Origin of the sequence: Arthrobacter sp. UC242_113, from assembly GCF_044054585.1 — a bacterium.
Classification (GTDB): domain Bacteria; phylum Actinomycetota; class Actinomycetes; order Actinomycetales; family Micrococcaceae; genus Arthrobacter.
Genome location: NZ_CP171968.1, coordinates 860,626 through 1,783,371 on the forward strand (window position 1 = coordinate 860,626; position 922,746 = coordinate 1,783,371).

General features: G+C 65.6%; 778 protein-coding genes, 11 tRNA genes, 29 pseudogenes and 1 riboswitch (2 of these 819 cut by a window edge). Of the genes and pseudogenes, 417 read left to right on the top strand and 401 right to left on the bottom strand.

The window, feature by feature from the left end:
- The 3 genes from ACHMXB_RS03890 to ACHMXB_RS03900 all read left to right on the top strand — a co-directional run.
- Nucleotides 1-543, top strand: the 3' portion of a protein-coding gene (locus tag ACHMXB_RS03890; protein WP_043418625.1) for a MerR family transcriptional regulator. It extends 174 nt beyond the left edge of the window; the window shows 543 of its 717 coding nt (coding positions 175-717); the start codon falls outside the window, past its left edge; it ends in the stop codon at nt 541-543.
- Nucleotides 543-1,049: a bifunctional nuclease family protein gene (locus ACHMXB_RS03895; RefSeq protein ID WP_102973947.1), complete on the top strand. Its 507-nt coding sequence runs from the start codon at nt 543-545 to the stop codon at nt 1,047-1,049. The genes ACHMXB_RS03890 and ACHMXB_RS03895 overlap by 1 nt, the downstream gene beginning before the upstream one ends.
- Before the next feature lie 252 nt (nt 1,050-1,301).
- Nucleotides 1,302-1,898 (top strand): MerR family transcriptional regulator, encoded by a 597-nt coding sequence (locus ACHMXB_RS03900; RefSeq protein WP_056628244.1) that lies wholly within the window; start codon nt 1,302-1,304, stop codon nt 1,896-1,898.
- Nucleotides 1,899-2,011: 113 nt separating this feature from the next.
- On the opposite strand, the gene ACHMXB_RS03905 is transcribed toward ACHMXB_RS03900, so the two are convergent.
- Entirely contained in the window at nt 2,012-2,833 is an 822-nt protein-coding gene (locus tag ACHMXB_RS03905; protein ID WP_395402936.1) for a ParA family protein, read from the bottom strand.
- A 333-nt stretch (nt 2,834-3,166) separates the two neighbouring features.
- Here ACHMXB_RS03905 and ACHMXB_RS03910 point away from each other — a divergent pair, with 333 nt between their 5' ends.
- Both ACHMXB_RS03910 and ACHMXB_RS03915 read left to right on the top strand, forming a co-directional pair.
- Entirely contained in the window at nt 3,167-6,562 is a 3,396-nt protein-coding gene (locus tag ACHMXB_RS03910) for a pyruvate carboxylase (RefSeq protein ID WP_395402938.1), read from the top strand.
- A gap of 212 nt (nt 6,563-6,774) precedes the next feature.
- On the top strand, nt 6,775-8,166 hold the full coding sequence (locus tag ACHMXB_RS03915; protein WP_395402940.1) for a hypothetical protein: 1,392 nt from the start codon (nt 6,775-6,777) through the stop codon (nt 8,164-8,166).
- Nucleotides 8,167-8,182: 16 nt separating this feature from the next.
- On the opposite strand, the gene ACHMXB_RS03920 is transcribed toward ACHMXB_RS03915, so the two are convergent.
- On the bottom strand, nt 8,183-10,003 hold the full coding sequence (locus ACHMXB_RS03920; RefSeq protein ID WP_395402942.1) for an AMP-dependent synthetase/ligase: 1,821 nt from the start codon (nt 10,001-10,003) through the stop codon (nt 8,183-8,185).
- Between the two features lie 193 nt (nt 10,004-10,196).
- On the opposite strand from ACHMXB_RS03920, the gene ACHMXB_RS03925 reads away from it, so the two are divergent.
- Complete coding sequence (locus tag ACHMXB_RS03925; protein WP_395402944.1) at nt 10,197-11,342, top strand: ROK family glucokinase; 1,146 nt, start codon at nt 10,197-10,199, stop codon at nt 11,340-11,342.
- Between the two features lie 8 nt (nt 11,343-11,350).
- On the opposite strand, the gene ACHMXB_RS03930 is transcribed toward ACHMXB_RS03925, so the two are convergent.
- Genes ACHMXB_RS03930 through ACHMXB_RS03940 form a run of 3 tightly spaced genes read right to left on the bottom strand, consistent with a single transcriptional unit; the run spans nt 11,351 to nt 13,633 of the window.
- Nucleotides 11,351-12,043, bottom strand: coding sequence for a hypothetical protein (locus tag ACHMXB_RS03930; RefSeq protein ID WP_395402946.1), 693 nt, complete (start codon nt 12,041-12,043; stop codon nt 11,351-11,353).
- A complete protein-coding gene (locus tag ACHMXB_RS03935; RefSeq protein WP_395402948.1) occupies nt 12,036-12,848 on the bottom strand; it encodes an alpha/beta hydrolase in 813 nt (270 codons plus the stop codon). Before ACHMXB_RS03935 ends, ACHMXB_RS03930 begins: the two co-directional genes overlap by 8 nt.
- Complete coding sequence (locus ACHMXB_RS03940; protein ID WP_395402950.1) at nt 12,845-13,633, bottom strand: alpha/beta hydrolase; 789 nt, start codon at nt 13,631-13,633, stop codon at nt 12,845-12,847. The genes ACHMXB_RS03935 and ACHMXB_RS03940 overlap by 4 nt, the downstream gene beginning before the upstream one ends.
- 111 nt (nt 13,634-13,744) lie before the next feature.
- Between ACHMXB_RS03940 and ACHMXB_RS03945 the strand changes: the two genes are divergently transcribed.
- Nucleotides 13,745-14,470, top strand: a complete 726-nt coding sequence (locus tag ACHMXB_RS03945; protein ID WP_395402952.1) for a lysophospholipid acyltransferase family protein — start codon at nt 13,745-13,747, stop codon at nt 14,468-14,470.
- A 91-nt stretch (nt 14,471-14,561) separates the two neighbouring features.
- A complete protein-coding gene (locus ACHMXB_RS03950; RefSeq protein WP_395402954.1) occupies nt 14,562-15,953 on the top strand; it encodes a class II 3-deoxy-7-phosphoheptulonate synthase in 1,392 nt (463 codons plus the stop codon).
- A 107-nt stretch (nt 15,954-16,060) separates the two neighbouring features.
- Here the strand turns inward: ACHMXB_RS03950 and ACHMXB_RS03955 are convergent, their stop codons facing one another.
- On the bottom strand, nt 16,061-18,232 hold the full coding sequence (locus ACHMXB_RS03955) for a PASTA domain-containing protein (RefSeq protein WP_395405115.1): 2,172 nt from the start codon (nt 18,230-18,232) through the stop codon (nt 16,061-16,063).
- Nucleotides 18,233-18,425: 193 nt separating this feature from the next.
- Nucleotides 18,426-19,741 (bottom strand): annotated as a pseudogene (locus ACHMXB_RS03960) (LysM peptidoglycan-binding domain-containing protein).
- Between the two features lie 250 nt (nt 19,742-19,991).
- Between ACHMXB_RS03960 and ACHMXB_RS03965 the strand changes: the two are divergent.
- The gene (locus ACHMXB_RS03965) at nt 19,992-20,345 is read left to right on the top strand and encodes an Rv2175c family DNA-binding protein (protein ID WP_395402956.1); all 354 of its coding nucleotides are present in this window, start codon (nt 19,992-19,994) and stop codon (nt 20,343-20,345) included.
- Between the two features lie 36 nt (nt 20,346-20,381).
- On the opposite strand, the gene ACHMXB_RS03970 is transcribed toward ACHMXB_RS03965, so the two are convergent.
- Nucleotides 20,382-21,476, bottom strand: a complete 1,095-nt coding sequence (locus ACHMXB_RS03970; protein ID WP_395402958.1) for a polyprenyl synthetase family protein — start codon at nt 21,474-21,476, stop codon at nt 20,382-20,384.
- Nucleotides 21,473-22,030, bottom strand: coding sequence for a hypothetical protein (locus ACHMXB_RS03975; RefSeq protein WP_395402960.1), 558 nt, complete (start codon nt 22,028-22,030; stop codon nt 21,473-21,475). The genes ACHMXB_RS03970 and ACHMXB_RS03975 overlap by 4 nt, the downstream gene beginning before the upstream one ends.
- A gap of 141 nt (nt 22,031-22,171) precedes the next feature.
- Between ACHMXB_RS03975 and dinB the strand changes: the two genes are divergently transcribed.
- The 23 genes from dinB to dnaE all read left to right on the top strand — a co-directional run bounded on the left by dinB (nt 22,172) and on the right by dnaE (nt 49,508).
- Nucleotides 22,172-23,332, top strand: a complete 1,161-nt coding sequence (gene dinB / locus ACHMXB_RS03980) for a DNA polymerase IV (protein WP_395405117.1) — start codon at nt 22,172-22,174, stop codon at nt 23,330-23,332.
- A gap of 319 nt (nt 23,333-23,651) precedes the next feature.
- On the top strand, nt 23,652-24,023 hold the full coding sequence (locus tag ACHMXB_RS03985; protein ID WP_102973963.1) for a DUF3040 domain-containing protein: 372 nt from the start codon (nt 23,652-23,654) through the stop codon (nt 24,021-24,023).
- A 403-nt stretch (nt 24,024-24,426) separates the two neighbouring features.
- Nucleotides 24,427-24,855 carry a division/cell wall cluster transcriptional repressor MraZ gene (gene mraZ / locus ACHMXB_RS03990; protein WP_102973964.1) on the top strand — a complete coding sequence of 143 codons (429 nt, stop codon included), beginning with the start codon at nt 24,427-24,429 and terminating at the stop codon, nt 24,853-24,855.
- A 16-nt stretch (nt 24,856-24,871) separates the two neighbouring features.
- Nucleotides 24,872-26,029 carry a 16S rRNA (cytosine(1402)-N(4))-methyltransferase RsmH gene (rsmH, locus tag ACHMXB_RS03995; RefSeq protein ID WP_395405119.1) on the top strand — a complete coding sequence of 386 codons (1,158 nt, stop codon included), beginning with the start codon at nt 24,872-24,874 and terminating at the stop codon, nt 26,027-26,029.
- Nucleotides 26,026-26,691 carry a hypothetical protein gene (locus ACHMXB_RS04000; RefSeq protein WP_395402962.1) on the top strand — a complete coding sequence of 222 codons (666 nt, stop codon included), beginning with the start codon at nt 26,026-26,028 and terminating at the stop codon, nt 26,689-26,691. Before rsmH ends, ACHMXB_RS04000 begins: the two co-directional genes overlap by 4 nt.
- A gap of 43 nt (nt 26,692-26,734) precedes the next feature.
- Nucleotides 26,735-28,543 carry a peptidoglycan D,D-transpeptidase FtsI family protein gene (locus ACHMXB_RS04005; protein WP_395402964.1) on the top strand — a complete coding sequence of 603 codons (1,809 nt, stop codon included), beginning with the start codon at nt 26,735-26,737 and terminating at the stop codon, nt 28,541-28,543.
- A gap of 82 nt (nt 28,544-28,625) precedes the next feature.
- Nucleotides 28,626-30,287 (top strand): UDP-N-acetylmuramoyl-L-alanyl-D-glutamate--2,6-diaminopimelate ligase, encoded by a 1,662-nt coding sequence (locus ACHMXB_RS04010; RefSeq protein ID WP_395402966.1) that lies wholly within the window; start codon nt 28,626-28,628, stop codon nt 30,285-30,287.
- A gap of 6 nt (nt 30,288-30,293) precedes the next feature.
- A complete protein-coding gene (gene murF, locus ACHMXB_RS04015; RefSeq protein ID WP_395402968.1) occupies nt 30,294-31,766 on the top strand; it encodes a UDP-N-acetylmuramoyl-tripeptide--D-alanyl-D-alanine ligase in 1,473 nt (490 codons plus the stop codon).
- Entirely contained in the window at nt 31,763-32,872 is a 1,110-nt protein-coding gene (mraY, locus tag ACHMXB_RS04020) for a phospho-N-acetylmuramoyl-pentapeptide-transferase (RefSeq protein ID WP_395402970.1), read from the top strand. Before murF ends, mraY begins: the two co-directional genes overlap by 4 nt.
- Nucleotides 32,854-34,473 carry a UDP-N-acetylmuramoyl-L-alanine--D-glutamate ligase gene (murD, locus tag ACHMXB_RS04025; protein ID WP_395402972.1) on the top strand — a complete coding sequence of 540 codons (1,620 nt, stop codon included), beginning with the start codon at nt 32,854-32,856 and terminating at the stop codon, nt 34,471-34,473. Before mraY ends, murD begins: the two co-directional genes overlap by 19 nt.
- A gap of 2 nt (nt 34,474-34,475) precedes the next feature.
- Nucleotides 34,476-35,807, top strand: coding sequence for a putative lipid II flippase FtsW (gene ftsW, locus ACHMXB_RS04030; RefSeq protein WP_395402974.1), 1,332 nt, complete (start codon nt 34,476-34,478; stop codon nt 35,805-35,807).
- Between the two features lie 10 nt (nt 35,808-35,817).
- The gene (murG, locus tag ACHMXB_RS04035; RefSeq protein ID WP_395402976.1) at nt 35,818-36,918 is read left to right on the top strand and encodes an undecaprenyldiphospho-muramoylpentapeptide beta-N-acetylglucosaminyltransferase; all 1,101 of its coding nucleotides are present in this window, start codon (nt 35,818-35,820) and stop codon (nt 36,916-36,918) included.
- Nucleotides 36,915-38,291 carry a UDP-N-acetylmuramate--L-alanine ligase gene (murC, locus tag ACHMXB_RS04040; protein WP_395402978.1) on the top strand — a complete coding sequence of 459 codons (1,377 nt, stop codon included), beginning with the start codon at nt 36,915-36,917 and terminating at the stop codon, nt 38,289-38,291. Before murG ends, murC begins: the two co-directional genes overlap by 4 nt.
- Nucleotides 38,284-39,402: a cell division protein FtsQ/DivIB gene (locus ACHMXB_RS04045; protein WP_395402980.1), complete on the top strand. Its 1,119-nt coding sequence runs from the start codon at nt 38,284-38,286 to the stop codon at nt 39,400-39,402. Before murC ends, ACHMXB_RS04045 begins: the two co-directional genes overlap by 8 nt.
- 217 nt (nt 39,403-39,619) lie before the next feature.
- On the top strand, nt 39,620-40,852 hold the full coding sequence (ftsZ, locus tag ACHMXB_RS04050; protein ID WP_395402982.1) for a cell division protein FtsZ: 1,233 nt from the start codon (nt 39,620-39,622) through the stop codon (nt 40,850-40,852).
- A gap of 68 nt (nt 40,853-40,920) precedes the next feature.
- Complete coding sequence (locus ACHMXB_RS04055; protein ID WP_395402984.1) at nt 40,921-41,676, top strand: polyphenol oxidase family protein; 756 nt, start codon at nt 40,921-40,923, stop codon at nt 41,674-41,676.
- A complete protein-coding gene (locus ACHMXB_RS04060; RefSeq protein WP_395402986.1) occupies nt 41,669-42,406 on the top strand; it encodes a YggS family pyridoxal phosphate-dependent enzyme in 738 nt (245 codons plus the stop codon). The genes ACHMXB_RS04055 and ACHMXB_RS04060 overlap by 8 nt, the downstream gene beginning before the upstream one ends.
- An 89-nt stretch (nt 42,407-42,495) precedes the next feature.
- On the top strand, nt 42,496-43,026 hold the full coding sequence (locus ACHMXB_RS04065; RefSeq protein ID WP_111903652.1) for a cell division protein SepF: 531 nt from the start codon (nt 42,496-42,498) through the stop codon (nt 43,024-43,026).
- 146 nt (nt 43,027-43,172) lie between these two features.
- Nucleotides 43,173-43,460: a YggT family protein gene (locus tag ACHMXB_RS04070; protein ID WP_102973980.1), complete on the top strand. Its 288-nt coding sequence runs from the start codon at nt 43,173-43,175 to the stop codon at nt 43,458-43,460.
- A gap of 171 nt (nt 43,461-43,631) precedes the next feature.
- Entirely contained in the window at nt 43,632-44,327 is a 696-nt protein-coding gene (locus ACHMXB_RS04075) for a DivIVA domain-containing protein (protein ID WP_395402988.1), read from the top strand.
- Between the two features lie 81 nt (nt 44,328-44,408).
- Nucleotides 44,409-44,981 (top strand): signal peptidase II, encoded by a 573-nt coding sequence (lspA, locus tag ACHMXB_RS04080; protein WP_395402990.1) that lies wholly within the window; start codon nt 44,409-44,411, stop codon nt 44,979-44,981.
- Nucleotides 44,974-45,900, top strand: coding sequence for an RluA family pseudouridine synthase (locus tag ACHMXB_RS04085; RefSeq protein ID WP_395402992.1), 927 nt, complete (start codon nt 44,974-44,976; stop codon nt 45,898-45,900). The genes lspA and ACHMXB_RS04085 overlap by 8 nt, the downstream gene beginning before the upstream one ends.
- A gap of 50 nt (nt 45,901-45,950) precedes the next feature.
- Complete coding sequence (gene dnaE / locus ACHMXB_RS04090; protein WP_395402994.1) at nt 45,951-49,508, top strand: DNA polymerase III subunit alpha; 3,558 nt, start codon at nt 45,951-45,953, stop codon at nt 49,506-49,508.
- 12 nt (nt 49,509-49,520) lie between these two features.
- On the opposite strand, the gene ACHMXB_RS04095 is transcribed toward dnaE, so the two are convergent.
- Nucleotides 49,521-49,979 (bottom strand): flavin reductase family protein, encoded by a 459-nt coding sequence (locus ACHMXB_RS04095; RefSeq protein ID WP_190603660.1) that lies wholly within the window; start codon nt 49,977-49,979, stop codon nt 49,521-49,523.
- 193 nt (nt 49,980-50,172) lie between these two features.
- Here ACHMXB_RS04095 and ACHMXB_RS04100 point away from each other — a divergent pair, with 193 nt between their 5' ends.
- The 3 genes from ACHMXB_RS04100 to nrdR all read left to right on the top strand — a co-directional run bounded on the left by ACHMXB_RS04100 (nt 50,173) and on the right by nrdR (nt 52,889).
- Nucleotides 50,173-50,751, top strand: a complete 579-nt coding sequence (locus ACHMXB_RS04100; RefSeq protein ID WP_395402996.1) for a hypothetical protein — start codon at nt 50,173-50,175, stop codon at nt 50,749-50,751.
- Nucleotides 50,752-50,817: 66 nt separating this feature from the next.
- Complete coding sequence (hisD, locus tag ACHMXB_RS04105) at nt 50,818-52,194, top strand: histidinol dehydrogenase (RefSeq protein WP_395402998.1); 1,377 nt, start codon at nt 50,818-50,820, stop codon at nt 52,192-52,194.
- Between the two features lie 110 nt (nt 52,195-52,304).
- Nucleotides 52,305-52,889 (top strand): transcriptional regulator NrdR, encoded by a 585-nt coding sequence (nrdR, locus tag ACHMXB_RS04110; RefSeq protein WP_395403000.1) that lies wholly within the window; start codon nt 52,305-52,307, stop codon nt 52,887-52,889.
- 165 nt (nt 52,890-53,054) lie between these two features.
- Here the strand turns inward: nrdR and ppgK are convergent, their stop codons facing one another.
- Together ppgK and map are read right to left on the bottom strand one after the other, a co-directional pair.
- Nucleotides 53,055-53,858, bottom strand: a complete 804-nt coding sequence (gene ppgK / locus ACHMXB_RS04115; RefSeq protein ID WP_111903643.1) for a polyphosphate--glucose phosphotransferase — start codon at nt 53,856-53,858, stop codon at nt 53,055-53,057.
- 80 nt (nt 53,859-53,938) lie between these two features.
- Nucleotides 53,939-54,817: a type I methionyl aminopeptidase gene (gene map / locus ACHMXB_RS04120; protein WP_395403002.1), complete on the bottom strand. Its 879-nt coding sequence runs from the start codon at nt 54,815-54,817 to the stop codon at nt 53,939-53,941.
- Between the two features lie 125 nt (nt 54,818-54,942).
- Here map and ACHMXB_RS04125 point away from each other — a divergent pair, with 125 nt between their 5' ends.
- Nucleotides 54,943-55,107, top strand: coding sequence for an SPOR domain-containing protein (locus ACHMXB_RS04125; RefSeq protein ID WP_395403004.1), 165 nt, complete (start codon nt 54,943-54,945; stop codon nt 55,105-55,107).
- Between the two features lie 21 nt (nt 55,108-55,128).
- On the opposite strand, the gene panB is transcribed toward ACHMXB_RS04125, so the two are convergent.
- Nucleotides 55,129-56,034 (bottom strand): 3-methyl-2-oxobutanoate hydroxymethyltransferase, encoded by a 906-nt coding sequence (gene panB / locus ACHMXB_RS04130; protein WP_395403006.1) that lies wholly within the window; start codon nt 56,032-56,034, stop codon nt 55,129-55,131.
- Between the two features lie 241 nt (nt 56,035-56,275).
- Here panB and glnA (ACHMXB_RS04135) point away from each other — a divergent pair, with 241 nt between their 5' ends.
- The 5 genes from glnA (ACHMXB_RS04135) to ACHMXB_RS04155 all read left to right on the top strand — a co-directional run bounded on the left by glnA (ACHMXB_RS04135) (nt 56,276) and on the right by ACHMXB_RS04155 (nt 62,360).
- Nucleotides 56,276-57,616, top strand: a complete 1,341-nt coding sequence (gene glnA / locus ACHMXB_RS04135) for a type I glutamate--ammonia ligase (RefSeq protein WP_076798006.1) — start codon at nt 56,276-56,278, stop codon at nt 57,614-57,616.
- 9 nt (nt 57,617-57,625) lie between these two features.
- On the top strand, nt 57,626-60,637 hold the full coding sequence (locus ACHMXB_RS04140; protein WP_395403008.1) for a bifunctional [glutamine synthetase] adenylyltransferase/[glutamine synthetase]-adenylyl-L-tyrosine phosphorylase: 3,012 nt from the start codon (nt 57,626-57,628) through the stop codon (nt 60,635-60,637).
- Nucleotides 60,638-60,658: 21 nt separating this feature from the next.
- Nucleotides 60,659-61,084: a VOC family protein gene (locus tag ACHMXB_RS04145; protein ID WP_111903638.1), complete on the top strand. Its 426-nt coding sequence runs from the start codon at nt 60,659-60,661 to the stop codon at nt 61,082-61,084.
- 6 nt (nt 61,085-61,090) lie between these two features.
- Entirely contained in the window at nt 61,091-61,606 is a 516-nt protein-coding gene (locus ACHMXB_RS04150) for a GNAT family N-acetyltransferase (protein WP_395403010.1), read from the top strand.
- A gap of 277 nt (nt 61,607-61,883) precedes the next feature.
- On the top strand, nt 61,884-62,360 hold the full coding sequence (locus ACHMXB_RS04155) for a hypothetical protein (protein ID WP_395403012.1): 477 nt from the start codon (nt 61,884-61,886) through the stop codon (nt 62,358-62,360).
- A 118-nt stretch (nt 62,361-62,478) separates the two neighbouring features.
- Here ACHMXB_RS04155 and glnA (ACHMXB_RS04160) read toward each other — a convergent pair.
- Nucleotides 62,479-63,902: pseudogene (glnA, locus tag ACHMXB_RS04160) on the bottom strand (type I glutamate--ammonia ligase).
- Nucleotides 63,903-64,173: 271 nt separating this feature from the next.
- On the opposite strand from glnA (ACHMXB_RS04160), the gene ACHMXB_RS04165 reads away from it, so the two are divergent.
- On the top strand, nt 64,174-64,611 hold the full coding sequence (locus ACHMXB_RS04165) for an RDD family protein (protein WP_111903634.1): 438 nt from the start codon (nt 64,174-64,176) through the stop codon (nt 64,609-64,611).
- On the opposite strand, the pseudogene ACHMXB_RS04170 reads toward ACHMXB_RS04165, so the two are convergent.
- The 4 genes and pseudogenes from ACHMXB_RS04170 to lipB form a co-directional block, all read right to left on the bottom strand.
- Nucleotides 64,603-64,941 (bottom strand): annotated as a pseudogene (locus tag ACHMXB_RS04170) (DUF3817 domain-containing protein); the annotation flags it as partial. The gene ACHMXB_RS04165 and the pseudogene ACHMXB_RS04170 overlap by 9 nt on opposite strands.
- 133 nt (nt 64,942-65,074) lie before the next feature.
- Nucleotides 65,075-65,827 carry a DUF4191 domain-containing protein gene (locus tag ACHMXB_RS04175; protein ID WP_395403014.1) on the bottom strand — a complete coding sequence of 251 codons (753 nt, stop codon included), beginning with the start codon at nt 65,825-65,827 and terminating at the stop codon, nt 65,075-65,077.
- Between the two features lie 88 nt (nt 65,828-65,915).
- Entirely contained in the window at nt 65,916-66,935 is a 1,020-nt protein-coding gene (gene lipA / locus ACHMXB_RS04180) for a lipoyl synthase (RefSeq protein WP_395403016.1), read from the bottom strand.
- Complete coding sequence (gene lipB / locus ACHMXB_RS04185; RefSeq protein ID WP_395403018.1) at nt 66,932-67,600, bottom strand: lipoyl(octanoyl) transferase LipB; 669 nt, start codon at nt 67,598-67,600, stop codon at nt 66,932-66,934. The genes lipA and lipB overlap by 4 nt, the downstream gene beginning before the upstream one ends.
- A gap of 162 nt (nt 67,601-67,762) precedes the next feature.
- On the opposite strand from lipB, the gene ACHMXB_RS04190 reads away from it, so the two are divergent.
- Nucleotides 67,763-69,784, top strand: coding sequence for a protein kinase (locus ACHMXB_RS04190; protein ID WP_395403020.1), 2,022 nt, complete (start codon nt 67,763-67,765; stop codon nt 69,782-69,784).
- A gap of 36 nt (nt 69,785-69,820) precedes the next feature.
- On the opposite strand, the gene ACHMXB_RS04195 is transcribed toward ACHMXB_RS04190, so the two are convergent.
- Nucleotides 69,821-70,714 (bottom strand): TIGR01777 family oxidoreductase, encoded by an 894-nt coding sequence (locus tag ACHMXB_RS04195; RefSeq protein WP_395405121.1) that lies wholly within the window; start codon nt 70,712-70,714, stop codon nt 69,821-69,823.
- Nucleotides 70,715-70,787: 73 nt separating this feature from the next.
- Between ACHMXB_RS04195 and ACHMXB_RS04200 the strand changes: the two genes are divergently transcribed.
- Nucleotides 70,788-74,441: a S41 family peptidase gene (locus tag ACHMXB_RS04200; protein WP_395403022.1), complete on the top strand. Its 3,654-nt coding sequence runs from the start codon at nt 70,788-70,790 to the stop codon at nt 74,439-74,441.
- Between the two features lie 127 nt (nt 74,442-74,568).
- Here the strand turns inward: ACHMXB_RS04200 and ACHMXB_RS04205 are convergent, their stop codons facing one another.
- The 5 genes and pseudogenes from ACHMXB_RS04205 to ACHMXB_RS04225 all read right to left on the bottom strand — a co-directional run bounded on the left by ACHMXB_RS04205 (nt 74,569) and on the right by ACHMXB_RS04225 (nt 80,703).
- Nucleotides 74,569-74,997, bottom strand: a complete 429-nt coding sequence (locus tag ACHMXB_RS04205; RefSeq protein WP_111903455.1) for an OsmC family protein — start codon at nt 74,995-74,997, stop codon at nt 74,569-74,571.
- Nucleotides 74,998-75,192: 195 nt separating this feature from the next.
- Nucleotides 75,193-75,543, bottom strand: coding sequence for a hypothetical protein (locus ACHMXB_RS04210; RefSeq protein ID WP_111903456.1), 351 nt, complete (start codon nt 75,541-75,543; stop codon nt 75,193-75,195).
- Nucleotides 75,544-75,675: 132 nt separating this feature from the next.
- Nucleotides 75,676-77,431 (bottom strand): annotated as a pseudogene (gene sucB, locus ACHMXB_RS04215) (2-oxoglutarate dehydrogenase, E2 component, dihydrolipoamide succinyltransferase).
- A 116-nt stretch (nt 77,432-77,547) separates the two neighbouring features.
- Nucleotides 77,548-78,930 carry a dihydrolipoyl dehydrogenase gene (gene lpdA / locus ACHMXB_RS04220; RefSeq protein ID WP_395403024.1) on the bottom strand — a complete coding sequence of 461 codons (1,383 nt, stop codon included), beginning with the start codon at nt 78,928-78,930 and terminating at the stop codon, nt 77,548-77,550.
- A 249-nt stretch (nt 78,931-79,179) separates the two neighbouring features.
- Nucleotides 79,180-80,703, bottom strand: coding sequence for a leucyl aminopeptidase (locus tag ACHMXB_RS04225; protein WP_395403026.1), 1,524 nt, complete (start codon nt 80,701-80,703; stop codon nt 79,180-79,182).
- 204 nt (nt 80,704-80,907) lie between these two features.
- On the opposite strand from ACHMXB_RS04225, the pseudogene ACHMXB_RS04230 reads away from it, so the two are divergent.
- The 4 genes and pseudogenes from ACHMXB_RS04230 to ACHMXB_RS04245 all read left to right on the top strand — a co-directional run bounded on the left by ACHMXB_RS04230 (nt 80,908) and on the right by ACHMXB_RS04245 (nt 86,388).
- Nucleotides 80,908-81,845 (top strand): annotated as a pseudogene (locus tag ACHMXB_RS04230) (proteasome assembly chaperone family protein).
- A gap of 93 nt (nt 81,846-81,938) precedes the next feature.
- Entirely contained in the window at nt 81,939-83,279 is a 1,341-nt protein-coding gene (locus ACHMXB_RS04235; protein WP_395403028.1) for a nitrate/nitrite transporter, read from the top strand.
- Between the two features lie 81 nt (nt 83,280-83,360).
- Nucleotides 83,361-84,839, top strand: a complete 1,479-nt coding sequence (locus ACHMXB_RS04240) for a DUF4192 family protein (RefSeq protein ID WP_395403030.1) — start codon at nt 83,361-83,363, stop codon at nt 84,837-84,839.
- Nucleotides 84,840-85,119: 280 nt separating this feature from the next.
- On the top strand, nt 85,120-86,388 hold the full coding sequence (locus ACHMXB_RS04245; protein WP_395403032.1) for an RNA polymerase sigma factor: 1,269 nt from the start codon (nt 85,120-85,122) through the stop codon (nt 86,386-86,388).
- Nucleotides 86,389-86,617: 229 nt separating this feature from the next.
- On the opposite strand, the gene ACHMXB_RS04250 is transcribed toward ACHMXB_RS04245, so the two are convergent.
- Nucleotides 86,618-88,282, bottom strand: a complete 1,665-nt coding sequence (locus tag ACHMXB_RS04250) for an HNH endonuclease (RefSeq protein ID WP_395403034.1) — start codon at nt 88,280-88,282, stop codon at nt 86,618-86,620.
- 122 nt (nt 88,283-88,404) lie between these two features.
- Nucleotides 88,405-88,626 (bottom strand): hypothetical protein, encoded by a 222-nt coding sequence (locus ACHMXB_RS04255; RefSeq protein ID WP_111903465.1) that lies wholly within the window; start codon nt 88,624-88,626, stop codon nt 88,405-88,407.
- 226 nt (nt 88,627-88,852) lie between these two features.
- Here ACHMXB_RS04255 and ACHMXB_RS04260 point away from each other — a divergent pair, with 226 nt between their 5' ends.
- Complete coding sequence (locus ACHMXB_RS04260; protein ID WP_395403036.1) at nt 88,853-90,958, top strand: type IIA DNA topoisomerase subunit B; 2,106 nt, start codon at nt 88,853-88,855, stop codon at nt 90,956-90,958.
- Nucleotides 90,959-91,110: 152 nt separating this feature from the next.
- Here ACHMXB_RS04260 and ACHMXB_RS04265 read toward each other — a convergent pair whose 3' ends face one another.
- Nucleotides 91,111-92,097 carry a M56 family metallopeptidase gene (locus ACHMXB_RS04265; protein ID WP_395403038.1) on the bottom strand — a complete coding sequence of 329 codons (987 nt, stop codon included), beginning with the start codon at nt 92,095-92,097 and terminating at the stop codon, nt 91,111-91,113.
- Between the two features lie 6 nt (nt 92,098-92,103).
- Complete coding sequence (locus tag ACHMXB_RS04270; RefSeq protein WP_395403040.1) at nt 92,104-92,490, bottom strand: BlaI/MecI/CopY family transcriptional regulator; 387 nt, start codon at nt 92,488-92,490, stop codon at nt 92,104-92,106.
- Between the two features lie 271 nt (nt 92,491-92,761).
- On the opposite strand from ACHMXB_RS04270, the gene ACHMXB_RS04275 reads away from it, so the two are divergent.
- The 3 genes from ACHMXB_RS04275 to cydD are packed head-to-tail and all read left to right on the top strand — an operon-like array spanning nt 92,762 to nt 98,975.
- On the top strand, nt 92,762-94,363 hold the full coding sequence (locus tag ACHMXB_RS04275) for a cytochrome ubiquinol oxidase subunit I (RefSeq protein WP_395403042.1): 1,602 nt from the start codon (nt 92,762-92,764) through the stop codon (nt 94,361-94,363).
- A 17-nt stretch (nt 94,364-94,380) separates the two neighbouring features.
- Entirely contained in the window at nt 94,381-95,430 is a 1,050-nt protein-coding gene (gene cydB / locus ACHMXB_RS04280) for a cytochrome d ubiquinol oxidase subunit II (protein ID WP_395403044.1), read from the top strand.
- A gap of 5 nt (nt 95,431-95,435) precedes the next feature.
- Complete coding sequence (cydD, locus tag ACHMXB_RS04285) at nt 95,436-98,975, top strand: thiol reductant ABC exporter subunit CydD (protein ID WP_395403046.1); 3,540 nt, start codon at nt 95,436-95,438, stop codon at nt 98,973-98,975.
- Here the strand turns inward: cydD and ACHMXB_RS04290 are convergent.
- Nucleotides 98,958-99,701, bottom strand: a complete 744-nt coding sequence (locus ACHMXB_RS04290; RefSeq protein WP_395403048.1) for an MBL fold metallo-hydrolase — start codon at nt 99,699-99,701, stop codon at nt 98,958-98,960. The genes cydD and ACHMXB_RS04290 overlap by 18 nt on opposite strands.
- Before the next feature lie 13 nt (nt 99,702-99,714).
- Nucleotides 99,715-99,945 carry a zinc-ribbon domain-containing protein gene (locus ACHMXB_RS04295; protein ID WP_395403050.1) on the bottom strand — a complete coding sequence of 77 codons (231 nt, stop codon included), beginning with the start codon at nt 99,943-99,945 and terminating at the stop codon, nt 99,715-99,717.
- Nucleotides 99,946-100,088: 143 nt separating this feature from the next.
- On the opposite strand from ACHMXB_RS04295, the gene ACHMXB_RS04300 reads away from it, so the two are divergent.
- Nucleotides 100,089-101,171, top strand: coding sequence for a GNAT family N-acetyltransferase (locus tag ACHMXB_RS04300; RefSeq protein WP_395403052.1), 1,083 nt, complete (start codon nt 100,089-100,091; stop codon nt 101,169-101,171).
- Nucleotides 101,172-101,190: 19 nt separating this feature from the next.
- Here ACHMXB_RS04300 and ACHMXB_RS04305 read toward each other — a convergent pair whose 3' ends face one another.
- A complete protein-coding gene (locus ACHMXB_RS04305) occupies nt 101,191-101,709 on the bottom strand; it encodes a DinB family protein (protein ID WP_395403054.1) in 519 nt (172 codons plus the stop codon).
- Between the two features lie 9 nt (nt 101,710-101,718).
- Nucleotides 101,719-104,235 carry a DNA topoisomerase (ATP-hydrolyzing) subunit A gene (locus ACHMXB_RS04310; protein WP_395403056.1) on the bottom strand — a complete coding sequence of 839 codons (2,517 nt, stop codon included), beginning with the start codon at nt 104,233-104,235 and terminating at the stop codon, nt 101,719-101,721.
- A 56-nt stretch (nt 104,236-104,291) separates the two neighbouring features.
- On the opposite strand from ACHMXB_RS04310, the pseudogene ACHMXB_RS04315 reads away from it, so the two are divergent.
- The 4 genes and pseudogenes from ACHMXB_RS04315 (at nt 104,292) to ACHMXB_RS04330 (ending at nt 109,792) form a co-directional block, all read left to right on the top strand.
- Nucleotides 104,292-106,983, top strand: a pseudogene (locus ACHMXB_RS04315) (GNAT family N-acetyltransferase).
- A gap of 44 nt (nt 106,984-107,027) precedes the next feature.
- Entirely contained in the window at nt 107,028-107,768 is a 741-nt protein-coding gene (locus ACHMXB_RS04320; RefSeq protein ID WP_395403058.1) for a DUF5998 family protein, read from the top strand.
- A 1-nt stretch (nt 107,769) separates the two neighbouring features.
- The gene (locus ACHMXB_RS04325) at nt 107,770-109,068 is read left to right on the top strand and encodes an alkaline phosphatase family protein (protein ID WP_395403060.1); all 1,299 of its coding nucleotides are present in this window, start codon (nt 107,770-107,772) and stop codon (nt 109,066-109,068) included.
- The gene (locus ACHMXB_RS04330; protein ID WP_395403062.1) at nt 109,061-109,792 is read left to right on the top strand and encodes a thymidine kinase; all 732 of its coding nucleotides are present in this window, start codon (nt 109,061-109,063) and stop codon (nt 109,790-109,792) included. Before ACHMXB_RS04325 ends, ACHMXB_RS04330 begins: the two co-directional genes overlap by 8 nt.
- A gap of 10 nt (nt 109,793-109,802) precedes the next feature.
- On the opposite strand, the gene sepH is transcribed toward ACHMXB_RS04330, so the two are convergent.
- Nucleotides 109,803-111,296, bottom strand: a complete 1,494-nt coding sequence (sepH, locus tag ACHMXB_RS04335) for a septation protein SepH (RefSeq protein ID WP_395403064.1) — start codon at nt 111,294-111,296, stop codon at nt 109,803-109,805.
- Between the two features lie 177 nt (nt 111,297-111,473).
- Here sepH and ACHMXB_RS04340 point away from each other — a divergent pair, with 177 nt between their 5' ends.
- Nucleotides 111,474-111,773, top strand: coding sequence for a DUF4193 domain-containing protein (locus tag ACHMXB_RS04340; protein ID WP_395403066.1), 300 nt, complete (start codon nt 111,474-111,476; stop codon nt 111,771-111,773).
- Nucleotides 111,774-111,836: 63 nt separating this feature from the next.
- On the opposite strand, the gene ACHMXB_RS04345 is transcribed toward ACHMXB_RS04340, so the two are convergent.
- Complete coding sequence (locus tag ACHMXB_RS04345; protein WP_395403068.1) at nt 111,837-112,325, bottom strand: DUF3093 domain-containing protein; 489 nt, start codon at nt 112,323-112,325, stop codon at nt 111,837-111,839.
- Between the two features lie 78 nt (nt 112,326-112,403).
- Between ACHMXB_RS04345 and dut the strand changes: the two genes are divergently transcribed.
- The 4 genes from dut (at nt 112,404) to ACHMXB_RS04365 (ending at nt 114,822) form a co-directional block, all read left to right on the top strand.
- Nucleotides 112,404-112,961, top strand: a complete 558-nt coding sequence (gene dut, locus ACHMXB_RS04350) for a dUTP diphosphatase (protein WP_395403070.1) — start codon at nt 112,404-112,406, stop codon at nt 112,959-112,961.
- Nucleotides 112,962-113,034: 73 nt separating this feature from the next.
- Nucleotides 113,035-113,748 (top strand): DUF3710 domain-containing protein, encoded by a 714-nt coding sequence (locus tag ACHMXB_RS04355; protein WP_395403072.1) that lies wholly within the window; start codon nt 113,035-113,037, stop codon nt 113,746-113,748.
- On the top strand, nt 113,741-114,070 hold the full coding sequence (locus ACHMXB_RS04360) for a hypothetical protein (protein WP_395403074.1): 330 nt from the start codon (nt 113,741-113,743) through the stop codon (nt 114,068-114,070). Before ACHMXB_RS04355 ends, ACHMXB_RS04360 begins: the two co-directional genes overlap by 8 nt.
- Complete coding sequence (locus tag ACHMXB_RS04365; protein WP_395403076.1) at nt 114,067-114,822, top strand: DUF3159 domain-containing protein; 756 nt, start codon at nt 114,067-114,069, stop codon at nt 114,820-114,822. The genes ACHMXB_RS04360 and ACHMXB_RS04365 overlap by 4 nt, the downstream gene beginning before the upstream one ends.
- Here ACHMXB_RS04365 and ACHMXB_RS04370 read toward each other — a convergent pair.
- Both ACHMXB_RS04370 and ACHMXB_RS04375 read right to left on the bottom strand, forming a co-directional pair.
- Nucleotides 114,811-115,599: a potassium channel family protein gene (locus tag ACHMXB_RS04370; protein WP_395403078.1), complete on the bottom strand. Its 789-nt coding sequence runs from the start codon at nt 115,597-115,599 to the stop codon at nt 114,811-114,813. The genes ACHMXB_RS04365 and ACHMXB_RS04370 overlap by 12 nt on opposite strands.
- Nucleotides 115,600-116,271 (bottom strand): potassium channel family protein, encoded by a 672-nt coding sequence (locus ACHMXB_RS04375; protein WP_395403080.1) that lies wholly within the window; start codon nt 116,269-116,271, stop codon nt 115,600-115,602. It abuts the gene before it with no gap.
- Nucleotides 116,272-116,365: 94 nt separating this feature from the next.
- Here ACHMXB_RS04375 and ACHMXB_RS04380 point away from each other — a divergent pair, with 94 nt between their 5' ends.
- The 12 genes from ACHMXB_RS04380 to ACHMXB_RS04435 all read left to right on the top strand — a co-directional run bounded on the left by ACHMXB_RS04380 (nt 116,366) and on the right by ACHMXB_RS04435 (nt 131,679).
- Nucleotides 116,366-118,342, top strand: a complete 1,977-nt coding sequence (locus tag ACHMXB_RS04380) for an APC family permease (protein WP_395403082.1) — start codon at nt 116,366-116,368, stop codon at nt 118,340-118,342.
- Nucleotides 118,339-119,766, top strand: a complete 1,428-nt coding sequence (locus ACHMXB_RS04385; RefSeq protein WP_395403084.1) for a class I SAM-dependent RNA methyltransferase — start codon at nt 118,339-118,341, stop codon at nt 119,764-119,766. Before ACHMXB_RS04380 ends, ACHMXB_RS04385 begins: the two co-directional genes overlap by 4 nt.
- Before the next feature lie 154 nt (nt 119,767-119,920).
- A complete protein-coding gene (locus ACHMXB_RS04390) occupies nt 119,921-122,746 on the top strand; it encodes an aconitate hydratase (protein ID WP_395403086.1) in 2,826 nt (941 codons plus the stop codon).
- 157 nt (nt 122,747-122,903) lie between these two features.
- Nucleotides 122,904-124,877, top strand: a complete 1,974-nt coding sequence (gene dxs / locus ACHMXB_RS04395; RefSeq protein WP_395403088.1) for a 1-deoxy-D-xylulose-5-phosphate synthase — start codon at nt 122,904-122,906, stop codon at nt 124,875-124,877.
- The gene (locus ACHMXB_RS04400; RefSeq protein WP_395403090.1) at nt 124,874-125,419 is read left to right on the top strand and encodes a DUF402 domain-containing protein; all 546 of its coding nucleotides are present in this window, start codon (nt 124,874-124,876) and stop codon (nt 125,417-125,419) included. The genes dxs and ACHMXB_RS04400 overlap by 4 nt, the downstream gene beginning before the upstream one ends.
- On the top strand, nt 125,416-125,976 hold the full coding sequence (locus ACHMXB_RS04405) for a hypothetical protein (RefSeq protein ID WP_395403092.1): 561 nt from the start codon (nt 125,416-125,418) through the stop codon (nt 125,974-125,976). Before ACHMXB_RS04400 ends, ACHMXB_RS04405 begins: the two co-directional genes overlap by 4 nt.
- A 47-nt stretch (nt 125,977-126,023) precedes the next feature.
- Nucleotides 126,024-126,242, top strand: coding sequence for a hypothetical protein (locus tag ACHMXB_RS04410; protein ID WP_190603306.1), 219 nt, complete (start codon nt 126,024-126,026; stop codon nt 126,240-126,242).
- An 86-nt stretch (nt 126,243-126,328) separates the two neighbouring features.
- Nucleotides 126,329-127,306 (top strand): aldo/keto reductase, encoded by a 978-nt coding sequence (locus tag ACHMXB_RS04415; protein WP_395403095.1) that lies wholly within the window; start codon nt 126,329-126,331, stop codon nt 127,304-127,306.
- On the top strand, nt 127,306-128,358 hold the full coding sequence (locus ACHMXB_RS04420; RefSeq protein WP_395403097.1) for a nucleoside hydrolase: 1,053 nt from the start codon (nt 127,306-127,308) through the stop codon (nt 128,356-128,358). The genes ACHMXB_RS04415 and ACHMXB_RS04420 overlap by 1 nt, the downstream gene beginning before the upstream one ends.
- 120 nt (nt 128,359-128,478) lie before the next feature.
- Entirely contained in the window at nt 128,479-129,300 is an 822-nt protein-coding gene (locus ACHMXB_RS04425; protein ID WP_395403099.1) for an ECF transporter S component, read from the top strand.
- A gap of 19 nt (nt 129,301-129,319) precedes the next feature.
- A complete protein-coding gene (locus tag ACHMXB_RS04430; RefSeq protein WP_395403101.1) occupies nt 129,320-130,105 on the top strand; it encodes an energy-coupling factor transporter transmembrane component T family protein in 786 nt (261 codons plus the stop codon).
- The gene (locus tag ACHMXB_RS04435; RefSeq protein WP_395403103.1) at nt 130,105-131,679 is read left to right on the top strand and encodes an ABC transporter ATP-binding protein; all 1,575 of its coding nucleotides are present in this window, start codon (nt 130,105-130,107) and stop codon (nt 131,677-131,679) included. The genes ACHMXB_RS04430 and ACHMXB_RS04435 overlap by 1 nt, the downstream gene beginning before the upstream one ends.
- 83 nt (nt 131,680-131,762) lie before the next feature.
- Here the strand turns inward: ACHMXB_RS04435 and ACHMXB_RS04440 are convergent, their stop codons facing one another.
- The 13 genes and pseudogenes from ACHMXB_RS04440 to ACHMXB_RS04500 form a co-directional block, all read right to left on the bottom strand.
- A complete protein-coding gene (locus ACHMXB_RS04440) occupies nt 131,763-133,931 on the bottom strand; it encodes a 3-hydroxyacyl-CoA dehydrogenase NAD-binding domain-containing protein (RefSeq protein WP_395403105.1) in 2,169 nt (722 codons plus the stop codon).
- A 168-nt stretch (nt 133,932-134,099) separates the two neighbouring features.
- The gene (locus ACHMXB_RS04445; protein ID WP_395403107.1) at nt 134,100-135,842 is read right to left on the bottom strand and encodes a DUF222 domain-containing protein; all 1,743 of its coding nucleotides are present in this window, start codon (nt 135,840-135,842) and stop codon (nt 134,100-134,102) included.
- Nucleotides 135,843-136,301: 459 nt separating this feature from the next.
- On the bottom strand, nt 136,302-137,633 hold the full coding sequence (locus tag ACHMXB_RS04450; RefSeq protein WP_395403109.1) for an HRDC domain-containing protein: 1,332 nt from the start codon (nt 137,631-137,633) through the stop codon (nt 136,302-136,304).
- A 182-nt stretch (nt 137,634-137,815) separates the two neighbouring features.
- Nucleotides 137,816-139,179 (bottom strand): annotated as a pseudogene (gene efeB, locus ACHMXB_RS04455) (iron uptake transporter deferrochelatase/peroxidase subunit).
- Nucleotides 139,176-140,372: an iron uptake system protein EfeO gene (gene efeO / locus ACHMXB_RS04460; protein ID WP_395403111.1), complete on the bottom strand. Its 1,197-nt coding sequence runs from the start codon at nt 140,370-140,372 to the stop codon at nt 139,176-139,178. The pseudogene efeB and the gene efeO overlap by 4 nt, the downstream one beginning before the upstream one ends.
- A gap of 111 nt (nt 140,373-140,483) precedes the next feature.
- Nucleotides 140,484-141,335 carry an iron uptake transporter permease EfeU gene (gene efeU, locus ACHMXB_RS04465; RefSeq protein ID WP_395403113.1) on the bottom strand — a complete coding sequence of 284 codons (852 nt, stop codon included), beginning with the start codon at nt 141,333-141,335 and terminating at the stop codon, nt 140,484-140,486.
- A 181-nt stretch (nt 141,336-141,516) separates the two neighbouring features.
- On the bottom strand, nt 141,517-142,206 hold the full coding sequence (locus tag ACHMXB_RS04470; protein ID WP_395405123.1) for a DUF3000 domain-containing protein: 690 nt from the start codon (nt 142,204-142,206) through the stop codon (nt 141,517-141,519).
- A 68-nt stretch (nt 142,207-142,274) separates the two neighbouring features.
- A complete protein-coding gene (locus ACHMXB_RS04475; protein WP_395405125.1) occupies nt 142,275-143,387 on the bottom strand; it encodes a threonine aldolase family protein in 1,113 nt (370 codons plus the stop codon).
- Nucleotides 143,388-143,408: 21 nt separating this feature from the next.
- A complete protein-coding gene (locus ACHMXB_RS04480; RefSeq protein ID WP_395403115.1) occupies nt 143,409-144,170 on the bottom strand; it encodes an SDR family oxidoreductase in 762 nt (253 codons plus the stop codon).
- Nucleotides 144,167-145,588 carry a DUF6421 family protein gene (locus ACHMXB_RS04485; RefSeq protein WP_395403117.1) on the bottom strand — a complete coding sequence of 474 codons (1,422 nt, stop codon included), beginning with the start codon at nt 145,586-145,588 and terminating at the stop codon, nt 144,167-144,169. The genes ACHMXB_RS04480 and ACHMXB_RS04485 overlap by 4 nt, the downstream gene beginning before the upstream one ends.
- 145 nt (nt 145,589-145,733) lie before the next feature.
- A complete protein-coding gene (gene msrB / locus ACHMXB_RS04490; protein WP_395403119.1) occupies nt 145,734-146,192 on the bottom strand; it encodes a peptide-methionine (R)-S-oxide reductase MsrB in 459 nt (152 codons plus the stop codon).
- A 14-nt stretch (nt 146,193-146,206) separates the two neighbouring features.
- Complete coding sequence (locus tag ACHMXB_RS04495) at nt 146,207-146,698, bottom strand: hypothetical protein (RefSeq protein WP_102973073.1); 492 nt, start codon at nt 146,696-146,698, stop codon at nt 146,207-146,209.
- The gene (locus ACHMXB_RS04500; RefSeq protein ID WP_395403121.1) at nt 146,695-146,817 is read right to left on the bottom strand and encodes a hypothetical protein; all 123 of its coding nucleotides are present in this window, start codon (nt 146,815-146,817) and stop codon (nt 146,695-146,697) included. Before ACHMXB_RS04500 ends, ACHMXB_RS04495 begins: the two co-directional genes overlap by 4 nt.
- On the opposite strand from ACHMXB_RS04500, the gene ACHMXB_RS04505 reads away from it, so the two are divergent.
- Nucleotides 146,816-148,093 carry an alpha/beta hydrolase family protein gene (locus ACHMXB_RS04505; RefSeq protein ID WP_395403123.1) on the top strand — a complete coding sequence of 426 codons (1,278 nt, stop codon included), beginning with the start codon at nt 146,816-146,818 and terminating at the stop codon, nt 148,091-148,093. The two genes, ACHMXB_RS04500 and ACHMXB_RS04505, sit on opposite strands and share 2 nt — an antisense overlap.
- Here the strand turns inward: ACHMXB_RS04505 and ybaK are convergent.
- From ybaK to ACHMXB_RS04520, 3 genes are read right to left on the bottom strand one after another with little or no spacing between them, the layout of a single operon-like run.
- Nucleotides 148,090-148,593, bottom strand: coding sequence for a Cys-tRNA(Pro) deacylase (gene ybaK, locus ACHMXB_RS04510; protein WP_395403125.1), 504 nt, complete (start codon nt 148,591-148,593; stop codon nt 148,090-148,092). The genes ACHMXB_RS04505 and ybaK overlap by 4 nt on opposite strands.
- A 14-nt stretch (nt 148,594-148,607) precedes the next feature.
- Nucleotides 148,608-149,066 carry a SufE family protein gene (locus ACHMXB_RS04515; RefSeq protein WP_395403127.1) on the bottom strand — a complete coding sequence of 153 codons (459 nt, stop codon included), beginning with the start codon at nt 149,064-149,066 and terminating at the stop codon, nt 148,608-148,610.
- A 51-nt stretch (nt 149,067-149,117) separates the two neighbouring features.
- The gene (locus ACHMXB_RS04520) at nt 149,118-150,041 is read right to left on the bottom strand and encodes a sulfurtransferase (RefSeq protein ID WP_395403129.1); all 924 of its coding nucleotides are present in this window, start codon (nt 150,039-150,041) and stop codon (nt 149,118-149,120) included.
- A gap of 220 nt (nt 150,042-150,261) precedes the next feature.
- Between ACHMXB_RS04520 and zapE the strand changes: the two genes are divergently transcribed.
- The gene (zapE, locus tag ACHMXB_RS04525) at nt 150,262-151,302 is read left to right on the top strand and encodes a cell division protein ZapE (protein ID WP_395403131.1); all 1,041 of its coding nucleotides are present in this window, start codon (nt 150,262-150,264) and stop codon (nt 151,300-151,302) included.
- Nucleotides 151,303-151,451: 149 nt separating this feature from the next.
- Here the strand turns inward: zapE and ACHMXB_RS04530 are convergent, their stop codons facing one another.
- The 6 genes from ACHMXB_RS04530 to ACHMXB_RS04555 form a co-directional block, all read right to left on the bottom strand.
- The gene (locus ACHMXB_RS04530) at nt 151,452-151,688 is read right to left on the bottom strand and encodes an antitoxin (protein ID WP_111903627.1); all 237 of its coding nucleotides are present in this window, start codon (nt 151,686-151,688) and stop codon (nt 151,452-151,454) included.
- A gap of 149 nt (nt 151,689-151,837) precedes the next feature.
- Nucleotides 151,838-151,909 (bottom strand) — tRNA-Val (locus tag ACHMXB_RS04535).
- Nucleotides 151,910-151,961: 52 nt separating this feature from the next.
- Nucleotides 151,962-152,034, bottom strand: a tRNA-Gly gene (locus tag ACHMXB_RS04540).
- A gap of 57 nt (nt 152,035-152,091) precedes the next feature.
- Nucleotides 152,092-152,166: transfer RNA gene (locus tag ACHMXB_RS04545), tRNA-Val, on the bottom strand.
- Between the two features lie 37 nt (nt 152,167-152,203).
- Nucleotides 152,204-152,274 (bottom strand) — tRNA-Cys (locus tag ACHMXB_RS04550).
- A 45-nt stretch (nt 152,275-152,319) separates the two neighbouring features.
- Nucleotides 152,320-152,392 (bottom strand) — tRNA-Gly (locus tag ACHMXB_RS04555).
- Between the two features lie 308 nt (nt 152,393-152,700).
- Here ACHMXB_RS04555 and ACHMXB_RS04560 point away from each other — a divergent pair.
- The 15 genes and pseudogenes from ACHMXB_RS04560 (at nt 152,701) to hisF (ending at nt 164,721) form a co-directional block, all read left to right on the top strand.
- A tRNA-Val gene (locus ACHMXB_RS04560) sits at nt 152,701-152,772 on the top strand.
- Nucleotides 152,773-152,899: 127 nt separating this feature from the next.
- Nucleotides 152,900-153,745 (top strand): cytochrome, encoded by an 846-nt coding sequence (locus ACHMXB_RS04565; protein ID WP_395403133.1) that lies wholly within the window; start codon nt 152,900-152,902, stop codon nt 153,743-153,745.
- 57 nt (nt 153,746-153,802) lie between these two features.
- Nucleotides 153,803-154,405: a peptide deformylase gene (def, locus tag ACHMXB_RS04570; protein WP_395403135.1), complete on the top strand. Its 603-nt coding sequence runs from the start codon at nt 153,803-153,805 to the stop codon at nt 154,403-154,405.
- Complete coding sequence (fmt, locus tag ACHMXB_RS04575; RefSeq protein WP_395403137.1) at nt 154,402-155,322, top strand: methionyl-tRNA formyltransferase; 921 nt, start codon at nt 154,402-154,404, stop codon at nt 155,320-155,322. The genes def and fmt overlap by 4 nt, the downstream gene beginning before the upstream one ends.
- Nucleotides 155,319-156,941 (top strand): RsmB/NOP family class I SAM-dependent RNA methyltransferase, encoded by a 1,623-nt coding sequence (locus ACHMXB_RS04580; protein WP_395403139.1) that lies wholly within the window; start codon nt 155,319-155,321, stop codon nt 156,939-156,941. Before fmt ends, ACHMXB_RS04580 begins: the two co-directional genes overlap by 4 nt.
- A gap of 90 nt (nt 156,942-157,031) precedes the next feature.
- Entirely contained in the window at nt 157,032-157,688 is a 657-nt protein-coding gene (gene rpe / locus ACHMXB_RS04585) for a ribulose-phosphate 3-epimerase (protein ID WP_102973081.1), read from the top strand.
- A gap of 87 nt (nt 157,689-157,775) precedes the next feature.
- A riboswitch (FMN riboswitch) is annotated at nt 157,776-157,924 on the top strand.
- A 95-nt stretch (nt 157,925-158,019) separates the two neighbouring features.
- Entirely contained in the window at nt 158,020-158,739 is a 720-nt protein-coding gene (pnuC, locus tag ACHMXB_RS04590; RefSeq protein ID WP_395403142.1) for a nicotinamide riboside transporter PnuC, read from the top strand.
- 59 nt (nt 158,740-158,798) lie between these two features.
- Nucleotides 158,799-159,962, top strand: a complete 1,164-nt coding sequence (ribD, locus tag ACHMXB_RS04595; RefSeq protein WP_395403144.1) for a bifunctional diaminohydroxyphosphoribosylaminopyrimidine deaminase/5-amino-6-(5-phosphoribosylamino)uracil reductase RibD — start codon at nt 158,799-158,801, stop codon at nt 159,960-159,962.
- Nucleotides 159,962-160,657: a riboflavin synthase gene (locus ACHMXB_RS04600; protein WP_395403146.1), complete on the top strand. Its 696-nt coding sequence runs from the start codon at nt 159,962-159,964 to the stop codon at nt 160,655-160,657. Before ribD ends, ACHMXB_RS04600 begins: the two co-directional genes overlap by 1 nt.
- An 89-nt stretch (nt 160,658-160,746) precedes the next feature.
- Nucleotides 160,747-161,381, top strand: a pseudogene (gene ribB / locus ACHMXB_RS04605) (3,4-dihydroxy-2-butanone-4-phosphate synthase).
- Nucleotides 161,378-162,079, top strand: coding sequence for a GTP cyclohydrolase II (ribA, locus tag ACHMXB_RS04610; protein WP_395403148.1), 702 nt, complete (start codon nt 161,378-161,380; stop codon nt 162,077-162,079). Before ribB ends, ribA (ACHMXB_RS04610) begins: the two are co-directional and overlap by 4 nt.
- 18 nt (nt 162,080-162,097) lie before the next feature.
- Nucleotides 162,098-162,580, top strand: coding sequence for a 6,7-dimethyl-8-ribityllumazine synthase (ribH, locus tag ACHMXB_RS04615; RefSeq protein ID WP_102973087.1), 483 nt, complete (start codon nt 162,098-162,100; stop codon nt 162,578-162,580).
- A gap of 133 nt (nt 162,581-162,713) precedes the next feature.
- A complete protein-coding gene (locus ACHMXB_RS04620; RefSeq protein WP_003801526.1) occupies nt 162,714-162,977 on the top strand; it encodes a phosphoribosyl-ATP diphosphatase in 264 nt (87 codons plus the stop codon).
- A 58-nt stretch (nt 162,978-163,035) separates the two neighbouring features.
- Complete coding sequence (gene hisG, locus ACHMXB_RS04625) at nt 163,036-163,896, top strand: ATP phosphoribosyltransferase (RefSeq protein WP_214846867.1); 861 nt, start codon at nt 163,036-163,038, stop codon at nt 163,894-163,896.
- A gap of 47 nt (nt 163,897-163,943) precedes the next feature.
- Nucleotides 163,944-164,721: pseudogene (gene hisF, locus ACHMXB_RS04630) on the top strand (imidazole glycerol phosphate synthase subunit HisF).
- Nucleotides 164,722-164,787: 66 nt separating this feature from the next.
- On the opposite strand, the gene ACHMXB_RS04635 reads toward hisF, so the two are convergent.
- Entirely contained in the window at nt 164,788-165,432 is a 645-nt protein-coding gene (locus ACHMXB_RS04635) for a TIGR03085 family metal-binding protein (RefSeq protein WP_395403151.1), read from the bottom strand.
- Between the two features lie 161 nt (nt 165,433-165,593).
- Between ACHMXB_RS04635 and hisI the strand changes: the two genes are divergently transcribed.
- The 11 genes from hisI to pyk all read left to right on the top strand — a co-directional run bounded on the left by hisI (nt 165,594) and on the right by pyk (nt 180,986).
- Nucleotides 165,594-166,037: a phosphoribosyl-AMP cyclohydrolase gene (gene hisI, locus ACHMXB_RS04640; RefSeq protein WP_395403153.1), complete on the top strand. Its 444-nt coding sequence runs from the start codon at nt 165,594-165,596 to the stop codon at nt 166,035-166,037.
- A gap of 108 nt (nt 166,038-166,145) precedes the next feature.
- Nucleotides 166,146-167,723: an anthranilate synthase component I gene (locus ACHMXB_RS04645; protein WP_395403155.1), complete on the top strand. Its 1,578-nt coding sequence runs from the start codon at nt 166,146-166,148 to the stop codon at nt 167,721-167,723.
- Nucleotides 167,723-168,358, top strand: a complete 636-nt coding sequence (locus tag ACHMXB_RS04650) for a Trp biosynthesis-associated membrane protein (RefSeq protein ID WP_395403157.1) — start codon at nt 167,723-167,725, stop codon at nt 168,356-168,358. The genes ACHMXB_RS04645 and ACHMXB_RS04650 overlap by 1 nt, the downstream gene beginning before the upstream one ends.
- Before the next feature lie 97 nt (nt 168,359-168,455).
- Nucleotides 168,456-168,737 (top strand): HGxxPAAW family protein, encoded by a 282-nt coding sequence (locus tag ACHMXB_RS04655; RefSeq protein ID WP_395403159.1) that lies wholly within the window; start codon nt 168,456-168,458, stop codon nt 168,735-168,737.
- 2 nt (nt 168,738-168,739) lie between these two features.
- Entirely contained in the window at nt 168,740-169,558 is an 819-nt protein-coding gene (trpC, locus tag ACHMXB_RS04660) for an indole-3-glycerol phosphate synthase TrpC (protein WP_395403161.1), read from the top strand.
- A gap of 94 nt (nt 169,559-169,652) precedes the next feature.
- Complete coding sequence (gene trpB, locus ACHMXB_RS04665; protein WP_395403163.1) at nt 169,653-170,978, top strand: tryptophan synthase subunit beta; 1,326 nt, start codon at nt 169,653-169,655, stop codon at nt 170,976-170,978.
- Nucleotides 170,975-171,778 (top strand): tryptophan synthase subunit alpha, encoded by an 804-nt coding sequence (trpA, locus tag ACHMXB_RS04670; protein ID WP_395403165.1) that lies wholly within the window; start codon nt 170,975-170,977, stop codon nt 171,776-171,778. Before trpB ends, trpA begins: the two co-directional genes overlap by 4 nt.
- Before the next feature lie 7 nt (nt 171,779-171,785).
- Nucleotides 171,786-173,066, top strand: coding sequence for a prolipoprotein diacylglyceryl transferase (gene lgt / locus ACHMXB_RS04675; protein ID WP_395403167.1), 1,281 nt, complete (start codon nt 171,786-171,788; stop codon nt 173,064-173,066).
- Nucleotides 173,067-173,333: 267 nt separating this feature from the next.
- Nucleotides 173,334-177,950, top strand: coding sequence for a glutamate synthase large subunit (gene gltB / locus ACHMXB_RS04680; protein ID WP_395403169.1), 4,617 nt, complete (start codon nt 173,334-173,336; stop codon nt 177,948-177,950).
- Nucleotides 177,943-179,400: a glutamate synthase subunit beta gene (locus ACHMXB_RS04685; RefSeq protein ID WP_395403171.1), complete on the top strand. Its 1,458-nt coding sequence runs from the start codon at nt 177,943-177,945 to the stop codon at nt 179,398-179,400. Before gltB ends, ACHMXB_RS04685 begins: the two co-directional genes overlap by 8 nt.
- A 65-nt stretch (nt 179,401-179,465) precedes the next feature.
- Nucleotides 179,466-180,986, top strand: coding sequence for a pyruvate kinase (pyk, locus tag ACHMXB_RS04690; protein ID WP_395403173.1), 1,521 nt, complete (start codon nt 179,466-179,468; stop codon nt 180,984-180,986).
- Nucleotides 180,987-181,139: 153 nt separating this feature from the next.
- Here the strand turns inward: pyk and ACHMXB_RS04695 are convergent, their stop codons facing one another.
- Entirely contained in the window at nt 181,140-181,745 is a 606-nt protein-coding gene (locus ACHMXB_RS04695; RefSeq protein WP_395403175.1) for an ANTAR domain-containing response regulator, read from the bottom strand.
- A gap of 206 nt (nt 181,746-181,951) precedes the next feature.
- Here ACHMXB_RS04695 and ACHMXB_RS04700 point away from each other — a divergent pair.
- Nucleotides 181,952-182,033 (top strand) — tRNA-Leu (locus ACHMXB_RS04700).
- Nucleotides 182,034-182,113: 80 nt separating this feature from the next.
- On the opposite strand, the gene ACHMXB_RS04705 is transcribed toward ACHMXB_RS04700, so the two are convergent.
- The 3 genes from ACHMXB_RS04705 to ACHMXB_RS04715 form a co-directional block, all read right to left on the bottom strand.
- Nucleotides 182,114-182,302, bottom strand: coding sequence for a hypothetical protein (locus ACHMXB_RS04705; RefSeq protein ID WP_395403177.1), 189 nt, complete (start codon nt 182,300-182,302; stop codon nt 182,114-182,116).
- 569 nt (nt 182,303-182,871) lie between these two features.
- Nucleotides 182,872-184,416, bottom strand: coding sequence for a PucR family transcriptional regulator (locus ACHMXB_RS04710; RefSeq protein WP_395403179.1), 1,545 nt, complete (start codon nt 184,414-184,416; stop codon nt 182,872-182,874).
- Between the two features lie 38 nt (nt 184,417-184,454).
- The gene (locus ACHMXB_RS04715; RefSeq protein ID WP_395403181.1) at nt 184,455-185,546 is read right to left on the bottom strand and encodes a DUF917 domain-containing protein; all 1,092 of its coding nucleotides are present in this window, start codon (nt 185,544-185,546) and stop codon (nt 184,455-184,457) included.
- Nucleotides 185,547-185,721: 175 nt separating this feature from the next.
- Here ACHMXB_RS04715 and ACHMXB_RS04720 point away from each other — a divergent pair, with 175 nt between their 5' ends.
- The 5 genes from ACHMXB_RS04720 to ACHMXB_RS04740 all read left to right on the top strand — a co-directional run bounded on the left by ACHMXB_RS04720 (nt 185,722) and on the right by ACHMXB_RS04740 (nt 192,436).
- Nucleotides 185,722-187,077: a purine-cytosine permease family protein gene (locus tag ACHMXB_RS04720; protein ID WP_395403183.1), complete on the top strand. Its 1,356-nt coding sequence runs from the start codon at nt 185,722-185,724 to the stop codon at nt 187,075-187,077.
- Nucleotides 187,074-188,621 (top strand): hydantoinase/oxoprolinase N-terminal domain-containing protein, encoded by a 1,548-nt coding sequence (locus ACHMXB_RS04725; RefSeq protein ID WP_395403185.1) that lies wholly within the window; start codon nt 187,074-187,076, stop codon nt 188,619-188,621. The genes ACHMXB_RS04720 and ACHMXB_RS04725 overlap by 4 nt, the downstream gene beginning before the upstream one ends.
- 44 nt (nt 188,622-188,665) lie before the next feature.
- Nucleotides 188,666-189,769 (top strand): DUF917 domain-containing protein, encoded by a 1,104-nt coding sequence (locus ACHMXB_RS04730; protein ID WP_395403187.1) that lies wholly within the window; start codon nt 188,666-188,668, stop codon nt 189,767-189,769.
- Complete coding sequence (locus ACHMXB_RS04735) at nt 189,766-190,959, top strand: dipeptidase (protein ID WP_395403189.1); 1,194 nt, start codon at nt 189,766-189,768, stop codon at nt 190,957-190,959. The genes ACHMXB_RS04730 and ACHMXB_RS04735 overlap by 4 nt, the downstream gene beginning before the upstream one ends.
- Before the next feature lie 244 nt (nt 190,960-191,203).
- A complete protein-coding gene (locus ACHMXB_RS04740; RefSeq protein ID WP_395403191.1) occupies nt 191,204-192,436 on the top strand; it encodes an amidohydrolase in 1,233 nt (410 codons plus the stop codon).
- 1,126 nt (nt 192,437-193,562) lie between these two features.
- Here the strand turns inward: ACHMXB_RS04740 and ACHMXB_RS04745 are convergent.
- Together ACHMXB_RS04745 and ACHMXB_RS04750 are read right to left on the bottom strand one after the other, a co-directional pair.
- Entirely contained in the window at nt 193,563-193,703 is a 141-nt protein-coding gene (locus tag ACHMXB_RS04745) for a hypothetical protein (RefSeq protein ID WP_395403193.1), read from the bottom strand.
- 763 nt (nt 193,704-194,466) lie between these two features.
- Nucleotides 194,467-195,666 carry an ROK family protein gene (locus ACHMXB_RS04750; RefSeq protein WP_395403195.1) on the bottom strand — a complete coding sequence of 400 codons (1,200 nt, stop codon included), beginning with the start codon at nt 195,664-195,666 and terminating at the stop codon, nt 194,467-194,469.
- 456 nt (nt 195,667-196,122) lie between these two features.
- Between ACHMXB_RS04750 and ACHMXB_RS04755 the strand changes: the two genes are divergently transcribed.
- The 8 genes from ACHMXB_RS04755 (at nt 196,123) to ACHMXB_RS04790 (ending at nt 204,565) form a co-directional block, all read left to right on the top strand.
- A complete protein-coding gene (locus ACHMXB_RS04755) occupies nt 196,123-197,106 on the top strand; it encodes a substrate-binding domain-containing protein (protein ID WP_395403197.1) in 984 nt (327 codons plus the stop codon).
- 139 nt (nt 197,107-197,245) lie between these two features.
- On the top strand, nt 197,246-198,319 hold the full coding sequence (locus ACHMXB_RS04760; RefSeq protein ID WP_395403199.1) for a phosphotriesterase: 1,074 nt from the start codon (nt 197,246-197,248) through the stop codon (nt 198,317-198,319).
- Nucleotides 198,313-199,311 carry an ROK family protein gene (locus ACHMXB_RS04765; protein WP_395403201.1) on the top strand — a complete coding sequence of 333 codons (999 nt, stop codon included), beginning with the start codon at nt 198,313-198,315 and terminating at the stop codon, nt 199,309-199,311. The genes ACHMXB_RS04760 and ACHMXB_RS04765 overlap by 7 nt, the downstream gene beginning before the upstream one ends.
- Entirely contained in the window at nt 199,308-200,282 is a 975-nt protein-coding gene (locus tag ACHMXB_RS04770; RefSeq protein WP_395403203.1) for an ABC transporter permease, read from the top strand. Before ACHMXB_RS04765 ends, ACHMXB_RS04770 begins: the two co-directional genes overlap by 4 nt.
- 12 nt (nt 200,283-200,294) lie before the next feature.
- A complete protein-coding gene (locus ACHMXB_RS04775) occupies nt 200,295-201,497 on the top strand; it encodes an alanine racemase (protein WP_395403205.1) in 1,203 nt (400 codons plus the stop codon).
- 23 nt (nt 201,498-201,520) lie between these two features.
- Complete coding sequence (locus ACHMXB_RS04780) at nt 201,521-202,297, top strand: ATP-binding cassette domain-containing protein (protein WP_395403207.1); 777 nt, start codon at nt 201,521-201,523, stop codon at nt 202,295-202,297.
- Entirely contained in the window at nt 202,294-203,340 is a 1,047-nt protein-coding gene (locus tag ACHMXB_RS04785; RefSeq protein ID WP_395403209.1) for an SIS domain-containing protein, read from the top strand. Before ACHMXB_RS04780 ends, ACHMXB_RS04785 begins: the two co-directional genes overlap by 4 nt.
- A 100-nt stretch (nt 203,341-203,440) precedes the next feature.
- Entirely contained in the window at nt 203,441-204,565 is a 1,125-nt protein-coding gene (locus tag ACHMXB_RS04790) for a substrate-binding domain-containing protein (protein ID WP_395403210.1), read from the top strand.
- A gap of 460 nt (nt 204,566-205,025) precedes the next feature.
- Here the strand turns inward: ACHMXB_RS04790 and ACHMXB_RS04795 are convergent, their stop codons facing one another.
- Both ACHMXB_RS04795 and ACHMXB_RS04800 read right to left on the bottom strand, forming a co-directional pair.
- Nucleotides 205,026-205,289, bottom strand: coding sequence for a hypothetical protein (locus ACHMXB_RS04795; RefSeq protein WP_395403212.1), 264 nt, complete (start codon nt 205,287-205,289; stop codon nt 205,026-205,028).
- Nucleotides 205,290-205,298: 9 nt separating this feature from the next.
- Nucleotides 205,299-205,604: an alcohol dehydrogenase catalytic domain-containing protein gene (locus ACHMXB_RS04800; RefSeq protein ID WP_395403213.1), complete on the bottom strand. Its 306-nt coding sequence runs from the start codon at nt 205,602-205,604 to the stop codon at nt 205,299-205,301.
- Nucleotides 205,605-207,020: 1,416 nt separating this feature from the next.
- On the opposite strand from ACHMXB_RS04800, the gene ACHMXB_RS04805 reads away from it, so the two are divergent.
- On the top strand, nt 207,021-207,560 hold the full coding sequence (locus ACHMXB_RS04805; RefSeq protein ID WP_395403214.1) for a DUF488 family protein: 540 nt from the start codon (nt 207,021-207,023) through the stop codon (nt 207,558-207,560).
- Nucleotides 207,561-207,749: 189 nt separating this feature from the next.
- Here ACHMXB_RS04805 and ACHMXB_RS04810 read toward each other — a convergent pair whose 3' ends face one another.
- From ACHMXB_RS04810 to ACHMXB_RS04845, 8 genes are all read right to left on the bottom strand, one after another.
- Nucleotides 207,750-209,258: a glycoside hydrolase family 32 protein gene (locus ACHMXB_RS04810; RefSeq protein ID WP_395403215.1), complete on the bottom strand. Its 1,509-nt coding sequence runs from the start codon at nt 209,256-209,258 to the stop codon at nt 207,750-207,752.
- A 372-nt stretch (nt 209,259-209,630) separates the two neighbouring features.
- Nucleotides 209,631-210,716, bottom strand: coding sequence for an ATP-binding cassette domain-containing protein (locus ACHMXB_RS04815; protein WP_395403216.1), 1,086 nt, complete (start codon nt 210,714-210,716; stop codon nt 209,631-209,633).
- On the bottom strand, nt 210,713-211,675 hold the full coding sequence (locus ACHMXB_RS04820) for an ABC transporter ATP-binding protein (RefSeq protein ID WP_395403217.1): 963 nt from the start codon (nt 211,673-211,675) through the stop codon (nt 210,713-210,715). The genes ACHMXB_RS04815 and ACHMXB_RS04820 overlap by 4 nt, the downstream gene beginning before the upstream one ends.
- Nucleotides 211,672-212,598, bottom strand: a complete 927-nt coding sequence (locus ACHMXB_RS04825; protein ID WP_395403218.1) for an ABC transporter permease — start codon at nt 212,596-212,598, stop codon at nt 211,672-211,674. Before ACHMXB_RS04825 ends, ACHMXB_RS04820 begins: the two co-directional genes overlap by 4 nt.
- A 10-nt stretch (nt 212,599-212,608) precedes the next feature.
- Complete coding sequence (locus ACHMXB_RS04830; RefSeq protein ID WP_395403220.1) at nt 212,609-213,586, bottom strand: ABC transporter permease; 978 nt, start codon at nt 213,584-213,586, stop codon at nt 212,609-212,611.
- Between the two features lie 104 nt (nt 213,587-213,690).
- Nucleotides 213,691-215,370 (bottom strand): ABC transporter substrate-binding protein, encoded by a 1,680-nt coding sequence (locus ACHMXB_RS04835; protein ID WP_395403222.1) that lies wholly within the window; start codon nt 215,368-215,370, stop codon nt 213,691-213,693.
- A gap of 78 nt (nt 215,371-215,448) precedes the next feature.
- Complete coding sequence (locus ACHMXB_RS04840; protein WP_395403224.1) at nt 215,449-216,519, bottom strand: LacI family DNA-binding transcriptional regulator; 1,071 nt, start codon at nt 216,517-216,519, stop codon at nt 215,449-215,451.
- 766 nt (nt 216,520-217,285) lie between these two features.
- Entirely contained in the window at nt 217,286-217,549 is a 264-nt protein-coding gene (locus ACHMXB_RS04845) for an antibiotic biosynthesis monooxygenase (RefSeq protein WP_395403226.1), read from the bottom strand.
- A 484-nt stretch (nt 217,550-218,033) separates the two neighbouring features.
- Here ACHMXB_RS04845 and ACHMXB_RS04850 point away from each other — a divergent pair, with 484 nt between their 5' ends.
- On the top strand, nt 218,034-218,231 hold the full coding sequence (locus tag ACHMXB_RS04850) for a hypothetical protein (protein WP_395403228.1): 198 nt from the start codon (nt 218,034-218,036) through the stop codon (nt 218,229-218,231).
- Between the two features lie 202 nt (nt 218,232-218,433).
- Here the strand turns inward: ACHMXB_RS04850 and ACHMXB_RS04855 are convergent, their stop codons facing one another.
- The 8 genes and pseudogenes from ACHMXB_RS04855 to ACHMXB_RS04890 all read right to left on the bottom strand — a co-directional run bounded on the left by ACHMXB_RS04855 (nt 218,434) and on the right by ACHMXB_RS04890 (nt 228,540).
- A complete protein-coding gene (locus ACHMXB_RS04855; protein WP_395403229.1) occupies nt 218,434-218,709 on the bottom strand; it encodes a hypothetical protein in 276 nt (91 codons plus the stop codon).
- An 88-nt stretch (nt 218,710-218,797) separates the two neighbouring features.
- Complete coding sequence (locus tag ACHMXB_RS04860) at nt 218,798-221,380, bottom strand: ATP-dependent Clp protease ATP-binding subunit (protein WP_395403231.1); 2,583 nt, start codon at nt 221,378-221,380, stop codon at nt 218,798-218,800.
- A gap of 220 nt (nt 221,381-221,600) precedes the next feature.
- Nucleotides 221,601-222,020, bottom strand: coding sequence for a low temperature requirement protein A (locus ACHMXB_RS04865; RefSeq protein ID WP_395403233.1), 420 nt, complete (start codon nt 222,018-222,020; stop codon nt 221,601-221,603).
- A 208-nt stretch (nt 222,021-222,228) separates the two neighbouring features.
- Nucleotides 222,229-222,627 (bottom strand): annotated as a pseudogene (locus ACHMXB_RS04870) (UvrB domain 3-containing protein); the annotation flags it as partial.
- A 161-nt stretch (nt 222,628-222,788) separates the two neighbouring features.
- Nucleotides 222,789-225,161 carry a transketolase-like TK C-terminal-containing protein gene (locus tag ACHMXB_RS04875; RefSeq protein WP_395403235.1) on the bottom strand — a complete coding sequence of 791 codons (2,373 nt, stop codon included), beginning with the start codon at nt 225,159-225,161 and terminating at the stop codon, nt 222,789-222,791.
- A 283-nt stretch (nt 225,162-225,444) separates the two neighbouring features.
- Nucleotides 225,445-226,479 carry an NAD(P)-dependent alcohol dehydrogenase gene (locus tag ACHMXB_RS04880; protein WP_395403237.1) on the bottom strand — a complete coding sequence of 345 codons (1,035 nt, stop codon included), beginning with the start codon at nt 226,477-226,479 and terminating at the stop codon, nt 225,445-225,447.
- Nucleotides 226,476-227,291, bottom strand: a complete 816-nt coding sequence (locus ACHMXB_RS04885; protein ID WP_395403238.1) for a metal-sulfur cluster assembly factor — start codon at nt 227,289-227,291, stop codon at nt 226,476-226,478. Before ACHMXB_RS04885 ends, ACHMXB_RS04880 begins: the two co-directional genes overlap by 4 nt.
- Nucleotides 227,288-228,540, bottom strand: a pseudogene (locus ACHMXB_RS04890) (amidohydrolase family protein). Before ACHMXB_RS04890 ends, ACHMXB_RS04885 begins: the two are co-directional and overlap by 4 nt.
- On the opposite strand from ACHMXB_RS04890, the gene ACHMXB_RS04895 reads away from it, so the two are divergent.
- Nucleotides 228,496-230,001: a helix-turn-helix domain-containing protein gene (locus ACHMXB_RS04895; RefSeq protein WP_395403240.1), complete on the top strand. Its 1,506-nt coding sequence runs from the start codon at nt 228,496-228,498 to the stop codon at nt 229,999-230,001. The pseudogene ACHMXB_RS04890 and the gene ACHMXB_RS04895 sit on opposite strands and share 45 nt — an antisense overlap.
- Before the next feature lie 270 nt (nt 230,002-230,271).
- Here the strand turns inward: ACHMXB_RS04895 and ACHMXB_RS04900 are convergent, their stop codons facing one another.
- The 6 genes from ACHMXB_RS04900 to ACHMXB_RS04925 all read right to left on the bottom strand — a co-directional run bounded on the left by ACHMXB_RS04900 (nt 230,272) and on the right by ACHMXB_RS04925 (nt 236,749).
- Complete coding sequence (locus ACHMXB_RS04900) at nt 230,272-231,366, bottom strand: hypothetical protein (protein WP_395403242.1); 1,095 nt, start codon at nt 231,364-231,366, stop codon at nt 230,272-230,274.
- A 99-nt stretch (nt 231,367-231,465) separates the two neighbouring features.
- Nucleotides 231,466-233,202: an FAD-dependent oxidoreductase gene (locus tag ACHMXB_RS04905; RefSeq protein WP_395403244.1), complete on the bottom strand. Its 1,737-nt coding sequence runs from the start codon at nt 233,200-233,202 to the stop codon at nt 231,466-231,468.
- Nucleotides 233,203-233,226: 24 nt separating this feature from the next.
- Nucleotides 233,227-233,490, bottom strand: a complete 264-nt coding sequence (locus ACHMXB_RS04910) for a UBP-type zinc finger domain-containing protein (protein ID WP_395403246.1) — start codon at nt 233,488-233,490, stop codon at nt 233,227-233,229.
- Nucleotides 233,491-233,589: 99 nt separating this feature from the next.
- Complete coding sequence (locus ACHMXB_RS04915) at nt 233,590-234,162, bottom strand: HdeD family acid-resistance protein (RefSeq protein ID WP_395403248.1); 573 nt, start codon at nt 234,160-234,162, stop codon at nt 233,590-233,592.
- 66 nt (nt 234,163-234,228) lie between these two features.
- Nucleotides 234,229-235,098, bottom strand: a complete 870-nt coding sequence (locus ACHMXB_RS04920; RefSeq protein ID WP_395403250.1) for a S1C family serine protease — start codon at nt 235,096-235,098, stop codon at nt 234,229-234,231.
- Between the two features lie 349 nt (nt 235,099-235,447).
- A complete protein-coding gene (locus ACHMXB_RS04925) occupies nt 235,448-236,749 on the bottom strand; it encodes a PucR family transcriptional regulator (protein ID WP_395403252.1) in 1,302 nt (433 codons plus the stop codon).
- 698 nt (nt 236,750-237,447) lie between these two features.
- Between ACHMXB_RS04925 and dnaK the strand changes: the two genes are divergently transcribed.
- Genes dnaK through trxA form a run of 6 tightly spaced genes read left to right on the top strand, consistent with a single transcriptional unit; the run spans nt 237,448 to nt 244,182 of the window.
- Nucleotides 237,448-239,346 (top strand): molecular chaperone DnaK, encoded by a 1,899-nt coding sequence (gene dnaK / locus ACHMXB_RS04930; protein WP_395403254.1) that lies wholly within the window; start codon nt 237,448-237,450, stop codon nt 239,344-239,346.
- Between the two features lie 8 nt (nt 239,347-239,354).
- Nucleotides 239,355-239,897 carry a nucleotide exchange factor GrpE gene (locus ACHMXB_RS04935; protein ID WP_395403256.1) on the top strand — a complete coding sequence of 181 codons (543 nt, stop codon included), beginning with the start codon at nt 239,355-239,357 and terminating at the stop codon, nt 239,895-239,897.
- Entirely contained in the window at nt 239,890-240,813 is a 924-nt protein-coding gene (locus tag ACHMXB_RS04940; RefSeq protein ID WP_395403258.1) for a DnaJ C-terminal domain-containing protein, read from the top strand. The genes ACHMXB_RS04935 and ACHMXB_RS04940 overlap by 8 nt, the downstream gene beginning before the upstream one ends.
- Nucleotides 240,810-241,124 carry a chaperone modulator CbpM gene (locus ACHMXB_RS04945; RefSeq protein ID WP_395403260.1) on the top strand — a complete coding sequence of 105 codons (315 nt, stop codon included), beginning with the start codon at nt 240,810-240,812 and terminating at the stop codon, nt 241,122-241,124. The genes ACHMXB_RS04940 and ACHMXB_RS04945 overlap by 4 nt, the downstream gene beginning before the upstream one ends.
- Nucleotides 241,121-243,757, top strand: a complete 2,637-nt coding sequence (gene clpB / locus ACHMXB_RS04950) for an ATP-dependent chaperone ClpB (RefSeq protein ID WP_395403262.1) — start codon at nt 241,121-241,123, stop codon at nt 243,755-243,757. The genes ACHMXB_RS04945 and clpB overlap by 4 nt, the downstream gene beginning before the upstream one ends.
- Nucleotides 243,754-244,182, top strand: coding sequence for a thioredoxin (gene trxA, locus ACHMXB_RS04955; protein WP_395403264.1), 429 nt, complete (start codon nt 243,754-243,756; stop codon nt 244,180-244,182). Before clpB ends, trxA begins: the two co-directional genes overlap by 4 nt.
- A gap of 104 nt (nt 244,183-244,286) precedes the next feature.
- On the opposite strand, the gene ACHMXB_RS04960 is transcribed toward trxA, so the two are convergent.
- The 6 genes from ACHMXB_RS04960 to ACHMXB_RS04985 form a co-directional block, all read right to left on the bottom strand.
- On the bottom strand, nt 244,287-245,111 hold the full coding sequence (locus ACHMXB_RS04960; RefSeq protein ID WP_395403266.1) for an HpcH/HpaI aldolase/citrate lyase family protein: 825 nt from the start codon (nt 245,109-245,111) through the stop codon (nt 244,287-244,289).
- 84 nt (nt 245,112-245,195) lie between these two features.
- Complete coding sequence (locus ACHMXB_RS04965; RefSeq protein WP_395403268.1) at nt 245,196-246,638, bottom strand: aldehyde dehydrogenase (NADP(+)); 1,443 nt, start codon at nt 246,636-246,638, stop codon at nt 245,196-245,198.
- A gap of 51 nt (nt 246,639-246,689) precedes the next feature.
- Nucleotides 246,690-247,997: an MFS transporter gene (locus ACHMXB_RS04970; protein ID WP_395403270.1), complete on the bottom strand. Its 1,308-nt coding sequence runs from the start codon at nt 247,995-247,997 to the stop codon at nt 246,690-246,692.
- Between the two features lie 42 nt (nt 247,998-248,039).
- On the bottom strand, nt 248,040-249,146 hold the full coding sequence (locus tag ACHMXB_RS04975; protein ID WP_395403272.1) for a zinc-binding dehydrogenase: 1,107 nt from the start codon (nt 249,144-249,146) through the stop codon (nt 248,040-248,042).
- Between the two features lie 115 nt (nt 249,147-249,261).
- Entirely contained in the window at nt 249,262-250,038 is a 777-nt protein-coding gene (locus tag ACHMXB_RS04980) for an IclR family transcriptional regulator (RefSeq protein WP_395403274.1), read from the bottom strand.
- A 155-nt stretch (nt 250,039-250,193) separates the two neighbouring features.
- A complete protein-coding gene (locus tag ACHMXB_RS04985; RefSeq protein WP_395403276.1) occupies nt 250,194-251,156 on the bottom strand; it encodes a LysR family transcriptional regulator in 963 nt (320 codons plus the stop codon).
- A gap of 218 nt (nt 251,157-251,374) precedes the next feature.
- Here ACHMXB_RS04985 and ACHMXB_RS04990 point away from each other — a divergent pair, with 218 nt between their 5' ends.
- The 11 genes from ACHMXB_RS04990 to ACHMXB_RS05040 all read left to right on the top strand — a co-directional run bounded on the left by ACHMXB_RS04990 (nt 251,375) and on the right by ACHMXB_RS05040 (nt 264,387).
- The gene (locus ACHMXB_RS04990; protein ID WP_395403278.1) at nt 251,375-251,782 is read left to right on the top strand and encodes a hypothetical protein; all 408 of its coding nucleotides are present in this window, start codon (nt 251,375-251,377) and stop codon (nt 251,780-251,782) included.
- Between the two features lie 17 nt (nt 251,783-251,799).
- Entirely contained in the window at nt 251,800-252,660 is an 861-nt protein-coding gene (locus ACHMXB_RS04995; RefSeq protein WP_395403280.1) for an alpha/beta fold hydrolase, read from the top strand.
- Nucleotides 252,661-253,240: 580 nt separating this feature from the next.
- Nucleotides 253,241-253,516 carry a hypothetical protein gene (locus tag ACHMXB_RS05000; protein WP_395403282.1) on the top strand — a complete coding sequence of 92 codons (276 nt, stop codon included), beginning with the start codon at nt 253,241-253,243 and terminating at the stop codon, nt 253,514-253,516.
- 1,080 nt (nt 253,517-254,596) lie between these two features.
- Complete coding sequence (locus tag ACHMXB_RS05005) at nt 254,597-255,880, top strand: ABC transporter substrate-binding protein (protein WP_395403284.1); 1,284 nt, start codon at nt 254,597-254,599, stop codon at nt 255,878-255,880.
- A gap of 80 nt (nt 255,881-255,960) precedes the next feature.
- Nucleotides 255,961-256,848 (top strand): carbohydrate ABC transporter permease, encoded by an 888-nt coding sequence (locus ACHMXB_RS05010; protein ID WP_395403286.1) that lies wholly within the window; start codon nt 255,961-255,963, stop codon nt 256,846-256,848.
- A complete protein-coding gene (locus ACHMXB_RS05015) occupies nt 256,848-257,795 on the top strand; it encodes a carbohydrate ABC transporter permease (protein ID WP_395403288.1) in 948 nt (315 codons plus the stop codon). Before ACHMXB_RS05010 ends, ACHMXB_RS05015 begins: the two co-directional genes overlap by 1 nt.
- A 69-nt stretch (nt 257,796-257,864) precedes the next feature.
- Complete coding sequence (locus ACHMXB_RS05020) at nt 257,865-258,908, top strand: LacI family DNA-binding transcriptional regulator (protein WP_395403290.1); 1,044 nt, start codon at nt 257,865-257,867, stop codon at nt 258,906-258,908.
- A gap of 39 nt (nt 258,909-258,947) precedes the next feature.
- The gene (locus ACHMXB_RS05025; RefSeq protein WP_395403292.1) at nt 258,948-260,531 is read left to right on the top strand and encodes a glycoside hydrolase family 32 protein; all 1,584 of its coding nucleotides are present in this window, start codon (nt 258,948-258,950) and stop codon (nt 260,529-260,531) included.
- 35 nt (nt 260,532-260,566) lie between these two features.
- Nucleotides 260,567-261,517, top strand: coding sequence for a carbohydrate kinase (locus ACHMXB_RS05030; protein WP_395403293.1), 951 nt, complete (start codon nt 260,567-260,569; stop codon nt 261,515-261,517).
- 26 nt (nt 261,518-261,543) lie between these two features.
- The gene (locus ACHMXB_RS05035) at nt 261,544-262,884 is read left to right on the top strand and encodes a NosD domain-containing protein (RefSeq protein ID WP_395403295.1); all 1,341 of its coding nucleotides are present in this window, start codon (nt 261,544-261,546) and stop codon (nt 262,882-262,884) included.
- 432 nt (nt 262,885-263,316) lie between these two features.
- Entirely contained in the window at nt 263,317-264,387 is a 1,071-nt protein-coding gene (locus ACHMXB_RS05040; protein WP_395403297.1) for an IS110 family transposase, read from the top strand.
- Between the two features lie 963 nt (nt 264,388-265,350).
- On the opposite strand, the gene ACHMXB_RS05045 is transcribed toward ACHMXB_RS05040, so the two are convergent.
- Nucleotides 265,351-265,983: a TetR/AcrR family transcriptional regulator gene (locus ACHMXB_RS05045; RefSeq protein WP_395403299.1), complete on the bottom strand. Its 633-nt coding sequence runs from the start codon at nt 265,981-265,983 to the stop codon at nt 265,351-265,353.
- A gap of 93 nt (nt 265,984-266,076) precedes the next feature.
- Here ACHMXB_RS05045 and ACHMXB_RS05050 point away from each other — a divergent pair, with 93 nt between their 5' ends.
- From ACHMXB_RS05050 to ACHMXB_RS05065, 4 genes are all read left to right on the top strand, one after another.
- Nucleotides 266,077-267,090 carry an NADP-dependent oxidoreductase gene (locus ACHMXB_RS05050; protein ID WP_395403301.1) on the top strand — a complete coding sequence of 338 codons (1,014 nt, stop codon included), beginning with the start codon at nt 266,077-266,079 and terminating at the stop codon, nt 267,088-267,090.
- Nucleotides 267,091-267,151: 61 nt separating this feature from the next.
- Nucleotides 267,152-267,511, top strand: a complete 360-nt coding sequence (locus tag ACHMXB_RS05055; RefSeq protein WP_395403303.1) for a hypothetical protein — start codon at nt 267,152-267,154, stop codon at nt 267,509-267,511.
- A gap of 210 nt (nt 267,512-267,721) precedes the next feature.
- Nucleotides 267,722-268,846, top strand: a complete 1,125-nt coding sequence (locus ACHMXB_RS05060; RefSeq protein WP_395403305.1) for an epoxide hydrolase family protein — start codon at nt 267,722-267,724, stop codon at nt 268,844-268,846.
- Between the two features lie 818 nt (nt 268,847-269,664).
- Nucleotides 269,665-270,258 carry a M24 family metallopeptidase gene (locus ACHMXB_RS05065; RefSeq protein ID WP_395405127.1) on the top strand — a complete coding sequence of 198 codons (594 nt, stop codon included), beginning with the start codon at nt 269,665-269,667 and terminating at the stop codon, nt 270,256-270,258.
- A 182-nt stretch (nt 270,259-270,440) separates the two neighbouring features.
- On the opposite strand, the gene ACHMXB_RS05070 is transcribed toward ACHMXB_RS05065, so the two are convergent.
- Entirely contained in the window at nt 270,441-271,031 is a 591-nt protein-coding gene (locus ACHMXB_RS05070) for a TetR/AcrR family transcriptional regulator (protein ID WP_395403307.1), read from the bottom strand.
- A gap of 73 nt (nt 271,032-271,104) precedes the next feature.
- On the opposite strand from ACHMXB_RS05070, the gene ACHMXB_RS05075 reads away from it, so the two are divergent.
- Nucleotides 271,105-271,908, top strand: a complete 804-nt coding sequence (locus ACHMXB_RS05075) for an SDR family NAD(P)-dependent oxidoreductase (RefSeq protein WP_395403309.1) — start codon at nt 271,105-271,107, stop codon at nt 271,906-271,908.
- Nucleotides 271,909-272,199: 291 nt separating this feature from the next.
- Nucleotides 272,200-273,199: pseudogene (locus ACHMXB_RS05080) on the top strand (NADP-dependent oxidoreductase).
- Nucleotides 273,200-273,329: 130 nt separating this feature from the next.
- Here ACHMXB_RS05080 and ACHMXB_RS05085 read toward each other — a convergent pair.
- The 12 genes from ACHMXB_RS05085 to ACHMXB_RS05140 form a co-directional block, all read right to left on the bottom strand.
- Nucleotides 273,330-274,736, bottom strand: a complete 1,407-nt coding sequence (locus ACHMXB_RS05085; protein ID WP_395403311.1) for a ferredoxin reductase — start codon at nt 274,734-274,736, stop codon at nt 273,330-273,332.
- Nucleotides 274,733-276,037 (bottom strand): SRPBCC family protein, encoded by a 1,305-nt coding sequence (locus ACHMXB_RS05090; RefSeq protein WP_395403313.1) that lies wholly within the window; start codon nt 276,035-276,037, stop codon nt 274,733-274,735. The genes ACHMXB_RS05085 and ACHMXB_RS05090 overlap by 4 nt, the downstream gene beginning before the upstream one ends.
- Before the next feature lie 914 nt (nt 276,038-276,951).
- Nucleotides 276,952-278,226 carry an amidohydrolase family protein gene (locus ACHMXB_RS05095; protein ID WP_395403315.1) on the bottom strand — a complete coding sequence of 425 codons (1,275 nt, stop codon included), beginning with the start codon at nt 278,224-278,226 and terminating at the stop codon, nt 276,952-276,954.
- Between the two features lie 33 nt (nt 278,227-278,259).
- Complete coding sequence (locus ACHMXB_RS05100; protein ID WP_395403317.1) at nt 278,260-278,715, bottom strand: GAF domain-containing protein; 456 nt, start codon at nt 278,713-278,715, stop codon at nt 278,260-278,262.
- Nucleotides 278,699-280,249 carry a helix-turn-helix domain-containing protein gene (locus tag ACHMXB_RS05105; RefSeq protein WP_395403319.1) on the bottom strand — a complete coding sequence of 517 codons (1,551 nt, stop codon included), beginning with the start codon at nt 280,247-280,249 and terminating at the stop codon, nt 278,699-278,701. The genes ACHMXB_RS05100 and ACHMXB_RS05105 overlap by 17 nt, the downstream gene beginning before the upstream one ends.
- Nucleotides 280,242-281,324 carry a DUF917 domain-containing protein gene (locus ACHMXB_RS05110; protein ID WP_395403321.1) on the bottom strand — a complete coding sequence of 361 codons (1,083 nt, stop codon included), beginning with the start codon at nt 281,322-281,324 and terminating at the stop codon, nt 280,242-280,244. The genes ACHMXB_RS05105 and ACHMXB_RS05110 overlap by 8 nt, the downstream gene beginning before the upstream one ends.
- The gene (locus tag ACHMXB_RS05115; RefSeq protein WP_395403323.1) at nt 281,321-282,640 is read right to left on the bottom strand and encodes a hydantoinase/oxoprolinase N-terminal domain-containing protein; all 1,320 of its coding nucleotides are present in this window, start codon (nt 282,638-282,640) and stop codon (nt 281,321-281,323) included. The genes ACHMXB_RS05110 and ACHMXB_RS05115 overlap by 4 nt, the downstream gene beginning before the upstream one ends.
- An 83-nt stretch (nt 282,641-282,723) precedes the next feature.
- Nucleotides 282,724-283,707 carry an ABC transporter permease gene (locus ACHMXB_RS05120; protein WP_395403325.1) on the bottom strand — a complete coding sequence of 328 codons (984 nt, stop codon included), beginning with the start codon at nt 283,705-283,707 and terminating at the stop codon, nt 282,724-282,726.
- A 10-nt stretch (nt 283,708-283,717) separates the two neighbouring features.
- Nucleotides 283,718-285,244 (bottom strand): sugar ABC transporter ATP-binding protein, encoded by a 1,527-nt coding sequence (locus ACHMXB_RS05125; RefSeq protein WP_395403327.1) that lies wholly within the window; start codon nt 285,242-285,244, stop codon nt 283,718-283,720.
- A gap of 95 nt (nt 285,245-285,339) precedes the next feature.
- Nucleotides 285,340-286,362, bottom strand: a complete 1,023-nt coding sequence (locus ACHMXB_RS05130) for a sugar ABC transporter substrate-binding protein (RefSeq protein WP_395403329.1) — start codon at nt 286,360-286,362, stop codon at nt 285,340-285,342.
- A 23-nt stretch (nt 286,363-286,385) separates the two neighbouring features.
- A complete protein-coding gene (locus ACHMXB_RS05135; protein ID WP_395403331.1) occupies nt 286,386-288,059 on the bottom strand; it encodes a hydantoinase B/oxoprolinase family protein in 1,674 nt (557 codons plus the stop codon).
- 10 nt (nt 288,060-288,069) lie between these two features.
- Complete coding sequence (locus tag ACHMXB_RS05140) at nt 288,070-290,121, bottom strand: hydantoinase/oxoprolinase family protein (RefSeq protein WP_395403333.1); 2,052 nt, start codon at nt 290,119-290,121, stop codon at nt 288,070-288,072.
- A 222-nt stretch (nt 290,122-290,343) separates the two neighbouring features.
- Here ACHMXB_RS05140 and ACHMXB_RS05145 point away from each other — a divergent pair.
- From ACHMXB_RS05145 to ACHMXB_RS05185, 9 genes and pseudogenes are all read left to right on the top strand, one after another.
- Nucleotides 290,344-290,638: pseudogene (locus ACHMXB_RS05145) on the top strand (ATP-binding cassette domain-containing protein); the annotation flags it as partial.
- A gap of 1,486 nt (nt 290,639-292,124) precedes the next feature.
- On the top strand, nt 292,125-293,297 hold the full coding sequence (locus ACHMXB_RS05150; protein ID WP_395403335.1) for an FAD-dependent oxidoreductase: 1,173 nt from the start codon (nt 292,125-292,127) through the stop codon (nt 293,295-293,297).
- Nucleotides 293,294-294,442 carry a TMAO reductase system periplasmic protein TorT gene (torT, locus tag ACHMXB_RS05155; protein WP_395403337.1) on the top strand — a complete coding sequence of 383 codons (1,149 nt, stop codon included), beginning with the start codon at nt 293,294-293,296 and terminating at the stop codon, nt 294,440-294,442. Before ACHMXB_RS05150 ends, torT begins: the two co-directional genes overlap by 4 nt.
- Nucleotides 294,442-296,097: an amidohydrolase gene (locus tag ACHMXB_RS05160; RefSeq protein WP_395403339.1), complete on the top strand. Its 1,656-nt coding sequence runs from the start codon at nt 294,442-294,444 to the stop codon at nt 296,095-296,097. Before torT ends, ACHMXB_RS05160 begins: the two co-directional genes overlap by 1 nt.
- Nucleotides 296,094-297,590, top strand: coding sequence for a sugar ABC transporter ATP-binding protein (locus ACHMXB_RS05165; RefSeq protein WP_395403341.1), 1,497 nt, complete (start codon nt 296,094-296,096; stop codon nt 297,588-297,590). The genes ACHMXB_RS05160 and ACHMXB_RS05165 overlap by 4 nt, the downstream gene beginning before the upstream one ends.
- Before the next feature lie 34 nt (nt 297,591-297,624).
- Nucleotides 297,625-298,620, top strand: coding sequence for an ABC transporter permease (locus ACHMXB_RS05170; protein ID WP_395403343.1), 996 nt, complete (start codon nt 297,625-297,627; stop codon nt 298,618-298,620).
- Between the two features lie 88 nt (nt 298,621-298,708).
- A complete protein-coding gene (locus tag ACHMXB_RS05175; protein WP_395403345.1) occupies nt 298,709-299,308 on the top strand; it encodes a helix-turn-helix domain-containing protein in 600 nt (199 codons plus the stop codon).
- Between the two features lie 343 nt (nt 299,309-299,651).
- Complete coding sequence (locus ACHMXB_RS05180) at nt 299,652-301,133, top strand: NAD-dependent succinate-semialdehyde dehydrogenase (RefSeq protein WP_395403347.1); 1,482 nt, start codon at nt 299,652-299,654, stop codon at nt 301,131-301,133.
- Nucleotides 301,134-301,210: 77 nt separating this feature from the next.
- On the top strand, nt 301,211-301,660 hold the full coding sequence (locus ACHMXB_RS05185; protein WP_395403349.1) for a flavin reductase family protein: 450 nt from the start codon (nt 301,211-301,213) through the stop codon (nt 301,658-301,660).
- A gap of 219 nt (nt 301,661-301,879) precedes the next feature.
- Here the strand turns inward: ACHMXB_RS05185 and ACHMXB_RS05190 are convergent, their stop codons facing one another.
- Together ACHMXB_RS05190 and ACHMXB_RS05195 are read right to left on the bottom strand one after the other, a co-directional pair.
- Nucleotides 301,880-303,262 (bottom strand): SLC13 family permease, encoded by a 1,383-nt coding sequence (locus ACHMXB_RS05190; RefSeq protein ID WP_395403351.1) that lies wholly within the window; start codon nt 303,260-303,262, stop codon nt 301,880-301,882.
- Nucleotides 303,263-303,274: 12 nt separating this feature from the next.
- Nucleotides 303,275-304,093, bottom strand: coding sequence for an Asp/Glu racemase (locus ACHMXB_RS05195; protein WP_395403353.1), 819 nt, complete (start codon nt 304,091-304,093; stop codon nt 303,275-303,277).
- A 188-nt stretch (nt 304,094-304,281) separates the two neighbouring features.
- Here ACHMXB_RS05195 and ACHMXB_RS05200 point away from each other — a divergent pair, with 188 nt between their 5' ends.
- Nucleotides 304,282-305,061, top strand: coding sequence for an IclR family transcriptional regulator (locus tag ACHMXB_RS05200; RefSeq protein WP_395403355.1), 780 nt, complete (start codon nt 304,282-304,284; stop codon nt 305,059-305,061).
- Between the two features lie 141 nt (nt 305,062-305,202).
- Here the strand turns inward: ACHMXB_RS05200 and ACHMXB_RS05205 are convergent, their stop codons facing one another.
- The 6 genes from ACHMXB_RS05205 to catA form a co-directional block, all read right to left on the bottom strand.
- The gene (locus ACHMXB_RS05205; protein ID WP_395403357.1) at nt 305,203-306,204 is read right to left on the bottom strand and encodes a hypothetical protein; all 1,002 of its coding nucleotides are present in this window, start codon (nt 306,202-306,204) and stop codon (nt 305,203-305,205) included.
- Between the two features lie 360 nt (nt 306,205-306,564).
- The gene (locus ACHMXB_RS05210) at nt 306,565-307,149 is read right to left on the bottom strand and encodes a hypothetical protein (protein WP_395403359.1); all 585 of its coding nucleotides are present in this window, start codon (nt 307,147-307,149) and stop codon (nt 306,565-306,567) included.
- Between the two features lie 14 nt (nt 307,150-307,163).
- Nucleotides 307,164-308,312: a zinc-dependent alcohol dehydrogenase gene (locus ACHMXB_RS05215; protein ID WP_395403361.1), complete on the bottom strand. Its 1,149-nt coding sequence runs from the start codon at nt 308,310-308,312 to the stop codon at nt 307,164-307,166.
- Nucleotides 308,313-308,373: 61 nt separating this feature from the next.
- Nucleotides 308,374-309,522, bottom strand: a complete 1,149-nt coding sequence (locus ACHMXB_RS05220; protein WP_395403363.1) for a glutathione-independent formaldehyde dehydrogenase — start codon at nt 309,520-309,522, stop codon at nt 308,374-308,376.
- A gap of 824 nt (nt 309,523-310,346) precedes the next feature.
- The gene (locus ACHMXB_RS05225; protein WP_395403365.1) at nt 310,347-311,573 is read right to left on the bottom strand and encodes a benzoate/H(+) symporter BenE family transporter; all 1,227 of its coding nucleotides are present in this window, start codon (nt 311,571-311,573) and stop codon (nt 310,347-310,349) included.
- 178 nt (nt 311,574-311,751) lie between these two features.
- Nucleotides 311,752-312,636, bottom strand: a complete 885-nt coding sequence (gene catA / locus ACHMXB_RS05230; protein ID WP_395403367.1) for a catechol 1,2-dioxygenase — start codon at nt 312,634-312,636, stop codon at nt 311,752-311,754.
- Nucleotides 312,637-312,963: 327 nt separating this feature from the next.
- Here catA and benA point away from each other — a divergent pair, with 327 nt between their 5' ends.
- The 5 genes from benA to ACHMXB_RS05255 all read left to right on the top strand — a co-directional run bounded on the left by benA (nt 312,964) and on the right by ACHMXB_RS05255 (nt 320,374).
- Nucleotides 312,964-314,349 (top strand): benzoate 1,2-dioxygenase large subunit, encoded by a 1,386-nt coding sequence (gene benA, locus ACHMXB_RS05235; protein ID WP_395403369.1) that lies wholly within the window; start codon nt 312,964-312,966, stop codon nt 314,347-314,349.
- 80 nt (nt 314,350-314,429) lie between these two features.
- The gene (gene benB, locus ACHMXB_RS05240; protein WP_395403371.1) at nt 314,430-314,966 is read left to right on the top strand and encodes a benzoate 1,2-dioxygenase small subunit; all 537 of its coding nucleotides are present in this window, start codon (nt 314,430-314,432) and stop codon (nt 314,964-314,966) included.
- Nucleotides 314,967-315,089: 123 nt separating this feature from the next.
- Entirely contained in the window at nt 315,090-316,661 is a 1,572-nt protein-coding gene (gene benC / locus ACHMXB_RS05245) for a benzoate 1,2-dioxygenase electron transfer component BenC (protein ID WP_395403373.1), read from the top strand.
- A complete protein-coding gene (locus ACHMXB_RS05250; RefSeq protein ID WP_395403375.1) occupies nt 316,661-317,488 on the top strand; it encodes a 1,6-dihydroxycyclohexa-2,4-diene-1-carboxylate dehydrogenase in 828 nt (275 codons plus the stop codon). Before benC ends, ACHMXB_RS05250 begins: the two co-directional genes overlap by 1 nt.
- Nucleotides 317,489-317,542: 54 nt before the next feature.
- Entirely contained in the window at nt 317,543-320,374 is a 2,832-nt protein-coding gene (locus tag ACHMXB_RS05255; RefSeq protein WP_395403377.1) for an AAA family ATPase, read from the top strand.
- Between the two features lie 37 nt (nt 320,375-320,411).
- On the opposite strand, the gene catC is transcribed toward ACHMXB_RS05255, so the two are convergent.
- The 4 genes from catC to ACHMXB_RS05275 all read right to left on the bottom strand — a co-directional run bounded on the left by catC (nt 320,412) and on the right by ACHMXB_RS05275 (nt 324,275).
- On the bottom strand, nt 320,412-320,690 hold the full coding sequence (catC, locus tag ACHMXB_RS05260; RefSeq protein ID WP_395403379.1) for a muconolactone Delta-isomerase: 279 nt from the start codon (nt 320,688-320,690) through the stop codon (nt 320,412-320,414).
- 27 nt (nt 320,691-320,717) lie between these two features.
- A complete protein-coding gene (locus ACHMXB_RS05265; protein WP_395403381.1) occupies nt 320,718-321,821 on the bottom strand; it encodes a mandelate racemase/muconate lactonizing enzyme family protein in 1,104 nt (367 codons plus the stop codon).
- On the bottom strand, nt 321,818-322,762 hold the full coding sequence (locus tag ACHMXB_RS05270) for a LysR substrate-binding domain-containing protein (protein ID WP_395405129.1): 945 nt from the start codon (nt 322,760-322,762) through the stop codon (nt 321,818-321,820). Before ACHMXB_RS05270 ends, ACHMXB_RS05265 begins: the two co-directional genes overlap by 4 nt.
- A gap of 127 nt (nt 322,763-322,889) precedes the next feature.
- The gene (locus ACHMXB_RS05275; RefSeq protein ID WP_395403383.1) at nt 322,890-324,275 is read right to left on the bottom strand and encodes an MFS transporter; all 1,386 of its coding nucleotides are present in this window, start codon (nt 324,273-324,275) and stop codon (nt 322,890-322,892) included.
- 325 nt (nt 324,276-324,600) lie between these two features.
- Between ACHMXB_RS05275 and ACHMXB_RS05280 the strand changes: the two genes are divergently transcribed.
- Nucleotides 324,601-325,299, top strand: coding sequence for a maleylpyruvate isomerase family mycothiol-dependent enzyme (locus ACHMXB_RS05280; RefSeq protein WP_395403385.1), 699 nt, complete (start codon nt 324,601-324,603; stop codon nt 325,297-325,299).
- A 612-nt stretch (nt 325,300-325,911) separates the two neighbouring features.
- On the opposite strand, the gene ACHMXB_RS05285 is transcribed toward ACHMXB_RS05280, so the two are convergent.
- The 7 genes and pseudogenes from ACHMXB_RS05285 to ACHMXB_RS05315 all read right to left on the bottom strand — a co-directional run bounded on the left by ACHMXB_RS05285 (nt 325,912) and on the right by ACHMXB_RS05315 (nt 336,019).
- Nucleotides 325,912-326,103, bottom strand: a complete 192-nt coding sequence (locus ACHMXB_RS05285; protein WP_395403387.1) for a hypothetical protein — start codon at nt 326,101-326,103, stop codon at nt 325,912-325,914.
- Between the two features lie 487 nt (nt 326,104-326,590).
- On the bottom strand, nt 326,591-327,958 hold the full coding sequence (locus ACHMXB_RS05290; RefSeq protein ID WP_395403389.1) for an MFS transporter: 1,368 nt from the start codon (nt 327,956-327,958) through the stop codon (nt 326,591-326,593).
- A 66-nt stretch (nt 327,959-328,024) separates the two neighbouring features.
- Nucleotides 328,025-329,500, bottom strand: coding sequence for an NAD-dependent succinate-semialdehyde dehydrogenase (locus ACHMXB_RS05295; protein ID WP_395403391.1), 1,476 nt, complete (start codon nt 329,498-329,500; stop codon nt 328,025-328,027).
- Nucleotides 329,501-329,536: 36 nt separating this feature from the next.
- The gene (locus tag ACHMXB_RS05300; protein ID WP_395403393.1) at nt 329,537-330,787 is read right to left on the bottom strand and encodes an iron-containing alcohol dehydrogenase; all 1,251 of its coding nucleotides are present in this window, start codon (nt 330,785-330,787) and stop codon (nt 329,537-329,539) included.
- A 155-nt stretch (nt 330,788-330,942) separates the two neighbouring features.
- A complete protein-coding gene (locus ACHMXB_RS05305; protein ID WP_395403395.1) occupies nt 330,943-332,856 on the bottom strand; it encodes a helix-turn-helix domain-containing protein in 1,914 nt (637 codons plus the stop codon).
- A 557-nt stretch (nt 332,857-333,413) separates the two neighbouring features.
- Nucleotides 333,414-334,478 carry a helix-turn-helix domain-containing protein gene (locus ACHMXB_RS05310; RefSeq protein WP_395403397.1) on the bottom strand — a complete coding sequence of 355 codons (1,065 nt, stop codon included), beginning with the start codon at nt 334,476-334,478 and terminating at the stop codon, nt 333,414-333,416.
- A gap of 267 nt (nt 334,479-334,745) precedes the next feature.
- Nucleotides 334,746-336,019, bottom strand: a pseudogene (locus tag ACHMXB_RS05315) (ROK family protein).
- Nucleotides 336,020-336,265: 246 nt separating this feature from the next.
- Here ACHMXB_RS05315 and ACHMXB_RS05320 point away from each other — a divergent pair.
- From ACHMXB_RS05320 to ACHMXB_RS05390, 15 genes and pseudogenes are all read left to right on the top strand, one after another.
- On the top strand, nt 336,266-337,399 hold the full coding sequence (locus ACHMXB_RS05320) for a Gfo/Idh/MocA family protein (RefSeq protein ID WP_395403399.1): 1,134 nt from the start codon (nt 336,266-336,268) through the stop codon (nt 337,397-337,399).
- Nucleotides 337,400-337,654: 255 nt separating this feature from the next.
- Complete coding sequence (locus tag ACHMXB_RS05325; RefSeq protein ID WP_395403401.1) at nt 337,655-339,184, top strand: sugar ABC transporter ATP-binding protein; 1,530 nt, start codon at nt 337,655-337,657, stop codon at nt 339,182-339,184.
- A gap of 1 nt (nt 339,185) precedes the next feature.
- Nucleotides 339,186-340,193 carry an ABC transporter permease gene (locus tag ACHMXB_RS05330; protein ID WP_395403403.1) on the top strand — a complete coding sequence of 336 codons (1,008 nt, stop codon included), beginning with the start codon at nt 339,186-339,188 and terminating at the stop codon, nt 340,191-340,193.
- Nucleotides 340,194-340,437: 244 nt separating this feature from the next.
- A complete protein-coding gene (locus tag ACHMXB_RS05335; RefSeq protein WP_395403405.1) occupies nt 340,438-341,208 on the top strand; it encodes an ABC transporter permease in 771 nt (256 codons plus the stop codon).
- A gap of 144 nt (nt 341,209-341,352) precedes the next feature.
- Entirely contained in the window at nt 341,353-342,405 is a 1,053-nt protein-coding gene (locus ACHMXB_RS05340) for a substrate-binding domain-containing protein (RefSeq protein ID WP_395403407.1), read from the top strand.
- A gap of 74 nt (nt 342,406-342,479) precedes the next feature.
- Nucleotides 342,480-343,319, top strand: coding sequence for a TIM barrel protein (locus ACHMXB_RS05345; protein WP_395403409.1), 840 nt, complete (start codon nt 342,480-342,482; stop codon nt 343,317-343,319).
- Between the two features lie 86 nt (nt 343,320-343,405).
- A complete protein-coding gene (locus ACHMXB_RS05350) occupies nt 343,406-343,774 on the top strand; it encodes a sugar phosphate isomerase/epimerase family protein (RefSeq protein ID WP_395405131.1) in 369 nt (122 codons plus the stop codon).
- Nucleotides 343,747-344,181: pseudogene (locus ACHMXB_RS05355) on the top strand (TIM barrel protein); the annotation flags it as partial. The gene ACHMXB_RS05350 and the pseudogene ACHMXB_RS05355, both read left to right, overlap by 28 nt.
- Nucleotides 344,178-345,185, top strand: coding sequence for a sugar phosphate isomerase/epimerase family protein (locus ACHMXB_RS05360; protein ID WP_395403411.1), 1,008 nt, complete (start codon nt 344,178-344,180; stop codon nt 345,183-345,185). The pseudogene ACHMXB_RS05355 and the gene ACHMXB_RS05360, both read left to right, overlap by 4 nt.
- 32 nt (nt 345,186-345,217) lie before the next feature.
- The gene (locus ACHMXB_RS05365) at nt 345,218-346,822 is read left to right on the top strand and encodes a GMC family oxidoreductase (protein ID WP_395403413.1); all 1,605 of its coding nucleotides are present in this window, start codon (nt 345,218-345,220) and stop codon (nt 346,820-346,822) included.
- Nucleotides 346,819-347,649, top strand: a complete 831-nt coding sequence (locus ACHMXB_RS05370) for a sugar phosphate isomerase/epimerase family protein (protein ID WP_395403415.1) — start codon at nt 346,819-346,821, stop codon at nt 347,647-347,649. Before ACHMXB_RS05365 ends, ACHMXB_RS05370 begins: the two co-directional genes overlap by 4 nt.
- Before the next feature lie 30 nt (nt 347,650-347,679).
- Nucleotides 347,680-348,114: a heme-binding protein gene (locus tag ACHMXB_RS05375; RefSeq protein WP_395403417.1), complete on the top strand. Its 435-nt coding sequence runs from the start codon at nt 347,680-347,682 to the stop codon at nt 348,112-348,114.
- Nucleotides 348,115-348,147: 33 nt separating this feature from the next.
- Nucleotides 348,148-348,984, top strand: a complete 837-nt coding sequence (locus tag ACHMXB_RS05380; protein WP_395403419.1) for an aldo/keto reductase — start codon at nt 348,148-348,150, stop codon at nt 348,982-348,984.
- A 626-nt stretch (nt 348,985-349,610) separates the two neighbouring features.
- On the top strand, nt 349,611-350,129 hold the full coding sequence (locus tag ACHMXB_RS05385; RefSeq protein ID WP_395403421.1) for a hypothetical protein: 519 nt from the start codon (nt 349,611-349,613) through the stop codon (nt 350,127-350,129).
- A complete protein-coding gene (locus tag ACHMXB_RS05390; RefSeq protein ID WP_395403423.1) occupies nt 350,126-351,151 on the top strand; it encodes a TIGR02679 domain-containing protein in 1,026 nt (341 codons plus the stop codon). Before ACHMXB_RS05385 ends, ACHMXB_RS05390 begins: the two co-directional genes overlap by 4 nt.
- Before the next feature lie 1,125 nt (nt 351,152-352,276).
- On the opposite strand, the gene ACHMXB_RS05395 is transcribed toward ACHMXB_RS05390, so the two are convergent.
- Both ACHMXB_RS05395 and ACHMXB_RS05400 read right to left on the bottom strand, forming a co-directional pair.
- Complete coding sequence (locus ACHMXB_RS05395) at nt 352,277-352,852, bottom strand: DUF3090 domain-containing protein (RefSeq protein WP_395403425.1); 576 nt, start codon at nt 352,850-352,852, stop codon at nt 352,277-352,279.
- A gap of 747 nt (nt 352,853-353,599) precedes the next feature.
- On the bottom strand, nt 353,600-354,049 hold the full coding sequence (locus ACHMXB_RS05400; RefSeq protein ID WP_395403426.1) for an MBL fold metallo-hydrolase: 450 nt from the start codon (nt 354,047-354,049) through the stop codon (nt 353,600-353,602).
- Between the two features lie 810 nt (nt 354,050-354,859).
- Between ACHMXB_RS05400 and ACHMXB_RS05405 the strand changes: the two genes are divergently transcribed.
- Together ACHMXB_RS05405 and ACHMXB_RS05410 are read left to right on the top strand one after the other, a co-directional pair.
- Nucleotides 354,860-354,994 carry a hypothetical protein gene (locus ACHMXB_RS05405; RefSeq protein WP_395403428.1) on the top strand — a complete coding sequence of 45 codons (135 nt, stop codon included), beginning with the start codon at nt 354,860-354,862 and terminating at the stop codon, nt 354,992-354,994.
- A gap of 85 nt (nt 354,995-355,079) precedes the next feature.
- Nucleotides 355,080-355,427: a hypothetical protein gene (locus ACHMXB_RS05410; RefSeq protein WP_395403430.1), complete on the top strand. Its 348-nt coding sequence runs from the start codon at nt 355,080-355,082 to the stop codon at nt 355,425-355,427.
- Between the two features lie 426 nt (nt 355,428-355,853).
- Here the strand turns inward: ACHMXB_RS05410 and ACHMXB_RS05415 are convergent, their stop codons facing one another.
- Both ACHMXB_RS05415 and ACHMXB_RS05420 read right to left on the bottom strand, forming a co-directional pair.
- Nucleotides 355,854-356,441: a TMEM175 family protein gene (locus ACHMXB_RS05415; protein ID WP_395403432.1), complete on the bottom strand. Its 588-nt coding sequence runs from the start codon at nt 356,439-356,441 to the stop codon at nt 355,854-355,856.
- A 62-nt stretch (nt 356,442-356,503) separates the two neighbouring features.
- Nucleotides 356,504-358,093, bottom strand: a complete 1,590-nt coding sequence (locus ACHMXB_RS05420) for an ATP-dependent DNA ligase (protein WP_395403434.1) — start codon at nt 358,091-358,093, stop codon at nt 356,504-356,506.
- Between the two features lie 63 nt (nt 358,094-358,156).
- On the opposite strand from ACHMXB_RS05420, the gene ACHMXB_RS05425 reads away from it, so the two are divergent.
- From ACHMXB_RS05425 to ACHMXB_RS05435, 3 genes are all read left to right on the top strand, one after another.
- A complete protein-coding gene (locus ACHMXB_RS05425; protein WP_395403436.1) occupies nt 358,157-358,759 on the top strand; it encodes a dihydrofolate reductase family protein in 603 nt (200 codons plus the stop codon).
- Nucleotides 358,760-358,923: 164 nt separating this feature from the next.
- A complete protein-coding gene (locus ACHMXB_RS05430; protein ID WP_395403438.1) occupies nt 358,924-359,847 on the top strand; it encodes a pseudouridine-5'-phosphate glycosidase in 924 nt (307 codons plus the stop codon).
- Between the two features lie 1,274 nt (nt 359,848-361,121).
- On the top strand, nt 361,122-361,607 hold the full coding sequence (locus ACHMXB_RS05435) for a DUF3592 domain-containing protein (protein WP_395403440.1): 486 nt from the start codon (nt 361,122-361,124) through the stop codon (nt 361,605-361,607).
- Nucleotides 361,608-361,610: 3 nt separating this feature from the next.
- Here ACHMXB_RS05435 and ACHMXB_RS05440 read toward each other — a convergent pair whose 3' ends face one another.
- Nucleotides 361,611-361,898: a hypothetical protein gene (locus tag ACHMXB_RS05440; protein ID WP_395405133.1), complete on the bottom strand. Its 288-nt coding sequence runs from the start codon at nt 361,896-361,898 to the stop codon at nt 361,611-361,613.
- Between the two features lie 341 nt (nt 361,899-362,239).
- Between ACHMXB_RS05440 and ACHMXB_RS05445 the strand changes: the two genes are divergently transcribed.
- Nucleotides 362,240-362,821 carry an NAD(P)-binding domain-containing protein gene (locus ACHMXB_RS05445; protein ID WP_395403442.1) on the top strand — a complete coding sequence of 194 codons (582 nt, stop codon included), beginning with the start codon at nt 362,240-362,242 and terminating at the stop codon, nt 362,819-362,821.
- Between the two features lie 228 nt (nt 362,822-363,049).
- Here ACHMXB_RS05445 and ACHMXB_RS05450 read toward each other — a convergent pair whose 3' ends face one another.
- The 3 genes from ACHMXB_RS05450 to ACHMXB_RS05460 all read right to left on the bottom strand — a co-directional run bounded on the left by ACHMXB_RS05450 (nt 363,050) and on the right by ACHMXB_RS05460 (nt 366,113).
- Entirely contained in the window at nt 363,050-364,009 is a 960-nt protein-coding gene (locus ACHMXB_RS05450; protein WP_395403444.1) for a 2-hydroxyacid dehydrogenase, read from the bottom strand.
- Nucleotides 364,006-365,205 carry a pyridoxal phosphate-dependent aminotransferase gene (locus ACHMXB_RS05455; RefSeq protein WP_395403446.1) on the bottom strand — a complete coding sequence of 400 codons (1,200 nt, stop codon included), beginning with the start codon at nt 365,203-365,205 and terminating at the stop codon, nt 364,006-364,008. The genes ACHMXB_RS05450 and ACHMXB_RS05455 overlap by 4 nt, the downstream gene beginning before the upstream one ends.
- A gap of 155 nt (nt 365,206-365,360) precedes the next feature.
- Nucleotides 365,361-366,113 carry a DUF429 domain-containing protein gene (locus ACHMXB_RS05460; protein WP_395403448.1) on the bottom strand — a complete coding sequence of 251 codons (753 nt, stop codon included), beginning with the start codon at nt 366,111-366,113 and terminating at the stop codon, nt 365,361-365,363.
- A gap of 213 nt (nt 366,114-366,326) precedes the next feature.
- Between ACHMXB_RS05460 and ACHMXB_RS05465 the strand changes: the two genes are divergently transcribed.
- The 4 genes from ACHMXB_RS05465 (at nt 366,327) to nhaA (ending at nt 369,483) form a co-directional block, all read left to right on the top strand.
- A complete protein-coding gene (locus ACHMXB_RS05465; RefSeq protein ID WP_395403450.1) occupies nt 366,327-366,917 on the top strand; it encodes a molybdopterin-dependent oxidoreductase in 591 nt (196 codons plus the stop codon).
- Between the two features lie 10 nt (nt 366,918-366,927).
- Complete coding sequence (locus tag ACHMXB_RS05470; RefSeq protein ID WP_395403452.1) at nt 366,928-367,665, top strand: ferredoxin reductase; 738 nt, start codon at nt 366,928-366,930, stop codon at nt 367,663-367,665.
- Nucleotides 367,662-367,994 carry a DUF6510 family protein gene (locus ACHMXB_RS05475; protein WP_395403454.1) on the top strand — a complete coding sequence of 111 codons (333 nt, stop codon included), beginning with the start codon at nt 367,662-367,664 and terminating at the stop codon, nt 367,992-367,994. Before ACHMXB_RS05470 ends, ACHMXB_RS05475 begins: the two co-directional genes overlap by 4 nt.
- A 145-nt stretch (nt 367,995-368,139) precedes the next feature.
- Nucleotides 368,140-369,483 (top strand): Na+/H+ antiporter NhaA, encoded by a 1,344-nt coding sequence (nhaA, locus tag ACHMXB_RS05480; RefSeq protein WP_395403456.1) that lies wholly within the window; start codon nt 368,140-368,142, stop codon nt 369,481-369,483.
- A 218-nt stretch (nt 369,484-369,701) separates the two neighbouring features.
- Here the strand turns inward: nhaA and ACHMXB_RS05485 are convergent, their stop codons facing one another.
- From ACHMXB_RS05485 to ACHMXB_RS05495, 3 genes are all read right to left on the bottom strand, one after another.
- Nucleotides 369,702-371,087, bottom strand: a complete 1,386-nt coding sequence (locus ACHMXB_RS05485) for an MFS transporter (RefSeq protein ID WP_395403458.1) — start codon at nt 371,085-371,087, stop codon at nt 369,702-369,704.
- An 80-nt stretch (nt 371,088-371,167) separates the two neighbouring features.
- On the bottom strand, nt 371,168-373,168 hold the full coding sequence (locus ACHMXB_RS05490) for an FAD-binding monooxygenase (protein WP_395403460.1): 2,001 nt from the start codon (nt 373,166-373,168) through the stop codon (nt 371,168-371,170).
- A gap of 194 nt (nt 373,169-373,362) precedes the next feature.
- On the bottom strand, nt 373,363-373,896 hold the full coding sequence (locus tag ACHMXB_RS05495) for a MarR family winged helix-turn-helix transcriptional regulator (RefSeq protein ID WP_395403462.1): 534 nt from the start codon (nt 373,894-373,896) through the stop codon (nt 373,363-373,365).
- A gap of 420 nt (nt 373,897-374,316) precedes the next feature.
- On the opposite strand from ACHMXB_RS05495, the gene ACHMXB_RS05500 reads away from it, so the two are divergent.
- Nucleotides 374,317-374,724: a hypothetical protein gene (locus ACHMXB_RS05500; RefSeq protein ID WP_395403464.1), complete on the top strand. Its 408-nt coding sequence runs from the start codon at nt 374,317-374,319 to the stop codon at nt 374,722-374,724.
- A 61-nt stretch (nt 374,725-374,785) separates the two neighbouring features.
- Here the strand turns inward: ACHMXB_RS05500 and ACHMXB_RS05505 are convergent, their stop codons facing one another.
- Nucleotides 374,786-376,027: an amidohydrolase gene (locus ACHMXB_RS05505; protein ID WP_395403466.1), complete on the bottom strand. Its 1,242-nt coding sequence runs from the start codon at nt 376,025-376,027 to the stop codon at nt 374,786-374,788.
- A gap of 131 nt (nt 376,028-376,158) precedes the next feature.
- Nucleotides 376,159-377,217, bottom strand: coding sequence for a LacI family DNA-binding transcriptional regulator (locus ACHMXB_RS05510; protein WP_395403468.1), 1,059 nt, complete (start codon nt 377,215-377,217; stop codon nt 376,159-376,161).
- 205 nt (nt 377,218-377,422) lie between these two features.
- Here ACHMXB_RS05510 and ACHMXB_RS05515 point away from each other — a divergent pair, with 205 nt between their 5' ends.
- The 16 genes from ACHMXB_RS05515 to ACHMXB_RS05590 all read left to right on the top strand — a co-directional run bounded on the left by ACHMXB_RS05515 (nt 377,423) and on the right by ACHMXB_RS05590 (nt 396,329).
- Nucleotides 377,423-378,271: a sugar phosphate isomerase/epimerase family protein gene (locus ACHMXB_RS05515; RefSeq protein WP_395403470.1), complete on the top strand. Its 849-nt coding sequence runs from the start codon at nt 377,423-377,425 to the stop codon at nt 378,269-378,271.
- Nucleotides 378,268-379,278, top strand: a complete 1,011-nt coding sequence (locus ACHMXB_RS05520) for a Gfo/Idh/MocA family protein (protein ID WP_395403472.1) — start codon at nt 378,268-378,270, stop codon at nt 379,276-379,278. Before ACHMXB_RS05515 ends, ACHMXB_RS05520 begins: the two co-directional genes overlap by 4 nt.
- A 208-nt stretch (nt 379,279-379,486) precedes the next feature.
- Nucleotides 379,487-381,010 carry an ABC transporter substrate-binding protein gene (locus tag ACHMXB_RS05525; protein ID WP_395403474.1) on the top strand — a complete coding sequence of 508 codons (1,524 nt, stop codon included), beginning with the start codon at nt 379,487-379,489 and terminating at the stop codon, nt 381,008-381,010.
- 6 nt (nt 381,011-381,016) lie between these two features.
- Nucleotides 381,017-381,958, top strand: coding sequence for an ABC transporter permease (locus tag ACHMXB_RS05530; RefSeq protein WP_395403476.1), 942 nt, complete (start codon nt 381,017-381,019; stop codon nt 381,956-381,958).
- Nucleotides 381,955-383,808 carry a dipeptide/oligopeptide/nickel ABC transporter permease/ATP-binding protein gene (locus tag ACHMXB_RS05535; protein ID WP_395403478.1) on the top strand — a complete coding sequence of 618 codons (1,854 nt, stop codon included), beginning with the start codon at nt 381,955-381,957 and terminating at the stop codon, nt 383,806-383,808. Before ACHMXB_RS05530 ends, ACHMXB_RS05535 begins: the two co-directional genes overlap by 4 nt.
- A complete protein-coding gene (locus ACHMXB_RS05540) occupies nt 383,805-384,689 on the top strand; it encodes an ATP-binding cassette domain-containing protein (RefSeq protein WP_395403480.1) in 885 nt (294 codons plus the stop codon). Before ACHMXB_RS05535 ends, ACHMXB_RS05540 begins: the two co-directional genes overlap by 4 nt.
- Before the next feature lie 28 nt (nt 384,690-384,717).
- A complete protein-coding gene (locus tag ACHMXB_RS05545) occupies nt 384,718-385,587 on the top strand; it encodes a sugar phosphate isomerase/epimerase family protein (RefSeq protein WP_395403482.1) in 870 nt (289 codons plus the stop codon).
- A gap of 60 nt (nt 385,588-385,647) precedes the next feature.
- Nucleotides 385,648-386,814 carry a Gfo/Idh/MocA family protein gene (locus ACHMXB_RS05550; RefSeq protein WP_395403484.1) on the top strand — a complete coding sequence of 389 codons (1,167 nt, stop codon included), beginning with the start codon at nt 385,648-385,650 and terminating at the stop codon, nt 386,812-386,814.
- Between the two features lie 146 nt (nt 386,815-386,960).
- Entirely contained in the window at nt 386,961-388,022 is a 1,062-nt protein-coding gene (locus ACHMXB_RS05555; protein ID WP_395403486.1) for a LacI family DNA-binding transcriptional regulator, read from the top strand.
- A gap of 85 nt (nt 388,023-388,107) precedes the next feature.
- A complete protein-coding gene (gene uxaC, locus ACHMXB_RS05560) occupies nt 388,108-389,514 on the top strand; it encodes a glucuronate isomerase (protein ID WP_395403488.1) in 1,407 nt (468 codons plus the stop codon).
- Nucleotides 389,514-390,944: a mannitol dehydrogenase family protein gene (locus ACHMXB_RS05565; RefSeq protein WP_395405135.1), complete on the top strand. Its 1,431-nt coding sequence runs from the start codon at nt 389,514-389,516 to the stop codon at nt 390,942-390,944. The genes uxaC and ACHMXB_RS05565 overlap by 1 nt, the downstream gene beginning before the upstream one ends.
- Nucleotides 390,945-391,160: 216 nt before the next feature.
- A complete protein-coding gene (locus tag ACHMXB_RS05570; protein ID WP_395403490.1) occupies nt 391,161-391,880 on the top strand; it encodes a sugar-binding domain-containing protein in 720 nt (239 codons plus the stop codon).
- Nucleotides 391,834-392,985 carry a beta-glucuronidase gene (gene uidA, locus ACHMXB_RS05575; protein ID WP_395405137.1) on the top strand — a complete coding sequence of 384 codons (1,152 nt, stop codon included), beginning with the start codon at nt 391,834-391,836 and terminating at the stop codon, nt 392,983-392,985. The genes ACHMXB_RS05570 and uidA overlap by 47 nt, the downstream gene beginning before the upstream one ends.
- 59 nt (nt 392,986-393,044) lie before the next feature.
- Nucleotides 393,045-394,481, top strand: coding sequence for a glucuronide transporter (gene uidB / locus ACHMXB_RS05580; RefSeq protein ID WP_395403492.1), 1,437 nt, complete (start codon nt 393,045-393,047; stop codon nt 394,479-394,481).
- A 32-nt stretch (nt 394,482-394,513) separates the two neighbouring features.
- Entirely contained in the window at nt 394,514-395,743 is a 1,230-nt protein-coding gene (gene manD, locus ACHMXB_RS05585) for a D-mannonate dehydratase ManD (RefSeq protein ID WP_395403494.1), read from the top strand.
- Nucleotides 395,733-396,329, top strand: coding sequence for a gluconokinase (locus ACHMXB_RS05590; RefSeq protein WP_395403496.1), 597 nt, complete (start codon nt 395,733-395,735; stop codon nt 396,327-396,329). The genes manD and ACHMXB_RS05590 overlap by 11 nt, the downstream gene beginning before the upstream one ends.
- A gap of 70 nt (nt 396,330-396,399) precedes the next feature.
- Here the strand turns inward: ACHMXB_RS05590 and arfB are convergent, their stop codons facing one another.
- The 4 genes and pseudogenes from arfB to ACHMXB_RS05610 all read right to left on the bottom strand — a co-directional run bounded on the left by arfB (nt 396,400) and on the right by ACHMXB_RS05610 (nt 400,259).
- The gene (gene arfB / locus ACHMXB_RS05595; RefSeq protein WP_395403498.1) at nt 396,400-396,822 is read right to left on the bottom strand and encodes an alternative ribosome rescue aminoacyl-tRNA hydrolase ArfB; all 423 of its coding nucleotides are present in this window, start codon (nt 396,820-396,822) and stop codon (nt 396,400-396,402) included.
- Between the two features lie 177 nt (nt 396,823-396,999).
- A complete protein-coding gene (gene selB / locus ACHMXB_RS05600) occupies nt 397,000-398,817 on the bottom strand; it encodes a selenocysteine-specific translation elongation factor (RefSeq protein WP_395405139.1) in 1,818 nt (605 codons plus the stop codon).
- Nucleotides 398,798-400,128 (bottom strand): annotated as a pseudogene (selA, locus tag ACHMXB_RS05605) (L-seryl-tRNA(Sec) selenium transferase). The gene selB and the pseudogene selA overlap by 20 nt, the downstream one beginning before the upstream one ends.
- 36 nt (nt 400,129-400,164) lie before the next feature.
- Nucleotides 400,165-400,259, bottom strand: a tRNA-Sec gene (locus ACHMXB_RS05610).
- 63 nt (nt 400,260-400,322) lie between these two features.
- Between ACHMXB_RS05610 and selD the strand changes: the two genes are divergently transcribed.
- On the top strand, nt 400,323-401,324 hold the full coding sequence (gene selD / locus ACHMXB_RS05615; RefSeq protein WP_395405141.1) for a selenide, water dikinase SelD: 1,002 nt from the start codon (nt 400,323-400,325) through the stop codon (nt 401,322-401,324).
- 33 nt (nt 401,325-401,357) lie between these two features.
- Here selD and nrfD read toward each other — a convergent pair whose 3' ends face one another.
- The 3 genes from nrfD to fdh form a co-directional block, all read right to left on the bottom strand.
- A complete protein-coding gene (nrfD, locus tag ACHMXB_RS05620; RefSeq protein ID WP_395403500.1) occupies nt 401,358-402,446 on the bottom strand; it encodes an NrfD/PsrC family molybdoenzyme membrane anchor subunit in 1,089 nt (362 codons plus the stop codon).
- Nucleotides 402,443-403,453 (bottom strand): 4Fe-4S dicluster domain-containing protein, encoded by a 1,011-nt coding sequence (locus ACHMXB_RS05625; protein ID WP_395403502.1) that lies wholly within the window; start codon nt 403,451-403,453, stop codon nt 402,443-402,445. Before ACHMXB_RS05625 ends, nrfD begins: the two co-directional genes overlap by 4 nt.
- Nucleotides 403,454-403,557: 104 nt before the next feature.
- The gene (gene fdh / locus ACHMXB_RS05630; RefSeq protein ID WP_395403504.1) at nt 403,558-406,893 is read right to left on the bottom strand and encodes a formate dehydrogenase; all 3,336 of its coding nucleotides are present in this window, start codon (nt 406,891-406,893) and stop codon (nt 403,558-403,560) included.
- A gap of 537 nt (nt 406,894-407,430) precedes the next feature.
- Here fdh and ACHMXB_RS05635 point away from each other — a divergent pair.
- Nucleotides 407,431-408,402, top strand: a complete 972-nt coding sequence (locus ACHMXB_RS05635; RefSeq protein WP_395403506.1) for an NAD(P)/FAD-dependent oxidoreductase — start codon at nt 407,431-407,433, stop codon at nt 408,400-408,402.
- 37 nt (nt 408,403-408,439) lie between these two features.
- Here ACHMXB_RS05635 and ACHMXB_RS05640 read toward each other — a convergent pair whose 3' ends face one another.
- Nucleotides 408,440-409,279 carry an alpha/beta fold hydrolase gene (locus ACHMXB_RS05640; RefSeq protein WP_395403508.1) on the bottom strand — a complete coding sequence of 280 codons (840 nt, stop codon included), beginning with the start codon at nt 409,277-409,279 and terminating at the stop codon, nt 408,440-408,442.
- Between the two features lie 336 nt (nt 409,280-409,615).
- Between ACHMXB_RS05640 and ACHMXB_RS05645 the strand changes: the two genes are divergently transcribed.
- Nucleotides 409,616-410,566: a cation diffusion facilitator family transporter gene (locus ACHMXB_RS05645; RefSeq protein WP_395403510.1), complete on the top strand. Its 951-nt coding sequence runs from the start codon at nt 409,616-409,618 to the stop codon at nt 410,564-410,566.
- 176 nt (nt 410,567-410,742) lie between these two features.
- On the opposite strand, the gene ACHMXB_RS05650 is transcribed toward ACHMXB_RS05645, so the two are convergent.
- The 4 genes from ACHMXB_RS05650 to ACHMXB_RS05665 form a co-directional block, all read right to left on the bottom strand.
- Nucleotides 410,743-411,555, bottom strand: a complete 813-nt coding sequence (locus ACHMXB_RS05650) for a hydrolase (RefSeq protein WP_395403512.1) — start codon at nt 411,553-411,555, stop codon at nt 410,743-410,745.
- A 270-nt stretch (nt 411,556-411,825) separates the two neighbouring features.
- The gene (locus tag ACHMXB_RS05655; protein ID WP_395403514.1) at nt 411,826-412,452 is read right to left on the bottom strand and encodes a hypothetical protein; all 627 of its coding nucleotides are present in this window, start codon (nt 412,450-412,452) and stop codon (nt 411,826-411,828) included.
- A 105-nt stretch (nt 412,453-412,557) separates the two neighbouring features.
- On the bottom strand, nt 412,558-412,794 hold the full coding sequence (locus ACHMXB_RS05660; RefSeq protein ID WP_395403516.1) for a hypothetical protein: 237 nt from the start codon (nt 412,792-412,794) through the stop codon (nt 412,558-412,560).
- Nucleotides 412,781-413,614 (bottom strand): hypothetical protein, encoded by an 834-nt coding sequence (locus ACHMXB_RS05665; RefSeq protein WP_395403518.1) that lies wholly within the window; start codon nt 413,612-413,614, stop codon nt 412,781-412,783. Before ACHMXB_RS05665 ends, ACHMXB_RS05660 begins: the two co-directional genes overlap by 14 nt.
- Before the next feature lie 136 nt (nt 413,615-413,750).
- On the opposite strand from ACHMXB_RS05665, the gene ACHMXB_RS05670 reads away from it, so the two are divergent.
- Nucleotides 413,751-414,365 carry a carbonic anhydrase gene (locus tag ACHMXB_RS05670; RefSeq protein WP_395403520.1) on the top strand — a complete coding sequence of 205 codons (615 nt, stop codon included), beginning with the start codon at nt 413,751-413,753 and terminating at the stop codon, nt 414,363-414,365.
- A gap of 42 nt (nt 414,366-414,407) precedes the next feature.
- Here the strand turns inward: ACHMXB_RS05670 and ACHMXB_RS05675 are convergent, their stop codons facing one another.
- The gene (locus ACHMXB_RS05675) at nt 414,408-415,649 is read right to left on the bottom strand and encodes an NAD(P)/FAD-dependent oxidoreductase (protein ID WP_395403522.1); all 1,242 of its coding nucleotides are present in this window, start codon (nt 415,647-415,649) and stop codon (nt 414,408-414,410) included.
- 43 nt (nt 415,650-415,692) lie between these two features.
- Nucleotides 415,693-415,917 carry a hypothetical protein gene (locus tag ACHMXB_RS05680; protein WP_395403524.1) on the bottom strand — a complete coding sequence of 75 codons (225 nt, stop codon included), beginning with the start codon at nt 415,915-415,917 and terminating at the stop codon, nt 415,693-415,695.
- A gap of 226 nt (nt 415,918-416,143) precedes the next feature.
- Here ACHMXB_RS05680 and ACHMXB_RS05685 point away from each other — a divergent pair, with 226 nt between their 5' ends.
- On the top strand, nt 416,144-417,607 hold the full coding sequence (locus ACHMXB_RS05685) for an MFS transporter (protein WP_395403526.1): 1,464 nt from the start codon (nt 416,144-416,146) through the stop codon (nt 417,605-417,607).
- On the opposite strand, the gene ftsW (ACHMXB_RS05690) is transcribed toward ACHMXB_RS05685, so the two are convergent.
- Nucleotides 417,604-418,839 (bottom strand): putative lipid II flippase FtsW, encoded by a 1,236-nt coding sequence (gene ftsW / locus ACHMXB_RS05690; RefSeq protein ID WP_395403528.1) that lies wholly within the window; start codon nt 418,837-418,839, stop codon nt 417,604-417,606. The genes ACHMXB_RS05685 and ftsW (ACHMXB_RS05690) overlap by 4 nt on opposite strands.
- 124 nt (nt 418,840-418,963) lie before the next feature.
- Entirely contained in the window at nt 418,964-419,422 is a 459-nt protein-coding gene (locus tag ACHMXB_RS05695) for a CHAD domain-containing protein (protein WP_395403530.1), read from the bottom strand.
- Nucleotides 419,423-419,647: 225 nt separating this feature from the next.
- Between ACHMXB_RS05695 and ACHMXB_RS05700 the strand changes: the two genes are divergently transcribed.
- Complete coding sequence (locus ACHMXB_RS05700; RefSeq protein WP_395403532.1) at nt 419,648-420,268, top strand: dihydrofolate reductase family protein; 621 nt, start codon at nt 419,648-419,650, stop codon at nt 420,266-420,268.
- Here ACHMXB_RS05700 and ACHMXB_RS05705 read toward each other — a convergent pair.
- Nucleotides 420,265-421,578 carry an aspartate aminotransferase family protein gene (locus tag ACHMXB_RS05705; protein ID WP_395403534.1) on the bottom strand — a complete coding sequence of 438 codons (1,314 nt, stop codon included), beginning with the start codon at nt 421,576-421,578 and terminating at the stop codon, nt 420,265-420,267. The genes ACHMXB_RS05700 and ACHMXB_RS05705 overlap by 4 nt on opposite strands.
- Before the next feature lie 201 nt (nt 421,579-421,779).
- On the opposite strand from ACHMXB_RS05705, the gene ACHMXB_RS05710 reads away from it, so the two are divergent.
- The gene (locus tag ACHMXB_RS05710) at nt 421,780-422,415 is read left to right on the top strand and encodes a dihydrofolate reductase family protein (RefSeq protein ID WP_395403536.1); all 636 of its coding nucleotides are present in this window, start codon (nt 421,780-421,782) and stop codon (nt 422,413-422,415) included.
- 59 nt (nt 422,416-422,474) lie between these two features.
- Here ACHMXB_RS05710 and ACHMXB_RS05715 read toward each other — a convergent pair.
- Both ACHMXB_RS05715 and ACHMXB_RS05720 read right to left on the bottom strand, forming a co-directional pair.
- A pseudogene (locus ACHMXB_RS05715) lies at nt 422,475-423,721 on the bottom strand (allantoate amidohydrolase).
- A pseudogene (locus tag ACHMXB_RS05720) lies at nt 423,718-424,848 on the bottom strand (FAD-dependent oxidoreductase); the annotation flags it as partial. The pseudogenes ACHMXB_RS05720 and ACHMXB_RS05715, both read right to left, overlap by 4 nt.
- Nucleotides 424,849-425,007: 159 nt before the next feature.
- Between ACHMXB_RS05720 and ACHMXB_RS05725 the strand changes: the two are divergent.
- Together ACHMXB_RS05725 and ribA (ACHMXB_RS05730) are read left to right on the top strand one after the other, a co-directional pair.
- The gene (locus tag ACHMXB_RS05725; RefSeq protein WP_395405143.1) at nt 425,008-425,880 is read left to right on the top strand and encodes a LysR substrate-binding domain-containing protein; all 873 of its coding nucleotides are present in this window, start codon (nt 425,008-425,010) and stop codon (nt 425,878-425,880) included.
- 103 nt (nt 425,881-425,983) lie between these two features.
- A complete protein-coding gene (gene ribA, locus ACHMXB_RS05730; RefSeq protein ID WP_395403538.1) occupies nt 425,984-427,840 on the top strand; it encodes a GTP cyclohydrolase II RibA in 1,857 nt (618 codons plus the stop codon).
- A gap of 24 nt (nt 427,841-427,864) precedes the next feature.
- On the opposite strand, the gene ACHMXB_RS05735 is transcribed toward ribA (ACHMXB_RS05730), so the two are convergent.
- The 9 genes from ACHMXB_RS05735 to ACHMXB_RS05775 all read right to left on the bottom strand — a co-directional run bounded on the left by ACHMXB_RS05735 (nt 427,865) and on the right by ACHMXB_RS05775 (nt 437,529).
- Entirely contained in the window at nt 427,865-429,079 is a 1,215-nt protein-coding gene (locus ACHMXB_RS05735; RefSeq protein ID WP_395403540.1) for a cytochrome P450, read from the bottom strand.
- Entirely contained in the window at nt 429,076-429,750 is a 675-nt protein-coding gene (gene bioD / locus ACHMXB_RS05740) for a dethiobiotin synthase (protein ID WP_395403542.1), read from the bottom strand. The genes ACHMXB_RS05735 and bioD overlap by 4 nt, the downstream gene beginning before the upstream one ends.
- Nucleotides 429,747-430,922, bottom strand: coding sequence for an 8-amino-7-oxononanoate synthase (locus ACHMXB_RS05745; RefSeq protein ID WP_395405145.1), 1,176 nt, complete (start codon nt 430,920-430,922; stop codon nt 429,747-429,749). The genes bioD and ACHMXB_RS05745 overlap by 4 nt, the downstream gene beginning before the upstream one ends.
- Before the next feature lie 8 nt (nt 430,923-430,930).
- On the bottom strand, nt 430,931-432,334 hold the full coding sequence (locus ACHMXB_RS05750; RefSeq protein WP_395403544.1) for an adenosylmethionine--8-amino-7-oxononanoate transaminase: 1,404 nt from the start codon (nt 432,332-432,334) through the stop codon (nt 430,931-430,933).
- The gene (locus tag ACHMXB_RS05755) at nt 432,304-432,540 is read right to left on the bottom strand and encodes a hypothetical protein (protein WP_395403546.1); all 237 of its coding nucleotides are present in this window, start codon (nt 432,538-432,540) and stop codon (nt 432,304-432,306) included. Before ACHMXB_RS05755 ends, ACHMXB_RS05750 begins: the two co-directional genes overlap by 31 nt.
- On the bottom strand, nt 432,537-433,586 hold the full coding sequence (gene bioB, locus ACHMXB_RS05760; protein ID WP_395403548.1) for a biotin synthase BioB: 1,050 nt from the start codon (nt 433,584-433,586) through the stop codon (nt 432,537-432,539). The genes ACHMXB_RS05755 and bioB overlap by 4 nt, the downstream gene beginning before the upstream one ends.
- A gap of 203 nt (nt 433,587-433,789) precedes the next feature.
- On the bottom strand, nt 433,790-435,202 hold the full coding sequence (locus ACHMXB_RS05765; protein ID WP_395403550.1) for an aldehyde dehydrogenase family protein: 1,413 nt from the start codon (nt 435,200-435,202) through the stop codon (nt 433,790-433,792).
- A gap of 29 nt (nt 435,203-435,231) precedes the next feature.
- Nucleotides 435,232-436,032, bottom strand: a complete 801-nt coding sequence (locus ACHMXB_RS05770; RefSeq protein WP_395403552.1) for a MoaF C-terminal domain-containing protein — start codon at nt 436,030-436,032, stop codon at nt 435,232-435,234.
- 60 nt (nt 436,033-436,092) lie between these two features.
- Entirely contained in the window at nt 436,093-437,529 is a 1,437-nt protein-coding gene (locus tag ACHMXB_RS05775; RefSeq protein ID WP_395403554.1) for an APC family permease, read from the bottom strand.
- Between the two features lie 213 nt (nt 437,530-437,742).
- Between ACHMXB_RS05775 and ACHMXB_RS05780 the strand changes: the two genes are divergently transcribed.
- Nucleotides 437,743-438,351, top strand: a complete 609-nt coding sequence (locus tag ACHMXB_RS05780; protein ID WP_395403556.1) for a TetR/AcrR family transcriptional regulator — start codon at nt 437,743-437,745, stop codon at nt 438,349-438,351.
- A gap of 16 nt (nt 438,352-438,367) precedes the next feature.
- On the opposite strand, the gene ACHMXB_RS05785 is transcribed toward ACHMXB_RS05780, so the two are convergent.
- Both ACHMXB_RS05785 and ACHMXB_RS05790 read right to left on the bottom strand, forming a co-directional pair.
- Complete coding sequence (locus ACHMXB_RS05785) at nt 438,368-439,675, bottom strand: flavin monoamine oxidase family protein (RefSeq protein ID WP_395403558.1); 1,308 nt, start codon at nt 439,673-439,675, stop codon at nt 438,368-438,370.
- Between the two features lie 36 nt (nt 439,676-439,711).
- Nucleotides 439,712-440,065: a cupin domain-containing protein gene (locus ACHMXB_RS05790; RefSeq protein WP_395403560.1), complete on the bottom strand. Its 354-nt coding sequence runs from the start codon at nt 440,063-440,065 to the stop codon at nt 439,712-439,714.
- A gap of 117 nt (nt 440,066-440,182) precedes the next feature.
- Here ACHMXB_RS05790 and ACHMXB_RS05795 point away from each other — a divergent pair, with 117 nt between their 5' ends.
- From ACHMXB_RS05795 to ACHMXB_RS05810, 4 genes are all read left to right on the top strand, one after another.
- Complete coding sequence (locus ACHMXB_RS05795) at nt 440,183-440,767, top strand: TetR/AcrR family transcriptional regulator (RefSeq protein ID WP_395403562.1); 585 nt, start codon at nt 440,183-440,185, stop codon at nt 440,765-440,767.
- Nucleotides 440,768-440,888: 121 nt separating this feature from the next.
- The gene (locus ACHMXB_RS05800) at nt 440,889-442,022 is read left to right on the top strand and encodes an amidohydrolase family protein (protein WP_395403564.1); all 1,134 of its coding nucleotides are present in this window, start codon (nt 440,889-440,891) and stop codon (nt 442,020-442,022) included.
- A 34-nt stretch (nt 442,023-442,056) separates the two neighbouring features.
- The gene (locus ACHMXB_RS05805) at nt 442,057-443,403 is read left to right on the top strand and encodes a glutamine synthetase (protein ID WP_395403566.1); all 1,347 of its coding nucleotides are present in this window, start codon (nt 442,057-442,059) and stop codon (nt 443,401-443,403) included.
- Nucleotides 443,404-443,488: 85 nt separating this feature from the next.
- Nucleotides 443,489-443,953, top strand: coding sequence for a phage tail protein (locus ACHMXB_RS05810; RefSeq protein WP_395403568.1), 465 nt, complete (start codon nt 443,489-443,491; stop codon nt 443,951-443,953).
- 42 nt (nt 443,954-443,995) lie between these two features.
- On the opposite strand, the gene ACHMXB_RS05815 is transcribed toward ACHMXB_RS05810, so the two are convergent.
- Entirely contained in the window at nt 443,996-444,583 is a 588-nt protein-coding gene (locus tag ACHMXB_RS05815; protein ID WP_395403570.1) for an HhH-GPD-type base excision DNA repair protein, read from the bottom strand.
- A 67-nt stretch (nt 444,584-444,650) separates the two neighbouring features.
- Here ACHMXB_RS05815 and ACHMXB_RS05820 point away from each other — a divergent pair, with 67 nt between their 5' ends.
- Nucleotides 444,651-445,589, top strand: coding sequence for a 5'-3' exonuclease H3TH domain-containing protein (locus ACHMXB_RS05820; protein ID WP_395403572.1), 939 nt, complete (start codon nt 444,651-444,653; stop codon nt 445,587-445,589).
- Between the two features lie 51 nt (nt 445,590-445,640).
- On the opposite strand, the gene ACHMXB_RS05825 is transcribed toward ACHMXB_RS05820, so the two are convergent.
- Nucleotides 445,641-447,797: a glycogen debranching N-terminal domain-containing protein gene (locus ACHMXB_RS05825; RefSeq protein ID WP_395403574.1), complete on the bottom strand. Its 2,157-nt coding sequence runs from the start codon at nt 447,795-447,797 to the stop codon at nt 445,641-445,643.
- Between the two features lie 195 nt (nt 447,798-447,992).
- Here ACHMXB_RS05825 and ACHMXB_RS05830 point away from each other — a divergent pair, with 195 nt between their 5' ends.
- Nucleotides 447,993-449,234: an MFS transporter gene (locus tag ACHMXB_RS05830; protein ID WP_395405147.1), complete on the top strand. Its 1,242-nt coding sequence runs from the start codon at nt 447,993-447,995 to the stop codon at nt 449,232-449,234.
- Nucleotides 449,235-449,318: 84 nt separating this feature from the next.
- A complete protein-coding gene (gene ggt, locus ACHMXB_RS05835; RefSeq protein WP_395403576.1) occupies nt 449,319-451,145 on the top strand; it encodes a gamma-glutamyltransferase in 1,827 nt (608 codons plus the stop codon).
- A gap of 82 nt (nt 451,146-451,227) precedes the next feature.
- Here ggt and ACHMXB_RS05840 read toward each other — a convergent pair whose 3' ends face one another.
- A complete protein-coding gene (locus ACHMXB_RS05840; RefSeq protein ID WP_395403578.1) occupies nt 451,228-451,866 on the bottom strand; it encodes a hypothetical protein in 639 nt (212 codons plus the stop codon).
- Between the two features lie 385 nt (nt 451,867-452,251).
- Here ACHMXB_RS05840 and ACHMXB_RS05845 point away from each other — a divergent pair, with 385 nt between their 5' ends.
- On the top strand, nt 452,252-453,958 hold the full coding sequence (locus ACHMXB_RS05845; RefSeq protein ID WP_395403580.1) for a DUF222 domain-containing protein: 1,707 nt from the start codon (nt 452,252-452,254) through the stop codon (nt 453,956-453,958).
- 102 nt (nt 453,959-454,060) lie between these two features.
- Entirely contained in the window at nt 454,061-456,802 is a 2,742-nt protein-coding gene (gene hrpB / locus ACHMXB_RS05850) for an ATP-dependent helicase HrpB (RefSeq protein ID WP_395403582.1), read from the top strand.
- A 131-nt stretch (nt 456,803-456,933) separates the two neighbouring features.
- On the opposite strand, the gene ACHMXB_RS05855 is transcribed toward hrpB, so the two are convergent.
- Together ACHMXB_RS05855 and ACHMXB_RS05860 are read right to left on the bottom strand one after the other, a co-directional pair.
- Complete coding sequence (locus ACHMXB_RS05855; protein ID WP_395403584.1) at nt 456,934-457,896, bottom strand: glycosyltransferase; 963 nt, start codon at nt 457,894-457,896, stop codon at nt 456,934-456,936.
- 159 nt (nt 457,897-458,055) lie between these two features.
- Nucleotides 458,056-460,185, bottom strand: a complete 2,130-nt coding sequence (locus ACHMXB_RS05860) for a glycogen debranching N-terminal domain-containing protein (RefSeq protein ID WP_395403586.1) — start codon at nt 460,183-460,185, stop codon at nt 458,056-458,058.
- Nucleotides 460,186-460,434: 249 nt separating this feature from the next.
- Here ACHMXB_RS05860 and ACHMXB_RS05865 point away from each other — a divergent pair, with 249 nt between their 5' ends.
- Nucleotides 460,435-462,615, top strand: coding sequence for an elongation factor G-like protein EF-G2 (locus ACHMXB_RS05865; protein WP_395403588.1), 2,181 nt, complete (start codon nt 460,435-460,437; stop codon nt 462,613-462,615).
- 18 nt (nt 462,616-462,633) lie between these two features.
- Here ACHMXB_RS05865 and ACHMXB_RS05870 read toward each other — a convergent pair whose 3' ends face one another.
- Complete coding sequence (locus tag ACHMXB_RS05870; RefSeq protein ID WP_395403590.1) at nt 462,634-464,604, bottom strand: peptidoglycan DD-metalloendopeptidase family protein; 1,971 nt, start codon at nt 464,602-464,604, stop codon at nt 462,634-462,636.
- Nucleotides 464,605-465,224: 620 nt separating this feature from the next.
- Nucleotides 465,225-465,911, bottom strand: a complete 687-nt coding sequence (locus ACHMXB_RS05875) for an alpha/beta family hydrolase (RefSeq protein WP_395403592.1) — start codon at nt 465,909-465,911, stop codon at nt 465,225-465,227.
- A 356-nt stretch (nt 465,912-466,267) separates the two neighbouring features.
- Here ACHMXB_RS05875 and ACHMXB_RS05880 point away from each other — a divergent pair, with 356 nt between their 5' ends.
- Complete coding sequence (locus tag ACHMXB_RS05880) at nt 466,268-466,630, top strand: DedA family protein (RefSeq protein ID WP_395403594.1); 363 nt, start codon at nt 466,268-466,270, stop codon at nt 466,628-466,630.
- 12 nt (nt 466,631-466,642) lie between these two features.
- On the opposite strand, the gene ACHMXB_RS05885 is transcribed toward ACHMXB_RS05880, so the two are convergent.
- The gene (locus ACHMXB_RS05885; protein WP_395403596.1) at nt 466,643-468,604 is read right to left on the bottom strand and encodes an amylosucrase; all 1,962 of its coding nucleotides are present in this window, start codon (nt 468,602-468,604) and stop codon (nt 466,643-466,645) included.
- A gap of 211 nt (nt 468,605-468,815) precedes the next feature.
- On the opposite strand from ACHMXB_RS05885, the gene ligD reads away from it, so the two are divergent.
- Both ligD and ACHMXB_RS05895 read left to right on the top strand, forming a co-directional pair.
- Nucleotides 468,816-469,838, top strand: a complete 1,023-nt coding sequence (gene ligD / locus ACHMXB_RS05890) for a non-homologous end-joining DNA ligase (RefSeq protein ID WP_395403598.1) — start codon at nt 468,816-468,818, stop codon at nt 469,836-469,838.
- Between the two features lie 711 nt (nt 469,839-470,549).
- Nucleotides 470,550-471,023: a hypothetical protein gene (locus ACHMXB_RS05895; RefSeq protein WP_395403600.1), complete on the top strand. Its 474-nt coding sequence runs from the start codon at nt 470,550-470,552 to the stop codon at nt 471,021-471,023.
- 25 nt (nt 471,024-471,048) lie between these two features.
- Here the strand turns inward: ACHMXB_RS05895 and ACHMXB_RS05900 are convergent, their stop codons facing one another.
- Together ACHMXB_RS05900 and ACHMXB_RS05905 are read right to left on the bottom strand one after the other, a co-directional pair.
- Entirely contained in the window at nt 471,049-471,366 is a 318-nt protein-coding gene (locus ACHMXB_RS05900; RefSeq protein ID WP_395403602.1) for a PAAR domain-containing protein, read from the bottom strand.
- Nucleotides 471,366-472,178 (bottom strand): hypothetical protein, encoded by an 813-nt coding sequence (locus ACHMXB_RS05905; RefSeq protein ID WP_395403604.1) that lies wholly within the window; start codon nt 472,176-472,178, stop codon nt 471,366-471,368. Before ACHMXB_RS05905 ends, ACHMXB_RS05900 begins: the two co-directional genes overlap by 1 nt.
- 253 nt (nt 472,179-472,431) lie before the next feature.
- Here ACHMXB_RS05905 and ACHMXB_RS05910 point away from each other — a divergent pair, with 253 nt between their 5' ends.
- The 18 genes and pseudogenes from ACHMXB_RS05910 (at nt 472,432) to ACHMXB_RS05995 (ending at nt 494,961) form a co-directional block, all read left to right on the top strand.
- Complete coding sequence (locus ACHMXB_RS05910) at nt 472,432-473,052, top strand: LuxR C-terminal-related transcriptional regulator (protein WP_395403606.1); 621 nt, start codon at nt 472,432-472,434, stop codon at nt 473,050-473,052.
- Between the two features lie 112 nt (nt 473,053-473,164).
- Nucleotides 473,165-473,947 carry a DUF4255 domain-containing protein gene (locus tag ACHMXB_RS05915; protein WP_395403608.1) on the top strand — a complete coding sequence of 261 codons (783 nt, stop codon included), beginning with the start codon at nt 473,165-473,167 and terminating at the stop codon, nt 473,945-473,947.
- A 7-nt stretch (nt 473,948-473,954) separates the two neighbouring features.
- Entirely contained in the window at nt 473,955-476,036 is a 2,082-nt protein-coding gene (locus ACHMXB_RS05920; RefSeq protein WP_395403610.1) for an ATP-binding protein, read from the top strand.
- A gap of 131 nt (nt 476,037-476,167) precedes the next feature.
- A complete protein-coding gene (locus ACHMXB_RS05925; RefSeq protein WP_395403612.1) occupies nt 476,168-476,914 on the top strand; it encodes a DUF4157 domain-containing protein in 747 nt (248 codons plus the stop codon).
- A gap of 649 nt (nt 476,915-477,563) precedes the next feature.
- Entirely contained in the window at nt 477,564-480,791 is a 3,228-nt protein-coding gene (locus ACHMXB_RS05930) for a hypothetical protein (protein WP_395403614.1), read from the top strand.
- A gap of 185 nt (nt 480,792-480,976) precedes the next feature.
- Nucleotides 480,977-481,952: pseudogene (locus ACHMXB_RS05935) on the top strand (IS481 family transposase).
- Nucleotides 481,953-482,090: 138 nt separating this feature from the next.
- Nucleotides 482,091-483,650: a phage tail sheath family protein gene (locus ACHMXB_RS05940; RefSeq protein ID WP_395403616.1), complete on the top strand. Its 1,560-nt coding sequence runs from the start codon at nt 482,091-482,093 to the stop codon at nt 483,648-483,650.
- Between the two features lie 25 nt (nt 483,651-483,675).
- On the top strand, nt 483,676-484,119 hold the full coding sequence (locus ACHMXB_RS05945; protein ID WP_395403618.1) for a phage tail protein: 444 nt from the start codon (nt 483,676-483,678) through the stop codon (nt 484,117-484,119).
- Nucleotides 484,120-484,289: 170 nt separating this feature from the next.
- The gene (locus tag ACHMXB_RS05950; protein ID WP_395403620.1) at nt 484,290-484,583 is read left to right on the top strand and encodes a hypothetical protein; all 294 of its coding nucleotides are present in this window, start codon (nt 484,290-484,292) and stop codon (nt 484,581-484,583) included.
- Nucleotides 484,580-484,738 (top strand): DUF6760 family protein, encoded by a 159-nt coding sequence (locus tag ACHMXB_RS05955; protein ID WP_395403622.1) that lies wholly within the window; start codon nt 484,580-484,582, stop codon nt 484,736-484,738. The genes ACHMXB_RS05950 and ACHMXB_RS05955 overlap by 4 nt, the downstream gene beginning before the upstream one ends.
- A 2,067-nt stretch (nt 484,739-486,805) precedes the next feature.
- Nucleotides 486,806-487,666: a hypothetical protein gene (locus tag ACHMXB_RS05960; protein ID WP_395403624.1), complete on the top strand. Its 861-nt coding sequence runs from the start codon at nt 486,806-486,808 to the stop codon at nt 487,664-487,666.
- A gap of 7 nt (nt 487,667-487,673) precedes the next feature.
- Nucleotides 487,674-488,108 carry a phage tail protein gene (locus ACHMXB_RS05965; protein WP_395403626.1) on the top strand — a complete coding sequence of 145 codons (435 nt, stop codon included), beginning with the start codon at nt 487,674-487,676 and terminating at the stop codon, nt 488,106-488,108.
- 14 nt (nt 488,109-488,122) lie between these two features.
- A complete protein-coding gene (locus ACHMXB_RS05970) occupies nt 488,123-488,968 on the top strand; it encodes a peptidase M23 (protein ID WP_395403628.1) in 846 nt (281 codons plus the stop codon).
- Nucleotides 488,958-490,778, top strand: a complete 1,821-nt coding sequence (locus tag ACHMXB_RS05975; protein WP_395403630.1) for a VgrG-related protein — start codon at nt 488,958-488,960, stop codon at nt 490,776-490,778. Before ACHMXB_RS05970 ends, ACHMXB_RS05975 begins: the two co-directional genes overlap by 11 nt.
- Before the next feature lie 38 nt (nt 490,779-490,816).
- Nucleotides 490,817-491,230: a GPW/gp25 family protein gene (locus ACHMXB_RS05980; protein WP_395403632.1), complete on the top strand. Its 414-nt coding sequence runs from the start codon at nt 490,817-490,819 to the stop codon at nt 491,228-491,230.
- Complete coding sequence (locus ACHMXB_RS05985; RefSeq protein ID WP_395403634.1) at nt 491,230-493,179, top strand: putative baseplate assembly protein; 1,950 nt, start codon at nt 491,230-491,232, stop codon at nt 493,177-493,179. The genes ACHMXB_RS05980 and ACHMXB_RS05985 overlap by 1 nt, the downstream gene beginning before the upstream one ends.
- 10 nt (nt 493,180-493,189) lie before the next feature.
- Nucleotides 493,190-493,747, top strand: a complete 558-nt coding sequence (locus ACHMXB_RS05990) for a phage tail protein I (protein ID WP_395405149.1) — start codon at nt 493,190-493,192, stop codon at nt 493,745-493,747.
- A 386-nt stretch (nt 493,748-494,133) separates the two neighbouring features.
- Entirely contained in the window at nt 494,134-494,961 is an 828-nt protein-coding gene (locus tag ACHMXB_RS05995; protein WP_395403636.1) for a hypothetical protein, read from the top strand.
- 5 nt (nt 494,962-494,966) lie between these two features.
- On the opposite strand, the gene ACHMXB_RS06000 is transcribed toward ACHMXB_RS05995, so the two are convergent.
- Together ACHMXB_RS06000 and ACHMXB_RS06005 are read right to left on the bottom strand one after the other, a co-directional pair.
- Nucleotides 494,967-497,930, bottom strand: coding sequence for a BTAD domain-containing putative transcriptional regulator (locus ACHMXB_RS06000; protein WP_395403638.1), 2,964 nt, complete (start codon nt 497,928-497,930; stop codon nt 494,967-494,969).
- Nucleotides 497,931-498,052: 122 nt separating this feature from the next.
- Nucleotides 498,053-498,673: an L-threonylcarbamoyladenylate synthase gene (locus tag ACHMXB_RS06005; RefSeq protein WP_236803264.1), complete on the bottom strand. Its 621-nt coding sequence runs from the start codon at nt 498,671-498,673 to the stop codon at nt 498,053-498,055.
- Nucleotides 498,674-498,841: 168 nt separating this feature from the next.
- Here ACHMXB_RS06005 and ACHMXB_RS06010 point away from each other — a divergent pair, with 168 nt between their 5' ends.
- From ACHMXB_RS06010 to ACHMXB_RS06020, 3 genes are all read left to right on the top strand, one after another.
- Nucleotides 498,842-500,797: a DUF4118 domain-containing protein gene (locus ACHMXB_RS06010; protein ID WP_395403640.1), complete on the top strand. Its 1,956-nt coding sequence runs from the start codon at nt 498,842-498,844 to the stop codon at nt 500,795-500,797.
- Nucleotides 500,794-501,468: a response regulator gene (locus ACHMXB_RS06015; RefSeq protein WP_395403642.1), complete on the top strand. Its 675-nt coding sequence runs from the start codon at nt 500,794-500,796 to the stop codon at nt 501,466-501,468. Before ACHMXB_RS06010 ends, ACHMXB_RS06015 begins: the two co-directional genes overlap by 4 nt.
- Before the next feature lie 129 nt (nt 501,469-501,597).
- On the top strand, nt 501,598-502,029 hold the full coding sequence (locus tag ACHMXB_RS06020; protein ID WP_111902595.1) for a VOC family protein: 432 nt from the start codon (nt 501,598-501,600) through the stop codon (nt 502,027-502,029).
- 85 nt (nt 502,030-502,114) lie between these two features.
- On the opposite strand, the gene ACHMXB_RS06025 is transcribed toward ACHMXB_RS06020, so the two are convergent.
- The gene (locus ACHMXB_RS06025) at nt 502,115-504,574 is read right to left on the bottom strand and encodes a phosphoketolase (protein WP_395403645.1); all 2,460 of its coding nucleotides are present in this window, start codon (nt 504,572-504,574) and stop codon (nt 502,115-502,117) included.
- Nucleotides 504,575-504,768: 194 nt separating this feature from the next.
- On the opposite strand from ACHMXB_RS06025, the gene ACHMXB_RS06030 reads away from it, so the two are divergent.
- The 4 genes and pseudogenes from ACHMXB_RS06030 (at nt 504,769) to ACHMXB_RS06045 (ending at nt 507,592) form a co-directional block, all read left to right on the top strand.
- Entirely contained in the window at nt 504,769-505,332 is a 564-nt protein-coding gene (locus ACHMXB_RS06030) for an HAD domain-containing protein (protein WP_395403647.1), read from the top strand.
- A 190-nt stretch (nt 505,333-505,522) separates the two neighbouring features.
- Nucleotides 505,523-506,753, top strand: a pseudogene (locus ACHMXB_RS06035) (anion permease).
- Nucleotides 506,750-506,971 carry a hypothetical protein gene (locus tag ACHMXB_RS06040; RefSeq protein WP_236803270.1) on the top strand — a complete coding sequence of 74 codons (222 nt, stop codon included), beginning with the start codon at nt 506,750-506,752 and terminating at the stop codon, nt 506,969-506,971. The pseudogene ACHMXB_RS06035 and the gene ACHMXB_RS06040 overlap by 4 nt, the downstream one beginning before the upstream one ends.
- A 54-nt stretch (nt 506,972-507,025) precedes the next feature.
- Complete coding sequence (locus ACHMXB_RS06045) at nt 507,026-507,592, top strand: dihydrofolate reductase family protein (RefSeq protein ID WP_395403649.1); 567 nt, start codon at nt 507,026-507,028, stop codon at nt 507,590-507,592.
- A gap of 30 nt (nt 507,593-507,622) precedes the next feature.
- Here the strand turns inward: ACHMXB_RS06045 and ACHMXB_RS06050 are convergent, their stop codons facing one another.
- Entirely contained in the window at nt 507,623-508,165 is a 543-nt protein-coding gene (locus ACHMXB_RS06050) for a hotdog fold thioesterase (RefSeq protein WP_395403651.1), read from the bottom strand.
- A 178-nt stretch (nt 508,166-508,343) separates the two neighbouring features.
- Between ACHMXB_RS06050 and polA the strand changes: the two are divergent.
- The 3 genes and pseudogenes from polA to rpsA all read left to right on the top strand — a co-directional run bounded on the left by polA (nt 508,344) and on the right by rpsA (nt 514,104).
- Nucleotides 508,344-510,984: pseudogene (polA, locus tag ACHMXB_RS06055) on the top strand (DNA polymerase I).
- 90 nt (nt 510,985-511,074) lie between these two features.
- Entirely contained in the window at nt 511,075-512,436 is a 1,362-nt protein-coding gene (locus tag ACHMXB_RS06060) for a GNAT family N-acetyltransferase (RefSeq protein ID WP_395405151.1), read from the top strand.
- A gap of 192 nt (nt 512,437-512,628) precedes the next feature.
- On the top strand, nt 512,629-514,104 hold the full coding sequence (gene rpsA / locus ACHMXB_RS06065; RefSeq protein WP_102974277.1) for a 30S ribosomal protein S1: 1,476 nt from the start codon (nt 512,629-512,631) through the stop codon (nt 514,102-514,104).
- A gap of 109 nt (nt 514,105-514,213) precedes the next feature.
- Here the strand turns inward: rpsA and ACHMXB_RS06070 are convergent, their stop codons facing one another.
- Nucleotides 514,214-514,780: a type 1 glutamine amidotransferase domain-containing protein gene (locus tag ACHMXB_RS06070; RefSeq protein ID WP_395403654.1), complete on the bottom strand. Its 567-nt coding sequence runs from the start codon at nt 514,778-514,780 to the stop codon at nt 514,214-514,216.
- A gap of 104 nt (nt 514,781-514,884) precedes the next feature.
- On the bottom strand, nt 514,885-515,571 hold the full coding sequence (locus ACHMXB_RS06075; protein ID WP_395403656.1) for an IMPACT family protein: 687 nt from the start codon (nt 515,569-515,571) through the stop codon (nt 514,885-514,887).
- A gap of 90 nt (nt 515,572-515,661) precedes the next feature.
- Here ACHMXB_RS06075 and coaE point away from each other — a divergent pair, with 90 nt between their 5' ends.
- From coaE to ACHMXB_RS06090, 3 genes are all read left to right on the top strand, one after another.
- Nucleotides 515,662-516,897: a dephospho-CoA kinase gene (gene coaE / locus ACHMXB_RS06080; protein ID WP_395403658.1), complete on the top strand. Its 1,236-nt coding sequence runs from the start codon at nt 515,662-515,664 to the stop codon at nt 516,895-516,897.
- 62 nt (nt 516,898-516,959) lie between these two features.
- Nucleotides 516,960-519,080 carry an excinuclease ABC subunit UvrB gene (gene uvrB / locus ACHMXB_RS06085; RefSeq protein WP_395403660.1) on the top strand — a complete coding sequence of 707 codons (2,121 nt, stop codon included), beginning with the start codon at nt 516,960-516,962 and terminating at the stop codon, nt 519,078-519,080.
- Nucleotides 519,081-519,345: 265 nt separating this feature from the next.
- A complete protein-coding gene (locus ACHMXB_RS06090; RefSeq protein ID WP_395403662.1) occupies nt 519,346-520,371 on the top strand; it encodes a TerC family protein in 1,026 nt (341 codons plus the stop codon).
- A 174-nt stretch (nt 520,372-520,545) separates the two neighbouring features.
- Here ACHMXB_RS06090 and ACHMXB_RS06095 read toward each other — a convergent pair whose 3' ends face one another.
- Complete coding sequence (locus tag ACHMXB_RS06095) at nt 520,546-521,901, bottom strand: alpha/beta fold hydrolase (protein WP_395403664.1); 1,356 nt, start codon at nt 521,899-521,901, stop codon at nt 520,546-520,548.
- Nucleotides 521,894-522,394 (bottom strand): GNAT family N-acetyltransferase, encoded by a 501-nt coding sequence (locus ACHMXB_RS06100; RefSeq protein ID WP_111902609.1) that lies wholly within the window; start codon nt 522,392-522,394, stop codon nt 521,894-521,896. The genes ACHMXB_RS06095 and ACHMXB_RS06100 overlap by 8 nt, the downstream gene beginning before the upstream one ends.
- Before the next feature lie 175 nt (nt 522,395-522,569).
- On the opposite strand from ACHMXB_RS06100, the gene ACHMXB_RS06105 reads away from it, so the two are divergent.
- Nucleotides 522,570-523,349, top strand: coding sequence for a 4'-phosphopantetheinyl transferase family protein (locus ACHMXB_RS06105; protein WP_395403666.1), 780 nt, complete (start codon nt 522,570-522,572; stop codon nt 523,347-523,349).
- A 27-nt stretch (nt 523,350-523,376) separates the two neighbouring features.
- Here the strand turns inward: ACHMXB_RS06105 and ACHMXB_RS06110 are convergent, their stop codons facing one another.
- A complete protein-coding gene (locus tag ACHMXB_RS06110; RefSeq protein WP_395403668.1) occupies nt 523,377-525,923 on the bottom strand; it encodes a DEAD/DEAH box helicase in 2,547 nt (848 codons plus the stop codon).
- A gap of 127 nt (nt 525,924-526,050) precedes the next feature.
- Here ACHMXB_RS06110 and ACHMXB_RS06115 point away from each other — a divergent pair, with 127 nt between their 5' ends.
- The 17 genes and pseudogenes from ACHMXB_RS06115 (at nt 526,051) to ACHMXB_RS06195 (ending at nt 545,830) form a co-directional block, all read left to right on the top strand.
- On the top strand, nt 526,051-526,824 hold the full coding sequence (locus tag ACHMXB_RS06115) for a trans-aconitate 2-methyltransferase (protein WP_395403670.1): 774 nt from the start codon (nt 526,051-526,053) through the stop codon (nt 526,822-526,824).
- 137 nt (nt 526,825-526,961) lie between these two features.
- On the top strand, nt 526,962-528,758 hold the full coding sequence (locus ACHMXB_RS06120) for an ABC transporter ATP-binding protein (RefSeq protein ID WP_395403672.1): 1,797 nt from the start codon (nt 526,962-526,964) through the stop codon (nt 528,756-528,758).
- Nucleotides 528,759-528,771: 13 nt separating this feature from the next.
- Nucleotides 528,772-530,632, top strand: a pseudogene (locus ACHMXB_RS06125) (ABC transporter ATP-binding protein).
- Nucleotides 530,629-531,006: a GntR family transcriptional regulator gene (locus ACHMXB_RS06130; RefSeq protein WP_395403674.1), complete on the top strand. Its 378-nt coding sequence runs from the start codon at nt 530,629-530,631 to the stop codon at nt 531,004-531,006. Before ACHMXB_RS06125 ends, ACHMXB_RS06130 begins: the two are co-directional and overlap by 4 nt.
- Before the next feature lie 59 nt (nt 531,007-531,065).
- A complete protein-coding gene (uvrA, locus tag ACHMXB_RS06135) occupies nt 531,066-533,990 on the top strand; it encodes an excinuclease ABC subunit UvrA (RefSeq protein WP_395403676.1) in 2,925 nt (974 codons plus the stop codon).
- A gap of 275 nt (nt 533,991-534,265) precedes the next feature.
- Nucleotides 534,266-534,982 (top strand): HAD hydrolase-like protein, encoded by a 717-nt coding sequence (locus ACHMXB_RS06140; RefSeq protein ID WP_395403678.1) that lies wholly within the window; start codon nt 534,266-534,268, stop codon nt 534,980-534,982.
- Nucleotides 534,969-535,637 (top strand): lysophospholipid acyltransferase family protein, encoded by a 669-nt coding sequence (locus ACHMXB_RS06145; RefSeq protein WP_395403680.1) that lies wholly within the window; start codon nt 534,969-534,971, stop codon nt 535,635-535,637. The genes ACHMXB_RS06140 and ACHMXB_RS06145 overlap by 14 nt, the downstream gene beginning before the upstream one ends.
- A 73-nt stretch (nt 535,638-535,710) precedes the next feature.
- The gene (gene uvrC / locus ACHMXB_RS06150; RefSeq protein WP_395403682.1) at nt 535,711-537,804 is read left to right on the top strand and encodes an excinuclease ABC subunit UvrC; all 2,094 of its coding nucleotides are present in this window, start codon (nt 535,711-535,713) and stop codon (nt 537,802-537,804) included.
- Between the two features lie 113 nt (nt 537,805-537,917).
- Nucleotides 537,918-538,841 (top strand): RNase adapter RapZ, encoded by a 924-nt coding sequence (gene rapZ, locus ACHMXB_RS06155; protein ID WP_111902628.1) that lies wholly within the window; start codon nt 537,918-537,920, stop codon nt 538,839-538,841.
- On the top strand, nt 538,841-539,854 hold the full coding sequence (gene yvcK, locus ACHMXB_RS06160; RefSeq protein ID WP_190603124.1) for a uridine diphosphate-N-acetylglucosamine-binding protein YvcK: 1,014 nt from the start codon (nt 538,841-538,843) through the stop codon (nt 539,852-539,854). The genes rapZ and yvcK overlap by 1 nt, the downstream gene beginning before the upstream one ends.
- Before the next feature lie 10 nt (nt 539,855-539,864).
- Nucleotides 539,865-540,845 carry a DNA-binding protein WhiA gene (whiA, locus tag ACHMXB_RS06165; protein ID WP_003805560.1) on the top strand — a complete coding sequence of 327 codons (981 nt, stop codon included), beginning with the start codon at nt 539,865-539,867 and terminating at the stop codon, nt 540,843-540,845.
- 132 nt (nt 540,846-540,977) lie between these two features.
- A complete protein-coding gene (locus ACHMXB_RS06170; RefSeq protein ID WP_076803204.1) occupies nt 540,978-541,601 on the top strand; it encodes a superoxide dismutase in 624 nt (207 codons plus the stop codon).
- Nucleotides 541,602-541,863: 262 nt separating this feature from the next.
- Nucleotides 541,864-542,874 (top strand): type I glyceraldehyde-3-phosphate dehydrogenase, encoded by a 1,011-nt coding sequence (gene gap, locus ACHMXB_RS06175; RefSeq protein WP_102974296.1) that lies wholly within the window; start codon nt 541,864-541,866, stop codon nt 542,872-542,874.
- 10 nt (nt 542,875-542,884) lie between these two features.
- Nucleotides 542,885-544,111 carry a phosphoglycerate kinase gene (locus ACHMXB_RS06180; protein ID WP_395403685.1) on the top strand — a complete coding sequence of 409 codons (1,227 nt, stop codon included), beginning with the start codon at nt 542,885-542,887 and terminating at the stop codon, nt 544,109-544,111.
- A gap of 96 nt (nt 544,112-544,207) precedes the next feature.
- Nucleotides 544,208-545,023 carry a triose-phosphate isomerase gene (gene tpiA, locus ACHMXB_RS06185; protein ID WP_395403687.1) on the top strand — a complete coding sequence of 272 codons (816 nt, stop codon included), beginning with the start codon at nt 544,208-544,210 and terminating at the stop codon, nt 545,021-545,023.
- A gap of 49 nt (nt 545,024-545,072) precedes the next feature.
- Nucleotides 545,073-545,330, top strand: coding sequence for a preprotein translocase subunit SecG (gene secG / locus ACHMXB_RS06190; RefSeq protein ID WP_003805565.1), 258 nt, complete (start codon nt 545,073-545,075; stop codon nt 545,328-545,330).
- A 149-nt stretch (nt 545,331-545,479) separates the two neighbouring features.
- Nucleotides 545,480-545,830 (top strand): RNA polymerase-binding protein RbpA, encoded by a 351-nt coding sequence (locus ACHMXB_RS06195; protein WP_395403690.1) that lies wholly within the window; start codon nt 545,480-545,482, stop codon nt 545,828-545,830.
- Here the strand turns inward: ACHMXB_RS06195 and pgl are convergent.
- Genes pgl through tkt form a run of 6 tightly spaced genes read right to left on the bottom strand, consistent with a single transcriptional unit; the run spans nt 545,827 to nt 554,070 of the window.
- Nucleotides 545,827-546,645 (bottom strand): 6-phosphogluconolactonase, encoded by an 819-nt coding sequence (pgl, locus tag ACHMXB_RS06200; protein WP_395403692.1) that lies wholly within the window; start codon nt 546,643-546,645, stop codon nt 545,827-545,829. The two genes, ACHMXB_RS06195 and pgl, sit on opposite strands and share 4 nt — an antisense overlap.
- A complete protein-coding gene (locus ACHMXB_RS06205; protein ID WP_395403694.1) occupies nt 546,635-547,576 on the bottom strand; it encodes a glucose-6-phosphate dehydrogenase assembly protein OpcA in 942 nt (313 codons plus the stop codon). Before ACHMXB_RS06205 ends, pgl begins: the two co-directional genes overlap by 11 nt.
- The gene (gene zwf, locus ACHMXB_RS06210) at nt 547,573-549,147 is read right to left on the bottom strand and encodes a glucose-6-phosphate dehydrogenase (RefSeq protein WP_395403696.1); all 1,575 of its coding nucleotides are present in this window, start codon (nt 549,145-549,147) and stop codon (nt 547,573-547,575) included. Before zwf ends, ACHMXB_RS06205 begins: the two co-directional genes overlap by 4 nt.
- 15 nt (nt 549,148-549,162) lie before the next feature.
- Nucleotides 549,163-550,797: a glucose-6-phosphate isomerase gene (locus ACHMXB_RS06215; RefSeq protein ID WP_395403698.1), complete on the bottom strand. Its 1,635-nt coding sequence runs from the start codon at nt 550,795-550,797 to the stop codon at nt 549,163-549,165.
- A 6-nt stretch (nt 550,798-550,803) separates the two neighbouring features.
- Complete coding sequence (gene tal / locus ACHMXB_RS06220) at nt 550,804-551,922, bottom strand: transaldolase (RefSeq protein ID WP_395403700.1); 1,119 nt, start codon at nt 551,920-551,922, stop codon at nt 550,804-550,806.
- Between the two features lie 30 nt (nt 551,923-551,952).
- Nucleotides 551,953-554,070, bottom strand: coding sequence for a transketolase (gene tkt, locus ACHMXB_RS06225; RefSeq protein WP_395403702.1), 2,118 nt, complete (start codon nt 554,068-554,070; stop codon nt 551,953-551,955).
- 519 nt (nt 554,071-554,589) lie between these two features.
- Between tkt and ACHMXB_RS06230 the strand changes: the two genes are divergently transcribed.
- Complete coding sequence (locus ACHMXB_RS06230; protein ID WP_395403704.1) at nt 554,590-555,537, top strand: heme o synthase; 948 nt, start codon at nt 554,590-554,592, stop codon at nt 555,535-555,537.
- A gap of 358 nt (nt 555,538-555,895) precedes the next feature.
- On the opposite strand, the gene ACHMXB_RS06235 is transcribed toward ACHMXB_RS06230, so the two are convergent.
- Genes ACHMXB_RS06235 through ACHMXB_RS06245 form a run of 3 tightly spaced genes read right to left on the bottom strand, consistent with a single transcriptional unit; the run spans nt 555,896 to nt 558,571 of the window.
- On the bottom strand, nt 555,896-556,840 hold the full coding sequence (locus tag ACHMXB_RS06235) for a heme A synthase (protein ID WP_395403706.1): 945 nt from the start codon (nt 556,838-556,840) through the stop codon (nt 555,896-555,898).
- A 7-nt stretch (nt 556,841-556,847) separates the two neighbouring features.
- Nucleotides 556,848-557,606 carry an ABC transporter permease gene (locus ACHMXB_RS06240; protein WP_395403708.1) on the bottom strand — a complete coding sequence of 253 codons (759 nt, stop codon included), beginning with the start codon at nt 557,604-557,606 and terminating at the stop codon, nt 556,848-556,850.
- The gene (locus tag ACHMXB_RS06245; RefSeq protein WP_395403710.1) at nt 557,603-558,571 is read right to left on the bottom strand and encodes an ABC transporter ATP-binding protein; all 969 of its coding nucleotides are present in this window, start codon (nt 558,569-558,571) and stop codon (nt 557,603-557,605) included. The genes ACHMXB_RS06240 and ACHMXB_RS06245 overlap by 4 nt, the downstream gene beginning before the upstream one ends.
- Before the next feature lie 129 nt (nt 558,572-558,700).
- Between ACHMXB_RS06245 and ACHMXB_RS06250 the strand changes: the two genes are divergently transcribed.
- The 6 genes from ACHMXB_RS06250 (at nt 558,701) to ACHMXB_RS06275 (ending at nt 563,923) form a co-directional block, all read left to right on the top strand.
- Nucleotides 558,701-559,555 carry a helix-turn-helix transcriptional regulator gene (locus tag ACHMXB_RS06250; protein WP_395403712.1) on the top strand — a complete coding sequence of 285 codons (855 nt, stop codon included), beginning with the start codon at nt 558,701-558,703 and terminating at the stop codon, nt 559,553-559,555.
- Nucleotides 559,555-561,018, top strand: a complete 1,464-nt coding sequence (gene sufB, locus ACHMXB_RS06255; protein ID WP_236803307.1) for a Fe-S cluster assembly protein SufB — start codon at nt 559,555-559,557, stop codon at nt 561,016-561,018. Before ACHMXB_RS06250 ends, sufB begins: the two co-directional genes overlap by 1 nt.
- The gene (sufD, locus tag ACHMXB_RS06260) at nt 561,019-562,260 is read left to right on the top strand and encodes a Fe-S cluster assembly protein SufD (RefSeq protein ID WP_395403714.1); all 1,242 of its coding nucleotides are present in this window, start codon (nt 561,019-561,021) and stop codon (nt 562,258-562,260) included.
- A gap of 57 nt (nt 562,261-562,317) precedes the next feature.
- A complete protein-coding gene (locus ACHMXB_RS06265; protein WP_395403716.1) occupies nt 562,318-562,677 on the top strand; it encodes a non-heme iron oxygenase ferredoxin subunit in 360 nt (119 codons plus the stop codon).
- Nucleotides 562,678-562,785: 108 nt separating this feature from the next.
- Nucleotides 562,786-563,574, top strand: a complete 789-nt coding sequence (sufC, locus tag ACHMXB_RS06270; RefSeq protein WP_395403718.1) for a Fe-S cluster assembly ATPase SufC — start codon at nt 562,786-562,788, stop codon at nt 563,572-563,574.
- A 16-nt stretch (nt 563,575-563,590) separates the two neighbouring features.
- On the top strand, nt 563,591-563,923 hold the full coding sequence (locus ACHMXB_RS06275; RefSeq protein WP_102973549.1) for a metal-sulfur cluster assembly factor: 333 nt from the start codon (nt 563,591-563,593) through the stop codon (nt 563,921-563,923).
- A 141-nt stretch (nt 563,924-564,064) separates the two neighbouring features.
- Here ACHMXB_RS06275 and ACHMXB_RS06280 read toward each other — a convergent pair whose 3' ends face one another.
- Nucleotides 564,065-564,961: a neutral zinc metallopeptidase gene (locus ACHMXB_RS06280; protein WP_395403720.1), complete on the bottom strand. Its 897-nt coding sequence runs from the start codon at nt 564,959-564,961 to the stop codon at nt 564,065-564,067.
- 60 nt (nt 564,962-565,021) lie between these two features.
- Between ACHMXB_RS06280 and ACHMXB_RS06285 the strand changes: the two genes are divergently transcribed.
- Together ACHMXB_RS06285 and ACHMXB_RS06290 are read left to right on the top strand one after the other, a co-directional pair.
- A complete protein-coding gene (locus ACHMXB_RS06285; protein ID WP_395403722.1) occupies nt 565,022-566,443 on the top strand; it encodes a class I adenylate-forming enzyme family protein in 1,422 nt (473 codons plus the stop codon).
- Nucleotide 566,444: 1 nt separating this feature from the next.
- Nucleotides 566,445-567,659 (top strand): thiolase family protein, encoded by a 1,215-nt coding sequence (locus tag ACHMXB_RS06290; protein ID WP_395403724.1) that lies wholly within the window; start codon nt 566,445-566,447, stop codon nt 567,657-567,659.
- Nucleotides 567,660-567,707: 48 nt separating this feature from the next.
- On the opposite strand, the gene ACHMXB_RS06295 is transcribed toward ACHMXB_RS06290, so the two are convergent.
- Together ACHMXB_RS06295 and ACHMXB_RS06300 are read right to left on the bottom strand one after the other, a co-directional pair.
- Nucleotides 567,708-568,319, bottom strand: a complete 612-nt coding sequence (locus tag ACHMXB_RS06295; RefSeq protein ID WP_395403726.1) for a class I SAM-dependent DNA methyltransferase — start codon at nt 568,317-568,319, stop codon at nt 567,708-567,710.
- Nucleotides 568,316-568,945 carry a hypothetical protein gene (locus ACHMXB_RS06300; protein WP_395403728.1) on the bottom strand — a complete coding sequence of 210 codons (630 nt, stop codon included), beginning with the start codon at nt 568,943-568,945 and terminating at the stop codon, nt 568,316-568,318. Before ACHMXB_RS06300 ends, ACHMXB_RS06295 begins: the two co-directional genes overlap by 4 nt.
- Before the next feature lie 75 nt (nt 568,946-569,020).
- Between ACHMXB_RS06300 and ACHMXB_RS06305 the strand changes: the two genes are divergently transcribed.
- Nucleotides 569,021-569,965: an alpha/beta fold hydrolase gene (locus ACHMXB_RS06305; protein ID WP_395403730.1), complete on the top strand. Its 945-nt coding sequence runs from the start codon at nt 569,021-569,023 to the stop codon at nt 569,963-569,965.
- A gap of 86 nt (nt 569,966-570,051) precedes the next feature.
- A complete protein-coding gene (locus ACHMXB_RS06310; RefSeq protein WP_395403732.1) occupies nt 570,052-570,357 on the top strand; it encodes a hypothetical protein in 306 nt (101 codons plus the stop codon).
- A gap of 42 nt (nt 570,358-570,399) precedes the next feature.
- On the opposite strand, the gene ACHMXB_RS06315 is transcribed toward ACHMXB_RS06310, so the two are convergent.
- Complete coding sequence (locus tag ACHMXB_RS06315) at nt 570,400-571,230, bottom strand: oxidoreductase (RefSeq protein WP_395403734.1); 831 nt, start codon at nt 571,228-571,230, stop codon at nt 570,400-570,402.
- A 171-nt stretch (nt 571,231-571,401) separates the two neighbouring features.
- Nucleotides 571,402-572,652 carry an Nramp family divalent metal transporter gene (locus ACHMXB_RS06320; RefSeq protein WP_395403736.1) on the bottom strand — a complete coding sequence of 417 codons (1,251 nt, stop codon included), beginning with the start codon at nt 572,650-572,652 and terminating at the stop codon, nt 571,402-571,404.
- Between the two features lie 128 nt (nt 572,653-572,780).
- Here ACHMXB_RS06320 and ACHMXB_RS06325 point away from each other — a divergent pair, with 128 nt between their 5' ends.
- Nucleotides 572,781-573,260, top strand: a complete 480-nt coding sequence (locus ACHMXB_RS06325) for a hypothetical protein (protein ID WP_395403738.1) — start codon at nt 572,781-572,783, stop codon at nt 573,258-573,260.
- Nucleotides 573,261-573,317: 57 nt separating this feature from the next.
- Here the strand turns inward: ACHMXB_RS06325 and ACHMXB_RS06330 are convergent, their stop codons facing one another.
- Entirely contained in the window at nt 573,318-573,557 is a 240-nt protein-coding gene (locus ACHMXB_RS06330; protein WP_395403740.1) for a hypothetical protein, read from the bottom strand.
- Between the two features lie 417 nt (nt 573,558-573,974).
- On the opposite strand from ACHMXB_RS06330, the gene ACHMXB_RS06335 reads away from it, so the two are divergent.
- The 5 genes from ACHMXB_RS06335 to ACHMXB_RS06355 all read left to right on the top strand — a co-directional run bounded on the left by ACHMXB_RS06335 (nt 573,975) and on the right by ACHMXB_RS06355 (nt 579,875).
- Nucleotides 573,975-576,464, top strand: coding sequence for a PEP/pyruvate-binding domain-containing protein (locus ACHMXB_RS06335; RefSeq protein WP_395403742.1), 2,490 nt, complete (start codon nt 573,975-573,977; stop codon nt 576,462-576,464).
- 36 nt (nt 576,465-576,500) lie between these two features.
- Nucleotides 576,501-577,058, top strand: a complete 558-nt coding sequence (locus ACHMXB_RS06340) for a hypothetical protein (protein ID WP_395403744.1) — start codon at nt 576,501-576,503, stop codon at nt 577,056-577,058.
- Between the two features lie 104 nt (nt 577,059-577,162).
- The gene (locus ACHMXB_RS06345; RefSeq protein WP_395405153.1) at nt 577,163-578,218 is read left to right on the top strand and encodes a DNA polymerase IV; all 1,056 of its coding nucleotides are present in this window, start codon (nt 577,163-577,165) and stop codon (nt 578,216-578,218) included.
- A 108-nt stretch (nt 578,219-578,326) separates the two neighbouring features.
- Nucleotides 578,327-579,391, top strand: coding sequence for a spore photoproduct lyase family protein (locus ACHMXB_RS06350; protein ID WP_395403745.1), 1,065 nt, complete (start codon nt 578,327-578,329; stop codon nt 579,389-579,391).
- Nucleotides 579,392-579,533: 142 nt separating this feature from the next.
- A complete protein-coding gene (locus ACHMXB_RS06355) occupies nt 579,534-579,875 on the top strand; it encodes a YciI family protein (protein ID WP_395403747.1) in 342 nt (113 codons plus the stop codon).
- 42 nt (nt 579,876-579,917) lie between these two features.
- On the opposite strand, the gene ACHMXB_RS06360 is transcribed toward ACHMXB_RS06355, so the two are convergent.
- From ACHMXB_RS06360 to ACHMXB_RS06370, 3 genes are all read right to left on the bottom strand, one after another.
- Entirely contained in the window at nt 579,918-580,523 is a 606-nt protein-coding gene (locus tag ACHMXB_RS06360; protein WP_395403749.1) for a dihydrofolate reductase family protein, read from the bottom strand.
- Nucleotides 580,524-581,092: 569 nt separating this feature from the next.
- A complete protein-coding gene (locus ACHMXB_RS06365) occupies nt 581,093-581,488 on the bottom strand; it encodes a T6SS immunity protein Tdi1 domain-containing protein (protein WP_395403751.1) in 396 nt (131 codons plus the stop codon).
- 269 nt (nt 581,489-581,757) lie between these two features.
- A complete protein-coding gene (locus tag ACHMXB_RS06370) occupies nt 581,758-582,321 on the bottom strand; it encodes a dihydrofolate reductase family protein (RefSeq protein ID WP_395403753.1) in 564 nt (187 codons plus the stop codon).
- 595 nt (nt 582,322-582,916) lie between these two features.
- On the opposite strand from ACHMXB_RS06370, the gene ACHMXB_RS06375 reads away from it, so the two are divergent.
- Together ACHMXB_RS06375 and ACHMXB_RS06380 are read left to right on the top strand one after the other, a co-directional pair.
- Entirely contained in the window at nt 582,917-583,363 is a 447-nt protein-coding gene (locus tag ACHMXB_RS06375; protein ID WP_395403755.1) for a nuclease-related domain-containing protein, read from the top strand.
- A 337-nt stretch (nt 583,364-583,700) separates the two neighbouring features.
- On the top strand, nt 583,701-583,943 hold the full coding sequence (locus tag ACHMXB_RS06380) for a hypothetical protein (protein WP_395403757.1): 243 nt from the start codon (nt 583,701-583,703) through the stop codon (nt 583,941-583,943).
- A 32-nt stretch (nt 583,944-583,975) separates the two neighbouring features.
- Here ACHMXB_RS06380 and ACHMXB_RS06385 read toward each other — a convergent pair whose 3' ends face one another.
- Nucleotides 583,976-584,428, bottom strand: coding sequence for a DUF6278 family protein (locus ACHMXB_RS06385; protein WP_395403759.1), 453 nt, complete (start codon nt 584,426-584,428; stop codon nt 583,976-583,978).
- Nucleotides 584,429-584,493: 65 nt separating this feature from the next.
- Entirely contained in the window at nt 584,494-585,642 is a 1,149-nt protein-coding gene (locus ACHMXB_RS06390) for a DUF6226 family protein (RefSeq protein ID WP_395403761.1), read from the bottom strand.
- A gap of 149 nt (nt 585,643-585,791) precedes the next feature.
- Between ACHMXB_RS06390 and ACHMXB_RS06395 the strand changes: the two genes are divergently transcribed.
- The gene (locus tag ACHMXB_RS06395; protein ID WP_395403763.1) at nt 585,792-586,424 is read left to right on the top strand and encodes a hypothetical protein; all 633 of its coding nucleotides are present in this window, start codon (nt 585,792-585,794) and stop codon (nt 586,422-586,424) included.
- Nucleotides 586,425-586,614: 190 nt separating this feature from the next.
- Here the strand turns inward: ACHMXB_RS06395 and ACHMXB_RS06400 are convergent, their stop codons facing one another.
- From ACHMXB_RS06400 to ACHMXB_RS06435, 8 genes are all read right to left on the bottom strand, one after another.
- A complete protein-coding gene (locus ACHMXB_RS06400) occupies nt 586,615-586,836 on the bottom strand; it encodes a hypothetical protein (RefSeq protein WP_395403765.1) in 222 nt (73 codons plus the stop codon).
- Between the two features lie 341 nt (nt 586,837-587,177).
- Complete coding sequence (locus tag ACHMXB_RS06405; protein WP_395403767.1) at nt 587,178-587,450, bottom strand: DNA gyrase subunit A; 273 nt, start codon at nt 587,448-587,450, stop codon at nt 587,178-587,180.
- 61 nt (nt 587,451-587,511) lie between these two features.
- Complete coding sequence (locus ACHMXB_RS06410; RefSeq protein ID WP_395403769.1) at nt 587,512-587,790, bottom strand: putative quinol monooxygenase; 279 nt, start codon at nt 587,788-587,790, stop codon at nt 587,512-587,514.
- Nucleotides 587,791-588,615: 825 nt separating this feature from the next.
- A complete protein-coding gene (locus ACHMXB_RS06415; RefSeq protein WP_395403771.1) occupies nt 588,616-589,485 on the bottom strand; it encodes a hypothetical protein in 870 nt (289 codons plus the stop codon).
- An 83-nt stretch (nt 589,486-589,568) separates the two neighbouring features.
- Nucleotides 589,569-590,225 carry a response regulator gene (locus ACHMXB_RS06420; RefSeq protein WP_395403773.1) on the bottom strand — a complete coding sequence of 219 codons (657 nt, stop codon included), beginning with the start codon at nt 590,223-590,225 and terminating at the stop codon, nt 589,569-589,571.
- Nucleotides 590,222-591,487 (bottom strand): histidine kinase, encoded by a 1,266-nt coding sequence (locus ACHMXB_RS06425; RefSeq protein WP_395403775.1) that lies wholly within the window; start codon nt 591,485-591,487, stop codon nt 590,222-590,224. The genes ACHMXB_RS06420 and ACHMXB_RS06425 overlap by 4 nt, the downstream gene beginning before the upstream one ends.
- A gap of 220 nt (nt 591,488-591,707) precedes the next feature.
- The gene (locus tag ACHMXB_RS06430) at nt 591,708-592,112 is read right to left on the bottom strand and encodes a VOC family protein (protein WP_395403777.1); all 405 of its coding nucleotides are present in this window, start codon (nt 592,110-592,112) and stop codon (nt 591,708-591,710) included.
- A 113-nt stretch (nt 592,113-592,225) separates the two neighbouring features.
- On the bottom strand, nt 592,226-592,378 hold the full coding sequence (locus ACHMXB_RS06435; RefSeq protein WP_395403779.1) for a hypothetical protein: 153 nt from the start codon (nt 592,376-592,378) through the stop codon (nt 592,226-592,228).
- A 638-nt stretch (nt 592,379-593,016) separates the two neighbouring features.
- Here ACHMXB_RS06435 and ACHMXB_RS06440 point away from each other — a divergent pair.
- Complete coding sequence (locus ACHMXB_RS06440; RefSeq protein ID WP_395403781.1) at nt 593,017-593,469, top strand: hypothetical protein; 453 nt, start codon at nt 593,017-593,019, stop codon at nt 593,467-593,469.
- Nucleotides 593,470-594,776: 1,307 nt separating this feature from the next.
- On the top strand, nt 594,777-595,376 hold the full coding sequence (locus ACHMXB_RS06445) for a recombinase family protein (protein ID WP_395403783.1): 600 nt from the start codon (nt 594,777-594,779) through the stop codon (nt 595,374-595,376).
- A gap of 69 nt (nt 595,377-595,445) precedes the next feature.
- Here the strand turns inward: ACHMXB_RS06445 and ACHMXB_RS06450 are convergent, their stop codons facing one another.
- The 4 genes from ACHMXB_RS06450 to ACHMXB_RS06465 all read right to left on the bottom strand — a co-directional run bounded on the left by ACHMXB_RS06450 (nt 595,446) and on the right by ACHMXB_RS06465 (nt 598,881).
- Entirely contained in the window at nt 595,446-596,663 is a 1,218-nt protein-coding gene (locus ACHMXB_RS06450; protein WP_395403785.1) for a multidrug effflux MFS transporter, read from the bottom strand.
- 171 nt (nt 596,664-596,834) lie between these two features.
- Nucleotides 596,835-597,458, bottom strand: coding sequence for an energy-coupling factor transporter transmembrane component T family protein (locus ACHMXB_RS06455; RefSeq protein ID WP_395403787.1), 624 nt, complete (start codon nt 597,456-597,458; stop codon nt 596,835-596,837).
- Nucleotides 597,455-598,180 (bottom strand): energy-coupling factor ABC transporter ATP-binding protein, encoded by a 726-nt coding sequence (locus tag ACHMXB_RS06460; protein ID WP_395403789.1) that lies wholly within the window; start codon nt 598,178-598,180, stop codon nt 597,455-597,457. Before ACHMXB_RS06460 ends, ACHMXB_RS06455 begins: the two co-directional genes overlap by 4 nt.
- Nucleotides 598,177-598,881, bottom strand: coding sequence for a biotin transporter BioY (locus ACHMXB_RS06465; protein ID WP_395403791.1), 705 nt, complete (start codon nt 598,879-598,881; stop codon nt 598,177-598,179). Before ACHMXB_RS06465 ends, ACHMXB_RS06460 begins: the two co-directional genes overlap by 4 nt.
- A 315-nt stretch (nt 598,882-599,196) precedes the next feature.
- Between ACHMXB_RS06465 and ACHMXB_RS06470 the strand changes: the two genes are divergently transcribed.
- The gene (locus ACHMXB_RS06470) at nt 599,197-600,795 is read left to right on the top strand and encodes an ABC-F family ATP-binding cassette domain-containing protein (RefSeq protein ID WP_102973571.1); all 1,599 of its coding nucleotides are present in this window, start codon (nt 599,197-599,199) and stop codon (nt 600,793-600,795) included.
- Between the two features lie 456 nt (nt 600,796-601,251).
- Nucleotides 601,252-602,883, top strand: a complete 1,632-nt coding sequence (locus tag ACHMXB_RS06475) for a DUF222 domain-containing protein (RefSeq protein WP_395403793.1) — start codon at nt 601,252-601,254, stop codon at nt 602,881-602,883.
- A 212-nt stretch (nt 602,884-603,095) separates the two neighbouring features.
- Here ACHMXB_RS06475 and ACHMXB_RS06480 read toward each other — a convergent pair whose 3' ends face one another.
- Nucleotides 603,096-604,025, bottom strand: coding sequence for a pentapeptide repeat-containing protein (locus ACHMXB_RS06480; RefSeq protein WP_395403795.1), 930 nt, complete (start codon nt 604,023-604,025; stop codon nt 603,096-603,098).
- 304 nt (nt 604,026-604,329) lie between these two features.
- Between ACHMXB_RS06480 and ACHMXB_RS06485 the strand changes: the two genes are divergently transcribed.
- On the top strand, nt 604,330-604,908 hold the full coding sequence (locus tag ACHMXB_RS06485; protein WP_395403797.1) for a dihydrofolate reductase family protein: 579 nt from the start codon (nt 604,330-604,332) through the stop codon (nt 604,906-604,908).
- A 6-nt stretch (nt 604,909-604,914) separates the two neighbouring features.
- Here the strand turns inward: ACHMXB_RS06485 and ACHMXB_RS06490 are convergent, their stop codons facing one another.
- Genes ACHMXB_RS06490 through ACHMXB_RS06505 form a run of 4 tightly spaced genes read right to left on the bottom strand, consistent with a single transcriptional unit; the run spans nt 604,915 to nt 606,975 of the window.
- Entirely contained in the window at nt 604,915-605,382 is a 468-nt protein-coding gene (locus tag ACHMXB_RS06490; RefSeq protein ID WP_395403799.1) for a YbaK/EbsC family protein, read from the bottom strand.
- 16 nt (nt 605,383-605,398) lie between these two features.
- Complete coding sequence (locus ACHMXB_RS06495; RefSeq protein WP_395403801.1) at nt 605,399-606,271, bottom strand: SURF1 family protein; 873 nt, start codon at nt 606,269-606,271, stop codon at nt 605,399-605,401.
- Entirely contained in the window at nt 606,272-606,532 is a 261-nt protein-coding gene (locus ACHMXB_RS06500; RefSeq protein WP_395403803.1) for a hypothetical protein, read from the bottom strand.
- Complete coding sequence (locus ACHMXB_RS06505; protein WP_395403805.1) at nt 606,529-606,975, bottom strand: DUF3099 domain-containing protein; 447 nt, start codon at nt 606,973-606,975, stop codon at nt 606,529-606,531. Before ACHMXB_RS06505 ends, ACHMXB_RS06500 begins: the two co-directional genes overlap by 4 nt.
- A gap of 139 nt (nt 606,976-607,114) precedes the next feature.
- Between ACHMXB_RS06505 and ACHMXB_RS06510 the strand changes: the two genes are divergently transcribed.
- The 4 genes and pseudogenes from ACHMXB_RS06510 to ACHMXB_RS06525 all read left to right on the top strand — a co-directional run bounded on the left by ACHMXB_RS06510 (nt 607,115) and on the right by ACHMXB_RS06525 (nt 610,698).
- Nucleotides 607,115-607,840, top strand: coding sequence for a beta-ketoacyl-ACP reductase (locus ACHMXB_RS06510; RefSeq protein WP_395403807.1), 726 nt, complete (start codon nt 607,115-607,117; stop codon nt 607,838-607,840).
- A 176-nt stretch (nt 607,841-608,016) separates the two neighbouring features.
- A pseudogene (locus ACHMXB_RS06515) lies at nt 608,017-608,770 on the top strand (SDR family oxidoreductase).
- Nucleotides 608,771-608,913: 143 nt separating this feature from the next.
- Nucleotides 608,914-609,771: a VOC family protein gene (locus tag ACHMXB_RS06520; protein ID WP_395403809.1), complete on the top strand. Its 858-nt coding sequence runs from the start codon at nt 608,914-608,916 to the stop codon at nt 609,769-609,771.
- A 99-nt stretch (nt 609,772-609,870) separates the two neighbouring features.
- Nucleotides 609,871-610,698: a hypothetical protein gene (locus ACHMXB_RS06525; protein ID WP_395403811.1), complete on the top strand. Its 828-nt coding sequence runs from the start codon at nt 609,871-609,873 to the stop codon at nt 610,696-610,698.
- 4 nt (nt 610,699-610,702) lie between these two features.
- On the opposite strand, the gene serB is transcribed toward ACHMXB_RS06525, so the two are convergent.
- The gene (gene serB / locus ACHMXB_RS06530; protein ID WP_395403813.1) at nt 610,703-611,608 is read right to left on the bottom strand and encodes a phosphoserine phosphatase SerB; all 906 of its coding nucleotides are present in this window, start codon (nt 611,606-611,608) and stop codon (nt 610,703-610,705) included.
- Nucleotides 611,609-611,751: 143 nt separating this feature from the next.
- Between serB and ACHMXB_RS06535 the strand changes: the two genes are divergently transcribed.
- The gene (locus ACHMXB_RS06535) at nt 611,752-612,525 is read left to right on the top strand and encodes a phosphatase PAP2 family protein (RefSeq protein ID WP_395403815.1); all 774 of its coding nucleotides are present in this window, start codon (nt 611,752-611,754) and stop codon (nt 612,523-612,525) included.
- Here the strand turns inward: ACHMXB_RS06535 and ACHMXB_RS06540 are convergent.
- The gene (locus ACHMXB_RS06540; protein WP_395403817.1) at nt 612,502-613,764 is read right to left on the bottom strand and encodes an MFS transporter; all 1,263 of its coding nucleotides are present in this window, start codon (nt 613,762-613,764) and stop codon (nt 612,502-612,504) included. The two genes, ACHMXB_RS06535 and ACHMXB_RS06540, sit on opposite strands and share 24 nt — an antisense overlap.
- Nucleotides 613,765-613,834: 70 nt before the next feature.
- On the opposite strand from ACHMXB_RS06540, the gene ACHMXB_RS06545 reads away from it, so the two are divergent.
- From ACHMXB_RS06545 to ACHMXB_RS06570, 6 genes are all read left to right on the top strand, one after another.
- Nucleotides 613,835-614,365: a CGNR zinc finger domain-containing protein gene (locus ACHMXB_RS06545; RefSeq protein WP_395403819.1), complete on the top strand. Its 531-nt coding sequence runs from the start codon at nt 613,835-613,837 to the stop codon at nt 614,363-614,365.
- A gap of 54 nt (nt 614,366-614,419) precedes the next feature.
- Nucleotides 614,420-615,205 carry an ABC transporter ATP-binding protein gene (locus tag ACHMXB_RS06550; RefSeq protein WP_395403821.1) on the top strand — a complete coding sequence of 262 codons (786 nt, stop codon included), beginning with the start codon at nt 614,420-614,422 and terminating at the stop codon, nt 615,203-615,205.
- An 18-nt stretch (nt 615,206-615,223) separates the two neighbouring features.
- Nucleotides 615,224-616,009 carry a sulfite exporter TauE/SafE family protein gene (locus ACHMXB_RS06555; protein ID WP_395403823.1) on the top strand — a complete coding sequence of 262 codons (786 nt, stop codon included), beginning with the start codon at nt 615,224-615,226 and terminating at the stop codon, nt 616,007-616,009.
- A gap of 37 nt (nt 616,010-616,046) precedes the next feature.
- Nucleotides 616,047-616,856 (top strand): TrmH family RNA methyltransferase, encoded by an 810-nt coding sequence (locus tag ACHMXB_RS06560; protein ID WP_395403825.1) that lies wholly within the window; start codon nt 616,047-616,049, stop codon nt 616,854-616,856.
- Nucleotides 616,857-617,023: 167 nt separating this feature from the next.
- The gene (locus tag ACHMXB_RS06565) at nt 617,024-617,281 is read left to right on the top strand and encodes a type B 50S ribosomal protein L31 (protein WP_076803010.1); all 258 of its coding nucleotides are present in this window, start codon (nt 617,024-617,026) and stop codon (nt 617,279-617,281) included.
- An 82-nt stretch (nt 617,282-617,363) separates the two neighbouring features.
- Nucleotides 617,364-618,458: a biotin/lipoate A/B protein ligase family protein gene (locus ACHMXB_RS06570; RefSeq protein ID WP_395403827.1), complete on the top strand. Its 1,095-nt coding sequence runs from the start codon at nt 617,364-617,366 to the stop codon at nt 618,456-618,458.
- Between the two features lie 66 nt (nt 618,459-618,524).
- On the opposite strand, the gene pepN is transcribed toward ACHMXB_RS06570, so the two are convergent.
- Together pepN and ACHMXB_RS06580 are read right to left on the bottom strand one after the other, a co-directional pair.
- Nucleotides 618,525-621,170 (bottom strand): aminopeptidase N, encoded by a 2,646-nt coding sequence (pepN, locus tag ACHMXB_RS06575; protein ID WP_395403829.1) that lies wholly within the window; start codon nt 621,168-621,170, stop codon nt 618,525-618,527.
- 57 nt (nt 621,171-621,227) lie between these two features.
- Nucleotides 621,228-622,250: a YeiH family protein gene (locus tag ACHMXB_RS06580; protein WP_395405155.1), complete on the bottom strand. Its 1,023-nt coding sequence runs from the start codon at nt 622,248-622,250 to the stop codon at nt 621,228-621,230.
- A 156-nt stretch (nt 622,251-622,406) separates the two neighbouring features.
- On the opposite strand from ACHMXB_RS06580, the gene ACHMXB_RS06585 reads away from it, so the two are divergent.
- From ACHMXB_RS06585 to ACHMXB_RS06595, 3 genes are read left to right on the top strand one after another with little or no spacing between them, the layout of a single operon-like run.
- The gene (locus tag ACHMXB_RS06585; protein WP_102973637.1) at nt 622,407-624,002 is read left to right on the top strand and encodes a circularly permuted type 2 ATP-grasp protein; all 1,596 of its coding nucleotides are present in this window, start codon (nt 622,407-622,409) and stop codon (nt 624,000-624,002) included.
- Entirely contained in the window at nt 623,995-624,921 is a 927-nt protein-coding gene (locus tag ACHMXB_RS06590; RefSeq protein WP_111904779.1) for an alpha-E domain-containing protein, read from the top strand. Before ACHMXB_RS06585 ends, ACHMXB_RS06590 begins: the two co-directional genes overlap by 8 nt.
- Nucleotides 624,918-625,769 carry a transglutaminase N-terminal domain-containing protein gene (locus ACHMXB_RS06595; RefSeq protein ID WP_395403831.1) on the top strand — a complete coding sequence of 284 codons (852 nt, stop codon included), beginning with the start codon at nt 624,918-624,920 and terminating at the stop codon, nt 625,767-625,769. Before ACHMXB_RS06590 ends, ACHMXB_RS06595 begins: the two co-directional genes overlap by 4 nt.
- 38 nt (nt 625,770-625,807) lie before the next feature.
- On the opposite strand, the gene ACHMXB_RS06600 is transcribed toward ACHMXB_RS06595, so the two are convergent.
- The 4 genes from ACHMXB_RS06600 to glgC all read right to left on the bottom strand — a co-directional run bounded on the left by ACHMXB_RS06600 (nt 625,808) and on the right by glgC (nt 629,805).
- On the bottom strand, nt 625,808-626,290 hold the full coding sequence (locus ACHMXB_RS06600; protein ID WP_395403833.1) for a pyridoxamine 5'-phosphate oxidase family protein: 483 nt from the start codon (nt 626,288-626,290) through the stop codon (nt 625,808-625,810).
- A gap of 79 nt (nt 626,291-626,369) precedes the next feature.
- On the bottom strand, nt 626,370-626,837 hold the full coding sequence (locus ACHMXB_RS06605; protein WP_395403835.1) for a pyridoxamine 5'-phosphate oxidase family protein: 468 nt from the start codon (nt 626,835-626,837) through the stop codon (nt 626,370-626,372).
- Nucleotides 626,838-626,876: 39 nt separating this feature from the next.
- The gene (locus ACHMXB_RS06610) at nt 626,877-628,328 is read right to left on the bottom strand and encodes an SDR family NAD(P)-dependent oxidoreductase (protein WP_395403837.1); all 1,452 of its coding nucleotides are present in this window, start codon (nt 628,326-628,328) and stop codon (nt 626,877-626,879) included.
- Nucleotides 628,329-628,392: 64 nt separating this feature from the next.
- Complete coding sequence (gene glgC / locus ACHMXB_RS06615; RefSeq protein WP_395403839.1) at nt 628,393-629,805, bottom strand: glucose-1-phosphate adenylyltransferase; 1,413 nt, start codon at nt 629,803-629,805, stop codon at nt 628,393-628,395.
- 99 nt (nt 629,806-629,904) lie between these two features.
- Between glgC and glgA the strand changes: the two genes are divergently transcribed.
- Nucleotides 629,905-631,101 (top strand): glycogen synthase, encoded by a 1,197-nt coding sequence (gene glgA, locus ACHMXB_RS06620; protein WP_395403841.1) that lies wholly within the window; start codon nt 629,905-629,907, stop codon nt 631,099-631,101.
- 114 nt (nt 631,102-631,215) lie between these two features.
- On the opposite strand, the gene ACHMXB_RS06625 is transcribed toward glgA, so the two are convergent.
- Together ACHMXB_RS06625 and ACHMXB_RS06630 are read right to left on the bottom strand one after the other, a co-directional pair.
- Nucleotides 631,216-633,312: an acyl-CoA dehydrogenase gene (locus tag ACHMXB_RS06625; RefSeq protein WP_395403843.1), complete on the bottom strand. Its 2,097-nt coding sequence runs from the start codon at nt 633,310-633,312 to the stop codon at nt 631,216-631,218.
- A gap of 103 nt (nt 633,313-633,415) precedes the next feature.
- A complete protein-coding gene (locus ACHMXB_RS06630) occupies nt 633,416-634,102 on the bottom strand; it encodes a TetR family transcriptional regulator (RefSeq protein ID WP_395403845.1) in 687 nt (228 codons plus the stop codon).
- Between the two features lie 61 nt (nt 634,103-634,163).
- Here ACHMXB_RS06630 and ACHMXB_RS06635 point away from each other — a divergent pair, with 61 nt between their 5' ends.
- From ACHMXB_RS06635 to ACHMXB_RS06645, 3 genes are read left to right on the top strand one after another with little or no spacing between them, the layout of a single operon-like run.
- Entirely contained in the window at nt 634,164-635,516 is a 1,353-nt protein-coding gene (locus ACHMXB_RS06635; protein WP_395403847.1) for an acetyl-CoA C-acetyltransferase, read from the top strand.
- Nucleotides 635,509-636,843 (top strand): 3-oxoacyl-ACP reductase, encoded by a 1,335-nt coding sequence (locus ACHMXB_RS06640; RefSeq protein WP_395403849.1) that lies wholly within the window; start codon nt 635,509-635,511, stop codon nt 636,841-636,843. The genes ACHMXB_RS06635 and ACHMXB_RS06640 overlap by 8 nt, the downstream gene beginning before the upstream one ends.
- Nucleotides 636,840-637,751 (top strand): MaoC family dehydratase, encoded by a 912-nt coding sequence (locus tag ACHMXB_RS06645; protein WP_395403851.1) that lies wholly within the window; start codon nt 636,840-636,842, stop codon nt 637,749-637,751. Before ACHMXB_RS06640 ends, ACHMXB_RS06645 begins: the two co-directional genes overlap by 4 nt.
- A 91-nt stretch (nt 637,752-637,842) precedes the next feature.
- Here ACHMXB_RS06645 and ACHMXB_RS06650 read toward each other — a convergent pair whose 3' ends face one another.
- The 4 genes from ACHMXB_RS06650 to ACHMXB_RS06665 are packed head-to-tail and all read right to left on the bottom strand — an operon-like array spanning nt 637,843 to nt 641,093.
- Entirely contained in the window at nt 637,843-638,964 is a 1,122-nt protein-coding gene (locus ACHMXB_RS06650; protein WP_395403853.1) for an aromatic acid exporter family protein, read from the bottom strand.
- A gap of 19 nt (nt 638,965-638,983) precedes the next feature.
- Nucleotides 638,984-640,120 (bottom strand): glutathione S-transferase family protein, encoded by a 1,137-nt coding sequence (locus ACHMXB_RS06655; RefSeq protein ID WP_395403855.1) that lies wholly within the window; start codon nt 640,118-640,120, stop codon nt 638,984-638,986.
- Nucleotides 640,121-640,129: 9 nt separating this feature from the next.
- The gene (locus ACHMXB_RS06660) at nt 640,130-640,894 is read right to left on the bottom strand and encodes a M50 family metallopeptidase (RefSeq protein ID WP_395403857.1); all 765 of its coding nucleotides are present in this window, start codon (nt 640,892-640,894) and stop codon (nt 640,130-640,132) included.
- A gap of 40 nt (nt 640,895-640,934) precedes the next feature.
- Nucleotides 640,935-641,093: a hypothetical protein gene (locus ACHMXB_RS06665; RefSeq protein ID WP_190243154.1), complete on the bottom strand. Its 159-nt coding sequence runs from the start codon at nt 641,091-641,093 to the stop codon at nt 640,935-640,937.
- A 190-nt stretch (nt 641,094-641,283) separates the two neighbouring features.
- Here ACHMXB_RS06665 and ACHMXB_RS06670 point away from each other — a divergent pair, with 190 nt between their 5' ends.
- Both ACHMXB_RS06670 and ACHMXB_RS06675 read left to right on the top strand, forming a co-directional pair.
- Nucleotides 641,284-641,748: a GatB/YqeY domain-containing protein gene (locus tag ACHMXB_RS06670; protein ID WP_395403859.1), complete on the top strand. Its 465-nt coding sequence runs from the start codon at nt 641,284-641,286 to the stop codon at nt 641,746-641,748.
- A 123-nt stretch (nt 641,749-641,871) separates the two neighbouring features.
- Entirely contained in the window at nt 641,872-642,069 is a 198-nt protein-coding gene (locus tag ACHMXB_RS06675) for a hypothetical protein (RefSeq protein WP_111904794.1), read from the top strand.
- 86 nt (nt 642,070-642,155) lie between these two features.
- On the opposite strand, the gene ACHMXB_RS06680 is transcribed toward ACHMXB_RS06675, so the two are convergent.
- The 4 genes from ACHMXB_RS06680 to ACHMXB_RS06695 all read right to left on the bottom strand — a co-directional run bounded on the left by ACHMXB_RS06680 (nt 642,156) and on the right by ACHMXB_RS06695 (nt 647,088).
- Nucleotides 642,156-643,316: a glycerate kinase gene (locus ACHMXB_RS06680; protein ID WP_395403861.1), complete on the bottom strand. Its 1,161-nt coding sequence runs from the start codon at nt 643,314-643,316 to the stop codon at nt 642,156-642,158.
- A gap of 1 nt (nt 643,317) precedes the next feature.
- On the bottom strand, nt 643,318-644,802 hold the full coding sequence (gene dctA / locus ACHMXB_RS06685) for a C4-dicarboxylate transporter DctA (RefSeq protein ID WP_395403863.1): 1,485 nt from the start codon (nt 644,800-644,802) through the stop codon (nt 643,318-643,320).
- Nucleotides 644,803-644,936: 134 nt separating this feature from the next.
- The gene (locus tag ACHMXB_RS06690; protein ID WP_395403865.1) at nt 644,937-646,034 is read right to left on the bottom strand and encodes a tartrate dehydrogenase; all 1,098 of its coding nucleotides are present in this window, start codon (nt 646,032-646,034) and stop codon (nt 644,937-644,939) included.
- A gap of 136 nt (nt 646,035-646,170) precedes the next feature.
- Nucleotides 646,171-647,088 carry a LysR family transcriptional regulator gene (locus ACHMXB_RS06695; RefSeq protein WP_395403867.1) on the bottom strand — a complete coding sequence of 306 codons (918 nt, stop codon included), beginning with the start codon at nt 647,086-647,088 and terminating at the stop codon, nt 646,171-646,173.
- A gap of 166 nt (nt 647,089-647,254) precedes the next feature.
- On the opposite strand from ACHMXB_RS06695, the gene ACHMXB_RS06700 reads away from it, so the two are divergent.
- Complete coding sequence (locus tag ACHMXB_RS06700) at nt 647,255-647,710, top strand: cyclase (protein WP_395403869.1); 456 nt, start codon at nt 647,255-647,257, stop codon at nt 647,708-647,710.
- A 30-nt stretch (nt 647,711-647,740) separates the two neighbouring features.
- Here the strand turns inward: ACHMXB_RS06700 and ACHMXB_RS06705 are convergent, their stop codons facing one another.
- The 6 genes from ACHMXB_RS06705 to ACHMXB_RS06730 form a co-directional block, all read right to left on the bottom strand.
- Nucleotides 647,741-650,893: an efflux RND transporter permease subunit gene (locus tag ACHMXB_RS06705; protein ID WP_395403871.1), complete on the bottom strand. Its 3,153-nt coding sequence runs from the start codon at nt 650,891-650,893 to the stop codon at nt 647,741-647,743.
- Between the two features lies 1 nt (nt 650,894).
- Nucleotides 650,895-651,350: a hypothetical protein gene (locus ACHMXB_RS06710; protein WP_395403873.1), complete on the bottom strand. Its 456-nt coding sequence runs from the start codon at nt 651,348-651,350 to the stop codon at nt 650,895-650,897.
- A 14-nt stretch (nt 651,351-651,364) separates the two neighbouring features.
- The gene (locus ACHMXB_RS06715) at nt 651,365-654,520 is read right to left on the bottom strand and encodes an efflux RND transporter permease subunit (protein WP_395403875.1); all 3,156 of its coding nucleotides are present in this window, start codon (nt 654,518-654,520) and stop codon (nt 651,365-651,367) included.
- Between the two features lie 356 nt (nt 654,521-654,876).
- Nucleotides 654,877-655,995, bottom strand: a complete 1,119-nt coding sequence (locus ACHMXB_RS06720; protein WP_395403877.1) for an aminotransferase class V-fold PLP-dependent enzyme — start codon at nt 655,993-655,995, stop codon at nt 654,877-654,879.
- Nucleotides 655,996-656,014: 19 nt separating this feature from the next.
- Nucleotides 656,015-657,691, bottom strand: coding sequence for a monocarboxylate uptake permease MctP (gene mctP / locus ACHMXB_RS06725; protein WP_395403879.1), 1,677 nt, complete (start codon nt 657,689-657,691; stop codon nt 656,015-656,017).
- Nucleotides 657,688-658,074 (bottom strand): DUF3311 domain-containing protein, encoded by a 387-nt coding sequence (locus tag ACHMXB_RS06730; protein ID WP_395403881.1) that lies wholly within the window; start codon nt 658,072-658,074, stop codon nt 657,688-657,690. The genes mctP and ACHMXB_RS06730 overlap by 4 nt, the downstream gene beginning before the upstream one ends.
- 327 nt (nt 658,075-658,401) lie before the next feature.
- On the opposite strand from ACHMXB_RS06730, the gene ACHMXB_RS06735 reads away from it, so the two are divergent.
- The 4 genes from ACHMXB_RS06735 to ACHMXB_RS06750 all read left to right on the top strand — a co-directional run bounded on the left by ACHMXB_RS06735 (nt 658,402) and on the right by ACHMXB_RS06750 (nt 666,369).
- Complete coding sequence (locus ACHMXB_RS06735) at nt 658,402-660,921, top strand: Ig-like domain-containing protein (RefSeq protein WP_395403883.1); 2,520 nt, start codon at nt 658,402-658,404, stop codon at nt 660,919-660,921.
- Nucleotides 660,864-664,385, top strand: a complete 3,522-nt coding sequence (locus tag ACHMXB_RS06740; protein ID WP_395403885.1) for an Ig-like domain-containing protein — start codon at nt 660,864-660,866, stop codon at nt 664,383-664,385. The genes ACHMXB_RS06735 and ACHMXB_RS06740 overlap by 58 nt, the downstream gene beginning before the upstream one ends.
- A gap of 189 nt (nt 664,386-664,574) precedes the next feature.
- Nucleotides 664,575-664,799, top strand: a complete 225-nt coding sequence (locus ACHMXB_RS06745; protein WP_395403887.1) for a hypothetical protein — start codon at nt 664,575-664,577, stop codon at nt 664,797-664,799.
- A 181-nt stretch (nt 664,800-664,980) separates the two neighbouring features.
- Nucleotides 664,981-666,369 (top strand): FAD-binding oxidoreductase, encoded by a 1,389-nt coding sequence (locus ACHMXB_RS06750; RefSeq protein WP_395403889.1) that lies wholly within the window; start codon nt 664,981-664,983, stop codon nt 666,367-666,369.
- Between the two features lie 540 nt (nt 666,370-666,909).
- Here the strand turns inward: ACHMXB_RS06750 and ACHMXB_RS06755 are convergent.
- The 3 genes from ACHMXB_RS06755 to ACHMXB_RS06765 form a co-directional block, all read right to left on the bottom strand.
- Nucleotides 666,910-667,440: a hypothetical protein gene (locus ACHMXB_RS06755; RefSeq protein WP_395403891.1), complete on the bottom strand. Its 531-nt coding sequence runs from the start codon at nt 667,438-667,440 to the stop codon at nt 666,910-666,912.
- Between the two features lie 207 nt (nt 667,441-667,647).
- Nucleotides 667,648-668,067 (bottom strand): hypothetical protein, encoded by a 420-nt coding sequence (locus tag ACHMXB_RS06760; protein WP_395403893.1) that lies wholly within the window; start codon nt 668,065-668,067, stop codon nt 667,648-667,650.
- Between the two features lie 412 nt (nt 668,068-668,479).
- Nucleotides 668,480-668,562: transfer RNA gene (locus ACHMXB_RS06765), tRNA-Leu, on the bottom strand.
- A 194-nt stretch (nt 668,563-668,756) separates the two neighbouring features.
- Between ACHMXB_RS06765 and ACHMXB_RS06770 the strand changes: the two genes are divergently transcribed.
- Nucleotides 668,757-670,061 (top strand): M20/M25/M40 family metallo-hydrolase, encoded by a 1,305-nt coding sequence (locus ACHMXB_RS06770; protein ID WP_395403895.1) that lies wholly within the window; start codon nt 668,757-668,759, stop codon nt 670,059-670,061.
- A gap of 26 nt (nt 670,062-670,087) precedes the next feature.
- Complete coding sequence (locus ACHMXB_RS06775; RefSeq protein ID WP_395405157.1) at nt 670,088-671,248, top strand: acyl-CoA dehydrogenase family protein; 1,161 nt, start codon at nt 670,088-670,090, stop codon at nt 671,246-671,248.
- 115 nt (nt 671,249-671,363) lie between these two features.
- Here the strand turns inward: ACHMXB_RS06775 and ACHMXB_RS06780 are convergent, their stop codons facing one another.
- Nucleotides 671,364-671,597, bottom strand: coding sequence for a DUF5703 family protein (locus ACHMXB_RS06780; protein WP_111904805.1), 234 nt, complete (start codon nt 671,595-671,597; stop codon nt 671,364-671,366).
- A 39-nt stretch (nt 671,598-671,636) separates the two neighbouring features.
- Between ACHMXB_RS06780 and ACHMXB_RS06785 the strand changes: the two genes are divergently transcribed.
- Entirely contained in the window at nt 671,637-671,918 is a 282-nt protein-coding gene (locus ACHMXB_RS06785; protein WP_395403897.1) for a hypothetical protein, read from the top strand.
- Nucleotides 671,919-671,945: 27 nt separating this feature from the next.
- Here ACHMXB_RS06785 and ACHMXB_RS06790 read toward each other — a convergent pair whose 3' ends face one another.
- Nucleotides 671,946-672,884, bottom strand: coding sequence for an aldo/keto reductase (locus ACHMXB_RS06790; protein ID WP_395403899.1), 939 nt, complete (start codon nt 672,882-672,884; stop codon nt 671,946-671,948).
- 50 nt (nt 672,885-672,934) lie between these two features.
- On the opposite strand from ACHMXB_RS06790, the gene ACHMXB_RS06795 reads away from it, so the two are divergent.
- The 4 genes from ACHMXB_RS06795 (at nt 672,935) to ACHMXB_RS06810 (ending at nt 676,642) form a co-directional block, all read left to right on the top strand.
- On the top strand, nt 672,935-673,768 hold the full coding sequence (locus tag ACHMXB_RS06795) for an undecaprenyl-diphosphate phosphatase (protein WP_395403901.1): 834 nt from the start codon (nt 672,935-672,937) through the stop codon (nt 673,766-673,768).
- Nucleotides 673,769-673,783: 15 nt separating this feature from the next.
- On the top strand, nt 673,784-675,073 hold the full coding sequence (mshC, locus tag ACHMXB_RS06800) for a cysteine--1-D-myo-inosityl 2-amino-2-deoxy-alpha-D-glucopyranoside ligase (protein WP_395403903.1): 1,290 nt from the start codon (nt 673,784-673,786) through the stop codon (nt 675,071-675,073).
- A 241-nt stretch (nt 675,074-675,314) separates the two neighbouring features.
- Nucleotides 675,315-675,635 (top strand): hypothetical protein, encoded by a 321-nt coding sequence (locus tag ACHMXB_RS06805; RefSeq protein WP_395403905.1) that lies wholly within the window; start codon nt 675,315-675,317, stop codon nt 675,633-675,635.
- Nucleotides 675,614-676,642, top strand: coding sequence for an IS3 family transposase (locus tag ACHMXB_RS06810; RefSeq protein ID WP_395405159.1), 1,029 nt, complete (start codon nt 675,614-675,616; stop codon nt 676,640-676,642). The genes ACHMXB_RS06805 and ACHMXB_RS06810 overlap by 22 nt, the downstream gene beginning before the upstream one ends.
- Before the next feature lie 68 nt (nt 676,643-676,710).
- Here ACHMXB_RS06810 and ACHMXB_RS06815 read toward each other — a convergent pair whose 3' ends face one another.
- The gene (locus tag ACHMXB_RS06815; RefSeq protein ID WP_395403907.1) at nt 676,711-677,616 is read right to left on the bottom strand and encodes a PAC2 family protein; all 906 of its coding nucleotides are present in this window, start codon (nt 677,614-677,616) and stop codon (nt 676,711-676,713) included.
- A 230-nt stretch (nt 677,617-677,846) separates the two neighbouring features.
- Here ACHMXB_RS06815 and ACHMXB_RS06820 point away from each other — a divergent pair, with 230 nt between their 5' ends.
- From ACHMXB_RS06820 to ACHMXB_RS06905, 18 genes are all read left to right on the top strand, one after another.
- A complete protein-coding gene (locus ACHMXB_RS06820; protein WP_395403909.1) occupies nt 677,847-678,575 on the top strand; it encodes an HAD family hydrolase in 729 nt (242 codons plus the stop codon).
- A gap of 12 nt (nt 678,576-678,587) precedes the next feature.
- The gene (locus ACHMXB_RS06825; RefSeq protein WP_395403911.1) at nt 678,588-679,772 is read left to right on the top strand and encodes a site-2 protease family protein; all 1,185 of its coding nucleotides are present in this window, start codon (nt 678,588-678,590) and stop codon (nt 679,770-679,772) included.
- A 130-nt stretch (nt 679,773-679,902) separates the two neighbouring features.
- Entirely contained in the window at nt 679,903-680,970 is a 1,068-nt protein-coding gene (locus ACHMXB_RS06830; RefSeq protein WP_111904812.1) for a tRNA (adenine-N1)-methyltransferase, read from the top strand.
- 82 nt (nt 680,971-681,052) lie between these two features.
- A complete protein-coding gene (arc, locus tag ACHMXB_RS06835; RefSeq protein ID WP_395403913.1) occupies nt 681,053-682,798 on the top strand; it encodes a proteasome ATPase in 1,746 nt (581 codons plus the stop codon).
- A gap of 50 nt (nt 682,799-682,848) precedes the next feature.
- Entirely contained in the window at nt 682,849-684,468 is a 1,620-nt protein-coding gene (dop, locus tag ACHMXB_RS06840) for a depupylase/deamidase Dop (RefSeq protein WP_395405161.1), read from the top strand.
- 84 nt (nt 684,469-684,552) lie between these two features.
- The gene (locus tag ACHMXB_RS06845; RefSeq protein WP_076802936.1) at nt 684,553-684,753 is read left to right on the top strand and encodes a ubiquitin-like protein Pup; all 201 of its coding nucleotides are present in this window, start codon (nt 684,553-684,555) and stop codon (nt 684,751-684,753) included.
- Nucleotides 684,754-684,837: 84 nt separating this feature from the next.
- Nucleotides 684,838-685,659 (top strand): proteasome subunit beta, encoded by an 822-nt coding sequence (gene prcB, locus ACHMXB_RS06850; RefSeq protein WP_395403916.1) that lies wholly within the window; start codon nt 684,838-684,840, stop codon nt 685,657-685,659.
- A gap of 1 nt (nt 685,660) precedes the next feature.
- Nucleotides 685,661-686,368, top strand: coding sequence for a proteasome subunit alpha (prcA, locus tag ACHMXB_RS06855; protein ID WP_395403918.1), 708 nt, complete (start codon nt 685,661-685,663; stop codon nt 686,366-686,368).
- Nucleotide 686,369: 1 nt separating this feature from the next.
- Nucleotides 686,370-687,734 carry a Pup--protein ligase gene (gene pafA / locus ACHMXB_RS06860; protein WP_395403920.1) on the top strand — a complete coding sequence of 455 codons (1,365 nt, stop codon included), beginning with the start codon at nt 686,370-686,372 and terminating at the stop codon, nt 687,732-687,734.
- 113 nt (nt 687,735-687,847) lie between these two features.
- On the top strand, nt 687,848-688,777 hold the full coding sequence (locus ACHMXB_RS06865) for an FKBP-type peptidyl-prolyl cis-trans isomerase (RefSeq protein WP_395403922.1): 930 nt from the start codon (nt 687,848-687,850) through the stop codon (nt 688,775-688,777).
- Between the two features lie 50 nt (nt 688,778-688,827).
- Nucleotides 688,828-689,223 (top strand): FKBP-type peptidyl-prolyl cis-trans isomerase, encoded by a 396-nt coding sequence (locus tag ACHMXB_RS06870; RefSeq protein ID WP_395403924.1) that lies wholly within the window; start codon nt 688,828-688,830, stop codon nt 689,221-689,223.
- Nucleotides 689,224-689,360: 137 nt separating this feature from the next.
- A complete protein-coding gene (locus ACHMXB_RS06875) occupies nt 689,361-691,370 on the top strand; it encodes a helix-turn-helix transcriptional regulator (protein ID WP_395403926.1) in 2,010 nt (669 codons plus the stop codon).
- Nucleotides 691,371-691,412: 42 nt separating this feature from the next.
- Nucleotides 691,413-691,784, top strand: coding sequence for a hypothetical protein (locus ACHMXB_RS06880; protein ID WP_395403928.1), 372 nt, complete (start codon nt 691,413-691,415; stop codon nt 691,782-691,784).
- A 35-nt stretch (nt 691,785-691,819) separates the two neighbouring features.
- On the top strand, nt 691,820-692,089 hold the full coding sequence (tatA, locus tag ACHMXB_RS06885) for a Sec-independent protein translocase subunit TatA (RefSeq protein ID WP_102973629.1): 270 nt from the start codon (nt 691,820-691,822) through the stop codon (nt 692,087-692,089).
- A 48-nt stretch (nt 692,090-692,137) separates the two neighbouring features.
- Complete coding sequence (gene tatC, locus ACHMXB_RS06890; protein ID WP_395405163.1) at nt 692,138-692,932, top strand: twin-arginine translocase subunit TatC; 795 nt, start codon at nt 692,138-692,140, stop codon at nt 692,930-692,932.
- A gap of 24 nt (nt 692,933-692,956) precedes the next feature.
- Nucleotides 692,957-695,851 carry a DEAD/DEAH box helicase gene (locus tag ACHMXB_RS06895; protein WP_395403930.1) on the top strand — a complete coding sequence of 965 codons (2,895 nt, stop codon included), beginning with the start codon at nt 692,957-692,959 and terminating at the stop codon, nt 695,849-695,851.
- A gap of 77 nt (nt 695,852-695,928) precedes the next feature.
- A complete protein-coding gene (locus ACHMXB_RS06900) occupies nt 695,929-697,590 on the top strand; it encodes an amidohydrolase (protein WP_395403932.1) in 1,662 nt (553 codons plus the stop codon).
- A 434-nt stretch (nt 697,591-698,024) separates the two neighbouring features.
- Nucleotides 698,025-698,762 carry a polyprenol monophosphomannose synthase gene (locus tag ACHMXB_RS06905; protein ID WP_395403934.1) on the top strand — a complete coding sequence of 246 codons (738 nt, stop codon included), beginning with the start codon at nt 698,025-698,027 and terminating at the stop codon, nt 698,760-698,762.
- 107 nt (nt 698,763-698,869) lie between these two features.
- Here the strand turns inward: ACHMXB_RS06905 and ACHMXB_RS06910 are convergent, their stop codons facing one another.
- The 4 genes from ACHMXB_RS06910 to ACHMXB_RS06925 all read right to left on the bottom strand — a co-directional run bounded on the left by ACHMXB_RS06910 (nt 698,870) and on the right by ACHMXB_RS06925 (nt 702,148).
- On the bottom strand, nt 698,870-699,217 hold the full coding sequence (locus ACHMXB_RS06910) for an RNA polymerase-binding protein RbpA (RefSeq protein WP_003802221.1): 348 nt from the start codon (nt 699,215-699,217) through the stop codon (nt 698,870-698,872).
- A 325-nt stretch (nt 699,218-699,542) separates the two neighbouring features.
- Nucleotides 699,543-700,544, bottom strand: coding sequence for an SPFH domain-containing protein (locus ACHMXB_RS06915; RefSeq protein ID WP_395403937.1), 1,002 nt, complete (start codon nt 700,542-700,544; stop codon nt 699,543-699,545).
- A 103-nt stretch (nt 700,545-700,647) separates the two neighbouring features.
- On the bottom strand, nt 700,648-701,109 hold the full coding sequence (locus tag ACHMXB_RS06920) for an NfeD family protein (protein ID WP_395403939.1): 462 nt from the start codon (nt 701,107-701,109) through the stop codon (nt 700,648-700,650).
- 121 nt (nt 701,110-701,230) lie between these two features.
- Nucleotides 701,231-702,148: a putative RNA methyltransferase gene (locus ACHMXB_RS06925; protein WP_395403941.1), complete on the bottom strand. Its 918-nt coding sequence runs from the start codon at nt 702,146-702,148 to the stop codon at nt 701,231-701,233.
- Nucleotides 702,149-702,222: 74 nt separating this feature from the next.
- Between ACHMXB_RS06925 and ACHMXB_RS06930 the strand changes: the two genes are divergently transcribed.
- Entirely contained in the window at nt 702,223-704,340 is a 2,118-nt protein-coding gene (locus ACHMXB_RS06930) for a S9 family peptidase (protein WP_395403943.1), read from the top strand.
- On the opposite strand, the gene ACHMXB_RS06935 is transcribed toward ACHMXB_RS06930, so the two are convergent.
- The 5 genes from ACHMXB_RS06935 to ACHMXB_RS06955 all read right to left on the bottom strand — a co-directional run bounded on the left by ACHMXB_RS06935 (nt 704,337) and on the right by ACHMXB_RS06955 (nt 708,183).
- A complete protein-coding gene (locus tag ACHMXB_RS06935) occupies nt 704,337-705,041 on the bottom strand; it encodes a peptide deformylase (protein ID WP_395403945.1) in 705 nt (234 codons plus the stop codon). The two genes, ACHMXB_RS06930 and ACHMXB_RS06935, sit on opposite strands and share 4 nt — an antisense overlap.
- Nucleotides 705,042-705,130: 89 nt before the next feature.
- Complete coding sequence (locus ACHMXB_RS06940) at nt 705,131-705,535, bottom strand: FAD-dependent oxidoreductase (protein WP_395403947.1); 405 nt, start codon at nt 705,533-705,535, stop codon at nt 705,131-705,133.
- Nucleotides 705,435-706,265 carry an FAD-dependent oxidoreductase gene (locus ACHMXB_RS06945; RefSeq protein WP_395403949.1) on the bottom strand — a complete coding sequence of 277 codons (831 nt, stop codon included), beginning with the start codon at nt 706,263-706,265 and terminating at the stop codon, nt 705,435-705,437. The genes ACHMXB_RS06940 and ACHMXB_RS06945 overlap by 101 nt, the downstream gene beginning before the upstream one ends.
- A complete protein-coding gene (locus tag ACHMXB_RS06950; protein ID WP_395405165.1) occupies nt 706,262-706,933 on the bottom strand; it encodes a class I SAM-dependent methyltransferase in 672 nt (223 codons plus the stop codon). The genes ACHMXB_RS06945 and ACHMXB_RS06950 overlap by 4 nt, the downstream gene beginning before the upstream one ends.
- 68 nt (nt 706,934-707,001) lie before the next feature.
- Entirely contained in the window at nt 707,002-708,183 is a 1,182-nt protein-coding gene (locus ACHMXB_RS06955; protein WP_395403951.1) for a type III polyketide synthase, read from the bottom strand.
- Nucleotides 708,184-708,304: 121 nt separating this feature from the next.
- Here ACHMXB_RS06955 and ACHMXB_RS06960 point away from each other — a divergent pair, with 121 nt between their 5' ends.
- The 4 genes from ACHMXB_RS06960 (at nt 708,305) to ACHMXB_RS06975 (ending at nt 711,882) form a co-directional block, all read left to right on the top strand.
- The gene (locus ACHMXB_RS06960; protein ID WP_395405167.1) at nt 708,305-708,748 is read left to right on the top strand and encodes a helix-turn-helix transcriptional regulator; all 444 of its coding nucleotides are present in this window, start codon (nt 708,305-708,307) and stop codon (nt 708,746-708,748) included.
- A 9-nt stretch (nt 708,749-708,757) separates the two neighbouring features.
- On the top strand, nt 708,758-709,168 hold the full coding sequence (locus ACHMXB_RS06965; protein WP_395403953.1) for a VOC family protein: 411 nt from the start codon (nt 708,758-708,760) through the stop codon (nt 709,166-709,168).
- A 35-nt stretch (nt 709,169-709,203) separates the two neighbouring features.
- Nucleotides 709,204-711,594, top strand: a complete 2,391-nt coding sequence (locus ACHMXB_RS06970) for an ATP-binding cassette domain-containing protein (protein ID WP_395403955.1) — start codon at nt 709,204-709,206, stop codon at nt 711,592-711,594.
- A 99-nt stretch (nt 711,595-711,693) separates the two neighbouring features.
- A complete protein-coding gene (locus ACHMXB_RS06975) occupies nt 711,694-711,882 on the top strand; it encodes a hypothetical protein (RefSeq protein WP_395403957.1) in 189 nt (62 codons plus the stop codon).
- 1,050 nt (nt 711,883-712,932) lie between these two features.
- Here the strand turns inward: ACHMXB_RS06975 and ACHMXB_RS06980 are convergent.
- The 3 genes from ACHMXB_RS06980 to ACHMXB_RS06990 form a co-directional block, all read right to left on the bottom strand.
- A complete protein-coding gene (locus ACHMXB_RS06980) occupies nt 712,933-715,446 on the bottom strand; it encodes an FG-GAP-like repeat-containing protein (protein WP_395403959.1) in 2,514 nt (837 codons plus the stop codon).
- Nucleotides 715,447-715,802: 356 nt separating this feature from the next.
- On the bottom strand, nt 715,803-716,621 hold the full coding sequence (locus ACHMXB_RS06985) for an alpha/beta fold hydrolase (RefSeq protein WP_395403961.1): 819 nt from the start codon (nt 716,619-716,621) through the stop codon (nt 715,803-715,805).
- A gap of 44 nt (nt 716,622-716,665) precedes the next feature.
- A complete protein-coding gene (locus tag ACHMXB_RS06990; protein WP_395403963.1) occupies nt 716,666-717,298 on the bottom strand; it encodes a dihydrofolate reductase family protein in 633 nt (210 codons plus the stop codon).
- Between the two features lie 136 nt (nt 717,299-717,434).
- Here ACHMXB_RS06990 and ACHMXB_RS06995 point away from each other — a divergent pair, with 136 nt between their 5' ends.
- Entirely contained in the window at nt 717,435-718,220 is a 786-nt protein-coding gene (locus ACHMXB_RS06995; protein ID WP_395403965.1) for an MBL fold metallo-hydrolase, read from the top strand.
- 429 nt (nt 718,221-718,649) lie between these two features.
- On the opposite strand, the gene ACHMXB_RS07000 is transcribed toward ACHMXB_RS06995, so the two are convergent.
- Entirely contained in the window at nt 718,650-719,315 is a 666-nt protein-coding gene (locus ACHMXB_RS07000) for a cyclodeaminase/cyclohydrolase family protein (protein ID WP_395403967.1), read from the bottom strand.
- Nucleotides 719,316-719,505: 190 nt separating this feature from the next.
- Between ACHMXB_RS07000 and ACHMXB_RS07005 the strand changes: the two genes are divergently transcribed.
- The 5 genes from ACHMXB_RS07005 (at nt 719,506) to ACHMXB_RS07025 (ending at nt 726,223) form a co-directional block, all read left to right on the top strand.
- Complete coding sequence (locus ACHMXB_RS07005; RefSeq protein ID WP_395405169.1) at nt 719,506-721,104, top strand: PucR family transcriptional regulator; 1,599 nt, start codon at nt 719,506-719,508, stop codon at nt 721,102-721,104.
- Complete coding sequence (locus tag ACHMXB_RS07010) at nt 721,101-722,033, top strand: glutaminase (RefSeq protein WP_395403969.1); 933 nt, start codon at nt 721,101-721,103, stop codon at nt 722,031-722,033. The genes ACHMXB_RS07005 and ACHMXB_RS07010 overlap by 4 nt, the downstream gene beginning before the upstream one ends.
- Before the next feature lie 102 nt (nt 722,034-722,135).
- Nucleotides 722,136-723,653, top strand: coding sequence for an amino acid permease (locus ACHMXB_RS07015; protein WP_395403971.1), 1,518 nt, complete (start codon nt 722,136-722,138; stop codon nt 723,651-723,653).
- A gap of 49 nt (nt 723,654-723,702) precedes the next feature.
- Nucleotides 723,703-725,466: a thiamine pyrophosphate-dependent enzyme gene (locus ACHMXB_RS07020; RefSeq protein ID WP_395403973.1), complete on the top strand. Its 1,764-nt coding sequence runs from the start codon at nt 723,703-723,705 to the stop codon at nt 725,464-725,466.
- Nucleotides 725,467-725,593: 127 nt separating this feature from the next.
- On the top strand, nt 725,594-726,223 hold the full coding sequence (locus tag ACHMXB_RS07025) for a LysE family translocator (RefSeq protein WP_395403975.1): 630 nt from the start codon (nt 725,594-725,596) through the stop codon (nt 726,221-726,223).
- A gap of 4 nt (nt 726,224-726,227) precedes the next feature.
- On the opposite strand, the gene ACHMXB_RS07030 is transcribed toward ACHMXB_RS07025, so the two are convergent.
- Nucleotides 726,228-726,614, bottom strand: coding sequence for a VOC family protein (locus ACHMXB_RS07030; protein ID WP_395403977.1), 387 nt, complete (start codon nt 726,612-726,614; stop codon nt 726,228-726,230).
- Between the two features lie 97 nt (nt 726,615-726,711).
- Between ACHMXB_RS07030 and ACHMXB_RS07035 the strand changes: the two genes are divergently transcribed.
- Both ACHMXB_RS07035 and ACHMXB_RS07040 read left to right on the top strand, forming a co-directional pair.
- A complete protein-coding gene (locus tag ACHMXB_RS07035) occupies nt 726,712-727,122 on the top strand; it encodes a DUF3054 domain-containing protein (protein ID WP_395403979.1) in 411 nt (136 codons plus the stop codon).
- 111 nt (nt 727,123-727,233) lie between these two features.
- Nucleotides 727,234-727,515, top strand: a complete 282-nt coding sequence (locus ACHMXB_RS07040; protein WP_111903442.1) for an Lrp/AsnC family transcriptional regulator — start codon at nt 727,234-727,236, stop codon at nt 727,513-727,515.
- A gap of 93 nt (nt 727,516-727,608) precedes the next feature.
- Here the strand turns inward: ACHMXB_RS07040 and trpD are convergent, their stop codons facing one another.
- Entirely contained in the window at nt 727,609-728,667 is a 1,059-nt protein-coding gene (gene trpD / locus ACHMXB_RS07045) for an anthranilate phosphoribosyltransferase (protein WP_395403981.1), read from the bottom strand.
- Nucleotides 728,668-728,779: 112 nt separating this feature from the next.
- Here trpD and ACHMXB_RS07050 point away from each other — a divergent pair, with 112 nt between their 5' ends.
- The 4 genes from ACHMXB_RS07050 (at nt 728,780) to ACHMXB_RS07065 (ending at nt 733,150) form a co-directional block, all read left to right on the top strand.
- A complete protein-coding gene (locus ACHMXB_RS07050; RefSeq protein WP_223256984.1) occupies nt 728,780-729,454 on the top strand; it encodes a heme-copper oxidase subunit III in 675 nt (224 codons plus the stop codon).
- Between the two features lie 88 nt (nt 729,455-729,542).
- Nucleotides 729,543-730,331: a c-type cytochrome gene (locus ACHMXB_RS07055; protein WP_395403983.1), complete on the top strand. Its 789-nt coding sequence runs from the start codon at nt 729,543-729,545 to the stop codon at nt 730,329-730,331.
- Nucleotides 730,332-730,431: 100 nt separating this feature from the next.
- Entirely contained in the window at nt 730,432-731,502 is a 1,071-nt protein-coding gene (locus ACHMXB_RS07060) for a ubiquinol-cytochrome c reductase iron-sulfur subunit (RefSeq protein ID WP_111903439.1), read from the top strand.
- Nucleotides 731,480-733,150, top strand: coding sequence for a cytochrome bc complex cytochrome b subunit (locus ACHMXB_RS07065; RefSeq protein WP_395403985.1), 1,671 nt, complete (start codon nt 731,480-731,482; stop codon nt 733,148-733,150). The genes ACHMXB_RS07060 and ACHMXB_RS07065 overlap by 23 nt, the downstream gene beginning before the upstream one ends.
- 156 nt (nt 733,151-733,306) lie before the next feature.
- Here ACHMXB_RS07065 and ACHMXB_RS07070 read toward each other — a convergent pair whose 3' ends face one another.
- Nucleotides 733,307-734,098: a GntR family transcriptional regulator gene (locus ACHMXB_RS07070; protein ID WP_102974542.1), complete on the bottom strand. Its 792-nt coding sequence runs from the start codon at nt 734,096-734,098 to the stop codon at nt 733,307-733,309.
- A gap of 185 nt (nt 734,099-734,283) precedes the next feature.
- Between ACHMXB_RS07070 and ACHMXB_RS07075 the strand changes: the two genes are divergently transcribed.
- A complete protein-coding gene (locus ACHMXB_RS07075; RefSeq protein WP_395403987.1) occupies nt 734,284-734,577 on the top strand; it encodes an HPr family phosphocarrier protein in 294 nt (97 codons plus the stop codon).
- Nucleotides 734,578-734,657: 80 nt separating this feature from the next.
- Here ACHMXB_RS07075 and ACHMXB_RS07080 read toward each other — a convergent pair whose 3' ends face one another.
- The 5 genes from ACHMXB_RS07080 to ACHMXB_RS07100 all read right to left on the bottom strand — a co-directional run bounded on the left by ACHMXB_RS07080 (nt 734,658) and on the right by ACHMXB_RS07100 (nt 739,839).
- Complete coding sequence (locus ACHMXB_RS07080) at nt 734,658-735,059, bottom strand: cytochrome c oxidase subunit 4 (RefSeq protein WP_102974540.1); 402 nt, start codon at nt 735,057-735,059, stop codon at nt 734,658-734,660.
- Nucleotides 735,056-736,777 carry a cytochrome c oxidase subunit I gene (ctaD, locus tag ACHMXB_RS07085; protein ID WP_395403989.1) on the bottom strand — a complete coding sequence of 574 codons (1,722 nt, stop codon included), beginning with the start codon at nt 736,775-736,777 and terminating at the stop codon, nt 735,056-735,058. Before ctaD ends, ACHMXB_RS07080 begins: the two co-directional genes overlap by 4 nt.
- Nucleotides 736,778-736,787: 10 nt before the next feature.
- Entirely contained in the window at nt 736,788-737,660 is an 873-nt protein-coding gene (gene coxB / locus ACHMXB_RS07090; RefSeq protein ID WP_395403991.1) for a cytochrome c oxidase subunit II, read from the bottom strand.
- 184 nt (nt 737,661-737,844) lie between these two features.
- A complete protein-coding gene (locus tag ACHMXB_RS07095) occupies nt 737,845-738,234 on the bottom strand; it encodes an iron-sulfur cluster assembly accessory protein (protein ID WP_104138470.1) in 390 nt (129 codons plus the stop codon).
- A gap of 159 nt (nt 738,235-738,393) precedes the next feature.
- Nucleotides 738,394-739,839: a dipeptidase gene (locus ACHMXB_RS07100; RefSeq protein ID WP_395403993.1), complete on the bottom strand. Its 1,446-nt coding sequence runs from the start codon at nt 739,837-739,839 to the stop codon at nt 738,394-738,396.
- Between the two features lie 129 nt (nt 739,840-739,968).
- Between ACHMXB_RS07100 and ACHMXB_RS07105 the strand changes: the two genes are divergently transcribed.
- Nucleotides 739,969-740,559 (top strand): DUF3043 domain-containing protein, encoded by a 591-nt coding sequence (locus ACHMXB_RS07105; RefSeq protein ID WP_395403995.1) that lies wholly within the window; start codon nt 739,969-739,971, stop codon nt 740,557-740,559.
- A gap of 123 nt (nt 740,560-740,682) precedes the next feature.
- Here ACHMXB_RS07105 and ACHMXB_RS07110 read toward each other — a convergent pair whose 3' ends face one another.
- A complete protein-coding gene (locus tag ACHMXB_RS07110) occupies nt 740,683-741,747 on the bottom strand; it encodes a quinone-dependent dihydroorotate dehydrogenase (protein WP_395403997.1) in 1,065 nt (354 codons plus the stop codon).
- Between the two features lie 108 nt (nt 741,748-741,855).
- Between ACHMXB_RS07110 and ACHMXB_RS07115 the strand changes: the two genes are divergently transcribed.
- On the top strand, nt 741,856-742,827 hold the full coding sequence (locus tag ACHMXB_RS07115; protein WP_395403999.1) for an alpha/beta hydrolase: 972 nt from the start codon (nt 741,856-741,858) through the stop codon (nt 742,825-742,827).
- 45 nt (nt 742,828-742,872) lie between these two features.
- Here the strand turns inward: ACHMXB_RS07115 and ACHMXB_RS07120 are convergent, their stop codons facing one another.
- The 3 genes from ACHMXB_RS07120 to leuA form a co-directional block, all read right to left on the bottom strand.
- A complete protein-coding gene (locus ACHMXB_RS07120; protein ID WP_395404001.1) occupies nt 742,873-743,694 on the bottom strand; it encodes an isoprenyl transferase in 822 nt (273 codons plus the stop codon).
- 2 nt (nt 743,695-743,696) lie between these two features.
- On the bottom strand, nt 743,697-744,446 hold the full coding sequence (gene recO, locus ACHMXB_RS07125; RefSeq protein WP_395404003.1) for a DNA repair protein RecO: 750 nt from the start codon (nt 744,444-744,446) through the stop codon (nt 743,697-743,699).
- Nucleotides 744,447-744,554: 108 nt separating this feature from the next.
- Nucleotides 744,555-746,294: a 2-isopropylmalate synthase gene (gene leuA, locus ACHMXB_RS07130; protein ID WP_395404005.1), complete on the bottom strand. Its 1,740-nt coding sequence runs from the start codon at nt 746,292-746,294 to the stop codon at nt 744,555-744,557.
- Nucleotides 746,295-746,544: 250 nt separating this feature from the next.
- On the opposite strand from leuA, the gene ACHMXB_RS07135 reads away from it, so the two are divergent.
- Nucleotides 746,545-748,497: a M13 family metallopeptidase gene (locus ACHMXB_RS07135; protein WP_395404007.1), complete on the top strand. Its 1,953-nt coding sequence runs from the start codon at nt 746,545-746,547 to the stop codon at nt 748,495-748,497.
- A 146-nt stretch (nt 748,498-748,643) separates the two neighbouring features.
- On the opposite strand, the gene ACHMXB_RS07140 is transcribed toward ACHMXB_RS07135, so the two are convergent.
- The 5 genes from ACHMXB_RS07140 to ACHMXB_RS07160 all read right to left on the bottom strand — a co-directional run bounded on the left by ACHMXB_RS07140 (nt 748,644) and on the right by ACHMXB_RS07160 (nt 754,180).
- On the bottom strand, nt 748,644-750,224 hold the full coding sequence (locus ACHMXB_RS07140; RefSeq protein ID WP_395404009.1) for an LCP family protein: 1,581 nt from the start codon (nt 750,222-750,224) through the stop codon (nt 748,644-748,646).
- Nucleotides 750,225-750,351: 127 nt separating this feature from the next.
- Entirely contained in the window at nt 750,352-751,311 is a 960-nt protein-coding gene (gene era / locus ACHMXB_RS07145; protein ID WP_395404011.1) for a GTPase Era, read from the bottom strand.
- Nucleotides 751,295-752,626: a hemolysin family protein gene (locus ACHMXB_RS07150; protein ID WP_395404013.1), complete on the bottom strand. Its 1,332-nt coding sequence runs from the start codon at nt 752,624-752,626 to the stop codon at nt 751,295-751,297. The genes era and ACHMXB_RS07150 overlap by 17 nt, the downstream gene beginning before the upstream one ends.
- The gene (gene ybeY / locus ACHMXB_RS07155) at nt 752,623-753,096 is read right to left on the bottom strand and encodes an rRNA maturation RNase YbeY (protein WP_102974527.1); all 474 of its coding nucleotides are present in this window, start codon (nt 753,094-753,096) and stop codon (nt 752,623-752,625) included. The genes ACHMXB_RS07150 and ybeY overlap by 4 nt, the downstream gene beginning before the upstream one ends.
- On the bottom strand, nt 753,080-754,180 hold the full coding sequence (locus ACHMXB_RS07160) for a PhoH family protein (RefSeq protein ID WP_395404015.1): 1,101 nt from the start codon (nt 754,178-754,180) through the stop codon (nt 753,080-753,082). The genes ybeY and ACHMXB_RS07160 overlap by 17 nt, the downstream gene beginning before the upstream one ends.
- A 344-nt stretch (nt 754,181-754,524) precedes the next feature.
- On the opposite strand from ACHMXB_RS07160, the gene ACHMXB_RS07165 reads away from it, so the two are divergent.
- A complete protein-coding gene (locus ACHMXB_RS07165) occupies nt 754,525-755,442 on the top strand; it encodes a GerMN domain-containing protein (RefSeq protein ID WP_395405171.1) in 918 nt (305 codons plus the stop codon).
- A 67-nt stretch (nt 755,443-755,509) separates the two neighbouring features.
- Here ACHMXB_RS07165 and ACHMXB_RS07170 read toward each other — a convergent pair whose 3' ends face one another.
- From ACHMXB_RS07170 to hrcA, 3 genes are read right to left on the bottom strand one after another with little or no spacing between them, the layout of a single operon-like run.
- On the bottom strand, nt 755,510-756,280 hold the full coding sequence (locus ACHMXB_RS07170) for a 16S rRNA (uracil(1498)-N(3))-methyltransferase (RefSeq protein WP_395404017.1): 771 nt from the start codon (nt 756,278-756,280) through the stop codon (nt 755,510-755,512).
- 2 nt (nt 756,281-756,282) lie between these two features.
- Entirely contained in the window at nt 756,283-757,410 is a 1,128-nt protein-coding gene (gene dnaJ, locus ACHMXB_RS07175) for a molecular chaperone DnaJ (protein WP_395404019.1), read from the bottom strand.
- A 58-nt stretch (nt 757,411-757,468) separates the two neighbouring features.
- Nucleotides 757,469-758,482: a heat-inducible transcriptional repressor HrcA gene (hrcA, locus tag ACHMXB_RS07180; protein ID WP_395404021.1), complete on the bottom strand. Its 1,014-nt coding sequence runs from the start codon at nt 758,480-758,482 to the stop codon at nt 757,469-757,471.
- A gap of 213 nt (nt 758,483-758,695) precedes the next feature.
- On the opposite strand from hrcA, the gene ACHMXB_RS07185 reads away from it, so the two are divergent.
- Together ACHMXB_RS07185 and ACHMXB_RS07190 are read left to right on the top strand one after the other, a co-directional pair.
- Entirely contained in the window at nt 758,696-759,550 is an 855-nt protein-coding gene (locus ACHMXB_RS07185) for a DUF3097 domain-containing protein (protein ID WP_102974521.1), read from the top strand.
- Between the two features lie 138 nt (nt 759,551-759,688).
- The gene (locus ACHMXB_RS07190; RefSeq protein WP_111903417.1) at nt 759,689-760,108 is read left to right on the top strand and encodes a DUF4870 domain-containing protein; all 420 of its coding nucleotides are present in this window, start codon (nt 759,689-759,691) and stop codon (nt 760,106-760,108) included.
- Between the two features lie 106 nt (nt 760,109-760,214).
- Here the strand turns inward: ACHMXB_RS07190 and hemW are convergent, their stop codons facing one another.
- Together hemW and lepA are read right to left on the bottom strand one after the other, a co-directional pair.
- Nucleotides 760,215-761,444 carry a radical SAM family heme chaperone HemW gene (gene hemW, locus ACHMXB_RS07195; RefSeq protein ID WP_395404024.1) on the bottom strand — a complete coding sequence of 410 codons (1,230 nt, stop codon included), beginning with the start codon at nt 761,442-761,444 and terminating at the stop codon, nt 760,215-760,217.
- Between the two features lie 36 nt (nt 761,445-761,480).
- Nucleotides 761,481-763,334, bottom strand: coding sequence for a translation elongation factor 4 (gene lepA, locus ACHMXB_RS07200; RefSeq protein ID WP_395404026.1), 1,854 nt, complete (start codon nt 763,332-763,334; stop codon nt 761,481-761,483).
- Nucleotides 763,335-763,515: 181 nt separating this feature from the next.
- Here lepA and ACHMXB_RS07205 point away from each other — a divergent pair, with 181 nt between their 5' ends.
- Together ACHMXB_RS07205 and rpsT are read left to right on the top strand one after the other, a co-directional pair.
- Complete coding sequence (locus tag ACHMXB_RS07205; RefSeq protein WP_395404028.1) at nt 763,516-764,061, top strand: type II toxin-antitoxin system PemK/MazF family toxin; 546 nt, start codon at nt 763,516-763,518, stop codon at nt 764,059-764,061.
- A 185-nt stretch (nt 764,062-764,246) separates the two neighbouring features.
- Nucleotides 764,247-764,507, top strand: coding sequence for a 30S ribosomal protein S20 (gene rpsT, locus ACHMXB_RS07210; protein ID WP_111903413.1), 261 nt, complete (start codon nt 764,247-764,249; stop codon nt 764,505-764,507).
- Between the two features lie 101 nt (nt 764,508-764,608).
- Here rpsT and ACHMXB_RS07215 read toward each other — a convergent pair whose 3' ends face one another.
- The 9 genes and pseudogenes from ACHMXB_RS07215 to leuS all read right to left on the bottom strand — a co-directional run bounded on the left by ACHMXB_RS07215 (nt 764,609) and on the right by leuS (nt 775,778).
- The gene (locus ACHMXB_RS07215; protein WP_395404031.1) at nt 764,609-765,679 is read right to left on the bottom strand and encodes a hypothetical protein; all 1,071 of its coding nucleotides are present in this window, start codon (nt 765,677-765,679) and stop codon (nt 764,609-764,611) included.
- 88 nt (nt 765,680-765,767) lie between these two features.
- Entirely contained in the window at nt 765,768-766,781 is a 1,014-nt protein-coding gene (gene holA, locus ACHMXB_RS07220) for a DNA polymerase III subunit delta (RefSeq protein ID WP_395404033.1), read from the bottom strand.
- Nucleotides 766,718-768,523, bottom strand: coding sequence for a ComEC/Rec2 family competence protein (locus tag ACHMXB_RS07225; RefSeq protein WP_395404035.1), 1,806 nt, complete (start codon nt 768,521-768,523; stop codon nt 766,718-766,720). Before ACHMXB_RS07225 ends, holA begins: the two co-directional genes overlap by 64 nt.
- Nucleotides 768,524-768,683: 160 nt before the next feature.
- Nucleotides 768,684-768,848, bottom strand: a complete 165-nt coding sequence (locus tag ACHMXB_RS07230; RefSeq protein WP_395404037.1) for a ComEA family DNA-binding protein — start codon at nt 768,846-768,848, stop codon at nt 768,684-768,686.
- A 16-nt stretch (nt 768,849-768,864) separates the two neighbouring features.
- Nucleotides 768,865-769,797, bottom strand: a complete 933-nt coding sequence (locus ACHMXB_RS07235; RefSeq protein WP_395404039.1) for an SLBB domain-containing protein — start codon at nt 769,795-769,797, stop codon at nt 768,865-768,867.
- 94 nt (nt 769,798-769,891) lie between these two features.
- Nucleotides 769,892-770,077 (bottom strand): hypothetical protein, encoded by a 186-nt coding sequence (locus ACHMXB_RS07240; protein ID WP_395404041.1) that lies wholly within the window; start codon nt 770,075-770,077, stop codon nt 769,892-769,894.
- 117 nt (nt 770,078-770,194) lie between these two features.
- A complete protein-coding gene (locus ACHMXB_RS07245) occupies nt 770,195-771,898 on the bottom strand; it encodes a DUF222 domain-containing protein (RefSeq protein WP_395404043.1) in 1,704 nt (567 codons plus the stop codon).
- A 223-nt stretch (nt 771,899-772,121) separates the two neighbouring features.
- Nucleotides 772,122-773,164, bottom strand: a pseudogene (locus tag ACHMXB_RS07250) (DegV family protein).
- An 88-nt stretch (nt 773,165-773,252) separates the two neighbouring features.
- On the bottom strand, nt 773,253-775,778 hold the full coding sequence (leuS, locus tag ACHMXB_RS07255) for a leucine--tRNA ligase (RefSeq protein ID WP_395405173.1): 2,526 nt from the start codon (nt 775,776-775,778) through the stop codon (nt 773,253-773,255).
- 554 nt (nt 775,779-776,332) lie between these two features.
- Here leuS and ACHMXB_RS07260 point away from each other — a divergent pair.
- Nucleotides 776,333-777,253: a hypothetical protein gene (locus tag ACHMXB_RS07260; RefSeq protein WP_395404045.1), complete on the top strand. Its 921-nt coding sequence runs from the start codon at nt 776,333-776,335 to the stop codon at nt 777,251-777,253.
- 139 nt (nt 777,254-777,392) lie between these two features.
- Here the strand turns inward: ACHMXB_RS07260 and glpK are convergent, their stop codons facing one another.
- The 3 genes from glpK to ACHMXB_RS07275 form a co-directional block, all read right to left on the bottom strand.
- Nucleotides 777,393-778,907 (bottom strand): glycerol kinase GlpK, encoded by a 1,515-nt coding sequence (glpK, locus tag ACHMXB_RS07265; protein WP_395404047.1) that lies wholly within the window; start codon nt 778,905-778,907, stop codon nt 777,393-777,395.
- Between the two features lie 106 nt (nt 778,908-779,013).
- Nucleotides 779,014-779,760 carry an MIP/aquaporin family protein gene (locus tag ACHMXB_RS07270; RefSeq protein ID WP_395404049.1) on the bottom strand — a complete coding sequence of 249 codons (747 nt, stop codon included), beginning with the start codon at nt 779,758-779,760 and terminating at the stop codon, nt 779,014-779,016.
- A 58-nt stretch (nt 779,761-779,818) separates the two neighbouring features.
- Nucleotides 779,819-781,639 (bottom strand): glycerol-3-phosphate dehydrogenase/oxidase, encoded by a 1,821-nt coding sequence (locus tag ACHMXB_RS07275; RefSeq protein ID WP_395404051.1) that lies wholly within the window; start codon nt 781,637-781,639, stop codon nt 779,819-779,821.
- Nucleotides 781,640-781,745: 106 nt separating this feature from the next.
- On the opposite strand from ACHMXB_RS07275, the gene ACHMXB_RS07280 reads away from it, so the two are divergent.
- The 5 genes from ACHMXB_RS07280 to ACHMXB_RS07300 all read left to right on the top strand — a co-directional run bounded on the left by ACHMXB_RS07280 (nt 781,746) and on the right by ACHMXB_RS07300 (nt 786,141).
- Entirely contained in the window at nt 781,746-782,708 is a 963-nt protein-coding gene (locus tag ACHMXB_RS07280; protein WP_395404053.1) for a sugar-binding transcriptional regulator, read from the top strand.
- A gap of 84 nt (nt 782,709-782,792) precedes the next feature.
- Nucleotides 782,793-783,155, top strand: coding sequence for a VOC family protein (locus ACHMXB_RS07285; protein ID WP_236803458.1), 363 nt, complete (start codon nt 782,793-782,795; stop codon nt 783,153-783,155).
- Nucleotides 783,156-783,258: 103 nt separating this feature from the next.
- Entirely contained in the window at nt 783,259-784,125 is an 867-nt protein-coding gene (locus tag ACHMXB_RS07290; RefSeq protein WP_395404055.1) for an aldo/keto reductase, read from the top strand.
- Nucleotides 784,126-784,138: 13 nt separating this feature from the next.
- Nucleotides 784,139-785,068, top strand: a complete 930-nt coding sequence (locus ACHMXB_RS07295; protein ID WP_395404057.1) for an alpha/beta fold hydrolase — start codon at nt 784,139-784,141, stop codon at nt 785,066-785,068.
- Nucleotides 785,065-786,141 carry a glycosyltransferase family 4 protein gene (locus ACHMXB_RS07300; protein WP_395404059.1) on the top strand — a complete coding sequence of 359 codons (1,077 nt, stop codon included), beginning with the start codon at nt 785,065-785,067 and terminating at the stop codon, nt 786,139-786,141. The genes ACHMXB_RS07295 and ACHMXB_RS07300 overlap by 4 nt, the downstream gene beginning before the upstream one ends.
- A gap of 51 nt (nt 786,142-786,192) precedes the next feature.
- Here ACHMXB_RS07300 and ACHMXB_RS07305 read toward each other — a convergent pair whose 3' ends face one another.
- From ACHMXB_RS07305 to pyrR, 13 genes are all read right to left on the bottom strand, one after another.
- Nucleotides 786,193-788,298, bottom strand: a complete 2,106-nt coding sequence (locus tag ACHMXB_RS07305; protein ID WP_395404061.1) for a primosomal protein N' — start codon at nt 788,296-788,298, stop codon at nt 786,193-786,195.
- An 82-nt stretch (nt 788,299-788,380) separates the two neighbouring features.
- Nucleotides 788,381-789,616 (bottom strand): methionine adenosyltransferase, encoded by a 1,236-nt coding sequence (gene metK, locus ACHMXB_RS07310; RefSeq protein WP_111905440.1) that lies wholly within the window; start codon nt 789,614-789,616, stop codon nt 788,381-788,383.
- A 76-nt stretch (nt 789,617-789,692) separates the two neighbouring features.
- Nucleotides 789,693-790,991 carry a bifunctional phosphopantothenoylcysteine decarboxylase/phosphopantothenate synthase gene (locus ACHMXB_RS07315; protein ID WP_395404063.1) on the bottom strand — a complete coding sequence of 433 codons (1,299 nt, stop codon included), beginning with the start codon at nt 790,989-790,991 and terminating at the stop codon, nt 789,693-789,695.
- Nucleotides 790,992-791,031: 40 nt separating this feature from the next.
- Complete coding sequence (gene rpoZ / locus ACHMXB_RS07320; protein ID WP_003800778.1) at nt 791,032-791,292, bottom strand: DNA-directed RNA polymerase subunit omega; 261 nt, start codon at nt 791,290-791,292, stop codon at nt 791,032-791,034.
- Nucleotides 791,293-791,307: 15 nt separating this feature from the next.
- Nucleotides 791,308-791,904, bottom strand: a complete 597-nt coding sequence (gene gmk, locus ACHMXB_RS07325) for a guanylate kinase (RefSeq protein ID WP_111905438.1) — start codon at nt 791,902-791,904, stop codon at nt 791,308-791,310.
- 43 nt (nt 791,905-791,947) lie between these two features.
- Nucleotides 791,948-792,265 carry an integration host factor, actinobacterial type gene (gene mihF, locus ACHMXB_RS07330; RefSeq protein WP_395404067.1) on the bottom strand — a complete coding sequence of 106 codons (318 nt, stop codon included), beginning with the start codon at nt 792,263-792,265 and terminating at the stop codon, nt 791,948-791,950.
- Nucleotides 792,266-792,369: 104 nt separating this feature from the next.
- A complete protein-coding gene (pyrF, locus tag ACHMXB_RS07335) occupies nt 792,370-793,230 on the bottom strand; it encodes an orotidine-5'-phosphate decarboxylase (RefSeq protein WP_395404069.1) in 861 nt (286 codons plus the stop codon).
- A complete protein-coding gene (gene carB / locus ACHMXB_RS07340) occupies nt 793,223-796,552 on the bottom strand; it encodes a carbamoyl-phosphate synthase large subunit (RefSeq protein ID WP_395404071.1) in 3,330 nt (1,109 codons plus the stop codon). Before carB ends, pyrF begins: the two co-directional genes overlap by 8 nt.
- A complete protein-coding gene (carA, locus tag ACHMXB_RS07345; protein WP_395404073.1) occupies nt 796,552-797,886 on the bottom strand; it encodes a glutamine-hydrolyzing carbamoyl-phosphate synthase small subunit in 1,335 nt (444 codons plus the stop codon). The genes carB and carA overlap by 1 nt, the downstream gene beginning before the upstream one ends.
- A gap of 14 nt (nt 797,887-797,900) precedes the next feature.
- Nucleotides 797,901-798,410 carry a hypothetical protein gene (locus ACHMXB_RS07350; protein WP_395404075.1) on the bottom strand — a complete coding sequence of 170 codons (510 nt, stop codon included), beginning with the start codon at nt 798,408-798,410 and terminating at the stop codon, nt 797,901-797,903.
- Nucleotides 798,410-799,783 (bottom strand): dihydroorotase, encoded by a 1,374-nt coding sequence (locus tag ACHMXB_RS07355; RefSeq protein WP_395404077.1) that lies wholly within the window; start codon nt 799,781-799,783, stop codon nt 798,410-798,412. The genes ACHMXB_RS07350 and ACHMXB_RS07355 overlap by 1 nt, the downstream gene beginning before the upstream one ends.
- Nucleotides 799,783-800,778, bottom strand: coding sequence for an aspartate carbamoyltransferase catalytic subunit (locus ACHMXB_RS07360; RefSeq protein ID WP_395404079.1), 996 nt, complete (start codon nt 800,776-800,778; stop codon nt 799,783-799,785). Before ACHMXB_RS07360 ends, ACHMXB_RS07355 begins: the two co-directional genes overlap by 1 nt.
- Complete coding sequence (gene pyrR, locus ACHMXB_RS07365; protein ID WP_190602716.1) at nt 800,775-801,359, bottom strand: bifunctional pyr operon transcriptional regulator/uracil phosphoribosyltransferase PyrR; 585 nt, start codon at nt 801,357-801,359, stop codon at nt 800,775-800,777. Before pyrR ends, ACHMXB_RS07360 begins: the two co-directional genes overlap by 4 nt.
- A 178-nt stretch (nt 801,360-801,537) precedes the next feature.
- Here pyrR and ACHMXB_RS07370 point away from each other — a divergent pair, with 178 nt between their 5' ends.
- On the top strand, nt 801,538-802,782 hold the full coding sequence (locus ACHMXB_RS07370) for a PrsW family intramembrane metalloprotease (protein ID WP_395404081.1): 1,245 nt from the start codon (nt 801,538-801,540) through the stop codon (nt 802,780-802,782).
- Between the two features lie 116 nt (nt 802,783-802,898).
- Here the strand turns inward: ACHMXB_RS07370 and nusB are convergent, their stop codons facing one another.
- From nusB to ACHMXB_RS07440, 14 genes and pseudogenes are all read right to left on the bottom strand, one after another.
- Nucleotides 802,899-803,309 carry a transcription antitermination factor NusB gene (gene nusB / locus ACHMXB_RS07375; protein ID WP_076802758.1) on the bottom strand — a complete coding sequence of 137 codons (411 nt, stop codon included), beginning with the start codon at nt 803,307-803,309 and terminating at the stop codon, nt 802,899-802,901.
- On the bottom strand, nt 803,309-803,872 hold the full coding sequence (gene efp, locus ACHMXB_RS07380; protein ID WP_102972375.1) for an elongation factor P: 564 nt from the start codon (nt 803,870-803,872) through the stop codon (nt 803,309-803,311). Before efp ends, nusB begins: the two co-directional genes overlap by 1 nt.
- 188 nt (nt 803,873-804,060) lie before the next feature.
- Complete coding sequence (locus tag ACHMXB_RS07385; RefSeq protein ID WP_395404084.1) at nt 804,061-804,579, bottom strand: tetratricopeptide repeat protein; 519 nt, start codon at nt 804,577-804,579, stop codon at nt 804,061-804,063.
- Nucleotides 804,579-805,667 (bottom strand): 3-dehydroquinate synthase, encoded by a 1,089-nt coding sequence (gene aroB / locus ACHMXB_RS07390; protein WP_111905429.1) that lies wholly within the window; start codon nt 805,665-805,667, stop codon nt 804,579-804,581. The genes ACHMXB_RS07385 and aroB overlap by 1 nt, the downstream gene beginning before the upstream one ends.
- The gene (locus tag ACHMXB_RS07395) at nt 805,664-806,245 is read right to left on the bottom strand and encodes a shikimate kinase (protein ID WP_395404086.1); all 582 of its coding nucleotides are present in this window, start codon (nt 806,243-806,245) and stop codon (nt 805,664-805,666) included. Before ACHMXB_RS07395 ends, aroB begins: the two co-directional genes overlap by 4 nt.
- A gap of 59 nt (nt 806,246-806,304) precedes the next feature.
- Nucleotides 806,305-807,504 carry a chorismate synthase gene (gene aroC, locus ACHMXB_RS07400; protein ID WP_395404088.1) on the bottom strand — a complete coding sequence of 400 codons (1,200 nt, stop codon included), beginning with the start codon at nt 807,502-807,504 and terminating at the stop codon, nt 806,305-806,307.
- Between the two features lie 26 nt (nt 807,505-807,530).
- Nucleotides 807,531-808,391, bottom strand: a complete 861-nt coding sequence (locus ACHMXB_RS07405; RefSeq protein WP_395404090.1) for a shikimate dehydrogenase — start codon at nt 808,389-808,391, stop codon at nt 807,531-807,533.
- Nucleotides 808,388-810,097, bottom strand: a complete 1,710-nt coding sequence (gene mltG / locus ACHMXB_RS07410) for an endolytic transglycosylase MltG (RefSeq protein ID WP_395404092.1) — start codon at nt 810,095-810,097, stop codon at nt 808,388-808,390. The genes ACHMXB_RS07405 and mltG overlap by 4 nt, the downstream gene beginning before the upstream one ends.
- Nucleotides 810,094-810,690 (bottom strand): Holliday junction resolvase RuvX, encoded by a 597-nt coding sequence (gene ruvX, locus ACHMXB_RS07415; protein WP_395404094.1) that lies wholly within the window; start codon nt 810,688-810,690, stop codon nt 810,094-810,096. Before ruvX ends, mltG begins: the two co-directional genes overlap by 4 nt.
- 6 nt (nt 810,691-810,696) lie before the next feature.
- On the bottom strand, nt 810,697-813,375 hold the full coding sequence (gene alaS / locus ACHMXB_RS07420; protein WP_395404096.1) for an alanine--tRNA ligase: 2,679 nt from the start codon (nt 813,373-813,375) through the stop codon (nt 810,697-810,699).
- Nucleotides 813,376-813,480: 105 nt separating this feature from the next.
- Nucleotides 813,481-813,711 (bottom strand): DUF6167 family protein, encoded by a 231-nt coding sequence (locus tag ACHMXB_RS07425; RefSeq protein WP_190243200.1) that lies wholly within the window; start codon nt 813,709-813,711, stop codon nt 813,481-813,483.
- Nucleotides 813,712-813,729: 18 nt separating this feature from the next.
- Complete coding sequence (locus tag ACHMXB_RS07430) at nt 813,730-814,104, bottom strand: DUF948 domain-containing protein (protein WP_111905421.1); 375 nt, start codon at nt 814,102-814,104, stop codon at nt 813,730-813,732.
- A gap of 145 nt (nt 814,105-814,249) precedes the next feature.
- A pseudogene (gene rpsD / locus ACHMXB_RS07435) lies at nt 814,250-814,877 on the bottom strand (30S ribosomal protein S4).
- Nucleotides 814,878-815,047: 170 nt separating this feature from the next.
- Complete coding sequence (locus tag ACHMXB_RS07440) at nt 815,048-816,538, bottom strand: replication-associated recombination protein A (protein WP_395404098.1); 1,491 nt, start codon at nt 816,536-816,538, stop codon at nt 815,048-815,050.
- 61 nt (nt 816,539-816,599) lie between these two features.
- Here ACHMXB_RS07440 and ACHMXB_RS07445 point away from each other — a divergent pair, with 61 nt between their 5' ends.
- The gene (locus ACHMXB_RS07445) at nt 816,600-817,289 is read left to right on the top strand and encodes an acVLRF1 family peptidyl-tRNA hydrolase (protein ID WP_395404100.1); all 690 of its coding nucleotides are present in this window, start codon (nt 816,600-816,602) and stop codon (nt 817,287-817,289) included.
- Between the two features lie 106 nt (nt 817,290-817,395).
- Here the strand turns inward: ACHMXB_RS07445 and ACHMXB_RS07450 are convergent, their stop codons facing one another.
- The 5 genes from ACHMXB_RS07450 to ACHMXB_RS07470 all read right to left on the bottom strand — a co-directional run bounded on the left by ACHMXB_RS07450 (nt 817,396) and on the right by ACHMXB_RS07470 (nt 823,073).
- Complete coding sequence (locus tag ACHMXB_RS07450; RefSeq protein ID WP_395404102.1) at nt 817,396-817,749, bottom strand: 2Fe-2S iron-sulfur cluster-binding protein; 354 nt, start codon at nt 817,747-817,749, stop codon at nt 817,396-817,398.
- 10 nt (nt 817,750-817,759) lie between these two features.
- Entirely contained in the window at nt 817,760-819,082 is a 1,323-nt protein-coding gene (locus tag ACHMXB_RS07455) for an NAD(P)/FAD-dependent oxidoreductase (RefSeq protein ID WP_395404104.1), read from the bottom strand.
- Nucleotides 819,075-820,379: a cytochrome P450 gene (locus ACHMXB_RS07460; protein WP_395404106.1), complete on the bottom strand. Its 1,305-nt coding sequence runs from the start codon at nt 820,377-820,379 to the stop codon at nt 819,075-819,077. The genes ACHMXB_RS07455 and ACHMXB_RS07460 overlap by 8 nt, the downstream gene beginning before the upstream one ends.
- Nucleotides 820,380-820,539: 160 nt before the next feature.
- Nucleotides 820,540-821,292, bottom strand: a complete 753-nt coding sequence (locus tag ACHMXB_RS07465) for an IclR family transcriptional regulator (RefSeq protein WP_395404108.1) — start codon at nt 821,290-821,292, stop codon at nt 820,540-820,542.
- 20 nt (nt 821,293-821,312) lie between these two features.
- Nucleotides 821,313-823,073, bottom strand: coding sequence for an FAD-dependent oxidoreductase (locus ACHMXB_RS07470; RefSeq protein ID WP_395404110.1), 1,761 nt, complete (start codon nt 823,071-823,073; stop codon nt 821,313-821,315).
- 133 nt (nt 823,074-823,206) lie between these two features.
- On the opposite strand from ACHMXB_RS07470, the gene ACHMXB_RS07475 reads away from it, so the two are divergent.
- From ACHMXB_RS07475 to ACHMXB_RS07500, 6 genes are all read left to right on the top strand, one after another.
- On the top strand, nt 823,207-823,992 hold the full coding sequence (locus ACHMXB_RS07475) for an IclR family transcriptional regulator (protein ID WP_395404112.1): 786 nt from the start codon (nt 823,207-823,209) through the stop codon (nt 823,990-823,992).
- Nucleotides 823,993-824,097: 105 nt separating this feature from the next.
- Entirely contained in the window at nt 824,098-824,859 is a 762-nt protein-coding gene (locus ACHMXB_RS07480; RefSeq protein WP_395404114.1) for an SDR family NAD(P)-dependent oxidoreductase, read from the top strand.
- A 72-nt stretch (nt 824,860-824,931) separates the two neighbouring features.
- The gene (locus tag ACHMXB_RS07485) at nt 824,932-826,638 is read left to right on the top strand and encodes an FAD-dependent oxidoreductase (RefSeq protein ID WP_395404116.1); all 1,707 of its coding nucleotides are present in this window, start codon (nt 824,932-824,934) and stop codon (nt 826,636-826,638) included.
- A gap of 1 nt (nt 826,639) precedes the next feature.
- The gene (locus ACHMXB_RS07490; protein ID WP_395404118.1) at nt 826,640-826,969 is read left to right on the top strand and encodes a Dabb family protein; all 330 of its coding nucleotides are present in this window, start codon (nt 826,640-826,642) and stop codon (nt 826,967-826,969) included.
- Nucleotides 826,970-826,979: 10 nt separating this feature from the next.
- On the top strand, nt 826,980-828,404 hold the full coding sequence (locus tag ACHMXB_RS07495) for an MFS transporter (RefSeq protein ID WP_395404120.1): 1,425 nt from the start codon (nt 826,980-826,982) through the stop codon (nt 828,402-828,404).
- 10 nt (nt 828,405-828,414) lie between these two features.
- On the top strand, nt 828,415-828,552 hold the full coding sequence (locus ACHMXB_RS07500; protein WP_395404122.1) for a hypothetical protein: 138 nt from the start codon (nt 828,415-828,417) through the stop codon (nt 828,550-828,552).
- 102 nt (nt 828,553-828,654) lie between these two features.
- Here the strand turns inward: ACHMXB_RS07500 and ACHMXB_RS07505 are convergent, their stop codons facing one another.
- Nucleotides 828,655-829,437, bottom strand: coding sequence for a GNAT family N-acetyltransferase (locus ACHMXB_RS07505; protein WP_395405175.1), 783 nt, complete (start codon nt 829,435-829,437; stop codon nt 828,655-828,657).
- 141 nt (nt 829,438-829,578) lie between these two features.
- The gene (aspS, locus tag ACHMXB_RS07510) at nt 829,579-831,366 is read right to left on the bottom strand and encodes an aspartate--tRNA ligase (protein WP_395404124.1); all 1,788 of its coding nucleotides are present in this window, start codon (nt 831,364-831,366) and stop codon (nt 829,579-829,581) included.
- Nucleotides 831,367-831,465: 99 nt separating this feature from the next.
- Here aspS and ACHMXB_RS07515 point away from each other — a divergent pair, with 99 nt between their 5' ends.
- A complete protein-coding gene (locus ACHMXB_RS07515) occupies nt 831,466-832,749 on the top strand; it encodes an APC family permease (protein ID WP_395404126.1) in 1,284 nt (427 codons plus the stop codon).
- A gap of 51 nt (nt 832,750-832,800) precedes the next feature.
- On the opposite strand, the gene hisS is transcribed toward ACHMXB_RS07515, so the two are convergent.
- Entirely contained in the window at nt 832,801-834,156 is a 1,356-nt protein-coding gene (hisS, locus tag ACHMXB_RS07520; protein WP_395404128.1) for a histidine--tRNA ligase, read from the bottom strand.
- Between the two features lie 262 nt (nt 834,157-834,418).
- On the opposite strand from hisS, the gene ACHMXB_RS07525 reads away from it, so the two are divergent.
- From ACHMXB_RS07525 to ACHMXB_RS07535, 3 genes are all read left to right on the top strand, one after another.
- Nucleotides 834,419-835,237: a peptidylprolyl isomerase gene (locus ACHMXB_RS07525; protein ID WP_395404130.1), complete on the top strand. Its 819-nt coding sequence runs from the start codon at nt 834,419-834,421 to the stop codon at nt 835,235-835,237.
- A gap of 72 nt (nt 835,238-835,309) precedes the next feature.
- Nucleotides 835,310-836,992 carry a DUF349 domain-containing protein gene (locus ACHMXB_RS07530; protein WP_395404132.1) on the top strand — a complete coding sequence of 561 codons (1,683 nt, stop codon included), beginning with the start codon at nt 835,310-835,312 and terminating at the stop codon, nt 836,990-836,992.
- An 87-nt stretch (nt 836,993-837,079) separates the two neighbouring features.
- Nucleotides 837,080-837,817, top strand: a complete 738-nt coding sequence (locus ACHMXB_RS07535; RefSeq protein ID WP_395404134.1) for a hypothetical protein — start codon at nt 837,080-837,082, stop codon at nt 837,815-837,817.
- Here ACHMXB_RS07535 and ACHMXB_RS07540 read toward each other — a convergent pair.
- The 9 genes from ACHMXB_RS07540 to pdxT form a co-directional block, all read right to left on the bottom strand.
- A complete protein-coding gene (locus tag ACHMXB_RS07540; RefSeq protein ID WP_395405177.1) occupies nt 837,698-840,091 on the bottom strand; it encodes a RelA/SpoT family protein in 2,394 nt (797 codons plus the stop codon). The genes ACHMXB_RS07535 and ACHMXB_RS07540 overlap by 120 nt on opposite strands.
- A gap of 224 nt (nt 840,092-840,315) precedes the next feature.
- Nucleotides 840,316-841,332, bottom strand: a complete 1,017-nt coding sequence (secF, locus tag ACHMXB_RS07545) for a protein translocase subunit SecF (protein ID WP_395404136.1) — start codon at nt 841,330-841,332, stop codon at nt 840,316-840,318.
- Nucleotides 841,332-843,089 carry a protein translocase subunit SecD gene (gene secD, locus ACHMXB_RS07550; protein ID WP_395404138.1) on the bottom strand — a complete coding sequence of 586 codons (1,758 nt, stop codon included), beginning with the start codon at nt 843,087-843,089 and terminating at the stop codon, nt 841,332-841,334. Before secD ends, secF begins: the two co-directional genes overlap by 1 nt.
- A gap of 100 nt (nt 843,090-843,189) precedes the next feature.
- A complete protein-coding gene (yajC, locus tag ACHMXB_RS07555; RefSeq protein WP_395405179.1) occupies nt 843,190-843,585 on the bottom strand; it encodes a preprotein translocase subunit YajC in 396 nt (131 codons plus the stop codon).
- A 233-nt stretch (nt 843,586-843,818) separates the two neighbouring features.
- A complete protein-coding gene (ruvB, locus tag ACHMXB_RS07560; protein ID WP_395404140.1) occupies nt 843,819-844,907 on the bottom strand; it encodes a Holliday junction branch migration DNA helicase RuvB in 1,089 nt (362 codons plus the stop codon).
- On the bottom strand, nt 844,900-845,547 hold the full coding sequence (gene ruvA, locus ACHMXB_RS07565) for a Holliday junction branch migration protein RuvA (RefSeq protein ID WP_395404142.1): 648 nt from the start codon (nt 845,545-845,547) through the stop codon (nt 844,900-844,902). Before ruvA ends, ruvB begins: the two co-directional genes overlap by 8 nt.
- An 82-nt stretch (nt 845,548-845,629) precedes the next feature.
- Nucleotides 845,630-846,208: a crossover junction endodeoxyribonuclease RuvC gene (ruvC, locus tag ACHMXB_RS07570; protein WP_003800677.1), complete on the bottom strand. Its 579-nt coding sequence runs from the start codon at nt 846,206-846,208 to the stop codon at nt 845,630-845,632.
- A 31-nt stretch (nt 846,209-846,239) separates the two neighbouring features.
- Nucleotides 846,240-846,995 carry a YebC/PmpR family DNA-binding transcriptional regulator gene (locus tag ACHMXB_RS07575; protein ID WP_190602648.1) on the bottom strand — a complete coding sequence of 252 codons (756 nt, stop codon included), beginning with the start codon at nt 846,993-846,995 and terminating at the stop codon, nt 846,240-846,242.
- A gap of 3 nt (nt 846,996-846,998) precedes the next feature.
- Nucleotides 846,999-847,730: a pyridoxal 5'-phosphate synthase glutaminase subunit PdxT gene (pdxT, locus tag ACHMXB_RS07580; RefSeq protein WP_395404145.1), complete on the bottom strand. Its 732-nt coding sequence runs from the start codon at nt 847,728-847,730 to the stop codon at nt 846,999-847,001.
- Between the two features lie 91 nt (nt 847,731-847,821).
- Here pdxT and ACHMXB_RS07585 point away from each other — a divergent pair, with 91 nt between their 5' ends.
- Both ACHMXB_RS07585 and ACHMXB_RS07590 read left to right on the top strand, forming a co-directional pair.
- A complete protein-coding gene (locus tag ACHMXB_RS07585) occupies nt 847,822-849,111 on the top strand; it encodes a MurT ligase domain-containing protein (protein WP_395404147.1) in 1,290 nt (429 codons plus the stop codon).
- Nucleotides 849,108-849,860, top strand: a complete 753-nt coding sequence (locus ACHMXB_RS07590; protein WP_395404149.1) for a type 1 glutamine amidotransferase — start codon at nt 849,108-849,110, stop codon at nt 849,858-849,860. The genes ACHMXB_RS07585 and ACHMXB_RS07590 overlap by 4 nt, the downstream gene beginning before the upstream one ends.
- Before the next feature lie 29 nt (nt 849,861-849,889).
- On the opposite strand, the gene ACHMXB_RS07595 is transcribed toward ACHMXB_RS07590, so the two are convergent.
- Nucleotides 849,890-851,206: a CapA family protein gene (locus ACHMXB_RS07595; protein WP_395404151.1), complete on the bottom strand. Its 1,317-nt coding sequence runs from the start codon at nt 851,204-851,206 to the stop codon at nt 849,890-849,892.
- 100 nt (nt 851,207-851,306) lie between these two features.
- Between ACHMXB_RS07595 and ACHMXB_RS07600 the strand changes: the two genes are divergently transcribed.
- The gene (locus tag ACHMXB_RS07600) at nt 851,307-853,319 is read left to right on the top strand and encodes a M3 family metallopeptidase (protein ID WP_395404153.1); all 2,013 of its coding nucleotides are present in this window, start codon (nt 851,307-851,309) and stop codon (nt 853,317-853,319) included.
- A gap of 84 nt (nt 853,320-853,403) precedes the next feature.
- Here ACHMXB_RS07600 and pdxS read toward each other — a convergent pair whose 3' ends face one another.
- The 6 genes from pdxS to ACHMXB_RS07630 form a co-directional block, all read right to left on the bottom strand.
- Nucleotides 853,404-854,330, bottom strand: coding sequence for a pyridoxal 5'-phosphate synthase lyase subunit PdxS (gene pdxS / locus ACHMXB_RS07605; RefSeq protein WP_102972340.1), 927 nt, complete (start codon nt 854,328-854,330; stop codon nt 853,404-853,406).
- A gap of 139 nt (nt 854,331-854,469) precedes the next feature.
- Nucleotides 854,470-855,090 carry a phosphatidylinositol phosphate synthase gene (gene pgsA / locus ACHMXB_RS07610; RefSeq protein WP_395404156.1) on the bottom strand — a complete coding sequence of 207 codons (621 nt, stop codon included), beginning with the start codon at nt 855,088-855,090 and terminating at the stop codon, nt 854,470-854,472.
- Nucleotides 855,080-855,667, bottom strand: a complete 588-nt coding sequence (locus ACHMXB_RS07615; RefSeq protein WP_395404158.1) for an HIT family protein — start codon at nt 855,665-855,667, stop codon at nt 855,080-855,082. Before ACHMXB_RS07615 ends, pgsA begins: the two co-directional genes overlap by 11 nt.
- Before the next feature lie 20 nt (nt 855,668-855,687).
- Nucleotides 855,688-857,652: a threonine--tRNA ligase gene (gene thrS / locus ACHMXB_RS07620; protein ID WP_395405181.1), complete on the bottom strand. Its 1,965-nt coding sequence runs from the start codon at nt 857,650-857,652 to the stop codon at nt 855,688-855,690.
- Between the two features lie 204 nt (nt 857,653-857,856).
- On the bottom strand, nt 857,857-861,468 hold the full coding sequence (locus ACHMXB_RS07625; protein ID WP_395404160.1) for a DNA polymerase III subunit alpha: 3,612 nt from the start codon (nt 861,466-861,468) through the stop codon (nt 857,857-857,859).
- Entirely contained in the window at nt 861,465-861,830 is a 366-nt protein-coding gene (locus tag ACHMXB_RS07630) for a DUF6504 family protein (RefSeq protein ID WP_395404162.1), read from the bottom strand. The genes ACHMXB_RS07625 and ACHMXB_RS07630 overlap by 4 nt, the downstream gene beginning before the upstream one ends.
- A gap of 167 nt (nt 861,831-861,997) precedes the next feature.
- On the opposite strand from ACHMXB_RS07630, the gene ACHMXB_RS07635 reads away from it, so the two are divergent.
- On the top strand, nt 861,998-862,384 hold the full coding sequence (locus ACHMXB_RS07635) for a hypothetical protein (RefSeq protein ID WP_003800653.1): 387 nt from the start codon (nt 861,998-862,000) through the stop codon (nt 862,382-862,384).
- Between the two features lie 109 nt (nt 862,385-862,493).
- On the opposite strand, the gene ACHMXB_RS07640 is transcribed toward ACHMXB_RS07635, so the two are convergent.
- Nucleotides 862,494-862,820 (bottom strand): chorismate mutase, encoded by a 327-nt coding sequence (locus tag ACHMXB_RS07640; protein WP_395404164.1) that lies wholly within the window; start codon nt 862,818-862,820, stop codon nt 862,494-862,496.
- A gap of 14 nt (nt 862,821-862,834) precedes the next feature.
- Between ACHMXB_RS07640 and ACHMXB_RS07645 the strand changes: the two genes are divergently transcribed.
- The gene (locus ACHMXB_RS07645) at nt 862,835-863,257 is read left to right on the top strand and encodes a VOC family protein (protein ID WP_395404166.1); all 423 of its coding nucleotides are present in this window, start codon (nt 862,835-862,837) and stop codon (nt 863,255-863,257) included.
- Nucleotides 863,258-863,317: 60 nt separating this feature from the next.
- Here the strand turns inward: ACHMXB_RS07645 and ACHMXB_RS07650 are convergent, their stop codons facing one another.
- Nucleotides 863,318-864,067, bottom strand: a complete 750-nt coding sequence (locus ACHMXB_RS07650; RefSeq protein WP_395404168.1) for an SOS response-associated peptidase — start codon at nt 864,065-864,067, stop codon at nt 863,318-863,320.
- 102 nt (nt 864,068-864,169) lie between these two features.
- Between ACHMXB_RS07650 and ACHMXB_RS07655 the strand changes: the two genes are divergently transcribed.
- A complete protein-coding gene (locus ACHMXB_RS07655; RefSeq protein WP_078028863.1) occupies nt 864,170-864,427 on the top strand; it encodes a mycoredoxin in 258 nt (85 codons plus the stop codon).
- Between the two features lie 64 nt (nt 864,428-864,491).
- Here ACHMXB_RS07655 and ACHMXB_RS07660 read toward each other — a convergent pair whose 3' ends face one another.
- The gene (locus tag ACHMXB_RS07660; RefSeq protein ID WP_395404170.1) at nt 864,492-864,737 is read right to left on the bottom strand and encodes a hypothetical protein; all 246 of its coding nucleotides are present in this window, start codon (nt 864,735-864,737) and stop codon (nt 864,492-864,494) included.
- A 161-nt stretch (nt 864,738-864,898) separates the two neighbouring features.
- Here ACHMXB_RS07660 and ACHMXB_RS07665 point away from each other — a divergent pair, with 161 nt between their 5' ends.
- The gene (locus tag ACHMXB_RS07665) at nt 864,899-865,261 is read left to right on the top strand and encodes a VOC family protein (protein WP_395404172.1); all 363 of its coding nucleotides are present in this window, start codon (nt 864,899-864,901) and stop codon (nt 865,259-865,261) included.
- Nucleotides 865,262-865,330: 69 nt separating this feature from the next.
- Here ACHMXB_RS07665 and ACHMXB_RS07670 read toward each other — a convergent pair whose 3' ends face one another.
- Nucleotides 865,331-866,080, bottom strand: coding sequence for a biotin/lipoate A/B protein ligase family protein (locus ACHMXB_RS07670; protein ID WP_395404174.1), 750 nt, complete (start codon nt 866,078-866,080; stop codon nt 865,331-865,333).
- Between the two features lie 16 nt (nt 866,081-866,096).
- Between ACHMXB_RS07670 and ACHMXB_RS07675 the strand changes: the two genes are divergently transcribed.
- The gene (locus tag ACHMXB_RS07675) at nt 866,097-866,480 is read left to right on the top strand and encodes a DUF2177 family protein (protein WP_395404176.1); all 384 of its coding nucleotides are present in this window, start codon (nt 866,097-866,099) and stop codon (nt 866,478-866,480) included.
- A 10-nt stretch (nt 866,481-866,490) separates the two neighbouring features.
- Here ACHMXB_RS07675 and ACHMXB_RS07680 read toward each other — a convergent pair whose 3' ends face one another.
- Both ACHMXB_RS07680 and ACHMXB_RS07685 read right to left on the bottom strand, forming a co-directional pair.
- Complete coding sequence (locus tag ACHMXB_RS07680; protein WP_395404178.1) at nt 866,491-867,294, bottom strand: thioesterase family protein; 804 nt, start codon at nt 867,292-867,294, stop codon at nt 866,491-866,493.
- Between the two features lie 69 nt (nt 867,295-867,363).
- Nucleotides 867,364-867,648, bottom strand: coding sequence for a DUF427 domain-containing protein (locus tag ACHMXB_RS07685; RefSeq protein WP_395404180.1), 285 nt, complete (start codon nt 867,646-867,648; stop codon nt 867,364-867,366).
- A 302-nt stretch (nt 867,649-867,950) separates the two neighbouring features.
- On the opposite strand from ACHMXB_RS07685, the pseudogene ACHMXB_RS07690 reads away from it, so the two are divergent.
- From ACHMXB_RS07690 to ACHMXB_RS07700, 3 genes and pseudogenes are all read left to right on the top strand, one after another.
- Nucleotides 867,951-868,861 (top strand): annotated as a pseudogene (locus tag ACHMXB_RS07690) (phosphodiester glycosidase family protein).
- A 9-nt stretch (nt 868,862-868,870) separates the two neighbouring features.
- A complete protein-coding gene (locus ACHMXB_RS07695) occupies nt 868,871-870,016 on the top strand; it encodes a glycosyltransferase (protein ID WP_395404182.1) in 1,146 nt (381 codons plus the stop codon).
- A 56-nt stretch (nt 870,017-870,072) separates the two neighbouring features.
- Complete coding sequence (locus ACHMXB_RS07700) at nt 870,073-870,777, top strand: endonuclease/exonuclease/phosphatase family protein (protein ID WP_395404184.1); 705 nt, start codon at nt 870,073-870,075, stop codon at nt 870,775-870,777.
- Between the two features lie 18 nt (nt 870,778-870,795).
- Here ACHMXB_RS07700 and ACHMXB_RS07705 read toward each other — a convergent pair whose 3' ends face one another.
- The 5 genes from ACHMXB_RS07705 to ACHMXB_RS07725 all read right to left on the bottom strand — a co-directional run bounded on the left by ACHMXB_RS07705 (nt 870,796) and on the right by ACHMXB_RS07725 (nt 874,291).
- Entirely contained in the window at nt 870,796-872,715 is a 1,920-nt protein-coding gene (locus tag ACHMXB_RS07705; RefSeq protein ID WP_395404186.1) for a DUF5671 domain-containing protein, read from the bottom strand.
- Nucleotides 872,673-873,152, bottom strand: coding sequence for a hypothetical protein (locus ACHMXB_RS07710; RefSeq protein ID WP_395404188.1), 480 nt, complete (start codon nt 873,150-873,152; stop codon nt 872,673-872,675). The genes ACHMXB_RS07705 and ACHMXB_RS07710 overlap by 43 nt, the downstream gene beginning before the upstream one ends.
- An 8-nt stretch (nt 873,153-873,160) precedes the next feature.
- The gene (locus ACHMXB_RS07715; RefSeq protein WP_102972420.1) at nt 873,161-873,349 is read right to left on the bottom strand and encodes a DUF1918 domain-containing protein; all 189 of its coding nucleotides are present in this window, start codon (nt 873,347-873,349) and stop codon (nt 873,161-873,163) included.
- A gap of 83 nt (nt 873,350-873,432) precedes the next feature.
- Complete coding sequence (locus ACHMXB_RS07720) at nt 873,433-873,786, bottom strand: TraR/DksA family transcriptional regulator (protein ID WP_395404190.1); 354 nt, start codon at nt 873,784-873,786, stop codon at nt 873,433-873,435.
- Nucleotides 873,773-874,291, bottom strand: a complete 519-nt coding sequence (locus ACHMXB_RS07725) for an NUDIX domain-containing protein (RefSeq protein WP_395404192.1) — start codon at nt 874,289-874,291, stop codon at nt 873,773-873,775. The genes ACHMXB_RS07720 and ACHMXB_RS07725 overlap by 14 nt, the downstream gene beginning before the upstream one ends.
- A gap of 32 nt (nt 874,292-874,323) precedes the next feature.
- On the opposite strand from ACHMXB_RS07725, the gene ACHMXB_RS07730 reads away from it, so the two are divergent.
- Nucleotides 874,324-874,827, top strand: a complete 504-nt coding sequence (locus ACHMXB_RS07730; RefSeq protein WP_395404194.1) for a metallophosphoesterase family protein — start codon at nt 874,324-874,326, stop codon at nt 874,825-874,827.
- Nucleotides 874,828-874,858: 31 nt separating this feature from the next.
- Here ACHMXB_RS07730 and ACHMXB_RS07735 read toward each other — a convergent pair whose 3' ends face one another.
- The 4 genes from ACHMXB_RS07735 to ACHMXB_RS07750 form a co-directional block, all read right to left on the bottom strand.
- Nucleotides 874,859-875,488, bottom strand: coding sequence for a hypothetical protein (locus ACHMXB_RS07735; RefSeq protein WP_395404196.1), 630 nt, complete (start codon nt 875,486-875,488; stop codon nt 874,859-874,861).
- 229 nt (nt 875,489-875,717) lie between these two features.
- Nucleotides 875,718-875,894, bottom strand: coding sequence for a CsbD family protein (locus ACHMXB_RS07740; RefSeq protein WP_377965689.1), 177 nt, complete (start codon nt 875,892-875,894; stop codon nt 875,718-875,720).
- Nucleotides 875,895-875,990: 96 nt separating this feature from the next.
- Nucleotides 875,991-876,431 carry a DUF1810 domain-containing protein gene (locus tag ACHMXB_RS07745; RefSeq protein ID WP_395404198.1) on the bottom strand — a complete coding sequence of 147 codons (441 nt, stop codon included), beginning with the start codon at nt 876,429-876,431 and terminating at the stop codon, nt 875,991-875,993.
- 8 nt (nt 876,432-876,439) lie between these two features.
- On the bottom strand, nt 876,440-876,712 hold the full coding sequence (locus ACHMXB_RS07750; protein ID WP_395404200.1) for a hypothetical protein: 273 nt from the start codon (nt 876,710-876,712) through the stop codon (nt 876,440-876,442).
- Between the two features lie 426 nt (nt 876,713-877,138).
- On the opposite strand from ACHMXB_RS07750, the gene ACHMXB_RS07755 reads away from it, so the two are divergent.
- Nucleotides 877,139-878,509, top strand: a complete 1,371-nt coding sequence (locus tag ACHMXB_RS07755) for an ammonium transporter (protein WP_395404202.1) — start codon at nt 877,139-877,141, stop codon at nt 878,507-878,509.
- A gap of 39 nt (nt 878,510-878,548) precedes the next feature.
- Here the strand turns inward: ACHMXB_RS07755 and ACHMXB_RS07760 are convergent, their stop codons facing one another.
- Nucleotides 878,549-879,205: a DNA alkylation repair protein gene (locus tag ACHMXB_RS07760; RefSeq protein ID WP_395404204.1), complete on the bottom strand. Its 657-nt coding sequence runs from the start codon at nt 879,203-879,205 to the stop codon at nt 878,549-878,551.
- 385 nt (nt 879,206-879,590) lie between these two features.
- Here ACHMXB_RS07760 and ACHMXB_RS07765 point away from each other — a divergent pair, with 385 nt between their 5' ends.
- From ACHMXB_RS07765 to ACHMXB_RS07785, 5 genes are all read left to right on the top strand, one after another.
- The gene (locus ACHMXB_RS07765) at nt 879,591-880,733 is read left to right on the top strand and encodes a glycoside hydrolase family 16 protein (RefSeq protein ID WP_395404206.1); all 1,143 of its coding nucleotides are present in this window, start codon (nt 879,591-879,593) and stop codon (nt 880,731-880,733) included.
- A gap of 598 nt (nt 880,734-881,331) precedes the next feature.
- Nucleotides 881,332-882,225: a ribonuclease Z gene (locus tag ACHMXB_RS07770; protein WP_395404208.1), complete on the top strand. Its 894-nt coding sequence runs from the start codon at nt 881,332-881,334 to the stop codon at nt 882,223-882,225.
- Between the two features lie 45 nt (nt 882,226-882,270).
- Nucleotides 882,271-883,395, top strand: a complete 1,125-nt coding sequence (gene rlmC / locus ACHMXB_RS07775) for a 23S rRNA (uracil(747)-C(5))-methyltransferase RlmC (RefSeq protein ID WP_395404210.1) — start codon at nt 882,271-882,273, stop codon at nt 883,393-883,395.
- A gap of 142 nt (nt 883,396-883,537) precedes the next feature.
- Complete coding sequence (locus tag ACHMXB_RS07780) at nt 883,538-883,906, top strand: Hpt domain-containing protein (protein WP_395404212.1); 369 nt, start codon at nt 883,538-883,540, stop codon at nt 883,904-883,906.
- Nucleotides 883,907-883,969: 63 nt separating this feature from the next.
- Nucleotides 883,970-884,566: a DoxX family protein gene (locus tag ACHMXB_RS07785; protein ID WP_395404214.1), complete on the top strand. Its 597-nt coding sequence runs from the start codon at nt 883,970-883,972 to the stop codon at nt 884,564-884,566.
- A 7-nt stretch (nt 884,567-884,573) separates the two neighbouring features.
- On the opposite strand, the gene ACHMXB_RS07790 is transcribed toward ACHMXB_RS07785, so the two are convergent.
- From ACHMXB_RS07790 to ACHMXB_RS07800, 3 genes are all read right to left on the bottom strand, one after another.
- Nucleotides 884,574-885,548, bottom strand: coding sequence for a dienelactone hydrolase family protein (locus ACHMXB_RS07790; protein ID WP_395404216.1), 975 nt, complete (start codon nt 885,546-885,548; stop codon nt 884,574-884,576).
- A gap of 81 nt (nt 885,549-885,629) precedes the next feature.
- Nucleotides 885,630-886,142, bottom strand: a complete 513-nt coding sequence (locus ACHMXB_RS07795) for a DUF664 domain-containing protein (protein WP_395404218.1) — start codon at nt 886,140-886,142, stop codon at nt 885,630-885,632.
- Between the two features lie 31 nt (nt 886,143-886,173).
- On the bottom strand, nt 886,174-887,013 hold the full coding sequence (locus ACHMXB_RS07800) for an aldo/keto reductase (RefSeq protein WP_395404220.1): 840 nt from the start codon (nt 887,011-887,013) through the stop codon (nt 886,174-886,176).
- Nucleotides 887,014-887,401: 388 nt separating this feature from the next.
- On the opposite strand from ACHMXB_RS07800, the gene ACHMXB_RS07805 reads away from it, so the two are divergent.
- On the top strand, nt 887,402-887,926 hold the full coding sequence (locus tag ACHMXB_RS07805; RefSeq protein WP_395404222.1) for a DUF2087 domain-containing protein: 525 nt from the start codon (nt 887,402-887,404) through the stop codon (nt 887,924-887,926).
- A 2-nt stretch (nt 887,927-887,928) separates the two neighbouring features.
- On the opposite strand, the pseudogene ACHMXB_RS07810 reads toward ACHMXB_RS07805, so the two are convergent.
- The 3 genes and pseudogenes from ACHMXB_RS07810 to ACHMXB_RS07820 all read right to left on the bottom strand — a co-directional run bounded on the left by ACHMXB_RS07810 (nt 887,929) and on the right by ACHMXB_RS07820 (nt 890,732).
- Nucleotides 887,929-888,354 (bottom strand): annotated as a pseudogene (locus tag ACHMXB_RS07810) (ChaB family protein).
- A gap of 70 nt (nt 888,355-888,424) precedes the next feature.
- Complete coding sequence (locus ACHMXB_RS07815; RefSeq protein WP_395404224.1) at nt 888,425-889,675, bottom strand: hypothetical protein; 1,251 nt, start codon at nt 889,673-889,675, stop codon at nt 888,425-888,427.
- 79 nt (nt 889,676-889,754) lie between these two features.
- A complete protein-coding gene (locus tag ACHMXB_RS07820) occupies nt 889,755-890,732 on the bottom strand; it encodes a GlxA family transcriptional regulator (RefSeq protein ID WP_395404226.1) in 978 nt (325 codons plus the stop codon).
- Between the two features lie 110 nt (nt 890,733-890,842).
- Here ACHMXB_RS07820 and ACHMXB_RS07825 point away from each other — a divergent pair, with 110 nt between their 5' ends.
- Nucleotides 890,843-892,300 carry a DJ-1/PfpI family protein gene (locus tag ACHMXB_RS07825; protein WP_395404228.1) on the top strand — a complete coding sequence of 486 codons (1,458 nt, stop codon included), beginning with the start codon at nt 890,843-890,845 and terminating at the stop codon, nt 892,298-892,300.
- Nucleotides 892,297-893,289: an alpha/beta fold hydrolase gene (locus ACHMXB_RS07830; RefSeq protein ID WP_395404230.1), complete on the top strand. Its 993-nt coding sequence runs from the start codon at nt 892,297-892,299 to the stop codon at nt 893,287-893,289. Before ACHMXB_RS07825 ends, ACHMXB_RS07830 begins: the two co-directional genes overlap by 4 nt.
- Before the next feature lie 38 nt (nt 893,290-893,327).
- On the opposite strand, the gene ACHMXB_RS07835 is transcribed toward ACHMXB_RS07830, so the two are convergent.
- Nucleotides 893,328-893,459, bottom strand: coding sequence for a hypothetical protein (locus ACHMXB_RS07835; protein ID WP_395404232.1), 132 nt, complete (start codon nt 893,457-893,459; stop codon nt 893,328-893,330).
- 536 nt (nt 893,460-893,995) lie between these two features.
- On the opposite strand from ACHMXB_RS07835, the gene ACHMXB_RS07840 reads away from it, so the two are divergent.
- Nucleotides 893,996-894,364, top strand: coding sequence for a hypothetical protein (locus ACHMXB_RS07840; RefSeq protein WP_395404234.1), 369 nt, complete (start codon nt 893,996-893,998; stop codon nt 894,362-894,364).
- A 1,095-nt stretch (nt 894,365-895,459) separates the two neighbouring features.
- Here ACHMXB_RS07840 and nrdF read toward each other — a convergent pair.
- From nrdF to ACHMXB_RS07875, 7 genes are all read right to left on the bottom strand, one after another.
- Nucleotides 895,460-896,434 (bottom strand): class 1b ribonucleoside-diphosphate reductase subunit beta, encoded by a 975-nt coding sequence (nrdF, locus tag ACHMXB_RS07845; protein WP_395404236.1) that lies wholly within the window; start codon nt 896,432-896,434, stop codon nt 895,460-895,462.
- 91 nt (nt 896,435-896,525) lie between these two features.
- Entirely contained in the window at nt 896,526-898,682 is a 2,157-nt protein-coding gene (gene nrdE, locus ACHMXB_RS07850; protein ID WP_395404238.1) for a class 1b ribonucleoside-diphosphate reductase subunit alpha, read from the bottom strand.
- Between the two features lie 26 nt (nt 898,683-898,708).
- Nucleotides 898,709-899,215: a class Ib ribonucleoside-diphosphate reductase assembly flavoprotein NrdI gene (nrdI, locus tag ACHMXB_RS07855; protein WP_395404240.1), complete on the bottom strand. Its 507-nt coding sequence runs from the start codon at nt 899,213-899,215 to the stop codon at nt 898,709-898,711.
- 55 nt (nt 899,216-899,270) lie between these two features.
- Nucleotides 899,271-899,516 (bottom strand): glutaredoxin-like protein NrdH, encoded by a 246-nt coding sequence (nrdH, locus tag ACHMXB_RS07860; RefSeq protein WP_076802586.1) that lies wholly within the window; start codon nt 899,514-899,516, stop codon nt 899,271-899,273.
- A 475-nt stretch (nt 899,517-899,991) separates the two neighbouring features.
- Nucleotides 899,992-901,233 (bottom strand): class I SAM-dependent methyltransferase, encoded by a 1,242-nt coding sequence (locus tag ACHMXB_RS07865; protein WP_395405183.1) that lies wholly within the window; start codon nt 901,231-901,233, stop codon nt 899,992-899,994.
- A 107-nt stretch (nt 901,234-901,340) separates the two neighbouring features.
- Nucleotides 901,341-902,066: a DUF1365 domain-containing protein gene (locus ACHMXB_RS07870; RefSeq protein ID WP_395404243.1), complete on the bottom strand. Its 726-nt coding sequence runs from the start codon at nt 902,064-902,066 to the stop codon at nt 901,341-901,343.
- Nucleotides 902,063-903,430 carry an NAD(P)/FAD-dependent oxidoreductase gene (locus tag ACHMXB_RS07875; protein ID WP_395404245.1) on the bottom strand — a complete coding sequence of 456 codons (1,368 nt, stop codon included), beginning with the start codon at nt 903,428-903,430 and terminating at the stop codon, nt 902,063-902,065. The genes ACHMXB_RS07870 and ACHMXB_RS07875 overlap by 4 nt, the downstream gene beginning before the upstream one ends.
- A gap of 133 nt (nt 903,431-903,563) precedes the next feature.
- On the opposite strand from ACHMXB_RS07875, the gene ACHMXB_RS07880 reads away from it, so the two are divergent.
- Complete coding sequence (locus ACHMXB_RS07880; protein WP_395404247.1) at nt 903,564-904,481, top strand: LysR family transcriptional regulator; 918 nt, start codon at nt 903,564-903,566, stop codon at nt 904,479-904,481.
- A gap of 45 nt (nt 904,482-904,526) precedes the next feature.
- The gene (locus ACHMXB_RS07885; RefSeq protein WP_307029055.1) at nt 904,527-905,036 is read left to right on the top strand and encodes a DUF2004 domain-containing protein; all 510 of its coding nucleotides are present in this window, start codon (nt 904,527-904,529) and stop codon (nt 905,034-905,036) included.
- Nucleotides 905,037-905,169: 133 nt separating this feature from the next.
- Here the strand turns inward: ACHMXB_RS07885 and metE are convergent, their stop codons facing one another.
- Together metE and ACHMXB_RS07895 are read right to left on the bottom strand one after the other, a co-directional pair.
- Nucleotides 905,170-907,518 (bottom strand): 5-methyltetrahydropteroyltriglutamate--homocysteine S-methyltransferase, encoded by a 2,349-nt coding sequence (gene metE / locus ACHMXB_RS07890; protein ID WP_395404249.1) that lies wholly within the window; start codon nt 907,516-907,518, stop codon nt 905,170-905,172.
- A 116-nt stretch (nt 907,519-907,634) separates the two neighbouring features.
- Nucleotides 907,635-908,600 carry a methylenetetrahydrofolate reductase gene (locus tag ACHMXB_RS07895; RefSeq protein ID WP_111905617.1) on the bottom strand — a complete coding sequence of 322 codons (966 nt, stop codon included), beginning with the start codon at nt 908,598-908,600 and terminating at the stop codon, nt 907,635-907,637.
- Between the two features lie 686 nt (nt 908,601-909,286).
- Here ACHMXB_RS07895 and ACHMXB_RS07900 point away from each other — a divergent pair.
- Together ACHMXB_RS07900 and ACHMXB_RS07905 are read left to right on the top strand one after the other, a co-directional pair.
- On the top strand, nt 909,287-910,369 hold the full coding sequence (locus ACHMXB_RS07900; protein WP_395404252.1) for a hypothetical protein: 1,083 nt from the start codon (nt 909,287-909,289) through the stop codon (nt 910,367-910,369).
- A 91-nt stretch (nt 910,370-910,460) separates the two neighbouring features.
- Nucleotides 910,461-910,658 carry a hypothetical protein gene (locus ACHMXB_RS07905; protein ID WP_102972413.1) on the top strand — a complete coding sequence of 66 codons (198 nt, stop codon included), beginning with the start codon at nt 910,461-910,463 and terminating at the stop codon, nt 910,656-910,658.
- 3 nt (nt 910,659-910,661) lie between these two features.
- Here the strand turns inward: ACHMXB_RS07905 and ACHMXB_RS07910 are convergent, their stop codons facing one another.
- The 14 genes and pseudogenes from ACHMXB_RS07910 to obgE form a co-directional block, all read right to left on the bottom strand.
- Nucleotides 910,662-911,915 (bottom strand): ROK family transcriptional regulator, encoded by a 1,254-nt coding sequence (locus ACHMXB_RS07910; protein ID WP_395404254.1) that lies wholly within the window; start codon nt 911,913-911,915, stop codon nt 910,662-910,664.
- Nucleotides 911,916-912,036: 121 nt separating this feature from the next.
- On the bottom strand, nt 912,037-913,185 hold the full coding sequence (locus ACHMXB_RS07915; protein ID WP_395404256.1) for a class I SAM-dependent methyltransferase: 1,149 nt from the start codon (nt 913,183-913,185) through the stop codon (nt 912,037-912,039).
- A 57-nt stretch (nt 913,186-913,242) separates the two neighbouring features.
- Nucleotides 913,243-914,345: pseudogene (locus tag ACHMXB_RS07920) on the bottom strand (NAD(P)-binding domain-containing protein).
- A gap of 276 nt (nt 914,346-914,621) precedes the next feature.
- A complete protein-coding gene (locus ACHMXB_RS07925; RefSeq protein WP_395404258.1) occupies nt 914,622-915,236 on the bottom strand; it encodes a hypothetical protein in 615 nt (204 codons plus the stop codon).
- A 285-nt stretch (nt 915,237-915,521) separates the two neighbouring features.
- On the bottom strand, nt 915,522-916,049 hold the full coding sequence (locus ACHMXB_RS07930) for a hypothetical protein (protein WP_395404260.1): 528 nt from the start codon (nt 916,047-916,049) through the stop codon (nt 915,522-915,524).
- Between the two features lie 135 nt (nt 916,050-916,184).
- Nucleotides 916,185-916,260: transfer RNA gene (locus ACHMXB_RS07935), tRNA-Ala, on the bottom strand.
- A gap of 189 nt (nt 916,261-916,449) precedes the next feature.
- Nucleotides 916,450-916,522: transfer RNA gene (locus tag ACHMXB_RS07940), tRNA-Ala, on the bottom strand.
- Between the two features lie 133 nt (nt 916,523-916,655).
- Nucleotides 916,656-917,057: a ribosome silencing factor gene (gene rsfS / locus ACHMXB_RS07945; protein ID WP_395404262.1), complete on the bottom strand. Its 402-nt coding sequence runs from the start codon at nt 917,055-917,057 to the stop codon at nt 916,656-916,658.
- 49 nt (nt 917,058-917,106) lie between these two features.
- Nucleotides 917,107-918,510 carry a hypothetical protein gene (locus tag ACHMXB_RS07950; protein WP_395404264.1) on the bottom strand — a complete coding sequence of 468 codons (1,404 nt, stop codon included), beginning with the start codon at nt 918,508-918,510 and terminating at the stop codon, nt 917,107-917,109.
- Nucleotides 918,511-918,517: 7 nt separating this feature from the next.
- On the bottom strand, nt 918,518-919,174 hold the full coding sequence (gene nadD / locus ACHMXB_RS07955; protein ID WP_395405185.1) for a nicotinate-nucleotide adenylyltransferase: 657 nt from the start codon (nt 919,172-919,174) through the stop codon (nt 918,518-918,520).
- Nucleotides 919,175-919,187: 13 nt separating this feature from the next.
- Nucleotides 919,188-919,412: a hypothetical protein gene (locus ACHMXB_RS07960; RefSeq protein ID WP_395404266.1), complete on the bottom strand. Its 225-nt coding sequence runs from the start codon at nt 919,410-919,412 to the stop codon at nt 919,188-919,190.
- Nucleotides 919,413-919,513: 101 nt separating this feature from the next.
- Entirely contained in the window at nt 919,514-920,863 is a 1,350-nt protein-coding gene (locus tag ACHMXB_RS07965; RefSeq protein ID WP_395404268.1) for a glutamate-5-semialdehyde dehydrogenase, read from the bottom strand.
- Nucleotides 920,864-920,889: 26 nt separating this feature from the next.
- On the bottom strand, nt 920,890-921,987 hold the full coding sequence (proB, locus tag ACHMXB_RS07970) for a glutamate 5-kinase (RefSeq protein WP_395405187.1): 1,098 nt from the start codon (nt 921,985-921,987) through the stop codon (nt 920,890-920,892).
- Nucleotides 921,988-922,051: 64 nt separating this feature from the next.
- A pseudogene (obgE, locus tag ACHMXB_RS07975) lies at nt 922,052-922,746 on the bottom strand (GTPase ObgE); it runs 896 nt beyond the window's last position.

Sequence of the window (922,746 nt, forward strand, 5' to 3'; positions counted from 1 at the left end):
GTCGAACGGCTGCGCTTCGTCCTGTCGCTTCAGCGCGACCAGTATTTGCCGCTCAAGGTCATCAAGGACTACCTCGACGCCATCGACCGTGGCGAGCGGCCGGAGAACCTCCCGCCCGGGGTCACCGTGTCCCCGCGGATCGTCTCGGACGAGCTCGCCGCGGAACTGCAGAACAAGGCGCGCAGGCTCAGCGAGGAGCAGTTGCGCGCGGAGTCGGGGGCCAGCGTGCCGCTTCTGCAGTCCCTCCTCAGCTTCGGCCTTATCGGGCACACCGACGGCAAATTCGACGAGCACGCACTCCAGGTGGCGCGCGCCTGCGTCCAGCTGGAGAGCCACGGCCTGGAGCCCCGGCACCTCCGCCCCTTCCAGGCTGCCGCGGAGCGCGAGTTCGGACTCGTGGAACGCGCTGTGGCCACGCTGACCTCGCGCAGGGACGCTGCGTCCCAGGCCCGCGCGGCGGAAGCCGCCAGAGAAATCAGCGACCTCTGCCTCACCCTGCACCGGGCCCTTGTCCAGGACCGTATCTCGCGGATGGAAATCTGATGATCGAAGTCGAGATTGTGGGCGTCCGCATCGAATTGCCCTCAAACCAGCCCCTGGTCCTGCTCCGCGAGATGCACGGGGAACGGCACGTGCCTATCTGGATCGGGACGCCCGAGGCAAGCGCCATCGCGCTGGCACAGCAGGGCGTCGTGCCGCCACGGCCCATGACCCACGACCTGCTCGTGGACGTGGTGGAGACGCTTGGCCATTCCGTGGTCAGCGTGAACATTGTGGCCGTGGAGGACAACATCTTTTACGGCCAGCTCCAGTTCGACAACGGGGCCACTGTGAGCTCCAGGGCATCCGACGCCCTGGCCATCGCGCTGCGCGCCAAATGCCGGATCTGGTGCGCTGACTCCGTCATGGACGAGGCCGGCGTGCGAATCACCGAGCACGACGAGGGCGAGGACACGGAACCCGGCCCTCCCACCGTGGAGGAAGAGCGCGAGCTGCGAAGGTTCCGGGAGTTCCTTGACGACGTCGAGCCCGAGGATTTCGACGGCTAAGGTCACGTTAAGGTTAAAGTTAAGGCTGAAACTTTCGACACGCCCCACCAATCATGCGAACGTCTTTGACCTTGGGCCATGGCAGGCCTAACGTCGAAGGTACCAAGTTCCCATTGCATACGACAGCGGCGCAAGTCACACTGGAAAGTGCTACTCCGGCCGAATTACAAGCGTGAATTTCATCCTGACTTCATGCGCGTAGCAGCTGTTGCGGCAACTTCCCCAGGGGAGCTCATGACAAGGAGGATCCACGTGAGTCCGAAAGGCGAAGCAGGCGAGCTGAAGCAACCCTCGACGGCCGGCGTTGCCGTGCCCGCAAGTGGTGCTCAGGGCCTTCTCTTCACTGAGGATCTCCCGGTTCTGGATGAGGACGCCGGCTACCGAGGCCCAACTGCGTGCAAGGCCGCCGGAATCACGTACCGGCAGCTCGACTACTGGGCCCGCACCGGCCTGGTGGAGCCTGCAGTCCGCGGCGCGGCCGGCTCCGGTTCGCAGCGGCTCTACGGTTTCCGCGACATCCTGGTCCTGAAGGTGGTCAAGCGGCTGCTGGACACCGGCGTATCGCTGCAGCAGATCCGCAGCGCGGTGGAGCACCTCCGTGAACGCGGTGTCGAGGACCTGGCGCAGATCACCCTCATGAGCGACGGGGCCAGTGTCTACGAATGCACCTCCGCGGACGAGGTCATTGATCTCGTGCAGGGCGGCCAGGGCGTGTTCGGCATCGCTGTGGGCCGGGTGTGGCGCGAAGTGGAGGGGAGCCTCGCCTCGCTGCCCAGCGAGCACGCCAGCGAACAGACGTTTCCGGACGACGAACTCAGCAAGCGACGCGCGGCCCGCAAGATCGGCTAGCGGCGCCAGCCACGAGATTTAGTACGCAGAAGGCCGCCTCCCGTCGGGGAGGCGGCCTTCTGGATTCGTCCGGCCTTCTGCATTCGTCAGGGTCCCGGGAGTCGGGCCTGCGCTTACCGCGCGCTGCGGCTGCGGCTGGTCTTGTTGGCGGCCAGAAGGTTTCCCAACAGTGTGTCGTAGAGCCCGGCCGCGGTCTTGGCGGAGTCCCCGGGCCAGTGGTGGACGGAATGCGCCGCGCCCTGGATCTGCTGCCAGTTGGCCTGTTCCGGGATGTGCGGAGCCAGCAGGAGGTCGCCGAACATGGCCTCCATCTCGGCAAGCCTGAACGCGTGCTCGGAGGACCCCGAGCGCACGCGGTTAGCCACGATGCCGGCGGGGGACAGGTTCGGCGCGAATTCCTGCCGGAAAAGCTGGATGGCCCGCATGGTGCGCTCAGTGCCGGCCACGGAGAAGAGCCCGGGCTCGGCCACCAGTGCCACCTTGTTGCTGGCGGACCAGGCCATGCGGGTGAGGCCGTTCAGGGACGGCGGGCAGTCCACCAGGACGAGTTCATAGGCATCTGTGCCGGACAGCACCGCGGATAGCCTGCGCAAATCGCGTTTGCCCAGGTCCGGCCGGTCGTAAATGCCGGTGTACGCGGACCCGACGGCGACATCGAGCACTGCTGGGCCGGAACCGTTGACGGCTGCCCGGCTGATCCAGCCGCTGGGCACCACATTCTCGGCGATCTTGGCCTTGCGCGGATTCTTCAGCATCCTGCCGATGTCCAGCTTGTCACTGGGCTGCACGCCCAAGGCTGTGCTGGCGTCGGCATGGGGGTCGAGGTCCACAACGAGGGTTGGGATGCCTGCGGCCAGTGCCGCAGACGCCAGTCCGGTTGTAACGGATGTCTTGCCGACACCGCCCTTAAGGCTGCTGATGCTGACTACTTGCACTTGAGAGACCAATACCTAACGCCGGTTGCCGTGTTGGGGTACGTTCCGTTCCGGTGCTGCCGGAACCGGGGCAGGCTTCCGCCGCCCCATTCATCATATGTTGACCTCGGCCGGAATCCGTTCTTCTGCGGATCCGGGCATGCCTCCCCGTCCGGCCCGGCCCGGGAGGCATGCCGCAGCAGCAAAAACAGCAGTAATTGCGGGCCGGCAGTGAATATGGCCCGGACATGACGGATAATTCTGTGACGGTAGACACAATGATTTGTGTTTCGTCCGGCCCGTCTTACACACTGTGACCACTCACCGATACACCCGCAATGATGCAGGAGAAGTATGTTTTCCAAGATTCTGGTGGCCAACCGCGGAGAAATCGCAATCCGGGCTTTCCGCGCCGGCTACGAACTGGGCGCCAAGACAGTCGCCGTGTTCCCCAACGAGGACCGCAACTCGATCCACCGCCAGAAGGCCGATGAGGCGTATCTGATCGGCGAAGAGGGCCACCCCGTCCGCGCCTACCTCGACGTCGACGAAGTGGTGCGCGTGGCGAAGGAGTCCGGGGCGGACGCCATCTACCCCGGCTACGGCTTCCTCTCCGAGAACCCCGACCTGGCGCGTGCGGCGAAGGCCGCAGGCATCACCTTCGTGGGTCCGCCCGCGGAGGTCCTGGAACTCGCCGGCAACAAGGTGGCGGCACTGGAGGCCGCCCGCAAGGCCGGCGTCCCCGTGCTGAAGTCCAGCGCGCCGTCCAAGGACCTTGACGAACTGATCGCTGCTGCGGATGAGATCGGCTTCCCCATTTTCGCCAAGGCAGTGGCCGGCGGCGGCGGGCGCGGCATGCGCCGCGTCGACACCCGCGAAGCCCTGCCGGAGGCGCTGCAGTCCGCCATGCGCGAGGCCGACGCCGCCTTCGGTGACCCCACCATGTTCCTTGAGCAGGCAGTGCTGCGCCCGCGCCACATCGAGGTCCAGATCCTGGCCGACGCCGAGGGCAACGTCATGCACCTCTTCGAGCGTGACTGTTCCATCCAGCGCCGCCACCAGAAGGTTATCGAGATCGCCCCGGCCCCCAACCTGGACGAAGGCATCCGCCAGGCCCTCTACCGGGACGCCGTGAAGTTCGCCAAGGCCCTGAACTATGTCAACGCCGGAACGGTCGAGTTCCTGGTGGACACCGTGGGCGAACGCGCCGGCCAGCACGTCTTCATCGAAATGAACCCCCGCATCCAGGTGGAGCACACGGTGACGGAAGAGGTCACCGACGTCGACCTCGTCCAGTCGCAGATGCGCATCGCCGCCGGTGAGACCCTGGCCGACCTGGGGCTTTCCCAGGAGACCGTCCACTTGAAGGGCGCCGCGCTGCAGAGCCGCATCACCACCGAGGACCCGGCCAACGGCTTCCGGCCCGACGTCGGAAAGATCACCGGATACCGCTCCGCCGGCGGTGCCGGCGTTAGGCTCGACGGCGGCACCGTCTACTCGGGTGCCGAAATCAGCCCGCACTTCGACTCCATGCTGGTAAAGCTCACCTGCCGTGGCCGGGACTACCCCGCCGCGGTGGCCAGGGCACGCCGTGCGCTGGCGGAGTTCCGCATCCGCGGTGTCTCCACCAACATCTCCTTCCTGCAGGCCGTCCTGGACGACGCCGACTTCATCGCCGGCAACGTGGCCACGTCCTTCATCGACGAACGGCCCGAACTGCTGAAGTCGCGCGTCTCCGCCGACCGCGGCACCAAGCTGCTGACCTGGCTGGCCGAGGTCACCGTGAACAAGCCAAACGGTGAACTTCCGGTCCACACCGACCCCGCGGACAAGCTCCCGGCCGTCGCCGGCGCCGAGGCACGCCCCGGCTCCCGCCAGCGGCTGCTGGAACTCGGACCGGAGGGCTTCGCCAAGGCACTGCGCGAGCAGAAGGCCGTCGCCGTCACCGACACCACGTTCCGCGACGCCCACCAGTCCCTGCTGGCCACCCGCGTCCGCACCAGAGACCTGCTGGCCGCCGCGCCCGCGGTCTCCACCCTCCTGCCGGAGCTGCTGTCCGTTGAGGCCTGGGGCGGCGCCACCTACGACGTCGCGCTGCGGTTCCTCGGCGAGGACCCCTGGGACCGGCTTGCCGCGCTGCGCAAGGCCCTGCCGAACGTCTGCCTGCAGATGCTGCTCCGGGGCCGCAACACCGTGGGCTACACCCCGTACCCCGAGGAAGTGGCCGAGGCCTTCGTCAACGAGGCAGCGGCCACCGGCATCGACATCTTCCGCATCTTCGATGCACTGAACGACGTCAGCCAGATGGCGCCGGCCATCCGCGCCGTCCGGGCCACCGGCACTGCAGTCGCCGAGGTGGCACTTTGCTACACCGGCGACATGCTGGACCCGAACGAGACGCTCTACACGCTGGACTACTACCTGGGCCTGGCGGACAAGATCGTCGAAGCCGGCGCCCACATCCTCGCCATCAAGGACATGGCAGGCCTGCTGCGTCCGGCAGCCGCCGCGAAGCTCGTCTCGGCGCTGCGGGAACGCTTCGACCTTCCGGTCCACCTGCACACCCACGACACAGCCGGCGGCCAGCTCGCCACCCTGCTTTCGGCAGTCGATGCAGGCGTCGACGCCGTGGATGTCGCCTCTGCATCCCTCGCCGGCACCACCAGCCAGCCGTCGGCGTCGGCCCTGGTTGCGGCCCTGGCCCACACCGAGCGCGACACCGGGCTCAGCCTGGCGGCGGTCAGCTCCCTCGAGCCGTACTGGGAAGCCGTCCGCAGGGTCTACGCCCCGTTCGAATCGGGCCTGCCGGGTCCGACAGGCCGCGTTTACCAGCACGAAATCCCGGGCGGGCAGCTGTCCAACCTCCGCCAGCAGGCCATGGCGCTTGGCCTGGGCGAGCGCTTCGAGGCGATCGAGGACATGTACACGGCTGCGGACCGAATCCTGGGACACCTGGTGAAGGTCACGCCGTCCTCCAAGGTGGTGGGCGACCTCGCCCTGCACCTCGTGGGCCTGAACGCAGACCCGGCCGACTTCGAAGAGAACCCGCAGAACTACGACATCCCGGACTCCGTCATCGGGTTCCTGTCGGGCGAGCTGGGCGATCCTCCGGGAGGCTGGCCGGAACCGTTCCGCACCAAGGCCCTCCAGGGCCGGAGCGTCAAGGTGCGCGACGCCGAGCTGAGCGCCGAGGACAGCGCAGCCCTCCGCGGTGACTCGAAGACCCGCCAGCAGACGCTGAACCGGCTGCTCTTTGCGGGTCCCACCAAGGACTACCTCAAGAGCCGGGAGACGTACGGCAACGTTTCGGTCCTGGACACCCGCGACTACCTGTACGGCCTGCAGCGCGGCGAAGAGCACGTGATCCAGCTCGAAAAGGGTGTGCGCCTCATCGCGTCCCTGGAAGCCGTATCGGAGCCGGACGAGAAGGGCATGCGCACGGTCATGTGCACGCTCAATGGCCAGTCCCGCCCGGTCTCGGTGCGCGACAAGTCCGTGGTCAGCAATGTGAAGACGGCGGAGAAGGCTGACGCGTCCGTGCCGGGCCACGTCGCCGCTCCCTTCGCCGGTGCCGTGACGGTCACCGTCAAGGCGGGCGACACCGTCAACGCCGGTGACACCATTGCCACCATTGAGGCGATGAAGATGGAGGCATCCATCACGACGCCGGTGGGCGGCAAGGTGACGCGGCTGGCCATTTCCGCTGTGGAACAGGTTCAGGGCGGTGACCTGCTGATCGTCGTTGAATAGGCGGCAGTCGAATAGGCGACTGGTGAGCAGGTGACTTGCGGCTGGATCGCCGCTGAATTACCTGCAGGGCGGCCGGCGGCCGCCCTGCAGGTAGGGTGGTAGACAGAAAAAGGGTTGTGGGGGACGGCGCCAAGCCGCCCCCACAGCCATTTCCGAACCACATCGGCTGCCGCAAACCCAACCGGCAGCCGGTACGAAACAGAGCGGAAGCCATGACGCAGACAAATACGCCCAAGCCCGGGCCGCGCCCCGACCGGAGGCCTACGATCTCCCAAGGCAGCGTCGTCGACGTTGCGGCGGAGCCCCTGGCCGGTCCCGGCCGGGTGCCTCCGGCGGGCGCGGCGGACGCAGCGGTGACCGGTGACGTGGCTCCGGCAGGGGACATCAGCGTGGTGACCGTTTCCGACGCCCAGGACCGTACCTCTGCCGGATCGCTCCCGGCAGTCGGCGGCGTGGTGCAGCAGGGGACGGTCACTTCGGCCATGCCCGTTGTGACGGCCGGCCCCGGTGTTGCCGCCAGCGACATCGACGAACCTGGCACAAGCAAAGCACCCGTGGCCGGCGCGGAGCCTGCTGGTGCAACGTACGCAGACGCTGCCGCCGAATTGGCGCCCGAACCCGTCGCCACCACTGAAGAGGCGAAGAACCTTCCCGGGCGCCGTGAACGGCCCGAGGGACCGGAGCCCGCTGCCGCCCTGACCGCTGACCGTCTCCTGACCAGGGCCGTAGCCGCCCCGGTGTCGGGCTGGCGCCGCTGGCTGTACCAGGCGACCTTGGGCTACGTGAACCTCGGGGACTCGGACCAGGTCCGTATCCAGCGGGCCATGGAGCACCGCATCGCCATGAGGCTGGGGGAGCGGACCCGGTACGTTCCGGTGCTCTCGCGCAAAGGCGGGGTGGGCAAGACCACCGTCACAACCCTGCTCGGCATGGTGCTGGCTGAGCTGCGTGAGGACCGGGTCATCGCGATGGATGCGAATCCGGACCGCGGCACCCTTTCGGACCGGTCGCCGGGCAGGGCTGACTTCACGGCCCGCCAGCTGGTGAAGGACAGGTTCACGGTCGAATCGTTCGCACAGCTGTCCAACTACACGGCGCGGGACGGTTCGCGCCTCGATGTGCTCGCCTCGGACACCGATCCCATGGTGGCGCACGCCTTCGACGACGCCGACTACCGCGCCGTTACCGACATCCTGGGCAGGTATTACTCGATCGTGCTCACCGACTCAGGCACCGGCATGGTGCACTCGGTCATGAAGGGCACGCTGGAGAAGGCCGATGCCGTGGTACTGGTCTCGGGCGGCAGCGTGGATGAGGCCCGGCTGGCGTCCGAAACGCTGTCTTGGCTTGAAGCCCACGGCCGCCAGGATCTCGTCGCCAAGGCAACAGTGGTCATCAACATGGCTGCCGGCAACCGCACCCTGGTCAACATCGACGAAATCGAGCAGCACTTCCTGTCGCGGGTGAAGAACGTGGTGCGGATTCCGCATGACCGGCACCTTGCGGAGGGCTCGCGGATCAGCCTGGGCCAGCTGAAGCCCGCAACCCGCGCCGCAGCCGTGGAGCTGGCGGCGCTGGTGGTGGACGAGCTGCAGCAGGACTGACCCGATCAAGCCCCGCTTAGGCGCGGGTGGGCTTCGGCGACTTGTACATGTCGTCGATCACGCCCTCGAAGTCCTTCATGACCTGCGCGCGCTTGACCTTCATGGACGGGGTCAGGTGGCCGGAGGCTTCAGTGAAGTCGCTCGGCACGATCCGGAAGGACTTGATGGCCTCCGCCTGCGACACCGACTGGTTGGCCTGGTTGATGAGCTCCTGCACGGCGGCCTTGACCTCGGCATGCCCGACGGCGTCGCTTAGGTTCGTGTCCGCCGGCAGGCCGTGGCGCTGCAGCCAGCCCGGGAGTGCTTCCTCATCGAGCGTCACGAGGGCGCCGATGAACGGGCGGTTGTCACCCACGACGAGCACCTGTGACACCAGCGCATCGGCCCGGATCTGGTCCTCGAGCAGCGCGGGAACCACGTTCTTGCCGCCGGCGGTGACAATGATTTCCTTCTTGCGGCCGGTAATCAGCAGGTAGCCGTCGTCGTCGAGTTGGCCGATGTCACCGGTGCGGAACCAGCCATCAGCGAACGACTCCTCAGTGAGGTCGGACCGCTGGTAGTACCCCCGCATGACGCAGGAGCCCTTGACGAGGATCTCGCCGTCGTCGGCAATCCGGACGCTGTTGCCGGGAATCGGGGCACCCACCGTCCCGATCTTGATCCGCTCCGGCGTATTGACGGAGACGGGGGCCGTGGTTTCGGTGAGGCCGTAGCCCTCCAGGATCTGCAGGCCGATGCCCTGGAAGAAGTGGCCCAGCCGCTCGCCCAACGGGCCGCCGCCGGACACCGCATGGGCCACCTCCCCGCCCATGGCGGCGCGAAGCTTGCCGTAGACGAGCTTGTCGAAGATCGCGTGCCTGACTTTCAGGCCCAGTCCGATGCTGCCGGCCTGCCGTGCTCGGGAGTAGGCGATCGCCGTGTCCGCAGCCTTGTGGAAGATGGCGCCCTTGCCGCCGTCTTCGGCCTTGGTGAGGGCCGAGTTGTACACCTTTTCGAACACGCGCGGCACGGCAAGGATGAACGTCGGCTTGTAGCTCTGCAGGTCGGGCAGCAGGTGCTTGATGTCGGGGGTATGCGCCACGGTGACGCCGGCGGCCACCGCCAGGACCGAGATGAAGCGCGCGAAGACATGTGCCAGCGGCAGGAACATGATGGTGCGCGACTGCTCATTGACTATGCCGCTCAGCGAGGTGGCCAGGGCGTTCTCGGACAGCTCCACGAAGTTTCCGTGGGTCAGTTCGCAGCCTTTGGGCCGGCCCGTGGTGCCCGAGGTGTAGATGATGGTGGCGAGGTCACGGAGCCCGGCGGAGCGCCGCCGCGCGTCGAGCTCGTCGTCGCTGACGGCGGCGCCGGCCGCACGCACGGCGTCGAGGCCGTCGCCCTCCAGCTGCCACACGTGGGTCAGCGCCGTGAGGCCTTCGGTGGCAGCGGCCTGCCGGATGATGTTTTCGTGGTGGTCCGATTCGCCGAAGGCAGCGACGGCGCCGGAGTCGCCCAGGTTCCAGGCGACCTGGGAAGGCGATGATGTTTCGTAGATGGGAACGGAAACGCCACCTGCGAACCAGATGGCGAAGTCGATGAGTGCCCACTCGTAGCGGGTACGCGACATGATGCCCACGCGGTCGCCCGCACCGACGCCGCTGGCGATGAGCCCCTTGGCGAGGGCGGACACGTCCGCCACAAATTCTTTGGCCCGGATGTCCTGCCATTGGCCGGCAGGGTCGAGGCGCGAAAACAGGGCAGGGTTGGATGCCTTGCCTGCCTGGCGCAGAACAAGGTCCGTGATATTGCTGTCCAGGGGGACGTTCGCCAAGGGCGGAACGCTGAATTCGCGCACGTTAGCTCCTTTGATATCCGTTGGCCGCAGCGGGTAGTCCTAACCTTAGTACGTCACATGGCCGGGGCCGGCAGTTCAGGGTTACCCACCGGTAACTTTACGGCGAAGGGGTGTGCGCCACCAGCGTGCAGGTCGTGTCGTTCGGTGTCCTACCTGCGGCGACGCTCTGCGGCGACACCTAGAATGGGGGACTATGCAGCCCTCCCCGCCCAACGAGCAGCCAACGCCGCCCCTTGACTCCATCCGGAGCGGCGAGCCCCGGGGATGGGCGTCCCGGCGCGCAGAGTCGCGGCAGTCAATGTCGCGGCGCCCGGCCTTGGGGTACGGGGGCCAGTTGGCTGGCCACCGGCTCTTCCGGCAGCAACTGCGGCTGGGCCGCAGGGGACTTGCCATCGGCATCGACATTGGCGGCACCAAGGTTGCCGCCGGCGTGGTGGACGCCGAGGGCCGCATCCTGCGCGAGGCACGCCGGTCCACGCCGGGAAGCGATCCGCGTGCCGTAGAGCGCGTCATCGTGGAACTGGTTGAGGAACTGAGTGCCGGTGCCCGGATCCGCTCGGTGGGCATTGGCGCCGCCGGCTGGATGGATCTCGACGGCGGCACGGTGCTGTTCAGCCCGCACCTCGCCTGGCGGAACGAACCGCTGCGGGAGAACCTGCAGCACCTGCTGCGGCGCCCCGTCATGCTGGTGAACGACGCCGACGCTGCGGCCTGGGCTGAATGGCGCTTCGGTGCCGGGCAGGGGCAGGACCGGCTGGTCTGCATCACCCTTGGCACCGGCATTGGCGGAGCCATGGTGATGGACGGGCGCGTCGAGCGCGGCAGGTTTGGTGTGGCGGGGGAGTTCGGCCACCAGATCATCATGCCCGGCGGCCACCGGTGCGAGTGCGGCAACCGCGGCTGCTGGGAACAGTACGCCTCGGGCAACGCCCTCGGCCGGGAGGCCCGGGAACTGGCGATGGCGAATTCGCCGGTGGCGCAGGAACTTCTCAAGGCCGTCGACGGAAGCGCCGGCCGCATCACCGGCACCACTGTGACCGAACTGGCCATCGCCGGCGACGCCGCCTCCCGGGAGCTCCTGGAGGACGTCGGGAACTGGCTCGGCCTGGGGCTGGCGAACCTTGCCGCCGCCCTCGATCCCGGAAAGTTCGTGATTGGCGGCGGGCTGTGCGCGGCCGGCGAACTGCTGGTGGCTCCGGCGCGCAAGGCCTTCGCCCGCAACCTCACCGGCCGCGGATTCCGTCCTGCCGCAGAAATAGACTTGGCCGCCCTTGGGCCGAATGCCGGCCTGATCGGGGCTGCCGACCTGTCACGGGCCAGCAGCCGTACGCACCGCTGACTGAAGCGTCAGACCCGGGCGCCGTCGTCGTTCTCGTCCTTCTCTTGTGGCAGCTTCATGATCAGGTACACCACAGCCCCGATGAAGGCGGCCACCATCCCGAGGATTGCCAGCAGCGGCGCGGAGCGCCAAAACATGGACGACAGGACCAGGGCAACCGGAGCGCCGACGGCGCCCAGCCAGGCGAGCATCGTCAGCGGGTCCGTCGCCGAGAGCTTGGGCGGCTCCTCCGGCACGAACTCGCCGTCGTCGTCCTCGACGCTGTAGTCGCGCGGGTCCCCGGCGCCGGGCGGAACGTCAGGCTGCCCGGCCCGGGCGGCTTTCTCCTGCCCGGTTGCTTTCTCCCGGTCGGCGGCCTGCTGCCGCTCGGCGGCTGACAGTTCCCGGGGCGCCTGTGGCGCCAGGCCCAGCGGATCGAAATCGGTGAAGCGTCTGGCTGCGCTTTCCGGACCGGAACCGGCGTCCGGCTGTTCTGCCTGTGCAGAGCCGGCGTCGTCGGTTGCATCGTCGCTGGTAGCCGTGCTGTGCCGGGGACCGCCGTGATGGCGCGGGGACTTGGTGATGGGGGATTCCCCATCGCCGGGGACGGCGTCCGCATCGGGAGCCGGGCTGTCGCCCTGGAGCCTGGCCACCAGGTCGAGCCAGACGGCGTCATCCTGGTTGGCACTCGGATCGGATGAATTCGAATCGGGCCTATTCATCGGTCGCGCCCTTCTGGCTGGCTGTCGCGGAGTCGGCGGATCCCCGGTGGCCGTCCGCCACCACGGAGCGGATGAAGTCCACCGAGCCGCTGAAGATCTGGTCTGCATCGTGGTCCAGCGTGGCCACGTGGTAACTGTTGTCGAGCCGTGTGAGCTGCAGCGGGGCGTGGATAAGCCCGCGCCGCAGGGCCGTGATGCTGGTGTCGGACACAACGTGGTCCACCGTGGAGCGGAACACGCGGACCGGCGCTGTGATGCGCGGCAGCAGCCGGACCGTGTCCTTGAACATCTTATTCAGTTCGTGGGCAGCCGCCACAGGGGTACGGGAATATGCGCCCTCGTCGACGCCCTGCTTCCGGATGTCGTTGGCTATTGCCGGTGTGCTCTTGAGGACCAGCTTGAGGATCCCGGCCAGCGGGGCCCTGGGGTCATCAATGACAAGGCCGGGGTTGACCAGGATGGCTCCGGTGACGGGCCTGGTCGCGGCGATGCGCAGTGCCAGAGCGCCGCCCATGGACAGGCCCGCTGCGAAGACAAGGTCGCATTCGGTCTCGAGTTCAAGGTAGGCGGCGTCCATCGCGTCGTGCCACTGTTGCCAGCGGTTGCGGGACAGCTCCTGCCAAGTGGTGCCGTGGCCCGGCAGCAGCGGCATCCTGACGGCAAAGCCGGCATCGGCAAACGACTGGGCCCACGAACGCAGGCTGTGCGGGCTGCCGGTGAACCCGTGGGACAGGGCGATGCCGATGGACGGCCCCTCGCCGGAGAAGGCGCTGCTGAACGGGCTGTGATCGGGAACTGTGGTCATGACTTCTCCGACGGTATGTGGCTTCGGCAATGCAGCTGGAAAAACCGCGCCGAGGACTCGAAAATTTCCTGGGCGTCCGCGTCCAGCGTAGCCACGTGACCGCTGTTCCTGAGCAGCACCACGTCGAGGGCCGCCGACCCGAGGCGCCTCCGGATCAGGCTGAGCGAAGTCGGGGGCACCACTGCGTCATTGGCCGACTTGAAGACCAGCACCGGGGCAGTGATCCGCGGCAGGCCGCGGACGGCGGCAGCGAACAGCCTCTTCAGCTGGTGAACCGCCGCCAGCGGCGTGAGGGAGTAGTCGCCGTCGTCCGTGGGGGGCGCCGTCGGATTTTCCTCCGCTATGGGCACGGTGGTTCGTTGGATGTACTTCAGCAGGCCAATGATCCGGACGCGCCGGTCGTAAAAGCTCAGTCCCGGATTGACGACGGCGACGCCGGCCACGTGATGGCGGGATGCGGTGAGCAGGGCGATGGCACCGCCCATGGAGAGGCCTGCTACGTAGCATTCGTCGGTCCTGGCAGCCAGCTCCAGATACGACTGTTCGAAGGCGCCGTGCCACTCCCGCCATCCTGTCTTGGCCAGTTCCTGCCAGCTCGTGCCATGCCCGGGGAGCAGTGGGACGGTGACGGCGAAGCCGCGCCCGGCCAGGTATTCAGCCCACGGCAGGATGCTCAGGGGACTGCCGGTGAAGCCGTGCGAAATCGCGATTCCGATCCGCGCATTGGCTCCGTGTCCCGCGTAGGTGAAAGCGGCGGGCCTTATGCGGTCGCTGCTTTCTGTCATGAATCCATCGTGTCACTGTTCCGGACAATTCTCACTAGAGTAGGGTGGCATTGCAGTGCCGCCGGGCCCTTTGGAACGCCCGGGCGGTAGCCTTCCGGAGAGGTAAGACACGTGTTCTATTGGGTCATGAAGCGGATCTTCCTGGGGCCGGTGGTCCGCACTCTTTTCCGGCCGTGGGTCAAAGGGCTGGACAACATTCCGTCCGAGGGGGCGGCCATTATCGCCTCCAACCACCTCTCGTTTTCGGACTCTATCTTCATGCCGCTGATGGTGCCGCGGCCCGTCATCTTCCTGGCCAAATCCGAGTACTTCACGGGCAAGGGGCTCAAGGGCCGGTTGACCGCCCTGTTCTTCCGCCTGACCAACCAGCTCCCCATGGACCGTTCCGGGGGAGCGGCTTCGGCGGCCTCGCTCGATGCGGGCATGGACGTGCTCACCCACGGCGGACTGCTGGGCATCTACCCCGAGGGCACGCGCAGCCCCGACTCGCGGCTGTACCGCGGGAAGGTGGGGGTCGCCCGGCTGGCCCTCCAAGCCGGTGTCCCGGTCATCCCGGTGGCGATGATCGGAACGGACAAGGTTCAGCCCATCGGCAAGCGGCTGCCGAACATCCGGCGGATCGGCATGATCTTCGGCAAGCCCCTGGACTTCAGCAGGTATGAGGGCATGGCCGATGACCGGCTGATCCAGCGGTCCGTGACGGATGAGGTCATGTACGAGCTCATGCGGCTCTCCGGCCAGGAATACGTGGACGAGTACGCCTCGGTGGTCAAGCTCAGGCTGGCGGGAAAGGCCGGGCCGGAGCCGGGGGAGACGGATACGCCCCGGTCAGCCTAAGTGTCTGTGACGCCTGTGTCCGTGACGCCGCGTGTCTGGCGGATGACAGTCCGGGTGTCCCGAGCCGGTCCGGCCAACTACTCTTAGTAGTGTGACTGAGCTATCTGCAAAACCTGCCTCTTCCCTGACCAGCACTTCACAGAGCGGTGCGGCCAACTATCCCGGACTCGACAACTGGCGGGACCTTCCCATCTCCCAGCAGCCGAGCTGGCAGGACTCCGAGGTCTTCAACGCCTCCGTCAAGGAACTGTCGGTGCTCCCGCCGCTCGTTTTCGCCGGCGAGGTGGACATCCTCCGCGAGCGTCTCGCCGCGGCAGCCCAGGGCAAGGCCTTCCTGCTCCAGGGCGGTGACTGCGCCGAAACCTTTGAGGGTGCGACGGCGGACAAGATCAGCGCCCGGGTGAAGACGATCCTGCAGATGGCAGTGGTCCTGACCTACGGCGCGGCGATGCCCGTCATCAAGATGGGGCGCATGGCCGGCCAGTTCGCCAAGCCACGTTCCTCCAACGACGAGACCCGTGACGGCGTGACGCTGCCGGCATACCGGGGCGACATCGTGAACGGCTACGACTTCACCCCCAAGTCGCGCGGCCATGACGCCAGCCGCATGCTCCGTGCCTACCACACCTCCGCTTCCACGCTGAACCTCATCCGGGCATTCACACAGGGCGGATTCGCAGACCTCCGTCTGGTGCACACCTGGAACAAGGGCTTCACCGAGAACCCTGCCCACGCCCGCTACGAGTCCCTCGCGCGCGACATCGACCGCGCCATCAAGTTCATGGCGTCCTGCGGCGCCGACTTTGAAGCCCTGAAGCGGGTTGAGTTCTTTGCCAGCCACGAGGCCCTCCTGCTCGACTACGAGCGTGCGCTGACCCGCATCGACTCCCGCACCGGCCTGCCCTACGGCACCTCCGGCCACTTCCTGTGGATCGGCGAGCGTACCCGCGAGCTGGACCACGCCCACGTGGACTACCTGTCCCGGGTCCGCAACCCGATCGGCGTCAAGCTGGGCCCGTCCACGTCCGGCGATGACGCCCTGCGCCTCATCGACAAGCTGGATCCCGAGCGCGAACCCGGCAGGCTCACATTCATCACCCGCATGGGTGCCGGCAACATCCGCGAGAAGCTCCCGTCCCTCGTGGAAAAGGTCACCGCCTCCGGCGCCCAGGTCCTGTGGGTCACGGACCCGATGCACGGCAACACCGTCACCTCACCCAACGGCTACAAGACCCGGAATTTCGACGACGTCATCGACGAAGTGCGCGGGTTCTTCGAGGTGCACCATGCCCTGGGGACGGTTCCGGGCGGCCTGCACGTCGAGATGACCGGGGATGACGTGGCCGAATGCCTCGGCGGCGCCGACCCCATCGACCAGGAAGCGTTCCTCGACCGCTACGAGTCGGTCTGCGATCCCCGGCTGAACCACATGCAGTCGCTGGAGATGGCGTTCCTCGTGGCGGGCGCGCTCACCCGCCGCTAAGGGCCCCTGCGCCTGATCCAGCAGCAGGCAGATCCAGCAGCACAACGAAAGACCGGCGCCGGGAGCACAGACTCCCCGGCGCCGGTCTTTTTGGTTCGTTGTTTTGGCTACACCACCGTGAGGGTGATGAGGGAGCCCTCGGGTACCTCTGTGTCCACGGGATCCTGGTCCCGCACCGTGCCGAAGAAGCCGCCCAGGATGTTGTTCACACGCACCTCGAAGCCGCGTTTCCTCAGTGCCTCAACTGCGTCTTCCACCTGCTTGCCGATGTAGTTGGGCACCTTCACGAGCTTAGGACCCTCGGAAATCGTCAGGGTGACTGTTTGGCCCCTTGTCAGTGTTCCCGAAGCGGGTTCCTGGCTGGCCACGGCCCCCTTCGGAATGTTCTTGTCGTGCACCGTTTCGTCGGCCACCACCGCTTTGAGTCCGGCAGCTTCAATCGAGCGGACGGCCTCATCCCGGTCCTGTCCGCGCACGTCCGGCACCGGAATGGGCTGCGGGCCCTTCGAAACCGTGAGGCTCACTGGCGTGCCGTGCCGCACGGGCGTTCCCGCCGCCGGGGCCTGGCCCAGGACCGTTCCTGCCGGGATCTCCTCGTCGAATTTCTCGGCGACTTTGCCCAGCGCCATCTCGGCGCCGTTAAGCGCTTCCTTGGAGGCATCGAGCGTCTTGCCCGTCAGCTGCGGCAGGGGAAACAGCTGCGGACCCTTGGAGACGAACAGCGAGACCTGCTGGAATTTGCGGATTTCCGTTCCGGCGCCAGGTTCGGACCCCACCACGAGACCGGCCTTGACGTCGTCATCGAACACGTCCTGGGTGCTGGACTGGAAGCCCGCGTCCCGGAGCAGTTGCTGGGCCTCCGCCACCGTCCTGTTCGCCACGGCCGGCACGGTTCCGGGGGAGCCAGGTCCCATGCCGAAGAACCATCCCGCGCCGGTGGCAAGGAGGGCGAGGAGCACCAGGACAACAATCCAAAGCGCGCCCCTGCGCCGGGAATTGCCCTCCCGGAGCGTCCGGACGGGAGTGGCCGCGGCGCGCGACCGTTCCTTTTGTTCGTGGCGGTCCAGTTTCCGCTGTTCCCGCTTGCTCAGGGGGAGCGGAGCGGCCTCCGCGTCGTCGTCGTCGAATCCGTAGGACGGAAGAACCGGGCTGGCCTTTGGCGAGAGAGGGGTTGAAGATCCAGGGGTTGAAGAACCCGGCGTTGGGGAGACAGGGGTGGAAAACACGGTGGTCGGGTTGCTGGTCCGTGAAATGACTTCCGTGGGGCGGCCCCGGGGGACGCCGTCGCCGTGAATGGGTGCCAGCAGCTCGGTGTGGTTTTCCTGGTCTGTTCGATTTGCCTGGCTGCCCTGAGCTCCCGGCCCGCCCGGCCCGCCTTGGCCTGCCGGGTTTCCCGGCATCCGCGACGGCATCCGCGGGGGTGCGGGTGGAGCGCCCATGCCGCGCAGGCCGGCGTCGGGGACTGCGCCCGCCGCGGCGGCCGCCTGAACGGCTGCCGGGGGTTGCAGATCGAGTTCGGAGTCGGTGAGGTTCGTCCGGATGTGGCGGAGTTCCGCCAGCAGGGCGTTGCCGTCCACCGGCCGCTGCTCGGGGTCGCTGGCGGTGCACCATTGCACGAGTTCATCCACCTCTTCTGCGAGCCCGGGAACCAGGCCGGAGGGAGGGCCAACAGTGGAATTCACGTGCTGGTATGCCACTTGGATGGGGACGTCGCCCTCGAACGGCTGGCGTCCGGTGAGCATCTCGAACAGCATGATGCCCGTGGCGTAGATGTCGCTTCGTGCGTCGGCCGCTTTGCCAAGGACCAGTTCCGGCGAGAGGTACGCGATGGTGCCAATCAGGGCGCCTGTGCTGGTTGTTGTTGTCACGGCGCGCGCGAGCCCGAAGTCGCCGATCTTGATCCGGCCGTCGTCGGCGATCAGGACGTTCTCCGGCTTGACGTCGCGGTGGATCATGCCCGCGGCATGGGCAGCCCCCAGGCCTTCCACCACCGGATCGATGAGTGCCAGGGCCAGCCGGGGGGACAGGGCGCCCTTGCTGTTGATGACGTCGCGGAGGGTGTGCCCCTTGATGTACTCCATCACGAGGTAGGCGGTGTCTCCGTCGTGCCCCTGGTCGAGGACGCCCACCACGTGCGGGTGTGAAAGCTTAGCGGCTGCCCGTGCTTCGCGGGCCAGGCGGTCGAGGAAGTTGCCATCATTGACCAGGTGGGGGTGCAGGACTTTCAGGGCAACATCACGGTCCAGCCTCTGGTCCGTGGCCACGTAGACGGTGGACATCCCGCCCCGCGCCAACCGGGACTTCACCTGGTAGCGGTTGTCCACCAGCGATCCAACGAAACTGCCTAAAGCGTTTTCCTGCACTCTTCGATACTAAGTGCTGCACGGATACGGGTCCGTATCAACATCGATCCGGACCCGTATCGTTATGCTCCCGCCGGCCGGGGAACCCGCCCCGAGCCCATTCAGGGCATCAGCTGAAGGTCTTGCGGTGGGCCTTGATGGCTGCCACGTAGTGCTTCGTGTCGGTGTACATTCCGTGCTTGTTGACCGAGTACTGGCCCTGGTAGTAGCCGGCGATGGCGTAATCCAGGCTCTTGCTGGTCCGGATCAGTTGGCGGATGATCGCAACTCCGGCAGTGGCGTTGTCATACGGGTCGAGAGGTCAAGCTTCCGGCCCACGAGGTCGGATGCCCATTCGCCGGAGGAAGGGATGACCTGCATGGTGCCGATGGCGTTGGCCGGTGACACTGCCCGCTGGTTGAACCCGGATTCCTGGTAGGCGAAGGCCTGGGCCAGTGCAGGATCCACGCCCATTCGCCGTGCCGTGTCGGCCACGATGGACTGCATCTGGGCCAGTGACGGAACCGGCGAGGCGTTGAGCAGGGCCTTGTTCTTGTTGGCTGAGCTGACAACGGCTGCCGGGTAGGTGTAGCCGAGGAAGGAGCTGGGCACGAGCGGCGTGACGCTGGATGCCGGCTGGACGGAGCCGGTCTTCCCGGGAATGGCGAGCTTCTGGCCGGGGTAGATCACGCTGGTGACCTTCAGCCGGTTCGCCGACAGGATGGCCGCGAGCTTGACGCCGTGCCTCGATGCGATGCCGGACAGTGTGTCCCCGGACTTGATGACATAGGACGCTGAGGGGGCGGCAGCCGGTGCTGGCGCCTTGGCCGGGGCGGCCGCGACAGCGGTGCCGGCACCGAGCCGGATCTTCTGGCCGGGGTAGATGATCGATGACACCTTGAGCCCGTTCCAGCTGAGCACCTGGGAGAGCCTGACGCCGTGCCGCCCGGCGATGCCGCCCAGCGTATCGCCGGACTTGACTGTGTACGTCCTGGCAGCGGTGGCGGCGGGCGCAGCAGCCTTGGCCGCCGGAGCGGCGGCAGCCTTCAGCTTGATCCGCTGCCCCGGGTAGATCACGGAGTTCGACTTCAAGTTGTTGAGCTTCAGCACGGAAGTGGTGCTCAGCCCGTACCGGCCGGCGATGCCGCTGACCGTGTCCCCGCGGACCACCGTGTGGGCAGTCGGCGTGACGCGGGTGGGCTGAAGGCCTGAAGGAAGCGCAGCTGGCACGGAGGCTGCGGGGATGATGCCCGCTTTGACTGCGGCCGCCTGGGCCTCGATGGCGGCGGCGAGTGTCGCGGGCACCGTCCTGGGCTGGACGTCGGCCGTTGCGGGCTGGGCGACCGCAAGGGAGGAAAGCATGACGGCAGGGAGCGTGGCCGTCGTGGCCGCGATCAGTGGCAGGCCCGGCCGGGGTGACTGCTTGGTGGAGCGGGTCGTCGTCATGGGAAAGATCCTCTTCTCAGCGGCGAATGCTGTCGGTCATGCCAGTTGCTCGTGATACTTATGTTACTGGTGTTAGTTGTGTTGCGAATGTTATCCATGTGAATCTCTCACGATTTTTCGGTTAGCACAAGAATCAGATTTCAGCCGGGAAGTCCGGTCGGCTGGGAGTGTCGCGCGCGAAAATGCGGCGCGCGCACACGGGCGCCGTTTCGACTAGGCTTGCGGGCGCCCGCCATGGCAATCTTGACCCGTGAGTACTGTAGAAACCCTCGTAGGCGACTGGTTGCCCCTGCCCGACGTCGCCCAGTTGTTGGATGTGTCCATTACCAAAGTCCACGGGCTCCTTGACGAGCGCGCGCTTGCCGCACTGCGGATCGGGGAACGCCGGATCCGTTCGGTGCCGGCGGCATTCCTCCAGGACGGCCACGTCGTGGACAGCCTCAAGGGCACCATCGTTGTGCTGGCAGACGCGGGCTACTCGGACGAAGAGCTCATTGGCTGGCTCTTCACCCCTGACGAGTCACTGCGCGGACGGCCCATCGATGCCCTCCGCGAGGGTCGCAAGACGGAAATCCGCCGCCGGGCGCAGTCCCTGGCCTGGTAACAGAAACCCGGCCTGATTACGGGCCGGGCCAGCCGATTAGGCGGCCCGGCTCACAGTCGCCTCAGCCAGCCGCCGCAGGGCGGTTTTGGGGAGGTCTTCCAGCGGCAGAAGCTCGAGGGCAGCGTACGCCGCGGCGCCGAACTCCTCGATCAGGACTTCCGTGGCCTGCAGGGCTCCGCAGTCCGCAATGATCCGGCGGATCTCGGCCACGTCGTCCTCGCCCAACTCAGGGCTGCCGAGCTTAGAGTCGATGAACGCGGACTCCTCGGGGGTGGCCAGGTCCAGGGCGAAGGCTACGAGCACTGTCCGCTTGCCCTCCCGGAGGTCGTCTCCAGCGGGCTTTCCGGTGGTCACCGGGTCCCCGAAGACGCCCAGGACGTCGTCGCGAAGCTGGAAGGCCTCGCCCAGGGGGAGTGCGAACGCGGAGTAGCCCCGGAGCAGTTCGTCAGAGGCCCCGCCGAGCGCCCCGCCCAGGGCAAGCGGATGTTCCGTTGAGTACTTGGCCGACTTGAAACGGATGATTGACTGGGCGCGGCTGACAGCGCCCGCCCGGTCCCGGACCGGCCCGGCCACCTCTTCGAGGATGTCCAGATACTGGCCGGCCATGACCTCCGAACGCATCAGGTTAAAGATCAGCCTTGCCCTGCTTCCTGAGGCCGCCGTTGCGCCGATGTCAGTGAAGGCTTCCTCGCTGAAGGACAAGCACAGGTCGCCGGCGAGGATGGCTGCGGCGTGGCCGAAGCGTTCGCTGTCGAGGGCCCAGCCCTGGGACTCATGGAGCTGGATGAACCGGCGGTGCACGCTGGGCCCGCCCCGGCGGGTGTCCGACCGGTCGATGATGTCGTCGTGGATCAGGGCGGCGGCCTGGAACAGCTCAAGGGCCGCGCCTGCCGTGATGATGTCCTCCGCGGAGGCAGGCCCGCCCGCTCCACGCCATCCCCAGTAACACATGAGGGCGCGCAGCCGCTTACCGCCGGTGACCAGGTTGGAGATGGAGCCCATGATGGGATCGATGTCCGGCGAGATTGCCGTCATGATCGACTGCCGGGTGGTCAGGAAGTCTGTTAGCTTTCCCGCTACGGCGGCCACGAAGTCCGCCTGCTCCACGCGAAGCTGCTCGGCCACCATCACTTGACGGACTCGGGAGTCACGTTGGCGCCGATGGTGAAGGTTGAAACCCCGCCCGTTGCAGGGACGGCAATATTTACGGTCTCGCTTCCCGCCCGGACGAAGTCCTTTGACACGACGCTTCCCACGGCGTTGCCGGGAACAGCCGTAAAGCCCTGCCCCTCGAGCGCTTTGGTGTAATAGGCGACAACGGCGGCGGGCTTGGCCGAGATGGAGCCAACCAGTGCGACGGTGGCCGGGGAGGTTGACTTGTCGAAGCTGCTGGCCACCACCTTGGCCCCTGGCATCACGGGCACCAGCTTTGACGGAAAGCCGGCGACGAGCGCTCCCACGGTGGCCGACGTGCCGGGGGACGCAGACGGGCTGGCGGTTGCCGTCGCTGACGCCGTGGCGGCTGCTGTGTTCGTTGCCGCGGCCGCGGCGGAGGCAGATGCCGTCGCCGCGGGCGTTGCGGAACCGGGCGCCTGTGCCGTGCACGCTGACGCCGCCGCCACTACGGCCGCTCCAGCGGCGAGCAGCCCAAGGCGGGCAGGCATGAGCGTTCCAATGACCTTCACAGGTGCGGTCCTCCTGGGTGTTGATGCCGGATTCAGCCTCCAGTTTAGTCAGGTGCAGGGCATAGGATTGCAGATGTGGGGCCGGACGACGACAGAGAGCAGGCGGAAGCGCGGCTGCGGGAGCTTCGGCGGGCGAGCATCATGCACGTCGATATGGACGCGTTTTTTGTCTCGGTAGAACTGCGCGCCCGTCCTGACCTGCGTGGCCGGCCGGTGATAGTGGGGTTTCCGGCTGAGCGTTCCGTGGTGCTGTCGGCTTCGTATGAGGCACGCAGGTTCGGCGTGAAATCGGCGATGCCCATGGCCGTGGCCCACAGACTGTGTCCGCAGGCCGTTATCATCGAGCCCAGGCACAAGCTGTACTACGAAGTCTCCGGCCAGCTGATGGGCATCTTCGAGTCCATTACCGAGCTCGTGGAACCGCTCAGTGTGGACGAGGCATTCCTTGACGTCGGAGGGGCCATCCGCAGGCTTGGTCCGCCGAGTGACATAGGGCAGTTGATCCGGAGACGGGTTTCCAGCGAACTGGGCATCACGGCGTCCGTGGGGATCGCGGCCAGCAAGTTTGTGGCCAAGATCGCTTCCACCCGGTGCAAGCCGGATGGGCTGCTGCTCATCCGGCCGGAGCAGACCGTCCCGTATCTTCACAGCCTTCCGGTCAACGCCCTGTGGGGTGTTGGAGGCAAGACGGCGGAAGTGATGGCCCGCATGGGAATCCGTACCGTGGCGGATGTCGCAGCGACGCCGGTCTCCTCGCTCAAGAAGGTGCTGGGTGCCACGGGCGAACACGTCCACCGGCTCTCCTGGGGCATCGACAGCAGGACGGTCACCCCGGTGCGGGTGGAGAAGAGCATCGGAGCGGAGGAAACGTTCGCCTCGGATACTGCGGACGATGCCCTGCTGCACCGGGAGCTGCTGCGACTGTCCCACCGCACTGCCGAGCGCCTGCGCGCTTCGGGGCTGGTGGCCCGGACCGTGGCGCTCAAGCTGCGGTACGCCGATTTTTCGACGGTGACCCGAAGCCGCACGGTCCACACGCCACTGGACAGCGCGCAGCTCATCTATGCCGTGGCCATCCAGCTGCTGGAGTCGCTGGGCAGCCGGCCCCTGATGGTCCGGCTGGTGGGTGTCCGTGCGGAGCAGCTGGAAGCGGCCGCCCAGACCTCCCTGCAGCTGAGCCTGGACAGGCGCGACGACAACTGGCGGGCCGCTGAACAAGCTTTGGACAAGGTGGCGGAAAAGTTCGGCAGCAAGTCCGTGCTTCCCGCGCGGCTGCTTGAGCCGGGAAGCGGCAACCCCTGACGTGATTCCGGCGACACCGGCGGGCGCGGGAAACCGTGTTCATGGCCGCGGATCGGTGCCGGGTCAAGGCCCCGGGCAGTTTTGCCGCCCGTGAACAGCGTCTTTCAGAACAGCGCCCAACAAACTATCCTTATAGATACAAAGATTTTCGAACGTCTGGACATGTGTGGATCACCTGACCCGCCGCGTCAGTATGCTTGAATTCCTGGATCTGCCAACGCTGGCAGGACCGGGAACCTGGATGGCATGCCGGTCGTTGACGAGGCAGGAACAACCGGTTCCGGCCTGTCTGGACGTTGGCCTACTTAAGGAGGTCGTGATGCCGCTCTCGGAGCACGAACAGAAGCTGCTCGAGCAACTCGAGAGGCAACTGCATGAGGACGATCCCAAGTTCGCCAATTCCATGGGCTCGGATCCCGGCCGCAGCTGGTCCACCCGGCACATCGTGATTGGCGTACTGGCCACGCTGGCCGGGGTGCTGCTCCTCCTGGTAGGGGTCTCCCTCCAGAACATATTCGTCGGGGTCCTCGGGTTCGTCGTCATGGGTGCCGGAGTTTACTTTGCCACGATGCGCAGCGTTGCGGCCGGCAAAGCGAAGGCTGGCGGGCATGGCAGGAAGTCCAAGAGCAAGAGCTCCTTTATGAACAGCCTCGAGGAACGATGGGACGAAAGGCGCCGCGGGGAGTCCTGAACCCGCGTTCCACTTCCCGCCACCTCCACTGCGCACCACCCTCCACATCGCACCACCGGGTCCATCCCGGTTGGGTGCCAATAATCCAGGAATGACCCGCCACGGCGGGTCATTCCGCTTTAACCCGCGGAACTGGGCCTGTTGACCAGCGGAACTGGTGCCCGAAACCGATGTTCCAGGGCCAATGCCGCCGCGGCAGGCACCGGCGGAGCGGCCCAATTTCCCTCCACTTCCCACCCCCAGGCAAAATCCCCGCCATTCCGCGGAAGAAAGTTCGTCCCGGCAGCACAGAAGTGCCCGTGCCGCGTTGACTGTGGGGAGAAGTGGAGTAAAGTGGAGCGAGTAAGAGGGTAGTGGCAGCGCGGGGGTTGTTCGGCTTCTGACGGCAGACGGGCGGTGGGACGTGTTCCTTGGGACACACTCGCCGCGTCTTGACGAAAAGGGCAGGATCATTCTTCCCGCCAAGTTCCGTGAGGAGCTTGCCGGCGGACTTGTTCTCACGCGAGGCCAGGAGCGCTGCATCTACGTCTTCAGCGAGCAGGAATTCGCGAGGGTACACGAGCAGATCCGGGAGGCTCCGATCTCCAACAAGTCGGCTCGTGACTACATCCGGGTTTTTCTCTCTGGAGCCTCGGACGAGGTACCTGACAAGCAGGGGCGCGTGACCATACCTCCCGCGCTCCGGGAGTACGCAGGGCTCGGCAGGGAGCTGGCCGTTATTGGGGCCGGCACCCGCGCGGAGATCTGGGACGCCCAAGCCTGGAATGAGTACCTGGCGGAGAAGGAAACCTCCTTCTCTGAAACTGACAACCCCATCGCCGGCATCCTTTAGGCCGGCCCGAACCGGTATCCGTTTCTTGGACGAGATCTCCAGCCGCCCATCCCTGCCGACTACCTGGCTCACTTCCCCGGAGCCAGGCAGCCAACGGGATAGGCGCGGATGGGGATCTGGCCCAAGAAACCACCCCCCAAGGAATCATCCCCGGCGCTCAAGGAAGGACGAAGGCATGACAGAACCCGACCAGCCAAAGCCCACGTCCGAACGCCATGTACCGGTCCTGAAGGACCGGTGCATCAATCTTTTGGCGCCCGGATTCGAGGCGGCACGCCTGCGCGGTGAGACTCCGGTGGCCATTGATGCCACGCTCGGCATGGGTGGGCACTCCGAAGCCATGCTCCAGCGCTTTCCTGACCTGCACCTCGTGGGCATCGACCGTGACGAAGAAGCCCTGGCGCTGGCGGGGGAGCGGCTCGAGCCCTTCGCGGCCCGCACGGACCTGGTCCACGCTGTGTACGACGAAATCGCCGAGGTGCTGGAGGACCTCGGCATTCCGGAGGTCCACGGCATTCTGATGGACCTCGGGGTCTCGTCCCTGCAGCTTGACGAGCGCGAACGCGGTTTCGCCTATTCCTTTGACGCACCCCTGGACATGCGGATGGACACCAGCCGCGGCCAGACTGCGGCGGACGTCGTTAACAACTACAGCGAAGAGGAACTGGTCAGGATCATCCGCAAATGGGGTGAGGAAAAGTTCGCGGGGCGCATCGCCAACAGGATCGTAGCCGCCCGGGCAGCTAAGCCGTTCACCACCACGGGGGAACTCGTCGAGCAGATCAGGGCGGTGGTTCCGGCTGCCGCCGCCAAATCGGGCGGACATCCCGCCAAGCGCACCTTCCAGGCCCTGCGCATCGAGGTCAACGAGGAACTCGAAGTCCTCGAGCGTGCCGTTCCGGCGGCGGTGGATGCCATCGCACTCGGCGGCCGGATCGTGGTGATGTCCTACCACTCCCTGGAAGACAAGATCGTCAAGGGCGTTTTCCAAGCCCGCTCCAAGTCATCAGCTCCGCTCGGCTTTCCCGTGGAGCTTGAAGAGCACAAGGCCGAACTTAAAACCCTGACCAAGGGCACCGAGGTGCCCACCGCCGTCGAGATCGCAGAGAATTCGCGCGCAGCATCAGCCCGGCTGCGCGCAGTGGAACGCATCAGAGCCAGGAGAGCAACATGAGCACTGCAGCTGCCAGGAACCTCGCCCTTCCGTCCGGCCCGAGCGTCCATGACATAGAGGCCGGGCTTCCGGGGTCGGCCCGCAAGGGGCGTACCCCGCTGTCCCTGGTCCGGTCCGCACCGGCGAAGCGCCGCGCGCCCTTCGTTGTTCTCTGCTTCGGCATGCTTGCGGCTGCGCTGATAGCGGTGCTGGTGCTCAACATCACTGTTTCCACAGCGCAGTACCAGTTGGTCAAGCTCCGTGCCGAACAGACCAAGCTCACCAAAGAGAACCAGGATCTGACACAGCAGGTGCAAAACTTTGAGGCTCCCCAGAATCTGGCTGCCAAGGCCGCACAATTGGGAATGGTTGCTTCCACCGGCAAGGGACAGATTGATCTTTCCACGCTGAGCGTGAGCGGGGATGCCAAGCCGGCGGTCAAGGGAGACTCGGCAGGAGCGGTGATCGCTGCCCCTGCCGTCCCGGGTCAGCTGAACGTGGTCCCGCCCGCCAGTTCGGGCGAGCCGCTGGAAAGCAGGGCACCGGCTGCCGGTGAAACGGCAGCTGCCCAGCCGGAGGGCCCGGCAGCTGCGAAACCGGCCGAGCCGGCGGCTGCGGCCAAGCCCGCGGCCCTTAACGGCGGCACCATTCCGGCGCCGGAGCAAAGGACGCCGGGGCAGTAGGCAGGAACAGGCGGCTGGTAGCCCGCATGGCAAGCAGTAGGGGATGAGCGTGGCGCAAGGCAAGAGCAAGGCAGGCAAGAAGAAGGTAGCCAACGCCACGAAGAGGCTCCGCCTCGGACTTAGCATCATGCTTGCCCTGCTGGTGGTTGTCGGCGGAAAGCTCTTCCTGGTGCAGGGACTGGACGTCGGCGGCATGGCCGAAGCTGCCCTGGACAACCGGCTCCGCCCCACCGTGCTGCCGGCCGAGCGCGGCAGCATCCTGGACGCCAGCGGAGCAGTGCTGGCGAACAGCGTGATCCGCTACAACATCACTGTTGACCAGTCTGTAAACACCAAGACCGAATCCTTCAAGCGCCTTGAAAAGGTAGACGGCAAGGAAGAACTCGTCACCGTTTCCCGGGACCAGGGGATCTCCGAGCTTGCTGCCGTCCTTGGCATGGACGCCGAGGACGTGCGGAAATCCGTCACCGGAACCAGGACCTACTACATCGTGGCCAAGGACCTCCGGCCCGACGTCGAAAACCGGGTCTCGGAACTGCAGATCCCGGGGATCTTCTCCGAGGGAACCAGCAAGCGCGTCTACCCGAACGGCTCCGTGGCCGGCGGCATTGTGGGCTTCCTCGAGAACGGAACCACCGGCCAGGCCGGCCTCGAGCAGACCCAGGACGAAGTTCTGCGCGGAACTGCAGGCAAGCGCGTGTTCGAAATCGGCGCCGACGGCCTCCGTATTCCCGTGGGCATCGACGAACTGACGCCCGCGCAGGATGGCAAGGACGTCAAACTCACGCTGAACTCCGACCTTCAGTATTTCGCCCAGCAGGCCATCCAGACCCAGTCGGACAAACTCAGTGCCGAGTGGGGGGTCATCATCGTCTCCGATGTGAAGACCGGCAATATCATCGCCATGGCCGACACCAATACGCCCGACCCCAACGACCCCGGCAAGGTGGCAGCGAAGGACCGTGGCGTCCGCTCCGTTACCGCCGCCTACGAGCCCGGGTCTGTGGAAAAGATGATCACGGCTGCCGCCGTCATCGAAGAGGGCAAGGCCAAACCGCTGGACACGTTCGTTATCCCGCCGTCCCTGGTGGTGGACGGCCAGCAGTTCGACGATTCCTTTTCCCATGGGACCGAGAAGCGGACCCTGGCGGGCATCCTGGGCTGGTCCATGAACACGGGCACCGTGATGGCGGGCCAGCGCCTCAGCAAGGAGCAGCGGCACGACTGGCTGCAGAAGTTCGGAATCGGTGAGGCACCGGAGATCGGCCTGCCGGCCGAGGCGAAGGGCATCCTGACCCCTGCTGACCAGTGGGACGGCCGCCAGCAGTACACGGTGCTGTTCGGGCAGGGTGTCTCGCAGTCGACACTCCAGACGGTCCGCGCCTACCAGTCGATCGCCAACGACGGTGTGATGCTGCAGCCGAGGCTCATCGACAGCTACATCAGCCCGGACGGAACCGAGGAAAAGGTGGCGGCCAAGCCGTCCCGCCGGGTGGTCTCGGAGCAGACCGCGCAGCAGGTGAGGGACATCCTTGAAAGTGCTGTCACCGAGGGCCAGATCAAGGAGGCCGCGATCGACGGCTACCGGGTCGGGGCCAAGACCGGTACCTCGCAATCGCCCTGCGACGACGGGACCGCAGGCTTCTGCGGGTACACGGCCTCGATGGTGGGGATGGCGCCGATGGACGATCCGCGGTTTATTGTGGAGGTGGTCCTGCAGCGTCCCAAGGGGTCCATTTACGGGATCACCAACGGGCCCGTGTTCCGCTCGGTCATGAGCCAGGCACTGCGGACGTACAACGTTCCGCCGTCCAAGGGCACGCCCGTCAGGCTGCCGCAGTTCGCTAAGTAACGCCCGCCAAGAAAGACCGCGGTACACCTGAACAAACAGTTCTGTCGTGTCCGTTGGTCCGCTAGCACCAACGGAGATCCAGTTGTCACAGCACCATGACCCCGGCACTGCCGACGCCCCGGAGGGGCAGGTATCCAAGAGCGGCTTCCGGCCCACTGCCGTCGCCGCCGTCGAACTGGGTGTTATCGGCCAGTCAGTGGGACTTACGGTGCCCCGGGCGTCCGAGTCCGTTCAGGTGACCGGCATCTCGCTCGACTCCAGGTCCGTGGAACGCGGCGACCTTTATGTTGCCCTGCCGGGGGCGGCGCGGCACGGTGCCGATTTCGCCGCGACGGCGATCGAGTCCGGCGCGGCTGCGGTACTGACGGACGACGCCGGCGCGCGGCTTCTTGCTGTCGGCTCGGACCTCGCCGTGCCCGTACTTGTGGTGGCGGAGCCCCGCAGCGTGGTGGGCCGCCTGTCCAGGCTGATCTACCGGAGCCAGGACGCCGAGCTTCCCGGGCCCTCGATGTTCGGCGTGACCGGCACCAACGGAAAAACCACCACCACATACTTCACCAACGCCCTGCTGCAGGCCATGGGCAAGAAGACCGGACTCATCGGCACCATCGAGATCCTGGCCGGTGGGGACCCGATTCCGAGTCTCCTGACCACCCCGGAATCCACCGATGTCCACGCCCTGCTTGCCCTCATGCGGGAACGCGGCCTTGACGCTGCATCCATGGAGGTCTCCTCGCACGCCGTGTCCTTCCGCCGCGTGGACGGCGTGGTCTTCGACGTCGTCGGTTTCACCAACCTCACCCAGGACCACCTGGACCTGCACGGCACCATGGAGGAGTACTACCGGACCAAAGCCGAGCTGTTCACCGCCGAACGCGCACGTGCCGCCGTCGTGACGGTCGACGACGAATGGGGACGGCGGCTCGCCGCCCAGACCGAGCTTCCGGTCACCACGCTCGCAACCCTCCAGCCCGCCAGTGGGCCCGTCGCCGACTCTCCGGTGCCTGACTGGACCGTCACCGACCCCAAGCCCCGCGGCCTCGGTACGGACTTCACGCTCCGCGGCCGGAACGGCGCGGAACTCCGCGTACACACCGGCCTGCCCGGGGCGTTCAATGTGTCCAATGCGGCGCTGGCCCTGACCATGGTGCTCGCCGGCGGTGCAGACCCCGCCGAAGTACAGGCAGCGCTCGATGCCCGCGATCCGTTCACCGTGGCAGTGCCCGGCCGCATGCAGCTGGTCTCCACCCGGCCGGCCGCCGTCGTCGACTTCGCGCACAACACAGATGCTTTGGCACGTGCCCTGGAGGCCGTCCGGTCCCCGGAGCCCGCGTCCAAGGTGATAGTGGTTTTCGGCGCCACGGGCCAGCGCGACCAGGGCAAGCGCCCTGCCATGGGCGCCACCGCGGCCCGGCTAGCCGACGTCGTGATCGTCAGCGACGACGACCCCCACGATGAGGACGCCGCGGCCATCCGCTCCGAGGTGCTGGTGGGTGCGACCGACGCCAAGGAAGCCGAGCGGCTCGACTGCAAAATCATGGAAGTTTTCCCCCGCGATGCTGCCATCCGTGAAGCTGTCAACCTGGCCGCTCCGGAGGACACCATCCTGGTTGCGGGGCGCGGACACGAAGTGTGGCAGGAGGTCAAGGGAGTGAACCTTGCCCTCGACGACAGGGTGGAACTACGGAACGCCTTGACGGCACGAGGATTCACCGTTCTCCAAGACGACGGGATAGAGTCCTAGACCGACATGATTGAACTAACTGCGGCGGAAATCGCCGAAATCACTAACGGCCGGCTGCTTGCCGACCCCGGCGTCACCCCCGCATCCGTGGTGACCGACTCGCGGGAGGCCGTTGCCGGCTCCCTGTATGTCGCCAAACCGGGCGAAAGCGCAGACGGGCACAGCTTCGTGGGCGCGGCCTTTGACCGCGGCGCGGTTCTGGCCCTCACCGAACGCGAAATCAAGGACGACGCCGGCCGGAACTATCCGTCCGTCGTCGTCGAGGATGCGGTGCTGGCCATGGGCGCCCTCGCGGCTGAGGCAGTGCGGCGGATCAGGCAGCACCGCGAGTCGGCGGGCGAACAGTTGACCGTCATCGGCATCACCGGTTCGGCAGGCAAGACCACCACCAAGGACCTGCTCGCGGGAATCCTGTCGGCCGAGGCGCCTACTGTTGCACCCCAGGGTTCCTACAACGGCGAGGTCGGCGTGCCCCTCACCGTGTTCCAGGCGGGCTTTGACACCCGGTTCCTGGTCATCGAGATGGGCGCCACCGGCATCGGACACATCCGCTACCTGGCCGACATGGTCCGGCCGGAGATTGGCGTGGTGCTCGGCGTGGGAACAGCCCACGCAGGGGAGTTCGGCGGCGTGGAAAACATTGCCGCCGCCAAGGGCGAGCTCGCCGAGGCAGTACCCGCCGCAGGCACCGCCGTGCTGAACCTTGACGATCCCCGTGTTGCCCCCATGGCCGCCCGGACCCGCGGCACTGTTCTCGGCTTCTCTTCCCGGGATGCTGATCCGGACGCACCTGCTGTCCGGGCCGCAAACCTGGACACCAATGCCTCGGGCAACCCGGAGTTCGACCTCGAAGTGCCGGGGGAGCCGACTGTCCGGGTCAGCAGCAAACTCATCGGCGAACACCACGTGGCGAACCTCCTGGCCGCCGCGGCGGCTGCGCACGCGGCCGGCGTACCGGCCGACAGGATCAGCGCATCGCTGAGCTCCCAGTCCGCGGCGAGCCGCTGGCGCATGGAGCGGACTGAACGGCCCGACGGCGTCACGGTGATCAACGACGCGTACAACGCCAACCCGGAATCCATGCGGGCGGCCCTGCGCACACTGGCCGACCTCGGCCGCGGACGCCGCACCTGGGCCGTGCTCGGGGCCATGCTGGAACTGGGCGACGATTCCATCCGCGAGCACACGGCCGTCGGCACGCAGGTGGTGCGGCTGAACATCTCCCGCCTCCTGGTGGTGGGCCGGGAAGCGCGTTCACTGTACGTTTCCGCCGTGCAGGAAGGGTCCTGGGGCGATGAATGCATCTTCGCCGAGACTGCTGATGAGGCCTACGAAGTGCTCCAGGAACAGCTCGAACCCGGCGACCTGGTGCTCTTCAAGTCCTCGAACAGCGTGGGACTGCGCCACTTGGGCGATCGGATAGCATTACCCCCACACGCCACCCCCACAAATGCCAATGAAGGGAGCGAGCTGCTGTGATTGCACTACTGATCGGCGCTGGCCTGGCCCTGCTGCTGGCTCTGGTGGGTACGCCGCTGTTCATCCGCCTGTTGGTCCGTAAGAGCTATGGCCAGTTCATCCGCGACGACGGACCCACCTCGCACCACACCAAACGCGGCACGCCCACCATGGGCGGCACAGTGGTGGTGGGCGCGGTCCTGCTGAGCTACGGCCTGACACACCTGATCATGTGGCTCATGAACCCCAGGTCGGCCGGGCCGTCGGCCTCGGCGCTGCTCCTGCTGTTCCTGATGGTGGGGATGGGCCTGGTGGGCTTCCTGGACGACTTCATCAAGATTTCACGGCAGCGCAGCCTGGGCCTGAACGCCAAGGCGAAGCTGATCCTCCAGGCGGCGGTGGGCATCATCTTCGCCGTCATGGCCCTGTATTTCCCGGATGCGGACGGCCTTACCCCGGCGTCCACCAAGATCTCGCTGGTCCGTGACATTCCGTGGCTGGACCTGGCGTTCGGCGGCACCGTAATTGGCGCGATCCTCTTTGTGCTGTGGTCAAACCTGATCGTCACCGCCGCCACCAACGGCGTCAACCTGACCGACGGACTGGACGGCCTGGCCGCGGGCGCCGCGGTCATGGTCTTTGGCGCCTACACGCTGATGGGCATCTGGCAGAGCAACCAGGCGTGCGGCTCGCCGCGTCAGGCGGGTGGCGGCTGTTACTCCGTCCGGGATCCACTGGATCTGGCGCTTCTTGCGGCCATCATGAGCGCCGCGCTGGTGGGCTTCCTGTGGTGGAACACCTCGCCGGCCAAAATCTTCATGGGCGACACCGGCTCCCTCGCGATCGGCGGCGCCATCGCCGGGTTCGCCATCCTCTCCCGCACCGAACTGCTCCTCGCCTTCATCGGTGGCCTGTTCGTCCTCATCACGCTCTCCGTCATCATCCAGGTGGGCTACTTTAAGGTGACCAAGGGCAAGCGCTTCTTCAAGATGGCGCCGCTGCAGCACCACTTCGAACTCAAGGGCTGGGCGGAAGTCACTGTGGTTGTCCGGTTCTGGATCCTCGCCGGTCTGTTCGTCGCCGCGGGCCTTGGCATCTTCTACGCAGAATGGGTGGTCCTCCTGTGAACGGCTCCGAATCCCGCGCTGAAGTGTCCGGTCCGGCCCTGACGGGTCCGGCAAGGCTCAGCGGCCTGGTCAGCTGGGACTCCGACTGGGCCGGACTGCGCGTCGTGGTCACCGGAATCGGTGTCTCGGGCTTCGCAGCCGCGGACACCCTGATCGAACTCGGCGCCCGTGTGGTGGTGGTGGACGGTGCCACCACGGATACTGCGCAGGGCAAGGCGGACACGTTGCGGATCGTGGGCGCGGCCGACGTCCTTCTGGGGGAGGACGCCGTCCGCTCCCTGCCAAAGATTGACGGCCTGAAGCCGGACCTCGTGGTCACCTCGCCCGGCTGGCGTCCGGACCAGGCCCTGCTCGCGGCTGCCGCCCGTGCCCACATCCCGGTCTGGGGCGACGTCGAACTCGCCTGGCGGCTGCGCGTCCGCGAGGGCCGGAAGACCGCCGACTGGCTCACCATCACCGGCACGAACGGCAAGACGACGACGGTCGGCCTGACGGAATCCATGCTGCGGGCCGCGGGCCTGAAGGCGATCGCCGTGGGCAACGTCGGCACTCCCATCCTCGACGCCCTCCGCGACCCGGTGGAGTACGACGTCTTCGCGGTGGAGCTCTCCAGCTTCCAGCTGCACTGGTCCGATTCCGTCTCGGCGGTGGCCAGCGTGTGCCTCAACGTCGCCGAGGACCACGTGGACTGGCACGGCTCCTACGAGTCCTACCTCGCCGACAAGGCCAAGATCTACGAAAACACGCAGAAGGCCTGCATCTACAACGACGAGCAGATCGAAACCGAACGCATGGTGGAGGACGCTGACGTGGTGGAGGGCTGCCGCGCCGTCGCGTTCACCACCCTCACGCCGGCCATCAGCATGCTCGGCGTCGTGGAGGGCCTGCTCGTAGACCGGGCCTTCATCGCCGAGCGGAAGGACAGCGCCGTCGAACTGGCGTCCATGTCCGACCTCGGACCGGTGGCCCCCCGCCACATGGTGGCCAACGCCCTGGCCGCCGCCGGCCTGGTGCGCGCCTATGGCGTCAGCCCCGAGCACGTGCGCGAAGGACTGCAGGCCTACATCCCCGGAAGCCACCGCATCCAGCCGGTCGCCAAGCAGCACGGCGTTCTCTGGATCAACGACTCCAAAGCCACCAACCCGCACGCCGCCTCCGCGTCCCTGGCCGCCTTCGACCCCGTGGTGTGGATTGCCGGCGGCCTGTCCAAGGGCGTCAGCTACGACGACCTGGTCCGCGACCATGCACGACGCCTGAAGGCCGTGGTGCTCATTGGCAAGGACACGGCGTCACTGGAAGAGTCCCTGCAGCGACACGCACCGGATGTCCCCGTCATCCGGCAGGCGGCAGGCCACACTGAAATTGTGCAGTCTGCCGGAACCGGACATGACGCCGCACCGGATTCAGCCGAATCCGGGGAGGCAGTGATGGCACGGGCCGTCGCATCGGCGGCACAGCTCGCCGCCTCGGGTGACACTGTGCTGATGGCCCCGGCTGCTGCATCCATGGATCAGTTCTCTTCCTACGCTCACCGTGGCGACGCCTTCATTGCAGCGGTCCGCGAGCTCGTGGAAGGGGAGGCCCGGACCGGCAAGGAGTAAGAATGGTCAGCACACCCACACGTCCCGCGGCCGCCCGGCAGCGGGCGGGGGAGAAACCCGGACCGGGTGCTGCACCGAAGACTCCGGCATCCAGGCTTCCCGCGAGCGGCCGGCTGCTCCGGTGGTACAGGCGCTTCTGGACTGCCCTCGAGGGAAACGGCAAGTCGCGCAACGGCTCCACCTACTACCTCATCCTCGGCACCACGCTGGCCCTGACTGCCATCGGCATCATGATGGTGCTCTCGGCCTCCAGCGTGGAGGCGATTGCCGCGGACAAGTCGCCCTACGGGGACGCCCTGAAGCAGAGCCTGTTCGCCGGTCTCGGCATCTTCACCATGTTCGTGCTGTCCCGGATCAACGTGGTGTGGCTGAAGCGACTTGCCTGGCCGGCGATCGGTGTTGCACTGGTGCTGCTGGCCCTCGTGCTGGTCATTGGCACCAGCGTCAACGGCAACAAGAACTGGATCGACGTCGGCGGGTTCTTCACCCTGCAGCCTTCCGAGGCCGCCAAGCTTGCCCTGGCCCTGTGGATGGCCACCGTGCTCGCCAAGAAAGCGTCGCTGCTGCACCAGTGGGGACACGCCGTGGTCCCCGTGGTGCCCATAGCCGGCGCGATCATCGGACTCGTCCTGGTCGGAAACGACCTCGGCACCGGCATGATCATCATGCTCATCACCGCCGCCGCCCTGTTCTTCGCCGGGGTGCGCCTCTACCTGTTCGGGTTCGCAGCCCTGGGCCTGGGCGCGGTCATAGCGGTCATGGCCATGACCAGCTCCAACCGGGTCTGCCGCATCACCTCGTGGTGGACCGGCCAGAGCTGCGGCGACGGCATCGACGCCAACTACCAGTCCACCAACGGCATGTACGGGCTGGCATCGGGCGGCTGGTTCGGCGTCGGGCTCGGGCAGAGCAGGCAGAAATACAGCTGGATCCCCGAAGCCCATAACGACTTCATCTTCGCCATCATCGGTGAGGAATTCGGGCTGGTGGGGACCGTCGTCGTACTGGTCCTGTTCGCCATCCTGGGCGCCTCCATCTACCGGGTGGTGGTGGCACAGGAAGACCTGTTCCACCGGGTCCTGGCCGGAACCATCATGGTGTGGCTGCTCGGCCAGGCGACGGTCAACATGGCCGTGGTCACCGGCCTGATGCCGGTGATCGGCGTCCCGTTGCCCTTCATCTCCTACGGCGGTTCGGCGCTGCTGATGTCGCTCTGCGCGATCGGCGTAGTGTTGTCACTGGCCCGGGAACAGATGGCGCCCAACATCCGGCCCCGTAAACTGCTCGGCCCGTTGCGGCTGCCCGGGCGCAAGAAATCCCGTACGAAAGCGTAACCAGCACCTGATGAAAACCGAGTCATTGTCCGTGGTCCTCGCCGGCGGCGGAACAGCAGGCCATATCAACCCGCTGCTGGCCATAGCCGCCGCCATCCGCGATGCCCGCCCCGACGCCCGGCTGCTCGCCGTCGGAACAGCCGCCGGCATGGAGACCAGGCTGGTCCCGGCCGCCGGGCTGGAGCTGGCCACCATCGACCGTGTCCCGTTCCCGCGGAAGCCCTCCGCGGACCTGCTCCGCCTTCCGGGGCGCCTCGCGGGCGCAGTGCGGCAGGCCGGTCGCATCCTGGACGACTCCGCAGCCGACGTCCTCGTCGGCGTGGGCGGCTACGTGTGCACGCCCATGTACCTCGCTGCCTGGCGGCGGAAGATCCCCATCGTCATCCACGAAGCCAACACCCGGCCGGGCCTGGCCAACCGGGTCGGGGCGCGGCTGAGCCGGCACGTGGCCGTGGCGTTCGCCGGCACTCCGCTGCGCCACGCCCGCCACGTGGGCATGCCCATGCGCCGCGAAGTCTCGGCCATGGTCAGGGCAACGGCCCGGGACGGCGCCCTGCGCAGCCTGGACCTGCAGCCCGGGAAGCCGGTGCTCATCGTGACCGGAGGTTCGTCCGGGGCGCAAAGCATCAACCGCACCGTGGCGGGCTCGCTCGAAGCACTGTCCAAGGCCGGCGTCCAGACCATCCACATCACCGGCCGCGGCAAGTCTGTGGCGGACGCAGACGGCAACGCGCTGAGCGCCGACGGCTACCGCCAGCTTGAGTACGTCGACGGCATGGAAACCGTCTACGCCGCGGCTGACCTGCTGCTCGCCCGTTCCGGCGCCGCCACCGTCAGCGAGGTGGCCGCCGTCGGCGTTCCCGCGGTTTTCGTGCCGCTGCCGATCGGCAACGGTGAGCAGGCGCTGAACGCCCGCGGGCTGGTGGAAGCGGGCGGCGCCCTGCTGGTGGCGGACCGGGACTTCACCCCCGAATGGGTCCGCACCAGCCTCATCCCGCTGCTGAACGACCGTTCCCGCCTCGACACGATGGCCGCGAACGCGGAGAACCTTGGCATCCGAAATGCCGATCAGCTCATGGCCGACCTCGTACTGGAAGCGGTATCCAAATGACCACCAACGCAGCACCCAGCCAGGAAACACTGGGCCGCGTGCACTTCATCGGGATCGGGGGCGTGGGCATGTCCGCCGTCGCCAGGATCATGGTGGCGCGCGGGATTCCCGTCAGCGGAACGGATGCGAAGGACCTGCCGGTCATGACGGAGCTCGCCGCGGCTGGCGCCCGGATCTGCGTGGGCTACGACGCCGGCAACCTCGGCGACGCCCAGACCGTCGTGGCAGGATCGGCGATCCGCGCCGACAACCCCGAACTCGAGGCCGCGCGGGCCGCGGGCCTGCCCGTGCTGCACCGCTCCGAAGCGCTGGCCGCCACCATGGGCGATGACCTCGTGGTGACCGTGGCCGGAACCCACGGGAAGTCCACCACCACGTCCATGATCACGGTGCTGCTGCAAGGCGCGGGCCTCGACCCGTCGTTCGCGATCGGCGCCAATGTTCCGGCGCTCGGCGTCAACGCGGCGAACGGCAGCTCCCAGGTGTTCGTTGCCGAGGCGGATGAATCCGACGGTTCGTTCCTGAACTACCGTCCGCAGATCGCCGTGGTCACCAACGTGGAACCGGACCACCTCGACCACTACGGCACCGCCGAAGCCGTGTACGAATCCTTCGACCGCTTCTCGGCGCTGCTGCCGGCGGACGGCGTGCTGGTGGCCTGTGCGGACGACGCCGGTGCGCACGCGCTGGCGCTGCGCACCAGGGAGCGGGGCAATGCCCGGGTTGTTCTCTACGGCACCTCTGAGGCCGCCGACCTCCGGCTCGACGACGGCGGCCCGGGCAAGGTTGCCATTACGACGGCGGGCGGCCGGTTCCCCCTGGCACTGCAGGTCCCCGGACGGCATAACGCGCTGAACGCTGCCGCCGCCATGGCGGTGGCGCTCGAACTCGGCGTGGACGCACAGGCGGCTGCATCGGCCCTGGCCGGCTTCTCCGGCGCGTCGCGGCGGTTCGAATACAAGGGGGAGGGCCGGGGCGTGCGGGTCTACGACGACTACGCCCACCACCCCACGGAGGTGCGGGCAGCCCTCGCGGCGGCGAGGTCCGTGGCCGGCGACCACAAGGTGCACGTGCTCTTCCAGCCGCACCTGTTTTCCCGGACCCGGGAGTTCGCCGCCGAGTTCGCCGACGCTCTCAAGGCCGCGGACTCTGCCCTGGTGCTCGACATCTACCCGGCACGGGAGGATCCCATCCCCGGCGTCACCAGTGCGCTCATCACCGAGCATCTCGGCGCAGGCAGCGGCCTGATCGGCGGCGACGAGGCCGTAGCCGCCCTGGCCGCCGCCGCGCAGCCGGGGGACATCATCCTCACTGCAGGCGCCGGGGACGTCACCGCCTACGGGCCGCTCATCGTGGAGTCCCTCGGTGGCTAGCACCAGGCGCCCCACCTACCGTCCGGCCAAGCCCGCCGCCCGGGACACTGCCGGCCGGGACTCTGCCGGCCGGGACACTGCCGGCCGGGACTCTGTTGGCCGGGACACGGCCGCTGGTACCGACGGCGGCAAGCCGGCCGTGATTACCGCCACCAAGGGCGTGCCTGAGGGCAAGGCGCAGGAGAACGCCAACACGCCGAGGGGGAAGGCAACACCGAAGGGCAACGCTGCTCCGAAGGGCACGGCACAGGCCAAACCAGCCAAGGCCCCGTGGCCCCGGCTGAAAGGCCCGGAATCTGCCAAGCCGGGACCTGCCGAGCCCCGGCCTGCCAAGCCGGGAACTGTCGCGGCAGGACCGGATGCCACTGCACCGGACGCGGCCGGGCAGGACAATGTGCTTGCCTTTCCCGAGCCCCGGGGCCGGCGCATCAGGCGCAACATCATAGTTGCCGTGTGTGTCACGGCCGCCCTGATGGCGGGGCTCATCGTGGCCGCCGTCTATTCACCGGTGCTTGCGGTCCAAAGCATGAGCATCACCGGCACGAAGCTCCTCAAACCCGCCCAGGTGCAGGCGGCGCTCAAGCCAATTCTGGGCAAGCCGCTGCCGCAGGTCAGCGATTCGGAGGTCAACGCGCTGCTGAAGCCGCTCGTCCAGATCAAGTCGGTCACCACCCAGGCCCACCCGCCGTCCGTCCTGGTGGTGCAGGTTCAGGAACGCGTCCCCGTCGCCCTTGTGAAGCGCGGCAAGGACTACATGCTCGTGGACGTCGACGGCGTGCGCCTCAGCACCACCGCCGACCCCGCCTCCGTGAAGCTGCCGGTGATTGACGGCGGCGCAGGCACCATCGGCAAGGACCTGTTCCAGGCCACGGCCGAGGTCCTCGGCGCGCTCCCGGCCAACGTGCTTGCCAAGCTCTCCAACGCCTCCGCCAAGTCCGTCGATGCAGTGGAACTCAAGCTGCTGGACGGCCAGACCGTCATCTGGGGCAACGCGGGGGAGAAGGAACTCAAGGCCCGGGTGCTGGAGGCGCTGCTCAAGGTACCTGCAGATCCAGCCAACCCGGTCAGCACTTACGACGTGAGTGTGCCGCGGCATCCGGTGACGCGGTGATCTTGGCGCGACGATCTTGACGCGAACCCTCCATGTATTTCACGGGGATTAGGACGACACGCGGTGGCGGTTATTGAATGTAGCCAGCATAGGAAATAGCGTCACAGACGTGAGTTACTTGACATAACTATAACCTTCAACTGGAAGGTTAAGGTTCAGGGCTTCAAGCTCGACTCCATCAGTTTTCGCAATAGGACACTAACAAGGGACACGTAACGTGGCAGCTCCGCAGAATTACTTGGCCGTCATCAAGGTCGTCGGCATCGGCGGCGGTGGCGTGAACGCAGTCAACCGCATGATTGAGGTGGGTCTCCGCGGCGTCGAATTCATAGCAATCAACACCGACGCCCAGGCCCTCCTGATGAGCGATGCTGACGTCAAGCTTGACGTCGGACGGGAACTGACGCGCGGGCTGGGTGCCGGGGCGAACCCCGAGGTTGGCAAGCAGGCTGCCGAGGACCACGCTGACGAGATCGAGGAAGTCCTCCGCGGTGCCGACATGGTCTTCGTGACCGCGGGTGAAGGCGGCGGCACCGGAACCGGCGGCGCGCCGGTGGTTGCCCGCATTGCGCGCTCCCTTGGCGCCCTGACCATCGGTGTGGTCACCCGTCCGTTCACCTTCGAAGGCCGGCGCCGCGCAGGCTCCGCCGAGGCGGGCATCGACGCCCTGCGCGACGAGGTGGACACCCTGATCGTGATTCCCAACGACCGTCTGCTGTCCATCAGCGACCGCAACGTCTCCGTCCTGGACGCCTTCCGCTCCGCTGACCAGGTCTTGCTGTCCGGTGTGCAGGGCATCACGGACCTCATCACCACGCCCGGCCTGATTAACCTTGACTTCGCCGACGTGAAATCCGTCATGCAGGGCGCAGGATCCGCCCTGATGGGTATCGGCTCCGCGCGCGGCGAGGACCGCGCGGTCAAGGCAGCAGAGCTCGCCATCGCCTCCCCGCTGCTGGAAGCGTCCATCGACGGCGCCCACGGTGTCCTGCTGTCGATCCAGGGCGGTTCCGACCTCGGACTGTTTGAGATCAACGAGGCTGCGCGTCTCGTGCAGGAAGTTGCCCACCCTGAGGCCAACATCATCTTCGGTGCGGTCATCGACGACGCCCTGGGCGATGAAGCCCGCGTCACCGTCATCGCGGCCGGCTTCGACGACGTCAAGGCCACCTCGCCGTCCATGGACCAGTCGCAGCCGCAGTCTGCACCGCAGCGCCCCGCCGTTCCGGCCGCGGCCCCGCAGAGCCAGCCGTCAGCGGGCAGCCCGCAGGTCCACGTCCAGCCAGTTCACGCCGGTGTCGGCGCTGCGGGTCTCAGCAGCTGGGGGCAGCAGCGCCCGTCCGCTGTCCCCGCTGACTCGGGTTTCGACGTCGACCTTCCGTCGGTGGTTGAGCCTGACCTGACCGGCAGCCGGTCTGACGACCTGGACGTCCCCGATTTCCTGAAGTAGCAGGATGCCGGGCGGACATCCGCCCGGCAGCTGTCCCAGCTTCCTAACCTGATTGCCGGAGTTCCGAATTGTTTTTGTGGCGTGCTGAAGTGCAGCCTGGCGTGTCCGTGGCGTTCACCGACACGAATGCCGGCAACCTCGCCCTGCACGTGGGCGATGACGCGGCCGCGGTGCTGCGCCGCAGGTGCAGGTTGGAGGACGGCGCCGGTATCTCGCCGCGCAAGTTTCAGTACATGAATCAGGTCCACGGCAACGAAGTGTCCCTTGTTATCGAACCTGGAACAGGTGCTGAGTCCGGGACGGGCGCTGAAGGTGGAACAGCCGTTGAACCAGGTGTACCAATCCAGCCGGCACCGACTGCGGATGCTCTGGTGTCCCTCGGGGGCCCGCTTGCGGTGATGGTAGCGGACTGCATTCCGCTGGTCCTGGTGGGCGCGGGGTCTTCGGGGCCCGTACTGTCCGCTGTTCACGCCGGGCGCCCGGGTCTGTTCTCTGGAGTCATTCCGGCGGCGATTGAAGAAATGCGCGCCTCCGGCGCCGCGGATATCCGGGCCTGGCTCGGCCCGTCCGTTTGCGGAAACTGCTACGAGGTGCCCGCCGAACTCCGCGACGAGGTTGCCGCTGTCCTGCCGTCCGCATGGTCAACCACCTCCTGGGGGACGCCGGCGCTCGACCTGCCCGGCGCTGCCGCCAGCCAGCTCGAGGCCCTCGGCGTTTCCATCGAATACCGGGGACCCTGCACGTTTGAGAACGACTTCCTGTTTTCCTACCGCCGCGACTCCCGGTGCGGCAGATTCGCCGGACTGGTGTGGACCCATGACTGACAGCCCGCCGTCCGGGGATGCCCGGGCAGTGCAGCTGGGGGAGCGCCTGGACGCCGTCCGGCAGCGCATCGCCCGTGCCGCCGCGGCGGCCGGCCGCGAAGAGAACCCGCCGCGCCTGATAGTGATCAGCAAGTTTCATCCGGCCGAGGACGTCCGCCGGCTGGCAGCGCTTGGCGTCCGGGATTTCGGCGAGAACCGGGACCAGGAGGCGGCGGCGAAGGCCGAGGAACTCGAGGCCCTGGAGCTCACTTGGCACTTCGTGGGCCAGCTCCAGAGCAAGAAGTCCAAGACGGTGGTCCGGTACGCCTCAGCCGTCCACTCGGTGGACCGATCCCAGTTGGTGACGGCACTGGAACGGGCCATGGCCGCCCAGCAGGAACTGACCGGACGCGGCGACCTGGACTGTTTCATCCAGGTGAGCCTGGACGACGACGCCGGCGCGCACCGCGGCGGCGCGGCCCCCGCCGAGGTGCCGAAGCTGGCCGAACAGCTCGAAGCCGCGGACGGTCTTCGCCTGGCAGGTGTCATGGCGGTGGCGCCGCTCGGGGCGGATCCGGACCGGGCGTTTGAAAAACTGCTGGGCATTTCAACCGGCCTGCAGCGGAATTTCCCCGGCGCTACGGAGATTTCCGCCGGCATGAGCCAGGACCTGGAGGCAGCTGTCAGATTCGGTGCGACACACCTCCGAATTGGCTCAGATATTCTCGGTTCGCGCCCGGCCGTGCGGTAGCGTCTGTCGTATTGGAAGTGAATGGCGGGGATTCCAATGCTGTCTTGACCTTTGGGCGGCCCGCTTCAGGACACGATTAGGAGTCGACCATGGCTGGCGCTATGCGCAAGACAATGATCTATCTTGGGCTCGCCGACGGCGATGAACACTACGAGTCTGAGCTTTCCACCCAGCAAAAGGATGAGGACAACTCAGTGGAGCATGACCGTGAAGAGCGCCGCGCGCCGGCGCCGCTCCGAGAGGTCACCCGTGAAGTGCCACCAGCTGCCGAAGAGGAATACCGCGCACCCGTGACACCCATTAAGCGAGCGGCATCGAGCCGCGAAGAGACCACCGGACTGCGGCAGATCACCACGATCCATCCGCGCTCTTACAACGACGCCAAGCTCATCGGCGAAAGCTTCCGAGACGGAATCCCCGTCATCATGAACGTGACGGATATGGGGGAGTCGGACGCTAAGCGGCTTGTGGACTTTTCCGCCGGCCTGGTCTTCGGTCTGCGCGGAAGCATCGAGCGCGTGACAAACAAGGTCTTCCTGCTGTCGCCGTCGTACGTTGAAGTCATCGGAGATGACAAGAAAGCGAGCGAGGCCACGGCCAGCTTCTTCAACCAAAGCTAAAAGCGGCGCTCCGGATGCCAGGCAGGGACGCACCTGCCTGGCATCCGTGCTGAAATAGGGGATCAGCAAAATCTGGCAGGATGCCCCTAGCCGGATCCCAGGGCACCGAAGTGCCCGCGATGAACATGGAGACAATGGGTTAGCTCATGGGAATACTATTCGGGCTCGTCTATATCGTCCTGCTGTTCATTTTCGTCGCTTTGATTGTCCGCCTCGTCTTTGACTGGGTTCAGATGTTCGCGCGGGAATGGCGTCCGCGCGGGGTAGCATTGGTGGCGGCTCATGCGGTCTACTCGGTGACCGATCCGCCGCTGAAGGTTCTTCGGCGTCTTATCCCGCCGCTGCGGCTGGGCGGCGTCTCACTGGACCTCGGATTTCTGGTGCTGTTCATCGGCCTGAGCATTGCCATGGCGATCACCAAGTCATTTGCATAACTTCATATCAGCTTGCCGCGCCGGGGCCGATCCGCTTGGATGCCTGCCTTGGCGCAGAAAGCCTTTTCTTCGACGCCACGGTGTTGAATTAGAGGAACCAGACCATATTTAGGTACCGTAGTTTTGACGGCCGGAAGGCCTCCTGACGAACTAGACCAACGAGGTGACCAGATGGCTTTGACGCCAGAAGACGTTGTCAACAAGCGCTTTCAGCCGACCAAGTTCCGCGAAGGCTATGACCAGGACGAGGTTGACGACTTCCTGGACGAGATCGTCGTCGAACTGCGGCGCCTGAACCAGGAGAACGAAGAGCTTCGCAAGAAGCTCGCCGAAGGCGGCACCGGATCACCGGCTGCTACCTCCGCCGTCCCCCCTGTTGTTGAGAAGGTCCCCGCGCCGTCCAAGTCCGAGAAGGACGAAGCGCGCGCGAAGGCCGAAGCTGAAGCCAAGGCCGCTGAAGCTGCCAAGAAGAAGGCAGCTGAGCAGGCAGCCCCCGTTGCAGCCCCGGCACCCGCCGTCACCAGCAGCAACGTCTCCGAGTCCGCTGCCGGCCTGCTTGCCATGGCGCAGCAGATGCATGACCGCCACGTCTCCGAAGGTCAGCAGCAGCGCGACAAGATCATCGCTGAAGCACAGATCGAAGCCAGCAGCCTGGTCAACGACGCGCAGGAGAAGTCGCGCAAGATCCTCGGCGCCCTCGAGCAGCAGCGTTCCGTTCTCGAGCGCAAGGTGGAGCAGCTTCGCGGCTTCGAACGCGACTACCGTTCACGCCTGAAGGCCTACATCGAGGGCCAGCTGCGCGACCTGGACGCCCGTGGTTCCGTTGCCGCCCCTGAGGTTGGCGAAAGCAGCAGCGCCGCCGTTTAGCACGTATTCTGAAGGCCGGTGGCTGAGGATTCCTCGGCCACCGGCTTTTGCCATTAACGACGGTTCCCGAATGAAAGCACCATGACTGACGACCTTGCCGCTGACGCAGCGCATCCAGCCTCATCATCACCGCGGCCCCGGCGCGGCGTCCTGCTGTCCCTGTTCGCCGGACTGGCAGTGTTCGCCTACGTCTTCGACCAGCTCACCAAGCTGTGGGTGACCAACACCATGGTGGAGGGCGAACGGATTCCGGTGCTGCCCCCGCTGCTGCACTGGTACTATATCCGGAACTCCGGGGCGGCCTTCTCCATCGGCGAGAATGTGACCTGGGTGTTCACGATCATCATGGTGATGGTCGCGGCGGCCATCCTGTTCCAGCTGCGCAAGCTCGGATCCGCTTGGTGGGCACTGGCGCTGGGGCTGCTGTTCGGTGGAGCCCTGGGAAACCTGACGGACCGGCTGTTCCGGGATCCGTCATTCGGAATGGGGCACGTGGTGGACTTCATCCAGCTGCCCAACTTCGCGATCTTCAATATCGCCGACTCGGCCGTGGTGTCATCTGTGGTCATCATCTGCCTGCTGACCCTGCGGGGGATCGCCCTTGACGGTTCGCACCATAGCGTCGAAAAGCGGGACGGAACCGACAATGTCTGAGCGGGTGGTGGTCCCCGAGGAGCTGGACGGGGCCCGCGTGGACGCGGGCCTGGCCAAGCTGATGGGCATGTCCCGTTCGTCCGCCGCGACGCTGATAGCCGAAGGCAACGTGGTCAGCGGCGGCAAACCGGTGGGGAAGTCCGCCAAGCTCGCGTCCGGCACCGTGCTGGACGTGACGGTCCCCGAGCGCCGGGATCCCCTTGAAGTCGTGGAGGAAGTTGTGGAAGGCCTGAAGATCCTGCTGGATGACGACGACTTTGTGGTGGTCGACAAGCCGGTGGGGGTCGCGGCGCATCCTTCCCCGGGGTGGGTAGGACCCACCGTCGTCGGCGGTCTGGCCGGGGCCGGCTACCGCATTTCCACGTCCGGTTCCGCCGAGCGTGCCGGCATCGTCCACCGCCTCGACGTCGGGACCTCGGGGGTCATGGTGGTGGCCAAGACAGAACCCGCCTACACCGCCCTCAAGCGGGCGTTCAAGGAACGCACCGTGGACAAGGTCTACCACGCGGTGGTCCAGGGCCTGCCGGATCCCCTTCAGGGCACCATCGACGCCCCGATCGGACGCCATCCCGGCCACGACTGGCGCTTCGCCGTCATTGAGGACGGCCGGCCATCGGTGACGCACTACGAAGTCCTTGAGGCGTTCGGCAAGGCCACCCTCGTGGAGGTGCACCTGGAAACCGGCAGGACCCACCAGATCAGGGTCCATTTCGCCGCGCTTCGCCATCCGTGTGCCGGAGACCTCACCTACGGGGCCGACCCGCGGCTGGCTGCTACCCTCGGGCTCACCCGGCAGTGGCTGCACGCCCGTGAATTGGGCTTTGACCACCCGCGCACCGGGGAACGCGTCACCGTGACCAGCGAATATCCCGAGGACCTCGCCTACGCCCTGGAGGTCCTGGGCACCGGCAAGGCCTGAGCCGGCGGCACCGGCACTAATTGTCGGTGGGTCGGCACTAGAATAGTGCGGTGACTTCCAGCAATGACTCGTTCGTACATCTCCACACCCACACCGAGTACTCGATGCTGGACGGCGCCGCCAGGCTCGGTGAGCTGTTCGACGAAACCGAGCGGCTGGGCATGCCTGCGCTGGCGACTACCGACCACGGCTACCTCTTCGGCGCCTTCGACTTCTGGCGGAAGGCCACCGACAAGGGCATCAAGCCCATCATCGGCGTCGAAGCGTATGTGACCCCCGGGACTGCGCGGGGCGACAAGGGCCGCGTCCGCTGGGGCGACGAGAGCCAGCGCAAGGACGACGTTTCCGGTGGTGGCTCGTACACCCATATGACCCTGCTGAGCTACAACAACGTGGGCATGCGGAACCTGTTCCGTGCCTCCTCGATCGCCTCCCTTGATTCGGTGTTCGGCAAGTGGCCGCGGCTGGACCGCGAACTGCTGAACACATACTCGGAAGGGCTCATCGCCACCACCGGCTGCCCGTCCGGCGAGGTCCAGACCCGGCTGCGGCTCGGCCAGTACCGCGAGGCCCTGGAAGCCGCCGCGGAGTTCCGTGACATCTTCGGCGCGGAGAACTACTTCTGCGAACTCATGGACCACGGCCTGGACATTGAACGCCGCGTCACCGGCGATCTCCTGCGGCTGGCCAAGGACCTGAACCTGCCGCTCGTTGCCACCAACGACCTGCATTACACGCATGAACACGACGCCAAGGCGCACGAGGCCCTGCTGGCGATTCAGTCCGGCTCGACGCTGCTCGAACCCACCTATGACAACGGCGGCTCCCGTTTCGCGTTCTCCGGAAGCGGCTACTACCTGAAGTCGCCGCAGGAAATGCGCGAGCTGTTCCGCGACCACCCCGAGGCGTGCGACAACACGCTGCTGATCGCAGAGCGGTGTGAGGTGTCCTTCAACACCGGCGCCAACTATATGCCCCGGTTCCCGTGCCCCGAGGGCGAGGATGAAACCTCCTGGCTGGTCAAGGAGGTCGACAAGGGGCTGCATTACCGCTACCCGAAGGGCATTCCGGACAATGTCCGCAAGCAGGCCGACTACGAGCTGGAAGTCATCACCTCGATGGGCTTCCCGGGCTACTTCCTCGTGGTGGCCGACTTCATCAACTGGGCCAAGAACAACGGCATCCGGGTGGGTCCCGGACGTGGTTCGGGTGCAGGCTCCATGGTGGCCTACGCCATGCGCATCACCGACCTGGATCCGCTGCACCACGGCCTGATCTTCGAGCGCTTCCTGAACCCGGACCGCGTCTCCATGCCCGACTTCGACGTCGACTTCGATGACCGGCGCCGTTCCGAGGTCATCGACTATGTGACGCGCAAGTACGGCGACGAGCGCGTGGCCATGATCGTCACCTACGGCACCATCAAGACCAAGCAGGCGCTGAAGGACTCCTCGCGCGTGCTCGGCTACCCCTTCAGCATGGGTGAGACGCTGACCAAGGCCCTGCCGCCGGCGGTGATGGCGAAGGATATTCCGCTTGCCGACATCCAGAACAAGGATGCCAAGCGGTACAGCGAGGCGGGGGATTTCCGGCAGCTGATCAGCACGGATCCCGAGGCCGCCAAGGTTTTCGAAACCGCGCTGGGCATCGAGGGCCTGAAGCGGCAATGGGGTGTTCACGCGGCCGGCGTGATCATGTCCTCGGACCCCATCATCGACGTGATTCCGATTATGCGCCGTTTCCAGGACGGCCAGGTCATCACGCAGTTCGACTATCCGACGTCCGAAGGCCTCGGCCTGATCAAGATGGACTTCCTCGGGCTGCGAAACCTGACGATCATTTCGGACGCCCTGGAAAACATCAAGATGAACCGCGGCGTCGACCTGGACCTTGAAACGCTGGAGCTGGATGACGCGGCGTCCTATGAGCTGCTGGCCCGCGGCGACACGCTGGGCGTGTTCCAGCTCGACGGCGGTCCCATGCGGTCCCTGCTCAAACTCATGAAGCCTGACAACTTCGAAGACATCTCCGCCGTCCTGGCGCTGTACCGGCCGGGACCGATGGGCGCCAACGCGCACACCGACTACGCCCTGCGCAAGAACAAGATCCAGGACGTCATCCCGATCCACCCGGAGCTCGAGGAACCGCTGAAGGAGATCCTGGGCGGAACGTTCGGCCTGATCGTCTACCAGGAGCAGGTCATGGCCGTGGCGCAGAAGCTGGCCGGCTACTCGCTGGGCCAGGCAGACATTTTGCGCCGCGCCATGGGCAAGAAGAAGAAGTCCGAGCTGGACAAGCAGTTCGCCGGCTTCTCGCAGGGCATGCAGGACAACGGCTACTCCATGGAGGCCGTCAAGACTCTGTGGGACATCCTGCTGCCCTTCTCCGACTACGCCTTCAACAAGGCGCACTCGGCGGCGTATGGCGTGATTTCCTACTGGACCGCGTACCTGAAGGCCCACTATGCGCCGGAGTACATGGCCGCGCTCCTGACCTCCGTCGGCGACGACAAGGACAAGTCCGCCATTTACCTCAACGAATGCCGGCGCATGGGCATCACCGTGCTGCCGCCGGACGTCAACGAGTCGGCCCTGAACTTCACCCCGGTGGGGGAGGACATCCGCTTCGGCATGGGCGCCATCCGCAACGTCGGCGTCAACGCAGTTGAGGCCATGGTGGCCGCCCGCACGAGCGAGGGCGCCTACACCTCGTTCAAGGACTACCTCATGAAGGTGCCGGCCGTGGTGTGCAACAAGCGCACCATCGAATCCCTGATCAAGGCCGGAGCCTTCGATTCGTTGGGCCACCACCGCCGCGCCCTTGCCATGGTCCACGAAGAAGCCATCGACTCCGTCATCACCCTCAAACGCAACGAGGCGATCGGCCAGTTCGACCTGTTCGCCGGCTTCGATGAAGCTGAGTCCGAAGCGTCGCTCAGCATCGAGATTCCCGACCTGCCGGAATGGGAGAAGAAGGACAAGCTCGCGTTCGAGCGGGACATGCTGGGACTGTACGTCTCAGACCACCCGCTGCAGGGCCTGGAAGGGGTCCTGAGCCAGCACGCCGACCAGTCCATCACGTCGATCATCGCGGAGGACGGGCCGCACGACGGCGCCATCATCACCATCGCGGGCATGATCACCTCGCTGAGCCGCCGGATCGCGAAGGCCAGCGGCAACGCCTACGCCCGGGCGGAGATCGAGGACCTCGGCGGTTCCATGGAGGTCATGTTCTTCGGCCAGGTCTACGGGCCGATTGCCTCGGTTCTGGCCGAGGACCTGATCGTGGTGGTCAAGGGCCGGCTGCAGCGGCGCGACGACGGTGCCGTGACCCTGAACTGCATGGAGCTCTCCGTCCCGGACCTCAGCCAGGGCACCAACGGACCTCTGGTGATCACCATGCAGACGCACAAGGCCACCGAGGCCGTGGTCACGGAGCTGGGGGACGTGCTGCGCAACCACCGGGGCAACTCCGAGGTCCGGGTGAACCTGCAGGGCGACAGCCGCATCGAGGTCATGGCGCTTCCCGTGCACCTGCGGGTAAACCCCAACCCGTCGCTGTTCGGGGACCTGAAGGTGCTGCTGGGCCCGGCCTGCCTGGACGCCTAGCTTCGCGGGTTCTCAGATTTCGTAGTCCAGCGGAACCGGCTGCCCGTACGTTCCGGAGTGGTACAGCAGCGGCGAGCCGTCCTCGCCAACCTGCCCTTCCACCACTTCGACCACCACGACGGCGTTGTTCTCAAACGACAGGCGCATCTGGATCTTGCCGATCAGCCAGCCGGCAACGTCCTTGAGCACCGGCACATCATGGGGTCCGTGGGCCCAGTGGTCGCCGGCGAAGCGTTCCTTGGTGCGCGCGAACCGGTCGGCCAGCTCCTGGTTCTCCAGCCCGAGCATGTGCACGCCAATGTACGTGGTGTTGGCCACCGCCGGCCACGAGCTGGAACTGCGTGCCATGTTGAAGGTGAAGCGCGGGGGTTTGGCGGAAAGCGAGGCGACGGAGGTTGCCGTGAAGCCGTAGGGGACACCGTCGTAGTTCACGGTGATGATGGCTACGCCCGCTGCGTGCCGGCGGAACATCTCTTTGAACGTGCCCTCGAAGGCGACATCATCTGAGGTCACTGGAATCGATCTCCCTACTGCATTCGTGCCGGTTGAGTCTCTAGTACAAGACTATGGGGCTTCCGGGCGGATGGGAGATCCCTTGGCCGGCAGACACATGCCGCGGAGTGCCGGCGAACATTTGCCAGTTAACATTTGTTAGCGTTTCTTCATGACCCAGCCTGCACCCGTCCCTCCGGCCCTCTCCTCCAAAGAGGCCCACGGTGCCCGGCGGCGACCCGGCAGGGGCTACGCATGGGCGGCCGCAATCCTCGGTGCCGGCATCCCCGCCGGGCTCCTCTGGTGGCTCCTGGCCCCGGGCGGGCAAAACCTCCTATCGGGGGACTCCGTGCTGTCGTCCGGAACCAACAGCCAGGGCTGGCTGCCCCGGGATCTGGTCCTGGCGGGATTGTTTGTGTTCGCCGGCTGCCTGGTGGCTGTGCTGTTGTCCGGCCGCCGCGACGGCGGGACGCGGCAGTTTCTGTTGCTGTCCGTCGCGGCAAGCGCAGCGGCAGCTGTCCTGGCGTGGCAGACCGGCGTGCTGGCGGGCCGCTGGCTGGGAGCTCCGCAGGACACGTCGGCGAACGCCAGTGTGGCCTTTTCACTGCGGTCCCTGACTGTCCTTGTCCTCTGGCCGGCGGCGGTTGCCGCCGGATTCTTCGTCCTGCGCATCATCGGCCTCCTCCGCGCTTCCGTGGACCGGTACCCGGACGACAGCGGCGACGGCGGTGACGGCCGCGCGTGGCAGTAGCAGCGGCAGTACCGCGTGGCAGTAACACTCGTCGGGGCGCGGGGCCGCGGCGCGTAAAATGAACGGGTGACCACTTCTCCGGACAGCTCCGCACGCCCGAATGCCCCCGTCGTCGATTTCCGAACCGTTGACCTGCGCGGCCGCAGTCTCAGCCTGGCCGAACTCCGCGAGGCGGTGCCGCGGGCACGGCAGCAGACAGTCGCAGACGCCGAGCAGAAGGTCACCGACATCATCACGGCCGTCCGCCAGCGCGGCTTTGCCGCCCTTGCGGACTTCGCCCGGACGTTCGACGGCGTGGAGCAGACGCACCCGCGCGTTCCGGCCGAGGCACTGCAGTCAGCCCTCGACGGCCTGGACCCGGCGGTGCGTTCGGCCCTAGAGGAGTCCATCAGCCGTGCGCGCCGGTTTGCAGACGGCCAGCGCCCGGCCGACGTCGACATCTCTCTGGGCGACGGCGCAGTGGTAAGCCAGAAATGGGTGCCCGTGGCACGCGTGGGCCTGTACGTCCCCGGCGGCCTGGCGGTCTACCCGTCGTCGGTGATCATGAACGTGGTTCCGGCGCTGGCCGCCGGGGTGAAATCGATCGCACTCGCCTCGCCGCCCCAGAAGGACTTTGGCGGCCTTCCGCACCCCACCATCCTGGCCGCTGCAGCGCTGCTCGGGATTGATGAGGTTTATGCAATCGGCGGAGCCCAGGCGATCGCCGCCTTCGCCTACGGCGTGCCGGGCGGATCAGGGACACCCGCTCTCGAACCCGTCGACGTCGTGACCGGGCCCGGGAACATCTTCGTCGCCACGGCCAAGCGCCTCGTCAAGGGCGTGGTGGGGATCGATTCCGAGGCGGGCACCACGGAAATTGCCATCCTCGCGGACTCCACGGCCCGCCCGGCCTTCGTTGCCGCCGACCTGATCAGCCAGGCCGAGCACGATCCGAAGGCTGCCTCCGTGCTGATTACCGACTCCCTTCAGCTCGCCGCAGAAGTCCGTGAGGAGCTGGACCTGCAGGCTGCATCCACCAAGCACAGCCAGCGTGTCCGCGAGGCACTTTCAGGCCCGCAGTCCGGCGTCGTGCTTGTAGACGACCTCGACCAGGGGATCGCGGCGTGCGACGCCTACGCGGCCGAGCACCTGGAGATCATGACCGCGGACGCCCCCGCTGTGGCGGCGCGGATCCGGAACGCGGGCGCCATTTTCGTCGGCGACTACAGCCCCGTCAGCCTCGGCGACTACTGCGCCGGCTCCAACCACGTGCTGCCCACCAGCGGTACCGCGGCCTTTTCGTCCGGGCTGAACGTCACCACGTTCCTGCGCGCCATCCAGGTGATCAACTACTCGGAGGCGGCGCTGGGGCAAGTCAGTGGTCACATCGTCAGCCTCTCCGGTGCGGAGGACCTCCCTGCGCACGGCGACGCGGTCACGGTCCGTTTCCAGACGGGCAGCTGACCACTATATGTAGGGACCGCCCACTACATGTAGTAATTACAGGCTTGTTATTCGGCTATATGTGGCCATAGACTGGTGCTAGAAGCTTCGCCAAGGAAGGGTGGAAAAACGTGTACTGTCCGTTTTGCCGCAACCCTGATTCACGCGTGGTGGACAGCCGGATGGCCGACGACGGTTCAGCCATCCGCCGCCGCCGGCAGTGCCCCGAGTGCGGTCGCCGCTTCACCACGGTGGAGACCACCAGCCTGTCCGTGATCAAACGCTCCGGCGTGGGCGAGCCCTTCAGCCGCAGCAAGGTCATCAACGGTGTCCGCAAGGCCTGCCAGGGCCGGCCCGTGAGCGAGGACGACCTCGCGATGCTGGCGCAGGAAGTCGAGGAGAACATCCGGGCCTCGGGCGCGGCGGAAATTGACGCCCACGAGGTTGGGCTGATCATCCTGGGGCCGCTGCAGAAGCTGGACAAGGTGGCCTACCTCCGTTTCGCCAGTGTTTATCAGGCCTTTGAATCACTTGAGGATTTCGAATCGGCCATTGCGCTGCTCCGGCACGAGTCCGACGTCGACGCCAAAGCAGCAACTGGCAAGGTGGACGGCAAGGGCTCCGAAGCCAAGAACGCCGATGGCAAGAACACCGAAGCCAAGAGCTCCGAGGCCAAGAGCTCCGAGGCCAAGAACACCGCGAAGAGCACGCTCTAAAGTCTCCGGTGGCGGCAGCGGAGGGGAAGCCGCAGCCGCCACCGGCTCCAGTGCAAACATCAGCTTTACGTAAAAACACCGAAGGCGGCAGACTGCGGGTCTGCCGCCTTCGGTGTGTCCTCAGGCTAACGCCTGCGGGCCGCGCTGACCGCGGCCCGCGCGGGTCTATTTCGCCAGTTCGTGCTTGACGGCGATCTCCAGGGCAGCGCCCACGATGCCGGCCTCGTTCTTCAGCTCAGCGGGAACGATCGGGGTGCGCAGCTTCATGCGCGGCAGGTACTCATCGGCGCGCTTGGAGATACCGCCGCCGACGATGAAGAGCTCGGGGGAGAACAGGAACTCGACATGGGAGAAGTAACGCTGCAGCAGCACGCTGTACTCCTCCCAGCTGAGGCCGTCCCGTTCACGGGCCACCGCTGACGCCTTGCTTTCAGCGTCGAAGCCGTCGACCTCCAGGTGGCCGAGTTCGGCGTTGGGCACCAGGTGGCCGTTGAAGATGAACGCCGACCCGATGCCGGTGCCGAGCGTGATGACCAGGACGGTGCCGCCGATTCCGGCACCCGCACCATACCGGGCTTCGGCCAGGCCGGCCGCGTCGGCGTCGTTGATGACCTCCACGGGGCGGCCCAGGCGGGCCGTGAGCAGCGCATCAATGTCCGTGTTGAGCCAGCTCTTGTCCACGTTGGCGGCAGAGTGGACCACGCCGTGCTGGATGATGCCGGGGAAGGTCACGCCGATGGGGCTGTCGGCCTCGGGTGCGTCGGGGCGTGCCGAGAGTTCCTCGACAACCTTGGCCACCACCTCGACCACCGCTTCCGGTGTGGCCGGCTGCGGCGTCGCCAGGCGGAAGCGATCGCCGATCAGTTTGCCCTTCTTCAGGTCGACGATGCCGCCCTTGATTCCGGTTCCGCCGATGTCAATGCCGATCAGCGGGGCGTGCTTGCGGGTCTTTTCGTCCTTCTTGGCCAATGGGATTCCGTTCGTGGCAGGGTAGGGGCTCGGGTTGGGCAAGGGTGACTTGCCGGAATGACGCGGGCGGTTGCCTGGCGTCAGGGAAGGGTAAGGATCTCGGCGCCGGTTTCGGTGACGAGGAGTGTGTGTTCGAACTGCGCAGTGCGCTTGTGGTCCTTGGTGACCACGGTCCAGTCGTCGGCCCACATGTCCCACTCGATGGTGCCGAGGGTGAGCATGGGCTCGATGGTGAACACCATGCCGGGCTCGATCACGGTGTTGTAGGCCGGTGCGGCGTCGTAGTGCGGGATGATCAGCCCGGTGTGGAAGGCCTCGCCCACGCCGTGTCCGGTGAAGTCGCGGACCACGCCGTAGCCGAAACGCTTGGCGTAGGACTCGATGGCCCGGCCAATCACGTTGATCTCGCGTCCCGGGGCAACGGCCTTAATGGCCCGGTTGAGGGACTCCCTCGTGCGTTCGACCAGCAGCCGCGACTCCTCGTCCACGTCGCCCACGAGGAACGTGTGGTTGGTGTCGCCGTGGACCCCGCCGATGAAGGCGGTGATGTCGATGTTGATGATGTCGCCGTCCTGCACCACCGTGCTGTCCGGGATGCCGTGGCAGATGACCTCATTCAGCGACGAGCACAGGGACTTGGGGAAACCGCGGTACCCCAGTGTGGAGGGGTAGGCGTTGTGCTCCAGCAGGAACTCGTGGCCGATGCGGTCCAGCTCGTCGGTGGTGACGCCTGGCCGGATGTGCTTGCCCACCTCCACGATGGCCTGGGCGGCGATCCTGCTGGCCACCCGGACCTTCTCGATGGTTTCCGGTGACTTTACCTCTGACCCGGTGAATTTGGCCGGACCTGGCTTGCCGACATACTCCGGCCGCGCGATCGACGCGGGAACGGCCCGCTGCGGGCTGATCGTTCCCGGGGTAAGCGTGCCGGTGGGTGCGGTCGAGGCTAAGGAAGGCATAGATTGATCATATAAGGCAGTACAGAACGCCATGTAAATTAATGCGGCCCGCGGCTGACGTTGCGGGTTACGTTACGTGGATCACGGCGGCAGTGTGCTGCTGACCCGGAAAGCGAGGAACACCGATGCCCGAGTACTGGTACAACGTCAAGACCCACATGGTGGAGGAAGACGCGATGTCGGACTGGACCCAGCTGATCGGTCCCTACAAGACCCGGGAAGAGGCGGAACACGCCCTCGAGAAGGTCAAGGCGCGCAACGAAACCTGGGACAAGGGCGACGACGACTGATCTTTGGGGCGCCCAGGCCCTCTAGAACGAATGTTCCGGTCCGGGGAACTGCCCGGACCGGACATCCTCGCCGTAGGCCTTGGCCGCGTCGCTCAGCACGGTCCTGAGGTCCGCATACTGCTTGACGAATTTGGCCATCCTGCCGCCGCGGAACCCGGCCATGTCCTGCCAGACCAGAACCTGCCCGGTGGTGGCATTGCCTGCGCCGATGCCGATGGTGGGCACCGGAATGGCAGCGTCCACGGCCTTTGCCGTCTCAGCGGGAACCATTTCCATGAGCACGCTGAAAACACCGGCGTCGGTCAGCGCCGCAGCGTCCTCCACCAGCCGCGAGGCGTCGTCGCCCCGGCCCTGCACGCGGTAGCCGCCCAGGGAGTGCTCACTCTGGGGCGTGAAGCCTATGTGCGCCATGACCGGAATGCCTGCCTGGACCATGGCCCTGACGGTTTCGGCGTAGAACTTGCCGCCCTCGATCTTCACTGCATGCGCCAGGCCCTCCTTAAGGAAGCGCACGCCGGTGGCCACAGCCTGCTGCGGCGAAACCTCGTAGCTGCCGAAGGGAAGATCCGCCACCACCAGGGCGCGCTTGGCTGAACGCGCGACCGCGCGGCACAGCGGCAGCAGCTCATCGACGGTGACGGGAAGGCTGGTTTCGTTGCCGAAGACATTGTTGGACGCGGAGTCGCCCACCAGCAAAACCTCGATGCCGGCCTGGTCGAAGATTTCTGCCGTGTACTGGTCATACGCCGTGAGCATGGCGAAGTGTTCGCCGCTGGTCTTGGCCTGCTGCAGGTGGTGCGTGCGGATCCGGGAGAGCGGCTTCCGTCCGGATTCCGCCGGCGGCGCTGCGGCTGCCGCGGGGCCGCTCCCGTAAGGAGCAGGTACTTCAGCGGACATGCTTGGATCGGGACTGCTGCTTGAGGCCATGGCTAGAGCGTAGTCCGGGACCCGCCGTGCTAGCCACCGGCCGGCAGCGGACCACTGGTGATTCGCGTCATAACGGGGGCCCGTCCGGGGCTGCCCGGTCTGCGGCTGAGTGTTAACGCTGTGTTACGCGCTGCAGCCCCGCCAGCATCACGCCTAAATGCTTAGTAAAGTGATTCGTGAGCTGCCGCTGCTCCGTCGTGGACGGACCGGGGCATGAACGTAGACCGGAAAAGAGGCCTTCATGGACCGCCAGCAAGAGTTTGTCCTGCGCACGATCGAAGAGCGCGACGTACGCTTTGTGCGCCTGTGGTTCACCGACGTCGTAGGCTCGCTCAAGTCGGTGGCCCTGGCTCCTGCCGAGGTCGAAGGCGCCTTCGACGAAGGCCTGGGCTTTGACGGCTCGGCCATCGAGGGCCTCGCCCGCGTCTTCGAATCGGACATGCTGGCCCAGCCGGACCCGTCCACGTTCCAGATCCTTCCGTGGCGGGGCGAGACCGAGCAGACGTCCCGGATGTTCTGCGACATCCTTACTCCCGACGGCGAACCCTCGGCAGCGGATCCGCGCAACGTCCTCAAGCGCACCCTGGCCAAGGCAGCCGACATGGGGTTCACGTGCTACACGCACCCCGAGATCGAGTTCTACCTGCTCAAGTCGCAGGAACCCGGCCCCGACGGTTCGCCCATTCCGGTGGACGAGGGCGGCTACTTTGACCACGTCCCCGGTGGCGTGGCCCAGGACTTCCGCCGCACTGCGGTGACCATGCTGGAATCGGTGGGCATCTCCGTGGAGTTCAGCCACCACGAGGCCGGGCCGGGCCAGAACGAAATCGACCTGCGCTACGCGGACGCCCTGCAGACGGCGGACAACATCATGACCTTCCGGACCGTCATCAAGGAGGTGGCGCTGCAGCAGGGCACGTACGCCACCTTCATGCCCAAGCCCTTCACGGCCCACCCGGGTTCCGGCATGCACACGCACTTCTCGCTCTTCGAAGGTGACACCAACGCCTTCTTCGAGGCAGGGGCGGAGTTCCAGCTTTCCAAGACGGCGCGCCAGTTCATTGCCGGCATCCTCAAGCACGCCCCCGAATTCACCGCGGTCACCAACCAGTTCGTCAACTCCTACAAGCGCCTCTGGGGCGGGGGAGAAGCGCCCAGCTACCTGAGCTGGGGGCACAACAACCGCTCCGCCCTGGTCCGCGTCCCGCTGTACAAGCCGGGCAAGGGACAGTCAGCCCGGATCGAATACCGCGGCATCGACTCGGCCGCCAATCCCTACCTTGCCTACGCCGTGCTCCTGGGCGCCGGACTGAAGGGCATCGAGGAGGGCTACGAACTGCCGGCAGCGGCGGAGGACGACATCTGGTCGCTGAGCTCTGCCGAGCGCCGGGCGATGGGCCACGATCCCCTTCCTGCCAGCCTGCATGACGCCATCCGTGCCATGGAGGACTCGGAACTGATGCCGCAGATTCTGGGCGAGCAGGTCTTCGAGCACTTCCTGCGCAACAAGCGGGCCGAGTGGCAGGACTACCGCCTGCAGGTGACCCCCTATGAGCTGCAGCGCAACCTCGCCATCCTTTAGGCGGCCGCGGTGAGCTTGGCCCGCCGGCTCATCACCGCCGGCTTCAGCGACCTCGAGAAGGGCGAACGGTTCCTTGCCGCCCCCGAGCTGGAGGGCATTGACCGGGACATCCTGTTTGCCGGCCTGCAGCTGGCGGCGAACCCGGACGCCGCCCTGCAGTCCCTGGTCCGGCTGATCGAGAAGCACCCGGACCTGCGGAAGCTGGCAGCGGCCGACACCGAGGTGAGCGAACCGCTCTACCGGGTCCTGGGCGCCAGCGAGGCGCTCGGCGAATTCCTCATCCGGCACCCGGAGCACCTGGACGCCTTCAGCGTGACCGCAAGCCCGGAACCGCTCCAGGCCGATCCAGCCGAGCTGCGTGCCACGCTGCTCAGGTCGGTGCGCGCGGACCCCACCGCGGCCCGGCCGGTGGCGGGCATCTCCGGCCCGGAGGCCTACGAGGCACTCCGCACCGCCTACCGCAGGGGCGTGGTGGACCTCGCCGTCAAGGACCTCTGCGCCGCTGACCCGCTGGACTTCATGCCCGCCGTCGGCGCCGAACTCGCGGATCTGGCCGGGGCGGCCATCGAGGCCGCCCTTGCCGTCTCCCGCGCCGAAGCAGCGGGGAAGTTCGACGCCGGGGAGGTCGCCGACGTCGCACTGTCAGTAATCGGGATGGGCAAGTGCGGAGCCCGGGAACTGAACTACATCTCCGACGTCGATGTCATCTATGTGGTGGAGTCAGGCGAGCTGGACGACGCCCGGGCCAACACCATCGGCACGGCTCTGGCGTCCGGCATCTCGCGCGCCATTTCTTCCCCGGCCCGCGAACCCGGGCTGTGGGAAGTTGACGCCAACCTCCGCCCGGAAGGAAAGTCCGGGCCGCTGGTCCGTACACTCGCCTCGCACCAGAGCTACTACGCCCGCTGGGCGGAAAGCTGGGAGTTCCAGGCGCTCCTGAAGGCACGGACCATCGCGGGAGACGCAGAGCTGGGCGCCCGCTACGAGGAGGCCGTATCGCCGCTCGTCTGGACCTCGGCGAACCGCGACGGATTCGTTGAATCCGTGCAGGCCATGCGCCGCCGCGTCACCGAACACATCCCGCCGGCCGAGGAACAGCGGCAGATCAAGCTCGGCCGGGGCGGGCTGCGCGACGTCGAATTCACCGTCCAGCTCCTCCAGCTCGTCCACGGCAAGTCGGATGAGTCCCTCCGGCGCCGCGACACGACGTCGGCCATCGCCGCGCTGTCGACCGGGGGCTACATCGGCCGGGCGGACGCAGCCGCCTTCGACCACGCCTACCGGTACCTGCGCCTGCTCGAACACCGCATCCAGCTGTTCCAGCTGCGCCGCACACACCTCATGCCGGTCAAGGAGGAACCCCTCCGCACCCTGGCCAAGGCAGTGCTGGGCCCGTTCTCCACGGACCGGCCGCACCCCGACGCCCTGCTGGCCGCGTGGCAGCGGACAAAACGCTCGGTCCGGGAACTCCACGACCGGATCTTCTACCGTCCGCTCCTGAACACGGCCGCCAAGCTGAGCAGCGAGGACGCACGCCTGACGCCGGAAGCGGCGCAGGGCAGGCTCGCGGCGCTCGGTTACCGGGACCCGCAGGGCGCACTCCGCCACATCGAGGCGCTGACGGCCGGGGTCAGCCGGCGCGCGGCCCTGCAGCGGCAGCTGCTGCCCATCCTCCTCGGCTGGCTGGCCGAAGGCGTGGACCCCGACGCCGGGCTGCTTGCCTTCCGCAGGATCAGCGAGTCGCTCGGCACCACGCACTGGTACCTCGGCATGCTCCGCGATTCGGCCGCGGCCGCCGAGCGGCTGTGCCACATGCTGTCCAACTCCCGCCTCATCGCCGACCTCCTGGAAGTGTCGCCGGAATCGGTGTCCTGGCTGGGGACGGACAAGGAACTGGCGCCGCTCGGCTTTGAGGCGCAGTGGCAGGAGATCACCTCCAAGATGTCCCGGCACGCTGATCCGGAAAGCGCCATGCGCCTCATCCGGCTCATCCGCCGGCGTGAAATCCTGCGGATCGCCATCGCGGACAGCGCCGGCCTGCTCGGTCAGGACCAGGTGGGGGAGGCGCTGGCAGAGACTGACCGGGCCGCCATCCTGGGTGCCCTGCGGGTGGCGGAAAACATTGTCTCCGCCACTGGTCCGCTGAAGACATCGGTGCTGGTGGTGGCCATGGGCCGGCAGGGCGGGCTGGAAATCGGCTACGGGTCCGACGCGGACGTCCTTTATGTACACCGGGCGCTGCCCGGAGCCTCGGACGATGAAGCACAGCAGCAGGCCGCGAAGATCGTGGGCCATCTGTCCAGCCTTCTGACGCAGCCGCTCAAGCCGGCGATCATGGCCGAGCGGGTCCTCGCCGTCGACGCCGATCTTCGTCCCGAAGGCAAGAACGGGGCCATGGTGCGGTCCCTGGAGTCCTACGGCGAGTACTACCGCCGCTGGTCGCTCATCTGGGAGGCGCAGGCACTGCTCCGTGCCCGGCCGATCGCCGGTGACGACGGGCTCGCGGCGGACTTCGTGAAGCTGGTCGATCCCATCCGCTACCCGGCCGCCGTCTCCGACGCGGACGTCCGGGAGGTCCGCCGCATCAAAGCGCGGGTGGAGTCCGAGCGGTTGCCCCGCGGCGCGGACCCGGCCAGGCACCTCAAACTGGGACGCGGCGGCCTGAGCGACGTGGAATGGCTCGTGCAGCTGCTGCAGCTCCAGCACGCCGGAAGCCACCCCGAACTGCGCACCACATCCACCCTGAAGGCTCTGCAGGCGGCGGCCTCGCTGGGGCTGCTGGAAGAGGACGACGCCGGCCTGCTGGCCGACGCCTGGCAGCTCGCCAGCCGGATCCGTTCCGCGAACGTGATCTGGACGGGCCGCGCCTCGGACCTGCTGCCCTCCTCACGGCGCGACCTGGAGGCTGTGGCCAGGTGGTGCGGCTACGAGGAAGGGATGGCCACAGCGTTCGAGGAGGACTACCTGCGCGTGAGCCGACGGGCCCGTGCGGTGTTTGAGAAAGTCTTCTACGGCCACTGAACCGGTGCTAGGTTTGGGCGCATGGCTACCCAGATCTTCATGAACCTTCCCGTCCGGGACCTCGACAGGTCCGTGCAGTTCTTCACTGCGCTGGGTTTCAAGTTCAACCAGGACTACACGGATGAGAACGCCACCTGCATGGTGATCAACGACGACGCCTTCGTCATGCTCCTGGTGGAGAAGTTCTTCAAGACGTTCACCGCCAAAGAGATCGTGGACGCAACCTCGGCCACCGAGGCCATCATGGCCTTCTCGGTGGACAGCCGGGAAGAAGTGGACCAGATGGTGGGCAAGGCCCTGGCCGCCGGAGGATCCGAATCGCAGCCGGTGCAGGATTACGGCTTCATGTACAGCCACAGCTTCCAGGATCCGGACGGGCACCTGTGGGAGGTCATGTGGATGGATCCGGCGGGTCCGCCGGCCGACGGGGCGGCGCCTGCTTCCTGACGGATCATGAGACCGGACGTATGGCTCATTCCGTTGCGGGACCTGGATGCCGATGCCCGGGCCATCCAGCTCGGTGCGGTGGCGGAACTGGAACTCGCCCCGGGCCAGCTGGAGTTTGTGGGCGACCCGCTGCGCATGATGCTGGCAGGGCTCGAGGACGGGTCCCGCAGGCCCTATGTCATCGAGGCGGGCGGCAGGGCTGCCGGGGTGCTGACGCTGCAGTCGGGCGCAGCCGGGCTGGCCGGCTGGCCCGACGACGACTCCGCCTGGCTGCTTCGCGGGTTCCTGATCGACAGGCGGTGGCAGCGTCAGGGCCTGGGGCAGGCGGCGGCCTTTGCGGCAGTGGCAGCCGCCGCCAAACTGACGGCCAGGCTGGGAGGCGGCCAAACCGGCGTCGTGCTTTCAGTCAACGAGCGCAACCCAGCCGGGCAAGGAGCCTACCTGAAGGCGGGTTTTGCGGACAAGGGCGTCTATCTGGGCGGCGAGGCCGGTCCGCAGCGGACCATGTACGCCGCCTTCTGAGCGCTGATCCCGCCCCGAGACACCGCAGGACCGTTGCGCCGGCACGGGTGCGTGCCTACGCTGTGTCTTGGCAGTGCACTTCAAACCTTGTTGGGGGGAAGGCTTGAAAGGGTCTTCGTCTCGGAGGCACTCGCCGGAACAGGCTGGCTCCCGGTCTCAGCACGTCGGGGGCCAGCTTCCGGCGCCCCAGCCGGGGCAGGATTTGGCACGGCAGGACGCAGACCATGTCCGGGCGCGTGCGAGGGGCGGCCGTGCCAGGAGGCTCAGGAGGGCCGAGGTGCTGCTCATCGGGGCGGGGGTGGCCGCGACACTCATCGCGGCGGCGTACCAGTACGCCGGGATCAGGAGCACTCTGGAAAGCAGCACCGCTTCATCGCTCTATGCCCAGCAGCAGGAGATCGACAGGATCTTCGTGGACAATGTGGACCTGCAGCCGTACTTCTGGCACCGCCAGGAACTGCCGGACGCCTCGGCCGTCGCCGATCCTGCGGCGAAGCGGGCCGCGCAGCAGCTGGCGGGGCGGGCCGAAGCGACGGCCCACCGCATCCTGGACCACTTCGCCCATCTGAAGTACCAGATGGGAACGCAGGCCTTTACCTCTGAGCGGGCGGACTGGGAATCCTACATCCGGCGGAGCTTCGCGGACTCACTCATTCTGTGCCGCGCGCTGCGGGATGACCGTGAAGCCTTCGGCGGCACTGGGCCGGATTCCCTCTGGGGACGGTACGCCGAGGAAGCCTGCCGGGGCACGTGACCGAGGACGGGCACCTAACCGGAAACGGGCACTGACCGGTAGAACGGCCAAGGGCGGCCACCGGTCAGTAACCGGTGGCCGCCCTTGGCGGAGTCAGGAATGTCTCCCTGAGATCGGACTAGACGCCGTAGTAGAGCTCGAACTCGTAGGGGTTCGGGCGCAGGGACAGCGGGCGGATCTCGTTCTCGTACTTGTACTCGATCCAGGTGTCGATCAGGTCCTGGGTGAACACGCCGCCGGCCTGCAGGAACTCGTTGTCCTCAGCCAGTGCCTGCAGTGCTTCCTCGAGGGTGCCCGGAGCCTTGGGGATGTCCTTGGCTTCCTCGGCGGGGAGCTCGTAGAGGTCCTTGTCGATCGGAGCCGGCGGCTCGATGCGGTTGCGGATGCCGTCGATGCCGGCCATCAGCTGGGCAGCGAAGGCCAGGTACGGGTTGGAGGAGGGGTCCGGAGCGCGGAACTCGATGCGCTTGGCCTTCGGGTTGGAGCCCGTGATCGGGATACGGATACCGGCGGAACGGTTGCCCTGCGAGTAGACCATGTTGACCGGGGCTTCGAAGCCCTTGACCAGGCGGCGGTAGAGTTAACCGTCGGGTTGGTGAACGCGAGGACGGCGTCGGCGTGCTTCAGCAGGCCGCCGATGTACCAGCGGGCGGTGTCGGACAGGCCGGCGTAGCCCTTCTCGTCGTAGAACAGCGGATCGCCGTTGCTCCACAGCGACTGGTGGCAGTGCATGCCCGAGCCGTTGTCACCGAAGACCGGCTTCGGCATGAAGGTGACGGACTTGCCCCAGGCGTCGGCGGTGTTCTTGATGACGTACTTGAACTTCTGCAGGTCATCAGCCGCGTGGGTCAGCGTGGTGAACTTGTAGTTGATCTCGGCTTGGCCGGCGGAGCCAACTTCGTGGTGGCTGCGCTCGACTTCGAGGCCGGCCTCGTCCAGGGCAACACACATGGCGTCGCGCAGGTCGGCCTGCTTGTCGGTCGGGGAAACCGGGAAGTAACCGCCCTTGATGGGGGTCTTGTAGCCCAGGTTGCCGCCTTCTTCCTCGCGGCCCGTGTTCCAGTGAGCTTCTTCGGAGTCGATCTTGTAGAAGCTGCCCTCGGGGGAGGACTGGTACTGGACGTTGTCGAACACGAAGAACTCGGCTTCGGGGGCGAAGAACGCGGTGTCGGCGATGCCGGTGGAGGCAAGGTAGGCTTCAGCCTTCTCTGCCACACCACGCGGGTCGCGGTGGTAGGGGTCACCCGTGCGGGGGTTCACGATGGAGAAGTTCAGCGCAAGGGTCTTTTCCATGCGGAACGTGTCCAGGAACGCGGTGGTGACGTCCGGAATGAGCTGCATGTCAGACTCGGCGATGCCCTGGAAGCCGCGGATGGAGGAACCATCGAAGAGCTGGCCGTTGACGAAGAAGTCGGCGTCAACGCTCTTGGCGGGCACGTTGAAGTGCTGCTGAACGCCGGGGAGGTCGGTGAAGCGGATATCGATAAACCGAATATCTTCATCTTTGATGAACTTGAGGACTTCGTCCGCAGTCTTGAACATCTATGCTCCTTACGCATATGTAATAACTGGCTAGAAAGCCAAGTGGTCCAGCGCAATCCAATGGGCGGAAACACAAAAGTGCCCCGCTCCAGGTTCGCTAGCAACTGTTACCACCCTAGGGATTCGGGATTTCCCGTCCGTGTCCGCTTTGTTTCCGGCAGGTTACAGAACCTACTGATATGTAAACGCTATACGGTGTCCACACTGTGGTCCACGCCTATCCAGAGTGTGAACGTCCGAGGGGCTGCTCGCGGCTCGGTAAACTTGGTATGTGGTAGATCGCAAAGACATCGGTTCGTGGCTCAGCGGGCCGGACACTTCCGGCATTTCCAAGTACCCGGGAGAACGCCTGGGCTTCCCCGAGGCAGGCCCCGGATCCATGGCCCGGGCCGGCCGCAGGATCCTGGCGATCACCATCGACTGGACCATTGCCTTGCTGATCAGCAACGTGTTCCTTGCCGGTAATTCCATGGCCACGCTTGCCGTTTTTGCCGCCGAGCAGATCCTGCTGATCGGGACCCTCGGCTACAGCATCGGGCACCGGGCCATGGGCATCCACGTGGTGAAGCCGGACGGCTCAGCGGCCGGTCCGCTGGCCGCGCTGGTCCGCACCGTCCTGCTCTGCCTGGTGATCCCGGCGGTCATCTTCGATCCCGACCAGCGCGGACTCCATGACAAGGCCATGAACACCGTCCTCGTCCGCAGGTAGCCCCGCAGGCAGCTGGCCGGCCGAAAGGTATCCCCGGCGGAGCGCCCACCGCTCGAACAGGACCGTGGCGAAGGGGAACACCGCCGAGAGGCCTGCCAGCAGCGCCACCCTGAAGGGCCAGCGCTGCAGGCGCCACAGGACAAGGGCCGCCGCTCCGTAGCCGATGAACAGGGCTCCGTGCACCGGTCCGGCAATTTCTACGCCGAGTTCGGTGGTCCCGGCGATCCATTTGAAATACATGCCGACGAGGAGCGCAGCCCAGCTAAACGCTTCCGCCACCGCCAGCAGGCGAAAGGCGCGGATGACGGCGGACGCGGACGGAAATTTCACAGGAGGCTCCGGCTTCTGTAGGTGCTGGGGTCTGGCTGGCTTCAATATGCGGTTCGACCGGGATATGCCCGTTCAAACGAAAAACGCCCCGGGGCCGGCGCAGATGCGGCGGCCTCGAGGCGTTTCAAGCGGGTTAGCGTCCGCGCTGGGGCCGGGCCTTGTAGGGGTCCACGCCCTTGGGGATCGGAAGGCGGCCGCCCAGCGATGAGATGCGCTTGGATACGGCGCTGACCTCGGTCTTGGTGAGCTCGTTGTTGAGCTTGTTCATCTTCTTTGCCACCTGGCTGATGGGGACCTGGCCCTCGCCGCGCCCCGTCTCGATGACGTGGATGGTGACGTTGGGAAGGATGCGCGCCAGTTTCTTCCGCTCGCCTTCGACCAGCGGACGTACGCGGTGCGTGGGTCCTTCGGCGACGAGGACGACGCCGGGGCGCCCGACGGCGCGGAACACGGCGTCCTGGGTCCGCGGGTTTACAGCCACGGGCTGCTCCTCGGTGATCCAGCCGCGCTTCAGCGTGCTGAGGGCAGCGCCGGATGCTCCCGGCTGGTTCTCGATCTGGGCGAAGGCAGCCCCCTCGGCGCGGCGGGAAAGAATGAACGTAGCCGCAAGGAAACCCAGCGGAATACCGATGATCAGGCCGGTAATCCAGTTGTTCAGCAACAGTCCAACAACGAGGCTGACCGCCACGACCCCCAGGAACGCCAGCAGCATGAGCCACGGAACCATGGGGTCGTGGCGGCGGGTCATGTTGAAGACCTCGCGGATTTGCTTGAGCCGGCTGGGCTTCTTTTCCTTCACGGCCTTGGGCTTGCGCCCAAAGAGTCCGCGCTTGGAGCCATCAGCGGCCGCAGGAGTGTTGTTGCTGGAGTCAGGGGATTTCGCCATAGTGCCTTAATTCTACGTGATCCACGACAAAGGGCCGGACGCCGAAAAGTTCCGGCGTCCGGCCCTTGGCCATAGGAAATACCTGGTGTTACTGGTGCGCCGCGAGCAGGGTGCTGGCTTCCTGGCGGGTGGTGCCGGAGTCCTGGATGCCGTCGGCGATGTGGGCTAGTTCGGCGGGGATGTCGCGGCCTTTTTTGCGCATGGCGGTGGCCCAGAGCCTGCCGGCGCGGTAGGAGGAGCGGACCAGGGGTCCGGACATGACGCCGAGGAAGCCGATCTCCTCGGCTTCCTGCTGCAGGTCCACGAATTCCTGCGGCTTGACCCAGCGGTCCACGGGGAGGTGCCGTTCGGAGGGGCGCAGGTACTGGGTGATGGTGATCAGGTCGCAGCCTGCCTGGTGCAGGTCGCGGAGGGCCTCGGAGATTTCCTCGCGGGTTTCGCCCATGCCCAGGATGAGGTTGGACTTGGTGACCATGCCCAGGTTCCGGCCCTGGGTGATGACGTCCAGGGAGCGTTCGTAGCGGAACGCTGGCCGGATGCGCTTGAAGATCCGCGGCACGGTCTCGACGTTGTGCGCGAACACCTCGGGTTTGGAATCGCAGATCGCGGCGATGTGCTCGGGTTTGCCGGAGAAGTCCGGGATGAGGAGTTCGACGCCGGTGCCGGGGTTGAGTTCGTGGATCTTGCGGACCGTTTCGGCGTAGAGCCAGACGCCTTCGTCCTCGAGGTCGTCCCGGGCGACGCCGGTGACGGTGGCGTAGCGCAACTGCATGGCCTGGACGGAGCGGGCCACCTTGGTGGGTTCAAACCTGTCCACGGGGGAGGGTTTGCCGGTGTCGATCTGGCAGAAGTCGCAGCGGCGGGTGCATTCGGAGCCGCCGATCAGGAAGGTGGCTTCCTTGTCTTCCCAGCATTCGAAGATGTTGGGGCAGCCGGCCTCTTCGCAGACGGTGTGCAGGCCTTCCTTCTTGACCAGGTTCTTGAGCTGGACGAATTCCGGGCCCATCTGGACCTTGGCCTTGATCCAGTCCGGTTTGCGTTCCACCGGGGTGGCCGCATTGCGCTGCTCGATCCGCAGCATTTTCCGGCCTTCTGGTGCCAGTGTCACAGGAGTGCTCCTTCGGGGGTTGCAACTAGGGCGTCTTCATTGTTGCGCAGTTCCTCGGTGATCCGCGAAACGAGATCGGCGGGAGATACGTCGCGGCCCGTTTCCTGGGCGATGGTGGTTACGCCGGCATCGGTGATACCGCAGGCGATGATCTGGCCGTAGGGAGCGAGGTCGTTGTTGCAGTTGATGGCGAAGCCGTGCATGGTCACGCCCTGGCTCACCCGGATGCCTATGGCGGCGATCTTGCGGGCAGGACCCTTGGCATCCTCCTCGATCCACACACCGGCCCGCCCCTTGATCCGGACCGCCGTTATGCCATAGTCCGCGAGCACGGCGATGATCACGGCCTCCAAGCGCTCCACGTAGTCGCGGATGCCGGCCTTGTTCTTCAGCTTGATGATCGGATATCCGATGAGCTGGCCCGGCCCGTGCCAGGTGAGCTTGCCGCCGCGGTCCACGGGAACGACGGGGGTGCCGTCGAAAGGCCGTTCGTGATCCTCGGTCAGCTTTCCGGCCGTGTAGACGGCGGCATGTTCCAGGAGGAGTACCGTGCTGGGGGCCTTGCCGGCCAGGACATTTTCATGGATTTCGCGCTGGAGGTCCCAAGCGTGGCTGTAATCAACGAAATCCGGGGCAAGACCGAGCTTTGTGAACTCAAGAGTCATGCGTTCCAGCTTAGACCTCAGGCCGTGTCCTGCCGGATAGTGTGCCCAAGCTCTCATGCCTCCCCGGTCACATTCCGCGCCATTCCTGCGGCCCGCCCAGCACCCGGGCCTGCCTGTGGATAACTTCTGCGGGGATTGCCGGTTTCCGGTATTCCTTAAGCCATGGACCAGCACAGCTTGGAAAGCCACAGCCTGGAGAGTGACAACCTGGACAGTCGCAGCCTGGAAAACCAGAACGCGCACATGGACGGTCCCGGGGGAGCGGCACCTGCCGTCCAGGGCTATTCCGTATGCCGCCGGCTTGGCCGTGGCGGCAGTGCCGACGTGTGGCTGGTTTCGCAGGACGCGACGGGCGTGAAGCTTGCGCTGAAGTGCTTCGGCCGGCCGCCGGGCAGGAGTGAACCAATGACGCGGGAGGAGGATGTCCGCCGGGAACTCCTGGTCATGTCCGTGCTTGACCACGAGCACCTGTTAAAGGCCTATGGCGTAGTCAGGACTGATGAACCCGGCAGAACCGATGAACCCGGCAGGACCGATGAACCCGGCCGGCCGGGTGAACCTGAAGAGGGCAGCTTCGGCCTGCTGATGGACTACGCCGCCGGCGGCTCGCTCCAGCAGCTGGTCACGGCGAGGGGCACCCTGAGTGTGGGCGAGACGGTCACGGTCCTGACGCCGATCGCGCAGGCCTTGGGCTATCTGCACGGAAAGGGCTTCACGCACTCGGACGTCGCACCCGGCAACGTACTCTTCACCGCCCATGGAAAGCCCCTGCTGGCAGACCTCGGCGTGGCCCGGATGGTGGGGGACGCTTCCGGCGTTCCGGATCTCCACACCGACGGCTTCGCTGATCCGGCTCCGGTGGACGCGGTCCGGGCCGGACTGCAGCCGGAGCGCGACGTCTATGCAGCCGCTGCCCTGGGCTGGTACTGCCTGACCGGACAGCCCCCTCCGCCGTCTGCGGCCAGACCACCCCTTGCCCTGCTTGTTCCGGACGTGCCCGCGGAGCTGGCGGCAGCGCTGGAGGCGGGGCTCAGCGATGACCGGCGGCAACGTCCGGCGGCCGCGGACCTTGCCACGGCTGTGTACCGCAGCGCGGCCGCAGCACCTGTGGACCTGTCCCGCTCGGTGCATGACACCGTTCTGCCCGAGTTGTTAACCCGCAGGCCCGTCCCGCCATCCGGCGGACGGCTGAGGAAGCGCCTGCTCGCCTGGCGAAGGCGGCTGAAGACCACAGGATGGGGCAGGTCCCTGGGCCGGCTGTCACCGCGTGGAGGGCCGGCAGGAACGGCCCGGGCCCTCTCGTTGCAGCACCCGGCTGTCAGGCACGCCGGAGTCGGGAGTGCTGTCAGGCACGCGGCGGTCCGGCATGCCGGAGTCGGGAGTGCTGTCCGGCACGCGGCGGTCCGGCATGCCGGAGTCGGGAATGCAGTCCGGCACGCGGGAGTCAGGAATGCGGGAGTCAGGAATGCGGGAGTCAGGAATGCGGGGGTCCGGCAAACCGCTGCCAGGCACGCGTCGGCCAGGCGCGGGACAGGCACGCAAAGCAGCCGCCGTCTGGCAGTGGCTGGCGGCGTGCTCACGGCGGCGGTGCTTGCTGGTCCCGTGCTTGCTGGTCCCGTGCTTTTGGGGCTGCCTGGAGCGGCGCGGGAGTGGGGCCAGGCGGCCCAGCAGTCCGGGCAGGCGGCGGGGGAATCGGGCCTCCCGGCGTCCAGCCCCGGATCCCTGCAGGATGCCGGCCTGCCCGCTGATGTCGGCCCTGAAAATGGCCTGCCGGATGATGTCCGGCTGCGGCTCGCGGCGAAGGATCCGGCGGAAGCGGTCCTCGGACTGGCCCAGCTGCGTTCGCTGGCGCTGCGGGAGGGCAGGCTGCACCTGCTGGATGACGTGAACGCCCCGAACACTCCGGCTCAGGCCGCAGACAGACGGATCCGCGTCGGGCTGGAGGAAACCGGGACAGTGCTGGCGGGGTTCACCACGAGCCTGTCAGGTGCGCGCCGCCTGCCCGAAAGCACGCCTGCGAGGGCAGTGGTGGCGGTGACGTCATCGACCTCGGCCTACGAGGAGCGGTCGGCCGGAGGCACCGTCGTGGCCGCCGGAGCACGGCCGCGGGATGTGAAGCTGCGGCTGGTTCTTGTTCCGGTGGAGGGACGCTGGCGCATCGCGGACATCCTGCCGGCGGACTGAATCACCAACCGATTTACCACCAATTGAACCGGACAGCTACTTATCGCCGGCCACCCATCCGGCGGCTAGGGCCACCGACGGATGGTCCCACGTAAACCCGCTGTCCCTGAGCAGTGTCGGTTCGATCCGCTGGCTGGCGAGCAGGAGTTCGTCGGCCAGTTTGCCCATGACGAGGCGCAGCGCCGGGGCTGGCGCGCGCAGCAGCGCAGGTCGGTGAAGCGCTTTTGCGAGCCCGGCAACCAGGGTGTTCACGTCGGCGGCTTCCGGTGCCGCAACATTCACGGGACCGTAATTCCCGGACTCGAGGAGGAAACCGAACGCGGAGGTGAGGTCGGGGAGCGTGATCCATGGCCAGTACTGCCGGCCGTTGCCCAGCGGACCGCCAATGCCTGCCCGCAACAAAGGCAGCAGGCGTCCCATGGCACCGCCCGACCTGCTCAGCACCACTGCGGTCCGCGGCGTCACAACCCGGATTCCGGCGGGGGCCTCATGGGCAGCCGCTTCCCACTCGACGCAGATGCGCGCCATGATGCCCTGCCCGGCGGGGGAGTTCTCCGTCAGCATGGAGTGTCCGGCGTCGCCGTAGTAGCCCGCGCCGGATTGGCTAATGAAGGTCAGGGGCGGGGAGTCCAAGCGGCGCATGGCCGAGGTAAGCGTCCGGGTGGGATCGAGCCGGGACCGGAACAGCTCATCGATCCGGTGCGGGGTCCATGGCCTGGCGCCGATGTTCGCGCCGGAAAGATTGATGACGGCGTCGGCTCCCTCAAGCGAGGCCGGGTCCAGGGTTCCGGTTGCGGGGTCCCACGGGATTTCCGACGGCGACGACGGCGGCCGCCTAACCAGCCGGACGACGTCGTGCCCGTCGGAGGAGAGGCGGGAGGAGAGTGCGGTTCCGATGAGCCCTGAGGCGCCGGCCATGACGATGCGCATGATCCATCTCACCATGCCCGGCACGGCAGGGCACCTCCCCGATGGCTCATGTCACGTTGACTATGATCGAACGATGACCTCTTCGAGTTACCTCCGGTTCCCTCATGTTCACGGCGATCTGGTCACGTTTGTGGCCGAGGACGACGTCTGGATTGCCCCCCTCAGCGGCGGCCGCGCCTGGCGTGTTTCCTCGCTCCAGCTGCCGGCCCGCAACCCGCGCTTTACGCCGGACGGAACGAAGCTGGTCTGGACGGTCGTGCAGGGGACGGCCCCCGAGGTGGTCATCGCCGATGTCGACGGCGGGGGGTACCGCCAGCTGACCTTCTTCGGGCACAGCACCACCCGGGTTAAGGGCTTTACCCCCGCGGGGGACATCGTGGTCACCAGCGCGTTCAGGCAGGCCGAGAGCCGCCACACGCACGCTTACCGGCTGTCCACAGACGGTGGCTGGGCCGAGGAGCTCCCGCTGGGACCGGTCGAGTCCGTGGCGTTCGGCCCGGAGCTCGGGGACGAAAAGCCTGTGGTGGTGGGCAGCGTGCTGTCCCGTGAACCGGCCTGGTGGAAGCGCTACCGTGGCGGCACCGCCGGCAAGCTCTGGATCGACGGCGACGGAAACGGCGAGTTTGAGCGGCTGCTGCCGGAGCTGGACGGCAACCTGGCCGACCCCATGTGGGTAGACGGGCGCATTGCCTTCCTCTCAGACCACGAAGGCTACGGCAACCTGTACTCGGTTCTGCCCGGCGGCGGGGACCTGCGGCGCCACACCGATCACGAGGACTTTTACGTCCGCCACGCCTCCACGGACGGCAAGCGCGTCATCTTCGAATCGGCCGGTGAGCTCTGGCTCCTGCATGACCTGGGGTCCGAGGCCGTCCGGCTGGAGATCACGCTCGGATCGGCGTCCCAGGGCCGCCGTCCCTCGCTCCTTAAGGTCTCCAAGCACCTGGGCGACGTCCGGCCGGACACCGCGGGGGAAGCCAGTGCTGTGGAGGCCCATGGAACAATCCATTGGCTCCGGCACAAGGACGGACCGTCCCGCGTGGTCGAGGCAACGGCCGGCGTGCGCGCCCGCCTGCCCCGACCGCTTCCGGATGGCCGCATCGCCTACGTGGCTGACCACGACGGCGACGAGGCTCTGTTCATCAGGAAAATCGCCCCGCAGGTCCCGGCGCACCATGCCGCAGTCCATGCAGCCGCAAAGGCCCCAGCTACGGCCAAGACCGGGGCGGCCCCGGACAGCGCACCGGCCGGGGACCAGCCGGAAGCTGCGGCTCAGGCAGTTCCCCTGCCCAGCCCTGTTTCCGCCGCGGGCGTCGCAGGGCCCCGCGCCACCCACCCCGTGGCCGACGACGCTGCTGCCGACCTCGCGCCGGCGGAGGCTGCGACCGGGTCTGCGACCGAAACAACGGCCGGCCAAGCAACCGGCACCGCTGCGGCCGAATCAAGCCCGCTCACGGTCCGGTTCCCCAGGCCCTCACGCGCCAGCGCCATCGAAGCCAGCCCCGACGGCCGCTGGATTGCGATCGGAACGGCTTTCGGCGACCTGTACATCGCTGGCACCCAGGACGGGGCACTGACGGCGGTAACCAGCATTGGGGAGGGCAGCATTGAGGACCTCGCCTGGTCGCCGGACTCCGCCTGGCTGGCCTGGGCTGAACCGGTGACGTCCTTCGGGTCACGAAGCCGCCTGCGCCTGGTCCGTGCCGACGCACTTGAAACGAAGGCCCCGGAAACCAGCACCCCGGACACCAAGACCGGGACGGCCAAGACCGGGACAGCAAGGACCGCAACGGCCAGGTCCGGGGAAGCAGCCATTGTGGAGGTGACGGACGGACGCTTCCGGGACGAATCGCCGTCGTTCTCCCCGGACGGCAAGTTCCTGGCCTTCCTCTCGAACCGCAGTTTCGATCCGGTCTACGACGGCCATTCCTTTGACCTTTCCTTCCCCAGCCCCATCAAGCCCTACCTCGTGGCACTCGCGGCGGACACCGCTTCGCCGTTCGGCCCGAGCGTCGCCTTGGCAGATGGCGCCGACGGGCAGAGCGAAGCAGCCAAGTCCGGTGCAGCCGCAGAGGGTGGGACCACACCGGCGGCCGTGAAGGTGGACGCCGAAGGCCTCGCCCACCGGGTCATCAGCGTCCCGGTTCCGCAGGGCAACTACTCAGCCCTGACCGCCGCCGACGGCGCTCTGCTGTGGCTCGACAGCGCCCTCGCCGGCGTCACCGGGGAGGGCAGGGCGAGCCTGGAGGACAAGAACGCCGCCCCGAGCCTGATCCGCTTTGACCTGGCCAAGCGCAAGAGCACCACCCTCGTGGACTCCCTGGACAGCTACCGCCTGTCCGGCGACGGCAAGAAAGTGGTCCTGGTCCACGACAAGCAGGTCCGGGTGGTGCCCTCCGACGCGAAGGCCGACGAGGACTCCGGCCAGCTGGTCAAGGTGGACCTCACGCGCATCCGCGTCCTGATGGATCCGCTGAGCGTGTGGGGCCAGGCGTTCGACGAGGCATGGCGGCTGCAGCGTGACTTCTTCTGGACCGAGGACATGGCGGGCCAGGACTGGGACTCCATCCACGCCCGCTACCGTCCGCTGGTGGAGCGGCTCGGATCGCATGACGACCTGGTGGACCTGCTGTGGGAGCTGCATGGCGAGCTCGGCACGTCCCACGCCTACGTACGCCCGGCGGCGGCCACCGAAAACGGCAGCAACGGCCAGGGCCGGCTGGGTGCCGACCTCGCGTTCAACGGCGAGGGCTGGGAAATCGAGCGCATCCTGGCCGGTGAATCGTCGGACCCGCTGGCCACCTCGCCGCTGACCAGGCCGGGCGCCGACGCCAAGGCCGGGGACGTCCTGCTGGCAATCGACGGTGTGCGCCTGACGAAGTCGCTGACCCCGGCCATGCAGCTGGTGGGCGCGGCGGGACGTGCGGTGGAACTGACCATCCGCAACGGCGCCGGCCACGGCCCGGCAGCAGGAGCCCAGCGCCGGATCGCGGTGGTCCCCATCAAGGATGAGGAACGGCTGCGGTATCAGGACTGGGTAAATTCCAACCGCCGCACAGTACGGGAAGCGTCGGACGGCAAGTTCGGCTACCTGCATATCCCGGACATGCTGGCCAACGGCTGGGCGCAGCTCCACCGCGACCTTGACACCGAGACTGCGCTTGACGGCCTGATCGTGGATGTTCGCCGCAACCGCGGCGGGCACACCTCCCAGCTCGTGGCAGAACTCATCGGGCGGAAGGTGACGGGCTGGAGCATGCCCCGCGGCGAAAAGCCCCGGACCTATCCGCACCACGCGCCGCGCGGTCCGGTCATCATCCTGGCCGACGAATTTGCCGGTTCCGACGGCGACATCATCACCCAGGTCTCGAAGCTGCGCGGCATCGGCCCGGTGATCGGCACCCGCACCTGGGGCGGCGTCGTCGGCATCGACAACCGCTTCACGCTGGCCGACGGAACAGGCGTGACCCAGCCCCGCTATGCCACGTGGTTCAGCGGCGGGGTGGGCTGGAGCGTTGAAAACCACGGTGTGGCTCCGGACATCGAAGTGACGTTCCCGCCGCACGCCTACGCTGCCCGCCGGGACCCGCAGCTGGAGTCCGGCATCACGGCGCTGAAGGAGATGGTGCAGGAGCTCCCCACGGACCGGCCGCCGGCCCGCGAGGGCTACCGCCGGCTGCGCCCGGAGCCGCTGCCGGCCCGCCGCACGGGCGCGCAACAGGCGTAGCGGAGCATAGGGGAGGCCGGCCCAGGGCCGGCGGCCCCTCCCCGAAAAGCATGAAGGCCCTGTTCCCGACTGGATTTACCAGGGGGAACAGGGCCCTTTCTGATCCTAAATGACCAGGGCTTTAAGATCAGGAGGCCAGCGTGGCGTCCAGGGTGATCTCGATGCCGGTCAGGGCCTGTGATACCGGGCAGCCCTTCTTGGCGGACTCCGCGATGCGCTGGAAGTCCTCCTCGGAGATGCCGGGGATGCGGGCGTTCAGGGTCAGGTGGCTGCCGGTGATGCCGGTGCCGGGCTGGAAGCCAACTTCTGCCTTGGTGTTGACCTCGTCCGGGGTGAAACCGGCCTGGCTCAGCTCGTGGCTGAACGCCATGGAGAAGCACGCGGAGTGCGCCGCGGCGATGAGCTCTTCAGGGCTGGTCTTGCCGCCTGCCGCTTCGGTGCGGGCCTTCCAGGTGACGTCGAACGTGCCGAGGCCCGAGCTGTCCAGCGTGGTGTTGCCTGACCCCTCCGTCAGGCTGCCGGTCCATACAGTGTGGGCGTTGCGTGTTGTAGCCATGTCACTCCTCAACGTTGATTCGATCCGGGGGTCCGGCGCCTGCCAGAGCCCCGCCGCTACCAATCCTATGGATAAGGTGTCCCCGGTGCACTGGTTGTCCGCTGTCAGAGGATTATGACCGGAAGCGCCAAACGACGACGGCGACGCCCCCGCGGGAGGGGGCGTCGCCGTCGTCGTTGGCATGGCAGGGGGCGGCTACCGCCAGAGCGTCGCGATTGCGACGTTCAGCAGAGCCAGCCCGCCCACGCTGTGGGCCAGGCCAGTGGAGATCGGCTCGCCCTTCTTGTACTTGCGGCGGCCGATGAAGGCCAGCACGCCGACGACCAGGGCGACGCCGAACTTGATGCCCAGCTTGGCGTAGTTGGCGTCCATGTCGAGGGCGGGGATCAGGCCCATCATGACGATGCCGGTGAGGAGCTGGAGTGCCGCGCCGTCGAACTGCCGGGGATGGACGGTCGGCTTCTTCATGTTGCCGATCCAGATGCCGACGATCATGGCGGCGCCGACGATGTGCAGGAAGACCATGACGTTATAGACGATGTTCATGGCACCAGTCTAGCCAGATACTTCTACGCGCCGTAGTAAGACACAGCCACAGACAAAAGCAGCGGCGGCCGCCCGGAATGCGGTGGTTTCCCACCGGGAGCCGGACGGCCGCCGCCGTCGAAAGGCTGGAGCCTAGAGTCCCAGGTCCGCTTCGAACGCGCCCTCTTCGAGGCGGGCCTTCAGCGTCTGCAGGAAGCGACCGGCGTCCGCACCGTCCACCAGGCGGTGGTCGTAGGTGAGGGACAGGTACATCATGGAGCGGATGGCGATCGAGTCGTCACCGTTCTCGTCCTGGACCACCACGGGGCGCTTGACGATCGCGCCGGTGCCCAGGATGCCGACCTGCGGCTGGTTGATGATCGGGGTGTCGAACAGCGCACCGACGGAGCCGATGTTGGTGATGCTGAACGTACCGCCGGACAGTTCGTCCGGGCCGATCTTGCCGTTTCGGGTGCGGTCCGCGACGTCGGCGATCTTGCCGGCCAGGCCGGCGAGGTTCAGGCTTCCGGCGTCGGAGATGACCGGAACCAGCAGGCCCTTGTCAGTGTCGACGGCGATCGCCAGGTGCTCGGCGTTGTGGTACGTGATTTCCTGCTTGTCCTCGTCGTACGCGGCGTTGAGCGTGGCGTGCTGCTTGAGGGCCTCGGCCACGGCCTTGGCAATGAAGGGCAGGAAGGTGAGCTTGACGCCGTTCTGGGCTTGAAACGAGTTCTTGGCCTTCAGGCGCAGCTTGGCCACCTTGGTCATGTCCACTTCGTGGACCTGGGTCAGCTGGGTGGAAACATCCAGCGACTCACGCATGCGGCGGGCGATGACCTGGCGGATCCGCGGAGCCTTTTTCACGGTGCCGCGCAGCGAGGACGCTGCGGCCGCCGGAGCTGCGGAAGCGGCAGGGGCTGCCTGTGCTGCGGCTGCCGGAGCGGCCTTGGATTCGGCAGCGGACAGGACGTCCTGCTTGCGGATGCGGCCGCCGACGCCCGTGCCGGAGACGGAGGCGATGTCCACGCCATGCTGGTTGGCGAGCTTGCGGACCAGGGGAGTGACGTAGCCGGACTCACCGCCTGCGGCCGGAGCGGCCTGCGGTGCGGGGGCGGCCTGCGGTGCCGGTGCAGCCTGGGGAGCCGGGGCTGCCTGGGGTGCGGGAGCTGCCTGCGGAGCAGGGGCTTCGGCGGGCTTTTCGGCTGCCGGGGCGGGCTGTTCCGCTGCGGGGGCGGCGGGAGCCTCGGCGGGCTTTGCGGGAGCCGCGGCAGGTGCAGCGGCGCCGGAGCCGATGACTGCGAGGACGGAGCCAACCTCGGCGGTCTCGTCCTCGTTGACGCGGATTTCCTGCAGCGTGCCGGCCACGGGGGACGGGATCTCGGTGTCCACCTTGTCGGTGGAGACCTCGAGCAGCGGCTCATCAACTTCCACGGTGTCGCCAATGGCCTTGAGCCAGCGGGTAACGGTGCCTTCGGTGACGCTCTCGCCAAGTGCCGGCAGGGTGACCTCGTGGCCTTCGCCGGAGGAAGCGGGTGCTGCTTCCGCGGCAGGGGCTTCCTGGGCGGGGGCTGCAGCCGGTGCCTCTTCGGCCGGTGCTGCGGGGGCGGCTGCAGGTGCCTCTTCGGCGGGCGCTGCTGCGGGTGCCTCGTCGGCGGCGGCGCCGCCGCCCGAGCCGTCACCGATGCGCACCAGCGGGGCGCCAACTTCAGCGGTCTCATCTTCGGCGACGAGGATTTCCTCGATGACGCCGGCGATCGGAGAGGGGATTTCAGTGTCTACTTTGTCGGTGGAAACCTCGAGCAGCGGTTCGTCCACCTCTACCCGGTCACCTACCTGCTTGAGCCAGCGGGTGACAGTTCCTTCGGTGACGCTCTCACCGAGGGCGGGCAAGTTTAACGGATTCAGACATGTCGTCCCCGTTCTCCTTTATTGATCTAAAGTGCGGATGATTGCTGCATTGTTCGGGCCTGGTGCACGCTGCTGTTTGAGCCGGTGCACCAGGCCCTGGTTGTCTTGCGGAACGAATTAGCCGTGAAGGGCTTTGCCGGCGAGGGCCAGGTTGGCCTCGCCCAGGGCCTCGTTCTGGGTCGGGTGGGCGTGCAGCAGCTGGGCCACATCCTCCGGGTAGGCTTCCCAGTTAACGATCAGCTGTGCTTCACCGATCTGCTCGCCCATGCGGGAGCCGAGCATGTGGACGCCCACCACGGGGCCGTCCTTCTGGCGGACCAGCTTCACGAGGCCGCCGGTGCCGAGGATGGAGCTCTTGCCGTTGCCGGCCAGGTTGTACTCCTGGGTCTCCACCTGGTCGTCGCCGAACTTTTCCTTCGCGGCCTTTTCGGTGTAGCCGACGGTGGCGATCTCGGGCTCGGAGTAGGTCACCTTGGGGATGTTGACATCCTCGACAATGACGGGCTTCAGGCCGGCAATTTCCTCGGCCACGAAGATGCCCTGCTGGTAGCCACGGTGGGCGAGCTGGACGCCGGGAACAATGTCGCCAACGGCGTATACATTGCCCACGCCGGTGTGCAGGCGTTCGTTGGTGATGACGAAGCCGCGGTCGATGGTGATGCCGGCCTCTTCGTAGCCGAGGTTGGCGGTGACCGGTCCGCGGCCGACAGCCACGAGGAGCAGTTCGGCTTCGAAGGTCTTGCCGTCAACAAGGGTGACCTTGACGCCGTCGTTGTTCTGTTCGACGCCCTGGAAGAAGACACCGGTGGAGAACTTGATGCCGCGCTTCTTGAACGCACGCTCAAAGTTCTTGACGATCGCTGCGTCCTCGTTCGGGACCAGCGACGGCAGGCCCTCAACGATGGTGACGTCGACGCCGAAGGACTTCCAGACAGAAGCGAACTCGACGCCGATCACGCCGCCGCCCAGGATGATGACGCTCTTGGGGATGTTTTCCATCTTCAGGGCTTCGTCGGAGGTGATGACCTTGCCACCGATTTCCAGGCCCGGGAGCGAGCGGGAGTAGGAGCCCGTGGCGAGAACGATGTTCTTGCCCTTGTAGGCCGTGCCGTTCACGACGACGGTGTCGGTGCCCTGCAGCTTGCCCTCACCTTCGATGACGGTGATGCCCTTGGACTTGATCAGGCCCTGCAGGCCCTTGAACTTGCCGGCGATGATTCCGTCTTTGTAGGCGTTGACAGCGGTAATGTCGATGCTGTCCAGGGTGACGTTAACGCCGTACTTGGCGGAGTCGCGGGCGTGGTCTGCCAGTTCGGCCGAGTGGAGCAGCGCCTTGGTGGGGATGCAGCCGTTGTGGAGGCAGGTACCGCCGAGCTTGCCCTTCTCCACGAGGCCAACGGTGAAGCCAAGCTGAACGGCCCGGAGAGCCGTGGCGTACCCGCCGCTGCCACCACCGAGTACCAGGATGTCGAATTCTTGCGCAGTTGCCTGATCGGCCACTTAGACGCTCCCTCGCGTGAACGATGACACGAGAGTACGCATCATCTGGTCTTGGAAATTGCTCTGCCGTGATTATGCCAGCAGGCCATTTCCCTTTCATTTGTGACTACCGTGGTTCACCTTAGCGAACCACTTATCCATGCTCCACCTTGCCGGTGCTTTTGTGGAGCGCTTGTGTCGAGTGTCACGCGGCTGTGTGGCGAGCGGATCACGCTGCCGCACAGCCGCGTGCACCGCGCTGCGTGGGTATTAGACCTGGGCCAGGAGGTCCTCGACGTAGGCCACCAGCGTGCGCACGGTGCAGCCGGTGCCCTGCTTCGGCGTGTAGCCGTAGGGCGCCCCGTTGTTGAACGACGGCCCGGCGATGTCGATGTGGGCCCACGGGATGGTCTGGCCGCCCTTGTCCTTGCCCACGAACTCGCGCAGGAACACGGCCGCCGTCATCATGCCGCCGTGGCGCTCACCGATGTTGGCGATGTCCGCCACCTGGGAGTCGAGGCTGGGCCGCAGCTCGTCCGGCAGGGGCATGGGCCATACGAGTTCGCCTGCCCGGTCCGCGGCGGCCTTCAGCGGGCCGGTCACGCTGTCCGCGCCCATGATGCCGGCGGTGCGGTTCCCGAGCGCGATCAGCTGGGCACCGGTCAGGGTGGCGACGTCGATGATGGCGTCCGGGTACTCCTGGCTTGCTGCGACGATGCCGTCGGCCATGACCAGCCGGCCTTCGGCGTCGGTGTTCAGCACTTCCACCGTCTTGCCGCCGAACATGGTCAGCACGTCGGCGGGACGCGAGGCGGCGCCGGAGGGCATGTTCTCGGCAATGCACAGCCAGGCGGTTGCCTTGACGGGCAGCCCCAGGCCCGCGATGGCCAGCACTGTATTAAGTACGACGGCGGCTCCCGCCATGTCGCTCTTCATGTCACCCATGCCGAGGGCCGGCTTGATGGAAATGCCGCCGGTGTCGAAGGTGATGCCCTTGCCGACCAGTGCGATTTTCCGGGTGGCCTTGGCGGGGGAGTACTCCACCTTAACGAGCCGGGGCTGCCGGGCGGAGCCCTTGCCGACGCCCATGATGCCGCCGAAGCCCTCCTTCTCCAGACGCTTTTCGTCCCACACAGTGACCTTGACGGGCAGTCCCTTGGAGAGGTCCTTGGCCGCGTCGGCGAAGGACTCGGGGTAGAGGTGGCTCGGCGGCTGGTTCACGAGCGAGCGGGTGGCGTTGACGGCCTTGCCCAGCAGGCGCGCACGGTCAAGTGCCGCGTTCAGGTCCTTGTCGCCGGCCAGTTCAGTGAGGATGGCGACGTTGGCCACGGGGTCCTTGAGCCCGTCCTTGGACGAACGGAATTCGGTAAAGGAGTACGCGCCGAGCGCAGCACCCTCGGCGATGGCGGCTACATCGGCGATAGTCGCCGTCGGGAAGGCCAGCGTGACGGAGGACAGGCCGGCAAGCTGGCGGACGGCGGAGCCGGCGGCGCGGCGCAGCGCCTCGCCCGAGACCTTTCCTCCGGCGTCGACCTTGCCGACGCCTGCCAGGACCAGGATGCCGGAGCCCGTTTCCGGAAGGCCGGGAAGACGGACCGCCTGGTCCGGAGCGCCGGTGATGCCGAGGACCTTCAAGGAGTCGGCCAGAGCCTCGACGGACTTCGCCGTCAACGGGTTTTCCAGCAGGAACGGGCCGTCCGTGCCCTGTCCGACGCCGATGACCACCGCGTCGCTTGCCGCCTTCTTCAGGTCCCTTGCAATGGCGCTAAGGTTGACTTCAGTATTCTTGACCACGAGGATCGGTCCTCAATTCTCTGTGATTGTTCGGGCAGGGAGCGCAGGCAAAAGAGCCAATTCCGATCGTAGTCTCTCGTTCCGCAACTGCGGGGAAGCGCCCGGAGCCGGGCCGCGTGAGACCCGCGCCACAGCGCGCCGAGGAATGACGCCGCTCTGCCGGGCGTTATGCAATTAACTCCCTGACCACGAAAGGAACTCGCCGTGTTTGAAAGGATTTCCGGCTCGCTGCTGGACCCGACGCGCTCTATGCCAAGAACATTGGGCTGTTCCATAACCCTGAGCTCCGCGGGCTGAACCTGGTGATGGGCTTCACCGGTTTCGCCGATGCCGGCCACGTGGTCCGGCAGATCACGGACGAACTGCTGGACACGCTCGACTCCGAGCGCGTGGCCGTGTTCGACGCCGACCAGTTGATGGATTACCGGTCCCGGCGCCCGCATGTGACCTTTGTCGAGGACCACCTGCAGGACTACCAGCCGCCCACCCTCGCCCTGTACAGGCTGGTTGACGGGCTGGGCAAGCCCTTCCTGTTCCTCGCCGGGTTCGAGCCGGACCTGCAGTGGGAACGTTTCGCCCGCGCCGTGGTGCACATCGTCGAGGCACTGGACGTCAATCTGGTGACCTGGATCCACTCGATTCCCATGCCCGTGCCCCACACCCGCCCGGTCGGGGTGACGGTGCACGGCAACCGGCCCGAACTCATTGAAGGCATCTCCTCCTGGAAGCCCACCGTGGAAGTGCCGGCCGCCGTCGGGCATGTCCTGGAACTCCGCCTGACTGACGCCGGCCGCAATGTTGCCGGGTACGTCATCCACGTGCCGCACTATCTGGCCGAGGCGGAGTACCCCACTGCCGCTGTGGCCGGGCTGGAGTACCTGGGAGCGGCCACCTCGCTGATGCTGCCGACCGACCGGCTGCGCGAGTCCGGCCGCGAAGTGGGCCGGCAGATTGCCGAGCAGATCGAGGCCTCGGAGGAGGTCCAGCAGGTGGTGGCCCGGCTCGAGGCCCGCTATGACGAAAAAGCCGAGGGCACGGTGCGCAGGTCCCTGCTGGCCAACGAGAACGACGAACTGCCCGACGGCGATGCCCTGGGCGCCGCTGTGGAGGCCTACCTGGCCCGGGAGAATCCGGCGCCGTAAGCCCCGTCACTGGGCGGCATAAGACTCGTCACGTGAGGGCAATAACCGGCCAAAATAAATAGTATTTTTGTTCTGGCCGGGGATAATAAGAGGGTGACTGCACCCCGCGCCTGGCTCATTTGGTCCATTGGCATCTTCTCGTACCTGGTGGCCGTGACGCAGCGTACGTCGTTCGGTGTGGTGGGCCTGGAGGCGACCGAGAGGTTCCATGCCAGCGCCTCGGCCATCTCCTTCTTCACGGTGCTGCAGCTGCTGGTCTACGCCGGCCTGCAGATCCCGGTGGGCGTTCTGGTGGACAGGTTCGGTTCCCGGGCAATGATTGCCGGGGGCGCCCTGCTGATGGGCCTCGGCCAGCTGCAGCTGGCGTTTGCGGACAGCGTCCCGGCCGGTGTGCTGGGCCGCGTGCTCGTGGGTGCCGGCGACGCCATGACCTTCATCTCCGTCATCCGGCTGATTCCGCTGTGGTTCGCGCCCGCCCGGGTTCCGCTGCTGACCCAGCTGACCGGCATGTCCGGACAGCTCGGCCAGCTGCTGAGCGTGGTGCCGTTCGCCTTCATCCTGCACACCGCGGGCTGGACCCCGGCCTTCCTTGCGCTGGCCGGATTCTCCGGTGTCGCCGTCGTGCTGGTGGTTCTGATGCTGCAGGACGTGCCGCCCGGCACGCCCAAGGGGGACGCAGCCAAGGGGCTGCGCGCCACGGGTGTTTCCCTGTCGCGTGCATGGAAGCAGCCGGGGACGCGGCTGGGAATGTGGAGCCACTTCACCATCCAGTTCAGCGGCACCGTGTTCGCGATGACGTGGGGCTACCCGTTCCTGATTTCGGCGCAGGGGCTCGACGCCGGCACCGTCGCTTCGCTCATGTCCCTCTACGTGGCCGGCGCCATCGGGGCCGGGCCGCTGATCGGGCGTTTTGTTGCGCGGCACCCCCTCCGACGCTCCACCATGGTCCTCCTCCTCGTCGCGGCCACCGCGGCAGCGTGGGCGGCGGTGCTGCTGTATCCCGGCCGCTCACCGCTGTGGCTGCTGGCGGTCCTCATCGTGGTGCTGGCCATTGGCGGCCCGGGCTCCATGATCGGCTTCGACTTCGCCCGTACCTTTAACCCGGCCCACCGGATCGGGACGGCCACGGGCATCGTCAACGTGGGCGGCTTCTTCGCAGCGCTCATGGCCATCTACCTGATCGGCGCCGTGCTGGACATCCTTAACTCGACGGGCTTTTCCGGCGGGGAGCTCTATGGCCTGGAGCCGTTCCGCATCGCGCTCTGCGTTCACTTCCTGATTCTCGGCGTTGGTTCGGTCGCCATGCTGGTGGTCCGCCGCAAGGTCCGCCGGCAGATGGCGGCCCAGGGCGTGGTTGTGCCTCCGCTGTTGCAAGCCATGGCCCAGCAGCGCAGGGCACGGATCGCCCGCCGCAGGACTCCTTCCCGAGACTAGGGTTTATCCCTGCTGACCCTGTTGTCCACATACGGAATCTTCCTGTCGCACCGACGGTGACCGCCGTCGGAAGCTGTTTCCATGACAGCACCCGAGCACCTCATTATCAGCGGACCCGAAGACATTCTTGGCTACTGGCCGTCGCAGAGCCTCGTGGCCATGACCATGCAGGGCAAGCGCCTCGGAGCGACGCTTCGGGTCGACCTCCCTGAGGACTGCGGACGCCGCGGCCGGGAGGGATTCGCCAGGACGGTGGCGGAGTACCTTCTGGCGGACAAAGAAGCCGACGGCACACTCCTGGTCTTCTTTGACGACGGCGGTTTTGGCGACAGCCTTTACGACGACACCCTTAACAGCGACGGCCTTAACAACGACGACGGCAGGGAGGGGGCGGCGGCGTCGTCCTTCCGGCCCTTACTCGCCGATCTGGAGTGCGCGCTCGGCCTGGCCGGCATGCCTGTGCGGGATGCCTGGCGCGTCGGCGACGAGTACTGGCGCAACATCTACTGCACCGACAGCAGCTGCTGCCCGCCGCCGGGCCGGCCCATTGCCGAGATCCGGGACAGCAGGCTCAATGCCGAAATGGTATATCTGGGCAGCAGCGTCGGCGCGCCTCCCGGTACTCCTTCGCCCGGCGCCGCGGACACTCCGGCGGCGGACGATGCCGTTGTCATGGAGGCTGAACGCGTGTGGACCCTGGCCCTGGCCGGGAAGGGGAACCAACGGGCCCAGTTCGACGCGGTCCTTGACGCCTGGGCGGCTGCGCTGAAGGCCGCTACCCCTGAGCCCGTTCCCGGGGGAGCCGTCCCGGGGCCAGGCGTTCCGGGGCCAGGCGTTCCGGGGCCAGGGGTCCCCGGGGGATCCGCGCTGCTTGCTGCCCGTTCCCTCTCCGGCATGCCACGCGGCCTTGGACCGGAACTCGCCGGCTTCCTCCGTGCGTCCCTCCGCGTTCCGGCCTGGCGCGACGCCGTCCTGGTCATGGCGGCCGCTGGACGCGCCGCAGCGGCCGCAGGTGCGGAAGCCTTTGGGATTTTCTCCGCGGGGGAGGGGTTGCCCGTGTCCTGCCCGGCGCTGCCGGAACCGCAGCTGTCTCCGAGCGTGCTTGTTGGCCCGGCAACCGACGCCTGGGAAACGTCCGCTATACCGGGAACAGAACAGGCCGGTGATCGTCCAGAACAGGGCACTGCCACCGGTCGTCTTGACCAGCCGTCGGTGTCCAGCGGCGGCCCGGATGCCCTGCCCGGCTACGGCGAAGTCCTGCTGGGACTGAGTCCACCCGTGCCGGACTGGGACACGCTGAACCGTCTGGAGGGCCTGATGGTGGAGCTCTCGCGCGGCGGGGGTGAGGCGCAGGCCGCGGCGCTAACGGCCGCCGGCTGGATCGAATGGTGCCGCGGGAGGGGTTCGTTTGCGCATGCATCATTGTCCCGGGCTCTGGAAGCCAGTCCGGGATACCGGTTGGCCGAGCTGCTGTCCGAGGTGGTCCGGCGGGGAACGATCTGCGGCTGGGCGGGGCGCCGTGAAGCCGCATGGCAGAAATTCGGATCGGACGCCGCCTAGAGCAGGGACATGCCGAAGCCGACATGCCCTGCCGGCAGTGTGTATTACGGCCTGGTCGGCCCCTGGCGCGGAAAATCGTGAGACAATGGAGGCCGAGACCCGGTTGGGTCCGTGAATCAATGCTTGCAGTGGATCCCATTCGGGAACATTGTGGCCGCCCCGGCAGTTCTACTTAGTGGCTCTGTCGGTCGGTTGCATCTGATGTCAATCACGGACTTGACAGGGTCATAGTGGTGTTGCCCGAAGGTGACTCCACAGACCGCCGCTAGAAAGGTTTTCTGTGACCCCGTCTTCCGCGAAGAAGGAACCCGCCGCCCTGGCCGTTGACACTGCCGAGGAGAAGCCGGCGGCATCCAGCGCCAAGCGTGCCGCCACCCGTGCCGCTGGGAAGCCCGAGCCCAAGAAGCGCGGACCCAAGCCCGGAGCCAAGGCTGCGGCCGAAGCTGCCGGAAGCCGCTCAACCGATGACGACGCGGAAGTCGAGGAGGACCTCGACGACGCGCAGCCCGATACCGCTGATCTGGTCGACGAACCCGACGAGGCCGGCAAGGAAGCCGCAGCGCCTACCGGGTCGGGATTCGTTTACTCTGATGCCGATGACGACGACGCACCTGTCCAGCAGGTCATGTCGGCAGGCGCCACCGCCGACCCCGTCAAGGACTACCTGAAGCAGATCGGCAAAGTAGCCCTCCTTAACGCCGAACAGGAAGTTGACCTCGCGCTCCGCATCGAGGCCGGCCTGTTCGCCGAAGAGAAGATTGCCGCCGACGACGGCTCCATGGATCCGAAGTACAAGCGCGAGCTTGAGTTCATCATCCACGACGGCAAGCGCGCCAAGAACCACCTCCTCGAGGCCAACCTCCGCCTCGTGGTATCGCTGGCCAAGCGCTACACCGGCCGCGGCATGCTCTTCCTGGACCTCATCCAGGAAGGCAACCTCGGCCTCATCCGTGCCGTCGAGAAGTTCGACTACACCAAGGGCTTCAAGTTCTCCACCTACGCCACATGGTGGATCCGCCAGGCCATCACCCGTGCCATGGCCGACCAGGCCCGCACCATCCGTATCCCGGTGCACATGGTGGAAGTCATCAACAAGCTGGCCCGTGTCCAGCGCCAGATGCTCCAGGACCTGGGCCGCGAACCCACGCCCGAAGAGCTGGCGCTCGAGCTCGACATGACCCCCGAGAAGGTCGTCGAGGTCCAGAAGTACGGCCGCGAGCCTATTTCGCTGCACACCCCGCTTGGCGAGGACGGCGACTCCGAGTTCGGTGACCTGATCGAGGACTCCGAAGCCGTGGTACCGGCCGACGCCGTGAGTTTCACCCTGCTGCAGGAACAGCTGCACTCCGTGCTGGACACCCTGTCCGAGCGCGAAGCCGGTGTTGTTGCCATGCGGTTCGGCCTCACGGATGGCCAGCCGAAGACTTTAGACGAAATCGGCAAGGTCTACGGCGTTACCCGTGAGCGTATCCGTCAGATCGAATCCAAGACCATGTCCAAGCTCCGCCACCCGTCCCGGTCGCAGGTCCTGCGGGATTACCTGGACTAGGAAAACGCTGGGCTAATACATACGAACAAAGGCCAGGCCTTCCGTCGGAAATCGGCGGCAGGCCTGGCCTTTGTCGTACCCGGGTGTCACATTGTTGGCACGCGAGACCACAAACGCGATGAACGGGCGTGCGCCGGCGGTCGCGGTTCTTTCAGCATTGTGTCGCCGGAGTTCGGCGCAGCGGACAGGCGGCCAGCCTATGCGCGGCGCTCTGGCCCGTGACCCTGGGCTACGCGCCCCGGCCGTTCCAGTTAGTTGGCGAAGGATCGCTGGATCCAGTGTGGCTGAATCCGCCCCGGCGGAGTCCCGATAGTCCGCTTCCAGGCAGCGGAGGCGCGGTGGAGCAGTAGGTGTGGCCCGTGGGCGTGGTCAGTTCGATGGTGTGTCTCGGTCCCGGTCTGGATTTTGCCTTCCAGCCTGGGAGTTCTTTGGTGTGGTTGCACGCTTCGCACAGTCCGGCGCCGTTACTCAGTGACGTTGGCCCGCCTTCGTGCCAGGGGACGATGTGGTCATGGTGGCGGATGGGTGCGTCGCAGTAGGGGGTTCGGCAGGTGTCGTCGCGGATTTGGATGAAGCGGCGCAGCGGTGCCGGGAAGAGGCGTCGTCGCGAGTCCATGGCCACCAGGTCGCCGGCTCCGGGGGCGGTGTAGAGCCGTCGGACCCAGATTCTAAGCTCCTTTACATCGGCTGAGTGGACCTCCGGCGAACCGGCCACGGTTGGCTGGAGGCTATCCGGCTCTCCCTGTCCTTGGGCGATGAGATCGCGTGCCCAGGCCGCGGGGATTATGCCGTAGCCGGGGATGCGGGCGGGTTCGGGGTCGCCTTGGAGGAGCGTCCGGTCGGTCATGACTACGTTGAGCTCGATGCCGGTGATACCGCCGGGGGTGCCGGTGATCGACTCGACCAGGGTGTCTGCCTTGATCTGGTCGCGGGAGCGCGGGTCTCCGGCGGCGTGGAGGGTGTCGGCGTTCCGGGTCAATGCCGCGAGAACTGCGACGCCCTCGTGGACGGGCAGCAGCGCTGACAGGTAGGTCATGCAGTCCGGTGCCGGGCGCAGGCTCACCCTCCGCTCCGACGCGGCGTGGCTGGCGCGCTGTGCGACGGAGCGGGGATCCCTGCGGGTCGCTGCGGCGCGGACAGCGGCGATGACGGCCCGTGTCCCGGCACCAACGAACGTACCGGTGTCGGCGGCGAGTTCCTCATCAACGGCTGTCCGGTCTTCGACACTCAAACAGGCGGTCTCTTTCACCATGTGCATGACGCGCTCTTCGTTCAGCTGCCCGGTGTCCAGCGCTGCCTGGGCGTGGGGCATCTGCACCAGGGCTTTGGCCGTGCCGAGCAGCCGTTGTCCTCGGTTTGGGGACTCGCCGCGGGCCAGTGCGATCTGCTCGGCCGCGCCGAGGCCCTGGTCTTTGCCGCGGTCCTTGCCCAGGTCCTCCGGGGCCAGTGGCGGCCGGGCGGTGGACTCCTGGCGGAGGCGCGCCTCGAAGGTCACAGAAAGCCGCGCCTGTTGCCCGGCGGCCCAGCACTTGACGTTCTCGTAGGTGCGGACCTGGTCAATCAGTCCTGCATTGTCGGCGGTGAGGTCAGCCGCCGGGAGAACCCAGCCCGAGCTTGCAGCAGCGCTCGAGGTAGCGCCGTCGTCAAAAGCATTGTCTTGAAAGCGGTCCTCGTCGAAAGGACGGCCGGCAAACAGAACCTCCGGAAACGGGTCCTCCGGAAAGGATGCCGGAAACGCGGCGTCGAGATCATCGTCATACGGCAACCCGTAGTACGGATCGACCTGGAGAACCGTGACGCCAGGGAACGCGGCGCCAGGGAACGCGGCGGCCAGCAGGGTGCCAGCGCCTGCAACGGCCGCCGGAACCTGCTCCGATTCCCCAATTCCATCCATAGATACAGTCTGATCAGGGGGACTGACATTTATGCGCGACAACCGTGCCGGCAACAGAAAAGGGTGACAAAGAAAAAGCCAGGACCCCCGTGGTGGGGGGACCTGGCTTTGAGCTTTGTTGTCTAGTCGACCGGAACCGGTGCCTTTTCGTGCAGCCGGTCCGTCTCATCGTGCCAGTCCGAGCTAAGCGGCCTAAGGGTCGCTTCGACGGCGCGTGAATGGTGGGCGCAGAAGAGCAGCTCACCTCCGGAGGACTCGAGTACAACCCGGACGTATGCCTGCGCTCCGCAACGGTCACACCGGTCAGCTGCGGTTAGCGTGCGGTCGGCAACTGCTGTTGTCATGTCGGCCTCCTTAGTAGATCTGTACATCTATATAACCAGCATTCGCCGCCAAACCATGGCAAGGATGGGTCACTTTCGCTGTCCGCGTATCACGTGTGCGTAACGAACCCCCGCAGTTCCGCCCCGTGTCGGGAGTGGCAGTCAGTCGTTTGGCGGCAGCGGGACTAGGCTAGAGGGGGGCTTTTTAACGCCGATCCGGCCTGTTCTTCAAAGGAGTTCACTACCTGTGCCACCGAGTTCTGATTACACCGCCCGCCACCTTTCGGTGCTGGAGGGGCTGGAGGCCGTGCGCAAACGCCCCGGCATGTACATCGGATCCACGGACTCCCGCGGCCTCATGCACTGCCTCTGGGAAATCATCGACAACTCCGTCGACGAGGCGCTGGCCGGCTTCGGCCACGACATCAGGATCATCCTGCACGCGGACAACTCTGTAGAGATCCACGACGACGGCCGCGGCATTCCCGTCGACGTCGAACCAAAGACCGGCCTCACCGGCGTCGAGGTGGTTTTCACCAAACTGCACGCGGGTGGCAAGTTCGGCGGCGGCTCCTACACCGCCTCCGGCGGCCTGCACGGCGTGGGTGCCTCCGTCGTCAACGCGCTCTCCGCACGCCTCGACGCCGAGGTGGACCGCGGCGGCAAGACGTACAGGATGTCCTTCCGTCGGGGCGAGCCCGGCCGCTTCAACGACAACGGCCGGCCCGACCCCGCCGCCACCTTCGCTCCGTTCGTCGAGGACTCTGTCCTTGATGTCGTCGGCAAGGCGAAGCGCGGCGTCACCGGAACGCGTATCCGCTACTGGGCGGACACCCAGATCTTCACGGCGGACGCGCGGTTCTCCTACGAGGAACTCACCGCCCGGGCCCGTCAGACCTCCTTCCTGGTGCCTGGCCTGAAGATCACCGTCCGGGATGAGCGCAAGCTCCCCGGCACACCCGGTGAACTGGGAGCGCACGAGGAAGTGTTCCACCACGACGGCGGCATCTCCGAGTTCGTGGAATTCCTCGCCGCGGACTCCGGGGTAACGGACGTCTGGCGCCTGCACGGCGCCGGCAAGTTCAAGGAAACCGTCCCTGTGCTGGATGAGAAGGGCCACAGCAAGATCGCGGAAGTGGAACGCGACTGCGAGGTGGACGTCGCGTTGCGCTGGGGGATCGGCTACGACACCACTGTCCGCAGCTTCGTGAACATCATCTCCACGCCGAAGGGCGGCACGCACCAGGCCGGCTTCGAGCAGGCCCTCGTGAAGACCTTCCGGAAGACCGTGGAAGCCAATGCGCGGAAGCTCAAGGCCGGCAACGACAAGATCGAGAAGGACGACATCTTCGCCGGCCTTACCGCCGTCCTGACCGTGCGCCTCGCCGAGCCGCAGTTCGAGGGCCAGACGAAGGAAATCCTCGGCACCTCCGCCGTCAAGGCCATCGTGGCCCGGGTGGTGGAGAAGGAGATCGCGGCCAAGCTCAACTCCTCCAACCGCAATGAGAAGGCCCAGTCGGCGCTGCTGCTGGAGAAGATCGTCAGCGAGATGAAGTCGCGCATCTCCGCCCGCGTCCACAAAGAGACGCAGCGCCGGAAGACCGCGCTCGAGACGTCGTCGATGCCCACGAAGCTCGCCGACTGCCGCACGGACGATGTCGCCCGCTCGGAACTGTTCATCGTGGAGGGCGACTCGGCCCTCGGCACGGCGAAGCTGGCGCGCTCCTCCGACTTCCAGGCACTGCTGCCGATCCGTGGCAAGATCCTCAATGTCCAGAAGGCTTCCGTGGGCGACATGCTCTCCAACGCGGAGTGCGCGGCCCTCATCCAGGTGGTCGGGGCCGGCTCCGGACGAAGCTTCGCGATCGAGGCGGCGCGCTACGGGAAGGTCATCCTGATGACCGACGCCGACGTCGACGGCGCGCACATCCGCACGCTGCTGCTCACCCTGTTCTTCCGCTACATGCGGCCCATGGTGGAGGAGGGCCGGGTCTTCGCGGCCGTCCCCCCGCTGCACCGGGTGGAAGTCATCAATGCCGGCCAAAAGGCCAACGAGATGGTCTACACCTATTCCGAGGCTGAACTGCACACCCTGCTGGCGAAGCTCGCCGCCGAAGGCAGGAAGTACAAGGAACCGATCCAGCGCTACAAGGGCCTTGGCGAGATGGACGCCGAGCAGTTGGCGGAGACCACCATGGACCCCCGGCACCGCATGCTCCGCAAAGTGAACATTGAGAACGCCCAGCAGGCAGAAGCTACCTTCGACCTGCTGATGGGATCCGACGTCGCGCCCCGCAAGGACTTCATCATCGCCGGCGCTTCCACCCTGGACCGGGAACGCATCGACGCCTGAGGCCCGGCGCCCAGCGCCGGCTCCACAAGCGGCCGGCGTGAGCCCGCCCAACCAGCAGGCAAGCCGGCCCAATCAGCCGGCAGGCCGGCTCAATCAGCCGGCAGGCCGGCTCAATCAGCCGGCAGGCCGGCTCAATCAGCCGGCAGGCCGGCTCAGCCCAGCAGGCCGGGAACGATCAGCAGGGCGGTTGGCATCGCCAGCAGCAGCGCGCACACGGCAAGAACGGCTGCGCGGAGGCCTCCGGCGAGCGGCGGTTGCGGCGAGAGAAGGCGGCTGACGCGTGACGCCGTCGTACTTGCCGGCCCGGCGCCGCCGGCACCGTCCGGCAGCTGCAGGCTTGCCCCCGCAAGCCCGGCCGGTTCGACGACGGCGGCCCCCTGGGGTGCCGCCGAACCGCTGGCGACGATGGCTATCGCTTTGATCAGCGTCACCTTGCTCTCCGTCTTGAGGGCAACGTCGTCCGCCAGCATTTCGATCAGGGAGTTCACGGCTTCCTGCGCGAGCCGTGTGGTGGGCAGCCACGGCAGCGCCTGGCGCCATGCGGCGAAGGCCCACAGCAGCAGGTGGTGGCGCTGGGTCAGGTGCGCGTTTTCGTGAATCAGGACGGCACGCAGCTCCGCCGGTTCAAGGGCCGCCATGAGCCCATCGGAGAGCACCGTGACGGAGCGGGCGCCGCCCGGCAGGCAGTACGCCACCGGGGAATCGTGGTTGATGACCACCGTGCCGGGCCCGTCGTCGGAGGGCGATGCCAGGAGGGCCAGCAGCTCGCGGTGGCGCCTGCGCTGGCGCTCAATCTTGTAATAGGTCAGCAGCAGCGTGAAGACGAGGTGCGCTGTCAGCAGCGCAGCCGCGGAAAGCGCGAAGAGATGCCAGAATCCCAGCGCGGTGGTGGGCGCTGCAAACAGCACCATGCCTGCCAGCGCGCGGAGGCCGGCAAGGAGGTTGTCGCCGACAGGTTCGAGGCCGTACACCAGCATGGCGCCGATCATGGACAGCCCGCCGGCGAGGCCGATGGCCTGCCACAGCACCATGGCCGTAAAAGGGTCGCGCGCCGGCCAGTGGGCGCGCGAAAGAAGGATAGGTACCGGCCAGGCCAGTACTATCGCCAGGACCGCCAGGAAATATGAGGTCCAGAACATCAGGTGTTAGCTGTGGCCAAGCAGTTTGCGCAGCGTCTCGGCTTCACTTTCCGTCACGGATCCGATGAACCGGGCCAGCACAGCCTCGCGGTCCGGGGCGGATCCCAGCACTTCGTGCATGAGTTCGGCGGTGTGGTCCTCGCGGCTGGATACAGCCTGGTAGCGGTGCGGCCGGGTGCCGCGTTCGCGTTCCACGAGGCCCTTCTTTTCGAGACGCGAGAGGACCGTCAGAACGGTGGTTACCGCCAGGTCCTTGCCCTCGTGCCCTGCTGCTCCGCCATGCGCTGCCGTGCTCTGCGCAAGCAGGTCCCGCAGCCTGTTGGCGGTGGCTGCTTCGTGGCCCGCCCAGAGCAGGTCCATGACTGCGCGTTCGAGTTCCCCAAGACTTGCCATCTGTACATCCTTTTGACAACGCACTGCCGGGGCCGGTTGCCCGGCCCGTGCCGTGATTCCAATACTGCAACTTCAAATCTATCGCGTTTGGCCGTTCGTTTCTACATGAGGTAGAACGTTCGGCGCGTCGCGGGTGATTGCGTTCCTCCTATGTGCATGCAACCGTGTTTACAGTGTTCGCCCTGTGTTCTACACTCTGTAGAAGTAGAAGTTCTACGTTGCGTAGAAAACAACGCTGGAGAGCTAGACCCAACCGTAAGTAGGGACCGCCTTGGACGCCTTGGAAATCGCACGCTGGCAATTCGGAATCACCACCGTCTACCACTTCATGATGGTGCCGCTGACAATCGGGCTGGGCCTGGTCGTGGCAGTGATGCAGACCGTCTGGCACCGCACGGGGAACCCGGCCTATCTGCGGATGACCAAGTTCTGGGGAAAGCTCTTCCTCATCAACTTCATCATGGGTGTGGCCACCGGCATCGTCCAGGAGTTCCAGTTCGGCATGGCCTGGAGCGAGTACAGCCGGTTCGTGGGCGATGTCTTCGGCGCTCCGCTGGCCCTCGAGGCACTCCTCGCCTTCTTCGTCGAGTCAACGTTCCTGGGCCTGTGGATCTTCGGCTGGAAACAGCTCAAGCAGGGCGTCCACCTCGCGTGCCTCTGGATCGCCGTGGTGGGCTCGTTTTTCTCCGCTTACTTCATCATCGTGGCCAACAGCTGGATGCAGCACCCCGTGGGCGTCACGATGATTGACGGCCGCCCGGTCATGACTGACGCCTGGGCCGTCTTCACCAACAACACCGCCCTGGTGGCCGTGCCCCACACCCTCTTTGGCACGCTTGCTGTGGCCGGCGGATTCCTGCTGGGCATCGCCTGGTACCACCTTTGGCGCCGGCGCCGCGACGGCATCGACACCGTCGGGGCTGACGGCAAGGTCATCGCGGGGGAGGCCGCGATCCCGGGCCGCGACCGCACCGACTACACGGTGTGGATCAAGTCGCTGCGGATCGGCGCCGTCGTCGCCATGATCTCCTTTGCCGGAACCGCCCTCACCGGAGACCTGCAGGGCAAGCTGATGTTCGAGCAGCAGCCCATGAAGATGGCCGCCGCCGAAGCCGCCTGCCACGACGGCACGGGGTTCTCCGTCCTGAGCGTCGGAAACGTCGGCTCCCGCAACTGCGACGACATCGTGGCGCTGATCGAGGTGCCGGGCATCCTCTCCTACCTCGCCAAGGGCGACTTCACCACGGAGGTCAAGGGCGTCAACAGCCTGCTCGACCAGTACAAGGCGGACTACGGCACACACCTTCCGGACAACCCCATCTACGGTGACCGCGCCGGCCAGGAGATCGAGTACGTGCCGGTCATGGAGGTCACCTACTGGGGCTTCCGGGCCATGATCGGGTTCGGCGGCCTGGCCGCCCTCGCCGCCCTGGTGGCACTCTGGCTGACCCGCAAGGGGACCGTTCCCGAGTCGCGCTGGCTGATGCGGCTGGCCGTGTTCGGCATCCTGGCCCCCTTCGGTGCCAACGCCGCGGGCTGGATTTTCACGGAAATGGGCCGCCAGCCGTTCGTGGTGGCCCCCAACCCCGACCTCAACGGCATCGACCAGGTGTTCATGTTCACCGCCGCGGCCGTTTCGCCAGGGGTTTCCGCCGGCGAAATCCTGACGTCCCTCATTGTCCTCACCCTGATCTACGCGGTGCTCCTCGTGGTGGAGGTGAAGCTCCTCGTGAAGTACGTCCGGGGCGGCGTGGCCTCGGCAATGCCCGAACTGGTCCACGCGCCGGTGGACGAGAACGAGGACGCCACGCCCCGCGACGGCGGACCGGACAAGCCCGGAACCTCCGACGACGTCCTGGCCTTCGCCTACTAAGACCGAGGAAACAAAGCATGGAACTGCTGCCAACCATCTGGTTCATTGCCATCGCCGTCCTGTGGACCGGCTACCTCTTCCTGGAGGGATTCGACCTGGGCGTCGGGATGTTGATGAAGATCTTTGCCCGCAACAACACCGAACGCCGCGTGCTCCTCAACACCATCGGGCCGGTCTGGGACGGAAATGAGGTCTGGCTCCTCACCGCCGCCGGTGCCACCTTCGCGGCCTTCCCGTTCTGGTACGCCTCCCTGTTCTCCGCCCTGTATCTGCCGCTGCTGCTGGTCCTGGTGTCCCTGATCTTCCGGGCCGTCGCGTTCGAGTACCGCGGCAAGGTGGACACCGACCGCTGGCGTAACACCTGGGACTGGGCGATCGCGGTCGGGTCCTTCCTGGCCGCCTTCGGCGTGGGTGCCGCGCTGGGTCTGACCACCACTGGACTACCGCTGGACGCCAACGGCGACCGCGACGGCGGGCCGTTTGCCTGGTTCAGCTGGTACGCAGTGCTGGGCGGCCTGGCGGTAGTTTGCTTCGCCGTGCTGCACGCCCTGGCGTTCCTGGCACTGAAGACCGACGGCGACGTCCGGCACCGCGCGCGGCAGTGGTTTGTGCGGCTGCTTCCCGTCCTGCTCCTTCCGATGGCGGGCTGGGCCATCGGCGTGCAGGTCCTCAGCGGTGAAGCCTGGACGCTGGTTGTCCTCGCGGTGGCCGTGGTTGCCGCGGCTGTGGCCTGGGACCATGCCCGGAAGGGAAACGAAGGCCGGGCCTTCCTGGCAACAGGTGTGTTTCTGCTGGGCGGCTCCGCCTCCATCTTCGGGGCTGTGTTCCCGGTGGTCCTGCCGTCCACCATCGACCCCGCGTTCAACCTCACCATCGCCAACGCCTCGTCCTCGGACTACACCCTCGGTCTGATGAGCATCGTGGCGTGCGTCGGGCTGCCGCTGGTGATCGCCTACCAGGCGTGGACGTACTGGGTGTTCCGCCGCCGCGTCAGCGCCGCCCACATCCCGGAGGCGCACAGCTTCCTGCCCGCGGTCGCCGCCAAAGCACTCATCAGGAAAGACTGACCGCAGTGAAACCCCAGTTCCCGTCCGGACCCTCCACCCGCCGAGCCCTCTACGGGCTGGGCCTGCTGGCTGCCCTGAAGGCTCTGTCCCTGGTGCTCCTGGGCCAGGCCGTCGCCTCTGTTCTGGCCGGCCTCATGACACAGGACGCCGCGTGGGGTGACCAGCTGGGCTGGGGTGCGGCCGGCGTGGTGCTGCGGTCCATGACGGTCTGGGCGCAGGGTGTCGCCGCAAGGCGCGCCGCCCTGGGCGTCAAGGAGGAGCTGCGCGCGGAACTCCTGGAGACGGCACTGCGCAACGGCGTCCGGTCCGCTGGGCCTTCCGACGGCGGCCTGGCGGTGCTTGCGACGCGTGGCCTGGATGCGCTGGACAGCTATTACACGCAGTACCTCCCGGCGCTGGTGAACTGCGCGGCCATACCGCTGCTGCTCGGCGCCCGGATCCTTTTCGCCGACTGGGTCAGCGCGGTGGTGATCGTCCTGACGGTGCCACTGGTCCCCGTGTTCATGGTGCTGATCGGCCGCTACACCGAGGACAAGGTGCGGGATGCGCAGGCCGCCCTATCCCGGCTCTCCGGGCACATGCTCGAACTCGCCAAGGGACTGCCGGTGCTGGTGGGACTCGGCCGCGCCGCCGCCCAGCGCCGCGCCCTGGAGGACATCTCCGAGGACTACCGCTCGCGGACCATGGGGACCCTGCGCACGGCGTTCCTCTCCGCCCTCGCCCTGGAACTGATCGCCACGATCTCCGTTGCCGTGGTGGCGGTGTTCATCGGCGTCCGGCTCGTCCACGGAGACATGGCGCTGGAGGCCGGGCTGCTTGCCCTCATCCTCGCCCCCGACTGCTACCTCCCGCTCCGCGAGCTGGGGACCGCACACCACGCGAGCGACGACGGCCGGGCCGCCCTTGCCGAAACTACGGACGTGCTGGAAGCACCGGAGCCCCGGCGGCTCGTGCCTGGTCCGGCCCCGGCAGGGCCGGCCGGCTTGGAGGCGGCAGGTGCGGAGCCCGCGGATGTGGCGGGCCCGGGCAGCCTGACAGTACGGGACCTCACGGTCAGCTATCCGGGACGGCAAGGTCCCGCCGTCGGGCCCCTTAGCTTTACGGCGCCGGCCGGACTGGTCACCGCGCTGGATGGCCCCAGCGGGGCGGGCAAGAGCACGGTGCTGGGCGTTCTCGCGGGCGCGGTCGGAACCGGGGGCGGCACCGCTGTCTCCGGCAATGTTGAAGGATTCGCGGCGGGTGATGTGGCCTGGGTGCCGCAGCACCCGGTGATGGTGGCAGACACGGTGCGCGCGGAAGTCCTGCTGTACCTGACGGCCGGGACTGTCACAGCGGGCACCGCGGTAACCGATGCGGCCGCCGCCGACGAAGCACATACCGGGGGAGTGCTGCGCTGCCTGGCGGCCGTCGGCGCGGACCACCTCGCGGACAAGCATCCAGCCGAACTGAGCCCGGGCGAGCTGCGCCGCGTGGCCCTGGCCCGCGGCCTGGCCCGCATCGGGGCGGGCGCAACGGTGTTGCTTCTGGATGAGCCGACGGCCCACCTCGACCGCGATTCAGCCAACCGTGTCCACGACGCGATCCGCTCGCTGCGCGGCCGGGCCACCGTCATCCTGGTGGCCCATGACCGCCAGACAAGGGAACTCGCAGACCATATCGTGCCGCTGTCCGGCCGGGAAGCGGCGGCACCTGCTGCGCCCGCTGCTGAGATCACGGCCACTGACCATGCATCGGCCAGCGTCGGCGTAGCCTCCTCTGTGGAGGCCGGAACTACGACGCCCGGCGTCCCGGCGGCCGTCGCGCAACCCGGCTCCGGCCAGGTGGCCGGCATGCTCGCCCGGCTGCTCGCGCCCGTTCGCGGACGGTTCGCTGCCTCCGGGTTCGTCGGCGCCCTGGCTGCCTTGTTCGCCGTCGCGCTGTCGGGGCTGTCCGGCTGGCTCATCCTGCGCGCCAGTGAGCAGCCGCCCATCATGTACCTCCTGACGGCCATCGTCGGAGTCCGGTTCTTCGGGATCGGCCGCGCCGTTCTGCGCTACTGCGAGCGGCTCCTCCTGCACGAAGCCGTGTTTGCCTCCCTGACGAAGCTCCGTGGCGGACTCTGGGAGTCCCTCAGCCAGCGGGCATTGTCCCTGCGCCGGCTGCTGCAGGGCGGCAATGTGCTGGGCGCCGTCATCGAGGACGTCGACACCGTCCGGGACCTGCTCCCGCGGGTGGTGCTGCCGCCGGTTACCGCAGTGGCGGTGGCCGCAGCTGCCGCCGGTACGGTGGGCTGGCTGCTTCCTGCGGCCCTGCCCGCGGCGCTCGCCGCCGCCCTGGTAAGCCTCGTGGCCGCCCCCGCCGCGGCACTGCTCGCCGACCGGATGTCGGCCCAGGCCGAACAACGGCTGCGCTCCGGGGTCCTGCGGCGGGTCGCCGCGGCACTCGACGCCAGGGCAGAACTGCACGCGAACGGCGCGAAGCGGCCGGTTCTGGACGGCATCCGTGCACTGGACCGGGACGCTACCGGCGCCGCACGGCGTTCGGCCTGGGCTGAAGGCCTCGGCCAGGCACTGACCGTGGCCGCGTGCGGCGCGGGCGCGCTCTACAGCGCCGTGCTGGCGGCTCCCCAGGTGCTGGCCGGTTCCCTTCCGGCGACCACCGTCGGCGTCGTCGTCCTTCTGCAGTTGGCGCTCGCCGAACCCTTCGGGGCCATGACGACGGCGGTGCGGCAGTTTCCGGCGCTGCGTACGGTCCTGCGCCGCATCGGTGAATCGGGCGTCCTGCAGCCGGGAGAACCTGGCGCTCGCAAGGACACCGCTGATGACAACAACACCGCTGATGGCAACACCACCGGGCAGCCTTCCCGGCCCGGCTCCCGGGAATTTGGGCAGCCGGGAGTTGAACTGGACGGATTGTCGGCGGCATGGCCCGGGGGCGGTGCTGTCTTCAGCGGCCTGTCCGCCGTGGCCGAGCCCGGCCGCTGGCTGGCGGTGACCGGCCCGTCCGGCGCCGGCAAGTCCACACTGCTGGCAGTCATGCTGGGCTTTCTCCCCGCCCGGGCAGGCCGCATCGCGGTGACGGGTACGGCGGCGTGGTGCCCGCAGGAGGCGCACCTCTTCGATTCCACGGTCCGCGGGAACCTGCTGCTCGGCAGCCCTCGGCAGGAGCCCGGCGAGGGGCCTGCGACGGAGACGGAACAGGCGATGCGCGAAGCGCTCGCCGCGGTTGGACTTGCGCCCCTGATGGTGCGGCTGGAAGACGGATTGGATACCCGCATCGGCCCGGGCGGAGCGTTTCTGAGCGGTGGTGAGCGGCAGCGGCTGGCAGTCGCCCGCACCCTCATGACGCAGGCGGATGTGATCCTCCTGGACGAGCCCACAGCACACCTCGACGCCGAATCCGGCCGGGCGCTCATGGCGGACCTGCGAGCAGGCCTGGCCTCGCGCACGGTGGTGCTGGTGACTCACAACCCGTCGGACATCAGCCCCGATGATGCCCGCCTGGAGCTGCAGGCGGATCGCGGCCTTCCCGCTTTCGGGGCGATGGCGTCAAGCCGGTCCGTTTGACCGTGCGATTGCAACTGCTTCCTCGATTCCCGCAGTCCAGGGCTCGCCGTGTCCCGGCAGCACAAGGGAAGCGCCGGTCTGCGCGAGCTGGCTGAGGGTTTCCAAGTTCTGGGCGCTGTTGGCGGTGGCAGCCCCGGCCACGATGCGCGGGCCTCTCCGCCCTGTGTAGGGGTCGAGGGTCACCAGGGCATCACCGCTGAAGAGGACGTCGCGCTCCCGCAGGAACAGGCCGCAGTGCCCGTTGGTGTGGCCTGGGGAGAAAATCACCTCAGGGGCACCCGGAACGGTAAGGGTACCGTTGCCGGGCATGGTGGTCAGGTTCTCGACACCGTGCACACGCAACGCGCCTGCCCTGACCATGCTGAAAAGGACCGGCATGCCCGCCGGGTGCGTGAGCGAAAAGATAAAACGCGATTTCTCGTGCTTGTACTGGTAGGGATGCCGTGCGATGTATGAATCCCCTGCGTGCACCCACACCGGAACCTGATACTCGGCATGGAGGCGGCTGGCCAGTCCGAGGTGGTCGAAGTGGGCGTGGGTCAGCACCAGCGCTTTGATGTCGCCGAGGTTATGCCCCACGGACTGCACTGAGCTCCGGAGGGTGTCCCACATGGCCGGCAAACCCGAGTCCACCACCGTGAGTCCGTCCTCGCCCTCAACGAGGTAAAAGTTGACGAATGCCTCCGAGATGCGGTGCACGCCGGCCGCCACGGTTGTCAGTGCCATTCTGAATTCCTCCTTAGCCCACCAGCGCCTGCTTTTGGCGGCCGTTGACCACCGACGTAGCGCCGCAGTTCGAGCACGTGATCCGGTAGGAGCGGGACGTCGTGAAAACCGGGATGAAGAACAGCGTGAACTTCGTGGCGCGCTCCTCCATGTGATGGTGGGCGAACACGCCGCAGTACCGGCAGGAGGCCGTCCGGCCGGGGAGCAACTTCTGGACTGTCTTGAACCCGAAGAGTAGAAGCATGCTGTGCCTTTCAAGGAACGCCGGGGTAATTGTCCAAGCCTGATGATGGCACCAGCCTAAGGCTTCCCACGCCGCCGCGTCAGGAGATCCAGGCAGCATCAGAAATGATGGCGCGGCCTCTTCCCGGCGGTTAGCCTGTTCCCATGACGCAAGGGGACGCCTCTGACCTGACCGCGGACGACGCAGTTGCACTGCCCGCCGTCGACTTTCCGGGACTGCACTGGCGCAGCGCCGGCCCCGCGGATCTGGACGCGTGGGCTGCGCTGATCGCCCGCACCGCGGCCGTCGAGCAACCGGTGTGGTTTGAAAGGCGGGCGGACCTGGAACAGATCATGGAGTCCAAAAACAACCCGGTGGGGCCGAATACTGTACTTGGCCAGGACTCCGACGGCGTCTTCCGGGCCTACGCCCGCCTCACCAAGAACAAGGACGGGGCCAAGGCGCACGGATTCTGTGCCGTTGACCCGCAGTGGCAGCGCCGCGGTGTGGGCTCAGCCCTCCTGGCCTGGCTGGAGGCCCGGACCAGGCAGCGGTTCGCGGAAGATGCCGGTGCGGTCCAGGACAATGCAGGACCAGACGGTGCAGGGCCGGACGGCGGAGTTCCAGACACTGCCGGGCCAGCGCCACGGTTGCGGCTTTTCATCGAGCAGAAGCAGCAGCACCAATGCGTCCTCCTGGAGGAATCCGGGTATGAGGTGGTCCGCTACTACAACGAGATGCACCGCCTGCTGTCGGCACCGCTGCCCGAGGCACCCCTGGACCACGGCCTGGAACTGGTGACCATGGAACCCGGGCTGAACGAAGCCCTGCGTTTGGCGCACAACCAGGTCTTCGCCGATCACTGGGGCAGCGAACCACGGGACGAGGAGTCATGGGGCTTCGTGGTCAACGACCCCCTGGCCCGGCCCGACCTCAGTGCCGTCGTGCTGGAGAGCCGCACGGGTGAGATCGCCGGCTACCAGCTGGCCAGCTATGACCCGGACAACACGGTGGCGCGCGGGTTCAGCGAGGGCTATACGGACCTGCTCGGTGTCCGCCGGGAGTTCCGCGGGCGCGGCATCGCCCAGGCGCTTCTGGCCGACGCCATGCGGCGTTTTGCCGCCGCAGGCCTGGACAAGGCGTCGCTGGACGTGGACTCCGAGAACCCCACCGGGGCCATGGCGCTGTACCGCAAGATGGGCTACGTCCCGGTCAATACGAGCCTCGCGTGGGACAAGGTCCTGTAGCTCTGACGCAAACCGCCGGTCAGCCGTCCACGTCCGCCAGGTGATGGACGACATCGTGCAGGAAATACTGCGCGAGCGTCAGGACGGTGAACTCCGAGCCGTTGCTGCGCAGCCCCGTCCGGTCCCACTGCGACTCCTGCACCCTGGCGAAGGAAGCCGCCACCTGCTGGCCCTCTGTGGTGAGCTCGGCGCTGACCACGGCCGGGTCTGCATTGGCGTAGTCGCTCTCCACCGCCGTCTGGTCCTGGTCCCAGTTCTCAAACTGGGCGTTGTCCTCGGTGAGCATCAGGTTGAGGCGGCGGTCGAAGAGGTTGAACACATCCCTGACGTGGCAGGCGTACTCCAGCGCGGACCAGGTGCTGCTGTCCGGGCGCTCGCTGGCGTCCGGCCGCCGGAGCACGGACCGCCAGCGCGGCAGCATGTTTTCGACGCTGCCGGGAACTGTCGACGGCGTAACGGTGGACGCATCGAAGCCGCACTGGCTGCAGGGGCGGGACAGGACCCAGGTCCAGTCCTTTTCATCCGGGACGATAGGCATGGCAGTAGTCTAGGCGGATTCCTGCCAGGCCATGCTCGGGCCGATTACATCCACCGCCTGCGAGAGCGGGATGCCCGAACCGTCGCGCCGGCCGTGTTCCTGGGGCAGGGAGCGGGCGACCCCTGCCGAGGACGACGCCTTCGCCGGGCCGTGGCCGGCCCACGCCAGCAGCAGCGTGTCCTCACCCTTCAGGAACCTGTGTGCCCGGACCCCGGCGGTGGCGCGGCCCTTGGCCGGATATTCGTCAAAGGCCGTCACCTTGGCAGCCCCAGGGGCGGTGCCCGGCAGGGCACCTTCCGTGCCGGAAATGGTGACGACGACGGCGGCCTCGTCGCCGGGCGCCACTGCACCGAAGAACACCACCTGGTCGCCGGCGGCCAGCTTGATGCCCGCCATGCCCCCAGCCGTCCTGCCCTGCGGGCGGACCACCGCGGCGCTGAACCGCAGCAGCTGTGCCTGCCGCGTCAGGAACACCAGGTCGTCGTCGTCGGAGCCCGCGGGCGCCACTCCCACCACGGTATCCTTGTCCTTCAGCGTGATCACTTCCCAGTCCTCGCGGTTCAGGGGGTAATCCGGCTGCACGCGCTTCACGACGCCCTGCGCCGTGCCGATCGCCAGCACAACATCAAGCGGGGCGAACGCCACGAGGGTCTCGCCCTTCAGCAGGGTGATGAAGTCCTTGGCCGGAACGCCGCCGGCGAGGTTCGGCAGGCCGGAGACCGGCGGCAGGACGGGCATGTCCATCACCTGGATCCGCAGCATGCGACCCTGGGACGTGATGGCGGCGATCTCGCCCCGGGCGGAGGTCTTGACCACAGAGCGGAACACGTCGTGCTTGGAGCGGGGCCCGGTCTCGGCCAGGCTGTCCTGGTTGGCGGTCCGGGCAATCTGCCCGGAGGCCGTGAGGATCGCCCAGCATGGGTCGTCCGCGATCTCAAGGGCCAGGGGAGCGGGCTTGCCCTTGGCCCCTGCCTTTCCCTCGACGGCGGCGGCGCTGGCCACAGTCGGGGACACGGCCTCGGATTCGAGGAGCACCGTCCGTCGCGGGGTGCCGTACTTCTCCGCGATCTCCGCGAGTTCGCCGGACACCAGTTCCCGCAGCAGCTGATCGGATTCGAGGATGGCCTCCAGTTCGGCGATCTCCCTGCGAAGCTGGTCCTGTTCCTTTTCGAGCTCGATCCGGCTGTACTTGGTCAGCTGGCGGAGGCGGAGCTCGAGGATGTAGTTCGCCTGGATTTCGGAGAGGTCGTAGATGGACATCAGCCGTTCGCGCGCCGCGGAGGCCTCGTCCGAGGACCGGATGATCTGGATGACCTCGTCGATGTCCACGATGGCGATGAGGAGGCCTTCCACCAGGTGGAGGCGGTCCTTCTTCTTGCCGAGCCGGAACACCGTGCGGCGGCGCACCACCGAGATGCGGTGGTCCACATAGACGGTGAGCAGCTGGAGCAGTCCCAGCGTCTGCGGCTGCCCGTCCACCAGGGTGACGTTGTTGATGCCGAAGGAATCCTCCATCGGCGAGTAGCGGTAGAGCTGCTGGAGCACGGCGTTGGGGTTGAAACCGTTCTTCAGCTCGATGACCAGCCGCAGGCCGTGCTTGCGGTCGGTCAGGTCCACGACGTCGCTGATGCCCGCCAGCTTCTTGCTGTTGACCGCGTCCTTGATCTTCTCGATCACCTTTTCCGGGCCCACCATGTACGGCAGTTCGGTGACCACGAGGCCGGTCCGGCGGGCGGAGAGCTGCTCCACCTCCACCTTGGCGCGGGTCTTGAAGGAACCGCGGCCCGTGGCGTAGGCGTCCCGGATTCCGTCCAGGCCCACGATACGGCCGCCGGTGGGCAGGTCGGGGCCGGGGACGAAGCGCATGATGTCTTCCAGCGTGGCGTCCGGGTTGGCGATGAGGTGCCGGGCGGCGGAGATGACTTCCACGAGGTTGTGCGGGGCCATGTTCGTGGCCATGCCGACGGCGATGCCGGTGGTGCCGTTCACCAGCAGGTTGGGGAACGCGGCGGGCAGGACCTCCGGCTGGGTGAGCTGGTTGTCGTAGTTGGGGACGAAGTCCACGACGTCCTCGTCGAGATGGTCCGTCATGGTGAGTGCTGCCGCCGCCAGGCGGGCCTCGGTGTACCGCGGTGCCGCCGGGCCGTCGTCGAGCGAGCCGAAGTTTCCATGGCCGTCGATCAGGGGCAGCCGGAGCGAGAAGTCCTGGGCCATGCGAACCATGGCGTCATAGATGGCGGTGTCGCCGTGCGGGTGGAGCTTGCCCATAACCTCGCCCACAACGCGGGCGCTCTTGACGTGGCCCCGGTCCGGGCGGAGGCCCATGTCGCTCATCATGTAGAGGATGCGCCGCTGGACGGGCTTGAGGCCGTCGCGGGCGTCGGGCAGGGCCCGGGAGTAGATGACCGAGTACGCGTACTCCAGGAAGGAGCCTTCCATCTCGGAAGTCACGTCGATATCAACGATGTTTTCGGTGTAGTCCTGGACTGTTTCCCCTGCGGGGGGGCGTGTTTGGCGGCGTGCCATGGGGCTGGTGGATCCTTTTTGGGGTGCACTTCGGGAGGTTTAGCTAGGCTAAGCCTATGGTGGATCAGCCCGGGGACGGCGAATATCCGGAATATTGGGAGGCCGATGTCGTTTTGAGGGACGGCGGCACAGCGCATTTGCGCCCCATCCACCCCGCCGACGCGGACGCCGTGCAGACCTTCCACACGCGGCAGTCGCAGAACTCCATCTACATGCGCTTCTTCGCCTTCAAGGAACGGCTCTCCACCCGCGAGCTCAAGCGTTTCACCGAGGTGGATTACCGGGACCGGGTGGCCTTCGTGATCACCATGGGCGGGGACATCATCGGCATCGGCCGGTACGACCGGCTGGATGACCCCGCGGAGGCCGAGGTGGCCTTCAACATCGCCGACGCGCACCAGGGCCGCGGCATCGGTTCGATCCTGCTGGAGCACCTCGCGGCGGCGGCCCGCGAAAACGGGATCCGCCGGTTCAGCGCCGAGGTCCTCCCCGAGAACCGCAAGATGCTCATGGTCTTCTCCGACGCCGGGTACGACGTCAAACGCCATTTCGACGACGGCGTGGTGAGCCTGGAGTTCAATATCGACCCCACTGACAAATCCCGTGCCGTGATGGAAGCCCGGGAACACCGCGCGGAGGCGAGGAGCGTCCAGGACCTGCTGGCGCCGTCGTCGGTGGCGGTAATCGGTGCGTCCCGGCGGTGGGGGGACCGTGGGGTACCAGCTCCTGGAACACATCATCGAAGGCGGCTTTACCGGCCCCGTTTACGCCATCAACCCCGAAGCCTTTGAGCTTGCCGGCATGCTGTCCTTCGGCAAGCTTGCCGAGGTGCCCGGTCCGGTGCAGCTGGCGATCGTCGCGGTGCCCTACGAGGAAGTCCCCAAGGTGGTGGATGAGTGCGCGGCCGCCGGCGTGAAGGGGGTCCTGGTGGCCTCCGCGGGATTCACCGAGGACGGGGAGCGGGGCCTTGCCCGGCAGCGTGAGCTGGTACGGCAGGCGCGGGCCAACGGGATGCGGGTCATCGGGCCGGCCTCGCTCGGCATCGTGAACACCAACTCCGCGGTGTCGCTGAACGCCTCCATGGCGCCCAGCCTGGCCCACGGCGGCGGCCTCGGGCTGTTCAGCCAGTCCGCGGCGATCGGGGTGGCGCTGTACGCGGCGTCCAGCCGGCGCCGCGCCGGCATCTCCACCTTCCTGTCGGCCGGAAACCGGGCCGATGTGTCCGGCAACGACATGATGCAGTTCTGGGAGGACGACGCCGACACCACCGCCGTGGGCCTGTACCTGGAGTCGATCGGCAACCCGCGCAAATTCTCCCGCATCGCCCGGCGGCTCGCTCGGACCAAGCCCGTGATCGTGGCCAAGTCCACCTCCATGGGGCTGCAGCTGCCGCCCGGCCATGCCGTGCGCACCACTCAGGCTCCCGCCGATGCGCTGGACTCGATGATGCGCCAGTCCGGCGTGATCCGGGTGGAGACCATCGAACAGCTCATGGACGTGGCACAGATCGTGTCCGCCCAGCCGCTCCCCAAGGGGGCCGGCGTCGCAGTGTTCAGCAACTCCGGGGCGCTGGGGAAAGTAGTGGCGGACAGCGCCGAGTCACACGGCCTGGGCGTCGAGGAGCTCGTGACGGAGCTGGACCTCGACGCCGGAATGTCGCGGGCGCTGCCGGCCCTGCGGGACCGGCTCCGCGAGGTGCTGGCCAGAGAGGCGGTCCACGCCGCAGTGGTTGCCTTCCTTCCGGCGCGCGGCCTGACCGTGGAGAAGATTGCCGGGGCGCTCGCAGAAGCCTCCGCCGAGGCCGGAAAGCCGGTGGTGGCGGCGTTCACCGGCATCCTCGATCCGTCGGTGTACGTGGAAGGCATGGTGGGGGATGGCTCCGGCGCGGCACAGGTGCCGTGCTACTCGAATCCCGGGGCGGCGGTGGCCGCCCTGTCCGCCGTGGTGCGGTACGCCGAATGGGCGGAACGGGACCAGGGCCTCTTCGTGGATCCTGACGGGTGCGATCCTGACGCCACGCACGCCGACCTCGAAAAGCTGCTTGCCGATGTCCGCGGCGAGCAACTCAAGAAACTCAGTCCCGGCGACGCGGCCCGCCTGCTGGCGCATTACGGGATCAGGGTCATGCCCTCGGAAGGCTTCGACACGGACGATGAAGCCGTGGCGGCGGCCGGCAGGCTGGGCTGGCCGGTGGCGCTAAAGACCACCGATCCGACGCTGCGCCACCGGCTGGACCTCGGCGGGGTGCGGCTGGATATCCAGGATGCGGACTCCCTCCGGCTGAACATCCTGCAGATGCGCCGGGCGCTGGAACCCTACGGTTCGGCGTCGCTGGAGGTCCAGACCATGGTTCCGGTGGGCCAGGCGTGCACCCTCCGCGCCATTGAGGATCCGCTGCTGGGGCCTGTGGTGTCCTTCGGGCTGGCCGGCGACGCCGTGAACCTGCTGGACGACTGGGCGCACCGGGCCCCGCCGCTGTCTGCCGGGGACCTGCATGACCTGGTCCGCAGCCCGCGCGCGTCCCGGAAGCTGTTCGGTTACCAGGGCCTGCCCGCCGTGGACGTTTCAGCCCTGGAGGACGTGACGGCCAGGTTGGCACGGCTCAAGGACGCGCACCCGGAGATAGCCCTCGTGGAGTTCAACCCGGTCCTGTCCACGCCGCAGGGGGCGTTCATCCTTGCCGCCGACGTGCGGATCGGCAACGCCGCGCAGCGCACCGACAGCGCGCGGAGGGCGATGCGCAGCTAGCTGCCTGGTTAGCATGTGCCACACCGATCTGTGAAAATGGGGAAATGAGCTCCCAGCCTCCCACCTCGAAGCCTCAAGCGCCCGACCACAGCCCGCAGGCTTTCCACCACAGCTCACACGACCACAGCGTGCAGGGCCAGAGCCTCGACGGCGCCCTGCAGCAGGCCGGCTTTTACCCGCTGCTGGTGGCCGATGTGGTGGATGACGCCCTGGACGGCCGGGACTGCCTTGCACACCTGGTCCACCTCGAGACGCATTTTGACCGCGCCGAGGTCCGCCGGCACATTACCGTCCTGGTCCTGACCGAGGACATGCTGGTGATCACGCACGTGGACGACCAGCAGCTCGACGAAGCGGGCGAGCAGATCGTGGCACAGATTTCCACGGAATCCGTCCCGGTGGCGCAGATCCGTTCGGTGGTCCTGAGCTACATGTACGCCCAGCCGCAGAACTACAAGCCTTCGGACCCCGTCCGCGAGGTCACCCTGTCCATCGCCTGGTCCGGCGGCCAGCGCCTGGACATGGGTCCGGCGAGCTGCGGCGACCCGCAGTGCGAGGCCGACCACGGCTACAGCGGCACCATTGCCCAGGAGGACATCGTCCTGCGCATCAGCGCCGAAGCGGACGGCCTGCAGGCGGTCCAGGACGCCAAGCTTTTTGCCCGTGCCCTTCGCGCGGTGAACACCGGATCCCCCACCCCGGTGCGGCATGCGCCGTCCGCCACCCACCCGCGTCCCCGCATGGGCGTTTTTGCCAACCGGCTCAGCCGCGGGCACAAGCGCTGAGATGCGGGAGCAGGACAACCATTCCTCAGACTCTGCGACACGGACCACGGACTCCGGGCCTGCCGTAAGTGGGCCAGCGGTAAGCGGCTTGCCGGCCGCCCCGGCCTACGGCCGCCGCTCCGTGGCCGAGGTGCTGGGCAGCGCGGCGGCCAGTCTCGGGGTGCCGGGCTTCGAGAACGCGTTGGGCCTCCCGCAGGCGAAGCGCGTGTGCGTGGTCCTGGCCGACGGGCTGGGACGCAGCCTGCTCAAGCAGAAGACCGCGCACACCCCCTTCCTCCGGGGCGTCCTGCAGCAGGGCCAGGGTGCCGTGCCCGTTTGGCTGGATGCGGCCTTCCCTTCCACCACCGCAGCCTCCCTCGCCAGCCTGGGCACGGGACTCGCCCCCGGCCAACACGGGCTGGTGGGCTATGACGTCCTGGATCCGGACCAGGACAAGGTGGTCAACATGCTGGGCAACTGGGATGCCGCCGTGGACCCGCAGCAGTGGCAGCCTTTCCCCACCGTCTTCGAACGCGCCTCCGAACACGTTGCCGTCACCACCGTCAGCCTGCCGCAGTTCGGCGGCTCGCCCATGACCCAGGCTGCGCTGCGCGGCGGCACCTTCGTCTCCGCCACCACCTCCCACGCCCGCACCGAGGCGGCAGCGGAGGCCATGGCCGACGGGGACTCCGCCCTCATGTACTTCTACGTGAACGACCTGGACAAGGCCGGTCACCGGTACGGTGCGCAGTCGCCGCAGTGGGAACATCAGCTCGAGGAGCTGGATGCCACCGTCAAGCGGCTGAATACCACCCTCCCGGCCGGAACCACAGTGCTGGTCACGGCGGACCACGGCATGCTGGACGTCGCGGAGTCACAGCGCCTCGACTACGCCGCCGATCGCGCCCTCGTGGACGGCGTCCGGCACACCGCCGGGGAACCGCGCATGGTGCACCTGTACCTGGAGGACGACGCCGGCGATGCCGCACGGGATCGTCTCCTGGCGGCCTGGCGTGCCCGCTTCGGCGACAGGATCTGGGCTTTCACCAGGGAGGAAGCCGTGGCTGCAGGACTCTTCGGAACGGTCCGGCCCGAGGTCACAGGACGGCTGGGCGATGTGATGGTGGCAGCCCGGGACGCGCTGGCGTTCTACGACACGCGCCGGGTGCGTCCGACAGCCATGGAAGTAGTGGGCCAGCATGGTTCCCTGACCAAGGCCGAACGCGAAGTCCCGCTGCTCAGTTTCCAGGCTTCCGGCAAGGCAGCCCCAGCCAGGACAGGTTCTGGCAAGGCAGGCAACCGCCGGGGATCCCGTGGCTGAGCTCGTCTTCTTCTCCGGAACCATGGACTCCGGCAAGTCAACCCTTGCGCTGCAGATGGACTACAACCACCGCGCCCGCGGCCGGGGCGGGGTGCGGTTCAGCCGCAACGACCGCGCCGGCGACTCCAAAATCTCCAGCCGCCTGGGGCTGCAGGCCGAGGCCGTGGAAGTCGTTGATTCCACGGACTTCTGGGACGAAGTGGTGCTCCGACGCACCCAGGGGGTCCGCGTAGACTACCTCATCTGCGACGAGGCACAGTTCTATTCAGGTGCCCAGGTGGAGCAGTTGGCCCGCGTGGTGGACGAGATCGAGGTGGACGTCTTTGCCTTCGGCATCACCGCGGACTTCCGGACCCGCCTCTTCCCTGGTTCGCAGCGCCTGATTGAACTCGCGGACCGGGTGCAGGTCCTCCAGGTTGAAGCGTTGTGCTGGTGCGGCCGGCGCGCCACCCATAACGCCAGGACGGTCGACGGCGTGATGGTCACCGAAGGTGCCCAGGTGGTGGTCGGCGACGTGGACATGGCCTTTGACGCAGCGGCCGCTGCTGGGGCCGGCGATCCCGGCTGTGATGCCAGCCATACGCCGGCGGTGGGCTACGAAACGCTGTGCCGGAGGCACTTCATGCGGCGCGTCACCGCTCATGGCGCCAGCATCATTGCCCAGCAGGACCAGCTGCTCCCGTTTGAGGTGGACGCCTGCCTGTGGCACGGCGCTGGCAGCTAGTGGCTACCAGCTAGTCGCCGCGGGTGCCGAAGACGATTTCGTCCCAACTGGGAACACTCGAGCGCTTCGGCCGGGCCGGCTGGCGTTCCGGCTCGTCCCGGTCCTGATCGGCGCGGGCTGCTCCCTGGCCGGGCTGCGGCCGTGCCCCATCCATCCGGTTCCCCTCCATGCGGCGCCGGGCATTGCCGCGGCCCAGAAGTTCGTCCAGCCCCGGGTTGGCAGGCGTCGCACGGCCGGTCGTTGGGCCGGTGACCTGCGCCGCCGGTGTGTTGGGCTCCTCAGGCTTGGCCGGACTGTGCTTTTCGGCTGCCGGGTGACCCGGGACGATGGTGATTTCGCGGGTGTGGGTGCTGACGCCGTCGTGAAGCTTCAGCGACTCGTCCTCTATTTCCTCATGCCGCGGAACCAGGTTGAGGCGGGAGACCATCGAGGGCCGGCCGTCACGGCGTCGTGCCAGCGTGAATTCGTCCGCCGGAGCCGCAGTGGCGCTGGAGTCGTCGTTCTCCGCGGGTTCCGACTCCGGATCCTCCTCTGCGCCGTCCTGCTGCACAGAACTATCGGCATCCACCCAATCATCCGACCGCCAGGAATCATCGGCCGGCGATTCGTTCTCTGTGCCTGCTGGATCTTCCTCGGCCCGCGGGTGGGCGGCCGGGACACCGTTTGCCAGCAGCAGCGCCAGGGCGTCGTCGCTGTCCTCATCCACACCAAGCCGCTGGCCGCGCCGCGAACGCAGCATGTCCAGCAGGCCGTCCGGGTCCTTCTGCTGCTCGGTGCCGGTTCCAGCGCCGGCCCCAATGCCGTTGCGCGCCGCGGCTTCCGCGTCGGTCTCGAAGTCGAAGGGCCTGTCGGACACCGCGGAGAGCCTGCGGGCCGGCACGGGCCCGTCGAGGGGCTCCAGTTCGCTGAGCTGCTGGGCCCAGCGGTTCGCGTTCTGCAGGGATTTGCGGGTGGGGTTGAACGTCCACATGGCGGGGGGTTCTTCGCCGATGCTCGCGTGGCCGCCGGGGGCAGCTTCAAACTTGGCCACCACGGTCCAGGTGCCGTCCGGCCGGCGCCATGAATCCCACTCCATAGTGGAGGTCTGGATGCCGTGGGCGGTGAGCCGGTGGGCCACCATGTCGCTGAGGGTGGCGGGGTTGTCGCCGAAAGCCGAACGGTATACGTCGTGCCCCGGGGCGGGGGAGGCAACCTCGACCTTCTGGGCCTGCTGGGCGATGTACGCCCGTTCGGCCAGGACTGGCCCTTCGTACCGCTCGACCTTATCCAGCGGCATGCCGCAGGCGGCGGCAACCTCGGCTGCCGTGGCGCCGCTGCGGATTTTCGCCTGGATGTCGCGGGGGGACAAGGCCACGAGGGTAACCGCGGACGGTCGCGCAGAGGGCCGGCTGGCAGCCAGTCTAAGCGCCTCGTTGATGGGCAGCCGGAACATTGCGCCGGCGGTGCCGCTTAACAGGAGATGCTCCCCGTCGTCGTGCACGCCTACAAGCCGTAGATCCTGCATACAATCCTCCACCCTGGCATTACTATCATTCGAAACTCTGCCACCCCGCACTGTCTTTTCCCGTTAGGGCAGAGGGCGCGCCGCGAAATTCCGGGAGTTTTGGGCGGCCATCGGAAGCCCTGGGAGGCGTTGGTGCCGGGTATCGCTTTTCCGCAAGGCAGAGAGGACAATGTGCGCGTGACCGCTGATTATGATGCGCCGCGGAAGTCCGAAGAGGACCTCAGTGAGGACTCGATTGAGGAGCTGAAGACCCGCCGTGTGGAGAAACCGACAGCGGTGGTGGAGGAGGACGAGTCCGACCTCGCCGAACGCTACGAGCTTCCCGGAGCCGACCTGTCCGGCGAGGAACTGACGGTCCGCGTCATGCCCGCCCAGGCCGACGAATTTACTTGTGCCTCGTGCTTCCTGGTCCGGCACCGCTCCCAGATCGCCCGCGAAAAGAACGGTCTGCTGTACTGTCGCGACTGTGAGGGCTAGGCGCGACTGTGAAGGCTAGGCGCGATTGTGAGGGCTCGTGGCCGGTAAGGGCCAGGCGCGTGCTTACTTCCCGTTGATGGCGGCCGCGAGTTCCTCCGGGCGGCGGGTGGACGTCAGCCAGTATGGCGTGGGGTCCGACGGGTCGGTGATCTCGATCCTGACCACCGGATCGATCCACCCCCGGATGCACATGTAGGCGAGGCCGTTCAGGCGCGTGCCGCGCTCCGCCGTCGCCTCTTTGCCGCGGTGCGCCGCAGCCCCGCCGACCAGGCTGCGTTCGATGCTGGCCCGGCCCACCTGAACGGTGAGTGTCGTTACAGACACTGACGGCGTGGACAGGACCAGCAGTACGGCTTCGATGGCGAACAGGACAGCAGCCGCCGTGAAGCCGGCCACCATGCTGATGGGGGCGAAAACCAGGATGCCGGCCGATGCGATGCCCAGGGCGACAACCCAAATCCAGGCGCCGGGCCACAGCTTCTCGGAGAAAAGCACGGTTTCGTCCGGTGAAGACGGGTTGCGGGAAGGGACGGCGGCGCTTGATTCGGGCATGCCCCCAAGCTTAGTGGCCAGTAGTGCGGACCTTCTGCAGTAGGAGGAGTCAGAGCGCGGGCGATAGAGTGTGGGACTGTGACTGACGAATCAACGGCCATGACATCCCTCGCACAGCAGGCTCCAGTGCAGCAGGCTCCCGCGGCTGCAGTTGCGCAGCCCAGGGCGGAGTTCGGAGCACCCACGGTGCAGGTACAGCTGAAAATGCTCGACGACGGCCTCGAAGCGCCGTCGTACGCCCACCCTGGTGACGCCGGGGCGGATCTGCGGGCCCGCGAGGACGTGGTGCTCGAACCGGGCGAGCGGCGCCTGGTCCCCACCGGTGTATCCATCGCACTGCCGGATGGCTTTGTAGCCCTCATCCACCCCCGGTCGGGCCTCGCCACCAAACACGGTCTTACCGTCGTTAATGCACCGGGGACTGTCGACGCCGGGTACCGCGGAGAGATCGCGGTGACGCTGCTCAACACCGACCGCGACCAGGCCATAGAACTGCGGCGCGGCGATAGAATTGCACAGATGGTGATCCAGCGCGTGGAGCACGCGCAGTTCGTCGCCGTGGGGGAGCTGAACGACTCTGTCCGCGGTGCCGGCGGGTTCGGCTCCACGGGCGGGTTTGCCGTTCCGGGCGCGTAGCGGCACAACACCGGCTTAGCTGCACACCCGCGGTTCGGGGAGCGCGACACGATCACAACTAAGGAGACAACGCATGGTTTTTGGGCGGGGCAAGAAAGCCAAGAAGCAGGAATCGGCAGAACCGGAGGACGTCCAGGACGGCGTTACCCCTGATCCGGCCGGGAACGCCGCGGACGACCGCAGGGCCAACGGTCCCTTCGACGTCTCCGAGGTCAGCAGCCGTGACGGCTATGTGGACCTCGGCGCCCTGCTCATTGCCCCGCGCGAGGGACTCCAGCTCCGGCTCGAAGTTGAGGAAGCAACCCAGCGCGTCGTTGCCGTGACCATGGACCTTGAGGGGTCGAGCCTGCAGCTGCAGGCATTTGCCGCGCCCCGGTCTGAAGGGCTCTGGGACGAGATCCGGGAGCAGCTCGGGCAGTCTGTCGGTGGCCAGGGCGGCCAGGTTGAGGAGATCCCGGGCGAATACGGCGTCGAACTCGTGGCCAAGCTGCCGGCGGGCGCCCCGGACGGCAGCCAGGGTTACCGCGCCGCCCGCTTCATCGGCGTCGACGGCCCCCGCTGGTTCCTTCGCGGCGTTTTCGGCGGCGAGGCCGCGCTGGACCGCGAAGCAGCCGCCGGCCTCGAGGACCTCTTCCGGAAAATAGTCGTTATCAGGGGCGAGAATCCTATGCCGCCGCGCGAACTGTTGCAGCTGCGCCTGCCGAAGGACGCAGCCGGGCCCGTGCCCCCTGCAGAGCCGGACTTCGAGCAGCCCGAGCGCGGTCCGGAGATCACCCAGATTGGTTGATGCAGGCGGCCCGCAGGACCAGGCGGTACCCATCCGCGGGCTGCCCGAGCGCGGGCGCGTCCTGTGCCACGGATTTATCGAGTCGGTCACCTACGCGCCCCCGTCCCAGGTGGCATCCTTCATGGCCATCGTTTCGGACCACGACGCCCCGGTCCCGGAACGGCGCGGGCGGCTGCGGGTCATCTGGCTGGGCCGCCGTCGCATTCCCGGGATTGACGCGGGGACGGAACTAAAACTCGAAGGCATGCTGACCATCAAAGAGGGCATGCCCACCATGTTCAACCCCCGCTACGAGATACTGTCCCGCCAGGAGAACCAATGACTTTGCCTGAGAACCCCGATTCGGGACCGGGCCGCGAAGAGCCCAAGCCCGCGCCCGAGAACCCGGGTTTCGCAGGGCTGGCCGAGGACTACGCGTCCAAGGCAGGGCTGCACCGCACCCACGACGGCCGCATCGACGTGCTCAAGAGCGCCGGCGGGTACCAGGGAATCGCCGAGAGCATCCTGCCCGGCCTGGTCTTCCTGATCGCCTTCACCGCCACCAGCGCCCTGACGCCGTCGCTCATTGCGGCGTTGGGCACCGCCGCCGTCTTCACGGTGGTCCGGCTCGTGCAGCGCCGTCCGCTGACCCAGGCACTGGCCGGCGTCGTCGGTGTGGGCATCTCCGCGTGGCTCGCCAACACCACCGGCAAGGCCGAAAACTTTTATCTTCCGGGATTCCTGACCAACGCGGCCTACATCGTGGCGATGGTCATATCCATCGCCGTTCGCTGGCCGATCGCGGGCCTGCTGTTCGGGTTCATCCGGAACGAAGGCCTGGACTGGCGCAAGGACCCTGCCCGGGTGCGCGCCTACCGGCTGGGCACATGGATCATCGTTGGCGTGCTGCTGCTGCGCCTGCTGGTGCAGGTTCCCCTGTACTTGATGGGGCCGGACGGGCTGGCGGCATTGGCCACCACCCGGCTCATCATGGGAGCGCCGCTGTACATCCTCGGTGTGTGGCTCGCGTGGCTCATCACCCGGCCCGCGGCAACGCCTGACGGTCAGCCGTCGAAGCCGTCGTCATCCAGCTGATCTGACCGCCCCCACCTGATCTGCAGTTGCCGGCGCCGCGGCTGCGCCGTCCTGCCCCGCACCTGAACCGTTCCCCTCAACTGAACCGTTCTCCTCACCTGAAGGGTTCCCTTCGCCGGAGCCGGGTGACAGGAGCTCGCGCAGCTGGTTTTCGGCCGCGATGGTGGTGACGAAAAACAGCTCGTCGCCGCCGTCAATGACGTCGTCCCGGCTGGGCGTGATCGGTGCCTGGTCCCGCAGGATGGCCACCAGCGTGGAGTCCTCGGGCCAGTCGATGTCGCCCACCGTCAGCCCGATGGCGTGGGAGTCATGCGGCACGGTGAACTCGACGAGTGATGACACACCTGTCTGCAGGGTCAGCAGCCGGACGAGGTCGCCGATCTCAACGGCTTCCTCGACCAGGGCCGTCATGAGCTGGGGAGTGTTCACCGCAACGTCCACGCCCCAGGAGTCATTGAACATCCAGTCGTTCTTCGGGTTGTTCACGCGCCCCACGGTGCGTCCGATGCCGAACTCGGTCTTGGCCAGCAGCGAGACGACGAGGTTCACCTTGTCATCGCCCGTGGCGGAAACCACCACGTCCGCGTCCTCGAGCTTCGCGTCCTGCAGGGTGCTCAGCTCACAGGCGTCGCCCACCAGCCAGTGCGCACCGCGCAGGCCGCTGCGCCCGATGACTTCGGGCTTCAGGTCGATGAGCAGGATCTCGTGTTTGTGGGCCAGCAGCTCACGGGCAATCGAGGAGCCGACGCTTCCGGCCCCGACGATGACGACTTTCACTTAGGACTCCTTGGCAGGGGCTTTGGCGAGGATGTGGGCGACTTCGGAGGTGCGGTCCGCCCGCAGCATGGCGTGCACGCTGTCGCCATCCTGGTAGGAGGTGCCCGCGGCGGGCAGCATCCCCTCGCCGAACCTGGTCAGGTAGGCGACCCGGACGTCGGCCACCTTTTCAATGGAGGAGACCGGATGGCCCACCCAGTCCGGGTGCAGGTCGAGTTCGGCGAGCACGAGGCGGCCGGAGGGGTCGCGGAAGTCTCCGGCGAGGTGCTGTTCAGGAAGGATGCGGCGCAGGACCTGGTCGGCGCTCCATCGCACCGCGGCCACCGTGGGGATGCCCAGCCGCTGGTAGATCTCGGCGCGGCCGGGATCATAGATGCGGGCCACAACGTGCTGCACGTGGAATGTCTCACGCGCCACCCTGGTCGCCAGGATATTGGAGTTGTCGCCGCTGGACACAGCCGCAAAGGCATAGGCGTCCGCAACGCCCGCCTGCTTCAGGGTGTCGCGGTCAAAGCCGACGCCGGTCACTTTCCGGCCGGTGAAGCCCGAGCGAAGGCGGCGGAAGGCGCGGTCATCCTGGTCGATGATGGCCACCGAATGGCCGGCATCCTCGAGCGTGTGCGCCAACGTGGCCCCAACGCGTCCACAACCCATGATCACGAAGTGCGCCACGCGTTCTCTCCTCAACTCTCGCCGACTGCTCCGTAAGACTCTACCGCCGGAAACCTGCCATGACATCGCGTGCGAATCAGACTAACTTTGTGTGGTGCTGACAATTCTGAATGCCGCGAAGCGCGTGCTGGTGGGGAGGCCCTTCAGGAACGACAGGATGGCCCACACGCTCCTGCCGAAGAGGATCGCGCTGCCCATCTTCGCCTCGGATGCACTGTCCTCCGTCGCCTACGCCCCCGATGAGATTCTCCTCACGCTGGCCTTGGCAGGCGTGAGTGCCGTGGCGTTCTCCCCGCTCGTGGGCCTCGCCGTCATGGTGGTCCTGCTGACCGTTGTGGCGTCCTACCGCCAGAACGTCCACGCCTACCCCTCAGGCGGGGGCGACTACGAGATCGCCAACGAAAACCTGGGCAAGTACGCCGGACTGACCGTGGCGTCAGCGCTGCTCGTGGACTACGTGCTCACCGTTGCCGTGTCCATGTCATCCGCGGCCGCATACCTCACCACCGCCATCCCGTCACTCCATGGCCAGCAGGCATTAATCGCCACCATCGGCGTGGTGATCCTGGCGCTGGTCAACCTGCGCGGCATCAAGGAAGCAGGCAGCGTTTTCGCAGTGCCGACGTACATCTTCATGGCATCCATCCTGGGCATGACCGCCGTCGGCATCTTCCAGGCCGTGACCGGCCAACTGGGCCGGGCGCCGTCGGCTGCCTTCGAGATCGTGCCGGCCGCCGGTTTCGACGAGGGACTCGTCGGACTCGCGGGCGCATTCCTGCTGCTGCGGGCATTCTCATCGGGTGCCGCCGCCCTGACAGGCGTGGAAGCGATCAGCAACGGGGTGCCGAACTTCCAGAAGCCCAAGAGCAAGAACGCGGCCAGCACGCTGCTGCTGCTCGGGATCATCGCATCGGCCATGCTGGCAGGCATTATTTACCTGGCCAACGCCACCAAAGTGCACATCGTGCTCGATCCGGCCAAGGAGTTCCTGCTCAACGGGCAGCCGTTGCCGGAGGGCTACATCCAGAACCCGGCCATCAGCCAGATTGCGCAGACCATATTCGGCGCCGGCTCCATTCCGTTTTACATCGTGGTCGCGGCCACGGGCGTCATCCTCGTTTTTGCCTCCAACACGGCCTTCAACGGTTTCCCGGTGCTGGGCTCCATCCTCGCCCAGGACGGATACCTGCCCCGGCAGCTGCGCACCCGCGGCGACAGGCTCGCCTTCAGCAACGGTGTGCTTGCCCTGGCGGCCGGCGCCCTGGTCCTGATCCTGTCGTTCAACGCGGACGTCACCAAGCTCATCCAGCTGTATATCGTGGGCGTTTTCATCTCGTTTACCGCAAGCCAGCTGGGCATGGTCCGGCACTGGGGCCGCGAGCTGAAACTGGCCAAGGACAAGGCCGTCAAACGTCGGATGATCAAGTCGCGAACCATCAACATGATCGGCTTCGGCATGACGGCGCTTGTGCTGGTGATCGTGCTCATCACCAAGTTTGAACAGGGTGCCTGGATTGCCCTGCTGGCCATGTTCGTGCTGTTCCTCATCATGTGGAGCATCCGCGCGCACTATGACAATGTGGCCAAGGAGCTGGCGGTCGACGAGGATTCGTCGCCGCGCGCCCTGCCCACCCGCGTGCACGCAGTGCTGCTGGTGTCCCACGTGCGCAAGCCCGTGCTCCGCGCCCTTGCGTATGCCCGGGCCTCCCGGCCGTCGCGGCTGGACGCCATCACGGTGGACATCAACGCCGAGGAAACAGCGCACACCCTTGCCGACTGGGAGAAACTGGAGATCCCGGTTCCGTTGACCATCCTCGCCAGCCCCTACCGCGAGACGGTCACGCCGATCATGGACTACATCAAGAACATGCGCCGGGACTCGCCCCGGGACCTGATCGTGGTCTACATCCCCGAGTACGTGGTGGGCAAATGGTGGGAGCAGCTGGTGCACAACCAGACAGCCCTCCGCATCAAGACCCGGCTCCACTTCGAGCCGGGCGTCATGGTTGCCAGCGTTCCCTGGCAGCTCAAATCATCCGAAGAAGCCAAGAGACTGCAGGACATTCAATGAGCCCGGACACCCAGACCACTTCCACCGGACTCGAACTGGTGGTCGACGTCGGCCGCGTCGCCCATGGCGGACACTGCGTTGCCCGCCATGAGGGCCGCGTCGTCTTCGTCCGCCACGGCATTCCGGGGGAGCGGGTGCGGGTCAGGCTCACCGATGCCGAAGAGAAGGCGAAGTTCTGGCGAGCGGACGTTGTGGAAGTTCTCGAAGCCTCGCCGGACCGAGTGCCGCACTTCTGGCGGACCGCCGATTCCGCAAGCTCCTGGGCGCACGGGCGCCCGCCGGTTGGCGGCGCCGAACTCGGCCACGTGTCGCTGCAGCGCCAGCGGAGCCTCAAGGCGGAGGTGCTGGCCGAACAGCTTAGCCGGCTGGCCGGCGTCGAACTCTTCCCGGACGTGGAAGCGGTCGGACAAGCCGCAAAAACCGACGGTGCCGGAAAGACGGACGACGGCGGACCAGCGGACAGTGCCGGAAAGACGGACGGTGCCGGAAAGACGGACGACGGCGGGGCCGGCCTTGCGTGGCGCACGCGCGCCAGCTTCGGCGTCACCCAGAGCGGCCGGCTCGGCATGCACGCCCACCGCTCGGACCAGGTGATTCCCGTACAGGAAATGCCGCTGGCCGTGGAGGGCATCAACGCCCTGCGCCTGTGGGATGTGGACCTTCAGGGCATCGAGCGGGTGGAGGTGGCCGCGCCTGCCAACGGCTCGCGGCCGCTCGTGCTGCTCGCCCCCGCCCCCGGGACCCGCGCCAAACGGCTGAACTCCATCCTGGCCCAGCTCCCGGCCGATGTGTCCGTCGCCAGCTACGATCCACTCAAGAATGAGACCCTGCAGCTCCGCGGCCGGACCTGGGTGCAGGAATCTGCGGCTGGCCACGACTACCGGGTCACGGGTGCGGGGTTCTGGCAGATCCACCGCGACGCGCCGGAAACCCTGGTGGGTGCCGTCACGGGATTCCTGCACGAGGGCGGGTTCCTGGAACCCGGCGCTGCGGTGGCGGACCTCTACGCCGGAGCGGGGTTGTTCACGGCGCCGCTGGCCGACGCGGTGGGGGAGACCGGATCCGTCCTGTCGGTGGAGGGTGCACCGGGCACCAGCCGGGACGCCAGGAAAAACCTGCACGGTGCGCCGCAGGTGGAGATCGTGCAGGGCAAGGTGGAACGGGTGCTCCGCCAGCGGCCCCGCCAGTTCGACGCCCTTATTCTCGACCCGCCGCGCGCCGGTGCGGGCAAGGCCGTGGTCAGCCAGCTGATTGCCTCAAGCCCCCGCGCCATTGCCTATGTGTCCTGCGACCCGTCGTCGTTCGCACGAGACATTGGTTACTTCCAGGAGGGCAACTGGCAGCTGGCCGGGCTGAGGGCGTTCGACCTGTACCCGCACACGCACCACCTGGAGACAGTTGCACTGCTGACTCCCCGCGGCTGATGTGGCTAGGATGGGCCTAGTAGTCCCACGTCGCGCGCCGTATTCCCGGCTGACCCCATGCTCTTGTGTATGACCTTGTACTAGTTAGGACCACCTAACTAGCAAGCGGTCTACCGCGCGACAAAGATGAAACTGTTGCGAGAGGAGTCCTGCGATGAGCACTGTGGACAGCTTCGGTTCAAAAGGCAAACTTAATGTAGCCGGAACCGAATACGAAATTTTCCGGTTGAACTCCGTTGAAGGTGCAGAAAACCTTCCGTTCAGCCTCAAGGTATTGCTTGAAAACCTGTTGAGGACCGAGGACGGCGCGAACATCACCGCCGATCACGTCCGAGCCCTGGCAGGATGGGATCCTAATGCCCAGCCCGACACCGAAATCCAGTTCACGCCTGCCCGCGTGATCATGCAGGACTTCACTGGTGTTCCCTGCGTGGTGGACCTTGCCACCATGCGCGAGGCAGTGAAGGAGCTTGGCGGCGATCCAAAGAGGGTGAACCCGCTTGCTCCGGCCGAGATGGTCATTGACCACTCCGTCCAGATCGATGTCTTCGGTAACTCCGGCGCGCTGGAGCGCAACATGGAGATCGAATACCAGCGCAATGGTGAGCGCTACCAGTTCCTGCGCTGGGGCCAGACCGCGTTCGACGACTTCAAGGTTGTCCCGCCGGGAACCGGCATCGTGCACCAGGTCAACATCGAATACCTGGCCCGCACCGTGATGACCCGCGAAGTGGACGGCGCGGTTCGTGCCTACCCCGACACCTGCGTCGGCACCGACTCGCACACCACCATGGTCAACGGCCTGGGTGTTCTGGGCTGGGGCGTCGGCGGCATCGAGGCCGAGGCTGCCATGCTCGGCCAGCCGGTCTCCATGCTGATCCCGCGCGTTGTCGGCTTCAAGCTCAGCGGCAGCATCCCTGCCGGTGCCACCGCCACCGACGTTGTGCTCACCATCACCGAGATGCTGCGCAAGCACGGTGTTGTTGGCAAGTTCGTGGAATTCTACGGCGAAGGCGTTGCCGCGGTGCCGCTGGCCAACCGCGCCACCATCGGCAACATGAGCCCGGAGTTCGGCTCCACGGCTGCCATGTTCCCGATCGACGACGTCACCCTCGACTACCTGCGCCTCACCGGCCGCTCCGAGGAAAACGTCGCCCTGGTTGAGTCCTACGCGAAGGAACAGGGCCTCTGGCACGATCCTTCCCGGGAGATCAAGTTCTCCGAGTACCTCGAACTGGACCTCTCCACCGTGGTTCCGTCGATCGCCGGCCCGAAGCGTCCCCAGGACCGCATCGAGCTGACGGAGGCCAAGGACGAGTTCCGCCACGACCTCAAGAACTACGTCATGCACGACGCCGACGCCGGCACGCTGGACGAGTCGCTGGAAGAAAGCTTCCCGGCTTCCGACCCGCCCTCGTTCACCACGGGCGGCACCCACGTGACCGACACCGACCGCGTTCCGCCGAAGTACTCCGCCGCGCACGGTGCCGAGGGCCGCCTGTCCAGCCCTGTCGCCGTGAAGATGGAAGACGGCCGCGAGTTCGACCTGGACCACGGAGCGGTGACCATCGCGTCGATCACCTCGTGCACCAACACGTCCAACCCCTCGGTCATGCTTGCCGCCGCCGTGCTGGCACGCAACGCTGTGAACAAGGGCCTCACCGCCAAGCCGTGGGTCAAGACCTCGGTCGCCCCGGGCTCCAAGGTGGTCACGGACTACTACGAGAAGTCGGGCCTCACCCCGTACCTGGAGAAGCTGGGCTTCTACATCGTGGGCTACGGCTGCGCCACCTGCATCGGTAACTCCGGCCCGCTGGAAGCCGAGATCTCCGAGGCCATCCAGGCCAACGACCTCGCCGTCAGCGCCGTGCTCTCGGGCAACCGCAACTTCGAAGGCCGCATCAACCCGGACGTCAAGATGAACTACCTGGCCTCCCCGCCGCTGGTCATTGCCTACGCCCTGGCCGGTTCCATGGACTTTGACTTCGAAACCGACGCCCTGGGCAAGGACGAAGCCGGCAACGACGTTTTCCTCAAGGACATCTGGCCCAACCCGGTCGAGGTGCAGGAAGTCATCGACTCCTCCATCGACAAGGAGATGTTCGCCAAGGGTTACGAGGGCGTCTTCGGGGGCGACGACCGCTGGAAGGCGCTCGACACCCCGGCCGGCGACACCTTCGCGTGGGACCAGAAGTCCACGTACGTCCGGAAGCCCCCGTACTTCGAGGGCATGAAGGCCCAGCCGGAGCCCGTCCAGGACATCACCGGTGCCCGCGTGCTGCTCAAGCTTGGCGACTCCGTCACCACGGACCACATCTCCCCGGCCGGTTCGTTCAAGTCCGACACCCCTGCCGGCCAGTACCTGCTGGCCAACGGCGTGGAGCGCAAGGACTTCAACTCCTACGGCTCGCGCCGTGGCAACCACGAGGTCATGATCCGGGGTACGTTCGCGAACATCCGCATCAAGAACCAGCTCCTGGACGGCGTGGAGGGCGGCTTCACCCGCGACTTCACCCAGGCTGACGGCCCGCAGGCCTACGTCTACGACGCCGCCCAGAACTACCAGGCAGCCGGCACCCCGCTGGTGGTCCTGGCCGGCAAGGAGTACGGCTCCGGTTCGTCCCGTGACTGGGCAGCCAAGGGCACGGCACTGCTGGGCGTCAAGGCCGTCGTCGCAGAGAGCTACGAGCGTATCCACCGCTCCAACCTCATCGGCATGGGCGTCCTGCCGCTGCAGTTCCCGGCCGGCGAGTCCGCCGCCACGCTGGGCCTGACGGGCACGGAAACCTTCGCTGTGGAGGGCGTCACCGCCCTGAACGAAGGCACCACGCCCAAGACCCTCAAGGTCACCGCCACCGCCGAGGACGGCTCCGCCAAGTCCTTCGACGCAGTGCTCCGCATCGACACCCCGGGTGAAGCGGACTACTACCGCAACGGCGGCATCCTGCAGTACGTTCTGCGCCAGATCTCCGCTAACTAGCGGGATTCAGCCGGGCCAGCCCCGGTAAGCAGTGCGATGAGGCCCCGGCCGGTCAGCAGACCGGCCGGGGCCTCTGCGTTGCTGTTTGCGCTGCCTCATGCGCTTGCGCGGAGGCGTTAGAGTTAATAGGCATGTCTACCAGCCGAAGGAGGGGCCGTTGGGAATCTTGGAGACCATCCGGAATCCGCAGGACCTGAGCAAGTTGTCCGCGGCGCAGCTGGACCAGCTCGCCGCCGAGGTCAGGGAATTCCTGATCGGCAACGTCTCCCAGACGGGAGGGCACCTGGGTCCCAACCTCGGCGTCGTCGAACTGACCATGGCGGTGCACCGGATCTTCGATTCGCCCCGCGACAGCATCGTCTTCGACACCGGCCACCAGTCATACGTGCACAAGCTCCTCACCGGACGGCACGACTTCAGCACCCTCCGCCAGCAGGGCGGCCTGTCCGGCTACCCGGACCGCGGCGAGTCGGAGCACGACATCGTCGAAAGCTCGCACGCCTCATCCTCGCTGTCCTGGGCGGACGGCATTTCCCGGGCCCGGCAGCTGACCGGTGACGGCGACCGGTACGTCGTCGCCGTCGTCGGAGACGGCGCACTCACCGGCGGCATGGCCTGGGAAGCCATCAACAACATCGCGGCGGACAAAAAGCGCCGCGTCGTGATTGTCGTGAACGACAACGGCCGCTCCTACGCCCCCACGGTCGGCGGCTTTGCCGACTACCTGGCGTCCCTGCGCCCCACCATCGACTCCCTGCGCACCGCCCCCGCCTACGAGGTCGCCCTGGACTGGTGGAAGAAAAGGCTTCAGAACGGCGGCCCCGTCGGCCAGTTCACCTACAAGAGCCTGCACGCCATGAAGAAGGGCATCAAGGACTGGTGGGCGCCGCAGGGCATGTTCGAGGACCTCGGCATGAAGTACATCGGCCCGGTGGACGGCCATAACCTGCAGGCCATGGAACACGCCCTGTCCACCGCGAAGAATTACGCCGGCCCGGTCATCGTTCACGCCATGACCGAAAAGGGCCACGGGTACGCGCCGGCCCGCGCGCATGAAGCGGACCAGTTCCACGCCGTCGGGATCATCGACCCCGAGACGGGCGAGCCCGCCGAGGCCGGCGGCGCCAAGTCCTGGACGTCGGTGTTCGCCGACGAAATCGCGGACATCGCGGACGAACGCAAGGACATTGTCGGCATCACCGGGGCCATGCTTATCCCGGTGGGGTTGCACAAGTTCGCGGCACGGCACCCGGAACGCGTCTTCGACGTCGGCATCGCCGAACAGCACGCCCTGACCTCCGCGGCGGGCATGGCCTTCGGCGGGCTGCACCCGGTGGTGGCTGTCTACGCCACCTTCCTCAACAGAGCCTTCGACCAGCTGCTGATGGACGTCGCCCTGCACAAGGCCGGCGTGACAGTTGTCCTGGACCGCGCGGGCGTCACCGGTCCCGACGGCGCCAGCCACCACGGAATGTGGGACATGGCCATGGTCCAGATCGTTCCCGGGCTCCACTTGGCTGCGCCACGTGACGCCTCGCGGCTGCGCGAAGAGCTCCGCGAAGCAGTCGCCATCGAGGACGCCCCCACTGTCATCCGCTATTCCAAGGGAACGGTCGGCGCCGAGGTCGAGGCCATTGAACGGCTGGCCGACGGCGTGGACGTGCTGTCCCGCCGCCCTGCCGGATCCACCGAGAACGATGTTCTGATCGTCAGCGTGGGCGCCATGTCCGAGCTGGCCCTGAACGTCGCCAACCGGCTGGGCGCCCAGGGAATCAGCTCAACCGTCGTGGACCCCCGCTGGGTCCTCCCGGTGCGGAAGTCGATCATCGCCCTGGCCGCCAGGCACCGGCTGGTCATCTGCATCGAGGACGGCGTCCGCGCCGGGGGAGTCGGGTCCAGGATCCGCCAGGAGATGCGCGCCGCCGGTGTGGACACAGCCCTGAACGAGGTTGGCCTGCCGGTCGAATTCCTGGACCACGGCACCCGGAGCCAGGTGCTGGAGCGCGTGGGCCTGACCGCCCAGCAGATCACGCACGACGTCGTGGCCCAGGTCCTCGGGACCAAGGTTCCGTTCGCCCGTCCGCTGCCCGGCCAGGAACACCCCACTACCGGAAGCCTGCCCAAACTGTGAGGGAGCCCGATTCCCTGCAGCCAGGGGAACTGGTGGTGTCCCGCAACCGCAAATGGGACGGCTCGGCGCATTGGGTGGTGCCCGGCAGGTACCTCGGCGAGGACCAGCACGGCTGGTGGATTTTCCAGCCGGCCAACGAGTTCTGTGCCCGGCCCGGCGCCGCCTTCTACACCGCGTCCGATGCCGTGCTGCTGGTTCCGCGCTCCGGGGAGTTCGTGGTCACCTTCTACGACGACACGTACCCGGGCGACTTCCGCGTCTACGTCGACCTGGCCACCGGCCACGAGTGGCGCAGGATCCAGCAGGGCGTCACCGAATTCCACGTCATCGACATGGACCTCGACGTAATCCGTTCAGTGAAGCGCGGCGTGTTCGTCGACGACGAGGACGAGTTCGCAGAGCACCGGCTCCGCATGGAGTACCCTGAAACGCTGGTGCACGCCATACAGGCGGAGTGCGACGCCCTGTTCCTTGCCGTCAAGGGCCAGGATGCTCCGTTTGACGGCACCGACACCAGCTGGTTTATGAAAGGACGGGCATGAGCGGAATTATCCGGGTCTACAAGCGCGACGACGAAGGAGCGCTGCTGTTCCGGGAAGCCTGGTACGACGAAGACTACAGCCAGTTCGTCATGAACCATGGCGCCGTGGGGCACCAGAGCAAGACCCAGGAAACCGACGTGCCGGACGCCGAGGCTGCCGAGCGCCTGATGGACGCCTTCGGGGCGGCCTGCTCTGAGGACGGCTACGCCGAGATTCCGGACGAGGAGCAGTACTGGGTAGTGGCGCAGTACGCGCTCAAGACCCGGGAGGGCACCAGCCGCGACCGCTACCTCGAGGAAAAGGCGAAGGACGCACTTGCCGGTCATCTCGCCTGGCGCGGCCTGGGCATTGTGGACCGCTCGGAATTCAGCGACGCCAAGCTCAACATTTTCTGCCTTTGCCCGGACGTGAACAAGGCCGTGAACGCGATTAAGGTCTGCATCCGCGGCGAGGACCTGGACTTCACCAAGCTGAGCATTGGAGCCGCCCCGTTCAGCGACCCCACGGCCCTCAAGCTTAAGCATTCACCCAAGCAGGTGGCCGGCTTCACCCTCTAAAGCAGTTCAAGCACCTACCGCAGTCAGCACCAGGAAGGCAGAACGTCATGACAAAGAAGTCAGCCCAGCCGGGACGCACGCCACTTCCGCGGGGCCTCGCCTCGCCCGACCGCAGAATCCTCGCCCACTCCGGCGTGGAGTCCCTGGAGCAGCTGGCGCAGTTCGGCCGGCGCCAGCTGGCGGCGCTGCCTGGAATCTGCCCGCGGACCCTGGCCCAGCTCCAGGATGCGCTGGAGGAGCACGGCCTGGAGTTCGCCACCGCCTGAGGGGTTCCTCGGGGAGGCGGGCCGGAAAGCGGGCTTCGGAACGTAGGCCGCGAGAGCTGCCGCCGGGGCCGTTATAGGGTGATTCCATGACTGAATACCGCCGTCTTGGAAAATCCGGACTGACCGTCTCCGTCGTGGGCCTCGGCTGCAACAACCTCGGCCGGGCAAACACGGTGACCGAATCGCAGGAGGGGACGGACGCCGTCGTGCATGCCGCCCTCGACTCCGGGGTGACGCTCTTCGACGTCGCCGACACCTACGGCCGTGAGCCGGGGCTCAGCGAAACGATGCTCGGCAGGGCGCTGGGGGCCAGGCGCGACGACGTCGTGGTCGCCACCAAGTTCGGCATGGACATGCGCGGGGCCAACGGCGAGGACTTCGGCGCCCGCGGTTCGCGCCGCTATGTCATCCGCGCCGCGGAGGCCTCCCTGCGCCGGCTGGGCACTGAGTACATCGACCTGTACCAGTTCCACACGCCGGACCCCCTGACTCCAATCGAGGAGACCCTCGACGCGCTGGACGACCTCGTCACCAGCGGCAAGGTGCGGTACATCGGCCACTCGAACCGCGCCGGCTGGCAGATCGCCGAGGCTGAATTCGTGGCGCGCGCCCGCGGCGGGGCCCGCTTTGTCTCTGCCCAGAACCACTACAACCTCCTGGACCGGCGCGCCGAGCAGGAAGTCACCCCGGCGGCCGAAGCCTACGGGCTGGGCGTGCTGCCGTATTTCCCCCTGGCCAACGGCCTCTTGACCGGCAAGTACGCGCAGGACCAGGCGCCGGAAGGGTCACGCCTCAGCCACACGCGGACCAACCTGGTGCACGACGCCGACTGGCAGCAGCTGAAGGCGTTCAGCGCCTTCGCCGCCGCCCGCGACCTGACCGAAGTGCAGGTGGCGTTCTCCTGGCTTGCGGCGCAGCCGTCGGTCAGCAGCGTCATTGCCGGCGCCACGCGTCCGGAGCAGGTCCGGCAGAATGCCGGGGCGGTGGCCTGGGTGCCGGACCGCGCCGAACTCGACGAGCTGGATGCCATCTTCCCGCAGACCCCCAAAGTGGCCCTGTTCTGATGCCGTCCATCCTCATGGATGTGGACACCGGGATCGACGACGCCCTCGCGCTGGTCTATCTGCTGTCCCGGCCGGAGGTCCGGATCGAGGCGATCACCTGCACGGCCGGCAACGTGGGCGCCCGCCAGGTGGCACTGAACAACCTCGCCCTGCTGGAGCTCTGCGGCCGGGCCGGCGTCGAAGTCGCCGTGGGCGCGGAAGTGCCGCTGGAGATTCCGCTGGTCACCACCGAGGAAACGCACGGGCCGCAGGGGATCGGCTATGCCGTGCTCCCGCTCCCGAAGCAGGAGATCTCTCCGCGGCATGCGGTCGACGTCTGGGTGGAAACGGCCCGGGCACGGCCCGGTGAGGTCACCGGGCTTATCACCGGGCCGCTGACGAACTTCGCGCTGGCGCTGCGTGCGGAACCGGACCTTCCCAAACTGCTCAAGGGCCTGGTCATCATGGGCGGCTCCTTCAACTACCAGGGCAACACCACGCCGACGGCGGAGTGGAACGTTTCCGTGGATCCGCACGCGGCCGCGGAGGTCTTCGCCGCCTACAGCGGACTTCCGGAGGCCAGCCTTCCGGTGGTGTGCGCCCTCGAGACCACGGAGCGCATCGAGCTGCGGCCCGAGCACCTGCAGCGGCTCGCCGAAGCAGCCGGAGCCGAACCCGAACTCGTGCTGCCCGAACAGCCGGAAGGCCAGCGCAGCGGCTCGGGCAACCCGCTCGTGGCGTGCCTCTCGGATGCCATCCGCTTCTACATGGAGTTCCACCGGCTCTACGACCAGGGCTACATTGCGCACATGCATGACGCGTTCGCAGCAGCTGCGGCCATCGGACGCACCCCGTTCGGCACGCGGCCGGCCACCGTGCACGTCGAAACGGAATCGCCCCGCCTGGTGGGGACCACCGTGGCCGACTTCCGGAGCATCTGGAAGGAACCGTTCAATGCCAGGATCGTCACTTCAAACGATCCCGAGCAGTGCTTCGACGAACTGATCTCCTCGGTGGGCGGGCTGGCCGCGGCAGTGGGGACGACGGTTCCCCAGGCTAACGGCCGTAGCTAGCCGCGCCTGCAGGTCGGTAGGATGGTAGCCGCGCCGAGGTGACATAGGCGCCTGCTTCCGCGCACGCGGAAGATCACGCCGCGGGTGCGGAACCCGCCGTTTTCAGCCTAAGGATGCACCATGTCACAGCAGTCGCTCACGCTTCCTCCCACGGACCGGAAAGCCGTCCGCCGCCGGAGGCTCCTCGAACTGCTCGGTGCCGCTGCCATCGCCGCCACTTTCATCTTTCTGGTCCTCACGCAGCCGGCAGACATCGCGGGCGGGCTCGGCAGCGTTTCCTCCCTCGTCGCGCTGGGCGGCTTCCTTCTTGGCGCCCTGCTGCTGATCGTGGGCGTGCTTCCTACCCTGCCGACGTCCACCGTGGTGCTCATTCCGGTGGCCCTTGTCCTGAACATCGTGCTGGGACAGCTCATGGGCACCAGCGGCTTGCCGTTCTACCTCGATTCCATCGGCACCGTGCTCATCGCCGTCCTGGCCGGACCTGCGGCCGGCGCCGCCACCGGTGCCCTGAGCAGCATCGTGTGGTCGTTCTTCAACCCGACGGTCCTGCCCTTCGCGGCCGGCGCCGCGCTGATCGGCTTCTTGGCCGGTGTCGCCGCACGGTACGGGCTGTTCCGCCGGTTCTACCTGGCCCCGGTTGCCGGCTTCGTCACCGGCATCATCGCCGGCGTGGTGTCCGCACCGATCGCCGCGTTCGTCTTCGGCGGCACCTCCGGGGCCGGCACCGGCGCGATCGTGAGCGCCTTCCGCGCCATGGGCGACACCTTGCTGGCCGCCATAACCAAGCAGGCCCTGATCTCCGATCCCATGGACAAGGCCATCGTCTTCGGCATCGCGGCCATGCTGGTCTACGCCCTGCCGCGGCGCACCACGTTCCAGTTCCCGTTCGTCCGCCGCTTCCGCGTCCTGGCCGGCAAGGAGCCGGCCGCGCGGAATTCCTGAGCCCGGAACCTTTGGTCAGGTGGCCGCACGCCTCAATCCGCTGACTTCGCTGACGGCGGCCGCCGCCATCCTGGTCATTACGACGGCGGCCTCCAGTTGGGCGGTATCACTCACCGTGGCAGTCGGCGCGGTGCTGTTTTCCGCCGCCGCGGGCATCGTGCGGCGGGTGCTCCTGGCCGCGGCTGCCATCGTTGTGCCGTTCTGGCTTTCGCTGCTGGTGATCCACGGGCTCTTCTTCCCGGAGGGGCACACCGTGCTGGCCAGCTGGGGCCCTGCCCGGGTCACGGCCGAGGGGCTGACCTTCGCCTTGGAAATGGGGCTCCGCACCGCCGCCTTCGTCCTGGTGCTGATGCTGTTTTCCTTCAGCGTCAGGATCCCTGAGCTGGTTGCCGCCCTGGCCACCCGCCGTGTTCCGCCGCAGGTGGGGTACGTGCTCGCCTCCACGCTGCTGCTTGCCCCGCTGGTGGCGGCCCGGCTGGACAAGGTCCGCCAGGCGCAGGAATCGCGCGGACTCGTGGTGGGCCGGGGGATCGGCAGCCGGGTTGCGGCCATCCGGTTGCAGATGGTTCCGCTGGTGCTGGGCCTGGTTCACGACGCCGGCATGCGGGCACAATCCCTCGACGCGAGGGGGTTCAGGAGTGCGGGTGCTCGGACCAGCTACACGGAGGCCCGCGATTCAGCCGCCCAGGCGGCCTTCCGTATTTTCGCGGTCCTGCTCGCCGTGGCGGCGGTGGGCTGGCGCATCGTTGAGGAGCTGCCGCCCGGGTCACTGTCCTCCTTCTCTCATTACGTCGGTGGCGCCTGATGATCGCGGACAGGACTGCCCCAACCGCGCTGCTGGCCTCGGTCGCCTCATTTTCGTACCACGGCGATCCCAGTCCCGCGCTGTGCGGCGTAGAGGTCATTGCCTCGCCCGGCACGCTGACGGCGGTGCTCGGCGGATCCGGCTGCGGCAAATCTACTTTGGGACGCCTTCTTGGTGCCTGGCTGCTGGGCGGCCGGGACGGAACGCTGGTGGGAAGCCTGCAACTGGAAGTAGCCGGGCATCCGGAGGACAGCAGCCCGCTCCGCTTTGCCGGAGCGCCGGATGACCCGCGGATCGATCCGGGGGCGTGGGCGCGGCACGTCGGCTACGTCCCCCAGGATGCTGCCTCCATGCTGTCAGCGGTCCGCGGAACTGTAGAGGAGGAGCTCGCCTTCAGCCTCGAAAACCGTGGAGTTCCCCGCGCGCATATGGTGGAGACCGTCGCCGATATTGCCCGCCGGACCGGACTCGACGGGTTCCTGCACCGGGATCCGGCGACGCTGTCCGGCGGCGAACTCCGCCGTTTGGGCGTGGGCTGCGCCGTGGTTGACGGTCCCGGCGTCCTGATCCTCGACGAGCCGCTCGAGTCCCTCGACCAGGGCGGTATCCGGACTATTGCCGAGCTGGTCCATGCCGAGCTGGCCCGGGGGACCGCCATTGTGGTGTTGAGCCAGCACGCCGATGCGCTGACCCGCGCGGCGGAGCGCTGGCTGGTACTGAAGGACGGGGAGGTGACAGCCGCGGGACCACCCGTCCGAATTCTGGAGGGAAGTGCGTTGGCTGAAACCGGCGTCGTGATTACCTCGCTGGAGCAGCATCTGGATCCGATGCCGGCGCCGCCCCCAGTGCTGACGCTTCCCGTGGCGGGGGCTGCAGTTGGAGCCACTGCCGATAGATCTTGCGCGGCTTTGGAGTTGGCGGGTGTGTCGTTCGGGTTCGGGGGACGGACCCGCAGCTCGTTTACGGAGGACAGCCTGCTTCTGGAGGACGTGGACCTGCAGGTGATGCCCGGGGAAATCGTGGCCATTACCGGGCCCAACGGTGCAGGAAAGTCCACGTTGCTCCGGCTCCTCAACGGCCTCCACCGGCCGCTTCGAGGCGACGTCCGCGTGGCGGACGAGTCCATCGCCGGTGTCCCCACAGGGCAGGTGGCCCGCCGCCTGGGGCTCCTCTTCCAGCACCCGCATGACCAGCTGTTCGAGCGCACGGTGCTGCGCGAGGTGCTGTTCGGGCTGGACCGCATCTTCGGCCCCGCGGCGCCGGAACGCGCCAAAGCAGCCTTGGCCGCCGTCGGCCTTGGGGACAGCGGAAACGCCCACCCGCATGAGCTGCCGGCGTCAGGCCAGCGGCTGCTGGCCCTTGCCACCGTCCTGGCGCGTGAACCGTCGGTGCTCGCACTTGATGAACCCACGGTGGCCCTGGATGCTTACGGCCTGGAGCGGCTCACCGCCGCCGTGTCAGCGGCAGCCGGCCGCGGCGCCGCCGTCGTGATGGTCACGCACGACCTCAGGTTTGCCAAGACGCACGCCCACCGGCTGCTCAGGCTCGACGGCGGCAGGCTCCGGCAGTTCTGACCGCGCCTCCAGCCGCCGATGCCAGTGTCGGGAAGTGAACGGACAAGCCAAAGTCTGGGGCACCTTCTGTCAAAGGATGCGAGTCAGGAACGGGATGCCACTCCGGGCGGCAGGAAGCGCCGGCCGTTGACGCGCTCCGAGGCTCCCACCCTGTCGAGGTAGGGGGTGATTCCGCCCAGGAACATCGGCCAGCCGGCGCCCAAGATCATGCACAGGTCGATGTCCTCGGGCCCTGCCACGACGCCCTCTTCGAGCATCAGCCCGATCTCCTCGGCCAGCGCGTCCTGGGTCCGGCGCAGCACTTCCTCTGCGGTTGACGGATTGCTGCCGAAGGACATAAGGGCAGAGGTGGCGGCAGGAATCTCCTGGCTGCCGTCCGCTGCCGTGGACCACAGTGATCTGACCTTGTTGTCGACAAGCTTCTGCAGGTTCTGCGAGACCGGGAACCGGTCGCCGAAGGCCGCATGCAGGGATTCCTGAACGTGCTGGGCCACGGGCAATCCCACCATGGCGAGAAGGGTGAACGGCGTCATGGGGAGACCCATGGGGCGCAGCGCGGCGTCCGCAACGTCGGCTGGCGTTCCCTCGTCGAAGGCGGCTGTGACTTCGCCCATGAGCCGCAGCAGGATGCGGTTGACCACGAAAGCGGGGGCGTCCTTGACCAGGACTGCGGTCTTCTTCAAGCCCTTGGCGAGCTCGAAGGCGGTGGCGAGCACGGCGTCGTCGGTCTTCGGCGCGCGGACAATTTCCAGCAGAGGCATGACGGCCACGGGATTGAAGAAGTGGAAGCCCACGAGCCGCTCGGGATACCGAAGGTCCGCGGCCATGGCGGTTACCGACAGCGAGGAGGTGTTCGTGGCCAGGATGCACTCCGGTGAGACGATGGCCTCGAGCTCGGCAAACACCTGCTTCTTGACGTTCAGTTCCTCGAACACCGCCTCAATGACGAAGTCCGCGTCCGCGAACGACTCCTTGGAAACGGATCCTGTGACGAGCGTCTTGGCCTGGGTGGCTGCGTCGGCGCTGAGCCGGCCTTTCGCCACCAGCTTGTCCACTTCGTGGTGGACGTAACTGACACCCTTGTCCGCCCGCTCCTGGTCAATATCGGTCAGGACCACGGGGACACCAAGCTGGCGGGCGAACAGCAGGGCAAGCTGGCTGGCCATGAGGCCGGCGCCCACCACGCCGATCTTCGTGACGGGCCGGGCGAGCTCGCGGCCGGGAGCGCCTGCGGGCCGCTTGGCCCGTTTCTGCACGAGGTCCAGGAAGGCGTAGACGGTTGCACGGAACTCGTCCGTCTGCATGAGGCCGGCCAGCGTTTCGCATTCGAGCGCGGCGGACTCCGCCTGGGTCATGGTGCGGTTCGCGGCCATGATGTTCAGCACCTCTGCGGGCGCCGGGGAGGCATTGGATGTTTTGGTTTCGACGTAGGCGCGGCCGGCGGCCACGGCGTCCGCCCAGCGGGCGGCAACAGCAGGGTCGGTGGGATCGACGGCGGCGGGCCGTTCCGGTGCTGCGTCTGAAGCTGCGGCGCCGGCAACAACGCGCGCAGCCCAGGCGACCGACTGCTCGAGGAAACACTCCGGTTCGAACAGCGCATCCGCGATGCCGAGTTTGAAGGCTTCCAGGCCCGAAAGCGTGCGGTTGTTGTTCAGCGCGTTCTCGATCATCACCTTCACAGCATTTTCCGGCCCGATGAGCCGCGGCAGAAGGTACACGCCGCCCCACCCGGGCACCAGCCCCAGGAAGGCCTCGGGAAGCGCCAGCGCCCCGGCGCCGGCGGACACGGTGCGGTAAGTGGACTGCAGGGCGATCTCCAGTCCGCCGCCGAGGGCCACGCCGTTGATGAAGGCGAAGCTGGGCACGCCAAGGTTGGCCAGCGTGGCGTAGACCTCGTGACCCAGCTGCGCCATCCACAGGCCATGCTCGCGCTCTTGGAGCTTCGTGACCGCGGACAGATCTGCCCCGGCAACGAAGAAGTTCGGCTTGCCCGTCACGGCTACCGCCGCGATCTCGCCCGCGGCCGCCCGCTCACGCAGCTCTTCGAGGACGGTGCCGAGTTCAACGAGGGTGTTGGGGCCAAGTGTCGTGGGTTTGGAAGGACCCAGCCCGTTGTCCAGGGTGATCAGGGCCAGGATGCCCGGGCTGGTGTGGCCATCTGCGGCAGGGAGTTCGATGTCCTGCACCAAGGAATGAGTGACCGCTTCATCCGGGAAGAGATCGGCAAGCTTGCGGAAATCTGCGGCGCTCATTTGTGGCTCCTCATTGAGACGGGCATGCCTAGACCGGACAGCCGGTACGAAGCATCAGTTAACCCAACGTTACTCGCGGGTAACATCCGGTGCAACCGGCGCCGAACCTGTTTGTGGGCCACACCCGACATGCATGATCGCGGCGGGGCTGTTGGGACAGGTGTCGTCCTAGGCTGCTGTGGATGATGACCAGTAGGGCCACGGATCCGCTGCCACGAGTGGTTCAACGCCGTCGAGGGCCACCGGGCACTCAATATCGTCAAAGTCGTCGGGAGGTTCTGAAGGCTCGGGGCACTCGTAGCCGCCCAGGGCCGAGTAGCTGTCGAACCCGTCGAAACGATCCGGCGCGTCCGGACGATCCTCGGTCTCCTGCCAGTCTTGGTCTGGCGGTGGTTCTGGCCATTCGGGTGGTTCCCAGTCCTGGTGTTCGGCCGGGTAGGACCGTCCCGACGGTGAGATCCAGCCGGGCGGTTTGTCACGGGTGGCTCCGACGGGTTTCCACGCTGTGGCGTGTTTCAGGCGATGGTGTTTCGGGCAGGGTTGGCCGAGGTTGGCGACGCCGGTGCCGCCGCCGTCTGCCCAGGCGAGGATGTGGTCGGCGTCGTTGTCCAGGGAGTGGTTGTTGCAGTTGGGGAACGTGCACTTGGCGTCGCGGAGCCGCAGCCACTGGCGCATCGGTTTTGTTAGCCGGTAGCTGGTGCGTCCGATCTCCAGGGGCGCACCGTCGCGGGGGTCGGTGAGGACGCGGTGGAATGATGTTGCGCCGTCGGCGACGAGCCGGCGGGCCATGGACGGCGGGATCGGCCCGTACCCGTCCAGTGTGGCAGGCTCATCGGACAGGCCGAGCAGCGAGAACACCGGCACGGTGACCAGGACCTGCGCCGTGGGGGACGGCACACCACCGGCCAGCGCATCACCGGCCAGCGCATCACCGGCGGGCATCTCACGGGCCGGCATCTCAGGGGCCGGCGTGGAGTCTGCGGGCAGGACATCTGGGGGCGGGCCGTCAACCGCGCCGTCAAGCGGGTGGCCTGCGGTGAGCAGCCACGTGGCGAAGGCGTCGACGCGGAGCTGGGTCAGGGTCCGGGACTCGGTGGGGCCCTGCATGGCGCGGGCGGCGGCGGTGGTGCGGTTCCAGATCCCGGCGGCCTTGTCCGCCGGCAGGTACGCCGAGAACCAGGCCATGCCGTCCCGGTCCGGGGCATACTCCAGCCGCCGATCCTTCACACTCTTGGTGTGCCGGGTCTCGATGCTGACCGGATGGTGCCGCTCCCGCCAATACCGTGCCTTCGCCCGGAACCTGCCCGGCGTCAGCTCCCCCGCCGGGCAACCCCGCGCTGCGTTGGGCGCGTCCGGGTCCAGGAAGTGCGCCTCAAACGCCGCGGCCGCTTCCGGCGACAGCCCGTCCGTTTCCTCGCACATGATGCGCACGTGCTGCCAGGACAGTTTTCCTGACCCCAGCGCGCCCAGCGTCAACGGCAGATCCCTGGTCAGCTTGGCGGAGTCAACCAGCAACCGCTCCGCCGAGCCCTCGCTGACGGTCAGCGCGCCAGCGACCTCCGCAGTCATGGACATTCGCCGGACGGTTTGGTCCTGCACGGACGTGTCAGGCGGAGTCATGGCCTCCTCCGCCTCCGCGTAACCGGCGGCCAGGTTGACCTTTAGGGCCCCCAGCCGCGCCTCCATCCTGGCCACCCCAGCCAGACCGTCCAGGCACGCCTCCGCCTGATCCCCCAGCGGATCCGCCTCAGCCTGCGGCGAACCCGGCTGATCTCCCAGCGGATCCGCCTCATCCTGCGGCGATACGGCGCCCGCCGGGCCCGAATCAGCCACCCTACGGAGCTCAGCAGCCAGCGCAAGCGCGGAGGCACCGATGGCCTCCAACGTCTTCGCAGCTGCCTCGTTATCCATACCCAGAGCATGACAGGGGGCACCGACATTAAAGGGTGGGCGGAGCACCACAGGCGGGCCGGATCGAAAAAAGCTTTTTTGATCCAATCCAGAGCGGAAACCAGGTCGCAGCTCAGGGCGTTCCCAGCCCTCAGAACGCCCTGAGCCGCCACCCAGTTGGGGTTTAGGTGAGCGAAAAAACTTCAACCGCGGCCAGCACCGCCGTCGTACGCCGCGCCAACGTCCGCCTTGAAAGTCGGGATACTGGGGGCATGGACCATAGCGGTGGGGCGAACCTCGGCCCGGCCGATCAGGCCACGGGATGGCGCGCCGGATCTGAGGCAGAATGAATCCAGCGGGCGGAACGGCCCCGTTGTCGCACCTAAGGGTGCCGACCTGAACACGCCGCTTGACGGCCATTGGTGGCGTTCCGCCGCCCACTAATGCCACCTGCCCCAATACCGCGAGACTCAGGCTGTCCTACGCGGAGGCTTCCTTTGGCTCCCTGGCTTCCTTCGGTGGAAGCGGCTGCGGGTTGAGGAAGGCCGCGGTGATCAGCGGCGCCACCAGCCCCACCTGCCACTGCCGGGCACCCAGCCCGCGCAGTTCCTCTGCGATGGCCGCCTCGGTGATGTCCTCCGGCGGCCGCCAGGCGACGCGGCGAAGGTAGTCCGGGGTCAGCAGGTTTTCGAGCGGGAGGTTGAGTTCGTCCGCCTTCTCCTGCAGCAGTGGCCTGGCGGTTTGCAGCCTCTCGGCCGCGGGAAGGTCGCGGTCGGCCCAGACCCGCGGCGGCGGCGGGGCGTTGGTGGGCAGGTGGAGCGGAGGAAGGTCTTCGAGCGCCCGGGCCGACGCGATGCACCGCAGCCAGCGGGGGGCCTCCCGCTGGGCGGCCCTGCCGTGGAAGCCCTTGGTGCCGAGCAGCTGCGGTACGGTCGTGGGCATTGCCTTGGCTGCGGCGACGAGGGCAGAGTCAGGGATGAGGCGTCCCGGGGCGACATCGCGCTTTTGGGCCAGGGCGTCGCGTTCCAGCCACAGCTCCCGCACCGCGGCCAGCTGGCGGCGGTCCCTGATCTGATGGAGTCCGGACGTCTTGCGCCAGGGGTCAACCCTGGGTGCTGCGAGCCCGGCGGACAGGATCGCGGCGAACTCCTGCTCCGCGTACTCGAGTTTTCCGTCCGCTTCGAGCAGTTCGATGAGTTCCTCGCGCAGTTCCGTCAGGACTTCGACGTCGAGCGCGGCGTACCGGAGCCAGGGTTCCGGCAGCGGCCGGGTGGACCAGTCGGCTGCCGAGTGTTCCTTGGCGAGCCCGAAACCGAGCAGCTGCTCGATCACGGCAGCGAGACCGACGCGGGGAAGGCCTGCCAGGCGTGCTGCAAGTTCAGTGTCGAAAAGCTTGTCCGGCCACATGCCCAGCTCGGACAGACAGGGCAGGTCCTGGCTCGCGGCGTGCAAGATCCATTCGACGCCCCGCAGGGCATCGTTGATGATTCGCAGGTCCCCGAACGGCTCGGGGTCGATCAGCCATGTTCCGGAACCTTCCCGGCGGATCTGGACGAGGAACGCGCGCTGCCCGTAGCGGAATCCCGAGGCCCGTTCTGCATCAACACCGGCCGGGCCCGTGCCCGCAGCGATCGCGGCGGCGCAGCGTTCCAGCCCCGCCTGGGTTTCGATGACCAGAGGGACGCCGTCGCGGGGCGAATCGAGATCGATGACTACGGGGACCAGGCTGTCGAAGCCTTCCACTGTTATATGGGGTGTGTTGTCAGCAGCCGGAGCGCCAGCTGTGGTGTTATCCGAATTTTGAGCGGTCATGATGTCCCTAGTTTACCGGCAGCGGGCCCCCAGGACGTTCCGGCGGCCTGCGCCGCCGTCGGGAACGACGGCGGAGCGGTGCAAATGCCGCAGCGATCATGCCCCAGAACAGAGGTTAGAGGGCCCCAGTAAAGAGGGTCCAGGTAGAGAGGGCTCAGGTGTAGAGGCTCAGGTGTAGAGGCTCAGGTGAAGAGGCCTTCCCCGATGAAGCCTCCCTGCTTAACGCCGGGCGGCACGGCGAAGAGACCGGAACCCGTGTGCTTGAGGTATTCCAGGGGCCAGGACGTCCTCCTTGGCCATGGTCATCTGCATGGGCACGTAGTGCGTCCGCGGGTCCTTGACGAAGGCAATGAAGAACAGCCCGGCGTCGAGGTGGCCCAGTCCGTCCGAGCCGTCCGTGTAGTTGTACCCGCGGCGGAGCATCCGCACTCCGTCGTTCTGGTCGGCGTGGGCCAGCCGGACGTGGGACTCCATGCCAATGAGCGGTTCGCCGTCGTTGCCCTTGATGGCGAAGTCGGGGGCGGTGAACTCCTTGCCGCCGGACAGCGGCGCGCCTTCTCCCTTGGTCCGGCCGATCAGGCCCTCCTGTTCGCGAAGCGAGGTGCGGTCCCAGATCTCGATGTGCATCCTGATGCGCCGCGCCACCAGATAGCTTCCGCCCTCCATCCATGCTTCGCCTGCACGGGATCCGGCACCGGCCCACACATGCTCGTCGAGCAGGGCCGTGTCCTCGGCCTTGAGGTTGTTGGTCCCGTCCTTGAAACCGAAAAGGTTGCGGGGAGTCTGCTGCGCCCGCGACGTCGACGACGTGCGGCCGAATCCCAGCTGGGACCAGCGGACACGGGCCTTGCCGAAGCCGATCCGGGCCACGTTGCGGATGGCGTGCACGGCCACCTGGGGGTCGTCGGCGCAGGCCTGCACCACGATGTCGCCGCCAGTGCGGGCGGGCTCCAGGGCGTCGCCGGGGAAGTGCGGAAGATCGATGAGGGCGTCGGGCCGCTTTCCGTCGAGGCCGAAGCGGGCCTTGCCGTCCTTCTCGAACAGGGAAGGGCCAAAGCCAAACGTGATGGTGAGCCGGCCGGCGTCGAGGTCCAGGGCTTCCCCCGTGTCCTCCGGCGGTGCGTCGTACGGACCATCAACGGCGCCGGTGGCTCCGGTGGTGGGGCCTCCGGTCATGGCGTCCGCGGCAGCGGTCCAGTCCTTGAGGAGTTCGATGAGCGCCGCACGGTCGTTCGGGGGTGACGTCGAAGGTCGCCATGTGCAGGCGGTCCTGCGCAGCGGTGGTGATTCCCGCCTGCCGGTCCCCGAAGAAGGGGATGACGGAATCGTTGGCGGCCGGGGGCGCTGCGACGGCCGCCAGGGTGTCGTGGCCAAGCAGTCCGGCGGCGATTCCGGCCACCGCTCCGGCGCCGCCCACGCCTGCCAGTCCCAGAAGTCCGCGTCGGGACAGGCGGCGGTTGTCGCCGTCGGACGTCTCTGCCGATGCTACGGAACTGTGGGGCTCGGCGGGCGGCTGCTGGTCGCCGCCGAAGGGGCAGCCGCTCACAGCACCACTGCCGCAGTGAGCTTGGACAGCGGCTCGCCGAGGGCATCGACCAGTGCGCTGAGCTGCTGGACCTCGTCCTTGTTCAGCTCGTTGTAGTAAGCAAAGCCGCCGCCCTTGGCGTGCTTTTTGAGCTCAGCCTGCAGGGCACTGAACTTGGCGTCGAGGTCCTTGGCCAGGGCGGCGTCCTTCTGCTGCAGGGCGGGCTTGAGGTTTTCGAACGCGATCCGGGCGCCGTCCACGTTGGCCTGGAAGTCCCAGAGATCAGTGTGCGACCAGATTTCCTCCTCGCCGGTGACCTTGCCGCGGGCCACCTCATCCAGCAGTTCCTTGGCGCCGTTGCCGAGCTTGTCCGCGCTGAGCTCCACGGTGCTGGTGCGGGTGCTGAGTTTGGCGGTGTCGGCCACCAGCTGCTTGGCGAGTGCGCCGCGTTCAGCCCCGGTCAGCGCCTTGTATCCGGCTGGCGGGAACAGGTCCTTCTCGGCACGGTGCCAGCCGGTCCACTTCTGCCCCGGTTCGAGGTCCGCCTCACGGGCGTCGAGCTTGGGATCGAGGTCCCCGAAGGACTCGGCCACGGGTTCGATCCGTTCCCAGTGCATGCGGGTGGCCGCGTAGAGGCTCTTGGCCTTGGCTACGTCGCCTGCAGCGTAGGCGGCGGCGAATTCGTTGGTTCCGGCCACCAGTTGCTCGGTCTGGTCCTTGACGTAGGCCGTGTACTGGGTGACCCCGGTGTCTGTGAGCTTCTGGAAGTCAGCGTCCACGGTGGCCTGCTTGCCGGAGTCCTTGACGTTGAAGTCCGCACGGATGCCGTCACCCTTCATCCCCGGCTTGCATGCGGTGATGTATTTGCCCGCCCGCGCGGTGAGCACCAGGTTGCGGGTGATCCCGGGGCCGATGTTCTCCACTTCGGCCACGATCCGCAGGCCGTCTTCGGCGAGCACGTAGAACTCGGTGACCTCGGTGCCGTCGTTCTTCACGGCGAAGGTGAGGTTTCCGCTGGGGGCTTCGGCGGCGGAGACCTTGCACTCGGCGTCGGTGCTGGTCACCTGGATGGGCCGGTCGGTGGTGCCGGACGCGTTGGCGCTGGCGTTGTCGGTGCAGGATGCGAGGGCCAGCGGGAGGACTGCGGTGGCTGCCACGACGGCGAGGCGGGCACCGGCAGTCCGGCGGATTTTGGGCGAAGAAAAGCCGGGCATGTGAATTCCTTGGGGGTTTGGGGATGCAGCGGGGGTGTTGGGGATGCGGCGGGGTTTGGGGATGCAGCGGGCGTTGGGGAACGGTGTTTGGTTGGGGCCAGGCGCTGCCGGTCAGGCGGCGACGGCGGCGGTTGCGCCCGGGGCTTCCGTCCGCGGCAGCGGCGGGCGGAAGTTGGCGCGGAGGTAGAAGAACATGACGGGGATGGCGTACAGGACCCAGGCGCCTGCTTCCAGCCAGGTGGTGGCGGGGGAGAAGTTCAGGGTCCCCTTCAGCAGGGTGCCGTACCAGGACGACGGCGGGACGGCGGCTGATACGTCGAAGGCGAGGCTGTGCAGCCCCGGCAGGATGCCGGCCTCCTGCAGGTCGTGGACGCCGTAGGCGAGGACGCCGCCGGCGATGACCACCAGGGCGACGCCGCTCCAGGTGAAGAAGCGGGACAGGTTGACCTTCAGGACGCCGCGGTGCAGGAGGTAACCGAGTCCGGCAGCCACGGCGAGGCCCAGGAGGGCGCCGAACAGAGGGGCGCCGGATTCCCCGCTGGCCTGGGCCGCGGCCCACAGGAACAGCGCCGTCTCCAGGCCTTCCCGCCCGACCGCCAAAGCCGCCACAAGCACCATGCCCCAGGCGGCGCCGTCGGCCACGCCATCGACGCGGGAGCGCAGTTCGCTGCCGAGCGTGCGGGCGGTGCGCGCCATCCAGAAGACCATCCAGGTGACCAGTCCGACGGCGACGATGGACAGGCCGCCGCCGATCGCTTCCTGGGCTTCGAAGGTGAGGCCGCGGGGACCGAAGGTCAGCAGGGCGCCGAAACCGACGGACACCGCGACAGCGATTCCCACGCCCGCCCACAGCCGGGGGAGCAGCGCTCGCCGGCCACTCTTGGTCAGGTATGCCATCAGCAGGACAACGATGAGCGTCGCCTCGAGGCCCTCCCGGAGGCCGACGAGGAAGTTGGCTGTCATGAAAACACCTTCTGCCGGAGGAGCCCGTCTTAGGCTCACCTAATCACGGGACTTTACACGGCCATGGCGATTAGGCAAAAGAATTGTGCCGTAATTGCTGTGAAAATTACTCCACCGGTTTGGGCGGCTTTTTACTGGGGGCGACCTGGGTGGGGGCAGATCGGGTTGGGCCGGGGAGAGCCTAGTTGCGGCGCCTGCGTGGGAGCGCGGAGACGCCCTCGGGCAACGGCGGGAGGCCGGCGAAGGTGCACACCATGTCCGACCAGGCTTCGAGGTGCGCCTGGACGTCAGCGCTGGCGGGAGTCCATGAGGCACGCAGTTCAATGTCGATCGAGGCGGGCCGGTCCTCCAGGGTTCCGAAGCTTTCGGACAGCACGCGGGTGGCGGTGCCGCCGGCGGCGCGGTAGGGGGCGTGGTGGGTTTCGAGGGCTTCCACGAGCCACGTCCACGCTACCGAGCCCAGCATTTCATCGTTGCCCATCTCGGCGTCGAGCTGGGCCCGGATGTAGGTGACGATCCGGAATTCGCCATCCCACACCGCGGAGCCGTCAGGGTCGTGCAGCAGGATGAAGCGCCCGGTGGCGAGCTCCTCGCCGTCGTCGTCGGCATCGTCACCGGTGGAGGCTCCGGCGGCGGCCGACCGGGCCAGCGCCATGGCCGCCGGCCCGTGGACCGGTGAACGGTCCCGGTCGCCGCCAGCCCTGCCGCCGCTTGGAACGATGACCTCGGCGCCGAGGGCCACAGCGAATGGCGCCAGCCGGGCGGGCGCCGGGATCTCGTCGAGGCGCAGTTCGCTGCGGCAGCGTGCTTTGCGGAGCGTTCCCAGCGCATACAGAAAATTCGCGGGAACCTGGGCCAGTGCGTTCACAATCGCAGGGTACGCAATGGAAACCGCCAATTACGGCAGGCTCGCCGCCTGCTTACGCAATCCCGCGCATGTTAGTGCGCTCCCGCCGGCGAGGACCCGTGCCTTGCCAGTTCGTCCCTAATGGCTGCCACGAAGGCATCGACATCCTCCTCGCTGGTGTCAAACGAACACATCCAGCGGACTTCGCGGGTGGCTTCGTTCCAGTCGTAGAAGCGGAAGGACTCCCGGAGCCTGTCCGCCACGCCTGCCGGCAATACCGCAAACACGCCGTTGGACTCCGTTTTCTGTGTGGGCTCCACGCCGTCAATGTCGTCCACCGCGGCGCGCAGCCTCGCGGCCATGGCGTTCGCGTGGCCGGCCGAACGGAGCCACAGGTCACCTTCGAGCAGGGCGATGAACTGCGCGGACATGAACCGCATTTTGGAGGCCAACTGCATGTTCATCTTCCGCAGGAAGAGCAGCCCTGGGGCGGCATCGGGATTCAGCGCCACCACCACCTCGCCGAACAGCAGCCCGTTCTTGGTTCCGCCGAACGACAGGATGTCCACACCGGCGTCGCGCGTGAAAGCCCGCAGCGGAACGCCCAGGTGCGCCGCCGCATTGGCCAGCCGCGCGCCGTCCATGTGCAGCTTCATGCCCTTGGCGTGGACGTGCTCCGCGATCGCCCGGACTTCATCCGCCGTGTAGCAGGTGCCCAGTTCAGTGGTCTGGGTGATGGAGACGGCCAGCGGCTGGGCGCGGTGCTCGTCGCCCCAGCCCCACGCTTCGCGGTCGATGAGTTCCGGCGTCAGCTTGCCGTCCGGGGTGTGCACCTGGAGCAGCTTCATGCCGCCCACACGCTCCGGGGCGCCGTTCTCATCCATGTTGATGTGTGCCGTGGACGCGCAGACCACCGCACCCCACCGGGGGAGGAGGGACTGCAGGGACAGCACGTTGGCGCCCGTGCCGTTGAAGACCGGGAAGCATTCGATACCCGGCCCGAAGTGCTCTTCCATCAGCTCCTGCAGGCGGGCCGTGTAGGCGTCTTCGCCGTAGGAGACCTGGTGCCCCTCATTGGCGGCGGCCAGCGCGGTCAGCACCTCGGGGTGCACCCCTGAGTAGTTGTCCGAGGCAAAGCCGCGCACGGACGCGTCGTGCAGCCTGGGCATGGTGCCGCTGCCGGCAGTTTCAACCGTTGTTGTCATCTCTTTGGTCACGCTTTCAGTCTAGGTAGTTGCGGCGCTCTGCGTATGCGCAGCGCCCGCGGGCACGGGGGCCAGCAGCAGCCGCTGCCCGTTCAGTTCGGCGGTGGGCTGGCTGAAGAGTCCGACGGCGGCCGCCGCCAGCTGCTCGACGTCCGTGTAGCCGGGAAACTTTCGTTCGGGCTGACTGCTGCGCATGCTTGCGTCCACCAGCGCCTTCACCACGAAAACGACGGCGGCACTGTGCTGGCTGTCCTGGCGGAAGCCCTCGGCCACTGCCATGGTCCACGCTTCAGCGGCGGCCTTGGCTGCCACGTAGCTGGCGACGCCGGCGTCGGGGCTGCCCACCGCCGTCGAGGACACCATGGCAAACCGCCCGCAGGGCGAGGCGACGAGGTCGTCGTAGAAGACCCGGGTGACGTTCCGGAGCGTCGTGACGGCGCTGCGTTCCAGGAAATCCCAGTCCTCATCGGTCTGGTCCGTGATGCCCTGCGCGCCGCGCCATCCGCCCACGAGGTGGATGACGCCGTCGATCCTTCCGGCAGTGCGCGCGAGCTCTTTCTGCAGTTCCCGCACGGCGGCGAGGTCGGCGAGGTCGCAAACCAGCGGCGTGGCGCCCCCGGCGGCTTCTGCGGCCTCCTCGATGCGTGCCTTATCCGATCCCACCGCGAAGACGGCGAAGCCAGCCTGCAGCAGCGCACGGGCGGCCGCGACCCCCGACGGTCCGCTGCCGCCCGTGACCAGCACGCGCAGTGGCCTGCCGTCTGTCATGCTGACCTCGCTCATGCGGCTGTCGCGGCCGGGCTGTCCCCCGGCTTAGCAGGGTGCGGCGTCTGAGCAGGATCCGAGGAACCGGTGATTCCCGCGGTGGATTCGATGACGGGGCGCATCTTCTTTTCCAGGGCCTCATAGAACATGGACAGCGGAAACTCGTCGTCCAGAACCTGGTCGGTGAGGCCCCGCGGCGGCCCGTCGAGGGGGAGGGCGCCTGGCCCCTTGGCCCAGACGGAGGCCGGGTTCGGGGTGACTGTCCCGGAGATCAGCTCATAGGCCGCCAGCCAGTGGGCGGTCTTGGGCCGGTCGATGGAGCGCCAGTAGAGCTCTTCGATCCGGGCACCCAGGTCCACAACGACGCCCGCAACGTGATCCCAGTCGATGGTCAGCCTGCTGTCCGTCCAGTGGAGGACGCGGTGCTGGTGCAGCCACGCGAAGAGTAGCTGGCCGCCGAGCCCGTCATAGTTGCGCACCCTGCTGCCGGTGATGGCGAACCGGAAGATCCGGTCGAAGATGACGGCGTACTGCACGAGCTTGGCATGCCGGCGTGCTTCCGGATCCGCTGCTTCGTCCTTTTCGATCTTCACGGATTCCCGGAAGGCCGTCAGGTCGCATCGCAGCTCCTCGAGGGAGTAAAGGAAGAACGGCATCCGCTGTTTGATCATGAAGGGATCGAACGGCAGGTCCCCGCGCATGTGCGTGCGGTCGTGGATCAGGTCCCACATGACAAAGGTCTTTTCGGTGAGTTCCTGGTCCTCGAGGAGTTCCGCGGCTCCCGCAGGCAACTCCAGCGAAGTGATATCGGCCGCGGCCCGGAGGACGCGGCGGAAGCGTGCCGCTTCCCGGTCTGCGAAAATGGCGCCCCAGGTGAACCGGGGCGTGGCGCGCACTCCCACCGTTTCGGGGAACAGCACGGCGGAGTTGGTGTCGTACCCGGGGGTGAAGTCTATGAACCGGATGGGCACGAACAGGCGGTTCGAGTACTCGCCCTGTTCCAGGCCTGCGATGAAGTCGGGCCACACGACGTCGATGAGGACGGCCTCCACGAGCCGGCCGCTGCTGCCGTTCTGCGTGTACATCGGGAAGACCACCAGGTGCTGCAGTCCATTCTCGCGGTCCGCCTGCGGCTGGAAGGCGAGCAGGGAGTCCAGGAAGTCCGGGACGCCAAACCCTTCCTCTGCCCAGCGGCCAAAGTCGCGGCACAGTAGGTCGAGGTAGAGGGCGTCGTGGGGAAACGCCGGTGCCAGCGCCTCGATGGCGCTGACAAGGGCGTCGACGTGGCCCTCCGCTGCAGGATGGCTGGCTTGGTCGGGGATGGAACCGTCCTGCACCTGCAGCTCCCGCAGGGCAATGGCCGCGGCCTTGAGGCGCCGCCATTCCGGGTGTTCCGTGGAGATTCGGGACGGTGCTGTGTGTACGGTTACGGTCATCGCTGGCCTCGCCTTTCGGGTTATCTGAGCTTCTACGGCGAGCGTAGCAAGCGGACAGGGTTCCTAATCGGTGAGAGGCGTGAGCATAAGAAAGTGTAGGGCTCGGGGCCGTCCGAATACCCGCTAGGCGCAGCGCCCGGCAGTCTCAGGCCTGGGTGTCGTCGGCGGCCGGAACCAGCTTCAGTGAGATGGAGTTGATGCAGTAACGCTGGTCCGTCGGGGTCCCGTAGCCCTCGCCCTCGAAGACGTGCCCGAGGTGCGAGTCGCAGTTGGCGCACCGGACCTCGATGCGCTCCATGCCCAGGGTCCGGTCGTGGATGTACCGCACCCGCTCTTCGGCCAAGGGCGCCCAGAAGGACGGCCAGCCGCAGTGCGAGTCGAACTTCTCCTTGCTGGTGAAGAGCTCGGTCCCGCACGCGCGGCAGTTGTAGGCGCCGGCGGTGTGGGTGTCCCAGTATTCGCCGGTGTAAGGGCGTTCCGTGCCGGCCTGGCGCAGCACGTGGTATTCCTCCGGCGTCAGTTCGCGGCGCCAGTCGTCGTCGGTCCGGCCGGCAGCAGTAGTAGCGGCGGTGTTGGTGAGGTCGGATTTCTCAGGAGTGCTCATAACCGGACCAACGCTCAGGAGTCCCCGATAAATCCCGAGCCCGCATACAGATGCAGCACCGGGAGGCCCAGCTTGTCCTGCGCCCGGTTGGCCCAGTCGGTATGGAAGGTGTCCGAGACGGCATGCGGCCTGGTGATGACCACGGCCTGGGCGGCGCCAAGCTCCTTGACCTTGGCCACGAGGCCGTTGACGGCGCCGCCGTCCACCACCTCGCCTGCAACGCCGCCGCCGATGCCTTCCAGGGCGCTGACCGAGGTGGCCAGGGTGGCGTCTGCCGCTGCCCGTTCCTCCGTTGGGTCCGGGGCGTGGGCAGTCAGCTCGCGGAAAGCCTTGGCAATGTCCAGCATCGAAAGGTTCTCGAGGAAGTCCACCAGGAGATGCCGTTCGGTATTGGCCGGGACCAGCACAACCAAGGGCGCGTCACCTCCGTCCACCAGGCGTTCGATGTTCACGCGGTCGTCCGCACCCAGCGGCTCTTCAGTCAGAATGACGATTGGATCGCTCATGGCATCAGCCTAGTCCCGCCCGCCAGCGCCTGCATGTATTTGGCGAGCATCCATTTGGTCAGCGTCCACTTGGCCGCGAATATGCCGGACGGGGCCGGATCGGTCAAGATGGGAGGCATGAATTCCGTGCAGGCTGCTATGACTGTCCCAGCTACTACCCAGGGCAACGCGATGACCCTGAGGGCGAAGTGGACCCTCGGGGGAGTCATTGCCGGCGGCGCCGCCGCTGCCCTGCTTGGTGCCGGATCCTCTGCCCTGGCGCTCTACTTCGCCCGCCGCGTCCTGACCCCCACCCGCGTGCGGGCGGCGGACCAGGAAGTCCTGGCGGTCATCCGGGAGGGCAGGGACCTGCAGGTCATCCTCGCGGCCACGCCGGAGACAACGCACGACGGAACGTACAGCCTCTTCTTCGACGCCGGTGCCGGGCATGCCCGCATCGGCAGGATCCTTTCCTATTCCCCGGCCGAGCGCACCGTGCTGCGTGAGGTGGAGGCGGTCTACAGCGGCAGCCTGGAAACCGCAGGGCGCGCCTGGTGGGGAGGTGCCGCGTACCAGCATCCCTCCGACGTAGGCCTGGCGTCCGAAGACGTCGACATTGAGGTTGAGGGCGGAACTGCCCCCGGCTGGCTCATCCCGGGTGTTGCCGGCGCCGAGACCTGGGCCATCATGGTCCACGGGCGCGGGGCAACCCGGCAGGAGTGCCTCCGTGGAGCGCGGGTGGTCCACGAACTCGGACTGCCCAATCTACTGGTTTCTTACCGTAACGACGGCCTGGCGCCGGCAGCATTCGACGGCCGGTACGGGCTGGGTTCCACGGAGTGGCAGGACATCGACGCCGCCATCGCCTTTGCCCTGGAGCGCGGCGCCCGCGAGGTCGTGCTGTTCGGCTGGTCCATGGGCGGAGCCATCTGCCTGCAGACCGCGGACCTCTCGGAGCACCGGCATGTCATCCGGGCCATGGTCCTCGACGCGCCGGTCATCGACTGGGTCAATGTGCTGGCCCACCACGCGGAGCTGAACCGGATCCCGTCGGCCGTTGGCCGGTACGGCCAGCTGATGATGGGGCACAAGGTGGGCCGCAGGCTCACCGGGCTCGCTGCGCCCGTGGACCTGAAATCAATGGACTGGGTGTCGCGTGCCGTTGAGCTCAGGACGCCGACGCTCGTCATCCACAGTGTGGACGACGAATACGTTCCCTACCAGCCCTCGGCCCTGCTCGCCGAAAAGAACCCGGAGATGGTCACGTTCGAGCCGTTCGAGGGCTCGCGGCATGCCAAGGAATGGAACGCTGATCCGGTCCGCTGGGAAGCGCTGGTCCGGGCTTGGCTGCAGCAGCAGCTGGCGCCGCGCCGTAATCCCGGCCAGCCGGAACCGGTTCAGCCTGACCCGGTTTAGCTTGCCTGGGAGCCTGTTCCGATCGCGGCAGTGACGGCTTTGGTGAGGCGCACAAGCTCGCGGGGATCCAGTTCGATGTCCAGGCCGCGACGGCCACCGGACACCAGGATGGTGTCCAGGGTGAGGGCGGTGAGGTCGATGACCGTGGGGGAGGGCTGCCGCTGTCCGAGGGGCGAAATTCCGCCCAGGACGTAGCCGGTGCGCCGTTCAGCCGTGGCTGGGTCCGCCATGGCGGCCTTCTTGCTGCCCAGCGCGGCAGCTATCGCTTTGAGGTCCAGGCTTCCGCTGACAGGCACGACGCCGACCGCCAGTTTGCCGTCCACCTCCACCATGAGCGTCTTGAAGACCCGTGCCGGATCGATCCCCAAAACCTCGGCTGCCTCCATGCCGTAGCTGGCCGCGGCCGGATCATGGCTGTACGGGTGCAGGTTAAAGGAAACGCCTGCCGCAGCCAGTACGGCTGTGGCAGGCGTTCCCTGCGACGTGTTCTTGCGCGCCATCGGGGGTCCGGCTCCTAGGCGTGGAGCCGGGCCGCGGCGGCCACCTTGCGCTTAATGCGCCCGAGCATCGCGGTCATGCCGCGCATGCGCAGCGGCGTGATGGCGCGGGTCAGGCCGAGCAGTTCCGGCATGTCGTCCGGAACAGCCAGGATCTCCTCGGCGGTCAGGCCGTCGAGTCCTTCATGCAGCACACCGGCGAAACCACGGGTGGTGGGGGCTTCCGGCGGTGCCTTGAAGAAGAGGCGGAAGGCGGGGGACCCGCCGTCGTTCTTTTCCGTCTCGATGGTGAGGAAAAGCGGTGACTGGCATTCCACCACCTGCTCCAGGAGCTCGGGGTGGTCGTTCAGACGCTCTGGAAGCTCCGGCAGGCCGCGGGAAAACTCCAGCAGTAGCTGCAGCCGCTCGGGCTCGCTCAGTGCCTGGAAGTCGTCGACAATCTCCGCCAGGGCGGTGGGAAGTGCTTGAGTGCTCATCACTTCCAGCTTACGCAGGTTGTCCCAGTCCGCCGCATTTTTACGGACGATTTAGCGCGCAGCAACTGCCGGCACTGAGCCGCGTTCGGCGCCCTTGGCAATCGGCACACGCACGGCGTTGCCCCATTCCGTCCAGGAGCCGTCGTAGTTGCGGACGGTTTCGAAGCCGAGGAGGAACTTCAGGGCAAACCAGGTGTGGCTGGAGCGTTCGCCGATGCGGCAGTAGGCCACGACGTCGTCGCCCTCGCTGAGTCCGGCCTCGCCAAGGTACAGCGCCTCAAGCTCGGCGCGGCTGCGGTAGGTGCCGTCCTCTGCTGCTGCCCGTGCCCACGGAATCGACGCCGCGGTGGGGATGTGGCCGCCGCGCAGCGCGCCTTCTTCGGGGTAAGCAGGCATGTGGGTGCGCTGGCCCGTGTATTCCTCGGGGGAGCGGACGTCGATCAGCGGCTTGCCCAGGTGGGCCAGGACGTCGTCCTTGAAGGCGCGGATGGGGGCATCGTTGCGCTCCACCACGGGGTAGTCCGCCACGGCCGGCGAGGGAATGTCGGTGGTGAGCGCGCGGCCTTCTGCGATCCACTTGTCACGTCCGCCGTCGAGCAGCCGGACGTCCTCGTGGCCGAACAGGCTGAAGACCCAGAGGGCGTAGGCGGCCCACCAGTTGGACTTGTCGCCGTAGATGACAACGGTGGCGTCGCGGGAAATGCCCTTCGCGGCGGCCAGGGCGGCAAACGCCTTGCCCTCCACGTAGTCGCGGGTCACTTCGTCGTTCAGGTCCGTGTGCCAGTCGATCTTGACCGCGCCGGGGATGTGGCCGGTTTCGTAGAGCAGGACGTCTTCATCGGACTCCACCACGACGAGCTTGCCGTCGTTAAGGGCGCCGGCGTCGATGGCCGCAGCCAGCCACTCGGTGGAAACAAGCCGCTCCGGGTGCGCGTAGGCGGCGAACTTCTCGTTCTGTTCAACGGGGTAGGACATGCGTATGGCCTTTCACTGAAACGGTCAGGTCAGACCGCCGGGGGACGGCGGGTCACTGCTCCCACACTAGCCACGGGCCGGTACGAATGCTCCTGTGTGTTAACAGGACGAAATGTGTGTGCTTGCTCACGGCATCGCCGGCAGCAACGCGTTGCCCGCAGGGCGGACTGCCAATGCCGGTATTCTTGCTGGGGACAAATCACCAGCAGAATGGACCACCTTGGTACAGATCGAAAAGCTCGCCACCCGGACGCCGGCGGTGTCGGTGGATGAGCTCCTCAAAGGTTTCTACCCATCGCCCAGGTTTGGGCAGGTGTCCTTTGCGAGTTACCGGCCCGATCCGAAGCAGCCGAGCCAGGCGGCAGCAGTGAACGCGCTGCAGGCATTTGCCGGAGGCGTCGGCACCGGGGACGGCGGGGGGTTGTTCAAAAGGCTTTTTGGCAAGAAGGACGCCACCACCCGCGCCGGCATTTACCTCGACGGCGGATTCGGCGTCGGGAAAACCCACCTGCTGGCCTCGCTCTGGCACGCTGCCCCCGGGCCCAAGGCCTTCGGTACCTTCGTGGAATACACCAACCTGGTGGGTGCCCTGTCCTTCCGGAAGACCGTCGACGCGCTGAGCTCCTACAAGCTTGTGTGCATTGACGAGTTTGAACTGGACGATCCGGGCGACACGGTCCTGATGTCCCGCCTCATGCGGGAACTGGCCGACGCCGGCGTGAAGCTCGCGGCCACCTCCAACACCCTGCCCGGCTCGCTGGGCGACGGCCGCTTTGCCGCCGTGGATTTCCAGCGTGAGATCCAGGTCCTGGCGGACCAGTTCGATGTCATCCGGGTCGACGGCGAGGACTTCCGCCACCGTGGCCTGCCGGCGGCGCCTGCACCGCTGCGGAACAGCGAACTCCACGCCCACATGAAGGCGGAGTTTGACGGCAAGACCGTCGCGGAGGATGACTTCGGCACCCTCATCTCCCACCTCGCGGGTGTTCATCCGAGCCGCTACCGCAAGCTGCTTGACGGTGTGGACGGCGTGGTCTGGCGGGACGTGGAAACCATCACCGAACAGGCGGTGGCCCTGAGGTTTGTGGTGCTCGCCGACCGCCTTTACGACAAGGACGTTCCGATCCTGGCCAGCGGCGTGCCTTTCGACAAGCTGTTCACCGAGGAAATGATGAACGGTGGCTATATGAAGAAGTACTTCCGGGCGGTCTCGCGGCTCACAGCGCTGGCCCGGGAGGGCCAGAACCACGAGCCCTCGTAGACGCGGGCTCCTTTAGACGGGCAAGTCTTCTTTTGGGAACGTCTTCTTTCGGGAACGTCTTCTTTCGGGAACGCGAAAGGTGCCGGCACCGCCTCTCGGCGGGACCGGCACCTTTTTGACGTTTAGGGGCGAAGCCCGGTGAGTCCTGGCTACGGAGCCTTCTCAGCCGGCGGCACGTTGTCCGCCGGTCCCTGGGTAGGCCTCTCATTGGCTTTGTCAACGAGAGTGGAAGCGCCAGTCTGGACCTTATCTACCTGGCTGGTGTATTTGCCGCCCGTCTTGGAGTCGACAAAATCACCTGCTTTGGTGATGCCGTCCTTGATGGACTGCTCGTTGCCGCGGATCAGACCCTGAGCTTTGCCCTTTAGATCGTCAAGTAAACCCACGAGCACCTCCCTTCAATCGCGGAGCCAGTTCGCTCCTCCGCATTCGATCCTAGCGTCGAAGGCCGTGCCTGCCAAGGAGTTATTGACAAAAGTTGTCAAGAAGTATGAGGACAAGAAAAAAGCAGCTCCGGGGAGCTGCTTTGTTTTCGTGGGCGATACTGGGATCGAACCAGTGACCTCTTCCGTGTCAGGGAAGCGCGCTACCGCTGCGCCAATCGCCCGGAGCCGGTGGAACCGGCGGTATTCCTGGGTTCGGATCCTAGGGATCAAGAGAGCGGACGACGAGATTCGAACTCGCGACATCCACCTTGGCAAGGTGGTGCTCTACCAGCTGAGCTACGTCCGCATTTTTGAAGTTCAGCCGAGTGGCCGAGCGTTCAACTACAAGCAAGTGTCCTTGCTCTGGTGGGCGATACTGGGATCGAACCAGTGACCTCTTCCGTGTCAGGGAAGCGCGCTACCGCTGCGCCAATCGCCCATTGCATCCGGTATACCGGAAACCATGGTTTTCACCGAGGTGGGTACGGGATTCGAACCCGTGTATACGGCTTTGCAGGCCGCTGCCTCGCCTCTCGGCCAACCCACCGTGTAGGCCGATTCCGGGGAATCAGTGCCATGACAGTGTCCTGCGAGCGGACGACGAGATTCGAACTCGCGACATCCACCTTGGCAAGGTGGTGCTCTACCAGCTGAGCTACGTCCGCATTTCGGAGCCGTGATTCCCTGCCGTATTTGGCAGTTCGTCGCGTTCCAACGAGTAAGAACTCTATAGGAGGTTCCGGGAAACTCCAAATCGAGGGCTGGCGTGGTGGCGAGGGGAGCCGTACTTCCTTGAATTCTAGGGAAATTCTTGAATTACAGAGGTGTAGTTCCTTGAGCCTGGGCAGGCCGGCGCCGCCGCGGGTGCTGGTCCCGGGCGCTCTTTGGACACCTTGCTCCACTGACCCTTTCCGCGGGTCAGTACGCCGATTTCCGTTAACCGGCGATCGTCCGCTAGCATTCAAATGCATCGGGGCGATTGGCGCAGTGGTAGCGCGCTTCGTTCACACCGAAGAGGTCACTGGTTCGAACCCAGTATCGCCCACCGATGGAAAGTCCGTTCAGCCCAGGAGATAGAACTGGGAGGGGCGGGCTTTTCTGTTTCCGCTCTGTTTCCACACCGAAGTTTCGGTATTCGCATTACTGTCTGACCCCCGTGAAAGAGTCTCACCATGACCGCTCCGCTCCTCGCCCACGCCACGGAATATGGCCGCATGTACGCCCGCTCCACCACGGAGCAGTTCACGGTTCCCTCCATAACCACCGTCATTGGGCAGCAGCCCCACGGACTGGACGGCTGGTTTGGTTACATGGGTGCCAGCAGCCTGGCAAAGGATCCCTCGCTGCCGGAGATTCTTGGTAGCCCCGCAAGGGTACGGCAGGCGGTGAACCGTGCGGCGAAGGCGGCCGAAACCTACCGGGACGAGGCCGCACAGCGCGGGGACCGGGTGCACAACTACTGCGAGCAGGTGGCGCTGCGCGCTCTCGGCCGGCCGCACCAGATGAAGGAAGCCCGTGACGCGCTGGCCTCCAACGGCGAGGAAGCCTTTGCCGTTCGCTTTGATGAGTGGTGGGAGTTGTTCCGGGTGGAGCCGATCGCCCCGGAGATCACCGTGTGGAACAAGACCGTGGGATATGCGGGAACACTTGACCTCGTCGCCAGGATCAACGGACGGACCTGCCTCATCGACTACAAGACCAAAGGCACAACGCGTGACGGGCTGGTCAAGCCCTTGGATGACAAGGTGGTCATGCAGCTTGTTGCCGGAATGAAGGCAGAGGAAAGCCTGGTGGATCCCGTGGCAGGGGAGTGGGAACCGTGGCAACACGGCGATACCCCCGTCCTGCTCGCCGTGGCCATCGGTGAAACCGAGGTCCGGCCCGTCCGCGCAAATCCGGAAGTCCTCAAGCACCACTGGTGGAAGTTCTGTGCCCTGCGGCGGGTGTGGGAAATGTCCGCGGACACCGTCAGCGCCGGGCCCGCGCTGCTGCCGCTGGCACCGCCGGTGTTTTCCTGACAGCCACTAAACTGGACTGGATCCGTATACCCGTTCACCGTGAGGAAACGACTGCACATGGCAATTCTGAATATCCGTATCATCGGCGATCCCGTGCTTCGCACGGTTGCCGACCCTGTCACGGATTTCGGGCCGGAGCTGGCCAGGCTCGTTGCCGACATGACCGAAACGATGGAGGACGTGGAGGGCGCAGGCCTTGCCGCGCCACAGATCGGAGTCAGCCTCCGGGTCTTCACCTACCGGATCGGCGGCGTTGAGGGTCACGTCATCAACCCGGTGCTGGAAAACAGTGAGGATTTCCAGCCGGACGAGGTGGAGGGGTGCCTTTCCATTCCCGGTCTGGGCTTCCCGGTCCGCCGCTACCGCAGTACCCGCGTGACCGGCGTCGACGTAAACGGCAACCCCGTCTCGGTGGAGGCCGAGGGCATGCTTGCCCGCTGCTTCCAGCACGAAACCGACCACCTGGACGGCATCCTCTTCACTGACCGGCTCGAAGGTGAGGACCGCAAGGCTGCCCTGCGGTCCATCCGCAACGCCAACTACGACTCCATCACCGAAAAGACCACCGCCAAGCGCGCCAAGACCGTCGGCTCCAGTTTCGGCGGCGGCAGCTTCAGGGCGGCAGCGTCCGGAACCGGCAGCTTCGGCGCTGCCGGATGAGGGTCCTCTTTGCCGGAACACCTTCCGTAGCTGTCCCCTCGCTGGATGCGCTGGTGGCCGCCGGCTTCGAAATCGTCGCGGTGCTGACCCGGCCGGACGCGCCGGTGGGACGCAAGCGTGTGCTCACGCCGTCGCCCGTTGCTGCCCGTGCGGCCGAGCTCGGCATCGACGTCATCCACGCGTCCCGGGTGGACGCTGCCGTCACGGAACGGATCGCTGAAGCCCGTCCCGACGTCGCGGCGATCGTCGCCTACGGCGGGCTTGTGCCCCGGGCGGCCCTGGACGTTCCGCAGCACGGCTGGATTAACCTGCACTTCTCACTGCTGCCGGCCTGGCGCGGTGCGGCTCCCGTGCAGCGGGCCGTCATCGCAGGTGACGACATCACCGGTGCCGTGACTTTCCAGCTCGAGGAGGGGCTCGACACGGGTCCTGTCATCGGCACGCTGACCGAGGCGGTCGGCCCGGAGGACACCTCTGGGGCGTTGCTTGAGCGGCTGTCCCACAGTGGCGCCGTCCTGCTCGCCCAGACGCTGTCCGCCGTCGCGTCCGGTGCGGCGTCGGCCCGTCCCCAGCAGGGCGAAGTGACCCACGCGCCCAAGCTTGGCCTCGACGACGGCCGCATCGAATGGTCGGAACCGGCCCTGTCCGTGGGCCGCCGCGCCCGCGGCGTGACGCCCGAACCCGGAGCCTGGACCACCCTTGACGGCCAGCGGCTGAAGCTTGAGCCAGTGCGGCTCCGGCCCGACGTTACAGATGTTCGGCCGGGACAACTGGCTTTGGCCGGCAAGAGCGTGTTGGTGGGCACGGGTTCGCACGCCGTCGAACTCACCAAGGTGCAGCCTGCCGGCAAGAAAATGATGACCGCAGCCGACTGGGCCCGCGGCCAGTCTTCCCTCGAAAGCGTGGTATTTCAATGAGTGACTCCGGCAGAAGCGGATCCGGGCAGGGACGTTCCAGCCGCGGTGGCCAGCGAGGTTCAGGCACCGGCGGTTCAGGGGCTGGCGGTCCAGGGGCCGGCGGTTCTGACCAGCGCCGGGGCGGCGGAGGAGCCAGCCGGCGCAATGCGCAGGGCAGGGAGCGGAACCGCGGCCCGCAGCGCAGCTTCACCGAGAGCGCCCCGTCACAGCGCACCCGCAGGGCGGACCCCGCCAGGCTGGTGGCCTTTGAAGTGCTGCGTGCGGTTGCGGCCGAGGACGCCTATGCCAACCTCGTGCTGCCGGCGCGCATCCGTCAGCACGGCCTCGACCGGCGCGACGCCGGATTCGCCACGGAACTGAGCTACGGTGCCCTGCGGAACCAGGGCACGTACGACGCCATCCTCGCCCGCTGCGTGGACAGGGCCCTGGACAAGCTGGATCCGGCTGTCCTGGATGCCCTGCGCATCGGGGTCCACCAGCTGGTGGCCATGCGCGTACCCGCCCACGCGGCCCTGGACCAGACGGTCGGCCTGGCGCGGGCCGTCATCGGTGCGGGTCCGTCCGCTCTGATTAATGCCGTCCTCCGGAAGGTGGCGGCCCGCAGCCTGGACGAGTGGCTGGACGAACTTGTTGCCGGCGAGCAGGACGAGACCAAGGTTGCCTCCGTCCGGTACGCCCATCCCGAGTGGATTGTCCGTGCACTGCGGCAGTCGCTGGTGGCCCACGGCCGCCCGGTCGGCGAGATCAATGACCTCCTGGAAGCCGACAACGCCGCCCCCGTGGTCAACCTGGTGGCGCTTCCCGGGCTGGGAAGCCTGGACGAGGCCCTGGAGAACGGAGCCGTCCCCGGCGAACTCGTGGAGGGATCCGCCCTTTCGAGCGGTGGTGACCTCGGCCGGCTGGAGTCCGTCAGGTCCGGCACCACACGCGTGCAGGACGTCGGTTCCCAGCTGGTGGCCCGGGCGCTGGCGGCGGCCAGTCTTGAGGCAGGAGTTGGCGGCCAGTCCACAGAAAACGCTGGGGAGGCCTGGCTCGACCTCTGCGCCGGCCCCGGCGGCAAGGCAGCCCTGCTGGCCGCGCTGGCGAAGGAACGCGGAGCCACGCTCCTGGCCAACGAACCCGCACCGCACCGGGCCAAACTGGTCAGCCAGGCACTGTCCGCTGTTCCATCGGAGGTCTGGGCCGTCAGGACCGGTGACGGCCGGGAGGTTGGCTCGGAACAGCCCGCCGCCTTTGACCGTGTGCTGGTGGACGTGCCGTGCAGCGGACTCGGAGCCCTGCGCCGCCGGCCCGAATCCCGCTGGCGCCGCACACCGAAGGACCTTGCCGATCTGGGTCCGCTGCAGCGCGAACTGCTGAACTCTGCCTTGGCGGCTGTGCGGCCCGGCGGCGTGGTGGCCTATGTGACCTGCTCACCGCACCCGGCCGAAACCACCGCTGTGGTCAGCGACGCCCTCCGGAAACGCGATGACCTGGAACTTCTGGATGCCGGCAGCGTTCTGGACGCTGTCAGCCTGGGCGGCAACCTTGGGGCGGGGCATGAGAAGGCAGCCCAGCTGTGGCCGCACGTCCACAGCACGGACGCCATGTTCCTCGCCCTCATCCGCCGCAAGCGCTGAGTTCCTGCAAACGCTGAGTTCCCCGTAAGCGTTGAGTTTCCCAATGACCGTTTCCACACCCCGGACTTCCGTCCCGCGAAAGGACCCCGCATGACGCAGTGCTGCATCAACCCCAGCATCCTCTCCGCCGACTTCGTGAACCTCGAAGCCGAGCTGCAGAAAATCAGCAACGCTGATTCCGTCCATGTGGATGTGATGGACAACCATTTTGTCCCCAACCTCACCCTGGGACTTCCCGTGGTCCAGCGGATCCAGGCGGTCAGCCCGGTTCCGCTGGACGCCCACCTCATGATTTCCGACGCCGACCGCTGGGCGCCCGGTTATGCGGACGCCGGCCTTGCCTCCGTGACGTTCCACGCCGAGGCGTCCATCGCGCCGGTGAAGCTGGCCCGGGAGCTGCGGGCCCGGGGTTCGAAGGCCGGGATGGCGCTGCGGCCGGCCACCGCGCTGGAGCCCTACCTGGACATGCTTTCGGAGCTGGACATGCTGCTGATCATGACAGTGGAGCCCGGTTTTGGCGGCCAGGCGTTCTTGGACCTCACGCTGCCCAAGATCCGCCGTGCCCGCGCCGCGATCGAGGGATCCGGCGTGAACGTCGCCATCCAGGTTGATGGCGGAATTACCGAGGAAACCATCGTCCGTGCCGCGGAGGCCGGGGCCAACGTCTTCGTCGCCGGATCCGCCGTGTACGGCGCCGCGGATCCGTCCGGCGCCATCGACCGGCTGCGCAAGGCCGGCAGCCTTTAGCCCTGACTCCTCCATGACGGCCGCATGACGGTTTGTAGCGGGAATAGCCTGGGCACCCGCCGAGTTGTGTCAGAATAGCAACACACAATACGTGCTCCGGGGTCGGTGTAAGTCCGAACCGGCGGTGATAGTCCGCGACCCGCGAGCCGGTGTTTCCTTCACGGAAGCCCGGCGGACGGTTGAACTGGTGAAATTCCGGTACCGACAGTTAAAGTCTGGATGAGAGAAGCACGTACAGCTGTACTTGTGGCGTTCCAGGACGCCGCTGCGTTTCGCTGTCGTATACCCCCGGAGCAGTCTCGGCTCTTGAGGGAAGGAACGACACACTCGCATGGACATCCTGCGCTGGCTCTTCGAGGCACAGATCCCCGTGGGCGGATCAGTCCTTATTCTCCGCGAAGTGCTGGGAAACATCTTCGGCCTGGCCAGTGCCCTCGGCGGCATGCGGCGCAAGGTCTGGGCCTGGCCGGTGGGCATCGCCGGCAACCTCCTTCTGCTGACGGTCTTCCTGGGCAACGTCTTCGGCTCCGCCACGCCGGCCACCCTCTGGGGCCAGGCCGGGCGGCAGGTCATGTTCATCATCGTGGCCGTCTACGGCTGGCAGCGCTGGCAGCAGAGCCGCCGGGCGTCAGGCTCCTCGACGGCGATCGCACCCACGTGGGCCAGTGCCAGGACCCGGGTGGCGCTGGTACTCGCGCTGGTGGCCGGCACCGCTGCCCTCACCCCGCTCTTCGACTCCCTGGGCTCCTACCCGCCGGTGTGGGCTGACGCCTGGACGTTTATGGGCTCGCTCCTTGCCACGTACGGCATGGCCCGAGGCTGGACCGAGTTCTGGCTGATCTGGGTTGCCGTGGACGTGGTAGGCGTTCCGCTGCTCTTCAGCGCCGGATACTTCGCCAGCGCCTTCATGTACCTTTTCTACGGCTTCTTCACCCTTGCCGGCTTCATCGTCTGGTGGCGGGCGTCCCGGGTCCAGGCTGGCCCGACTGCAGTCGGTGACGCCGCCGTCAAGGTTGAGACCGCCTTCCCGGATCCGGCGGTGTCCAAGTGACCGGCCTTCAAACAAACGGCCAGCCGGCACCGGCCTTCACCCCCGCTGAAACAGCCGCCATGGACACAGCCCTGGAAGCCGCCCTGCAGGGCCCCCGGGGTGCCAATCCGCTGGTGGGCGCCGTCGTCGTCGGACCTGACGGTAGCCAGCTGGCCACGGGTTACCACCGCGGTGCCGGCACCGCGCACGCCGAAGCCGACGCGATAGCGGTGGCGATCAGCGCCGGCGTCGACCTTCACGGATCCACCATGGTGGTCACTCTCGAGCCGTGCAATCATGTGGGCCGGACGGGGCCGTGCGCGCAGGCCATCGTCGACGCCGGGATAGCGAACGTCGTGTACGCGGTCGATGACCCCCATGACCCCGCCGCCGGCGGGGCCGCCACCCTGCGGGCAGCGGGGGTCAGCGTGCGCAGCGGACTGGCCGCCGAGCGTGCGCTGGAGCTGAACCGGCGCTGGTTCCAGGCCGTCGACGCCAAGCGCCCGTTCGTCACCCTGCACATCGCCCAGACCCTGGACAGCCGGATCGCGGCCGAGGACGGCACCAGCCAGTGGATTTCCAGCCCGGAGTCGCTGGCGGACAACCACGGCATCCGGAGCCGCATCGACGCCATCCTGGTGGGAACACAGACCGTGCTGGTGGACAACCCCCGCCTCACAGCCCGCGACGCCAACGGCGATACCACCGGAAAGCAGCCGCTGCGCGCCGTCATGGGACTTCGGGACGTGCCTGAAGACGCCGCCGTGCGCGGCGACGATGGCAAGGTCCTGCACCTGCCCACAAGGGACCCGCAAGAGGCCCTGGCCATGCTGTTCGCCGCGGGCACCCGGCACGTCATGGTGGAGGGCGGATCGAAGATCCTCAGCGCCTTCCTGGGCGATGGACTTGTGGATGAACTCATCGTTTACCTGGCCCCCACGCTGCTGGGCTCCGGAACGCCGGCACTCAACGGCCTCGGCATCGGAACGCTGGCGGAGGCGCAGCGCTGGGAATGGGATGCCGCGTCCGGCGGCGCGGTCCAGTTCCTCGGCAGGGACCTTCGCCTGCACCTGATCCCGGAGGCAGCGGCAGTACCCCAGGACCCGCCCGCAGCGGCACTGCCAGCATCAACACAATCGGCATCAACACAATCAGCATCAACGCAACCAGCATCAACGCAATCAACGTCAACCGATTCACTACCTGCCCGCACAGCAGCGGGCACAGCCATGGGAGGCTACTGATGTTCACCGGAATTATCGCCGAACAGGGAAAGGTCCTGTCCGTGGACCGGAACGGGGACTCAAGCGCAACGCTGCGCCTGCACGCCCCCGGAACCGCTGACGGCCTGCCGCTGGGCGGCTCGATCGCCGTCAACGGCGTTTGCCTCACCGCCACGGCGATCGACGGCAAGGACTTCAGCGTCGACGTCATGGGCGAGACCCTCATCCGCAGCACCATCGGCGAGCTTGCGGCGGGCGACCCCGTCAACCTGGAACGCTGCGTCCCCGCCGGCGGGCGCCTCGACGGTCACGTGGTCCAGGGCCATGTGGACGGTGTCGGCGAACTGCTCGAACGCGAGCCGCAGGGAAACTGGGAACGGCTCAGGTTCGGCGTACCCCAGCGGCTTGCCCGCTACATCGCGGAAAAAGGGTCCATCGCCATCGACGGCGTCTCCCTCACCGTCACCGAGGTCAGCCCGGCAGCAGAGACGGCGCCGTGGTTCGAAGTGGGGCTCATCCCCACCACCCTGGCCGACACCGGCCTCGGAGCCAAGCCTGCCGGCAGCAGGGTGAACCTTGAGGTCGATGTACTGGCCAAGTACACCGAGCGGCTCCTTGCTTTCCGCACGGAAGGCACAGCAGGCACGGAGTTCGCCGCAGCAGGCACAGCAGTTACTGAAGGCACAGCAGCTACGGAAAACGAGGTTCAGCGGTGAACGGCACGGCAAAGCTCGACGCGGCGGTATCCGACGCACTGACCTCGGTTCCCCTGAAGCTCGACCCGATCGAGGACGCCGTCCGCGCGATGGCGGCCGGCAAGCCGGTCCTGGTGGTGGACAACGAGGACCGGGAAAACGAAGGCGACATCATCTTCGCCGCCCAGCACGCCACCCCGGCGCTCATGGGCTGGACCATCCGGTACAGCTCTGGCGTCATCTGCGTGCCGCTGGACGGTGCCCGGGCCGACGCGCTGGAACTTCCGCCCATGGTGAAGGTCAACCAGGACTCGAAGGGTACGGCCTACACCGTGTCCTGCGACGCCGCCACCGGCGTGAGCACCGGCATCTCCGCCACCGACCGGGCGCTCACCGCCCGCGTCATAGCGGACCCGCAGAGCGGCCCGGACACGCTGACCCGTCCCGGGCATATTTTCCCGCTGCGGGCCGTTAATGGGGAGTGCGTGAACGCCCCGGCCACACCGAAGCGGCCGTCGACCTCTGCCGGCTTGCCGGACTGGAGCCGGTGGGCGTGATCGCCGAAGTGGTGTACGACGATGGTGAGATGATGCGGCTGGACGGACTCCGGGTTTTCGCTGCCGAGCATGGCTGCCCCTTGATCTCGATTGAGGACCTGGTTGCCTATCTGGGAGCTGACCACCGTGTATCTTCACAGGAGAGCAGTTTGGAAGTCAGTCCGGCCGGAGAAGGGGAAACACGATGACGGCACCTCAAGCAGTGGAACCGAGCAGCAACGGCCGGTCGCCGCATCCGGTGAGCAAAGGGCCCGTGGTGCAGCTGCCTACGGCGTTCGGTAGTTTCGTGTCGCAGGCCTGGACCGATCTTGTGACCGGCGCCGAACACCTTGCCGTCAGTTCCCCGAATCCGCCCAAAGACGGGAAGGCGCCCCTCGTGCGCCTGCATTCGGAATGCCTCACCGGCGATGTATTTGGCTCCTACCGCTGCGACTGCGGCGAGCAGCTCGCGTACGCCCTGGAGCTGATCGCCGAGAACGGCGGCACGCTGCTGTACCTGCGCGGCCAGGAAGGCCGCGGCATCGGGCTGGCCAACAAGATCAAGGCCTACGCCCTGCAGGAGGCCGGGTTCGACACCGTCGAGGCCAACGAGCAGCTGGGACTGCCCGTGGATGCCCGCTGCTACAAGGCTGCGGCGCAGATCCTGGCCGAGATGGGCCTGCGCGAGATCCGGCTGCTGAGCAACAACCCGGACAAGCAGAACCGCCTGGCCACGGCCGGCGTCAAGGTCGTCGAGATGGTGCCCACCGAGGTGCCGTCCCGCGAACAGAACCTCCGGTACCTGCAGACCAAAAAGGACCGCATGGACCACCTGCTGACCCTCGACACCGAGACCGCGGGCCTGCCCCGCACCGGCACTGACACTTTCGACATCGAACAAGACTGAACGGACTACGAAGACCTTATGAGCGGACACGGCGCACCCCAGATTGACCTGACCACCCTCGACCCCGCTGAAACCTCGCAGTTGAAGCTGGCGATCGTGGCGGCAAGCTGGCACACGCAGATCATGGACGGCCTCCTGGACGGCGCCCTGCGGGCTGCCAAGGACGCCGGCATCAACGAGCCGACGGTGCTGCGCGTACCGGGCAGCTTTGAGCTTCCGGTCGCTGCCGCGAGGCTGGCACCGCACTTTGACGCCGTCGTCGCCCTCGGCGTCGTCATCCGCGGCGGTACGCCGCACTTTGACTACGTCTGCCAGGCCGCGACGTCGGGACTCACCGACGTGAGCGTCAACACCGGCGTGCCGGTGGGGTTCGGGGTGCTCACCTGCGACACCGAAGAGCAGGGGCTGGACCGGGCAGGACTGCCCGGATCCTCCGAGGACAAGGGGCATGAGGCCGTCACGGCAGCGCTGTCCACGGCACTTTTGCTCAAGAACTACTAGAAGTATTCCCCAGTTCCGGGGCAGCTGCGGGGATGCGGGCGCAAGCACACGGCGTGTGTATTCGCTCACATCCCCGCCGTCATGGAACTGCCCGACAGGCGGGCCCCCGCCCCGAGCAAGTAGGCTGGAGGGCGTGAAGAATTTCGAGACGCTGTTCGCAGAACTGAGCGAGAAGGCAGCGACCCGCCCCGAGGGCTCCCGCACGGTCGCTGAACTGGAGTCGGGAATCCACGGCATCGGCAAGAAAGTCGTGGAGGAAGCGGCCGAAGTCTGGATGGCGGCCGAGTACGAATCCGACGAAGCCGCCGCCGAGGAGATCTCGCAGCTCCTGTACCACCTGCAGGTCCTGATGCTCGCCAAGGGACTCAGCCTGGAAGACGTCTACAAGCATCTCTAGCCGCCTCTGCGTGGCCCCGCTTGCCTGACACAACCTTCCAAACCAGAAAGACCTCCTAATGCTGCGTGTAGCCGTACCCAACAAGGGATCCCTGTCCGAAGCCGCCTCCGCCATGCTGTCCGAGGCCGGCTACCGCCAGCGCCGCGACACCCGCGAGCTGGTCATGGTGGACCCCGACAACGACATCGAGTTCTTCTTCCTCCGCCCCCGCGACATCGCCGTTTACGTCGGGCAGGGAACGCTCGACGTCGGAATCACCGGCCGCGACCTCCTGCTGGACGCGCAGGTGGAGGCTGAGGAACTGCTTCCGCTCGGCTTCGCCGCCTCGACGTTCCGCTTCGCCGGGCCGATCGGCGACTTCCGCACGGTAGATGAACTCGAAGGCAAGCGGCTTGCCACCAGCTACGACGGTCTCCTGCGCGATTACCTGGCGGAGCGCGGCATCAAGGCGAAGGTGGTCCGGCTGGACGGCGCCGTGGAATCCTCCGTGCGTCTCGGCGTCGCGGATGCCATCGCCGACGTCGTGGAAACGGGCAACACCCTCAAGGCCGCCGGCATGGAAATTTTCGGGGATCCGATCCTGAAGTCCGAGGCCGTCCTCATCCGCCGCACCGGCGACGGCGGGGCTGCCAATGGCACGGCCAAGGAGATCGAGGTCCTGATCCGCCGCCTGCAGGGTGTGCTGGTGGCGCGGCAGTACGTGCTCATGGACTACGACATCCGCAAGGAGCTCGTGGAGCAGGCCGCCGGCCTCACGCCCGGACTGGAATCACCCACCGTCTCGCCGCTGCGCGATTCCGAATGGGTGGCCGTCCGCTCCATGGTGCCCAAGAAGGAAACCAACCGGATCATGGACGAGCTGTACGACCTCGGCGCCCGCGCCATCCTGGTCAGCAGCATCCACGCCTGCCGGATCTGACCCGGTTTCCCTCAGACAGCACACCCAGCAGTACAACAGGAGAAGTCATGGCTGTAGCCGTCCGCGTTATCCCCTGCCTGGACGTTGATGCCGGCCGAGTGGTCAAGGGCATTAATTTTCGAAGGCCTTCGCGACGCCGGGGACCCAGTGGAACTGGCGCACCGTTACGACAACGCCGGCGCCGACGAACTCACCTTCCTGGACGTGACCGCGTCCTCCGGCAATCGGGAGACCACGTTCGACGTCGTCCGCCGCACCGCCGAGGAAGTGTTCATCCCACTCACCGTCGGCGGCGGCGTCCGCGGCGTTGCCGAGGTGGACAAGCTGCTGCGCTTCGGCGCCGACAAGGCCTCCATCAACACCGCCGCCGTGGCGCGCCCCGACGTCATCGACGAAATCACCCGGCACTTCGGGTCCCAGGTGCTGGTGCTGTCCGTGGACGCCCGGCGCGTGCGCCCCGGATCCCAGCCCACGCCGTCGGGCTTTGAAGTGACCACGCACGGTGGCCGCCAGGGCACCGGAATTGACGCCGTTGCCTGGGCCAAGGAAGCGGCGGACCGCGGGGTCGGTGAGATCCTGCTGAACTCGATCGACGCCGACGGCACCAAGGACGGCTTCGACCTCGAGCTCATCCGGCTGGTCCGGGCCGCAGTCAAGGTTCCGATCATCGCCTCCGGCGGTGCCGGGGAACCGGCCCACTTCGCGCCCGCCGTCCAGGCCGGAGCGGACGCCGTGCTGGCCGCCTCGATCTTCCACTGGGGCCCGGACGACATGATGTCCCAGGTCAAGGCCGCAATCCGCGACGCCGGCTTCGAGGTCCGCTGACCCAACCCACTCGCAGTTGTTGTCGTTTTGAGCGCTCAAAACGACAACAACTGCGAGCCAGTTTGGTTACAGCCCTACTTCGGCAGACTGGAGGAGCGCGACGGCGTCCGGCTGGCCTTCGAAGGTCACCAGCGCATGGCGGGTGCGGCCGTGGGCGTGCATCAGCAGCTCACCGGGTTCCCCCACGATAGCCACGGACACAGGTGCGCGCTTGGCCACGTGCCTGGGGCCCGAGGGGCTGACCAGGACGATGCCGAGGTCCACGCCGCGGTAGAGGATGGCTGCCCGCTTGACGAGCTCATCCCACAGGGCGTCCGAGTATTCCGCGTCGAGGGCACGGGGGGCCCAGCGGTCAACGGCGCGCCGGATGTCCTCCGTGTGGACGAAGTATTCGATCAGGTTGGAACTCTCATCCAGCGCCTTGATCTTCATGGGCGAAAGCGCGGGCGGGCCTGCGCGGAAGGAGTTCACGAGCTTGGCATACTCGTCGGGGGTCCGGAGCTTTCCGGCTAGGCGGGCGGTTGCCTTGTCCGAGGCCTTGGACAGGCTCTTGATGATCAGGCCCAGCCCGACGGCAGCTTTCCGCTCCCGCAGGTAAAGGTGGGCTGCGAGATCCCTGGTCTGCCAGCCCTTGCAGAGCGTGGGGGAGTCAGGACCGGCCGCAAGCAGGGTCTCGGCCAGGACTTCTCGGGACGGATCGACGAAATGCATCACTTGGAAAACTAGCACGTCCCCGGGAGAGTTGCGCAGTCTGTTGATCCAGGTGAATTTGTGCCCCTGTTCACCGGGACGGCCGGCTGAGTTCACCGGGGCGGCCGGCTGACAGGCGGCCTTCGTGCCAGCGTCCCGGCGGGGGCACTAGACTTGACGTGATGTCTGAGCAGCCCACCCCCAGCCCTGCCCCCGCCGCCACGGCCGGTGCCCCTTCGTCCGACGCCGGCGAAAGCGTCCTGCCAGGAAGCCCCCTTCCCGCCGGGATCGCCTCGGCGCTCAAGCGCGACGGTGCCGGACTTGTGGCTGCCATCGTGCAGCAGTTCGACACCAATGAGGTCCTCATGCTGGGCTGGATGGACGACGAAGCCCTGAACCGGACCATGACCACGGGCCGCGTGACGTTCTACTCGCGCTCCCGCCAGGAGTATTGGCGCAAGGGTGACACGTCCGGCCACGTGCAGTGGGTCAAGTCGGTGGCCCTGGACTGCGACGGCGATGCCCTCCTCGTGCGGGTGGACCAGGTGGGCGCGGCATGCCACACCGGTACACGGACCTGCTTCGACGGCCGGGCCTTCGACGTGGTGGCAGGTTCGGCCAGCTAGCGGCCGAAGCCCTTCCACCCAACAGGCCTCCACACTAGCGGGCCTCTTCCACCAAGTGGCACCTCCACCCAACAGGCACTACCAAGAACAGACGGAGAACCAATAGCGATGCAGGACCTCGGAATCATCAGCCCTGGCCTCGAAGAATTCCGGGAACTCGCCGCCCACAGCCGCGTCATCCCTGTCCGGCTGAAGGTGCTGGCGGATGCCGAAACGCCGATCGGGCTGTACCGGAAACTGGCGCAGGGCCAGCCGGGCACGTTCCTCATGGAGTCGGCGGCCGTCGGCGGCGCCTGGTCCCGCTACTCCTTTATTGGCTCCAAGTCCCGGGCCACGCTGACCACCAAGGACGGGCAGGCGCACTGGCTGGGCGAGCCGCCGGCCGGTGTGCCCGTGGACGGAAACCCTGTTGACGCCATCCGCGACACCATCGAGGCGCTGCGCACCGACCGGTTCGACGGGCTTCCGCCGTTCACCTCGGGGCTGGTGGGCTTCCTGGGCTGGGAGACCGTCCGCCACTGGGAAAAGCTGACCAGCCCGCCCGAGGACGACCTGCAGCTTCCGGAGCTTGCGCTGAACCTCGTAACCGACATGGCCGTCCACGACAATATGGACGGCACCGTGCTGCTGATCGCCAACGCCATCAACTTCGACAACAGCTCCGAGCGCGTGGACGAGGCCTGGCATGACGCCGTGGCCCGGGTGAAGGAACTGCTGGCACGCATCAGCACCCCGGTGCTCCAGCCGGTATCCGTGCTGGAGCCGGCGGCCCTCGATTTTGCCGCCAGCGTCCAGGAGCGCTGGCACGAGCCCGACTACCTCGCCGCCCTCGACCGAGGCAAGGAGGCGATCGTAGACGGCGAAGTCTTCCAGGTGGTCATCTCCCGCCGCTTCGAGATGGAATGCGGAGCGTCTCCGCTGGACGTCTACCGGGTGCTGCGCAACACCAACCCGAGCCCGTACATGTACATCTTCAGCCTCGAGGACGCCGCCGGCCGCCAGTATTCGATCGTCGGCTCGTCGCCGGAGGCTCTCGTGACCGTCACCGGCGAGGACGTCATCACCCACCCGATTGCCGGGTCCCGGCCGCGCGGCAAGACCGTGGACGCGGACAAGGCGATGGCCGAGGAACTCCTCGCGGACCAGAAGGAACGGGCGGAGCACCTCATGCTGGTGGACCTGTCCCGGAACGACCTGTCGAAGGTCTGCGTGGCCGGTTCCGTGGACGTCACCCAGTTCATGGAGGTGGAGCGGTTCAGCCACATCATGCACCTGGTATCCACCGTCGTCGGACGCCTGGCCCCCACGGCCAAGGCCTATGACGTCCTGAAGGCTACCTTCCCGGCCGGCACCCTCTCCGGCGCCCCGAAGCCCCGCGCCCTGCGCCTCCTTGATGAACTGGAGCCCCACCGGCGCGGCATCTATGGGGGAGTCGTGGGCTATCTGGACTTCGCGGGCGACATGGACATGGCCATCGCCATCCGCTCCGCGCTGCTGCGCGAGGGACGCGCCTACGTCCAGGCCGGCGGCGGCATCGTGGCGGATTCCAGCAACCCGGCCGAGGCGCAGGAAACCGTCAACAAGGCGGCGGCCCCGCTGCGGGCTGTGCACACGGCCGGCTCGCTGCACAACATCACTTCGGATTCCGTCGGCGCCCCCGATTCCGTAACCGAGGCAAACTCCTGATGGCGGTACCCGCAGGATCCGCCACCCCCGCCAAAGCGCGCAGCACGGTTCCGGGCTGGGCCCGCAAGTCCACGGTGGTGCTGCTGATCGCAGCCCTGGCGCTGGCGGTCTTCGGCACCACAACGCAGACCTGGCTGACCGTCCATCTCGACCCCCAGCAGCTGGGCCAGGCCGGCGGAAGCGAAGGCGGCCTCCAGGTCCAGGGCAGCAAAGCCGCCACCACGGTCACGGCCCTGGCCCTCGTCGCACTGGCGGGCGGGCTCGCGGCCTCCATCGCCGGAAGGATCGCCCGCTGGGTCATTACGGCCATCATCGTGCTCGCGGCGGTTGGCATTATTGCCGCAGCCGCCACTGTCCTCGCTGATCCGCTGGCCGCGGCCCAGGGATCCATCGCCGCCGCCACCGGCGTCTCAGGAGGGACAGCGGACGTGAGCGTCAGTGCCTTCCCGGTGCTGGCCGTCGTCGCAGGTTCCCTGCTGGCCGCCGGCGGCCTGCTGGTGGTTCCGGCCGGGCGGTACTGGAAGTCCCGCACCAAGTACGACGCCGCCGCGGCCGGTCCCGCGGGCAGCCAGAGCGGCCCGGTGGACGAGATCGACAGCTGGGACAGGCTCTCCCGGGGCGACGACCCCACCTGAGCCGGCGGGTCACGCAGCCACGCGCCGCGGCCGCGATGCCGAAGGCCGCGGCAAAAAATGGCAGAATGTAAGCAGTATTGATCCTGAGGAGATTCACATGAGCAAAGCCACTGTTTCCGGTACGAAGCCCGCCGCCCCCAAGGAGCACCACGGCATCGACCACAGCATCGACCTGGGCCACGGCAACAGCCCGGCCGCCTGGACCTGCGTGATCGTTATGCTCATCGGCGCCCTCATCAGCTCCATCGCGTTCGTCATCGCCAACACTCCGATCTTCTGGGCCGGCATCGCCGTCATGGTCCTGGGCCTGCTGGCCGGCTTCATCATGCGCAAGGCCGGCTACGGCGTGGGCGGCAGCAAGATCAAGAACAGCCACTAACTGTGACAGTTCTCGACGACATCAACGCCGGTGTCAGGGAGGACATGGAGGACCGGAAGCGCCTCGTGTCCCTCGCGGAGCTTAAGGACCGCGCCCTGGCGGCGGCTCCTGCCCGTGACGCCTGGGCCGCTCTCGGCGGCGCGTCCGCGGACCGCGGCGAGCTCAGGGTTATCGCCGAGATCAAGCGCCGCAGCCCGTCCAAGGGCGACCTCGCCAGCATTGCGGATCCCGCGTCGCTGGCTGTGCAGTATGCCGACGGCGGAGCCGCGGTGATCAGCGTGCTCACCGAGCAGCGCCGATTCAACGGTTCGCTGGCTGACCTCGACGCCGTGCGTGCCCGGGTGGACGTCCCGCTGCTGCGCAAGGACTTCACCCTGGACGAGTACCAGATCTGGGAAGCCCGCGCCCACGGCGCGGACCTCATCCTGCTGATCGTGGCAGCCCTGTCCGACCAGCAGCTGCGTGAATTCAGCAGCTTAAGCCGTGAGCTCGGCATGAACGTGCTGGTGGAAACGCACACGCCGGAGGAAGTCGAGCGCGCCGTGGCCGCCGACGCCCGGATCATCGGCGTCAACGTGCGCAACCTCAAGACGCTCGACGTCGACCGTTCCGTTTTCGCCTCACTCGCCGGCAGCATTCCGGCCGGCGCCGTGGTGGTGGCGGAGTCGGGCGTTCGGAACGCCGACGACGTCGCGCACTACGCGGCGCACGGGGCCAACGCCATCCTCGTGGGGGAGGCGCTCGTCAGCGATGCCACCCCGCGTGAACGAATTGCGGAGTTCACGGCGGCCGGGGCCGCGGCCATCGCCGCCCGGGCCTGAGCTCCCACCCAACCGTGGCGCCATTCGTCCGCACGACAGGCGGGCAGATGGCGCCTGACATCAATAAGAAAAAGTGAACAGGATGGTGAGACTGATGGCCGACGCGCCAACAGCCGGCTCTGACGAGGGCACGGTGGATGCATTCCTGCAGGGAGGCACCTCGCTGCGCCACGCCCCGGGACCCTACTTCGGCGCCTACGGCGGCCGCTGGATGCCTGAGTCACTGATCGCCGCCCTGGACGAACTCGAGGACACGTTCGAGAAGGCCAAGGCCGATCCCGAGTTCATCGCGCAGATCGCGGACCTGAACAAGAACTACTCCGGCCGGCCCTCACTGCTGACCGAGGCCAAGCGCTTCGCCGAGCACGCCGGCGGCGTCCGGATCTTCCTCAAGCGCGAGGACCTGAACCACACCGGCTCGCACAAGATCAACAACGTGCTAGGGCAGGCGCTCCTTGCCAAGCGGATGGGCAAGACCCGAGTCATCGCCGAAACCGGTGCCGGCCAGCACGGCGTGGCCAGCGCCACCGCCGCCGCCCTGCTGGGTCTGGAATGCGTCGTCTACATGGGCGCTGAAGACTGCCGCCGGCAGGCGCTCAACGTGGCCCGGATGGAACTCCTGGGCGCCACGGTCATTCCCGTTACCAACGGTTCGCAGACCCTGAAGGACGCCATCAACGAAGCCCTCCGGGACTGGGTAGCCAACGTCGGCAACACCCACTACCTGCTGGGCACGGCAGCGGGCGCCCACCCGTTCCCGGCCCTGGTCCGCTACTTCCACGAAGTCATCGGCGAAGAGGCCCGCGCCCAGATCCTGGAGCAGGCCGGCCGGCTGCCGGACGCCGTCTGCGCCTGCATTGGCGGCGGGTCCAACGCCATCGGCATCTTCCATGGCTTCCTCGATGACCCCTCCGTGAAGATCTACGGTTTCGAGGCCGGCGGCGACGGCGTCGAAACCGGCCGGCACGCGGCCACCATCACGCTCGGCCGGCCCGGCGTGCTGCACGGCGCCCGGTCCTACCTGATGCAGGACGACGACGGCCAGACCATCGAGTCGCACTCCATTTCCGCCGGGCTCGACTACCCCGGCGTAGGACCCGAGCACTCCTACCTCGCCGACATCGGACGCGTCAGCTACGAGCCCATCACGGACAGTGAAGCCATGGAAGCCTTCAAGCTCCTGTGCCGCACCGAGGGCATCATCCCCGCGATCGAGTCCTCCCACGCCCTCGCCGGCGCCATCAAGGTGGGCCAGCGGCTGGCAGCGGAGGCCGGCACCGCCGGGGCGTCGGACAAGATCGTGGTGGTGAACCTGTCCGGCAGGGGAGACAAGGACGTGGCCACCGCTGCGGAGTGGTTCGACCTCCTGGACAAGGACTCGGCCGAGGCAGTCATCGGCAAGGAAGGGGAGCAGCTGTGACTACAGCGGACATCACCAGCAAGTCGGCCATCGCCATCGACAAGGCCCGCGCGGAGGGCCGCGCGGCCCTGATCGGCTACCTGCCCGCCGGGTACCCCAGCGTCGAGGAGACCATCGCCGCCGGCATCGCCCTGGCGCGCAACGGCGCCGACCTGATCGAGATCGGCATCCCCTACTCGGACCCGGTCATGGACGGGCCGGTCATCCAGGCGGCCACCACCGAGGCCCTTGCGAAGGGGTTCTCCGTCCGCCAGGTCTTTGACGTTATCGCCGGCATCACCAGCCAGACGGACGCCGCGGTCCTGGTCATGACGTACTGGAACCCCGTGGTCAGGATGGGCGTGGATGAGTTCTCGCGCCGCCTGGCCGAGGCCGGGGGAGCGGGGCTCATCACCCCGGACCTGATCCCGGACGAGGCAGCCGAGTGGATGGACGCGTCGGAGAAGTACGGCCTGGACCGTGTCTTCCTGGTGGCGCCCTCCTCCACCCCCGAGCGCATGCGCCGGACCGTGGACGCGAGCCGCGGCTTCGTCTACGCCGTCTCCATCATGGGCGTCACCGGCGCCCGCTCGTCGGTGAGCTCGGCGGCCGAGGACGTTGTGGCCGCAGCCAAGGCCGCCGGCGCTGAGCGCGTGTGCGTGGGTCTCGGCGTTTCCACCGCTGAGCAGGTCGCGGAAATCGCGGCCTACGCGGACGGCGTGATCGTCGGCTCGGCGCTCGTTGCGGCCGTGCGCGACGGCGGCGTGGACGCCGTCGCGCAGCTCACCAAAGACCTCAGTACCGGACTGACCAGGAAGTAACGCAACCATGCTGACGCTCCTCACCGCAGCCGCGCCGCTGGTACAGACCGGCCTGCTTTCAGCCGGTATCGTGCCCGCAAGCATCCCGAGCCCGGACTGGTCCGGGTTCGATATCCCGCTGCCGTGGGGATCGCTCCGCATCCATGCCTACGCCCTGTGCATCCTGGCGGGCATCGTCGTCGGCCTCTGGCTGACGTCGGTCCGCTGGGCCAGGCGCGGAGCGCCTGAAGGCAGTGTCTGGGACATCGCCATCTGGGCCATCCCCTTCGGCATCATCGGCGGCCGGCTCTACCACGTGTTCTCGTCCCCGGACGCGTACTTCGGTCCGGGCTTCGACGGCACCGGGGACCTGTCCCTGATCCCGCAGATCCAGCGCGGCGGCCTCGGAATCTGGGGCGCCGTGGTGCTGGGCGCCTTCGGCGCCTGGATCGGCTGCCGCCGTGCAGGGGTCAAGCTCACGGCATTCCTTGATGCCGCGGCTCCGGGGCTTCTGCTGGCGCAGGCCCTCGGCCGGTGGGGAAACTACTTCAACCAGGAGCTGTTCGGCGGCCCCACCACGCTGCCGTGGGGACTCCAGGTGGACGCGGACAACGCCAACTTCCCGGCCGGTTACCCGGCGGACACCCTGTTCCACCCGACGTTCCTTTACGAATCGCTCTGGAACATCGCGGGCGTGCTGATCCTGCTGGCCCTGGACCGCCGGTTCCACTTCCGCCGCGGCCGGCTCTTCTGGCTGTATGCCATGTACTACACGCTGGGCCGGGTCTGGATCGAAGCCATGCGGATTGACGACGCCGAGCAGATCAGCCTGTTCGGCATCACCACCCGGCTGAACGTCTGGACCAGCATCTTCGTGTTCCTCGCCGCGCTGGCCGTGTTCATCTGGCTGGGCCGGCGCAAGGACGGCAACGCGGACAGTGTCTACCTGCCGGGCCGGGAGCCCGCCCCCGTTGAGGCCGCAAAGGCCGACGGCGGGACGCCGGCCGGTGCCGGAACGCAAGGTTCGGGGTCGGTAGTTTCAAAGACGGCCGGGGAAGGGTCAAAGGACCCCGGGTCCACTCCGAATGTGACCGGCCATCCGGTCCGTGATACGGACCCTGTTGTCTCAGATAGTGAATCGCGTGGTAATCTCCCTGATAACCAAAACGGTCCCGGGCTAGCTTCTGCCCAAACGGAAGCAGTCCCGGCATCCACCGGCGGAACCCCAACCGCCGCGGAGTCGCGGAACACCGGAAAGTCCGGTGGCACAGACACCGGGACCGCACCGGAAGCCGACAGCTCACGCTAGAAGGCACCGGTACCAGGGCAGCAGAGAGTTACCGCTCGGAGCGCCCGACACCCACAGCGTCGTGGCAGAGGCCAACTCCGGTCAGCATAGAGCTGCTGACCGGTAAAGCCCCGGGGCGGAAGCCTGCGTAACTGTTAGTTCAGCACGCATGCCTGCCCTACAATTTCCAGTAAGCAGTAACACTTTGTTGTGCCCATCACAGTGGCGCTCTGAGTGGGGCCAACGTTGTCCCTTCCATACGCACGATCAGGAGGAAGGACGTCTCCCATGACCCAAACTCTTTCAAGCCCCAGCTGGTCCGAACCGAACCAGCCGGACGCTGCCATATCGCCGTTCAAGCGGTTCGCGGCGCTCCCCGAGGCAGCCGGGCTATACAACCCCGAGCAGGAGAAGGACGCCTGCGGTCTTGCGATTATCGCCACCCTGCGCGGCGAGCCCGGCTACGACATCGTCGACGCCGCCCTTACCGCCCTGCGCAACCTGGAGCACCGCGGTGCTGTCGGCGCAGACGAGGGCACCGGTGACGGCGCCGGCCTTCTGATGCAGGTGCCGGACGAGTTCTTCCGTGCCGTCGCCGAATTCGAACTTCCGGGCCCCGGCCAGTATGTGGTGGGTACCGCCTTCCTGCCTGCCGAGCAGCGCGAGGCCAGCGCCGCCAAGGCCGGCATCGAGGGCCTGGCCGCCGACGAGGGCCTGACGGTCCTGGGCTGGCGCGAGGTTCCCGTCGTCGCCGATCTTGTCGGTGCCATGGCGCGCGCCTGCATGCCGTACTTCTCCCAGCCGTTCTTCGCCTCGGCAACCGGCGAGCAGCTGGAGCGCAACGACCTGGACGGCCGCGCCTGGCGCATCCGCAAGCGCGCGCAGAACAAGTTCGGCGTCTACTTCCCGTCGCTGTCCTCGAGGACCATCGTCTACAAGGGCATGCTGACCACTGCCCAGCTGGAGCCGTTCTACCCGGACCTTTCGGACAAGCGCTTCAAGACCAAGCTGGCGATCGTCCACTCGCGCTTCTCCACCAACACCTTCCCGTCCTGGCCGCTGGCCCAGCCGTTCCGCACCATCGCCCACAACGGTGAAATCAACACCGTCAAGGGCAACCGGAACTGGATGCGCGCCCGCCAGTCGCAGCTTGCCAACCCGCTGCTGGGCGACTCGCCGGAAGAGCTGTTCCCGATCTGCACCCCGGGCGCATCCGACTCCGCGTCCTTCGATGAAGTGGCCGAACTGCTGTGGCTGTCCGGCCGCCCCATCACCCACGCGATCATGATGATGATCCCCGAGGCCTGGGAAAACCACGCCACGATGGACCCGGCACGCAAGGCGTTCTACGAGTACCACTCCCTCCTGATGGAGCCGTGGGACGGCCCCGCCGCCGTGTCGTTCACCGACGGCGCACTCGTGGGCGCCACCCTGGACCGCAACGGCCTGCGCCCCGGCCGCTACTGGATCACCGAGGACGGCCTGGTGGTTTTCGCCTCCGAGGTGGGCGTCATCGACGTCGAACCCTCCAAGGTGGTCAAGAAGGGCCGCGTCTCGCCGGGCAAGATGTTCCTGGTGGACACCGAGGCCGGCCGGATCATCGGTGATGACGAGGTCAAGGCCGAGGTTGCCGCGGCGAATCCCTGGGCCGAGTGGGTCAAGGACAACCTGATCGACCTCAACGAGCTGCCGGAACGCGAGCACGTGGTGCACACGGCCGCGTCCGTGAACATCCGCCAGCGGACCTTCGGCTACACCACCGAAGAGCTGAAGATCCTGCTGGGCCCGATGGCCCGCACCGGCGCCGAGCCGCTGGGCGCCATGGGCTCCGACACCCCGGTGGCCGTGCTGTCCAAGCGCCCCCGCCTGCTCTTTGACTACTTCGTGCAGTCCTTCGCGCAGGTCACCAACCCGCCGCTGGACGCCATCCGTGAAGAGCTGGTCACCTCCCTGACCTGCGCCATCGGCCCCAACGGCAACCTCCTGGACACCAAGCAGGTGCGCCAGCCGCAGGTCTCCCTGCCGTTCCCGGTGATCAACAACGACCAGCTGGCCAAGATCGCCAACATCGAGGACGCCGAGGGCAACCGCGTGGCCATGAAGGTCCGCGGCCTCTACCGCCCCGAGGGCGGCGAGAATGCGCTGCGTGCCCGGCTCACCGAAATCTGCGAGCAGGTGTCCGGTGCCATCAACCGCGGCGTGCAGTACGTGGTCCTCTCGGACCGCGACTCCAATGCCCAGTGGGCCCCGATCCCGTCACTGCTGCTGGTCAGCGCCGTGCACCACCACCTGCTGCGCAGCGCCAACCGCACCAAGACCGCCCTGGTGGTCGAGGCGGGCGACGTCCGCGAGACGCACCACGTGGCAGTACTCGTGGGCTACGGCGCCTCCGCCGTGAACCCGTACCTGGCCATGGAATCCGTTGAGCAGCTCATTGCTGCCGGCGACGTGGTGGGAGTGACCCCGCAGGACGGCGTCTACAACCTGATCAAGGGCCTCGGCAAGGGTGTCCTGAAGATCATGTCCAAGATGGGCATCTCCACCGTGGCGTCCTACACCGGCGCCCAGACGTTCGAGGCGCTTGGCCTGGGCCAGGAACTGGTGGACGAATTCTTCGCCGGCACGCACTCCCAGCTGGGCGGCGTGGGCCTGGATGTCATCGCGGCAGAGGTTTCCGCGCGGCACCAGATGGCCTACCCCGAGGGCGGCATCGAGCAGCCGCACCGTCCCCTGCTGGGCGGCGGCGAGTACCAGTGGCGCCGCGACGGCGAACCGCACCTCTTCAACCCGGAGACTGTCTTCCGGCTGCAGCACGCCACGCGTGAGCGCCGCTACGACATTTTCAAGGCCTACACCAAGGGCGTGGATGACCAGTCCGAGAACCTGATGACCCTGCGCGGTCTGCTCAAGTTCAAGGACGGCGCGCGTCCCGCCGTGCCGCTCGAGGAAGTCGAGCCGGTCTCCAGCATCGTCAAGCGCTTCTCCACGGGTGCCATGAGCTACGGCTCCATCTCTAAGGAAGCGCACGAGACCCTCGCGATCGCCATGAACCGGCTGGGCGGCAAGTCCAACACCGGTGAAGGCGGCGAGGACGTGGACCGCCTGCTCGATCCGGAGCGCCGTTCCGCAGTCAAACAGATTGCCTCGGGCCGCTTTGGCGTCACGAGCCTCTACCTGAGCAACGCGGACGACATCCAGATCAAGATGGCCCAGGGCGCCAAGCCCGGCGAAGGCGGCCAGCTGATGGCCCAGAAGGTCTACCCCTGGGTTGCCCGGACGCGCCACTCGACGCCCGGCGTCGGGCTCATCTCCCCGCCCCCGCACCACGACATCTACTCGATCGAGGACCTCGCGCAGCTCATCTACGATGCGAAGCGCGCGAACCCCTCGGCCCGGGTGCACGTCAAGCTCGTCTCCGAGGTGGGCATCGGCACAGTTGCCGCCGGCGTCACCAAGGCGAAGGCCGACGTCGTGCTTGTTTCCGGGCACGACGGCGGAACCGGCGCCTCGCCGCTGAACTCGCTCAAGCATGCCGGCGTGCCGTGGGAGCTGGGTCTCGCAGAGACCCAGCAGACCCTCATGCTCAACGGCCTGCGCGACCGCGTGGTGGTGCAGGTGGACGGCCAGCTCAAGACCGGCCGTGACGTTGTCATCGCCGCGCTTCTCGGCGGCGAGGAATTCGGCTTCGCCACGGCACCGCTGGTGGTTGAGGGCTGCATCATGATGCGCGTCTGCCATCTGGACACCTGCCCGGTGGGCGTTGCCACGCAGAACCCCGAACTGCGCGCCCGCTTCAGCGGCAAGCCGGAGTTCGTGGTCAACTTTTTCGAGTTCCTCGCAGAGGAAGTCCGGGAGATCCTCGCGGAGCTCGGTTTCCGGAGCATCGAGGAAGCGATCGGCCACGCCGAAATGCTGGACACCCAGGACGCCATCAGCCACTGGAAGGCCGAGGGCCTGGACCTGGATCCGATCCTGCACGGCCTCGAGTTCGACGACGACGCCCCGCTGCGGAACCTGACCGGCCAGAACCACGAGCTGGACAAGCACTTCGACCAGCGGCTCATCACCATGGCCGCCGAGGCGCTGACCGACCGTGCCCCGGTGAAGATCACGGTGGACGTCATCAACACCGACCGCTCGGTGGGCACCATGCTGGGCCACGTCGTGACCAAGACGTTCGGCACGGACGTGCTGGCCACGGACACGATTGACATCACGCTGAACGGCACCGCCGGGCAGTCGCTGGGCGCCTTCCTGCCTGCCGGCATCACGTTGCGCATGTATGGCGACTCCAACGACTACGTGGGCAAGGGACTCTCCGGCGGCCGGATCATCGTCCGCCCGGACCGCACCAACGTGTTCCAGGCCGAACGCAACGTGGTTGCCGGCAACGTGATCGGCTACGGCGCCACGAGCGGCGAACTGTTCCTGCGCGGCCAGGTGGGCGAACGCTTCCTGGTCCGCAACTCGGGCGCCACCGCTGTTGTTGAAGGCATCGGCGACCACGGCTGCGAGTACATGACCGGCGGCCAGACGCTGATCATCGGCCGCACCGGCCGCAACTTCGGGGCCGGCATGTCCGGCGGTACGGCCTACGTGCTGGACCTGCGGACTGAACGCGTCAACAAGCAGGCCCTCGAGTCCGGCGAACTCCAGCTCCTTGAACTGGACGCCGAGGACCGCGACATCGTCCACGGCCTGCTGGTCAAGCACGTGGAAGAAACCGAATCCCAGCTGGCCGCGCGTCTGCTCGACAACTTCGACGACACCGCTGCCCGCATAACCAAGGTGCTGCCGCGCGACTACGCCGCAGTGCTGCAAACCCGTCTTGACGCCATCGAAGAGGGCCTTGACCCCGACGGCGAAGAAGTTTGGTCTCGAATCCTGGAGGTGACCGGTGGCTGATCCACGCGGATTTCTGAAAGTACGTCAGCGTGAAACCCAGCCGCGCCGTCCCGTTCCCGTCCGCATCATGGACTGGAAGGAAGTCTACGAGGCCCAGGAAAAGGGTGTCCTGAAGAGCCAGGCCGGCCGCTGCATGGACTGCGGCGTGCCGTTCTGCCACCAGGGCTGCCCCCTGGGGAACCTGATTCCCGAGTGGAACGACCTCATGTGGCGGGACAAGGGCGAGGAAGCGATTGAGCGGCTGCACGCCACCAACAACTTCCCCGAATGGACCGGCCGGCTGTGTCCCGCCCCGTGCGAGGCGTCCTGCGTGCTCGGCATCAACCAGCCCGCCGTGACCATCAAGCAGGTCGAGGTGTCCATCATCGATGAGGCGTTCGACAACGGCTGGGTCAACCCGCTGCCGCCGCACCGCCTCACCGGCAAGACGGTCGCCGTCGTCGGTTCCGGCCCTGCCGGCCTGGCGGCTGCACAGCAGCTGACCCGCGTGGGCCACACCGTGGCCGTCTACGAACGGGACGACAAGATCGGCGGCCTGCTGCGCTACGGCATCCCCGACTTCAAGATGGAAAAAGAGCAGGTGGACCGCCGGCTCGAGCAGATGAAGGCCGAAGGCACCCGCTTCCGCACCGGCGTCGCCGTCGGTACGGACGTCACCTGGGAGCAGCTGCGCCGCCGCTACGACGCCGTGGTCATCGCCACCGGCGCCACCGTGCCGCGTGACCTGCCCATCCCGGGCCGCGACCTCGACGGCGTGCACTTCGCCATGGATTACCTGGTTCCCTCCAACCGCGTGGTGGCAGGGGAGTCCCCGGAGAACCACATCGACGCCCGCGGCAAGCACGTGGTCATCCTCGGCGGCGGCGACACCGGTGCCGACTGCATCGGCACGGCGCACCGCCACCAGGCAGCCTCGGTGACCACCCTGGCCATCGGCAAGCAGCCCCCGGTGGAGCGAGCCGGCCACCAGCCGTGGCCGACGTTCCCCACCCTCTTCGAGGTGGCCAGTGCCCACGAGGAAGGCGGTGAGCGCACGTACCTCGCCTCCACTGTTGAGTTCGTGGGCGAGGACGGCAAGCTGACCGGCGTCAAGGTTGCAGAGACCGAATTCGTGGACGGCAAGCGCCTCCCCAAGGCCGGCACCGAGCGGATCATCCCCGCGGACCTGGTGTTCCTGTCCCTGGGCTTCACCGGACCTGAACCGGCCGGGATCACCGAGCAGGTCAACGCCGAGTTCGACGGCCGCGGCAATGTGGCCCGCGACGGCTACTACATGACCAACACCGAGGGTGTTTTCGTGGCAGGCGACGCCGGCCGCGGCCAGTCCCTGATCGTGTGGGCGATCGCCGAAGGCCGTGCCGCCGCAGCCGCGGTGGACAAGTACCTGATGGGAAGCACCATCCTTCCTGCGCCTGTGGCTCCGACGGACCGCGCCATAGCTGTCCTGTAGCGCCGATCCGGGGAATTCATCTCCGCGACAACTTAACCAATGCAAGTGACAAATAGGGTAGGTATATGAGACGCGCAAAAATTGTGGCCACCTTTGGACCGGCCATTGCCAGCTATGAAAACACCCTTGCGGTGCTGGAAGCCGGCGTTGATGTAGCCCGTATGAACATGAGCCACGGCGACTACTCCGTGCATGACAACACCTATGAAAACGTCCGAAAGGCCGCGTCCGATCTGGGCAAGGCTGTAGCCATCATGGCCGACCTGCAGGGCCCGAAGATCCGCCTGGGCCGCTTCGTTGACGGTCCCCACGAGCTGGCGGTGGGGGACATCTTCACGATCACCACTGAGGACGTTCCCGGCACCAAGGAGATCTGCTCCACCACACTCAAGAGCCTCACCGAGGACGTCAACCCGGGCGATGCGCTGCTGATCGACGACGGCAAGGTGGCGCTGCGTGCCATCGAGGTGGACGACGTCAAGGTGGTCGCCAAGGTGACCGTGGGCGGGTTTGTGTCCAACAACAAGGGCATCAACCTCCCGGGTGTTGCCGTCAACGTCCCCGCACTGAGCGAAAAGGACGAGGACGATCTGCGCTGGGCCATGCGCCGCGGCGTGGATCTCGTTGCCCTGTCCTTCGTCCGCGACGCCTCGGACATCACCCGCGTGCACGAGATCATGGACGAAGAAGGCCGCCGCGTGCCCGTGATCGCCAAGATCGAAAAGCCCCAGGCCGTGGAGCAGCTCCACGAGATCATCGACGCGTTCGACGCGATCATGGTGGCCCGTGGTGACCTCGGCGTGGAGCTTCCGCTGGAGGAAGTGCCGATCGTGCAGAAGCGTGCCATCGAGCTGGCACGCCGCTGGGCGAAGCCGGTCATCGTGGCCACCCAGGTGCTGGAGTCCATGATCGACAACCCGCGCCCGACCCGTGCGGAGGCCTCCGACTGCGCCAACGCCGTGCTCGACGGCGCCGACGCGGTCATGCTCTCCGGCGAGACCAGCGTGGGCAAGTTCCCGATCGAGACGGTCAAGACCATGGCCCGGATCATCGAGTCCACCGAGGAGCACGGCCTGGAGCGCGTCCCCCCGCTGGGCACCAAGCCCAAGACCCGCGGTGGCGCGATCACCCGTGCCGCCGTCGAGATCGCGGACCAGCTGGACGCCAAGTACATCTGTACGTTCACGCAGTCCGGTGATTCGGCACGCCGCCTGTCCCGTCTCCGCCCGATCAAGCCGGTCTTCGCGTTCACTCCGGTGGAGCACGTGTGGAACCAGCTGGCACTGACCTGGGGCATCCAGCCGCAGCTCGTTGCCACAGTAGGCCACACGGATGAAATGACCGCTCAGGTGGACCGCAGCCTGCTGGACATGGGACTGGTGGAAGACGGTGACCTCGTGGTCATCGCTGCCGGATCCCCTCCCGGAAAAGCGGGTTCCACCAACTCTCTGAAGGTCCACAAGGTGGGCGACCTCGCCGACACCACGCGCCTGGGTGAAGGCGCCGGCAAGCGGGAGAAGCTCGGCCCGTGGCCGGAAAAGAAGAAGAAGAACAAGGACAAAGCTGCAGCGGCTCCGGCTGAGTAGCTAAATTCTGAGAGGGAGGATCCCCGCCTGGACCAGTTTGCTGGTGGCGGGGGTCCTCCTTTTTTGTTTCCTGGGTTCTTTCCCGGGATTCGGGGAAAGCAGAAGGACCCCGGCGCGTTGCCGGGGTCCTTCTTGTTCGTTTGCCTTGGGGCGTTAGTTGACCTGGTTGATGATGGTCTCGGCCACTTCGCGCATGCTGAGGCGGCGGTCCATCGAGGTCTTTTGGATCCAGCGGAAGGCTTCCGGTTCCGTCAGGCCCATCTTGGTGGTCAGCAGGCTCTTGGCGCGTTCCACGAGCTTGCGGGTGGCGAACTGCTCCTGCAGGTCGGTGACCTCGGATTCGAGGGCTTTGATCTCCTCGTGGCGGGACAGCGCGATCTCCAGGGCGGGGATCAGGTCCGCAGGGGTGAAGGGCTTCACCACATAGGCCATGGCGCCGGCGTCGCGGGCGCGCTCCACGAGTTCCTTCTGGCTGAACGCGGTCAGCAGCACCACGGGGGCGATGCGAGCCTTGACGATCTTCTCGGCTGCGGAGATGCCGTCCATGACGGGCATCTTGACGTCCATGAGGACGAGGTCCGGCTTGAGCTCCTCGGCCAGCTGCACGGCCTTCTCGCCGTTGTCGGCCTCGCCGATGACGTCGTAGCCTTCGCCGCGCAGGATTTCGATGATGTCCAGGCGGATGAGGGTTTCGTCTTCGGCCACGACTACGCGGCGCGCCGGCTGGGACGTTGTGTTTGACTCCGTCGGTTCTGACACGGGATCTCCTTGAAAAGGTACGGCGGGACTATGACTATCTTAGTTGGGCCCCGCGCTTGTACTTGGATCGGCATGGCTTGTTGCGACGGCGGTGGCGCGATTCTGGCTTTTAGCCTATCTGCATGTAGAGTAATTCCGCGCACTGGTAGTGGCTGCGTTGATCACACTTCGCTGTGAGCCTACGATTGTTACTCCGTGTACTCCGCGCCCGAGTGGCGGAATTGGCAGACGCGCCGCACTCAAAATGCGGTATCGAAAGGTGTGTGGGTTCGAGTCCCACCTCGGGCACGTGTTTTCCCTGTTCAGAGGCTTTTTAGCCTCTGAGTGTGCACATTTTGTTCACTTGTGGGCCCCTTCGGGGGCCTTTTTCATTGTTGGCCAGTTGCCTCCTTGCTTGCCTTGCTGATCGACCCGGTGTCGTTCGTTACCTGTTCATGGACGTTCGTTGCCTGGGCAACATGACGTGAGAAAAATCTGGCCCGGTCTTCTTTTCCGCGTTCTTGGTACTTCACTGGGTTTGCTCCTGTCCGGTTCGTGGTGTCTTCCTGCTTCTTCATCGTTACCTCCGGCGTCTACTGCATGACTGTGTGCATCTTGGGCGGTGTTCCGACGTGAGGTGCCGGCTGCACTGTGTGTTCTTCATACCTGATCATCGCCTCCGCGTTGAACAACTACATGACGCTGGGGTTTGGAGTGAGCCGGCCGGGCGGTGGTGCCTGCTGCCTGCTGGTTGCTCATATCCCTTCATTGCCCATGCCGTGCACAGCAGCATGACCGAAGTCGACGAGAGCTCACGGGTCTGCAGAGGGCTCCGCTGACGGCCGATGAGGTGCGGGCGTAGCCGGGCGCCACGAGTCCGTTGCGCCGGGCGGCGAGCTCCTGCGAATTGATGGACATCTCTGGCGTACGACCGGGGGCCGCTTGTGCCCGCCGGTGTAGCCCTAACGGCATCCCGAGCGGGCCTTAAATAGGGCAGGGCATATGGCTATCGAGAGGGCAGTATTCGCGTGGATTTCGCGGCCGCGAAGCTAGGCTGAGTAAGCCTTGTTCTACGTGGCTTCAGCGACGCGAGCTTTCATCTGAGAGCAAGCACGGAGCCTTTCACTGCTGTAGGGTGACGATGCGGCTACTCGGTGGCGGAGATTTCCAGGATTCTCAGCGCGATGCGCAAGGCAAATTTGGTGTCGGGGTTTTCGAGCGGTGCATCCAGTAGTTCCTCGATCTTCTCGATTCTCTTGACCACCGTGTTTCGATGGAGTGCAAGGGCGCGCGACGTCTCCGCGAGGTTAGATTCGCTTTGAAGGTACGTGTTCAGCGTTTTCCTCAGATGGTCGGCGTCTGGTTCGGAGAGTCGTTTTAGAAACTTCGTGGCTTGGCGAACCAGTGCGGGATCGTGGAGCGTAGTGCGGATCAGCTGGGTGGCGGCGGATTCCTGGGCGTCCACAATCTGCCGGCGGCCTTTGCTAGAGCTTGCTCGTCGAGCGAAGTCTTCAGCCTCGGCGATGCTTCTTGCGAATCCTTCCGGTCCAAGTCGTGGCCTGGCGACGCCAAAAACGATTCCTGTTTCTGGCGGTGGTCTTATGGAATCCAGAGCGGCGACGAAATCCCGGTAGTCTCCCCGCGTTGGTTGGTCCTGCCGTGTTTCCCAGACAAGCCAATGATCAATGTATTCGGACGAGTCCACTGTGTAGTCATACCGGCTCAAAGCGGCTGGAAGCATTCGTCCGATGTCGTGGGCCAGAGATTTCCGTGGGGCACGAACACTTATGAGGGTGTGCCATCCGTTTAAGTTCCAGCCGACACTGAGAGCTTGAGAGATGACGTGATCCGGAATTGCTCCGCCAGCGACAGCGAGCTGTGAAACGATCGCCGATCTTGCGGATTGAAACTGCTCGCTCGCGAACCGTTGACGGCTGAGCCACCTGAGCAACGAAAGGGCCCCTAATTCCATGAGTTCTTGTGCCGCCTCCAGCTCGAAGGGCGGGGCGTCAGGTTGGAATTCCGCGAGTATCCAAAGCGCTGGGTCGTCGTCTTCCATGAGCGGGGGCGACGGAACCGATATGAGGTTTGGGGTTTGGCTGGGGTCAAACAAGGGCGACGCCCCGACGTTGCCGAATGCAAGCGGACGTTCCACGGCGCCCGCTAGTGGCAGGCCGAGCGAATTGATCACTGCTATCCGCGCGTTGACATACTTTCTGAGCTCAGAAACGACGCCCTCGGGGCTAGGCTCCATCTGGTGGACGGCGTGGGTGAAGGCCGTCATATTAATGGACCGTGTCCAGAGATCCGACCCCATGAACCTGCTGAGGGATGCGGCCACGGCCACAGTCGCATGGGGCTGGTGGAGCGCAACCACGTTCATTTTCAGTTTTCGCGCAAGTTCCAGGGTAGATGGGCCGAATTCCGAGAGTAATTGGAAGTCCTGTGGCGTGGTTGGTATCAGGATCACCACGCCCACGCCCTTTCGCTTCAGCTGTGGAAGCAGAATTTCCAGGGCATAGGAGGGAATCCAAGAGGATATCCAGATGCCTTCGAGATTGCTGACCTGCGCTTCATCTGGTGGATCAAGATAGGCAGTGGTGGCGGCGCCGCTGGCGCTGATCTCGTTGATGCAGATGAACGTAAAGTTCGAATCGGGGTGTTCCAAAATCACGGAGCTGTTCAGCAGCATCGGACACCGCAGCAGTTCCCGAAGGGCCAGCCGGGCTGTCACAGCGAGTCTTCAAGGGAAGGGATTGTGTACCCGTAGCCGGAAATGTCGACCAAGGCCTGCGCAGCAGAGTCGCTCCATTCGCCCGGGGCCTCAAAGACAACGACGTCTACCCCGTAACCGGGCAGGATACGCTCGCTGAGGAGGGGAACGCCGGTATGGCTGTCCAGGAGGCAGATAATCTGGGGGGCCGTGGCAAGCAGCCGGCCTTCGTCTACGAGCAGCAGGAATTCGTTCTGTGCCTCGATTCGAAGGTATCTTCCTGCGGCCCGAACAATCATCGTTCCTTTGGCCTGTCCCCCGGCACCGGAATCACGGGGGGCGGGTTCCCACTGAACGTCCACAACACTCCCGCGCCCCACAAAGAGACATCCCGCAGTGTGGGAACAAAAATGGGATATCGCATCACTCACGGACTGCGTTAGTTTCCTGGACTGCTGGAACTGGCGTCCAAGCTCCAAAGCTCGTCGAAGGGTGTGGCCTATGCCGCCTTCCCTAGCCTGTCGCCCCTCCATGGGGTACCCCGCGAACGCCACCCAGCCGCCAAACAATCCCATGAGAACGCGCAGGGCGTGCTCGGATTCTTCGGCGGTTGATCCCGAAATTTCGACGCGTCTCCCCGAAGTGTCTACGAGGGCACAAGGAGTCAGCGAGACGTTGTGCGCGTTGAACGTTGTCTGGTGCAGTCCTGAAAGTCCTCGCCCCATGCCATCCATGTCGACCAGCGGGATGCCCAGGGCCGCGGCCACCAGGATCGGTGCATAGGCATTGATCCCGGCCATTTCGAAGGCACAGACAAGTGCTCGCCGCCCTGGAAATTTCTGCGCAACCGCATCAAAAGCACTTACGTAAGGCTCCGGTCCGCTGGGCTTTTCGCTGAAGGCCAGTGGCGATCCCGCTAGGCCAACGGCCACTACGACATCGCCAGGAAGGATTTTACTTGGCCGAAATACGGTCACGCCACCGCAACGTTCCAACAGATTCCGCGTCAAGAGAGACATGGCATGTGTGTCGCCGGCCCCTCCCGAGCCCTGCATTCTTGCGCCAAACTCTAACGCTTCGAGGTCCGTGGCCGTTAGGAGCCAAGACATGGCTGCCTCCTTCGGATGCGTGCGTGAGGGACGAATGTGTTAAGTATGCACACCCTGACTGTATTTAGTAGTCAGAGGAACCATTGATAACGACCGCCACGGGGCCGTAGCTTCTATTCATTCCCTCCTACCCGTGATCTCTTCCGGGTGGGTACCTCATAGCCAAGGAGTACCGATGGCAACAACTACTGATAAGAAGCACGCGGGGGAGGAGGACTACGCCCTCGAGCGTGTGCCTGACCACGCCCGCTACAGCTGGTGGTCGGTGGCGGTTCAAAGGTTCGGCCAGATGTCGGCGCTTTCTCAGTTCCTTCTGGGTGCAGCCCTGGGCTTTGGAATGGACTTTCCCACCGCCTTGCTCGCCATCTTCCTTGGATCAGTGATCTTGGAGGTGGTTGCCATCATGACGGGAATCCTCGGACAAAAAGAAGGCCTCTCGACATCGGTTCTCGCTAGATGGACCGGCTTTGGACGTCATGGATCCAGCATCATCGCCCTGTTCATCTCGCTTAGCCTGGTCGGTTGGTTTGGTGTCCAAAGCGGCGTGGCCGCTGAGGGGCTTGCCAAGCTGGCGCCCGCTATTCCCGCATGGGCGTGGTCCCTTGCGGTCGGCTGCGCCGTGACCGCGATAGTCATTTACGGCTTCAAGAGCATGGCCTGGACCGCGTACATTACGATCCCCGCGTTCCTCCTGCTCGCCGGTTGGTCGATCGTCTCTGAGCTGCAAAAGCACAACCTCGGCGACCTGGTCAACCAGCCGGCTCCGGGACCGGTCCTTAGCCTGGCCGCCGGGACAACACTGGTGGCAGGCGGATTCATTGTCGGCATGGTAATCACCCCCGATATGACGCGCTTCAACCGCAAACCCTCTGATGTGGTCAAGCAGACACTCCTCGGTGTCACCCTCGGGGAATTCATGGTGGCCATCGCCGGCGTTCTCCTTGCCCACGCACTCAAGACCAACGACATCATCGCAATTGTCACGTCCAGCAGCGGGTTCGTCGGCACAGTCATCATCGTTGCCGGCACGATCAAGATGAACGACTGGAACTTGTACTCGGCATCCCTGGGCATTGTGAACTTCGTCGAGACAGTATTCAAGAAGCGAGTGAGCCGCACGAGCGTCACCATCTTTATCGGGATCCTCGGCAGCGCACTCGCCGCAGCCGGAATACTGAACTACTTTGTGGATTTCCTAATCCTGCTCGGAGTCACGTTCCCCCCCATCGCCGGCATCATGGTCGCCGAATATTACATCGTAAAGAAGTGGCGAAGCGTCCTATCCGCATCTGCCCCCGGGCTGCCGGCAACAGAGCCCACGTGGGTCCTTGGGACCCTGGTGGTTTGGGCTGCCTCGGTGCTGATCGGAACGTTCCTGCCATGGGGGATAGGGTCCCTGAACTCGCTTGGCGCTTCCCTGATTCTTTACGTCATCGCGGGCAAACTCGGCCTGATCAGAGGAACATCCGAAGAGGCGCTCTCACGCCGACCCATTACTGAAAAACGCGAACTGCAGGAGGAATTCAAGTGAAGATAGGCATCGATGTCGGCGGCACCAACACGGACGCGGTACTCATTGACGGAAGCGAGGTCCTCGCAGGTGTAAAAAGTCCGACAATGAGTGACGTCGGACAGGGGATTACCGGGTCCCTCCGCCGACTACAGAGCGCGTACTCATTTGATCCTGCCGACGTAGACGCCGTCATGATCGGCACCACGCATTTCATCAATGCACTAGTCGAAGCCGAGCGGTTGGCGCCGACGGCGGCAATCCGGCTCGGACTTCCTGCAACTGGCGGACTGCCGCCGTTCGTGGGCTGGCCGGCACGAATTACGGAAGCGTTGCACGCCTTGCCCTATATGTGCCACGGCGGTCACGAGTTCGACGGACGGGAAATCTCTCCGATCGATCATGACGAGATACGCAGGGCAGCCCAGGACGCCGTAGCCAAAGGGGCACGCAGCTTCGCAATCTCGTCCGTGTTTTCCCCCGTCAACTCGGAGTTCGAACAGAGGGCAGCGGAAATCATAAACGCCGAGTTTCCGGAACTTCCGATCAGCCTTTCCAACGAAATCGGCAGGGTGGGGCTCCTCGAGAGGGAAAACGCAACAATCATCAACGCCGCCCTTCGTGAGCTTTCAGCAGATGTGTGTTCCTCACTCGATCAATCCCTGATGGCGCTGAACATCCACGCCCCGCTGTTCCTGAGCCAGAACGACGGCACATTGATGGATGTGGATTTCGCCCGAAAATACCCAGTGGCCACCTTTGCCTCAGGACCAACCAACTCAATGCGCGGCGCCGCGTACCTCTCGGGCCTCAAAGACTGCATTGTGGTCGACGTTGGCGGAACAACGACGGACGTCGGAGTTCTCCAGTCCGGCTTTCCGCGCGAAGCGGCAACAGAAATCGAGGTGGCGGGAATCCGAACCAACTTCCGTATGCCTGATGTGTTGTCCGTCGGCCTCGGCGGCGGCAGCCGCATCAGGTTCGACAACGGTGTGACCGTCGGACCGGACAGCGTTGGCTACAGAGTCACGGAGGAGGCACTCGTTTTCGGAGGCACAACTCTGACGGCGACCGACATCATGGTCGCGGCGGGTGACGCGGAGATCGGTGACCCCGGCCGCGTCAGCCATCTGGATCCTTCAATGGTGAAGGCGGCCAAAGATGAGATCCACCGAAGGATCGCGGAAACGGTAGACCGGATGCGCACCAGTTCCGACCTCGTCCCAGTGGTCGCAGTCGGCGGCGGTGCGTTCCTGGTACCAGAACAGATGGCCTGCGCCAGTGACGTTGCCCGTCCGGGGCACTCCGGAGTAGCGAATGCCATCGGCGCCGCTATAGCCCAAGTCGGCGGCGAAGTCGACCGTATCTTTGCTATCCCGGCAGGAAAGCGCGACGAAGTGCTCGACCAAGCCAGGGAGGAAGCAATCAGCAAGGCCATAGCTGCCGGAGCCAAAGCGAGCACTGTCCAAATCGTGGAGATCGATGAGCTGCCACTGGCCTATCTGCCAGGAAACGCGTCCCGGGTACGCGTCAAAGCGGTCGGCGATCTGCCGGCGTCGAAATAGCCCCACCGGAAACGCTGACTGCAAGAAGTAGAAGGAAGAACAACATGAGTTTCTATCTGTCACTAGACGACGTCCCTGACCTGGCGCGGGGCGCGGCAATACTCGGTACAGGCGGCGGCGGAGATCCGCTCATCGGCCGCCTCCTCGTTGAGGAATGCCTCAAAAACGGAAAGAAGATCGAAATCCTCGATCCGACCGAACTTGACGACGATGACTTTGTCATTTCCACGGCCATGATGGGCGCTCCGACTGTCGTAGTGGAGAAAGTCCCCGCCGGCACTGAGGCAGTCCGGTCGCTCCGTGCCTTGGAGAAACACCTCGGAAAAACAGCCGATGCAACAATTCCCATGGAGTGCGGTGGACTGAATTCCATGATTCCTCTGGTCGTCGCCGCCGAAGCGGGCATCCCGGTGGTGGACGGCGACGGAATGGGGCGAGCCTTCCCGGAGCTTCAAATGGAAACGTTCGGAGTCTATGGAGTGTCCGGATCACCGCTCGCTGTTTCTGACGAAAACGGGCACACGTGCATCGTCGATACTGGCCAGGACAACCAGAGGATGGAGACTTTCGCCCGCGCAGTTACCATCAAGATGGGGGGCGCCGCATACATCGCCGAGTATCCAATGAGCGGAGCGGACGTCAAGCGGACTGCGATCCGCAACACCGTCACACTGGCCCTCAATATCGGCCGGACTTTGCGTAGGGCCAAGGACAAACATCTTGATCCGCTGGCCGAACTCAGTGCCTTTCTGAAGGACACAATATACGGTCATGGAACCGTGCTCATGCGCGGAAAAATCGTTGACGTTGAGAGGTTCGTTAGGGACGGGTTCACCCAAGGGTTTGCCACTGTGGAGTCGTTTGACGGTGGCGACGAGATGCGGATCCAGTTCCGGAACGAGAACGTCATTGCACACAAGAATGGTGCGGTGGTCGCCATTGTTCCGGACCTTATTACGGTAGTTGACGTTGATCTGGGCACACCCATCACGTCCGAGGCCCTGCGGTTCGGACAGCGGGTGGCGGTCTACGGAATCTCTACCCCTGCGATCATGCGGACACCGGAAGCGCTGCAAGTCTTTGGCCCCCAGGCTTTCGGACTCCATGAGCCATGGGTTGCCCTAGAGGAATTGAGCGCCGCCCGATGACATCGTTTGGGACTCGTTCCGCGCTGGCCGACACCCTGGTATTCGACGGCCATAACGACTTACCCTGGGCTTTGCGGCAGAAATTCGATTCCCGCGTCGAGGAGATCGACTTATCGCAGCACCAGCCCCATCTGCACACGGATATTCCGCGGCTCCGGGAAGGCCGGGTCGGTGCGCAATTCTGGTCGGTCTTCGTCCCGTCCAACATGCTGCCGGGCGACGCCGTCGTGGCGACACTCGAACAGATCGACTGCGTACACCGGATCATCTCCAAGAATCCCGAGACCTTCAGCCTAGTGGACTCTGCCGCTGGCGTAAGAACAGCTGTCGCAGACGGAAAAATTGCCTCGCTGATGGGCATAGAAGGAGGGCATTCCATCGACGCGTCCCTTGGCGTGCTTCGGATGATGAGACGTGTCGGCGTCCGCTACATGACTCTCACACATAACGACAACACGCCCTGGGCGCGCTCGGCGACGGGCGAACAGGTCGACCATGGGCTCACCGACTTCGGCAGACGCGTGGTCGGCGAAATGAACCGTCTCGGTCTAATAGTGGATCTATCTCACGTGGCCGAGCAGACGATGCATGACGCGCTGAATACGAGCGCTGCTCCTGTAATTTTCTCCCATTCATCTTGCCGCAGCGTCACCGACCACGTCAGAAACGTGCCGGATGCCGTGCTTGAGAGATTGCCCGGAAACAACGGTGTGCTCATGCTTACCTTCGTTCCCGCCTTCATCTCGGAAGCCTGCGCGGACTATGAGCGACGCTCCGATGAAGTCCGGCAGAGACTCGGCCTTCGGACAGGGTTCCATGCAGGGCAGGTGGAAGAGGACATCGCGGCGGCCGCAGAATTTGTCAGGTGGACGTCACAGAACCAGGCTCCGCAGGCCACCATCGCCGACATCGTTAGACACATGGAACACGCACGGGAAGTAGTAGGACCGCAGCATCTCGGCATTGGAGGGGACTTCGATGGCATCGAACAACTGCCCCGAGGAATTTCCGGGGTATCCAGCTACCCGACCGTCATTGAAGCTCTAGCCGAACGGGGCTGGTCCCCTGCCGATCTGCGCAGCCTTGCTTTCGGCAATGTCCTCCGGGTCCTGGAAGATACGGAGGCCGTCGAGAATAAAGAACTGGCCGGTCCGTCCCGGCAGCATGCAGAAATCGCCCACCAACGCTGATGTCTTTCGCTGGCGTAAGGCGGGCAAAATCAGCGAGGAAGCTGCCCAGGCTATGACGAGGCCACCACATTGGAGACTGGAATCACCCTCCACCACCCCGCTGTGCGGGCTCTTCCCAGCGGTTGGAGCGCGCATAGCCGACTGCCGCCATCCCTCAAGCGCTCCATAGCACGCCCATGCTGGCTGGCGGACGCGACTAAAACTCCCGCGGACAGTAAAAATATCAATCGAAGAAGGGCAACACATGATTGGCAATGCCTTGCGGGATCTGGAACTCACCGACGAGGAGACTGTCCGGATGCACAAGTTGTACCGCCATCTGCACGCCAACCCCGAACTGTCCATGCAGGAACATCGGACCGCAAGGCTCATCACCGACCATCTCAGTGCCATCGGAGCCGAGACCTTTAGCTGTGGCGGGACGGGCGTCGTCGGCGTACTGCGCAACGGCGAGGGGCCAGTCGTGGGTTTCCGGGCCGACATCGACGGTCTGCCGATCAAGGAGGAAACAGGACTTGATTACGCTAGTCAGGCCACCGGTGCCCTTGCTGACGGGACCCAGGTTCCGGTAATGCACGGCTGCGGCCATGATATGCACATCACCGCAGCGCTGACTGCGGCGGCCTTGCTCGCGGGTGCCACCGATGCCTGGACCGGGACAGTCGTTTTCCTCTTCCAGCCGGGGGAGGAGACGGCCGCCGGAGCCCAGTCGATGGTCGACGATGGCCTGTGGAACCGAGCTCCCAAACCGGAGGTAATTTATGGCCAGCACGTCATGCCGAGTCTGGCGGGCACGGTAAGCATCAGCCGCGGTACCGCTATGGCCATGGCCACTTCCTGGAAGGTCACCGTGCGGGGCCGTCAGGCGCATGGTTCCCAGCCCCAGGAAGCGATCGATCCTATCGTGCTCGGGGCCCACATCTTGGTCCGGCTGCAGACCATCGTTTCGCGTGAGCTGGACCCTATGCAGTCCGCAGTCGTGACAATCGGAACCTTCCATGGGGGCCTGAAGGAAAACATCATTCCCGCCATGGCCGAGTTCACCATAAACGTACGGACCTTCGACCAGAAAGTGCACGGAGCCGTGCTGGCATCAATCCGCCGAATCATCCGCGCAGAGGCAGAAGCCTCCTCCGCGCCGCCCCCTGAAATTGAGGAGCTGTATTCTTTTCCGCTGTGCTACAACGATCCGACGGCGACGGATCAACTTATCCAGGAATTTCGGGTCATGATCGGAGAGGAAGTGGTCCGCGAGATTCCGCCGTCGATGGCCAGTGAAGACTTCGGGACCCTCGCAACAGCTATCTCGTCCCCCTCGGTTTATTGGACCTTCGGAGGCTATACCGCCGAGACGCTCAAGGCTGATGGTCACATCGCCGGAAACCACTCGCCACATTTCGCCCCCGCCCTGGAACCCACTCTGAGCACTGGCGTCCGGGCTGCTATGACGGCGATCCTGTCCAAAGTTGGATGCTGACAGCCCCCGCGAGCCTTTGTTGAAGGCAGGCCCCGGGCCTGCGGTGCAGTTCCCGGCCGAGCAGCGGTCGCGACCGCTGCTCGGTCGGTGAAGGCCGTAGCCGCTGCACCAAACCAAATTCGCGCCACATGCGATTTGTGCCGGTGTCCGCAATCCCGTCAACCTGACTGGGCTCGGACAAGCTCCCTTTGGTTCGTCTGTCCCGTCCACAGCTGGGGGTCAATTCGGGTTATCCACGGCTGAAATTGAGGGAGCCGTTGGGATAGCTCCCCTAGCAGAAGTAGCGGTGGATAACCCCATGAGGATTGTCCCCAGGTGTGGCAGTAGGGGCCGAGCTTCTCCGCGGCTTGCAGATTCAGGCCGTCGCTTTTGAGACCCAGCCATGCACCATCTGTCAGGTTGGGGTGTACCTCAGCCTGATATTGGCCAATGGCCTGTCCGACAATCCGAGCCAATGAGGGACGCGTCAGCGAGACACGAACGTCGGGACTCTGGTTCAAGCCCTTCAACGACTCACACGTTCCGGCCTTCGTGCACTGTCCACGCACGCCCGGCACCCTGCTCCCGAGGGGTTTTTGGAACGCCGTTAAACGCCATTCTGTCGTGCGGAAGGCGCGAGGCCCAGCGGATGTTCCGTGCTCGGTGGGGCGGTGTCCTGGTCATGCTCTCTTCTACTCTCTGCACGCATGAGATGGTCGAAGGGAGGTTCAACGCTATGACGGTCGATCAATCCCAGTCCCTGGCTTGCACCGCACATCACTGCTCGGCCCACTTTGTGAGCCGGATTCCGGCTGAGCCCGAAAACATCGTCCGTCGCAGTTGCCCTTCGCCGCAGTTGGTGGTGGAGAGGGGATTTCCCACGCCAAAACAGCCGTGACCCTCGATGGGTTGCGGCTCAAATGCCCACAAAAGAGGGTGTGCACAATGTGCACACCCTGGGCTGCGGATTCGGTTGTACCGGCCTCGGACTGGCCCGGACTGGGGGATGTTTTCGAGAAAGGGGCCGATTTTCGAGGGGAGAGGCTGGTTCGAGTCCCACCTCGGGCACGTGTTTTCCCTGTTCAGGGGCTTTTAGCCTCTGAGTGCGCACATATTCTGTTGTGAAGGGCCCCTTCAGGGGCCTTTTTCATTGGTGACCGGGTGCCTCCTTGCCTTCCTGGATGGGCGGGTTGTTGTTCGCTACCAGTTCATGGGCGTCCATGGCGCGGCCAACATGATATGGGAAGAACTTGGTGTGAGTTTCTTCGTCGCATCGCTGGGTGTTCACCAGGTTCCTCCTTAGAAGCTGTTGGCGGCTGTTCCGCTTCTTCATGGTTGGGTCTGGGGGAGGGCGGCAAGACTTGCGCCCAACCCGTGGGGAATCGGTGTCGTCGGACGCCTTCAGGCTCTCCGATACTGCCCGGCGGGGATGCAACGTTGCCCTGCGTTGTACCCCATGATGCTCACTGCCCTTCTTCCGTGGATCGAGGGTTTTCCGTCGATAGCTGTTCATGGTTGCCCTAGGAGTCGACGACATGACGGTGTGGATCTATACCGAGATGTCCCGAAGTAAGTTACTGCTGGCTGGTCTTTCATGATTGTTCATGTACCGGCCTGTTGGATGACTAAACGATGGAACGGTGAGACGGCGAAGCGCTCTTGGCGGATGGGAACTAGTCAGGCTATGGTGCGGCTCTGTCTTCTGAGGCGATTTGCCTACAGCCGTCCAAAAAGCCACGCCCGCAGGCATGGCCTCTCTTGGCCCAACCTGAATCTTCGTTGCGATGCACCGGGGTGTCCGTCATTTTGAGGTCCAAGAGTTTCGCGAGCCGCCGTCAGAAAAAGATGGAAACGAACTCTGCCCCGACAGTACCCAGCTCCCTGGCTGACATCAGGCTGGGGAGTAGCCCAGCAGATCCCATCCGCTCTATGTTTCAGTACCTGCCGCGGGCGGGAAGAACCCGCACATCGAATCCGCACTGGGTCGCCACAAGAATCGGGTGCTGAGAATTCTTCGAACGGGTTAGCTTGCTTGTAGCAAATACGGTCATCTATGAACCAGTGTCAGGCGGTGTGGCCGCTCCGGGATGACTTGTTGCCAATGCATGTTGGCTCGGGGATGACATCTGCACCATGCGTATGCTCTGTGGCGTCAGGGTTTGGGAAGCGGGAAGCTCGGCGAGGAATCTCTGCTCGATTCCAAGGTCTGTGTACAGGGCATGCAGGCTTGCTACGACAGCTCCTACTGCACCGGAAAAGTCACCCAGCACTGTTGGAACGAGGGCAGGGGAGATGGAAAGGTTCCGTTCCAAGGCGGCCTGGTACCGGCCCAGACTAGTTGTCAGGGACTTGGCGATACCGCCTCCGAGGACGATCGTCTCCGGCTCACACGATACTGAAATGGCTGTCAGGACAATCATGAGGGCATGGTCAAACTGGGCGCGCAGGGCGTGAAGGTGACCAGTTGCATGCTCAACGAACAAATCAGCCGGTGTGTCCAGCGGCAAGCCGGCCTCCGCTGCTTGCTGCAATATTCCAGGTCCAGTGACCATGTTTTCTAGCCTGGCACCAAGAGGTCCCACTGGAAGCTGGCCAAATTCGCCTATCAGTCCGTGGTCACCCTTAAGGACCTTGCCGTCGATCGCCAGGCCAGCCCCCAAACCCGTGCCCAGCGTCAGGATGGCGGCCGTGGGGGAGGTGCGGGCTGCGCCGAAGCGCTGCTCTCCGAGCAGGGCAAGGTTTGCATCGTTGTCCGTCAGAACGGATACGCCCACGGCGGCTTCGAATGCGTTCAGGAAGCCATGGCCCTCCACCTGCGGCACATGGGTTGCGTTGGAAACAGAACGGTCGATCCGGCTCACCGCGCCTGGAAGCCCCAGGCAAATGGCTTCGACAAGGGGCCATTTGCTTCCGCACGCGGCCCGTACTTCACGAGCGAGCCATTGGGCAAGGGCATCAGCGTCCAGATCCGATGGAGTTCGGATCTCGCGGGCAAGTGCAGGATTGGCAACGAGGTCAGCGAGAACAAAGCGGGTATTCGATGCGCCGAGGTCGATGCCGAGCACGTAGGAGCGATCTGCCACCAGGTCCAGCAGCACGGCGCGTCTTCCCCTGCTTTCGGAGACGATTTCCGAGCCTTCTTGAAGGACGCCCTCCTCTATCAGCAGATCCACGGCGCGAGTTACGGTCGCGGATGAAATTCCCGTTGCCTCTGCCACTTGCTTTCTGCTGACCGGAGCCCGGCGCAGCACTTCGGCGAGAACCGTGTTGCGGTTCATTGCCCTAGTGGTTTGCACTTACGGCCACCTCAATCCATTTTGAATCAACATGAATCCAAAGATACCGGAATCCACTCGAATCCGGGTAGATCCAGGGACCGGTGCGCCCTTCCATTCAAGAAATATTGCCTAGACCATTGACTTTGCTTGCAACTTGAAACCAAAATAGTTCAATCAAGTCGAGGACGTCCACGTCCCCTCGCGCTGGAGGCTTCCGGCAGCTGGACGCCAAGCGTCTGTCCCGACAATCAAGACTCAAGGAAGGCCTAGGAATCCATGGAATCTTCAAGGTTTACGGGACGTGGTCCGGTGCGGTGGCTTGCCATCGGTGGCACAGTGTTGGCGTTGGTGTTGTCCGGTTGTGCTGCCGGTCAAAGCGGATCAAATACAGGGAATGCAAGTGCAACCGCCCAGGTTTCCGAGCCGAGTATGGCCTTTGTTGGTCCCAACGGAGAGAAGCCAGGCAAGATCGCGGATCTCGTGCTGACGGATGAGGAAAAGGCCAAGGTCAAGAGCGGTCACTACACGGCTGCGTTTGTGTGGCACACGTCCTCCGAGTTTGTTTCCGCGGTTGAAAAGGGCGCACGTGAGGAGTTCAAGGAGCTGGGCATCGACGTAGTGGCCAGCACCCAGGCGAACTTCGACGCCGCAACGCAGGCGAATAACCTTCAGACTGTGCTGGCCCTGGACCCGGACATCGTTGTGACCATCGCCGTGGATCCTGTTTCAGCGGAGGCGACGTTCAAACCAGCAGTGGACAAGGGCGTCAAGCTGGTCATCATGACGACGCCGCCGGCTAACTACAAGGCGGGGAAGCAGTTCGTTTCAATCGTCACCGAGTCGTTGACGGACGCCGGGAAGCTCAACGCGACCATTCTGGGTGATGCGCTCGGTGGCCAGGGCGAGATCGGCTACATGTACCATGACGCGGATTTCTGGTTCACCAACCAGCGTGACAAGGCGTTCAAGTCTTGGACGCAGTTCCTCTACCCGAATCAGAAGATCGTTGCCGAAGAAGGGTTCACGGACGAAGCCAAGACGCAAGAAATTGCGGCTGCGATGATCGCCCGCAACCCGGGGATCAAGGGTATCTACGTTCCTTGGGCTACCGCTGCCCAAGGTGTGCTCGCGGCACTCCGCGATGCGGGCCGCTCCGACGTCAAGGTCGTAACAAACGACCTTGATGCCACACTCGCAGCAGACATGGCGCGCGACGGCAATGCAGTCGGCATGGTGGGGAACAGCTCCATTTCGCTCGGTCAGGGGCTCGCGGCTGCTTCGGCGTATGGGGTGTTGAAAAAGCCCGCACCTGCGCTCGTCGCCACGTCGCCGACCAAGGTAACGAAGGACAACCTAGCCGAGGGCTGGCAGGACGATTACGGAGTCGAACCGCCGACGAGTGTAACGAAGTGACTCGCTGCTGATTCCGTATCTGGCTGCTGAAGCGGGCGATACGTGGGGTGGTGGGCCAGTTGGCAGCGGAGACCGGACCTGCCCTTTCCCCAGCACCATCAGCACAACCCATCGGGCACATTTTCAAAGGAAATCTCACATGGCACATTTTGTGCAGACCGTGCTTGGGCCGGTCGACCCGGGGAAACTCGACAAAATCCTCCATCACGAACATCTGACCTCACTGGTTCCCGGACCGTGGCTCTCCGGCGGCCGTCCCGAAACAATTGCTGATCCGCACGACTTGGTCGTTGACCCCAACGACGCCGTTTATGTGAAGGATCAGGTCGCCCAAGCCGTGCACGCCCTTGGAGGGCTTAGTGCGCTCGGCTTCAACACTGTCGTCGACCTGAGCCCCTACAGTGTGGTGGGCCGTACGGCATTCGGCGAAAACCTTCCGATCCTTCAGGAGATCTCCGAGCAGTCTGGAGTGCACATCATCGCCGGCAGTTCGGTTTACCTGGAGCCTTACAGCCCGGCCTGGAGCGCAGATGCGTCACTCGAGGAGATGACAGAGCGGTTCACTCTCGACATCACCACCGGCATCGGGTCCACCACCATCAAGGCCGGCGTCTTGGGGGAGCAGGCGACGGGCTTGAACGAGATAACAGTCCACGAAGATAAATGTCTGCGAGCCGCTGCCCGCGCCCACACAGCAACTGGGGTGGGGCTCACTACGCACACTACGCACGGCACCATGGCGCTTGAGCAAGTCTCGATCCTGAAGGAGGAAGGAGCCGACCTCAGCCGCGTCGTCATTGGACACATGGACATCCAACCTGACTTGGACTACCTCGTTCGGGTCCTGGACACCGGGGTGAACATCGCTTTTGACACCATCGGCAAGGAATTCTGGGATTTCGTGCTGGAGCCGGGGCCACCCCATCCGCCGGAAGGCGAATTCACCAAGCGGGCCTACTACCGCTCCGATGTCAGAAGGGCCGAAAACCTGGCTCAGCTTACAAAGCGAGGCTATGCGGGACAGCTGTTCCTATCCCAGGATCTCACCGGAGCCGAGGTCTACCTCAACCCCATGACTCACGGCGAGTGGGGCTACAACTACCTCGGGTCCGTGTTTATCCCCATGGCATTTGAACGTGGGATGTCCCAATCCGATGCCGATCTGATGCTGCGAGAGAACCCCTTGCGTCTCTTGACACAGGAAAAATGTTGAACGCCCCAGAGGAGCTTGTAGATATGGAAGCGTTGTACGTGGTGGGCGTCGACCTCGGAGGGACAAAGGTCAGGGCAGGCATCGCCGATAGTACCGGGACGATCCTGGCCGAGCGGACGGTAGCCACCAACGCAGGCGGTGTCGGTGTCGTGGAACAGATCGCGCTGCTCGAGAAGGAACTCAGCGGCGACGTCAGCGCGAAGGCTGAACAGATCGCCGCAACGGGCATCGGCGTAGCGGGAGTACCTGACGACTCCGGAAACGGTCTGGCTCAGGCCCCTAACCTTTCGGCACTAAAGAATGTATCGCTCGGGGCAGCGCTCACCGAAAGGCTGAGGCATCCGGTAGTCATCGAAAACGATGTCAACATCTCGGCCCTGGGCGAACTCCACTACGGGGTCGGGCTGACTCACTCGGACTTCGTCTTTGTCTCAGTTGGTACAGGGATAGGCATGGGCATTGTTGCAGACGGCCGACTGGTTCGCGGCTCTAGCGGAGCTGCCGGCGAAATCGGCTACCTCCCCTTCGGAACCGACGCCTTGGCGCCGGAGAACCACGTACGCGGACCGCTGGAAGAAGCTGTGGCCGGAGATACCTTGGACAGCCGCTACCACGCGGCTTCCGGTCGGCGTCTCTCTACCCGGGAAATCTTCGCCCGAGCGCGTGAAGGCGATGCAGAAGCAATTTCAGCCATCGACACGGAATCCCGATGGGTGGCAGCAGCCCTCGTGGCGGTCAAAGCCGTCCTCGATCCAGAAGTTTTCGTAATAGGCGGCGGAATCGGCAGTAGAAAAGAGCTACTGCCACACATCCAAACGTGGCTTGAGCGCCACGGATCTTCCGTGAACATCCGCACCAGTGAACTCGGGCACCGTGCGCCGGTGGCCGGAGCCGTGTGGCTTGCCCTTGAGGCAAGCGGCACCGCTTCCATTGGGCCCGTAGGGGCCGGTCCCTTGCTGACCGGCACTACACAGAAAGGACAAGCAAGATGAGCAACACAACTCTGGAGAAACCTAAGGTCTTGGACCAGATCAAGGGGGTGGCCTGGAACAACTACGTTGTCTACATCGGGTTCGCGATCGTTTTCGTGTATTTCGCGGTAACGCAGACCGGCGTCTTCCTCAACCCGACCAACCTGTTCAACATTGTCATTCAGGCGGCACCCATCACCGTCATGGCGATTGGCATGGTCTTCGTGCTTGGAACAGGCGAGATCGACCTCTCCATCGGATCGACCGTTGCACTCTCCGCCCTCACCACCGCCGTCGTACTTCAAGGAACAGGAGAATGGTGGATCGGTGCCCTCGCAGGTCTGGCCGTAGGCGTCGCCGTCGGTCTGTTCAACGGCTTCTTCATCACGGTGGTACGCCTACCATCCTTCCTGGTCACCTTGGCTACGATGGGTCTACTCGCCGGTCTGGCACGCCAGCTGACCAACCTTCAATCCGTCCCGGTGACCGATGAGGCCTTCGTCTGGCTTTTTGGAGGCGGTAATCTCCTGGGGCTGCCCATCCTGCTCTGGTGGACGGCCGCTGCTGTCCTGGTGGGCTGGCATTTGCTGAGGCAGCGCCGCTACGGGGCACACGTTCTCGCGGTCGGCAACAGTGCCTCTGCTGCGCGGGTGAGCGGCATCAAGGTCAACCGGGTGCGATTGATGGTGTTCGTTGGCAGCGCGATGACTGCAGCACTGGCCGGGCTTCTCTATGCGGGACGCCTCCATGGAGCCCGCTACACGCTCGGCGAAACCGATCTGATGACCGTCATCGCGGCCGTGATCGTGGGTGGCACAAGCCTGTTCGGCGGCAAGGCAACCGTGGTCGGCGCTCTCATCGGCAGTCTCCTGATGAGCATGATCAACAACGGACTTATCCTCGCCGGGCTGAATGTCTCCCAGCAAATGATTGTCCGCGGCATCATCATCCTCGTTGCGGTGTCCTTCTCCCTGCGCGGCAAGAAGAGCTAGAAAGGATTCTGAATGTTCCTCGATCTACTTCGACGACGAAACCCGAACTTCCTCGCCGCCATTGCGAAACTGCACGCTACCGGCGAACTGCCGGTGAACTGCTATGCGATCGATCTTGACGCCGTCGAACGCAACGCCACGTCCTTCGCGGCGGAAGCGACACGGCTTGGGCTCACAGTGTTCGCGATGACCAAGCAGATCGGCCGCAACCCGGACGTCTCCCGCGCGCTGGTCCGTTCAGGAATTACGCACGCTGTCGGTGTCGACCTGCAATGCGCGGTGGCTGCCACGTCTGGTGGCCTCCGTGTGGGGCACCTCGGGCACCTGGTGCAGATTCCGAGACACGAGGCGGACCTGGCCGGATCGCTGGACCCGCTGTACTGGACGGTGTTCAGTGAGGCCAAGGCCCGTGAGGCAGGTGCTGCGGCACTCAAACGCGGCCGTGTCCAGGACGTATTGCTTCGGGTTGCTGCCCCGGGAGACCGGTTCTACACCGGTCATGAGGGTGGTTTCCCACTGGACGGAATCGTAGAGGCCGCCGACACCGTTGACGCTGTCCCCGGCGTGCGCTTTGCCGGCCTTACGACATTCCCGGCCACGCTCTTTGACCCCGCTACCGGGACCGCAGTGGCAACGCCGAACCGGGGCACCTTGGCGCGGGCTGCTGAACTCCTCCGCGCGGCCGGGCGGGTTGGCTTCCAGGTCAACGCCCCGGGGACTACCTCCATCTCGGTGCTGGAGGGGCTGGCCCGCGACGGCGCCACGCAGGTTGAGCCAGGCCACGGGCTGACAGGGACCACTCCACTGCATGCCGTCGCTGATCTGGCCGAGGAACCTGCAATCGCTTACGTCAGCGAGGTCTCCCACCTCTGGAACGGCAAAGCCTACGTCTTCGGCGGAGGGTTCTACGTCGACCCCGTCCTTGGAACGGGTGCCACCCGGGCTCTGGTGGTTGCTGCGGGGGACGACGTCGGCGCAGCACCTGCGTTGTCGGTTGAAATGCCGGCCCCCGAGGCCATCGACTACTACGCCACCATCCCCTTGGAGCAGCCAGGTATTACTGAAGGGGACACCGTGATCTTCGGGTTCCGGCCGCAGGTCTTCGTGACAAGGGCCCTGACCGCAGCCATCTCCGGAATATCTACCGGTCACCCCCGAGTTGAGGGCGTCTGGGCAGCGGATGGCTCCGCCCCTCTGGCCCCCTCCCGGCCATGACAAACACAGACAGGACAAGGACCATGACACTCACACCTTCCGCAGCCGAGACTGCTGCCACCACGTCCACCCCTCCCCTCCGGCTTAAAGGCATCCACAAGAACTTCGGTGGCGTCGTCGCCATTAAGACCTTTGACCTGGAAGTCCGGGCTGGTGAGATCGTGGCCCTGGTCGGTGACAACGGTGCCGGCAAATCAACCTTGGTTAAGATCATCTCCGGGCTGTACCAGCCCAGCGACGGCGAAATCTGGCTAAATGGCGAGCAGGTACATTTCCGTGATGCCTCCGACGCCCGGGCCAAAGGCGTCGAAGTCGTCTACCAGGATCTTGCGCTGGTTGAGGATCAACCCGTCTATATGAACATGTTCCTCGGACGGGAACTGACAAAAGGTCCGCTGCGGACCCTGGATCGCAAGGGCATGGCCAAGCAAACGCAGGAACTGGTCGACACCCTTGATGTGCGTATCCCCTCCGCGAAGGCAACCCTGAGTGACCTCTCCGGAGGGCAGCGCCAAGGCATTGCCATATGTCGCGCCACTCACTGGGCAAGCAGCTTGGTGCTCATGGATGAACCCACGGCCGCCCTAGGTGTGGCCGAGACAGCGAAGGTGGAGGAAGTCATCCTGAAGCTCAAGGCCCGCGGCGCGGCAGTGCTCATTGTGAGCCACAACATGGACCAGGTCTTCCGTATCGCTGACCGAGTATCTGTGCTGCGCCGAGGAACCCAGGTAGCCACCAGGAATCTGGCAGACACGTCCCATAATGAAGTCGTGGCGATGATTACCGGGCTCGCCTCATGACCGATCAGGACCGCCCCGAAGCCGGCACCCACATGAGTGCCGAGATCGCTGAGCAGCCCTCTCGATGGTTGGACCTCCTTGCGCATCAGCAGCACAACATCATCTGCGCCGCCGAGTTGCTTCGCGGAGTCGATCCGCAATTGCTAGTTTTCGCCGCACGCGGATCCAGCGATCACGCCGCCATGTACGGGCAGTACCTGGCGCATAACCTTCTGAACATCCCGGCGATGCTGTCGACTCCGAGCACGGTCACAGCTTTCGGAACCAAGTTGAAATACCCCACCTCGGTCATGATTGCCGTTTCGCAGTCCGGCGAATCTCCCGACCTTTTGGACAATGTACGCGCAGCGCAGCACAACGGTGTGCCGATCATTGCCCTGACCAACAACGAAGGCAGCGCCCTCGCTGGCCTGGCGGACATACATGTTTGCCTCACGGCTGGACCGGAGTTGTCGGTGGCCGCCACCAAGACCTATACCGCTGAATTGCTTGCCCTATACATGGTGCTCAGCCTCGCCGCTGGCGGAACCTGGGCGGAGACAGTCGGCAAGGCGGAGGCGGCAGCCGAAGCGGCGGCCAGGGTCATCGATGAAACACACACATTTGGCGGGCGACTCGCAGATACCCTTGCCGGTGCAGACAGGATCCTGGTGGTGGGCCGGGGCTATTCAATGTCGACGGCGAAGGAAGGCGCACTCAAACTCATGGAGACGAACGCCATAGCGGCGTCGGGCTGGAGTGCTGCCGACGCCACCCACGGGCCCATGGGGCAGGTCGTTCCGGGGACACCCGTCATCGCCCTCACAGCGTCACCCGGAGGCCGTGAATCCGTTCAGGCCTTTGTTGAAGCCTCACGAGCGCTCGGCGGCACGATTATCGAACTTGGCCTTCCAGATGGAGCCGAACCCCAATTCATCGACCAGGCCCTCATACCCTTGATTGAGATCATCCCGCTTCAGCAACTTGCCCTAAACCTGGCGTTGGGCCGGGGAATCGACCCGGATAAGCCCGCAGGGCTGAAAAAGGTCACCAAGACGGTATGAACGTTCGCCACATGCATTCCCCCGAGTATCCGTACAGCACCCGCTTCCTTGCCCATCCGTTCGAATCTGACTACCCCCAACAGCTAGAGGACATGATCAGATGAAAGCCTTCAAGAAAACCATATTCGCGGCAGCATTCGTTACCGCGCTCGGACTGGCTGGATGCAGCAGCGGCGGGGGCAACCCGGGATCGGCAGTCCCAACGGGCACAACCATCGATCGCTTTGGCACGGTAACTAAGACCACAGGACCACAGGGGGAACAGCCGACACCCATATCGGAAGTGAAACTCACGGAAGCGCAGAAAGTCACGATCAAGAACGGCAAGCACAAGGCGGCAATCCTCTGGCATGAGCTTTCCGGATGGACGAAAGCCCTTCAAGCCGGGATCGAAGATGAATTCTCCGAACTGGGCGTCGACATCGTTGCAAAGACAGACGCTAAGTTCGATGCCGCAACACAAGCCAACCAGATCGAGACTACGCTTGCGCTGGCTCCCGACGTGATACTTGGCCAAGCCGTTGACCCGACAACCGCCGCAGCAGCATACAAACCAGCCGCCGATCGAGGGGTCAAGCTGGTTTTCGCTGATCAGGCACCCGACAGCTACAAGTATGGCGCCCAGTACCAGGCGGTCATCACCGATGACCTCTTTCAGATTGGCGAACGCGCTGCCAAAGCCATGGGAGAGGCCATCGGCGGCCGAGGTGAAGTTGCAGTTGTCTACTACGACGCCCAGTTCCACGTAACCAACTTCCGTGATGCAGCCTTTCTCTCGACTCTCGCCAAGGACTACCCCGACATCAAGATCGTCGCCAAGCAAGGATTCAGTGACCCCAACAAGGCCGAAGAAATCGCCAACGCGCTGCTCACGACACACCCTGACCTGGGAGGTATCTACACTAGCTGGGCAGTTCCTGCCCAAGGCGTGCTCTCAGCCTTAAAGAGCGCAGGCAACACGAAAACCAAAGTGGTCACAGTCGATCTGGACGACACCATCGCAACTGACCTTGCCTCCAGCGGGAACGTCGCAGCCATCGTCGCGGACAAGGCCTACGACTACGGCAAGGCAATGGCTATATCGGCCGCCTTGGCAATCTTGGGAGAACCGGCCCCTGAATTCGGGACTGCCGACTCCGTCACCGTCACGAAAGACACCATCGCCGAAGGTTACAAAGCCTGGCACCAGAACGTCCCGGAAGCCGCCCAGAAAGAACTAAAGTAAGGCTAATAATCCGTCTTTGTCCGTGGTCTGAACCTAGGCGAAGTGCGCAAAAATGTCGGCAGCCGTAAATATGGCAGTTTGGTCCAGGGCCGGTGTGACGGCCTGAACCAAACTGCCACATTTCAGCCGCCCGCCCTTGCCCAGGTAAGGGTACGCATTCCCCTCATCGTGGACACGCGATGTGTAACGGGGTCCGGAAAAGCGGGAACGCAGGGGACCGCCTTCCCATGCATCTTGGCGATTCACTTGAGAAAGTGACTCTAAGGTTCCACACACTGGCCCCCAAGCCGCCACTCTCAGCCGTGATTTAACCCGCCGTCATTCGCTAACAGTCACACTTGCGTCACCTGCCTGACGTTAGGTTGGGGTGTAGGGGAGCTTGGCTCGCCTAGCTCGTTTCTGCTGGAGCCGACGGATGTTGTGGCGCAGATAGGTTCCTTAGTGATGGGTAGCGCGGGGTTCACAGGTAGGCCCATGCGGTGGCCCACCAGTTCGGTTCGCAGTAACTGACCAACATCATGCAGCGGCAAAGGAAAAGATCGATGAAACGCGCCGTGTCCCTAGCGGATTCCGGCAGACCCATGAAATCTTGTTTCGCCGCGAGGGCCAGGAATCGGATGGGCAGGTCCAACTGTTCAAGCGGTCCGTGCGGGCCTTCGCCGTCCATGAGCAGGGAGCCGCCGGGTTCCATGCTGTATTCATAGGCCATTTTGCCGGCGAGCATGCAGATGTACTAGTTGGTGAAGCCACGTTCGCAGTTTTTGCAGAAACCGCACGAGATGTTGAAGGGCAGCACCACTCGATCGCCCACTTTAACTTTGCTCACCGCGGAGCCGGTCTCGACCACCTCACCAAGGTTTTCATGTCCAAAAGTGCGTCCGGTTTCGAAGCTGGTGCGGCCTTCGTACATGTGCAGGTCCGAGCCGCAAATGTTCGCTGAGGTGATCCGCACCAGCACATCGGCGGGGTGCTCGATTTTGGCATAGGGGATCTCCTCGACGCTGACGTCGTTGGGTCCTTTGTAAAGTACTGCCTTCACTGTTCCGCTCTCTTCCAGGGTCAACCCCACCGGCGGCACACATGGGTCGTGCAGGGCACAGGTCGCCCTGGTGCGCGTGCGTGAGCCGCGGAGGAGTGGGTACATGTGGGACCTCTGAGTCCACCCGAAATGGGCGGGAGGCCGGGGGATTTAAGGTGTCTGGCTGCCCTGGAAAACCTGGCTGGCCAGTCCCTTCGCGAAAAGGCTAACTACCGAGCCTTAATGCTTAGCATCCTTATGAAGTATGTCGAGGGGTCAACAATGCAAGGCAACGAGATGCATGGTTCGGTCATCGAATGACGCCTTGGACCGAACGCTGATGATGGGTATTTCCTCATGCTGGAGGTGCGGTCCTGTGACCGTCCAGTGCCCGGAGGGGCGAGGTCCGGGTCACGCTTCTTCTGTCGTCTCCGTCCATGAGATGTTCGAAGGAGGTCCCGCGGCCATGACTCTCATTGAATCCAAGCCGCCGGCTTGCTCCGCACATCACCGCTCAACTCATTCTTGGTGTCTTTGGTGCGCCGTCGGCTTCCGCCTGACCTCGCGAGCGTCGTTACAGTGGTTGCAACGGGCTGGTAGTGGCGGGGGAATCACCACGCCAAAGACCCTAACGCTCGAATGCTTGGACCTCAAGCAGGCACAAAAGAGGGTGTGCACAATGTGCACACCGTGGGCTTCGGATTCGGTTGTACCGGCATCGGACCGGGTCGGATTGGGGATGTTTTCGGGGGAGGGGCGGTTTTTCACGGGGAGGAGCCCGGTTCGAGTCCCACCTCGGGCACGTGTTTTCCCTGTTCAGGGGCTTTTTAGCCTCTGAGCGTGCACATTTTGTTCACTCTGGGCCCCTGCGGGGCCCTTTTCATTGGTTGCCGGTGGTGTGGCCGGGTGCCTCCTTTTGTGCTTGGAGCGACGGTTCGTCGCTCGTTACCTCTTCATGGACGCAACTGGTTGGGGCAACGTGACCTGAGAAGAATCCGGTTGGGATTCTTTTCTCGGTCGTTGGCTGTGCACTGGATTCTCCTTCGCGGCTGGTTTTGGCTGATCTGCTTCTTCATGGTGGGTCCGGGGGAGTGCGACATGACTTGTGCCGTTTGTTTGGGGATCAGTTCTCCCGGACGGCCGCGGGCTGTCCGATACGACCCGACGGCCAGCGAATGTTGCCTTACGCTCCCATGATGCTCAGCCCTCTTCTTCCCTGGATCCAAGGATTTTCCGTTCATAGCTGTTCATGATTTCCGTCGGCGCCGACTGCATGACGTAATGGTCTTTTCCCGACTCTCCTGAACTGGGGGGGAGCCGCTGTTCGGCTGGTCTTTCATTCCTGTTCATGGCCAGCCTGCTGAATCGCTGCATGACCGAATGAGGAGACGCCGAACCCAACTGGGCATGAGCTACGACGGCAGTAGGCTCGAACGCATGAGGTCCGAACCTACGATCCTGCTCACCGTGGGGCACGGTGCCTCCAGCGAGGAGGACTTCCGGAACTTGCTGCAGGCAGCGGATGTTGCTTCCGTCGTCGATGTGCGGATCGGGCCGGGCAGTCGGAAGCATCCACACTTTGGCAAAGATCGGTTGGAAGAATGGCTGCCAGCGGCCGGGATCGCCTACCGCTGGGAGCAGCGGCTGGGCGGCTTCCGTAAGCTACCGCCGGATTCGCCCGACACTGCCCTGCGCAATGCGTCCTTCCGGGCCTACGCGGCCCACATGCGCACACCGGGCTTTGCCGCGGCGCTGGCCGAGGTGCTGGCGGAAGCAGCGGAACGGCGGACGGCCATCATGTGCAGCGAAACGGTCTGGTGGCGCTGTCACCGGCGGCTAATCGCTGACCACGCCCTGCTGCTCGACGGAGCGAAACCCGTGCACTTGATGCCGGCCGGCCGAACGTCGACCCATCAGCCGACCGGCGGCGTGCGGGCTGCGGGGGACCGGCTCATCTATGACGTTGTTACCTGCTGACCGCCGATCCCGTGGTGAGCACGAAGACAAGCGCCGGCAACAGTGCCCTGTCATGTTGAGACCGAGGACGTTCTCCAGCCGCCGTCAGAATAGAGACGGATCGACCCTACTCTGAAAGCCCTGCAGGTTCATGCCCGACGTCCGGCTAAGGTTTGGTTCAACCTGATGGCAGCCCCGTGGGTACCCGCTCTACGCAACCTGTGTGATCTGCAGGTGGTTCACGGTTGCTGTTCCGCCGGTTGCGTAGACGGCCACCTCGGTACTGGTGTCGGCCGGAAAGATTAGCTCGGTCATGGTGACCTGACCGCCTTGGGCGAATATTTCAACAGAGCAGTGGTCCACGAAGATTGTGAGGTGATAGCCCCCGTCCAACGGTTGAATGGGAGCGGAGTCGCAAGAGGGGAAGGTTTCATGGAAGTCTGTAATCCCTGATTCCCGGCGGTCCACAACCAAGGAGTCTTCTCCGGGCCGGATGCCCACCCGCGTCCCCTGCACGCCATCTCCCCGGACGATAAGACCGAATTCCTCCCCGCTTCCGGGCGCGAAAGTAGCGTCAATGCGCTGGACCGTTCCGGCCGCGCCGTCCAAAACCAGCGTCGTATCGGAAATGGTAGTTTCTGAAAGGGTGAAGGATTTGGACGGGTCGGCCAGCGCTGCCCAGTCACCCACGGGCTGCTGTATCAGGCTCAATTTGCCGTCGCTGGCAGTGAGTGTGATTTCGCGGGCGAGGCTCATGGGGCTGCGCCAGGGTGTGGTGGGGATGTGGTTGGCGTATTCCCAGTTATTCATCCAGGCGATCATGAGGCAGCGGTTATCCGGGGCGTCGTAAAAGGAGACTGCGGCGTAGTAGTCCCGGCCCCAGTCCAGCCACTGGTATTCGCCCAGCCGGTCAGGGTCCTGGAGGCCTTCGCTGACAGTGCTGGCCGAGATGAATGATTTCCCGTCGAAGTTGCCAACGAAGTATTGGCCGGCTGAGCCGTTGTTGGGTCCGCCGGGGTTGAGGTTGACGGTTAGGACCCACTTGAGGTTTTCCGGGTCGCCGTCCACAGGAAGGGGGAACAGGTCCGGGCATTCCCAGATGCCGCCGGTGGCGTTCGCCGGGCCGAAGGTACTCAGCAGTTCCCAGTTCTTCAGGTCGTCGGATTTGTAGAAGACCACCTGGAAGTCTTTGGCTTCGACAGCGACCATCACCCAGTAGGAGCCCGCGTCGCCGTCATACCGGATGACTTTGGGGTCGCGGAAGTCGGCGGACCCGCGGTTGAGTACAGGGTTGCCTGTGTGTTTGGTCCAGGTGTACCCCCCGTCCAGGCTATGAGCAAGGGACTGGGCCTGGACGCCCTCATGCTCGGAGCCAGGTTTGTAGGCGCTGGTGTAAATGGCCACAAGGGGGGCAACGGATTCGGTGCCGAAGCCGCTGGTGTTGTCGCGGTCATAAACGATGCTGCCGGAGAAGATCTCTTCGTTCTCATCACAGGCGATGGCGACAGGGCGTTCGGTCCAGGTCAGCAGGTCCGTGGAAGTGGCGTGTCCCCAGGACATGTTTCCCCAGACGTTTCCCTGCGGGTTGTTCTGGTAGTAGAGGTGGTAGACGCCGTCATGAAAAATCAGGCCGTTTGGGTCATTGAGCCAGGTATTCCGGGCTGCGTAGTGCAGGGCCGGGCGGAAGGTCTCAGTTATCGTGTCGGTCGCGGCAGTCATGAAGGCGAGGTCTCATTTCTTGGGCAGGAGTGGTCTCTGCAGGCCCCGTAGGAATGCCGGCAGGTGGATGAGTGGAGCTGGTGGGCGGACGGGGGAGACGCCGACTCACCGCTGAGGAGAGTTAGGGGGCACTTTTTGTCGTTGTCGTGGGCCGCTGGTAGTCCTCGACAATGTCGACGCCGACCTTCTCGGGCTGGGAGACGTAGCCGTCCCAATCCTGATCGACTCGCCCCGGTGGGCGAAGGTGAACTCCGGGTTGTACTGGTAGAAGAGGTGATAGGCGCCGTTCCACTGGCTTACGTCATAGTGACCTTGGAGCCAACCGGCAGCGGAAACCAAGTAGAAGCGGTAGTGAACGGGTGGGCTGTTCTGTCATGGGGTTTGCTTGGCTGTAGGTTCAGTTGCCAGCGTGGGTTCAGCCGCCAGTGCATGGCCGCCGGCACCAGCACGTGGGCGGTAGAGGTGGCAGCGCACCCAGTGGCGGTTTTCGGGGTCGCCCACGCGGTGGCGAACGGGTTCCTCGGCCGAGCAGGTCTGGCTTGGGTCGCCGTCGAAAGCGCAGCTGGTCGACGCCATCACAGCCTGCCGCAGCCCGGCCCGGCGGACGGGATCGTAGGAGCCCGCCCGGGCCGGATCCGGGACGGCCGAGACCAGCAGCTGCGTGTACGGGTGGGCCGGGTTGGCCAGGAGATCCAAGGACTCGCCTTCTTCAACGAGCTCTCCCGCGAACATGACCGCCGTCCGGTCCGCCAGGTATCGGGCCGAGGCGAGGTCGTGTGTGATGTAGAGCATGGAGATTCCCTGCTCATCGCGGAGCTTTCGCATCAGGTTCAGCACGCCGATCCGGACCGAAACATCCAGCATAGAGGTGGGTTCGTCGGCGAGGATGACCCGTGGTTCCACGGCAAGGGCCCGGCCAATCGCCACTCGCTGGCGCTGCCCGCCGGAGAGCTCGTGCGGGTAGGAGTTCAGCATGTCGGCCTGCAGACCCACGGTGATCATGAGCTCCTCGAGTCGCTGCTGCGTCTCTGTCTCGGAGCTGCCGCCCTTCCGGTGGATCGCTAGCGACCTCCGCAGGAAATGCTCCACTCTGTGAGCAGGATTCAGCGAGCCGAAGGGATCTTGGAAGACCATCTGCAGTTGGGAGCGGAAGGCCCGCGATGCTTGGAAGCGGTCGCGCTTGAGGACGTCGACGCCGCCGATCAGGATCTCGCCGGAGCTCGGCTTTTCCAGCCGGGCAACGCAGCGGGCCAGGGTGCTCTTACCCGACCCGGACTCTCCCACGAGGGCCACGATTTCGCCGCGGCCAATGGTCAGGTCCACACCGTGCAGGGCCCGGACGGACTCCCGGGAGAACAAACCGCCTATAGGGAAGGACTTTCCCAGTCCGCGGACCTCGAGGGCGGCCGTTTGGGTGGAAACGTCTGGACGTGATGAAGACTGTACAGCGTGGCTCATCGTGCGGCTCCTTCCATGATGGCGGCGTCAGCCGCTGAAGCGTCGGCACTGACAGGTGCCACGAAATGGCCAGGTGCTGCTTGGACGAGGTCCGGGATGTTCCGGAACTTCACGCCGTCGGGCAGCCCCGTCAGCGGAACCCGCGGACCGGTGAGCGGCGGGAACGCACCCATGAGGGCCTGCGTGTAGGGGTGTCGGGGGTTGGTATAGACGTCCTGGGCTTTTGCGGTCTCCACGATCCGGCCGCCGTACATCACGGCCATGCGGTGCGAGAGCTCCACCATGAGGGACATGTCGTGAGTGATGAAGAGGACGGAGAACCCCAGTTCACGCTGGAGTTCCTTGATTTGGGCCATGATTTCCTGCTGCACCACCACGTCCAGGGCCGTGGTGGGTTCGTCCAGGATCAACAGGGACGGTTTGAGCGCCACGGCCATCGCGATCACGGCGCGCTGGCGCATGCCGCCCGAGAGCTGGTGCGGGTAGGACTTCAGGCGTGCGGGGTCGATCCTCACCAATTCGAGCAACTCACCGGCACGCCGCAGCGATTCCTTGCGCGAGTAGCCCGCATGAGTGGTGAAGATATCCACGATCTGCTCGCCGATGGTCAGCACCGGGTTGAGCGAGTTCATGGCCGACTGGAACACCATGGCCACGTCCTGCCAGCGGAAGCGCCGCAGCTCCTCCGGGCTCATGGCCAGGACGTCCTTGCCGCCGAAGGAGATGCTGCCGCCGGCGATCTTCGCGGGATCCTTCAGGAGCCGCATGATCGAGTTGGCGATGGTGGACTTCCCGCAGCCGGACTCGCCCGCCAGCCCGAACACCTCACCGGTGCCGATGCTGAAGGAAACGTTGTCGACGGCGGTGGTGGAGCGGGTGTCGCCGACGTACTTTACGGTGAGGTTCTTGACGTCGAGAACGGGCTCGTGGGAGCCGAAGGAGACTTGGGAGACTGTCACTTGGCGGCGCTCCTTTCGGTAATTTTCGGGTTTTTGATCTTCCGCAGCCGCGGGTTAGTGACCTCGTCCACGGCGTAGTTGATGAGCGCCAGGGCGAACGCGACCAGCGCGATGCAGACACCCGAGGGGACGAACACCCACCAGCTGCCGGTGAGCAGGGCGCCCTCATTGCCGGCCCAGAAGAGGTTGTTGCCCCAGGAGACGGTGCTGACGTCGCCCAGGCCAAGGAACTCCAGGCCGGCCTGGGCGCCGATGCCGTAGATCACGCAGGCCAGCAGGGTCCCCATGACGATCGAGGCCATGTTCGGCAGGATCTCGCGGAACATGATCCGGCCCGCCCGTTCGCCGGACACCACGGCCGCGGCCACGAAGTCCTTGGAACGGATGGACAGCGCCTGCGACCGCAACACGCGTGCCGATCCCGCCCACCCCGTGACGACGAGCACCAGGATCACGGTGCCCAGCCCTGGCGGCAGGAACGCGGCCAGGATGACAAGGAGCGGAAGTCCGGGCAGGAGCAGGAAGACGTTGGTCACCAGGGACAGTGCTTCGTCAATGAACTTGCCAAAGTACGCCGAGGCCAGGCCCACCAAAATGCCGATGAAGGTGGATGCGAAGCCCACAGCCAACCCGACGAACAGGGAACTGCGGGAGCCGTGGACAGTCAGGGCAAGCACGTCCTGGCCTTTGGCCGTGGTGCCGAGCCAGTGCTCCGGAGACGGTTCCAGCGAGGCCATCGCGGTGATCCGGGACGGGTCGCCGGGGAACAGCATGGGGGCCAGCAACGCAAGCGCGATGAACACGAGCATCACGGTCATGCCCAGCAGGGCCTTCTTGTTGGTGATGAGTCCGTGGACGAAACTGCGGTTGGGCTTGCGGGCAGCTGTGGGCTCAGTGGGCTGCTTCAGAATTGCGGTTGTCATGATGGGTTCCTCAGTTGCTGCGCACGCGCGGGTCGAGGCGGACGTAGAGGATGTCCACCAGGAAGTTCGCCAGCAGCACGGCGGCGGTGATGGTCAGGAACAGGCCCTGCATTAGCGGGTAGTCGAGGCCCTGGACTGCGTTGAGGAGTTGGTAGCCGACGCCGGGGTACGCGAACACCACCTCGGTCAGCATGGCGCCGCCCACCACGAAGCCCAGGCCCATGCCGAAGCTCGTGACCGACGGGAGCATGGCGTTCCGGGCTGCGTAGCGGAACATGATGCGGCCCGGACGTAGTCCCTTGGCTTCAGCCATGGTGATGTAGTCCTCGGAGTTGGTTGCGATCATCGTGTTGCGCATGCCCAGCATCCACCCGCCGATGGAGACCAGCACGATTGTCAGCGCTGGCAACACAAGGTGCGCACCGACGTCGGAAAGGAACTCCCAGGTGAAGCCGGGTTCCACACCGTCACTGAACGCGTGGCGCAGCGGGGACCAGCCTAGGATCACGCCGAACAGGTACAGCGCGCCCATAGCTAGCCAGAAGTATGGGAAGGAGCCGATGAAGATCAACACTGGCGGCAGTGCGGAGTCGATCGCTCCGCCGCGTCGCCAGGCGGCCAGGATGCCGAGCAAGTTACCTACGACGGCGGCAATCACCAGTGCGGTGCCGCCGAGCAGGAGGGTCCAGCCGATCTGGGCGGCGATGACCTCCGTTACCGGTGTGGGGAAACGGGAAATCGAGACGCCCATCTGGCCGGTGAACACGTTGTGCAGATAGTCGATGTACTGCTCCCAGATGGGACGGTCGTCCACACCGAGCAGCTTACGCAGTGCGTCGATCTGTTCGGGCTGCATCTTGCCCTGGGTACGGGCGAACATGCGGGAGACGGGGTCCCCGGGCATGAAGCGCGGCAGCAGGAAGTTCAAGGTGATGGACGCCCAGAAGGCGATCAGGTAGAAACCCAGGCGGCGCAGGATAAAGCGCACGGTTTCCTCCATTCAGGTATTGCGGTAATGGGGAGGGGCGGCATGCCCGGCGCGGTGATCCGCCGCCGGGCATGCCGGGCTGCTGGGCCTGCCGGGCCCAGCTGTTACTTGCGCGGTTCCAAAGTGGTGAGAATCAGCACCGTGGTAGGAGAACGATCGGAAAGTGTGGCGTAAGGGTTGTCCTGCGACGGCCATCCCGTGAAGTGGACGTCCGTGTAGTCGCCCCATTCAGGTCCTGAGAACAGCGGCACCAGCGGGGCGGCGTCGTTGTATTCTTCCTGGAGCTTGTACGCGACGTCCTTCTGCTTGGCTTCATCACCGGCGGCAACGAAATCCTGCAGGAGCGCATCGGCTTTGGGGTCACCAAAGCGGTGGTAGTTGTCGAACGTCTTGGTGCCGACCGGCTTCACTGTGGCGCTGCCCATGGCATTGTTGAAGTACTTGAACGGGCTGGGATCGTTGGCGCTCCAGACAATGCCGGAGTCAAACGTGCCCTGTTCGTATCCGGCCACCACGGAGGCCCAGTCCGGAGAGTCCACCTTGGCCGTGACTCCCACTGCTTGGAGGTTCTGTGAGATCACGTTGGCTACGGACAGCCAGTCGGAGGAGCTGGCGCCCACGGAGATCTTGAACTCGAAAGGCGTTCCATCCTTCAAGGCGCGCTTGCCGTCGGCCCCCTTGGAGTAGCCGGCTTCGTCCAAGACTTTGTTGGCTTCGTCCACGTTGAGCTTGGTCCAGCTGCAGTTGTCCTTGACGGCGGGGTTCTTCCACTTCTCGTAGTTGCCGGAAAGGCCGGTGCAGTCGGCGGGCTGGGCGTAGCCGCTCATCCCGATCTTGGTCACTTGGTCGCGGTCCACGGCCATGCTGAGCGCCTTGCGCACCTTTGGGTCGTTAAACGGAGCCTTGGTGGTGTTGAGCTGCCAATTGATCATGGCACCCGTGGGCGGGAACCAGTAGTGGCGGTGCTCCTTATCTTTGGAGATGAAAGTCTTCTCGATGTTTGGGATGAACTGGGTGGACCAGTCGACATCGCCGTTGACGCTGGCCAGATTGGCTGCGTCGTTGCCGGACATGGCAAGCATCTTGATGCCAGCAATCTTCTGTTTTTCCGGCTGCCAGTAGTTGGGGTTTTTCTTGAGTGCGTAGGACTGAGCCTGGAAGGAATCGACCTCCGTGTAAGGTCCTGTTCCCACGGGCGTGGCGTTGGCGTCCTTCGCCGGGTCGGCGATCGCAGACCAGATGTGCTTGGGCAGAATGGGTAGCTGGCCCACTTCGTAGAGCGCCGGAGACCAAGGCTTGTTGAAGGTGAAGGTCACCTTGTTGGTTCCCTCGGCGGTGGCGCCGACGAGGTACTCGTAGCCGCCCTTGAGCTTCTTCTGCAGCTCGAACGTGTAGGCGACGTCGTCGGCCACGAGTGGCTTGGCATCGGACCACTTCACACCGTCGCGCAGGGTGAAGGTGATGGATTTGCCGTCAGCAGCAGTCTTCCATTCGGTGGCGAGCCACGGCGTCGTGTCTCCCTTGGCCGGGTTGAAGACCAACAGGGGTTCGTAGATCGCCTGGTTGACCATGGGATTCACCGCGGGCGCAAAGGGATTGAAGTTGCGGTCGAAGGTGCTCATGTCTTCCCGTGGGATGGTGAGCATGGCGTTCGTGTTGTCCGAAGTCGAGGAGCTTGTGCCTGACTTGTTGACGGTGGCTGCACAGCCGGTCAGCAGCAATGCGCCTACCGCCAGCCCGGCCGCGGTGATGCGGGCAGACCTCAGGTATCGGGGTTGTGTCATGATGGTTATCTCTTTCCTATCTTCATCAGCAAGGTGAAGGGGTGGGTAAGGGTTAGCTCTTCGAAATTGATTTCGCGGTCAGACCGAAGAGCGTTCTAGCAGCGGACAGTCGACCAATTGCTTGTCGGCAGTGATCGGCTGTCCTGCTGTCAGAGCGGCGAGCGTCTGGACTCCCAGAGCGCCCATTTTTTCGAATGGCAACGCAACCGTGGTCAGCTTTGGCCTGAGGTAGGCTGCAATGAGTTCCTGGTTGTCGAAGCCGATCACGGCGATGTCTGCGGGGATGGTCAGTCCCCGTTCCTTGATGGCGTCGTAAGCGCCCATCGCCATGCGGTCGTTGAGGCAGAACAGCGCGGTTGGCCTGTCCTCCTGTGGGTAGCGGTCCAGGATGCGGCACGCGGCCTCATACCCGCCGTCCGCCGTGGCAAATCCGGGCACCACGAGCTCGGGGTCCAGCTCGAAACCGGCTTCGGCAAGTGCTTCGCGTGCACCCTCCAATCGCCCGATTGCTGCGGGAATAGCCGGGTCCAGGTTGATGACTCCGATCCTGCGGTGGCCGGCCCGGAGCAAACGTTCGCCGGCGACCCTGCCGCCGGCGCGCTCGTCCGGGACGATCGAGGGGAGCTTCCCGTCGGCGTCGAAGCAGTTGATCAGGACGGTGGGTACTTCCTTGGTGCTTTCCGGCACGTGCACGCCACGGTGGAACGTGGCTGCGTAGAGAAGTCCTTCCACGCGCTGTTCCAACAGCTTTTCAACGGCTGCGTCTTCCAGGCCCTGGTTGGGTCCTACGGCATCGGCCTGGTCGGAAGGCGCGATAAGCAGGAACCGGCGGTCAAGCCAGGCTTGGTCCTGGGCGCCCTTGATGATGTCCACCGCAAACGGGGCCGTCACGATCTCGGTGACGAGTCCATACCAATCGCTGCGCTGGGAAGCCAGTGCGCGTGCTCCGGCATTCGGGCGGTAACCCAATGCCTGCACGGCATCGTTGATGCGGGTGCGCGTTTCCTCAGAAATACTGGCGTTTTCGCGGTTGCTTAGCACGAACGAGACCGCAGTCCGGGAGACACCGGCATGCTTGGCGACATCACTCATGGTGACACCCCGCTGCCGCACAGCCGCGGCATTGTTGAGGTTCGTGGTCTTCGCCATTGAATGCTCCGGTGGTCTTCGTGGACCCCGGGTGAGTGCCAGGGATTGGGCCTGAGGTGTCCCGCGCTGGCGGTGGAGTAACGCGGGTTACCTGACAGCGATGTGAGCCAGGTTACTCGCGTTACTAGAAGGCTGTCAAGGACTCGACGAGACTCACCATTAGTGCTCGCGAAACGGGGTGCACGCCTCATTTGAGAAACGCTCGCGAAATCACGGGCCGCTACGGGCACGGCGGTGACGATGAGGGATGGACCTGTCGATGGCAACGCGTAGGGAAATCACGAAGAAGCACGCAGCCGATTCTGCGAAGTCAACGAAGAACGCCAAAGGATCACGGGACTCATCGCCCTGGAAGGGCGGCATTCTTGGGTGGGCGAGGGGACGGATGCGGCACCAGCACGATTGGTGCAGGATCGCCGCATTCTTTGTGGGCGGAGGCCCATGTTCTGCTGACGGTGCCATCGGTCCCGGTGGCAATTGGGGTTGTGTCAGCGGAACCGGTGGCCTGGCTGACCGTATCCTGCATCCTGGTGCCCGTCGGGCCTGATTACCCCAGCACGGCAAGGCGGGCCTGTGGAGAACCTGGAGAATCCTTCCGTGCCCCCAGCCCCCGTTTCCTGATGGGCTCTGCGTGCTCCACTCCGGGTAGGGCGGATCCAGGGCCTGATAGATGACGACTGAGCCGCGGGCGGCGTGCGTGCAAAAGCGGCATTGCTGGCGTTTCCTTCGGCGACCCTCGAGACCCTCGGGTCAGGACGGCTGTTCCTTATTCGTAGAACTCGATCCGCGGCTCGCCCTGCATGCCGGCTTGCTGCATGGCATCTTTCAGTTCGGGATTGCTCAGGTAGGCGCGGGCTGTTTCGAGTGAATCGAAGTAGTGGAGCACCATTATGTTGTTGGGGTCGTCGGCCATGCGGTGCACTGAATGATCAGTGACGCCGCCGGACTGTCGCAGCCCGTCCGCCGAGTCGTAGACCCTCCGGAAGGTGTCGTAGTCGGCGAAGCGGTGGAGGAGGGTGACGAGTGCCATGGGAAACTCCTTCAAGTCGTTCCGAGATCTTCTTGGTGAGCAACGTAAAGCTAGACCCGGGAGGAAGAGTGGTCAAGGTATGCGCGGTTGGTCAGTGCCGACCAGTGTCGCGCGGTGCCGGCAGAGCAGGACGCCCGGGTCGGTGCAGAAAGGAGCAGGGTTGTAGCCAAGCTTCGCGCACCATCATGCAGACAGACAGACCGACAGACCGACAGACCGACCGAGTGCGATGTGTCGTCGGCTTCCTTCTGGGGGCGAGGATTGGGGCGCGGGCCTGACGTTCCGGCGCTTCGCAAAGAGATCAGCCGGAAAATTGTGAAGCTTGGTCCGGCAGGTTTAACGGCCGCGGGGGCAGCGTCCGGGAGCGCATCGGCACGCGTAGTGCGGGGCTGGGCGCTGCGTCGGCCAGGATGGCGGAATCCATCCCGGTTTCAAGGCCGGCCAATCCGACCAGTTGCTCGGCGCCGTTGTAATTGTGCCGAGCATGTGTGCGGAAGGGCTTCCTGGTCTCACCGGCGATGCCTCGCTGCTCCTCGTCCCGCTCGTCCGGTTCCTGCCCGTCAGTGATCCACGCGTGCGTGCCACGGTCTTGGCCAACGCCGATGAACTCACCAGGAACGGACTCCTGCGCTACCGCCCCGAGCGGACGGCGATGGACTCACCGGTGCTGAGGGGACCTTGACTATGTGTCCGTGTTGGCGTGTCTCAGCCGTCGTTGAGGTCGGAGAAGTGACCCGCGCCGAAGCACTGTGCGAACGCCTGCTGTCCCACGCCAGTCCACTGGGGACCTACGCAGAGGAGCTGGATCCTGTGTATGGCCGTCACTTTGGCAACTTAGCACAGGCGTTCTCCCACTTGGCCATCAATTAACTCGCTCATGCACCTCATTCGCGCGGAAGAAACGGACGGTGCGAGGCAATTCTCCCCGCTTCACCGCAACACCTAAATGTCTCCGCCCAGTCATAGCCAGCGAGCTCCTCGGCGACACCCTTGGCCATGGTCTCGATGTCGTCGTCGGCTTCCGAGTACCGGCCGCATGTGCCTGCCAAATCGCTGTACGCCCAGGTGCTTGAGCACTTGGTGCCGCCGCCGGTGTCGGTGTCCTTGACGCTCGTCGCGCCGCTCTGGACGCTTCTGGGACAGGGCTTGGCGATACCCATAGCGCAGACAACTTCGGCCGGGCACACAGGGTGGGCCTGTGTACCCGGCCGTGTACCGGATCCGCCCGCTGGCGGATCCGGAGGTGGCTTACGCCGCCAGCGGCATCGCCTCATGGCGGGCCTCGACGACGAGCGACTGCCCGTCGACCGAGACGGCCACTTGGCCGCCGGACTGAAGGTGCGACGCCACGAACAGATCCGCGATCCGGTCGTCCAGCTCGCGCTGGATCACGCGGCGCATCGGCCGGGCTCCGTATTCGGGCTCGTAGCCTCGTTCGGCGATCCAGTCGACGGCCGTTTCGCTGACCTCGAGACTGATGCCCTGGGACTGCAGGCGGGCTTCCGTCTGGCTCAGCATCAGCCGAACGATCCGGCGGAGCTGCGCTTGGTCCAGCTTGCGGAACAGGACGATCTCGTCGATCCGGTTGAGGAACTCCGGCCGCATCGTCTCGCGCAGCCGGCTCAGAACCCGGTCCCGCAGCGCCTTCTCTGAGCCGAAGCCGTTGCCCTCGTCCGCCTTGGATACAAAGCCCATCGCGCCGCCCTTGCTGGCCAGGAACTCCGAGCCGAGGTTGGAGGTCATGATGATCACGGTGTTGCGGAAGTCCACCATGCGGCCCTGTCCGTCGGTTAGCCGCCCGTCGTCGAGCACCTGGAGCAGCAGGTTGAACACATCCGGGTGGGCCTTTTCCACTTCGTCGAGCAACACCACGGAGTACGGGTTACGACGGACGCGTTCGGTCAACTGCCCGGCTTCGCCGTAGCCCACGTAGCCCGGAGGGGCTCCGACCAGCCGGCTTACCGTGTGCCGTTCGCCGAACTCGCTCATGTCGAAGCGCACCATTGTATTCTCATCCCCGAACAACGACCCGGCCAGCGCCTTGGCGAGTTCGGTCTTGCCCACACCCGTCGGGCCGAGGAACAGGAAGCTGCCGACAGGCCTGTCCGCGTCCCCCATGCCGGTGCGGCTGCGCCGGACCGCCTTTGCGATCAGCGTCACGGCGTCGTCCTGCCCGACGATCTGCTGATGCAGTTCCTCCTCAAGCCTGGACAGGCGCTCCCTGTCGTCTTCTGTGAGCCGGCTGACTGGGATACCGGTGGACCGGGAGATGATCCCTGCGATCTCCGCTTCGCTGACGACGGCCTCGGCGCCTTCCGAAGCCCCAGGTGCACTGGAAATCGCAGCGGAGAGCTTCCCGTTCACTGCTTCGATCTCATCCCGCAGCCGCGAGGCCTCTTCATAGCGTTCCGTGGCGGCGGCGTCGTTCTTCGACTTTTCCAGGGTTGCGAGCTGCTCGCGAAGAACAGCCACGTCGGTCTGCGAGCCGAGTTTGATGCTCAGCCGCGCACCTGCCTGGTCGATTAGGTCGATGGCCTTGTCGGGCAGGAAACGGTCCGTCACATAGCGTGCGGAGAGTTCGACGGCGGCGCGGATTGCGTCGTCGGTGTAGCGGACGCCGTGGTGTTCCTCGTACCGTCCGCGCAGGCCGTCCAGGATCTGTACGGCGTCCTCGATGCTCGGCTCGCCGACCTGTACGGGCTGGAAGCGGCGTTCCAGTGCCGCGTCCTTCTCCACCTTTCGGTATTCGTTCAGCGTAGTGGCGCCGACGAGGTGAAGTTCACCGCGGGCCAAGCGCGGCTTCAAGATATTTCCTGCGTCCATGCCGCCTTCCCCCGCGCCGCCGGCTCCGATGACCGTGTGAAGTTCGTCGATGAACAGGATGATTTCCCTGGCGTGTGAATCGACCTCGTCCATCGCCTTGGTCAGCCGCTCCTCGAAGTCACCGCGGTACCGCGTTCCGGCCAGCATGGCCGGCAGATCCAGGGCAATGACGCGCTTTCCGCGGAGCTGTTCGGGCACAGCACCTGCGGTGATCGCCTGGGCCAGCCCTTCGAGGATCGCGGTCTTGCCCACGCCGGCTTCCCCGACCAGGACAGGGTTGTTCTTGGTGCGCCTGGCCAGGATCTCGATGGTCTGGTCGATCTCGGCGCTCCGGCCGATGACCGGGTCCAGGCGGCCCTCGCGAGCATGTGCCGTGAGGTCGCGGCCGTAGGTGTCCAGGGTCGGGGTGTCAGACCGGGCGGCAGCTGCCTGCGACAGCCCGGGCTCCGGGCCGGTCGGCGCGGCCCCACGCCGAGCGGATTGCTCGCGTGGACCGGACCGCAGGAACTCCGGCGTCACCCCGGCCGCGGCGAGCACCTGCCCGGCCGGGGCCTCCTGGTTGAGGACGAGCGCGAAGAACACGTGTTCGGGATCGATGTAGGTCGAGCCGAATGCCCGGGCAACCTGGTAGGCGTCGAGTAGGGCTCGCTGGGCTGACGGTGTCAGGGCCGGCGTCGTCTCCGCCCTGGCGGTTGCCTGCTCTGGGAGACGCTCCTCGGCCGCCATGGCGATGGCAGCAGGTGCCGCGCCTGCCTGGCGGATGTAGTCGGCGGCCGGTTCCCTTTCGACCATGACACGCAGGATGTGCAGCGCATCCACATGGATGTGACCATGCTGGGCGGCGAACTGTGCGGCACGCGCGAGCACGTCATGGGTGCGCCGGCTCAGCAGTCGGGTGATGTCCATCGGGTGCCCGGGGCCGGCGGCGCGTTGTCCCTGCAGGTAACGGGCAAGGAATTCGTCGAACGAGCCGTGGCCGGACTCGGCCGGTCCAAAAAATGCAGCCATGAAACCTCCGTAAAAAAGTTGAGTGTAGTTGACTCAACGTTGGGAAAACGGATTTATTCCCGCGTGTCAGCGGGCTCCCGGTTGTGTTCGGCTGCGGCGGATCACGGCGTCGGAGACTGCTACACCTACGAGTGGAAGCACGGCCCCCATAGCGGCAACGAAGGTCGGAAGAAGAAAGCTCAAATTTGCCAGGACCACCAAGCCTCCGACGCCGGCGAGATCAGATGGTTGGCGTTGGCCCAGTACCTGTCGAATAAAAAAGCCTCGGCCGGATCCACGCACCCCGGCCCAGCTGGACGAGGAGATAGCTCGCAGCAAAGAGCCAGCCGAAGGTGCCAAACGCTAAGCCGATTGAAGCGTTCATGAACAGTGTGACCAGCATGACGATCAGCAGCATCCACTGCACCTCAAGCCGCGAAGTGTTCAGCAATGTAGCGGCCCAGGTCGTGTACACCCACACCTTGTAGACGGCAAGAAGAAGCACAAATGTCGCACCGGCCCCCACCCACGAGTGATACTCCAGCAAATGGTGGGATAGCTGCGATAGCGCGAAGACAAAGACCAGATCGAAGAATAGCCCAAGGCTTGTAACCCGGTCTCCGGAGGTCGCGGAACGCATCAGCGACCTGGCACGGAACATCAGTATCCTCCACTGTGATAGGAGCGGACGGATGCCCCCTCCTGTTGTCGAAAGACTGACACGGTCAGCAGAGAGGTCAAGGGGGAACCCGGCAGAGACGTGGAACGGTGCACCGTCCGGCGGCGCCGTGGAGCCGGTACACGCTGCCTCGGCCTCTCGACAGATTCAATGGCCCCCGATTGAGTTCGGCCTTGATGCGGCGATTCGCCAGCAGCCCGTCCTCCTTTGCGCGGAACGTGCGGTTAACGCGGGCCAGCTTCTGCATCAGTAGCGCCCCTCTTGAGTGGCCGGTCCAGATACAGGCTATGTAGCGGTGCGGGGTCGTAGCCGGCGGGCATTATGTCCTTGACAATCACCAGTTCCAGTTCGTAGTCCACATCCTTGATCCGCTCCTTGACCGTGGCGTTCGCAGCGTCGCGGCGCACGTGGTCGGAGACCCGCGGTACGTCGGATGGAGCGCCGGAGCAGACCACCTTGATCTTTCCCTTGGCGAGGCAGTCGGCCTCCCACGATCACCGCGCCTTGCCGGCGCCTCGATGAACTTGCCCGTCCTGGCGCTGCGGTTCTCCCAATGCGCCACCAGGTCCGAGGCCAGCGCGGCAATCCGGTGACGCGAGGGCTTGGCCGCTGGAATGCCGGGCCCAAGCCCTCGCAGGTTAGGTTTAGTTGGCCAGTCCGACTTCCGGGAACCTGTTTAGCGTGGACGTAGCCCTCTTCCTGACCCGACGGGCGAATGTCTCCCGCCCCCGTACGGTTAGACGGCCGATGCTAGCGAAGGAGGTTCAGCGCCGCATTGACGATGGATGCTTCGTCGATGCCGTGGATCCGGTATGCGTCCTGTAGATCAGAGGACTGCCCGAAGTCCTTTACTCCCAGAGAGACTGTGCGGTCGCCTCGGGCTCCGGCCAGGAAGGACAAAGTGTGCGGGTGTCCGTCCTGGACCGTGACGAGGGGCGCGGGTGCGTGTCGTGGAAAGAGGCCGTCTATGATGTCGAATTCAATCGCCTTGGTTCCTTGGTTTAGCGAGTTGCGGCGCTGGAGGGATTCGAAGACCAGGTCAGGAGAGGTGAGGCAGACGACGCCGGCCATGATGCCAAGTGCCTTCAGCCGTGTGGCCGAGGCGATGACTTCGGGCATGATCGCTCCGACGCCGACCAGGGTGACCCTGTCCTCGACCGGGTCGTGGTCGCTCAGCCGGTACCCGCCGGCCACCGCGTGCCTGCGACGCCGCTCCAGCAGCAGCGCGTCCGTCGGCATGGCGGCCAGAGCCTGATCCAGTGGACGGGTGGTGAGCCGGAAGTAGGCTGAGCGTCCTCCGGGAATGCCGATCCTGCTCATGGCTTGGAGCATGCACCATTCCAGATCCTGGGCGAAGGCTGGCTCCCAGGCTGTGCACCCTGGCTGTTCCAATCCGATGGACGGGGTGGTGAGGGACTGGTGCGCGCCGCCCTCCGGTGCCAGGGTCACCCCTGACGGCGTCCCGATCAGGATGGACTGGCCCCCGGCGTACATGCCAAAGGACCATGGTTCGAGGGCGCGGGCCACGAACGGGTCGTAGATGGTGGCGAGAGGAATCAGCGGCTGGCCCCAGCGGCTCCAAGTCGTTCCGAGTTCGGAGACGAGGCCCACGAGGTTCGTTTCGGCGATGCCGAGTTCGATGTGTTGGCCGTGGGAGTTTTCAATCCAGCGGAGGACCCGTTCCGGGTAGTCCGCGAACCAGTCCTGGCGTTCCCCGACGGACCAGACTCCGGTTTTGTTGATCCAGCCGCCGAGGTTGGTGGAGGAGGCAACGTCGGGGCTGCAGGTGACGACACGGTGGGCCACCTCAGGGGCTGCCCTTTTCAGGTCGGAGAGGAACCGTCCCAGTGCGGCTTGGGTGGAAATTCTGTCGCCGTAGCCCCATGGCAGGGAAGCCGGGATCTGGAGGGGTGGGGCCAGTGCGGGTTGCCGGCGCTTGAGGCGGAGGGATGCCTGGGTGCAGGCCCGTTCTTCGACCGTGCCCGGCTGAAATTTGCACCATGGATCGTCAAGGTCCATCCCGGAGATCGCCGCCAGTGTTTCCATCTGATCTCTGGACAGCAGCGCTGAGTGGTTGTTCGGATGTCCTTCGGTGGCAAGGCCGCGGCCCTTAATCGTGTAGGCAAAGATGACGGTGGGCCGGGTGGGGTCGACCTCGTTGTAAGTATCGAGCAGCAGTCCGATGTCGTGTCCGCCGAGATCACGTACCGCCACAGCCTGTTCCCCTGCGGTGAGCGAACTGAGCAGGGTTTCCATGGCCGGGGTTGAACCGCTGGCGCGCAGACGGTCGAAGACCTCCGAGTCGGGGGAGCGGAGCAGCCGCTGGTATTCCTCGTTGGACATGGTCTCCAGCCGGCGGCGTAGATCCACACCGCCGGGACGAGTGAAGAGTTCCTGCACACGGGTTCCCCACTTCCGGGTCAGGACCTGCCAGCCGGCGGCTTCAAACATGCCCCGCAGGCGCATGATCTGGGAATCTGGTACCACCCGGTCCAATGACTGCCGGTTCAGATCGACGATCCAGAGCAATTCGCCGAGCTGCGCCACCGCCGGGTCGGCGACAGCTTCCCAGATGGCGCCTTCGTCCAGTTCGGCGTCACCCAGAAGCCCGATAAAGCGGCCGGACTTGCGGGATTCAGCGTACCTGTCGCTGACGAAGCGGTGTGACATGGCGGCCCAGATGGTGGCCGTGGCCCCGATACCCACACTCCCGGTGGAAAAGTCCACCGTGTCAGGATCCTTTGACCGGCTGGGGTAACTCTGCAGGCCGCCCTGCTGCCGAAGTGTGCTGAGTTTGTTTTCGTCCAAGTCGCCCAGGAGGTAATTGATGGCGTGCAGGACAGGGGAGGCGTGGGGTTTGACTGATACGCGGTCCGCCTCGGTCAGCTCGGAGAACCAGAGGGAGGTCATAATTTCAACCATGGAGGCGCTGGAGGCCTGATGGCCGCCGACCTTGATGCCGCTGGTGTTGGCCCGTCCGCGGTTGGCGGCGTCTACGATTGCGGCGGCTGTCCAGCGCACCCGCCGGGCGATACTCTCCAGGACTGCTGTCCCGAACGCTGCATCCTCAGGGCCCGCGGTGTCCGGGCGCGCTGTTGTGGTCTGAAAATCTTCCACCCTCATGATGGTCTCCTGTACAAGTAGGCGTTCCACGCCGAATTTTGGTCCGTCGGCGATGGATAGGGAACACGGTCTGCAGTTTCCGATGGATTGTGTTCTTCGCCCACGGACGGGCCGGTGTGGGCCGTCCGTGGGCGGTGCAACGACGGGTTTGGTCACGAGCGCCGTATGCGCCCTCCTTGAAGGCTGAAGCCATCCCAGGCAGGCCCCCGACGATGAGGGCAATGCCCTGCTTCCTCCTGCGGCGAAATAGCATGCCCCAGCGACGAACGCCTCCGGATGTTCGTCAGGGCACCAGGATGGCCCGGCCGCGCACTTTGCCCGCGTTGAGGTCGCTGATCGCCTGTTGGAAGTCGTCGAGGGCGTATTTCTGGGTATGAAGGGTGACGGCACCCCGCGCCGCCAAGGCCATCAGGTCCTGAAGGTCGTTGTAGGAGCCGACGAGGTTGCCGATGATGTTGATCTCGGCTGAGACGATGTCGATGGTAGGGACGTCGATGTTCTCGCCGTAGCCCACCACATAGTAGTCCCCGGCCTTGCGCAACATGGCAAGGCCTTGGGCGGTCGCGCCACCTTCGCCAACGAAGTCGATGAGGGCCTCCGCCCCATGACCGCCGGTGAGGGCAAAGACCTGCTCGACCTGTGACCCGTCAGCCAGGACGCCCTCGTGTGCTCCGATCTTCTTGGCCAGCTCCAAGGCGGCAGGGTTTCGGTCTACAACGATGATGCGGGCCGGTGTTAGCGCTGTGAGGACTTGGATTCCGATGTGGCCCAGCCCTCCGGCGCCGATGACAACGCATGTGTCCCTTGCGGTCAGCCTCTTAGCCGCCTTTGCGGCCGCGTGATAGGCGGTAAGGCCGGCATCGGCCAGGGCCGCGACGTCGGCGGGTTCCAGGGAGTCGTCGATTTTTACCACGGAGCGGGCGGATGTCAGCAGGTATTCGGCGTATCCGCCGTGGGTGTCGATACCAGGGAACTTGCTCTGCTCGCAGTGCACGTCGTCCCCGGAACGGCAGGCCCGGCACAGGCCGCACGTGATGAGGGGGTGCAGGATGACTTTGTCGCCTTCCTCAACGTTGGTGACGGCGCTTCCGGTGGCGTGCACCCAGCCCGCGTTCTCGTGCCCGATCGTGTATGGCAGCTCAACCTGAGACTTCTCGGCCCACTGGCCCTCCAGGATGTGCAGGTCGGTGCGGCAGACACCGGCTCCGCCAATTTTGACTACGACGTCCAGCGGCCCGGCCACCTCCGGGATGGGTGCCTCGGTCATTTTCAGGCCTTCGTGGTAGCCGACCACCTGGACGGCCCGCATCGTATTCATCGGGTGTTCTCCTTGACTGTGAGGGAAAGAAGGTTGTGGTGATCTGCCGGTTCCGCCCCGTCCGGCCGGTCGGTCTGGTCCGCGCCCGAGCCGGCGTAGCGGGTTCGCAGCAGGCCGCGGCAGAAATGGGCGTTCCCGTCAATGGATATGCGCGTGGAACGCGCCCGCCGCAACGCCATCGGCACTTTGTCCGGCGGGTAGGGGATGTTGTTATGGTCAACGAGGACGACGGCGGAAGGTTGCGCCGGCAGCCCAAGCGCCGTCCGCCGTCGTACTAGAGCGTCTTTGGTCCGGCCGGCGGGCAGGTCACCAAGCCGCACCGTCCCGACGCTCTCTTCTGCCAGTGTGGGATCGGCCCGCAGCAGTTCGGTGAGGCAGCGCTCCATCGCGGCGGTGTGCGCTTTGCGGCGGAACGTCCACCGCAGCTCCTCCAGGCTGTCCTCCGCTTCGTGGCCGAAGGTGCCGCAGTATCCTGCGTCGGCCGCGAGGCCGGCGTTGATGAGGTCGGAGTCGTGGTGGTCATCGAGCTCGACCACCACCTTCGCCACCCCGGGCAGCGCCGAGATCACGTCCTTGCTGTCGGACGCCATCAGGTAGGCGAAGTTCGGCGAGCAGAATGACGTCGGCAGACGCAGGTGCACGGTCACCACGGCGCCGGCCAGGGAGCCGGTGATCTCGAGGGAACGGACGAAGCCCAGATCGGTGATGGGCTCGTCCAGCTCGGGATCCAGCACGGCCCCTAGCGCCTGGCGGACGTCCTCTGTTGTCACCGCCACGTCCCGGCCGGTGCGCTCCGTCAACGCCGCCGTCATGCCACGCCCGCCAGGTCCGCGCGTTCCGGCTGGCGGGGTCCTGTCTTTGTCTCGTCCGCGTCCGGGAGTTGGAGCTCTGCGGGCACCGGGATGTCGTACATTTTCGCCGCGTTGAGTCCGAGGATCTTTTTCTTCTGGTTCACGGTGAGCGGGGCGTACTCGGTCATGTCTTCGGGGATCTGGAAGTCAACGAACCGCTCGATCAGCCACCGGGGTGACCAGATGGCGTAGTCACTGGAGAACTGGATCCGGTCCTCCCCGATCCAATAGATGAGCTCGCCGATGATCTGGGCGAAGTACCGCGGGCGGGTGTGCATGAAGGGCATCGCGACCGCCAGGCCGCCATGAACGTTGGGTTCCTGGGTGGCGATCCAGCAAAAATCCTCGAGCCGGGGCAGGCCGACGTGCTCCACCACAAAGTTCAGGTCGGTGAAGTCGGAAGCGGCGTGGTCGACGTCGGCGACATCGAAAGCGTCCCGGTCCAGCGGGCGGACGGTAGGACCCTTGTGGATGTGGATGTTCTTGATGCCAAGCTTGCGGCACTCCTCGAAATACCGGTAGGACCAGGGATCAGAGAGCTTGTACCCGCGGGACTCGCCGCGCCATTCGGCGGTGTAAGCTTAACCCCCTTGAACTTCATCTTCTCGTGGTCGGCGCGGAGCCGGTCAAGGCCGGCCTCGCCTTGGCGCGGGTCATAACAGTGGTTGTAGGTGAGCTTGTCCGGATGCGCCGCGGCAAGGCCGTACGCCTCCTCCACCTGCGCGAACCCGTTCTGGTAGAACTCCCCGAGATAGGCCGGCTGAAAGATCGCGTGGTCCACGTAGCCGTCGACGAACAGATCCTTCATGAGGCGTTCGCCGCCCTGGTAAAGGAATTCCTCGTAGGACCAGTGCTCCTCGTCCGGACCGAGGTTGCGGTGGTAGTCGTAGAAGCAATCGATGAACTGCTTGCCCTGGATATTCCGCTGGTTCTCCGGGCGGGCGTCCCACAATGCGATATGGGCGTCAACGATGAAGTAGTTGTCGCCGTCTTTGCTGTACATGTCTGGTCTCCTTCTGGCGACTGCCGTAGTCGCCACGTCATCGAGACTAGGCTGGTGGAACAGCTGCCAACATGTGGCGTGTGTCTCATTTTGAGACGGTTCTCTTCCCGCTGGGATCGCGATACAAAGTAACCTCGAAGTATGGAGACGAGGAGGACGGCGATGATGCCGAATAAGGACGAGGGGATTGTCAGCCCGGCGCTCCATTACGCCGGCCAGCTCGCCACTCCTGACATACGCCTCCAAGCTTCCTGGCAGCGGAGCGAGGAATATGGCGTTTCCGCCGAAGTAGTGGATCCGACGTGGGCTGGCTCCGCAGAGACTGAGTCTCTGTTTTTCCAGTGCGGTCAGGAAGTGCTCACCGGCCTCTACAGCACTCTGGCGAACGAACCCTTGAGCCTCATGCTTACCGATGCCAACGGTTTGCTCCTCAACCGCTTCAGCGGAGACACCTCCCTCTTGCGGGCGCTCGACAAGGTCCATCTGGCGCCAGGGTTCGCATTCTCCGAAAGGGAGGCCGGGACCAACGGCATGGGATTAGCGTTGGCGGACCGCATCCCGACCCTTGTCCGCGCTGAAGAACACTACAGTGCCAGCCTCCGGACTTACACCTGTGCGGCAGTCCCTGTCTTCGATCCGGTTAGCGGATTGCTGGAAGGGAGCGTCAACATCACAACATGGTCCCGCTCATCCCCGCAATTGCTCCTGGCGTTGGCAGAATCAGCTGCGGGCAACACCTCGGCACTGATGCTCGCAAGGTCGCAGGGCCGCAAAGGAAGGCCCGGACCAAAGGGCGGCGTCTTCCGCATCCAGAGAAGCAAACTCGAGCCAGCAGCCGGAACAGTGCGGAAAATGTCGTCAGCTTGGACAAACGCCCTCGATCATGCGACACAGGCCTTGGCGGCCGGACGGGTTGTTGCGGCTGTAGGCGAGCAGGGTTCGGGGCGCGCAACTCTGCTGGCACAAGCCTTGCGGCAAATTCAACCCGGGAGCCGTATCATCTCAGCGGCCGCTCCCGCCCCCGGCGACGTCGACGCCTGGCTGTCCTTGTGGGCCCCCGAACTGGGCAAACCAGCAACCGCCGTCGTAGTCGAAAACGTAGACCTGTTGCCCGCGTGGGCAGCACAAGAACTCCACGCCCAAGCCCGCAGCGCAGTTCGGGCCCTTCCCGTCTCCCAGAGCGGGAGCGCGCCAAGGCTCGCGTGGGCCGTTACAGCTGCGAGGCACGATGGCATCCCGCAACCCCTAGCAGGCATGGTCGATACGGTGATTTCTGTTCCCGCTCTGCGGGAACGCGGCGAGGATGTCCTGCACTTGGCCAGATACGCCGCCCGCCAAACCCGCCTGCGGGAAATCAACTTCACTGCTGCCGCAGAAAAAGCACTGATTGCCCATAGCTGGCCGGACAACATAGACGAGCTTTTCACCGTCATCAACGCCGCCGCTGCCCAGACAGAGACCATCGACGTCAGCCATCTGCCTGCCTACCTTCTGGGCGGGGGGAGCAGCCTGCACCTGAGCCGGATCGAGGCGGTGGAACGTGACGAGATCGTCCGCTGTCTCTCCAAGCACGGGGCTACAGTAAGCGGGGCGGCAGCTGAATTGGGCATCAGCAGGGCGACCATCTACCGCCGCATGGCCAGACTGGGGATCACAATCCCGAAGTAGGCAGTCCCGGACGGACTCCTTGGGACCTGGTTAGCTTCGCGAAACCACTGCAAGCAAACGGCTAGCCGTGCGCCCACCTCGAGCGAGAGCCGCGCGCAGGGGCATTCAGCACAGGCACAGGCGGTCGACCAAGGACTAGTGCATCAAAATGATCCCGCTGGTGGAAAGGGCCCGGGGCAGCAACGCCGCCCCGGGCCACAAGCCGGCGCACATGTTCGTAGGGGCACCCCGAAACGAGGATAAGCTGGGCCGCCTCCGGCAAATGCCGGATTATTCACCTTCGGCGACCGACTGGCGCCGGTGACGTTCCCGTTGGCCGTACGCCGCCCGAAGAATGTCGTCCTTTGACTCGAATCCCGAGCCCAACGCTCCACCGATGAGCGCCGCCGATGCCGTCATCCAGGCAACTTCCGCAAAATCCCAAACAGCCACGGGATGTTGCAGGGTCTGCGCCAACAGCGTGTCGTCGATAGTGAACGCCGCGGCCAGCATCACGGCCACCAACAGCAGGAGGTAGCTGATCAGGACGCCGATGATCAATGACCACACCGTAGAGCTGTTGTATAAGGAAGCCTTGTATCGTTCGATGGGATCGTTGCGCCTGGGACTTTCCCACAGGTCGTGTTGGGTGATTATCCAGAACACCATCGAACTGATCGAAAGGACCATCAACAATGCCAGCCTCGGCGCACCCAGCAGGTCTGCGAGTTGCCAGATTGTGTTCGTGACAAGCGCGAAGGCGCCTGTGGCGATCGCGGCGGCCATGGCGCTTCTTAATCCGAAGACCAGCCGCCACGGACGGTTCGCCCGCAGCATGCCCGCCAGCAACCGTCCGCGGCCGAGGCGGGTTGCCGAGACGTAGCGGAACCCAATTGGCCCGTCGTCAATAACCGCGGTTTCGATACGCCGCGATTGGTGCAGTGAGGGCGGACCGAATTCGCTGATGTCATCGTCCGGATCGAAGTGGCGGTGTATCGCCCACGCGAGGTCGGCGACGGCAGTGCGGACCCGGCGGTCGATGTTGACGGCGCCGAGCGCGGGCACGGAAACCAGGGAAATCAACTCCCCGAGCGCGACTTCCGCGACCACAGTGCGGCCTTCGAGACGAATCGGAAGATCGGTTAGGCACACCATGACATCCCATGCTCGGCGGATCCGGTGTGCTGCCAAGGAGTCCAGCATCGGCGCCAAGCCATTGCCAGCCGTAAAATCCTGGTACTCGATGATCACGGACCAGTCGTGGCGCTCATCGGCAAGGTTAAGCAGATGGCCCACTTCGCGGCCGTTACGCTCGGCAAACTCGGCGGTGACCTCCGGTTCGGCGAGCACGCCCAGCGTACGTGCACTGGTGGAAATTTTCGGCATGCCAGGCCTCCTATGGTTCGGTGTGTGTCGCCAGCAAACTGGATGCCAGGGCTTGTCGGTTTCTTAGCGGATAGGGACTGTCTTGCTGGACTTTCAATGTCATCTGCCCTGACGCGCGATGGCCGGTCCATCCCGAAGGAGGCGCAGGTGCTCGTGGATCATTGCCACGGCTGTTGAGCCTTCACCGGCGGCAGCCGTTACGCGTTTCACCGACCCATGCCGAACATCACCGGCAGCGAACATCCCCGGGATGCTGGTTTCCAAGGGCAGCTGGCTGCGGCCCAGATGGCTGAACTCAGGAGGAAGGTCCTGGAGGTCAGCCCCGGTGAGAACAAATCCGTGGCCATCCAAGGCGAGCGCACCCTGCAGCCATTCTGTGTGCGGCTTGGCCCCGATGAAAATGAAGAGATAACGGGAGTCGAAGATGCGCTGTTCGCCTGTGGCCGCCAACTGGACGACGATCCGTTCAAGGGCGCTTGAACCGTCCACGCCGACGATGTTGGCCCCCAGTAGCACCTCTATGCCTGGGTGTTCTTCGATTCGTTCCGCGAGGTACCCCGACATGTCCGCGCGGAGGTCTGCCCCGCGCACCACCAGCCGCACTGGTGCTCCTATTCCGGCCAGGAAAAGGGCGGCCTGTGCTGCGGAGTTTCCACCCCCGACGACGGCCACCGGCTGTAATCCGCAGAGCCTGGCTTCATGGACAGTAGCGGCGTAGAAGACACTGATCCCCTCGAATTTCTCCAGCCCGGGGACTGGCAGCCGGCGGTAGCGAACCCCGGTTGCGAGCAGCGCTGCCCGTGAGGAGGCAGGGCCGCTCTCGTGGAACTCGGCACGGATCTCGCCGTCTTTCAATTCGATGGTGCGTGCCCGGCAGGCGACGTTGATCTGGACTCTGAACTTGCGGGCCTGAATGATTGCTCTTTCAGTGAGTTCACCCCCTGAGATTCCGGCGGGAAAGCCGAGAAAGTTCTCGATCCGCGGCGACGTGCCGGCCTGCCCACCTATCGCGAAGCCCTCCTTAAGGACGACCGACAACCCGTCCGACGCCGCGTAGACGGCGGCCGCCAGGCCGGCGGGGCCGGCTCCGATCACCATGAGATCGTACGAAGCCGAGTGCTCTTTCACCGCGCGTAGGCCCATGGCAAGGGCCAGGTCTGCGTTTGACGGGTTCTTGAGGACCTGCGAGGCGTTTAGCACCACCACCGGCAGCTCATCCGCGAGTATCCCGGCCCTGTCCAGGATGCCCTGCGCCTGCTTATCATCCTCCAGATCAACCAGGCGGTGAGGCAAGCGGTTGGCGGCTGCAAATTCCAGGAGTCGAAGGGTGTCACGGCTGAAGCGGGATCCAACGATGCGGGTGCCCGCGCCCGCGCTGATCAGCAGGATCCGGCGCTGAAGAAATGCTCGCAGGATGGTCTCGCCCACCGCGGCGTCCGTCAGCACGGCACGACGCAGGTCGTCCCCGCTGATTTGAAGCACTTCGCCCGCCTCGGCGGACACAGTGCTGACAAAGGCCGGTTGCCCCTCGACCAGGCCCAGTTCCCCGAGGAAGCGTCCCGGACCGTGAACTTCCAGGATCCGGGTGCCGGGGCCAAGCTCCGCAGGCTGTCTACCCCCGGCGGCGTGTAGCCCCTCGACCACCACCACCGTGCCCTGCAGTATGACGAAGAAATCTGCCCCAACCGTCCCCTCCTGGATGAGGACTTCTCCGGTCACGGTAGCCCGGCTGGTGCCGGCGCGGCCCAACAACTCGATCTGGGCTTGGCCGAGCCGTGGATAGGCGCCCGAGACATCCGGCGTTTCGGTTAGCGTAGATCGTGCGACAGGTTCCATCAGCTGGACGCGCCTGCCGGCATCCTAGACGAATGTCTCATGGGGGTAGCACCAGCGCCAATCCTCGCCGGGTTCCAGGGAACGAACGATTGGATGCAACTCGGTTGCGTGAGCCCGGGCGTGCCGCATTGGTGAGGAGTCACAACACCCTACATGGCCGCACGTGAGACACAACCGCAGATGAACCCAGGCAGTGCCCAAAGACAGGCATTCCTCGCAGCCTTGCGGTGTGCGCACCCGAACCGGACGAATCCGCGCCAGATGCGGATCATGAATTCCGGCAATCATGTTGGCTCCTACGTCGGTCCGGCCGTGCAAACGGGCTCAGGCAGATGGGGGATCAGGCCCTCGCGCAAGCCCGGAGGCCCTTGCCCCCGTTGACAGGCTTTAGCCCATCGAGAGCCTCGTATCGGGGCTTTCGCCCAGCCTGCGCAGTCCGGCTCCGGAGGCGATCAGAAGTATGCCGAAGAGAATTGCGAAGGACGAGAGCAGACCCAGGAGACTCAGGATGCCCGGGCCGGGAAACATGACTAGGAAAAGGCCGAAAAGTGTGGTGACGATGCCTGTGATCAGCCAGAGCCACCACAGCCCAACGGTCCTTTTGACTTCGAAGGCGAGAGCCATCTGGGAGATACCGAGAATAACCGCCCACACACCGATTACGAGCGTGAGCGAAAGGGCGGTGATGCCCGGCCAGACGAACGCGACGAGACCCGCGAGCACGGAGATGATGCCGCCTACCAGTTGCCAGGCGGACCGGCGCCTCTTGCGCGTGACGTAGTGCACGATGTTCGTGGCGCCGTCAAAGACAGCGTACATTCCGAAGAGGATCACCAGTGCGAGTACGGACACTCCGGGCCAGACGACAACTAAAATGCCGAACAGGGCGGCCGCAATGCCCCGGATAATCAGCGCACTTCCTGATCCCTTAAACAATTGTTGTGCCAGTGCGTCAGACATAGCCAAACCTCTGTTTCTGGAAATGGTTCATTCGTAAACTTGCCGGCCGGGGCTTCTGCGCAGGCTCTAGCCCTTTGCGGTGCTCCCCAGAGTGACTTTCGATGACTTAGTGTCTTGCCCGCGCTGGAACTCGACATCGGACTGCTGCCCCGGCTCTTTCTTGCGGATGGCGGCCAGGAGGTCGGTCACGCTCGCGATCTTCTGCCCGTCGAACTGGGTGATGATGTCTCCTGGTTGCAGTCCCGCTTTGGCTGCCGGTCCTCCGCGGGCAACTTCGATGACCAGCGCGCCCGACGTTGTGGGGAGGCCAAAGCGGCTTGCCACCTCAGGAGAGATGTCGGTCGGAATAATCCCAAGGACCGCGTGCGTGGCCACCCCGTTCTTCAGTATCTGGTCCGCTACGTCGGTCACGGTCGCCGCGGGAGTCACGAACCCGATGGACACGGCCCCCGAGCTGGGCGGCAGATACGCTTCCGAGAGCCCGATGATCTCCGAGCTGCTGTTGACCACGGCTCCACCGGAATTGCCCGGGGAGATGGGCGCGTCCGTCTGGATAAGGTCGATAAGCCCCTGCGGCGATCCCTCGGACGGTGGCATATTACGGTGAAGTGCGGAAACGATGCCTGCCGTGACGGTCTGTTCCAGCCCCAGCGGACTACCAAGAACAACCGCCAGCTGCCCGACTTCGGGAAGCGGCGTTGAGAACCTGGCGGCCGGAAGGTTGCCCCGGTCAGCCTTCACCACTGCCACATCGGTTGGGTCGTCCACACCGACGACGGTGGCCGACGCCTGGGATCCGTCCGCGAAGTGGATCCGGACGCTCTTGAACGGCTTCTTTTGCTGGTCCTCCACCACATGGGCGTCCGTGACGATCGTGCCGTCGCTGCGGTAGACCACTCCGCTGCCGATGCCTCCTGATGTTTGGATCGTGACCACGGAGGGCTCGACTTCCCTAACGATCCCAGGAACGGCTGAAAGGTCCCCTGTGGAACTGGAACTTCCAGCGCTGGCGGATTGTGATGCCGGAGCCGGATGCGACCCTGTGCAGGCTGACCCGAACATGAGTAACCCCGCGCCCAGAATGGCGGTCCACACGCTCCTCCCGGCTGGCCCCCGGAGCGGGGCCTTGCCGTCGGCGGCCGCTGGTCTGCTCATACTCATTGGATTCCCGATGCCTTCTCTGGCTGTCTACGGCAACACGTGTCAGTTTGAGTCTCCTCCGCCGCCATCGCCCCCGCATGGCCCCGTGACGTCTAAAAACCCCCCCGGGTTTGAGTCCCCCAGGTCAAATCCGAGGCAGCTGGTGTGCGCTTCCGTCTCCCGCTTGATGTGAGCCGTGCAATGTCTCGGCCCGTCCGTGCGGACGCAGGCGCCAGGCACGCGTGGCAACGTGCAGGTTGAGGCGGGTCTCGGGGTCGGCAAGGTTAAAACCGGTGATCTGCCGGATGGACTTCAGCCGGTATCGCAGCGTGCTCCGGTGAATGGCGAGGCTGTTGGCCGTGTCGTCGTAGTTGCCGCCATGATCCAGGTACTGCGCCAAGGTGTGCACCAGGTCAGATCCCCGGCGAGCATCGTTGCTCTGCAGTGCACCCAGCCACTCCTCGACGTAGTCCGAGAGGTCAGTTTCGCTGCCGGGCATGTCGAGGATGCGGTATATCCCCAGCTGGTCGTAGCGCGTGAGCCCATAGGGGTCGGTGGAATGTACCCGGATGTGCAGCGCACGCAGGGCCTCCGCGTAAGAGCGGGGGAGCTGGGTGACATCGCGGCTCGGGCCTCCGACGCCCACAGCTCCCGTGGCACTACGCAGAGTCCTTGCCGCAACATTAAAGAGCTCTGTATCAAGCGGATCCCCCGTAGCCACGGCAAGGGTTATTTCCGAACGCCGTGAAACGAGCGCAGGGGTCTGGAGTTCCCGCAGGGTCCTGCGCAGAGCGACCGCGACCGTATCGTCCGTTCGAAGCGGTTGCCACTGAGCGACGATGACGTGCTGCGAACTCGTGATGTCGTATCCCAATGCCTCGGCACGCATGACTGCGGTCTCCTCATCCATACCGGACACCAATTCATATACCAGGTCGCGCCCCAGCTTCAGTTCCAGCTGGGCAATGCTGCGGCGGTGCGACAACTCGACCTGCAAGAGCCTGGTCCCATACTCCAAGGCGAAGACATCGTCGGCCGTGTAGGGCCTGCCGTTCTCGAGCAAGCACATTGCCCCGAGCACGTCCGTGTCCGGCAGAACCAACGACACGAGCCCCCGGGGTTCTCTGACCGGCAAACCGAAGGCGAGCCAGAGCTGCACCGTCCGCGACCTGTCGGCCGCGCTGGGCCGGGGGTACGGACGCCCGGATTTGGTACCGGCCGCGGCGCGGATATTGCCGAACCCGTCCTCAGTGCAGACGGGGCGCCCCGTCAGAACCGACAGCACTTCCGCGATAAGGGACTCCCGCGACGTCGTTTGTCCGAGGGGGGCAGTGAGAGTGCCATCCAGGGCGTTCTGGATCGACGTTCGGGTTTCGAGCTGCAGTACCGTCTTAGAGAGGATACGCAGGCGATCGTCCATGTCACGGGCATTGGAGAGCAGGGCCATGTGCTCCTGCTGGTGTGCTCCTGCCGTTTCCCCAGTTGGGCCAGGGGCAGTTGTCCTGGCCGTTGCGCGTAGCTCGATCATCTGGGCGGGATTCGGAGTCGTGCCGGCATATAGGACAAGGCAGCCGTTCAGTTCTCCGCTGTCACCAAAAATGGACAGCGCGTATCGCCACGCCGGGCCTGTGGTGGCGAGTGTGGCATCCCTGCCTTGGAGTTGGCGGAGATCGTGGTCGTGGGTTGTCGGCGCCCTGTTGGGGCTCGGAAGCAGGTGACCATCCACCACAAGATAGCAAGCCGCTACATGGCAGAATTCCAGCGCAGAAATTGAGTGTACGGCCGCGTCGAGAATCTCCTCGGCCCTTAGTCGATCGAACATTGGGTTGACCTGCCAGTCGCTGTGCACAACTGAGGAACTCGTTCGTAGGCGAGATGCGTGACGGCTGATCCCCGAAGAGTCCCCGCGTCTTCGCAGGATACGCCTCTTGGACCTATCCTGATAGGTCAATTCCCTGGAGCATATTTGGACCCTGGAGGGCATGCCGTTGCTCCCGTGCAGGGGGCAGACTCACCTATAAGGCCCCATGACAAAAGCCCTTTGAGCCGCCTGGCCCAGCAGGACAGGGTGTGGAATCATGCGGTGCAATTTCGGGCGGACGTCGCCACAGGACAGGAACACGCCCTCTAGGACCGGAGCGAGTCATGGCCAAAGCAGTAGGAATTGATCTTGGAACAACCAACTCAGTGATCGCCGTCTGGGAAGGCGGGGAAGCCCGCGTTATTCCCAACGCAGAGGGAGCCCGGACCACTCCCTCAGTTGTGGGGTACACAGACAACGGGGAGCGGCTTGTGGGGCAACTGGCCCGCCGGCAGGCGATTCTGAACCCCAAGGGAACCATCACGTCGGCCAAGCGGTTTATCGGCCGACACTATGACGAGATCTCGGATGAGGCCAAGGCCGTGAGTTTCGATGTCGTAGCGGACGACAACGGCGTGGCGCGTTTTCAGGTTCAGGGCAAGAAAGTAGCCCCCGAAGAGGTCAGTGCGCTCGTTCTCCGCAAGCTAGTGGACGACGCCGCGAAGCAGTTGGGCGAAAAAGTGACGGAGGCCGTCATCACGGTGCCAGCGTACTTCAACGACGCACAACGCACGGCGACCAAGGACGCGGGCAGGATTGCCGGGCTCGAAGTCCTGCGAATCATCAACGAACCGACTGCAGCGGCCCTGGCCTACGGCATCGATAAGCGCCAGCACGAGACGGTTTTGGTTTTTGACCTGGGCGGCGGAACCTTCGATGTGAGCCTGCTGGATGTGGGGGATGGGGTTGTGGAGGTCCGTTCCACGGCGGGTGACACGCACCTTGGCGGCGACGATTTTGACCGCCGCCTTGTCGATTACCTGGCCGACGACTTCCAGAAGGAGGCGGGCATCGACCTCCGGTCGGACGCCCAGGCGTTGCAGCGCTTGTTTGAGGCGGCCGAGAAAGCGAAGGTTGAGCTGAGTTCTGTGACCCAGACTCAGGTCAACCTTCCCTTCATCACCGCCGACGCCACGGGTCCGAAGCATTTGACGACCACCGTTCGGCGCTCCGTTTTTGAGGACATCACCCATGACCTGGTGGAACGCACCATGGACCCGGTCAAGCAGGCAATGACGGACGCAAAGGTTACAGCGAACGACATTGATGAAGTAATTTTGGTCGGCGGTTCCACCCGCATTCCCGCGGTACAGAACGTGGTCCGGCGTTTGACCGGCGGCAAAGATCCCAACATGAGCGTCAATCCGGACGAAGTCGTGGCTATCGGCGCGGCAATCCAGGCCGGCGTGCTCAAGGGTGAGGTATCCGATGTCCTGCTCTTGGACGTTGTGCCGCTTTCCCTGGGTGTCGAGACCCGCGGCGGCGTCATGACCAAGATCATCGAACGCAACACGACCATCCCCGCCCGGCGCAGTGAAGTCTTCTCCACAGCGGAGGACAACCAGCCCGCCGTTGACGTAGTGGTCCTTCAGGGCGAGCGTGAGTTGGCGGCGGATAATCGGGTGCTGGGACGGTTCCAGCTGAGCGATATCCGTCCGGCGCCTCGCGGGGAACCGCAAGTGGAGGTCACGTTCGACGTCGATGCCAACGGCATCCTGAACGTCACTGCGCGCGACAAGGACACGGGCAAGGAGCAGGGCATCACCATCAGTGAGGGCTCCAATCTCGACGCCAAGGAAGTCGAGCGCATGATTGCCGAGGCCGAGTCCCACAGGAACGAGGACGTGCAGAACCGAGAGCGGATCGATACCCTCAACGAACTCGATGCGGTGGCCTACCGCGTTGAGCGGACGGTGAACGAACTCGGTGACGCGGTCCAGGCGCACGACAAAGCCCGGGCGGAACTGCTGGTTGGCCAGGCGCGCGACGCCGTCACCAACCAGGCCGATATTGGGACCGCGAGGGAACTGATTTCCGAGCTTCAGCAGCTGCAGTCGGCGCTGAGTGCCTCGGCCGCCTCCGCTGCCACGGCAGGGGCAGGTCAGGGATCCCCATCTCAGCCCGGGGCGTCGACTAATGCAGATGACGATGACATCGTCGATGCAGAATTCGATCGTGGCTAGGCACGGCCATGAGCGACCAGGCAGGGCCGGCCGGAAAGTCCCATCCAGGAGGTGACGAGGAAGAGGCCGCCGCAGCCAATGAGAGGGAAACCGGCGCGGTGGCACAGGCGGACGCACTGGCCAAAATGGAGGATCTGTGGCGCCGTGCGCTGGCTGATGCAGACAACGTCCGAAAGCGCGCCGCCCGGGACGGCGCACAGCTCAGGGCACAGGAGCGCGCAGCGGTCTCTTTGGCGTGGCTGCCTGTCCTGGACAATCTGGAACTGGCCTTGGCTCACGCCCCGGCTGCCGGGGACCCACTCGTCGATGGCGTAGCCGCTATCCGGTCCCAGGCCATCGATACCATGGCCCGCCTGGGCTACCCGCGAATCGACGCCGAGAACGTCCCCTTCGACCCTCGGATTCACGAGGTGGTCAGTGTCTCGGAAACGGACGAGGCTCCCCCCGGGACTGTGCTTACCGTACTGCGTCCCGGCTACGGCGGCACGGACACCACCCTCAGGCCGGCCGCCGTCGTTGTGAGCCGGGCGGTGAACGCAGACCGTGGCTAAGGACCCATATTCTGTTCTCGGCGTAGCCCGGACGGCGGACGCCGAGCAAATCCAGCGCGCCTACCGCAAGCTTGCGCGAAAATATCATCCTGACGTCAATCGCGATCCGGACGCCGCTGACCGGTTCAAGGAAATCGGCGAGGCCTACAGCACTCTTTCCGATCCCGAAACGAAAGCACGCTACGACCGTTTCGGCGCCGATTACCGACAGTATGCCGGCAGCGGAGCCGGTCCGGCCGGAAGCGCTCCAGGATGGGGGTCGGGGGGCCCTCGGCCAGGACGTGGCGGATACGGCAACGTCAATAGGGGTGGCGACGTCGATTGGGAGGACCTGCTCGGAGGTTGGTTCCGTGAGCAGCGAGCAGGTCCGGCCCAGGGGGCAGACCACGAAGCGGAGCTTCGGCTGACCCTCGAAGAGGCGATCCGTGGCGGAAGGCGCACCGTCCGCCTGGCCCAGCCGGACGGCGAAACCCGGAACTATGACGTCGACGTGCCCCCCGGTGTGCTGGACGGCCAGCGCATCCGCATCGCGGGGGAGGGAGCCGCAGGCCGCGACGGCGGTGCGCCGGGGGATCTCTTCCTGACCGTGCGCATCCAGCCGGACGCCAGATATCGGCCCAAGGGCCGGGACATTCACTTCGACCTTCCCGTTACGCCGTCGGAAGCGGCTCTCGGGGCCAAGATCAAGGTCAACGCGCCCGCTGGAGCGGTCACCATCACCGTGCCCGAAGGGTCCTCCAGCGGGCGCAGACTACGGCTTCGCGGTCAGGGCATTCCCGACCCGAAGGGCCAGCCGGGGAACCTCTACGCGGAGATCCGCGTCATGGTGCCCCCGCGGCTGAGCAGTGAGGTGCGCAAGCTATACGAGCAGCTCGCCGCGGTGTCCGACTTTCACCCGAGGGAGGGGCTTCTATGAGCCGAGAATATCCGCTCGCCTATCCATGGCGCCTGAATCTCGAGGCGGTGGCCCGCAGCAGCGGCGTCCACCCCAACGTCGTCATGCGGTTCGTAGACCTGGATTTGCTCCGGCCACTGGGCGATTCCTCGGGGGGACCCTGGTTCAGTCCTAACGCCCCGGAGCTCATAGCCCGCGTCATGAGACTTCATTCGGAGCTGTCGCTGAACTACGCGGCAATCCCGCTGGTACTCGATTTGTTGGTGCGGGTCGACTCGCTTGAACGACGACTGGTGGAAATCACGCAGGTGGAAGGGACAGCTTCACGATGAACATGGAGAGTTTGACGCAAAAGTCGCAGGAGGCCTTGGCAGAGGCTCAACGGATAGCCCAACGCAATGGACACACTGAGACCGACGGCGAACACCTGCTGCTGGCCCTGCTGGAGCAGGAAAATGGCCTCGTCCCGCGCTTGCTCGTGGGCATGCAGGTCGATGTGGATGAGCTGAGGGCTGCCGTCGAAGCCGAGCTGAGGCGCAAGCCGAAGGTCACGGGCCCCGGCGCGGCACCGGGGCAGGTGTATGTGAGCCGCAGGCTGGGCGCACTCCTGGACACCGCCGAACGTGAAGCCAAGCGACTCAAAGACGAGTATGTCTCGGTGGAGCACCTGCTGGTTGCCTTGGCCGAGGAAGGACGGTCCACTGCCGCCGGAAGGGTGCTGGCCGATCACCGGGTCACGCGCGAGTCATTCCTGTCGGTACTGACCCAAGTACGGGGAAATCAGCGCGTCACCTCGGCGACACCGGAGCAGACCTACGAAGCACTGGAGAAGTACGGCCGCGATCTGGTGGCGGACGCCCGCACCGGAAAGCTGGATCCGGTCATCGGCCGCGACGCGGAAATCCGGCGGGTCGTCCAGATACTTTCGCGCAAAACCAAAAACAATCCGGTGCTCATCGGGGAACCTGGAGTCGGCAAGACAGCCATTGTGGAGGGGCTGGCCCAGCGGATCGTCCGGCAGGATGTGCCGGAAGGGCTGAAGAACAAGACCATCTTCTCGCTCGACATGAGTGCCCTCGTGGCCGGTGCCAAGTACCGCGGCGAGTTCGAGGAGCGGCTGAAGGCAGTGCTGGCCGAGGTGCTGGCAGCAGAAGGCAGGATCCTGCTCTTCGTGGACGAGCTGCACACCGTCGTGGGGGCAGGCGCGTCTGAGGGGTCGATGGACGCCGGAAACATGCTCAAGCCAATGCTGGCCCGCGGGGAACTGCACATGATCGGCGCCACCACCCTCGACGAATACCGCAAACACATTGAATCTGATCCGGCTCTGGAGCGCCGTTTCCAGCCGGTCACGGTTGACGAGCCCGACGTCGAGGACGCCATTTCCATTCTCCGCGGGCTGCGGGAGCGGCTTGAGGTCTTCCACGGTGTACGGATCCAGGACAGTGCTCTGGTGGCTGCGGCCACTCTTTCCCACCGGTACATCACTGACAGGTTCCTTCCGGACAAGGCCATTGACCTAGTGGACGAGGCGTGCGCCCGCTTGCGGACGGAAATTGATTCGATGCCGGCGGAACTGGATGAGCTCACCCGAAGGGTCACCCGGCTCGAGATAGAAGAGGCAGCCCTCTCCAAGGAGACCGATCCGGCCAGCAAGAACCGGCTCGAGGAGCTGAGGCGTGAATTGGCGGACCTGCGCGGTGAGGCCGACGCGAAGCGGGCCCAATGGGAAGCCGAGCGGCGGGCGATCCACAAACTGCAGGAAATCCGCAGCGAACTGGAGCGGGCGCGGCAGGAAGCTGAGGAAGCCGAGCGGAATTACGACCTCAATCGGGCGGCGGAGTTGCGCTACGGCAGACTTGCTGACCTTGAACGACGGCTGGCAGCCGAAGAGGAACGGCTGACCGCGAAACAGGGTGAAAAACGCCTGCTCCGCGAAGTGGTGACGGAGGACGAGATTGCCGACATCGTCGCGGCCTGGACAGGCATACCGGTCGCACGGCTGAAGCAGGGCGAACGCGAGAAAGTCCTCCACCTGGACGAAATCCTGCGCGCCCGCGTCGTGGGGCAGGAAGAAGCAATTAGCGCTGTGTCCGATGCCATCATCCGGGCCCGTTCCGGTATCCGGGATCCCCGCCGGCCCATCGGCTCCTTCATCTTCCTCGGCCCGACCGGCGTCGGGAAGACCGAGCTTGCAAAGGCCCTGGCTGCGGCGCTCTTCGACAGCGAGGACGCAATGATCCGGCTGGACATGAGCGAGTACCAGGAACGCCACACCGTTAGCCGCCTGCTGGGCGCGCCTCCTGGCTACATCGGTTACGACGAAGGAGGGCAGCTCACTGAAGCGGTACGCCGGAAGACCTATTCGGTAGTGCTGTTCGATGAGGTGGAGAAGGCCCATCCGGACATTTTCAACACCCTGCTGCAGGTGCTCGACGACGGACGGATTACGGACTCGCAGGGCCGGACCGTCGATTTCCGCAATACCGTCATCATCATGACCTCCAATATCGGCTCCCAGTATCTTCTGGAGGGTTCGGCCGAAGGCGGAGTGATCACCGAGGAGGCGCGCGGCATGGTGATGGGGGAGCTCCGGGCGCATTTCCGCCCCGAGTTCCTCAACCGAGTGGACGACACGGTCCTGTTCGCACCCCTGGGACTGCCGCAAATCGAGCGCATCGTTGATCTGCAGTTCCAACAGCTGCGGCAGCGGCTGGCCGAGCAGCAAATAGAGCTGCACCTGACCGAGGAGGCGCGCCTTCTGATAGCCGAACGCGGCTTCGATCCGGTCTACGGAGCCCGCCCGCTCCGCCGCTACATTTCCCGCGTGGTGGAAACGCAAGTGGGCCGGGCCTTGCTGCGTGGCAGCATCGCCGAGGGGGGAGTGGTCACGGTGACCGCAGCCGGAGGGGAACTAGTGGTTGACTACAGCACGATGGAGCTGGAGGGGGCCGGAACCGCATGAACAAGGCCATCATCAAATGTCCCCATTGCGGCAAGTCCAACCGTGTCCCGGCCGTCGCCGACGGCCGGCCACGCTGCGGCAGTTGCCACCGGGAGCTTCCGTGGGTGGTTGAAGCGGGCGACGAGGACTTCGGCGAGATCGCCGAACGGTCCGGCGTTCCGGTACTGGTGGACTTTTGGGCGGTGTGGTGCGGACCCTGCCGGATGGTGAGCCCCGTGCTGGACCAGCTGGCACACGAACGCCCGGGGCAGATCAAACTCGTAAAGGTCGACGTCGACCACTCACCACAGCTCTCCGCCAGATTCGCCATTCAGGCAGTGCCAACGTTGATGGTCATTGTCGACGGCGAGATCGTCGCGAGGCAGGCCGGTGCAGCTCCCGCCCCCACACTGAGATCCTGGCTGGAAGGGGCACTCACGAAGTAGAACAAGAGCAGGGACGACGGCGGTCCCGCCCCCTTGGGGGCGGGCCGCATGGCATCCTCCGTGGGTCCACAGCTGCTACAAGGTATTTTTTCCTCGCCGTCAGGTCATGAGGCGGTGTGGACCCTGATTGCCTGCTCTGCCTGCAGTCCGGCTTCCAGCCGCCCGGCCTCTTGCTTCGCCCCCTGGCATAGCCAGCGAACGTCGGAGTGGAGCCCGATGAAAGTGACCCCCCAGTTGATGAACAGCTTGGCATCGTCTGCGTCGTTCGCAAAAACGCCGGTGGCCTTTCCAGCCTCGCGTGCCTGGGCCACAACCGACCGCATGGCTTCGACGACCTCTGGATGCCAGGTGTCGCCGAGATGGCCCAGCGAAGCAGCCAGGTCGGACGGGCCCAGGAAAACGCAGTCGACACCCTCGGTTGCACAGATGCCCGCAGCGTTGTCCACGCCGGATCGGGATTCGATCTGCACGATGGTGCACACTTCTTCGTTGGCGTTCTTCACATACACCTGGTCAAGACCGTACCGGCCGGCCCGGACCAATCCTGCCACGCCCCGCACTCCAGCGTTACCATTCTGCGGGTAACGCATCGCGCGGACAGCCGCCTGTGCTTCGTCCGCGCTGTTGACATTGGGGAAGATAAGAGTGCGCGCACCAATGTCCATGGCCCGCTTGGCCAGGACGGGATCGTTTTCGGCTAGGCGTACGATTGCCTCGGCATGGCCGCCGTTAGCCCGGGCGGCGTCGACGGCCCTCAACTGTTCCACAGCGCTGGCGGGATCGTTAGGGGCGTGCTCAAGGTCGACTACGAGCCAGTCGAACCCGCAGTGGGCCAGGGCCTCGGCCACCGCAGGTGAACCCAGAGTTAACCAAGTTCCGGTTGTGGTGGCGCCGGAGCGCAGAGCCACCTTGACGGGGTTATCGTGCATCAGGTCATCCTTCTACGAGATCTGTTCATTGTGTCCGCGGGCCGGCCCCGGTCCATGCGACCCGAAGGTTCAAGCCGCCCGGGATTATCCTAGGTGCCGCGGAATCCCTAGCGGGTTGCTGTCCTGCAACTCCGCGGGGAGGACATGGTCGGGGAACCCCTGCAGTGCCACCGGGCGCAGGAACCGTTGAATCGCTGCCGTCCCGACAGATGTGGTTTGGACGGCGGTGCTCGCCGGGTATGGTCCGCCGTGCTGCTGGGCATGTGTTACAGAGACGCCTGTGGGCCAGCCGTTCCACAGGACGCGTCCCGCCTTGCCGGCCAGAACACCGAGCAGACGGCGGACGTCGCACTGGTCTGTGGCCTGTACCGTCGCGGTGAGTTGGCCGTCCATCCTCCGGGCAACCGCCAGGAGCTGGTTCATGTCCTCGTACTCAACCACCAGGGAGAAGGGCCCGAACCGCTCGGCCAGGAACAGGTCCGGATCCTCGAGGACTGCTACGATGTCGGTGCCCAGGATCAGTGGCGCCGGGCCGGCGGCCTCGCCCGGAATGTTCCCGTTCAGGATGCGGACCTGCCGGTGGCCTGCGAGCTCGGCAACTTCCCGGGTGTAACCCGCTTCTATCCGTTCGGTCAGGAGCCTTGTGGCGGCCGGCAGTTCCGCGGTGCGCAGGTGTTCGATGATTTGGCTTCCCGCCGGAACAAAGAGGGTTCCTGGCTTGGTGCATAATTGGCCGGCGCTGCCGGTCACTGCGGCCAGGTATCCCTCAGCGATCGCAGCAGGACGTTCTGCTGCGGCCGCGGGGGTAACAAAAACCGGGTTGTTGCTGCCCATCTCCGCGTAAAACGGAATCGGAACATCCCGTTGTTGGGCGATGTCGAACAGTGCCCGCCCGCCGGGGATTCCTCCGGTGAAGGCGCCGGCCTGGATCCTGGGATCTTTCAGGGCCCGGACGCCGGTTTCTGTTCCCTGGATCAGGGCCAGCACGCCTTTGGGTGCCCCGGCCTCTTCCAAGGCCTTGAGGAGAATCGCGGCGGTGCGCGCCGAGAGCTCCGGATGTCCGTGATGCGCCTTGACGATGACGGTGCAGCCTGCCGCCAGGGCTGAAGCTGTGTCGCCGCCGCCGACTGAAAAGGCAAAGGGGAAGTTGCTGGCGGCGAAGACCAGCACCGGCCCCAGCGGGAGCCGCATGCGTCGAAGATCAGGGCGGGGTGCACCCATCGGCCATTCGGGGTCGGAGTGGTCGATGCGTGCGTCAACGAAGCGGCCGATCCTTAGTTCCTCGGCGAAGAGCCGCAGCTGAAAAACGGTCCGCGTCAATTCTCCCCGCAGCCGCGCATGGGGCAGATGCGTCTCTGCCATGGCGAGTTCGATGAGCTCGTCGGCGTGTGTCTCCATGGCTGCAGCCATCGCCTCAAGGTGGCGGGCACGGCCAGTGGAGGGCATCCCGGACCAGCTCTCGAAGGCGGTTTCGGCCGCGCTCAGGACCTCGTCCAAGCTCAGGGTTTCAATAGTTTCGGTAGTCATCTTGTCTTGCTCTCTTGTTTGTATCCAGGATGGCCGGCGGACGCTTGGGCCCTAGTCGATCTCCTGGTTGCTCTTTTCTTTGGCGAACAACACAGCCACCAGTGAGATGGCGCCGCAGAGGATGATGAAAAGGCCCACCGGAAGATAGCTGCCGCCGAAGGCTGCGAGGAGTGCTGTGGCGATCAGCGGAGCGGGCCCGCCCGCGATAGCTGCGCCCAGCTGGTAGCCCAGGGAAGCGCCTGTGTAGCGGATGTCCGGGGAGAAGCTCTCTGCGATCACGGTGCCGATCAGTGACCCATAGGTGGGCCAGATGACGGCAAATCCGATGAAAAGCGCAACGGCAAGGAACGGCAGGGACTTCTGGTTGAGCATCCAAAGGTACGGGAGGATAAACACCATCAGGGCCACGGTGCCCCAGAGGAAAACCTTTTTCCGGCCGATCCGGTCCGAGAGCGCACCAAACTTGACCATCGAGAACACGCCGATCATGGCGCAGACCAGCAGCACCGAGAGTACGGCTTCGCGCTTGTACCCCAGGGTCATAGCGTAGGAGACGGTGAACGTCGCGAACATGAAGAACGTCGAGGTCTCAACGATCTTGGCGCCCGTTGCGATAAGGACTTCACGCCAGTGGTGCTTCAGGGTGTCGACGAGGGGAACCTGTTTCGTCGCTCCCGCGGCTTTCACCATCCGGAATGACGGTGTCTCGTCGACCTTGTGGCGGATCCAAAGGCCGACAGCCAACAGGACAACCGACAGAAGGAACGGTATCCGCCACCCGTAGGCCAGGAACGCTTCGTCCGAGAAGACCGCGCCTGCGGCCAACGTGATCATGTTGCCCAGAGCGAGCCCGAGCATAGCACCGGTCTGCGGGACTGCACCGAAGAATCCGCGCCGGTTCTTGGGAGAGTACTCGACGGCCAGAAGCAGGCCCCCTCCCCATTCGCCGCCCAAGGCAAGGCCCTGGAGCAGGCGGAGCACAGTCAGAATGATGGGAGCCGCGACGCCGATAGCTGAATAGGTGGGCATCAAACCCATCGCGACAGTAGAGACGCCCATCAGGGTCAGCGTGACGACCAGTGTTTTCTTCCGGCCGATCCGGTCTCCGACATGGCTGAACAGAATGCCGCCGATCGGACGGATCAGGAAGGCCAAGGCGAAGGACGCCAAGGCCAAGAGTTGGCTGACGGTCGGATCATTGGACGGGAAGAACAACGGGCCGAATACCAGCCCGGACATGGTGCCATAAAGGAAGTAGTCGTACCACTCGATTGTGCTACCGACTGCGCTGCCCCACAGGGCGCGCTTCCGATCCTCGTCGGAGACCACGATCTGTGGCGCTGCGACAGTTGATGACATGTTTCTCTCCTAAGGGAAGACCTTCGACGTTGAAGGTGTGGATTAGTTGCTGCTGCCCATCAGGACCACCGAACGACCGATGTTTCCGTTGGTCAGCGAGTCGAATGCTTCGTTGATTTGGGCCAGGCTGAACTTCTCGCCGACAAGGGCATCAAGCTGCAAACGGCCGGCCAGATACATGTCCAGGATCTGAGGGATCTGCACTGACAGATTGGAGGAACCGTACAGGCTCCCCCTCACCGATTTCTCCTGCTGAACAACCTGGTTCAGGGGCACGTTGATCTCGGCCTCGGCGTTGGACAGTCCCACTACGAAAGCCGTGCCGCGGGGGCGAAGCGCCATGACAGCCTCGCGAATGGTCTGGGGCCGGCCGATTGCCTCGACAGCCCAGTGGGCTCCATCGCCAGTGATCTCGTGAACAGTGGTGGCCAGGTCGTGTTCGCGCGTGTTGATCGTGTGGGTTGCCCCAAGCTCCCGCGCCTTCGCGAGCTTTTCGTCGTCAATGTCGGCAACGATCACCGGGTAGGCCCCGACCGCTGCGGCGCCGATGACCGCCGAAAGCCCCACTCCGCCAGCTCCAACGATGAGGATCGACTCCCCGGCGGGAGCCCCCATTCCGTTCAGCACGACGCCCATCCCTGTGATCACGGCACAGCCCATGATGGCTGCCACAGCGGCGGGAACCTCTTGGGAAATCTTGATCACCGATTCGCCGGATACGACGCATTCCTCCGCGTAGCAGGACACTCCCATCAGGTGATGTACGGGCTTTCCGTCGTGTGACAGCCGCGTTCCGCCGCGCAGCAGTTCGTTATGGGTAGCGTGCACCGCGCCGAGGCGGCAGAGCGCAGGCGAACCGCTGCTGCAGTACTCGCACCGGCCGCAACTTGGCCGCCAGGTCAGAATGACCTTGTCGCCCGGCCTGACATGGGTGACACCGGCTCCGACTTCCTGCACGATGCCCGCGCCCTCGTGGCCCAGCACGATAGGCGTCCGGCATGCCAGGTCCTGGACCATGTAGTGGTAATCACTGTGGCAGATGCCCGCCGCGTCAACGCGCACCCGGACTTCGCCCGGACCAGGCGCCTGTAGATCAAGATCGACGACGGCAAGCGGTGCGCCTGCTTGGTTCATGATTGCGGCCTTCACCGATCACTCCTTGTTGCTTGGTTCTCATATCCCGTGTTTGAAATCACGGGAACTGAGCATAAGCATCAGGTCCGGACCGCCGTCGTCAAAATCTGCCTCTCATTCAGTGAGACGCCTATAGTTTGGCCCAATGCGGAACTGCCCCCATCTGGCGGTTTAGTCCCAGTGTCGCTGCATGGACGGCGGGACCAACGAGTCTCATCTCCACCACCCCCACCGGAGCAGTGATGGAAATGGCCGCCACAGCAGTACCATCACCCCGCAGAATGGGACTCGCCGCGCACGCCAGGCCGGCATGGGATTCTTCCCGCTCATAGGCAATACCCTCACGCCGCGCCAGGTCCAGTTCGGCGCGAAGTTCCTGGGGATCGGTAACAGTGTTAGGCCCGATCTTCTCCAACTCACCGTTCAGAAGATCCTCGACCAGCTGGTCAGGAGCGTGGGCAAGCAGGGCCTTCCCGCCGGCAGTCGCATAGCACGGTACACGGCCACCAACCCGGGAGGGGATGGTCAAGTCCCGATACTGGCCGCGCAGGATCTCGATATAGACGACGTCGTTACCTTCGAGAACACCCAGCTGAACAGTCAAGCCCGTAGCCCGCCGGAGGTCGAACATCGTTGCGAGGGCCAGACGCCGAAGATCCTTTGGCTGCTGCGCCATCTGCCCCAATTCAAAACAGCGGATACCGATCTGGTATCCGGACTGAACCCGGTCGACAAAATCGTGCTTGGCGAGTTCCGAGAGTATCCGCGCCGCCGTCGCTCGGGAAAGTCCGGCCCTGCGCGCGATCTCCCCTCCCGTCAGGACTGGCTCTTCAGGACTGAAGACGTCAAGGATCAGCGAAACCCGCTCAATCATGCTGGCAGCGGGCTTCGATTCAGTGGAATTCACGTTAAGCAGTATGGTCTCACTGAGCGAGACGCGCAAAGTCCCACGCAACCTTCTTGATTGACAGCTCCGCCCGTCGCGACAACGGAGCCGACGGACAGGACGAGGGGCCTGGACGAGCTCCACTCAGTCGTGGGTCGCGCTCCAGCGAGACAACGCTAATTGAACTGGAGCGAAGAGGATGGCGAGGCAGGCCCAGGGGAGTCGACGAGGTTCGGGACGCCTCCGAAGGAGGCCAGGGCCCGGGCGGTCTCCACAAACTCGCGTGCCAGCCCGTCATTGACGTCGGTACGCCATGCAATCGACAGCGGAGAGGGCGGGACGTCTCTGACCGGGATGAAAGACAGCCCCGGACGGTCATAGAAACGCTGGGTGGAGGCTTGAGTGAACGCAATTCCCCGCTCACCCATGATGGCTTCGAAACACTCGTCGACGGTGGCTACCTGTGTGCCCAGACGCACGGGACGTCCGCCGCGGGCCTGGGTTGCGAGCCAGAAATCCCTCCATTTATCCGAAGCCTTGCGGGCGACGAAAGACTCATCAACAACCTGTTCCACCGAGACCTCGGACAGGCCGGCAAAGCGGGAACTGCTGGCAACTACGAGGACCCGCGGCTCAATGAACAAGGTCTCCATGGCGAGCCAGTCAGCCGCCGGCAGGGGCGGCCGCACAAATGCCACGTCAGCGCTTCCGTCGGCAAGACCCGCAGTGGGGTCGGCGAAATCAAAGGACCTCATCTGGACGTGAATTTCCGGGTGGTTGTTCTTGAACGCGGCGAGGATCCGCGGGGTCAGTTCAGCAGCCGCGTTGGCCTGAAAGCCGACTATCAGCGTGCCCCGCACGCCGCTGGCAACCTCACGCGTCAACGACACGGCGCGCTCCGCCGCGGACAAAAGGCGCCTAGCTTCACCCAGCAGAACGTCCCCTGCGCTGGTCAGTGAGACGCTGCGGCTGGTCCGAATCAACAGGGGAGTGCCGAGCGAGTGTTCAAGCTTCCGTATTTGAACGCTGAGGGATGGCTGCGCGATATGGAGCCGCGCAGCGGCCCGACCAAAGTGCAGTTCTTCCGCAACGGCTACGAAGTACTGCAGGACGCGCAGGTCTAGCTGTGGCTGCCGCATCGTTCAACTGTAGGCTCCGCGGCAATTGGAGGTCCAATAGTTTCGGCCTATCGGTGGATAGTACACAGGTATTGGACCGCTCGGGGTCACGGAGGCTGCAATGGAAGCAGCGAAGGGTTGCCAACGGAGACAGCCGCAAAGGCACTCCGGGAACCCCGCTTTCGAGGCTCGGGCAGAGAAGTCCGACCCTCAGCGAGTTCAACGAGAGGAACAACGACATGACGGTCGCAACACGTGCCCCTTCTGTGGAATCCTGGGTTCAGAGCTTTACGGAGGCCAACAACCAGGACCCGGAAATTCAGGCCCACGGAAACTACTTCACTTGCTCCTACCTCCTGGACATGGAGGCGCACACCTTTGTGGTTCGGGTAGTGTCGGGCGCCATCACCCAGATTTCCGTGGACCCGGGACCCATCGAGGTGCCCTACCAGTTCGCCATCCGGGCCAGCGCACACACCTGGGGTGAATTTGGCAAGCCTGTCCCAGCTCCCATGTACCACGGCATCTGGGCCGCCACTTTCCAGCGCGACATGAAGCTGGAAGGCGACGTCCTGGTCCTGATGCAGAACCTGCGCTGCATCACCCGCCAGATCGAACTGCTGCGCTCCACCGGCGCACCCGTCTAGACCACCGGAGACCTGACATGAGCAAAATTTCCCCCGTTACCGGCCACTACGTCACCGTCGACGTGGACGGCCTCGAATACAAGGTCTTCTACCTCGAAAACGGCCAGGGCCAGCCGCTGGTCTGCCAGCACACCGCTGGAGCCCACAACCACCAGTGGCGCGGCCTGCTGGAGGACCCGGAAATCACCGCCAACTACCGCGTCATCGCCTACGACCTCCCCCGCCACGGCAAATCAGACCCCCCTGAAAACACCCAGTGGTGGACCGAGGAATACCAGCTCAGCGCGGACCACTTCGCCAACTTCATCGTCGCCCTCGTCGATGCACTGGAACTGGTTGACCCCATCTTCATGGGATCCTCGTTCGGCGGCAACATAGCGCTGCAGCTCGCCCACCGCTTCCCGGAGCGGTTCGACGCAGTCATCCCCGTAGAGGGCGCGGACCACTCACCGGGCTTTTACCTCGACTGGTGGCAGCACCCCCATGCAAATGCCGCGCAGGTGTGCGGCAGCGGCACCTGGGATCTCATGGCCCCGCAATCACCGGAGGCGGACCGTTGGAAGACCTGGTTCTACTACACACAGGGTTCCGAGGCGTTCAAGGGTGATCTGTACTTCTACTCCGTGGACCACGATCTGCGCGGCAAACTGGGCGAAATCCAGACCGATAAATGCGCGGTGGTCCTGATGACCGGCGAGTACGACTACCTCACCACACCTGAAGACGGAGCCCGCACGGCCAGCCAGATCCCAGGCGCCGAGTTCATCGAGATGAAGGCCATCGGGCACTTCCCGATGAGCGAGAACTACCCGGTTTTCAAGGGATACCTCGTTCAGGCTCTGGACCTGATCCGCACCAAGACCAGCGTCCGAGCCTAGCCTGTTCTCACCTAAGGCGTCGGTGCCGGCCCAAGGGTCCCGGCACCGACGCTGCCACCTAAATAGTGCCGCCACGACTTCTTTCAAACCCTCAGAGAACGAACGATGTCAACAACTTCCCAGCTCATGGCAGCCAGGCAGGCCGTGGGACAGCCGGGCCGTATGCGCCAACGCCAGTTTGGGACAGAGAGCACCCGAATAGGTAGGCGACCTATTGGCATCGTCCTCGTAGGAGTCCTGCTTCTGGGCGCCGACGTATATGACGGACGACATGATCCTGATGTACCCGAACCGAGCCTCCTGTTCAAGCACTTCACCATGGCTGCCCAGCAAGGCTTCCGCGCCTCTCCGACTGAGACAAGCCCAAGACGCGCTGCCACTGCAGCGTGAGTCTCCCCACGTTATTTTGAGTAGCTATCAATAAGACGTTAAACTTAGATGTAGGTCAGAGTAGCCCTCGAGTACCGCACCGGTGAACATCCCCGGGCCGGCAGGGCAAGCGACACAACCCGCAACGCCCTTCTGCTTGAGCGGCACTGGAACCTGAACTGGCCCTGATCCTGAACCCCGAGGAGAACCCATGACTTTGCTGGCAGAACGCCCCGCAACTACCAAACCCGCCCCTGAGACCGCTGCCGGCACCACTGTCGTAGGCACCGTACTGCGCGGCGGCAACTATGTAACTCTGCCCGGCGGCAGCGCCCCGGCCCGTGGTGAAGGCACCTATGTCACCGTCCCCGGCAGGCGACTCATGCCTCCCGTCACCCGTGGAAGCTATGTCACGGTAGCCGGCGTTCCCACTGTTGCCGCCGGGCCCGTCGAGGGCAGCTACGTAACGCTTCCGACGGCAGCCTAAAGCCCCAGCGTCCTTGGTGGATGGCACCGTGGGGCGTAGAAAGGAGGCCGACGGCGACACTGCGTGTCGTCGTCGGCCTCCTTTTTTTAGTGCAATCGGCGTCGGACGGGTATTCCATATGCAGGGGACCCGGCAGTCACCCGAGCGCTTGCTGGCGTCATTGACCATGGGAGCGATGTCGGGGAGCCTCACCTTGCCGTCCACGCCCTTGCCGCAGTTGCTAGCCATCCAGGTCTCCTCGGCGCACGCGGCGTCGGCCCGGTCCCGTGGATCGAGTGGTCTTCCAGCCCGATGACCGTGGCCAGCCGGGTGAGGTCGCCTTTGCGCGGCCGAGGAGCGGCAGCGGGAAGTTGGCCATGACGTCATCGCGCTCCCTGATACGGCGGCAGAGGGTTTTCTGGACTCGTCCGGTGGTGCAGCATGCTCTCGGCGGCGCAGCAGCTGCCGCCATCTGTGCCGGGCAGCCGACGCCGGTCGTCGGGTTCCGGGCACTACCTCTAGGTGCGAGTGATGGAAAACCTCGCACCCTTGGACTGAAAAGGTTGCTTCTAGAGGACGCCAACCGAGTGATGGTGTCCTTGCGGCGAGAGGCCGGCGTCAGGCGTTACGGCAAGCTCATAGGTGCGGCGATGGCAGTGGTGCTGGTGGCCGCCATCACGTGGGCGGTGCCTGCCGCCGCACACACAGCAACAAACCCCGAAGGACACTCCTGCAGCTGATGTCAGGGACGGGTTTCATTTTTTCTCCACTAGAAGGTGACGAGAGGGATTAACGTTCCCCACCGACGGGTGCGGAAGGTTGAGAGGGTGGCGAACGTCCGGCCGTCGGCCAGCCGCACAAGGTGTGTCGCCTGCCAAACTTGCCAAAACGATTCGTCGACTGTCCGCCGCTCACTGTATGGCCGCTCTCCGGCAATAGTCAAGGGTCCGAAGAACTCCGAGTGACGCTTGACACACTTCCGTATCGACGCCTAATCTGAGTGCCAAGTCGATTTGGCAAAACGATTTTTCACTCTTCCGTCTTAGTTTCCCCAGGCCTACCTCCACGTAGATTCCGTCAAAAGAAAGGGAGTCGACAGCGATGTCCTCTCGAACCACGATGTCCCGGATCACCGCCATTGGCGGGCTGTCCACCGCGGTGCTCCTGGCAGCAACCGCCTGCGGCGCAGGGGGCCCGGCGGCAACGTCGGCCAGTACCGGTGCCAGCACAGTCAACGTCCTCGTTGAGGCCGGTGGCCACGCCGAACTGACAGGCGTCGCCGAACAGTGCAAGAAAGAAACAGGCGTAAGCGCTAACTTCGTCGAGCTGCCTTACGACGGCATGTTCAACAGGCTCTCCAGCGAGTTCTCCTCCGGCAACGTCTCCTTCGACGTCGCCGCTTTGGACTCCGTCTGGCTGCCCAGCTTCAAGGACGCCGTCCAGCCCATCGACGAGCTTTTCACCGACGAGGCGAAGAAGGATATCTTCCCGGCCCTGGTCAAGGAAGCCAACGTGGACGGGCACTTCATCGGCATGCCTGCCTGGACCAATGCCGAAGTCATCCTCTACCGCAAGGACCTGTTCGAAGACGCCAAGAACAAGGCCGATTTCAAGACCAAGTATGGCTACGACCTGGCCGCCCCCACCACCTGGAAGCAGTATCAGGACATCTCCGAGTTCTTTACCAAGGACGGCATGTTCGGCACGGACGTCAAGGGCGGTGTGGAAACCGAATGGCTGGCCCACGTCCTGCAGGCCGGCTCGCCGATGGTCCTGGACGAGAACAACAAGGTGGTCATTGACAACGCCGCCCACAAGGAAGCGCTTGATTTCTACGTCGGCCTTGCCAAATCCGCTCCCTCCGGTGCCGCACAGGTGGACTGGGCCGCCGCGCAAAACCTGTTCAACCAGGGCAAGACGGCGATGACGCGTTTCTGGGCCCACGCTTACCGGCAGATCCCTAAGGATTCACCGGTGGCCGGCAAAGTGGGAGCGGCTCCCATGATCGCCGGATCTGCCGGCGTCGGGGCCGTTCCCGGCCCCTGGTACCTCACCGTCCCGAAGGCCACCAAGAACACGGACGCGGCCAAGAAGTTCGTTAAGTGCGCCTACGACTACAACAGCATGGGCATCGAATCCAGCCTGGGCCTGGCCTCCCGCATCTCCGCTTTTGAGAAGTACCAGGACAAGGCAGGCTACGAAAGCTTCAAGCCGCTGATCGAAACCCTCAAGGGGAGCGCCACTGCCACCCGCCCGGCCACCGAGAAATGGCAGCAGATCGTGGACACCGTCCTGGTTCCCATGCTGCAAAAGGCCGTGGCCGGTGGTGACTCCGCCACCCTCCTCGCCGACGCCAAGAAGCAGATCGAGGACCTCCTCAAGTAAGATCCCCGCGGCCGGCATCTGCCGAAGAGGCACAGCAAGTCCGGTGCCGGCCGCGGCCCCAACCAGCGGAAGAGAAAACCGTGCGCATCTCCGATCGCCGTTTCGCATTGTTCCTGATGACACCAGCGGCGCTGTTCCTGACAGTATTTGTGGCCTTCCCTCTGTTCCGCCTCGTTGCGGACAGCTTCTTCAAAATTTCCCCGATCGCCGGCGGCCCCCGCGACTTCGTGGGCCTGGACAACTACTTCCGGGCCTTCGCCTCCGAGGCCTTCACGGGTGCTGGGTGGCGGACCTTGGCTTACACCCTGGTGGTGGTCACCCTCGAATTCGCCCTGGGGCTGGGAATGGCTCTGCTGTTCACCACCCTCGGGCGCAGCTCCCAAATCTGGCGGACCGTCTTTATGTATCCGCTGATGATCGCCCCGATCGTGGCAGGCCTCCTCTGGAAGTTCCTGATGATCGACAACTTCGGCCTCATAGGGACTCTCCTGCACCAGGCCGGCGTCCTGTCCGACCCCAACCAGATCGGCTGGCTCTCCGATCCGAACATTGTGCTCTTTTCTGTGGCGATCCCGGACATCTGGCTGACCACATCGTTCATGTGTCTGGTGCTCTTCGCAGGGCTCCAGAACATCCCCGGGGACCTGATCGAAGCAGCACGCCTGGACGGCGCACGCGCACCAGCGCTGCTGTTCCGCATCATCCTGCCCCTCCTGCGGCCCGTCATCGCCGTGGCGCTGGTGGTCCGCGGAATTGACGCAGCCCGCGCGTTCGATACCATCCTCATCCAAACCAACGGCGGCCCACAGTCCGCCTCGGAAACCATGAGCCTGCTGATCTACCGGACCATGATCCGCTTTGGTGACCCTGGGCTGGCCAGCGCCATGGGCACCCTCTACCTGCTGGCCATGCTCACCGTCGCGTTCGTCGCGGTGTCCACCATCTGGCGGCCAGGAAAGGACAACTGATGCGCGTCGCTGAACGAACAACGCACGACGCCGGGGTTCCGGCCGGAGTGCCCGCGGAACCTGCCGCGCCCACAGCCCCGCGACCCAATAGGCGCCGGGGCGTCAACCGGGAAGGCCTGGAAGCAGGCCGCCGGAGTACCAGGGCCCTGCTCTGGGTCCTCCTCGCCGCGGCGATGGTGCTCTACGGGTTCCCGTTCCTGTACCTGCTCTTCACATCCTTCAAAACCCCCATCGATACCATCGCGGTGCCACCCACCATCCTGCCCCGGGAATGGACGCTGGAGAACTACGCCAACGCTCTGGGCCGCAACGGAGTCCTCGCCTCCTTCATCAACAGCATTCAGACGGCCATTATCAGCACCGTGCTTTCGCTCGTGCTGGCGGTACCGGCGGCCTACGGCATCACCCGGTACCAAACCCTCAGCGGCAGGATCTTTATCATGGCCGCCCTGGTTACCCGCATGGTGCCTCCGGTGGCGATCGGTATTCCGCTGGCTTCGATGATGGCAACCGTTGGCCTTTCAGATACTCCCATCGCGCTGTCCATCGCCCACACCACCATCTCGCTACCGCTCTCGATCTGGCTGATGTCCAGCTTCTTCGAGGCGGTGCCGAAAGACCTGGAGGAAGCTGCGACGGTGGATGGGTGCAGCAGGCTCGGAGCCTTGTGGCGGGTGGTGATCCCGGTGGTCTCCGGCGGCATCGCTGTCACCGCGATCTTTGCCTTCCTGGCCTCCTGGAACGAGTTCCTCTTTGCACTCCTGATGACAGCAATCCGCTCCCAGACAACGCCCGTGGTGATCGCGAACTTCCAGACCCAGTTCGGCCTGGACTGGGGATCCATGACGGCGCTGGCCGCCGTTTACTCCATCCCGGTCATCCTCCTCACCCTTCTCTTGCAGCGCAAGATCGTCGCCGGCATGACGCTCGGCGCCGTCAAGGGCTAGACCACCAGCAACGAGTAGCCTACTGATAGCCCCCAGGGGCATCGCCAACCATAAGGACGTGGGAGACAGATGAGCAACAAGAACATCGGCATCAAGGACGTGGCCGTCGCCGCCGGCGTCTCCGTGACAACTGTCTCCCACGTCCTCAACGAGGTTTCCTATGCCCGGGTCAGGCCCGAAACCAGGGACAAAGTCAGGACCATTGCCGAGCAACTGGGCTACGGCCCCAACCGCCTTGCCCAGGCCCTTCGCACCCAGAGGACCGGCATGCTGGGGCTGGTCAGCGAGGAGATCGCCACCACGCCCCACGCCGGCCGGATCATCCTCGGCGCTGACGAAGCCGCCAAGGCCCGAGGGTACAACCTCATGATCATCAACACCTCCGGCTCAGCCAGCCTCGAATCCCGGAGGGCCGACGTCGAGGCCCTGCTGGAACGCCGGGTGGACGGAATTCTCTACGCCACCATGTACCACCGCGACGTGGAGCTGCCGGCCAACCTCGGCAGCGTGCCCTCCGTCCTGGTCGACTCGGTGGCCGCAGGCGGAAACATTACAGCCGTGATCCCGGACGAAGAAGGCGGTGCACGCGCCGCCGTGGGCGCGCTCCTCGAAGCGGGCCACACCCGGGTGGGCTTCATCAACAACACCGACGATGTCCCCGCGACCCGTCAGCGGCTCCAGGCCTTCCGGGCCACCCTGACTGAGGCAGGGCTCGACGGCAAGGCGGCACCTGTCGAGTCCGAGGTCTCGGAAGTGCAGGGCGGATATGAGGCTGCCCGGCGGATCCTGGGACGCGAGGACCGTCCCACAGGCCTGTTCTGCTACAACGACCGGATGGCGATGGGAGCCTACCGCGCCGCTGCAGAGCTGGGACTGAACATTCCTTCTGATCTTTCAATCGTCGGCTTTGATGACCAGGAACTGATCGCCGCCAACCTTCACCCGGGCCTGACCACCGTGGCCCTGCCTCACTACGAGATGGGTGCCTGGGCCACCGAGCACCTGATTGACGCCGTCGAGGGAAAGACCGACCTTACCCTCATGGCACTCCACCCGACCATCCTGGGCTGCCCCCTCGTGAGCCGCGATTCCATCGCGGCTCCGCGGCAATAGGCATCCAGACCCTTCAACTTCCCAAGAGGAACACCAGATATGTCCAGTTGCCTTGATGCCATACGCCCAGAAACAGCCCCGGCGGAAACTTCCAGGTTCCGGCCTGCCATCCACTTCACGGCAAGGGACACCTGGCTGAACGATCCCAACGGCCTGGTTTTCCATGACGGCATGTACCACCTCTTCTTCCAGAACAACCCGTACGGCAACGTTTGGGGCAACATGTCCTGGGGCCACGCCACCTCCCGTGATCTGCTGCACTGGACGGAACACCCCGTTGCCATAGCCTGCGACGAAACAGAGGACATCTTCTCCGGCAGTGTCGTCGTCGACCACGGCAACACGTCCGGCCTCGGGACGCCGGAGGCACGCGCCCTCGTCGCCATTTACACCAGTGCCTACAAAGCCGGGTCCCAACACAGCGGCACCCAGGCGCAGTCTCTGGCCTACAGCACAGACGCCGGAATGACGTGGCGAAAGTACGCAGGAAACCCTGTCCTCACCAGAAACTCAGCGCACTTCCGCGATCCCAAAGTCTTCCGTTACCGGGGGGATCAAGATGCCTGCTGGGTCATGGTCGCCGTCGAAGCGCAACACCAAAAAGTGGTTCTGTACCGTTCGGAGGACCTCAAATCCTGGGAATTCATGAGCGACTTCGGCCCGGCCAACGCCGACGCCGGTGAATGGGAGTGCCCCGATCTGTTTCCCCTGCCAGTGGACGGGCACCCGGAGAACACGAAATGGGTGCTGATCGTCAACGTCAACCCCGGCGCCGTGGCAGGAGGCTCCGGGGGCCAGTACTTCGTAGGGCACTTCGACGGCGTCCGGTTCGTTCCGGACGCTTGCTCGCTTCCCGCGCCGGCAGGGATTAGAGTTCTGGGAGATTCCGCCGCGGCCGCTGCGACTCTGCAGCAATGCCTGTGGCTGGACTGGGGACGCGACTGCTACGCGTCCGTATCCTTTAGCAATGCCCCGGATGACCGGCGCATCATCATCGGCTGGATGAACAACTGGGACTATGCCAACGAGCTGCCCACCGCCCCCTGGCGGTCCTCAATGACCATCGCCCGCGAATTGCGCCTCACAGCAGTCAACAGCTCCGCCCGTCTGGTCCAGCAACCCGTCCTGGCCGACCTCTGCGCAGGAGAAGAGCCGACGTCAGCCCAGAATCTCATGGACGCAGGCACCTTTGAGCTGCAGGATTCAGTCTTTCGGTTGCCGGATGCGGTACCCGGCAGAGCCCAAGTCATCGAGGCGGAGATACTGCCCGGAGACGCCGGACAAGTGACCTGCCACCTGTTCGGAAAAGGAGACGGCAGTGCGGGGACCGTGCTGAGCTACAACGCCGCTACGGCCGAACTTGTCCTGGACCGCAGGCGGTCAGGCAACACCGGTTTTCACGAGAAGTTTCCCTCCGTGGAGTCAGCCCCGCTGCAGCTTGAGGACGGTGCACTCAAGCTGCACATCGTCGTCGACCATTGCTCCGTAGAGGTGTTCGCGCAGGGCGGCAAAGTGGTCTTGACCGACCTTGTCTTCCCCGCTCAGGGACACACGGAGAACCGTCTGACGGTTGAGGGCGGGCCGGCTACCATCCGGACGCTCACTGTCACGGCTCTCGGTTAGCACGCACCCAACGGATACATAGGAAAGGGTCCCAAATGCCAACAGTCCAGCACACCGACGAAGACCCCAGAACGGGCATAGATGTCCTTGTGGTCGGCGAAGCCCTCGTGGACATAGTTGTATCTCCCCGAGGCACCGTGGAGCACCCCGGCGGATCACCTGCAAACGTCGCCTACGGACTCGGACGGCTGGGAGTGGACACCGCATTGCTGACCTCGATCGGCGACGACCACCATGCCGCCGCCATCGAAAAGCACCTTCGGAGCGCCGGTGTTCATCTCCTGCCCGGTTCCAAGGGCCGTGGCAAAACAGCCACGGCGACCGCGGCTCTGGCTTCTGATGGTTCAGCACAGTATGACTTCGACGTTCGATGGGACCTCCCGCGAATCACGCCGGCCGCGCTTCCCAAAATTCTGCACACCGGCTCGATAGCGACCTTTCTGGCGCCCGGAGCAACAGTCGTCAGGGAGCTTATCGAACAATCACATCAGCGCTGCGTCGTCACCTACGATCCCAACATTCGCCCTGGACTGCTCGGCAGCCAATTTGAGGCAAAAACCATCTTCGAGGAACTCGTCCCGTTCACAGAGGTAGTCAAACTCAGCGACGAGGATGCACTGTGGCTCTATCCGCGGCTATCCCTGGAAGCCATCACAAAACGTATCCTCGAACTGGGCGCCGGACTCATCGCCGTCACCATGGGAGCGGAGGGATCACTGCTCACAACGAGAGGCACGCAGGTAGTTGTTCCCTCGGTTAAGTCTGCCGTGGCCGACACCATAGGAGCCGGCGACTCGTACATGGCTGCCCTGATCTACGGACTCCTCATGCGCGGAGCAGACGGGCTAGCGCCCTCGGTGCTGGAGTCGCTGGGCCGCATAGCATCAAAAGCAGCGGCCATCACAGTACGCCGCCCCGGCGCTCGCCCTCCAACGTCAGAGGAACTACTGGAGGAACTCCCGGAGCATCAACCGGTGGCACCATGAGAACCAGAGAACAAAGGGAAGAGCCCATGCCAAGCAACAACCATTACGATGTGACCACGTGGCCGGTCGGCAACCCAGCCAAGGACGTCGGTGAAGTCATCAACAGCATCATCGCCGACATCAAGGAACGGCAGGTCGCCACCGATGTGAACAACGGAGGAAAGCCGGGCGCGGTGATCTACATTCCGCCGGGGGACTACCACCTCCGCACACAGGTGGTGATCGACGTCAGCTTCCTTCGGATCGAAGGTTCGGGACACGGATTCACGTCGTCGAGCATCCGGTTCAACGTTCCCGAAGACGAATGGCCCGACCTGCATGAGCTCTGGCCCGGGGGGAGCCGCATCATCGTCGACCTTCCCTCCGCCGGCGAGGGGGAGGAATCCAAGGGAGCCGCCTTCCTTGTTGAGAGAGCCGGGAGCCCGCGGATCAGCTCGGTCGAGTTCTCCAACTTCTGCATCGATGGCCTGCATTTCATTCCGGACGGTTCCGGGATGCCTCCCGAGAACACATACGTCAACGGCAAGACCGGCATATATGTAGCCAGCGCCAATGACTCGTTTCGGGTCACCGATATGGGGTTCGTCTACTTGGAGAACGCACTCACCATCCATAACGCGGACGCGCTTTCCATCCACCACAACTTCATCGCTGAATGCGGAAGCTGCATCGAGCTGCGCGGGTGGGGACAGGCATCAAAGATCACCGATAATTTGGTCGGGGCAGGCCCCAAGGGGCACTCGATCTACGCCGAGAACCATGGTGGGCTCCTGATAACCGCGAACAACGTCTTTCCCCGTGGTGCGAGCAGCGTCCATCTCACCGGAGTCACGCGTTCAAGCGTCACCAACAACCGTCTGCATTCCTTCTACCCCGGGATGCTAATTCTCGCGGCGAACAGTTCGGAAAACCTTGTGGCCACGAACCACTTCCTGCGTGACCATGAGCCCTGGACGCCCTTCCTGGGAATCAACAACGGACTGGACGACCTCAACGGCCTTCTCTGTGTCAGCGGCAACAACAACTCGGTCATCGGCAACCACTTCTCCCAGATCATCGACTCACAGAGCATCCGGCCCACAGGTGCGACGCCGGTCATCATCCGGCTGATGGCCGGGGTTGGCAACTTCGTCTCCAACAACCATGTGGTAGCGAAGGACGTTGACTCCAGGACAAGTGACTCCTGCTTCGAGTCCCAGGTGGACGCCCTGTTGACGACCGGGGCCTCCGACAACCTCGCCGTTACGGCCGTCATGGTGGATCCCGAATCGGCGAGGAATACGATCCTTGATTCCGGAACAGACGCCCAAGTCATCGCAGACAGGGTTGTTAACGCGTTTCGGGCCACGCCCACGGTGGGTTTCTAGACGGGCGCATTGCACTTGTGCGACCCGCAACTCGGTCGGCAAAGACACCGGCACCCAGACCGCTGGTCGAATCCCGATCGGGGTTCCGCAGCCCGGCGACCCCAGCCAGAGGTTCAGAACGCCTGTGAGGATTGGGGTGGCTGGTCTGGGACTGGCTGGCAGAGTAAGTGCAGGCCGTTCCACCCGGCGGTCGTGACTCATCTGAACGCTTGGCCCCCCGTCCGAGGGTGTCCTGTTATCGACATGTCCGTCTGCTGGGTGGGCGGCCGGCACCTGCCCGGCCCACCTCGGTGACTTGATCAGAAGATTGTCCGCCTCCGTGCGGGGCGTGGCTCGTCACAGTGCTGTTCCGAAGTGACCTCTACCCGGACTGGTACCGGCCCGTAACGGCTCCGACCATTTCCGCTGAATGAGGAAGGTGCCAGAACCGCTATGACTATCGTTGCGTATACCCACCCGTTTGTCGTGGGTGTCGATACCCATGCCCGGAAGCACGTCTTCGCCATCATCGCCGTGCCCAGCGGGGAACGGATCGATAGCCGGGATTTCCCGGCGACCGGTGCAGGAATCAGTCGCGCTATTGCTTGGGTCGCTCGTCGCACCGAAGCGGATCTGGCGACTCTGTGGGTGATCGAGGGCACCGCTTCCTACGGTGCTGTGCTGGCCGGGGCTGTCGCTGCTGCCGGTTACCAGGTGGCCGAGGCTGCGCGTATGGATGCTTTGCCGCGTCGTGGGGTTGGTAAGTCGGATCCGCTGGACGCGCACCGGATCGCTTCTGCGGTCCTTTCCTTGGAAGAGGATATGTTGCGCCGGCCACGGTTGAACGAAGGGGTCCGCGCAGCGTTGCGTGTCCTGATCAGTGCGCGGCATTCGATGACAACCGACCGGACCAGGACCGTGAACGCGTTAACTGCGCTGCTGCGAATCAATGATTTGGGTTTCGATGCGCGCGAGTCGTTGACCAGAAGCCAGATCCTGGAGGTGTCCCGGTGGCGGGCCCGTGAAGAACCTCTTGCGGTGTCGGTGGCCCGCTCCGAAGCCGTCAGGCTGGCCAAGCGCATCGGCGACCTTGACGCGGAGATCAAGGCAAACGGCTCCCGGATCACCGAACTGGTCGAGGTAAGCGAAGCCGCGCCGCTGCTGCAGGAATCCGGCTTCGGACCTGTCACGGCAGCCATTTGTCTCACCGCCTGGTCGCATCAAGGCCGGGTACGCTCCGAGGCGGCTTTCGCTTCCCTCGCCGGGGTCAACCCCATTCCGGCTTCATCCGGCAATACCGTTCGTCATCGGCTCAACCGCGGAGGTGACAGGACCCTGAATAAAGCCCTTCACATGGTTGCTCTGACCAGGATGGCGTTCGATCCGGAAACCATCGCATATGCAGCAAAACGGCAGGCAGAAGGGCGGACCAAGAAAGAGATCAGACGGTGCGTGAAACGCTACCTCGCCCGGCGGATCTACCGCACACTCAATGCCAACAGCCTCCAGCCATTACTGCGTTGACAACCATAGAAGAGTCGATAATCGTGATTCCGTCATACCGCTTCGAATTGTCTCCCGGTGTGCTTGAAGGAGGTCGCAACGGCTATGTCGTCTCATGAATCCCTGACATCGGCTAGCTACGGACAGAAATGCCCAGCCAAGGTCGTGGGTCGGATTCCGGCTGGGGCGGGGAATGGCTGGAAGTGGAGTGGCGGCCGGTAATGCAGTGGGACTCACAAGGCCCAATGGGTCGTCACACTCAGGTGTGAGCTCAAAATGCTAAAAAAGAGGGTGTGCATAATGTGCACACCCTCGGCTTCGGACTCGGTTGTACTGACATCGAACTGCGGAGGATTGGGGAGGTTTTTTAAAAGCGGGGCGGATTTCCAGGGGATCGGCTGGTACGATTCCCACCTAGGACACAGTGTTTTCGCAGGTCAGCGGCTTTTAGGCCTCTGAGTGTGGACAAATTGTGTTGTGAGGGGCCCCTTCGGGGGCCTTTTTCATTGGTGGCCCGGGTGCCTCCTCGTCTGCCTCGATCGACCGGTTGTCGCTCGTTGCCTGTTCATGGACGTCCGTGGCCTGAGAAAAATAGGGCGCGGACTTCTTTTCCCGCGTGGTTCGTCTTTCACTGGGTTCCTCCAATCCGGTTCATCGCGACATGACGTCGTGGAATTGGACCGGGCAGTCCCGGGCGGTGGTGCCTGCTGTCTGGCCAGTTGTTCATATCCATTCATTGCCCACGCTTGGTACAACAGCATGACCGAAGTCGACGGGAGCTCATGTGGCTGCAAAGGCGGTTCCGCTGATGGCAGACGAGGTGAGGGAGTACGTGAAGGGTATGGCCAAGGTTTATTCGTGGGCGGCCAAGCCGGTGTCAGCCAGCACGGGAGCAGCTGTGAGGTGTCGGGGCCGAGGATCGTTTAGACGCAGGTTTGTTGCCGCTGGGATTCCTGTGCCTTATCGCATATCCAATCGGGTCGGCTATGCCGGCATCTTGAGCCTCCGTCGCGGCGCGTGTTGAGCCCAGTGCCGCCTTAGGGGGATTCGGCAGAGGGGATCGCCGCTTGCTCGATTTACGAGGATTGCGCTTGCGATGATGTCGAAGAGATGACCGGCGCGGGTCGCGCTTGAGGGTTGGTCGCCGAGCCAGGCGAGTGCGGTGACGAGCGCGAACAGGTCACTGCCATCCATGTCGGGGCGGGCGGCGCCGGCGGCCTGGGCGCGGGTGAGCAACTGCGTGCCGGCGCCGCGCAGCCTGACGCATGAGTTATGGAGGGCGGACTCCGTGTTTTCGATGGCGGCCATCATCATCTCCGTGACGCCCCGGTAGGTACGGGAGAACGCGACGAAATCGCGCAGCCAGACAATGAGTGCCTCTGCCGGTGCGCTTGCCGCCTCAAGCTCGACTGCCTGCGCTGCCAGCTTGTCAAAGCTCTCGCGCAGCAAGGCTTCAAGCAGGGCCTCCCGCGACGGAAAATGCCTGTAAAGCGTTCCCAATCCAACGCCAGCCCGGCGGGCGACGTCGCGCAGCGACGCCTCAGCTCCCTGCTCGAGGATAACAACGCGGCCAGTATCGAGCAGGTGCTCATAGTTTCTTTGAGCGTCGACACGCATCTCACATCTCCTTTTGACAACCGGAGCAGTGCTCCAGTAAATTCGGAGCACTGCTCCAATAATGGTACAGGCAGGCCACTGAAAGGACACGCAATGCCCACGAACAGTATGAAGGCGATTCGAATTCACCACTTCGGCGGCCCCGAGGTAATGCGCCACGAGGAGGTGCCGGTCCCCGAGGTGGGGCCGGGCGAGGTGCTCGTCCGGGTCTCCGCGGTGGGCGTCAACCCTCCGGACTGGTATATGCGGGAGGGCATGCCGGGCGTGCCGCGAGAGATGCTGCCGCCCATGAACCTGCCCATCATCCTGGGCACCGACGTGTCAGGGGTCGTGGAGGCTGTCGCCGGCGACGTCGAAGGCTTCACGAAGGGCGAAGAAGTTTTCGGCCTGGTCCGCTTCCCCACCAGCCTCCAGGGCGGCGCCTATGCCGAATACGTGACCGTCCCGGCCGCAGACCTCGCGCACAAGCCAGCGGGCGTCGAACACCTGCACGCCGCGGGTGCAGCAATGTCAGGGCTGACCGCATGGCAGTTCCTCGTCGAGCTGGGACACGACCATCCCTCGCCTTTTCAGGCCCATCGGCACCGCCCGGTCAGGCTCGACTCAAACACTACGGTGCTGGTCAACGGGGCTGCGGGCGGCGTTGGGCACTTCGCCGTCCAGCTTGCGAAATGGAAGGGCGCGCACGTCATCGCCGTCGCCTCGGGAGAACACAAAGAATTCCTGCGGGAACTCGGCGCTGACGAATTCATCGACTACACCGAGAACCGCCCCGAAGACACCGCCCACGACATCGACCTTGTAGTCGATACCGTCGGCGGTCCCCACAGCCGACGCTTCCTCCGCACGCTCAAGCGCGGCGGCGCGCTGTTTCCGGTCTACCTCGCCGAATTCGACCCCGAGGAGGTCGCCGAGCACGGAGTCGTGGTCTCATCCACCCAGGTGCGCTCCGACGGCCAACAGCTCGAACAGTTGGCCGGCCTGATCGAGGCCGGCACAGTGCGCGTCGCCATCGACAGCACCTACCCCCTCGCCAGCGCCCAGCAGGCCCACGAGAGGGCGGCCCAGGGACACATCCAGGGCAAGATTGTGCTCACTGTCCGATGAGCTCGCCACGAGCCGGCCATAACCCGGCATCCGTACGGCCGGGGAGATCAGGAGCCATTCAATGACCACACTCCGAGGCGCCCTGGCCGACCTCCTCGAGAATCACAACCTTCCTGTCGACGAGGCAGCCGACCGTCACATCAGCCCCGACTTCCGCCAACGCACGAACGGGCAGTGGGACGACCGGGCCGGATTTCTCGCCCGCATCAGGCGCCTGCGAAGCAACACCCAAGAAGTCACCATTACCGTCCTGGATGAAATCACCGACGGCAGCAGCTACGCCGAACGCCACCTCATCGAGCTGTTCGGCGTCGATGGCCGGCGCGTCGTCTATGAGGTCTACGTCTTCGCCGCCCTGGGTTCCGACGGACGGTTCGAACGCATCGAGGAAGCGACCGTCATGGTCGGGCCCGCAACTTGATGCCTGTCGAGGCACTACCCGGTCACCGCGACCAGGGCCGTGGCCTCGTTCATCCCCGGACACTGTTGCCCAGCAACAACCCCCGGCCGCACCCCGAGTCCTGCTCTTCCGCTGTCCCAACACAGCATGGCCGCAACGAGAAGGAAGCAGCACAGGCTGCGATAAGTTCATCTAAACGTCTCGACTTATGCATCAGTTGAAATGAGCGCTATGTCCCGTTCCCCCCTCACCCTCGATCCGACAAACGATGAGGTCAATGATCTGCGACGCCGGCTTCGTAACACGCGGTGGCCTGCCTCCTGGCCTGTGACGGGCTGGGAGGCCGGAACTGACCAGGAAGAGCTGCGCCGACTGGTTTCGTACTGGGCCGAGGACTTCGACTGGGTGGCGCAACGACGTCACATCGATGCATTGCCCTGGCATACAGCCGACATCGACGGCACGGCCCTCGCATATCTTCGATTCGACCCGGAAAAGCAGGGCGGCCTCCCTCTCATCCTCACCAACGGATGGCCCAGCACCGCTCTGGAGCTCGTGGCTCTCGCCGAGCGGTTAGCGGCACCGTCGCGGTTCGGCGGCAGTTCCGAGACTGCCGTAACGGTAATTGTTCCGGCCCTGCCAGGTCTGCCATTCTCCCCGCAGCGCCCCTCCCTGCATGAGCAGACACACGAGCTCTGGCACCGGTTGATGACAGACCACCTCGGCTTCGACCGCTACGCGGCCCACGGCGGCGACCTCGGCGCAGGAATTACTTCACGCCTGGCCGCGGCCCATCCCCAAGCAGTCGCTGGCATCCATCTCCTTGCAGTTGCTGCACCGCTTCAAATTGACCCCGCTACGGTCAGCCCCGAAGAACAAGAACACTTAGAACGCGTAAGCGCCTGGGTTGCAGCAGAAGGCGCGTACCAACACCAGCAGCAAACCCGTCCCCTCACCCTCGCTCCCGCACTATCGGACTCGCCGGCAGGCCTCCTGTCTTGGATCCTCGAAAAGCACCGGGTCTGGAGCGACTGCGGAGGGGACGTCTCGACACGATTCAGTGAGGACTACCTCATCACCCTCGCATCCGCCTACTGGTTCACGAACTCCATCGGCACGTCGTTCCGCCCGTATTACGAATTCGCAGCTGGCTTCACAACGCGTGTGGATCAGGTGCGGGTCCCGACGGCAGTCGCCCTATTCCCGTTCGACCTCGCACAGCCACCCCGAAGTTGGGCCGATCGGTCATATCAGGTCACCAGATACACAAGGATGCCCCGGGGCGGACATTTCGCTCCGCACGAGGAACCCGAGCTCCTCGCCAATGACATCACCGCGTTCTTGCACACCCTCTGAGCAATAGATGCAGCCAACATCAAAGGGTGACTCGTAACCCGGGATGCCCCATAACCCTAGGGATATGAGACGTCTCAGTCTTCGCTGAGCGTGGTCGTGACTCCGTTGGTAAGGTCGCTTAGGCGTGCCGAGGTGAAACGGACTTGATATTTTCCGGAGTGATCCGGCGATGAGCGGATCAGTTCATGGTAGACAGAGCAGACCATGAACACTGGGGGATTGTGATGGAACCGGTTAGATTTATTCATCCGTTTGAGGAAGCGGCTTCGGTGGCGGCTGTCCCAAAACCAGCCCTCGCCCCTGGTCCTCCCGCCGGGACACCTGCCGCTCTCCTCTTTTCTTCCCAGGGCGGTGAACGCGAAGTGCAGCGACTCGTCCACGACCTCGCCCTTCTGGCGACCAGGCAGCATCCGCCGTCGGGTAGAATCCGGGCAGTCGGTCGGAAGCGCGATGAATAATCCCCAGACGATAGGTCTTCTCGTGGCCTTTTTGGCACGTTCACGGTAGTGGACAGTGGAAACTGCTACGAGGCGCAGGGCGACTGAGCACCCCAGTCTCGGTAAAAGTGATCACAAAGTCAGCAGTGGCCGCGGTCGCCTTGGTTACTGTGACCGCGATCCGGCCCCCGGGGTCGGAACTGCCGTGCAGAGGGCCGTCAGTGTGGGGTTCCCAGGCGCCAGCTGTAGGGGTTGGATACAGGTGGGTGACGCCAGCGGAACTGTAGAGCACCTTCGCAGGGGCAACGACCAGGCAAAGGCCCAACAGCTTTGGCAGGCAATGCGGATCGCGGAACGTGGCATTAGGGCCGTGAGCGGGTCCTGCAGACGGAGGCAACCGAACGGGAAGTCGCTGCCGCCATCACCCAGAGCCTGCGGGTGTCCGGCTCGGTCTTTGACATCGTGCACGTGGTCGCCAATGACTTTCGCGGGCAGGCGCCCCGGGCGCGGGACATTCTGGAGGGGGACATTGTGACCGTGTTCGTGGAAACTTCGGGGCCGGACGGGCACTGGGTGGAGCTTGGCGCCATCTACGCCATTGGCCGGGTTTCTGACCGGCGGCGCCTCCTCGCCCGCCGGGTTATCGGCGCGCTGGCCGGGGCCGCCGAGCATGTTCGGGTGGACCAGGAATACGGGGTTCTGGCCGAAAATCTTGGCGACGCCGGCCGTCCGACCGTCGGTTTCGGGCATGGCACCGGCGTCGACGAAATACCCGTGACTGTGGCGCCGGGCGCACGGACGCGGCTGCGCGACGGCGAGGCAATTGTCTTGCACCCCAGCCTCACTGATCCCGCAAGGGGTGACGCCGCAGGGGTGGCCAACACGTTCCTCACAGGGCCGCACGGCGGAACAGCACTTTCCGCTCACCCTTTGACCCTGCATCACGTTTCCCGCACCAGAACGCACTTGCAGTAGAACTCGCTCCCCGTCGAATCCGCGTGAATTCGGTCATTCCAGGCGTGATGGACACCGCCCAAACCCAGGACGGGAGCCGCATCCGACGGCCACCGTCCGTTCCTCTGGCCGTTCCGCCCGTTCATTCCGTCGTCGGGCCGGACGGGTCAGGGTCTCTCAGCGGCTGGACGCCGCTCGCTGATTCAGGCGGGGCGGCGGACGGCGTGCACGGCGGTGTCGTAGAGCTCGAACAGGTCGACGCGTCCGCCCTGCCTGACCCACTCTTCCAGTGCGGCTTGGAGGCAGGTGATCGCGGCGGCTGCGATTACGCGTGCCTCCAGTGTGCGGCGGTCGGACGCTGGCAGTCGTGGCTCGATCAGCGGCGTGAGCAGGTCCTGCCAGCGGGCCTGCTTCTCGGCGTGTCCGGCGCGCAGCGATTCGTTCCCGAACAGTAGCGTGACGAACTCGAGCCGGCGCTCGGCGGTGGTGTCGATTTCCTCGAGCACCTGGAACGCCGCGCGGAGGGACGCCCATGGATCTTCATCCGCTGGGCGCTCAGCAAAACGTCCGGCAATGAGTTCGCCCTGTTCCGCCAGGCCGCTGAGCGCGAGGTCCTCCTTGCTGCGGAAGTAGTTGAACAGGGTCCGGCGGGAGACTCCCGCGGCGGCGGCGACCTCCTCGACGGTGGTGTTGTCGTAGCCTTTGGCGGCGAACTGCTCTAGGGCGGTGCGTGCCAGCAGGGACCGGACGACGGCGCGGGTCTGCTCGCGGATGGGTGTCATCTTCGGGACCATGCACCCATAGTACGATGGTTTACTCCAAACCGAGTATTGCACTCAGTGCATCAACGTGCATAAAATGTATTGCATGAGCAGAATTGACTATTCCAGCCAGACCATCATCGTCACCGGGGCAAGCTCCGGCCTCGGTGCGGAGTTCGCCCGACAGCTCGCGGGACGCGGCTCCAACCTCGTGCTCGTCGCCCGCCGCGCAGACCGGCTCGAAAGCCTGGCCGGGGAACTTAGCCGCGACCACGGCGTAACCGTGACCACCGTTGCCCGGGACCTCGGTCAGCCGGACGCCGGACGCGCGCTTCGCGCCGAACTCGAATCCCGCGGCATCCACGCCACCGGGCTTGTCAACAACGCCGGCTTCGGCACCCACAACGCCTTCACAGACGAGGACCCTGAACGCCTCCAGGGCATGATCGCGCTGAACGTCGGCGCCCTGGTGGACCTCAGCCGCGCATACATCGACCCGCTGACCACCGCAGGAACCGGCATCCTCATCAACGTTGCGAGCCTGCTGGGCTTCCAGCCGAGCCCTTATCTGGGTGTCTACGGGGCCACCAAAGCCTTCGTCCTCAGCCTCACCGAATCGCTGTGGGAAGAAGCCCGCGGCACTGGCCTGCGCGTCCTCGCCGTCTGCCCCGGTGCCATGGGGACGGAGTTCTTCGACGCCGCCGGAAGCCAGTCGGCCGACTACGGCACCACGCGTGCAACGCCGCAGGATGTGGTCAGGATCGCGCTCGAGACCCTCGACCGCCGCTCCGCGCCACCGTCGGTCATCACCAACGGCCGCGCCCTGGCGCTGGCCAGCAAGCTGCTGCCGCGCCGCCAGGTCGTCCGCTTCATGGGCGGAATCCAACGCCGCGCCATGACCCGGTCCTGAAGGAACATTCGAGCGGGCCTCGCCTGGCGCCGTTTATCTGACCCGCCACGTCGGCCCGCCCCTCCCCACCCAAGCCAGCACAGAAGTGGAGCGACAGCTCTGATTGATCAACACGCTGCTGCTCAAGCACTTCACCGGGCGATAGAGCCATAAACCCGTCGCAGCCCGCCGTCCTTCCGGGCGCCGCGCAGTCTTCCAGACCCACGAGCCGTTCGGCCGAGACCGCCAGGTAGGTTCTCAGCGCTCGCCGCAGCGGTTCAGCATAACGAGTTCATCTATGAAAGAAGCCACATGAAAGCGTTCGTCGTCAACAGCTACAAACAGCCTCTCGAAATGGCAGATGTGCCCGAACCGGTCGTCGGCGAGGGGGACGTCCTCGTCAAAGTCCAAGCGGCGGGCCTCAATCAGTTGGACGAGAAAATTCGCGAGGGCGAGTTCAAACTGATCCTGCCATACAAGACCCCTTTCACCCTCGGCCACGACGTCGCCGGGACCGTGATCCAAGTCGGCGCGAAAGTACGCAACTTTTAAGCCGGGCGACGAGGTCTTCGCGAGGCCCCGCGACGGCCGCATCGGGACGTTCGCCGAACGCATCGCGATCGACGAGAACGAGGTTGCCCTGAAGCCGGCATCGATCACGGCCGAGGAAGCCGGGTCGTTGCCGCTGGTGGCGCTGACGGCGTGGCAATCGCTCGTCGAACGCGGCCAGGTCAAGCCGGGACAGAAAGTCCTCATCCATGCCGGCACCGGAGGCGTGGGCTCGATCGCGATCCAACTGGCCAAACACCTCGGAGCCACCGTCGCGACCACCGTCAGCGGCTCCAACGCAGCCCTCGCCCGCGACTTCGGCGCCGATGAGGTCATCGACTACCGCACGCAGGATTTCTCCACGCTCCTCAGCGGTTACGACCTGGTGCTCGACAGCCAAGGCGGGGAGAATCTCGAGAAGTCGCTCCGCGTTCTGAAAACCGGAGGTAAGGTAATTGGGATCTCGGGTCCGCCCGACCCGGCCTTCGCCCAGGCCGCGGGCCTGAACGGGATCGTGCGTCTCGTGATTGCAGCCTTAAGCGCGAAGGTGCGCCGTCAGGCGAAGAAGCTCGGGGTCGAGTACGAGTTCTTGTTCATGCACGCCAGCGGTGAGCAGCTCCGCACGCTGGCGGGGCTTGTCGACAGCGGCGTCATCCGCCCAGTCGTGGGGAAAACTGCGCCCTTCGCTGCACTGCCGGAGACGCTGTCGTCCCTCGGCAAGGGCGGGCTGCAGGGCAAGGCCGTCGTCACTATCAGCGACTAATCATTTTGCGTCACGGGGAGCCCGGGTATCCATGGGGGCAAGCGAAACGCCACCCATGGCATTCTCGCACTTGTATTCTTGCCGTAAAAACAATCCCTGATGCCGTCTGGCCTAGAGCAGCTGGAAGCGGTTAGGCATCGATCACCAAATCGGTCCGCGCGCTGGAGCAGCAGGGCAGGAACTTGCCTGCATCGATTTCCCGTGCCCGGATCCCGCCCTGGTGGTTCATCTCGACTTCCCCGGAAAGCTTGACGACCTTGCAGGAGCCGCACATCCCTTCCTTGCAGTTCGCACCGATCCTGACGCCGGCACGCTGGGCTACCCCGAGGATGTGTTCGTCGGGGTCGATGCGCACATTGATGCCGGTGCGCATGAAGGACAGGGTGAGGCTTCCCGTCCCGACCGTGTCGAAGCTCGAGGGGTCGGTGGTCCCAGTCTCCGGCCCGAGATCCGCACTGCCGTCGGGGGCGGATGTGCCAGGGTCGACAGTTTCCAGCGGTAGTCCCGTGGCCTTCAGGGGTCCGTCGGCGTTGTAGCCGGGCTCGTAGAGCCCGAACGCTGTGGGCTGACTTTCGTAGTAGTCTTCGGCGGACTCGGCGATTTCCCCGGCGATTTCCTCCGCGATGTCCTCTGCAAGCGCGATCTCTGCCTGGTATTCAAGGATCGTCTGGCGATCCCCCGTGAAGAATTCCATGTTGATGGAGGTGTCGTCGACGCCGACCTTCCCTAGTAGCTCGGTCGCGGTGTTCAGGTAGCCCTCGGGGCCGCAGGCATAGACCTGGCGGCCGTTGGCATCGGGGGCAACCTCGTCAAGCATGCCCGCCGTCAGCCTTCCGCTGAGCCATTGCCACCCTTCGGGTTTGCTGCGGTCACCTAGGGAGTAGAAGACCTTGACCCTCGAGTCCACGGACGCGATGTAGGCCAGCTCCTGGTGGAAGGCATATCCTCCGGCCTCAGCTCCGTGGTAGAGCACCACGACATCGGCCTGTCCGGGCAGGGAGTGGATGGTGCGCACCATCGACATAATGGGGGTGATGCCTGCGCCGGCGGCCAGCAAGAGGTATCGTGCCCGGCGGTCGGCGTCAGGCAGGTGGAATGCCCCGACCGGTCCGAGCATCTCGAGGACGGTGCCGGGTTTGACGTTCTCGTGCACCCAGGGCGAGACGAGTCCAATGGGGTCGCGTTTGACTGTGATGTTGAAGGTCCACGGCTGGGTGGGCGAACTGGACAGCGAGTAGCTGCGGTCCACCGGATCCTCGTCCTCACCGTTCACGGGAAAGGCGACGTTCACGTACTGGCCCGCACGGAACGCCAGTGGCGCACCGTCGCAGCGGCGGAACACGAAGGTCCTCATGCCGCCCGCCTCGGGAGTGGTCTCGACGCATTCGGCCATGAACTCCTGCGGATGCCAGGGGCCCAGTGCGTGGGCGGCGCGGGCGGGTCCCTCAGTGCTGCCCATCACCCTGTTCCACGGCATCTCAAGACCGCGAATGCGCTGTGGTTCCTGGGTCGCGGTGTCGGCGCGGAGTTCAATCATGCCAAGTGCTCCTGCACTCGCTGCACGTACCAGTTGATGAATGCCTCGACCTGGTATTCGCTCTTCATGTACGGGCCGGGCTCGTATGCGGGGCTGTTGGCGCCCTTCTGGCACAGCTCCACGAAAGCTTTATCCTGCAGATTTGTCTGCTTCCACGTGTAGGTGAGTTTATCCAGGTCGTAGTCGACGCCTTCCTCGGCGTCGTCAGCCACCAGCCAGGTGGTGCGTACTAGTGTCTGGTGTTCGTTGATGGGGAAGACTGCGAATGTGATGACGTGGTCCCCAAGGAAGTGGAACCAGCTGTTGGGCTGAAGGTGCATCGAGCAGCGGCCAAGGCGGAAGTCCCGCAAGTCACCGAGTAGCTTCTTGGAAAGCCTGCGCCCGTTGGGAGAGAACGATTCGCCTTCACCGTCGAGCGATTCCCGTGAGATACGGATTCCCGCGATGCGCGTGTCGAGCTCCTCGACTACCTCGTAGGGAAGGCCATAGCGGCGGCAACGCTCCTCGAGCGAGGACTGTGCTTCCTTGTTGCGGTTCCACACCTCCTCGAGATGGGGCGGGACCAGACCCTCGGTCAGGCCCCAGGTGGGGAACAGGGAACAGGCGAGCTCAGGGTGGCCGTCGCAGTGGTAGCACTCACGGTTATTCTCCATGACGAGCTTCCAGTTGCCCTCCTCGACGATGTTCTGCTGGTAAGCGATTTTCGTCTTCGCCAGATCGTGGGGCGCGAGGTAGGGCTCAAAGATCTTCGAGGTTTCGTCGAAGTCCGTCGGCGGCTCATCAGCAATGCAAACGAAGATGAGTCCGGCGACCTCCCGGCCATGAGCGCGCTTGAGGCCGAAGCAGCTCTTGTCGAACTTCGTTTCTCCGGGTGCCGAAGCGTGGATCAAATCGCCGCTGGGTGCGTAGGTCCAGGAGTGATAGCCGCACACAAGGTTTCCTGTTGACCCCGCGGATTCGGTCAGGACGCGGGCGCCGCGGTGGCGGCATACGTTGTGCAGGACGTTCACGCCGCCGTCGTCGTTGCGCAGCACGATCAGAGAGTAGGGCCCGTAGTCGACCGTGACGTAGTCGCCCGGCTCCGGCAGCTCAGCCGTGCTGGCGGCAAAGATCCAGTGCTTGCCAAAAATGGCCTGCATGTCGATTTTGAAAATCGACGGGTCCGTGTAGAAGGGGGCATCGAGGGAGTATCCCGTGCGCCGGGACACAAATAACTCAGTGATTTCAGCCAGCTGCTCTGCAGGCAACGATGAAGCGAGTTTTCCGCGTGAATTGAGGGGCACGGTCACTGAAGTAGTCATGTGTTTCCTCCCGGGAGGGCTGGGTATGGTGTAAATCGTGGGGACCAGGGACTTAGGGACCCGGTGTGGGCGAGAGCGTTGTAGTCATGAAATTTGATCGAATAAATGCACGATTCAGGAAAAAGCCGGGGATAGAGGTAGTGACTCCAAAGCTTCAGTCTCCTAGTGCGTCATTCGCAACAGCAATCAAGATACGCAACAGCGTGGCGCACGCCACGCCTGTTGTCAAGCTCCTAAGGATGCAGCGCAAGTCCGGCCGAACACACATGCCACCGAGGTTGTTGTGTGGGTCCGGGCGGTCCTGCTTATTTCCGGTGTTCTGCTGGGCCGACCAAACGTTGCCAAGACCCATCCGGGACCTGTCGAACCAGGGTTTCGGATGCGGAACGTCATCCATCAGAAACATGCGCGCAACGTTTGGCCTCTAACCTGCGGTTGTGGGGTTTGTGGAATTTTCGAATGCAGCCCCAGGTAGGCACGGAGCCTTGGCTCCAAGCACGCGCTCAAAAAGGCTTGCCTAGAAATGTACGCTCGCGTGGTCAACTTGAGGTGCGCCTCGAGCTGCTTGGCATATCAAGTCGCAGAGGCTGACCGCCGCTCTCGCTTACGCCGGCGAAGCCCTGGTGGACATTGGTGAGCGGGGGTTTATAGAAGGAGGCTTCGGGACGGCATCGAAGCCGATCAGGCTAATGTCTTCCTGACCACGCAGCAGGGCTGGACGTCGGATGACTCGTTCGTCTGCACCACGATCGACATCGAAGCGCGCCGCCGGGCCCGCGTGTCGAACAACCTGTACAACCAGTTCAAGGACCTACGTACGGAGCAGTATCGCGGGTTAAGGCCTCCGTGAGCGACGAAGACGACGGCGGGCATTCGCGCCGCCATCTTCGTCGCCCTGCTGTCCGGGCAAGCCGTCAAGCGGAGGCGCCGCTGAGGGCCTCGTCTGTCATGGCAGAACCCACCGGAAGGCCGCTGGAGGGGACAACGCTGCCGGCCTTTATGACGGTGCGATTCCGGCTCCCGTCCCAGAGCACTGAGGGCTCCTCGAAGGGATTGCCGTCTAGTATCACGAAGTCCGCGCATGCGCCCTTCGCGATGCGGCCCAGGTCTTCGCGCCGGAGCAGTGCCGCGTTCGTTGAGGTCGCGGAGCGGAGTGCGTCGTAGACGCCCAGCACTTCGCACTGCAGGCGAAGCCCGGCCAGCTGTTCATCCTCGAGCTCACCCATGAGGTCGCTGCCGAAGCCAATCCGGACTCCGGCGTCGCGCGCCAGTGTGACGGCGTTCTTGCCGGCGGCCAGTACTTCCTGGTTCTTGGCGGCGCCCACCTCGGTAAGTCCGATTTCCGCTCCACGGCGGCTCATCGCGTCGTACGTCACCAACGTGGGCACGAGGTAGACGTCGTTCTCCGCCATGAGGCGGGCGGTTTCAGCATCCAGTAGGTTGCCGTGTTCGATGCAGCGGACTCCGTTGAGAACTGAGTGCGTAATGGCTTCTGGTGAGTAGGCGTGCGCAGTGGCGTAGCTGCCCCGCCGCGAGGCCTCTTCGGTGACCACGCGGATTTCCGCCGCACTGTACTGGGGCACACGGATCGGATCGACAGGAGAAATCACTCCTCCGGAGGTCATGAGCTTGATGGCCGTTGCACCGGTCCGGAACCGGTGGCGCACCGCCAGCAGCAGGTCCTCGACGCCATCCACCACCTCGCACATGTGGCCGCCATGGAAGCAGCTTCCATCGTTCGCGGCGCGGATGTCGCCGTGACCGCCGGTCTGGCTTAGCGCCGGACCGGTAAAAAAATACCGGGGACCGGGGTACAGTCCTTCCTCGATGGCAGTTGCCAGGCCTACGTCACCCCCGGCCACATCCCGGACTGAGGTGAAGCCCCGGCCGAGCGCGGCCTCAAGCCTGCGGGCACCGGCCAGGGCTGAGTAGCTCAACGGCCCGGTTTCGTTTATCGCCGAGGTCAGGCTGAGCGCGTAGGCATGGAAGTGGGCATCGATGAGGCCGGGAATCACCACCCGGCCGCCCGCGTCGAGTACGTTTCCGGCGCCACTGCCTTCGTCGGTGCTGCCCATGGCGGTGATCCTGCCGTCGCGGACAATGATGGAGCCCTCAATGAGTGCGGGTGATTCGCCGTCGAAGATCCTGGCGTTCCGAATGGTCAGGTTTCCCTGAGAGTTGGGGATCACGTGGAGTGTTTCCTTCCTGTTGCAGGGCGCACGCTAGCTGGTGGCTGCCAGAGCGTCTTCGAGGAGCTGGACAGAGCGCCTCGCAACCTCGACGGCGGCGTCCACCGAGGACTGGTCATAGCTGCCTTCGGACGCCAGGAAGTTCATCGAGCCGATCGTACGGCCGCCGCTCACCACCGGAACATTGACGATCGCGCCGCATCCCAGCGATTCGATGGTTCCGGAGTCGAAGAAGAAAGCCCTGACCGCTTCCCTGTCAGCGCCCAGGAACGGCTGCTGGCCAATGAGGACCTGCTCCAGCCACACGGGGTTGGTGTCTCCCGCGAGGGTCTTCTTTCCGCCAACCGGGTAGACCTCAGGGTGGGTGGTGTAGACGCGAGCCATGCTGCTGCCTTCGTCGGCGATGACGGAGGCAGTGAAGAGACGGACGCCGACATTCTCCCTGGCGGAGGCGTAGACGTCGTCGAAGGATTCAAACTGGGAACTCATGGGAGTCCTTTCTGGTTACGTGGGGATCTTTGAAAGTTTGTTTTCCTTGTGCTGTCGCCTGCAGCACGTCCAGGATCAGATGGACGGACAGCAACTCGGACGGATTGTCCAACGGGACGCCCAGTTCCCGCGCACGGGTCAGCCGGGCCTGGAGGGTGTTGCGGTGCACGTCGAGGGCGGCCGCAGCCACGCTTACTGACCCGCGGTGATCAAGGAATGCTGCTACCGCAGCCACTATCGGGTCCCTGTCAGGAGAGGCCATCAGCCTTGGCAGGGTCAGCTCAGCCACCAGGGCCACAGCGTCCCTGTCGACGAATGTGGTGGCCGCGGCTACGCCCAGGCCGGCGAAGCCCAGGACCGTGCCTTGTCCCGCTGACCGGGCCGAGACAGCAGCCAGCCGCGCCTCCTGAATGATGGACGGAAGCGGTGGAGCCTCGTCCGCCCAGCGGGACAGGCCGGCCACCAGGCCCAGCTCGGCCAGGGCAGGCTGGAGCCGTGCCTTGAGTCGGAGTTCAAGCTGTGCCACAACTGCCTCGTGTGCGGCCGGAACAAGTGCCAGCCAGCCGCCGTCGACCTCCGCCAGGGGACTGCGTGCAGCGACCTTCCGCCAGAGCAGCCTCAGCACAGCGGTCAAGTCGTTTCCGGCCGCGTGCATGCCACCGCTGCGGCAGATCCACACAGCCGCGTAGCATTCGTGCCGGCGCCACCCAAGCTGTGAGAGGAGGTGCCGGTGGTCTTCCTCAAAGGCCCTGCCGGAAGAACCTGGGCCTTGCTCCAGCCAGGCCAGTGCCGCGGCGGGAACAGCACGGGCAGCGTCCCGCGAATTGCCCATCAACCATGCGGCCCTCACGGAAGGGGCAGCCACTTCCAGGATCGATCGGACCAGCCGTAGGTTGAGGACGCCGGAGGCGGGTACGCGCGCGGTGAGGGCGGAAGGGACGGTGGCGTTGGCAGTGCCTACGTCAACCGTGATGACCTCTGCCGGGTCCCGCGGGGCAATACCGGCTGAGGCAAGGACGATGCCGTCGTATTCCAGCGAGACGCCCACACCGTCCAGTTCACCGGAGATGGTCTTGAGGACGTCAGTGAGCGTAGTGTCCTTAGCCACGGCCCGGGCGAACCGGGCGAGCTCGGCATCCACCACGGACAGGGCGGCACCGATTTCAGCGGCCAAAGCCAACGCGACTCCGGCGGGGTTTTCTTCCGCCGCCAAGAGGCTGATGCCCAGCCGCTCAGCCAGGCCGATCACAGCACTGGAATACGTGCTCCCGGCGACGACGACGGCGCTGGCCCGCCGCTCCCACGCATGCCTCAGTGCGGCCGATACGAGCCATCCACCCGAGCCCATTTCTGCCGAGAGGACCACAACGGTGTTCGGCCGCACCCGCTGGATAGCCTCGAGCTGGGAGACCAGAACGACGCTTTCAATCAGAGCACTGGCGGGGGTGAGGTACAGCGGGGTGGTGCCGCGCAGCGACCCATGCGCCAGCAGGCCCGCAACATCGAGCCGGGTGTCCTTCCTCGACCTAGCCATGGTGCCGCCTTGGATGCTTGAGCGGAATGCCGAATGCAGCCGGTTCGGCCAGATCCAGCCCCGCCTCCGAATACCATTGCGGGGCGGCGTTGAGTTTGAGCACATCCACGACGTTGCCTACCCTGAGGTCGTCCAGGCTGGCCACAGAGCCGTGCTCGGAGTTGAGCAGCGTCACCATGTCGGGGACGGCCGCCGCTACGGCACCGTCCACAAGCACCAGCAGAATCTCATTCTGGATCTCCAGCCGGATGATCTGCCCGGTGGTTTCATCCTCCAGGGTCACACTCGAGGGCTGGGCCGGCAGCCCCAGGTCGGTGGGGCGGGAGAGACCTTCGATGTGGCTCACCCGCGCCCGTGCAATCCGCGTCACGCCCAGGAAGTCGGCAAGTGACAGGAATTTGCTCTCCGCCGAGGTTTCGGCGTCAAGGATCTCTCCTATGCGGATCATCCGGCTGATGGAGCCGTGGACTCCATGCTCTGCCAGCTGCCGCGCAGAACATGGATACATCACGGTGGCGGCCCAGCCGCCGAGCTCGGTGACGAGCGCGCGGACCAGCGTCTCGGCGCGCTGCGGATCACCCGCCTCCACCAGCGCCCGCTCACCGGTCACTCCCATGAGCGCTATGGGGCCGATAGCCACCCCACCGATGTTCAAGGTGGTCTGGCTGATCAGGGGAAAGACGCGCCCCATCGGATCGGAGTCGATTACAGGAAGGGAAGACTGCAGCCCCACCATCAGCGGAATGATTCCGTTGATGTTGGCGGCGGCGAGTGAATAGATGGCCCGCACCTTGCGTCCGAGCCTGGTTTCGATGGCCTCGATACAGCCCGTGAATTCGTCTCCCACGGGTGGCATGTCAGCAATGAACAGGCCTTGGGTCACCATGCCGACAGCCACCACCAGGTCCTCCGAGGCGAGTTCATCCACGGTGATGAGCTCGACGGACCGGTTCTGCATGGCCTCCTGGATCATGCCGGCGTAGACGTGGATGGCGGTGGGATCGATGGCGCAGGCCAGGAAATGGGCGCCGGTTCGGAGGTGCCCCACGTCGTCGGCCGTGAGGACGGTGCTCATGCCGTGGCCTCCATGGCATGCGCGTTAGGCGCCTGTTCCTCAGAGCCGGACGTGCCGCCCGCGGCCTGGACCCGGATACGGACGATTCCGGGGTTCCCGTAGGGCATGGCGAAGACGTTTGATTCGATGATGCGGGTGTCCGTGGGACTCGCGCCCAGCTGGACTGCAGCCGAGCTCGCTTCCTCCTCGGCCCGGTGCTGCACTCGGTGCAGGTCGGCCTGTCCGCTGACCCTTTCGAGCCTGTCGATCCACGCCGTCAGTGGTGTCGCGGCACAGCCTATGAGGGTCAGGTCCCGGGCAAGTGGAAGTGTTGGCACCAGGCCGTACTCAGGCGGGGTGTCCTGGCTGGTGCGGATGTCGGCAACCACCGAGGGGATGTCGGGCCGGACTGGATGGTTGGCCGTGTATGGTTCCACGATGGCGGCGTTGGTGGCGAGGCTCGCTTCGTACCCCTGCCGGATGAGGCTGCGCGCAACAGGAAGACCGCCGCGCATGTTTCCCACGCTCACGCCCTCATCGGTGCAAACAACCACTTCGCCTTCACGCAGCCCGCCCAGCGTTGCTGCGCCGAGGACTGCCATGGCAGGTTCCGGACGAAGCGCGTGCACGGGGACTACCGCCAGCCGCGCAAGCGGTGCCCGCCCGCCGTCGTTCCTGGCATAGGAGAGGGTGGCCGTGGGGAAGTGGCGCTTCCCTGCCTCTTCCACCATTGCTGCCAGCTCTTCGCCCGATTCCATCAGGGCGCTGTTAAGGACGGCCGTGTAGTCACGGTCGCGGAACACGCTTGAGTAGAAATCACTGGAGACGCTGATCCGTATGTCGCTGTTGTTGGACAGAATGGCATCCGCGATGCGGGTTTCGTGCTCCGGGGAGGCGGTGGAACCGACGGCGGTGATGGCTACGTTCCGGACGCCCAGCGACAGGATGGAGGGCAATTCCAGCAGGAATGCTTTCAGATCAAGCGGCGCCAGCGGCCGTCCCCGCAGGTCGTGGCCGCCGCGGACATGCACGGTCCGGGTGACTGCGGGCTCAATGAGCGTCGGCACCCTGGTGTTATGGAACTGGTCAGCAGGAGGGCGGGGAGAAATGCGGATAGCGACGACGTGCCCTGGCTGCCCCGCGGCGAGTACGCGGCCGACGTCGGCCGTTACGTCTGTGATCCGGCCTCCGAACTGCAGGCGTAACGCGGACAGCACCCGGTCCAGCGCTTCAGCCTGGCTGCCGGCCTGCTGCTGTTCGGCCACGGAGACGACGGAGCGTCCCTCCAGGACGAGTGCCCGGCAACTTCTGCCCTGGAGCATTAAGCCTATCCGCATTGCCGGGCCTCCTGTTCAGCTTCCTGCCGGGCCCCTGCCCCGCGGTGCATCCATGTCATATCTCTAGGGTCCACCCTGGACAGTCATCTCGTGGCTTTGCGGAAGAACAATCCGTCGGCTGCAACGGCCACCAGGATGAGGACGCCTGTCACCACCTGCTGGTAGGTGGTATCCCAATGCAGCAGGTTGAAACCGTTGCTGATGACGGTGAGGATCATGACGCCCACGAAGGCCCTCCACATGGCGCCTTGTCCACCCAGGATGCTGGTGCCGCCGATAACCACAGCGGCTATTGCGGTGAGTTCGATGCCGATGGCCATGGCCGGCTGGGCCGAGCCGGCACGCGAGGCCAGAATCATCCCGGCCATTGCGGAGCAGAGGCCGCTGATAGCGAAGACCGCAATGTGGATTGAACCTGTACGGATGCCGCTGAGACGTGCGGCTTCCTGGTTGCCGCCCACCGCGTAGATCCTGCGGCCAAAGGTGGTGCGCCAGAGGACAATTCCCAGCACCGCTGTCATCGCCAGCATCAACACCGAGCCGGCGGTGAGGCCGAAGAGGCTGGGCCAGGTCCATGTCTGGAAGGAGGCGAGCTGGTCGGGCCGCGGTGCGACAATTGCGCCGCCGGTGATTACAATCGCCAGCCCCCGGTAAATGATGCTCACCGCCAGCGTCCCGATGAACGAGTTGACCTTCGTGCTGACCACGATCAGCCCGGTAACCGTCCCCAGCAGGGCACCCACCAGCAGAGCTCCGAAGAAACCGGCTGCAACACCGAAATGCTGGGTGAGCATCACGCCTGTAATGGCGGAGACAGCGAGGGTGGCGGTGGAGGAGAGGTCAAAGACCCCGCTGATGATGCACAGCGTGGCTGCCGCGGCGAGCAGCCCCACCACGGCGGCCTGGTCGAACAGATTGATGAAATTGCGGCCGGTGAGGAATGTGCCGGTGTTCAGGGCCAGGAACAGCATGATGGCGGCCAGGCCGAAAACGATCCCGAAGTCTTTGAGATTGAGATTGAACTTTTTCTCTGCCGCCGCGGGCACGGCAACTGTCGTTGTGGTCATTTGGATTCACCTATTTCAGAAAAGCGGAAGTCATGACTTCATCGCGGGAGGCGTGCCGGTCGAACTCGGCAACGATGCGCCCGTGCCGCATGACATGGATACGGTGGGAAAGGCCGAGCACTTCCTCGAGCTCGGAGCTGACGACGATGACTGCTGTGCCCTTCGCAGCCAGTTCAACGATGATGCTGTGGATCCGGGCTTTGGCGGCGATGTCCACTCCCCGGGTGGGTTCATCCACCAGCAGTACCGCCGGAGGGGTCAACAGCCATTTGGCGAAAAGTGCCTTCTGCTGGTTCCCGCCGGAAAGGTTGGCTACGGGCTGTCCCGGGCGGGCTCCCCGCAGGTCAACCGACCTGCTGACGTCCTTGACGGCCGTCCTTTCCCTCTGTGCCCGAACGAAGCCGGCCCATGAACGTGCGGGCAGAGTCGAGAGGGCGATGTTCTCGGCGGCCGGGCGGGACATGATCAAACCCTGTTCTTTCCGGGACTCTGGAATGAGGGCGATACCGGCCTTGATGGCGCCTCGAATGGAGCTGGGGCGGATGCGGCGGCCGTTGATTTCGACGTGGCCGCCGGTGGTCCGGTCTGCCCCGAAAATGGCGAGGAGGGTCTCGCTGCGGCCGCTGCCCACCAGCCCGGCGATACCCAGAATTTCTCCGCGGCGGACCTCCAAAGATATGTCCTTGACCTTGGCACTGGACAATCCGGCCACCCGGACAACCGTCTCAGCTTCGGACGGAACCTTCGGAACGTCCGGGATAAGGAAGGCGACCTCCCGGCCCACCATCAGCCGCACGAGCGACTGCGGCGTATGGCCGGTGGCGTCTTCGGTGACGATGTGCTGTCCGTCGCGCAGAATGGTCACGCGGTCCACCAACTCCAGGACTTCCTCCAGGTAGTGGGAGACGATGAGCACGGTAGTTCCGGTGCGGGCCAGCCTTTTGATGACCTGCAGCAGTTTTTCCTTTTCGGCCTCGTTAAGGACTGCCGTGGGTTCGTCCATGCACAGCACCTTCGCCCCGCGAGCGAGGGCCTTCAGGATTTCCACCTGCTGTTGTTGTCCGATAGGCAGGTTCCCCACGGTTGCCCTCGGGTCCAGGTCAAAACCTGTCTCTTCCAAGAGCCGGGCAAAATGCTCGCCATCCCGGTTGAGGGAGAGGAGGCTTCCCCTGTTCGACCAGCGGCCCAGGAAGACATTCTCCAGCACCGACAGGTTGGGGATTAGTGCCAGTTCCTGGGAGATGAGGGAAATCCCGTGGGAGATGGCGTCCCGGGGCGTTGTGATCCTGACCTGATGGCCGTCCAATTCCATGGTGCCGGAGTCGGCCACGATGGCACCGCCCAGGATTTTCAGCAGGGTGCTCTTCCCCGCGCCGTTTTCCCCCATGATGCCGTGGATTTCCCCGGGCCTGACGGACAGGGTGACGTCCTTCAGCACCGTGGTGGCACCGTAGCGTTTGCCGATTCCGGAGACGGTGATTTCGGGGGCGGTCCTCCGGCTGGCGTGCTCGTGTTTTTCCAACTGTTGTATAGCCATGTTGACCTCTGGAGATGGAAGGGACTTTAGGGCCAGGGTCCCCGGGGCCGAAGCGGTCAGGCTCCGGCACCGGGGTTGCCCGCGGGTGGGCTGGACTAGTCCGAGTACTTTGAGACGTAGTTCAGGGAATCCAGCGCCTCTTTGGTGCCCTTGCCGCTGTTGGGGGACAGGCTGGCCTCGTCGATGGCGGTTTCCACCTGCTTGCCGCGCGCCTTGGCGAGCCCCAGTTCGGTGGCCTTGGCACCGTTGGCCACGACGTCGCTGACGTAGATGGAGAACCATTTACCCGACCGGACCGCTTCGACGTTGGATACAGATGCACCGTTGCCGATGAACTTGATGTCATTCTTCCCGGCGGCCGCGGCGGCTCCGGTGATGGCCTGGGATGCGCCGATCACAACGTCCACATCAGGGTTGGCCTGGGAGACGTTCTGGAATGCCTGGCGGCCGCTGTCCTGGGTGTAGCCGCCTTCGACGCTGGCCACGAGCTTGATCTTCGGATCGGTGGCCAGTTCCGCCTTCACGGCATCGGTCCGGGCGTTGTCCAGGGGCAGGGACTTGAAGCCTTCAAGGTAGGCCACCTTGCAGGTGTCGCCCTGCACCGTGGCGCAGGCTTCCTTGCCCATCTCGCCGAGCACCTTGCCGTTGCGGGTGGGCAGGTCCACGATGCTGATGGCACCGGGGACCTGCGGTTCGGTGGTGTCGAACTTCGGTCCGATGACCGAGAACTCGACCACCACCGTGATGCCCGCCTGGACGGCCTGCGTCAAAGGTGCGATAAGGGCCTGGTTGTCATTCGCCTGGACGACGATCACCTCGAACTGCTTGGAGGTGACGGCATCCTGGATTTGCTGGACCTGTGTCTGGGCGCTGAAATTGGAGTCCACGAAGGTGGCGCTGGCGTTGTTGGCGTTGGCCGCCTGCTCCACGCCTAGGTATGTTCCCTGGGCAAAGCCGTTGGATTTGGCGAAACCGAAGAATCCGACGTTGAGTTTCTGGTCTGCACCGGCAGCCACTGCTTCTGTAGTGCTGTTTTGGGCCGGCGGGGTGCATGCTGAGGTCAGCAGGGCGAGGCTCATGAGGGCCATCGCTGCGGCTGGACGCTTGGTGATTTTCACGGTTAGTCCTTTCTGGCGCGGGTTTAGTAGCCGTAGTGGGTCTTGGCAAAGTCCTCGGTGATGAATCCATTGACGATGTCGTACTCAATGTCTTCGCGGGAGCGCTTGGCTACATCTCCGAATCCACCGCCGCCCCCGACGGCCAGGCGGACCACGTCGCCGGCCTTTATTTTCCGTGCGTTGGCCTTCAGCGTCCGGACTTCGTCGTGGCGGCCGGGGTTGATCACGACTTCCGGGCCCTGGGCGTCAGATCCGCCGAAGAGGCCCCAGGCTGGTGTCTTGGACCTTTCGAACCAGAGGCCCACCACGCAGTCGGCGAGGAACTCGTATTCACGGATTACTCCGTTGCCGCCGCGCCACTGGCCGGGGCCTCCTGAGTTGGGGCGGATGGAGTACTCGTTGATTCGCAGCGGGTAACGGGTTTCCATCATTTCGATGGGCAGGTCCTTCAGGGAGCCGTTGACGTTGTTGATCATGGCGGATTCGCCGTCCGTGCCCTGCCAGGCGCCCCAGCCGCCCAGGGTGGCTTCCATGCTGACGAAATTCCGGCCGAAGCGGGGGTCGAAGCCGGCGGCGGTGATGATCATTGAGTCGCCGTGGCTGGCGCTGGCTACACGGTCAGGCATAGCGGGTGCCATTGCCTTGGAGACCAGATCGATCAGCAGTCCCAGGTGCGAGAAATACCACTGGCAGGGTGCAGGTGCCACGGCGCCGAGCACCGAGCCGGAACGTACCTGGGTGGTCAGTGGGCGGAAGGATCCGCCGTTGGAGTTGGAGTCCGGGCTGACCAGGAGCTTGTACCCCACGCGCAGGGCCGAAACGGCTTGGGCTGCGCCGCAGTTGACCGGGCCCATGGTCTGGTCGGCGGAGCCGGAGACGTCGAAGTCGACGGTGTCGCCGGCGACGGTGATCTTCAATCGGATGGGGATTGGGGTGTCCAGGTTAATGCCGTCGTTGTCCAGCACGCCTTCGGCTTCGTAGACGCCGTCGGGGATGTTGCGGACGGTTTCGCGCTCGATCTCCTCGGTCTGCCGGAAGATTTCATCGCGGGCGGCGTCGAGCTGTTCCATGCCGTACCGGCCTACCAGTTCCTTCATCCGGGTGGTTCCCATCCGGAGTGCGGCGATCATCGCATGCATGTCGCCGATGGTCTGGTAAGGGAACCGCACGTTGGTGCGGATCAGGTCCACCACGGAGGTCTCAATGCCGGCTTCCATGAGCTTGACCGGCCCCATGCGGAAGCCCTCCTGAAAGATGTCCGTGGCATCCATGGAGCCACCAACATCTTTGGACCCCATGTCCATCCAGTGCGCCCGGGTTGCGGCGAAACCGACCACGGAGCCGTTATCGAAGATCGGTGCGAAGATGGTGACGTCGTTCAGGTGGGTTCCGCCGAGGTATGAGTCGTTGAGGATCCAGACGTCCCCTTCCTGCCAGACTTCGCGGCCGTACAGCTCTTCCACGGCGATGGAGCAGGTCTCGAGGTTGCCGAGGAACAGGGGGAGGCCGGCGGACTGTCCGAGGACGCGGTGTTCGGTGTCCAGCAGCGCCACCACGCAGTCCCCGCCCTCGTAGAGGATGGGTGAGTAGGCGGAGCGGATCAGGGTGGCGTTCATGTCGTCCGCGGCGCTGGTGAGCGCGTTGCGGATGATTTCAACGGTTACAGGGTCCAGGGTTTTGACTGCGGTGATTGTCATTTGCGGTACCTCAATTTCCTTCTGCGTCTTCGGTGCGGATGACCAGGGAGCCGAACTCGTCGACGGTGACGTTGAATCCGGGCGGCACCACGGTGGTGGCGGTCTGCTCAACGATGATGGCGGGACCTTCAAAGGCGTGCCCGGTGGCGAGGTCGTCGCGGCGCACCACGGTGGTCTCGTGTTCTTCGTGGTCAAAGACCACGCGGCGGACTTCGTGCTTGAACTCGGGGCTCTGTGCCCTTGCGAAGAGAGGTGCCTCCAGCCGGCCCAGGTCGCCCATCGCCTGCGTCCGCAGTGCCACGATTTCGATCGGGGCTCCGAGGTTGGAGTGCCCGTAGCGGTCGTGGTACATGGCGGAGAAGCGGGCTGCCAGGTCAGCGACGAAGCCCTCTGATTCAGGTTCGTCTGCGGAGGTCAGGGGAACGTTCAGCGAAAATTCCTGCGACTGGTAGCGAACATCCACGGAGGCAGTGGTTAGGCGGCTTTCCTCCGGGACACCCTCGGAGACCAGGGACTTCAGCCCCTCCACTTCCATCCGTCGCAGGACACCCGCCATGTCAGCCACGTCGATGTCCTCATCGAGGAAGAAGTACGGCTCGGAGAAGTCCTTGCGGATGTTGGTCTGCAGCATGCCCCATGCCGAGAACGCCCCGGGGAACCGGGGTACCACGGTTTCCGGGATTCCGAGCTCCTTGGCCAGGAAAACTGCGTGCATCGGTCCTGCGCCGCCGAATGCAACGAGGGCAAAGTCGCGCGGTTCGATGCCGCGGGAGATGGTGATGGTCCGGATGGCCTGGGCCATCTGGGAGTTGGCAACGTCGCAGATGCCTTCGGCCATGGCGATCGGGTCCAGCCCGAGTTCGTCTCCCACAGTTTTGAGGGCCGCAACGGCTGCTTCCCGGTCCAGGGCCACCTGTCCGCCTGCGAACCAGTCCGGATCCACGCGGCCGAGCACCAGGTTGGCGTCGGTGACGGTTGGTTCGGTGCCGCCCCGGCCGTAGCAGGCCGGTCCCGGGGTGGCGCCTGCAGACCGGGGGCCTACCCGGAGGCCGCCGGCTTCGAGCCACGCCACCGAGCCGCCGCCCGCTCCCACGGTGTGGATGTTGACCACACTCATGAGCATCGGCAGGCCTTCGAGGTGGGCCTCGGTGGACACATCGGGTTTGCCGTCGACAACAAGGGAAACGTCGAAGGAGGTGCCGCCCATGTCAACACCGATGAGGTTCCGGTTGCCGGACACCCCAGCCAGCTCGACGTCGCCCATCGCGCCGCCGACCGGACCGGACAGCAGCGTCTGAAGCGGACGCTTCCGGGCGGACTCGGCGGTGAGCACGCCGCCGGAGGACTGCATGATGTGCAGCGGGGCCTCCACGCCGCGGTCCGCGAGCTTCTCTTCCAGGTCCAGGAGGTAGTTGCGGACCACAGGGCCGGTGTATGCCTCGACGACGGCGGACGATGTGCGCTCGTATTCGCGCCATTCCTTGGCCGCTTCATGCGAAAGGGAGATGGTGAAGTCTTCGCCCAGTTCTTCGAGCAGGATTTCGCGGGCACGGAGTTCATGGGCCGGGTTCTTGTAGCTGAAGAGGAAGGCAACGGCCACGGCGCCGTATCCTTCCTCCAGTGCCCGGCGTGCGGCCTGTCGGACGGCCACTTCGTCGAGCGGCCGGATCTCGTGGCCGTGACCGTCGAGGCGTCCGCCGACGCCGATGACGTCCTTCCGCTCCACGAGGGGAGCGGGCTTGCGGTACTGGGCGTTGTAGAGCTCCAGGCGGGGGCCGCGGGCGATGTGATAAGAGTCCTCGACGCCGGCCGTGGCCAGCAGCAGCACTGGAACGCCGCGGCGCTCTAGGAAGGCGTTCAAGCCCTGCGTGGTGCCGTGCACCAGGAACTCTATGTCGGAAAGGTCGGTAACAATCGATTCGAGGCCCGCGATGACGCCGGCACTCAGGTTGCCCGGCGTGGTGGATGCTTTCGTCGCCTCATAGGTCCCTGCGGCCTGATCGTACGCCACGATGTCCGTGAACGTTCCGCCGATATCCATCGACACCCTGTAGTTCGGCATGTGTATCTCCTCATAGTTCTGGGGGTGGAACTTGGTGTGTGGGAAATCACGTTAGACATGAGGGGTTTCCGGTGACGGTGCGTCATGCACAATCCAGGAAGAGGATAAAGGGCTTGCTGCCCAAGAAGCCATGTGGAACGCCGGTTTGGCAGGGGTTTTAACTGCCCGAGAAATCGGTGGAAGGAATTTGCGGGTGATGATTGACGCGCTCGCTATGCCACTCGTGCGTCCGTCTCCATGGACCGGATGGGCGCTGTGCTTGGCAGGGAGTCGAGCGTCCGGCCGCCGCCCAGGCCCGTCAGCAGCACTATGTCTCCTGACGGGCGGCGCGGGGCGAGTTGGAGATGGTCGGCGCCGGATTCGCTTACCCGGGTACCGGTTTCCGGGATCAGCTTCCCCAGCAGGCCGGGCCAAACCACGGCGATCGCCGGCAGCACCGGCGCCGGCAAGACAACGCTGATGAACCTCATGCCGGCTGCTCGACGCCACGACAGGCTTGGTAAAGGACGACGACGTATCCTCGCCATTGCCGCATCAACATTTCGGAGACTTTCAAATCCAAGTTTTCGGCAAGTCAGCAGCCGGAGCCAATGATGCCTGTGTTCAGGCCAAGCTTTTTTGCTGGCTGGGCGAGTTGGCCCAGTTCCGTCCGCAGGATACGCGGCCTGAGGAGAGGGTTTGTACTCACAGTGTGAGTACCTGAGTGATCAAGACTGCAGCACCGTGACGTACTTCCGCTGACAGGTCAAAAAGTGCGGCAGATCCATGTTCTCTATAAGCACGTTGCGCTGGGAAACCACCGCGGGGTCCCGGGGCATGACTGAGGAAACGTTGATCAGGACGGGGCGAGGACAAGTGCCCCATGAGAGGCCTTTAGCGCGTGATGACGGTGGGGAAGCGAGAGCCTAGTGCGCGGCAAAAGCTTGCCGGTCAAAGCAGAACGTCATCCTCGTTTTCCATTGGCGAAGGCGCGACTCTGATTCCGGCCTCCCGTGGATTCGGCTACGAATTGTTCGTGCGCAAACTCTCTGGTACTTTGTTTCAGTTCGGCCCGGAATGGCGCCCCCAATCCGCTCCGGGCCGAACGCACGTGTGGCGCGTGGCGGCTTGCACCCCCTCATCAATTCCGTGTCCGTCAACTGACGGGTCGCGAAGGATGGCGGAGTGGTGGGGGTCTCCGGTCCAGCCGATCCGCGGAAGGAAGGATAGACCGTTGGTAGAACGAGAAAGATTCCGGGAGCTTCCTGCGGGTTCTCCCGGTCACACTCCGCCTGCCTTCGATGATGGCGAAACCCTGAAGGGACGCGATGTGTGGATTGCAGGCCCGGAAGCTGTTCCAGCCGGAAGTCGCGTCCGCCTGCAAGGCTGCGGCCGCCCCGGGCTTGGGGGCGCCCTGGACGAGTGGATGCCCGACGGGTCCGCGTTCTGGATCTGGTTGGATGCTGGAGCAGGGCGGCGTCTTATCCATGAGGGCGACGGCTTTGAGGCGGTTATGGAGTCCCTGCCTCACGCTTAAGGTCTTTGAGTAGCCTCGGTCCGGGGAGTGACTCCGACCCAGTCGCTCCCTCCCCGGCTGTCGGCCGCCTGGCTTTGCACTGCCGCAATGCCGCGCCAACGACTCATCGGGCCCGTCGTCGCTCATGGCCCTGCAACCTGGACCGCGCGACCCTTGCCGGCGAGGCAGCCCTGCGCGCCTTCGGTTCCAGGGTGCGTCCCAACCGCGCCCCTACTGGTCATCCAGCCCTATCAACAAGAAATGCTGCTTGTGTAGCCCATTTGGGGCCAGGACCGCCCGATCTGACACTCTGACCGGCGCACCGTTTCGCGCCATAGCGGGACGATCCGTCTCCGTCGGTGGTGGCCGCGTCGACGAGAGAGCGGCATAAGACTAAAAAAACTTTGATGTGATCTAAGAAAAGTATTGCTCATCACATTTTTCGTGGCTAGCATCTGCAAGGGATCTGAAATGCAGATCACCAAGGGACGGCAAAGGAGCCATCTTCATGCATATCGAAATCGCTGGTGCCGGCTTGGCGGGGCTGACCGCCGCGGCGGCGTTCGGCAAGGCCGGATGTTCGGTCCGGGTACACGAAAAAGGGTCCATCCTCCGGGAGATCGGGGCCGGAATCTACCTTTGGGAGAACGGCCTACGTGCGCTGGAGGCCATTGGGGCTTACGAGGAAGTTGTCTCCCGGGCCGAGAAGGTTGAGGTTCCGTTTCTGCGGGATCACGACGGCAGCACCCTCCAGGACGAGTGGCTGCGGAACCACCGCCTTTACACTGTTGGCCGGCGGCACCTCTACCAGAGTCTTCTCAACGCGGCCCGCCGGCAGGGTGTGGAGATCATCACCGACTCGCCGATCACCGGGGCCACCCCGAACGGAACGCTGACCACGGCCGCCGGCCAGGAGTACCCGGCTGACCTTGCCGTTGGGGCCGACGGCGTATTCTCCAAGGTCCGGGATTCGCTCGGCCTGCGCCAAAAACTTGTGGATCTGCGCGACGGCGGCGGGCGGCACCTCATCGCCCGGACGGGTGACGATCCGGTCCACCAGACCATCGAGCAGTGGAACGGCGGACGCCGCATCGGCATCATCCCGTGCTCACCGGACGAAACGTACGTTTTCCTCTGCTGCCCCGCAAATGACGTCGAGGGCCGCGAGCAGAATCCGTTCAACGCCGCAACATGGATCGAAAGCTTCCCCGAGTTCCGCTCCCAACTGGAGCGGATCCCCTTCGACACGGAAGGACGCTGGGCGCCTTTCCACGATGTGCACGTCAGCCAGTGGTACAGCGGCCGGACGGCACTGGTGGGGGACGCGGCCCACGCCATGTCGCCCAACCTGGGCCAGGCGGCCTGTGTTGCGATGACCAATGCCGTGGCCCTGGCCATCTCGGTCACAAACAGCAGCAGCATCGATTTCGCCCTCAAGTCGTGGCAGGAAAGCCAGCGCGAGATGAGCGAAGGAGTCCAGCGCTACTCCCGCGTCTATGGCAAGGTCGGCACCATGTGGCCCAAGGGTCTCCTGGACGCACGGTCCGCCCTGGTCAGGAAGCTCACGGCGTCCCGCCGGGTCCAGGGATCCATCAACTTCGCTGCCGAACGTTTTCCGGCCGGGCAGATCCGGCCCATCGATACCGCCGCCGCCGTCCTCAAGGAAGACGTGCTCGCATGAAAACCCAGAAACTGAAATTTGTCGCACTTGCTGCGGCCGGGCTTCTCCTGCTCTCCGGATGCGCTGCCGCAGGTGCCGAGGCCGAGCCGGTCAGCGGGGAATCCTGGTCCGCACCCGCGCTGCTGACGAACTGCAAGTCCACCAAAGTGGACCCTCGTGGCTGCACCGGGCCGAACACCCCCGGAACCTACACGTCCCTGAACCGGAATGACATCACCAAGCCCTGGCGCATCTGCTCCGTGCTGCCCCATCTGAAGGACCCGACCTGGGTGGGGATGAACTATGGTCAGGCCAGCCAAGCAAGGCAGTTGGGCGTCTCCCTCACCACCACGGACGCAGGAGGCTATGAAAACGTCGCCCAGCAGGTCACACAGGTGGAGGACTGCGTCAGCTCCGGCGCAAACGCGGTGCTGTTGAGCGCTGTCAGCAACGAATCGTTGAACCCTGCCATCACCAAGGCCAAGAAGAAGGGTGTGGCGGTGGTCGACGTCGGGAACGGAGTCTCCTCCGCAGAGGTGGACGCCCGTGTGCTGCAGGACTACGTGGACATGGGCAAAATGATCGGCACCCACCTTGCATCACTCAAGAAGCCGCTGAAAGTGGCGCTCCTGCCGGGACCGGCCGGGGCAGGATGGACGGAGCGGTCCCGGAAGGGTTTCGAGGCAGCCGTTGCAGGTTCCGCAGTCGAAATTGTGGATGTCAAGTACGGAGACACCGGCAAAGAGGTCCAGCTGAAGCTCGTAGAGGACACCCTGTCCGCCAACCCTGGCATCGATGCGATTGTCGGCACTGCGATCACCATGGAAGTCGCCGCAACACTCCTGGCGGAGCAGGGCAAGGCCGAGGACATCGGGCTATACGGCACGTACGTGACCCCGCAGGCAGTTGAACTTATCAAGCGCGGGCAGGCGAAATGCGCTCCGTCGGAACAGTCAAGCCAGATCGGCAAGATCTCCGTGGACCTCGCGGTGCGGACGCTGGAGCACAAACCGCTGGACAAGGAAATCCAGCGCTACGCCCCGGAGCCTCTCCTGATTTGCGGACCCAAGGAGGACGGTTTCGACAACACCGCGAAATTCGACGCTACCGGGAGCTTCGCACCGCAGGGATGGTCACCCGCTTTCAACGTTGAAGCGGGCAAGTGATGGGTGCCACTGCCTTTGCGCTGACCGGCAACGTCGTCACCATGACCGCGGCACCCAACGTGCGCGTCGTCTACGTCGAAAACGGCAAAATAGCCGGGGTCGGTGACGACGCCTACGCCGGCGAACTGCAGCGGAACGGAGTCACCGTCCACGACCTGGGCGGCCGGACGATCCTTCCGGGATTCATTGACCCGCACGTGCATTTCGCCCAGTACGCGGCAGGAACCCACCGGGGCATCGATTGCCGCGTGCCGGCGTGCAAAACCATCGCTGACGTTCTCGATGCCCTGCGGACGGGGCTGAACGCAGACCGGACCGTCGGTGACTGGCTCATCGGTTACGGCAATTTGTTCTTCGACCAAAAAATCGCCGAACGCAGGCTGCCGACCCGATCGGAACTGGATTCGGTCAGCAAGACAACTCCCATTGTCCTGCACTGCGGCGGCCACGTGTCCGTGCTCAATACCCCTGCCTTGGCCCTGGCCGGGGTGGAGCGGTTCATCACCGGGGGCGAAGGCCTGTGGGGCAGCCCTGTGGTCCACCTTGACGACGCCGGCCAGCCGACCGGCGTCGTCGCGGAGATTGACGGCCTCCTGCCTATTCCGGAAAGCAGCGTCGAGGAACTGACGCGCTTCTATTCCGATACCTTCCGCAGCGACTTCCTCGCGTATGGCGTTACGTCAATCGGTGAAATGGCCGAATCAACACGCAACGTGGAGGCGTTGGACGCGGCGGTCGCGGACGGCGGCCTCAACGGACGGATCGCGCTGTACGCAATGGCCCCGGCGCTGCTCCCGGCTGCGGCGGCGTGCGACTGGACGGCCGGCTTTTCCTCACGCAGCGGACCCGAGCGGGTCTGGGCCCGGGGAGTCAAGGTGTTCGCAGACGGGGGATACTCCGCACGCAATGCGGCCAGCCTCGACGACTACTCCCGCGACCACAGCCCCCGTGCCGGATACAGGGGCAAACTCAACCTCTCCCGCGGCGCCCTGATGGACGCCATCAGGTCTGCGCGCCACAAGAACGTGCAGATCGCCATCCATACCAACGGCACCAGGGCGCAGCGCGAAGCGATCGAGGCCATTCTCGCCGTGGGTGACGCCCACGATCACCCGCCGGTGCGCGTCGAGCACCTGGGCAACGTGCTGGACTCGGTGGCGGAGATCGCATCATGGCGTGCGGCCAATGTGATCCCCGTGATGCAGCCGGGCTTCCTGCACAACTTCATCGGTGACTATCTGCCCATGCTTTTCCCCGCCACGGGCAGCACGGGAAGACTTCCGCTGCGGACCTTGCTGCACGAAGGCGTATCGCCCGTCATCAGCTCGGACATCACTCTAGGCGGAGAACCGGGAGCGACGAATCCCCTGCACACCATCTGGTCGGCGGTCTCTCGAAGAAGCTACTGGGGGAACCACATCGAACCGGAAGAATCGATCTCGGTGGCACAAGCTCTCAGGCTGCACACCATCGAAGCGGCGAAGGCCATCGGGCTCGACCAGGTGGCCGGTTCCCTGGAGCCCGGAAAGGCCGCGGACATGGTGGTTCTGGACAGGGACCCGCACACCGTCCCCGAGGCGGAACTGAAGGACATCCGGGTGGAGCGCACCTATGTGAGCGGAGTCCTGGCGTATTCAGGAGGTGGGGAGGCATGACCGCCAACCCGTTAGTGGCCATCCGTAATGTGAGCAAGAAGTTTCCCGGTGTCACGGCACTCAGCGACGTCTCCTTCGAGATCAAGCGGGGCGAGATCCATGCGCTCATGGGCGAGAACGGCGCAGGCAAGTCAACGCTGATCAAGATTCTTTGCGGAGTTCACAAGGCTACGACAGGGTCCGTCACGCTGGACGGTATTGAGGCAGTCTTCGACCGCCCCCAAGACGCCGAGAAGGGCGGAATCCGGACGGTGTTCCAAGAACTGAACATCGTTCCGCAGCTTTCGGTGGCCGAGAACATCTCCTTGGGTTCGCTGCCCCTTAAATCCGGACTCGTTGACCGGAAGAAGATGCTCGAGCGCGCCGCCGACGCCCTGTCAGGATTGGGCGCAGACCTGCCGCTGGAAGCCCGTGCCGGTGACCTGCCGCGTTCCTCCCAGCAGCTGATCGAGATAGCCCGGGCCCTGATGGGTGAAGCGCGGCTCCTGATCCTGGACGAACCCACGGCTTCGTTGGGCGAGAATGAGAGCCGGCAGCTGCTGAACATCGTGACCGGGCTGGCCCGGCGGGGTGTCGCCATCCTCTATGTAACGCACCGCATGCATGAAGTGGAGGCCATTGCCGACCGCGTCTCGGTCCTCAGAGATGGAAAGTTTATCGAGACTCTCGATGCCCCGATGGACGAAGCCGTTATCGTTGAGAAAATGATCGGGCGCCCGGCGAGCTCGCTCTACCAGCACTCGAGACGGGAACCTGGCCGGGAACTCCTCGTGGTTTCCGGGCTCGGCAGCGCAACCCTGCGCAATGTTTCAATCAGCGTCTGCGCCGGTGAGGTCGTCGGCGTCGCCGGTCTGCTCGGGTGCGGGAAATCGGATCTCGCCCGGGCCTGCTTCGGGCTGCACCCGGTTCAGCACGGCGGCGTAAAGCTCGACGGCGAGCAGATCCCCAAGCCGTCACCGGCGGGAATGCTGGAGCGCGGGCTCATCTACTACCCTTCGGACCGGCGGAGCGAGGGCCTTGTTTTGGGCCGTCCGCTCTTCGAATCCATGACCATGGGTTCCCACCGGCCCGCTCAGATCACCCGGAGGGGCTTCCTGATGACGCAGAAGGAGCATGAACTGGCCCACAGCATCGCCGAGGAGTTGGACCTGCGGCCCATGCAGCTTGACCGGGCGTCCGGGAAGTTTTCGGGTGGAAACCAGCAAAAAGCCGTTCTGGCCAGGGGCCGACTGCGCTCGGCGAAAGTCCACCTGTTCGATGAACCGACGGTGGGAATCGACGTCGGAGCGAAGGCGGATGTTTACCGTCTGATCGATAAATATGCCGATGCCGGCCACGGCGTGGTGGTGATCTCCTCGGACCTGACGGAGATCATCGGGATCAGCGACAGGGTCTACGTGATGCGTGAAGGCCGCATCGCCGCCCATCTGGCGGGCACTGAGATCACCGAAGAAAACATCGCCAGGTCCTTCTTCGCCGCAGCCCCGGCGTGAGTCCCTCCCTTCCATCTCTTAAGGAGAGAAACCTTTGACGACAATACTTAGTCCTGAACGCCCAGCTACCCCTGTCACCGCCCGGCGCAGCGTGCAGTTCGTCCTGACCACAGGCCTCCTGCCCGCCCTGCTGATCCTGATGTGCGTTGTCTTTGCCATCGTGGAACCGCGATTTGTGGACGGCTCCAATCTGCTCAACGTTGCCCGCCAGTCCGTTTTCCTTCTCCTCATTGCCATGGGGCAGATGATCGTCCTGATCAATGCGCAGCTGGATCTGTCAGTCGGGGCGACCGTCGCGCTGACAAGCGTGGTGGTGGCCTCCGTGACCGCGGCAAGCTCCGGCGGCCCCGAAAGCGTCCTGCTGGGATTGGGAGCCGGTCTCCTGCTCGGCGTCGTGATTGGACTGGTGAACGGCTGCATCGTGGCCTTCTGGAAGGTTCCATCCTTCATGGCCACGCTCGGTTCCACCTCTGTGCTGACAGGCCTGGCCCTGATCATTTCCAAGGGCGCCCCTATCATCGGGCTCCCGATGATCTTTTCCGACGTGCTGGCCACGTCCTCCGTTCTGGGGATTCCGGTGCCGGTGCTCCTCGGTGTCGTTATCGCCATCGGGATGGGGGTCTTTATGTCCCGCACCGCGCCGGGCCGCAACATGTACGCCGTCGGAGGCAACCGGGCTGCGGCGCTGGTGGCGGGAATCAACGTGAAGAAAACGGTCATACTGGCCTTTGTCCTGTGTTCCGTCCTGGCTTCCCTGGCAGGCATCCTCCTCACCGCCCGTGTGGGCTCGGGAGAAGCATCGCTGGGTGCAAGCTTTGTGATGCTGTCCATCGCCGCTGCCGTGCTCGGCGGCACCTCGCTCTTCGGCGGTGAAGGCGTCCTGTGGCGGGTCGTACTCGGAGTCCTCTTCCTGGGTGTGCTGAGCAACGGCATGAACCTGCTCCACGTCTCCAGCTATATCCAGGAACTTGTCATTGGCATGGTCCTGATAGCCGCCGTAGCCGCTGAAAGGCTCAAGAGAGTGGCATGAGGGCACACTCCGTTGCACAACATTCCCACTGATATGGTCATGTACTGACCGTCATCAGGCAGGCACAATCGGCGAAGGAGCAATCGGCATGGAAGACGCGGAGCCTACGGCCAACTCCGGAGGCACCCCCGCCGCTACATCCCCTGGCCCCAGTATCCGCAGAATCCGCAGGTCCAAGGACGTGACCCTTCTCGAGCTGGCGCGACAGACAGGGCTTTCCGAAGGGTTTATTTCCCAGGTCGAACGGCAAAAAGCCAACCCCTCCTTCTCGTCGCTATTGCGGATAGCAGGGGCACTGAATGTTCCCATGTCGCTGCTGCTCGCCGAAGCTGATGAAACAAACCTGGCAGCCAGCCCCGCACCCCCGACGCTCGTGAAGCACCCATCAGGCGTTTACCGGGACCGGCTCGTCACCCCTGCGAACGCCAAAACGATCCAAGTCATCGAAGCGGTGCTGGAGCCCGGCGAGGGCTCCCGCGTCGCACCATACGCGCACCCGGACGAGGAAGAATGCCTCGTAATGCTGGACGGGCAACTCGAGCTCCAATCAGGGGAAGCCGTCTACAACCTGCAGGCAGGCGAATCCGTCCTGATCGACCCCGGAACGCCGCACTCTTACCGGAACCCGGGGTCGGTGCCGGCACGGTGGCTCTGGATCTCGGCAACACAGGCCGCCCACCGGCACTAGGCTGCCGCGTTCCCGATCCCCACTGCAAGCCTTGAGCCTGAGGTGCGGAAACGCTGCGGGTTGCGCTGATTCCCGCGGGAGCGGATCTCGTCCGTCATGGATAACTGGGGCAACATTCCGTCAGGGCAGGCCGGGGATAGTGCTATCCACCCGCTTGGAGTGCTCGGAAAGCAGATAACGGTGGGTACTACTGCAGCTACGGCTAAAGTCCCTCCCATCGGCAGGATCGCCACCGGGACCAGCAGGAACCCGCACAGGCGGCCTGCCCTCATCCCGGCGGCGGGTCTTACTCCCCAAATACTGCGCCAATGCGGCGCCACCAAGGAATTCAATAAGGAGATACATGTCTATGGCCTTAGAGCGTGAGAATGAAATATTGTCGGCCGTCCCGACCGGCCTGCTGATCGACGGCGAGTGGCGTCCCGCGGCGTCGGGCAAGACATTCGACGTCGAGGACCCTGCCAATGGCAAGATCCTGCTGTGCATCGCCGACGCTTCCGCCGAGGACGGCATGGCTGCGCTGGACGCGGCCGCCGCTGCCCAGGAGTCCTGGGCCAAGGTCCCGGCGCGGGAGCGTGGAGAGATCCTGCGCCGGGCCTTTGACCTGGTCACCGAGCGGGCCGAGGACTTCGCTCTGCTGATGACCCTGGAAATGGGCAAGCCGCTGGCCGAAGCCCGCGGCGAGGTCACCTATGGCGCCGAGTTCCTGCGCTGGTTCTCCGAGGAAGCCGTCCGCGCCTTCGGCCGCTACTCCGTCTCCCCGGACGGCAAGTCCCGCCTGCTGGTGACCAAGAAGCCGGTGGGCCCCTGCCTGCTGATCACACCGTGGAACTTCCCCCTGGCCATGGCCACCCGCAAGATCGCCCCCGCCGTCGCCGCCGGCTGCACCATGGTCCTCAAACCGGCGAAGCTCACCCCGTTGACGTCGATGCTGTTCGCTGCCGTGATGCAGGAAGCCGGCCTGCCGGCAGGTGTCCTGAATGTCATTCCGTCATCAAGTGCCGGCGCCACCACCGGTCCGCTGGTCAAGGATCAGCGCCTGCGCAAGCTCTCCTTCACCGGCTCCACCGAGGTGGGCCGGCGCCTGCTGTCGGACGCTTCAGAGACGGTCCTGCGGACCTCGATGGAACTGGGCGGCAACGCCCCGTTCGTGGTGTTTGAAGACGCCGACGTCGATGCCGCCGTCGCCGGTGCCATGCTGGCCAAGCTGCGGAACATGGGCGAGGCCTGCACCGCCGCGAACCGGTTCATCGTGCACGAGTCCGTCGCCGACGAGTTCGCGGAGAAGTTCGCCGCGAAGATGAAGGACATGACCACCGCCCGCGGTACCGAGCCCGAGTCCAAGGTGGGCCCGCTGATCGACGCCAAGAGCCGGGACAAGGTCCACGAACTGGTCACCGATGCGGTCTCCGCGGGTGCCACAACTGTGGTGGGCGGCGCCCCCGTGGACGGGCCGGGCTACTTCTACCAGCCCACCATCCTCAAGGGCGTCACCGAGGGAACCCGTATCCTGTCCGAGGAGATCTTCGGCCCGGTCGCCCCGATCATCACGTTCTCCTCCGAGGACGAGGCCGTGCGCCTGGCCAACAACACCGAATACGGGCTGGTGGCCTACGTCTTCACGAAGGACCTCAACCGTGGCATCCGGATGGGCGAGCGGCTAGAGACCGGGATGCTGGGCCTGAACGCCGGTGTCGTCTCCAACGCCGCGGCACCCTTCGGCGGCGTCAAGCAGTCCGGCCTGGGCCGTGAGGGCGGGCTCGAGGGCATCGAGGAATACCTCTACACCCAGTACATCGGCATCGCCGACCCCTACGCCGGCTAGCTTTCGCACGGCCCTCGCAAGCCCTAAAGACCACGGGTTGGGATGGGAAGGCGAATGCTCTCGCAACCGCACGACCTATGAATGCCTTCGCCGCCATGTTGCCTGCGTGGGCTGAAGTCATGCGAAAAGACTTTGATCCCGGCGAACTGTCATCGCGGGATTTTTACCGGCTCCTGACGGCCGTTGTTGTTCCCCGTCCGATTGCGTGGATCTCGAGCAGGTCGGCGGAGGGCGTGGACAATCTTGCTCCGCATTCGTTCTTTACTGTTGCATCAGCGGATCCGCCGATCGTCCAGTTCACCTCGGTGGGAGAGAAGGATTCGCTGCGCAATATCCGTTCGCGGGGAGAGTTTGTGGTGAACCTGGCGCCTGCCGGGCTGATTGCCGAGGTTAATGCGACGGGCACGAACTTTCCCCCGGACGTGAGTGAGTTCGACGCGGCCGGCCCTGGAGTGCCGGCTGCACAGTACGTTGCCGGTCGGGGACTGCGTTCTGGTCTTCGGGGAGGTCACCCACGCCGTAGTTGATTCGGACGTTCTGGATGGCAGCCACCCCGGCATCGATCTGCTTGAAGCTCTGGCACGGTTAGGGCTTGATGAGTGGGGCACTACGGGGTCGGTGAGGGAACTGAAGCGCATCCGCAGGGCCGATTGGCCTGGCGGATTCCGCCGGAAGAACCGCTCGGAGGACTGAGCCGTTGCGGGGTGCCTGTATGGTCCCGGGCTCCCCGCAACGGGGCTTGTTGGTTAGCCGAGGCCGAGCTGGACGAAGATGAGCCAGACGAGGAGCGGCACGACACCGATCATGGCGATTGCCCAGAGCAACAGGGCCCGGAAGAACATCCGCTCATCCTTCGGCTGGGCGCTGGCCATGAGCAGCGCCCCGCTGGTGGACATCGGACTGACGTCCACCACGGAGGAACTGATGGCGATCGCCGTGATCACTCCGATGGGGGAGAGTACTGGGTCCATGGCGATGGGCGTGACGATCGGACTGATCACGCCGAGGGTGCCGGTAGTGGAGGCGAAGGCGGAGACGACCGCCACCACATAGCTGGCAATCAGGGCGGCGAGGGAACTGTCGCCCAGGCCCGCGATACCGGCCTCCAGTTCTTTCAGGGCCCCCATTTCTTCAAGCAGGCCCACGTAGGTGACGATGCCGGTGACCAGAATGATGGCCGACCATGGCATGCTCTCCACGGCAGGCTTCTGCACGCCGGGCTTCACGCAGATCAGCACCAGGGCGACGACGAGGGACGCCACTCCCACGTCGATGCCCAGGACGGTCGTCAGTACCAGCAACGCCACCAGCCCGATCAGGGTCAGGATGCGTATTGGTGTTGCCGCCACCTTGACCGGGCGCTGACGCAGGGCCGGGTCTGTGCCTACCTGTGCCGGCGATGCAATGGTGAGGACCGAGGTCCCCGGGTCGCCGGCAGGGCTCCGGGCCGCCCCGGGATGTACGGGGTCCAGCCTGGCATCGGCTCCGGTCGTGCCCGTTGCGGGGCCGCCTTCCCTTGCAGCGCGGTGTTTCATGATCGACTGCACGAGGACGTAGGCAAGGACGGCGAGGACGGCGTTGAACACGAAGCAGTAAAGGTACAGCTTCAGGGAATCGCCGGATGCCCCTGCATCATTGAGCATGACGTTGGCGAGCACGCCGAAGGGGTTGACCGGAGAGAAGGCGCCGGCGTTTGCGCCCTGGACGATGACCAGGCCCATGGCCAGGGTGCTGATGCCGAACCGGAGACCGAGCGCCAGGGCCACCGGGGCGACGATCGCGATGGCGGCCGGCGTGAAGGCCCCCGCGGAGGCCAGTGCCGCCGTCAGGAGGAACATCAGAATGGGAACGAGCACCTTGCGGTCGCCGGCGAGGCGTTCGGCCCAGTAGGCGAGCAGGTCAATGGTGCCGTTGATCCTCACGATGGCGAAGAGCAAGGTGGCGCCGACGAGGATGAAGAACAGGCCGGCAGGGAACTGGCCGATGACGTCCTTGATGGGCATGCCCACCAGAAGAGTGCCGACGCCAAAGGCGGCGACGAGGGCGATCAGTCCGGCGTTGATCCTGGTAAACGATCCGATGGCAAAGGCGGCAACAAGGATGAAGAACGCAATGAGGGAAAGGGACATGGCGGCGTCCGCTTAGATGGTCGCGCCGGTCAGGGCACGGGTTCCCGAAAGAAGGCTGCCGGCGCCGGCGATGGCCGGAGTGTGCCCGAGTGCTTTGAGGATTTCGTACGTCGTGGCCGTCGCCGCGGTGATGACGGGCAGGCCGAGTTCATCTTCAACGGCCTGGACCGCGGGAAGGGAGGGCATCTGGACGCAGGCGGAAAGAACAATGGCCTCGGCGCCTTCGCGCTTGAGGTTACGCGCAATGCCCGGCAGGTTCTGCGGGTCCAGGCAGCCGACGGCCAGGTTGTCGGCTACTTCGAGGCTGGTTGCGTCCAGGACGGTGATTCCGGCGCCCTCGATGTACTCGACCACCATCTGGGTCAGCGGCTTCATGTACGGGGTGATCATGGCAACCTTGCGGACGCCCATCTCCTGCAGGGTCCGCACCAGCGCTCCGGCGCTGCTGGTGACCGGTGCCGGATGCCCGTTTCCGGCGGCCGCAGCGGCGATGACCTCTTCCGATCCGGCATGTGCCCCGGGCCCCTGCGCCATCACGGCGACCAGGCAGGCGTAGGCGATGACGTCCACATCGGCGTCCGACACCGCTTCGGCACAGCCGGCAGCCTTGCCCACCATCGCGAGAAGCTCCTCACGATTGACGTTCTTCATGCCCGCCCGGGCCGAGTGGAAGGTGTACTTGTGCCCGGTGGCCTCGGACTGGCGGCGGAAGAGCTCGGGAAGCTCGGTTTCCATGGTGGTGTTGGAACTGGGAACGATCAGGCCGACGCGGGACGCGCCCGGGCGCTTGGGTTCGGCGGCAGTTTCACAGGTGACTTCAGGAATGCTCATGGTTTCTCCACGACGTTGTGCTGACAGGTAAACCCATAATCCGGGTTGCCATCCCATGATGTGGGTCTCACTGGTAGAATGTCAAACAGATCACAGGCCGCCAGTGCGAGGAGCCAGGAAAGCCGGCGACCCGCCTGTCTAGGATGGGATCCGCGCAAGATCGGAAATTACAGCAGAAAGGACCCTCCGTGGCATCCGAACAGGGCTCAGGCACCTCACCACTTCTGGTGCTTCACAAGGTCGCCGAGATCCTGGACTGTTTCTCCGTCGCCGAACCCGAGCCGACCCTTCAGCAGATCATCCGGCAGACAGGTTTGCCTTCCAGTACCTGCCAGCGGCTCGTTCAGAACATGGTCAGGGAAGGATTCCTGGACCGCGACGGAGACCAGTACCGGATCGGAATCGGCATGGTCCGCTGGGCCGCGCCCGGAACCCTGGGCCTGGACCTCGTCAAGCTGGTCAAACCCGTGCTGCAGCAACTCCGCGATGAGACAGGTGAAAGCGCATGTCTTTACGTCAGGGACGGAGCGTTCCGTACAGTGGTCGCAGTCGCAGAAACGCGCCACGTGGTGATGCGGCCCTTCATGGTCGGAATGGTGATGCCCCTTCACGCAGGAGCTCCAGGCAAGATCTTCCTGGCCTATGACCAGGACTCCTGGGATTCGTTGTCCGAAGCGGAATTGACCCGCTACACCCCTGCCACCCCCGACACTCTCGAGCTTCTCCGGGCACAGGCGCAGTCGGCCCGGGAGCAGGGCTACTTCGCAGCCTTCGGTGAACGCAATGAAGACGTCGGGTCGGTCAGCGCACCCGTTTTTGACCACACAGGCCGGCTCGCCGGCGTTCTCGGCCTCGGATTTCCCACCCAGCGCATAACGCCCGCCGACGCGCCCAGACTCGGCCCCATCGTGGCACGGGCGGCCGCCGCTGCCAGCACCGCGCTGGCCCATCAGGATGCGAACGCCTAACGGGCCATACAGTAGCCGATCCGCGTCTCCTCCAGGACGACATCTTCCCGGCTGGTGGCTCCCGTCCAGACGTACGGAACGGCCACGAACCCTTTGTCGAGGGCCCCAGCATGCGCTCCGAAACCACAGTTCCCGTGCAGTCTAGGTTTTCTCGCTTGCGAGGCGGTTGCGGCGCTCCTCCTCGCGTTTGGAGTACGCGGCCGCGCGGATTGCTTCCTCCGACTCCAGTCCGGTGCCTAGGGCACCACCGACGGTCGCCGCCGACGCGACAAACCAGGACAGGACGAACAAGTCGCCATAACTGAGCGTCGCGTGGAGGTAGCCGCCCATCACGGCCGGGTCAAGGACAAATAGTGCCCAGGCCAGGTTCACGAGGTAGAGCGCCAGGTAGCAGATGATTACCCCGATGGTCAGGGTTATCAGGGTAGAGGTGTTGTAGAGGCGGGACCTTTCCCTGGCGTCCGCAGAGCCGTCGTCGGGTCGGTCCCACAACTCTCCGTCGATCACGAGCCAGGCAACAACGAGGGCAATGGAGGCGATCGTCGCCACGATGAGGCGCCACGGTGACAGGGAGCCGGCGAGCAGCCAAACCGTTGAGTTGATCGTGGCCACAGCCCCTGTCGCCAGCGCGGCCACGAGCGCGGACTTGAGCCCAGGCACGAGGAGCCACGGACGGTTCGCCAGCACCATTCCCGCGAGCAGCCGCCCACGGCTGGTGAAGCGGGGCATCGGCTCGCTGTGCCCGGCCTGCGGATCCTTGGCCATGCCGCTGACCAGCCCGCGCACTGCATGCCGGGCGCGCGCCCGCATACCGAACCCGCCGAGTGCCGGCAGCGACAGCAGGGCTGTCCGCTGCCGCGGGTCGGTCTCGGTGAGCAGGTACCGGCCGTCAGCCTCGTCGCGGAACGGAAGTTCGGTCAGCCCGATAACGATGTCCCATTCGTGCTGACGGGCGTGATCCCGAAGCCGTGCCAAGGCAGTGTCGACGTCCTCGCAATCCATGGCGAATGGTTCGCTCACGACCTTGATGTCCCAGCCCTGGCGGTCTTCGCCGCCCGGCGGCTTGAGGTCACTTAGCAGGCGCGCGGTCTCCGTGGGTGAGGCAGGGTCCGCCACCAAGCCGACCCTGATCCGCTTGGTCACGGCAAGCCACCGCAAAAGGCAGGAGCGCCGACCCCCTCGGCCACCGGAAACCCACCGTCTGCCTTGGGGCCTCCCTGGTCCGGCTTGGCCGGCACAGGCGGAATTGTGCGTTCTTGCAGGCTGGGAGGGGCGTTGGCCGGGACGCCGGGGATGTTGATGTTGAGTTTTTTTCGCAAGAGTTTTCTCCTCCGGATCCCGCGCAACATACGTCTGCACGCGTCCCTGTCGATTTCTTAACCAGTCCTGATCGCGGTCTCCATTGTCCTTACCCGCGAACCTCGGCCAAGGATGACGTGCGGGTGTCACCAGCGCACGCGATGCTGGTGACACCCTTGGTCCGCCACCCTGGCTGAATGGCTGTCAGGCTGTGCGATGCTTTCGCAGCGCCCGGACCGCGGCAACAGCACCCAGGCCCGCCAGTACCCAGGGGCCGCCGACAATGAACGGGTCGATCCACTGGTGGTTCACGTCCGCGCGTTTTTGGCCGAACCGTGAGCGGGCACCGTGGGCCGAGAACTCGCTCAGGACGCCGGTTTCGGTAACGGGGTTGTCGGGGCGAAGGGTTGCTAGCGAGCGGAGGTGGTGTTCCCAGGCGTCGACCCGGTCGGCGGCGATGAGCAGCAGCCAGTGCGCGGCCCGGCCCTCGCTGTACTTGTAGGCGTACTTCCGAATAGCTCCCGAAACCCCGGCAGGAGGTGTCGATGTGCCGAAAACGGGGGTGAGGAAAGCGTGTTCGACGGACCGTTCCCGGGGCCATTTCTCCGGTTGGCGCTCCGGGAAGTCCCAGTGCGCGCCGGTCTCAATGCCAGGTTGCTCGCGGGGGTAGGAGGGCCGGTCGCCCGGGTTGAGGTCAGCTCCCCATCCCGGGATCTGCGCCCGCAGCTCCTCCGCGGACTTCTTCAGGGCGGGCTTGCCGGCAACGTACGGTGTGGCTATGTCGGACATGGTGAGCTTTCCCTTCAGGGCTGGCCTGCGACAACGAGCGGCTTGATGATGTTGTCCAGTTTGGCGGAGAAGATGTGGTAGCCATCGGCGATGTGTTCGAGTGGAATGCGGTGGGTGACGATGTCGCTGGGCTTGAGGTAGCCGTTGCGGATGTGCTCGAACAGCCGCGGCCACTGCCGTTTGACCGGGCACTGGTTCATCCGCAGGGTCAGGCCTTTGTTCATGGCGTCGCCGAACTTCACGGCGCTGAAAATCGGGCCGTAGGCGCCCACCACGGACACGGTGCCGCCCTTGCGGACGGAGTCGATGGCCCAGTTGAGGGCGATGGGGGAGCCGCCCTGCAGTTTGAACTTGCTGCTTGTGACGTGCTGGAGGAAGTTGCCGTCCGCTTCGGCCCCCACCGCGTCAATAACGACGTCGGCCCCCAGGTAATCGGTCTCCTTCTTCAGGTGCACCACGATGTCGTCGTACTCGGCAAAGTTGTACGTTTCGGCGTGCGCGAAGGATCTTGCCTTTTCCAGCCGGTACTCCAGATGGTCAATAACGATCACCCGCCCGGCGCCCATCAGCCAGGAGGACTTGGCAGCGAACAGCCCCACCGGGCCAGCGCCGAACACCACCACCGTGTCGCCCTCCGCGATATCTCCGAGCTGGGCCCCGAAGTAGCCCGTGGGACAGGCGTCGGTTAGCAGCACCGCGTCCTCTTCGTCCATCCAGTCAGGAATCTTCGACGGCCCCACGTCCGCAAAGGGGACCCGCACGAATTCCGCCTGCCCCCCGTCGTACCCGCCGCAGGTGTGCGAGTAGCCGTAAATGCCGCCCACCGCCGTCGCATTGGGATTGACGTTGTGGCAGTTGGAGTACAGGCCACGGGCACAGAAGTAGCAGGAGCCGCAGTACACGTTGAACGGCACCATCACCCGGTCGCCCACCGCCAGGTTCTGCACGGAGGAGCCCACCTCATGCACGGTGCCGACGAACTCGTGCCCGAATGTCATCCCCACCCGGGTGTCGGGCATCATGCCGTGGTAGAGGTGCAGGTCGGACCCGCAAATCGCGCCCTTGCTGACCTGCACAATGGCATCGTTGGGGTGCTCGATCTTCGGAATGTCTTTTTCTTCGACCCGGACTTTGTACGGGCCCCGGTACACCATGGCGCGCATCAGGACCACGTCCTGGAAATTGCTCGTTTCGACATCGAAAATTTCTCCTCTCCGGACTCTCTCAGACCCCGGCCGGGTGGAGGACGACTTTGGTCCAGCCGTCTTCGCGGTTGTCGAAGTTCCTGTAGCCCTCGGGGGCCTGATCCAGCGGCAGCTCGTGACTGACGATGAAGGAGGGGCTGGCCTTTCCGCCGGCGATGAGGTCGCGCAAGGCCCGGTTGTATTTCTTGACCGGGCACTGGCCTGAGCCCATCGTCTGTCCTTTGAACCAGTAGTTTCCGTAATCGAAGGCCACCTGGCCCTGCTGCTCGAGTTCGTCGGGGCCGCCCGGGTCCTGCGGCAGGAACACACCCACCACGCCCAGGCCGCCGACGAACCGCACGGAGTCCACGAGCCGGTTCAGGGTCATGTTGGGATGTTCGGTTCCGCCGGGGTCGTGTGCCTGGTAGCCGACGCATTCACAGCCGCGGTCTGCGCCGAATCCCATGGTCTGGTCCTTGACGAATTCCACCGGGTCCACTTCCGAATCATTCACAGGAATGGCACCAATCTGTTCCGCCAGCTTCAGACGGTCCTTCTGGCGGTCCACGACCATGACTTTGCCAGCACCCTTGATAATGGCTGAGTAGGCTGCCATGAGCCCCACGGGTCCTGCACCGTAAATGACCACTGAGTCTCCCGGGTACACCCCGGCCAGCTCGGTGGCGTGCCAGCCGGTGGGGAAAATGTCGGCGAGCATGACGTAGTCGAGTTCTTTCTCCACAGAGTCCTCGCCCAGGCGCAGACAGTTGAAGTCCCCGTACGGCACGCGGAGGTATTCGGCCTGTCCGCCCTGGTACGGGCCCATGTCCGCGAACCCGTAGGCCGCGCCGGCGAGCTGCGGTTCGGGCTGCATGGTCAGGCAGTAGTTGGTGAAGCCACGTTCGCAGTTTTTGCAGAAACCGCACGAGATGTTGAACGGCAGCACCACACGGTTGCCCACTTTAACTTTGCTCACCGCGGAGCCGGTCTCCACCACCTCACCAAGATTTTCGTGCCCGAAAGAGCGCCCGGGTTCAAAGCTGGTGCGGCCTTCGTACATGTGCAGGTCCGAGCCGCAAATGTTCGCTGAGGTGATCCGCACCAGCACATCGGCGGGGTGCTCAATCTTGGCATCGGGGATTTCCTCAACGCTGACGTCATTCGGCCCTTTGTAAACTACTGCCTTCATCGTTCCGCTCTCTTCCTATGTCAACCCCGCCGGCAGCACACATGCGTCGTGCAGCGCACAAGTCACCGAGGTGCGCGTGCGTGAGCCACGGGGGAGTGGGATGCGTATAGGACCTCTGAGTCCACCCGAAGTGGGCGGAAGGCCCAAAGATTTAAGGTGACTGGCTGCCCTGGAAACCTGGCTGGCCAGTCCCTTCGCGAAAAGGCTAACTATCGAACCCTAATGCTAAGCAACCTGATGAAGTATGTCGAGGGGTCAACCATGCACGGCAAAGAGGTGCAGGTTTCTCTCATCGAATGACGCCCTGGACCGAACGCTGATGATGAGTATTCCGTCATGTTGAAGGCGCGGTCTTGTGACTCTCATTGAACCCAAGCCGTCGGCTTGCTCCGCACATCACCGCTCAACTCATTTTTGGTGTTTTTGGTGCGCCGGCGGATTCCGCCTGACCTCGGGAGCGTCGTTACAGTGGCGGCGGCGGGCTGGTAGTGGCGGGGGAATCACTGGAGCAGCTGGTGGAGGACCCACGACGGCTGCCCGCTCCCTTGGATCAATGCGCCCTTTTTTCGCCCACAGAATACCGCTGCACAACGCCGAATTCTACAGGTCGGTCTTCCCGAGCCCGGGACTAGTGCTGTCTATCTCAGAACTCGCGTTTACCGTATCGCAAGGGTTTCGAGACGACGTCCGCGGTAAGCCCTTGAGATGCCTCAAGGGTAGTCTCCGGAGAGCCTGAAAACGTGGGCGCCGGAATCCTGTGCCGGGACGGGCCAGCTGTGGTGCCGCTCGGGCATTGACCCGACTTCTTAGAAACGCACCGGTAGTTATTTCAATCCTGCGTGGTCCGGGCGCTCCAGCAGCCGCGAGGCGACGTATCCAATGACCAGGCCCCAAAAGGCCGCGTGGATGTTGAACAGATCCAGGCCGGAGGCGGTCACCACGAAGGTCACCAGCGCGCCCATGGTGAAGGTGGTAGAGAAGGCGGTCACGAACGCCTGCTGGAGTGCCCGCAGCATCGCGATTCCGCCCAGGACCAGGACGAATTCCTTGGGGGTGGCCAGCATGAGCCGGGTCAGGGTGGGGGCAAGCAGCGCGCAGACCAGGGCGAGGCATCCATAGGTCACCGCCGCGGTGTACTGGCGTTCCTTAACTCCTGACGACGTTAACAGGGCGTTCGTAGGGCCTGTCACGCAGGCCGATACGGCGCCGAAGCCGGCGTTCAGTACGGAGAACGTGCCGGACACAATCGCAAAAACGTTGACGGGCGGTCGGTGCCCGGCGGCGCGGAGCACGGCGATGCCCTGGCCGTTCTGGACGAACAGCACTGTCAGCGCCAGGGGAACCACGAGCTCCAGTTGCGCGGCCCAGGTGAACACGGGAGGGGTGAAGACCGGGGCGGCCAGGTGCGGTCCCGGCCCGCTGGGAACGAATTGCCCGCTGACGGCCACGGCCAGGCATCCTGCCACCAGCGTGCCGAGGACCGGGGGAAGGAACTTTCCCAGGGCGGGGACGGCGGTCAGGAGGAGGAAGGCGCCCACCATCGGGGCGGCAATGGCCGGATTGGCCTGGCTTGAGGAAACGATGTCCGTGCCGAAGCGGAGGAAGACTGCGGCAACCATTGCCATGACGATCGGCATGGGAATTGTGGCCATGATCCGCCGTACCGCCCCGGTTGCGCCCAGGGCCAGGATGAGCAGGCCGGCCGTGAAGAACGTGCCCACCACTTCCGGGAAGGACAGATGCTGCAGCGACGGCCCCAGCAGCACCGTGCCGGGAATGGACCAGGCAAACCCGAGCGGCTGGCGGTAGAGGAGCGACATGATGAGTGTCGCGGCGCCGCCGGAGAACAGGATGCCGAAAACCCACGAGGCGAGCTGGTCCTGGGTCAGCCCGCCGGCCGTGCCGACGGCCAGGGTGACGGCGATGGGCCCGGACGCGGTGAAGACCAGTCCGATGGCGCCGTTGGACAGGTAGGGCAGGTCCACGTCGCGCAGGAACCGGCGGGGTCCGGCCGGACGTTCCCCGGGCCGTTCCAGGAGCGGTTGCTGCACTGGCGCGGGAGTCGGCGCGATTGTGATCCGGGGGTGGATTGGGGCTGGGTCCTGGGGGGAACTGGGCATCCTGGCTCCTGGCTGCGTGGGTAGAAAAGGCAGGCGCCCCGGAGATGCCGCTCCGGGGCGCCTGGCGTTGCCGGGTTCAAGCCCGGCATGAGACAAGAAGGGCAATAACCTACCTGGTCTGGCCTTCCTTGGCGAGGATGTAGTTGTAGACGACCTCCTCGCCCGCTCCACCGTCCGTGCGCGGTCGGGGGTCGAGCATCAGTTCGGGCTTGACGGCCGACGCGATGTCGTCGGCGTTGTGCGGGTCGCCGGGGAAGTAGAGCTGCTGCGTGACGGGCTGGTAGCCGGGTGCCGACACCTTGATGTGGATGTGGGCCGGACGCCAGGCGTGCCAGCCGGCGGCCTCGATGAGCTGGCCGCAGGCGCCGTCGGTGGGAATCTGGTACGGCGCGGGGCGCATCGTGTTGATCTCGAAGCGGCCCTGGTCATCTGCCTTGACCGTGGCGCGGAAGAGCCATTCAGGCAGGCCCGGCGCGTACTGCGAGTAGAAGCCGGCGGCGTCAGCGTGCCAGATCTCTACTTGTGCATTTTGGAGGGCGTTCCCGTTGGTGTCCGTGAATTGACCGGTGAAGCGCAGAGGGGTGCCCTCTTCGCCGTCGCGCATGTGGACGGTTGCCGGGGTGGGAAGCTCAGGGGACCCGGGCACGTAGTAAGGCCCCTCGATGGTGCCCTTGCTGCCGGGGCGCTCCTGCGAGTTGACGTCCTCAACCGTGTGCTCAAGCCACACGTCGAGGAACAGCGGCCACTCGCCGTCGGTACCCACCTTGATCAGCCACGCCTTCAGCGCGTTGTACTCCTCGTAGGTGACCTGGTGCTCCACGACGATGTCGTTGGCGGCCTTGATGAGGGCGCCGGCCAGCAGGCTCACGCGTTCCTTGGGCACGTGCAGTTCCGAGAGCTTGCCGGAGGCGGTGAAGCGCTCGGTGGCCTTCGAGCCGGCCTCAACGGCAGTGCCCTCGTTCTCGTTCCGGGAATTCACTTGGGTCTCAGTCATGGCGGTCTCCACCTTCGTCTTTGAGTAGGGGCCAGGAAGGTCTCCTGCACCCGCCGCGGGACACTGGCGCAGGGAACCTGCTGCCACGCGGCGTCGCGTGATGTCTGTCTCATCGTAGGCCCGAGAATAAGGACGCTACAAATATCGATAGTGCCCATTTTTTGTCATTATCGGTACATAAAGGCACCCTTGGTCGACCCTAGGTGTTTGCCTGATGTGAGTCGGCTCACGAGCCGGAAGAATTGCCTCTAACGTCCGCCGCTGGCACCGATGCCCGGCCGGACCTCCCGCCCATCCGTCCAGCAATCTCCAATAAAGGAGCACGCCATGACCGAGAACCTGATCCATGCCCGCGAGGTCCTAGCCGACGCCGTGATCGATGACCGTGAGAACGGCATCATCCGGGCCAAACGCGAGATCTTCACCGACCAGGAGATCTTCGAACTCGAGATGAGGCACATCTTCGAAGGCAACTGGGTTTACCTCGCCCACGAGTCGCAGATCCCCAGCGTGGGTGATTACTTCACCACGTACATCGGCCGCACCCCGGTGATGATCACCCGGGACAAGGACGAGAAGCTGAACTGCCTCGTCAACGCCTGTTCGCACCGCGGCGCCATGTTGTGCCGCCGCAAGACCGACAACCGCACCACCTTCACCTGCCCGTTCCACGGCTGGACGTTCAAGAACTCCGGCGAGCTGCTGAAGGTCAAGGATTCCCGGAACGCCGGGTACCCAGAGACCTTCAACAAGGAAGGCTCGCACGACCTCACCAAGGTGGCCCGCTTCGAGTCCTACCGCGGCTTCCTGTTCGGCTCGCTGAAGGCTGACGTGCTCCCGCTCGAGGAGCACCTGGGCGATGCCACCAAGGTGATCGACTCGATCGTTGACCAGTCACCTGAAGGCCTGGAGGTGCTGCGCGGTTCCTCCACCTACACCTACGACGGCAACTGGAAGGTCCAGGCCGAGAACGGCGCGGACGGCTACCACGTCACGGCCGTGCACTGGAACTACGCAGCCACCACGGCCCGCCGCAGCGCCGGTGACTCCGCGACCAAGACCAAGGCCATGGACGCCGGCAAGTGGGGCAAGGTCAAGGGCGGCTTCTACTCCTACGACCACGGACACCTGCTCCTGTGGCAGGAATGGACCAACCCCGAGGACCGCCCGCTCTGGGACCGCCGCGACGAACTGGTCCAAAAGTACGGCGAGGAGATGGCCAACTTCATGATCAACATCTCGCGCAACCTCTGCCTGTACCCGAACGTCTACATCATGGACCAGTTCTCCTCCCAGATCCGCCATTTCCGGCCGATTTCCGCGGACCAGACCGAGGTCACGATCTACTGCATCGCACCCAAGGGCGAGTCCCAGGAGAACCGCTCCAAGCGCATTCGCCAGTACGAGGACTTCTTCAACGCCAGCGGCATGGCCACTCCGGACGATCTGGAGGAATTCCGCTCCTGCAACAAGACCTACTGGGCCACCAGCGCCCCGTGGAACGACATGACCCGCGGCTCCACCCATGAGATCACGGGCCCTGACGAGCAGGCCCAGGCCCTGGGCATGACCAGGGTGATTGCCTCCGGCGTGCGCACCGAAGACGAAGGGCTTTACCCCATCCAGCACGGGTACTGGAAGGAAGTCATGGACCGTGCCCTGGCGGAGCACGAGGAACGCTCCGCGCCGGATTCCGTGCCCGCCACCGCCTGACAGCGGCCGGGAACCAAAAGACCGGAACCAAAAGACCACGGAACCAGAGCCCCACCGGAACCACAGAGAGCGCAGAACCCATGACCAGCCTGACCCAAACCGCCCCGGTCCTGAAGACCGCGGAGGAGATCGCAACCCTCGAGACCGTCCGGGCGTTCCTTTACCGGGAAGCCCGCCTGCTGGATGACCGCCAGTTCGATGAATGGCTTGAGTGCTACCACCCGGACTCCGAATTCTGGATGCCGGCATGGGACGTCGACGACCAGCTGACGCAGGATCCCCAGAACGAGATCTCCCTCATCTACTACGACAACCGCGGCGGCATCGAGGACCGGGTGTTCCGGATCAAGACCGACCGGTCTTCTGCCACCTCCCTTCCCGAGCCGCGCACGGGCCACAACATCACGGACATCGAGGTTTTGGCGAACGACGGCGGTCAGGTCCAGGTGCGCTTCAACTGGTTCACCCTCTACTTCCGCTACAACACAACGGACACGTACTTCGGCACCAGCTTCTACACGATCGACCTTTCCGGCCCGGAGCCGGTGATCCTGAAGAAGAAAGTGGTCCTGAAGAACGACTACATCCACCACGTGGTGGACGTCTACATGATCTGATCTGCACGTACCGGCGGCCGGGAATTCCCGGGCGCCGCACGGCAGCTCCCACACCCGTGCCCGCCGGGCACGCCACAAATTTTCCCGGGCCGCGACGGCGCGCCCGCCCAGTCAGGAGGACCCATGGGCCACAAAGTAGCCCTCAGCTTCGAAGACGGCGTTACAAAAGTCATCAAGGTCGGCGACTATGAGACCGTCATGGACGCGGCCTACAAGGCGCGCATCAACATCCCGTCGGACTGCCGCGACGGTGCCTGCGGCACCTGCAAGGCGTTCTGCGATTCCGGCTCCTTTGACCCGGGGGACTACATCGACGACGCCATGACCGAAGAGGAGCTTGAAAAGGGCTACTTGCTGACCTGCCAGGCCGTCCCGGAGTCCGACCTGGCCATCCAGATCCCGGCTACGTCCGAATCGGCCAAGACGGCGGCCGCTACCTTCAGCTCCACCATCAAGGAACTCAACCGGCATACGGATACCACGGTGTCCTTCACCCTTGAGGTGGACAACCGGGACGCGCTGGCCTTCCTGCCCGGACAGTACGTCAACCTCAAGGTCCCCGGAACCGACGCCGAGCGCTCCTACTCCTTCAGCAGCGGCCCCGAGGTCCAGGACGCGTCCTTCATGGTGCGCGTGACCCCGCAGGGCGCCATGTCCGAGTACCTTCGCGACCGAGCAGCAGTGGGCGACTCCATCGATTTCACCGGCCCCTACGGATCGTTCTTCCTTCGCGAGCCCAAGCGGCCCCTGCTGCTCCTGGCCGGCGGCACAGGACTGGCCCCGCTCCTGTCCATCCTGGAAAAGCTTGCCGAAAACCCGCCGTCCACCCCGGTCCACCTGATTTACGGGCTCACCCGCGAGGCGGACATCGTGGGCCTGGACTGGCTGCGCGCCTACGAAGCGAAGCTGCCCGGCTTCACCTGGGACTACATCGCCTCCGAGCCCGGCACCTCCGCCCCGCACACTGGCTACGTCACCCAGATCATCGAACCGAAGCACCTCAACGAGGGCGACGTGGACATCTACCTCTGCGGCCCGCCCCCCATGGTCAACGCCGTCTCCAAGTGGCTGGACACCGAAGGCATCCAGCCGGCCAACTTCTACTTCGAACGGTTCGCGCCGAAGGAGAGCACCGGAGGCGACGCCGAAACGGGCGCGCCGGCACCGGCCCAGAAGATCCAGGCCGAAGGCGACACCATGAGCCGCGGCGAGGCCGTGTCCTCGCTGGAGACCGGGCGGCTGGACTTCCGCAAGGAGGACAGCTTCGCCCAGCTGGACGCCCGCATGGGCCTGGAGCTTGCGGTCAGCGAACTGCTGCTCGGGCGGCTCAGCGACGAGCAGCTGCGCCAGTTCCGCCGGCTCGCAGAAGCCACCACGGCATCCGTGGACGGGGGGAACATCACCGACGCCGAGGACTTCGCGCGTACCAATGAGGAGTTCCATGAGTACCTTTTCATGATCTGCGACAACCCCATGCTGCTGGAGTCCTACCGCCGCCTGGACGTGCACGCCCAGATGGCCGCGGCCTTCGAAGCCGGAACGCCGATCTTCGCACGGGTCACCCAGGACCACCTGGACATCGTGGATGCCTTCGAACGCGGCGACAAGGACCGCCTCCGCGCCGTGATCACCGCACATGCCCACGATGCGAAGGACACCATGGCCGACGCCATCGACGCCAAGGCCACCCTCTGATGGCTGAACCCTACGCCGGGCAATTCGTGACCCCAGGCAGGTTCGGCGGCAAGGTCGCCGTCGTCACCGGCGCCGCCCAGGGGATCGGCCAGAAGGTGGCCGAACGCATCGGCGCCGAAGGCGGTGCAGTGGTCCTGGTGGACCGCGCGGACCTGGTCCACGACGTGGCCCGCGGCATCAAGGAGGCCGCCAAGGCGTCCGGCTCCGGCGGCTCGGCGACGTCCGTCACGGCGGACCTGGAGACGTTCGCAGGCGCCGTGCAGGCCGTCAAGGCGGCGCTCGCAGCCCACGGGCGGGTGGACATCCTGGTCAACAACGTGGGCGGCACCATCTGGGCCCGCCCCTACGAGGAATACGACGAGGAGAAGATAGAAAAGGAGATCCGCCGCTCGCTCTTCCCCACCCTCTGGAGCTGCCGGGCGGTACTGCCGGCCATGCTCGAGCAGGGCTCCGGGACCATCGTCAACGTTTCCTCCGTGGCCACCCGCGGCATGCACCGCGTCCCTTACGCCGCGGCGAAGGGCGGCGTCAACGCCCTGACCCAGGCGCTGGCCATGGAAGTGGCCGGCCGCGGCATCCGCGTGGTCGCCACCGCGCCGGGCGGCACTGAGGCCCCTTCGCGGAAGGTCAAGCGCGGTCCGGACGCCGAATCCGCCACCGAGAAGGCCTGGTACCAGGTGCTCGTGGACCAGACCGTGGAGTCGTCTTTCATGAAGCGCTATGGAACGCTGGACGAGCAGGCAGCGCCCATCGTGTTCCTCGCCTCTGACGAAGCGTCCTACCTCACCGGCAGCATCCTCCCGGTGGCCGGCGGGGACCTGGGGTAGCGCTTGGACCCCCGCCGGAAGGGGCGGGCAGGGCGCTCCGGTAGACTTGCGGCCATGACTGCGGGGTCCGTCCAAGGCGATATCGGTGCGGATTCGCCGCTGGTGGGCCGTGACGCCGTGTTCGAGGAACTCCTGGACATCCTCCGCACCGTCCGCAAGGGCAAGGTGGCCACCGTGGCCCTCACCGGCCCGGCCGGCTCCGGAAAGACCGCGGTGCTGGAATCCTTCCTGGAGCATTGCCGCACGGGCATCCGCGGCGTCCGCGTCCTGTCCGCCATGGGCGATGAGTGGGAAGCCCAGTTTGCGCTCGCCGGCTACTCCCAGCTGATGCTTACGTCGCCGCTGCGGTCGGCCAAAGCGTACGACGGCGGCCCGCACCTTCCGGCGGCGCCGGTCGCCTCGCTGAGCGCGGACCAGGTGGTCAACTACGCGTCCACCCTCAGCACCCACCTCGAAGGGCTGCAGTCGCACGGAACCGTGGTGGTCGCCGTCGACGACGTCCATAAACTGGATGTGGAAAGCCTGCGCATCCTCACGTTCGTCATTCGCCGGCTGCACGGCAAACGGGTCCTCTTCTTGCTCACCCTGAACCCAGCCGACGCGCCGCGCATCCCCGCCGGCGTCCTGGACTTCCTGACCGGGCACCAAGTGGAGCGGATCCCACTGGAACCGCTCACCGCGCAGCAAGTCCAGGAAGTAGCCCGGCGCTTCTACGGCATTGACCTCAGCGTCACGGCGGCCCACGGCCTGGTCCGGCACACGGGCGGCCTGCCGCAGCCCGTGGTGGAGTTGCTGCGCGAACTGCCCCCGGAGACCTGGCTGACCTGGTTCCCCTCGCTGCCGCCCTCGTCCAGGCTCCGGGCCAGGGTACGCAGCGTCCTGGACGCCGCCTCGCCCGGACTCGTTGCCGTTGCGGAGGCGGCGTCCGTGCTGGGGCGCAGCGCCGGACTGGCGGAAGTGGCCGCGGTCAGCGGGGTGGCGTCCGTCCTCGATGCCCTGGACGAAGGCCACCGCGCCGGCCTCCTGGGGCTGTCCGTGGACCAGGCGCGCCCCGCCGTCGTCTTCGTTGAACCCGGCACCGCCGAGGCGATTTACGGGCAGGTTGTTCCCAGCCGCCGCATCGCGCTGCACCGGCTGGCCGCCGAAGCCGTGCAACCGGAAGGCGAGAAACTGGGGCATCGGGTTTCGGCAACGCCGGCCGCGGACCAATCGCTGGCCGAAGAACTCGAGGATTTTGCCAACCGCCAGGCAGACGTGGGGGCATGGCAGGACGTCGCAACGGCGCTGTTTTCCGCTTCCCGGCTTTCGTTGGATATCCGGGCGCGCAATGACAGGCTCCTGCGCGGCGTGGACGCGCTGGTGGGGGCCGGAAACGTAGCCGAGGCCCAGACCTGGTCCGCAGCCGTTGACGCCCTGCCGCCCTCGCCGCTGCGCTCCTCCGTGCTGGGCTACCTGTCCGCGGTGTCCGGCCAGAACGACAGCGCCCAAAGCCAGTTGGAAATGGCGTGGCGCACCAGCAACCCGGAGCGGGAACCGAAGGCCGCCGCCCAGGTGGCACAGCGTTTCGTCCTGCACGGGGTGGCATCCTGGGACGGGCCGATGATCACCGGCTGGGCGGAGCGTGCGATGGCCCTGACCGAGCCCGGGACGCCGGCGCACGTCGAGTCGGAAGCCATCTATGGCCTGGGCCTGTACGCGCGGGGCCGGTTGGGGGAGGCGGAGGCGTCATACCAGCGGGCGTTCGCGCACGCCGCCGAGAACGCGCAGAAGCAGCGGGTGCAGATGGGCGCCGGCTGGCTGGCGCTGCGGATGGACAACGTGGAAGCGGCCCTGGTGAACTTCGAGTCCGCCGCCCCAACCGAGTACCGCGGCGGGTCCCTGCGGATCTCCCTGTGGGCCGAGGCGTGGCTGGCCCGCACCCACCTGGTGCTGGGCAACTGGGATGCCGCGGCGGCCACCGTCGCCCGCTCCAGTGTCCGCCTGGAAACCTCCCGGATGCCCCTGATCCGGCCCCTGCTGTACTGGACCGCCGCGGAGCTCTGGTCGATGCGCGGCGACTGGGACCGCGCTCGCTATTACGTCTCCCAGGCCGCGGTCCAGCCGGGAACGTACCGGGCCATGCAGGTGCCGGCCAGCCTGGCACGGGCCCGGTTCCACGAGGCGCGGGCTGATTATGAAAGCGCCCTCGCCGTGCTGCAGCCGCTGACCCAACTGGACCCGTGGACCGAGGACCGGGTGTCATTCTGGCCCTGGCAGGACACGTACGTTAACGCCCTGGTGATGACCGATCAGCTGGATACCGCCGACGCTTTCCTGACCTCCTTCGAGGGGTTGCGGCGCGAACGCGAAGTCCCCTCCGACATGGCACGTATGGCCTGGGCGCGGGGCCGGCTGCTGGCGGCCCAGGGGGATCCCGACGCTGCGAGGGAGCATTTCGAGGCGGCCCTGGGCCACCTCCGCGGGCTCAACCGGCCCTACCTGCGTGCAAGGATCAGTTTTGCTTTCGGGCAGAGCATGCGCCGCGCGGGCAAACGGCGGCTGGCGTCCTCCGTGCTGCGTGCGGCGCGGGACCTCTACGACTCACTGGGCGCGGCCGCCTATGTGGAGCGCTGCGACAGGGAGCTCAAGGCGACCGGTCTCGACGTCGGAAATCTCCCTGACCCTGCCGACGCGGTGCTGACCGCCGCCCGGGACCACCACGTCCAGCTCACCGCGCAGGAGCAGGCGGTGGCCGAACTCGTGGCCGGGGGTGCGACCAACAAGGAGGCGGCCCGCGCCCTGTTCCTCGCAGAGAAGACGGTGCAGTACCACCTCACGCGGCTCTACCGGAAGATGGGCATCCGGTCCCGCAGCGAGCTCGCCGCCGCGTTCCGGGCCAGTGACTGACCCGGAACGGCCGGCTGGTTCCTACTTGTGCTGGTCCCTACTTAACGTCGGAGGGGTGCTTGGCCAGCGGCACCACTGAGATATCCATGTACGGGAACAGCGGCAGGTTCTGCAGGATGTCGTGGAGTTCGTCGTTGGAGTCCACGTCAAAGATCGAGTAGTTGGCGTATTCACCCACCACGCGCCAGATTTCCGGCCATTTCCCGGAGCGCTGCAGCTCCTGCGAGTAGGCCTTCTCCTTGGCTTTGATCTCAGCCGCCTCGGATGCGGGCAGGTCTGCGGGCAGTTTGACGTCCATATGGACCAGGTACTTCACTGATTTTCCTTTCGTGGAGGGGGTGGCTTAGCGGTCGCTGCGGTAGCGTTCGAGCTTTTCCGCGTTGACCCCGGTGCCCACGCCGGAGCCCTCGGGCACCCGGATGCGCCCTTCGATGATCTGCAGGGGTTCGGCCAGCAGGTCGTCCGCCATGTCCAGGTAGTTCGACAGTTCCGCGGCGCGCTTGGCAGTGTGGGCGAACGCGGCGCCGAACACCACCGAAGCCACCGTGCCCACCTGGGTGTCGATCTGGTTGCCGATGTAAACGTCGATGCCCATGCCCTCGGCCATCCCCACGATCTTGGCCGCCTCGGTAAATCCGGAGCGGGCCGTTTTGACCGCCAGCAGGTTGGCGCCGCCGTTGAGGATTTCCCGGGCGGCCTCGCCGAGGTTGGGGGCGGATTCGTCCGCGGCGATGGGGATGGGGGAGTTGGCAACGAGCCGACGGCGGCCCAGGACTTCGCGGGCGTCGTCCGGCTCCTCGAGGAATTGCAGGCCCAAGTCCGCGGTGCGGCGCAGCACCTCCGCGGCCTCATTCGCGGACCAGCCCCGGTTGGCGTCCATGTACAGTTCGGCGTCCCCGCCGAGGCCCTCGCGCAGCACGCGGGCCGCCTCGATGTCCAGGTGGACGGGGCGCCGACCGGTCTTGAGCTTGAACGTGTTGATGCCGTAGGTCTCGCGGAACTCCAGTGCCAGGTCGAGCAGTTCCTGGGCGGGCTTGAAGCCGAGCATGTGGGAGACGCGCAGCGAATCGGTGTAGCCGCCCAGCAGCTTGGTCACCGGCTGCCCCAGCGTCTTGCCGATGACGTCCCACAGGGCGATATCCACGGCGCCCTTGGCGGTCTGGTTGTGGACGGTGCGGTAGAGGATCTCCTGGATCTTCTCCCGGTCAAAAATGTCGACGCCGACCAGTTGCGGAGCGAACATATCCTGCACCACCGCGACGATGGACTTTTGCGTCTCGCCATAGGTGTATGGGCGCGGCGGGGCGTCCGCGAGGCCCACCACGCCGTCGTCGGTGCGGAGCCGGACCAACACGTGGTCAGCCTCGTGGACGGATCCGGAGGCGAAATGCAGCGGGTGGCGGTAGGGGATCGAGTAAGGAATCGCCTCAATGGCTGCGATTTTCATGACGGGGAAAGCCTTTCATCGGTGGGAAGCGGGACTGGCCCGGCGGCCGGGTCGGGCAGCGGCTGCGCGGCTATGGCGGTGCCGACGACGTCCAAAAAGTTCTGCAGCAGGGTGGAGTGGTTTCCGCGCAGCCAGGCGACAGCGAGTTCCACGGAAGGGACGTTTTCGATCTCCCGGTAAGCAACGCCGTCGAGCTGGAAAGCCCGCACCCGGGACGGCATGACCGCCACACCGCCGCCGGCGGCAACGAATGCCAGCATCGTGGAGGTCTCGCCAACAACCTGGGTGATGCGCGGTTGGAAGCCGGCTTGGCGGCACAGGTCGGAGGTGATGCGGTAGAGCACGGACTCGGGCGCATATGCGATGAAGTCCTGATCCTGCAGTTCATGCATCGACACCGACCTGTCCTCCGCCAGTGCGCTGAATGAGGGAACCGCGACGACCAGCGGCTCCTGGGCGACGACGCGGTAGTCGATCTCTTGGGATGAGACGGGGGGACGCAGCAGTGCTGCGTCCAAAGTTCCGTCGCGAAGACCTGCTTCCATGGACGGGGTGAGCATCTCGCCGTTCAACGCCAGGGACAGGCCGGGCAGGACCTGCTTGGCAAGGCGTGCGATCTGGGGCATGACGCCGTAGGTTGCAGACCCTGAAAATCCCACCCGGAGGACACCGGTGGCACCCTTGCCCACCTGGTACACGTCCGCCTCGAGCGTCCCTATGTCGTTAACGATCTGCCGTCCCCGGTCAAGCAGGAGCTGCCCCGCGGCCGTGAGGTCCACGCGCCGGGTGGTGCGGTTGAGCAGGCGGACCCCCAGCTGCTCCTCCAGCTGGCGGATCTGTTGGGAGAGGGGCGGCTGGGCCATGTGGAGGCGCTTGGCCGCCCGGCCGAAATGCCGCTCTTCCGCCACCGCAATGAAGTAGTTCAGCTGCCGGATGTCCACTGTGGTGCCCTCCCGTGCGTCATCCCAAGGGCCAGCCTTGGACGTGTATTGATTCAAAGAATAACCCTAAAAGGACCTACTAGTGCATTCTTTCGACACAATGACGTCCAAGGCAGGCCGCTGCACGCTACTGGGGCTGCTTCACCTCTACGTTGGATTCGGTGCGGTGCCCGGCGATCTCCTCGACCTTGTGTTCGGCTTCCTCCAGCTTGCGCTGGTGCGGGACCAGGACCGTGACCAGGGCGCCAAGGAGGGCAACGCCTCCGTAGATGTAGAAGGCGGTGGAGCCGCCGATGCCCGCTGCCGCGAGCCAGCCGCCGATGATCGGACCGAGTACGCCGCCCAGCCGCCCCACGCTGGCGCACCAGGCCACGCCGGCTGCGCGGGCGTTGGTGGTGAAGTAGTTGGACTGGAACCCATAGATCAGCACCTGGGTGCCCAGCGTTCCAACACCGGCCACGGCAATGAACGTGAAGAGCATCGGCAGCGGGAGATTGAAGGTCATGAGGACCAGCGAAACGGTGGCAAGCCCGAAAGTTGTGGCGATGACCCGCTGCGGGCCGCTCTTGTCCGCCAGCCGGGAGGCGACCAGCCCGCCCGCCACCGCGCCGAGGTTCAGCGCCAGCGGGAAGAACAGGGAGTAGGTCCGGCCGTAGCCGTAGCCCTCCATGATCTTGGGGAGCCAGGTGTTGAGGCCGTAGGTGAGGAGGAGGCCGCAGAAGGACATGAGCCCCAGCAGGACCGAGGCCAGCGCGAACTGCTTGGAGAAGACCGCGGCGAACCCGGACTTCTGCGGCGCCGCACCGGCTTCGAGGATGATGCGTTCTTCAAGCAGCGGCACACCGGTGCGCTTCGCGGCGGCCACGGCCTCCGCTTCCCGGCCACGGGACAGGAGCCAGCGGGGGGACTCGGGGAGTTTGCGCCAGGCGATGGGGAGCAGGATGACCAGCGGCAGTGCGCCGATGATGAACAGGCCCCGCCAGCCGAGGCTCTCGTGGAACAGGATGCCCATGATGGAGGCAACCACGCCGCCTGCAGGGACGCCGGAGTACACGATGGCGTTGTAGAACTGGCGGCGTCCGGCGGGTGCAAATTCGGCCATGGTGGCGCCGGCGCTGGCAATGACAACGCCCAGGCCAAGGCCCGTGATGAACCGCATGGCACCGAAGGCCGGCACGGTGCTGGCCAGTGCGGTGATGAACATGCCCACCGAGAACCAGGCGATGCCCAGGAGCATCAGCCGGCGGCGGCCGAAGAAGTCGCCCACGGCGCCGCAGACCAGCGATCCCACCAGCACACCGATGAGGGCCCAGGAGCCCAGGAGGCCGGCGGTGGCTACGTCGAACTGTCCGATCTGGCCGGGGTCCGCCAGGAGTCCCGGCAGGACGGTGCCGTAGATGACAAGGTCGTAGCCGTCAAAGACCAGCGCCGTGCAGATGATGAAGGCCACCCAGTTGGCGGTACGGGCCTCCTTTTGTGGATTTTCAGCGATAACCGCGTGCGGTTGTGTCATGTCCGGCTCCTCTCAAGGGGTGGTTGCGTGCGCTGGCACGACTCTGGGCCAGCGGCCGTTTCCGGGTTCCCTTCAGCCTGACAGGTGTGTGACGCAGGACATATGAGGTAAATACCCGGGGTTCCGCTCGGGGGTTATTAATTATCTTTCTTAGACTAGTAGGCCACTCTTGGAGATCAATAGCTATAAATGGCGGTCAGCGGGGGGCGGCCGCGCGCTGAGCGTACTGGCTGCCGTCCCCCGTAATCAATCGAGAGGATCCCGGTATGGAAGAACGGCGCCGGAACAGTAGTCCCGGGGGTGGGGCCGCAGCTAGGCTGACCAAATGATCACTCCCGCACGCCTGCACTCGGACCTGTCCCGCCTGGGCAGGGAAACCGACATGTTCCTTGCCACCGTCGCGTCCCTTTCGGACGATGAAATGGCGTCCGCGTCCTTGTGTGAAGGATGGTCCAGGGCGCACGTGATCGGCCACGTCGCCGCCAACGGACGGGCGCTGGTCCAGCTCATCGACTGGGCGGCCGCAGGGGAACAGCGCCGGCTTTACGCCTCGCCCGAAGCCCGCGCCGATGCCATCTCCGCCCTGGCAGCGCTGCCCCGGGAGGAGTTGCTGGAGGAGCTGCGGGCCTCGGCCAAACACTTCGCCGAGCAGGCGCAGCGGCTGGCCGGCGCGCTCGTTGCTCCGGAAGTCGAGGTTGACGGCGGTCCACTTCCGGCAACGTCCATCGTGGCGCTCCGGATCGCGGAAGTGGTGGTGCATCACCATGACCTGGACACCGCCTGGACCATCGAGGAAGCCGACCCGGACTCGCTGCTGGATGCCCTCGAGGCCGTAGTGCGTTCGCTGGGCGCCAAGGAGGTGCCGGGCATGACCCTGGTCACCGAGGAGCGGGACCAGTGGATTATCGGCAACGGCGCGCTGCGTGTTGAGTCCGACCGTGAGGGCTTGCTCCAGTGGCTGGCGCGAGGAGATGCCACGCATATCGAGGCGGAGGGCCAGGTGCCGGCACCGCCGGCATGGTGAGCCAGGCGGCGAACCGGAACCATCGAGGGACCTGCACGCAGGGTCGATCGCGAGGGTGATCTTGGCAGCAGTGTGCGGTTCATTTTCAGCTTCGCCACGACTATGGTGCCGTTTTTGGAGTCCTTCCCGCCGCAAGGACAGGGGACTTTGATGTCATCGCGGTGCTTGACCTTCGGCCGCAGGCCGGGCCGCCGGGGAAGGAAGCGGCTGACCACCCGTTTCCGGTGGCTGACTGCTGGGAGCTGTTCTCAGCCGCTGAAGGCGCCGAGGCCCAGGCTGCCAGACGCTAACTTCCGCAGTCACTGCCGCAGCCAACGATAAGCGCCACAATCAAAAGCCACTTCTTCAGGTGCCTTGTGCGTAAAGACCCGATCCAAAACTAGACCACGAGTTGCCGGGCCAGAGGGCATGGACGAGAAGTTGCAGATCCGCGGGCGGTCCTAATTCAGTCGTTCCCGGGACCAGATACCCGCCCGGGACGGCGGGCCGTCGCTCACCTGGCATCGCCGACCTGCGCCCCGGGTTGGACGAGTGCATGACGGATTTAGGCTAGAGCATCTGCGTGAAAGATGGCGGCTGCGGCCCTTGAAGCGGGCGAGTCCCCAGTCGACGTCACGCGGTGGGCTCGGTGGCTGGTCCATGAATCTTCGCGTTCCCGAAGACCATGATCCCCGTCCGGAGCAGCTTGCAGCCGAGGAGAACACTTCCAAGTCCGCGCTCCTGCTCCAAGGGGCTGAATTGGTTTTGCAGCACCACGCGCGCCGTCGTGAGATCAGCGAAGGACTGGATTTTGTGATGGGCCATGACGCCGAACTGCCTACCCGCCTTGAAGACGCGCGACAGCGCACCTCGATATTGAGGACGGTCTCCAGGTTATTGATCGGTACGGCTTTCACATCCGGGACGTCGGACTGCTCGGCTCGGCTCTGGCCCGGCCCGGGACGACTGTCTGGGGCGCCGAAGCCGACCTTTCGACTTCACGACCGACGACGGCTTTGACCTCATAGTCGGCGTGGCCGCCGGCGTCATCGATCTGCGGAAGTCTGCCACGCTGATATCGCGGCACTTGCTCCCACGCTAGACCGGACCGGGCCCCCGGTAGGAAGTACTCCGATGCGTTTCCGTAAAGCGACGGGGACCAGACGTCAGGTTCCCTCTCCTCCTACCGCCTTTCACTGCTGGGATGACACAGCACCGAGGTGATGCTCGCCGACGCACGCGACTCAAAATGCCGGTGTCACCCGCTGATTGCCCTGCGGATGACACCGGCATAGTGATTTTGAAAAGCCCTTTAGTGCACGCGGGCCTTGTCAGCTGAGTCCGCAGCGGAGTCAGATGCCGCATCGAGGCGGCCGCGGACACGCTTCACGGTTTCGGGTGCCATGATTGCCGAGGCCACGGTGATGACACCGATGACGCTGAAGTACAGGATCACCCAGCCGGGTTCGCCATTTCCGGCGTTGAGCAGGGCCACGGCTACCAGCGGTGCGATGCCGCCGGCCAGGACGGACCCGAACTGGTAGCCCATGGAAGCGCCGCTGTAACGCAGCTTCGTGGAGAAGAGCTCGGCGAAGAAGGCAGCCTGCGGGCCATACATCGAGTTGTGGAAGACCGCGAGGCCGATGACGATGGCCAGGGTTGCCAGCAGCGCGCTTCCGGTGTCGGTCATGACGAAGTAGAGCGGGAAGAACAGCAGTCCGCCGATGGACCCGAACAGGTAGAGCGGCTTGCGGCCGATGCGGTCCGACAGTGCGGCCCACAGCGGCACCGCGATGACGCCGATGGCGGACGCGATCAGCACGGACATGGAGCCTTGGTTGGCGCGCTCGGCACCGAAGGTCCGCATGATGTAGACCACGGAGAAGGTGGTGTACAGGTAGAAGGCGGAGTTCTCTGCCAAGCGCATGCCGACGACCAGCCAGACGCCCTTGGTTTCCTTCTTCAGGGCTTCGCCCAGCGGGTTGTGAGCGGTCTGCTTTTTCGCGATGAGGTCTTTGAAGTCCTCGGAGTCCTCGAGCTTCGCCCGGACGACCAGGCCCACGACGATCAGGAGCACGCTCAGCAGGAAGGGAATGCGCCAGGCCCAGGCGTCAAAGACGTCGGCCGGAACGCTGCCCTTGACGGCCAGAACGGAGGAGTTGGCGAGTAGCATGCCTGCAGGGACGCCCATCTGGGTGAAGCTGCCGAAGAATCCGCGTCGGCCCTCCGGGGCGTGTTCGGTGGAGATGATGGCTGCTCCTGCCCATTCGGCGCCGGCGCCAAAGCCCTGCATGAGGCGGAGCACAGTGAGCAGGATGGGAGCCCAGACGCCGATCTGGGAGTAGGTCGGGAGAAGACCCATGGCCAGTGTGGCGAAGCCCATCAGGAGCAGGGACAGCACCAGCATCGGCTTGCGGCCGATCTTGTCCCCGTAGTGCCCGGCGAACATGCCGCCGAAGGGACGGGCCACGAAGCCGACAGCGTAGGTGAGGAACGCGAGCAGAAGCCCGGTGGCCGGGTCCTGCTCCGGGAAGTAGAGCCGGCTGAAGACACCGGTGGCGGCCAGGAGGCCGAATATGTAGTAGTCGTACCACTCAATGGTGGTGCCGGCGAAGCTGGCCACGGACACGCGCCAGGGCACTCGTTTTGCCTTGGGCGCAGTGGTTGAAGGGAGCGTCATTGGTCTTTTCTTTCGATGGTCAAACAGAGTAGTTGAAGGACGGTGGGTTATGGGTGGGGACCCGGTTCACCAGTCCACGGCGATGTACTTGGTCTCAGTGAAGTCCAGCAGGCCCTGGTGGGCGCCTTCACGGCCCAGCCCGCTTTGCTTGACGCCGCCGAACGGGGCAGCCGGGTCAGATACCAGGCCGCGGTTCAGGGCGACCATTCCGCTTTCGATGCGTTCGGAGACCCGCAGCCCGCGGCGGAGGTCCTCCGTGAAGACGTACGCGGCGAGGCCGTACTCGGAGTCGTTGGCCGCTGCGATGGCTTCTTCTTCAGTGTCGAACCCGATGATGGAGGCTACTGGTCCGAAGATTTCCTCGCTGACCATGCGTGCGTGCAGCGGCACGTTGGTCACAACCGTGGGCGGGTAGTAGTAGCCGTCCGCTTCCGGCAACTGTCCGCCGGTGAGCAGGCGCGCACCTTGGTCGAGGGCGTCGCGCACCAGGGCGTCGACCTTCAGGACGCTCGCTTCATCGACGAGGGGGCCGACCTCGGTGGAGGGATCGGTGCCCGGACCGACGGTGAGGGCGGCCATGCGGGCGGTCAGGCGGCTGGCGAACTCGGCCTGGATTCCGCGCTGGACGTAGATCCGGTTGGCCGCCGTGCAGGCCTGGCCCCCGTTGCGCATCTTGGCGACCATGACGCCGTCGATGGCCTTGTCCAGGTCGGCGTCCTCGAACACCAGGAACGGTGCGTTGCCACCGAGCTCCATCGAGCACTTGAGCACATTGTCGGCGGCCTGGCGCAGCAGGTGCCGGCCAACGCCGGTGGAGCCCGTGAAGGACAGCTTGCGCACCCTGGGATCGGCGAGGATCGGCGTCATGACATCGCTTGTCTTGCTTGTGGTTACAACATTTACGACGCCGGCCGGAACCCCCGCGTCGACCATCAGCTGGGCGATCGCCAAGGACGTCAGGGGAGTGAGGGTAGCCGGCTTGAGCACGGCCGTGCAGCCGGCGGCAAGCGCCGGTGCGAGCTTGCGCGTGGCCATGGCGGCGGGAAAATTCCACGGCGTGATCAGGACACATACGCCGATGGGCTGGTGCTGGACGAGGATGCGGTTGGCTCCGGACGGTGAGACGGACACATCGCCGATGATGCGGACGGCCTCCTCCGCATACCAGCGGAAGAACTCGGCGGCGTAGGCCACCTCTCCGCGGGCGTCGGGAAGCGCCTTGCCGTTTTCGAGGGAGATGAGGCGGGCTAGTTCTTCGCTGCGTTCGGTCATCAGGTCAAAGCAGCGGCTGAGGATATCGGCGCGCCGGCGCGGGGCAGTGGCGGCCCATTCGGAGAGTGCAGCCGCGGCAGCGTCGACGGCGGCGAGACCGTCCGCGACGTCGGCGTCGGCAATCGCTGTGATGGCGGTGGCGTCGGAGGGGTTGACGACGTCGACGGTTCCGCCGCTTGCGGCGTCCCGCCATTGACCCGCGATGAGCAGCTGGCGGGGGACGGTCAGTCCTTCGAGATCAAGCGGTTCCCCGGTGGAAAGGAGAGTCATGGGTAAGCCTTTGCTTCTGGTGTTGGGAAGTTGGCGTCAGCGGATGGTGCGGTCGCCCGTGAAGGCGGCCTGCACGATGGAGCTGACGGCTTGGAGGTCGAGCGGCACCGGGTTGTTGTCGATGAGCCGCTTGGAGTTCAGTGACAGTGTGGCGATCCGGTCAAGGTCGCTTTCCTTCACACCGAGTTCCTCCAGCGTGGAGGGCAGTTCGATGGCGGCAATTACTTCGTCGATGGCCTCGACGCCGGCGGCCGCTGCGCTCCTGGCGTCCATGCCCTTGGTGTCGCGTCCAAGGGCGTCAGCGATCTGTCCCAGCTGCGGAATAATCGCGCTGAAGTTGTGGCGGACGACGTAGGGCAGCAGGAGTCCGACGCCGATGCCATGGGGCGTGTGCGTCAGCGCGCCGACCGGGTACTGGATGGCGTGCGCGGCGGCGGTTCCGGCGTTGCTGAGGACGATGCCGCCGTAGAGTGCAGCCAGCATCATGTCGCCGCGGGCGTCGACGTTGCCTGGATCCTTGTAGGCGGTGGCGAGGCTGCGGCCTACCAGCCGGATTCCGTCCAGCGCGAGGGAGTCCGTCAGGACATTCTTGCCCACGAAAACGCGTTCGTTGGCAAGGGTCCGGGTGGGCTCGCGGGTGATTGCGGTGAACGATTCGACCAAGTGCACGAAGGTATCCGCGCCGGTCGCCGCGGTTAGTGACGGCGGGCAGGAGTAGGTGAGCTCGGGGTCGCAAACGGAAGCGAACGGAATGATGTGGGGGCTGGAGATGCCCATTTTCATCCCAAGCCCGGGGTCGGACACCACAGCGATGGCTGTGGCCTCCGAGCCTGTGCCCGCCGTCGTCGGCAGTGCAATGACAGGCTTGACGGGGCCGGGGACAGCGAATTCGCCGTAGTAATCGCTGGGTTGGCCTCCGTGGGTCAGCAGGACAGAGACCACTTTGGCCATGTCCATGCAGCTTCCGCCGCCGAAACCGATGATGACGTTTATGTCCTGGCCTTTGAGTTCTTCAACGCAGGCGATGATCCCCGGCGTCGGGAGTTCCGCCTCGGTTTCACCGAAGACGCGGACGGAGAGGTTCCGGCTCTCCAAGCTCCGGACCAGCGCCTGCAGCTCCTCCGAGGCGGCAAGCCGCGCGTCGGTGCAGACGAGGACCTGATCGCCGAACTCTGCAGCGATATCGGCGACAGCGAAGCGCTGCTGGGCGCCGACGACGATGTTCCTCGGCAGCCGCAGGACGCCGAAGGTAGTGGGATGAATGCCCGCCGCATGCGCACACGACATTGTGACTAACTCCTAAAGGTGGGGGTCTTCGGCTACCTGAAAGGTGCCGCAGATCCCATGGTTCCAGAGTCGTGTGATGCATGATATGGATGTTCATGCCACATTGGATCCGTTGTCATGTGGCGAAGTGACACTGTCAGTGCCGACGCCGACTGTCAGGGGGTGCGCCCGCCCACTCCTGCTGATTGCAGCCGCCACAGCCGCAAGGCGACGTGTACGTCCAAGGAACGTCCGCCCCGGCGCCAGCTTTCGCCAAGGACGTTGTCGATCCGGTCCAGCCGCTGCCGCAATGTGTTGGTGTGGATATGCAGGGCGTTGGCAGCGGCTGCGGTGGAGCCATCGTTTTCCAGGAAGGTCCACGCCGTCGGAACCAGCTGCGTACCGCGCCGTCTGTCGTAGTCCAGGAGCGGGCCGAGCTGGGCGGCCAGCAGTTGTGCGGCAAACGGGCTCTCCATGGCACCGAGGAGCATGCCGGCTGTGCCGAGTGCAGCTTTGTCCGCTGCCTCGCCGTGCCGTGCCAACGCCTGCAGTGCACGCAACACGGCGTGGGCCTCGGCGTGGGCCGCCGACAGCCGGGAGAATCCCGTCACAGTTTCCGATGAGCCGACACTGGCCTCGATGCGCTGCCGCTTGAGGGCGTCGACAATTTCTTGGCCACTAGCGGTACTCCCGGGCAATGCAGGGGTTCCGGGTCTGGCAGCGGAAAACGGAGGGGGCTCAATCATGCACAGGTGCGATTCGTGCAGTGCTGTGATTCCTGCGCGGCCCTCGGTGTGCCGCCTGAGCACTGCCAGGGCGCGCTGTCGCTGGTCGTCCCGGACTCCTACGACTCTGACGACGAGTTGGAGGTTGTCGGCGAGTCCGAACCGGCTCGCCCTCCTTTTCATGGCTTCAACATTCTCAGGCCGGGGGTTCAGGAGCTCATCGATGAGTTCCAGTTGCAGGCGGTACTGCGCTTCCTGGTATGTGCGCTCAAAAAGCAGTGCTGCGCTGAGCACCAGGGCGCTGCGCTCAAGTATGGCGGTCCGGTCTTGCGTGAGATGCCCGGCAACCACCAGCGATGCGAGATGCTGGTCGCCGGCAACGGCGGACATCACGGTGTAGTCGCGGTCATTGACATTGAAGGGCACGGGCAGCGTCCGCGCAGCTGACATCTCGGCTGCGCTCAACGCCGCCGGGCTGCCGAAGTCGGAACCAGGCATGAGCCCAGCCATCGGTTCGCCCATTGGCGAGACCACGAAAACTTCGCTGTCCATGGACTCGGTCAGTAGCCGCAGCAGGGCGGGTAGGGTGTCAGTGGAAGCGAGAGTTTCCATCAGCCGCTGGTCAAGTGACGAAAGCTCCTCCAGCGCCCTGACATGCGCAAGGTTCTCGCGCTGGGCCTGGTCCAGGCGTGCGACGGTATCAGCCATTTCGGTGAAATGCCGGGCGTTTTCCAGCGCAACCGCGGCATGGGTTCCGATGGATTCCATGAGGGCGACGTCGTCACTGCTGAAGGTGTGTACGTGCCGGTCGGCGACGAGAAGCGCACCGATCACCTTGCCTTCGACCCGCAAGGGGACGCCCATGATGGCTTTGACGCCCTCTGCCGCAACGGCGGCGTCACTCGATTCGAGGTGTGACTTGGTTTGGTCGATCAGGTAGTCAGCGCTCTGTGAAGGTGCCTCTCCGGTGGCTACTGCGCCGAGGACGCCCTCCCCGAGGGGCATCCGGATGTTGCGGAACAGCGCGGTCGCGGCCCCGTCCGTCACCCGGATGTATGATTCCCCGGTCCCATAGTCATTCAGGCTCAGGTAGGCGATGTCGCTGCCGATAAGGGAGCGGGTCCTGCGCACGATGGCTTTCAGGACAGCTTCAACATCGCGGATACCTGTCAGATCGGTGGCAGTGTCGTACAGCACCCGAAGAAGGCCTTCACGCCTGCTGGCTTCCCAAAGCCTCGCATTGAGGCTGCGAGCAGCTGCTGTCGTCGCCCGATCGATCAGGCTCTTGGCCTGCATGTCTGCCAGCTGTGTTTCCAGATCCTCAGCAGAAACACCGTCTACCAGGAGCGACAAAAGCCGTCCCAAGGCAGTGCCATCTACGGAAGCGGCACTCACACGGACGGGCGGACTCTCGTGTGCACGCATAGGGCCCATGGTAGCCGCCCCCGCCTAGTACGAATGCCGCCGCGAGTTAGTCGCAGCTGCTGAAAGCGGTGTCGGGAGGTGTTCGACGGCGCGAGGCCCTCGGCCGTGCCGCTCCCGACCTCATCGGCTCACCCTTGGAAAGCTGCAGCCGCCGGATAATCTGGCGGGAGTCCCTCCCCCAGCAAATTCGAGCGGGGAGCGCTCAGGCGATTTTCGCATATCGCGATCCTTCGCTTTGAACGCCTGTTCCGTGGCTACCCGACCAGATTTAGCCCGGCGGCAGGGGCGATTTCACCGAGAGTGAGGTCCGAACGGCCGGAACGCACTGGCACTCGACAACTCCAGCCTTCTCAGGTACGCAGACAAAACCTGTGTTTTGTCATGCACCGTACGTTCCTACCCGCTGGCCAGTCAGAGCCGCCCAACCCAAACATGCAGATTAGGTTTGTGGCCTCCCTGAATTACCGTCAAGAAATTCGACCCAGCATGTACAGGCGTTAGGGGTTCAGTGACTCGCGCAATTGTTTCAGGGCGACATGAACGTCTGTCTCTGATCGGTGGATCTCTCTTACATTCATGCCGGTAAACTCTTTGACCGCGCGACGCATGGCTTGCACATTCGTGAAGCCACACAGTGCCGCAATTTCTGAGTAGGTAAGCCGGTGGGTATCGGTTTGAAGGAGGAGCTCCAGCGCTTTCCGCGTTCTCAGGGCGCGAATACGCTCACCTAGGCGGAGTTCGTCATTCTCGAAGAAGTAGAACAGAGAGCGACGGGAGAGATTGAACTTTTCGGCGACCATAGCCACATCGAGATCGGGGTTGTCGTAGCTGGCATCAAGGTATTTCTTCACCTCGCGACTTAGGGCCGGTTTCTGCGCCGCATCGTCGACCGGCGTTTCGAGCAGGGAGCCGACCAGAGTTGCCATCACGGAACGAAGGATGTCTGCCGTTCCGGATGTCTCCTTGTCGATGCCAGGCCGCTTCCAGGACATCAGAGCAGGGATCACGAAAGTGCCCACAATTGGGTGCCTTGCCAGGTCAGGCAGGCGAAGCAGGGAGCGCAGTTGGGCCTCGCTCACATTCAGGCTGCTGCGGTTGATGTTGAGCTGCAAGGCGTGAAAACCTTCGGGCGCGTCGAAACTTCCGCCCAGCGAGGTATCAATGAACCTGACGGAGCCCGGTGATACTGGCTCAGGTGCGCCGTTGAGAGCGAGGGTCAGCCCCGGCGCCTTGCGGAAGTAGGCCAGGCGCAGATCCGTGGTGTCGGGATTCGGCGCCCACGAGCCCAAAGCGGGGCCGTTGAACATTTCTATGAGACTGAAACCCGGACCGGCAAGATTAATAGCTGAAGGATTAAAGGACACAGGAGTGCGACGTGCCGACTTTTCCAACCGCATTGGGGTTTCGACGGCGTTACCATACCAAGCTCGCCAATGTTCGAACCTTTGTTCGGGATTAAGCCCTTCCGGCACTGCGTATCGCACCAGGCGGCCGCTGCCCCCGGTGGCGGATTGAGGCATGCCATCACCCTCCTTGACCAGCTGAACCATCATGGCGGCCATGAGAACGGCCACGGCGTCTTAAGGAAGCGTTGCTGTGTCTCATGGGACCGGCCAGAAAGGACCTCAGCTATTAGCACTATTTTACTCGTACAACTTTGATTGGTTCGCTGATGGGTGCAATTGCTGGCACCCACGCAAGGAGTATTGTCGCCGCCTTGACGCTGGGTGAGCATGCCCTTGAATAGGGCGGGGGCTCGGAGAAACGACCCAACCCGCCGCTTTACACCCTGGCGAGGCTGTCGTCCGCATCTTCATTCGGAGACGTGATCAAGGAAATGCGTCCTGCAATTGTCCGGCCACCGTGCCACGGAGCTGATGGGATGTTTGGGCGACCTGTTCCACTTTCTGCGGACTGTGAGAATCTTCGCGTCCGGCGGCAAGCAGCCTGGTTGCGAGGTCATTGACTCGGTGAGGGGCGAGGGCATATTCGACGGCCAAGATACTGGCACCAACAACTCCGGCTTCCGGCCCCGTCTCGGATTGCGTGATATTTAGGTGCTGGGTTGCTAACGGTGTTGAGCGTGCGTAGACCGTTTCGCGGATCCCGGCGATCAGATGTTCTCCGGATTGTGCAAGCGATCCGCCCACGACGATCAGGGAGGGGTTGATGAGGCTCACGCACATGTTGAGCATTTCTCCGATGTCGCGTCCGGCCTGGCGGACGGCTTGAATCGCGGCCAAATCACCGGAACGGACGAGTGTGACGACGTCGTTTCCTGTGATGGCCTCGAGTCCGTTCCCGCGGAGTTGCGCGGCGATGGCGGGGGCGCCTGCTATGGCTTCCAGGCATGCAGTCTTGCCGCAGCGACATAGAATTCCTGCTCCTCTGGAGACAGCGATATGGCCGACGTCTCCAGCGACCCCTGCCGCGCCTCGCTGTAATATGCCTCCACTGACCACTCCCGAGCCGATACCGGTGGCGACTTTGAGGAAGATCATGTTGTCCTCATTGGGCCAGCGCGTCGCCCGCTCCCCGAGGGCCATGAGGTTGACGTCGTTATCGACGAGGACGGGAACGTCCAAGGTCTGCTGAATGTGAGCGGGGACGTCGAATCCGTCCCATCCGGGCATGATCGGGGGGCTGATTGGCTTTCCGGTGGAGTGTTCTACCGGTCCGGGCAGCCCGATGCCGACGGCGAGGATGTCGGCTGCTGGGCGCTTCATCGCTTTCAATTGGCCTGTCAGGGTCATTGTTAGCCAGTCCAGAACGGGCTCCGGTCCGGACGAAATTTCAAGTCGTTCAGTGCTTTCCGTGAGCACCCTTCCGGACAGGTCGGTGAGAGCCATGGTCGCGTGTGTGGCGCCGACGTCAGCGGCGGCGGCCAACCCTGCACCCGGATTGAAGGCCAGTCGTGCTGAGGGGCGGCCTCCCGTGGAAGGCGCGCCCGATACGGGCGCAACCAGTCCGAGTCGTAGGAGCGGTTCAAGGCGGGAACTGATGGCACCCGTCCCAGGCCCGTCATTCCGGCCAGGTCCGCCCTGGTTCGCGGACGTCCGTCCCGCAGGATTTGCAAAAGTTCGCCGGGGCCGCCGTTGTCCATGTCTCTCCATTCCGGGGCTCATAAGGTGAATCGTGAGACGGGGTCTTGACCTCAGGCTCACCCGACCCCGAGGGGCCCTTATCTCCACCCCAGTGTCAGTCGCCTGCACATTCCCGTCCACTCGTCGATGCCTGAAGCATCAAAAAGTGCAACTTCGGTGTGCATTCCATGCCCAGCAGCGTCAAAAGGTGCAGACTTTTGCCGGGTGACTGACGAAAGCCCTGTGGGTCATGTCACTGTTTCGGCATGGAAAACCACAGAACCACGACAGCCCCCTCCCGGTTACGGGCCGGGTTCGTCGGCGCCGGGTTCATGGCTGAGGTGCATAGCCGGGCCGCCCGTGCTGCCGGGGCGGAAATCGCCGGCATCGCATCCTCGAGCCCTGCCAGCGCCGCCCGCGCCAGAGACCGTCTGGGCATCGCGCAGGCTTACGCCTCCGTCCAGGACCTCATCGAAGACGATGCGATCGATGTCATCCACGTCTGTACCCCGAATGCAACCCACCTTGAGCTAGCAGACGCAGCGCTGAAGGCCGGCAAGCACGTTGTCTGCGAGAAGCCTCTGGCCACCAACGTGAAGGATGCCACCCATCTGGTGGAGCTCGCTGCTTCGGCCGGAATGGTCGCGACCGTTCCCTTCGTCTACCGGTTCCACCCCATGGTCCGGGAAGCCCGGGCACGTATTGCATCCGGACAGACGGGACGGATCTCCACCATCCAAGGGTCCTATCTTCAGGACTGGCTGCTGTCCAGGGACGATGACAACTGGCGGGTTGACGCCGGTCTCGGTGGCCCTTCACGCGCGTTTGCTGACATCGGCTCCCACCTGTGCGACCTGATCGAATTTGTCACTAATGACCGGATCACCCGGATCGGTGCTGTTAGCCGCACACTGTTTTCTGGCCGGGCAAACCACGAGGAGATCCAGACCGAGGACCTCGTTGCGGCTGTATTCGCAACGGATACCGGCGCTGTGGGAAACCTACTGGTCAGCCAGGTCGCCCCGGGCCGGAAAAACCGGCTGATGATCGAGATCTCTGGCACCGAAAGCACCGTGCAGTTTGACCAGGAAGCGCCGGAGACGTTGTGGCTTGGCAAACGGGCCGGCTCCGAGCTGCTGGTCCGTGACCCGGACGCGCTTAGCCCCGAAGCGGCACGGCTCAGTGTCCTGCCAGCAGGGCATCCGCAGGGTTATCAAGATGCATTCAATGCATTTGTCGCTGATACCTACGCCGCAATCCAAGGGGACATCCGCGACGGCCTTCCCACCTTCCGCGACGGCCTTAGGTCAGCTGTCCTCACCGAAAGCATCATCGAGTCCAGCAAGTGCGGCGAGTGGGTCGACGTCAAAGAGGTGAAAGAACTAGAAGGAGCGCGGTAATGAGACGGGCATGTACCCGAGCGCAGGGTAACCAGGATGCGCCCAATGCCTACCTCACCGACACCTACCGCAGTGTTAGAGATGACACTCCGGACGGTTTGTACGTCTCAGGGGGCGGGTACCGTGCCGCCCTACCTACCGGTGCATTGCTCCGATCCCACCAAACCGGAGCGTGGGTGGAAACCCGCTTCCATGCTCCGTCCCTCTCCCTGACGCCCTAACGCTCAGGTCCAGCTAGCTCAACGAGGAACTACGATGACCGAATCAATAGCTGTAACAGGCCATGAGGCCACGGCGACGCCGCTCGTCAGTGTCGCTGGTGTGTCCAAGCGCTTTGGCGGCGTAATCGCGATCAAGCGCACTGATATCACCCTTTACCCTGGCGAGGTCCACGCTCTGCTCGGTGAGAATGGCGCGGGCAAGAGCACCTTGGTGAACATTCTCGCAGGCATCGTGCAACCGGACGCCGGCACGCTTACCGTCAACGGCGATACGGTCACGATCCATAATCCGCACGCAGCGCGCGCGCTTGGCATCTCCGTAGTGCACCAGCACCCCGTCGTTTTCCCTGATTTGACAGTCGCTGAGAACATCATGTTTGCCGCGGCTCCGCCTCGTACGGCTGTGCGCAGCTTGGACTGGAGGGCCGTGCAGGCCAACGCCATCCGGGCAATGGAGCGCTTGCAGGTGAAACTGGATCCGCGCGAGCTTGTGCAGAACCTTTCGGCGGCAGACCAGCAGCTGCTGGAGATCGTCAAGGCCCTGAGTGACGACACCGCGTTGCTGATTCTTGATGAACCGACAGCGGCCCTCTCAAAGCACGAAGTCGACCACCTGATGGAGGTGATCCGTCGGCTTAAAAGCCAGGGTGTCGCAATTCTCTTCGTCGGCCACCGGCTCGACGAAGTCTTTGAACTGGCCGACCGCGTAACTGTCTCCCGGGACGGGACGACCATCATCTCCGGACCCGCAGCCGAGTTCACACCCGAATCCGTGGTCACTCACTTGGTCGGACGGACCCTAGAGAGTGTCTTTCCCAAAGAAGAAGTCGAACTCGGGGATGTGCACCTCGAAGTGCGCGATTTCACCCGCAAGGGGGCGTACGAAAACGTCAACTTCACCGTGCGAAAGGGCGAAATCCTTGGCCTGGCGGGGTTGGTGGGAGCTGGCCGCACGGAGATCTCCCGCGGCATCTTCGGGCTGGACCCCGTGGACTCCGGAGAAGTCCTGATCGGGGGCAAGTCCGCACGCATCACCGGACCCGGCGATGCCATGAAGTACAAGATCGCCTATGTACCCGAAGACCGCACCCGTGAGGGCGCCATTTTAGACCAGCCGATCAGCTTCAACCTTTCGCTGGCCGTCCTAGACACTCTTTCCTCGTTTGGTCTCGTCAAGAGCAAGAGCGACAGGGAATTGTCCGCCGATTACATCAAACGTCTGGGCGTCCGGACCAGTGGCCCTGAGCAACTTATCTCTGCGCTTTCGGGCGGAAACCAGCAAAAGGTTGTTCTGGGCAAGTGGCTGGCGACCAACCCTGAGATCCTCATTCTCGACGATCCCACGAAGGGCGTTGACGTCGGGGCGAAGTCTGAGGTCTACAAGATCGTCGGGAGAATGGCTCAGGCCGGGCTGGCAATCATCCTGATCTCCAACGAGCTCGAAGAACTGCTCTCAGTCTCCGACCGCGTCATTACCTTCTATCGCGGCGCCCAAGGCCGCGAGTTCACCGAACGGCCCTTCGACTCCGAAACCGTACTCGCTTCGATGACAGGACAGCATTAGGATGTCGCTCCAAACACTTCAGAAACCGGCATCCCAGCCGTCGTGGAAAAGATTCGTTGCCCGCCGCGAGATCAGCCTGCTTGCCGTACTCGCGTTCCTGTTCATTGTGTTCAGTGTGCTCAGTGACCGATTCGCGAGCGTGAACACGGTAGGTCAGATCCTGAACAACATGGCGATAGTCGTCATTGTCGGCATAGGCCTCGCACTTGTGCTCCTGACACGCAACATTGATGTATCAGTGGGATCCATGGTGGGGCTGACCGCCTACTTCGCCGCGGATTTCGCGGTCAAGAACCCGCAGTTGCCGATCATCGTCGTCGTCCTGGCCTCGTGCCTGCTTGGCCTGGTGCTGGGCAGCATCAACGGGATCATCATCGCAACTTTGCGCGTCCCCTCTATCATGGTCACCCTCGGAACCTTGTATATCTACCGAGGCATTGACTCAATTCTCGCCGGCAGCAACCAGGTCACGGCCCAAAGTCTGCCGAGTGGATACGGGGACCTCGCATCCTGGAGTCTGTTCGGCATTCCCGGCTTGGTGATATACGCCTTCGTCATCGCGATTGCCGCCCACATCTTCATCCGACACACCTTCACCGGCCGCTCCTTTCTCGCCATCGGAAGCAACCCCCTCGCGGCCGAAAAGATGGGCATCCCTGCGAAGCGCCGCATCTTTGTCGCCTTCGCCATCTCCGGGCTGCTCTGCGGCTTGGCCGGAGTGCTGTGGGGAGCCCGCTACGGCACTGTCGATTCATCCGTCGCCTCCGGCTACGAAATCGTCGTCCTTGCCGCAGTAGTTGTTGGTGGCATCAGTGTCAATGGAGGCAGCGGGACGATCGGCGGTGTCATCATCGGTGCTGCCATCCTCAGCGTGATTTCGACCGGGCTTGCCTTGGTCAACGTCTCTCAATTCTGGCTCCAGGCCATTCAGGGCGCCGTGATCATTGCAGCCATCGTTTCCGATTCGATCATCCGAACCCGCGTCGAAGCTCGAGGAGTGAAAGCATGAGCACGCAAACCCTAACCTCCCCACCTACTCAGGGCACCAAAGTACGTCGCCGCGGGCTGCCTGCCTGGTTCGGGGCGTGGGAGATATCTCTGTTGGTGCTGGTTGTTGTCGTAACCGTTATGGCCTCCATCAGCACACCCTATTTCGCGACGGGACCGAATTTCGCTATCACCGCGGGCGGCGTGATCGGACTGGCGCTGATGGTGATTCCCATGACCCTGCTGATGATCGCGGGGAGATCGATTTGTCCGTCGCTTCCGTCTTCGGCCTCACCGGTGTCGTGTTCGGCCTCTGCATCGAAGGTGGGATTCCCCTTCCCGTTTCGGTCGTCATTGGTCTGGTTCTGGGAGCCGTGGCCGGCTTCATCAACGGATGGTTAACCGTGGCCTACGGGTTGCCGTCATTGGTAGTGACGGTCGGGACCCTCGGACTTTACCGTGGCATCGCGTACATTCTGCTCGAAAGCCGGTCCATCAGCGCGCTGCCCGTCGAATTCACGACCTTCTCCCAGGCCAACATTTACGGCACGTACATCCCTTACACCTTTGTGTTGTTTGTTTTGATCGCTGTCTTCGCGGCCGTCGTCCTGCACCGCGGGGCATTCGGCCGCAAGACCTTCGCCGTCGGTTCCAGCGCTGTGGTTTCCCGATTCTCCGGTATCCCCGTACGGCGAATCAAGATCACGCTTTTCTGCCTCTCCGGCACGGTGGCCGCCCTTGCAGGGATGCTGTACGCCGGTTACGTCAGCAGCGCCCGCGCCAACAACGGCACTGGCCTGGAGCTGAGCGTGATCGCCATAGTGCTCATCGGAGGTGTGAGCATGTTCGGCGGCAAGGGTTCCTTCGCCGGCGTCATGCTCTCCCTGGTGCTCGTCACCGTGCTGACCAGCTGGATGAACCTCGGGTTCCTCCCCACCAACGTGCAGAACACCGTTATCGGAGTTCTCATGATCGCCGCGGTCGTGGTTCCTGTGGTTGCCAAAAAAATCAGCGACAGCAGGCCGCTCCGTACGTGAATCTCTTGTCCTCCTCAATCAACGGCGATTGGACCCCGATGAACCAAGACCCCTAAAAGCGTCTGCCAGAGAAGACTATGTGACGAAACAGCACATCGTGACCAAGACACATCCCGACTCACCATGCTCAAGAAAGAATCCCTGATGCACAAAAAAATTACCGCCACAGTGGCTGCAGTTACTCTTGCAGCCGCACTTGCCGCCTGCGCCCCTACGAACGGCGCCGCCCCCGCAGCAGGGGGAGGCAACACGAAGTCCCTCAAAGACTGCACCATGACGATGATCCCGAAGAACACCGACAATCCGTTCTTTGCGGCCGGCGCATACGGTGCGGATGAAGCCGCAACCGACATGGGCGGCAAGAAGATCAACTACACCGGTACAGCCCAGCCCGATGTGCCAGGCCAGATCCAGCGCATCCAGAGCGCCTCCCAGCAAGGCAGCTGCGGTATCGCCGTGTCCGGCCTCGACCCGGACGCGCTTGCACCAGCCTTGACAGCCGCCGCGTCGCAAGGAACCAAAGTAATCAGCTACGATGCAGACGTTAAAAAGGACGCCCGGGCGTTCTGGGTTGCCCCGGCAACGGACGCATCCCTCGGCGTCGCCCAGTTCAAGCTTCTCGCCGAGCAGATGGGCAACAAGGGCAACTACGCAATCATCTCCGCGCAGAGCACCGCAGCGGGCCAGAACGCCTGGATCGCCGCAGCCGCCGAAGAGGCCAAAAAGCCGGAGTACGCCGGCATGAAGCTCGTCAAGACGGTCTACGGCAACGACGTCCCGCAGACGTCCTACGACGCCGCAGTCTCGCTCTTCCAGGCTTACCCTGAGCTGGACGGAATCCTCGCGCCCACCCCCGTTTCCCTCCAGGCCGCTGTGAAGGCGAAGGCCGACCAGAAATTCAACCCGAACCTGGTCATCACCGGTCTCGGCTGGCCGCCCTCTGACGGCGCTCTTCTGAAGAGCGGGGCCGTTAAGTCCTTCGTCCTGTGGAGCCCCCGGGACATGGGCTACCTCTCGTACTACGCCATGGACGCTCTCCTCAGCGGCAAGATCACCGGAAAAGAAGGGGACACGTTCGAGGCGGGCCGGCTCGGAAAACGCACCATCGGAGCCAATGGCGAAGTAGACACTGGCGAACCGCTCGTCTTCACTGCAGAAAACGTCGACAGCCTCATGGATCACTTCAAAACCAAGTAATCGAAGCAGCCCCCCGGTGCCGGCTGAAGCAAGGCAGCCCTTCAGCCGGCACTACCTTTGAATCGGAGTAGACCATGTTCCGCTACACCTATAACACTCTCGTCTATGGCCACGAGCCGCTGGAGATTGGTATCGCCAGGCTTGCAAAGTTCGGCTATGACGGCGTCGAATTTGTTGGTGAGCCTTCGAAGCACGACGCCCGGGAGATCACCGAACAGCTAAAGAAGAACGATGTGGTGGCATCCTCGATCATCAGCATCTTCACACCCGAGCGCGACATCGTCAGCTCTGACGAAGGCACACGCCGGAATGCTATTGCTTACGTCAAAGGTAACGTTGACTACGCCGCTGCCCTCGGCGCCGACGTCGTCACCTTCACACCCACGGCCTGCATGAAGATTTCCCCTGAGACGGACCTCGCTCAGGAATGGGCCTGGGCGGTCGAAGCAGCCCGCTCAGTCGCCGGCTACGCTGCAGATCACGGGATCAGCATCGCCGTCGAACCTTGGAACCGCTACGAGACGTACCTCATCAACAGGGCCGGTAAAGCGGCCGATTTCGTCGATGAAGTCGGCGCGCCCAACATCGGCGTGATGGCCGACACCTTCCACATGAGCATTGAAGAACCAGACATCGCCGAAGCCATTCGCACGGTTGGACACCGCCTGGCCCACGTGCACTTGGCTGATTCGAACCGGGCGGCGCCGGGCTACGGACATCTCGACTTCACGCCGATCATCCAGGCGATCTCCGACGTCGGCTATAAGGGCTGGATTTCGTATGAACTGCTGCCACCAGCCGGTGATGTGTGGAGTGTGCTGTCAGGCGGGGGAGCCCCGGAATTTCTTGATACCTATTCCGAAGCATCCATCAGGCACACTAAAGCCATCGAAGCCACGCTGGAACTTCGCTGATGAGCAGTCAGCTGGGACTCAGCACCTTCGTTCTGGCTTCCCCGTTTTCTGATAAGGACGGGGCTGCCTTCGACCAGATAGCGGGGATGGGATATGACCTGATTGAGGTTTGCGTCGAGGATCCGACACGACTGACCGCAGAGGCACTCAAGGCCCATGCGGCCCGAACGGGACTCGCGATCGGCATTTGTGGAGCGTTCGGCCCTGACCGTGACGTGTCGGCGGAGGACGCGGGGCGCCGGCAGGCCGGCATCGACTACCTCGAAACCTGCATCGACCTGGCGGCCGCGGTCGGTTCCACGCACGTGGCAGGTCCCATGTACGCTCCCACCGGGCAAACACGAATGCTTGATGCGGCCGACAGGGCCGCGCAGTTAAACGCGCAGCGGATAGCCTCCGCGAAACCGCAGAATACGCCGCGGGACGCGGGATACGGTTGGCCATCGAACCATTGAACCGTTTTGAAACCGACCTGATCAATACCACCGAACAAGCCCTCCAGCTCCTCGAGCTCATCGGTGCGGACAATGTGGGCCTGCTGATCGACACGTTCCATATGAACATCGAGGAGAAAAGCCTCGGCGACGCCGTGAGGCTAGCAGGTTCAAAGGTCTTCCACGTTCAGGTATCCGAGAACGACCGCGGAACCCCCGGATCAGGGCACGTGCCGTGGGCCGAGTTCTTCGCGGCGCTGCAGGACATTAACTACGACGGACAGATTGTCGTCGAATCCTTCCTCCCCTCGGTAAAGGAGATTGCCCGGGCCGTTTCGCTCTGGCGGCCTGTAGCACCATCCATGGACGACCTGGCAGTAGACGGGCTCGCCTTCATCAAGAAGTCTCTAGCCGGAGGTGCCAAATGACCTTGCCAGTGACGCTTTTCACCGGACAGTGGGCGGACCTGACTCTCGAAGAAGTCGCTAAGTACGCGAGTGAGTGGGGCTACGACGGCCTCGAGATCGCGTGTTCCGGCGAGCATCTGGACGTATGGCGTGCCGCCGAAGACGACGACTACCTGCAAGGCAAGATGGACATTCTCGACCGGTATGGTCTGAAGGTGTGGGCATTGTCGAATCATCTGACGGGCCAGGCTGTCTGCGATGACCCCATCGATTTTCGGCACAAAGCCATTTTGCGGTCAAAGGTATGGGCAGACGGCGAAGCCGAGGGCGTGCGGCAACGCGCCGCAGAAGAGCTGAAGCTCACGGCTAAGGCCGCGAACAAGCTCGGAGTAGACACCATCACCGGCTTCACCGGCTCGAAGATCTGGCCGTATGTGGCGATGTTCCCGCCCGTCGGAGCCGACGTTATTGACGCCGGATACGAGGATTTCGCAACCCGCTGGAACCTGATCCTCGACGTCTTTGACGGGGAGGGCGTGCGGTACGCCCACGAGGTTCACCCCGGAGAGATCGCGTATGACTACTGGACCTGCGTGCGAGCCCTCGAAGCTGTTGACCAGCGGACCGCCTTCGGATTCAACTGGGATCCCAGCCACATGATGTGGCAGGGAACAGACCCCGTGGGCTTCATCATCGATTTCGCCGAACGTATTTATCACGTCGATTGCAAAGACACGCGCCTCCGCCCCAAGTCCGGCAGGACGGGCGTCCTCGGATCCCATCTACCCTGGGGCGACCCACGCCGCGGCTGGGACTTCGTCTCTACCGGCCATGGTGACGTGCCATGGGAAGACGCCTTTCGCGCGCTCCGGGCAGTCGGCTACTCAGGTCCCATCTCCGTCGAATGGGAAGACGCCGGAATGGACCGCCTGCACGGTGCTAAAGAAGCCGCGGGATTTGTGCGTTCGCTGCTCTGGGAACTCCCAACGGCATCTTTCGACGCCGCCTTCAGCAACCAGAACTGATCTAAGCAACAGAAGCAACAGGAGAAACCCTCATGACTGAGAAATTTGACTACGTCGTTGTAGGCGGAGGCGCCGCGGGATGCATCGTGGCTGCCCGCCTCTCTGAGATCCCGGAGAAATCGGTTCTGGTGCTCGAAGCCGGAGCGGACTACGCCCCGGGCACAACTCCCGAAGGCGTGCTGGACGCTAAATATGTGCCCATGCGCGGCCACGCGCCCACCTTCAACGCGGAACACGACTGGGGGTTGATCGCCCACAGCCGCGGCGGGGCGGGCATTTCTGTCCCGCAGGCCAAGCTCATCGGTGGCGGCGGAGCGATCAACGGCGGGATCGCGCTTCGCGGTGCCCGTGCAGACTACGAGGAATGGGTAGCCTTCGGCAACCCGCGATGGAGCTGGGACCAGGTCCTGCCGTTCTTCAAGAAAATTGAAAATGATGCTGCTCCCGGCGATGACATCCACGGGCACGACGGTCCCGTTCCCATCAACCGAGCCACCGATGAGGAACTCGCCCCGTTGCAGGCAGCATTTATCGAGTCGGCCAGGGCAACAGGTGCCCCGTATGTCTGGGATCTCAACGCTCCCGAGGCCCACGGCGTCGGACCCGTACCGCAAACCCGTATCGGAGCGCGCCGGGTTTCCACGGCCGAGAGTTACCTCGATCCCGCACGTACCCGCCCCAACCTGACGGTGCGCGGCAATTCCTTGGTAAGCCGAGTGCTGTTCGACGGGACCCGCGCGCACGGCGTAGAGCTGATCGACGGCACTGTCATCGATGCCGAGGCAGTGATCGTCTCGGCCGGAGCCATCCTTACGCCGGCGATTCTGCAACGCTCGGGTGTCGGTCCGGCCGAACTTGTAAGTTCGCTCGGCGCAGAGCTCGTTATCGACCTGCCCGTGGGTGAGAATCTCGGAGACCATTTCAGCATTCCCCTCATGGCGGTTCCGAAACCCGGTGTATGGGACGAAAGCCAGTTCAGCCTCCAAGCCGCCTACCGCATGTCCACTCGGGCGCAGCCCAACTCTTTGGACGGCCAGCTCACCATGTTCACTTACCTCAACACACGCACAACGGGGGAGGGCAGCCGCGGCATCGCCGGTGAGGGGACCGGCGACATCGAGAACGTCGCTGGAATCGGCTGCGTTCTTAACAAGCCCAGGTCACTTGGAAAAGTTCGCATCACTACGCTTGACCCCACTGTCCTCCCCGACGTCGATCCAAACTACCTGGATGCGCAAGTCGACCGCGAAGCAATCCGGGAACTCGTGCGAGTCGGTTGGGACGTCTTTACCGCAAAGCCGCTGGCCGACATGCTGGAAGCCCCGCTCGGTATGGACGCGGAAACCATCAACGATGACGCAGCTCTCGATGCTGCCATTGAGGAAAAAGCAGCCTCGGGCTACCACTTCACGGGTACCTGCCTCATGGCTCCGGCGGAGCGAGGAGGAGTAGTGGACCAGGAAGGCCGCGTCCATGGAATTGAAGGCCTCCGTGTTATCGATGCATCGGTGATCCCGACCACTCCCGCAGCGAATTCAATGTTGACGACTTACATGGTTGCTGAGCGGATTTCAACGATGATGCTCGATGAAATGGCGGCTTCCCGTGAGTCCAGTGTGAGCACGGTGGCCCGATGAGACTTGGTTACCCGACCATCACGTGGGGCGGGGTAGTGGGAATGCCCGGCGGCGTCACCAGCGTCAAGGACTCCTTCTACCTCACGGCGGGCTCAACAGCTGATGCCTTTCGTGACATCGCTGCCGCAGGTTACACAGGTACCGAGGTCTTCGATGGAAACCTACTGGAATTCATTGATGAGCCACAACGCTTCACAGACCTCCTGGAGGAAACCGGTCTTACCCTAGTGGGCGTGTACACGGGCGCGAACTTCATCTTTGACGACATAGTCAACGAAGAGTTGGCAAAAGTCGAGAAAGCTGCGGCCATGGCAGCAACCTTCGGAGCACAGCGTCTGGTCATTGGAGGTGGGGCTAAGCGCGCGCAGGGGCCCGTCGATGGGGATTTTCAGCGGCTGGCTTCCGGACTCGACCGGTGCACCGAAATCGCGTCAGCGGCTGGGCTCACGGCGACCTACCACCCACACCTGGGCACCCTCGTGGAGACACCCGAGGCTCTGACAGAGATCATGCAATTGTCCGGCATCCATTTCTGTCCCGACACGGCACACCTGGCGGCAGGCGGCGGAAACCCGGCAGAACTCATTCGGCGATACAGCGACCGCCTCGCACATGTCCACCTCAAGGACTGGGACTCGCGCTCCCAGCGCTTTTTGCCGCTCGGCGAGGGCGAACTGGACTTTGACGACATCCTGCGAGCCATTCGCGAGGCGGGGTACGACGAGTGGCTCATGGTCGAACTCGATTACTACGACGGTGATCCAAAGGCGGCCGCCGAAATCAGCAAACGCTACCTCGACAAACTGTTGGTCGCACAGGCCAGCTAGTTACCGGTCTAGATAAGAAAGATTCCAACCATGCCAGAGCTTCTCGTCAAACGCACCCTCACCCACGAGCTCGCGCGTGTGGGTATTAGTCGCGCGATCGAGGAATCACGCACCATGAACTGCCTGACCTGCATCGCCGTGTTGGATAACGCGGGTCATCTCATTTCGTTTGACCGGATGGATGGTGCGCCCTTCCAGTCCTCACAACTTGCACAGGATAAGGCCTACTCGGTTGCCGGTAATGGGATGGCGACGCACGAATTCTGGGAAATGGCCAAAGACGAGCCTTGGCTGGTGCACAACCTCGGACAGGTCCCGGGCCTCGTCGTTCTCGGCGGTGGCATTCCGATCTACTTCAACGGCGAATTCATCGGCGCCGTGGGCGTCTCCGGCAAGAGCGACATGGCAGAAGATCGTGCGATAGCCGAAGCGGCTGTCGCTGCCATCCGCAAAGCACTCGCCTAAGCGATGCGTCTCCACCAACCACTAGGAGTATCAATGCCAGAAAACCACCGAGTTCCCCTCCTTACCCAAAACGACGGGCGCACCATCCCCCAGATCGGGCTCGGCATCTACGGACCGGATGACGCAGGCACCGCAGACGCTGTTTCGACCGCCATTGAAGTCGGATACCGCATGATCGACACTGCAGCCCTCTATCAAAACGAGCGCGGCGTCGGCGAAGGGATCAGGCGCTCTGGTCTCCCCCGGGAAGAGTTGTATGTCACTACAAAACTGGCAGACGACAGTCACGGATACGATTCTGCGCTGGCAGCATTCGATGCCAGCCTCGGAAAACTTGGGCTGGATTACGTCGATCTGTATCTAATCCATTGGCCGCTTCCAGGCGTCGACAAGTACGTGGAAACGTGGAAGGCGTTCGAGAAGATCCTGGCCGACGGGCGCGCGAAGTCCATCGGCGTATCCAACTTTCAACCCGAACACCTTGAACGCCTAGCTGCGGAAACGACGGTCGTGCCGGCCTCCAACCAGATCGAGCTGCACCCCGGTTTTCCCAACAACGAAATGCGCCGATACGACTCCGACCACGGAATCCTCACCGTCGCTTGGTCGCCACTCGGTCGGGGGCGGGTCTTCGGAAATCCCGTGTTGGACCGCATCGCCGGGAAGCACGGTAAGACCACCGCTCAGGTGGTGCTGCGATGGCACGTCCAACTGGGAAATGTGGTCATTCCCAAGTCTGTTACTCGCCGGCGACTTATCGAAAACCTCGAGGTTTTTGACTTCGCGCTCGACGCTGAAGATATGACGGAAGTCGCCTCACTGGCAAATGGCATCCGCACAGGCGACCATCCAGACCTCTATAACGGGTGACTCATTGCAGTAGGTTATCTACTGCGACAGCGCACTCCCGGGACATAGAGCAAGTTATGACCCCAAGGATGGATGGGGGCAGATCCGGCAACGACAGGCCGGCCCGGCACTACCGGACCAGTTGTGCCTGGTGAGCAAGACGGACGGTGCGGCAGTGATCTCGTGGGAGCGGTTCTCCCCAGGCCTTGGCGGTTCTTGGCACTTATGTGTGGCCTCAGCCAGAAAATCACTCAGTTCATCTACGGCCTTCCCCGGAGGGTCATCCGTCGGGTGAAAGGTGGCGCAGCAGGTCGTTGCAACCGCCGAAACGCTGGCTGGATTGAGCCACGAGGACGCCCGCACGGCGCTGACAATCGTATGGCGTGGCCACAATGAAGCTGCCAGCGGCCCGGCCGCAGAACACCAGCCGATAGTCGGAGTTCGGCGACCTGTTCGCCGTCACGGGTCGGGACGACGCAGGGGAGTCGGCCGTCGTCGTACTCGCTCAGCGAGTGGCCGCGTCGGTCGAGCGCGACCGGGACCTGCTCACAGACCGGGAGAAGCAACAGTTTGAACAGGACATCCTAGGCGAGCTCGGTGACGGTATCCGAAAATGCCGTCGCGATGCCGACGAGTTAGTGGCCGCCATGAATGACCAGCTCGGCAAGGTCGCCACGTCCCAAGGCATCCGAGTCAAGCTGGAATGGAAGCTGCGTGACGACGTTCCCGCGGAGGCACGTGCGGCCGTCGAATTACTCGCCCAGCCCGTAGGAGCGCTGATCCCCGAGGAGCGGGCCACCCTCCGTGACGTACTCCACCGCCTCATCGAGGCTTCGCGAGCGGAGCGACCCGAGCTGTCATACGGCGAGCACCTCGCCGCCGCCGCTGCCCACTTCACCTCGCTCGCTGGAGCAGCTCCCTTCGCACCGCGGCTGGTGGTGCTGGATGACGCTTTTCCGAAGATCGACATTCGCACTTATCCGCTGATCTTCGGGCTGCTGGTCCAGCTCGACCTCGACTTCGTGATCACGAGCGAGGGGCTGTGGGGCGACCACCAGACCGTGCCGTCGTTGGCCATCTACGAAGCCCTGTGTGACCCGAACCAGCGCGGGATCGCACAGCACGAGTATCGATGGGACGGCCGAGCCCTCCAAGCACTCGGATGAGCGTACCCCCAGAGTGGATCGAGGATCCCGTGCTGAAGCCTGTGTGGGACCTTGTCCGGGCACAATTTGAAAAAGCTGGACTCAACGCTCGCGGGAAGGTCCTCGTCCGACCTGCAACTCGCAATGAACGTCATGCCATCGGCGCACTGCTGGGTCGACCGATCACAAGCGACACCGTTCGGATCGACCTCACGACGCTCGACACGAGAATTAACGAGCGGTCCGGGGTAGGCGGACTGGCGGCAGTGCTCGAGGCGCTGTACGGAACACCGCCCGAGAGCAGGCCAGCCATCCGTGCCGCACGAGACGCGTCACGCGAACGTCCTCTGCAACTCGCCGCCGAACTACTGACCGCGACCTGGACGTCGCAGTGGATTGCCGGTCTCCGCCGCACCGTACTGCTCACTAATCGAGTGGACTCCGAGCGCACCATACGAGAGGCGGCGGCGGTGCTCCGCGAGCTGACCGACGCGGAAGCGGCCTCGCTCGCGCACTCGGGGGTAGAGCTCAGCGCAAAGCTCCTTGGCGATGCGCATGCACTCGACCGCGACCGGCTACTCCACCAGGTCGTCCTGCGCGGATTGGCAGCTGCCGCGGGTATCCCTGTCCCAGAGGGGGCCCGCGAACGGGAGCATCTTTGGGCGAACCATGGCGTCGAGCCGGTCCTGCTCTCTCGGACCTGCCTCGTCTGGCGGCTTGGCATCGGTACCGGGGAACCGGCTGGGCGACGACTGAGCGACGCGGCCGACGCAGGTGACCCAGTGCACGTAACAGAGTGGGACCTCCGGAGGATCAGCTCGTTCGCGTCGGCCGCCGGAACACGGGTGCTTGTCTGCAAAAATCCACGTGTGATCGAGGGCCTGGCTGAGCGAGGCTTGGATGGCTGGGCTGCGGTATGCACCTTCGGGGAGCCGAATCTGGTCGTGGACAAAGTGCTTGTCTGCCTCGCGGGGCAGGTACGGACCTCTATCACCACGGCGACTTCGACTGGCCGGTGCTTGCGACTATTCTCGACGGGCTAACTGCTCCTCAATGGCTTGGGCCAGATCGTCGAAAGCTACTGCCGCTGGGAGCACAAGACACCATCGAAGTGCTCGGCATCGCGGACAGGGAGCCCAGTGGTGGTGTGGCGGACATAGCCATGGGGCGAAGAGACTTGCTGTGCGCACCCTTCGTCGGTCTTGATCATGCAGGCTTGCATTCTTTGGGCCATGAGATGTGCAAAGGAGGTGCAATGCGCATGGCGCTCGTTGATTTCCAGGCTGCGACTCGCCCCGTGTGTTGTTGTTCGGCTGAGGGAGTGCCCCGGGCCCTTGACAGGGTGCCAGAGCTTGGTGGCGTCGGGACGGATGAATGGGCGCAGCGGACAGGGACCTGCCGCGCCGCGAACGGCTGCAGCACTTCTCCGGACGGTGCTGGAAATTGTACCGGTGTCGGATCAGGCCGAATTGGGGAGGTTGTCGACAGAGGGGCGGATTTTTAGGGGGAGCGGCTGGTTCGAGTCCCACCTCGGGCACGTGCGTTCCCTGTTCAGGGGCTATTTAGCCTCTGAGTGTGCACAATTTGTGTTGTGAAGGGCCCCTCCCTGGGCCTTTTTCATTGGTAGTCGGCTGCCTCCCTGCTTGCCTCGCTTACCGACCGCTTGTCGTTCCTTACCTGTTCATGGACATTCTGGTACGCCCAACATGACTTGGAGATTATCCGCTGCAAATATCTTTGCTGCATCGTTGGGGGTTCATCAGGTTCCTCATGCTCGGCTTTGGGTGTCTGTTCTGCTTATTCATGGCGTGTCCGGGGGAGTGCAACATGATTTTTGCCCCACGCGAAGGACGGCGGCGCCGCTGACGCCCACAGGCGGTCTTCCGCGGATTACTGTGGCCGGCGGGGACGTAGCGCAACCGTGCATGTACATCTGTTCATTGGCAGCCTGTTTGGCGACTACATGACGGAACGGGGAGAAGCAGAGCACCCGCGAGCCGATAAAAATCCTTGCCGTCAACCTGGGAGAGCCAGGGTGCCGTGGGGAGAGTCCCGTGGCGGGCTTTCGCCTGCTATCGGTTAATTGACGATCACCACGTCGCCGATGGTGCTCAGGAATGTGGTGTTTAATGCCGTCGTGATGCGGCGGGTGAGTGTCAGCTCGGCGGTCACAAGGTCCGGGGCTGACCTCCGGCCCCGGGAAGGGTGCAGATGTGCCCGTCGGCGTCTATCGGGTAGCCGCAGAGCGAGCAGATCGGACGCCCGGCACCTACGACCTCGCGGGTGCGCTTGGCGAATGCGCGGGCGGTGCCGACCGGCATCCGCACCAGCAGCATTTCGGTCTCGTTGGGGCCGTTCTCATCAAGGGGTTCGTCGTTGTCATCAGCATCGACATCGGTGATGGGGTAGGCCTCTATAACGACCTGCGCCGTCGTTGGGTCCCAACCTAAGCTCATGGCACCGGTCCGAAACTGCTCCTGAACGGCCTCGAGCTGGTCGTTGTCGACAAGTTCAATGGGAGTACTCGTGGGAACGCTGAAGGGGTTGTTCTCGATGGTGATGAGCTGGTCGAGAATTTCGTCGATCTTCTCGGCGAGCAGAGCCGACTGTTGCTTCTCCAGGGCAATGCTCACGATCTGTGTCCCTGCGCGCACCTGCAGGTAGAACGTGCGCGCCCCCGGAAGGCCAATGGTGCCAACAACGACTCGATCGGGCCAGGCAAACTCGTGAACACGTGTAGGCATGTCAATATTTTAGGCACGTGAGGTTCATGGTGCCTTTTGCTCTGCGCTGCCGCCCACGGGTGCATCGCCAGGGTGGACGCCCTTCGACAGCCACGACAGGTCGCTTGTTTTGGTGTTGGTCGCAGACGCTCGCCGACATGCGCCGTAGGCAGGATCCATACGGTGCGGGGACCCGCGGTCAATGCGCGGGAACAGGCCAAGGTGCATGCCAAGCGAGTCGGCGTGGATTGACTTGCTGATGCATCAGCCCACTGCCGCCCCGGGTTTCCTTCACCGAACCCGTAGGCAACGGGCTTGGCGCCGAGGATTTCACTCGGGTCGCGGACCGGCTTGGGCAGACAGATCGAATCCTGATCTGCCTTCAGCCCCGAGGTCTCCTGCAACTGCTGTCATGCTTCCACTGTCGTGCGGAAAGCAGGTCGTACCAACGCCCAAACACAGGCTAAATCACAAGCCCGAAACGCCCACAATAGTGATTCCGTCAGCTGGTGCAGTTGGAGCCAAGGGGTCCTGCCTAAACATTATAGGTTGCTCGGATGACAATTTTTTCGCGGTGGTGGTGGTTCACCGAGAGGCTGTGGCGTCGGGTTTCCATGGCTTGTGCGCATGCGCGAGCCAAACCATTTCAGGGTTCAGAGAGCGCACCAGTCGCTGTCCCTCTGTGCGGGGGTTATCGAGTTCGTCGAACCAGACTGCCGTGTCTCCAGCGATGATAGTCGGGCCTTGGTCTCCGTCGATGACGACAATCTATGAGCCCCGGGTGTGCCCTGGTGCCGAAAGGAGTCGCAGCCCGGGGAGCAGTTCGAACTCGCCATCGACCGGTACGTAGCGCGTCCCGGGCGCGTCCACCCATTCGGGGATGGTGTAGTCATTCTGGTTGCGGGCGTCGTCGAGTTCCTGACGCTGGACGTAGATGGGCTTGCCCGCGAAGAGGTGGTTGCCTCCGCAGTGGTCGAAGTGCAGGTGGGTATTGACGACGATGTCGACACCTCGGATGTCGAAGTCCTGCTCGTTCAACGGGAAAATGCGGGGATCCATATCGGCGACCGCCGGATGAAGCCCAGTGATGCCGGTGTCCACCAACACACGCGCTTCGGGGTGGTCAAAGACGTGCACGTAGACCGGCATCGGCTCGCCTTCGGCGAGCAGCTCGGCCACACGAACGGCGGTTACAGGGATTGCAGCGGCTGAACTCATTTTCTACCTCAGTTCCACATGACGGCCTTTGACATGTCCCAGGAGCAACAAACCGTCCGGGGCCAGGCGACGTGTCTGCTGGCCTGAAAAACAGGCACCAGGCCTAGGCCCGGCGCAACCCAGTATTGCACCGCTTCCCAAGCCACCTTAAGGCCCTGACATCCGGCGTTTCGTCCATTAGCCGGCGCCTCGAGGAGGTGCGAACGTGCTGGTGGCAGGAGTTCAGCCGGTCCAGCGCGCAACTGTAGTGGGATCTTGGCCTAGGCAGAGCGCTGCCATTGGCGAGATCAGCTGCTGTAATCCACGCCATGGCTTTACCGGGCAAGGTGAAGTACTTGATGGGGCGGGGGAGTTGGTAGAAAGCGGAAGAGGAAGAGCGCAGCCACCTGGTCAACCGGGGACGGCCGTTCGTTTTGAAGCGGTGCGCCCTTGGTGGACAGGTATCAACAGCAGCCAGCCCAATGCGTAAGGGCTGATGCGCGGACTGAGGCTCACGCGGTCGCTGAACCGAGCGCTTTTCCACCGTCTGGGCTTGCGGGAAGTTAGGAACCCTGAAGCAAAAAAAGCAGTACCTTGTCATTCAGCCACACCTTGTTGCATTAAGTTTCACGATAACAAGCTTTAGCCGAAAGGGACTCGAAAAGGTTCATCGCCGAAAACACTGAAAGATTGCCTAATGGAGCTGGTCAACCTCCTTCGATCTGTGCTGCCGCGGCGCGGCCCACCGAAACGGCACTTCTGCTCGACTGGCTAAAAAATTAAAAGTGGGTATGGTATCGGGTAACGCAAGCAAAGAAAGGCGTGATTCCGATGTCAGGAAAATCCCCCAAAAGCGGCACCGCTAAAAAAGTCGGCAAGTCCGTTCTAGAAAAACGGGCGGAAAAAAGAGCCAAAAATGAAAACAGCGAACTCAACTTTGTAAAACCGCGCAAAAACCAGCGCTGACATGCCAGCGGGCGGCCAGCTCCGGGACTCCTAGCCCGGCCGGCCGCCCGCTCCACACCGCGAACCACGTTTCAAGGACCTGACCATGAATACACTCTGCAACGCCCTCGTTGTCCCGGCCCGCCTCGCCCGCCCGGTGCACATCAAAGCTGTTGAACTGGACATGACAGGACTTCAGCGGGTGGCCACCGGGGAGGTCGGCGTCCTCGCCGGCCGAGACTGGCACGTCTACCTGGACAGCGAAGCGAACCGGATCGCTGCCGAGAACCTCCGTGCCGAAGTACTTATCCGCGAAGCCGGCATCATTGTCGAGGAAACCCTCCTCGGCACCGCCCTGTTCCTGGGCCACGGAAGTCCCGGTGAAGAGGCCGACGTGCCCCACCATCTGATCAGGCTTGCTGAGCAGCTGTTCGACCTGCCGCTCGCCGCCTAAGCAGAGCGGCACACAGGGACGCGGTGGCGGGCACTTGCTTTAGGGACGTCCCACCCGACGTGAGGACCTGCTAGTACGCGATGGCGACATCGCGCACGTTCCAGCAGCTTGAGAACCAGGCACTAAACTCGGAGTCCTAAGAAAACCGCGTGCAACCGTATTGGAAGCACCGGGCTTTTTTCGTGCTGACTCCGTCAACTTCTGGTCATTTGGATTCTGACCGCGTAGTTGTCCTCGGTGTCGGCATCATCGATGCAGAGCAAGGTCCAGCTGTTGCCGTGACGCGGCCTTTCTTCCACACAACCGGTGTGGCTTCCGGTCGGTGGTCCGGGCTCATCTCCATTCCGAGACGGCTGGCAACGATGGGACAGGCAGCCGGCCACTCAAACATCTTCAAGTGCCGGACGATGGGGCCGCCTGGGCGGGTCAGTCCCGGTGAGCCCTGGTGACGAAGTGCTCAACCCGGCGGTCAGGAATCAGCCAGATCAGGGCCACGATGGTGTAGACCGCAACCCCGAGCAGTGGCTGGACTGCGGTCAGCCCGAGGCCTGCGAGGTAAATCAGTGGCGACGTTTTGCCTTTCCAGTCCCGTCCTATTGCCTGCGCCAGGGGGCCATCCCGGCCCTGTTGGCGGATCAGTGCCTGTTCCAGGATGAAGTAGGCCATCGCGGCGCACAGCAAGTTGATCCCGTACGTCAGCACCGGGATCTGCACGAAGCCGGACTCATCCATCCAGCGGGTAGTGAACGGGATTAGTGAAAGCCAGAACAACAAGTGCAGATTGGCCCAGAGGATCGCGCCGTTGACCCTGCTTGCCAGGTGGATCATGTGGTGGTGATTGTTCCAGTAAATTCCGACGTAGACGAAGCTGAGCAGGTAGCTGAGGAACGTGGGCAGGACGGACCCCAACCCACGCCAGGTCGGTTCGTCCGGCACATGGAGTTCCAGCACCATGATTGTGATGATGATGGCGAGCACACCATCACTGAACGCCTCCAGACGGTTCTTGTTCACCGGCTTCCCTCCATCAAGCAACCTCCTAATTAAGGATCCTCAGCCCGGGCTAAACCACAGTCTCAGGGGAGTGGGGCGTCTCCTCCCGAATCTGGCTCCGCCGGAGCGCGCGATTCCTTTCTGCCCGGCGGGGTAGGGAGCAGGGCGCGCAACGTCTGGATGGTGTCGGCCTCCGCGGCCGTCTTGTCGTCACGGTAGCGCTTGACGCGTGCGAACCGAAGGGCGATTCCACCCGGATAACGGGGAGACTGCTGGACGCCGTCGATGGCAATCTCGACCACGGTCACCGGCTCGGTCCACACCGTGCCCGACGTACGCCGCACCTCCAACTCCTGGAACCTTTCGGTCTGCCATCGCAGCAGCGCGTCGGTGAGGCCCTTGAAAGTCTTGCCCACCATCACGTAACCGCCGGGTTCGCCGAACTCGCCAACAGGGTCCAAGGCTCCGAGGTGCAGGTTCGACAGCAGCCCGGTACGCCGCCCTGACCCCCATTCGCAAGCGAGCACCACCAGGTCGTAAGTGAGCACCGGCTTCACCTTGATCCAGTTCGAACCCCGCCGGCCGGCGGCGTAGGCCGAGCCCACCGCCTTCACCACCACACCCTCATGGCCGGCGGCCAGCGCGTCGCGCGACACGCTCTCGGCAACAGCCGCATCCGCAGTGATTTTCCCCGGGATGCGGTGCCCGGGGGCGATGCGCTCGAGCACGCCGATGCGTGTGGACAGCGGCTCGTCGAGCAGGTCGCGCCCGTCGATGTGCAGCACGTCAAAAAACCACGGATGCAGCAGCGTGGTGCGCGCCGCGTTCGCCCCGAACCGGGACATGGTCTCCTGGAACGGCCGGGGGCCGCCGTCCTCGTCGAGGGCCAGGGTCTCGCCGTCGAGGATCACATCGCGCACGGGCAGTCCGCGCACCACCTCCACCACCTCGGGCAGCCGGTGGGTCACGTCGGCCAGGGTGCGGGTGTAGATGCGCACGTCGTCGCCGGCACGATGCACCTGGATGCGTGCGCCGTCGAGCTTGTATTCCACCGACGCTTCCCCCGTCGCCTCCAGCGCCTCGCCGGCACTGGCCGCGGTTGCGGCGAGCATGGGCTGCACGGGACGCCCGACGACAAGGCCGACGGCGTCAAGCTGGGCCGCCGTGCCCGTGATCGCCAGCAGGGCGGTCCCGCCGAGATCGCCGGAGAGCATCGCGGCGCGGCGTACGGCCTCGACCGGCCGGTCGGCGGCGCGGGCGACCGCATCCGTCAGCACGCCTTCGAGTGCACCGGTACGGAGTTCTCCAAGCAGCACACCGGCGATGAAGGTCTGCTCTCGTTCGGTGGCTTCCGCCATCAGAGTCCCTAGGGTGCCGGCGCGTTCCGCGGTCGAGCCAGCGCCTGCGGCTGCCAGCAGCCGGTCCAACGCAGCGTCGAGATGGGCGATAGTGAGATTCGGCTCAGGAGCGGGCTCGCCCCTGGCCGCCCTCATGCCGCTCCAGCCGACCCCGACCCGGCCCTGGCGAGGCTTGGCGGTGAGCAAGCCGACCGCCGTCGGGATGTCCGCGGGGTCGAGCCGGAGCAGCAGGCCCGCCAGTTCGTTCACCTTGGCAAGCCGGGAGCGGGTGGCCGCGACGGCTTCCAATGTCCTCACGAGCTCATCGAGCAGCATGGCACCAGTCTGTCACGGCCGCTGGCTATGGACAGTGATTAGACCCTGATCCAGAATGGGCGCGTGGGAATCATCGTCGCCAACCTGTTTGTCACCCTCGACGGCGTCTACCAGGCCCCGGGCGGCAGCCAAGAAGACACCGCGGACGGATTCGCCTTCGGCGGCTGGCAGGCGCCGGTGTCCGATGACGAGGCCGGCGCTGCCATCGGCGAGGAGATTAGCCGCATCGACGCCCTCCTCCTCGGCCGGAAGACCTACGACATTTTCGCGTCCTACTGGCCGCACCAGTCCGGCGAGATCGGCGGCACGCTCAACCGGGTGCCCAAGTTCGTCGTCTCCAATTCACTGGTTGCTCCGGCGTGGGCGGGCACCACGATGCTGCCAAATGCAGAGGCAGCGGGCCGGCTCCGTGAAGAGTTCGACGAGGTGCACATGTTCGGCAGCGGCGTCCTCATCCGGTCGTTGCTGGCGGCGGACGTGCTCGACCGCCTCCACCTCTGGCTCTATCCGATCACCCTCGGGCAGGGCAAGCGCATCTTCGACGCCGGGACCGTCCCCGCCTCCTTCCGCCTCGCCGAGCCGGCGCGCACTTTCCCGAAGGGGGCAGTGTCGCTGGTCTACGAGCGAGCGGGCAGCGTGGCGACGCAGGACATGCCGGGCTCGTGATGGGCAAGGTTATCGCATCCATCACCACGTCCGTTGACGGAACCCCGCCGGACCGCCTATAGTCCAGGGCCGCAGCCGGGACCGGTCGCACGGCGATGTCTTGTTGTTGGTTCTCGTGTGAGGGAACCTTGGGGGGTCAGGTCACGTTCTACCGGGAGACCACCGTGGCATCCACTCGCGCCAGCGTAGCGTTCCACGTATCTGAGGAGGTGGCCGCGGCCGTTGCTGGAGGGCGCCCTGTCGTCGCTTTGGAATCGACCATTTTCACTCACGGCCTTCCGCGTCCGCGCAATCTCGAAGTTGCTTTGGAAGCCGAGGATTGCCTCCGCAGTCAAGGGGTCGTACCCGCAACGATCGGTGTCTTCGCCGGCGTTCCGACGGTAGGGCTCAGCCCTGAGCAGATCACGTCGCTCTCCAATGACGGGGCAGTGAAGAAAGTCAGCCTCCGCGATCTTCCCGTAGCTGCTGCTCTTCGGCTTCACGGCGGCACCACCGTGGCAGCGACGGCCTTCCTGGCACACCGGGCCGGCATCAAAGTGTTCGCAACCGGCGGCTTGGGTGGAGTTCACCACGGTGCGGCAACATCCTTCGATGAATCTGCCGATATGACGACCCTGGCTAGTACCCCCATCATCGTCGTCAGCGCCGGCGTGAAATCCATCCTGGACGTGGCGGCCACCCTCGAGCGTTTCGAAACGCTCAACATCCCGGTCGTCGGTTACAGGACCAACAAGTATCCTGGCTTCTACGTTTCCGACTCGGGGTTTGCGATCGAGTACGCGGTCAACACTCCGGGCGAAGTTGCAGCAATCTGCAGCGCACGCGATGACCTGCACATCGAAGCGGCCATCCTGTTGGCAAACCCGATCGCAGAGGACAAGCAGTTCCCTCCGGCCGAGCTCGACGACGTTCTCTCCAGGGCGTGGGCGCAGGCAGAGACGAACGGGATCAACGGGAAGGACACCACACCGTTCCTTTTGGACTTCATTCAGCGCGCTACGAACGGCCGCAGCGTGAATGTTAATGTCGAGGTGTACCGCAATAACGTGTCCCTTGGTGCCGAAGTCGCCGTCGCGCTGACCCGCTAAACCTGAGGAACGGCAATGTTAGGTGCGGTAGGGCAGCGGACCATGCGGGCCACTCATGGTGCTCCTTCAGGGAACCCCGCGGGGCCAGCTTCGGGCTGTCCGACGTCAGCCGACTGACAGTAGCCGGCGACCCTGAGCCGCTGACCACAGCCCATTATGTCGTGCTGAAACCGCGGCCCTTGTCGACCAGGACACCGAGCCGGCGTAACGCCACGCGGTATTGAAGATTTGCGCCGGACCGGATTGGGTCTGATATTTCGCGGGAGTGGAGGGTTTCAGGGGCGTGGCGTGCGGTTCGAGTTCCAGCCCGGACCCTAAGGGGAGTAAGGCGTGATCTGAGTGGCAGAACCGCACTAGCTTTCCCTAGTCCGGAAGAGCTTGCGCTCAACACGGCAACTCCTGAGACTCGATACCAGGCATCTGCGGGCGGGACCGATCATCGAAGTCGAGGTAACCATGGATATGAAACCGGAAGTCGGCGAACCCGATCCGGAATCCTGGCAAGTCGAGTCACTGGAAGGCTTGGTGCGGCGGTTACTGCCTGCAGCAGGACAACGTCCAAACCGCCCTTGGGTTGTAGCGGTGGATGGAAGGAGCGGGGCAGGCAAGACCACTCTGGTCCGTCGGCTACTGGCTCGGGTGCCGGACTCAGCTGTGGTTCATACGGACGATGTGGCGTGGCATCTCGCGTTTTTTGACTGGGCCGATGAACTCCGTGACGGTGTTCTCGAACCGCTGCGCCGAGGTGAGGCAGTCCGTTACCGTCCGCCGGGTTGGGTAACCCGAGAGCGTCCAGGTGCCATAGCTCTACCCGCCGGGCGTTCCGTGGTGTGGGTGGAAGGGAGCGGATCATCACGCCAAACGCTCTCCGACCTGGTCGACGCTTCGATCTGGGTGCACTGCGACAACTGCGAAGCCCGACGTCGACTCCTGGCACGAGATGGCCAGGAAGAGGAAGACCTGCACAGGGAGTGGGAAGCACAAGAAATTCCCTTCTTACTTGAGGACCGGCCTTGGGAGCGCGCTACGGTGATCGTGGCGGGAAGGCCGGCCCTGGAGTACGATCCGAATACCCAAGTAGTAAGCACTCAGCCGGCGCTGGCTCGCGGAGATTAGCCAACTTGTCATCTGCGCCCGCCACTGCCGATGCGGCAACATTGAGCGATTGACGCTCCTGGCAGGCCGGTAGTCCAAATAAATTCCCCTCCTGCGACCGGTAAAGGTGGACCGTCGCCCGGGGTGGTCTCTGGTCCGTCGTCAGGCAGAATGGGGTCGTGAATTCCCCGGATACCGCCGCACCCCGCAAAGCCCAGACCTTCTGGTCCAGCCTCGGAGGCTTTACGTTCGTTGCGCTGTTGCTCCTGACCGGACCCGTGCTGATCGGGATCGGCTCCTTGATGACTGACGCGGATGAGGAGCTCGAGCGCACCGGTGTTCACACCACCGGAACGATCGTTGACTTCGACGACGTCCGGAACGCGTCGAAGCGCGACATCACAGTGCACTACATGTCTGCGGACGGGGCGGAGCACTCCACCTTCGCCTCGGTTGACCATGACCAGCAGCCGAAGGTCGGGGACGATGTCACGGTGATCTACCGTGAGCAGAACCCGAGCCAGGCGGTCGTGGTGGCCTACCGAGACGGCGGCGTCTCCGTCGGCGGAATCGGCGCCCTCTTCACGCTGATATTCACCATTCCCCTGGGGTTGACCCTCATCATCATGAAGTTCCGAAAGCGCCGGAAACAGCGCACCGTGTGACCACTAGTGAAGCCCCGGCGCGACGGCTTGATGGGCCTGTCCATGGAGAGAGAAACAGCAAATACGCCTCGGACAGACGAAACCAGTACGCCTGGCTGCAGCGGGTCCTGAAGGGCCCTGGGTGCGAGTATCTGCTGGACTGATCTGGCGGCTGGTAACCACCCCTACAAGCACCGAGGACGCGAGCCCTGCCCGCAGCGCTGCGTCTGGGTCTGAGTGTTCGCGGTGGCATTCAATAAGTCGGGATTGGATGAAGTTGCGCAGTTGTTCAGCAGCGGCGTCGTTGACGATGGCCGCGCAGCATCGCCATCAACGGTTCCGATTCATCCGCAGGCCGGCAGAACCATATGCCGGCCGATGTGTGGGGCTCGGGAAGCCTGCCACTCACTCACCAGTCTGCGGTGTGAGTATGAGGTCTTGCTGAGCTGGGGGAGCAGGCAGGGGCTTAACTTGAATTGGTCCTGCCCGAGATCTTCAACTTCTGGCCGGCCTTGACTGATAACCTCCAAGCCGACGTACTTACATCCCAACTCCCAACTAAAGCATCCCAACTCTCAACTAAAGGACTTTCGCTTGACTACGTTCGGCATACTCGGCGTCGGGTCCATCGCGTCCTCGATCGTCGCAGGCCTGTGCGAGGCGCCGCAGCGCCCCCGCAGATAGTCCTCTCACCGCGAAGCCAGGCGCGGAGCGGTGATCTTGCAGCACGCTTCCAGACAGCGAGGCTGGCCTCCACGAACCAAGACATGGTCGACCAGAGCGACGCGGTCGTCCTGTGCGTATTACCGCAGCAGGCGGAGGAGGTGGTCGGGCAGCTGACGTCCCGCGTGGACCAGCCCGTTAACAGTGTCATGGCGGGCGTACACCTGTCTGTTCTGCGAAACCTGCTAGCCCCGGCCCGGAACATCGCTCGGAGCATCCCTGCGCCGGCCGTGGCAGCCCGGTCGAGCATCACGCCGATCTATCCGTCAACGGACGCAGCCCGGGACCTGTACCGCCGGCTCGGGGGATACCTGGAAATCGACGATGAGATCGCCTTTGAGTCGGTCTCGGCCGCTTCGGCGACTGTGGGGGCGTTCACTTTCTGCTCCAATACACCGTACTCGCTCGCCCGTCGGCAGCACGGCTGCGGCGGCACTGGGAGACTGTTGTTGTGGAGCCGGGCGGCCGGACCCGTTCGAAGCGCGCGGGTGCCTACTGCCGGAACCCACTAACGACGGCGTTGCCCGCATAGGTGATGGCCTCACCCGTTGTTGCTGATGCATTTCGGTCAATCAAGTTGGCGCCGGACTACCAAGTCCGGCGCCAACTTTGTTGCTGACGGCCCAAATCCCGAAGTAGACACGATATCTGAGTCAGAGAGGTGCGAAAGCTGGCCCATTGTCTCGCCTCCAAGGACCGGCGCTTCATCCAGGCCCAGCGGTACTATTTGTCCGTCCTTACTAGCCGATCGGCGTGGGCGGCTGCTCGCCCCGGAGCACGGCGAGCGCGTTGTCGGCGGCGAGCACTGCCATGGCGGTGCGCGTCTCGACGGTGGCCGAGCCGAGGTGCGGCACGAGTGTCACATTCTCCAGGTCCAGCAACTCGGGGTGGACCTTCGGCTCGTGCTCGAAGACGTCCAGCCCGGCACCGGCGATGACGCCCTCGCGCAGCGCGGCCGCGAGCGCCGCTTCGTCGACGATCGGTCCGCGTGCGGTGTTGACCAGATAGGTGGAGCTCTTCATCGCTGATAGCTGCTCCGCGCCGATCAGATGGTGCGTTGCCGGTCCGTAAGGGCAGTGCAGCGAAATGACATCAGAGACAGTCAGCAACTCGTCGAGGTCGACGCGCCGGGCGCCCAGTTCCGCGGCGATGGCGGGGTCGATCTCGCGGCGTGACTGGTAGACGATGTCCATGCCGAAGGCCTTGGCCCGGCGTGCGGTGGCCTGGCCGATGCCGCCCATTCCGACGACGCCGAGCGTCTTGCCCTGCAGGCTGGACCCGAGCAGGAAGAACATGCCCCACTTCCACGCCTGGCCGGCGCGGATGAGCCGTTCGCCCTCACCGAGCCGGCGCGTTGCCATGAGGATGAGCCCGAACGCGATGTCGGCCGTCGCCTCGGTGAGCACCCCGGGTGTGTTGGTGGCGACGATACCGCGTTCGGTGCAGGCGGGAACGTTGATGTTGTCGTAGCCGACGGCGACGTTGGAGACCACCTTGAGCTGCGGGCCCGCGGCGTCGAGCAGCTCGCCGTCGACGCGTTCGGTGAGCAGGCTCAGGATCGCGTCGGCCCCAGCCACGCGGCGCAGGAGCTCCTCGCGGCCAATCGACTCCGGTCCGGCCCAGGCATCGACCTCATGCTCGGCACGAAGCTTCTCGAGCGCGGCGTCGGGCACCGTGCCCGTAACGACTACCCGGCTCATGCGGTCACGATCCATTCGCGGAGGCGTCCGAGGCCCTCGCGGATGGCTGCCGCCTCGATGCCCGAATAGGCGAGCCGGATGTACTGCCGGTCCTCACCGGGCAGCCGCCGGCCGAAGTGCTCCCGCGTGCAGAAGGAGACGCCGGTCTTGTACAGGGCGTCAGAGGCGAAGTCGCCCACGGCCGTGTAACCCATACGCTCCATGACCTCGGTGACGTCCGGGAACAGGTAGAACGTCGACTGCGGCACGGCGACGCTCATGCCGGGGATGGAGTTCACCAGCTCGCACGCGGTGTCGCGGCGCGTCTGCAGGATGTCCAGCATCTGCTGCACAGAATCCTGGGGACCGCGCAGTGCTTCGACGCCGGCCCACTGCACGTAGTGGGTGGTGCAGGACTCGTCGTTGGTGTTGAGCGTGCTGAGAACCTGGGCGATCTCACGCGGGGCGACGGCGCAGCCAAGGCGTGAGCCGGTCATGGCGAACTTCTTGCTGAACGTGTAGAGGATGACAGTACGCTCGGCCATGCCCGGAATCGAGGTGATCGAGCTCGAGACGCCCTCATAGCGCGTCTCAAAGTAGGCCTCGTCGGAGAGCACCCAGAGGTCGTGTTCGATCGCGAGCTGCGCGACGGCCTCGCGCTCAGCGGCAGTCGACTCTGCCGAGATGGGGTTCTGCAGGTCGTTGTAGATGATCGCGACCGTATTAGGGGTGATCGACGCGCGGATCTGCTCGAGGTCGATCGCGAAACCGGTGCTCGTGGGCACATAGCGGTACGGCACCGCCGTGCCGCCGAGGTACTCGATCTGCGATTCATAGATCGGGAAACCGGGGTTCGGGTAGAGCACTTCCTGGCCCGGGTTCATGACAGCCTGCAGGAACTTCGTGATGACGGGCTTGCCGCCGGTCATCACCACCACATTCTCGGGGGAGAACTTAATTCCGCGGCGGGAGCCGATGTCGTCGGCAAGGGCCTCACGCAGCTGCGGGATGCCGGGGCCGGGGCAGTAGCCGGTATAGCCGTCAGCGATCGCCCGGTTCATCGCCTCCACGATGTTCGGGGCGGTGGGGATGTTGATGTCGCCCAGATGGAAGGGGTACACCAGGTTCCCCTTAGCCTTCCAAGCGGCGGCTGCCTGGGCGACGCTGAAGGCGGTTTCGGTGCCCAGGCGTTCAAGCCGGTGCGCGAGTTGCTGCATATTCCACTCCTCATCGAGTTGGCGTTCGATCTTTAGTTGATCACATCTAGTATAGGACTAATATATTAGATCGCGGAAGTTGATCGGGGGTTGAAACTTCACCGGTCGGCGTCGCGAGGAGGGGCCACCGAGATCGCCAACAGCCCGGTTGGCCCTTAGTTGTTCAGATCGGTGAGCGGCCGTGTTGGCAGATGGATCCAGCCCTCCTCACGTGCTGCAAGGCTCTGGTCCGGGGCGGGTAGCAGAGTGGTTTGGAGTGCGGTGGCGCGGGCTGTCAGGGATGCGATGACGGAATCGAGGAGATCGTCCGAGGCGATCACTTGGTCGCGGTAGGCGTCGAAGTCCAGCCAAGGTGCGGCGGCAGTGAGCTGGCCCAAAATGTTGTCCCTTACTTCAGACTCCGGTCTCCCTCGGCCCTTGTACCCGCGGGCCGAGATGCCCCATATCTTCAAGGACGCGGCAGGGTAGACCTCGACTAGATGTCCGGTGCCATCCCTGGGCTGAACGCCGCAGGCCCGCGCTATTTTGGCTTGGATGACGGCGCAGCGCATGGCCGGATGCGCCAACCGGTCCGCCGAGACACTCAACGGGATCAGGCCCGCTTGATGCGTTACGAACCGGTCGGTTGCCCGGTAGGCCAGTTCGCGGCGTCCGGCCAACCCGTCATGACAGAGGACGGCATCCGGGTCCTCCCGGGAATGACCGAGAAGGAATGAGAGGAAGGGTTCCGGCCAGCCAAGGGGACAGTCAATGCCGGTCACGTCCGAGTCCCGGAAAAGTTCGACGACAGTTTCGTCCGTGACGCCGAGAGACAAGTGAACAAGCCGCGCCTGCCCTTTATGCCATTCAATGACCGCGGCAGCGGTTCTCTTCGGGTCCGCAGCCAGATCAATCCCCAGTGTCTTCACGCAGTCACTCTAACCAGGGCAGAAAGCCCAAAGCCCGGCTCCTTCCTACCGGGCCCCTCGCCCGCCGACAGCTCGTTCTCCTCGCCCACGCATTGGTTCTTGCTCGACGCCCGGCTGGGTCCCGTTGAAGTCTAGACCACGCCCAGAGGTTGCCATATGGTTGGGGCATCAACGGCCGTTGGGCCGGGTGGAGCTCCACTGCGGAGGTGCATCTTGGGTATCATTTCTTCCGGTTTCCGTGGACGGCGGTCCGACAATCCTGCACTGCCTCCTGGGCAGCATGAAACGCATGACTTTCCCGTCCTGACGGCGGGGCCTGCCCCGCTTATACCCGTCGATGAATGGGAGTTTTTCATCACCACGGAGAATGGCCTGCGGCGCTCGTGGTCGTGGGATGAATTCCTGGCCTCGCCACAAGAGGAAATCACTAAAGACATTCACTGTGTGACCAGCTGGTCGAAACTCGGAACAGTGTGGCGTGGGGTTTCCTTGGACACGCTCTTCGAAAACGTGGAAACCACCAGCGACTTCGCCACGGCGCATGCCTTCGGCGGCTACACAACCAATGTTCCGCTTTGGGATCTCCTGGGCGGCAAGGCGTGGGTGGCCTGGGAGTTCGATGGCAAACCTCTTGAACGGGCCCATGGCGGTCCGGCACGGCTCTTGGTGCCACATTTGTATTTCTGGAAAAGCGCCAAGTGGATTCATGGCTTGGAACTGACAGGGGAAGACGTTCCCGGTTTCTGGGAATCGAACGGCTATCATCTTCACGGCAATCCGTGGCGCGAGGAGCGGTACGCGTGAGGCTGTTGCCTTGAGCTCCCTGTGGCATGTCGCTGAGGTGGTGGGCGGGGTACCTGAAAACGCCACAACCCGGACCATTCGGCTGCGCGTGGATGGCTTAATGGGACATCTCGCCGGCCAGCACATTGACATCCGCCTCACCGCCGAGGACGGATACACCGCCATCCGCTCTTACTCGGTGGCATCCGCAAGTATGGATGAGCACCTGGAAATTACCGTTGATGAGCTGCCCGACGGCGAAGTGTCGCCTTACCTTGTCCGGGACTTGTCCGTCGGGGACCAGTTGGAAATCCGGGGGCCAGTGGGTGGCTGGTTTGTCTGGCGGCCGAGCAATGCGCACCGGGTGCAGCTGATCGGGGGAGGGTCAGGTGTGGTGCCGCTGATGTCGATGATCCGCGCGCATCAAGCTTCCAATAATGCGGCCCCTTTCAGGTTGCTCTATTCCCTCAAGTCCCCGGACGCTTCGATTTACCGCGACGAGCTGCGTCGCTTGGACCAGGAATCAGCCAAGCTGATGGTCGACTACGTCTATACACGTTCGACGCCGAAGGACTGGCCGGTCACGCCAGCGCGCCTTACTGCGGACACCCTTTTGGGCAAGATCTTCCCTGCTGATGTGCATCCTGATGTCTTTGTTTGCGGCCAGACAGTTTTCGTGGAGACGGTTGCGGACTGGCTTGTGATGGCCGGCTATTCGCCGGAGTCGATAAAGACCGAACGGTTTGGCGGGACGGGAGGTATCCGGTGAACGGCGCCGACGACTTCGCTGTCCCCGACTCGGAAGATCAGGACATTGCAGCATCACCTCATGACCCGATTCCGTATGTGGACGGGAACGCCACGGCTGGGGCCCTGTCCGAAGTGTTCCGCATCGACATCATCGCAGCCCTCGGACGCTGTAGGCATTGCGGCTCAGTCAGGGCTTTTGGCGAGGCCATGGTCTTCACCGACGCGCCCGGCATTGTGGTGCGGTGCCGCGACTGCCAGGGCGTGCTGCTGAGGTTGGTGGAAACGCCAACGCGATATTGGTTGGATTTGAGCGGGCTCAGCTACTTGGAGATTGACCGCGAGGAGTAGGCCCAGAGTGCGTTTCCGCCACGCCCGATACGTCGGGTATGCCGTCTACGAGCCGGGTGGTGATGTGAATGGGTAGACTGGCTGAAGGTGAGCCGGGAAGTCTGGTCGGCATGTTCTTTGTCGACCCAATGTTTAGGACACCTTCATGAATGACAACCCGTCTGCTTCTCCGCGCTCGTCCGTTTTGGGGCGGGGCAGCTACGGCGAAGTCCTGCGCATCGGCGCGATCTTGCGGAAGGAAACCGTTGGCGGCATCCTGCTGGTGGCCGCGGCGGTTATCGCCCTGATCTGGGCCAATTCCCCGGTTGCCGACAGTTACTTCGCGTTGCGCGACTTCCGCATCGGCTATGGGCCGTGGCATCTGGAGCTAAGCCTCGGGGCCTGGGCTGCCGACGGATTGTTGGCGATCTTCTTCTTCCTCGTGGGCCTGGAACTCAAACGGGAGTTCGTCGCCGGAGACCTCCGCCAAATCAGTAAGTCCGTCGTGCCCGTCGCGGCGGCCGTCGGAGGCGTGGCGGTCCCGGCAGTTATCTATGCGCTGATCAACCTCACCAGTCCTGCGACCCTGCGGGGCTGGGCCATCCCCACGGCAACGGACATTGCTTTTGCCGTGGCCGTGTTGGCCATCATCGGTTCGCACCTGCCCAGCGCGCTGCGGATCTTCCTGTTGACGTTGGCAGTGGTCGATGACCTGATCGCGATTAGCATCATCGCCATCTTCTACTCCAGCGACATCCATGCCGGCCCATTGCTGCTGGCACTCATCCCGCTGGCTGTTTATACGTTCCTGGCCCAAAAGTACCGCCGTTTCTTCGGGACCAAACCCGTTGCGGCATGGGTCATCTTGCTTCCCCTCGGCGTGGCCACCTGGGCGCTGCTGCACGCATCCGGCATCCACGCCACTGTCGCCGGTGTGCTGCTGGGGTTCGCCATCCCGGTGATCCGGTCGCAGGCCAGCGGCGGCCCCTCCGCGGGTCCTGGCCTCTCTGAGATTTTCGAACACCGGTTCCGGCCTATTTCCGCCGGCATCGCGGTCCCGGTCTTCGCGTTTTTCTCGGCCGGTGTCGCCGTGGGCGGTTGGGACGGTCTGATCTCGGCCGTGACCGACCCGGTGGCCATCGGCATCATCGTGGCGCTGGTGCTGGGCAAGCCCGCAGGGATCCTCGGGACGACCTGGCTCCTCACCAAGGCCACCAAAGCATCCCTGGACCGGTCCTTAAAGTGGATCGATGTGTTCGGGATGTCCCTGTTGGCCGGGATCGGCTTCACGGTTTCGCTCCTCGTAGCAGAGCTGAGCTTCGGACAGGGCAGCGCCCACGATGACCACGCCAAGGTAGGTATCCTCGCCGCATCGCTGCTGGCCGCCCTCCTGGCATCGGCAGTTCTGATCACGCGGAACCGTCAGTACCGCGCCGTGGAGGCGGAAGAGGCCATCGACACTGACAGGGACGGCATCCCGGACGTCTACGAAGAAGACCGCCACACATAACCTGAAAACTGCCAGCCACGCAGTCCTCTTCTGTTGTGCGTCAACTCCCTTGCCGGCCTAAACGCATCGCCGCGCGAAGAACCCTCCTAGGAACCCGAGTTTTCGGGCTCCTAGGAGGGTTCTTGCGGTGCGCAGCAGAGGAGGTCCCTCCTTCAATGGCTAATTCTGTACGCGTGGGTTGGGCGTTATCAGCAGGTCCCGGCCCCGCAGCTGGTTGATCAGTTGGTCCGGGCCGCCTCATTTGTGGCGTTGGCGGTTCGGCGGTCAAAGATGAGCGCTCCGACTTCCTGTTCGGCTTGGTTGCGGATGGAAAGGTCCATGCCTGAGCGGTCGCGGACCAAGGATACGGCCACGAGGGAGACAAGGGTCATCCCCACCAGATACAGGGAGACGGCTTCGGTCCCACCTGTGGCCTGGACCAGAGCTGTCGCAATCGTCGGGGCGAAGGCGCCGCCGAGGATCGCACCAAGCGCGTAGGAGATGGAGACGCCGGAGAAACGCACCGAGGCGGGAAACATTTCTGAGTACAGGGCGGCCTGGGGGCCGTAGGCCAATCCCAACCCGAAGCTGAAGATGGTCAGTGCGAGATAGAGCATCGGCAGGGATCCGGTGTTAATCAGCCAGAAGAGCGGGAAGCAAGCCAGCAGTTGGGCGCTGAATCCAACTAAATAGGTCCGCTTGCGGCCGATTCTGTCAGAGAGGTATCCGGCGAGGTAGGTGCAGGCTAGCCAGACGGCGGCACCATAAGCGATTGCGACGAGCACGTCGGTGCGTCCGTGGCCGACCGCGGGACTGGAGGCGTAGCTGGGGATGAAACCCCCGGTTGCCATGTAGCCTGCAGCGTTGTTGCCTGCGAAGATCAGGGCCGCGACGATGACGAGCAGTCCGTGGCGCCGGAACAGCTCGACGATCGGTATTCTGGGCTGTTTCTTGGCCGCGGCGATTTCCTGGAAGACGGGGGATTCGTCCACCGCGCGGCGGACAAAGTAGCCGACGGCAATCAGCACGATGCTTAGGAGGAAGGGAACCCGCCATCCCCACTCGAGGAACGCGGCTCCGGGGGAGACTACACCGGTCATGAGCGCCGTAACACCTGATGCCAGGAGCAGCCCGAGCGGAACGCCCAGCTGGGGGAACGCCCCGGCCCGTCCGCGGTGGTCACGGGGGGCGTGCTCGACTGCCATCAGGACGGCACCTCCCCATTCACCGCCCGCGGAGATACCTTGCAGGATCCGCAGCATGAGGAGCATGACGGGGGCAATAACACCAGCGCTCGCGTAAGTCGGCAGGAAACCGATCAAGGTAGTTGCCGAACCCATAAGGACCAGCGTCAGCACGAGCATGGCTCGGCGGCCGATTCTATCGCCGTAGTGGCCGGCCAGGAAGGCGCCGAGGGGCCGAAAGAGGAAGCTGATCCCGACGGATGCGAACGACAACAGGAGACCGATAGAGGCACCGGCTGGTTCGAAGAATAATTGGGCGAACACCAGGCCGGCGGCCGTGGCGTAAATGAAGAAGTCATACCATTCGACGGTGGTGCCGATGACGGTGGCGAGGGCGACCCGGCGTTGGTTCGTCTTCGAACTGTGGGTGGACATGCTCATGGTTCTCCAGTTGGTGGGAGCGGTGTAATCCGGGGAGGCGGATGAGGTGGAGTAATGCCGGTGGAACCTGACAGGCTTGGTCAGACGGAGAGCGAAATAACCGGAGCGGTGGCGGGCCCACCGGGCAGCGCCGCGGATAGAAGCTCCCTCTGTGGCTGTGGCTGTGGCTGTGGCTGTGGCTGTGGCTGTGGCTGCAGAAGGGGTGCAAAAAAAGCGGCGAGCTCGGCCGTTGCGGTCAGTGGCAGGACGTTTGCCACGTACTGGTCCGGGCGGACCACTACGACGACGCCGTCGCGGCTGAGCCCGCGGAGGTCGAAGATGTCCGCCGTCTGGTCTGTGGCGTAGATCTTCTCGTAATCCGTGAGCTGGAACGGGCCGACTTGGGGTTTGAATACTGCCGGAACGTCAGCGATGTCTACGCTTGTGTGGTCCTGCTGGTAGATCACTTTCACGTCAAACCAAGCGTCGAGGTCCGCGCCCTCAGGGGTGGCCGCAAGCGGGGAGTCAGGCGAGGTGGTGATCCATTCGGCGAACCTCTCGGTGGGCGACTCGGCGCTGGCCTGGGTCGTCCGCGGCGTAGTCGAGTTCGCGAAGACATAGATCCGCCAGCGCCCGTCAGCTTTAGCGTGGTGGCCGAGGTGCGCGGGGTTGGCGTCCGCGACCCGCATTACCGGAGCTGACTTGAAGCGCTTGCCCACCGGGAACCCCGTGGCCAGGTGCTGGTGGTCGGCAGTGCCAACCACCGTGGACGGAGCGTACTGCGTCATGAAGCCTGCGGGGAACTCGGCCGTCCGCACGTAGAAGTCCTCCAGCTCCGCAGGATCCTCGAATTCCTCAGGCTTCTTGGCCATCAGGGTTGACCATTCCTTGTCGAAGTCGATCAGGTTCTTGGCCACCACCTGGCGTTCCTCCGAGTAGGTGAAGAGAAGGCTTTCCGGGCTGCGGCCCTCAAGGACGTGCCCCAACTTCCACGCGATGTTGAAGCCGTCCTGCATGGAGACATTCATGCCCTGCCCGGCCTTGGCGCTGTGGGTGTGGCAGGCGTCGCCGGTGATGAACACGCGCGGCGTTCGGGTACCGCGGTCCTCCGGCAGGACGTCGTCGAACCGGTCCGTGAGCCGGTGGCCCACCTCGTAGACGCTGTGCCAGGCCACGTTGCGCACGTCCACCGTGTACGGGTGCAGGATCTCGTTCGCCTTGGAAATGATCTCCTCGATGCTGGTGCTGCGCACTGCCCCTTTGTTGTTCGGGTCTACCTCGCCCAGGTCAACGTACATGCGGAACAGGTGTCCGCCCTCGCGGGGGATCAAAAGAATGCTGCCTTTTTCACCCTGGATGGCGCACTTCATGCGAACATCGGGAAAGTCTGTGACCGCCAGTACATCCATGACGCCCCAGGCATGGTTGGCCTGATCGCCGGCGAGCGTGCATCCGATCGCCTGGCGCACCTTGCTGCGCGCGCCGTCCGCGCCAACAACGTACTTCGCCTTGACGATGCGCGCCTGGCCCTCGTTCGGGCCCGCGGTATGTAACAGGGTTACCGTAACCGGGTATTCACCCTGGCCCGCCACTTTCAGTCCCTGGAACTCGTAGCCGTAATCAGGCTTCATTCGTGTGGGCGAGTTGGCCATGTATTCGGCGAAGTAGTCCAGCACGCGGGCCTGGTTGACGACGAGGTGGGGGAACTCGCTGATTTCGGCCGGGTCATCCGGGGTGCGGGCCGTGCGGATGATGCGGGAGCGGTCTGCAGGGTCCGGTTTCCAGAATGCCGTCTCGGTGATCCGGTATGCCTCCGCAGTGATTCTCTCGGCAAACCCGAAAGCCTGGAAGGTTTCGACGGTGCGGCACTGGATTCCGTCGGCCTGGCCAATGGCGAGCCTGCCGGGGCGTCGCTCGATGATTCGGGTGGTGATGTTCGGGAACTGCGACAGTTGCGCAGCGGCCAGCATTCCTGCGGGCCCGGTGCCGACAATCAACACATCGACCTCGTCCGGAAGCTGAGCCGGCCTGTTAATGCCGACGCCTTCAGCGGGCTGGACGCACGGGTCCCCGGACACATAGCCGTGATGGTGAAACTGCAAGGATTCCTCACTTCGTTGTAAGCGGTCAGCGTCGAAGCTCGGCAGAACTCGACGCCTGGTACCTAAAAGGTGACTACTTGCCCTTGCCAAGGGCGTTGCGGACTGTTCAGGGATCCGTCCGGGTTACTTCCTGCTTGTTGCGGCGCTTCACCGCGACCGTGCTTTATCCGGGGCGATCCGGATTTATAGTGCGCCTAGTCCTGCGGACGAGGCGGGTGGTGTAGTAGCAGCTTCCGTAACAGTTCAGTAAGGATGGTCGCTTCGGTCCTCGTAAGACCTTCTGCCCAGTCGCTTTCGCGCAGGCTGTTCTTACGCGCAAGCTCTGCTACGCGACCCTCCCCAAGAGGCGTTAGCCGTACAAGGGTTTTGCGCTTATCAGAAGCGTCTGCTTCCCGGGTCACCAACCCGTACTTCTCCAAGGTGTTGAGCAAGCTCGACATAGACGCGCTGGATACGCTCGAGAGCCTTGCCAGCTCATTGGGATAGCCTGCTCCAACCGCCCGGATGGCGAAAAGAAGCCTGAAAGCAGAAAAGCTGAGGCTTCCGGGGCGGTGGACGCTGACTTCGAGGTCAGTGGTGATCCTGTTAGCGAGACGTATCAGATTAAAGCAAAGGGCCATCGCGGCCTCGTCGTACTCCGGAAACATCTCCCTCGTAGAGTCGTTCGCCAGCTTTTCGAACGCAGCGCCACTGAGTCGCGAATCCTGTGGGGTGGTTGATTCGTCCATCGCCTCAGTCAAAGCTCCTAGAGTGATCCACGCTTCGCGCTCCTCATCGTCCCTTTACCCATCGATGCTTCTAATTTACTAGAGGTCTAGCAAATCTGCAATGCCAATTCTTGCCTGACGGCCTAGAAGATCGAATCGGCTGCTAAGTACTATCGCAAGCAGGGAGGCTTCGACGCCTGCTGGCCGGGTGATCGAAAAGCCGGGCTGTAGCACCTGCGTTGGGAATAGATTGAGTCAGAGTCACGTGGTGGTAGGTAGAGGTCTAACTACTTCTGGCCTTCGCGCCGTTCGCCGCAGGGGTGGCGTCGCTGCCGATGACGGTAGTGCTGATTGCCACGGCAGGCATCGTGGCCAAGCACCTCCCGGTGCTCCGCGCGAAAATTCCGACCGCCGTCGGGCCTCTCTTCATGGCAAGCGGCGATGCTGTGGCGGACACAGGTCCCTGCGGACGGCAGCCATGCCGTGAACATGCTACCGGCACTCATCCTGCTCGGCATCGGGTTGGGCACGGTCTTCGTGCCCATGCAGAACCTGGCACTCTCCGGCGTGGAAAAAGACGACGCCGGCGCAGCGAGTGCCCTGGTCAACGCCTCTCAGCAGATTGGCGGCTGCCTCGGCATCGCCCTATTCAGCACTGTCGCCGCTGCAGCTACCGCCGCGGCCGGCGGATCGACAATGGCCGCCCTGTCCAGCGGCTACTCAGCGGTCTTCTTCTGGGCGGCAGGAGTTGCCATCATGATTGCTCCCATTGCGTTGCTGCTGATCAACATCAGCCGCAAAACCTTCAGCGGTACTGCTTCCTCCGACGCCCCCGCAGTTCATCTGTAAAACGCGGTTCAGCTGTATGACGGGCCGGCAACAGCAGGGTCAGGACATCGTCCCGCGGCGTTCAACGGGAATCAGTTGGCTGGGACAGGTACGATAACGCCGCCACCACGTGGGCCTGTACGCCGAGTGACAGCGTCGGGTCGACCAGCGGGGCGAAGGAGGGGGAGTGGTTGGCAGGAATGTCCTGGAAGACGGTTCCGTTGGCGACGGCGGCGCGGTAGGTTTCCGGTTCCACCCCACCGAGGAGCCAGAAAGTGTAGGGAACGCCGAAGGCCTGCGGAATGCGGCTGAAGTCCTCGGACGCCGTCTGTGGCAGGGCGTGCTGAATGGACGTCGCGCCAAAGTGGGAGGTGAAGGCAGCAGTGACGCGATCCGTGACGGCGGAGTCATTGGTAGTGAGCGGGAAACGGTCGTAGTACTCGAACTCCGGTTTCCGCGGGGAGCCAGCCGTGATGCATTCGCCCTTCACGATCCTTTCGATCGCCGCGAGGACCGCCGACCGGACGGCGTCGTCGTAGGTGCGGATGTTCAGCAACAGCGTGGCCTGGTCCGGGATGATATTCGATGTGGCCCCGGCGTTGAAGGCCCCCACGGTGACCACCGCAAATTCTCCCGGCCTGGTCTCCCGGGAGACGACCGTTTGCAGCCGCAGCACGATTGAGGAAGCCAGCACCACCGGGTCGACGGACATGTGAGGCATGGAGCCGTGCGCCCCGGTCCCGTAAACGGTGATCTTGAGCGAGTCCGCCGCGGAAAGGACCGGGCCCGGCTTGGTTGCGATGGTCCCGGCCGGAAGGGGCATCACGTGCTGGGCCAGTGCGACGTCGGGCCGCGGTATTTTGGTGGCCAGGCCGTCCTCGACCATGGCTTTGGACCCGGCGCCTACCTCTTCCGCTGGCTGGAAGAGCACGATGTAGGTCCCGGACCACACGCCGCGGCCGTCCGCCATGAGCTTGGCGGCACCCAGCAGCGTGCTGACGTGGACATCATGACCGCAGGCGTGCATCACGCCTTCCACTTCCGAGGCGTAGGGCAGCCCGGTGGCTTCCGTGACCGGCAGGGCGTCCATGTCCGCCCGCGCCAGGACTGCGGGTCCCTCCCCGCTGGCCAGCACGCCCACAACGCCGGTACCCCCAATGTGCGTCACTTCGTACCCGAATGCCAGGAGCCTGTCCGTCACGAGTTTGGCGGTTTGGTGTTCCTCCAGGCTCAGCTCCGGATGCCGGTGAAGGTTCTTGTAGGTGTCCCGGACCCAACCGAGCTCTGCCTCGATGCCGGCCAACACTGCGCTCACACTATTCACATGGATCACTCCTGATCAGGGCGGCCAGCCCGCCAGACGTTGGTAGTGAAGCTCAGGATAGACCTGGGAACCGGGACGCTGATGAATTCCATCTCCGCGGCGACGCCGTGTCCGTGGCGGAAGCAGAGTGCCTAGCGCGTTCCCGGCGCCGGTCCTGTGGAGCCCCGGACCGTGAGGTGGGTGGGCATCACGGAGCGGCTGCGTGTAACGCCGCCCGCCGCAGGGTTGAGCTGCGCCAGCAGCATGGACACCGCCACGCGGCCTGCCTGCTCGATGGGCGATGCCATGGTTGAGAGCGGCGGATTGCAGAAGTCGGCGCCGAAAATGTCGTCGCAGCCCACAATGCTCATGTCCTCCGGGACACGGATGCCGCGTTCGCGCAGGCGCTGGAGCATGCCGATGGCAATGAGGTCGTTGAACACGATGCACGCCGTCACTCCGCTGTGCACGGCGGCGTCCGCGGCGACTGCCCCGGACTGTGTCTTCGGCGCGAACGGTCCGAGCGCCCGCACTTCCACCCCGCGCTCCTTGGCTGCCTCCGCCAGGGTAGTCCAGCGGCGGGTGCTGGACTGCGAAGTGAGCGGCCCGGCCATGTAGGCGACGTCGGTGTGACCCAGCGAGATGAGGTGGTCAAGGGCCTGGGTGGTGGCGGACGGGGTGTCGATGAGGACTGCGGGAACCCCGGGGACGTCGCGGTTGACCGTGACCATCGGCATCTTCGCCGCAGCGGCAAGCAAGGCCTCGTCCGTCAGCCGGGAGGCAGCCACCACGATTCCGTCCGCGCTCTTGCGCAGTTGCTCCATGGTGCTGGCTTCGACTTCGTCGGATTCCTCCGTATCCACCAGCAGCTGCGTGTACCCGGCGGCCTTGAGCTGGAGCTGGGTACCCCGGATGAGGTCGAAGTAGAAAGGGTTGGTGATGTCAGGTACCAGCACTCCCACCGCACCGGTCCGCCCCGAGCTCAGCGCCTTGGCCTGGCTGTTGGGGATGTAGTTTAGTTGCGCTGCGGCCGCCTCGATCCGCTGGCGCGTCCGGACATTGACGCGGTCCGGGGTGGAGAGCGCCCGGGAAACGGTGGAGGCCGCCACGCCGCAGAGGGCTGCGATGTCGTGGATGGTGGGCGGGCGGTCCACTGCTGCTGCTTGCGTCGTAGCCACGGCGCTCCTCTCTGAACGTGGTGGCCGGACCATTGTGGCCAGGTCAAATGGGCTTCTGTGACTGCCGCCACAGAACCTGTTAGCCAAGAATGCCACAGCTGACAAGGCGTTGGCAACCGGTTGTCATTTTGCCGCAGCCCTCGCTAAGCTGGGGTGGACATTGTTTGTAACTGCCTCACCGCACTGGAGCTGGAATGCGAGCTGCCCGCGCGGCGGCCGCGAAACCCAGGAGACCCGCGTGAGCAAAACAACAACAGCAGTCTGGCCGCTCTCAGGCTTCGGCGATGAGATAGATCCGGACCCCGCGGTGCAGTGTGCGGTATTACTGGCGTTGGGCGCAAGCCACATCGAGGTGCGCAGCGCCTGGGGCACCAACGTCTCCGAGCTGGAACCGCAGCAGGTTGCCGCGCTCAAGGAGATCCTGGATGAACAAGGCCTGAAAGTCTCTGCGGTGGCCAGCCCCATCGGCAAGGTGGACGTGGGCCTCCCGATCGAGCACGAGCTGGACCGGCTCCGCCAGATCATCTCCGTAGCCAAAGGCCTGGACACCAAGTACATCCGCATCTTCTCCTTCTTCCGGGCCGAAGGCCAGAGCGCGGAAGACATCCGCGACGACGTCATGGTCCGCATCGGCGCGCTTGCGGCCCTCGCCGCGGAAGCCGGCGTCGTGCTTCTGCATGAGAACGAAAAGGGCATCTACGGCGACACCCCAGAGCATGTCCTGGACATCATGAAGACCGTGGACTCCCCGGCGCTGCGGATCGCCTGGGACAACGCGAACTTCGTTCAGGTGGGCATCAAGCCCTACACCGAGGGCTACGCCATGCTGCGCCCCTACCTCGAGTACTTCCAGGTCAAGGACGCACTTGCCGCGACCGGGGAGGTGGTGCCCTCCGGCGAGGGCGACGGCGAACTGGACGCCACCATCGCCGCCCTGAATGCGGACGGCTTCACCGGCTTCGCCTCACTGGAGCCTCACCTGGCGAGCGCCCACGAGCTCGGCGGCTTCTCCGGGCCGGCGGCCTTCGGAACGGCGGCCCGCGCGTTCGCAGCGCTTGCCGTGAAAAACGGGGTTGAACTCTCTTGAGGACGACGGCGGCTGTCATCGGCTGCGGCGACGTTTCCACCGTGCACTTCGAAGCGGTGGCAAAGCTCGACGGCGCCGCGCTCGTTGCGGTGTGCGACACGGACCCGCAGCGGCTGGCGTCCGCGATGGCCGCCTGGGGCGTCCCCGGTTACGCCGACCATCTGGCCCTCATCGAGGCCGTTAAGCCTGACGTGGTGCACATTTGCACTCCGCATGACCAGCACGCGGCGGTGGCCGTCGACTGCCTGGAACGTGGCGTCAACGTCATCGTGGAGAAGCCGCTGGCCCACACCCTCGCGGAAGGTCGGCGCTTGGTCGAAGCCGCCTCCGCCGGCGGGGCCAAAATCGCCGTGTGCTTCCAGAACCGGTACAACGCGACGTCGCAGGCCATGCACGCTCTGCTGTCAAGGGGCGAACTGGGGGCCGTGACGGGAGCGTCGGCAACAGTGATGTGGCAGCGCTCTGCCGAGTACTACCAAAGCCGGCCGTGGCGGGGGACCTGGGCCGGCGGCGGGGGAGGCCTGTTGATGAACCAGGCCATCCATACTGTCGACCTGCTCCAATGGCTGGTGGGCGACGTCGTCGCGGTCACCGGAAACGCGTCCACCCGCTTCCTGGGTGAGGCCATAGAGGTTGAAGACACCGCGGAGTTCGTGGCAGAACATGCCGGCGGCGCCCGGAGCGCGTTTTATGCCACCCTGGCCAATTCCTTCAACGCCCCCGTGACGCTCGACGTGGTCACCGAGAAGGCAGTTCTGAGCCTGAGGGGTGACCTCACCGTGACGCACTCTGACGGGCGCGTGGACCTCGTTCCCGAGCGCACGGGCGGCTCCGGGGCCCGGTCCTACTGGGGCGTCTCCCACGAACTGCTGATCAGCGACTTCTACGCCCGCCTGGACGACGCCGATCCCTTTTGGATCTCGCCTGCGGAGGCCGAAAAGTCGCTGCGCATCATCAAGGAGATCTACCGGCAGAGCTACCCGGAACTTACCCACGCGGTCTCCTAAGCCCTTTTTATGGAGCACCCGCAAACCGCGGTTCACTGAGCTGACCAGACAGCTGCAAGTCGGCAATATGAAGTTGTTGCAGCTTTTTTGACAATCGGTTGCCAAATGCGGCAAGAGTCCGTACTGTGAATGTCACGAGGCCGGTGTGGGCCACACCACACCGGCCTTCGTTTGCAAGTGTCACGTTCCACAGATTCAGGAGCCAACAATGAAGTTAGGTCCCAAGGCAGCAGGAGCCGCCCTTGTTCTCAGCGCATCCCTCGCGCTGACCGGTTGCGGCGGTGCTGCCAACTCCGGTTCGGCCGCCGGTGCTGCCACAGCACTGACCCTCGGCACTGTCCAGGACGTACGTTCGTGGGACCCGGCCCAGGCGCACGTTGGCCACGTTCTGCAGCCGTACCAGGCGGTGTATGACACGCTGATCCTGCGCGAACCGGACGGCAAACTCAGCCCGATGCTGGCCACGGCGTGGAAGTACAACGCTGGCAACACCAAGCTCACCCTGGACCTGCGCACGGATGTGACCTTCAGCGACGGCGCCAAGTTCGACGCCGGGGCAGCGAAGGCCAACATGGACCACTTCAAAGAAGCCAACGGTCCACAGATGGCGCAGCTGGCTTCGGTCAGGGACGTGACTGTGGTGGACGCCGACACCATCGACGTCAACCTTACGGCGCCGGACCCCGCGCTGGAATACTTCCTGAGCCAGGCCGCGGGCCTGATGGGCAGCCCCAAGGCCTTGGACACCGAAGGCATTAAGACCGAACCGGTCGGCTCCGGCCCTTATGTCATGGACAAGGCGGCGTCGGTCAAGGACTCACAGACGGTTTTCGGTGCCCGCAAGGATTACTGGAACAAGGACCTGCAGAAGTATCAGAAACTGACGTTCAAGGTCCTGACAGACCTCACCGCCCGCACCAACGCCCTGGTCTCCGGGCAGGTGGACGCCACCATCCTGGACCCCAAGAACGGCAAGCAGGCCGAGGGCGCCAAAATGAAGCTCGCCGCCAACGAGGTCGACTGGCAGGGGCTGCTCCTCCTTGACCGTGAAGGTGCCAAGAACCCCGCGCTGGCAAACGTCAAAGTTCGCCAAGCCATCAACTATGCCTTTGACCGCAAGACCATCCTGGACCAGGTCATGCTGGGTCAGGGCACCCCGACGTCGCAGCCGTTCGGCAAGGCGAGCGGCGCCTGGATGGAAGAGCTGGAAAACTACTACACGTACGATCCGGCCAAGGCCAAGCAGCTTCTGAAGGAAGCAGGCTTTGAAAAGGGCGTCACCCTGGAGATCCCGAGCGTGCCCGGGTTCGAAACGCAGATTTCCGTCATCACGCAGCAGCTGGCAGACGTCGGTATCACCCTGAAGGTCGGCGCGGCGCTGACCAACACGTATACGGCCGATATTGCCGCGCAGAAGTTCACCACCATTTTCTTCTCGCTCTTCCAGGGCCAGCCCACGGTTGCCGTGGACCAGATCGTCTCCACCAAGGCGCTCTACAACCCCTTCAAGAACTCGACGCCGGAGCTGGACGCCAAGATCGCGGCCGTGCGCAACGGCGGCGCCGATGCAGGCAAACTGGCGCAGGAAGTCAACAAGTACGTCGTGGAGCAGGCCTGGTTCGCTCCACTGTTCCGCGTCAACCAGATGTACTACCACAACTCCAAGGTGAACGTGACTCCGCAAATCCAGCAGGCCGTTCCGTCCATCTACAACTACTCCCCGGCCAAGTAGGACCCCATGATCAGGTTCATTGCGAAAAGGCTGGGCAGCGGGCTGGTGGTGCTGTTTGTTGTCTCGGCACTCACCTTCTTCCTGCTGTACGTCTCCAGCGGGAGCATCGCCCGGAACATCCTGGGCGACCAGGCCACCGCTGAGCAGGTGGCGATGAAAGAACACGAGCTGGGGCTGGACCAGCCGCTGGTGGTCCGCTACTTCTCCTGGGTAGCCGATGCGTTGAGCGGCAACCTTGGTGCCTCGTGGTTCACTTCCGAGCCCGTGGCCAACTCCCTGGCCACCCGGATCCCGGTGACCATGACCATGGTTTTCGCCGCAATGATCCTGATCGCCATTTGTGCCGCACTCATCGGCATCATCGCTGCGGTCAAGCGCGGCTGGGTGGACAGGCTGGTCCAGGTTGGCGCCATCATCGGCGACTCCGTTCCGGGGTTTGTCATTGGCGTCATCCTGGTCACCATCCTGGCCATCCAGCTGGGCCTCTTCCCGGCCACCAGCACCATCTCCCCGGACGCCGGGGCCGACGCGTGGGTCTACTCCATGGCGCTTCCGGTGATTGCCCTGCTGGTCAACGGCGTCACAGGCGGCGCGCAGCAGATCCGCAGCGCCGTCATCAAGCAGCTTGAGCGCGACTACGTCCGCACCCTGCGCAGCCGCGGGATCGGCGAGCGGGAGATCTTGTTCAGGCACGTCCTGCGCAGCGCGGCCCCGGCCGGCCTGACCGTGCTGAGCCTGCAGCTGATCGGCATGCTTGGCGGCGTGGTGATCATCGAGCAGATCTTCGCCCTTCCCGGCATGGGCCCGCTGGCGGTCGCCGCTACGGGCCAGTCGGACCTCCCGGTGGTGATGGGCGTCGTGATGTACACGGTGGTCGTCGTCATTGTGGTCAACCTGCTGGTGGACATTCTCAATGGCTGGCTCAACCCGAAGGTACGTGTGTCATGAGTGACTCTGTAGAAACCGCGGGAGTTGCCGCACCTGCGCCCTCCCTTCATACCGGGCAGAGCGGCACGGTGGTCCGCTCCACCGTGGTCCGGCGCCTCCTCAGGAACCCGCTGGGCATCATCGCCATCGCCATCCTGCTGGCGATCTCGCTGCTGGCCATCCTGGCTCCGGTCCTGGCACCCTTTGACCAGAACTACGCCAACATCGCCAAAACCCTCGCCGCGCCGGACTCCGTCAACATCCTGGGAACGGACAGCGCCGGGCGTGATGTCTGGAGCCGCCTGCTGTTCGGTGCGCAGCTGACCCTGCTTTCGGCCTTGCTCTGCGCCGGCGTCGCCATTGCCATCGGTCTGCCGGCCGGCCTGATCGCCGGCTACTACGCCGGCAAGTTCGAGGCGGTCTCCAACTGGGTGGTCAGCATCCTCATGAGCCTGCCCGGACTGATCGTGCTGCTGACCATCCGGGCGGCCTTCGGCCCCTCGGTATGGATTTCCATGATCGCGTTCGGCATCCTCATCAGCCCGTCCTATTTTCGCTTGACCCGCACCGCCGTCCAGTCTGTGCGCAACGAGCTGTACGTTGACGCCGCCAGAGTTTCCGGGCTTTCGGACCTGAGCATCATCGCCCGCCACATCTTCTCCGTGGTCCGGGCACCCATCATCATCCAGACGGCGGCCATTGCCGGCGTAGCCATCGCCATCCAGTCCGGACTGGAATTCCTGGGCCTGGGCGATCCCACCAAAGCAACCTGGGGCGTCATGCTCTCGGAGGGCTTCAAGAACGTATACCTGAACCCCACCCTGCTCTTCTGGCCGGCACTCGCCATGGCATTGACCATCGGCGCGCTGGTCCTGCTGGGCAACGCCATCCGCGACGCCCTCGAAGACGGCGAAAAGATCAAGCACCGCAAGAAAGCGGCCCAACAGAAGGGCACGACGGCGGCACCCGCCAGGGCGGGCCAGCAGCGCAAGTCCGTGGCCGCCGTCGAGCTTGGAACCGAGCACCACCTCGTGAAGGTGACCAACCTGGGCGTGGGGTACCCGCAGGCCGACGGTTCCGTCAAAAAGGTGGTGGACAACGTCTCCTTCCACGTAGACCGCGGCGAGATCCTCGGCATCGTGGGTGAATCCGGGTCGGGCAAGTCCCAGACGGCGTTCTCCATTCTGGGCTTGCTTCCCGATAACGCCCGCATTGTGGCCGGTTCCATCCAGTTCGACGGCAACTACACCGTCGGCCCGGGTGAGGACCGGGTCGATCAGGCACGGCTGTCCAGGCTTCGCGGCAGGAGGATCTCCTACATTCCGCAGGAACCCATGAGCAACCTGGACCCCGCTTTCACCATCGGATACCAGCTGGTGACGCCAATGGTGCGCGTCCTCGGAATACCCAAGGAAGAAGCCCGCAAGCGTGCGCTGAAACTCCTGGCCGACGTCGGAATCGCCAACCCCGAACGGACCTTCAGCGCCTACCCCCACGAAGTCTCCGGAGGCATGGCCCAGCGTGTGCTGATCGCCGGTGCCATCAGCTGCGAACCGGACCTGGTGATCGCCGATGAGCCCACCACGGCGCTGGACGTCACCGTGCAGGCCGACGTGCTCGACCTCCTGCGCGAGCTCCAACAGCGGCTGAACATCGGGATCATCCTGGTGACCCACAACTTCGGCGTGGTGGCAGACCTCTGCGACCGTGTGGCCGTCATGCAGAACGGCCGCCTGGTGGAGGAAGGATCCGTCCGCGACATCCTTCGCAACCCCAATGAGCAGTACACCCGGACCCTGCTGGCGTCCATGCTCGAAGGCAAAACCCCCATGTCCACGCTTGTATCCAGCCAGAAGGAGCCGGCCGCATGAGCACTGTGGAAGTTGCAGAAAATTCCCCGCTCCTGACAGTAGAGAACCTGGTGGTCGAGTACCCCAGCAAGAAGTTCCGCGCCAAGCCGTTTCGGGCCCTCACGGATATCAACATCTCCATCGGCCAGGGCGAGACCCTTGGCCTGGTGGGGGAGTCCGGTTCGGGAAAGACAACCCTGGGCCGTGCCGTGCTTGGCCTGGCCCCGGTGACGGCCGGAAGGATCACGTTCGAAGGCCGGGACATCAGCCAGGCCACCCGCAAGCAGCGGCGGACCCTGAGCCGTGACCTCCAAGTGGTCTTCCAGGACCCGTACACCTCCCTGAACCCGGCCCTCGAGATCGGCGCCATCCTCGCCGAACCCCTCGGAGTGCAGGGCCTGGAGCAGACAGCGGCCAGGAAGCGCGTCAAGGAACTGCTTGACCAGGTGGGGCTGCCCTCGGACGCCATCCACCGCCTGCCACGGGAGTTCAGCGGCGGCCAGCGCCAGCGCGTGGCCATCGCCCGGGCACTCGCGCTCTCACCGAAACTGATCGTCTGCGACGAACCCGTCAGTGCACTTGACCTGTCCACGCAGGCACGCGTCCTTGACCTGTTCCTGCAGATCCAGAAGGACACCGGCGTTTCCTACCTCTTCGTCTCCCACGACCTGGACGTCGTGCGGCACATCAGCCACCGCGTGGCCGTCATGTACCACGGCGAAATCGTCGAACAGGGGCCTGCGGACGTGGTAACCCGGGACCCCGAGCACCCCTACACCCAGCGTCTCCTGCTGGCGTCTCCGGTGCCCGATCCGGACCGGCAGGAGCAGCGCCGGGCGGACCGTCACCGGCTGCTGGAAATCCAGCGGCATCAGAACGAACAGGCCGGCGTCCCCGCCTGAGGGCACCGTCAAAACTGAAAGGACCACCATGGCCAACACAGCCACAATTGGCGTACAAGCGATGATGCTCAAAGAGAGCTTCACCGAACTCGGGGCGTTCGAAACGCTCCGGAAGGTCAGCGCGATCGGCTACAACGCCGTCGAAATCTCCCAAATCCCGATGACAGCGGAGAACGTCACCGAACTGGACCGGTCCCGCAGTGAACTGGGCATGGACATTGCGGCATTGTCGGTCGCAATGGAAACCCCCAAGGGCATGCCCGGCGATTCGCTCAAGGACCATTTCGACAAGATCGTTGACGACGCGAAACGCCTCGACGCCAGGCTCCTGCGGATCGGGATGCTTCCCTTCCCGGCCATGAAGTCGATCGGCGCCGTGGTGGACTTCGCCAAAGAAGCCAACGAGTACGCCGAGCGCCTGCAGGAGCACGGCATCGGCCTGTACTACCACAACCACCACATCGAGTTCGCGAAGTTCGACGGCAAATACATGCTGGACATCATCGCCGAGAACTCCCCGGCCATGGGCATGGAAATCGACGTTCACTGGGTGCAGCGCGGCGGACTTGACCCCGTCCGGACCCTCGCGAAGTACGCCGGGCGCACCGCCATGGTGCATCTGAAGGACTACCGCATCGGCGAGCCTCCCCAATCGGCCTTCGGGCTCCTGGAATCCGGGGACGTCACTGGCTTCATGGCCGAGTTCAAGGACGTGGTCCAGTTCGCCGAAGTGGGCGAGGGCAACCTGGACTTCCCGGCCATCATCCCGGCCGCCCAGGCCGCCGGCGCACAGTACATGCTCGTGGAGCAGGACCAGCTGTACGGCCGCACCGTCTGGGACGCGCTGCAGACCTCCCACGACAACCTGGTGGCCATGGGCCACGCCGACCTTTTCTAACCCTGGATCCCTACCATCCGGCTTTCGGCAAGCTCAACCAACGAAAAAGGAAAACAAACTGTGAGTAAGAAAGTACGCCTCGGCATCATCGGCCTGGGCCAGCAGGGCGGCGCCTACGCCAAATTCATCACCGACGGACTGGTTCCCAACATGGAAATCGGCGCCATCTGCGACACGGACCCCGCCAAGAAGGAACTCGCGGCTTCCCAGTACCCGGACGCACCCTTCTACGAGGACTACATCGCCATGCTCGAAAGCGGCGACGTCGACGCAGTAGTCACGTGTGTCCCGCACTTCCTCCACCCCGAAATGGGCATCGAAACACTCAAGCGCAACATCCACGCACTCGTCGAGAAACCGGCCGGCGTCTACACCAAGCAGGTCAAGGAACTCAACGAGTTTGCGGCCAGCAAGCCTGAGCTGTCCTTTGCCATCATGTTCAACCAGCGCAACAACCCCTTGTACCAGAAGCTCAAGGAGATCGTCGAGAACGGCGAGATCGGCGCCATCCGCCGCACCAACTGGATTATCACCAACTGGTGGCGGCCGCAGGGCTACTACAACTCCAGCGAATGGCGGGCCACCTGGGGCGGCGAGGGCGGCGGCGTCCTGGTCAACCAGGCACCGCACCAGCTGGACCTGTGGCAGTGGATCTGTGGCGTGCCGAAGTCTGTCTACGCGAAGGTGGCCTACGGCTTCCGCCGCGACATCGCCGTCGAAGATGAAGTCACCGCGGTGGTGGACTACGGCGACGGCGCTACAGGCGTTTTCGTGACCGCTACCCACGACCTGACCGGCACGGACCGCTTCGAGATCCTGGGCGACCAGGGCAAGATCGTCGTCGAAGGCTCCAAGACCGCCACCGTGACCCGCCTGGTCAAGCCTGAGCGCGAACTCAGCGACGGCATGGGCATGGACGATGTCCGGAAGCTCTTCATGGGCGAGCTGAACCCCGAGGAGTACTACAGCACCGAAGTAGTGGAGTTCGAATCCGCCTGGGGCGCCCAGCACTCCGGCGTCCTGGAGAACTTCGCCGCCAACATCCTGGACGGCACCCCGCTGCTGGCTCCGGGGTCCGACGGTATCAACGGCGTCCGCCTGGCCAACGCCATTCACCTCTCCAGCTGGACGGGCAGGGAAGTAGGCCTGGACTTCGACGAGGACGTATTCCTCGCCGAGCTCAACAAGCGCATCGCCGAGGAAGGCAAGTTCCCCGAGCGCTCGTAGCCCGGCGCATACTGGCCGGACCCGGCAACCGCTGGCCACCGGTGAGGCAACTCCCGCCCAACTGACTCGCAGTTAAAGTTGTTTTGAGCCTCCAAAACGACAACTATTGCCAGTCAGTTGGGCGGGTTCGTCGTTAGGATGGGGCGGTGACTGAACCCAAGAAGCCGGACGCGCCCGCAGCAACGGGCCGGGCCAATAAGCACGCCCGGGACGGGAAATCCAACCCCACCATCTATGACATTGCCAAGGTTGCCGGCGTGAACCCGTCCACCGTGTCACGGGCCCTCAGCAAACCCGGCAGAGTCAGCGCCAAAACCCAGAAGCTCATTGAGGATGCCGCCGCCGAGCTCAACTACCAAGTCAACCCCTTCGCGCGGGCCCTGCCAACGGGGCGGACCAACACCTTCGGGCTGATCGTCGCGGATATCACCAACCCCACCTTTTTCGACATTATCCGCGGGGCAGAGACCACGGCCACGCTGCGGGACTACACACTCGTGCTCGCCGAGTCCGCTGAATCAGCCATCACCGAGCTCACGGCAGCCCGGCGGCTCATGGCCACGGTGGACGGCCTCATCCTCGCAAGCCCCCGCATGGACGACGACAACATCCGCGCGCTTGCCCGCGACAAACCGGTGGTGGTCATCAACCGCGAGGTCGAGGGCGTGCCGTGCGTGGTTCCGGATGTGAACAAGGGCATCAGCGAGGCCGTGCGCAGCCTCGCCGCCAACGGGCACACCAAGGTTGCCTTTGTTGCCGGGCCGCCGCAGTCCTGGATGTCCGCCCGCCGCTGGGAAGGCGTCCGGGCAGCCTGCGAATGGTCGCGGCTGGAGGCCGTGAGGCTGGATTCCACCAAACCCACGGTCGACGGCGGCAGGCAGGTGGCGCGCGACGTCCGGGCCAGCGGTGTCACGGCCGTGCTGACCTACAACGATCTCCTGGCCATTGGACTCATGCAGGAACTCCAGGCCGCGGGAATCGTGGTGCCGGACCAGATCAGCATCGTGGGCTTCGACGACATCTTCGGCGCCGACTTCACAACGCCGCCGCTGACCACCGTGCGCTCCCCGCTGGGGGAGTGCGGCTCGGGCGCGGCCACCCTGTTGCTTGACCTCCTGCACGGCATGGGGGAGCCTGCCGGCACAATGCGTGTGGAGACGGAGCTGGTGCTGCGCGGCTCAAGCGGCCGGCTGTTGCCCGCAGGCTAGGTCCGGCTGCAGGCCAAATCGCAAGGTTTTGGCAATTGATGGCAACCGGTTGACAAAAGCCACGCAAAAGCCGGACCATAGAGCTATGTCACAGTCGATTGCCGCCAACCCTGACCGGCTCCTGCCCGCGGATCCCGGAACGCGCAGCATTGCGCGAGACCTCCTGCAGCGCGTCCAGGACCTTCCCATCATTTCGCCGCACGGGCACGTTGACGCCGCAGTCATCGAGCACAACAGCCCCTTCCCGGACCCGGCAGCGCTGCTGGTCAGTCCGGACCACTACGTCACGCGGCTGATCCATGCCAGCGGTGTTCCGCTGGACCGGGTGCGCGGCGCAAAGGCCTCTGAACCGGATTCCCGCACCGTCTGGCACGAGTTCTGCAAGGCCTGGCCGCTGTTTGAAGGCACTGCCTCCGGCTACTGGCTCCGCACGCAGTTCGACAGCGTCTTCGGTCTCCGGCAGGAGATCAGCGCGGAGACCGCCGACGCCAGCTACGATGCGATTTCCGCCAAGCTGCTGGAGCCCGGCTTCCGGCCCCGCCAGCTTTTCAAGGACTTCAATATCGAGGTGCTGGCCACCACCGACGACCCGCTGGATGACCTGGCCAGCCACAAGGCGATCGCCCAGGATCCCACGTTCCACGGCCGCGTCCTGCCCACCTTCCGCCCGGACGCCTACCTGAACATCGCCCACCCGGAATGGCAGGCCAACGTGGACCGCCTCATCGCGGCAGCGGGCGACGGCGGCATAGGCTATGCCGGCTATCTCACCGCCCTTGAAAACCGGCGCCGTTATTTCGTGGAACACGGCGCAATCTCCGCTGACCACGGCGTCCGCACCCCCGCAACGCTCAAGCTCGACGACGGGGCCGCGGCGAAACTCTTCGACCGTGCCCGTTCCGGCCAGGCCACGGCGCAGGACCGCGACGACTTCGAGGCCCACATGATGTACCAGATGGCCCGGATGTCCGTGGAGGACGGCCTGGTCATGACCATCCACCCCGGTTCCTACCGGAACCACCATGAACCAACGTTTAACGCGTACGGTGCAGACACCGGCCACGACATCCCGTTCGCCGTCAACTACACCGAGGCCATCCGCCCGCTGCTGCAGGACTTCGGCACCGCCAAGGACTTCCACCTGGTGCTCTTCACGCTGGACGAGACCGTGTTCTCCCGCGAACTCGCGCCCCTTGCGGGCTTCTACCCGTCCGTGTTCCTCGGAGCCCCGTGGTGGTTCCTGGACGCGCCGGACGCCATGCTGCGCTTCCGTTCGGCCGTCACCGAAACCGCCGGGTTCTCCCGCTCGTCCGGCTTCATCGATGACACCCGTGCGTTCTGCTCCATCCCCGCGCGCCACGATGCCTCCCGCCGGATCGAGGCCTCCTTCCTGGCCCGCCTTGTGGCGGAGCACCGCGTCAGCGAGGACCGCGCCCACGAACTGATCGTCGACATCGTCGACGGCTCGCCCAGAAGGGTCTTCAAGCTGTGATTACCGAACTGCACTCCGCGGCCACATTCGCCGTTGACCTTCCCCAACTAAGCCGCAACCTGCAGCCTGCCCCCAAGGCGCCGGTCCGCATCGTCCACCTGGGGCTGGGTGCCTTCCACCGCTCACACCAGGCCTGGTACACGCACCATGCGGGCGACGCCGCTGACTGGGGCATCGCCTCCTTCACCGGCCGCCGCCCCGACGCCGCGCTGGCCCTGGCCGAGCAGGACGGCCTGTACACCGTGGTGGAACGCGCCGACGCCGGCGACTCGTTTACCGTAGTCAGCAGCATTGTTGAAGCGGTAGACGGCGCCGACATGCACCGTCTGGCGGAACTGATAGCGGCCCCCGCCACCGCGGTGGTCACCCTCACCATCACCGAGGCGGCCTACCGGCTTGGCGCCGACGGGCAACTCGACCGCACGGCGTCCGACGTCGTGGCGGACCTGGCGCTGCTGAAGTCCGGCACCGGAACCCCGACGACGCCGCTGGGCCGGCTGGTGCTGGCCCTCGCGGCCCGCCGGGCCGCCGGAGCCGGACCGCTCGCCGTGGTCTGCTGCGACAACCTGTCCAACAACGGCACCGTGGCGCTCAACGCCCTTGTGGGTATGGCCGGGGCGTGGGACGAAGGCGTTGCCGGATGGATCGATGCCAACATCAGCTTCGTCAGCACCTCAGTGGACCGCATTACTCCTCGCACTACGGAGGCGGACCTTGCTGCCGTGGAAGCCGGATGCGGCTACCGCGACAATTCCCCCGTGGTAGCCGAACCCTTCACCAACTGGGTGCTCAGCGGGGACTTCCCGGCCGGCCGGCCGCGCTGGGAAGATGCCGGTGCCGTCTTCGTTGACGACATCGAACCCTACGAGAACCGCAAGCTGTGGCTCCTGAATGGCGCGCACTCGCTGCTGGCCTATGGGGGCCAGCTCCGGGGACACTCCACTGTGGCCCAGGCCTTGGCCGACCCGCTATGCCTGCGGGCTGTTGAAGCGTTCTGGGACGAGGCGGAAGCGAACCTCGCCGGGCCGGAGGGCGCTGCCGCTGACCTGCAGATCCCTGCCTACCGGGCTGCCCTGCTGGCACGCTTCAGCAACGCCCGGATCGCCCACCACCTCGCACAGATCGCGATGGATGGCAGCACCAAGCTGCGGATGCGCGCCGTTCCGGTGCTGCGGGCCGAGCGCGCCGCGGGCCGGTCAGGTGCTGCTGCCGCACTGATGATTGCTGCCTGGATGGACTACAGCGCGGCCGCCGGGGAGGTCCGGGATCCGCTGGCCGACGGCGTTGCTGCCGCCAACCGGCTGAGCGGCGGGGAACGGATCCAGGCCCTTCTAAAGCTAGCGGACCCCGTCCTGGCCGCCGACGGCGGCGTCGTGGACCTGGTTGAAGACCTGTGCGGAACGTTCGGGAAGCGGGCTGTCTCCCGGTAGCGACTATCCGCACACGCACGGCTGCCCGGTTCCCCTTGCCATAAGGAGCCGGGCAGCCGTGTTTAAATGAAGTTTCAAGTAAACTTATGGCAACCGCTTGCCATTCGATTGCCAAGTGACTAGGATTACAGTACGAGCAAAAACCCGGCGCAGTGCCGGTCTTCCCAAGAATTCCCCCCTCCGGCTCAGCCCGCAAAGACGCGTTAGGACCCCCAAATGCTCAAGCCCCAGGCCAGCGAAACCCGCGAGTTGGTCAACCTCGACGGCATCTACCGCTTCAAGGTGGACTTCGACCGTGCGGGCCACCGCCAGGAATGGTTCAAGACGGCGCTGGAGACCGACCTCGAAATGGGCGTCCCGGCCAGCTACAACGATGTCTTCCCGGACAAGGCGATCCGTGACCACGTGGGCTACGTCTGGTACCAGCGCGAAGTGCGCGTTCCCCGCGGCTGGGCAGGGGAACAGATCCACCTCCGGCTCGACTCCGCCACCCACGAGGGCATGGTCTGGGTCAACGACGTCCTGGTGGCCGAGCACACCGGCGGCTACATGCCGTTCAGCGCAGACATCACCGACCACGTAACCGCCGGCCAGACGTTCCGGCTCACCGTCTCCGTAAACAACGAGCTCACCCAGGCGACCATCCCGCCGGGAAGCATCGCGGTGACCGAGGACGGCCGCAGGCAGCAGAGCTACCTCCACGATTTCTACAACTACGCGGGACTGCACCGCAGTGTCTGGCTGTACAGCACGCCCGCAGTCACCGTAGATGACATCACCGTGGTGACCGGCTTCGAAGGCACCACCGGCACTGTCGACTACACGATCGCCGCCGCCGGCGGCACCGGGAAACGAGACCGTCAGGGTCACCCTGCGCGATGCGGACGGCATAGAAGTCGCCGCAGCAGAAGGCGCCGAGGGCGCTCTGGTAATTGACGGCGTCGTGCTCTGGAAACCCGGGGCGGCGTACCTGTACAGCCTCACCGCTGAGGTCCACGACGGCGGCCGGCTGCTGGACAGCTACACCCTCCCCGTGGGAGTCCGGACTGTCGATGTCAGCGGCAAGGAATTCCTCATCAACGGCGAACCCTTCTACTTCACCGGCTTTGGCATGCACGAGGACCATGTGGCCATCGGCAAGGGCCACAGCAACGCCCAGATGGTCAACGACTTCCAGCTCCTGGACTGGGTGGGTGCCAACTCCTTCCGTACCTCCCACTACCCCTACGCCGAAGAAGTCATGGAGTTTGCCGACCGGCACGGCATCGTGGTGATCGATGAAACGGCGGCCGTCGGGCTGCACCTGGGCTTCGGGGCCGTGTTTGGCGGAATCGCAAAAAAGACGTATGTCGAGGGCGGGGTGGACGCCAACACTGCCGCAAACCACCGGCAGGCCATCAGTGAGCTCGTGGCCCGGGACAAGAATCATCCCTCGGTGGTGATCTGGTCCATCGCCAACGAACCCAACGGATCCGAGGCAGGCGCCCGGGAATACTTCCAGCCCCTGGCCGAACTCACCCGGCAGTTGGACCCCACCCGTCCGGTGGGCTACGTCAACGTCATGTTCGACACCCCGGACAAGGAACTGCTGGGCGACCTCTTCGACGTCATCATGCTCAACCGCTACTACGGCTGGTACCTGAACAACGGGGACCTGGAAACAGCGGAGCAGGTCCTGGAAAAGGAGCTGCGCGAATGGGAAGCCAAGTACGGCAAGCCGATGATCATGACCGAATACGGGCCGGACACCATGCCGGGCTTCCACTCCATCTATGAGCAACCCTGGAGCGAGGAATACCAGGCCGCGTTCCTGGCCATGTACCACCGGGTCTTTGACCGCGTGGATGCCATGGTGGGCGAGCAGGTCTGGAACTTCACGGACTTCCAAACGTCCAACGGCATCATGCGCGTGGACGGCAACAAGAAGGGCGTGTTCACCCGGGACCGCCGGCCCAAACCCGCAGCGTATGCCCTCCGCCAGCGCTGGACCGCACTGGCCGGCGTCAAAAACGGCAGCGACAAGACGATCACCAACCCGTAGCATTTTTCACTATTTCTGGCTGCCCCCTGGGCAGACACTTGGGTAAAGGAGCCCACCTCATGAAAAAGCTGAACAAGCTCAGCATCATCGGCTACGGCGCCGGCGATGCCGCCAACAACCTGGCCTTCACCACCGCCACCATGTTCCTGCTGGTCTACTACACCGACGTTGCGGGTATTTCCGCGGCAGCCGCAGGCACACTCCTGCTGGTCGTCAGGATCTTCGATGCGTTCGCCGATGTCTTTGCCGGCCGCATGGTGGACCGAAACTACAGCAAACGCTTCGGGAAGTTCCGTCCGTTCATCATGTTCGGCTCCATTCCGCTGCTGCTCCTGAGCGTGGCAACCTTCTCTGTCCCGCAGTTGGGTGAGTCCGGAACCCTGCTCTACGCCTACGTCACCTACGCAGCCCTTGGCCTGGCCTACAGCTTGGTAAACATCCCCTACGGCTCACTCGCGGGCGCCATGACCCAGGATCCGGGCGACCGGGCCAAGCTGGGATCGGCCCGTATGGTGGGCGGTCTGCTGGTGGGTTCGGCGCTCGGCATCTTCGTGGCACCCCTCATCAAGCCGGGCGCTGACCTGCAGGCAACCTTCACCACCATCAGCCTGGTATTCGTCGGGATCGGCGCCGTCCTCTACTTCTTCACCGTCCTCACCGCCAAGGAACGCGTTCACCGCGCCGTACCGAACGTTTCCCTCAAACAGAGCATGGAAACCCTGAAGGGCAACAAGCCCCTCCTGATGCTTTGCATCAGCTCCTTCCTCTTCCTCTCCGGCTACCTGGCATTAACTTCCGTGCAGCTGTACTACCTGCGCGACGTCCTCGGCCGCCTGGACCTGTACCCGGTGCTGTCCATCATCCAGCTTGTCCTGACCTTCGTCCTGGCCGCGTTGATGCCCAAGTTGGTCCGCACCATCGGCAAGAAGCACGTCTACATTTACTCCTCCCTGATCACTGTCGCCGGCGGTGTGGTTATTTTCTTCACGCCGGCAAGCCAGGTCATGATCGGCTTTGCCGGCCTGGTGCTCAGCCTCGTGGGTGTCCTCGCAATGAGCATCGTGGTGTGGGCCCTCGAGGCCGACACCGTGGAATACGGCGAATGGAAGACCGGCGTCCGCACCGAAGGCATCACCTATGCGCTGTTCTCCTTCACCCGCAAGACCGGCCAGGCCGTGGGCGGAGCCCTCGCCGCGTACGCACTCGCATTGGGCGGTTACAAGTCTGGCGGGGTCGCCCAGACGCCGGACGCCGTGTTCGGCATTCAGATCGCCGCGGGTGCACTGCCTGCCGTACTGACAATCCTCGCGGTATTGGTCATGAGCAGGTACACGCTGACCGATGCCAAGCACGCCGAGATCCTCACGGAGATCCGGGCCCGCCGCGAAAGCATCGATGCCCCCAAAAAGGCCGATATCGCCGCCGAGCCCTCCGGGGACGACACGGCCGGCACCACCGAAACAGCCACCCAGCCGCACGCGGCGCCCACCAACTGACCCCTGAACCAGCCCATCCGAAAGGACCTGTTGTGAAAATCATTGCCGCGGAAGTCTTCGTGACAAGCCCCTCCCGTAACTTCGTGACCCTTCGTATTACTACGGAGGACGGCGTGACTGGCATCGGTGACGCCACTCTTAACGGGCGGGAGCTCGCGGTGGCCGCGTACCTGAAGGAGCATGTCGCGCAGCTGCTGATCGGGAAGGACCCGCACCGGATCGAGGACACCTGGCAGTTCCTGTACCGGTCCTCGTACTGGCGCCGGGGGCCGGTGACGATGGCGGCGATCGCTGCGGTGGACATGGCGTTGTGGGACATCAAGGGCAAGCTGGCCGGCATGCCGGTGTACCAGCTCCTCGGCGGGGCATCCCGGAACGGGTTGCGCGCCTACGGGCACGCGTCCGGTTCGGACATCCCGTCGCTGTTCGACTCGGTCCGCGAGCACCTGGAACTGGGCTACAAGTCGGTGCGGATCCAGACCGCGGTGCCCGGGATCAAGGCCGTGTACGGGGTGGCCGCGCAGGCGCAGGCCTCGGGGGAGCGGTACGACTACGAACCCGCCGGGCGCGGTGCGTTCCCGGTGGAGGAGGACTGGGACACCCGGGCCTACCTGCGGCACCTGCCGTCCGTGTTCGAGGCGGTCCGCAACGAGTTCGGCCCGGAACTGCCGCTGCTGCATGACGGGCACCACCGGATGACGCCGATCCAGGCCGCGAAGCTCGGCAAGGCGCTGGAGCCGTACGACCTGTTCTGGCTGGAGGACTGCACCCCGGCCGAAAACCAGGAGGCACTGCGCCTGGTCCGGCAGCACACCACCACGCCGCTGGCCATCGGTGAAATCTTCAACACCGTGTACGACTACCAGAGCATCATCAAGGAACAGCTGATCGACTACGTCCGCGCAGCGTCCACGCACTTCGGCGGCATCTCGCCGCTGAAGAAGGTCATGGACTTCGCCGCGCAGTACCAGATCAAGTCCGGCTTCCACGGCCCCACCGACATTTCCCCGGTCGGGTTCGCCGCCCAGCTGCACGTGGGCCTGGCCATCCACAACTACGGCATCCAGGAATACATGCAGCACTCGGCCGCCACAAACGAGGTCTTCGAGCAGTCCATGACCTTCACCGACGGCTACCTGCACCCGGGCGACAAGCCCGGCATCGGCGTCGAATTCAACGAGGAAGCCGCAGCCGCCTACCCCTACCAGCAGGCCTACCTGCCCTACAACCGCCTCGTCGACGGAACCGTCCATGACTGGTGATGTGAAGCCGGCGGCTCCCGCCCGCCCCCACATTGTGGTGATGGGCGTGACCAGCTGCGGCAAGAGCACGGTGGGCGCGGGCATCGCCAAACTCATCGGAGCCGAGTTTGTCGACGGCGATTCGCTGCACCCGCAGGCCAATATCGACAAGATGGCCTCGGGTACTCCGTTGAACGACGGCGACCGGGCACCGTGGCTGGCCGAAATCGGCAGGCGGTTCGCGTCGTCGGACGCCGGACTGGTGATCGCGTGCAGCGCGCTCAAGCGCGCCTACCGTGACATCATCCGCAGCGGCGACCCGTCCGTGGTGTTCGTGCATCTGCACGGCACCCGGGAACTGCTCGCCAGCCGGATGGCCGCGCGGCCGGGACACTTCATGCCCCTTTCGTTGCTGGATTCACAGCTGGAAACCCTTGAAGAACTGCAGGCCGACGAATCCGGAGTAGTGGTGGACATTGCCACACCCGTGGGCCAGATTGTCGATGAAGCGGTTGCTGGTCTTACCGCCGGTGCCGGAGGCGCCGAACCGCGCCTGTTCGACGTCGACCTGCAGGCGGCGCCGTTCAACCTCGGGAGCGGGCGCTAGATGGTGACAGGTCGCAATCTGCACGCCCCCGCTGCTTGCGGCCGAACGTTTATTGGCGACCACGGTGCTGCTATTCCGCGGATGGCCGCTGTCGTTGCCGTTTGGTGGCCGCCCGTTGTTCCTTTGCGGCAAGGCGCCGGCGGTTGGAGCCGCGGGTGGGTTTGGTCGGCCGGCGGGGGGCAGTTTCGGGAGCAAGACCCTCGGCCACGAGGTCGGCGAGCTTGGCGAGGGCGATCTCGCGATTGCGTAGCTGCGAGCGCCGCTCGGAGGCGGTTACGGTGATCACCCCGGCGGTGATTCGTCGGCCGAGACGCGTTAGCAGCATCAGCCGTTGGCCCTCGGAGAGGGCCGCTGAGTCGCTGACGTTCCAGGAAAGCTCGACCCGGCTGTCCGAGGTGTTGACGTGTTGACCGCCCGGCCCCGAGGAACGCGAGAATCGCCAGCCGAGTTCCGACGTCGGAATCGTGAGCCCGGGCGACACCTCCAGATCCATGGAACCAGCTTTGCACAACCAAGGCGGGATCAAAGCCTCCATACCCCCGCATGCCGGCGCGAATCCTGGTACCCCACGCCGACCGGGCCTACCGAAGCTGATCCGCGACGCCGAAGCAGAGGCGTTCATGGAGTTTTTGAACGCCCGGGAATACTCCGACCTCTCCGTCAGCCGGGGTCAACGCACTACGCTGCGGTGACCGGCATCCAGGCGCCGGGTCCAGCCGCGTGAGTCGAGGTATTCCAGCAGCGGAACCGCGACTCGTCGTGTTGTGCCGAGCACCTGGCGTGCCTGGCTCGTGGTGAAGGGCTGCTCCAAGCGGGCCAGCTCGCGCATGGCAAGGGCCGGCGCCGTAGGCAGTAGCACCACCCCGTCGCGCAACCGCAGCAAGCGCCCCGCGCGCGCAGCGGCAGCCAGCTCGCGCACGCCCAAGCCCAGCGCGGCCAACTCATCGGCTTCCGGGGCATGGAACGAGTCTGCGGCAAGCCTCCGCTCCAACTCGGCGACCGCGGACCCGACGGCGCCAAGGCTGGCACGGCTGCCGGGCAGCCGGACGTGGCCGCCCTCCTGTTCCAGACCCGCATCGCGCACGATGGGGGCAAGGAGCCGCTCGTCGGGCAGCTTGAGCAGGTCCCGTGCCGCACCCTGGGAAAGGCCCGGTGCCAGGGGGTCGCCCTCCTGCAGCACCTCGAGAGCTGTGCGCAACCGACGCTGCCATGCCTCGAAGACGGGAGAATGCACCCACCAATCGCCGAAGACCAGGACACCGGAGGGCGCCTCCGCGTCGTGTGCGGACAGCAGCCCGAGCCGGCGCAGGTGTTGTTCCTGCACCGCCCCCCGGGCTGCCACTTCACCGAGCACGTCTCCGGCGGCATCCAGGTCTGCGAGCCGCTCCGCCCAGTGGACACCGTCGCCGCGCCGCCGCAAGGCCGGGGGATCGGCATCGAGGATCTGTGCACCGCCCAGCACCGAGCGGCTTCCGGGGTCCCGCAACACCAGACGGTCCCCGAGGACGAGCGGCAGGCGCCTGTCGAGGACGAGCCGCGCGTGGTCGGCACCAAAGGGACGCAGCCGGGCTGGCACGGCTGCAGTGCCGGCATGCACCATGATCTGCTCCGGCACATCCGTATAGGCCACCCCGGTAACGCGCTGGATGCCCAGGACGCCCGTGATCGGCCAGGCCTCGGGGGTAAGCAGCGCATCTCCGCGGCGGATGTCGGCGGCGGAAACGTCACGCAGGTTCAGCGCCACCCGGTTGACGGGCCCCACCGAGGTGTACGACGTGTCGCGGCTTTGCAGCCCACGGACCACGACTGGCCGCGAACCATCGTGACCGAGCAGCTGCAGCCGGTCACCCTGAACGAGCGTTCCCGCTGCCAGCGTTCCGGTCACCACCGTTCCTGAACCGGTGATGGTGAACGAGCGGTCCACCCACAGCCGGAGCCGCCCCGTGGTGGTGGGGGAAGGCACCCGGGCCAGTACGGCGTCGAGCGTGGCCCGCAATTCGTCCAGTCCTGTACCTTCGGTGGCAGAGACAGCAACTGCGGGTGCGTCCTGCAGACCTGTTCCGGCCAGCTCTCTGCGGGTCCGGGCGAGCACGTCACCAACCCGTCCGGGCGCCAGGTCGACCCGGCTGAGGACCACGACGCCGTACTCAATTCCCAGCGCAGCGACCGCGTCCCGGTGATCGCTTGACTGTGCCTGCCAGCCCTCATCGGCGGCGACGACGAAGCAGACGACGGGCGCCGGCCCGATTCCGGCAAGCATATTGCCGAGGAAGCGTTCGTGGCCCGGTACGTCCACGAAGGCAACGTCCCGCCCGGACGGCAACGTGGTCCAGGCATAACCCAAATCTATGGTCAGCCCGCGGCGCCGCTCTTCCTCCCAACGGTCCGGCTCCATGCCAGTAAGCGCGCGCACCAGCGTGCTCTTGCCGCAGTCGACATGTCCGGCGGTGGCGACGACATGCACTGGTTCAGCCCGCCCCGCCTGCATCCGCAGCGTCGAGGGTTGCCAGAGCGTGGCGTACCGCGCCGAGAATCCGGTCATCGTCCCCTTCGGGCACGCAGCGCAGATCAAGCAGGCAGGAGCCGTCGTGGACGCGCGGGAGCACGGCCGGGTCGCCGGTACGCAGGGGGCCCGCGAGCGCTTCGGGGAGCCGGAGCGCCCACCCGGGCAGGGGAACGCCGGGTGCTCCGCCGCCGCCGACCCGGCCATCGTGCGCGACGACAGGCACCCGGAGGGCCTCGGCGAGCCGGTCGGTACGGCTCCGCAGCTGCGCCGGGTCCGCGTGCAACGCCTGGACAACCGGCGGTGATCCGCCCGCGAGCGTCGCCTCCAGCGCGGCGAGGGCAAGTTTGTCGGCCCGGACGGCACGGGCGAGCGGGTGGCGTCCCAACCGGGTGATCACCTCCGCGCGACCGAGAAGCAAACCGGCCTGTGGTCCGCCCAGCAGTTTGTCGCCGCTGGCAATGACGACGTCGGCCCCGCTGGCTAACGCGGTGGCAGCATCCGGTTCTTCGGGCAGGTGCGGGTCGGGCGCCAGCAGTCCGCTGCCCAGGTCGGCCACGAGTGGAATCCCGTGCGCCGCGGTCAGCGAGCGCAGTTCGTCCAGAGGCACAGCGGAGGTGAAACCATCGACCCGGAAATTGCTCGGGTGGACCTTGAGGACGCAGCCGGTGGCCGGTCCGAGGGCGCTGGCGTAGTCGCGCAGGTGCGTCCGGTTGGTCGTGCCCACCTCGTGCAGGGTCGCGCCCGTCGATTCGATGAGGTCCGGCAGCCGGAAGCCGGCACCGATCTCGACTAGTTCCCCGCGGCTCACCACCACCTCCCGGCCGGCGGCGAGGGCTGTGGTGGCCAGCACCAGCGCGGCAGCCCCATTGTTGACCACCAGCGCGTCCTCGGCAGCGGGACAGGCGGCGAGCAAGGCACCCGGGCACCGGCGCCGCGGCGAGAGCGGCCGCCGTTTGCCAGATCGAGTTCCACGTCCACGTAGCCGCTGGCTGCGACAAGTGCTGCAACCGCACCCGCGGAAAGCGGGGCGCGGCCAAGGTTGGTATGGACGATGACGCCGGTTGCGTTGAGCACCGGGCGCAGGGTTGTCGCCGCACGCGCAGCAACGGCGGCCAGCAGGGCGGATTCCACCTGGCCGGGAGCGAGCTCACCGCGCCGCGCCTGCTCCTGGGTTTGCCGGACGAGTTCGCGGATAACGCGTCCGCTCAGGCGCTCCCCGGCCTTGCGGACGGCCGGCAGGGCCAGCAGATCATCGGTCCGCGGAATCAGGCGGCGGGGATCAACCTGGTCCACAGTCCCTCCTCGTTCCGCGGCGTGCCCGCCGGTGGTTGGCGGAGGCGGACGGGAATCGAACCCGCCAGGCCGAGATACTCGGCCTCACCGGTTTTGAAGACCGGGGGGCCCACCAGGACCCGGACGCCACCGCGTTCAATTTAGCAGATTGCCCACGGGGGTACCCTAGGGGAGTGAACGAGACCCAAACGTCTATTCCGCAACCCCACGGCGCGGTCGGCGCTGTCCGGCTCACCGGCTATGCCCACGGCGGTGGGTGCGCGTGCAAAATTCCGCCGGGCGAACTCGAAGAAGCGGTTCGCGGCCTCACCGGCCAACCCGGCGTGGACGTGCTGGTCGGTCTGGACAGCGGTGACGACGCAGCGGCCGTCCTGGTGCACGACGACGTGGCGGTACTCTCCACCGCCGACTTCTTCACCCCCGTCGTCGACGACGCCTTTGACTGGGGTCGGATCGCGGCCGCCAACGCGCTCTCGGACATTTACGCGATGGGCGGCCGCCCGATCATGGCGATCAACCTCCTAGGCTGGCCCCGCGGCGTGCTGCCATTGGAGCTGATGACTGAAGTCCTCCGCGGCGGCCTTAGCATCGCGTCCGAGGCGGCGTGCCCGGTGATCGGCGGGCACTCCATTGATGATCCGGAGCCGAAATACGGCATGGCCGTAACAGGCGTCGCCCATCCCGACCGGTTGCTGCGCAACGACGCCGCCGGGCCCGGGCTGCCGCTCACGCTGACCAAGCCGATCGGCGTCGGACTGCTCAATAACCGGCACAAGCAGACCGGTGAAGTGTTCGCCGAAGCGTTGGCGACAATGACGCGCCTCAATCGCGACGCGGCCGCGGACGCGTTGGTGGCCGGCGTGCGTGCGGCAACCGACGTGACGGGCTTCGGCCTGCTAGGACATCTGCACAAGATGTGCCGCGCCTCCGGAGTGGGGGCAGTAATCGATCGCAAGGCGGTACCGCTGGTCGAGGGCGCCCGGCAGGCTCTGCGGGATGGCTTTGTTTCCGGTGGCACCCGGCGCAATCTGGATTGGGTTCGACCGCAGCTAAGGGTCGCTCCCGGCGTCACCGAAGACGACCTGCTCCTCCTTGCCGATGCACAGACCTCGGGTGGCCTGCTCGTCGTCGGCGAGTTGCCCGGTCATCCAGTGATTGGGCATACGGTCGTGGGCCGGGGCATCGAGATCCGCTGAACCCGCTAAACCAGCTAACCCAGGGCCGGCCAGTCATCTGGCAGTGGTGATCGAATCGCCGGTGATGCCAGCCGCGCGGCGGGCGGCCAGCCGGTTCTTCTGCGGTTCGATGGTGTAGCGCGGATCCCTGGCTGAGGACAGGCCCGCCTCGAACACGCCGAACCGGGTCAGGGCCGAGGCGGCCAGCAGTGCCAATCCCGAAGCTGCGGCGACCGCCCGGTTACGTCCGCCGAGGAGTGTCCCCAGACCGCCGGCGGCGGCCAACCGCTCACTCCATTTGAGCATGGCGCCTGCCTTGCCCTGGTGAAGGGGCTCGGCTGCCACCGGGTCCATCCGGTGTTCCATCACGCGCATGGCGACCACGTCACCCACGACGCCCAGCATGGCAAGTTTTCGGGCGGGCCCTGCCTCGTGCACCGGAGTTGTGATCATGGCGAGCCCGGAAGAGGCGAGGGCCGCCGAACTCACGAAGACGAAGGGTAGTTCCTCGTGCGCGGCGTTCCACGTCGGTGTGGCTGTGTCGCCGAGCAGGACCGCCGTGTACGCCGCCAGTGGCCCGGCAAAAAGCGCGGCCCCAAAGCCGGCCGGCCCCTCGGCCGCTTGCAACACGGTCCGCAGCGGGCCCAGCGGCAAGCGCGCCCCGCTCATCCGATCGATTTCCGCTACGGCCGGGACTGCCGCGCCGACGCTGAACGCGCTCAGAATCCACGAGCCCACGCTCATCGGCGAGGTCACCTTGATGGTCCGCAGCATATTCAGAAAGCGTTCCGGCCTGCCGAGGTCCTTCACCAGCGCAACAGCACCGAGGGTCACCGCAGTCAGGGCACTCAGCCGGGCATTCCGGCGCAGCGTCGGCCGTCGGGTCAGCTGGCCGCCGAGGCCAAGCAGCGCGGAACCCGCTGCGACACCGCCAAGGAACAGGTAGGCGGCAACCTCGTCACCCCAGGGCGCCGGCTTGACCACCGGACGGCCGTAGTACGAGGTGAATTCCGGCTCCGGAACCATAGGCATTTCCCGGGAGCCATCGCCGCTGTCACGGCGGCCGGTGCCGCGCTTGCCGCCAGGCCGACGGCGGCGGGTCGGCTCGGGCGGGCGAAAGCTATCGAACTCGGAGTGGGTCACGCGCGTCCTCCCAGGAAAGCCACTGCCGCTGCGGCGACCATGCCCGCTACGGCCATACCTGCCCGCCGGTACATCTGCGGCAGATCGGCGGTGGGCACCCTCGGGTCCGGCGGGAGTCCGTAAACCTCCGGTTCGTCGAGCAGGAGGAAGACCGCTCCGGTTCCGCCGACGCCGTCGAGTTCGTTTGCACCGTAAAGCCTCGCCTCGGTCAGGCCATGGGCATGCAGGTCGGCGACCCGTTCCCGGGCCGTTTCCACCATGTCGTCGTGGTCGCCGAACTTGATGGACGTCGTCGGGCAGGCCTTGGCGCAGGCGGGTGTCTCATCGGCGACCAAGCGGTCGTAGCACAGCGTGCACTTCTGGGCGACGCCGGCGTTGGGGACGGGGGCATGTTCGGCGTGCTGCTCCTCCCGCTGGGCGGCCACCGCCACCATCCCGTCGCTGCGTCGCTCGATCACGCCGAACGGACACCCGGCCACGCAGGTTCCGCAACCGTTGCATACGTCGTCCTGAACCACCACCGTGCCGAACTCGGTGCGGAAAAGCGCTCCGGTCGGGCAGACATCCAGGCACCCGGCATGCGTGCAGTGCTTGCAGACATCGGAGGACATCAGCCAACGGAAGTCTGCCGTGTCCGGGGGTGTCGTATCCACCTGCGCCAGGTCCTGTCCAGTGGGCGCTGCCGGGGCGGGAGGACCAATGCGGGGCATGCCCAGGCTGACCAGGGCGCGCCCGGACTCCCGTGCCTCCGTGATGCGGTCCTGGCCCTGTTCTATGAAGGCGACATGCCGCCAGGTGCTGGCGCCGAGCGCTCCGGTGTTGTCGTAGGAGGATCCGAGCAGTTCCAGGTTTCCGTCCTGCGGATTGTGGTTCCACTCCTTGCAGGCAACTTCACAGGCCTTGCAGCCAATGCAGATCGAGGTGTCAGTGAAGAACCCCTTGCGCGGATGGCTGTGCTCCCAGTGGGCGTCCGCGGTGGGGTCGGTCGGTCCGGACAGCTGGCCCATCTAGTCCTCCAACGTTGAGTCGGTACCGGGAACGTTAGCAGAATGGCACGGCGGCGCGGGCGGGCCATGGTGGGGTCCGCTGGGGCCGGCAGCGAAGAAATCCATCATCGCGGCCCACCAGCGGCGCCGCCGTCCTCACCTGGGCCGGGTTCGATGCCTTCGGCCGCCGGATCGGTGACGGCGCGATTACCGGTCTCGAGGGTCACTCCGGCCCGCGTCTGATATTCAGCAACCAAGGCAAGCAGTTCCTCGCCCCGGGGCCGGCGGCCCGGACGGATGTCGCAGGAGGCCACTTTGGATTCCTGGATCTGGACGTTGGGATCCAGCGTGACGCCCAGCAGATCGTTGGCCGCGTCACCGCTGACGACGGCGTTACTGCCGACGCCCCAGTGGTAGGGCAGTCCGATCTGATGCACGGTGTGACCGCCAACGTCCAGGGGCCTCATCCGGTCAGTGACAAGCACCTTCGCCTCGATGGCGGAGCGGGCCGAAATAATCGTGGCCCACCCGTAGGGCTCCAATCCGCGCTCAGCCGCCAGTTCGGGCGAAACCTCGCAGAACATCTCCGGCTGCAGCTCCGACAGGTACGGCAACCAGCGGCTCATCCCGCCGGCCGTGTGGTGCTCAGTAAGCCGGTATGTGGTGAAGACGTACGGGTAGACGTCTGCGCCCCTGGTACCAGCACTTGGCGCGCTGAGGTTATCCGCACGGGGGAACACCAGCCGCGCCGGACTTTGCTGTTGCGGGTACAGTGCGTTGGCCACTGGCGACTCCTGGGCCTCGTAGTGGGTGGGAAGGGGGCCGTCCATGAGCCCTTTCGGCGCGAACAACCAGCCCTTGCCGTCGGCCTGCATGATGAACGGATCATCTCCGGTGAGGGCGGCCGCGCCACCGAGTTCGGGGTCGGGCTGGCTACCCGGTGCCCGGTCAACCGGGAAGTCAGGAACATCGTCTCCGACCCATCGCCCCTGCTCCCGGTCCCACCAGATGTATTTCTTGCGCTCGCTCCACGGTTTGCCGGCCGGGTCGGCCGACGCCCGGTTGTAGAGAATCCGGCGGTTGGCCGGCCACGCCCAGCCCCATTCGGACGCCGCAGGTCCCTGCTCCTGGCCGGGTTTCCGGTTGGCGGCATGGTTGATGCCTTCGGCGTACACGCCGGTGTAGATCCAGCAGCCGGCCGCCGTGGAACCGTCGGCGCGGAGCTCTGTGTAGGCGGAGAGCGGTTTGCCCGCGTCCGGGCCGCTGAGGTGACGGCCGTTGATCTCGGCAAGCACCGCTTCGGCGTCCGGATCGCCGTGTTCGTCGGTGGGATAGTCCCAGCTCAGGTCGAGCAGCGGACGGTCGCGTTCGTCGTCGGAACCAGCCAGCTTCTCTCGGATCCGCTGGCCCAGCTGGAAGAAGAACTGCAACTCGCTTTGGCACTCCCCGGGCGGCGCGACCGCCTGGTGCCGCCATTGCAGCAGCCGTTGTGTCTGCGTGAACGAGCCAGCCTTCTCCACATGCGTTGCTGCAGGCATGAAGAACACCTCGGTCTCGATGTCCTCGCTCCGCAGTTCCCCGGATTCGATCTCCGGGCCGTCTTTCCACCACGTCGCGGACTCGATGAGATTCAAGTCGCGCACTACCAGCCACTTCAGATGCGACATGCCCAGGCGTTGCATCCGGCCGTTAGCCGAGCCCACCGCAGGGTTCTGTCCGAGCACAAAGTAGCCCTCCACCTTGTCCTCGAGCATGGCCATCGCCGTCTCGTAGGTACCGTGCGCTCCGGTCAGCCTCGGAAGGTAGTTGTAGGCCCAGTCGTTCTCCGCGCTCGCGGCATCGCCCCACCAGGCCTTCAGCAGGCTGATGGTGTAGGAGTCGGCATCCGTCCAATAGCCCTTCTGCTTCTTGGAGGCGATGGCTTCCAGGTATTCGCTGAGGGTGTCATGGCGGCCGGCACTGGGCATTGGCAGATACCCGGGCAGCAGGTTGAACAGGGTCGGAATGTCGGTGGAGCCCTGGATGCTGGCGTGACCGCGCAGGGCCATGATTCCGCTGCCCGGGCGGCCTACGTTTCCGAGCAGAAGTTGCAGGATGGCGGCGGCCCGGATGAACTGCGTTCCCAGCGAGTGCTGTGTCCAGCCGACGGCATAGGCAAAGCATGTTGTCCGTTCGCGCCCCGAGTTTTCCGTAATGGCGTGGGCAAGATACTCGAAGTCCGTGACGCCGATGCCACACATGTCCTGGACCATCTCCGGGGTGTAGCGGGCGTAATGCCGCTTCAAGATCTGGAATACGGTCCGCGGGTCCTGCAGGGTATCGTCCCGCCGCACTTGGGCGTGCTCCAGGGACGGACCGCCGCTGCCAAACTGGTGGCCAGCGGCACGAGCCGAAGCGTGGGAGCCGTGCTCCGAGTCACCCGCAGGCTCGTCGATGGTGCCGCCGCCCTGTTCCGCGTACGCCCAGGACGCCGTGTCATACGCTCCCGTCTCCGGATCGAAGCCGGAGAACAATCCACCGAGATCCTCGGCGTCGCGGTAATCGTCGTGCACCAACGTCGCCGCGTTGGTATAGGCACTAACGTACTCCTTGAACCACAGGTCGTGGGTGATGACGTAGTTGATCAGCGCGCCCAGGAGCACAACGTCAGAGCCCGCCCGGATCGGAATGTGCTTGTCAGCGACCGCGGATGTGCGCGTGAACCGGGGATCGACGTGGATGACCTTCGCTCCGCGGGCCTTGGCCTCCGCGACCCACTGATATCCCACAGGATGGCACTCGGCCATATTGGAGCCCTGAATGACGATGCAGTCGGCGTTGGCCATGTCTTGCAGTGATTGAGTAGCACCACCGCGTCCAAACGAGGCTCCCAAACTGGGAACCGTGGCGGAGTGTCAAATGCGCGCTTGGTTCTCGATCTGCACTGCCCCGGCAGCCGTGAAGAGTTTCTTGATCAGGTAGTTCTCTTCGTTGTCCAGGGTGGCCCCGCCCAACGAGGCTATGCCCATAGTGCGGCGCAGCAACCGTCCTTTTTCGTCTTCCTGCTGCCACGTCCTGCGGCGCGTATCGATGAACCGGTCCGCCACCATGTCGATGGCTGTTTCGAGATCCAGATGCTGCCACTGACTGGAGCGGGGCGCACGGTAGAGCACTCCGGTCTGCCGGCCCGGCGAGTTTACCAACTGCTCGCTGGCAGAGCCCTTGGGGCACAGCCGGCCGCGGGAAATGGGCGAATCCGGATCACCCTCGATCTGAACGACTTTCTCGTCCTTGACGTAGACCCGCTGCCCACAGCCCACGGCACAATAGGGGCACACGCTCTGCACGACTCGGTCGGCGGTGGCCGTCCGCGGCGTGATAGCCCGCGTCTGGGGGGAGGTTACTGCAGGCCCGCGGCCCAGCAGATCACCCGTACTCAGCTGCCGGACGACCGGCCATTGGAGAAAGCTGCGCCGTGCCATGGCAGGAGCATATCCCAACCAAGGCCGCAGCGGCAGGGCCGCGTGAAACTTACCGCCGAGACAGCAATGGCGACCCTTGACCCGAACTTCGTCCCCTGACGCGGCCAAGTACTGGCCTGTCCGGGCGGCGGCTCAGGACCGCCGGCAGTCAGCGACCTGGGCGGGATGTTCTCTGAAGAGCCTCCTGCGCGGTGCTAGTCCGGCACAGCACCGGGTGCGAGGTACGGAACGGGATCCCTTGGATGAATGCTGTTCGTGTATGTGCTGGTGGGCCTTTCGTCCTTGCTTGCCTTCTCACAGATTCCCGCGACCGTGGCAGGTGTCAGCCATTTGCCCGCGATAGTAAGTGTGCTTATTATGTTGTGTCATTGACGCGGTATGCAGATTCCGTTCCTTGAGTCCTGTCGCAGGGCTGTTCGACCCGCTGGTCCACGACCGGCGCTGGCGGCGAGAAGGGGCATGTCCTCGTGCAGTGGGGATTCCGCCCGATCGTGCGGGTAAGGGCACATGCGAGTAGCGAAGTTGTTAGGGGAGTGCATGACATCGCCAAAGATCTATGACGTCGTGGTGATCGGAGGAGGAGCAGCAGGCCTCAGCGCAGCCGTGACTCTTTGCAGAGCACTCCGTTCCGTGCTGGTCATCGACGCCGGGGAACCCAGGAACGGCCGTTCTTCGGGGCTGCACGGATTCCTCTCCCGGGAGGGTCTGCCGCCCGAGGAGCTTCTGGCTGCCGGCCGCGCGGAAGTGCGGGTGCACGGTGGCCAGATTCTGCAAGGACGGGCCATCTCGGCCCGCGGACAAGGGGGCGTTTTCACCATCTCGCTGCAGGACCAGCAGAGTCTGCGTTCGCGGCGGCTGCTCATCGCTTCCGGCTTTGAGGATGAGCTGCCCGAGGTGCCCGGCCTCAGGGAGAGATGGGGCCGGGACGTGCTGCACTGCCCGTACTGCCACGGCTGGGAGATTCGCAACCGGGCCATAGGAATACTTGCAACAGAACCCGCCGCGGTGCAGGAGGCCTTGCTCTTCAGGCAGTGGAGCGGGCACGTCATCCTCTTTCAGCACCTTCTGGAGGACCTTGATCCGGGTGAACGTGAACAGCTTGAGGCCAGGAGTGTCCACGTCGTCGAAGGCCCCGTTGCGTCGCTGGAACTGGCAGAAGACGTCCTCACGGGAGTGCGCCTGGCGTCCGGTCAGGTTGTCGCTTGTGAATATCTGGTTGTGGGCCCCAAGGCTAAGACGGAATCGTCATTGCTGCAGTCCCTCGGGCTGCAGCAAGCAGGCCAGGCTGGGCATGGCCGCCACGTGGACACGGACGGCGTGGGCCTGACGGCCGTGCAAGGTGTGTGGGCCGCGGGCAACATCTGCGACCCCACGGCGCAGGTAATAACGGCAGCCTCGGCAGGGGTGAAGGCGGCCACCGCCATCAACGCCGATCTTGTCGAGGAGGACACCCGGCGGGCGGTAGCGGCGGCCAGGCGAACCGCCTTCCCCAAAGCGGCACTAACTTAGGTTGTGTCCAGTTCCGAAGCGGCCCGCGGACTAAAAGTTAGGGAGCTTGTAGCAGCTTCGCGAGTTCCGCCGGGTGGGTGGCCGGCCACCAGTGCCCGCCGTCGACAGGGATGACAGTGAGGTCAGGCACCCAAGACCTTAGTCCGGATGTCAGGTTCGGTGACAGGAAGGGATCCTTGAGCGGAACCACCACGCGCACGGGCACACTTATCTGTTTGGGGGCCGTTACCTTGCCCGCTGGGAAGCGGTTGCTGCGGTAGAGGGCCAGCCCGCGGCGGGGGTTGTCATTGACGCGGCGTCCTGCCGCCTTTTCGTAGAGACGGGTAAGGAACAGCCGCCACGCAGCTTCGGGCAGCACCGGGATCTGGAACGCGGCAATGTAGCTGGAACGGAGCAGCTGCGCTGCCAGCTGGGGCCAGCCCCTCAGCGCGCGGGCACGAGAGCGTATCCAGCGGAGGAAGTGTCCGAGGTCGGGGCCGGAGATGCTGGTGAACCGGGAAATGAGACCTGATGCCCGGGGATCCTGGATCGCCGCCCAGCCCTGGACAGACCCCCAGTCGTGGCCCACGAGGTGAACGTTGGCCGCATCGGTGAAGGCCAAGACAGCGAACAGGTCATTCACTAGGGCATTCACAGTGAAGTCACCGGGCGGTTGCTTCACGAGGGATAACCCGGCGTTGCGCGTGTCGTAGGCGATTACATGGTGGGCGACGGCCAGCTCGGCGATCACCGGAAGATACAGCCGGTGGTCATCGGGGTATCCGTGCACGAGGAGCAGTGTGGGCGCGCCGCTGGCTGGAGGCGGACCGTACTCGAACACGGCCAGCTCCGCTCCGGCGGACAGGACAGTACTACGGCGTTCCTCCCGTGCCTGCATCTGCCCACCCTACAGCTCCTCAAATGCCTACCGGCAGCGAAAATGAGCAGCTGAATGTGACTCGTCGCGAACTGCCACCTCTGTTACCGAAGGGCCGGCGCTACATACTGGTCCGTTGATATTGGTGCCCACCACGGTGCGCGCTTCCCGCCGGATTCACAACATTTACAAGATTCACCGTCGTTTGCAGGGAACAGGCCTGCGCCGGAAGCGGCAACTAAGCTGCGCGCCGCCCTCCTGACTGCTCGGGCATCGACTGGCATGCCTCCGCCCATGCATCATCGGCCCGGACTGCTGCCAAGGCATCATCTCCGTCCTGGTGGGTACGGTATCCCCATGGCGACATCAGAGAAGCGAGAAGAGCCCAGCTCCACACTGCTGACGGTTGTCATCGCCTTTACGGCGAACGCCCTTGTTGCCGCGGCCAAGTCGGTGGCAGCTGTCCTCACCGGATCTGCCTCCATGACGGCAGAAGCCGCGCACTCCTGGGCGGACACCGGCAACCAGGTGTTCCTCTTCATGGCAGAACGGCGCTCCCGACGCCCGCGGGACAAAAGCCATCCGATGGGCTACGGCAGAGAAGCCTATGTCTGGTCGATGTTCGCGGCGTTCGGGCTCTTCACCGCAGGGGCTGTGGTGTCCATCATGCACGGCATCCAGCAGATCATCGAACCCGAGCCCGCGTCCGACTTCCTGGTGGCGTATGTAGTCCTGGCCGCAGCCTTTGTCCTCGAAGGAGTTTCGTTTGTCCAGGCTTTCCGGCAGACCCGGGCGGCAGCCCATGAGCTGGAACGGAGCACCCTGGAACAGGTCCTGATTAGCTCCGACCCCACCCTGCGCGCGGTATTTGCGGAAGATGCTGCCGCGCTCGTGGGCCTGGTAGTCGCGTTTGCGGGCGTGTTCCTGCACCAGGTCACCGGATCGCCTCTGCCAGACGCCGTGGGCTCGATAATCGTCGGGGTTCTGCTGGCGGTTGTTGCAGTCGTGTTGATCGACCGCAACCGGCGGTTCCTGGTGGGACAGGGCGTAACCCCGGACATCGAACGTTCCATGGCCCGGCGGCTGCTCGAACACCGGGACATTGCCCGGCTCACCTACCTCCACCTGGAGTTCGTCGGCCCCCGCAAGCTGTACCTCGTCGCGGCGGTGGACCTGCAGGGCGACCACCCCGAACACGAAGTGGCCGTGGCCCTGCGCAGGATCGAGCGCGAGCTGGAGGACCACGCAACGGTGGAGGAAGCCGTGCTGACGCTGTCGACTCCGGACGAAACCGCGTTGCGCTTCTGAAGACGCAATGAGGGAAAACGAACCCAGGACGGCCTGTCCGCGATGCTGGACATCGCAATTGGTGACCGGGAATAACACGACCACGGACGCCCGGCGCCGAAGGCTTCCCAGAGTAATCGTCGCTGGGAGAGCCTCTAATCGATCTCAAGCAGACGCTAACGGACGAAACGGAGGGGTCAGGTCAAATGGTCGAAGTCTCCTCGCGCCCAAGCAGCGTGCCGTTGGGCGGAACTGTGCAGAATGGCCTTGGCTCCGGACGCGATGGCATTGTTGAAGTTGCCATAGATCCGGTCGAATTTGTACCCGCCCAACTGCTCGGCGATTCGCAACGCCACCGCACCGGAGAGCGGCAGATGGTTCGGGTAGCTGCGCATGAACGAGATGGAGCGACGGTCCGGATTCGGGTACACGCTGTCACCGCTCAGTAGAGCTCCTCTGCCAGCCGCTCCGGCAGCCCAGTGGACCACCGCGCTACCCGGGAAGTGCCCCCCGGTCTGGTGCAGCGTCAACCCTTCGGCGATAGTCTGACTGCCGGACCAGTATTCGATGTTCGGATCATTGCGCCCCACCCATTGTCTGTCTGGGTACGCCACAAGTACGGGGACGCCACCGAGCCGGTGCGACCATTCGACCTGCACGCCAAACATGTGTGGATGGCTGGCGGCAATCGCCAGGACCGGGCCGCGGTCGAGCACTGCCTTCACAGCGTTGTCATCGACATATCCGACCGGATCCCACAGCAGGGAACCCTCGGGTGTTGCCACAAGCTGGGTGGTCTGGCCGATCCCGACTTTCGGCTGCGTCTGGATCCCGACAAGTCTCGGCTCGTTCTCCTTGAACAATGTCTCTTGGCCCTCCTGCGCCAGACCTTCCAGGGTGAGCCACTTTTGTCCGTCCTCGGGCACATACTGCCGCTCGTCGTTGAAGATGGGGCAGACTTCCGGGGTAGGTTCGTCGCGTTCGACGGCACAGGTTGCGCAGATCAGCATGGTTGGTCCCTTCCAAGCGCCTCGTGTCCTGCTGTGCCGCTTTCTTCACCTTCGGCTGCGGGCCGGCGTGCCCAGACTATGGCACTGGAAGGTGTCCCAGGAAGAGAAAAAACTTCGCTGCTGCCCGCCGTCGAAAATCGGCAGGAGATGGCGCCGCGTCGGCAGGTCACGGGCGTTCGAGGTGGGCGTACGCGGGGAGAGCGAACGCCGCGGTCGGCGTGCGGCCCCGGCTTAATCGGGCGGCGGTCCTACGTACGGCCCGGGTGCCGGCTACGCGCACGGCAGCCTGAAGCAGGGCGACGCCGGCCCGGGACGTGGGGTTCGCGATCCGCGGCACCCTGGGAGGCAGTTTCTGGGCCTGGTTGACCCACGGCCGCATGATCCGCTCATAACCGGACAATCCGTCGCGCAGGGCTGTCTCCCAGCCGGCGCAGATAAGGCCTGGCGCAGCAGTGCGCGCTGCTCGTACGGAGTCCGTCGTCTGACGTCGCGTTTCTCTCCCCGGGTGAGGGTGCGGGTGACCAGCACGCGCATGGTGCCATGCCGATCCGGCCGCAGGGAGATCGTGCCACCTCGGGTGTTGAACCACCGCCACCAGTCCGTGTCCCAGCCGGTCCGCGCGATCGTCGCCCACGTCGCCTCCACACCCAGGGACTTAACGACCGGCGCATCGTCGAAGACCAGCCGGCGGGTGTCAGAACTGATACGGTCGGCGGCGACGACGAGGGCGAACCGTTCGGCGCCACCCTGCTCGAAGGTAACGAGAGCGGCGTCGTCCTCCTGCTGCACCGACGTGATCCAGTTGCCGAAGCGGTACTCGGTACTCGCGGAGCTGGCCGAGACAAGTAGCTCGGCGAGGTCGCCCCGCAGGATCTCCACCTCGGAGGTCAGGCTCATGCCGCTGGGATCCCCGACCGGAAATCGCGCCAGCGTCTGACCCCGCGCCTGGAGCCAGCGAATTCCAGTCCCAACTCGCCGGTGTACGCCGCGCGGACCTGTTCCTCAAGCCCCATACGTTCGACGACCTGCAGCCCCGCTCCTTTTGAGGTCAACGTTCTGCCCGCCGGTGCCCAGGGAGGGTGCCCGCTCCACGATCGTCGTGCGCCAGCCGTAGCGCTCGAGCCAGTAGGCCAGCGCCGGCCCGGCGATGCTCGCACCCGCAATCAGAGCGGAAGGGAATGCCCGAAAGGGAAGCGCACGGACGCGTGACTGGCCGAAGGTCAGATCAGGCCTTGGCACGCGGAAGCACCAGCATGTAGCCGGTCGGCAGATTGCTGCTCCAGCGCCGCGGCTCGCGGACGACGAACTGCGTGGCCAGCTGCTTGGCGGTGAGCAGGGCGTTGGGCGCGGGGGACGGTCCCCACCGAACGTCGCCGTACGGGTAGAGCGGATCCTGGACCCGAATGCCGGTGACCGTGAACTCCGGGAACTGGTCTGGATCGCCGAGTGACTTGAAGCCGCTCATCACCCAGACGTGACGACCGCGCCACATGACCAGCCCGACCGGCCGCCCCGTGTCGGTGATGGCACGCGCCGCGGTCTGCAGCGCCTCCTCGTAGTTGGCGATGCTGACAACGGTGTACGGCCCCATCCCGGCCTCATTCAGCACCTTCGCCCAACCCAAGGGGTTGGCACCGTTGAACGAGTTGGACGACCGTGCGCGGGCCATCTCCCACAGCTCGCCCTGCTGAACCCGATCGGCCCACGTGCCGGCCGCCTTGTCCTCGATGAGGTTGTGCATGATCTGGATGCTCGCCGCCACACACCATTCAAAGGTGTACTGCGGAACGAAGTCCCCCTCCTGATAGAGGTTGAGGGCGAACGCCTTGGGCGTCGGGGTCGGCGTCGGAACCGGTGTCGGGGTGGGGGACAGGGTTGGGCTGGGGGACAGGGTCCGGTGCGGAGCGGGGATGTCGTCGCGTGCGGCCGGCGGGGCTGAGGAGGTCTGGACCGGTCGATCGGTGGCGGCCGCATCGGGTCTGATGACGGGCGAGCAGGCCGAGATGAGGGTGGCCAGGCTGACGAACCAGGCCAGAAGACGGAGCTTGGCACCGATCATGATCCAGCCATTTTATCGCGACCTGGCCGGGATGCCTCAAGCAGGGGACGCCACAGATGCGCCTCAAGGCCTCTTTTTGTTTGTGGCCGGGCGGCCACGCCTTTGCCTAGGCGGGACGCCTCGTAAAGTAAGCAGGGTGAGCAAAAGAGTCAGCCCGTACGATGCCTGGCAGCGCCTCCTTGAAGGTAATGAGCGTTTCATCTCGGGAGATTCGATGCACCCGAACCAGAATGCCTCGCGGCGCAGCGAGCTGGTGCACGCCCAAAGCCCGTTCGCGGTGATCTTTGGCTGCGCGGACTCCCGTTTGGCCGCGGAGATCATTTTCGACGTCGGACTTGGCGACGTCTTCGTTGTCCGAACAGCGGGCCACGTGATCGACGACGCCGTTCTCGGCTCACTCGAATACGCCGTCTCGGTGCTCCACGTCCCGCTGATTGTCGTCCTCGGACACGACAACTGCGGCGCCGTTACGGCGGCCAAAGAGGCTGTGGATACTGGGGAGCTGCCCTCAGGCCACATCCGCGACCTGGTCGAGAGGATCACACCGTCAGTGCTGAGCTCCTTGCGTGAGGACAAAACGGACGTCAATGAGATCGTCGTCGAACACGCGAAGCAGACCGTGCGCCGGCTGCTGGACAGTTCGCGGATGATTTACGACGCCGTGGACAATTACTCCACCGCGGTGATCGGCGTCGCATACCGGCTCGAAGAGGGCCGTGCGCAGCTCGTATCCACATCCGGGGTCCTTTAAAGCCGACTCGGCATCGCCGGGCACGGAGGATGGAGCACGCTCCTAGTCGGGCCTTCCGACAACGACGTGTGACGGGCTGTGAGTGACGTACCCCGTAAGCCAGGAGGAGAGTGCGCGGACCTTCTGCTGGGTGCCGGGGAGCAAGGCGAGGTGAACCCCGAGCCAGGAGAGAAACGCCAGGGGTCCCTGGAGCTGGATGCGCTTGCGGCCCAGTTCGGCCACTGCTGCGCCACGGCCGACCATGGCCATATAACCCTTGTCCCAATAGGCGAAAGGCTGCCGGGTGCCGCCGGTAAGGTCAGCCTGGATGTTGCGGGCGGCCCATTTTCCGGACTGTTCAGCGACAGAGCCGAGCTGGGGCAGCTTGGCGCCGGTGGCATCGGTGATGTTGGCGGAGTCACCCAGCACGTAGACGCCTTCGGTGCCGGGCGCCGTCAGGTCCGGCAGAACGTCGACGCGTCCGCCTTTCCCCTGCGGCAGGCCGGATTCGGCGATGATTTTTCCGGCCTTCAGGCCGCCGGCCCACACGACGATTTGCGCGGGAATGGTGGTCCCGTCCGCCAGCGTCACGCCGTCCGCCCGGACCTCGGTAACGCCCTGGCCCATGTGCAGCTGAACGCCAAGTTTTATCAGCCTGTCCCGTGTGTACGCCTGCGACTTGGCAGAGAAGGGCATGAGCACGTTTGGAAGCATATCCACAAGATGGACACGGCACCGGGCTGCGAGCCCGGGCGAAAAATACTTGGGCACCAGGTACTTGATGTTCTCGGCGAGGGCGCCGGCTGTCTCCACACCGGTGGGGCCGCCGCCGACCACCACCACCTCTGCGCTGCCGGCCTTCGCACGGTCCGCCTGGTCCAGGGCTGAAGTGAGGGCAGTGCTCAGGCGTGTGGCGTCGGCCACTGAGTACAGCGGATAGGCATGTTCTTCGGCGCCGGGAGTGTCGAAGAAGTTCGGTACTGCGCCTGCGGCGATAACCAGGATCTTCGCCTGATAGCGGGATCCGTCCACAGTGGTGACGGCACGGGTGGCCGGGTCAATCGCCGTCACCTCCGCAGTGAGCACGCGGACACTTTCGGTGCTGCGGAACACGGACCGCAACGGCCGGGCCACAGCGGACACGCCGATCTGCGAAGCAGCCACCTGGTAGAGGAGGGGCTGGAACTGGTGGTAGTTGTTCGCGTCAATGAGGAGGACCCGGATGCCCTTGCGCCCAAGCTGCTCAGCTGCTGTCATCCCGGCAAACCCGCCGCCGACCACGATCACCTGATATGTATCGTCCATTCGTGCAACATACCCTGCCAAGCAACGCTGCAACAGGGCACCGCTAGTGCAGAATGGCGCTAATCTCCGCCCGGACCAGCCGCTCGGCCAGTTCGCCAAGGTCCAGGTTCAGCACGGCTTTAAGGGCGCGTGCCATGTTGGGGGCGGCGGCAAGGAATTCGGCCAGGGCCGGATCAGATTCCAGCTCCCGCCCAAGCTTTTCCCTGACCTCATCGGCCGTCCAGTGGCTGTCGGTGTGCTGACTGGTGAGTACTGTCTTGGCGTTCATGGCCCTGCCCTTCGTTCGCCCCGTGCATTGGCTTTGCCATATACGACAATGCCGGGCTGGGCTCAAGAACCGATCAGGCAAGGGGCCAGATTTGAACAGGTTTTGTCCAAGTTTCCCTAAAGGCCCCTACCGGGACTAATTCGGCGCTCGGCACAGTTATGCGTCTTGGGCCGTGACACCGCCGCGCGGAAGCACCTCGCCTTGATGACAACGGGAAAGAGACTGAATGACGACGACGACGACTGCCGAGGGAGTGGGCTTCCGTTCCCGGCGGGGACCGATCCTCATCGCCCTGATGCTCTCCACGGGCCTGGTGGCGATCGATTCGACGATCGTTGCAACGGCCGTGCCGTCGATCGTGGCTGACGTCGGCGGCTTCACGTCCTTTCCGTGGCTTTTCTCGGCCTATCTGTTGGCGCAGGCTGTGTCGGTGCCGGTCTACGCGAAACTCTCCGACGTCGTCGGCCGCAAGCCGATCATCCTCAGCGGCATCGGTCTTTTCCTGCTCGGTTCGATCCTCTGCGGAGTGGCCTGGAGCATGCCGGCCCTCATCGCGTTCCGTGTGCTGCAGGGCCTGGGCGCTGGAGCAGTCCAGCCGGTGGCGATCACCATCGCCGGTGATATCTACACGCTGACCGAGCGGGCAAAGGTGCAGGGCTACCTGGCCAGCGTCTGGGCGGTGTCCTCCGTCGTTGGCCCTACGCTCGGGGGAGTCTTCGCCTCACTAGGCATCTGGCGCGGGATCTTCCTGGTGAACATTCCCCTTTGCCTCCTGGCAGGGTGGATGCTGGTGCGGACCTTCCACGAGAATGTCGAGCGTGCGAAGCACCGGGTGGACTACTTGGGGGCGGCACTGCTGACAATTTCGCTCAGTCTGCTCATCCTTGGGGCCCTCGAGGGTGGCCAGGCGTGGGCCTGGAACTCTTCCATCAGCATCGCCGTCTTCGCCGTCGGGGCTCTTCTATTCGCCGCGTTCCTCCTCGTTGAGAGGCGGGCAGCGGAGCCGGTTCTCCCGCCGTGGGTCGTGTCCCGCCGGCTGTTGGCGACGACGGCGCTGATCTCGTTCGGCGTCGGTGCAGTCATGCTTGGCCTCACCTCCTACGTTCCCACGTTCCTCGAAGGAGCCCTCTCGACCTCCCCGATTTTCGCGGGACTCGCCTTGGCGGCATTGACCATCGGCTGGCCGATCAGCGCGTCCCAGGCGGGCCGGTTCTACCTGCGGATCGGGTTCCGGAGGACCGCCCTGATCGGCGTTACGGTCACGGTCATCGGAACAGCCGTCCTGGCTCTGACTGCCGCCGCACCCAACATTCTGGTGGCAGCGGCAGGTTGCTTCGTCGTCGGACTTGGACTGGGGCTGGTAGCGACCCCGAGCCTCATTGCCGCCCAGTCAAGCGTCGAGTGGAACGAGCGCGGTGTGGTCACCGGCACCAATCTTTTTGCGCGTTCCATCGGCAGTTCGATCGGCGTCGCCGTTTTCGGGGCAGTGGCCAACGCGATCTACGCCAGTGCCCCCGGCGGCGTTAGCGATCCGCAGACAATCGTGTCGGCGTCGAGCGCCGTATTCCTGGCTGTACTGGTCTGTGCCGTACTCACCGTTGCTGCCGTTGTCACGATGCCTGCCGTGGACGCCAAGAGCATGACCCCCGGCGCGGCCGCGAAGGCCAATGCGGCATCCTCACGGGATTAGGACCGCACTGCACTCCGGTGTACTGGCTGCCGCGGCTTCTTCGGCCCAAAGGCTTGAACAGGCTGAGGGCGGGTGACTGCCAGGATCATGCCGATGCCGGCCAGGGAGGAAACCATCGCTGAGCCGCCGTAGGAGATAAACGGCAAGGGCACGCCGATGACCGGGAGCAAGCCCGTGACCATGGCGATGTTCACAACGGCCTGGCCGATGATCCAGGTGATGACGCTGGAGGAGACGATGCGGGCGAACGTGTCCTGGGTACGGGCAATCACCTTGAATACAGCGATGCCCAGGACCGTAAACAGCACGAGAACCAGAAGAGTTCCGGCCAGGCCGAGTTCCTCGCCGAGGATGGTGAAGATGAAATCGTTGTGGGCTTCGGGGATCCAGTTCCATTTCTGCCGGCTCTGCCCCAGGCCCACGCCGAACCAGCCGCCCGAGGCCAGGGCGTACTGGCCGTGCAGCGCCTGGTAGCCGACCCCCTGGGAATCGTCCGCGGAACCCGCGCCGAGCCAGGAGGAAATTCGCCCGACGCGGTTCCCGCTGGTGGCAGCCAGGACGAGGGCCACCATCGCGCCCAGAATTCCGGCGACACCGAAGACCTTCATCCGCACCCCGCCGTAAAACATCGTGGCGGCGAGGATCATCATGATGATCATGGCCGTGCCCAGGTCATGGCCGAGCACGACAAACCCGATGACGATCACGCCGGCCGGCACGAGCAACGGGACGACGGCGTGCCTCCACTCGTGAAGGAGAGCCTGCTTGCGGGTCAGGACCGCCGCCGCCCAAACAATGAGGGCGAGCTTGGCGAACTCGGAAGGCTGGACGGTGAACCCACCAAAGGCCAGCCAGTTCCGGTTGCCGTTCACCGTCATGCCCAGGGGTGTGAACACCAGGCCGAGGGACACGACGGCGGCCCCCAGAAGCGGCCAGGCAAGCCAGCGGATGCGCCGGGTCCGGGGCCGGGCCAGGCCCAGCATGAGGGCCACCCCCGCGGCCGTCCACATGGCCTGCTTGAGGGGGAGGTCGTACGGGTTCTTTCCGGCTGCCACCGCCTCCACCGAGGACGCCGAAGCGACCTCGATCAGGCCAAGTGCCGCCAGAACAAGTACAACAGCCAGGATGACCGGCCGGGTGCGGTCCCCGGACTCGTCACCGAGCCAGCGGCCGATGCGGAGCAGGACATCGCCTCGGCCCGTCATTTTGCTCGGCGGATGCGTGGCGGTCATTTGCTCATCACTGTTTCCTTCCCTCGGGCCGGCCCTGCTCCGGGCCGTTCCGGGAAGGAGAAACCCACCGGAAGGAAATCATACGTCCTTGTCTGCGGCATCAGGTGGCTTGCCGGACTTGAGGTCATCCCATGTACAGGTGCCAGCGCCGAGTCTGCCGTAGCGGGGGAGCGGAACAGAACTGCTGGAGGTCTGCGACCAGCCGGAAGTACCTGTCGGATTCGAGGGCTGCGAGCGCCGTGTCATAAGCCGCTTCATAAGCCGATTCGCGCGCTTCACCGCGGTTTTGGAGGTTCCGCGGGGTCTGTTCGCGGACATGTACGGACTCGCTGAGGGGCCCAAGGGCTTCGGCAAGCCATGCTATTTCTGCACGGAGCCTGTCGGCTTCGGTTCTGTCGAACAGCTTCCGGTCCCCGAGTATTGACCAGACCCGCCCGGCGGCGGCACTCATGGCCCACGATGCGGCCTGTTCGCCGGATCGCACGCTGGGGTCGTAGCAGAGCAGCGCCGCAACCTCATCGAAAAGGAAGGATGATGCGACCGGCTCGGCCTGTTGATGGGTTCTCTCTAGTGCTTTCAGCATTTTTTGTCCCGACTGTTCCGATGCCCGGGCCGGAAGAAGGCCCAGATGACTTCATCGCCTTCGATACCTCTCATGGTGACTGGGGGACCTGAGACTGCCATGAGAAGCCTGTGAGGGTCTTCTCATGCACAGGGCCATTGGACGCTGTGCCGTGGCTGTCTATTCTGATGCATGCAAGCAAGCTCACCGCGAGGCGACGGCGGTCGCCATGAGGAGGGTAGGGCAATGACTGAAGGCATGGGCCGGGTGGTCTGCGACATCACGGTCACGGCAGACGGATACTCGGCCGGTCTCAACCAGACGGAGCAGCGCCCGTTCGGCGATGACGGCGGCGACGGCTTCGGCAACGGGCTGCACGCCTGGATGTTCGAAACTCCCGACGAAAACCAGGCGGAGATCGACCAGATCGTTGCCGCCAAGGCCTTCATCATGGGCCGCAACATGTTCGGCCCGGTGCGTGGTGAGTGGGACCGGCAGTGGAACGGGTGGTGGGGCGACAATCCGCCCTTCCATGCCCCGGTCTTCGTGCTCACGCACCACCCGCGCGAACCGCAGCCGATGGACGGCGGCACCACGTTCCACTTCGTCACGGACGGCATCGAGTCGGCGTTGGCCCAGGCACACGCGGCGGCCGGCGACGGCGATGTGGCGATCGGGGGCGGGGCCACCACCATCAACCAGTTCCTCGCCGCCGGCCTGATCGACGAGTTGCGCGTGCACATCGCCCCGCTCACGTTCGGCGCCGGCACCCGGCTGTTCGAGGGCGTCCCGCCGCTGAAGCTCGAGCAGGTGAAGTCGCGGGCGGCGAGCCTGGTCACGCACGTGACCTACCGCCTGCAGGCCTAGCTCAGGTATGCGTCTGCCACAGACAGTGCCTCGTCCAGGATTGCCACGCCCGTCGCCGCGTCGGCGTCGGTCACGTTGAGGGGTGGGGCGACATTGACACGGTTGCCCTGGACCAGCGGCAAAAGCCCCCGGTCCACGCACGCCCTGGCGACGGCGATAATGGGCGCGATCTCAGTGGCTGTGCCTCCTGCGGGGACGAGCGGCTGTTTGGTCTGTCGGTCGCGGACCAGCTCCAGGCTCCAGAGGCCGCCAATGCCGCGCACGTCCCCCACAGAGGGGTGCCTCCCGGCAAGCTCCCTGAGTCCCGGCCCAAGGACATCTTCGCCCAGGCGGGCAGCTGCCGCCGCGGTCCCTTCCTCGTGCATCGCATTGATGGCGCCGACGGCTGCTGCGCAGGCAAGGGGGTGGCCGCTGTAGGTCATGCCCGCCGGATAGGGGCGCTTGGTGAACGCCTCGTAGATTTTATCGCCGACCAGCACGCCGCCCAGCGGAACGTACCCGGAGTTAACGCCCTTCGCGAATGCCATCAGATCCGGTGCCACACCAGCGTGGTCCACACCGAACCACGCTCCCGTGCGGCAGAAACCGACCATCACCTCGTCGGCGATGTAGACGATGCCGTGGCGGTCGCATAGCTCGCGGACGCCGCGCAGGTAACCGGGTGGCGGCACGATGACTCCCGAACTGCCCACGACTGATTCCAGGACCAGGCCGGCGATCGTCGACGGACCCTCCAGGAGGATCACCTGCTCGAGATGGGCCAGGGCCCGCTCGGACTCTTCCTCCGGCGTCCCTGATCCGAAGGCTGATCGGTACAGGAAAGGACCAAAGAAGTGGACAGCACCCGCGGCGCCCGTGTCCGAGGCCCAGCGGCGCGGGTCGCCCGTCAGATGGATCGACGTCGTGGTCGAGCCATGATACGACCGGTAGGCGGCGAGCACCTTGGGCCGTCCCGTGAAAAGGCGCGCCATCCGCACCGCGTGCTCGATGGCCTCGGTCCCACCCGTGGTGAACAGGACGTGCCCGAGGTGCTCCGGTGCGACTTCAATGATCAGCCGGGCCGCTTCGCCGCGGACATCTGAGGCGTGGCCGGGTGCGAGGGTGCACAGGCGGTCAGCTTGCTCCTTAATCGCGGCAACGATGCGCGGATGCTGGTGACCGAGGTTGGTGAACACCAGCTGCGAACTGAAGTCCAGGTAGCGCCGCCCGTCGACGTCGACGACGTGGCTCCCGGAGCCACCGACCAGCGTCGGCACCTCGCGCGGCCCCTGGACAGTCCAGGGGTGGAAGACCAGATCGTCGAGATTCATGACATCCTCCGTTGCTTGCGTGCCGGCTTGGTTGATTCCCGGCGCTCCGCTCCACTGCTTCACAGTGGCACCTTCCGGCGGCAGTTACCAGATGCCAGGCCCTTGAACGGCTGATCGCTCCGTGGATAGCATTGCCGGCACGGGCATCGACGGCGCAGCGACCCAGCGGCTCTTGCCATCGGTCAGGCGGAGGAGACGGTTATGGGCGGAACAAGTGCAGAAACGCCACCAGCCGAATTGATGGTGGACCTGATCATCTCCCTGGACGGGTATGCCTCTGCCGAGGGATGGCCGGGCTGGTGGGGTCTGGAGGGGCCGGAATATCTGGCGTGGCTCGAGGAGGAGGGAAAGAAGAAATACACCTTCCTCCTGGGGGCGAACACCTACCGGGTGATGTCCAGCATGTCGGAGGAGGCCTCGGCCGACCGCTCCGGATTCTCCGAGGATGAGGGAGCCGCCCTGACCGGCCTTGACGCAGTTCCCAAGGTGGTCTTCTCCTCGACCCTGCAGGCACCCCTGACCTGGCCGAACTCGGAGCTGGTGACCGGCAACGCCGTCGAGGCCGTGCGGGAAATGAAACGGACGGGAACCAGCACCTTCAGTACCCTCGGGAGCCTAAGCCTCTGCCGGTCACTGCTGACGGCCGGCCTCGTGGACCGGTTCAGGCTGGTCGTTTTCCCGGTCATTACGGGCCGCACCGGCCGGGAGCGGATTTACGATGGGTATCCGGACGTTTCGCTCGAGATGGTGAACAGCAGGACCTTCGACGGCCGGCTCCAGCTGCTCGAGTACGTCCCCACCGTGATTGACGGCCCGACGGGCGGCGGGAACAGGTAAATCAGCCACGGATGAGCTGGGCGTGCTGACATATCCCACGGCCAAAGCTTTCGATGACATCACGCCATGAGCCCCTGCAGGGCGTCGGCAAGGGTTTGAGCGCCGGTCTCGGCGTCCTCGTCCACGACGTGTTCCTCCGGTGAATGCGATACACCGCTCGGGTTCCGGACAAAGACCATGGCCGTCGGCACAAAGGGCGCCAGGACGCCGGCGTCGTGTCCGGCCCGGTGTCCAGGATGGGGGCATGCGGCAGCGCCAGCTGCAGCTCTTTCTGTAGACCGGAATCGAAATGCACGGTGGGGCTCAGCGACTCTTCGCGGAGTTCGACCCGGCAGCCTTCCTCGGCGGCAATGACCTGGGCCTGCGCATGGATGCTTTCCACCACGGCCGCCGTCACGGCGTCGTCGGGGTGCCGGACGTCCAGCCAGAAATCAACGCGCGAGGCGATGACGTTGGTCCCGCCGGGCACCGGCTGGAGCCGTCCCACTGTCGCTCGGGCGTGCGCCTGGTTCCGGGCGATGTCGCGGATGGCAACCACCATCCTCGAGGCCGAGACCATGGGGTCATGCCGGTCCGCCATCAGCGTGGTTCCGGCGTGGTTGCCCTGGCCGTGGACGCTCAGCCGCCAGCGTCCGTGTCCCAGGATGGAGGAGGCGATGGCGATGGGCTGGTCCAGGTCGATCAGGCCGCGGCCCTGTTCGACGTGCAGTTCGACGAACGCACCGATCTGGCCCAGCAGTTTCTCGTCGCGGCCCACGAAGCGGGGGTCCAGGCCATTGGCCCGGGCGACGTCGGCGAAGGTTGAGCCGTCAGGGTCCCGCAGGTTGCGGGCCTTGTCCGGATCGATGGCGCCGGTCATCAGCCGCGAGCCCAGGCAGGCGACGCCGAACCTGGATCCTTCCTCCTCCGGGAACACCACGACGGCGAGTGGCCGGGTGGGGTTGGCCATGCGTGCCTTGAGGATATCCACTGCCACCAGGGCTGACGCGACGCCGAGCGGGCCGTCGAACGCGCCTCCGCCCGGCACCGAGTCGAGGTGGCTTCCGGTGACAAGGCTGTTGCTGCGGTCCCCGCCGGGCACATCCCACCAGGCCCAGATGGCCCCGTTGCGGTCCGTCTCCACTGAAAGGCCGCGCTTGGTGGCCTGTTCGATGAACCAGCTGCGAAGATCCAGTTCGGCGGTGGAGTACACCGGCCGCGTGTAGCCGCCGCGGAGCGCATCCGTGCCGGTGGCTGCAATCTCGGAGAGCAGCCCGGTCACCGTTGCTGCCGACACCGAGGGCAGGGGAGTGGTGCCGGGGGTCATTTGTGCGCCCCCGCTGTTGCCTGAGCCTGGGCTGCGAGCCGGAACTGGTCCGGGACGGGCCCTGCGCCGGTTGCCAGGTCCGCCGCGAGCTGCCCGATGAGCGGGGCAAACTTCGCGCCGTGGCCCGAGCAGGGGGAGAGGATGGTGATGCCGTCGGCCCGGTCGAGGATGAAATCCTCCGTGGGGGTGTTGGTAAAGAGGCAGGTGGTCTCTGCGTAGGGTTCCTGTACCAGCCCCGGCAGGTACTGTTCCACGTACTCAATGACCCGACGGCGGTTGTCCGGGTTGATCTGTCCGTCCTGTTCGGCGGCCGACGGCAGGATCTTCCCGCCGTTGTACTCGGCAACCTTCTGCCCGCGGAATCCGGCGTCGCGTCCGCCCGGCAGGCCATACGCCTGCCAGCCTGCTCGCTTGTGAATGAATGTGGGCCACGGTGAAGCGACATGGTCGGTGCCGTCGGCGTAGGGGAAATGGTAGGCCTGTTCCTGCCGCACCTCGATCGAAGGCATGCTGGCCAGGAAGGACGACGGCAGCGACAGCGATCCCAGCAGCTGGGGGAGCCAGCCGCCGGCGGCAACAATCACGTTGGCGGCCTGCAACGTGCGCCCGTCTTCGGACGTCAGGGTGTAGTTCCCGTTGGACCCGGAGATCGAGGCAACGGCCCAGTTGTTGTGGAGTTCCGCGCCGTGCGCCACGGCCTGGTCCACCATGGAGGCGACGGATTCGTGTGCGTCGATGACACCGGCGTCCGGGTGCCACAGGACCTGGGTGTCGAAGGCGATTTGGGGCCACCGGCGGTTGGCTTCTTCCGGGCTCAGAAGTTCGTGGTCAATGCCGCGTGCTTCCAGTACGGCGGCCAGGCGCTCCGGTTGACGGATCGCGCCGTAGTCCACCGCTCCGGTGGGGGTAATGAGTTCCTTGCCGCTGAAGCGCGCCAGTTCGTCCCAGCCGGCCTTGGCCTCCTGGACGAGGCCGGTGTAGAACTCCTCGGGGTAGGCGTAGCGGAAGATGCGGGCGGAGCCGTGCGAGCTGCCCGCATCATTCGCGGGGGTTGACCGCTCCAGCAGGGCAACGTCGTGCCCGCGGGCGGCGAGATGCCAGGCGGTGGCAGCTCCGGACAGCCCAGCGCCGACGACGGCGTATTAGGTCGATTCCATGGATGGCTCCTCTGACGGGGAATGGGCGTCGGGGCAGCGCCTCTGTTCATATCCAGTAACTCACCCGGTAGTGCAGCCGGCCCAATATCATTTACCTTGTAATTATTAGCGTCTGCCGAAAGAATCGCCCTGGAACTCCGCCAGCTAAGGTACTTCCTCGTCGTCGCAGACGAGCTGCACTTCGGCCGCGCCGCCGAACGCCTGCACATCACCCAGCCGCCGCTAACCGTGGCCGTCAAGGGACTCGAGCGTGAGCTTGGTGTCCAGCTCTTCGACCGCACCACGCGCCGTGTGACGCTGACGGCGGCTGGCCAGGCGTTCAGGGACCGGATCCAGGCCGCCGTGGCGGACCTTGATGATGCCGCCGGAGACGTTGCCGACGTCGCCGCAGGCAAGAGCGGCAAGATCAGGGTGGGGTTCGTCAGCTCCGCGAGCTATACCACCGTGCCGGAGGCCCTCAGGGCTTTCCGCCAGCAGCGCCCGCGCATTGACCTTGTGCTGCAGCCCCTCACCAGCGGCGAGCAGATTGAGCAGTTGTTGGACGGAAACCTGGACCTGGGACTGATCCGGGACCCTGGCGACGTGCCGGGCCTGAACCTCGAACTGCTGAGCGCCGAAGACCTGGTGGTGGTCCTTCCGGATGCGCACCGTCTGGCGGCGGCGGAAGAGGTTCGCCCCGAGGATCTTGAAGGGGAGCCAATGATCCTGTTCCGGCTGATGCCCGGTTTCGTGGCGAGGGTCCTCCGGCTCTTCGAGCCCCTCCCCACCCCGCCCGTCTTGGTCCAGCAGGCCATCCACCAGGAAACGGTCCTCGGCCTGGTCGCGGCGGGCCTGGGCGTATCCGTACTGCCGGAATCGGTGCAGCGGTTCCAGATGCCCGGGGTCACCACCCGCCGTTTTGCGGGGAGGCCGCAGACGGAGCTCTACGTTGCGCGGTCCCTCGGCCGTTCCCCCGCTGTGGAGGACTTCATCACGTGCCTCAAGGGAGAGATTCCGGTGTAGGTCCCGGCAACCTCATGCACGATGTAGTGCTTGAAGCTTGAACTAATCGACGCTATGGTTAGTTTAAGCTTCAAGTAATCTCCTGGAATGTCGAGGACCCCTGATGACCGCTTGTGTTGAATCCGCTGTGCTGGATGCGTCCCTGCCCCTTGCCACCGTGCGGAGCCAGGTGACTGTGCCGCTGCGCTTTCCCGACGGTTTCAGCACGACGGCCGAGGTGCTGACGTTTCGTGGCCTCGCAGACGGTAAGGAGCACCTGCTGCTCGCCCTGGGCCAGTGGGAGCAGACGCTCCTCGCTCACGACGTGCCGCTGGTCAGGCTGCACAGCGAATGCATGACCGGCGACGTGTTCGGCAGCCAGCGCTGTGACTGCGGACCGCAGCTCCGCGAGGCTGTCGAAGAGATCGCCGCAGCAGGCGGATTCCTGCTGTACCTCCGCCAGGAGGGCCGCGGCATCGGCCTCTACTCCAAGCTCGACGCCTACGCCCTGCAGGACACCGGCCTTGATACCTATGACGCCAACCTGGCCCTTGGCCACGGCGAGGACGAGCGCAACTACACTGCGGCCGCACAGATGCTCGGCGCCCTCGGCGCCGCGAGCATCCGCCTTCTGAGCAACAACCCGGACAAGGCCGCTCAGCTGACGGCCCTGGGCATCGACGTCGCCGAACAGGTTCCCACTGGTGTGTACCTCTCGCCGGCCAACCACAGTTACCTGGCGGCGAAGCGGGACCGCACCGCGCATACGCTGGAACTGTCCAGGGCCGACGTCGGACATGTACCGCCCGTGCCGGGCGGCACCGTCCCCAGCCACGAGGAGATGCTCGACCGCATCGACGAACTGGTTCCCCGGCTGCGGGATCGGGCGGAGGAAACAGAGCGGCTGCGCCGCCTCCCTGAATCCACCATGGCCGAACTGAAGGAGGCTGGCGTGTTCCGGATCCTGGCTCCGCTGGAGCTGGGCGGATACGGCATGGGCGTGAAAACCTACGGGGAGGTCATCCGGCGGCTTGCCCGGGGTTGTGCGTCGACGGCCTGGACCGCCGGACACCTGATCGAGCATGTGTGGATGCTGGCGCGCTGGCCCCGGCGGGTCCAGGACGAAGTGTTCGCCGGCGGGCCTGCTCCGCTGGCTGCGGCCACGGGTGCTCCCGTGGGCACGGCGACGAAGGTGCCGGGAGGGTTCTCGATCTCCGGCCACTGGAGCTTCGCGACAGGGGTCATGCATTCGGAATGGGCACTGCTGGCGGTGCAGTCCGACGGCGTCCGCCTGCAGTTCCTGGTCCCCGTGGCCGAGCTGGAACTGCTGGATGCGTGGCACACGGCCGGGCTGCGGGGGACCGGCAGCAACGACCTGCGGGCCGAGGACCTGTTTGTTCCGGAGCACCGGGCCATGGACTGGGCGCTGCTGAGTGCAGCGGACAATCCCGGCAGCCGAATCCACCCGGATCCGATGATCCACACGCCCATGTCAACGCTGCTTAACCTGGTGGCACCCGCCGCCGCACTGGGTGCCGCCGAGTACGCCGTCGAGGTCTTCCGGGAAAGGATGCTGGTGCGCCGGGTGAAGAACACGGTAGACAGCCGGCAGGCGGATTCGCCGCTGGCGCAGGCCCGCTTCTCGCAAGCCTACGGGTTGGTTGCCACGGCGCGCCTGCACTGGCAGGAAGCTCTCAGCATCGTTTCGTCGTCACTTGAGCGCAAGCCGTCGGTCCTGACTGAAGGCGAGCGAGCTAGATACCGGCTCTCCCTGGCCCTCAGCGGGGAGGCAGCGGAGGAAGCAGTGCGGCTCACCGTCTCGCGCTCGGGCGGCAGTGCCCACCGGCTTTCACATCCGCTGCAGCGGATCCAGCGCGACGTGAATGTTCTCCTCAACCACCCGACCCTGAACCTGGATCCGATCCTCGAGCAGGCGGGCAGGGGTTTGCTGGGCCTGGGGTTCACCGTGCCGTCCTTCTAGCCAGTGTCCTCCTAGCCATGCCTTCTATCCAGGGCCATTGTTCGCTTGCAGGCCGGTCCGGCCCGGCGGGTTCGTCACGCTGACGGTCCGGGGCGCCTGGAAGGAGAGGTGCCGGATCCATTCCGGTTCGTGGTCCCGCAGCCGGATCCCCGGCAGCGCCGCCGCGGCTTCCCGGACGATAACGCTGGCTTCCAGTTCGGCCAGCTTGGCCCCGAGGCAGCGGTGGATCCCCGAACCGAAGATGAGGCCGGTTGACGGTCCGCGCCCGGCCTCGGCATGCGGCGACGGGTCCGCAGGCGTACTCCCTCCGGTGAACCGGTTGCCGGACAGTTCAAGGAGGATCTCGGTCCCGGCGGGAATCCGGGTGCCACCGAGGCCGGTGTCGTGTGCGGCCACGCGCCGCCAGGTGGGGACTGACGACTCGGTGGCGAGCACATGTCTCACTGCGGAACTGGCGCCGGCTTCCGAGGCCGCGTCCCTCCAGTCCACGGGAGCGGCACCCTCCAGCAGCCGGAACAGCGTGGTGCTGATCAGCTGCGTCGTGGTTTCCTGGCCGGCGATCAGCAGGAAGTAGCCGAGCGAGCACATTTCTGTCCTGGCGAGGCCATGCCCGGCCAGCGACTTGAACAGGTTGCGTCCGGGAGCCGCCACGGATTCGGCCACGAGCCGGCGCAGCCAGACGTAGAACTCGGCGGCGCTGCGGGCCAGCTCGAGCTGCCGGTCCCCGTCAGGCCAGCCCCAGAACAATTCCATGGAGTCCAGCCCCCAGCGCTTGAGGTCCGCAAGATCCCGCACAGGCAGCCCGAGGAGTTCGAGCATCACGACCGCCGGAGGAAACGCTGCCACCCTTTCCACGAGGTCCGTGTGGCCGGTCCGGGCAAGCTGGTCCACGGCGTTGCCCGCCGCCTGCCTTGCCAGTTCGCGGATGCGCGGTTCCATGGCGGCTACGGTGGCCGGCGTGAAAAAGCCAGCCACCACCTTGCGGATTCCGCCGTGCGACCCGGTGTCGTTGCTGGCGAGGACCGGAGGCAACGCAAAGCCCACCCGTTGCAGAGCGCGCAGGGCCGGACCCTCCAGTGGGGTCACCGCAACCAGGGCATTCGCGGGACTAAAATCGGCGGGGCGGTGCAGGACGTCGCGGACCTCTTCCGGGTCCCGCACCACGAGGTACGGGCACCTGCCACCATCGGGAGTTTCCGCCGGGGCCGGCGCCAGAGCCGTACTGGCTGCCTTCATCATGCGGGCACCCCGTGCAGCCATGCGGCCGCGCCGGCCCGAAAATCGGCCGGGGAGAGTTCCGAGGCCTGCTCGGGAAGGGCTCCCAGGAGGGGGACCCGCAGTGTCCCGAGCACCTGCCGGTTGCTGTGGTGCACCGCGTCGGGGCTGACGGGCCAGCTGCCGAGCACGACGCCGAGGACGTCGAGCCCCCGGCTGGACAGCGCTTCGAGGGTCAGGGCCGTGTGGTTCAGCGTCCCGAGGCCTGGCCGGGCGACGAGCACGAACGCAGCTGCCAGCAGCGAGCCCAGGTCAGCCAGGGTGCCGCCGTCCGAATCCAGTTCCACGAGCAGACCCCCGGCGCCCTCCACCAAAACGTGGTCGTGGGCCTCGGCGAGTTCGCGGATCCGCTCTGCGTGCGAAGCCAGAGCGGGCAGCGGCGTCCCGTCGATGGCGGCAGCCGCCACTGGCGCCAGAGGCTCCTGCAGCACGACGCCGGCTTCAGCGCTCACGCCGGTGAGACGCACGATTTCGGACGCGTCGGAATCGCCGTCGGCGGCACCCGACTGGCACGGCTTGTAAACCGCGACGCTCCGTCCCATTCCGTGCAGGACGGCGGCGAGGGCCGCCGTCGTGATGGTTTTGCCGACGCCGGTGTCCGTTCCGGTGACCAGGATGACGGGGGACAGGCTCATGGAAGTTCCTCCAAAATGCCGCGCAGCACTGCGCAGCTGTCTTCGATGTCTTCGGGCGTGAGAGTGGCGCGGGCGGTGAGCCGCAGCCGCGAGATCCCGTCCGGAACGGACGGCGGGCGGAAGCAGCCGACCCGGACGCCGGCGCGGCGGGCGGATTCCGCGGCGGCCAGGGCCGATTCCGCGGACGGCATGGGGATGGACTGGACGGCGCCTGCGGTCCGGTCGGGGGCAGTGCCGTTTCGGCCCACAGCGCCGCGGTTGGCAAGGGCCGGGGCAAGTCCGGCGGCAAGGGCTGCCGCGTTGCCGTGCACGGATGCTGAGCGCCACGGTTCGTCCCGGATGATCCGCACCGCGGCGAGGGCCGCGGCGGCGGACGCCGGTGCCAGCCCGGTATCGAAGATGAAGCTGCGGGCCCGGTTGAGGAGGTGTTCCCGCATCAGCGCAGATCCCAGGACTGCTCCTCCCTGGCTGCCCAGGGCTTTCGACAGCGTGGCCGTCACGATGACGTTTGCGTGCCCGGCGAGGGCGGTCCCGGACACCGAGCCGCGGCCCTGGAACCTGCCGGAGCCGGTGACGCCGAGGCTGTGCGCCTCGTCGATGAGCAGCACGGCGTCGTATTGCTCGGCCAGGGCCAGCAGGTCAGCCAGCGGCGCCTCGTCACCGAGGACGCTGAAGACGGATTCGACGGCGATCACCGCCCGCGGCTCTTTCCGGCCGGCAAGGAGGCGGTCGGCTTCCTCAACGCTGTTGTGGGCGAACGACTCGGTGCGGGACCGGCTGAGCCGGAAACCATCGATCATCGAGGCGTGGCAGTGCTCGTCCGCGACGATCAGGGTCCCGGGGCCGCCCAGCGCCGTGATCACCCCGATGTTGGCCAGATAGCCGGAGGAAAAGACCAGCGCGGATTCCATCCCGGCCAGCAGGGCCAGTTCCTGCTCGAGCTCCAGATGCAGCTGCGTGGTTCCGGCCACCAGGCGGGAGGACGTGGCGCTAGCACCCCACCGAGACGCGGCCTCCGCGGCTGCCCCGGCAACCCGCGGGTCGGTTGAAAGGCCGAGGTAGTCGTTGCTGGCCAGGTCGATGAACTGTTCGTGCGCGGCGCGGGGGAGCGGGCGGCGGACCTGGCCCCGGCGTTCCCTGACGGCGGCCTGCCGCTCGAGCCACTGCGTCATCGCGGCGCTCAAGATGCACCGCCGGAGTGGGCTGGGACCCGATCGTGGACCCCGGCTTCATGAACCTCGGCGACGGTTTCGGTCATTGCAGCCGTGATCTGTGCGATGTCCGCCGCGGTGCTGATGTACGGCGGCATGGCGTAGACAAGGTTCCGGAACGGGCGCACCCAGACGCCGCGGCGGATGGCTGCCGCGGTGACGGCGGTGACGTCGACGGCGTCGTGCAGTTCGATGACCCCGACGGCGCCGATGGTCCGCACGTCCCGGACGGACGACAGTTCCCGGGCCGGTGCCAGCCCGGACGCGAGGCCGGTGCCGATCCGGGCGACGTCGGCCCGCCAGCGGCCGGTCTCAATGATGCCGAGGCTGGCGTTGGCTACCGCACACGCCAGCGGGTTGCCCATGAACGTGGGGCCGTGCAGCAGGGCACCGGCCTGGCCGCCGGAGACAGCCGCGGCCACCTCAGCGGTGCAGAGCATGGCGGCGAGGGTCAGGTACCCGCCGGTCAGGGCCTTGCCTACGCACATGATGTCGGGCACGACGCCGGCGTGATCACCTGCGAACAGCTCGCCGGTGCGGCCAAAGCCGGTGGCGATCTCGTCGAAGATGAGCAGTAACCCGTGCCGGTCCGCCACCTCCCGGAGCGCTGTCAGGCAATCGGCCGGGTACGCGTGCATGCCGCCGGCACCCTGCAGCACAGGCTCGACGACGATCGCTGCCAGTTCCGTGGAGTGCGCAGCCGCGAGCTGCGCCACGTCGGATGCCCACGCCTGCACCGCTTCGGGCGTTGCCGACGCTGCCGCCGGCGGACGGGGCGCAAAGAGGTTGCCGGCGAGCAGCCCGGGGAAGGCCGAGTGCATGCCGTCCACGGGATCACAGACCCCCATGGCCGCGAAGGTGTCGCCGTGGTAGCCACCGTGGAGGCTGAGGAACCGCTGCCGCCGCGGGTGGCCGGCCGCGGTCTGGAACTGCACCGCCAGCTTCAGCGCCACCTCGACGGCGACCGAGCCTGAGTCCGCAAGGAACACCCGCTCCAGCCTGGACCGGCCGGGGGCACCCGGGGCCATGGCCACCAGGCGTTCGGCCAGTTCCACGGCCGGGGCATGGGTGAGTCCGCCAAACATCACGTGGCTGAACTTTTCCAGCTGCGCTTTGGCGGCGGCATCGAGCACCGGGTTGCGGTAGCCGTGGATCACGGACCACCACGAGGACATCGCATCGGTCACCTCGTGGCGGGTGCCGTCTTCGCTGCGGAGCCGCAGCCGCACACCGTCGGCCGCCTCAACCTCCCACAGCGGAAGGTCAGGGGAGGCCGGCGCGTAAGGGTGCCACAACCGTACGCGATCGCGCTGGATGAGGTCAGTCCGCTCCGAATCCTGTGTCACGGGACCAGCACCCCGTGGCGGGAACATTCCGCTGACCAGCCCAGCGGCGTGACCTGGACCTTCATCCGGCGCCGGCAGGCGGCGCAGTAGCGCGGCGGTTCCATGGCCAGGCGTGCGCCGCACTCACGGTGAGCGGACGACGGCGGCCCGTCGCCGCCGTCGTACGGCTCACCGCAGTGCCCGCAAAAGGCGGCCCCGCTGGTTGAGCCCGTCGAAACCGAAAGCCCGGTCATAGCGTCTTCTGGAGTTCCTTGATCGGCATGTTCAGCTCGACCAAGAGATTCAGGTCCGCCGTCGCAGGGCGGCCCAGCGTGGTGAGGTAGTTGCCGACGATCACGGCGTTGATGCCGCCGAGCAGCCCGTTGCGGGTGCCGAGGTCGCCGAGGGTGAGCTCGCGGCCGCCGGCATAGCGCAGGACCGTCCGGGGCATGGCGAACCGGAAGGCGGCGATGGCGCGGAGGGCGTCCTTGCCGTCCATGATGCCCTGGTTTTCGAGCGGGGTCCCGGGGCGGGGATTGAGGAAGTTCAGCGGCACCTCGTGGGGTTCGAGGGCGGCGAGCTGGGCGGCGAGTTCGGCGCGCTGCTCGAGGGTTTCGCCCATGCCGATCAGGGCGCCGCAGCACAGTTCCATGCCGGCGGCCTTGACCATGTTGCAGGTCTCGAGGCGTTCCTCGTAGCTGTGCGTGGTGACCACTTCCGGGAAGTAGCTGCGGGCCGTTTCCAGGTTGTGGTTGTAGCGGTGCACGCCCCATTCGGCGAGCTGGTCCACCTGGCGCTGGCTGAGCATCCCGAGCGAGCAGGCGATGTTGATGTCAACTTCCTCGTTGATGCGGTCGATCGCGAACTTGATCTGGTTCATGAGCTTGATGTCGGGGCCGCGGACGGCGGCGACGATGCAGAACTCTGTGGCTCCGGTGGCGGCGGTTTCCTTCGCGGCCTTGACCAGTTCGGGAATGTCGAGCCACACGCCGCGGACAGGGGAGTCGAACAGGCCGGACTGGCTGCAGAAGTGGCAGTCCTCCGGGCAGCCGCCGGTCTTGATGGAAATGATGCCCTCCACCTCGACGTCCTCGCCGCAATGCTTGAGGCGTACTTCGTGGGCCAGTTGCAGCGCGGCGGGAAGGGCCTCGTCCGGAAGGCGGAGTACTTCCTCAAGCTGCTCCTGGGTCAGCCCGGTGCCGTCCTCGAGGACCTGCTGCCTGGCGGTTTCGAGGATGGGGAAGGTGTCGGGGATGGTCGCGTGGCTTGTGGCCTCGCTCGCGTCTGCCTGAATCGTCATTGATGGGTCCTTTGCGTGTGATGGCTGCGGATATTCCTCCGAACCGACGCTAATTCCCCATCGGGGGCAAGATTTTGTTGGGTCCCGACAAGCAGGTAACCGGGACATTAGCCGGGTCCTACCCTGGTTCTCTGCTTGGTGGCGTGCCAAAAGGGCCGCCGTCGCGGTTGGCGACGGCGGCCCTTGAGTTCTGTTGGTGTTGGCTACCCGTTGATGACCTGGGGGATGCCGAGGTGTTTGAGGCCTTCGACGCCGAATTCGAGGCCGTAGCCGGATTGCTTGGCGCCGCCGAAGGGGACGCGGGGGTCGACGGCGCCGTGTTTGTTGATCCAGACGGTGCCGGCTTCGATGCGGGCGGCGACTTCGCGGCCGGCGGTGAGGTCGGGGGACCAGACGGAGGCGCCGAGGCCGACGTCGAGGGCGTTGGCGTATTCGATGGCCTGGTCGATGGTGCTGTAGCGGATGATCGGCAGGGCCGGGCCGAACTGTTCTTCGGCGACGAGCGGGTTGTCGTTGTCGATGTCGGCGACGAGGGTGGTGGGGTAGAAGTAGCCGGGCTGGTCGGGGTCGGGGTTGCCGCCGAGCAGGATCCGGGCGCCGGAGTCGCGGGCGGCTTCGACGAGGTTGGCGACGATGTCGTACTGGGCTTTGTTTTGCAGCGGGCCGAGGACGTTGTTTTCGTCCAGGCCCACGCCCATGGGCATGGCCTTGGCGACGGTGGTGAGTTCTTCGCAGACGGCGTCGTAGATGTCGTCGTGGACGTAGAGGCGCTTCAGGGCCGCGCAGGTCTGGCCGGTGTTGATGAACGCGCCCCAGAACAGGTCCTGGGCGATGGTTTTGGGGTCGGCGTCGGGCAGGACGATGCCGGCGTCGTTGCCGCCGAGTTCGAGGGTGAGCCGTTTGACGGTGTCGGCGGAGGATTTGATGATCGCTTTGCCGGCGGCGGTGGAACCGGTGAACATGATCTTGCCGATGGCCGGGTGTTCCGCCAGGCGGGCGCCGACTTCGCGCCCGCCGGAAACTACTGACAGCAAGCCTTCGGGCAGCTCCTCGTTGATGATCTTCACCAGCGCCAGGACACTCAGCGGCGTATACTCCGAAGGCTTGACCACCACCGCGTTCCCCATGCGCAGGGCGGGGGCAATCTGCCATACCGTGATCATCATCGGCCAGTTCCACGGGCCGATGGCGCCCACGACGCCGAGGGGCCGGTAATGGAGCTCGGCGCGGGTTTCGCCGTCGTCCACCACAACTTCCGGGTCCAACGGAGTGCTGGCGGCGGCCCGCAGCCAGGCGGCGCAGGCGCCGACTTCGAAGCGGGCGTTGGGGCCGTTGAGGGGTTTGCCCTGCTCGCGGGAGAGCAGCTGGGCGAGTTCCTCGGCGGAGCGTTCGACGGCGTCGGCGGCCTTGAGGAGGGCGGCGGACCGGGCGTCGTGGCCGAGTGCTGCCCACGCCGGCTGGGCGGCGGTGGCCGCGGCGACCGCGGTCTCGAGGTCCTCAACGGCGTGGACCGGCGCCTCGCCGACGACGCCGCCGGTGGCGGGATCGAAAATGGTCCGGCTGGCTTGAGCGGGCGCTGCGGTAATGCTGGCAAGCAATGAATCGTAGGTTTCCAATGGTGTTCCTCGGGGAGTGGCTTTGTTGGCTAATGCTTGTGGGTGTCGTGCGGGTATTCGGTGGTGTTTAGGACCGTGAGGCGGGAGTCGAAAGGGAGGACCACCGGTTCAGCCGCGGGCTCGTCCCAGCCGAACATCCGCCCGATGGAGCGTTGCTCGCGCAGGTCTATGAGGAGGACGGCCTCAACGGTCATCACCTTTTCGGTCCAGAAGAACAGGTACAGGTCCTCGGCAACGTCGAAAGTGAGGCAGCGGTCAGTGTCGGCGAGACCAGCCTCGCCGCCGCGAAGGCAGTGCCAGGTGAAGGTGCCGGCGTTGAGGTAGATGTGTTCGTAGGTCTCGACGTCGCTGTAGCGGTAGTAGATGCGCTTGCCGGCCAGCCCGCTGGAGCGGGAGTGGTGGGCCGCAGACCCTTCCACGTTTCCGTGGCTGAACGTAGTAGTGCTGCGGATCTTGTCTCCTTCGGCGATGAAGGAGCTGACGGCGGTTGTCACGGCGCCGGTGTTCCTGTCGAGGATGACGGTGACATTTTCAGCGTGGCGGTCTTCGCCCTTGACGAAGTCGATGATGAAGATCCCGGGTCGCGCTTCGATCGCCTTGTACCCAGCTGCACCTTGGTCCTCTTCGCCGTCTGCAGACGTCCAGGTCAGGGAATGCGCGTCATCGAAGAAGTACTCGATTGCGCCACCGCCGTCTTGGGTGAGGTGCAGTGAGGTGCCCGTCAGGGCGGCGGAGGGGGGCAGGGTTTGGTCTCCGAATCCGTCGAGCATGGTGGCCACGGAGGGCCATTCGTTTTCGGGAACGTAGTCCTGGATGTCAGTCGCGGTCATGGTTTTCCTTTGGTTGAGATTCGTTTTGCTGAACTGTTTGGTTCTTGAGGCGTTGTGGCGTCAGACGATTTCGGAGGCGTAGTCGATGGACGGTTTCTGAGCTCCCCGGGCAATTCCTGCGATGAGGACGATGGGGATGCCGAGCAGAAGCCAGCGTGCGGCACCACCGGCGCCGCCGAGCAGGGCGTCGTAGTTGTCCAGGGTCAGGTAGCCGATGAGGATGAACGAAATGAAGGACAGGACGGGTGCGATGACGGTTACCCAGAGGTTGTCCCGGATCTTCGCCCTGGCGAAAAAGACGATGATCGCTGCGGACGTCAGGAGGAGGATGCTGATGAAGCCGGCGGTTCCGAGGGCGACAAACCATGCGAACACAGTGGTGATGGGGTCGGCCCCGGAGATCAGGAAGGCGCTGATGATGGTCAGGACCACGAGGCCGTTGATCAGCCCGGCGAACCTCGGGGCGCCGCTCTTTGAGACTGATGCCAGCTTTGCGGGCAGCGTACCTGCGCGTCCCAGGGCGAAGAGATACCGGGCGAACATGTTGGCCAGGCCCAGCATCATGGCAATGAAGCTGGTCACGACGAGGATTTGCATGGAGAGACTGAGCCAGGAGCCGGCGCTGCTCTGGGCGAGGTCGAAGATCATGCCGGCGGGGTTGCCTGCGGCTTCGGACTGGACCCGGTCGATGCCGATCGCTCCGCTGATTGCCCACGTGGAAACCATGTAGAAGAAGCCGACGAAGGCGATGACGAGATAGGCAGCGCGCGGAATCGTCTTGCGAGGGTTCACGGCTTCCTCCGCAAAAACGACTGTCGCTTCAAAGCTCGTGAAGCAGGCAAAGGCGAACAGCAGTGAGATGCCAAGTCCGGGGCCGACGATGTTGGCGCCAGTGAACCCGTCGAAGGTGAAGATCCCGAACCCCTTTTGGGCGATCAGCGAAACGACAAGTGCAGCAACGACGAGCGTTTCGCCCAGGATCAGAATGCCCAGGACCTTCAGGCTCGCATCCACACCCTTCATGGTCAGGGCGGTGGCCAGGGACAGCACGGCGACGATCCAGAAGTAGGGCGGTACCCCAAGTCCTGTCAGGCCTTCGACGAGCTGCTGTGCGAAGACGCCGAACTGGGACCACAGCCCCACCTGGAGGCTGACATAGGTCAGGATTGCGATGCCCGCCCCGCCGGTGGCCCACTTCGTTCCCAGTCCCTTGGCGATGTAGGCGACAAATCCCCCTGCGTTGGTGATGCTGTGGCTCATCCGCAGATATCCCACGGAAAACAGGGCCACCAACAGGGCTGCGATCACGTAAATGACGGGGGTTCCGGGTCCGCTGGCCGCGAACAGAACAGGGCTCGCGCCGACAACGGCCGCCATGGGCGCGGCGGCAGCGATCGCAAAGAAGGCAACTGCGACGACGCCCAGTTTATTCGGCCTCAGGCGGACAGGGCTGGTGACCGTGTCCTGAGCGGGCATCTGTCCGGTTTGTTGATTCATGGTGTGGCTCTTTCGCCAGGGCAAGGACTCACGAGTCATGCCTATGAGTAAGTGTGGGTGCCGGTTGAAGGCGCACCCCCTCGTGCACGTCTTCCGGTGAAAGCGATTGTGACGAGCGGAACGTGAGCCGCATCACGAGCAAAACTCTACAAGTGTTTAGTTCTGGATGTCAAGGGTCTCAATCAGGCGTGCCGGCGGGGCTAAGATCGCCTTATGAGCTTGGATTCCCAACGTTTGCCCTACGGGGATGGCCGCGATGCACTGCTGGCGGCGGTCATTGATGTTGTTGCCGAGAAGGGCCTGCGGGGAGTCACTTACCGTTCTGTTGCTGCCCGGGCAGGTGTGAATCACACGCTCATTACGCATCACTTCGGTTCGATCGAAGGTTTGCTTGCGGCCACCCTTGAGTGGGCTGTGCAGCGGTCCATTGATGAAACCGGGCTTGCCCGCGTAGCTGATTTCGACGAGCAGTTCGCCGATGCTCTCCTGGCCTCCGTGGCCTCTGAGCCGGAATTGCAGCTGTTCCAGTTTGAAATGCTTCTTGAGGCGCGGCGAAAGCCGGAGCTCAAGGCCCTTCTGGACCGCCTGTATGACAACTACATCTCAACGGTCGAAACGGCTCTCCGCCAGCGTTCCCTCGATACGGACGACGAACTTTCCCGGGCGGTTTTCGCCGCACTCGACGGCCTGATGCTCCAGTTCCTCACGTTTGGAAATCCGGGGAAGATCAGATCCGCCGTCGTCCAGGTCGGCAGGCTTCTTGAGCGTTCGGGCGCAGCCGGCGACGCGAACGCCGCCGGCCTCTCCACGGCCGAGAAGTAACGCGGTGCCCTGAAAGTCAGGCGCTGCGTTCGTTCACTATGCTCCGGGCTGCCTCCAGGCCGCTTTCGATGGCGCCGTCGATGAAGCCGCCCCAGCCGTTGGCGTAGTCCGAACCTGCGAATGAAAGCGCTCCCTGCGGCTGCTGGAAGCTGGACAGGGACTCCGTCAGGAACCCTGGCCGGTGCATGGGCCAGGTCTGTCCGGACAGCGGGTCGTTGGTCCAGTCGTGGCTGGCGACGTCCAGCACTTCAAGGTCCGGGACCAGCAGGTCGAGGGCAGCCTGGACCTGCTTGGCATCGTTGGCGTCGAGGCGTGCGGTGTCCGGTCCGAACGCGACCAGGATGGTGTTGCCGTCCTGGTCGTATTCCGCCTGGACGAAGTTCAGCGGCCACTCAGCGGCACCGAGGGCAACGAACGGCTTTACCTCGTCCCTGACCGTGATCCACACCTTGATGCCTTTGGAGACCTGGCCTTCAGCGACGCTCTTCCGGCTGGCTGCGGGAAGCGGGGGATCGAACGCGACCGCCCCCATGGAGCCAAGGGGAAGCGTGCAGATCACGTGCGCTGCGTCGAACTCCTGGCCGTCGCTGATCATGACGGTGGCGTTGCCGTCGGTGTAGTGGACGGCCGAAACGGTTTTCCCGAGGCGCACGTCTGTTCCGGCAGCGATGCCGTTGATCAGTTTGCCGGTGCCGCCCTGGATCTTGAAGGTGGCGCAGGCTTCGAAGTTGACCATCCAGTCGCCGTTGGTGAGCGCAACCCAGCGCAGCGCCTGGGTGTAGGCGGCGTCGTCTATGGGGCCGTTGAAGTTCAGCGCCCAGAAGGATTCTAAGATGTCGCGGGAGTCGTCCGCGATCTGGAGTTCAGCGATTTTCTTTGGCAGGGAAACGTGGTCAATGCCCTTAACGTCAGGGTTGGTGAACGGAGCGAAAGGCTGCGGGAAGTACTCGCGCGATTGTTCCACCAGCATCCGGTTAGGGGCATCGATTTCGTTCAGCAGCTGATCCGGGCTGCCCTCGTGCCGTGCGCCGCCGGCCCACCAGTAGGCACGTTCCGGGACCGGGCTCTGAACGGTGCCGATTCCGTAGCGCGTCATTTCCGCCCAAACGTAGGGCTGGGTCCAGTGGACCCAGGTCCCGCCGATTTCAAGGGGGCGGCCAAGTCTGTCATCGAGCCAGGTCCGGCCGCCGATGCGGTCGCGGGCTTCGAGAACGATGACGGACAAACCGGCCTGGCGCAGTTCACGGGCCGCGGTGAGCCCGGCAAAGCCGGCTCCAATGATGACGACGTCGGCCTGCTGGGTCTGGGGGATGGTGTTATTCACGATGGGGCCTTCTGCTTCCAAAATTCCGGGTGCTGATCAGGAGTAGACAAAGAACTCCGTGGTGTCTTCGACGACGGTCCACCGGGTTTGGGCTCCCTTGTTGAATGAAGCCGCTGAGCCTGCCTTCAGATCGAAGCTCTCGCCGCCGTCGACCTCAATGTGCAGGTGGCCTTCGATGATGTGGATGGTCTCGTCCGCCTCGATGAGCAGATCGAACGGCTCGGGGGCCTCTGCAGTGGTGACGTGCCAGAATCCGGCGGACAGCGCAGGACGGTCGCCGTCTCCGGGGCGTCGCACCCACTGGACCTGGCCCAGGATGAAGGGCTCGTACTTCTGCGGATCGAAGGCATCGTGGACTGTGAATTCAATGGCGTTCGTGGACGTGGACATTGGTTCCTCCTGGGATTTGAGCAACTCTGCAGGTGCTTAGTTGTGTGTTGCATCACAGCTAAGCATTTGCAGAGGTTTGAAGTCAATACCCAGCGGCCAGCGGTTAGAATCGGTGACATGAGCGGGCAGAAACAAAATGGCTACGGCACAGGGCGCGAAGCCCTGCTGGCCGCAACCGTGCATGTGGTGGCGCGCAAGGGACTGCGGGGCCTGACATTCCGTGCTGTTGCCGAGCACGCCGGCGTCAACAACACTTTGGTGGTCCATCACTTCGGCAAGCGGGACGCCCTCATCGAAGCCGCACTCGAATGGTCCGTGCAGCAGTCGATCGGGCTGTCACAGCTGGAAGCGCTGCCTGCGACCGAGGAGGAGTTCTGCCAGAGCATTCTGTCGCTGATTGAGGACAACCCCGACATCCAGATTTTCCAGTACGAAATGATCCTGGAATCGCGGCGGCGCCCCGAACTGGCGGGGCCGGTGCGGCACCTCTACGAAAGTTACGTCGCAGCGCTCTCGGACGGCCTGCAGCGGATCGGCTTCGGCGGCCAGGAGGGTGCTGCCCAGGCCGCATTCGCAGCACTGGACGGCTTGGTCCTGCAGCTGCTGGCGGGAGTGAATCCCAAAGGCGTCGAGGCAGCCATCCGGTACCTCTGGGTCGCTTTCGGCGGGCGGGTAACCACCCCGGCGGTCAACGCCAGCTGAAACTGGAAGGAGCCCTGCGTGCGCGTTCTGGCAGTGAATCACGTCAGCCTCGACGGCGTTCTGCAGGGGCCGGGGCGCCCTGACGACGACACCCGGCAAACACAAGTAGTTGGCCGGGACGATGACTGACGGGAACCACCGCAGCGTTGACCTGCCCCTGGTCGACCACCACTGCCACGGCGTTGTCGAGGCCGAACTGTCCGACGACGGGTTCAGGAGCCTGGCCACGGAGTCCGACTGGGCGGCACCGCCAGGCACGGACAGCCTCGATTCGCCCTTCGGCCTGGCCGTACGGCGTTTCTGCGCCCCGATCCTCGGACTCGAGCCGCTTGCGCCACTTGATGAATACCTTGCGCGGCGCAGGAGCATTGGCGCCGCTAAAGCCAACCGGCTGCTGCTTCGCAGCACCGGAACCTCCGAATACCTCCTTGACACGGGCATACGCGATGCTCGGCTTCCTGAACCCGATGCCATGGCAGTGCTTGCTGATGCCCGGGTTCGCGAGATTGTCCGCATCGAGAGAGTGGCAGAGGAATTTGCGGCCGAGTCCACGGCAGCGGGCTTTGTTGCGAAGTTCCCGGCGACGCTGGCCGCCAGAAGCCGGGAGGCGGTGGGCCTGAAATCCATCATCGCCTACCGTCATGGTTTCGACATTCCCGCGGAACGGCCATCCGAGGGTGAAGTGCGCAAGGCCGCCGATGAATGGTTCCATGCTGCGGAGAGGACCGGGACCTTTAGAGTGACCGACCCGGTCCTGCTGAGGTTCGGGCTTTGGTCCGGGATCGACGCAGGCCTTCCCATTCAGCTCCACACGGGATACGGCGACGGCGACATTGAGCTGTTCCGGGCTGATCCATCCCGGCTCACCCCGTTCTTTCACGCCACCAGAACACTGGGCGTCGATTTCATGCTGCTGCATTGCTACCCCTTCATCAGGGAAGCCGGGATCCTTGCCCAGGTCTTCCCGCACGTCTACCTGGACACGGGCTTGGTTTCGCATTACCTGGGCCCGAGTGCCGGCACAGCGATCCGCCAAGCGATGGAGATTGCACCGTTCAGCAAGGTTCTGTACTCATCGGACTCGTATGGCCTTGCCGAGCACTACGCCGTCAGTGCGACCAGCTGGCGAACGGAGTTCGCGGCCCTGATGGACGAATGGATTGCAGCGGGCTGGGCAACCACCCAGGACGCCGACAGAATTGCCACGATGGTTGCCTCGAAAAACGCCCAGCGCGTCTACAACTTGAACGCCTAGGCTCAGCGCCGATTGCCTGAACGGAAGGAAAGCCGTGACTTCAAATCCCAAGGCAGACTTGGATCTCCAGCAGGTCAGGGCTCTTGTCATCTCCCACCTGGATAACGCAGGTGTGGCGCGGGTGAAAGTTTTGCCGGGACCCAGGGTCGAGGGCGCCTTCCACCATGGCTGCGGCGTCTCAGTGAGCGTCGGTGTCCTGCTGGCCGCCGACGACCACGTCACCCGGTCCTCCGTGATCGATCCCATAGTCGGTGACCTGCGCGGAATGCCGGACCGCTCGGCAGTTGCCGTCATCGACAAGGCAAGCGGCCTCGCCTGGGCGCCGGCCGACCTGGTGGACATGCAGGGCGTTCCGTTTCCAAATTGCCAGCGCACGGCACTCAAACGTGTTGCTGCCGAATGGGCCACGGCCGGGCTGGAGGTGTCGGTGGGCTTCGAGCTGGAGTTCACTGTGTTCAGCGGCACTCGGGATGCGCCTGTGCTGGCGCACGATGGTCCGGGTTATGGTGCGGCCGCATTCCTTCAGCTGGAAGCATGGAATCTGGATGTGCTTACAGGACTGGTGGAAGCCGGCGTTCCGGTTGAACAGATCCACCCCGAGTATGGCCGGGGCCAGGTGGAGATCGCCCTGGCCCCGAGGAGCCCGGTTCAGGCGGTCGATGATTACCTTCTCGCCCGGTTCATCATCGCCCGGGTTTCCCGCCGGCATGGATTGCACGTTTCCTACTCGCCAATAGCGGACTCCAAAACTGCGACCAACGGCTGCCACATCCATTTCTCCGCGAGGAACGGGGACGGCAACGTCTTCCACGACCCTGCAGCCGCCACGCAGATGAGTCCGGAAGGCGAGAGCATGATCGCGGGCGTGCTCGGCAGGCTGGCGGAAAGTGCAGCATTGCTGGGCGGAAGCGCCTTGAGCCTGGCCCGGCTTCAACCAGAACAATGGGCGGGCAGTTTTATTTGCTGGGGCACCGGCAACCGCGAGGCCGCCGTCCGCTTCGTGCCGGGCCTCAAGGGCGACGAGGACGGCCAATCGAACGTCGAAGTGAAATGCTGCGATGGATCCGCCAACCAGTACCTTGCCGTGGCAGCCATTCTTGCCTCCGCGATGGAGGGCCTCAGGAGAGGGCTGAAACTGCCTGCGGAGGTCACGGTCGATCCCGGGACCCTGAGTGAGACGGAGCGGGAGCGACTGGGTATCCGGGCGTTTGCGCCTGACATGTTCACGGCCCTGGACGATCTGGAGGGCAGCGCTTTCCTTCGCTCAGCTTTCGGCCATGAATTGCTGGACGCCTATGTGGCTGTGCGGCGCGGCGAAGCAGAGCGGTTTGCCAAGCTGGACCGCGAGGCTGTGATCGCCGCCCTCCGCTGGCGCTACTGACTCCGAACGATCAGGAATTGAGAAGCCGGGCTGCAGCGCCGGACATTAGGGTGAGGAGTGCGATGAATCATAACCAGGAGGGCGCATGCCATACACCGTAGACTTCCAGAACGTGTCCACCGTTGGCGTGGAATCGTCCCCAGTGGCGGAACCGCTGGCAGGACTGCGTGCCAACGAGGCACGTTATTACAAGAACAAGTACGACCACACTTTCACCGTCAAGCCCGCCAGCGAGGCGCCGGAAACGCTCGACTGGGTCAACCGCATCCTCTCCGAAGAGCGCAACATCGTCATCTCGTCCCGTCCGCTTGAGGTTACCTCCTTCGAGGTGGACGGTTTCCGGATGGCGTATGTGTTCTACGAATCCGGCCTGTCAATCAACGTGATGTACGGCATCGAGGACGGAGCGAAGCGGGCAGTGGGCTTCAAGCTCTCGCAAGGCATGGAGGTTCCCGAGGAACTCGCATCAAGCTTCAAGTTCGCGAGGCAAAAGTCGAAGCTGGCCGGTGAGATCCGCGGCTCCTACTTCGTGATCAAGGGCGAGTACTGAGCCTGTAACGCCAAGGCGACCGGCCGCCGTCGTACTTCACCGTTATTCGGCGGCCGGGGCCTTCGCTGCCTTGGCAGCAGCCTTCGCCGCCTGCTTGCTGGCCCGCACCTTCGTCAGCGACTCGGGGTCCACGATGTCCGCGACCGAGAGGTAGGAACCCTCTTCACCGTAGTGCCCGGCGGCCTCGCGCCACCCCGCCGCCTCGAGTCCGCGCTGCTTGCCGAGCAGCGCCAGGAAGATCTTGGCCTTCTGCTCGCCGAATCCCGGCAGGGCCTTCAGCCTGCGGAGCACTTCCTTGCCATCGGGTTCGTCCCGGGTCCAGATGGCGGTTGCGTCGCCGTTCCACTCGCTCTGCACGGCCTCGGCGAGCGCCTGGACGCGGCCGGCCATGGAGCCTGGGAAGCGGTGGACTGCCGGACGTTCCTTGAACACTTCAACGAAGCCTGCCGGGTCATGTTCGGCGACGGCGGCAGGACTGATGGACCCGATGCGCGCGCGGATCTTTTCCGGTCCGGCGAACGCCGACTCCATGGTCACCTGCTGGTCCAGGAGCATGCCGGTGAGCAGCGCGAAAGCGTCATCGCTGAGCAGTTTGTCGGCGGCAGGGTCGCCGGTGATGTGCAGTTCCATGCGCCCATCCTCCCACTTCCGGCCCGTGTCACAGGCACCGGGCGGTGAATCCGTGTCAGGATCAGTCATGGTCAACCGCCTGATGCTGCTGGACACCGCCTCCCTGTACTTCCGCGCCTTCTATGGCCTGCCCGACACCATCCGCCGGCCCGACGGCACGCCGGTGAACGCCGTCCGCGGCCTGCTTGACATGATTGCGCGGCTCACCACGGACTACGGCGCCACGCATCTGGTCGCGTGCTGGGATGACGACTGGCGTCCGCAGTGGCGGGTGGACCTCATCCCGACCTACAAGTCCCACCGGGTCGCCGAGGTGAGGCAGGCTGCCCCGGACGTGGAGGTGGTTCCGGACGCGCTGGAGGCTCAGATCCCGCTAATCCGCCACGTGCTGGGTCTCGCCGGCATCGCCGTCGTGGGCGCTCCGGAGCACGAGGCCGACGACGTCGTGGGCACCTACGCCAGCCACGCCGACCTTCCGGTCGACGTGGTGACAGGGGACCGGGACCTCTTTCAGCTGGTCGACGATGCCCGGCAGGTGCGCGTGATCTACACCGCCCGGGGCATGAAGAACCTCGAGGTCCTGACCGACGCCACCGTGGTGGGGAAGTACCGCGTGCTCCCCGAACAGTACGCCGACTACGCCACCCTCCGCGGCGACGCCTCGGACGGGCTGCCAGGCGTCGCTGGCATCGGCGAGAAAACGGCCGCTGCGCTCCTCCTGGAACACGGCACGCTCGACGGGCTAATAGCGGCCGCGGCGGATCCCGCAGGCGGGGTGTCCGCCTCGGTGCGGTCCAAGCTCGCTGCCGCCGCGGACTATCTCAAGGTGGCCCCCGCCGTCGTCAACGTGGTGCGCAATCTGGAGCTGCCCTCCCTTGACGAGGCCGGCGCGGAACTGCATGCCGTCAGGGGCGGGGCGCGGGACGAGCTCGAGCGGCTCGCCACCGAGTGGAACCTCGGCGGCTCCGTTCAACGGCTGCTGCAGGCGCTGGACCGCCGCCCCTAGATCGGACACCGCCCTGATCCCGACTCAGAGCCGTGAGAACGACGCCGGCTCCTACTTACCCAGCCCCGCTTCAGCGAGCAGCTCCGTGAGCCATGGCCGGTGTTCGCGGTGGAAGGTCAGTCCTTCCGGCAGCCCCTGCACGGAGGGCTCGGACCCCGTAATGTCGATGGTGATCCGGCCGCCGCCCATGGGGGCGTTGGTGATGTGCAGGTCGCCATAGGATGCCGGCAGCACGGGGTCCATCCACATGCCGCCCCGGGACACATGCGCGTCGTACCGCATCAGGCTGGTCACCAGCATGATCGGCGTGGTGGCCGCCCATGCCTGCGGGGAGCACGCGGTCGGATACGGCACCGGCTCGGTGACCTGGTCCCGGCTGAAGCCGCAAAACAGCTCCGGCAGGCGCCCGTCGGTGAATTCGGCCGCTTCCAGCAGGGCCGTGGCGATCCGCTGTGCCTCCTCCACGAAGCCGTAGCGCAACAGGCCCGCGGCGATGATGGCATTGTCGTGGGGCCAGACCGACCCGTTGTGGTAACTGGCCGGGTTGTAGGCGCCCATGTCAGTGGCCAGGGTGCGGACGCCCCAGCCGCTGAACATTTCAGGGGTCATCAGCCGCTCGGCCACCAGCGGCAGCTTGTCCTCATCCACGATGCCGTGCCACAGGCACTGCCCCATGTTGGAAGTGCACGCGTCCACCGGCCGCTTGTTGCGGTCCAGCGCGACGGCGTAATAGCCGCGGTCCGGCAGCCAGAACTGTTCGTTGAACTTCCTCTTCAGCTCCGCCGCCTCTTCCGTGAGCCGCTCCGCCAACGGTGCGTCGCCGGCGTCGTACGCCATCCAGGCCCTGGACAGAAACGCGCTGTAGACCAGTGCCTGGACTTCGCAGAGCGCGATGGGGGGCTCGGCCAGCGTCCCGTCCGCGAAGTTGATGCCGTCCCACGAGTCCTTCCAGCCCTGGTTGATGAGGCCCTGGTCGTTGAGGCGCTCGTACTCAACGAACCCGTCGCCGTCCTTGTCGCCGTAATTCCGCACCCAGTCCAGAGCACGGTCGGCATGGGGCAGCAGCGCTGCAATTGTGTCCTTGGCGAAGCCCCAGCGGCTCACCGAACCCAGTGACATCACGAACTGCGGCGTGGCATCGACGCTCCCGTAATAGGCGGATTTGCCGCCCAGCGCCAGCCCGCTGGAGATGCCGAGCCTGACCTCATGCAGGATCTTCCCGGGCTCCTCCTCGCTCATGACGTCCACCACCTTGCCCTGCCGGTCGGCCAGCGTCTGCAGGGTGCCCAGCGCCAGGGACGGATCCACCGGCAGCGCCATTTCCGAGGCCCACAGCGAGTCCCGGCCGAACAGCGTCATGAACCACGGGGCACCGGCGGCCACCACGATGCGCTCCGGATGTGCGGGATCCTCGATCCGGAGCGCGCCTAGGTCGTCGTAGCTGCGCCGCAGGGTCCGCTCGATGGAACGGTTTCCCATGTGCAGCTTGGGAATCTTGGCCACCCATTCCTGCCGGCGGCGGTCGCTCGGGGATACGTCACCGGGCGCGGGACGGATAAACGACGATGGCGGGACCCCGCCGCCGTTGGCGGCCGGCGCCACGCTCACCCGTGAGCTCCATGCACCGCGCGGCGGGACCACCGTCCGGAAGGTGAGGGAATCGGCGGTGACCTCGGCGCCATGTGCGTTGACGACGACGCTCTTAACGAGGTCCTGCCAGCCTGCCTTGATCACCAGGGAGTCGCCCTCAGGCTGGCGGGATTCTTCCCAGCGCCGCTGGACACGTGCCTCCTTCACCTCAAAAAGATCAGCGAAATCCGATTCAACACTGAGCGAAACGATGCACTCGGTCTCCTTCGAGGAGTAGTTCCGGATGGTGATGTCCTCGCGGATGCCGGCACCGACCTCCCGCACGCGCTCCACGATCAGGGGACTGTCTGCGTATCCGTCGGAGCGGGGAACGCGGCCTATAAACAGAGCCCGGTAAGGTTCCTTGGTTTCCGCCGTCAGCGCCTCCAGCGGCAGGCCGTTCACGGACAGGTTCCAGCGGGACAGGATGCGGGTGTCCTCGTGGAAGACCCCGTGCGGATGCTCCGGGTGGATATCCCCGTTCGCCGAGGAAATGCAGAAGGACGAACCTTCCACCAGGGTGACCGTGCCCGATCCCACCGGACCGGCAGCTGTGTCGGCGTTCCAGCCAGCAGCCATTCCCGCCTCCTTCGACGGCTCAGGAGGGAGGCGGCGCTGTGCGGACCGGAGCCGCACTGCCTTTCGCCGCCTACTCCGCTGGGCACGACGCTACGCTCGAACGCCGCCCGATAAAAGGGTCTCTGGCGGCCCCCGGCGAAGACGACGAGAATGGGTTCCGTGCCCCAACTCCGCGCCGGGACGGACAGCGAGGCGATGAACCCGGCGGCCCGCAAGGTGCAGCGCATCTATCTGACGCTGACACTCGGCAATACCCTTGCGGCGTCATTCATCTGGGGCATCAACACGCTGTTTCTGCTCGACGCGGGGCTCAGCAACCTTGAGGCCTTTGCCGCGAATGCCTTCTTCACCGCGGGGATGGTGCTGTTTGAGGTGCCCACCGGCGTGGTGGCTGACGGCTGGGGGCGCCGGGTTTCCTTCCTGCTCGGCACCGCCACCCTGTCCGTCTCGACGCTCCTCTACTACCTGCTGTGGCAGCTTTCCGCGCCGTTCTGGGCGTGGGCTGTGGTGTCCGTGCTGCTTGGTTTGGGCTTCACCTTCTTCTCCGGCGCGGTGGAGGCGTGGCTCGTGGACGCGCTGCACTTTTCCGGCTACGACGGTGCGCTGGAGACGGTGTTCGGGCGCGGCCAGGTGGTGTCCGGCACCGCCATGCTCATCGGGTCGGTGGCAGGCGGCGTCATTGCCCAGGCCACCGACCTCGGGGTGCCGTTCCTCCTGCGAGTGGGCGTGCTGCTGGCCATGTTCGTAGTGGCACTGTGGCTCATGCACGACGTCGGCTTCACCCCCGAACGTTCCGCGCGTCCCCTTCAGGCGACGCGCGCCGTCCTTTCAGCGTCCATCGAGAACGGCCTGAAAAATCCGCCCGTGCGTTACGTGATGCTGTCCGCGCCGTTCACGGCCGGCGTCGGGATCTACGTCTTCTACGCCCTGCAGCCGTACCTGCTTGAGCTGTTCGGCGACCGCACTGCGTACGCCATAGCGGGTTTGGCCGCAGCCATCGTGGCAGGGGCCGAGGTCCTCGGCGGCTGGCTGGCGCCGCGCTTCCGGCGCCTGGTCCGCAAACGCACCACGGTACTGATCCTCAGCGGGACCGGGAGCGCGCTGATCCTGGTGGCGCTCGGCTTCACCCGTGAGTTCTGGGTGGCCCTGGTGCTGCTGGCCGCCTGGGCGCTGGTGGCAGAGGTCGGGACCCCGGTGGGGCAGGCCTACCTCAACGACATGATCGACTCGAGGCAGCGGGCCACGGTCCTCAGCTTCGCCTCCCTCATGGGTTCGAGCGGCGGCGTGGTGGTCCAGCCCGTGCTCGGCCGGTCCGCCGATGTGTACGGCTACCCGGCATCGGTGGCTCTCAGCGGCGCCATCCAGCTGGCCGCCGTGCCGTTCCTGTATGCCAGCCGCCGGCAGCGCGCCGCTGCTGATGAAGCACATGGCCGTTGAATGTTTCGGCCGTTGAGTGTCTTTCCGCCGCGGAGTAGCGTGACATTACCGTCAACCCGCATTTACTCACACCCGGGAGCGACCATGCCACACCTAAAAAGCCGAGTAGCAGCCGTCACCACGGCCCTGGCAATGAGCGTGACGGCGGGCGCCGTCACCACCCCCGCGCTTGCTGACGAGCGGGTGACCGAAAAGACCGCGACGGCCACCGGGTACGGCGGCGCGGTGAGCACCGTGGACCCGGAGGCTTCCGCCGCGGCCATCGACATCCTCCGCAGGGGAGGCAATGCTGCGGACGCCGCCGTCGCCGCTGCCGCCACCCTCGGCGTAACCGAGCCATACAGCGCCGGAGTGGGCGGCGGCGGGTACTTCCTCTTCTACAGCGCACGCACCGGCCGGGTCAGCACCATCGATGGCCGTGAGACAGCCCCCGCGGCCATGCCGCACGACGCTTTCATCAATCCGAAGACGGGCAAGCCCTACAACTTCACCCCCGAGCTCGTCACCAGTGGCGTGTCGGTGGGCGTTCCAGGCACGCCCGCCACGTGGGAGCGCGCGCTGGACCGGTGGGGAACCAAGGACCTCGACGACGTCCTCGAGCCGGCCATCGAAGTTGCGGACCGCGGCTTCGTGGTGGACGGCACCTTCCGCCAGCAGACCCTGGACAACAAGCTCCGCTTCCAGGCGTTCACCTCAACCAGCAAGCTCTTCCTCCCCGGCGGTGACGCACCCGCCGTCGGCAGTATTTTCAAAAACCCGGACCTTGCGGCAACCTACCGGCTGCTCGCGGACAAGGGAACACGCGGCTTCTACCAGGGGGCGCTCGCGAAGGAGATAGCATCAACCGTCCAGGCTCCCCCCAAGACCAAGACCACCAAGCTGCCTGTTCCTGTAGGCCACCTGACAACAGCGGACCTCGCCAAATACCGTGCGCTGAACCAGTCGCCCACCCACGTGGAATACCGTGGCCTCGATGTCTACGGCATGGCCCCCTCAAGCAGCGGCGGCACCACCGTGGGCGAGGCGCTGAACATCCTCGAGCCGTTCAACCTTTCCGGGATGTCCAAACCCAGCGCGCTGCACCACTACCTCGAGGCCAGCGCCCTCGCCTTCGCTGATCGCGGCAAATACGTAGGCGACCCCGCGTTCGTCGATGTTCCCACCCGTCGCCTGACGGACCCGCTGTTCGGCAAGGAACGCTCCTGCGCTATTGATCCGAGGAAGGCGGCCGTTAAGCCGGTGGCCCCTGGTGACGTGGCGAATTACGACGGCGCGTGCCCGGCCGCCGCGGCGGCCCCCGCCAGCGAGAAGGACACCGAGAACATCTCCACCACCAACATGACCGTTGCGGACAAGTGGGGCAACGTCGTCGAGTACACCCTTACCATCGAGCAGACCGGCGGGTCGGGCATCGTGGTGCCCGGCCGCGGGTTCCTGCTGAACAACGAGCTGACCGACTTCTCCACCGTGTACGACCCGAAGGACCCGAACCGGATTGAGCCCGGCAAGCGGCCCCGGTCCTCGATGTCGCCGACGATCATCCTCAAGGACGGCGACCCGTTCCTGGCCCTTGGCTCGCCCGGCGGTTCGACGATCATCACCACCGTCCTGCAGACCATCCTGAATAGGGTGGACTTGGGGATGAACATCTCCGGTGCCATTGCGGCTCCGCGGGCAGCGCAGCGGAACGCGGCCAAGGTCACGGCCGAGCCGGCGTTCATCAAGGCGTATGAGAGCCAGCTGAAGCCTTTCGGCCACGAGTTCACCCCGTCCGGTGACGCGTTCACTTCGGCAGCGGAGATCGGCGCGGCCACGGCCATCGAGTTCAAATCCGGCGGTCGCATGGTCGCCGCGGCCGAGCCGGTCAGGCGCGGGGGAGGCTCCGCTATGGTGGTCAAACCCTCGAGGTGAGACCCGCCGTCGTTCTTGGGTAAGCCAGCCCCTGCCCAGGAGGCGCCATTACATCAGGCGGGCCGCGACGTAAGGCGGGCCGTTAAGGAAGGCTGTCGCCAGGCCCCGGCAATAACTGCCTGTTCCTGATCTGCGACGGTCCGAACTCCACGTTAATCGGACGGATTTCCCAGGAGTCGCTTCGTTCCCGTGAACCGCCTTTCTCTTCGCGGCCCTGATTTGGATGCCCCTCTGACTTCGGTTTGCCCACGGCAACGTGGGGCCGCCAACGAGGATACCTGTAGCCCAGGGCGCGGGAACTGAGGATGAAGTCATCGGGGTTATCCACCCGCAGCTCATCCAGCAGCTCGTGGAGGGCCTGGACGAGGGAGACCTGAAAGTCCCGCACGCCCTGGGGCACGTCCACCTCGAGTCCCGACACCCTGCCGCCGCCCAGCAGAACCAGCCGCTCGGCCGTGCCGGAGAAGCCCTCCAGCACGGGCAGCGCGCGCAGCCAGTCCGCAGTCTTGACGGTGGCCGCGGCAGGATCCGTGGCGCCCTTGGTCCAGTCGGCAACGTCGGCCGCGAAGTCCTCCAGAATGCCGATGTGGAGCAGGGTCATGTGCAAGCCCTGCGGCCTGCGCAGCCCGTCCGCGTAAGCCGCGAGGTGTTCGTAGTCGGCGGGTTTGGTGCCGACGCCGAGCACCGGAACCTCAACTGTGATGCGCGGAAGCCTCAGCATCCGGACCTCCCTGTCCTTGGCCGCCGTCGTGATTCTTCGCCTGTGGATGTTGCCATTATGCGCTTTCAGGGGGCCCAAAGAATTTTCCGATCCCGGCTCCCGATCCATTGCTCGGCCTTGTGACGAAAAGAACCAGGGGGTGATCCGGGCCGGGTGCCCCGCCGCAAGGGCCTCGATCGCTGCCCGATGGCGGCGCGGCGCGGGGGCTTTTGGCTCAGCTGTGTGCCCATCTGGGTGGCGGCTCAGGGCGTTCTCGGGGCTGGGAACGCCCTGAGCTGCCACCTGGTTGCCGCTCTGGATTGGATCAAAAAACTTTTTTCGATCCGGCCCGCCTGTGGTGCTCCGCCCACCCTTTAATGTCGGTGCCCCCTGTCATGCTGTGGGTATGGATAACGAGGCAGCTGCGAAGACGTTGGAGGCCATCAGTGCCTCCGCGCTTGCGCTGGCTGCTGAGCTCCGTCGGGTAGCTGATCCGGGCCCGGCGGGCGCCGTATCGCCGCAGGATGAGGCGGATCCGCTGGGAGATCAGCCGGGTTCGCTGCCGGTTGAGGCGGATCCGCTGGGGGATCAGGCGGAGGTGTGCCTGGACGGTCTGGCTGGGGTGGCCAGGATGGAGGCGCGGCTGGCGGCCGTAAAGGTCAACCTGGTCGCCGGTTACGCGGAGGCGGAGGAGGCCATGACTCCGCCTGGCGCGTCCGTGCAGGACCAAACCGTCCGGCGGATGTCCATGACTGCGGAGGTCGCTGGCGCACTGACCGTCAGCGAGGGCTCGGCGGAGCGGTTGCTGGTCGAATCCGCCGCGCTGACCACGGACCGGCCGTTGGCGCTCGCCGCGCTGGGGTCAGGAAAACTGTCCTGGCAGCACGTGCGCATCATGTGCGAGGAAACGGACGGGCTGTCGCCGGAAGCGGCCGCGGCGTTTGAGGCGCACTTCCTCGACCCGGACGCGCCGGGGTACGCGCGGGGGTGCCCGGCGGGGGAGCTGACTCCGGGCAGGTTCCGGGCCAAGGCACGGTATTGGCGGGAGCGGCATCATCCGGTCAGCATCGAGACCCGGCACACCAAGAGTGTGAAGGACCGGCGGCTGGAGTATGCCCCGGACCGGGACGGCATGGCCTGGTTCTCGGCGTACCTGCCGGCGGACCAGGCGGCCGGGATCTGGAACCGCACCACCGCCGCCGCCCGCGCCATGCAGGGCCCCACCGAGTCCCGGACCCTGACCCAGCTCCGCGTCGATGCCTTCGCCACGTGGCTGCTCACCGCAGGCCACCCGGTTGACGGCGCGGTTGACGGCCCGCCCCCAGATGTCCTGCCCGCAGACTCTACGCCGGCCCGTGAGATGCCCGCCGGTGATGCGCCAGCCGGTGATCCTCTGGCCGGTGGCGTGCCGTCCGGTCTTATGCCGGCCGGTGATGCGCTGGCCGGTGGTGTGCCGTCCCCCACGGCGCAGGTCCTGGTCACCGTGCCGGTGTTCTCGATGCTCGGCCTGTCCGATGAGCCGGCCACACTCGACGGGTACGGGCCGATCCCGCCGTCCATGGCCCGCCGGCTCGTCGCCGACGGCGCAACATCATTCCACCGCGTCCTCACCGACCCCCGCGACGGGGCGCCCCTGGAGATCGGACGCACCAGCTACCGGCTAACAAAACCAATGCGCCAGTGGCTGCGGCTCCGCGACGCCAAGTGCACGTTCCCCAACTGCAACAACCACTCCCTGGACAACGAGGCCGACCACATCCTGGCCTGGGCAGCTGGCGGCGGCACCGGCGTCGCCAACCTCGGCCAGCCCTGCCCGAAACACCATCGCCTGAAACACGCCACGGCGTGGAGACCGGTCGGCGCCACCCGTGACAAACCGCCCGGCTGGATTTCGCCGTCGGGACGGTCCTACCCGGCCGAGTATCAGGACTGGGAACCACCCACCTGGCCAGAAGCGCCGCCCGCCCAAGACATGCCAGAAGTGCCAAATTGGCATGATCCCGACGGGTTCGTCGACCCGGACGATATCGTCGACCCCGACGATTTCGACAGCTCGGGCTCATCATTCCCGGTGGATCCGTGGCCCGACTGGGCAGCATACATAGCTGCCTAGGAGACCGCCTGTCCCGAGCAGCGCGGGGCTGGTGGTAGCCGGGCTGAAGCACGACGGAGCACGCGCACAGGTGCCGCCCGTACCGACCGGCACAATGGAGGGGTGACTTCCGCACCCCTCCCGCAAGATGCCCCACAGGACGCCCTGGCACCTTCCGCACCCTTCAGCCTGCAGGCGATCGGTTCCGGCCTGGTCTTTGCGGAGTCGCTGGCGGAGCTGGCCGGCGTGCTCCAAAAGCAGGGTGACGGCGGAGCAGCAGTGGTCCAGGCCCCGCCCGGCACCGGCAAAACGACACTGGTGCCTCCGCTGGTTGCCAACCTGGCACAGGCAGCCGCCAAGGATGGGAAGCCGCGCATCGTGGTGACACAGCCGCGCCGGGTCGCCGCCCGGTCGGCCGCCCGCCGCCTTGCTTCTCTCGAGGGGACGAAGCTGGGGGACAGGGTGGGGTATAGCGTCCGAGGCGAACGGCAGGCTGGTCCCGGCACCCTGATCGAGTTCGTGACCCCCGGCATCCTGCTGCGCCGACTGCTGGCTGACCCGGGCCTGGACGGCACCGCTGCCGTCATCCTCGATGAGGTGCACGAACGCGGCCTGGAAACCGATCTGCTGCTGGGCCTGCTCGGCGAGGTGCGCCACCTGCGCGGCGACCTCATGCTCGTTGCCATGTCGGCCACCCTCGACGCGCCGCGGTTCGTGGCGCTGCTCGGCGCGGATCCCGGCGGAGAGCAAATAGAGGAGGCCGACGGCGGCGGGCCGGCTCCCGTCGTCGACTGCCCTTCCGCGCTGCACCCGCTGCAAACGGCATGGGCGCCCGCCCCTGTGGCGCGACTGGACAGTCGCGGAGTGACGCGCGCATTCCTGGATCATGTGGCGGACAGTGCCGCCGCGTCCTACGCGGAAGCCCTTGCCTCGGACGCCAGCACCGACGCCCTGGTGTTCCTGCCAGGCGCGCGGGAGGTGTCCCATGTGGCCGGGCGGCTGCGCACCAGGGTGGGTCCCGGCGTCGAAATCCTGGAACTGCATGGCCAGGTCAGCCCCGCGGCCCAGGACCGTGCCGTGTCCGGGCGCCAGCCGGGGGATTTCGCCCGGATCATCGTCTCCACGGGACTTGCCGAGTCGTCGCTGACGGTGCCCGGCGTCCGGCTCGTGGTCGACGCCGGGCTGTCCCGGGAACCGCGCCGCGACGCAGGCCGCGGCATGACCGGCCTGGTCACCGTCTCCTGCTCCCGGGCCTCCGCGGAGCAGCGCGCCGGACGTGCGGCGCGGCAGGGGCCGGGGAAGGTGGTCCGCTGCTATGACCAGAAGACCCTAGGCGCTGCGCCCGCTCACCAAACGCCTGAGATCGCCGTGTCCGACCTGACGGGCGCCGCCCTGATCCTGGCCTGTTGGGGCGCACCCGGCGGCCGCGGGCTGATCCTTCCGGACGCCCCGCCGCCGGCAGCGATGGGCGACGCGGTCGAGGTGCTGCGCGAGCTTGGCGCGGTTACGGAGGACGGCCACGCCACGGACTTGGGCAAAGCCTTGGCGCGCATCCCGGCCGATCCGCGGCTGGGACGGGCCCTGCTGGTCGGGTCGGCGCTGCTGGGCGGCGGTTCGGCCGGCCGCGCCGGTTCCGGAACGAGAGGTTACGGAACTGCCGCGGAGGTGGTGGCCGCCGTCGCAGGGGACCAGCGGGCAATCGGAGCCGACCTGCCGCGGCTCGTGTCGGCGCTTCGCTCGGGCAAGGACCCGGCATCCAAGCCCTGGGCGGAGGAGGCGCGGCGGCTGGGCACGCTGGCACGCCAGGCGGGGACCGTCGTCGGGCTTCCCTCCGTCGATGTGCCGGTTCTCGCCGTGCCGGCAGGAACCGCCGAACAGATCGGTCTGGTGGTGGCACTGGCGTTCCCGGACCGGGTGGCCCGCCGGGTCCCCGGGGACGGGCCGGAGCGTTACCTGCTGACCTCCGGCACCCGGGCAGGGCTTCCCGCCGGCAGCCCGCTTGCGGGGCACGAATGGCTGGCGGTGGCTGAGGTTGCGCGGGCGGATGGGCGGGATGCCGCCGGGACCGGTGCGGTGATCCGCTCCGCCGCACCGCTGGCGGCGGACACCGCCGAGGCCGCCGCGGCGCACCTGCTGCTCGATTCGGTGGAGGCAACGTTCAGCCAGGGCCGGGTGACGGCTCGCCGGGAGCGGCGGCTGGGCGCCATTTCGCTCTCCTCCACGCCCGTGCGGGCTTCCGCGGGGGAGGCCCGCGCCGCCGTGGCCCAGGCGCTGGAGGAACAGGGGCTGGGAGTCATCGGATGGTCGACGGCGGCCGACGGACTGCGCCGCCGTCTCGCCCTGCTGCACCGGGAACTGGGCGAACCCTGGCCGGATATGTCAGAGCAGGCCTTGCTGTCCCGGCTCGACGACTGGCTCGGTCCGGAGCTGGAGGCGCTGGCCGGTGGTGCCGCCACCTCCGGCATCGACCTGACGGATCCTCTGCGGCGCCTGCTGCCGTGGCCCGACGCCGCCGGCCTCGGCGAGCTGGCTCCGGAGTTCCTGGAGGTTCCCAGTGGCTCCCGCGTCCGGATCGACTATCCCGCACCCGGGGACGATGGCGGCAGGCCGGTAGTGGCCGTCAAACTCCAGGAATGCTTCGGGTGGGACCGGACGCCGCGGCTGGCCGGCGGACGGGTGGCGGTGCAGTTCCATCTGCTGTCGCCGGCCCGGCGGCCGCTGGCCGTGACGGACGACCTCGCCTCCTTCTGGTCGGGGCCGTACGCGCAGGTCCGCGCCGAGATGCGGGGCCGCTACCCCAAGCACCCCTGGCCCGAGGACCCTTGGACCGCGACGGCGACCGCACGTACCAACTCCAGGAAGTGACTACCCCGCGGAACTTACTGCCTCGCGGAACTGACTACCCCGCGGAACTTACTGCCCCGCGGAACTTACTGCCTCGCGGAACTGACTACGGCGGACGTGATTTTCGGGCGGACGTCACTGGGCAGAAGCGACTACCGGGCGGAGGCCACACCTGTCAGCCGGGCGTACAGGGCCAAATGGGCATTAACCATGCGCTCGGTGCTGAAGCGCTCCTCGGCCTGGGTCCGGACCGTCCTGCGGTCCAGGTCCGCCGCGCGCACTAGGAGGCGGGCCAAGTCCTCCGGTGCTTCGGCCAGGTAGCCGTTGACGCCGTCGTCGACGATTTCGGGCGCTGACCCCATGGGTGTGGCCACGACGGGTGTGCCGGTGGCCATCGCTTCGATCATCACCAGCCCGAACGGTTCCATCCACTGGATGGGATTGAGCAGGGCGATCGCTTCCCCGAGCAGTTTGTATTTCTCCGCGCCACCCACCTCGCCCAGGAACTCCACGTCCGGGCCCTCCAGCGGCTCCACCACCTCGTGGTAGTACTGCACTTCGGCCGGCTCCCGCATCTTCGCGGCGATCCGGAGCCGAACCCCGGCCAGCTGGGCCACCCTGATGGCCTCCACGACGCCTTTGTCGGGGCACATCCGGCCAAGGAAACACGCGTAGCCGCCCTTCCCATGCCCCACCGGAACGCCGGCCACTTCCATGCCGTGGGGAATGATGGCCGCCACCCGGTCTGCCAGCGCGCTGCTGACCTGGCTCTTGGAGATGGCGATCAGGCTTGTGTCCCGGGCTGCTGCGCCGTAGACAGCGGCGAAGGAGGGCGTGAGGTCGCTGTGGATGGTGGTCACCACCGGCAGCCCCTCGGGACGGCCGCGGTAGAGCGGACCTGCGAGTGTGTGGTCATGGACCAGATCCACCATGCCGTCCATGCCGGCATACGCGCCAATGATGTGGCTGAGTTCCGAGGAGGTGAATCCAACGAGGTCGGGCTCGGAGGTACGCATCCCGGGGAGCCTATCCACCGGGCAGGTGCTGTCCGCGGCGGCGGCAAGCAGCACCTCATGGCCCGCCCTGGAAAATCCCCTGGCCAGGGCGTCGACCACCAGTTCGATGCCGCCGTACCCAAGCGGGGGGAATCGGATACCAAGGCCCCGCAATCAAACCGATACGCATCCGCAGCTCCCTTGTCCGGATGTACTGTGACCGTTCAACTACTGAGACCATTCAGTTGTGGGTGCACCGAAGTTACGGTGCCATATTCCTTAAGGTGCCATCAGCCGCTCCAGCGGCGGCCGCGGCTCGTTGAGTACTTTCGTGCCCTGCGGCAGTCCGTCAATGGATCCCTGGCTGCCGGTGGCGCTCAGGGTGATCCGGGAATGGTCCATCTGAACATTGTCCGCGCGGAAGCTGCCGAACTCCGTCGGCAGCACCGGTGCCAGGCAGACCTCCGCCCGGGTTAGTAGGGGATCGAAGCGCAGGAGGGTCCGCATCAGGTGCACCGGCGCGGCGGAAGCCCATGCCTGCGGTGAGCACGACGTGGGGAACGGCACCGGGTCAGGGAAATCGTCCCGCGAGAACCCGCAGAACAGTTCCGGCAGCCGACCGTCGAATTGTTCCGCCGCATCGAACAGGCCGGTGGCGATTAGCGTGGCCTCCTCGACGAACCCGTACCGCATCAGCCCCGCGGCCACCAGTGCTGTGTCGTGCGGCCACACCGAACCGTTGTGGTAACTCACGGGGTTGTAGGCGCCCATGTCCGAGGCGAGCGTCCGGATTCCCCAGCCCGTGAACATCTCCGGGGACATCAGCCGCTTGGCCACCAGGGGTGCCTTGTCGGCGTCAACTATTCCCACCCAGAGGCAATGGCCCATGTTGGAGGCGCAGGCATCCACCGGACGCTTGTCCTTGTCCAGGGCCACGGCAAAGTATCCCCGCTCGGGGAGCCAGAACTTCTCGTTGAACTTGGCCTTGATATCGGCGGCGCGGCGGTTCCATTTGGCGGCGGTCTCCTCGTCGCCCAGCTGCTGGGCGAGCAGCGCTCGTCCGAGGTAGGCAGCGTAGACGTAGCCCTGCACCTCGCACAGGGCGATGGGCGCCTCCGCCAACCGGCCGTCGGCGAAGTTGATCCCGTCCCAGGAGTCCTTCCAGCCCTGGTTCAGCAGGCCGTGTTCGTTGGCGCGCTGGTACTCCACGAAGCCGTCGCCGTCGCGGTCCCCGTAATGCTCCACCCATTCCAGGGCCCGGTCCGCGTGCGGCAGGAGCGACTCCAGCAGGTCGCCCGCCAGGCCCCAGCGCCCGAGCTCCGCCAGCAAAGACACGAACAGGGGCGTCGCGTCCGCGGTGCCGTAGTACGCCTGGCTGCCGCCGAGTGCCAGTCCGGCGGTGACGCCCAGCCGCACCTCATGCAGGATCCTGCCGGGTTCCTCCTCGGTGTTCGGGTCAACCTTTTGACCCTGCAGGGAGGCGAGGGTCAGCAGGGTCCCAGCCGCCAGCTTCGGGTCCACCGGCAGCGCCATGTAGGAGGACAGGATAGAGTCCCTGCCGAACAGGGCCATGAACCACGGGGCACCTGCGGCGACGGCTGCCCGCTCCGGGTGGTCGGGGTCGAAGATCCGGAGGGCGCCCAGGTCCTCCTGGCTGCGGGTCAGGACCTTCTCCACGTTCTTGTCCGTAACGGTCAGCCGGGGAACGTGTTCCTCCCACGCGGCGTAGCGCTGGGCGCCCACGTGCGGAGCCGACTCATGCGTGAACGGCTGCTCCGGCCCGGCGCCGTCAACCAGTGGGGTGGTGAATACGCTGGCCGTCCAAACGCCTCGGGGGGCAAGTTCGGCGTCGAACGTCAGGGCATCCTCGGTGACCGTGGCTCCGTGGGCGCTGATGACCACGCCGCGGTGGATGCCGTTGCGCATGGCGTCAATCTGCAGGGCGTCGGCCCTGCACTGCCGGCTGTGCTCGGCGGACGGCACCACCTTTCCGCCCTTGACGTCGAACAGGTCACTCAGGTCCGCGTCCACCCTGATCTGGATCCGGCAGGTCCGCGGTTGTTCCGAGTAGTTGTGGACTTTGATGTCGTCACGCAGTCCGGGCCCCACCTGGCGGCTGTGCTCCACCACCAGCGGGCTTTCCACCGCCCCGTTGGCCCCGCGGGGCCTGCCGACGAAAACCGCCCGGTAGGGTTCGCGGGTCTGGCCGGACAGCGGTTCCAGCGGAACGCCGTCGACCGTCAGCTGCCAGCGGGACAGAATCCGTGTGTCCTGGTAGAAAGCACCCTGCGGCTGGCCGGGAAACACGTCCCCGCTCTCGGCGGAGATGCAGAACGAGGAACCTTCCACCACGGTCACCGCTGTCAGTCCCGATGATCCTGCACCGATATTTTCATTCCACGCACTCATCGACCGCTCCCTGGCGACTAGTCGGATGGCATGGGCCGGCCGTGCGGCCACGGTATCCATCGTCCCCCTACCGGCGGGACGCCGCAACGGGTATTACGTAGCGCCGGTGCCGGCTCCGGAGAGCCCCGCCGCCGCGCCGTCGGACCGGCGTTGCCGGGACGCGACCCCTTGCTGATCAGCGGCTTTAGGTGTCGAATCGTCTTACCAAGGCCGCTTGGCGGCTCACGACTAGCACGCCGGGAGATGGTCATGTCGGTAAAGAGCACTAATGGCCGGGGCAAGGGTCCCGGCCGCGGCAGTTCCGACCTCCGGCGGGCGGACGCGTCGGCCGGAGCGCCGGTGGACAAGCCGGAGGGCATCCGCAACGTCGCGCTTGTGGGACACTCCGGGGCCGGCAAAACAATGCTGCTCGAGGCCCTGCTCGCCGCCGCCGGGACCATCCCGCGGATGGGTTCCATCGTTGACGGCAACACGGTCAGCGATGCAGAACCGTCCGAGATCCACCAGCAGCGCTCCGTGGTGCTTTCGGTGGCGCCGCTGATTTACGACGGCGTCAAGGTGAACCTGCTGGACACGCCGGGCTACGGGGACTTCACCGGCGAATTGCGGGCGGGGCTGCGCGCTGCGGACGCGGCACTGTTCGTGGTGTCGGCCGTGGACGGCATCGACGCCGCCACCACCGCACTGTGGGCAGAGTGCGCCCAGCTGGACACGCCCCGGGCAGTGGTGATCAGCCGGCTGGACCACCCGCGGGCGAATTTCGACGCCGCCCTGGCCGCCTGCCAGAGCGCCTTTGGCCAGTCGGTGGTGCCCGCCTACCTGCCCGTCCGCGGGGACGGCGGCGCCACGGGACTGCTGGGGCTGCTGTCCGGGCAGGTCTCGGAGTACGACGGCGAGTCCCCGGCGCCCGCGGTCCGGGAGGCCACCGCGGAGGAACTCGCAGCCGTGGAATCGGAGCGCGGCACGCTGATCGAGGGCATCATCTCCGAGAGCGAGGACGAGTCGCTCATGGACCGTTACCTCGGCGGTGAGGATATCGACGTCGACGTCCTGGTCGGCGACCTCGAGACCGCAGTCTCGCGCGGATCGTTCTTTCCCGTCCTGCCAACCTCGGCCGAAAAAGGCGTGGGGATCGCGGAGCTCTTGGACATGCTGACCCGGGCATTCCCGACACCGCTGGAGGGTGCCGTGCCGGACGTGACGGACCTTGCCGGGGAACCGGCTGGCCCGCTGACCTGCGACCCGGACGGGCCGCTTGCCGGTGAGGTGGTGCGCACCACCATGGACCCGTTCCTGGGCCGGGTCTGCCTGGTGCGCGTCTTTTCCGGCACACTGCGCGAAGATTCCGCAGTGCACGTCAGCGGCCGCGGCCTGGCCGAACGGGGCCACGAGGACCACGACAGCGATGAGCGCCTCACACACCTCTACTCCCCAATGGGGGCAAGCCTGAAGCCCGTCCCGTACGCGGTGGCAGGCGACATCTGCGCCATCACCAAACTGGGCAGCGCCGAAACCGGCGATACCGTGTCCGCGAAGGACGCTCCGCTGCTGATCACCGCCTGGGACATGCCGGAACCGCTCATGCCGGTCGCCGTCGAGGCCGCCACCCGCAGCGACGAGGACGCCCTCGCCAAGAGCCTGGGCAAGGTGGCCGCCGGCGACCCGACCCTCCGGGTGGAGCGCAACTCGGAAACCCACCAGCTGATCCTCTGGTGCATGGGCGAGGCCCACGGCGAGGTGGTCCTGGACCGGCTGCGGGACCAGGGCGTGAAGCTGCAGACCGTGCCCGTGGTGACACCGCTGCGGGAGACCTTCGCCGCGCCCGCTGCCGGTCACGGGCGCTATGTCAAGCAGTCCGGCGGCCACGGCCAGTACGCCATCTGCGACATCGAGGTGGAGGCGCTCGAACGCGGGGCTGGCTTCGAGTTCGTGGACAAGACCGTGGGCGGGGTGGTGCCGAACCAGTTCATCGGCTCGGTGGAGAAGGGTGTGCGGTCGCAGATGCAGAAGGGTGTTTCTGCGGGCTTCCCGGTAGTGGACATCCGGGTGACACTGGTGGGCGGCAAGGCCCACAGCGTTGACTCTTCGGACGCCGCCTTCCAGTCCGCCGGCGCGCTGGCCCTTCGCGAGGCCGCAGCCGCCGGCCGCATCCAGCTGCTGGAGCCCGTCTCCGCCGTCACCATCAGCATCCCGGACGAGTACGTGGGCGCCGTGATGAGCGACCTCTCGTCACGCCGTGGCCGGCTCACGGGCACGACGTCGTCCGGCGGGGACACCACGGAGGTCACCGCCGAGGTCCCGGACGGGGAACTCCTCCGATATGCGGTGCAGCTGCGGGCGCTGACCGCCGGCACGGGCCGGTTCCGCCGCAGCTACCTGCGGCACGAACCGGTCCCGGGCAACGTGGCGCCGGCGGCCGCGCACGCCTGAGCAACACGCAAGCACAGTCTAATGACTGGCGGGAAACAGGATCAGGCCGAACGTCGTCACTCGTAAGGCGGTTCTCGCTGACTCACGGGTGACGGGGCTTTCCCATGCCGGTCGACTGCTGTAAGCCTTAGGCTCCTCGCCTGACGCAGGTGGCTTAGGACACCAGGGCGGCAACTGCTCCGGCGGTACTTGGCACTCGAGCGGCAGCGGACACGTGGCCGGCAATTGTGCCTGCACCCCGCAGCCGGTGGGGAGCGGGCAGCCCGCGGGCATGGCGGCCCCTGGTTGGTAGGCGCAGCCAGCGGGCAGGGGGCATCCGTCGGGAACTGGCGTGTTGGGCTGAGTGACGCAGGCTGCCGGGATGGGGCAGCCCGCGGCCACGGGTTGGTTGGGCTGGATGACGCAGCCTGCCGGGATGGGACAGTTGGGGGGCATGGTGCCGTCGGCCTGGATGATGCAGCCGGTGGGGAGCGGGCAGCCGGCGGTGACGGCGACCCCGGGTTGGTACGCGCAGCCAGCGGGCAGGGGGCATCCGTCGGGGACTGTCCTGTTGGGCTGAGTGACGCAGCCTGCCGGGATGGGGCACCCCGCGGTGACAGGTTGGTTGGGCTGGATGACGCAGCCTGCCGGGATGGGGCAGTTGGGGGGCATGGTGCCGTCGGCCTGGATGATGCAGCCGGTGGGGAGCGGGCAGCCGGCGGTGACGGCGACCCCGGGTTGGTACGCGCAGCCAGCGGGCAGGGGGCATCCGTCGGGGACTGTCCTGTTGGCCTGTGTGACGCAGCCTGCCGGGATGGGGCACCCCGTGGTCACGGGTTGGTTGGGCTGGATGACGCAGCCTGCCGGGATGGGACAGTTGGGGGGCATGGTGCCGTCGGCCTGGATGATGCAGCCGGTGGGGAGCGGGCAGCCGGCGGTGACGGCGACCCCGGGTTGGTAGGCGCAGTTGGCCGGGAGCGGGCAGCCAGCGGTGACAGGTTGGCTGGCTTGGAAGGCGCAGTTGGCCGGCAGCGGGCAGCCAGCGGCGACAGGTTGGCTGGCTTGGAAGGCGCAGTTGGCCGGCAGCGGGCAGCCGGCAGTGACCGGCGTATCGGCCTGGGCGGTGCAGCCCGGCGGGAGGGAACAGCCTGCCGCCATGGGGACGTCCGGGGTGGCCTTGCACGTGTCTGCTATCGGCGGGCAGTCGGGTGGTCGCGGGCTGGCCTTGCACCTGTCTGCTATCGGCGGGCAGTCGGCTGGCCGTGGGGTGGCCTTGCACCTGTCTGCTATCGGCGGGCAGTCGGCTGGCCGTGGGGTGGCCTTGCACGTGTCTGCTATCGGCGGGCAGTCGGCTGGCCGTGGGGTGGCCTTGCACCTGTCTGCTATCGGCGGGCAGTCGGCTGGCCGTGGGGTGGCCTTGCACCTGTCTGCTATCGGCGGGCAGTCGGCTGGCCGTGGGGTGGCCTCGCACCTATTTGTTGTTGTCGGTGGCTCTGATGGCGGGCGCGTCTCTTTGCGATAGGTCGTCCCGTAAATGGCTGGAATTGTCCAGCCCAACGTTTGCACAGAACTGGGATCAAAACTGATCAGCTTGCCTGGCAATAGCTGGTCAATCTGCCGAATATCGAGAAGCTTCCAGGAGTCCGGGTCCTTATGCACCTTGTTCTCAATGACCTCGAAGTGCAGGTGACACCCCGTGGAGGATCCAGTAGTTCCTACCTTCGCAATAACCTCGCCCACCCGGACTTTACGGTCCTTTGCAGTGGCCACCGCGAGCAAGTGGTTATAGGTGGTTACTAAGCCGTTGCCGTGGTCAATCTCCAACCTGTTGCCGCCGCCCCACGGGTGCCAGCCTGCGGCCTGGACGACGCCAGCATCAGCGGCATAAACCCGCGTTCCACAGGGGGCAGCAAAATCCTGCCCCCAGTGCGTCTCACCAGGCTGACCGGTAATCGGATTAATGCGGGGCCCGAACTTAGACGTCCTTACAAGGACTTCAAGAGGCGCCATCAGGAAGCCTTTGGTTGGCCGTTTTAGCTGCGAAGAAGCTAGACCGGGTGAGGAGGCCGCACGGGCCGCCACGCTTGAGATTACCGGCTTATAGGGCACCTTGAATTGGACGCTGTTGTTCGGATCCAAAAGATGCTTGTCCTCGCTGCCGGTGGGAGCGGCTGGCAGCCTGACCTCGCTGGAAGGCTGATGATCTGTTTTGACCGGCCCTTGGGCGAAGGCGAAGACGGCGAAACCCAGGACCAGCGCCGCTGCAAGACTTCGCAGGCCCAGGACGCCAAGGAAATTCCTGCGAGTGGAATGCGGTCCTTTGGTTGAAATTCGCCTGCTTCGAGCTGCCACAGAATGCTCCTGAACTCGACCGGCCAAAAATCGGGCCCCCGGCAAGCCTGGACTTCATTGTGGCGTCGTGAAACCGACAGGGAAACCCGCCGATTCTGCTCCTACTGCCGGGCTTTGCCCCTTAGAACCGAACGCAGGCGTGAGTTCAGAGCAATTCCCCTCGTGAACACGGGGAAGACTCGACCGCACCTGTACGGGCACCTCGGTTGGGCTGCCCGAAAGGGCAGGGAACTGTGCCCGGACCGTGCGCTAGCCAGCTACAGACGGAGCGTAGACTCTCAGTCCGCTGGGCTATTGGCTCGCAGGAACGCGGCCACCGGTGCCGCCAGCGAGGCGCCAATGTCCTCGGCACTGCGTTTGTTGCCGGCAACCGCGAACGAGTGGTCGCCGCCCTCGCACCACTGCAGCGTGGCCGTCGGTCCGATCCGTGACACCACGCCCTCCAGCAGTTCCCGGGTGGCGAAGGTGTCGCGTGTTCCCTGCAGGAAAAGCATCGGGGTAGTCAGACCGTAGAGGTGCTCGTCGCGGAGCTTCTCCGGCTTGCCCGGCGGGTGCAGCGGGTAGCCAAGGTAAACAAGCCCGGCGGCCGGCATCCCCTCGGCCACCGCCATGGAGGCCATGCGGCCGCCGAATGATTTGCCGGCCGCCCACACCGGCTCGGCATCCCCTGAGGACTCCGACCGGGCCGCCGCCTCGGCCATAACCGCCCGCCAGGTGGCAATCGCCGCCGGCGGCCGGTCGGGGAACTTCCGTCCCGCCTCGCGGTAGGGGAAGTTGAAGCGCAAGGTGGCGACGCCGTCGTCGTTCAATGCGCCCGTGAAGCCGCGCATAAACGGATGCTCCATGCCCGCGCCGGCGCCGTGGGCCAGCACGAGCGTTGCGAATGAATTGGCCGGCCGCGCGTACGCGCCGGAGACGTGGCCGTCGCCGACGGCAATAGTGATGAGCGAGTCAGCGGTGGGCATGACTCCATCATGCCTGATCGGAACGGGCAGCCGGGACGACGGATCCGGCCGCCTGTCCGTGGCGCCGGCTTCAGGATGCACAGCCTGGGCACAGACAGGCGAAAGTGCCCAGCCAGCTCGGCGCCGGACAGTTGATCCAGAAGCCGGAAACGCCGGACGCAGCACAATACCCGCTAGGAGAGCTAGGAGAACCATCATGATTGTCTACCGACCCATCGCACCCCTGACCGTCGGCACCGGCAGGGTCGGAGCAGCCCTTGGGGCCATGGTCGTCGCGGCCTTCTGCGGCACCGCGGCCTTCGGCCTGGAGGAAGCCGGCGTCAGCTTGCAGGCACAGCAGGCGGCGGACGCGTGCAATGATCGGCAGGATCCCGTTCGTGGCCCTCGAGGACGTGGACAAGGTGGAGGCCTGGTTCCTCCGCCACGGCTACAAGGCCGTGTTCCTTGGCCGGCTGCTGCCCCTGTTCCGCAGCCTGGTCTCCATTCCGGACCGGAATCGAAGCATGCCGGTTCTGCCGTTCCTCGGCCTGGCCCTTGCCGGCAGCCTGGTGTGGAATTCGGTGCTCATCGTGGCGGGCTACTTCCTCGGCGAGAACTGGACCCTGGTTGAGGAGTACGCCGGCATGCTGCAGGTCCTCGTGATCGCAGGGTGCGCCGTCCTGGCAGGTGTCTTCGTCGCCGGAAAGATCATGAAGGCGCGCAGCAAGGCGGATGCCTAACCGGCCGGTTGCCTACGAGGCCGGGACCACCCTGAGCCAGGCGTAGTCCTGCGGCCGCAGCACCAGCCCCTCGTCAATCCGGACCGGCTCCTCGGAAAACAGGTCCAAAGCTTCGGCCGCGAACCCGGACAGCGTGTCAGCAGACACTACCTGGGGGCCGTCACTGAAGTTGGCCAGGGCCAGGACCACCGTCCCCTCACCGGGCCGCTGGTACGCCAGCACGGCGGGGTTGTTGGTGGTGAACGGCACGAGGCGGGTGCCGGCCAGCTCGGGAGCTGCCGCGCGGACCTCCGTGAGCCGCCGCAGCCCCGCATACACTGCCCCCTCAGGGGTGGCCGGCTCCAGCCGCTTCGCATATTTTTCGGCAGGGAACTGCGGACGATGCACCCACCGGCTGTCTGCCTCGTGGCCATCCTCCTGGGCGTAGCCGTAGTCATTGAGCTGCCCCACCTCGTCGCCCAGGTAGAGCAGCGGAACGCCGCCGGTGCTGAAGGCCACCGAGTGCGCCAGCAGGACGCGGCGGATCGCCTCCGCCGAACCGTCCTCCAGCCCGCACAGCGATGCCGTGGTGCCGGAGATGCGGCAGTCGCCGGTGCGCGGGTTGTCCTGGAACGGCACGCCGTGCGCAAAGCTGCCGGGGAACCGGTTGACGTAGAACGAGTTCAGGAACCGGCGGTGGTCGAAGCCGTTGATGCCGAACTCGGCGGCGTCCTCGTCGGCGAACGTCCAGCCGATGTCGTCATGGCTCCGCACATAGTTCACCCAGGAGGTCCCCGGCGGAACGTTATGCCGACGCTCCAGGGCCTGGGCCAGCAGCGACACGTTCCGCGTGGCCAGCGCCTCCCAGGTAAGTGCCATCTGCAGCGGGTTGTAGGAGAGCTGGCACTCTGCGGGATCAATGTACAGGGCCACCTCGTCCGGGTGGACGATCGCCTCGGATTTGAACAGCAGTGACGGCGCGGCCAGCCGGCAGACGGCGTTGAACGCCCGCAGCAGGGTGTGCGCCTCGGGCAGGCTCTCGCACGGCGTCCCCAGCTGCTTCCAGATGAAGGCCACCGCGTCCATCCGCAGAATATCCACGCCGAGGTTGGCGAGGAACAGCATTTCGCCGGCCATGGCCCGGAACACTTCAGGGTTGGAGTAGTTCAGGTCCCATTGGAACGTGTGGAATGTGGCCCAGACCCAGCGGCCGTCCGGCAGCTGCACGAAGGAGCCGGAGTGGTCTTCCGGGAAGATTTCGCGCACGTTCTGTTCGAACGCGTCGGGCATCGTGCGGTCCGGAAAGATCCAGTAGTAGTCGCTGTAGCGCGGATCGCCCCCGGCGGCCCGCTGGGCCCACTCGTGCTCGTTTGACGTGTGGTTGAAGATGAAGTCGACCACAAGGCTGATGCCGTTGGCGCGCAGTTCCGCTGCCAGGGCGCGCAGCTGGTCCATGCTGCCCAGCTTTGGGTTGACCTGGCGGTAGCTGGACACGGCGTAGCCGCCGTCGGACATAGGCTCCGGGGCCAGGAACAGCGGCATCAGGTGCAGGTAGGTCAGGCCGAGTTCCTTGAAGTAAGGAATGCGGGCGCGGACCCCCTCCAGGTCCGCAGCATACCGGTCCACGTAGCAGACGCCGCCAAGCATGTGGTTCGACTGGAACCAGTCGCTGTTGCCTTCGCGGCCTGCGTCGAGCACTTTCAAGTCGGCGGGCCGCTCCTTCCAGGAGCGCGCAACCTCCAGCGCCAGGGCCGCGAGCTGCTCCTCAACGTCGGGCCGCGACCCATAGAGTGAACGGAACAGCCTGGACAGGTCAGGGAAGTGGCGGTCGAAGCGCTGCTCCAGTGCGGTCCAATCCCGGGTTCCCGGCTCCAGGCCCGCCTGCCCGGCCACCGTGCTGAGCAGCTGGCGGCCGGCTTGTGAGCCCCGTGTCGAACCGGGCCCCTCGGCGGCATCCGATCCTTGGGTAGCGTCCAGACTCGGGGATTCAACCATGGAACGGGTCTCCTTCGAGGATGCTCAGCGCCTGGCGGCGCCCGGTGGATTTCATCCTTACAGATGGCCCCGCCGCTGCCCAGAGAGCCGGCACAGTTTCTTCGTGCCCGACGGCGGGACTCACCTGAGCGGGCTACCCACCGATGATCAGGGCAGGAATCGCGGAGGCCGTACTGCTGACGCCGGAGGCGGCGCGGGGTAGGTTGTCCCCATGGCCAGTGAACAGACCACCATCAGTGTCGACGGGCCCGACGGCCCCCGGGACATGCGCATCTCCAGTCCAAGCCGGGTGCTGTGGCCCGAACTTGGACTGACCAAGCTGGACCTGGCGCGCTACTTCGTGGATGTGGGGGAGGCGTTCATCCGGGCCAACGGCGACCGGCCGGTGGCGCTGCAGCGGTTTTCGGACACCGTGGACGGCGACCAGTTCTTCTCCAAGAATCCGCCGAAGGGAGCGCCTGATTTCATCCGCACCGTGAAGGTCACTTTTCCGAGTGCGCGCTCGCATCCCATGCTGGTCTTCGACGAGCCGGCCGCGGTCGTGTGGGCAGCACAGATGAACACGGTGGTTTTTCATCCCTGGCCGTCCCGCGCGGACAACTCGGACAACCCCGACCAGCTCCGCATCGACTTGGACCCCCAGCCGGGTACCGACTACGACGACGCCATCCCCGCCGCGCTCGAACTGCGGAAGGTGCTCGCCGAGGCAGGGCTGGACGCATACCTGAAGACCTCCGGAAACCGGGGCCTGCATGTCTATGCCCCGATTGAACCGACCCGCGAGTTCCTGGACGTCCGCCACGCCGTGATCGCTGCCGCCAGGGAGCTCGAGCGGCGCATGCCGGACAAGGTCACCACGAACTGGTGGAAGGAGGAACGAGGCGAGCGCATCTTCGTCGACTTCAACCAGGCCAACCGCGACCGCACCATCGCCGGAGCCTACAGCCCCCGCGCCCTCCCGCACGCTTCCGTGTCCTGCCCCATCACCTGGGACGAGCTGGCGGACGTCAGGCCCAAGAACTTCACCATCCTCACTGTCCCGGACAGGCTGAAAACGGTGGGGGACCCGTGGACGGATATGCACGCAAAACCGGGGACGATCGACACGCTGCTCGAATGGTGGGAGCGCGACGTCAAGAACGGGCTCGGTGAGCTGCCGTTCCCGCCGGACTATCCCAAGATGCCGGGCGAGCCGCCGCGGGTGCAGCCAAGCCGGGCGAAGAAGCCGGAGTAGCTGACGGCACACCATTTACGAGGCCGCAAGGCTGCCCCGATAACTGCCCCTTTGGGCACGGATGCCCGGGACAAGCGACGCACGATGGATGCCAACTGGCTGCGGTGTGACGAATGGACCGCCGCAGTAGATGCCAACTGGCTGGCTTCGGTCGGAGCGGAGTGTGCGCGGATGAGTTGTTATGGAAAACGCTGGCGTATCGCGTTGGTTCTACTCATGCTGCTTGCGCTCGCCGCCTGCGGTCCGCGGGTACCCGACTTGACCACCCGTGCAACGCCGGTGGGGACCGCGGGCGGTGCAACCAGCGGCGGAACGGGTCCGGCTAGTCAAACGCCTGTTCCCGGGACAGATTCGACGACACCGGGTGGTGGCGGTGACTCTGGTGGCGGTGAATCCGGAGGGGGAGGTACGGGTGGCGGCGGCACCGGGGGAGGTACGGGTGGCGGCGGCACCGGGGGAGGTACGGGTGGCGGCGGCACCGGGGGAGGTACGGGTGGCGGCGGCACCGGGGGAGGTACGGGTGGCGGCGGCACCGGGGGAGGTACGGGTGGCGGCGGCACCGGGGGCAAAGAGCCGGACCCGCTCGTGTGCCAGCCCTACGTCGCTCCATCGACGGAGACCCAAGCGAACACCCCATCGCCGTCGCAGACCCCGACTGCCGCTCCTCAGGAAAAGCCCGACCTTAGCGTTGTTGCCCCGCAAGAGTGCGCAGTGGGTTCAAGCAACCCAACCGAAACCGCTGCCTGCCTGTTCGTTTGGATCGACCTGCGCACCCAGGGGCAGGGGATCCCGTCGGTACAGGTACAAATCGAAAGTAAAACGTTAGCGGCTGATGCTGGGCTGAATGAGGAGAGGCATCTTGAGGCGAGCCCGGACCTGAAGCCCGCGGAAGTCCGGGTCAACATTCGGCCTACCGATTTAGGGCAATTTCACGAGGTCACCATTACGGCCGACCCACTTAAGAGCATCGAAGAAGCGGACGAGAACAACAACTTCGTCACCGTGAAACTCAGCCTGCCCGCCATCGACACCCTGCCCGCTTCGGCAGTCTGCCCGCCAGAGACAACGGACGGCAAAGATGGCTCCACCTCGCCTGCTGCTGAGGAAGAGCAGGTTCCGGAGGGTGGCTCGGATGGTTCCTCTTCGCCCGCTCCATCGACCGAAACGGCCGCCGCCGGGGAATAGGGGGCAGGGCCGCCAACCAACCGCTCTAACCCCCGATGACTACCGTTGGACACCCGGGGCCTGGCGTAACGGGCGTGCCATGGAGGCTTAGGTCACCCACCCGGGCGGCAGGGAAGCCACCTATGAGCACCGTCAGGCTGCCCATAGCGATCCCGTTCGGTGCCGGAGAAACACAGACAATTCCGCCGGGAAGGGCGTTCGCCACTGCAGCAGGCATCCCGCCGATCAGCACAGTTGGCACCCCGGCGGCCGGCGTGACGGGCCCGCCGGCATGGGGCTTGGGACCGTCGGACAAGGGGCAGAGCGCCGTATCTCCGACCCGGAGTGCGGGACCTGTTGGCATCACTGAATCCCGTACGGCAGGACGTTAAGGGCAGCCCCCTGGGGCGCGACCGGCTTCGTGGGTTCGCTCAGCCTGACAGACTCGACCGAAAGGTGCCAGGCCACCGTCAGCGCCGTGGCCAGAAACAGGAGAAAAAGCACTGCCTTGATTGTTCTCCACGGCAGTACGGGGTCCTGAACGTGGCTCCCGTCGAGCAGAACGGGAGGCCCGTCCTCCGGCGTCGCTGTCACCGCGAACATGCGCGTGGCAGGTGTGCCGCTCCAAATCTTCTCTGCGGGACGAACACGGACTGCCGTGAACTGAACCGTGCCCGGCTCGATTGTCAGTTCCGGGGGCTCCAACTCGAATTCAAGCAGGTCGCCGGGGTCAGACCCCGCCAGATCCACGGTGACGGGGACATTTCCCCAGTTGTCGAGGGCGACATGGTGCTTGGCCCCGCGCTTGCCCCGGGACATGCGCGGCATGAGTTCACCTGTCGTCTCAAGGAACGGGAGTACCTCGACAACCCCTTCCGGCAGCACGGCGTCCTCAGGATGCTCGGTGGGCAGCACGTGGATTCCAAATATGAAGTCACCAGCGGGGATGGAAGCGGACCGGGAAGGTTTGAATGTCACCGTTGCTGTGGTGTCCTGTCCGGGATAGAGCGAAACGCGGTCTGGCAGGATTTCGGCCCAGGGCTCTGCCGGGCCCACAACCCGAAGAGCGTACTCCTCGACGACGTCGCTGTCGTTGCGGAGAGTCAGATGGGAAGCCCCCTCGGCACCGGCCTCCAGGCTCAGGCGGGGCGTGTCAAGCGATGCAGTGGTGCTCATAGCTTCTCCTCCGGAGCCGAGCGCATCGGCAAGTGCGCCCGCAAGTTCTCAGAGGTTACGGGGCCGGACATGACGGTCAGCATGACGCCCGGCCGGACTTCAGGGCACGGCGGTTGCCCGTTGAGCCCTTGTTGACTGCACGAAGAGAAGCATCCGCTAAATTCAGGGCAGCGGACTGCCAAAATTCGGGTACGTGAAGCTGGTGGGGCTACCGGTCTGGTCCGCGGCCGTTACAGGTAGCAGGGGAGGAATCATGGAACCGATAACTGTGAAAGTCCACGCGCGCGATCCGATTTCCGAAGCCGGAGTCGCCAGCGAGTTGCGGGCACGTCCCGAAGTCCGCGTGGTGCGGGCACCGAACGCCGAGGCGAAAGTCGTCGTCTTGGTGGCAGATTCAGTCGACGAAGACGCACTGACCCTGCTTCGCATTGTGCAGCGGCAGGGCGCCGCCCGGGCAGTCCTTGTGGCGGGCCGCCTGGACGACGGCGACCTAGTAAAGGCGGTGGAAACAGGGGTGGTGGGGATAGTGCGTCGCAGTGAAGCGACGCCGGACCGCCTCATCTCTGTCATCCTGGCCGCCGCTGCAGGGGAGGGCAGTGTGCCGCCCGATCTGCTCGGCCGCCTGCTGGATCAGGTCGGGAAGCTGCAGCGCCACGTCCTTGGTCCCCGCGGGATCATGTTCACCGGTCTTGCTCCGCGAGAGGTGGAGGTTTTGCGTCTGCTGGCGGACGGATTGGATACATGTGAGATCGCGCGGAAGCTCGCGTATTCAGAACGCACAGTGAAAAACGTGGTGCACGACGTGACCACGCGGCTCCAGTTGCGCAACCGGTCCCATGCCGTGGCGTACGCACTCCGCGAGGGGCTGATCTAAGCGCTTGCCCGAAGGGGTATGGGGTGCTTCCCGGACGCCTGCCCCGCTCCGGGTACCGGCCGTTCGCAGTGTCGATCACCGTGGACATACGGTCCGCCTCGTGGCGGACCGTATGTCCCGGCAAACGGGGGAGTCATCAGTTGTCCCGACCAAGACCAGCAGTTGCGATTACGACGGCGGGTCGCGCCTTTGGGGCGCGGCCGCAGCTGCCGTGCGCCAGGCCGACGGCGGCGGTCGCGTGATTGCCCAAGTGGATGATGCGCTGCGCACACTCATCCGGAATGACGCTCTCAGCGGTTCGGAAGTCGACGTCGTCTTTGACGCACCGACGAAGGACTGGGCTGCACGCCGCAATGCGCCGACGGTCAATCTGTACCTATACGACATCCGCGAGGACGTCCGCCGTCGGGAGCGGGGGTTATCGGAGCAGCGCGGCGAGGACGGCCATGTCCGGACCCGCCGCCCGGCGCCCCGTCATTACAAGCTGTCCTACCTTGTCACGGCATGGACGCAAAGGCCGGAGGACGAGCACCGGCTCCTCGACCAGCTGCTTCGGTGCTTCCTCAAGTACGAAGCCCTGCCTGACGAGCTCGTGGTCGGCCAGCTGGCGGAAACCGGGCTCGCAGTACCGCTGACCGTGGGGCTTCCCCCGCCGGAGGATCGTGCGTTCGCCGACGTGTGGTCCGCGTTGGGCGGGGAGCTGAAGCCCTCGCTCGACATCGTGGTCATCGCGCCCGTCGACACCGGCATCGTCTACCAGGCCGGCCCGCCGGCGTCGCAAGGCACGCACCTTGACATGGCAGACCTCCTGGATGGCGGAGCCGACGTAGGCCGTCACCAGCACGTTGCACCGCCGGCGTCCGCCCGGGGCAACGGCAAGCGGCAGGCACGGTGATCCCTGCATGGGGCAGAATCCGAGCCTTGCGCACATTCTGGGAAGAGTTGGCGTAGTCGAGGAGCGCATTCGCGCACTGGTGGCTTTGCGGCGAGCGGATGATCCGCAACCGGACGACCCGTTCCGGGGGCTTTATCTCAGCGAAGAAGCGGTGGACCGCCTGCTTGAGGGTGCGCAGTCCTCTCTGCAGGATAGCAGCGACGGGTGGCCCGGTGCAGCCACAGCACGGCAACGCGAATGTGAAGCGCTGGCTGACGCTGCCCAGGGGGCAGGTCACCCGCTGAGGCTGCGGGGGCTCGCAGACACTTTCGGGTTATCGGCTCTCGACGTTGACCTTCTGCTGGTGGCGCTCGCAGCGGACCTGGACCCGCGCTTCGAACAGTTCTTCGGCTACCTGAACGACGACGTCACGCGGCGCCGCCCGTCAGTCGCCGTTGCGCTGGCGCTTTGTGGCGAACCGCTTTCATCCGCCGGCGCCCGCGCCCGGCTGTTGTCCGGCCCGCTCATTTCGGGCGGCCTGCTGGTCGTCGAGGATCCGGAGCGCCCGCTGCCTGGCAGGGCGCTGCGGGTGCCGGACCGCGTTGTCGGGCACCTGCTGGGTGACGATGCCCCCGAGCCCGCGCTCGCCGCAGTCCTGGCCGCCCAGCCAGAAGTTGAATGGGGTGATCCGGGTCCACTGGCAAGGGCGCTCAAGGCGGGCGTAAGGCTTGCCTACCTGCGGGAACCTGCCACGGGATCTGGGCGCATTCTCGCGGCGGAGGCACTTCGTTCCGGCGGCTATCCGGCTATCTACCTCAATCTGGGCCGTCTCGCGAATGAACGTGAACCGCTTGCACTGGTGGACGCCGCAGTGCGGGAGGCGAGGCTGAGGGGTGCAGGGCTTGTGGCGGCCCCCCTGGCCGCGGTTTCCGGGCATCCCGCAGTGCTGGAGGCCTTGCACGCCGAACCCCAGCCCGTGCTGCTGGTGGGCGACTCCGGGTGGGACCCAGCGTGGACCAGCCGGCCGCCGCTGCTGGTTGACGTTCCCGCTAGTTCTTCCGGCGAGCGACTGGACCTGTGGCGGGCGGCTCTTGGGCCTCCCAACGGGCTGGACGTGGAGGCAGCGACATCGGCTTTCAGGCTGCGGCCAGAGCAGGTTGTCCGCGCTGCCGGAGCCGCTCTTGTGCAGGCCACCCTGGCCGAGAACGGGCGGGCAACGAGCGAACATCTGCGGGCGGGGGCGCGCGGTGAGAACGGTTCGGCCCTGGACCGGCTGGCCCGGCGTGTGGAACCGGTTGTCGGCTGGGCTGACCTGGTTCTGCCCGACGCCGTGCTCCAGGCGCTCCAGGAGGTGGCACTGCGGGCTAAGCACCGGGAGAGGGTGCTCGGCGACTGGTCCATGCGTCCCGGAGCTGGCCGCGGGCACGGAGTGGCGGCACTGTTCGCGGGGGATTCGGGGACCGGCAAGACGATGTCCGCCGAGGTGGTAGCCGGGGAACTGGGGCTGGACCTTTACGTGGTGGACCTGGCCACCGTCGTCGACAAATATGTGGGCGAGACCGAGAAGAACCTGGAGCGGATTTTTGCTGCCGCGGCGGGCGTCAACGGAGTGCTGCTGTTCGACGAGGCCGACGCCGTCTTTGGACGGCGCTCCGAGGTGAAGGACGCCCACGACCGGTACGCCAACATCGAAAGTGCCTACCTGCTGCAGCGCATGGAGACGTTTGACGGCCTGGCGGTCCTTGCCACGAACCTGCGCGCCAACATCGATGAGGCGTTCACCCGCCGGCTCGACGTCCTGGTGGACTTCCCGTTGCCGGACGCGGCACACCGCAGTGTGCTGTGGGACAGGTGCCTTCGAACGCTGGACCGCTCGGCGGACATCGACCTCGCATTCCTGGGCAAGGCCTTCGAGCTTGCGGGCGGTTCCATCCGTTCTGCCGCCATCACCGCAGCGTATCTCGCAGCGGAGGACGGCGGCACGGTGACCATGAGGCACCTTGTCACCGCTGTGCAGCGGGAGTACCGCAAGCTGGGGCGGCTGATGCTGGAGAGTGAATTCGGTCCGTACTGGGGAATGCTCTCCACCGGGGGCAGGCCGGGTGGCTGAGTGAGGGCGCGCTCAGGTCCGGCATCCTGCCCGTTTGGGCAGCAACGGCTGCCCCTGGCGGCGCCGTGGTGGCGCTTGTAGCCCCGCTAGGCACGGGGCATCGTCGGTGTAGGTCCGACGAAAAGGGATGCATGATGCTCAGCCATGACCATGAACAGACCGATGTCGACAGCCTGCGGACCAAGCCTGCGCGCGCGGACACTGCGGACTCCGCCGTTCTGTTCCGGGCGGCGGCAGCCGGCCGGACCGACGTCGTCGGATCCCGGGGCATCCTGGCGCTTCAGCGCGCCGTCGGCAACAGCGGCGTCCGCGGCCTCGCAGAAGAGGAACGGTCACCCGTGCTCGACGTCGTCTCGTCCGGAGGCGGCCAGCCTCTGGAGGAGCCGGTGCGGGCCGACATGGAGGGCCGCCTGGGCCACAGCTTCTCGGACGTCCGTGTCCATACCGGCGACGCCGCCCATGATTCAGCTACTTCAGTGAACGCGCATGCTTACACTGTCGGCTCCAACATCGTTTTCCAGCGGGACAAGTATGACCCGGGCACGGACGCGGGCCGGACTATGCTCGCCCATGAGCTCACCCATGTGGTCCAGCAGCGTAGCGGGCCGGTTGATGGGACGGCGACGGGCACCGGGGTGCGGGTCAGTGATCCATCCGACCGCTTCGAACGTGAGGCGGCAGCCACGGCCGAACGGGCCATGTCCATTCCGGCGGTGGCGGCCACGGCCCAGCGAGAAACGGGGGATGCCGCCGTCGTACAGCGCGATGCATCCGTCCAGCGCGAGGACGAGGAAGAGGAAAAAGACACGGCGCAGGGTTCCTTCATGGCCGGTGCGCCGGTCCAGCGTGATGAAGCCGAAGAGGAAGAGCCCGGCTGACCCGGCCGGCCCAGGCCATGTCGACTGCTTTTCAAAGCCACGGGGGGAAGGTTCCGGCGCAGCGGGCCGGTCCTACTGCTTCGCGCTGGGCCGCGGGCACGGAGAGTAGTCAGGTCAACGGTGCACTGACCGCGGGCCGGCGCGGGGCCTCCCGTTCTTCCAAACTCAGCGTCGATCCCCGTGCCGTGCTGGTACTGCAGCGGCAGGCAGGCAACGCCGCGGTCGGTGCGCTCATGGCGGCCAGGCAGAAATCGCCGGGAGAGCAGGCTGTTGCTGATATCGACGCAGCACTGACGGAGGTCCGGAAGAGCGAACCCGCCATCGGCACGGTTAACAGGGCCTCAAGGCCGCAAGCACCGCCGGAGTGCCCGTGGACCTGGAGGGGCCGAAGCCGCCCGCCGCAGCCTTGGCGGTGACAAGGACGGGATTCGGTCCCGGGCAGGTAGCTGGGAAGAAACCGGTGCCGCCGCCTAAACCGGTGCCCGCTGTCAGCCCCCTTGGTAAAGCCGCCGGAGCCAAAACGGGCGGCACGAGCATGAGCTCCAGGGATGGGAAGATTCCCGCCGCGGCGGCGCCAGTTCTCGGGGCCGCGGTCCCACTCACGGTGGTACCTCTAGCGCTGCCTGCCGACAAACTCTTGCAGCCGCCCGTGGCTCCAATTCCGGTGCGGCCCGAGGAGGATCCCGCCTTCAGACAGGTCACCGGCACTATCAGTGGTTTCGCCCAGTCGCGAAAGGCACATCCTCCCGCTGCGTCCAAGGCGAGGGAAGCCCAGGCGGCCGCGCTTCCGCCCTCCGACGACGTGGCCGGCCAGGCCAAGGCGGCCAAGGTCGACGCCATGGACGCCCAGCAGGCCGGTTCCTTCGACAAGAAGGCGTTTATCGCTGCGGTCAAGGCGGCCATCGACTCGAAGTCCCCGAAGACACTTCAGGAGGCCGACGAGTATAAGAAGTCCGGTAAGGCAGGGGAAGCGAAGGGACAGGTCAAAGGACTCGTCACGCAGGGCAAAGAGGGCCAGGCCAAGGACATCGAAGCGGCCACGGCGGCCCCACCAGACCAGTCGAAGGCTGTCCCGAAGCCGGTCACACCGATGGCCCAGGAACAGCCCGGACAGGCAGCGCCCGTTCCGGCCGCCGGAGCCGTGCCTAAGCCGGCGCCCGCCGAACAGGTCAACCTTGCGGCCGGACCCCATCAGGCCAATCAGGAGATGGCGGACGCCGAGGTGACCGAGCAGCAGTTGGCGCAGTCCAACGAGCCGGAGTTCCAGCAGGGGCTTGCTGACAAGCGGTCCGCTGCTGAGCATGCCCAGGCAGCACCTGTGGAATTCCGCCAGCAGGAGCAGCAGGTTCTCCAGCAGGGCAAGGCGGAGGCTTCAGCGGAGACTGCGGCGGGTGTAACGGGAATGCAGAGCGCCAAGGCAGCGGCGCTGGCCAACCTGGTCGCGGACAAGGGCAAGACCAAGTCCAAGGACGAGGCAAAGCGCGCCGAGGTCACGGCGAAAGTCCAGGGCATCTTCGCGGCCACCGAAACCGACGTGAAGAAAATCCTCGACGGGATCGACCCGAAGGTAGAAGCTGCGTTCGAAAAGGGCGAGGCCGGCGCCCGGTCAGCGTTCGAGGCGTACGTCGAGGCAAAGATGTCCGCGTACAAGAAGGACCGGTACGGCGGCTGGTTGGGCGGGTACCGCTGGCTCAAGGACAAGATCGCGGGCATGCCGCCGAAGGTTAACGAGTTTTACGAGGCCGGCCGCGAGCTGTATCTGCAGCGAATGGACGGCGTCATCTCGCAGGTGGCGGACATCGTGGGAGGCGACCTGACCAAGGCAAAGCAGAGGATCGCCGCGGGCAAAGCCGAGATCGCCTCCTACGTCAAGGGGCTCCCGGCCGACCTGCAGAAGGTCGGGGCCGAGGCCTCCAAGGAGATCGGCGACAAGTTTTCCCAGCTCGAAAGTGACGTCAACGCGAAGCAGGAGTCCGTGGTCGACGCCTTGGCGACGAAGTATGTCGAGGCACGCAAGGGGCTGGATGATCGGATCGAGGCGCTGCAGGCTGAGAACAAGGGTCTCGTGGACAAGGCGATGGGTGCGATCAAGGGGATCATCAACACCATCCGGGAACTTGCTGCGATGCTCAAGAACGTGCTCTCCCGGGCGGCAGGCGTCGTCGGAGACATCATCAAGAATCCGGTTGCCTTCCTGGGGAACCTGATCGAGGGCGTCAAGGGCGGCATCCTCAAGTTCATGGACAACATCCTCGGCCACCTCAAGAAGGGCCTGATGGGTTGGCTCTTCGGCGCGTTGGCGGAGGGCGGCGTCGAGATTCCGGACACCTTCGACATAAAGGGCATCATCAAGCTTCTCGCCTCAATCTTCGGGCTGACCTGGGCCAACATCCGCAACCGGATCGTCAAGCAGATCGGCGAGCCGGCGATGGCCGCTGTGGAGAAGGGCGTGCATATCTTCCAGGTCTTCGCCAGCCAGGGACTTGCTGGCCTGTGGCAGATGCTTTTGGAAAAGCTCGGCAACATCAAGGACATGATCCTAGAACAGGTCAAGGATTTCGTCATTACGAAGATCATCACAGCGGGCATCACCTGGCTGATCGGTCTGCTCAACCCGGCGGCGGCATTCATCAAGGCCTGCAAGCTGATCTACGACGTCGTGATGTTCTTCGTCAACAATGCCGAGCGGATCATGAAGTTCGTCAACACCGTCATCGATTCGGTCGCCGACGTCGTGCGGGGCAATGTCAGCAGCGTGGTGAACAAGATCAACGATGTCCTCGGCCAGATGGTCCCGATCCTCATCGGATTCCTGGCCAGCGCGATCGGTCTGGGTGGCATCGGCCAGAAGATCCGCGAGATCATCCAGAAGCTCCAGAAGCCGGTCAACCAGGCCCTCGATTTCGTGATCAAGACCGGCCTCAAACTCGCCGGGCCGATTATCCGTGGGATCAAGGGATTCGCGGGAAAGGTGAAGGGGAAGGTGGCTGCGGGCAAGGACTGGGCGACCGCTGGAGCTAAGCGATTGGCCGGGAACCGCCAATCCAAGCTGGCGCCTGGGGCAAAGCAGGCTGACAACGTCAAAGTATTCGCGAGACGGGAAGTGACGGCACGTCTCGCTCACATCAAAAACATTCAAGCCGGCGTGACTACGCTCCGCGACATACTCAGCGAGCTTAGGCCTGCCGGCCTAAAGAATCTCGAATTAGGCCCCGAAGCTCAGGACGGATCAAGACCTATCATCGCGACAGCCAGTCCTTCCAAAATCATCGCAAGACTGGCAAGCTGGGCGGCAGGACTTGTACGCCGTGCGCAAGTCGCGGCGCTAATCACCGTTGAGTTCAGGGAACCCCCCGATCTATCACGGCTCAATTTCGGCAAGCAGGCCTTGAAGGACAAGAGCGGCAAGGTCGTGCTGGATGACAGGGGAGAAGTCGTCATGGAGCCAGGCCAGGTTGCGACGTCAGGGGGTGCCTTCATAGGCCGGCCTGCCCCCGGCAGCAGAACTCTCCAAATTGTCGGAACGTCTGGGCGAGCCGTGCGGCACATGAACAGAAGCCATGCCGAATTCCATGCCGCCGGTGTTCTCGGCGCGGGAGGACCCGTTCAAGGAGATGCCGTTTCTGTAGACGTCAAGATGAAGGGCCTCTCGCCCTGCCCGTCGTGTGCATCCAGTCTCTTGTCAGCAGGCGAACGGATACGAAGAGGTAGCCCTGACGTTCAGCTTCACTTGGACTGCACCGGAGTGGATCTCTACGACCCGGAGCGCGTCGGCAACTTCAAATCCTGGGCGGAATTGCGCTCAGCACTTCCCGGGTGGACAGTGAGCGAAGGCAAGCCCCACAAGGCACCGGATGAGCCCTACAAAGTGATTTAACCACGATTCTGTAGAAATCCGTCCGAGGTGTCCGGCGGCTACCTCAACTGGCACGAGCTTCCCGTTTCGCAGAACGCCACGCGCGCGTCTAGGTGTACTCAGTCAGGACGTTGGTTACATCGTGAATAGGTGAAGACCTCTTAGGTTGGTGGTTACCACACACAGCCAGTGACTAAGAGGTCTTCATGCTCCACCGTAATGCCCGCCTGACCCCGACCGGTAGACGAATCCTGGTCGAACGCGTTCTAAGCGGCCGTCCGACTGCCCATGTAGCCAGGGAAATCGGCGTCTCGCGGACCTGTGCCCACCGCTGGATCAGTCGATACCGGGCCCACGGCTGGGACAGCCTTCAGGATCGCAGCTCCAGACCAAAATCATGCCCGCATGCCACTCCGATGGAAGTCGTTGCCGACGTCCTGACCCAGCGCGTGGAGCACCGCGAAGGCCCAATGGACCTGGCCTTGCGCTGCGGCACCAGCGCCCGGACGGTCTCTCGGATTCTGGCCCGTGCGGACATGCCCCGCCTGTGGGACCTGGACCCGGTGACCGGAACACGGATCCGGGCTTCCCGAGCCACTGACCGCCGCTACGAACGCGACGCACCGGGCGACATGATCCACGTCGACGTCAAGAAACCCGGGCGCATCCCCGAGGGAGGCGGCTGGCAGGCCGACCCTTCCCAGAGCCCGGCCAACCACCGCTCCTCGGGCAGAAACCTGGGCTTTGACTACGTCCACGTCGCCGTGGACGACTACACCCGCTTCGCCTACGCCGAGGTCCTGTCTGACGAGAAAGGCCCTGACCTGCGCCGGATTCCTCACACGGGCGGCAGCAGCCATGGCAGCCAACGGTGCACCACTCAAACGCGTCATGACTGACAACGCCTTCAGCTACCGGCTCTCCCGCGATTTCCAGGAGGCAATCACTGCGTTGGACGCCAAACACATCCTGATCAAGCCCCGTCACCCCTGGCAGAACGGTAAAGCAGAACGCTTCAACCGCACTCTCCAAGAAGGCTGGGCCTACGGGCAACCCTTCACGTCCAATCAAGCGCGCACGGACGCTCTGCAGCCATGGCTAAACTTCTACAACAACCACCGGCCACACAGCAGCCCCGGAACCAAACCACCGATCAGCAGGTGCAACCAACCAATTGGCTGAGTACACCTAGGCGCTGCTCCTCCATTCTGCCCCTTCGTGCACTCCACCCTTCCCGTGAGCGCATCCGCATAGCCGTACCGCCGCACCCCGTCTCCGCGTGACCCTTGAACCACGTTTTGGGTTCAACGAGGAGACGAAATGCCGAACTATCTTTCGCCGGGTGTGTATGTAAACGAGGTTGAGGCAGGCACGCGGCCCATCGAAGGCGTAGGCACCGCCGTTGCTGCGTTCGTCGGACTGGCATCCAAGGGCCCTGACAACCAGCCCACCCTGGTCTCCAACTGGACACAGTTCTCCGAGACCTTCGGGGACTTCGTCCCCGGCTCGTATCTCGCCCATGCCGTGTACGGCTACTTCCTCAACGGGGGCGGCAACTGCTACGTCGTCCGCATCGGGGGCGACGGAGCCCGCGAAGAGAAGCCGAAGCAGCAGGCTCCGAAGGCCGTGACGGCCGCCCCGACGGCCGAACTGGGAGGCTACCGTCTGACCGCCAAGTCAAACGCGGCCAACCCGAAGCCTGTCTCCGTGGAGATAGCCGACGCCGGCGGAGAGAACCCGTCAGAGGACCAGTTCAAGATTGTGATCACGGTGGAGGGCAAGCCGCCTGAGGTCTGGGACAACGTCACCACCAAGCGGGGTCCCAACAATGCGGCCACGAAGGTCAGCGCGGAATCAAAAATCGTCACCATTGAGGAAGTCGCCACCGGCGGCGCCCTGGTCAAGCCGGACAAGGGCACCATCCAGCTGGTCCAGCCCGAACCCGAACCCGAGCCACCCACCGCCGACGAACTGAACGCGGACAACTACGTCGGCGACGCCGCAGACCGCACCGGCTTCAGCGGGCTGGAGGCGGTGGACGAGGTGACCATGGTCGCCGTCCCGGACCTGATGGCTGCCTACGAGCAGGGCTCCATCGATGGTGAAACGCTCAAAGCCGTCCAGCTGGCCGCGATCGCCCACTGCGAGCTGATGGGGGACCGCGTCGCGATTATCGACCCGCCGCCCAACCTGAACGCGCAGCAGATCAAAGACTGGCGGATGGACGGCGGAGGCTTCGACTCCAAGTTCGCGGCGCTCTACTGGCCCTGGGTCAAGGTCTTCGACCCCTCCACCGGCACGAACAGGTTCGTCCCGCCCTCCGGCCACATGGCAGGCGTCTGGGCCCGCAACGACGACACCCGCGGCGTGCACAAGGCTCCCGCAAACGAGGTCGTCCGCGGCGTCACCAGCCTGCAGACCCAAATCACAAAAGCCGAGCAGGAACTGCTCAACCCCATTGGCGTCAACTGCATCCGCACCTTCCCCGGCCGCGGCATCCGCGTCTGGGGCGCACGCACCCTGTCCAGTGACGCCGAATGGCGCTACCTGAACGTCAGGCGGCTCTTCAACTACCTCGAGGAATCCATCCTCCAGGGCACCCAGTGGGCCGTCTTCGAACCGAACGACCCTGCCCTCTGGGCACGGATCAGGAGGACCATCAGCGCCTTCCTGACCAACGAATGGCGTAAGGGCGCCCTCTTTGGCGTCACCCCCGAGCAGGCGTTCTTCGTCAAATGCGACGCCGAAACCAACCCGGCGGAGGGGATCGACGCCGGCCAGGTGGTCTGCCAGATCGGCGTTGCTCCGGTGAAGCCGGCCGAGTTCGTCATCTTCCAGCTGTCCCAGTTCTCGGGCGGCACCAGCCTCGTGAGCGAATAACTTCCAGTTCAAAAGGAGCAAGACCATGGCCCTCGGCGATTTTGACAACTCATCAGCGAATGGATTCACGGTCACCATTGACGGGATCGAGGTTCCGAGGGTGATCGAGGTAAGCGGCCTCAAGACCGAGGTCGACAAGATCGAGCTGAAGCAGCAAACGAAAGACGGGAAATATGTGGTCCGCCAGCTGATCGGCCGGCCCAAGGCAGGGGAGCTGACCGTCACACGTGGTTTGACGCAAAGCAAGACCATTACTGACTGGCTCAAGACGGTCATGGAAGGCGACGTGGCGGGTGCCCGCAAGACCGCCGCCGTCGCCCTGCTCGACTACAAGGGTGAAACGCTCAAGACGTACAACTTCGTGAACTGCTGGGTAAAGAGCGTAGAGCTGAATTCGCTCAAGGCAGGCGCCACGGAACAGGCCACCGAGAGGTTCGTCATCTGCTACGACGAATCGACCATCTCATGATGCAACGGACACACGGTGTGGCTGTGTTGCTTGACTTGGAGGCTGACAGTCCCGGGCCGTCAAGGACGCCACCCGGCCAAACCGACAGACAGCCGCTCCGCACCGAGTTTAACTTTGAGCTTCCCAGGGGCTACGTTGACCAGGACGGCACCGTCCACAAGACAGGGGTCATGCGCCTGGCCACCGCCAGGGACGAACTGTTGCCGCTCTACGATGCCCGGGTCCAGGAGAACGCGGCGTACACGACAGTCGTCCTCTTGGGCAGAGTCATCACCTCGCTCGGCACGCTGGGGGCAGTCACGTCCGCCGTCGTGGAGAACATGTTCGCCTCCGACGTCGCTTTCCTCCAGGACTTCTACCGCAGGATCAACGCCGAGGGCCACACGCGGATCGCCGTGACCTGCCCAGAATGCTCTCACCGTTTCACCGCCGACCTCGCTGGTGGCCGCCTGGGGGAATCATGACGTACGCACCGGACCGGATCTATGAGGAGGTGTCCTACGTGGCCTATCACTTCCACTGGCCCCTTGACGACATCCTCGATCTGGAACACGGCCAGCGGCTCCGCTATGTCCGGGAAATTGCGGGAATCAACACCCGGCTTTCACAGGAGCGCTGAACCGTGCGGTGGCCTTGGCAACGCGAGCGCTCCGAAGCCGGGTCCGTCACGTCCGTGTCCGGGGCGGCACCACCACCGGTGGTGCCGCCGCTTCCGGTACCGCCCGCTGGCTGGGCCTTCCTGCCTCCGCTCCAGCGCACCATCGGCCCCATGGAACTGGCGCACCGCCCGGAACGCTTCGCCGGTTCCCTTTCGGCCTGGACTAACCCCTCCTTTACCGGAGCCATGAGTCATCTGGTCACGGCAGACGCGCCCCCAGGGGTGATAGACGTCGACGGCGGCGGCACGGCGACCGGGGAAGCGTACAGTTCGCAGCCGCTGGAGATGACTCTGCTCGTTCCCCCCGTCCGTTCACGCACGGGGGGCGGACCTACGACGGCGGTGCAGCGCACCACGGTGGCTACGGACGCCCCAGCCGAGGCTGCTCCGGCGGCTCCGTCTGTGCCGGCGCGGGCCGACCTGGAGGTGCCCGAGGCCGAACCCCGTCCCGCCCTGCCGGCGGAGGACGATGCTGGGCCGGCACCGGAATTGGAGGTTGGTGACGGCGGGAAGTTGGCTGGGGAACCGCCGTCCCCGTTGCCAACGGCGGCAGCGGTGCAAAGGGCTGCAGCCCCCGCCCAGGTTCCTCCTGCGCATGGCGTCCAAGTTCGGGACGGCGACACCAAAGACCCAGTGCTTCCGCTGGCGGTTGCGGAGGCGGCCAATCCCGGCGCAGAATTGGCAGCCGAAGACCGGATTGCTGACTGGGACACGCCCGCATCTGCCAACACCGGCTGGGACATCGTGCCTCCGCTCCGGCCAAGCTCTGCGGATAGCGGCTCGGACGGAAGTGCCACATACGTGTCCCTGCCTGTCCCGCCAGCCGTACAGCGCGCCGCCGAGGACAGGCCTACCGAACGGACTTCGGTCCCGGCACCGCTGCCTCCTGTGTACCCGAGCCGGCTAGGACTTGGGAGGCCCCTGTCGTTCTCGCAGCCTGAATTTACTGACATGCCCGCGCCAGCGGCTAGATTCGGTCTGGGTGCCGTCGTGCCGGTGCAGCGGACGCCCGGTCCGGCCGAGGCGGCCCCCGTACAGCGGAGGCTGGACCTAGGGGCGTCCGCCGCACATTCGGGCGGAGGCACATTTGCGGAAGCAACGGCCACCCCGGGACCCAGTCAGTCTGAAGCAGCGAAGTCGGCTGAGAGCCTGCCATCGGAATCGGGCGTCGAGGGTAGCGATGACGGTGCCGCCCTGGGCAACGGCACCGCCACAGAGGCCGACGCAAATGCCGCGAACCCAAACCGGGTTGGCGAGGAAAGCCCATGGCCCAGCGAGGCCGCCGGGAGCGAGGCATCTGGGATGCTGCAGCAGTCGCGGCCGGCGTCCGCGGAAGAGTTTTCGGCGCAGCTGATCTCGGATGCCTTGCCTCTGCCCTCGCTGTCGCCGTCAGGAGAACCCGGTTTGGAAGCGCTGCCCTTGCAGCGCTCTCATGGGGACGGCGCTGCAGACCTTCCGGTCGTAACCCGGCTGGCGTCCCATGAAGAGGCACAACACAACAGCCAGGACGGCGGCCCTTCGACGGGTGGCTCAGATACGGTCGACTCAGCGAAAAAGGAAGTTGTTGCCGCGATGCTGCAGCCCGACGAGCCGCCCGACGACTCGCCACATTCGGCGGCAAGCCTGGTGGAAACCGGGAGTATCCCTTCGTCCGCTCCTGACGAGGCGCCCGCCCTAAGCCGCCGTCTCTTTGGCGAAACCGGGTCCTCAAGGCAGTCGATGCGGAGCGGTGTACCCGCCGGAAACGCGATGCCAGTTCAAAGGTTCGAGTACGGGCAGACGGGGTCAGCCGAGTTGTCGGCCGGGACAGATCTACCGGGGCCGGGGCAGGTCGCCCCTGACAGCTCTCCGCGGGCGCCGGCCGCAGCTTCAGAACCCCCTGGCACCAGGGGCACGCCAACATCCGCGGTGCAGTCGGCCGGAACGGTTCAGCGTGCAGATCAGGCAACCGGTACCGCTTCTGCTGGGTCCGCCTTACGCGCTTCACGGCCCCTGCCCAGTGGTTTGAGGGCCGCGGTCTGGCAGCGCATGACGGCAATCCCTGCGGCCGTTGAGCAGCCTGCGGCGCAGACCGTTCCGCTGGCTCCTCCGGCGCTCACTGTCCCGGGCCATCCTGCGGGCCGCCGCGAAGATGCGACGGACGGCCCAGACGCCTACAGCGCCACGGCGGACGGCCTGGAAAGTGAGCTGGAACGGATGCCCGTTGCCTCCCACCGCGCCCCCGATACTGGCTACCAGCCCCGGGACAGCGTTCCTACTGACTTTGATCACACCGAAGTGCCGCCGCTGGGTGACTTGGGCGAAAAGCCCGGGCCAAGTGCCGCCGTCGGAAGTGTTATTCGGCAAGAACAGCCTCTGGCCGTACAGCCACTTCAGCGCACCGTGCACCTCACCGGAGCCATTCCCGCCCGCGCAAGTCACTCACCTTCGCTGCTTCATCCCCGCGGAAGCACCGGTGACGGCATGGTTGCTTCACGCACCCAGGCCCCCGTCATTCTGACGCTCGCTGCCTCGGTTCCGCGACCTGGCGGCCCGGGTCAGGCGCAGGATTACAACGACACTGTTCAGCGGCTCAGCCTGCCCGAGGCGGCGGAAGCTGCGGTGCCGCCCGTAACCGGGCAGGTAAGCGCCCCGCCTGAGTTTTCCGCTGCGTCTTCTCCCGCTGAGGCCCGCAGCCAAGCGCCTGCGGTAAGCACCGCGGCCGCCGAGGACGGAACCCCTCCGGCAACCGAGCGGTCGACGGCGAGAGCGCCCGGCCCACTGGGAGCCGCAACCCCCGACCAACTGGAGGAGTTGGCCAAACGGCTGGCAGGGCCCCTGATCCGCCGGATCAAAGCCGAGATGCTGCTGGACCGCGAGCGCCGCGGCCTGCGCACTGATTCGAATTGAGGAAACCATGCTGGAGGACGTCGCCACTGCCGTCAGCGTCCGGTACACCGTCGCCTTGGACAACGCCGACCTCGGGACCTTTTCCACATGCGAGGGCCTCGGCTGCGAAGTGGTGATGGAAACCCGGGAGGAGGGCGGCAACAACTCGTTCATCTGGCAGCTCCCCACCCGTCTCAAGTATCCGAACATCACCCTGACCCGGCCTCTGGGGAAGGACACCGAGAAGATCGCCAAGTGGTTCGCAGGCATGGCGACCGGATACACCCGCTGCACCGGCGTCATCCAGGCAATGACCGCCAACGGCACCAAAATTGCCGGGTGGGAACTCTACGACGTCGTTCCCGTCCGGTGGAAGGGTCCCTCCTTCAACCCCGACCAGCCGAAAGTCATCATGGAAACCCTGGAAATTGCCCACCACGGGTTCGTCGCGAAGCTTGGCTGACGAAGGAGCATGACGTGAGCACAGTTGCAGTCCCGGCACCAGTCAAGGGACCCGCCGGAGCCACCAGTCCGGCGGCGGCTGCCGCAACCGGAGGCTCGGCAGGACGCGGCGGAGAAAAGGCGCTTGAACTTTCTCACGCGTACCTGGAGCTCTTCGAACCTTCCATTGATGGATCACTGGACAAACCGGGTCCGCGGTTCGGTCAGATTGATTTCCAGTTCAACCCCAAAGAACTAACCATGGGCAAGTCAGCCTCCTGGGCCAGGCAAACGGCTAAGGGCAACGGAAAGGCGGGCCCGCCGCAGTACAAGGGCCCGATGCCCTCCAAGCTGTCCCTGGAGATGTTCTTTGACGCCTCCGGGAAGCAGGACGACGCGGTGGTCCAGCGTGTCAAGACGCTGTTCGACTGCTGTACACCCACCGAAGCTTCGCTGAAGCAGCACAAGGGTTCACCACCGTGGGTGATGTTCCGGTGGGGCGAACTTACCGGTTTCCATGCGTACATATCCAGTGTGCAGGTCAAATACACGCTCTTCACCGCTGCCGGGCTGCCGGTCCGGGCCACCTGTACTGTCACCCTGGAGGAAATTGCCGGACCGCCGCCCAAGCAGAACCCGAGTTCAGGCGGCGTAGTGCCACGGCGCGTCCACGTACTGGTGGAGGGGGAGAGTCTGGCGGGAATTGCCTACCGCGAATACGGCGATCCATCCCTGTGGCGGGCGGTCGCAGCGGCGAACGGGATCGACAATCCGATGCACCTCCGCCCCGGCAGTTCAGTGCTGCTGCCAGCCGTGGATGAGTTAACGTCCGGGACGCCGGCGAACAGCGGCCGGATGCGGGAGGTGGTCCGTGGCGCATAGCGAGGAGTTCAGCAACATGCTGCTGGTGGAGGTGGCCGGCAGGCCGCTTCCGCCGGAGATTGCCGCACGGCTTGTGGCCGGTTACGTCGATGACAGCAGCAACGTCCCGGACCTCTTCCTGCTACGGTTCACCGATGAATTTTCGACCGTACTGGAGAAGGGCGGCTTCAGCATCGGTGCACCCGTGAAACTGTCCGTACAGCAGAGCGGCCCTGGTGGTCCTGTACCGCTGCTGGACGGTGAAGTCACTGCACTGGAGACCGAGATGGACCACGAAGGCCTCCACACGATCGTCCGTGGCCTGGACCACTCCCACCGGCTGTTCCGGGGGCGGCGCGTTGAAGCGTACCTGCAGAGCACCGCCGCAGACATCGTCCGGCGGGTGGCCCAGCGCGCGGGAATCAAGGCGGGCACGATCGCCGGGAAGGGCCCTGTCCTGCAACACGTGGCACAGGACGGCATCAGCGACTGGGACTTCCTGCATCGGCTCGCCGTCGAATCCGGGGTAGTGCTTTCCGTGTCGGGCGGTGAACTGCACTTCACGGCGTCGACGGACTCGGGCACGGCGCCGGCCGGTACGGGTGGCGCAAAGGAAGATCCGCTGGTCCTTGAGCGGGGCATGAACCTGGTGGCACTGCGCGGTACAGTCACCTCCGCGGACCAGGTACCGGATGTGGAGGTGCGCGGCTGGGATGTCGCCGCAAAGAAGGCCATCGTGGCCGTTGCACAGGCCCAGACGCGCAGTGCCAAACTGCCGGAGGTGGACCCGGCCGCCCTCGCGAAGAAGTTCGGAAGCCCGCGGTACGTTGCTCCTCCCACGGCCTTTGAGCAGGCGGCACAGTGCGACGCTGCCGCAGCCTCCATCGCCTCACGCCTCGGCGGCGCCTTTGCGGAACTGGAAGGCCTCGCCCGCGGCAACCCCAAGCTGCGGGCAGGCACAGCCGTTGTGCTCAAGGGGGCCGGCAAGCCCTTCGACGGCCAATACACGCTCAGCTCATCGCGCCACGAGTTTAGCCCCGATACCGGCTACCTCACAACCTTTACCGTCAGCCACGAATCCGAGCGCTCTCTCTACGGGGTAGCCGCCGGCGGAAACAGCCGCGGGGCCGTGCCGGCAGTGGTCAATGCCGTCGTTACGGCGGCAAAGGACCCTGAGAACCGAGGCAGGGTCAAGGTGAAGTTCCCGGTGCTGTCCGACAACTACGAAAGCTGGTGGGCGCGCACTGTCCAGGCCGGGGCGGGGGCCAGCCGGGGCGCCGTCGTCCTCCCTGAAGTGGGGGACGAGGTTCTGGTGGCCTTCGGCCACGGCAGCTTCCAGCAGCCGTTCGTGCTCGGCGGCCTGTACAACGGCCAGGACCAGCCGGACAAACCCTGGGCAGACCACGTGGGCTCGACTGACGGCGCGGTTACCCGGCGTGCCTTCGTCTCGCGCACGGGAATGCTCGTCGAGTTCCTCGAGACCCCCGACGGCGAACAGGTCACGGTGAGTACGAGCGGCGGCAAGCAGAAGATCTCACTCGTCCAGAAACCAGATGCGGCAATCGAGATCCTCTCGGAAGGGCCGGTAAACGTCACAGCCAGGAAGGACGTTGCCGTAACGACGTCGACGGGCCAAGTGACCATCAAAGGCAAGAAAGTGTCGGTGGAAGCCCTCTCGGAACTGGAGCTGAAGGGCGCGACGGTGAAGATCTCCGGCAGTGCATCCGCCGAACTGAAAGCTCCGGGCGTCAAGGTGGCGGGGGACGCGACTGCGGAACTTTCGGGCGGGGCAACTACCACGGTCAAGGGCGGTCTGGTCCGCATCAACTGAGTACGGCCAAGGCGCGAACAACGACGGGAGGCAGCGAGGTGGGGCAAGAGTTCATAGGTGCCGGGTGGGCGTTTCCGCTGAGGGCGGACCGGACGGGCAGCATTGCCCTGGTCCGTGATCAGCGCGAAATCGAGGAGAGTATCCACGTCATCCTGGCAACGTCCCCAGGAGAGCGGCCCATGCGGCCGGAGTTCGGCTGCTCTGTCCACGACTACGTCTTCGCGCCCGCGAACGCGGCAACGGCCGGGGACATCGCCTATGCGGTGCGCGTGGCCTTGGACCGCTGGGAGCCCCGGATCACCCTGGAAAATGTAGCCGTCAACTTCGACGGCGTGGATACCGGCCTGCTCCTCATCAACGTGCAGTACACAATCAGGGGCACCAACGATCCCCGCAACCTCGTCTTCCCCTTCTATGTCATTCCGCGCAACGGCGAGGAGGCCGCTTCATAATGCTCCCTTCACCCAACCTTGATGATCGCCGCTTCCAGGACCTGGTGGATGATGCTAAACGCCTGGTGGCCCACTATTGCCCCGAGTGGACTGACCACAACGTCTCGGACCCGGGCGTGACGCTCATCGAAACCTTCGCCTTCATGGTGGACGAGCTGTTTTACCGGCTGAACCGGGTGCCCGACCGCCTGTACGTCGCATTCCTGGAACTGCTCGGCGTCACACTCCATCCACCCACCGCCGCCTCTGTGGAGCTCCTGATGAGGCTGTCTGCGCCGCAGCCCGACGCCGTCGTCATTCCGAAAGGGACTGAGGCCTCGACCCGGCGCACCGAGGAAGAGGAAGCAGTCGTTTTCGCCACGACCCGCGAGCTGACCGTGCCGCCGCGCAGTCTGGCCCATGTTCTGACGCAAGCGGACGGCGCAGCGGCGGTGCCCCGGACTGAGGCGCTGCATGGAGACGGCAGCTTCGCCTGCTTCGGTACGCCGCCGGTGCCCGGAGACGCGCTGCTGTTGGGCTTGAACGATGCCGCGCCTTCATGTGCGGTTGTGCTGCGGTTTGAGTGCGAGGTCAGGGGCGTGGGCGTCAACCCGAACAACCCGCCACTGGTCTGGGAGGCCTGGGACGGCGACTCATGGGTGTCGTGTGATCTGGACAGCGACGGAACTGGCGGCCTGAACCGGGCCGGCGACGTGGTGATTCATTTGCCCCACCGCCATGCGGCATCTGTTCAGGGAAGCACCCGGGCAGGATGGCTGAGGTGCCGTGTTGTGGAGCCGCTTCCCGGCTATCCGTCCTACAGTGCTTCCCCTACTGTTCATTCCGCCGGCGCGTTTACCATTGGCGGCTCCGTTCCCGCTGTCCACGCCGAGGCAATTTACGACGAGGTGGTCGGGATGTCTGAAGGCGTTCCGGGGCAGTCCTTCGAACTGGGCCGGCATCCCGTGCTGCCCGGCGGTGACGACTTCATTGTTGAGGTCGCCGCCGGGTCCGGCTGGGAGGCGTGGACCGAAGTCGACTCCTTTGCCGGATCCGATCCGGGCGACCGGGTGGTGGTGCTCGACCGGACATCAGGGGTGGTGCATTTCCCACCGGCGGTGCGGGAGCCGGACGGTTCCCTCCGCGGCTACGGTGCCGTGCCGCCGGCCGGAAGCCCAATTCGTATTCCGCGGTACAGCACGGGCGGCGGGCCACGGGGGAATGTTGCCGCACGGGCGCTCTCCGTGCTGCGCTCCTCCATCCCCTTCATCAACAGCGTGGAAAACCGCCGCGGCGCCCATGGAGGCGTCGCAGGTGAAACCATCGAGCAGGCAAAGGAACGCGGGCCCCTCGCGCTGCGGACCCGGGACCGGGCCATCACCGCCGAGGACTACGAACAGCTCGCAAGGCGTGCCGCCCCGGACATCGCCCGGGTCCGGTGCATTCCGGCCAATGGCCCCGAGGAGGCCGGCGGCGTAAGGATCCTCGTGGTCCCTGCGGCGGTTCCGGACAAGGACCACCGGCTGACCTTCCGTGATCTCGTGCCTGATGCCGAGACACTTGCCAAGGTCGCCGCGTACCTGGACGAACGGCGTCCCGTTGGGGCGCGGCTGATGGTCGAACCGCCGTTCTACCGCGGTGTCACCGTTGTGGCTCAGCTGACCGCCCGTCCGCGGGTCTCCTCGGAACGCTTGCGTGCGGACGCCCTGCGGGCGCTTTACAGCTACTTCGACCCGATCCGGGGAGGACCCGACGGCGAAGGCTGGCCGTTCGGCCGACCTGTCCATGCCGGTGAAGTGCATGCTGTCCTCCAAAGCCTGTCCGGCACGGAGATCGTCGACGAGGTATACGTCTTTGCCGCTGATCCCCTGACAGGGAAGCGGGGGGAGCCGCAACAGCGCATCGAGGTCAACCGGAATGCCCTGGTCTTTTCGTTTGATCACCGGGTCCGCGTTTCGGAAGGAGCCTAAATTGCGCGGCATGGTCCAGGGGCTGGGTAGTGCGGTGCCGCTGGCGAGCCGTCTTCCGGCGGTCCTGCAGGAAGACGCCTTCCTGCAGCGGTTCCTGCTGGCCTTCGACGACGCGCTTGCCCCGGTGTTCACCACGCTGGACGGGTTGGCGAGCTACCTGGATCCGCGCCTGGCGCCCGAGGATTTCCTGGACTGGCTTGCCGACTGGGTGGGGGTGAGGGTCCACGATTCCTGGTCCACCGCCCAGCGGCGGGACGTCATCGCCCATGCAGCAGAAATCCATCGGCGCCGTGGAACGGTCCCGGGTTTGGCGGATGCCGTCCGGCTGGCCGTCGGCGGAGTACGCGACGTCGTCATCGAGGACAACGGCGGTGCAGGCTGGTCGCAGACGCCCGGGGCAGACCTGCCGGGCCAGGCCGCAGCGAAGCTGCACGTAAAGGTTTACGCCGACGCCGCCAAGGACGTCAGCGTGCCCCGGCTGGAGCGCATCATCAGTTCTGTGAAGCCAGCCCACGTTCCCCACACCGTTGAAGTGCTTTCATCGGCCGGTTCCTCCGAGGCCGACTAGGAGGGGCAGTGTTGATCTGTGGCGAATGCAGTGCGCACAACGCGGACGGGGAGAGTTTCTGCGGTTCTTGTGGAGCTTTCCTCGGCTGGCAGTCACAGGGGGAAGACGGCGGCAAGAAACTGTCCACCGCTGTCCCGCCGCGGGGGCCCCAGACTTCTCCGCAAACGGTGACGCTGCCTCAGATTCCTGTCCCTTCGGGTGGTGTGAAGAACGATCATTCACATGACTCGGCAGGCGGAAGAAGGCGAGCCGCGAGCAGCGGCCCGCATGAGGTGGGCGGCGCCGACCGGCCCGCCCATGGAGACGCCGTCGACGGGCAGCGAACCGCCTCCATCGGAGCTGCAACAACCGAGCCCGTGCCAACGATTGACGAGGAGCCTGCCCCCGTGCAGCCGGGCGAGCTGATCGGCAATGCCCCACCTAAACGTCGCAGGTTTGAGGGGACTTCCCCTGACGCTGGCCCGCTGATCTGCGCCTCATGCGGTACAGGAAATATGGCAGACAGAAATTTCTGCCGGCGGTGCGCTGCCAGCCTGCGGGCCCCGGAACCTGAGGTGGAGCCCGATCAAAGGTTGTCGTGGTGGGTCAGGCTGTTTGGCCGGTCAGGCCAAAAGGCGCTGCCAGCGGGCACTCGGCCACTATGGAAGTCGCGGCGTTTCCCGGTCCGGTTCGTAGCTATCCTCGCAGTCGTCGGGCTGGCCGGCGGCGTGGCGGGCGCCAACAAGGACGCGATCAACGGCGCCCCGCAGAGGATCCTTGATGAATTTTTCAATCATGATCTAGACCCGCTCACTACCGTGGCGTCCGGGAAGATCAACGACGATCGACGACCGGAACTCGCGACGGACCGCTTTGTGGATACCTCCTGGGCAGTGCCGCTCGAGAAAGGCAAAGACGCGAACTTCCTCGAGGCCAAGTTCGAAAAGGACATTCGCCTCGTGTATGTGTTCATCACCGGTCAGCCGTCAAAATACGCACCCCCACCGGGGGAAAAGCAGCCGTCGAAAATCCTGTTATCTGTGCACCACAGGGGTGCCGAGGCCGGGTTGTATCAAGAGATTTACCCCGAAATCGACGTGCCGGCTGACATGCATAGGCATGGCTATTATGTCGGCGCGGACAACGTGGAGTCGGTCCGGCTGACCATCGTCCAGCCGACAACAGGCACAGCTAAATACGTGTCCATTGCAGGTGTCCAGTTCACCGGCCGGTAGTGCTCTCATTTGCCAGACCGGCGTTGAGGGTCTGAAGGCACTCCCAACGCTTTCAGAATGCCCTGGTAACGGCGCTCAGCACGCTCGGCGGCAGCCAGGTCACCGGAAGAACGATAGATGCCAATCAGCGTTCGCCAGGAGTCGTCCCGCCAGGGGTCGATCTCGACGCTTCGCGCTGCGGCGGCAGCCGCATCGGCGGCGTTGCCGAGTGCGAGCTCGAGACCCGCAAGTGTGGCTGCGGCCTCCGCAGCCCGCAGCCTGTACCTTTCGCGTGTGTCGGACAGCCACTCCGCTGGACCATCTTCCGGCAGGACCTCGCCGGCGTAGAGGTCGAGGGCGTGGTGCAGAATCGCGGCGGCCGCCTCCGAATCATGCGCAGACCGCGCCAATGCGGCGTCGCGTACTGCCCGGTCAAACTCCAGCAGGTCGACTCTGGATCGTTCATCGAGAACCAGCGCATAGGCCTCGCCGCGGCGCACCAGGAGCCGGCAGTCCCCTGCCAGCCCGGGAGGCTGCAGGGCGCGACGAAGAGCCGATACGCTGACCTGAAGATTGTGTAACGCAGAGGAGGCGTCCAGGTCCGCCCACAGCGCTTCGGCGAGGCGGTCGCGATGGACGGACCGTCCGGCATGCAGCGAGAGAATCCTGAGGACAGTGCGTGCCTGCGGCCGCACGCGCGACAGGTCGATGTCGACGCCGTTGGCGCGGAGTGAGAATTCCCCGAAGCAGCGGACATCAAGAGACGGCGGCGGGGCAGGGCCGGAACCAGATGTGGCCAGGCCCCCACTCAGCGGCACTGGCTGCTGCGCGGACGCGGTCGGAGCAACTCCCGTCCCGGGGTTCATGGCTATCCAGGTCCACGGTCGGCACACTAGACCCGCGGATTTGGCCGTTTCGGCGGCCGCCTCCATCAGATCCGGGGCTTGGTCCGGCCTGAGCTGCGCCAGGGCTGCGTAGGCAACGGCACGGGCGCCTGGCACGCCCGCGGTACGGGCAAAGGCCTCCGCCGCCGATGCCTCCTCGACGGCCTCGGGCAGATCGTGTGCCGCAGCGACAAGGGCGCGCGCCGAGAGTGTCCACGCCTCGAGTGCGCTCGCCTCTAGCTTGCGGAACTTTTCCGCGAGGGCGTCAAGGGCCGAATAGTCCGGCCTCCCCGTGCGCAGACGCCCAAGAGCAGCTGCAGTGGCAATCAGTGCGGCGCCCCAGTCGTCCCTGTCTTGCTCGCACTTCTCGATGGCTAACTGAACTGCCAGCTGACCGCCTGCGTTCCCCGTCTGGCCGGACAGGACTCCCCGCGCAACGCGGGCGAGCCAGCTGAACCCTAGCCGCTCTGCCCTCCGCTGAACCGAATCTATCTCTTCAGACCGCACGTCTACCCCCGGCGTCGGGTATTCTTCGGCAAAAACAGCCAGGGCCAGTTGGGCGCAAAGGGCCGCAGGCGTCTCATCGTCCGGCTGTTCGGCGCAGCGACGCAGGAACGGCAGGGCACCGCGTTGGTCGCCGGCGATGAGCAGCGCTAGGCCGCGGGCCAGCGTGTCCTCGGCGCCGTTGTGTTTGGTCGTAGACCGTGCCGCCGAGCCTGGGCTTCCATGTAGAGCCGCACGAAGGATGCTGACCGGTCCGCATGCTGGGCCCTGCTGCTCGCCCGTCCACTCGGCGGCAGCCTGCTGAAGGCGAGCCGCCACCTCGTACCAGGGTTGGACAGCTGAGTCTTGCTGGATTGCCGCCGCTGCCAGGCGCGCCTCCCCGGGGTATCCGTCGTCCAGAAGCTGCCGCGCTTTGGCCAAAGCAAAAAGGGCGTCGTTCCGGACGATCGACTCGGGAGTACGCGTTACCCACCCGCACGTGCCTGCCCGGAAGGCATGGCGGCCTGCCCGTTCCATCGTTGAGCGCACGTCGTCCCAGTCCCCGCATTCGGCAAGTACCTGCAGCGCTGCGCCGTAGGCCCCCTCCTGCTCAAGGAGCGTGGCGGTGCGGTGCCGGATATCCTCCGGCGCGGCGGATTCGTCGTCGCGCAGGGTCGAGACCAGGTGTCGTCTTACTACTTCCGGCAGCCTTAACGCCGTTCCGCCGTCGTCGCTCGCGACGATCCCAAGCTGTTCCGCCTCGTGGAGAAGACGGCCGCTGTCGGGGACGCCGAGCAGGGCGTTGCACCGCGACGGCGTCAGGCGTTCCAGCATGCACGTATGCCTCAGCAGCCGTTCCAGCTCCGGTGGGACATCCGCAAAGTAGTGGCGCCGCAGATAGTCATGCGCGTATCGCGGGACGGGATCGAGTGACTCCGCTGCGCGTCGACGTTCAACAGTGGAGCGGCTCTTGGTGGCCACATGGAAAAGATGGAGCGCGGCTGCCCAGCCGTCGGTTCGCTGCGTGAGGCTGTAGACACCGGCACTGCTCAAGGGCTGCTTATACGTGGTCCGGAAAAGCTGTTCGACTTCCGGTGCCCTGAAGCGCAGATCGTCCCATTCCACTTTTACGAACAAGGGGAGTTCGGACCGGGCAAGATTGAATGACGGGGGGCGCCTGCTGCCCAGGAGGAAGTGAACCTGGGGGCAGCCTAACGACAGCAACTGCTCCAATTCTGCCTCGGCACAGGTGCCGGCAACCAGATGCCAGTCGTCCACGACGAAGCACAGCGAAATCGTCAGCGCGTGGGCCATAGCCGCGAGTTCCGGAAAAGACCGGGCACGTTCTCTTTTTGCGGCAGCAGCCACGGCTGCGGCAAATCTGGCCAGCATGCGCCCGGGTTGCGCGTCGGGCGGGCCTGACCGGTGCCAGGCCACCGATTCGAAATTGTGGGCCGCGGCCCAGTGCGTGAGAAGCGTCGTTTTTCCCGCGCCCGGCGGAGCGACCACGAGTCCGAGGCGCGCCGCGCCAGAAGAACCCTGCAGCGCATGGATCAGCCTGGGACGCACCAGCCCAGTCACGGGTGGTGCAGGGGTGAAGAGTCCCCGCGGCGTCATTGCCATGCTGTCCTGCTTCCACAGAAGGTCACGCCCCCCAGCGTGGACTTTAGTGTAGAGCGTCGCCGACGAGGCGAACCAGTATTACTCGGCTTAATAAATGCGTGGCGGCCCTACTCGAAACCGCCCTATTCAAACCTGGAAGGGTCGCCGGTCCCGCGGCGCACCACCTCGGCGGTGCCGCCGGAGAAGTCGACGACGGTGGTCGGCTCGGCGCCGGTGTCGCCGGACTCAATGACAGCGTCCACCACGTGGTCCAGCCGCTCCTTGATCTCCCAGCCCTGGGTCAGCGGGTCCTCCTCGTCCGGCAGCAGCAGCGTGCTGGACAGCAGCGGTTCGCCGAGCTCGGCCAGCAGCGCCTGCACGAAGTTGTGCCGCGGGATCCGCACCCCCACCGTCTTCTTCTTGGGGTGCAGCAACCGGCGCGGAACTTCCTTGGTGGCCGGCAGGATGAACGTGTAGCTGCCCGGCGTGACGGACTTGATGCTGCGGAACACGTCGTTGCCGATGTTGACGAACTGGCCCAGCTGGGCGAAGTCTCGGCAGACCAGCGTGAAGTGGTGCTTGTCGTCCAGCTGGCGGATGGAACGGATCCGGTCCAGAGCCTCCTTGTTCCCCAGCTGGGCGCCGAGGGCGTAGCAGGAGTCGGTGGGGTAGGCGATCAGCCCGCCCGATCGCAGGAGCTGCACGATCTGGGAGATCGCGCGGGGCTGGGGGTCCTCGGGGTGGACATCAAAGAATTTCGCCATGCGCTGAGCCTACGGCCCGGCGTCCATCGGCGCACGCAACACGCAGCGCACCGTGCAGGTTCGCGCCCGGCGTCCAAGCAATGCTCACCCCACGTGCACCTCCAGCACGCGGGCCGCACCCCACCGCGCGTGCCGCCCGGGCCGGCGGACTGGTGGAAGAATGGCGTCATGGCAGGGGAACGGATCGTCATTGGCTTGTCGGGAGGCCTTGAGGGGGAGACCCTGATCCGCCGTGCCGTCAAGGTCCTGGACGGCGCCGGCGGCGGTGCCCTGCTGGCCGTGCACATCCGTTCCGCGGAGGGTGCGTCGGGGGAATCCACCAGCGCCCTCGAGTCCCAGCGCCGCCTGGTGGTGGAGCTGGGCGGCAGCTACCACACCGTCGCCGCCGATGACCCTGTCGAAGCGCTCCTGGGGTTCGCATCCCATGTGGGCGCAACCCGGCTGGTCATCGGCCAGTCGCGCGCGCACCCGGTGTCCCGGCTCCTTTCCGGCGGCACGGAGACGCGGATCATCCGCCGTGCCGACGACCTCGACGTGCAGGTGGTGCCGCATCCTTTGGCCGGACGCGGCACGGGCCGCCGGCGGCAGCGGGACCTCGGCCGCGTGCGCGTCGCCGTCGGCTTCGTGCTGGCGGCCGCCGTCCCCATCCTGATGCAGCTCGCGCTCGCGGTCATCGAGCACAGCGTGGCCACCGCCGTCCTGGTCCAGCTCGCCGGAGCCGTGGCCGTGGCGCTCGTGGGCGGCCTCTGGCCTGCCGTCGCCGGTGCGCTCTGGAGCAGTCTGCTGGTCAACTACTTTTCGACGCCGCCACTCGGTGATCTGGCCATCGGTGACCCGCAGGACCTGCTTTCCCTCGGCGTGTTCGTGGGCGTCTCGGTGGCCGTGGCCGGGGTGGTGGACAGGTCCGCACGCCGTTCCAAGGAGGCCGCCCGGGCGCGCGCCGAGGCGGCCACGCTCGGCGAGCTCGCCCGCGGCGCCACCCGCGCCGAGGATACCGTGGGCAGCCTTCTCGAACAGGCGCTGGACGTCTTCGGGGTCCGCGGCGCCGCACTCTTTAGCGGGGCCGCCTTCGACCCCGCGTCCGGCGCTGGCCCCGGCGCGCGGCTGCTCGCGGGTGCGGGCGAGCTGACGGAGCACGAACGGGAAGGCACGGATTTCGCCGGGCACACCGTGGAACCGGTCGACGACGGCACCTGGCTGGTGCTGTTCGGCAGGACCGTGCCGGCTGCCGACAGCAGCCTGCTCGGCGCCTTCGCCGCGCACGTGCTGGCCCAGCTGGAGCGCCAGCAGCTGGCCGCCAGCCGCCTCGAGGTGCTGCGGCTGGCCGAGGGAAACACCATGCGCACCGCCATCCTGCGTGCCGTCTCGCACGACCTCCGCACGCCGCTCGCCGGGATCAAGCTCGCCGTCGGCGGTCTCCTGCAGACGGCCGTCACGTATCCCCCCGAGGAGATACAGGAGCTGTTGGAAACCATCGACGAATGCTCGGACCGGCTGGACGCCCTGGTGGGCAACCTCCTCGACATGTCCAGGATCACTGCCGACTCGGTCCGTCCCCTGCTGAAGCCCGTTCGGTGGCTCGATGTTGTGCCGCCCGCGCTGCGTGGCCTTCCGGCGGGGAGCGTGCGGGTGGAACTGCCGCCGAACCTTCCCGCCGTCGACGCCGACGCAGTCCTGCTGGAGCGCGTCATCGCCAACATCGCGGAAAACGCGGTCAAGTACGCCCCGGCTTCGGACGTAAAGGTGACGGCGGCGGCCGGTGGCCTCAGTGGCACCGTCCTCAACGGCCACCCGGCGGGTGAACTCCGGATCATCGACCACGGTCGCGGTGTGCAAGGCCGGGACGTGCCCGCTATGTTCCGGCCGTTCCAGCGCCTGGACGACGTGTCCCAGTCCACCGGCGTAGGCCTCGGACTGGCCGTCGCAAGGGGGTTCGTCTCGGCCATGGGCGGCAGCCTGGCGGCTGAGGAGACGCCCGGCGGGGGACTCACCATGGTCATCCGGCTTCCGCTGTCAACGGGGCATGACTCAACCGGGGCCGACGCCGGGACATCCGCCGTCGTTCCCGGCGTTTCAGTTCCGCGCGTGTCACCTGCCGTATCTCCACAGGAGACTGCCCAGTGACGGGCGTCCTCGTTGTGGATGACGACCAGCATCTGCTGAAGGCGTTGCGGATCACGCTGCAGGCGCACGGCTACACCGTGGAGACGGCCGCGGACGGCGAGGCCGCGCTGATGTCTGCCACCCGCAACCCGCCCGGGCTCGTTGTCCTGGACCTTGGACTGCCGGACATGGACGGCGCAGCGGTCCTCAGGGAGCTCCGCCGCTGGAGCTCCGCCCCGGTCCTGGTGCTCTCGGCCCGGCACGGCTCATCGGACAAAGTGGACGCCCTCGACGCCGGCGCGGACGATTACATCACCAAGCCCTTCGGGCTGGAGGAACTTTTGGCCCGGCTCCGCGCGCTCCTGCGCCGCGCGCCGGAAGCCGCCGAGCCGTCCACCGTGGACACCGCGGAGTTCAGCGTGGACCTGGGGCGGCGGATGGTCACCCGGAACGGTGAGCCCGTCCGGCTCACTCCCACTGAGTGGAGCATCCTTGAACTCCTGGTGCGGAGCCCGGGCAAGCTCATCACCCAGCAGCAGATCCTGGCAACCGTCTGGGGGCCGGCCTATGAGAAGGAAGCCAACTACCTGCGGGTGTACATGGCCCAGCTCCGGCGCAAGCTGGAGGCGGACACCGGCAACCCGCGCCATCTGCTGACGGAGGCCGGCATCGGCTACCGCTTCCGGCCCTGACCTGCCCTTATGGACATCGGGTGAACTTCCGTGAACCCCCTATGAAGGGAAGCCGGATTCGGGCAACATGTGTAGAGCCGGGCGCCGCACACACCGGGCGCCACACGTACAGCCGAAGGAGAACAGATCGTGTCCACCCTGCTCAACCCGTACCTCAGCTTCCGTGACACCGCCCGCGACGCCATGACCTTCTACCAGTCGGTGTTCGGCGGCGACCTGGCATTGAGCACCTTCGGGGAGTTCCACGCCAGTGAAGATCCTGCTGAGTCGGACAAGATCATGCACGGGATGCTGACCTCGGAGAAGGGTCTCGTGCTCATGGGGGCCGACACCCCCAACTCCATGGACTATTCGCCGGGGAACAACATCTCGGTATCTCTCAGCGGCGACGACGAGGCGGAACTTCGCGGCTACTACGACAAACTCTCCGGCGACGGCGGCACCGTCACAGTCCCGATGGAGAAGGCGCCATGGGGCGACATCTTCGGCATGTGTACCGACAAGTTCGGCATCGCGTGGCTGGTGAACGTCAGCGGAGCCTCGGCAGCTCCGGCCCCCTAGCGGGTAACGCCAGGAACGGGGCCCACGCCGGCGAGGGACCCGGCCTGAGCTTGCGAAGGCTGGGAGCCGGTGGGGACTTGCGAGGTTAGGGCGCGGGTGGGGAGGAACCGGGCGGCGACCATACCCACTCGCGGATGCCGGGCAGGTCCTCGAAGTGCTCCCGGATGTAGTCGGCATGGGCGTCCAGCTGCTGGTTGCAGTGATCGGCCAGTGCCTCCGCGCCTTCGAACTGCCGCGGCATCCGGCGTAGCGCCTCCAGCGCCAGGTGGTAGCGGCTCATCCGGTTGACCACCACCATGTCGAACGGCGTGGTGGTGGTGCCCTGCTGGCTGTAGCCGCGGACGTGGAACCGGTCCGGGTTCGGCCGGCCGTGCAGGAGCTGGTGGAACGAGCGGGCGTAGCCGTGCCATGCCACCACCACCTCGCATGTGTCGGTGAACAGGGAGGTGAACGTGCCGTCGTCGAGCCCGTGCGGGTGCACGTCGCGGGGCGGCAGGACCATGGCGTCCATGACGTTCACCACGCGGACGGTGGCATCGGGAACGTGGCGCTGCAGCAGCCAGGCCGCCGCCAGCGCCTCCTCGGTGGGGATGTCGCCGGCGCACGCGAGCACAACGTCCGGTTCCGTGCCGCTGCCGTCCTCGTTGCCGGCCCACTCCCAGCGGGAGGCTCCGGCCTCTGCATGCGCCCGGGCTTCCGCCAGGGTCAGGTACTGGGGGTGCGACTGCTTGTCGACGACGACCAGGTTCACGTAATCCTTGCTGAGCAGGGCGTGTTCTGCCGCCGCCAGCAGTGTGTTGGTGTCCGGCGGCAGGTAGATTCTCGTCACCTCGCCGGACAGGGACAGAACGGTGTCTATCAGGCCCGGGCCCTGGTGGCTGAAGCCGTTGTGGTCGTTGCGCCAGCAGGTGGAGGTCAGCAGGATGTTCAGGCTGGGCACTGGCGAGCGCCATTCCAGCTCCCGGGCGTGCTGCAGCCACTTGGCGTGCTGGACGGTCATGGAGGCGCTGACCATGGCGAAGGCCTCGTAGCTGGCGAAGAACCCGTGCCGCCCGGTCAGCAGGTAGCCTTCCAGCCAGCCCTGGCACAGGTGCTCCGAGAGCACCTCCATGACGCGGCCGTCCGGAGAGACGTGGTCGTCCCCGCCGTCGCTATCCCTAGCGTTCCCCGGCAGCATCAGGCAACGGTCGGTGGCCTCAAACACGGCGCCCAGCCTGTTGCTGTTGGTTTCATCCGGGCAGAACAGCCGGAACCGCGGGTTGTCCTCCGTGCCCCTGTAGAGGTCGCGGAACAGCTCGCCCAGCGGCTTGGTGGTTTCGATGCTGGTTGAACCGGGCTGGCCGGGGTCGACGGCGTACTGGGCGAGGTCCGGAATGTCCAGCGGGACTGACGGCTGGCCGTTCGCCCACGGCGCCGCTCCCATCCGGAGCCTGCCTTCGGGCGCCAAAGCAGCCAGTGCGGGGAGGAGCCGGCCGTCGTCGTCGAACAGGGATTCGGGCTGGTAGGAACGCATCCATTGCTCCAGCAGCGCCAGGTGCTCCGGGTTGTCCCTGACACCGGACAGGGGAACCTGGTGCGCACGGAACGTGCCTTCCACCGGGGTGCCGTCCACGGTCTCCGGCCCAGTCCAGCCCTTGGGGGTCCGCAGGATGATCGCCGGCCAGCGTGGCGCCGTCGCGCGAGTACTGCCAGAGCCGTTACTGCCAGGGCCGGAAGCGCCGGAACCGGCGCCCCGGGCGGCCTGCTGGATGTCCCGGATGGTGGCATATGCATTGTCCATGGCGGTGGCCAGGGCCCGGTGGACCTTCTCGGGCTGGTCCCCGGACACTGTCACGGGTTCCCAGCCGTTGGCGCCTAGCAGTGCCTCCACGTCCGCGTCGGGGCGGCGTCCCAGGACTGTAGGGCCGGAAATCTTGGCCCCGTTCAGGTGCAGGATGGGCAGGACCGCGCCATCCCGCGCGGGGTTTAGGAAGAACGGAGCCGTCCACGAGGCGGCCAGCGGACCGGTCTCGGCCTCGCCGTCGCCCACCACACAGGCCGCGATGAGATCCGGGTTGTCCATCACCGCGCCGGTGGCGTGCATCAGCGAGTAGCCCAGCTCGCCGCCCTCGTGGATGGACCCGGGGGTGGCCGGGCCCACGTGGCTGCCCACACCGCCCGGCGTCGAGAACTGCCGTGCCAGCCGGCGCAGCCCCCCGGCGTCGCGGCTGACCTCAGGGTAGATCTCGGAATAGCTGCCCTCGAGGTAGACGTTGGCCACCACCGACGGTCCGCCGTGCCCCGGGCCTGCGATGAACAGGACCTCGGCCGAGGTGTTCCTGATCAGCCGGTTCAGGTGGGCGTAGATCAACGACAGCCCTGGGCCGGTGCCCCAGTGCCCCAGCAGCCGCGGCTTGATGTGCTCCGGCCGCAGCGGCACCCGAAGCAGTGCATTGTCCTGGAGGTAGATCTGGGCCACCGTCAGGTAGTTCGCCGCGCTCCAGTAGCGGTGGAGAAGGTCCAGTTCGTCGTCCGAAATTTCCCCGTTTGCTCCGGCCATACCCATGGATTGCCTTCCGTCGGATCCCGCTCCAGCGCTGACGGGCACAGTCTACCCCGGGCGTTTTGACCGCCCTCAGATCCACTCCTGGGCCGCGGGACCGGCCGTTGGACCTGTTGTTCTCCGCAGGCCTTGCCCGGCCTGGCCGGGGTTCCGTAGCGTTGCAGGCGTGAGCGTTTTGCAGGCGTGGGAGGAACGCCGTGGGAATTGCCGAGCCGAATGGGGACACCGCGCTAAAGGGAGACACCGGGAACAGGGTGACCCTCTACCTCGATGTCGACGGCGTCGTGTGCCCGTTCGGCCCCACGGGCACCACGCCGTGGGGCTCGGCCTGGCATTACACCTTCGCCGGGATGCTGGAAGTTGCCTATGCGGCGGAGCTGGTGGTTGCCCTGAACCGGCTGTCTCTGCAGCCCGGACTCCGCTGCGTCTGGCTCACCAGCTGGGAGGAACTGGCGCCCGCCGTACTCTGCCCGGTCACCGGCCTGGAGGGAAGCTCGTGGCCGGTGCTTACCGCGGACGGGGCGGGCAGCGGCGCCGAATGGTGGAAGCTGGAAGCCATTCAGGCGGATGTGGGCAGGAACACGCCGGAGCGGATCATCTGGGTGGACGACCAGCTCGCCTTTGAAGGCCGCGCGCAGGCATGGGCCAGGATCCTTGGCCGCCGTGCCTTGCTGGTTTCACCTGACCCCCGGTCCGGACTGTCGCCGCGTCACCTGGAGGCCATCCGTGCCTTCTCCCTGCCCCCGGACCGGCAGGTGTGACTGTGAGTTTGTGCGGTGCAGCTTTGACCTCGTCTGCAGGACGCGTACCATCGATAAGGTTTCAAGCCCGCTCTGCAGCTCCGCTACCCCCACCCCCAGACGTTTTCTTAAACAGCGGGTGAACTATGCTGTGCAGTGCAGGCAGGGGAAGTGGAACTGCTGTACGTAGACTCTGCAGATTGGGCAACAGGTGGACATCACCTTCATGGTGGCGCTGGTCATTGCGCTGGCGTTATTTTTCGACTTCACGAACGGTTTCCACGACACCGCAAACGCGATGGCCACGCCCATCGCCACCGGTGCCATCAAGCCGAAGACTGCGGTTGCCCTCGCGGCGGCCCTCAACCTCGTCGGGGCCTTCCTGTCCACGGAAGTCGCGAAAACGGTCTCCGGCGGCATCATCCGCGAGGGGTCCGGGGGGGTCCGAAATCACCCCGGACATTATTTTTGCCGGCCTCATGGGCGCCGTGCTCTGGAACATGATCACCTGGCTCAAGGGACTGCCCTCCAGTTCATCCCATGCGCTCTTCGGGGGCCTCATTGGTGCCGCGATCATCGGCATCGGATTCCACGCCGTCAACCTTGAGACGCTGCTGCAGAAGGTCATTCTGCCCGCCATCTTCGCCCCGGTCATTGCCGGGCTTGTGGCCTACGTCTGTACCCGCATCGCCTATGCGCTCACGGCCCGCCATGATCCGGAGACGGGCAGCAAGCTCACCCAGAAGCGCGGCGGTTTCCGGACCGGCCAGGTCTTCACCTCCAGCCTGGTTGCCCTGGCGCACGGCACCAACGACGCCCAGAAGACCATGGGCATCATCACCCTGGTGCTCATCTCGGCAGGAACGCAGCAGCCCGGCTCCGGCCCGCAGCTGTGGGTGATCACGGCGTGCGCACTCGCCATCGCCATCGGAACCTACGCCGGCGGCTGGCGGATCATCAGGACCATGGGTGCCGGACTCACCGAAGTAAAGCCCGCCCAGGGCTTCGCGGCAGAGTCGAGCACAGCTTCCGCCATTCTGGCCTCCTCGCACCTGGGCTTTGCCCTGTCCACCACCCAGGTGGCCTCCGGTTCAGTGATCGGTTCCGGCATGGGCCGCAGGGGCACCACGGTGCGCTGGGGCATGGTGGGGCGCATCGCCCTCGGCTGGCTCTTCACACTGCCCGCCGCGGGCATAGTCGGTGCTTTGACCGCGCTGCTGGTCAAGACCGGGGTTGTCGGCGTGGTGATTGCGGCAGTGGCCGGCATCGGCGCCGTGCTGTACATGTTCCTCGTATCCCGCAAATCCCAGGTGGGCCACCACAACGCCGTCGAGGTCGAAGAGGCCGGGCAGGCAGTCCGCTTCGCGAAGAAGAAGGCCCTCGCCAGGGCACGCGCCGCTGAGCGCGCCAAGAACAAAAACCTGAAGGGCCCGCAGCGATGAAGTGGTTGGAACTCCTCACCGTAGCCGGCGCCACACTCGTCGCCGCCGTGACCGTAGTGGTCCTCTATTCCCTCGGCGTCCGGCTGACCGCCATCGCCGGTGACCGCCAGGTGGCCGCGCCGGCGTGGGTCAAATACCTCTCCTACGCCTGCTTTGGACTCTGCGGCATCGCCGTGATGTTCGGGCTGTACCTGATCATTCCGTACTTCAGCGGCTAACCGGGCGGGTCCGGCGCTCTGGGAACGCTGAGCCGGAATGGCTAGGCTGGGCCCATGCCCAGTGTCCAGTATTACGTTGCGTCCTCCCTCGACGGATTCATCGCCACGGCAGACGACGACCTTGCCTGGCTGCTGCAGTTCGACGGCTTCGAAGGCGGCAAGGAAAGCTACGACGCCTTCATGTCCGGCGTCGGCTGCATTGTCATGGGAGGGACCACTTACGAGTGGCTGATGGAGCACGAACCCGGGAACTGGCCTTACCCCGGCACGCCCTGCTGGATCTTCACCCACCACGAGTTCACCGCCCCGCCGGGAGCTGACATTACGTTCGTGCGTGGCGAGGTGACCGAATTCATCGACGACCTCCGGCGTGACGCTGCCGGCCAAAACATCTGGGTGGTGGGCGGCGGCGAGCTCGCCGCCCAGTTCGCCGGCGCCGGCCTCCTGGACGAACTGATCGTCTCGATCATCCCCGTGGTGCTCGGCGGCGGTAAACGGCTGCTTCCCATCGTCCAGGGCCCGACGGCGCCACTTGAGTTGCAGGAGGCGCGTCCCCAGGGGCGGGGGATCGTGGAGCTCCGGTACCGCTGGCCTGAGCGTCCGGGTTTTTCAGAGCGCTAGGGTGTTTCAGAGCGCCAGGGTGTTTGGGCTCTACCGGATGAGGTTGGTGATGCGGGCCGTGGACAGCCGGCGCCCCTGTTCGTCGGTCATCACGATTTCGTGAGTGGTCAGCGTGCGGCCCAGGTGGATGGCGGTGCACGTTCCGGTTACCGTGCCCGCGGAGACCGCGCGGTGGTGGGTGGCTCCAACCTCGATGCCCAGCGCCTGGCGGCCGGGGCCGGCGTGCATTCCGGCGGCAAACGATCCGAGGGTCTCGGCCAGCACCACGTGCGCGCCGCCGTGCAGGATCCCGGCCACCTGAGTGTTCCCCTCCACCGGCATAGTGGCAACGCACCGTTCAGGGCCCATCTCAAGGAACCGGATCCCCATCTTCACCACGAGGGCGCCGATGCCGTACTCGGCGAGCCAGTCGTGCAGGTGCTCGGGGACGCCGGCCTGAAACAGCTCCTCCCGAAAGTCGGCTGCGGCCGCGGCTTCCACCGCGTCGGGCGCCTCGACCGCCGCATCTGCTGATGCGCCGGCCTTTGTGGGACTGGCCTCACCGGCAGGGCCGGGCGTGAAATTGTCCATCATGGCAACTAGGCTGGCACCTGTGAGTGAAACAACCAAACCGGCCCTAATCCCGTCCACAACCCAGACCCTTCAGGACATTGCGGTGTCCTCGGCTGACGCCCCGTCGGTGTCGGCCACCGAGGGACCCGTCGTTCCCCTGACGGAGCAGCCCCGGCTTCTGGTGCTGGACGGGCACTCCATGGCCTTCCGGGCGTTCTTTGCCCTCCCGGCCGACAAGTTCTCCACCGCCCGGGGCCAGCACACCAACGCGATCCACGGCTTCACGTCCATGCTCATCAACCTGATCAAGGAGCAGAAGCCCACCCACATCGCGGTAGCTTTCGACGTCTCGGACGACACCACTCACCGCAAGGCCGAGTACAGCGAGTACAAGGGCGGCCGCAACGAGACGCCCCGCGAAATGAGCGGCCAGATCGACCTCATTGACCAGGTCATGGGCGCCTGGGGCATTAAGACCATCAAGATGCCCGGCTACGAGGCGGACGACATCCTGGCCACGCTCGCAGCCATGGGTGAAAAGGCCGGCTTCGAAGTCCTGCTCGTGTCCGGCGACCGCGACGCCTTCCAGCTCATCACGGACAACGTGTTTGTGCTGTACCCCAGGAAGGGCGTCAGCGACATCCCGCGTATGGACGCCGCCGCCATCGAGGCGAAGTACTTCGTCAGCCCCTCCCGGTATTCGGACCTCGCCGCCCTGGTGGGGGAGACCGCTGACAACCTGCCGGGCGTCCCGGGCGTCGGACCCAAGACGGCAGCCAAGTGGATCAACCTCTACGGCGGCCTCGAAGGAGTGCTGGAACACGTCGATGCCATCGGCGGGAAGGTGGGGGACGCGCTGCGGGACAACGTGGACGCGGTCAAGCGCAACCGCAAGCTGAACCGGCTGCACACCGACTTGGACCTCCCGGTGACGCTGGACGAGCTGGCTGATCCGCGGCCCGACCAGAAAGCTGTCGAGGAGCTCTTCGACGAGCTCGAGTTCAAGACGATCCGCACCCGCCTCTTTGATCTGTACGCGAGCGAGGCGCCTGCGCCGGAGCGCGAGCCCTTGGAGACCAGGGATTTCGCCGCGCTGACGGAGGCGGACTCGCTCCGGGCCTTCCTCGAGGCAGGGGCCGGGCACCGGTCCGCCCTCGCAGTGGACGTGCTGCCCGGCAGGATTGGCGAGGACGCGGACGCGGTCGCCATCGTGCGGGACGATGCTGCCGCCTATGTGGACCTCACCGTGCTGGACGCGGACGCCGAAAATGTGCTGGCCGAGTGGCTCCGCGACGCGGGATCCCCGAAGGTGATGCATGGCTACAAGGCTGCCCTGAAGGCGCTGGCCAACCGCGGGTTCGGCCTGGAGGGCGTGGTGGACGACACCTCCATCTCCGGCTACCTCATCCAGCCCGACCGCCGCACGTACGAACTGGCCGAATTGGCCCAGTTCCACCTGAACATCCACATCACCCCTGAGGCGGCCAAGGCGGGCCAGCTGGAGCTGGCGTTCGACGATGACGACGCCGCGGCGTCCGGCGCGCTGGTCCAGGTGGCCGCCGTCGTCCATAAGCTCAGCCGGTTCTTCGAATCGGAACTGAGGGACCGCAAGGCCGAGGACCTGCTGGCCACGCTGGAGCTGCCGGTGGCCCGGGTCCTCGCGGACATGGAGAAGACCGGCATCGCCGTCTCCATGGAGCTGATGGACGAACAGCTGGCGGACCTGGCCAGGGTGATCGACGACGCCCAGGAACGGGCGTTCGCCGCGATCGGCCACGAGGTGAACCTCGGTTCGCCCAAGCAGCTGCAGACGGTTCTCTTCGAGGAGCTGCAACTGCCCAAGACCAAGAAGATCAAGTCCGGGTACACCACGGACGCCGCATCGCTGAAGAACCTGCTGGAGAAGACCGGGCATGAATTCCTGGTCCAGCTCATGGCCCACCGCGAATCGGCGAAGCTGCGGCAGATGGTGGAAACGCTGAAGAAGTCCGTGGCCGAGGACGGGCGCATCCACACCACCTACGCCCAGAACGTGGCCGCCACCGGCCGCATCTCCTCCAACAACCCGAACCTGCAGAACATCCCGATCCGCAGTGAGGAGGGCCGCCGCGTGCGCGGCATCTTCGTGGTCAGCGACGGCTACGAGTGCCTGCTGTCCGCGGATTACTCGCAGATCGAGATGCGCATCATGGCGCACCTGTCCGGGGACGCCGGCCTGATCGAGGCCTACCGCGAGGGGGAGGACCTGCACCGCTTCGTCGGCTCGTCCATCTTCCACGTGCCGCCGGCTGACGTGACCAGCGCGATGCGCTCCAAGGTTAAGGCCATGTCCTATGGCCTGGCCTACGGGCTGACGTCCTTCGGGCTGTCCAAGCAGCTCGAGATCTCGGTGGACGAGGCCAGGAACCTCATGAAGGACTACTTCGACCGGTTCGGTGCCGTGCGGGACTACCTCCGCGGCGTGGTGGACCAGGCCAGGGTGGACGGCTACACCGCGACCATCGAGGGCAGGCGCCGTTACCTGCCGGACCTCACCAGCACGGACCGGCAGCTGCGGGAGAACGCCGAACGCATCGCACTGAACTCGCCCATCCAAGGCTCCGCGGCGGACATCATCAAGCGCGCCATGCTGGGCGTGCACTCGGAACTGGCCGCGCAGGGGCTTAAAGTCGCGCATGCTGCTGCAGGTCCACGACGAACTGGTGCTGGAAGTGGCGAACGGCGAACGGGAGGCAGTCGAAAAGCTCGTCACGGAGCAGATGGCTGCCGCCGCGGAACTCAGCGTTCCGCTGGAAGTCCAGATCGGTGTCGGCACCAGCTGGTACGACGCCGGCCACTAGCCTTAGCGGCCAGGGCCGGCCGCCGCGGGCACTTCAGCGTGCCTGTGGCGGGCCGGCGGTCCGTTGGCTAGGCTCGGGGTTGTGTCTAATCTGAGCGCTGACTATGAAATTCGTCGGTTCCAAGCGGCGGCCAAAGACGATCCTGCGTACGCGGAGTCGGTTGCCTGGATGCAGGCGGTAGCCTTCGGCTTCCACGATGCCCGCCGCAGCGACGAACGCGTGGACAAGAGCATCGAGCTGCAGCGAACCGACGGGCGCGTCATGACCGGGGTGTACCAGGCCGGAGCGGTGCCCTGCCATTCGCTCGGAGCCGACGTGCCCGTCGCCACTTTCGGGACCATGACCAAAACACTGAACATCGGCTTTGGCCGGTTGCTGGACACCCGGCTGGTGACCGCCGTGACGGTACGCACCTCCCACCGGCGCCGCGGCCTGCTGCGCCGCATGATGGGGGAGGACCTGGCCCTGGCCCGGGAGGAAGGCCTCGCGATGGCGGCCCTCACGGCGTCCGAGGCCTCGATCTATGGCCGGTTCGGGTTTGGCGTGGCAACGTCCGAGCAGTCCATGAAGGTGGACACCACAGCGCGTTTCCGGCTTAACCACACCCCCGTGGGCAGCGTCGAGGTGGCCGACCCCAAGGTGCTGCTGGACCTGGCCCCGGAGGTCTTCGACCGTCTGCACCGCAGCACGCCCGGATCCATCGGCCGGCACGAGTTCTACCGGCAGTTCGCCTCCGGATCCGTCAGCCGCGACGGCGGCGAGGACCCGAAGGTCAAGGTGGCCCTGCACTACGGGCCCGGCGGCGACGTGGACGGCTACGTCTCGTACAGGTTTGCCGGCTGGTCCAGCACCCCGTACACCATGGAAGTCGTGGACCTGGTCGCGGCGACCGGAGCGGCGTACCTCGAGCTGTGGCAGTATCTGGCCGCCATCGACCTGGTGGACCGGGTCACCTGGGAGGAAGCGCCGGTGGACGACACGCTGCGGTGGGCCCTCGAGGACGCGCGCTGCGTGGAGGCCTCGGAAGCGCGGGACATGCTCTGGCTGCGGATCCTCGACGTGAAGCAGGCCCTGGAAGCCCGCCACTACCCGGCGGACGGGCGGCTGGTGCTCAAAGTCGCCGACTCCCTCGGCCTGACCGGCGGCACCTTTACCTTGGACGCTGACGGCGGCGGCGCAGTGGTCACGGCAGGAGACGGCGGCGCACCGGAGCTCATCGCACCGGAGCTCAGTGCACCGGAGCTCATCGCACCGGAGCTCACTGCGCCGGATCGCAGCACACCGGACCTTGAGCTGGATGTCGCGGCGCTGTCCGCCATCTACCTCGGCGGGGTCAGCCCCGTAACCCTGGCCGCGTCGGGACGCATTCTGGAGCACACGCCGGGCGCGGCGTTCCGCGCCGCCCGCATGTTCGCCGTCGAACGTCCGCCGCACTGCCTGACGCACTTTTAGCGCTTTGACCCCGGTTGGCGCTTGCCACTAGAATAAACGGGCGTGTACTACGTGCATGCTTTTTCTTTAATCCACAAAATCAGGATGACCAGGCACTTCCCTGCGAAGTGCCCGCACCTGCGCCTGCGTTCCATAACGCAGGCGCGGCGGTTTGCCTGACCGACTAACTATCCACAACGGAGCCCCTACTACATGACCATCACCTCCACCGAGAAGCCCGGTACCCCCGTAGTCGCGATCAACGACATCGGTACCGCTGAGGACTTCCTCGCAGCTGTCGACGCGACCATCAAGTACTTCAACGACGGAGACCTCGTCGAAGGTACCGTCGTCAAGGTCGACCGCGACGAAGTTCTGCTCGACATCGGTTACAAGACCGAAGGTGTCATTCCCTCCCGCGAGCTTTCCATCAAGCACGACGTTGACCCCGGAGACGTCGTCTCCGTTGGCGATCAGGTCGAAGCCCTGGTGCTCACCAAGGAAGACAAAGAAGGCCGCCTGATCCTCTCCAAGAAGCGTGCTCAGTACGAGCGTGCCTGGGGCGACATCGAGAAGGTCAAGGAAGAAGACGGTGTTGTCACCGGTACCGTCATCGAGGTTGTCAAGGGTGGTCTTATCCTCGACATCGGTCTGCGCGGCTTCCTGCCCGCATCCCTCGTCGAGATGCGCCGTGTGCGCGACCTGGCTCCGTACATCGGTCAGCAGATCGAAGCCAAGATCATCGAGCTGGACAAGAACCGCAACAACGTCGTCCTGTCCCGCCGTGCATGGCTCGAGCAGACCCAGTCCGAGGTCCGCTCCACGTTCCTCAACAAGCTGGAAAAGGGCCAGGTCCGTCCCGGCGTCGTTTCCTCCATCGTCAACTTCGGTGCCTTCGTGGACCTGGGCGGCGTAGACGGCCTCGTTCACGTTTCCGAGCTGTCCTGGAAGCACATCGACCACCCGTCCGAGGTTGTCGAAGTCGGCCAGGAAGTCACCGTCGAGGTCCTCGAGGTCGACCTGGACCGCGAGCGCGTTTCCCTGTCGCTCAAGGCTACGCAGGAAGATCCGTGGCAGACCTTCGCCCGCACCCACGCCCTCGGCCAGGTTGTTCCGGGTAAGGTCACCAAGCTCGTTCCGTTCGGTGCGTTCGTTCGCGTCGAAGACGGCATCGAAGGCCTCGTTCACATCTCCGAACTGGCTGTCCGCCACGTTGAGCTGGCTGAGCAGGTTGTCTCCGTTGGCGACGAACTGTTCGTCAAGGTCATCGACATCGACCTCGAGCGCCGCCGCATCTCCCTCTCCCTCAAGCAGGCGAACGAGGGCGTTGACGCCGACAGCACCGAGTTCGATCCCGCTCTGTACGGCATGGCCGCAGAGTACGACGAAGAGGGCAACTACAAGTACCCGGAGGGCTTCGACCCGGAGTCCAACGAGTGGCTTGAAGGCTACGAGAACCAGCGCGCCGCCTGGGAGCAGCAGTACGCTGACGCCCAGACCCGCTGGGAAGCCCACAAGAAGCAGGTTTCCCAGCACGCTGCCGACGACGCTGCTGCAGCAACGTCCGGTGAGAGCGACTCCGGCACCACCAGCTACTCCTCCGAGCCGGCTGCCACCGATTCCGGTGCAGGCACGCTTGCTTCGGACGAGGCGCTTGCCGCTCTGCGCGAGAAGCTGACCGGCAACTAATTGCCCGGCATTAGCTAATTGCCACTGAAAAGGTGGCCGTCCCCGAGAGGGGGCGGCCACCTTTTTGTTTACCGGCGGGTTGTGGAGCCGGTTGCCTGAATAGGCGGTGTCAGGCGGTCTGGCCGGCGTGCTCGCCTTCGGCGATCTCCTCCAGCACCTTGTCGTTGAATGCGGGAAGGTCGTCTGGCTTCCTGCTGGTCACGAAGCCCTGGTCCACCACGACTTCCTGGTCGCTCCAGTTGGCGCCCGCGTTCCGCAGGTCCGTGGCCAGCGTGTGGTAGGAAGTGAGGTTCCTGCCCTTGACGACGCCCGCATCGATGAGCAGCCAGGGGCCATGGCAGATGGCCGCCACCGGCTTGTGCTGTTCAAAGAAGCTGCGGGCAAACGCCTGCGCATCCTTGTCCACCCTGAGGTGGTCTGCGTTCACCACGCCGCCCGGGATCACCAGTGCGTGGAAGTCCGCGGCGTTTGCGTCCTTCAGGGTCAGGTCGACGTCGAAGGTATCGCCCTTTTCGACGCCCTCAAAACCCTGGAGCTTTCCGTTCTTCGGAGCCACCAGGACAGGTTCGCCGCCGGCGTTCTTCACGGCGTCCCACGGGCTGGTCAGTTCAACCTGCTCCACGCCGTCCGTCAGCAGGAAGGCAACCCTCCTGCCGGTGATGTCGTGCTCTGACATGCGTCCTCCTTTTCCGTGTGGTGCCTTACAGGTCCACCCTAGAAAAGCGCAAAGTCATAAGCAAGCTGATGATTCTTTCTGCCAGCCGCCCGTCTTGGCTACCGTCAGTGCGGAACGTCAATCCACTCCGGGTCCTCTCGCTGGAGGGCCGCACTTCCGGCGGTCAGGGCGGCCAGCCGGTCGGCCGCCGCGGCCAGGTCTTCGGGCGCGTCCGGCAGCGCGAGGCGCAGCACCGTGGACTGGGCTTCGTAGCCGGTCTCTGCCATCGCATAGCCCGCGCTGCGCAGGTCATTCTCGAGACGCCCTGCCGCGGCGTGGGGTACGCGGACGGCACAGATCCGCAGCCGCCGGCGCTGCACCAGCGGTGCCAGCTCCAGCGCCGTCGCAACTGATTCGGAGTACGCGCGCACCAGCCCGCCGGCCCCCAGCAGGATCCCGCCGAAGTAGCGCACGACGACGGCACTTACGTCACTGAGGTCCGTCACCCCGGGTGCGGTTTCCCGCCGGAGCAGGGCCTCCAGCATCGGGATTCCGGCGGTGCCGGAGGGTTCGCCGTCGTCGCTGGATCGCTGGATGTCCCGGTCCGGCCCCAGAACAAACGCGGAGCAGTGGTGCCGGGCGTCATGGAACTCACGGCGGAGTTCAGACACCAACGCGCGGGCATCCTCTTCGGTCCCCGCACGGCGCATGACGGTGATGAACCGGGAGCGCTTGATCTCGATCTCATGGCGGAAGCCGTCTCCGGCAGCCAGCGTGGTGTACGCGGAGGCCCTGCTCTCATGCTCTTGCACCGCCCAAGTCTAGGACATGGGCCCACGCCGCCAGGGTGCCCTGTCCGAGCGGAGCGAGGTTAGGGAGGCGGTGGGGATTAGTCTTGGGGAGTGCTGAAGATTGGGTTGACGGGCGGCATCGCCTCGGGGAAGTCCTTGGTGGCAACGCGCCTGGAAGAACTGGGGGCGGTACTCGTCGATGCCGACGCGATCGCCCGTGAAGTGGTGGAACCGGGAACTCCTGGGCTGGCCGCCGTCGTGGAAGCGTTTGGTCCGGACATCCTCGACGGCGAGGGGAGGCTCGACCGGCCGCGCCTCGGGGCCATCGTGTTCCAGGAGCCGGAACGGCGTGCCGAGCTCAATGGCATCGTCCATCCGCTGGTGCGCGCGCGCGCCGCGGCGGTGATTGCGGCCGCACCGGCGGACGCGGTGGTGGTCCAGGACATCCCGCTCCTGGTGGAAACCGGACAGCAGAAGAACTTCCACCTCGTGCTGGTGGTGGATGCGCCCGAGGATGTCCGGCTAGAGCGTATGACCGGGCACCGCGGGATGACTGAAGCGGACGCCCGTTCACGGATGGCCGCCCAGGCGTCCCGCCAGGACCGGCTCGCCGCTGCGGACGTGGTCCTTCCCAACGCCGGTACGCGCGAGGAACTGCTGTCTTTGGTGGACGGGCTGTGGGACGGGCGGCTCGTGCCCTTCGCGCGGAACATCAGCCAGGCCGCGGTGGCCGGCCGCAGCGGCGCCCCGCTCCTGGTGGCCCCGGACGCCGATTGGCCGCGCCAGGCTGCCGGCCTGGCGGAGCGGCTAAAGGCTGCCGCCCCGGAGGACGTGCTGGCCGTGGACCACATCGGGTCGACGTCGGTTCCCGGCCTCGAGGCGAAGGACGTCATCGACCTGCAGCTTGCGGTCGTTGATCTAGCGACGGCGGACCGGATTGCGCCCCTGCTGGCTGCCGCGGGCTTCCCGCTCTGGCCGGGCGTCCTGATGGACAGCCCCCACGGGCCCTTTGACCCCGCTGCCTGGTCCAAGCGCCTGCACGGCAACGCCGATCCGGCCCGTCCGGTGAATCTTCATGTCAGGGTGGCCGGTTCGCCCGGCTGGCGGTTCGCGCTCTGCTTCCGCGACTGGCTGCGCGCCGAACCAGCGGCACGGGAGGAGTATGCCGCGGAGAAGCGCAGGGTGGCCGCCCTGCATGCCGCCGACGCCAACACGTCCGGCTACGCCGACGGCAAAGAGGCCTGGTTCCGCGACGTCGGGGCTCCCGGAATGGAACGGTGGGCCGAAAGCAGCGGCTGGCAGCCGCCGTCGTACGTTTCCCGCTCCGCCAGCGCGGGTCAGCGCTGAACCCAGTACAGCCCAAAGCGGAATCAGGAGTTCCTGTCAGTGCCCGGCTGTAGATTAGATGCATGAGTCTTGCGCAGGAGGTCAACCGAGTCGTCGCGCCCTTCGAGGTCATCAGCGAGTTCAAGCCGGCCGGTGACCAGCCGGCGGCCATCGCCGAACTCACCGAGCGTATCAAGAACGGTGAAAAGGACGTGGTGCTGCTCGGTGCCACCGGCACCGGTAAGAGCGCCACTACGGCGTGGCTGGTGGAACAGATCCAGCGGCCCACGCTGGTGATGGTCCAGAACAAGACCCTGGCTGCCCAGCTGGCCAACGAGTTCCGGGAGCTGCTGCCCAACAACGCCGTGGAGTACTTCGTCTCCTACTACGACTACTACCAGCCTGAGGCGTATGTGGCGCAGACGGACACCTTCATCGAGAAGGACTCCTCCATCAATGAGGAAGTGGAGCGGCTCCGGCACTCCGCCACCAACGCCCTGCTGACCCGCCGCGACGTGATCGTGGTGGCCACGGTGTCCTGCATCTACGGCCTCGGTACGCCGGAAGAGTACATCGCCGGCATGGTGACGCTGCGCAAGGGCGACGAAATGAACCGGGACCATTTGCTCCGGAAGTTCGTTTCCATGCAGTACGTGCGTAATGACATGGACTTCCACCGCGGCACCTTCCGTGTCCGCGGCGATACCGTGGAAATCATCCCCATGTACGAGGAACTGGCCATCAGGATCGAGTTTTTCGGGGACGAGATTGAGAACATCCACACGTTGCACCCGCTGACCGGTGAAGTGATCCGGGACGAGGAGGAAATGTATGTCTTCCCGGCCTCGCACTATGTTGCCGGACCCGAGCGTATGGCCCGGGCCATCAAGCGGATCGAGGACGAACTCGCCGACCGGCTGAAGGTCCTGGAAAGCCAGAACAAGCTCGTTGAATCGCAGCGGCTGCGGATGCGCACCACGTACGACCTCGAGATGATGCAGCAGATGGGCTTCTGCAACGGCATCGAGAACTACTCGTCGCACATTGACGGCCGTGCCCCCGGTACGGCTCCGCACTGCCTCCTGGACTACTTCCCGGACGACTTCCTGCTGGTGATCGATGAATCCCACGTCACCGTCCCCCAGATCGGCGCCATGTACGAAGGCGACATGTCCCGCAAGCGGAACCTCGTGGACTTCGGCTTCCGGCTGCCCTCCGCCATGGACAACCGCCCGTTGAAATGGGACGAGTTCCTGGAGCGCGTAGGCCAGACCGTCTACTTGTCCGCCACGCCCGGCAAATACGAACTGGGCAAGGCGGACGGGTTCGTCCAGCAGATCATCCGGCCCACCGGCCTGATCGACCCCGAGGTGGTGGTCAAGCCTACTAAAGGCCAGATCGACGACCTGCTGGGAGAGATAAAGACCCGGACGGAGAAGAACGAACGCGTCCTGGTCACCACACTGACCAAGCGGATGGCGGAGGACCTCACCGACTACCTCCTCGGCCATGGCATCAAGGTGGAGTACCTGCACTCCGACGTCGACACGCTGCGGCGTGTTGAGCTGCTCCGCGAACTCCGGATGGGTGTGTTCGACGTCCTGGTGGGCATCAATCTGCTCCGGGAAGGCCTTGACCTGCCGGAGGTCTCCTTGGTGAGCATCCTTGACGCGGACAAGGAAGGCTTCCTGCGCTCGTCCACGTCCCTCATCCAGACCATCGGCCGTGCCGCGCGCAACGTCTCGGGCCAGGTCCACATGTACGCGGACCGGATTACCGACTCCATGGCCCATGCCATCGATGAAACCAACCGGCGGCGCGCCATCCAGGTGGCCTACAACACGGAAAACGGAATCGATCCGCAACCGCTGCGGAAGAAGATCGCCGACATCACGGACCAGCTGGCCAAGGAAGACGCGGACACCGATGCGCTGTTGGGCAGCTTCGACTACGGCAAGGGCAAGCGCGGTATTACCTCAGCGGCTAAGACCGGCAAGGGGGCCAAGAAGGGCGCGGCCATGGTCCGCGCCGACGGCCTGGCGGCGGCGCCTGCCGAGGACCTGGTGGGCCTGATCGCGCAGCTCACCGAGCAGATGCACGGAGCGGCCGCCGACCTGCAGTTCGAAGTGGCCGCCCGGATCCGCGACGAAGTGTCCGAGCTCAAGAAGGAACTGCGGCAGATGCAGTCGGCCGGGCACGCCTAGCCACTGTTGGATCAGGTGGCGCGGGCGCGGGGCGGCACCTGGCCCATCGGACGGCCCGCGGCGCATCGGGCCTCACCTGGCGCGGTGGACCGCGCCTCTAGGGTAAAGTTGAGGTCACGTAGGGGAGTATCCCAAGCGCTACGAACGTCAACACGCAGGGCACCGATGCCCTGCCGGGCGTAGCGGGCAGCCACATCAGCACCAAGTGCACAGGTTCGCCGGAGAGACTTACACCGGTTTTCTGTACCCTGCGAAAGGCATTTTTGTGGAACTTCCCGTCTGGTTCGAGGTCGGCTCGTTCGTCGTCCTCGGCATCATCCTCCTCATGGACCTGCTTCTGGTAGTGCGCCGCCCGCATGAGCCCTCCATGAAGGAAGCCGGCCTCTGGGTGGCCTTCTACGTGGCACTGGCCCTCGTGTTCGCCGGTGCCATGTTCGCGTTCACGGGACCCGAGTACGGCAGCCAGTTCGTGGCCGGCTGGGTGACTGAGTACAGCCTCAGCATCGACAACCTGTTTGTCTTCATCATCATCATGGCCCGCTTCTCCGTGCCCCGTAAGTACCAGCAGGAAGTGCTGATGGTGGGCATCATCATCGCGCTGGTCCTGCGCGGCATCTTCATCATGCTCGGCGCCATCGTGATCGAGCAGTTCAGCTGGGTCTTCTACATCTTTGGCGCCTTCCTCCTCTGGACCGCCTGGAAGCAGGCGCAGGACGAGGGCGAAGACGAAGAGGACAAGGAGAACGCCCTCATCGGCAAGCTCCGCAAGGTCATCCCCATGTCCGAGAAGTTCGACGGCGGCAAGCTGCGCACCACGGTGGACGGTAAGAAGGTCTTCACCCCCATGGTGATCGTCTTCATCACCATCGGCATGACCGACCTGCTCTTCGCGGTCGACTCCATCCCGGCGATCTTCGGCCTGACACAGAGCGCCTTCATCGTCTTCACGGCAAACATCTTCGCCCTGATGGGCCTGCGGCAGCTGTACTTCCTGCTCGGCGGCCTGATGAACCGCCTCATCTACCTGAAGCACGCGCTGTCCATCATCCTGGCGTTCATCGGCGTGAAGCTGATCCTGCACGCCATGCACGTCAACGAGCTGCCGTTCATCAACGGCGGGCACCACATCGAGTGGGCCCCGGAAATCCCGACGTACGTGTCCCTCGCGGTCATCATCGGCACCATCATCATCGCCGTGATCGCCAGCCTGGTGAGCTCCGGCGCGCAGAAGGCCAAGCTGGATGCCCGCCTCGAGGAAGACGCCCGGAAGAGCCTGAGCGACGTCGACTAGGCTTCCGCCGCCAGTCCCAGCGGAAAGCAACCCCGGCCACCTGGTGGCCGGGGTTGCTTTGTTCCCGGAACGTCGCGGGTCAGATACGCGAACGGGCAGGTAATGCCCTCAAATCCCCGTTTTGAGGGCATTACCTGCCAGTTCGCGCGGCTTGTGGATCTGTTGGCGCTGGGCTTAGCGGGCGGAGCGCACCATGCCGAGCAGGCGGCCGAAGATGGCCTCACCGTCGTCCGCGATGCCGTCGTGGTGGAACTCGCCGGTTTCCCACGTGTTCAGCTTGCGGACCGCGGCGGCGGTCTCCATGGAGAGCCCGTGGTCCACATAGATGTCCTCGCGGTAGACTGCGGCCGCCGCGGGCACGAGGTTGGCAGCAAGCTGCGCGGTGTCATACAGCGGCTTCCAGTCAGCCTTGGCCGCCAGCAGTTCCGCCACTTCCCGCAGCGGGCGAAGGGCAGGGTCCTGTTCGAAGTACCACGGGTAGACCATTTCGCCGGTCAGGAGCGGCTCGGCAGCGTCCGGGCTGAACTCCGGGAACTCCTCGAGAACCCGCCAGGCCGCCCAGCCCGTGGCGGCGTTCTGGCCGTAGATGGACTCATGCATCAGCGCGTACAGCGGATTGGCTGCCCGCGAGACCAGGGGGCGGACCTGCTCCAGGAACTGATCCGAGAGCCGCGGACCGCCGGCCGCCTCAACAAAGGCGTCCTCCAGCAGGTTGTGCAGCGTGTCCACCCGGGTGTTCCCGCCGAGGAAGGACCCCACCATCTGGAATCTCTCCACTGTGAGGGGAGAACCGTCCGGGAGGTACTCCGCCGTAATGCGGAGGTGGGTGGCGATGCGGTTTACCGCTTCCCGGTCCTCGGGGTACCAGCCGAAGTACTCCGCGTTGCGGGCTGCCACCCGCCTGAAGGTCTCGCGGTAGACCCGCTCCGGGGAACCGGTGAGCGGGGCGAGCCCTCCGGTGATCAGCACCTCGCGCAGGCCCCTGGGCGCGAACGACAGGTAGGTAAGCGCGCAGAAGCCGCCATAGCTCTGCCCGTAGACAGTCCACGGCTCCGAGCCGACCGCCTGGCGGATGAGCTCGGCGTCCGCAATGATCGAATCGGCCCGGAAGTGCTCAAGGTACCTCGCCTGCGCAGCCGCATCCCCGCGCAACGGCAGGGTATTGCGGTCAATGGGGGAGGACAGGCCGGTGCCCCGCTGGTCCAGCATCAGGATGCGGAAGTCCTTGGCGGCTGCCTTGCTCCAGCCGCCCAAGGAGGCGAAGCGGTTGCCGCGCCCGCCGGGACCGCCCTGAAGATACAGCAGCCATGGCAGTTCGGCGGCTTCTGCCTCCGTGTGCTCGGCGGACACGTACTCGCGGGCGAAGACTGTGATGGTCTCGGCTGCGTCCTGTCCGCCCTGGCCGGGAAAGTGGTCCAGCGGGAGGGTGAAGCAGTGTTCTGCGGTGCGCATGCCGCGGAAGTTGTGCCGGGCGCGGACTGTATGCACCGGGCCCGCATGTACTGTGGCGTCCAGTGCTGCCTCAGCCATGGACACCGGCCTCGCTGCGGCTACCGAACTCTGCCAGCGCCGTTCCGGTCAGCCGGAACGTGGACCATTCCTCCATCGGGAACGCCCCGAGCTTCCGGTAAAAGTTGATGGACGGTTCGTTCCAGTCCAGGACGCTCCATTCCACGCGCGCGTAGCCACGTTCGACGGCGGTCGCCGCCAGATGCTGCAAAAGGGCCTTCCCGTGGCCCTCGCCGCGCGCCTCCGGGGTGACGTAAAGGTCCTCCAGGTAGATTCCGTGCACGCCTTCCCACGTAGAGTAGTTCAGGAACCAAAGTGCGAAGCCACGCACGTCGCCGGCCTCGTTCTCGGCCATGTGGGCGTACACGCGCGGGTTGCTGCCGAAGAGCACCTCGGTGAGCATCTCGGGGGTGTTCCGGACGGCGTCGGGCTCCTTTTCGTAGACAGCCAGCTCGTGGATCAACTGCAGGATAACGGGAACGTCGGCGGGTGTGGCGGGACGGATTACACTCATGAGTCCGAGCTTACTGGGTCCGCGCTTGCTGGATCAGGGCGGCAGCACGCAGGGCAGGGTGCGGCCGGAGTATAGGCTGTTGATTCCCATGACCTATCTACAGTGCAGCAGCCCTTCTGCGGACGGTGCGAACAGGGCGGCAGTGCCGGGAACTCACCGTGTCCGTCTGGCTGCCGTGAGGCTGTCCAGCGTAGACCTCGGGCAGGCCGATACTTTGGACGACGGTGAGCGGCAGCGGGCGGCGTCGTTCGGTTCCGGAATTCAGCGGGACAGGTTTCTGGCCGGACGCATCGCGTTGCGGCGCCACGCCGCCGAAACTGCAGGGATGGGCGCCGCGCAGCTCCCGGCAGAGTACGTTTGCCGGGAGTGCACGAGGGACGACCGTGTGCACGGCATGCCCCGGTACCAGGTCGGTCCGTCCGGTCCGGCTGTCTTGGCGAGCCTGAGCCAGGCTGGGGACTGGTGCCTGCTGGCCGCCACTACTGACGAGCGGGTTTTGGGGGTCGGCGTCGACCTGGAGGGCAGCACAGCCGCAGGCTTCGACGGGTTCGGGCTGATTGCCCTTTCGGAGCGCGAGCGGGAACACCTGCAGAGGGTGCAGCCTGCCCTCCGGCCAAGCTTCCAGACACTCCTGTGGACGCGCAAGGAGGCAGTACTTAAGGCGCTGGGCAGGGGGTTGGCCGCCGTCGACCCGGCTCTGGTGGACGTTGCCGGACCCGTTCCCTTGCTGCCGGGCTTCCTGCAGGCACCCTCCGCGCCTTCTGTGACGGGCGTGCCCCTGATGGGCGTGGCGCAGACGGGCGTGCCTTTAGCCACCGGCATGGCGCAGGCGGATTGCCTGGAAGCCAGCGGTCACGGATGGCTGGTCGACACCGTGGATCCGGAGTCAGTGGGGCTGCCGGATTCGTTCACTGCGGCAATCGCGCTCCACGGGACGCCCGGTCCGTTTGCCTAAACAGGTCCGTAGCGCCCGGTCCGCCTGTCAGAGCCGGTTCGCCCCGGTCACCCGAACCACCGCTGTGCCGGTCTCGTCCGAGGCGGCCAGATCCACCTCCGCGGAGATCCCCCAGTCATGGTTGCCCGCCGGGTCATCGAAGATCTGCCGGACCTTCCAGACTCCGGGCTCCTCGGTGATGATGAGCAGGCCGGGCCCGCGTGCGTCAGGGCCGGTGCCGATGTCGTCGTGCTCGTCGAAGTAGTCGTCCAGGACGTCTTCCCAGCGGTCGGCGTCCCAGCCGGCGTCGCCGTCGAGCTCGCCCAGGGCAGCGGCGTCCTCGTCAGCAAAAAGCTCGACGCGCCGGAACATCTCGTTCCGGACCATGACCCGGAAGGCCCGGATGTTGGACGTCAGCGACGGCGGCGGGGGCGGCGGTGCGTCGTGCGGCGTCGGGGCGGCACCGGAGGCCAGTTCTTCCCATTCGTCCAGCAGGCTGGAGTCGACCTGCCGCACCAGCTCACCGAGCCAGGCAATCAGGTCCTCGAGGTCCTCCCGCAGCGCATCCTGCGGGACGGTCTGCCGGAGCGCCTTGAAGCCGTCCGCAAGGTACCGCAGCACGATGCCCTCGGAGCGGGCCAGGCCGTAGAACTGCACGAACTCGCCGAAGTTCATGGCGCGCTCGTACATGTCCCGGATGATCGACTTGGGGGCCAGTTCAAAATCGCCCACCCACGGCGCCGCCTTGCGGTACACCTCGAAGGCCTCGCCCAGGATTTCCGCGAGCGGCTGGGGATAGGTGACGTCGTCGAGCATGGCCATCCGCTGCTCGTACTCGATGCCGTCCGCCTTCATGGCGGCCACGGCCTCTCCGCGTGCCTTCTTCTGTTGGGCGGACAGGATCTGCCGCGGCTTCTCCAGCGTGGCTTCAATCACAGAGACGACGTCGACGGCGTAGGAGGGCGACTCGGGGTCCATCAGGTCCAGCGCTGCCAGCGCAAACGGGGAGAGCGGCTGGTTCAGGGCAAAGTTCGGCTGCAGGTGCACGGTCAGGCGCACCGTGCGGCCGTCCGTTCCCTGCTCCGCAGCCGGGATGCGCTCCACAACCTCGGCCGCGAGCAACTCCCGGTAGATCCCCAGTGCCTTCTTCATAAGCCGAAGCTGGGAAGGGCGGCCTTCGTGGTTCTCCGTGAGGAGCCGGCGCGCCGCGGCGAACGGGTCGCCCGGACGCTCCATGAGGTTCATGAGCATCGCGTGGGTCACGGTGAAACTGGAGGTCAGCGGGTCCGGAACGGAGTCCACCAGGCGGTTGTAGGTGGGCTGGCCCCAGGACACGAACCCCTCCGGCGGCTTCTTCTTCACCACCTGGCGCAGCTTCCGCTGGTCGTCGCCGAACTTCGCGGTGGCTTTGGCCATCGCCTTGACGTTCTCCACCACGTGCTCGGGGGCCTGCACCGCCACGGTGCCGGCCGTATCGTAGCCGGCACGGCCGGCCCGTCCGGCAATCTGGTGGAACTCACGGGAGTTGAGCAGGCGGGTGCGTACGCCGTCGTACTTGCTCAGTGCGGTGAGCACAACGGTGCGGATGGGAACGTTGATTCCCACGCCCAGCGTGTCCGTGCCGCAGATGACCTTAAGCAGGCCGGCCTGGGCCAGCTGCTCCACGAGGCGGCGGTACTTGGGCAGCATGCCGGCGTGGTGCACCCCGATGCCGTGCCGGACCAGGCGGTTCAGCGTCTTGCCGAAACCTGCCGCGAAGCGGAAGTTCGCGATGAGCTCGGCGATCTTGTCCTTTTCCTCGCGCGTGCACACGTTAATGCTCATCAGCGTCTGGGCGCGCTCGATGGCCTCCGCCTGGCTGAAATGCACCACGTACACCGGCACTTCCCGGGTACCCAGCAGTTCTTCGAGGGTCTCGTGGACCGGCGTCTCACGGTAGTAGTAGTGCAGCGGAATGGGGCGCTCGGCCGAGCTGACGGTGGTGGTGGGCCGTCCGGTGAGTTCGGTCATGCCGGCTTCGAAGCGGCTGACGTCGCCCAGCGTGGCGGACATGAGGAGGAACTGCGCCTGCGGGAGCTCCAGCAGCGGAACCTGCCACGCCCAGCCGCGCTGCGGATCGGAGTAGAAGTGGAACTCGTCCATGATCACGGCGCCCAGCTCGGCCGCGGCACCTTCACGCAGGGCGGTGTTGGCCAGGATCTCGGCAGTGCAGCAGATGATCGGTGCGTCCTGGTTCACGCCGGAGTCGCCGGTGATCATGCCGACGTTCTCCGCCCCGAAGATCTCGCAGAGGGCGAAGAACTTTTCGGAGACCAGGGCCTTGATAGGTGCGGTGTAGTAGCTGCGCTCGCCCCGGGCCATCGCCTGGAAATGGGCCGCAATTGCGACCAGGGACTTGCCTGATCCGGTGGGCGTCGCCAGGATCACATTGGCGCCGGAGGCCAGCTCCATGATCGCCTCGTCCTGCGCCGGGTAGAGCTGCAGGCCGCGGCTCTCGGTCCACTCCACGAAGCGCTCGTACAGCGTGTCCGGATCCGCGCCGGTTCCGGAGGTGATCCGTGCGGACGGGGCGGGGAGCTGTTCAACGAGTTTCATTGCCTTCCAGCTTAGTGCCAGCGCGTCCCTGAACGGTTTCGTGCCGGCCCGGCGCTAGGCTCGCTGTGCCAGGACAAACGTTACTGAGTGAGCTTCAGCGACGCTTCAACGAACAACCGGAGGCCATGTGTGGGATCCCGCCAAATACGTGCAGTTCGGGGACTACCGGCAGCGCCCGTTCTTTGACCTGACCGGCCGCGTCCTCGCCGACGCCCCGCGGCAGGTGGTGGACCTGGGCTGCGGCCCAGGAAACCTGACCGCCACGCTCGCAGCCCGCTGGCCTGACGCCCGCGTGGTAGGCCTGGATGCCTCAGCCGAGATGCTGGCAACGGCCGAACAGCACCGGCAGTCCGCCCCGGGGCTCGAGTTCAGCCTCGGCGACATCGCCTCCTGGCTGCCCTCTGAGGACACGGACGTGGTGGTGAGCAACGCCGCGCTGCAATGGGTCCCCGGGCACCCGGAACTGCTGACCGGCTGGCTGGCGGCGCTGAAACCGGGAGCCTGGTTCGCGCTGCAGGTGCCGGGCAACTTCACCTCCGCGTCCCACACCCTGATGCGCGACGTCGCCGAGTCACCGAAGTGGGCCGGGAGGCTTGCCGGCGTGCTGCGCCACGATGAGGCGGTGGCGCACCCCGCACGCTACCTGGAGATCATGCTCGACGCCGGGTGCACGGCCGACGCGTGGGAAACCACCTACCAGCAGGTGCTCACCGGCGAAAACCCGGTGCTGGACTGGGTGCGGGGCGCAGGCCTACGGCCCGTGCTGGCCGCGCTGTCGCCGGAGGACGCCGCCGCGTTCGAGGCCGAATACGGCGCACGGCTGACCGAGGCCTACCCGCCAACTCCGCACGGCACGGTGTACCCGTTCCGCAGGATCTTTGCAGTGGCCCGCAAGCTCTAACGCAGCATGCTCCCGGCACGGCGCGCCACCCGTCCCGCCACCTCCCGCGCGGTCCGATGTGATCTGGCTTACAATGGCCAAGCGGTTATTGGGGGCCGACCCAGGCTCCCATACGCCCAGGCGATGAAGGAGGCGCGGTGCTTTTCGGCCTGATGCTCCGCCTCCTGGGTGAACACCGGACGGCTGTCTGGGCGATCATCGCGCTGCAGGTGGTGCAGACCGCCGGAAACCTGCTGTTACCGACGCTGAACGCGAGCATCATCGACGACGGGATCCTCGCCAACCAGCCCGGGGTGATCCTGGGACTGGGCGGCTGGATGATGGTGCTCACCGCTTTGCAGGCTGCGGCCGCCCTGGGCGCAGGGTACCTCGGGGCCGATGTCGCCATGAAGATCGGCCACCGCCTGCGGCGCGAGCTGTTCTCCCAGGTCCAGGCCATGTCGTCCCAGGAGATCGGGACATTCGGGACGGCCAGCCTCGTCACCAGATCCACCAACGACGTCCAGCAGATCCAGACCTTTGCGGTCCTGGTCTTCACCATGCTCGCAGCGGCGCCGGTCATGGGCATCGGCGGAATCATCCTGGCCGTCCAGCAAAACGCTTCCCTGTCCGCCGTCGTCATTGTCATAGTCCCGCTGCTGGTGCTCATCATGTACCTGATCGTGCGCCGCCTCATCCCGCTCTACCGGACGGGGCAGGCACTCATCGACGGCATCACCCGGATTCTCCGCGAACAGATCATCGGCGTCAACGTCATCCGCGGCTTCGTCCGGCAGAAGCACGAGGCGGCCCGCTTCGCGGAAGCTAACCGGAAGCTGACGCGGAACAACCTCCAGTCCGCCCTCCTGGTGGCCGGCATGCTGCCGATGATCATGATCGTAGTGAACCTCTCCTCGGTGGCCGTGGTCTGGTTCGGCGGCCACCTGATCACCAGCGGCAGCATGGAGGTGGGCGCCCTCACGGCCTTCATCGCCTACATCCTGCAGATCCTGCTGGCCATCATGATGGCCATGTACGTACTCAGCACCGCACCGCGCGCGGCTGTCTGCGCTGAACGGATCCAGGATGTCCTGGATCTCACCCCGGCTCTGGGCCTGGCCGGCCCGGCGGAACGCGCCGGGACCCGTCCCGGCGCCGCGGCGCAGGCCCCGCCGAAGCCGGGTGCCGCTGACGGCGGGGCCCGGCCCGTCGGCGGGGGAGTGGAGTTCAGCCACGTCTGGTTCGCCTACCCCGGGGCGGAGTCCCCCGTCCTGGCCGACATCTCCTTTACCGCAGTCCCGGGCACCACCACGGCCATCATTGGGGCCACCGGCAGCGGCAAGACCACACTGCTGAATCTCCTGCCACGGTTCCTGAATGCCACGTCCGGCGAAGTCCGGTTGGGGGGAACCGACGTCAGGACCCAGCCCGCCGACCGGCTGCGGGCGCGGATCTCCATGGTGCCCCAGCATTCCTATCTCTTCTCGGGCACCGTGGCGAGCAATCTGCGGATGGCCGCGCCGGAGGCCACCGAGGACGAGCTGTGGCAGGCCCTGCAGCTGGCGCAGGCCGGGGACTTCGTGCGCCGGCTCCCGGACGGCCTCCATGCGGCCGTCGCCCAGGGCGGGGCCGGGCTTTCGGGCGGGCAGCGGCAGCGTCTCTGCATCGCCCGCGCCATGCTCCGCGCCGCGGACCTCTACCTCTTTGACGACAGTTTTTCCGCCCTGGACTATGCCACCGAGGCCGCGGTCCGGGAGGCAATGGCGCCCACGCTGGAAGCAGCCACGGTGCTCCTGGTGGCCGAACGCATTCCCACCATCATGGGCGCGGACTGCATCCTCGTGCTGGAGGAAGGCCGGCTGATTGCCCAGGGGACCCACGCCGAACTGCTAGGATCGTCGCCCACCTACCGGGAGATCGCCGAATCCCAGCTTGCCCTGGACGAGCAGCCATGAGCAGCGGGCGGACATGAGGGGCACCCACGCGGCCAGGCGCGCCACCGGCAGTTTCCTGCCGGCAGCCAAACGCCTGCTGGGCCTGCTGCGGCCGTCCAGAGGAAGGATGGCCCTGGCCGTCGCGGCCACCTGCGGCTTCGCCGCCCTCAACGTGGCGGCTCCCAAGCTCCTCGGTGACGCCACCGACGTCGTCGTCGACGGTTTCATGCACGGAACGTTCGACGCCGGCAGGCTGGCCGCGCTGCTGGGCGTGGTATCGCTGATGTATGTCGGGACCTCCGTCTTCAACTGGGTCCAGGGCATGCTGACCGCCCACGCGGTGCAGCGGCTCGTCTTCAGCCTCCGCGCCGCCGTCGAGGACAAGCTGCACCGCCTGCCGTCGTCGCACTTCCACGAGCAGGCCAGGGGCGATGTCCTCAGCCGGGCCACGAACGACGTCGACAACATCTCCCAGGCCCTCAACCAGCTGCTCACGCAGCTGATCATGTCCGTGCTAATGCTGTGCGGCTCGCTGGCCATGATGCTGTGGATCTCGCCGCTGCTGGCCGCTATCGCCCTGGTGTCCGTTCCCGTGTCCACGCTGATAACAGTCTTCATGGCCCGCCAGTCCCAGGCCTATTTCGCCGCCCAGTGGTCATCCACCGGTGAGCTGAACGCCCACGTCGAGGAATTCATCACCGGACACGAGGTGATCAAGGCGTTCGGGCAGCAGGACACGGCGTCGGCCATCTTCGGCCACGGCAACGACCGGTTGGCCCGCGCCAGCGCGCGCGCCCAGTTCGTCTCGGGAGCCGTGCAGCCGCTGATGGTCTTCGTCGCCAACCTCAACTACGTGGCCGTGGCCGTGGTGGGCGCCCTGCAGGTGGCGGCCGGGGCAATGACCATCGGTGGCATCCAGGCGTTCATCCAGTTCAGCCGCCTGTTCACCCAGCCAATGGGGCAAATTGGCGGCATGCTCACGCTCATGCAGTCCTGCGCGGCCTCGGCTGAGCGGGTCTTCGCCCTGCTCGACGAGCCTGAGGTTCCACGCGAGGACGGCGTTCCGGTCCACCAGGAGAACCTGCGCGGCCGGATTGACTTCGAGAACGTCTCCTTCGCGTACACCCCGGGGATGCCGGCCCTCAGTGGGCTGTCCTTCTCCGTCCTGCCGGGCCAGACGGTGGCCATCGTGGGCCACACGGGTGCGGGCAAGACCACCGTAGTTTAACCTCCTCATGCGCTTCTACGAACTGGATTCGGGCCGCATCACGATTGACGGCACGGACATCGCCACGGTCCCCGTGGACGCGCTGCGGTCCAACTTCTCCGTGGTCATGCAGGACGTCTGGCTGTTCAGCGGCACCGTGCGCGAAAACATCGAATATGGCTCGCCGGGGGCGGATGATGACCACATACTGGCAGCGGCCGAGGCCAGCCACGTGGACCACTTCGTCAGGTCGCTGCCCGCCGGCTACAGCACGGTCCTGGGAGACGACGGCGATTCGCTGAGCCAGGGCCAGCGGCAACTGATCACCATCGCCCGTGCTCGGCTCGCCGACCGGAGCGTCCTGATCCTGGACGAGGCAACGAGTTCCGTGGACACCCGGACCGAGATGCAGATTAAGCTCGCAATGAACCGGCTGCGGCACGGCAAGACAAGCTTCATCATTGCGCACAGGTTGTCCACAGTGCGTGACGCTGATCTAATTCTGGTCATGGATCACGGACGCATTGTTGAACAGGGGACGCACAGCAGCCTGCTGTCCGTGGACGGCCATTACAGGCACCTGTATGAGGCCCAATTCCGCGGCCTGGACCCCGAACTCGGCGCGGTCCGCCGGCAGCGCGGAAGGCACGCCGCGGGCCAGCAGCGCTACCGGGAGTCGGGCCTGTGACCGCCGATGCCTTCCCGGGGCGGTGGAAACCGAACACCGGCAGCTCCGTGGCCCTCTTCGAGCAGCTGAGGCTGCATGTGATCGAGCAGGCGGACCAGGGGAAGCTCGCTCCCGGCACACGGCTGCCGGCGGTGCGGAGCCTTGCCGAAACCCTCGGCGTCGCACCCCATACCGTGGCGCGGGCGTACAAGGAGCTCGAAGCTGCGGGCGTCGTCGCCACCAAGGGTCGCAACGGGACGGTGGTCTGCGCCCGCGACGAGCGTTGGGGTGCGCTGTCCGAGGCCGCGGCAGATTATGCCGCGGCAGCCAAATCCCAAGGCGCAACATTCGCCCAGGCGGTCCACCTGCTGGCTGCCGCTTACGACGCCGAGTAACGGCGTGGCATAGCACACCCGCGTTTATATTCGAAGAAGTTTTCGACTAGCATTAGTGGGTGCCTAAAGCCGTAGCTGAAGAAACCGCTGTTGCCCCCTCCGCCGTCGTCCCCCTGAACCCCGCCAACCCGGTGCGTCCGGACCTCTCCCGGCTGGTGGTCAAGGGCGCCCGTGAGCACAACCTCCGCAACGTCGACCTCGACCTGCCGCGTGACGCCATGATCGTCTTCACAGGCCTGTCCGGCTCCGGGAAGTCGTCGCTCGCCTTCGACACCATTTTCGCTGAGGGCCAGCGCCGCTACGTTGAATCGCTCTCGGCCTATGCCCGGCAGTTCCTGGGCCAGGTGGACAAACCCGACGTCGACTTCATCGAAGGCCTGTCGCCTGCGGTCTCGATCGACCAGAAGTCCACGAGCAAGAACCCGCGCTCCACCGTGGGCACCATCACCGAAATTTACGACTACATGCGCCTCCTGTGGGCACGGGTGGGCCGTCCGCACTGTCCCGTCTGCGGTGAACCCGTCATCAAGCAGACCCCGCAGCAGATCGTGGACCAGCTGCTCGAACTTGAGGACGGGACCCGTTTCCAGATCCTCGCTCCGGTGGTACGTGGCCGCAAGGGCGAGTTCGTGGACCTCTTCAAGGAGCTGACGGCGAAGGGCTATTCCCGCGCCCGGGTGGACGGCGACCTCGTCCAGCTGAGCGATCCGCCCAAGCTGGGCAAGCAGTTTAAGCACACCATCGAGGTGGTGGTGGACCGGCTGGTGGTCAAGGAGGGCATCCGGCAGCGGCTGACCGACTCCATCGAGACGGCGCTCGGCCTCGCCGAAGGGCGCGTCCTGGCCGACTTCGTTGACCTCGACGCCGACGACGCGCACCGCACGCGGGCCTTCTCGGAAAACCTGGCCTGCCCCAACGAGCACCCCCTGGCCATCGATGAGATCGAGCCCAGGTCCTTCTCGTTCAACAACCCGTTCGGTGCCTGCTCGGCCTGCAGCGGCATCGGCACGCGGCTGGAAGTCGACGAGGAACTGATCATTCCCAACCCGGAGCTTGCGCTCGAGGACGGGGCAATCGCGCCGTGGTCCCTGGGCACCGCGACTACCGAGTACTGGAACCGGCTGCTCGGGGGCCTCGCCAAGGAGCTCGGGTTCTCCATGACCACGCCGTGGCAGGACCTTTCCGCTGACGTCCGGCAGACCGTCCTGCACGGCAAGGACCACAAGGTGGTGGTGCAGTACCGCAACCGGTTCGGCCGGGAGCGCAAGTACAGCACGGGCTTCGAAGGCGTGGTGCAGTACGTGCACCGCAAGCACACCGAAACGGAGTCCGACTCCGCCAGGGACCGCTACGAGGAATATATGCGGCAGATCCCCTGCCCCGCGTGCAACGGCGCCCGGCTGAACCCGGCGTCGCTCTCGGTTCTCATCAACGGCAAGTCCATTGCCGACGTCGCGCGGCTGCCAATGCGCGAATGCGCGGCATTCCTGGACAACCTCGTGCTGACCGGCCGTGAGGCGCAAATCGCGCACCAGGTCCTCAAAGAGATCCAGGCCCGCCTCACCTTCCTGCTGGACGTGGGGCTGGAGTACCTGAACCTGGAACGCCCCTCCGGCACCCTCTCCGGCGGCGAGGCCCAACGCATCCGGCTGGCCACCCAGATCGGCTCGGGCCTGGTGGGCGTCCTGTACGTCCTGGACGAGCCGTCCATCGGGCTGCACCAGCGGGACAACCGGCGCCTGATCGAAACCCTGACCCGGCTCCGGGACCTGGGCAACACCCTCATCGTCGTCGAACATGACGAGGACACCATCCACGAGGCGGACTGGATCGTGGACATCGGCCCGGGAGCCGGCGAGCACGGCGGAGAGGTGGTCCACTCCGGGTCCTACAAAGCGCTCCTGGAGAACACGAAGTCCCTCACCGGGGACTACCTCTCCGGCAGGAAGAGCATCGACGTCCCCAAGAAGCGGCGCAAGTACGACAAGAAGCGCGAGCTCAAGGTGGTCGGCGCCCGCGAGAACAACCTCGTTAACGTTGATGCGGCCTTCCCGCTGGGCCTGTTCACGGCGGTCACCGGCGTCAGCGGCTCGGGCAAGTCCACCCTGGTCAACGAGATCCTCTACAAAGTCCTTGCCAACAAGCTCAACGGCGCCAAGCAGGTAGCCGGCCGGCACAAGACCGTCCAGGGCCTCGAGCACCTGGACAAGGTGGTGCACGTCGACCAGAGCCCGATCGGCCGCACGCCGCGCTCCAACCCGGCCACGTACACGGGTGTGTTCGACCACATCCGGAAGCTCTTCGCCGAGACCACGGAGGCCAAGGTCCGCGGTTACCTCCCGGGACGGTTCTCGTTCAACGTCAAGGGCGGGCGGTGCGAAGCCTGCTCCGGTGACGGCACGCTGAAGATCGAAATGAACTTCCTGCCGGACGTCTACGTTCCCTGTGAGGTCTGCCATGGTGCGCGGTACAACCGGGAGACTCTCGAGGTGCATTACAAGGGCAAGACCATTGCCGATGTGCTGAACATGCCGATCGAGGAGGGAGCCGAATTCTTCGCCGCTTTCTCCCCGATTGCCCGCCACCTCAGGACACTCGTGGACGTCGGCCTGGGATACGTCCGGCTCGGCCAGCCCGCCACCACGCTGTCCGGCGGTGAAGCGCAGCGCGTAAAGCTCGCGGCCGAACTCCAGAAGCGGTCCAACGGGCGCAGCGTCTACGTGCTGGACGAGCCCACCACCGGGCTGCACTTCGAGGACATCCGGAAGCTGCTGATGGTGCTGCAGGGTCTCGTGGAGAAGGGCAACACCGTCATCACCATCGAGCACAACCTCGACGTCATCAAGAGCGCCGACTGGATCGTTGACCTTGGACCTGACGGCGGCTCCGGCGGTGGCAAGATCATTGCCTCGGGTACACCCGAGCAGGTCTCCAAGTCCTCGGAAAGTTACACCGCGAAGTTCCTGGCCGAAATCCTCGGCTAGCGCGCCAACCAGCCTGCACGCCAGGACCAACAGCGCAACGGTTCGCGAACGCCAGGACTGATAACGCAACTGCGGCCCGCCAGACTAACTGGCGGGCCGTCTGCGTCCCATGAGTCCCGCCGTCGTCCCCGTTTCATTGGAGTTTTTGTCCAGATAATGGCCGCTAAACGCCTCCGAAGTCACGATACGAGGACAAAAACTCCAAATACCCACGGAAGTATTCCACGGAGGGCATACGAGTTTGAGCAGGCGTGCCATCGTGAGAAACTAAGCCGGTGACTTCAACAACAGTGCCCGTGATCTTCGACCTGGACGGCACTCTTGTCGATCCGGCCGGCGGGATAACAGACGGAATTGCCGCGGCCCTCACGGAACATGGCCTTCCTGTCCCCAGCCAGGACCTTCTAGACGCGATGGTGGGTCCCAAGCTGAGCGACTCGCTGCTGAACGTCGCGGCTGTTCCGCCAGCCATGCTCAAGGCGGTCATCCGGACGTACCGGATGCATTACCTGGACGTCGGCATTTCCCAGAGCCTCCTGTACCCGGGGATCGTCGACCTGCTCGACGGCTACGCGGAGGCAGGCCGGCCCGTAGCCGTGGCGACGCAAAAGCCGGAAGGCCTTGCCCAGCTGGTGCTTCAACACCACAAGATTGCCGGCCGGTTCCGCGCCATCAGGGGGTCAGCCGCAGATGAGACCGCGGCCGCAGCCGGCCCGGTCGGAAAGACCGGCATCATCGCCGCGGCCATGACGGACCTCGGCACGCAGCACGCCGTGATGGTCGGCGACCGTGCACAGGACGTGGCAGGAGCGCTGGCCAACGGACTCGACTGCATCGGCGTCAGCTGGGGTTTCGCGCCCGACGGCGAACTGGAGGCAGCGGGAGCTGTGGCTGTCGTGCACAACACCGCCGGCCTGCGGGCCAAGGTCGAGGAGCTGGAGAACGTCCGCGCCGCAGCCCTGAGCGAGGTGCGCAACGATGGAGCTGTTTGACGGGGTCCGCTGGACGACGCGGACCCTCATCTCCGGCAGCTGCCGGCCCACCGTCATCGGGCTGGAGAACGTGCCCAAGAGCGGGCCGTTTATTGTGGCGCCGAACCACCTCTCCTTCCTGGACAGCGTGATTGTCCAGGCGCTCATGCCCCGGCCTGTCGCGTTCTTTGCCAAGGCGGAGTACTTCACCACCAAGGGCATCAAGGGCCGCGTGATGAAGTCCTTCTTCGAGGCAGTAGGCTCCATTCCGGTCGAACGCGGGGAACAGGCCGCGAGCGTGCAGGCCCTCAAGACACTGCTGGACATCCTCGAGGACGGCAGGGGCATCGGCATTTACCCCGAGGGCACCCGGTCCCGCGACGGAATCCTGTATCGCGGCCGGACCGGCGTCGGCTGGCTGGCCCTCACCACCGGCGCCCCAGTGATCCCGGTGGGACTGATCGGCACCGAGAAGCTGCAGCCCGCGGGCCGCAACGCTGTGAAACCCCAGCACTTCATCATGAAGGTGGGGGAGCCGATTTACTTTGACAAGACCGGGCCGGACCATTCCCTCCCCGCCCGGCGCCAGGTGACCGACAAGATCATGGACGCCATCGCAGAGCTCAGCGGCCAGCAGCGCTCCACCAGCTACAACCAGAGCAAGGTCATCGAGTAGGCGCTGCTTCCGGGCGGTTCCGTCAAGATGGCCGGCGGCAATCCGCAGCCCCGCAGCTCAGTAGACTGGAATCGTGGCAGATCCATCAAGTTATAGACCCCAGACGGGTGAGATTCCGACCAATCCGGGTGTTTACAGGTTCAGGGATCCCCATGGGCGGGTTATTTACGTCGGCAAGGCCAAGAACCTCCGGTCGCGCCTGAATTCGTACTTTGCGAACCCGGCGGGGCTCCTGCCCAAGACCCACGCCATGGTGCACGCGGCCAGCAGCGTCGAGTGGACGGTGGTGGGCAGCGAGCTGGAATCCCTCCAGCTGGAATACACCTGGATCAAGGAATTCAAGCCGCGGTTCAACGTGGTTTTCCGCGACGACAAGACGTATCCGTACCTTGCCGTCACCATGGGCGAGAAGCTGCCGCGCGTGCAGGTCATGCGCGGCGAGCGGCGGAAGGGCACCCGGTACTTCGGCCCCTACACGGCCGGCGCCATCCGCGAAACCATGGACACCCTGCTGCGGGTCTTTCCGGTGCGGAGCTGCAGCGCGGGTGTGCTGAAGCGTGCCCAGGCCAGCGGCCGGCCCTGCCTGCTGGGCTACATCGACAAATGCTCGGCCCCGTGCGTCGGCCGCGTCACCCCGGAGGAACACCGAGCCCTGGCCGAGGACTTCTGCGCGTTCATGGGAGGCGAGGCCAAGCGGTTCATCGCCCGGCTCGAAAAGGAGATGGGGGCCGCCGTCGCCATCCTTGACTACGAACGCGCCGCCCGGCTGCGTGACGACATCACTGCCCTCCGGAAGGTCTTCGAGCGGAACGCCGTGGTGCTGGCCGAGGACACCGACGCCGACGTTTTCGCCCTGCACGAGGACGAGCTCGAAGCGGCCGTCCAGGTGTTCCACGTCCGGGGCGGACGGGTCCGCGGACAGCGCGGCTGGGTGGTCGAGAAGGTGGAGGACTTCACCACCCCAGACCTCGTCGAGCATCTCCTCCAGCAGGTCTACGGCGAGGACGCCGAGATCCAGGGCCGGCTTCCCCGCGAGGTGCTGGTTCCTGTCGAACCGAGCAATGCGCAGGACCTGGCTGAGTGGCTGGGCGGCCTCCGCGGCGCCAAGGTGGATATCCGCGTCCCGCAGCGCGGGGACAAAGCCGCCCTCATGTCCACGGTCCGCGAGAATGCCGAACACGCACTACGGCTCCACAAGACCCGGCGTGCCGGCGACCTGACCGTACGGTCGCAGGCGCTGCAGGAACTCCAGGAGGCCCTGGAGCTCCCAGTTCCCCTGCTGCGCATCGAGTGCTACGACGTCTCCCACGTCCAGGGCACCAACGTGGTGGCCTCCATGGTGGTGGTGGAGGACGGGCTGCCCAAGAAGTCCGACTACCGCAAGTTCTCCATCACCGGCGCCGCGGCCACGGACGACACCGCCGCGATGCACGACGTCCTGACGCGCCGTTTCCGGCACTATCTCGTGGACAAGACCGCCCAGGTTGAGGCCGCCGAACTGGTCGCGACGCCGGCGGCCGTGACCGGCGCCAACGTGACAGGCGCCAACGGGACGGCGCCAGGAGCAGGCGCTGGAACCAACGGGACCAATAAGGCGGCCGCTGCCGCCGTGGACGCCGCGCTGTCCGACACCACCACGCCGGCGCCCAAGGCGAAGTTTGCCTACCCGCCCAACCTCGTGGTGGTGGACGGCGGCAAGCCACAGGTGAACGCGGCCGCCCGGGCACTCGAGGCGCTGGGCGTCGACGACGTCTACGTCGTCGGGCTTGCCAAGCGACTCGAGGAGGTCTGGCTGCCGGACAGCGACTTTCCCGTCATCCTGCCCCGCTCCTCGCAGGGCCTCTACATGCTGCAGCGCATCCGCGACGAGGCGCACCGCTTCGCCATCTCGTTCCACCGGCAAAAGCGCGGCAAGGCGATGACCGTCTCCGCCCTCGACGGCGTGCCCGGGCTGGGCGATTCCAAGCGGAAGGCGCTGCTCGCCCACTTTGGCTCCGTGAAGAAGATCAAGGCGGCATCGGCGGCGGAACTGACCGCGGCCAAGGGTGTGGGGCCGGCGCTGGCCGCGGCCATTGTCACCCACTTCAGCGCGGGCGGCGCGGGCGGCGACTCGGACGAGTCGGTTCCGGCGATCAACATGACTACCGGGGAAGTGCTGGAAACTTAGCCCGCGCCCCGAAACTTGGTTAGGGTAAGTACGGGAAATCGGCGTGTGCCGCAAACAGCAACCCGCGCAGAAACTGCACGTGGGAAGCAACAGCAGGAATGAGGCTGGAATCAATGGCAGAGTCGACGGCGGAGTCCAGCACGGAAGAGGACGGCCTGACACCGGTCAAGCCCGCCGAAGCGGAACTGCTCATCGTGACCGGGATGTCCGGCGCAGGCCGCAGCACCGCCTCCGATGCGCTGGAGGACCACGGCTGGTACGTCGTCGAAAACCTGCCGCCGCAGATGCTGGGGACGCTGGCTGAACTCGTGTCCCACGCCCCGCAGTCCATTCCCAAACTTGCGGTGGTGATGGACGTGCGCAGCAAGGCGCTGTTCGCCGACATCCGCGCCGCGCTCCGTGCGCTCGAAGTCAGCGGCGTCACCTTCCGGGTGCTGTTCCTCGACGCCAGCGACGACGTCCTGGTCCGCCGCTTCGAACAGGGCCGGCGCCCGCACCCGCTGCAGGGCGGCGGCCGGATCCTGGACGGCATAGCCGCCGAACGTGAGCTCCTCAAGGAGCTGCGCGACTCCTCGGACCTCGTCCTGGACACCTCGTCGCTGAACGTGCACGGGCTAGCCACCGCGATCACCGAACTGTTCACCGAAACCGGTCCCATCGCGATCCGTCTGAACATCATGAGCTTCGGCTTCAAATACGGCCTTCCCGTGGACGCCAACTACGTGGCCGACGTCAGGTTTATTCCGAACCCGCACTGGGTGCCGGCGCTCCGGCCGCACACCGGCCTTGACCAAGACGTCAGCGAGTACGTCCTCGGAGCCGAGGGCGTGCCGAACTTCGTGGAGCGCTACGTCCTCGCCCTGGAGCCTGTCCTGGAGGGCTACCGCCGGGAGAACAAGCACTACGCCACCATCGCCGTCGGGTGCACGGGCGGAAAGCACCGCTCGGTGGCGGTCGCCATGGAGCTCTCCAAACGGCTTGCGCAATATCCGCGGGTGACCGTGACCACGACGCACCGGGACCTGGGCCGGGAGTAATGGGGGTTCTTACCGGCCCGCTGCCTTTGATTCCGCCGGCCGGCCTGACCGGTTCCCAACAGGACAAGGGGCCCACCGTCGTCGCACTCGGCGGCGGCCACGGCCTTTCGGCCTCCCTCTCGGCACTGCGGCTGCTTACTTCCGAACTGACCGCAGTGGTCACCGTGGCGGACGACGGCGGGTCCTCCGGCCGTCTCCGCGAGGAGTACGGCGTCCTTCCGCCCGGTGATCTCCGGATGGCCCTGTCCGCCCTCTGCGATGACACGGACTGGGGCCGCACCTGGCGCGACGTCATGCAGCACCGGTTCCGGTCCGCCCGCGGCGGCGCCTCGCTGGACGAACACGCCATGGGAAACCTGCTGATCGTTACGCTCTGGGAACTCCTGGGTGACGCGGTGGCCGGCCTGAAATGGGCCGGTGCGCTGCTCGGCGCCCGCGGACAGGTTCTTCCCATGTCCACCGTTCCGCTGACCATCGAGGGCGACGTCCGCGTGACCGCCCCGGACGGCAGCAGCACGGTCACCACCATCACCGGGCAGGCCCGCTGCGCCGTGGCCGGCTCGCTGGAGAGCGTCCGGCTGCTTCCCGAACAGGCTCCCGCCTGCGTTGAGGCCCTGACCGCGATCGAGCTTGCCGACTGGGTAGTGCTGGGTCCAGGCTCCTGGTACACCTCCGTGCTCCCGCATCTGCTGCTGCCGGAAATGCGCCAGGCGCTCTGCGATACGCCGGCGAAGCGCTGCCTCACCATGAACCTCGCCATGGACACCAAGGAAACGTCGGGCATGTCCGCCGCGGACCACCTTCACGTCCTGCGCGACTACGCGCCGGAGTTCAGCGCGGACGTGGTGCTCGCGGACCCGGCCTCCGTTTCGGACCTGGCCGAGTTTGAGCGGGCAGCGGGGATGATCGGCGCCGAGGTTGTCTTGGGTAGAGTAGGGGCTTCGGGCCGGCGACCGGTCCATGACCCCTTGCGGCTGGCTACGGCCTACCAGGATATTTTCGGGAATAGTTAGGAAAGGTGCCATGGCACTGACAGCATCAGTCAAGGAAGAACTCTCCCGCCTGGACATCAAGAAATCATCAGTCCGCAAGGCTGAGGTCTCGGCCATGCTCCGCTTCGCCGGGGGACTTCACATCATCTCGGGCCGGATCGTCATCGAGGCCGAAGTGGATCTGGCGTCCACCGCCCGGCGCCTGCGCGCCGCCATCGCCGAGGTCTACGGGCACCAGAGCGAGATCATCGTCGTCTCCGGCAGCGGCCTGCGCCGCGGCAGCCGGTACGTTGTCCGCGTCGTCCGCGACGGCGAGGCGCTGGCACGGCAGACAGGCCTCCTTGACGGCCGGGGACGGCCCGTGCGCGGGCTGCCGTCCGTCGTCGTCAACGGCTCAGCCGCTGACGCCGAAGCCGTGTGGCGGGGCGCCTTCCTGGCGCACGGGTCACTGACGGAACCCGGCCGGTCCTCGTCCATGGAGGTCACCTGCCCCGGTCCGGAATCCGCCCTCGCGCTGGTCGGCGCAGCCCGGCGGCTCGGGATACAGGCCAAGGCCCGGGAAGTCAGGGGAGTGGACCGTGTGGTGATCCGAGACGGCGACACCATCGCCGCGCTGCTCACCCGGATGGGCGCCCACGACGCACTCATGGTCTGGGAAGAGCGGCGCATGCGCAAGGAAGTGCGGGCCACCGCGAACCGCCTCGCCAACTTCGACGACGCCAACCTGCGCCGCTCCGCGCAGGCCGCCGTGGCCGCCGGCGCCCGGGTGGACCGGGCCCTGGAAATCCTCGGCGACGACGTTCCGGACCACCTCAAGTACGCCGGCGAACTCCGGGTGGCCCACAAGCAGGCCAGTCTCGACGAACTTGGCCGCCTCGCCGATCCGCCCATGACGAAGGACGCCATCGCCGGGCGCATCCGCCGGCTGCTGGCCATGGCGGACAAACGCGCCTCGGATCTTGGCATCCCGGGCACGGATGCCAATGTGACGCCGGAAATGCTGGACGAGTAACGGCGCCCATAGAATCAAGACCAGGTGGCGGCTGTTGCCGCCATCGGAGTTTTCCGGATGACCCGTCATCCGGGATGCACAATCCGAGAGTTAGCACAACCGGACAAACTGTCCACGACATTGGAGGATTTTGTGACCGAGTACGTTCTGCCCGAACTCAGCTACGACTACGCAGCGCTCGAGCCCCACATCTCTGCACGCATCATGGAGCTGCACCACAGCAAGCACCACGCCGCGTACGTGACGGGCGCCAACAACGCGCTGGCCCAGCTGGCCGAGGCACGCGAAAAGGGCGACTTCGCCAACATCAACCGCCTTTCCAAGGACCTGGCCTTCCACACCGGCGGCCACGTCAACCACTCCGTGTTCTGGAACAACCTCTCCCCGGACGGGGGCGACAAGCCTGAAGGTGAGCTCGCCGCCGCCATCGACGACGCCTTTGGTTCGTTCGATGCCTTCCGCGCGCAGTTCTCCGCAGCTGCCCTCGGCCTGCAGGGTTCGGGCTGGGGCTTCCTGGCCTACGAGCCCATCGGTGGCAACCTCGTCATCGAGCAGCTCTACGACCAGCAGGGCAACGTTGCGCTGGGCACCACCCCGCTGCTGATGCTGGACATGTGGGAGCACGCCTTCTACCTGGACTACGTCAACGTCAAGGCTGACTACGTCAAGGCGTTCTGGAACATCGTCAACTGGGCCGACGTGTCCGCCCGCTTCGCCGCGGCACGCGCCAACGCAACGGGTCTCATCACCCTCTAGGTGTGATCCCGCGTACACAAAGCAGTAACAAACTTCACATTCGGCCACTTTAGGGCCGAATTCTGGACGGTCCGCCCCCGCACTTGCGGGGGCGGACCGACTTAAACGTAAGATGGATCACGGAAGGCGGTTAGCCTTCAGCAATGAGGCTGGTCGCCCTCCGATCTGAAAAATATCTCTGCCCAATGGCGTGCGGGATCTGTTAGTTGGCTTGAACGCCCGCTTAACTAGTTGTGCTTCCAAGGCACAAAGGAGACAAAAAGTGACCACCCGTATTGGTATCAACGGCTTCGGCCGCATCGGCCGCAACTACTTCCGCGCTGCACTTGCTCAGGGTGCGGACCTTGAGATCGTTGCCGTCAACGACCTCACGAGCCCCGAGGCTCTGGCCCACCTGCTCAAGTACGATTCCGTCGGCGGACGCCTGGCCGAGACCATCGAGGTCAAGGAAGGCAACCTTGTCGTCAACGGCAACGCCATCAAGGTCCTGGCCGAGCGCGATCCCGCCAACCTCCCTTGGAAGGACCTCGGCGTCGACATCGTCATCGAGTCCACCGGGTTCTTCACCAAGGCAGCTGCGGCCAAGAAGCACATCGAGGCCGGCGCCAAGAAGGTCCTGATCTCCGCCCCCGCCTCGGACGAGGACATCACCATCGTGATGGGCGTCAACGACGGCCTGTACGACCCCGAGAACCACCACATCATCTCCAACGCATCCTGCACCACCAACTGCCTCGGCCCGCTGGCCAAGGTCGTCAACGACACCTTCGGCATCGAGCGTGGCCTGATGACCACCGTCCACGCCTACACCGCAGACCAGAACCTGCAGGACGGCCCGCACAACGACCTCCGCCGTGCACGCGCCGCCGCCATCAACATGGTTCCCACCTCCACCGGTGCCGCCAAGGCCATCGGCCTGGTCCTGCCGGAGCTCAAGGGCAAGCTGGACGGCTACGCCATCCGCGTTCCGGTCCCCACCGGCTCCGCAACCGACCTCACCGTCACCGTTTCCCGCGAGACCACCGTCGAGGAAGTCAACGCCGCTCTCAAGAAGGCTGCAGAGTCCGACGAGTGGCAGGGCATCCTGACCTACACCGACGCCCCGATCGTCTCCTCGGACATCGTCGGCGACCCCGCCTCGTCCATCTTTGACTCGGGTTTGACCAAGGTCATTGGCAACCAGGTCAAGGTTGTTTCGTGGTATGACAACGAATGGGGCTACTCGAACCGCCTCGTTGACCTCACGGAGCTTGTCGCAGCAAAGCTGGGCTAGGGTTAGCTACATGACATCTCACACCCTCAACGAACTGATCGCTGAAGGTGTCCGCGGGCGGTACATTCTGGTTCGAAGTGACCTGAATGTGCCGCTCGACGGCTCTACAGTCACTGACGACGGCCGCATTCGGGCCTCACTGCCAGTGCTGGGAAAGCTCACGGACGCCGGTGCCCGCGTGCTGGTAACAGCCCACCTTGGCCGCCCCAAGGGCGCCCCTGAAGACAAGTACTCGCTCAAGCCGGCGGTTGCCCGCCTGGCCGAGCTGGCCTCCTTCCCGGTCTCCCTCGCGGAGGACACGGTGGGGTCCTCCGCCAAGGAGCAGGCAGCTGCGCTGCAGGACGGCCAGGTGCTGGTGCTCGAGAACGTGCGGTTCGACGCACGCGAGACCAGCAAGGACGAGGCCGAGCGTGGCGCGTTCGCCGATGAACTGGTGGGACTCACCGGTGACAACGGTGCTTTTGTGAACGACGCCTTTGGCGCCGTCCACCGCAAGCACGCCAGCGTTTACGATGTCGCCACCCGGCTCCCGTCGTACCTCGGCGACCTTGTGGGCACCGAGGTGGAGGTTCTCCGCAAGCTGACCGCAGAGACCCAGCGTCCGTACGTTGTGGTCCTCGGCGGTTCGAAGGTTTCGGACAAGCTCGCGGTCATCGACAACCTGCTCGGTAAGGCTGACACCATCCTGGTGGGCGGCGGCATGCTGTTCACGTTCCTGGCAGCCGAGGGCCACAAAGTGGCCGGCAGCCTGCTGGAAGAGGACCAGATCCCGGTCGTCCAGGACTACCTCAAGCGCGCAGCCGACGCCGGCACTGAGTTCGTGATCCCCACGGACGTCGTGGTGGCAGCCAAGTTCGCCGCGGACGCCGACCACGAAACGGTCAGCGCCGACGCCATCGAAGGCAGCAGCTTCGGGGCGCAGGGCATCGGCCTGGACATCGGACCCGAGTCTGCCCGGGCGTTCGCCGAGCAGATCAAGGGCGCCAAGACCGTGTTCTGGAACGGCCCCATGGGCGTCTTCGAGTTCGAGGCGTTCTCCGCAGGCACCCGGGCCATCGCCCAGGCGCTGACGGAGACGGACGCGTTCACGGTGGTAGGAGGCGGCGACTCCGCGGCTGCAGTCCGCACCCTTGGCTTCGCCGATGACCAGTTCGGACACATTTCCACCGGCGGCGGCGCCAGCCTGGAATACCTTGAAGGCAAGGAACTTCCCGGCCTGAGCGTTCTGGACCGCTAAAGACATACCAGCCGGCAGGGCACCTCTCGCACCGCGAAGGCGCCCTGCCGGCTGTTCACATGATCCGCACATTTGACCGGCACTTTTGGAGAACACGTGACTACGTCAACCAACGGCACCTTTGACCGCACGCCTTTGATCGCAGGCAACTGGAAGATGAACATGGACCACGTCCAGGGCATCACCCTCCTGCAGAAGCTGGCCTGGACACTGTCCGACGCCAAGCACGACTACAGCCGCGTGGAAGCCGTTGTCTTCCCGCCCTTCACCGACCTCCGCGGCGTGCAGACCCTCGTCCAGGGCGACGAACTCAACATCGCCTACGGCGGCCAGGACCTGTCCCAGTTCGACTCCGGTGCGTACACCGGCGACATCTCGGGCCAGTTCCTGAACAAGCTCGGCTGCAAGTACGTCCTCGTTGGCCATAGCGAACGCAGGACCATCCACGCTGAGTCGGACGAAGTCCTGAATGCCAAGGTCAAGGCGGCCTACCGCCACAACCTCATCCCCGTCCTCTGCGTCGGGGAAGGCCTGGAGATCCGCCAGGCCGGCACCCACGTCCAGCACACCCTGGACCAGCTCCGCGCCGACGTCGAGGGCCTCACCGCCGAGCAGGCAGCCGAACTCGTCGTCGCCTATGAGCCCGTCTGGGCCATCGGCACCGGTGAGGTTGCAGGCCCGGAGGACGCCCAGGAAATGTGTGCCGCGATCCGTGCCGAGCTCGAAAAACTGTTCGACGCCGACGTGGCCGGCAAGGTCCGTCTGCTGTACGGCGGTTCGGTCAAGGCCAGCAACGTCGCCGCCATCCTCAAGGAACGCGACGTCGACGGCGTGCTGGTGGGCGGTGCCAGCCTTGATCCCGCTGAGTTTGCTAATATTGTGAAGTTCGAGAGCCACCTCGTAACGGACTAGTCCGTTCATCTGGCAGGCTCCCGTATCCACCAACTTTGGAAAGGCCGTCGTGGACGTTCTTCATGTGATTCTGCAGATCCTGCTGGGCATTACCAGCCTTCTGCTGACCCTGCTCATCCTGCTCCACAAGGGGCGCGGCGGCGGTCTGTCGGACATGTTCGGCGGCGGAATGAGCTCGGGGCTGTCCTCGTCCGGCGTTGCTGAACGCAACCTCAACAGGTTCACCATCATCCTCGGAGTTACCTGGGGCGTGGTCATCATCGCCCTCGGCCTCCTGATGCGCTTCACAGGCGTGGCTGACTCCTAAAGGCAGTCCGCCCAGCACGATAAGCCCGGCCCGATCAGGATCCTTTCCTGATTGGGCCGGGCTTTTTCCTGCCGCCAGGGGGAACTCCGGACTAAACTGTGGCTATCGGATCTAACGGCAGCGCCGCCATTAGTAGCGAGGGAGTTCCCATGGTGCATACCTCTTCAGGATTCCGCGGCACCCGCGTGGGTGTCATTCAAGGGGGCGGATTGAAGAACCAGGGGGATGATCCTCTCGGGGAGCCCCCGCCGCGTATTTGTGTCTCCTATTGGTGCGCCATGGGACACGAGACGCGGCCTGTTTTTCTTAAGTTGCCGGACGACCAGATTCCGGACGTGTGGGATTGCCGCCAGTGCGGCCGGCCGTCGACGCGCAACCCCGGTGCCGGGATACCCGGCGAAGCCCAGGAAGAAGGCTACAAAAGCCATCTGGATTACGTTAAAGAAGACGCTCCAGCCAGGACGCCGAAGACGTCCTGGCTGGAGCGTTGCGTCGGCTAAGAGCCAGCCGGCGCCTTCCTGACTAGCTGCTCGGGCACGCGCGAGGCTGCGTTTTCGTCGATCAGCCACAGCGTCCGGGACCGGCCTGCCGGCCCGGCCGCGGGCACCTGCACGGGATTGGCTCCGGCCAGGGCCAGGCCCACCGCACCGGCCTTGTCCTCGCCTGCGACCACCATCCACACCTCCGCGGAGGTGTTGATGGCCGGAAGGGTCAGTGAAATGCGCTCGGGCGGGGGCTTGGGGGAGTTGCGGACCCCCACCACCGTCAGTTGCTTCTCGCGGATGCCGCCCTGCTCCGGGAACAGGGACGCTACGTGCGCGTCCGGGCCCACCCCCAGCAGCACGACGTCGAACCGGGGAAGCCGTCCGGGCTCCTCCGGGCGGTCGTCCGAAGCATCCGCGGCATGCTCGGCCGCTGCCGCATCGCTGAGGCGTTGTGCGTAGTCCTCTGCGGCCTGTTCCGGCGTTTCAAAGTCATCCGTCGAGCCGGGCACGTGGACGCGCTCCGGATCAGCGTTGATGTGCTTCAGGAGAGCTTCCTGGGCCTGGACCGCGTTGCGGTCCGGGTCCTGGGAGCCGACGAAGCGCTCGTCGCCCCACCAAAAGTTCACTTTGGCCCAGTCCACCGCGGGGGCGGCAGGGGAGTCGGCTACTGCCTTCAGCGTTCCGATGCCCACCGTGCCTCCGGTAAGCACCACCGTTGCCTCACCGAACCGGTCCTGCACGTCCACGAGCTTGGTGATCAGTCGGGCCGCAATGGCGGCCATGAGTACGGAAGAGTCAGGATGGATGCTTACTCTGGGCTCAGCGCTCACTGGGACGGACACTCCTTAGATTGGTACGTGGCAGTCCAATAGTAATCACTTCGCCGAACACCTCGTCGGGGTCGAGGCGGCGGAGTTCTTCTGCGAGGCAGTCGCGGAGGCTGCGTCGTGGGAGGGAGATGCGTTGTGCGGGTTGGCCGGGTTGGGTGAGTTCGGCGATGGAGAGGCCGGGGCGGAAGAGTTGGACGTCGCCGCTGGGGCGGGTGAGCCGGACGCGGCGGATGCCGGTGCCGGCGGGGTCCGCGACGATGGTGACGGGGGCGTCCAGGGACAGGGTGAGCCAGGCCGCGAGCAGGATGGTGCTGGGTGAGTCCGAGGCGCCTTCGACCGCGACGGCGGTCACGGGTGAGGTGTCGGCCTGGTCCAGGACGGCGGCGAGCTGGATGCGCCAGTTCGTCAGCCGGGTCCAGGCGAGGTCGGTGTCGCCGGCCTTGTAGGTGTTGCGGATGTTTTCCAGCGCGACCTGGGGTTCGGCCTCGTTCGCCGAGTCGGTGATCCGGCGGTGCGCGATCCGCCCGATCGAGGTCTCACTGGCGTTCTTGGGTGCCCCGTGCGGCCACCAGGCCACGATCGGGGCGTCGGGCAGCAGCAGCGCGGCGACCAGGGACTCGGATTCCTCGGCGAGTTCCCCGAAGCCGCGCAGCACGATGACTTCCGAGGCGCCGGCGTCCCCGCCGACCCGGATCTGCGCGTCGAGCCGGTTCGGCGCGGACGAGCCGGCGTCGGCGAGCACGATGATCCGGCAGGGGTGTTCCCGGCTGGCCTCGTTCGCGGCCTCGATCGCTTCTTCCTCGAGCCCGGACTTGGTGACCACCACGAGGGTCAGGACCCGGCCGAGCGCGATCACCCCGCCCTGCTCGCGCAGCGACTGGATCTTCTTGGAAACCTTCGAGGTGGTGGTGTTGGGCAGGTCTACGATCATGGCCTTCTCCAGGTGCGTCCGTCGCGGGCTAGCAGCTCATCGGCCGAGGCCGGGCCCCAGGACCCGGGCGCATAGGGCTCGGGCTGTTCACCCAAACCGGCCCAGTACTCTTCGAAGGGGTCCAGGATCTTCCAGGACAGCTCCACTTCCTCGTGCCGCGGGAACAACGGCGGCTCCCCCAGCAGCACGTCCAGGATCAGCCGCTCGTAGGCTTCCGGGCTGGACTCGGTGAACGAGTGCCCGTACCCGAAGTCCATGGTCACATCCCGGACCTCCATCTGGGTGCCGGGGACCTTGGACCCGAACCGGATCGTGGCGCCCTCATCGGGCTGGACCCGGATCACCACCGCGTTCTGCCCGAAATCATCGTCCCCGTGGCCGGCGCCCCCGTGAGTGCCGAAGAGCAGGTTCGGTGCGCGCTTGAACACCACCGCGATCTCCGTGACCCGCCTGCCGAGGCGTTTGCCGGCACGCAGGTAGAACGGCACCCCGGCCCACCTGCGGGTGTTGATGTCCACCCGGATCGCGGCGTACGTTTCGGTTTTGGAGTCGGCCGGGATGCCCTCCTCCTCCAGGTAACCCTGGACCTGCTCCCCGCCCTGCCAGCCGCCGGCGAACTGCCCGCGGGCCGAATGCGTGGACAGGTCCTCCGGCAACCGCACCGCGGCCAGGACCTTCTCCTTCTCCGCCCGCAGGTCGTCCGCGTTGAAGGAAATCGGCTCCTCCATCGCCGTCAACGCCAGCAGCTGCAGCAGGTGGTTCTGGATCACATCGCGGGCCGCGCCCACACCGTCGTAATACCCGGCCCGGCCGCCGGTGCCGATGTCCTCGGCCATGGTGATCTGCACATGGTCCACGTAATTCGCGTTCCACAACGGCTCAAACAGCTGGTTCGCGAAGCGCAGCGCCAGGATGTTCTGCACCGTCTCCTTGCCCAGGTAATGATCAATCCGGAACACCGCATCGGCCGGGAACACCGACTCCACAATGTCGTTCAGCTGCCGGGCCGAGTCCAGGTCATGCCCGAACGGCTTCTCGATCACCACCCGCCGCCACTTCTCACCCCCGGCCTGCGCCAAACCATGCTTGGACAGCTGCCGGCAGACCTGTTCAAAGGCCTTCGGCGGGATCGAAAGATAGAACGCATGGTTCCCGCGGGTCCCGCGGTTCCCGTCGAGCTCCTCGATCGTCTCCCCGAGCCGCTCAAACGCCGCGTCGTCGTCGAACGCGCCCCGCACGAACCGGATGCCCTCCGAGAGCTGGTTCCAGACCGCCTCATCAAACGGCGTCCGGGCATACGCCTTCACCGCGTCCTTCACCTCCGCGGCGAAATCCTCGTTGTCCCAGTCCCGCCGGCCGAAACCCACCAAAGCGAAACTCGGCGGCAACAAACCACGGTTGGCAAGGTCATACACGGCAGGCATGAGCTTCTTACGGGCCAAATCCCCGGTAACTCCAAAGAGCACCAACGAGGACGGCCCGGCAATCCGGTTCAACCGCCGGTCCCGCGGATCCCGCAAAGGATTCCCGGACCGGACCGCTGACCTTCTGCCGTTCAAAGTATCTGGCATGGTTAAATCAGGGCCTTAACTCTCAGTGGCGGATGCTGCCTTGCCGGCAAGCGACGAAACGATCTCCTGCAGCTGGGCAACGCCCGCAGCGCGGTCGGTGAGGTGCAGGCGCAGGACGGGCCGGCCGTGTTCGCTCAGCACCTGGGCGTCGCCGGCAGCCTGGGCCGCGATCAGCTCACCGAACGTGAACGGACGCTCCGGAATGGCGAGGTCCTGGGCGGACGCCGCCGTGACCTGCAGGAAGACACCGATCGCGGGGCCGCCCTTGTGGAACTGGCCGGTGGAGTGCAGGAAGCGCGGTCCCCAGCCGAAGGTGACAGGCCGGCCGCTCACGGCGGCGAGTTCGTCCCGCACGCCCTCGAGCTGTGCGTAGGCCAGACGATCGAAGTAGGCCTGGACGCTCAGGTAGCCGTCGCTGCCCAGCTGTGCCAGCAACGCGGAGACGGCGTCGGTTGCCGAGGCGGCGTCGCCAAGCCATTCGCCGCCGCGGACCTCGATGGAGCCATCGGTGAAGTTGGCCGGCGTCGGTTCCGGCTGGGCGTCCAGCAGACCACGGGCAGCCACCTTGGCGGCTTCGACGTCGGGCTGGTCAAACGGGTTGATGCCCAGGAGGCGCCCGGCCACCGCGGTGGCGAATTCCCACACCATCATCTGCGAGGCGAGGCCGCCGGAAATGGCAACCTCGTTCTCGCCGAGTTCGACGTCGGCATCCGTGCTGACGAGACGGACTACCAGGACGTCTTCTGCGCCGGAAGTGACTTCCGGGGCATCCGGGCCGGCGACAACCGGCAGGACGCCGGTGCCGAGCTTGCCCGTGGATTCAGCGATGAGCTGCTCGGCCCAGTCAGCGAATCCCACGATGCCGGAGCCGTCCTCCACGATGACGACCTTGTCGCGCAGCGGGTTGGTGCCGCCCAGGGCCGCGCCCAGGACCAGCCCGATGTTTTCGGGGGCGTCCTCGTTCAGGATCTCCGCCGCTTCTTCTGCCTCGTCCAGCAGGGCAGCGATGTCCACGCCGGCCAGGCCGGACGGGACAAGCCCGAAGGCCGTCAGCGCCGAGTAGCGGCCGCCCACGTTCGGGTCCGCGTTGAAGACCGCGCGGTAGCCGGCCTCGCGTGAGGCCTTGTCCAGCGGGGACCCGGGATCCGTGACCACGATGATCCGGCTCTTCGCGTCGAGACCCGCCTCGGTGAAGGCGTGTTCGAAGATCCGGCGCTGCGAGTCGGTTTCCAGGGTTGAACCGGACTTCGAGGAAACCACGATCGCGGTTTCGGCGAGGCGGTCCGCGAGGGCAGCACCGACCTGCTCGGGGTCGGTGCTGTCCAGCACAGTCAGCTCGACGCCAGCGGTGCCGGCGATGACCTCAGGAGCAAGCGAGGAGCCGCCCATGCCGCAGAGGGCAATGCGGGTAACACCCTCCGCTTTCAGGGCATCGCGGAGTTCCAGGATGCCGTCCACCAGGGGCCGGGAGACGGTGGCCGCCTCGACCCAGCCGAGGCGGATTGCCGACTCGGCTTCCGCATCGGGACCCCACAGGGTGTGGTCCTTGGCGAAGATCCGGGTGGCAACGCGGTCTTCGACGAGGGCGGGCAGGTGCTGCTCAAGAGCTTTCCGGGCGGAACCGGTGGCGTCGTAGCTGAGTGTGCTCATGTTGGGTTAGGAAGCCTTCCGTGCGGTGGCGAGGGCGCCTTCAACGTCTGCCAGGAGTTCCTTCCAGCTGGCAACAAACTTGTCCAGGCCTTCGGATTCCAGCAGGGCAACGACCTCGTTGTAGGACACACCGAGGGCATCAAGGGCGTTGAGGGTGGCGTTCGCTTCATCGTAGCCGTTGGTGACGGTGTCGCCCGTGACCACGCCGTGGTCGAACGTGGCGTCCAGGGTCTTCTCCGGCATGGTGTTCACGACGTTCGGGGCAACGAGCTCGGTGACGTAGAGGGTGTCGGGGTAAGCCGGGTCCTTCACGCCGGTGGAAGCCCACAGCGGACGCTGCGGCAGCGCGCCGGCCTCGGCCAGCACGGCCCAGCGCTCAGTGGAGAAGAGCTCCTCGTAGACCTGGTAGGCGAGGCGTGCGTTGGCGACGCCGGCCTTGCCCTTGAGGGCCTTGGCTTCCTCGGTGCCGATCGCATCCAGGCGCTTGTCGATTTCCGTGTCCACGCGGGACACGAAGAAGGACGCGACGGAGTGGATCTTGGACAGGTCGTGTCCGTTGTCCTTGGCCTGCTCCAGACCGCTCTGGAAGGCGTTGATCACGGCGCGGTAGCGCTCCAGCGAGAAGATCAGGGTCACGTTGACGCTGATGCCCTCGGCCAGGGTTGCCGTAATGGCCTCCAGGCCCTCCAGCGTGGCCGGGATCTTGATGTGGACGTTGTCGCGGTTGACCTTCTTGTAGAGGTGCTTCGCTTCAGCGATGGTGCCGGCGGTGTCCCACGCGAGGCGGGGGTCCACCTCGATGGAGACGCGGCCGTCAACACCCTTGGTTGCCGCGGCGATCGGGGCGAAGAGGTCGCAGGCGTCGGCGACGTCCGTCGTCGTGATTTCGAAGATGGTCTCTTCGATGGAGGCGCCGGCAGCGGCCTGGGCCGCGATGGTGTCGTCGTAGTCCGTGCCGGAGGTGATGGCGGCGTGGAAGATGCTGGGGTTCGTGGTGACACCCACAACGTTCTTCTCGTCGATCAGCTTCTGCAGCGTGCCGGTCTTCAGACGGCCGCGGGAGAGGTCGTCGAGCCAGATGGAAACTCCGGCGTCGGAAAGCTGCTGGGTGGGAGTGCTAGTCATTTCTAATCTCCTTGAACTGTGGGGGTGCTGTCAGGACTGGAGTCCGGCGAGGGAATCCTTGGCGGCGGCGGCAACAGCTTCTGCCGTGATGCCGAATTCCTGGAACAGGCGCTTGTAGTCGGCGGATGCGCCGTAGTGCTCGAGGCTGATGGAGCGGCCGGCGTCGCCGACGAACTCGCGCCAGCCCTGGGACAGGCCGGCTTCAACCGAAACGCGGGCCTTGACCGCTGCGGGCAGGACTGCCTCGCGGTAGGCGGCGTCCTGCTTGTTGAACCACTCGACGCACGGCATGGACACCACGCGTGCGGCGATGCCTTCGGCCTGCAGTGCTTCGCGGGCCTGGACGGCGAGCTGGACTTCCGAGCCGGTGCCGATCAGGATGACCTGGGCCTCCACGGTCTTGCCGTCCTTGGACGCCTCGGCCAGGACGTAACCGCCCTTGGCGACGCCAGCGGTCGAACCGAAGGTGTCACCCTCGGCTGCACCCTCGCCACGCTCGTAGGTGGGGATGTTCTGGCGGGTCAGGACGATGCCGGCCGGGTTCTCGTGGTTCTCCAGCATGGTCTTCCACGCTGCCGCGACCTCGTTGGCATCGCCCGGACGGACGACGTCGAGGCCCGGGATGGCGCGCAGCGAAGCGAGCTGCTCAACCGGCTGGTGCGTCGGGCCGTCCTCGCCGAGGCCGATGGAGTCGTGCGTCCACACGTATAGGGACGGCACGCCCATGAGGGCGCCGAGGCGGATGGCCGGACGCTGGTAGTCGCTGAAGATCAGGAACGTGCCGGAGAACGCGCGGGTCTTGCCGTGCAGGCTGATGCCGTTCACGATCGACGCTGCCGCGTGCTCACGGATACCGAAGTGCAGGACCCGGCCATAGGGGTTGCCGGACCAGGCGTTGGTCTGCTTGCCCGCGGGAACGAACGACGGCGAGCCCTCGATCGTGGTGTTGTTGGACTCCGCGAGGTCGGCCGAGCCGCCCCAGAGTTCCGGCATGACCGGGCCGATCGCGTTCAGGACCTTGCCGGACGCGGCGCGGGTGGAAACGTCCTTGCCGGCCGGGAAGACCGGGAGAACGCCGTCGAGCTCGGCGGGCAGCTGGCGGGCTTCGACGCGCTCCAGCAGGGCAGCGCCCTCCGGGTTGGCGGACTGCCAGGCAGAGAAGGACTCTTCCCATTCCTTGCGTGCGTGGGCACCGCGGTCGACGACGGCGCGGGCGTGGGCCAGCACGTCCTCGTCCACCTCGAAGGACTTCTCGGGGTCGAAGCCGAGGACGTTCTTCAGTGCAGCCACTTCTTCCGAACCCAGGGCGGAGCCGTGGATCTTGCCGGTGTTCTGCTTCTTCGGGGCCGGGTAGCCGATGATGGTGCGCAGCGAGATGATGGACGGCTTGGAGGTTTCCGCCTTGGCCGCCAGAAGCGCCGAGTACAGCTCCTGGACGTCTTCCTTGTAGTCGCCGGTCTTGGTCCAGTCAACGCGCTGGGTGTGCCAGCCGTATGCCTCGTAGCGCTTCAGGACGTCCTCGGTGAAGGCGATGTCGGTGTCGTCCTCGATGGAGATGTGGTTCTCGTCGTAGATGACCACGAGGTTGCCGAGCTCCTGGTGGCCGGCGAGGGAGGAAGCCTCAGAGGTCACACCCTCCTGGAGGTCGCCGTCGGAAGCGATAACCCAGATGGTGTGGTCGAACGGGCTGGTGCCGGGGGCGGCGTCCGCATCGAACAGGCCGCGCTGGCGGCGCTGGGAGTACGCAAAGCCCACGGAGGAGGCCAGACCCTGGCCCAGCGGGCCGGTAGTGATCTCCACGCCGGCAGTGTGCTTGTACTCCGGGTGGCCCGGGGTCAGCGAGCCCCAGGTGCGCAGCGCTTCGAGGTCCTTCAGTTCCAGGCCGTAGCCGGACAGGAACAGCTGGATGTACAGCGTCAGGGATGTGTGGCCGGGGGAGAGGACAAAGCGGTCGCGGCCGATCCAGTCCGGGTTCTTCGGGTCGTGCCGCATCAGCTTCTGGAACAGGAGGTAAGCGGCCGGCGCCAGGCTCATCGCGGTACCGGGGTGGCCGTTGCCCACCTTCTCGACGGCGTCGGCGGCCAGGACACGCACGGTGTCAACGGCGCGCTGGTCGAGGTCGGTCCAGGTCAGTTCTTGCTCTTTCACATGTGCCACGGAATCCGGGCCCCTCTCTGTGTTAAACGACAAGCGGTAATGACACACAGCGGCAGGGCATAATTGGTGCCCGCTGCATTTGTGCCTACCAGCCGTTCACCATTGAAACGTTGATCTTCATTCAGTCGCCGGACGGCTGGAATGCGGTTTCTTGCCCGTGTTCCAGTGTGCGCTGATCTGCAGACAGCTTAGCTCCATTCCACACTTCGGGCGGCCAAAATCTCATCAGTTGGACGCAATTTCTCTTTTGTGAATCATCCGTGCGGTGAGGCTGCGTTAATGTGATTGAAGCAAGCACGAACGAATCATTTTCAGTGATTTCCCGTCACACACCGATGCCAGCGATCCATGCGGGACCGCGGTATGATATCGGGAGGCCACCGGCGGGCAGGGCGGGCACTAGTGCGCAACATGACAGCCCCGTCAGCCGCCGATGAGGGATCGGTCCGGACCGCGCGTCCGGGCGCACCGATCAGATAAACAGCCAGACAGAAACAGAGTGACTGCCACGTGAGCACAACAGATACGCCGCTGACCTCTTCCCGGGTCCACGGAAGAGCCGGACTAGCCCGCAAGGCGAAGGCGTACCTTGCGCTCACCAAACCCAGGGTCATTGAACTCCTGCTGGTCAGCACCCTGCCCACCATGATTTACGCCCAGCGCGGGTTCCCGTCCCTCGGCCTCATCCTGGCCACCCTCGTGGGCGGCGCGTTCGCTGCCGGCAGCGCGGGTGCCTTCAACTGCTACATCGACCGCGACATCGACAAGCTGATGCACCGCACCGAGAAGCGCCCCCTGGTCACCGGCGAGGTCACGCCGCGCGAGGCCCTGATCTTTGCCTGGCTGCTGGGTGCCGCGGCCATCGCCATTCTCTGGTTCGGCGCGAACCCGCTCTCCGCCTGGCTCGGACTCGGTGCCATCGTCTTCTACGTCGTCATCTACACGATGATCCTCAAGCGCCGCACGGCCCAGAACATCGTCTGGGGCGGCGCCGCGGGCTGCTTCCCCGTGCTGATCGCCTGGTCCGCCGTGACCAACACGGTCGAGTGGCCGGCCATCGTCCTGTTCATGGTGATCTTCCTCTGGACCCCGCCGCACTACTGGCCGCTTTCCATGCGCTACGGCGAGGACTACCGCAACGCCAACGTGCCGATGCTCGGTGCCATCGCCGGCGCGAAGGTCGTGTCCGTCCAGGTGGTCCTGTACGCCTGGGCCATGGTCGTGTGCTCGCTGCTGATGATTCCGGCCGGCAGCGCTGGCTGGGTTTACACCGCCGTTGCTGTCCTGGCCGGCGCCTGGTTCCTGTACGAGTCCCACGCCCTCTACAACCGGGCGCAGGGCGGGGACCTCTCTGACAAGGGAGCCATGAAGGTCTTCCACGGCTCCATCAGCTACCTGACGCTGCTCTTCATCGCGCTGGCCGTCGACCCGTTCGTCGGCTCGCCGATCATGGGCTAACCCGAGTAACCCACCAGCACTCCGGGACGCGTCCTCAGGTCCTGCGGGTTTTCCGGGAACGCGTCCTCACCTCCTGCAGGTTTTCCCCCAACGATTCCTCACCTCCTGCAGGTTTCCCCCAACGATTCCTCACCTCCTGCAGGTTTTCCCCCAACGATTCCTCACCTCCTGCGGAATGACGAAACGCCCCTTCACTTCACATGTGAAGGGGCGTTTTCGTTGGCCGCCGGTGGCCCGACGTGAGGACGCGTCGGGGATGAAGCGACGGGACGTGAGGAAGCGCCTCCCGAGAGGCGACGGGACGTGAGGAAGCGTCTCCCGAGAGGCGACTGGACCTGAGGAAGCGTCCGGGGAAGAGCTACCTGATTGGGCTGGAGCGGGCGATGTCGGCGGCGTTAGTGGCTGCGCTCATCAGCAGGGCCGCACCCAGCATGTGCGCTCCCACGAGAAGCGCGGGAATGCCGTTGTAGTACTGGGTGAAGCCGATGACGGCCTGCAGGACGGTGACGCCGAGGAGCATCAGCACGGCCATCCGGAACGTTCCCGCGATACCGCGGCGGAACACGAAGTACACGGCGAGCAGTGTGCCGGCGGTGACCAGGTAGGCGGGCACGGCATGGATGTGCGAGAAGAGGTCCCAGTCCAGGTTGTTGCGGGGCGCATTGGCGTCACCCGCGTGCGGTCCGGCGCCGGTCACCACCACGCCCAGCATGACGGCGATCGCGGAGAAAAGCGCGACGGCGGTCATCACCGGCCGCAGGACCCCCGGCAGGGCTGCGAGCGGATGGGTCCGGGACCCGCCCGTCCTGCCATACGCCCGGTTGACCAGCAGGGTGGCAAAAACCACGAGGGCCATGGACACCAGGAAATGCAGCCCGACCACCCACGGGTTGAGCTGGGTCAGCACGGTGATGCCGCCGATGATGGCCTGCGCCGGGATGCTCGCCAGCAGGCCCAGGGCCAGCAGGAACAGGTCCTTGCGCTCCTTGCGCAGGTTCCACAAGTAGACGAGCATGAGCGCCGCGACGGCGGCCAGGGCAAACGTCAGGAGCCGGTTCCCGAACTCGATGAAGCCGTGGATGCCCATCTCGGGGGTATTCACCAGGGAGTTGTTCGTGCACCTGGGCCAGGTGGGGCAGCCCAGGCCCGAGGCGGTCAGCCGGACGGCGCCGCCGGTGACCACCAGGACCGTCTGTCCGATCAGGGACAGCACGGCGAGGCGGCGGACGGTCGAATCGACGGTGACCGGAAGCTTGGATGCCAGGCGGCCGACGAACTGGGGGAGGCGCGAAGCCGTGCTCACTTTATTCTCAATTCCATTTGAACCAGCGGATGGCTGCTGCGCCGGCGAGAACCGTCCACATCAGCAGGACAAGGACGGCGTTGCCGTTGACGGCCCCGTGCAGGAAAGCGTCCCGCAGCCCTTCGCCGAGGGATCCGGACGGCAGCAGGTGAACGGTGTTCTGGGCAAGTTCCGGCAGCCGCTGCATGGGGATGACGATGCCGCCCAGGGCGCCCAGCAGGATCCACAGCAGGTTGGTGATGGCCAGCGTGGCCTCGGGCCGGACAGTGCCCGCCACCAGCAGCCCCAGTGCGGTGAACGCGGCCGCGCCCAGCACCAGCAGGAAAAGGCCGGGCAGCACACCCAACGGATCGGGGCGCCATCCGAGCGGAAAGGCGACGGTGGCGACGATGACCACCTGGATCACCAGGACGGCCAGGACCGCAAGGATCTTCCCGGCGATCAGGCCGGCCCGTCCCAGCGGCGTGGTGGACAGGAACCGCAGCACGCCGTACCTGCGGTCGAAGCCCGTGGCAATGCCCTGCCCTGTAAACGCCGTGGACATGGCACACAGCGCGAGGATGCCAGGGACCGCGACATTGACCCGGCTGTCCCCCATGCCGTCGAGCAGTGGGGTGACCGTTAGGCCGATCAGGGCAAGAAGGGGCAGGACCACCGCGAGGATCAACTGCTCGCCGTTCCGGAGCATGGTCGCGGCCTCGTATTTGCCCTGCAGCAGGATCCGGCGGAGCAAGGGAGCGGGAGCGCTGCCCGTGGCTGTCGTCATCGGATTTCCCTTCCGGAAATGTCAAGGAATACGTCTTCGAGACTCCGGGCCTCCATGCTCAGCGAGCCCGGCATGATGCTGTGGTGGGCCCACCATGCGGTCAGCGCTGCGAGGTCCTCCGGGGTCAGCGCGCCGGTGGCCGTGTAACTGCCGGAACGCGTCTCGCGGATCTCGATCTCGGCCGCCAGAACGCCGGTGAAGTCCAGCCCCGGCAGTGCCTCGAAGTGCAGTGTCCGGACGTGGTCCCGGTGGGGCGTCTCCGGCATGTTGTGCTGCAGCAGCTGGGCAACGGTGCCCTCCGCAACATTCCTGCCGGCGTCGATGATGTACACGTAATCGGCCAGCCGCTGCGCGTCATCCATGAGGTGGGTGGTGAGGATGATCCCCATCCCGCCGTCCCGGAGTTCCGCGATCAGTTCGAAGACGAGCTGGCGGGACTGCGGGTCCAGCCCGGCGCTGGGTTCGTCCAGGAACAGGACCTCCGGGTTGCCGATCAGGGCGGCGGCGAGAGCGAGCCGCTGTTTCTGTCCGCCGGACAGCCGGCGGACATTGGTCCTGGCGAAGGTGTCGATGCCCAGCCGCTGCACCAGTTCATCCAGCGGCCTGGGATTGCGGTACATGCCGGCAATGTGCCGGAGCAGGGGAATGGGGCGGGCCGACGGCGGGAGGCCGCCGTCCTGGAGCATGACGCCGACGCGGGCGCGCAGTTCCGCTCCCGCGGTGCCGGGATCGGCGCCGAGCAGCGTAATGGTTCCGCCCGTGCGTTTCTGAAGTCCCTGGGCGCATTCGATGGTGGTAGTCTTGCCGGCACCGTTGGCTCCGAGCAGCGCCGTGACCTCGCCGCGGCCGGCAACGAGTGAGACGTCGCTCACCACCCTGAGCATCTTGCCATCGAGGGTGGGGAGCGGACCGACGTCCTTGATGAGCCCGTCGATGGTCAAGACGGGGGATTTGGGGGATCGCACCCCAGCATTCTACGTGAAGTAGTACTGTGACTGGTGAGCCGGTGTACTGCCGCTGAACCGCCGTGGCTCCGGGCGCAGGTCAGCCTTGCCTTACTGGAACGCCGCAATAAATTACGACATGATTGTGTTGTGTATTCCATGACCAACACCACTGCCGCGCCATTGGCCGGGCAGGGCGCGCCTGCAGGTGTGCTCCGCGGTGGAAAGCCTGCTGCCCTGGCGTCCGTGCCGGCAGCGGCCGACGCCGACGAGCGCACGCGTGACCGTGTCCTCAGCGCCGTCCTGGAACACGGGCCGGTCAGCGCAGCCGAACTGGGTGACCTGCTCGGTTTCACGCCGGCCGCCGTCCGCCGCCACCTGGACCACCTGTCCCGGGCCGGCGTGATCGAGGTCAAGCGCGTGGCCCGCGCAGGCGCCGGCGCCGGCCGCCCCGCCCGCCGCTACGTCCTCAGCTCCCAGGGCCAGTCCTCACTGGGCGACGATTACCTGAACATTGCCACCTTGGCACTCAAGCAGCTCGGCATGATGGCAGGGGACGAAGCCGTCCGCCAGTTCGCCGTCGAGCGTTTCGCGGAGATGGAACGCCGCTACGCCCCCGAGGTGGAAGCCGCCGGAACGGACATCAGCGCCCGTGCGCAGGCCCTGTCAGCCGCCCTGTCCCGGGACGGCTTCGTCGCTTCCACTGCATCCATTGAAGCCAAGGCTCCGCTGCCGGCGGCGCTGTCCAGCGTGCAGCTGTGCCAGGGCCACTGCCCGATCCAGCAGCTGGCCACCCAGTTCCCCGTCTTCTGCGATGCGGAAACGGAAATGTTTTCGCGCCTCGTCGGCGTCGATGTCCGCAGGCTTTCCACCCTCGCCCGCGGGGGACACGTCTGCACCACCCATATACCTACAGGCCGTCCGGCCGTGACGGTGGCCCCGGCCGCCGGTCACGCACCGGAGAGCCTGGACGAAGTATCCAACCATCTGCAAGAAAGGCCGTGATGACGGACCAACTATCAGAGAAGAAGGTTGCCGAGCCTGGAGTTATTGCCGAGATTCTGGAAAAGAATCCCGAGCTTCACGGCATTGGCACCTACGAGTACGGCTGGGCCGACAAGAACGACGTCGGTGCTAACGCCCGCCGCGGCCTCAACGAGGACGTGGTCCGCGACATCTCGGCCAAGAAGAGCGAGCCGGAATGGATGCTGGACCTGCGCCTCAAGGGTCTGAAGTACTTCGACCGGAAGCCCATGCCCACCTGGGGCGCGGACCTCTCCGGCATCGACTTCGACAACATCAAGTACTTCGTGCGTTCCACCGAGAAGCAGGCCGCTTCCTGGGAGGACCTGCCCGAGGACATCCGCAACACGTACGAGAAGCTCGGCATTCCGGAAGCTGAGCGCAGCCGCCTGGTCTCAGGCGTTGCCGCCCAGTACGAGTCCGAGGTCGTGTACCACCAGATCCGCGAGGACCTCGAAGCCCAGGGCGTCATCTTCCTGGACACGGACACCGCGCTGCGCGAGCACCCGGAGATCTTCCAGGAGTACTTCGGCACCATCATCCCGGTGGGCGACAACAAGTTCGCCTCGCTGAACACGGCTGTTTGGTCCGGCGGCTCCTTCGTGTACGTGCCCAAGGGCGTGCACGTTGACATCCCGCTGCAGGCCTACTTCCGCATCAACACGGAAAACATGGGCCAGTTCGAGCGCACGCTGATCATTGCCGACGAGGACTCCTACGTCCACTACATCGAAGGCTGCACCGCGCCGATCTACACCTCGGACTCGCTGCACTCGGCCGTCGTCGAGATCGTGGTCAAGAAGGGCGCCCGCGTCCGCTACACCACCATCCAGAACTGGTCCAACAACGTGTACAACCTCGTGACCAAGCGCGCCATCTGCGAAGAGGGCGGCACCATGGAGTGGATCGATGGCAACATCGGCTCCAAGGTCACCATGAAGTACCCGGCCGTCTACCTCACGGGCGAGCACGCCAAGGGCGAGACCCTGTCCATCGCGTTCGCAGGCGAGGGCCAGCACCAGGACACCGGCTCCAAGATGGTGCACATCGCACCGAACACCAAGAGCTCCATCATCTCCAAGTCCGTTGCCCGCGGCGGCGGACGCGCGGCCTACCGTGGCCTGGTCCAGATCCGCGAGGGTGCCAAGCACTCCGCAAACACGGTGCGCTGCGACGCGCTGCTGGTGGACACTATCAGCCGCTCGGACACCTACCCGTACATCGACATCCGCGAGGATGACGTGCAGCTGGGGCACGAGGCAACCGTCTCGCGCGTTTCCGAGGAGCAGCTCTTCTACCTCATGTCCCGCGGCATGCGCGAAGACGAAGCCATGGCCATGATCGTGCGCGGCTTCATCGAGCCGATCGCCCGCGAGCTGCCGATGGAATACGCCCTCGAGCTGAACCGCCTCATTGAACTCCAGATGGAAGGATCCGTCGGTTAAATGACTGCCGAAATTACTACTGAAAAGGCCCGCATCGGAGCGCCTTCCATCGCAGGCTTCACCGAGGAAGGCGAGGGGCTGGTCTCCGCCAAGGTGGACCACAGCCACAACCACGGCGTCACCGTCATGTCCTCGCGCGCCGAGCGGCTTACGAGCTTCGACGTCGCCGACTTCGCGCTGCCCACCGGCCGCGAAGAGGAATGGCGCTTCACCCCGGTCCGCGGACTGGCCAACCTGTTCTCTGACGCAGCGACGGACGAGGCCGCGGCCTCTTACACCGTGGAAGCCCCCGAAGGCTACGTCCGCGGCAGCCTGGCACAGGGCGCCGCCCCGCGCGGCACCGTCCTGACCCCGGCCGACCGGGCCGCCGTCGTCGCCTCCGCCAACACCGACGAGGCCCTGCACGTGCTCATCCCGGCCAACGCCGAACCGGCTGAGCCGGTGCGCATCCTGGTCGACGGCGCGGGCGCAGGCCGCCGCTCCAACGCACACTTCGTGCTGGAAGCCGGCGCCAACTCCCACAGCGTCGTCATCGTGGAACACACGGGCGCCGCGGACCACAACGGAAACCTGGAAGTGATCGTCGGCGACGGCGCGCACCTCACCGTGATTTCCGTGCAGCTCTGGGAAGACGACGCACGGCACCTGGGCCAGCACGACGCCCAGGTTGGCAAGGACGCCGTCTACAAGCACATCGCCGTCTCCCTCGGCGGTTCCGTGGTGCGCCTGAACTCCAACGTCCGCTTCTCCGGTGAGGGCGCCGAGGCCGAGCTGCTGGGCCTCTACTTCGCCGACGCCGGCCAGCACCTGGAGCACCGGTCCTTCGTTGACCACAACGTGGCCAACTGCAAGTCCAACGTGCTCTACAAGGGCGCCCTGCAGGGCAAGAACGCGCACACCGTCTGGGTGGGCGACGTGCTGATCCAGAAGCAGGCCCTGGGCACCGACTCGTACGAGAAGAACCAGAACCTGGTGCTCACCGACGGCTGCCGCGCGGACTCCGTGCCCAACCTCGAAATCGAGACGGGCCTCATCGAGGGTGCCGGCCACGCCAGCTCCACCGGACGTTTCGACGACGAGCACCTGTTCTACCTGATGGCACGCGGCATTCCCGAAGACGTGGCCCGGCGGCTCGTCGTGCGGGGCTTCCTCAACGAGATCATCCAGCAGATCAAGGTTCCGGCCCTCGAAGAGCGCCTGACCGAGGAAGTCGAGCGCGAGCTCGCCGCCAACGAGAACTAAACGCCCGGATTCACAGGTTCGGCCCAACCGGCCGGAAACGACAGCACAGGACAACGGATGACTGAACAGCCAAAGGGCGAACTCGTCTGCAAAGCAAACGAGATCCAGCCCAAGCAGGCCCTTCGGATCCTGATCGACGACTTCCCCGTCGCGATCGTTAAGGACTCCATGGGAGAAATCCACGCCATCGGAGACACGTGCTCGCACGCCGACATCTCGCTCTCCGAGGGCGAGGTGGAAGGTTGCGCCATCGAGTGCTGGGGCCACGGCTCCCAGTTCGACCTGCGCTCCGGCGAGCCCCTGCAGCTGCCGGCCTACGACCCCGTTCCGGTGTTCGCGGTGGAGATCCACGGAGACGACGTCTATGTGGACACCAGCAACGTCCTGAACGGCGCCGAAACGCCGAACTTCAGCTAATCCGGCACCCGGCCTGAAGCCCGGCCGGGCCTGTACCAGAACTTAACAACTTCCAGACCAAAGACCGCACCGCCAACAGAACGGCAGGTGCAGAGGAGAACAAGACACATGTCTACTCTTGAGATCAAGGACCTGCACGTCAGCATCGACACCGAGCAGGGCACCAAAGAGATCCTGAAGGGCGTCAGCCTGACCATCCGCACCGGTGAGACCCACGCCATCATGGGCCCCAACGGCTCCGGCAAGTCCACCCTGGCCTCCACCATCGCCGGCCACCCCCGTTACAACGTCACCGGCGGCACCATCACGCTGGACGGCGAAGACGTGCTGGCCATGAGCGTTGACGAGCGCGCCCGCGCCGGCGTTTTCCTCGCCATGCAGTACCCGGTGGAGGTTCCCGGTGTCACCATGACCAACTTCCTGCGGACCGCCAAGACCGCCATCGACGGCGAAGCCCCGGCACTGCGCACCTGGACCAAGGACGTCAAGGCCGCCATGCAGCAGCTGCGCATCGACGCCGACTTCGCCCAGCGCAACGTCAACGAAGGCTTCTCCGGCGGTGAGAAGAAGCGCGTGGAGATCCTGCAGCTGGAACTCTTCAAGCCGAAGTTCGCCGTCCTCGACGAGACCGACTCCGGCCTGGACGTTGACGCCCTCAAGGTCGTCTCCGAAGGCGTCAACCGCGCACACGCCACGGGCAACATGGGCACGCTGCTCATCACGCACTACACCCGCATCCTGCGCTACATCAAGCCTGACTTCGTCCACGTCTTCGTGAACGGCCAGGTTGTGGAAGAGGGCGGCCCGGAACTGGCCGACCGCCTGGAAGAAGAAGGCTACGACCGCTACGCCGGTGCCGCCGGTGCTGCCACGGCTGCCGCTGCGGTCCAGGCCTAGTTAGGACTGACTGAACATGACCGAAATCGACGCAGCCCGCACCGGGCTGGAGGATGTCGAAGAGGCACTCAAGGACGTCATCGACCCCGAGCTCGGGGTTAACATCGTGGACTTGGGCCTGCTCTACGGCCTCAAGTACTCGGAGGACGACGGCGCACTGCTGATCGACATGACCCTCACCACGGCGGCCTGCCCGCTGACCGACGTGCTCGAAGAGCAGGTCGGAAAGGCGCTCGACGGCGTAGTGGATGACTGGCGCCTGAACTGGGTATGGATGCCGCCATGGGGTCCCGAGCGGATCACCGACGACGGCAAGGACCAGATGCGGGCCCTCGGCTTCAACATCTAATCCGCATAAAGTACGACGACGGCCGGTCGCCTTCTTCACGAAGGTGACCGGCCGTCGTCGTTCCCCACCTACCCATCGATTGCTCCACACCGGCCCTTTTGACCGTTCAAAAGGGCACTTACAGAGCAGTCGATGATGAAACTAGAGCGTCGCGGCGCTGAACGTGTCGCACTGGTTGATGTCACCGGTCTTGTAACCCTGGTAGAACCACTTCTGCCGCTGCGCGCTGGATCCGTGCGTCCAGCCCTCCGGCGAGACGCGTCCCGTGGCCGCTTTCTGGATCCTGTCGTCGCCGACGGCGGAGGCAGCCGAGAGCGCGTCGTTCAGGTCCTGCTGCTTCAGCGGCTCCAGGAACGGCTTGCCGGTCTTCGGTTGCTTCTGCGTGGTGGCGTACCGGGTCCAGAGCCCTGCGTAGCAGTCGGCCTGCAGCTCCACCCGGACGGCGCCGGACTCCGCGCCCTGCGGATCCTGCTGCGCCTTGTCCAGGTCGCCGAGGATGTTCTGGATGTGGTGGCCGACCTCATGGGCCACCACATATTCCTGGGCCAGCGGGCCGCCCGATGAGCCAAAACGGGTCACGAGGTCTTGGAAGAACCCCGGATCGAAGTACGCGGTGGTGTCTGCCGGGCAGTAGAAGGGGCCCACCTCGGAGGTGGCCGTGCCGCAGCCGGTCCGCGTGGCGCCTTCGAACAGCACAGCCTTCGGCCGCGGGTATTTCACGTTGTAGTCGGCGAGATAGGCCGGCCAGAACGTGTTGAGGCTGTTCACGGTCCCGGCAATACGGCAGTCGAGGTCCTTGTCTGCGTCGGAACCCAGCTGGCACTGGGTGAGGGGTGTTCCCGTGCTCTGGGCGGGCTGTTCCTGGCCAGTGCCCAGGAGCCCCCCGAGCAGCTGCGGATTGATGCCGAAGAGGGCAGCGAGGAGGAGGACGACCCCGCCCCCGATGCCTCCGCCGATTTTCGTGCCGCGGCCAACTCCACCGCCGCGCCGGTCTTCCACTTGTGATGGGTCCAGCTCGACCCCGTCATTGAAGCTCATGTTGTCACAATAGTCTTCACCGCAGGGCGGTGGCGGGTTCGGGCCGGTAAAGTTGGTCCGATGCCTTTTCTCAACAACCTTCAGCGTTGGGCCGATGAACGCCCCGACGACACCGCCGTCGTCGTGGCCGGAAAACGTCTCAGCTGGGCCGAACTGCGCGACGGTGCGCAGTCCGCCGCAGCCTCCAGTACAGCGCCTGTCACGGTCCTCGCCCAGCCCAATTCCACCCGGTTTGCCGTGGACTTCGCGGCCGCCGTTGCAGGTGACCGTGAGTGCGCGGTCCTGGACCCCACCTGGCCGGAAGCGCTGCAGGATGAGATTGTCCAGCGGCTGGGCAGTGGTGTTAACGGCAGCGGGGTTGATGCAGTGCCAGGCAGCGCCGGCACTGAGCTTGCGGACGGGGACCCGGCGTCCTCGTTCCTCATCGGCCTGACCTCCGGCACCACGTCCGTGCCCAAGGCGTTCACCCGCTCACGCCGCTCCTGGCAGCAGTCCTTCGAGGCCTCCACGGAGTTCTTCGGGCTCAGCCAGCAGGACAAAACGCTCGCGCCAGGCCCGCTGGCCGCCAGCCTCAACCTGTATGCCCTGGCCGAGTGCCTCTACGCCGGCTCTGAGTTCCACACGCTGGAATCTTTCGACGTCGGCGACGTCCATGCCGCCATTATCCACGACGGCATCACCCGGCTGGTGCTGGTGCCCACCATGCTGCGGCTCCTCAGTGAACGCGGGCTGCTGGGCTGCGTGGACGCGTCGGGCGTCCGGACCATCATCTGTGCGGGCTCGAAGCTGGATGCCCGCACGCTGGAGGCGGCCCGCCGGTGGGCCCCGCACGCCACCATCTTCGAGTACTACGGTGCGTCGGAGCTCAGTTTCGTCTCCGGCGCCGGCCTGGCCGCAGGCGAGCCGTTCGCTGCCGGAAGTACCGCGATCGGCCGGCCGTTCCCGGGCGTCGAGGTGCGGATCCTGGACGACTCAGGAAACGAGCTCCCCGACGGGGCCGCCGGCAACATCAGCGTCCAAAGCGGCATGGTCAGCAACGGCTACCTGTGGGGCGACGACGGCCAGGCCCTTCGCTGCTTCGACGGCTGGTTCACGGTGGGGGACCAGGGGTACTTGTCGGACGGTGTACTGCACATCCTCGGCCGGCGCGCCGACATGATCATCACCGCAGGCAAGAACGTCTATCCGCACGAGGTGGAGCTGGCGCTGTCCTCCGTCCCCGGGGTGGCCTCGGCCATCGCCGCCGGCATGGATGACGACCTCCGGGGCCAGCGCGTGGTGGCCGGCATCGTTCCATCACACGGCGGGGTCACCGCAACCCAGCTCAAGACCGGCCTCGAGGACGTCCTGGCCAAGGACAAGCGGCCGCTGCAGTACTACGCCCTGGATGAGCTTCCGGTCACGGACCGCGGAAAGGTGAGCCGGCGGCTGCTGCTCGACTGGATTGCGGCCCGTGACAGCCGGGTCCGGCACCTTGTCTAGCGTGGGGTCCGGGAGCGTGCAGTTCGAACTGCCCGCCGACCGGCAGCCGGTGATCATCGCCGCGCTGCGCACACCCGTGTGCCGGGCCAACGGTGCCCTGAAGCATCTGCGCTCCCACGAGCTCCTGGCCCCGGTCCTCACGGCGCTGCTCGCCGAAACGGGTGTGGACGCGGGCGAGGTGGCGGACGTCGTCATCGGCAACGCCGTGGGCGCGGGCGGCAACGTCGCGCGGCTGGCTGCCCTCGAAGCCGGCCTCCCCGTCACGGTCCCCGGGCTCACCGTCGACCGTCAGTGCGGCTCCGGCCTCGACGCCATCGTCCTGGCATCGCGCCTCGTCGCGGCAGGCGGCGGCACCTACCTCGCGGGCGGCGTCGAAAGCATCAGCACCGCGCCGCTGCGCGCACACCGGAACCGCGACGGCGAACCCGCCTTCTTCAGCCGCGCCCAGTTCGCGCCGCACGGCCACGGGGATCCGGACATGGGCGTCGCGGCCGAGAACGTGGCCCGGGAGTACGGCATCAGCCGCGCCCGGCAGGACGAGTTTGCGCTGCGCAGCCACCGCAGGGCGGTGGCCGCGGGTACCGGCGGCACGTTTGTCCGGGAGACTGTCCCTCTGCCGGGTACCCCAGGGACCGCGCTGGAACCGGAACCTGTCACGGCCGACGACGGTCCCCGACCCAAGCTCAGCGAAGCCCTGATGGCACGCTTCCCAGCGGCTTTCGTTGAATCCGGCACTGTCACCGCCGGAAACTCGTGCTTCGACGCGGACGGGGCGGCCGCCGTCGTCATCACCTCGCTGGCCAGGGCCCGGGAACTGGGCGCTGCCGATGCCCTGGCTGTGCTCGGCACGGAGACCGCCGGGGTGGAGCCGACGCTGCTGGGGATCGGTGCCGCGGCTGCCGCCTCACGCCTGCTGGCGGCGAAATCCGTTGATGCCGCGGACGTGGACCTCGTGGAGTTCAACGAGGCGTTCGCCTCGCAGACCCTCGCCTGCCTGGACCACCTCGGAATTGACTCCGTCCGGGCCAACGCCGACGGCGGGGCCCTGGCTTTGGGCCACGCCTACGGGGCGTCCGGGGCCGTGCTGGTCACGAGGCTGATGGCGCAGGCACGGCAGGCACCGGCCTCGCCTGCCCACGGGAAGCTCGCCCTGGCCATGATCAGCATCGCCGGCGGCATGGGCACCGCGGCGCTGTTCCGCTACTTTCGGCTGTAGGTCTGGCGGGCGAACCGCGGAGCGAATCCGCTGGTGGGCACAGTCCTTCTATCCCTGGCTTTTGGTCCGGACGGCGATTATTGCCGCGTGCGGCCGGGTTTCCGGTTCAGCGCGGACGTGGACTTCCTGGACATCGAAGCCTGCAGCGACGAGGTGCTGACTCATTGCGTCCTCCGACCAGTAGTACCCGGTCGTAACCGCGTGCGGGAACGGTACGCCGGCGGGACCATCGAAGAATCCGAGAAGAATGCTGCCTCCCGGCTTCATGCAACGGGCAAACTCACCAAGAATGAGAGGCAATTCAGCCGGCTCGAAATGGATTAGCGAATACCACGCGAGGATGCCGTCCAGCCATCCGGCCGGAACTCCCCACGCCCGGAGTGTTGCCACTCGAAAGACTGCGGAGGGAAACCGCCGTCGCGCCTCTTCAATGAAGATAGGAACCAGATCGATGCCCTCAACGTCTACACCGTGGTTCGTGAGGAAGGCCGTCCAGTGCCCCGGACCGCATCCGGCGTCGATGACCGGACCGCTCAGGGAATTAGCCCAACCGGCGATAAGCCGCTGATCCTGCTGATGGGCTGTTTCAGTCGACCCAAACAGCGCCGTGTACTCCGCCGCGCGGGCGGCGTACGCGTGCTGAACCATAATGTCCGTCATCGTGCAATGACCACCACAAAAACTGCAAAAACTCCGACGGCGATCACAGGTTTGTTCCACGTTGACGTGACTCCATTCTGGCCATCGCGGACCCCGGGAGTGATTCCGCCGGAGCGGGCACGATGCCAGGCGGCCACGACGGCGTCACGTCCGGTTTTCGCTTCAGGCTGGCTGATCCGCTCATTGCTCGGGAGGATGCTGTAGGGACGGCTCTTCAAGTCGCTCAGATGCTGGAACCCTGCTCCAAGCGCGGTAGGCGGCGTGGGGGCGCCCCAACTGACATACTTCTTGCCGGCCGCCCAGATGACCGTGGTGAACCGAACCTCGATGTCTTCCACCGCCCCGAAGGGTATCCGGTGATCGCGCCAACCGTTGATCACTTCGAACCCGCAGCCGTCAACGCGCAGGCATGGCCGCCACTGGGCAACATACACGAACCAGGACAGCAGGATCAGCCAGGGCGCTGCCTCTCCGGCGGCTTTGGTAGCTCCACCCACCAGCATCCACGAGAGCATGCCGGCGGCGAGTAGCCACACGGCCGCAGCGACTGCGCGGGCCGACGGAGCACGGTGCGTTACGGCCCGGCCGTCCTCCGCCTTGGCGACGCTATGACCGTCAAGCCCCATCGGTTCCCCCAATTCCCAAACTGACGCTTGCCCCGACCCTACCCTTGCCGGAGCCCGTCTCGTACCGTTTGCTGCATGACTGGGGCGAATGAAGGACGGGTAAGAGTTAGCGGGGCAGAAATCTACTGGGAGACGTCAGGGAACCCCGCGGGGATTCCCGTGCTGTACCTCCACGGCGGCCCCGGCGCTGCTCCCGGCCAGGGTTATCGGACCCGCCACGACGCTTCAAAATTCCGGACCGTCGGGTTGCATCAGCGCGGCTGCGGCAGAAGCTCGCCCACGGTTCAGGATGACCTGAGCTCGTTGTCTGGAAACACCACCCAAACCTTGATCGAGGACATCGAAGCCGTGCGCAAGCATCTTGGCATAGGCAAGTGGATTGTGACAGGGGCGTCGTGGGGTAGCACGCTCGCCCTGGCATATGCCCTTGAGCACCGGGACCGTGTGCACGGGCTCGCCCTGGTGGCGGTCACCACGTCGAGCCATGACGAGCTTCAGTGGATCACAGAGGGCGTCGGGCGGATCTTCCCGGAAGCATGGGAGGAGTTCTCGCGCGCGGCCGGGTGCCGGCCAGGGGAGCGGGTGGTGGAAGCGTATGCCCGCCGCCTCGCGGGCCAGGACCGGGACGACGCCGCCGCGGCAGCCTTGGCGTGGGACCGTTGGGAGTCGACGCACATCTCGCTGGATCCGCTGTGGCGGCCCGGCGCGATGTTCGACGACGACCGTAAGCGCATGACCTTCGCCATTCTCGTCACCCACTACTGGTCCCATGACGGCTTCCTCACTGGAGGGCAGGCCATTATGGAGAGGGTCCACCAACTCAACGGAATTCCCGGCTACCTCATTCACGGCCGGAGAGACATTAGCGGGCCCGTCATCACGCCCTGGAAAGTTCATCAGCGCTGGGAGGACAGCCGTCTCATCGTCATCGAGAACGAAGGGCATGGAGGCCCTGAATCCATGGCCGCGCTTGTCGAGGGCGTTGAAGAAATTTCAGCCGGTCTGTCCCGAACGGACTGAAGGTGCGCAACAGGAAGAGACATTGTGATCTAGGCTTACTGCACATCTCGCGTCCGCCCGTCGCGAGCTAGAGAGAGGCAGAGCCAATGCAGCCCGACCTTGGCCAGCGTGCCGCGAACGAGCACGCCGACGTCGCACGGTCCCTTCTCTCCGCAGCAGAGCAGGCCCTCTCAGGCGCCGATGTCGACGCCGAACTGCAGACCAGACTGGCCCAGGCCCATGCCACCCTTGCCCTCGCGCTCGAAACGCGCGCCGCGGCATATGACACCCGGACTGCCGCGTACGTCGCATATCTGGCGACGCTGAGATCGGATCCCCGCGCGGACAATAAACAGCACGCCGCCGTCGTCGCCAAGCTTGTCCGCGACCGCCTCGGCTTCGAATCCGAGTAGCCGGCCGGTTGCCCGCGACGGGCCGTCAGCTCGTGCCGGTTCCTATTCGTCGATGCCCGTACTGAGGCTCAGCTCGCGCCACTGGTCCAGTTCCGCGCGCTGCGCGTCGGCGACGGCGGCAAACGCACCGTAGGCGTCCTGGCCGAGGACCAGCAGCGACGGCGGGTTCGGGCTTTCGACGACGGCGATGATCGCCTCGGCTGCCTTGCCGGGGTCGCCGGGCTGGGTTCCGTGGACGGTGTCATTCTCCTTGCGGCGCTTGCCGGCCGTCTCCGCATAGTCCGGGATCGCCGTCGCCGACTGCGTGAGTGAGCGGCCGGCGAAGTCGGTGCGGAACGCGCCGGGTTCGATGGCCGTAACGCTGATGCCGAGCGGCCGGAGTTCCTTGTGCAGAGAACCCGACAGGCCCTCCAGCGCCGCCTTGGTGGCGGAGTAATAGCCGGAGCCGGCAGGCGAGATGCGCGCCCCGATGGAGGAGATGTTCAGGATCGCCCCGGCCCGTTTGACGCGCATGTCCGGCAGGACGGCTTTGATCATGTCCACCGCACCGAAAAGGTTCGTGTCGAACAGCTGGCGGACGTCGGCGTCGTCCGCTTCCTCCACGGCGGCTCGGTAGCCGTAGCCGGCGTTATTGACGAGGACGTCGATGCCGCCGAACCGGGCCTGCGCCTGCTGCACGGCCGAGCTGATCTGTTTCTTGTCGGTGACGTCGAGGGGGAGGGCCAGCGCGGTGTGGGGGAAATCGGCCGCGATATCCTTCACCGCGTTGACGTTCCGTGCAGTGACGACGGCGTTGTGGCCGTGGGCGAGCACGGTCTGGGCGAGGGCCCTGCCGAGTCCGGTGGAGCAGCCTGTGATGAGCCATGTGGTCATGGGATTTGCCTTCCGTTGGTTACCCGGGTGGGTCATGTGTCCAGAAAACCGTACTTCGGGCAGGCATGGGAGTGGCTGGTGCTACAGGTAACGGCAGTGCCTCCCGCGGCGGGGCGGCGTGCCCTACTGTTGGGCCTCCGAACCGGTGGATCTACCCGCCGGCCGCGGCCGTCAGGACACGCCCAGCGCGGTGAGGGCAATGAGCACGCAGTTCAGGCCGACGATGAGCGTGGCGCTGGTCCAGCCCGCGATTTTCAGTGGGGTGGAATCGGTGTGGATGCCCATGACCTCGCGCTTGCCGGTGAGCCGGATCAGCGGAATCAAGGCGAACGGGATGCCGAAGCTGAGGAGCACCTGGCTCAGAACCAGGGCCAGCGTCGGTTCGATTCCGGCGCCGAGGATTATCAATGCCGGAATCAGCGTGATCACGCGCCGGGTGAGCAGAGGTATGCGGACCTTCAGCAGGCCTCCCATGATGGTCGCGCCGGCATAGCAGCCCACCGAAGTCGACGCCAGGCCCGAGGCGAGCAGGCCGATGGCGAACACGACGCCGATTGCCGGGCCCAGTGCCGACGTCACCGCGGCGTGCGCGCCGGCGATGGTGTCCGTCCCTTCCACGCCGCGCAGGCTGGAGGCTGCCAGCAGCAGCATGGCAATATTGACCACGCCAGCCAGCAACAGGGCGCCGGCCACGTCGAACCGGGTGGCCCGGATCAGGCGCGTCCTCACTGCGGGGTTCTCGGAGAAGCCGTGCCGGTCCCGGGCTAGGGCGGAATGCAGGTAAATGGCGTGCGGCATCACCGTGGCACCGAGCATGCTCGCTGCCAGGAGGATGGTGTCCGTTCCTTCGAAGCGCGGCACCAGACCGGTCAGTGCGCTGCCGGCGTCCGGCGGATTGACGAACAGCCCGGACACAAACCCGACGGCTATCACGCCGAGCAGGATGAGAATGGCCACTTCAAACGACTTTTGGCTCCGGTTCGACTGCAGCGACAGCAGCAGCATCGACGCGAGTCCGATGATGATCCCGCCGGCCAAAAGCGGAAGTCCGAACAGCAGGTTCAGGGCGACGGCACCGCCGATCACCTCGGCCATGTCGGTTGCTCCGGCCACGATCTCCGCCTGCGCCCAGTACGCACGCCGGCGGCGGGTCCCCAGGCGCTTGCCCAGAATCTCGGGAAGGCTCATGCCGGTGGCCAGGCCCAGCTTGGCAGACTGGTACTGCACCAGTACAGCCATGGCATTGGCCGCCACCAGCACCCACACCAGCAGGTAGCCGTAGCTCGCGCCGGCGGTCAGGTTCGCTGCCACGTTGCCCGGGTCGACATAGGCGATGGCCGCCACGAACGCCGGACCCAGCAACAGCAGGCGCGACCACACCCGGCCCGGTGCGGTGCGCTCTGAAAGGGTCGAAACAGCCATCATCCATCCTCGTCATTGGGGTACCGATAAGACGAGGATACCGAAATTTAGGTATACCGAAAAGTAGCTCTTAGGCCTGCCGAGCTGCGGCTTGTGGTGTGCAGCAGACTGGGGGCCATAATGGCGGTGTGGCTTCCTACCCCAAGTGCTGGAGACTTGCGGCTATTGCGTGGGCCGGCGCAATGGTGATGAGTGCCGCTGCGGGCTGCGCTCCCTCCTCGGCCGGGGAACCGCCCTGCTTTCCGCCGCCCTATTCGGTGAAACCTTCGGAAGTCAGGCCGGGCGAGCCGGTGATCGTCACAGCACCGGACGCCGATTGCAACCCCCGCTATGGTGCGAACGCCCGGATTCAGATCAGCGTCACCGATTCCTCCGGGGCGAAAGTGGTCAACTCTACATCCGCAATGAACGACGGCGGCGGCTTTTCTTACAGTTTCGTCGTCCCCGCAGGCACTGCTGCGGGCCAGTCAACGGTCACGGCAGTCCCGTACAACATTGACTGGTGCGACGACACCGGACGAAACAACCGGGTGGCGGGCGCCGCCGTCGGTCAGTTGCAGCGGGCATCGTGTGTTTTGCCCGCGCAGCCTCTGACCATCCGCCGGTAGCGTTCCGGCGACGGTCCACTGCCGCTTGCGCTGCCTGATTATGAGTAAATTATGGATTCACGCGTGTTTGCCGGCCGAGATCTCGGAGGCTTTGCTCTTCGCCCTGATGAAGGACTGCTCCGCCTCTGAAAGCTGGAGTTCGCCGTGCTGGTCCTGGGCCACATGGCCGCCCGAGACCTGGTACACCACGTTTGCCACGGTCCGCGGAAGTACAACGCAGCCGGGGTTTTCGACGAGCCACTTCTTTGTGGCCTCATCAAGCTCATTCCACCACTGAACAATCGGCCTTTGGCCCATGAGGTGCTCCTCGGATTTGAGACCCTACATTAATTGACAGCGGCCGCCGGATTGAGGCCTCACGGCGCCGCAGAACGTGCAGAAACCACCACGCGCGCACAGCCTACGTACTCATGCCCACCGGCCCCCAATCACGGCGCTGGCCCGTCAACTCCGCGCTCTCCGGCTCCGGCCACGGCGCTGGGTGAGGTGTCGACAGGAATTCACGAATTCCTAAATTGGTGATCAGTAACGAGTGTGGTCCGGATGCCGGGAGGGGTCAAGAGGCTCCCGTAACGTCGCGCAACCGGCGGCTGAGGCCCTTTGTGCTCAAACACTATGCGCTGGACGCGGCGGAGGAGTACTTTTTACACGCCCGGGCGGCCACGCGGCGTCCGTCCGCTACATACACAGCGACCCCACCACGAGGAGCCTCGGATGAAACGAAGGACAACCGGCCCCCTCGCTGATTTCGGCAGCGGAGACATTGCGGCCGCCGGCGGGAAGGGAGCCGCCCTCGGTGAGCTGCTGCGGTACGGGTTTCCGGTGCCCCCGGGCTTCGTAGTCACCACAGACGCCTACCGTTTGCTCCTTGCCGAGACGGGCCTGGGAGCGGCCATGGATGGCATGGATCAAAACATGCCCGACGGCGGCGCCCTCCGCGCGCTGTTCGCCCGCTTTGGCATGCCCGCAGCGTTGCGGGCGGAAATCGTTGAGGCGTATAGGGCTCTCGGCGGCGGTGCCGTGGCGGTCCGTTCCAGCGCCACCGCGGAGGACCTGCCCGGGGCGGCGTTCGCGGGCCAGCAGGACACCTTCCTGAACGTCGTCGGCGAGGAGGCGGTGGCCAATGCGGTCGCCGGCTGCTGGGCGTCTCTCTGGACCGACCGGGCCATTGCCTACCGGCGGCGGCAGGGGACCGACCCCCGGGAGGTGGCTATCGCCGTCGTCGTTCAACAGATGGTGCCGGCCGACGCAGCGGGCGTCATGTTCTCGGCGAACCCGGTCACGGGCGAGCGCGGTGAGATCGTTGTGGACGCCAGCCCGGGTTTGGGGGAGGCCGTGGTCTCGGGGAGGGTGACGCCGGAGCGGTATCTGCTGGACCGCACGGGGAAAATCCGCAGCTTCGTTCCCGGCGGCGGTGAGGTGGTGATCAGCCCGGTAGCAGGCGGCGGGACAAGGGAGCAGGCCGGCAGCCACAGCGCGGCTCCTTCCTTGGCTAATGACCAGTTGCGGGAGCTCGCTGACCTGGCCCGCAGGGCGGAGGAGCACTTCGGCCGGCCGCAGGATATCGAATGGGCACTGGCCGGCGGCCGGATCCATGTCCTGCAGTCGCGGCCCATGACGGCACTGCCGCCCCGGCCGCTCCGGCTCAACGCTGTCCAGCGGCGGGTGGGGCCGTTCTTCGTCGAAATGTTTCAGGAGCGGCCCTACCCGCTGGACGTGTCCGGCTGGATGGAGCAGGGGATCCTGGCGATGCTGCACCGGATGGCCGGAAGCGTGGGAGTGCGGTTCCCAAAGGTCGAGGACCTGTTGCCGGAGGAGGACGGGGTGGTGGTCCAGCTGGTGCCGCCGGTCCCGCGCCTCACGGTCCGCACCCTGGCCGCACCGCTGACCCTTGCCCGCCGCGCGAGGCAGTTCAATATGGCCGACTGGAGGAGCGATCACCGGTTCATCACCTTCCTCGAGCAGGTGGAGCGGCTGGACGGGCGGGACTCGGAACCCATGCGCTGGTCAGAGGTAGTGGGCGTTGCGCGGGAGTGCTTCGCCACCATGCAGGGCATTGCAGAGCTGCGCAGCTCCTACCTGCCCGGCATTTTCCTGCCCATGCTTCGGCTGCGCCTGATGCTGGTGCTACTGGGGCGTTTGAAGCTCGCGTCCGCCCTGATCGCGGGTGCAGAAACCATGACCAGCCGGGCGAACCGGGCCCTGGAGCAGCTGGCCGCGATGGTCCGTGCGGATCCCGGGCTGGCCGGCGCCTTTGCATCCTCCGACGCGCCCGCCTTGCTGCAGCTTGTGCAGCAGGCCCCCGCGCACGCTCCCTTCCGCGAGGCGCTCGCCGGGTTCCTGCGCGAGTACGGGAACCGTGAAACCGTCAGCGTGGTGCTGAGCAGTTCACCCACCTGGTCCGATGCCCCCGAGCTGGTGCTGGGGCTGGTCAAAGCACTGCTGGGCCAGCGGCCCCGCGCGGCCGACCAGACCGGCGCGGCGCTCGCGGCGCTGAAGCGCCATCCGCTCCTTCGCTTCGGGCCGGTCCGGCGGCAGGTGCTGGCCGCCGTCGATGATGCCAGGGCGGGCATGGCGTTCCGCGAGGACAGCCACTTCTACGCCACCAAGGTCATCCCGCCCATGCGCCGCGCGTACCGGGAGCTTGGCCGGCGCCTCGTTGCCGCTGGCGTGATTGACGACGTCAGGGACGTCTACCACCTGCGGTTCGAGGAACTGGAGGCAATAACGGACGACGGCGGCGCGCTGCCACCTTCCGTCCGGCAGCGTTGCCGGCCGCTCGTGCAAGCCAGGGCGGCCAAGCGCCGCGAACTCGAGGGGATTGCGCTGCTGGACACCGCGCTGCTGTTCAGGAACCGCCGTCGTGCCGCCGGCGTTCTGGTCTCCGGCACGCCGGCCAGCCGTGGCCGCGCCGAGGGGCCGGTGCGGATCATCAGGGGACCGGAGGAGTTCGGCCGGCTGCGCAGCGGGGACGTACTCGTCTGCCCGTACACCAATCCCTCCTGGACGCCGCTCTTCCAGCGAGCGGCCGCCGTCGTCGTCGACATGGGAGGGCTCGGCTCCCACGCGGCGATAGTGGCGAGGGAGTACGGAATCCCTGCTGTCATGGGGACCGGCAGCGGCACGGGCATCCTGGCGGAGGGGCAGCGCGTCGTTGTGGACGGGAGTGCGGGTACTGTCTTGCCGGCCGGTGCGGACGAATAGGGGCCGGTAGTGGGGCCGCGCTGTCATACTTTCGCTATGAAAGTGACGGGGTGGCTTTCGCCGGACGAATTCTGGGATGAGTACGGGCGCATGGAGGAACTCGTCCGCGGGTCCTTCGGCGGGTTGCCCTGCTACGGGCTCGGCGAGTGGACCGGGCCAATTGCAATAGGCGAGTGGGATCTGGGCAGTAGCCCGCCCACCGCAGTGGGCGTTGTTTTCGGCTCTAGAGACACGGGCCCCATGGTCCAGGTCACCACCACCAGTCAGGATCCGAGGCTGACCATTGCCCACCGCCGACTGATGGCCGACCGTCCTCCAGTCAGCGGAGAGGACTTGTCACGCCGATTACAGGTGATCACTGCGGAGCGGAGCGAGGAAGTGTCGATCCCGGTCGACGGCGCGGAGGAGTCGTTCGCCGTATGGCGGGACGCCGGCCGTTGGTGGGCCGCGGGCCAGCATGACGGCAACGGCCTGGTGCTGGAAGGGACGACGGGACTGGACGCAAGCGCACTGTCACTGCATCGCGTTTCGGACATTGAGCCCTATTTGCAGGGCCGCCGTGCACAGCTTCGCGCGGTCCGCGGTGAGCTTTAGCTGCGCTGTTCCTTCGGCGTTGTTCCTGGGTCGCTGCGGCCTGCGGCGGTGGTGCTTGCCAGGGATGTTTAGTGCACACTGGTGGCGTGAGCGGAATCCGGTGGGTGCTGCACGTCGATCTCGACCAGTTCATCGCGGCGGTCGAAGTGCTCCGGCGGCCGGAGCTTGCGGGCAAGCCGATCATCGTCGGCGGCCGGGGCGACCCCACGGAACGGGCTGTGGTGTCCACCGCATCCTATGAGGCCAGGGCGTTCGGCGTGGGATCCGGAATGCCCTTGCGCATAGCGGCCCGGAAAGTGCCGGACGCGGTGATTCTCCCCGTCGACCAGGAGGCTTACCTCGCGGCGTCTGACACGGTGATGGCTACCCTGCGCTCGCAGCCCGGCGCCACCGTGCAGGTGCTGGGCTGGGACGAAGCCTTTGTAGGCACTGAGACAGAAAATCCGGAAGCCTACGCCCGGCAGGTGCAGGCCGCTGTCCTCGAGCGAACGCAGCTGCATTGCAGCGTGGGCATTGGCGACACTCTGGTCCGCGCCAAGGTCGCCACCGGTTTCGGCAAGCCGGCCGGCGTCTTCCGTCTCACGTCCGGGAACTGGCTCGACGTCATGGGCACCCGGCCCACCAAGGACCTGTGGGGCGTCGGAAGCAAAGTGTCGGGCCGGCTGGCCAAACTCGGCATCAACACAGTCGCCGAGCTCGCCGCGGCCGACCCTCAGGACCTGGTTCCGGAGTTCGGGCCAAAGATGGGCCCCTGGTATGCGGAGCTCGGACGCGGGGACGGCGCCAGCGTTGTGGACGACACGCCGTGGGTTGCCCGCGGGCATAGCCGGGAGACCACCTTCCAGCGAGACCTGACTGAGCCCGCCCAGGTGGACGACGCCGTGCGGGAGCTGACGGCGCGCGTTCTGGAGGACGTTGTGGCCGAAGGACGGCCCGTTATTGGGCTCACGCTCAAGGTCCGGTACGCGCCGTTCTCCACCACTACCCACGCCAAGAAGATCCCCGAGACATTCGACCGGAGCGAAATCCTCGCGAGGGTTCTGGACCTCGTAGCCTCAATCGAAGCGGGCCGACCCATCCGGCTCCTGGGCCTGCGGGCCGAAATGGCCATGCCCGACGATGCCCGAAAGGGACATACGCCAACACGCGGAGGTTGGTGACGCCGTCGTTCCCGCCCTTGCCAGCGGGGATGAATTGCTTTGCGGAAGTAACAGACGCCGTGGGCTTAACGGCCAACGGCATCTGCGGCGCCTTGGGAGAATGGGACCATGGAATTCAACCGGCTGCTGCAGATCCGGCGCATCTATGCGCAAAGTGCTGCACTGAAGCTGCCCAGGGGCCGGGAGATCGTCGAACGCTGGCCGGACGCCCACGTCGTGCTTGTCGACAACCACTGGAACATCCCGGAGGTGCACGGTGACGAAACGAACGTGCCGCGCTGGTCCCGGATCAAGACGGAGGCGCTGGTCCTGGGCGTTAAGAAGGCGCTGACCGTCAAGCCGAACGGCCGGTCTGCGGACTTCATCGCGCCCTCCACCGCGAACGGCTGCGCCATGGCGTGCGCCTACTGCTACGTGCCCCGGCACAAGGGATACAGCAACCCGGTAACTGTATTCGCGAACATCGACCAGATCGCCGGGGCGCTTGAACGTCATGCCACGCGCCAGGGCCTGAAGCTGGAGCCCAACCAGTGCGACCCGGAACTCTGGGTCTACGACATCGGTGAAAATAGCGATTGCTCCGTCGACGCGCTGATCAGCGACAACGTGGAGGACCTCGTCACGCTCTTCCGCGACCTGCCGACCGCCAAGCTGTCCTTCGCCACCAAGTACGTGAACCCGGCATTGCTCGGCTGGGACCACGGCGGTCACACGAGGATCCGCTTTTCCCTCATGCCCGCGGATTTAGCAAAGTCGGTTGATGTCAGGACATCGCCGGTTGCGGAACGCATGGCTGCAATCAACCAGTTCGTGGATGCAGGCTACGAGGTGCACGTGAACTTCTCGCCTGTCATCATTACGGACACCTGGCTCAGCGATTGGGAGCAGCTGCTGCGCCAACTCGATGCCACCTTGTCAGACGCGGCGAAGGCCCAGCTCGCGGCAGAGGTCATCTTCCTGACCCACAACGAGGGGCTCCACGAGGTCAACTTGGGGTGGCATCCGCAGGCGGAGAACGTGCTGTGGCGTCCGGACCTGCAGGAATCGAAGGTCTCGTCCAATGGCTTCGCTAACGTTCGCTACCGTTCAAGAGCCAAGGCGGGCTACGTGCGGCAACTGACCGCGCTTATTGAGAAGATCGCACCTTATTGCCGCATCCGCTACGCCTTTTGAGGGTCCAGTTTGCTGACGGCCTCGTTACGCCGCCGTTGCGGCGCCGTCAGGCATCTGCGGATAAGCCGGGATTATTGCGCGACACGACGGCATCGCCGAGGATGAGTGCGACACCCCATGCTGCGAAAAAGGAGCCGACGCGATGACCAAGTATCTGATCTCGTTTCCGAGTGCCGCCATGGTCCTCGAGGACGAAGATCTCCAGGCCGTCTCGAATGCGTCGCACGCGGTCGTCCAGGAGGCGAAGGACGCCGGCGTCTGGGTGTTCGGCGGCGGCATCGATGAGAGCATCCCGCCTGTCATGGTCGCCGGCGATGGGACCGTGAGCGAGGGCACCTACCCGCAGACGACGCAGCTCGAAGGCGGCTACGCGGTGCTGGAGCTGCCCTCGTATGATGCGGCGTTGCAGTGGGCCGCGAAGATAGCGGTCGCCTGCCGCTGCGCGCAGGAGGTGCGCGCTTTCCACTACGACCCCGCCAGCTAGGTCCCGCGTCCTGTGCGCAGGGGGCTGGCAGCGCCTGTGGAGCTAGCTGACGCGGCGGTAGCGGATGTGGGTGGCCAGCGGTGAGTGGAGCACCTCGGCTGGTTCGAAGCCGAAGGATTCAACCCCGTCGAAGATGCGCTCGCCCGAACCGAGCAGGACCGGTGCGATGTCCAGGGTGAGCTCGTCGATGACGCCGGCGATCAGTGCCTGGCGGACGGTCGAGGCGCCGCCGGCGATGTCCACGCCGTTGTCCCCGGCGGCCTGGCACGCTGCCGAGTAAGCAGCGTCGAAGCCCTCGGTGACGAAGTGGAAGGTGGTCCCGCCGTCCATCTGGATCGGGTCGTGTTCGTGATGGGTGAGCACGAACACCGGTGCGTGGTACGGCGGTTCGGGGCCCCACCACCCGGTCCATTCCTCATCCCAGTCCCCGCGGATCGGGCCGAACATGTTTCGGCCCATCACATACGCGCCGCGCGGGCGCATGAGCCACCCGTTCGCGACCTTGTCGGCGTCGTTGGCTCGCGGGTCGCCGATGTGCCAGCCGTGCAGCTCCCGCCCCCGCTTGCCTAGGGGGTGTTCGCGGCTCTGGTCCGGCCCGGCGACGAAGCCGTCAAGCGAGATCGACATGTGGCAGGTGGTGTCCGGCACCGCGAACCTCCTGAATGATTGCGACTTGCACGCGATCGTGTGTGGCGATTCTGGGGATCCTAGCACGTGATGGCACCCTCGCGGACCGCCTTCAGCGGCTGGTCGCCGATGTTCTCCCTCCAAATGCGCGGGCCGAGCTGCTGGCCGACGGCGGTCCGAACTTTGGGATGACCTCACTGCTGCTGTTTGCCTAGGGTCCGCCCATTAGATCGCACCCGAAAGTGCCCTGATCCGTTCGCACGATGATAAAGACTCTGGCTTCAGCAGAGGGTGCCTGCGCAAATATCTCAGCCCCTCCCGCTGTCCTACCCTGGGAGGTCAGGCCGGTCATATCGTGCTCGGCCGGCTTCGCATCGGGACCGCAGTTGTATTCGCGGCCGGCAAATTGCACTTTGGAAGGCACTTCCTTAGGCGCAAGGACCCAGTCCGACGTTTGTTGATGGACATTCCATAACCTCACGCAGACGAGAACCCCTGCGAGCACCAACGAAAAAAATACCAATGACAAGGCGATTGGCTTCCCCCGGCTCATGGACCCGAAGGGGAACGCCAACCGCAGGCGGCCTGGGTCAGCCATGAATGTCCATCCCGGACACTGAGGCTCCGGGAGCGAGATGGCGCGTAGCGAGTCGCAGATCCCCCATGAGCGACCAGTAGATCTCGATGTCTGACGATTCGAGATTTAGGACGCAATCTTCACCGCCAAGGAAAAGAGGCACCTTGTAGCCAATGCATTCGCTGAACTGTACATCCCGCCTTCCGGTCGCCATCCATTCAGCGAAGAAGTCCGGTGCGAGGCACGCGTCGAAGAAATCCTCAAGCCCTTGGGTGTGAAACTCCGAGAATGCCACCGGGACTTCCAAAGCTTCACCGGTACCGGGTTCGAGCATGATCACCTCGAAAATCCGGTGCTTACCCGCGGGAAGGATCCAGAGCGAATTGGCGCCCCAGCCAGTCAAAACCAAAGCAGATTAGTTTTCCCTGAAACTCGGGATAGGCAGCGTTCACCCATCCCGAGGCCAAGACGGAGGAAACCGGATCGTGGACGCGATACAGACCTCGCTCGAAGGTACATCCGCCCAACCGGTCAATCAGTCCCTTCACTGTGCCGTTCGGTTCAGTGGATCCTCTAGCTGTACCGGTGGTCATGCGCAATCTGGCCGTGAACGCCTCAGTCATTCATCCTCATTTCCGGTGGCTCCAAAGAAGCCCGCGCTGATTCGACGTCGGGCACTCAGCGCCTGGTCTCGTACCTGGTCAGGAGCACGCCGTCGGGAAACGTCCGGGTCTCCGCCAGCCTCAGGTTCACCCAGTTGTCCAGGGCTGTGAAGAACGGCGTGCCGCCGCCCACCAGGACTGGATGGGTGACGATCGCGTACTGGTCGATCAGCCCGGCCCGCATGGCCGCCGCGGCGAGTGTGGCACCGCCAATGTCCATAGGGCCGCCGTCGTCGGTCTTGAGCCGGGCGATTTCGGTGACCGCGTCACCGGTGACCAGGCGGGTATTCCAGTCGACCGTGCTGGTCGTGGAAGAGAACACCACTTTCGGCATGTCCCGCCAGCGGCGGGCGAACTCGATCTGCGCCGGTGTGGCGCCAGGCTGCTGGTCGGCGGTCGGCCAGTGGGAGCTCATGGTCTCCCACAGTTTGCGCCCGTACAGCGCCAGGCCCGTCGCACCCACCCGGTCGGACCACCATTGGAACAGTTCGTCGCTCGGTACGCTCCAGCCGAGGTCGCCGCCGGGCGCGGCGATGTAGCCGTCCAGGCTCACGTTCATGCCGAAGGTCAGGTTGCGCATGGCGTCAGTCTCCCGTGAGTCGGTATTCGTTGTACAGACCAGCACCGCGCGGAAACGTCGTCGGTCAGGCCACACCGAGGGCCGGTTGACCGCCACGCCAAGCAGATGCTCCGTACGGAAAGGGCGGAGTCCCGACCTTTCGCCATGTCAAAGCGCATCCGCGGCCTCACCGCCGTGATCTACAAGCAGAATGGGTCCATGCCGGTGATCCAAAGTACATTCTCATGAAGCAGATGAAGCTCCGGTACGCCGGCGCGTGCCAGCTGTGCGGCGCCTCTCTTCCGGCCGGGACAGAAGCAATCTATGAGAGCGAGACGAAGACCGTCCGCTGCTTGGAGTGTGCCACCGAGACTACGGAAACCACGTCTGCCGACCTGGAAACACCGTGTGATGAGTCGTTGTCCACTGAGACCGGTAGCCGGATCATCCGCCCGACGCGAATATGACCGCCGCAAGGCGAAGGACGAGGAAAAGCTTCGCGATTCGTGGGGTCGCTTCGGTGGTCTCGCAGTCGCCCTCTCTGACGAGCGGCCGCACACGAAGTCCTGGCAGCGAGGCGCGCGGTGAGGAACGTCTCGGCGCTCGGCTAAATGCCTTGGCAGCCGATGGCCTGGCTGTCCTTCACGACCGACGAATCCCCGGCTCGAAGGCCAACATCGACCACATCGCCATCACCGCCGGTGGGATCTGGGTGATCGATGCCAAGAGGTACAAGGGGCGGCCTGAACTGAAGATCGAGGGTGGCATTCTTCGCCCACGCGTTGAGAAGCTCCTCGTTGGGCGCCGTGATTGCACGAAACTGGTCGATGGGGTGCTCAAACAGGTCGACATCGTGCGCGACCTCGTCGGGGATGTTCCGGTCACCGGGGCGCTGTGCTTCATCGAAGCAGACTGGCCCCTGATCGGGGGCGCGTTCTCGACTCGTGGCGTTCACGTGCTCTGGCCGAAACGGTTGGGCAATGTGCTTATAGAGCAGACCGTCGGCAATGTTGATGTGGCGAGGATGCGTGAGTTGGTAGCCGCGCGGTTCAAGTCTGCATGATCCTGTGATGATGCTGCAGTGAAGGAAAGTGAACCATGCAAGGACATGCTGGCGTGGAGCGTTCCTCTCGTTTTTGGCTTTTACTTATCAGCCTTTTATGTTGTGAGAACGATCGCATTTGTCAAAGGAGGTTTGGGGAGCCTCCTCCTCTTGCTTGAGGAGGCGAATGGACAACTGGTTCCCGGGCGTGCGCATCACTGAGTGTGCCGCCGATTGCTGATCTCTTTGGCGAATCCTCATGGGGATGAATAGACCACGCAGCGCGAGCAGCCCTCGCCGAGCGCCAGCACGGCTAGGATCTAGAACAACTGCGGTATAGCCCCGAATTGGGGGAATTATGAAGTTGATCGTTCTTGCCATTGCAGCGTGGGTCTTGACCGGCCTCATTGCGGTTCTTGGAGTTACTGCCGGTGCCACCGTCTGGGCCTATATGGAACCGGTAGTCGATGTCGTGCCTGAACCGGCTACCTACTTCATCGCCGCTGCTGCCGGGTTCCTGGCTTTGTTCCTCAGCTTGGTTGTCAGTGTCGGCATTACCGTCCATGCTGCTCAATGCAATGCCAACCGAAACGCCCTCTAACCGCACCATCGGCGTCTAGTTTGGCGAACCCTTTACCGTTCTTGCCTGACGAGTTCGAGAACCTGAGCATAGTTTTGCTCGAGTGTGGGTTTCGGGCTGACCATGCGCCGCAAGGCAATGCGGACGACGTCGATGGCGACTTTGCTGGTAACACGCACCAGTGGGTACCCCGCCTCGACTACCTCCCAGTGCGCGCCAGGAACAGTGTGCGTGAGTAGATCTCCGTAAAACATCCCAACGGGGCGGACAAGCTCGGCCGGCAACCCATCATTGATCGCTTGATCGAGGGTGGCAAGGCTTTCTGCCGTGCGCGGGAATGTTTGCCCTCGCTGCTGGAAATAACCGCGGAGTCCTTCGTATCCGCCGACGTTAGTTAGCGGGGGTTCCATGGCATCCGAAGTGATTGGCTTATATTCTGCGTACCTTCTCGGCATTCCCGGGGGCAGTTTCTGCAGAGGCTCGTCGGGATCTTCGGGCATGTTCATGGGTCGTCCTTATCTATCGTCGCGCCTGTGAATCCAACTGCATGAGCAGGAGTCTGAATTCAGCTTTAGCGCAGTGGCCAGGGATTCCACCCGCCCGGTACGCCGCGGAGCCGGATCTCTGCCTCGCGGAGCCGATCGGCGGCGGGAGCAGGTTCGCTTTTCCCGCTTTCGGACCCGGACCCGTCGAAGGCTGTCAGTGCATATTCGCTCCAACGTCGTCTGCCCACGGGGTAGCGCTCGGCATATCCGCCGGCCGCCACGGAGAGCACCAGCATCTCCAGCCGGTCCGCTGTTGTCTGAACAGTTTCGTCGCATGCATCGCAGCCACACACAGGAAACGAGAAGTCGTGCAGCACCCCGGCTTGCACCACAACGCCCGGGTATCCAGTCAGCACAAACGTCAGGGACGCCGCCCCAGAACTACGTGGAGTGACCTTCACAGCCTCCAGTACATCCCGGGCCTCCATCAACAGTTCTGCGGCATGGGCCGGATCCTCGTGAACCTCCACGTTGTACACGGCAGCCAGGTGCCCTATGAGAGCACGGGCGACGAGATGCAGTCCCGCAAAGCGTTCGGGGTGGCTGTCCACGCTATACGACTCCGAATCAGGGCCCCCATCGCCCCACCGACGCCCGTACGGAATGGGGGCACCGCCTTCGGAATAGTAAGTGGCCTCCGGCAGGGCCGGCCGGACGTAGGGCGGTAGCCCTGCTGGCTGGACTGCCGGACGGGGGTGCATCGCCGGGGGATCGTCCGGTTCCTCCTGGGCCCAATCCGTTACCATGGCAACGAGTCCCTGGACTGCGGTGTCATCCGCGCTGGGCAGGATATCCAGCAAACGATCGACGTCGAACTGCTTCTCCCCGTTTCCCACGGTAGGAGCACCGCCCTCGTAAGCGGTCCACACCGCGTCCGGCCTCAGACGAGCAAGAGTGTTACCGGCGAAGACCGCCGCCGCGGCCTTGAGAGCACTGTCGTTCACAATCTCAGAGCCAGTGGTGCGCAGGAACCGAAAGAGACGACCGGCATCGGCAGCCAACTCCTTGGCCTGCACTCCACGGCCGACACAGAACTCAACGAACTGGTCGTAGCCTGCAACATGCCTGACCGCCGGGACAGGGTCCGACTCCTCCCGGTAGAGCGCCGTTCCCCGTGTCATCGGTGCCGGCAATCCGGTGGGCTTTCCTTCGAACAACTCCTCAGCTGACCCCATATGCGATCCTAGCCCGTGTGTGCAAGATTTCGAGCCGGTGCTGCCCCTGCGCAAACAACTCCAAGGTATTGCTCACGCGGCACGGGACCGGTCTGTCGGCGGAACCCCAAACGGGTCTGCCGCAGGTTTCCTGTCGTGATTCTCAGACCGTGTCTAAGAAACCCGTCGAAACTGGGTTGGTATCAGATATGAAATGCTTCCCCTGTGAAAAAAGTGATGCGGCCGAGACGGTACTGTGCCGTGCCCTGGAGGAAAAAGCTCACGTCGTTATACAGCGTGGCATCAAGAAAGCGGACCAAATCCGGGGCTACGTTCTCGCGATTGACCAACACTGGATGCTCCTAGCCAAGACTCGGGATGGCGGCTACACAGACGGCTTCAGCGTGCTGCGCGTCGCCGACATAACGCAGGTTCGGCCGGACAAGTCTTTTGAGGCACAGTTTTTGCGGCAGATGGATCAGTGGCCGCCGGCCGGGCCATCTGGGCCCATCGACTTGTCCGGACCCCAGACGATCATCACTGGCGCGGCTGCCGTTCAGACACTAGTCGGTTTGTACACAGAGGTGAAGTGGCCGGACGAGTGCTATATCGGAGCCCCCGTGGACTGGGAAAAGAAACGTGTCTGGCTATTGGAGCTCGATGGCCAGGCTCGCTGGGAACGCGACATGAGCGCCTATCACCTGAAGAAGATCACTCGGATAGAGTTCGGCGGCGAGTACGAGAAAGCCCTGCTTGCCGTTGCCGGCCCGCTGCCACCTCGCACTGCCCCGATGGCAAGTTAGCTGACATCACCTAATCAAAATGGAGCCGCCGACCTCGGAGAACCTCAGTGGCGGGAAAGCATTCCTCGAGCACACTAACTGTCACTTGTCGAACGTCTTCCGGAATAGCTTCGCTACCCGAATCAGCAATGGGGGGCTTGTACGTCTAAGCGCCAGCAGGTCTCCTTGTGACCGATGCCGCCAGGACCTGCTACGGTGCCGGCGGAGCTGGTGGTCTCGATGGGTCGGCCAGAAAGGAACCAAGGCGCTTGCCGGCTTCCTCCGGCAACCAGAACGAAAAACGCTGCTGACCGTTCCCAGCACCAATATCCAATTCAACAGCAAAGCCTAACTCGTCACCTATGACGCGGCTAACGCCGAAGCTGAAGACCCGGTTGTATTCAGGGAGGTCTCCGCCCATGAGAATACGCATGCCCTCGGATCCCTCGTGGCCACTTCCAGACATCGAGACGGTACCACCATGAACCATCCACCGAGCACCGCTTTCCAATGCCACCTTATGCCGGCCACATATAGGTACCTCTACGGCAGAACCGGAGACCAGCCTGAAAACGTCTGTAGAAGTCTCAGGACACCGCAGCACGGCGCAGGTAGTCATGCTGGTGATGCTACCCGGACGTTGCTGTTGGTGCTGGCACCCTGGGCGGTGGTGCTCAGCTTGAATCCAAGGTGGTCCTGAATCGAGCGGTCTTAGTGGTCTTGAATCAAGCTGACATATGCAGAAACCAATGATCGACCAAGTACACGAAGTCTTCAGCGGCCATCAGGCAAGTTTGATCTAAGTTCTTCTGCACGGGAAGCGAGAGCCCGACGCTGGCCTCTGGTGAATCTTCTAGCCTGCAGGCCGAGGACTGCTCGGCTGCCCAACTCTCCCACACCCAACAGATAACCTACCCGACGGATTGCTTCGTCCACTTCTTCCGAATCCTCAATTATCTGGAAGACCTCGTCACGCCGATCCATCGCCTGTATCAGGGCATCGAGGATCATCAATTCTTGCCTTGTCTGCCGCTCATCCTCATCCATGCGGCGATTCTTGCACGACGAAAGTCATGGGGGCATTGCGTCCGGTTGAGGATCGGACGGGCTACATCCCCTCAGTCTCGTAGAGTCGAGCGATGGATGCAGTTGCCCTGCCCCATTCGCTCTCAGCGACTCGCTGCTGGTGTGCAAGGAACGATGCGGCGTCCTGGAATTGCTCATCGACCTGCCAGACCAGCGGGTTCTGAGTGGGGTTCACTTCGAAGAAAAGGCATCCTTGCTCGGCGCGCGTCAGCTTGATGTGCAGGGGCAGGTGCCGTTCCACCAACGCGACCTGCTCTTGGCCATTGCAAACAAGTTGCCCAGTAAGGAAGACGTTGCTCATAAGTCATCCTTACATGGCCGGTTTCGGCGTCACGCATCGTCTCGGTGACGGCTAGCCCGCAAGCCGGTCCAACGGAGGAAGGCCGAACGGCATGTCGACGCGATGCGTCACGGGAAGATATTCATTGACGCTTGGTCCGTCTCATTTCAGTTCCAACTGGACGGACTCAGTAGTGTGCCTTTTCCACTGTGCGTAGCTTCTTGGCATGGGGAAATTTATATCGCTGGCTCCGGCCGTGTTCTTGGTGGTTTTACTGGGGACTGGGTGCAGCATCGGGCAGGGCCCGCAGCCGGGAGGAAGCCTACCCCCGTCGGTTGTTCCGCCGGCACCGCCGGCCAAAACAAGCCCATCCGTCCATGCCATCACGCCACATTCAAACAGGCTCACCACAGACAGCTCGCCCGCTACGGGCGAGACAGTTCCATGGACCCTGGTGAGAATCGACAACGAGACAAACCGCGTCTATCTCTCAGCCGATCAGGTTGGCTGTGCTGTGCCGTCTGTGGTGCACCTGCAAGAAACTCCGACAGAGATCGTCATCGCGGTCACGGGCGCGCAGTCCTCAGCACCATTCGGTATTCCGTGCGCCGCACAGAAAGTGAGCCTCATCGGTTACGTTCAGCTCAACGGCCCGGTCGCCGGACGTCGAATAGTGGGAAGCACCCCATGAGGCTGCGCAGGCTATCCGCAGTCCAATTTGGCGAACCTGCAACGGGACGATTCAGGCGCGCAAGCCGACCGTGGTCTGTGCTGGTGCCGGAAGGCCAGCGGCGGCCTGTCACCCCCGAATTCTGACAGGCTGCCGCTGGCGGCTTGGGTGTCCTGCTATTTTGATGCTGCCGCGGTGAGCTTGGCAGCGTTTGCTGCCGCGGTCTTGCGGATTTGGGTTACTTGTTCGATTTGCGGGGCGAGTTCCTGCATCCGAGTGGTGATGTACTTGTCCAGAACGCCATCAACGCTCGAATGGAAACCGGTCTGATCACGGCAAACCGCGTCTGTCACGGCGATCCTGATTTCTTCCTGGCCACCGGCAGCTTTGCCTGCATCTAATGCTTGTTGCGGGTTGGTGAAGGAGGGGTAGGCGGTTTCCTTCATGCAGGCTTGCCAGTTCTGGACTGCCTTGGCCAGTCCGGCGTCACCGGACACGGACAAGGTGGCGGGGAAGAATGAGTTATAGGCGATGCCGGTTGCCAGCATGTAGTTCTCGACGCTGCCATAGATCTTGGTCATACCTTGCCCGCGGCACCCTCCTGCTATCGTTCCCGTGCCCTGGTCCGTGGTCACCGGGGCCGTGCCTGCTGGTCCGTTGAGGGCTTTGACGAAGGCCGGGTCAGCGAACAGCCGCCCCTCGGCCGTGTCTGGTGTTGGTTCCAGAGGTCCGGTGATGCCATAGCCGCTGGTTTTGGCTGATTCGACAGTTAGCCGCGGGAATCCGATGGCTGCATTGAGGTCCAGTGTCGGGTTGGTGTTCGGTGGCGTGTAGTCGAAGCCTGCACTGGCCATGCACGCGCGGATGACTTCACGCATGCCCGCTTCGGCGGTGGGGTCCGCCTGGGCATAAGCCTCGGCTTGGCGGACTATTCCTGAGACTGGTTCCGGTGAGGCGGTGACGGACGCGCCCGGAATGGATGCCGCTGCAAGCGCTGCTGCCGCTCCCGTCGCGAGTACAGCGGCCCCGATGATCTTTCGTTTCATGATGGCTCCTTAGGTTGTTTTGCCAATGCGGTGGCTGGCCTCCGCTAACTGCGAGGCCTATGGGTGTGGTGGTTTTCGCGTGCCTAGTGCAGAAGCTGGTTCTGGTAGGCGAAGGCCACAAGCTGGATCCTGTTCCTGAGCTTGAGTTTTGCGAGAATGCTGCCCACATGGGATTTCACGGTGGTTTCGCTGAGGAACAGTTCCCCCGCGATTTCGGCGTTTCCCAGGCCTTTGGCGGCGAGCAGGAAGACGTCGCGCTCACGGCCGGAAAGGTCGTCCAGGGCGGTGTGGTTGACGGGCCCGGGCGTGGTGTAGTCGCGGAGAAGTTCGTTCGTCAGGGCTGGTGCCATGACTGAATGCCCTGAGTGCACTGTGCGGATGGCGGCCAGCAGGAAGTCAGGTGTCGTGTCTTTGGTCAGGAAGCCGGCCGCGCCGGCCTGAAGGGCCCTGACCACAGCGTCATCATGCTGGATTGTGGTCAGCACAATGACCTTGGGAGAGCCTTGGGGCAAGGCGTCCATGATCTTCCTGGTGGCAGTGATTCCATCCATGACGGGCATACGGATGTCCATCAGGACGACATCCGGTTCCGTTTCCTGGACCAGGGTGACCGCGGCTTCTCCGTTGACGGCGTCCCCGACGTACTCGATGTCGGCTTGGCTGCGGAGGATCATCTGCAGCCCGGCGCTGAACAGTGGCTGGTCGTCGGCAAGGACAATGCGTATGGGTCCGTTCGTCATCCCACTACTCCTTCCATAGGACGGCCATCGGAAACCTGCTCGTCCAGGATTCTGGGCTCAGCCTTTTCCGCTGCGGGGAGGAAAGCCAGCACCTCAAAGGTGCCTTCACCGTCGATTGTCTCTACCCAACCGCCTGCTGCAGCGGCCCGCGCCTTCATACCTGCCAGCCCCCGGCCCAACGGAAGGCTGCCGCTCTTGCTCTGATGGGCGTCGCCGGTCCGGAGCGAGGAGCGGACCCGCAGTTCAACGGATTCCGACTGCCACACGAAGGCGAGGCGCACTCCCTTGGTCCTGTCCCCGTGTTTGAAGGCGTTGGTCAGGCTCTCCTGTGCCAGCCGGTAGATCGTCAGATGCTGGGCTGGCGTCATGTCCCAGGGTGAGCCGGAGGTGTCGATTTCGACAGTCATGCCGCTGGAGGTCAGCCGGGCCGCCAGCGCGGTTGTGTCTTCTGCCCGTTGCCCGGGCTCATGGCTGAGGTCGGTGGCGAAGCCTTCGATGAGTCGACGCGTTTCCACAAGGGCAGACCTGGCTGAATCGGCGATGATTCTTGATGCTTCCTCTACTGCTTCTGGTTCAGTGCGGTGAATGAAGCGGATGCCGTCGGCCTGGGCCACCACAACGGTCAGGGAATGGGCCAGGACATCGTGAAGTTCCCTGGCGATCCGGTTGCGTTCTTTTTCCAGGACAAGTTCAGTAGCGGCCTCCCGCAGCCGGTACTCCGCCGCCAGCTGTGCCTTCCGGCTCCTTGAGGCATTGTTCATCGCATGGCCAGCTGCCCACCCGGCAAGATTCAATGCAGCGAAAGCCCCGAAGATCAGGAAGGCATATGCGGCAGTACGGAGTGTCCCGCGACCGTAGATCTGATTGCCGAAGACGAAACTGATCCAGGTCTGATCAGAGAACCAGTTGACCGTCGTGATGCCGGCGAACACCACGGCTGCTGCCGGCGGGATCCACCGAGGACGGCTTCTCCAGCCAACCGTGGCAAAGAAAACCACCAGGGGTATAGCGGCATAGCTCAAGACACCGGACAAGAGCACCAGAGGAAACACCTTGAAGGTTTGCAAGAGCAGCGCAATGAAAACACAGCCAATCCCTGCCGCAGGCAGTAACTCGGCCACCGCGACGGCGGTGACAAGTGCCAGCAGCAAAGCCGTGTTCCGGTCGAAACTGCGCTGTTCCAGGACCAACAGGGTCCCAAGCAACAGAGCGGCGCTAACAGGTGCTGCTAGCAGCCTGACCGACCGGAATGAAATGAACATGACTTCACCCTAAACGGGCCTCCACTACTCTCCGGGCCCGTTCAGAAGAGTTCCTCCCAAAGGACCAAGAAGTTCCACCTACAGGAGGACTAACCGTCCCCAGCTCTGAAACGGAACGATTCGGCGCCGGCCCGATCCTGAATTTCGGGTTGAAACTCGGCGTAACCGAGCCTCGCCATGGGGAACCCCGAGCGGAGCGTTCCTAAGCCAGACGCCGTTCCTATGCGGTGGCAACCAGTTCTAGTTCGTAGCCATCGGAGTTTACGAGATAGGCGGCGTAGTATTCGGGTCCGCCAGCGTTCGGGTACTTGTCCTTGAACAAAGGGTTCCAGCCGTGATGCGCGCTCTCTTCAGCCAGAGCGTCTAGACAGTCTCGGCTCCCGGCTTTGAACGCCAGGTGATTCAGCCCGGGCGCAGTGCGCTGATGTTGTCGGCTGCTTAGGTCCGGTGATTCTTCAACAACTATGTAGGTGGGACCCAACCGCCAGCTGATTCCGCTGCCCCAATTCTGATAATTCTCGTATCCCAAGCGGGACAGGATCCAGCCCCATTCATCTTTGGCCCGTTTGAGGTTAGGTACCCACAGCTCAATATGGTGCAGGGCGCCTTTGGAGTCATCGTTCACGTTGTGAGTCTTTCATGCATCCAGAGCCGGTAAGCCACCGCGCTTAGGGTCCAGTCCCTCGTTCCCATAAATGACCGATTGGAGGAACCTTCTGCGAGACGCCCGATGGGCATTCATCCGGACACAGCAAGGCCGACGAGAGCGATGATGACGACCACGAGGATGACTAGCAGTTCGGGGTAGACGAGGAAGAACAAGCACACTCGCTGCAACAGCGAGTCTTTCCTGTGTTCAGGATCCTCCTGTCCGGTGTCTTCGTGGAGCATGATTCCCCCTCCTGGTATCAGTTCCGTTTCGCTGGGCCGGCGCTCAGAGTCACTCTGCCGACCCCAATTCTCAAGCCGTTTAGGGGATTGCTGGAGGGTACTAAGCCTGAGGACTGCCTCAATTTCTGGGGCTAGTAATCGACACATCGCCGCTCTTCAAGCCGCGCCGAAGGCAGTCTGCAATTCGGTCAGCGTCTTCTTTTGTCGCCGCTTCGCGAAGTTTGATGCTCAAGTGCGTGGATGGCAGGTTTGCGCTTTGAATTGACTCTTCGATAATCGGGTCTTCCAAGCATGGGTCGATCACGCCGCTCCGCGGGCCGGATACGCCTACTATCCACCGGTCCGATGTGCCGGAAGTGAGGCCTGCATCACCAGGGCCCACTGCGCAGCTCCCTAAGGCAAAGGGAAGAACACTGATACCCATGATCCACTGGTATGTCGTCCTCCTGGCCCCTTCCTGAGCTCGCAGCATGGCCTGAGCATACTCCGGAAGATCGAAGGATCCCGCGTGGCGGCAGGCTATCCTGAGCTGCCAGCCTAGATCCCGATGCCTAACGTTGAGTGGCACCTTTTGGACAACGCTTGCGTCTGCGTCCGCTTGAAGCAGCGTTGTCCATGGCGCATGGCAGAATCAGCTTGTGGAAACCCCTGAACCTGTGATCGTGGACTGGCCTTCACTCCTGTTCGCGCTGCTCGTGGATTCACTCCTGGTCTGGGGACCAGCGCTTGCATTGTTCTTTCTCCTGCCAGCACACCAGGGCACGATTGCCGTCGCTATGGTGCTTTTAGCGCTGATAACGAATGGTGCGCTTTACGCCCGAGGAACCACCCTGGGCACCTTTCTTGGCGGCTTCCAGCTACGGACCCGGCGCCGGCAAGCACCCGGGCCGGGGTACGGTCTGGTCTTCGCGCTACTGAGCTTCGCACCCGTGCTCGCCATCGTATTCTTGTTTGCGGTCAGCTTCACTCCTGGTAACAATGCATCAGGTTTCCTAGGCAGGCCGGAAAACCTTCCCCTTTTCGGAGAACAAACCCGTCGACGGCGATTCCTGCAGGCAGCGGATGACTATTGGGAACGCTGGGCTGACTAGCACCTCGGCGCCTCAAAGCGATCGACCAGAAGGACCCTCCACCGTCCACAAGCTGACCCTTACGGGGACGGGTTTTCAACGCGAGACCCCTTCGTTTCCGCGTGTAGTCTTTCCCTTCATGGGAAGTCATTCAGGAGCCCCGGCTGAGGGAGAACAAAGAGTACCCGTCGAGCAAGTACTCAACGGGCTCGAAAGTGCATGCCCTCGAGCCAGGGGAGACTGTGCTGGAGGCCTTCATCCTCCTCAAAGTCCTAGACCGAGACGGCGACGTTGCGTGGTCATACCGAACCACTAATCGACTCAGTCGTGAGGAATTGCTCGGGGCGCTAGCCGTGCAGGTGGACGTGCTGCGCAAGTCGCTGCGCGATGAATGGGACGACGACTAAGGTCAACTGACGGCTCGGGCTGCAAGAGTGGTCCGGTGGCTGCCCTAAGCCGAACCGCTACCGGAGATTTAGACCGTTGTTGCTAGGAGACTTCTCCTCGAGAGCGTTCTTTGAGCAGAAGCAGGCTTGCGGGAGTGGCGGCGAGCTCGATGACACCTTTGTCGGTGTTCAGCGCGATAATTCTTCCCCTTGGGAATACTCCCCACATGCCTTTCTGGGTTCAGATGCGGGAGTTGGCGTCGAATACACTTCAACCGGTCCAGTTGCAGGGCCGGTTAAGCCGGTCTTTGCTTGAAAAAGGACTCTGTTCGGTTCTGCCTTTGCGTACCCCTGCGCCCACCTCCCTTTAAGCACTGATCCCTTCTCGCGATGTGCGCACTCGAAAATTCCTTGGTCTGCGTCCAGTGCTACCCGCCGTTTTTTGGCTGAAATTAGGGGCAACGAGAGGACTACTGTGAGGGTCGCACTGATCGCGATAGCGACGGCAAAGCCCAGCCAAAAACCTAGTTCCTGTATCAGGGGATTCGCCACCGTCGTTATGACCAGCAGTGAAGGTACGAAGGTCAAGATACTAGAGTCAGAACTCTTCTCTAACCGGCTACGAGGTGTCGGTTCGATTGTCGGCTGGTTCATTCGCTTTGCCTGACCTTCCAAAATTTATGGCTACCCTACGCCTCTTTCGGGATCACCAAAACTGAACCGGGGAAGGGATTATCGTCGCACTATCTTGACTGCCACAGTCCGAAAGAGGGCAGCCCGTAAAACGTCCCGTAAGCCGGTCATTCACCGGACGCCCCGCCATTCGATCTGCAGTATTGCATTCAGCTCGGGGCGACCGTCCCGCAGGGCCGGTCCGATGAAAAGTCCGGTGACGGGCTCCTATATGGCGCACTGCTACGCCTATGGCGGACACTCCTGTTCATGGGTGAAATAAAGGTTGGCTACGCAAGGGTTTCCACCGATGAACAAGACCTCACCGTCCAACGGGATGCCTTGGCGGCCATGGGGGTCGAGGATGATCGTATCTACGTCGATCATGGTCTCACTGGCACTAACACGAACCGTCCAGGCCTGCGTGAAGCGCTGGCTGCGTGCCGCAGCGGCGACACCTTCATGGTGACGAAACTCGACCGGCTGGCCCGGTCCGTCCGGGACGCGCATCAGATCGCCGACGACCTCGCGGCGCGCGGAGTGAAGCTAAGCATCAATGGTTCGTTACATGATCCCGCGGACCCCATAGGCAAGCTGCTCTTCAACGTCCTGGCCATGGTTGCTGAGTTCGAGGGCGATCTCATTCGGGCTCGAACGCGGGAGGGCATGAAGATAGCCAAAGCCAAGGGGCGGCTGCGTGGGAAACAGCCCAAGCTGTCGGCCAGACAGGAAGCACTCCTAGTTCAGCTGCATGACGCTGGCGAACACACCATGTATGAGCTGGCCGAACTGTTTTCCGTTGGACGCTCCACCGTCTATCGTGCGCTCGAACGCGCGCGCCAGAGGGCTGAAAAGAAGGCCGGCTCCTGACAGTCGCATAGCTGGCCCACCAAAACTTGAAGAAGCCAAAGCGAACCCCGCTAACGTGAACAGGCCCGTTCATCCCGTCGTCGTGCGCGTCCTAATCAGCCCAAGGCAGGCCGCTGCCGCCGCGACGGACACCACCGTGACGATCCCGAACGGGAGGGCGTTGTCCGCCCCGCCGATACCCACCAGCGGAGCCGCAACGCCGCCGAAGGCGAACCTGGCCAGGCCGAGCAGAGACGACGCGGTGCCGGCGATGTCTGGGTAGCCCTTCAGCGCCAGGGAGGTTGCGGGCGGGCTGGCCGCCGCCACGCCGCCAACCATGGTGAAGAGGGAAAGGATGACGGCAATCAGCGGCAGGTGCAGGAGCGCGGTGGTCAGTAGGCCAAGGGAACCGGCAGTGGCCATGGCCAGTCCGATCACCATCGTAGCCTTCTCGGACCAGCGTTCGGCCAGCCGGCCGCCGAGGAAGCCAAAGGTCATGAACCCCAGCGAATTCAGGCCGAAAGCGAACGAGTAGCCCTGCGGCGAGAGCCCGTAGATGCCCTGCAGGACGAAGGTGGCGCCGCTGAGGTAGGCGAAGATCGCCGAGTACGTAAACCCAGTGATCAGCACGGCGCCGACGAAAACGCGGTCCGCGAGCAGGCGCCGGAAGTCCTGGAGCGTATGGAAAAACCCGCCTGCCGACCGCCGCGAAAGCGGAAGCGTCTCCTTGAAGATCACGATGCAAGCAACCAGAATGGCCACGCCAACGGCCGCGAGGAACAGAAAGACGCCGCGCCAGTCTGTGACGGTGGCGAGCTGGCCGCCGATGACCGGACCAACGATGGCTGCCAGGCCGCCGAGCACGGTCAGGCGGCCGTAGTAGCGCAGGAGTTTGGCACCCTCGTATACGTCCCGCCCGGCTGCCTGTGCAATTACGATTCCTACCGCCCCGGCCAGACCTTGGACGAACCTGGCGGCGATCAGCGTTTCAACGGTCGGGCTGACGGCACAGAGAACGGACGTCAGCGTGTAGGCGGCGACGCCGATGAGCAGGGGGAGCCGGCGGCCGAAACGGTCCGACAGCGGACCCGCAATGACCTGGCCGATGGCCAGGCCGAGCAGGCAGGCAGTGATGGTCAGCTGCGCCGTGGATGTGGAACTCCGCAGTTCCGCCGTCAGTGCCGGCAGGACTGGCAGGTACAGGTCCATGGAAATGGGACCGAAGATGGTCAGCAGACCAAGGACCATGGCCAGCGGCCGTCCGACTGCCTGTTCACGCGTGGTCACCGGAGCGTCGGTCACAGTCACGCTGCCTCCGTTCAGGGGGTAAGGGGCCGCCGCAAGTTCGACGGCGGGAGTTGGGTGCGGTTCCACCTAACCAGCCTCTGCAACGCTGGGGGAGTCCCTGCTGGTACCCCTTCCAGGAGGACCTCCCATGCGCCTTGCCGCTCCCGGAAGCGGTCCCGGGCGTTTCAGCCCTCAGTCCTCCGGCTCGCCCAATCCGCGGGCGGCCAGCGCCTCGCCCGTGTGGCGGGCATACGCAACGGTGGTGATGAACACCGGCAGGACCAGCGCCCGGGGGTTGCGTTCCAGTCCGCGGGCTCGTGCCGAGTCCCGGACATCCGAAAAGGCCCCCGCGATGAACGGGATGCTGCGCAGCATGATGGCGATGGTCAGGGCAAACCGCTCGGGGTCAGCGCCGAAGCGCCGGAACGGGCGGGCCAGGGAAACGACGCCGTCGAGCAGCCGGTGCAGCGGCGTGGTGGCGGTCAGCAAGGACGCCGCCACGACGCACAGCAGGATGTTCAGCACAATCCGCGCGGCAACAGGCCCGCCCAGCTGCCACCACTGGAAGGCGCCGATGATCAGCAGGATGGGGAGCAGCGGCCGTACTGCGCGGAAGAGGCGCATGGGCCCGGCGCCGCTGAGCAGGAACAGTCCGCAGAGCACGGCGAGGGCTGCGGCGGCCAGCCGCCAGTCGACGATCAGGAATGAGGCCATTCCGCAGGCCAGGACGAGCAGGAACTTCACCCACAGCGGCATGCGGTGGATCAGGGACGTGCCCGGCACGTAGTTGGCGAGCAGGAAGCCGTGGCCCCTCACCGGGATTCCCCGCCTGAGAGGCTCCGCGCAGAAAGCGAGCGGTAATGCTCGACGGCGGCGGCAGCACCGCCGTCGTACGCTATCCGTCCGGACTCGACCACCAGAACCCGGTCCATGTCCAGCGCCAGCTCCAGGTCATGGGTGGACATCACGATCTGCTGGCTCAGGCCGGCGAGGGTGCGGCGCAGCAGCTCGCGGTTCCGGAGGTCCAGGAGCGTGGAGGGCTCGTCCAGCACGAGCACTTCGGGATCGACCGCCAGCACGGACGCCAGGGCAAGGAGCTGCCGTTCCCCGCCGGAGAGTTCGTAGATGCTCTGGTCAGCCAGGGGCAGGAGCCCGAAACGGTTCAGCGCTGCGGTGGCCTGCTCCCGGCGTTCCTTCCCGCTCCGCACCGAGCGCCGGAGCGAGAGCTCCACGTCCTCGCGCCCGGTGGGCATGACCAGCTGCGAGAGGGGATCGGTGAAGACGAAGCCCACCTGCTGGCGCACGGCCCGCACGTTCCGGACCGTGTCGGCCCCGTCGACGGTTACTGTCCCTTCGCTGGGAACCACGAGGCCGTTGAGCAGGCGGAGCAGCGTCGACTTGCCGGAACCGTTGGCCCCAATGACACCGATCCGTTCCTCGGTGAGTTCCAGCGAAATGTCCTGCAGCAGAACCTTGGGGTCAGGGCGGCCGTCAACGGCCACGCTGACCCCCGTGTTCCTGAGGGAGATGGTGCTCACTGCTGTGCGGAGGCTTCCGGTGTGGTGGATTCCGGTGCGGACGCTTCCGGCATCGCGGCGTTCGGTGCTGCGGCCTTCTGCGGGAGCTGCCGGACGCGGCGGACCAGCAGGTCGGGGAAGGCCTTGTGCAGGGCCATGGCCACGGTAACGGCGAGGACGTTCTTGATGATGTCGCCTGGATAGAAGGGGAGGTCGGCGAGGAACGCCTTGGAGAAGTCCAGCTTGGCGTTGATCATCATGCCGGCGATGCCAAGGCCGTGGACCAGCACAATGCTGGTGGCCATCGCCGACACAAACAGCAGCACGGCACGGAACTTCAGCGTGCGGCGGATCACGACGGCGGCCAGCCAGCCCACCGCTGCGGCGGCAAGGGGGAACGCGATGATGTAGCCGGCGGACGGGCCGGCCAGGATGCCCAGGCCACTGCGTCCGCCGCTGAAGATGGGCAGCCCGGCAAGGCCGAGCAGGGTGTACAGTCCGACGGCGGCAAACGCGCGGCCGGCACCGAGGGCAAGGCCGGTCAGCATGACGGCGAGAGTCTGGAGCGTGATGGGGACGCCGAGGCCGCCCACCGGGATGGCCGCAACCAGGGCAGACGCCGCCACCAGTGCGGCGAAGACTGCGATGAGTCCGAGGTCGGTGGCGTTCCAGCGGCGGCGCTTTGCCGGCTGCAGGGCGCTGGCGGAATGGGTCTGGGTCATAGGAGGTCCTGTCGAGGGGGTACAAACAATTATCAGCTCGTCTCGACGTTACTGGCCCGGTAGTAGCCGCATTTTGTTGGTCTTCTACAAGAGTGGCTGCCCGGGGTCTGGTGCTGGGCACAAATAGTCCGCTCCTCGGGATCAGGGAGGCCGCTCCTCCCGGGCGCGGAAGGCGTGTTCTGGCAGGGTTGCGCTGGCCGGTAGACTTGAACGGGCCGTTCTCACGGCCGGCATCCCCGGCGTTCCAAAGTTTTCGCCGTGCGGCATGCAACCGGCCGTGCTGCGGCTTCCCTGTTGTGAAAGGCCTTACCTGCTTTGATTACCGTTCAGGATCTTGAACTGCGCGCCGGCGCCCGCCTGCTCATGGACCAGGTGAGCTTCCGGATCGACAAGGGCGACAAGATCGGCCTCGTGGGCCGCAACGGTGCCGGAAAGACCACACTGACCCGCGTCCTTGCAGGCGAGGGCCTGCCTGCCGCCGGCAAGGTGACCCGCAGCGGCGAGATCGGGTACCTTCCCCAGGACCCCCGGACACCGGACATGGAGCAGCTGGCGCGGGACAGGATCCTGTCCGCCCGCGGCCTGGACATCGTCGTCGGCAAGCTGAAGAAGGCCCACGACGAGATGGCCAGCGAGGACGCCGCGGTGCAGCGTAAGGCAATGAACCGCTACGACCGGCTCGAATCCGAGTTCCTGGCCGCCGGCGGCTATGCTGCCGAAGCCGAGGCGGCAGCCATTTGCTCGAACCTTGCCCTGCCGGACCGCCTGCTGAACCAGCCCCTCAAGACCCTGTCCGGCGGTCAGCGGCGCCGCGTGGAGCTCGCGCGCATCCTGTACTCGGACGCCGAGACCATGCTCCTCGATGAGCCCACCAACCACCTCGACGCCGATTCCATCGCGTGGCTCCGTGACTTCCTCAAGAACCACCAGGGCGGACTGATCGTGATCAGCCACGACACCGAGCTGCTCGAAGCCACCGTCAACAAGGTGTTCCTTCTGGACGCCAACCGTGCCCAGATCGACTTCTATAACATGGACTGGAAGCGCTACCTGACACAGCGCGAAACAGACGAACGCGCCCGCAAGCGGGAACGCGCCAACGCGGAAAAGAAAGCCCAGGTCCTGTTCGACCAGGCCAACAAGATGCGTGCCAAGGCCACCAAGGCCGTTGCAGCCCAAAACATGGCCAAGCGCGCAGAGCGGCTGCTCAGCGGGCTCGAAGCAGTGCGCGAAAACGACCGCGTGGCCGCTCTCCGCTTCCCGGATCCGTCCCCTTGCGGCAAGACCCCGCTGACGGCAGAGGGCCTCAGCAAGTCCTACGGCTCGCTGGAAATCTTCACCGACGTGGACCTCGCCATCGACCGCGGCTCCAAGGTGGTCATCCTCGGCCTCAACGGTGCCGGCAAGACCACCCTCCTGCGTATGCTCGCCGGAGTGGACCGCCCCGACACCGGCGACATTGTGCCGGGGCACGGGCTCAAGGTGGGCTACTACGCCCAGGAGCACGAAACCCTCGACGTCGACCGCACCGTCCTCGAGAACATGCGTTCCTCCGCCCCCGACATGAAGGACGCCGAGGTCCGCGGCATCCTGGGCTCGTTCCTGTTCTCCGGCGACGACGTCGACAAGCCCGCCGGCGTGCTCTCCGGCGGTGAGAAGACCCGTCTCGCCCTGGCAACCATCGTGGCCTCCAGCGCGAACGTTCTTCTCCTCGACGAACCCACCAACAACCTCGACCCCGCCAGCCGCGCCGAAATCCTGGGCGCACTGCGCAACTACACCGGCGCCGTCGTCCTGGTCAGCCACGACGAAGGCGCCGTGGAGGCCCTCAACCCGGAGCGTGTGGTGCTGCTGCCCGACGGCGTTGAGGACCTTTGGAACGAGGACTACCTGGACCTCATCACGCTGGCCTAATTTCGCCGCGGTTCTGCCGCCAGCATGCAGAAGTGTCTGCCCAGCCTCGCTCGAGGTCCTTCAATGTCAGACCCCCTCACGAGACTGGTTCTATGGAAGCCATTGGGGGATTTACCGATCACCGGGCCATAGAGTCCGGTGCCGGTGGGTTGGCTTCCGTCGCAGGGAACGACGGCGGTGGCCGGCTCAGCGGTGTCGTTTCCGGCGGCGGCACTTCAGTAGGCCGGTTGCCCGACGGCGGCGGGGCCGGACTCCGGGGAGTGTCTCCCGAGACCGTGGCTAATAATGTCGTACCCCCTCACCAGAATGTTTTCATGGAAGCCGTTGGGGGGTTCACTGCAGGACCGGGCCGGACGGCCCGGTGCCGGTGGGTTGGCTTTTGAGCCGGTTTCTGTTGGTGCTAACGCCCTTGAAAGCGTTCCTGTTGACGTTGGCGCCAGTGTCCTCGAGGGGGACGTGGTTGATCAGGCCTTGGCCGTGCTGGAACCGGGCGCGATCACCGCCGAAGACACCGCGTTGTGGGGTTTCAGGCAGGCCGCGGATTTCGCCGGCCGGGTCGAGCAGCTCTCCCGGCAAGTAGAGCGCCTGCAGGTGCTCGCCGCGGGCGCGGTGGACCGGTCCCGCACTGCCGCCCTCACCGGGGCAGCATCACCCCTGGTTCCGGTCGCCGTTGCCGAGCCCTTGCCGGGGGATGACGGGTCGCGGAACAGTGTCGAGTTCCTCCAGGGAAGGCTGGGGATCAGCTCCGCCGAAGCCCGCCGCCGGATCGGGCTGGCCGACTCCGTCCTGCCCAGGACCGGGTTCGGCGGGCAACAGCTCCCGCCGAGGTATGAAGAGCTCGCCGCCGCAGTCAGCGCCGCCCGGATCAGCTCCCGCGCCGCGACCACCATCACCCTGGCCCTGGACCGGGCACGGCATTTCACCACCCCGGAGCACACCGCCGCGATGGAACACGACCTGACCCGAGCCGCTATCGAGAACGACACCGACTTCCTCACCCGCGTCGCCCGGCACTGGGCAGAGGCCATCGACCAGGACGGGACCGAACCCTCCGAAGCGGCCCTCCGGCAAATCCAGGGCGCCTTCATCCGCCGCCCCAAACACGGCCTGCAGCACCTGGAAATTTTCGCCACCGCCGAACAGTTCGAAACCATCACCACCGTCATGAACACCGCCACCAACCCCCGCACTCCGGTACCCGGGAACGGGAACGGCGGCGACGGAACCAGGGCCGACGGGAATGGCGCCGACGGAACGGGTGCCAACGGTATGGGTGGTGACGGGGCGGGCAGCGCTGAACCGGCCAGCCTTGCCGGCTGGGACACCGAGGGCGTCCCCGAGGTCTCCCTGGATCACCGCTCACAGGGCCAGAAACGGCTCGACGGGCTCGTGGGCGCGCTGCAGACAGTCCTCACCACCGACACCCTGCCCGCCAACGGCGGACACCGGCCCCAGATCCTGGCCACCATCAACTACCGCGACCTCCTCGCCGATCTCCGGAAACGCCAAGACGCGCAATGGGCCCAAGGCGCGCAATGTGCCCAAGAAGGGCATCGGGCCCAGGAAGCGCAGTTGGGCGAGGAGGTCCAAGAACCGCATCCCGCCCGCACCGGCCGGACCACCACCGGCCGGACCGCCAGCGGGACGAACACCGGCACCGCACTGTTCGCCTTCACCGGGCCGGTGAACCCGGCCACGATCCGGAAAATCGCCTGCGACGCCGACATCATCCCCGTCGTCCTCGGCACCGACGGCCGGATCCTGGACATCGGCCGCGCCTCACGCGTCTTCCCGCCCCACATCCGCAAGGCCATCACGGCCCGGGACCAGGGCTGCGCGTTCCCGGGCTGCACCATCCCCGCTGCGTGGTGCGAAGCCCACCACATCACCTACTGGTCACGCGGCGGAACCACTGGAACCGGCAACGGCGTCCTGCTCTGCAGCCACCACCACCACCTCATCCACAAAGAAAACTGGCACATCGAAGTCACCAACGAGGTGCCCTGGTTCAAACCCCCACCAGAACTCGACCCCCACCGAAAACCCCGCCGCAACACCTACTTCCACTCACGACCCCAACACGAATGAACCGCGCCACGACACTGCCGCGCCACGACAGGGAGCCGCGCCACGACAGGCATCCACGCGGACGACAGCGCCGAAAAGCGGGCTCAAGCAATCATCTTGGTCAGCCACGATGAAGGGGCCCCCGAGGCCCTCAACCCGGAGCGCGCGGTGCTGCTGCCCGACGGCGTTGAGGACCTCTGGAACCAGGACTACCTGGACCTCACCACGCTGGCCTAGAGCCGTCGGTCCCCGAGCCGTCGGTCCCCGGGCCGTCGGTCCCCGGGGCCCTGGTCACTGCGCCAGTGCCCGGGGACTTCGAGCCCGCCGGGCAGCCGTGTCTCAGGATTGCCCCGCGCGCTGTTGAGCTGCGGCTGCGTTAGGTACAGGGCCCGGGATAAATCAGCGCCCTCCAGCCGCGCATCCCTGAGGTCTGCGCCCAGCAGGTCCACTGCCGTCAGATCAATGCCGCGCAGGTCTGCCCCAATGAGGCAGGCGCCCCGAAGATCGGCGCCGCAGAACCGGAGCGTCCGGAGGTCCGAGCCCGCCAGGTCCGCCGCCGGCTGCAGCCGTTCATCAAGCTCGTCGCCGGCGGCGAAGTAGGCGGCCCGGACTTCCTCGCTGACCTCCACCAGTACCTGCCGCACCCCGTGATGAAGTGTCCCGACGTCGAGGGCGAGCAGTCCAGGCAGCGGTCCCTTCGCGGCGTTCCCGATGGCGAGCCGGAGGTCCTGCACCGCGGTGCCGGTCTCGGGGTCGAACGCTCGCTCCTGCGCCTCGGCCAAGTACCAGAGCATCTCGTGCAGCTGCCGCACGATTTTGAAGGCAGGGAACATTGCGTACTTGCTGTCCGGCTTATCGCGCCAGCTGACGCCGTCAAACAGCCCCTGCGACACAGCCTGGCCCGCGCCGAAGCAGTCGAAAACGGTGCAGCCGCGGAAGCCTCGCGGGCGCAGCCGGTCGTGGATGCCGCAGGAGAAGTCAGCGGCCAGGTTCGGGCACGGCGTACCCGCAGGCTTGTCGATGGCGAAGTCGGCTGAACGTGAAAAGCCGAAGGCGGTGCAGCACAGCGCGAAGCAGTTGCTGCAGTCGGGGTGCAATTCGTCCCGGCCGGAAACGGCGGTTGGCCGCGGAAAGGATGTGCGTGGAATGGATGTAGCGGTCAAGTGAACTCCCAAGAATGATGCGGATGTGTATGTCGCATGGGGAACTCGTCGTCGAGTTCCCTCGGCGGACACACCCAATCACCGCTCCGGAACGGAACGCGGGAGAGCTGCCGCGAGAGGGCAGCTGCTGTGAGCTAGAGAGCAAAATGAAGAATCACTGGCTCCAGAATACCTGCATGCGCCAGGCATTTCGGGTAATCGTCACTGATCAGTCTGGTGGTAATCCTTCGCGTCGGTAGCTAAGCTCTTTCCGCTGTGACAGCTGTATCCGCCAACCCGATCAGCCGCACCCGAGGAGAGCCCCATGAGCGCTACCTACACGTTTGACGTCTTTTCCAGCCTCGATGGCTTCGGCTCCACCAGCGGCAACTGGGGCGGCTACTGGGGCAAGCAGGGCCCAGAGCTGCTCGAGCACCGCTTCGCCCTGTACGGCGGGGAGCAGCGGATGGTCTTCGGGGCCAACACGTATCGGGCGTTCGCACAGATGCTGGCCTCAAGCACTGAGGAGTCCGACGTCCGTGACCCATGGGTTACGCGGATGCGGAACCTGCCCGCAACGGTGGTGTCGAGCACGCTGAAAGCACCGCTCGACTGGCCGGACGCAGCTGTCGCAAGCGGCGACGCCGTCGACGTCGTCGCCCGGCTCAAGAAGGAGTCTGAAGTGCCGCTGCGCTCACACGGCAGCCTGTCGATGAACCGGGCGCTGATGGCCGCCGGCCTGGTTGACCGCGTCCAGGTGACCGTCTTTCCAGTGATCACCGGCCAGACCGGTGAGGAACCGATCTTCGAGGGTGCCGCCGACTTCGACCTCGAGCTGATCGAAAGCCGGACGCTCGACGGCCGAACCCAGCAGCTCATCTACCGGCCCACCCTTCACGTCTAGGGCCCCCTACCGCACCCGCAACACGTGTGCGTCCGTGATGCGCTGCAGTTCGCCGTAGCTGATGGAGAACATCGGGTGGTGGTCGCCGGCCCCGGCCCAGAGCGTGGCGTACTCTTCCAGCGAGGCGTCCAGCAGCGTGCGGATCCTGGCCGGGTGGCCTACCGGCGCAACTCCGCCCACTTCCTGGCCCGTGTGGTGCAGGACGAAGTCCGGTGCGGCACGGCGGATCCGTCCAGTCCCCAGCTGGGAGGCGACCAGCCGGACGTCCACTTTCGCGGCGCCGCTGGCGAGGATCAGCAGGGGAGTGCCGTCCACTTCGAACACCAGGCTGTTGGTGACCGCAGCAACGTCGCAGCCGAGCGCATCAGCCGCGGCGGCCGCCGTCGGAACGGCGCCGGGGAGAACCGTCACTGTGTCGCGGGCTCCGGCTGCGGTCAGGGCGCGGCGCACGTTGGCCACCGGGTCGGCAAGCATGTCCGTGCTCCTGTTCTCAGTAGCCCTGGGCATCCAGGATCGCGTCTTCCTCTTCCTCCGCCGTGGGGCGCTTGCGCTTCCGGGGCGCCGGCGGACGACGGCGGGCTCCCGCGGCGGTGAGCGCGGGCTCGCCCTCCGACATCTCGGCGTCCTCGGCGTCCATGGCGGCGTTGCGCGCCTGCTGCCGGGCCGCGTAGCCAAAGCCCACAAACATGAGGACGCCAAAGGCGAACCACTGCAGCGAGTAGGACAGATGCGTCCCCTCGTCCACCGACGGCATGGGGAACGGCTGCGGCATGTCCGCCACAGGCGGCGTCTCCGACGCGAGCTGCCCGTAGGCTCCGGTGAGGAGCGGGGAGCCCAGCTCCGCCGAGTAAGCCGGCAGGTCAATGGAGGCGAGCTGGCCTTCCGGGGCACCGCGCTGCAGCGTGGGTTCGCTGTGCTTGAGCCGCACCACTGCCGTGATCTGCCCGGTCGGCGGCGCCGGAATGGAGTCTGGCCGGCCGGGAGTCTTGTTGCCGATCGGCAGCCAGCCGCGGTCAATCACGACCGTCTCGCCCGACACTAGCTTGAACGGCACCACCACCTCGTACCCTGGCTGCCCGTTAAGGGGCCGGTTGCGCACGATCCGCTGCCCGTCGACGTCGTACGTGCCCTCGAGCCTAACCTGCGTCCATTCCCGCGACGGGTCCAGCTGATTGAACTCCTTACGCGCCTGATCAAACGTGATGGGAGTGGCCGAGTAGTTGGAGGTCACGCGCTGAATTTCCGCAAGGGTCTCGGCCCGGCGGTCCATCTGCCAGCGGCCGAGGAAGACGCAGCCGGTGGCAAAGATCGCGGCCAGCAGGAGGTAGCCCAGCCACTTGCTGGAAAACAGGAACTTGTACATTCAGCCGTTCCCGCCGGTCTCTGCGGCCTCGAGCGGCACGGTTTCCTTCCAGAGCCCGCGCGTCTGCAGGTAGTCCTCCAGCCACGCCTTGTGCTCGCCGCACGCCAGCCACACTTTGCGGCGGTCAGGCGTGTGGATCTTGGGGTTGTTCCAGAGCAGCTGCCAGGACGCGTCGGCCCGGCAGGCTTTGCGGGAGCACGTGGCTGCGGACGCCGGCCTGGCAGGATCGCCGCTGCCGCCACCCAGGTTGAAAATGTTCATGAAGCTTTCTGTCCCCGGCCGTCGTCGTCGTCTTCGTCATTGGTGATGAGTTCGCCCTGGAGCACCGGCGGTTCATCGTCTGCGTCGGGGCTTTCCGGCTCCCAGGATTCCCCGGCCGCCCCCAGCTCAGCGTAGGGCGTGTAGTCGAGCAGCGCGTCGCTGTGGATCTCCGCCTTGTCCGAACCGTTGGCGATCACCACCGCGATCCAGGGCAGGAATACCGCACCCGCCACCGCAACCAGTTTGAACCAGCCGTCCACCACGAAGATCAGGATCAGGCACACCATGCGGATGGCCATGGCAAGGGCGTACTTGATCATGCGCTCCCGCATGTCTTCGGAATGCGCTGCGGCGGCGTCCGTGATGCTGATTACTTCCGGATGACCGGAGGTGGCGTCACGCTTCCCGGGCGTCGGCTGTCCGGGCAGGGGTTCAGATGTCACGACTGTTTGATCACGCTCCAATGGCTACCCCAATTCTCTCACCATCCTCAGGAGGCTCCCAATCGGGCGATAAGATCGGAGGCAGTCAAAAATCCAGCCACCACGGCGGAGCCATGCTCCGCAGAAAACCGGAGCACACATGTCTGAAGCAGCAACCACGGCCCGCAGCGTCCTCATCACCGGCGGCAACCGCGGCATCGGCCTGGCCATCGCGGAGGCATTCGTGGCCAACGGGGACAAGGTGGCCGTGACCTACCGCAGCGAATCCAAGCTGCCGGAGGGTGTCCTCGGCGTCAAGGCTGACGTCACCGACGAGGCCTCCGTTGACGCTGCGTTCACCGAGGTTGAGGCCGCACACGGCCCGGTCGAGGTACTCGTGGCCAACGCCGGCATCACCAAGGACACGCTGCTGCTGCGCATGAGCGAGGACGACTTCACGTCCGTCATTGACACCAACCTGACCGGGGCGTTCCGCGTCATCAAGCGCGCTTCAAAGGGCATGATCCGGCTGCGCAGGGGCCGCGTGGTGCTCATCTCCTCCGTTTCGGGACTGTACGGCGCGCCGGGACAGATCAACTACTCCGCCTCCAAGGCCGGCCTCGTGGGCATCGCCCGTTCCCTGACCCGGGAGCTCGGTTCGCGCGGAATCACGGCGAACGTCGTCGCTCCCGGGTTCATCAACACGGACATGACCGCAGAGCTCCCGGAAGCAACCCAGAAGGATTACCTGTCCAGCATCCCTGCCGGCCGCTTCGCCGATGCCTCCGAGGTGGCCAATGTGGTCCGCTGGATCTCCAGCGACGAGGCCGCCTACATTTCCGGCGCCGTGATTCCGGTCGACGGCGGCCTCGGCATGGGGCACTAGGCACCAGGCGCTACGCCGACCCTGGACCTCAGGGGAGTTTTCACCCACGGCCGGCCGCCGGCTTCTTTGTCGCGTTCCGACAAAGGAAACCGGCACGCCCGCTGGCATGATGGACTTCAGGCCATCAGTAATTAGACGTTTTGAACAAAGACAAAGCTTTAGACAAGGGAGCCCACATGGGACAGCTGGACAACAAGACAGCCATCGTCACCGGTTCTTCGCGCGGCATCGGCGCCGAAGTAGCCAAGATCCTCGCCGGCGAGGGTGCCGCCGTCGTTGTTAGACTACCGCCAGAAGGCGCCGCGCGCCAACAAGGTGGTGGCCGGGATTGAGGCCGACGGCGGCCGTGCCGTCGCCGTGGGCGCCGACCTGACCAGCATCGAAGGTGTGCAGGCGCTGGCCAGCGCTGCGATGGAAAACTTCGGTTCGCTGGACGTCCTGGTCCTCAACGCCTCGGGCGGCATGGAGTCCGGCATGGAAGATGACTATGCCCTCAAGCTAAACCGTGACGCCCAGGTCAACATGCTCAACGCCGCCGTGCCCCACATGAAGGAGGGTTCCCGCGTGGTGTTCGTGACCAGCCACCAGGCGCACTTCATCAACTCGGTCCCCACCATGCCCGAGTACGAGCCCGTGGCCCGCAGCAAGCGCGCCGGTGAGGACGCCCTGCGCGAGCTCCTGCCCAACCTGGCGGACAAGGGCATCTCCCTGGTGGTCGTGTCCGGCGACATGATCGAAGGCACCGTGACCGCCACGCTGCTGGACCGCTCCAACCCGGGCGCCATCGAGGCCCGCCGCGCCGAGGCTGGAAAGCTCTACTCCGTGGAGGAGTTTGCCGCAGTGGTTGCCAGCATGGCCACCGCCGACGTCGAGTCCGGCCATACGGAATACGCCGGCGGCTCAGACTACTTCGGCAAGAGCGCCGAATAGTCTCTGCTTGAGCGGTTCCCGACGCGGGTCCCTGCACGAAGGCCCGGCGCATCAGCGCGGGGCCTTCGCTGTCTCCTAACAGACGCCCAATTTAGACCGCGCAGGCGTTGTCGGGGCGGCCCAGGGAGCCTAGGGTCATAGCCATGGCAGAGGATGCAGCAGTGCCGAAGCGGAGTTATCCGGCCGGCGTGCCGTGCTGGGTGGACTGCCAGCAGCCCGACGTGGAAGCAGCCAAGAAGTTCTACGGGGGACTGCTGGGTTGGGAGTTCGACGCCGGTGTGGCACCGCCCGGGGACACCGGAAGTTACGTAGTGGCCCGGCTCGGGGGCCAGGAGACCGGCGCCATCACCGGCTTGGGGCCCGGGCCCCACGGCGTCCCGGCCTGGAACACATACATTGCAGTCGATGATGCGGATGCTGCGGTGCGGCACCTGCTGTCAGCTGGCGCAACCCTGAGATCGGCCCCCGCCGACACGGGCGCTGGAGGGGTGCGGGCCTCGCTGGCCGATCCCGAGGGCGCGGAGTTCCGCATCTGGCAGGCAGGGGAGCGGCTGGGAGCCCAGGCGGTCAACCTCCCGGGCGGCTGGAACTTCAGCGACCTCCACACAGCGGACACGGATGCCGCCGCGGATTTCTACGCCCGGGCCTTCGGCTGGGAGTTCGACAGCCTCGACTTCGGCATCATGATCCGCCGCCCCGGCTACGGCGACCATCTCGAGGCAACGGTCGACCCCGATATCCGGGCGCGGCAATCGGGAGACGCGGTGCCCGCCGGCTTCGAAGACGCCGTGGGCTGGCTGGCACCGGCCGCCGCGGGGGAGCGGCCGCACTGGCACGTTACCTTCACCGTGGCGGACCGGGACCGGGCCGTGCAGGAGGCGCAGCGCCTTGGCGGCCAGGTCCTGGGACAGGATGACACCGAGTGGACACGGACCGCCCTGATCCGGGACCCCGGCGGGGCTGTCTTCACCGCAAGCCAGTTCACGCCGCCGTCGGGCTAGTTTGATTCCACGGTTGGGTCCGGATCGGCGGCACAGCGTGGTGCTGTTGGCCCGTCAGAGACCTGGATCGCCCCGCTAATCCGGGAGTACGCTGTGGCCATGGCTGAACGGGCGGAGCTGGCCGGAGAACCGTCGGAGCGGCTCCAGGCTGTGAAGCCACTCGCTTGGATCATGGCCGGCCTCTGTGCAGTGCTGTTCTTTGGGCTGGTAGATCTGTCCACGCTCTTCGATTTGGCTGATCCCAGCTATCAGTGGGCCGTTCCCTTGGAGGCCAGCTGGGGAAGTTTGTTCACTTTTGTACTGGCGGGCGCCTACGTTTGGATTGCCGTGGTGCCCGGCCAGTCGTGGCCTGCCGTAGTGCAGCTTGGGATCGCCGGGACTGGGCTGGTTGCCAGCAGCGTGGCGGGCCTTGATGGGCGCCCGCTCCTGCTTGGCCTCCCCGTTGTCGGCTCGGCCGCCTTGTTCGCCTGGCTGTGCCGGGAGCTTTCCGGACCCTTGCCGCGCCGCATCTCCGTGCATTGGCCGCTGCTTGTCCTCGGGGCGGGCGGTGCACCCCTGTGGCTGATGTATTCGCTTTACGCCCTGGAGAAATCCCGGACCCCGCACGAAGGTCCGGAGTGGGAAGGACAGACCATGGGCATTGACCACTGGCCTGTGCAGGGCGCGGCTGGCCTCACACTGGCCGCCTGCTCGTTGGTGATGGCTCTGTGGCCCGCCGCCCGGCCGTTGATGCGTCTCAGCGTCAGCCTCTCAGCCACCTTCATAGGCGTGGCCATGCTGGCATACCCGGCGAAGGATGGAGCGATGCCCGGCACCGGCTGGGGAATCGCCTTCGCCATCTGGGGGACGCTTCTCGCATTGCCCGCTGTGGGCCAGGCAGCGGAAGCCGGAAGCGCACGTACCGCCCGCCGTACCGGAGCGCCGTGAACGCCTAGACGCCGGCGATGTGCCGCACCGCGTCGAGGTAGGGCATGTTGATGGCGGCGTCGGCCACGGCGCGAACGGCGGGCTTGGCGTTGAAGGCCACCCCGATGCCCGCGGCGCCGAGCATGTCCAGGTCGTTGGCGCCGTCTCCCACGGCGATGGTGTGCTCAAGGGCGATGCCCTCGGCGGCCGCCCATTCGCGGAGGTATTTTTCCTTTGCGGCGCGGTCGATGACGGCCCCGAGGACCTTGCCGGTCAGGGCGCCGTCTACGATCTCCAGCTCGTTGGCAATCCAGTAGTCCATGCCGAGGTCCTCGGCGATGGGGCGCAGGATCTGGTTGAAGCCGCCGGACACCACCGCCACGGCATGGCCTGCGGCCTTGAACGCTGCCACCAGCTCCGCGGCTCCCTCGCTCAGCTTCACTTCCGCGCGGACGGAGTCGACGACGGCTGCCGGCAGCCCTGCGAGGACGGCCACCCGGGCGTGCAGGCTTTGCGCGAAGTCGAGTTCTCCGCGCATGGCGGCTTCGGTGACGGCGGCGACTTCGTCGCGCTTACCGGCGTACGCGGCAAGGAGTTCGATGACCTCCTGCTGGATGAGGGTGGAGTCGACGTCCATGATGAGGAGCTTGCGCGCCGCCTTCCGCAGTTCAGCGGGGACGATCGCGGTGTCCACTCCGGTCCGCTCCGCGTTCTCCTTCGCGGCGGCAATCGCGTGCCGCAGTCCGGCGATGTCCGCGGCGGAGTCCGACGGCATGGAAAAGTCCAGGGTGCAGACCTCGAAGCGTCCGTCGCCTGAGCTGGAGGCATCCTCGAAGGTGGCGCCGGAGTCCGCCAGCAGGGACCGCAGGTTTTCCGGTTCCGAGGGGGACAGTTTAAGGCCATAGCTGACCGCAGTCACGTTCGAAGTCATGGCTGCAATCTTATCCAGCGCAGCGCCGCCGCCCGAATCCGTTGCGCGGCGGCTGTGCACACATCCGCTGCACTGCGGCGGTCCCCAGCCGGCTCCCAGCCAACGTCCGGCCAACCCGGAGGCCGGTCAGGCAAAATAGTCCGATGATCCTTGCCCTGACTGCCCGCCTGCGCCCGGCGCCTCCGCTCAGGGCGTCCCAGCAGGCACTTTTCTGCTGGGCCGGGGCCCTCCTGGTGGTTGGTGACGCTGTTTTCTGGCTCATGTTCGCTGCCATCCAGTCAGACTCGGGGCTGGCCGCCGTGGACGGACCGGTGCACAGCCTGATGGTGGATTCCCGGAGTCCCGCCGCCACCGCGATTTTGGCCGGCCTGACAACTGTGACAGCGCCGGAAGTCCTGTCCGTGATCGGCGCTGTGTTTGCCCTTGTGTGGGCAGTCTGGAAACGTGAATTGTGGCGCCCCGCCGTGCTCATGGGCGCCATGGTGCTGGCCGTGGTGGTGACCACCCTCATCAAGCAACTTGTCAGCCGGTCCCGCCCGCCGTCGTCGGACTTCCTGCTCGGCCCGGACGACGCGCTCTCGTTCCCCTCGGGTCACACGGTGGGCATCGGGGTGTTCACGGTGGTGCTCGCCTACCTCGTCTTGTCACGGTACGGAACGCGTACGACGGCGGTGCTTGGGTTCGCAGCGACCTTTGCACTCACCGCGCTGGTCGGCTTAAGCCGGCTGTATCTGGGCTATCACTGGCTTACCGACGTCGTGGCTTCCCTCGGGGTGGCGCTAGCTGTTGCAGCGGTGGCCATGTTCACCGACGCCGCCCGGCACGGTTCCGCGAAAGGCCGCACCGGAGCGCTCAACGGCCGCGCCCCGAACAGCTTGCCGGCCGCTGATCCCTCAGCTCCGGACGCGCAGCCGTAGCAGTGCCGCGGCCGCGGCCGCGACGACTGCCGCCGCCAAGGCGCTGACTCCGGAGTAACCGGTCAGGCCCATGATAGGTCCCGCCGCCGCGCTTCCCACCGCGCCGGCCAGGGACATGGTGGCGTCCGAGAACCCCTGGACGGGAATGCGCTCCGCAGGGGTCAGGGAGGCGACAAGCAGGGTGGAGCCGGCGACGGTGGTAGCCGACCAGCCCAACCCGAGCAGGATGAGCCCGACGGTGACCGAGCCCATGCTCTGGGACGCCAGTCCGGTCAGTGCCGCTGCCGCGAGCAAAGTAAGCAGGCCGGCCAGTGCGGTGGTGCGCGGTCCGAGCCGGTCGGTGAGTGCACCCATCACCGGTGACAGAGCGTACATGCCCGCGATGTGCAGTGAGATGGTGAGACCGATCAGCGCGATGGTGTCGGGGTTCCCGGCGGCTTGTCCTGCGTGATGCTGCATGTGCAGCGGCGTCATGGACATGACGGCGACCATCACCGCGTGGGCCGCAATGACCGCTGTGACCGCTCCGCGGGCGGCGGGGTGTTCCTTGACGATCCGCCAGCCTTCCCGCCAGGCACCGGAGCGCTGTGCGACGGGAAGGAGATCTTCCCCGTCGAGGCCGCGCCGGGTCAGGAGCGGGTCCGGGTGCAGGGTCAGCGCCACGATGGCAGCGCCCACCACCATCCCCAGCGCGGAGATCAGGAACGGGCCGGCAGCAGGCGGGATGTCCAGCCAGCCTGCCAGGACGGCCCCGGGAGCCACCATGTTGGGACCTGCGACGGCCCCGATGGTGATAGCCCACACCACCAGGGACAGGTCCCGTCCCCGGTGGGCAGGTTCGGCCAAGTCGGTGGCAGCGAAGCGGGCCTGCAGGTTCACCGCGGAAGCCAGGCCCACCAGGAAGGCCCCGCCCAGCAGGAGCACAAACAGTTCCGTGGTGACGGCGGCGACCATCAGGAACGTACCGGCGATCGCCGCGGCCAGGCCGGTGGTGAGGGCCACCCGGCGTCCCCGCTGCAGGGCCAGGCGGGAGAGCGGAATCGCCGTGACCGCGGTGCCCAGGGTGAGGGCGGTGTTGACGGATCCGGCCCACGCTTCGGAGCCTGACAGGTCAACGGCCAGGATGGAGCCCAGGGCCAGGGTTGAGCCGTTGCCCAGGCCGGAGAAGATCTGTGCGACCGACAAGGTCCGCACGATGCGGCGCTGGGTTGAACGGGTTGCTTCGGCGGTGCTGGTCAAGTCGGATGGTCCCCTCGGACAGATGCTTGGCGTGGAAAACTCCACAGGATAACTGTGGTGTCATGGGTTTATGCAGTTCAACCATGACAACATGCACGGGGTGCGGCTGGCTGAGTCCCTCGTCAACATGCTCGCCGACGGCGCGTGGGACAGAAACGCTCTGCAGGACCTCCTGACCGGCCACCTGTTCCGCTCGCCCCGGATCACGCCCAAGTACCAGGACGAACTTCGGGAGTGGGCCGTCCGGCTGCAGACGGTTTTCGCCGCCGGGGACCAGGAGGCCCGCTGCTCGGCTGTCAACGCCCTGCTGGCCGACGGCGTGCGGCGCGTGTTTCTGACCACGCACGACGGCATGCTTCCGCACCTGCATTTTGCAGACGCCAGCGAAACCCTGGTCGAAAGAGTGCGTGCGGTTACCGCCGGCGGACTGGCCATCTTCATGACCGAGGCGGCCGGAGAACGGCTTGGTATCTGCGCCCTGCGGGACTGTGGCCGCGTCTTTGCCGACACCAGCCGTGGCGGCAACCGTGCGTACTGCTCGGCCCGGTGCGGCAACGCCGACGCCGTGCAGCGCTACCGCGGCCGATTGCGGGCTGGTTAGCCGATTGCGGTCCGGTTATCAGTCGCAAGGTGTTTTGTCCTAGTGTCTACTTCTATGAGTGATGTTCTTGAAATGGCCGCCGTCAGCGTTGTGCGCGGAGCCCGAACGCTCCTGAGCAAGGTGGACTGGCAGGTCAGTGAGGGCGAGCGGTGGGTCATCCTCGGCCCCAACGGCGCCGGCAAGACCACTCTGCTGCAGATCGCTGCCGCGAGGCTCCACCCCACCAGCGGCATCGCCGGCATCCTGGACGAAAGCCTCGGCAAGGTGGACGTCTTCGAACTGCGGCCGCGGATTGGCCTCTCCTCGGCCGCGCTGGCCAACCAAATCCCCGAATACGAGACGGTACTCAACGTCGTGGTCACTGCCGCCTACGGCGTGACCGGCCGCTGGCGCGAGGGCTACGAGAAGGACGACGAACGCCGTGCGTTCGCCCTCCTCAACGACTGGGGAATGGGCCCGCTCCTGAACCGCAAGTTCTCCACGCTCTCGGAGGGTGAACGCAAGCGTGTGCAGATTGCCCGGGCCCTCATGACCGACCCCGAACTGCTGCTGCTCGACGAGCCCGCCGCCGGCCTGGACCTTGGCGGCCGCGAGGACCTGGTGCACCGCCTGAGCCAGTTGGCCATGGACGAGGACGCCCCGGCGATCGTGCTGGTCACCCACCACCTTGAAGAAGTCCCGCCGGGCTTCACCCACGCCATGCTCATGCGCGACGGCGAAGTGGTGGCTGCAGGCCCTGTCGAAGACGTTCTCACCTCGGGCAACCTGAGCGAGACCTTCGGCCTGCCCCTCGACGTCTCGGTGAACGCCGGCCGTTACACGGCAACCGCCCGCCGCTAGCGGCGCGGGCGGCACAGCGTGGAGTTTTTCAGCGGCATCCTTGTGTTCTTCGCCGGCCTTTGGGCCGGCACCATCAACAGCGTTGTCGGGTCCGGGACCCTTGTCACTTTCCCGGTGCTGATCGCCTTAGGCATTGCACCGGTGACGGCCTCCATGAGCAACGCCATGGGCCTCGTCGCCGGAGGGGCGGCGGGCGCGTGGGGTTACCGCCGCGAGCTGAAGGGCCGCGGCCGTCAGCTCCTGCGGCTGCTCCCGGCGTCCCTGCTGGGTGGCATCACCGGAGCGTGGCTCCTGCTCCATCTGCCGGAGAAAGTCTTTCACTACGCGGCGCCGGTGCTCATTGTCCTGGCCCTGCTGATGGTGGTGTTCCAGCCCAGGCTTCAACGGTGGGTACGGAACCGTGAGGAAAACCCTGAGCATGCCCTGCGCGACAAGCACCATGGCATTTTGCTGGTGGTGCTCGTTTTCCTCGCAGGAGTGTACGGTGGCTACTTTGTTGCAGCCCAGGGAATCCTGCTGGTGGGCATCCTCGGCGTCTTCATGACGGGCACCATCCAGAACGCCAACGCCATGAAAAATGTCCTGGTGCTGGGCGTGAACCTGATCGCGGCCGCGTCCTATCTGCTGTTCGCCTTCGACCGGATCAACTGGGCAGTGGTGGCCATCATCGCCGTCAGCTCCCTCATCGGCGGCCTCGTCGGCGCCAAGGTGGGCCGCCGGCTGTCGCCGCCTGTACTGCGCGGCGTCATCTTTGCGCTCGGCCTAGTGGCGCTCGGCTTCCTGGTCGCGAACCTGCTCAAATGATTAATGAAATGCAAGTGATTCTCGAAATGATCGCCCGGTGACTTTCCACTATCTCGAGTCGGCCGCGGATCCGCGCGTTGCCGACTACACCCAGCTGACGGACGTCCACCTGCGGAAACTCCGCGAACCCGCCGAGGGCATGTACATCGCCGAATCCTCCCGCGTCCTGCGGCGCGCCCTTGCCGCCGGGCACCGGCCGCGGTCCTTCTTCCTGGCCGAGAAATGGCTTCCGGACCTCGCGGACATCTTCGAGCAGTACCCTGACGTTCCGGCCTACATCGGCAGCGCCGGGCTCCTGGAGGAAATCACCGGATTTCACCTGCACCGCGGAGCCATGGCGGCCATGCACCGCCCGGCACCGGTCCCGCTGCCGGAACTGCTGGTCGGAGCCCGGCGCGTGGCAGTGCTCGAGGACATCGTGGACCACACCAATGTGGGGGCCATCTTCCGGTCGGCAGCGGCGCTGGACGTTGACGCCGTCCTGGTCTCGCCCCGCTGCGGGGACCCGCTCTACCGCCGCAGCGTGCGCGTCAGCATGGGCACCGTCTTCCAGGTGCCCTGGGCCCGGCTGGACAGCTGGCCCCACGACCTGACCCTCCTCAAGGAGCAGGGCTTCACGGTGGCGGCCATGGAGCTTACCGACGACGCACTGGACCTGGACGAGCTGGCTGCAAGCAACCCGCAGCGCCTCGCCCTGGTGCTGGGCACGGAAGGTGCCGGCATGAGCGCTGAGACGCTGGCCGCCGTCGACCTCGCCGTGAAGATTCCGATGCGCGCGGGCGTGGACTCGCTCAACGTCGCGGCGGCGTCCGCCGTCGCATTCTGGGAGCTGCGCCCGCGGGCCTGAACTCGCCGGAACGGCGGTTCGTTAGTTCCTCCGCCATCCGCTATGATTGATAGCTGGTTCCCCTGTGTTTTTTGCTGGCCTTGCGGCTGGCCGAAGCACGACTGGAAGCCATCCCATTCATACCTGGCAACTGGCAAAATCCAGCTGCGTGAACAAAAGGTCCCATTATGAAGTCTGAAATCCACCCGAAGTACGAAGCTGTTGTTTTCAACGACCTGGCCTCCGGCACGAAGTTCCTGACCCGCTCCACCGTGTCTTCCTCGAAGACCATCGAGTGGGAAGACGGCAACACCTACCCGGTCATCGACGTCGAAATCTCCTCCGAGTCCCACCCGTTCTACACGGGCAAGCAGCGCATCATGGACTCCGCTGGCCGCGTCGAGCGCTTCAACGCTCGCTTCAAGGGCTTCGGCGGCAAGAAGTAATTCACTTCTCCCCAAGGTTCTTTGGAAAGCCCGCACCGGCAACGGTGCGGGCTTTTCGCGTTTGTGGGGCAGGATGGGAGACATGACTGCCACGCCAATATCTGCAGGGAAAGCGGCGGCCCCCGGGCTGCACGGCGAGTACAAGGTCCCGGGCGGCAAGCTCGTGGTGGTGGACCTTGACGTCGTGGACGGCGCCTTCACGGACGTTTCCCTCAGCGGCGACTTCTTCCTCGAACCGGACGAGGCCCTCCTGGCCATTAACGGCGCACTGGGAGGACTGCCGGAAAGTTCGACGGCGGCCGACATCGCCGCCGCCGTGGAGGCCTCCCTCCCGGAGGACGCCGTGCTGTTCGGGTTCTCGGCCGACGCCGTGGCCATCGCCGTCCGCAGGGCGCTGGCCAAGGCCACAGCGTGGACGGACCACCACTGGAACATCATCGCCCCCAGCGTGCTGCCCACGCACCTGAACGTGGCGCTGGACGAGGTGCTCACCGAGGAGGTCGGCGTCGGGCGCCGCAACCCCACCATCCGTTTCTGGGACTGGGAGGAACCGTCCGTGGTGATCGGCAGCTTCCAGTCCTACCGCAATGAGGTGCATCCCGACGGCGTGTCCCGGCACGGCATCACCGTGGTCCGGCGCATCAGCGGCGGGGGAGCGATGTTCATGGAGGCGGGCAACTGCATCACCTATTCGCTCTACCTGCCGCAGACGCTCGTGGACGGCATCAGCTTCGCCGACTCCTACGCCTACCTGGACGCCTGGGTCATGGCCGCCCTGAAAAAGCTCGGCATCGACGCCTTCTACGTCCCGCTCAATGACATCGCCACAGGCCAGGGCAAGATCGGCGGCGCAGCGCAGAAGCGGCTCGCCAACGGCGGCATGCTCCACCACGTCACCATGAGCTACGACATCGACGCCGACAAGATGGTGGACGTGCTCCGGATCGGCAAGGAGAAGCTCTCGGACAAGGGAACCACCAGCGCCAAGAAGCGCGTGGACCCGCTGCGCCGCCAGACCGGCCTGGCCCGGGCGGAGATCGTGGCGGCCATGATGGAGGTGTTCGCAGAACGCTACGGGGCCACGCCGTCGGAGATCACGGACCGGGAGCTGGAAACCGCCCGCGAACGTGTCGCATCAAAGTTCGGCACGGACACGTGGCTGCACCGGGTCCCCTGATTCCATCGGTCCCCTAAACCCCATCGACGGCTCCGTAGGTGCCCTTTTGAGAGGTTATTAGGGCAGTTATGGAGCACTCGACGGGGTTTTCGCCGGCAGTGCCTGGGCGGCCAGCGCGCGGCGCAAGTGGCTCCGCTGCTCGATGACGATTCGGCGCAGGGCGCGCGGCGCGTCCGGGTGCTCTGAAAGCCAGCGATCGGTGCGTGCCACCACCGGATTGTCGTCTGGGGTGCCGGCCGGATCCAGGTCCTGGACCCCAGGGTAGAGACCGCGGACGATCCGGCTTGCGATTTCGATGCTCCGCTCCGCCCACACCGTTTCCAGGCACTCGAAGTAGGGCTCCACAAACGGGTCCAGGAGTTCCTCGCCCGCGGTGTTGAACCCGGCGATGGTCGCGCTGAGCAGCTGGTTGGAGAGCTCCGTCCCACGGACCGCTGCGTCCCAGGCCGCGGCCTTGACCGCCGCCTCGGGCCGGGCTGCCAGCGCGGTGGCATGGCCTGACCGCCCGGAGGCCGTGGTGTCCTTGGCCAGCTCGGCGTCGAGCGCCTGCTCCGTGGCCAGGCCCCGGGCCGCCAAAGCGTGCCACAGGCTCCAGCGGAGCTCCGCGTCCACCGACAGCCCGGGCACCCGCTCGCTGCCGTTCAGCAGCCCGCGCAGGAGCCCGGCCTGGCTGCCCTCGGTGCGGCTGGCCGTGGCAAGTGTCCTGGCCCAGGCAAGCTGCTGGTCCGAGCCGGGCTCTGCAGCATGCAGCTCGCGGGCCGCGCCCTCGGCAAAGGACTTCCGCAGGGCTTCGCGTTCCCCGGCCGGAACGTACTGTTCGAGGGCCATGGTTGCGTTGCCCAGGATGTTGAGCAGGACGCCGATTCCGGACTCGGCGGCAGCGAAGCGGAGGACGGCGTCCACATACTCTGAAGCCGGTGTAATGCCGTCCCGGGCCGAATTCCACAGCGCGGACCAGCACAGCGCACGGGCCATGGGGTCGCTGATCCGGTCCAGGGAGGAACGGACGGTGGCCTCGGAGACCGGATCCAGCCGCACTTTGGCGTAGCTCAGGTCCTCGTCATTGACCAGGAGCAGGGCTGGCCGGGCCTTTCCGGACAGGGCAGTGATTTCCTCAGCCCCGCTGGCCAGATCGGTCTCCACCGAATCAGTCCGGACCAGCATGCCGGCGGCGTCGAAGTTGTAGAGCCCGATGCGCAGCCGGTGCGGGCGCGGCTCCTGCCGGCCGGTCACGGGATCAGGCGCGTCCTGCAGCAGCGTGACCCGCTCCAGGATCTCAGTTCCGTCCTGCGCTAGAGCCGTCCCCAGCTCGGCGCTGAGCGTGGAAATGCCCGAGGTCTGGAGCCACTGCCGGGCCCATGTGGTGAGGTCGCGGCCCGAAGCATCGGCCAGTGAGCGGAGCAGGTCGGCCAGCGTGGTGTTGCCGTACTCGTGGTCCCTGAAGTACTGCCGGGACCCTGCAATGAAGGCGTCGAAGCCGACGTACGCCACAAGCTGCTTCAGGACGGACGCGCCCTTTGCATACGTGATGCCGTCGAAGTTCTGCTTGGCCGCCTCGAGGTCTGGGATGTCGGCGACGATCGGGTGGGTGGTGGGCAGCTGGTCCTGGACGTAGGCCCACGCCTTGCGGTTGTTCGCGAAGTTGACCCAGGCGGTGTCCCACTCCGTGGCGCGGTCCACGCCGAGGGTGCCCATGTAGTCCGCGAAGGACTCCTTCAGCCACAGGTCGTCCCACCACTGCATGGTCACGAGATCGCCGAACCACATATGCGCCATCTCGTGCAGCAGGGTGTTGGCGCGGCCCTGGTACTGGGAATCGGCGGCCCGGGAGGTGAACACGTAGTTTTCCGTGAACGTGACCAGACCGGGGTTTTCCATGGCCCCGAGGTTGTATTCGGGCACGAAGGCCTGATCGTACTTGCCCCACGGATAGGGGTAGTCAAACAGCTGGTTGAAGAAGTCGAGGCCCTGCTTGGTGAGCCTGAACAGCTCGGCGGTGTCGAACGAGGGCGCCATGGAGGCCCGGCAGTAAAGTGCCAGCGGCACGTCAAGGCGCGTCCCGCCGTCGTCCGTCCTGCTCCAGTGGTCCTCGGCCTTGAAGTAGGGGCCGGCCAGCACCGAGGTGATGTAGGTGGACATGGGCAGGGTGGGGGCGAAGTTCCAGCGGGACGCCGCGGCGTCGTCCGCCAGCGGCAGGCGTGCTGCCTCGGCGCCGTTGGACGCCACCTCCCAGCCCGCCGGGGCGGTGACGGAGAAGGTGAACCGGGCCTTGAGGTCGGGCTGTTCGAAGTTCGCGAAGACCCGGCGGGCATCGGCCGGTTCGTACTGCGTGTAGAGGTAGCACTGGCCGTCGGCGGGGTCGAAGAACCGGTGCATGCCCTCGCCCGAGCTGCTGTAGAGGGCGGTTCCGGTGACCGTCACCTTGTTCTCGGCCTGCAGGTTGTCCAGCCGGATCCGCGCACCGTCCACCACGTCGGGAACCGGCAGCTCCAGGCCGTTCAAGACCACACTGTGGACGTCGCCGGCAATGAAGTCCAGGAAGGTGGAGGCTCCCGGCTTCGCTGCGGAGAAGGCGATAGTGCACCGGCTGGTGTAGCCGCGGACCTCCGGATCCGGTGCGTTGCGGACGTCGAGCGAGACGTCGTAGCTGTGGGTGGTGATCAGGGCGGACCGCTCTGCCGCTTCGTTGCGCTGGAGGTTCTGATTCGACACCACGCTATTGAATCACGCGGGCTACCGCACCATGAGCAGCTATTGAACAATGTGGGGCTACCGCACGATGAGCAGCGCGGCGGCCAGCCCCAGGACCGCGATCAGCACCCACGCCGCGAAGGCTGCCAGCACGGCGCGGGCCCCGGTGTGCAGCAGGGTGCGGATCCGCACCGCCGAGCCGAGGCCAAACAGGGCAGCGCCCAGCAGCACGTCCTGCAGGCCGGCCGCTGCCTCAAGCCAGCCGCTGGAGAGCCAGCCGCTGGAGCGCAGCGCCACCATCGTGATGAAGCCGACGACGAACAGCGGGACAAGCGGCGGCTTGCCCGCGGCGGGGCCGCCGTCCCCATCTGCCTCCCGGCGGTGCCGGATCCGCTGCTCTGCCCCGGCCAGGGCCACCATCGGCGCCAGGAGGATCACCCGGGTGAGTTTGACAACGACGGCGAGGGCCAGCGCCGCCGGACCTGCGGTTTGCGCCGTGGCCACCACCTGCCCGACGTCGTGGACCGAGGCTCCGGTCCACGCGCCGAAGGCCTCGGTGCTCAGCTGCAGCGGATGGACCAGCAGCGGGAGCACACCGATGGCCAGCGTCCCGCACAGCGTCACAAGAGCTACGGGCAGGACCGTGTCCCTATGGCGGATCCGCCGTACCGCGGCCATCGCGCCGATCGCCGATGCGCCGCAGATGGAAAACCCGGTGGCGATCAGCAGCGCAGTGTCGGACGGAAGCCGGAACAGCCGGGAAATCCCGTAGGTGCCTGCGAAGCTGGCCACCACCACCGCCGTGATGAGCAGGAGGGCCAGCCAGCCGAGGCCCAGCACGTCCGAGAGGCTCACTTTCAGTCCCAGGAGCACGATGCCGCCGCGCATCAGGTGCTTGCCGGCGAAGTCCAGTCCCGGCCGGGCGCGGCCAGCCGTCCACACCGCTGTGCCGGGAAAATTGGCTGCCAGCAGGCCAAGCACCACGGCAAGGGTCATGGCCGGAAGCGCAGGCACGGCGGCGTGTATCGCGAAGGCGAAAGCCAGGGCAACGACGGCGGTCAGCAGGCCGGGCAGAATCCGGGTAAAGTTCTGATGCGTCATCCCGCGCAACTGCGACAGCAGCGGCTGCGGGAGTCGGAAGTCTGGCACCTCCCAACCTTGCCGGACGCGGCCGCCAAAGACCAACCGGAAGCCCGCCAACACGCCAGGGCGGGACGGGAAATGAATTCGCAACAAAAAGGTGGTTGGCTAATGACCATGTCTGACCTATTCCAGGATTACTCCGAGGCTGCCGGCCGCACCGGCGCCTACGACGAGATGTTTGCCCCCGGGCAAAAGGCACGCCAGTCGTATGGCCAGGTCGCGGGTGCCCTGCGGGAGCTGTCCCTGGCGGACGTCAGCGCGCGGGCGGACTCGATGGCGAGGACGTTCCTGGACCGCGGTGTGACCTTTGACTTCGCGGGGGAGGAGCGCCCGTTTCCGCTGGACATCGTGCCGCGCGTCATCCCCGCCGACGAATGGGACGTACTGGAACGCGGTGTCGCCCAGCGCGTGCGCGCCCTCGAGGCGTTCCTGAACGACGTCTACGACAAAATGACAGTGGTGTCCGACGGCGTGATCCCACGGCAGCTGATCACCACCAGCGCGCACTTCCACCGCGCCGTGCACGGCTTCGAACCGGCCGGCGGCGTGCGGGTGCACATCTCCGGCATCGACGTGGTGCGTGACGCCGCCGGAACGTTCCGCGTCCTTGAGGACAACGTCCGCGTGCCCTCGGGCGTGAGCTACGTGCTGGAGAACCGGCGGGCCATGGCAAAGGGCCTGCCGGAGGCCTTCGGCCAGCAGCTCATCCGCCCGGTGGAGGAATACCCGCGCCGGCTGCTGTCGGCGCTTCGCAAGACGGCGCCGTCGGGCGTGGACGACCCCACGGTGGTGGTGCTGACCCCCGGCGTCTTCAACAGCGCGTACTTCGAGCACACCCTCCTGGCAGGCCTGATGGGTGTGGAACTCGTGGAAGGCCGCGACCTCATCTGCCGCGGCAACCGGGTGTACATGCGCACCACCGCCGGCGAACAGCGCGTGGACGTCATCTACAAGCGCATCGACGACGACTTCCTCGACCCCCTGCAGTTCCGCTCCGACTCCATGCTCGGCTGCCCCGGCCTGGTCAACGCTGCCCGCGCCGGCGGCGTCACCATCGCCAATGCGGTGGGCAACGGCGTCGCGGACGACAAGCTCGTCTACAGCTACGTCCCGGACCTGATCCGCTACTACCTCGGCGAGGAACCGGTGATTGCCAACGTGGACACCTTCCGGCTGGAGGAGAAGGAAGCCCGCGAGCACGTCCTGGACCGCCTCGACGAACTCGTGGTCAAACCGGTGGACGGCTCCGGCGGCAAGGGCCTGGTCATCGGCCCGGACGCCTCCAAAGAAGAGCTGGAGGCGCTGCGCAAGCGCGTGATCGCCGACCCGCGCGGCTGGATCGCGCAGCCGGTGCTGCAGCTGTCCACCGTGCCCACGCTCAGCGGCGACAAGTTCGGCCCCCGGCATGTGGACCTCCGGCCGTTCGCGGTCAACGACGGCGACGACGTCTGGGTGCTGCCCGGCGGGCTCACCCGCGTGGCCCTCAAGGAGGGATCGTTGATCGTGAATTCCAGCCAGGGCGGCGGATCGAAGGACACCTGGGTGCTGGCAGGTTCACCGCAGGTGCCGGTGGAACGGCTGCCGCAGCAGTCGATCACCGTCCGCGAGCGGGTTTCCGTGTGGCCGGTCGAGAGCAACTGGCGCGACCGGCAGTCGGAACAGCAGCAGCAGCAGATTTCTGACGCGCAGGAGGTAACCGCGAATGCTTAGCCGAATTGCCGAGTCCCTGTTTTGGATCGGCCGCTACGTTGAACGGGCTGATGGCACGGCCCGCATCCTCGACGTCCACCTGGAGCGCCTGAACCACCTGCCCACTGAGGAGCGGCGCAGCGTTGCCCGTGAACTCCTCGGCGTCATGGGGGCCCGCCCGCAGAGCGAGGACTTCGGGCTGGAGGAACTGCTCCACGCCCTTGCCTACGACAAGCACAGCGCCACCTCGATTGCCGGGTCCCTCGGTGCCGCCCGCGAGAACGCCAGGCGCGCCCGCGAGACGGTCTCGTCCGGTCTCTGGGAAAGCCTGAACACCACCTACTACGGGCTGAACCAGCACCGCAAGGACGTGGTGGGCACCTACCGTTTCTGCCACTGGGTGCTCGAGCGTACCGCCATGGTCAGCGGCCTGGCCGACACCACCGTCAGCCACGACGACAGCTGGCTCTTCCTGGCGCTGGGCCGTTCGCTGGAACGGGCCGACATGACCGCCCGGATGCTGTCCACCCGCGACGTCCTTTCCGCAGGCATGTCCTGGGTGAACATGCTCCGCTGCGCCGGCGCCTACGAATCGTTCCTGCGGACCCGGCGCGCGGCCTTCGGAGACCAGCACGCGGCCGAGTTCCTCCTGCTGGACCGGCTGTTTCCGCGGTCCATCGTTTACGCCCTGAGTGACGCCGACGAGTGCCTGGCCAAGCTGGACCCCTCGGCCCAGCGCGTCGGCTTCATCAACGACGCCCGCCGGATTGTGGGCCAGGCCCGCACGTTCCTGGAGTTCCACCGCACGGATGACCTCATGTCCGAGCTTCCGGAGCACATGGAGCGCGTCCAGAAGGCAGTTGCGCAGGCGTCGGACGCCATTTCCCGTAAGTACTTCAATCAGGCAGATGAACTGGCCTGGGTGGGAGAAGTTTCATGACCCGGCTGAGCATCGTCCACAGGACTGGTTACAAGTACAAGCGGCGCGTCACCCTGTCCTACAACGAGGCCCGGATGACCCCGCTGACGGACCCGCAGCAGGTGGTTCTTGAGTCTTCCATGAAGGTCACGCCGTCGCAGGCTGCGGTCAGCAGTTACCGCGACTACTGGGGTACCCGGGTGACCGCGTTCGACATGCAGATGCCGCACGAGCACCTGGAAGTCCTGGCCACCACCACTGTCGAGGTCCACCGTGCGGTGCGTGTCCCGTCGGAGGCCGACATCGTGGGCTGGGACGACCTCGCCTCCCCGGAGACGCTCAACCAGTTCAGCGACTGGGCGCCACAGTCCCAGCTGACTGGGCCGGGGGAGGAAGTCCTGGCCATCATTCCGGGTGTGGTCGAGGGCAAGAACCCGCATGAGGCAGCCCTTGCCGTCTTCGCCTGGATGCGGGGCGAGATGACCTATATGAAGGGCACCACCGGCGTCACCACCAATGCCGAGGAAGCCTGGATCCAGCGCCAGGGCGTGTGCCAGGACCTGGCCCACCTCGCCATCGGCGCCCTGCGCAGCTGCGGCATCCCGGCCCGGTACGTCTCCGGTTACCTGCACCCGCGGTCGACGGCGGACATCGGCGAGACGGTGGCCGGCCAGTCCCATGCGTGGCTGGAATGGTGGGACGGCGAATGGCGCAGCTGGGACCCCACCAACCACAAGCCGGCCGGTGACTTCCACGTGACGGTGGCCCGCGGCCGAGACTACCGGGACGTGCCTCCGCTGAAGGGCATCCTGTCCGGCGGTGGCGGCTCGAACCTGAGCGTGAGCGTGGAGATCACCCGCCTGGCCTAGGCGCACGGTCCGCGCCTGCGCGGCGCTCTACTCGAGAGTCACTCGGGCGAGGACTTCACCGCGCCGCTCAGCTGGGTCCACCAGGTGAGCGGCGCGGTGACCTTGAACCGCCTGCCGGTGATGGAGTCCGGCGTGATGCGGATGAAGTGGTCCTTCTGTCCCGCCTGCCATGGGAAGAGGTAGAGCGAGGCGGAATCGAGCACTTCCTCGATGCCGGTGACCGGCGCGGCCTTGCCTTTGACCACCACGCTCCAGGCCAGCCCCGAATCGGCGTCCACGCCGTCGGCCTCAAGCGCCACCGGGGCTTCGCCCAGCGCGCCGCCAAGCTTGGTGCCCGTGCCTGTCCGGAACACCAGCGTTCCGTGGTCCACGGTGTAGTTGAGCGGGAAAATGTCTGGATGGTCGTCCACCCACACGGCGAGCCGGCCCACCGAAACCTGCCTCAGCAGGTCCCAGCACTGCCGGGATTCGAGATGTTCCAGCGGCTCCGGCGAGCGGCCGGGTGACGCGTCAGCTGCCATGCACCAGAGCCTACGCCGGAGCCACCTGTCCTGCCAGAGTTCGGGCAGCTGCGACTGCGGGGCGCCTTCGGAGGGCTGCCTACTCGAACGAGGCCCTGCGCTGGTCCTCGAGGCGGGTTGACCAGATGTGCGGTGCTGCGACTTTGAAACGGCGGCCGGTCAGGACCTGCACTGTCAGCCGGACGTAATGCGATTTGTCGCCGGGCTCCCATGGCTCCAGGCCCAGTGCGTCCGCCGCGGCCTGCTCCGTATCGCTGTCCACCAGGGTGGTGGTGGCGCGGGCGACGACGCTCCATGCCTCTTCGCTGTCCGCATCGTAGCCGTCGATCTCAAACGCCGCGGGCGTCTCCTTGCTGGATTGCCAGAGCTTGGTGCCGCCGGCCGTGCGGAACACGATGCTGCGGTGTTCGATCACGAAGTTGACCGGAAATATTTCCGGGTGGCCGTCCACAATGAGGGCGAGCCTGCCCACCACCGAAGCGGTAAGCAGGTCCCAGCACTCGTCGAAGGTGAGCTTTCCGTCGTGCGGTGCGCTGTCCTGGTTCATGGACTCATGCTACGAAACGACGGCACCAGCTGCGAGCATTTACCAGGGGCTGGACTTGTAGTCCTTCAGGAACACCCCGTACTGGTCTTCGCCCTTTTCCCCCATGACGATCGGGTCGTAGACGCGGGCTGCGCCGTCCACCAGGTCCAGCGGCGCGTGGAAGCCTTCCTCCATCAGGCGGACCTTGGTGAAGTGCGGGCGTTCATCGGTGATCCAGCCGGTATCGACGGCGGTCATGAGGATCCCGTCGGAGTCCAGCATCTCCTGGGCGCTGGTCCGGGTCATCATGTTCAGGGCCGCCTTCGCCATGTTGGTGTGCGGGTGGCCCGGTCCCTTGTAGGCCCGGGAGAACTGGCCCTCCATGGCGGAAACGTTGACGATGTACTTGCGGTGCGCAGTGGACCGCTTCATGGCATCCCGCAGCCGGCTGACCAGCAGGAAGGGCGCGGTGACGTTGCACAGCTGCACCTCGAGCATCTCCAGCGGATCCACCTCGTCCACCACCTGCGTCCAGCTGTTGATGGTGGCGAGGTCCGGAACCAGGCCGCCGGCGTCGATGGCCGTTCCGGCAGCGATCCGCTCCAGGGACGCCGAACCGGTGGACAGGGCAAGGGATGTGACGGCGTCGCCGGCCAGGACCGGGTGTTCAGTCACGCTGCTGGCAATCGCGAGCGGGTGCTTGTCATGCGCGTGGCCGAAGGTGACCAGTTCAGGACCCCCGTTGGCTGCTTCCAAGGCTGCGGGAAGAGGCTCGTCCTCGGCATCGACCAACGGCTTGTAGGCATTGCCGGAGCGCCGCACTGTCTGGGCGGCGTTGTTGATGATGATATCCAGCGGCCCGGCGGCATTGAGGTTGTCGGTGAGGGCCATGACCTGCGAGGGGTCGCGGAGGTCGATGCCCACGATCTTCAGCCGGTGCAGCCATTCACCGCTGTCCTCCATGGCCGCAAAGCGCCGCGCGGCATCTTTGGGGAAACGAGTGGTGATCGTGGTGTGCGCGCCGTCGCGCAGCAGCCGCAGGGCGATGTACATGCCGATCTTGGCGCGGCCGCCGGTCAGCAGGGCACGCCGGCCCGTGAGGTCTGTACGGGCATCGCGCTTGGAATGGCTGAACGCCGCGCACTCGGGGCACAACTGGTGGTAGAAGGCGTCCACCTGAGTATAGTGCTGCTTGCAGATGTAGCAGGGCCGGGACCTGATGAGGTGGCCGGCGACCTTCCCCGTGGCAGACGTGGCAAGTTTGTTGCCGCGCGTCTCGTCGTCGATCCGGTCCGGCGCAGCGGTGGCAGTCTGGGCCAGCACGGCACGGTCCGCTTCGGCGATCAGGTCGCGCTTGGTGACTCGGCGGTGCCGCTTGACGGCCTTGAACATCTTGCCGGTGGCGCGGCGCACCGAGACGTAGTCAGGGTGCTCCTCGTCGTAGACGTGGATGGTGTTCAAAACCTTGAGGCAGGCCTGAATCTCTTCAGGCGTCAGATCGGCGGAGCTCATTGATCTGATTTTACAGCCTGTGGAGGGTCAGACCTGCCTCAAGGGAGTTTGCTTGAACAGGGGATCAGGAACGGACGGCCTGCTGCGGCGAGTTCACACCAGCGGCGGCGGCCTGCACTTTGCCCACGTGCTCGGCTGAGCTGCGGATCTCGGGCCAGTTCTCGGTGGCGGCCTTCACAGCGTCCGGGACCAGGTGCAGGTTCGCCGCGGACAGCGCACGCTCGGCGTCGTCCGGTTCCGGCACGACCTGGTGCTTGGAGAGCACCGTGATGCCCGAGTCGGTCACCTTGAAGCCGCGGGCGCGGTCGAGGTCCGGATCCAGGCCGATGGCCGCTCCTGCGGGGACCTTGACGTTCTTGTCGATGATGGCCCGGCGCACGACGGCGCCCTTGCCGATCGTCACCTTGTCCATGAGCACCGAGTCAATGACGCGGCTGGCAGAGCCGACATAGACGTCGTTGGACAGCACAGAACCTTCCACGATGCCGCCGGAGATGACAACGCCGCTGGCCACGATTGAATCAAGGGCCGTTCCCACGGTGTTGTTGTCGCCGCGGACGAACTTGGCGGGCGGGGAAATGCTCTGGCGGGTGTAGATGGGCCACTCGGAGTTGTACAGGTTGAACACCGGCAGCGGCGAGATCAGGTCCATGTGGGCGTCGTAGAAGGAGTCGATGGTACCGACGTCACGCCAATAGGTCCGGTCCCGTTCGGTTGAGCCGGGAATGTCGTTGAGGGTGAAGTCGTAAACGCCGGCCTGACCCTGGCTGACGAAGTAGGGAATGATGTCCCCGCCCATGTCGTGCTTGGTGTCCAACCGCTCGGCGTCAACGTGGAGCGCATCCACCAGGGCGTCGGCGTCGAAGACGTAGTTGCCCATGGAAGCCAGGAACTGGGTGGGGTCAGCGGCCAGCCCGGGGGTGGACGCGGGCTTTTCCACGAACGCGGCGATCTTCTGGGGGTCTTCGGGGTCCACTTCGATCACGCCGAACTGGTCGGCCATGTTGAGGGGCTGGCGGACCGCCGCCACGGTGGCCTTGGCGCCGCTCTTGACATGCTGTTCAACCATCTGGAAGAAGTCCATGCGGTACACGTGGTCCGCGCCCACCACTACGACGATGTCGGGGTTGGCGTCGTGGATCAGGTTCAGAGACTGGTAGATCGCGTTGGCGCTGCCGAGGAACCAGCTCTTGCCCACGCGCTGCTGGGCCGGAACGGACGCGACGTAGTTGCCCAGCTGCGTGGACATTCGCCACGTCTCGGATATGTGGCGATCGAGGCTGTGCGACTTGTACTGCGTCAAAACCACGATCTGGAGGTACCGGGAGTTGACGAGATTCGACAGCGCGAAATCGATGAGCCGATAACTGCCGGCAAACGGCACAGCAGGTTTGGCCCTATCTGCCGTCAGCGGCATGAGTCGGTTTCCCTCGCCTCCCGCGAGGACAATGGCCAGGACTTTCTTCGTTGACGGCATGGTCGCTCCTGTACGCCTTCGTATCTCCCCAAAAAATCCGGTTTGTCCGGACTTTCTTCACACTAGAACAGTTCCACCGTAACGACTACCTTGGGTAACGTGCGAATAGACATTGTGACTAAAGAGTTTCCGCCCGAAATCTATGGGGGCGCGGGCGTCCACGTGGCCGAGCTGAGCCGGGTCCTAGCCCAGCATGTCGACCTTCAGGTGCGCGCTTTTGGCGCGCCCCGGGATGCCGACTACCATGGCGCCGCCGTGACCTCCTACTCGGTGCCCGAGGATCTGGGTGCGGCGAACGCCGCCGTGCAGACCCTCGGCGTGGACCTGCGCATCGTTCCCGACGTTGCCGGAGCGGACCTGGTGCATTCGCACACGTGGTACGCCAACATGGCCGGCCACCTGGCATCGCTGCTGCACGGCATTCCGCATGTGCTCAGCGCCCACAGCCTGGAACCGCTGCGGCCCTGGAAGGCTGAGCAGCTGGGCGGCGGCTACGCGCTGTCCTCGTGGGTCGAGAAGACCGCCTATGAGGCGGCTGCAGCGATCATCGCCGTGTCAGAGGGCATGCGCCAGGACATCCTGCGCAGCTACCCGGAGGTTGACCCCGAGAAGGTCAAGGTGGTGCACAACGGCATCGACGTCAGCCTGTGGAACCGCGACGAAAATGACGACGTCATCCGCACCCTGGGCATCGACCCCGCCCGCCCCAGCGTGGTGTTCGTTGGGCGCAACACCCGGCAGAAGGGCGTCCCGTACCTGCTGCGGGCCGCCGCCAAGCTCCCCGCGGACGTCCAGCTGGTCCTCTGCCTCGGCGCGGCGGATACCCCGGAACTCGCAGCGGAGACCGCCCGGCTGATCGAGGAGCTGCAGAGCCAGCGCAGCGGCGTGGTGCTGATCGAGCGCATGCTTCCCCGCAATGAGCTGATCCAGGTCCTGAGCCACGCCACCGCGTTCGCCTGCCCCTCCATCTATGAACCGCTCGGCATCGTGAACCTTGAAGCGATGGCCTGCGGCGCTGCCGTGGTGGCCAGTGCAACCGGCGGCATCCCCGAGGTGGTCAACCACGGCGAGACCGGCCTGCTGGTGGAACTCGAGCAGGTGACCGACGGTACGGGCACGCCGCTGGATCCGGAGAAGTTCGTCACCGAGTTCGCTGCGGCCCTGACCGAGGTTGTGTCCGACCCGTCCCGTGCACGCGAAATGGGCCAGGCCGGCCGCAAGCGCGCCGAGGAGCACTTCTCCTGGGAATCGATCACCCAGACCACGCTGGACGTCTACCGTTCAGTCCTCAAGTAGCGTCAGCTTCAGGCAAAAGAATGACGACGGCGACGGTCCCCGGAAAGGGGAGCGTCGCCGTCGTCATCGGTTGACGTTTGGGAGCGAAACCCGGCTCGACTTCGACAGGCTTAATCAGCGCCGCGGCGTAAGTGATTTCTCCGGCACGGGGGCTGTTCCGCTGGCGCGCTGCACGCGGTAGTAGTCCCGGGCCTCGTCCTGGCGGACCTTTTCGGCGCCGGTGGCGATGGCGGCGCGGATGTGCGCCGGGCCGTAGCCGAAGGCATCCACAAGGTCCAGCGCATGCGGGCGCAGCTTGACCAGCAGCCGGTTGATGTAGCCGCCTACAGTCCGTGCGCGCTGCATCGAGAGCCTGCCGTTCATCAGGTACCACGCCAGGTTGTCCTCGATGAGGGACAGCCCAAAAAGATCCCTGAGCCAGGTCAGCACAGTCCTGGTTCCCGGATCGGTGATTTTGCCCAGCGCCTCGGTAAAGGCTTCCCACTGCAGGAGTTCGGCGTGTGCCCGGGCGGCATCGATGAGCTCATCCTGGTGCTGGTTGAACAGCGCGGACGCCTCGCGCTGCGGAAGCCGGTTGGCGCCCCTGAGGGCGGCGGCCGCCTCGGCAACCATCGTCTGGACGCGGTCCGTGAGCAATGCGCGCTGGCTTTCCTCGTCGCGGAGGGCAATGGCGGCCTTTTGGACGGAGCCGTTGTCCGCCATGAACTGTGCCACCTGGCGCAGGCCCGTGCGGTGGACGGCAGTTCCGGCGGCCTGGTTGACCACGTACCGTGCCAGCACGCCGAACGTGGCGCTGCGGAATTCCTTGGCGTAGTCGGCCAGCAGCCGCTTGGCCACGAGCTGCAGCAGGACGGTGTTGTCGCCCTCGAACGTGACGTAGACGTCCAGGTCGGCGCGGAGCGAGGCGAAGCGGTTTTCAATAAGGAACCCGGCTCCGCCGCAGGCTTCGCGGCACTCCTGCAGCGTGTCCAGTGCGTGCCAGGTGCTCAGCGGCTTCAGCGCCGCGGCCAAAGTTTCCAGGTCCTGGCGGTCCTCGTCCGAATCGTGGGCGCCGGAAAAGACGTCGTCCAGCTTTTCGAGCAGCTGATCATGCGCGAAGCCCGCCGCGTACGTGGTGGCAAGCCGGGTAAAGAGCCGGCGCTGGTGCCGCTGGTAGTCCAGCAGCACCTCTTCCTCGACGGGGGACGAGGCGTTGAACTGCCGCCGTTCGGTTGCGTAGGTGATGGCCGTCTTCAGCGCGATCTTGGACGCTGCGACGGCGGCCCCGTCCAGGCTCACGCGGCCCTGCACCAGCGTGCCGAGCATGGTGAAGAAGCGCCGCCCGGGGCTCGCGATGGGCGAGGTGTAGTTGCCTTCGGCGTCCACGTCCCCGTAGCGGTTGAGCAAGTTGGTGCGGGGAACGCGGACATGGTCGAAGTGCAGGCGGCCGTTGTCGATGCCGTTGAGCCCGCCCTTCACGCCGTCGTCCTCGCCGCCGATCCCGGGCAGGAACGCCTTGCTGGCGGGGTCGCGCAGGTCCACGTAGAACGCGTGCACGCCGTGGTTGACTCCGCGCGTCACCAGCTGGGCGAACACCACGGCGCCGAGCCCGTCGATGGCCGCGTTGCCGATGTAGTCCTTCCAGGCCGCGCGGAACGGGGTGTGGATTACGAACTCCTGCGCCTCCGGATCATAGGTGGCCGTGGTGGCGATGCTGGCGACGTCCGAACCGTGGCCCGTTTCGGTCATGGCGAAGCAGCCCGGGATGTCCAGGTTCATGATGCCCGGCAGCCACTTTTGGTGGTGTTCGGCCGTGCCGAGGTGCATCACGGCCGAGCCGAACAGGCCCCACTGCACACCGGCCTTGATCTGCAGGGACGGATCGGCGGTGACCAGTTCCTCAAAGCCGGCGATGTTGCCGCCGTGGTCGTCCGACCCGCCGAAGCGGGCAGGGAAGGCGCGGTGCACGGCGCCGCTGTACACCAGGTGCTTCAGCTGGCCGAAGGTGCGCTGACGGTGCTCAGTGTGCGTGAGCCCTTCCGCCTTGTGCAGCTCCTCGCGCGCCGCCAGGTCACGCGCCTGCCGGCGGACGTCGGCCCACCTGCCCAGCAGCAGCTCACCCAGGGCGGCGACGTCGACGGCGGGCAACGGCCCTGCCGTCGCCGGGACCTCCGGCCGGCCGGCTGCTGCATGGGTGGTTGTGCCCGCCGGGCGGTCCGCTACTTCAGTCATGTCGATCCCTTCATTGGTACTGGTCCGTCGTTGGTCCTGGTCCTGCGTTGGTACTGGTCCGTCGTTGGTACTGGTCCTGCGTTGGGCCTTGCAGCTTCCGGTGCTATTGAATGTCCGTGAGTTCCGGCGCAATGCCGACGCATAGCCAGTCGGTGATCTGCCGTGCCATGGTTTCCTGGTCAGGTTTGGCGGGCGAGTCCGGGCTGGCCAGCCACTGCTCGCCGGCGTTGCGCACCAGGCCGATGGCCGCGTTGGGCCAGTAGCCGATCACGGACTCCCTTCCTTCGCCGAGGTGGGTGCGCATGGGCGTGGCGATCATGTCCGCGATGGCCTCAAAGAAGTGGCCCAGGGCGCCCGCCGTCGTGATGGTGGCGGGACCGCCGTCGGACTCCGCAGCGGAGTATCGCGTGACAAAGATGTAGACGTTGGGGCTGGTTTCAGCCATCTGGAGGTAGGCCGAGACCATGGCGAACAAGCCCTGCCGGGGCGTCTGTGCGCTTTGCGCCGCCTCCTTGATGCGCTGCTGCATCTGCCCCAGCACCACTTCCCCCACTGCCTGCTGCAGGCCGGCCTTGTCACCGAAGTACCGGTAGAACACCGACTTCGACGTGCCGGCCGCCGCGGCAATGTCCTCCATGGAGGCATCGCTGCCGAGCGCGTGCACCGCCCGCCGGGCGGCCTTGATGAGTTCGCGCCTGCGTTCTTCTCGGTGCCCCTGCCAGCGCGAGGCGCGGCCGTCCACGGGTTCTGAGGGGGAGTCCGGAGAAGCGGGCGGAGGAATCAAGTTCACGATACCCAGCGTATCAGGTACGCTGGGTATCGATAACCAGCCGGATCGAAGGAGATAGCACATGCCCGTGGATGGACAGCCTCAAAGCCTGCGGAAGGCCGTGGTGGTCGGCGGCAACAGGATCCCGTTTGCCCGGACGGGTGGCGCGTACACCAAGTCGTCCAACCAGGACATGCTCACCGCAGCCCTGGACGGCCTGATCGCCCGCTTCGGCCTGCAGGAGGAACGCATCGGCGAGGTGGCCGCGGGCGCCGTCCTGAAACACTCCCGGGACTTCAACCTGACCCGCGAAGCGGTCCTCGGCTCGGCGCTCTCACCGGAAACTCCCGCCTACGATCTCCAGCAGGCCTGCGCCACCGGGCTGGAAACAGTGCTGGGCCTGGCCAATAAGATCAGGCTCGGACAGCTGGACTCGGCCATCGCGGGCGGCGTGGACTCCGCCTCCGACGCCCCCATTGCCGTCAGCGAAGGCCTCCGCGAGGTGCTGCTGGACCTCGGCCGTGCCAAGACACTCCCGCAGCGGCTTCAGATCCTGGCCCGCCTGCGCCCCAAGGACCTCGCCCCGGACGCGCCGAACACCGGCGAGCCCCGCACCGGGCTGTCGATGGGTGAGCACCAGGCCCTGACCACGGCCCAGTGGAACATCTCCCGCGAGGCGCAGGACGAGCTTGCCCTCAACAGCCACCGAAACCTCGCCGCCGCCTACGAGGCCGGGTTCTTCGACGATCTCCTCACGCCCTACCGCGGGCTCAGCCGGGACTCCAACCTCCGGCCGGACAGGAGCCCCGAGAAGCTGGCATCCTTGAAGCCCGTGTTCGGCCGGAACCTGGGCTCGGAAGCCACCATGACAGCCGGCAACTCCACGCCGCTCACGGACGGCGCGTCCACGGTGCTGCTCGCGTCAGAGGACTGGGCGGACAGGCACGACCTGCCCAAGCTCGCCACCGTCCTGGACGGCGAGGCAGCCGCCGTGGATTTCGTCCACGGCAAGGACGGGCTGCTGATGGCGCCGGTGTTCGCTGTCCCGCGCCTGCTGGCCCGCAACGGCCTGACGCTGGACGACATCGACTTCTTCGAGATCCACGAAGCCTTTGCCGGGACGGTGCTGAGCACGCTGGCCGCGTGGGAGGACGAAAAGTTCGGGCGCGAGCGCCTTGGGCTCGATGGCGCCTTCGGCAAGGTCGACCGGTCCAGGCTGAACGTCAACGGATCGTCGCTGGCCGCCGGGCACCCGTTTGCTGCGACAGGCGGCCGCATCGTGGCCACGCTGGCAAAAATGCTGCATGAGAAGGGCACTTCCGGCGGGCGCCCAGCCCTTGGACTGGTCTCCGTCTGTGCCGCCGGCGGCCAGGGCGTCGTCGCGCTGCTTGAGGCGTACACGGAAGGCAACACCCCGGGGGACATCCATGACTGACACCTACGCAAGGCTAGTCAACCACGGCCTCGGACGGGACCTGGCCCGGAAGCTCGGCCTGCCGCAGCCGGCCGAGCTTCGGCGCTACCAGCCGGGCCAGCCACTGACCGACGGGCCGGTCCTGGTCGGCGGCTCCGGACCAGGTGCAGACGGAATCGCGGCCGCGCTGCTTTCCTGGGGACTGGACGTCCGCCGCCACGCCGTCATCAAGGAAAAGCTCGGTGGAATCGTGCTGGTCCTTGATGCCATCGAATCACCCTGCGACCTGGAGCAGCCGGTCCTGGCCGCAGCGACCTCACTTCGCGATCTTGCCCCCGGCGGACGCGTGGTGACTGTCTCGCGCGTGCCTGGCGGAACGCCGTCCACGGCCGCCGCCAGGCAAGGCGTGGACGGGCTGCTGCGTTCCCTGGCCAAAGAACTGCGCGCGGGCGCCACCGGCAACGGCATCCTCCTGGCGGAAGACATCAGTCCCACCGCCCCGTCAGTGCTGGGCGCGCTGCACTTCTTCCTCTCCGGCCGGTCAGCATTCGTGGACGGCCAGTTCGTCCGCGTCAGTTCCGCGTACGGCGGGATGCCCGACGACGCCGACGCACCGCTCGCGGGGAAGGTCGCCGTGGTCACGGGCGCGGCCCGCGGGATCGGCGCGGCCATCGCCCGGACACTGCACCGTGACGGCGCCACCGTTGTGGCGGTGGACGTTCCGGCGGCCGGGGACCACCTGGCGGAGGTCGCCAACGGGATCCGCGGGACCGCGCTGCAGCTTGACATCACGCGCGACGACGCCGGGCAACGAATCATCAACCATGCCGTGCAGCGCCACGGCCGGCTCGACGTCGTGGTCCACAATGCCGGCATCACCCGGGACAAACTGCTGGTCAACATGGACCAGTCCCGCTGGCGTTCGGTCATTGATGTGAACATCGCCGCCCAGCTGTGCATCAATGAGGCGCTCCTGGCCTCCGAGCACTTCCGTTCCGCGCCGCGCATCGTTTCGGTTGCCTCCACGAGCGGCATTGCCGGCAACCGCGGACAGACCAACTATGCGGCGTCCAAGGGCGGGGTAATGGGCATGGTCCGGGCCACAGCGCCGCTTCTGGCGGAATACGGCGGTTCGATCAATGCCGTGGCGCCAGGATTCATCGAGACGGAGATGACCGCGCGGATACCCTTCGCCACCCGGGAGATTGCCCGGCGGCTGAATTCCCTGCAGCAGGGCGGGCGGCCGGAGGACGTCGCCGAGGCGATTTCCTTCCTGGCGGGCGATTCCGCAGGTGGCATTTCCGGAGAGGTGCTGAGGGTGTGCGGACAAAACCTGGTGGGGGCATGACCGGCGCACAGCCCATCATCCTGGGGGAGATGCCGTCCCTCTCCAAGCTGTATGTGAACGCGGCGGCCACGGCGGCCCGCCGCCGCATCCTGGGCTCGCATGCAGCCGCCGTGCTGCCCGCCGTAAGCCACGAAGTCCGCGGCGTCCGGCCCGACGTCGAAAACCTCACGGCGTACCAGCACCTGCTGGGAGAGACTGCCAGCGACGTGCTGCCGGCGGGGTTCATCCATGCCCTGGCGTTTCCTGTGGCGATGAGCGTCATGAACCGCGACGACTTCCCGCTGCCCCTGCTGGGGATGATCCATCTGCGGAACGTGATTGAGTACCGCAGCCCGGTCAGGTTCACTGAACCGCTGGACATTGTGGCCAGGGCGGAGACGCTCCGGGCACACCGCGCCGGTACCCAGCTGGACATCGTGGCGGAGGTACGCCCTTCCGGTGGCGGCGACATCTGCTGGAGCGGCGTGTCCACCTACCTGGCGAAGGGGGTGTTCCTGCCCGGCATCGACAAGGCCTCGGCAGCGGTCGCGCCGCAGGCTTTTTCGGCTCCGGACCCCACGGCCCTCTGGCAGCTTGGCGTGGACACCGGCCGTGCCTACGCTGCCGTGTCCGGGGACTTCAACCCGATCCACCTGAGTGTGCTTTCCGCCAAGGCACTGGGCCTGCGCCGGTCCATCGCCCACGGCATGTACCTGGCGTCGAGGGCGCTGGCGGACGTGGGTGCCGCCAAAGGGGACGCATTCCGCTGGGAGGTGGCGTTCGAGGCCCCGGTTTTCCTTCCCGCACGGGTGGCGCTGGACATTTCGACGGCGGAGGCCGGGGACGGCGGCTGGCTGCGGTCCGGCTACGTGGCATGGAGTCCGCGGTCCGGCCGCAAGCACTTCAGCGGATCGGTGGCGGCGCTCTAGCACTGCGTGTTGCCGCCCTGCGTGTTGCCGCCCGGGTGCTGCGGCGCGGGTGCTGCGGCGCGGGTTGTGCAGCCGGGGTAGCGCAGCCGGGCTACTTGCCGTTGGGGTTGGCGACCCGGAGGATGCGGTGCAGGCTAAGCAGGATTGATCCTGCCGCGCTCGGCGTGCCGGCCCCGTTGCCTTCGGCCGCGGTGCGGTCTTCAAGGGAGGCGACCGACGCATGGGCTGCCTGGAACAACTCCACCTGCCGGTCGGCGTCGTCCTCCTCCGCCGAGCGAAGCACCTCACCCACGGCGGAAAGAGCCTCCGCCAGCGGTTCGCTGTAGGGGAGCGGGATGGTGAAGGGCATGTCCTCGCTCCAGATGACGTCGGCAAGCACCTCTGTCATGTCCTGGATGTGGAAGGTGATCTGCTCAAGGTCGCGGACGCTCCGGTAGTCCTTGTCCACGTCGCGCGGATGGAAGCGGCGGCGCGGATTGGCCTCCCGGCTGGCGTCAGCCTTCTGCACCGCTGCCCGCACGGAGCGGGCTGACTGCGCCAGGTCCTCGGACCGGCGCGACCAGTCCTCATGTTCGGGGGGCCATTTTTCGTGCATTGCTGCCCCCATGTCCTGCAGCTGGCGGGCCAGGGACAGCCGCAGCTCCGCCAGGCTCAGGGCGGCGGCGTTGAAGTGCAGCGGCGGAAACACGAGAAGGTTGACGGCGACGCCGACCACCACACCCACGCCCATCTGCAGCAGGTAGCCAAAGGAGAAATCGTCGGGGTTCTGCCTGCCGACGAGCAGCACCAGCAGGGCCGCCGTCGGAATCCAGTCCCGGCCTGCGCCCAGGCGCGGAAGCCCCGCGAGCAGCACGCCCAGTGCCATGACCGCTGCCACGCTGAGAGGCGTAGCCCCGAAACTAAAGAGGAGGAACGCCAGGCCGATGCCGACTCCAAGGCCAGCCAGGGTCTGGAATCCCTGGCGTATCGAACCAGACACGTTCTCGTACATGGCCACCAGTGCGCCGAGCGGGGCGTAGTACGCATACTGCGCGGCCGCCCCCGGCATGAGCGGCGCCACCCAAAACGCGATGCCGGCTGCCAGCCCCGCCTTGGCGGCAAGTTGAAGGCGCGGCGCGGCGAGGGCACGGGCAACCCTGGTGGACACGGACCTCCAGATCCTGCGCGGCAGCGGGTCAGGGGCAGCTGCCTGGTGCTGTTTCGAGGTGCTCATCGGGCCCCGCCCTGCGGCGCTAACCGGCTCCGTGGCCGGCGGCCACTTCCTCGCCGGCCTTGACCGGCCCCGGCGGAGTGCCCTCGCCGAAGGGGCTGCCGCCCAGGGACTCCCGGCCATGGGCGGTCAGCCACCCGGACAGCTCGGGGCCCGCGGGGACGATCTGCGTGGGATTAATGTCTTCGTGCACTTTGTAGTAGTGCTGCTTGATCTGCACGAAGTCGATGGTGTCGCCGAAGCCGGGCGTCTGGAACAGGTCGCGGGCATAGCCCCACAGCGCGGGCATTTCACTGAGTTTGTTCCGGTTGCACTTGAAGTGGCCGTGGTAGACGGCATCGAAGCGCGCGAGAGTGGTGAAGAGCCGGACGTCCGCCTCGGTGATGGAGTCGCCCACAAGGTATCGCTGGCCGGTGAGCCGTTCCTCGAGCCAGTCCATCGCGTTCCACAGCCGGGTGTAGGCAGCATCGTAGGCCTCCTGGGACCCGGCGAAGCCACACCTGTACACACCGTTGTTGACCTCGGTGAAAACGCGCTTGTTCACACTGTCGATTTCCCCGCGCAGGTGCTCCGGGTACAGCTGCGGCGCGCCCGGGCGGTGGAACGCGGTCCATTCCGTGGAGAAGTCCAGTGTGATCTGTGGGTAGTTGTTGGTCACCACCGCGCCGCTGGCGATGTCCACGACGGCAGGAACTGTGATGCCGCGGGGGTAGTCCGGGAAACGCCGGAAGTAGGCCTCCTGCAGCCGCTCGATGCCCAGCACGGGGTCCTTTCCGCCGGCGTCCAGGTCAAAGGTCCAGGACCGGGCATCGTGGGTGGGGCCGGGCTGCCCGAGACTGATGACGTCCTCGAGCCCCAGGAGCCTGCGGACAATGACGGTGCGGTTGGCCCAAGGGCATGCCCGCGCGGCAATCAGCCGGTAGCGCCCCGGTTCCACTGGCCAGCCTGGTTCACCGTGCGGGCCGGGCGTGCCGTCCCGGGTGATGCGGTCCTCGATGTAGTTGGTGTCCCGGTTGAACTCGCCGCCGGTGACGTACGCGCCCTTGGTGCTGTGTGGTTCTTTGATGTGGGGCTCGGCGCTGTGAAATTCGGTGCCTTGCGGTTCCCCCGTGTGGCGTCCCCTGCCGCGTGCCTCGACTGTGCTGGTCTTCTCACTCATGGCTCCACACTATGTTGCCGCTCCAAAGACCCGCGACATCGGCTGCCAGGCAGCCAGCCAGCAGGCCGCCACCACCAGGGCGAACAGGGCGATCCAGACGCCGGAGGGCACTGCCGTGGCGCGGTAGAGGATGTAGGCGTCGGAGGACCGCAGCTGGTCGCGGCGGCGGAGGTGCACATTCGTCAGCTTGAGCAGGTCCCGGACGGCGGCGACGAGAAGCGCGACGCCCAGGATGATGGCCACGTGGCCGGTGAATGCGGCCGGCACATTGATGATCATGGCCGCCACCGCCACCACCGCCCCAAGGAGGATGAGCACGCCGGCGGCGTTGCGGATGAAGATCAGCGACGCCACCAGGATCAGCAGTCCGGCAGACATGGCGGCCGGGCCCCAGCCGCTGAAGCCCGCCCATACCAGGGCGGCGCCGGTCACTCCGGGAACGGGATAGCCCCAGAATCCTGACCACACAGCGGCGGCTCGCCCCCGGGTATAGGACGTGGTGGTGCCGCCGTGATTCAGCTGCAGCCGGATGCCGCCCAGCCGCTGGCCGCTGGTCAGGGCAGCAAAGGCGTGCCCCAGTTCATGGGTCACCGTGGCGAGCAGGCCGAAATATCGCCACGTGGCATTGGGCACGGACAGCGCCGCAGCGATGAGCACCACCGCGAGGAGTTCAGTGACGGAGACCGCGGGAACAGCGGTCTGGGTGAATCCGGCCGCCACCCGGTCCCACCATTGTTCGGGCAGGGGCGGGCCGGGGACTTGCACATAAACCATAGGAATCAAGGCTACAGGGGCAATGCCTTCCGGGTCCGGCTCACAGCCCGGGCAGGGTTGGCGGATCCTCCATCAGCGATGAGGCGTCGTCAGGGACCACCAGATGCAGCATGCTTTCCACGGGGGCTTCGCCCATCGCGATAAGGAGCTCATTGATAGACATCTGCCCCGCAAGTTCACCGGGATGTTCCTCTTCCATACATAGAACATATGTGCGAAGACCGCCGGCGGCGGAGAAGGACACGCGGCAACACCCGATCCTGGGCGTACCGGTCCCTGGCGGTGCGGGTTTCTGCTGGGTGCGGGGTGCTGGGCATTGCTGTGTCCTAGTCCCTACAGGCCAGCGGGTCCACGATGGAGGTACACACAATCGTTGGGAGAAGGAAGCCATGGCCACGCTGAAGGAACGCCTGCACGGGGACGTCGTTGCACATCTGAAGGAGCACAACAAGGTGGCCCTGGGCACCGTGCGCAGCGTTCTGGGCGAGATCGAGACGCGGGAGAAGTCGGGCAAGACGCCGGTGGAGCTCGACGACACGCAGGTGACGGCATTGCTGCAGAAGGAGGCGGCGAAACGGCGTGACACCGCCCGCATTTACACCGAAGCGGGGGAAACGGAGCGGGCCGCCGCGGAAGTCGCCGAAGCGGAGGTTATTGAGGCGTACCTGCCGACGGCCCTCACCGCCGCCGAGGTGGAGGGCATCGTGGACGAGGTCATCGAGGGTTTGCGGGCGGACGGCGCGGAGTTGTCCGTGCGGCACATGGGCGCCGTGATGAAGCCGGTGACGGCCCGGGTGGCAGGCCGTTTCGACGGCAAGGCCGTCAGCGATATCGTCCGCCAGCGACTGACCTGAGCAGGCTTCGGTGCCGCGACCTCCGGGCTATCCGCGCATCCCAGTAGCCGACACAGCCTGCCAATCGACACTGCCCGGCAATGGGAGGACGATGAAAGTACACCAACTGTTAGGAGGTCGGTGATGTGCTATTCATCGTGTGAGGGATGGCGGAATTACAGGAAGGAAGCGGCCAAGGAGGCCGAGGGACGCCCGGAAGCAAGGCCGGCCGAGACCCCCGAACCCCAGGTGCAGGCAGAGGAAAGCAGGATGTGGGCCTACCTCGCCCGGCTGGAGGAAACCGCTGACCGTGACCGTGACCGCATCCGCGAGAACGCGTAGGCACAGCAAAGAAAGGCCCCGCCGCTGCGGGGCCTTTCCTTCTGCGAGCGGTCAGACTTCAGGAGGCCGGATGGCAAGTGCTTTTGCTACCGAAGTCCCGCTGCGATGTCCTGTCCTATCCGGTGCAGCAGCGCGGCGGAAAGTTCCGGGTCTCGGGAGGAGTCCTGGTCCGTGTAGTCCGCCAGGGTGTAGACCCGGTTTAACGACATCTCGGACCAGCGCTCCTGGGGGAGCAGCGACCGTCCGGCCACCGCGATGATCGGCCGGGCCCCTGACCGTCGCGCGACGGCGGCCGGAAGCTTGCCGGCCAGGGTCTGTTCGTCGATGCTGCCTTCGCCGGTGATGACGACGTCGCAGCTGTCCTTGCGGGTGTCGAAGTCCAGCAGGTCCAGGAAGTAGTCGGCGCCGGAAACCTGTTTCGCTCCCAGCAGCAGGCAGGCGTAGCCGAGTCCGCCTGCGCTTCCGGCGCCTTCGTGCTCCGCGAGGGCTGCGGCGTCGGGCAAACCGGCCTCGGACAGCTTGGCCACGAGCTGCGCCAGGCCGGCGTCGAGGGCCGCGATCTCCGTGGACCCGGCGCCTTTCTGCGGTCCGAAGACGGCAGGGGCGCCGGTGGGACCGAGCAGCGGGTTGTGGACATCGCTGGCTACGATGAACTCTGTATCAGCGAGTTCCGGGAAATCGGTCCGCTGGATGGAGTGGATCTGGCCCAAGGTCCTGCCGTTGCCGTCCAGCTGCCGCCCGTGGGTGTCTAGGAAGCTGTAGCCCAGGGCGGTGAGCATTCCCATGCCGCCGTCGGTGCTGGCACTTCCGCCCAGTGCCAGCACGATCCTGGCGGGCTTGAGGCTGAGGGCGAACAGGACGGCTTCGCCGAAACCTCGGCTGGAGGCGTTCAGCGGTTCCAGCTGCCCGTCGGGCAGGAGTGCCAGTCCGCAGGTGTTGGCGACCTCGACCACTGCGGTGGAGCCGTCGAAAGCGATACTCGCCTGCACCGGCTGGCCCGTGGGGCCGGCGACCGTGTAGCTGCGGCGGGTGAAGCCGGAGGCGACGGCGGCGTCGACGCTGCCGTCGCCGCCGTCGGCCAGTGGAAGCAATTCGCACTGGACCGCTCCGGCAGTGCCGGGCACATCAGCTGCGGAGCGGAACCCCGCGGCCAGCGCCTGCGCGACCTCAGCCGCGGTGAGGCTGCCTTTGAACTTGTCGGGGGCGATGAGGGTCCGCACGGTTTTCGGGGCGGTGGCGCTGATCATGTCAGACGTTTTCCGAGTAGGCGGGGCGGCGGTCAGCGGACGGTGAGCGTTCGGCGTCGGCAGCATGCCGGGGTGCCGGCTCCCCGGATTCGTGGTGCTTGGGGTCGTGGTGGCCGTATTCGGTCAGGTCGTCGTCGATGTCGGTGACGTCGTCCACGTGTACGGGATCCTCAGCGGGCATCGGCTCGACGGTTTCTCCGGCGAAGACGCGGCGTGCGCGGTCGGCGTCCAGGGTGCGGTCCCACCAGGCGATGAAGAGAGTGGCGACGGCGTTGCCGGTGAAGTTCACGATGGCGCGGCATTCGGACATGAACTTGTCGATGCCGAAGATGAGCATGATGCCGGCGGCCGGAATGGTGCCGATGGTGGTCAGGGTTGCGGTCAGCGCGATGAAGCCGCCGCCTGCGACGCCCGCTGCGCCCTTGGAGGTGAGCAGCATAACGGCGAGCAGGCCAAGCTGCTGGCCGATGGTCAGGTCGGTGTTGGTGGCCTGGGCGATGTAGAGAGCTGCCAGGGAGAGGTAGATGGCTGCGCCGTCGAGGTTGAAGCTGTAGCCGGTGGGCACCACGAGGCCGACGGTTTCCTTCTTCACGCCGGCGTGCTCGAGCTTGCGCATCAGGCCGGGAAGGGCCGGTTCGGCCGTGGAGGTGCCCAGGATGAGCATGTATTCCTCTTTGAGGTGCCGGATCATCGTGAAGATGTTCAGCTTCAGGAACGCCATGACGGAGCCGAGGACCACCACGATGAACAGGACGGAAGTGGCGTAGAACAGGGCGATGAGTCCGCCCATGCTGGTCAGCGAGGACACGCCGTACTTGCCGACAGCGAATGCCATCGCTCCGAAGGCGCCCAGCGGGGCGGCCTTCATGATGAAGCTGAGGATCTTGAACATGACCCCGGTCAGGCGCTGCACGCCGTCCAGGACGGGGGCGCCCACCTTGCCCATGGCGTTCAGGGCGATGCCGAAGACGACGGCGATGAAGATGATCTGCAGGATGTCACCCTCAACGAACGGGCCCACGATGCTGTTGGGGATGATATGGGTGAGGAACTGCCACCATTCCTGGTGCGCGCCGGCGTCGATGAGCTTCGCGGCGGACTCGGAGGTTTTGATGGTGGACGCGTCGGCGTTGACGCCGTCGCCGAGGCGGAAGACATTGATGGCCACCAGGCCAAAGACCATGGCGCAGATGGTGCCGATCTGGAAGTAGGTCAGGGCCTTCAGGCCCGTCATGCCGACCTTCTTCAGGTCCGCGACGCTGGCGATGCCGCCCACGATGGTCAGGAACACAATTGGGCCGATGAGCATCTTCATCGAATTCACGAAGGTCGTGCCGATGGGTTCCATGGCGATGCCCGTGGACGGCGCGAGCCAGCCGACCAGGATGCCGAAGAGAATGGCGGTCAGTACCCAGAAGTACAGCTGCTTGTACCAGCGGGTCTTACGGGCAGGTGCTGCCTGACCGGCGGTGGTGATGTGGTCCATGATTCCTACCTCGTTGTGGAATGTCGCTGGATGTTTCGAAGAATAAATGTGCGGGACGGGCGGGAGCTTGTTACCTCACCGCCCGTCCCGGGGCTGGTTGTGCGCGTCCGCGGGCCGGGCGAGGGGTGTTCTAGCTAGACGGTTGCCAGGGTGCTGGTCAGGGCCTTGATGATGGCCTCGGTGACGTCCTCGGTGTTGGCTTCGCCGCCGATGTCGCGGGTCAGGTACCCGGCGCCCGTGGTCTGCTCGATGGCGGCCTCCACCTTGCGGGCTTCCTCGTGCAGGCCGAAGTGGTCCAGCATCAGGGCGGCGCTGGCAATCGCACCGATCGGGTTGCTGATGCCCTTGCCGGCGATGTCCGGGGCGGAGCCGTGGACCGGTTCGAACATGGACGGGAAGCGGCGCTCGGGGTTCAGGTTGGCGCTGGCGGCCAGGCCCAGGCTGCCGGCCAGTGCCGAGCCCAGGTCGGACAGGATGTCAGCGTTCAGGTTCGAGGCCACGACGACGGAGAGGTCCTCGGGCTTGAGGATGAACTTGGCGCTCATGGCGTCCACCAGGACGCTTTCGGTCTGTACGTCCGGGTAGTCCAGGGCCACACGGTTGAAGACTTCGTCCCAGAGGACCATGCCATACTGCTGGGCGTTGGACTTGGTGACCGAGGAGACCTTCTTCACCGTGCGGGTCCGGGCCAGGTCGAAGGCGAAGCGCATGATGCGTTCGCAGCCCTTCTCGGTGAACAGTGCGGTCTGCAGGGCGACTTCGTTGCCGGGGCCGCGGCCGCTGAGGTTCCGGCCGCCGAGGCCCGCGTACTCGCCTTCGCTGTTCTCGCGGACAACGATCCAGTCGAGTTCGGTGTTGCCCGCCTTGCGGAGCGGGGACTCAACGCCGGGGAGGAACTTGACCGGGCGGATGTTGGCCCACTGGTCGAAGTTCTGGGTGATGTTCAGGCGCAGGCCCCACAGGCTGATGTGGTCCGGGACGTTTTCCCAGCCGACGGCGCCGAAGTAGATGGCGTCGAAGTCCTTCAGGGCCTCCAGGCCGTTGGGGTCCATCATCTGGCCGGTCTTTTCGTAGTAGCCGCAGCCCCAGGGGAACTCGGTCCAGTCGAAGGCGAACTTGCCGCCGGAGTTCTCTGCCAGGGCGTCCAGGACGCGGCGGCCGGCGGAGACAACTTCCTTGCCGACGCCGTCTGCGGGGATTGAAGCGATGCTGAATTTCTGGCTGGCGCTCATGTGCCGACCTCCTCGTTGAGTTTGTTGGCAGCGTGGTCCTGTTAGCGGGGTCACACTGTTTTCTTCCTCTTCAAGTAGACGGCCCGGCGGCTAGTCGCGTCCAAGACTTAGTTTCGATACGGCAGATAGGTTCTGCCTATCGTTTCAGAGACTGGCCGGCGTTTGGTTCCTTGACCACGTGCAGCTCGGCAACCTCCAGGAATGCGCGGGCAGCGGGTGTCAGGCCGTCCTTCCGGCTCAGGATGGCCACGTCCAAGTGGGAAACGGGCTCGATCTGTAGGGTGCGCAGTCCGGCCTTGTGCGCCGTCGGCGCCCAGGATGATGGCATGACGGCGTGCCCGACGCCCGCCAGCACCAGGGGCAGGATCGAGGTCCGGTGCGCGACTTCGACGACGATTTCGGCTCTGACGCCATGGGCAAGGGCGTCGTCCACGAGCCACCGCATCAGTGATCCGCGCTGGCTGGCGATCAGCCGGTGCCCGTCGAGGTCCTCCCGCTGCATGGTGCTCCCGGCGGTGAACGTGTCCGCGTGGGGGTTGACGATGAGGATGAGCGGCTGGCGTTCCAGGTCCAGGACGTTGACCCCGGGGACCCGGATGGGACTGGAGGAACCGGCCAGACCAATTTCGGTGCTGCCGCTGCGGACCGACTCGATGACCTCCTCCGGAGTGAAGCCGGCGCTGACGTTGAGGCGGACCTGCGGGTGCAGCCTGGTGAACTCGGCGGTCATGGATGTCAGCGGCTCGATGCCGGGGGAGGGCATGGTGATGATGTCCAGGCGGCCGCTCCGCAGGCCGCGGAGCGCCTGCACGGCGGACTGGGCTGCGTCCAGATCCCGCATCACCAGCCGGGCAGGGCCCACCAGTTCCTTTCCGGCCTCGCTGAGGACAGCCCGGCGCCCGATGCGGTGGAACAGCGGCACGCCCAGGTCCTTCTCCAGGCTGGCGATGGTCTGGGACAGGGACGGCTGGGCAATGAGCAGGTGTTCTGCCGCCCGGTTGAATCCGTCGTGGTCAACCACCGCCAGGAAATACTTCAGCTTCCGGGTGTCCACGCCAACTCCTGTTCCCGGTCCGCTCTGCTGTTTGACCCGGACCTGGCCCTGCCCGTTCGTGGCCGAGGCCTGCCGAGGCTCTGATAGCTTACGCCTATCAGTGGCGCCGGGAACAAGCGCTCAAGGGCTGTCAACGCGCCGGTGAAACTGCTGGAATACTCTGAGCATGGCCGTCACCTTCGAATGCACCTCGCGGACAACCCTCGGGATGACCGAACTGTTTGACCTCTCCCGGAGCATCGATGCGCACAAGGACTCGATGGCCCGTTCCCGGGAGGAAGCCGTTGGAGGCGTCACGTCAGGGCTCATCACCTTGGGGCAGGAGGTGACCTGGCGCGCCTGGCACTTCGGGCTGCCGATACGGATGACGAGCCGGATTACGGAGATGCGGGCACCCCACTACTTCGTTGATGAGCAGGTCCGGGGGCCGTTCCTACGCTTTCGCCATGTCCACGAATTCAGTGCGGCCCCGGCCGGCACCGTCATGGTGGACCGGATCGACTTCGCGGCGCCGTTCGGGCTTTTGGGACGCGCCGCGGAGAAACTCGTCCTGGCACGCTACCTCCGCAAGCTCATCGAAACGCGCAACCTGCACCTGACCGCCGGAGCACGGGCTGAATGATGCTCCGGCGGTCAAGCACAGGGACCCGGCCTACTGAACTGCGAGTTTCTGCAGGGCGAGCTCCTGTTCAGCTGCCTTCCGGGATTTCTTCGACTGGGCAAACCGAAGGTAGAGCGACGGCACAATAAATAGGTTGAGCAGCGTGGAGGTCAGGAGTCCGCCGAGGATGACCACGGCCATCGGGTATTCGATCTCATGCCCAGGCACATCCCCCATGATGACCAGTGGCACCAGCGCAAGTCCGGTGGCAAGGGTGGTCATGAGGATCGGGGAAAGCCGCTCACCGGCGCCCCTCAGGACGAGTGAGCCGCTGAACGGAACCCCCTCGATCCTTTCAAGATGCTGGCAGTGACTGATGAGCAGGATGCCGTTCCGGGCCGCGATTCCCATGACCGTCAGGAAGCCCACGAGCGAACCCAGCGACAGTACGCCGCCGGTGAAGTAGGCGGCAAGGACTCCGCCGACGAGCGCGATGGGCAGCGTCAGGAGGGCCAGGACAGCCAGCCGCCAGCTGCGGAAGGACGCCTGGAGGAGCACGAGGATCAGAATCAGCGCAGCAATAGCGAAAATCATGAGTCGATCAGTGGCTGCCTGCCGTTCCGTGTATTCGCCCAGTAGCTGGACGCTGTAGCCGGCGGGCAGATTGAGGGACTCCAGGCGTTCCTGCAGCTGTGTGACAACCCGGCCCAGGTCCGCTCCGGGGTCGATAAAGGATCCCACCTCGACCCTGCGGGAACCGTTCGTGCGGTCGATGAGGTTCGGGGTGGGCTGCACGCTGACGGAGGCGACGTCGGCGAGGCGCACACGCTTCCCGCTTGGTGTATCGATGGGCAGGTTCTCGATGGTGGTGACGCTTGCCCGGGTTTCCGGTGTACTCCAAACCTGGACGTCGTAGGCTATTCCGTCCCGGAAGACGTCGCCCACCTCTTCCCCGGCCACGAGTGTCGCAGCAGCGCGCCGCACGTCCCCGGGCTTGAGTCCGTACTTCTCCGCCGCGGCCAAATCCACTTTAACAGCGATCTGCGGGACGTCGACCTCAAGGGAGATGTGGGGATCGTCGGTCCCGTTTATCTCGCTCAGGACTTGCTTGACCCTCTGGGCCTGCTCGCGCAGCACGTCAAGGTCGTCGCCGTAAACCCGGACGAGGATGGGTTCGCTGGCACCTGTCAGTACCTCTTCGATCCGTTCCTTGAGATACGTCTGCACGTCGCGGTGAAGCCCCGGGTATCCGTCCACGACTTCCTGGACAGCTGCGACTGTCTTCTCGTAGTTGGCATGGCGGTCGATGCTGATCCAGTGTTCACCTGCGTTGACGCCAACTATCTCGTCTGCCTGGAAGGCCTGGCCAATATGCGTTCCACAGTTAAGGACTCCGGGCACCTTGAGGAACGCCGCGCAGCCCCGCTGGGCGATGCGGTATTCCTCCGCCGCCGACGTGCCGGGTTCCGACACCCAGTGCATCAGGAAGTCGCGTTCCTTGAACGTGGGAAACAAGGACTGCCCGAGCAGCGGGGCGATCGCCAGACCAACCAGCGCCAGAGCCCCGAACCCGGCATAGCCATATCGTGGCCGGTTCATAATGCGGGACAGGACCGCGTGGTACCCGCGCTTGAGCACCCGGACCAGCGGCGGGTCGCGTTGCTCCAGCTTTGCCTTGGCCAACAGGATCAGGGCAAGTGCCGGCGTCACGGTCAGGGCCACGAGCATCGATGCCAGGACGGCCAGCGTGTAGGACACGGCAAGCGGTCTGAAGAACACTCCCGTCAGCCCGTCCAGGAAGAAAATGGGAAGGGCAGCCACCACAATGATCAAGGTGGCGTAGACGATCGGGCTCCGCATTTCCAGGGAGGCCTTAAGCACCACAGAGGCCGTGGGTTCACCGCCGCCGCCCCGGCTGCGGTGCTGCCGCAAGCGGCGCATGATGTTTTCGACGTCGATGATCGCGTCGTCGACGACGACCCCCACCGCAATGACCAGCCCGGCCAGGATCATGGTGTTGACCGATCCCCCGGTTATGTACAGCACCATGATGGCGGTGAGGAGGGAGAGCGGTATGGCGATCAGGCTGATGAGTGCTGTCCGCCACTGGAACAGGAACGCGCTGAGGATCATGACCACCAGCAGGCAGCCCAGGAGGAGGGCAAGGCTGAGGTTGGAAATGGCCTCCTCAATGAAACTCGCCGGACGGAAGATGGTGGTGTCGAAGGTGATGCCGCTCATGCCCGGCTGAAGTTCGTGAAGCGCTTCCTCAACGCCCTTGGTCACCTCGAGCGTGTTGCCCCAGGGGAGCTTTTCAACAATGAGCATCAGCCCATGGCCGTTGTTGATGACTGCGTCACCGATCAGCGGCTGATGGTCCTCGACCACCCGCGCCACGTCGCCCAGGTGCAGGGCGGTGCCGTGGTCTTCGCGGATGGTCACACGGGCCAGGTCCGCAGGGCTGGTGATGGGCTGGACGTGGCGGATGCTCATCTGTTGGTTCGGGCTGCCGACGAACCCGCCGGTGCCGATGAATTTTCCGGGTGAGTACTGGAGCAGGCCTGCGTCCACAGCCCCGGCAGTTACTTCCATGACCTGGTTGAGCGAGACATTCTTGGCTTTGAGCCGCTCCGGCTGAACCTGGACCTGCAGCATCTGCAGCCTCTCGCCCCAGATGGCCACGTTGGCCACGCCGGGGACCCGCAGGAGTCGGGCCCTGATGGTCCAGTACGAAAGCATGGACATCTCGATCATGGACCGTTTGGACGACGTCATGCCGATTTTCATGACGCGGCTGGTCGAGGACAGCGGCTGCAGCATCACCGGGGGAGCAGCCCACGTGGGCAGGGCCGCCGTCACGGCGGCCATCCGCTCGGACACTTGCTGCCGGGCGTTGAGCAGGTCTGTGCCCTGTTTGAAGATCAAGATGATCGAGGACAGCTGGGGCACTGACTTTGACCTCAGCTCATCCAGGCCCGGCATTCCGGACAGGGACGCCTCGATCGGCACAGAGACGAGTTCTTCCACCTCCTGGGCGGTGAGCCCCAGGCACGCAGTCTGGATCTCTACCTGCGGGGGCGCGAACTCCGGGAAAACGTCCAAGGATGCCTTACTGAGCTGGACGGATCCCAGCAGCATCACCACGCAGGCGAGGGCAACAACTATCGTCCTGAACCTGAGGCTGATTCCTACTATCCACCGCATGTCAGCTCGCCACATCCAGCTCAGCGCCGAACAGCTCTTCGGCTCCCACGGTCACCACAGTCGTGCCCGGGGCCGGACCATCGCTCAGCGTGGCCTTTTCGCCGTCGATCCGCTCCACGGTGATGGACTGGCGGACATAGACCCGCGGTCCGGCAATCGTATAGACCCAGGTTTTTCCCTGGCTGTCGTAGAGGACCGCCAGGTAGGGCACGGTGAGTTTCCCGCTCTTTGGGTCCAGTTTCGTCGTCGACGTCTGGAGTCCGATGTTCCCGGCGGCGTGTTCGTTCAGCGTGATGCGCTTCAGGTCGGTCCCGGGTACCTCCTCAAGGCTCGCGGCAGCGTCGCCAGCGGCCGGAGCCTCCGTCGACTGCTGGCTGCAGGCCGGCAATGCGGGTGTGAGGAGACCCAGGACGATAAGAACCATCAGGCCGCGCATCCGCGGCGAGGTCGTTGTCATGATGCATCCGGCTTTCAGGCGCCCGTCCGGGCTTCGGTGACTTCGGCGTGTGTCGTTGCTGTTCGTGTCCCTGCCTGGCTGCCTTCGAAGCGGAGCAGGATTGCGGGAAGCACGAACAGGACGAAAAGGGTGGTGGTCAGCAGTCCGCCCCAGATGATGATGGCGATCGGCTGGATGACCTCAGTGCCTGTGACACCGCCCAAAAGCACGAGGGGAATCAGGGCGACGGCGGTGGTGACCACGGAGGCGAGGGTCGGCCTTAGCCTGTCGCGTGCGGCGCGGATCACCAGGGCGGGTCCCGTGGCTCCGCTTTGCCTGGCACGGAGGTTCCTGACCTCGCCGACGAGCAGCAGGCAGCTGCGGACGGCGATGCCCAGGACGGCCGAGAACGCGACAAACGCTGTGAGGTAGTTCGCCCCGCCGTCGGCCAGGGCTGCAATAACTCCACCCGACAGGGATGCGATCAGTCCGAGGAATACGGCCGCTGCGAGCCGCCATCCGCCCAGCGCTGTCTGCAGCAGCACCAGGATGCCGAAGGCAGCTATTGCTGCCAGCAGCCACAGCCACTGGAAGGCGGACTGCTGCTGGCCAAACTGGGTGAGGATCTCCGCGTGGTAAGCCACCGGGAACTGGATCTGCTGCAGGCCTCTTTCGATATCCTGCTGCACTTCACTCAGTCCGCGCCCTTGGATGTCCGCCCTTACATCCACGCGCCGGGACGTGTCGTCATGCAGGATGACCGCATCGTTTGGAACGATGCTGACCTCGGCGACGTCGCCAAGACGCACATGCCCGCCTTTGGGGGTGTCGATCAGCAGCTCACGAACGCTGGTGAGGCTGTTCCGGGTGGCCGGCGTTCCCTTGACCACCACGGAGAAGACCTTCTGCTGCTCGTAGACGTTGCCTACTTCGATGCCCTGCAGCAGCGCAGCCGCCGCACGCCGGACATCACCGGGTATGACGCCCTCCTTCTGTGCCTTCGCCAGGTCCACCTTGACCTGGACGGTTGGCTGTTCGACGGCGGCATCAACGCGGGGATTCACAACACCGGCCGTGTGCGCGAGAACCTGGCGGACTTCCTCGGCCTTGGCCCGGAGGGTGGCCATGTCCACGCCGTAGACCCGAACGCCGAATCCGGAATCGGCAGCTTCCCGGATCTGGTCGATTTTCTGTTGCGGATAGGTGGAGACCGTTGCGCTCAGCCCCGGGTACCCGGCCACGACCCTTTGTACGTCCTCAAGGGTGCTGGAGTACGAGGCATCCTTTGCCACTCCCACCCACAGCTCTCCGGAACTGATGTCTCCCACTTGGTCGGACGTAATGGCGCGCCCAACCTCGGTGGCCACATTGGAGACGCCCTGCACCGCCCGCAGTTCGCGGGCCGCGGTATCGGTGATCCGGACCATCTCCTGGTCGGAGGTGCCAGGCGCGGCATGCCACTGGACCACCAGGGTGTTGTCCGCCAGCACCGGCACCACAGGGTGATCGGGGACCAGCTGCGGCGCCAACGCCAGGGCGGCGAGTGCCATGACCGCCGCGGCGGCAAAGACCAGCCCGGACCTGCCCGGCCGGCGGGACAGCGTCCGCCCATACCGGATACGTAGGCGCTGCATGGCCTGGCGCTCGCGGCCCGGAGCCGTTGGTGCCGGCGGCAGCAAGAACACGAGGGCCGCTGTCACTGTGAGCGCCACGACCATGGCGACCGCCAGCGCCAGCAGATATGCAATTACCAGGGGCCCGAACATGGCGCCGTTTTCGCCAGGGACGAAGAGCATGGGGAGAACGCTCAGGGCCATGATCAGCAGCGCGTAGAACAGGGAGGTGCGGACGGGCCGTAGAGCACCCGCAAGCAGGGCGATCCTCGAATCCCCGAGGTCGCTTGCCTTGGATGCCCGGTAGGCACTGGCGGCGGAGTTCAGGTCTTCGGCTACATCCCCGATGATGACGGTCAGGGCGAGGATCATGCCTGCGAAGACCATGGTGTTCAGCCCGGCCCCGCGCAGGGTCAGCAAAAGGGCCGCAGCAATGAGGGATAGCGGTACGGTGATCAGGGTGATCAGCGCGCTGCGCCAGGAGCGGAAGACTACTCCGAACGCCGCCGCGACCAGCAGCAGTGTGACCAGGAGCGCGATACCCAGGGTACCCATTTCCTGCTCGACGAAGGACTCCTGCCGGTACACGGTGGTGTCGACGGTTACGCCGGGTAGCCCGGCCTCGAGCTCACGCATGGTCTCGTCGAGCCCCTTTGTGACGTCCGCGGTGTTTGTCTCCGGGAACTTCTCAATCACCAGCAACAGCTCAGCGTCCTGGCCGGGCTGCGCATCACCGATCAACGGCTGATGATCAGTCTGGACCTGCGCGACATCCCCCAGGAGCAATTTGTCAGTGCTGCCCTGGATGCTGACTTTTCCGAGGTCCTGGGGAGTAGTGATGGGAAGGACATGCTGGACGCCCAGCCGCTGATGTCCCGTCTCCAGGAAGCCGCCCGTGCCCGGCGTTGAGGCCTCAAGGTAGCTCAACGGGGACACCCAGACGGAGTTGCCCGTGGTCCTGATGACCTGGTCCAGTGTCACGCCCTTGGCTTCGAGCTGCTTGGGGTCCACGAGTACCTGCAACTGCTGGTCACGCTGGCCCCAGATGGAAATGTTCGCCACACCGGGAACGGCCAGGAGCGCGGGCTTCATGGTCCATCGGGCCAGCACGGACATGTCGATGGGGGACATGTCCTTGGACGTGAGCCTGACCATCATCACCCGGCTGGTGGAGGACAGTGGTTGCATGAGCACAGGTGCTGCCGACACGTTGGGCAGCGCCCTGGCCTGGGTCAGGCGCTCAGCGACGAGCTGGCGTGCCCGGAACATGTCCGTACCCGGCTGGAAGACCAGCTGGACCGAGGACAGGCCGGGAAGCGACTTGGAACGGATCGCCTCCACCCATGCCACGCCATTGAGCAGATCGGCCTCCATGGGTGAGGTGATGAGCTGTTCAACTTCAGCGGCAGAGAGTCCCAGGGCCTCGGTCTGGATTTCGACCTGGGGCGGTGCGAACTCGGGGAAGGCGTCAACCGGCATGCTGGGGAGAGCGGTGAAGCCGTACCCGAGGACGCCGGCCGCCACAACCAGGACTAGGATCCGGAACTGCAGAACCCAGCCGAGAATGGCGCCCATCATGGCCTATTCACCGCCAACACCGTCCCCGCTGACTTCACGGACAACGCAAGTTGGTGGGTGCGGCCGGGCCGCCGGCGATGTCGGTGTTTGCCGGTCAGTTCATCGGTTGTTTGTGTTTCAGTGGGCCCTGTGTGCTGGTTTACGGTCAGGTCGACTGCGAGGTGACCGGGAAAGAAAGTCTCATATGCCAAATAGATGTTCACGGCGCGGCTCCATTGCTACTGCCTTCGCGCCCCCCAAACGTCTAGCAGTAGACTGGCCCTCGCGGGGGGCCAAGTCAATGCCTCGGGCAACTTATTTTCGGCAGGTCACCCGTATCCGTCCAAAGTCGCCGGAATACGGACGCGTTGGTTGGCTCACCGGCCCTCAATGAGCTCTGCGACCCGAACCAGCTCTTCCTCGAGATTATAGAAATGGGTCGCCAGCCGAATCCTGCCGGCCCGGAGGGACACAACCACGTTTGCATGGCGCAGCCGGGCCATGACCGCGTCGGGGTCGCTCACCGGAACGGAGATGATGGTGGAGCGGTGTTCTGCGGGGAAGGCCCGGAAGCTGACGCCAGCCGCGTCCAGCGCGTTCTGCAGGTGAAGCGCAAGACGTGCGTTCCGCTCCAGGACCGCACCCATACCGAACCGGTGAAGGACAGCGAGCGCCGCCTCGTCGGCCAGCGCCGGAAACCACGCCAACGAAGCGTCCAGCTTCGACGCCGTCGGTGACAGGTCCATGTCCGGGCCGAGGAAGCTTTCGAACGGCAGGCGGGCGGCCTTCCAGCCGGGCACGATGGGTTGAAGGCGGTCGAGCAGCCCGGGGCGGACGTAGAGGTAACCCATGCCCCGCGACCCGAGAAGGAATTTGTGGCTGGCGGTGGCCAGGAAATCCACGCCGTCGCGTGCCACGTCAAGGGGAACGGCACCGGCCGCCTGGCAGGCGTCAACGAAAAACCAGGCTCCTGAGCCGGCCGCGATGCGGCTGATCGACTTCAGATTTGCCCGGAATCCGGTCACGGGATGAACGGCGCTGACAGCGATCAGGCGGGTTCCGCCGTCGGCCGCCCCTTCGAGGGCCTCGGCCGACACCACGTCCTCTTCAGCAGCCACCGCCCGCACGTCGTAGCCACGCTCCCTCAGCAAGAGCCAGGGGTAGTAGTTCGAGGCGAATTCATTTTCCGCCACAACAACGTTCTCCCCAGGCCTGGCGGGTGGCAGATTGGCGGCCACTATCCCCGCTGCAGTGCTGACGGCGGGGACGATGGCAATGTCTGCCGCCGCGGCTCCGATGATTTCCGCGAACATTCCGCGGGCGCGCTCACCCGCCTGCTCGGCTTCCATCCAGTCGAACCGCCCGGCGGACCAGCGCCCGGCAGCCAGTTCGTATGCTTCCCTGGCAGGCGCGCAGCCGATGCACATGGTGGCGGTGTTGAGATAGATGGTGTCTTTGAGCCCGGGGAAAAGCCCTCGGATGTCGCTGACGTTCATGGCATGGGCCGTCCTTCATCTATGCCACGGGTGACGGTCCTCCCGGTTCCACGAAACGCTGGGTCCGTTCGATCTCGGCAACCTTCGGGTCCGTTTCATCAGCGCCGTAGTCAGACCGGCGCGTCTTGTCCTCTCCTTGCGGCACCTTCAGTGCCCTCAGCACCAGGGTCAGCACGCCGGCGACAAGCAGGTTGAGCACGAATGCCGAGACGGCGATGTAAACGGTGAAGTCGGTCCCCGGGAGCGGAGCAATGGAGCCGCCGAAGTGTGCGTGCGTGACAGGATTGGTGACGTTGTAGGCCGAGGCGGTGCCGAAGGCGATTCCCACCGCCCATCCAACCAGCAGCGCCCAGCGGTCGAACCACCTCGTATAGAGGCCTGCGACCACTGCGGGGAACGTCTGCAGAATCCAGATGCCGCCCAGCAGCTGCATGTTGATGGCGGCGGACTGGTCCATGGCGATGACGAAAATCAGCGCACCGACTTTCACCACGAGCGAGACGATCTTGGACACCTTCGCCTCGGTCTTCGGATCCACGTCGGGCCGGAGGAAGTCCCGGTAGATGTTGCGCGTGAACATGTTGGCGGCGGCGATGGACATGATGGCTGCCGGTACCAGCGCCCCGATGGCGATGGCAGCCAGGGCCACCCCGGCGAACCAGGCAGGGAAGTGGTCCAGGAACAGCTGCGGCACCACGAGCTGGGGGTCGACCGCCCCGTTCAGGTCGATCGGCTTGGTGCCGGCCTTGATGGCCACGAAACCCAGCAGCGCGAGAAAGCCGAGCATGAGGGAGTACAGCGGCAGAATCGCGGCGTTGCGCCGGATGGTGTTGCGTCCCTTGGACGCGAGCACGCCGGTGATGGAGTGCGGGTACATGAACAGCGCCATGGCCGATCCGAGCGCCAGGGTCCAGTAGGCCGAGTAATTGGCGCCCGAGGGGATGAACACCCCGGTGGGCTTCCCTGTGGCTTCGTTGACGGTGTCCAGCTTCGTTTTCGCCGCCCCGAAGATCGCGTCCCACCCGCCGAACTTGATCGGCAGGTAGATGACCGCGACGATCACGGCGAGATAGATGAGCAGGTCCTTGACGACGGCGATCATCGCCGGTGCCCTCAGCCCCGAGGTGTAGGTGTACGCGGCCAGCACGACGAACGCCAGAATCAGCGGCAGGTCCGTCAGCAGCACATTCTCGGAGCTGCCAAGGCCGAGCACGGTGAGGACAGCCTTGATGCCCACGAGCTGGAGGGCGATGTACGGCATGGTAGCCACAATGCCGGTGACGGCGACGGCAAGGGACAGCCAGCGGCTCCCGTAGCGGCCGCCCACGAAGTCCGCCGAGGTGACGTAGCCGTGCCGGTGGGACACGGACCAGAGCCGGCTCATGATGATGAAGATGATCGGGTAGAGGACGATCGTGTACGGCACCGCGAAGAAGCCACTGACGGCCCCTGTGGCCCACATCGCGGCGGGAACGGCAACGAACGTATAGGCGGTGTAGAGGTCGCCGCCCAGCAGAAACCACGTGATCCATGTGCCGAAGCCGCGTCCGCCCAGCCCCCACTCGTCGAGGCTGTGCAGGCCCTCGGTCTCCGCCGTCCTGCGCCACCGGGCGGCCAGGAAGCCCATGACGGCTACAACGACGAAGAGGAGCACCACGATAATGAGGGCGACCCAGTTGATTTCGCGCCCGTTCATGGCCGTTCATCTCCGCCCGCTGCTTGACCGCCCGCTGCTTCACCGTCGAGCCGGGTAGCGCCCGCTCGGGCCGCTTCCCGCCGCCGTCGGTCCTCCGTGTTCACGAGCCAGTACGCCACGCCGCTTAAGGCAGCGGAAAGGGGAACCCAGAGCAGCTGGTACCAGTAGAAGAACGGCATGCCGCCCAGGGCCGGCGCGTTGAACGAGTAGGTCTGCGGCATGAGCGGAAGCAGGATCGCGACGGAAAGCAGTACGCCGGCGATGACATACCGCCCGCGCCGCGCCGGGCCGCGGGTTGCGGTGTTGCGGGTTGGCTGTCCGCTGCCCGGCGGAACCCCTGGGATGGGGCGCTGCCTCGGGTCGGGACGATCTTGATGAGACACCCCACGACCTCCTTGTCAGCCCGTCTCCCGGACTCCGGGTCCCCGGAGGGCGGTGAGGCGGAGGTTACAAACGTTGCCCCCCAGTTCCTTTGTACGCCCGTCCGACCCGCTCGGGAAGAGACCGGTTCCGGCCGGGGCCGGGGATGCAGGAGCCGGCACGGTTAGCGTTCCCGACGCCGATGTTGGCTCGGGATCTGCCGGTATGTCCGCGTATATTAGCTTGGGGCTATTCACGAGACTGGGGGACGGATGCCGCTTCGTTTATTGACGCGTGCAAAACAACGCGCACTGGCGTCGGCAACGACGTTTTCGGCAATTGGACTGCTGATGGCGGTGGCCGTCATCCACCCGGGATTCCGGACCACGCAGATCGACCTGAATGACGGCGGCGTGTGGGTGACCAATTCCGACATGAACCTCGTGGGCCACCTGAACTTCCAGTCGAAAACCCTGGACGGCGGCCTCATGGCAGCCAGCGCCGACTTCGACGTCCTCCAACACGGCAGCAATGTGCTCGTGTCCGACCGCGGCAATGCCTCCCTGGGCCGGGTCAAGGTCTCCGAGGTCACCCTTGAACCGCCCCAGCAGCTTCCGGGATCGGCGGTCCCGACTTTCGGGGAAAAAGCGGTGGCGCTGGCTGATCCGAATTCGGGCCGTCTCTGGGTGACGCAGAGCAGCATGCTCGGCTCTGTCGACTTCGATTCACAGGAACCGGTCCTGAGCGACGCCAAAGGCGTCGTCGCGGCGGTAGGAGCCGACGACGTCGTGTACGCCGCGGACCCTGCGCGCGGGGAAGTGACTTCCCTTCGTGTAAATGCGACCGGCGGAGTGGATTCCCGCAACACCGTCCAGTACCAGTCGATCCTCAACAAAGAACACATCCAGGTCGCCGCCGTCGGGGATCAGCCTGTTGTTTTCGACGCCGATGCCGGGACCCTTCACCTTCCTTCCGGCCGGCTGGCGCAGTTGCCGGACGCGGCGGACGCCAAGCTGCAACAGAGCGGTCCCGCTTCTGACTTTGTCGCCGTCTCCACCAAGAAGGGCCTGGTCAAGCAACCCCTGGACGGTTCCGCCGCGACAGTTGTTGAGCTCGGAACGGCGGGGACACCTGCCACTCCGGTCCATGTCAACGGCTGCGTCTACGCGGCGTGGTCCGGGGCAGGCAAATATCTGCGGGATTGTGCGAACGCCGCTGATAGCCGCAGGTCTGACATTCCGGGTCCAAGCGCCCGCTCCAACCTGGTCTTTCGCGTCAACCGGGACATCGTGGTCCTCAATGACGTCACGTCCGGCAACGTCTGGCTGGTCACGGAGAACATGAGGCTCGTTGCCAACTGGGACGAGATCATTCCTCCTCCGAGCAAGACCGAGGCCCAGGACGAACCGGCCGCGGAAGACAACCTGGTGGACACACTCCCGGACCGCACCAAAGAGAACCGGCCGCCCTCCGCCGCTGATGACCAGTTCGGAGTGCGGCCCGGCCGGACTACGCTCCTGCCCGTCCTGGACAACGACTCGGACCCGGACGGGGACGTCCTCACTGTCCAGCTCCAGGGCGACAACCCCGGCGCCGGCAGCGTGCAGGCCGTCTACAACGGAACCGGCCTGCAAGTGAAGGTGCCGGCCGATGCGACCGGAACGTCGCAGTTCCGGTACCTGGCCAGTGACGGCCGTGGCGGCACCGCCGGAGCCACGGTCACCTTGACCGTAAAGGACCCCGCCAGCAACGGTGCGCCAACACAGAAACGTGTGCCCACGATCATCCTGGAGCAGGGTAAAAGCATCTCCCAGAACATCCTCAGCGACTGGACCGATCCCGACGGCGACGACCTGCTGCTGCTGGGAGCACGCACTTCCAGTGAAGGTGACCAGGTGCGTACCCGGGCGGACGGTCTTTTGACCTTCAAGGACGTGGGATCAACACTGGGCAAAAAGGACGTCGTCATCACTGTCTCCGACGGCCGGGACCAGGTCGAGGGCACGGTGGTGGTGGACGTCCGCGCCCAAGGCGACCTTCCGCCGAAGGCCAACGCGGACCACGTTACGGGTACCGCCGGGCAGGACATTCTGGTCTCTCCGCTGAAGAATGACAGCGACCCCACCGGCGAAGGGCTGCGGCTTACACGCGTGGCAGGCGCGAAGGAACAGGCAATCACCCCTGACTACCAGGCGGGAACCTTCACCTTCCGTGCAGCCAACGCCGGAACGTATTACGTGACGTATCTGGTGACCAACGGACCGGACAGCTCTGAGGGTCTCGTGCGGATCGATGTCAGTGCCGCCGGGGCCGGGCGGGGTGAGCCGGTCGCCGTCGCTGATACAGCGCTGCTGCCGGTGGGAGGCGAAGTGCTGTTGGACGCGCTCGCCAACGACTCGGACCCGGCCGGGGGCGTTCTTGTCATCCAGTCCGTCGGGCTTCCCCGGAATACGGCAGTAGCCGTCGCCGTCGTCAATCACCAGATCCTGCGCATTACCGACGTCCGCGGGCTGACTGCGCCCACCAGCTTGACTTACACAGTGTCCAACGGCGTGGCCAGCGCAACCGGGCATGTAACCATCCTGCCCATTCCGGCGCCCGCCAAACTGCTCCCGCCTGTGGCGGCCCCGGATGAAATCACAGTACGGGCCAACGATGTCGCCACCATCGCCGTCCTCGCCAATGACACCCATCCCAATGGGGCCAAGCTGAAGCTCAAGCCGGTACTCGTGCAGGGGATCAGCCCTGCCCAAGGCCTCCTCGCAGTGTCGGGGACGTGCTTCGCTTCAAGGCAGGCAGGGCAGGAGGAACGGTGCATGCGATCTACGCCGTTGCCGGCCCGGACGGGCAGGAAGACTCGGCGCAGGTAACCATTCACATTCGCGGCGAGGGCACTAACTCCAGGCCACTTCCCCACAACGTCACCGGTCGGGTCGTAGCCGGCAACACGACGAGGATCGCCATTCCCCTGGACGGCATTGATCCCGACGGCGACTCTGTCACCCTGGTGGGGCTGGAACAGGCACCGCGCAAGGGAACAGCGGTGGTGGGTGCGCACTATGTCGAATACACGGCGCCGGCCAACGCTGCCGGACAGGACACCTTCACCTATGTGGTGGAGGACCGGTTCGGGGCACGGTCCACCGCCCGCGTGGCCGTGGGCATCGCACCGGCGCCGGGATCCAACCAGCGTCCGAGGGCCGTTGAGGACAGTATCACCGTTCTCCCTGGGCGGCACGTGGCAGTGGACGTGTTGGCCAATGATTCCGACCCCGACGGCGACAATGTCACCCTTACAGCCAACCGGCTGGAAGCTGCCCCGGAGCTGAAGGCCGAAGTCATCGACGGACGGGTGCAACTCACCGCCCCGTCGCCTTCCGCAGCCTCCGCCACAGCGATCGTCCGGTACGAGATCAGCGATGGCCGCGGCGGCACCGCCGTCGGAACCCTCAAAGTCCAGGTGCGCAAGGACGCCGCCACGTTGGCGCCCGTCGCTCGGGATGACCGGGTGGCGTTCGCCGAGACCCTGGGCAAGGCCGTCGTCGAAGTCCCCGTCCTGAAGAACGACGAAGACCCGGACGGCGTCGCCGCGGAACTGAAGATAACCTTCCCGGAGGCGGCACCCACTGCCAGCATCTCGGCGCCCGGTAAGGTTTCGGTGCGGCTGGAGAGCCAGCCGCAGATCATCGCGTACACCGTCACCGACGTGGACAAGCTCAGCTCGACGGCGTTCATCGTGGTACCCGGCCTGCAGGGGCAGGCGCCCGCTCTGCGGAGCACCGCACCGCTGGAGGTGGTCAGCGGACAGCAGCTGACCATGAACCTGCGGGACCTGGTGGTGGTCCGTGCAGGCAAGAGCCCCCGGATCACCCAAGACACGAAGGTCCAGGCGGTCGCCTCCAACGGGGCGCCGCTCGTGAAGGACGCAACCACCATCGTGTTCACCTCCGCCGACGACTACACAGGACCGGCAGCAGTTTCGCTCGAAGTCACCGACGGCGCGAGCGTTGATGACCCAGACGGCCGGACGGCGGTCCTGACCATTGGCATCAGTGTCCTGCCCGACCCGGGGCGGAACCATCCTCCGACTTTCCCCTCCAGCACCGTGGACGCTGCGGTGGGCGAGGAATCCACCCTGGACCTGCGCCAGGTGGCCAGCGACGTCGACAAGGCAGACAAGGACAAGCTCACCTTTGCGCTGCAGGGGACACCGCCCGCCGGCATCAAAGCCTCCCTGGACGGCAGCCTCTTCAAAGCCACCGTGGGCAGCGCGGCCAAGGGGAGCACGTTGACCGTGCGCGTCACCGTCTCGGACGGGCGCAGCGCACCGGTTGCAGGCGCCGTGGACGTCCGCGTGGTCGCGTCGAAGCGCCCGCTTGCCGCAGCGAATGATGATGTCATCGCCAGCGCCCGGGCCGGGCAATCACAGCAGGTACCGGTGCTGGACAACGACATCAACCCGTTCCCGGAATCACCTCTGAAAATCCTCAGCGCCGCCGTCGAAACCGGCAGGGGCACGGCCGCAGTGGAGGGCGGCGGCGTCGTCGTGACGCCCGCCGAGGAGTTCGTGGGCACAATGGTTGTCCGCTACCGGGTCCAGGACAAAACGCAGGACGCGGAACGCGAAGTTGACGGCCGCGTCCGGCTCACCGTCAAGGACAAGCCGGATGCTCCGTCTACTCCGGCTGTCGGGGAGGTGCGTGACCGCACCGTCGTCCTCAACTGGTCGCCTCCCGCCAACAACGGAGCCGCGATTACCGGCTACAAGGTCAGCGGCAGCGGAGGGTTCTCCCAGCAGTGCCCTGCCACCACGTGCACGCTCACGGGCCTGACCAACAACGTGGAGTACACCTTCACTGTGGTGGCCACGAACGAGCTGGGCGACTCGGCGCCATCTCCGGCTTCCGCACCTGCCCGTCCCGACGCGAAGCCGGACACCCCGGCAGCACCGGCGCTGGTTTTCGGCGACAGATCCCTCACCGTGAACTGGGTACCTCCAAAGAGCAACGGCTCACCGGTGGAGAGCTACAACCTGGAGATCTCACCGGCACCTCCGGCAGGAAACATCCGGGCAAGCAAGGTCACGGGAACGTCCTACCGGTGGACAGGCCTCCAGAACGGGACGCCGTACCAGGTCAGGATCCAGGCTTCCAACAAGGCGCCGGATCCGTCGGAGTGGAGCGCGTATTCAGCCAGCGCCATCCCGGCCGGCGCACCGGGCGCCCCCGGCAAGCCCAGCACCACCCGCACTACCTCCGGCGGGACGGAATCGATCATGGTGGTGTCGTGGACACCTGCGGCGGACAACGGCGCCTCCATCGACACCTACACCGTCAACGCAATGCAGGGTGGGTCCACGGTAGCGAGCAGCACCGTGTCCGGCAGCCAGCTGAGCGTGCCTGTGACCGTCGGCAATTCCGCCACCGATTACACCTTCACGGTTGTGGCCAAAAATAAGGCAGGTACGTCAGCCGCCAGTGCGCCGTCGGACCCCCGCCGCGCTTTCGGCGCGCCTGGTGCCGTCCCCGGCGTCCGGGCCGATCCATTGGACAACGCGGTGCAGCTTTCCTTTGGTGCGGCCGCTGGCAACGGTGCCACACCGAGCTACCAGTACCAGGTCAATGGAAGCAGCTTCATGGCAGTGCCGTCTGACAAGGTCATCCGGTCCGGTGTGCCCAACAACGGCAACTACACCATCGGGGTGCGCGCCGTGAACAGCGCGGACGGCGCCACATACGAAGGGCCGGTCACCAACTCCAACCCGGTGGCGCCATACGGCAAACCGCACGCAGCGAGTATCAACCCCGTTACCGTGACCACGACGGTGAGGTTCGACGTCGGCGCCGTGGTCAACAACGGACGCCGGGTCGTGGCACTGGAGTACCAGTCAACGGACGGGAAGTCAGGCACGTTGGGTGCCGGGGGAGGATCCGTCACCACCGGTAACGGGTACGACCAATCCATCTCCATCACCGTGACAGCCGTGGATGACCTCGGCCAGCGCACAGCGGTCTCGGCGAGCGGAAGCACAGCTCCGGCGAAGTACCTCTGGGTGGACAACGGCACGGCGAGTCCCGGTACCTGCGAATGGCCCACCAACGGCACCTCTTCTCCGGACACCGCGGCCAACTGTGCCGCCGGCGGCGGAACCTTCGTCGCGCAGGGCACGCGCGTGCAGGTCCAGTGCGTGACCACGGGTGCCGCCTACACCATCTACGACGGCGCCACGGGCCGCCCCACCGGGTCCACCAGCAACGTTTGGTACAAGGTGATCAACAACCTCTGGATCCGTCCGACCGACGGGCCTGTGGATTCGGGCGTTCCGGCCTGCTGACGCGGCCTTCGCACCCCGGAGTTTCAAGGTGAACGCCCCGGCCGCTTTCGCGGCCGGGGCGTTCAGCGTTTCAGGGCGCCACGAAAATCACGGAACGGTGCAGCCGGTGCTGACTCCCACGCCCCCAACCATGCCCCAGCATGGGACAGCAATCCAGGATCGAGGAACTGCCCCTTCACCGGAGGCAGCGTGAAGGACATCATTGGATTGCCGGGCCGCGGCGGCGCACTTAGATCGGAGAAGGTCATGATTAAGGCCCTGCTGTGCAAGCTGAATATTCGCCACGAGTGGCACGTTGAACATACCGAAGACGGAAGTTTGTATAAGCGCTGTTTGAGGTGCGGCAAGGATGACGACCACGGCGGCGGCGGAACCGGCACCTTCAGCGCGTGGGCTGGACCGGCAGGAGGGTGAGGTTGCGGGTCGGATCGACTAGGACGTGGTACGTCACGGGACCACATATGCTTCTTCTTACTTCGGCTGTGCCACACGGCGCCCCGCTGGAAGGCAGTAAACGTCCGGGAAGGCATCTTTCGGGTTATTGACACGCCCATCGGTGAGGCGGACCATCTCCCCAAACGATTGGGGGTTTCTGATGTCAGAACGGGCAGACGTTTTACGCGAAGAAGGCCAGGACACGGCACTTCGCGGGCTGGCGGACCGCATGCGCGGGCAACTGCTGGTACCAGGTCAGGATGAGTACGAGCTCCGGCGGCGGGTTTTCAACTACATGATTGACCGGCGGCCGGCAGCGATCCTCCGGTGTGCCGGAGTGGCCGACATCAGGCAGGGAGTGCTCTTCGCCCGCGCACAGCAGTTGCCGCTCTCGGTCCGCGCCGGCGGGCACAGCGTAGCCGGTTCCGCAGTATGCGACGGCGGGCTGATGCTCGATCTCACCCCGATGAAAGGCATCCGCATCGACCCCGCCCGGCGCATAGCCCAGGCGCAGACGGGCCTCCTGCTCCGGGAATTCGACCACGAAACCCAGGCATTCGGGCAAGCCACCACCCTGGGGATCGTCTCCGTCACCGGCATCGCCGGCCTGACACTCGGCGGCGGCATCGGGTGGCTCAATGGCAAGTACGGTCTGGCTTGTGACAATGTCCTCGAAGCCGACGTGGTCACAGCCGACGGCGAGATGGTCACCGCGAACGGGGAGCAGAACGAGGACCTGTACTGGGCCCTCCGCGGCGGCGGCGGGAACTTCGGTGTGGTCACCTCGCTGACCTACCAGCTGCACCCGGTTAGCACTGTGCTCGCCGGCGGTCTGAGCTTCCCGCCAGACCAGGCACGGGAGGCTCTGCGGTTCTACCATGGCTTCGCGTCCGAAGCCCCGGATGAGGTCTCGATGGCCGGGTCGGTGTCCCGTCACCCCGACGGCGGGGCTACCGTCTCGATAGCGGTGTGCTACTGCGGCCCGCTGAATGAAGGCGATCGGGTCCTGAAGCCCCTTCGGGACTTTGGCCGGCCGTTCGCCGGGGCGATTGAGCCCATGTCATACCAAGCGTTCCAGAGCGGAGCCGACGCAAGTTTTCCGCTGGGCCGCCAACACTACTGGAAGTCCAGCTTCCTCAAGGACCTAACCGAGGACGCGATCGACGTGCTGCTGGAGTTCGCGGCCACGTGCCCGTCACCGCACACGGGAATCGGGATGCAGCAGATGACCGGAGCGGCCAGCCGAGTGGACCCGCAGGCCACCGCCTTTGCCCACCGCGACCGGCAGTACGACTGCCTGATCCTGTCCCAGTGGGAGGACCCGGACGACCCAGACGGCAACCTTGACTGGACCCGCCGCTGTTTCGACGCCCTGCGCCCGCATCTCAAAGAAGCTGTGTACGTCAACAACCTCGGGGACCAAGACCATGACCGGATCCGGGAAGCCTATGGCACCAACTACGACCGGCTCGCAGGCGTGAAGGCCCGATACGACCCCAACAATGTCTTCAGTCTTAACCACAACATCAAACCGCGCACAAGGGTGTAGGCGGCAAGCGGGGGTTTGGCGTTCCGGGCTTTGTGGCGGATGGCTGTGCGTCAGGCCGGGTTCTGGCGCCTGACGGGAATCAACATAGTCAGGTGGCTCTCGCGGGGAGCCGTAATTGCCGCATGGCTATAAGTACGGGCGGGATTGTTCAGGATTGGGGCCCGTCACGTCTGGCACTTGAAGGTGGACGCAGCGACGCTCTATTGTCTGGCATTCGGTCCCGAAAAAAACCGGATACTACTGAAGCTGTTCGCGCCTGGCTGGCCAGCGTGCTTCCCGAAACAGCGCGGCTAGTCCGTGAGAATCTGCCACGGAAGTCGAAGTCGTACCCGTCTGAGCAACTCGCAGCCGAGATTGACGGGCTGCGGGAGATGTTGCTAAGGACGGAATAAGTCGATAGCTACCCGCCAGCGCGGCGTTCGCCTCGCACCGCCGGAAATTCGGGGGCTGAGGCGCCTGAGCCTTTGGTCTTACGGTGAAAAGACGATTGAAGGCACGCGTGTCTTCCCTTCTGATAGTGCTTGGCGGACGCGACTCCGTCTACGGTGCCGGGACCATCCAGAAGCCGGCGACCGCTGCGCCCGGCTCGGTGGTCATGGGCACGAGATGGGCGAAAACTTGTCCTGCCTCAAGGTTCACGGTCATGGTGCTGGTTGTTCCACACTTGAGCGCGAGTTCGTAAGTTGCTGATCCTCCCCTGCGGTCCGGCTGTGCAAGGAGGAGGGATGCATCCGTGATGCCGACACACGCAGAGGTCACCTTGTAGCGTCCGTGAGGTATGCCAGGCAGCGAGGTGCGGTGCCCGTCGCCCCCGATTCCGCCCGACCCGCCCAGGACGAGGTCAAAGGGTCTGGGGCCGAGGATCCGGTCCAGTTGTACTTCGTTGCTAGCCTGTTTTTCCGCCAACGCGGGATCGGCCGTCGGCGGGGGAGGCGGGGCCGGCCGGGAAGTCGCAGGTGGCGGGGCGGCCTCGTCGAACGTGTATGCGCAGGCGCTCAAGGCCCCTGCGGAGCTGGCCAGGACCAGCAACAGTGCCATGGCGCGGACCCGTTTCCCCCCAATAAACCCCATGCCCGCAGCCTACTGGCATCGGCATGGGTGAGCTACCGTTGAAGCGGCGCCGGAGGACAGGTCCCGGCCGTTGCCGGTCCGCCTCCGTGTCCGGATGATTTCCTGGACCCGGACGGCATCAGTGGGACGGGGGCGAGTCGGCTGTCCTTGCCCAAGTTCTGGACCTCAGGGCATACAGCTTCCCCGCGTGTGTAACGGGTGGCACGGTCAAGATGCCATGGCGTTCTGGACCGTCCTTGCCCGGCGGCTGGGGTGCGTGAGATGCGTGACGTCCGCGAGGGCTTTCTGCAGGTGCGGAAGGTGGCGTTCGATGTCCCTAGCGACGTCTGTTGCGACGGCCCAGTCAGCCAGAGCCAAGGCCAACTCAAGTTCGCTGCAGAGCTGGTTCATTCTTAGCGCCCCGACCAGCCACGATTTCGTCTTCAGGCTCAGTGCGGCATCCAGCACCAGATCCCTATCCCGGGCGGCAACTGTGCCGACAATCCGCTCAACGAAGCGGGGGAGGAGAGTCACGTAATCAGCGCTGAAGGACTCGGCCGTCTCCGGGGATGCCTCGTCTGCGAGTTTCCGGAGATGCTGTGCATCCAGCGTCCGTGCTCTCTCATCCAGCCGTTTTCCTCTGCGCATTGCCCGACTCCCTCCACACCACACTGGGGCCACCGCGGCCCGAAACCGCCGGCCGGCCGTGCTACGTCGGCTGCGGTCGGCTCGTTGGCCTGCTTCCTTGCAGCCAGAATGGATCGTCGCCATCAAGGATGGCGCAGCGAACGCGCGGTATGGGATCAAGAAAGTGGCGCTGCTGTCTTTACCGAGGATCCGGGTCAGGTCGCTGACGGTTAGGACAGGGGCCGAGTTCCACCGGACGTAATAGGTAACGGAACCATTTTTCTTGTTTCGGCTGTGCCGCAAACGGCCACTTTATGGCGATCGCTTTGCAGATGTCGCATTTCGACACTCGCGCGGATGAGTTCGGATCTGGGAGGTTTGGGGGAACAAAAAAACCCCGGGAATCCATTGGATTCCCGGGGTTTTCCCTTTGTGCGCGGAGGGGGACTTGAACCCCCACCCCCTTTCGAGGACTAGCACCTCAAGCTAGCGCGTCTGCCATTCCGCCACCCGCGCAGGTGGTATTTCGAAGGACTCTCTCCGCCTTTCAGCGGTTCGCATCTCTCCGAAGCAGCGAGAAAAACTCTAACACGAACTTTCCGGAAAGATGGAATCGAGTCAACTGGGTAGGCTGAACCTGGGTGTTCCGGCGGTCAAAAGCCGCCCCAACCCGCATGAATCCGCGTTTTCCCCGCTACAAGGAGTGATCAATGACACAGATCCGGCCAGAGGATGAAGTCGTCACCATCTGCCAGGAGCTCATCCGCATCGATTCATCCAACTACGGGGACGGCTCAGGTCCCGGCGAACGGGCGGCGGCCGAATACACCGCCGGCCTGATCAGCGAGGTGGGGCTCGACGCGGAAATCTTCGAGTCGGAGCCTGGCCGGGCCAGCGTTGTCACCCGCATGGCGGGGGAGGACCCCTCCGCAAGCGCCCTCGTGGTCCACGGCCACCTGGACGTGGTGCCCGCCCTCCGTGAGCAGTGGTCTGTGGACCCGTTTGGGGCCGAACTCAAGGACGGTCTGATCTGGGGCCGCGGCGCGGTAGACATGAAGGACATGGACGCCATGATCCTGTCCGTCCTGCGGGACTTTGCCCGCACCGGCCGCAAGCCGAAGCGGGACATCATCTTCGCGTTCTTCGCGGACGAGGAAGCCGGCGGAGTCCACGGTTCCCAGTTCGCGGTAAAGCATCGGCCTGAGCTTTTCGAGGGGGCCACCGAGGCCATCTCGGAGGTCGGCGGATTCTCCGCCACCATCGGCGGCCAGCGCACGTACCTCCTCCAGACCGCGGAGAAGGGCATCTCATGGCTGCGCCTCGTGGCCCATGGCCGCGCCGGCCACGGGTCCCAGATCAGCACGGACAACGCCATTACCCGGCTCGCGGCCGCCGTGACCCGCATCGGCGAGTACGAGTGGCCCATCGAGCTGACGGCCACCACACGCCAGTTCCTCGACGGCGTGACCGAACTGACCGGCGTCGAGTTTGACCCCGACAACCCTGAGCGGCTGCTGAAGGAACTGGGCACGGTGGCACGCTTCGTGGGCGCCACGCTGCAGAACACCTCCAACCCGACGCTTCTGAGGGGCGGCTACAAGCACAACGTCATTCCCGAGTCGGCCGAGGCGCTGGTGGACTGCCGGACGCTGCCGGGCCAGCAGGAGCACGTTCTGGAGATCGTCCGTGAGCTGGCGGGAAGCGGCGTGGACGTCAGCTACGTCCATCAGGATGTCTCCCTGGAGGTGCCGTTCTCCGGCAACCTCGTTGACTCGATGATCGACGCCCTACACTCGGAGGACCCCGGCGCGAAGGTCCTGCCGTACACGCTCTCCGGCGGCACCGACAACAAGGCGCTCAGCAAACTCGGCATCACGGGCTACGGCTTCGCGCCGCTGCAGCTGCCGGACGACCTCGACTTCACCGGCATGTTCCACGGCGTTGATGAGCGCGTCCCGGCCGATTCATTGAAGTTCGGGGCACGCGTCCTGAACACACTGCTCACCAACTATTGAGGACGCAAGTGGACGCCCATTCACCCTTGGACCCGGAACGCCTGCTGCCGGACGACCTGCTCGACCGGATCCGGGGGAGAGCGGCGGGATACGACGAGCGGAACAGTTTCTTCACGGAGGACCTCGAAGAACTGGCCGCCGCCGGCTACCTGAAGCTTTTCGTTCCGGAGGCCGACGGCGGGGCCGGCCTTGGTCTGGAGGCTGCGGTCCGCTGCCAGCGCCGGCTGGCGACGGCGGCCCCTGCCACCGCGCTGGCCGTCAACATGCACCTGGTCTGGACGGGGGTGGCGCGCGTCCTGGCCGAACGCGGCGACCCTTCCCTGGACTTCGTGCTGCAGGAGGCAGCGGCGGGGGAAATCTTCGCCTTCGGCAACTCCGAGGCCGGCAACGACTCCGTTCTTTTCGATTCGCTGACGGAGGCCAAGCCACTGCCGGACGGCAGCTACTCGTTCACGGGCACCAAGATCTTCACGAGCCTCTCGCCGGCCTGGACACGCCTGGGCATCTTCGGCAAGGACCCGGCCGCGCGGGAGGGTGAAGGTGAACTCGTGCACGGCTTCATCCGGCGGGACACGGCCGGCTACCGGATCATGGAGGACTGGAACACGCTGGGCATGCGCGCCAGCCAGTCCAACACCACGATCCTCGACGACGCAGTTGTCCCGCCCGGCCGCATCTTCCGTAAGCTGCCGGTTGGGCCCAACGCGGATCCGCTGATTTTCGCAATCTTCGCGTGCTTTGAAACGCTGCTTGCGGGCGTCTACGCGGGCATCGGGGAGCGGGCCCTGGTGCTGGCCGCGGATGCCGCCAAGCGCAGGACGTCATTCAAAAATGGGGGCCGGAGCCTGGCCCAGGATCCTGATATCCGCTGGAAGGTGGCCGAGGCCGCCCTGGCCATGGATGCCCTGTACCCGCAGCTTTCGGTGGTGGCCGGCGACGTGGACCGGCTGGCGGACCACGGCAGCCAGTGGTTTCCGAAACTCGTGGGCGTCAAGATCCGGGCGACGGAAACGGCGCGGACGGTGGTGGACCTTGCCATCCGCGTTTCCGGGGGATCCAGTTACTTCAGGGGATCGGAACTGGAACGCCTGTACCGTGACGTCCTGGCCGGGATGTTTCACCCCTCAGACGACGAGTCGGCGCACAACACCGTCGCCAACGCCTGGCTGGGCCCGCTCGAAGAATAACCGCAGCGGCCACCGGCAGGGACAACTGCAGCAGGCAACTGCAGCAGGCAACTGCAGCAGGCAACATGAAGTGGGCGCACGCCATTCCAGGCGCGCGCCCACCGGCCGAATCGGCCTAGGCGGTGCGCTGCACCTGGGTGACCCGGCGGCGAAGCCAGAAGCGCCTGCCGCCGCCCACGTAGAGCCTGCTGCGCTCGAGTTCCCACTTGCCGTACTCCGAGTGTTCCACGAGCCGGCGCCGGGCTTCGGGCAGGGAATCCTCAGGACCGACGGTCAATACGAGGTACTCGTATTGCCGGGCATAGTCCCGTTCCCGCAGGACCGAGCTGGTCAGAAAATGTTCCTTCATTGCTCTCCATTTTCGTCCTTTTCCCGCTAACGTGAAGGCATGAGCATCGATCCGCGTGTCGCGCTTCAGTCCTTGACTGCCGCCTTGGAAGAACACCTTGCAGCCGCCTCAGCCCGCCGCGGGGATGGTGACCCTTCAGTGGAGGCGGCATTCTTTGCAGTTGCCGATGCCTTCGAAGTCTACGAGGACGCCCTCTATGAGGCCTACAACGAAGTGACGCCGCTCCAGGTGTTCGATGACGAGGAAGACGAAGAAGAAGAAGACAGCGAAGTGGACGACGAGGATCTGGAAATCGTCGAGGAGAGACCCGGCTCGGTTTAGATCCGTGCCTACCCGAACCCGGACTCGCTAAGCCAGGCTGCTGGAGACATCTTCCAGGGCACGTGCTATTTCCGCCGGCAGCGGCGTGAGCTGGGCATCCAGGATTTCCTTGAGCTGAACCGGCGTGCGCGCGCCCACGATGGCCGTCGCCACGCCGTGCCGGGACAGCAGCCAGCTCAGCGCAACATCCAGGGAAGACCGTCCCAGGCCGCGGGCGGCCATGGCAACAGCTTCCACCACCTGCGATGCGGGCTGCTCAAGGTAAGGCTCCACATATGTGGCCAGCCGCGTACCGGCTGCCCTGGAATCGGAAGGCACATGCCCGCGGTACTTGCCGGTGAGCACGCCACGGCCCAGCGGCGCCCACGCCATCAGCCCCAGGCCCGCATCCTCGACGGCGGGAACCAGCTCCGCCTCGGGCCTGCGCCGCAGCAGTGAATACTCGGACTGGTTGACGACGAGCGGGAACCCGGCGATCGCAGCCGCCTTGGCTGTCTGCCAGCCGTTGTAGTTGGCGATTCCCGCATAGCGTGCCCGGCCGCTGCGGACGGCGAAGTCGAGGGCGGACAACGTCTCCTCGAGCGGGACGTTGGGGTCCCACGCCTGTGCGAGCCAGAGGTCGACGTAGTCGGTGCCAAGGCGCGCCAGGCTGGCTTCCAGCCCGGACAGCATCGCGTTCCGTGATGCGTCCACCCGCTGCCGCCCGTCCGACGGCGACACCCCGGCTTTGGTGGAGATGACCACTTCCGTGCGGGAGACGACGTCGCCGAGCATCGACCCGAGCATGGCTTCGGCCTGGCCGTCGGCGTAGGAGGCCGCGGTGTCCACAAGGGTTCCGCCGGCGTCCACAAACGTGCGCAGCAGCTCCGAGGCATCCTGCTCGTCCGTTTCACGGGACCACGACATTGTGCCCAGGGAGAGGGATGACGCGCGGAGCCCGCTGTTGCCTATGTAACGCTGCTGCATAGCAGTTAGCTTACGGGGAAACCACCCGCATCATGACGTAGGGTCTTAGCGTGAACTGGATTGAAGCGGCCCTGCTGGGTCTTGTGCAGGGACTGACCGAATTCCTACCTATTTCATCGAGCGCCCACCTCCGGATCGTGGGCTCTTTCCTGCCGAACGCGGCTGACCCCGGCGCTGCCTTCACCGCCATCACGCAACTCGGCACGGAGACCGCCGTGATCGTCTACTTCTGGCGGGACATCGTCCGGATCGTGAAGGCCTGGTTCGGCTCCCTGTCCGGACGGGTCTCGCGCCAGGACCCCGACGCCCGGATGGGCTGGCTGGTGATCCTGGGCAGCCTGCCCATCATCGTCCTGGGCCTCCTGTTCCAGGACCAGATCGAATCCGTCCTGCGCAGCCTCTGGATCGTGGCCACCATGCTCATCGTCTTCGGCCTCATCCTTGCTGTGGCCGACGCCGTCGGCAAGCAGGACCGCGACCTCTCCGGGCTCACCTACAAGCACGGCATCCTCTACGGATTCGCGCAGGCCATGGCCCTGATTCCCGGGGTTTCCCGCTCCGGCGGCACTATCACCGCGGGCCTCCTTATGGGGTACACGCGTGAGGCGGCCGCCCGGTACTCCTTCCTCCTCGCCATTCCGGCGGTCTTCGGCAGCGGCCTCTACCAGCTGTTCAAGGTGGTCGCCAAGGACGGAGCGAGCGGCCCGTTCGGACTGGGGGAGACGGCCCTGGCAACAGTGATCGCCTTCGTCGTCGGCTACGTCATCATCGGGTGGTTCCTGAAGTTCATTTCCACGCGCAGCTACCGGCTGTTTGTCTGGTACCGCATCTTCCTTGGCCTCGCCCTGTACCTCCTGCTCGGTTTCAATGTCATCAGCGCCTAGCACTAGGCTTGGTCTGTGAAGTCCTGGATCTCCCGCCCCGTGCCTGTCCTGCCGGGGGAAATGCCCGCGCTCCGCCTGTTCGACACAACCGCACAGCGCGCCGTAACCCTTATTGCCGATGGCGAAAAGTCGATGTATGTCTGCGGGATCACCCCGTATGACGCCACCCACATGGGACACGCCGCCAGCTACGTCGCCTTCGACCTGCTGAACCGTGCGTGGCGCGACGGCGGCCAGCAGGTTGCGTACGTCCAGAACGTCACCGACGTCGATGACCCGCTGCTGGAACGAGCCGACGCCACCGGCGTTGACTGGCGCGAGCTGGCAGAGAGCCAAATCGAGCTGTTCCGCACTGACATGGAAGCCCTCAACGTCATCGCCCCCAATCACTACGTGGGCGCCGTCGAAGCCATGCCGCTGATCGTCCCTGCGATTGAACGGCTCCTGCGCCAAGGCCTGGCCTACCGCGTTAACGGCACCCCAGGCGAGCCCGACGGCGATGTCTACTACGACGTCGAGGCAGCCGGCAAGCACGCCGTCGGAGTGGACGCCTGGACCCTCGGAGCCGTCTCCGGACTGCCGGAAGCCGAAATGCTTGAACTGTTCGCCGAACGGGGCGGCGACCCCGGCAGGGCCGGCAAGCGCCAGGCCCTCGACCCGCTGCTGTGGCGCGTGGCCCGCGACGGCGAGCCCAGCTGGCCCGGCGGAGAGCTGGGGGAGGGCCGGCCCGGCTGGCACATCGAATGCACCGTCATCGCCCAGAAGTACCTGCCCGCGCCCTTCACCGTGCAGGGCGGCGGCTCGGACCTGGTTTTCCCGCACCACGAGATGGGTGCCGGGCACGCCTACTCGCTCTCCGGTGTTCCCCTCGCCGAGCACTTCGCCCACGCAGGCATGGTGGGACTGGACGGCGAAAAGATGTCCAAATCCAAGGGCAACCTGGTCCTGGTCTCCAAGCTGCGCGCGGCGGGCGAAGAACCCGCGGCCATCCGTCTGGCCATCCTGGCGCACCACTACCGGTCCGACTGGTCCTGGACGGCGGAAGGCTTCGAGGAGGCCAAAGCACGCCTTGAACGGTGGCGTTCAGCCCTGGCGGCAGCGCCGGCCGGGACCGCCACGGAACTGATCGGGCAGATGCGCGAGGCCCTGGCCGACGACCTGGACGCGCCCGCAGCCCTTGCCGCCGTGGACAAGTGGGCAGACGCCGCCCTTAACGACACCGCCGTCAGCAACACGGACAGCGGTGAAGCAGACCAGGCCCTGGTGCGCGACGCTGTCAACGCTCTTCTCGGCGTCGAACTCTAAAGCCCGTTTCGACGGTTCCCTGCCGCTACGACGTTCCGCCCCTGTGTGTCAGGCTGTTGTGTGACAGCTTTATTGTCGGCCGCAGCCCGACATACAGAGTGGGGAAAGGTCCGTCATGGATTTTGTTCTCCCTTCCCGTCGCTCGAGGCGGAGTCACTTCACTCTTGTGCAGAAGCACGAGATTCTTGATGAGTAGGACAAGTGCCTTGAGCGTGGTTCCAAAATCGCGTTCTGCAGGGCCGTGGGCATCGCCGAAGGCACGATGCGGCTTTGGGTCCAGCAGCGCGAAGCGGGCGAGCTGAGATCCAGTATCAAACAAGGGAACGAGGACCATCGATTGCGGGAGAGCGATAAGAGGCTGCTCAAACAGGTCTTGAAGGAGAACGAGATCCTCAAGGCCAAGCTGGCCCGGTCCGAGGCTGCAGTGGACATCCTGGGAAAAGCTTCCGCGCTCTTGGACGCCATGGCCAAGAGCGCGGCGGCGACGGACCCGGAACTGAAGGAACCGGAGCCGCAGCGGCCGGAGTGGTTGACCCCAAAATGTGGAAAGACATCGCCCTGACCTTCGTCGGGAAACTGGTGACCGCGGGTTGGTCGACGGTGAACGCTTGTGCGATGGTCGGTATTCACCGCACCGCCTGGTACCGGCATCTGAGCCCGCCCGTCGCGGCAGGGATCACGGTGCCCCATGCCGAGCGGGCCTACCCGAACCGGATCACCCCGGCCGAAGCCGAGGAGTTCATGGCGACACTGAACTCTGAGGACTACGGCAATCTCTCGGTCACCCAGGCCTATTACAGGATGCTGGACGCAGGGCTCTGCTCGTTCTCCGTCGCGGCAGCCCACCGCATTATGGCCAGGTATGGGCAGAACGGAGACCGCCGTGCCCAACGCGGCGGCACCGGCCCCAAGAGGATCAAACCCGTCCTGAAGGCGACGGCCCCCAACCAGCTCTGGAGCTGGGACATCACCATGCTCCACGGACCTGGCAAACATACCTACAGGCTCTACACAATCCTGGATGTGTTCTCCCGCAAGGTCGTCGGGCACCGCGTCGAAACCACCGAAACAGCGGCCCTTGCCTCGGCGCTGATCCGCGACGCTGTCGCCAGAAACCAACAGCGCCCCGCGGTGTTGCATGCCGATAACGGTGCGCCAATGCGGGCCGGCACAACCCTGGACCTCGCCCGGGCCCTGGGCACCACACTGTCCTACTCGCGCCCGAGGGTCTCTGACGACAACCCATACTCAGAGTCCCTGTTCAAGACCGTGAAATACGACCTGGACTTCCCGCAACGGTTCCAAGACCTGCAGCACGCCCGGGACTACATGAGCGACTTTTTCGCCGGCTATAACAGCCATCACCGGCACAGCGGACTGAACTACTACACGCCCGACACCGTCCATCACGGGCTAATCGAGCAGGCGCGCAGGCAGCGACAACAAACTCTCGATGCCTGTTACGCCCGCAACCCGCACAGATACCGCTGCAAGCCCACCGCCCCGGGAATCCCACCCGTGGCAGGCATCAACCACAAAGAAACCACCCGGCCGTCACGAACAGCTTGATATATACCGCCGCAACGTCTAATGGGCAGGGAACCGTCGAAACGGCGGAGCCCCAGGTGTACTGGCCCCTAAGGCTTGTCCTTGCCCCGCCGTTTCAGATAGCGCTCAAACTCCCGTGCAATGGATTCGCCGCTGGCCTCGGGCAGGTCGGCGGTGTCCTTCGCTTCCTCCAGCTGCCGCACGTAGGCGGCAATTTCGGGATCCTCGGTGGCCAACTCATTGACGCCGCGCTCCCACGCCTCGGCCTCCTCAGCCAGCTCGTGCGTGTCCAGCGGAACCTGGAGCAGTTCCTCGATGCGGTGCAGGAGCGCCAGCTGCGCCTTGGGCGACGGGGCCTGTGCAACGTAATGCGGCACCGCCGCCCAGAGGGAGACGGTGGGAATGCCGGCGAGCAGGGATACTTCGGACAGCACGCCGACGATCCCCACGGGCCCCTCATATTGCGAGGCTTCGAGGTTCAGCCGTTCCCGCAGCACGCTGTCGTCAGTGGATGTGCTGACGGGGATGGGACGGCTGTGCGGCACGTCCGCCAGCAGCGCACCCACGAGGACCACGTAATCCACATGCAGCGCCTCGGCGTGGACAAGCAATTCCGCTGTATATGCGCGCCACTTATAGGACGGTTCGGTGCCCTGGATGAAAATCACGTCCACGTTGGTGCCGGGGGCACTGGCCTTGTAGATCCGCGTGGACGGCCACTTGATCTTGCGTTCCCCGGAGGCGGTGCGGCGGACCGTGGGCCTGGTGAACTGGAAGTCGTAGTACTCGTCGGCATCTATGGAAGCGACTTTCTTCCCGCCCCACAGTTTGTTGAGGTAACGGAGCGCATCACTGGCGGCTTCCCCCGCGTCATTCCAGCCCTCGAACGCAGCCAGCATCACAGTAATACGCTGGCCCTCAGGAACAGGCTGCAGCAGCTGCTCCATCTCAGGCGCTGTGCCCGGTTCGTTGGTGTCTCCGTCGAAGCTATTCATCCCTTCACCCTACGTCCACAAGCGTTGCTGTTGCATAGAACGAACCGCCGCAGATCCGCACAAACCCTCGTCCCTGCCGGTCATCCCTGCCGATCGTCCGGTCCAATCATCCCTGCGGTCGAGGCGCGGATATTCGCCGACGGCGTAGGGCCGGGGCCCGCGGCAGGGCGCCGCCGGGCGGCCGGGGCCTGCGGCAGGGCGCCGCCGGGCGGCCCGGTACAGTGGAAAGCATGGAATCTGCCGCCACTCAGCCCTTGCTCAAAGCCGTTTTATGGGACATGGACGGCACGATCGTTGACACAGAACCGTACTGGATCGAAGCCGAACACAACCTTGTCGAGTCGTACGGGGGGACATGGTCCCACGAGCAGGCCATGCAGCTCGTAGGGCAATCACTGGTCCACTCCGCAGGCATCCTCCAGCGGGCCGGCGTGCGCCTGGAGATCCGCGAGATCATCGACACCCTTACCGGCCAGGTCATCAGCCGCGTCCGGGAGAACGTGCCGTGGCGCCCGGGGGCCCGGGAACTGCTGGATGAACTTTTCACCGCCGGCGTGCGTTGTGCCCTTGTGACCATGTCAGAGGCACCGCTGGCCCGCGAGATTGTGGCGAGCCTTCCCCGGCCCTACTTCGAGTTCCTCGTTACCGGCGACACCGTAACCCAGGGCAAACCGCACCCGGAGGCCTATCTCAAGGCTGTGGACCTGCTGAAGCAGCAGGACCCTGAGCTCACCGTCGACCACTGCGTGGCGCTGGAGGACTCGGAACCAGGCGCTGCCGCGGCCGTGGCATCGGGCGCCGTCACCGTGGCCATTCCGCACCTCGTGCCGCTGCCGGACGATGCCCGCAGGACCACATGGGATACCCTCGCGGACCGCACCGTGGCCGAGCTCGAGGACCTGGTCAGGCGCCGTCTCGGCTCGCGCGAACCGGCGGCAACCCTCGAGAACGTCAACTAAGGAGCCTGGAACGTGTCTGATCCCGCGGGATCCGGTCAGCAGAACCCGAACCAGCAGCCCACCAACGTGCAGACCAAGAACAGCCGCCGCGAGGGCATCCCGCTCGGCAGGATCGCCGGCATACCCATCGTGCTGGCCTACTCCTGGTTCATCATCGCCGCCTTCACGGTGATTGCGTACGGGCCGGTGCTGCAGCACGGCACCCCGTCCCTGGGCATCGGGGCGTACTATGTGGCCTTCGCCTACGCGGTGCTGCTCCTGCTGTCGGTGCTCGTCCACGAGCTCGCGCATGCGCTGACGGCCAAGATCTACGGCTGGCCCAGCGAGAAAATCGTCCTTAACCTCTGGGGCGGCCACACCCAGTTTGAGAGCTTCACCGCCACCCCAGGACGGTCCGTGCTGGTGGCCATGGCCGGGCCCGCCGCCAACTTCGTGCTGGCCGGCGCGGCCTGGCTGGTGATCTCCTCGGGCGGCTTGTCCGGCGTAGCGGACACCCTTCTGAACATCTTCTTCTGGGCAAACTTGGTGATCGGTATCTTCAACGTGCTGCCCGGGCTGCCGCTGGACGGCGGCCGCCTGGTGGAATCCGCGGTGTGGAAGGCCACCGGCAGCCACGCCAAAGGCACCGTCGCGGCGGGCTGGGGCGGGCGAATCATCGTCATCGCCCTGGGCCTGTGGTTCATCGTCCGGCCGCTGCTCAGCGGAGGCGTCCCGGACACCAGCATGCTGCTCATCACCGTCCTGGTCGGCGGTTTCCTCTGGATGGGTGCGTCAGCGTCCATCCAGCAGGGCCGCCTGCGCAGCCGGCTCCATCTGGTGAGCGCCGCCGCACTGGCCGAACCCGCCGTCGGGCTTTCCGACGCCGGGAGCGTCAGCGACGTCCTCCGGGTATCGTCAGGCGGGAGCACCGCCGTCGTGCTCTGCGGTCCTGACGGCAGGCCCAGCGGCGTGGTTGACCCCGCTGCCCTGGCCGCGGTACCCGGCGCCGTGGCCGGCACCACCCCCGCCGGAGCGGTGGCGTACCCGCTCGGCGCCGGCGCGTATGTGCCGGAATGGTCCAAGGGCCAGGAGCTGCTCCAGTACCTGGCACAGCTCGAGGGACACGACTACGCGGTGGTTGACCACAACGGCCGGGTCACCGGCCTGCTGCGGCAGTCCACCGTGGTGACCGCCATAACAGGCAAGGCCCCCCGCTAAAACACGCGCCGGCAGGGCCAGAACCGGTAGAGTTACGTGCCGGTCGTGAAATCGGCAGCGGGTGCACGGCGCCCTGCCGGACCGCCACGGTGCACGCCAACACAGCTTTCACAGGAGCGAGGACACAGTCATGAGCAGCGAATCTGCCGCCAACGGAACCAGCACGGGCCTTTCCTCCGGCACTGCAGCCGGCACGGCGGACCAGCCGGCCGGCGCTGCCCGGCGGCGTGGCCCCTTCCGGGAAGGCGAACGGGTCCAGCTGACGGATGAGCGCGGCCGCATGAACACCATCAGCCTCGAGGCTGGAGGAGCATTCCACACCCACCGCGGCTTCCTCAACCACGATGACATTATCGGCAAGGTGGACGGCTCGGTGGTGGTCAACAACGTCGGCCAGCAGTACCAGACGCTCCGCCCGCTGCTGTCCGACTTCGTCCTCTCCATGCCTCGGGGCGCCGCCGTCGTCTACCCGAAGGACGCCGCACAGATCGTCACCATGGCAGACATCTTCCCCGGTGCCCGCGTGGTCGAGGCAGGCGTGGGCTCAGGCGCCCTCTCCATCTCGCTGCTCCGTGCGGTGGGGGACCAAGGCTACCTGCACTCCTTCGAACGGCGCGAGGAATTCGCCGCCATTGCCCGCGGCAACGTGGAGACAATCTTCGGCGGCCCGCACCCGGCCTGGCAGATCTCCTTGGGCGACTTCCAGGATGAAGTGGTCCGCACCGAAGAACCGGGCTCCATCGACCGCGTGGTCCTCGACATGCTGGCACCGTGGGAATGCCTGGACGCCGTGGCCACCGTGCTGGCCCCCGGCGGCGTGTGGATCAACTACGTCGCCACCGTCACCCAGCTCTCCCGCACGGCCGAGGCCATTCGCGCCGATGGCCGCTTCACTGAACCGGACGCCTGGGAATCCATGGTCCGCGGCTGGCACCTCGAAGGACTCGCCGTGCGCCCCGACCACCGCATGGTCGCCCACACAGGCTTCCTGCTGGTCACCCGGCGGCTCGCCGACGGCGTCACCGGCATCTCCGTTAAGCGGCGGCCGTCCAAGACCGACTTCAACGAAGAGGACGTCAACGCCTGGACACCGGGCGCCGTCGGGGAACGCCTGGTCTCGGACAAAAAGCTGCGCCGGGCGGCGCGGGACGCGATCGCCGGCACAAACGTGAAGGACGACCCGGAGATCACAAACTAGTCCGTATTTCGGATGTCGTCGGCTCTACCAGCCAACTTGGGGCTATCGTCTTAAGAAGAGCGCAGGAAGGGGCTGATGCAACATGGAGACGCCAAACAAGGACTCCGTGCCTACGCCGGCTGAACAGGCTGGCGCCAACGAACTGTCTGTCGCGGACCGGCAGGTCAATATCCTCAGGGACAAACTGAGGCATATCGACCGCCAGCTGGCAGCTGCCACGCAGAACAACACCAAGCTCGTGGCGATGCTGGAAACTGCCAAGGCCGAAATACTCCGGCTGAAGAACGCCCTGGACCAGGAGGGGCAGCCGCCGTACAGCTTTGGCACCGTCCTCCAGCTGAACCCGCGCCGGCTGGCTACCGGCAGCGGCCAGGCGGCCACCGAGGAATCGGTGGACATCTTCAACGCCGGGCGCAAAATGCGCGTTGGCATCAGCCCCCTGGTCAACATCAACCAGCTGGCCGTGGGCCAGGAAGTCCTCCTCAACGAGGCGCTCCTGGTGGTGGCCGGCCTCGGCTACGAGCGCGCGGGCGAACTCGTCACGCTCAAGGAACTGCTCGGCCCGGACCGCGCACTGGTGCTGGGCCGTGCCGACGAGGAGCGCGTCATCAGGCTCGCCGGCCCACTCCTGGGCGAAAAGCTGCGGGTGGGCGATGCCCTCTCCATCGATTCGCGCACCGGGTACGCCCTCGAGAAGGTCCCGCGGTCCGAAGTTGAGAACCTCGTCCTGGAGGAAGTCCCGGACATCACCTACGAGGACATCGGCGGACTCGGCCCGCAGATCGAACAGATCCGGGACGCCATCGAGCTGCCGTTCCTGCATCCGGACCTGTACCGCGAGCACGGCCTCAAGGCCCCCAAAGGCATCCTGCTCTACGGCCCTCCGGGCTGCGGCAAGACCCTCATCGCCAAGGCCGTGGCCAACTCCCTGGCCGCGCGCGCCGCGGAACGCTCGGGCAATATCGACCTGAAGAGCTACTTCCTCAACATCAAGGGCCCCGAACTCCTCGACAAGTACGTCGGCGAGACCGAACGCCACATCCGGCTGATCTTCTCGCGGGCCCGCGAAAAGGCCTCGGACGGCAGCCCCGTCGTGGTCTTCTTCGACGAGATGGATTCGCTCTTCCGCACCCGCGGCACAGGCATCTCCTCCGACGTCGAAACGACGATTGTGCCGCAGCTGCTGAGCGAGATCGACGGCGTGGAGCGGCTGGACAACGTGATTGTCATCGGCGCCTCCAACCGTGAGGACATGATCGACCCCGCCATCCTGCGCCCCGGCCGCCTGGACGTTAAGGTCAAGATCCAGCGTCCCGACGCCGAGGCCGCGGCGGACATCTTCAGGAAATACATCACCCCGGACCTGCCGTTCCACGAGGATGACCTGGTGGAGCACGACGGCGATGTCCAGGAGACTGTCGACGCCATGGTCCAGCGCACCGTGGAGTCGATGTACTCGACGGAGAAGTCCAACGAGTTCCTGGAAGTCACCTACGCCAACGGCGACACCGAGATGCTGTACTTCAAGGACTTCAACTCCGGGGCCGTGGTCCAGAACGTCGTGGACCGTGCCAAGAAGTACGCCATCAAGGACCTCCTGACCACACAGCAGAAGGGCCTGCGCATCGACCATCTGCTGCGCGCCGTCGTCGATGAGTTCCGCGAGCACGAGGACATGCCCAACACCACCAACCCGGATGACTGGGCACGCATCTCCGGCAAGAAGGGTGAGCGCATCACCTACATCCGCACCATCGTCCAGGGCAAGGCCGGCCAGGAGCCCGGCAAATCCATCGAGACCATGCCCAGCACGGGCCAGTACCTGTGACGGCCGGCTCCGAGTCAGTGCTGGGAGGTGGCCTGCCGGTTGGCGGCGCCATGCGGGTCATGGGTTCGGAAACGGAATACGGGATCCACGCGCCGTCCGCTCCGGGGGCCAATGCCACCATGATGTCCGCCCGGGTGGTCCAGGCTTACGCCCAGGTCACCCGGCTCCGGGCCGCGGGCGGCGCCGAGACCCGCTGGGACTACACGGACGAGGAACCGCTCCACGACGCCCGCGGCTGGACGCTCGAGCGCGGACAGGCACACCCGAGCCAGCTGACGGACCAGCCGCCTGTGCTGGACGCCGAGGCGGTGGCGCTTGCCTACGGCCGTGAAGAGCTTGAGCTGGACGGCGAAGACGAATCGGGCTCGCTGCTGATGAACATGGTGCTCGGCAACGGGGCACGGCTCTACGTGGACCATGCCCATCCCGAGTACTCCAGCCCGGAGGTCACCAACCCCACGGCCGCAGTGGCCTGGGACGCGGCCGGGGACCTCGTGGGCCTGGCTGCGGTCCGCAGGCTGGCCAGCGACACGGAGCTGCCCGCCGTTAACCTCTATAAGAACAACACCGACAACAAGTCCGTGTCCTACGGGTCCCACGAAAACTACCTGATGCCGCGCTCCGTCCCCTTCGGCGACATTGTCCGCGGGCTGACCCCGTTTTTCGTGTCGCGGCAGATCATCTGCGGCTCGGGGCGGGTGGGCCTGGGCCAGGACAGCTCCCGGTCCGGTTACCAGATCAGCCAGCGGGCGGACTTCTTCGAGGCGGAGGTGGGGCTCGAAACCACCATCCGGCGTCCCATCATCAATACCCGCGACGAGCCCCATGCAACGGCGGACAAGTACCGGCGGCTGCACGTCATCATCGGCGACGCCAACCTGAGCCAGGTGTCCAACTACCTGAAGTTCGGCACCACCGCCATGGTGCTGAGCCTGATCGAGGCGGGCCTCGCGCCGCGGATCGAGGTGCACGAGCCGGTGGCCGCGCTGCAGGCGATCAGCCACGACACCAGCCTGAGCGCCAAGGTCAGGCTGCAGGACGGCCGCCGGGTGACGGCCCTTGACCTGCAGTGGATGTACCACGAGGCCGCGGCCAAGCTCGCCCAGGACACGGGAGTCTCGGACGCCGTGGACGGCGACGGCCACACGCACGCCGTGCTGGAACGGTGGGCCACCACGCTGACGCAGCTGGACAGCGACCGGCCCGCCGCCGCCACGTCGGTGGAGTGGCTGGCCAAGCTGTCCATCCTGGAGGGCTACCGCCAGCGCGACGGGCTTCAGTGGGATGACGCCCGGCTGGGCCTGGTCGATCTGCAGTGGGCTGACGTCCGGCCCGAAAAAGGGCTCTACTACCGCATGCTCTCCCGGAACCGGATGCAGCGGATCGTGGACGACGCCGCCATCGCCGCTGCGGTGACGGAACCGCCGTCGGACACCCGGGCGTACTTCCGCGGACGCTGCGTCAGCAGCTTCAGTAAGGACGTGGTGGGGGCCAGTTGGGATTCGGTGATCTTCGACGTGCCGGGTTACGGAAGGCTGCAGCGCGTGCCCACCCGGGAGCCGCTGCGCGGCACAAAGTCGCTCACGGGCGCGCTGTTTGCCAGGCACCGCGAGGCGGGTACGTTCCTGGCGGAACTCCTCGGATCGGCACCGGCTCCGCCACCGGCATAATGCACCCCGCAAGGGCCCTTTGCGTGGCACTATGGGCATACAGGATGTCCCTCCGGAGTGGGGGACTGGATGAAGGAGAAGGACATGGCAGGCCAGGAGCAGCAGCAGCCGCAGCCACGCGACACCGAGGTCGAGGAAGAGGTCCCCGTACCGCCGGCGCCCGCAGAAGGACAGGCATCCGCCTCGACGCAGGGCGTTGATGATCTCCTCGACGAGATCGACGGCGTTCTGGAGTCCAACGCGGAGGAATTCGTCCGGGCATTCGTGCAAAAGGGCGGCCAATAAACCGGCTGCCACCCCAACCGCACGGGGCACGGAAGCCACAGCTACCGGACAGCCGCTGAATTATGACGTTGAAGGAGTGCACCAGTGCAGGAGACAACAGCCAACAAGGTAGCCGCCCACGCGACGTCGTCGTTCACTGAGCATCTCCAACGCGACCGTCCGGAACTGCTTCCCCAATACGCGCCGATCGCTGCGGGCACGTCCGCCGGCCAGCCGTTGGCCGTGCCCCACGCCACCACCATCGTGGCCATGACCTATGCCGGCGGCATCGTCATGGCCGGTGACCGCCGCGCCACCATGGGCAACATCATCGCCAGCCGGCACATCGAAAAGGTCTTTCCCGCCGACCAGTATTCGGTCCTCGGCATCGCCGGCACGGCAGGCATCGCGATCGACCTGACGCGCCTGTTCCAGGTGGAACTCGAGCACTACGAAAAAATCGAAGGCACCCTGCTGAGCCTGGACGGCAAGGCGAACCGGCTTGGCGCCATGATCCGCGGCAACCTGCCAATGGCGCTGCAGGGCCTCGCAGTGGTCCCGCTGTTCGCGGGCTTCGACACCGCCGCCGGGGTAGGCCGGCTCTTCTCCTACGACGTGACCGGCGGCCGCTACGAGGAACAGGAACACCACGCCGTGGGCTCCGGATCAATGTTCGCCCGCGGCGCGCTCAAGAAGCTTTGGCGACCCAACCTTCCCGAGGACGAAGCCATAGCCGTCGCCGTGGAGTCCCTCTACGATGCCGCCGACGACGACTCCGCCACCGGCGGCCCCGACCCCGTGCGGCAACTGTGGCCCGTGGTGTATGCCGTCAACCGGGCCGGCGCCCGGCGGGTGTCCGAGCGCGACCTCGCCGCGATGGCCGGAAACATCATCGAGTCCAGGACAGCTGCCCGGAGGGAGGCCTGATATGACACAGCAGTTCTATGTCTCGCCCGAACAGCTGATGAAGGACCGTGCGGATTTCGCACGGAAAGGCATCGCCCGCGGACGGTCCGTGATCGTGGTCAGCTGCGAGGAGGGAATCGCCCTCGTGGCCGAGAACCCTTCCCCCTCGCTGCACAAGATCGGCGAGATCTACGACAAGATCGCCTTCGCCGCCGTCGGGAAGTACAACGAGTTTGAGAGCCTCCGCCAGGCCGGCGTGCGTTACGCCGACGTCCGCGGCTATTCTTACGACCGCGAGGACGTCACGGCCAGGGGACTGGCCAGCGTCTACGCCCAGAGCCTGGGTGCCGTCTTCACCGCCGAGCAGAAGCCGTTCGAGGTGGAACTGGCCGTGGCAGAGGTAGGAGCCAGCCAGGACCTCGACCACCTCTACCGGCTCACGTTCGACGGCTCGATCGCGGACGAGCACAACTTCATAGTGATGGGCGGCCAGGCGGACAAGGTGTCCGGGGCGATCGAGGGCGGCTGGCAGCGCGACCTGTCATTCGCCGCGGCGATCCGGCTCGCGGTCCGGGGACTCGTGACGGACAACGAGGCACCCGACTTGCCGGCCAAGGCCTTGGAAGTGGCGGTCCTGGACCGCAGTTCGGAAAGCAACAGGGGGACGCGGAGGGCTTTCCGCAGATTGTCCGACCAGGACGTTGTGGAACTGCTGGCTGAGGAGAGCTGACATGGACAAGAGGATCTTCGGTATTGAAACCGAATTCGGGATTTCCTATTCGAGCCCGGACTCCCGGCCCCTCGCCCCGGAGGAAGTGGCCCGCTACCTGTTCCGCAAGGTGGTCAGCTGGGGCCGGTCCTCCAACGTGTTCCTCACCAACGGGTCCCGCCTGTACCTTGACGTGGGCTCGCACCCGGAATACGCCACCGCCGAATGCGACGACCTCGCCCAGCTGATCGCCCATGACCGCGCCGGGGAGCTCATCCTGGACGACCTCGTGGACGAGGCCCAGTCCAGGCTTGCCGCCGAGGGCTTCAACGGGACGGTGTACCTGTTCAAGAACAACACCGACTCCGCGGGCAACTCCTACGGCAGCCACGAGAACTACCTCATTCCGCGCCGCGGCGAGTTCACCCGGCTGGCCGAGATCCTCATCCCGTTCCTCGTAACCCGCCAGCTCATCGCCGGTGCAGGCAAGATTCTGAAGACGCCGCACGGGGCCACCTACGCGTTTTCGCAACGGGCGGACCACATCTGGGAGGGCGTGTCCTCGGCCACCACCCGTTCCCGGCCAATCATCAACACCCGGGACGAGCCGCATGCCGACGCCGAGTTCTACCGCCGGCTCCATGTGATCGTTGGCGACTCCAACATGTCTGAGACCACGGCGCTGCTCAAGGTGGGCACCGTGGACCTCATCCTGCGGATGATCGAGGCCGGCGTGATCATGCGGGACATGCGGATGGAAAACCCCATCCGCAGCATCCGGGAGATCTCCCATGACCTGAGCGGGCGCGCCCTGGTCCGGCTCGCCAACGGCCGCCAGCTCACCGCTCTGGAGATCCAGCAGGAGTACCTGACCAAGGTCACGGCGTTCGTCGAGGAAAACGGTGCCCACAACCCGCACGTGCCGCTGATCCTGGACCTGTGGGGGCGGACGCTGCGCGCAATCGAAAGCGGCGACACCAGCACCATCGACACCGAAATCGACTGGGCCATCAAGAAGAAGCTTATGGACAGTTACCGCAGGCGCCACGGTCTGGGCCTGGACGCCCCCAGGATCGCGCAGCTGGACCTCACCTATCACGACATCTCCCGTTCCCGCGGCCTGTATTACCTGCTCCAGTCCCGCGGCGCCGTCCGCCGGGTGACCGAGGAGACCGCCATCAAGGACGCCGTGGACGCCCCGCCGCAGACCACCAGGGCCAAGCTGCGTGGCGATTTCGTCCGGAAGGCGCAGGAACTGGGCCGGGACTACACCGTGGACTGGGTCCACCTGAAGCTCAACGACCGCGCGCACCAGACCATTCTGTGCAAGGACCCGTTCCGCAACGTTGACGAGCGGGTTGATGCGCTTCTGGACTCTATGGGCTGATACCCAGCTTTCCGCGTTACTCTGGAAGAGGCCGTTCCGCGGTCCCGACTGCTTTGCCGTGTGCGGCACCTCCACCGGCAGGGCATCCATCTTGCCCCGACGAAAGTTCTTACGTGCGCCGACTACTAGCAATCCTTCTTCCCGCGCTGCTTCTGCTGACCGCCTGCGGTGGCCAGGAGCCAGCAGCCCCGGAACCGACCAGCCAGTCCGCGGGTGACACCGCCAAGTTCGACTCGCTCAAGCTGACGGACAACGGTGACAAGAAAGCCCCCAAGGTCGAGTTCACCAAGCCGCTGGAGGTTACCGAACCCACCGTCAAGGTTGTCACGGAAGGCGGCGGGGACCGCGTCAAGGCCAACCAGGTTGCCGAGATTTCCGTTCTTGCCCTCAACGCCAAGGACGGTTCCACGCTGGACGACAGTTTCCCCCGCGATCCCGAGCCCCTTGAAATGAACGACAAACTCAAGACCGGCAGCGCGATCGTCTACAACGCGTTCGTTGGCGCCAAGGTGGGCTCACAGCTCGCCCTCGCCATCCCGGGCAAGGCAGCGGCTGAAGGCCAGGCTGCCCAGCCGACACAGCTCCTGATCATCAAGGTGCTCTCGGCCAAAGAGGCCCCGAAGGTCCTGGACAAGCCGGAGGGCGATCCGGTCACTCCGCCGGCCGGCCTTCCGACCGTCACCGAAAAAGACGGCGTCCCGGAGATCGCGGTCAAGGGAGTGGCCGCCCCCAAGAAGCTCATCGCCCAGGACCTGATCAAGGGCAAGGGCGCCGCCGTCAAGGCCACGGACACCCTGACCGTCAACTACGTGGGCGTGGCCTTGGCCAGCGGCAAGAAGTTCGACTCCAGCTTTGACCGCAAGGAACCGGCCTCGTTCGGGCTGAACCAGGTCATCAAGGGCTGGACCCAGGGCCTGGCCGGCAAAACTGTCGGCTCGCGCGTCCTGCTCGTCATCCCCAAGGATCTCGCTTACGGCGACTCCGGCCAAGGCGACGCCAAGGGCGACCTCGTGTTCGTCGTCGACATTCTCGGCGTCAAATAAGCCAAGCGTTAAGTAAGCACCTCAAACACCCACCAGCAGAAGGAGCAACCATGTCATTTGGCCAGCGCAAAATCGACCGTGAAAAGCCGGAAATCAACTTCCCCGAAGGCCCGGTGCCCACGGAACTCGTCATCACGGACATCATTGAGGGCGACGGTCCCGAGGCCAAGGCCGGCGACACCGTGTCCACGCACTACGTCGGCGTGGCCTGGTCCACCGGCGAAGAGTTCGACGCATCCTGGGGCCGCGGCGCCCCGCTCGACTTCCGCGTCGGCGTCGGCCAGGTCATCCAGGGCTGGGACCAGGGGCTGCTCGGCATGAAGGTCGGCGGACGCCGCCGCCTTGAAATCCCCTCGGAGCTGGCTTACGGCTCACGCGGTGCCGGCGGTGCCATCGGCCCGAACGAGGCTCTGATCTTCGTCGTGGACCTGGTGGGCGTTCGCTAGTCCCCATCCACCCGCTCCCTGCGGGCTTCCGCCGGAAGCGCGGTAACTGCGTAAGCGCGGTAACAATCGGAAGGATTTTCCGGATTGTTGCCGCGCTTTCGCGTTATTGCCCGAACGGCTTTAGTAACGTAACGAGGGTGTCCGCCCAACGTACTGAACGCCTGCTGAACCTCCTGATCGCCCTGCTGAACTCGCGGTACGGCCTCCGGCGCAGTGAGCTGCGGGAGAAAATCTATGCCGGCGGCGCGGCCAGCGACGCCGCCTTCGGGCGCATGTTCGAACGCGACAAGAACGACCTGCGCGACTTCGGCTTTGACGTCGAGACGGTCACGGACCTGGGCTGGAGCTCGGACGATCCCGGCACCACCCGGTACCGGATCGGCAAGGAGTCCAACCGCCTCCCCGATGTGGAACTCTCCCCGGACGAATGGGCGGTCCTGCTGCTGGCTTCGCAGCTGTGGGAGCAGGCGGCGCTGGGCACGGCGGCAAGCAACGCCCTCCGCAAGCTTCAGGCGGCGGGCGGCCTGGCCGACGTCGAACTTCCGGCCGGTGTCCAGCCGCGCATCAAGCCGGCGGGCCAGGCGTTCGAGGACCTCGTGGCCGCCATGCACGCCCAACACGCCGTCCGCTTCCTCTACCTGGCCGGCAGCACGGGCCGGGAAGAGGAACGCGTCGTTGAACCCTGGGGCCTGGGCAGCCGCTTCGGCCAGTGGTACCTCGTCGGCTTTGACCGGGGCCGCGGCGCCAAGCGCTTCTTCCGGCTGTCGCGCTTCACGTCCGCCGTCACAATCTTGGAGCGGGAGGCCTTCACGCCACCCCCCGGCTTCAACGTGCGTGCCGAGCTGGACAGCCTGCCGGAGCTTCCGGTCAGGGACGCCGTCGTGGACGTCCGCAGCGGCAAGCTTTTGGGGCTGCGCAAACGGGGCGCCGTGGCCACGGCGTCCCGGGAAGCGGACGGCTACGCCTCCCCGGATGTGGGGGCCGACGCCGGGTGGGACCGGCTGGCCGTGCCCTACCGTGACGCTGAGGTGCTCGGGGAGGAGCTGGCCTCCTACGGTCCGAATGTCAGGGTGGTGGGCCCCGCGGAACTGGCCGCCGCCGTGCAGCGCCGCCTGGCAAATGCCGCTGCCTTCATCGACGCTCCGGTGCCGCCTTACTCGTTGGCGCATGCAGGGTCGGGAAAACGGACCCGCAAGCGCACGTCGGAAGACCAGCTCAAGCGGATGCTGCAGCTGGTCCCGTTCCTGGTCCGCAACCAGGGCCTGCCCATCGAGGAGGTCGCCGACCGGTTCGGGGTAACCCGCCAGGAACTGGAGAGCGATCTGCTGATCCTGATCTGCTCCGGCCTGCCGCAGGGATACCCGGACGAGCTGCTGGACATCCAGTGGGAAGAAGGGCACGTCTTCATCAGCCAGTCCATGGAGCTGAACCGGCCGGTCCGCTTCACCGTGGACGAGGCCTGCGCGCTGCTCACCGGCCTCGAGACCCTGAACGGCCTCCCGGAACTGGCTGAGGGAAGCGCCCTGGAATCGGTGACGCTCAAGCTGATGGCGGCCGCGGGGGAGGAGGGGCTGCGTGCCGCTGCCCTCTCCGGGCCGGAGGTGGGGCCCGGCAACTCGGCCAACCTCGAGGTCATCCGCGACGCGATTGCATCAGGGTCTCAGCTGCACCTCGTCTACCTTTCCGCGCAGAAGGACACGCTGTCGGAGCGGGACGTGGATCCGCTCCGGCTCTACTCAATGGACAACACCTGGTACTTCGAGGCCTACTGCCATTCGGCGGCCGGCCTGCGGAATTTCCGGCTGGACCGGATCGAGGACCTCACCGCCACCGGAAAGCCGGTCTCATCCGGGCTGAAGCCCGACGGCGGGTTCCCGGCAAAGCTGTTCACCCCCAACGACGACGACACCCTGGTCACCGTGCAGCTGACCGCCCGCGGTGCCGGGCTTGCGGACGACTACTATGCCGAGCGGACAGCGCCGCTGCCGGACGGCGGCCTGGTGGCCGAGATCCGGTTCGGCAACACGGCCTGGCTGCCCATGTTCGTGGCCCAGCACGGCGGGACGGCACGGATCCTGGAACCTGAGGCGATTGCCCGCGCCTCGCGGGACTGGATCGGGGCGGCCCTGGCCCAGCACAAGGGCTAGCCCGTACAACGGCTGGCCTGTCCGGCAGTTAGACTACTCAGCATGCCTTGGTGGTCCTGGATTCTTATTTGGGTGGCGCTTGTGTCACTGTCGCTGCTGTTCTTCGTGCTCATGGGCGTTCGCCTGTTCCGCCAGTTCATGGCAACGGTCAAGGAACTCGGCGAAGCGGGCGACAAACTCACCAGCCTTCCGGCGGCGGCGGCGGCAGCGTCCGCTGGCGCCGCGGGCCCGGTGCCTGGCCCGGACGCCGCCGGGGCTGCGCCGGGAATGGCGCCTTTTGCCTCACTGCACCAGGTGCAGCAGGATTACCACGCGTCCAAAGGGGCCCGCAGGGAGGCCCGGCGGCAGCGCCGGGTCCGCCGGAAGACCGAACGGGGCCAGCCCCAGTCGCTGCGCGACATCGAATTCAGATAAACGTAGGATGTAGCTAAACGAAAGGAACACCCACCATGAGGCTTGAAGGCTGGCATCTCATCATCATCATCGTCCTGGCTTTGGTGCTTTTCGCTGCACCGAAACTTCCCGGCATGGCCCGGAGCCTCGGGCAGTCGATGCGCATTTTCAAGTCGGAAGTCCGTGAAATGAAGAAGGACGGAGCCCCTGAAGCCAAGGACGGCTCCGATCCCGTCGAAGGCACCGTCGTCAACCACCCGCGTTCCACCGCCACGGACAACCGTCCCGCAGACGGGAACGACGTTCCGCCGCCCAACCGCGCCTAGGATTACGTGGCACTGACCATGAGTCGTCAATCCAATCCTGAGGGACGGATGGCGCTGCTGGACCATCTGCGCGAACTCAGGAACCGGCTGTTCAAGTCAGCCATTGCCGTTGTGCTCGCTACAGTCGCGGGTTTCCTGGTCTACCAGCCCATGCTCGCGGCCCTGATTAAACCGATCAAGGACCTCAACGAGAGCGAGGGCCGGCAGGCATCGCTCAACTTCGACGGCGTGGCAAGCAGCTTCGACCTGATGATCCAGGTGTCGGTGTTCCTGGGGTTAATCCTGGCCAGTCCGGTCTGGCTGTACCAGCTCTGGGCGTTCATCGTCCCCGGACTGCACAAGAAGGAACGCCGGCTGGCGCTGTCCTTCGTGGCAGCCGCTGTCCCGCTCTTCATCGGCGGCGTGACGATGGCTTGGCTCGTCCTGCCCAACGCCGTACGGGTCTTAACTGATTTCACCCCGGCCGGCGGATCCAACTTCATCAGCGCGCAGGTCTATCTCTCCTTCGTGCTGCGGCTGCTGCTCGCCTTCGGCATTGCCTTCCTGCTCCCGGTTGTCCTGGTGGGGCTGAACCTCGCCGGACTCCTCCGCGGGGAGCAGCTCATCAAGAGTTGGCGCATCACCGTGTTCCTTGTCTGCCTGTTCGCAGCCATGGCCGCCCCGGGCGGCGACGCGATGAGCATGTTCTACCTTGCCGGCCCCATGCTCCTGCTCTTCTTCCTGGCCATCGGCCTATGCGTCCTGAACGACCGCCGGCGGGCACGCCGGGCAGTGAAGCGGGCCGCTGAGACAGAGGCCACTGCCGATATCGGGACCCCGAGCAGTGAGCTGAAGAATCTCTAGGCACGCCACCGCTAGGCTTGAGGAATGTCCACCACCACTCCGTCGCCCTCCGAACGGTACCGCGCCAGCGCCGAACGGGCCGCGGAAGCCAAGACCCACCTGGGTGCATTCGCCCGAACACTGAGCTTTGAACTGGATGACTTCCAGCGGCAGGCGTGCAAGTCCCTGCAGGAAGGCCGCGGGGTGCTGGTTGCCGCACCCACCGGCGCCGGCAAGACCATCGTGGGCGAGTTCGCCGTCTACCTGGCACTCCAGCGCGGACTGAAGGCCTTCTACACCACGCCCATCAAGGCGCTCAGCAACCAAAAATACACGGAGCTGACGGAGAAATACGGCGAGACGAACGTCGGACTCCTGACCGGCGACACCAGCATCAACGGCGACGCACCCGTAGTGGTCATGACCACCGAGGTCCTCCGCAACATGCTGTACGCCGACTCCGACACCCTGTTCGACCTGGGCTTTGTGGTCATGGACGAGGTCCACTACCTGGCCGACCGCTTCCGCGGGGCAGTCTGGGAAGAAGTCATCATCCACCTGCCCAGCGAGGTGCAGGTGGCCTCCCTGAGCGCCACAGTGTCCAACGCGGAGGAGTTCGGCGCCTGGCTGGACACTGTCCGCGGCGACACCGACGTGATCGTCTCCGAACACCGTCCCGTGCCGCTCTGGCAGCACGTCATGGTGGGCCGGGACATTGTGGACCTTTTCGCCGGCGAGACCACCTTTGATGAAATCGCACCCGCCGGGAGCACTGCGGCGGCGGCAGCCCTGCCGCTGGCGCCAACACCTGCCGACGCCGGACAGCGCGGTTTCGAGGTCAACCCGGAGCTGCTGACCCTCTCGAGGGCAGAAAGCCAGCTCAACTTCCAGGGCCGGTTCGGCCACGGCGGCCGGAGCCAGCGCCGGCAGCAGCGCCAGCGCTATGGTGACAAGCCCCAGCAGGAGACCCGGAGCGCCGTGCGGCGGGCCAGCCGGCCGCGGGTCATCGCCAGCCTTGACCGGCAGGACCTGCTGCCCGCCATCACCTTCATCTTTTCCCGGGCTGGCTGTGACGCCGCCGTCGCCCAGTGCGTAGCGTCCGGGCTGTGGCTCACCACGGAGCGGGAGCAGGCTATCATCGCCCAGCGGGTGGACGAGGCCGGCCAGGACATTCCGACCGACGACCTGGAAGTACTCGGCTTCTGGAGCTGGCGCGAGGGGCTCCTGCGCGGCATCGCGGCCCACCACGCCGGCATGCTTCCCACCTTCAAGGAAGTGGTTGAGAAGCTTTTTGCGGACGGCCTCGTGAAGGCGGTTTTCGCCACCGAGACGCTGGCCCTCGGGGTCAATATGCCGGCCCGGTCCGTGGTGCTGGAGAAGCTGGACAAGTTCAACGGCGAAGCCCATGTGGACATTACAGCGGGGGAGTACACGCAGCTCACCGGCCGGGCCGGCCGGCGGGGCATCGATGTGGAAGGCCATGCCGTGGTCCTGTGGCAGCCGGGCACGGACCCAGCTGCGGTGGCCGGCCTTGCCTCCCGCCGGACGTATCCGCTGAATTCCAGCTTCCAGCCCACGTACAACATGAGCATCAACCTGCTGGCCCAGTTCGGCCGGCCGCGGGCCAGGGAAATCCTGGAGTCCTCCTTCGCCCAGTTCCAGGCTGACCGCTCGGTGGTCGGGCTGGCCCGGCAGGTCCGCAGCCGTGAGGAATCGCTGGCCGGCTACGCCAAGTCGATGACGTGCCATCTGGGCGACTTCACCGAATACGCGCGGCTGCGGCGGGAACTTTCCGACGCCGAGAATTTCACCTCGCGCAGCAAGTCGAGGGCCCGCAAGTCGCTCAACGAGGATTCCCTGAGCCGGCTCCTGCCGGGCGATGTGGTGGATGTCCCGGCCGGCAGGGCCCCCGGTTTTGCCGTGGTGCTGAGCTCGGACCACAGCTCCCGCGAGCCCAGGCCCGCGATCCTGACACTGGAAAGCCAGCTGCGCCGGATCGGCGTCGATGACCTCGAGGGGCCCATTGCGCCACTGACCCGGGTCAGGATCCCCAAGTCCTTTAACGCCAAGGTTCCCAAGTCGCGGCGGGACCTTGCCTCGTCCGTCCGGAACGCGCTGCGGGAGAACCGGCCGCCGGCCCGGGGAAGCAGCCGCAACACCGATTTCGGGCTGGGTTCTGCCATGCAGAACCAGGAGAAGAAGATCGCTGATCTGCGGCGTGCCCTGCGCGCCCACCCGTGCCACGGCTGCAGCGAACGCGAGGACCATGCCAGGTGGTCCGAACGCTGGTGGAAGCTGCGCAAGGAAACCGACGGCCTGGTCCGCCAGATCCAGGGGCGCACCAACACCATCGCCAAAACGTTTGACCGGGTCTGCGATGTCCTGTCGGCCTACGGCTACCTCGAGTCCACCGAGGACGGGCAGCACCGCATCAGTACTGACGGCCAGCGGCTGCGCCGGATCTACGGCGAGAAGGACCTGCTGATCTCCCAGGCACTCCGGCAGGGCGCTTTCGATGACCTCGACGCCGTGGAGGTGGCTGCCTTCGCCAGCGTGCTGGTGTACCAGGCCAAGCGTGAGGACCGCGGCCTGCGCCCTCGCATGCCCAGCGTCTCACTTGAGACGGCCGTGGATATCGTGGTCCGTGAGTGGTCTGCGCTTGAGGACGTGGAGGAACAGAACAAGCTGCCGCTCACCGGCGAGCCCGAACTTGGACTGGTCTGGCCCATGTACAAGTGGGCCCGCGGCCGGCATCTGCAGGAGGTACTCAGCGGCACGGACCTCGCCGCCGGTGACTTCGTCCGGTGGGTGAAGCAGGTGATCGACCTGCTGGACCAGCTTGCCAAGATTCCCGGCCTGGACCCCCGACTGGCCCGGCTCTGCGCCGAGGCCATCAAGCTGATCAGGCGGGGCGTCGTCGCCTACTCCACGGTGGGCTGACGGCCCGCACGGCCCGACCCCCGTACTGAACACCCCGCACCGAGCACCAAGATAGAACACCCCAAAGGAGCGCCTTCATGGCCGATGCCCCCGCCCGCCCGCAGAAGGGAACCGGACCGTCAAAGGTCACGCTGTACCGCAACGGTTCCGTCTACACCGCGGCCGATCCCTTCGCCACGGCCATGCTCGTGGACGGTGACACCATCGCGTGGGTCGGTTCGGAACAGGCTGCTGCTTCCATCGCAGACAGCTCCATGGACATCATCGATCTGCGCGGAGCCCTCGTCGCCCCGGGTTTTGTCGATTCCCACGCCCACCTGACCGAGACAGGCATCGCCTTGGACTCACTGCAGCTGGGCGGTGTCCGGTCCGCCCGCGAACTGTTGGACGCCGTGGCGGCCTCGGGCGGGAACGGCGCAGTGCTGGGGCACGGCTGGGATGAGTCCCTTTGGGACAACCCCACGCTCCCGGATGCCGGAGAACTGGAGCGGGCTGCCGCTGGCCGCCCGGTATATCTTTCCCGCGTTGACGTGCACTCGGCCCTCGTCTCGCCGTCACTCGTAGCCAGTGCCGGACTGGCGGAGCTGGACGGCTACGCGCCTGGCGGTCACGTGAAGCGCCAGGCCCACAGTGCTGCCCGGCAGGCCACCCGCCGCCTGTCACCCGCTGCGCTGCAGGAATACCAGCGGCGTGCGCTGGACGAGGCTGCGGCCAACGGGTATGTGGCACTGGCCGAGATGGGTGCACCAAAAATCAGCAGCATCGACGACCTGCGGTTGGCGGCCCGATGGAATGATGCTTCAGGCTCCCGCCCGGCGCCCGAAGTGCTCCCGTACTGGGGGCAACTGACGCCAACGGCGGCCGACGCCGAGGCGCTCCTCGCAGAGCTCGGAGTGCGGGTCCGCGGATTCGCCGGGGACCTGAACATCGACGGATCCATCGGCTCCCGCACCGCGTCTTTGCGGGAACCCTACGCCGACGCACCGGAGGAGAGCGGCACGGCCTACCTTTCCGTCGCTGACGCGGCCGCGCATCTGGCGGCCTGTTCACTGCTGGGTATCCAGGGCGGGTTCCACGTCATTGGGGACGCCGGCCTCGACGCGGCCCTGCAGGCCCTCGAGGTGGCAGCCGCCGAGGTGGGGGAGCAACGGGTCCGGGCCGCGGGGCACCGCTTCGAGCACGTCGAAATGGCCGACGCCGACGCCATTGCCCGCCTTGCGAAGTACTCCGTGACGGTCAGCGCGCAGCCTGCCTTCGACGCCGCATGGGGCGGCCAGGGACGCCTCTATGAGCAGCGTCTCGGCACCCGCAGCCGGGGCATGAACCCGTTCGCCTCGTTCTACTCGGCCGGTGTGCCGATCTGCTTCGGCAGCGACACCCCGGTGACGCCGCTCCGTCCATGGTCCAGCGTGCGGGCCTGCCTCGAACACCACGACGCCGGCCAGCGGATCTCCGCCCGGGCAGCCTTCCTCGGGCATACGCGCGCAGGCTGGCGCGCTGCCCGGTACGAAAATCCCATGGCCGGCCAGCTGGTACCGGGCGCGCCCGCCACCTTCTCCGTCTGGGAGGTGGACGAGCTCATGGTCCAGGTGGCAGACGGCAGGGTCCAGTCCTGGAGCACGGATCCCCGGGCCCGCACCCCGCTGCTGCCGGCACTGGATACGGGCACCGATCCCCGCTGCCTGCAGACCGTGCGGAACGGGCTGGAGCTCTTCTCCGCAGGGGCCCTGCGCGCCTGATCAGCAGACGGGTCCGGCGGCGACATAGTGCGCCATCCAGCCGCCATCTGACGACACATCACCCGCCGGGAAGTGCCTCTGACCTGCGGCGATACATGAACTGGCAGGTCAGGGGGCTGTTGACAGCCCCGAGCCAGTCCGTAGCATTGAGCTTCCGGGGCGGGTCCAAAGCGCAGCAGAAAACAGTTCCTTCATCCGCTTATCGCGGCATCAGCAACTGGCCCGTGGCGCGTGGACCCGCCCGTGGCGGAGCCCGGCCCCGGCCACCCGCGCTGCCCAGGAACAAGCGCGAACGGGCACAGGCGGCCCCGATGCCCGCCACGCGGACGGAGGCACTGTCCGGGGCCCGTATAATGGGGAGTTGCGCTTTGCGAGCCGGCGTTCCCGCCAGGCTCCCCGCGTGCTGACCGCTCCCATCCAGGAAAGGCCTCCCTGTGCGTGTCCTCACCATCATCCCGACCTACAACGAGCTGGAGTCTCTTCCCAAGACTCTTGGACGCCTGCGCGCCGCCGTGCCGGCCTCCGACGTCCTCGTTGTGGACGACAACAGCCCGGACGGCACCGGACAGCTGGCGGACAGCATCGCTGCCGGGGACAACCAGGTCCACGTCCTGCACCGGAAGGGCAAGGAAGGCCTGGGCGCCGCCTACATCGCGGGCTTCAAGTGGGGACTGGACGCCGGCTACGACGTCCTGGTGGAGATGGACGCCGACGGCTCGCACCAGCCCGAACAGCTGCCCTCGCTGCTGGAGGCCGTGGACCAGGGCGCAGACCTCGCCATGGGTTCCCGCTGGGTGAAGGGCGGAAGCGTCGTGAACTGGCCGCTGTACCGCCAGGCCATTTCCCGGACCGGGAGCACGTATGCGCGCATCATGCTCGGCCTCAAGATCAAGGACGTGACCGGCGGGTACCGGGCGTTCCGGCGCACCACGCTCGAGAAGCTGAACCTGGACCAGGTCGATTCCGTGGGCTACGGCTTCCAGGTGGACCTCGCGTGGCGCGTAGCGAAAATGGGGCTGAACATCGTGGAGCGGCCCATCACGTTCGTGGAGCGTGAACTGGGCGCTTCCAAAATGAGCGGCAACATCGTGGTCGAGGCCATGATCAACGTGACGAAGTGGGGCCTGACCGCCCGCTGGCGGAAGCTGACCGGAAAGACCCCGCGGGACTAGCGGCACAAAGACCGGGCGGATACGCAAAAGGCCGGATCGGCTGCAACCAAATGGTGCAGCGGATCCGGCCTTTTTGGCTGTAACGCCTGCCTGACGGCCAGTAGCGGTTAGGCTGAACGCCGTTCGCCGCGACGCTCGCGCAGGATGGTGAGGCGGTCTTCGAGGATCTGCTCAAGCTCGGGCAGCGAGCGGCGCTCCAGCAGCATGTCCCAGTGCGTACGGACTGCTTTTTCGTTGCTGGTGTCCGGGCGTTCGCCATCAACGAGCAGCGCTTCCTTGCCGGTCTTGGAAACCCAGACAGGGGGAATTTCGGCTTCGGAGGAAAAGGTTACGAAAACCTGTTCGCCGTCCTCGCACCGGTACTCGACCCGCTGACGCGGAGCCGGCTCCACGCCGGATTCGGTCTCCATGCTTTGGGCGCCAAGACGCATGCCTCGCAGGCTGCGATCGCTCATGATTTCTCCCTCTAATCGGTTCGCGGAGCGGACTCCGCGCTAGCCGCAGGCCCTGATAAGGGTGCCTCCGGACGACGGTGTGGTTCACGTAGCATCACTAGGTGAAACGCTTCGCCAAGCATTGTTGTTCCGCACGGACTGATCCGGCCGGACAAATATCCCATTATACGGATTTCGACAGCGCGCAGCAATCCGGCAAGGGCGCAGCAATCCGGCAAGGGCGTAGCGCGGGCTGCAGCAAAGCGGCGGCGTAGCAACGCGTGTAGATGCGCAAGCAACGGGAGGCAGGCCAATCGGCCTGCCTCCCGTTGCTTGCACCGAAAGGCTACGCCTGGGTCCGGGCCGCCGCCTCGCCGGGGTGGCCTCCGGACTGGTCGCTGTCCCGGACTTCTGGCTTACCGCCGTCCTGGACCCCGAACAGGTCGCCGGACCGAGGATCCGGGTTGGTTCCGCCCAAAGCGCTGCCGATGCCTTTGAGTGCCTCACCGACTTCACTGGGGATGATCCACAGCTTGTTGGAGGAGCCTTCCGCAAGCTTCGGGAGGGTCTGCAGGTACTGGTAGGCCAGCAGCTTCTGGTCCGGGTTGCCCTTGTGGATGGCGTCGAACACCTTCTGGATGGCCTGCGACTCGCCGTCGGCACGCAGGATGGCAGCCTTGGCGTCACCCTCGGCCTTGAGGATAGCGGCCTGCCGCTGCCCTTCCGCGGTCAGGATCTGGGACTGCTTGGTTCCCTCGGCGGTCAGGATCGCGGCGCGGCGGTCACGTTCCGCCCTCATCTGCTTCTCCATCGAATCCTGGATCGAGTGCGGCGGGTCGATGGCTTTCAGTTCCACCCGGGAGACGCGGATGCCCCAGCGGCCGGTGGCTTCGTCCAGGACTCCGCGGAGCTGGCCATTGATCTGGTCCCTGGAAGTAAGTGCCTCTTCCAGGTTCAGGCCGCCCACCACGTTACGCAGAGTGGTGGTGGTCAACTGCTCCACGGCCTGGATGTAGTTGGCAATCTCATAGGTGGCAGCGCGCGGATCGGTGACCTGGAAGTAAACCACGGTGTCGATGGACACCACGAGGTTGTCCTCCGTGATTACGGGCTGCGGCGGAAAGGACACCACCTGCTCGCGCAGGTCCAGCAGCGGCAGGAGCCGGTCAACAAAGGGGATGAGGAGGGTCAGGCCGGGATTGAGCGTCCGCTGGTATTTCCCCAGCCGTTCCACGACGCCGGCGCGGGCCTGCGGCACGATCCGCACCGAGCGGACCAGCACGATGATGACGAAAATGATCAGAACCACCAGCACGAACGTGAGGGCGATTCCTCCTGGGCTATCCATACTTCTCCTTGTCCCCAACTTTCAGTGAAGCTCTAACCTGGCGAAAACTCGCCGCAATCTGCTGCTCCGCCGCGGCGGAAGCAGAAACCCATGGGGGAGCCGCCTACTGGACGGCGGTCTCAGCCTGGGGTGACACGACCGCCGTCGCGCCTTCAATGGCCGAGACGATTACGCGCTGGCCTTCGGACAGGACGCCGGACTGCGAGCGGGCGCTCCAGATGTCGCCGCCGATCTTCACGCGTCCACCGGTAGCCGAGACTGCCTCCAGGACAAGCGCTGATTCGCCGATCAGGCGGTCGATGTTGGTGCGCTGTTCGGGCGAGCCCTTGTGCAGGTGCTTGAGTGTGACCGGGCGGACAAACGCGATCATCAGCAGCGAGACGACGCAGAACACCACGATCTGCAGCCAGAGGTCAGCGCCGGCGAAGTCGGCCACCAGGCCGGCCAGGGCGCCGCCGCCCAGCATGATGAAAAACAGGTCAAGGGTCAGCATCTCCACGGCGGCGAACACCAGGAAGAGGGTGAGCCACAGCGCCCACCAGTTTTGGCCAAGCCATTCAAGCATCGCGTTCCCCCTTGATCCCGAGGGCTGCGGGGCAGACCCTCAGTAACTTTCTTCCATCGTAGACCGAAGCAGGAGCACCCGGCAGGGGAATGGCAGGCAGCGCAGGAACGTGGCCAAGCCGTTATGGAGCAGGGGTTTCCGAGGGCACGAAGACACTGATCCGGAACCGGGCGGAGACCTTGGTGGCTTGCGGAAGGCCGGCCAGCCGTTCGGTCAGTGTGGCGCGGTCCGTGTGGTGGCCGGCTGGGCCCATGAGCGCCAGGTTGGCCACGTCCTCGGGCGAAAGCGACAGGTCCACGTCGATGTCCTGCGCCGACAGCGGCGAGAAGCGGCCCGCGAGCGCGTCGGCCAGTCGCTCGTCCTTGCCGGGGTCGATGCCCAGCATTCCGGCCCGGCTGGCGATTTCCCCAAGGTGGCCGGCCCGCGGCGTCACTACGATGAGCCTGCCCGTGGGTTTGAGTACGCGGGCGAACTCCGCCGGGTTCCGGGGCGCGAACACCACGGTGACGACGTCGACGGCGGCATCCGGGAGCGGCAGTGGCTGCCAGACGTCACCCACCAGGTTGATGGCTTCGGGGTTGAGTTTGGCGGCGCGCCGCAGGGCGAACTTGGAGATGTCCAGCCCGACGGCGGCCACGCCGTCCACCCCGGCGCCGTCACCAGGTTCCCTGTTCTTCACGCGATCGCCCAGATAATCAAGGACCGCCCGCAGGTAGTGGCCCGTTCCTGTCCCGGAGTCGAGGACCGTTGGGGCGGGGCCGTTCAACGCCGGCTCGGCTGCCCGTGCCAGCGCCTCGGCCAGGGGAAGGTAGTGGCCGGCGTCGAGGAAGGCCGTCCGGGCCGCGACCATCTCCGCGGTGTCCGATTCGAAGGCGGTTCCCTTGCCCACCAGCATGTTGAAGTACCCCTGCCGGGCGGCGTCGAAGCTGTGCCGCTCCCGGCACGCCAGCACCCGGACCCGGCCGCTGCCGGCGTCGCCGACGGGCTGGAGATCCTGACGGCAGACGGGACAAAGCAGAACGGGCAGGCGCGAAAGCATGTGATCCATCCTAGGGCAGGCGTTTTCCGCACTTGCCGTTCCCTGCCCTGGCCCGACCCGCTAGGCTCACGTGGATGAAGCCTGAACATCTGCCGCTGCTCAACTCCGTCTCCGCCCCCGCCGTGCATCCCGACGGCACCAGGGCCGTTGTGTCCGTCGTCCGGCCGGACTTTGACTCCGACTCCTATGTCGGCCAGCTGTGGAGTGTGCCCCGGGACCCGGAAAAGCTTCCCCGCCGCGTGACCCGGGGCTTCCGGGACACCGCACCGGCTTTTTCGCCCGATGGCCGCGTGCTGGCTTTCCTCCGCGCCGCCCCCGGCGGCCCGCCCCAGCTCCACGTGGTGGAGGCCGCCGGCGGGGAGCCGCAGGCCGTGACCGACAGAAAGTTGGGTGTCAGCTCCTTCGCCTGGTCGCCGGATTCGAACCGCATCGTGTTCGGTTCAAGGGAACCGGAGGCGGGCCGTTATGGAACGCTCGACGGCGTGGGGTCCGGTGCCGAGGACGCCCGGTTCATCCAGGACTACAAGTACCGGATGAACGGTGAGGGCTACACCCGGGACAAACCGCAGCAGCTTTTCCTGCTCGACGTTCCGGAGCTGGGCGGTGAACCTTGGGTCAAGCCAGTGGGGCGCGCCGCCAAGCGGGGCGACAGTGCGCGCGGCAAGAGCGACGGCGAGGGTAAGAGTCGGGCGCAAACCGGTGAGGAATCCGGCGGCTTCCCGGAGGCCCGCAAACTCACGACCTCGGCAACCGACCACACCGGCGCAACCTTCAGCAGCGACGGCAGCGCCATTTACTTCGTGGCGGCCCTCCATGAGGATGCCGACCAGGACCTGGTATCCGGGATCTACCGCGTAGCGGCCGACGGCGGCACACCAGCTTTGGTGCCGGTCCCCAACGTGGGTGCCCAGACCGTTTCCGACGTCCGGGAGTCGGCCGACGGGCGCTGGCTGTTCTTCACTGGCCAGGACCTGGGCAGCACCCGCCAGGACTTCGTTGCCAAGAACACGGTCCTGTACGTCATGCCCACCGCCGGCGGCGACGCCACGGCCCTGAGCGACGCGGAGAACATGGATGTCGAAGCGCCCGGCGCCACCATCGGCCTCCGCGGCAAGGACAGTGCGCTGGTGCTCAACAATGCCCAGGGAACGGTGGAGTTGCTCGAATTCAGCGCCACGGGAGACCACTCCCTCCTCGTTCATGGTGACCGCGTGGTCGCCGGGGCCGGCGACGGTGCGGGCACGGTGTTCATCAGCTACAGCGACGCCGCCACGGCGGGTGATGTGGGGGTCCTCGAAGACGGCCAGCTCCGCCTGCTCAGCGATTTCTCGGCCGCCCTGCGGACAGAAGCAGGCATCATCGAACCGCAGGAACTGACGTTCCCCGCCCCTGACGGCTACCCGGTCCACGGCTGGCTGGTACTGCCGCCGGGCAAGGGTCCCCACCCCGTGCTGCTGAACATCCACGGCGGACCGTTCGCGCAGTACACCGCCGCGTTCTTCGATGAAGCACAGGTCTATGCCGCGGCCGGATACGCCGTTTTGATGTGCAACCCGCGCGGCTCGGCCGGTTACGGCCAGGCCCACGGCCGGAGCATCAAGGAGCGGATGGGCACCCTGGACATGCAGGACGTGCTCGCCTTCCTGGACGGAAGCCTCGAGAAGTTCTCTTCCCTCGACGCCGGCGCCCTGGGAATCATGGGCGGTTCCTACGGCGGCTACCTCACTGCGTGGACCATCAGCCAGGACCACCGGTTCCACGCAGCCATTGTGGAGCGGGGTTTCCTGGATCCCGTGAGCTTCACGGGCTCGTCAGACATCGGCTGGTTCTTTGGCGGTGAATATGTTGGCTTGGCGGCCGAGCAGGTGGCCGCACAAAGCCCCATGGCAACGGTTTCCGCGGTCCGGACCCCCACGCTGGTAATCCACAGCGAAGATGACCTGCGCTGCCCGGTGGAGCAGGGCCAGCGGTACTTCACGGCCCTCAAGCAGCAGGGCATCGACTCTGCGTTTCTCGTGTTCCCGGGCGAGGACCACGAGTTGTCGCGCTCGGGAACGCCGCATCACCGGAAGCAGCGGTTCGAACACATCCTGGCCTGGTGGGCGAAGTACCTTCCGTCGGACAGCAACCGCATCGGCTCCCCGGAAAGCGCGTCCGCCAAGTCCGCGTCCGCCAAATCCGCGCCTGCCTAAACCGCTTCTGCCTGATCCGCCTCGGCTTCCCGGCCGGCCTGCGCACCGGCAGGGAAGCCGAGCTCCCGGCTGGCGGAACCAATACCCGGTTCGGCCCAGCGCGCGGCGTACTCGCTGTTGGTGCTGAGCGACCGGAGCTCGGCCCGGTCGATGTAGAGCCTGCCGTGGAGGTGGTCGGTTTCGTGCTGCACGATCCGCGCCTGCCAGCCGCTGAAGTCCTTGGTGACCTGACCGCCGTCGGGCATTGCATAGTCCAGCCGCACGCTTTCGGGACGTTCCACCACAGCCTGCAGTCCGGACAGCGACAGGCAGCCCTCGAAGAAGGAGGCGGTCCCGTCGCCCAGGCGGGAGTATGACGGATTCAGCATGGCGAAGAACTCCAGCGGAGTCCTGCCCCGGGCCGCCGCGGTGGCCTCGTCGATTTCGAACTGGTCTTCGAGAACCGCCAGCTGCAGCGGAACGCCCAGCTGCGGCGCCGCAAGCCCGACCCCGGGTGCGGCGTGCATGACCTTCCTCATCAGGACGATCAGCTGGGTGAGTTCGTCAGGCTCCAGCTGGCCCTCGAAGGGAGCGGCGTGCTGCCGCAGGACCGGGTGCCCGGCCTGCACGATGGGTGGCAAGCCCTCTGCGGCCAGCAGTTCCTGCACTGTTTCCCTGATGCGGGCGGGGCTGTAGGTCGTGGGCGGCGAAGCGTGGGTCATGGGGACAGCCTAATGCTGTCAGGTCAGTGCTGTGCCGTCTTGTGATGTGCCGTCTTGTGATGTGGAGCCTTGTGCTGTGCAGCGCCGCGCTACTGCATGGTGAAGCGCCGGGCCACGAGGGCATTGAAGGCCGGTATGGCGGCGGCGCGGGCAATCACCGCATTCCGGGGCCGCAGCAGACTTACCGGAAGCGGCCGGCCAAGCGCCATGTTCACCTCGGCCTGGCGCTTGGCCGCGGCTGCCGCCCGGCGCCGTAATGCATCGAAACGCATCAGCGCCTCAGCAGAAGGTTCACCGCGCACGACGGCAAGGATCCCCGGCAGCAGCGCTTCGGCGTCCAGCCAACCTAGGTTCATTCCCTGCCCGCCGATGGGGCTGATCTCGTGTGCCGCATCACCGATCAGCGCGGTCCGGCCTGAAACCATGCGGGCGGCCAGCCGCGAACGGACGCTGAAGCTGCTGAGCATGGTGTTCGCGCCGGGGTCCAGGGCCACGCGGGTTCTGCGGGCAACGAGCGCCGCCAACTGCTCCGCGTTCGGGCTGGCCGGCGGGCTGCCCAACCGAACCACCCAGCGGCGGACGCCGCCGGGGGAGCGGGAAGGACTCCACGATGCCGTCGCTTTCCAGGAACAGCGCAGCATCGCAGCCATAGGGGCTGGATTCAGGATAGTCACCCATCAGGTAGTGGTCCGGATACTGTTTCTCCGGCGCCGCGACCCCCAGCAGGGACCGCATTGCCGAGTACGCGCCGTCGGCGCCCACCGCGAAGGCGGCGGAGTAGCTGGAGGCAGCCCCGGCAGTGGTGACGCTGAGCGTGACGCGGGCGCCGTCGTCGTGCATTCCCGTAACGCGGGCATCCCGGACCAGCGCGCTGCCGTCCAGCTCCCGGAGCCGCCGCTCCAGGACCTCCTCCGTCACGGGCTGCGGCACGGCGAGGACGAACGGGTACCGGTGGGAGACCGGGGCGAAGGGCATGTGCGCAATCCTCCGGCCGCCGCTCACGGCGAAGCCCCGGCGGATCGGAACGCCCCGGCCGATCAGCTCCTCGGTAACGCCGATGCGTTCCAGGGCGGCGAGCGCGGGCGGATGGATCCCGATGGCTCTGGTGTGGGCATTCCGTCCGGTCCGCCTTTCCAGGACCCGCACCGCCACGCCGTTCTGCAGCAGCAGTGAACCCAGGAAGAGCCCAACGGGCCCGCCGCCCACGATCAGCACATCGGTCATGCCTGGCGCTGCCGGTAGGTATCGTGCCGCCGGCAGGTGAGCAGGCAGTGGAAGGGGGCGTGCGGTTCCACCGTCCAGCCGGCGGGGACCACGGCGGCCAGCTCCGGAACGGTGTAGCTGCGCCTGATCGATGTCAGTCCGTCGCCGCGGATGTAGGAGCCGGTGAGCGGCAGGGCGCCGGCACTGAACAGGGCATAGGCGGCTGCACTCCGGCTGAGGTCGTTGTGCAGGGCGAGGCGGCGGGCGAGCCCGGCGGAATCGTCCAGGAATGACTGCAGTTGCGGCGCGGTCAGGTGGTGCAGCACGTGATTGGAAATGACGACGTCATAGGACCTGCCCTCGGCGAGCAGGTCGCCGCTGTCTGCCTGGCGGAATTCGACGCCGGGGACTGGCTTGCGGTTGGCGGCGAAGCGGAAGGCCCTTTCATCCGGATCGATCCCGGTCACCTGGAGCTGGATGCCGTCCCTGGCCGCCCAGCGGGCGAGCATCACAGCGAGGTCGCCGCCGCCGCAGCCGACGTCCAGCAGCGTTGCCGGGCCCGCGCCCGCCAGCTGCTCGCGGACTCTGGTGCGGTACAGCCGGCGCCAGCCGGAGACCACGCGGTTCACCAGTGCGAACTGCTCGTAGGTACGCTGCAGCCGGGCCGGATCGCAGTCCGGCCGGTCCATGTCCTCGACGGCGTCCGCGTCCCGTCGGCCGAGCACGCCCGGGCCGCTTCCTGGGATCCGCAAGGCCGTCAGGCCAGCGACGGCTCGGCCTCGCCGGCCACGGCGTCAAGCTCACCGGCCGGCTGCCTCACCTTGGTGAACAGGCCGGTTTCCACGGTCAAGCCGGGGCCGAACGCCATGGAACAGACGCGTTCGTCCCCCTCCCGCGGCGGAAGATCCAGAATGTGCTTGAGGACGAACAGCACCGTGGCGCTGCTCATGTTGCCGTAGTTCCGAAGTGTCTCGCGGGCCGGACGCAGCTGCTCGTCGGTGAGGTCCAGCCTGGACTGGACCTTGTCCAGAATGCTGCGGCCGCCAGGGTGGATGGCCCAGTGGGTGATGTCGCGGTAGGCGAGTTCCCGCAGGGAGGTGTCGCGCGCCAGCAGCGGCTCGAGCGCGCCCACGATGTGCTCGTCGATGATGTGCGGCACGTAGTTCCCGAGCACCATCTCGAAGCCCTCATCGCCGATGTTCCAGGCCATCGAGTCCTCACCCACGGGAGTCAGGACCGTCTCAAAGTGGTCCAGTTGGAGCAGCGGCGGGGACTCCAGGTCCGCGCGGGCCGTGACGACGGCGGCCGCCGCGCCGTCCGCGAACAGGGCAGACCCCATGATCGTGTCGGGATCGTTGGAGGTCCGGACGTGCAGGGAACACAGCTCGGCGCACACAACCAGCACAACCGCCGTCGGGTCCGCCTCGCAGAATGACTTGGCCGCACGGAGCGCCGGAAACGCGGCGTAGCAGCCCATGAAGCCAAGGTGGTAGCGCTGCACCGCAGGATTCAGGCCCAAGGCGCGGACAATCTTGTAGTCCGGCCCGGGGTTGAAAAATCCGGTGCAGGAGACCGTGATGAGGTGGGTGATGTCCCGCGGATCAATGCCGTCGCATTTGGATACGGCCGCGTCCGCCGCCTCGATGAAGAGCTTCGTGGCTTCCTCGGCGAACAGGTTGTTGCGTGCCTTGGTGCTGGGGCTGCGCAGCAGGCCGGTCCCGGGATCGAAAAACTGGGGATTTTCGGCGGTGGAGTCCAGGGTCAGTTCGCGGACCGCCGTGTACCGTGTGTCGATGGCGGCGGAATCAAAGCACGTGGACACGAGCCGTGAGCCAAGGCGTGTCAGGCCGGGCTGGGCTGCGAACACGTCACGGGCCTCGTGCTGAATGAGCAGAGTCGGCGGAACTGCAGTTTCGAGGGCTCTCACATAGACCGTCATTCGTTCATTCTTAACGAGACCGCAGGTTAAGACAATGGATTGGACTGGCCTCTGGCTGGCAGCCCGGGGCTGGACAACTCCGGACTGGACAACTCCGGCGGGACGTAGCACCATCGCGATTGTGACCAGCAAAACCGCCGCAGCACAGCGCCTGGACGATCTGGCGCTGCTGCGCCGCGTCCGTGACCGCATCGACAGGGAATACGCCCAGCCGCTGGACGTCGAAGCGCTGGCCCGCGGCGTGAACATGTCGGCCGGGCACCTCAGCCGGCAGTTCCGGGAGGCCTACGGCGAGCCCCCGTACAGCTACCTGATGACGCGGCGCATCGAGCGGGCGATGGCGCTGTTGCGCGGGGGCGACCTCAGCGTCACGGAAGTGTGCTTCGCCGTCGGCTGTTCCTCCCTGGGGACGTTCAGTAGCCGCTTCACCGAACTTGTCGGCATGCCGCCCAGTGCGTACCGGGCGCAGGCCGCGGGGGAGGCGGCAGGCATGCCGTCATGCGTGGTGAAACAAGTGAGCAGACCGGTCAGGAATCGAGAAGCGGTCCCGTCCGGCCGCACCTAGACTGGCGGCATGAACCTCACCATTCACTGGACATTCCTACCGCATAACGACGCCGACGCCTCCCTGGCGTTCTATCGCGACACCCTCGGGTTCGAGCTCCGCAACGATGTGGGATACGGCGGAATGCGCTGGCTCACCATCGGTCCTCCGCACCAGCCCGGCACGTCGATTGTCCTGGAACCGCCGGCCGCCGACCCGGGGATCACCGAGGACGAGCGGCGCACCATCACCGAAATGATGGCCAAGGGCACCTACGCCCGCCTCGTGCTCGGCACGCCGGACCTGGACGGCACGTTCGAGAGGGTGCAGGCCAGCGGCGCCGAGGTGGTCCAGGAGCCCACCCAACAGCCGTACGGTGTCCGCGACTGCGCCTTCCGCGATCCGGCCGGGAACCTGATCCGCATCAACGAGGTTGGCTAAACCCCGCTACTATCCGATTAACAGATGGAGACACGATGACGATAACGACGAAGACGGACACGCAGTCATCCGGACCGCACACCGCCGATGGCCATGACCTGATCCGCGTGCAGGGCGCGCGCGTGAACAACCTCAAGGACGTCAGCGTTGAAATCCCGAAGCGCCGCCTGACCGTGTTCACCGGTGTCTCCGGATCGGGCAAGAGCTCCCTGGTGTTCGGCACGATCGCCGCAGAATCGCAGCGGATGATCAATGAGACCTACAGCGCGTTCGTACAGGGCTTCATGCCGACGCTGTCGCGGCCCGAGGTCGATGTGCTGGAGGGTCTGACGACGGCCATCATCGTGGACCAGGAACGGATGGGGGCCAACCCGCGCTCCACCGTGGGCACCGCAACGGACGCCAACGCGATGCTGCGGATCCTTTTCAGCAGGCTGGGCCAGCCTCACATCGGATCGCCCAATGCCTACTCCTTCAACATCCCGACGGTGAAGGCAAGCGGCGCCATCACCGTGGAGCGCGGCAACAAGACCAAGGCGGAGAAGGCAACGTTCAACCGGCTCGGCGGCATGTGCCCCCGCTGCGAGGGCATGGGCAACGTCAGCGATTTCGACCTCACGGCGCTTTACGACGACAGCAAGTCGCTCAGCGGGGGCGCCCTGACCATTCCGGGCTACAGCATGGATGGCTGGTACGGCCGCATCTTCAGCGGAGCCGGCTTCAACATGGACAAGCCGATCAACAAGTTCACCAAGAAGGAGCTCCACGACCTGCTCTACAAGGAGCCGACGAAGATCAAGGTCGAGGGCATCAACCTGACCTACGAGGGCATTATCCCCAAGATCCAGAAGTCGATGCTGTCCAAGGACGTTGACTCGCTGCAGCCGCACGTCCGCGCGTTCGTGGAGCGGGCCATCACCTTCACAATATGTCCGGACTGCGGCGGCACCCGGCTCAGCCAGGAAGCCCTGTCCTCGAAGATCAAGGGCAAGAACATCGCCGACGTCTGCACCATGCAGATCACCGACCTCGCAGACTGGGTCCGGAGCCTAAAAGAGCCGTCCGTGGCCCCGCTGCTCGCCGGGCTGCAGCACCTTCTGGACTCGTTCGCGGAAATCGGACTGGGCTACCTTTCGCTGGACCGGCCGTCGGGGACCCTGTCCGGCGGAGAGTCGCAGCGCACCAAGATGATCCGCCACCTGGGCTCATCCCTCACGGACGTCACCTATGTCTTCGACGAGCCCACGATCGGCCTGCACCCGCACGACATCGAGCGGATGAACTCCCTGCTGCTCCAGCTGCGCGACAAGGGCAACACGGTGCTCGTCGTGGAGCACAAGCCAGAGAGCATCGCCATCGCCGACCACATCGTCGACCTCGGACCCGGCGCCGGCACCGGCGGCGGCACCGTCTGCTTCGAAGGCACCGTCGACGGGCTGCGGGGGAGTGACACCATCACCGGCCGCCATCTCGATGACCGGGCGCAGCTCAAGGATTCCGTCCGTTCCGCTTCCGGTGCGCTGGAGATCCGCGGCGCGTCAACCAACAACCTCAAGAATGTCGACGTCGACATCCCGCTCGGTGTGCTGTGCGTCCTGACCGGCGTCGCAGGTTCCGGAAAGAGCTCGCTGATCCACGGCTCGGTAGCCAAGCGCGAGGGTGTGGTGGTGATCGACCAGGCCGGCATCCGTGGCTCACGGCGCAGCAACCCTGCCACCTACACGGGGCTGCTCGAACCGATCCGCAAGGCGTTTGCCAAGGCCAACGGCGTGAAGCCCGCTCTGTTCAGCTCCAACTCCGAGGGTGCCTGCCCCACCTGCAACGGCGCCGGCGTCATCTACACGGACCTGGGTGTCATGGCCACGGTGGAGACCACCTGCGAGGAGTGCGACGGCAAACGGTTCCAGGCAGCAGTGCTGGAGTTCACGCTGGGCGGCAAGAACATCGCCGAGGTGCTGGCGATGTCGGTGGCCGAGGCCGAAGAGTTCTTTGACGAGGGCGATGCGCGCACGCCGGCCGCCCATAAGATCCTGGACCGGCTGGCCGACGTCGGGCTCGGTTACCTGACCCTCGGCCAGCCGCTCACGACGCTGTCCGGCGGTGAGCGGCAGCGGCTCAAGCTGGCCGCGCAGATGGCAGACAAGGGCGACGTCTACATCCTCGACGAACCGACCACGGGCCTGCACCTGGCCGACGTCGAAAACCTGCTGGGCCTGCTCGATAGGCTAGTTGACTCGGGCAAGTCGGTGATCGTCATCGAGCACCACCAGGCGGTCATGGCGCACGCCGACTGGATCATCGATCTCGGCCCCGGAGCCGGCCACGACGGCGGCAAGATCGTTTTCGAAGGATCGCCGGCTGACCTTGTTGCCAGCCGTTCAACGCTGACCGGGGAGCACCTCTCCGCCTACGTCGGGGCCAGCTGACTTGGTAAGCCGACTTATTGAAGGCTCAACCAAACGAGTGGTATACCTAGAGACATCGGGGGAGGGATTCGGCCTTGCCACCGAAACATTGGGGGACATGTGAATATGCAGCAGAAGGACGAGCCTCGTTATCAGCACCTGAAGAAGATTGCAGATCTACTGGATTGGGCAGGCGATCTCGCAGGCGCGGAGTTCACGGACGAGTCCCGTGAGGCCTACGCTCTGGCACGGAAGTTCCACGACCGCGCTGACGTGCTTGGAGCCTCTGACATCCACACTCCGAATTAGGCTGGGGGTCCGGGTCGCCTGGAGCGATATTATGTCAAGTAAAACGCGTGGACCTGACGTCGTTGCGAGGGCCGCGACATCTGGTGGCCCTAATCGTCTAGTGGCGAGATCCATCAGGACATCGGTTTTCGCCGCCACATCGCTGGAGTCCCATGGGCGCTGAGTCGGCGCGGCTGAGTGTTTCATGAGACGCCAAGCGGCGGCAGAAATGCACACACCTTTGCCGAAACGCTGCCACCTGGAAAGCATTCCAACCGGCCATCCACGGAAGCTGTCACGCCCACTTCTGGGACCGCACTTATAACGCCGATAATCAGCATTATGTAAAGTAGAACAGTGATTATTGCATCGGATGCTACCCGACTCGTTTTTGAGGACGTTAATGCCCCTTGGCGCCAAGGCATGTTCATAGCTACCCAGCGCGCACTCTCTGAACAACACCACTTCACCGGCTCTCTCGCTTTGGGCTGATACCTCGCCGGCGGAGGTAGATATCAAGGTCCTAGAAACCAATGGGTCCATAACGGTTTACAACATCTCGGATTCGGGGCGGGACCTAGGTCCGTTCGAGTCTCAGGCGCTGACCTCCGGGATGCTTGTCGAAGAGCTCAACGCCGACAGCAGGCGCTACCGGTGCACCGACATGGGTCTCAATCCGGACTTTAAGAAGCTAATCGTCCGGCTTGATGTACTGCCCAAGGACGCTAGTCCACCAACAGACGGCCTCGATTAGTTCGAAAACGAATAATCATGCTTACCAGTAGTACTCTGCGTGTCTCATCAGATGAATCAATTCGCCCACTCCCCCAGCAAGAGCCCACTCGAAGACCTGCGGCCCTGGTCCGCGCGCCCCAGATGCCCCTGCTGATGTGGTGGTGGGCAAAGCGTCCGTCGGTGAGCCGGGTCATGAGCCCAGAGCTTCCCGTGGTGAATCCGGCCACTGCGGTGATGCTGTTGATGCCGCTCCACCCCGCACCCACCGAGCCCCTGGATCCGGAGACGAAGCCAGTCGAAGTCAGTGTCCTCGTGCTGGTCAATGTAGTTCGGTCTTTAGCTCAGTGCATTCATAATGTTCCAACCTGCACCGACCCGGATCCTCGTCGGGAAAGTGCCGGCGCCATTGCCGCGGTAGGCCCACAGCACACCACTTGAGTCCCGGGCTACCAGGTCAGCACGCCCGTCACCGGTGAGGTCACCGGCGGCGCTAATCGCGTTCATAATGTTCCATCCTGCACCGACCCGGATCCTCGTCGGGAAAGTGCCGGCGCCATTGCCGCGGTAGGCCCACAGCACACCACTTGAGTCCCGGGCTACCAGGTCAGCACGCCCGTCACCGGTGAGGTCACCGGCGGCGCTAATCGCGTTCATAATGTTCCATCCTGCACCGACCCGGATCCTCGTCGGGAAAGTGCCGGCGCCATTGCCGCGGTAGGCCCACAGCACACCACTTGAGTCCCGGGCTACCAGGTCAGCACGCCCGTCACCGGTGAGGTCACCGGCGGCGCTAATCGCGTTCATAATGTTCCATCCTGCACCGACCCGGATCCTCGTCGGGAAAGTGCCGGCGCCATTGCCGCGGTAGGCCCACAGCACACCACTTGAGTCCCGGGCTACCAGGTCAGCACGCCCGTCACCGGTGAGGTCACCGGCGGCGCTAATCGCGTTCATAATGTTCCATCCTGCACCGACCCGGATCCTCGTCGGGAAAGTGCCGGCGCCATTGCCGCGGTAGGCCCACAGCACACCACTTGAGTCCCGGGCTACCAGGTCAGCACGCCCGTCACCGGTGAAGTCCCGCACAACGGTGGTAACTCCGCCGGTCCCGCCAGCGGCAGCCGTGGTGAACTGCCAGGTCTTGTCCGCCGCCATCGCGTTACCGGCAGCGTCCTTCACCCCGGCGGAACCGCTCTTGATGGTCGCCGTGTACGTCGTATTCGCCGCCAGGTCGGAAGTGGGGTTCAACGTCGCAACCCCGCCGCTGTACGTCACAGCTGCACCCACCGTCGTCGCACCCGACGTCAACGTGAACGTGGACGACGTGACCGTCGACGAAGTCATCGCCTCGGAGAACGTTCCCGTCACATTCGCGGCCGTCGCCACACCGGTCGCACCGGCAGCCGGAGACGTAGCCGTTACCGTCGGAGCCGTGATGTCAGCACCGCCACCGCCACCAGTGGAGTCGTAGTAGTGCCAGTACCGGCTTGTGGCGTTCACATCGGCGAGCACCAGGAGGCCGCTGTTGGCCGTGCCCGAAGCATTACTGTTGAGGTTCTGCTTCGTCGACGTTACGTTGTGGACATACTGGTCGTCGTCCACGATACGGGCAGTCTTCGTGGTGGTGAACCTGATGTTGTCCAGCGGCGTGGACTTCTCGTAAACCGCACCGCCTGAGCTGGTGCAGACACCGGCGTTCGTCGTGCCACTCGGCTTCGGATAGGTAGCGAAGGTACGCAGCTTCTGTGCAGCCTCATCAATCATCACGATCACCCGGTTCGGGCACTCCGACACGGTCGCGATCGTGTGCGCCGACCATGTTGATGTCGTGTTACTCAAGACCAGCAGCTGGATCAACGGCAGGGACGCCGACGTGTTCGAGGTCTTAGTTGCGGCGAAGACCCGGCCACCCGTGGAGTCCAGCCACTTCAGGTTCATGTGGTCATCACCAGTGCGCAGCCCCTTCACCGCCGCCACAGGAGAGGTCCAGGTGGTGTTCGAGGCCCCATCGACGTGGAAGCTCCAGTACATACCGTCGCTAGCATCACCGACCTGCCGGCTCCACATCACACCCATCTTGCCGTTGCCGGCTCCACCGAACGCGATCACAGCCGACGTGTCATCCACAGACACGTTGCTCAACGACGCAGGATGCGCGAACGGCGTCCCCCACGTTATGCCATCCGTGCCCGTGACGTTCAGAAAGATCCGGTCTCCCTGCTGCCAGGTGGCCCACACCCGACCAGTCGAGTCCTTGTCGATGGACATGGTCTCAACCTTGTTGTTGTGGATCCTTTGAGAGCTCAGCAGCGAGTACGTCTTCGTACTCGAGTTGTAGCTGTAACGCCGCATGGTCGACGGGAAGTTCGGCTCAAACGGCAGGCCGTCATTGACAAACCGATAGCTCGCCACAAACAACGTCGTCCCGTCCCACAACACGTCATGGTGAGTGTTCGCCCGCGTCTCCGTCGCCACACCCGTATTGACCCACGAATCGGTCGCGGGGTTGAACCTGAAGATATGGAAATCCGAACTGGCAGTGTCCCACAGGTTCCCCCACCAGATCCCGTCGTTGAACCACAACGCATTCGTCTGCCGCTTCGTACCCGTCGGCGTCCCCGTCCCCGAATGCGAGAAATCCTCCACCCCAACATCACCTGCAGCGGCAGACGCCGTCACCGGCACCACCAGAGCAGTGAGCGCAAGCAGCAGCGCTGTCAGCAGCGCATGGAGCCACAGGCTCCGCGACCCGCGGAGCCGGCCTTTGCCAGGCCCGCGTCTGTGAAAAGTTGTATTGCCCAGCAACGTTGCTTCCCGGAGTTCAACGTCGGCCTGTATAGGGATGCTCACTAGCCTCACCACTCATCGAAGTTGTCTGCCTATGCCAGTTCCGAGCAACCTTTTGGGCTGACTCGGAGACCTCGAAGCGCCTAGTACGAAGGTCCCGGCAACTTGCGTACACTCCCCCGCGGAACATGTTCGCTTGGGCAACTTGTAAAAAGCTTGGGTTGCGAACCGGCCCCAGTTTTAGCGGTTTGAAGTTGTTGGAAACAGGCAAGTCCTAATGCCACCTCATACACCGCCCCAGGTTTCCGTTAGAGACAATGGTTGGGGTATCAAGGCAATGCCAAAACCCGCCCGCGATGGACAGGCTCTGCTAGCCGGCAGCCCGTGGTGAACCGCAATCACGGGTCAACCGCTTCGAATCACGAATCAGCGCCAAAGCGGCGTTCGCGGACGCGGTCGAGCCACTCGGTGATCAGCGCCTTGGTGAGGCCGGGCTGTTCGTGCGGCAACGCATGGCCGGCGCGGTCGAGCACGGCGAATGTAGCCCGCGGATAGTGCTCGAGCAGATCCCATTGCGCGGCGTACCCCACCACGGAGTCCTGGCGTCCGGTAACTATGAGGACGGGGCCGGAGTACGTTGTGCCCCCTTCGGGACCGGCGCTGAACAGCCAGTGTTGGCCGATCCGCTCAAGTCCGGCTTCATCGACCAGACCAAGGGCGGGGAGGACGTAGTCCTTGTATCGCTCCATCGTGGCCTGCGTCTGCACGACAAAGTAGTCTCGGAAGACGCCCTCGTCGGCCGGGGCGAGCGTCCCGCGCGGATCGACCGACGCGTGCAGGATCTGGTGTGCAGGAAGATTCCGGGCGTTCTCGTCCAACGGACAGATCAGCGCGAGCCCCGCCACCTGTTCCGCGCGCCTCCCAGCGATGGCCCGGGCGTAGTACGCCCCGGCCGAATGGCCTATAAGCCGGAACTGCCCGTCACCGATCACGCCATCGATAAACGCGAGCAGGAGGTCAAGAACGTCGTCAGCACTGTCCAGCGTGCCCGCCGGCGTGTGCCCCATGCCGGGCAAGTCAGGGTAAAGTCGCCGACAATCAGCTAGCTCGCTGAGGATGGGTTCCATGGCACCGACCATCTCCCGGTGATCCACGCCGGCACCGTGTAACACCAGGATCGGCACCCCCTTGCCGTGCTCGACATAATGGACTGGTATTCCGAGTGCTTTGTACTCCACAGCGTCAGCCTAATCTGGGCACCTGGTCAGTGCGGGTGACTCAGCTAGAACACGTCGCTGGGGTCGACGGTGGACGTCGCGTACTCCGGCCGCCCGCGGGGCCGGTACGTCTGGATGGTGATGCCCCGGGACGTGGTCCGCGAGCTGACCAGCTCGAGTGCGAGGTCGGGGCCGGAATGGGGGAACAGCCGTCTGCCCTGGCCGACGACGACGGGATAGGTAACCAGGTCGAGCCGGTCAACCAGGTCGTTGGCCAGCAACCACCTGACGAGGGCACCGCTGCCCGGCACCAGCAGTTCGCCGTCGTGATTCACCTTCAGATCACCGATGGCCGTAACGAGGTCGCCCTGAAGCACGGTCGTGCCCGCCCACCGCGGATCGGCGAGGCTCGCCGACACCACATACTTGGGCCGGCTGTTCAGCGCGGCGGCAATCGGGTTCGTCTCCGGGTTGGGCATTGCTCCCCAATAGCCGGCGAAGATTTCGTACGTCCTGCGGCCAAAGAGGAATGCGTCCGCGCTGCCGTAAGCCTGGTTCAGATAGTCCCCTGTCTCGGCATCGATAAGTGGAATGGCCCAGCCGCCGCGGTCGAAGCCGCCGCTCCGGTCCTCGTCCGGTCCGCCCAACCCCTGCATGACGCCGTCAACCGAAACGTTGGTGGTGGTGGTCAGCCTCATGTCGCGTCACCTCGTCGAACCACGGCCGCGGACCCCCGCTGGATCTGCGCTACCTGCTTCAGACAAGCACACTTGCAGTAGCCAAGCGAGGGCGAGATGGTGCCAAACCGCGCGGGCCGGTGTCTAGGATGTGCATGTGAAGCAGCAGAACACCAGGGGGCAGCCCTCCTCCAGCACATCGGAACCGAGCCCCGGCGTCTTTTTTGTCGAGGGGCCCGCGTCAAACTGGATCGTAGTACGCGACGACAGTGGATTCATGATTATCGACAGCGGATATCCCGCCGACCGCCTCCTGGTGCTGGAGTCCATCCGCCATATGGGCCTGCGGCCCGCCGACGCCCGGGCCATGCTGATCACGCACGGCCATGTCGACCACACCGGCTCAGCGGCCTACTTCTCCGAAACCTACGGAACCCCCATCCTGTGTGCGGCGGAAGAGCTGGCTCATGTTCAAGGAAATGAAAAGCACCAGGTCACCTTCGGCCAGGTCATCGTCCGCGCCTGGCGGCCCCGCGTTTTCCGCTGGATGGCCCACGTCATCAAAGCGGGAGCCCTCAAGGCGAAGCCGGCAACCGGCGCCCAGGCCTGGAGCGCCGGCACGCTAAGTGGCCTTCCCGGCAAGCCTGAGGCTGTTCTGCTGCAAGGGCACACACCGGGCCATGCCGCGATCCTCCTTCCTGCCGCAGGAGCGATAGCGGTGGGTGACTCGTTCGTCAGCGGCCATCCGCTGAGCCGGCAAGGAGGACCGCAGATGCTGCACCCCACGTTCCACACCGACGCCGCACAGGCGCTGTCGGAAACACACCGCCTGGACGGAACCGACGCCGCTGTGGTGCTGCCGGGCCACGGCCCTGCCCTCCGGATGCCTTTGGCGGACGCTCTCGCAGCGTTGCGCGGCCCGGCGCCCGCCTCCAGGCTGTGAAGCCGTAAAGCCGCCTGGGCCACTCCGCACATCCCGGCTATGAAAACCTGCCACCGTCGCATAAAATGAATGTTGTTCATTTATTCAGTCTGGGCTGTTTGCAGGGTCAGGCCGACGCCGTTCTAATACGAGGAGCCACCGACAGTGACGCCGGGGACAGTTTCAGGAAGTACACATGATGCGCGCGACCTCGTAGGGACGAAGGTCAGGGTGGAACAGGCAGGAACGGTCATCCGCGTCGGCTACGTGGAAACTGTCACGCCTTCCGGGGAACTGTTTTGGATACGGGCCTCAGGGTGTGAGCCCCGCGAACTGTTCGGTTCAGCGCTGGGTCACACTGTTGTCCCTGCGTCGGAACCAGACCCGGCCGGATGACTCCCCGACTGCTCGTGGCCATACCGCCCGCCCGCTTCCGGGCCGCCTTGCGTCCTACGAGCCGGAGCCAGCAGGAGCGGAGCGGTGATTCACCTCAGCGGTCAGCCGGTCGATCCGGTCAACTGCGGCGTCAAGATTTTCGACGGTGGACCACAGGGCCGGCTGGTCTTCGCGGATCTGCTCGGGCGTTCGGCCTGCAGAGGTGAGCGCCGCGAGGTCGAAACGCACGTTGGTCCGCGCCCCGGTCACCGCTGCCCTCAGGGCCCCGAATGCCACGACGATATCGGCAACAAGCGCCGGATTCCCGTTGGACGCCAGCCACTCAAGGTCCTCAATGGCACCGATGGCGTGCTCGCCGAGTACGGCAGAGGCCTTGGCGGCGTCCACGGAAGCCCGGCGTATCGCATCCTCCCGCTCCGGCCCCGGATCCATCCGGAAGGCGGCGCCGAAAGCCTGGGACGCTGAAGCATCCTCATCGGCCAGCCGAAGGGCAGCTTCCCGGAGCGAGCGAACCCGCGCGTGAACAGCGGCAAGGTCCTGCCGCTGGTCCCCGTCAGGGTCCGTGTACCCGGCGACCATCGATGCCAGCGACGCGGCGATGGCAAGCATCACGCCCGCACCGGCGCCGCCGCCAGGGGAACCAACGGATTCCGCCAACGCCTGCGTCCAGTCCTCAACTGTCGAACGCTGTGTCGTAACCGCCATCGCATCATCATTCATGGCACCAGTCTGCCCTAAGCCGGAGCACGATCAGGGCTAGCCGCGTGAACGGAAAATCCGGGCGCATTGGGCCGGAACCCGAAAAGCGGCAACCCCGTTTGGATTCCGTCACATATTTCGGGGGAAATCCGGTCGATACCATGAGGTGACCGGACAGAGCCGTCCGGACGGATCGACGCAGAAGGAAACCATGGCCGCGGTTACGGTGGACGATATCCTTTCGGACTTCCCCCTGGGTTTCGCCACCCTCATCATGCGGCCGGCCCCCGAGCGCTCGGCAGTCGAAAGGTTCCTGATCGTCGATGCCGACGATGAAACGCCCGACGCCGGTGCAGCCTTTGTCCTGCTGATCGGCGCCCGTGGCCGCTCGGCTTTGCCGGCGCTGCGCCGGCTCCTGACGAACCCGCCGTCTGTTGTGGCGGTCAAGGGAAGCCGCGAAGAGCTAACTGACGCCGAGGAACTGCTGGGCGCCGCGGGCACCGGGCTGCTGCTGGTGGACCCGGCTGCCGATTGGGACCGGCTCCTGTCGATCGCCAAGGACCGGATCCAGCCGCGCAGTTACCAGAGTGAAGTGCTGACGCTGCTGGAAGAGGACCTGTTTGCCATCGCCCAGACCACCGCACGCCTGACCTCGAGCCATGTGGTTATTGAGGATGCCGCAAACAAGGTTCTGGCCTACTCCACGGTCTCGAACGACATCGACGAACTGCGGACGGCGTCCATCCTGGCCCGGCGCGGCCCGCGGAAATACGAACTGCTGCTCAAGGACCTCGGTGCCTACCGGGAACTGCACAGAACCCGGCTCCCTGTGCGTGTGCCGGCCAGGCCGCAGGACGGCCTGAGGGAACGTGTAGCCATCACCCTGTTCGCCGGTGACCGGATCATGGGCTACATCTGGCTACAGGAAACCGGGGACGGCTTCACCGCCGATGTTGACTATGTGCTCACAGGATCCGCGGCCCGGGCCTCCGCCGAGCTAATCCGTTATCGCAATCAGCAGTCCGTGCACATGCGCGAGGACCGCATTGCCCGGATTCTGTCCGGCGCCGCGGAGGCCGCTGCGAGTGCCCGGAGCGGGAAAATCCCGGTGGAGCGCCCCGCCGCACTGATCCTGATAGGAATGTCCCGCGCGGACACCCAGGCCGACGATGCCGCATTGAAGCACGGCGAGCTCGCCAGCCTGGCGTCCATCCACGCCGCCGCTTACAAGGCGTCCGCGGTCGTCGGGCAATTCAAGGGCGACACTGCGGTCATCGTTCCAGGTCTGCTGTCAGCTGCCGCGGAACCCGGGCTCCGGAGCCTGGCCGAATCGATCGTCCGGGACGCAAGCCGGCACCTGGGCATCAGCCCCTTCGCCGCCGTCGGCCCGGTGGCACCCGATCTGTTGGCTCTCCACTCGGTCACCCCCATCACCGAAGCCCTGCTGGACTGCATCGGCGCCTCCCCTGACACCTCCGTAGCCACAGTGACTGACTTCGAGCCTGAAATCCTATTCCAGGACGCCTTCCGGCGGTTCGTGTCCTCGTCTTTCCGCCACCGGAGCCTGTCCGCCCTTTTGCAGGACGACGCCGAACTCGCGGAAACCCTGCGCGTATATTTCGACTCCTCGCTCGACGTCGCTGAGTGCGCCAAACGCATGGCACTGCACAAGAACACCGTCTACTACCGGATCAGCAAGGCCGCCCGGGTCACCGGCCTGGATTTCGGCAAGCCCCGCGATGCGCTGGTGGCGCTGCTGCATGTCCAGGAGTGGGCCTGTACGCACAACGAACTTCAAGGCAGGAAATGACCACAACACTCGATGCTCCGCCTTTGGGACCGATGCTCGATGACATCGTCCGCACCCACAGGCCACAGAGGGAAGCCGGCTCTGTCCCGGCCAACATCCCGTCCCTGGCAGCGGTTCCCTTTAACCGGTTCGGAATAGCTGTGGCCACCGCAGCCGGGGACGTCTTTGCCTCGGGTGACGCGGATGTCCCCTTTTCCATCCAAAGCATCTCCAAGGTGTTCACGCTGGCCATGGCACTCCGCCGGGACAGCTCAGGAACACTGTGGTCCCGGGTGCTGCGCGAACCCTCCGGCACTGCCTTCAATTCCCTGGTCCAGCTGGAAGTGGAACACGGCATCCCGCGGAACCCGTTCATCAACGCCGGCGCCCTGGTGGTCACCGACCACCTGATGGAAGAGACCCCCGACGCCGCCGCCGCGCTCCTGGGCTTTCTCACCGGAGAGACCGGACAGGCAGGGCCTTTCATCGACGCGGCGGCCGCGTCCAGTGAGCTCTCCAACAGCAGCCGCAACCTGGCCCTGGCCCACTTCCTCAAGAATTTCGGCAACCTCCGGCAGTCCGCCGAGGCCGTGGTGGAAAACTACGTCCGCCAGTGCTCCATCATGATGACCTGTGTGGAACTGGCCAAGGCCGGCCTCTTCCTCGCCAATGACGGACGCGGAGCCTATGGAACTGTCGTGTCCCGAAGCGAGGCGAAACGCATCGGGTCGATTATGTTGACCTGCGGCATGTACGACGCCGCCGGCGAATTCGCCTACCGCGTGGGATTGCCCGGAAAGAGCGGCGTGGGCGGAGGCATCCTGGTCATCGTTCCCGGTCACTGTGCCATCTGCGTCTGGAGTCCCCGGCTCGACGCCAAAGGAAATTCCCTTGCTGGCACCGCTGCACTCGCCGATCTCTCCGACCGCACAGGTTGGTCGGTCTTCTAACGTACTGCCCAGCCGTCCCCCCGCGCCGGCTCAGACGATCACCCCTTCCTCCACCACATTCCCCCTAACCGGTCAGATCTATTCCGGATCGAAAGGAACAACATGCCTCAGGACAACCCCAACGACGAGGTTGCTGTGCATCAGGCTGTCCCGCACCATTCGCATGCCACGGAGAACCTTCTTCATGCCGAGGACAAGGGCTATCACAAGAGCCTGAAGCCGCGGCAGATCCAGATGATCGCCATCGGCGGCGCGATCGGCACCGGCCTGTTCCTCGGCGCCGGCGGCCGGCTCAACGCCGCCGGCCCGTCCCTGGTCATCGCCTACGCCGTCTGCGGCTTCTTCGCCTTCCTGATCCTGCGCGCCCTCGGCGAACTGGTCCTGCACCGGCCCTCGTCCGGCTCGTTCGTCTCCTACGCCCGCGAATTCTTCGGCGAAAAAGCAGCCTTCGTCTCCGGCTGGTTCTACTGGATCAACTGGGCCACCACCACCATCGTGGACATCACCGCCGCCGCCCTCTACATGAACTTCTTCGGCAACTACATCCCCTGGATGGCCGACGTACCCCAGTGGGTCTGGGCCCTGACAGCCCTCGTCGTCGTCCTCTGCCTGAACCTCGTCTCCGTCAAGGTCTTCGGCGAAATGGAATTCTGGTTCGCCATCATCAAGGTCGCCGCCCTCGTCGCCTTCCTCCTCATCGGCACCTACTTCGTCATTTTCGGCACCCCCGTCCCCGGCCAGGAAACCGGCTTCAGCCTCATCACCGACAACGGCGGGATCTTCCCCAACGGCATCCTGCCCATGATCATCCTCATGCAGGGCGTCCTGTTCGCCTACGCCTCCATCGAACTCGTCGGCACCGCCGCCGGCGAAACCGAAAACCCCGAAAAAATCATGCCCAAGGCCATCAACTCCGTGGTCTTCCGCATCGCCGTGTTCTACGTCGGCTCCGTCATCCTGCTGGCCCTGCTCCTGCCCTTCACCTCCTACCAAAAGGGCGTCAGCCCCTTCGTGACGTTCTTCGGCTCCATCGGCATCCAGGGCGTGGACGTCATCATGAACCTCGTGGTCCTCACCGCCGCCCTGTCCTCCCTCAACGCCGGCCTCTACTCCACCGGCCGGATCCTGCGCTCCATGTCCGTGGCCGGCTCCGCCCCCAAGTTCGCCCAGCGCATGAACAAAGCCGGCGTCCCCTACGGCGGCATCGCCATCACCGCCGGCGTCTCCCTGCTCGGCGTCCCGCTGAACTACCTCGTCCCCTCCCAGGCCTTCGAGATCGTCCTGAACATCGCCTCCGTGGGCATCATCGTCACCTGGGCCACCATCGTCCTGTGCCAGATCCAACTCAAACGCTGGGCAGACAAAGGCTGGCTCAAACGCCCCTCCTTCCGGATGTTCGGCGCCCCCTACACCGGCTACCTCTCCCTGCTGTTCCTCACCGGCGTACTGGTCATGGTCTTCATCGACTCACCCCTCACGCTCCTGGTCACCCTCATCGCCATCGCCCTCATGACCGCCGGCTGGTACGCCTGCCGCAAACGCATCCACGAGATCGCCGAAGCCCGCGAAGGCTTCACCGGCATGTCCCCCGTCATCGCCAACCCGACGCCCCTCAGATAGATATCCCCATCTTCACAAACAACCGCCCACCAATAACCAAAGAAAGCTCATGACACCAGAGTCTCAGTCCCCCTTGACAGCAACCGATGTCCCTTCCGATCTGGGGCAGTTCTATGACCAAAAGCTCCAGCAGACTGGCCGCGAGAGCAGCACCGCACCCTCCCGCGCGGCCCTGAAATCCGCCGGGCATGTGATTGTTGATTCGCTCGCAGCCCACGGCGTGAAACGCACCTACGTGGTTCCCGGTGAAAGCTTCCTTGACGTATTGGACGGCCTGCACAGCTCTGAGATGGAAACCATCGTGTGCCGGCACGAGGGCGGGGCGGCGTACATGGCCGAGGCCGACGGGAAAATGAACCAACTGCCGGGGGTGGCGATGGTTACCCGGGGACCTGGCGCAGCCAACGCGCACGTGGGACTGCACACGGCCTGGCAGGACTCGACGCCGATGCTCCTGTTCGTGGGCCTGATTCCGTTCGCGCACCGGGACCGTGAGGCGTTCCAGGAGTTCGACATCAAAGCCTGGTTCGATACCGGCGCCAAGCGCGTCATGGTCCTTGACCACCCGGAGCGGGCATCAGAGATCGTGGCCGAGGCTATGTTCGCCGCGATGAGTGGCCGCCCAGGACCCGTGGTGGTGGGCCTGCCGGAAGACATCATCCGGCAATTGGTCGATCCTACGCTGCACCCGGCGATCCCGGTGGCGGCCGGCGGCATGAGCAGCAGCGACGCCGTGGCCCTGAAGGCCGCGCTTGCCTCGTCCAACAAACCGCTTTTCGTAACGGGCGGCAACGACTGGACCCAGGCGGCAGCAGACCAACTGACCGCGTGGCTGGAGCGGCACCAGATTCCAGCTGCAGCGGAATGGCGCACCCAGGGAACCGTTTCCTTTGACTCCCCGTCCTACGTGGGCCCCATCGGGTACGGCCGCCCGCGCCCCACCTTCGACCTGCTCGAGGAGACCGACCTTCTGGTATTCGTGGGCACTGTCCCCGGAGACGTGATTACAGACGGATTCGTCTGCCGGCAGGACTGGAGCAAGACGAACTTTCTGGTCACCATCGACCCCTCACTGCGCGGCCGTTCGGGTCCTGTCTCGCGGCAGATCCTGGCGAAGCCGGAGGCCTTTGTCCGTGAGCTGGCCGGCATCGACCTGGAAGTCAAGGAGGAGTGGAAGGCGTGGACAGGGCGGATGAGGGCCGAACAGGAGTCATTTGCCGCGCTCCCCGCTTCCACTCCCGCGGCGGGACCGGCAAGGATGGACACCTTGATGGCGAACCTGGTGCCCAGACTGCCGGAGGACGCGCTGGTGACGTTCGGGGCGGGCGAGCACACGAACTGGGCCCACCGGTACTTTCCCACCCGCCGCTACGCTTCTATGGTCAGCGCCAGGAACGGCTCCATGGGTTACTCCATCCCCTCGGCCGTCGCAGCATCGCTGGCCGAACCGCGGCGGCGAGTGGTCACCATCGCGGGTGACGGGGAGTTCCTCATGAACGGCCAGGAACTGGCCACCGCCGCCCAGTACGGTGCCACGCCGCTGGTTATTGTCATGGACAACCAGGAGTACGGCACCATCCGCACCCACCAGGAGCGGCACTATCCCCACCGCGTGTCCGGCACCCAGCTGAAGAATCCGGACTTCGGCATGATGGCCGCGGCCTTTGGCGGTTTCGGCATTACTGTCACCGAGGACAAGGATGTTCCAGCCGCCTTGGACGCGGCCCTGGCAGCCATCGATGATGACCGCGTCTTCGCCCTCATCCATCTGGTGGTGGAACAGGGCGTCAAGGCTTACCGCTCCCCCGCCTGACAGAAAAAGGACGACGGCGGGACCTCCCGCCGTCGTCCCCGGAGACCTTCTCCATCCGGTGCTACCGGTAAAACGCACCCTCCAATCGACGGTCATCTGTTCGCCCATGATTTGCCTAAAATCGACTATGAGCATTTCCGACTCCCTCCTGCAGTTTGCCCTCGTGGCCGCCCTCCTCACGGTGATCCCGGGAATGGACACAGTGCTCGTGCTGCGTACGGCGATCAGCGGCGGCCGCGGGTCCGCCTTCGCCACCGCGGCGGGAATCTGCACAGGTACCGTCTTCTGGGGCGTAGCCGCTGCCGTCGGTGCTTCGGCCTTGCTGGCCGCCTCGGAAACAGCCTTTACCGTCCTGAAGGTCGCGGGCGCCTGCTACATGGCCTGGCTGGCTGTGACCATGATTATCCGAAGCTTCCGGCCGGGGACGACGGCGGAGGCCGGCCCCGCAGGCCCGGCCAGCTCCCGCGCTGCATGGCTTTCGGGCACCACAACCAGCCTGCTGAATCCCAAGGTCGGGGTTTTCTACATGGCCAGGATCCCGCAGTTCCTTCCGCCGGAGGCGCCGCCGCTGCTGATGGGTGTGCTGTTGCCGCTGGTCCACAACGTCGAGGGGATGGCGTGGTTCGCTGTCATCATTCTGGCAACCCACCATGCGCGCCGCTGGCTCCAGTCGCCCTCCGTGGCCAAGACCACGGACCGCGTCGCCGGCGTCGTCCTCCTGGGTTTCGCGGCAAAGATCGCCACCAGCAAAGCCTGACGCCCTATCCGGCGGGCGCCCCGCCGTCGAACGCGTGGCTCACCAGTCCCACGGTGTTTCCCTCACTGTCCCTGATGAAAGCCATCCATTCGTCCGCACCCGCAGGGCCCAGCCGTACATCATCGTGATGGAAGATCACGTGCGGTGCGCCAACCACCTCCACTCCCCCGGCCTCAAGCTCAGCCACGCGCCGCCTCACGTCCGGGACGCCAAGGTAGATCACCGCCGACGGTGCTCCCCGCTCCAGGAGCAGCCGGACGCCGTCGAGATCGAAGAACAGCAGCCCCGGCGGGTCGAAGACAGCCGCAGGCGGGCTGCCCAGCAGCCTCGAATAGAACTCTGCCGCCCGGTCAAGATCGTCGGCGTGCTGCGCGATCTGGATGAGCTTCACCAGGCCTCCTTCAGGCGTGCGTTTGGTTCCTGCCTGACATCGTCACGGGATATGCCCCCAGGGGCAAGACCCGCCAAAAACGGATAGGCTCGGAAACATGCCTTCCACAACAGACCGTCCCGGAACACGGGCGGTTCCGGCCCTGACGGCCGCCGCAGCTGCGGCAGACTTCATCCTCATCCTGACGTTCGCTGCCATCGGCCGGGACGCACATGCACGGGGTGAAACAATCATTGGAGTCCTGTCGACAGCCTGGCCTTTCCTGGGCGGCGCAGCCGTGACCTGGCTGCTGCTGCGGCTCTGGCGGCGGCCGCTCGCGCTGTGGCCGGCCGGGGTGGCGGTATGGCTGGGCACCGTTGCCATCGGGATGGCGCTGCGGGCGCTCACCGGACAGACGGTGGTCCTCCCATTTGTGGTCGTGGCGCTGCTCAGCCTGGCGGTATTCCTCCTCGGCTACCGCCTCATCATTGCCGTAGTTATCCGCCTGCGCGCACGCCGCCGCGCCTGACTCCTGCGGGGCGGCGCCACCACGGGAGCAACCAACCGTTGCCTGCCCGTGTACTGGACCGCCCATGTAATAGGCTGGCAGCACAGCTCAACAGATCCGGAAGGGTTCACAGTGATCACCGCATTCGTCCTGATCAAGACAGACGCCTCGCGTATCCCCGAAACGGCCGAGGAGATATCCTCCATTGACGGCATCAGCGAGGTCTACTCCGTGACCGGGGAATGGGACCTGATCGCCGTCGCGCGCGTGTCCCAGCATGAGGATCTGGCGGACGTCATTGCCGACAAGCTGTCCAAGGTGCCCGCTGTCGTGCACACCACCACCCATATCGCCTTCCGGGCCTACTCACAGCACGACCTCGATGCCGCCTTCGCGCTGGGGTTCGAGGAATAGCAGCACGCGAGGACACCAGACAACAGCAGAGGGGCCAGGCACCTGCAGGTGCCTGGCCCCTCCGTCGTTGATGCGTTGGGACTGTTCGGAGCTCTAGGCCCGGGAGAGGCTGACCCACTTCTCGAGCACGGCAGCGGCTGCGCCGGAGCCGATGGATTCCGCGGCCCGGTCAAGGCCAAGGTTCATGCGGTCAGTGAGCGGACCGTCAGCCTGAAGGTCGTACGCCACCAGGCCCGCCGCCGCGTTCAGCAGGACTGCGTCCCTGACCGGCCCTGTTTCCCCGGCCAGGACATTGCGGACGACCGCGGCGTTCGCCTGCGCGTCACCGCCGCGCAGCTGGTCGACAGTCGCCTGACGGATCCCCAGGTCCCGGGGCGAAAAAGTCTGCTCTGTCACTTCGCCGCCGCGGATCTCCCACACGGTGGACGGCCCGGTGGTGGTCAGTTCGTCCAGGCCGTCGCTGCCCCGGAACACGAGGCCCCGGCTGCCGCGCCGCGCCAGGACGCCAGCCACGAGCGGCGCCATGCGGGCGTTCGCCACGCCCACTGCGGACGCCTGCACCCCGGCGGGGTTGGTGAGGGGGCCCAGGAAGTTGAAGGCTGTGGGGATCGCGAGTTCGCGCCTAGGCACCGCGGTGTGGCGGAACGACGGGTGGAAGACCTGGGCGAAGCAGAAGGTGATGCCCGCTTCCTCCGCGTTCCTGGCAACGTCGGCTATGGGAAGGTCGAGCCGCACCCCCAGCGCTTCCAGGACGTCCGCTGATCCCGACGACGACGACGCCGCGCGGTTGCCGTGCTTCACGACCTTTGCGCCCGCTCCGGCACAGACCAGAGCGGCCATGGTGGAGATGTTGACGGTGTTGAGTTGGTCACCGCCGGTGCCCACAATGTCCAGCTTTTCGCCGCTGATGGAGATGGGATTGGCGTGGGACACCATGGCGTCAACGAGGCCGGCAATCTCCTCGACCGTCTCGCCCTTCGCGCGCAACGCCACCAGGAAACCGGCAATCTGGACGGGTGTGGCAGCCCCCGACATGATGGTGTCCATGGCCCATGCAGTACTGTCCGCGCTCAGGTGTTCGCCGTTCAACAGTGCCGAAATGAGGCGCGGCCAGGTGTTGCCTGCCGCCGGTGCCGATACCTGTGAAGTCACCTCCTGATGCTATCGAGGTGCCCGTCGCAAAGACCAATATGAACGTGTCCCGGAACTTTTCCGCGCGATTTCGCGTCTTTGTAGAAAAAGTCTCCGCAAAAGGCGGTTTGCGTTGGGCAAGCCGGAGTTTTACAGACATAATGTCTATGTGACATCTGCGACCCATGCCCCCAGTACCCCTGCGCACCCCACGCTGAACCGCCCGAATATGGTCTCCGTCGGGACCGTTGTCTGGCTCTCCAGCGAGTTGATGTTCTTCGCCGGTCTCTTCGCCATGTACTTCACACTCCGGTCCACTTCCGGCCAGATGTGGGCGGAAGAGACGGCTAAGCTCAACTTCCCCTTTGCGCTCGTTAACACCATCGTCCTCGTGGCAAGTTCCTTCACTTGCCAGATGGGCGTATTCGCCGCCGAAAGGCTCCAGCCGCGACGCAGCGGCGGGCCCCTCCAGTTCACCCGCTGGGGCATGAATGAATGGTTCACCCTGACCTTCCTCATGGGCGCCTTCTTCGTTGCCGGCCAGACCACGGAATACGCCATGCTGGTCTCGGAGCACGTGTCGCTGTCCTCGAACGCCTACGGATCCGCCTTCTACATGACCACCGGCTTCCACGGCCTGCACGTCATCGGCGGTCTAGTCGCCTTCCTGCTCATCATGGGCCGCTCCTTCGCCGCGAAGAAGTTCGGTCACTTCGAGGCGACCTCGGCGATTGTCACCTCCTACTACTGGCACTTCGTGGACGTCGTGTGGATTGGCCTCTTCCTGGTCATCTACGTCCTCCAGTAGCCAAGACTTTTCTCCCTCTTTCCCAAGAGAACGAATTCTAAGAAGCGGCTCATGGAGCCGACGCACGATCGAATAAAGGAACCACCACGTGAAGGCACTCTCGCAGAAGCGACGTCACCCACTGGCAGCAATAGCCCTGCTGTTGATGGGCCTCCTCCTCACTGGTGGGCTGTACGCCGTTGCCACCACCGTCAACGAGGCCAAAGCCAGCACTGCAGAGTTCACCGCCAGCGATACACAGGAAGGCGAGAAGCTCTTCGAAGCCAACTGCGCCACCTGCCACGGCATGGGTGCCAGCGGAACGCAGGACGGTCCCTCACTGGTTGGCGTCGGCGCCGCCGCTGTTGACTTCCAGGTCGGCACCGGCCGTATGCCCATGCAGATGAACGGCCCCCAGGCCTACAAGAAGCCTGCCCAGTTCAACGACACCCAGACCCACCAGCTGGCCGCGTATGTAGCGTCGCTGGGTGCGGGTCCGGCCATCCCGGCTGAGGAATTGCTGGATGAGAAGGGCAACGCCGCCGAAGGTGGCGAGCTGTTCCGCGTGAACTGCGCCATGTGCCACAACGCTGCAGCCGCTGGCGGTGCACTCACCCGCGGTAAGTTTGCCCCGGCCCTGGCCGACGTCTCGGGCAAGCACATCTACGAAGCAATGGCGACCGGACCGCAGAACATGCCGGTATTCAACGACTCGAACATCTCCCCTGAAGGCAAGCGCAACATCATCACCTTCCTGAAGCAGATTGAAGCCAACGGCTCCCCGGGCGGCGCAGACCTGGGCGCACTTGGTCCTGTTTCTGAGGGCCTGTTCGTGTGGATCGCCGGCCTGGGCGTCATCATCGCCTTCACCATCTGGCTGACGTCCCGCACGTCCTAGCCGAACCAGGCACAACAAGAACGTCCTGCTGATTGCACAGCAGGTTTGGAACTGAACATAACTCGGCAAAGGCCGAGACGAGAGAAGGATGAGGCGAATCATGGGCAACCATAGTGACGGCAGTCCGAACCACTCGGGCACCGTAGCTACGGCTGGTCAGCATGAGGTGGAGAAATTCCAGGATCCTGGACTTCCCCCGCACCGCTTGCGCCTGGCTGACACGGACCCGAAGGCCGCCAAGCGGGCAGAACGGCAGGTTGCCGCTCTCTTCGCAACCTCAGTTGTTGGCACCGTGATCTTCCTGGTGGCGTACTTCGCCATCGACCTGGGAGACGACTCAAGCATTGCCACCATCCGGCTGCAGAATGCGCTGCTCGGCATTGGCACGGCGTTCGCCATGCTCGGCATCGGCACCGGTATCGTGCACTGGGCCAAGGCCCTGATGCCGGACCACGAAGTCTCCGAGGAACGCCACGCGATCCGCACCGAGGACGACCGCCAGGCTGCGGTCCGCATCGTTGACGACATCGTGGAGGAAACGGGCATCAAGCGCCGTCCCCTCATCCGGAACACCCTGCTGGGTGCCGTGGCACTGGCACCCCTGCCGGCCCTCGCCGTCTTCGGCGACCTGGGACCGCGCCCGGACGACAAGCTGGCGCACACGATGTGGGCCCCGACTGACGGCAAGCTCAAGCGCCTCACCCGCGACCCTGATGGAACCCCCATCAAGGCCTCGGACGTCACCATCGGTTCCGCCTTCCACGTCATCCCGGAAGGCCTCAATGAACTGCACGAAGGCAAGCTCAACGAGAAGGCCAAGGCCGTCGTTCTGCTGATGCGTCTCGACCCGGCTTCGCTTAACCCGTCCGCGGGACGCGAAACCTGGGGCTACAACGGCATCGTCGCTTACTCCAAGATCTGCACCCACGTCGGCTGCCCTGTTGCCCTCTACGAGCAGCAGACGCACCACCTGCTGTGCCCGTGCCACCAGTCAACCTTCGACCTGACCCAGGAATGCAAGGTTATCTTTGGCCCGGCCAGCCGCCCGCTCCCCCAGCTGCCCATCGCAGTTGACGATGAGGGCTACCTGGTCGCCACCAGCGACTTCAAAGAACCTGTAGGACCAAGTTACTGGGAGCGTGATGAGCATGAGCGCAGCATCAACAGCTGAAGCCCCCGCCTACGTAGCCAACACCAAAGTCGGACGCTTTACTGACTTCGTCGACGAGCGCGTCGGCGGATCCGGAATCCTCCGCGAATTCGGCCGCAAGGTATTCCCGGACCACTGGTCCTTCATGTTTGGCGAGGTGGCGCTGTACTCCTTCGTCATCCTGCTCATGTCAGGAACGTTCCTGACGTTCTTCTTCGATCCGTCCATGGCTGAGACACACTACGCCGGCTCCTACACGCCGCTGAAGAACGTCGAAATGTCTGTCGCCTACAGCTCCTCGCTGGACATCTCCTTCGACGTCCGCGGCGGCCTGTTCATGCGCCAGGTCCACCACTGGGCAGCGCTGCTGTTCGTGGCCTCCGTGGCCGTGCACATGCTCCGGGTGTTCTTCACCGGCGCGTTCCGCAAGCCCCGCGAAATGAACTGGGTGGTGGGCGGTGTCCTGCTGATCCTGGCCATGGCTGCCGGCTTCACCGGTTACTCCCTCCCCGATGACCTGCTGTCCGGCAACGGCCTGCGCATCATCGACGGCGTGATCAAATCGATCCCCGTGATCGGCACCTACATCTCCTTCTTCCTGTTCGGTGGAGAGTTCCCCGGCACGGTCATCATCAGCCGCCTCTACACGCTGCACATCCTGCTCGTGCCTGCACTGATCCTGCTGATGATCGTTGTGCACCTCTTCATGGTGGTTGTCCACAAGCACACGCAGTACCCCGGCCCGGGCCGCAACGACCGCAACGTCGTTGGCTACCCGCTGGGCCCGGTCTACGCTGCGAAGGCCGGCGGCTTCTTCTTCATCGTGTTCGGTGTCATCGCCCTCATGGCCGCGTTCTTCACCATCAACCCGATCTGGAACTACGGCCCGTACGATCCCTCTCCCGTGTCCGCAGGCACCCAGCCTGACTGGTACATCGGTTGGGTTGACGGCGCCCTGCGCCTTATGCCCGGTGTGATCAGCGGCTTCCACTTCGAATACATCATCTTCGGCCACGTCCTGACCCTGAACGTGCTGCTCCCGGCACTCGTTCCGGCTGGCCTGGTGTTCACCGTGCTGTTCACCTACCCGTGGATCGAACGCTGGATCACGAAGGACAACCGTGAGCACCACGTCCTGGACCGCCCGCGCAACGCTCCCACGCGTACCGCGATTGGCATGGCCGGCTTCACGTTCTACTGCGTCATGTGGGCAGCCGCCAGCTCCGACCTCATTGCGACACACTTCCACGTGGCGCTGAACGACGTCACGTACTGGCTGCGTGCGCTGTTCTTCATCGGGCCGGTCATCGCGTTCGTCGTCACCAAGCGTGTGGCTCTGGCCCTGCAGCGCAAGGACCGCGAAATCGCCCTCCACGGCCGCGAGACCGGACGTATTGTCCGCCTCCCGCACGGTGAGTTCATCGAGGTGCACGCTCCGCTCGACGAGTACAAGCGCTACAAGCTTGTTGGCTTCGAGTCGCTCGCACCGCTTCCGGCCCAGCCGAACGAGCACGGTGTGGTGACCCGCAAGGAAAACCGCCGCGCCAAGCTGTCCCGCTGGTTCTTCGAGGACAGGGTTGCCCCGGCAACCCCCGCCGAACTGGAAGCAGGCCACGGCCACCACGAAGCCGTCGAAGCCGGCGCGGGACAGAAGACCCTGAGCCACTAGGAGCCAGGCCACTAAGAGCCAGGCCACCAGGCAACAGCGCTTCACCCAAGCAACACACAGAAAGGGCCCGGTCCAACAGGACCGGGCCCTTTCTGCATGCCATTCCGGGTGCCAAACGGGCTGCCGTGAGGCTGAAGGAAGCGGCAGCCAGCCAGGCTACTGCTGCCGGTAACCCGACGCGTAGTTCCGGGTGGGCCGTACGCCGGGCCGCTGCAGCGGCACCCACAGCTTGTACCTGTCGGCGCGGTAGTAGGACACCGAGTAGTCCACCATCGACCTGGCGACGAAGGCATGCCGCTGGATCTTCAGCAGCGGCGCGCCGATTTCAACGTTGAGCAGCCGAGCGGTGGAGGGCGACGCGGCCGTGGCCTCGATCATGTCCTCGCCCCATTCCATGACCAGGCCGAACTGTTCGCTGAGGACGTTGTACAGCGATGTCGGCGGCTCACCGTCGAGAAGCCCTGGAACCCGGTGGGCCGGGATGAAGTTCTCATCCACGCTCATTGGCTCGTTATCGGCCAGCAGGAGGCGGCGGAAGCGCACCAGGGGTGTTCCCTCCTCCAGCTGAAGTTCGCGGGCCAGGAAGGCGCTGGCGGCGATCTGTTCAAAGCTCAGCACCTTGGCGGCCGGCACCATGCCACGGCGCTGCATCTCCTCGCTGTAGGAGGTCAGCTTGACCTGGAGATCGAGCTTCGGTTTCCGCACGAAGGTGCCCAGACCAACCACCCGCTCGATGACTTCCTCCCCCACCAGGGCGTCGATGGCCTGGCGGACGGTCATCCTGGCGAGGCTGAAACGTTCGGCCAGGTCACGCTCGGAGGGCAGCGCCGAGCCCGGCGGGCAGGAGGTCGCGATGTAGGTCCTAAGGATCTCACGGAGCTGGACGTAAATCGGCGTCCCGCTGGTCCTGTCTATTTCACCGGCAATGCCGGCCACGTTAGCCGCCATGGCGGACGCTCCTGTATTGCATGCTCACAGTTCAAGGGTAAGCCAACCCGGCCACAGGTCTAGACCAGGGCCGGACCCCGGGAAGATTGACGGCGCAGGGGCCGATATTCTTAGAGGCGAACTAATACGAAAGACAATGGAGGGTTCCCCCAATGTGCCATCCTGTCCAAGACGAAGGAGTCCAGTTGCCCGTTCGTAAGGCAATCGTTTCTGCGGCCATCGGCCTGCACGCCAGGCCGGCAGCGGTGTTCGTCCGCGCGGTCACGGAGACAGGCTTTCCGGTCACCATCCGCAAGGACGGGATCGATGCGGTTGACGCCCGTTCCCTGCTCGAGGTCATGACTGCAGACTTCAACTACGGCTGCGAAGTCGAACTTGCAGTCAAGGAATCAGCCCTGCCGGCGGGCAAGAGCCTGGGTGAAGCGGAGGCGGCGCTGTCCGGTCTGGTCGAGCTGCTGGCGTCACAGAAGGCCAGCTAGGGCGGGACTAGAGACAAGAAGAACGACGGCGGGCCCCACCAAAAAGGTGGGGCCCGCCGTCGTTCTTGGTACTGAAACGCTTAGTGTGCGTGGTCTCCGCGGCTGTACTCGTAGACCCAGCCCACGAGGGCCACCAGTGCCATGCCACCGGCGATGAAGACGATCCAGAAGCCTACGGCCAGGCCGAGGAATCCTGCTGCGCAGGACAGGCCCAGGACCAGCGGCCACCAGCTCCAGGGGCTGAAGTGGCCCTGCTCGCCGGCGCCTTCGTGGATTTCCGCGTCAGCACGGTCCTCGGGACGCATGCCCACGCGCTTGCCGGTGAACCCGAGGTAGGCACCGATCATGCCCGCGAGGCCACCTACAAGGAGGATCCCCAGGATGCCGACCCACTCAGACCAGTTGGTGAGGAAGCCGTAGATGATGGAAACCGGAACGAAGAAGAAAACTCCTGCTCCAAAAATCCATGACTCGATTCTCATTGCGCGGCATCCTTCTGATCGGCGTTACCGAGCACGCTTGCTGCAGGTGCCGGCGACTCAACGGTGTGTGACTGGGAGAGCTCAGGGTGGTGCAGGTCCAGCGCCGGACGCTCCGAGCGGATGCGCGGCAGGGACGTGAAGTTGTGCCGCGGCGGCGGGCAGGACGTGGCCCACTCCAGCGAGGCGCCGAAGCCCCACGGATCGTCAACCTGAACCTTTTCGGCGCTGCGTGCGGTGATGTACACATTCCAGAAGAACGGAATCAGGGACGCACCCAGGACGAACGAGGCAATGGTGGAGAACTGGTTCATCCAGGTGAAGTTGTCCTCCACCAGGTAGTCGGCGTAGCGGCGGGGCATGCCCTCGACGCCGAGCCAGTGCTGGATCAGGAACGTGCCGTGGAAGCCCAGGAACAGGAGCCAGAAGTGGATCTTGCCGAGGCGTTCGTTGAGCATCTTGCCCGTCCACTTCGGCCACCAGAAGTAGAAGCCGGCGAACATCGCGAACACCACGGTGCCGAAGACCACGTAGTGGAAGTGTGCCACCACGAAGTAGGAGTCGGAGACGTGGAAGTCCAGCGGCGGGGAGGCCAGGATGATGCCGGTCAGGCCGCCGAAGAGGAACGTGATGAGGAAGCCGATGCTCCACAGCATGGGGGTCTCAAAGGTGATGGAACCGCGCCACATGGTGCCGATCCAGTTGAAGAACTTCACGCCGGTGGGGACCGCGATGAGCATGGTCATGAAGGAGAAGAACGGCAGTAGCACGGAGCCTGTGACGTACATGTGGTGCGCCCACACGGTCACGGACAGGGCAGCGATCGCGATGGTCGCGTAGACCAGGCCCTTGTAGCCGAAGATCGGCTTGCGGCTGAAGACCGGGAAGATCTCGGACACGATGCCGAAGAACGGCAGGGCGATGATGTACACCTCGGGGTGGCCGAAGAACCAGAACAGGTGCTGCCAAAGGACGGCGCCGCCGTTTTCCGGATCGAAGATGTGGGCACCGAAGCGGCGGTCCGCGCCGAGGGCGAAGAGTGCTGCGGCCAGCGGCGGGAACGCCATCAGGACCAGGATGGCCGTAACGAGGGTGTTCCAGGTGAAGATCGGCATGCGCCACATGGTCATGCCGGGGGCACGCATGCAGATGATGGTGGTGATGAAGTTGACCGCGCCCAGAATGGTGCCGAAGCCGGACAGTGCCAGGCCGAAGACCCAGAGGTCACCGCCGACGCCGGGGCTGAAGGTGGTGTTGGAGAGCGGTGCGTAGGCGAACCAGCCGAAGGACGCAGCACCCTGGGGGGTGATGAACCCGGACACGGCAATGGTGGAGCCGAACAGGAAGAACCAGAAGGCCAGCGCGTTCAGTCGCGGGAACGCGACGTCCGGTGCACCGATCTGCAGGGGCATGATCACGTTCGCGAAGCCGGCAAAGAGCGGGGTGGCGAACATGAGCAGCATGACCGTGCCGTGCATGGTGAACAGCTGGTTGTACTGTTCCTTGGTCTGCAGGATCTGCATGCCGGGTTCGAAGAGCTCGGCGCGGATCAGCAGGGCCATCACGCCGCCGAAGCAGAAGAACACGAAGGACGCGATCAGGTACATGTACCCGATGGTCTTGTGGTCCGTGGAGGTGATCCAGTTGACGACGATGCGCCCCTTGGATTTGGGAACTACGGGAGCCTCAAGGATCCCGGGGGTCTGGGTGTAAGTAGCCACTTCGCTTCCCTTACTTCGTAACGTTCAGGTTCGGGTTGCGGTCATACTCTTCGCCGAGCAGGCCCGTGTTGCCGTCCTGGCGCAGCTGGTTCATGTGAGCCTGGAATTCGGACTCGGAAACAACCTTGACGCGGAACAGCATTTCGGAGTGGTACTCACCGCAGAGCTCGGCGCACTTGCCGTCGTAGGTGCCCTCTTTGGTGGGGGTGAACCGGATGTAGTTGGTCTTGCCCGGGATCATGTCCCTCTTCTGCAGGAATGCAGGAACCCAGAAGGAGTGGATCACGTCGCGTGAGTTCAGTTCCAGGTCAACGGACTTGTTGACGGGCAGGTACAGCGTCGGGAGCTTCTCCTTGTCGATCGCTTCACCCGTCAGGTGCGCCTGAACGCCGGCCTCGTGGAGGTCCTCGGTGACGACGTCGCCCTTTTTGTAGTTGAAGTCCCAGGCCCACTGCTTGCCGCGGACGTCCACTACGACGTCGGCGGGCTGCGAGCGGTCATCGATCGCCTGCTGGTCACGGTCGGTGAAGTAGAAGAACACCAGGACCATGAACAGCGGGATGGTCAGGTAGAAGACCTCGAGGGGCAGGTTGAAGCTGGTCTGCCGCGGGAAACCCACGGTGCCCTTGCGGCGGCGGTAGGCCACGAGGCACCAGACGATCAGGCCCCACGTGATGATGCCCACCACGAGGGCGGCAATCCATGAGTTGACCCAGAGGTCCATGATGCGGTCAGTGTGATTGGTGGTGCCACGCTCGGTGGGCAGCCACCCCTTCTCTACCTCTGGCGAACATCCAGTCAAAACCAACGCGCCGGCAGTTGCCAAGCCAGTGATCGTAGTGATCGTTTTGCGTCGGCTGCCGGTTCGGTTCTGCGAACTCACAGACGGCCCTTCCTACTTGTTGCTGTTGCCAGGGCGGAGAAAAGCTTCCCGGGCACACTAAAAGTTTTACTACTCGGTGTAGAGCTTACCGCTCCCCGCAGGTTTTCGCCCACATGTCCCCACCGTGTGGCGGCGCCGGTTTTCACCGGCGCCGCCAAGAGGTTCAGGAAGGGCCACTGACCCTTTAGTGGAACGAATCACCGCAGGCGCATGAGCCGCCCGCATTCGGGTTGTCGATGGTGAAGCCCTGCTTGGAGATGGTGTCCTCAAAGTCAATGCTGGCTCCGCTGAGGTACGGGACGCTCATCTTGTCGACGACGACCTCGACACCGTCGTAGTCGCGTACCGCGTCGCCTTCAAGGAGGCGCTCGTCAAAGTACAGCTGGTAAATGAGGCCGGAGCAGCCGCCCGGCTGCACGGCCACGCGGAGGCGAAGATCGGTGCGGCCTTCCTGCTCCAGGAGGCTGCGGACCTTGCCTGCTGCAACGTCCGTCAGCTGAACCTCGTGGCTCGCCAGTTCGTCACTGGCAGTGCCGGTGGGTTCGGTGCTGTTTTCATTGGTCGTAGTGCTCATTGGCCTACCTTACTAACGACGGTTGTGGCTGCCCCGCTTGCACGGTGCCTGCCCCTACGGAAACGGTACGGGCTATAGCTACATGCTACGTCGATCCGGCGCGGAGCTCTAACTTCAGGCGTAACCCTCACAGGCCCTGCATTGTTCCCAGCCAGCCGCTTACCGGAGGCCTTCAGCGTTCAGCCGCGCCAGGAGCAGGGCCTCGGCCACCACCGCGTTGCGGAAGTCCCCCAGGTGCAGCGACTCGTTGGCTGAATGGGCGCGCGAATCAGGGTCCTCCACGCCCGTCACGAGGATCTGGACCTCGGGGTACAGCTCGGTCAGGTCACTGATGAACGGAATGGAGCCGCCGATGCCCATTTCCACGGCCGGAACGCCCCAGGCTTCGCCGAGCGCCCACATAGCGAGGCCGGCAGCTGAGGAACCTGTGTCCGTCTGGAAGGCGTTGCCGCTCTCCCCCGGAGTGAAGGTCACCCGGGCGCCGAACGGTGCGTGGGTTTCCACGTGCCGGCGCACTGCTTCCATTGCTTCCGCCGGGTCCTGGCCAGGGGCCAGCCGCAGGCTGAACTTGGCCCGGGCGCGGGGCAGCAGGGTGTTGGAGGCAACGCTGACGGCGGGCGCGTCGAAGCCGATGATCGACAGGGCCGGCTTGGTCCACAGCCGTGACGCGATGGTGCCCGTGCCGGCCAGCCGGACGCCGTCGAGCACTGAAGCGTCCGCCCGGTATTCCTCTTCGGTCAGATCCACGCCGGTTTCATCCCGGCTCACCAGGCCCTCAATGGCCACGCTCCCCTGGTCGTCGTGCAGCGTCGCGATCAGGCGCGAGAGCAGAGTGGGGGCATCCAGCACGGCACCGCCGAACATTCCCGAATGCACGGCATGCTCAAGGACCTGCACCTCGATGGTTCCGTCGACCAGCCCGCGCAGGCTCGTGGTGAGCGCCGGCACGCCCACCTTCCAGTTACTGGAGTCGGCCACCACAATGACATCGGCGCGGAGCAGTTCACGGTGGGCTTCCAGGAACGTCCTGAAGGTCGGCGAGCCGGCCTCTTCCTCCCCTTCGAAGAACAGCGTCACGCCAAGCCCGAATTCATCGCCGAGCACCTTGGTGACGGCGCCGAAGGCGGCGACGTGGGCCATGATCCCGGCCTTGTCGTCCGCCGCGCCGCGCCCGTAGAGGCGCCCGTTGCGTTCGACGGCGGTAAAGGGCTCGGACTCCCACAGCGCCGGATCACCGGGCGGCTGGACGTCGTGGTGGGCGTAGAGAAGGATGGTCGGCTTGCCGGGGGCGGCCTCGCGGCGTGCCACGACGGCGGGCCCGCCGGGGGTGCCGTCTTCCTTGTCGCACCGCAGGATCCGGACATCCCCGATGCCCGCCGTCCGCACCAGGCTGGCGACAGCCTCGGCACTGGCGTCCAGCGGTGCGGGGTCAAAGCTGGGCCAGGCAATGCCGGGTATGGCCACCAGGTCCTTCAGCTGTGCAACTGTGGCGTCGAAGTCCGCCTCAACGGCGGTCCGCAGGGCATCGGTGTCGATGCCGGCCGCTGTCCCCCCAAATTGCTGGGCGCCGTGCTGTCGCGGGGTCGCCGCGGAAAATGTAGTCATGGCCAAACACTACCTGTGTCACACGCCACAACATGCATTGCCGCCAGCGGTCGCCGGACGCCGCGCCATGGCGTGCCGCGGGCAGCCGGGCATGACCGGGGGCACAGCCCGCCAAGGTATTCTGTTGTGGTGTTCGGACGTAAAAAGGAAGCGCCAGCGGCGCAGGATGTAGTTGACCAGCAGGCTGCCGAGGCAGCCGCGATAGCGGGCAAAGGCGCGCCCACGCCCAAGCGCAAAACACAGGAAGCGGCCCGCAAGCGCCCCCTCGTGCCGGAGGACCGGAAGGCCTCCAAGGAAGCGGAGCGTGCCGCCGCCCAGGAGCAGCGCCTGAAGATGCGCCAGGCAATGGACACCGGCGACGAACGGTTCCTGCCGATCCGCGACAAGGGCCCGCAGAAGCGGTTCGCACGGGATTACGTGGACGCCCGCTTCAACCTGGGCGAGTACCTGATGTTTGGCGCCCTGGTGTTTGTGGTGGTCTCCCTCGTGGTGCCGTCCAACAGCGACATGATGATTTACGTGCTGGGGGCCTTCTGGGTGATGTTCCTGGCTGTATTCGTGGACGCGTTCATCCTGTCCCGCAAACTCCGCAAACGCCTCGCAGAAAAGTTCGGCGAAGTTGAGCGCGGCACCGTTTGGTACGGCACCATGCGTTCGCTGCAGTTCCGGAAGCTTCGCCTCCCCAAGCCCCTGGTACGCCGCGGGCAGTACCCGTCCTGATTCCTCGTTTTCCTCCAATGGCACAGGCCACCGGAGGGCGGTCCCGGACGTAAAACACAGCAGCCCGGCGGTGATACCGCCGGGCTGCTGTGTTTAACGTGCGAACCAGGTTCAACGTGCGAATTAGCGGTTTCTCGACAGTTCCTTATTGATCCGTGCTGCCCAGAACGGCCCCTCGTACAGGAAGGCGGTGTAACCCTGGACCAGGGTGGCGCCGGCGTCCAGGCGGTCCTGGACGTCAGTGGCGGTCTCCACGCCGCCCACGGAAATAAGTGTCAGCCGGTCCTGGGTGACCGACTTCAGCCGGCGCAGCACTTCCAGCGAACGGCTTTTCAGCGGAGCCCCTGACAGGCCCCCGGCACCGCATGCCTCCACCTTGTCTGCTGCAGAATCCAGCCCGTCGCGGCCGATGGTGGTGTTGGTGGCAATGATTCCGTCCAGGCCCAGGTCCATCGCCAGGCGGGCGACGTCGTCGATGTCCTCATCGGTGAGGTCAGGGGCGATCTTGACCAGCAGCGGGACATGCCGGCCTGCGGACTTGTCCGCCTCCTCCCCCACTGCCTTCAGCAGCGGCCGAAGCGTCTCCACGTTCTGCAGGAGCCGGAGCCCCGGCGTGTTCGGCGAGCTGACGTTCACCACGAGATAGTCCGCCGCCGGGGCGAGACCGCGGGCGCTGATGAGGTAGTCCTCCACGGCGTCCTCGAGCTCCACCACCTTGGTCTTGCCAATGTTGACGCCGATCACGGGCCGCACCTTGGCATGGCGCCGCTGCAGCGCAGCCCGGGCGGACTTCAGCCGCGGAGCCACGGCAGAGGCGCCGTCGTTATTGAATCCCATCCGGTTGATGACGGCCCGGTCCTCAATCAGCCGGAACAGCCTGGGCTTTTCGTTGCCGGGCTGGGCCTGGCCGGTGATGGTACCCACTTCGACGTGGCCGAATCCGAGCTCCATCAGGGCTTCGATTCCGTGGCCCTCCTTGTCGAAGCCGGCGGCCAGCCCGAACGGGGATGGGAAGGTCAGGCCGAGCGCATGCGTCTGCAGGGACGCTGGCGGCGCCGTGAACCGTTCCAGCAGCCGTCCTGCTCCCACGGAATGGACCAGCCGGATTCCCTTGAAACCGATCTTGTGGGCGCGTTCGGCGTCCATCCATGAAAAGGCCAGCCTGAAAAAAGTGGGGTATACGCGCATGCCTCTAGTTTTCCGTCTTCTCGGGTGCAGACCAAATTCCTACCTGCAGACCAAACCGGGCTGACATAACGCCACCCGGGACGGGATTCTAGAGCCTACGCTGGTGCCATGGAGTGGCAGAGCGACATTCTGGGGCCGGGCTTCGAGTCCTGCGCCTTCGAAGCCGCGGGCCGGGACGGCGTCCGACGCCAGGCCACGCTGGTCCGCTTCACTCCACCGGACGGTCCGGACGTCCGTATCGCCGGGCCCCGCCGGGCAGTGCTCTTCCTGCACGGCTGGAGCGACTACTTCTTCAACATTGAGCTGGCACGGTTCTGGGACGCGCAGGGCTTCGAATTCTTTGCCCTGGACATGCACAACCACGGCCGAAGCCTTCAGCCGGGCACCCACGGCGGTTACGTCGCGGACTTGGAAAACTACGACGCCGAGATCGGCACCGCGGCCGGTATGATCGCCGAGTCCGGCGGTGCAGGACCCGAGCAGCTCGCGCTCATGGGGCATTCCACGGGCGGCCTCGTGGCAGCCCTGTGGGCCAGCCGCAACCCCGACGCCGTTTCCCAGCTCGTCCTGAACAGTCCCTGGCTCGAAATGCACGGCAGCGCCCTGGTCAGGCGGGCGGCCTGGACCATGGTGGAGCCGATCGCCCGCCTGCGGCCGGAGGCGGTGATCAGGCTGCCGGAGCGAGGCTTCTACTGGCGGAGCATCAGCAGTTCGGCCGAAGGCGAGTGGACGCTGGACGCTGCCTTCCGGCCGCCCCTGGCCTTTCCGGTGCGCGCCGCCTGGCTCAGTGCCATCCTCGCCGGGCAGGCCAAGGTGGCACGCGGCCTGGGCATCGAAGTCCCCATCCTGGTCCTGCTCTCGGCGGCGAGCGAGAACGGCATGGTGTGGAATGAGGAAATGCGCCGCACGGACGCCGTGCTGGACGTCAACACTATTGCCGCCCGTGCCTTGTCACTGGGCCGGAGCGTCACGGTAGAGCGCATCGACGGCGCCCTTCACGACGTGTTCCTGTCCCGCGCCGACGTGCGGGCCGAAGCCTACCGGCGCCTGGCCCAATGGATCAGGGGTTACGCCGCCTGATTCGGGTACAGGGTGTCCAGTACCGCGACTCCAGCACCGAGGAACCTAGAGGGCCTGGGCGGCGTCCACTGCCCCGCCGTACCGGCGGTCCCGCTGGGCATAGATCTCCACTGCGTCCCACAGGGTCCGGCGGTCGACGTCGGGCCACAGCGTGTCCAGGAAGACGAACTCCGCGTACGCCGACTGCCACAGCATGAAGTTGGACAGACGCTGCTCACCTGAACTGCGGATGAAGAGGTCAACGTCGGGAAGGTCCGGCTCGTCGAGGTACTTTTGGATCGTCTTTTCGGTGATGGCGCCGGGCTTGAGCCTGCCGTCGGCCACGTCGCGGGCAATGGCGGACACAGCGTCCGCGATTTCCGCCCGGCCGCCGTAGTTCACGCACATGGTCAGCGTGCAGGTGCTGTTTCCGGCGGTGTACGCCTCCGCCTCCTCCAGTTCGCGGATCACTGACCCCCAAAGCCGGGGACGCCGCCCGGACCAGCGGATCCGCACGCCCCACTCGTCCAACTGGTTGCGCTGCCTGCGCAGCACCTCCTTGTTGAACCCCATCAGGAAGCGGACTTCCTCGGGAGAGCGGCGCCAGTTTTCCGTGGAGAAGGCGTACACGCTGACGTACTCGATGCCGAGTTCAATGGCGCCGGCCACCACATCCAGCAGTGCGGGCTCCCCCGCCTTGTGGCCCTCGATGCGCGGCAGTCCGCGCTGGTTGGCCCACCTGCCGTTGCCGTCCATCACGATGGCCACGTGCCGGGGCACGAACTCGGCCGGAATCGACGGCGGAACCGCCCCCGACTGGTGCGGGTACGGGGCCACCACCGGAGCAGTGCGGCGCCGGGCAGGACTGGTCTTCTTTCCCAAGGACACTGTTAGGTACGCTCCACATGTTTGAGGGATTTCAGGACACGCTCGAGGTGCCACTGCAAATAGCTTGCCACCAGGCCCGCGGATTCGCGGCGGTGGACCGGAAGGGAGGCGTCCGCCGTCGGCCAGTCCCCGGTGAGCAGCGCACCCAGCAGGGAGACCGTTTCCGGTGCCGGCGCCGGTGACCCCGGCGGGCGGCAGTCGCCGCAGACCATGCCGCCCAGCGGAGCGGAGAAGGCGGTGTGCGGTCCGGACGCGCCGCAGCGCGCACAGTCCGTGAAGCTGGGCGCCCAGCCTCCGGTTGACAGAGCCCGCAGCAGGTAGGAATCCAGGATGAGCTCCGGCGCGTGGTCCCCGCGGCTCAACGAGGCCAGGGCGCCGACCAGCAGGTTGTACTGGGCCGTCCCGGCTTCGCCGTCGACGTCGGTCAGCTTTTCGGCGGTTTCGGTCATGGCCGCGGCCACCGTGTAACGCCCATAGTCGGCGGCGATGTTGCCCCCGTACGCCCCTTTCGCGACGGCCTGCGTCACGATGTCGAGGGTCTTGCCGGACACGAGCTGCAGGTCTGCCACCATGAAGGGCTCCAGGCGGGCGCCGAAGCGGCTGGTGGTCCGCCGGATCCCCCTGGCCACCGCCCTGACCTGGCCGTGGTGCTTGGTCAGCAGGGTGATGATGCGGTCCGCCTCACCCAGCTTGTGGGTGCGCAACACCACGGCGTCGTCGCGGTAGCTGCGCGCTGCAAATGATTGGACCACGCTTTATCTTCCCATTGACTCCATGAAACAGCTCAGCCGCCGAAACAGCTCAGCCGCCGAAAACAGCTGCGCCGCCGGTGGGGACCGGCGGCGCAGCTGTCAGGAAGCTCAGGCCTGGGCGTCCCGGATGGCCCGGTTCACCGCGGAGATGACTGCCTTCAGGGCGGACGTGCTGGTGTTGGCGTCGATGCCGACGCCCCACAGGACGCGCTCTCCCACGGCGCATTCGACGTAGGCCGCGGCGAGGGCGCTGCCGCCTTCTGACAGGGCGTGCTCGCTGTAGTCCAGCACGCGCACGTCCACGCCGTCCTGGCCGAGGATGTCCAGCAGCGCGGCGATGGGGCCGTTGCCGGTTCCCGTGCGGTTGACGTGCGTGCCATCCACACCCAGCGCGGCATGCAGGGTCATGGAGCCGTCCTCATCGGTTTCGGTTTTCACCGAGCCGAGGGAGTACCGGCCCCACTGGCTTTCCGCCTTCGCAGAGGGCAGGTACTCGTCCTGGAACAGCTGCCACAGCTGTGCACCGCTGACCTCGCCGCCCACGGTGTCCGTGCGCTTCTGGATGACGCCGGAGAATTCGATCTGCGCCCGCCGCGGCAGGTCCAGGCTGTGCTCGCTCTTCAGCAGGTAGGCCACGCCGCCCTTGCCGGACTGGGAGTTGACGCGGATCACGGCCTCGTAGCTGCGGCCGAGGTCCTTCGGGTCCACCGGCAGGTACGGCACCTGCCAGGTGACGTCGCTGACGTCCTTGCCCGCGGCTGCGGCATCCTTCTCCAGGGCTTCGAGGCCCTTCTTGATGGCGTCCTGGTGTGACCCGGAGAACGCGGTGAAGACGAGGTCGCCGCCGTAGGGTGCACGCTCCGCCACGGGCAGCTGGTTGCAGTACTCCACGGTGCGCCGGACGTCGTCGATGTCGGAGAAGTCGATCATCGGGTCGACGCCCTGCACGAACATGTTCAGGCCGAGGGTCACCAGGTCCACGTTGCCGGTCCGCTCGCCGTTGCCAAACAGGCAGCCCTCGATGCGGTCGGCGCCGGCCTGGTAGCCCAGCTCGGCCGCGGCCACACCGGTGCCGCGGTCGTTGTGCGGGTGCAGGGAGAGAATGATGCCCTCGCGCGGGTGCAGGTGGCGGCTCATCCACTCGATGGAGTCCGCGTAGACGTTCGGGGTGGCCATCTCCACAGTGGCGGGCAGGTTGATGATCACCTGGCGGTCGGCGGACGCCTCAAAGACGTCGGCGACGGCGTTGCAGACGCGGACCGCGTACTCCAGCTCGGTGCCCGTGAAGGACTCCGGCGAGTACTCGTAGGTGATGTGGGTGTCGCCCAGTGTTTCTTCGTACTTCTTGCAGAGGCGGGCGCCCTGCAGGGCGATGTCCAGGATGCCGTCCTCGTCCTGGTTGAACACCACGCGGCGCTGCAGGACGGACGTGGAGTTGTACAGGTGAACGATGGCCTGCTTGGCGCCCACCAGCGACTCGTAGGTCCGCTCGATGAGGTGTTCGCGGGCCTGGGTCAGCACCTGGATGGTGACGTCATCCGGGATGTGGTTGCCCTCGATCAGCTGGCGGACGAAGTCGAAGTCGGTCTGGGACGCGGAGGGGAAGCCGACCTCGATCTCCTTGTAGCCCATCCGGACCAGCAGGTCGAACATCTTCATCTTGCGGGCCGGGCTCATGGGGTCGATCAGTGCCTGGTTGCCGTCCCGCAGATCAACCGCGCACCAGCGCGGGGCCGTGGTGATGATCTTGTCCGGCCAGGTGCGGTCCGGCAGGTCGACCTTGATCTGGTCCTGGAAAGGGATGTAGCGGTGGACCGGCATTCCCGAGGGCTTCTGTGCGTTTCGCATTAATCTGGCCTTTTCTGTGATTCCTGAGTGAAAGGGTGGCCGGGCAACACGGACTCCGCGACGAGGGTGGGCCTGCGCTAGATCGCGTCTGAGGCCTCGCCGCGGCAGCTAAGAAGAAGGAGCTCTGCACGCACCATTTCACAGTAACACGGGTGCGTAAGATGAAGGAGCAACACCCCCAGCAACGTCCACCATGCAGACGCTGCACCGGTGAAAGTGCCGGTCGCAGCACGTCATCAAAGGAGCTCCTGTGCCAATTTCGGGGATCGCCCTGTCAAACATCGACCGCAGCGTGAGGCCACAGGACGACCTCTACCAGCATGTGAACGGCGCCTGGCTGAAGGAGACCGCCATCCCTGACGACCGTGCGCTGGAAGGCACATTCACAGCCCTGCGCGACGGCTCCGAGCTCGCAGTCCGGGAAATCATCGAGGAAGCCGCTGCCAAGGGGGCCGAGGCCAGCGGGATCGAACGGAAGATCGGCGACCTCTACAGCAGCTTCATGGATGAGGCAGCCGTGGAGGCCAGGGGCATGGACCCCATCCGCGGACGCCTGGCCGAGGTCTTCGCCACCGCCAGCATCGACGAACTGCTGGCGCTGGCCGGCCGGCTCTTCCGTGCCGACGTGTCCGGACTCTTCTACATCTACCCGGCACCCGACGCCGGCAACCCCGACCGCGTTCTGCTGTACACGGGGCAGGGCGGCCTCGGGCTGCCCGACGAGTCCTATTACCGCGAGGAGAAATTCGCCCCCGTGGTGCAGTCCTACCGGGAGTACGTGGGCACCATGTTCGGCCTGGCCGGCGTGGCCGATCCCGCAGGAGCCGCGGCCCGGGTGGTGGCACTGGAGACCGCCCTCGCCTCGCACCACTGGGACAACGTCACGCTCCGTGACCCGCAGAAGACCTACAACCTGAAGTCGGCGGACGAGGCACGCGAGCTGTTCCCGCTGCTGGACACATGGTTCGAGGCCGCGGACATCGCCCCGGAGAAGCGGCAGGAGATCGTGGTCAGCACCCCTGACTTCTTTGCCGGCGCCGCCGCACTGCTGTCCTCCGAGTCGCTGCCGGTGTGGCAGGAATGGCTCGCCCTGCGCGTCATCAACTCGGCAGCCCCCTACCTGTCGTCCCCCTTTGTGGACACGAACTTTGCCTTCTACGGCACCACCATCAGCGGCACCCCCAGGAACAAGGACCGCTGGAAGCGTGGCGTCGCCGTCGTCGAGGCGGCACTGGGCGAGGCCGTCGGCCAGATCTATGTGGCCCGGCACTTCCCGGAGGGCCACAAGGCCCGCATGCAGACCCTCGTGGCGAACCTGATCGAGGCCTACCGGCAGAGCATCAGCGGGCTGGAATGGATGGGCGAGGACACCAAGGCCGAGGCGCTCCGGAAACTGGCGGCGTTCCGCGCGAAGATCGGATTCCCCGACGAGTGGATCGACTACACGGCAGTGGTGATCGACCCCGCCGACCTGCTCGGGAACGTCGAACGGGCCCACAACGCCGACGTCGACCGGCACCTTGACGAGGTGGGCAAGCCGGTGGACCTCAACAAGTGGCTCATGACGCCGCAGACGGTCAACGCCTACTACCACCCGATGCTCAATGAGGTCGTCTTCCCGGCCGCCATCCTCCAGCCGCCGTTCTTCACCGCCGACGCCGACGATGCGGTGAACTATGGCGGCATCGGGGCCGTGATCGGGCACGAGATCGGCCACGGCTTCGATGACCAGGGCTCACAGTTCGACGGCAAGGGCGAGCTGCGCAACTGGTGGACCGAGGACGACCGCAAGGCCTTCGAAGCCCTGACCGGCCGCCTCGTGGACCAGTTCAACGCACTGTCCCCCTATGCCGCGCCCGGCCACAACGTCAACGGCAAGCTCACTTTGGGCGAGAACATCGGCGACCTGGGCGGGCTCACCATTGCGCACAAGGCCTACCGCCTCAGCCTTGATGGCCAGGAACCAGAGGTGCTCGACGGGCTGACGGGTGAACAGCGCTTCTTCGCTTCCTGGGCGGCCGGCTGGCGCCAGGTGATCCGCACGGAAGAAGCCGTCCGGCGGCTGGCCACTGACCCGCACTCCCCCAACGAATTCCGCACCAACGCCATTGCCAAGAACCTGGACTCCTTCCACGCCGCATTCGGCGTCACGGAGGAGGACGGGATGTGGATGCCTCCGGCGGAGCGCGTCAGCATCTGGTGAGCGCAGAAATGCCGGGCCGCCCCCCGTTCGGGGCGGCCCGGCATTTTCTTTGCAACAATATCGGCGGTCAGCCAGTGCACGATCAGCTACTGCACGAGCACCTTCTGCACTATCAGCTACTGCACGAGCACCTTCTGCACTATCAGCTACTGCACTATCAGCTCGGGGTTTGCCTGCTGGCAGACGGTGTCGCTGGCTGTCTGGTTGACGATGTCCTTGGGAACGGTGGTCTTGCCGAACTTCGTTCCGGACGGGAAGTCGGAACCGAGGTACAGCTGCACGCCCGCGACGCCGGAGGATGGCGCCACCTGGGCGGCCGGAATACCGAACAGGGCAGCAACATCGGCGGCAACGTCCGCGAACTCGGGTCCGTAGTACACCATGGTCTGTGCCGTCGTGTCGGCCTCCAGCTGGCCCACCTGGGTGAAGCCGCCGGCCACCACGGCGTCAACGATTTCCTGGGTCCGGGTGGGTGAACCGGTTCCGTTTGCCACGGTGATGGGCTGCAGCGCCCTGTCGTACGGCGCCGCGGTCGCGGTGGGCTTGGGCGGGGCCGACGGCGTGGAGCTCGCCGAAGGCTTGGGCGTGGCCGACGGCGACGGGGTTTCTTTCCCGTCCGGGTCCGTCAGGTCGACGTCCTTCCGCAGCGCGGCGAACAGCTGTGAGGCGGCAGGCTGCGCAGCTTCCAGCCGGTTGGGATCGCTTGCCGCAGGGACGGTCGGTGTCGCAACAAATGCGACCTTTCCGACGTCGATCGTCTTCAGCCGATTGCCGATGGTAACCATCGCCGGTACCGAGGCGAGCCCGTCGTCGACGGTGAGGTTCTTGGTGATGACGTCGGCGATGTTCAGGAGCTTGGCCGGGTTGGAGAGGGTGCCATCATCCTTGATCTTGCGGGTCAGGGAGGACAGGAAGCCCTGCTGGGCCTTGATGCGGCCGAGGTCGCCGCCGTCCGCGAACGCATGGCGGGTGCGGAGGAAGGCGAGGGCCTGTTCGCCCTGCACCTGGGAGGTGCCCTTGGGCAGCTTCAGCCGGGAATCGGGGTCGTAGACGGCGTCGCTGATGCACACCTCGACGCCGCCCACGGCGTTCGACAGTTCCTTGACGGCGTTGAAGTCGGCCATCATGAAGTGGTCAATCTCCATGCCGGTCAGCTTGTTGACGGTGTCCACCGCGCAGCCGATGCCGGCCTCCTTCATGGCTTCGTTGATCATGATGCCGCTGCGGGCCGGATACTGCTTGCCGGTCTTCTGGTCGGTGCACTTGGGGATGTCCACCAGCAGGTCGCGGGGGAAGCTGATCACGTTGACCCGCTTGTTGTCCTCCGAGATGTCCATGAGCATCATGACATCGGAATTGCCGTAGCCGGTGGAATCCTCGGTACTGCCGTAATTCGAGTTCTTGCCGTCGCGGGTGTCGGACCCCAGGATCAGGATCTGCAGCCTGCCGGTGGCATCGTCCGTGGCATCGGTGCGGCTACTTCCGGCACCGAGCGCGGCGGTAGAGATGTTGGACTGCAGCCTGAAGTACCAGTAGCCGGCAAACGCGAGGCCGCCGGCCAGGACAACAGCAACCACGGCGGTGGTCACCTTGAGCCACCTGGGCATGTGGCGGACGTTCAGGTGCCGGGCAGCGCCCAGCCGGGCGTCCTCGGCATGCCGGGCAGCTGGCTCGGAACGGGCGGGTGTGCCCGGTCCTTGGGCGCGGTTGTCGCGGCGTCGCACCACAGGGTGTACCTTCCTCGAAAAAATGGGATCCGGCCTATTTTAGTTGCCGTTTCTGGGAAAACGCCGGACATCAGGCGTTTTCGGCCCGGCGCGCAGGCATTAGCCTTGGCGCGCCGGCACCGGCGGGTCAGAACCCGAGCTTCACCAGCTGCTTGGGGTCGCGCTGCCAGTCCTTGGCCACCTTGACGTGCAGGTCGAGGTAGATGCGGGTGCCCAGGAGCGCCTCAATGCCCTTCCGGGCGTTGGTGCCGACCTCCCGCAGGCGGCTTCCGCCCTTGCCGATAATGATGGCCTTCTGGGACGGGCGCTCCACATAGAGGTTGACGCGGACGTCGAGGAGCGGGTTGTCCTCGGTCCGGCCCTCGCGCGGAACGATCTCCTCGACCACCACGGCCAGTGAGTGCGGCAGCTCGTCGCGCACACCCTCCAGCGCAGCCTCGCGGATGAGTTCGGCCACCATGACGGCCTCCGGTTCATCGGTCAGCTCGCCGTCCGGGTAGAGCGGCGGCGACGGCGGCATGTGGCTGATCAGGACGTCCGCCACCGTGCCCACCTGGAACCCGTCCGCGGCCGAGACCGGAACGATGTCCTTCCAGCCTTCCTCGCCCAGCACTTCCCTGCCGAGCTCGGCGACGGCCAGCAGCTGCTCCGTCAGGGCCTGCCGGTCCACCAGGTCGGCCTTGGTGACGAGGGCAATCACCGGCTTGCGCCCCACGGCGGCGAGCTGGGCGGCGATGAACTTGTCACCCGGGCCGATCTTCTCGTTGGCCGGGATGCAGAAGCCGATCGCGTCCACCTCTGAAAGCGTGTCGGCAACGAGGTCGTTAAGACGCTTGCCCAGCAGCGTGCGGGGCCGGTGCAGGCCGGGGGTGTCCACGAGGATCAGCTGGGCGTCCTCGCGGTGGACGATTCCGCGGATGGTGTGCCGCGTGGTCTGCGGCTTGGCGGACGTAATGGCCACCTTCTTGCCCACCAGCGCGTTGGTGAGGGTTGACTTACCGGCGTTGGGCCGGCCCACCAGCACCGAGAATCCGGCATGGTACCCGCCGAACGGTTCGCCGCCGTCGGCCTTATTCTGCTTGCTCACGTGGAACTCCCTGTTGCATTGATTCGGCCTCGTCGAGAAGTTCTTCAAGGTCAGTCTGTTCTTTCGGCGCAGCGGCCGCAATGATGTGGCTGACGCGGTTCCGGCGGCCCTCGAGCCGCTCGGCGCGCAGCGAAACGCCGTCGATATCCACGGCACTGCCGACGATCGGGACCCGGCCGAGGGCCTTGGCCAGCAGGCCGCCCACGGTGTCCACTTCGTCGTCGTCCAGTTCGATGCCGAACAGCTCACCGAGGTCATCGATCCCCATCCGGGCGCTCACCCGGTACGTTCCGTCACCGAGGTCGACGACGGCGGCGCTCTCCGAATCGTATTCATCCACGATTTCGCCGACGAGCTCTTCGATCAGGTCCTCCAGCGTCACCAGCCCGGCCGTCCCGCCGTACTCGTCGACGACGATGGCCACGTGCGTGGATTCCTTCTGGAGTTCCCGCAGGAGGTCGCTCACCGGCTTGGAGTCCGGCACGTAGCGGACCTCGCGGGCCAGCAGGTCCACCACGGGCGGTTCGGCCTCCGGATCCATGCCGTGGATCGCGGCCGCCACGTCCTTGAGGTAGATGATGCCCAGGATCTGGTCGGTGTTTTCGCCGATGACGGGGATCCTGGAATACCCAGAGCGCAGGAACAGCGCCATCGCGCTGTGCAGGCTTGAACCGGCGTCGATGGTCAGGATGTCCGTCCGCGGCACCATGACGGCGCGGACCAGGGTGTCGCCGAACTCGAAGACGGACTGGATGAGTTCTGCCTCGTTGTCCTCGATCATGTCCGACTCGGTGGCCCGGTCAACCAGTTCGCGGAACTCCTCCTCGCTGAAGTACGAGTCGTCGCCGTTGGGCGAACCCGGGGCCACGGCACTGCCCAGCCGGACCAGCCAGGCGGGGATCGGGCCGAGTATCCAGGCCAGAAACCGGACCAGCGACGCCGAATACTGCGCCACGGCGGCCGGATGCGAGCGGCCCAGCTGGCGCGGTGAGACGCCCACCAGCACAAACCCGAGGACCGCCATGATGCCTGTCGCGGCCAGGCCTGCCAGCCAGACGTTGTCCAGCACGCTGTAGAGCAGCACGGCCACGGCCACCGCGGAGGCCGTCTCGAACCAGATCCGCCAGAACCGCAGCGCACGCATGTGCGTCATCGGCTGATCCAGGATCCTCCGCAACGCCGGACCGCGGCTCCCCTGCACCGCCTGCTCGGCGTCGTGGCGCGGAAGAAAGCTGAACGCCGCCTCGGCAGCAGTCAGCAGCGCCGCGGCACCGAGAAACGCCAGCGCCATGCAGACAAGGAGCAGGGAGGTCACTGGGTGGTCTCGGCCGGTGCTTCTTTGCCGGTGAATGCCGTCAGCAGTTCGCGCTGCAGGCCGAACATTTCTGCCTTCTCCTCGGGTTCGGCGTGGTCATAGCCGAGCAGGTGGAGGATTCCGTGCGTGGTCAGCAGCAGCATCTCGTCCTGCGTGGAGTGACCGGCGTTGCGGGCCTGGACCTCGGCCACCTGCGGGCAGATCGCGATGTCGCCAAGCATCCCCTGCGGTGTGGGCTTGTCCGGGGTTCCCGGGGTCAGCTCATCCATGGGGACCGAAAGCACGTCTGTGGCTCCCGGCTCATCCATGAGCTCGATGTGCAGCTTCTCCATGGCCGGCTCGTCCACCAGCAGGATGGACAGTTCCGCCTGCGGATGGATATACAGCTGCTCGAAGATGAAGCGTGCCAAGGCCACCAGCCGGGGTTCGTCCACCTGGATGCCGGATTCGTTGTTAACTTCGATGCTCATGCGTGCTCTCCCGTCGTTCCCGGGGAACGGAATGCTTCACCCGGTTGCGTTGTGCTTCGTCCCAGATGCTGTAGGCGTTGACGATGTCCCCCACCAGGCGGTGGCGGACGACGTCGGCGGCGTCCAGAACGGAGAAGCTGACGTCGTCGATTCCGGTGAGGATCTCCTCGACGATGCGCAGGCCGGAGCGGGTTCCGAACGGAAGGTCCACCTGTGTGACGTCGCCGGTGACCACCATCTTGGAGCCGAAGCCGAGGCGGGTCAGGAACATCTTCATCTGTTCCGGCGTGGTGTTCTGTGCCTCGTCAAGGATGATGAAGGCGTCGTTCAGCGTCCGGCCCCTCATATAAGCCAGCGGAGCGACTTCGATGGTTCCGGCCGCCATCAGCCGGGGAATGGACTCGGGGTCCATCATGTCGTGCAGCGCGTCGTACAGCGGCCGCAGGTACGGGTCGATCTTGTCGCTGAGCGTGCCGGGGAGGAAACCCAGCCGTTCGCCCGCTTCGACGGCGGGACGGGTGAGGATGATCCGGCTGACTTCCTTCTGCTGCAGGGCCTGCACCGCCTTGGCCACCGCCAGGTAGGTCTTGCCGGTACCGGCGGGACCGATCCCGAAGATCACCGTGTTCGCGTCGATGGCGTCCACGTAGTTCTTCTGGTTCAGTGTCTTGGGCCGGATGGTCTTGCCGCGGCTGGACAGGATGTCGTGGGTCAGCACCTCAACCGGATTCTGCAGGGACTGGCTGCGGAGCAGCGAGACCAGCTGCTGGAGGACTGCCGGGGTGATCACGGTGCCGCGGGCCACGAGCCCCCGGACCTCGTGGAGCAGTCGCATGATCCTCGGAACATCGGCCGCGGGTCCGTTGATGGAGAGTTCGTTGCCGCGTACGTGGAAACTGACGGCCGGGAACTGGTCCTCGATGAAGCGGAGGGCCTCGTCGTGGCTGCCCAGCGACTGCACCATCTGATCAGAGTTATCGAAGATGACCACCTCCGTCCGGACACCGGGGAGAGTATGGGGGAATTCGCCCGTGGTGCGGTCCCCCGTATTGAGGCGGCGCTTTCCGTTTGCTGATTCAGTCATGGTGACGGCCTGGGGCCTTAAGTTCCCTCCAGTTCGGAAAAATAACTCATTTGTGTCTCTACATCTTACGCCAGCGCACGCCTTGGCCTGCCGACCGGGAAGGTCACGGCCCACCGAAATTCCGTAACGCGTTCCCGCAATTAGGTATCAACTTTGTATCGGCCTCATATCGTTCCCGTTGCAGTTCGGCCGCCTGCCCCGAAAGGCACGGTGTGCCCCAAAGTCTCGTGTAATGCTGGAAAAGGAGCCCGCCGGCAACGGTCCGGCGTGCCCGCAAGCACTGCTCATTGGAAGGGATCGCCAGCATCAGTCAGCTAGGAACTCCGGGCCGGAAAGTACCGCGGATTCGCTCCGTGCTGCTGTCCGGGCTGCTTCCGGCTGCCCTGCTGCTGTCGGGATGCATTGCCGATCCGGATCCTGCGGTGACTTCCGCCAACTCTCCGACCTCCTCGTCCCGCCGGGCCGCCGGCACGGACGGCGTTCCCACTACCAGCGCACCGCTGGAAACAACGCAGTCCTCGAACAAGGCGCCCGTCTACTGGATCGGGCGAAGCAACAGCAACGTCTTCCTGTACCGCGAGTTCCGGGACGTTCCTGACGATGAGAACCCAATCACGCGGGCCCTGCGGGCCATGATGTCGGAGACGCCGCTGGATCCGGACTTCTTCACGCCGTGGCAGAACCCCAAGAACCTCGCGACGTCGATCTCCGGCACCAATGTCATTACCGTGGACGTTTCCGCGGATGCCTTCAACAGCAACCTCGACGCTGACATGGCCCAGCGGGCCATCCAGCAACTGGTCTACACCGCGACGGCCGCCGGGGCCAGTTCGGGCCTGATCGACTCGGGCCAGCAGATCGAGGTGGTGATCCTGGTGGACGGGCACACCGATTACCTGGCGTTCAAGCACGTGAAGCTCGGTGCGCCCACGTCCCGCAGCGCCGGAATGGTGGCACCGGTGTGGATCATCGATCCGCAGCAGGGCACCGAAGTCAGCGACGGACGGGTCAAGATCTCCGGACGAAGCACCGTTCCCAACGGCAAACTCCACTGGCGCATCCTTAAGGTCCAGGACAACGGCGACAAGGAAAGCTACCTGACCGGGGAAGCCGTGGCCGCAGCGGATCCCGCAGCCTCCGGGGTCTTCGGCATCACGGTCAACCTCGCTGCCGGCAACTATGAGGTGCGCGTCTCCCAGATCGCCCCGGGTAAGCCCGAGGACGAACTCAACGTGGACTCACGGGGGTTCACGGTTCGCTAGCGGTCCGTTCAGCGAAGCGTTCACTGACTGACGTTGCCAGCGCCCTGGATTCACCAGCGGCCGAGGCTTACCAACGGCCCAGCACGTCGCTGGCCACCACAACGCCGGCCGGTCCCGCCGTCGACGACCGCAGGACGTGCGGGCCCAACAACGCCGTGACTGCCCCGGCGCCGCACAGCCTGGTGACCTCGCGGGGGCTGATGCCCCCTTCGGGACCAACGATGAGGAGCACCTCGCCGGGGTCCGACGCCTCCCGGCGCTCCTCCGACCACTTGCCCAGGACCCGCCGCAGCGGCGTCACCGCGTCTTCGTGCAGGATCACGGCAAGCCCGGCGTCCGCGACTTCCTTGGCCAGCGCCTGGGTGTCGACGGCGGGCCTCACCTCAGGGATCCAGGCCCGGCGCGCCTGCTTGGCGGCGGCCGTGACGGCAGACTGCCATTTGCCGTGCGCCTTGGCCGCCCGGTCACCCTTCCAGCGGACGATGGAGCGTTCCGACTGCCACGGAATTACCGCGTCGATGCCCAGCTCCGTGGCGGTTTCGATCGCCAGCTCGTCCCGGTCACCCTTGGCGAGGGCCTGCACCAGAACGAGGCGGATGTCCGGCCGTGCTTCGGCACTGACGGAGGTGCATTCGACCGTCAGCTCGGCGGGGGCAGCTTCCGTCACGGTTCCGGTGATGCGTTTGCCGGCGCCGTCGGCTATGTCAACCTGCTCCCCCACAGCCAGGCGCTTCACGGTGACGGCGTGCCGGGCCTCGGCTCCGTCCAGGACGAACAGCGAACCGGGAACAGTGCTGTCCAGCGCGCCGGCCGGGGTGAAGAATACGGGGTTGCTCACCGCTACAGGTTACCGAGGCGGTCCCGCAGCTTGGCGAAGACGCCGCCGCCGGCCGCGAGCTTTCCCTCGGAGAACTGCTCGCCGCGGAGCTTGGCCAGCTGACGAAGCAGGTCCTCCTGGGCGGGGTCGAGCTTGGACGGCGTTTCCACCTGGAGGTGGACCCTAAGGTCGCCGCGGCCGTAGCCGCGCAGGTGGGTGACGCCGAGGCCGCGGAGGGTGATGATCTCGCCGGACTGCGTGCCCGCCTTGACGTCGATCTCCTGCTTGCCGTCGAAGGTTTCCAGACTGACTTCAGTGCCGAGGGCGGCGGCGGTCATGGGAATGTTCAGGGTCGCGTGCAGATCGTCGCCCTCGCGGACATATGTGGGGTCGTTGTTGACGCGGATTTCCACATAGAGGTCGCCGGACGGTCCGCCGGCTGGGCCGGCCTCGCCCTGGCCGGAGAGCTGGATCCGCGTGCCGGTGGCCACACCGGCCGGGACCTTAATGGTCAGGGAGCGGCGGCTGCGGATGCGGCCCTGGCCGCTGCACTCGTTGCAGGGGTCCTTGATGACGGTGCCGAAGCCCTCGCACGAGCCGCAGGGAGCGGCGGTCATGACCTGGCCGAGGATGGAACGGACAGCCCGCTGCACCTGGCCGCTGCCGCCGCAGATGTCGCAGCGCTCCGGGTGGCTGCCCTCCCGGCAGCAGGACCCTTCGCAGGTGGGGCAGGTGACGGCCGTGTCCACTTCCAGCTTCTTGTTGACGCCGAAGACGGCATCGCGCAGGTCAATCCGCACGCTGATGAGCGCGTCCTGGCCGCGGCGCACGCGGGACGCGGGACCGGAGGTGCCGCCGGCGCCGAAGAAGGTGTCGAAGATGTCCTGGAACGCGAAGCCCTGGCCGGCATAACCGCCGCCGCCAAAGCCGTTGTCCGTGCCGTTCTCGTTGCCGGTGGTGTCGTAGACCCGGCGCTTCTGCGGATCGGACAGCACCTCATAGGCGTGGGTGACGGCCTTGAACCGTTCGGCGGCGTCTTCCCCGGGGTTGACGTCCGGGTGAAGCGAACGGGCCAGCTTGCGGTAGGCCTTTTTGATCTCCTCGCCGGTGGCTTCCGCGGAGACTCCAAGAACGTCGTAGTGGCTGCTCAAAGTTCGTATCTCTTCCTGGTTGTACTGCCTGTTGTCAGGGGATGTCCGGGGCGTGCGGTCACGGGCCCAGAATCCTCGAAAGATAGCGGGCCACCGCGCGCACGGCGGCCATGGTGGTGGGATAGTCCATCCGGGTAGGGCCCAGTATGCCCACCTTGGCGGTGGCGTCCGGGCCGTAGCCCGTGGCCACCACCGACGCCTCGGCCAGCCCGTCGTAGGGGTTTTCCCGGCCGATGCTGACGGCCACGCCGCGCGAGTCCTGCGCCATGTCGCTCAGGAGCCGCAGCATCACCACCTGCTCCTCAAGGGCCTCGAGGACGGGTCCGATGCTGAGCGGGAAGTCCACGTTGGACCGCGCCAGGTTGGCCGTTCCGGCCAGGACCATGCGGTCTTCCCGGCTGTTGTGGGCCAAGCCCTCCAGTCCCTTGCCCAGGGCCATGGCTACGGGGCGCTCGGCGGGCGCGCAGCCGGCCACGACGGCGGCCAGGTGCTGGGGCAGGATGGCCACCGGCGTTCCGGCCACACCGGTGAGGAACCGGGTGCGCAGGGCGGCCAGCGTGTCGTCTGAGAGGTCCTGTCCGGCGTCGACGACGCGCTGGTCAACTTTGCCGGAGTCGGCGATCAGGACGATCAGCACCTTCCGCGGCGCCAGCAGCACGAATTCAATGTGCCGGACCACGGCACGGCTCAGGTGCGGGTACTGCACGACGGCGACCTGGTTGGTCAGCTGGGACAGGAGCCGGGCCGTCCGGTCCAGAACGTCGTCGAGGTCCTCGGACCCCTCGAGCAGGGTCTGGATGGCGCGCTTCTCCGCTGGGGAGAGCGGTTTCACCGCCGAAATCTGGTCGACGAACAGGCGGTACCCCTTGTCCGTGGGAATCCGGCCTGCACTGGTGTGCGGGGCCGTGATGAGGCCCTCATCCTCCAGTGCCGCCATGTCGTTGCGGATGGTGGCGCTGGAAACGCCCAGATGATGCCGTTCCACCAGGGCCTTGGAGCCGACAGGCTCGCGGGAATGGACATAGTCCTCCACGATGGCGCGCAGCACCTCAAGCTTCCGTGGTTCGCTCACAGTCCACCTCCTTTGGGCCGTAACGGCGCCGGGCGTTTTTCCCGCCCGTAAAACGCTGTGGTTAGCACTCGACATGCCTAAGTGCTAACAAGTCTAATATGAGTCGCCCCGTTGTTAGCATTGGTACCGCTCCGGGCGAAATTCCGGGCGCCTGTCCCCCGGCGGCATGCCCGCGGCCGGAGCGGCTCCTTCCTAGTGCAGAGCGGTGAACGAATGCAGTACCAGACCTGGGGCCCGCAGGACATGACAGCGCCCGCCAAAAAGAGCCTGCCCGAGGTACCGGTGGAGCGTGGCATGGTGCTCGAGGACGTCCAGTCCGGCTGGGTGGGCGCGGTGACCCGGGTGGAGAAATCCGGCGGCATGCACGTCGTGGCGCTCGAAGACCGGCGCGGAAAATCGCGGTCCTTCAAGCTGGGCTTCGGATTCCTCCTGGACGGCCAGCCGATCCGCCTGATGCCTCCAGCGCCCAAAGCGAAGCCCGCAGGATCGGGCACGGCCGGACGGACGGCGTCAGGTTCGGTGCGGGTGGAAGGGCAGCGCGCCCAGGTGGCCAAGGCCAGCCGGATCTGGGTAGAAGGCAAGCATGATGCAGAACTCGTGGAAAAGGTCTGGGGCGACGACCTCCGGGTGGAGGGCATCGTCGTCGAGCCCCTGCACGGCATCGACGACCTGACGGCGGCCGTCGCCTCCTTCCGCCCCGGTCCCGGCCGCAGGCTGGGCGTCCTGGTGGACCACCTGGTCCCGAATTCCAAGGAGTCCAGGATCGCCGACGCCGTAATGGCGTCCCCCGGCGCCGCCGGAAACGTGCTGATCGTCGGCCATCCGTACGTCGACGTCTGGCAGGCGATCCGCCCGTCAGTGCTGGGCATTCCGCAGTGGCCTGTGGTGCCGCGCGGCACGGACTGGAAGACCGGCATCCTCACCGCCTTCGGCTGGCCGCACGAGACCAAGGAGGACATCGGCCTCGGCTGGCAGAAACTCCTCGGCGCCGTGCGCACCTACGCCGACCTTGAGCCCGCCCTGCTGGGCCGGGTGGAAGAGGTCATCGATTTCCTGACAGTGCCCTAAATTTCCAGCGCTACGCTCCCCGGGTTCGGCGTTCCGCCCGCTATTGCCCCTACGGGCCGGTATCCTTGGTACGGCGGCACCGCACCGCGGCCCGGCGCCAAGGCACTATCGCACCAACGCAAGCTTAAGGAAGACACCGTGGCACAAGACGCTCGCGACCGCAGGGACACACAGTCCGGCCAGGACCTGCCCCAGTACCATGGCGTTCCGGCCAATGCGCTTCCGCTGACCGCCAGCGAGGACCGGCAGTGGGCCACCCTGGCGCACTTCGGCGGCATTCTCGGCTGTGTTCCGGCCCTGCTGATTTACCTCATCTTCCGCGACCGCGGCCCGTTCACCGCGCAGGAGTCCAAGGAAGCCCTCAACTTCACGCTGCCGCCGACGATTGCGGCCTTCGTGGCCAACCTGCTGGTGCTGCTTCCCGTCGTCGGCAATCTGTTCGCCGTCCTGGCCACACTCATCTGGATTGCGCTGACCTGCTTCGCGGTGTCCGCCGGCGTCCACGTCAACAAGGGCCAGCCGCACCGCTACCCGTACAACCTCCGCTGGATCAAGTAGCCGGCTGGACCACGTAGCCCGAAAGCAACGCGAGGTCACTTATGGCCCAATCGAACTATCGGATTGGGCTGGAACTGACCCCGCGTTGTTTGTCTGTTGTGGCGACTCAGTCCGGCAGGATCCTGCGGACCACGGCATCCGCCAGCAGGCGGCCCTTCAGCGTGAGGACCAGCCGGCCCCTGAAGGCTTCCTCGGGCACCACGAGGCCGTCCGCGATCAGTCCGGCCACGGCCTTCCTGCCGGCCGGCGAGAGGGCAGCGGTCTCGAGCCCCGAGAAAAGCCGGGCTTCCAGCATGACCTTTTCGACGCCCCGGGTTTCGGCGTCGAGCGTTTCGCGTCCTGCCGCCGGCGAGACGCCTGAGCCGAGGCGTCCGGCATAGGCAGTGGGGTGCTTGACGTTCCACCAGCGCACCCCGCCCACGTGCGAGTGCGCGCCCGGGCCGATGCCCCACCAGTCGTCCCCGCGCCAGTAGGCGAGGTTGTGGCGGCACGCCTGCTCCGGCGTCGCGGACCAGTTGCTGACCTCGTACCAGTGCAGGCCGGCGTCGGTGATCATCTTGTCGGCGAGTTCGTACTTGTCGGCATGGTCGTCGTCGTCGATTCCGGGAACTTCGCCGCGGCGGATCTGGGCGGCGAGCTTGGTGCCGTCCTCGATGATCAGCGCGTAGGCGCTGATGTGGTCCGGCTGGTAAGACAGGGCGGTCTCGAGCGAAAAGCGCCAGTCCTCGAGGGACTCCCCTGGTGTTCCGTAGATCAAGTCCAGGCTGACGGCGAGCCCGGCGTCGCGCGCCCACTGCACCACGAGCGGAACACGGCTCGGAGTGTGCGTGCGGTCCAGCACCTTCAGCACGTGGGGCACAGCGGACTGCATGCCGAAGGAGATCCGGGTGAAGCCGGCGTCCGCAAGCAGCTGCAGGGATTCCGGCGTGACGGAGTCCGGGTTGGCCTCGGTGGTCACTTCGGCGCCGGGTTCGATCCCCCACGTGTCGATCGCGGCACGGAGGATCCTCGCCAGATCCTCTGCCGGCAGCAGCGTGGGCGTGCCGCCGCCGAAAAACACGGTGCTCAGCGTGCGCGCGGGCAGCCCGGACTGCTCAAGGACCCCCGCGGCAAAGTCCACTTCGGAGATGGCGGTGGAGGCGTACGCATCCTGGGACGCGCCGCCTCCGAGCTCGGTTGCGGTGTACGTGTTGAAGTCGCAGTAACCGCAGCGGACCGCACAGAACGGGATGTGCACATAGAGCCCGAAGGCCCGGGCGGCCGCATCTTCCGCCGCCTGTGGCGGCAGCAGTCCGTCCGACGGCGCGGGGTCGCCCAGAGGAAGCACGCTAGGCATGGGTGCGGCCTCCGGAGGTTCCGGCCACGGTCATCACTACTTCTTGGCCTTGTCCTTGGATTCGTCGGTGGTCAGGGCTGCGATGAAGGCTTCCTGCGGCACTTCCACGCGCCCCACCATCTTCATGCGCTTCTTGCCTTCCTTCTGCTTTTCCAGCAGTTTGCGCTTACGGGAGATGTCGCCGCCGTAGCACTTTGCAAGAACGTCCTTGCGGATGGCGCGGATGGACTCACGGGCGATGATCCGGGACCCGATGGCTGCCTGGATCGGCACTTCGAACTGCTGGCGCGGAATGAGCTCGCGCAGCTTGCCGGTCATCATCACACCGTAGGCGTACGCCTTGTCCTTGTGGGTGATGGCGCTGAAGGCGTCCACCTGCTCGCCCTGGAGCAGGATGTCCACCTTGACGAGGTCGGCGACCTGTTCGCCGTCGGCCTTCCAGTCCAGCGAGGCGTAGCCGCGCGTCTTGGACTTGAGCAGGTCGAAGAAGTCGAAGACGATCTCGGCCAGCGGCATCCAGTACCGCAACTCCACCCGGTCCTCTGACAGGTAGTCCATGCCGCGCATGACGCCGCGGCGGCCCTGGCAGAGCTCCATGATGGCGCCGACGAACTCGTTGGGGGCGAGGATTGTGGCGGCCACCATGGGTTCGCGGACCTCGTTGATCTTCCCGGAGGGAAACTCGCTGGGGTTCGTTACCGTGATCACGTTCTTGTCCTCGAGCGTGACCTCGTAGACCACGTTGGGCGCCGTGGAGATCAGATCCAGGTTGAATTCACGTTCAAGGCGCTCACGGACGATCTCCAGGTGCAGCAGGCCGAGGAAGCCCACGCGGAAGCCGAAGCCCAGGGCCGCGGAGGTTTCCGGTTCGTAGATCAGGGCTGCGTCGTTCAGCTTGAGCTTGTCCAGGGCGTCACGCAGCACGGGGTAGTCGGTGCCGTCCAGCGGGTAGAGGCCCGAGAACACCATCGGCTTGGGATCCGCATAGCCGCTCAGCGATTCCGCCGCAGGCTTGGCGAGATTGGTGACGGTGTCGCCCACCTTCGACTGGCGGACGTCCTTCACGCCGGTGATGAGGTAGCCCACCTCGCCGACGCCGAGGCCCTTGGAGGGTGTCGGCTCCGGGGAGCTGACGCCGATTTCCAGGAGCTCGTGGCTGGCCTTGGTGGACATCATCTGGATGCGCTCACGCGGGTGCAGCATGCCGTCCACCACACGGACGTAGGTGACCACGCCGCGGTAGGTGTCGTAGACGGAGTCGAAGATCATGGCCCGGGCAGGTGCGTCCGGGTCGCCGACGGGTGCTGGCAGGTCGCGCACGATCTTGTCCAGCAGCGCCTCGACGCCCACGCCGGTCTTACCGGAGACCAGCAGCACATCCTCGGGATCGCCGCCGATCAGGCTGGCCAGTTCGGCGGCGTACTTCTCCGGCTGGGCGGCCGGCAGGTCGATCTTGTTCAGGACCGGGATGATGGTGAGGTCGTTTTCCATCGCCAGGTACAGGTTGGCCAGCGTCTGGGCCTCAATGCCCTGCGCAGCGTCAACCAGCAGAACGGCGCCCTCGCAGGCGGCGAGCGACCGGGACACCTCATAGGTGAAGTCCACGTGGCCCGGCGTGTCGATCATGTTCAGCGCGTAGCTGACGCCGTCCAGTTCCCAGGGCATGCGAACAGCCTGGGACTTGATGGTGATGCCCCGTTCGCGTTCGATGTCCATGCGGTCCAGGTACTGGGCCTTCATGTCCCGCGCCTGCACCACGCCGGTGGACTGCAGCATGCGGTCGGCCAGGGTGGACTTACCGTGGTCAATGTGCGCGATGATGCAGAAATTCCGAATAATGGCCGGATCTGTCGCGGCGGGCACCGGGGCGGTGCGGGCCATGGGAGACACGCAGGGTCCTTACTGTTGGCATTTCAGCGGCGTTGCTCAGGCTGAATTCTGCCCATCCTGCTGCCTGCCGCATATCTGAACCTCTAGTCTCCCACGTCCCGGGCGCAGGCAGTACATTTTGCGCGGTCCGCACGCCCGGAGGTCCGGCAGCTTCGAAGGCCGCGCCGGTAGGGTGGCCGGCATGGCTTTGAACTTCTCCTCCATCGGCGGCGCCGTCCGCGCATCGCTCCGCTTCCTCGGCGTACTGAGGCAACCGGCGGTCCGAACTGCGGCGCCCGCCAGGGGCAGGTCCGGAAACGCACCCCGGCTCCCGGCCGGCGTCACAGGTACCTACCCGGGCGACTTCACCGGTACGGCGACGCTGCCGTACTCGCCCTCCCCGGACGGCCGCCCGGACCCCGGCGAGATCGTATGGACGTGGGTTCCCTTCGAAGAGGACCATTCACGGGGTAAGGACCGGCCGGTCCTCCTTGTTGGCAGCCACGGAAGGTACCTGCTGGGTCTGATGCTGACCAGCAAGGACCACGACAACCACTCCCGCGGCCGCCGGAGCTACGTGGACATCGGCACAGGGACGTGGGACAGGCAGGGCCGCCCCAGCGAGGCCAAGCTGGACCGCGTCCTGCAGATTCATCCGGCCGACATCCGGCGCGAGGGGTCGGTGCTGGACCGGAAGAAGTTTAGGCTGGTGGCGGGCGAGTTGCGTCGGCTATACGGCTGGAAATGAGTGCGGCGCGCCGTCCGTGCCCGGAATCGCCACAACTGGCCCCGGCCTGCTAATATTTATAGCTGTGTGTCCGTGCAGGTCGACGGTCACTGATGGCTGGCCGCCATAGGTATCCCCACGCCGCTCAGTCAAGGCCAGCTTGAAAGCCCTCTAGACCATTTCCGCATTACAAAGAGAGTTCACACGTGGCAAATATCAAGTCCCAGAAGAAGCGCATCCTGACCAACGAGAAGGCTCGCCTGCGCAACAACGCAGTCAAGTCCGAGCTGAAGACGGCCATCCGCGCCGTCAACACCGCTGTTGAGTCCTCCGACAAGGACGCTGCTACTACTGCGCTCGTTTCTGCCAGCCGTAAGCTGGACAAGGCTGTCAGCAAGGGTGTTCTGCACAAGAACAACGCTGCAAACCGCAAGTCGGCGATCTCCAAGAAGGTCAACGCACTCTAAGGTTTTCCAGTTCAACTGAACTGATGCTTGTGGCCGGCACCATTGGTGCCGGCCACTTCTCTTTAACTTCCGACGGCCGGTCTTACGTCCGACGGCGGGTTTCAGGTCCGACGGCGGTCTCCGGACTTCCGGCCCCCGGTCCAGCGACCGGACCCGTCAATGCGCCAGTCCGAGGGCGCGGCGCCGTGCGTGAGGACGTCGTTGAGCCAGTAGGTCTCATCGGGATCCCAGCCCGCCAATACTGTCCGCTCAAACACTGCAACTGACGGTCCGGCGGATGGCCTTGCGGCAAGGGCGAGTCCGGCCGTGGTGAGGTATCCCCAGAGGGTGAGATGGACGCCGTCGTAGTCGGCAGCAACGGCAGACCAATCAGGAACCAGCCAGGGTCCGGCGATCCCCGTGGTCCGCCACCAGTCGTGGCGTTTGGAGAGGCTGACGTCCATTGGGTACCGCGCCGCCAGCCAGGTCCACGCCGCCGGGCCATCGATCTCATACACGCGGGAGTCCGGCCGCGTTACGAGCGGCCAAACGGCGGCCTGCTTCCACCCAAGACCGTCCTCGACGAGCAGGAGACCAGTGGCACCGAGTTCCGGCATGCTCCGGGTGGTCGTCAGCAGTTCGGATGGTCGCGGAGTGGACCACCACCAGCCGCCCCAGTTGGCGTCCGGGTTCTCCGGCCGTTCAGCCGCCTGGCGTTCGTCCGCCATAGCTGCGGCCTTCCAATCGGACAACTTTCTGGCTGCGCCGCGGGGATCCGGCGGCTGACCTATCCGTTCGTCGGTCCACTGCACAAAGCACTGGCGGTCCCGGTCCAGGGACCCGGGCCCCCACCACGCGGCAAGGGAGTTAGCCAAGGTATCCGCGACCGGGCCCAATGCCAACCGGATGGCGGGCTGCGCGAGGAGGGCGTCGGTTTCGTCGGGCTGCTGCCAGTAACGCGCGGCGTCCACCGCCTCGGTGAGGCCAGCCAGCAGCGCCCTGCCACCAGCTGATTCAGCAGCCGATACGGATGCCGGACTGCGGAGTGCCCCGGCCAGTTCGCTGGCAAGTCCCTGATCCTGGGGATATTCCGCGGCTCTGGCTGCGAGGGTCCAAATTTCGGGTTGCGCTGCTGTGAGAACGCCGAGGCAGAACCGGCGCCCTCGCGGACCGCTCGACAAATCATCAGACACAACGACCCCCTGGCACTGAGCCTACAAGCTCAGCCCGGTCAACGCGCTGGCCCGGTTCTGCAGGCTGCGTCTACAGACCAGGAAAGGGCTAACGGCCGCGGGCGGCTGAAGCAATGACCGTGACGGCGTGTTCGACCGCATAGACCGGATCGCGGGAAAGTCCTTTGACCTGCGCGTCGGCTTCGGCCGTGACCTGGATGGACCGGGCCAGGCCCTCCGGCGTCCACCTCCGGACGTCCCGCTGCGCCTGCTCCACCAGCCACGGTTGCATGCCCAGCTGCTTGGCGATCTGTGCCGATGATCCCTTTGCGCCCGCGACCTTGGCGACAGTCCGCAGCTTCGCGGCCAATGCCGCCACCAGCGGTACCGGATCGGCGCCCGTTGCCAGCGCGTGCCGGAGTGTGGACAGGGCAACAGGACCATTGCCGGCCATGGCGGCGTCCGCCACCTTGAACGCCGTGGCCTCCACCCTTCCGCCGTAGTAGCGGTCCACCATGTCAGCATCAACGGCGGTGGACGCGTCGGCTATGAGCTGGCTGCACGCCGCCGCCAGCTCTGACAGGTTGGCGCCGACCGCGTTGACCAGCGACTGGACCGCCTCCGGGGTGATGCGCCTGCCGGCGGCCTTGAACTCCGCCGTGACAAAGGCAGTCTTTTCCGCATCCTTCTTCAGCGGCTGGCAGTCGACAGTCGGCCATCCCCCGGCCTTCACGGCGTCGAGGAGCTTCTTGCCGCGGGTTCCGCCGCCGTGCCTGAGTACGAGAACAGCGTCCTGTTCCACGTGCTTGAGATACGTCAGTGCGTCCGTCAGGAAGGCATCGTTCATCGATTCGAGGCCGTCCACCTCGATCAGCTTGTTCTCACCGAACAGCGACGGGCTGACATTCATGGCCAGCGCCCCGGCCTCGTATGCGCCGGCGTCGAGTCTGGTGACTTCCACGTCGGGTGAGGCCGCCCGTACCTGTGTCCTGACACGGTCCATCGCCCGGATGCCCAGGTACTCCTCGGGACCCGTGATCAGGACGACGGCCGCAGGGGTTACGTCCCGCCAGGTCGCCGAATTGGCTGCCGGCGTCTTCGGTCGTTGCTGGGCAGCGGCCACTGGTGATTCCTCCCGGAGTTCAGATTGCAGACTCTAAGTCTCCCACGGTCGCTAAGTCTCCCAGGGTCGCCCGGGCCGCCGCGGGGGAACGCGGCCTCCGGCAGCAGGTCAAGGAGGCGAGCGGTGCCGGCGTGCGCGGCAAAGACCATCTTGACGGTCCGGGCGGGATGAGCAGCCGTCCACACGGTGAGCAAAGTCACAGCGGAGAACAGCAGCATGGTCAACAGCCCGAACACGCCCTGCGGCCAGGGCGGCGCGGCGCCGGGAAGACCAGCGGTAGACCGGGCGATAGCTGCCACCCCACCGGCAAAGAACCCGGCCACGCCGATCAGTACCGCCGCCAGCCATGGCACGAGGGGCAGGAGGGCCACGGCCGCCGTGCCCAGGATGGTGACGGGTGCCACGAGAGGAGCAACAAGCACGTTGGCCAGCAGCGAGTAGGTGGCAAACTGTGGCTGAAGCACCACAATGACGGGGCCGCACAGCACCTGGGCCGACAGGGGAACAGCTACAGCTGCCGCCGCCCAGCGCGGCACGCTCGGCGGAAACCAGCCCATGATGCAGCGGCCCAGCACAATGATCCCCAGGGTGGCCAGGACCGAGAGCAGGAAGCCAAAGCTGACGCCCAGTTCCGGCGCCAAGAGCAGCAGGGCAATCACGGCCAGGCATAGGAAGCTCAGTCCGCGGCCAGCCCGGCCTCCTGCCAGGGATGCCAAAGCAATCGCACCCATCAGCGATGCCCTGAGCACGCTCGCGTCGGGACCAACCATGAGGACGAACAAGGCGAGGCCCGTGAGGGCGACGGCTGCGGCCGGGATCCTGGCTAGGCGCAGTGAGCGTGCCGCCAACAGCAGAGCGCCGAGTATCAGGCTGCAGTTGGCCCCGGACACCGCCGTCAGGTGCGTCAGGCCCACGGTTTTCATGGCCGTCTCGAGCTCCTCGCTCAAGCCGCCGGTGTCGCCCGTGACCATGCCCGGGAGGAGGCCCCTCGCGTCGGGGGCCAGCCAAGCGGCGGCCGAGGCGAACCGTTTGCCCAGGGCGGCCGGCGCCTGCTGCCAATCCTGTGCTGCTGCGAGCTGGACGGGCGGCGATGACGAAGTCAGGATCGCCGCCTCTACCCCGCCCGGGTCCGGAGGACGGAGCTTTCCCGTGACCCGGAGGACCTGGCCGGTGCCGGCGTGCTGCCACTCCTGCCCGCCGATGATGACCACCGGCAGATGCGCGTGCATTACCTGACCGCCCGACGTCAAGGTCCGGACCACCGCAGCCACTGCCCAGCGTTCGGCACGCCCGGAGGGGCCGGGCGTCTTGAGGGCACGGGGCGCCCCGGTGATCTCTGTTTCCGCCACGGCTGATGCCCCCGCTGTGATGAGTCCTGCCACTTGCTCGTCGTGGCGCTGGGACGATGACACTGCCGAATGGGCAGTCGATGCCGCGGCAAGCATGAGTGCTGCCGTAAGGGTGGTCAGGAAACTGCGACGCCAGCGTCCTTCAGCTTTCTTCCTCCGCAAAAGCATGGCGAGCAGCACTCCGGCGCATGCGGCGAGACTGCCCCAAACGACCAGGAGGATGCCCGGTGTCAGCCACGGCCCGGCGACGGTGGATGCCCAAACCAGCAGTGTGGCCGGGGCAAGGCGAAGGTCCGTCCGGCGCCGGTTCGGTTCGGTTGCGACGACGTCCTGTTCGTCCGGCAGCAGACGGCGGCGGATGTCAGCGCGCATCTTCCGGCTGAGGGCACTCACGGGTCCGGGCCGGGCCGGAGGCTGTGCCGGCAAGGAATCAGCAGTGGCGGAATCGCCGGACAAATTTTCGACCTGTGCGGAGTCGAGCCTTGGGAAATCCACGGCCGCTTGGACATAGCGGTGCCATCTGCTGGGCACGCGTTCGTTCCTGCTGTTCATGTCAGACGGTCACCAGCGGAAGCAACGTTTCCAGCATTTTGGGGCCGACTCCGTCGACGGCGTCCAGTTCCTCGGGTGACTTGAAGGGGCCCTGCTGCGTGCGCCAGTCGACGATGCGCTGGGCCAGCACCGGGCCTACCCGTGGCAGCTCGCCGAGCTCTTCCACGGTGGCGGTGTTGAGGTTAAATCTTGCCGACGGCGCTGTCGCCTGCAGGCCCGCTGGCTCCACCGGCTTCGGCATCATCCGCTCCTGACGCGCCGGCGGCGCCGGATTTGTCCGCGGGTGCGGTACCGGATGTGCCGGTCGGTGCTGCCTCGCCGCGGCGCGGTACGTAGATTTTCTGGCCGTCTTCCAGTGGCGAGGCGAGGTTGAGTCGGTCGAGATCGGCCTCCGGGCTGGCGCCCCCGGCGGCGGCGACGGCCTCGTGTACTCTGCTTCCCCGCGGGAGCCGGACCACTCCGGCCTTCTTCACCGCTCCGGCGACGTGCACCACGACGTTCCTGGCCGGCGTTCCGTCGCCATCTTTGCCGTCGGCGGCCTTCCGGTCGCTGTTAACGGTCCGGTCACTGTCCGGCCCACTGTTAACGGTGCTGTCATCGTCCGGGCTGCTGCTCTCCGGGTCGTTGCCCTCCGGGCCGGGTGTGCTGGCGGCTGGTTTTCCGGCCGCGTCGTGGGTGACAGAGCTGAGCGGAAGGACAACCGGACCGTTGGCAGCCACCTGCCACCAGAGCAAGGCTCCGGCAATCAGCGACAGCACCCCCACCAATACCGCGGCACGGATGCCCAGACGCCAGCGGAGCCGCGGTTCGGCGACTTCGCCGGACACCGAAGACCCAGCGGAACCGGCCTGCCGGCCGTAGGCAAAGCCGCCTTCCGTTCCCGTCTCCAGCAGCCCCGCGGGACCACCGCATTGCGACGAATCCTTCTTGTCTTCATCGCAGGAAAGGCCAGGCTTAGCGGGCCGTCCGAGCGTGGCTGCCAGCCTTCTGGCCGCCCGCCCATCTGCTGCACCCTCCCCCGCGGAGCCACGTCCCGCAGAGCGCCCCGCGCCCGGGCGCCCCTCACCAACGCGCGCCTGAGCGCTGGCTGATGCTCCAGCGGTCCGGCGTGACATATCCACCACGCTAGGAAACTGTCATCCTTCCCGACAGTCCCGTCACGCCCTATGTGGATTACGCCATGTGGATTGCGCCATGTGGATAGCGCCACTACCGCTGGTAGGTGATGTAGGCCTCGTACTGCACGCGCCACTTCTCCGGCTCCTTGGGATCAGGGATCGTGGTGGTGAGGAACTGGACGCTGGTCACCTGCCCTTTCAGGTACTTCATCCAGTTCGTGACTTCCTCGGCCACATCCCTGTCCAACTGGGCGACGTGGTGGACTTGCATGGACATAGGAGCCTCCTTGCTCGGTGGGGAGACTGTACTACCGGCGGGCAGGCTCTGCTAGCCACGACAAATGGGCAGCGGTGTTTGTACCCCGACGGCCGCGGGGTGGAGGCAGGCGTGTTCCTACGCTGCTTTTGATGATGCCCAATGGGGCCAAGGATCCAGAGGCAGTGGTGGTTCAGGGCCGTCGACGGACATGGGGCTATCGACCCCGTCGAAGCTATCGGGTTCGTCTGGCCAGTTCGGTGGATCTGGCCGGTCCGGCGGCTCGGGCCAGTCCCGGCCTGGTGGCGGTTCCTGCCAATCTTCGACAGGCGGTGCTTCTGGCCAGGTGGGTGGTTCCCAGTCCTGATACTCGGCCGGGTAGGACCGTCCCGACGGCGAAATCCAGCCGGGCGGGGCGTCACGGGTGGCGCCGACCGGTCTCCACGCCGTGGCGTGTTTCAGGCGATGGTGTTTCGGGCAAGGTTGGCCGAGGTTGGCGACGCCAGTGCCGCCGCCAGCTGCCCAGGCCAGGATGTGGTCGGCCTCGTTGTCCAGGGAGTGGTTGTTGCAGTTGGGGAACGTGCACTTGGCGTCGCGGAGCCGCAGCCACTGGCGCATTGGTTTTGTTAGCCGGTAGCTGGTGCGTCCGATCTCCAGGGGAGCCCCGTCGCGGGGGTCGGTGAGGACGCGGTGGAATGATGTTGCGCCGTCGGCGACGAGCCGGCGGGCAATGGACGGCGGGATCGGCCCGTACCCGTCGAGTGTGGCCGGCTCATCGGACAGGCCGAGCATCGAGAACACCGGCACGGTGACCAGGACCTGCGCCGTGGGGGACGGCACACCACCGGCCAGCGCATCACCGGCCGGCATAAGACCGGACGGCACACCACCGGCCAGTGCATCACCGGCTGGCGTCTCACTGGCTGGCATCTCACGGGCCGGCGTGGAGTCTGCGGGCAGGACATCTGGGGGCGGGCCGTCAACCGCGCCGTCAAGCGGGTGGCCTGCGGTGAGCAGCCACGTGGCGAAGGCGTCGACGCGCAGCTGGGTCAGGGTCCGGGACTCGGTGGGGCCCTGCATGGCGCGGGCGGCGGCGGTGGTGCGGTTCCAGATCCCGGCGGCCTTGTCCGCCGGCAGGTACGCCGAGAACCAGGCCATACCGTCCCGGTCCGGGACATACTCCAGCCGCCGGTCCTTCACACTCTTGACGTGCCGGGTCTCGATGCTGACCGGATGGTGCCGCTCCCGCCAATACCGTGCCTTGGCCCGGAACCTGCCCGGCGTCAGCTCCCCCGCCGGGCAACCCCGCGCTGCGTTGGGCGCGTCCGGGTCGAGGAAGTGCGCCTCAAACGCCGCGGCCGCTTCCGGCGACAGCCCGTCCGTTTCCTCGCACATGATGCGCACGTGCTGCCACGACAGTTTTCCTGAACCCAGCGCGGCGAGCGTCAACGGCAGATCCCTGGTCAGTTTGGCGGATTCGACCAGCAACCGCTCCGCCGAGCCCTCACTGACGGTCAGCGCGCCGGCCACCTCCGCAGTCATGGACATCCGCCGGACGGTCCGGTCCTGCACGGACGCGCCAGGCGGAGTCATGGCCTCCTCCGCTTCCGCGTAACCGGCGGCCAAGTTCACCTTCACGGCCGCCAGCCGCGCCTCCATCCTGGCCACCCCAGCCAGACCGTCCAGGCACACCTCCGCCTGATCCCCCCGCGGATCCGCCTCAGCCTGCAGCGAATCCGCGCCGGCCGGACCCGGATCAGCCACCCGACGGAGCTCAGCAGCCAGCGCAAGCGCAGAGGCACCGATGGCCTCCAACGTCTCCGCAGCTGCCTCGTTATCCACACCCAGAGCATGACAGGGGGCACTGACATTTAACACGCGGATTGCACCCACAGGGGGCCGGATCCAAAGTTTTCTTGAAAAACCCGAGAACCGGAACTGGCTAGCAGCTCACGGCGTTCCCAGTGCTGAGACCGCTCTGTGCTGCCTCCCAGTTGGGCGCTCAGGTGAGCTCATAAGGGCATACCCCCTTTTGACGACTACGGGTGCATCTAGACACCCAGGACTAGGTAGCGGGCTCAGTACCGCTGGTGCCGGCTGCCTTGGACGGGGCAGCGAGGCAACCGGCCACGGACGAACTGCTCTCCCCCACGATCACGGCGAGGACGCCAAGCCCGGCGTGGGCCGCCAGAACGGCAGGCAGCGAGCTGATCTGCGCCGGCGGGCAGGCCGGGAGTTTCGCCGCCAGGCGTGCCGCGAGCATCTCAGCCTCGGGCCGGTTACCGAAATGGTGGATGGCCAGCCGGGCCTCCCCCAGCGGCCGGCCCGCGGCCTCTGCCACCACGATCTCCTCAAGCCGGGCAATGGCTTTCGCCGCGGAACGGACTTTTTCCAGCGGAACGATCTTGCCGCCGTCGACCGCGAGAATCGGCTTGATGGACAGCATGGCTCCGACCAGCGAAGCTGCTGCGCCGATGCGTCCGCCGCGCCGCAACTGCTCCAGGCTGGGCACGTAGAAATACACCTTGGTTCTTGCCGCGCGCTCCTCGGCGAGCCGGCGTACGTCGCCGGCACCGCGACCGTCCGCCGCCGCCACCACGGCACTCTGTACGGCCAGTCCCTGCGCCATCCCGACGGTGCGGGTGTCCAGCACCTCGACAGGGATCCTGACCCGGCCGGCCGCGAGGCGGGCGGCATCAGCGGTGCCGGAAAGACCACCGGAGATGTGGATGGATACGACGGACTCGAAGCCCTGCCGCTCGGCGGCCAGATACGCCTGCTCAAACTGTCCCGGCGACGGGCGGGAGGTCTAACCGGCGTCGCGGCGGCCATGGCCACGGCGATGGTGCCAGTGATGTCGTCCTCGCCCTCGCCATAGATCTCCTCGCCCACCATGACGGGCATCGGAATGACGGCCAACCGGCCGTTGATGGAGAAGGCCCGCACCCAGTCGGCGGGCAAAGCGGCAGCGGAATCCGTCACCACTGCGGTGCGGACGACGACGGCGGGTTCCCCCGTGGGCGGGACCTGGCCCGGCCTGGTGGCCTGGCGAAGACGGACCAGATGCTCCTTTAACCACAGCCAGGCTGCCGGTTCACGGTCTATCACGGCACACCCCCTGCAGTTGTTTCCGGCCGCCGGCAGTGCCGGCGGCCGGAGCCCGGTCAGTCGCCACCGGGCTACTCAAATGACGGTGCTATGCCGGGACGATGTTCACCAGTTTAGGTGCCCGCACGATCACGGTCCGGATGCCCCGGCCGTCGAGGGCGCGCTGGACATTCTCGGAGGCCAGCGCAAGCTCGCGCAGTTCGTCCTCGGAGATGGCCGGTGCAACCTCGAGCCGGTCCCTGACCTTGCCCTGGACCTGGACCACTGCGGTGATGGTCTCCTGCACCAGAAGGGACTCGTCGTGCGAAGGCCAACCTGCGTTGGCCACCGACGCCGGGTGCCCCAGGACGTTCCACAGGTCTTCCGCCGTGTAGGGCGCAAAGAGGCTGAGGATGACGGCCACTGCCTCGGCGGCTTCACGCACGGCCGGATCGGCCCCGCCGGCACCGGAGTCGATGGTCTTGCGGGTGGCGTTGACCAGCTCCATCAGCTTGGCAACCACGACGTTGAACTTGTTGTTGTCCAGCAGCTCCGCAGCGTCCGCGATGGTCCGGTGCGTGACCGAGCGCAGGGCCCGGTCACCGGTGCTGAAGTCAGCCCCCGGGGCGCTGGAAACGTCCTGGCCGAGGCGCCAGGCGCGGGCCAGGAACTTCGCGGAGCCCGACGGCGAAACGTCCGCCCAGTCGACGTCGTCCTCGGGCGGGGAAGCGAAGATCATGGTGAGCCGGACGGCGTCGACGCCGTACTTGTCCAGCTGCTCGCCCAGGTCCACGCCGTTGCCCAGCGACTTGCTCATGGCCTTGCCGCCGTTCAGGACCTGCCCCTGGTTGAGCAGGGCGCTGAAGGGCTCATCCGCCGCCAGCAGGCCCATGTCGTGAATGACTTTGGTGAAGAAGCGGGCGTACAACAGGTGCAGGATCGCGTGCTCGACGCCGCCGACGTACTGCCCCACCGGCATCCATTCGTTGATCTTCGCCGGATCGAACGGACCCTCTGTGTACTGCGGGGAGACGAAACGCAGGAAGTACCAGGACGAGTCCACGAAGGTGTCCATGGTGTCCGTGTCTCGCTGGGCGGCACGTCCGCAGTTCGGGCACTCGACATTGACCCATTCGGCGGCTGCGGCCAGGGGCGAAGTGCCCCTCGGGGACAGCGCCTCACCACGCAGGTTCTCGGGCAGCGTCACCGGCAGTTGTTCGTCGGGTACCGGTACTTCGCCGCACTCGGCGCAGTGAATGATGGGGATCGGGGTGCCCCAGAAGCGCTGGCGGCTCAGGAGCCAGTCTCGGAGTCGGAAGTTCACGAACTTCTCCCCGGTGCCCTGCTTGCCGAGGATTTCGATGGCCGCCGGAATGGCCTCTGCCTTGGGAAGGCCGTCGAGCGCACCCGAGTTGATCAGTGTGCCCTCGCCCGCTGTTGCCTTACCCGAGACGGCGGGATCCTCCTCACCAGTGTCCAGCACCGCACGCACAGGCAGGCCGAACTCCTTGGCGAAGTCGAGGTCGCGCTGGTCGTGCGCCGGGACGGCCATGATGGCGCCCGTGCCGTAGTCGGCCAGGACGTAGTCCGCTGCCCAGACGGGCAGCCTTTCACCATTGAGGGGATTGATGGCGTAGCGGCCGGTGAACACACCGGTCTTTTCCCGCTCGGTGGACTGGCGTTCAATGTCCGAAAGGGCCTTGACCTTCTCGCGGTAGGCCATGAGTGCGTCGTGGTGTTCAGGCGTCACCAGGTCCAGGGCCAGGTGAGCGTCCGCGGCCACCACGAAGAACGTGGCCCCGTGCAGGGTGTCCGGACGGGTGGTGAAGACCGTGACTTCGCGCTCGGCACGTCCGTCAGATGCCTCGATCACGAACCGGACATGCGCACCTTCCGAGCGGCCGATCCAGTTTCGCTGCATCGCCAGTACCCGCTCGGGCCAATGCCCCTGCAGCTCGGACATGTCGTCCAGCAACCGGTCGGCGTAGTCGGTGATCTTGAAATACCACTGGTTCAGCGACTTCTTGGTCACGGCCGTGCCGCAGCGTTCGCAGGCGCCGTTGACAACCTGCTCGTTGGCCAGCACGGTCAGGTCCTTGGGACACCAGTTGACCGGTGAGTCCTTGCGGTAAGCGAGGCCCCGTTCGTAGAAGCGCTTGAACAGCCACTGCGTCCAGCGGTAGTACTCGGGGTCGGAAGTGTGCAGCCGGCGCGACCAGTCGGCGGAGATGGCGTAACGCTTGAAGGAGGCGGCCTGGGTGTCGATGTTGGCGTAGGTCCACTCGCTCGGGTGGGCGTTGCGCTTGATTGCCGCGTTTTCCGCGGGGAGCCCGAAGGAGTCCCAGCCGATCGGGTGCAGCACGTCGTAACCCTGCTGGCGCAGGTAGCGCGCCACCACGTCGCCCATGGCGAACGCTTCGGCGTGGCCCATGTGAAGGTCGCCGGACGGGTAGGGGAACATGTCCAGGACGTAGCGGCGCTCCCGGGAACCGTCGTCGGCGGGGGTGAAGACCTTCAGGTCTTCCCACACCTGCGGCCACCGGGCCTCCATTGCCGCGAAGCTGTACGCGCCCTCCTCGGGCGTCTCCGCTCCACCTGCTGCTGTTCCGGTTTCGGTCTCCGGCTGAACGCTCACTGCTGCCCTCTTCTGTTCTGTCATGACCTCTGTCCTGTCACAACGGTCTGATCCACGCCGCCTGCCGGGAAGGTCTCCCCGGACACACAAAAGCCCCTCGACATGGAGGGGCGGCCGCTCGATAATCCGTATTTGTTCGGGATACCAAGCGGCTAGCTAAGCAGAAGGATCGCACGCATAAAACTACTTTAGCGTCTCTGCGGGTCCATGCTGAAACAGACATCGCCCCGGCCCACCAAGAAGGGCCGGCAGCTGAGGCAAAAGGCGCGGCGGCATTGCAAGAAATCACCATTGCCAAACCGTAGAAGCGGGTCCACCATTTACACCAAGCGCACGGGATCTAGCCCAGGCGCTTGGGGGCAGGGCGACGGTCTCGGCTTGAGGAGCCTGCAGTGGACCGGTTACCTGCCCAGGACGGAACGTCCCCGGCATGTCAGGCCCAGCGCCAGGTCCCACACCAACAGCGAGTGCAGCGCATCCAGCCTGCCTCGCCTGGCCACGCGCTGCTCTGAGTGCGGCATCCGCCGAATACACGTCAGAGAAAGGCAACAGAGATGCTCACATACAAGAAACACCTGACGGCGCTGGGTTCCGCGCTCATGCTGTGTTTGGCTACGTTCACGTCGACGTCCGGGGCGGCTGCCGCGTCCAGGGCGCCCCAGGACCTGTGCGGGCCCGGCTCCGCCACGACGTTCCACAGGGCGGACTTCCCAAAGAAGCCGAAGGTCACCAACATGTGGTTCCCGCTGAAGCCGGGCATGCAATATACGACCACCGGCACTGCCAAGTCAGCCGGCGAAACCACCAAGCGCACCGTGGTCCACACCATAACGGGACTGACCAAGGTAGTGGACGGCGTGAAAACTCTGGTGATGTGGGACAGGGACTACAACGACGGCGAACTGGTCGAGTCCGAGCTTGCCTTCTTCGCCCAGACCAGAAAAGGCGACGTGTGGCTGCTCGGGGAGTACCCGGAAGAGTTTGAGAACGGAAAGTTCGCGGGCGCCCCCAGCACTTTCATCAGCGGGCTGGACAAGGCGAAGGCAGGCATAGCCATGAAGGCCAAGCCCCGGATCAGCGGCCCTCACTACATCCAGGCGTACGCACCGAAAGTCGATTTCCTGGATTGCGGAGATGTCATCAAAAGGGACCAGCAGGTGCGGGTGCCCACCGGCAATTACAAGAACGTGCTGGTTGTCGACGAATACAATCCTCTGGAACCGGCCAGCGCGGGCCATCAGCGGAAGTTCTATTCACCGGGCACGGGGCTGGTGAAAGTGACGGCTGTGGGCGGGCCTGAGCAGGAAACCATGGACCTCGTCAAGATCAAGAAACTCAGCGCAGATCAGCTGAGGGAGATCAACAAGCAGGCCCTTGTGATCGACAAACATGGGTACTCGGTCAGCAAGTCCGTCTATGCCAAGACTCCGCGCGCCGAAGTTGCCGCGCCGGGTGGCGCCGACGACGACGACTAAGGTCGCCTGAGCAGGCGACGGCCCGGAACCCCGTGGCGTTCACGGCGTCCGGGCCGTCGTACCCCCCGAACTGCCCTGGGAGTTCAGGAGCCGGCTGAGAGTTTCTGGAACTCCAAGCACGGATCGCAGGACACAGCCGTTACCTCACGTCCCCGTCGACCCAGTCCATGGACTTGGTGACAGCCTTCTTCCAGAGCCGCAGCTGCCGTTCCCGCTCCTCGGAATCCAGATTCGGCTCCCAGCGCTTGTCCTCGGACCAGTTGGCGGACAGCTCCCCAAGGTCCTTCCAGAAGCCGACGGCGAGGCCCGCCGCGTACGCTGCGCCCAGCGCGGTGGTTTCCACCACCTTCGGGCGGATAACAGGGACGCCGAGGATGTCCGCCTGGAACTGCATGAGGGCATCGTTGGCGACCATGCCGCCGTCGACCTTCAGTTCCGTGAGCGGAACGCCAGAGTCGGCGTTGACCGCATCCAAAACCTCGCGGGTCTGGAAGGCGGTGGCCTCAAGCGCCGCCCTGGCAATGTGGCTCTTGTTGACGAACCGGGTCAGGCCCACGATCGCGCCGCGTGCATCCGAGCGCCAGTAGGGGGCGAAGAGTCCGGAGAACGCGGGCACGATGTACACGCCGCCGTTGTCCTTGACCGAAGCGGCGAGGGACTCCACCTCGGGGGCGCTGCTGATCATGTTCAGGTTGTCGCGCAGCCACTGGATAAGCGAACCGGTGACGGCGATTGACCCTTCCAGCGCATAGTGCGGGGCCGCGTCGCCCAGCTTGTAACCGACCGTGGTCAGCAGCCCGTTCTTGGAGTGGACGATCTCCTCACCAGTGTTGAAGATCAGGAAGCACCCGGTGCCGTAGGTGTTCTTCGCTTCGCCGGTCTCGAACGCCGCCTGGCCGAACGTGGCCGCCTGCTGGTCGCCGAGGATGCCCGCCACCGGGACCTCCCGCAGCAGCTGCGAGGTGTGGACAGTGCCGTAGACCTCGGAGGAGGACTTGATGGCGGGCATCATGGACGCCGGAACACCGAAGATGCCCAGGATCTCCTCGTCCCACTGCAGCGTTTCGAGGTCCATGAACATGGTCCGCGAGGCGTTGGTGACATCAGTGACGTGCACTCCGCCGTCCACGCCGCCGGTGAGGTTCCACAGCACCCAGCAGTCGGTGTTGCCGAAGACGAGGTCCCCCGCCTCGGCCTTCTCCCGCGCGCCGTCGACGTTGTCCAGGATCCACTTGATCTTGGTCCCGGAGAAGTATGTTGCCAGCGGCAGCCCCACCTTCTGCTTGAACCGGTCCGCTCCCCCGTCCCGCGCCAGTTCATCCACGATGGGCTGGGTTCGGGTGTCCTGCCACACAATCGCGTTGTAGATCGGCTTGCCGGTGGTCTTGTCCCAGACCACCGCTGTTTCGCGCTGGTTGGTGATGCCGACGGCGGCGATGTCGTGCCGTGTCAGGTTCGCCTTGGACAGTGCGGAACCGATGACCTCGCGGGTGTTGTCCCAGATTTCCGTGGGGTTGTGCTCCACCCACCCGGCCTGCGGGAAGATCTGCTCGTGTTCCATCTGGCCGGAGGACACAATGTTGCCGCTCTGGTCGAAGACGATGGCGCGGGTGCTGGTGGTGCCCTGGTCGACGGCGATTACGTATTGGCTCATGATGACGTCCTTGTCGTTGTGCTTGCATGTAAACAGATGTGGTTATGGATATGGTTTCGAAAATCGGTGCTGCAGGGTCAGTGCCTTTGAAAGAAATTTCCGTAGTTCAGGTGGCCGCGGTGAACACGATGGGGAGATGCCCCACGAGGCCGGCCAGGATGCCGCCGACCAGCGGGCCCACCACCGGGATCCAGGAGTAGCTCCAGTCGCTCGATCCCTTGCCCTTGATGGGCAGGACGGCGTGCGCGATGCGGGGTCCGAGGTCACGGGCAGGGTTGATGGCGTAGCCGGTGGGCCCGCCCAGGGACACGCCGATGCCGACGACGAGCAGCGCCACGGCCAGCGGGCCGAGGCCCGACGGCGTACCGCCGAAGGCGAGGATCACGAAGACGAGCACAAACGTGCCGATGATTTCCGTGATCAGGTTCCAGGGGGTGGAGCGGATCGCCGGGCCGGTGGAGAAGACACCGAGTTTGTTGGCGGGCTCGGGTTCGGCGTCGAAGTGCTGCTTGTGCGCGAGCCAGGTCAGCACGGCGCCGAGGAAAGCACCGACAAGCTCACCACCGTAGTAAGTCAGCGTGGACGCGAGGTCGACCGGAACGCCGGGAGCGTATTCGGCTTTGCCGTTGACCAGGAAACCCGTAGTGACGGCGGGGTTCAGGTGTGCGCCCGACTTGGCGGCGACGTAGACGCCGACGAAGACGGCGATGCCCCATCCCCAGGTGACCATCAGGAACCCTCCGTTGTTGCCCTTCGTGCCTTTGAGCGCAACGTTGGCCACCACACCACAACCCAGCAGGGTCAGCATGCCGGTTCCGAAAACTTCGGAAAGAAAAACCAATCCAAGAGACATCTTTGACTCCTCTATTTTCTGTTGTCAGTCCTTCGCTTGTTTGAAGGACGGTTTCCCGCTAAGCGACGAGGCTGTGGACCTCGACGCCGTGGTATCGCTTCAGCACCTCCTGCGCGTGGTTGATCTCCGCGGCAACCCCTGCCGCATCCCAGCCGAGCGGCTCGGCCAAGGCCTCGGCCACTTCGTTTAACAGTTCTCCGGTGACCAGGCCGCGGAACGCGAGCGAGGTGCGGCGGATCAGCACGTCGACGAGGTGCCCCACCTGTTCGTGGGCGGCCATGAACTGCAGTTCCCTGACGCTCAACTCCCGGGTGGAGCGCAGCAGGCGGTCGTGTCCGGCGTCGAGATGGCTGATTACTTCCCCAGCACGGGTGCCGTACCTGGTGAGGAGACCGGCTGTCCGGTCAGCGTCGCGCGTGGGGGTCATATGAGCCTTGATCCACTTCTGGATGCCGGCTTCGCTGTCCGGGAACCCGGCGCCACCACCGATGGCGAGCTTCGCCGTCGAAATCTTCCGTTCCGTTCCCAGTTCGGCGAGGACGTCGTCGGCAAGGTGTTCAGCCAGGGCCCGGAAGGTGGTCCATTTGCCGCCCACCAGGCTAAGCACGACGGCGCCGCCCTCCTGAGGGCCCGCTTCCGGGCCGCGCCGTTCGATGCGGTAGTCCCGCGACACGAAGCCGGGCTGGGTGGCGTCGTGCCGCGGCAGCGGACGCACGCCCGAGAACGTGTAGACGATCTGTCCGCGGTCCACGGCGATGTCAGGAAAGACGTGGCCAATGAGGTCGAAGAAGTAGTCGATCTCACCGTCGGTGCAGACGGCGTCTTCCGACATGTCGGCGTCGACGTCGGTGGTTCCCACCAGCACGCGGTCGCCCATCGGATAAATCAGGACTATCCGGCCGTCGGTGTGTTCGAAGAAGATTTCTCGTCCGTCGCAGGCAGCGAGCAGGCGGGGGTGGTCAAGGACGATGTGCGAGCCCTTCGTCCCGCCCATGAACGTGGTGGGCGTACCCATGGCCTGGTTGGTGAGGTCCACCCACGCGCCGGTGGTGTTGACGATGACGTCCGCAGTGAAGCTGAACTCCTCACCGGTTAGCTCGTCACGGAGACCCGCAGTGCTGGATCCCTCTGCGTTGGAACGGACGGACACCAGGGAGAGGTAGTTGCTGGCCCGGGCTGTGTTGAAAGCCGCGCCCGCCTTCTCACCGTCCTGCAGGACGTCCAGAGTGAGGCGCTCCGGGTTGTGCACCGACGCGTCGAAGTAGGTGGCGGTGTACTTGACCCCGGGGTGCAGCATCGGGAGTTCGGCCAGCGCCTTGTGCCGGGTGCGGAACTGGTGGCGCGGGACGCTGCCGCCGTCGCGGGAGAAGGAGTCATAAAGGCTCAGTCCCAGCTTGATCAGGAACGCGCCGCGCTCCTTGGGCTTGCCATGCTGCTTATGGGTCAGGAACCGGAGGGGCGCGGCCAGCACACCAGAGAATGTGCTGAAGATCGGAATCGTGGTCTGCAGCGGCTTGACGTAGTGCGGTGCGATCCGCAGGAGCGTGTTGCGCTCAACCACGGATTCCCGGACCAGGCGGAACTCCCCGTTCTCCAGGTAACGGATGCCGCCGTGAATCATGTGCGACGAGGCGCCGCTGGCGCCCTGGCAGTAATCGCCGCGCTCCACGAGTGCCACGTCGACGCCCTGCAGGGCGAGGTCCCGGAATGTTCCGACGCCGTTGATGCCGCCGCCGATGATCAGGACCCGCGCGTTGGGCCGCCGGCGCAGCCGGGCGACGGACTCGCGCTCCACGCCTGGTGCGGCAGCGCTGTTGGTATGGCCGGATGGATCCTTGAGTCCCAAATCTGCTCCTTTGGGTTTGGTTCGAAATGGCATGTTGCAGGCGGCGCACCGGATGGTGCGGGGCCGTTCACCACTATTGTTTGAATTATTGGAAAATAACGTCAAGCACTATGCACAAACGTGCAGAACGGAACGATGCATGCCCCGCCCGCGACATTCCGAAGCGCTGCGCGCCGCCCAGCTGTACTACATGCAGGACCTCACCATGGACGCCATCGCCCGGGAATTGCGGACCTCCCGCTCCACGGTTTCCCGGCTGCTTTCGACGGCGCGGGAGACCGGCCTGGTCCAGATCCAGATCCGCAGCCCGCTCGACACGGGACCCGAATTGGAGCGGCTGATCCGGGCGCACTACAAGGTGGATGTGCACGTGGTGCCCGTCCTGGACACCCTGAATGAGGCGGAAACGCTGGACCGCGTAGCCATGCAGGCCGCGCGCACCATCGGACCGCTCGTGGACTCCAACGCCATCATCGGCGTGGCGTGGGGCTCGACCCTGAGCGCCGTGAGCCGGCACCTGACGCGCAAGATCACCCACGACAGCGTGGTGGTGCAGCTCAACGGCGCGGGCAACATGCAGACCACCGGCATAACCTACGCCAGCGACATCATGCGGCGCTTCGGCAGTGCCTACGGGGCGCGGGTTGAACAGTTTCCCGTGCCGGCCTTCTTCGACCACGCCTCCACGAAGACCGCGATGTGGAATGAGCGGAGCGTTCAGCGCATCCTGGACCTGCAGTCCCGCATGAGCATTGCGATCTTTGGCGTCGGTTCGGTGGATGCCGATTACCCCAGCCATGTGTACGCCGGCGGCTACCTCGACGAGGACGACCTGGTTACCCTGGCGAAGTCCGACGTCGTCGGCGACGTGGCCACGGTCTTCTTCCGCGGCGACGGCTCCTCTGACGGCATCACGCTGAATGAACGCTCCACCGGACCTTCGCTGGACCAACTCCGTCAAGTGCGCCGGCGGATCTGCGTAGTGTCCGGAGCGTCCAAGATCAATGGGCTCCGGGGGGCGCTGGTGGCCGGGCTGGCCACAGATCTAATCCTCGATGAGGCCTCCGCCCGGCGGCTGGTCGGCTTTAAGAATGGGAATTGAGCGACGCCCTGCCAGCCAGGACCGGCCGCCGGCAACTGGTGTGAAGCTCTCGGAAAATCGCGGCGGCCATGCAAGGATGTCCGCATGAAAATCACCAGAGAGATCGTTGTGTTTGACGCCGCCGACCTTCCTGCCGAGAGCGCCTTCTGGGCCGGCCTGCTGGGCGGCACCGTGGACGCGGAGGATGACTGGCACACCGTCAGTGTCGACGGGAAACCGCGCCTGGGCTTTCAACTCGCACCCAACCATGTGCCGCCCGAATGGCCGGACGGGAACCCACAGCAGATCCATCTGGACCTGTATGTTGAGGACGTCGCATCTGCCCACGATGAGGCCTTGTCCCTCGGTGCACGCCTGCTCAAGCCGGCGGAGGACATCACCTCCGCCGAGGGCTTCCAGGTCTACGCGGACCCTGCCGGCCACCCGTTCTGCCTCTGCTGGGGCTGACGAACCTCTTTGGGCCGGGCAGGGCCGGGCCGGGCATTCGCGGGACTGAAACTGCGCCTGCCGGTCACACGCGGCGCGCCGCGGTATCGGTAGAGTCGTAACCATGACTACCTCACCCCGGCTCAGCCTGAACAACGGCGTGCTGATCGACCAGTTGGGTTTCGGGCTTTACAAGGTTCCGGCGAAAGACACCGCCAACCTGGTGGCCACCGCCCTGGAAGCCGGGTACCGCCACTTCGATGCAGCGGCCATGTACGGGAATGAATCCGGGGTGGCGCGCGGCCTGGTCGGGGTGTTCGCCACGGAAGCCACAACCGGCGGCTCCGGCGAGGCCGCCGGCACCTCTCGCGAGGACCTCTTCATCACCACCAAGGTGTGGAACGACGACCACGGCTACGACGCGACGCTGCGGGCCTTCGACAGGTCCATGATCAACCTCGGGCTGGAATACGTGGACATGTACCTGATCCACTGGCCGTGCGCGAAGAAGGGACTGTTCCAGGAAACGTACCGGGCCATGGAAACGCTGTACCGCGAGGGCAAAATTCGTGCCATCGGCGTATCCAACTTCCAGCCCCAGCACCTGGACCAGCTGCTGGAAACAGCCGAGGTGGTGCCGGCCGTGAACCAGATTGAACTGCATCCGTGGCTGCAGCAGGCCGAGCTCCGGGAGAAGCACGCCGGGCTGGGAATCCTTACCGAGGCGTGGAGCCCGCTGGCCCGCGGCCAGGTGCTGGAGGATCCCGTCATCGGCGCCCTCGCGGCCGAGCACAAGGTCAGCGCCGCACAGATCATCCTGCGCTGGCAGCTGCAGCTGGGCCACGTCACCATCCCGAAGGCAAGCTCAGCCGCCAGGATCCGCGAGAACCTCGACGTCTTCGGCTTCGAGCTCTCAGCGCTGGACATGACGGACATCGAAGCCCTGGAGCGCGGCCACCGCACAGGCTCCCACCCCGACAACGTTAACTAGGACTCCCCAGCACATGAGAACAGCCGACTCCGAGCCCGCTACGGCACCGTCCTTCGTCAGCAGCGGACTCGCCGCCCGCACCCGTGCATCCACTGTGCAGCTGGCCGGCAGCAATGTTGCCTACTGGGTCTACGAACCGGAAAAGATAACGGCTGAAACCCGGACCATCCTTGTCATCCACGGCTTCCGCGGCGACCACCACGGGCTGCTGCGGGTGGCCGACCAGCTGCCCGAGATGCGCCTGATCATGCCGGACCTCCCCGGATTTGGCAGCTCCGGCGCCTTCACTGACGCCGCCCACAGCGTGGAGCGCTACGGAAGGTTCGTCGGCGACTTCATGGCGGCCCTCGGACTCGGGCGGGACACCGTCCTGCTGGGACACTCCTTCGGCTCCATCGTGGCCGCCCATTTCGTCGCGTCCCATCCTGACGCGGTCCGCCCGCTGATCCTGGTCAACCCCATCGCGGCGCCCGCGCTCGAAGGGCCAAAGGGCCTCATGACCCGGCTGGCCGTGCTGTACTACCGCCTCTCCGCGCGCCTCCCCCGCCCTCTGGGCCTGGCCTTGCTGCGCAGCCCTCTCATCGTGCGGGTGATGAGCATGGCCATGGCGAAAACGAAGGACAAGGACCTCCTGCGGTTCATCCACGGGCAGCACCACGCCTACTTCAGTGCGTTCGCGAACCGGGACAGCCTGCTGGAATCGTTCACGGCGTCCGTCAGCAGCAACGTGGCCGAAGTTGCGCCCCGGCTCACCCTGCCCGTGCTGCTCGTCGCCGGCGAAAAGGATGAAATCGCCCTGCTGCGGGACCAGCACCGGCTGGCCGGGCTGCTCCCCGACGCAACACTGGACGTCATCCCTGGCGTCGGCCACCTGATCCACTACGAAACGCCAGAGCCTGCCGCAGGTTTCATCCGCCGCTTCCTTAAGGACCACCCCGCGTGAAGATAGTCATCGATGCCCGGTTCACCCGGACGGACCACCACGACGGAATCAGCCGCTACGGTTCCAGCCTTATCGCCGCCGTCTCAAAGATCGCCGATGTGTCCATGCTCATCAGTGATCCCCGGCAGCTGGCCCTGCTTCCCGATGTTCCGTACACGCTGATCAGCAGCCCGCTCTCCCCCGCCGAGCTTTTCGTGGCCCGGAAGGTCAACCAGCTCGGCGCGGACGTGGTGGTCTGCCCGATGCAGACCATGGGCACGTGGGGACGCAAGTACGGCCTGGTGCTCACCCTGCACGACCTCATCTACTACGAACACCCTGCACCGCCCGGTTTCCTGCCGGCACCGGTCCGGATCCTCTGGCGCCTTTACCACAAGGCGTTCTGGCCCCAGCGCCTGCTGCTGAACCGGGCCGACGTCGTCGCGACCATCAGCAGGACCACGGAGGCGCTGATGGCCAAGTACCGCCTGACCAGCCGTCCGGTGCGCATCGTCAGCAACGCCCCGCAGCCGGCCCAGCAGCCCCGCGACCCGGCGGCGACGCCGGAGAAGACGCTGCTCTATATGGGTTCCTTCATGCCGTACAAGAACGTCGAAACCATGCTCGCCGGGATGGCCGAACTGCCTGACTACACGCTGCACCTGCTTAGCCGGGTCACCCCGCACCGACGCGCCGAGCTTGAAGCGCAAATCCCCTCCGGAGCCAACGTGGTGTTCCATAACGGCGTCACCGACGACGAATACACGGCGCTCCTGAACCGCACCACCGCGCTGGTCACCCTGTCCAAGGCCGAGGGCTATGGCCTGCCCCTGGTGGAGGCGATGGCGCTGGGCACACCGGTGATCGCCAGCGACATTCCGATCTTCCGCGAGGTGGGGGCGGACACCGCCACCTACGTCGATCCGGAGTCGGCGACGGAGTTCGCCGCCGCCGTCCGCAGCCTCGGCGACGGGCAGCACTGGCAGGACGTCTCCCGGCGCTCCGTGACGCGGGCAGAGCAGTTCAGCTGGGACGAATCCGCCCGCCAGCTGGTGGACGTGGCGGCAGAGGTCATGGCACTCCGCCGGAAGTAACCGGGCAGCCCCGAACCGTCCTTCGTCGAATCGTCAGATCACATCGGGGCCCTAGAGCACGTCAACGCCGTCGAGCCGCAGTTGCACCGGGTCCTCCGTCCGCTTCGCCGCACCTGCGGCCTTCGCCGCCCGCAGGACCCTGGTTACCGTGGTGGCCTGCGCGTACGGGATGAACAGCAGCGTGCGCACGTCCTGGCCTTCCGTCTCCGCTGAGGTAAGGGCCGCGGATTGGAGCAGCGGCGCCGGGCCCGCAACGCGCAGCTCCACGCCCTCGGCGGCCAGTAGCTTGGTGGCTGAGGCTGTGAAATGGCCGACGGCGGCGCTGCCGCCTGTGACGGCGGCGACCCTCACTGCCGGGGGCAGCTGCAGCTCAGTGCGCAGGCCCAGCTCCCGCTGGGCATAGCCCGCAGGGTCCCAGCGCAGCAATGCGCCGACGGCGGCAGTGTCGTCCGCGGTAATGACGGCGATTCCGCCCTCGGTGGCCGGCCGGACGAGGGCAGCGGCATTGAACCAGCGCCGCACGGCGTCTTCGCCCGCGCGGAGGTTCTCCCGGCGCAGCAGTGAATCGCCGTCGAGCAGCAGCGCCGCGGCGTATCCGCCCGGCGCCACGGGCTCGGCACCCACCGTGGCCACCACCAGCGCGCAGGCATCCGGCACCGTGGCCTTGACGTTCTGGCCGGAGGACGTCACCACGGCCTTGCCGGGAAACGCCCTGCCCAATTCCTCCGCCGTGCGGAGTACGCCGGCCGCGCCGCGGCGCAGCCGGGTGCCCTGGCAGTGCGCGCAGCGCCAGGTAGGTGCCGGCGTCGAACACCAGCGGCACTGGGGCACAGCTGCGCTGCCGGCGATGGCCAGCGGCCCCTGACAGGACGGGCAGCGCGCGGGCTCGCGACAGGTTTCGCAGGCCAGCGACGGCGCATAGCCGGCGCGGGCAACCTGCACCAGCACCGGGCCGCGTTCCAGTGCTTCCTTGGCGGTGCGCCACGCCGCCCCCGGCAGCCTTGCCAGCCGGGCGAGCGGGTCCCGTTCCTGCTCAAAGCTGTCGGCCGTGTTCAGGACCCGCGGAACCGTGCGGCGGAGCACCGTGCGTTCGGCTTCCACGGGCATCGCCCAGCCGGCATCCACCAGCCGCTGCACCTCTGTGCTGCGCGAGTGACCTGCCAGCAGGCAGGCAGTCCCCTCCTGTTCGGCACGGAGCAGCAACACCTCGCGGGTGTGCGCATATGGGGAGCGCTGTTCGACGTGCAGGTCGTCGCCGTCGTCCCAGCACACCACGAGACCCAGGTTCCGCACGGGGGCGTAGGCCGCCGAGCGGGTGCCCACGGCGACGCCCGCCGTGCCCTTGAGGATCCTGAGATAGTTGCGGTATCGCGGTGTTTGGCCGTCATCGGCCGTCAGCCGGGCAACGTCATCGGCGGGAAGGAGGTCCTCGAGGGCGGCCTGGACCCGCTCCAGGTCCCGGTAGTCGGGAACCACGACGACGGCTCCACGTCCGGATTGCCGGACCGCCGCCACCGACTGCGCGATCAGATGCGGCCAGCCGTCCGGGCCGAACCCCTGCAGGGCACTCAGGGCAGCACGGGGCGATCCGCCCGAAGCGAGATGGCGAAGGAAGGCGGCGCCGTTCCGGTACCTGGTCCACGCGGAGCCGGACGGGTCGTGGTTCGCCGCGGCCTGTGTTGCCGGTTCAGGTTGAGCGGAGAGTTCGGCGCCGGCAAGTTCCTTCTCCACCTTGACCACCCGCGGCGGGATGGCCACGCGAAGAACGTCGCTGACGGTGCCTGCGTAGCGTGCGGCCACGCGGGCGGTGAGTTCCTGCAGGGCAGGGGTCAGGACGGCGACCGGTGAGACGACCTTGTGCAGCGGGACGAGGGGCTGGCCGGCATCGGACTCCTCAACCCGGTCCAGGATGTAGCCGCCGAGTTCCTGGCCGCTGAACTTGACCCGGACGCGGACGCCCGGCTGGGCGTCATCATCCAGTTCGGCGGGCACGCTGTAGTCGAACGACCGGTCCAGGTGCGGCAGCGGGGACTCAATAAGCACACGCGCCACCGGACGGTCGGCAGCCAGCGGCGGGCCGCCGGCTGTCCTGGCCGTGGCCGGGAACCCCTGCAGCAGTGACAGCTGCAGCGGCTCCGGCGTGGGGTGTGAAGACATGCCCCTTACCTCCGTCCTGGGTTGAATATCAGCCAACCACACGGGTCTGACATTCCTCCCGCACGGGTACGGACGGGCGGGCTCAGGCGTTGAAGTACGCCTTCAGGTCGTCCACGCGGTCCAGGCGCTCCCAGGTGAAGTCCGGATCATCGCGGCCGAAGTGGCCGTGCGCTGCGGTCTTGGCGTAGATGGGACGCTTGAGGTCCAGGGCGTCGATGATGGCGCGGGGGCGCAGATCGAAAATCTCGGCAATCGCGGCGCTGATCTTTGCCGGGTCCACGGTCTCGGTCCCGAACGTCTCGACGTAGGTGCCCACCGGGCGGGCCTGGCCGATCGCGTAGGCGATCTGGATCTCGGCGCGCTTGGCGAGTCCTGCAGCCACCACGTTCTTGGCAACCCAGCGCATGGCGTACGCCGCGGAGCGGTCCACCTTGGACGGGTCCTTGCCGGAGAAGGCGCCGCCGCCGTGCCGGGCCATCCCTCCGTAGGTGTCCACGATGATCTTGCGGCCGGTGAGTCCGGCGTCGCCCACCGGGCCGCCGATCACGAACGCGCCCGCGGGGTTCAGGATGTTGTTGGTCCGCGAAATGTCCAGGTCGGCCAGGGCGAGGACGGGGTCGATGACGTGCGTCGCGAGGTCGGCCCGCAGCTGGTCGAGGCTGAAGCCGTCAGCGTGCTGGCTGGAGATCACCACGGTTTCCACGGAAACCGGCCGGTCGCCGTCGTACCCGATGGTGGCCTGGGTCTTGCCGTCCGGGCGGAGGTAGGCGAGTTCGCCGTTCTTGCGGACCTCGGTGAGCCGCTCCGAGAGCCGGTGCGCGATCCAGATCGGCGTGGGCATGTAGGACGGGGTCTCGTCGCTGGCGTAGCCGAACATGAGGCCCTGGTCGCCGGCGCCCTGCAGGTCGTAGTCGTCCTCCTGGCGGCCTTCGCGCGCTTCCAAGGAGTTGAAGACGCCGCCGGCGATGTCGTTGGACTGCTGCCCGATGGATACGGAAACGCCGCAGCGTGCGCCGTCGAAGCCGTTGGCAGAGGAGTCGTAGCCGATGCCCAGGATGGTCTCGCGGACAATCTGCGGGATTTCGACATACGCGTCCGTGGTCACTTCGCCGGCCACGTGGACCAGGCCGGTGGTGGCCATGGTCTCGACGGCGACGCGGGACTCGGGGTCCTTGTCCAGCAGGGCGTCCAGGATCGCATCACTGATCTGGTCACAGATCTTGTCCGGGTGCCCTTCGGTGACCGACTCCGAGGTGAAGAGCCGAAGCGCGGCGGGTGCGGACCCGTGGGATTCTGGAATGTGCAGCGGTAAAGTCACTCAACTACCTTACTGGTTGGCAAACGGCGGGGCGGCAGCGTGTGTCCCCATGCTAAGGAGACGTTGCTTACGCCCGTCAGGTTCGCGGAAAGACCCGGCTTAGTTCGGAGCCGACGCGGTCAATGACAATGGCGGCGACGTCCTGCTTGGAGCCGGACGCCGACTGGGGTTCGGAACCGGCCCGCGAGAGGATGACCACGGAGTTGTTGTCCTGGCCGAACACCTTGTCAGCGCCGACGTGGTTCACTACCAGCAGGTCGCAGCCCTTGCGCTTCAGCTTCGCCTCGGCGTAGGACAGCACATCGCCCTGCTCATCGCCGGTCTCGGCGGCAAAGCCCACCACGAGCTGGCTGCTGCCCGCGGCGTCACGGACTTCCACGAGCTCGTGCAGGATGTCGGGGTTGCGGACCAGCGTGATGACGGGGTCAGCGGTGTCGTCCCGCTTCTTGATTTTGCTTCCGGACACCTCCGCCGGCCGGAAGTCGGCCACCGCCGCCGCCATGATGACGACGTCGGACCCGGCTGCCGCTGCCAGCATGACTTCCCGGAGCTGCAGGGCAGTTTCGACGGCGATCAGTTCGACACCCGCCGGGGCGGGCACCTCCATGTGGGCGGCCACGAGCCGCACGGTGGCTCCGGCGTCGCGGGCGGCGGCGGCCAGCGCCACGCCCTGCTTGCCGGAGGAGCGGTTGCCCAGGAACCGGACGGGGTCCAGGGGCTCCCGGGTGCCGCCGGCGCTGATGGTCACGGTCCGGCCGGCCAGCGGGAAGTGCCGCGCGCCGCTGGTTCCGTCAGATGTTCCGCCTGCGGTTACGTTCGCAGCCGGTGTCAGCGGGGCCTCCGCCTGGAGGCCGTGCGCCAAGGCCATGGCCGCTTCGAAAATGGCTTCAGGCTCGGGCAGCCGGCCGGGGCCGGAGTCGCTGCCGGTCAGGCGGCCGCTGGCAGGTTCCAGGACGGTCACGCCGCGGCTGCGCAGCGTTTCGACGTTGGCCTGGGTGGCCGCATGCTGCCACATTTCAGTGTGCATGGCCGGGGCGAACAGCACCGGGCCGCTCGCCATGAGAAGCGTGTTGGTGAGCAGGTCGTTGGCTTGGCCGGTGGCGGCACGGGCCAGGAGGTCGGCGGTGGCCGGGGCAACCACGATCAGGTCTGCCTCGTGGCCCAGCCGGACGTGCTTCACCTGGTCGACGTCGTCGAAGACGCTGTTGGTCACCGGGTTCCCGGACAACGCCTCCCAGGTGGCCACGCCGACAAAGCGGGTGGCTGCCTCCGTGGGGATGACGGTGACGTCATGGCCGGCTTCAGTAAAAAGCCGGAGGAGCGATGCCACCTTGTAGGCGGCGATCCCTCCCCCGACTCCGAGGACTATGCGCACGTGAACTCCGTCAGCAGGCAGTCTGTTTACTCTGCGGACGTTACTCTGCAGCTTCGATCGGCGTGGAAACCAGCTTGCCTTCATTGATCTCGCGCAGGGCGATGGACAGCGACTTCTCGTTCAGCTTGGTGTCGACCAGCGGGCCGACATACTCGAACAGGCCCTCGTGCAGCTGGGCGTAGTACGCGTTGATCTGGCGTGCACGCTTGGCACCGAAGATCACCAGGCCGTACTTGGAATCAGCCGCCTCGAGCAGCGAATCGATCGGCGGGTTGATGATGCCTTCAAGGTTCGTGGACACGAATTCTCCAAATTTCTAACGGGCTGACGGCGTCTGCGTCTGGCGCGGGTGCGGGGTCAGCCCCATGAGTGAAACAAGCTCGTCCGCTGCCCGGCGGACGTCGTCATTGATGACGGTGTGGTCGAACTCCGGTTCAGCAGCAAGTTCTACTTTACCGGTTTCCAGCCGGCGCTGCTGTTCCTCGGCCGATTCGGTGCCCCGGCCCACCAGCCGGCGCACCAGTTCTTCCCAGCTGGGCGGTGCCAGGAACACGAACTGGGCATCCGGAACAGCCTGCTTGACCTGGCGTGCGCCCTGCAGGTCGATCTCAAGCAGCACCGACCGGCCTTCCGCGATGGCCTCGTTGACGGTGCTCTTCAGGGTCCCGTAGGTGTTCTGTCCGTGCACCACTGCCCATTCAAGGAATTCGCCGGCGGCCACGAGGGACTCGAACTCTTCCTTGGACTTGAAGTAGTAGTGCACGCCGTCGATCTCACCGGGCCGCGGGGCCCGGGTGGTGGCCGAGACGGACAGCCAGACCTCGGGGTAAGTGTCGCGGATATAGGTGGATACGGTGCCTTTGCCAACAGCCGTAGGACCAGCGAGGACTGTCAGTCCGGGTTTGTTGCTCACGTATTCCTTTGGACGGTCTACAGATGACTCTGTTCGGATAAAGCTATTTCTCGTTCATAAAATCTACCAGCGCCCGGCGCTGGTGGATGCCCAGGCCCCGGACCCGGCGGGACATGGCGATGCCGAGGCTGTCCATGATGGCTGCAGCCCGGACTTTCCCAATCCCCGGCAGGGCCTCGAGGAGTTCCGAAACGCGCATCCGTGCGATGGCCTCCTCGGTGCCGCCGGAGTCCAGGATCTGGGCCACGGTCAGCTCTCCCGATTTGAGCCGCTCCTTAGCCGAGGCCCTGGCAGCCCTTGCCGCCGCGGCCTTCCTGAGTGCGTCGGAACGTTCCTGCGGAGACAAGGGTCGCAAGCTCACGGTCAATTCCCCTGGGGTCAGCCAACGGATCCGCGGCCGGCGGCGTTGGAGCAGCCACGGATTTGTCCTGAACCTACTCCCTGCCGGCCGGAGAAATCAATGGACTATTCCGAGCGTAGTCCGGCGAGGGTGCGCTCCGCCGCCTCGGTCAGCTCCCGGACGCCCGGGCCGGCCTTGAGGATGTCACGGCTGGACGTTCCCAAAACCTGGGGATAGGCGGCGCCGAAGGTCTTCCGCAGGTCTGCAGGTGTCGCCCCCTGCGCGCCCAGGCCCGGGGCAAGGATCGGCCCGCGGACGGTAACCAGGTCAAGCTGCAGGTCCGCCAGAGCCGTACCCACGGTGGCTCCCACCACGAGACCCACCGAGCCCATGGCGCCGGAGTAGCGTTCATTCTCCCCCGCGGCTGCCTGGACAATCCGGCGTGCCACCGAATCGCTTCCGCCCACGTGCTGCACCGAAGCGCCCTCCGGGTTGGAGGTCAACGCCAGGACAAACACACCCCGGCCGTGTTCGGCTGCGAGATCCAGTGCCGGCCGGAGCGACTCGAAACCCAGGTAGGGGCTCAGCGTCACGGAATCCGCCGCGAGGGCAGACCCGTCCCGGAGCCAGGCGTCGGCGTATGCGGCCATGGTGGACCCGATGTCGCCGCGCTTCGCGTCGGCGATGGTCAGCACGCCCTCGTCCCGGGCGGTGGCGAGAACCTCTTCGAGGACTGCCATTCCGGCCGACCCGTGCCGTTCGTACAGGGCCACCTGCGGCTTGACCGCGGCAGCGAGCGAAGCCACGGCCTCCAGGGCGGTGAGCGAAAAGCGCCTCAGGCCGGCGACGTCGTCGTTCAGGCCCCAGCTGGCCAGAAGGGAAGGGTGGGGATCAATCCCGACGCACAGCGGACCGCGGTCCGCCATGGCGCGGCCCAGCCGGGAGCCAAACGATTCCCGGCCGGTACCTGGCGTTGCCTCAGGCATTCTGCGCTGCTGCCTTCTGCAGGGCGGCCTGCTGTGACGCAGCGAGGGCTGCGGCGTGCTCCTGCAGGCTGGTCACGGACCACGCGTAGGTGCGCAGCGCCTCGATGGCCTGGACGGCGGCGTTGAACTCGGCCACCGTGGTGATGCAGGGGATGCCGATGGACGTGGCGGCCGCACGGAGTTCGTATCCGTCGCTGCGGGCCTCGCCGCCGGACGGGGTGTTGAACACCATGTCGATTTCGCCGGCCACCACGAGGTCGGCGATGGTCCCTTCACCCTCGGCGCTGCTGCCCTCGGCCACCTTGCGCACCGGAGTGGCCTGGATGCCGTTGCGGCGCAGGACATCGGCGGTGCCGCCCGTGGAGACGATCTCGAAGCCGAGGTCCGAGAGGCGCTTGACGCCCATGATCACCGACCGCTTGTCCCGGTTGGCCACGGAGACGAAGATCTTGCCTTCGGTGGGCAGCGCGTTGTTGGCGCCGGCCTGGCTCTTGGCGAAGGCGGTGTCGAAGTGCTTGTCGATGCCCATCACCTCGCCGGTGGAGCGCATCTCCGGGCCGAGCAGCGAGTCCACTACCTTGCCTTCGAGGGTGCGGAAGCGGCTGAACGGCAGGACGGCTTCCTTGACGGAGACAGGAGAGTCCAGGGGAAGCGTGGAGCCGTCGCCGGTCTCGGGCAGCATCTTGTAGGCGCTGCGCAGCTGGTTGATGGTCACGCCGGTGCCGATCAGGGCTGCGGCTTTGGCCATCTGTACGCCGGTGGCCTTGGACACGAACGGCACGGTCCGGGAAGCGCGGGGGTTGGCTTCCAGGACGTACAGTACGTCGGAGGCCAGCGCGAACTGGATATTGATGAGGCCGCGGACGCCCACGCCCTCGGCGATGGCCCGAGTGGCGGTACGGACGCGTTCCAGGACGTTGTTGCCCAGGGTGATGGGCGGCAGGACGCACGCGGAGTCGCCGGAGTGGATCCCGGCTTCCTCGATGTGTTCCATGATGCCGCCCAGGTACATGTCCGTGCCGTCGAAGAGGGCGTCGACGTCGATTTCGACGGCGTCCTCGAGGAAGCGGTCGATCAGCACCGGGTGGTCCGGGGTGATTTCGGTGGCGTTGGCGATGTAGCGGGACAGGTTGGGCTCGTCGTAGACGATCTCCATGCCGCGGCCGCCCAGGACGTAGGACGGGCGGACCAGGACCGGGTAACCGATCTCGTCGGCGATCTTCTTGGCGTCCTCGAAGGAAACGGCGGTGCCGTTCTTCGGGGAAACCAGGCCGGATTCGTCCAGCACGCGGGCGAAGGCGCCGCGGTGCTCGGCGAGGTCGATCGCCTCGGGCGAGGTGCCCAGGATGGGTACGCCGGCGTCGGCCAGCTGCTGGGCCAGCTTCAGCGGGGTCTGGCCGCCGAGCTGGACGAAGACGCCCATCACGCCGCCGGTGCGTTCCTCGGCCGCGATGACCTCGAGGACGTCCTCGAGGGTCAGCGGCTCGAAGTACAGCCGGGTGGAGATGTCGTAGTCCGTGGAGACGGTTTCCGGGTTGCAGTTGACCATGACGGTCTCGTACCCGGCCTTGCGCAGCGCCATGGAGGCGTGGACGCAGGAGTAGTCGAACTCGATGCCCTGGCCGATGCGGTTGGGTCCGGAGCCGAGGATGAGGATGGACGGCTTGGAATGCAGCGCAACCTCGTCCTCCTCGTCGTAGGCCGAGTAGTGGTAGGGGGTGTAGGCGGCGAACTCGGCGGCGCAGGTGTCCACCGTCTTGTAGACCGGGCGGATGCCCAGAGCCTGGCGGACACCGCGGACAACAGCCTCGGGATTGTGGGTCAGCGAGCCGATCTGTTCGTCGGAGAAGCCGTGCCGCTTGGCGTTGCGGAGCATGTCCTCGGTGAGGGCGCCGGAGCGGCGGATCTCCTGGGAGATCTCGTTGAGCAGCTGCAGCTGGTCAAGGAACCAGGGGTCGATCTTGGTGGCCTCGAAGAGGTCCTCCACGCTGGCGCCGCCGAGCAGGGCGCGCTGCACCTGGTGCAGGCGTTCCGTGGTGGGGCGCTTGGCCTTCTCGATGAGTTCCGGGACTTCCCATTCGGGGACGGAGCTGAAGTCCAGCTGCGAGCCCTTCTGCTCGAGGGAGCGCAGGGCCTTCTGCAGGGCTTCGGTGAAGTTGCGGCCCATGGCCATGGCCTCGCCCACCGACTTCATGGTGGTGGTGAGGGTGTTGTCGGCAGCGGGAAACTTCTCGAACGCGAACCGCGGGACCTTGACCACCACGTAGTCGAGCGTGGGCTCGAAGGAGGCGGGGGTCTTCTGCGTGATGTCGTTCGGGATCTCGTCCAGGGTGTAGCCGAGCGAGAGCTTGGTGGCGATCTTGGCGATGGCGAAGCCGGTGGCCTTGGACGCCAGCGCCGAGGAACGGGACACGCGCGGGTTCATTTCGATGACCACGACGCGGCCGGTGGCGGGATCGATGGCGAACTGGATGTTGCAGCCGCCGGTGTCCACGCCGACTTCACGGATGACGGCGATGGAGATGTCGCGGAGCCGCTGGTATTCGCGGTCCGTGAGGGTCAGTGCCGGGGCCACGGTGATGGAGTCGCCGGTGTGCACGCCCACGGGATCGAAGTTCTCGATGGAACAGACGACAACCACGTTGTCGTTCTTGTCCCGCATCATTTCGAGCTCGTATTCCTTCCAGCCCAGGATGCTCTCTTCGAGCAGCACCTCACTGGTGGGGCTGTACTGCAGGCCCTGGCCGACGATGCGGCGGAGGTCCTCTTCGTTGTACGCCAGGCCGGAACCGAGGCCGCCCATGGTGAAGGAGGGGCGGACCACCATGGGGTAACCGAGGTCGTCGGCTGCCTTCAGGGCCTCGTCCATGGTGTGGATGATGTGGCTGCGGGCGGATTCCGCGCCGCAGCGCTCCACGACGCCCTTGAACTTCTCGCGGTCCTCGCCGAGCTCGATAGCCGCAATGTTCGCGCCGATCAGCTCCACGTTGTACTTCTCCAGCACACCGTTCTTGTCCAGCGCGATGGCGGTGTTCAGTGCCGTCTGGCCGCCCAAGGTGGGCAGCACGGCGTCGGGGCGCTCCTTGGCGATGATCTTCTCCACCACCTCGGGGGTGATGGGCTCGATGTAGGTGGCGTCAGCGAACTCCGGGTCGGTCATGATGGTGGCCGGGTTGGAGTTGACGAGGATGACCCGCAGGCCTTCCTCCTTGAGGACGCGAATGGCCTGCGTGCCGGAGTAGTCAAATTCAGCGGCCTGGCCGATGACGATCGGGCCGGAACCGATGACCAGGACGCTCTTAAGGTCAGTTCTCTTGGGCATTACTTCTTGTCCTCAGTCTTGTTGTCAGTCGTGTTCGGCTCGGCGTTTTGCTGGGCGCCGTTTTGCTGGGCCGGAGCGGCCTGGGCATCGGCGGGGTGCTGAGCGTCCACCGGTTCCCTGGACAGGTTGGCCGTGCGGCCGTCCCGGGCACCTTCCATCAGCTCGATGAAGCGGTCGAAGAGGTAGGCGGCGTCGTGCGGGCCGGCGGCGGCTTCCGGGTGGTACTGGACGGAGAAGGCGGGGATGTCCAGACAGGCCAGGCCTTCCACGACCTCGTCGTTCAGGCTGACGTGGCTGACCTCGACCCGTCCGTAGCGCTCTTCCGGCGCGTTGGTGGGGCCGTCCAGCGGGGCGTCGACGGCGAAGCCGTGGTTCTGCGAGGTGATCTCCACCTTGCCGGTGCGGCGGTCCATGACGGGCTGGTTGATGCCCCGGTGGCCGTAGCGCAGCTTGTAGGTACCGAAGCCGAGGGCGCGGCCCAGAATCTGGTTGCCGAAGCAGATGCCGAAGTAGGGCAGCTTCTCGTCCAGGACGGTGCGGAGCAGCTTGACCTGGTTGTCCGCGGTGGCGGGGTCGCCGGGGCCGTTGGACATGAAGAAGCCATCGGGGCTGACGGCCTTGACGTCGTCGATGGTGGCCGTGGCGGGCAGCACGTGCACGCGGACGCCGCGCTCGGCGAAGCGCACCGGCGTCATGGACTTGATGCCGAGGTCGATCGCCGCGATGCTGAAGCGCGCGTCGCCGTCCCAGCCGTGGTCCGTCGGCTCCACGACGTAGGCTGCGTCGATGCTGACTTCCTCGGCGAGCCGGGCGCCTTCCATCGGCTCGCTGGCGAGCACGGCGTCGACGAGTTCCTTGTCCGTGGCCCTGGCGGCCTCGCCGGAGAAGATGCCGGCGCGCATGGTCTTGTGCTCGCGCAGGTGGCGGGTGATGGCCCGGGTGTCCACGCCCTGGATGCCGACGATGCCCTGCTCGACCAGCTCGGAGTCAAGAGATCGCTCAGCCCGCCAGTTGGACGGGCGGCGTGCGGCGTCACGGACAATGTAACCGGCCACCCAGATGCGGCGGGATTCCGCGTCCTCGCTGTTTACACCGGTGTTGCCGATGTGCGGGGCGGTCTGCACCACCAGCTGGCGTGCGTAGGACGGGTCGGTAATGGTCTCCTGGTAGCCGGTCATGCCGGTGGCGAAGACCGCTTCCCCGAGGGCGGTGCCCTGCGCGCCGTAGCTGCGGCCGCGGAAGATGCGGCCGTCCTCGAGCACCAGGACGGCGGGGGCGGATGCTGCGGCCTGCGGCGCAGTTCCTGCGTTTACTGTCACTTCGGTTTCCGTCACTTTATTACTTTCCACTATTGGGCACCCGCCTGGGGGCCTGGGGAGATCATTTCCTGAAGTTGTTGGAGGACGGCCGGCTTGTCCGCGGCGCGGCGGGTGCGGAAGCCGGTGTCCAGGGCGTGGGTTCCGAGCGTCCAGCTGAGGATCAGCAGCCCGTCCTTTTCCACGAATTTACCGGCCATGCCGCTGTCCTGCCGAACACCGGCCAGCGAGGACGCCGGGATGAACAGCGCCCGTGCGCCGGAGCGGTCCAGAAGCACGCCTTCCGGGTGGATGGAGATCTGCGCGTTGGTGCGGATGCCGAGGCCGTGCACGGCAATCCTGTCCAGCCAGTCCCCCGCGGTGGTGGAGGCCACGTACTGGCCCTCCGCCGAAACCAGCGGCTCGCCGAGCCCGGCCGGAACCGGCGGCAGCTGTTCGATGTCGGACTGCCGCCGGAGCCGGTTGCGCCAGCCGATCCAGATCAGGACAAAAACGACGGCGACCACGGCCAGCATCGCAAGTCCGGGGAGGACTTTTTCCATCAGTTGGCACCTGCTGCGCCGGCAACCGGCGCTTCCGACGGGTAGCGGTACGGCGTGTTGAGCTTGCCGTCCAGAACCGTGGGGTGGCCCTTGAAGAACGTGGCCACCACCTTGCCGGGGAGTTCCATGCCGCGGAACGGCGAGTTGCGCCCCATGGTGGCCATCGCGGACGGGTCCACGGTCCAGCGCGCGGCCGGGTCCACGAGGACAATGTTGGCGGGCTCGCCCTTTTCGAGCGGCCGGCCCTGGTCCGTGAGGCGCCCGATGCCGGCAGGGGCCGTGGAGGTGACCCTGGCGAAGTCGGCCCAGGTCATCAGGCCGGTCTCGATCATGGCGTGCTGGACCACGGACAGCGCGGTTTCCAGCCCGGTCATGCCCATGGCCGCCTGCGCCCACTCGCATTCCTTGTGCTCGCTCGGGTGCGGGGCGTGGTCGGTGCCGACGACGTCGATGGTGCCGTCGGCGAGGGCCGCGCGCAGGGCCTGGACGTCGTCGTTGGTGCGCAGCGGCGGGTTGACCTTGTAGACGGGGTCGTAGCTGCGGACCAGGTCATCGGTGAGCAGCAGGTGGTGCGGGGTCACTTCGGCAGTGACGTTGATGCCCCGGCTCTTGGCCCAGCGGATGATCTCGACCGAACCTGCGGTGGACACGTGGCAGACGTGCAGCCGGGAGCCCACGTGCTGGGCCAGCAGGACGTCGCGGGCGATGATGCTTTCCTCGGCCACTGCCGGCCAGCCGGTCAGGCCGAGGACCGCGGACACTTCGCCTTCGTTCATCTGGGCGCCGGCAGTGAGGCGCGGTTCCTGCGCGTGCTGGGCCACCACGCCGTCGAACGCCTTGACGTACTCGAGGGCACGGCGCATCAGGACGGGATCGTGGACGCAGATGCCGTCGTCGGAGAACATCCGCACCTGGGCGCGGGAGTCTGCCATGGCGCCGAGTTCGGCGAGCTGCTCGCCGGCAAGACCAACGGTGACGGCCCCCACCGGGCGGACGTCCACCCAGCCGGCGGCACGGCCCAGGCTGTACACCTGCTCCACCACGCCGGCGGTGTCCGCCACCGGGGTGCTGTTGGCCATGGCGTGCACGGCCGTGAAGCCGCCGAGGGCTGCGGCGCGGGTTCCGGTTTCCACCGTTTCGGCGTCTTCCCGGCCCGGTTCGCGGAGGTGGGTGTGGACGTCCACCATGCCGGGCAGGGCGACGAGGCCGTCGGCGTCGATCACGGTGGCGCCCTCAGCCATGCCTGCAGCTGTGCCTGTCTTCGACAGATCGGCGCCGCGGGCCGCGATGACGCCGTCGCGGATGAGCAGGTCCTCGGCGTCGCCGCCAAGGATCGCAGCGCCGCGGATAAGGTACGTGGATTCTTCAGCCATCAGTTGCTCTCCTTCAGGGTGGCGGCTGGTTCACGGGTATCCCCGGAGAGCAGCAAATACAGGGCAGCCATGCGGATCGACACGCCGTTCTTCACCTGCGCGAGCACAGTGGAACGGGGCGAATCGGCGGCGGCCGCGGAAATTTCCAGGCCCCGGTTCATGGGGCCGGGGTGCATGATGATGGTGTCCTTCAGGCCCAGGCTGTCCAGCGCGCGGAGCCTGTTGTCATCAAAACCCCAGCGCCGGGAGTACTCCCGGGTGGACGGGAAGAACGAGGCGTTCATCCGCTCGCCCTGGACGCGGAGCATCATGACCGCGTCAACGCCCTTTTCGAGCGTCTCGTCCATGTCGTAGCTGATGCTGCAGGGCCAGCGTTCGACGCCGATGGGCAGCAGTGTGGGCGGTGCCACCAGGGTCACGTCGGCGCCGAGCGTGCGCAGGAGCCAGACGTTGGACCGCGCCACGCGGGAGTGCAGGACGTCGCCGGCAATGGCGACGCGCATGCCGCGCAGGTCCGCCCCCGTGGAGGGCAGGCCGGAGAGCTTGGTCCAGTGCCGCCGCATGGTGAACGCGTCCAGCAGCGCCTGGGTGGGGTGTTCGTGGGTGCCGTCGCCAGCGTTGATCACGGCAGCGTCGATCCAGTCGGTGGCTGCCAGCCGGTGCGGTGCACCGGAGGCCCAGTGACGGATCACGACGGCGTCAGCACCCATGGCGGACAGCGTCTGGGCGGTGTCCTTGAGGGACTCGCCCTTGGAGACCGACGATCCCTTGGCGGCGAAGTTAATGACGTCGGCGGAGAGCCGCTTGGCCGCGGCTTCGAAGGAAATGCGGGTCCTGGTGGAGTCCTCGAAGAAGAGGTTCACCACGGTCCGTCCGCGCAGGGCGGGAAGCTTCTTGACCTCGCGCTCCCCCACGCTCGACATTTCTTCGGCGGTGTCGAGGATGCGGACGGCGTTGGCCAGGCTGAGGTCTTCGGTGGAGAGCAGGTGCTTCATGCGCCGCCCTCGATTACCACTTCGTTGACCGTCTGGCCGTCGACGGCGTCGGTCTCCTCGAGCCGGACCCGGACCTTTTCGGCCGAGGAGGTGGGCAGGTTCTTGCCCACGTGGTCGGCGCGGATGGGAAGTTCGCGGTGGCCCCGGTCAATCAGGACGGCCAGGCGCACAATGCGCGGCCGGCCGAGGTCCACGAGCGCGTCCAGTGCGGCACGGATGGTCCGGCCGGAGTACAAGACGTCGTCAATCAGCACGACCACCTTGTTGTCGATGCCCGTCAGCGGCAGCTGTGTACGGTGCGGCGGCCGTGTGGGCTGGTGGGAAAGGTCGTCCCGGAACATGGTGACGTCCAGCTGGCCGACGATGGCGGCGGCGTCCACGGCGGGATCGGCGGCGGCAATTTTCTGGGCTAGCCGGACCGCAAGCGGGTAGCCACGGCGGGGAATGCCCAGCAGCACCAGGTCCTGGGAGCCTTTGTTGGCCTCGAGGATTTCATGGGCGATACGAGTGAGGGCACGGTCAATGTCCGCCTGGTTGAGAACAACCCTGGCCGGAACCGGTGCCTGCGTGACAGAAGTCATCGCTCGTCTCCCCTTTCCCCGCCTCACGGGACGGAATTAAAAAAGGAACATTTGCCTTCCAAAATTACCACACGGGCGTCTGCCCCCGGCCCCGGCAGAGGGCGTCGTCCGTCACACCGCGCGGCTTCTTGCAACCCCTGTGCTTTGCTGCCCACAGCGGGGCACATAGGCTCTGTCTATGTCGATGAACCCGCAGCAGAGGCAGTTCCCCGGACCTGAGTTCAATGGGCAGCCCACGAATCCCAGCTGGATGGGCCACGTTCAGCCGCAGAACTACCGGCCGGCGCCAGGGCACCGCGGCGGTGCGGTGTACCAGGTAATCCCGGAGGCCGCGTCCACCGTGGCCGCCCGCCCGGGGGCGGGGACGCTGGGGCTCGTGGTGGGCGGCGGAATCCTTGCTTTCGTCAGCCTCTTCCTCGTGGTGCCGTTCCTCCTGTCCAGCACCGGCGTCACAGGCTTCGTCATCGGTTTTGTTGCCTCCCTCATCCCGCTGGCGGCCGTGCTGTTCGCCGTCGCCGTCATTGACCGCTGGGAACCCGAGCCGAAGCGCCTGCTGCTTTTTGCCTTCACCTGGGGAGCGGCCGTGTCAATTGCCGTGACACTGCTCATTCAGCCGGTCTTCGCCCTCGCGGCCCCGGCCACCGATGAGGCGTCCTTCCGCGATTTCATGACCACCGTGCAGGCGCCCGTGGTGGAGGAATTCGCGAAATCCCTCGGCCTGCTGCTGCTTCTCCTCTTCGCCCGCCGCAACTTTGACGGCCCTGTGGACGGGGTGGTGTTTGCCTTCACCATCGCGGGCGGCTTCGCCTTCACCGAGAACATCCTGTACTTCGGCCGGGCGATCGCCGAGTCCAGCACGCCCGGCAGCGACCTTGTCCAGATCTTCTTCCTGCGCGGGGTGATGTCGCCGTTTGCGCACGCTATCTTCACCGGGACCACCGGCCTGATCATGGGGCTGGCTGCGCGGCGCTGGCACTCCGGCGTCTCCGTGCTCGCCTTCTTCGTGGGCCTGGTTCCCGCCATGATCCTGCACAACAGGTGGAACAGCATGGGACAGGATTTCCTCGCCCAGTACGTGCTGGTGCAGGTCCCCATCTTCCTGCTCGCCGTGGCCTGCATCGTGGTGCTGCGGGTAGCGGAAACGCGCCTCACCCGGCAGCGCCTCCAGGAGTACGCCGCCGCGGGGTGGTTCGCGCCGGCCGAGGTGGAGCTGCTGTCCACTCCCGGAGGCCGCCGGCAGGCTGTGCGCTGGGCGGGTTCCTACAACCGGGGCGATCAGATGAAGGAGTTCGTCAAGGCGGCGACGCGCCTGGCATTCACCCGGCAGCGGATCCTCAGCGGCAGGGATGTGCCGTCCCACCAGCAGGACGAGGTGCAGCAGCTGCGCCACCTGACCGAACTTCGGGCCGCAGTGCAGCAATAAAGAACAGTGCAGCAATAAAGAATAGTCCAGCAGTAAGGTCCGGTCCAACAGCACCGGAGACGCAGGAAGCCCCTGCCGGGAGAACCCGGCAGGGGCTTTTCTGTGTAGTACTCAGCTCAGGCGAGCAGGGACGGCTTCAGCTGCTGAAGGCGTCCCAGGAGGCCGTTGATGAACGACGGCGACTCGTCGGTGGAGAGCGTCTTGGCCAGAGCGACAGCTTCGCTGACGGCGACGCCGTCGGGAACGTCGTCGTTGTAGAGCAGCTCCCAGGTGCCGATCCGCAGGATGATGCGGTCTACGGACGGCATCCGCTCAAGGGTCCAGCCCTGCGAGTAGGTCTCCAGGAATTCGTCGATGGTGGACTGCATCGAGACCACACCTTCAACGATCTCGAGGGTGTACGGATTGACGATCTGGTCGGTCCTCTCGCGGCGCGCACGCAGCACGTCGAAGGCCGAGACAGAGCGCTGCTCGGCTTCGAAGAGGACCTCAAGAGCCCTGTTGCGGGCTTTACCGCGGGCGCTCACTAGTCGTTGACCCGGCCCAGGTAGCTGCCGTCTCGGGTGTCGACCTTAACCTTGGTGTTGTTCTCCACGAACAGGGGCACCTGGATCTCGTAGCCCGTCTCCAGGGTGGCGGGCTTGGTGCCGGCCGAGGAGCGGTCGCCCTGCAGGCCCGGCTCGGTGTAGGTGATTTCAAGGACAACGCTCGGCGGCAGCTCGATGTACAGCGGGTTGCCTTCGTGGATGGCGATGTTGACCATCTGGTTTTCCAGCATGAAGTTGGTGGCATCGCCCACCGTGGCGCCGGAAACGGTGATCTGGTCGTAGTCCGAGGTGTCCATGAAGACGAAGTCGGCGCCGTCCTGGTACAGGTACTGGTAGTCGCGGCGGTCCACGGTGGCGGTCTCGATCTTGAGGCCGGCGTTGAAGGTCTTGTCGACGACCTTGCCGGACATGACGTTGCGCATCTTGGTGCGCACGAACGCGCCACCCTTGCCGGGCTTGACGTGCTGGAACTCGATGACGTTCCAGAGCTGGCCCTCAAGCTTCAGGACAGTTCCGTTCTTGATGTCGTTTGTGGTTGCCACTGGTTTCCTCTGGTTGTGTCTGACTGGTTCTGGCTGCCAGCTGTTATTTCAAGCAGGCATGCCGAACGGCGCGCCAGCGTGTAGTTATCAAAAATCCAGAAACTATTCTAGCGGATAAGGCAGGCACAGTTTTCGGGGCCGCCCGGCGGCGCGGCCGGAGGACCGCCCCGCCGCAGCCGGAAGAACCGTCAGGAAGCCAGTTCGAGGACGTCCCGCGCCCGCTGCAGCGCCACAGTTGAGGAATAGATGACGGCTGCATCGGCGGACTGCGCTACGCGCAGGTCCAGCGCCCGGGTGAAGGATTCCACTGCGGCGCCGATGTTCCCTGCGACGAAGTGCGTCCGTCCGAGGTACTGGTGGGCGAGGGCCTCATTGGCCGTGCCGTGCGCCTCTCCGAGGAGCTGCCGGAACAGTTCAATGGCACGGTCGTAGCGGTGGGCCACGCGCAGGACATCCGCCTCGTAGGCCCGGAGCCGGAACGACTCGGGGTCCTTGTAGCGGGCCTCTGCCAACAGTTCGGCGGCGTCGGCCGCGTGCCCCTCCACGAGCAGCACCAGGACCCGTTCAGCGGGGTCGGTTGACGCCTCGAGCGCGGCAGCGCATGCCTCTTCACTGACGATCTCAGGAAGCAGGGATTCCGGGTTGACCCGGATCCCCGGGAATCCGCCGTCGGGCCATTCGATCGTTCCGCTCTGGTCCTCGCGCATCAGGAGGCAATCTCCTGGTAGGCGGCAAAGAGCAGGGAGGTGTCCGGCACGTCCAGGATTCCCGGCTTGGCGATCCCATCCAGGACCACGAAGCGGAGCAGGTCGCCGCGGGACTTCTTGTCGCGGCGCATACCGTCCAGGAGCCCCTGCCAGCGGTCGCGGCGGTACGTGACGGGCAGCCCAAGGGATTCGAGGATGCTGCGGTGCCGGTCGGCGTCGGCGTCGCTGAGCCGGCCCACGCTGCGGGACAGCTCGGCCGCGAACATCATCCCCACCGAGACGGCAGCGCCATGCCGCCACGAGTAGCGTTCCACGAGTTCGATGGCGTGGCCCAGGGTGTGGCCGTAGTTCAGGATTTCCCGGAGCCCGGATTCCTTGAGGTCTTCCGAGACGACGCGGGCCTTGACGGCGATGGCGCGTTCGATGAGCTCACGCAGGGCGTCGGAACCGGGATCGGTGACGGCCTCGGGATCCTTCTCGACGAGGTCAAGGATGGCGGGATCGGCGATGAAGCCGCATTTGATGACCTCAGCCATGCCGGAGATGATCTCGTTCCGGGGCAGGGTCTTGAGCGTGTCCAGGTCGGTGAGGACGGCTGCGGGCGGGTGGAAGGAACCCACGAGGTTCTTGCCTTCGGCCGTGTTGATCCCGGTCTTGCCACCCACGGCCGCATCGACCATGCCGAGGAGGCTGGTGGGCATGTGGATGACCTTGACGCCGCGCAGCCAGGTGGCGGCCACGAAGCCGGCGAGGTCGGTGACGGCGCCGCCGCCGACGGAGACCACGGCATCGGAGCGGGTGAAATCGTTCTGTCCCAGCACCTGCCAGCAGAAGGCAGCCACCTGGATGTGCTTGCCTTCCTCGGCGTCGGGGATTTCCGCGGTGACGGCGGTGAAGCCGGCAGCGGCCAGTTCATCCCGGACCGTGTCGCCGGTGAGCCGAAGGGCCCGCGGGTGGATGACCAGGACGCGGCGGACGCGCTCGCCCAACAGTCCCGGCAGCGTGCCGAGCAGGCCGCGGCCAACTACGACGTCGTAGTTGTCCCCGGCCGACTGGCCGGTGACCTTGATGACGGTTGATTCGCTCACTTTTCAACTTCCTGTTTCGCGGCGGCACTTCCGTTGGCGGCCGTCGTCGCGGTTTTGTTGATCTCGCGGGTGGTGGATCCGGGTGGCTTGCCGGCGGCGAAGTCGCACAGCGCCGCCTCCAGCTTCAGCCCCAGTTGCGGCACGCTTCCCTGCCGGACATCAAGCACGATGTCCGCTAGGCGTTCATAGACCGGCTTCCGGGTGGCGAACAGCGCCTTCCAGCGCCGGATGCCGTCACCGGCCAGCAGCGGCCGCCCTGAGTTCTTGGCGATCCGTGCGGCGACGGTATCGGCATCGCACTCCAGGTAGACCACCGTGCACCGATCCAGCAGCTGCTGGGTGCCGGAGTCCAGGACCGAGCCGCCGCCGAGGGAAACCACCGTGGGGGTGCCGGCAGCGGCTTCGATGATGCGGGCAACGGTCCGGGCCTCAATCTCCCGGAAGGCACGCTCGCCGCGGCTTGCGAAGATATCCGCAATGGAACCGTGGCCCTCCACGATGACCGCGTCGGTGTCCACGAACGGGGCGTCCAGCTGTTGCGCCAGCTGCTGCCCGATCGCCGATTTGCCGACCGCCATGGGCCCAATGAGCACAATGGGCCGGTCCCCTGCGGCGCAGGGTGTCTTGCTCCGGGGCACTAGAGTCCGATCGTATCCAGCGACGCCGGAATGCTCTCGAGGTAGCCCCTGATGTTGCGGGCGGTCTCGGCTACGGAGTCGCCGCCGAACTTTTCGGTCACGGCCTCGGCCAGAACCAGCGCAACCATGGCCTCCGCCACCACGCCGGCAGCCGGAACCGCACAGACGTCCGAGCGCTGGTGGTGCGCTTTGGCCGCCTCGCCGGTGCTGATGTCGATGGTCTTCAGGGCGCGCGGCACGGTGGCGATGGGCTTCATGGCGGCGCGGACGCGCAGGACGTCGCCGATGCTCATGCCGCCTTCGATGCCGCCGGCGCGGTTGCTGGTGCGGATGATCCTGCCGTCGGCTTCCTTAACGATCTCGTCATGGGCGGCGGATCCGCGGCGTGCGGCGGTCAGGAAACCGTCGCCCACCTCAACGCCCTTGATGGCCTGGATGCCCATCAAGGCAGCGGCCAGCCGGGAATCGAGGCGGCGGTCCCAGTGAACGTAGCTGCCGAGTCCCGGGGGCAGGCCGTAGGCAAGCACCTCCACCACACCGCCGAGGGTTTCGCCTTCCTTGTGCGCGGCGTCCACCTCCGCCACCATGGCGTCAGACGTTTCCCTGTCGAAGCAGCGCAGCGGATCGGCGTCGAGCGCTATCACGTTGTCCGGCACCGGCAGCGGCCGGCCCTCGGGAACGGTGACACTCGCGATGGAGACCGTGTGGCTGACAAGCTCAATGCCGAGGTGCTTCAGGAACTGGGCGGCGACGGTGCCCATGGCAACACGGGTAGCTGTTTCGCGGGCGCTGGCGCGTTCAAGCACGGGACGGGCTTCGTCGAAGCCGTACTTCTGCATGCCGGTGAAGTCGGCGTGTCCGGGGCGCGGCCGGGTCAGCGGGGCGTTGCGGGCCTGTCCCTCGAGTTCCTCAGGGGCCACCGGATCGGCTGACATGATCTGTTCCCACTTGGGCCATTCGGTGTTGCCCACCTGGATGGCGACGGGGCCGCCCTGGGTGATGCCGTGGCGGACGCCACCGAGGATCGTGACGACGTCCTGCTCAAACTTCATCCGTGCCCCGCGGCCGTAACCGAGCCGCCGGCGGGCAAGGGCATCGGCGATTTGCCCGCTGGTGAGTTCAACACCTGCGGGGACGCCTTCAATAATTCCGACCAGTGCCGGGCCATGGGACTCACCGGCGGTCAACCAACGCAACATAAAAACCATCCTGCCATGTCTGGCGGTCAGGACACCCGCCGGGGCGCCCCGACTGCGTCGCACATCACATCTATGACGTCGGCACTGCCGGCCTCTGCCAGGCCGGTGAAATGCCGGACCTGCTCCACCGCCTGGTAGAGCAGCATCTCAAGGCCGGGAACTACTGTTCCGCCGCCGGCGTGCCAGGCGGCGGCAATCCGGCTGGGCCAGGGATCGTAGGCGACGTCCAGCAGGACGCCGTCCGTGCGCCGTCCCAGCGCCTCCAGTTCTGCCGCCATCCCGTCGGCCGCCCGCGGCGGCAGCGTGGAGATTACGACGCCGGCACCGGCCATCGCTTGGACCGCGCCGTCGAGGGAATGGACGGTGACGTCCATGCCGAGCCCGCTGGCTGCGGCCTTGGCTTCTTCAGCCCGGGCGGTGTTCCGGACGTACAGGTCCACGGACACCGCGCCAAGCTCCTTCAGGGCAGCAACCGCCGCGGCGGCGGTCCCGCCGCCGCCAAGAATGACGCCCGAGGGGGCGTCGCCGGCTCCGGCGTTGCGGAGGGCGTTGACGATCCCCGCGACATCGGTGTTGTAGCCGATCCGCCGGGTGGCCTCCCCCGCACCTTCGAACACCACGGTGTTGATAACGCCCAGGACCCGGGCCACGCCGCGGACCTCGTCCACCTCGGACACCATGGCCTTCTTCAGCGGCATGGTGACGGACAGTCCCCGCCAGCCGGCCTCGGCCCGGACGGAGTCCATGAACGCCGGCAGTGACTCTTCAGTCACATCGATGGCGCTGTAGCCGATGTCAGCACCGAGCCGCGCGTAGGCGGCAAGGTGGAGCGCCGGTGACTTCGAATGGCCGATGGGGTGCCCCAGGACGGCCGCCCGCAGGCTCATACGCAACGGCCCGGGTTGGCCTCGCACCAGGCGTTGTACTGCTCGACGTAGCCGTTGTGCTCGGCCAGCGTCTTGGAGAACTTCGTCTCCTTGGTGTCGAGGTTGATGGTCACCCAGTACAGATAATCGTTGTGGTTCGGCTTGGCCGCCGCGTCGATGGCATTCTTGCCCGGCGATCCGATGGGCCCGGCGGGCAGGCCCTGGATGGCATACGTGTTGTACGGGTTGGACTTGTCGGCCTTCTCGGCTTCGTCGATGTGGAAGGTCTTCTTGCCCAGGCCGTAGGTAACAGTGGCGTCCGACTGGATCAGCCCATTGGTTTCGGTGTTGGTGGGCTTCAGCCGGTTGTAGATGGCGCCCGCCACGTCCTTGTACTCGGCCTGGCCGCCCTCTGCCTGCACGATGCTGGCGACGGTCACGGCGTCGTACTGCTTGGCGGCGTCCGTGACTCCCTGTGCCTTCAGTTCGTCCTGGGTGGTCTTCACCAGCTTGGTGAGGATCTCCCTGGCGGTGGTTCCTAGCGGGAAACGGTACTCCCCCGGCGCCAGGAACCCTTCCAGGTTCTTGGCCTTGGCCGGCAGTCCGAACTGCTTGGGTGCGTCGCTGAGCGCCTTCAGCTGGGCCAGTGAAAGACCGGAGCCCTCCGAGATCGCCTGCAGGGATTCATCGATCCGCAGGCCTGCGTTGAGGGCGAAGTACATGACCTTCGCCTGTCCCTCGTTGAGAAGTACGGAGACGGCGTCGGAGTTCTTCATTTCCTGTTTGAAGTCGTACTCCCCCGGTGACAGGGTGCCGCCCGATGCGGTTAGGGCTGCCATGAAGGTTTCGGCGTTGGCCACCACCTTGGCATCTTCGAGCTTCGCAGCAACGGACACCGGACCTTCGCCCGGGTCGACCGACACCTTGACCTGGCCGGTGCCGGGGCCGGGGAAGTCGGCGGGCTTGTCGTTCCCCAGCAGCGGCTTCAGGAACTGCGCGCCGACGACGGTGGCGGTGATGAACAGCGCGAGCGTCAGCAGCAGCGCCACCAGGCGGCGGCGGCGCCGGACTTTCTTGGATGGCCGGGCCACGGGGGCTACGTCTTCGGCGCCGGCCAGGAGCTGGTGCCCCACGGCCTGTTGCTCGTAGTGCTCATGGTCCTCGTAGGTGTCGTGGCCTACGGCGTCATGGTGGATGTCATAGTGGAGGCCATCCTCATGGTGGACCTCCTCGTGGTGGCCGGCGGCGAATTCGGCGAAGTGCGGAGCGTCTTCCGACTGGACGCCGTGCACCGTATCCACGCGACCAGCATCGTCAGGCACGGCTGCTTCCCCATGTTCGGAGGGGTCGTGGATGGTCGGGGGAACCGGCGGAGCGTCGGGAACCTCGGCGGCCGGAACAGCCTGGGCAGCGGGAACCTGGGCGTCAGGAATGTGGGCCTCCGGGACAGGGGATGCGGCGGGAACGGCCACCGGAGGTGTAGCTATTGCCGCCACCCGGGCACTATCTGAACGGAAAGGAGTGTCCGAAGCCGAAGCCCCGGTCCGCTGTGCGGCCTCCGCTTCAACGTGCACCCCTTCACCGGATTCGTAGGCCTGCTCGGGCACGTCATCGCCTGACTCGGCGGTGACGGACTTCTCGCGGGCGCGGATCTCCTTGCGTGTCAGGGGCCGTCCGGCGTCCGCGAAGGGGTCGCCGGAGGAGTCGTCGCTATTGACCGGGCTCACTGTAGCTTTCCATCCTCTGAAGATCGTGTTTCCTTTTCCGGGTCAGGCCGTTCAGCAGTCGCGGCGGCGTGTCCGGGCAGCCCCGTACGGGGAGGAGCGCTCACACGGCTCCCCACATCCGTTCCCCTGGCTTTTTGCATGTCGATGGCGTGCTGCAAGATTCCCGCAGCCGCAACCTGATCCACCACTTTACGGTGATTTTTGCTGCTCATGCCAGCTTCGTGAAGGTTGCGGTGGGCCGTGACGGTACTGAGCCGTTCATCAACCAGGTGTACCGGAATGTCCGAACCGGCCCGCTCGAGCGCGTCAGCCAGCAGCTGGGCGTAGTCCGTGGCCATGCGGGCTGAGGCGTGTTCCTCGCCTTTCATGGTCCGCGGCAGGCCCACGAAGATCTGCACCGCGCCCCGGTCCGCCGCCAGGGCGGCAATGATCCGGACGTCCAGATTCTTCTTGGGATTGCGGTCCAGCGTCTTCAGCGGTGTGGCAAGGATCTCGTCCCGGTCGCAGATGGCGACGCCAACGCGCACGGTCCCCACGTCCACCCCGAGTTTGATGCCCCGGGGGTGGACGTGTGGCTCAGCGGAAGAAGTCACGGCTTGTTAGCGCCTGGTGATTGATTCGACGACGGCGGACAGTGCGGCGCCGACCTTGGAGGCGTCGGTGCCGCCACCCTGGGCCACGTCGTCCTTGCCGCCACCGCCGCCGCCGAGGATCCCGGCAGCGAGCCGGACCAGCGCGCCGGCCTTGACTCCGGCTTCACGGGCGGCTTCGTTGGTGGCCACCAGGATGACCGGGCGGTCGTTGCTGACGCCGGCCACGGCAACCGTGGAGGCTTCGGAGCCGAGCCGGTTGCGCAGGTCCAGGGCAAGGCCGCGGATGTCGTCGGCACCGCTGACTTGGCCGGCGTCGTGCGCGATGACCCGGACGCCGGCGGCGTCCACGGCGGTTCCGGCGAGCTGGGCAGCAGCGGCCGCGAGCTGTTCCTTGCGGAGACGCTCGAGTTCCTTTTCCGTGGCCTTCAGCTTGGTGAGGGTCGCGGAGATGCGGTCCGCCAACTGCCCGGAGGGCACCTTGAGCATCTCGGTGAGTTCGGTCACGAGGGCGCGTTCGGCGGCCAGGTGCCGGAAGGCATCCATGCCGACGAAGGCCTCGACGCGGCGGTTTCCGGATCCGACGGACTGCTCGCCGAGCAGGGACAGGCTGCCAATCAGGGAGGTGTTGGAGACGTGGGTGCCGCCGCACAGCTCGCGGGACCACGCGCCGTCGATCTCCACAACCCGGACCTCGCTGCCGTAGTTCTCGCCGAACAGCGCCATGGCGCCGAGGGCCTTGGCCTCTGCGAGTCCCATGACCTTGGTGTCCACCTGGAAGTTGTTGCGGATGGCGAGGTTGGAGACTTCCTCGACCTCGGACTTGGTGGCGGCGCTCAGCCCTTCACCCCAGGCGAAGTCGAACCGGAGGTACCCGGCCTTGTTGAACGAACCGCGCTGGGTGGCCTGCGGACCGAGGATCTGGTGCAGCGCCGCGTGCACGATGTGCGTTCCGGTGTGCGCCTGCTGTGCAGCGTGGCGCCGTTCACGGTCCACCGCGGCACGGACCAGTGCGTCAGAGGCGATCTCGCCTTCGCGGACGATGGCCTTGTGCACGCTCAGGCCCTTGATCGGACGCTGGACGTCCAGGACCTCGACCACGAATCCGTCGCCGGTGATGAGGCCGGTGTCGGCTGCCTGGCCGCCGGCCTCGGCGTAGAACGGGGTCTCGGCGAGCACCAGTTCGATCTCGTCGCCGGTGGCTGCCTGGGACACCTTGCTGCCGGCGCTGAGGATGCCGCGGACCCGGGATTCGCCCTCGAGGTCGGTGTAGCCGGTGAAGACGGTTTCGCCTTCTGCCAGGAGTTCCTGGAAGGCGGAGAGGTCGGCGTGGCCGCCCTTCTTGCCCTTGGCGTCGGCCTGGGCGCGCTGGCGCTGCTCGAGCATGAGCTTGCGGAACTCGGGCTCGTCCACCTTCAGGCCGGCTTCCTCGGCCATTTCGAGCGTCAGGTCGATGGGGAAGCCGTAGGTGTCGTGCAGCGCGAACGCGTCGGCGCCGGAGAGGGCACGCCCGGCAGCCTTCGATTCGTTGACGGCATCCTCAAGGCGGGCAGTGCCGGAGGCGATGGTGCGCAGGAACGCCTTCTCTTCGGCGTAGGCGATCCGGCTGATGCGGTCGAAGTCCGTGTCCACGATGGGGTACACGCCCTTCATGGCGTCGCGCGAGGCGGGCAGCAGGTCCGGCAGGCAGGCCTGTTCCACGCCGAGGAGGCGCATGGAGCGGACCGCACGGCGGATGAGGCGTCGCAGCACGTAGCCGCGGCCTTCATTGGAGGGCGTGACGCCGTCGGCGATGAGCATCAGGGAGGACCGGATGTGGTCGGCCACGACGCGCATGCGGACGTCATCGGTGTGGTGGGGATCGTCCTCGGTCTCGGCGGAGGTGTATTCCCTGCCCGAGAGCTTGGCGGCCATGTCGATGACCGGGCGCACCTGGTCGGTCTCGTACATGTTCTCCACGTCCTGCAGGATCATGGCGAGGCGTTCCATGCCCAGGCCGGTGTCGATGTTCTTCTTGGGCAGTTCACCCACGATGTCGAACTCGACCTTCGAGCGGACGTTGTCGATCTGGTACTGCATGAACACGAGGTTCCAGATCTCCACGTACCGGTTCTCGTCGGCGATGGGTCCGCCCTCGGCGCCGTAAGCGGGGCCGCGGTCGTAGTAGATCTCGGAGCAGGGCCCGGCCGGGCCGGGCTGGCCGGTGGACCAGTAGTTGTCCGACTTGCCCATGCGCTGGATGCGTTCGGCGGGGACTCCGGTGTTCTTGAGCCAGAGTTCCTCGGCTTCGTCGTCCTCTTCGTAGACGGTCACCCACAGCAGCTCCGGCTGGAGTCCGTACCCGCCGTCGGCAACGCTCGTGGTGAGCAGCTCCCAGGCGAACTTGATGGCGTCTTCCTTGAAGTAGTCCCCGAAGGAGAAGTTGCCGCACATCTGGAAGAAGGTGCCGTGGCGGGCGGTCTTGCCCACTTCCTCAATGTCACCGGTGCGGATGCACTTCTGGACGCTGGTGGCCCGGGAGTAGGGCGGTTCCTCACGCGCGGTCAGGTACGGGATGAACGGAACCATGCCGGCAACCGTGAACAGCAGGGAGGGGTCGCTGGAGACCAGCGATGCGGAGGGAACCGCCGTGTGGCCTTTGCTGACGAAAAAATCGACCCAGCGCTTTGTGATCTCCTGCGACTTCATGAGCTGATTACTTACCCTTCCTGGTTCACGCATGCTGGCGCGTGAGAGTTTGATTCAAAGGCAGTCCCGGTGTTGGACGGCACTGCAGGTTTAATTCTCGCGCGTTTAGCGCCGGGCGAGGTCCTGGGATTCAACACCCAGCGCGGAGCGAAGGTCCGTTTCCCGTTCGCGCATGCCGGCGCGGACGGCGTCGGCGAAGTCGTAGACGCCGTCGGCGAGCCGGCCCACGGCCCGGTTCAGGCCTTCGGGGCCGAGCGCGGACTGCGCCTCGGTGACCTTGCGGAACGCGATGACGCCGATGGCCACGCCAATTCCCATCCAGACAAGTCGTTTCATTTCAGTTCTCCGGTGGGCTTAGCGGCTGCGGCGGCCGGTGGCGGGCTTCTTGCGGGCGGCGAACGCGGAGCGGACGCCGTAGCTGAACGCGGCCACCTTGATCAGCGGCGAACCGACGGTCGCGGCCACGAGGGAGGACAGCGCGGAGATGTTGGCCGAAGCATCCGAAACGTTGGAGGCAATGCCGTCCACCTTCTTCAGCTGCTGGTTGGTGGTGGAGACCGTTGCGGTGACCTCGTCCATGAGCGGGGTGGCGCCGTCGCTGATGGAGCGGATGGATGTCCGGACCTCGTCGAACACCCGCCCCAGCTTGAGGATGGGCACAGCAAGCAACAGGACCAGGAGCGCAAATACCCCGGCCGCGATCAGGCCGGCAATATCGCCACCAGACATAGACGTTCATCTCCTTGAAACTCCGTGGAACCGTACCGGGGCGGGGCGGCCAAAAGTACTGCAGCCGCAAATGTCCCCCAAGTACCTTACATACAAAGAAGCCCGCGGCGCTTGCCACGGGCTTCTTTGGATACGCTGCCGGAATTTAGCGTGCGTAGAATTCGACGACGAGCTGCTCTTCGCAGGTCACGGGGACCTCGGAGCGCTTCGGGCGGCGAACCAGGCGGGCCTGCAGGGCGTCCAGCTTGACGTCCAGGTAAGCCGGAACGGCGGGCAGGACGTCGCGGTGGGCACCGGCTGCTGCAACCTGGAGCGGGACCATGGTCTCGCTGCGGCTGTGCACGTGGACGAGCTGGCCTTCGCCGACGCGGAACGACGGGCGGTCAACGCGGATGCCGTCAACCAGGATGTGGCGGTGCACAACCAGCTGGCGGGCCTGGGCGATGGTGCGGGCGAAGCCTGCACGCAGCACGAGGGCGTCGAGACGCATTTCGAGCAGTTCGATCAGGTTTTCACCGGTCAGGCCCTTGGTGCGGCGTGCTTCTTCGAAGGCACGGGTCATCTGGGCTTCGCGGATGCCGTACTGGGCGCGCAGACGCTGCTTTTCGCGCAGACGTACGGCGTAGTCGGAGTCCTGCTTCTTGCGGGCACGGCCATGCTCACCGGGGCCGTACGGACGGCGCTCCATGTACTTGGCGGCCTTGGGGGTCAGAGCGATGCCGAGTGCACGCGAAAAGGCGTGCGGTACGGCGAGCACGAGTGTTGTTAGCCACTTGTGTCCTTCCAATATCTGCGGTGTGTCAGTGTTACTGGCCTCCAAGATGGAGAGCATCGGCCAACCGCTGCCTTTTGCTACTGGGCACAGGCATAACCTCATCAAATAAGAAATTTGGTGGATTGTGCGTCCGCGCCTTGCCAGACAACGATCAAGCTTACCAGAACCTCACTGGCCCCGGATGATCTTCCGCAACCGCTCAAGCCGGACGGCTATGTCCCGCTCCGCGCCGTTCGCCGTGGGCTCGTAGTAGTCGCGGCCCACGAGGTCGTCCGGCGGATACTGCTGGGCGGCCACCGAATGCGGCGCATCGTGGGCGTACTTGTAGCCAACCCCGTGGCCGAGCTGTTTGGATCCGGGATAGTGCGCGTCGCGCAGGTGCGCCGGGATGCCGTTGCCCAGTCCCGCCCGCACGTCAGCGATGGCCTTGTTGATGCCCATGTAGGCGGCGTTGGACTTTGGCGCCGTGGCCAGGTGGACTACCGCCTCGGCGAGGACGATGCGCCCCTCGGGCATTCCGATGAGCTGCACGGCCTGCGCCGCGGCCACCGCGGTCTGCAGCGCGGTGGGATCCGCCATGCCCACGTCCTCCGCCGCCGAGATCACGATCCGCCGGGCCACGAAGCGCGGGTCCTCCCCCGCCTCCAGCATCCGTGCGAGGTAGTGCAGTGCCGCATCAACGTCGGACCCGCGGATGGACTTGATGAACGCGCTGGCCACGTCGTAGTGCTGGTCCCCGGCGCGGTCGTAGCGGACGGCTGCGGCGTCCAGGGCACGCTCGGTGTGCCGCAGTTCCACGGTGACCGGCTGATCTGGCATGCCTTCATCAGTGTCACCTTCCCCCGCACCGGAACTTCCGACGTCGTCCGCGTCACCGAAGGCAACGCCGGCGGCGGCCTCCAGCGCCGTCAGCGCCCGACGGGCGTCGCCGCCGGAAAGCCGGACGAGGTGTTCGAGTGCCTCGTCGCTGAGCCGGACATCATTGTTCAGCCCGCGGGGATCCTCAACGGCCCGCACCAGCAGGCCCTCGATGTCCGCGTCGGTGAGCGGCTTGAGCGTCAGGAGCAGGGAGCGGGACAGCAGCGGCGACACCACCGAAAACGACGGGTTCTCCGTTGTTGCCGCCACCAGCACCACCCAGCCCTTTTCGACGCCGGGCAGGAGCGCATCCTGCTGCGCCTTGTTGAAGCGGTGGATCTCGTCGAGGAACAGGACGGTGGTGGTCTTGTAGAGGTCACGGGCGGTCAGGGCGTCGTCCATGACGCGGCGGACATCCTTGACGCCGGCGGTGATGGCGGACAGTTCCACGAACTTGCGCCCGGGACCCCGCGCGATAACGTGGGCCAGCGTAGTCTTCCCGGTACCGGGCGGCCCCCACAGGATCAGCGAGCTGGGGCCTGCAGGACCGGCGGCTTCAGCACCGGCTGCCAGCTGCCGCAGCGGGGAACCCTGGCCCAGCAGATGCTGCTGTCCCACCACCTCGTCCACCGTGCGGGGACGCATCCGAACCGCCAGCGGGCCGCGCGGCTGGGTGGACCGGGACTGCGCGGAACGGGGTTGGGCGGTCCGGGACTGCGCGGTCCGGGACTGGTCCGCTTCGGCGGCGTCGTTGTCGCCGTCGTCGCTGTCCTGTGCCGCCGAACCAAAGAGATCATCCACATAGATAGGCTACTTCCAGAATCAGCAGGAAAAATCCGGCCACGAAAGCAGGGAATCGGGAATGCCAGCCAGCCGTCCGGAACGGGGACATGCAGCGCAGGGAGGTGCGGCGTCCATCAGGACCGCGTTCATCCCCGGCCCGCGCTTGGCCGGCTGGGTGGACCGGTTCGCCGCCAGCCACGGTGACCTTGGATACGAGGACCACGACGACGGCGTACGGCTGGCTGCCGCGGATGGCGCTACCGCGCTGCTGGTGGCACCGTGGCCCGACGACGGCCGGCCGGGGCGCGGATCCGGCCTCGTGGAGCGGCTGGCCTCCCTGGCGTCCCAGCCGCGCACGGTCGGCCTGCTGCTGGTCCGCCGCGGAGGATACGGAGTGGCCGTCGCCAGCGAGGGGGTCATCCTCGCCGCCAAGACCGGTTCCAAGTATGTGCAGTCCCGCACCGCAGCCGGCGGCCAGTCGCAGCAGCGGTTCGCCCGGCGCCGCGCCAACCAGGCGGATGCCATGGTGGAGGCGGTGGCGGAACAGGCACGGCTGATCTTTGGCGGCCAGGTCTTCGAGTACATCCTCCCGGGCGGTGACCGCAGCCTGGCCGACGAAGTCCTGGGTATGCCTGCCCTGAAGCCCTGGGCAGGCCTGCCCCGTTTGGCCTACCTCGATGTTGCCGATCCCCGGGCCGCCGTCCTGAAGAAGGCCGCGGCGGACGCCTGCGCGGTGCGGGTGACGGTGACGGACCCGCCTCCCCGGTAGCCGGCGCCCTGCTGTGGGAGAAGCGCCCGTTTCGACGGTTCCCCGCCCGTTAGACGATGCGCAACGTCGTGTGCGCAGGGAACCGTCGTATCGGCCGGGACGCGGGCTACTCTTCGGGTGCCAGTGTCACGGTGACCCCGTTAAGGTCGCGGCTGAAGCCCACCTGGCAGGAGAGCCGCGAGCCGCATTCCCGGTACCCCTCGGCCTCCACGAGGAGCTCGAGTTCGTCGTCGCTGCGCTCTTCCAGGGTATCGAAGACCTCCTGCTCCAGGAACACGTGGCAGGTGGCGCAGGAGGCGGTGCCGCCACAGGATGCCAGCACGGGCAGGTCGTTGTCCCGCAGGGCCTCCATCATGCTCTGGTCCGGCTCCCATTCAAGGTCATGGGCGGCGCCTTCACGGTCGACGACGGTCAGTACGTTGCTGCTCATGGCGGTGCTGCTCATGCTGGTGTTGCTCATGCCGGTTTCCTTAGGATCGGGCTGCCGCAAGGTCAGCGGCTGCATGGTCGTGGCTGGGTGCGCCGGAGGTGGCTTCGGCGAGAGGTATGGCGGGGTCCGCTGCGAGCACCGGGTCGATCCGGGCTCCCTGGGCGATCAGCCGCTTGGCCGTGCGGAACTCCGCCAGGTTGGCGATGGTGTCGACGGCGGCGAGGCGGCCGTCGCGGAGGTAGGCCACAGAGAATTTGCCGCCGGAGGGTTCGCCGCGGACGATCGTCTGGTCCTCCGGATGGCGGACACCCGCGGTCTGCAGCCGCACACCGTGCTGGACGGTCCAGAACCACGGAACTTCCGGTTCGGCGGCCGGTTGACCGGTGATGTGCGCGGCCACCCGGTCCGCCTGCGCCAGCGCGTTCTGGATGCACTCAAGCCGCTGGCTGGCGCCGTCGATGGGACTGGTGAACCGCGTGACGTCCCCGCTGGCGTAGATGGCGGGATCTGAGGTCCGGCCGTCCCCGTTCACGAGGATGCCGTCCCGGCACTCGATGCCGGCATCCGCGGCCAGCTCCTGGTTGGGCAGGACGCCGATGCCGGCGAGGACGACGTCGGCAGGAAAGGCGGTGCCGTCGGCAACGGTCACGCGCTCGGCGCGTTCCCCGCCGTCGATAGAGGTGACCGCGGCGCCGAAGACGAACCGGACCCCGTGCCGCCCGTGGAGCTGCTCAAAGTGGCGCGAAACGGGGGCCGATGTTACCCGGCTCATCACCCGCTCCTGGAATTCGAGCACCGTAACCTCACAGCCTTTCGCTGCCGCGGCCGCGGCCACCTCCAGGCCGATGTACCCGGCGCCGATGATGGCCACGCGGGCTCCCGGAACCAGCCGCATTTTGAGTTCGAGGGCGTCGTCCCGGGTCCGCAGGGACCGCACTCCCGGAAGACGCGCCCCCGGGACGGTAAGGGGCCGCGCCCGTGAACCCGTGGCGATGACCAGGCGGTGGTAGGCCCGACGCGTCCCGTCGGACAGCAGCACGGTCCGGCCGTCCCTGTCGATGGACTCCGCGGTGACCCCGGCAAGCCTGGCGATGCCCTTGTCCGCATAGAACTTCTCCTTGCGGAGCACGGCTGCCTCGTCCGGGGCGCCGTCCTTCAGGAGTTCCTTGGAGAGCGGCGGCCGTTCATAAGGCTGTCCGCTTTCGGAGTCGATCAGCAGAATGCCGCCGTCCCAGCCACGGGTGCGGAGCCCCGCGGCGACAGCAACACCGGAGTGGCCCGAGCCGACGATGACCACCGGGTTTTGAGCCAGCACCGGGTCCTGACCCGCTGCCGGCGCTTCTCTGTCTGCCCAGCTACTCATTGGTTTCCTCCAGAATTACGTGCAGGTGCTCCGGGCCCGAGTTGGTCAGGTTGTTGCCGCGCACATATTCGATCGGCTTGTCCGGATCCAGCGCCAGCGACGCCAGCTTTTCGGCGAGCAGCTTCACGGTGACCAGGACCTCAAGCCTGGCAAGCGGCGCGCCGAGGCAGCTGTGGACCCCGTGCCCGAAGCCGAGGTGGCCGTCGGTGTTGCGGTCGATGTCGAAGCGCTCGCCGTCGGGATACTTGCTGCTGTCGCGGTTCGCGGCGGCGGGCAGCAGCCGGACAATGGCGCCGGCGGGAATCGTCACGCCGGCAACCTCCACCTCCTCCGTGGTGATCCGGCTGGCCCGCTGGACGGTGCCGCGGTACCGGGCCAGTTCCTCGACGAACAGGTTCGCGTCATCCGGATTCCGGCGGATCCGCTCCAGCAGGTCCGGCTGTTCGCTGAACATCCGGAAGGCGTTGGCCAGCAGGATGGTGGTGGTGTCGTGCCCTGCCACGAACACGAAGGCGCAGAGTTCCTTGGCTTCCTTCTCGCTGAGCAGGCCTTCCTTCCACATCCGGGCGATGTGTCCGCCGACGGAGTCGCTGTCCTCGCGGTACAGGCGCTCCATGGTGTCTTTGAGATAGGCGAAGAACTCGAGGGTGCTTTGCTCGTCGGTGCCGGTGCCCTGGGCGTTGCGCGCCAGCCGGCCGAAGTAGCTGAAGGTCTCGTCCGACCAGAACTTCATCTTCTCAAAATCCTCAGCCGGAACGTCCAGCAGGGCGCTGATGGTGGACATGCTCAGCGGGATGGCGTAGTCGTCCACGGCGTCCCCGCCGCCTGCGGCGAGCATCGGCGCCAGGTACTTTTCGGCGTTCTCCCGCACCCGGTCCTCGAAGCGGGCGATGGCCTTGGGGATGAAGGCCTGTGCCACCACCTGGCGGAGCCTCGTGTGGCTGGGTGCGTCGAACAGCGTCAGGAAGGTCAGCGGGACCGGGTCCACAACCTGCGAGGAGAACACCTTCGGTGCCCGCATGGCCCGGCGGACGTCGTCGTACCTGGAGATGAACCACACATCCGATACCGGTGAATGGGCACGGAGCACCGGCGCGTTTTCGCGCATCCACCGGTAGTGGCGGTAGGGATCGCACTGGGTCCCGTCGTCCACCACCTTGAAGGGCGCCAGGCCCTCCGGCCAGTCAAGGTCGTGCGAATACGGCGGCAGTGCTGTCGGGAGCACCGTGGTCGGGGACACTGTGGTCGGGGACAGCGTGGAGACCGGGGTGGCTGCTGTCAGTGGGCAAGACATCATCGTCCTTCTTTCCGGTTGGCTTCGGCGTCATATGGTGTGATCCGCCTCTCACACCACAGTGCGGCATCCGCCACACCCGCCCCCACAGGTCTTCCGTTCATCGGTTGCGAAAGTCCGCCCGCTTTCACGACGGGCGGATTCAGCCGGCCCGGCACCACACCTAGGCGGCGTTCAGGGCGCGGGAGATCCCGTGCGCAGCGGTCAGCAGGGCGGGGACAATCAGCGGAACCGCCGCGTCCTGCCGCGGCACGATGGCGTTTAGCGCTGCAGCGACCGTGTTCCCGGGCCCGAAAACGGGGACGGCGATGCCCGTCCATTCGGTGACGCCGATGCCGGGCAGTGCCACGTAGCCCCGCTGCCTGATCTCGGCCAGGTGCCTGCGGATCAGCGCAGGGTCAGTGATGGTCTCGGGGGTCACGGCTTTCAGGGGCTTCGAGAGCACCCCGGCCTGGACTGCCGGCGGCGAGAACGCCAGCAGCACCAGGCCGGACGAGGCGGCGTGGATGGGCATCCGCTGCGCAATGTGGGCTGCGTCTAGGCCGGAGTGCGGCGAGGAGAGGCGCTCCACGTACAGCACCGTCCCGTGGTCCAGCACCGCCAGTGTGGTGTGCTGGTGGACCGCCGCCTGCACATCCTCCATGAACGGCAGCGCCAGCTCGCGGAGATTCAGCGCCCGGGAGCCCCGGGCGGCGAGCTCCCACATCCGCATCCCGGAGCACAGGTTTCCGTCCGGCAGCCGCTCGATCAGGCCGTGCTGGACCAGGTCGTCCACCAGCCGGTGCGCGGTGGTGAGCGGGAGACCGGCGCGGCGGGCGAGGCCGGAGAGCGTCATGGCCGGCAGGTCCCGGTCGAAGGCGCCCATGAGCCGTACCACGCGGCTGATGACAGATTCCCCCGAGGATGAGTTCGCCATGGCGGTCTCCGGCCCGGCGCCTAGCGGGGCACCGCGGTGGCTGGCCGCGACCCGGCGTGGTCCCCCGTCCGGTCCGAGTCGCGCTGCCCGGAAAGCCTGGCGATGTCACGTCCGGCACGGTAGCCGAACACCAGCGCCGGGCCGATGTGGGAGCCGTAGCCGGGGTACCCGCCGCCGAAGACGCTCACCGCGGCAGCGCCGACGGCCAGGAGCCCGGGAACCACCGACCCTTCGGCGCTGACCACCTCAGAGTTTTCGTTGACGCGGAGGCCGGCGAACGTGCCCAGATCGCCCATCTGGATCTTCGCCGCGTAGTACGGGCCCTTGCCAACTGGAGCGAGGTTCGGGTTCGGCTTGTGCTCGAGGTCGCCCCGGAAGTGGTTGTACTGGGTGGAGCCGCGGCCGAAGGCCGGATCCTCGCCGCGCTCAGCCGCCGGGTTGAATTCAGCGATGGTGGCTTCCAGTCCGGCGGCACCGATGCCGAGCTTTCCGGCCAGCTCGGCGAGGGTATTGCCCTTGACCAGGTAGCCGGTCCGGTAGAAGTAGCCACGGGGCATCGGCCAGGGTTTGGCGTAGCCGATGCCATATTTATGCATCGTTTTGGCGTCGCCGATCACGTAGCCGAAGGTACCGTTCTCGTCCTTGTTGTGCCCGATCATGGCTCCGCCGAAGTCGTGGTAGCTCAGGGCCTCGTTGCCGAAGCGCCTGCCGTGGCGGTCGACGGCGATCAGGCCGGGCAGGCCGATGGCCCGCAGGTGCGGAAAGAGCCGCTGTTCGCCGCTGAGATATTTGAACACCGTCACCGGGGCCCAGGAACCAACACTGAACACGGAATCGTCGATGTAGCCGCCGGCGTCCATCGCAAGTGTTGCGGCGTCGCCGCCGTGACCCACGGTGGGCGTGAAGTGGTCGTCACCGCCCGCGTCGTGCGGGAAATATCGCTGCCGCAGTTCCCGGTTTCCGGAGAAACCGCCGGCCGCGAGGATGACGCCGGCCCGCACGGTGACAGTGACAGCCCGCTCTCCGCCGATGACCGCACCGGTGACGGTCCCGGCGTCGTCCCTGGTGAGGGACAGCGCCGGCGCGGACGTCCACAAACGGACGCCCAGGTCGTCCGCGCTCTTGACCATCCGGGTCATCAGAGCGTTGCCGTTGGAGCGCAGGACCGGGCGCTTGTAGCGGGCGGCGTCCGCCCAGGTGCGCAGCAGCTTTTTGGCGACGTAGACAAAGGATTTGACCGACTGGTTCACGTGGAAGAACTCGTTGATGTCCGGCCCCACCTGCGGCATGTAGCCAAAGACTGTGTAGGAACTCATGTATGGCTGCATCAGGAGCCGCTTGTCGCCCAGCACGCGTGCGTCCACGTCCTGCGGCAGGATGGCCCGGCCGGACAGCTTCGCCCCGGGCAGGTCCATCTGGTAGTCCGGAGCTTTCTCCGGGTAGGTGAATTTCACGTCGGTTTCGGTTTCGAAGAAGGAGATCGCCTCCGGGACTGTGTCCAGGAAGCTCCGGACCCCTGCCTCGTTGAAGGTCTCGGGCGCCAGGTTCTTCAGGTAGGTCTCGGCGTCCTCGCGGGTATCGCCCTGCGCCACGCCCTGCTTATTGCCCGGGACCCAGGCCCAGCCCGCCGAAATGGCGGTGGTCCCGCCAAAGTACTGTTCCTTTTCGGCGACGATCACGCTCAATCCCTGCGAGGCCGCCTTCAACGCCGCGGCCATCCCGGCCACGCCCGAGCCGATGACGAGGACGTCACAGACCGCCGTCTTTGCGGTTTCTGTCATGGTTCCTGCTCCGTTCTGCCTGCGGGCCACTCCGTTGCGGCGGCAGGCGTTAACTGACAAACCCCCAGTAGACCCGGGGGCACGGCCGCCCGGGAGGAGGATTACCATTGAGCGGGAATCGACAGGAGGAACAGTGGCCAACTCCGCATCCGGCGAGTCGATCATCGGCCGGTTCGTGAAAATCGTAAGCGCCTTCGATGACCGGCACCCCGCCATGAGCGTTGCCGAGCTCGGGCGCCGCACCGGCCTGCCGGTCACCACCACCTACCGCCTGGTCAACGACCTGCTGCTGGAGCGGCTGCTGGAACGCGAGCCCGGCGGGGACATCCACATCGGCACGCGGATGTGGGAGCTGGCATCGCGCGGCTCGAAGATGCTCGGTTTGCGCGAAGCTGCCCTGCCGTTCATGGAGGACGTCCAAGCCGTCGTGCAACACTCCACCACACTGGGCATCCTGGACTCCGACGAGGTGCTGTACATCGAGCGGCTCGGCTCGGACAAGACCATCGTGGACATCACCAAGATCGCCGGCCGGCTGCCGGTCCACGCCACGTCCTCGGGACTGGTGCTGCTGGCGCACTCCCCCGCCGCGTACCAGAACTCCTTCCTGGCCCGGCCCCTGACCAAATTCACCGAGACCACGCTGACCGAGCCGGCCGCGCTCCGGCGCCACCTGGCCGAGATCCGGCAGCGCGGTTTCGCTGCCATGCCCGGCGTGATCGTGCCCGAGTCCAGCGGCATCGCCGTGCCGGTGTTCGGACCAGACAACACCGTCCGCGCCGCGCTCAGTGTGGTGGTGCCGCGCAACGAGGAGAATGCGCCAGCCCGGGTGCCCGTCCTGATGGCGGCGGCGCGCGGGATCTCGCGGGCTCTGGGCTGGCACGGCGAGCTGAAGGGAACGCTCCGGCAAAGCCACTAGAGGTGCTTTTGCCGTTCATCGGCAATCGTGTGGTTGCCCTCACAGGTCCCCTGCCACGCTGGCTGGGAAGCAGCGACGAGGCTGCAGGATCACGAGGAGCACCACATGAATCCCATCCAGAACCGCGTGGCCGGAAAGACCGCCATTGTCACCGGAGGCCGCGGAGACCTGGGCAGCGCCACCGCCGCCCTCCTCGCCGAACACGGCGCGAAGGTCGCCAGCCTGGACGTTGCCGGCATTCCGGCCGCCGCTGCCCACGAAAACATCAGTGAGTACGACGTCGATGTCACCAGCGAGGCCAGCGTCGCCGAGGCCATCCGCCGGGTCCGTGACGAACTGGGCACCCCGGACGTCCTGGTCAACGCCGCCGGCATCATCGGGCCGGCAGGCGCCTCCCACACCGCCTCGACGGCCGATTTCGACACGATTTTCAACGTCAACGTCAAGGGCGTCTGGCTGATGACCAAGCACGTGGTGCCCGGCATGATCGAAAAAGGCGCCGGCAGCATCGTCAACTTCTCCTCCATCCACGGCCTCACCGGCGGCCGGAACGTGCCGCTCTACCATGCCACGAAGGGCGCCGTGCGGCTCCTGAGCAAGTCGGACGCCGCGGCCTACGGCGGCTACGGCATCCGGGTGAACTCCATCCATCCCGGATCCATGAACACCCGGATGAGCCGCCGCTCTGCGGAGCAGTCGGACATCGGTCCCGAGGCGTACTACAAGCAGCTGGTGGGCTCCAATCCGCTGCCCCGGCAGGGCGAACCTGACGAGATCGCCTACGGCGTTCTTTACCTGGCCTCGGACGAGTCACGCTTCACCACGGGCTCCGAACTGGTCATCGACGGCGGCTACACGGCTGTATGACCCCGCCCCGCCTACCCGCCGGCACCTCGCTGCGGCAGCACCCATCATCTTCCTCTTGAAAGGCAACACCCCATGAAATTCGTCAACGGCACCTCCGCGGACACCTACGACGTCGTCGTCGTCGGTTCCGGTGCGGGGGCACTCACCGCGGCGGCCACCGCCGCCCGTGCCGGCAAGTCCGTCGTCGTCCTCGAAAAGAGCGATCTGCTGGGCGGAACCTCGGCCGTGTCCGGCGGCATGCTGTGGGTGGCGGACAACCACCACGCGCGGCAGGCCGGGATCACCGATTCCAAGGCCGCGGCCGCGGAGTATGTCCGCGCCGTCGCCCGCGGCAGGGGGCGGGAGGAACTGCTCGACGCAGCGCTGAACTACGGCGACCAGATGCTCCGCTTCGTCGAGGAGGAGTGCGGCGTCCGCTTCATCTTCCTGGACAACTTTCCCGACTACCGGCAGGATCTCCCGGGTGCCATGACGGGCGGACGCACCGTGGAACCCGAGCTGTTCAACAGCGCCGAAGCCCTGGGCGGCCTCCGGAAGCATGTGCGTAGTGACGGGCGCGCCCCGTTCACGATGCAGGAATACGAGGAGTGGGGCGCCTTCACCAAGTTCCCGTGGGACGAACTGGCCGGCCGGCAGAACGACGGCCTGGTTGCCAAGGGGCAGGCGCTGGTTTCCATGCTGCTCGCCAGCCTGGTCCGCGACGGGGCCGCCCTCGTCACGGGGGCACGCGGGCACCGCCTGCTCACCGACGGCCTGCCCAACGACGGCGGCCGGGTGACAGGCGTCGAACTCGAAACCGGCGAAGTGTTCCATGCCCGCGACGGGGTGGTGCTCGCGACCGGCGGCTTCGAATGGGACAAGGCCCTGGCCGACTCCATGCTCGCGTCCCGGCTGTACACGATGTGCTCGCCGCCCTCGAACACCGGCGACGGGTTGCGGATGTCGCAGCGAATCGGCGGCCAGACCCGCGGCACGCGCGAAGCCTGGTGGGCGCCGATGTCCGTCACCGGCGACACCCGCGACGGCCAGCCGGTGGGCACCCTGCTCCGGTTCGAACGGCAGGGCCCGGGGTCCATCATGGTGAACCGGCACGGCCGCCGCTTCGCCAACGAGTCGCAGAACTACAACGACCTCGCCCGCAGCCTGCAGTCCTGGGACTCCGCCGCCAACCGCACGCTGAACACCCCGGCTCACGTGATCGTGGACCACGGCTACCTGGAGCGCTACGGCATCCTCGCCCACCGCGCCGGCCAGCAGACGCCGGACTACCTGATCGAGGCGCCCACCCTGGCTGAACTCGCCGCGAAGATCAACGTTCCCGCGGAAAACCTGGAAGCCACCGTGGCCCGGTTCAACGGATTCGCGGCGCGGGGCGAGGACCCCGACTTCGGCCGCGGCGAAAGCGCCTACGACAAGTACTGGGGCGACGCCGACTGCCCGTGGCCGAACCCGTCCCTGGGTCCGCTCGAATCCGGGCCCTACTATGCGCTGGAGGTGGTGAACGGCGCCTTCGGCACCAACGGCGGCGTGGCCACCGACGGATCAGCCCGCGTGCTCGACGTCGACAACCACCCCATCCCGGGCCTGTTCGCCGCCGGCAACACCACGGAAAACGCCTATGCGGCTGGCTACCCCGGCGCCGGCGCTACCCTCGGCCCCATTATGACCATGGGGTACCTCGCCGGCCGCACCCTTGCCGGCCAGTCCCCGGAGTGCCGGTCCCCAGAGGACCAGGCCGCCCCGTCACCGGTGGCCGAGCTTGTCGAGGCGGGTGCCTGAAATGATCCGCCACACCGTGCTCTTCGAGTTCAAGCCCGGCTTCCCGCCGGCCGACCGGCAGGCCTGGATTGACGGGCTCAACAACATGGCCGGAAAGATCCCCGGCCTGCTCAGCCTTAGCCACGGCCCGGACGTCCTCAAGACCGAGCGCTCCTTCGACTACGCCATAGTGGCCGACTTTGAAAGCGTCGAGGACATCGCCGTCTACAACACGCACCCCCTCCACGAGCCGCTGAAGGCGTACTCGTTCCCCAACAGCCGGCAGATCCTCGCGGTGGACTTCCACCTCCCGGACACCGCGCCGGCGCCCATTGAGACAACGCAGTCTTAAGGAGATTCCAGTGAGCACTACCCCATCACCGCAGGTACCGCTGCCGGCTTCGCGCCAGATTTCCCAGCAGTCCCCGCGGAAGACCCCGCGCAAGGCAGCCCTCGCCTCCTTCCTCGGCAGCACGCTGGAGTACTACGACTTCTTCATCTACGGCACGGCCGCCGCGCTGGTGTTCCCCCACCTGTTCTTCCCCTCCGCGGACCCGGCCATCGGTCTGATCGGCGCCTTCGCCACCTTCGGCGTCGCGTACGTGGCCAGGCCTGTTGGCGGGATGGTGATGGGCCACTTCGGGGACAAGCTGGGCCGCAAGAAGATCCTGCTGCTGACGCTCGGCATCATGGGCCTGGCGTCCCTCGGCATCGGCTTCCTGCCCACCTATGAGCAGTTGGGCGTTTGGGCCCCCATCCTGCTGGTGGCGGGCCGGCTGGCGCAGGGCTTCTCCGCCGGCGCGGAATCGGCGGGCGCCTCCACCCTGACGCTGGAGCACTCGCCCGAAGGCAGGCGCGGGTTCTTCACCAGCTTCGTGATGACGGGGTACGCCTCCGGTATGGTGCTGGCCACCCTGGTCTTCATCCCGGTCACGTCACTGCCCCGGGAGGCCATGATGAGCTGGGGCTGGCGCATCCCGTTCTGGCTCTCCATCGTGGTCCTGGCCATCGCCTACTGGGTCCGCACGCACCTGGATGAGACACCGGTCTTCGAGGATGCCCAGGAACGCCGGCAGGTGGCCCCGATGCCCATCAAGGAAGTGCTACGCTTCCAGGCCGCGGATGTGCTGCGCGTGGCGGGAATGTCCATCATGTCCGTGATGCAGACCATTTTCACGGTCTTCGGACTGGCCTACGCCACGTCCGGCGCCGGATTTGACCGGGCGTCCATCCTCACTGTGAACGCCGTGGCCATAGGCCTGTCCATGTTCGCCATGCCGCTGGCGGCCAGGCTGTCCGACCGGATCGGCCGCCGCCCGCTCCTGCTGACCGCCGCGATCGGCTGCTCCGCCACGATCTTCCTCTACTTCCTGGCTCTCTCCTCCGGCAGCATCGTGCTGGTGTTCCTCGCCGCGTTCCTGAACATGACGGTGCTGTACTCGGGCTTCAATGGCATCTGGCCGGCGTTCTTCGCCGAACAGTTCGCGGCGCCCGTCCGGTACTCCGGGATGGCGCTGGGGAACCAGTTCGGCCTGGTCCTCGCCGGCTTTGGCCCGATGATCGCCGGGATGCTGCTGGCTCCCGGAGTCTGGGGCTGGGTGCCGGTGGCCGTCTTCGGCACCGTCTGCATGCTCATTGCGGCAGGATGCGCGTTCTGGTCCAGGGAGACTGCGGCCACGCCCATTGCGGAGCTCGGAGGGCCATACCTGGAAGGCACCGCACGACGGCGGCAGGCCGAAGCAGCAGGGCAAACACCGCCGCGGCAGCCGTCCGTCGATGCACGCTAACCTGCGCGCCATGAACGCCCACCACAACGAAGCCGCCGACGCGTCCGCCTCCGAGCCTGCGCTTGCGGCACCCTCACAAACGGTCGAGCCCGGCGAACTCACCACCGCCCCGTGGATGGGCCTGCACTATCTGCCCGAAGGCCCGTAGCACCCCGCAGCTTCCGCTCCGTTTCGACGATTCCCTGCCCGCACGACGTTGCGCAACGTCGTGTGCGCGGCGAACCGTCGTATCGGCGCGCGGAGGCACGGCTCAGCAGCCGGTCAGGGCCCGCCGCGGCCGCTCCTGCCGGTAGCAATAGCGGGACACCTCACGGAACCCTGCCCGGGAGTAGAGCTTCCTGGCAACGGAGTTCGAAGCCATCACCAGCAGCCAGTAGCCGGCCAGCCCCCGCTCCCCACCCGCACGGACCAGGGCCTGCTGAACCCGGGTGGCGTAGCCGCGGCGCCGGGCATCGGGCCGCGTGGCCATGCAGTACAGCCCGCCCCAGCTGCCTGCGGCGCCGCAATCAGCAGTCCCGCCAGAATCAGCTGCCCCGCCGGGAACAACAGCAAGGCGTCCGACGGCGGCCGGCCCGCCGTCGTCGTCCCTCGCCAGGGCGTACAGCGCCGGGCAGCCGGTAAGGATCTCACGGGCAGTCTCCAGCTCCGCGGCGCCGCCGCGGCCGTCCACGGACCACCACAGTTCCAGCCACTCCGCCGAAGGATGCTCGGAAATTTCGACGCCGGCACTTGCCGGAAGGCCGTCGTGCGGCTCCGCAGGACGGGACATGACCAGTGTTTCGGACTGCCTGGTGTAACCCAGGCTGTCCAGCACGGCATTCAGCGGGGCAGCGCCGTCGTGGTCGAAGATCTGATAGATCACCGGCAGCCGCCGGAGCCGGTACCAGGACGCCGCGTCCCGGACAGCTGCCGCGGCGTCTGCGGCAGGCACCCGCGGCCAGACCGAATTCGCCCGCTGCGTTACACCACCGGCGGCGCGCAGCACCCATTCTCCGGTGTCGCGACGTTCGGGCGCGGGCCAGGCGGCATCCATCAACGCCTCAAGACCGGACAACACTTCCACGCGGGCATCCTCCATCCGCCGCAGCCGTACAGGGCATCTGTGCCGTAAAGAGCGAGAGCTCCCCGTTTCCGGGGAGCTCTCGCTGCGTTCAGCCAGCCAGCTTTGTTGAAACTAGTCGGCCTTCTTCTCTTCGGGCTTCTTGGCCTCGGGCTTGAAGTCGACGCCGGCCTCCTTGCGCTGCTGCCCGGTGATGGGCGCCGGCGCGTCGGTCAAGGGGTCGTGCCCGCCGCCGGACTTCGGGAAAGCGATGACGTCGCGGATCGAGTCCACGCCTGCCAGCAGAGCCACCACACGGTCCCAGCCGAAGGCGATGCCGCCGTGCGGCGGGGCGCCGTACTTGAAGCCCTCCAGCAGGAAGCCGAACTTCGTCTGGGCATCGGCCTTGTCCAGGCCCATAAGCTCAAAGACGCGCTCCTGCACTTCGCGTTCGTGGATACGGATGGATCCGCCGCCGATCTCGTTGCCGTTGCAGACGATGTCGTAGGCGTAGGACAGCGCGGACTCCGGGTCCTGGTCAAAGCTGTCCAGGAATTCCGGCTTCGGCGAGGTGAAGGCGTGGTGCACGGCGGTCCACTTGCCTGCGCCGACGGCCACATCGCCCGACGCCACCGCGGCAGCGGCGGGTTCGAACATGGGGGCGTCAACCACCCAGCAGAAAGCCCAGGCGCTGGGGTCGATCAGGCCGGTGCGGTGACCGATCTCAACGCGGGCAGCGCCCAGCAGCGCGCGGGACGGGGTCTTCTCGCCGGCTGCGAAGAAGATGCAGTCACCGGGCTTGGCGCCCACGGCGTCGGCCAGGCCGGCGCGTTCGGTCTCGGTGAGGTTCTTGGCGACGGGACCCGCGAGCTCGCCGTCCTCCTTGTAGAGGACGTAGGCGAGGCCCTTGGCGCCGCGCTGCTTGGCCCACTCCTGCCAGGCATCGAGTGCACGGCGGGCCTGCGAGGCACCGCCGGGCATGACGACGGCGCCGACGTAGGGAGCCTTGAAGACGCCGAAGTTGGTGTCCTTGAAGAACTCGGTCAGCTCGGTCAGCTCCTGGCCGAGCCGCAGGTCGGGCTTGTCAGACCCGAACCGGGCCATGGCGTCTGCGTAGGTGATGCGCTCGATCGGCGTCGGGATTTCGACGTCGATCAGGTTCCAGACAGCCTTGACGATGTTCTCGCCGAGCCGGATGATGTCGTCCTGCTCGACGAAGCTTGCCTCGATGTCCAGCTGGGTGAACTCCGGCTGGCGGTCCGCGCGGAAGTCCTCATCGCGGTAGCAGCGGGCGATCTGGTAGTACTTCTCGAAGCCGCCCACCTGAAGAAGCTGCTTGAACAGCTGCGGGGACTGCGGCAGCGCGTACCAGGAACCCGGCGCCAGGCGGGCGGGGACCAGGAAGTCACGGGCGCCTTCCGGCGTCGAACGCGTCAGGGTCGGCGTCTCGATTTCGACGAAGCCCTCGTCGTGCAGCAGGTCACGGGCCACGCGGTTGGCCTCGGACCGGAGGCGGATGTTGCGGCTGGGGCCCGGGCGGCGCAGGTCCAGGTATCGGTGCTTGAGCCGGGCTTCCTCCCCCACTTCCACGTGCTCGTCGATCTGGAAGGGCAGCGCGTCGGCGGTGTTGAGGATGACCACCTTGTCCGCCATGACCTCCACCTCGCCCGTGGCCAGGGCAGCGTTCTCGTTGCCTTCCGGGCGCTTGGAGACCGTGCCGGTCACCTGGAGCACGTATTCGTTGCGCAGTCCGTGGAAGACCTCTTCCTCACGGACCACCACCTGCGCCACGCCCGAGGCGTCACGCAGATCGACGAATGCGACACCACCGTGATCACGACGGCGGCCAACCCAGCCTGCCAGGGTTACGGTTTGTCCAATGTGCTCGGAACGAAGGGATCCGAGGTCATGTGTGCGCAGCACAGCATTCCTTTCAGAAGGAAGACAGAATGAAGTTTAAAGACGATCGTTGCGGAAACGATCCCGTCCGAGTTTACCCGTTTGAAAGGTTCCCGCCCCGCCATGACCAAGCACCAGCAGCTGCAACGAAGGCTGGGTGTGGCCGACGCAACAGCGATCGGCCTCGGATCCATGCTCGGCGCCGGCGTTTTTGTCGTTTTCGCGCCGGCGGCCCGGCTGGCCGGAGAGCTGCTGCTCGTGGCCATAGCGCTGGCCGGCGCCGTGGCGTACTGCAACGCCGTCGCCTCAGCCCAGCTCGCAGCAAAGTATCCGGAAAGCGGCGGCACCTACGTCTACGGCAGGAAGCAACTTGGCGAATGGCCCGGTTTCCTAGCAGGCTGGGGTTTCGTCACCGGCAAGTCGGCCTCGTGTGCGGCCATGGCCCTGACCTTCGGCCAGTACGTTGCGCCCGGATACGCCACGCCCGTGGCCATCGCAGCCGTCGCCGCACTGACCGGAGTGAACCTGCTGGGCATCACCCGGACCGCTTTCCTGACCCGCATCCTGCTGGCCGTGGTCCTGGCCACTCTGGCGTTTGTGGCTGCGGCGAGCATTGTGGGGCCGCATGTTACCGACGGCGGGACAGCTTCCGGCGCGGCCTCCGGACAGGTGGGCGGCGGCTGGGGCATCCTGCCCGCCGCAGGCCTGGTGTTCTTCGCCTTTGCCGGGTACGCCCGCATCGCCACGCTCGGCGAGGAGGTGAAGGACCCGGCGCGGGTCATTCCGCGCGCAGTCCTCGGAGCCCTGGCCGGCGCCCTGGTCATCTACCTGATGCTGGGGGCGCTGCTCCTGGCTCATCTTCCGGTAAATATGCTTGCCGCCTCCACGGCGCCGCTCCTCGACGCCGTCGAACAGTCCAGCCTGGCCGCCGGGGCACCCGTGGTCCAGGCAGGGGCCGCCGCAGCCTCACTCGGTGCACTGCTGGCCCTCATCACCGGGGTGGGACGCACGGCCATGGCCATGGCCCGCGAACGCGACCTCCCCGGTCCCCTGGCCCGGCTGGGCGGGCGCCATCCGGTGCCGGTGACCGCCGAACTGGCCGTGGCCGCCGTCGTCGTCCTGCTGTTGCTGACCACCGATGTGCTGACGGTGGTCGGCTTTTCCAGCTTTGGCGTCCTGCTGTATTACGCCGTGACAAACGCCGCCGCCTTCACGCTCCGGGACCGGCCCCGGCACGCGCCGAAATGGCTCAACGCCGCCGGGGTTGCCGGGTGCATGGTCCTCGCGTTCACCCTGCCGGCTGCCTCGGTAGTCGGCATGGGGGCCGTCATGGCCGCCGGACTCGCCGGGCGCGCGACCGTCCTTGCGTTCCGGAAGAGACCGTTCTGGAAGGAACGGCTGCGCTGATCCGGGGCCGGCCCAGGAAACGCTGGCTCAGGAAAGCCGGCGCGGCGGTGATCAGCTTGCCGGCGCGGCCGTAACCTGGACGCGGATGTCGTCATTCGACGGCGTCCACGTCGCGGGATCGGCGTCGACCTGCTCGCCGGAGCGGATGTCCTTCACCTGGTGCTTGCCGTCCTCGTCCGTGAACCAGACGAAGGGAATGCCGCGCCGGTCCGCGAACTTGATCTGCTTGCCGAACTTCTCGGCCTTGGCGGCCACTTCGGCGGGGATGCCGCGGCTGCGCAGCTCCGTGGCCACGTCCTGTGCTTCGCCCCAGCTCTCGTCCGAGGTGAGCGCCACGAACACTGCCGTGGGCACGGAACGGGAGGCCTTGGCCAGGTCCTGGCTGAGGATGCGCGAGACGAGCCGGGTCACGCCAATGGACAGCCCGACGCCGGGGAACTTCCGGTTTCCCTTGCTCGCCAGGGCGTCGTAGCGGCCGCCGGAGCAGATCGACCCGAGCTGTTCGTGGCCCACCAGGACGGTCTCCACGACGGTTCCCGTGTAGTAGTCCAGTCCGCGCGCGATGCTCAGGTCCGCGACAACCTTGCCCGGAACCCGCTTCACGGCAGCCTCGATCACCTGTTCGAGTTCGTTCAGGCCCTCCTCAAGGAGGTCGTTGCTGACCCCCAGCGAACGGACCTGCGCCACGAAGGACGTGTCCTCGGTCTTGATGCCGGCAAGCTTCAGCGCCGCCTGGGCCTGCTCGTCGGTAGCGCCCAGCTCGGACTTGAGCAGCCCGGCCACCTTCTCCGGGCCGATCTTCTCGAGCTTGTCGATGCTGCGCAGCACCCCGGCGGTGTCGGTCAGGCCGATGCCGCGGTAAAAGCCCTCGGCGAGCTTCCTGTTGTTGATGCGCAGCCGGAACTCCGGAATCGGAAGCGCGCCCAGCGCCTCCGCGATGACCAGGGCGATCTCGACGTCGTAGCGGAAGGGCAGCTCGCCGTCGCCCACCACGTCAATGTCAGCCTGGGTGAACTCGCGGGCGCGGCCTTCCTGCGGGCGTTCCCCGCGCCAGACCTTCTGGATCTGGTAACGGCGGAACGGGAAGGCCAGGTAGCCGGCATTTTCCACCACGTACCGGGCGAACGGCACCGTGAGGTCAAAGTGCAGGGCAAGGGCGTGCGGATCGTGCTTGCCCTTCCCGGCTTCCTCCCCCTCGTCGTCCTGGAGCCGGCTCAGCCCGTACACCTCTTTGTCGATCTCGCCCTTGCGGAGCAGCTGGCCCACGGTTTCCACGGCGCGGGTCTCAATGGAAGAGAAGCCGTGCAGTTCGAAGGTGCGGCGCAGCGAGTCCAGGACATGCTGCTCCACCAACCGCTCCTCGGGAAGCCACTCGGGGAATCCGGACAGGGAGGCGGTGCGTGCCATGGTGGAGTTTCTCCTCAGGTAAACGAAGGCCGGGGCCGCTGCGCCTTGTTCCGCGTCGACATGTGAACCAAACGGCGGCGGCAGCGGCGGGAGTCCAGCCTGTTCTGCATAAACTTGTGTGCGGCAGTCAGTTTATGCTTTCGGCGCCTGCATCTCTAATGCGGAGGCCGGGCGCTGGCGGGCTGCCGCAGCGCAATCTGCAGCCGGGGATGCCTTCAGGGGCTAGCCCGGTCCGGCGGTGACGATCAATGAGGAGGACCCCGTGGCGGCCAGTCCACGCGAAACACGCGAAGCCAAAAGGCGCATCCAGCAGATGGAGGCCAAACGCGAGCTTCGCCGTGACCAGGAGAAGCGCCGCAAGCGGGACAACCTGGTAGCGGGAGGTGCGGGGGCCGCAGCGGTGATACTCGCCGTCGTGCTTCAACTGACGGTGTTTGCCGGGAACCCGACCGAGGCGGAAGTCGCCGCCGCAGAGGCGGACCTGGCGACGCCGTCCGCACCGGCATCCCCCGACGCCACTCCGTCAGCGTCCAAGACGAATGCTGCGAACATCCCCAAGCCCGCGACGGCGGCCGGCAAGACGTTTACTGGCGAACTGAAGCTGAACAGGGGCACGCTGGGCGTGCAGCTGGACGGCACCAAGGCCCCACAGGCGGCCGCGGTGTTCAAGTCCCTGGCCGACCAGGGCTACTACAAGGGCGTCAGCTGCCACCGCCTCACCACCGGCGAGAACTTCGGCGTCCTGCAGTGCGGCTCCAAGAGCGGCGATGGCCAGGGCGACCCCAACTACACCTGGGGGCCGCTGGAGAACACGCCGGCAGACAACAAATATCCCGCCGGCACCATTGCGGTGGCCCGTACAGGCAATAACGCCTACGGCAACGGCACGCAGTTCTTCATCGTCTACAAGGACACGGCCATTCCGGCCGACTCCGCCGGCGGCTACACCATCGTGGGCAAGGTGACCTCCGGCCTGGACACCGTCACCAAGATTGCGGCCGCAGGTCTTAAGACGGGCGAAAACGACACGGACGGCGCACCTGCGGAACCAGTCACGATAGACTCATTTTCTCTGAAGTAGGAACCTTGTGGCACCAGCGGCCACGGGCGACCTATGAATGAGTATCTTCCTCCAAGCGAAAGACTTTTAGCGGTGACAGACAGTCAGAAATCCGACGAAACAGCAGCCGAAGTGACCGAGGTCCAGGCTTCCCCCGAGACCGTGGATGGAGCACAGTCCGTGGAAGCGGCCGAGCCCGTGCAGGCGGCGCAGCCCGAGGAGGCGGTACGGCCGGAGCAGGTGGCCGAGCCCGAGGATGCGGCGCAGCCAGAAGCCACGCAGGAAAGCCCGGAGCCAGAGGCAGTGCAGGAGGACGCCGCCCCGGCGGAGGACGCTGCCCCGGCCGACGCCGTGGCCAGCCCCCAGCCGGAGGTTGAGCAGGAAAAGCCGGCAGCCAGCCCCGCACCGTCACCGCGTCCGACACCGGCACCGCGGCCCGCGCCGACGCCCGCCGCCTTTGCCGCCCGGCCCAAGGCAGGTCCGGCCGCCACAGCGGCTCCGGTGCAGGCACCGCCGTCCACCTCGCTGGCCGAAGCCGCGCGCTGGGGACGTGTTGAGGGCGACGGCCACGTCTTCCTCACCATCGACGGCGAAGAGCACCCGGTAGGTCAGTACCCGGACGTCAGCAACGACGAGGCACTTGCCTACTTCGCGCGGAAGTATGACGACATCGTCGCCCAGATTGTCCTGCTGGAACAGCGCGTGGCCTCGAAGGCCCCCACCACTGACATGCAGAAGACCGTGACGCACCTGCGGGAGCAGCTCGCCGAACGGAACATGGTGGGCGACATCCGATCCGCGGAGAGCCGGCTGGACACGCTGTCCACCCAGATCACCGAGCTGGAGAAGGCCGAAAAGGCGCAGCACGACGCCGTACGTGCCGCCGAACTGGCCGCCCGTGAAGCCATCGTGGCGGAGGCGGAGGCCATCTCCGGAACCGATCCGGCCCAGGTTCAGTGGAAGACGTCCAGCGCACGCATGAACGAGCTGTTCGAAAGCTGGAAGACCGCGCAGAAGAGCGGGGTACGGCTGGGCCGCAGCAACGAGGACGCCCTGTGGAAGCGGTTCCGCGCCGCCCGGACCGTCTTCGACCGGCACCGCCGCGCCTACTTCTCCCAGCTGGACAGCAACAACTCGGCGGCGAAGTCCGCCAAGGAGAAGCTGATTGCCGAGGCCGAGGCCCTGTCGACGTCCACCGACTGGGGCTTCGCCGCCGGAGAATACCGCCGGCTGATGGACGAGTGGAAGGCATCACCGCGCGCCAGCCGCAAGGATGACGATGCACTGTGGGCCCGGTTCCGCGCCGCACAGGACGTCTTCTTCAGCTCCCGCCAGGCCGCCAACGACGAGATCGACCAGGAATACGCCGCAAACCTGGTGGTCAAGGAGGCGCTCCTTCAGGAGGCATCCGGCATCCTTCCGGTCAAGGACATCGCCGCCGCCAAGAAGGCCCTGCAGTCCATCCACGACCGCTGGGAAGAAGCAGGCAAGGTCCCGCGTGCGGACATGGGCCGGATCGAAGCCGGCCTCCGCCGGATCGAGGATGCAGTCCGCCAGGCCGAGGACGAGAAGTGGCAGCGCTCCAACCCGGAGACCAAGGCCCGCACCAACAGCGCCTTGAGCCAGCTCGAATCCGCCATCGCCGGCCTGAAGGATGACCTGGCCGAGGCAGAGAAGAAGGGCGACCAGCGCAAGATCAAGGCCGCCCGGGAAGCCCTGGAAGCGCGCCAGGCCTGGCTGGACCAGATCCAGCGTTCGGCGAGCGAGCTCTCCTAGGCAACAGCCTTACAGGCCCCGCCCCGGTTATCCACATAACCGGGGCGGGGCCTTACCCGTTAAGGCCGCGTCCGGCAGGATGACGGAATGGCACCGCTCTCCCAGCCCCCTCTTTTCTCGCGGACACAGGGTGATTCCCCGCCCGCCGACTCCCCCGCACAACTGCTGGAGCTCTATTCGCCGGGGCTGCCGTTCACCTGGCCGGAACTCCAGTCCATGGCGTCCGACGGCGTGCTCACGCAGCTCTATCAGCACGGCTACACCGTTCCCGGGACTGCGGCCTCCCCGCAGCTGCGGGCACGTGCCGCGGCCCACGGGGTGCCGGCACCGGTGCGGCGGCGCGTAGTGGCGGGGCGGATGACGGCGGCCTGGATTTACGGGTGCGCCCGTGAGCCGGACCGGTTGGCCTTACTGGTGGACGCCAAACGCCGCATCTCGAGCCTTCGCTCTACCCGCGGCTGCACGCTCCACGAGGTCCGGCTCGGACCGTTCGACGTCGTCAGCCTGGGCGGCCTGATGGTCTCGAGTCCGCTCAGGACGGCACTGGACATCGCCTTGCATGTGGAGGCCGAAAGGGCAGTTCCTGCCCTGCGGCTGCTCCTGGAGAAGCCCGAACTTGATGTCAGGCTCCGGCTCCTGGTGCTGGCGGTCGAGGCGATGCCACGGCTGCCGTACAAGAACGCAGCCCTGGAGAAGCTGTCGCTGTTAGCTTCTCCGGTGGTTGCCCGTGGTCCGGTAGACGTCGAACACCCCGTCGATCCTCCGCACAGCACTGAGCACGTGGCTAAGGTACTTGGGGTCGCCCATCTCGAAGGCAAACTTTGAGATGGCCACGCGGTCCGTGGACGTGTGGACACTGGCCGCCAAGATGTTTACGTGGTTCTCCGAGAGTATCCGCGTCACGTCGGAGAGGAGCGACTTGCGGTCCAGCGCCTCCACCTGGATTTCCACCAGGAAGACGCTTGACTGCGTTGGCGCCCAGTCCACGTCCACGATCCGGTCAGGCTGGTCCTTGAGGCCGGCGACGTTGGTGCAGTCCGTGCGGTGCACCGATACGCCCGAGCCGCGCGTGACGAAGCCAAGGATCGGGTCCGGCGGCACGGGGGTGCAGCAGCGGGCCAGTTTCACCCAGACGTCGCCAACGCCGCGGACCACCACACCGGAATCCGAGAACCGGGCCTTGCTGACCTGGGTGGGGATGCTTACTTCAGTGAGGTCGTCATCCGGTGTTTCGTTCCCGCCGAGCATCTCGACGAGCTTCTCCATAACGTGCTGCGCCGAGGTGTGCCCGTCGCCCACGCCCGCGTAGAGGCCCGAGATGTCGACGTACTTGAATTCCTCTGCCACGGCAGCCAGGGCGTCGTGGGTCATGAGGCGCTGCAGCGGCAGGTTCTGCTTCCGCATGGCCCGGGTCAGCAGCTCCTTGCCGCGGTCAATGGCCTCTTCGCGGCGTTCCTTGCTGAACCACTGCCGGATCTTGTTGCGTGCCCGGGCGCTCTTGACGAAGTGCTGCCAGTCCTGGCTTGGGCCGGCGCCCTCGGCTTTCGAGGTGAAGATCTCCACCCAGTCGCCGTGGTTCAGCTCGCTGTTGAGCGGCACGAGCTTGCCGTTGACGCGCGCTCCGATCGTGCGGTGGCCCACCTCGGTGTGCACGGCGTAGGCGAAGTCCACCGGCGTGGACCCGGCGGGCAGCGCCATGACCTCGCCCTTGGGGGTGAACACGAACACTTCGCGTGCGTTGATCTCGAACCGCAGGGAGTCGAGGAATTCGCCGGGATCGGAGGTCTCCTGCTGCCAGTCGACGAGGGAGCGGAGCCAGCCCATGTCGCCGTCCCGGGGGCTGCCGGGCCCCGTGGCGGTTCGGTTCGGCTGGTCCTTGTACTTCCAGTGCGCGGCCACGCCGTACTCGGCGCGGCGGTGCATCTCGTGCGTCCGGATCTGGATTTCAACCGGCTTGCCGCCCGGGCCGATCACCGTGGTGTGGAGGGACTGGTACATGTTGAACTTCGGCATCGCGATGTAGTCCTTGAACCGGCCAGGCAGCGGGTTCCAGCGCGAATGCAGGGTCCCCAGGGCGGCGTAACAGTCGCGGACCGAGTCCACCAGGACCCGGACACCCATGAGGTCGTTGATGTCGTCGAAGTCCTTGTCCCGGACGATCATCTTTTGGTAAATCGAGTAATAGTGCTTGGGCCGGCCGGTGATGGTGGCCTTGATCCTGGCGGTGCGCAGATCGTCGGCGATCTGGTTCCGGATCACGCTGAGGCTCTTTTCGCGCTCCGGCGTGCGGTCTCCCACCATGCGGACGATTTCCTCGTACACCTTGGGATACAGCGCCGCGAAGGACAGGTCCTCGAGCTCCCACTTGATCGTGTTCATGCCGAGCCGGTGCGCCAGCGGTGCAAAGATTTCCAGGGTTTCCCGGGCTTTGCGCGCCGAGGACTCGGCGGAGACGAACCGCCAGGTGCGGGCGTTGTGCAGCCTGTCCGCAAGTTTGATCATCAGGACGCGGATGTCCTTGGCCATGGCCACGACCATCTTGCGGACGGTCTCGGACTGGGCTGCCTCGCCGAAACTGACCTTGTCCAGCTTGGTGACGCCGTCAACCAGCATGGCGACTTCGGGGCCGAAGTCGGCCCGGAGGTCCTCAAGGGTGTAGGGCGTGTCTTCCACGGTGTCGTGGAGCAGCGCAGCCGCCAGCGTGGTTCCGCTGAGTCCTAGCTCGGCAAGGATCGTCGCGACGGCAACGGGATGGGTGATGTAAGGGTCACCGCTCTTGCGCTTCTGCCCGCGGTGGCTTTGCTCCGCCACCACAAACGCACGCTGAATGAGGTCGAAGTCTTCCTTGGGGTTGTTCGCCCTGACGGTCCGCAGCAGCGGTTCCAGGATGGGTGAGTAGGTCGCCGTGCTCCGGCCCGTCAGCCGTGCCAGGCGGGACCTCGTGCGCTCACGCCGGCCCGGGAAAGTGGGCCGGACGCCGGAGTTGTCCACCGGCACGCCCGGCGCCGGGCGCCCGGCAGCCACCAGACCAGTCTGCTGTCCCTGGCCCGGACCGTTGCCTCCGGCAGCCGTTGGCGCCGACGTCGAACCCTCTTCCAATGAAGTACCCCTCACGACCCGTTTAATTATCCCAGTGTATTCCCGCTCCGGGCCCGACCGATAACCGAGTCCGTCAGCAACGGTCCAGCCCGGTAGGCAACGAAGTACCCGGATGGTCCGGCGGGAGGCACACAGGCGCTTTACCGGAGGCGCACAGGCGCTTAACGCAAAGGCCGGATGCCGTCACGGTGACGGCATCCGGCCTAAGGGCAGGTGCGGGGTGCCTAGGCTTTTGCAGGCTCGGCGGCTGCAGCCTTGGCGGCGGTGTCCGCGCGGCGCTGCTTGACACGCTGGGCCTGCTTGACCAGCGGCGCTTCGCCCTGGCGAAGCCAGGCGTACATCGGCGCGGCGATGAAGATCGTCGCGGCGGTGCCGATCAGGATACCGACGAACAGTGCCAGTGAAAGGTCGCGCAGGGTTCCGGCGCCCAGCAGGCCGGCTCCGATAAACAGGATCGCCCCGACCGGAAGGATGGCAACCATCATGGTATTGATGGAGCGGACCAGTGTCTGGTTGACGGCCAGGTTGACCTCCTCGCCGAAGGTCCGGCGCGTGGAGGAGTCGATGTCGGCCGTGTTTTCACGGATCTTGTCGAACACCACCACGGTGTCATACAGCGAATAGCTGAGCACCGTAAGGAACCCGATAATTGCCGACGGCGTGACCTCGAAGTCGCTGAGGGCGTACACACCGGCCGTGATGAACATCGTGACGACCATGCCCGCGATCGCAGAGAGCGACATCTTCCAGGTCCGGAAATAGAGCGCCATCAGGACCGTCGCGAGGGCAACGAAGACCACCAAGCCAATCAGGGCCTGCTTGGTGACGTCAGCGCCCCAGGTGGGGCCGACGAAGGTGGAGGTCACCTCGTTGTCCGTCACGCCGTAGGCCTTGGTGAGGCCCTCCTTGATCTTGAGGGTCTCGTCGTCAGAGAGCTTGTCCGTCTGGATCCGCATGGTGGTTCCGGCAACGTTGGCCACGCGCGGCACGCTGCCGGGAACGACGTCGTGGACGGCCTTCTCCCCTGCGGATGCGTCGGTGGTCTTGACGTTGGAGACCGTGAACTCGGAACCGCCGCGGAACTCGATGCCCAGGTTGAAGCCGCCCTTGACCACCGGGATGAGGATCGACAGCGCAACCGCAACGGCGGCCACCATGAACCAAATCTTCTTGGACCCAACGAAGTCATAGGAACGCTTGCCCGTGTAGAGCTCGTTGCCGAATTTCGCGAAACTGGACATTACTTGCCCTCCTTGGCCGGGCCCTTGGAGGAACCGGCGAGCTGCTCCTGCTGCTCCGCGCGGCGGCGTTCAGCGATGGTCATCCGGCGCTCAGCCTCGGCCGCGGCGCCGGTGTTCTTGGCGCGCACCACTGACGGCTTGTCCTCGGGGCTGCGGAGCCTGCCGGCGCCGCGGTAGAGCGGCACCGCACCGAGCCGCTCGGGGTCAAGGCCGGAGAACTTGTGGCCTTCACCAAAGAACCGGGTCCTGGCCAGCTGCTGCAGCGTCGGGTGCGTGAACATGAACACGACGATGAGGTCGGCGATGGCGGTCAGGCCAAGCGTGAAGGCAAAGCCCCGGACGTTGCCGACGGCCACGAAGTACAGCACCAGTGCGGCCAGGAGGTTGACCGCCTTCGATGCCAGGACGGTCCGCTTGGCCCGCTTCCAGCCGTTCTCCACTGCAGACACCAGGCCGCGGCCTTCGCGGAGCTCATCACGGATACGTTCGAAGTAGACGATGAACGAGTCCGCGGTCTGGCCGATCGACACGATGATGCCGGCCACACCGGCGAGGGAGAGCCGGTAGTTTTCGGTCCAGCCCAGGATGGCAATGGCAAGGTACGTGAGCGCGCCCGCCACCACCAGCGACGCGATGGTGACGAAGCCCAGCGCACGGTACTGGAACAGCGAGTAGACGACCACCAGCAGTAGACCGATCAGGCCGGCGAGGAGGCCCATCCGGAGCTGCTCACCGCCAAGGGTGGCGGAGATCTGCTGTTCGCTCTGGATGTCGAAGCTGATGGGCAGGGCACCGAACCGCAGCTGGTCGGACAGCGCCTTGGCGGACTGCTCCGTGAAGCCGCCCGTAATCTGCGGGCGTCCGTCGGTGATCACTGCCTGGGACCGCGGGGCCGAAATGACCTGGTCATCCAGGACGATGGCGAACTGCGACTTGGGATCGCTGCCGGTCTCGCCGCCTGCAGCAACGTAGAACTGGTTGAGCCGTTCGGTGACCGTCTTGAACTTGGCCGTACCCTCGGCATTGAACTGGATGTTCACAGCCCACTCGTTGGTGACGGCGCCCTGGGCGCCCTGCTGGAGCTGGAACGTCGAGCCCTGGATCTCCACACCCTTGACCTCGACCGGACCCAGGATGTACTTGATCGCAGGTGACTGGTCCGTGGCGGGCTCACAGGTGACCAGCGGCTTGGCCGGATCTGAGCGTTCCTGCTTGTCCTGGGCCGGGTTGTCACAGTCGAGGGCCTCGAACTGCTTCTGGATGTCCGCGGTGATCCAGTTCGAATCGCTGGCGTTCGTGGGCTTGGCCGTCGGCTTCGGCAGCTGCGCGGCGGGAGTCCGCTGGTCGGCCGGAACCACGGCCCCGGGGCCCGTGACAAGGACGGGCCTGAAGTTCATGTCCGCTGAGGCCTGGATGAGCGCGCGGGTCTGCGAGGACGGAGTGCCGGGCAGGCTCACCACCACGTTGCGGCCGGACTGCGTGCTGATCTCGGCCTCGGCAACACCGGAGCCGTCCACACGCTGACGGATGATGGCCACCGCCTGGTTGAGCTGCTCCTCGTTGATGTCCGAGCCACCCTCAACCTTGGGTGCCAGGATCATCTGGGTGCCGCCCTCGAGGTCCAGGGCAAGCTTCGGGCTCCAGCTGGCAACCCCGGACATCGTGCCGCCCGCCAGGACGGCCGTCATGGCAGCCAGGATTACGCCAAGCCAGACCAGCACCCGAAGGGATGGTTTATTGCGGCCAGTTCGTGCCATTGCTTATCTTTCTATTAATTGCGGAGGGCCGCCGGGGCGAGCCTTGGCGCACCCGGCGGCTCCGCAGCCGTAGACAGCTGTGCTGCGCGGAAGCGGCGGACTAGATGTCCTTCTTGCCCTCGTCGTTGAGGCGCTTGAGGGTTTCGTCCGGGGTCTCGTCGGCCGTGCCGGCCTTGGCTTCGGGCGTCAGCGAGTCCTCGGCCGTCAGGGCGGACGCATCATCCGGAACGGCGTGCGTTTCGGCGGCGGGTTCCACGATCTTGGTCACGGCCTGGCGGTGGACGGTGGCCAGGTTGCCGGGCGACAGTTCCAGGACCACCTTGTTCTCTGCGTCATCCATGGACACGATGCGGCCGAACAGTCCGAAGCTGGTCATCACCTCGATGCCGGGGGCGAACTCTGACTGCAGCTTGGCCTGCTGCTGCTGCGTCTTCTTGTTGCGGCGGAACATCATGAAGATGAAAACGCCGAGCATGACGAACAGCAGAATGGTCATGATGTCGATGCCGCCGCCGGCCTGCGGCTGGGCCTGGGCACTGATTTGTGCGAACAAGTGAAGTTCCGTTCTGTACTTGCGTAGCTGGTTGACAGCGACGTCCGCTTTGCACCGGGCTGCCCGCCCGGACACGGGAAACCGGCGCGGGCGGCCCGCCGAAGCGGGACACGGAAACAAAGCCCGGACGTGCCGAGCGTCTTTCCAGTCTAGAGGGAAAAGCTGGGAGGGCGCTGCTATTGGGTGCTGGAAACCCATTCAGATGACGATTCTTCATCGCCCGGGCGGGACTCGAAAAGGTCCAGCGTCTCCTGCCCGAAGACTCCCGCCGGTACTGCCAGGCCAAGGTGGGTCCAGGCCGGAGCCATGGCGATGCGGCCCCTCGGCGTCCTGCCGAGCAGCCCTTCCCGGACCAGGTACGGCTCGGCGACCGTCTCCACGGTCTCCGGCTCCTCCCCCACGGCGATGGCCAGGGTTGACAGGCCCACCGGGCCGCCGCCGAATTTGGTGATCAGTGCTTCCAGCACTGACCGGTCCAGCCGGTCCAGCCCCCGCTTGTCCACTTCGTACATATCCAGTGCGGCGGACGCGGAACGGGAGTCAATCTGTTCGATCCCGTGGACCAGCGCCCAGTCCCGGACCCGCCGCAGCAGCCGGTTGGCGATACGGGGCGTGCCACGCGACCGTCCGGCAATCTCAGTGAATCCGGCCGAGTTCACCTTCAGGTCGAGCAGGCCGGCAGACCTGCGCAGCACCAGCTCCAGCTCCTCCACGGAATAGAACTCCAGATGGCCAGTGAACCCGAACCGGTCCCGGAGCGGGCCCGGAAGAAGACCGGCGCGCGTGGTGGCACCCACCAGTGTGAAGGGCGGCAACTCCAGCGGAATGGCCGTGGCACCGGCCCCCTTGCCCACCACAATGTCCACCCGGAAGTCTTCCATGGCCATGTACAGCATTTCCTCGGCCGGACGGGACATCCGGTGGATTTCGTCGAGGAAGAGGACCTCGCCCTCTGACAGTGAGGAAAGTATGGCGGCGAGGTCGCCGGCGTGCTGGATGGCCGGGCCGCTGCTGATGCGCAGCGGGGCGTTCATTTCGGAGGCGACAATCATGGCGAGTGTGGTCTTGCCGAGGCCGGGAGGACCGGAGAAGAGCACATGGTCGGCGCTGCGCCCACGCATCCGGGAGGCTTGCAACACCAGGGAAAGCTGTTTGCGGACCCTGTGCTGACCCACGAAGTCATCGAGGTTCTTGGGCCGGAGCGCCGCCTCGATGGCCCGCTCCTCCGGCTCTTCTCCCCCGGCGACCAGGGACGGCTCAGCCACGGCTGCCTACCCTGTTGCCCGCCCGGGCTCCGTCCTGGCCGAGCCAGCGCAGCGTGGTGCGCAGGATCTCGGCAACGTTGCCTTCGCCGGCAAGTTCCGGCGCGTCTGCGAGGGCCTTGTCGATGCTTCCCGTGGCGTCCTTTTCGGACCACCCGAGGCTAGTCATGGCGGCCACGACCTGCGGCTTCCAGACGCCTTCCGATGTCGCAGCCGGCGCTCCCGCGGGCGCAGCCGTGCCGTGCGGAACCAGTTTCCCGGCGAGTTCAAGAACGATGCGCCCGCCGACCTTCGGGCCGATGCCCGGGACCTTGGTGAACGTCTTGCTGTCCCCGGTGTGCGCCGCCACGCGGATGGCCTCGGGATCGTGCACGGCGAGGACCGCGAGGGCGAGCCGCGGGCCCACCCCGCTGACACTGAGCAGAACGTCGAAAACTTCCCGTTCGTCGTCGCTCGCGAAGCCGAACAGGGTCAGGGAATCCTCCCGGACGATCAGGGAGGTGAAAAGCTTCCCCTCCTCGCCGGTCCGCAGCTTGCTGAGCGTCTGCGGCGTCGCGTAGACGCTCATGCCGGCGCCGTTGAGGTCGATGACGGCGGTGGACAGTCCGACGTGCGCCACGGTTCCGCGGAGAAAACTAATCAAGGCCGGGGCTCCTGAACTTGCGCCGGCAAAGAACCGACTATCCGAACATATCTACGAATACCCTAGCAAGCACCGGCGACATTCAGCGTGCACGGCGCGCCTTGGCCTCTGCCTCGGCCCAGGCTCGCTGGGCGGGCGTCAGCGACTGGCTGCCGGGGCCGGTGGTGGCTACGCTGGCCCCGCTGCCCGCCCGCCATGCGTGCGTGATGGCGAGGGCCAGGGCGTCGGCCGCGTCCGCGGGACGCGGCGGAGCGTCGAGCCGGAGAATCTTGGTGACCAGTTTGGTCACGGCCTCTTTGTTCGAGGATCCGCTCCCGGTCACCGCCGCCTTGACCTCCGACGGCGTGTGCAAAGCCACGGGGATGCCGCGCCGGGCCGCGGCGGCGATGACGACGCCGGAGGCCTGGGCCACGCCCATGACGGTGCTGACGTTGAGCTGCGAGAAAACACGTTCCACCGCCAGCACGTGTGGCTCGTAGCGGTCGAGCCAGTCGTCAATGGCCAAGGCGATCACCAGCAGCCGCTGGTCGAGCGTTTCCTCGGGGGACGTCCCCACCACACCAACGGCCACCATGGTGGCCCGGCGGTTCTTTTCGACGTCCACTACGCCGATGCCGCAGCGGGTCAGCCCGGGGTCGATGCCCAGTACGCGCAGCGTCACGAGCAACCGCCCCGGTCCGCCACGCGGAAAATCACTCGGCTTCCAGGGCAGCCTGAACTTCGTCGCTGAGGTCAGCGTTGCTGTAGACGTTCTGGACGTCGTCGAGGTCCTCGAGGGCGTCAACGAGCTTCATGAACTTCTTGGCAGCGTCAAGGTCCAGCGGCACCTCCATGGAGGGCACGAACTCGGCCTCGTCGGTGTCGTAGTCGATGCCCGCTTCCTTGAGCGCGTCACGGACAGCCTGCAGGTCCTTCGGGTCCGAATGGATCTCGAAGTTGTCCCCGTTGTCCTTGACTTCCTCGGCGCCCGCGTCCAGCACTGCCATGAGGACGTCGTCCTCGGTCAGGTCGTTCTTAGGCAGGGTGACCACGCCCTTGCGGGTAAACAGGTAGCTGACCGAGCCGGGATCGGCGATGGTGCCGCCGTTGCGGGAAATGGCCAGACGGACCTCGGATGCCGCGCGGTTCTTGTTGTCGGTGAGGCACTCGATCAGCAGCGCGGAGCCCTGCGGGCCGCGGCATTCGTACATGATCTCGGTGTAGTCCACGACCTCGCCGGTAAGGCCGGCGCCGCGCTTGATGGCGCGGTCGATGTTGTCGTTCGGGACGGAAGTCTTCTTGGCCTTGGTGACGGCCAGTTCGAGTCCGGGGTTGCCCGCGAGGTCCGGGCCGCCCATGCGGGCCGCGACTTCGATGTTCTTGATCAGCTTGGCGAACGACTTTGCCCGGCGGCTATCAATGATGGCCTTCTTGTGCTTGGTCGTTGCCCATTTGGAGTGGCCTGACATGCTTTACGCTTCTCCTCTGATCATGCGAATAAAAAGTTCATGCACGCGCTTCTCCCCAGTCACTTCCGGATGGAAGGAGGTGGCCAGCAGCTGGCCTGAACGCACTGCAACAATTCTAGCCGTCCCCTGCAGATCGGCCGCGTGGGAGGCATGCTCCTGGTCGGCCGGCTCCACCTGTGCCAGGACCTCGACGCCGGGGCCCACGCGCTCCACCCAGGGCCCCCGGATGAACACCGCGTGAACCGGAGCCACGCCCTGCTCGGTGGCGCTGAAATCCAGGCCCTTGAAATCGAGGTCGGTCTCGAAGGACTCACGCTGCCGGCCGAACGCGTTGCGGCGCACCGTGATGTCCAGGCCGCCGAACGTCTGCTGCGGGTTGCCGGCGAGGTCCGCGGCGGGGTCGGCGATGTCGTGCGCCAGCAGGATCATGCCCGCGCAGGAGCCGTATACCGGCAGGCCGTCGGCGATCCGTTGCCGCAGCGGCTCGGCGAGGTCGAAGGCGCGGGCCAGCTTGTCGATGGCCGTGGACTCGCCGCCGGGAATGATGAGCCCGTCGAGTCCCTCGAGCTCGGCGGGGCGGCGGACACCGACGCCGGTGGCGCCGGCGGTCTCGACCGCCCGGAGGTGCTCACGGAAGTCGCCCTGGAGTGCCAGAACGCCGATGCGCAGGCCGGACCCGGGCTTTTCGGGCACGCCGGCAGGGCGCGGAAGGGCGCTGGAAAGGGAATTGGTCATCTAAACAGCATAGTGTCCCGGGCACAAACCACCGTTCCCACTACAGGCCGACCGCCACATTGCATGCCGCTGCTGGGATATATTACAGAGCATGTTTTCCCTCAGCGTTCCGCTCGGCAAATTCGTTCGCCGGGTCTCCCGGCTCAGGGGCGGAGGCTCTGCATTCCCCGGCCTGGTGGTCGAGAAAATCGATCCCGGTTTCATGCAGCGGACCCTGTCCACCCTTCCCCACGGCGTGGCCGTGGTCAGCGGCACCAACGGCAAGACCACCACCACCAAGATGGTGGTGGAGCTGCTGGAAAGCCAGGGCCTGAAGGTGTTCACCAACCGCACGGGCAGCAACTTCACCCGGGGCGTGGCGGCCGCCCTGATCGGCGACGTCGACTGGCGCGGACGGCTCGACGCCGACATCGCCGTGCTGGAGCTGGACGAGGCCCACGCCGTGCATTTCGTCAACCGGGTCCCGCCGCGCTATAGCCTCCTGCTGAACGTGCTCCGCGACCAGCTGGACCGCTTCGGTGAGATCGACAAGACAGCCCAGCTCCTCCAGCACATCGCCTCCAAGACAACGGGGACTGTGGTGCTGAACCGCGAGGACCCGCGGGTGGCCCGGATCGCCGGTACGCTGCAGGGTCCCGAGGTTGTCTACTTCGGCCTGGACGACTCCCTGCTGGGCACGTTCCCCAGCGACGATGAACTCCGGGCCGGCCCGGGCAGTCCCGTACCTGCGGTACCGCACAGGCCCGAGGCCGACGTCGTTCTCCGCCGGGTGGGTGCCGATGACGCGGACTTTGAGTACGACGGCGTCACGGTCACCACCGGGATGAAGCTCCGCGGCGTCTACAACATCTTCAATGCCGCGGCCGCGCTGGCCCTGGCCCGCAGCATCTGCGGCGGCGGCGCCGCCACGGCGGACCACGGCACACTGCTGAAGGCGCTGTCCGAGGTGGCCCCGGCATTCGGGCGCGGCGAAAGCCTCACGGTAGACGGGCTCCCGCTGGACCTGGTCCTGGTCAAGAACCCGAGCGGATTCCGTCTTGGCCTCAAGTCGTTCCCCTCCGGCGGCTACGCCACCATGATCGCCATCAACGACAATTACGCTGATGGCCGCGACATGTCCTGGCTGTGGGACGTCGATTTCGACTCGCTGCGCGCGGAAGGCGTGGACCAGGTCAGCGGCTCCCGGGCGTACGACATGGCCCTGCGCCTGCAGTACGACGAAGTGCAGATCGGGGCGGTGGACACCGACATCCCGGCCGCCCTCGCCGACTTCATCCGCAAGGGCAGAGGCAAGCCGAAGCGCGTCTTCTGCACCTACACCGCAATGCTCGCCATCCGCCGTGAGCTGTCCAAAATCACCACAGTGGAGGTGGTCTCTTGACCCCCGAATCGACCGCCGGCACTACCGCGTCAAAGGGAACCATCCGGGTCCTGCAGCTGTACCCGCGGGAGATGAACATCTACGGCGACTGGGGCAACGCCCTGGTGCTGCAGCAGCGCCTGAAGTGGCACGGATACACGCCCGAGCTGCTCGAGTACAACGTGGGCGACGAGTTCCCGGAGGGCGTGGACATCATCCTTGGCGGCGGCGGCCAGGACAGCGGCCAGCTTGTGATCCAGGATGACCTGCAGGCACGCGCCGGCCTCCTCAAGGGGATGGCCGAGGACGGCACGCCCATGCTGCTCATCTGCGGGCTCTACCAGCTCTTCGGCCGCTTCTTCAAGACCCGCTCAGGGCCGGTCATTCCCGGCATCGGAGTTCTGGACGTGGAGACCCACGGCACGGATGAGCGGCTGATCGGCAACGTCAAGGTCACCACGGCGGAGTTCGGCGAGGTCCTGGGCTACGAAAACCACAGCGGCCAGACCACCCTTGGCCCCGGCGTCGAACCGCTGGGGACGGTGCCGAAGGGCACCGGCAACAACAGCAGCGACGGCCAGGAGGGCGCCCGGTACCGCAATATTGTGGCCAGCTACCTGCACGGTTCCCTGCTGCCCAAGAACCCGGCCATCGCCGACTTCCTGATCCGGACCGCCGTCGAACGCAAGTACGGAACCTTCACCCCCGGCGAAGCGGATGACCGCTACGCCGTCCTGGCCCGCGAGCACGCGGCGCGCCGGCCGCGCTAGGCGCAACCGCCAAGGACGGTGCTCCAGTCTCAGCGTTCCTTGGTGACCAGCAGTTCGCGGGCTCCGGCCTGCGCCGCGCCCATGGATTCCACCACCTGTTTGGTCCTCAGCCGGGTGCCGGCGTCAGCGGCGGGACTGGCGCAGACGCCCTGCGGGGCGTCAGCGGCCACGGAGCACCAGCGGTAGGGGGCGCTGACGATGACCGACGGCGCCCAGGCGACGTCGGATGCGGTCCACTTGCCGGCAGTGTCCTGGCTGAACTGTGCCCGGAGCAGCAGGCCCTCATTGTTGACGACGTACGTCGGGGACAGTTCCGTCACGCCGTTGCCCAGGCCGTAGGCGATCCAGGTTCCCTTGTACTTTTCGACGGGGAGCACCGAGTGTGTGTGGTGCCCATAGATCATGGTGAACTGGCCGCTGTCCGCCAACGCGTGCGCCACGTCCAGCTGCTGGGCGTTCGGGGCACTGGCGTACTCGTCCCCCGCGTGCATGGCGCCCAGGACGATGTCCGCGCCCAGCCTTCTCGCCTCCTTTGCCTTGGCGATCATGGTGGGGGCGTCGAGCATGTCCACTTGCCACGGCTGTTCCGGGACCTGCCCATTGAGTCCGTAGGTGCCCTCAATGACGGCAATGCGGGCGGCATCGGTCTGCAGGATCAGGATGCCCCGGGACTCGGCCTGCGTCCGGTAGGAGCCGGTGTGCTCCAGCCCTGCTGTATCCAGCACATCCAGGGTCCTGGTGAGGCCCTCGGTGCCCTGGTCGATGGTGTGGTTGCTGGCCGTGGTGCAGGCACGGTAGCCGACCGACTTAGCGGCAGCGGCGATCTGCGGCGGGACGTTGAAGGATGGGTACGCGGAGAACGGTCCCCCCGGCAGGGACACCGGCGTTTCCTGGTGGCAGATGGCGAGGTCGCTCTGTTCGATATAGCGCCGCTGCCCTTCCAGGAGCGGGCCGAAGTCCAGTCCTTTAACCCCCGCGGCGACGGCATCTTCGTGGGCCTGTTGCCACAGTTGGGTGTGCACCAGCATGTCGCCGGTCACCAGGACAGACGTGCAGCGGACCGAGGCGCAGGCGGGACCGGCACCCGGGGTTGGGGTGGCTGCGGTGCTCGGGGTGGGGTCCGCCGTCGGGGTTGCAGCGGCAGTGCTGCCGGCGCTGGACTGCGTTTCCGGGCCCGAAGGCTGGCCGGCCGCACTGGCAGGCTGGCTGCCGGATACACTGCCGGACTGGTTACCCGGCTGCGGCCGGGCCTGCTCGGCGGCCACGCCGCAGGACGCCAGCCCCGCCATCAGCAGTGCAGCGGCGGCCGCCTGGAATGCACGACCGGATACGTTGGTGTTCCCCATGACCCCAGCGTAAGTCTGCCGGAAGCTGGCGGCGGGCAACCCGCCCGTAAGAGCACGCGAAAACATTGTGCACCGCAGAGCTGCATGAAAGGGTTGTTTCATGACCAATCCCCTCCTCTCCCCCAGCGCCCTGCCCTTCGGACTGCCACCGTTTGCTGACATCGACGACGGCCACTACGCCGAGGCGGTTGACGCCGGACTCAACGACCACCTGGCCGAGATCCAGGCCATCGTGGACAACCCGGAGCCCGCCACGTTCGACAACACGGCGCTGGCCATGGAGAAGTCCGGCCGGCTGCTGGACCGCGCCGCGGCTTCTTTCTTCACCCTCGTTTCGGCCGACGCCTCGGAGGCCATCAAAAACCTGGAGACGGAACTGTCGCCCCGCTTCGCCGCGCACCAGGATGCCGTATACCTGAACCGGGGACTCTACGAGCGGTTCGCGGCCGTGGATTCCGCGGGTTTGGACGCCGAATCGGCCAGGCTTGTGGAGGAGTACCTCAAGGAGTTCCGCCAGTCCGGGATCCAACTGGACGATGCCGGCCAGGACCGGCTCCGTTCGCTGAACGCCGAACTGTCCCGGCTGGGCACGGAATTTGGGCAGCGCACCAAGGAGGCGATGAAATCCGCCGCCCTGCTGCTGGACAGTGCCGATGACCTCGCCGGCCTTCCCGCGGATGAGATCGCCAGCGCCGCGGAAGCAGCCCGGGTTGCCGGGCATGACGGCAAGTTCCTCCTGACGCTGATCCAGCCAAGCAACCAGCCCGCCCTCGCTGCACTGGACAACAGGGACGTGCGCCGGCGGCTCTTCGAGGCGTCAGTGGCCCGCGGCAGTACCGGCGGTGACCTCGACGTGCTCGACCTTGTGAACTCCCTGGTCCGGCTCCGCGCCGAAAAGGCGGCCCTGCTGGGCTTCGCCAACTATGCCGAACTGGTGGTGGACCGGCAGACCGCTCCGGACTTCGGAGCTGTCCGGTCCATGCTGAACCGGCTGGCGCCCGCCGCGGTCCGGAACGCCGACGCCGAGGCCGAGGCCCTGGCCGAGAGCGCAGGCCACCCGCTGGAGGCCTGGGACTGGGCCTACTACTCCGCCAAGGTGCGTCGGGAACGGTACACGGTGGACGAGCAGGCCCTCAGGCCGTACTTCGAGCTGGACCGGGTACTGACGGATGGCGTGTTCTTCGCCGCGACCTCGCTCTTCGGCATCACCTTCCATGAGCGCACGGACCTCGCCGGCTACCACGAGGACGTCCGGATCTGGGAGGTCCGGGACGCGGACGGAGCGGAACTGGGGCTGTTCCTCGGCGACTACTACACCCGCGAAACCAAGCGGGGCGGGGCGTGGATGAATTCGCTGGTGGACCAGTCGGCGCTTCTGGGCACCAAGCCGGTGGTCATCAACAACCTGAACATCTCCAAGCCGCCCGCGGGTGAGCCCACGCTGCTCACGCTCGATGAGGTGCGCACGGCGTTCCACGAGTTCGGCCACGCCCTGCACGGGCTGTTCTCCGACGTCACCTACCCGCGGTTCTCCGGCACGTCGGTGCCGCGGGACTTTGTGGAGTACCCGTCCCAGGTCAATGAAATGTGGATCATGTGGCCGGAGGTGCTGTCCAACTACGCCCGCCACCATGCCACCGGGGAGCCGCTGGCCCAGGACGTCGTCGACCGGCTCAACGAGTCCCGCCTGTGGGGCGAGGGCTTCGCCACCACCGAGTACCTCGGTGCGGCGCTGCTGGATCTGGCCTGGCACGTGCTGGACACCGACGGCATTCCGCAGGACGCCCTGGAATTCGAGGCGAAGGCACTGGCCGCGGCAGGGGTTGCCCATCCGCTGATTCCGCCGCGCTACCGCACCGGCTACTTCCAGCACATCTTCGCGGGCGACGGCTATTCGGCGGGCTACTATTCCTACATCTGGAGCGAGGTGCTGGACACCGAGACCGTGGACTGGTTCACAGAGAACGGCGGCCTCAGCAGGGCCAACGGCGACCGGTTCCGCGCCGAGCTGCTCTCCCGCGGCAACAGCCGGGATCCGCTCGAGTCGTTCCGCACCCTGCGAGGACGCGACGCACGGCTCGAACCACTGCTCAAGCGCCGCGGCCTCGAATAAAGAACGACGCCGGCCCACCACCTTCGAAGGTGGCGGGCCGGCGTCGTTCTATCAGGAGCGCAAAGGCGCCCCCAGAAGCGCGAGTTACCAGCCGCGCTCGGCGAGGCGGTGCGGCTGCGGGATTTCGTCCACGTTGATGCCGACCATGGCCTCGCCCAGGCCGCGGGAGGCCTTGGCGATGACGTCCGGGTCATCGAAGAAGGTGGTGGCTTTCACGACGGCGGCGGCACGCTGGGCCGGGTTGCCGGACTTGAAGATGCCCGAGCCGACGAACACGCCGTCTGCGCCCAGCTGCATCATCATCGCGGCGTCCGCCGGGGTGGCGATGCCGCCGGCGGTGAACAGCACGACGGGGAGCTTGCCGGTGGCGGCAACTTCCTTGACCAGTTCGTACGGGGCCTGCAGTTCCTTGGCCGCGACATACAGCTCGTCCTCGGGCAGGGCAGCGAGCTTGGCGATCTCGGCGCGGATCTGGCGCATGTGCCCGGTGGCGTTGGAAACGTCGCCAGTGCCGGCTTCGCCCTTAGAGCGGATCATGGCAGCACCCTCGTTGATGCGGCGCAGCGCCTCACCGAGGTTGGTGGAACCACAGACGAAGGGAACCTTGAAGTTCCACTTGTCGATGTGGTTGACGTAGTCGGCCGGGGTCAGGACCTCGGACTCGTCGATGTAGTCCACGCCGAGGGACTGCAGGACCTGGGCCTCGACGAAGTGGCCGATGCGGGCCTTGGCCATGACCGGGATGGAAACGGCATCGATGATCTGGTCGATCATGTCCGGATCGGACATGCGGGACACGCCGCCCTGGGCGCGGATGTCGGCCGGGACGCGCTCGAGCGCCATGACGGCAACGGCACCGGCATCTTCGGCGATGCGGGCCTGTTCGACGTTGACGACGTCCATGATGACGCCGCCCTTGAGCATCTCTGCCATGCCGCGCTTGACGCGGTTGCTGCCCGTCACGCTGTTGGCGGACGAGCCGGCTTCGTTGCTTACATCAGGTGTAGACACAAAAACCCCTATGGGTAGCTAGATGACCTTTCGCCGGCAGTGCAGGCGGCAAGGACATGCCCTTTAGCACACACCGGAATACCGGATTCATTGACCGGCAGTCCTGATATACTAGTCCCACGGCGGCAGCCCGGCTTAATCAGGTCGGTTCGGAGTCTGCCAGCGACTGGAGGCGCACGGCCAGGACGCGCTGGACCACCGTGACAAGGCTCGCCGCGGCCAGCAGCACCAGGGTCGCCAGCAGCACAACCGGTGGCAGTCCGACGCCGGTGAGGCCGGTGATCACCAGGACGGAGACCAGGCGTTCAGCACGTTCGGCGATGCCCACGTTCGCCTGGAAGCCGAGGGATTCGGCCTTCGCCCGGACATAGGAAACCACCATGCCAAGGACAAGGCAGACGACGGCGGCAATGGCTATGGGGGCGTCCGCGCCGCCGGTGAAAAACCAGATGGCCAGGCCGGCAAAGAGGGCACCGTCAGCCAGCCGGTCCAGGCTGGAGTCCAGGAAGTTGCCCCAGCGCCCGCCGAGGTTCTGCATCCGCGCCATGATGCCGTCGATGACGTCGGAGAAGATGAACAGCGTGATGAAGAGCGTTCCCCACCAGAGCTGGCCCAGCGGATAGAACACCAAGGCGCCGACCACCACGCCGGCCGTTCCCACTATGGTGATCGCGTCAGGCGAGACGCCAATTTTCAGAAGCCAGCGTGCAAGCGGGGTGAACAGCGCGGTGAAGAACCCGCGGGCATGCCTATTCAGCATGCGTCTCCCCGGGCCAGGCGTCGGCAACCTGCTGGCGGACCTCGTCGAGGGTCTGGGTGATCGCCTTGGTCTGGGCGATGATGGGGAAGAAGTTTCCATCCCCGCCCCAGCGCGGAACGATGTGCTGGTGCAGGTGCCCCGCGATGCCGGCCCCGCCCACAACCCCCTGGTTCATGCCCAGGTTGAAGCCGCCGGGATTCGCCACCTTCCGCAGCACCCGCATGGCGGTCTGCGTCAGGTCGGCGAATTCGGCCGTCTCCTCCACCGTCAGGTCAGTGTAGTCGGGGACATGGCGGTAGGGGCACACCAGCAGGTGGCCGGGGTTGTAGGGGAACAGGTTCAGCACCACATAGCTTGTGCGTCCGCGGTACACGATGAGCGATTCCTCATCGGTGCGCGCGGGCGCGATGCAGAACGGGCAGTCGTTCTCGTTCTTGAACTGGTGCTGGCCGCCCTTGATGTAGGCCATGCGGTGCGGAGTCCACAGCCGCTGGAAGGCATCCGGAACGCCGGCGAGGCCGAAGTCGTCCGTCACCTCCGCGTCGCCCGGATAGCCCGACCCTGTGTTCTCCTGCACGTGTGCCCCCTCCGCCGCGGCTAGCTGGTCCGGTTGCGGACGGCGTCCACAATCCGCTGGACGGCCTCGGCCACGGGCACGCCGTTGTCCTGGCTGCCGTCCCGGAACCGGAAGGAGACGGCGCCTGCCTCGGCGTCCTCTCCGCCGGCGATCAGCACGAACGGGATCTTGTCCTTGCTGGCCGTGCGGATCTTCTTCGGGAAACGGTCCGAGGAGATGTCCACCTCGGCGCGGATGCCGGCAGCCTTGAGCTTGTCGACGACGTCGAACATGTAGTCGTTGAAGGCCTCCGCCACCGGAATGCCCACCACCTGCACGGGAGCGAGCCACGCCGGGAAGGCGCCTGCATAGTGCTCGGTGAGGACGCCCATGAACCGCTCCACCGATCCGAACAGGGCACGGTGGATCATGACGGGGCGCTGGCGGGTGCCGTCGGCAGCCTGGAACTCGAGTTCAAAGCGCTCAGGCAGGTTGAAGTCGAGCTGGATCGTGGACATTTGCCACGTGCGGCCCAGGGCATCCTTCGCCTGGACCGAAATCTTGGGCCCGTAGAACGCGGCTCCGCCCGGGTCCGGAACGAGCTCCAGCCCGGACGCCTCTGCCACTTCGGCCAGGGTGCGCGTGGCTTCCTCCCAGGTGGCGTCGTCGCCGACGAACTTGTCCTCGTTCTTGGTGGACAGCTCGAGGTAGAAGTCGTCCAGGCCGTAGTCCTTGAGCAGGCCGAGGACGAAGTTCAGCGTGGTGGTGAGCTCGTCCTTCATCTGCTCGCGGGTGCAGTAGATGTGGGCGTCGTCCTGTGTCATGCCCCGCACGCGGGTCAGGCCGTGGACCACGCCGGACTTCTCGTAGCGGTAGACGGAACCGAATTCGAACAGCCGCAGCGGCAGTTCGCGGTAGGACCGGCCACGCGAGCGGAAGATGAGGTTGTGCATGGGGCAGTTCATCGGCTTCAGGTAGTAGTCCTGGCCGGGTTTGCGGACGGTGCCGTCCTCGTTGAGCTCCGCGTCGATGCGCATCGCGGGGAACATGCCGTCCCGGTACCAGTCCAGGTGCCCGGAGACCTCGTACAGGTGGCCCTTGGTGATGTGCGGGGTGTAGACGAACTCGTAGCCGGCGTCCACGTGGCGCTGCCGGGAGTAGTCCTCCATGGCCTTGCGGATGATGCCGCCCTTGGGGTGGAAGACCGGCAGGCCCGAGCCCAGCTCGTCCGGGAAGGAGAACAGGTCCAGCTCGGCGCCAAGCTTCCGGTGGTCGCGGCGCTCGGCCTCCGCGATGCGCTCCTGGTACGCCTTCAGGGCGTCCTTGGTGGGCCACGCGGTGCCGTAGATGCGCTGCAGCTGCTGGTTGTTCTGGTTGCCCAGCCAGTACGCCGCCGAGGACCGGGTCAGGGCGAAGGCGTTGGAAATGAGCTTGGTGTTGGGCAGGTGGGGGCCACGGCACAGGTCGCACCAGATGCTGTCCCCGCTCTTGCGGTCGACGTTGTCGTAGATGGTGATGTCGCCGGCGCCCACCTCGACGTTGACGCCTTCGCCGGCATCGGCGGCGTCGTTCTTCTTGCCCAGCAGTTCGAGCTTGTAGGGCTCGTTCTTCATGGCTTCGCGGGCCTCGTCCTCGGAGACCACGCGGCGGACGAACTTCTGGTTCTGGTTGATGATCTTGAGCATCATCTTTTCCAGGGTCTTCAGGTCCTCCGGGGTGAAGGGTTCCTCGACGTCGAAGTCGAAGTAGAACCCGTCAGTGATGTAGGGACCGATGCCCAGCTTGGCGTTCGGGCGCAGCTGCTGCACGGCCTGGGCCATCACGTGGGCGGTGGAATGGCGGAGCACGTTGAGCCCGTCGGGGGAATCGATGGTGACGCCGTCTACCTGGGCACCTTCGGGAAGGGGCTGGTCCAGGTCCTTGAGTTCGCCGTCGACCCGGGCCACTACGACGTCGCGGCGCTCAAAGAAGAGTTCCGCGCCGGTGGTCCCGGTAGTCACCTTCATTTCTTCGCCATCGACGATGAGGGTGATCTGCTGGGCATCTGACACGGGTGTCTCCTATTCAAAGTTCAGGCTTCGTAGCTTGTGGCGTACGGGGACCACAGCCAGCCTCGTCAATGCTATCTGTTGCGGAAGTGGCGAGCCAAAGCGCCACGGTGGCGGCGAAGCGGAACATGGCGACGCAAGAGCGGAAATGGGAAGGGCCGGTCAGCTTCCCAAGCCGGTGATGGCCAAATTTCTGCTGATGCCCTCCAGGGGTCCCGGCTGCCAGAAGTCCTGTTCAGAATTATCCGGTCCGGCGTCCCCAGGTTCACGATTTCCATGCTCAGCGCTCCCCCGTTCACCGGTTTCCGGTTCGGGAAACGGCAGGGTGTTCACCTGGCTGAGGTCCCAGGCCATGCTGGCGCTGAGGCTGATGCCGCGCGGACCGGTCCGCCGGGTGGTTCCCCTGATCAGCAGCAGTCGGGTCCCGAACAGAAGCGGGCCTGCGTGCTCCTGGGCCTCATGGAAGAACACGGAATCCACGCACCCGGTGCCGTCGTCGATGCTGATGAACACCACACGCCTGCCGCCGCGCATGGGCGGGGTCTGGGTGGCGATCCTCACTCCGGCCACCAGCACCTCCGTGCCATTGCGCAGTTCCAGCAACCTGTCCGCAGTGGTGACGCCAAGTTTGTCCAGGAGCGGCCGGTGGCTGGACATCAGGTGTTCGCTGACGTCAACCGCCATCAGGTCGAGTTCCGCCCGGACGTTCTCCACTGTGGTGGGCTCAGGAAGCCCGGGCTTGACGTTCCGCAGCTCGACATCCCCCAGGGGCAGCGCGAGTTGTCCCTCGATGACCTCGGCGCCTTTCTTTGCCGGCTTGCACTGCAGGCTTTGCAGGTGGTGGACAAGGTCTGCCCGGTTGGCTGTCCCGCCGGATTCCCGGTGCAGCATGTCAAAGGCACCGAGTTGGGCGAGCCGCTTGATGCTGGGTTTACTCAGCCTGGAGCGTGCCCGCAGATCCGCCAGTGAGTCATAGGGCTGGCCTGCAACGATCCTTTTCAGTTCAGTACCGGACAGCCCAAAGATGCCGTTGAGGCTCAGCCGGATGCCCAGCTTTCCCTGGTCCGGGCCCTCCGCGACACGCTCCACCCGGTATTCCGCCGCGCTGCGGTTGATGTCCAGCGGAAGGATGGGGATGCCCATGCGCCGTGCCTCGGCCACAAGGAGTCGCTTGGGGTACATGCCGGGATCGTGCTCCCACAGGCCCGCGAGGAAGGCCTCTGGATGGTGGGCCTTCAGCCACGCTGACTGGTAGGTGGGCACGGCAAAGGCGGCGCCGTGGGCTTTGCAGAACCCGAAGCTGGCGAACGATTTCAGGGTGCCCCAGACCTTGTCCACCACCTCCGGCGAATACTTCCTGGCCTTTGCCTCACGGCGGAAAAACTCCTCCACCTGGCCCTCCTTGACCTCGTCGCTCAGCGCCCGGCGGAACTCGTCGGCTTTCGCCAGCCCGCAGCCGGTCATCACATCAAAGGTCCTCAGGATCTGCTCGTGGAAGACCGTCACCCCGTGGGTTTCCTTCAGTACCGGCATCAGGTCCGGGTGTGGGTAGGTCTCCGGAGCGAAGCCGTGCCGGTGTTCAAGGAAGGGCCGGACCATGTCGGATTTCATGGGACCGGGGCGGAACAGTGAGATGTCGATGATGAGGTCGTTGAACTCGCGCGGGGCCATCTTCCCCACCAGTTCCCGCTGGCCCGGAGATTCGATCTGGAAGCATCCCAGCGTGTGGGTGCTTCTGATCAGCTCATACGTCGGCTCATCATCAAGAGGAACTGCGTTGAGGTCGATCAGGCCATCCTCGGCGATGTAGTCCGGCCCGCAGCCACCAGGCCCAGCGGGATGGGCTCCGGCCGCCACCACTTCAGCCTTGGAGGGGTGGATCCGGATGATCTCCCGCACGGCAAAGGCCATGGCACTTTGCATCCTGACACCAAGGACATCCAGCTTCAGCATGCCCATGGGGTCCATGTCGTGTTTGTCGAACTGGCTCATGGGCAGGCCAAGGCCGCTGGGCTGGACGGGAGTACGGTCCAGCAGTGAGGCATCTCCGAGGATCACCCCGCAGGGGTGCATGGAGATGTGGCGGGGAAGGCGGTCCAGCCGTTCGGTGAGGTCCACCAGCAGGTCCAGCTGCTGGTTCTCAGAGAAGTTTCGCTGTTCCACCCGTCCGGCGAATTCGCGGAGTTCCGGTTTTTCCTCCAGAGCTTCCCGGAACTTCCGTGCCGAAAAGCGCCACAGCTGTTTGGCAATCTCGCCGACATCGCCGTCGTCCATCCCCAAAGCCATGCCGGCGTCCCGCACCGCACCGCGAGCGCGGTAGCCGTTCTGCATGCTCATCAGCGTGACGCGCTGGGAGCCGAACCGGTCAAAGATCTTCCGGTAGACGTTGTGCCGCTCCGCGCTTTCCACATCAATGTCGATATCAGGCAGCGTGGACCGGTCCCCGGAGAGGAACCGTTCGAAGATCAGGTCATGCTGGAGGGGGTTCACCTGGCTGATGTCGATCAAATAGTTGACCAGGCTGGAAGCACCCGATCCCCGTGCTGCAGCCCTCACATTCATGTCCAGGATCATCCGGGAAACCTCGGCTACGGTGAGGAAGTAGGAGGCAAAGCCGAGGCGGGCAATGATCTTCAGCTCATGCTGCAGCCTGGCGCGCATGTCTGCTTCCGCCTTACCGGAGATGCCGGGGAATCGCCGCGCAATTCCGGCCTCGCAGCGCTGGGCCAGTTCTGCCAGCGGGTCCCCTTCAATGCCGATGACGGCGGCCTCGGGCACCACCGGCTGCTTCCAGCCCATGTCGGACACGGGATCCATGCGGCAACGGTCCGCAAGCGCCTCAGTCTGTGCGAGCAGCACCTGGAGATCGGCGGCACCGTAGCCGGCGGCATGGATGATTTCCTTGCCCAGCTCCACCATTTGGTCCGGGGTTTTCAGCCAGCCCTGCCCGTTGGGCTGGAGCAGCGGGGCAGAGGAGAGTTCCGGAAGCGACTTCAGCGTACGGGCCGAATCCAGGACGTCGGCGGTGGCAGCCCCGTCCTCCTCGCAGTAACGGACTGCGTTGGTGAGCACGGCCGGCACGCCATACTCCTGTGCCAGCTTGAGCATGCGGACCGCGTGGGCCGTGCTTAAGGGTTCACCCGGCGCGCTGAGGTGGGTGACGATCTCTGCCCCGACGCTTCCGGCGGGCATGGCGTCCAGCCAGCCCTTGAAAAGGGTGCGGGGCCGGAGGTACCGCCGCCCGCCCAGGGCCAGGCCGACGTCGGAATCCGGGCCCAGCAGCACGGTCAGCACCGGCTTGAGGGTTTCCGGGTCCAGGACGCGTGAAGCGAGCTCAGCCCTGGTGATGGCAACTGGCACCGTTCCCCCGGCCTTGCCCGTGGTGCGGGCGTGTGCGTCGGAGATCAGCCGGCACAGTGCCTTGTACCCCGCACCGTTGTTGTGGCCGTGCGCCAACACTACGACCCGCCCGGTGACTCGTTCCGCCGAAAACCGGGTTTTGGAAAACCGGGCCCCAGCCATCTGCGAATCAGGCATCCCGACCTCATGGTCCGCCTCGTCGGCGAACACTGACAGATCCACGCCGATCACCGGGTCAATCCCGGCAGCCATGCATGCCTTGAGGTGTTTTACGGAGCCGTAGAGGCCGTCCCGGTCCGTGCACCCAAGGGCGGTTGCTCCCTGGGCCGCTGCTGCCTGGGCAAGTTCTTCCGGCCAGGAGACACCGTAGTGGGCGCTGAAGGCGGTGGAAACGTGTAGGTGAGTGAAGCTCATGCTGATTTGTGCTGGGGTACGTCTTTGGGCCGGAGGGCGTCGTGGATCCGGAGCAGCCGCCAGCGTCCGCTGCCGGTATGCCGCACCAGGTCAAGCGTCAAAAGCTCAGATGGGTCTGCAGCCGGATTTTCCGGCGGGCTGCTTCGGCCGGCAGGCAGGACCTGCACGCGCCAGATCTCATGGTCCACAAGCCCGGGCCCGCTTCCCAGCGGGGCACGCCGTTCTTCCGCCCACCACTGGCGGCGTTCGTACCAGCGCATGGGGTCAGCGCAGACCCGGTATTCCCTGCCGCCCCAGCGAAGCTCCGCCGGCTCACCGGTAGGTGCGCAGACGACGTCAACAGACTCGCTGAACGTTCCCATGGGTGCCTCCGGATACCATCTCATCCTGCAGAAATACGCAGTCATTCAATGCAGTCATTCACTGCAGTCATTCGAATATGTATTCGAATAGTTCCAGTCTACGCCGCGCCTGGGACAAAACCTAGATGGGTGTGGACGGACGGCGGCTCACAGGGCAGGATGGTCCCATGAGTTCCAATGACGCGCTCCTGAAGCAGGTAAGCATCGCCGCCAAAGAAAGCACATTGGTGGCCAAGTTCGATATCGACGGCAACATTCCAGCATCGGGCGCCTTTGTTGTGGGGCTCGTGGCTGCCACTCCGGATTATTCTCATCAACGGAGGCTGGGTATCGAGTTCATGAACGGCGAGGCGGTTTCGATCTACTCCTTCAGCCATGACGGCACGGAGGAGAACTTCGACCTCAGCAGCGTTGAGCATTCGGGCAACACCATCACGGGCAACTTCCCCATGAGCACAGTGCTGGGGCTGGACAAGAGCCACCTTATGTCCGCGTTCAGCGAGGCCGACGGGCGGGAATTCCAGTCCGGCGTGCCTGTCGAGGAGAAGCTCTAGAGGGTCAGTGCCCCCGCGAGCGGCGCCGGGCGGCAGCCCGGATCAGCCGGCCCCGCGCCCCGGCGCGCCTGTCAGCTGACGGAACCTGTCCGCAGCCGGTGGCAACAGCTCAGCCGTTGTCGTTGTGGATTTTCATTTCAAGCTCGATGAACTTCGAGATCATGGCCCGGTACGTGGTTTCCACGATGTCCGGGTCTATTTCTTTTTTCTCGGCAGCCAGGCGCACATGCTCGATGACCCGCTCCACGCGTCCCGGCGCCCGCACTTCGGCGTCGTCACCCTTCAGGGTTCCCGCGATGCGGATCAGGCGCTCGCGGCGGGCGATCAGCGTGACGATCTGCTCGTCCACCTCGTCCACAGCAACCCGCACGGCGGCGAGCTGTTCCCGGTCAGCCTGGGCGTTTTTCTCGTCTCCGTGATTTGTGGGCATGATCATGACAGTATCGAACCATGCAGCCCAGAGTCGATTTTATTTCATTGGGAGTGCGCAGCGTGGCCGCCTCCCGGCGCTTCTACGTGGACGGCCTGGGCTGGCCGGTCCACCGTGAGGTTCCCGACGAGGTGGTCTTTATCCAGGCCAACCACGGCCTGATTCTTTCCCTGTGGGATGCCGGGCAGATGCGGGCCGAGGCCGCCGTTGATGCTCCCGCCGCAGTCCCCTGCATTACGCTCAGCCACAACGTCGGCAGCGCCGAGCAGGTAGACCAGGTAATCGCTCAGGCAGAGTCGGCCGGTGCGGCCGTCATCGCCCCTCCCAAGACGCAACCCTGGGGCGGCTATACCGGATACTTCGCCGATCCGGACGGCTTCCGCTGGGAAATTGCCTTCAACCCCACGTGGACAGTGGACGACGGCGGCCAGGTCACCGTCTGATTGCAGGCTCGGCTCTGATTCCGGCAAGGTCCGCTAGCCCGGAACCATTGAAAGTCAGCCTCAGAAAAGTGCCTCCACGGGCTCGATGAGCTCCGGGGAGTTGTTGCGGACGTTGCCCACAGCCTTGCCCACGGAATCCACCCGCCAGCCGGCGGCAACGTCCTTCACCCCGGAACGGACGAGGTCCACCAGGCCGGCAGCGTCGTCAACCTGCGGGTCAAGCCAGGCCGCCATGGTGTCGCGGCTCATCGGCAGCGGGACACGGTCGTGGAGGGCGGTGAGTTCGGCGAACACCGTGCCTTCAGTTCCCGCCGGCGGCGAGTCCGCCGTCATGATCGACATGGAGAGCATCCACTGCGCGGGTTCGCCCGGCGGCACAGACGGGTCCTTCCACCACTCGTACAGTCCGGCGAAGGCCATGGCCGCCTCATCCCGGGGGTGGACGTAATAGGGCTGCTTGCTGCGGCCCTCCCCCTGCTTCCATTCGTAGTAGCCGTCCGCCGGGACCGCGCAGCGCCTCGACTGCACGGCTTTCCGGAACGCCGGCTTCTCCAGGACCGACTCGCTCCTGGCATTGATCATCTTCGCGCCGATGGCCGGGCTTTTCGCCCAGGACGGCACCAGGCCCCAGCGTGCGACATGCAGCTGGCGGACCGTGGCGCCGTCGATAAGCCGTTCCAGGACGATGGGCGCGCCGTCCGTGGGTGCCACGTTCCACGACGGCGGGATTTCGGTTTCGTTCTCAAGCTCGGCGTCGAATTCGGCCAGCAGATCCCCCACTGCCCGGGCCATGACGTAACGTCCACACATGGCACCAGCATGCCATTGCAACAGAGGCTGGGGAATACCGGTGCCCGGGTTACGGTTGTGGGGAAGGAAACCGACAGGACCATATCAATCCGAGGAGAGCCCGTGGACTTTACCCCCGAAGACGGCACCATCACCATGTTCTCGACCACCTGGTGCGGCTACTGCAACCGGCTGAAGAAGCAGCTGGACGCCCAGGGCATCGGCTACACAGAGATCAACATCGAAGAGGTCGACGGCACGGCCGAGCTCGTGGAGCAGATCAACGGCGGCAACCGCACCGTCCCCACCGTCCTCTTCCCGGACGGCACCGCTGCCACGAACCCGTCGGCAGCCGAGGTCAAGAGCAGGCTCGCCGCGTAGGGCTGACGCCACAACCAAGATTCACCAGTAAAGGCACCGGAATCCGGTGCCTTTACTGTTTCGTTCAGACTTTTTCGTCGATCCGGTCCTGCACCGGCCTCCGGGCGTGAGCTCCCGTGCGGCGGGGCTCCTTGCGGCGGGCCAGGAAGGCCCACAGCCTGGTGTCGTCCGCGTGGGTCCGGGGTTCCGGACGGTCCACAGGATTCCCGGGCGCAGCTTCCGGCGGCGCCGGTTCCCGGTGCACCTCAGGCTTCCGGAGGGCATCCTTCCGGGTGTCCCAGCCGAAATCCGCCCGCGATGAATAGCACATCACCGACCTCCTTTTTCAGCGGCTGTTCCTTAATCGTCCTCTCCTGAGCGTTTGAAATCGACAGGTCTGGGTACGAAAAATCCCGGGCGGGCCCCGCCCCCGGCGACGGCCAGTCCAGCGCGTTACAGATCGAGCTCCTTCCCGCGTTCCAAAGGATTGCTGTGAGTCCCGTTTCCCCGCAGATCGGCACCGTCTTTGTCCCCGTCAGCGATATCGAGGAAGCCCGCGACTGGTATTGCGGCATGCTGGGCGTGCCCGCCGATGACAAGGTCCTCCTGGACCATCTGTACATACTCCCCATGGAGGGGGCCGGCCTTGTCCTGGACAGCAAGATCTACTCCCCCGGCGCTGTCTTCCAGGTTCCTGCGTTCCACTTCAACACCGCCGACATCCATGCGGCGCACGCCTTCATGAAAACCCGGGGCGTGGAACTCACCGAAGTCAACGATGACCAGTGGTTCAACTTCCGGGACCCGGACGGAAACGTCCTCATGATCTGCCAGATCCCCCCGGCCACCGAGTGACCCGGACACCGAATAGACTGCTCGGGAACAAACCCGGAACAAACCCGGCACCGCCGGCAGGGTGCAGCGCTAGGCGCGAAGACTGCTGAAGTCCGCCTGCCCCAGCGTGGCGTACTCCGCGTAGGTGCGGACCACCGCGTCCTCGATGGCCTGCACGTCAAGGCCGGGCACAAGGTCGTTGGCCGCGCCGGCGGTCGCGGGATCCCAATCCAACCCCAGGGCCTCGTAGCTGGCCGTCAGCACCTCCCGGATTGGCGCCGAATTTTCCACCACCACGACGGAGCTGAACAGCCAGGCGCCGGACACCACGCGCTGGGCTGTGCCGACCAGCTTGATCCGGTGGTCAGGGGCCCCCGGCGCGAAGCCGTGGACGCTGTATTCGCCCGGGCAGTACTCCCCCGGAATCTCCCCGACAGCGGCGTGCACGCCAACGCTCTGGAGTGCTCCCGCCAGCATTTCGCCGAAAAATGCGAAACGGCCTTTGGCTCCGGCGATCGCATCGCTGTGCGGCTCCACGTGGTCAATGATCAGCGTGCCTTCGTGGTACGCGGCCGCGCGGCCTCCCGCCTTGCGGATCAGCGGCTCGAACCCCATTTCACGGCAGGCCTGGGCGGCGGCGCCGAAGCCGGGCAGGCGGGTGTCGCGCTGGCCGAAGGCAACAGTCGGTGCGGGCCGGTACAGCCGAAGCGTGGATCCGATGTCCCCGGCCCTGGCCTTGCCAAGGAGTTCGATCCCGAAGTCAAGGTCACGGACGGCGCCGAGGGACTGCTCCTGCCGGACGAGGGTCAGAGTCCGTGAATCAGCCCCGGCCTGCTGCATGTTGCTAAGCTCCCTTATGGTCGTGTTGCAATTTTTGGTCGTCGCCGCTGCTTTCGCCGTGATCGACGCCGTGTGGCTCAAGCTCATGAACCCGTTCTACCGCAGCCACATCGGTGAATTGCTGGCCAGCCGGCCCCATCTAGGGTACGCCGTGGCGTTCTATTTGATTTACATTGCGGGCATCGTTTTCTTTGCCCTGCGGCCGGCGCTCGACGGCGGCACCTGGCTGACCGCCGTCGGCCATGGGGCGACGCTGGGCGCCTTCGCCTACGCAACGTACGACCTCACCAACGCCGCGACGCTCAAGATTTGGCCGCTGCAGCTCATCGTAGTGGACATGGCGTGGGGCGCCCTGCTGACCGGCCTCGCCACGCTTGCTGGCTGGCTGGTCTTCCACTAGGCCGCGGCGGTCAGCTCTTCCGCAGCGTGAGGATCTGTTCCGCCCGGCCGAACGGCCCGGACCGGTCATGAAGCACCGTCGAGGTGAGTCCGATGCCGTCAGCACCGAAGGACACGGCATTGTCCAGCCCGAGCCACTCGCCCTCCGGCCGCCGGTACATGTGGATCTGGAGGTCCAGGTTCGGGAAGGCGTAACTGTCCTTGCCCGGAGGCACCCGCGCGGCAATGCCGTTGGCCGTGTCCACGAGCCCCATGAGCCTTGCCATGTCCGTGCTGTCGTTTCTGTCCGTCAGCGGATGGTCGGTGCGCAGCCACACTTTCCCGGCGCCGGGGCGGTGACCTTCCGCCACCCTCATTTCCAGGGAGCGGATGTAGCCTCCCGGCCACACGCTCGCACCATCGTAGGGCTTGCATTCTTCCGGTGAGGGGATGGCGCCGTCCTCGACGGCGGCCACGGCGGCCGTGTCGCTGGTGACCATGCGCCAGGCAGTTGCCCGGATGGCCACGCGCCCGGCCGCCACCAGTTCAGCCTGCAGCAGTTCGATGGTGCGTCCCGGGCGCAGCGTCGCGGTGACGATTTCAAATTCACCGCCGGGGATCAGTCCCAGGATTTCGTAGCTGAGCCTGGCCATCCGCATGTCGTCCCGGGGTTGGTGCCGGTCCAGCCTGTCAGCCAGAAGTCCCGATGCCGGGGCCATGTGCTGTTCGTGGGCGTTCCATGCCCCCTGGGCATGGATGGTGGAGCGGAAGCGCCCGCCGCCCAGGTCCTGGTAGTAGAAGTCGCCGCCGGCGAGTTCCGGGAGTTCAGCAGTCAACGGTGACTCCTTCGAAGCGTGATCGGTTAATCCCGGTTCACTCTATCGCTTCCGGCGTGGGGAGCCGTCTCAGGCCTCGATCCGGACGCCGTGCCAGAACGCCACGTGATCCCGGATGCGGGCAGCTTCGGAGGAGGGATCGGCATAGTACCAGGCGGCATTCTCGTTTCGCAGGCCGTCAACCCGCAGGCTGTAGTAGCTCGCCTCCCCCTTCCAGGGGCAATACGTGGAGTGGGAACTGGCCTCCAGGTATTCGGGGCGCACTGACGCCTTCGGGAAGTAGTGGTTTCCCTCCACCTTCACCGTGGCGTCGCTCTCCGCGATCACTACGCCGTTCCAGACCGCTCTGACCATAGTGACTCCTCTCCAAGTTAGGTTTGCTTGTTCACAACACTCCGCTGTCCGCAATGATTCCTGGCGCAATGATTCCTGGGGCGGGAGGGTCCGGCCGGCCGCGGGCTTTCACAGCTTCCTCAAATGCCCGGCTCACGGCCGGCATAAGTCCGGTCCATACAAATGATGCATGACCTCACAGCAGAACACCTCCACCGAAGAAATTTCCTCCGGCGAAGCCCGGCAACCCGGCGACGCGGCGCACCCGGGGCCCGCCCGGCCCAGCCCGCGAGCGCGGCAAGGCAAGGCCGACGCGCCGGGCCATCCTCGCCGGAGCCCTCGCCCTGACACTGTCCGTGGGCGGCGCCACCGCCTGGGCGCTGGACAGGTTCGTGGTGCAGCACGTGGAAATCTCCGATATGTCCGCCTACGAGGCCTCCCAGGGCGCGTCCTCCGCAACCACGACATTGGGATCGTCCGCCTCTGTCACGGACACCTCCTACACGGCCGACGGCGCCAGCATCAACATCTCCACCGTGGTCACCGGCAGCGGTGACAGCACGGTCACCTACTACGTTGCCGACGTCGTCCTTGACGATGCGACGGCGCTCAAGTCGGCATTCGCCAACGACAGTTTCGGCGAGAACACACCCAGACCACCTCGGAAATCGCGGCTGCCCACAATGCCATCCTCGCCATCAACGGCGACTACTACGGCTTCCGGGACACGGGCATCGTCATCCGCAACGGTGTTGTCTACCGGGACGAGGGCGCCCGCCAGGGGCTGGCCCTCTACCGTGACGGAACCGTGAAGGTCTACGACGAAACCGCCACCAACGCCGGGCAGCTGGTGGCCGACGGTGTCTGGAACACCCTGTCCTTCGGGCCGGCCATCGTCCAGGACAGCCAGATCGTGGACGGCATCGACGACGTCGAGGTGGACACCAACTTCGGCAACCATTCCATCCAGGGCGAGCAGCCGCGCACCGCCGTGGGGCTGATCGACGCGAACCACCTGGTCTTTGTGGTGGCTGACGGCCGCAGCCCGGGCTACAGCGCCGGCGTGACCATGACGGGAATGGCGCAGATCATGAAGGATCTCGGCGTAGAAACGGCGTACAACCTCGACGGCGGCGGCACCTCCACCATGTATTTCAACGGCGCACTGGTCAACAAGCCGCTGGGTGCAAACCGCGAGCGCGGCACCTCGGCCATCCTGTTCATCGGGAAGTGAGGTCCCGCCATGATCATCCTGATCCCCGCCTGCGAGCCGGACACCCAGCTTCTTGACGTGATTGACGCGATCCGCGCAGCAGACCCCGCCCTCAGTCTCGTCATCGTGGATGACGGCAGCGGCCCGGCATACGCGCAGATTTTCGGCGGCGCCCGCCGGGCCGGTGCGCATGTCATCAGCCATCCGGCAAACCGGGGCAAGGGCTCCGCACTGAAAACCGGCTTTGGCTTCATTCTGGACCGCTTCCCCGGCCGGGACGTGGTGTGCGCAGACAGCGACGGCCAGCACAGCGTCGTGGACATCCTCCGCGTGGCCGACCTGGCCGGCACTGACGCCGCCTCCATGGTGCTCGGCGCCCGCACCTTCGCCGGCGACGTCCCCTCACGCAGCCGCTTCGGCAACGCCGCCACCCGGCTGCTGTTCCGGCTGACCACCGGCCAGCGCATCTCCGACACACAGACGGGGCTGCGCGGCTACCCGGCAGCCATGCTGCCCTGGCTCCTGACCGTGGGCGGCGAGCGCTACGAATACGAACTGAACCTCCTGCTCGAGGCCGAGGCGGCCGGGTACGGCATCGCCTGCGTGGGCATCGCCACCATCTATCTGGACCACAACTCCGGATCGCACTTCCGGCCGCTTGCGGACTCAGCACGCATCGATGCCCCCTTGCTGAAGTTCCTGCTGTCGTCCTTTGCCGGTTTCCTGATCGACACCGTCGCCTTCCTTGCCCTCAGCGCGGCTACCGACTCGGTCCTGGCGGCCGTGGTCGGTGCCCGGTGCCTGAGTGCCACAGCCAACTACCTGATCAACCACCGGCTGGTGTTCAAACACGGCCGCGATAAGCCTGCCCGCCAAGCTGCCCACCGAAGTCGCCCTGTTCGCCGTGAGCTACGCCATCAGCAGCGGTTCCTTTTCGCCAAAGCCACACGGTGTACACCGGAGGAACGGCTAAGGTGCAGTCAGGACTGGGCGAGGGCTCCCTCGAGGGCGGCACGGAGCTCGGCACCGTCACGGCCGGAGAGTACACGCAGGGCCACGGACCCGGCGGAAGGTAAGTCAGGCCAGAGGCCGCGGCATCAAGTGGAATCCGGCTTACGTCCGGCGCGGCATATTTGCCTCGCCGGACGCGCGCTTAATGTACGGATCTCCATATGATGATCTGGGTAGACTCGGAGACTGGTCCTTCTAGCAGCCCTCGGAAGAGGTGTTCGATGCGAGTTATTAGCTACAACCTCCGCAAGCACAAGGCAAGCGGTGAACTGATGAGTCTGGCCCGCAACTTTGGGATAGACGTCCTCTGCCTTCAGGAGTGTGACTCATCCGATCTGCCTGACACGCTCGGCCCGCTCCACCTGGCCGACTACACGAAGGGCAACAGGCTGGGCCTGGCCATCTACTACCGGACTGACAGGTTCACTGCCCTGGATACCCAGACCTTCGCCCTGAAGAAGTCGATGCACGACCGCGTGATGGCACCGGCCCATGAGCGGCTGATCGGCACCCGGATGGTGGACAATGAAACCGACCATGAGCTGGTGGTGGGTTCGTTTCACGCCGCCCCGCTCACGGCGTCCAACTCGCTGCGGCGCAAACAGATCCACGCGGCGCATGCGGAGCTGCTGAGCATGGGGACCGGCCTCATGACGCTGATGGTGGGCGACTTCAACTATCCCTTCTTCACCAAGAGCCTTGACACGCACATGAAGAACTCCGGCTACGCCCTGTCCCTGAGCAACCGCAGGACCTACACCCGGTACAAGGTCTTCAAGGGCCACTTCGACTTTGCCACGTCACTGGGCCTCGACATCGAAAGCGTGGAAACGCTCCCCCGCGGGAAGTCGGACCACCTGCCCATCCTGGTGACGGCCGAATACGGCGCCGACCGGTCACCGATCAAGGGGCAGCCCGTTTCCTGAGGCTTTTGTCAGGAGGCTTCACTCATGAGAGGGTGTGGCCCTGTACGGGATGACATCGATCCGGTCGCCAGGTCCCACGACGACCAGCACCCGCTCTGCGCTCACACCTTCCAGCGCGGCCACAAGCGTCCCCGCATCCGCCTGTCCCGCATCCGGCTGTCCCGGATCCGGCCCTGCGGATAAGCCGGACCGCAGCCAGACCGTCACCTCGGCACCGGAGGCTTCACGAATGGCGCGCGACAGCGGAACAGGATCGGAGCCCGTCCCCAGGACGACCTGGCCTATCGTCCGTCGCCCGGTCCGTACAGGACCGGCGTCTTGCACCCCGCCAGCTTCCCGCAGTGAGCCAGTTTCCTGCAGTGAGCCAGCGCCCGCCGGCAGCACCACACGCTCCCTACGCCAGACGCTGCAGTGATAGGAGGCCACGAGCGCCGTGGCGGTCAGCAGTCCGAGCGGCGCCCGGATCCGTCCCACAAGGTTTCCAGACCGCACCGGGTCCAGCAGAAACTCAAACACCTGGTAGCCGACCACCAGCAGGGCGATCAGCGCCACAACTGCACTGATCGCGAAGATAGCCACAAGGTAGATGCGCCGTCCGGCACCGGCGTGGGACGGCAGGCCGCCTGGACCCTCTGTTCCGTCTGCACCATCTGATCCCTCTGCACCGACTGCACCCTCTGTTCCGACTGCATTAGCGGCGCTCGCCGATCCGCGGCGGTCTGCGGGCTGCCAGGCCCTCCACCAGACCCCACCACCCACAACCAGGGCACTGATTCCGCCCAGCAGCAGTGTGCGCGTGCCCGTTCCCGCCAGCGTTGTCTCGGCAAAGCCCAAGGCCGCATTGACAACAACCCCCACACCCGAGGCCGCAGCGGCCACCGCCACGCCGGAAGCCAGCAGCAGCCCCGTCTCCCGCATCTTCTCCGACCGCGCGGCGGTGAGCACCGAGTGGTAGCGCCAGACGAGGCACCCGACAGATGCCGCGGCCAGCCCGGGGCCAAGGGGATCCACGAGCCGGATCATGTCTTCGGAGCGGTCCAGTGCCAGCCGCATCAGGACGAACACTGCCGTGATGGCCCCGGCCATTGCCGTTATGCAGCCGCCGAGCACGCCGAAGACCGCCGCGGCCACGTTGGCCAGCGATGAGGACAGGCGGCGCGCTTCGCCGCGGAGCCAATGCCACCACCAAACCAGGAATCCGCCGCCAGCCCAGATGAGTGACTGCAGCACCGAAACCCACCAGGGCGTCCCCACGTCATGCGTACCTGCCAGCCCCCGCAGCGCCGCATCGAGAAGGCTCCCGAGTGCAGTCACGGCCCCGCCGGCACCTATCAGCAGACCGAACACCGACCCCGCGAGCGCCGGGACGGTGTGCAGCCTGAGCGGGCCCTTGCCACCGTGCTGCCACATCCACCGGTGCCATGCCCAGACGGCCGCCCACACCACACCCGCGGCCAGGGACGAACGCCATTCAAGGCCCTCACCCAACGCACCCGGCGCGCCGGATGCGGCATGGGCCAGCAGCCCGACCAACTGCGATGCAGCGCCGAGCACAGCCGTAAGCGCGGTGATGAGGGCAACGGTGTATACGCCGGCGACGTACAGCCCCCAGGCAACCGAGGAGCGCTCCGCTTCTTCCCCCTGCCGGCGCCACACAAGCCACCACAGGACCGCGGCCAGGGACCCACCGACCAGCGCAAACGCCAGGGACCGGGCGAGGCTGCCGACGTCGTTCCCGGCCAGCCCGGCGCCGGAGGTAAACAGCCGCTCAAGCAGACCTCCCACACCGGAAGCGCCGATCAGCACGAGGACAAAGAGGAGTACAAAGACCACCAGCCGCCGCACCGCGGGCACAGCCGGCGATGATGGTTCGCGGGTGCCGGGCCGGACGGTACTCACGGCTTCGCCGCCGGAACCGGACAGATGGTGAGCTGCCACGGGGCGGTCGCGACGAGCCAGGTGCCGTTGACCCGTTCCAGGCTAAACACGGCCTCGCTCTCGTATTCGGGGTTCCCGAACGGACCGCTCCCGTTGGACGTGGCCAGGACGACGTGAACGTCAGCAGTGCCGGCATGCTCCACGGTGGAGGCCAGCGTAATCCGGAGCGTGCCCGCCGCAGGACGGTCCGCCGGCACGCACGGCCGGTCCGGCTGGCCGGTCCCGGAGCGTCCATCAGTCGTGTAGCGCGCGGCTGCGGCGCCGTCATTGTTCAGGACGGCGGCCGCATACCGCTGGACCACACCCGCCGGCGTATTCTCGGCAAGCGGCTCCGGCCGGCCGCGGAAAAAGACAACAGCGAGCGCCACGGCGACGAGACCGGCGATGATGGCGAGGACTACGATCAGGGTCCGGTCGGGCCGTGACGGTACGGTCATCCGGGCAGCTAGGTGGTGTGGTGCTCGACGGTGAAGTCGCCGCCGGGGTACAGGATGGTCTCGTGACCATCGTCAAAACGGACGTGGTACGGCGGCGCTCCGTCGGCGCCCCGGACTTCCAGAATTTCACCGTGCCGGTCCGAGGACTCCACCGTCCTGCCCCGGATGATGATGCGGTCTCCCTGGGTTGCCTGCATGGCAATCACCTCCCAGCCCTAGAGTACGATGCTCTTTCCTCCGGCGGAACGGCCTGCGGGCATCCTCCGCTGACGGAACGGGTTTAGGCCCGGCCGCCCGTGTGGCGGATGCAGAAAGGGGTCCAGGGGCGGGCCTCCAGCCGCCCCTCGGCGATCTGTTCTCCGCACACGGTGCATATTCCGTAAGTGCCCGCTTCGATCCGCTCGAGCGCAGCGTCCACGTCCGCCAGTCCGGATCGGCTTTGGTCCAGCAGTGCCGACGCCTGCGAGAGTTCGAAGGCGATGGTTGCGCCCTCGGGGTCATGCTCGTCGTCGACGTTGGAGTTCTGCCGAGCTGCATTCGCGGAGGCGATGTCTGCGCTGAGCGCCGGCAAGAGGGCGAGCTTCCTCGCGCGTTCCTCTTCCAGCAGCAGCCGGAACTTTTCAGTGTCCAGCACTGGACCCGTCCAGCAGCCTGCCGCGCAGGTCCGGCCAGGAGGCGGCAAAGGCAGGATGCAGGTTGATGCCGGCCACCTCCTCGACGGGAATCCACAGCAGTTCGATGCTTTCGGGGTCGTTGATGGCCGGCTCGAAGGGCTCCAGCACCCGCACTGCCACGGTGGTGTAGGACCAGTAGCCGACGTCAAACACGGACGTGAAGAGCACTTTGACGCTCTCTTCGGGTACTGCCGCCTCCTCGTGGGCCTCACGCAGTGCGCCTGTCACGGCGTCCTCGCCCTGGTGCAGCGCGCCGCCGGGCAGCCCCCAGGTTCCGCCGTGGTGGCTCCAGGTGGCACGGTGCTGCAGCAGGACGCCCTTGTTAGGGTCATGGGCCAGCAGGCCGGCCGATCCGAAGCGCCCCCAGAATTTCCCCCGGTCGCCCTCCACCCAGGCATCGCCCGGATCGCGGGGGCCAAGGGGACGGCGGGGATCACCGGGTGAGGGTGGAACGATTTTCTCCATCGTCCCAGTCTGCCCCATGGGAAGATGCTTCGATGAGCCTGCGCCTGGTCCTTGTTGCCGACACCCACGTCCCCAAGCGCGCCCGGGCACTGCCCGAGCAGGTGTGGGCCGCCGTCGAGGCTGCTGATGTGGTGTTCCACGCCGGTGACTGGATCAGCGCCGGCCTGCTCGACGAGTTCGAACAGCGCAGCAGGCGCCTGATCGGCGTCTACGGAAACAACGACGGCGACGAGCTACGGCGGCGTTTGCCCGAGACGGCCAGTGTGACGCTCGACGGCGTCCGGTTCAGCATGATCCACGAGACCGGTCAGGCCAAGGGCCGGGAGCAGCGCTGCGAAGCCCTCTTTCCAGATACCGACGTGCTCGTTTTCGGCCACTCGCACATTCCCTGGGACACGGTGGCGCCCGGCGGCCTGCGCCTGCTCAACCCCGGCTCCCCCACCGACCGCCGCCGGCAACCTGTGTGCACGTACATGACCGCCGTCGTCGTGAATGGGCGTTTGGACGACGTCCAGTTGGTGGAGGTCCCCACCTAGGGCTTTCGGCACGGCGGATCCAAGGCTCCTGCTAGCCGTAGGACATGCTCAAAAGAAGCGCCTTAAGGGCCTGGCCCTCGGCGCCGGCGAGCCAGACCTTGGCGGCGTCGTCGTCGGCGAACGCGTTCTGAAAGTTCACCTCAGCCACAAGGACTTCCTCTCCGACACGGATGATTCCGTCAAGCGCGGTGGACTTGCCCTCAGCGGGTGCCCCGGCCGTCAGGTGCATGCGGTAGGTGGGCTTGCCCTCCGTCCGGTCCACATAGAACGAGTAGTTGGCGGCAGGAGCGGGCTGCCCGCTCAGACCCGGGACGGGTTCCGACTCGAAGACGGTCCTGTTCACCGGATGGCTCACCGCGTCTGCCATTTGGCCCAGATACGCGGTGAGCTTATTGGTGCTTTGCGGGTCGGACACGGTTGCAGTACCCGACAGCGACGGCTGCCCGCCGCCCTCGAAATATCCGGCATGCCATTCGACCGGGTACTGGAAGGAAAGCGGGCGGTCAGGGAACGTGAAGGGGATCAGCTGTCCGGAGTATCCGGCAGCGGCGCCTGAGGGGGCGACGGCGGACGGCGGGGTATCGGGCGAAACGCCCTGCGTGGGGCTGGAACCGCAACCGGCCAGGCCAAGTGCAGCGGCCGCCGCAAGTAAAGCAATCAAGTGCGGGCGATGATGGGCAGGGCGCACGATGGTGCCTTTCGATCACTGGGCCGAGGATCTGTACCGTCACTCTGCACGCCGGACAGGGTGGCCGCTAGGCACGCGAGAGTAATTCCATCGAATTGTTATGTACATGCCAACAGGAAAGGGAGCCCTGCCGCGTTACCGGGCGGGACTCCCTTCGCATCTCCGCTGCAGACGGAGAGTCAGGCGTGGTGACCCTGAGTGGTCAGTCCTTCTTGAATGCGTCCTTGACCTTTTCGCCGGCCTGTTTCAGATCGGCCGCGGACTGGTCAGCTTTGCCCTCAGCCTCAAGCCCCGGGTCGTCGCTGGCCTTGCCAGCGCCTTCCTTGGCCTTGCCGCCAAGTTTCTCTGCTGCATTGTCGATTTTGTCGTCCAGACCCATGCCACTGTCCTTCCGTCTGCCCAGCCTGCTGGGTGCAGGCCGGCTCGTGCTCCCAGTCTAAGTCCGCCGGCTGGCGGGGTGAAGGGCAGCTCCCAGTTAGGTGCCCGGGGCGGCCAGCAGCCTGTCAGTGGCGGCGTCGGCTTCCCCGTGGAAATAGTGGTCAAGAACGCGGCGGAACACCTGTTCGTCCGGCGCAGCACGCAGGAACAGCGTCATGGAGGACTGCAGCTTCCGGGCATCGATGCCGCCGAAAATCTCGGCGGCGCCCCGGTTGCCCACGTTATCCACTGCGGTGGCGCACTCGATCAGCCGCGTACCCAGCACGGGATGCTTCAGGTAGGCCCGGGCTTCATCAAGGGATGCGATGGCGTACCGTCTGGAGGTGGCGCTTTGCCCAAGACCCGCTATCTGGGGAAAGACGAACCACATCCAGTGGGTGCGCTTGCTGCCTGCCCTGAGCTCCTCCAGAGCCTGGGCGTAGGTGCCCCCGTCATTCTGCGCGGCGACGAACCGTTCCAGGTGGTGCGGGTCGTTCATGGGGTTTCCTAACTGGAAACGTCCCGCTCGATGTCTTCGGCGAGGCCGTCCACGTCTTCAGGCCGCATGCTGATGCCGGCTTCGTCCAGCCGTTCCTCAAGCACGTGGCTCACCTCGTCTTCCACGTGGCCCAGCCGGATCTCGTCCCGTACGTCCCCGGCGATGTCTTCGACGCTAGCGGAGCTGTCCGCTCCCGCTACGGCATCACCCGCTTCCGCCACAACATCCGCGTGCGGATTCTCAGTGAAGTAGTCATCGCCGGTCGCTGCAGATTCAGTCATATCCCATGGTGGCGGCACCGCTCCGATCGGTCAACAGGTCAGACCGGGTCAACAGGTTAGTCCCGGTCTGACCTGTTAACCCGGGAAACCATCCGGTGCCCGGCAATGGACCCGGACATGGATATGTTTCATTCATGTGCTGGTAACGCGGCGTAACGGCGGCCACCCTCACCGCGGCGTACGGGGATCTGCCAGCGTCTCCGGGCAAAACGGCTGCAGAATCAGCAAAAAGCACCCCCGCCATCAGGTGCCGTTAACAAACTCGAAACACTGCAGTCACGCGGGCTTTACGTAGACGCGCTTTTTGAAACCCCCGTGTAACTTTCCACGCCCAGACCCGAAACATAAATCCACGAATATCAATGAGGGGCGTGGCGCCGGCATCAGCGGTCCGCGGAAAATGAGTTTCCTGGGAAGGGAAAGCGCGTGGAAATCACTGCGGCGAACGTTTGGATGATGGTGTCGGCGGCACTGGTGCTGCTCATGACCCCGGCACTGGGGCTCTTCTATGGCGGCATGACGCGCGCCAAGGCCTCCCTCAACATGATCATGATGAGCTTCGTCTCCGCCGGCATCGTGGGCGTCGTCTGGGTGCTGTGGGGCTACTCCATGAGCACCGGCGAAGGCGTCCTGGGCCTGTTCGGCAACCCGTTCGCCAGCTTCGGCCTGAGCGGCCTCATGGGCACTCCCGACCTCATTAAGGCAGGCTTCGCCGGAACCTTCGCGATCCTCACCGTGGCCCTCATCAGCGGTGCGATCGCCGACCGCGCCAAGTTCACCGCCTGGGTCCTCTTCGTGCCGATCTGGATCACGGCCGTCTACTGCCCGCTCGCCTTCATGATCTGGGGCGGCGGCCTCATGAGCCAGGGCGGAGCCGTAACCGCCATCTTTGGCCAGGTCATCGACTTCGCCGGCGGCGCCGTCGTCGAAATCAGCTCCGGCGTTGCCGCCCTCGTACTTGCGCTGATCGTCGGCAAGCGCCACGGTTTCGGAAAGGACCCGGGGCACCGCCCGCACAACGTCCCGTTCATTATGCTCGGCGCCGGCCTCCTCTGGTTCGGCTGGTTCGGCTTCAATGCCGGCGCCGCCACCACGGCAGAGCAGGCTGGACTGATCTGGGTCAACACCCTGGTTACGCCGTGCGCTGCCATGCTGAGCTGGCTCCTCACGGAGAAGGTCCGCCACGGCCACCCCACCTCCCTGGGCGCAGCGTCCGGTGCCGTCGCCGGCCTCGTGGCCATCACGCCGTCGTGCGCCAACATCAGCCCAGTGGCCGCCATCGGCCTGGGCCTCGTGTCGGGCGTGGCGTCTGCACTCTTCGTCGAACTGAAGTTCAAGTACGGCTTCGACGACTCCCTGGACGTCGTCGGCGTACACCTGGGCTCCGGCCTGGTGGGCACCCTCGCCCTCGGCTTTATCGCCCTGCCAGTGAACGGCGAAGGCGGCGGGCTCTTTTACGGCGGCGGCGTTCAGCAGCTCATCGCCCAGACCGTTGCCGTACTCATCACGCTCGCACTCTCCGGGCTGTTGACCGCAATTATCGGCATCGCGATCCACAAGACCATCGGCTTCCGCGTCAGCCACGAGGCCGAAGTTGCCGGCGTCGACCGGTCCGAGCACGCCGAGAGCGCCTACGAGTTCGGCAGCATGGGGCACAGCCAGTTCCACCCGCTCCGCCAGCACATCGCCGCGTCTCCGGCCCTTCGCCCTGCAGGCACGCCGGGTAACCCGGCCGCGCACGGTGCCGTCTCCCCCGAGGCGGCTGAGGAACTTCAGCCGGCACCGGCTTCCGTCTAGTAGTCCCGCAGTTACTTCTACTGTCGCGGGGCCGGTCTTCTACCGGCGGAAGGAGAGCCGGAGCTCCGGCCTTCGCTCCGCCACCGCGTCCAGCACGGCGTCAACGGCCTCCCGGTCCGGGCTGCTGTCCGCCGTCGTCGTCTCCGGTAGCACTTCAGCGGCGGACCTGGCGCGGCGGACGAAGCCGTCCCAGTCACCACCACCCGACCGAAGCGCCCGCAGGGGCGCCATCAGCGACGCGCGGCGGAGCCAGGCATCCGGGTCCCCCGCCCATCGGTCCAGCACCGCGTCCGCACGCACACGCGCCTGACCCCCGAGCCTTTCCACCAGCGGACCAACGACGTCGACGGCGAGCGGGTCCACGAGCGTTGGCATGTGTGCGTCCCGCACAAAGCCCTCCATGCGCGTCAGGTCGGAGTTGGTGAGCAACTCCAGCCTGGATTGAAGGAGCACGACGGCGGCCAGGCGACGCTCGTAAACAGGAACCTCCCACAGTTCTGAACTCAGGGCGGTGACCTCATCGTGGTTCAGTCCGGCATGGCGGCGAAGAACGTCGCGGACCGTTCCGCGTACCGCGCCCACCGACGCGCCGTAGTACTGCATCCCGCTGCCGAACCGGTGTCGCATTTCCTCGGCCCGGTACCACGAAGCCTCGCGCTGCAGGGTGTCATCCACGAACTCGCCGGCAGCACTCATCCGCTCATTCTTTCCGCCCGGCGCCGGGCCGTCCAACCCCACTCTCCTGTCCCCGGCGCTCAGCAGTGACTATGGGGTGACGCCTTGTTTCCGGCCCCCGTCACAAAAGTGTTCCCGCAGGTCAGTGCGGGGAAGCGGTTGCACGGCCCGGCTGCGGCCTTCCGGCGTTTTGCGGCCCTTGGTAACGATCAAGTAACGTTGACGCCTGTTCCGCAAGGGACGGCCCGTTGGGGCCCCGGAGGCCCCCGCTGGGCTCCGGATGCGCAGAGCGGCAACCCGGCTGCTCCGGCCCCGTCGACCGGGGCCCAGAATCGCTTCGTGCTTTTCTTTACCACCTAGATTGTGGCTGCCTTCTGCGCGGCAGCCGTTTGCCCGGAGGGGTCTTTTGCTTAAGAAGAACATAGCCATTGCCATTAGCATCGGCGCACTTTCGCTGACCGGATGCGGCCTCGCTCCCTCCGCGGAACAGGCTGCCGGTCAGGGCGCTGCCGCCGCGGGAACTGCGTCCACGAGCCAGGCCTCCGAGTCGGCTTCCGCCAAGACAGCTTCCGCCAAGACCGTGTCGGCTCACGCCGCCAAGGCTGCCGCCGCGAAGGATGCTGCGGCCAAGACTGCGGCCGCCAAGACTGCGACTACCAAGACTGCGGCCGCCAAGGCTGCCGCCTCCAAGGCGGCAGCGGCGAAGACTGCCGCCGCAAAGGCAGCAGCCAAGGCTGCAACTGCCGCTGTGCCGGCAGCCGTTGCTGCTGCCGCTCCCGCAAAGGCCGCTCCCGCCGCCGCCGCTCCCGCCATCGCTTCTCCCGCCACAGCCGCCGCGCCGAAGGCGCCGGCGGCTCCCGTCCAGCCTGCTGCCGCCGTCCGCGCCGTGGCCCCCGCCGCTGGCAGCGGCGCGCAGGCCGCCAGCGCCCTCGGCTGGGGCTCCGTAGTGGCCGGCGACGAATTCAACTACACCGGGACGCCGGACCGCACCAAGTGGAGCGTCTACAACAGCCCCGGCCACGCGGGCAAGGGTATCCGCAGCCCCAAGGCGTGGTCGGTGGCCAACGGCGCGGCCACCGTCAGCGGAGATTCGGCGGGTACCACCGGCGGAATGTCGGCAAAGTTTGCCAACCAGAAGTACGGCCGCTGGGAGACCCGCATGAAGACGAACCGGCGGGATTCCGAATACCACCCCGTCCTCATTCTCAATCCGGTCACCACGTCGTCCACTTGTGACGAGGTTGACTACGCCGAGAGCACCTCCGATACAACCCTGGTGAAGTTCTTCCTGCACTATGCATGCAGTGGCACCAAACAGACTTACGCCAGCAAGGCTGTTGACACCACCCAGTGGCACAACTACGCGGTGGAGTGGACTCCGGCCGGCATCACGGGCTACATCGACGGCGTGAAGACGTTCACCGATACGAACCCGGCGCACCAGCCCTCCGGCAGCGTGCACCAGACGCTGCAGCTCGACTGGTTCCCTGACGGTTCCAGCACCACGCCTTCCTGGATGCAGGTCGACTGGGTCCGCGTCTACAAGTAGACAACTCAGTCGGCATGGAGCACCGAGGGTGTCCGCACTGAGCGGGCACACCCGGTGCACTATGCGCTTTGCACCCGTTCAGGTCTTGGGACGCATGGAACCCTGAACCGCATTCAGACCGACGCCGGATAGCTGGCGAGGATGTAATCCGCAGCTGCCGGCCCTTTCATGCGGAGGCCGTTCGGTTCTGGGTTAAGGCGCCCTTGCATACCCTCCCAAAATGCCTCCTCCACGGATGGCACGGCACCGGTGACATGACACCAGCTGGTGTACAAGCCGTACAGGGGGTCTGGCCCTAGGGTGAATCCGGAGCCGTCGTCGGAGGTAGTGGCCTCCATGAGGAACTGGTCAAACTGTCTATTAGCCACAGGTAGGCTCTTTTCGCACGTGTGCTTGGCACCGCCGTTCGGCTACAGCGGCTACATTCCGAGGCCAGCACTGGGCACCGAAACGGTTGGTTCAATAGCAATTCGTTGCCGCCTTCGCGGTGGATGGGTGGAACGCCGACGAATATTGATGCCACGGATGCGGAGCCTGCGAGCGCGGCCGTTCCGGCGGCCCGTCTGCTAGCCGCCGCGCCTGTGAGAGACTCGGTGTCATGCGCGAACTCGTCGTCCTTGGAACCGCATCGCAGGTCCCGACGCGCACGCGCAACCACAACGGATACCTGCTGCGGTGGGACGGCGAGGGCCTCCTCTTCGACCCCGGCGAGGGCACACAGCGGCAGATGATCCACGCAGGTGTTTCCGCCAACCAGATCACGCGCATCTGCCTGACCCATGTTCACGGTGACCATTGCTACGGGCTCCCCGGCGTGCTCTCCCGCATGGCCCTGGACGGCGTAAAGCACCCGGTGCACCTGCACTATCCCGCGTCCGGAGAAGACGTTGTCCGGGCACTCGTCTCCGTGGCCTCGCCCGGCATCGATCTCCGCCTGCAGCCGCACTCGGATGCCGGGGAAATCGCCCCGGGGCTCGAGGTGCGGCCCTTGCGCCACCGCATTGAGACCTACGGCTACCGGCTGACGGAACCGGACGGGCGCACCATGCTGCCGGAGCGGCTGGCGGCGGCGGGCATCACGGGCCCGGACGCCGGGCGCCTGCAGCGGGACGGGGTCCTGCGGGGTGTGCGGCTTGAGGACGTCAGCATTCCGCGCGCTGGCCAGGGCTTCGCCTTCATCATGGACACCGCCCCGTGCGAGGGAGCCGAGGGGTTGGCCGACGGCGTCGACCTCCTTGTCGCGGAATCAACGTTCAGCGACGACGACGCCGCCTTGGCGGCGCAGTACGCGCACCTCACGGCCGGGCAGGCCGGGGATCTGGCGGCCAACGGCGGCGCCGGAACCCTCGTGCTCACCCACTTTTCGTCCCGGTACGGCGACGTGGACGTCCTGGCCGAGCAGGCCCGGGCACGGTCCGGAGGGACCGCCGTCGTACCTGCCAACGATCTGGACCGGATCAGCCTTCCCAAGCGGCAGCGGCCACCGTCCTGACCCGCGGCCAGAAGCAGCCTGCAGAAAAAGTAGAATTAACCAGACATGCAATGTTCCTACTTCGATGCCGCCCGCTGCCTCTCCTGCACCCACATGGGCCGGCCCTATGACGAGCAGCTGGCCGGCAAGCAGCTGCACTGCCAGACGCTTCTCTCCGACCACACGTCCGTAGAGTGGCTGCCGCCTGTCGCGAGCCGCGAGTCCGGCTTCCGCAACAAGGCCAAGATGGTGGTGGCCGGAACGGCCAAGAACCCCACCATCGGGATCCTTGACGCCGAGGGCCGTGGTGTGGACCTGCAGGAATGCGGCGTCTGCTCGCCCGGACTGCTGGCCTGCTTTCCCGTCCTGGCGGCCTTCATCAGCCGGGCCCGCCTGACGCCCTACGATGTCCCCCGGCGCAGCGGCGAGCTCAAGCACCTCATCATCACCGAGTCACCTGACGGCGAGATCATGCTGCGCCTGGTCCTGCGTTCGGAAAAGCTGGTGCCGCGCATCCGGGAGCACCTGCCCACCCTTCTGGCCTCCCTGCCGGAGGTGAAGGTTGTCTCGGTCAACCTGCACCCGGAGCACAAGGCGGTCCTCGAAGGCGACCGCGAGATCCTCCTCACCGGGCAGTCCACGCTGCGGATGCGCGTCAACGACCTCGACCTTCACCTCCGGCCGCAGAGTTTCTTCCAGACGAACAGCGACATGGCGGCAGCCCTGTACCGGCAGGGGCGCGAATGGGTCAACGAACTGGCGCCGTCGTCAGTGTGGGACCTGTACTGCGGTGTGGGCGGCTTTGCCCTGCACTGCGCGGATCCCTCCCGCGAGGTAACGGGGATTGAAACCAGCCGCGAAGCCATTGTGTCGGCCAAGCTCAGCAGCGACGAGGCAGGGCTGGAGCGCATGGACTTCCAGGCGGGCGATGCCACGGCCTTTGCCGTCGCCGCGGACCAGGCGCCCGAACTGGTTATCGTCAATCCGCCCCGGCGCGGCATCGGCAAGGAACTGTGCGGCTGGCTCGAATCGTCCTCCGTGAAGCACGTGGTCTACTCCAGCTGCAACGCGCAGTCGCTGGCCCGCGACCTGGCGGCACTCCCCTCGTTCACCGCGCGAAGGGCCAGGGTGCTGGACATGTTCCCGCAAACCACGCACTACGAAGTGATGGTCCTGCTCGAGCGGGCCTAGCCGGCCCACATTCTTGATCCGAACATCGGCAAAAGTTTCTCCTGTCTTGAGGTCCCCGCGGGAAAGTGTCCGGTAAGCCGCGCAGCAAGGTCGCGGCATGAACCGATGGGCACAACATGCGACGGACAGCAGGCGGTGCGAAGTGACCGGCACAGAAGACGTCCCCGTCCTGGACGCCGGTCCGCTGCAGGTCCTTGCCACCGAGGTGGGTCCGGCTTTCGCCGAGGCCTTCATGGATGACTACCTGCAGATGTTGCCGGACCGGGCGTCGAAGATCCTCCGCGCCCTGGCCAGCGGCGACGCGCGGATGGCAGCTGACGCCGTGGTCAGCCTCAGGGCGACGTCAGCCATGGCGGGAGCCCTGCGGCTGGAGCGCTGCTGCAAGGAACTGGAATCACGCATCCGGCGCGGCCAGCGGCTGGAGCCCGACGCGGTGAGGGCAGTGCTGTACGCAAACATCCGGCTGCTGGTGCGTGAAGCCGGACGCCAGGGGCACCTCCCCCGGACGTAGAATCATCGGACAAGATCGCCTGAAGAGCAGCCGACAGGCTGAACCGTTTACAGGAGGATTCACATGAGCCGCACGAGCATCAGTCCAGCCGCCCCAGCCGCCGCCACCGCTGCACAGACCATTTTCCGCGTGGGCCTGGGCGGCGTCCTTGTTGCCCACGGCACCCAGAAACTTTTCGGGTGGTTCGGCGGCGGCGGGATCGAGGGCACCAGCAAGGGCATGCACGCCATGGGGTTCCGGCCGGCGACGCCGAGCGCGGTTCTGGCCGGCCTGGGCGAAGCGGGTGCCGGCCTGGCACTCGCGCTGGGCTTCGCCACTCCGGCCGCCGGGGCGGCTGCTGCCACCACCATGGGCGTTGCGGCCAGCGTGCACGCCCCCAACGGCTTCTTCGCCACCGAAGGGGGCCTGGAATACCCGGCCGTCCTGGGACTTGCGGCAGCATCCTTCACGATTGGCGGGCCGGGCAGCGTCTCCCTCGACTCCGTCACCGGCCACGTCCTGGACCGCCCCTGGATGCGGGCCGTCGCCCTCGCCGTCATCCCGACGGCCATTGCGATCCAGGTGTACCGGCGCCAGAAGACCCTGGCCAACGATGCCTCCGGTCCGGACGCCGGAACCGCCGCGGGCCAGGACAGCGCGGGCCAGGCCACCCCGGGTTAGGCAGCCGCTAGACGTACTTCTTGAACCATGCCAGCGTGTCGTTCCAGGCGGCCGTGGCCTGCTGCTCGTTGTAGCGGTCGCCTGTGTCGTTGTGGAAAGCATGGTCGACGCCGGGATAGACCTTGAGCTGGTTGCGCACGCTCGTGGCCGCCAGGGCATCCCGGAGCTGCGGCATGGGTCCGGTGATCCGGTCGTCCAGTTCAGCGTAGACACCGAACACCGCGGGCTTCAGGGACGGTACCTTGTCCAGGTCGGGTGCCGGACCGTAGAAGGCCGACGTCGCCTTGAGTCCCGTAATCTCTACCGCCGACTGCCAGGTGATGCCTCCGCCGAAGCAGTACCCGGTCATGGCGATCCGCCCCTGCTCCACGAAGGCCTGCTTCTGCAGGTAGTCGAATCCCGCCGAAAAGTCGGCCACGTGCCGCTGCGCGCCGGCCTGCGTCAAGGCTCCCGGAACGGCATCCCGGTCCAGGCTCGCCGTGCCGCCTTCCCTGCTCAGCAGGTCAATGGCCAGGGCCGCATACCCTTCCTTGGCAAAACGCCGGGCAACGTCCTGGATGTGGGGAGTCAGCCCGCGGTTCTCATGGCAGACCAGGACGGCGGGGCCGGGCTTCCCGGCTTCGGGCCGGGCGAGGTAACCACTGATCTCGGTGCCGCCAGACGGGAACTTGACTGTCGACGTCGTAATTCCGGCTGCCCCTTCGGGAACGGACAGCGGGCTCTTCGCCCCGGGAACGGCGCCCCCGGAGGCAGTGCCTGTGGCCGAGCCGGACGTGGGGTTGGGAGTGGGCATGGGGTCGGTGCTGCGCGGAACCTCCTGCGGCGTGCACCCGACCAGGAGCATCGCGGCGGAAGCGGCGGCCATGCTGCCGGTGATGAACGCCACCCGGCGGGTGAAGGTGTGCTGGCTCATGGCCCCGGCACGGTAGTCGTCGAAAAATTCCTCGATCAGGTACTTCTCAAACTTGCCAAGCTGGGTCATCACGGCCTCCTGGAGTTTTTGCCGCTTATCCTCCCCCATGCCCCATGGCCAGGCAAGGGGACCGCGTGGACGCCCGGCCTGCTAGGCGGGCCCGTCGCCTTTCAGGCCCTTGGCGTACGCGGCCTGCCCCACGTGCTGAAGGCAGTCGGCAACGGTGCTGACCAGCCGGACGCCGAAGGTGACCGGCGGGTCCCAGCGGGTATCGACGCCCCGGTCGAGATCATCGTCGCCCAGGCTGCTAAGAACCTCGACGGTCTGCCGATGGACCGCCTCGTAGTAGGCGGCGAGCAATTCCCTCGGGGCCCGAACGGCGTCGACGTTGTCTGACGAATGGCCGTAGCCGGTGTCATGTTCGGGAAGCGGCAGGCTAAAACGGCCGGCAAAACCCTGCGAGGTCCAGACCTGCGGCAAACCGGCAGCGGAAGCAACCTGCGTATCCTCTATCCGGCTGAGGTGCCAGATCAGCCACGCGATGGAGTTCCCGTTGCCGGCGGGCCGGCGGACCAGGGCTTCGTCGTCGAGCCCGTCAAGTGTGACGTCCACGATTTCCCGTACACGGCCAAAGGCGTCCAGCAACAGTTCATTGGATTTCATGGGGGTCCCCTTACATTTCGCTGTGAGCGGCTTACATTTGGCTGTGGGCGGCGACGGCGGGATCAGAACCGATGCGGGCACCGGCTTCGAGGCCCGTGATGTCGGCTATCTCTTCGGGCGTCAGTACGACGCCGACGGCGGCGAGGTTGTCCCGCATGCGGTCGGTGTTGGCTGACTTGGGAATGACGATGGTGCCCTGGGCGAGGTGCCATGCCAACACCACCTGGGCAGGGGTGACGCTGTACCTGCCGGCAACGGATGTCACAGCCCCGGCGTCCAGGTCAGCGCCCTGGCCCAGCGGGCTGTACGCCTCCACCGCGATGCCCAGGGAGCGGCTCTTCGTCGCCAGTTCGGACTGCTGGAACGTCGGGTGCAGCTCAAACTGGTTGACCGCCGGAACGACGTCCGCGCTCTGGAGGAGTGCTTCCAGGTGGTTCGCCAGGAAGTTGGACACACCGATCGCGCGGATCTGGCCGCTTGCGTGCAGCTTCTCCATCGCCTTCCAAGCCTCGGTAAAAAGGTTCCGGGACGGCACAGGCCAGTGGATCAGGTACAGGTCAACGTAATCGACGCCCAGGGCCCGGCGGCTGTTCTGGAAGGCTTCCTGGGCCATGCCCTGCTCGCCGTTGCGCAGCTTGGTGGTGAGGAAAATATCCTCACGCGGAATCCCCGAGGCAGCGATGGCGGCGCCGACGGCGGCCTCGTTCCGGTACGCCGCGGCCGTGTCGATGTGGCGGTAGCCGGCCTCAAGGGCGTCCTCGACAATGCGCTGGGTCTCTTCCGGCGGAACTTGGAAGACGCCGAAGCCGAGCTGCGGGACCTTGATCCCGTTGTTCAGGGTGACATTCGGTATGGCATGGTGTGTCGTCATCAGAATCTTCCGTTGCTGGGGCAGGCAATCCCAAGTATGCCTCCCCACCCGGGGGGGGGCGGAGCACCCCTCAGGGCGAGCGGGCCACCTGGACCATTGGTATGACTTTCTGCGAAGCCATGCGCCCAACACGGCCAGCGCAATAGCCCAGGTTGTTCTCCGCCGTTTCAGGCCCGCTCACTGGGATTTATCCTCACGGTGTTTGTCCCAGCACCATTTCACATCACGACGACGGCCGGGCGCCAGAGCAGTCGCATGAGCAGGTGCGGCGCCTTTCGGCCGGTCCGGCCCGGGACTACGATTTTTCCTGTTGTACCGGCCAACGCTAACGGGCACCGGTCCGGCAGCACCAAAAATCTGCAAGCACCAGAGCAAAGGGGGAAGTTCCGTGACCAGAGAGACCAGGCAGAGCGGGCCGCACTGGCGGCGGGTCATGGCCGCCCTCGCCAACCGCGATGCGCGCACCGTTTACGCACAAATTGTCCTCGGGGCCAGGCACGATGACGTGACGTCCGGCCCGGCCGGCCAACGGCGCGACCGGGCCATCGCCGCCCTGCTCGACGCTGGCCTGGTCGAACGGGGTGCCGGCGATGAGCTGGAGGCGTCCGAGTCCATCTTTCACGACCTCCTCACCCAACAGCCCAAGCGCCAGCCCAAAACTGGGGTGGCGCGATTCATGCGTCTTGGCCGGATCGACAGGTATCCGGCCAACCAGACGGAGCGGCGGGAACTCCTGGCCTGGATTGCCGCTGAGACGTTCGAACCTGGCGAGGAGCTCTCCGAACGAAAGGTCAACGAACGGCTCTCGGGCTACACCGACGACGTGGTGCTGCTGCGCCGCTACCTGATCGATTTCGGCGTGCTGGAGCGCACGCCGTCGGGGTCCTCATACTGCCGCCCTAGGGAGGAATAGGTTCAGTCCCCGCGCGCCTTCCGGGTGGCCGCATCGTTGGCTTTCTGGATGGCCTCGACAAGTTCGTCTTTGTCCATCTTCGAACGTCCCTCGATGTTTAACTCCCGGGCGCGCTTCTAAAGGTGCTCCTTGGAGGCGTTCGCGTCCACGCCTCCGGCGGTCGGAGCCGATGAATCGAGCCCCTCCGCGGCGTGCTGGTCAGAGGGGCCGGGCCTCTCCTTAGGTTCCCAGTGGTCGCCCACCTTCTCATAACTGTGCTTCAGGGATGCGAAGGCCGTCCGGGCGGCCCGGCTCTCGTCGTTGTCATAGGACTCAAGGGCTGAATTATAGGTCTTGGCGAAAGTGTCCTGGGCTTTCTGCTCAGAACGCTGCAGGGTCGACGGAAGCTCGTCCTTGCGGGCGTGATCGTTCTTGCCGGTCTTGGGCATGCCACCAACGCTCCTTCATCAACTGCCGGTCTGCGGATGAAACCAGCTTGGCACCGATGCTTGGGTCTTCCTAGGCATCCTCGGAATCCAGATCGAGGTCCGGGATGTCCAGCAGGCCCAGGTCCTCGAGCACTTCTGCGTCCTCATAAGTGCTCGCTATGCACCGGACCAGGGCAGGCGGTACCCGGAAATGCGTGTCGATCGTCAGGATGCCCTGCTCGGCGAGTGCTTCCAGCTGACTCATGGCCGCGGCCTTCAGCGACTCGACAGTCGCCCTTTCCTCTGGTGACGCACCGGTCCGGGGGTCCAGCACAGTGTCCCTCCGCGGCGGGTCCGCCGAGGCCGCCGCCAGCAGGATTGAGGCCACCGTCGCGGCAACGAGGACTTCCCATGGCTGTTCAGGGTCGTAGCCGAGCACGGAGGCCGAGAGGAACTGTTCGACGAAGAACACCAGCTCCTCCAGCCGGTCCGCGGTGCCGCCGGCCAGGAAGACGGCGGTGGCCGGCGACGGTGCCGCCTTCGTGGAGCCGATCTTGATCAGTTCAGTGCGGGCCAGTGCCTCCCACACCTGTGCCAGCAGCGGCACCTCATACATGCTGCGGACTGTTGGCACGGGCTTTTCCGAACCGCCGGTCCCGGCCTGCGGGACCCCCGCCTGTTTGGTGCCGCCCCTGGCTTTCAGTCCAACGCACGCAGCCGCAGCTTCGATGTCCTTCGTCCTGAGTGCACCGGTTCCGGTCACCGGCTTCGCATCGCCGATCCACTGAAGCAGTTCCGTGGTCCGCCGGATCAGCGGGAGCTCAGAGAAGACCCTGAGGGCGTCGTCGTCGGAAACAACGGGCACATCGACGAGCCGCCAATCCTCCGTCTCCCCCAGAAGGGCGTTGAGCAGGTCAGCGACGTCGGCGAGCTGTTCCGCCGGACCTGACCACCGGTCAGTGTCCGCGAGAAAGTCGACGAACCCGTGCACGGCGGCGATGACAAACTCACCACGGTCATCGTCGTCTGCCGCTGTGGCCGCGAGATCGGCAGCAAGAGCGTCGGCCAGAATCACAGGATCAAGGCGTGTCAGGTCAGCAGCGGCCACACGGTCCATATACCGGCCCATGACGCTTTCTATGGCCGCCAGGCAATCGAGGGCGGTGGCAGCAGCGCCCGGAGCACCGTCGTCGAACCACCGGACAAATGCCGGCGCGAGCGAGTCCACGGCCCGCCCGGCCCGGAACGAGCTGAGGGAAGCGGGCGAAGAGCCGCGTGCGGCGGAACTTCCAGTGCCAGCGGGCCCCTTGCGCTTGCTCCGGTTCTTACTGCTCTTGCTCATGCTGCCCCTGACTGATTGCGCGTTGGTTCTTACGACGACGGTACTGACCATCCGCGCGCCGTGCCACCCGGCGCTGCACTCAGGGGCGTGCTCCTGGCCACGCGCCTTCCCCCGTCAGGCTGCGGTTCCGCCCTTGGTAGAGGCGGCGGTAGCTGGAGGGTGTGGTGTTGAGCTCGCGCATGAAGTGGAGACGGAAGTTGGCTGCCGTTCCCAGGCCTGTCCTGGCCGCAACCGCCTGCACGGTCAGGTCGGTCGTTTCGAGCAGACGGCAGGCCTCGGCAATGCGCTGGCTGGTCAGCCAGCGCAAAGGCGTTGTCCCCGCATCTGCGAGGAATTTGCGCGCGAAACTGCTCGGCGCCCAGCCGGCGTGGGCGGCCATGTCGACGACGGTCAGCGGCTCTGCCAGATGCTGCCTGGCCCAGGCGCACGTCTCAGTGAAATGGGTCAGCGGCGCGGCCACCGGGCGTTCGATGAACTGGGCCTGCCCGCCTTCACGGTGCGGGGCCACCACCATCCGCCGGGCGATGCGGTTCGCTGCCTCGGTGCCGTAGTCTCTGCGGACCAGATGCAGGCACAGGTCGATCCCGGCCGCGACACCGGCGCTGGTGCTGACGCGGCCCTCGTCGATGTACAGCACCCCGGCGTCGACGGCGACCGCCGGGTGCAGGGTTTGCAGGCGCTGGGCGTTCCTCCAGTGCGTCGTGGCGCGTTTCCCGTCAAGGAGGCCGGCGGCCGCCAACGCGAAGGCCCCTGTGCAGACGGAGACCACCCGGGCCCCGTTCCCCGCAGCCGTGCGAAGGGCGTCGCAGACACTGGCCGGAGGGTCCGTGAGCGGGCTGAACCCGGGCACAACGATGGTGTCGGCTGACAGAAGGGCTTCGAGCCCCTCCGCGGCGTGAATGGCATAGCCGGTGGTGGTCGGGACCAGGCCGGGTTCGGCTGCGCAGACCACAAACGAGTAGAGTTGCCGCTCGTCCTCATGACCGAAAACCTGTGCTGGAATGGCGAGGTCAAAGGCGACGACGTCCGGCAAGGCGAGGGCAACGACACGGTGCATGAGGCCACTGTACCCACGCGGCCCCGTCCAGATCCCGGTCTGCAGGATCCTTTTCATAGTGGCAATTTTTACCACTCCCCCGCCCTGCCGGCGGTGGGCAGTCTTAACCCGTGATCAACTTTCGGCATTCAAAGCCGGCTTCTTCCCCGCCCGCCAAGCGCACCGCCAGGGCGGTGGTTCGGCGACTGGTACGGGTTGCGCTGGCTGCTGCGCTCGCCGCCGCGGTGGTTGCCTCAGTCCTGGTTGCCGGAATCGCCACGGTCGGGCGTGACAACGGTCTGGAAAGCAGACCCGCCCTCCCCGAGGAGACGCAGCCCGGCGGTTCGGGTTCGGCCAACGGCCCAGGAAGGATCCGGGTCGCGTTCGTGCTGGGCAGCAGTGGGACCGAGGCAGCCGACGTGCTGGCACCCTATGAGGTATTCGCCACGTCCCCGCGGTTCACGGTCACAACCGTCGCGGCCGACCGGTCACCGGTCCGACTCGCGGGGGCTCCCGCCCTGGTCCCAGCGGCGACGTTCGCTGACATCGATGCCGGCAGGGCGCCGGCACCGGACCTCTTGGTGGTTCCGGCCGTGGTGGACCCAGGCGGCGACGGCGAGGAAGCAACCCGGTCCTGGATTGCCCGCCAGTCGGCCCGCGGCATCCGTATCCTCGGGGTCTGCGCCGGCTCAATGCTGCTCGCCGAGGCCGGCGTTCTCGACGGGCACCGGGCGACGTCCCACTGGTCCCGCATCAGTTCGCTGCGCGAAAGCCGGCCGGCCGTACACTGGGTCACGGCCCAGCGTTTCGTTCAGGACGGCCGCATCACGACGACGGCGGGCGTCACCTCCGGGATCCCCGGGGCCCTCCAGCTGGTGCACGATCTCGCCGGTGCATCTGAGGCGGCAAGAGTGGGCGCCGAGATCGGCTATCCCGGCTGGTCCACGGCCAAGGACACGGCGATCGCCGAACAGGCTTTCAACGCCGGTGACGCTACCGTGGTCCTCAACTCCGTCCTGCCTTGGTTCCGGCCGACAGTGGGAATAGGGCTGACGGACGGCATCGGCGAACTTGACGCCGTGGCCGCGTTCGAGGTGTACACCGTCTCCGGCGCCGCGCGCACAGTTGCCCTCGCCGCGGCGCCCATTGTGAGGACCAAGCACGGCCTTGTGCTGCTCACCACTCCCCTTCCATCGCCAGGGCCCCATCTGGACAGGCTGATCCTTCCCGGATCTGCCGCACACGACTCCGGACTCCTGTCCTGGGCCAGGAACCGGCAGCTTACTCCCACGGCCCTGATCCAATCACCGGAGCGCGGAGCCTTCGACGTCGCCCTTGAAGAGCTGGCCGGACATGCCGGAAACGCAACAGCGACAACTACTACAAAATCCATCGACTACCCCACGGGACGGGTGCATCTGGACGCCCATGCCGCCGACACCCGCTCCACTTGGCTGCTTTTCCTTACAGCCGTCCTGGCTGCCGGCGCCGGTGCACTGCCCAGCCTTCTTCGCCGTGCCCCGTACTTCAGGGGCCGGAAGACCCGCACGCCAGAGCTCGAACACGTGGCCAGAAAGGATCCGTCATGACAGCAATTGCATCACCCCGGAACAGGAAACCGCGCCGCCGGCTTCGCACACTCGGTTTTACGGCCGCCATCGTGGCTGGCCTCCTTCTCGCCTCGACTTTCGCCAACCTCGCCATGAATCAGGCCGAGCGGTCCGCGACCGCTCCGTACGGGCAAATGGTGCAGACAAGCCACGGTGCCCTCAACGTCGTCCGCACACCAGGGAACGGCAGGTCAGGACAGACCATCGTGCTGCTCAGTGGACTCGGCACGCCAGCACCGGCGCTGGACTTTGCTCCGCTCATCCGGGAACTCGGGGGCTACGACGTCGTTGTCGTGGAAGGCTTTGGCTACGGGTACAGCGACCAGCCCCGGGTGGAGCGTACTGTCGAGAACATCACCTCCGAGCTGCATGAGGCCCTGGCAAACGCGGACGTGCCCAGACCCTATGTTCTGGCTGGCCATTCCATCGCCGGTTTCTACACGCTCGATTACGCCAACAGGTACCGGAACGACGTCGCGGCCGTTATCGGCATCGACCCCACAGTGCCCGCGGCCCGAACGATCCATGCCGAAGAGACCGGCGTCGCCGACGGCGGCATCAACTGGGTAGGCCTTATCGCAGCAAGCGGCCTGCCCCGCTGGGCGGCCACAATCGCACCCAGCCTCGTGGAACCGGACGGCACCGCCTACACGTCCCGCGAGCGGGACCAGATCCGCAAGATGGCCATCTGGAACTTCGGCAACCCTTCCGTCGTCGACGAGACCAACCGGATGGCCGAGAACGCCCGCAAGGTGCAAGCAATGCGCTACCCGGACGACCTCCCCGTGCTCACCTTGCTCGCCTCGGCTAAGGAGGCCCCGGCGGCCATTGCCCTGCACGAAAGCCGGCTGCCAAACGTCCGAAGGCACGAAACTGTGGCGTTCCCCGGTGGGCACTACCTGCACTGGACCCACGCACCGGCCATGGCCAGCAAGATCAACGCCTTCCTGAGCACCAACACGCGCTGAGGCTGCCGCTTCGGTCCTCTCACCGTCCCGTAAATGCCCTAAGACTTCTCAGCCCCCGCAGCGGCAGCGTCTTCACGCTCGAGCAGGTAGCGCAGGAACGCGGCCTGGTTGTCGATTTCCCGCTGCTTGCGGGGAGACAGCCAGTCCAGCAGTTCTTTGTCGTCAGCCATTGATGTTCACCCCCTTAGGCTCGAATTAATGCTCACTCCGCTAGGGCAAGATCGGCGAAAGTTTCAGGCAAGATAGGCGAAGGTCTTGCTGCGAGGGGAGGCTTCGGCCTTGGCAGGTCACACCCCGAACGCCGAGGTGTCGCCGGGCTCGGCACCTGCTGGGGGAGTGCGCCAAGCCCGGCTAGCCTGCCCCGGACGGACGCCGGCGTACCGTCCGGAGGGCTTCAACACTGTTATCCGCCCGTCTCATAGTTAACACCCCGTCGGAAGATAGAGCAGCAGTGGCAGTTACCTGTTTTTCGGCCTATACGGCTACGCGTTTGCGCAGGCGCAGAAGGCGTTCCAAGGCAACTTGAAGCGCTCCCCCCAAAGCCATTTGTCGCCGCGCTGTCCCATGGTTAGATAGGCGCATGAGGAAGTCTTGCGGGATTTTTGCCGTCGCAGTGCTCGCACTCACGGGATGCGGATCCGATTCCAGCACGCAGTCCAGTCCGGAACCGTCGGCCGCAACGACGCCAGCCACGGAACCTGGCGTCATGAGCAAGGCCGTCGGCGGCGAGTCGATCTGCAAGGACAACGCGGGCGACTCAGCATCGAAGGTTGTTGACCTCGCCCAGGCTCGGTTGTTCAGTGACGGCACGGAGATGTTGGCCTCATTCAGCACTGTGGCGAACGTGCCGACCACCGGGACCGTTTTGTATGCCGTGAGGGCGTGGAGCTCGGACCGCAGCAAGGAATACCAGTTTGGAGCGAAGTTCCAGGACGGCAAGGAGATCGCTACCTTCGTGACCGACGTCGGGAGTGGCAAGCAGGAAAATATCACCACCGGAGCTGTGGCCGCAGACAAGCAGGTCAGCGGCCGGTACCCGCTAGCCAAGTTGGCGGGTCTCGGGGACAGAGTTTGAGTGGTCAGCGAAGGTGACCGTTGACGGTACGGAGGCGGACCGTTGCCCCGGCGGTGACGTCAGGTCCCGGTTCCCCGGGGCCTGAGGCCTGAGGCCTGAGGCCTGCGCCCTGCAAGTACACAGCGGGATCGCTGGCGTGGCGGCCGAGAGGGTCACCCTGCTTACCCAAGGCAGGTACGGACGCGGTGTCTGGGCCTGAAGGCTCACGCCACTCCCCCGCGTCGCCCAACGTCATGGACCTTAGTCTGCTGGTCACCACTCGCGATGGTCTTGTTCAATTCGGCCACGAGAAGCTCTCCGGCAGCGTAATGCCCGGTGAGCGTCGATCCACTTTCTGGCAAAAGATGCAGTTAGGTTGTCGAGGCATGGAAACGACGATACATGTGCACTCCACTGGCTGTAGCACCAGCGCGGAGGACGACGCGGCGAATTCCAAAGTGAATCACTGAACCATCGATCCCCTACCCATTCGCCGGTTCGCCACTCTGTTCGCGGACACACGAGAGGCTAGCAGGATGGTCTCGGGCGCCGCAGCTTGGGAAAACCTTGGAGGCTGCCCCCAGCCCCCTCAATTTGGGGGTCAAAGTGGGCGCTGACTCTCAGGTGCACCATGCATTTCACAATGTGCCGGGTACACAGTAGGTCTTGTCACTGAAGCACAGGTAGCCGCGAACCTGAGTTTCAGATCGCCGGGTCCGGAACGCATTCCCCCCTTGCATCCGGACCCGGCGGACGATCTCAGCCTGGCCGGCGGTGCGGCATCCTTCTGACCGGCGTACAGCCGCTTAATGGCCTACTTCATGAGGGTGCGACCTCGGACGGGTGGACTGGCTGGCGCGCCCGGGCGTAAACAGACCGGGTGTCGGCGGGCGAAAACTAGCCCCAACCTATGAACTGGGCGGGGAGCCTTACGAACCAGCGGAAACCCGGAGGACCTTTTGGCGGGCAACGCCGTAGACGCATGCCGCGCTTGTGACGAAGCCTAATCTCGATCCAGCTCACCGGGTTGCGATAAGAAAACCAAGTACGGCCCCCACCCAAATGAATGGGTGAGAGGCCGTACTCAAATACGCATATTTTTGGGATTCTCCGGGCCTAGAAGTCCCAGTCCTCATCTTCGGTGTTGACCGCCTTACCGATGACGTAAGACGAGCCCGAACCCGAGAAGAAGTCGTGGTTCTCGTCAGCGTTCGGTGACAGGGCCGAGAGGATGGCCGGGTTCACGTCCGTGACGGATGCCGGGAACATGGCCTCGTAACCCAGGTTCATCAACGCCTTATTGGCGTTGTAGTGCAGGAACTTCTTGACGTCCTCCGCCAGGCCGACGCCGTCGTACAGGTCGTGCGTGTACTGGACCTCGTTCTCGTACAGCTCGAAGAGCAGCTCGAAGGTGTAGTCCTTGATCTCCTGCCGGCGGGCCTCGGAGACCTGCTCCAGGCCCTTCTGGAACTTGTATCCGATGTAGTAGCCGTGGACAGCCTCGTCGCGGATGATCAGGCGGATCAGGTCGGCCGTGTTCGTCAGCTTGGCGCGCGAGGACCAGTACATCGGCAGGTAGAAGCCGGAGTAGAACAGGAAGCTTTCCAGCAGCGTAGAGGCCACCTTGCGCTTCAGCGGATCATCGCCCTGGTAGTAGTCCATGACGATCTGCGCCTTCTTCTGAAGGTTCACGTTCTCGGTGGACCACCGGAAGGCCTCGTCAATCTCCTTGGTGGAGCACAGGGTTGAGAAGATCGAGGAGTAGCTCTTGGCGTGCACGGCCTCCATGAAGGCGATGTTCGTGTAGACAGCTTCCTCATGCGGGGTGAGCGCATCCGGGATCAGGCTGACAGCACCGACGGTTCCCTGGATGGTGTCCAGCAGCGTCAGGCCGGTGAACACGCGCATGGTGAGCTGCTGCTCGGCCGGGGTCAGAGTGGCCCATGACTGGACGTCATTGGACAGCGGCACCTTCTCCGGCAGCCAGAAGTTGTTCACCAGCCGGTTCCAGACGTCAACGTCCTTGTCATCCTGGATGCGGTTCCAGTTGATTGCCTCGACGTGCGTCAGAAGCTTGACCTTCTCGGTCATGTCATCCCCTCAAAAGTTGGGTGGGTTCTTACTTAAAGCGTACGACGGCGGGCGGGCGCCCGCCGTCGTACAGTGACGATGTAGTTGAAGATTAAAGCATGCAGCTGACGCAGCCGTCCACCTCCGTGCCCTCCAGCGCGAGCTGGCGGAGACGGATGTAGTAAATGGTCTTGATGCCCTTGCGCCACGCGTAGATTTGCGCCTTGTTGATGTCGCGGGTGGTGGCGGTGTCCTTGAAGAACAGCGTCAGGGACAGGCCCTGGTCCACGTGCTGGGTGGCAGCAGCGTAAGTGTCGATGACCTTCTCGTAGCCGATCTCGTACGCGTCCTGGTAGTACTCCAGGTTGTCGTTCGTCAGGTACGGCGCCGGGTAGTAGACGCGGCCGATCTTGCCTTCCTTGCGGATCTCAATCTTGGACGCCACCGGGTGGATCGAGGAGGTGGAGTTGTTGATGTAGGAGATCGAACCGGTGGGCGGGACGGCCTGCAGGTTCTGGTTGTAGATGCCGTGCTCCATGACGGAGGCCTTCAGCGCGCGCCAGTCATCCTGGGTGGGGATGTGCACGTCCTTGAAGAGCTCCCTGACCTTCTCGGTCTGCGGCACCCACTCCTGCTCGGTGTACTTGTCGAAGAACTCGCCCGAGGCGTACTTGGACTTCTCGAAGCCGCCGAACGTCTGGCCGGTCTCGATGGAGAGCAGGTTCGACGCGCGCACCGCGTGGTACACCACGGAGTAGAAGTAGATGTTGGTGAAGTCCAGGCCCTCTTCGGAGCCGTAGTGGACCCGCTCACGCGCCAGGTAACCGTGCAGGTTCATCTGGCCCAGGCCGATCGCGTGGCTCTGGTCGTTGCCGCGGGCAATGGACGGCACCGAGGTGATGTTGGACATGTCCGAAACAGCCGAAAGAGAACGGATGGCCGTTTCGATGGTCCGGCCGAAGTCCGGCGAGTCCATGGTCTTCGCGATGTTCAGCGAGCCCAGGTTGCAGGAGATGTCCTTGCCGGTCTCGTCGTAGGACAGGTCATCGTGGTACGTCGTGGGCTGCGAGACCTGGAGGATCTCCGAGCACAGGTTGGACATGATGATCTTGCCGTCGATCGGGTTCTCCCGGTTAACGGTGTCCTCGAACATGATGTACGGGTAGCCGGATTCGAACTGGATCTCGGCGAGGGTCTGGAAGAACTCGCGCGCCTTGATCTTGGTCTTCTTGATCCGGGAATCGTCCACCATCTCGTAGTACTTCTCGGTGACCGAGACGTCGGAGAACGGCATTCCGTAGACGCGTTCGACGTCGTACGGCGAGAACAGGTACATGTCCTCGTCCTTCTTGGCCAGCTCGAACGTAATGTCCGGGATCACGACGCCGAGTGAGAGGGTCTTGATGCGGACCTTCTCGTCCGCATTCTCCCGCTTGGTGTCCAGGAACCGGTAGATGTCCGGGTGGTGGGCGTGCAGGTACACGGCACCGGCGCCCTGGCGGGCACCGAGCTGGTTGGCGTAGGAGAAGCTGTCTTCGAGGAGCTTCATTACCGGGATGACGCCGGAGGACTGGTTCTCGATCTGCTTGATCGGCGCACCGACCTCGCGGATGTTGGTCAGCGCGAACGCCACGCCGCCGCCGCGCTTGGACAGCTGCAGCGCGGAGTTGATGGAGCGGCCGATCGACTCCATATTGTCCTCGATGCGGAGGAGGAAGCAGGAGACCAGCTCGCCGCGCTGCTTCTTGCCGGCGTTCAGGAACGTCGGGGTGGCCGGCTGGAAGCGGCCCTCGATGATCTCGTCGACCATCTGGGTGGCCAGCTGCTCGTTGCCGCGGGCCAGGTGCAGGGCAACCATGCACACGCGGTCCTCGTAGCGCTCCAGGAAGCGCTTGCCGTCGAACGTCTTCAGCGTGTACGACGTGTAGAACTTGAAGGCACCCAGGAACGTCTCGAACCGGAACTTCTTCTTGTACGCGCGGTTGAAGAGCTCCCGGATGAAGTTCATCGTGTACTGGTCGAGGGTTTCGCGCTCGTAGTACTCGTTCTTGACGAGGTACTCGAGCTTTTCCTCAAGGTCGTGGAAGAACACGGTGTTGTTGTTCACGTGCTGCAGGAAGTACTGGTGGGCCGCCTCGCGGTCAGCCTCGAACTGGATCTCCCCGTTCGGACCGTACAGGTTCAGCATCGCGTTCAGCTCGTGGTAACCCAAACCCTTGTAGGCAGCGGGGAGCGCCGGCTTCTCCTGCTTTTCAACAGCCGTGTCCATGGACGCGTCCTTTCCTTCGGGCCTGGTTACTTCTGTGTCTGCGACAGTCGTGTCCAAAACTCTTCCAATCCTTCTTGTACACGGGAGACGTCTTCCGGCGTACCCATGAGTTCAAACCTGTATAGGTGGGGGACCCTGCATTTGGCGGCGATGATGTCGCCCGCCATGCAGTAGTTGTCCCCGAAATTCGTGTTTCCGGCCCCGATGACGCCGCGGAGCAGGCGCCGGTTGTCCGGGTTGTTCAGGAACCTGATGACCTGCTTGGGCACTGAGCCCTCACCGCCCGTCCCGCCGTAGGTGGGGACCACGAGCACGAACGGTTCACAGGCAACAAGGAGTTCATCCTTGGCGTGCAGGGGGATCCTGGCCGCGTCCGCACCAAGCTTCGCGATGAAGCGGCTGGTGTTTTCGGAGGCCGAGGAAAAGTAGATGAGGCGGCTGTGAGTCTGGTTCACGGGCGGTGTCTGGTTGACGGGCGTCGTGTCCGCAGCACGGGCTGCGGCCGGCGCATCGGCAAGTGCCGGCGCGGCCATGGGAGTCACCTCATCTACGTGCGAATTCTCTGCCGGAAACGGCGTGGGCGTAGCCTTAGGCCACAGAAGCGGAGGCGCTCAGCGCCAGCTCTTCGATCTTGTCCGGGCGGAAACCGGACCAGTGGTCCTGGTCCGTAACGACGACCGGCGCCTGCATGTATCCGAGCGACTTCAGGCGCTCAAGGGCGTCCGCGTCCTGGGAGATGTCCACGCTCTGGTAGGCGATACCCTTCTTGTCCAGTGCACGGTAGGTGGCGTTGCACTGTACGCAGGCCGGCTTGGTGTAAACCGTAACGGTCATGGTTCCTGTCCCCTTTGTTGAAGTCACTGCTGCTGCACTCTTCTGAGACCTTGCTGGTGTCTCGGTATTGAAATCTCTGGCATCGTAGCGGTGGACTCTGCCCGGACCTTACCGTCCAGTACTGGCTGCGCCGGTCTCCCGCTCAATCTGTATGTCGATACTACATGTAGTGCGCGGCCCCGAATGGGACCCCAAGATGATGTATTACAAGTATGTCATTTAATGCACTTTTAATCCACAGGCCGGTGCCCTCAAAATGTCCGTATTTCCGGGTTTTTGATGGACGGAATCCACACCCTGTGGAGTACTTAGCCACATTTAAACCCCAGCGTGTCGTCCCGGCGACGGCGTGTCGTGGCACCCCGGACGGCACCTTCCGAGTGGGCCGGAACACAACAGTGGGGGTCCCGAAGCACGCTTCGGGACCCCCACTGTGATTAAGCAGACGCCAGGCTGGAGCTGAACCTCCCGGCCGCTAGAGCTGAGCCTCCCGGCGGTCCAGGACGATCTGCTGCACATCCAGGTATCCGGACTGGAATCCGGCCCGGGAGTAGCAAAGGTAGAACAGCCACATCCGCTGGAAGACCTCGTCGAATCCGAGCTCGCGCACCTCCTGCGCATGCTGCAGGAACCGCTCCTCCCACAGCCTTAGGGTGGCGGCGTAGTGGTCGCCCATCCCCGTGCGCTCACGGACCCGGAGGGTGGTGTGCTGCTCCGTGACGCTCTCGATCGCCCGCACGGAGGGCAGGAACCCGCCGGGGAAGATGTACTTGTGCACCCAGGTGTAGGCGTTGCGGGTGGCGAGCATCCGGCCGTGCGGCATGGTGATGGCCTGGATGGCCACCTTGCCGCCGGGCGCCAGCACCCGGTCGATGGTCTGGAAGTAGACGGGCCAGTACTCGTAGCCCACCGCTTCGATCATCTCCACGGATACGACGGCGTCGTAGTCGCCTTCCACCGCGCGGTAGTCCTGCAGGCCCACAGTGACCTGCCCGGAGAAGCCGGCTTCCTCGATCCGCTGCTGCGCGAGCGCCTGCTGCTCACTGGAGAGGGTCACCGTGTACACGGTGGCGCCCCGGGCTGCGGCCCGCAGGGCCAGTTCGCCCCAGCCCGTGCCGATCTCCAGCAGCCGGGTGCCCTCCCCCACTCCGGCCTTGTCCAGCAGCCTGTCAATCTTGGCGTGCTGGGCTGCAGCCAGGGCGTCCCACCCCACCTCTGCCAGCTGGCCCGCCGAGGCCGGAAAGAGCGCCGAGGAGTAGCTCATGGTCCGGTCCAGGAAGCTGCCGAACAGCTCGTTGGAGAGGTCGTAGTGCCGGGAGATGTTGCCGCGGGTATTCTGCTCGGTGTTGCGCTCCTGCCGGGGCGCCCGCGGCAGGTACAGGCTCCGGAGTCTCTGCAGCGGCGCGGGGATGAGCGTGTCCACCGAGGAGGCAAAGACCTCGAGGACGGCGGCGAGGTCGGATGCCTCCCAGTCCCCCGCCATGAAGGACTCCCCCAGCCCGATCAGCCCGTTGCCGCCGATCCGGACCGCGAAGTCCACCGGGCGCACCACGGTCATCACCGGCGCGCCTGCGCCGCCGGTGCCCAGTACTGTGCCGTCGGGGTATTCCACCCGCAGCGGCAGGCGGCGGACCGCCGCGCGGAACAGTGAATCCGCAGCCTTGCCGGCCACCTGCGCCTTCATCCCTGCAGGCGGACGGGCGACGCCGGGCCACACCGCTGCGTCGACGGTCGCCGGCGCCGGCGGTACCCGGAAGGCCTCGCCTGGCGTGTTGTGTGGAAGGTCCCTGTAAGAGGGGTCAGAGTATGACGGATCCGTGAGAGTCACGAAACGGCCTCCTGTGCTCGGTGGTCGGGACGGTTGGTGATGGGCAACCCGCGGGCCCAGAGTTTGATTCCTTGCCAGCGGATCTGCAGTACCAGGCGGAGCGGGGCAAGCGGAACCGCGGCCGCCGCAGCCAGGATGCTGCCCGCTGTGGCGGGGCGCCGGACGCCGGTCATGGTGGCGGTGAAAGGCTTCCGCCCCGGGCGCTCCAGCACCACTGCCACGGCGAGCTCTCCCGCCGGTTCGGGCAGGCTCATCCGGTAGCTGCCGTCCACCTCATTGAACGGGGACACGAAGAATTCCTTGTCGGTGCGCGCGCGGCCGGCGGCGTCCGGGTGTAGCAGGTAGCAGTGCCGTTCGCCGTAGGTGTTGTGGACCTCGGCGATGACAGCACGCAGCGCGCCGTCGGAACGGTGGCACCAGAAGATGCTGATCGGGTTGAAGACGTGTCCCAGCACTCTGGCGTTGGCCAGCATGGTGACCGTGCCGCCGTCGGGCTCTTCGCCGTTCACGGCGAGGAAGCGGTCCACGTTCTCACGGATGCTCGCCTTGGGGTTCCCCAGATGGTCCTTCGCATGGAAGCCGGCGAGGGGCCGCAGCCACCAGGCAAGCTGTGGCAGGTCATCGACGTCCACATACCAGCTGTAGCTGCGGTAGGTGAAGGCGTTCTTCAGCGGATCCCGGCGCACATGGCGGATGCTGGTCCGGTAGATGGCCGCACTCACGGGACCAGCTCCGCGGCCTGCCCGGCGTCCGTAGCCGCTGGGTCCGGGACAAGAGCGAACGGGTCCTCCCACTCGCGGCCAAGCTGGGCGGCAGCCCGGACACCGGAGGCGGCGCCGTCCTCGTGGAATCCCCAGCCGTGGTAGGAGCCCGCGAAAGCCAGCCGGTGATCGCCCAGCTCCCCGAGGCGCTCCTGGGCGGCCATGGATTCAGGCGTGTACTGGGGGTGCTCGTACACGAGGTCCTGCAGCACGGACTCCGAATCGATCAGTGCCGATTCGCCGAGGCTCACGATGTAACTGCCGCCGTCGTCGGGGGTGAGCCGCTGCAGCCGGGTGAGGTCGTAACTGACCAGCACGTGCCCAGGGCGGGCGGCGCAGGACGGCAGCCGGTAGTTCCACGACGCGCGGGCGGCCCCGCTGCGCGGCAGGACCGCCGGATCACGGTGGAACTTGATGTGGTTCACGGAATACGGGATGTGCCCCAGAACCTGGACCTCCGCCGGCGTCGGTTCCGCCATCATGGCAAGTGCTTCCCGGGGGTGCGCCGCGATGACCGCGGCGTCGAAGTGCTCGGTTCCGGCCGCCGTCGTGATCTCCACTCCGGTTGGGATCCGGCGAACGGCAAGGACAGGACTGGAGAGGCGGACATCCTGGAGACCTGCGACCACACGATCAACATAGCGCCGGGACCCGCCCTTCACTGTCTTCCACTGCGGGGAGCCTTTGACGCCGAGCATGCCGTGGTGTTCGAGGAAGGTAAAGAGGTACCGGGCCGGATAGGCAAGGGCGGTGGTGGGGTCACAGGACCAGACCGCGCTGACCACCGGCGCCATGAAGTGTGAGGTGAAGTAGTCGCTGAAGCGTTCGCGGGCAAGGAACTCGCCAAGCGTTTCCTCCTGTCCCTCGCCGCCCGGCCCGACGGCCAGCAGAGCCCGCGCCTTGCGCCAGAACCGCAGGATCTCGGCAAGCATCAACAGGAACCGGGGCCGTGCGAGGTTGGCAGGCCGGGCAAAGACACCCGATGCGCCCTTGGCCCCGGCGTACTCCACGCCGCAGCCGTCGCAGCGGATGCTCATGGTCATGTCCGAATCCTGCGTCTCGACGCCGAGTTCCGCGAACAGCCGGATGAGGTTCGGGTAGGTGCGGTTGTTGTGCACTATGAAGCCGGTATCCACGGCGAGGCTTCCCGACTCCTGCGGGACGTCGTGCGTGTGCGCATGTCCGCCCGGCCGGGAATCCGCCTCGAAGAGGGTCACGTGGTCCCGGCGGCTGAGAACATGGGCGGCCGTCAGGCCCGCCACCCCGCTTCCGACGACGGCGACGCGCCGCCTCTCGTCTGCACTCCATGCTGGGCTCGGTGACAATCTTTGCTCCTCTGCTGAACAGTTGCCGGGGAATTGGTAGTTACGGGCTATTCGGAGCAGTACTGCGTGCCGGATGGGTGGGCTTTTTTCCACCGCTTTTACTGCCGCTGCGCAGCCGCAGTAAGGTTGGCTGGTGGTCAACCCCGTGCATTTGAGGACACTCCTTGAGGTGACGCGGCTGGGTTCCTTCGCGGCCGCGGCGAGCAGGCTTGGCTATACCGCCTCTGCCGTGTCCCAGCAGATGTCCGCACTGGAGCGTGACACGGGCGTCCGCCTGTTCCAGCGCTCCGCCCGGAGTGTGGTCCCTACGGACGCGGCCATGGTGATGGCCCGCCACGCCGCCAAGGTCCTGACGGACATCGAGGCACTGATGGCCGCGGCCTCCAAAACGCAGGACGCCACGAGCCAGGAGCTCCGGCTGGGCATCTTCCCGAGCCTCGCCACCTATGTGCTGCCGCGGATCCTGCGCAGTCCCGCATGGAAGGACCTGGGCATCGACCTGCGGGTGTCCGTCGCCGAACCTGCCCAGACCATCCAGGGGCTGCGCACCGGCGGCGACACCGACGTGGCGCTGGTGTACCAGGTGGGACAGTCCGGGCTGGCCTGGCCCCACACCATCAACCGGCAGTGGATCGGCGACGACAACTTCCGCGTGGTCCTCCCCGCCGGCTGGGGATTCCGCAGCGAGGCGAAGGTGGCGGCGGACCATCTCTCGGACATGCCGTGGATCATGCACCACCCCGGCACAAGCGATGCCACCGTCATTGAGCGGCTCTTCGGCGGCTGCAACCTCCACCCGCGCGTGGTGGCCTACAGCGACGACTTCCATGCCAGCCTTGAAATGGCGGCCGCCGGACTGGGGGCAGCGCTGGTGCCGGAACTTGCGCTGCTGCACCGGCCGGCCGGCGTCGTGGTGCTGGACGTTCCGGAAATCCGGCTGGCCCGCAACGTCTTCGCGCTGCTCATCAACGACAAGAAGACGGCCCGGGTGCAGCTGTTCGTTGACCTGCTGGCCGAAACGATGGGCGGCCTGGGGCAGTCAGTTAAATGATCCCCGATGCTGGAATGCTCTGCTTTTCGGGTCTATGTTGAAGATATGACCACCAAGGTAGCGAGCCAGCACTTCGGAGTAATCGAGCTGAACCACGGCAGGGACCATAACGTTGCCGCGGAGCACGAGCTGGCCGGACAACGCCTTGAGCTGGACCTGAACATCAACGCCCATGACCACTTCGACGAAGCGGCCATGCACAAGGTGGACTACCGGCTGCGGTACCTCCCCGAACTCGTGGACGAGGTCAGGGAGATGATTGCCGAGGAACTCGAGCAGGAGGGCACCAGCCCGCAGGAGTACCTCCGCTTCCACTGCAACGCCATCAAGGACGAGCACCTGCAGAAGGTCTTCGGCGTCAAGGAGAAAAGCCAGCTCACCAATGCGGTGTTCCTCAAGGCCCTGAAACTCGGCCACGTGGGAATCTACCCCGGCCAGCCCGAACGCTACTTCGTCCTGGATTTCACCCTGGGTGAGCACTTCACCGACGAGGTTCTGGTGGCGTCCGCGGACGAGGACGGCGTCGTGGACGACGAAATCGTCTGGGAGTCCTGAACTCCTCATCGTTTGCTCCATAACTGCCCTTTTGGGCGGTGAAAAGGGCATCTACTTAGCAATCGATGATTAAACGTACCGACGGCGGCTGGTCACCTAGGTGACCAGCCGCCGTCGTATGTGGTGCCTTTTCCTACTTGGCGCCTTCGAGCAGCTCAGCGCGGACCGTCTTGGTGGCCTCGACCAGGTTGCGCAGGGACGCTTCGGTCTCGGCGTAGCCGCGGGTCTTCAGGCCGCAGTCCGGGTTGACCCAGAGCTGGCGGGAAGGAACGTGCTTCACAGCGGTGCTCAGCAGTTCGGTGACTTCCTGCTCGCCCGGGACGCGCGGCGAGTGGATGTCGTAAACGCCGGGTCCGACGCCGCGGCCGAAGCCGTGGGACTCGAGGTCGTGGACAACCTCCATGCGGGAGCGTGCGGCTTCGATCGAGGTCACGTCGGCGTCCAGGCCGTCGATGGCGTCGATGATCACGCCGAACTCGGAGTAGCACAGGTGGGTGTGGATCTGCGTGGCGTCTGCCGCACCGGCCGTGGCCAGGCGGAAGGAGTTGACGGACCAGTCGAGGTAGGCGGCCTGGTCTGCCTTGCGCAGCGGGAGCAGTTCACGCAGGGCAGGCTCGTCAACCTGGATGATCTTGATGCCGGCGGCTTCGAGGTCGGCGATCTCGTCCCGCAGGGCCAGGCCCACCTGGTTGGCGGTCTCGCCCAGCGGCTGGTCGTCACGGACGAAGGACCAGGCCAGGATGGTGACCGGACCGGTCAGCATGCCCTTCATCGGCTTGCTGGTCAGGGACTGGGCGTATTCCGCCCAGGCCACCGTGATCGGAGCGCTGCGGGTGACGTCGCCCCAGAGGATGGACGGGCGGGTGCAGCGGGAGCCGTAGGACTGGACCCAGCCGTGGACCGTGACGTCGAAGCCTTCGAGGTTCTCGGCGAAGTACTGGACCATGTCGTTGCGCTCGGGCTCGCCGTGCACCAGGACGTCGTAGCCGAGCTCTTCCTGCAGCTCAACAACGCGCTTGATCTCGTCCTTCATGAGCTGTTCGTACTGCTCGTTGGTCAGGTCACCCTTGTTGTTGCGGGCGCGGGCCGACCGGATTTCCGGGGTCTGCGGGAAAGAACCGATGGTGGTGGTGGGCAGTGGCGGCAGGTGCAGTGCAGCTTCCTGGGCGGCTTCGCGGACCGCGTACTCGGAGCGGTTGAAGTCGGCCGGGGTCAGGGCCTCGGTGCGGGCGCGGACATCGGCGCGGCGGACACCCTCGGCTTCGGCGCGGGAGGCAATGACGCGGGTGGCCTCGTCGATGGCCGGCTGGACATCCCTTGTTTGAACACCGGTGGCGGCGTCGGTCAGCAGGCCGGCGAGGGTCACAACCTCAACCGCCTTCTGGTCGGCGAAAGCCAACCAGCTGCGCAGCTGCTCGGACAGCTGGGCCTCTTCTGCGACGTCGTGCGGGACGTGCTGGGTGGAGGTGGAGGTGCTGATGGCCAGCTTGGTGACGCTCTTCTGCAGCTCGGCGATCTTGTTCGCCGAGGCGGCAAGATCGTTGCGCCAGATGTTGTGGCCGTCCACGACGCCGGCAACGAGGGTCTTGGTGCCCAGCGCAGCGAGAGCCGCGGCGGAGGGAACCTCGCCCTTGAAGACGTCGATGTGCAGGGCTTCGATGTTGGTGGCGGCAAGGGTGCCGAGCTGGCCGTTCAGTGCGCCGTACGGGGTGGAGACAAACAGCTGCGGCCGGCTGGCGGCAGCGCCAAGGACCTCGTAGGCACGGGCTACGGCGGCCTGGATCTCCTGCTCAGGGGTGTCCTGATCCACAACCAGGGCGGGCTCGTCCAGCTGGACCCAGCTCGCGCCGGCAGCTGCCAGCTTCCCAAGCAGCGCGGTGTAGACCGGCAGGATGTCCTCGAGGCGGGACAGGGGGCTGAAGCCGGCGGGGGCGTCGTCGGAAGCCTTGCTCAGCAGCAGGAAGGTGACCGGGCCGACGATGTACGGGCGGGTCTCCACGCCGTTGGCGAGGGCGTATTCGAACTCTTCAACGATGCGGTTGGAGGTCAGGGAGAAGTTGGTCTCCGGGCCGATTTCCGGCACGAGGTAGTGGTAGTTGGTGTCGAACCACTTGGTCATTTCCAGCGGCTGCTGTTCCTTGTTGCCGCGGGCCAGGGTGAAGTAGCCGTCGATGTCCAGCTGTCCCTCGGCGTTGAGGAGGTTGCCGAAACGGGCGGGAACAGCACCAACGTGGGCAGCGGCGTCGAGCACCTGGTCGTAGAAGGAGAACGTGCCCGGAACGGCTGCTGCTTCGGTAAGCCCGAGGCCCTGCAGGCGCTTGGCGGTGCCCAGCTGGATCTCCTTGGCGTCGGCGTCCAGGGCAGCGGCGTCGATCTTGCCAGCCCAGTAGGCTTCAACGGCCTTCTTCAGCTCGCGGCGGCGGCCGATGCGGGGGTAGCCGAGGATGGAGGCGGACGGGAATGCAGTGTTCTGTTCAGTCATGTCAGTTCCTTGAATGGTTGCGAAATGCTGTCAATGTCGGGGAGGCGCGCGGTCAGCTGGCAGGCTGACGGCAGGCGGATGCGGTCAGCGGACGAGCTGACGGCGGGAAAATCTGGTCAGCTGGCGAGCTGGCGGCGGGCGAGTGCGTTCAGGCGGCTCGATGGGCGTGCCGGCCGGGCAAGCGACAGCTTGTCCAGCACCTCCAGCGCGCTCTGGTGCTCATTGAACGTGTAGATGTGGAGTCCGGGCGCGCCGGCGTCCAGGGCCGCGTTGGCCAGGTCCACCGTTGCGCTGACGCCGATGCGGAGCCGCTCGGCGTCGGTATCCGCGGCAGCCATCCGTTCGATGAGCTCCGGGGCGGGTTCGACGCCGGTCAGCTCGCCGAGGCGCTTGAGCCTCCGCAGGCTCGTGAGCGGCATGACGCCGGGGATGATGGGGATGGTGACGCCGGCCCGGCGTGCCCTGGTCACGAGGTCCGCGTATTGCTCCGTGCGGAAGAAGACCTGGGTGATCGCGAAGTCGGCACCGGAGCGCTGCTTGGCCAGCAGCACTTCCACGTCGTGGGCCTCGCTGGGGGATTCCGGATGCCGCGTGGGGTAGGCCGCCACGCCAACGGCAACCTTTCCGGCGCACAGCAGTGCCGAGCGCCGCTGCTCCACGCGGCGGATGAGCTCGATCAGGTCCTGGGCGTAGCGCAGCGAACCGCTGACGGATTCGCCGCTGTCCTTGGGCAGGTCGCCGCGGAGGGCAAGGATTCCGCGGACGCCTACGTCGAGCAGTTCACCGATGATTTCTGCTAGCTCGGTCGGCGTGTTCCCCACACATGTCAGGTGGGCAAGCGGGCGGAGGGTGGTCTCCAGCACCAGGCGGTTGATGAGTTCGACGGCGGTATCCCGGTTGGAGCCGCTGGCACCGTAGGTGACCGACACGTAATCGGGATCGGTGGCTTCCAGTTCCCGGATGGTGTTCCACAGGGTCTCCGCGGCAGCGGGCGAACGCGGCGGAAACAGCTCATAGGAGAGCGCCACCGGCGCGGTGTCGGAGAGATTTGGATGCGTTTCAATAAGGCTTGGTGGTGACATTTGCGTCCTTGGCTTTGGGCCATTGAAGGCGGCGCTGCCGTGGCGGGAAGCCTGGGCAGCATGCGGTCAATGAATTGAGTTTGGGGAACACGGGACGAACTTCGGCAGGGCGCAGCCGCGACTGTTACGCCTGTAAAGAAGTCCACCGTGAGCAAATGTCAGGCCCACATGGGGGCACCCACACCCTCCTTGGCGGCCGGCAGGCGGCACATCCGCAGCGGAGGATCGCTGACACGTTACCTCGGTAACTTGTATAGAACTCTAGAAGCCATCCGGGGATGCCTTCAAGTTGACGCCGAATTAAGACGCTGCTTTACGCCCGGTTGGATCGCCCGTCCAGAATTATCTTCGCCAAAAGGGGCTTTAGCGTTGTTGGTACCCGGGAGCCGTGCGCGAACACCGCCCGGGCGTACCTCTTTTCAAACCGCGGAAATTAGTCCATTCTTTTGTCACGTCGTATCGGATTCGGCAAGGTCTCAGGTTGAGGAGGCTGGATGCTTCTTCTGGTTCTTCCTCGGTGAATCGTCCCGAGAGAACATTATCCGCGCCCGCCGGAGCCTACACCTCCCATGATTCGCCCGCCGGCAGGGCGCGGTAAGCCAGCGTTCTGCTGCGGCCGGGCACGGCACTGACGCCGCCGCGGAGTTGCTGGAAGCCAGAAATCCCCACGGCGAAAGGCCACCGAGATGTTCCAGCTTCACAAACCACCGCTTTCCAAATCACCGTCCGCCCCGGGCTCCGCCCTAGTGCTTCTCCTCGCGCTGGCCACAGTTACGTCCTGCGCCCCACAGCAAAATTCCGCTCCGCAGGCAACCACCGGTTCCGCCGCACCGACAGCGACGTCGGCAGCAGCCTCCCCCACCGGATCTGCGGCTTCGGGATCCGCCACCCCCGGTTCAACCGGGACAGCCGGCGCAGACGAGCTCTGCGGTCCCGGCTCCGCGATCAACTTTGACATCTCCCAGTTCCAGTCATCACCCAACGTGGACAACAAATGGTTCCCGCTCAAGCCGGGCATGCAGTACACCACCACCGGCGACGTCAAGAGTGCCGAAGGAGACATCAAACGGACGGTGATCCACTCAGTGACGGGACTGACCAAGGTCATCGACGGCGTAAAGACCCAGGTCCTGTGGGACCGGGACTACGCTGGCGATGAACTCGTGGAATCCGAACTGGCGTTCTTCGCGCAGACAGAGAGCGGCACGGTCTGGCTGTTCGGTGAATACCCGGAGGAATATGAGGGCGGAAAGTTCACCGGTGCCCCCGCCACCTTCATCCACAGCCTTGACGAGGCCCAGGCCGGCATCGCCATGCAGGCGGACCCCCAAATCAACACACCCAGCTATGTCCAGGCCCACGCGGCGAGCGTCGACTTCCTGGACTGCGGGCAGGTCTTCAAACAGAACGAGCATGTGTGCGTCCCCACGGGCTGCTATGACGATGTGCTGGTGATTGACGAACGCAACCCGCTGGAGCCTGCGGTAGGCCACCAGCGGAAGTTCTACTCCGCCGGAACGGGTTTGGTGAAAGTGACTGCTGTGGGCGGCGACAACCAGGAGACGCTGGAGCTCGCCAAGATCGAACAGCTCACCGACGCCAAGCTGAAGGAAATCAACCAGGAGGCGCTCAAACTCGACCAGCATGCCTACCAGGTCAGCAAGACCGTCTATGCCAAGACGGACAAGGCCGAGGTTGCCACTGAAACGTCTGTGCCTGCCAGCAGCCCGGCTACGGGCGACAGCCCGACGGTTCAGCCCGGCTACTAGTCACTACGAGCGTCCAATAACGGAAAGGGTGCCCGGCGGGAGGTTACCGGGCACCCTCCCCTTGGCCCACGATCAGGTCTATTCTGATGCCATGATCCAGCTACCAGCCAGCTACGAGGAATATCTCGTTGGCAAGGACCCAAGCTTCGTCGACATGGTCCGTCCGATCCTCCTCCAGTCGGCAGCGGACCAGCTGCACGGTGTCCGGGTGCTGTACATCCCCCGGGGGCACCAGGCGCACCTCGACGATACGATTCCCTACGGGACAATCGTCGAGGACATCGACTAGGGCTCAGCCCTCCAGCAGCAGCCGCTGGGCCCGGGGCGCAAGGGTGTGCTCGAGGACCAGACATGCAGCGCCCACGGCTCCCACGTCCTCCCCCACGCCCGTGCCCACGACTTCGACGGCGTGGATGTTGCCGGCGTCGCTGTTCTGCTGGATCAGGCCGGGGACCTTCGCCAGGTAGCGCGCGGACAGCAGCGGCCAGAAGGGGCCGCCAAACACCACCCGGTCCACGTCCAGCGTGTTGGCCACCGCTGACGCCGCCCGGGCGACGAGTTCGGCTGATTTGTCGATGATGGCAGCCGCTTCGCTGTTGCCGGCGTCGGCTGCTTCGCAGAGCATGGCAAACCTTTCCTGGACGGCAGAGTTGCTGGCGGCAGTTCCTGGCTCATCCAGAATGCCCGCAGCTTGAGCCTGTGCGACGAGGACCTGGGGTATGCAGGTGGACTTGACGCAGCCGCGCAGCCCGCAGTCGCAGGGCGCTCCGTCCGGGTCAACGATGATGTGGCCGATTTCGCCGGCATTGCCTGACGTGCCGCGGACCACCTCGTCATTGAGGACAATGCCGCAGCCGATGCCGGTGCCCATGTACATGAAAACAAAGCTGCCCGCGCCGCTGGCTCCGCCCGCCCAGGTTTCCGCGACGGCCGCGCTGGTGACGTCCTTGTCCATCAGCACAGACAGTCCTGTCGCCTCAGCCAGCGCATCCCGGAGCGGAACACTGTCCCAGCCATCCATGAGCGGCGGCTCCACCACCGTGCCGTTGTCATGGTCGATAGGTCCGGGTGCCGCGACGCCCAGGCCGGCAATCTTGGCGCGATCCACACCCGAGGCCTCGATCAGGTTGTCAATTTCGGCGGCAATGGCGGTAATGACCGCCTCGGGCCGGGAGCTGTCCGGCGTTTTCACGCTCGAATGCAGGACCACTGCTCCCAACAGATCAAGGACGACGAACGTTGCCACGGCAGGGTCCAGATGCACCCCGACCGCATACATGCCGGCAGGATTCAGGCGAAGGATGGTTCGCGGCTTGCCGGGGCCGCTGCCCTCTTTGCCCGCCTCGACAATAAGGTTCTGGTCCAGCAGCCGGCGGGAAATGTTCGAAATGGTTTGCGGGGACAGACCAACGATCTGGGCGAGTTCAACGCGGCTGAGCCCTCCGGTGGCACGGCGGATGGCATCGAGAATGACAGTCAGGTTGAAGTCGCCCATCCGCGGCAGGTTGGTTCCGCGCCTCGGCGAGGGCTGGCGGATCTCGGTCAAGGATTCCCCTAACATCTTCTGTTGGCCACTATCAATGTCTGAATCGTACGTTACGCCCCGGTGAACGGGTACGCCCCACGCTCAGGGCAGTGCAGGCGCGTTCGACGACGGCCGGCGGGGCTCAGTCGGCAGCCCGCCTGACGCTGACGGTCACCGTGAATTTGGGGTTCCGGCCCCTCACCGTGGTGGGACCAACCAGCCGCTCCAGGGCCGTCCCATAACGCAGGTGACTGTTGAATACCGTCCAGAGCTGGCCTCCGGGTGCCAAGACCCGGCCGGCTGCCTCGAAGAGCTTCAGCCCCGCCCCGGCGTGGACGCTGGAACCGAGGTGGAACGGGGGGTTCAGCAGGATGAGGTCGGCGCTCCCGGCAGGAAGGGTGCTCATTGCGTCATCCTGGACAGCCGTGATGCCGGCAGCCAGGCCGTTGGCCCCGGCAGTTGCCATTGCCGACGCCACAGCGGCCGCGGACCGGTCGGTGGCAATGACCTCGGCACCGGGGTGTCGGCGGGCATACATTGCTGCCAGGATCCCGGTCCCGCAGCCCAGGTCCACGGCCTTGGCGGCGGCGGGGATCTGCGGCAGGAATGACAGCAGGAATCGGGTTCCGATGTCCAAACGGGTGCCTGCGAATACGGCCCCGTGCGCGCAGATGTCCAGGCCGAGTTCGGCGTTGTGTTCCGTCACGGGGTAGGGCGGGTTCCCTTCCGCACGCTTCGGGCCGGTCGCGAGGAGCAGCCGCGATTTTTGCCGGGCCAGCTGCGGCTGCACCGTGCCGAAGTATTTGCCCAGCACGGCGTTCATGCCCAGGGACATGTGCTTGACCCGGCCGCCAGCAAGCAACACCGCGCCGGCAGGCGCGTGCCGGGCAACGGAATCGGAAACTTCCTCGAGTTCGGCGAGGGTCCTGGGTAGCTGCAACAACACCAGGTCGGCGCCGGCCAGCAGCTCAGCGCCGAGCGGCAGCTGTGCAAAGCCTCCCGAAACTCCCAGTGCCGCAGCATTGTTGCGGAGCGCCCGCTCCCCGGTGATCAGGTCCTGGTGCACCCTCACCTCGCCGGGCAGTGGGCCGGCACCGCCAGCCAGCAGCCCGAGTGTGAGCGCCCCGTAGTTGTCTCCGATGACGGCAACCGTACTGTCCGGGGTGAGCCGATCCGCGGCGGCGTCCAGCAGGAGGGAGTCTGTGGCGTCCCACGCCTGAAGGTTGGCGGCCTCAACATCAGGGTGCCTTCGCAGCAAGCCCAGGACCTGCCCCAGACCGTTTTCTGTCACGTGGTGCCGCCGCCTTTTCCTTGCTGGTTCTCCGGGCAGGAATCTGCCCGTGCAAATCTACCGCGGATCCGTCACGGCTGCGGGGGCTGACAGGAGTTGCAGGATTTCGGTCACCGCCGCCCGGCCGGCGCGGTTGGCGCCGATGGTGGACGACGACGGGCCGTAGCCCACCAGGTGCACGCGGGGTTCCGCGGCCACCCGCGTTCCTTCCATGGCAATCCCGCCGCCTGGTCCCCGCAGGTGCAGCGGCGCCAGATGCTCCAGCTCGGCGCGGAACCCGGTGGCCCACAGGATTACATCCGCCGCGAGGAACCCGCCGTCCGTAAGCCGGACGCCGCCGGGTTCTATCGCCGTGAACATCGGACGGCGGTCCAGTACGCCGCGCGCGGCTGCTGCCCGGAGTGCCGGGTCCAGATGAGACCGGTGGCGGCGACGACGCTTTGCGGCGGCAGCCCCCGCCGCACCCGGTCTTCCACCAGGGCGACGGCGTCGTGGCCGGACTGCCTGTCGAACCCGTCCCGCCATATGGGCTCGCGGCGGGTGAACCAGCTTGTCGTGGTGACCTTCGAGATTTCGTCCAGCAGGCCGACCGCGGAGATTCCGCCGCCCACCACGATGACGTGCAGTCCGCGGAACTCCTCCGCGGACACGTAATCGGCGACGTGCAGCTGCCGGCCCCCGAACGTGAACTGGCCCGGATAGATCGGCCAAAAGGGCCTGGTCCAGGTGCCGGTGGCGTTGATGACTGCCCGGGCCGTCCAGCCGCCGTCGGACGTGGTGATCCTGAGCCGCCCCGCCGGGTCAGCATCCGCACGTTCGACGGCGAGCACCTTGACGGGCCGCTCGGCGGCCAGCCCGACCTGCCGCTCGTAGGCGGCGAAGTAGCGGCTGAGGAATGCCGAGCTTGGCTCCGCCGGGTCCACAACCGGCTGCGCTATTCCGGGAAGGTCACTGATGCCGTTGACGGTGGCCATGAGCAGGCTTTTCCAGCGGTGCCGCCAGGCTCCGCCCGGCCCGTCCTCGGCGTCCAGCACGGCGTACGACCGCCCCGGACCGGCTGCCGTCACTGCACCGCCTGGCTGTTCTGCTGCCGGGGCCGGCGTGAAGCCGCGGCGGGCCAGGTGGAAGGCTGCGGAGAGGCCGGCTTGCCCAGCTCCGATGACGACGACGTCGGCATTGCGGCTGGTTCCTCCGCTGACGGTGCCACCGCTTGCACTGCCACCGCTTCGACTGCCACCGTTCAATGGTGCCGCTCCCCCGGCTCGCTGATCCGCTTCATGTGTTCATCCTAGGCGCCGTCCCAGCCCCGGCTGCCCCGCATTCTCGGTACACGGAGGGCCCTCCTGGACACCGGGTTCAGGAGGGCCCTTGGGGCTATTGGTCGGTTGCTTGCTTGTTCGGTCGTCTTGCTCGGCCGTCTTGTTCAGTCGTCTTGTTCAGTCGTCGCTGCCGTGGCCCCCGCTGCCTCCGCTGTCGTCGCCTGGCTCGGCGGCCTTGTGGTCGCCACCCTTGTCGTCGCCGGCCTCGGGTGTTGTCCGGAGTCCACCGTGGTCATCGCCGGGTTCAGCAACCCGCGGCGCCTGGTCTGAGCGGAGCCCGCCGTTGTCGTCGCCGGGCTCTGGTGTGGTCCGGAGGCCTCCCTTGTCGTCACCGGGTTCAACGGAGAGGGAGCCGCTGCCAACGAAGTTTTCCGCCGGCGCTGCCACGGACCCGCCGTTGTCGTCGCCGGGCTCAGGGGTGGTCCGAAGGCCTCCCTTGTCGTCACCCGGCTCAGCAGGCTTGGAAGCTTTCTTGGCAGCTGATGCCTTCTTGTCGTCGGCTTGTGTGTCGTCACTGGTCTTCGCGGCGGACTTGGTGGTGGCCTTGGCGGAGCTGACGGCGGGGGCGGGGGCGGGGGTTCTGGTGGCCGAGTCGTCCGTTACGAGGACGTTCCTGGCGTCGTCACTGGTACCTGTGCCGGTGTTGCTCAGCGACTGGGTGGTGGCGAAGGCGGCACCTCCGGTGAGGAGAACGCCGGCGACGGATAATGCGAGGGCTGCTCTTGTTTTCATGGCTCCACACTAGGAACTCGCTGTCGAGGATAGGTGCAAAGCAAATCCAAGACTTGTCCAAGATTGCTTGCGGGGTTCTCCCCCTCAACCGGACCATCCGCCCGCGGCCGTGCGGCAGTCCCTGCCGGGCCGTGCCGGAGCCTGCCCGGCCGTGGGGCAGGTGGAAGCGGGGCAGGCGGAAGCGGCGTGAACAGGAGGGGCACGCACAGGAAAGGTAAGGCGGGCAGGGAGCCGCAGATAAGCGCAGTGTCAGTCGTGGGCTCAGTGTCAGTCGTGGGCGCAGGGTCAGTCGTCGGCGCCGTGGCCGCCGCTGCCCCCACTGTCGTCACCAGGCTCGGGCGCTTTCCGCAGGCCGCCCTTGTCGTCCCCCGGCTGAACGGGAACCACCACAGCCGGGGCGGGAGCGGGCTGAATCGTCACGCCCGTTATTCCGCCGCCGGAGCCGGAGGATGACGGTCCCGATGCAGGACTGCCAGCGTTCCCGGGTACGGTGGCGGGGGCAGTTTTGGCCGGAGCCGGCTTGGCGGCGGCAGATGCGGCCGCACCGGACTTCGCGGGGCCGGACTTTGCGGGGCTGGATTTTGCCGGGGCGGCGGTCTTCTGGCCTGCCGCCGGACTGCGCGGCACCTGTGCCTTCGGTCCGGCGCTGGTGCCGGGAACGGGCGGCACTGCGCCGTTCGGCAGGAGGACGATGTTGGCATTTCCGGTGCCCGGGGGCGAGACGTTCAGCACCTGCGTATTAACGGCAAGTGCGGCCGAGCCCGCTGCGAGTATGCCTGCAACGGACAGCACCAGGGCCGCTCCCGTCTTCATGGCTCCACTTTAGGGGCAAAGCGGGAAAGACTGTCCCAAGGAATATCCAAGATTCGTCAAAAATCGCGGTAGCGGCAATGGGTTTAACGAGAACAGCCGCCTGATCACGGTCGGTTCCGTGATCAGGCGGCTACTTGGTGGAGCTGAGGGGACTCGAACCCCTGACCCCCTGCATGCCATGCAGGTGCGCTACCAGCTGCGCCACAGCCCCAAGCTGTTTCTCCGGAAATCTTTGCGTTTCCCCGAAGCAACCCGACCAGCGTAGTCCAGAAATCGCCAGGATGCGAATCGGCGCCATGTGGCGTCCATCACGTTGTTACCGGCACCCGAAGCCCGGCCGGCGCCACTTTCCGCCAAAGAAAAATCCGCCGGAATCTTTCGATTCCGGCGGATCATCCGGTGGAGCTGAGGGGACTCGAACCCCTGACCCCCTGCATGCCATGCAGGTGCGCTACCAGCTGCGCCACAGCCCCTTATTCTTGCTGCTTCAGGCCTCGCGCTATGCACGCGGCATCCGTTCTTTCGTCCGGTTCTCTCCGAAGCAACTCAAATATCTTAGACCAGCGTTTCCGAAAATTCCAAATCGGGAATATTCGGTCCCGCTGGCTACTCCTGCTCGGCGGCAGCAGGGGCCTTCGCCGAAGCGTCGTCTCCCAGCTGCAGGTCCACTACCGGGCAGTCCTTCCAGAGACGTTCCAGGGCATAGAAGACGCGGTCTTCCTCGTGCTGAACGTGGATGACGACGTCCGCGTAATCCAGCAGGACCCACCGGCCGGCCGAACGGCCTTCCCGGCGGACCGGGCGGAGATCCTGCTTGATGAGTTCCTCTTCAATGCCGTCGACTATGGCGTTGACTTGGCGTTCGCTGGGTGCTGAGGCGATCAGGAACACGTCAGCCAAAGCCAGGCGTTCGCTGACGTCGAGGGCGACGATGTTTTGGGCGATCTTGTCCGCCGCGGCCCTGGCTGCGTGCCGGGCTGTGGTGACGGACGATTCGGATGCGGTCACGGGACTCCTTGTGGTGATGAAAAAGCGTAGGTGGTGGTACTGGCTGAAGTCAGCTTGAAAGGCCGCTGATGATCATGATGATGCCGGCAACGAGGGCGATTGCACCCAGTGCCAGGACGCCAAGCTGGATCAGCCTCAACCGGTTGGCCCGGGCGAGTCCGGCGGTGGCCGCGTCCAGGGGCTCCAGCCCGTAGGCCGATTTCGCGGACACTGGCGGCAGCGCGGTCACGTCTTCACCGGACTCGTCGGTCCAAGCCTCATTTTGGCGGGCACCGGCCGGAGGCGCTGCTGCCGAGCGTGCGGCCGCTTCTGCCCGGGCAATGACCCGCGACCGCCCGCTGGACGGCGCGGCGGGGCGGGACGCTTTGGCTGTCCGGTTGCCGCGCGCCGGAACCCGCGGACCAGGGTTGGTCACCACGGGAACATGTGAGGTGGCCGGCCGCTTCATAACGGGACGGTCCACACCAGGCACCTGTTCGAATTCCAGCGGCGTCACCATGGCGAGGTTGCTGGCGGTGGACGGGCCGTTTTGTCCGCTCGGGTGGGGCGTGTTCTGTTCGGCAAGCTTCTGCTTTGCCATGGCCCGCTTGTTGAGCACAGCGGCCCGTTCGGCCAGGGCAATCTGCTGGGCCAGGATGTCCGGATCCACGGCTTCAGGGTCAGTCGCCGCGATGTGTTCCATCTTGGCGATCTGGTTCTTGGCCTGTTCGGCGAGGAGGGTACGCGCCTCGAGGGCCTGCTCCACGGTCATGCCCTCGGGCAATTCGTTCCCCGCCGGCGTGGCGGGCCGCGGACCCGGACCGCCGGAGGTCTGGCCTGCGGGCTGGCCGGCAGGCCTGGACCCGGTCGCCGGCGCGGGTTTGCCGGCCGTACCGGAGGAAGAGTCAGACGAAGAAGCGGGCGATTTACCGGTGGGGGCTGCGCCGTCGGCCGGCGGCACAACGGGCATTGCCGAGGTAACTGCCTGCTCCTTGAGCTGCATCAGCCGCAGCTGCCGGCGCGTCGGCGGGCCGCCGCCGGAAAGCTGCTCTTCCTTTTCGGACAGCTCCTTGATGGTCCGCAGGGCAGCCCTGTCGCGGGCACGGATCTGGGACGAGCGTTCGGCGGCAGAGCCGGCTGCCGAGGAATCCACGAGGCCCGGCGCCACCCGGCGGGCGCGTTCAGCGGCATTTTCCTGCTTGGCATCTCCGGCGGCACGCGAAGTGCCTGGCTTTTCCGGGCCGGCAGGAGCTGGCTTTTCCGGGCCGGCAGGAGCTGATGTGCCCGTACCTGCCGAGGCCGGGCGCTTAGCTGCCGCCGGGTTTGGGGCAGGCGCCTTTGAAGCCGGCGGTTTGGAGGCAGGGACTGACTCGCCGGCACCCGGGGGCGCGGCGTTCCGGTTCTGGGCCAGGGCTTCATCCCGGGCCTTGCGCAGTTCTCGACGACTGCGGATCGGTTGCTGTTCCTGACTCATCTCAAACTCATTCAGTGCTGGCTGGATCGTTTGTCTCGGTAGTTTCGGAGCTGCTGTTCCCGGCCGGTGCGGCGTAGAGTCCGTATTTCGCGATGTACTGCACCACTCCGTCCGGCACCAGGTACCAGACGGGGTTATGGGCAGCAACGCGGGCGCGGCAGTCTGTGGACGAGATCGCCATGGCGGGGACCTCAAGCAGGCTGACGTCCTTCCGGCCCATGCCGTCAAGCTCATGGCCTGGCCGGGTAACTCCCACGAAGTGGGCCAGCGACCAGAGCTCGTCGATGTCCTTCCACGACAGGATCTGTGCCAGGGCGTCGGCGCCGGTGATGAAGAACAGGTCAGCGTCGGGCCGCTGCGTCCGCAGGTCGCGGAGGGTGTCGATCGTGTACGTGGGACCGGGCCGGTCCACGTCGACCCTGCTCACAGTGAAACGCGGGTTCGACGCCGTCGCGATCACCGTCATCAGATAACGGTGCTCGGGTTCGCTGACCTTCTTGCTGGACTTCTGCCACGGCTGGCCCGTGGGGACGAACACGACTTCATCGAGCCCGAATTTATCGGCCACCTCGCTGGCGGCCACAAGGTGGCCGTGATGGATGGGATCGAACGTCCCACCCATCACGCCCAGCCGCAGCCGGCGCTGCGTATCCCTGTGGTGCAGTGCGGCGGAAATGTTAGTGGCCCTGGCCGTGGTCGTGCTTGTTGGGGTGCTGGCGGTGCGGGTCCGCGTGCTCGTCAACCGCAGAGTGACGGTTGCCCAGGTTGACGTAGGAGAGGGTAACGAGCATCAGCACCACCAGGATGGCAAACATCGAGATGCCGAAGACCCATGGTTCGGCCCACAGGGGCGCCCTCTCTTCGTGTTCGGCAACTGACGCGACAATCTGCTGGAGCAGCATTTTCTCCCCTAGGAATAAAAAGGATGACGACGGCGGAGATTCCCGCCGGTCCCGGACTTCTTTACTATGTTACCGCTATGTCAGGAGCGGTTTCCGCGGTGTTAGCCGCGGACCTGGCCTTCGCCCTGGACAATCCACTTGGTGGTTGTCAGCTCCGTCAGCCCCATCGGGCCTCGCGCGTGAAGCTTTTGCGTGGAGATGCCAACCTCCGCACCCAGGCCCAGCTCGCCGCCGTCGGTAAACCGCGTGGAAGCGTTCACGATGACCGCAGCGGAATCGATTTCCGCGATGAAACGCTCGGCGTTTCGCAGGTCGTTCGTGAGAATGGCCTCCGTGTGTCCGGTGGACCACGTGCGGATGTGCTTCACGGCGTCATCCAGGCTGTCCACCATGGCCACGGCAAGGTCCAGGTCCATGTACTCGGTGGCCCAGTCCTCGTCAGTAGCCGGCAGGGACTCCACCGACGCCGGCAGCGCGGCCCGCACGCGGTCATCGGCGTGCAGCCGGACACCCGCCTTGCTCAGGGCTGCGGCGACCGCAGGCAGAACCGTGGAGCCGGAGTGCACGAGGAGCGTTTCCACGGTGTTGCAGACGCTGGGGCGCTGCGTCTTGGCGTTGAGGAGGATCTCCACCGCCATGTCCTCACTGGCTGACTCGTCGATGAAGATGTGAACGTTCCCCTCGCCGGTCTCGATGACGGGCACGGAAGAGTTGTTGACGACGGTCTGGATCAGCTCACGGCCGCCGCGCGGAATCAGCACGTCGACGCGTCCGCGGGCACGCATGAGCACGTTGGCGCCCTCGCGGCCAAACTGGTCCACGGTCTGCACGGCGTCCGCCGGCAGACCCACGGACTCCAGAGCGTCGCGTAACACGCGGATGAGGGCTTCGTTGGTGAAGGCTGCTGCCGAACCGCCGCGGAGGATCACGGCGTTGCCGCTCTTTAGCGCGAGGCCCGCGATGTCCACTGTAACGTTCGGACGGGCCTCGTAAATCGCGGCAACAACGCCCATGGGGACGTTGACCTGGCGCAGTCGCAGGCCGTTGGGAAGGGTCTGGCCGCGCACCACATTGCCCACAGGATCGGGCAGGCCGGCCAGGTTTTCCAACGCGGCGGCGAGGGCGGCAATGCGGGTTTCGTTGAGGGTCAGCCGGTCCAGGAGGGCGGCGGACGTGCCGTTGGCGCGGCCCGCTTCCACGTCCTTGGTGTTCGCGGCCAGGATCTGCTGCTTGTTCGCAAGCAGGGCGTCCCCGATGGCGCGCAGGGCCTTGTCTTTCCAGGCCCGGTTGGCGCGGCCCATGCTGCGGGCGGCCTGGCGGGAACGGTCGGCGATCGCGTACACGGCGGACTCGGTCTCCGCCGGCGTGGGCTGCCTGTCTTCGGGCAGGGTGGGGACCGTCGTAGCGTCGTTGGATGTCTCGGCTGCTTGGTTCATCAGTGCCTCAGTCATCATTCAAGTCTAGGCGAGTCCGGCGCCTAGACCAGAACCAGGTCGTCAACGTGAACAACTTCACGGTCAAAGCCGCGGCCCAGGGCTTCGCCCAGCTCCACGGTGGACCGTCCGAGCATCTGCGGCAGTTCGGCCGCGGAGTAGTTCACCAGGCCGCGGGCGATTACCGTGCCGTCCAGCGAAACCATTTCGACGGCGTCTCCGCTTTCGAAGTTGCCCTCAACCGCCTTGATGCCGGCCGGCAGCAGCGAGGTGCGGTTGTCCCGCACGGCCCTGACGGCGCCGTCGTCGAGGATCAACCGTCCCTGCACATGGGCCAGGTGCGCGAGCCACATCATCCGGACGGACTTGCGTCCGCCATTGACGGTGAACCAGGTGCCGACGTCCTCGCCGGCCAGCGCAGAAGCTGCGTTGGCGGTGGACGTGACCAGGGCCGGGATGCCCGAATCGGCAGCCATCAGAGCCGCCTCCACCTTGGTCTGCATGCCGCCGGTGCCCACGCCGGCCTTGCCGGTCTTGCCGATGGAGACGCCATCGAGGTCCTCAGGACCGTCCACCTGGGGAATCCGTTTTGCGCCCTGCGCGGGCGGCCCGTCATACAGGGAGTCGACGTCGGACAGCAGCACCAGCGCATCGGCGCGCACTAGGTGCGCAACCAGGGCTGACAGCCGGTCGTTGTCGCCGAACCGGATCTTGTGGGTGGCCACGGTGTCGTTCTCGTTGACGACGGGCACGACGCCGAGGTTGAGGAGCCTGTTGAGGGCCCGGAATGCATTCTGGTGGTGGCTGCGCCGCATGAGGTCATCGGCGGTGAGGAGCACCTGGCTCACGGTCACGCCGTGGGCGGCGAACGCGTGGGTGTACCGGGCCATGAGCAGTCCCTGGCCCACGCTGGCTGCGGCCTGCTGCGTGGCGAGGTCGCGCGGACGCTTCGCCAGGCCGAGCGGCGCAAGGCCGGCCGAAATGGCACCGGACGACACGAGGATGATCTCGGTGCCCGCATTGCACTTGGCGGCCAGCGCGTCCGAAAGCTCGGTCAGCGCCTCCTCCGATATTCCGCCCTTGATGCTGGTAAGGGACGACGATCCTACTTTGACCACAATGCGGCGCGCCCTGGCGAGCATGCTGCGGTCGTCGGTCTTGGGTTCCTCGATGACAATTGCGGAAGTATCAGTCACGTGTGCGGGTTCACTCCTCATGTTCGGTGTTCAGTCCACTCTCCTTGAGGGGCCGGGCCGCCCGGCGCGCGCTGACGGACTCGGTCCAGATGCCGGCCTTACGCTCGGCTTCCAGCTCGGCCCGTGCCGCTGCCTTGGCGTCGCGGCGTTCGATCTGTTCCTCCCGCTTCTGGCTGCGGGTGGGACGGTCGCCGATGTCGGCGAAGCGGACGTCCGTGCCGCGCGGGGAGGCCAGCAGCTCGGCGCCAGCCATCATGGTCGGCTCCCAGTCGAACACCACGCCGTCGTCCTCACCGATCACTACGGTGTCGCCGGGCTTGGCGCCCTGCTTGAACAGCTCGGTTTCGACGCCGAGCTTGGCCAGGCGGTCGGCAAGGTAGCCAATGGCTTCCTCGTTGGTGAAGTCCGTCTGCTTGACCCAGCGCACGGGCTTTTCACCCAGCACGCGGAACAGCGGCTCCAGGTTTTTCTCCTCGCGGCGGATCCGGAAACCGGTCTCGTTGACGGCGCGGGGCCGCAGCACCGGTGCGTGCACCTTCGGCGGCGTGGCTGCCACACTGTCGCGGGCCGCCTTGACGATCTCCGCCATGGCGAAGCCGAGCTGGCGCAGGCCCTCGTGGCTTGTGGCTGAAACTTCGAAGACGCGGTAGCCACGGGATTCAAGCTCAGGCCGGACAAACTCGGCCATGTCCTTGCCGTCCGGCA

What these genes read in the sequence shown, in the direction of transcription:
- ACHMXB_RS03895 (WP_102973947.1), top strand. Translation starts at nt 543, where the DNA reads ATGATCGAAGTCGAGATTGTGGGCGTCCGCATCGAATTGCCCTCAAAC.
- ACHMXB_RS03910 (WP_395402938.1), top strand. Translation starts at nt 3,167, where the DNA reads ATGTTTTCCAAGATTCTGGTGGCCAACCGCGGAGAAATCGCAATCCGG.
- ACHMXB_RS03915 (WP_395402940.1), top strand. Translation starts at nt 6,775, where the DNA reads ATGACGCAGACAAATACGCCCAAGCCCGGGCCGCGCCCCGACCGGAGG.
- ACHMXB_RS03925 (WP_395402944.1), top strand. Translation starts at nt 10,197, where the DNA reads ATGCAGCCCTCCCCGCCCAACGAGCAGCCAACGCCGCCCCTTGACTCC.
- ACHMXB_RS03930 (WP_395402946.1), bottom strand. Translation starts at nt 12,043, where the DNA reads ATGAATAGGCCCGATTCGAATTCATCCGATCCGAGTGCCAACCAGGAT.
- ACHMXB_RS03935 (WP_395402948.1), bottom strand. Translation starts at nt 12,848, where the DNA reads ATGACCACAGTTCCCGATCACAGCCCGTTCAGCAGCGCCTTCTCCGGC.
- ACHMXB_RS03940 (WP_395402950.1), bottom strand. Translation starts at nt 13,633, where the DNA reads ATGACAGAAAGCAGCGACCGCATAAGGCCCGCCGCTTTCACCTACGCG.
- ACHMXB_RS03955 (WP_395405115.1), bottom strand. Translation starts at nt 18,232, where the DNA reads ATGTCCACCGTCTACGTGGCCACGGACCAGAGGCTGGACCGTGATGTT.
- dinB (WP_395405117.1), top strand. Translation starts at nt 22,172, where the DNA reads ATGCACGTCGATATGGACGCGTTTTTTGTCTCGGTAGAACTGCGCGCC.
- ACHMXB_RS03985 (WP_102973963.1), top strand. Translation starts at nt 23,652, where the DNA reads ATGCCGCTCTCGGAGCACGAACAGAAGCTGCTCGAGCAACTCGAGAGG.
- ACHMXB_RS04000 (WP_395402962.1), top strand. Translation starts at nt 26,026, where the DNA reads ATGAGCACTGCAGCTGCCAGGAACCTCGCCCTTCCGTCCGGCCCGAGC.
- ACHMXB_RS04005 (WP_395402964.1), top strand. Translation starts at nt 26,735, where the DNA reads ATGAGCGTGGCGCAAGGCAAGAGCAAGGCAGGCAAGAAGAAGGTAGCC.
- murF (WP_395402968.1), top strand. Translation starts at nt 30,294, where the DNA reads ATGATTGAACTAACTGCGGCGGAAATCGCCGAAATCACTAACGGCCGG.
- murD (WP_395402972.1), top strand. Translation starts at nt 32,854, where the DNA reads ATGGGTGGTCCTCCTGTGAACGGCTCCGAATCCCGCGCTGAAGTGTCC.
- ftsW (WP_395402974.1), top strand. Translation starts at nt 34,476, where the DNA reads ATGGTCAGCACACCCACACGTCCCGCGGCCGCCCGGCAGCGGGCGGGG.
- murG (WP_395402976.1), top strand. Translation starts at nt 35,818, where the DNA reads ATGAAAACCGAGTCATTGTCCGTGGTCCTCGCCGGCGGCGGAACAGCA.
- murC (WP_395402978.1), top strand. Translation starts at nt 36,915, where the DNA reads ATGACCACCAACGCAGCACCCAGCCAGGAAACACTGGGCCGCGTGCAC.
- ACHMXB_RS04060 (WP_395402986.1), top strand. Translation starts at nt 41,669, where the DNA reads ATGACTGACAGCCCGCCGTCCGGGGATGCCCGGGCAGTGCAGCTGGGG.
- ACHMXB_RS04065 (WP_111903652.1), top strand. Translation starts at nt 42,496, where the DNA reads ATGGCTGGCGCTATGCGCAAGACAATGATCTATCTTGGGCTCGCCGAC.
- ACHMXB_RS04070 (WP_102973980.1), top strand. Translation starts at nt 43,173, where the DNA reads ATGGGAATACTATTCGGGCTCGTCTATATCGTCCTGCTGTTCATTTTC.
- ACHMXB_RS04075 (WP_395402988.1), top strand. Translation starts at nt 43,632, where the DNA reads ATGGCTTTGACGCCAGAAGACGTTGTCAACAAGCGCTTTCAGCCGACC.
- lspA (WP_395402990.1), top strand. Translation starts at nt 44,409, where the DNA reads ATGACTGACGACCTTGCCGCTGACGCAGCGCATCCAGCCTCATCATCA.
- ACHMXB_RS04085 (WP_395402992.1), top strand. Translation starts at nt 44,974, where the DNA reads ATGTCTGAGCGGGTGGTGGTCCCCGAGGAGCTGGACGGGGCCCGCGTG.
- ACHMXB_RS04095 (WP_190603660.1), bottom strand. Translation starts at nt 49,979, where the DNA reads ATGTTCCGCCGGCACGCAGCGGGCGTAGCCATCATCACCGTGAACTAC.
- ACHMXB_RS04100 (WP_395402996.1), top strand. Translation starts at nt 50,173, where the DNA reads ATGACCCAGCCTGCACCCGTCCCTCCGGCCCTCTCCTCCAAAGAGGCC.
- map (WP_395403002.1), bottom strand. Translation starts at nt 54,817, where the DNA reads ATGCCTTCCTTAGCCTCGACCGCACCCACCGGCACGCTTACCCCGGGA.
- ACHMXB_RS04125 (WP_395403004.1), top strand. Translation starts at nt 54,943, where the DNA reads ATGCCCGAGTACTGGTACAACGTCAAGACCCACATGGTGGAGGAAGAC.
- panB (WP_395403006.1), bottom strand. Translation starts at nt 56,034, where the DNA reads ATGGCCTCAAGCAGCAGTCCCGATCCAAGCATGTCCGCTGAAGTACCT.
- glnA (WP_076798006.1), top strand. Translation starts at nt 56,276, where the DNA reads ATGGACCGCCAGCAAGAGTTTGTCCTGCGCACGATCGAAGAGCGCGAC.
- ACHMXB_RS04145 (WP_111903638.1), top strand. Translation starts at nt 60,659, where the DNA reads ATGGCTACCCAGATCTTCATGAACCTTCCCGTCCGGGACCTCGACAGG.
- ACHMXB_RS04150 (WP_395403010.1), top strand. Translation starts at nt 61,091, where the DNA reads ATGAGACCGGACGTATGGCTCATTCCGTTGCGGGACCTGGATGCCGAT.
- ACHMXB_RS04175 (WP_395403014.1), bottom strand. Translation starts at nt 65,827, where the DNA reads ATGGCGAAATCCCCTGACTCCAGCAACAACACTCCTGCGGCCGCTGAT.
- lipB (WP_395403018.1), bottom strand. Translation starts at nt 67,600, where the DNA reads ATGACTCTTGAGTTCACAAAGCTCGGTCTTGCCCCGGATTTCGTTGAT.
- ACHMXB_RS04190 (WP_395403020.1), top strand. Translation starts at nt 67,763, where the DNA reads ATGGACCAGCACAGCTTGGAAAGCCACAGCCTGGAGAGTGACAACCTG.
- ACHMXB_RS04195 (WP_395405121.1), bottom strand. Translation starts at nt 70,714, where the DNA reads ATGCGCATCGTCATGGCCGGCGCCTCAGGGCTCATCGGAACCGCACTC.
- ACHMXB_RS04200 (WP_395403022.1), top strand. Translation starts at nt 70,788, where the DNA reads ATGACCTCTTCGAGTTACCTCCGGTTCCCTCATGTTCACGGCGATCTG.
- ACHMXB_RS04205 (WP_111903455.1), bottom strand. Translation starts at nt 74,997, where the DNA reads ATGGCTACAACACGCAACGCCCACACTGTATGGACCGGCAGCCTGACG.
- ACHMXB_RS04210 (WP_111903456.1), bottom strand. Translation starts at nt 75,543, where the DNA reads ATGAACATCGTCTATAACGTCATGGTCTTCCTGCACATCGTCGGCGCC.
- ACHMXB_RS04240 (WP_395403030.1), top strand. Translation starts at nt 83,361, where the DNA reads ATGACAGCACCCGAGCACCTCATTATCAGCGGACCCGAAGACATTCTT.
- ACHMXB_RS04250 (WP_395403034.1), bottom strand. Translation starts at nt 88,282, where the DNA reads ATGGATGGAATTGGGGAATCGGAGCAGGTTCCGGCGGCCGTTGCAGGC.
- ACHMXB_RS04255 (WP_111903465.1), bottom strand. Translation starts at nt 88,626, where the DNA reads ATGACAACAGCAGTTGCCGACCGCACGCTAACCGCAGCTGACCGGTGT.
- ACHMXB_RS04265 (WP_395403038.1), bottom strand. Translation starts at nt 92,097, where the DNA reads ATGTTCTGGACCTCATATTTCCTGGCGGTCCTGGCGATAGTACTGGCC.
- ACHMXB_RS04270 (WP_395403040.1), bottom strand. Translation starts at nt 92,490, where the DNA reads ATGGCAAGTCTTGGGGAACTCGAACGCGCAGTCATGGACCTGCTCTGG.
- cydB (WP_395403044.1), top strand. Translation starts at nt 94,381, where the DNA reads ATGGAACTGCTGCCAACCATCTGGTTCATTGCCATCGCCGTCCTGTGG.
- ACHMXB_RS04290 (WP_395403048.1), bottom strand. Translation starts at nt 99,701, where the DNA reads ATGGCACTGACAACCGTGGCGGCCGGCGTGCACCGCATCTCGGAGGCA.
- ACHMXB_RS04295 (WP_395403050.1), bottom strand. Translation starts at nt 99,945, where the DNA reads ATGCTTCTACTCTTCGGGTTCAAGACAGTCCAGAAGTTGCTCCCCGGC.
- ACHMXB_RS04300 (WP_395403052.1), top strand. Translation starts at nt 100,089, where the DNA reads ATGACGCAAGGGGACGCCTCTGACCTGACCGCGGACGACGCAGTTGCA.
- ACHMXB_RS04305 (WP_395403054.1), bottom strand. Translation starts at nt 101,709, where the DNA reads ATGCCTATCGTCCCGGATGAAAAGGACTGGACCTGGGTCCTGTCCCGC.
- ACHMXB_RS04310 (WP_395403056.1), bottom strand. Translation starts at nt 104,235, where the DNA reads ATGGCACGCCGCCAAACACGCCCCCCCGCAGGGGAAACAGTCCAGGAC.
- ACHMXB_RS04320 (WP_395403058.1), top strand. Translation starts at nt 107,028, where the DNA reads ATGAGCTCCCAGCCTCCCACCTCGAAGCCTCAAGCGCCCGACCACAGC.
- ACHMXB_RS04325 (WP_395403060.1), top strand. Translation starts at nt 107,770, where the DNA reads ATGCGGGAGCAGGACAACCATTCCTCAGACTCTGCGACACGGACCACG.
- sepH (WP_395403064.1), bottom strand. Translation starts at nt 111,296, where the DNA reads ATGCAGGATCTACGGCTTGTAGGCGTGCACGACGACGGGGAGCATCTC.
- ACHMXB_RS04345 (WP_395403068.1), bottom strand. Translation starts at nt 112,325, where the DNA reads ATGCCCGAATCAAGCGCCGCCGTCCCTTCCCGCAACCCGTCTTCACCG.
- ACHMXB_RS04355 (WP_395403072.1), top strand. Translation starts at nt 113,035, where the DNA reads ATGGTTTTTGGGCGGGGCAAGAAAGCCAAGAAGCAGGAATCGGCAGAA.
- ACHMXB_RS04365 (WP_395403076.1), top strand. Translation starts at nt 114,067, where the DNA reads ATGACTTTGCCTGAGAACCCCGATTCGGGACCGGGCCGCGAAGAGCCC.
- ACHMXB_RS04385 (WP_395403084.1), top strand. Translation starts at nt 118,339, where the DNA reads ATGAGCCCGGACACCCAGACCACTTCCACCGGACTCGAACTGGTGGTC.
- ACHMXB_RS04390 (WP_395403086.1), top strand. Translation starts at nt 119,921, where the DNA reads ATGAGCACTGTGGACAGCTTCGGTTCAAAAGGCAAACTTAATGTAGCC.
- ACHMXB_RS04405 (WP_395403092.1), top strand. Translation starts at nt 125,416, where the DNA reads ATGAGCGGAATTATCCGGGTCTACAAGCGCGACGACGAAGGAGCGCTG.
- ACHMXB_RS04410 (WP_190603306.1), top strand. Translation starts at nt 126,024, where the DNA reads ATGACAAAGAAGTCAGCCCAGCCGGGACGCACGCCACTTCCGCGGGGC.
- ACHMXB_RS04415 (WP_395403095.1), top strand. Translation starts at nt 126,329, where the DNA reads ATGACTGAATACCGCCGTCTTGGAAAATCCGGACTGACCGTCTCCGTC.
- ACHMXB_RS04420 (WP_395403097.1), top strand. Translation starts at nt 127,306, where the DNA reads ATGCCGTCCATCCTCATGGATGTGGACACCGGGATCGACGACGCCCTC.
- ACHMXB_RS04425 (WP_395403099.1), top strand. Translation starts at nt 128,479, where the DNA reads ATGTCACAGCAGTCGCTCACGCTTCCTCCCACGGACCGGAAAGCCGTC.
- ACHMXB_RS04435 (WP_395403103.1), top strand. Translation starts at nt 130,105, where the DNA reads ATGATCGCGGACAGGACTGCCCCAACCGCGCTGCTGGCCTCGGTCGCC.
- ACHMXB_RS04440 (WP_395403105.1), bottom strand. Translation starts at nt 133,931, where the DNA reads ATGAGCGCCGCAGATTTCCGCAAGCTTGCCGATCTCTTCCCGGATGAA.
- ACHMXB_RS04445 (WP_395403107.1), bottom strand. Translation starts at nt 135,842, where the DNA reads ATGGATAACGAGGCAGCTGCGAAGACGTTGGAGGCCATCGGTGCCTCC.
- ACHMXB_RS04450 (WP_395403109.1), bottom strand. Translation starts at nt 137,633, where the DNA reads ATGACCGCTCAAAATTCGGATAACACCACAGCTGGCGCTCCGGCTGCT.
- efeO (WP_395403111.1), bottom strand. Translation starts at nt 140,372, where the DNA reads ATGCCCGGCTTTTCTTCGCCCAAAATCCGCCGGACTGCCGGTGCCCGC.
- efeU (WP_395403113.1), bottom strand. Translation starts at nt 141,335, where the DNA reads ATGACAGCCAACTTCCTCGTCGGCCTCCGGGAGGGCCTCGAGGCGACG.
- ACHMXB_RS04475 (WP_395405125.1), bottom strand. Translation starts at nt 143,387, where the DNA reads ATGACAACAACGGTTGAAACTGCCGGCAGCGGCACCATGCCCAGGCTG.
- ACHMXB_RS04480 (WP_395403115.1), bottom strand. Translation starts at nt 144,170, where the DNA reads ATGAGCGAGGTCAGCATGACAGACGGCAGGCCACTGCGCGTGCTGGTC.
- ACHMXB_RS04485 (WP_395403117.1), bottom strand. Translation starts at nt 145,588, where the DNA reads ATGACCGTAACCGTACACACAGCACCGTCCCGAATCTCCACGGAACAC.
- msrB (WP_395403119.1), bottom strand. Translation starts at nt 146,192, where the DNA reads ATGAGCACTCCTGAGAAATCCGACCTCACCAACACCGCCGCTACTACT.
- ACHMXB_RS04495 (WP_102973073.1), bottom strand. Translation starts at nt 146,698, where the DNA reads ATGAGCGATCCAATCGTCATTCTGACTGAAGAGCCGCTGGGTGCGGAC.
- ACHMXB_RS04505 (WP_395403123.1), top strand. Translation starts at nt 146,816, where the DNA reads ATGAATTCCGTGCAGGCTGCTATGACTGTCCCAGCTACTACCCAGGGC.
- ACHMXB_RS04500 (WP_395403121.1), bottom strand. Translation starts at nt 146,817, where the DNA reads ATGCCTCCCATCTTGACCGATCCGGCCCCGTCCGGCATATTCGCGGCC.
- ybaK (WP_395403125.1), bottom strand. Translation starts at nt 148,593, where the DNA reads ATGGCGCGCAAGAACACGTCGCAGGGAACGCCTGCCACAGCCGTACTG.
- ACHMXB_RS04515 (WP_395403127.1), bottom strand. Translation starts at nt 149,066, where the DNA reads ATGAGCACTCAAGCACTTCCCACCGCCCTGGCGGAGATTGTCGACGAC.
- ACHMXB_RS04520 (WP_395403129.1), bottom strand. Translation starts at nt 150,041, where the DNA reads ATGTCCTACCCCGTTGAACAGAACGAGAAGTTCGCCGCCTACGCGCAC.
- ACHMXB_RS04565 (WP_395403133.1), top strand. Translation starts at nt 152,900, where the DNA reads ATGACCGCTCCGCTCCTCGCCCACGCCACGGAATATGGCCGCATGTAC.
- def (WP_395403135.1), top strand. Translation starts at nt 153,803, where the DNA reads ATGGCAATTCTGAATATCCGTATCATCGGCGATCCCGTGCTTCGCACG.
- fmt (WP_395403137.1), top strand. Translation starts at nt 154,402, where the DNA reads ATGAGGGTCCTCTTTGCCGGAACACCTTCCGTAGCTGTCCCCTCGCTG.
- ACHMXB_RS04580 (WP_395403139.1), top strand. Translation starts at nt 155,319, where the DNA reads ATGAGTGACTCCGGCAGAAGCGGATCCGGGCAGGGACGTTCCAGCCGC.
- rpe (WP_102973081.1), top strand. Translation starts at nt 157,032, where the DNA reads ATGACGCAGTGCTGCATCAACCCCAGCATCCTCTCCGCCGACTTCGTG.
- pnuC (WP_395403142.1), top strand. Translation starts at nt 158,020, where the DNA reads ATGGACATCCTGCGCTGGCTCTTCGAGGCACAGATCCCCGTGGGCGGA.
- ribD (WP_395403144.1), top strand. Translation starts at nt 158,799, where the DNA reads ATGGACACAGCCCTGGAAGCCGCCCTGCAGGGCCCCCGGGGTGCCAAT.
- ACHMXB_RS04600 (WP_395403146.1), top strand. Translation starts at nt 159,962, where the DNA reads ATGTTCACCGGAATTATCGCCGAACAGGGAAAGGTCCTGTCCGTGGAC.
- ribA (WP_395403148.1), top strand. Translation starts at nt 161,378, where the DNA reads ATGACGGCACCTCAAGCAGTGGAACCGAGCAGCAACGGCCGGTCGCCG.
- ribH (WP_102973087.1), top strand. Translation starts at nt 162,098, where the DNA reads ATGAGCGGACACGGCGCACCCCAGATTGACCTGACCACCCTCGACCCC.
- hisG (WP_214846867.1), top strand. Translation starts at nt 163,036, where the DNA reads ATGCTGCGTGTAGCCGTACCCAACAAGGGATCCCTGTCCGAAGCCGCC.
- ACHMXB_RS04635 (WP_395403151.1), bottom strand. Translation starts at nt 165,432, where the DNA reads ATGCATTTCGTCGATCCGTCCCGAGAAGTCCTGGCCGAGACCCTGCTT.
- hisI (WP_395403153.1), top strand. Translation starts at nt 165,594, where the DNA reads ATGTCTGAGCAGCCCACCCCCAGCCCTGCCCCCGCCGCCACGGCCGGT.
- ACHMXB_RS04645 (WP_395403155.1), top strand. Translation starts at nt 166,146, where the DNA reads ATGCAGGACCTCGGAATCATCAGCCCTGGCCTCGAAGAATTCCGGGAA.
- ACHMXB_RS04650 (WP_395403157.1), top strand. Translation starts at nt 167,723, where the DNA reads ATGGCGGTACCCGCAGGATCCGCCACCCCCGCCAAAGCGCGCAGCACG.
- ACHMXB_RS04655 (WP_395403159.1), top strand. Translation starts at nt 168,456, where the DNA reads ATGAGCAAAGCCACTGTTTCCGGTACGAAGCCCGCCGCCCCCAAGGAG.
- trpB (WP_395403163.1), top strand. Translation starts at nt 169,653, where the DNA reads ATGGCCGACGCGCCAACAGCCGGCTCTGACGAGGGCACGGTGGATGCA.
- lgt (WP_395403167.1), top strand. Translation starts at nt 171,786, where the DNA reads ATGCTGACGCTCCTCACCGCAGCCGCGCCGCTGGTACAGACCGGCCTG.
- gltB (WP_395403169.1), top strand. Translation starts at nt 173,334, where the DNA reads ATGACCCAAACTCTTTCAAGCCCCAGCTGGTCCGAACCGAACCAGCCG.
- pyk (WP_395403173.1), top strand. Translation starts at nt 179,466, where the DNA reads ATGAGACGCGCAAAAATTGTGGCCACCTTTGGACCGGCCATTGCCAGC.
- ACHMXB_RS04705 (WP_395403177.1), bottom strand. Translation starts at nt 182,302, where the DNA reads ATGAAGAAGCAGGAAGACACCACGAACCGGACAGGAGCAAACCCAGTG.
- ACHMXB_RS04710 (WP_395403179.1), bottom strand. Translation starts at nt 184,416, where the DNA reads ATGCTGCTGAACAGCTCCGTGATTTTGGAACACCCCGATTCGAACTTT.
- ACHMXB_RS04715 (WP_395403181.1), bottom strand. Translation starts at nt 185,546, where the DNA reads ATGTCTTGGCTCCTAACGGCCACGGACCTCGAAGCGTTAGAGTTTGGC.
- ACHMXB_RS04720 (WP_395403183.1), top strand. Translation starts at nt 185,722, where the DNA reads ATGGCAACAACTACTGATAAGAAGCACGCGGGGGAGGAGGACTACGCC.
- ACHMXB_RS04730 (WP_395403187.1), top strand. Translation starts at nt 188,666, where the DNA reads ATGAGTTTCTATCTGTCACTAGACGACGTCCCTGACCTGGCGCGGGGC.
- ACHMXB_RS04735 (WP_395403189.1), top strand. Translation starts at nt 189,766, where the DNA reads ATGACATCGTTTGGGACTCGTTCCGCGCTGGCCGACACCCTGGTATTC.
- ACHMXB_RS04740 (WP_395403191.1), top strand. Translation starts at nt 191,204, where the DNA reads ATGATTGGCAATGCCTTGCGGGATCTGGAACTCACCGACGAGGAGACT.
- ACHMXB_RS04755 (WP_395403197.1), top strand. Translation starts at nt 196,123, where the DNA reads ATGGCCTTTGTTGGTCCCAACGGAGAGAAGCCAGGCAAGATCGCGGAT.
- ACHMXB_RS04760 (WP_395403199.1), top strand. Translation starts at nt 197,246, where the DNA reads ATGGCACATTTTGTGCAGACCGTGCTTGGGCCGGTCGACCCGGGGAAA.
- ACHMXB_RS04765 (WP_395403201.1), top strand. Translation starts at nt 198,313, where the DNA reads ATGTTGAACGCCCCAGAGGAGCTTGTAGATATGGAAGCGTTGTACGTG.
- ACHMXB_RS04770 (WP_395403203.1), top strand. Translation starts at nt 199,308, where the DNA reads ATGAGCAACACAACTCTGGAGAAACCTAAGGTCTTGGACCAGATCAAG.
- ACHMXB_RS04775 (WP_395403205.1), top strand. Translation starts at nt 200,295, where the DNA reads ATGTTCCTCGATCTACTTCGACGACGAAACCCGAACTTCCTCGCCGCC.
- ACHMXB_RS04780 (WP_395403207.1), top strand. Translation starts at nt 201,521, where the DNA reads ATGACACTCACACCTTCCGCAGCCGAGACTGCTGCCACCACGTCCACC.
- ACHMXB_RS04785 (WP_395403209.1), top strand. Translation starts at nt 202,294, where the DNA reads ATGACCGATCAGGACCGCCCCGAAGCCGGCACCCACATGAGTGCCGAG.
- ACHMXB_RS04790 (WP_395403210.1), top strand. Translation starts at nt 203,441, where the DNA reads ATGAAAGCCTTCAAGAAAACCATATTCGCGGCAGCATTCGTTACCGCG.
- ACHMXB_RS04795 (WP_395403212.1), bottom strand. Translation starts at nt 205,289, where the DNA reads ATGCTCGCCGGCAAAATGGCCTATGAATACAGCATGGAACCCGGCGGC.
- ACHMXB_RS04805 (WP_395403214.1), top strand. Translation starts at nt 207,021, where the DNA reads ATGAGGTCCGAACCTACGATCCTGCTCACCGTGGGGCACGGTGCCTCC.
- ACHMXB_RS04810 (WP_395403215.1), bottom strand. Translation starts at nt 209,258, where the DNA reads ATGACTGCCGCGACCGACACGATAACTGAGACCTTCCGCCCGGCCCTG.
- ACHMXB_RS04815 (WP_395403216.1), bottom strand. Translation starts at nt 210,716, where the DNA reads ATGAGCCACGCTGTACAGTCTTCATCACGTCCAGACGTTTCCACCCAA.
- ACHMXB_RS04825 (WP_395403218.1), bottom strand. Translation starts at nt 212,598, where the DNA reads ATGACAACCGCAATTCTGAAGCAGCCCACTGAGCCCACAGCTGCCCGC.
- ACHMXB_RS04835 (WP_395403222.1), bottom strand. Translation starts at nt 215,370, where the DNA reads ATGACACAACCCCGATACCTGAGGTCTGCCCGCATCACCGCGGCCGGG.
- ACHMXB_RS04840 (WP_395403224.1), bottom strand. Translation starts at nt 216,519, where the DNA reads ATGGCGAAGACCACGAACCTCAACAATGCCGCGGCTGTGCGGCAGCGG.
- ACHMXB_RS04845 (WP_395403226.1), bottom strand. Translation starts at nt 217,549, where the DNA reads ATGGCACTCGTCACCCTCCTCCACCGCTTCGCCGACTACGACACCTTC.
- ACHMXB_RS04850 (WP_395403228.1), top strand. Translation starts at nt 218,034, where the DNA reads ATGTGTGCGGAAGGGCTTCCTGGTCTCACCGGCGATGCCTCGCTGCTC.
- ACHMXB_RS04855 (WP_395403229.1), bottom strand. Translation starts at nt 218,709, where the DNA reads ATGGGTATCGCCAAGCCCTGTCCCAGAAGCGTCCAGAGCGGCGCGACG.
- ACHMXB_RS04860 (WP_395403231.1), bottom strand. Translation starts at nt 221,380, where the DNA reads ATGGCTGCATTTTTTGGACCGGCCGAGTCCGGCCACGGCTCGTTCGAC.
- ACHMXB_RS04865 (WP_395403233.1), bottom strand. Translation starts at nt 222,020, where the DNA reads ATGTTCCGTGCCAGGTCGCTGATGCGTTCCGCGACCTCCGGAGACCGG.
- ACHMXB_RS04875 (WP_395403235.1), bottom strand. Translation starts at nt 225,161, where the DNA reads ATGAGGGTGGAAGATTTTCAGACCACAACAGCGCGCCCGGACACCGCG.
- ACHMXB_RS04880 (WP_395403237.1), bottom strand. Translation starts at nt 226,479, where the DNA reads ATGAATACGATGCGGGCCGTCCAGGTGGTCGGCTACCACGAAGGCCTG.
- ACHMXB_RS04885 (WP_395403238.1), bottom strand. Translation starts at nt 227,291, where the DNA reads ATGACGGCGGCGTTGACGGAGCGCACCGGCCGGGACGTGGCGGTGACA.
- ACHMXB_RS04895 (WP_395403240.1), top strand. Translation starts at nt 228,496, where the DNA reads ATGATGCCGAATAAGGACGAGGGGATTGTCAGCCCGGCGCTCCATTAC.
- ACHMXB_RS04900 (WP_395403242.1), bottom strand. Translation starts at nt 231,366, where the DNA reads ATGCCGAAAATTTCCACCAGTGCACGTACGCTGGGCGTGCTCGCCGAA.
- ACHMXB_RS04905 (WP_395403244.1), bottom strand. Translation starts at nt 233,202, where the DNA reads ATGGAACCTGTCGCACGATCTACGCTAACCGAAACGCCGGATGTCTCG.
- ACHMXB_RS04910 (WP_395403246.1), bottom strand. Translation starts at nt 233,490, where the DNA reads ATGATTGCCGGAATTCATGATCCGCATCTGGCGCGGATTCGTCCGGTT.
- ACHMXB_RS04915 (WP_395403248.1), bottom strand. Translation starts at nt 234,162, where the DNA reads ATGTCTGACGCACTGGCACAACAATTGTTTAAGGGATCAGGAAGTGCG.
- ACHMXB_RS04925 (WP_395403252.1), bottom strand. Translation starts at nt 236,749, where the DNA reads ATGGCCCTGCTCTCCAATGCCCGTGACATGGACGATCGCCTGCGTATC.
- dnaK (WP_395403254.1), top strand. Translation starts at nt 237,448, where the DNA reads ATGGCCAAAGCAGTAGGAATTGATCTTGGAACAACCAACTCAGTGATC.
- ACHMXB_RS04935 (WP_395403256.1), top strand. Translation starts at nt 239,355, where the DNA reads ATGAGCGACCAGGCAGGGCCGGCCGGAAAGTCCCATCCAGGAGGTGAC.
- ACHMXB_RS04945 (WP_395403260.1), top strand. Translation starts at nt 240,810, where the DNA reads ATGAGCCGAGAATATCCGCTCGCCTATCCATGGCGCCTGAATCTCGAG.
- clpB (WP_395403262.1), top strand. Translation starts at nt 241,121, where the DNA reads ATGAACATGGAGAGTTTGACGCAAAAGTCGCAGGAGGCCTTGGCAGAG.
- trxA (WP_395403264.1), top strand. Translation starts at nt 243,754, where the DNA reads ATGAACAAGGCCATCATCAAATGTCCCCATTGCGGCAAGTCCAACCGT.
- ACHMXB_RS04960 (WP_395403266.1), bottom strand. Translation starts at nt 245,111, where the DNA reads ATGCACGATAACCCCGTCAAGGTGGCTCTGCGCTCCGGCGCCACCACA.
- ACHMXB_RS04965 (WP_395403268.1), bottom strand. Translation starts at nt 246,638, where the DNA reads ATGACTACCGAAACTATTGAAACCCTGAGCTTGGACGAGGTCCTGAGC.
- ACHMXB_RS04970 (WP_395403270.1), bottom strand. Translation starts at nt 247,997, where the DNA reads ATGTCATCAACTGTCGCAGCGCCACAGATCGTGGTCTCCGACGAGGAT.
- ACHMXB_RS04985 (WP_395403276.1), bottom strand. Translation starts at nt 251,156, where the DNA reads ATGCGGCAGCCACAGCTAGACCTGCGCGTCCTGCAGTACTTCGTAGCC.
- ACHMXB_RS04990 (WP_395403278.1), top strand. Translation starts at nt 251,375, where the DNA reads ATGACGGTCGCAACACGTGCCCCTTCTGTGGAATCCTGGGTTCAGAGC.
- ACHMXB_RS04995 (WP_395403280.1), top strand. Translation starts at nt 251,800, where the DNA reads ATGAGCAAAATTTCCCCCGTTACCGGCCACTACGTCACCGTCGACGTG.
- ACHMXB_RS05000 (WP_395403282.1), top strand. Translation starts at nt 253,241, where the DNA reads ATGACTTTGCTGGCAGAACGCCCCGCAACTACCAAACCCGCCCCTGAG.
- ACHMXB_RS05005 (WP_395403284.1), top strand. Translation starts at nt 254,597, where the DNA reads ATGTCCTCTCGAACCACGATGTCCCGGATCACCGCCATTGGCGGGCTG.
- ACHMXB_RS05015 (WP_395403288.1), top strand. Translation starts at nt 256,848, where the DNA reads ATGCGCGTCGCTGAACGAACAACGCACGACGCCGGGGTTCCGGCCGGA.
- ACHMXB_RS05020 (WP_395403290.1), top strand. Translation starts at nt 257,865, where the DNA reads ATGAGCAACAAGAACATCGGCATCAAGGACGTGGCCGTCGCCGCCGGC.
- ACHMXB_RS05025 (WP_395403292.1), top strand. Translation starts at nt 258,948, where the DNA reads ATGTCCAGTTGCCTTGATGCCATACGCCCAGAAACAGCCCCGGCGGAA.
- ACHMXB_RS05030 (WP_395403293.1), top strand. Translation starts at nt 260,567, where the DNA reads ATGCCAACAGTCCAGCACACCGACGAAGACCCCAGAACGGGCATAGAT.
- ACHMXB_RS05035 (WP_395403295.1), top strand. Translation starts at nt 261,544, where the DNA reads ATGCCAAGCAACAACCATTACGATGTGACCACGTGGCCGGTCGGCAAC.
- ACHMXB_RS05040 (WP_395403297.1), top strand. Translation starts at nt 263,317, where the DNA reads ATGACTATCGTTGCGTATACCCACCCGTTTGTCGTGGGTGTCGATACC.
- ACHMXB_RS05045 (WP_395403299.1), bottom strand. Translation starts at nt 265,983, where the DNA reads ATGCGTGTCGACGCTCAAAGAAACTATGAGCACCTGCTCGATACTGGC.
- ACHMXB_RS05050 (WP_395403301.1), top strand. Translation starts at nt 266,077, where the DNA reads ATGCCCACGAACAGTATGAAGGCGATTCGAATTCACCACTTCGGCGGC.
- ACHMXB_RS05055 (WP_395403303.1), top strand. Translation starts at nt 267,152, where the DNA reads ATGACCACACTCCGAGGCGCCCTGGCCGACCTCCTCGAGAATCACAAC.
- ACHMXB_RS05060 (WP_395403305.1), top strand. Translation starts at nt 267,722, where the DNA reads ATGTCCCGTTCCCCCCTCACCCTCGATCCGACAAACGATGAGGTCAAT.
- ACHMXB_RS05070 (WP_395403307.1), bottom strand. Translation starts at nt 271,031, where the DNA reads ATGGTCCCGAAGATGACACCCATCCGCGAGCAGACCCGCGCCGTCGTC.
- ACHMXB_RS05075 (WP_395403309.1), top strand. Translation starts at nt 271,105, where the DNA reads ATGAGCAGAATTGACTATTCCAGCCAGACCATCATCGTCACCGGGGCA.
- ACHMXB_RS05085 (WP_395403311.1), bottom strand. Translation starts at nt 274,736, where the DNA reads ATGATTGAACTCCGCGCCGACACCGCGACCCAGGAACCACAGCGCATT.
- ACHMXB_RS05090 (WP_395403313.1), bottom strand. Translation starts at nt 276,037, where the DNA reads ATGACTACTTCAGTGACCGTGCCCCTCAATTCACGCGGAAAACTCGCT.
- ACHMXB_RS05100 (WP_395403317.1), bottom strand. Translation starts at nt 278,715, where the DNA reads ATGAGTTCCCAGTTTGAATCCTTCGACGACGTCTACGCCTCCGCCAGG.
- ACHMXB_RS05105 (WP_395403319.1), bottom strand. Translation starts at nt 280,249, where the DNA reads ATGGCTAGGTCGAGGAAGGACACCCGGCTCGATGTTGCGGGCCTGCTG.
- ACHMXB_RS05110 (WP_395403321.1), bottom strand. Translation starts at nt 281,324, where the DNA reads ATGAGCACCGTCCTCACGGCCGACGACGTGGGGCACCTCCGAACCGGC.
- ACHMXB_RS05115 (WP_395403323.1), bottom strand. Translation starts at nt 282,640, where the DNA reads ATGCGGATAGGCTTAATGCTCCAGGGCAGAAGTTGCCGGGCACTCGTC.
- ACHMXB_RS05120 (WP_395403325.1), bottom strand. Translation starts at nt 283,707, where the DNA reads ATGACCACAACGACAGTTGCCGTGCCCGCGGCGGCAGAGAAAAAGTTC.
- ACHMXB_RS05125 (WP_395403327.1), bottom strand. Translation starts at nt 285,244, where the DNA reads ATGGCTATACAACAGTTGGAAAAACACGAGCACGCCAGCCGGAGGACC.
- ACHMXB_RS05135 (WP_395403331.1), bottom strand. Translation starts at nt 288,059, where the DNA reads ATGACAATCACCGCAGTCAAAACCCTGGACCCTGTAACCGTTGAAATC.
- ACHMXB_RS05140 (WP_395403333.1), bottom strand. Translation starts at nt 290,121, where the DNA reads ATGCCGAACTACAGGGTGTCGATGGATATCGGCGGAACGTTCACGGAC.
- ACHMXB_RS05150 (WP_395403335.1), top strand. Translation starts at nt 292,125, where the DNA reads ATGCATATCGAAATCGCTGGTGCCGGCTTGGCGGGGCTGACCGCCGCG.
- torT (WP_395403337.1), top strand. Translation starts at nt 293,294, where the DNA reads ATGAAAACCCAGAAACTGAAATTTGTCGCACTTGCTGCGGCCGGGCTT.
- ACHMXB_RS05160 (WP_395403339.1), top strand. Translation starts at nt 294,442, where the DNA reads ATGGGTGCCACTGCCTTTGCGCTGACCGGCAACGTCGTCACCATGACC.
- ACHMXB_RS05165 (WP_395403341.1), top strand. Translation starts at nt 296,094, where the DNA reads ATGACCGCCAACCCGTTAGTGGCCATCCGTAATGTGAGCAAGAAGTTT.
- ACHMXB_RS05175 (WP_395403345.1), top strand. Translation starts at nt 298,709, where the DNA reads ATGGAAGACGCGGAGCCTACGGCCAACTCCGGAGGCACCCCCGCCGCT.
- ACHMXB_RS05180 (WP_395403347.1), top strand. Translation starts at nt 299,652, where the DNA reads ATGTCTATGGCCTTAGAGCGTGAGAATGAAATATTGTCGGCCGTCCCG.
- ACHMXB_RS05185 (WP_395403349.1), top strand. Translation starts at nt 301,211, where the DNA reads ATGAATGCCTTCGCCGCCATGTTGCCTGCGTGGGCTGAAGTCATGCGA.
- ACHMXB_RS05190 (WP_395403351.1), bottom strand. Translation starts at nt 303,262, where the DNA reads ATGTCCCTTTCCCTCATTGCGTTCTTCATCCTTGTTGCCGCCTTTGCC.
- ACHMXB_RS05195 (WP_395403353.1), bottom strand. Translation starts at nt 304,093, where the DNA reads ATGAGCATTCCTGAAGTCACCTGTGAAACTGCCGCCGAACCCAAGCGC.
- ACHMXB_RS05210 (WP_395403359.1), bottom strand. Translation starts at nt 307,149, where the DNA reads ATGTCCGACATAGCCACACCGTACGTTGCCGGCAAGCCCGCCCTGAAG.
- ACHMXB_RS05215 (WP_395403361.1), bottom strand. Translation starts at nt 308,312, where the DNA reads ATGCGCGCCATGGTGTACCGGGGCCCGTACAAAGTCCGGGTCGAAGAA.
- ACHMXB_RS05220 (WP_395403363.1), bottom strand. Translation starts at nt 309,522, where the DNA reads ATGAAGGCAGTAGTTTACAAAGGGCCGAATGACGTCAGCGTTGAGGAA.
- catA (WP_395403367.1), bottom strand. Translation starts at nt 312,636, where the DNA reads ATGACTGAGACCCAAGTGAATTCCCGGAACGAGAACGAGGGCACTGCC.
- benA (WP_395403369.1), top strand. Translation starts at nt 312,964, where the DNA reads ATGACCGAGAACCTGATCCATGCCCGCGAGGTCCTAGCCGACGCCGTG.
- benB (WP_395403371.1), top strand. Translation starts at nt 314,430, where the DNA reads ATGACCAGCCTGACCCAAACCGCCCCGGTCCTGAAGACCGCGGAGGAG.
- benC (WP_395403373.1), top strand. Translation starts at nt 315,090, where the DNA reads ATGGGCCACAAAGTAGCCCTCAGCTTCGAAGACGGCGTTACAAAAGTC.
- ACHMXB_RS05250 (WP_395403375.1), top strand. Translation starts at nt 316,661, where the DNA reads ATGGCTGAACCCTACGCCGGGCAATTCGTGACCCCAGGCAGGTTCGGC.
- ACHMXB_RS05255 (WP_395403377.1), top strand. Translation starts at nt 317,543, where the DNA reads ATGACTGCGGGGTCCGTCCAAGGCGATATCGGTGCGGATTCGCCGCTG.
- ACHMXB_RS05265 (WP_395403381.1), bottom strand. Translation starts at nt 321,821, where the DNA reads ATGAAAATCGCAGCCATTGAGGCGATTCCTTACTCGATCCCCTACCGC.
- ACHMXB_RS05275 (WP_395403383.1), bottom strand. Translation starts at nt 324,275, where the DNA reads ATGACACAACCGCACGCGGTTATCGCTGAAAATCCACAAAAGGAGGCC.
- ACHMXB_RS05280 (WP_395403385.1), top strand. Translation starts at nt 324,601, where the DNA reads ATGATCACTCCCGCACGCCTGCACTCGGACCTGTCCCGCCTGGGCAGG.
- ACHMXB_RS05285 (WP_395403387.1), bottom strand. Translation starts at nt 326,103, where the DNA reads ATGGCCCATCACAAAATCCAGTCCTTCGCTGATCTCACGACGGCGCGC.
- ACHMXB_RS05290 (WP_395403389.1), bottom strand. Translation starts at nt 327,958, where the DNA reads ATGACGCTCCCTTCAACCACTGCGCCCAAGGCAAAACGAGTGCCCTGG.
- ACHMXB_RS05295 (WP_395403391.1), bottom strand. Translation starts at nt 329,500, where the DNA reads ATGACTCTCCTTTCCACCGGGGAACCGCTTGATCTCGAAGGACTGACC.
- ACHMXB_RS05300 (WP_395403393.1), bottom strand. Translation starts at nt 330,787, where the DNA reads ATGTCGTGTGCGCATGCGGCGGGCATTCATCCCACTACCTTCGGCGTC.
- ACHMXB_RS05310 (WP_395403397.1), bottom strand. Translation starts at nt 334,478, where the DNA reads ATGGCCGCCATGATGGTTCAGCTGGTCAAGGAGGGTGATGGCATGCCT.
- ACHMXB_RS05320 (WP_395403399.1), top strand. Translation starts at nt 336,266, where the DNA reads ATGGAAAACCACAGAACCACGACAGCCCCCTCCCGGTTACGGGCCGGG.
- ACHMXB_RS05325 (WP_395403401.1), top strand. Translation starts at nt 337,655, where the DNA reads ATGACCGAATCAATAGCTGTAACAGGCCATGAGGCCACGGCGACGCCG.
- ACHMXB_RS05330 (WP_395403403.1), top strand. Translation starts at nt 339,186, where the DNA reads ATGTCGCTCCAAACACTTCAGAAACCGGCATCCCAGCCGTCGTGGAAA.
- ACHMXB_RS05340 (WP_395403407.1), top strand. Translation starts at nt 341,353, where the DNA reads ATGCACAAAAAAATTACCGCCACAGTGGCTGCAGTTACTCTTGCAGCC.
- ACHMXB_RS05345 (WP_395403409.1), top strand. Translation starts at nt 342,480, where the DNA reads ATGTTCCGCTACACCTATAACACTCTCGTCTATGGCCACGAGCCGCTG.
- ACHMXB_RS05350 (WP_395405131.1), top strand. Translation starts at nt 343,406, where the DNA reads ATGGGATATGACCTGATTGAGGTTTGCGTCGAGGATCCGACACGACTG.
- ACHMXB_RS05360 (WP_395403411.1), top strand. Translation starts at nt 344,178, where the DNA reads ATGACCTTGCCAGTGACGCTTTTCACCGGACAGTGGGCGGACCTGACT.
- ACHMXB_RS05365 (WP_395403413.1), top strand. Translation starts at nt 345,218, where the DNA reads ATGACTGAGAAATTTGACTACGTCGTTGTAGGCGGAGGCGCCGCGGGA.
- ACHMXB_RS05370 (WP_395403415.1), top strand. Translation starts at nt 346,819, where the DNA reads ATGAGACTTGGTTACCCGACCATCACGTGGGGCGGGGTAGTGGGAATG.
- ACHMXB_RS05375 (WP_395403417.1), top strand. Translation starts at nt 347,680, where the DNA reads ATGCCAGAGCTTCTCGTCAAACGCACCCTCACCCACGAGCTCGCGCGT.
- ACHMXB_RS05380 (WP_395403419.1), top strand. Translation starts at nt 348,148, where the DNA reads ATGCCAGAAAACCACCGAGTTCCCCTCCTTACCCAAAACGACGGGCGC.
- ACHMXB_RS05385 (WP_395403421.1), top strand. Translation starts at nt 349,611, where the DNA reads ATGAATGACCAGCTCGGCAAGGTCGCCACGTCCCAAGGCATCCGAGTC.
- ACHMXB_RS05390 (WP_395403423.1), top strand. Translation starts at nt 350,126, where the DNA reads ATGAGCGTACCCCCAGAGTGGATCGAGGATCCCGTGCTGAAGCCTGTG.
- ACHMXB_RS05395 (WP_395403425.1), bottom strand. Translation starts at nt 352,852, where the DNA reads ATGCCTACACGTGTTCACGAGTTTGCCTGGCCCGATCGAGTCGTTGTT.
- ACHMXB_RS05400 (WP_395403426.1), bottom strand. Translation starts at nt 354,049, where the DNA reads ATGAGTTCAGCCGCTGCAATCCCTGTAACCGCCGTTCGTGTGGCCGAG.
- ACHMXB_RS05405 (WP_395403428.1), top strand. Translation starts at nt 354,860, where the DNA reads ATGTCAGGAAAATCCCCCAAAAGCGGCACCGCTAAAAAAGTCGGCAAG.
- ACHMXB_RS05410 (WP_395403430.1), top strand. Translation starts at nt 355,080, where the DNA reads ATGAATACACTCTGCAACGCCCTCGTTGTCCCGGCCCGCCTCGCCCGC.
- ACHMXB_RS05420 (WP_395403434.1), bottom strand. Translation starts at nt 358,093, where the DNA reads ATGCTGCTCGATGAGCTCGTGAGGACATTGGAAGCCGTCGCGGCCACC.
- ACHMXB_RS05450 (WP_395403444.1), bottom strand. Translation starts at nt 364,009, where the DNA reads ATGAGCCGGGTAGTCGTTACGGGCACGGTGCCCGACGCCGCGCTCGAG.
- ACHMXB_RS05455 (WP_395403446.1), bottom strand. Translation starts at nt 365,205, where the DNA reads ATGCAGCAACTCGCGCACCGGCTTGAACGCCTGGGCACCGAAACCGCC.
- nhaA (WP_395403456.1), top strand. Translation starts at nt 368,140, where the DNA reads ATGAATGACAACCCGTCTGCTTCTCCGCGCTCGTCCGTTTTGGGGCGG.
- ACHMXB_RS05485 (WP_395403458.1), bottom strand. Translation starts at nt 371,087, where the DNA reads ATGAGCATGTCCACCCACAGTTCGAAGACGAACCAACGCCGGGTCGCC.
- ACHMXB_RS05495 (WP_395403462.1), bottom strand. Translation starts at nt 373,896, where the DNA reads ATGGACGAATCAACCACCCCACAGGATTCGCGACTCAGTGGCGCTGCG.
- ACHMXB_RS05500 (WP_395403464.1), top strand. Translation starts at nt 374,317, where the DNA reads ATGCTGTGGCGGACACAGGTCCCTGCGGACGGCAGCCATGCCGTGAAC.
- ACHMXB_RS05510 (WP_395403468.1), bottom strand. Translation starts at nt 377,217, where the DNA reads ATGGTCCGGCCACCACGTTCAGAGAGGAGCGCCGTGGCTACGACGCAA.
- ACHMXB_RS05525 (WP_395403474.1), top strand. Translation starts at nt 379,487, where the DNA reads ATGAAGTTAGGTCCCAAGGCAGCAGGAGCCGCCCTTGTTCTCAGCGCA.
- ACHMXB_RS05530 (WP_395403476.1), top strand. Translation starts at nt 381,017, where the DNA reads ATGATCAGGTTCATTGCGAAAAGGCTGGGCAGCGGGCTGGTGGTGCTG.
- ACHMXB_RS05535 (WP_395403478.1), top strand. Translation starts at nt 381,955, where the DNA reads ATGAGTGACTCTGTAGAAACCGCGGGAGTTGCCGCACCTGCGCCCTCC.
- ACHMXB_RS05540 (WP_395403480.1), top strand. Translation starts at nt 383,805, where the DNA reads ATGAGCACTGTGGAAGTTGCAGAAAATTCCCCGCTCCTGACAGTAGAG.
- ACHMXB_RS05545 (WP_395403482.1), top strand. Translation starts at nt 384,718, where the DNA reads ATGGCCAACACAGCCACAATTGGCGTACAAGCGATGATGCTCAAAGAG.
- uxaC (WP_395403488.1), top strand. Translation starts at nt 388,108, where the DNA reads ATGTCACAGTCGATTGCCGCCAACCCTGACCGGCTCCTGCCCGCGGAT.
- ACHMXB_RS05570 (WP_395403490.1), top strand. Translation starts at nt 391,161, where the DNA reads ATGCTCAAGCCCCAGGCCAGCGAAACCCGCGAGTTGGTCAACCTCGAC.
- uidB (WP_395403492.1), top strand. Translation starts at nt 393,045, where the DNA reads ATGAAAAAGCTGAACAAGCTCAGCATCATCGGCTACGGCGCCGGCGAT.
- ACHMXB_RS05590 (WP_395403496.1), top strand. Translation starts at nt 395,733, where the DNA reads ATGACTGGTGATGTGAAGCCGGCGGCTCCCGCCCGCCCCCACATTGTG.
- arfB (WP_395403498.1), bottom strand. Translation starts at nt 396,822, where the DNA reads ATGGATCTGGAGGTGTCGCCCGGGCTCACGATTCCGACGTCGGAACTC.
- selB (WP_395405139.1), bottom strand. Translation starts at nt 398,817, where the DNA reads ATGCAGGCGGGGCGGGCTGAACCAGTGCATGTCGTCGCCACCGCCGGA.
- ACHMXB_RS05625 (WP_395403502.1), bottom strand. Translation starts at nt 403,453, where the DNA reads ATGGGCCAGCTGTCCGGACCGACCGACCCCACCGCGGACGCCCACTGG.
- ACHMXB_RS05635 (WP_395403506.1), top strand. Translation starts at nt 407,431, where the DNA reads ATGACATCGCCAAAGATCTATGACGTCGTGGTGATCGGAGGAGGAGCA.
- ACHMXB_RS05640 (WP_395403508.1), bottom strand. Translation starts at nt 409,279, where the DNA reads ATGCAGGCACGGGAGGAACGCCGTAGTACTGTCCTGTCCGCCGGAGCG.
- ACHMXB_RS05645 (WP_395403510.1), top strand. Translation starts at nt 409,616, where the DNA reads ATGGCGACATCAGAGAAGCGAGAAGAGCCCAGCTCCACACTGCTGACG.
- ACHMXB_RS05650 (WP_395403512.1), bottom strand. Translation starts at nt 411,555, where the DNA reads ATGCTGATCTGCGCAACCTGTGCCGTCGAACGCGACGAACCTACCCCG.
- ACHMXB_RS05655 (WP_395403514.1), bottom strand. Translation starts at nt 412,452, where the DNA reads ATGAGCCTGACCTCCGAGGTGGAGATCCTGCGGGGCGACCTCGCCGAG.
- ACHMXB_RS05665 (WP_395403518.1), bottom strand. Translation starts at nt 413,614, where the DNA reads ATGATCGGTGCCAAGCTCCGTCTTCTGGCCTGGTTCGTCAGCCTGGCC.
- ACHMXB_RS05675 (WP_395403522.1), bottom strand. Translation starts at nt 415,649, where the DNA reads ATGGACGATACATATCAGGTGATCGTGGTCGGCGGCGGGTTTGCCGGG.
- ACHMXB_RS05680 (WP_395403524.1), bottom strand. Translation starts at nt 415,917, where the DNA reads ATGAACGCCAAGACAGTACTCACCAGTCAGCACACCGACAGCCACTGG.
- ACHMXB_RS05685 (WP_395403526.1), top strand. Translation starts at nt 416,144, where the DNA reads ATGACGACGACGACGACTGCCGAGGGAGTGGGCTTCCGTTCCCGGCGG.
- ftsW (WP_395403528.1), bottom strand. Translation starts at nt 418,839, where the DNA reads ATGACCGCCACGCATCCGCCGAGCAAAATGACGGGCCGAGGCGATGTC.
- ACHMXB_RS05695 (WP_395403530.1), bottom strand. Translation starts at nt 419,422, where the DNA reads ATGCTGAAAGCACTAGAGAGAACCCATCAACAGGCCGAGCCGGTCGCA.
- ACHMXB_RS05700 (WP_395403532.1), top strand. Translation starts at nt 419,648, where the DNA reads ATGACTGAAGGCATGGGCCGGGTGGTCTGCGACATCACGGTCACGGCA.
- ACHMXB_RS05705 (WP_395403534.1), bottom strand. Translation starts at nt 421,578, where the DNA reads ATGAATCTCGACGATCTGGTCTTCCACCCCTGGACTGTCCAGGGGCCG.
- ACHMXB_RS05710 (WP_395403536.1), top strand. Translation starts at nt 421,780, where the DNA reads ATGGGCGGAACAAGTGCAGAAACGCCACCAGCCGAATTGATGGTGGAC.
- ribA (WP_395403538.1), top strand. Translation starts at nt 425,984, where the DNA reads ATGACCGCTTGTGTTGAATCCGCTGTGCTGGATGCGTCCCTGCCCCTT.
- ACHMXB_RS05735 (WP_395403540.1), bottom strand. Translation starts at nt 429,079, where the DNA reads ATGATGAAGGCAGCCAGTACGGCTCTGGCGCCGGCCCCGGCGGAAACT.
- bioD (WP_395403542.1), bottom strand. Translation starts at nt 429,750, where the DNA reads ATGAGCCTGTCCCCCGTCATCCTGGTCACCGGAACGGACACCGGCGTC.
- ACHMXB_RS05745 (WP_395405145.1), bottom strand. Translation starts at nt 430,922, where the DNA reads ATGACGCAGTGGCTCGAGCGGCAGGCCGCCGTCAGGGAACGCCGGGGC.
- ACHMXB_RS05750 (WP_395403544.1), bottom strand. Translation starts at nt 432,334, where the DNA reads ATGTTCCCGCCACGGGGTGCTGGTCCCGTGACACAGGATTCGGAGCGG.
- ACHMXB_RS05755 (WP_395403546.1), bottom strand. Translation starts at nt 432,540, where the DNA reads ATGACCGGGCTTTCGGTTTCGACGGGCTCAACCAGCGGGGCCGCCTTT.
- bioB (WP_395403548.1), bottom strand. Translation starts at nt 433,586, where the DNA reads ATGACGATTCAGGCAGACGCGAGCGAGGCCACAAGCCACGCGACCATC.
- ACHMXB_RS05770 (WP_395403552.1), bottom strand. Translation starts at nt 436,032, where the DNA reads ATGACCGCGACTGACATCCAGGACTACGTTCCCGAAAACGAATGGCCC.
- ACHMXB_RS05775 (WP_395403554.1), bottom strand. Translation starts at nt 437,529, where the DNA reads ATGAATCAACAAACCGGACAGATGCCCGCTCAGGACACGGTCACCAGC.
- ACHMXB_RS05780 (WP_395403556.1), top strand. Translation starts at nt 437,743, where the DNA reads ATGAGCTTGGATTCCCAACGTTTGCCCTACGGGGATGGCCGCGATGCA.
- ACHMXB_RS05790 (WP_395403560.1), bottom strand. Translation starts at nt 440,065, where the DNA reads ATGTCCACGTCCACGAACGCCATTGAATTCACAGTCCACGATGCCTTC.
- ACHMXB_RS05795 (WP_395403562.1), top strand. Translation starts at nt 440,183, where the DNA reads ATGAGCGGGCAGAAACAAAATGGCTACGGCACAGGGCGCGAAGCCCTG.
- ACHMXB_RS05800 (WP_395403564.1), top strand. Translation starts at nt 440,889, where the DNA reads ATGACTGACGGGAACCACCGCAGCGTTGACCTGCCCCTGGTCGACCAC.
- ACHMXB_RS05810 (WP_395403568.1), top strand. Translation starts at nt 443,489, where the DNA reads ATGCCATACACCGTAGACTTCCAGAACGTGTCCACCGTTGGCGTGGAA.
- ACHMXB_RS05815 (WP_395403570.1), bottom strand. Translation starts at nt 444,583, where the DNA reads ATGGAACTGCACATCACCGGCGACCCTGCCGCCGACAAACTGCTCAGC.
- ACHMXB_RS05820 (WP_395403572.1), top strand. Translation starts at nt 444,651, where the DNA reads ATGGTCAACCGCCTGATGCTGCTGGACACCGCCTCCCTGTACTTCCGC.
- ACHMXB_RS05825 (WP_395403574.1), bottom strand. Translation starts at nt 447,797, where the DNA reads ATGGCTGCTGGCTGGAACGCCGACACAGCTGCCGGTCCGGTGGGATCG.
- ACHMXB_RS05830 (WP_395405147.1), top strand. Translation starts at nt 447,993, where the DNA reads ATGAACCCGGCGGCCCGCAAGGTGCAGCGCATCTATCTGACGCTGACA.
- ggt (WP_395403576.1), top strand. Translation starts at nt 449,319, where the DNA reads ATGCCACACCTAAAAAGCCGAGTAGCAGCCGTCACCACGGCCCTGGCA.
- ACHMXB_RS05840 (WP_395403578.1), bottom strand. Translation starts at nt 451,866, where the DNA reads ATGCTGAGGCTTCCGCGCATCACAGTTGAGGTTCCGGTGCTCGGCGTC.
- ACHMXB_RS05845 (WP_395403580.1), top strand. Translation starts at nt 452,252, where the DNA reads ATGGATAACGAGGCAGCTGCGAAGACGTTGGAGGCCATCAGTGCCTCC.
- ACHMXB_RS05860 (WP_395403586.1), bottom strand. Translation starts at nt 460,185, where the DNA reads ATGAGTGCGTGGAATGAAAATATCGGTGCAGGATCATCGGGACTGACA.
- ACHMXB_RS05865 (WP_395403588.1), top strand. Translation starts at nt 460,435, where the DNA reads ATGTCGGTAAAGAGCACTAATGGCCGGGGCAAGGGTCCCGGCCGCGGC.
- ACHMXB_RS05870 (WP_395403590.1), bottom strand. Translation starts at nt 464,604, where the DNA reads ATGGCGCCTCTTGAAGTCCTTGTAAGGACGTCTAAGTTCGGGCCCCGC.
- ACHMXB_RS05875 (WP_395403592.1), bottom strand. Translation starts at nt 465,911, where the DNA reads ATGCCCACCGCTGACTCGCTCATCACTATTGCCGTCGGCGACGGCCAC.
- ACHMXB_RS05880 (WP_395403594.1), top strand. Translation starts at nt 466,268, where the DNA reads ATGATCGGCAGGATCCCGTTCGTGGCCCTCGAGGACGTGGACAAGGTG.
- ACHMXB_RS05885 (WP_395403596.1), bottom strand. Translation starts at nt 468,604, where the DNA reads ATGGTTGAATCCCCGAGTCTGGACGCTACCCAAGGATCGGATGCCGCC.
- ligD (WP_395403598.1), top strand. Translation starts at nt 468,816, where the DNA reads ATGGCCAGTGAACAGACCACCATCAGTGTCGACGGGCCCGACGGCCCC.
- ACHMXB_RS05900 (WP_395403602.1), bottom strand. Translation starts at nt 471,366, where the DNA reads ATGCCAACAGGTCCCGCACTCCGGGTCGGAGATACGGCGCTCTGCCCC.
- ACHMXB_RS05905 (WP_395403604.1), bottom strand. Translation starts at nt 472,178, where the DNA reads ATGAGCACCACTGCATCGCTTGACACGCCCCGCCTGAGCCTGGAGGCC.
- ACHMXB_RS05910 (WP_395403606.1), top strand. Translation starts at nt 472,432, where the DNA reads ATGGAACCGATAACTGTGAAAGTCCACGCGCGCGATCCGATTTCCGAA.
- ACHMXB_RS05915 (WP_395403608.1), top strand. Translation starts at nt 473,165, where the DNA reads ATGTCCCGGCAAACGGGGGAGTCATCAGTTGTCCCGACCAAGACCAGC.
- ACHMXB_RS05920 (WP_395403610.1), top strand. Translation starts at nt 473,955, where the DNA reads ATGGGGCAGAATCCGAGCCTTGCGCACATTCTGGGAAGAGTTGGCGTA.
- ACHMXB_RS05925 (WP_395403612.1), top strand. Translation starts at nt 476,168, where the DNA reads ATGATGCTCAGCCATGACCATGAACAGACCGATGTCGACAGCCTGCGG.
- ACHMXB_RS05940 (WP_395403616.1), top strand. Translation starts at nt 482,091, where the DNA reads ATGCCGAACTATCTTTCGCCGGGTGTGTATGTAAACGAGGTTGAGGCA.
- ACHMXB_RS05945 (WP_395403618.1), top strand. Translation starts at nt 483,676, where the DNA reads ATGGCCCTCGGCGATTTTGACAACTCATCAGCGAATGGATTCACGGTC.
- ACHMXB_RS05950 (WP_395403620.1), top strand. Translation starts at nt 484,290, where the DNA reads ATGCGCCTGGCCACCGCCAGGGACGAACTGTTGCCGCTCTACGATGCC.
- ACHMXB_RS05955 (WP_395403622.1), top strand. Translation starts at nt 484,580, where the DNA reads ATGACGTACGCACCGGACCGGATCTATGAGGAGGTGTCCTACGTGGCC.
- ACHMXB_RS05960 (WP_395403624.1), top strand. Translation starts at nt 486,806, where the DNA reads ATGACGGCAATCCCTGCGGCCGTTGAGCAGCCTGCGGCGCAGACCGTT.
- ACHMXB_RS05965 (WP_395403626.1), top strand. Translation starts at nt 487,674, where the DNA reads ATGCTGGAGGACGTCGCCACTGCCGTCAGCGTCCGGTACACCGTCGCC.
- ACHMXB_RS05985 (WP_395403634.1), top strand. Translation starts at nt 491,230, where the DNA reads ATGCTCCCTTCACCCAACCTTGATGATCGCCGCTTCCAGGACCTGGTG.
- ACHMXB_RS05990 (WP_395405149.1), top strand. Translation starts at nt 493,190, where the DNA reads ATGGTCCAGGGGCTGGGTAGTGCGGTGCCGCTGGCGAGCCGTCTTCCG.
- ACHMXB_RS06000 (WP_395403638.1), bottom strand. Translation starts at nt 497,930, where the DNA reads ATGGCAATGACGCCGCGGGGACTCTTCACCCCTGCACCACCCGTGACT.
- ACHMXB_RS06005 (WP_236803264.1), bottom strand. Translation starts at nt 498,673, where the DNA reads ATGGCGAAATTCTTTGATGTCCACCCCGAGGACCCCCAGCCCCGCGCG.
- ACHMXB_RS06010 (WP_395403640.1), top strand. Translation starts at nt 498,842, where the DNA reads ATGGCAGGGGAACGGATCGTCATTGGCTTGTCGGGAGGCCTTGAGGGG.
- ACHMXB_RS06025 (WP_395403645.1), bottom strand. Translation starts at nt 504,574, where the DNA reads ATGGGTATGGCCGGAGCAAACGGGGAAATTTCGGACGACGAACTGGAC.
- ACHMXB_RS06040 (WP_236803270.1), top strand. Translation starts at nt 506,750, where the DNA reads ATGAAGTGGTTGGAACTCCTCACCGTAGCCGGCGCCACACTCGTCGCC.
- ACHMXB_RS06045 (WP_395403649.1), top strand. Translation starts at nt 507,026, where the DNA reads ATGCCCAGTGTCCAGTATTACGTTGCGTCCTCCCTCGACGGATTCATC.
- ACHMXB_RS06050 (WP_395403651.1), bottom strand. Translation starts at nt 508,165, where the DNA reads ATGATGGACAATTTCACGCCCGGCCCTGCCGGTGAGGCCAGTCCCACA.
- rpsA (WP_102974277.1), top strand. Translation starts at nt 512,629, where the DNA reads ATGACCATCACCTCCACCGAGAAGCCCGGTACCCCCGTAGTCGCGATC.
- ACHMXB_RS06070 (WP_395403654.1), bottom strand. Translation starts at nt 514,780, where the DNA reads ATGTCAGAGCACGACATCACCGGCAGGAGGGTTGCCTTCCTGCTGACG.
- uvrB (WP_395403660.1), top strand. Translation starts at nt 516,960, where the DNA reads ATGAGTCTTGCGCAGGAGGTCAACCGAGTCGTCGCGCCCTTCGAGGTC.
- ACHMXB_RS06095 (WP_395403664.1), bottom strand. Translation starts at nt 521,901, where the DNA reads ATGGCTGAGGCAGCACTGGACGCCACAGTACATGCGGGCCCGGTGCAT.
- ACHMXB_RS06100 (WP_111902609.1), bottom strand. Translation starts at nt 522,394, where the DNA reads ATGAGTGTAATCCGTCCCGCCACACCCGCCGACGTTCCCGTTATCCTG.
- ACHMXB_RS06110 (WP_395403668.1), bottom strand. Translation starts at nt 525,923, where the DNA reads ATGAAACTCGTTGAACAGCTCCCCGCCCCGTCCGCACGGATCACCTCC.
- ACHMXB_RS06145 (WP_395403680.1), top strand. Translation starts at nt 534,969, where the DNA reads ATGGAGCTGTTTGACGGGGTCCGCTGGACGACGCGGACCCTCATCTCC.
- rapZ (WP_111902628.1), top strand. Translation starts at nt 537,918, where the DNA reads ATGGCAGAGTCGACGGCGGAGTCCAGCACGGAAGAGGACGGCCTGACA.
- yvcK (WP_190603124.1), top strand. Translation starts at nt 538,841, where the DNA reads ATGGGGGTTCTTACCGGCCCGCTGCCTTTGATTCCGCCGGCCGGCCTG.
- whiA (WP_003805560.1), top strand. Translation starts at nt 539,865, where the DNA reads ATGGCACTGACAGCATCAGTCAAGGAAGAACTCTCCCGCCTGGACATC.
- ACHMXB_RS06180 (WP_395403685.1), top strand. Translation starts at nt 542,885, where the DNA reads ATGACATCTCACACCCTCAACGAACTGATCGCTGAAGGTGTCCGCGGG.
- ACHMXB_RS06195 (WP_395403690.1), top strand. Translation starts at nt 545,480, where the DNA reads ATGGTGCATACCTCTTCAGGATTCCGCGGCACCCGCGTGGGTGTCATT.
- ACHMXB_RS06205 (WP_395403694.1), bottom strand. Translation starts at nt 547,576, where the DNA reads ATGATCGTAGACCTGCCCAACACCACCACCTCGAAGGTTTCCAAGAAG.
- zwf (WP_395403696.1), bottom strand. Translation starts at nt 549,147, where the DNA reads ATGCCAGATACTTTGAACGGCAGAAGGTCAGCGGTCCGGTCCGGGAAT.
- ACHMXB_RS06215 (WP_395403698.1), bottom strand. Translation starts at nt 550,797, where the DNA reads ATGAGCACACTCAGCTACGACGCCACCGGTTCCGCCCGGAAAGCTCTT.
- tal (WP_395403700.1), bottom strand. Translation starts at nt 551,922, where the DNA reads ATGACTAGCACTCCCACCCAGCAGCTTTCCGACGCCGGAGTTTCCATC.
- ACHMXB_RS06240 (WP_395403708.1), bottom strand. Translation starts at nt 557,606, where the DNA reads ATGACGACAGCCACGGGCAGCGCTCCCGCTCCCTTGCTCCGCCGGATC.
- sufB (WP_236803307.1), top strand. Translation starts at nt 559,555, where the DNA reads ATGACGGACCAACTATCAGAGAAGAAGGTTGCCGAGCCTGGAGTTATT.
- sufD (WP_395403714.1), top strand. Translation starts at nt 561,019, where the DNA reads ATGACTGCCGAAATTACTACTGAAAAGGCCCGCATCGGAGCGCCTTCC.
- ACHMXB_RS06265 (WP_395403716.1), top strand. Translation starts at nt 562,318, where the DNA reads ATGACTGAACAGCCAAAGGGCGAACTCGTCTGCAAAGCAAACGAGATC.
- sufC (WP_395403718.1), top strand. Translation starts at nt 562,786, where the DNA reads ATGTCTACTCTTGAGATCAAGGACCTGCACGTCAGCATCGACACCGAG.
- ACHMXB_RS06275 (WP_102973549.1), top strand. Translation starts at nt 563,591, where the DNA reads ATGACCGAAATCGACGCAGCCCGCACCGGGCTGGAGGATGTCGAAGAG.
- ACHMXB_RS06280 (WP_395403720.1), bottom strand. Translation starts at nt 564,961, where the DNA reads ATGAGCTTCAATGACGGGGTCGAGCTGGACCCATCACAAGTGGAAGAC.
- ACHMXB_RS06285 (WP_395403722.1), top strand. Translation starts at nt 565,022, where the DNA reads ATGCCTTTTCTCAACAACCTTCAGCGTTGGGCCGATGAACGCCCCGAC.
- ACHMXB_RS06295 (WP_395403726.1), bottom strand. Translation starts at nt 568,319, where the DNA reads ATGACGGACATTATGGTTCAGCACGCGTACGCCGCCCGCGCGGCGGAG.
- ACHMXB_RS06300 (WP_395403728.1), bottom strand. Translation starts at nt 568,945, where the DNA reads ATGGGGCTTGACGGTCATAGCGTCGCCAAGGCGGAGGACGGCCGGGCC.
- ACHMXB_RS06305 (WP_395403730.1), top strand. Translation starts at nt 569,021, where the DNA reads ATGACTGGGGCGAATGAAGGACGGGTAAGAGTTAGCGGGGCAGAAATC.
- ACHMXB_RS06310 (WP_395403732.1), top strand. Translation starts at nt 570,052, where the DNA reads ATGCAGCCCGACCTTGGCCAGCGTGCCGCGAACGAGCACGCCGACGTC.
- ACHMXB_RS06315 (WP_395403734.1), bottom strand. Translation starts at nt 571,230, where the DNA reads ATGACCACATGGCTCATCACAGGCTGCTCCACCGGACTCGGCAGGGCC.
- ACHMXB_RS06320 (WP_395403736.1), bottom strand. Translation starts at nt 572,652, where the DNA reads ATGGCTGTTTCGACCCTTTCAGAGCGCACCGCACCGGGCCGGGTGTGG.
- ACHMXB_RS06330 (WP_395403740.1), bottom strand. Translation starts at nt 573,557, where the DNA reads ATGGGCCAAAGGCCGATTGTTCAGTGGTGGAATGAGCTTGATGAGGCC.
- ACHMXB_RS06335 (WP_395403742.1), top strand. Translation starts at nt 573,975, where the DNA reads ATGAAACGAAGGACAACCGGCCCCCTCGCTGATTTCGGCAGCGGAGAC.
- ACHMXB_RS06340 (WP_395403744.1), top strand. Translation starts at nt 576,501, where the DNA reads ATGAAAGTGACGGGGTGGCTTTCGCCGGACGAATTCTGGGATGAGTAC.
- ACHMXB_RS06350 (WP_395403745.1), top strand. Translation starts at nt 578,327, where the DNA reads ATGGAATTCAACCGGCTGCTGCAGATCCGGCGCATCTATGCGCAAAGT.
- ACHMXB_RS06355 (WP_395403747.1), top strand. Translation starts at nt 579,534, where the DNA reads ATGACCAAGTATCTGATCTCGTTTCCGAGTGCCGCCATGGTCCTCGAG.
- ACHMXB_RS06370 (WP_395403753.1), bottom strand. Translation starts at nt 582,321, where the DNA reads ATGCGCAACCTGACCTTCGGCATGAACGTGAGCCTGGACGGCTACATC.
- ACHMXB_RS06380 (WP_395403757.1), top strand. Translation starts at nt 583,701, where the DNA reads ATGAAGTTGATCGTTCTTGCCATTGCAGCGTGGGTCTTGACCGGCCTC.
- ACHMXB_RS06385 (WP_395403759.1), bottom strand. Translation starts at nt 584,428, where the DNA reads ATGAACATGCCCGAAGATCCCGACGAGCCTCTGCAGAAACTGCCCCCG.
- ACHMXB_RS06390 (WP_395403761.1), bottom strand. Translation starts at nt 585,642, where the DNA reads ATGGGGTCAGCTGAGGAGTTGTTCGAAGGAAAGCCCACCGGATTGCCG.
- ACHMXB_RS06400 (WP_395403765.1), bottom strand. Translation starts at nt 586,836, where the DNA reads ATGCGTATTCTCATGGGCGGAGACCTCCCTGAATACAACCGGGTCTTC.
- ACHMXB_RS06405 (WP_395403767.1), bottom strand. Translation starts at nt 587,450, where the DNA reads ATGGATGAGGATGAGCGGCAGACAAGGCAAGAATTGATGATCCTCGAT.
- ACHMXB_RS06410 (WP_395403769.1), bottom strand. Translation starts at nt 587,790, where the DNA reads ATGAGCAACGTCTTCCTTACTGGGCAACTTGTTTGCAATGGCCAAGAG.
- ACHMXB_RS06415 (WP_395403771.1), bottom strand. Translation starts at nt 589,485, where the DNA reads ATGAAACGAAAGATCATCGGGGCCGCTGTACTCGCGACGGGAGCGGCA.
- ACHMXB_RS06420 (WP_395403773.1), bottom strand. Translation starts at nt 590,225, where the DNA reads ATGACGAACGGACCCATACGCATTGTCCTTGCCGACGACCAGCCACTG.
- ACHMXB_RS06425 (WP_395403775.1), bottom strand. Translation starts at nt 591,487, where the DNA reads ATGTTCATTTCATTCCGGTCGGTCAGGCTGCTAGCAGCACCTGTTAGC.
- ACHMXB_RS06435 (WP_395403779.1), bottom strand. Translation starts at nt 592,378, where the DNA reads ATGCTCCACGAAGACACCGGACAGGAGGATCCTGAACACAGGAAAGAC.
- ACHMXB_RS06445 (WP_395403783.1), top strand. Translation starts at nt 594,777, where the DNA reads ATGGGTGAAATAAAGGTTGGCTACGCAAGGGTTTCCACCGATGAACAA.
- ACHMXB_RS06465 (WP_395403791.1), bottom strand. Translation starts at nt 598,881, where the DNA reads ATGACCCAGACCCATTCCGCCAGCGCCCTGCAGCCGGCAAAGCGCCGC.
- ACHMXB_RS06485 (WP_395403797.1), top strand. Translation starts at nt 604,330, where the DNA reads ATGAGCGCTACCTACACGTTTGACGTCTTTTCCAGCCTCGATGGCTTC.
- ACHMXB_RS06490 (WP_395403799.1), bottom strand. Translation starts at nt 605,382, where the DNA reads ATGCTTGCCGACCCGGTGGCCAACGTGCGCCGCGCCCTGACCGCAGCC.
- ACHMXB_RS06495 (WP_395403801.1), bottom strand. Translation starts at nt 606,271, where the DNA reads ATGTACAAGTTCCTGTTTTCCAGCAAGTGGCTGGGCTACCTCCTGCTG.
- ACHMXB_RS06500 (WP_395403803.1), bottom strand. Translation starts at nt 606,532, where the DNA reads ATGAACATTTTCAACCTGGGTGGCGGCAGCGGCGATCCTGCCAGGCCG.
- ACHMXB_RS06510 (WP_395403807.1), top strand. Translation starts at nt 607,115, where the DNA reads ATGTCTGAAGCAGCAACCACGGCCCGCAGCGTCCTCATCACCGGCGGC.
- ACHMXB_RS06520 (WP_395403809.1), top strand. Translation starts at nt 608,914, where the DNA reads ATGGCAGAGGATGCAGCAGTGCCGAAGCGGAGTTATCCGGCCGGCGTG.
- ACHMXB_RS06525 (WP_395403811.1), top strand. Translation starts at nt 609,871, where the DNA reads ATGGCTGAACGGGCGGAGCTGGCCGGAGAACCGTCGGAGCGGCTCCAG.
- serB (WP_395403813.1), bottom strand. Translation starts at nt 611,608, where the DNA reads ATGACTTCGAACGTGACTGCGGTCAGCTATGGCCTTAAACTGTCCCCC.
- ACHMXB_RS06535 (WP_395403815.1), top strand. Translation starts at nt 611,752, where the DNA reads ATGATCCTTGCCCTGACTGCCCGCCTGCGCCCGGCGCCTCCGCTCAGG.
- ACHMXB_RS06545 (WP_395403819.1), top strand. Translation starts at nt 613,835, where the DNA reads ATGCAGTTCAACCATGACAACATGCACGGGGTGCGGCTGGCTGAGTCC.
- ACHMXB_RS06550 (WP_395403821.1), top strand. Translation starts at nt 614,420, where the DNA reads ATGAGTGATGTTCTTGAAATGGCCGCCGTCAGCGTTGTGCGCGGAGCC.
- ACHMXB_RS06565 (WP_076803010.1), top strand. Translation starts at nt 617,024, where the DNA reads ATGAAGTCTGAAATCCACCCGAAGTACGAAGCTGTTGTTTTCAACGAC.
- ACHMXB_RS06570 (WP_395403827.1), top strand. Translation starts at nt 617,364, where the DNA reads ATGACTGCCACGCCAATATCTGCAGGGAAAGCGGCGGCCCCCGGGCTG.
- ACHMXB_RS06580 (WP_395405155.1), bottom strand. Translation starts at nt 622,250, where the DNA reads ATGACGCATCAGAACTTTACCCGGATTCTGCCCGGCCTGCTGACCGCC.
- ACHMXB_RS06585 (WP_102973637.1), top strand. Translation starts at nt 622,407, where the DNA reads ATGTCTGACCTATTCCAGGATTACTCCGAGGCTGCCGGCCGCACCGGC.
- ACHMXB_RS06590 (WP_111904779.1), top strand. Translation starts at nt 623,995, where the DNA reads ATGCTTAGCCGAATTGCCGAGTCCCTGTTTTGGATCGGCCGCTACGTT.
- ACHMXB_RS06595 (WP_395403831.1), top strand. Translation starts at nt 624,918, where the DNA reads ATGACCCGGCTGAGCATCGTCCACAGGACTGGTTACAAGTACAAGCGG.
- ACHMXB_RS06600 (WP_395403833.1), bottom strand. Translation starts at nt 626,290, where the DNA reads ATGGCAGCTGACGCGTCACCCGGCCGCTCGCCGGAGCCGCTGGAACAT.
- ACHMXB_RS06605 (WP_395403835.1), bottom strand. Translation starts at nt 626,837, where the DNA reads ATGAACCAGGACAGCGCACCGCACGACGGAAAGCTCACCTTCGACGAG.
- ACHMXB_RS06610 (WP_395403837.1), bottom strand. Translation starts at nt 628,328, where the DNA reads ATGAGCTCCGCCGATCTGACGCCTGAAGAGATTCAGGCCTGCCTCAAG.
- glgC (WP_395403839.1), bottom strand. Translation starts at nt 629,805, where the DNA reads ATGCCGTCAACGAAGAAAGTCCTGGCCATTGTCCTCGCGGGAGGCGAG.
- ACHMXB_RS06625 (WP_395403843.1), bottom strand. Translation starts at nt 633,312, where the DNA reads ATGACTGAAGTAGCGGACCGCCCGGCGGGCACAACCACCCATGCAGCA.
- ACHMXB_RS06635 (WP_395403847.1), top strand. Translation starts at nt 634,164, where the DNA reads ATGCCCGTGGATGGACAGCCTCAAAGCCTGCGGAAGGCCGTGGTGGTC.
- ACHMXB_RS06640 (WP_395403849.1), top strand. Translation starts at nt 635,509, where the DNA reads ATGACTGACACCTACGCAAGGCTAGTCAACCACGGCCTCGGACGGGAC.
- ACHMXB_RS06645 (WP_395403851.1), top strand. Translation starts at nt 636,840, where the DNA reads ATGACCGGCGCACAGCCCATCATCCTGGGGGAGATGCCGTCCCTCTCC.
- ACHMXB_RS06650 (WP_395403853.1), bottom strand. Translation starts at nt 638,964, where the DNA reads ATGAGCACCTCGAAACAGCACCAGGCAGCTGCCCCTGACCCGCTGCCG.
- ACHMXB_RS06655 (WP_395403855.1), bottom strand. Translation starts at nt 640,120, where the DNA reads ATGAGTGAGAAGACCAGCACAGTCGAGGCACGCGGCAGGGGACGCCAC.
- ACHMXB_RS06660 (WP_395403857.1), bottom strand. Translation starts at nt 640,894, where the DNA reads ATGGTTTATGTGCAAGTCCCCGGCCCGCCCCTGCCCGAACAATGGTGG.
- ACHMXB_RS06665 (WP_190243154.1), bottom strand. Translation starts at nt 641,093, where the DNA reads ATGGAAGAGGAACATCCCGGTGAACTTGCGGGGCAGATGTCTATCAAT.
- ACHMXB_RS06670 (WP_395403859.1), top strand. Translation starts at nt 641,284, where the DNA reads ATGGCCACGCTGAAGGAACGCCTGCACGGGGACGTCGTTGCACATCTG.
- ACHMXB_RS06675 (WP_111904794.1), top strand. Translation starts at nt 641,872, where the DNA reads ATGTGCTATTCATCGTGTGAGGGATGGCGGAATTACAGGAAGGAAGCG.
- ACHMXB_RS06680 (WP_395403861.1), bottom strand. Translation starts at nt 643,316, where the DNA reads ATGATCAGCGCCACCGCCCCGAAAACCGTGCGGACCCTCATCGCCCCC.
- dctA (WP_395403863.1), bottom strand. Translation starts at nt 644,802, where the DNA reads ATGGACCACATCACCACCGCCGGTCAGGCAGCACCTGCCCGTAAGACC.
- ACHMXB_RS06690 (WP_395403865.1), bottom strand. Translation starts at nt 646,034, where the DNA reads ATGAGCGCCAGCCAGAAATTCAGCATCGCTTCAATCCCCGCAGACGGC.
- ACHMXB_RS06700 (WP_395403869.1), top strand. Translation starts at nt 647,255, where the DNA reads ATGGCCGTCACCTTCGAATGCACCTCGCGGACAACCCTCGGGATGACC.
- ACHMXB_RS06705 (WP_395403871.1), bottom strand. Translation starts at nt 650,893, where the DNA reads ATGCGGTGGATAGTAGGAATCAGCCTCAGGTTCAGGACGATAGTTGTT.
- ACHMXB_RS06710 (WP_395403873.1), bottom strand. Translation starts at nt 651,350, where the DNA reads ATGACAACGACCTCGCCGCGGATGCGCGGCCTGATGGTTCTTATCGTC.
- ACHMXB_RS06715 (WP_395403875.1), bottom strand. Translation starts at nt 654,520, where the DNA reads ATGATGGGCGCCATTCTCGGCTGGGTTCTGCAGTTCCGGATCCTAGTC.
- ACHMXB_RS06720 (WP_395403877.1), bottom strand. Translation starts at nt 655,995, where the DNA reads ATGAACGTCAGCGACATCCGAGGGCTTTTCCCCGGGCTCAAAGACACC.
- mctP (WP_395403879.1), bottom strand. Translation starts at nt 657,691, where the DNA reads ATGAACGGGCGCGAAATCAACTGGGTCGCCCTCATTATCGTGGTGCTC.
- ACHMXB_RS06735 (WP_395403883.1), top strand. Translation starts at nt 658,402, where the DNA reads ATGGCGGTGGCCGTCATCCACCCGGGATTCCGGACCACGCAGATCGAC.
- ACHMXB_RS06750 (WP_395403889.1), top strand. Translation starts at nt 664,981, where the DNA reads ATGTCAGAACGGGCAGACGTTTTACGCGAAGAAGGCCAGGACACGGCA.
- ACHMXB_RS06755 (WP_395403891.1), bottom strand. Translation starts at nt 667,440, where the DNA reads ATGGGGTTTATTGGGGGGAAACGGGTCCGCGCCATGGCACTGTTGCTG.
- ACHMXB_RS06760 (WP_395403893.1), bottom strand. Translation starts at nt 668,067, where the DNA reads ATGCGCAGAGGAAAACGGCTGGATGAGAGAGCACGGACGCTGGATGCA.
- ACHMXB_RS06770 (WP_395403895.1), top strand. Translation starts at nt 668,757, where the DNA reads ATGACACAGATCCGGCCAGAGGATGAAGTCGTCACCATCTGCCAGGAG.
- ACHMXB_RS06780 (WP_111904805.1), bottom strand. Translation starts at nt 671,597, where the DNA reads ATGAAGGAACATTTTCTGACCAGCTCGGTCCTGCGGGAACGGGACTAT.
- ACHMXB_RS06785 (WP_395403897.1), top strand. Translation starts at nt 671,637, where the DNA reads ATGAGCATCGATCCGCGTGTCGCGCTTCAGTCCTTGACTGCCGCCTTG.
- ACHMXB_RS06790 (WP_395403899.1), bottom strand. Translation starts at nt 672,884, where the DNA reads ATGCAGCAGCGTTACATAGGCAACAGCGGGCTCCGCGCGTCATCCCTC.
- ACHMXB_RS06810 (WP_395405159.1), top strand. Translation starts at nt 675,614, where the DNA reads ATGTGGAAAGACATCGCCCTGACCTTCGTCGGGAAACTGGTGACCGCG.
- ACHMXB_RS06815 (WP_395403907.1), bottom strand. Translation starts at nt 677,616, where the DNA reads ATGAATAGCTTCGACGGAGACACCAACGAACCGGGCACAGCGCCTGAG.
- ACHMXB_RS06820 (WP_395403909.1), top strand. Translation starts at nt 677,847, where the DNA reads ATGGAATCTGCCGCCACTCAGCCCTTGCTCAAAGCCGTTTTATGGGAC.
- ACHMXB_RS06830 (WP_111904812.1), top strand. Translation starts at nt 679,903, where the DNA reads ATGAGCAGCGAATCTGCCGCCAACGGAACCAGCACGGGCCTTTCCTCC.
- arc (WP_395403913.1), top strand. Translation starts at nt 681,053, where the DNA reads ATGGAGACGCCAAACAAGGACTCCGTGCCTACGCCGGCTGAACAGGCT.
- dop (WP_395405161.1), top strand. Translation starts at nt 682,849, where the DNA reads ATGCGGGTCATGGGTTCGGAAACGGAATACGGGATCCACGCGCCGTCC.
- ACHMXB_RS06845 (WP_076802936.1), top strand. Translation starts at nt 684,553, where the DNA reads ATGGCAGGCCAGGAGCAGCAGCAGCCGCAGCCACGCGACACCGAGGTC.
- prcA (WP_395403918.1), top strand. Translation starts at nt 685,661, where the DNA reads ATGACACAGCAGTTCTATGTCTCGCCCGAACAGCTGATGAAGGACCGT.
- pafA (WP_395403920.1), top strand. Translation starts at nt 686,370, where the DNA reads ATGGACAAGAGGATCTTCGGTATTGAAACCGAATTCGGGATTTCCTAT.
- ACHMXB_RS06870 (WP_395403924.1), top strand. Translation starts at nt 688,828, where the DNA reads ATGTCATTTGGCCAGCGCAAAATCGACCGTGAAAAGCCGGAAATCAAC.
- ACHMXB_RS06880 (WP_395403928.1), top strand. Translation starts at nt 691,413, where the DNA reads ATGCCTTGGTGGTCCTGGATTCTTATTTGGGTGGCGCTTGTGTCACTG.
- tatA (WP_102973629.1), top strand. Translation starts at nt 691,820, where the DNA reads ATGAGGCTTGAAGGCTGGCATCTCATCATCATCATCGTCCTGGCTTTG.
- tatC (WP_395405163.1), top strand. Translation starts at nt 692,138, where the DNA reads ATGGCGCTGCTGGACCATCTGCGCGAACTCAGGAACCGGCTGTTCAAG.
- ACHMXB_RS06895 (WP_395403930.1), top strand. Translation starts at nt 692,957, where the DNA reads ATGTCCACCACCACTCCGTCGCCCTCCGAACGGTACCGCGCCAGCGCC.
- ACHMXB_RS06900 (WP_395403932.1), top strand. Translation starts at nt 695,929, where the DNA reads ATGGCCGATGCCCCCGCCCGCCCGCAGAAGGGAACCGGACCGTCAAAG.
- ACHMXB_RS06910 (WP_003802221.1), bottom strand. Translation starts at nt 699,217, where the DNA reads ATGAGCGATCGCAGCCTGCGAGGCATGCGTCTTGGCGCCCAAAGCATG.
- ACHMXB_RS06915 (WP_395403937.1), bottom strand. Translation starts at nt 700,544, where the DNA reads ATGGATAGCCCAGGAGGAATCGCCCTCACGTTCGTGCTGGTGGTTCTG.
- ACHMXB_RS06920 (WP_395403939.1), bottom strand. Translation starts at nt 701,109, where the DNA reads ATGCTTGAATGGCTTGGCCAAAACTGGTGGGCGCTGTGGCTCACCCTC.
- ACHMXB_RS06925 (WP_395403941.1), bottom strand. Translation starts at nt 702,148, where the DNA reads ATGCTTTCGCGCCTGCCCGTTCTGCTTTGTCCCGTCTGCCGTCAGGAT.
- ACHMXB_RS06930 (WP_395403943.1), top strand. Translation starts at nt 702,223, where the DNA reads ATGAAGCCTGAACATCTGCCGCTGCTCAACTCCGTCTCCGCCCCCGCC.
- ACHMXB_RS06935 (WP_395403945.1), bottom strand. Translation starts at nt 705,041, where the DNA reads ATGACCCACGCTTCGCCGCCCACGACCTACAGCCCCGCCCGCATCAGG.
- ACHMXB_RS06945 (WP_395403949.1), bottom strand. Translation starts at nt 706,265, where the DNA reads ATGACCGATGTGCTGATCGTGGGCGGCGGGCCCGTTGGGCTCTTCCTG.
- ACHMXB_RS06950 (WP_395405165.1), bottom strand. Translation starts at nt 706,933, where the DNA reads ATGGACCGGCCGGACTGCGATCCGGCCCGGCTGCAGCGTACCTACGAG.
- ACHMXB_RS06955 (WP_395403951.1), bottom strand. Translation starts at nt 708,183, where the DNA reads ATGACGGTCTATGTGAGAGCCCTCGAAACTGCAGTTCCGCCGACTCTG.
- ACHMXB_RS06965 (WP_395403953.1), top strand. Translation starts at nt 708,758, where the DNA reads ATGAACCTCACCATTCACTGGACATTCCTACCGCATAACGACGCCGAC.
- ACHMXB_RS06970 (WP_395403955.1), top strand. Translation starts at nt 709,204, where the DNA reads ATGACGATAACGACGAAGACGGACACGCAGTCATCCGGACCGCACACC.
- ACHMXB_RS06990 (WP_395403963.1), bottom strand. Translation starts at nt 717,298, where the DNA reads ATGAGGCTGACCACCACCACCAACGTTTCGGTTGACGGCGTCATGCAG.
- ACHMXB_RS07000 (WP_395403967.1), bottom strand. Translation starts at nt 719,315, where the DNA reads ATGAATGATGATGCGATGGCGGTTACGACACAGCGTTCGACAGTTGAG.
- ACHMXB_RS07005 (WP_395405169.1), top strand. Translation starts at nt 719,506, where the DNA reads ATGGCCGCGGTTACGGTGGACGATATCCTTTCGGACTTCCCCCTGGGT.
- ACHMXB_RS07010 (WP_395403969.1), top strand. Translation starts at nt 721,101, where the DNA reads ATGACCACAACACTCGATGCTCCGCCTTTGGGACCGATGCTCGATGAC.
- ACHMXB_RS07015 (WP_395403971.1), top strand. Translation starts at nt 722,136, where the DNA reads ATGCCTCAGGACAACCCCAACGACGAGGTTGCTGTGCATCAGGCTGTC.
- ACHMXB_RS07020 (WP_395403973.1), top strand. Translation starts at nt 723,703, where the DNA reads ATGACACCAGAGTCTCAGTCCCCCTTGACAGCAACCGATGTCCCTTCC.
- ACHMXB_RS07025 (WP_395403975.1), top strand. Translation starts at nt 725,594, where the DNA reads ATGAGCATTTCCGACTCCCTCCTGCAGTTTGCCCTCGTGGCCGCCCTC.
- ACHMXB_RS07035 (WP_395403979.1), top strand. Translation starts at nt 726,712, where the DNA reads ATGCCTTCCACAACAGACCGTCCCGGAACACGGGCGGTTCCGGCCCTG.
- ACHMXB_RS07060 (WP_111903439.1), top strand. Translation starts at nt 730,432, where the DNA reads ATGGGCAACCATAGTGACGGCAGTCCGAACCACTCGGGCACCGTAGCT.
- ACHMXB_RS07065 (WP_395403985.1), top strand. Translation starts at nt 731,480, where the DNA reads ATGAGCGCAGCATCAACAGCTGAAGCCCCCGCCTACGTAGCCAACACC.
- ACHMXB_RS07070 (WP_102974542.1), bottom strand. Translation starts at nt 734,098, where the DNA reads ATGGCGGCTAACGTGGCCGGCATTGCCGGTGAAATAGACAGGACCAGC.
- ACHMXB_RS07080 (WP_102974540.1), bottom strand. Translation starts at nt 735,059, where the DNA reads ATGAGAATCGAGTCATGGATTTTTGGAGCAGGAGTTTTCTTCTTCGTT.
- ACHMXB_RS07095 (WP_104138470.1), bottom strand. Translation starts at nt 738,234, where the DNA reads ATGAGCACTACGACCAATGAAAACAGCACCGAACCCACCGGCACTGCC.
- ACHMXB_RS07100 (WP_395403993.1), bottom strand. Translation starts at nt 739,839, where the DNA reads ATGACTACATTTTCCGCGGCGACCCCGCGACAGCACGGCGCCCAGCAA.
- ACHMXB_RS07110 (WP_395403997.1), bottom strand. Translation starts at nt 741,747, where the DNA reads ATGCGCGTATACCCCACTTTTTTCAGGCTGGCCTTTTCATGGATGGAC.
- ACHMXB_RS07115 (WP_395403999.1), top strand. Translation starts at nt 741,856, where the DNA reads ATGGAGTGGCAGAGCGACATTCTGGGGCCGGGCTTCGAGTCCTGCGCC.
- leuA (WP_395404005.1), bottom strand. Translation starts at nt 746,294, where the DNA reads ATGCGAAACGCACAGAAGCCCTCGGGAATGCCGGTCCACCGCTACATC.
- ybeY (WP_102974527.1), bottom strand. Translation starts at nt 753,096, where the DNA reads ATGAGCATCGAAGTTAACAACGAATCCGGCATCCAGGTGGACGAACCC.
- ACHMXB_RS07160 (WP_395404015.1), bottom strand. Translation starts at nt 754,180, where the DNA reads ATGACTGAATCAGCAAACGGAAAGCGCCGCCTCAATACGGGGGACCGC.
- ACHMXB_RS07185 (WP_102974521.1), top strand. Translation starts at nt 758,696, where the DNA reads ATGCAGTACCAGACCTGGGGCCCGCAGGACATGACAGCGCCCGCCAAA.
- hemW (WP_395404024.1), bottom strand. Translation starts at nt 761,444, where the DNA reads ATGCCTAGCGTGCTTCCTCTGGGCGACCCCGCGCCGTCGGACGGACTG.
- ACHMXB_RS07205 (WP_395404028.1), top strand. Translation starts at nt 763,516, where the DNA reads ATGGCTTTGAACTTCTCCTCCATCGGCGGCGCCGTCCGCGCATCGCTC.
- ACHMXB_RS07235 (WP_395404039.1), bottom strand. Translation starts at nt 769,797, where the DNA reads ATGTCACGCCGGACCGCTGGAGCATCAGCCAGCGCTCAGGCGCGCGTT.
- ACHMXB_RS07240 (WP_395404041.1), bottom strand. Translation starts at nt 770,077, where the DNA reads ATGTCCATGCAAGTCCACCACGTCGCCCAGTTGGACAGGGATGTGGCC.
- ACHMXB_RS07260 (WP_395404045.1), top strand. Translation starts at nt 776,333, where the DNA reads ATGCTCACATACAAGAAACACCTGACGGCGCTGGGTTCCGCGCTCATG.
- glpK (WP_395404047.1), bottom strand. Translation starts at nt 778,907, where the DNA reads ATGAGCCAATACGTAATCGCCGTCGACCAGGGCACCACCAGCACCCGC.
- ACHMXB_RS07270 (WP_395404049.1), bottom strand. Translation starts at nt 779,760, where the DNA reads ATGTCTCTTGGATTGGTTTTTCTTTCCGAAGTTTTCGGAACCGGCATG.
- ACHMXB_RS07275 (WP_395404051.1), bottom strand. Translation starts at nt 781,639, where the DNA reads ATGCCATTTCGAACCAAACCCAAAGGAGCAGATTTGGGACTCAAGGAT.
- ACHMXB_RS07280 (WP_395404053.1), top strand. Translation starts at nt 781,746, where the DNA reads ATGCCCCGCCCGCGACATTCCGAAGCGCTGCGCGCCGCCCAGCTGTAC.
- ACHMXB_RS07285 (WP_236803458.1), top strand. Translation starts at nt 782,793, where the DNA reads ATGAAAATCACCAGAGAGATCGTTGTGTTTGACGCCGCCGACCTTCCT.
- ACHMXB_RS07290 (WP_395404055.1), top strand. Translation starts at nt 783,259, where the DNA reads ATGACTACCTCACCCCGGCTCAGCCTGAACAACGGCGTGCTGATCGAC.
- ACHMXB_RS07295 (WP_395404057.1), top strand. Translation starts at nt 784,139, where the DNA reads ATGAGAACAGCCGACTCCGAGCCCGCTACGGCACCGTCCTTCGTCAGC.
- ACHMXB_RS07305 (WP_395404061.1), bottom strand. Translation starts at nt 788,298, where the DNA reads ATGTCTTCACACCCCACGCCGGAGCCGCTGCAGCTGTCACTGCTGCAG.
- pyrF (WP_395404069.1), bottom strand. Translation starts at nt 793,230, where the DNA reads ATGCCTGAGGCAACGCCAGGTACCGGCCGGGAATCGTTTGGCTCCCGG.
- carB (WP_395404071.1), bottom strand. Translation starts at nt 796,552, where the DNA reads ATGCCCAAGAGAACTGACCTTAAGAGCGTCCTGGTCATCGGTTCCGGC.
- ACHMXB_RS07350 (WP_395404075.1), bottom strand. Translation starts at nt 798,410, where the DNA reads ATGGAAAAAGTCCTCCCCGGACTTGCGATGCTGGCCGTGGTCGCCGTC.
- ACHMXB_RS07355 (WP_395404077.1), bottom strand. Translation starts at nt 799,783, where the DNA reads ATGGCTGAAGAATCCACGTACCTTATCCGCGGCGCTGCGATCCTTGGC.
- ACHMXB_RS07360 (WP_395404079.1), bottom strand. Translation starts at nt 800,778, where the DNA reads ATGAAGCACCTGCTCTCCACCGAAGACCTCAGCCTGGCCAACGCCGTC.
- pyrR (WP_190602716.1), bottom strand. Translation starts at nt 801,359, where the DNA reads ATGACTTCTGTCACGCAGGCACCGGTTCCGGCCAGGGTTGTTCTCAAC.
- ACHMXB_RS07370 (WP_395404081.1), top strand. Translation starts at nt 801,538, where the DNA reads ATGTCGATGAACCCGCAGCAGAGGCAGTTCCCCGGACCTGAGTTCAAT.
- ACHMXB_RS07385 (WP_395404084.1), bottom strand. Translation starts at nt 804,579, where the DNA reads ATGCGCGAGGACCAGAGCGGAACGATCGAATGGCCCGACGGCGGATTC.
- ACHMXB_RS07395 (WP_395404086.1), bottom strand. Translation starts at nt 806,245, where the DNA reads ATGGCGGTCGGCAAATCGGCGATCGGGCAGCAGCTGGCGCAACAGCTG.
- aroC (WP_395404088.1), bottom strand. Translation starts at nt 807,504, where the DNA reads ATGTTGCGTTGGTTGACCGCCGGTGAGTCCCATGGCCCGGCACTGGTC.
- ACHMXB_RS07405 (WP_395404090.1), bottom strand. Translation starts at nt 808,391, where the DNA reads ATGAGCCTGCGGGCGGCCGTCCTGGGGCACCCCATCGGCCATTCGAAG.
- alaS (WP_395404096.1), bottom strand. Translation starts at nt 813,375, where the DNA reads ATGAAGTCGCAGGAGATCACAAAGCGCTGGGTCGATTTTTTCGTCAGC.
- ACHMXB_RS07425 (WP_190243200.1), bottom strand. Translation starts at nt 813,711, where the DNA reads ATGAAACGACTTGTCTGGATGGGAATTGGCGTGGCCATCGGCGTCATC.
- ACHMXB_RS07430 (WP_111905421.1), bottom strand. Translation starts at nt 814,104, where the DNA reads ATGTCTGGTGGCGATATTGCCGGCCTGATCGCGGCCGGGGTATTTGCG.
- ACHMXB_RS07445 (WP_395404100.1), top strand. Translation starts at nt 816,600, where the DNA reads ATGCCAGCCAGCCGTCCGGAACGGGGACATGCAGCGCAGGGAGGTGCG.
- ACHMXB_RS07450 (WP_395404102.1), bottom strand. Translation starts at nt 817,749, where the DNA reads ATGAGCAACACCAGCATGAGCAGCACCGCCATGAGCAGCAACGTACTG.
- ACHMXB_RS07455 (WP_395404104.1), bottom strand. Translation starts at nt 819,082, where the DNA reads ATGAGTAGCTGGGCAGACAGAGAAGCGCCGGCAGCGGGTCAGGACCCG.
- ACHMXB_RS07460 (WP_395404106.1), bottom strand. Translation starts at nt 820,379, where the DNA reads ATGATGTCTTGCCCACTGACAGCAGCCACCCCGGTCTCCACGCTGTCC.
- ACHMXB_RS07465 (WP_395404108.1), bottom strand. Translation starts at nt 821,292, where the DNA reads ATGGCGAACTCATCCTCGGGGGAATCTGTCATCAGCCGCGTGGTACGG.
- ACHMXB_RS07470 (WP_395404110.1), bottom strand. Translation starts at nt 823,073, where the DNA reads ATGACAGAAACCGCAAAGACGGCGGTCTGTGACGTCCTCGTCATCGGC.
- ACHMXB_RS07480 (WP_395404114.1), top strand. Translation starts at nt 824,098, where the DNA reads ATGAATCCCATCCAGAACCGCGTGGCCGGAAAGACCGCCATTGTCACC.
- ACHMXB_RS07485 (WP_395404116.1), top strand. Translation starts at nt 824,932, where the DNA reads ATGAAATTCGTCAACGGCACCTCCGCGGACACCTACGACGTCGTCGTC.
- ACHMXB_RS07490 (WP_395404118.1), top strand. Translation starts at nt 826,640, where the DNA reads ATGATCCGCCACACCGTGCTCTTCGAGTTCAAGCCCGGCTTCCCGCCG.
- ACHMXB_RS07500 (WP_395404122.1), top strand. Translation starts at nt 828,415, where the DNA reads ATGAACGCCCACCACAACGAAGCCGCCGACGCGTCCGCCTCCGAGCCT.
- ACHMXB_RS07505 (WP_395405175.1), bottom strand. Translation starts at nt 829,437, where the DNA reads ATGGATGCCGCCTGGCCCGCGCCCGAACGTCGCGACACCGGAGAATGG.
- ACHMXB_RS07515 (WP_395404126.1), top strand. Translation starts at nt 831,466, where the DNA reads ATGACCAAGCACCAGCAGCTGCAACGAAGGCTGGGTGTGGCCGACGCA.
- hisS (WP_395404128.1), bottom strand. Translation starts at nt 834,156, where the DNA reads ATGGCACGCACCGCCTCCCTGTCCGGATTCCCCGAGTGGCTTCCCGAG.
- ACHMXB_RS07535 (WP_395404134.1), top strand. Translation starts at nt 837,080, where the DNA reads ATGGCACCGCTCTCCCAGCCCCCTCTTTTCTCGCGGACACAGGGTGAT.
- secF (WP_395404136.1), bottom strand. Translation starts at nt 841,332, where the DNA reads ATGTCCAGTTTCGCGAAATTCGGCAACGAGCTCTACACGGGCAAGCGT.
- secD (WP_395404138.1), bottom strand. Translation starts at nt 843,089, where the DNA reads ATGGCACGAACTGGCCGCAATAAACCATCCCTTCGGGTGCTGGTCTGG.
- yajC (WP_395405179.1), bottom strand. Translation starts at nt 843,585, where the DNA reads ATGACCATTCTGCTGTTCGTCATGCTCGGCGTTTTCATCTTCATGATG.
- ACHMXB_RS07575 (WP_190602648.1), bottom strand. Translation starts at nt 846,995, where the DNA reads ATGTCAGGCCACTCCAAATGGGCAACGACCAAGCACAAGAAGGCCATC.
- pdxT (WP_395404145.1), bottom strand. Translation starts at nt 847,730, where the DNA reads ATGACCAATTCCCTTTCCAGCGCCCTTCCGCGCCCTGCCGGCGTGCCC.
- ACHMXB_RS07585 (WP_395404147.1), top strand. Translation starts at nt 847,822, where the DNA reads ATGTTTTCCCTCAGCGTTCCGCTCGGCAAATTCGTTCGCCGGGTCTCC.
- ACHMXB_RS07595 (WP_395404151.1), bottom strand. Translation starts at nt 851,206, where the DNA reads ATGGGGAACACCAACGTATCCGGTCGTGCATTCCAGGCGGCCGCCGCT.
- ACHMXB_RS07600 (WP_395404153.1), top strand. Translation starts at nt 851,307, where the DNA reads ATGACCAATCCCCTCCTCTCCCCCAGCGCCCTGCCCTTCGGACTGCCA.
- pgsA (WP_395404156.1), bottom strand. Translation starts at nt 855,090, where the DNA reads ATGCTGAATAGGCATGCCCGCGGGTTCTTCACCGCGCTGTTCACCCCG.
- thrS (WP_395405181.1), bottom strand. Translation starts at nt 857,652, where the DNA reads ATGAAGGTGACTACCGGGACCACCGGCGCGGAACTCTTCTTTGAGCGC.
- ACHMXB_RS07625 (WP_395404160.1), bottom strand. Translation starts at nt 861,468, where the DNA reads ATGAGCTTCACTCACCTACACGTTTCCACCGCCTTCAGCGCCCACTAC.
- ACHMXB_RS07630 (WP_395404162.1), bottom strand. Translation starts at nt 861,830, where the DNA reads ATGGGAACGTTCAGCGAGTCTGTTGACGTCGTCTGCGCACCTACCGGT.
- ACHMXB_RS07635 (WP_003800653.1), top strand. Translation starts at nt 861,998, where the DNA reads ATGAGTTCCAATGACGCGCTCCTGAAGCAGGTAAGCATCGCCGCCAAA.
- ACHMXB_RS07640 (WP_395404164.1), bottom strand. Translation starts at nt 862,820, where the DNA reads ATGATCATGCCCACAAATCACGGAGACGAGAAAAACGCCCAGGCTGAC.
- ACHMXB_RS07645 (WP_395404166.1), top strand. Translation starts at nt 862,835, where the DNA reads ATGCAGCCCAGAGTCGATTTTATTTCATTGGGAGTGCGCAGCGTGGCC.
- ACHMXB_RS07650 (WP_395404168.1), bottom strand. Translation starts at nt 864,067, where the DNA reads ATGTGTGGACGTTACGTCATGGCCCGGGCAGTGGGGGATCTGCTGGCC.
- ACHMXB_RS07660 (WP_395404170.1), bottom strand. Translation starts at nt 864,737, where the DNA reads ATGTGCTATTCATCGCGGGCGGATTTCGGCTGGGACACCCGGAAGGAT.
- ACHMXB_RS07670 (WP_395404174.1), bottom strand. Translation starts at nt 866,080, where the DNA reads ATGCAGCAGGCCGGGGCTGATTCACGGACTCTGACCCTCGTCCGGCAG.
- ACHMXB_RS07675 (WP_395404176.1), top strand. Translation starts at nt 866,097, where the DNA reads ATGGTCGTGTTGCAATTTTTGGTCGTCGCCGCTGCTTTCGCCGTGATC.
- ACHMXB_RS07685 (WP_395404180.1), bottom strand. Translation starts at nt 867,648, where the DNA reads ATGGTCAGAGCGGTCTGGAACGGCGTAGTGATCGCGGAGAGCGACGCC.
- ACHMXB_RS07695 (WP_395404182.1), top strand. Translation starts at nt 868,871, where the DNA reads ATGATCATCCTGATCCCCGCCTGCGAGCCGGACACCCAGCTTCTTGAC.
- ACHMXB_RS07700 (WP_395404184.1), top strand. Translation starts at nt 870,073, where the DNA reads ATGCGAGTTATTAGCTACAACCTCCGCAAGCACAAGGCAAGCGGTGAA.
- ACHMXB_RS07710 (WP_395404188.1), bottom strand. Translation starts at nt 873,152, where the DNA reads ATGACCGTACCGTCACGGCCCGACCGGACCCTGATCGTAGTCCTCGCC.
- ACHMXB_RS07715 (WP_102972420.1), bottom strand. Translation starts at nt 873,349, where the DNA reads ATGCAGGCAACCCAGGGAGACCGCATCATCATCCGGGGCAGGACGGTG.
- ACHMXB_RS07725 (WP_395404192.1), bottom strand. Translation starts at nt 874,291, where the DNA reads ATGGAGAAAATCGTTCCACCCTCACCCGGTGATCCCCGCCGTCCCCTT.
- ACHMXB_RS07730 (WP_395404194.1), top strand. Translation starts at nt 874,324, where the DNA reads ATGAGCCTGCGCCTGGTCCTTGTTGCCGACACCCACGTCCCCAAGCGC.
- ACHMXB_RS07740 (WP_377965689.1), bottom strand. Translation starts at nt 875,894, where the DNA reads ATGGGTCTGGACGACAAAATCGACAATGCAGCAGAGAAACTTGGCGGC.
- ACHMXB_RS07745 (WP_395404198.1), bottom strand. Translation starts at nt 876,431, where the DNA reads ATGAACGACCCGCACCACCTGGAACGGTTCGTCGCCGCGCAGAATGAC.
- ACHMXB_RS07750 (WP_395404200.1), bottom strand. Translation starts at nt 876,712, where the DNA reads ATGACTGAATCTGCAGCGACCGGCGATGACTACTTCACTGAGAATCCG.
- ACHMXB_RS07760 (WP_395404204.1), bottom strand. Translation starts at nt 879,205, where the DNA reads ATGAGTGCTGCCGGCGAGTTCGTGGATGACACCCTGCAGCGCGAGGCT.
- ACHMXB_RS07770 (WP_395404208.1), top strand. Translation starts at nt 881,332, where the DNA reads ATGCGCGAACTCGTCGTCCTTGGAACCGCATCGCAGGTCCCGACGCGC.
- rlmC (WP_395404210.1), top strand. Translation starts at nt 882,271, where the DNA reads ATGCAATGTTCCTACTTCGATGCCGCCCGCTGCCTCTCCTGCACCCAC.
- ACHMXB_RS07785 (WP_395404214.1), top strand. Translation starts at nt 883,970, where the DNA reads ATGAGCCGCACGAGCATCAGTCCAGCCGCCCCAGCCGCCGCCACCGCT.
- ACHMXB_RS07790 (WP_395404216.1), bottom strand. Translation starts at nt 885,548, where the DNA reads ATGACCCAGCTTGGCAAGTTTGAGAAGTACCTGATCGAGGAATTTTTC.
- ACHMXB_RS07795 (WP_395404218.1), bottom strand. Translation starts at nt 886,142, where the DNA reads ATGAAATCCAATGAACTGTTGCTGGACGCCTTTGGCCGTGTACGGGAA.
- ACHMXB_RS07800 (WP_395404220.1), bottom strand. Translation starts at nt 887,013, where the DNA reads ATGACGACACACCATGCCATACCGAATGTCACCCTGAACAACGGGATC.
- ACHMXB_RS07815 (WP_395404224.1), bottom strand. Translation starts at nt 889,675, where the DNA reads ATGAGCAAGAGCAGTAAGAACCGGAGCAAGCGCAAGGGGCCCGCTGGC.
- ACHMXB_RS07820 (WP_395404226.1), bottom strand. Translation starts at nt 890,732, where the DNA reads ATGCACCGTGTCGTTGCCCTCGCCTTGCCGGACGTCGTCGCCTTTGAC.
- ACHMXB_RS07830 (WP_395404230.1), top strand. Translation starts at nt 892,297, where the DNA reads ATGACAGCAATTGCATCACCCCGGAACAGGAAACCGCGCCGCCGGCTT.
- ACHMXB_RS07835 (WP_395404232.1), bottom strand. Translation starts at nt 893,459, where the DNA reads ATGGCTGACGACAAAGAACTGCTGGACTGGCTGTCTCCCCGCAAGCAG.
- ACHMXB_RS07840 (WP_395404234.1), top strand. Translation starts at nt 893,996, where the DNA reads ATGAGCAAGGCCGTCGGCGGCGAGTCGATCTGCAAGGACAACGCGGGC.
- nrdF (WP_395404236.1), bottom strand. Translation starts at nt 896,434, where the DNA reads ATGACCGAGAAGGTCAAGCTTCTGACGCACGTCGAGGCAATCAACTGG.
- nrdE (WP_395404238.1), bottom strand. Translation starts at nt 898,682, where the DNA reads ATGGACACGGCTGTTGAAAAGCAGGAGAAGCCGGCGCTCCCCGCTGCC.
- nrdI (WP_395404240.1), bottom strand. Translation starts at nt 899,215, where the DNA reads ATGGCCGCGCCGGCACTTGCCGATGCGCCGGCCGCAGCCCGTGCTGCG.
- nrdH (WP_076802586.1), bottom strand. Translation starts at nt 899,516, where the DNA reads ATGACCGTTACGGTTTACACCAAGCCGGCCTGCGTACAGTGCAACGCC.
- ACHMXB_RS07885 (WP_307029055.1), top strand. Translation starts at nt 904,527, where the DNA reads ATGACCACCAAGGTAGCGAGCCAGCACTTCGGAGTAATCGAGCTGAAC.
- metE (WP_395404249.1), bottom strand. Translation starts at nt 907,518, where the DNA reads ATGACTGAACAGAACACTGCATTCCCGTCCGCCTCCATCCTCGGCTAC.
- ACHMXB_RS07895 (WP_111905617.1), bottom strand. Translation starts at nt 908,600, where the DNA reads ATGTCACCACCAAGCCTTATTGAAACGCATCCAAATCTCTCCGACACC.
- ACHMXB_RS07900 (WP_395404252.1), top strand. Translation starts at nt 909,287, where the DNA reads ATGTTCCAGCTTCACAAACCACCGCTTTCCAAATCACCGTCCGCCCCG.
- ACHMXB_RS07905 (WP_102972413.1), top strand. Translation starts at nt 910,461, where the DNA reads ATGATCCAGCTACCAGCCAGCTACGAGGAATATCTCGTTGGCAAGGAC.
- ACHMXB_RS07925 (WP_395404258.1), bottom strand. Translation starts at nt 915,236, where the DNA reads ATGAAAACAAGAGCAGCCCTCGCATTATCCGTCGCCGGCGTTCTCCTC.
- ACHMXB_RS07930 (WP_395404260.1), bottom strand. Translation starts at nt 916,049, where the DNA reads ATGAAGACGGGAGCGGCCCTGGTGCTGTCCGTTGCAGGCATACTCGCA.
- ACHMXB_RS07950 (WP_395404264.1), bottom strand. Translation starts at nt 918,510, where the DNA reads ATGAGTCAGGAACAGCAACCGATCCGCAGTCGTCGAGAACTGCGCAAG.
- ACHMXB_RS07960 (WP_395404266.1), bottom strand. Translation starts at nt 919,412, where the DNA reads ATGCTGCTCCAGCAGATTGTCGCGTCAGTTGCCGAACACGAAGAGAGG.
- ACHMXB_RS07965 (WP_395404268.1), bottom strand. Translation starts at nt 920,863, where the DNA reads ATGACTGAGGCACTGATGAACCAAGCAGCCGAGACATCCAACGACGCT.
- proB (WP_395405187.1), bottom strand. Translation starts at nt 921,987, where the DNA reads ATGCTCGCCAGGGCGCGCCGCATTGTGGTCAAAGTAGGATCGTCGTCC.